The 919,188-nt window shown below is 70.2% G+C and carries 819 protein-coding genes, 9 tRNA genes, 1 other RNA gene, 2 pseudogenes and 3 riboswitches (2 of these 834 cut by a window edge); of the genes and pseudogenes, 496 read left to right on the top strand and 335 right to left on the bottom strand.

The genetic code is table 11. The features are described from left to right. Positions 1-310, top strand: partial view of a DUF1349 domain-containing protein gene (locus BJY17_RS10345; RefSeq protein WP_179551272.1) — the 3' portion only. The gene continues 287 nt to the left of window position 1, outside the view; 310 of the gene's 597 nt are visible here — the last part of the coding sequence; its start codon lies off the left edge, out of view; it ends in the stop codon at positions 308-310. Between the two features lie 42 nt (positions 311-352). On the opposite strand, the gene BJY17_RS10340 is transcribed toward BJY17_RS10345, so the two are convergent. From BJY17_RS10340 to BJY17_RS10330, 3 genes are all read right to left on the bottom strand, one after another. Then, positions 353-901, bottom strand: coding sequence for an ASCH domain-containing protein (locus tag BJY17_RS10340; protein WP_246303702.1), 549 nt, complete (start codon positions 899-901; stop codon positions 353-355). Positions 902-915: 14 nt separating this feature from the next. Beyond that, positions 916-2,331 (bottom strand): MinD/ParA family ATP-binding protein, encoded by a 1,416-nt coding sequence (locus tag BJY17_RS10335; RefSeq protein ID WP_218889884.1) that lies wholly within the window; start codon positions 2,329-2,331, stop codon positions 916-918. Positions 2,332-2,456: 125 nt separating this feature from the next. Further along, positions 2,457-3,368: a LysR family transcriptional regulator gene (locus tag BJY17_RS10330; protein WP_179551271.1), complete on the bottom strand. Its 912-nt coding sequence runs from the start codon at positions 3,366-3,368 to the stop codon at positions 2,457-2,459. A gap of 70 nt (positions 3,369-3,438) precedes the next feature. Here BJY17_RS10330 and BJY17_RS10325 point away from each other — a divergent pair, with 70 nt between their 5' ends. The 3 genes from BJY17_RS10325 (at position 3,439) to BJY17_RS10315 (ending at position 5,575) form a co-directional block, all read left to right on the top strand. Then, positions 3,439-4,497, top strand: coding sequence for a YeiH family protein (locus BJY17_RS10325; RefSeq protein ID WP_179551270.1), 1,059 nt, complete (start codon positions 3,439-3,441; stop codon positions 4,495-4,497). Positions 4,498-4,585: 88 nt separating this feature from the next. After that, positions 4,586-4,993 carry a DUF4383 domain-containing protein gene (locus BJY17_RS10320; RefSeq protein WP_179551269.1) on the top strand — a complete coding sequence of 136 codons (408 nt, stop codon included), beginning with the start codon at positions 4,586-4,588 and terminating at the stop codon, positions 4,991-4,993. Positions 4,994-5,002: 9 nt separating this feature from the next. Further along, positions 5,003-5,575 carry a hypothetical protein gene (locus tag BJY17_RS10315; RefSeq protein WP_179551268.1) on the top strand — a complete coding sequence of 191 codons (573 nt, stop codon included), beginning with the start codon at positions 5,003-5,005 and terminating at the stop codon, positions 5,573-5,575. A 25-nt stretch (positions 5,576-5,600) separates the two neighbouring features. Here the strand turns inward: BJY17_RS10315 and BJY17_RS10310 are convergent, their stop codons facing one another. Next, positions 5,601-6,146, bottom strand: coding sequence for a helix-turn-helix domain-containing protein (locus BJY17_RS10310; RefSeq protein ID WP_179551267.1), 546 nt, complete (start codon positions 6,144-6,146; stop codon positions 5,601-5,603). Positions 6,147-6,226: 80 nt separating this feature from the next. Between BJY17_RS10310 and BJY17_RS10305 the strand changes: the two genes are divergently transcribed. Continuing rightward, positions 6,227-6,976: an ABC transporter ATP-binding protein gene (locus BJY17_RS10305; protein ID WP_179551266.1), complete on the top strand. Its 750-nt coding sequence runs from the start codon at positions 6,227-6,229 to the stop codon at positions 6,974-6,976. Beyond that, positions 6,973-7,770 (top strand): ABC transporter permease, encoded by a 798-nt coding sequence (locus tag BJY17_RS10300; protein WP_179551265.1) that lies wholly within the window; start codon positions 6,973-6,975, stop codon positions 7,768-7,770. Before BJY17_RS10305 ends, BJY17_RS10300 begins: the two co-directional genes overlap by 4 nt. Here BJY17_RS10300 and BJY17_RS10295 read toward each other — a convergent pair. From BJY17_RS10295 to BJY17_RS10270, 6 genes are all read right to left on the bottom strand, one after another. Next, positions 7,710-9,122, bottom strand: coding sequence for an acyltransferase family protein (locus BJY17_RS10295; RefSeq protein ID WP_179551264.1), 1,413 nt, complete (start codon positions 9,120-9,122; stop codon positions 7,710-7,712). The two genes, BJY17_RS10300 and BJY17_RS10295, sit on opposite strands and share 61 nt — an antisense overlap. A gap of 107 nt (positions 9,123-9,229) precedes the next feature. Next, positions 9,230-9,901 carry a response regulator gene (locus BJY17_RS10290; protein ID WP_179551263.1) on the bottom strand — a complete coding sequence of 224 codons (672 nt, stop codon included), beginning with the start codon at positions 9,899-9,901 and terminating at the stop codon, positions 9,230-9,232. Further along, complete coding sequence (locus tag BJY17_RS18945; RefSeq protein ID WP_179551262.1) at positions 9,898-11,223, bottom strand: sensor histidine kinase; 1,326 nt, start codon at positions 11,221-11,223, stop codon at positions 9,898-9,900. The genes BJY17_RS10290 and BJY17_RS18945 overlap by 4 nt, the downstream gene beginning before the upstream one ends. 83 nt (positions 11,224-11,306) lie before the next feature. Next, on the bottom strand, positions 11,307-12,380 hold the full coding sequence (locus BJY17_RS10280) for a YihY/virulence factor BrkB family protein (RefSeq protein ID WP_179551261.1): 1,074 nt from the start codon (positions 12,378-12,380) through the stop codon (positions 11,307-11,309). A 111-nt stretch (positions 12,381-12,491) separates the two neighbouring features. After that, positions 12,492-13,508: an alpha/beta hydrolase fold domain-containing protein gene (locus tag BJY17_RS10275; protein WP_179551260.1), complete on the bottom strand. Its 1,017-nt coding sequence runs from the start codon at positions 13,506-13,508 to the stop codon at positions 12,492-12,494. A 31-nt stretch (positions 13,509-13,539) separates the two neighbouring features. Then, positions 13,540-14,061, bottom strand: a complete 522-nt coding sequence (locus BJY17_RS10270; protein WP_218889883.1) for a GNAT family N-acetyltransferase — start codon at positions 14,059-14,061, stop codon at positions 13,540-13,542. Positions 14,062-14,225: 164 nt separating this feature from the next. Here BJY17_RS10270 and BJY17_RS10265 point away from each other — a divergent pair, with 164 nt between their 5' ends. The 7 genes from BJY17_RS10265 (at position 14,226) to paaZ (ending at position 23,910) form a co-directional block, all read left to right on the top strand. Then, positions 14,226-14,948 (top strand): collagen-like triple helix repeat-containing protein, encoded by a 723-nt coding sequence (locus tag BJY17_RS10265; RefSeq protein WP_179551259.1) that lies wholly within the window; start codon positions 14,226-14,228, stop codon positions 14,946-14,948. 247 nt (positions 14,949-15,195) lie between these two features. Continuing rightward, positions 15,196-17,682: a DEAD/DEAH box helicase gene (locus tag BJY17_RS10260; RefSeq protein WP_179551258.1), complete on the top strand. Its 2,487-nt coding sequence runs from the start codon at positions 15,196-15,198 to the stop codon at positions 17,680-17,682. A 108-nt stretch (positions 17,683-17,790) separates the two neighbouring features. Beyond that, positions 17,791-18,873, top strand: a complete 1,083-nt coding sequence (locus BJY17_RS10255) for a hypothetical protein (RefSeq protein ID WP_179551257.1) — start codon at positions 17,791-17,793, stop codon at positions 18,871-18,873. Between the two features lie 111 nt (positions 18,874-18,984). Continuing rightward, positions 18,985-20,181 carry an acetyl-CoA C-acyltransferase gene (locus BJY17_RS10250; protein WP_179551256.1) on the top strand — a complete coding sequence of 399 codons (1,197 nt, stop codon included), beginning with the start codon at positions 18,985-18,987 and terminating at the stop codon, positions 20,179-20,181. After that, on the top strand, positions 20,181-20,942 hold the full coding sequence (locus BJY17_RS10245) for an enoyl-CoA hydratase/isomerase family protein (protein ID WP_179551255.1): 762 nt from the start codon (positions 20,181-20,183) through the stop codon (positions 20,940-20,942). Before BJY17_RS10250 ends, BJY17_RS10245 begins: the two co-directional genes overlap by 1 nt. Beyond that, complete coding sequence (locus tag BJY17_RS10240) at positions 20,939-21,808, top strand: 3-hydroxyacyl-CoA dehydrogenase family protein (RefSeq protein ID WP_179551254.1); 870 nt, start codon at positions 20,939-20,941, stop codon at positions 21,806-21,808. The genes BJY17_RS10245 and BJY17_RS10240 overlap by 4 nt, the downstream gene beginning before the upstream one ends. Positions 21,809-21,819: 11 nt before the next feature. After that, on the top strand, positions 21,820-23,910 hold the full coding sequence (paaZ, locus tag BJY17_RS10235) for a phenylacetic acid degradation bifunctional protein PaaZ (protein WP_179551253.1): 2,091 nt from the start codon (positions 21,820-21,822) through the stop codon (positions 23,908-23,910). A 3-nt stretch (positions 23,911-23,913) separates the two neighbouring features. Here the strand turns inward: paaZ and BJY17_RS10230 are convergent, their stop codons facing one another. Further along, positions 23,914-26,040: a RecQ family ATP-dependent DNA helicase gene (locus BJY17_RS10230; RefSeq protein WP_179551252.1), complete on the bottom strand. Its 2,127-nt coding sequence runs from the start codon at positions 26,038-26,040 to the stop codon at positions 23,914-23,916. 147 nt (positions 26,041-26,187) lie between these two features. Between BJY17_RS10230 and BJY17_RS10225 the strand changes: the two genes are divergently transcribed. Beyond that, positions 26,188-26,427 carry a hypothetical protein gene (locus BJY17_RS10225; protein ID WP_179551251.1) on the top strand — a complete coding sequence of 80 codons (240 nt, stop codon included), beginning with the start codon at positions 26,188-26,190 and terminating at the stop codon, positions 26,425-26,427. A gap of 38 nt (positions 26,428-26,465) precedes the next feature. Continuing rightward, positions 26,466-26,846: a hypothetical protein gene (locus BJY17_RS10220; RefSeq protein ID WP_179551250.1), complete on the top strand. Its 381-nt coding sequence runs from the start codon at positions 26,466-26,468 to the stop codon at positions 26,844-26,846. A 45-nt stretch (positions 26,847-26,891) separates the two neighbouring features. On the opposite strand, the gene BJY17_RS10215 is transcribed toward BJY17_RS10220, so the two are convergent. The 4 genes from BJY17_RS10215 to paaI all read right to left on the bottom strand — a co-directional run bounded on the left by BJY17_RS10215 (position 26,892) and on the right by paaI (position 29,787). Beyond that, on the bottom strand, positions 26,892-27,290 hold the full coding sequence (locus BJY17_RS10215; protein WP_179551249.1) for a SpoIIAA family protein: 399 nt from the start codon (positions 27,288-27,290) through the stop codon (positions 26,892-26,894). After that, complete coding sequence (locus BJY17_RS10210) at positions 27,287-27,928, bottom strand: TetR/AcrR family transcriptional regulator (protein ID WP_179551248.1); 642 nt, start codon at positions 27,926-27,928, stop codon at positions 27,287-27,289. Before BJY17_RS10210 ends, BJY17_RS10215 begins: the two co-directional genes overlap by 4 nt. Before the next feature lie 84 nt (positions 27,929-28,012). Continuing rightward, positions 28,013-29,278, bottom strand: coding sequence for a phenylacetate--CoA ligase PaaK (paaK, locus tag BJY17_RS10205; RefSeq protein WP_179552818.1), 1,266 nt, complete (start codon positions 29,276-29,278; stop codon positions 28,013-28,015). 98 nt (positions 29,279-29,376) lie between these two features. Beyond that, complete coding sequence (gene paaI / locus BJY17_RS10200) at positions 29,377-29,787, bottom strand: hydroxyphenylacetyl-CoA thioesterase PaaI (RefSeq protein ID WP_179551247.1); 411 nt, start codon at positions 29,785-29,787, stop codon at positions 29,377-29,379. A gap of 116 nt (positions 29,788-29,903) precedes the next feature. On the opposite strand from paaI, the gene paaA reads away from it, so the two are divergent. The 6 genes from paaA to BJY17_RS10175 are packed head-to-tail and all read left to right on the top strand — an operon-like array spanning position 29,904 to position 34,691. Beyond that, positions 29,904-30,887, top strand: coding sequence for a 1,2-phenylacetyl-CoA epoxidase subunit PaaA (paaA, locus tag BJY17_RS10195; protein ID WP_179551246.1), 984 nt, complete (start codon positions 29,904-29,906; stop codon positions 30,885-30,887). Next, positions 30,887-31,192, top strand: a complete 306-nt coding sequence (gene paaB, locus BJY17_RS10190; RefSeq protein ID WP_056011764.1) for a 1,2-phenylacetyl-CoA epoxidase subunit PaaB — start codon at positions 30,887-30,889, stop codon at positions 31,190-31,192. The genes paaA and paaB overlap by 1 nt, the downstream gene beginning before the upstream one ends. After that, on the top strand, positions 31,189-32,085 hold the full coding sequence (gene paaC, locus BJY17_RS18330; protein WP_322789805.1) for a 1,2-phenylacetyl-CoA epoxidase subunit PaaC: 897 nt from the start codon (positions 31,189-31,191) through the stop codon (positions 32,083-32,085). The genes paaB and paaC overlap by 4 nt, the downstream gene beginning before the upstream one ends. A gap of 53 nt (positions 32,086-32,138) precedes the next feature. Further along, complete coding sequence (gene paaD, locus BJY17_RS18325; protein ID WP_322789907.1) at positions 32,139-32,639, top strand: 1,2-phenylacetyl-CoA epoxidase subunit PaaD; 501 nt, start codon at positions 32,139-32,141, stop codon at positions 32,637-32,639. Beyond that, positions 32,639-33,856, top strand: coding sequence for a 1,2-phenylacetyl-CoA epoxidase subunit PaaE (gene paaE / locus BJY17_RS10180; RefSeq protein WP_179551245.1), 1,218 nt, complete (start codon positions 32,639-32,641; stop codon positions 33,854-33,856). The genes paaD and paaE overlap by 1 nt, the downstream gene beginning before the upstream one ends. Before the next feature lie 49 nt (positions 33,857-33,905). Further along, positions 33,906-34,691 carry an enoyl-CoA hydratase/isomerase family protein gene (locus BJY17_RS10175; RefSeq protein WP_179551244.1) on the top strand — a complete coding sequence of 262 codons (786 nt, stop codon included), beginning with the start codon at positions 33,906-33,908 and terminating at the stop codon, positions 34,689-34,691. 207 nt (positions 34,692-34,898) lie between these two features. Here BJY17_RS10175 and mnhG read toward each other — a convergent pair whose 3' ends face one another. From mnhG to BJY17_RS10135, 8 genes are all read right to left on the bottom strand, one after another. Beyond that, positions 34,899-35,252, bottom strand: a complete 354-nt coding sequence (mnhG, locus tag BJY17_RS10170; protein ID WP_074259783.1) for a monovalent cation/H(+) antiporter subunit G — start codon at positions 35,250-35,252, stop codon at positions 34,899-34,901. After that, positions 35,249-35,521: a monovalent cation/H+ antiporter complex subunit F gene (locus BJY17_RS10165; protein ID WP_179552816.1), complete on the bottom strand. Its 273-nt coding sequence runs from the start codon at positions 35,519-35,521 to the stop codon at positions 35,249-35,251. The genes mnhG and BJY17_RS10165 overlap by 4 nt, the downstream gene beginning before the upstream one ends. Next, positions 35,518-36,120, bottom strand: coding sequence for a Na+/H+ antiporter subunit E (locus BJY17_RS10160; protein WP_246303701.1), 603 nt, complete (start codon positions 36,118-36,120; stop codon positions 35,518-35,520). The genes BJY17_RS10165 and BJY17_RS10160 overlap by 4 nt, the downstream gene beginning before the upstream one ends. Next, positions 36,117-37,697 carry a Na+/H+ antiporter subunit D gene (locus BJY17_RS10155; RefSeq protein WP_179551243.1) on the bottom strand — a complete coding sequence of 527 codons (1,581 nt, stop codon included), beginning with the start codon at positions 37,695-37,697 and terminating at the stop codon, positions 36,117-36,119. The genes BJY17_RS10160 and BJY17_RS10155 overlap by 4 nt, the downstream gene beginning before the upstream one ends. Next, on the bottom strand, positions 37,694-38,200 hold the full coding sequence (locus BJY17_RS10150; protein WP_179551242.1) for a Na(+)/H(+) antiporter subunit C: 507 nt from the start codon (positions 38,198-38,200) through the stop codon (positions 37,694-37,696). The genes BJY17_RS10155 and BJY17_RS10150 overlap by 4 nt, the downstream gene beginning before the upstream one ends. Further along, positions 38,197-41,250 carry a Na+/H+ antiporter subunit A gene (locus BJY17_RS10145; protein WP_179551241.1) on the bottom strand — a complete coding sequence of 1,018 codons (3,054 nt, stop codon included), beginning with the start codon at positions 41,248-41,250 and terminating at the stop codon, positions 38,197-38,199. Before BJY17_RS10145 ends, BJY17_RS10150 begins: the two co-directional genes overlap by 4 nt. Before the next feature lie 108 nt (positions 41,251-41,358). After that, positions 41,359-41,985: a response regulator gene (locus BJY17_RS10140; RefSeq protein WP_179551240.1), complete on the bottom strand. Its 627-nt coding sequence runs from the start codon at positions 41,983-41,985 to the stop codon at positions 41,359-41,361. After that, positions 41,982-43,208, bottom strand: coding sequence for a sensor histidine kinase (locus BJY17_RS10135; protein WP_179551239.1), 1,227 nt, complete (start codon positions 43,206-43,208; stop codon positions 41,982-41,984). Before BJY17_RS10135 ends, BJY17_RS10140 begins: the two co-directional genes overlap by 4 nt. A 146-nt stretch (positions 43,209-43,354) precedes the next feature. On the opposite strand from BJY17_RS10135, the gene BJY17_RS10130 reads away from it, so the two are divergent. After that, positions 43,355-44,353 carry an SMP-30/gluconolactonase/LRE family protein gene (locus BJY17_RS10130; protein WP_179551238.1) on the top strand — a complete coding sequence of 333 codons (999 nt, stop codon included), beginning with the start codon at positions 43,355-43,357 and terminating at the stop codon, positions 44,351-44,353. 134 nt (positions 44,354-44,487) lie between these two features. Further along, the gene (locus tag BJY17_RS10125; RefSeq protein ID WP_179551237.1) at positions 44,488-45,096 is read left to right on the top strand and encodes an ankyrin repeat domain-containing protein; all 609 of its coding nucleotides are present in this window, start codon (positions 44,488-44,490) and stop codon (positions 45,094-45,096) included. Between the two features lie 71 nt (positions 45,097-45,167). Here the strand turns inward: BJY17_RS10125 and BJY17_RS10120 are convergent, their stop codons facing one another. From BJY17_RS10120 to BJY17_RS10105, 4 genes are read right to left on the bottom strand one after another with little or no spacing between them, the layout of a single operon-like run. Beyond that, positions 45,168-45,872, bottom strand: a complete 705-nt coding sequence (locus BJY17_RS10120; RefSeq protein WP_179551236.1) for an ABC transporter ATP-binding protein — start codon at positions 45,870-45,872, stop codon at positions 45,168-45,170. After that, a complete protein-coding gene (locus BJY17_RS10115) occupies positions 45,869-47,863 on the bottom strand; it encodes a branched-chain amino acid ABC transporter ATP-binding protein/permease (protein WP_179551235.1) in 1,995 nt (664 codons plus the stop codon). The genes BJY17_RS10120 and BJY17_RS10115 overlap by 4 nt, the downstream gene beginning before the upstream one ends. A 1-nt stretch (position 47,864) precedes the next feature. After that, a complete protein-coding gene (locus BJY17_RS10110; protein ID WP_074259791.1) occupies positions 47,865-48,734 on the bottom strand; it encodes a branched-chain amino acid ABC transporter permease in 870 nt (289 codons plus the stop codon). 10 nt (positions 48,735-48,744) lie between these two features. Next, entirely contained in the window at positions 48,745-49,938 is a 1,194-nt protein-coding gene (locus BJY17_RS10105) for an ABC transporter substrate-binding protein (RefSeq protein ID WP_179551234.1), read from the bottom strand. A 231-nt stretch (positions 49,939-50,169) separates the two neighbouring features. Here BJY17_RS10105 and BJY17_RS10100 point away from each other — a divergent pair, with 231 nt between their 5' ends. Then, on the top strand, positions 50,170-51,012 hold the full coding sequence (locus BJY17_RS10100; protein WP_179551233.1) for a sulfurtransferase: 843 nt from the start codon (positions 50,170-50,172) through the stop codon (positions 51,010-51,012). A gap of 4 nt (positions 51,013-51,016) precedes the next feature. Here the strand turns inward: BJY17_RS10100 and BJY17_RS10095 are convergent, their stop codons facing one another. The 3 genes from BJY17_RS10095 to BJY17_RS10085 form a co-directional block, all read right to left on the bottom strand. Next, complete coding sequence (locus BJY17_RS10095; RefSeq protein WP_179551232.1) at positions 51,017-51,793, bottom strand: helix-turn-helix domain-containing protein; 777 nt, start codon at positions 51,791-51,793, stop codon at positions 51,017-51,019. A gap of 4 nt (positions 51,794-51,797) precedes the next feature. Next, positions 51,798-52,619: an alpha/beta fold hydrolase gene (locus BJY17_RS10090; RefSeq protein WP_246303700.1), complete on the bottom strand. Its 822-nt coding sequence runs from the start codon at positions 52,617-52,619 to the stop codon at positions 51,798-51,800. Positions 52,620-52,689: 70 nt separating this feature from the next. Then, positions 52,690-53,505 carry a class I SAM-dependent methyltransferase gene (locus tag BJY17_RS10085; protein WP_179551231.1) on the bottom strand — a complete coding sequence of 272 codons (816 nt, stop codon included), beginning with the start codon at positions 53,503-53,505 and terminating at the stop codon, positions 52,690-52,692. 235 nt (positions 53,506-53,740) lie between these two features. Here BJY17_RS10085 and BJY17_RS10080 point away from each other — a divergent pair, with 235 nt between their 5' ends. Further along, positions 53,741-54,706 carry an FKBP-type peptidyl-prolyl cis-trans isomerase gene (locus BJY17_RS10080; protein ID WP_179551230.1) on the top strand — a complete coding sequence of 322 codons (966 nt, stop codon included), beginning with the start codon at positions 53,741-53,743 and terminating at the stop codon, positions 54,704-54,706. A 246-nt stretch (positions 54,707-54,952) separates the two neighbouring features. On the opposite strand, the gene BJY17_RS10075 is transcribed toward BJY17_RS10080, so the two are convergent. Continuing rightward, positions 54,953-55,849 carry an energy-coupling factor transporter transmembrane component T gene (locus tag BJY17_RS10075; RefSeq protein WP_322789804.1) on the bottom strand — a complete coding sequence of 299 codons (897 nt, stop codon included), beginning with the start codon at positions 55,847-55,849 and terminating at the stop codon, positions 54,953-54,955. Beyond that, positions 55,846-57,636 carry an ABC transporter ATP-binding protein gene (locus BJY17_RS10070; RefSeq protein ID WP_179551229.1) on the bottom strand — a complete coding sequence of 597 codons (1,791 nt, stop codon included), beginning with the start codon at positions 57,634-57,636 and terminating at the stop codon, positions 55,846-55,848. Before BJY17_RS10070 ends, BJY17_RS10075 begins: the two co-directional genes overlap by 4 nt. 202 nt (positions 57,637-57,838) lie before the next feature. On the opposite strand from BJY17_RS10070, the gene BJY17_RS10065 reads away from it, so the two are divergent. Then, positions 57,839-58,255 (top strand): transferase, encoded by a 417-nt coding sequence (locus BJY17_RS10065; RefSeq protein ID WP_179551228.1) that lies wholly within the window; start codon positions 57,839-57,841, stop codon positions 58,253-58,255. Between the two features lie 151 nt (positions 58,256-58,406). Here BJY17_RS10065 and BJY17_RS10060 read toward each other — a convergent pair whose 3' ends face one another. After that, complete coding sequence (locus BJY17_RS10060; RefSeq protein ID WP_179551227.1) at positions 58,407-60,773, bottom strand: arylsulfatase; 2,367 nt, start codon at positions 60,771-60,773, stop codon at positions 58,407-58,409. Between the two features lie 188 nt (positions 60,774-60,961). Here BJY17_RS10060 and BJY17_RS10055 point away from each other — a divergent pair, with 188 nt between their 5' ends. Beyond that, positions 60,962-61,198: a PLDc N-terminal domain-containing protein gene (locus tag BJY17_RS10055; protein ID WP_179551226.1), complete on the top strand. Its 237-nt coding sequence runs from the start codon at positions 60,962-60,964 to the stop codon at positions 61,196-61,198. A gap of 61 nt (positions 61,199-61,259) precedes the next feature. Here BJY17_RS10055 and BJY17_RS10050 read toward each other — a convergent pair whose 3' ends face one another. Continuing rightward, entirely contained in the window at positions 61,260-63,020 is a 1,761-nt protein-coding gene (locus BJY17_RS10050; RefSeq protein ID WP_179551225.1) for a PHP domain-containing protein, read from the bottom strand. A gap of 162 nt (positions 63,021-63,182) precedes the next feature. Next, positions 63,183-64,268 carry an LLM class flavin-dependent oxidoreductase gene (locus BJY17_RS10045; RefSeq protein ID WP_179551224.1) on the bottom strand — a complete coding sequence of 362 codons (1,086 nt, stop codon included), beginning with the start codon at positions 64,266-64,268 and terminating at the stop codon, positions 63,183-63,185. A 292-nt stretch (positions 64,269-64,560) separates the two neighbouring features. Between BJY17_RS10045 and BJY17_RS10040 the strand changes: the two genes are divergently transcribed. Both BJY17_RS10040 and BJY17_RS10035 read left to right on the top strand, forming a co-directional pair. Continuing rightward, complete coding sequence (locus BJY17_RS10040; RefSeq protein WP_322789803.1) at positions 64,561-66,003, top strand: FAD-binding oxidoreductase; 1,443 nt, start codon at positions 64,561-64,563, stop codon at positions 66,001-66,003. An 83-nt stretch (positions 66,004-66,086) separates the two neighbouring features. Beyond that, positions 66,087-67,271 (top strand): baeRF11 domain-containing protein, encoded by a 1,185-nt coding sequence (locus BJY17_RS10035; protein ID WP_179551222.1) that lies wholly within the window; start codon positions 66,087-66,089, stop codon positions 67,269-67,271. 54 nt (positions 67,272-67,325) lie between these two features. On the opposite strand, the gene BJY17_RS10030 is transcribed toward BJY17_RS10035, so the two are convergent. After that, the gene (locus BJY17_RS10030; protein WP_179551221.1) at positions 67,326-67,673 is read right to left on the bottom strand and encodes a hypothetical protein; all 348 of its coding nucleotides are present in this window, start codon (positions 67,671-67,673) and stop codon (positions 67,326-67,328) included. A gap of 159 nt (positions 67,674-67,832) precedes the next feature. On the opposite strand from BJY17_RS10030, the gene BJY17_RS10025 reads away from it, so the two are divergent. Then, positions 67,833-68,834, top strand: a complete 1,002-nt coding sequence (locus tag BJY17_RS10025; protein ID WP_179551220.1) for an LLM class F420-dependent oxidoreductase — start codon at positions 67,833-67,835, stop codon at positions 68,832-68,834. On the opposite strand, the gene BJY17_RS10020 is transcribed toward BJY17_RS10025, so the two are convergent. Then, positions 68,777-69,418, bottom strand: coding sequence for a hypothetical protein (locus BJY17_RS10020; protein WP_179551219.1), 642 nt, complete (start codon positions 69,416-69,418; stop codon positions 68,777-68,779). The two genes, BJY17_RS10025 and BJY17_RS10020, sit on opposite strands and share 58 nt — an antisense overlap. Before the next feature lie 112 nt (positions 69,419-69,530). Continuing rightward, positions 69,531-69,806, bottom strand: coding sequence for a glutaredoxin family protein (locus BJY17_RS10015; protein WP_179551218.1), 276 nt, complete (start codon positions 69,804-69,806; stop codon positions 69,531-69,533). Positions 69,807-69,874: 68 nt separating this feature from the next. Between BJY17_RS10015 and BJY17_RS10010 the strand changes: the two genes are divergently transcribed. Together BJY17_RS10010 and BJY17_RS10005 are read left to right on the top strand one after the other, a co-directional pair. Further along, on the top strand, positions 69,875-70,306 hold the full coding sequence (locus BJY17_RS10010; RefSeq protein WP_179551217.1) for a YdeI/OmpD-associated family protein: 432 nt from the start codon (positions 69,875-69,877) through the stop codon (positions 70,304-70,306). Positions 70,307-70,401: 95 nt separating this feature from the next. Next, entirely contained in the window at positions 70,402-70,860 is a 459-nt protein-coding gene (locus BJY17_RS10005; protein WP_179551216.1) for a PPOX class F420-dependent oxidoreductase, read from the top strand. 61 nt (positions 70,861-70,921) lie between these two features. Here the strand turns inward: BJY17_RS10005 and BJY17_RS10000 are convergent, their stop codons facing one another. Together BJY17_RS10000 and BJY17_RS09995 are read right to left on the bottom strand one after the other, a co-directional pair. Continuing rightward, positions 70,922-74,515, bottom strand: coding sequence for a TM0106 family RecB-like putative nuclease (locus BJY17_RS10000; RefSeq protein WP_179551215.1), 3,594 nt, complete (start codon positions 74,513-74,515; stop codon positions 70,922-70,924). Between the two features lie 118 nt (positions 74,516-74,633). Further along, complete coding sequence (locus BJY17_RS09995; protein ID WP_179551214.1) at positions 74,634-75,272, bottom strand: TetR/AcrR family transcriptional regulator; 639 nt, start codon at positions 75,270-75,272, stop codon at positions 74,634-74,636. A gap of 111 nt (positions 75,273-75,383) precedes the next feature. Here BJY17_RS09995 and BJY17_RS09990 point away from each other — a divergent pair, with 111 nt between their 5' ends. The 3 genes from BJY17_RS09990 to BJY17_RS09980 are packed head-to-tail and all read left to right on the top strand — an operon-like array spanning position 75,384 to position 78,633. Continuing rightward, entirely contained in the window at positions 75,384-76,415 is a 1,032-nt protein-coding gene (locus BJY17_RS09990) for an agmatine deiminase family protein (protein WP_179552813.1), read from the top strand. Then, entirely contained in the window at positions 76,415-78,211 is a 1,797-nt protein-coding gene (locus BJY17_RS09985) for an amidase (RefSeq protein WP_179551213.1), read from the top strand. The genes BJY17_RS09990 and BJY17_RS09985 overlap by 1 nt, the downstream gene beginning before the upstream one ends. A gap of 50 nt (positions 78,212-78,261) precedes the next feature. After that, entirely contained in the window at positions 78,262-78,633 is a 372-nt protein-coding gene (locus BJY17_RS09980; protein ID WP_179551212.1) for an HNH endonuclease, read from the top strand. 13 nt (positions 78,634-78,646) lie between these two features. Here the strand turns inward: BJY17_RS09980 and BJY17_RS09975 are convergent, their stop codons facing one another. Further along, a complete protein-coding gene (locus BJY17_RS09975; protein ID WP_179551211.1) occupies positions 78,647-80,227 on the bottom strand; it encodes a molybdopterin-dependent oxidoreductase in 1,581 nt (526 codons plus the stop codon). Between the two features lie 121 nt (positions 80,228-80,348). Between BJY17_RS09975 and BJY17_RS09970 the strand changes: the two genes are divergently transcribed. After that, positions 80,349-82,676, top strand: a complete 2,328-nt coding sequence (locus tag BJY17_RS09970) for an ATP-binding cassette domain-containing protein (RefSeq protein WP_179551210.1) — start codon at positions 80,349-80,351, stop codon at positions 82,674-82,676. A gap of 119 nt (positions 82,677-82,795) precedes the next feature. Beyond that, the gene (locus tag BJY17_RS09965) at positions 82,796-83,596 is read left to right on the top strand and encodes an SDR family oxidoreductase (RefSeq protein WP_179551209.1); all 801 of its coding nucleotides are present in this window, start codon (positions 82,796-82,798) and stop codon (positions 83,594-83,596) included. A 144-nt stretch (positions 83,597-83,740) separates the two neighbouring features. Here BJY17_RS09965 and BJY17_RS09960 read toward each other — a convergent pair whose 3' ends face one another. From BJY17_RS09960 to BJY17_RS09950, 3 genes are read right to left on the bottom strand one after another with little or no spacing between them, the layout of a single operon-like run. After that, a complete protein-coding gene (locus tag BJY17_RS09960; RefSeq protein WP_179551208.1) occupies positions 83,741-84,502 on the bottom strand; it encodes a DivIVA domain-containing protein in 762 nt (253 codons plus the stop codon). Next, positions 84,499-85,689: a globin domain-containing protein gene (locus tag BJY17_RS09955; RefSeq protein WP_179551207.1), complete on the bottom strand. Its 1,191-nt coding sequence runs from the start codon at positions 85,687-85,689 to the stop codon at positions 84,499-84,501. Before BJY17_RS09955 ends, BJY17_RS09960 begins: the two co-directional genes overlap by 4 nt. 4 nt (positions 85,690-85,693) lie before the next feature. Beyond that, positions 85,694-86,098 carry a group I truncated hemoglobin gene (locus BJY17_RS09950; RefSeq protein ID WP_179551206.1) on the bottom strand — a complete coding sequence of 135 codons (405 nt, stop codon included), beginning with the start codon at positions 86,096-86,098 and terminating at the stop codon, positions 85,694-85,696. Between the two features lie 176 nt (positions 86,099-86,274). Here BJY17_RS09950 and BJY17_RS09945 point away from each other — a divergent pair, with 176 nt between their 5' ends. Continuing rightward, a complete protein-coding gene (locus BJY17_RS09945; RefSeq protein ID WP_179551205.1) occupies positions 86,275-86,508 on the top strand; it encodes a hypothetical protein in 234 nt (77 codons plus the stop codon). A 40-nt stretch (positions 86,509-86,548) separates the two neighbouring features. Here BJY17_RS09945 and BJY17_RS09940 read toward each other — a convergent pair whose 3' ends face one another. After that, the gene (locus BJY17_RS09940) at positions 86,549-87,244 is read right to left on the bottom strand and encodes an alpha/beta hydrolase family protein (RefSeq protein ID WP_179551204.1); all 696 of its coding nucleotides are present in this window, start codon (positions 87,242-87,244) and stop codon (positions 86,549-86,551) included. A 5-nt stretch (positions 87,245-87,249) separates the two neighbouring features. Next, the gene (locus tag BJY17_RS09935) at positions 87,250-88,299 is read right to left on the bottom strand and encodes a DUF2207 family protein (protein WP_179551203.1); all 1,050 of its coding nucleotides are present in this window, start codon (positions 88,297-88,299) and stop codon (positions 87,250-87,252) included. A 117-nt stretch (positions 88,300-88,416) separates the two neighbouring features. Between BJY17_RS09935 and BJY17_RS09930 the strand changes: the two genes are divergently transcribed. After that, entirely contained in the window at positions 88,417-88,638 is a 222-nt protein-coding gene (locus BJY17_RS09930) for a hypothetical protein (protein WP_179551202.1), read from the top strand. Positions 88,639-88,654: 16 nt separating this feature from the next. On the opposite strand, the gene BJY17_RS09925 is transcribed toward BJY17_RS09930, so the two are convergent. The 3 genes from BJY17_RS09925 to BJY17_RS09915 all read right to left on the bottom strand — a co-directional run bounded on the left by BJY17_RS09925 (position 88,655) and on the right by BJY17_RS09915 (position 92,606). Continuing rightward, entirely contained in the window at positions 88,655-89,482 is an 828-nt protein-coding gene (locus tag BJY17_RS09925) for a tryptophan-rich sensory protein (RefSeq protein WP_179551201.1), read from the bottom strand. 146 nt (positions 89,483-89,628) lie between these two features. After that, complete coding sequence (locus BJY17_RS09920) at positions 89,629-90,657, bottom strand: FUSC family protein (protein ID WP_179551200.1); 1,029 nt, start codon at positions 90,655-90,657, stop codon at positions 89,629-89,631. Further along, positions 90,552-92,606, bottom strand: coding sequence for a BCCT family transporter (locus BJY17_RS09915; protein ID WP_218889882.1), 2,055 nt, complete (start codon positions 92,604-92,606; stop codon positions 90,552-90,554). Before BJY17_RS09915 ends, BJY17_RS09920 begins: the two co-directional genes overlap by 106 nt. Before the next feature lie 106 nt (positions 92,607-92,712). Between BJY17_RS09915 and BJY17_RS09910 the strand changes: the two genes are divergently transcribed. Continuing rightward, positions 92,713-94,371, top strand: a complete 1,659-nt coding sequence (locus tag BJY17_RS09910; protein ID WP_179551199.1) for a DUF885 family protein — start codon at positions 92,713-92,715, stop codon at positions 94,369-94,371. Positions 94,372-94,403: 32 nt separating this feature from the next. Then, positions 94,404-95,333 carry a 5'-3' exonuclease gene (locus BJY17_RS09905; protein WP_322789802.1) on the top strand — a complete coding sequence of 310 codons (930 nt, stop codon included), beginning with the start codon at positions 94,404-94,406 and terminating at the stop codon, positions 95,331-95,333. A gap of 3 nt (positions 95,334-95,336) precedes the next feature. Here the strand turns inward: BJY17_RS09905 and BJY17_RS09900 are convergent, their stop codons facing one another. Both BJY17_RS09900 and BJY17_RS09895 read right to left on the bottom strand, forming a co-directional pair. Beyond that, positions 95,337-96,284, bottom strand: coding sequence for a hypothetical protein (locus BJY17_RS09900; RefSeq protein ID WP_179551198.1), 948 nt, complete (start codon positions 96,282-96,284; stop codon positions 95,337-95,339). 210 nt (positions 96,285-96,494) lie between these two features. Then, positions 96,495-98,804, bottom strand: coding sequence for an immune inhibitor A domain-containing protein (locus BJY17_RS09895; protein ID WP_179551197.1), 2,310 nt, complete (start codon positions 98,802-98,804; stop codon positions 96,495-96,497). A 192-nt stretch (positions 98,805-98,996) separates the two neighbouring features. Here BJY17_RS09895 and BJY17_RS09890 point away from each other — a divergent pair, with 192 nt between their 5' ends. The 3 genes from BJY17_RS09890 (at position 98,997) to gap (ending at position 102,022) form a co-directional block, all read left to right on the top strand. Next, on the top strand, positions 98,997-99,911 hold the full coding sequence (locus BJY17_RS09890) for a DMT family transporter (RefSeq protein WP_179551196.1): 915 nt from the start codon (positions 98,997-98,999) through the stop codon (positions 99,909-99,911). Between the two features lie 45 nt (positions 99,912-99,956). Continuing rightward, positions 99,957-100,910: a GlxA family transcriptional regulator gene (locus BJY17_RS09885; protein WP_179551195.1), complete on the top strand. Its 954-nt coding sequence runs from the start codon at positions 99,957-99,959 to the stop codon at positions 100,908-100,910. Between the two features lie 113 nt (positions 100,911-101,023). After that, positions 101,024-102,022 carry a type I glyceraldehyde-3-phosphate dehydrogenase gene (gene gap / locus BJY17_RS09880; RefSeq protein ID WP_179551194.1) on the top strand — a complete coding sequence of 333 codons (999 nt, stop codon included), beginning with the start codon at positions 101,024-101,026 and terminating at the stop codon, positions 102,020-102,022. A gap of 99 nt (positions 102,023-102,121) precedes the next feature. Here gap and BJY17_RS09875 read toward each other — a convergent pair whose 3' ends face one another. The 10 genes from BJY17_RS09875 to BJY17_RS18525 form a co-directional block, all read right to left on the bottom strand. Further along, a complete protein-coding gene (locus BJY17_RS09875; RefSeq protein ID WP_179551193.1) occupies positions 102,122-103,441 on the bottom strand; it encodes an MFS transporter in 1,320 nt (439 codons plus the stop codon). Then, entirely contained in the window at positions 103,438-104,985 is a 1,548-nt protein-coding gene (locus BJY17_RS09870; RefSeq protein ID WP_246303698.1) for a bifunctional hydroxymethylpyrimidine kinase/phosphomethylpyrimidine kinase, read from the bottom strand. Before BJY17_RS09870 ends, BJY17_RS09875 begins: the two co-directional genes overlap by 4 nt. Beyond that, positions 104,985-105,647: a thiamine phosphate synthase gene (gene thiE, locus BJY17_RS09865; protein WP_179551191.1), complete on the bottom strand. Its 663-nt coding sequence runs from the start codon at positions 105,645-105,647 to the stop codon at positions 104,985-104,987. The genes BJY17_RS09870 and thiE overlap by 1 nt, the downstream gene beginning before the upstream one ends. Next, the gene (thiM, locus tag BJY17_RS09860) at positions 105,644-106,528 is read right to left on the bottom strand and encodes a hydroxyethylthiazole kinase (protein ID WP_218889881.1); all 885 of its coding nucleotides are present in this window, start codon (positions 106,526-106,528) and stop codon (positions 105,644-105,646) included. The genes thiE and thiM overlap by 4 nt, the downstream gene beginning before the upstream one ends. Then, positions 106,519-106,631: riboswitch (TPP riboswitch) on the bottom strand. It overlaps the preceding gene by 10 nt. A 123-nt stretch (positions 106,632-106,754) precedes the next feature. Next, positions 106,755-108,863, bottom strand: a complete 2,109-nt coding sequence (locus BJY17_RS18940; RefSeq protein ID WP_218889880.1) for a fibronectin type III domain-containing protein — start codon at positions 108,861-108,863, stop codon at positions 106,755-106,757. A gap of 35 nt (positions 108,864-108,898) precedes the next feature. After that, entirely contained in the window at positions 108,899-109,804 is a 906-nt protein-coding gene (locus BJY17_RS09850; protein WP_179551190.1) for a fibronectin type III domain-containing protein, read from the bottom strand. Positions 109,805-109,831: 27 nt separating this feature from the next. Continuing rightward, complete coding sequence (locus tag BJY17_RS09845; RefSeq protein WP_179551189.1) at positions 109,832-111,232, bottom strand: dicarboxylate/amino acid:cation symporter; 1,401 nt, start codon at positions 111,230-111,232, stop codon at positions 109,832-109,834. Between the two features lie 236 nt (positions 111,233-111,468). Then, on the bottom strand, positions 111,469-111,900 hold the full coding sequence (locus tag BJY17_RS09840) for a hypothetical protein (RefSeq protein ID WP_179551188.1): 432 nt from the start codon (positions 111,898-111,900) through the stop codon (positions 111,469-111,471). Between the two features lie 49 nt (positions 111,901-111,949). After that, positions 111,950-113,044, bottom strand: coding sequence for a flavin-containing monooxygenase (locus BJY17_RS09835; protein WP_179551187.1), 1,095 nt, complete (start codon positions 113,042-113,044; stop codon positions 111,950-111,952). 95 nt (positions 113,045-113,139) lie between these two features. Beyond that, positions 113,140-114,753, bottom strand: a complete 1,614-nt coding sequence (locus BJY17_RS18525; RefSeq protein ID WP_246303696.1) for a helix-turn-helix transcriptional regulator — start codon at positions 114,751-114,753, stop codon at positions 113,140-113,142. A 418-nt stretch (positions 114,754-115,171) separates the two neighbouring features. Here BJY17_RS18525 and BJY17_RS09825 point away from each other — a divergent pair, with 418 nt between their 5' ends. Next, positions 115,172-116,338: an RtcB family protein gene (locus BJY17_RS09825; RefSeq protein WP_179551186.1), complete on the top strand. Its 1,167-nt coding sequence runs from the start codon at positions 115,172-115,174 to the stop codon at positions 116,336-116,338. Between the two features lie 124 nt (positions 116,339-116,462). Next, positions 116,463-117,020, top strand: coding sequence for a dihydrofolate reductase family protein (locus BJY17_RS09820; RefSeq protein ID WP_179551185.1), 558 nt, complete (start codon positions 116,463-116,465; stop codon positions 117,018-117,020). A gap of 150 nt (positions 117,021-117,170) precedes the next feature. Here the strand turns inward: BJY17_RS09820 and BJY17_RS09815 are convergent, their stop codons facing one another. Both BJY17_RS09815 and BJY17_RS09810 read right to left on the bottom strand, forming a co-directional pair. Further along, positions 117,171-117,647: a DUF4442 domain-containing protein gene (locus BJY17_RS09815; RefSeq protein WP_179551184.1), complete on the bottom strand. Its 477-nt coding sequence runs from the start codon at positions 117,645-117,647 to the stop codon at positions 117,171-117,173. A 108-nt stretch (positions 117,648-117,755) separates the two neighbouring features. After that, positions 117,756-118,631 (bottom strand): SDR family oxidoreductase, encoded by an 876-nt coding sequence (locus BJY17_RS09810; RefSeq protein ID WP_179551183.1) that lies wholly within the window; start codon positions 118,629-118,631, stop codon positions 117,756-117,758. 99 nt (positions 118,632-118,730) lie between these two features. On the opposite strand from BJY17_RS09810, the gene BJY17_RS09805 reads away from it, so the two are divergent. Then, a complete protein-coding gene (locus tag BJY17_RS09805) occupies positions 118,731-119,096 on the top strand; it encodes a winged helix-turn-helix transcriptional regulator (protein ID WP_179552808.1) in 366 nt (121 codons plus the stop codon). A 359-nt stretch (positions 119,097-119,455) separates the two neighbouring features. On the opposite strand, the gene BJY17_RS19035 is transcribed toward BJY17_RS09805, so the two are convergent. The 5 genes and pseudogenes from BJY17_RS19035 to BJY17_RS09780 form a co-directional block, all read right to left on the bottom strand. Further along, positions 119,456-119,635, bottom strand: a complete 180-nt coding sequence (locus tag BJY17_RS19035; RefSeq protein ID WP_407647832.1) for a hypothetical protein — start codon at positions 119,633-119,635, stop codon at positions 119,456-119,458. Positions 119,636-119,932: 297 nt separating this feature from the next. Beyond that, entirely contained in the window at positions 119,933-120,892 is a 960-nt protein-coding gene (locus BJY17_RS09795; RefSeq protein ID WP_246303694.1) for a hypothetical protein, read from the bottom strand. A gap of 94 nt (positions 120,893-120,986) precedes the next feature. Next, positions 120,987-121,391, bottom strand: a pseudogene (locus BJY17_RS19030) (RNA polymerase sigma factor); the annotation flags it as partial. Between the two features lie 541 nt (positions 121,392-121,932). Then, complete coding sequence (locus tag BJY17_RS09785) at positions 121,933-122,388, bottom strand: hypothetical protein (RefSeq protein ID WP_179551179.1); 456 nt, start codon at positions 122,386-122,388, stop codon at positions 121,933-121,935. Then, complete coding sequence (locus tag BJY17_RS09780) at positions 122,385-122,648, bottom strand: hypothetical protein (protein WP_179551178.1); 264 nt, start codon at positions 122,646-122,648, stop codon at positions 122,385-122,387. Before BJY17_RS09780 ends, BJY17_RS09785 begins: the two co-directional genes overlap by 4 nt. A 318-nt stretch (positions 122,649-122,966) precedes the next feature. On the opposite strand from BJY17_RS09780, the gene BJY17_RS09775 reads away from it, so the two are divergent. Continuing rightward, positions 122,967-123,245: a winged helix-turn-helix transcriptional regulator gene (locus BJY17_RS09775; protein WP_179551177.1), complete on the top strand. Its 279-nt coding sequence runs from the start codon at positions 122,967-122,969 to the stop codon at positions 123,243-123,245. Positions 123,246-123,274: 29 nt separating this feature from the next. Here BJY17_RS09775 and BJY17_RS09770 read toward each other — a convergent pair whose 3' ends face one another. Continuing rightward, positions 123,275-124,060, bottom strand: a complete 786-nt coding sequence (locus tag BJY17_RS09770; RefSeq protein WP_179551176.1) for an SDR family NAD(P)-dependent oxidoreductase — start codon at positions 124,058-124,060, stop codon at positions 123,275-123,277. Positions 124,061-124,065: 5 nt separating this feature from the next. Between BJY17_RS09770 and BJY17_RS09765 the strand changes: the two genes are divergently transcribed. Both BJY17_RS09765 and BJY17_RS18515 read left to right on the top strand, forming a co-directional pair. Further along, on the top strand, positions 124,066-124,656 hold the full coding sequence (locus tag BJY17_RS09765; RefSeq protein ID WP_322789801.1) for a MarR family winged helix-turn-helix transcriptional regulator: 591 nt from the start codon (positions 124,066-124,068) through the stop codon (positions 124,654-124,656). 210 nt (positions 124,657-124,866) lie between these two features. Further along, positions 124,867-126,285, top strand: coding sequence for a hypothetical protein (locus tag BJY17_RS18515; protein ID WP_246303693.1), 1,419 nt, complete (start codon positions 124,867-124,869; stop codon positions 126,283-126,285). Between the two features lie 223 nt (positions 126,286-126,508). Here the strand turns inward: BJY17_RS18515 and BJY17_RS09755 are convergent, their stop codons facing one another. Beyond that, entirely contained in the window at positions 126,509-126,973 is a 465-nt protein-coding gene (locus BJY17_RS09755; protein WP_179551175.1) for a hypothetical protein, read from the bottom strand. A gap of 571 nt (positions 126,974-127,544) precedes the next feature. Between BJY17_RS09755 and BJY17_RS09750 the strand changes: the two genes are divergently transcribed. After that, a complete protein-coding gene (locus tag BJY17_RS09750; RefSeq protein WP_179551174.1) occupies positions 127,545-129,344 on the top strand; it encodes an LVIVD repeat-containing protein in 1,800 nt (599 codons plus the stop codon). 136 nt (positions 129,345-129,480) lie between these two features. Here the strand turns inward: BJY17_RS09750 and BJY17_RS09745 are convergent, their stop codons facing one another. After that, entirely contained in the window at positions 129,481-130,116 is a 636-nt protein-coding gene (locus BJY17_RS09745) for a DUF305 domain-containing protein (protein WP_179551173.1), read from the bottom strand. 120 nt (positions 130,117-130,236) lie between these two features. Here BJY17_RS09745 and BJY17_RS09740 point away from each other — a divergent pair, with 120 nt between their 5' ends. After that, positions 130,237-131,022 carry an IclR family transcriptional regulator gene (locus BJY17_RS09740; protein ID WP_179551172.1) on the top strand — a complete coding sequence of 262 codons (786 nt, stop codon included), beginning with the start codon at positions 130,237-130,239 and terminating at the stop codon, positions 131,020-131,022. A gap of 261 nt (positions 131,023-131,283) precedes the next feature. On the opposite strand, the gene BJY17_RS09735 is transcribed toward BJY17_RS09740, so the two are convergent. Both BJY17_RS09735 and BJY17_RS09730 read right to left on the bottom strand, forming a co-directional pair. Then, the gene (locus tag BJY17_RS09735; protein WP_179551171.1) at positions 131,284-133,032 is read right to left on the bottom strand and encodes an alpha/beta hydrolase; all 1,749 of its coding nucleotides are present in this window, start codon (positions 133,030-133,032) and stop codon (positions 131,284-131,286) included. 31 nt (positions 133,033-133,063) lie between these two features. Then, positions 133,064-135,160, bottom strand: a complete 2,097-nt coding sequence (locus tag BJY17_RS09730; protein WP_179551170.1) for an endonuclease/exonuclease/phosphatase family protein — start codon at positions 135,158-135,160, stop codon at positions 133,064-133,066. Positions 135,161-135,359: 199 nt separating this feature from the next. Here BJY17_RS09730 and BJY17_RS09725 point away from each other — a divergent pair, with 199 nt between their 5' ends. The 3 genes from BJY17_RS09725 (at position 135,360) to BJY17_RS09715 (ending at position 138,778) form a co-directional block, all read left to right on the top strand. Next, positions 135,360-135,836 (top strand): pyridoxamine 5'-phosphate oxidase family protein, encoded by a 477-nt coding sequence (locus BJY17_RS09725; RefSeq protein WP_179551169.1) that lies wholly within the window; start codon positions 135,360-135,362, stop codon positions 135,834-135,836. Positions 135,837-135,960: 124 nt separating this feature from the next. Next, complete coding sequence (locus BJY17_RS09720; RefSeq protein ID WP_322789800.1) at positions 135,961-137,382, top strand: MFS transporter; 1,422 nt, start codon at positions 135,961-135,963, stop codon at positions 137,380-137,382. 46 nt (positions 137,383-137,428) lie between these two features. Continuing rightward, complete coding sequence (locus BJY17_RS09715; protein ID WP_179551168.1) at positions 137,429-138,778, top strand: coiled-coil domain-containing protein; 1,350 nt, start codon at positions 137,429-137,431, stop codon at positions 138,776-138,778. Here the strand turns inward: BJY17_RS09715 and BJY17_RS09710 are convergent. After that, complete coding sequence (locus BJY17_RS09710; RefSeq protein WP_179551167.1) at positions 138,744-139,460, bottom strand: hypothetical protein; 717 nt, start codon at positions 139,458-139,460, stop codon at positions 138,744-138,746. The two genes, BJY17_RS09715 and BJY17_RS09710, sit on opposite strands and share 35 nt — an antisense overlap. Before the next feature lie 60 nt (positions 139,461-139,520). Here BJY17_RS09710 and BJY17_RS09705 point away from each other — a divergent pair, with 60 nt between their 5' ends. Next, positions 139,521-140,165 (top strand): hypothetical protein, encoded by a 645-nt coding sequence (locus BJY17_RS09705; RefSeq protein ID WP_179551166.1) that lies wholly within the window; start codon positions 139,521-139,523, stop codon positions 140,163-140,165. A gap of 117 nt (positions 140,166-140,282) precedes the next feature. Next, positions 140,283-142,409 (top strand): GmrSD restriction endonuclease domain-containing protein, encoded by a 2,127-nt coding sequence (locus tag BJY17_RS09700; RefSeq protein ID WP_179551165.1) that lies wholly within the window; start codon positions 140,283-140,285, stop codon positions 142,407-142,409. Between the two features lie 84 nt (positions 142,410-142,493). Here the strand turns inward: BJY17_RS09700 and BJY17_RS09695 are convergent, their stop codons facing one another. The 9 genes from BJY17_RS09695 to BJY17_RS09655 all read right to left on the bottom strand — a co-directional run bounded on the left by BJY17_RS09695 (position 142,494) and on the right by BJY17_RS09655 (position 160,240). Beyond that, on the bottom strand, positions 142,494-147,938 hold the full coding sequence (locus BJY17_RS09695) for a DUF3320 domain-containing protein (protein WP_179551164.1): 5,445 nt from the start codon (positions 147,936-147,938) through the stop codon (positions 142,494-142,496). A 50-nt stretch (positions 147,939-147,988) separates the two neighbouring features. After that, a complete protein-coding gene (locus tag BJY17_RS09690) occupies positions 147,989-148,969 on the bottom strand; it encodes an HNH endonuclease (RefSeq protein ID WP_179551163.1) in 981 nt (326 codons plus the stop codon). A 103-nt stretch (positions 148,970-149,072) separates the two neighbouring features. Then, positions 149,073-152,252 carry a type I restriction endonuclease subunit R gene (locus BJY17_RS09685; protein WP_179552804.1) on the bottom strand — a complete coding sequence of 1,060 codons (3,180 nt, stop codon included), beginning with the start codon at positions 152,250-152,252 and terminating at the stop codon, positions 149,073-149,075. A gap of 19 nt (positions 152,253-152,271) precedes the next feature. Next, on the bottom strand, positions 152,272-153,516 hold the full coding sequence (locus BJY17_RS09680; RefSeq protein ID WP_322789799.1) for a GTPase family protein: 1,245 nt from the start codon (positions 153,514-153,516) through the stop codon (positions 152,272-152,274). Beyond that, complete coding sequence (locus BJY17_RS09675; RefSeq protein ID WP_179551162.1) at positions 153,513-154,181, bottom strand: hypothetical protein; 669 nt, start codon at positions 154,179-154,181, stop codon at positions 153,513-153,515. Before BJY17_RS09675 ends, BJY17_RS09680 begins: the two co-directional genes overlap by 4 nt. Before the next feature lie 71 nt (positions 154,182-154,252). After that, entirely contained in the window at positions 154,253-155,488 is a 1,236-nt protein-coding gene (locus tag BJY17_RS09670) for an exonuclease domain-containing protein (RefSeq protein WP_179551161.1), read from the bottom strand. After that, a complete protein-coding gene (locus BJY17_RS09665) occupies positions 155,488-156,612 on the bottom strand; it encodes a restriction endonuclease subunit S (RefSeq protein WP_218889878.1) in 1,125 nt (374 codons plus the stop codon). Before BJY17_RS09665 ends, BJY17_RS09670 begins: the two co-directional genes overlap by 1 nt. Continuing rightward, a complete protein-coding gene (locus tag BJY17_RS09660; protein ID WP_218889877.1) occupies positions 156,609-158,219 on the bottom strand; it encodes a class I SAM-dependent DNA methyltransferase in 1,611 nt (536 codons plus the stop codon). Before BJY17_RS09660 ends, BJY17_RS09665 begins: the two co-directional genes overlap by 4 nt. An 8-nt stretch (positions 158,220-158,227) precedes the next feature. Then, positions 158,228-160,240: a hypothetical protein gene (locus tag BJY17_RS09655; protein ID WP_179551159.1), complete on the bottom strand. Its 2,013-nt coding sequence runs from the start codon at positions 160,238-160,240 to the stop codon at positions 158,228-158,230. Between the two features lie 105 nt (positions 160,241-160,345). On the opposite strand from BJY17_RS09655, the gene BJY17_RS09650 reads away from it, so the two are divergent. The 5 genes from BJY17_RS09650 to BJY17_RS09630 all read left to right on the top strand — a co-directional run bounded on the left by BJY17_RS09650 (position 160,346) and on the right by BJY17_RS09630 (position 165,986). After that, positions 160,346-161,584, top strand: a complete 1,239-nt coding sequence (locus BJY17_RS09650) for a DUF2130 domain-containing protein (protein ID WP_179551158.1) — start codon at positions 160,346-160,348, stop codon at positions 161,582-161,584. Positions 161,585-161,689: 105 nt separating this feature from the next. Further along, positions 161,690-162,544, top strand: coding sequence for an NYN domain-containing protein (locus BJY17_RS09645; RefSeq protein WP_179551157.1), 855 nt, complete (start codon positions 161,690-161,692; stop codon positions 162,542-162,544). Continuing rightward, the gene (locus BJY17_RS09640) at positions 162,529-162,867 is read left to right on the top strand and encodes a hypothetical protein (protein ID WP_179551156.1); all 339 of its coding nucleotides are present in this window, start codon (positions 162,529-162,531) and stop codon (positions 162,865-162,867) included. Before BJY17_RS09645 ends, BJY17_RS09640 begins: the two co-directional genes overlap by 16 nt. A gap of 54 nt (positions 162,868-162,921) precedes the next feature. Beyond that, entirely contained in the window at positions 162,922-164,436 is a 1,515-nt protein-coding gene (locus BJY17_RS09635; RefSeq protein WP_179551155.1) for a DUF2868 domain-containing protein, read from the top strand. Then, on the top strand, positions 164,433-165,986 hold the full coding sequence (locus BJY17_RS09630) for a DUF3482 domain-containing protein (RefSeq protein WP_179551154.1): 1,554 nt from the start codon (positions 164,433-164,435) through the stop codon (positions 165,984-165,986). The genes BJY17_RS09635 and BJY17_RS09630 overlap by 4 nt, the downstream gene beginning before the upstream one ends. A 49-nt stretch (positions 165,987-166,035) precedes the next feature. Here the strand turns inward: BJY17_RS09630 and BJY17_RS18770 are convergent, their stop codons facing one another. Together BJY17_RS18770 and BJY17_RS09620 are read right to left on the bottom strand one after the other, a co-directional pair. Then, entirely contained in the window at positions 166,036-167,004 is a 969-nt protein-coding gene (locus tag BJY17_RS18770) for a nuclease-related domain-containing protein (protein ID WP_179551153.1), read from the bottom strand. Then, positions 166,929-167,306 carry a YciI family protein gene (locus tag BJY17_RS09620; RefSeq protein WP_179551152.1) on the bottom strand — a complete coding sequence of 126 codons (378 nt, stop codon included), beginning with the start codon at positions 167,304-167,306 and terminating at the stop codon, positions 166,929-166,931. The genes BJY17_RS18770 and BJY17_RS09620 overlap by 76 nt, the downstream gene beginning before the upstream one ends. 140 nt (positions 167,307-167,446) lie before the next feature. Here BJY17_RS09620 and BJY17_RS09615 point away from each other — a divergent pair, with 140 nt between their 5' ends. After that, positions 167,447-168,742 (top strand): hypothetical protein, encoded by a 1,296-nt coding sequence (locus tag BJY17_RS09615; protein WP_179551151.1) that lies wholly within the window; start codon positions 167,447-167,449, stop codon positions 168,740-168,742. Between the two features lie 29 nt (positions 168,743-168,771). On the opposite strand, the gene BJY17_RS09610 is transcribed toward BJY17_RS09615, so the two are convergent. The 4 genes from BJY17_RS09610 to BJY17_RS09595 all read right to left on the bottom strand — a co-directional run bounded on the left by BJY17_RS09610 (position 168,772) and on the right by BJY17_RS09595 (position 175,774). Then, positions 168,772-169,461 carry a VOC family protein gene (locus BJY17_RS09610; RefSeq protein WP_179551150.1) on the bottom strand — a complete coding sequence of 230 codons (690 nt, stop codon included), beginning with the start codon at positions 169,459-169,461 and terminating at the stop codon, positions 168,772-168,774. 85 nt (positions 169,462-169,546) lie between these two features. Beyond that, positions 169,547-171,235 (bottom strand): putative Ig domain-containing protein, encoded by a 1,689-nt coding sequence (locus tag BJY17_RS09605; protein WP_179551149.1) that lies wholly within the window; start codon positions 171,233-171,235, stop codon positions 169,547-169,549. Positions 171,236-171,493: 258 nt separating this feature from the next. Continuing rightward, positions 171,494-173,677, bottom strand: a complete 2,184-nt coding sequence (locus BJY17_RS09600; RefSeq protein ID WP_322789798.1) for a glycosyl hydrolase 53 family protein — start codon at positions 173,675-173,677, stop codon at positions 171,494-171,496. A 108-nt stretch (positions 173,678-173,785) separates the two neighbouring features. Further along, positions 173,786-175,774, bottom strand: coding sequence for a beta-galactosidase (locus tag BJY17_RS09595; RefSeq protein ID WP_179552800.1), 1,989 nt, complete (start codon positions 175,772-175,774; stop codon positions 173,786-173,788). A 350-nt stretch (positions 175,775-176,124) separates the two neighbouring features. On the opposite strand from BJY17_RS09595, the gene BJY17_RS09590 reads away from it, so the two are divergent. The 5 genes from BJY17_RS09590 (at position 176,125) to BJY17_RS09570 (ending at position 180,782) form a co-directional block, all read left to right on the top strand. Beyond that, positions 176,125-177,432, top strand: coding sequence for an ABC transporter substrate-binding protein (locus BJY17_RS09590; protein ID WP_179551148.1), 1,308 nt, complete (start codon positions 176,125-176,127; stop codon positions 177,430-177,432). Between the two features lie 75 nt (positions 177,433-177,507). Further along, positions 177,508-178,491 carry a carbohydrate ABC transporter permease gene (locus tag BJY17_RS09585; protein ID WP_179551147.1) on the top strand — a complete coding sequence of 328 codons (984 nt, stop codon included), beginning with the start codon at positions 177,508-177,510 and terminating at the stop codon, positions 178,489-178,491. A 90-nt stretch (positions 178,492-178,581) separates the two neighbouring features. After that, complete coding sequence (locus BJY17_RS09580) at positions 178,582-179,409, top strand: carbohydrate ABC transporter permease (RefSeq protein WP_179552799.1); 828 nt, start codon at positions 178,582-178,584, stop codon at positions 179,407-179,409. A gap of 17 nt (positions 179,410-179,426) precedes the next feature. Next, complete coding sequence (locus BJY17_RS09575; protein ID WP_322789797.1) at positions 179,427-180,443, top strand: LacI family DNA-binding transcriptional regulator; 1,017 nt, start codon at positions 179,427-179,429, stop codon at positions 180,441-180,443. A 120-nt stretch (positions 180,444-180,563) separates the two neighbouring features. After that, the gene (locus BJY17_RS09570) at positions 180,564-180,782 is read left to right on the top strand and encodes a hypothetical protein (RefSeq protein WP_179551145.1); all 219 of its coding nucleotides are present in this window, start codon (positions 180,564-180,566) and stop codon (positions 180,780-180,782) included. Positions 180,783-180,791: 9 nt separating this feature from the next. Here the strand turns inward: BJY17_RS09570 and BJY17_RS09565 are convergent, their stop codons facing one another. Then, on the bottom strand, positions 180,792-182,180 hold the full coding sequence (locus BJY17_RS09565) for an FAD-binding oxidoreductase (protein WP_179551144.1): 1,389 nt from the start codon (positions 182,178-182,180) through the stop codon (positions 180,792-180,794). A gap of 137 nt (positions 182,181-182,317) precedes the next feature. Between BJY17_RS09565 and BJY17_RS09560 the strand changes: the two genes are divergently transcribed. Further along, positions 182,318-182,683, top strand: coding sequence for a hypothetical protein (locus BJY17_RS09560; RefSeq protein WP_179551143.1), 366 nt, complete (start codon positions 182,318-182,320; stop codon positions 182,681-182,683). A gap of 39 nt (positions 182,684-182,722) precedes the next feature. Here the strand turns inward: BJY17_RS09560 and BJY17_RS09555 are convergent, their stop codons facing one another. Further along, the gene (locus BJY17_RS09555) at positions 182,723-184,024 is read right to left on the bottom strand and encodes an MFS transporter (protein WP_322789796.1); all 1,302 of its coding nucleotides are present in this window, start codon (positions 184,022-184,024) and stop codon (positions 182,723-182,725) included. 138 nt (positions 184,025-184,162) lie between these two features. Here BJY17_RS09555 and BJY17_RS09550 point away from each other — a divergent pair, with 138 nt between their 5' ends. After that, entirely contained in the window at positions 184,163-185,614 is a 1,452-nt protein-coding gene (locus BJY17_RS09550; RefSeq protein ID WP_179551142.1) for a cellulase family glycosylhydrolase, read from the top strand. A 112-nt stretch (positions 185,615-185,726) separates the two neighbouring features. On the opposite strand, the gene glsA is transcribed toward BJY17_RS09550, so the two are convergent. Beyond that, positions 185,727-186,947, bottom strand: coding sequence for a glutaminase A (glsA, locus tag BJY17_RS09545; RefSeq protein ID WP_179551141.1), 1,221 nt, complete (start codon positions 186,945-186,947; stop codon positions 185,727-185,729). Positions 186,948-187,110: 163 nt separating this feature from the next. Here glsA and BJY17_RS09540 point away from each other — a divergent pair, with 163 nt between their 5' ends. Next, complete coding sequence (locus tag BJY17_RS09540) at positions 187,111-188,514, top strand: HNH endonuclease signature motif containing protein (RefSeq protein ID WP_179551140.1); 1,404 nt, start codon at positions 187,111-187,113, stop codon at positions 188,512-188,514. A 48-nt stretch (positions 188,515-188,562) separates the two neighbouring features. Here the strand turns inward: BJY17_RS09540 and BJY17_RS09535 are convergent, their stop codons facing one another. Together BJY17_RS09535 and BJY17_RS09530 are read right to left on the bottom strand one after the other, a co-directional pair. Next, on the bottom strand, positions 188,563-189,156 hold the full coding sequence (locus BJY17_RS09535) for a DUF4304 domain-containing protein (RefSeq protein ID WP_179551139.1): 594 nt from the start codon (positions 189,154-189,156) through the stop codon (positions 188,563-188,565). A 324-nt stretch (positions 189,157-189,480) separates the two neighbouring features. Further along, positions 189,481-189,993: a hypothetical protein gene (locus tag BJY17_RS09530; RefSeq protein WP_179551138.1), complete on the bottom strand. Its 513-nt coding sequence runs from the start codon at positions 189,991-189,993 to the stop codon at positions 189,481-189,483. Between the two features lie 140 nt (positions 189,994-190,133). Between BJY17_RS09530 and BJY17_RS09525 the strand changes: the two genes are divergently transcribed. Then, entirely contained in the window at positions 190,134-191,345 is a 1,212-nt protein-coding gene (locus tag BJY17_RS09525) for a sensor histidine kinase (protein ID WP_179551137.1), read from the top strand. After that, the gene (locus tag BJY17_RS09520; protein WP_179551136.1) at positions 191,342-191,953 is read left to right on the top strand and encodes a response regulator transcription factor; all 612 of its coding nucleotides are present in this window, start codon (positions 191,342-191,344) and stop codon (positions 191,951-191,953) included. Before BJY17_RS09525 ends, BJY17_RS09520 begins: the two co-directional genes overlap by 4 nt. Before the next feature lie 56 nt (positions 191,954-192,009). Here the strand turns inward: BJY17_RS09520 and BJY17_RS09515 are convergent, their stop codons facing one another. Then, positions 192,010-192,297, bottom strand: coding sequence for a DUF1905 domain-containing protein (locus BJY17_RS09515; RefSeq protein ID WP_179551135.1), 288 nt, complete (start codon positions 192,295-192,297; stop codon positions 192,010-192,012). Between the two features lie 224 nt (positions 192,298-192,521). Here BJY17_RS09515 and BJY17_RS09510 point away from each other — a divergent pair, with 224 nt between their 5' ends. Continuing rightward, positions 192,522-192,734, top strand: coding sequence for a hypothetical protein (locus BJY17_RS09510; protein WP_179551134.1), 213 nt, complete (start codon positions 192,522-192,524; stop codon positions 192,732-192,734). Between the two features lie 94 nt (positions 192,735-192,828). Here the strand turns inward: BJY17_RS09510 and BJY17_RS09505 are convergent, their stop codons facing one another. Next, positions 192,829-193,923 carry a hypothetical protein gene (locus BJY17_RS09505; RefSeq protein ID WP_179551133.1) on the bottom strand — a complete coding sequence of 365 codons (1,095 nt, stop codon included), beginning with the start codon at positions 193,921-193,923 and terminating at the stop codon, positions 192,829-192,831. A 214-nt stretch (positions 193,924-194,137) separates the two neighbouring features. Here BJY17_RS09505 and BJY17_RS09500 point away from each other — a divergent pair, with 214 nt between their 5' ends. From BJY17_RS09500 to BJY17_RS09490, 3 genes are all read left to right on the top strand, one after another. Next, a complete protein-coding gene (locus BJY17_RS09500; RefSeq protein WP_246303691.1) occupies positions 194,138-194,761 on the top strand; it encodes a hemerythrin domain-containing protein in 624 nt (207 codons plus the stop codon). A gap of 93 nt (positions 194,762-194,854) precedes the next feature. Continuing rightward, a complete protein-coding gene (locus tag BJY17_RS09495) occupies positions 194,855-195,367 on the top strand; it encodes a methylated-DNA--[protein]-cysteine S-methyltransferase (RefSeq protein WP_179551131.1) in 513 nt (170 codons plus the stop codon). Positions 195,368-195,443: 76 nt separating this feature from the next. Then, a complete protein-coding gene (locus tag BJY17_RS09490; RefSeq protein ID WP_179551130.1) occupies positions 195,444-197,003 on the top strand; it encodes a collagen-binding domain-containing protein in 1,560 nt (519 codons plus the stop codon). Here BJY17_RS09490 and BJY17_RS09485 read toward each other — a convergent pair. After that, positions 197,000-197,803: an MOSC domain-containing protein gene (locus BJY17_RS09485; RefSeq protein WP_179551129.1), complete on the bottom strand. Its 804-nt coding sequence runs from the start codon at positions 197,801-197,803 to the stop codon at positions 197,000-197,002. The genes BJY17_RS09490 and BJY17_RS09485 overlap by 4 nt on opposite strands. 63 nt (positions 197,804-197,866) lie before the next feature. Between BJY17_RS09485 and BJY17_RS09480 the strand changes: the two genes are divergently transcribed. Then, the gene (locus tag BJY17_RS09480) at positions 197,867-198,241 is read left to right on the top strand and encodes a VOC family protein (RefSeq protein WP_179551128.1); all 375 of its coding nucleotides are present in this window, start codon (positions 197,867-197,869) and stop codon (positions 198,239-198,241) included. 19 nt (positions 198,242-198,260) lie between these two features. Here BJY17_RS09480 and BJY17_RS09475 read toward each other — a convergent pair whose 3' ends face one another. Further along, on the bottom strand, positions 198,261-198,707 hold the full coding sequence (locus tag BJY17_RS09475) for a pyridoxamine 5'-phosphate oxidase family protein (protein WP_179551127.1): 447 nt from the start codon (positions 198,705-198,707) through the stop codon (positions 198,261-198,263). 157 nt (positions 198,708-198,864) lie between these two features. On the opposite strand from BJY17_RS09475, the gene BJY17_RS09470 reads away from it, so the two are divergent. Beyond that, positions 198,865-199,383: a MarR family winged helix-turn-helix transcriptional regulator gene (locus BJY17_RS09470; protein WP_179551126.1), complete on the top strand. Its 519-nt coding sequence runs from the start codon at positions 198,865-198,867 to the stop codon at positions 199,381-199,383. After that, positions 199,380-200,246, top strand: coding sequence for a 3-hydroxyacyl-CoA dehydrogenase (locus tag BJY17_RS09465; protein ID WP_179551125.1), 867 nt, complete (start codon positions 199,380-199,382; stop codon positions 200,244-200,246). The genes BJY17_RS09470 and BJY17_RS09465 overlap by 4 nt, the downstream gene beginning before the upstream one ends. A gap of 31 nt (positions 200,247-200,277) precedes the next feature. Here BJY17_RS09465 and BJY17_RS09460 read toward each other — a convergent pair whose 3' ends face one another. Next, positions 200,278-201,231, bottom strand: a complete 954-nt coding sequence (locus tag BJY17_RS09460) for a TrmB family transcriptional regulator (RefSeq protein WP_218889876.1) — start codon at positions 201,229-201,231, stop codon at positions 200,278-200,280. A 163-nt stretch (positions 201,232-201,394) separates the two neighbouring features. Between BJY17_RS09460 and BJY17_RS09455 the strand changes: the two genes are divergently transcribed. Beyond that, positions 201,395-205,255, top strand: a complete 3,861-nt coding sequence (locus BJY17_RS09455; RefSeq protein ID WP_179551123.1) for a S8 family serine peptidase — start codon at positions 201,395-201,397, stop codon at positions 205,253-205,255. A 64-nt stretch (positions 205,256-205,319) separates the two neighbouring features. Here the strand turns inward: BJY17_RS09455 and BJY17_RS09450 are convergent, their stop codons facing one another. The 4 genes from BJY17_RS09450 to BJY17_RS09435 form a co-directional block, all read right to left on the bottom strand. Beyond that, positions 205,320-206,672: an MFS transporter gene (locus BJY17_RS09450; protein ID WP_322789795.1), complete on the bottom strand. Its 1,353-nt coding sequence runs from the start codon at positions 206,670-206,672 to the stop codon at positions 205,320-205,322. A 125-nt stretch (positions 206,673-206,797) separates the two neighbouring features. Further along, on the bottom strand, positions 206,798-209,902 hold the full coding sequence (locus BJY17_RS09445; RefSeq protein WP_179551122.1) for a M14 family metallopeptidase: 3,105 nt from the start codon (positions 209,900-209,902) through the stop codon (positions 206,798-206,800). 239 nt (positions 209,903-210,141) lie between these two features. Continuing rightward, entirely contained in the window at positions 210,142-212,217 is a 2,076-nt protein-coding gene (locus BJY17_RS09440; protein ID WP_179551121.1) for an ABC transporter ATP-binding protein, read from the bottom strand. Next, positions 212,214-213,947, bottom strand: coding sequence for an ABC transporter ATP-binding protein (locus tag BJY17_RS09435; RefSeq protein ID WP_179551120.1), 1,734 nt, complete (start codon positions 213,945-213,947; stop codon positions 212,214-212,216). The genes BJY17_RS09440 and BJY17_RS09435 overlap by 4 nt, the downstream gene beginning before the upstream one ends. A gap of 267 nt (positions 213,948-214,214) precedes the next feature. Between BJY17_RS09435 and BJY17_RS09430 the strand changes: the two genes are divergently transcribed. From BJY17_RS09430 to BJY17_RS09415, 4 genes are all read left to right on the top strand, one after another. Further along, complete coding sequence (locus tag BJY17_RS09430; RefSeq protein WP_218889875.1) at positions 214,215-215,882, top strand: acyl-CoA dehydrogenase family protein; 1,668 nt, start codon at positions 214,215-214,217, stop codon at positions 215,880-215,882. Between the two features lie 89 nt (positions 215,883-215,971). Further along, positions 215,972-216,556, top strand: coding sequence for a hypothetical protein (locus BJY17_RS09425; protein ID WP_179551118.1), 585 nt, complete (start codon positions 215,972-215,974; stop codon positions 216,554-216,556). Between the two features lie 248 nt (positions 216,557-216,804). Then, a complete protein-coding gene (locus BJY17_RS09420; protein WP_179551117.1) occupies positions 216,805-217,377 on the top strand; it encodes a PKD domain-containing protein in 573 nt (190 codons plus the stop codon). A 58-nt stretch (positions 217,378-217,435) separates the two neighbouring features. Continuing rightward, entirely contained in the window at positions 217,436-217,642 is a 207-nt protein-coding gene (locus tag BJY17_RS09415) for a hypothetical protein (RefSeq protein WP_179551116.1), read from the top strand. 46 nt (positions 217,643-217,688) lie between these two features. On the opposite strand, the gene BJY17_RS09410 is transcribed toward BJY17_RS09415, so the two are convergent. After that, the gene (locus tag BJY17_RS09410) at positions 217,689-218,810 is read right to left on the bottom strand and encodes a carboxylate-amine ligase (RefSeq protein ID WP_179551115.1); all 1,122 of its coding nucleotides are present in this window, start codon (positions 218,808-218,810) and stop codon (positions 217,689-217,691) included. A 180-nt stretch (positions 218,811-218,990) separates the two neighbouring features. On the opposite strand from BJY17_RS09410, the gene BJY17_RS09405 reads away from it, so the two are divergent. Together BJY17_RS09405 and BJY17_RS09400 are read left to right on the top strand one after the other, a co-directional pair. Next, a complete protein-coding gene (locus BJY17_RS09405) occupies positions 218,991-219,365 on the top strand; it encodes a YciI family protein (RefSeq protein WP_179551114.1) in 375 nt (124 codons plus the stop codon). 6 nt (positions 219,366-219,371) lie between these two features. Further along, positions 219,372-220,607 carry an RNA polymerase sigma factor gene (locus tag BJY17_RS09400; protein WP_179551113.1) on the top strand — a complete coding sequence of 412 codons (1,236 nt, stop codon included), beginning with the start codon at positions 219,372-219,374 and terminating at the stop codon, positions 220,605-220,607. Positions 220,608-220,613: 6 nt separating this feature from the next. On the opposite strand, the gene BJY17_RS18935 is transcribed toward BJY17_RS09400, so the two are convergent. From BJY17_RS18935 to BJY17_RS09385, 3 genes are read right to left on the bottom strand one after another with little or no spacing between them, the layout of a single operon-like run. After that, positions 220,614-221,471, bottom strand: coding sequence for an NINE protein (locus BJY17_RS18935; protein WP_179551112.1), 858 nt, complete (start codon positions 221,469-221,471; stop codon positions 220,614-220,616). Then, entirely contained in the window at positions 221,461-222,288 is an 828-nt protein-coding gene (locus tag BJY17_RS18930; RefSeq protein WP_322789794.1) for a sulfite exporter TauE/SafE family protein, read from the bottom strand. Before BJY17_RS18930 ends, BJY17_RS18935 begins: the two co-directional genes overlap by 11 nt. A gap of 49 nt (positions 222,289-222,337) precedes the next feature. Next, positions 222,338-222,886: a VanZ family protein gene (locus tag BJY17_RS09385; protein WP_179551111.1), complete on the bottom strand. Its 549-nt coding sequence runs from the start codon at positions 222,884-222,886 to the stop codon at positions 222,338-222,340. Between the two features lie 363 nt (positions 222,887-223,249). Between BJY17_RS09385 and BJY17_RS09380 the strand changes: the two genes are divergently transcribed. From BJY17_RS09380 to BJY17_RS09370, 3 genes are all read left to right on the top strand, one after another. After that, on the top strand, positions 223,250-223,453 hold the full coding sequence (locus BJY17_RS09380) for a cold-shock protein (RefSeq protein WP_022893782.1): 204 nt from the start codon (positions 223,250-223,252) through the stop codon (positions 223,451-223,453). Positions 223,454-223,889: 436 nt separating this feature from the next. After that, complete coding sequence (locus BJY17_RS09375; RefSeq protein WP_022893778.1) at positions 223,890-224,096, top strand: cold-shock protein; 207 nt, start codon at positions 223,890-223,892, stop codon at positions 224,094-224,096. Positions 224,097-224,344: 248 nt separating this feature from the next. Next, positions 224,345-224,689 carry a TFIIB-type zinc ribbon-containing protein gene (locus tag BJY17_RS09370; RefSeq protein ID WP_179551110.1) on the top strand — a complete coding sequence of 115 codons (345 nt, stop codon included), beginning with the start codon at positions 224,345-224,347 and terminating at the stop codon, positions 224,687-224,689. 96 nt (positions 224,690-224,785) lie between these two features. Here BJY17_RS09370 and BJY17_RS09365 read toward each other — a convergent pair whose 3' ends face one another. From BJY17_RS09365 to BJY17_RS09355, 3 genes are read right to left on the bottom strand one after another with little or no spacing between them, the layout of a single operon-like run. After that, positions 224,786-225,487, bottom strand: a complete 702-nt coding sequence (locus BJY17_RS09365) for a type 1 glutamine amidotransferase domain-containing protein (protein WP_179551109.1) — start codon at positions 225,485-225,487, stop codon at positions 224,786-224,788. A gap of 40 nt (positions 225,488-225,527) precedes the next feature. Further along, the gene (locus BJY17_RS09360) at positions 225,528-226,367 is read right to left on the bottom strand and encodes an aldo/keto reductase (protein WP_179551108.1); all 840 of its coding nucleotides are present in this window, start codon (positions 226,365-226,367) and stop codon (positions 225,528-225,530) included. 35 nt (positions 226,368-226,402) lie between these two features. Further along, positions 226,403-227,614, bottom strand: a complete 1,212-nt coding sequence (locus BJY17_RS09355; RefSeq protein WP_179551107.1) for an MFS transporter — start codon at positions 227,612-227,614, stop codon at positions 226,403-226,405. 120 nt (positions 227,615-227,734) lie between these two features. Between BJY17_RS09355 and BJY17_RS09350 the strand changes: the two genes are divergently transcribed. Further along, positions 227,735-228,193, top strand: coding sequence for a MarR family winged helix-turn-helix transcriptional regulator (locus tag BJY17_RS09350; protein ID WP_179551106.1), 459 nt, complete (start codon positions 227,735-227,737; stop codon positions 228,191-228,193). A 93-nt stretch (positions 228,194-228,286) separates the two neighbouring features. Here the strand turns inward: BJY17_RS09350 and BJY17_RS09345 are convergent, their stop codons facing one another. Beyond that, positions 228,287-228,709: a VOC family protein gene (locus BJY17_RS09345; protein ID WP_179551105.1), complete on the bottom strand. Its 423-nt coding sequence runs from the start codon at positions 228,707-228,709 to the stop codon at positions 228,287-228,289. Positions 228,710-228,899: 190 nt separating this feature from the next. On the opposite strand from BJY17_RS09345, the gene BJY17_RS09340 reads away from it, so the two are divergent. From BJY17_RS09340 to BJY17_RS09330, 3 genes are all read left to right on the top strand, one after another. Continuing rightward, positions 228,900-229,337 carry an ArsR/SmtB family transcription factor gene (locus BJY17_RS09340; RefSeq protein WP_179551104.1) on the top strand — a complete coding sequence of 146 codons (438 nt, stop codon included), beginning with the start codon at positions 228,900-228,902 and terminating at the stop codon, positions 229,335-229,337. A gap of 2 nt (positions 229,338-229,339) precedes the next feature. Further along, positions 229,340-229,813, top strand: a complete 474-nt coding sequence (locus BJY17_RS09335) for an SRPBCC family protein (RefSeq protein WP_179551103.1) — start codon at positions 229,340-229,342, stop codon at positions 229,811-229,813. A gap of 100 nt (positions 229,814-229,913) precedes the next feature. Further along, positions 229,914-230,354, top strand: a complete 441-nt coding sequence (locus tag BJY17_RS09330) for a VOC family protein (RefSeq protein WP_179551102.1) — start codon at positions 229,914-229,916, stop codon at positions 230,352-230,354. 119 nt (positions 230,355-230,473) lie between these two features. Here the strand turns inward: BJY17_RS09330 and BJY17_RS09325 are convergent, their stop codons facing one another. After that, a complete protein-coding gene (locus tag BJY17_RS09325) occupies positions 230,474-231,085 on the bottom strand; it encodes a GyrI-like domain-containing protein (protein ID WP_179551101.1) in 612 nt (203 codons plus the stop codon). A 155-nt stretch (positions 231,086-231,240) separates the two neighbouring features. Between BJY17_RS09325 and BJY17_RS09320 the strand changes: the two genes are divergently transcribed. Next, the gene (locus BJY17_RS09320) at positions 231,241-232,230 is read left to right on the top strand and encodes an aldo/keto reductase (protein ID WP_179551100.1); all 990 of its coding nucleotides are present in this window, start codon (positions 231,241-231,243) and stop codon (positions 232,228-232,230) included. Positions 232,231-232,473: 243 nt separating this feature from the next. Further along, positions 232,474-233,133, top strand: coding sequence for a hypothetical protein (locus BJY17_RS09315; RefSeq protein WP_179551099.1), 660 nt, complete (start codon positions 232,474-232,476; stop codon positions 233,131-233,133). A 68-nt stretch (positions 233,134-233,201) separates the two neighbouring features. On the opposite strand, the gene BJY17_RS09310 is transcribed toward BJY17_RS09315, so the two are convergent. Further along, positions 233,202-235,649 (bottom strand): phosphoketolase family protein, encoded by a 2,448-nt coding sequence (locus BJY17_RS09310; protein WP_179551098.1) that lies wholly within the window; start codon positions 235,647-235,649, stop codon positions 233,202-233,204. Between the two features lie 119 nt (positions 235,650-235,768). On the opposite strand from BJY17_RS09310, the gene BJY17_RS09305 reads away from it, so the two are divergent. Then, positions 235,769-236,689: an AEC family transporter gene (locus BJY17_RS09305; protein ID WP_179551097.1), complete on the top strand. Its 921-nt coding sequence runs from the start codon at positions 235,769-235,771 to the stop codon at positions 236,687-236,689. A 10-nt stretch (positions 236,690-236,699) separates the two neighbouring features. On the opposite strand, the gene BJY17_RS09300 is transcribed toward BJY17_RS09305, so the two are convergent. Beyond that, entirely contained in the window at positions 236,700-238,883 is a 2,184-nt protein-coding gene (locus tag BJY17_RS09300) for a hypothetical protein (protein WP_179551096.1), read from the bottom strand. Positions 238,884-239,262: 379 nt separating this feature from the next. Between BJY17_RS09300 and BJY17_RS09295 the strand changes: the two genes are divergently transcribed. Both BJY17_RS09295 and BJY17_RS09290 read left to right on the top strand, forming a co-directional pair. Next, on the top strand, positions 239,263-240,003 hold the full coding sequence (locus BJY17_RS09295; protein ID WP_179551095.1) for an LGFP repeat-containing protein: 741 nt from the start codon (positions 239,263-239,265) through the stop codon (positions 240,001-240,003). A gap of 100 nt (positions 240,004-240,103) precedes the next feature. Further along, entirely contained in the window at positions 240,104-242,602 is a 2,499-nt protein-coding gene (locus tag BJY17_RS09290; protein WP_179552796.1) for a DEAD/DEAH box helicase, read from the top strand. A 22-nt stretch (positions 242,603-242,624) separates the two neighbouring features. Here BJY17_RS09290 and BJY17_RS09285 read toward each other — a convergent pair whose 3' ends face one another. Next, positions 242,625-243,521: an EamA family transporter gene (locus BJY17_RS09285; RefSeq protein WP_179551094.1), complete on the bottom strand. Its 897-nt coding sequence runs from the start codon at positions 243,519-243,521 to the stop codon at positions 242,625-242,627. 246 nt (positions 243,522-243,767) lie between these two features. Between BJY17_RS09285 and BJY17_RS09280 the strand changes: the two genes are divergently transcribed. Together BJY17_RS09280 and recQ are read left to right on the top strand one after the other, a co-directional pair. Continuing rightward, the gene (locus BJY17_RS09280; protein WP_179551093.1) at positions 243,768-248,072 is read left to right on the top strand and encodes an ExeM/NucH family extracellular endonuclease; all 4,305 of its coding nucleotides are present in this window, start codon (positions 243,768-243,770) and stop codon (positions 248,070-248,072) included. Positions 248,073-248,229: 157 nt separating this feature from the next. Then, positions 248,230-250,272 (top strand): DNA helicase RecQ, encoded by a 2,043-nt coding sequence (gene recQ / locus BJY17_RS09275; protein WP_179551092.1) that lies wholly within the window; start codon positions 248,230-248,232, stop codon positions 250,270-250,272. Between the two features lie 256 nt (positions 250,273-250,528). Here the strand turns inward: recQ and BJY17_RS09270 are convergent, their stop codons facing one another. After that, entirely contained in the window at positions 250,529-251,797 is a 1,269-nt protein-coding gene (locus BJY17_RS09270) for a TetR/AcrR family transcriptional regulator (RefSeq protein WP_179551091.1), read from the bottom strand. Between the two features lie 115 nt (positions 251,798-251,912). On the opposite strand from BJY17_RS09270, the gene BJY17_RS09265 reads away from it, so the two are divergent. The 6 genes from BJY17_RS09265 (at position 251,913) to BJY17_RS09240 (ending at position 259,045) form a co-directional block, all read left to right on the top strand. Continuing rightward, positions 251,913-252,728, top strand: coding sequence for a histidine phosphatase family protein (locus BJY17_RS09265; protein ID WP_179551090.1), 816 nt, complete (start codon positions 251,913-251,915; stop codon positions 252,726-252,728). A 176-nt stretch (positions 252,729-252,904) separates the two neighbouring features. Beyond that, positions 252,905-254,749 carry a glycoside hydrolase family 3 protein gene (locus BJY17_RS09260; RefSeq protein ID WP_179551089.1) on the top strand — a complete coding sequence of 615 codons (1,845 nt, stop codon included), beginning with the start codon at positions 252,905-252,907 and terminating at the stop codon, positions 254,747-254,749. A gap of 172 nt (positions 254,750-254,921) precedes the next feature. Further along, positions 254,922-255,338, top strand: coding sequence for a hypothetical protein (locus tag BJY17_RS09255; protein ID WP_179551088.1), 417 nt, complete (start codon positions 254,922-254,924; stop codon positions 255,336-255,338). Further along, positions 255,339-255,737, top strand: coding sequence for a DUF7144 family membrane protein (locus BJY17_RS09250; RefSeq protein WP_179551087.1), 399 nt, complete (start codon positions 255,339-255,341; stop codon positions 255,735-255,737). 175 nt (positions 255,738-255,912) lie between these two features. Continuing rightward, entirely contained in the window at positions 255,913-258,042 is a 2,130-nt protein-coding gene (locus BJY17_RS09245; RefSeq protein WP_179551086.1) for an acyl-CoA dehydrogenase family protein, read from the top strand. Between the two features lie 241 nt (positions 258,043-258,283). Further along, the gene (locus tag BJY17_RS09240) at positions 258,284-259,045 is read left to right on the top strand and encodes a TetR/AcrR family transcriptional regulator (RefSeq protein WP_179551085.1); all 762 of its coding nucleotides are present in this window, start codon (positions 258,284-258,286) and stop codon (positions 259,043-259,045) included. 25 nt (positions 259,046-259,070) lie between these two features. On the opposite strand, the gene BJY17_RS09235 is transcribed toward BJY17_RS09240, so the two are convergent. After that, a complete protein-coding gene (locus BJY17_RS09235) occupies positions 259,071-259,250 on the bottom strand; it encodes an HPP family protein (RefSeq protein ID WP_179551084.1) in 180 nt (59 codons plus the stop codon). A gap of 30 nt (positions 259,251-259,280) precedes the next feature. Then, entirely contained in the window at positions 259,281-260,294 is a 1,014-nt protein-coding gene (locus BJY17_RS09230) for a malate dehydrogenase (RefSeq protein ID WP_179551083.1), read from the bottom strand. A 119-nt stretch (positions 260,295-260,413) separates the two neighbouring features. Here BJY17_RS09230 and pip point away from each other — a divergent pair. The 3 genes and pseudogenes from pip to BJY17_RS09215 all read left to right on the top strand — a co-directional run. Then, positions 260,414-261,364: pseudogene (pip, locus tag BJY17_RS09225) on the top strand (prolyl aminopeptidase); the annotation flags it as partial. Positions 261,365-261,706: 342 nt separating this feature from the next. Further along, positions 261,707-262,585: a KPN_02809 family neutral zinc metallopeptidase gene (gene ypfJ, locus BJY17_RS09220; RefSeq protein ID WP_179551081.1), complete on the top strand. Its 879-nt coding sequence runs from the start codon at positions 261,707-261,709 to the stop codon at positions 262,583-262,585. Between the two features lie 103 nt (positions 262,586-262,688). After that, the gene (locus tag BJY17_RS09215) at positions 262,689-262,949 is read left to right on the top strand and encodes a hypothetical protein (RefSeq protein ID WP_179551080.1); all 261 of its coding nucleotides are present in this window, start codon (positions 262,689-262,691) and stop codon (positions 262,947-262,949) included. Positions 262,950-263,005: 56 nt separating this feature from the next. Here BJY17_RS09215 and BJY17_RS09210 read toward each other — a convergent pair whose 3' ends face one another. Continuing rightward, positions 263,006-263,947 carry an EamA family transporter gene (locus BJY17_RS09210; protein WP_179551079.1) on the bottom strand — a complete coding sequence of 314 codons (942 nt, stop codon included), beginning with the start codon at positions 263,945-263,947 and terminating at the stop codon, positions 263,006-263,008. Positions 263,948-264,125: 178 nt separating this feature from the next. On the opposite strand from BJY17_RS09210, the gene BJY17_RS09205 reads away from it, so the two are divergent. Together BJY17_RS09205 and BJY17_RS18305 are read left to right on the top strand one after the other, a co-directional pair. Then, entirely contained in the window at positions 264,126-265,208 is a 1,083-nt protein-coding gene (locus BJY17_RS09205) for an alcohol dehydrogenase catalytic domain-containing protein (RefSeq protein ID WP_322789793.1), read from the top strand. Positions 265,209-265,275: 67 nt separating this feature from the next. Beyond that, positions 265,276-266,142 (top strand): DUF2510 domain-containing protein, encoded by an 867-nt coding sequence (locus BJY17_RS18305; RefSeq protein ID WP_218889874.1) that lies wholly within the window; start codon positions 265,276-265,278, stop codon positions 266,140-266,142. 47 nt (positions 266,143-266,189) lie between these two features. On the opposite strand, the gene BJY17_RS09195 is transcribed toward BJY17_RS18305, so the two are convergent. Then, complete coding sequence (locus BJY17_RS09195) at positions 266,190-267,632, bottom strand: MFS transporter (protein WP_179551078.1); 1,443 nt, start codon at positions 267,630-267,632, stop codon at positions 266,190-266,192. Between the two features lie 146 nt (positions 267,633-267,778). Between BJY17_RS09195 and BJY17_RS09190 the strand changes: the two genes are divergently transcribed. Beyond that, positions 267,779-268,801 (top strand): PHP domain-containing protein, encoded by a 1,023-nt coding sequence (locus BJY17_RS09190; RefSeq protein WP_179551077.1) that lies wholly within the window; start codon positions 267,779-267,781, stop codon positions 268,799-268,801. Between the two features lie 8 nt (positions 268,802-268,809). On the opposite strand, the gene BJY17_RS18300 is transcribed toward BJY17_RS09190, so the two are convergent. Continuing rightward, entirely contained in the window at positions 268,810-269,217 is a 408-nt protein-coding gene (locus BJY17_RS18300) for a cupin domain-containing protein (RefSeq protein WP_218889873.1), read from the bottom strand. Positions 269,218-269,247: 30 nt separating this feature from the next. Between BJY17_RS18300 and BJY17_RS09180 the strand changes: the two genes are divergently transcribed. Further along, complete coding sequence (locus BJY17_RS09180) at positions 269,248-269,628, top strand: DUF2255 family protein (protein ID WP_179551076.1); 381 nt, start codon at positions 269,248-269,250, stop codon at positions 269,626-269,628. Between the two features lie 53 nt (positions 269,629-269,681). Here the strand turns inward: BJY17_RS09180 and BJY17_RS09175 are convergent, their stop codons facing one another. After that, the gene (locus BJY17_RS09175; RefSeq protein WP_179551075.1) at positions 269,682-270,566 is read right to left on the bottom strand and encodes an alpha/beta fold hydrolase; all 885 of its coding nucleotides are present in this window, start codon (positions 270,564-270,566) and stop codon (positions 269,682-269,684) included. A gap of 254 nt (positions 270,567-270,820) precedes the next feature. On the opposite strand from BJY17_RS09175, the gene BJY17_RS09170 reads away from it, so the two are divergent. Then, entirely contained in the window at positions 270,821-272,749 is a 1,929-nt protein-coding gene (locus BJY17_RS09170; RefSeq protein ID WP_179551074.1) for a glycoside hydrolase family 5 protein, read from the top strand. Positions 272,750-272,808: 59 nt separating this feature from the next. Here BJY17_RS09170 and BJY17_RS09165 read toward each other — a convergent pair whose 3' ends face one another. Both BJY17_RS09165 and BJY17_RS09160 read right to left on the bottom strand, forming a co-directional pair. Then, on the bottom strand, positions 272,809-273,927 hold the full coding sequence (locus BJY17_RS09165; protein WP_179551073.1) for a metallophosphoesterase family protein: 1,119 nt from the start codon (positions 273,925-273,927) through the stop codon (positions 272,809-272,811). Further along, a complete protein-coding gene (locus tag BJY17_RS09160; protein WP_179551072.1) occupies positions 273,924-276,014 on the bottom strand; it encodes a DUF5054 domain-containing protein in 2,091 nt (696 codons plus the stop codon). The genes BJY17_RS09165 and BJY17_RS09160 overlap by 4 nt, the downstream gene beginning before the upstream one ends. Before the next feature lie 287 nt (positions 276,015-276,301). Between BJY17_RS09160 and BJY17_RS09155 the strand changes: the two genes are divergently transcribed. From BJY17_RS09155 to BJY17_RS09140, 4 genes are all read left to right on the top strand, one after another. Beyond that, a complete protein-coding gene (locus tag BJY17_RS09155) occupies positions 276,302-277,273 on the top strand; it encodes a carbohydrate ABC transporter permease (RefSeq protein ID WP_179551071.1) in 972 nt (323 codons plus the stop codon). Next, positions 277,270-278,217 (top strand): carbohydrate ABC transporter permease, encoded by a 948-nt coding sequence (locus tag BJY17_RS09150; protein WP_179551070.1) that lies wholly within the window; start codon positions 277,270-277,272, stop codon positions 278,215-278,217. The genes BJY17_RS09155 and BJY17_RS09150 overlap by 4 nt, the downstream gene beginning before the upstream one ends. A 94-nt stretch (positions 278,218-278,311) precedes the next feature. Beyond that, positions 278,312-279,643, top strand: coding sequence for an extracellular solute-binding protein (locus BJY17_RS09145; protein WP_179551069.1), 1,332 nt, complete (start codon positions 278,312-278,314; stop codon positions 279,641-279,643). Between the two features lie 79 nt (positions 279,644-279,722). After that, positions 279,723-281,492, top strand: coding sequence for a glycoside hydrolase family 35 protein (locus BJY17_RS09140; RefSeq protein ID WP_179551068.1), 1,770 nt, complete (start codon positions 279,723-279,725; stop codon positions 281,490-281,492). A 47-nt stretch (positions 281,493-281,539) separates the two neighbouring features. Here BJY17_RS09140 and BJY17_RS09135 read toward each other — a convergent pair whose 3' ends face one another. After that, on the bottom strand, positions 281,540-282,505 hold the full coding sequence (locus tag BJY17_RS09135) for a LacI family DNA-binding transcriptional regulator (RefSeq protein WP_376865564.1): 966 nt from the start codon (positions 282,503-282,505) through the stop codon (positions 281,540-281,542). A gap of 134 nt (positions 282,506-282,639) precedes the next feature. Here BJY17_RS09135 and BJY17_RS09130 point away from each other — a divergent pair, with 134 nt between their 5' ends. Continuing rightward, positions 282,640-284,853 (top strand): alpha-galactosidase, encoded by a 2,214-nt coding sequence (locus BJY17_RS09130; RefSeq protein ID WP_179551066.1) that lies wholly within the window; start codon positions 282,640-282,642, stop codon positions 284,851-284,853. Next, positions 284,850-285,695 (top strand): DMT family transporter, encoded by an 846-nt coding sequence (locus tag BJY17_RS09125; protein WP_322789792.1) that lies wholly within the window; start codon positions 284,850-284,852, stop codon positions 285,693-285,695. Before BJY17_RS09130 ends, BJY17_RS09125 begins: the two co-directional genes overlap by 4 nt. A gap of 53 nt (positions 285,696-285,748) precedes the next feature. Here BJY17_RS09125 and BJY17_RS09120 read toward each other — a convergent pair whose 3' ends face one another. The 6 genes from BJY17_RS09120 to BJY17_RS09095 all read right to left on the bottom strand — a co-directional run bounded on the left by BJY17_RS09120 (position 285,749) and on the right by BJY17_RS09095 (position 289,711). After that, on the bottom strand, positions 285,749-286,927 hold the full coding sequence (locus tag BJY17_RS09120) for a M20 metallopeptidase family protein (protein ID WP_179552793.1): 1,179 nt from the start codon (positions 286,925-286,927) through the stop codon (positions 285,749-285,751). Between the two features lie 136 nt (positions 286,928-287,063). Beyond that, positions 287,064-288,536 carry an MFS transporter gene (locus BJY17_RS09115; RefSeq protein ID WP_179551065.1) on the bottom strand — a complete coding sequence of 491 codons (1,473 nt, stop codon included), beginning with the start codon at positions 288,534-288,536 and terminating at the stop codon, positions 287,064-287,066. Positions 288,537-288,596: 60 nt separating this feature from the next. Next, entirely contained in the window at positions 288,597-289,199 is a 603-nt protein-coding gene (locus BJY17_RS09110; protein WP_179551064.1) for a TetR/AcrR family transcriptional regulator, read from the bottom strand. Between the two features lie 169 nt (positions 289,200-289,368). Next, positions 289,369-289,441: transfer RNA gene (locus tag BJY17_RS09105), tRNA-Phe, on the bottom strand. A gap of 71 nt (positions 289,442-289,512) precedes the next feature. Beyond that, positions 289,513-289,586, bottom strand: a tRNA-Asp gene (locus tag BJY17_RS09100). Between the two features lie 52 nt (positions 289,587-289,638). Continuing rightward, positions 289,639-289,711 (bottom strand) — tRNA-Glu (locus BJY17_RS09095). Positions 289,712-289,934: 223 nt separating this feature from the next. On the opposite strand from BJY17_RS09095, the gene BJY17_RS09090 reads away from it, so the two are divergent. Then, positions 289,935-291,266: a M23 family metallopeptidase gene (locus BJY17_RS09090; protein ID WP_179551063.1), complete on the top strand. Its 1,332-nt coding sequence runs from the start codon at positions 289,935-289,937 to the stop codon at positions 291,264-291,266. Then, positions 291,259-292,548, top strand: a complete 1,290-nt coding sequence (locus BJY17_RS09085; RefSeq protein WP_179551062.1) for a C40 family peptidase — start codon at positions 291,259-291,261, stop codon at positions 292,546-292,548. Before BJY17_RS09090 ends, BJY17_RS09085 begins: the two co-directional genes overlap by 8 nt. A gap of 96 nt (positions 292,549-292,644) precedes the next feature. Here BJY17_RS09085 and ppa read toward each other — a convergent pair whose 3' ends face one another. Continuing rightward, positions 292,645-293,130: an inorganic diphosphatase gene (gene ppa, locus BJY17_RS09080; protein WP_074259997.1), complete on the bottom strand. Its 486-nt coding sequence runs from the start codon at positions 293,128-293,130 to the stop codon at positions 292,645-292,647. Positions 293,131-293,225: 95 nt separating this feature from the next. Between ppa and tilS the strand changes: the two genes are divergently transcribed. From tilS to cls, 19 genes are all read left to right on the top strand, one after another. Next, positions 293,226-294,296, top strand: a complete 1,071-nt coding sequence (gene tilS / locus BJY17_RS09075; protein WP_179551061.1) for a tRNA lysidine(34) synthetase TilS — start codon at positions 293,226-293,228, stop codon at positions 294,294-294,296. 151 nt (positions 294,297-294,447) lie between these two features. Next, the gene (gene hpt, locus BJY17_RS09070; RefSeq protein ID WP_179551060.1) at positions 294,448-294,999 is read left to right on the top strand and encodes a hypoxanthine phosphoribosyltransferase; all 552 of its coding nucleotides are present in this window, start codon (positions 294,448-294,450) and stop codon (positions 294,997-294,999) included. Between the two features lie 43 nt (positions 295,000-295,042). Next, complete coding sequence (locus BJY17_RS09065) at positions 295,043-296,728, top strand: MFS transporter (protein WP_179551059.1); 1,686 nt, start codon at positions 295,043-295,045, stop codon at positions 296,726-296,728. Positions 296,729-296,784: 56 nt separating this feature from the next. Then, on the top strand, positions 296,785-297,501 hold the full coding sequence (locus tag BJY17_RS09060) for a DUF2652 domain-containing protein (RefSeq protein WP_179551058.1): 717 nt from the start codon (positions 296,785-296,787) through the stop codon (positions 297,499-297,501). A gap of 89 nt (positions 297,502-297,590) precedes the next feature. Next, complete coding sequence (gene ftsH / locus BJY17_RS09055) at positions 297,591-299,609, top strand: ATP-dependent zinc metalloprotease FtsH (protein WP_179551057.1); 2,019 nt, start codon at positions 297,591-297,593, stop codon at positions 299,607-299,609. A 41-nt stretch (positions 299,610-299,650) separates the two neighbouring features. Next, positions 299,651-300,247 carry a GTP cyclohydrolase I gene (gene folE, locus BJY17_RS09050; protein WP_179551056.1) on the top strand — a complete coding sequence of 199 codons (597 nt, stop codon included), beginning with the start codon at positions 299,651-299,653 and terminating at the stop codon, positions 300,245-300,247. After that, positions 300,240-301,052 carry a dihydropteroate synthase gene (folP, locus tag BJY17_RS09045; protein ID WP_179551055.1) on the top strand — a complete coding sequence of 271 codons (813 nt, stop codon included), beginning with the start codon at positions 300,240-300,242 and terminating at the stop codon, positions 301,050-301,052. The genes folE and folP overlap by 8 nt, the downstream gene beginning before the upstream one ends. Next, the gene (gene folB / locus BJY17_RS09040; protein WP_322789791.1) at positions 301,045-301,431 is read left to right on the top strand and encodes a dihydroneopterin aldolase; all 387 of its coding nucleotides are present in this window, start codon (positions 301,045-301,047) and stop codon (positions 301,429-301,431) included. The genes folP and folB overlap by 8 nt, the downstream gene beginning before the upstream one ends. Beyond that, complete coding sequence (folK, locus tag BJY17_RS09035; protein ID WP_179551054.1) at positions 301,428-301,913, top strand: 2-amino-4-hydroxy-6-hydroxymethyldihydropteridine diphosphokinase; 486 nt, start codon at positions 301,428-301,430, stop codon at positions 301,911-301,913. The genes folB and folK overlap by 4 nt, the downstream gene beginning before the upstream one ends. Next, positions 301,910-302,383 (top strand): DUF3180 domain-containing protein, encoded by a 474-nt coding sequence (locus tag BJY17_RS09030; protein WP_179551053.1) that lies wholly within the window; start codon positions 301,910-301,912, stop codon positions 302,381-302,383. Before folK ends, BJY17_RS09030 begins: the two co-directional genes overlap by 4 nt. Then, positions 302,376-302,906: a PH domain-containing protein gene (locus BJY17_RS09025; RefSeq protein ID WP_179551052.1), complete on the top strand. Its 531-nt coding sequence runs from the start codon at positions 302,376-302,378 to the stop codon at positions 302,904-302,906. Before BJY17_RS09030 ends, BJY17_RS09025 begins: the two co-directional genes overlap by 8 nt. Then, the gene (locus BJY17_RS09020; protein ID WP_322789790.1) at positions 302,903-304,726 is read left to right on the top strand and encodes a PH domain-containing protein; all 1,824 of its coding nucleotides are present in this window, start codon (positions 302,903-302,905) and stop codon (positions 304,724-304,726) included. Before BJY17_RS09025 ends, BJY17_RS09020 begins: the two co-directional genes overlap by 4 nt. Next, positions 304,716-305,474, top strand: coding sequence for a Rossmann-like and DUF2520 domain-containing protein (locus BJY17_RS09015; protein WP_179551051.1), 759 nt, complete (start codon positions 304,716-304,718; stop codon positions 305,472-305,474). Before BJY17_RS09020 ends, BJY17_RS09015 begins: the two co-directional genes overlap by 11 nt. Beyond that, on the top strand, positions 305,471-306,337 hold the full coding sequence (gene panC / locus BJY17_RS09010; RefSeq protein ID WP_322789789.1) for a pantoate--beta-alanine ligase: 867 nt from the start codon (positions 305,471-305,473) through the stop codon (positions 306,335-306,337). Before BJY17_RS09015 ends, panC begins: the two co-directional genes overlap by 4 nt. A gap of 79 nt (positions 306,338-306,416) precedes the next feature. Further along, positions 306,417-307,934 (top strand): lysine--tRNA ligase, encoded by a 1,518-nt coding sequence (lysS, locus tag BJY17_RS09005; protein WP_179551050.1) that lies wholly within the window; start codon positions 306,417-306,419, stop codon positions 307,932-307,934. Between the two features lie 25 nt (positions 307,935-307,959). After that, positions 307,960-308,109: a hypothetical protein gene (locus BJY17_RS09000; protein WP_179551049.1), complete on the top strand. Its 150-nt coding sequence runs from the start codon at positions 307,960-307,962 to the stop codon at positions 308,107-308,109. 187 nt (positions 308,110-308,296) lie between these two features. Beyond that, positions 308,297-309,136, top strand: coding sequence for an endonuclease domain-containing protein (locus BJY17_RS08995; RefSeq protein ID WP_179551048.1), 840 nt, complete (start codon positions 308,297-308,299; stop codon positions 309,134-309,136). A 131-nt stretch (positions 309,137-309,267) separates the two neighbouring features. Next, complete coding sequence (locus BJY17_RS08990) at positions 309,268-309,444, top strand: hypothetical protein (protein WP_179551047.1); 177 nt, start codon at positions 309,268-309,270, stop codon at positions 309,442-309,444. A gap of 5 nt (positions 309,445-309,449) precedes the next feature. Continuing rightward, positions 309,450-310,916, top strand: coding sequence for a cardiolipin synthase (gene cls / locus BJY17_RS08985; RefSeq protein WP_179551046.1), 1,467 nt, complete (start codon positions 309,450-309,452; stop codon positions 310,914-310,916). 51 nt (positions 310,917-310,967) lie between these two features. On the opposite strand, the gene BJY17_RS08980 is transcribed toward cls, so the two are convergent. Next, positions 310,968-312,017, bottom strand: coding sequence for a pirin family protein (locus BJY17_RS08980; protein WP_179551045.1), 1,050 nt, complete (start codon positions 312,015-312,017; stop codon positions 310,968-310,970). 60 nt (positions 312,018-312,077) lie between these two features. On the opposite strand from BJY17_RS08980, the gene BJY17_RS08975 reads away from it, so the two are divergent. After that, a complete protein-coding gene (locus BJY17_RS08975) occupies positions 312,078-312,560 on the top strand; it encodes a hypothetical protein (RefSeq protein WP_179551044.1) in 483 nt (160 codons plus the stop codon). A 176-nt stretch (positions 312,561-312,736) separates the two neighbouring features. After that, positions 312,737-316,117 carry a prealbumin-like fold domain-containing protein gene (locus tag BJY17_RS18925; protein WP_179551043.1) on the top strand — a complete coding sequence of 1,127 codons (3,381 nt, stop codon included), beginning with the start codon at positions 312,737-312,739 and terminating at the stop codon, positions 316,115-316,117. Positions 316,118-316,171: 54 nt separating this feature from the next. Here the strand turns inward: BJY17_RS18925 and BJY17_RS08965 are convergent, their stop codons facing one another. Both BJY17_RS08965 and BJY17_RS08960 read right to left on the bottom strand, forming a co-directional pair. Beyond that, positions 316,172-316,432 (bottom strand): helix-turn-helix domain-containing protein, encoded by a 261-nt coding sequence (locus tag BJY17_RS08965; protein WP_179551042.1) that lies wholly within the window; start codon positions 316,430-316,432, stop codon positions 316,172-316,174. Then, on the bottom strand, positions 316,432-317,049 hold the full coding sequence (locus BJY17_RS08960; RefSeq protein ID WP_179551041.1) for a DUF2975 domain-containing protein: 618 nt from the start codon (positions 317,047-317,049) through the stop codon (positions 316,432-316,434). Before BJY17_RS08960 ends, BJY17_RS08965 begins: the two co-directional genes overlap by 1 nt. A gap of 175 nt (positions 317,050-317,224) precedes the next feature. On the opposite strand from BJY17_RS08960, the gene BJY17_RS08955 reads away from it, so the two are divergent. The 4 genes from BJY17_RS08955 (at position 317,225) to BJY17_RS08940 (ending at position 321,781) form a co-directional block, all read left to right on the top strand. Next, entirely contained in the window at positions 317,225-319,753 is a 2,529-nt protein-coding gene (locus BJY17_RS08955; protein ID WP_179551040.1) for an ATP-dependent Clp protease ATP-binding subunit, read from the top strand. A 78-nt stretch (positions 319,754-319,831) separates the two neighbouring features. Then, complete coding sequence (locus BJY17_RS08950) at positions 319,832-320,335, top strand: amino-acid N-acetyltransferase (protein WP_179551039.1); 504 nt, start codon at positions 319,832-319,834, stop codon at positions 320,333-320,335. A gap of 133 nt (positions 320,336-320,468) precedes the next feature. Further along, positions 320,469-321,095: a hypothetical protein gene (locus BJY17_RS08945; RefSeq protein ID WP_179551038.1), complete on the top strand. Its 627-nt coding sequence runs from the start codon at positions 320,469-320,471 to the stop codon at positions 321,093-321,095. A gap of 275 nt (positions 321,096-321,370) precedes the next feature. Then, positions 321,371-321,781, top strand: coding sequence for a dehydrogenase (locus BJY17_RS08940; RefSeq protein ID WP_179551037.1), 411 nt, complete (start codon positions 321,371-321,373; stop codon positions 321,779-321,781). A 26-nt stretch (positions 321,782-321,807) separates the two neighbouring features. On the opposite strand, the gene BJY17_RS08935 is transcribed toward BJY17_RS08940, so the two are convergent. Further along, complete coding sequence (locus tag BJY17_RS08935; RefSeq protein WP_322789788.1) at positions 321,808-322,272, bottom strand: DUF3237 domain-containing protein; 465 nt, start codon at positions 322,270-322,272, stop codon at positions 321,808-321,810. 145 nt (positions 322,273-322,417) lie between these two features. On the opposite strand from BJY17_RS08935, the gene BJY17_RS08930 reads away from it, so the two are divergent. Both BJY17_RS08930 and BJY17_RS08925 read left to right on the top strand, forming a co-directional pair. Beyond that, positions 322,418-322,870 (top strand): hypothetical protein, encoded by a 453-nt coding sequence (locus BJY17_RS08930; RefSeq protein WP_179551035.1) that lies wholly within the window; start codon positions 322,418-322,420, stop codon positions 322,868-322,870. Further along, complete coding sequence (locus tag BJY17_RS08925) at positions 322,822-323,247, top strand: heavy metal-responsive transcriptional regulator (RefSeq protein WP_179551034.1); 426 nt, start codon at positions 322,822-322,824, stop codon at positions 323,245-323,247. Before BJY17_RS08930 ends, BJY17_RS08925 begins: the two co-directional genes overlap by 49 nt. Positions 323,248-323,302: 55 nt before the next feature. On the opposite strand, the gene radA is transcribed toward BJY17_RS08925, so the two are convergent. Both radA and BJY17_RS08915 read right to left on the bottom strand, forming a co-directional pair. Next, entirely contained in the window at positions 323,303-324,667 is a 1,365-nt protein-coding gene (gene radA, locus BJY17_RS08920; RefSeq protein WP_179551033.1) for a DNA repair protein RadA, read from the bottom strand. Between the two features lie 86 nt (positions 324,668-324,753). After that, positions 324,754-325,575, bottom strand: coding sequence for an SGNH/GDSL hydrolase family protein (locus BJY17_RS08915; protein WP_322789787.1), 822 nt, complete (start codon positions 325,573-325,575; stop codon positions 324,754-324,756). Positions 325,576-325,684: 109 nt separating this feature from the next. Between BJY17_RS08915 and BJY17_RS08910 the strand changes: the two genes are divergently transcribed. Together BJY17_RS08910 and BJY17_RS08905 are read left to right on the top strand one after the other, a co-directional pair. Continuing rightward, a tRNA-Ser gene (locus BJY17_RS08910) sits at positions 325,685-325,774 on the top strand. 207 nt (positions 325,775-325,981) lie between these two features. After that, positions 325,982-326,434 carry a hypothetical protein gene (locus tag BJY17_RS08905; protein ID WP_179551032.1) on the top strand — a complete coding sequence of 151 codons (453 nt, stop codon included), beginning with the start codon at positions 325,982-325,984 and terminating at the stop codon, positions 326,432-326,434. A gap of 258 nt (positions 326,435-326,692) precedes the next feature. Here BJY17_RS08905 and BJY17_RS08900 read toward each other — a convergent pair whose 3' ends face one another. The 4 genes from BJY17_RS08900 to BJY17_RS08885 all read right to left on the bottom strand — a co-directional run bounded on the left by BJY17_RS08900 (position 326,693) and on the right by BJY17_RS08885 (position 328,349). Next, positions 326,693-327,163 carry a nuclear transport factor 2 family protein gene (locus tag BJY17_RS08900; RefSeq protein WP_179551031.1) on the bottom strand — a complete coding sequence of 157 codons (471 nt, stop codon included), beginning with the start codon at positions 327,161-327,163 and terminating at the stop codon, positions 326,693-326,695. 113 nt (positions 327,164-327,276) lie between these two features. Next, complete coding sequence (locus tag BJY17_RS08895; RefSeq protein WP_179551030.1) at positions 327,277-327,645, bottom strand: DMT family transporter; 369 nt, start codon at positions 327,643-327,645, stop codon at positions 327,277-327,279. Position 327,646: 1 nt separating this feature from the next. Then, a complete protein-coding gene (locus BJY17_RS08890) occupies positions 327,647-327,967 on the bottom strand; it encodes a DMT family transporter (protein ID WP_179551029.1) in 321 nt (106 codons plus the stop codon). Between the two features lie 37 nt (positions 327,968-328,004). Next, complete coding sequence (locus BJY17_RS08885) at positions 328,005-328,349, bottom strand: three-helix bundle dimerization domain-containing protein (RefSeq protein WP_179551028.1); 345 nt, start codon at positions 328,347-328,349, stop codon at positions 328,005-328,007. A 103-nt stretch (positions 328,350-328,452) separates the two neighbouring features. Between BJY17_RS08885 and BJY17_RS08880 the strand changes: the two genes are divergently transcribed. The 3 genes from BJY17_RS08880 to BJY17_RS08870 all read left to right on the top strand — a co-directional run bounded on the left by BJY17_RS08880 (position 328,453) and on the right by BJY17_RS08870 (position 331,682). After that, positions 328,453-330,015: an MFS transporter gene (locus BJY17_RS08880; protein WP_179551027.1), complete on the top strand. Its 1,563-nt coding sequence runs from the start codon at positions 328,453-328,455 to the stop codon at positions 330,013-330,015. Between the two features lie 81 nt (positions 330,016-330,096). Beyond that, positions 330,097-330,465 (top strand): YciI family protein, encoded by a 369-nt coding sequence (locus BJY17_RS08875; protein ID WP_179551026.1) that lies wholly within the window; start codon positions 330,097-330,099, stop codon positions 330,463-330,465. Continuing rightward, entirely contained in the window at positions 330,462-331,682 is a 1,221-nt protein-coding gene (locus BJY17_RS08870; RefSeq protein WP_179552788.1) for an RNA polymerase sigma factor, read from the top strand. The genes BJY17_RS08875 and BJY17_RS08870 overlap by 4 nt, the downstream gene beginning before the upstream one ends. 16 nt (positions 331,683-331,698) lie before the next feature. Here the strand turns inward: BJY17_RS08870 and BJY17_RS08865 are convergent, their stop codons facing one another. Next, complete coding sequence (locus tag BJY17_RS08865; RefSeq protein WP_322789906.1) at positions 331,699-332,754, bottom strand: DNA polymerase IV; 1,056 nt, start codon at positions 332,752-332,754, stop codon at positions 331,699-331,701. A gap of 102 nt (positions 332,755-332,856) precedes the next feature. Between BJY17_RS08865 and BJY17_RS08860 the strand changes: the two genes are divergently transcribed. From BJY17_RS08860 to BJY17_RS08845, 4 genes are all read left to right on the top strand, one after another. Next, positions 332,857-333,402: a GNAT family N-acetyltransferase gene (locus BJY17_RS08860; RefSeq protein ID WP_322789786.1), complete on the top strand. Its 546-nt coding sequence runs from the start codon at positions 332,857-332,859 to the stop codon at positions 333,400-333,402. 93 nt (positions 333,403-333,495) lie between these two features. Beyond that, the gene (locus BJY17_RS08855; RefSeq protein ID WP_218889872.1) at positions 333,496-333,789 is read left to right on the top strand and encodes a DUF6412 domain-containing protein; all 294 of its coding nucleotides are present in this window, start codon (positions 333,496-333,498) and stop codon (positions 333,787-333,789) included. A gap of 122 nt (positions 333,790-333,911) precedes the next feature. Next, the gene (locus tag BJY17_RS08850; protein WP_179551024.1) at positions 333,912-334,727 is read left to right on the top strand and encodes a YidC/Oxa1 family membrane protein insertase; all 816 of its coding nucleotides are present in this window, start codon (positions 333,912-333,914) and stop codon (positions 334,725-334,727) included. A 106-nt stretch (positions 334,728-334,833) separates the two neighbouring features. Then, positions 334,834-335,109, top strand: a complete 276-nt coding sequence (locus BJY17_RS08845; protein WP_179551023.1) for a GlsB/YeaQ/YmgE family stress response membrane protein — start codon at positions 334,834-334,836, stop codon at positions 335,107-335,109. 78 nt (positions 335,110-335,187) lie between these two features. Here BJY17_RS08845 and BJY17_RS08840 read toward each other — a convergent pair whose 3' ends face one another. Continuing rightward, the gene (locus BJY17_RS08840; RefSeq protein ID WP_179551022.1) at positions 335,188-335,931 is read right to left on the bottom strand and encodes a glutamine amidotransferase; all 744 of its coding nucleotides are present in this window, start codon (positions 335,929-335,931) and stop codon (positions 335,188-335,190) included. Further along, positions 335,928-336,650 (bottom strand): LysR family substrate-binding domain-containing protein, encoded by a 723-nt coding sequence (locus BJY17_RS08835; protein ID WP_179551021.1) that lies wholly within the window; start codon positions 336,648-336,650, stop codon positions 335,928-335,930. The genes BJY17_RS08840 and BJY17_RS08835 overlap by 4 nt, the downstream gene beginning before the upstream one ends. A gap of 132 nt (positions 336,651-336,782) precedes the next feature. On the opposite strand from BJY17_RS08835, the gene BJY17_RS08830 reads away from it, so the two are divergent. Then, positions 336,783-337,166 (top strand): DUF5997 family protein, encoded by a 384-nt coding sequence (locus BJY17_RS08830; RefSeq protein ID WP_218890315.1) that lies wholly within the window; start codon positions 336,783-336,785, stop codon positions 337,164-337,166. Positions 337,167-337,196: 30 nt separating this feature from the next. Here the strand turns inward: BJY17_RS08830 and BJY17_RS08825 are convergent, their stop codons facing one another. Next, positions 337,197-337,847, bottom strand: coding sequence for an alpha/beta hydrolase (locus tag BJY17_RS08825; RefSeq protein WP_179551019.1), 651 nt, complete (start codon positions 337,845-337,847; stop codon positions 337,197-337,199). Positions 337,848-337,883: 36 nt separating this feature from the next. Here BJY17_RS08825 and BJY17_RS08820 point away from each other — a divergent pair, with 36 nt between their 5' ends. Beyond that, positions 337,884-338,465, top strand: a complete 582-nt coding sequence (locus tag BJY17_RS08820) for an NUDIX hydrolase family protein (protein WP_179551018.1) — start codon at positions 337,884-337,886, stop codon at positions 338,463-338,465. 77 nt (positions 338,466-338,542) lie between these two features. On the opposite strand, the gene BJY17_RS08815 is transcribed toward BJY17_RS08820, so the two are convergent. Beyond that, positions 338,543-339,046 (bottom strand): GNAT family N-acetyltransferase, encoded by a 504-nt coding sequence (locus tag BJY17_RS08815; protein WP_074260047.1) that lies wholly within the window; start codon positions 339,044-339,046, stop codon positions 338,543-338,545. Between the two features lie 71 nt (positions 339,047-339,117). Here BJY17_RS08815 and BJY17_RS08810 point away from each other — a divergent pair, with 71 nt between their 5' ends. From BJY17_RS08810 to BJY17_RS08795, 4 genes are all read left to right on the top strand, one after another. Further along, entirely contained in the window at positions 339,118-339,558 is a 441-nt protein-coding gene (locus BJY17_RS08810; protein ID WP_179551017.1) for a helix-turn-helix transcriptional regulator, read from the top strand. Between the two features lie 10 nt (positions 339,559-339,568). Continuing rightward, on the top strand, positions 339,569-339,979 hold the full coding sequence (locus BJY17_RS08805; protein WP_179551016.1) for a VOC family protein: 411 nt from the start codon (positions 339,569-339,571) through the stop codon (positions 339,977-339,979). 196 nt (positions 339,980-340,175) lie between these two features. Further along, positions 340,176-340,823 carry an RNA polymerase sigma factor gene (locus tag BJY17_RS08800; protein WP_179551015.1) on the top strand — a complete coding sequence of 216 codons (648 nt, stop codon included), beginning with the start codon at positions 340,176-340,178 and terminating at the stop codon, positions 340,821-340,823. Next, positions 340,820-341,323, top strand: a complete 504-nt coding sequence (locus BJY17_RS08795; RefSeq protein ID WP_179551014.1) for a hypothetical protein — start codon at positions 340,820-340,822, stop codon at positions 341,321-341,323. The genes BJY17_RS08800 and BJY17_RS08795 overlap by 4 nt, the downstream gene beginning before the upstream one ends. Here BJY17_RS08795 and BJY17_RS08790 read toward each other — a convergent pair. The 4 genes from BJY17_RS08790 to BJY17_RS18495 all read right to left on the bottom strand — a co-directional run bounded on the left by BJY17_RS08790 (position 341,320) and on the right by BJY17_RS18495 (position 345,269). Continuing rightward, the gene (locus BJY17_RS08790) at positions 341,320-341,877 is read right to left on the bottom strand and encodes a hypothetical protein (protein ID WP_179551013.1); all 558 of its coding nucleotides are present in this window, start codon (positions 341,875-341,877) and stop codon (positions 341,320-341,322) included. The two genes, BJY17_RS08795 and BJY17_RS08790, sit on opposite strands and share 4 nt — an antisense overlap. Before the next feature lie 374 nt (positions 341,878-342,251). Beyond that, on the bottom strand, positions 342,252-343,823 hold the full coding sequence (locus BJY17_RS08785; RefSeq protein WP_179551012.1) for a DEAD/DEAH box helicase: 1,572 nt from the start codon (positions 343,821-343,823) through the stop codon (positions 342,252-342,254). 304 nt (positions 343,824-344,127) lie between these two features. Further along, positions 344,128-344,757 (bottom strand): DUF1684 domain-containing protein, encoded by a 630-nt coding sequence (locus BJY17_RS18500; protein ID WP_322789785.1) that lies wholly within the window; start codon positions 344,755-344,757, stop codon positions 344,128-344,130. After that, complete coding sequence (locus tag BJY17_RS18495; RefSeq protein ID WP_246303690.1) at positions 344,754-345,269, bottom strand: hypothetical protein; 516 nt, start codon at positions 345,267-345,269, stop codon at positions 344,754-344,756. Before BJY17_RS18495 ends, BJY17_RS18500 begins: the two co-directional genes overlap by 4 nt. Before the next feature lie 101 nt (positions 345,270-345,370). Here BJY17_RS18495 and BJY17_RS08775 point away from each other — a divergent pair, with 101 nt between their 5' ends. Together BJY17_RS08775 and BJY17_RS08770 are read left to right on the top strand one after the other, a co-directional pair. Next, positions 345,371-346,624: a hypothetical protein gene (locus BJY17_RS08775; RefSeq protein WP_179551010.1), complete on the top strand. Its 1,254-nt coding sequence runs from the start codon at positions 345,371-345,373 to the stop codon at positions 346,622-346,624. 98 nt (positions 346,625-346,722) lie between these two features. Continuing rightward, entirely contained in the window at positions 346,723-347,295 is a 573-nt protein-coding gene (locus BJY17_RS08770) for a hypothetical protein (protein WP_179551009.1), read from the top strand. 4 nt (positions 347,296-347,299) lie between these two features. Here BJY17_RS08770 and BJY17_RS08765 read toward each other — a convergent pair whose 3' ends face one another. From BJY17_RS08765 to BJY17_RS08755, 3 genes are all read right to left on the bottom strand, one after another. Next, the gene (locus BJY17_RS08765) at positions 347,300-347,911 is read right to left on the bottom strand and encodes a CGNR zinc finger domain-containing protein (RefSeq protein WP_322789784.1); all 612 of its coding nucleotides are present in this window, start codon (positions 347,909-347,911) and stop codon (positions 347,300-347,302) included. 81 nt (positions 347,912-347,992) lie between these two features. Further along, entirely contained in the window at positions 347,993-348,490 is a 498-nt protein-coding gene (locus BJY17_RS08760; RefSeq protein ID WP_179551008.1) for a SprT-like domain-containing protein, read from the bottom strand. Positions 348,491-348,572: 82 nt separating this feature from the next. Then, positions 348,573-349,823 (bottom strand): PQQ-dependent sugar dehydrogenase, encoded by a 1,251-nt coding sequence (locus tag BJY17_RS08755; protein ID WP_179551007.1) that lies wholly within the window; start codon positions 349,821-349,823, stop codon positions 348,573-348,575. A 49-nt stretch (positions 349,824-349,872) separates the two neighbouring features. Between BJY17_RS08755 and BJY17_RS08750 the strand changes: the two genes are divergently transcribed. From BJY17_RS08750 to BJY17_RS08735, 4 genes are all read left to right on the top strand, one after another. Next, positions 349,873-350,649: a LamB/YcsF family protein gene (locus tag BJY17_RS08750; RefSeq protein WP_218889871.1), complete on the top strand. Its 777-nt coding sequence runs from the start codon at positions 349,873-349,875 to the stop codon at positions 350,647-350,649. After that, entirely contained in the window at positions 350,646-351,278 is a 633-nt protein-coding gene (locus BJY17_RS08745) for a 5-oxoprolinase subunit B family protein (RefSeq protein ID WP_179551006.1), read from the top strand. Before BJY17_RS08750 ends, BJY17_RS08745 begins: the two co-directional genes overlap by 4 nt. A 58-nt stretch (positions 351,279-351,336) precedes the next feature. After that, positions 351,337-352,197, top strand: a complete 861-nt coding sequence (locus BJY17_RS08740) for a 5-oxoprolinase subunit C family protein (protein ID WP_179551005.1) — start codon at positions 351,337-351,339, stop codon at positions 352,195-352,197. Between the two features lie 68 nt (positions 352,198-352,265). After that, a complete protein-coding gene (locus BJY17_RS08735; protein ID WP_179551004.1) occupies positions 352,266-353,318 on the top strand; it encodes an NAD(P)-dependent alcohol dehydrogenase in 1,053 nt (350 codons plus the stop codon). 18 nt (positions 353,319-353,336) lie between these two features. Here BJY17_RS08735 and BJY17_RS08730 read toward each other — a convergent pair whose 3' ends face one another. After that, a complete protein-coding gene (locus BJY17_RS08730) occupies positions 353,337-354,191 on the bottom strand; it encodes a spermidine synthase (RefSeq protein WP_179551003.1) in 855 nt (284 codons plus the stop codon). A gap of 60 nt (positions 354,192-354,251) precedes the next feature. After that, a complete protein-coding gene (locus BJY17_RS08725; RefSeq protein WP_179551002.1) occupies positions 354,252-355,004 on the bottom strand; it encodes a spermidine synthase in 753 nt (250 codons plus the stop codon). 227 nt (positions 355,005-355,231) lie between these two features. Between BJY17_RS08725 and BJY17_RS08720 the strand changes: the two genes are divergently transcribed. The 11 genes from BJY17_RS08720 to BJY17_RS08670 all read left to right on the top strand — a co-directional run bounded on the left by BJY17_RS08720 (position 355,232) and on the right by BJY17_RS08670 (position 372,522). Next, complete coding sequence (locus BJY17_RS08720) at positions 355,232-356,425, top strand: ROK family transcriptional regulator (protein WP_179551001.1); 1,194 nt, start codon at positions 355,232-355,234, stop codon at positions 356,423-356,425. Then, positions 356,419-357,648 carry a Gfo/Idh/MocA family protein gene (locus BJY17_RS08715; RefSeq protein WP_179551000.1) on the top strand — a complete coding sequence of 410 codons (1,230 nt, stop codon included), beginning with the start codon at positions 356,419-356,421 and terminating at the stop codon, positions 357,646-357,648. The genes BJY17_RS08720 and BJY17_RS08715 overlap by 7 nt, the downstream gene beginning before the upstream one ends. A 64-nt stretch (positions 357,649-357,712) precedes the next feature. Continuing rightward, a complete protein-coding gene (locus BJY17_RS08710) occupies positions 357,713-358,978 on the top strand; it encodes an ABC transporter substrate-binding protein (RefSeq protein ID WP_179550999.1) in 1,266 nt (421 codons plus the stop codon). After that, positions 358,975-359,928 (top strand): carbohydrate ABC transporter permease, encoded by a 954-nt coding sequence (locus tag BJY17_RS08705; RefSeq protein ID WP_179550998.1) that lies wholly within the window; start codon positions 358,975-358,977, stop codon positions 359,926-359,928. Before BJY17_RS08710 ends, BJY17_RS08705 begins: the two co-directional genes overlap by 4 nt. After that, complete coding sequence (locus tag BJY17_RS08700) at positions 359,921-360,757, top strand: carbohydrate ABC transporter permease (protein WP_179550997.1); 837 nt, start codon at positions 359,921-359,923, stop codon at positions 360,755-360,757. The genes BJY17_RS08705 and BJY17_RS08700 overlap by 8 nt, the downstream gene beginning before the upstream one ends. A gap of 8 nt (positions 360,758-360,765) precedes the next feature. Then, positions 360,766-361,803 (top strand): Gfo/Idh/MocA family protein, encoded by a 1,038-nt coding sequence (locus BJY17_RS08695; protein ID WP_179550996.1) that lies wholly within the window; start codon positions 360,766-360,768, stop codon positions 361,801-361,803. Beyond that, positions 361,800-362,825 carry a Gfo/Idh/MocA family protein gene (locus BJY17_RS08690; RefSeq protein WP_179550995.1) on the top strand — a complete coding sequence of 342 codons (1,026 nt, stop codon included), beginning with the start codon at positions 361,800-361,802 and terminating at the stop codon, positions 362,823-362,825. Before BJY17_RS08695 ends, BJY17_RS08690 begins: the two co-directional genes overlap by 4 nt. Before the next feature lie 320 nt (positions 362,826-363,145). Then, positions 363,146-366,637 (top strand): DNA-directed RNA polymerase subunit beta, encoded by a 3,492-nt coding sequence (gene rpoB, locus BJY17_RS08685; protein WP_179550994.1) that lies wholly within the window; start codon positions 363,146-363,148, stop codon positions 366,635-366,637. 43 nt (positions 366,638-366,680) lie between these two features. Further along, on the top strand, positions 366,681-370,577 hold the full coding sequence (rpoC, locus tag BJY17_RS08680; RefSeq protein ID WP_179550993.1) for a DNA-directed RNA polymerase subunit beta': 3,897 nt from the start codon (positions 366,681-366,683) through the stop codon (positions 370,575-370,577). A gap of 136 nt (positions 370,578-370,713) precedes the next feature. Continuing rightward, complete coding sequence (locus BJY17_RS08675; protein ID WP_179550992.1) at positions 370,714-371,430, top strand: hypothetical protein; 717 nt, start codon at positions 370,714-370,716, stop codon at positions 371,428-371,430. Between the two features lie 93 nt (positions 371,431-371,523). Next, the gene (locus BJY17_RS08670; RefSeq protein WP_179550991.1) at positions 371,524-372,522 is read left to right on the top strand and encodes a rhomboid family intramembrane serine protease; all 999 of its coding nucleotides are present in this window, start codon (positions 371,524-371,526) and stop codon (positions 372,520-372,522) included. A 15-nt stretch (positions 372,523-372,537) separates the two neighbouring features. On the opposite strand, the gene BJY17_RS08665 is transcribed toward BJY17_RS08670, so the two are convergent. After that, positions 372,538-373,299: a hypothetical protein gene (locus BJY17_RS08665; protein WP_179550990.1), complete on the bottom strand. Its 762-nt coding sequence runs from the start codon at positions 373,297-373,299 to the stop codon at positions 372,538-372,540. After that, positions 373,296-373,820: a hypothetical protein gene (locus BJY17_RS08660; RefSeq protein WP_179550989.1), complete on the bottom strand. Its 525-nt coding sequence runs from the start codon at positions 373,818-373,820 to the stop codon at positions 373,296-373,298. Before BJY17_RS08660 ends, BJY17_RS08665 begins: the two co-directional genes overlap by 4 nt. Before the next feature lie 135 nt (positions 373,821-373,955). Here BJY17_RS08660 and BJY17_RS08655 point away from each other — a divergent pair, with 135 nt between their 5' ends. The 14 genes from BJY17_RS08655 (at position 373,956) to BJY17_RS08590 (ending at position 390,427) form a co-directional block, all read left to right on the top strand. Beyond that, positions 373,956-375,035, top strand: coding sequence for a hypothetical protein (locus BJY17_RS08655; RefSeq protein ID WP_179550988.1), 1,080 nt, complete (start codon positions 373,956-373,958; stop codon positions 375,033-375,035). 37 nt (positions 375,036-375,072) lie between these two features. Beyond that, positions 375,073-379,413, top strand: coding sequence for an FtsK/SpoIIIE domain-containing protein (locus BJY17_RS08650; RefSeq protein ID WP_179550987.1), 4,341 nt, complete (start codon positions 375,073-375,075; stop codon positions 379,411-379,413). Positions 379,414-379,596: 183 nt separating this feature from the next. Then, complete coding sequence (locus BJY17_RS08645; protein ID WP_179550986.1) at positions 379,597-380,112, top strand: FHA domain-containing protein; 516 nt, start codon at positions 379,597-379,599, stop codon at positions 380,110-380,112. A 154-nt stretch (positions 380,113-380,266) separates the two neighbouring features. Next, positions 380,267-380,560 (top strand): WXG100 family type VII secretion target, encoded by a 294-nt coding sequence (locus BJY17_RS08640; protein WP_056010942.1) that lies wholly within the window; start codon positions 380,267-380,269, stop codon positions 380,558-380,560. A 71-nt stretch (positions 380,561-380,631) separates the two neighbouring features. Further along, the gene (locus tag BJY17_RS08635; protein WP_179550985.1) at positions 380,632-381,291 is read left to right on the top strand and encodes a WXG100 family type VII secretion target; all 660 of its coding nucleotides are present in this window, start codon (positions 380,632-380,634) and stop codon (positions 381,289-381,291) included. Next, positions 381,284-381,592: a WXG100 family type VII secretion target gene (locus BJY17_RS08630; RefSeq protein WP_074260080.1), complete on the top strand. Its 309-nt coding sequence runs from the start codon at positions 381,284-381,286 to the stop codon at positions 381,590-381,592. The genes BJY17_RS08635 and BJY17_RS08630 overlap by 8 nt, the downstream gene beginning before the upstream one ends. 7 nt (positions 381,593-381,599) lie before the next feature. Further along, positions 381,600-387,134 (top strand): polymorphic toxin type 15 domain-containing protein, encoded by a 5,535-nt coding sequence (locus BJY17_RS08625; RefSeq protein WP_179550984.1) that lies wholly within the window; start codon positions 381,600-381,602, stop codon positions 387,132-387,134. Between the two features lie 14 nt (positions 387,135-387,148). After that, entirely contained in the window at positions 387,149-387,439 is a 291-nt protein-coding gene (locus BJY17_RS08620; RefSeq protein WP_179550983.1) for a hypothetical protein, read from the top strand. 70 nt (positions 387,440-387,509) lie between these two features. Then, entirely contained in the window at positions 387,510-387,869 is a 360-nt protein-coding gene (locus BJY17_RS08615) for a hypothetical protein (protein ID WP_143231564.1), read from the top strand. A gap of 101 nt (positions 387,870-387,970) precedes the next feature. Further along, positions 387,971-388,345 carry a hypothetical protein gene (locus BJY17_RS08610; RefSeq protein WP_179550982.1) on the top strand — a complete coding sequence of 125 codons (375 nt, stop codon included), beginning with the start codon at positions 387,971-387,973 and terminating at the stop codon, positions 388,343-388,345. Continuing rightward, the gene (locus BJY17_RS08605) at positions 388,321-388,617 is read left to right on the top strand and encodes a hypothetical protein (RefSeq protein ID WP_179550981.1); all 297 of its coding nucleotides are present in this window, start codon (positions 388,321-388,323) and stop codon (positions 388,615-388,617) included. The genes BJY17_RS08610 and BJY17_RS08605 overlap by 25 nt, the downstream gene beginning before the upstream one ends. 69 nt (positions 388,618-388,686) lie before the next feature. Then, on the top strand, positions 388,687-389,055 hold the full coding sequence (locus BJY17_RS08600; RefSeq protein ID WP_179550980.1) for a hypothetical protein: 369 nt from the start codon (positions 388,687-388,689) through the stop codon (positions 389,053-389,055). A gap of 161 nt (positions 389,056-389,216) precedes the next feature. Beyond that, the gene (locus BJY17_RS08595) at positions 389,217-390,092 is read left to right on the top strand and encodes a T6SS immunity protein Tdi1 domain-containing protein (protein ID WP_179550979.1); all 876 of its coding nucleotides are present in this window, start codon (positions 389,217-389,219) and stop codon (positions 390,090-390,092) included. Next, positions 390,089-390,427 (top strand): hypothetical protein, encoded by a 339-nt coding sequence (locus BJY17_RS08590; RefSeq protein WP_179550978.1) that lies wholly within the window; start codon positions 390,089-390,091, stop codon positions 390,425-390,427. Before BJY17_RS08595 ends, BJY17_RS08590 begins: the two co-directional genes overlap by 4 nt. An 18-nt stretch (positions 390,428-390,445) precedes the next feature. Here BJY17_RS08590 and BJY17_RS08585 read toward each other — a convergent pair whose 3' ends face one another. Both BJY17_RS08585 and BJY17_RS08580 read right to left on the bottom strand, forming a co-directional pair. After that, entirely contained in the window at positions 390,446-391,078 is a 633-nt protein-coding gene (locus BJY17_RS08585; RefSeq protein WP_179550977.1) for a hypothetical protein, read from the bottom strand. Continuing rightward, the gene (locus BJY17_RS08580) at positions 391,065-391,808 is read right to left on the bottom strand and encodes a hypothetical protein (protein WP_179550976.1); all 744 of its coding nucleotides are present in this window, start codon (positions 391,806-391,808) and stop codon (positions 391,065-391,067) included. The genes BJY17_RS08585 and BJY17_RS08580 overlap by 14 nt, the downstream gene beginning before the upstream one ends. A 171-nt stretch (positions 391,809-391,979) precedes the next feature. On the opposite strand from BJY17_RS08580, the gene BJY17_RS08575 reads away from it, so the two are divergent. The 9 genes from BJY17_RS08575 (at position 391,980) to BJY17_RS08535 (ending at position 401,377) form a co-directional block, all read left to right on the top strand. Next, positions 391,980-392,375, top strand: coding sequence for a hypothetical protein (locus tag BJY17_RS08575; RefSeq protein ID WP_179550975.1), 396 nt, complete (start codon positions 391,980-391,982; stop codon positions 392,373-392,375). A 381-nt stretch (positions 392,376-392,756) separates the two neighbouring features. Beyond that, positions 392,757-394,019, top strand: a complete 1,263-nt coding sequence (locus BJY17_RS08570) for a hypothetical protein (protein WP_179550974.1) — start codon at positions 392,757-392,759, stop codon at positions 394,017-394,019. Positions 394,020-394,174: 155 nt separating this feature from the next. Next, positions 394,175-394,654 carry a DUF6121 family protein gene (locus BJY17_RS08565; RefSeq protein WP_179550973.1) on the top strand — a complete coding sequence of 160 codons (480 nt, stop codon included), beginning with the start codon at positions 394,175-394,177 and terminating at the stop codon, positions 394,652-394,654. Between the two features lie 69 nt (positions 394,655-394,723). Next, positions 394,724-395,371, top strand: a complete 648-nt coding sequence (locus tag BJY17_RS08560; RefSeq protein WP_179550972.1) for a spermidine/putrescine ABC transporter substrate-binding protein — start codon at positions 394,724-394,726, stop codon at positions 395,369-395,371. A 273-nt stretch (positions 395,372-395,644) separates the two neighbouring features. After that, positions 395,645-396,019, top strand: a complete 375-nt coding sequence (gene rpsL / locus BJY17_RS08555; RefSeq protein WP_022893888.1) for a 30S ribosomal protein S12 — start codon at positions 395,645-395,647, stop codon at positions 396,017-396,019. Then, positions 396,019-396,489 (top strand): 30S ribosomal protein S7, encoded by a 471-nt coding sequence (gene rpsG, locus BJY17_RS08550; protein ID WP_056010907.1) that lies wholly within the window; start codon positions 396,019-396,021, stop codon positions 396,487-396,489. Before rpsL ends, rpsG begins: the two co-directional genes overlap by 1 nt. 143 nt (positions 396,490-396,632) lie before the next feature. After that, positions 396,633-398,747: an elongation factor G gene (fusA, locus tag BJY17_RS08545; protein WP_179550971.1), complete on the top strand. Its 2,115-nt coding sequence runs from the start codon at positions 396,633-396,635 to the stop codon at positions 398,745-398,747. A 112-nt stretch (positions 398,748-398,859) separates the two neighbouring features. Next, positions 398,860-400,053: an elongation factor Tu gene (tuf, locus tag BJY17_RS08540; protein ID WP_179550970.1), complete on the top strand. Its 1,194-nt coding sequence runs from the start codon at positions 398,860-398,862 to the stop codon at positions 400,051-400,053. A gap of 109 nt (positions 400,054-400,162) precedes the next feature. Beyond that, positions 400,163-401,377 (top strand): acyltransferase family protein, encoded by a 1,215-nt coding sequence (locus tag BJY17_RS08535; RefSeq protein ID WP_179550969.1) that lies wholly within the window; start codon positions 400,163-400,165, stop codon positions 401,375-401,377. 6 nt (positions 401,378-401,383) lie between these two features. Here the strand turns inward: BJY17_RS08535 and BJY17_RS08530 are convergent, their stop codons facing one another. After that, positions 401,384-401,833: an OsmC family protein gene (locus BJY17_RS08530; protein WP_179550968.1), complete on the bottom strand. Its 450-nt coding sequence runs from the start codon at positions 401,831-401,833 to the stop codon at positions 401,384-401,386. 502 nt (positions 401,834-402,335) lie between these two features. Here BJY17_RS08530 and rpsJ point away from each other — a divergent pair. From rpsJ to glmM, 36 genes are all read left to right on the top strand, one after another. Next, positions 402,336-402,644, top strand: coding sequence for a 30S ribosomal protein S10 (gene rpsJ, locus BJY17_RS08525; RefSeq protein WP_017201594.1), 309 nt, complete (start codon positions 402,336-402,338; stop codon positions 402,642-402,644). A gap of 8 nt (positions 402,645-402,652) precedes the next feature. Continuing rightward, a complete protein-coding gene (gene rplC, locus BJY17_RS08520; protein ID WP_056010893.1) occupies positions 402,653-403,309 on the top strand; it encodes a 50S ribosomal protein L3 in 657 nt (218 codons plus the stop codon). 3 nt (positions 403,310-403,312) lie between these two features. Then, entirely contained in the window at positions 403,313-403,972 is a 660-nt protein-coding gene (gene rplD, locus BJY17_RS08515) for a 50S ribosomal protein L4 (RefSeq protein ID WP_179550967.1), read from the top strand. Continuing rightward, complete coding sequence (rplW, locus tag BJY17_RS08510; RefSeq protein ID WP_056010886.1) at positions 403,969-404,274, top strand: 50S ribosomal protein L23; 306 nt, start codon at positions 403,969-403,971, stop codon at positions 404,272-404,274. The genes rplD and rplW overlap by 4 nt, the downstream gene beginning before the upstream one ends. A gap of 17 nt (positions 404,275-404,291) precedes the next feature. After that, positions 404,292-405,131: a 50S ribosomal protein L2 gene (gene rplB, locus BJY17_RS08505; RefSeq protein ID WP_074260107.1), complete on the top strand. Its 840-nt coding sequence runs from the start codon at positions 404,292-404,294 to the stop codon at positions 405,129-405,131. 12 nt (positions 405,132-405,143) lie between these two features. Then, the gene (gene rpsS / locus BJY17_RS08500; RefSeq protein ID WP_056010880.1) at positions 405,144-405,425 is read left to right on the top strand and encodes a 30S ribosomal protein S19; all 282 of its coding nucleotides are present in this window, start codon (positions 405,144-405,146) and stop codon (positions 405,423-405,425) included. A 25-nt stretch (positions 405,426-405,450) separates the two neighbouring features. Beyond that, the gene (gene rplV / locus BJY17_RS08495; RefSeq protein WP_074260108.1) at positions 405,451-405,816 is read left to right on the top strand and encodes a 50S ribosomal protein L22; all 366 of its coding nucleotides are present in this window, start codon (positions 405,451-405,453) and stop codon (positions 405,814-405,816) included. Continuing rightward, positions 405,816-406,568, top strand: a complete 753-nt coding sequence (rpsC, locus tag BJY17_RS08490; protein WP_056010873.1) for a 30S ribosomal protein S3 — start codon at positions 405,816-405,818, stop codon at positions 406,566-406,568. Before rplV ends, rpsC begins: the two co-directional genes overlap by 1 nt. 2 nt (positions 406,569-406,570) lie before the next feature. Then, complete coding sequence (gene rplP, locus BJY17_RS08485) at positions 406,571-406,990, top strand: 50S ribosomal protein L16 (protein ID WP_056010870.1); 420 nt, start codon at positions 406,571-406,573, stop codon at positions 406,988-406,990. After that, complete coding sequence (rpmC, locus tag BJY17_RS18750; RefSeq protein WP_179550966.1) at positions 406,990-407,319, top strand: 50S ribosomal protein L29; 330 nt, start codon at positions 406,990-406,992, stop codon at positions 407,317-407,319. The genes rplP and rpmC overlap by 1 nt, the downstream gene beginning before the upstream one ends. Positions 407,320-407,321: 2 nt before the next feature. Continuing rightward, positions 407,322-407,624: a 30S ribosomal protein S17 gene (gene rpsQ / locus BJY17_RS08475; protein ID WP_074260110.1), complete on the top strand. Its 303-nt coding sequence runs from the start codon at positions 407,322-407,324 to the stop codon at positions 407,622-407,624. A 33-nt stretch (positions 407,625-407,657) separates the two neighbouring features. After that, the gene (gene rplN / locus BJY17_RS08470; RefSeq protein WP_056652970.1) at positions 407,658-408,026 is read left to right on the top strand and encodes a 50S ribosomal protein L14; all 369 of its coding nucleotides are present in this window, start codon (positions 407,658-407,660) and stop codon (positions 408,024-408,026) included. A 2-nt stretch (positions 408,027-408,028) separates the two neighbouring features. Further along, positions 408,029-408,388, top strand: coding sequence for a 50S ribosomal protein L24 (gene rplX / locus BJY17_RS08465; protein ID WP_074260111.1), 360 nt, complete (start codon positions 408,029-408,031; stop codon positions 408,386-408,388). Further along, on the top strand, positions 408,388-408,975 hold the full coding sequence (gene rplE, locus BJY17_RS08460) for a 50S ribosomal protein L5 (RefSeq protein WP_074260112.1): 588 nt from the start codon (positions 408,388-408,390) through the stop codon (positions 408,973-408,975). The genes rplX and rplE overlap by 1 nt, the downstream gene beginning before the upstream one ends. A gap of 130 nt (positions 408,976-409,105) precedes the next feature. After that, positions 409,106-409,504, top strand: a complete 399-nt coding sequence (gene rpsH, locus BJY17_RS08455; RefSeq protein WP_056010852.1) for a 30S ribosomal protein S8 — start codon at positions 409,106-409,108, stop codon at positions 409,502-409,504. 4 nt (positions 409,505-409,508) lie between these two features. Next, positions 409,509-410,045, top strand: a complete 537-nt coding sequence (gene rplF / locus BJY17_RS08450) for a 50S ribosomal protein L6 (protein ID WP_179550965.1) — start codon at positions 409,509-409,511, stop codon at positions 410,043-410,045. Positions 410,046-410,047: 2 nt separating this feature from the next. Beyond that, complete coding sequence (gene rplR / locus BJY17_RS08445; RefSeq protein WP_056652955.1) at positions 410,048-410,407, top strand: 50S ribosomal protein L18; 360 nt, start codon at positions 410,048-410,050, stop codon at positions 410,405-410,407. Then, positions 410,404-411,105 (top strand): 30S ribosomal protein S5, encoded by a 702-nt coding sequence (rpsE, locus tag BJY17_RS08440; RefSeq protein WP_179550964.1) that lies wholly within the window; start codon positions 410,404-410,406, stop codon positions 411,103-411,105. The genes rplR and rpsE overlap by 4 nt, the downstream gene beginning before the upstream one ends. After that, a complete protein-coding gene (gene rpmD / locus BJY17_RS08435; protein ID WP_074260115.1) occupies positions 411,105-411,290 on the top strand; it encodes a 50S ribosomal protein L30 in 186 nt (61 codons plus the stop codon). Before rpsE ends, rpmD begins: the two co-directional genes overlap by 1 nt. Beyond that, positions 411,290-411,970 (top strand): 50S ribosomal protein L15, encoded by a 681-nt coding sequence (gene rplO, locus BJY17_RS18295; RefSeq protein WP_218889870.1) that lies wholly within the window; start codon positions 411,290-411,292, stop codon positions 411,968-411,970. The genes rpmD and rplO overlap by 1 nt, the downstream gene beginning before the upstream one ends. Before the next feature lie 115 nt (positions 411,971-412,085). Then, positions 412,086-413,408 carry a preprotein translocase subunit SecY gene (gene secY / locus BJY17_RS08425; protein ID WP_179550963.1) on the top strand — a complete coding sequence of 441 codons (1,323 nt, stop codon included), beginning with the start codon at positions 412,086-412,088 and terminating at the stop codon, positions 413,406-413,408. Next, entirely contained in the window at positions 413,405-414,022 is a 618-nt protein-coding gene (locus BJY17_RS08420; protein ID WP_179550962.1) for an adenylate kinase, read from the top strand. Before secY ends, BJY17_RS08420 begins: the two co-directional genes overlap by 4 nt. 8 nt (positions 414,023-414,030) lie before the next feature. Then, the gene (gene map / locus BJY17_RS08415; RefSeq protein ID WP_179550961.1) at positions 414,031-414,858 is read left to right on the top strand and encodes a type I methionyl aminopeptidase; all 828 of its coding nucleotides are present in this window, start codon (positions 414,031-414,033) and stop codon (positions 414,856-414,858) included. A gap of 178 nt (positions 414,859-415,036) precedes the next feature. Next, the gene (gene ptsP, locus BJY17_RS08410; protein ID WP_179550960.1) at positions 415,037-416,707 is read left to right on the top strand and encodes a phosphoenolpyruvate--protein phosphotransferase; all 1,671 of its coding nucleotides are present in this window, start codon (positions 415,037-415,039) and stop codon (positions 416,705-416,707) included. A gap of 200 nt (positions 416,708-416,907) precedes the next feature. Continuing rightward, on the top strand, positions 416,908-417,129 hold the full coding sequence (gene infA, locus BJY17_RS08405) for a translation initiation factor IF-1 (protein ID WP_021759551.1): 222 nt from the start codon (positions 416,908-416,910) through the stop codon (positions 417,127-417,129). A gap of 71 nt (positions 417,130-417,200) precedes the next feature. Further along, the gene (gene rpmJ, locus BJY17_RS08400) at positions 417,201-417,317 is read left to right on the top strand and encodes a 50S ribosomal protein L36 (RefSeq protein ID WP_005050492.1); all 117 of its coding nucleotides are present in this window, start codon (positions 417,201-417,203) and stop codon (positions 417,315-417,317) included. Between the two features lie 160 nt (positions 417,318-417,477). Beyond that, positions 417,478-417,858, top strand: a complete 381-nt coding sequence (gene rpsM / locus BJY17_RS08395; protein ID WP_074260121.1) for a 30S ribosomal protein S13 — start codon at positions 417,478-417,480, stop codon at positions 417,856-417,858. Between the two features lie 32 nt (positions 417,859-417,890). Beyond that, positions 417,891-418,289, top strand: coding sequence for a 30S ribosomal protein S11 (rpsK, locus tag BJY17_RS08390; RefSeq protein WP_022889749.1), 399 nt, complete (start codon positions 417,891-417,893; stop codon positions 418,287-418,289). A 138-nt stretch (positions 418,290-418,427) separates the two neighbouring features. After that, a complete protein-coding gene (locus BJY17_RS08385) occupies positions 418,428-419,414 on the top strand; it encodes a DNA-directed RNA polymerase subunit alpha (RefSeq protein WP_022893850.1) in 987 nt (328 codons plus the stop codon). 50 nt (positions 419,415-419,464) lie between these two features. Further along, on the top strand, positions 419,465-419,992 hold the full coding sequence (gene rplQ / locus BJY17_RS08380) for a 50S ribosomal protein L17 (RefSeq protein ID WP_179550959.1): 528 nt from the start codon (positions 419,465-419,467) through the stop codon (positions 419,990-419,992). Between the two features lie 89 nt (positions 419,993-420,081). After that, entirely contained in the window at positions 420,082-421,119 is a 1,038-nt protein-coding gene (locus tag BJY17_RS08375; RefSeq protein ID WP_179550958.1) for a GNAT family N-acetyltransferase, read from the top strand. Between the two features lie 136 nt (positions 421,120-421,255). Next, on the top strand, positions 421,256-422,557 hold the full coding sequence (locus BJY17_RS08370; RefSeq protein WP_179550957.1) for an acyltransferase family protein: 1,302 nt from the start codon (positions 421,256-421,258) through the stop codon (positions 422,555-422,557). A gap of 10 nt (positions 422,558-422,567) precedes the next feature. Beyond that, positions 422,568-423,560: a tRNA pseudouridine(38-40) synthase TruA gene (gene truA, locus BJY17_RS08365; protein WP_179550956.1), complete on the top strand. Its 993-nt coding sequence runs from the start codon at positions 422,568-422,570 to the stop codon at positions 423,558-423,560. 174 nt (positions 423,561-423,734) lie between these two features. Then, positions 423,735-424,181: a 50S ribosomal protein L13 gene (rplM, locus tag BJY17_RS08360; protein WP_056010815.1), complete on the top strand. Its 447-nt coding sequence runs from the start codon at positions 423,735-423,737 to the stop codon at positions 424,179-424,181. A 43-nt stretch (positions 424,182-424,224) separates the two neighbouring features. Beyond that, entirely contained in the window at positions 424,225-424,710 is a 486-nt protein-coding gene (rpsI, locus tag BJY17_RS08355; protein WP_074260125.1) for a 30S ribosomal protein S9, read from the top strand. 23 nt (positions 424,711-424,733) lie between these two features. Beyond that, positions 424,734-426,098 (top strand): phosphoglucosamine mutase, encoded by a 1,365-nt coding sequence (gene glmM / locus BJY17_RS08350; protein ID WP_179550955.1) that lies wholly within the window; start codon positions 424,734-424,736, stop codon positions 426,096-426,098. A 68-nt stretch (positions 426,099-426,166) separates the two neighbouring features. Here glmM and coaA read toward each other — a convergent pair whose 3' ends face one another. Next, complete coding sequence (gene coaA, locus BJY17_RS08345) at positions 426,167-427,123, bottom strand: type I pantothenate kinase (protein ID WP_322789783.1); 957 nt, start codon at positions 427,121-427,123, stop codon at positions 426,167-426,169. Between the two features lie 58 nt (positions 427,124-427,181). On the opposite strand from coaA, the gene glmS reads away from it, so the two are divergent. From glmS to BJY17_RS08295, 10 genes are all read left to right on the top strand, one after another. Next, positions 427,182-429,032: a glutamine--fructose-6-phosphate transaminase (isomerizing) gene (gene glmS / locus BJY17_RS08340; protein WP_179550953.1), complete on the top strand. Its 1,851-nt coding sequence runs from the start codon at positions 427,182-427,184 to the stop codon at positions 429,030-429,032. 25 nt (positions 429,033-429,057) lie between these two features. After that, a complete protein-coding gene (locus BJY17_RS08335; protein WP_179550952.1) occupies positions 429,058-429,426 on the top strand; it encodes a holo-ACP synthase in 369 nt (122 codons plus the stop codon). Continuing rightward, positions 429,423-430,568: an alanine racemase gene (alr, locus tag BJY17_RS08330; protein WP_179550951.1), complete on the top strand. Its 1,146-nt coding sequence runs from the start codon at positions 429,423-429,425 to the stop codon at positions 430,566-430,568. The genes BJY17_RS08335 and alr overlap by 4 nt, the downstream gene beginning before the upstream one ends. Next, on the top strand, positions 430,565-431,110 hold the full coding sequence (gene tsaE, locus BJY17_RS08325) for a tRNA (adenosine(37)-N6)-threonylcarbamoyltransferase complex ATPase subunit type 1 TsaE (RefSeq protein WP_179550950.1): 546 nt from the start codon (positions 430,565-430,567) through the stop codon (positions 431,108-431,110). The genes alr and tsaE overlap by 4 nt, the downstream gene beginning before the upstream one ends. A 10-nt stretch (positions 431,111-431,120) precedes the next feature. Further along, complete coding sequence (tsaB, locus tag BJY17_RS08320; protein ID WP_179550949.1) at positions 431,121-431,756, top strand: tRNA (adenosine(37)-N6)-threonylcarbamoyltransferase complex dimerization subunit type 1 TsaB; 636 nt, start codon at positions 431,121-431,123, stop codon at positions 431,754-431,756. Continuing rightward, positions 431,753-432,313, top strand: coding sequence for a ribosomal protein S18-alanine N-acetyltransferase (gene rimI / locus BJY17_RS08315; protein ID WP_179550948.1), 561 nt, complete (start codon positions 431,753-431,755; stop codon positions 432,311-432,313). Before tsaB ends, rimI begins: the two co-directional genes overlap by 4 nt. Next, positions 432,310-433,377 (top strand): tRNA (adenosine(37)-N6)-threonylcarbamoyltransferase complex transferase subunit TsaD, encoded by a 1,068-nt coding sequence (tsaD, locus tag BJY17_RS08310; RefSeq protein ID WP_179550947.1) that lies wholly within the window; start codon positions 432,310-432,312, stop codon positions 433,375-433,377. The genes rimI and tsaD overlap by 4 nt, the downstream gene beginning before the upstream one ends. A 127-nt stretch (positions 433,378-433,504) precedes the next feature. Then, positions 433,505-433,960 (top strand): DUF4190 domain-containing protein, encoded by a 456-nt coding sequence (locus tag BJY17_RS18920; protein ID WP_179550946.1) that lies wholly within the window; start codon positions 433,505-433,507, stop codon positions 433,958-433,960. A 46-nt stretch (positions 433,961-434,006) separates the two neighbouring features. Then, complete coding sequence (locus tag BJY17_RS08300; RefSeq protein WP_179550945.1) at positions 434,007-434,747, top strand: DUF4190 domain-containing protein; 741 nt, start codon at positions 434,007-434,009, stop codon at positions 434,745-434,747. Positions 434,748-434,892: 145 nt separating this feature from the next. Next, complete coding sequence (locus tag BJY17_RS08295) at positions 434,893-435,363, top strand: DUF4190 domain-containing protein (RefSeq protein WP_179550944.1); 471 nt, start codon at positions 434,893-434,895, stop codon at positions 435,361-435,363. 13 nt (positions 435,364-435,376) lie between these two features. Here the strand turns inward: BJY17_RS08295 and BJY17_RS08290 are convergent, their stop codons facing one another. After that, positions 435,377-436,564: a class I SAM-dependent methyltransferase gene (locus tag BJY17_RS08290; protein WP_179550943.1), complete on the bottom strand. Its 1,188-nt coding sequence runs from the start codon at positions 436,562-436,564 to the stop codon at positions 435,377-435,379. Between the two features lie 203 nt (positions 436,565-436,767). Here BJY17_RS08290 and groES point away from each other — a divergent pair, with 203 nt between their 5' ends. From groES to BJY17_RS08270, 4 genes are all read left to right on the top strand, one after another. Continuing rightward, positions 436,768-437,064, top strand: coding sequence for a co-chaperone GroES (gene groES, locus BJY17_RS08285; protein ID WP_022889766.1), 297 nt, complete (start codon positions 436,768-436,770; stop codon positions 437,062-437,064). 197 nt (positions 437,065-437,261) lie between these two features. Next, complete coding sequence (rarD, locus tag BJY17_RS08280; protein ID WP_322789782.1) at positions 437,262-438,218, top strand: EamA family transporter RarD; 957 nt, start codon at positions 437,262-437,264, stop codon at positions 438,216-438,218. A gap of 265 nt (positions 438,219-438,483) precedes the next feature. Further along, on the top strand, positions 438,484-439,779 hold the full coding sequence (locus BJY17_RS08275; protein WP_179550942.1) for an ABC transporter substrate-binding protein: 1,296 nt from the start codon (positions 438,484-438,486) through the stop codon (positions 439,777-439,779). Between the two features lie 109 nt (positions 439,780-439,888). Then, positions 439,889-440,329, top strand: a complete 441-nt coding sequence (locus BJY17_RS08270) for an HIT family protein (RefSeq protein WP_179550941.1) — start codon at positions 439,889-439,891, stop codon at positions 440,327-440,329. Between the two features lie 51 nt (positions 440,330-440,380). Here BJY17_RS08270 and BJY17_RS08265 read toward each other — a convergent pair whose 3' ends face one another. From BJY17_RS08265 to BJY17_RS08250, 4 genes are read right to left on the bottom strand one after another with little or no spacing between them, the layout of a single operon-like run. Next, positions 440,381-441,148 carry an ABC transporter ATP-binding protein gene (locus tag BJY17_RS08265; protein WP_179550940.1) on the bottom strand — a complete coding sequence of 256 codons (768 nt, stop codon included), beginning with the start codon at positions 441,146-441,148 and terminating at the stop codon, positions 440,381-440,383. Continuing rightward, positions 441,135-442,049, bottom strand: coding sequence for an ABC transporter ATP-binding protein (locus tag BJY17_RS08260; RefSeq protein WP_179550939.1), 915 nt, complete (start codon positions 442,047-442,049; stop codon positions 441,135-441,137). The genes BJY17_RS08265 and BJY17_RS08260 overlap by 14 nt, the downstream gene beginning before the upstream one ends. Continuing rightward, the gene (locus BJY17_RS08255; protein WP_179552781.1) at positions 442,039-443,019 is read right to left on the bottom strand and encodes a branched-chain amino acid ABC transporter permease; all 981 of its coding nucleotides are present in this window, start codon (positions 443,017-443,019) and stop codon (positions 442,039-442,041) included. The genes BJY17_RS08260 and BJY17_RS08255 overlap by 11 nt, the downstream gene beginning before the upstream one ends. Positions 443,020-443,034: 15 nt before the next feature. Further along, the gene (locus tag BJY17_RS08250; RefSeq protein ID WP_322789781.1) at positions 443,035-444,186 is read right to left on the bottom strand and encodes a branched-chain amino acid ABC transporter permease; all 1,152 of its coding nucleotides are present in this window, start codon (positions 444,184-444,186) and stop codon (positions 443,035-443,037) included. A gap of 401 nt (positions 444,187-444,587) precedes the next feature. On the opposite strand from BJY17_RS08250, the gene guaB reads away from it, so the two are divergent. Then, on the top strand, positions 444,588-446,090 hold the full coding sequence (gene guaB, locus BJY17_RS08245) for an IMP dehydrogenase (protein ID WP_179550937.1): 1,503 nt from the start codon (positions 444,588-444,590) through the stop codon (positions 446,088-446,090). On the opposite strand, the gene BJY17_RS08240 is transcribed toward guaB, so the two are convergent. Both BJY17_RS08240 and BJY17_RS08235 read right to left on the bottom strand, forming a co-directional pair. Continuing rightward, the gene (locus BJY17_RS08240; RefSeq protein ID WP_179550936.1) at positions 446,087-446,569 is read right to left on the bottom strand and encodes a GNAT family N-acetyltransferase; all 483 of its coding nucleotides are present in this window, start codon (positions 446,567-446,569) and stop codon (positions 446,087-446,089) included. The genes guaB and BJY17_RS08240 overlap by 4 nt on opposite strands. A 55-nt stretch (positions 446,570-446,624) precedes the next feature. Beyond that, complete coding sequence (locus BJY17_RS08235; protein WP_179550935.1) at positions 446,625-447,776, bottom strand: MalY/PatB family protein; 1,152 nt, start codon at positions 447,774-447,776, stop codon at positions 446,625-446,627. A gap of 127 nt (positions 447,777-447,903) precedes the next feature. Here BJY17_RS08235 and BJY17_RS08230 point away from each other — a divergent pair, with 127 nt between their 5' ends. The 6 genes from BJY17_RS08230 (at position 447,904) to BJY17_RS08205 (ending at position 455,832) form a co-directional block, all read left to right on the top strand. Beyond that, positions 447,904-449,604, top strand: a complete 1,701-nt coding sequence (locus tag BJY17_RS08230) for an ABC-F family ATP-binding cassette domain-containing protein (protein WP_179550934.1) — start codon at positions 447,904-447,906, stop codon at positions 449,602-449,604. Positions 449,605-449,691: 87 nt separating this feature from the next. Next, a complete protein-coding gene (locus tag BJY17_RS08225; protein ID WP_246303927.1) occupies positions 449,692-450,180 on the top strand; it encodes a DUF6463 family protein in 489 nt (162 codons plus the stop codon). Between the two features lie 144 nt (positions 450,181-450,324). After that, positions 450,325-451,449: a GuaB3 family IMP dehydrogenase-related protein gene (locus tag BJY17_RS08220; RefSeq protein ID WP_322789780.1), complete on the top strand. Its 1,125-nt coding sequence runs from the start codon at positions 450,325-450,327 to the stop codon at positions 451,447-451,449. A gap of 148 nt (positions 451,450-451,597) precedes the next feature. Next, positions 451,598-453,310, top strand: a complete 1,713-nt coding sequence (locus BJY17_RS08215) for a glycerol-3-phosphate dehydrogenase/oxidase (RefSeq protein WP_407647803.1) — start codon at positions 451,598-451,600, stop codon at positions 453,308-453,310. Positions 453,311-453,443: 133 nt separating this feature from the next. Beyond that, positions 453,444-454,793 (top strand): hypothetical protein, encoded by a 1,350-nt coding sequence (locus BJY17_RS08210; RefSeq protein ID WP_179550930.1) that lies wholly within the window; start codon positions 453,444-453,446, stop codon positions 454,791-454,793. A gap of 202 nt (positions 454,794-454,995) precedes the next feature. Continuing rightward, positions 454,996-455,832, top strand: coding sequence for an SURF1 family cytochrome oxidase biogenesis protein (locus tag BJY17_RS08205; protein ID WP_179550929.1), 837 nt, complete (start codon positions 454,996-454,998; stop codon positions 455,830-455,832). Between the two features lie 13 nt (positions 455,833-455,845). Here BJY17_RS08205 and BJY17_RS08200 read toward each other — a convergent pair whose 3' ends face one another. Beyond that, positions 455,846-456,262 (bottom strand): VOC family protein, encoded by a 417-nt coding sequence (locus BJY17_RS08200; protein ID WP_179550928.1) that lies wholly within the window; start codon positions 456,260-456,262, stop codon positions 455,846-455,848. 105 nt (positions 456,263-456,367) lie between these two features. Between BJY17_RS08200 and BJY17_RS08195 the strand changes: the two genes are divergently transcribed. The 4 genes from BJY17_RS08195 to BJY17_RS08180 all read left to right on the top strand — a co-directional run bounded on the left by BJY17_RS08195 (position 456,368) and on the right by BJY17_RS08180 (position 460,111). Then, positions 456,368-456,964 (top strand): TetR/AcrR family transcriptional regulator, encoded by a 597-nt coding sequence (locus tag BJY17_RS08195; RefSeq protein WP_179550927.1) that lies wholly within the window; start codon positions 456,368-456,370, stop codon positions 456,962-456,964. Between the two features lie 9 nt (positions 456,965-456,973). Further along, positions 456,974-457,480: a DUF3817 domain-containing protein gene (locus tag BJY17_RS08190; RefSeq protein ID WP_179550926.1), complete on the top strand. Its 507-nt coding sequence runs from the start codon at positions 456,974-456,976 to the stop codon at positions 457,478-457,480. Continuing rightward, complete coding sequence (guaA, locus tag BJY17_RS08185; protein ID WP_179550925.1) at positions 457,477-459,060, top strand: glutamine-hydrolyzing GMP synthase; 1,584 nt, start codon at positions 457,477-457,479, stop codon at positions 459,058-459,060. The genes BJY17_RS08190 and guaA overlap by 4 nt, the downstream gene beginning before the upstream one ends. Before the next feature lie 106 nt (positions 459,061-459,166). Continuing rightward, on the top strand, positions 459,167-460,111 hold the full coding sequence (locus BJY17_RS08180) for an L-lactate dehydrogenase (RefSeq protein ID WP_179550924.1): 945 nt from the start codon (positions 459,167-459,169) through the stop codon (positions 460,109-460,111). 86 nt (positions 460,112-460,197) lie between these two features. Here the strand turns inward: BJY17_RS08180 and BJY17_RS08175 are convergent, their stop codons facing one another. Further along, complete coding sequence (locus tag BJY17_RS08175) at positions 460,198-461,007, bottom strand: Bax inhibitor-1/YccA family protein (RefSeq protein ID WP_179550923.1); 810 nt, start codon at positions 461,005-461,007, stop codon at positions 460,198-460,200. Positions 461,008-461,163: 156 nt separating this feature from the next. Between BJY17_RS08175 and BJY17_RS08170 the strand changes: the two genes are divergently transcribed. Continuing rightward, positions 461,164-462,213, top strand: coding sequence for a glycerophosphodiester phosphodiesterase family protein (locus tag BJY17_RS08170; RefSeq protein ID WP_179550922.1), 1,050 nt, complete (start codon positions 461,164-461,166; stop codon positions 462,211-462,213). An 18-nt stretch (positions 462,214-462,231) separates the two neighbouring features. Here the strand turns inward: BJY17_RS08170 and BJY17_RS08165 are convergent, their stop codons facing one another. Both BJY17_RS08165 and BJY17_RS08160 read right to left on the bottom strand, forming a co-directional pair. Further along, the gene (locus BJY17_RS08165; RefSeq protein ID WP_179550921.1) at positions 462,232-463,056 is read right to left on the bottom strand and encodes a ChbG/HpnK family deacetylase; all 825 of its coding nucleotides are present in this window, start codon (positions 463,054-463,056) and stop codon (positions 462,232-462,234) included. Beyond that, complete coding sequence (locus tag BJY17_RS08160) at positions 463,053-464,444, bottom strand: MFS transporter (protein ID WP_179550920.1); 1,392 nt, start codon at positions 464,442-464,444, stop codon at positions 463,053-463,055. The genes BJY17_RS08165 and BJY17_RS08160 overlap by 4 nt, the downstream gene beginning before the upstream one ends. A 145-nt stretch (positions 464,445-464,589) precedes the next feature. Here BJY17_RS08160 and BJY17_RS08155 point away from each other — a divergent pair, with 145 nt between their 5' ends. The 3 genes from BJY17_RS08155 to BJY17_RS08145 are packed head-to-tail and all read left to right on the top strand — an operon-like array spanning position 464,590 to position 468,730. Continuing rightward, the gene (locus BJY17_RS08155) at positions 464,590-467,073 is read left to right on the top strand and encodes an ATP-dependent helicase (protein WP_179550919.1); all 2,484 of its coding nucleotides are present in this window, start codon (positions 464,590-464,592) and stop codon (positions 467,071-467,073) included. A 2-nt stretch (positions 467,074-467,075) separates the two neighbouring features. Then, a complete protein-coding gene (locus BJY17_RS08150) occupies positions 467,076-468,191 on the top strand; it encodes an FUSC family protein (RefSeq protein WP_179550918.1) in 1,116 nt (371 codons plus the stop codon). Continuing rightward, complete coding sequence (locus tag BJY17_RS08145) at positions 468,188-468,730, top strand: NUDIX domain-containing protein (RefSeq protein WP_179550917.1); 543 nt, start codon at positions 468,188-468,190, stop codon at positions 468,728-468,730. Before BJY17_RS08150 ends, BJY17_RS08145 begins: the two co-directional genes overlap by 4 nt. A 69-nt stretch (positions 468,731-468,799) precedes the next feature. Here BJY17_RS08145 and BJY17_RS08140 read toward each other — a convergent pair whose 3' ends face one another. Continuing rightward, positions 468,800-469,519, bottom strand: a complete 720-nt coding sequence (locus tag BJY17_RS08140) for a VIT1/CCC1 transporter family protein (RefSeq protein WP_179550916.1) — start codon at positions 469,517-469,519, stop codon at positions 468,800-468,802. Between the two features lie 249 nt (positions 469,520-469,768). On the opposite strand from BJY17_RS08140, the gene sucC reads away from it, so the two are divergent. Then, positions 469,769-470,935, top strand: coding sequence for an ADP-forming succinate--CoA ligase subunit beta (sucC, locus tag BJY17_RS08135; RefSeq protein WP_179550915.1), 1,167 nt, complete (start codon positions 469,769-469,771; stop codon positions 470,933-470,935). A gap of 15 nt (positions 470,936-470,950) precedes the next feature. Further along, positions 470,951-471,853, top strand: a complete 903-nt coding sequence (sucD, locus tag BJY17_RS08130) for a succinate--CoA ligase subunit alpha (protein ID WP_179550914.1) — start codon at positions 470,951-470,953, stop codon at positions 471,851-471,853. A gap of 234 nt (positions 471,854-472,087) precedes the next feature. Here sucD and BJY17_RS08125 read toward each other — a convergent pair whose 3' ends face one another. Continuing rightward, on the bottom strand, positions 472,088-474,067 hold the full coding sequence (locus BJY17_RS08125) for an MSCRAMM family protein (RefSeq protein ID WP_179550913.1): 1,980 nt from the start codon (positions 474,065-474,067) through the stop codon (positions 472,088-472,090). Positions 474,068-474,470: 403 nt separating this feature from the next. On the opposite strand from BJY17_RS08125, the gene BJY17_RS08120 reads away from it, so the two are divergent. From BJY17_RS08120 to ddaH, 7 genes are all read left to right on the top strand, one after another. Continuing rightward, entirely contained in the window at positions 474,471-474,998 is a 528-nt protein-coding gene (locus BJY17_RS08120) for a hypothetical protein (RefSeq protein WP_179550912.1), read from the top strand. 82 nt (positions 474,999-475,080) lie between these two features. Beyond that, positions 475,081-476,580: a hypothetical protein gene (locus BJY17_RS08115; protein ID WP_179550911.1), complete on the top strand. Its 1,500-nt coding sequence runs from the start codon at positions 475,081-475,083 to the stop codon at positions 476,578-476,580. Positions 476,581-476,611: 31 nt separating this feature from the next. Beyond that, positions 476,612-477,973 carry a cell division protein PerM gene (locus tag BJY17_RS08110; RefSeq protein ID WP_179550910.1) on the top strand — a complete coding sequence of 454 codons (1,362 nt, stop codon included), beginning with the start codon at positions 476,612-476,614 and terminating at the stop codon, positions 477,971-477,973. Positions 477,974-478,218: 245 nt separating this feature from the next. Then, the gene (gene purN / locus BJY17_RS08105; RefSeq protein WP_179550909.1) at positions 478,219-478,812 is read left to right on the top strand and encodes a phosphoribosylglycinamide formyltransferase; all 594 of its coding nucleotides are present in this window, start codon (positions 478,219-478,221) and stop codon (positions 478,810-478,812) included. Next, positions 478,809-480,419 carry a bifunctional phosphoribosylaminoimidazolecarboxamide formyltransferase/IMP cyclohydrolase gene (purH, locus tag BJY17_RS08100; protein WP_179550908.1) on the top strand — a complete coding sequence of 537 codons (1,611 nt, stop codon included), beginning with the start codon at positions 478,809-478,811 and terminating at the stop codon, positions 480,417-480,419. Before purN ends, purH begins: the two co-directional genes overlap by 4 nt. A 147-nt stretch (positions 480,420-480,566) precedes the next feature. Then, positions 480,567-481,661: a Glu/Leu/Phe/Val dehydrogenase family protein gene (locus tag BJY17_RS08095; RefSeq protein ID WP_179550907.1), complete on the top strand. Its 1,095-nt coding sequence runs from the start codon at positions 480,567-480,569 to the stop codon at positions 481,659-481,661. An 85-nt stretch (positions 481,662-481,746) separates the two neighbouring features. Further along, positions 481,747-483,000 carry a dimethylargininase gene (gene ddaH, locus BJY17_RS08090; RefSeq protein ID WP_281371133.1) on the top strand — a complete coding sequence of 418 codons (1,254 nt, stop codon included), beginning with the start codon at positions 481,747-481,749 and terminating at the stop codon, positions 482,998-483,000. On the opposite strand, the gene BJY17_RS08085 is transcribed toward ddaH, so the two are convergent. Genes BJY17_RS08085 through BJY17_RS08070 form a run of 4 tightly spaced genes read right to left on the bottom strand, consistent with a single transcriptional unit; the run spans position 482,972 to position 490,524 of the window. Next, positions 482,972-483,670, bottom strand: a complete 699-nt coding sequence (locus BJY17_RS08085; protein WP_179550906.1) for an ABC transporter ATP-binding protein — start codon at positions 483,668-483,670, stop codon at positions 482,972-482,974. The two genes, ddaH and BJY17_RS08085, sit on opposite strands and share 29 nt — an antisense overlap. Further along, a complete protein-coding gene (locus BJY17_RS08080) occupies positions 483,667-484,719 on the bottom strand; it encodes an ABC transporter ATP-binding protein (RefSeq protein WP_179550905.1) in 1,053 nt (350 codons plus the stop codon). The genes BJY17_RS08085 and BJY17_RS08080 overlap by 4 nt, the downstream gene beginning before the upstream one ends. Positions 484,720-484,723: 4 nt before the next feature. Next, positions 484,724-487,486 (bottom strand): FtsX-like permease family protein, encoded by a 2,763-nt coding sequence (locus BJY17_RS08075; protein WP_179550904.1) that lies wholly within the window; start codon positions 487,484-487,486, stop codon positions 484,724-484,726. After that, on the bottom strand, positions 487,483-490,524 hold the full coding sequence (locus BJY17_RS08070; protein ID WP_179550903.1) for a hypothetical protein: 3,042 nt from the start codon (positions 490,522-490,524) through the stop codon (positions 487,483-487,485). Before BJY17_RS08070 ends, BJY17_RS08075 begins: the two co-directional genes overlap by 4 nt. Positions 490,525-491,100: 576 nt before the next feature. Here BJY17_RS08070 and BJY17_RS08065 point away from each other — a divergent pair. The 4 genes from BJY17_RS08065 to BJY17_RS08050 all read left to right on the top strand — a co-directional run bounded on the left by BJY17_RS08065 (position 491,101) and on the right by BJY17_RS08050 (position 497,284). Beyond that, complete coding sequence (locus BJY17_RS08065; protein WP_179552779.1) at positions 491,101-492,885, top strand: ABC transporter ATP-binding protein; 1,785 nt, start codon at positions 491,101-491,103, stop codon at positions 492,883-492,885. Beyond that, entirely contained in the window at positions 492,882-494,687 is a 1,806-nt protein-coding gene (locus tag BJY17_RS08060; protein WP_179550902.1) for an ABC transporter ATP-binding protein, read from the top strand. The genes BJY17_RS08065 and BJY17_RS08060 overlap by 4 nt, the downstream gene beginning before the upstream one ends. A gap of 147 nt (positions 494,688-494,834) precedes the next feature. Then, entirely contained in the window at positions 494,835-495,500 is a 666-nt protein-coding gene (locus tag BJY17_RS08055) for a response regulator transcription factor (protein WP_179550901.1), read from the top strand. Beyond that, positions 495,500-497,284 (top strand): sensor histidine kinase, encoded by a 1,785-nt coding sequence (locus tag BJY17_RS08050; protein ID WP_179550900.1) that lies wholly within the window; start codon positions 495,500-495,502, stop codon positions 497,282-497,284. The genes BJY17_RS08055 and BJY17_RS08050 overlap by 1 nt, the downstream gene beginning before the upstream one ends. Before the next feature lie 44 nt (positions 497,285-497,328). On the opposite strand, the gene BJY17_RS08045 is transcribed toward BJY17_RS08050, so the two are convergent. Next, positions 497,329-497,646 carry an MGMT family protein gene (locus BJY17_RS08045; protein WP_179550899.1) on the bottom strand — a complete coding sequence of 106 codons (318 nt, stop codon included), beginning with the start codon at positions 497,644-497,646 and terminating at the stop codon, positions 497,329-497,331. Positions 497,647-497,674: 28 nt separating this feature from the next. Continuing rightward, positions 497,675-498,127 carry a GNAT family N-acetyltransferase gene (locus tag BJY17_RS08040; RefSeq protein ID WP_179550898.1) on the bottom strand — a complete coding sequence of 151 codons (453 nt, stop codon included), beginning with the start codon at positions 498,125-498,127 and terminating at the stop codon, positions 497,675-497,677. A 128-nt stretch (positions 498,128-498,255) separates the two neighbouring features. Between BJY17_RS08040 and BJY17_RS08035 the strand changes: the two genes are divergently transcribed. From BJY17_RS08035 to BJY17_RS07990, 10 genes are all read left to right on the top strand, one after another. After that, on the top strand, positions 498,256-498,879 hold the full coding sequence (locus BJY17_RS08035) for a hypothetical protein (protein ID WP_179550897.1): 624 nt from the start codon (positions 498,256-498,258) through the stop codon (positions 498,877-498,879). Positions 498,880-499,015: 136 nt separating this feature from the next. Continuing rightward, entirely contained in the window at positions 499,016-500,233 is a 1,218-nt protein-coding gene (locus BJY17_RS08030; protein WP_074260180.1) for an NADP-dependent isocitrate dehydrogenase, read from the top strand. A gap of 143 nt (positions 500,234-500,376) precedes the next feature. After that, positions 500,377-502,257 carry a heavy metal translocating P-type ATPase gene (locus BJY17_RS08025; protein ID WP_179550896.1) on the top strand — a complete coding sequence of 627 codons (1,881 nt, stop codon included), beginning with the start codon at positions 500,377-500,379 and terminating at the stop codon, positions 502,255-502,257. A gap of 122 nt (positions 502,258-502,379) precedes the next feature. Then, complete coding sequence (locus BJY17_RS08020; RefSeq protein ID WP_376866735.1) at positions 502,380-503,561, top strand: ROK family transcriptional regulator; 1,182 nt, start codon at positions 502,380-502,382, stop codon at positions 503,559-503,561. 75 nt (positions 503,562-503,636) lie between these two features. Then, positions 503,637-504,932, top strand: a complete 1,296-nt coding sequence (locus BJY17_RS08015) for an extracellular solute-binding protein (RefSeq protein WP_179550895.1) — start codon at positions 503,637-503,639, stop codon at positions 504,930-504,932. Positions 504,933-505,052: 120 nt separating this feature from the next. Beyond that, positions 505,053-506,012 carry a carbohydrate ABC transporter permease gene (locus BJY17_RS08010; protein WP_307836913.1) on the top strand — a complete coding sequence of 320 codons (960 nt, stop codon included), beginning with the start codon at positions 505,053-505,055 and terminating at the stop codon, positions 506,010-506,012. Next, entirely contained in the window at positions 506,009-506,941 is a 933-nt protein-coding gene (locus BJY17_RS08005; RefSeq protein WP_179550894.1) for a carbohydrate ABC transporter permease, read from the top strand. Before BJY17_RS08010 ends, BJY17_RS08005 begins: the two co-directional genes overlap by 4 nt. Next, complete coding sequence (locus BJY17_RS08000; protein ID WP_179550893.1) at positions 506,938-508,473, top strand: glycoside hydrolase family 3 protein; 1,536 nt, start codon at positions 506,938-506,940, stop codon at positions 508,471-508,473. Before BJY17_RS08005 ends, BJY17_RS08000 begins: the two co-directional genes overlap by 4 nt. After that, positions 508,470-509,423, top strand: coding sequence for an ROK family protein (locus BJY17_RS07995; protein ID WP_179550892.1), 954 nt, complete (start codon positions 508,470-508,472; stop codon positions 509,421-509,423). Before BJY17_RS08000 ends, BJY17_RS07995 begins: the two co-directional genes overlap by 4 nt. Continuing rightward, positions 509,402-510,187, top strand: a complete 786-nt coding sequence (locus BJY17_RS07990) for a glucosamine-6-phosphate deaminase (RefSeq protein WP_179550891.1) — start codon at positions 509,402-509,404, stop codon at positions 510,185-510,187. Before BJY17_RS07995 ends, BJY17_RS07990 begins: the two co-directional genes overlap by 22 nt. A gap of 97 nt (positions 510,188-510,284) precedes the next feature. Here the strand turns inward: BJY17_RS07990 and BJY17_RS07985 are convergent, their stop codons facing one another. From BJY17_RS07985 to BJY17_RS07945, 9 genes are all read right to left on the bottom strand, one after another. After that, positions 510,285-510,653 carry a YrdB family protein gene (locus BJY17_RS07985; protein ID WP_179550890.1) on the bottom strand — a complete coding sequence of 123 codons (369 nt, stop codon included), beginning with the start codon at positions 510,651-510,653 and terminating at the stop codon, positions 510,285-510,287. 23 nt (positions 510,654-510,676) lie between these two features. Then, positions 510,677-511,558, bottom strand: a complete 882-nt coding sequence (purU, locus tag BJY17_RS07980) for a formyltetrahydrofolate deformylase (RefSeq protein WP_179550889.1) — start codon at positions 511,556-511,558, stop codon at positions 510,677-510,679. After that, entirely contained in the window at positions 511,555-513,483 is a 1,929-nt protein-coding gene (locus tag BJY17_RS07975) for a sigma-70 family RNA polymerase sigma factor (RefSeq protein WP_179550888.1), read from the bottom strand. The genes purU and BJY17_RS07975 overlap by 4 nt, the downstream gene beginning before the upstream one ends. Positions 513,484-513,907: 424 nt before the next feature. Next, positions 513,908-515,068 carry an N-acetylglucosamine-6-phosphate deacetylase gene (nagA, locus tag BJY17_RS07970; RefSeq protein WP_179550887.1) on the bottom strand — a complete coding sequence of 387 codons (1,161 nt, stop codon included), beginning with the start codon at positions 515,066-515,068 and terminating at the stop codon, positions 513,908-513,910. Beyond that, positions 515,069-515,854 (bottom strand): DeoR/GlpR family DNA-binding transcription regulator, encoded by a 786-nt coding sequence (locus BJY17_RS07965; RefSeq protein ID WP_179550886.1) that lies wholly within the window; start codon positions 515,852-515,854, stop codon positions 515,069-515,071. Between the two features lie 67 nt (positions 515,855-515,921). After that, positions 515,922-516,770, bottom strand: coding sequence for a class II fructose-bisphosphate aldolase (locus BJY17_RS07960; RefSeq protein WP_179550885.1), 849 nt, complete (start codon positions 516,768-516,770; stop codon positions 515,922-515,924). Then, the gene (locus tag BJY17_RS07955) at positions 516,767-517,759 is read right to left on the bottom strand and encodes a 1-phosphofructokinase family hexose kinase (RefSeq protein ID WP_179550884.1); all 993 of its coding nucleotides are present in this window, start codon (positions 517,757-517,759) and stop codon (positions 516,767-516,769) included. The genes BJY17_RS07960 and BJY17_RS07955 overlap by 4 nt, the downstream gene beginning before the upstream one ends. Then, positions 517,756-518,730 (bottom strand): ROK family protein, encoded by a 975-nt coding sequence (locus BJY17_RS07950; RefSeq protein WP_179552776.1) that lies wholly within the window; start codon positions 518,728-518,730, stop codon positions 517,756-517,758. Before BJY17_RS07950 ends, BJY17_RS07955 begins: the two co-directional genes overlap by 4 nt. Beyond that, positions 518,730-519,599: an SIS domain-containing protein gene (locus BJY17_RS07945; protein WP_179552775.1), complete on the bottom strand. Its 870-nt coding sequence runs from the start codon at positions 519,597-519,599 to the stop codon at positions 518,730-518,732. Before BJY17_RS07945 ends, BJY17_RS07950 begins: the two co-directional genes overlap by 1 nt. 415 nt (positions 519,600-520,014) lie before the next feature. On the opposite strand from BJY17_RS07945, the gene BJY17_RS07940 reads away from it, so the two are divergent. From BJY17_RS07940 to BJY17_RS18915, 3 genes are all read left to right on the top strand, one after another. Then, positions 520,015-521,259, top strand: a complete 1,245-nt coding sequence (locus BJY17_RS07940; RefSeq protein ID WP_179550883.1) for an extracellular solute-binding protein — start codon at positions 520,015-520,017, stop codon at positions 521,257-521,259. A 61-nt stretch (positions 521,260-521,320) separates the two neighbouring features. Then, the gene (locus BJY17_RS07935; protein ID WP_179550882.1) at positions 521,321-522,307 is read left to right on the top strand and encodes a carbohydrate ABC transporter permease; all 987 of its coding nucleotides are present in this window, start codon (positions 521,321-521,323) and stop codon (positions 522,305-522,307) included. A 2-nt stretch (positions 522,308-522,309) separates the two neighbouring features. Beyond that, on the top strand, positions 522,310-523,218 hold the full coding sequence (locus BJY17_RS18915; protein ID WP_322789779.1) for a carbohydrate ABC transporter permease: 909 nt from the start codon (positions 522,310-522,312) through the stop codon (positions 523,216-523,218). Between the two features lie 76 nt (positions 523,219-523,294). Here the strand turns inward: BJY17_RS18915 and BJY17_RS07925 are convergent, their stop codons facing one another. Further along, positions 523,295-524,167: an endonuclease domain-containing protein gene (locus BJY17_RS07925; RefSeq protein ID WP_179550881.1), complete on the bottom strand. Its 873-nt coding sequence runs from the start codon at positions 524,165-524,167 to the stop codon at positions 523,295-523,297. A gap of 210 nt (positions 524,168-524,377) precedes the next feature. Continuing rightward, entirely contained in the window at positions 524,378-526,024 is a 1,647-nt protein-coding gene (locus BJY17_RS07920) for a beta-N-acetylhexosaminidase (RefSeq protein WP_179550880.1), read from the bottom strand. Between the two features lie 82 nt (positions 526,025-526,106). On the opposite strand from BJY17_RS07920, the gene BJY17_RS07915 reads away from it, so the two are divergent. From BJY17_RS07915 to BJY17_RS07905, 3 genes are all read left to right on the top strand, one after another. After that, on the top strand, positions 526,107-527,300 hold the full coding sequence (locus BJY17_RS07915) for a hypothetical protein (RefSeq protein WP_179550879.1): 1,194 nt from the start codon (positions 526,107-526,109) through the stop codon (positions 527,298-527,300). Between the two features lie 46 nt (positions 527,301-527,346). Beyond that, positions 527,347-527,427: riboswitch (ZMP/ZTP riboswitch) on the top strand. Positions 527,428-527,495: 68 nt separating this feature from the next. Continuing rightward, positions 527,496-528,770: a serine hydroxymethyltransferase gene (gene glyA, locus BJY17_RS07910; RefSeq protein WP_275581110.1), complete on the top strand. Its 1,275-nt coding sequence runs from the start codon at positions 527,496-527,498 to the stop codon at positions 528,768-528,770. A 9-nt stretch (positions 528,771-528,779) separates the two neighbouring features. Beyond that, the gene (locus tag BJY17_RS07905; RefSeq protein ID WP_179550877.1) at positions 528,780-529,664 is read left to right on the top strand and encodes a bifunctional methylenetetrahydrofolate dehydrogenase/methenyltetrahydrofolate cyclohydrolase; all 885 of its coding nucleotides are present in this window, start codon (positions 528,780-528,782) and stop codon (positions 529,662-529,664) included. A 117-nt stretch (positions 529,665-529,781) separates the two neighbouring features. On the opposite strand, the gene BJY17_RS07900 is transcribed toward BJY17_RS07905, so the two are convergent. Further along, entirely contained in the window at positions 529,782-530,324 is a 543-nt protein-coding gene (locus BJY17_RS07900; RefSeq protein ID WP_179550876.1) for a hypothetical protein, read from the bottom strand. Positions 530,325-530,569: 245 nt separating this feature from the next. Between BJY17_RS07900 and BJY17_RS07895 the strand changes: the two genes are divergently transcribed. The 3 genes from BJY17_RS07895 to BJY17_RS07885 are packed head-to-tail and all read left to right on the top strand — an operon-like array spanning position 530,570 to position 534,251. Further along, positions 530,570-532,012 carry a cytidylyltransferase domain-containing protein gene (locus tag BJY17_RS07895; protein ID WP_179550875.1) on the top strand — a complete coding sequence of 481 codons (1,443 nt, stop codon included), beginning with the start codon at positions 530,570-530,572 and terminating at the stop codon, positions 532,010-532,012. A 14-nt stretch (positions 532,013-532,026) separates the two neighbouring features. Beyond that, positions 532,027-532,902: an N-acetylneuraminate synthase family protein gene (locus BJY17_RS07890; protein WP_179550874.1), complete on the top strand. Its 876-nt coding sequence runs from the start codon at positions 532,027-532,029 to the stop codon at positions 532,900-532,902. Between the two features lie 26 nt (positions 532,903-532,928). After that, positions 532,929-534,251 (top strand): DUF6716 putative glycosyltransferase, encoded by a 1,323-nt coding sequence (locus BJY17_RS07885; RefSeq protein WP_179550873.1) that lies wholly within the window; start codon positions 532,929-532,931, stop codon positions 534,249-534,251. Between the two features lie 106 nt (positions 534,252-534,357). Here BJY17_RS07885 and BJY17_RS07880 read toward each other — a convergent pair whose 3' ends face one another. Both BJY17_RS07880 and BJY17_RS07875 read right to left on the bottom strand, forming a co-directional pair. Next, positions 534,358-534,894 carry a gamma carbonic anhydrase family protein gene (locus BJY17_RS07880; protein ID WP_179550872.1) on the bottom strand — a complete coding sequence of 179 codons (537 nt, stop codon included), beginning with the start codon at positions 534,892-534,894 and terminating at the stop codon, positions 534,358-534,360. 47 nt (positions 534,895-534,941) lie between these two features. Beyond that, the gene (locus tag BJY17_RS07875) at positions 534,942-536,219 is read right to left on the bottom strand and encodes an APC family permease (protein WP_179550871.1); all 1,278 of its coding nucleotides are present in this window, start codon (positions 536,217-536,219) and stop codon (positions 534,942-534,944) included. Positions 536,220-536,306: 87 nt separating this feature from the next. Between BJY17_RS07875 and BJY17_RS07870 the strand changes: the two genes are divergently transcribed. Beyond that, positions 536,307-536,792, top strand: a complete 486-nt coding sequence (locus BJY17_RS07870) for a YbaK/EbsC family protein (protein WP_179550870.1) — start codon at positions 536,307-536,309, stop codon at positions 536,790-536,792. Positions 536,793-536,830: 38 nt separating this feature from the next. Here BJY17_RS07870 and galK read toward each other — a convergent pair whose 3' ends face one another. Together galK and galT are read right to left on the bottom strand one after the other, a co-directional pair. After that, positions 536,831-538,009, bottom strand: a complete 1,179-nt coding sequence (galK, locus tag BJY17_RS07865) for a galactokinase (RefSeq protein ID WP_179550869.1) — start codon at positions 538,007-538,009, stop codon at positions 536,831-536,833. Next, positions 538,006-539,154, bottom strand: coding sequence for a galactose-1-phosphate uridylyltransferase (galT, locus tag BJY17_RS07860; RefSeq protein WP_322789904.1), 1,149 nt, complete (start codon positions 539,152-539,154; stop codon positions 538,006-538,008). The genes galK and galT overlap by 4 nt, the downstream gene beginning before the upstream one ends. 140 nt (positions 539,155-539,294) lie before the next feature. Between galT and BJY17_RS07855 the strand changes: the two genes are divergently transcribed. Beyond that, entirely contained in the window at positions 539,295-540,140 is an 846-nt protein-coding gene (locus tag BJY17_RS07855; RefSeq protein ID WP_179550867.1) for a DeoR/GlpR family DNA-binding transcription regulator, read from the top strand. Then, a complete protein-coding gene (locus BJY17_RS07850; RefSeq protein ID WP_179550866.1) occupies positions 540,137-541,069 on the top strand; it encodes an aldose 1-epimerase family protein in 933 nt (310 codons plus the stop codon). The genes BJY17_RS07855 and BJY17_RS07850 overlap by 4 nt, the downstream gene beginning before the upstream one ends. 30 nt (positions 541,070-541,099) lie before the next feature. Here BJY17_RS07850 and BJY17_RS07845 read toward each other — a convergent pair whose 3' ends face one another. Both BJY17_RS07845 and BJY17_RS07840 read right to left on the bottom strand, forming a co-directional pair. After that, positions 541,100-542,278 carry a MarP family serine protease gene (locus BJY17_RS07845; RefSeq protein WP_179550865.1) on the bottom strand — a complete coding sequence of 393 codons (1,179 nt, stop codon included), beginning with the start codon at positions 542,276-542,278 and terminating at the stop codon, positions 541,100-541,102. 159 nt (positions 542,279-542,437) lie between these two features. Then, a complete protein-coding gene (locus BJY17_RS07840) occupies positions 542,438-543,106 on the bottom strand; it encodes a fasciclin domain-containing protein (protein WP_179550864.1) in 669 nt (222 codons plus the stop codon). A 157-nt stretch (positions 543,107-543,263) separates the two neighbouring features. Between BJY17_RS07840 and BJY17_RS07835 the strand changes: the two genes are divergently transcribed. From BJY17_RS07835 to BJY17_RS07815, 5 genes are all read left to right on the top strand, one after another. Further along, the gene (locus BJY17_RS07835) at positions 543,264-544,976 is read left to right on the top strand and encodes a cytochrome c biogenesis protein DipZ (protein WP_179550863.1); all 1,713 of its coding nucleotides are present in this window, start codon (positions 543,264-543,266) and stop codon (positions 544,974-544,976) included. 65 nt (positions 544,977-545,041) lie between these two features. After that, a complete protein-coding gene (gene sigK, locus BJY17_RS07830) occupies positions 545,042-545,638 on the top strand; it encodes an ECF RNA polymerase sigma factor SigK (RefSeq protein ID WP_179552773.1) in 597 nt (198 codons plus the stop codon). Then, positions 545,635-546,522, top strand: coding sequence for an anti-sigma factor (locus BJY17_RS07825; RefSeq protein ID WP_179550862.1), 888 nt, complete (start codon positions 545,635-545,637; stop codon positions 546,520-546,522). Before sigK ends, BJY17_RS07825 begins: the two co-directional genes overlap by 4 nt. Positions 546,523-546,623: 101 nt before the next feature. Further along, complete coding sequence (locus tag BJY17_RS07820) at positions 546,624-547,664, top strand: LLM class F420-dependent oxidoreductase (protein WP_179550861.1); 1,041 nt, start codon at positions 546,624-546,626, stop codon at positions 547,662-547,664. Between the two features lie 167 nt (positions 547,665-547,831). Continuing rightward, a complete protein-coding gene (locus tag BJY17_RS07815; protein WP_179550860.1) occupies positions 547,832-548,014 on the top strand; it encodes a YegP family protein in 183 nt (60 codons plus the stop codon). Between the two features lie 201 nt (positions 548,015-548,215). Here the strand turns inward: BJY17_RS07815 and BJY17_RS07810 are convergent. Further along, a tRNA-Lys gene (locus tag BJY17_RS07810) sits at positions 548,216-548,287 on the bottom strand. Between the two features lie 8 nt (positions 548,288-548,295). Between BJY17_RS07810 and BJY17_RS07805 the strand changes: the two genes are divergently transcribed. Then, entirely contained in the window at positions 548,296-548,838 is a 543-nt protein-coding gene (locus tag BJY17_RS07805) for a hypothetical protein (RefSeq protein WP_179550859.1), read from the top strand. Here the strand turns inward: BJY17_RS07805 and BJY17_RS07800 are convergent, their stop codons facing one another. Further along, positions 548,839-549,384 (bottom strand): ScyD/ScyE family protein, encoded by a 546-nt coding sequence (locus BJY17_RS07800; RefSeq protein WP_179550858.1) that lies wholly within the window; start codon positions 549,382-549,384, stop codon positions 548,839-548,841. Positions 549,385-549,533: 149 nt separating this feature from the next. Beyond that, positions 549,534-550,697, bottom strand: a complete 1,164-nt coding sequence (locus BJY17_RS07795) for a hypothetical protein (protein WP_179550857.1) — start codon at positions 550,695-550,697, stop codon at positions 549,534-549,536. A 131-nt stretch (positions 550,698-550,828) separates the two neighbouring features. Between BJY17_RS07795 and BJY17_RS07790 the strand changes: the two genes are divergently transcribed. The 4 genes from BJY17_RS07790 (at position 550,829) to BJY17_RS07775 (ending at position 554,566) form a co-directional block, all read left to right on the top strand. Next, positions 550,829-552,085, top strand: coding sequence for a sensor histidine kinase (locus BJY17_RS07790; RefSeq protein ID WP_179550856.1), 1,257 nt, complete (start codon positions 550,829-550,831; stop codon positions 552,083-552,085). Then, on the top strand, positions 552,082-552,798 hold the full coding sequence (locus tag BJY17_RS07785) for a response regulator transcription factor (protein ID WP_179550855.1): 717 nt from the start codon (positions 552,082-552,084) through the stop codon (positions 552,796-552,798). Before BJY17_RS07790 ends, BJY17_RS07785 begins: the two co-directional genes overlap by 4 nt. Positions 552,799-552,809: 11 nt before the next feature. Then, positions 552,810-553,448 carry a DNA-directed RNA polymerase subunit beta gene (locus BJY17_RS07780; RefSeq protein WP_179550854.1) on the top strand — a complete coding sequence of 213 codons (639 nt, stop codon included), beginning with the start codon at positions 552,810-552,812 and terminating at the stop codon, positions 553,446-553,448. A gap of 230 nt (positions 553,449-553,678) precedes the next feature. Next, entirely contained in the window at positions 553,679-554,566 is an 888-nt protein-coding gene (locus BJY17_RS07775; RefSeq protein WP_179550853.1) for an aminodeoxychorismate lyase, read from the top strand. A 12-nt stretch (positions 554,567-554,578) separates the two neighbouring features. Here the strand turns inward: BJY17_RS07775 and pstB are convergent, their stop codons facing one another. The 7 genes from pstB to BJY17_RS07740 all read right to left on the bottom strand — a co-directional run bounded on the left by pstB (position 554,579) and on the right by BJY17_RS07740 (position 562,682). Then, positions 554,579-555,358 carry a phosphate ABC transporter ATP-binding protein PstB gene (gene pstB / locus BJY17_RS07770; protein WP_074260222.1) on the bottom strand — a complete coding sequence of 260 codons (780 nt, stop codon included), beginning with the start codon at positions 555,356-555,358 and terminating at the stop codon, positions 554,579-554,581. Positions 555,359-555,380: 22 nt separating this feature from the next. Continuing rightward, positions 555,381-556,475 (bottom strand): phosphate ABC transporter permease PstA, encoded by a 1,095-nt coding sequence (gene pstA / locus BJY17_RS07765; protein ID WP_179550852.1) that lies wholly within the window; start codon positions 556,473-556,475, stop codon positions 555,381-555,383. Continuing rightward, positions 556,475-557,413 (bottom strand): phosphate ABC transporter permease subunit PstC, encoded by a 939-nt coding sequence (gene pstC / locus BJY17_RS07760; protein ID WP_179550851.1) that lies wholly within the window; start codon positions 557,411-557,413, stop codon positions 556,475-556,477. Before pstC ends, pstA begins: the two co-directional genes overlap by 1 nt. A gap of 91 nt (positions 557,414-557,504) precedes the next feature. Continuing rightward, positions 557,505-558,596, bottom strand: coding sequence for a phosphate ABC transporter substrate-binding protein PstS (locus BJY17_RS07755; RefSeq protein ID WP_179550850.1), 1,092 nt, complete (start codon positions 558,594-558,596; stop codon positions 557,505-557,507). A gap of 230 nt (positions 558,597-558,826) precedes the next feature. Continuing rightward, entirely contained in the window at positions 558,827-559,762 is a 936-nt protein-coding gene (locus BJY17_RS07750; RefSeq protein ID WP_179550849.1) for an NUDIX hydrolase, read from the bottom strand. Further along, complete coding sequence (locus tag BJY17_RS07745) at positions 559,759-561,951, bottom strand: RNA degradosome polyphosphate kinase (protein ID WP_179550848.1); 2,193 nt, start codon at positions 561,949-561,951, stop codon at positions 559,759-559,761. The genes BJY17_RS07750 and BJY17_RS07745 overlap by 4 nt, the downstream gene beginning before the upstream one ends. A gap of 44 nt (positions 561,952-561,995) precedes the next feature. Then, positions 561,996-562,682, bottom strand: a complete 687-nt coding sequence (locus BJY17_RS07740) for a response regulator transcription factor (RefSeq protein ID WP_179550847.1) — start codon at positions 562,680-562,682, stop codon at positions 561,996-561,998. Between the two features lie 76 nt (positions 562,683-562,758). On the opposite strand from BJY17_RS07740, the gene BJY17_RS07735 reads away from it, so the two are divergent. The 3 genes from BJY17_RS07735 (at position 562,759) to ygfZ (ending at position 565,003) form a co-directional block, all read left to right on the top strand. Continuing rightward, a complete protein-coding gene (locus tag BJY17_RS07735) occupies positions 562,759-563,073 on the top strand; it encodes a hypothetical protein (RefSeq protein ID WP_179550846.1) in 315 nt (104 codons plus the stop codon). A 155-nt stretch (positions 563,074-563,228) separates the two neighbouring features. Continuing rightward, positions 563,229-563,837 (top strand): nitrobindin family protein, encoded by a 609-nt coding sequence (locus tag BJY17_RS07730; protein ID WP_179550845.1) that lies wholly within the window; start codon positions 563,229-563,231, stop codon positions 563,835-563,837. Continuing rightward, on the top strand, positions 563,837-565,003 hold the full coding sequence (ygfZ, locus tag BJY17_RS07725; RefSeq protein ID WP_179550844.1) for a CAF17-like 4Fe-4S cluster assembly/insertion protein YgfZ: 1,167 nt from the start codon (positions 563,837-563,839) through the stop codon (positions 565,001-565,003). The genes BJY17_RS07730 and ygfZ overlap by 1 nt, the downstream gene beginning before the upstream one ends. Positions 565,004-565,137: 134 nt before the next feature. On the opposite strand, the gene BJY17_RS07720 is transcribed toward ygfZ, so the two are convergent. Then, positions 565,138-571,227: a ThuA domain-containing protein gene (locus tag BJY17_RS07720; RefSeq protein ID WP_179550843.1), complete on the bottom strand. Its 6,090-nt coding sequence runs from the start codon at positions 571,225-571,227 to the stop codon at positions 565,138-565,140. A 208-nt stretch (positions 571,228-571,435) separates the two neighbouring features. Between BJY17_RS07720 and BJY17_RS07715 the strand changes: the two genes are divergently transcribed. Continuing rightward, entirely contained in the window at positions 571,436-572,182 is a 747-nt protein-coding gene (locus BJY17_RS07715) for a phosphoglyceromutase (protein WP_179550842.1), read from the top strand. A gap of 83 nt (positions 572,183-572,265) precedes the next feature. Here BJY17_RS07715 and phoU read toward each other — a convergent pair whose 3' ends face one another. Next, the gene (gene phoU / locus BJY17_RS07710; protein ID WP_074258381.1) at positions 572,266-572,925 is read right to left on the bottom strand and encodes a phosphate signaling complex protein PhoU; all 660 of its coding nucleotides are present in this window, start codon (positions 572,923-572,925) and stop codon (positions 572,266-572,268) included. A gap of 184 nt (positions 572,926-573,109) precedes the next feature. Here phoU and BJY17_RS07705 point away from each other — a divergent pair, with 184 nt between their 5' ends. Then, positions 573,110-574,402 carry a sensor histidine kinase gene (locus BJY17_RS07705; protein WP_179550841.1) on the top strand — a complete coding sequence of 431 codons (1,293 nt, stop codon included), beginning with the start codon at positions 573,110-573,112 and terminating at the stop codon, positions 574,400-574,402. Continuing rightward, the gene (locus BJY17_RS07700; protein ID WP_056652583.1) at positions 574,399-575,079 is read left to right on the top strand and encodes a response regulator transcription factor; all 681 of its coding nucleotides are present in this window, start codon (positions 574,399-574,401) and stop codon (positions 575,077-575,079) included. The genes BJY17_RS07705 and BJY17_RS07700 overlap by 4 nt, the downstream gene beginning before the upstream one ends. A 99-nt stretch (positions 575,080-575,178) precedes the next feature. Here BJY17_RS07700 and BJY17_RS07695 read toward each other — a convergent pair whose 3' ends face one another. Further along, complete coding sequence (locus BJY17_RS07695; RefSeq protein WP_179550840.1) at positions 575,179-575,655, bottom strand: hypothetical protein; 477 nt, start codon at positions 575,653-575,655, stop codon at positions 575,179-575,181. A 157-nt stretch (positions 575,656-575,812) separates the two neighbouring features. Here BJY17_RS07695 and BJY17_RS07690 point away from each other — a divergent pair, with 157 nt between their 5' ends. From BJY17_RS07690 to rlmB, 4 genes are all read left to right on the top strand, one after another. Beyond that, positions 575,813-576,295 (top strand): CarD family transcriptional regulator, encoded by a 483-nt coding sequence (locus tag BJY17_RS07690; protein ID WP_022889889.1) that lies wholly within the window; start codon positions 575,813-575,815, stop codon positions 576,293-576,295. A 133-nt stretch (positions 576,296-576,428) separates the two neighbouring features. Continuing rightward, entirely contained in the window at positions 576,429-577,619 is a 1,191-nt protein-coding gene (gene ispD / locus BJY17_RS07685; RefSeq protein WP_179550839.1) for a 2-C-methyl-D-erythritol 4-phosphate cytidylyltransferase, read from the top strand. 45 nt (positions 577,620-577,664) lie between these two features. After that, the gene (gene cysS, locus BJY17_RS07680) at positions 577,665-579,089 is read left to right on the top strand and encodes a cysteine--tRNA ligase (RefSeq protein ID WP_179550838.1); all 1,425 of its coding nucleotides are present in this window, start codon (positions 577,665-577,667) and stop codon (positions 579,087-579,089) included. Continuing rightward, entirely contained in the window at positions 579,086-580,108 is a 1,023-nt protein-coding gene (rlmB, locus tag BJY17_RS07675) for a 23S rRNA (guanosine(2251)-2'-O)-methyltransferase RlmB (protein WP_179550837.1), read from the top strand. The genes cysS and rlmB overlap by 4 nt, the downstream gene beginning before the upstream one ends. A gap of 93 nt (positions 580,109-580,201) precedes the next feature. On the opposite strand, the gene BJY17_RS07670 is transcribed toward rlmB, so the two are convergent. Together BJY17_RS07670 and BJY17_RS07665 are read right to left on the bottom strand one after the other, a co-directional pair. Continuing rightward, positions 580,202-581,524: a DUF4032 domain-containing protein gene (locus BJY17_RS07670; protein ID WP_179550836.1), complete on the bottom strand. Its 1,323-nt coding sequence runs from the start codon at positions 581,522-581,524 to the stop codon at positions 580,202-580,204. A 306-nt stretch (positions 581,525-581,830) separates the two neighbouring features. Beyond that, on the bottom strand, positions 581,831-582,931 hold the full coding sequence (locus BJY17_RS07665) for an ABC transporter ATP-binding protein (RefSeq protein WP_179550835.1): 1,101 nt from the start codon (positions 582,929-582,931) through the stop codon (positions 581,831-581,833). A gap of 247 nt (positions 582,932-583,178) precedes the next feature. Between BJY17_RS07665 and BJY17_RS07660 the strand changes: the two genes are divergently transcribed. From BJY17_RS07660 to BJY17_RS07650, 3 genes are all read left to right on the top strand, one after another. After that, on the top strand, positions 583,179-584,099 hold the full coding sequence (locus tag BJY17_RS07660; RefSeq protein WP_179550834.1) for a DsbA family protein: 921 nt from the start codon (positions 583,179-583,181) through the stop codon (positions 584,097-584,099). Between the two features lie 115 nt (positions 584,100-584,214). Continuing rightward, positions 584,215-584,287 (top strand) — tRNA-Thr (locus BJY17_RS07655). A gap of 1 nt (position 584,288) precedes the next feature. Further along, entirely contained in the window at positions 584,289-585,326 is a 1,038-nt protein-coding gene (locus BJY17_RS07650; protein WP_246303684.1) for a DMT family transporter, read from the top strand. Here the strand turns inward: BJY17_RS07650 and BJY17_RS07645 are convergent. Both BJY17_RS07645 and msrB read right to left on the bottom strand, forming a co-directional pair. After that, on the bottom strand, positions 585,310-585,864 hold the full coding sequence (locus BJY17_RS07645; protein ID WP_322789778.1) for a nitroreductase family protein: 555 nt from the start codon (positions 585,862-585,864) through the stop codon (positions 585,310-585,312). The two genes, BJY17_RS07650 and BJY17_RS07645, sit on opposite strands and share 17 nt — an antisense overlap. Further along, on the bottom strand, positions 585,865-586,266 hold the full coding sequence (gene msrB / locus BJY17_RS07640; protein ID WP_179550833.1) for a peptide-methionine (R)-S-oxide reductase MsrB: 402 nt from the start codon (positions 586,264-586,266) through the stop codon (positions 585,865-585,867). It lies immediately after the preceding gene. Positions 586,267-586,499: 233 nt separating this feature from the next. Here msrB and BJY17_RS07635 point away from each other — a divergent pair, with 233 nt between their 5' ends. The 5 genes from BJY17_RS07635 (at position 586,500) to groL (ending at position 590,663) form a co-directional block, all read left to right on the top strand. Continuing rightward, the gene (locus tag BJY17_RS07635; protein ID WP_179550832.1) at positions 586,500-586,796 is read left to right on the top strand and encodes a DUF3263 domain-containing protein; all 297 of its coding nucleotides are present in this window, start codon (positions 586,500-586,502) and stop codon (positions 586,794-586,796) included. 27 nt (positions 586,797-586,823) lie between these two features. Then, complete coding sequence (locus BJY17_RS07630; RefSeq protein WP_179550831.1) at positions 586,824-587,369, top strand: LytR C-terminal domain-containing protein; 546 nt, start codon at positions 586,824-586,826, stop codon at positions 587,367-587,369. Between the two features lie 221 nt (positions 587,370-587,590). Further along, positions 587,591-587,794 carry a cold-shock protein gene (locus tag BJY17_RS07625; protein WP_056010420.1) on the top strand — a complete coding sequence of 68 codons (204 nt, stop codon included), beginning with the start codon at positions 587,591-587,593 and terminating at the stop codon, positions 587,792-587,794. A gap of 77 nt (positions 587,795-587,871) precedes the next feature. Further along, the gene (locus BJY17_RS07620; RefSeq protein ID WP_179550830.1) at positions 587,872-588,918 is read left to right on the top strand and encodes a DUF3048 domain-containing protein; all 1,047 of its coding nucleotides are present in this window, start codon (positions 587,872-587,874) and stop codon (positions 588,916-588,918) included. 125 nt (positions 588,919-589,043) lie between these two features. Then, positions 589,044-590,663, top strand: a complete 1,620-nt coding sequence (gene groL / locus BJY17_RS07615; RefSeq protein WP_179550829.1) for a chaperonin GroEL — start codon at positions 589,044-589,046, stop codon at positions 590,661-590,663. 93 nt (positions 590,664-590,756) lie between these two features. On the opposite strand, the gene xylB is transcribed toward groL, so the two are convergent. After that, positions 590,757-592,148 (bottom strand): xylulokinase, encoded by a 1,392-nt coding sequence (gene xylB / locus BJY17_RS07610; RefSeq protein ID WP_179550828.1) that lies wholly within the window; start codon positions 592,146-592,148, stop codon positions 590,757-590,759. A gap of 9 nt (positions 592,149-592,157) precedes the next feature. After that, positions 592,158-593,354: a xylose isomerase gene (gene xylA, locus BJY17_RS07605; RefSeq protein WP_179550827.1), complete on the bottom strand. Its 1,197-nt coding sequence runs from the start codon at positions 593,352-593,354 to the stop codon at positions 592,158-592,160. A gap of 99 nt (positions 593,355-593,453) precedes the next feature. Between xylA and BJY17_RS07600 the strand changes: the two genes are divergently transcribed. Further along, positions 593,454-594,491 carry a LacI family DNA-binding transcriptional regulator gene (locus BJY17_RS07600; RefSeq protein WP_218889864.1) on the top strand — a complete coding sequence of 346 codons (1,038 nt, stop codon included), beginning with the start codon at positions 593,454-593,456 and terminating at the stop codon, positions 594,489-594,491. A gap of 12 nt (positions 594,492-594,503) precedes the next feature. Here the strand turns inward: BJY17_RS07600 and BJY17_RS07595 are convergent, their stop codons facing one another. The 4 genes from BJY17_RS07595 to BJY17_RS07580 are packed head-to-tail and all read right to left on the bottom strand — an operon-like array spanning position 594,504 to position 600,080. Further along, positions 594,504-596,891 (bottom strand): beta-xylosidase/alpha-l-arabinosidase, encoded by a 2,388-nt coding sequence (locus BJY17_RS07595; protein WP_179550825.1) that lies wholly within the window; start codon positions 596,889-596,891, stop codon positions 594,504-594,506. Further along, on the bottom strand, positions 596,888-597,784 hold the full coding sequence (locus BJY17_RS07590; RefSeq protein ID WP_179550824.1) for a carbohydrate ABC transporter permease: 897 nt from the start codon (positions 597,782-597,784) through the stop codon (positions 596,888-596,890). Before BJY17_RS07590 ends, BJY17_RS07595 begins: the two co-directional genes overlap by 4 nt. Positions 597,785-597,786: 2 nt before the next feature. Next, positions 597,787-598,779 carry a carbohydrate ABC transporter permease gene (locus BJY17_RS07585; protein ID WP_179550823.1) on the bottom strand — a complete coding sequence of 331 codons (993 nt, stop codon included), beginning with the start codon at positions 598,777-598,779 and terminating at the stop codon, positions 597,787-597,789. A 2-nt stretch (positions 598,780-598,781) separates the two neighbouring features. After that, the gene (locus BJY17_RS07580) at positions 598,782-600,080 is read right to left on the bottom strand and encodes an ABC transporter substrate-binding protein (RefSeq protein WP_179550822.1); all 1,299 of its coding nucleotides are present in this window, start codon (positions 600,078-600,080) and stop codon (positions 598,782-598,784) included. Positions 600,081-600,224: 144 nt separating this feature from the next. Between BJY17_RS07580 and BJY17_RS07575 the strand changes: the two genes are divergently transcribed. The 3 genes from BJY17_RS07575 to BJY17_RS07565 all read left to right on the top strand — a co-directional run bounded on the left by BJY17_RS07575 (position 600,225) and on the right by BJY17_RS07565 (position 603,655). Beyond that, positions 600,225-601,394, top strand: coding sequence for an ROK family protein (locus BJY17_RS07575; protein ID WP_179550821.1), 1,170 nt, complete (start codon positions 600,225-600,227; stop codon positions 601,392-601,394). Between the two features lie 203 nt (positions 601,395-601,597). Continuing rightward, positions 601,598-602,872, top strand: coding sequence for a multidrug effflux MFS transporter (locus tag BJY17_RS07570; protein WP_179550820.1), 1,275 nt, complete (start codon positions 601,598-601,600; stop codon positions 602,870-602,872). 75 nt (positions 602,873-602,947) lie between these two features. Next, a complete protein-coding gene (locus tag BJY17_RS07565; RefSeq protein ID WP_179550819.1) occupies positions 602,948-603,655 on the top strand; it encodes a phosphatase PAP2 family protein in 708 nt (235 codons plus the stop codon). Positions 603,656-603,700: 45 nt separating this feature from the next. On the opposite strand, the gene BJY17_RS07560 is transcribed toward BJY17_RS07565, so the two are convergent. The 4 genes from BJY17_RS07560 to BJY17_RS07545 are packed head-to-tail and all read right to left on the bottom strand — an operon-like array spanning position 603,701 to position 606,240. Continuing rightward, positions 603,701-604,210, bottom strand: a complete 510-nt coding sequence (locus tag BJY17_RS07560) for a MogA/MoaB family molybdenum cofactor biosynthesis protein (RefSeq protein ID WP_376865705.1) — start codon at positions 604,208-604,210, stop codon at positions 603,701-603,703. Next, positions 604,207-604,683: a cyclic pyranopterin monophosphate synthase MoaC gene (gene moaC / locus BJY17_RS07555; RefSeq protein ID WP_179550818.1), complete on the bottom strand. Its 477-nt coding sequence runs from the start codon at positions 604,681-604,683 to the stop codon at positions 604,207-604,209. The genes BJY17_RS07560 and moaC overlap by 4 nt, the downstream gene beginning before the upstream one ends. Beyond that, entirely contained in the window at positions 604,676-605,980 is a 1,305-nt protein-coding gene (locus BJY17_RS07550) for a molybdopterin molybdotransferase MoeA (protein WP_179550817.1), read from the bottom strand. Before BJY17_RS07550 ends, moaC begins: the two co-directional genes overlap by 8 nt. A gap of 11 nt (positions 605,981-605,991) precedes the next feature. Beyond that, positions 605,992-606,240 carry a MoaD/ThiS family protein gene (locus BJY17_RS07545; protein WP_179550816.1) on the bottom strand — a complete coding sequence of 83 codons (249 nt, stop codon included), beginning with the start codon at positions 606,238-606,240 and terminating at the stop codon, positions 605,992-605,994. Positions 606,241-606,356: 116 nt separating this feature from the next. Here BJY17_RS07545 and BJY17_RS07540 point away from each other — a divergent pair, with 116 nt between their 5' ends. Both BJY17_RS07540 and BJY17_RS07535 read left to right on the top strand, forming a co-directional pair. Then, a complete protein-coding gene (locus BJY17_RS07540) occupies positions 606,357-607,523 on the top strand; it encodes a ThiF family adenylyltransferase (RefSeq protein ID WP_246303682.1) in 1,167 nt (388 codons plus the stop codon). Positions 607,524-607,585: 62 nt separating this feature from the next. Further along, positions 607,586-607,999 (top strand): molybdenum cofactor biosynthesis protein MoaE, encoded by a 414-nt coding sequence (locus tag BJY17_RS07535; RefSeq protein WP_179550814.1) that lies wholly within the window; start codon positions 607,586-607,588, stop codon positions 607,997-607,999. A gap of 13 nt (positions 608,000-608,012) precedes the next feature. Here BJY17_RS07535 and moaA read toward each other — a convergent pair whose 3' ends face one another. Genes moaA through BJY17_RS07510 form a run of 5 tightly spaced genes read right to left on the bottom strand, consistent with a single transcriptional unit; the run spans position 608,013 to position 612,377 of the window. Continuing rightward, positions 608,013-609,122, bottom strand: coding sequence for a GTP 3',8-cyclase MoaA (moaA, locus tag BJY17_RS07530; protein ID WP_322789777.1), 1,110 nt, complete (start codon positions 609,120-609,122; stop codon positions 608,013-608,015). A gap of 24 nt (positions 609,123-609,146) precedes the next feature. Next, positions 609,147-610,304, bottom strand: coding sequence for a sulfate/molybdate ABC transporter ATP-binding protein (locus BJY17_RS07525; protein WP_218889863.1), 1,158 nt, complete (start codon positions 610,302-610,304; stop codon positions 609,147-609,149). Beyond that, a complete protein-coding gene (locus BJY17_RS07520) occupies positions 610,301-611,164 on the bottom strand; it encodes an ABC transporter permease (RefSeq protein ID WP_376865707.1) in 864 nt (287 codons plus the stop codon). The genes BJY17_RS07525 and BJY17_RS07520 overlap by 4 nt, the downstream gene beginning before the upstream one ends. Further along, positions 611,161-611,973 (bottom strand): molybdate ABC transporter substrate-binding protein, encoded by an 813-nt coding sequence (gene modA, locus BJY17_RS07515; protein ID WP_179550813.1) that lies wholly within the window; start codon positions 611,971-611,973, stop codon positions 611,161-611,163. The genes BJY17_RS07520 and modA overlap by 4 nt, the downstream gene beginning before the upstream one ends. After that, the gene (locus BJY17_RS07510; RefSeq protein WP_179550812.1) at positions 611,970-612,377 is read right to left on the bottom strand and encodes a TOBE domain-containing protein; all 408 of its coding nucleotides are present in this window, start codon (positions 612,375-612,377) and stop codon (positions 611,970-611,972) included. Before BJY17_RS07510 ends, modA begins: the two co-directional genes overlap by 4 nt. 145 nt (positions 612,378-612,522) lie before the next feature. On the opposite strand from BJY17_RS07510, the gene BJY17_RS07505 reads away from it, so the two are divergent. Continuing rightward, positions 612,523-613,053 carry a nucleoside deaminase gene (locus BJY17_RS07505; protein WP_179550811.1) on the top strand — a complete coding sequence of 177 codons (531 nt, stop codon included), beginning with the start codon at positions 612,523-612,525 and terminating at the stop codon, positions 613,051-613,053. Positions 613,054-613,062: 9 nt separating this feature from the next. Here the strand turns inward: BJY17_RS07505 and xdhC are convergent, their stop codons facing one another. The 3 genes from xdhC to BJY17_RS07490 are packed head-to-tail and all read right to left on the bottom strand — an operon-like array spanning position 613,063 to position 617,750. Then, on the bottom strand, positions 613,063-613,899 hold the full coding sequence (xdhC, locus tag BJY17_RS07500; protein WP_179550810.1) for a xanthine dehydrogenase accessory protein XdhC: 837 nt from the start codon (positions 613,897-613,899) through the stop codon (positions 613,063-613,065). 15 nt (positions 613,900-613,914) lie between these two features. Then, positions 613,915-616,317 carry a xanthine dehydrogenase molybdopterin binding subunit gene (gene xdhB / locus BJY17_RS07495; RefSeq protein WP_179550809.1) on the bottom strand — a complete coding sequence of 801 codons (2,403 nt, stop codon included), beginning with the start codon at positions 616,315-616,317 and terminating at the stop codon, positions 613,915-613,917. Then, positions 616,314-617,750 (bottom strand): xanthine dehydrogenase small subunit, encoded by a 1,437-nt coding sequence (locus tag BJY17_RS07490; RefSeq protein WP_179550808.1) that lies wholly within the window; start codon positions 617,748-617,750, stop codon positions 616,314-616,316. Before BJY17_RS07490 ends, xdhB begins: the two co-directional genes overlap by 4 nt. A gap of 161 nt (positions 617,751-617,911) precedes the next feature. Between BJY17_RS07490 and BJY17_RS07485 the strand changes: the two genes are divergently transcribed. Genes BJY17_RS07485 through pucL form a run of 6 tightly spaced genes read left to right on the top strand, consistent with a single transcriptional unit; the run spans position 617,912 to position 623,217 of the window. Beyond that, positions 617,912-619,213, top strand: a complete 1,302-nt coding sequence (locus tag BJY17_RS07485) for a DUF6986 family protein (protein ID WP_179550807.1) — start codon at positions 617,912-617,914, stop codon at positions 619,211-619,213. Positions 619,214-619,252: 39 nt separating this feature from the next. After that, on the top strand, positions 619,253-620,065 hold the full coding sequence (locus tag BJY17_RS07480; RefSeq protein ID WP_179550806.1) for a bifunctional allantoicase/(S)-ureidoglycine aminohydrolase: 813 nt from the start codon (positions 619,253-619,255) through the stop codon (positions 620,063-620,065). Between the two features lie 17 nt (positions 620,066-620,082). Continuing rightward, positions 620,083-621,465 (top strand): allantoinase AllB, encoded by a 1,383-nt coding sequence (gene allB / locus BJY17_RS07475; RefSeq protein WP_179550805.1) that lies wholly within the window; start codon positions 620,083-620,085, stop codon positions 621,463-621,465. Beyond that, positions 621,462-621,959 (top strand): 2-oxo-4-hydroxy-4-carboxy-5-ureidoimidazoline decarboxylase, encoded by a 498-nt coding sequence (uraD, locus tag BJY17_RS07470; RefSeq protein ID WP_179550804.1) that lies wholly within the window; start codon positions 621,462-621,464, stop codon positions 621,957-621,959. Before allB ends, uraD begins: the two co-directional genes overlap by 4 nt. After that, positions 621,956-622,297: a hydroxyisourate hydrolase gene (gene uraH, locus BJY17_RS07465; RefSeq protein ID WP_179550803.1), complete on the top strand. Its 342-nt coding sequence runs from the start codon at positions 621,956-621,958 to the stop codon at positions 622,295-622,297. Before uraD ends, uraH begins: the two co-directional genes overlap by 4 nt. A 20-nt stretch (positions 622,298-622,317) precedes the next feature. Further along, on the top strand, positions 622,318-623,217 hold the full coding sequence (pucL, locus tag BJY17_RS07460) for a factor-independent urate hydroxylase (protein ID WP_218889862.1): 900 nt from the start codon (positions 622,318-622,320) through the stop codon (positions 623,215-623,217). Between the two features lie 70 nt (positions 623,218-623,287). Here the strand turns inward: pucL and narI are convergent, their stop codons facing one another. From narI to BJY17_RS07440, 4 genes are read right to left on the bottom strand one after another with little or no spacing between them, the layout of a single operon-like run. Further along, positions 623,288-624,046, bottom strand: a complete 759-nt coding sequence (gene narI / locus BJY17_RS07455; protein ID WP_179550801.1) for a respiratory nitrate reductase subunit gamma — start codon at positions 624,044-624,046, stop codon at positions 623,288-623,290. Further along, positions 624,043-624,762 carry a nitrate reductase molybdenum cofactor assembly chaperone gene (narJ, locus tag BJY17_RS07450; protein WP_246303680.1) on the bottom strand — a complete coding sequence of 240 codons (720 nt, stop codon included), beginning with the start codon at positions 624,760-624,762 and terminating at the stop codon, positions 624,043-624,045. The genes narI and narJ overlap by 4 nt, the downstream gene beginning before the upstream one ends. Next, complete coding sequence (gene narH, locus BJY17_RS07445; RefSeq protein WP_179550800.1) at positions 624,759-626,399, bottom strand: nitrate reductase subunit beta; 1,641 nt, start codon at positions 626,397-626,399, stop codon at positions 624,759-624,761. The genes narJ and narH overlap by 4 nt, the downstream gene beginning before the upstream one ends. Next, positions 626,399-630,154, bottom strand: coding sequence for a nitrate reductase subunit alpha (locus BJY17_RS07440; protein WP_179550799.1), 3,756 nt, complete (start codon positions 630,152-630,154; stop codon positions 626,399-626,401). Before BJY17_RS07440 ends, narH begins: the two co-directional genes overlap by 1 nt. A 220-nt stretch (positions 630,155-630,374) precedes the next feature. On the opposite strand from BJY17_RS07440, the gene BJY17_RS07435 reads away from it, so the two are divergent. Continuing rightward, positions 630,375-631,616 (top strand): MFS transporter, encoded by a 1,242-nt coding sequence (locus tag BJY17_RS07435; protein ID WP_179550798.1) that lies wholly within the window; start codon positions 630,375-630,377, stop codon positions 631,614-631,616. A 34-nt stretch (positions 631,617-631,650) separates the two neighbouring features. On the opposite strand, the gene BJY17_RS07430 is transcribed toward BJY17_RS07435, so the two are convergent. From BJY17_RS07430 to BJY17_RS07420, 3 genes are read right to left on the bottom strand one after another with little or no spacing between them, the layout of a single operon-like run. Continuing rightward, positions 631,651-631,929, bottom strand: a complete 279-nt coding sequence (locus tag BJY17_RS07430) for a DUF6457 domain-containing protein (RefSeq protein WP_179550797.1) — start codon at positions 631,927-631,929, stop codon at positions 631,651-631,653. Beyond that, positions 631,926-632,657, bottom strand: coding sequence for a molybdenum cofactor guanylyltransferase (mobA, locus tag BJY17_RS07425; protein ID WP_179550796.1), 732 nt, complete (start codon positions 632,655-632,657; stop codon positions 631,926-631,928). The genes BJY17_RS07430 and mobA overlap by 4 nt, the downstream gene beginning before the upstream one ends. Further along, complete coding sequence (locus tag BJY17_RS07420; protein WP_179550795.1) at positions 632,654-633,904, bottom strand: molybdopterin molybdotransferase MoeA; 1,251 nt, start codon at positions 633,902-633,904, stop codon at positions 632,654-632,656. Before BJY17_RS07420 ends, mobA begins: the two co-directional genes overlap by 4 nt. Positions 633,905-634,048: 144 nt before the next feature. Between BJY17_RS07420 and BJY17_RS07415 the strand changes: the two genes are divergently transcribed. Further along, positions 634,049-634,861 (top strand): hypothetical protein, encoded by an 813-nt coding sequence (locus BJY17_RS07415; protein ID WP_179550794.1) that lies wholly within the window; start codon positions 634,049-634,051, stop codon positions 634,859-634,861. A 5-nt stretch (positions 634,862-634,866) separates the two neighbouring features. After that, positions 634,867-636,087, top strand: coding sequence for an o-succinylbenzoate synthase (menC, locus tag BJY17_RS07410; RefSeq protein ID WP_179550793.1), 1,221 nt, complete (start codon positions 634,867-634,869; stop codon positions 636,085-636,087). 33 nt (positions 636,088-636,120) lie between these two features. Here menC and BJY17_RS07405 read toward each other — a convergent pair whose 3' ends face one another. The 3 genes from BJY17_RS07405 to BJY17_RS07395 are packed head-to-tail and all read right to left on the bottom strand — an operon-like array spanning position 636,121 to position 639,194. Beyond that, entirely contained in the window at positions 636,121-636,975 is an 855-nt protein-coding gene (locus BJY17_RS07405; protein WP_218889861.1) for an aminoglycoside phosphotransferase family protein, read from the bottom strand. Beyond that, a complete protein-coding gene (ligD, locus tag BJY17_RS07400) occupies positions 636,972-638,207 on the bottom strand; it encodes a non-homologous end-joining DNA ligase (RefSeq protein WP_179550792.1) in 1,236 nt (411 codons plus the stop codon). Before ligD ends, BJY17_RS07405 begins: the two co-directional genes overlap by 4 nt. A gap of 48 nt (positions 638,208-638,255) precedes the next feature. After that, positions 638,256-639,194, bottom strand: a complete 939-nt coding sequence (locus BJY17_RS07395) for an AraC family transcriptional regulator (protein ID WP_179550791.1) — start codon at positions 639,192-639,194, stop codon at positions 638,256-638,258. A gap of 129 nt (positions 639,195-639,323) precedes the next feature. On the opposite strand from BJY17_RS07395, the gene BJY17_RS07390 reads away from it, so the two are divergent. From BJY17_RS07390 to BJY17_RS07375, 4 genes are read left to right on the top strand one after another with little or no spacing between them, the layout of a single operon-like run. Continuing rightward, positions 639,324-639,779: an SRPBCC domain-containing protein gene (locus BJY17_RS07390; RefSeq protein WP_179550790.1), complete on the top strand. Its 456-nt coding sequence runs from the start codon at positions 639,324-639,326 to the stop codon at positions 639,777-639,779. Between the two features lie 49 nt (positions 639,780-639,828). Then, on the top strand, positions 639,829-640,308 hold the full coding sequence (locus BJY17_RS07385; RefSeq protein ID WP_179550789.1) for a hypothetical protein: 480 nt from the start codon (positions 639,829-639,831) through the stop codon (positions 640,306-640,308). Between the two features lie 57 nt (positions 640,309-640,365). Next, on the top strand, positions 640,366-642,228 hold the full coding sequence (locus BJY17_RS07380; RefSeq protein WP_179550788.1) for a helicase HerA-like domain-containing protein: 1,863 nt from the start codon (positions 640,366-640,368) through the stop codon (positions 642,226-642,228). Between the two features lie 53 nt (positions 642,229-642,281). Continuing rightward, entirely contained in the window at positions 642,282-642,920 is a 639-nt protein-coding gene (locus BJY17_RS07375) for a GNAT family N-acetyltransferase (protein ID WP_322789776.1), read from the top strand. Here the strand turns inward: BJY17_RS07375 and BJY17_RS07370 are convergent. The 3 genes from BJY17_RS07370 to ffs form a co-directional block, all read right to left on the bottom strand. Beyond that, positions 642,910-643,386, bottom strand: coding sequence for a hypothetical protein (locus BJY17_RS07370; RefSeq protein ID WP_179550786.1), 477 nt, complete (start codon positions 643,384-643,386; stop codon positions 642,910-642,912). The two genes, BJY17_RS07375 and BJY17_RS07370, sit on opposite strands and share 11 nt — an antisense overlap. Positions 643,387-643,667: 281 nt before the next feature. Next, positions 643,668-643,752, bottom strand: a tRNA-Ser gene (locus BJY17_RS07365). After that, an RNA gene (gene ffs, locus BJY17_RS07360) (signal recognition particle sRNA small type) lies at positions 643,751-643,847 on the bottom strand. The genes BJY17_RS07365 and ffs overlap by 2 nt, the downstream gene beginning before the upstream one ends. Positions 643,848-643,983: 136 nt before the next feature. Between ffs and BJY17_RS07355 the strand changes: the two genes are divergently transcribed. Then, positions 643,984-644,556, top strand: coding sequence for a uridine kinase family protein (locus BJY17_RS07355; protein ID WP_179550785.1), 573 nt, complete (start codon positions 643,984-643,986; stop codon positions 644,554-644,556). Between the two features lie 33 nt (positions 644,557-644,589). Here BJY17_RS07355 and BJY17_RS07350 read toward each other — a convergent pair whose 3' ends face one another. From BJY17_RS07350 to BJY17_RS07340, 3 genes are read right to left on the bottom strand one after another with little or no spacing between them, the layout of a single operon-like run. Next, complete coding sequence (locus BJY17_RS07350; protein ID WP_179550784.1) at positions 644,590-645,558, bottom strand: NAD-dependent epimerase/dehydratase family protein; 969 nt, start codon at positions 645,556-645,558, stop codon at positions 644,590-644,592. Further along, positions 645,555-646,532, bottom strand: coding sequence for a bile acid:sodium symporter family protein (locus tag BJY17_RS07345; protein ID WP_179550783.1), 978 nt, complete (start codon positions 646,530-646,532; stop codon positions 645,555-645,557). Before BJY17_RS07345 ends, BJY17_RS07350 begins: the two co-directional genes overlap by 4 nt. Then, positions 646,529-647,956, bottom strand: coding sequence for a flavin-containing monooxygenase (locus tag BJY17_RS07340; RefSeq protein WP_179550782.1), 1,428 nt, complete (start codon positions 647,954-647,956; stop codon positions 646,529-646,531). The genes BJY17_RS07345 and BJY17_RS07340 overlap by 4 nt, the downstream gene beginning before the upstream one ends. A 154-nt stretch (positions 647,957-648,110) precedes the next feature. Here BJY17_RS07340 and BJY17_RS07335 point away from each other — a divergent pair, with 154 nt between their 5' ends. The 4 genes from BJY17_RS07335 to BJY17_RS07320 all read left to right on the top strand — a co-directional run bounded on the left by BJY17_RS07335 (position 648,111) and on the right by BJY17_RS07320 (position 653,684). Further along, positions 648,111-649,448, top strand: coding sequence for a DUF1254 domain-containing protein (locus BJY17_RS07335; RefSeq protein ID WP_322789775.1), 1,338 nt, complete (start codon positions 648,111-648,113; stop codon positions 649,446-649,448). A 129-nt stretch (positions 649,449-649,577) separates the two neighbouring features. Beyond that, positions 649,578-650,342, top strand: a complete 765-nt coding sequence (locus tag BJY17_RS07330) for a DUF998 domain-containing protein (RefSeq protein ID WP_179550780.1) — start codon at positions 649,578-649,580, stop codon at positions 650,340-650,342. Further along, positions 650,311-652,476, top strand: a complete 2,166-nt coding sequence (gene pta, locus BJY17_RS07325; protein ID WP_179550779.1) for a phosphate acetyltransferase — start codon at positions 650,311-650,313, stop codon at positions 652,474-652,476. The genes BJY17_RS07330 and pta overlap by 32 nt, the downstream gene beginning before the upstream one ends. After that, a complete protein-coding gene (locus tag BJY17_RS07320; RefSeq protein WP_179550778.1) occupies positions 652,473-653,684 on the top strand; it encodes an acetate/propionate family kinase in 1,212 nt (403 codons plus the stop codon). The genes pta and BJY17_RS07320 overlap by 4 nt, the downstream gene beginning before the upstream one ends. Here BJY17_RS07320 and BJY17_RS07315 read toward each other — a convergent pair. Then, positions 653,657-654,202, bottom strand: coding sequence for an AAA family ATPase (locus BJY17_RS07315; RefSeq protein WP_204458838.1), 546 nt, complete (start codon positions 654,200-654,202; stop codon positions 653,657-653,659). The genes BJY17_RS07320 and BJY17_RS07315 overlap by 28 nt on opposite strands. Before the next feature lie 100 nt (positions 654,203-654,302). Between BJY17_RS07315 and BJY17_RS07310 the strand changes: the two genes are divergently transcribed. The 3 genes from BJY17_RS07310 (at position 654,303) to BJY17_RS07300 (ending at position 657,429) form a co-directional block, all read left to right on the top strand. Next, positions 654,303-654,881 (top strand): ArsR/SmtB family transcription factor, encoded by a 579-nt coding sequence (locus tag BJY17_RS07310; RefSeq protein WP_179550777.1) that lies wholly within the window; start codon positions 654,303-654,305, stop codon positions 654,879-654,881. Beyond that, on the top strand, positions 654,878-656,179 hold the full coding sequence (locus tag BJY17_RS07305; RefSeq protein ID WP_179550776.1) for an MFS transporter: 1,302 nt from the start codon (positions 654,878-654,880) through the stop codon (positions 656,177-656,179). The genes BJY17_RS07310 and BJY17_RS07305 overlap by 4 nt, the downstream gene beginning before the upstream one ends. Before the next feature lie 119 nt (positions 656,180-656,298). After that, positions 656,299-657,429, top strand: coding sequence for a fatty acid desaturase family protein (locus BJY17_RS07300; RefSeq protein ID WP_239560064.1), 1,131 nt, complete (start codon positions 656,299-656,301; stop codon positions 657,427-657,429). A gap of 78 nt (positions 657,430-657,507) precedes the next feature. Here BJY17_RS07300 and BJY17_RS07295 read toward each other — a convergent pair whose 3' ends face one another. Beyond that, positions 657,508-657,867: a TraR/DksA family transcriptional regulator gene (locus tag BJY17_RS07295; RefSeq protein ID WP_239560065.1), complete on the bottom strand. Its 360-nt coding sequence runs from the start codon at positions 657,865-657,867 to the stop codon at positions 657,508-657,510. Between the two features lie 90 nt (positions 657,868-657,957). Between BJY17_RS07295 and BJY17_RS07290 the strand changes: the two genes are divergently transcribed. Genes BJY17_RS07290 through BJY17_RS07280 form a run of 3 tightly spaced genes read left to right on the top strand, consistent with a single transcriptional unit; the run spans position 657,958 to position 661,391 of the window. Beyond that, positions 657,958-660,375: a DNA polymerase III subunit gamma and tau gene (locus BJY17_RS07290; protein ID WP_179550775.1), complete on the top strand. Its 2,418-nt coding sequence runs from the start codon at positions 657,958-657,960 to the stop codon at positions 660,373-660,375. A 2-nt stretch (positions 660,376-660,377) separates the two neighbouring features. Further along, positions 660,378-660,974, top strand: a complete 597-nt coding sequence (gene recR, locus BJY17_RS07285) for a recombination mediator RecR (RefSeq protein WP_074258434.1) — start codon at positions 660,378-660,380, stop codon at positions 660,972-660,974. 57 nt (positions 660,975-661,031) lie between these two features. Next, positions 661,032-661,391 carry a nuclear transport factor 2 family protein gene (locus BJY17_RS07280; protein WP_179550774.1) on the top strand — a complete coding sequence of 120 codons (360 nt, stop codon included), beginning with the start codon at positions 661,032-661,034 and terminating at the stop codon, positions 661,389-661,391. 4 nt (positions 661,392-661,395) lie between these two features. Here BJY17_RS07280 and BJY17_RS07275 read toward each other — a convergent pair whose 3' ends face one another. Beyond that, a complete protein-coding gene (locus BJY17_RS07275) occupies positions 661,396-661,890 on the bottom strand; it encodes a hypothetical protein (protein WP_179550773.1) in 495 nt (164 codons plus the stop codon). Between the two features lie 126 nt (positions 661,891-662,016). Between BJY17_RS07275 and BJY17_RS07270 the strand changes: the two genes are divergently transcribed. Together BJY17_RS07270 and BJY17_RS07265 are read left to right on the top strand one after the other, a co-directional pair. Beyond that, positions 662,017-663,291, top strand: a complete 1,275-nt coding sequence (locus tag BJY17_RS07270; protein ID WP_074258437.1) for an aspartate kinase — start codon at positions 662,017-662,019, stop codon at positions 663,289-663,291. Between the two features lie 174 nt (positions 663,292-663,465). Beyond that, entirely contained in the window at positions 663,466-664,527 is a 1,062-nt protein-coding gene (locus BJY17_RS07265) for an aspartate-semialdehyde dehydrogenase (protein ID WP_179550772.1), read from the top strand. Positions 664,528-664,590: 63 nt separating this feature from the next. Here BJY17_RS07265 and BJY17_RS07260 read toward each other — a convergent pair whose 3' ends face one another. From BJY17_RS07260 to BJY17_RS07245, 4 genes are read right to left on the bottom strand one after another with little or no spacing between them, the layout of a single operon-like run. Next, entirely contained in the window at positions 664,591-664,974 is a 384-nt protein-coding gene (locus BJY17_RS07260; protein ID WP_179550771.1) for a RidA family protein, read from the bottom strand. Between the two features lie 50 nt (positions 664,975-665,024). Beyond that, on the bottom strand, positions 665,025-665,756 hold the full coding sequence (locus BJY17_RS07255; RefSeq protein ID WP_179550770.1) for an IclR family transcriptional regulator: 732 nt from the start codon (positions 665,754-665,756) through the stop codon (positions 665,025-665,027). Between the two features lies 1 nt (position 665,757). Continuing rightward, positions 665,758-667,458: an N-acyl-D-amino-acid deacylase family protein gene (locus tag BJY17_RS07250; RefSeq protein ID WP_179550769.1), complete on the bottom strand. Its 1,701-nt coding sequence runs from the start codon at positions 667,456-667,458 to the stop codon at positions 665,758-665,760. Between the two features lie 8 nt (positions 667,459-667,466). Beyond that, positions 667,467-668,729 (bottom strand): alanine racemase, encoded by a 1,263-nt coding sequence (locus tag BJY17_RS07245; protein WP_179550768.1) that lies wholly within the window; start codon positions 668,727-668,729, stop codon positions 667,467-667,469. Between the two features lie 72 nt (positions 668,730-668,801). Between BJY17_RS07245 and BJY17_RS07240 the strand changes: the two genes are divergently transcribed. The 10 genes from BJY17_RS07240 to BJY17_RS07195 all read left to right on the top strand — a co-directional run bounded on the left by BJY17_RS07240 (position 668,802) and on the right by BJY17_RS07195 (position 679,673). Further along, positions 668,802-669,725, top strand: a complete 924-nt coding sequence (locus BJY17_RS07240) for a sugar kinase (RefSeq protein WP_307836925.1) — start codon at positions 668,802-668,804, stop codon at positions 669,723-669,725. Beyond that, positions 669,722-670,333, top strand: a complete 612-nt coding sequence (locus BJY17_RS07235) for a bifunctional 4-hydroxy-2-oxoglutarate aldolase/2-dehydro-3-deoxy-phosphogluconate aldolase (RefSeq protein WP_179550767.1) — start codon at positions 669,722-669,724, stop codon at positions 670,331-670,333. Before BJY17_RS07240 ends, BJY17_RS07235 begins: the two co-directional genes overlap by 4 nt. Positions 670,334-670,561: 228 nt before the next feature. Further along, positions 670,562-672,226: an ABC transporter substrate-binding protein gene (locus tag BJY17_RS07230; RefSeq protein ID WP_179550766.1), complete on the top strand. Its 1,665-nt coding sequence runs from the start codon at positions 670,562-670,564 to the stop codon at positions 672,224-672,226. A 50-nt stretch (positions 672,227-672,276) separates the two neighbouring features. Next, positions 672,277-673,281 (top strand): ABC transporter permease, encoded by a 1,005-nt coding sequence (locus BJY17_RS07225; RefSeq protein ID WP_179550765.1) that lies wholly within the window; start codon positions 672,277-672,279, stop codon positions 673,279-673,281. Next, positions 673,274-674,353: an ABC transporter permease gene (locus tag BJY17_RS07220; protein ID WP_179550764.1), complete on the top strand. Its 1,080-nt coding sequence runs from the start codon at positions 673,274-673,276 to the stop codon at positions 674,351-674,353. Before BJY17_RS07225 ends, BJY17_RS07220 begins: the two co-directional genes overlap by 8 nt. After that, positions 674,350-675,237: an ABC transporter ATP-binding protein gene (locus tag BJY17_RS07215; RefSeq protein ID WP_246303678.1), complete on the top strand. Its 888-nt coding sequence runs from the start codon at positions 674,350-674,352 to the stop codon at positions 675,235-675,237. Before BJY17_RS07220 ends, BJY17_RS07215 begins: the two co-directional genes overlap by 4 nt. Positions 675,238-675,254: 17 nt before the next feature. Further along, positions 675,255-676,076, top strand: a complete 822-nt coding sequence (locus tag BJY17_RS07210) for an ABC transporter ATP-binding protein (RefSeq protein WP_179552759.1) — start codon at positions 675,255-675,257, stop codon at positions 676,074-676,076. A 69-nt stretch (positions 676,077-676,145) separates the two neighbouring features. Next, positions 676,146-677,300: an ROK family transcriptional regulator gene (locus BJY17_RS07205; protein WP_179550763.1), complete on the top strand. Its 1,155-nt coding sequence runs from the start codon at positions 676,146-676,148 to the stop codon at positions 677,298-677,300. Positions 677,301-677,403: 103 nt separating this feature from the next. Then, entirely contained in the window at positions 677,404-678,663 is a 1,260-nt protein-coding gene (locus tag BJY17_RS07200; protein ID WP_179550762.1) for a 6-phospho-beta-glucosidase, read from the top strand. After that, a complete protein-coding gene (locus BJY17_RS07195; RefSeq protein WP_179550761.1) occupies positions 678,660-679,673 on the top strand; it encodes an N-acetylglucosamine kinase in 1,014 nt (337 codons plus the stop codon). Before BJY17_RS07200 ends, BJY17_RS07195 begins: the two co-directional genes overlap by 4 nt. A 36-nt stretch (positions 679,674-679,709) precedes the next feature. Here BJY17_RS07195 and BJY17_RS07190 read toward each other — a convergent pair whose 3' ends face one another. Next, a complete protein-coding gene (locus BJY17_RS07190; protein WP_179550760.1) occupies positions 679,710-680,330 on the bottom strand; it encodes a MerR family transcriptional regulator in 621 nt (206 codons plus the stop codon). Positions 680,331-680,422: 92 nt separating this feature from the next. On the opposite strand from BJY17_RS07190, the gene BJY17_RS07185 reads away from it, so the two are divergent. The 9 genes from BJY17_RS07185 to BJY17_RS07145 all read left to right on the top strand — a co-directional run bounded on the left by BJY17_RS07185 (position 680,423) and on the right by BJY17_RS07145 (position 690,023). After that, positions 680,423-680,842: a hypothetical protein gene (locus BJY17_RS07185; protein WP_179550759.1), complete on the top strand. Its 420-nt coding sequence runs from the start codon at positions 680,423-680,425 to the stop codon at positions 680,840-680,842. Between the two features lie 48 nt (positions 680,843-680,890). Beyond that, entirely contained in the window at positions 680,891-681,337 is a 447-nt protein-coding gene (locus BJY17_RS07180; protein ID WP_179550758.1) for a VOC family protein, read from the top strand. Positions 681,338-681,383: 46 nt separating this feature from the next. Further along, positions 681,384-682,862, top strand: coding sequence for a malate:quinone oxidoreductase (locus tag BJY17_RS07175; RefSeq protein WP_179550757.1), 1,479 nt, complete (start codon positions 681,384-681,386; stop codon positions 682,860-682,862). A 353-nt stretch (positions 682,863-683,215) separates the two neighbouring features. Continuing rightward, positions 683,216-684,985 carry an ATP-binding cassette domain-containing protein gene (locus BJY17_RS07170; RefSeq protein ID WP_179550756.1) on the top strand — a complete coding sequence of 590 codons (1,770 nt, stop codon included), beginning with the start codon at positions 683,216-683,218 and terminating at the stop codon, positions 684,983-684,985. Between the two features lie 77 nt (positions 684,986-685,062). Beyond that, positions 685,063-686,172 (top strand): Rv2578c family radical SAM protein, encoded by a 1,110-nt coding sequence (locus tag BJY17_RS07165; protein WP_179550755.1) that lies wholly within the window; start codon positions 685,063-685,065, stop codon positions 686,170-686,172. A gap of 92 nt (positions 686,173-686,264) precedes the next feature. After that, complete coding sequence (locus tag BJY17_RS07160; protein ID WP_179550754.1) at positions 686,265-687,587, top strand: sensor histidine kinase; 1,323 nt, start codon at positions 686,265-686,267, stop codon at positions 687,585-687,587. After that, positions 687,584-688,735, top strand: coding sequence for a hypothetical protein (locus tag BJY17_RS07155; protein WP_179550753.1), 1,152 nt, complete (start codon positions 687,584-687,586; stop codon positions 688,733-688,735). Before BJY17_RS07160 ends, BJY17_RS07155 begins: the two co-directional genes overlap by 4 nt. Beyond that, positions 688,722-689,408, top strand: a complete 687-nt coding sequence (locus BJY17_RS07150) for a response regulator transcription factor (protein WP_179550752.1) — start codon at positions 688,722-688,724, stop codon at positions 689,406-689,408. The genes BJY17_RS07155 and BJY17_RS07150 overlap by 14 nt, the downstream gene beginning before the upstream one ends. Beyond that, the gene (locus BJY17_RS07145; RefSeq protein WP_179550751.1) at positions 689,409-690,023 is read left to right on the top strand and encodes a thymidine kinase; all 615 of its coding nucleotides are present in this window, start codon (positions 689,409-689,411) and stop codon (positions 690,021-690,023) included. Here the strand turns inward: BJY17_RS07145 and BJY17_RS18740 are convergent. Then, a complete protein-coding gene (locus BJY17_RS18740; protein WP_281371124.1) occupies positions 690,017-690,139 on the bottom strand; it encodes a hypothetical protein in 123 nt (40 codons plus the stop codon). The two genes, BJY17_RS07145 and BJY17_RS18740, sit on opposite strands and share 7 nt — an antisense overlap. A 39-nt stretch (positions 690,140-690,178) precedes the next feature. On the opposite strand from BJY17_RS18740, the gene BJY17_RS07140 reads away from it, so the two are divergent. The 3 genes from BJY17_RS07140 (at position 690,179) to BJY17_RS07130 (ending at position 693,527) form a co-directional block, all read left to right on the top strand. Continuing rightward, on the top strand, positions 690,179-691,006 hold the full coding sequence (locus BJY17_RS07140) for a universal stress protein (RefSeq protein ID WP_179550750.1): 828 nt from the start codon (positions 690,179-690,181) through the stop codon (positions 691,004-691,006). Next, entirely contained in the window at positions 691,003-692,124 is a 1,122-nt protein-coding gene (locus BJY17_RS07135) for a DUF418 domain-containing protein (protein WP_179550749.1), read from the top strand. The genes BJY17_RS07140 and BJY17_RS07135 overlap by 4 nt, the downstream gene beginning before the upstream one ends. A 95-nt stretch (positions 692,125-692,219) precedes the next feature. After that, on the top strand, positions 692,220-693,527 hold the full coding sequence (locus BJY17_RS07130; RefSeq protein WP_179550748.1) for a UDP-glucose dehydrogenase family protein: 1,308 nt from the start codon (positions 692,220-692,222) through the stop codon (positions 693,525-693,527). A gap of 70 nt (positions 693,528-693,597) precedes the next feature. On the opposite strand, the gene BJY17_RS07125 is transcribed toward BJY17_RS07130, so the two are convergent. From BJY17_RS07125 to BJY17_RS07115, 3 genes are all read right to left on the bottom strand, one after another. After that, positions 693,598-693,671: transfer RNA gene (locus tag BJY17_RS07125), tRNA-Pro, on the bottom strand. 104 nt (positions 693,672-693,775) lie between these two features. Further along, positions 693,776-694,711, bottom strand: coding sequence for a metallophosphoesterase (locus tag BJY17_RS07120; RefSeq protein WP_246303677.1), 936 nt, complete (start codon positions 694,709-694,711; stop codon positions 693,776-693,778). A 32-nt stretch (positions 694,712-694,743) separates the two neighbouring features. Continuing rightward, a complete protein-coding gene (locus BJY17_RS07115) occupies positions 694,744-697,359 on the bottom strand; it encodes a transglycosylase domain-containing protein (RefSeq protein WP_179550746.1) in 2,616 nt (871 codons plus the stop codon). A 185-nt stretch (positions 697,360-697,544) separates the two neighbouring features. Here BJY17_RS07115 and BJY17_RS07110 point away from each other — a divergent pair, with 185 nt between their 5' ends. Together BJY17_RS07110 and BJY17_RS07105 are read left to right on the top strand one after the other, a co-directional pair. After that, a complete protein-coding gene (locus tag BJY17_RS07110) occupies positions 697,545-697,772 on the top strand; it encodes a hypothetical protein (RefSeq protein ID WP_179550745.1) in 228 nt (75 codons plus the stop codon). Next, entirely contained in the window at positions 697,772-698,242 is a 471-nt protein-coding gene (locus BJY17_RS07105) for a RidA family protein (protein WP_179550744.1), read from the top strand. Before BJY17_RS07110 ends, BJY17_RS07105 begins: the two co-directional genes overlap by 1 nt. 81 nt (positions 698,243-698,323) lie before the next feature. Here BJY17_RS07105 and acs read toward each other — a convergent pair whose 3' ends face one another. Further along, positions 698,324-700,276, bottom strand: a complete 1,953-nt coding sequence (gene acs, locus BJY17_RS07100) for an acetate--CoA ligase (protein WP_179550743.1) — start codon at positions 700,274-700,276, stop codon at positions 698,324-698,326. A 464-nt stretch (positions 700,277-700,740) separates the two neighbouring features. Between acs and BJY17_RS07095 the strand changes: the two genes are divergently transcribed. From BJY17_RS07095 to BJY17_RS07075, 5 genes are all read left to right on the top strand, one after another. Then, complete coding sequence (locus BJY17_RS07095) at positions 700,741-701,865, top strand: TadA family conjugal transfer-associated ATPase (protein WP_179550742.1); 1,125 nt, start codon at positions 700,741-700,743, stop codon at positions 701,863-701,865. Next, a complete protein-coding gene (locus BJY17_RS07090; protein WP_179550741.1) occupies positions 701,862-702,848 on the top strand; it encodes a type II secretion system F family protein in 987 nt (328 codons plus the stop codon). Before BJY17_RS07095 ends, BJY17_RS07090 begins: the two co-directional genes overlap by 4 nt. A 121-nt stretch (positions 702,849-702,969) precedes the next feature. Beyond that, on the top strand, positions 702,970-703,158 hold the full coding sequence (locus BJY17_RS07085) for a DUF4244 domain-containing protein (protein WP_322789903.1): 189 nt from the start codon (positions 702,970-702,972) through the stop codon (positions 703,156-703,158). 13 nt (positions 703,159-703,171) lie between these two features. Further along, positions 703,172-703,480: a TadE family type IV pilus minor pilin gene (locus tag BJY17_RS07080; protein WP_322789774.1), complete on the top strand. Its 309-nt coding sequence runs from the start codon at positions 703,172-703,174 to the stop codon at positions 703,478-703,480. A 14-nt stretch (positions 703,481-703,494) separates the two neighbouring features. Continuing rightward, positions 703,495-703,902, top strand: a complete 408-nt coding sequence (locus BJY17_RS07075) for an Rv3654c family TadE-like protein (RefSeq protein WP_322789773.1) — start codon at positions 703,495-703,497, stop codon at positions 703,900-703,902. Between the two features lie 9 nt (positions 703,903-703,911). Here BJY17_RS07075 and BJY17_RS07070 read toward each other — a convergent pair whose 3' ends face one another. Then, the gene (locus BJY17_RS07070; RefSeq protein WP_129230735.1) at positions 703,912-704,148 is read right to left on the bottom strand and encodes a hypothetical protein; all 237 of its coding nucleotides are present in this window, start codon (positions 704,146-704,148) and stop codon (positions 703,912-703,914) included. 212 nt (positions 704,149-704,360) lie between these two features. Here BJY17_RS07070 and topA point away from each other — a divergent pair, with 212 nt between their 5' ends. The 7 genes from topA to BJY17_RS19025 all read left to right on the top strand — a co-directional run bounded on the left by topA (position 704,361) and on the right by BJY17_RS19025 (position 711,852). Continuing rightward, positions 704,361-707,210 (top strand): type I DNA topoisomerase, encoded by a 2,850-nt coding sequence (topA, locus tag BJY17_RS18475; RefSeq protein ID WP_179550737.1) that lies wholly within the window; start codon positions 704,361-704,363, stop codon positions 707,208-707,210. Next, positions 707,207-707,827: a dTMP kinase gene (gene tmk, locus BJY17_RS18470; protein WP_179550736.1), complete on the top strand. Its 621-nt coding sequence runs from the start codon at positions 707,207-707,209 to the stop codon at positions 707,825-707,827. The genes topA and tmk overlap by 4 nt, the downstream gene beginning before the upstream one ends. A gap of 43 nt (positions 707,828-707,870) precedes the next feature. After that, a complete protein-coding gene (locus BJY17_RS07055) occupies positions 707,871-709,052 on the top strand; it encodes a DNA polymerase III subunit delta' (RefSeq protein WP_179550735.1) in 1,182 nt (393 codons plus the stop codon). Between the two features lie 50 nt (positions 709,053-709,102). Then, positions 709,103-710,629 (top strand): alpha/beta hydrolase, encoded by a 1,527-nt coding sequence (locus tag BJY17_RS07050; protein WP_246303675.1) that lies wholly within the window; start codon positions 709,103-709,105, stop codon positions 710,627-710,629. 80 nt (positions 710,630-710,709) lie between these two features. Then, positions 710,710-710,785, top strand: a tRNA-Thr gene (locus BJY17_RS07045). 200 nt (positions 710,786-710,985) lie between these two features. Beyond that, complete coding sequence (locus BJY17_RS07040; RefSeq protein ID WP_179550733.1) at positions 710,986-711,282, top strand: hypothetical protein; 297 nt, start codon at positions 710,986-710,988, stop codon at positions 711,280-711,282. Between the two features lie 12 nt (positions 711,283-711,294). Next, a complete protein-coding gene (locus BJY17_RS19025; protein ID WP_179550732.1) occupies positions 711,295-711,852 on the top strand; it encodes a putative immunity protein in 558 nt (185 codons plus the stop codon). 90 nt (positions 711,853-711,942) lie between these two features. On the opposite strand, the gene BJY17_RS07030 is transcribed toward BJY17_RS19025, so the two are convergent. Further along, positions 711,943-712,767: an SGNH/GDSL hydrolase family protein gene (locus tag BJY17_RS07030; RefSeq protein ID WP_179550731.1), complete on the bottom strand. Its 825-nt coding sequence runs from the start codon at positions 712,765-712,767 to the stop codon at positions 711,943-711,945. Further along, entirely contained in the window at positions 712,764-713,600 is an 837-nt protein-coding gene (locus tag BJY17_RS07025; protein ID WP_179550730.1) for an SGNH/GDSL hydrolase family protein, read from the bottom strand. The genes BJY17_RS07030 and BJY17_RS07025 overlap by 4 nt, the downstream gene beginning before the upstream one ends. A gap of 80 nt (positions 713,601-713,680) precedes the next feature. Here BJY17_RS07025 and BJY17_RS07020 point away from each other — a divergent pair, with 80 nt between their 5' ends. From BJY17_RS07020 to BJY17_RS07005, 4 genes are all read left to right on the top strand, one after another. Further along, entirely contained in the window at positions 713,681-714,664 is a 984-nt protein-coding gene (locus BJY17_RS07020; protein ID WP_179550729.1) for a Gfo/Idh/MocA family protein, read from the top strand. A 63-nt stretch (positions 714,665-714,727) separates the two neighbouring features. After that, positions 714,728-716,359 carry a D-alanyl-D-alanine carboxypeptidase/D-alanyl-D-alanine-endopeptidase gene (locus BJY17_RS07015; protein WP_322789771.1) on the top strand — a complete coding sequence of 544 codons (1,632 nt, stop codon included), beginning with the start codon at positions 714,728-714,730 and terminating at the stop codon, positions 716,357-716,359. A 107-nt stretch (positions 716,360-716,466) separates the two neighbouring features. Next, the gene (locus tag BJY17_RS07010; RefSeq protein WP_179550728.1) at positions 716,467-717,069 is read left to right on the top strand and encodes an isochorismatase family protein; all 603 of its coding nucleotides are present in this window, start codon (positions 716,467-716,469) and stop codon (positions 717,067-717,069) included. Beyond that, positions 717,066-717,875: an alpha/beta fold hydrolase gene (locus tag BJY17_RS07005; protein ID WP_322789770.1), complete on the top strand. Its 810-nt coding sequence runs from the start codon at positions 717,066-717,068 to the stop codon at positions 717,873-717,875. The genes BJY17_RS07010 and BJY17_RS07005 overlap by 4 nt, the downstream gene beginning before the upstream one ends. A gap of 77 nt (positions 717,876-717,952) precedes the next feature. On the opposite strand, the gene BJY17_RS07000 is transcribed toward BJY17_RS07005, so the two are convergent. After that, a complete protein-coding gene (locus BJY17_RS07000) occupies positions 717,953-719,158 on the bottom strand; it encodes a metallophosphoesterase family protein (RefSeq protein WP_179550727.1) in 1,206 nt (401 codons plus the stop codon). Positions 719,159-719,340: 182 nt separating this feature from the next. On the opposite strand from BJY17_RS07000, the gene BJY17_RS06995 reads away from it, so the two are divergent. Continuing rightward, positions 719,341-720,399: a LacI family DNA-binding transcriptional regulator gene (locus BJY17_RS06995; protein WP_179550726.1), complete on the top strand. Its 1,059-nt coding sequence runs from the start codon at positions 719,341-719,343 to the stop codon at positions 720,397-720,399. Here the strand turns inward: BJY17_RS06995 and BJY17_RS06990 are convergent. Continuing rightward, positions 720,347-721,837: a glucosidase family protein gene (locus tag BJY17_RS06990; protein WP_179550725.1), complete on the bottom strand. Its 1,491-nt coding sequence runs from the start codon at positions 721,835-721,837 to the stop codon at positions 720,347-720,349. The genes BJY17_RS06995 and BJY17_RS06990 overlap by 53 nt on opposite strands. Then, positions 721,834-723,978 (bottom strand): alpha-galactosidase, encoded by a 2,145-nt coding sequence (locus BJY17_RS06985; RefSeq protein WP_179550724.1) that lies wholly within the window; start codon positions 723,976-723,978, stop codon positions 721,834-721,836. The genes BJY17_RS06990 and BJY17_RS06985 overlap by 4 nt, the downstream gene beginning before the upstream one ends. A 140-nt stretch (positions 723,979-724,118) precedes the next feature. Between BJY17_RS06985 and BJY17_RS06980 the strand changes: the two genes are divergently transcribed. The 4 genes from BJY17_RS06980 to BJY17_RS06965 are packed head-to-tail and all read left to right on the top strand — an operon-like array spanning position 724,119 to position 729,032. Next, positions 724,119-725,435, top strand: a complete 1,317-nt coding sequence (locus BJY17_RS06980) for an ABC transporter substrate-binding protein (RefSeq protein WP_179550723.1) — start codon at positions 724,119-724,121, stop codon at positions 725,433-725,435. Positions 725,436-725,491: 56 nt separating this feature from the next. Continuing rightward, the gene (locus BJY17_RS18465) at positions 725,492-726,433 is read left to right on the top strand and encodes a carbohydrate ABC transporter permease (RefSeq protein WP_218889860.1); all 942 of its coding nucleotides are present in this window, start codon (positions 725,492-725,494) and stop codon (positions 726,431-726,433) included. Further along, on the top strand, positions 726,430-727,275 hold the full coding sequence (locus BJY17_RS06970) for a carbohydrate ABC transporter permease (protein ID WP_179550722.1): 846 nt from the start codon (positions 726,430-726,432) through the stop codon (positions 727,273-727,275). Before BJY17_RS18465 ends, BJY17_RS06970 begins: the two co-directional genes overlap by 4 nt. Before the next feature lie 11 nt (positions 727,276-727,286). Beyond that, entirely contained in the window at positions 727,287-729,032 is a 1,746-nt protein-coding gene (locus tag BJY17_RS06965) for a glycoside hydrolase family 36 protein (RefSeq protein ID WP_179550721.1), read from the top strand. Positions 729,033-729,148: 116 nt separating this feature from the next. On the opposite strand, the gene hpaD is transcribed toward BJY17_RS06965, so the two are convergent. From hpaD to hpaH, 6 genes are all read right to left on the bottom strand, one after another. Continuing rightward, on the bottom strand, positions 729,149-730,291 hold the full coding sequence (gene hpaD, locus BJY17_RS06960; RefSeq protein ID WP_179550720.1) for a 3,4-dihydroxyphenylacetate 2,3-dioxygenase: 1,143 nt from the start codon (positions 730,289-730,291) through the stop codon (positions 729,149-729,151). A 46-nt stretch (positions 730,292-730,337) separates the two neighbouring features. Next, the gene (gene hpaE / locus BJY17_RS06955) at positions 730,338-731,834 is read right to left on the bottom strand and encodes a 5-carboxymethyl-2-hydroxymuconate semialdehyde dehydrogenase (RefSeq protein ID WP_179550719.1); all 1,497 of its coding nucleotides are present in this window, start codon (positions 731,832-731,834) and stop codon (positions 730,338-730,340) included. 53 nt (positions 731,835-731,887) lie between these two features. Continuing rightward, positions 731,888-732,577 (bottom strand): GntR family transcriptional regulator, encoded by a 690-nt coding sequence (locus BJY17_RS06950; RefSeq protein ID WP_179550718.1) that lies wholly within the window; start codon positions 732,575-732,577, stop codon positions 731,888-731,890. Continuing rightward, positions 732,574-734,088 carry a fumarylacetoacetate hydrolase family protein gene (locus BJY17_RS06945; RefSeq protein ID WP_179550717.1) on the bottom strand — a complete coding sequence of 505 codons (1,515 nt, stop codon included), beginning with the start codon at positions 734,086-734,088 and terminating at the stop codon, positions 732,574-732,576. The genes BJY17_RS06950 and BJY17_RS06945 overlap by 4 nt, the downstream gene beginning before the upstream one ends. 75 nt (positions 734,089-734,163) lie before the next feature. Beyond that, positions 734,164-734,970 (bottom strand): aldolase/citrate lyase family protein, encoded by an 807-nt coding sequence (locus BJY17_RS06940; protein ID WP_456057511.1) that lies wholly within the window; start codon positions 734,968-734,970, stop codon positions 734,164-734,166. Further along, positions 734,955-735,740 carry a 2-oxo-hept-4-ene-1,7-dioate hydratase gene (hpaH, locus tag BJY17_RS06935; protein WP_179550716.1) on the bottom strand — a complete coding sequence of 262 codons (786 nt, stop codon included), beginning with the start codon at positions 735,738-735,740 and terminating at the stop codon, positions 734,955-734,957. The genes BJY17_RS06940 and hpaH overlap by 16 nt, the downstream gene beginning before the upstream one ends. Positions 735,741-735,917: 177 nt before the next feature. Here hpaH and BJY17_RS06930 point away from each other — a divergent pair, with 177 nt between their 5' ends. Further along, positions 735,918-737,312, top strand: coding sequence for an MFS transporter (locus BJY17_RS06930; RefSeq protein WP_179550715.1), 1,395 nt, complete (start codon positions 735,918-735,920; stop codon positions 737,310-737,312). A gap of 104 nt (positions 737,313-737,416) precedes the next feature. Here the strand turns inward: BJY17_RS06930 and BJY17_RS06925 are convergent, their stop codons facing one another. Together BJY17_RS06925 and BJY17_RS06920 are read right to left on the bottom strand one after the other, a co-directional pair. Continuing rightward, entirely contained in the window at positions 737,417-739,072 is a 1,656-nt protein-coding gene (locus tag BJY17_RS06925; RefSeq protein WP_179550714.1) for a thiamine pyrophosphate-binding protein, read from the bottom strand. Between the two features lie 168 nt (positions 739,073-739,240). Then, positions 739,241-739,405 (bottom strand): hypothetical protein, encoded by a 165-nt coding sequence (locus tag BJY17_RS06920; RefSeq protein ID WP_179550713.1) that lies wholly within the window; start codon positions 739,403-739,405, stop codon positions 739,241-739,243. A gap of 127 nt (positions 739,406-739,532) precedes the next feature. Between BJY17_RS06920 and BJY17_RS06915 the strand changes: the two genes are divergently transcribed. Beyond that, positions 739,533-739,829 carry a hypothetical protein gene (locus BJY17_RS06915; RefSeq protein WP_179550712.1) on the top strand — a complete coding sequence of 99 codons (297 nt, stop codon included), beginning with the start codon at positions 739,533-739,535 and terminating at the stop codon, positions 739,827-739,829. On the opposite strand, the gene BJY17_RS06910 is transcribed toward BJY17_RS06915, so the two are convergent. After that, the gene (locus BJY17_RS06910; protein WP_179550711.1) at positions 739,813-740,889 is read right to left on the bottom strand and encodes a VanZ family protein; all 1,077 of its coding nucleotides are present in this window, start codon (positions 740,887-740,889) and stop codon (positions 739,813-739,815) included. The two genes, BJY17_RS06915 and BJY17_RS06910, sit on opposite strands and share 17 nt — an antisense overlap. A 279-nt stretch (positions 740,890-741,168) precedes the next feature. On the opposite strand from BJY17_RS06910, the gene BJY17_RS06905 reads away from it, so the two are divergent. The 3 genes from BJY17_RS06905 (at position 741,169) to BJY17_RS06895 (ending at position 744,729) form a co-directional block, all read left to right on the top strand. Then, positions 741,169-742,599: a glyceraldehyde-3-phosphate dehydrogenase gene (locus BJY17_RS06905; protein WP_246303901.1), complete on the top strand. Its 1,431-nt coding sequence runs from the start codon at positions 741,169-741,171 to the stop codon at positions 742,597-742,599. A 111-nt stretch (positions 742,600-742,710) separates the two neighbouring features. After that, complete coding sequence (locus BJY17_RS06900) at positions 742,711-743,886, top strand: thiolase family protein (RefSeq protein ID WP_179550709.1); 1,176 nt, start codon at positions 742,711-742,713, stop codon at positions 743,884-743,886. A gap of 51 nt (positions 743,887-743,937) precedes the next feature. Then, positions 743,938-744,729, top strand: coding sequence for an SDR family NAD(P)-dependent oxidoreductase (locus tag BJY17_RS06895; protein WP_179550708.1), 792 nt, complete (start codon positions 743,938-743,940; stop codon positions 744,727-744,729). Positions 744,730-744,808: 79 nt separating this feature from the next. Here the strand turns inward: BJY17_RS06895 and BJY17_RS06890 are convergent, their stop codons facing one another. The 4 genes from BJY17_RS06890 to BJY17_RS06875 all read right to left on the bottom strand — a co-directional run bounded on the left by BJY17_RS06890 (position 744,809) and on the right by BJY17_RS06875 (position 748,836). Next, positions 744,809-745,834, bottom strand: coding sequence for a hypothetical protein (locus BJY17_RS06890; RefSeq protein WP_179550707.1), 1,026 nt, complete (start codon positions 745,832-745,834; stop codon positions 744,809-744,811). Next, positions 745,831-746,838, bottom strand: a complete 1,008-nt coding sequence (locus tag BJY17_RS06885) for a permease prefix domain 1-containing protein (RefSeq protein WP_179550706.1) — start codon at positions 746,836-746,838, stop codon at positions 745,831-745,833. The genes BJY17_RS06890 and BJY17_RS06885 overlap by 4 nt, the downstream gene beginning before the upstream one ends. After that, a complete protein-coding gene (locus tag BJY17_RS06880) occupies positions 746,835-747,176 on the bottom strand; it encodes a PadR family transcriptional regulator (RefSeq protein ID WP_179550705.1) in 342 nt (113 codons plus the stop codon). Before BJY17_RS06880 ends, BJY17_RS06885 begins: the two co-directional genes overlap by 4 nt. 217 nt (positions 747,177-747,393) lie before the next feature. Then, positions 747,394-748,836, bottom strand: a complete 1,443-nt coding sequence (locus BJY17_RS06875) for an XRE family transcriptional regulator (RefSeq protein ID WP_179550704.1) — start codon at positions 748,834-748,836, stop codon at positions 747,394-747,396. 129 nt (positions 748,837-748,965) lie between these two features. On the opposite strand from BJY17_RS06875, the gene BJY17_RS06870 reads away from it, so the two are divergent. The 7 genes from BJY17_RS06870 (at position 748,966) to BJY17_RS06840 (ending at position 759,068) form a co-directional block, all read left to right on the top strand. After that, positions 748,966-750,831: a phosphoenolpyruvate carboxykinase (GTP) gene (locus tag BJY17_RS06870; RefSeq protein ID WP_179550703.1), complete on the top strand. Its 1,866-nt coding sequence runs from the start codon at positions 748,966-748,968 to the stop codon at positions 750,829-750,831. 174 nt (positions 750,832-751,005) lie between these two features. Then, positions 751,006-751,386, top strand: coding sequence for a DUF1622 domain-containing protein (locus BJY17_RS06865; protein WP_179550702.1), 381 nt, complete (start codon positions 751,006-751,008; stop codon positions 751,384-751,386). A gap of 132 nt (positions 751,387-751,518) precedes the next feature. Beyond that, positions 751,519-752,721, top strand: coding sequence for an ROK family protein (locus BJY17_RS06860; RefSeq protein ID WP_179552754.1), 1,203 nt, complete (start codon positions 751,519-751,521; stop codon positions 752,719-752,721). 106 nt (positions 752,722-752,827) lie between these two features. Continuing rightward, on the top strand, positions 752,828-754,174 hold the full coding sequence (locus tag BJY17_RS06855; RefSeq protein ID WP_179550701.1) for an extracellular solute-binding protein: 1,347 nt from the start codon (positions 752,828-752,830) through the stop codon (positions 754,172-754,174). Positions 754,175-754,321: 147 nt separating this feature from the next. Continuing rightward, complete coding sequence (locus tag BJY17_RS06850) at positions 754,322-755,128, top strand: carbohydrate ABC transporter permease (RefSeq protein ID WP_179552753.1); 807 nt, start codon at positions 754,322-754,324, stop codon at positions 755,126-755,128. Next, a complete protein-coding gene (locus BJY17_RS06845) occupies positions 755,125-756,000 on the top strand; it encodes a carbohydrate ABC transporter permease (RefSeq protein WP_179550700.1) in 876 nt (291 codons plus the stop codon). The genes BJY17_RS06850 and BJY17_RS06845 overlap by 4 nt, the downstream gene beginning before the upstream one ends. Positions 756,001-756,011: 11 nt before the next feature. Beyond that, positions 756,012-759,068: an alpha-mannosidase gene (locus tag BJY17_RS06840; RefSeq protein WP_179550699.1), complete on the top strand. Its 3,057-nt coding sequence runs from the start codon at positions 756,012-756,014 to the stop codon at positions 759,066-759,068. On the opposite strand, the gene BJY17_RS06835 is transcribed toward BJY17_RS06840, so the two are convergent. The 5 genes from BJY17_RS06835 to BJY17_RS06815 all read right to left on the bottom strand — a co-directional run bounded on the left by BJY17_RS06835 (position 759,040) and on the right by BJY17_RS06815 (position 764,496). Further along, positions 759,040-759,543, bottom strand: coding sequence for a 2'-5' RNA ligase family protein (locus BJY17_RS06835; protein ID WP_179550698.1), 504 nt, complete (start codon positions 759,541-759,543; stop codon positions 759,040-759,042). The two genes, BJY17_RS06840 and BJY17_RS06835, sit on opposite strands and share 29 nt — an antisense overlap. Before the next feature lie 74 nt (positions 759,544-759,617). Next, positions 759,618-760,445 (bottom strand): hypothetical protein, encoded by an 828-nt coding sequence (locus tag BJY17_RS06830; protein WP_179550697.1) that lies wholly within the window; start codon positions 760,443-760,445, stop codon positions 759,618-759,620. Between the two features lie 143 nt (positions 760,446-760,588). After that, positions 760,589-762,466 carry an ABC transporter ATP-binding protein gene (locus BJY17_RS06825; RefSeq protein ID WP_179550696.1) on the bottom strand — a complete coding sequence of 626 codons (1,878 nt, stop codon included), beginning with the start codon at positions 762,464-762,466 and terminating at the stop codon, positions 760,589-760,591. An 81-nt stretch (positions 762,467-762,547) separates the two neighbouring features. Continuing rightward, positions 762,548-762,775 carry a hypothetical protein gene (locus BJY17_RS06820; RefSeq protein ID WP_056010100.1) on the bottom strand — a complete coding sequence of 76 codons (228 nt, stop codon included), beginning with the start codon at positions 762,773-762,775 and terminating at the stop codon, positions 762,548-762,550. A gap of 143 nt (positions 762,776-762,918) precedes the next feature. Further along, complete coding sequence (locus BJY17_RS06815; RefSeq protein WP_179550695.1) at positions 762,919-764,496, bottom strand: carboxylesterase/lipase family protein; 1,578 nt, start codon at positions 764,494-764,496, stop codon at positions 762,919-762,921. 107 nt (positions 764,497-764,603) lie between these two features. Here BJY17_RS06815 and BJY17_RS06810 point away from each other — a divergent pair, with 107 nt between their 5' ends. The 11 genes from BJY17_RS06810 (at position 764,604) to fdxA (ending at position 775,698) form a co-directional block, all read left to right on the top strand. Then, on the top strand, positions 764,604-765,374 hold the full coding sequence (locus BJY17_RS06810) for a sirohydrochlorin chelatase (RefSeq protein WP_179550694.1): 771 nt from the start codon (positions 764,604-764,606) through the stop codon (positions 765,372-765,374). Positions 765,375-765,529: 155 nt separating this feature from the next. Beyond that, complete coding sequence (locus BJY17_RS06805) at positions 765,530-767,263, top strand: nitrite/sulfite reductase (protein WP_179550693.1); 1,734 nt, start codon at positions 765,530-765,532, stop codon at positions 767,261-767,263. After that, on the top strand, positions 767,260-768,003 hold the full coding sequence (locus tag BJY17_RS06800; protein WP_179550692.1) for a phosphoadenylyl-sulfate reductase: 744 nt from the start codon (positions 767,260-767,262) through the stop codon (positions 768,001-768,003). Before BJY17_RS06805 ends, BJY17_RS06800 begins: the two co-directional genes overlap by 4 nt. Further along, the gene (cysD, locus tag BJY17_RS06795) at positions 768,000-768,923 is read left to right on the top strand and encodes a sulfate adenylyltransferase subunit CysD (RefSeq protein ID WP_239560074.1); all 924 of its coding nucleotides are present in this window, start codon (positions 768,000-768,002) and stop codon (positions 768,921-768,923) included. The genes BJY17_RS06800 and cysD overlap by 4 nt, the downstream gene beginning before the upstream one ends. Further along, the gene (locus tag BJY17_RS06790; RefSeq protein ID WP_179550690.1) at positions 768,923-770,287 is read left to right on the top strand and encodes a sulfate adenylyltransferase subunit 1; all 1,365 of its coding nucleotides are present in this window, start codon (positions 768,923-768,925) and stop codon (positions 770,285-770,287) included. The genes cysD and BJY17_RS06790 overlap by 1 nt, the downstream gene beginning before the upstream one ends. Then, complete coding sequence (locus tag BJY17_RS06785; RefSeq protein ID WP_239560076.1) at positions 770,284-771,396, top strand: ABC transporter substrate-binding protein; 1,113 nt, start codon at positions 770,284-770,286, stop codon at positions 771,394-771,396. The genes BJY17_RS06790 and BJY17_RS06785 overlap by 4 nt, the downstream gene beginning before the upstream one ends. 8 nt (positions 771,397-771,404) lie before the next feature. Further along, a complete protein-coding gene (locus BJY17_RS06780) occupies positions 771,405-772,148 on the top strand; it encodes an ABC transporter ATP-binding protein (RefSeq protein ID WP_179550689.1) in 744 nt (247 codons plus the stop codon). Beyond that, positions 772,138-773,133 (top strand): ABC transporter permease, encoded by a 996-nt coding sequence (locus BJY17_RS06775; protein WP_179550688.1) that lies wholly within the window; start codon positions 772,138-772,140, stop codon positions 773,131-773,133. The genes BJY17_RS06780 and BJY17_RS06775 overlap by 11 nt, the downstream gene beginning before the upstream one ends. Beyond that, positions 773,130-773,945 (top strand): uroporphyrinogen-III C-methyltransferase, encoded by an 816-nt coding sequence (cobA, locus tag BJY17_RS06770; RefSeq protein ID WP_179550687.1) that lies wholly within the window; start codon positions 773,130-773,132, stop codon positions 773,943-773,945. The genes BJY17_RS06775 and cobA overlap by 4 nt, the downstream gene beginning before the upstream one ends. After that, on the top strand, positions 773,945-775,375 hold the full coding sequence (locus BJY17_RS06765) for an FAD-dependent oxidoreductase (protein ID WP_179550686.1): 1,431 nt from the start codon (positions 773,945-773,947) through the stop codon (positions 775,373-775,375). The genes cobA and BJY17_RS06765 overlap by 1 nt, the downstream gene beginning before the upstream one ends. Next, positions 775,372-775,698, top strand: coding sequence for a ferredoxin (gene fdxA, locus BJY17_RS06760; protein WP_179550685.1), 327 nt, complete (start codon positions 775,372-775,374; stop codon positions 775,696-775,698). Before BJY17_RS06765 ends, fdxA begins: the two co-directional genes overlap by 4 nt. 82 nt (positions 775,699-775,780) lie before the next feature. On the opposite strand, the gene BJY17_RS06755 is transcribed toward fdxA, so the two are convergent. Next, positions 775,781-777,142: an MFS transporter gene (locus BJY17_RS06755; protein ID WP_179550684.1), complete on the bottom strand. Its 1,362-nt coding sequence runs from the start codon at positions 777,140-777,142 to the stop codon at positions 775,781-775,783. 259 nt (positions 777,143-777,401) lie between these two features. Here BJY17_RS06755 and BJY17_RS06750 point away from each other — a divergent pair, with 259 nt between their 5' ends. Beyond that, positions 777,402-777,851, top strand: a complete 450-nt coding sequence (locus BJY17_RS06750) for a DUF2269 family protein (RefSeq protein ID WP_179550683.1) — start codon at positions 777,402-777,404, stop codon at positions 777,849-777,851. Positions 777,852-777,981: 130 nt separating this feature from the next. Here BJY17_RS06750 and ribH read toward each other — a convergent pair whose 3' ends face one another. The 5 genes from ribH to BJY17_RS06725 all read right to left on the bottom strand — a co-directional run bounded on the left by ribH (position 777,982) and on the right by BJY17_RS06725 (position 782,792). Beyond that, the gene (gene ribH / locus BJY17_RS06745; protein WP_179550682.1) at positions 777,982-778,458 is read right to left on the bottom strand and encodes a 6,7-dimethyl-8-ribityllumazine synthase; all 477 of its coding nucleotides are present in this window, start codon (positions 778,456-778,458) and stop codon (positions 777,982-777,984) included. Then, on the bottom strand, positions 778,455-779,759 hold the full coding sequence (gene ribA, locus BJY17_RS06740) for a GTP cyclohydrolase II (protein WP_179550681.1): 1,305 nt from the start codon (positions 779,757-779,759) through the stop codon (positions 778,455-778,457). Before ribA ends, ribH begins: the two co-directional genes overlap by 4 nt. Continuing rightward, a complete protein-coding gene (locus BJY17_RS06735) occupies positions 779,756-780,457 on the bottom strand; it encodes a riboflavin synthase (protein ID WP_179550680.1) in 702 nt (233 codons plus the stop codon). The genes ribA and BJY17_RS06735 overlap by 4 nt, the downstream gene beginning before the upstream one ends. 1 nt (position 780,458) lies before the next feature. Further along, the gene (ribD, locus tag BJY17_RS06730) at positions 780,459-781,499 is read right to left on the bottom strand and encodes a bifunctional diaminohydroxyphosphoribosylaminopyrimidine deaminase/5-amino-6-(5-phosphoribosylamino)uracil reductase RibD (protein ID WP_246303672.1); all 1,041 of its coding nucleotides are present in this window, start codon (positions 781,497-781,499) and stop codon (positions 780,459-780,461) included. An 86-nt stretch (positions 781,500-781,585) separates the two neighbouring features. Further along, positions 781,586-781,728, bottom strand: a riboswitch (FMN riboswitch). Between the two features lie 38 nt (positions 781,729-781,766). Continuing rightward, the gene (locus tag BJY17_RS06725; protein ID WP_179550679.1) at positions 781,767-782,792 is read right to left on the bottom strand and encodes a sugar-binding transcriptional regulator; all 1,026 of its coding nucleotides are present in this window, start codon (positions 782,790-782,792) and stop codon (positions 781,767-781,769) included. A gap of 121 nt (positions 782,793-782,913) precedes the next feature. Between BJY17_RS06725 and BJY17_RS06720 the strand changes: the two genes are divergently transcribed. The 3 genes from BJY17_RS06720 to glpK all read left to right on the top strand — a co-directional run bounded on the left by BJY17_RS06720 (position 782,914) and on the right by glpK (position 787,222). Then, the gene (locus BJY17_RS06720) at positions 782,914-784,665 is read left to right on the top strand and encodes a glycerol-3-phosphate dehydrogenase/oxidase (protein WP_179550678.1); all 1,752 of its coding nucleotides are present in this window, start codon (positions 782,914-782,916) and stop codon (positions 784,663-784,665) included. A 261-nt stretch (positions 784,666-784,926) separates the two neighbouring features. Beyond that, on the top strand, positions 784,927-785,655 hold the full coding sequence (locus BJY17_RS06715; protein ID WP_218890208.1) for an MIP/aquaporin family protein: 729 nt from the start codon (positions 784,927-784,929) through the stop codon (positions 785,653-785,655). A 52-nt stretch (positions 785,656-785,707) separates the two neighbouring features. Beyond that, positions 785,708-787,222, top strand: a complete 1,515-nt coding sequence (gene glpK, locus BJY17_RS06710) for a glycerol kinase GlpK (RefSeq protein WP_179550677.1) — start codon at positions 785,708-785,710, stop codon at positions 787,220-787,222. 170 nt (positions 787,223-787,392) lie between these two features. Here glpK and BJY17_RS06705 read toward each other — a convergent pair whose 3' ends face one another. From BJY17_RS06705 to BJY17_RS06685, 5 genes are read right to left on the bottom strand one after another with little or no spacing between them, the layout of a single operon-like run. After that, positions 787,393-788,145, bottom strand: coding sequence for an HAD family hydrolase (locus BJY17_RS06705; RefSeq protein ID WP_322789768.1), 753 nt, complete (start codon positions 788,143-788,145; stop codon positions 787,393-787,395). Beyond that, entirely contained in the window at positions 788,142-788,705 is a 564-nt protein-coding gene (locus BJY17_RS06700; RefSeq protein ID WP_179550676.1) for a GNAT family N-acetyltransferase, read from the bottom strand. The genes BJY17_RS06705 and BJY17_RS06700 overlap by 4 nt, the downstream gene beginning before the upstream one ends. A gap of 14 nt (positions 788,706-788,719) precedes the next feature. Continuing rightward, positions 788,720-789,733 (bottom strand): tryptophan--tRNA ligase, encoded by a 1,014-nt coding sequence (trpS, locus tag BJY17_RS06695; RefSeq protein WP_179550675.1) that lies wholly within the window; start codon positions 789,731-789,733, stop codon positions 788,720-788,722. A 39-nt stretch (positions 789,734-789,772) separates the two neighbouring features. Next, complete coding sequence (locus BJY17_RS06690) at positions 789,773-790,612, bottom strand: exodeoxyribonuclease III (RefSeq protein ID WP_179550674.1); 840 nt, start codon at positions 790,610-790,612, stop codon at positions 789,773-789,775. A gap of 21 nt (positions 790,613-790,633) precedes the next feature. Next, on the bottom strand, positions 790,634-791,896 hold the full coding sequence (locus BJY17_RS06685; protein ID WP_179550673.1) for a YihY/virulence factor BrkB family protein: 1,263 nt from the start codon (positions 791,894-791,896) through the stop codon (positions 790,634-790,636). 198 nt (positions 791,897-792,094) lie between these two features. Here BJY17_RS06685 and BJY17_RS06680 point away from each other — a divergent pair, with 198 nt between their 5' ends. The 4 genes from BJY17_RS06680 to BJY17_RS06665 all read left to right on the top strand — a co-directional run bounded on the left by BJY17_RS06680 (position 792,095) and on the right by BJY17_RS06665 (position 815,906). Beyond that, the gene (locus BJY17_RS06680) at positions 792,095-794,134 is read left to right on the top strand and encodes a DUF7927 domain-containing protein (RefSeq protein ID WP_179550672.1); all 2,040 of its coding nucleotides are present in this window, start codon (positions 792,095-792,097) and stop codon (positions 794,132-794,134) included. A gap of 328 nt (positions 794,135-794,462) precedes the next feature. Next, on the top strand, positions 794,463-798,761 hold the full coding sequence (locus tag BJY17_RS06675) for a DUF7927 domain-containing protein (RefSeq protein WP_179550671.1): 4,299 nt from the start codon (positions 794,463-794,465) through the stop codon (positions 798,759-798,761). 446 nt (positions 798,762-799,207) lie between these two features. Further along, a complete protein-coding gene (locus BJY17_RS06670) occupies positions 799,208-806,218 on the top strand; it encodes a prealbumin-like fold domain-containing protein (RefSeq protein ID WP_179550670.1) in 7,011 nt (2,336 codons plus the stop codon). Positions 806,219-806,498: 280 nt separating this feature from the next. Beyond that, positions 806,499-815,906 carry a VWA domain-containing protein gene (locus tag BJY17_RS06665; protein ID WP_179550669.1) on the top strand — a complete coding sequence of 3,136 codons (9,408 nt, stop codon included), beginning with the start codon at positions 806,499-806,501 and terminating at the stop codon, positions 815,904-815,906. 159 nt (positions 815,907-816,065) lie between these two features. On the opposite strand, the gene BJY17_RS06660 is transcribed toward BJY17_RS06665, so the two are convergent. Genes BJY17_RS06660 through sdhC form a run of 4 tightly spaced genes read right to left on the bottom strand, consistent with a single transcriptional unit; the run spans position 816,066 to position 819,524 of the window. Beyond that, positions 816,066-816,824: a succinate dehydrogenase iron-sulfur subunit gene (locus BJY17_RS06660; protein WP_179550668.1), complete on the bottom strand. Its 759-nt coding sequence runs from the start codon at positions 816,822-816,824 to the stop codon at positions 816,066-816,068. A 1-nt stretch (position 816,825) separates the two neighbouring features. Further along, positions 816,826-818,634, bottom strand: a complete 1,809-nt coding sequence (gene sdhA, locus BJY17_RS06655; RefSeq protein WP_179550667.1) for a succinate dehydrogenase flavoprotein subunit — start codon at positions 818,632-818,634, stop codon at positions 816,826-816,828. Positions 818,635-818,641: 7 nt separating this feature from the next. Next, complete coding sequence (locus BJY17_RS06650; RefSeq protein ID WP_074258536.1) at positions 818,642-819,088, bottom strand: succinate dehydrogenase hydrophobic membrane anchor subunit; 447 nt, start codon at positions 819,086-819,088, stop codon at positions 818,642-818,644. 13 nt (positions 819,089-819,101) lie between these two features. Next, complete coding sequence (gene sdhC, locus BJY17_RS06645; protein WP_179550666.1) at positions 819,102-819,524, bottom strand: succinate dehydrogenase, cytochrome b556 subunit; 423 nt, start codon at positions 819,522-819,524, stop codon at positions 819,102-819,104. Positions 819,525-819,717: 193 nt separating this feature from the next. On the opposite strand from sdhC, the gene BJY17_RS06640 reads away from it, so the two are divergent. From BJY17_RS06640 to BJY17_RS06590, 11 genes are all read left to right on the top strand, one after another. Next, a complete protein-coding gene (locus BJY17_RS06640; protein WP_179550665.1) occupies positions 819,718-820,836 on the top strand; it encodes a mannose-1-phosphate guanylyltransferase in 1,119 nt (372 codons plus the stop codon). 67 nt (positions 820,837-820,903) lie between these two features. Further along, a complete protein-coding gene (locus tag BJY17_RS06635; RefSeq protein ID WP_179550664.1) occupies positions 820,904-821,965 on the top strand; it encodes a BMP family lipoprotein in 1,062 nt (353 codons plus the stop codon). 170 nt (positions 821,966-822,135) lie between these two features. After that, on the top strand, positions 822,136-823,236 hold the full coding sequence (locus BJY17_RS06630; RefSeq protein ID WP_179550663.1) for a BMP family lipoprotein: 1,101 nt from the start codon (positions 822,136-822,138) through the stop codon (positions 823,234-823,236). Positions 823,237-823,402: 166 nt separating this feature from the next. Beyond that, the gene (locus BJY17_RS06625; RefSeq protein WP_179550662.1) at positions 823,403-824,947 is read left to right on the top strand and encodes an ABC transporter ATP-binding protein; all 1,545 of its coding nucleotides are present in this window, start codon (positions 823,403-823,405) and stop codon (positions 824,945-824,947) included. Next, positions 824,944-826,233, top strand: a complete 1,290-nt coding sequence (locus BJY17_RS06620; RefSeq protein ID WP_179550661.1) for an ABC transporter permease — start codon at positions 824,944-824,946, stop codon at positions 826,231-826,233. Before BJY17_RS06625 ends, BJY17_RS06620 begins: the two co-directional genes overlap by 4 nt. Then, positions 826,230-827,528, top strand: a complete 1,299-nt coding sequence (locus tag BJY17_RS06615) for an ABC transporter permease (protein ID WP_376865787.1) — start codon at positions 826,230-826,232, stop codon at positions 827,526-827,528. Before BJY17_RS06620 ends, BJY17_RS06615 begins: the two co-directional genes overlap by 4 nt. A 52-nt stretch (positions 827,529-827,580) precedes the next feature. Further along, the gene (locus BJY17_RS06610; protein WP_179550660.1) at positions 827,581-827,997 is read left to right on the top strand and encodes a cytidine deaminase; all 417 of its coding nucleotides are present in this window, start codon (positions 827,581-827,583) and stop codon (positions 827,995-827,997) included. Continuing rightward, the gene (locus tag BJY17_RS06605) at positions 827,997-829,298 is read left to right on the top strand and encodes a thymidine phosphorylase (protein WP_179550659.1); all 1,302 of its coding nucleotides are present in this window, start codon (positions 827,997-827,999) and stop codon (positions 829,296-829,298) included. Before BJY17_RS06610 ends, BJY17_RS06605 begins: the two co-directional genes overlap by 1 nt. Before the next feature lie 149 nt (positions 829,299-829,447). After that, positions 829,448-830,569, top strand: a complete 1,122-nt coding sequence (locus BJY17_RS06600) for an adenosine deaminase (protein WP_322789767.1) — start codon at positions 829,448-829,450, stop codon at positions 830,567-830,569. Between the two features lie 56 nt (positions 830,570-830,625). Next, positions 830,626-831,090: a PTS sugar transporter subunit IIA gene (locus BJY17_RS06595; protein ID WP_179550658.1), complete on the top strand. Its 465-nt coding sequence runs from the start codon at positions 830,626-830,628 to the stop codon at positions 831,088-831,090. Beyond that, entirely contained in the window at positions 831,087-831,371 is a 285-nt protein-coding gene (locus BJY17_RS06590; RefSeq protein WP_179550657.1) for a PTS sugar transporter subunit IIB, read from the top strand. The genes BJY17_RS06595 and BJY17_RS06590 overlap by 4 nt, the downstream gene beginning before the upstream one ends. Before the next feature lie 15 nt (positions 831,372-831,386). On the opposite strand, the gene BJY17_RS06585 is transcribed toward BJY17_RS06590, so the two are convergent. Next, positions 831,387-833,090, bottom strand: coding sequence for a phospho-sugar mutase (locus BJY17_RS06585; protein WP_179550656.1), 1,704 nt, complete (start codon positions 833,088-833,090; stop codon positions 831,387-831,389). A gap of 10 nt (positions 833,091-833,100) precedes the next feature. Next, entirely contained in the window at positions 833,101-833,928 is an 828-nt protein-coding gene (locus tag BJY17_RS06580) for a purine-nucleoside phosphorylase (RefSeq protein ID WP_179550655.1), read from the bottom strand. Positions 833,929-834,012: 84 nt separating this feature from the next. Here BJY17_RS06580 and BJY17_RS06575 point away from each other — a divergent pair, with 84 nt between their 5' ends. From BJY17_RS06575 to BJY17_RS06560, 4 genes are all read left to right on the top strand, one after another. Further along, positions 834,013-835,443, top strand: a complete 1,431-nt coding sequence (locus BJY17_RS06575) for an NAD(P)H-quinone dehydrogenase (protein ID WP_179550654.1) — start codon at positions 834,013-834,015, stop codon at positions 835,441-835,443. Positions 835,444-835,488: 45 nt separating this feature from the next. Continuing rightward, complete coding sequence (locus tag BJY17_RS06570) at positions 835,489-837,012, top strand: APC family permease (protein ID WP_179550653.1); 1,524 nt, start codon at positions 835,489-835,491, stop codon at positions 837,010-837,012. Between the two features lie 233 nt (positions 837,013-837,245). Further along, positions 837,246-838,673 (top strand): flavin monoamine oxidase family protein, encoded by a 1,428-nt coding sequence (locus tag BJY17_RS06565; RefSeq protein ID WP_179550652.1) that lies wholly within the window; start codon positions 837,246-837,248, stop codon positions 838,671-838,673. 199 nt (positions 838,674-838,872) lie between these two features. Continuing rightward, a complete protein-coding gene (locus BJY17_RS06560) occupies positions 838,873-840,303 on the top strand; it encodes a flavin monoamine oxidase family protein (RefSeq protein WP_179550651.1) in 1,431 nt (476 codons plus the stop codon). A gap of 81 nt (positions 840,304-840,384) precedes the next feature. On the opposite strand, the gene BJY17_RS06555 is transcribed toward BJY17_RS06560, so the two are convergent. Beyond that, positions 840,385-842,157 (bottom strand): acetyl/propionyl/methylcrotonyl-CoA carboxylase subunit alpha, encoded by a 1,773-nt coding sequence (locus tag BJY17_RS06555; RefSeq protein ID WP_179550650.1) that lies wholly within the window; start codon positions 842,155-842,157, stop codon positions 840,385-840,387. 97 nt (positions 842,158-842,254) lie between these two features. After that, positions 842,255-842,905 carry a Maf family protein gene (locus BJY17_RS06550; protein ID WP_179550649.1) on the bottom strand — a complete coding sequence of 217 codons (651 nt, stop codon included), beginning with the start codon at positions 842,903-842,905 and terminating at the stop codon, positions 842,255-842,257. 45 nt (positions 842,906-842,950) lie between these two features. On the opposite strand from BJY17_RS06550, the gene BJY17_RS06545 reads away from it, so the two are divergent. The 4 genes from BJY17_RS06545 to BJY17_RS06530 are packed head-to-tail and all read left to right on the top strand — an operon-like array spanning position 842,951 to position 847,215. Continuing rightward, the gene (locus tag BJY17_RS06545; RefSeq protein ID WP_179550648.1) at positions 842,951-844,291 is read left to right on the top strand and encodes a class I SAM-dependent RNA methyltransferase; all 1,341 of its coding nucleotides are present in this window, start codon (positions 842,951-842,953) and stop codon (positions 844,289-844,291) included. A gap of 2 nt (positions 844,292-844,293) precedes the next feature. Next, a complete protein-coding gene (locus BJY17_RS06540) occupies positions 844,294-845,001 on the top strand; it encodes a response regulator transcription factor (RefSeq protein ID WP_322789766.1) in 708 nt (235 codons plus the stop codon). Next, positions 844,988-846,220, top strand: coding sequence for a sensor histidine kinase (locus tag BJY17_RS06535; RefSeq protein WP_179550647.1), 1,233 nt, complete (start codon positions 844,988-844,990; stop codon positions 846,218-846,220). Before BJY17_RS06540 ends, BJY17_RS06535 begins: the two co-directional genes overlap by 14 nt. Next, positions 846,217-847,215, top strand: coding sequence for a hypothetical protein (locus BJY17_RS06530; protein ID WP_179550646.1), 999 nt, complete (start codon positions 846,217-846,219; stop codon positions 847,213-847,215). Before BJY17_RS06535 ends, BJY17_RS06530 begins: the two co-directional genes overlap by 4 nt. Before the next feature lie 311 nt (positions 847,216-847,526). On the opposite strand, the gene BJY17_RS06525 is transcribed toward BJY17_RS06530, so the two are convergent. Together BJY17_RS06525 and BJY17_RS06520 are read right to left on the bottom strand one after the other, a co-directional pair. Continuing rightward, entirely contained in the window at positions 847,527-847,754 is a 228-nt protein-coding gene (locus tag BJY17_RS06525) for an acyl-CoA carboxylase epsilon subunit (RefSeq protein ID WP_179550645.1), read from the bottom strand. Between the two features lie 11 nt (positions 847,755-847,765). Further along, complete coding sequence (locus tag BJY17_RS06520) at positions 847,766-849,364, bottom strand: acyl-CoA carboxylase subunit beta (RefSeq protein ID WP_179550644.1); 1,599 nt, start codon at positions 849,362-849,364, stop codon at positions 847,766-847,768. A 122-nt stretch (positions 849,365-849,486) separates the two neighbouring features. Here BJY17_RS06520 and BJY17_RS06515 point away from each other — a divergent pair, with 122 nt between their 5' ends. The 3 genes from BJY17_RS06515 (at position 849,487) to BJY17_RS06505 (ending at position 851,935) form a co-directional block, all read left to right on the top strand. After that, positions 849,487-850,428, top strand: coding sequence for a biotin--[acetyl-CoA-carboxylase] ligase (locus tag BJY17_RS06515; protein WP_179550643.1), 942 nt, complete (start codon positions 849,487-849,489; stop codon positions 850,426-850,428). A 6-nt stretch (positions 850,429-850,434) separates the two neighbouring features. After that, entirely contained in the window at positions 850,435-850,998 is a 564-nt protein-coding gene (locus BJY17_RS06510; protein ID WP_179550642.1) for a PH domain-containing protein, read from the top strand. Positions 850,999-851,242: 244 nt separating this feature from the next. Continuing rightward, on the top strand, positions 851,243-851,935 hold the full coding sequence (locus BJY17_RS06505) for a DarT ssDNA thymidine ADP-ribosyltransferase family protein (protein WP_179550641.1): 693 nt from the start codon (positions 851,243-851,245) through the stop codon (positions 851,933-851,935). A 1-nt stretch (position 851,936) separates the two neighbouring features. Here the strand turns inward: BJY17_RS06505 and BJY17_RS06500 are convergent, their stop codons facing one another. After that, on the bottom strand, positions 851,937-852,497 hold the full coding sequence (locus BJY17_RS06500) for a GtrA family protein (RefSeq protein ID WP_179550640.1): 561 nt from the start codon (positions 852,495-852,497) through the stop codon (positions 851,937-851,939). A gap of 69 nt (positions 852,498-852,566) precedes the next feature. Here BJY17_RS06500 and BJY17_RS06495 point away from each other — a divergent pair, with 69 nt between their 5' ends. The 3 genes from BJY17_RS06495 (at position 852,567) to BJY17_RS06485 (ending at position 855,652) form a co-directional block, all read left to right on the top strand. Further along, positions 852,567-853,715: a 5-(carboxyamino)imidazole ribonucleotide synthase gene (locus tag BJY17_RS06495; RefSeq protein ID WP_322789765.1), complete on the top strand. Its 1,149-nt coding sequence runs from the start codon at positions 852,567-852,569 to the stop codon at positions 853,713-853,715. A 102-nt stretch (positions 853,716-853,817) separates the two neighbouring features. Beyond that, entirely contained in the window at positions 853,818-854,285 is a 468-nt protein-coding gene (gene purE / locus BJY17_RS06490; RefSeq protein ID WP_179552746.1) for a 5-(carboxyamino)imidazole ribonucleotide mutase, read from the top strand. Beyond that, positions 854,282-855,652, top strand: a complete 1,371-nt coding sequence (locus BJY17_RS06485) for an LCP family protein (protein WP_179550638.1) — start codon at positions 854,282-854,284, stop codon at positions 855,650-855,652. The genes purE and BJY17_RS06485 overlap by 4 nt, the downstream gene beginning before the upstream one ends. Positions 855,653-855,709: 57 nt before the next feature. On the opposite strand, the gene BJY17_RS06480 is transcribed toward BJY17_RS06485, so the two are convergent. Continuing rightward, positions 855,710-856,858, bottom strand: a complete 1,149-nt coding sequence (locus tag BJY17_RS06480) for a glycosyltransferase family 4 protein (protein ID WP_179550637.1) — start codon at positions 856,856-856,858, stop codon at positions 855,710-855,712. Between the two features lie 149 nt (positions 856,859-857,007). Between BJY17_RS06480 and BJY17_RS06475 the strand changes: the two genes are divergently transcribed. Together BJY17_RS06475 and BJY17_RS06470 are read left to right on the top strand one after the other, a co-directional pair. Then, positions 857,008-857,958 carry a glycosyltransferase gene (locus BJY17_RS06475; protein ID WP_179550636.1) on the top strand — a complete coding sequence of 317 codons (951 nt, stop codon included), beginning with the start codon at positions 857,008-857,010 and terminating at the stop codon, positions 857,956-857,958. Next, positions 857,955-858,776: a glycosyltransferase gene (locus BJY17_RS06470; protein ID WP_322789764.1), complete on the top strand. Its 822-nt coding sequence runs from the start codon at positions 857,955-857,957 to the stop codon at positions 858,774-858,776. Before BJY17_RS06475 ends, BJY17_RS06470 begins: the two co-directional genes overlap by 4 nt. A gap of 48 nt (positions 858,777-858,824) precedes the next feature. Here the strand turns inward: BJY17_RS06470 and BJY17_RS06465 are convergent, their stop codons facing one another. The 4 genes from BJY17_RS06465 to rfbA are packed head-to-tail and all read right to left on the bottom strand — an operon-like array spanning position 858,825 to position 864,108. Beyond that, positions 858,825-860,822: a DUF7657 domain-containing protein gene (locus BJY17_RS06465; RefSeq protein WP_179550635.1), complete on the bottom strand. Its 1,998-nt coding sequence runs from the start codon at positions 860,820-860,822 to the stop codon at positions 858,825-858,827. A gap of 3 nt (positions 860,823-860,825) precedes the next feature. Beyond that, on the bottom strand, positions 860,826-862,241 hold the full coding sequence (locus tag BJY17_RS06460) for a sugar nucleotide-binding protein (RefSeq protein ID WP_376865801.1): 1,416 nt from the start codon (positions 862,239-862,241) through the stop codon (positions 860,826-860,828). Beyond that, positions 862,241-863,239 (bottom strand): dTDP-glucose 4,6-dehydratase, encoded by a 999-nt coding sequence (rfbB, locus tag BJY17_RS06455; RefSeq protein WP_179550633.1) that lies wholly within the window; start codon positions 863,237-863,239, stop codon positions 862,241-862,243. The genes BJY17_RS06460 and rfbB overlap by 1 nt, the downstream gene beginning before the upstream one ends. Further along, positions 863,236-864,108, bottom strand: coding sequence for a glucose-1-phosphate thymidylyltransferase RfbA (rfbA, locus tag BJY17_RS06450; RefSeq protein ID WP_179550632.1), 873 nt, complete (start codon positions 864,106-864,108; stop codon positions 863,236-863,238). Before rfbA ends, rfbB begins: the two co-directional genes overlap by 4 nt. A 243-nt stretch (positions 864,109-864,351) precedes the next feature. On the opposite strand from rfbA, the gene BJY17_RS06445 reads away from it, so the two are divergent. Beyond that, a complete protein-coding gene (locus tag BJY17_RS06445) occupies positions 864,352-865,629 on the top strand; it encodes a hypothetical protein (protein ID WP_179550631.1) in 1,278 nt (425 codons plus the stop codon). A gap of 49 nt (positions 865,630-865,678) precedes the next feature. Further along, complete coding sequence (locus tag BJY17_RS06440; protein WP_179550630.1) at positions 865,679-866,443, top strand: glycosyltransferase; 765 nt, start codon at positions 865,679-865,681, stop codon at positions 866,441-866,443. Between the two features lie 115 nt (positions 866,444-866,558). Here BJY17_RS06440 and BJY17_RS06435 read toward each other — a convergent pair whose 3' ends face one another. Then, on the bottom strand, positions 866,559-866,957 hold the full coding sequence (locus BJY17_RS06435) for a DUF2304 domain-containing protein (protein ID WP_179550629.1): 399 nt from the start codon (positions 866,955-866,957) through the stop codon (positions 866,559-866,561). Next, positions 866,954-867,685 (bottom strand): glycosyltransferase family 2 protein, encoded by a 732-nt coding sequence (locus tag BJY17_RS06430; RefSeq protein ID WP_179550628.1) that lies wholly within the window; start codon positions 867,683-867,685, stop codon positions 866,954-866,956. The genes BJY17_RS06435 and BJY17_RS06430 overlap by 4 nt, the downstream gene beginning before the upstream one ends. Positions 867,686-867,753: 68 nt before the next feature. Here BJY17_RS06430 and BJY17_RS06425 point away from each other — a divergent pair, with 68 nt between their 5' ends. Continuing rightward, a complete protein-coding gene (locus BJY17_RS06425; RefSeq protein WP_179550627.1) occupies positions 867,754-868,650 on the top strand; it encodes a glycosyltransferase family 2 protein in 897 nt (298 codons plus the stop codon). Positions 868,651-868,653: 3 nt separating this feature from the next. Here the strand turns inward: BJY17_RS06425 and BJY17_RS06420 are convergent, their stop codons facing one another. Further along, positions 868,654-870,555, bottom strand: coding sequence for a glycosyltransferase (locus tag BJY17_RS06420; RefSeq protein WP_179550626.1), 1,902 nt, complete (start codon positions 870,553-870,555; stop codon positions 868,654-868,656). Between the two features lie 51 nt (positions 870,556-870,606). Next, on the bottom strand, positions 870,607-871,764 hold the full coding sequence (glf, locus tag BJY17_RS06415; protein ID WP_246303670.1) for a UDP-galactopyranose mutase: 1,158 nt from the start codon (positions 871,762-871,764) through the stop codon (positions 870,607-870,609). A gap of 211 nt (positions 871,765-871,975) precedes the next feature. Between glf and BJY17_RS06410 the strand changes: the two genes are divergently transcribed. From BJY17_RS06410 to BJY17_RS06390, 5 genes are all read left to right on the top strand, one after another. Continuing rightward, the gene (locus tag BJY17_RS06410) at positions 871,976-874,759 is read left to right on the top strand and encodes a hypothetical protein (RefSeq protein ID WP_179550624.1); all 2,784 of its coding nucleotides are present in this window, start codon (positions 871,976-871,978) and stop codon (positions 874,757-874,759) included. A gap of 85 nt (positions 874,760-874,844) precedes the next feature. Continuing rightward, a complete protein-coding gene (locus BJY17_RS06405) occupies positions 874,845-875,714 on the top strand; it encodes an ABC transporter permease (protein ID WP_179550623.1) in 870 nt (289 codons plus the stop codon). Beyond that, on the top strand, positions 875,711-876,457 hold the full coding sequence (locus BJY17_RS06400; RefSeq protein ID WP_179550622.1) for an ABC transporter ATP-binding protein: 747 nt from the start codon (positions 875,711-875,713) through the stop codon (positions 876,455-876,457). Before BJY17_RS06405 ends, BJY17_RS06400 begins: the two co-directional genes overlap by 4 nt. Continuing rightward, positions 876,454-877,995, top strand: a complete 1,542-nt coding sequence (locus BJY17_RS06395) for a methyltransferase domain-containing protein (RefSeq protein WP_179550621.1) — start codon at positions 876,454-876,456, stop codon at positions 877,993-877,995. The genes BJY17_RS06400 and BJY17_RS06395 overlap by 4 nt, the downstream gene beginning before the upstream one ends. After that, positions 877,995-878,267 (top strand): hypothetical protein, encoded by a 273-nt coding sequence (locus BJY17_RS06390; RefSeq protein WP_179550620.1) that lies wholly within the window; start codon positions 877,995-877,997, stop codon positions 878,265-878,267. The genes BJY17_RS06395 and BJY17_RS06390 overlap by 1 nt, the downstream gene beginning before the upstream one ends. An 81-nt stretch (positions 878,268-878,348) precedes the next feature. Here BJY17_RS06390 and BJY17_RS06385 read toward each other — a convergent pair whose 3' ends face one another. From BJY17_RS06385 to BJY17_RS06360, 6 genes are all read right to left on the bottom strand, one after another. Then, complete coding sequence (locus BJY17_RS06385; protein ID WP_179550619.1) at positions 878,349-879,881, bottom strand: glycosyltransferase family 2 protein; 1,533 nt, start codon at positions 879,879-879,881, stop codon at positions 878,349-878,351. Continuing rightward, positions 879,874-881,775 carry a glycosyltransferase family 2 protein gene (locus BJY17_RS06380; protein ID WP_179550618.1) on the bottom strand — a complete coding sequence of 634 codons (1,902 nt, stop codon included), beginning with the start codon at positions 881,773-881,775 and terminating at the stop codon, positions 879,874-879,876. The genes BJY17_RS06385 and BJY17_RS06380 overlap by 8 nt, the downstream gene beginning before the upstream one ends. A gap of 54 nt (positions 881,776-881,829) precedes the next feature. Then, on the bottom strand, positions 881,830-882,525 hold the full coding sequence (locus BJY17_RS06375; protein WP_179550617.1) for an IspD/TarI family cytidylyltransferase: 696 nt from the start codon (positions 882,523-882,525) through the stop codon (positions 881,830-881,832). After that, positions 882,525-883,310, bottom strand: a complete 786-nt coding sequence (locus BJY17_RS06370; protein ID WP_179550616.1) for an NAD-dependent epimerase/dehydratase family protein — start codon at positions 883,308-883,310, stop codon at positions 882,525-882,527. The genes BJY17_RS06375 and BJY17_RS06370 overlap by 1 nt, the downstream gene beginning before the upstream one ends. Before the next feature lie 91 nt (positions 883,311-883,401). Continuing rightward, positions 883,402-884,724 carry an O-antigen ligase family protein gene (locus tag BJY17_RS06365; protein WP_179550615.1) on the bottom strand — a complete coding sequence of 441 codons (1,323 nt, stop codon included), beginning with the start codon at positions 884,722-884,724 and terminating at the stop codon, positions 883,402-883,404. Between the two features lie 31 nt (positions 884,725-884,755). Further along, positions 884,756-886,117 (bottom strand): O-antigen ligase family protein, encoded by a 1,362-nt coding sequence (locus BJY17_RS06360; RefSeq protein ID WP_179550614.1) that lies wholly within the window; start codon positions 886,115-886,117, stop codon positions 884,756-884,758. A gap of 111 nt (positions 886,118-886,228) precedes the next feature. Between BJY17_RS06360 and manA the strand changes: the two genes are divergently transcribed. Further along, positions 886,229-887,485 (top strand): mannose-6-phosphate isomerase, class I, encoded by a 1,257-nt coding sequence (manA, locus tag BJY17_RS06355; protein WP_179550613.1) that lies wholly within the window; start codon positions 886,229-886,231, stop codon positions 887,483-887,485. Between the two features lie 10 nt (positions 887,486-887,495). Here manA and BJY17_RS06350 read toward each other — a convergent pair whose 3' ends face one another. Then, positions 887,496-888,452 carry a GlxA family transcriptional regulator gene (locus BJY17_RS06350; protein ID WP_322789763.1) on the bottom strand — a complete coding sequence of 319 codons (957 nt, stop codon included), beginning with the start codon at positions 888,450-888,452 and terminating at the stop codon, positions 887,496-887,498. Between the two features lie 85 nt (positions 888,453-888,537). On the opposite strand from BJY17_RS06350, the gene BJY17_RS06345 reads away from it, so the two are divergent. The 5 genes from BJY17_RS06345 to BJY17_RS06325 all read left to right on the top strand — a co-directional run bounded on the left by BJY17_RS06345 (position 888,538) and on the right by BJY17_RS06325 (position 894,975). Then, positions 888,538-888,687 carry a hypothetical protein gene (locus tag BJY17_RS06345; RefSeq protein WP_179550612.1) on the top strand — a complete coding sequence of 50 codons (150 nt, stop codon included), beginning with the start codon at positions 888,538-888,540 and terminating at the stop codon, positions 888,685-888,687. A gap of 83 nt (positions 888,688-888,770) precedes the next feature. After that, positions 888,771-889,739 (top strand): UDP-glucose 4-epimerase GalE, encoded by a 969-nt coding sequence (gene galE, locus BJY17_RS06340; RefSeq protein ID WP_179550611.1) that lies wholly within the window; start codon positions 888,771-888,773, stop codon positions 889,737-889,739. A gap of 154 nt (positions 889,740-889,893) precedes the next feature. Continuing rightward, complete coding sequence (locus BJY17_RS06335; RefSeq protein ID WP_074258598.1) at positions 889,894-890,214, top strand: WhiB family transcriptional regulator; 321 nt, start codon at positions 889,894-889,896, stop codon at positions 890,212-890,214. 131 nt (positions 890,215-890,345) lie between these two features. Then, on the top strand, positions 890,346-893,513 hold the full coding sequence (locus BJY17_RS06330; protein WP_179550610.1) for a glycosyltransferase: 3,168 nt from the start codon (positions 890,346-890,348) through the stop codon (positions 893,511-893,513). A 4-nt stretch (positions 893,514-893,517) separates the two neighbouring features. After that, the gene (locus tag BJY17_RS06325) at positions 893,518-894,975 is read left to right on the top strand and encodes a DUF5719 family protein (protein WP_179550609.1); all 1,458 of its coding nucleotides are present in this window, start codon (positions 893,518-893,520) and stop codon (positions 894,973-894,975) included. A gap of 30 nt (positions 894,976-895,005) precedes the next feature. Here BJY17_RS06325 and BJY17_RS06320 read toward each other — a convergent pair whose 3' ends face one another. Beyond that, positions 895,006-895,449 (bottom strand): hypothetical protein, encoded by a 444-nt coding sequence (locus BJY17_RS06320; protein ID WP_179550608.1) that lies wholly within the window; start codon positions 895,447-895,449, stop codon positions 895,006-895,008. 62 nt (positions 895,450-895,511) lie between these two features. Between BJY17_RS06320 and BJY17_RS06315 the strand changes: the two genes are divergently transcribed. From BJY17_RS06315 to ahcY, 3 genes are all read left to right on the top strand, one after another. Next, the gene (locus tag BJY17_RS06315) at positions 895,512-895,727 is read left to right on the top strand and encodes a DUF3499 family protein (protein ID WP_179550607.1); all 216 of its coding nucleotides are present in this window, start codon (positions 895,512-895,514) and stop codon (positions 895,725-895,727) included. Further along, positions 895,724-897,157, top strand: coding sequence for a phosphomannomutase/phosphoglucomutase (locus BJY17_RS06310; RefSeq protein WP_179550606.1), 1,434 nt, complete (start codon positions 895,724-895,726; stop codon positions 897,155-897,157). The genes BJY17_RS06315 and BJY17_RS06310 overlap by 4 nt, the downstream gene beginning before the upstream one ends. 64 nt (positions 897,158-897,221) lie before the next feature. Next, entirely contained in the window at positions 897,222-898,703 is a 1,482-nt protein-coding gene (gene ahcY / locus BJY17_RS06305; RefSeq protein ID WP_179550605.1) for an adenosylhomocysteinase, read from the top strand. Between the two features lie 71 nt (positions 898,704-898,774). Here ahcY and BJY17_RS06300 read toward each other — a convergent pair whose 3' ends face one another. After that, on the bottom strand, positions 898,775-899,617 hold the full coding sequence (locus tag BJY17_RS06300) for an RDD family protein (RefSeq protein ID WP_179550604.1): 843 nt from the start codon (positions 899,615-899,617) through the stop codon (positions 898,775-898,777). Between the two features lie 17 nt (positions 899,618-899,634). On the opposite strand from BJY17_RS06300, the gene BJY17_RS06295 reads away from it, so the two are divergent. Next, a complete protein-coding gene (locus tag BJY17_RS06295) occupies positions 899,635-900,630 on the top strand; it encodes a stage II sporulation protein M (protein ID WP_179550603.1) in 996 nt (331 codons plus the stop codon). Positions 900,631-900,707: 77 nt separating this feature from the next. Here BJY17_RS06295 and aqpZ read toward each other — a convergent pair whose 3' ends face one another. From aqpZ to BJY17_RS18905, 6 genes are all read right to left on the bottom strand, one after another. Next, complete coding sequence (aqpZ, locus tag BJY17_RS06290; RefSeq protein WP_179550602.1) at positions 900,708-901,463, bottom strand: aquaporin Z; 756 nt, start codon at positions 901,461-901,463, stop codon at positions 900,708-900,710. Positions 901,464-901,661: 198 nt separating this feature from the next. After that, on the bottom strand, positions 901,662-902,999 hold the full coding sequence (locus BJY17_RS06285) for a DUF58 domain-containing protein (protein WP_179550601.1): 1,338 nt from the start codon (positions 902,997-902,999) through the stop codon (positions 901,662-901,664). A gap of 18 nt (positions 903,000-903,017) precedes the next feature. Further along, positions 903,018-904,007 carry an AAA family ATPase gene (locus BJY17_RS06280; protein WP_179550600.1) on the bottom strand — a complete coding sequence of 330 codons (990 nt, stop codon included), beginning with the start codon at positions 904,005-904,007 and terminating at the stop codon, positions 903,018-903,020. After that, complete coding sequence (locus BJY17_RS06275; protein WP_179550599.1) at positions 904,004-905,296, bottom strand: DUF4350 domain-containing protein; 1,293 nt, start codon at positions 905,294-905,296, stop codon at positions 904,004-904,006. The genes BJY17_RS06280 and BJY17_RS06275 overlap by 4 nt, the downstream gene beginning before the upstream one ends. Then, entirely contained in the window at positions 905,293-905,982 is a 690-nt protein-coding gene (locus BJY17_RS06270; RefSeq protein ID WP_179550598.1) for a DUF4129 domain-containing protein, read from the bottom strand. The genes BJY17_RS06275 and BJY17_RS06270 overlap by 4 nt, the downstream gene beginning before the upstream one ends. Beyond that, positions 905,973-907,226 (bottom strand): glycerophosphoryl diester phosphodiesterase membrane domain-containing protein, encoded by a 1,254-nt coding sequence (locus BJY17_RS18905; RefSeq protein ID WP_179550597.1) that lies wholly within the window; start codon positions 907,224-907,226, stop codon positions 905,973-905,975. The genes BJY17_RS06270 and BJY17_RS18905 overlap by 10 nt, the downstream gene beginning before the upstream one ends. A 158-nt stretch (positions 907,227-907,384) precedes the next feature. Between BJY17_RS18905 and mtrA the strand changes: the two genes are divergently transcribed. The 6 genes from mtrA to secA all read left to right on the top strand — a co-directional run bounded on the left by mtrA (position 907,385) and on the right by secA (position 916,158). Continuing rightward, positions 907,385-908,065, top strand: coding sequence for an MtrAB system response regulator MtrA (gene mtrA, locus BJY17_RS06260; RefSeq protein WP_074258610.1), 681 nt, complete (start codon positions 907,385-907,387; stop codon positions 908,063-908,065). Between the two features lie 8 nt (positions 908,066-908,073). Further along, a complete protein-coding gene (mtrB, locus tag BJY17_RS06255) occupies positions 908,074-909,828 on the top strand; it encodes an MtrAB system histidine kinase MtrB (protein WP_179550596.1) in 1,755 nt (584 codons plus the stop codon). Next, positions 909,821-911,512: a GerMN domain-containing protein gene (locus BJY17_RS06250; RefSeq protein WP_179550595.1), complete on the top strand. Its 1,692-nt coding sequence runs from the start codon at positions 909,821-909,823 to the stop codon at positions 911,510-911,512. Before mtrB ends, BJY17_RS06250 begins: the two co-directional genes overlap by 8 nt. 140 nt (positions 911,513-911,652) lie before the next feature. Then, complete coding sequence (locus BJY17_RS06245; RefSeq protein ID WP_179552743.1) at positions 911,653-912,450, top strand: ComF family protein; 798 nt, start codon at positions 911,653-911,655, stop codon at positions 912,448-912,450. A gap of 23 nt (positions 912,451-912,473) precedes the next feature. Next, positions 912,474-913,181, top strand: a complete 708-nt coding sequence (gene hpf / locus BJY17_RS06240) for a ribosome hibernation-promoting factor, HPF/YfiA family (RefSeq protein WP_179550594.1) — start codon at positions 912,474-912,476, stop codon at positions 913,179-913,181. A 190-nt stretch (positions 913,182-913,371) separates the two neighbouring features. After that, positions 913,372-916,158, top strand: coding sequence for a preprotein translocase subunit SecA (gene secA, locus BJY17_RS06235; RefSeq protein ID WP_179550593.1), 2,787 nt, complete (start codon positions 913,372-913,374; stop codon positions 916,156-916,158). Between the two features lie 192 nt (positions 916,159-916,350). On the opposite strand, the gene BJY17_RS06230 is transcribed toward secA, so the two are convergent. After that, entirely contained in the window at positions 916,351-916,803 is a 453-nt protein-coding gene (locus BJY17_RS06230) for an Rv3235 family protein (protein WP_246303668.1), read from the bottom strand. A gap of 184 nt (positions 916,804-916,987) precedes the next feature. Here BJY17_RS06230 and BJY17_RS06225 point away from each other — a divergent pair, with 184 nt between their 5' ends. Next, entirely contained in the window at positions 916,988-917,587 is a 600-nt protein-coding gene (locus tag BJY17_RS06225; RefSeq protein WP_179550592.1) for a hypothetical protein, read from the top strand. 8 nt (positions 917,588-917,595) lie between these two features. On the opposite strand, the gene BJY17_RS06220 is transcribed toward BJY17_RS06225, so the two are convergent. Further along, positions 917,596-917,889, bottom strand: a complete 294-nt coding sequence (locus BJY17_RS06220) for a helix-turn-helix domain-containing protein (protein WP_179550591.1) — start codon at positions 917,887-917,889, stop codon at positions 917,596-917,598. A 122-nt stretch (positions 917,890-918,011) separates the two neighbouring features. On the opposite strand from BJY17_RS06220, the gene BJY17_RS06215 reads away from it, so the two are divergent. Continuing rightward, a complete protein-coding gene (locus tag BJY17_RS06215; RefSeq protein WP_179550590.1) occupies positions 918,012-918,641 on the top strand; it encodes a CpaB family protein in 630 nt (209 codons plus the stop codon). Between the two features lies 1 nt (position 918,642). Beyond that, a protein-coding gene (locus BJY17_RS06210; RefSeq protein ID WP_179550589.1) for an AAA family ATPase crosses the window boundary here: on the top strand, positions 918,643-919,188 show its start. Its footprint extends 702 nt past the window's final position; 546 of the gene's 1,248 nt are visible here — the first part of the coding sequence; the start codon lies at positions 918,643-918,645; its stop codon lies off the right edge, out of view.

Below are 919,188 nucleotides of genomic sequence, written 5' to 3'. Positions count from 1 at the left end.
GTACTCGCCGGCCGGGCAGGCCATGGTCGTCAGCGTGGTGACCAACGGTTTCTCGGACGACTGCAACTCGACCGTCGTCGAGGAACCGTTCACCCACCTCCGAGTGGCGCGACTCGGGTCGGCGTACGCGTTCCACGCATCGACGGATGGCGCCCGATGGGACTTCGTCCGCCTCTTCCGAGTGCACACCGATGTCGCCCCGGTCGTGGGGTTCCTCGCGCAAGCGCCGATGGGAACGACCTGCGACGCACGGTTCGACGCCATCCGGTTCACCGATGTGGCTCCCGCCCACCTGCGCGACGGCTCCTAGGCCCGGGCGTGCGCACGCCGCGGTGCGACCTCCCGGGGAGCGTCAGCCGACGAGCGGCCCTCGGGTCTCCGGCCACGCGACCGTGAACCGTTCGAAGAGGATCTCGAGGTCGTCGGACCATTCGATCTCGAGCGCGGTGCAGACGCGGTCCCAGTAGCGACGGTGGCCGACGAGCCAGGCTTCGAGCGAGCGGTCGTCCTCAGCCTCGTCGAAGGCGAAGGCCTCGTCGGCGTCTGCGATCGTGCCGAGTCGCAGCTCGGTGCTCCGCAGGATGACCCGGGGGGCGCCGCTCGCGTCGCACGCGATCCAGTGGCTCCCGACGCGGGGGAGCGGCACGCCGTCGGCGGCGAACTCCTTCACCAGAGTGGCCGTGGCGCGCTTCCGGCCGGACATGACGAGCTCGAGCAGCGCATCCGAGAGCTCGGCGTGATCGCCGAACCGCTCGACGGTGGGCACGTCATCGAGACCGACCTGGTCGGGATGGGCGCGCCAGTAGTCGTTCCACATCGCGGAGGCGGCGTCCCGGTCGACCGGCGACATCTCGTGCAGCGGCACTTCGCGCTCCCTCGGGCTGTGCTCGTCGATCATCATCTCCGCGCCCTGGCTCAGAGCTGGTCGGCGACCACGGCGGCGGCGGTGAGCCACGCGTCGTGCGTCTCGGCCGAGAGGGCGTCGAAGTCGATCGTGCCACCGTCGACGAGCGCGGCGTCGTACGGGATCGTCGTGACGGCCGCGGTCAGCGCGCCGAAGTGGTCGGCGAGGCGCTGCTCGAGCTCGCGGTCGGGCTTCTCCGATGGCGAGGTCAGGATCGTGACGGCCCGGTCGACCTTGTCGCCGAACCCCTTCTCGGCGAGGCCGTCGAGGAGCCAGGCGGCGCTCGCCGCCGTGTCCTCGCGCACGGTCGAGACGATCACGAGCTGGTCGGCTGCGGCGACCGCCGCCACCCAGTTCGAGGCCCGCATGTTGTTTCCGGTGTCGACGATCAGCAGGCGGTAGTAGCGCGAGAGCGTGCGGTGCAGCCGGTCGAACGCGGCGTCGTCGATGGTGGATGTCGCGGCGGCATCCTCATCGGAGGCGAGCACGTCGAAGCGGGCGTCGACCTGCGTACGCACGTAGTCGTCGAGCTGGCTGAGGCTCGCGACACTCGGGTTCTCGAACTGCTCGAGGTCGCCCAGCAGGTCGACCGCGGTGCGGTGGTGCGGGGTGTGCTGGGCGCGCCAGCCGAGGGTGCCGCGGGTCTCGTTGTTGTCCCACGCGAGCGTCGAGCCGCCGCGGAGCCGGCCGAACGTCGCGGCGAGCAGCAGGGTGCTGGTGGTCTTGTGGGCCCCGCCCTTGGGGTTCAGCACCACGATCGTGCGCGGGCCGTCGAGCCGCTTCTGCACGCGGTTCGTCTGGTCGTGGCGGGTCTGCTCGGTCGCGCTCGGCTTCGGCGAGATGAGGCCGCCGCTCATGCGGCGCACCCGGCCCTGCCACCCCATGGTCGCCTTCAGCGGACGCTGACGGGGCCGGCTCGAGAGCAGGTCCTCGACGGTGGGGCGGTGCGCCTTGGGCTCCGTCGCCGGCGTCGCCGCGACGGGCTGGGGCGTCGCCGCGGCCACCGGCGGAGCCGCAATCGGCTGGGCGGTCGGAACGGCCGGAGCGGCCGACACCGGAACGGTCGACACCGGTGCCGCCGACACCGGAACGGTCGACACCGGTGCCGCCTGCACCGGAGCCGCCGCCGCGGTCGAGGTCGGCCGCGGCTCGAAGCTCTCGGTCACGAGGCCCGTCGGCGCCTCGGTGACGCGGCCGTCGGGTTCGACGGTCAGGGTCCAGTGGGAGGAGTCGTCGATGAGGGCGGCGGTCGCCGGAATCCCCAGGCGCTGCGCGCGCTCCTGCACGAAGGCCACGACCCGGTCGCGCAGTGCGTCGCCGTCGACGGCCTGGATGCCCAGGACGGCGCCGTCGGCGTGCACGTCGGCTTCGGTGGCCGACGTCAGGAAGACGGTGACGCCGTCGTGCGTGTTGATCGAAGTGGACAACAGATTCCCCCAGAATGCCGTGCGTCGGTCGAGGAGGAGCGGACGCCGGGCATGCCGCCGCAACCGCATCGGATGCGCCGTGCCAGACGCGAACCCTCCCGCGCTGCCGGCCGTTCCCCCGCGAATCAGTCTATGTTCCCGCCCGCACGACCTCGCGACAGCTCGCCCAGCAGGGTCGCGGCGGGGGTGGAGAGCACGTCGCCGCGTCGCCAGACCGCGCGGAGGCGACGGGTGAGGTCGAGCCCGGCGACGGCGACCTCGACGAGCTCGCCGCGGGCGACCCATGGCCGGGTCGCGAGGTCGCTGAGCACGGTCGGTCCGGCTCCGGATGCCGTGGCGATGAGCACGGCCGCATTGCTCGCCACGACCAGGGACGGCTCCGCCGGCGTTCTGCCGTCGAGCGCATCGGCGAGGGTCGATCGTGTGCCGGAGCCCGCTTCTCGGGTCACGAGCGGGGTGGCGGCGAGTTCGTCGACCGTGATCTGCGATCGCCGGGCCCACGCGTGCGTCGGCGACACCACGACCACGAGTCGGTCGACGGCGACGGTGCGACTGTGCAGGCCGCGCCGCACACCGGGCGACTCGACGAATCCGAGCTCGATGTCGTGCGACTCGAGCAGTTCGAACACCCGCGCGGAGTTCTCCACGCGCATGCGGACGTCGAGCTCGGGGGTGCCGCGGCGAAGTCCGGTGATCCAGGCGGGCAGCAGGTACTCGGCGACGGTGAGGCTCGCGGCGAGCTCGAGCCTCGACTCGTGGTGCCCCCGTCGTGCCGTTGCGGCGGCGAGCAGGTCGTCGGCGCCGACGAGCAGTCGGCCCGACAGTTCCGCGATCGCCTCGCCGTCGGCGGTCAGGCGCGAGCCGCGGGAGTGGCGTTCGATGAGCGTGAGGCCGAGGGAGCGCTCGAGCCCGGCGATCGCCCGGCTCGCGTTCGGCTGGGCCATGTCGACCGAACGCGCGGCACGCCCGAGGCTGCCGTGCCGGCCGATCGCGACCAGCAGCTCGAGCACCGCGAGGTCCGGCCAACGGGTGGGCATATCAGCATGATATGCCTCGATGCCGAACGGGCGGCTACCGCCCGCGGCATCCGATCACGATCGTTGAAGCATGACCCGCACCGCACCCGCCCCCGCATCGCCCAGCGCACCACAGGCTCCGCGCAGCACGACGGCGAGGGTTCGCGCGCGCCTCGCCGACCTCGCCCCCGGACTCGGGCTCGCCGCGGCCGGCGTCGCGGCGTCGATGACCGCGGCGCTCCTCCTGCCCGGCACGAGCGCCCTGCTCATCGCGATCGTGCTCGGCGTGCTGCTGCGCAACGCCGTGCCGCTCTCGCCGCGCTTCGAGGCGGGGCTGGCGTTCGCCGCGAAGCCGCTGCTTCGCCTCGGCGTCGTGCTGCTCGGCCTGCAACTCGTGCTCGGGGACATCCTCGACCTCGGTGTCGGGGTCATCCTCGTCGTCGTGGCGATCGTCGTGATCGGCATCACCTCGACCCTGCTCATCGGGCGCCTGCTCGGCATCTCGGCGACGCAGCGCCTGCTCATCGCGTGCGGCTTCTCGATCTGCGGCGCCGCGGCGGTCGCGGCCGTCGACGGCGTGATCGAGGCCGAGGAGGAGGAGGTCGTGACCGCGGTCGCCCTCGTCGTCATCTTCGGCACGCTCATGATCCCGCTCATCCCGCTCGCCGCGTCGCTCCTCGGCCTCGATGCGCAGCAGGCGGGCATGTGGGCGGGCGGCTCGATCCACGAGGTCGCTCAGGTCGTCGCCGTCGGCGGGGCGATCGGCGGCGCGGGGCTCGCCGTGGCCGTCGTGGTCAAGCTCGCCCGGGTGCTGATGCTCGCGCCGGTGCTCGCCGTCGTCAGCGTGCAGCGTCGTCGCTCGCTCGCAGCGGGCGCGACCCCGGGCAAGCGGCCGCCGATCATTCCGCTGTTCGTCGTGGGGTTCATCGCGATGGTCGTGGTGCGCTCGCTCGGCTGGGTGCCCGACGACGTCGTCGCCGGCGCGGGCCACGCGCAAACGGTGCTGCTCGCGGCGGCGATGTTCGCGCTCGGCACCGGCGTGCGGTTCAGCATGTTCCGCCGGGTCGGCGTGCGACCGTTCGCCCTCGCCGGGGCCTCGACGCTCATCGTGACCGGCGTCGCGCTCGCCGGGGTCGTCGCCGTCGGATGAGGTGCGGCGCACCCGCCCAATCCGATGTCGGGAACGTTCCGAATCCCCTGAGCACGGCAGCCGTCGTGCCTCGAGAAGGAGGAACCTCATGCGAAACTCCCCGAACCGCATCGTCGCGACCGTCTTCGGTGCGGTCTACCTGCTCGTCGGAGTGCTCGGATTCGCCGTCACCGGCGGCGTCGGGTTCTTCGCGACCGAAGGAGGTCTGCTCCTCGGCGTGTTCGCGGTGAACCCGCTCCACAACGTGGCCCACCTGCTGATCGGCGCCGCACTGCTCATCGGCGGCATCGTCTCGGCGGCCGCGGCGAAGGCCGTCAACGCGACGGTCGGCGCCGCCTACCTGCTGCTCGGCATCGTGGGGTTCTTCCTCGCGGGCACCGCGGCGAACATCCTCGCGCTGAACACGGCCGACCACTTCCTGCACCTCGCGAGCGCGATCGTGCTGCTGGGGGTCGCGCTCGGGTTCGAGCGCTCCGGACGCGTGGCGACGGCGTAGGGGCCGGCCATGCACGCACTGGCGGCGGCCCTGCGCAGCTGGCCGATGCTCGCCGCGTTCGGCGCCGGGCTCGTGCTCGCCGCGCTCGCCGCCGGTGCCGGGGGAGCGATGCAGCCCGCCCTCGTCGTGGCCGGCGTCGCCGCGCTCGGCTGGGGCGGGCTCGCGTTCCGGGCGGGGCGCGTGATCGCCCCGTCCGCGACACTCGTCGCGACCGCTGCCGCCCTCGTGGGGATGGCGGCGGCGGTCTCGACGGGTGCTGCCGCGATGACGGATGTCCCGCCGGGCCCGCTCGCCGCGGCAGCCGTGTTCATCGTGGTGGTGGCGCTCTCGGCGGGCCTCGAACTGCGAGCCCGAACCCGCCCCGCCCGATCGGCAGGGCGTGGGCGCGGAGACCGAGTCGCCGCGACATCCGACACCGCTCGTCTCATCGGCCTCGTCGCCGGGGCCGCGCTCGTCGCGGCGCTCGCGACCCCCGCACTCGCCGCGACCGAGGCCGGCGAGCACGCCGTGCCGCACGGCTCGTACCAGACCGGCACCGACGCGCCGCTACCCGGCGTGGAACAGCCGGGGCACGCGCACTGAGCGGGTCGACCGGAGGTCGCCGGGGTCAGTCGCGCGGCGCGGCGCCGTCGGTCGGGATGAGCGCCGTCGCGAGTGTGACCGCGCGGCGGTCGTCGCCAGTGGCGGCCAGATAGGGCGCGAGGAGCTCGCCGAGCCCCGCCTGGACCACGGCGAGATCGTCGGTCGTCACGTGCAGCGTCATCTCGCCGAACCCGAGGAAGTCGCGGAATCGGGGATCGTCGGCCGCGCTCGCCCGGTCGAAGCTCTCGCCGAGATGGGCGAGGAAGGTGAGGAACGCCTGCTGCAGCTCCCGCGCGCCCATCTCGAGCAGCTCGTCGTGATCGACGTGCGCCATGCGCTCGCCGAGCGCGAAGGTGCGCTCGACCGCGCCGCGCACGCGCCGCTCCTCGACGACGGTGAGCACATCGGCGTCGACGAGCGCGGCGATGTGCCGGTAGAGGGTGGCCTGCGCGATGTCGGGCAGGGCGCTGCGCAGGCTCGCCGTGGTGATCTCGCGCGTGCCCACCTGCTGGATGATGCGCAGACGGACGGGGTGCATGACGACGTCGGCGACGGGCGACGGCTTGCGCATCGGTCCTCCGAATGATTATTCTCACAGTGAGAACATTCTCATTGCTCTCGTTCGAGTATGCCACCGAAGGGATCCGCTCCATGATCACCGCACAGATCGAGGTCTCCGGCCTCGCGAAGCGCATCGGCGACGTCGAGGCCGTGCGCGACGCGACGTTCGTCGCGGCCCCCGGCCGCGTCACCGGCTTCCTCGGCCCGAACGGCGCCGGCAAGTCGACCACGCTCCGCATGCTGCTCGGCCTCGCGCGCCCCGACTCGGGCACCGCGCTCATCGGCGGCCGGCCGTACGCCGAGCTCGCCGACCCCACCGGCACCGTCGGGGCCGTGCTCGACCTCGCCGGGGCGCATCCGGCGATGACCGCCCGGGGGCACCTGCGCAGCTACTGCGCCCTGGGCGGGCACGACGCCGGGCGTGCCGAGCAGGTCGCCGAACTCACGGGCATGAGCGAGTACCTCGACCGCCGCGTCGGCGGCTTCTCGACGGGTATGCGGCAGCGGCTCTCGCTCGCGACGGCACTGCTCGGCGACCCCGGTGTGCTCGTGCTCGACGAGCCGTCGAACGGGCTCGACCCCGCCGGCATCGTCTGGCTGCGCACCTTCCTCCGCGGGTTCGCGGCGAACGGGGGCACGGTGCTGATCTCGAGCCATGTGCTCACCGAACTGCAGCACGGCATCGACGATCTCGTGCTCATCGACCGCGGTCGCACCACGTGGACCGGGCCGCTCTCCGGATTCACGGAACGTGGAACGAGCCTCGAAGCCGCGTTCCTCGAACTCACCTCGGGTGGCGCCTCGTCGCTTCCCTCCGGCACCGAAGGGATCCGCGCATGAACCGCCTGCTCCGCGGCGAGGCCGCCAAGCTGTTCGCCACCAGGCTTCCGCTCTGGTCGCTCCTGACCGCCGCACTCTGCGGAGGCGGCCTCACCGGGCTCCTCGCCCTCATCGGCCCCGAGAACGCGACGCCGCCGCTTCCCGGGCTCGACACCGCCGAGGGGGTCGGCATCGTCGTCGGCATGAGCGGGCTCCTGCTCTTCGTGCCTGCGCTCATCGGCACGATCGCGGTCACCGGTGAATACCGGCATCGCACGATCGGCACGACCTTCCTGGCGGTGCCCCGTCGCGGCCGGGTGCTCGCCGCGAAGCTCGTCGTCTTCGGTGCCCTCGGCATCGCGTACGGCCTGGTCTCCTCCCTCTTCGCCGGCCTCGCCGTCGTGGCGGGTGCCGCGGTGCAGGGAGTCGAACTCGGGGTGTCGCTCGCGTCGCTCGCCGCGCTGCTCGCACGACTCGCGTTCGCGGCAGCCGTGTACATGGTGCTCGGTGTCGCGATCGGCGCGCTCGCTCGCAACCAGCTGCTCGCGGTCGGCGTCGTGCTCGGGTACTTCTACTTCCTCGAGCACGTGCTCATGATCGTTCCCGGGGTCAACGTCATCCACCCGTTCCTCCCCGGCGGCGCGACCGCCGCGCTGACCGACTTCACCTTCCTGGGCGACGCGATCGCCGAGCAGCTGCCGATGGCCGCTGCGTCGACGACGTCGCCGCTCGTGGGCGGGCTCGTGCTGCTCGGCTACGCGGCCGTGGCGGCCTGGCTCGCCGTCGCGATCCCGTTGCGCCGCGATCTGCGCTGATTCCGCATCGCCGCGGTGGCCCCCGCGAACGCCGCACCGAGGTTCGCGCTGCCCCGCAGCGCGATGGTCAGCAGCGCGAGCGCGATGGCGGCCTGCACCGGTCCGAACCCGGTGACCAGCACGACGGCGACACCGGTCACTCCGCAGAGCGCATCGATCGCCGCCGAACCGGCCGTCGAGGAGCGGCGCATCACGGGGCGAGCCCCCTGGGGCGCACGCTCGAACCGGGCGAACACGAGCGTGACCCCCACGACGACGACGGCCGCGACGGCCAGCCACATCGGCCGGCTCGCCCACCAGCCGGCGCTCATCGGCTCAGGCAGCGCGAACCCGATGCGGGCTTCGGCCACGAGCAGCACCCCGGCGAGCCCGACGAGCACGGGCATGTGCCAGAGGTAGACGGTCATCGCGCGCTCGCCGACGGCCGAGACGAGCCGCGAGGCATCCGCTCGCTCCACCCAGGCCCTGATGCGCGGGCGGGCCAGTTGGAAGAGCGCGAGCTGGGCGACGCCGAGCACCACGAGGCAGACGTTCGGCGGGTTGAGGTTCTCGTACATGTCGGCCGAGTACGGCCCCGAGAGGGTGATCGTGGCGAGCAGTGCGAGCGCGCCGCCGGCGACCGACCAGAGTGCGGCGGGGGAGCAGCGGTCGAGAGTGCCGTCGGCGAGGTGGAAGCCGAGCTGCTGCACGAGCAGCCAGACGAGCAGGAGGTTCACGAACCCGAGTCCCTCGAGCCCCGTCGAGAGGCGCAGCAGGTCGACGGCCACGACGCCTGCGAGCAGGGCGATCGGCGTCAGCACCCGGGCTCGCTCGTGGGCCCGCACCATCACCGGCACGAGCGCCGACGTCGCGAGGTAGACGCCGAGGAACCACAGCGGCTGGCCGATGCGGAAGCCGGCGGTCGCCACGAGCTCGGGAGCGAGCCCGGCGAGCGAGAGGGCGACGAGTGCGGCGGCAACGACGCCGACGAGCACGATCGCCGGCCGCACGAGCCGCTCGATCCGTGCCCGCACGTAGTCGGCGCCGCTCGCACCGCGTGCGCGCATCGAGCGCCAGTGCAGGAAGCTCGAGAACCCGCCCGCGATGAAGAACAACGGCATGATCTGCACGACCCAGCTCACGGCGGCGAACCAGGACTGCCCTTCGAGGGCGTTCTCGAGCACCGGGCCGTCGGGCCCGACGCTGACGCCGACCATCATCGCGTGCAGCGCGAACACGACCACGAGCAGCGCCACGCGGATCGCATCGACGCTCGAGTCGCGCGCGACCGCCGAGTCGTGCGGGACCGCCGGCGAGCGGCGAGCGGCTGCCGCGGTGCCGTGGTCGGTCGAGGGTGCCTGTACGTCGGTCATGACCGCCTCCATCCGAACGGGATCTCCGTCATGACGGCAGGCTAGGGACGCGGTGCCGAGGTGTTCATCACCCCGTGGAGCCGTTCCGGCTCATACGGGCGTACTGGTCAGGAACCGGGTTGCACGAGTCCCGTGTCGTACGCCAGTACGACGGCGTGCACTCGATCGCGGAGGCCGAGCTTCGAGAGGATCTTCGACACGTGCGTCTTGACGGTCTGCTCGGCGATGAAGAGCGCCGCCGCGATCTCGGTGTTCGAGAACCCGCGGCCCACGAGGGTCAGCACCTCGCGCTCGCGCTCGGTGAGCTCGGAGAGACGGGTGGCGTCGATGCGCGGCGGCGGAGCCGACCGGGCGAAGTCCTCGATGAGGCGGCGGGTCACGCTCGGCGCGAGCAGCGCGTCGCCCGCGGCGACGATGCGCACCGCGGCGACGAGCTCTTCGGGCGTCGCGTCCTTCAGGAGGAATCCGCTCGCTCCGGCCCGCAGCGCCTCGTAGACGTAGTCGTCGATGTCGAACGTCGTCAGCATGAGCACGCGCGGCACGTAGTCGCTCGACCGCGGCGGGGTCTGCAGGTCGCGGGTCGCCTCGAGGCCGTTGCGGCCGGGCATTCGCACGTCCATCACCACGACGTCGGGGCGCAGGTCGCGCGCCATCGCCACGGCCTCGTCGCCGTCGGCGGCCTGCCCGACGACCTCGATGCCGGCCTGGGCGGCGAGCACCGCCGCGAAACCGGCTCGCACCATCGCCTGGTCGTCGGCGATGAGCACCGAGATCGTCACACCGCGCCTCCGTCCGACCCGAGCGGAAGGGTCGCGAGAACACGGTATCCGCCGCCCGGCCGTTCGCCGAACTCGGCGCGCCCGCCGAGCAGTGCCGCGCGCTCGCCGATGCCGATGAGACCGTGGCCGCCGCCCTTGGCGTCGGGCGCCGGGACATCCGTCGCGGCATCGTTGTCGATGCACACGACGAGGTCGTCGGCGAGCACCTCGACCGAGACGAAGGTGGGCGCCCCGGGCGCGTGGCGCACGACGTTGCTGAGCGCCTCCTGCACGATGCGGTAGGCCGCGGTCGCGGCGAGTCCGCCGTCGTGGAGGGAGGCGTCGACGGCCAGCGTCACCGGCACGCCGGCGCGCTCGACGGATGCCGCGAGCTCGGGCAGTTGGGCGAGCCCGGGTTGCGGCGCGGTCTCGGCCGCGGTGTCGGCGCTGCGCAGCACCCCGAGCAGTTGCCGCATCTCGGTCATCGCCGAGCGGGCGGAGGCCGCGATCTCGGAGAACTCCGTCTTGGCGGCGTCGCTCAGCCCCTCGACCCGGTACGGCGCGCTCGTCGCCTGCACGTGGATGATCGACAGTCCGTGTGCGACGACGTCGTGCAGTTCGCGCGCGATGCGGTTGCGCTCCTCGACGAGCACGCGGCGCTGCTGCTCGGAGGCGGAATGCGCGCGCTCGCGGAAGAGCTCGACGCCGATCACGCGGCGCTGCGCGAGCAGCACCGCGATCGCGCAGGCGAGTGCCGTGACGGCGGCGCCCGTGATCATGCTGGCCGCCGCGCCCGTGTCGACGAACGCGAACGGGAAGGTCACCACGACCCCCATGCCCCAGGCGATGAGCCCGAGGCGCCACTCCCACATGAGTCCGAGCACGATGAGCAGCACGCCCTGGCTCACGATCGAAGTGACCGGCCACGGCCACGGCCAGCCGTCGGAGTTCATGGTGAGCAACGCGAAGGCGAGGAGCCCGGCCGCGGAGACGCTCGCGGCGACCCACGGCCACCGCACTGCAAGCGGCAGGGCGAGCGCGAGCGCGAGGCACGTACCGAACGCGGCGAGCAGGTTGACGTCGTAGATGGTGGCCGCGAGCGGCACCGAGACGGCGAAGAGGATGATGGCGAGGAGCGAGGTCGACACGAGCATCCAGGCCCGGAACTGCCGTTCGTCGGCCGTGATGCGCGCGAGGCGCGCGGGCGCAGCGGGGATCGAGGGCACGGGCGGGAGCGGCGCCGGCGGCGGCGGCGGGGGCGTCGCGGGCCGCGTCGGCGTCGCGGATCCGACCTGCGCCGCGGCATCCGCCGTGCTCTGCTCGGAGTGATGGGTCTTCGCCATGATGCCAGTAGCCAATCACGCGGCGCGCGGCGCTGCATCCCTCCCGAGGACGATTCGCGGGCCCTACGCGGGTACTGTGCCGATCAGCCGTGCGGGCGGAGCCCGGCCGGCGGGGTGACGCCGTCGACGACCGCATCGGGGCGCATGCTCGCCGAGGCGCGTACATCGCGCAGGCGTTGGGCGCGATTCGTGGCGATCACCCGGTCGTCGCGGAGCGGCAGGCGCACCTGCTCCTCCGCCGGGAGCCCGGCACGCAGCTGGCGAGCCCGTTCGACCTCGGTGTCGAGCACCGCGCCGAAGAGCATCGCGAGGTTCGAGAGCCAGACCCACAGCAGGAAGGCGACGACTCCGCCGAGGACGCCGTAGACGCGCTCGTAGCTGCCGACGACGAAGACGTACAGCGCGAACAGGCACGTCGTCACGACCCAGGCGAGCAGGGCGGCGATCGCGCCGACGCTGAACCAGCGCAGGTGCCCTCGCCGCACGTTCGGTGCAGCCCAGTACAGCAGCGCCATCACGAGGACGCCGATCGCGGCGAGCACCGGCACCTTGCCGAGATCCCACCAGAAGGCGACCCCCTCGTCGAGGCCGAGCACGCGGGCCGCCGCCTCGGCGACGGGACCGGTCACCACGAGGCCCGCCGCGGCGATCGCGCCGAGCACGACGAGCACCGCGGACACCGCGAGCATCGCGGGTCGCATCTCCCAGAACGGCCGGCCCTCCTCGACCCGGTAGATGCGGTTCATGCCACGGCCGAACGTGCCGACGAAGCCCGAAGCGGCCCAGAGGGTGGCGATCACACCGGTCGCGAAGGCGAGCCCGGCATGCGATGCGTTCAGCAGTTGATCGAGCGGCTCGCGGAGGACCTCGACGACGGATGCCCCGCCGAGCTCCTCCAGCATCCGCAGTGCATCGGCCACGACGGCTTCCGCGCTGCCGAAGATGCCGAGCAGTGCGAGCACGGCGAGCAGCGCGGGGAAGATCGTGAGCAGCACGTAGAACGTCAGGGCCGCCGCGATGTCGTGCACCTGGTTGATGCGGTACTCGTGCACCGTGCGCGTGACGATGATGCGCCAGTCGGCGCGCGACAGTTGCGCCGGTGAGTCGTGACCGGATGACCTGGATGCATCGCGGTCTGATGGATCGTGTTCGGGCATGATGCCTCCCGTGCAGACGCCCTGAGCCTACGGGCAGCGGCGGGTTCAGCGCAGGGGGTGCCGAGCGGTGACCGGTCGCGTTTCGGCCCGGCGCCCGCGCCGCCCGGGTGTTCAGCCGAGGTGCGCGTGCAGGAACGCGGCGACGCGGGCTCGCATCTCCGCATCGAGGATGCCGATCGAGTGCTCGGCTCCCGACACGATCACGACCTCGGCGGGCACGCCCGCGGCCGCGAGGGCGGCGGCGAAGCGCTCGGCCTGCCCGAGCGGCACGACCTCGGCGTCGGCGTGCCCGATGAAGACGGGCGGATCGCTCGGGTCCGCGAAGCTCGCGGCCGACGCGTCCGCAGCCTGGGGGCACTGCTCGTCGCTCGCGCCGGGCTCGCAGTCGAGGTATTCGCCGACGATGCGCCGCAACCAGTCGGATGCCCCGTCGGCGGCGAGCTCGGCAGCCCCGAGCCCGACCGGGCCCGAGAGCTCGGCGACCGCCGCGACCCGGGAGCCCGTGTCGAGCGGACCCTCGCCGGCGGTGCCGAGCAGGGCGGCGAGATTGCCGCCGGCCGATCCGCCGAACGCGCCGATGCGAGCCGGGTCGATGCCGAACCGCTCGGCCTGCTCGGGGTCGCGCAGCCACTCGACCGCGAGTGCGACGTCGTCGATCGCGGCGGGGAACCGCACGTCGGGCACGAGCCGGTAGTTGACGGATGCCGCGACGAAGCCCTCGCTCGCGAGCCAGAGACAGGTGTTCCGCCAGTCGGCGTTCGCCTTGTCGCCGCGTGCCCAGCTGCCGCCGTGGATCGAGACGACCGCTGGCAGCGCCTCGGCGGTGAGCTCCGCGCCCGCCGGCGTGCACACGTCGAGCGTGAGCAGCGTGCCGTCTTCACGCACGCCGTACTCGACGTCGGCCTCGACCGTGATGCGGTCGGGCGCCGTGAAGGTGCGGATGCCGATGAGCTCGGCGGTCACGACCTCGCTCGCCGCTTCGGCGCCCTTCGGGTCGATCTCGCGCAGGGGCACGTGGAAGCCCGAGAGCGCGCTCACGCTCGCGATGGCGGCTGCAGTCGCCGCGGCAGCCCACACCACTCGCCGGGCGCGAGTGCCGGAGCCGCCTGTGCGTCGGGTCGAGGTCACACCGGGCTCCGTGTTCAGGGGTGGAGTGATGCTACCTCACGTTTCGCGCCGGTGGAAACGCTTTCCCCGCGGCGATCAGCGGCTTCGCGAAGCACACCGAGTGCGCCTCGCCGACGTACTGGCCGAACTGCGGGATCTCCCGGTAGCCGTAACGCGTGTAGAGCGCCTGCGCCGCGTCGTGGAGGTCGCCGGTCTCGAGCACGATCTCGACGAGCCCGCGTGCCGCGGCATCCGCCTCGATGCGTTCGAGCAGGGCCGCCGCGACGCCGAGCCCGCGCGCCGCGGGATCGACGAACATGCGCTTCAACTCGCCTCGCGCGGCATCCGCTTCGGCGACGAGTGCTGCGATGCCGACCGCGCGCTCGCCGTCGCGTGCCACGTAGAAGGCGACCTCGGGTCGCTCGAGGGTCGCGATGTCGAGGAGGAAATTGCTCTCGGGCGGATACAGGCTCTGCGCGAAGGCGGTGCTGGCGTCGAGCAGCCGCTCGACCTCGGCCTGGCGCGGCGGTTCGATGCTGACGGTCACGATCACGGGCGCGGGGTGCTGCGGCATGCGGTGAGCCTACGTCTCGGGTGTTTCGCCGCGATTTCGAAAGTGGCTCGCCCGCCCGCGTGCCGCGATCGATCGCCGATCGCGCTCGCTACGCTGAGCGCGACGCGGCTCTGCACCGTGCCGTCACGGGTCGACCGGAGCGCGAGACGTGAGGGGTGCACGCAATGACCGACGACCGGAATCCGCAGAACGCACCATCGGAACCGAGCGGGGCGTCGCCGCAGCAGACGACCACTGCCGAGGCGCCCGCGAAGCCCGCGGGCGTGAGCCGCGCGATGCTGCTCTGGGTCGGCGCAGCGGTCGTGCTCCTCTCCTTCGTGGCGTCGTTCCTGGGGGCGACGCTGGCGCGTTCGGCCGATGCGAACGAGGCCGCGCCGACACCGCCGCCGACGACCGCCGAGATCGACGAGGCCGCCTATGAGGAGGCGATCGCCGAGATCCTCCCGGCGGGATCCGCCGTGCGCGCGGGCTCCGGCGCGCCCGAGTCGGGCAAGGGGTACGACGGCGACGTGTACATCGACATCGCCACGGCCGACGTCTACCTGTTCACGGACGGCGACTGGCAGCTCGTCGGCAATATCCGGGTGTCGGCGGCGGAGAACCTCGCCGGAGCGCCGGGCGCGACCGGCGCCACCGGCGAGACCGGCGCGACCGGCGAGACGGGTGCCGCGGGCGAGACGGGTGCGCCCGGCGCACCCGGCACGCAGGTCGTGCTGGGTGCGGGCGAGCCCGCCGCCGAGACCTGCACGGCCGACGGCGACATCTTCATCGACACCGAGACGGTGACCTTCTACGAGTGCACAAGCGGGGCATGGGAGCTCTCCGGTGCGACGGAGGCCTCCGGGCCCTCACCGTCGCCGGAGGTGTCGCCGGCACCCGAGGGCTGAGCCGCACCGCCGCAGCGCGGATGCCGCGTGCGGGACTTTCCCAGACGATTCCGGTATCGTGGCCGAGTCGGTTCTGGACACCGCGCTGTGCGCGGATGGGTTTGTGAGTCCAAAGGGCCGGTTTCGAGGCAAAGGCCTCGGATAGTCACCGTATGTGAACGGCCCCGGTCGACGATGCTCCGGGTTCTCAGTGTGCTGCGCCTGCAGTGGCGCTGCCATGTACACGAGTACAACCCAGGAAGTCACCATGCCCAAGAACAAGAAGCCCCAAGGCGGCAGGCCCGCCAAGAACTTCGATCCCTCGTACGCGAAGGGCGGCTCGAAGGGCGGCCCGGCACGCGCCGGATCGTCCAAGCCCGGTTCGCGCAGCGAAGGCCACCGCGGCTACCGCCCCGAGGCCGACGAGCCTCGCAAGGAGCGTTGGTCGCGCGACGAGCGCGTCGCCACCGGCCGCGCACCGCACCGCTCCGAGCGTGACGGCCGCGACGAGCGGGCTCCCCGCTCGTACGACCGCAACGATCGCCCGGCTCGTTCGTACGACCGTGACGACCGTGCACCGCGTTCGAACGACCGCAACGACCGTGCACCCCGTTCGTTCGACCGGAACGACCGCAACGACCGTGCACCCCGTTCGTTCGACCGCAGCGACCGCGCTCCCCGTTCGTTCGACCGCAACGACCGCGCACCGCGTTCGTTCGATCGTGACGACCGTGCACCCCGTACCAACGATCGCAACGACCGCGCACCGCGTTCGTTCGACCGGAACGACCGCAACGATCGCCCGGCGCGTTCGTTCGACCGCAACGATCGCCCGGCTCGTTCGTACGACCGCGATGACCGTGCGCCCCGTACCAACGACCGCGCGCCGCGTTCGTTCGACCGCAACGATCGCCCGGCTCGTTCGTACGACCGCGATGACCGTGCGCCCCGTACCAACGACCGCGCGCCGCGTTCGTTCGACCGCAACGATCGCCCGGCGCGTTCGTTCGACCGCGACGACCGTGCCCCTCGCTCCTTCGACCGCAGCGATCGCCCGGCGCGTTCGTTCGACCGCGACGACCGCGCGCCCCGTACCAACGATCGCGCTCCCCGCTCCTTCGACCGGAACGACCGCCCCGACCGTCCGGCGCGTTCGTTCGACCGCCCCGACCGTCCGGCGCGTTCGTTCGACCGCAACGACCGTCCGGCGCGTTCGTTCGACCGCCCCGACCGTCCGGCCCGTTCCTACGACCGCGACGACCGCGCTCCTCGCCGTGATTTCGACCGGCCCGGCTTCAAGGAGTCGGGTCGCCGCGACTCGAGCTTCTACCCGGCCAAGGAGCAGGGCAACCGCTTCGCCCCGAACGACGACGTCGTGCTCGAGCGCCTCGAGGCCCAGGCCATCCAGGCGACCGACGCCGACGGCGTGAGCTTCGCCGACCTCGGTCTCGGTGGCAACGTCGTGAGCGCGCTCAAGCAGCTCGGCGCCGAGTCGCCGTTCCCGATCCAGGCGGCGACCATCCCGGTCGTGCTCGAGGGTCGCGACGTGCTCGGCCGCGGCAAGACCGGCTCGGGCAAGACCATCGCCTTCGGCGCTCCGACCGTCGAGCGCCTCATGAAGCTCTGGGCCGAGTCCGGCAAGGCCGGCGGCAAGCGCCAGATGGGCCGCAAGCCCCGCGCGCTCATCCTCGCCCCGACCCGCGAGCTCGCCCTGCAGATCGACCGCACGGTGCAGCCCATCGCGCAGAGCGTCGGCCTCTTCACCACGCAGATCTACGGCGGCGTGCCGCAGCAGCGCCAGGTCGGCGCGCTCCAGCGCGGCGTCGACATCGTGATCGGCACCCCCGGCCGCATCGAGGACCTCATCGAGCAGCGTCGACTCGACCTCTCCGAGGTCGTCATCACGGTGCTCGACGAGGCCGACCACATGTGCGACCTCGGCTTCCTCGAGCCGGTGCAGCGCATCATCCGCCACACCGCGAACGGCGGCCAGAAGCTCCTCTTCTCGGCCACCCTCGACAAGGGCGTCGCGGCGCTCGTCGACGAGTTCCTCGTCGACCCGGCCGTGCACGAGGTCGCCGGTGAAGACCAGGCCTCCTCGACGATCGAGCACCGCGTGTTCGTCATCGGCAACCACGAGAAGCGCGACATCGTCGCCGAGCTCGCGAACCGCGAGGGCAAGACGCTCGTCTTCTCCCGCACCCGCGCGTTCGCCGAAGACCTCACCGAGCACCTCGAGGACTACGGCATCCGTGCGGTCGCCCTGCACGGCGACCTGAACCAGTCGCGCCGCACGCGCAACCTCCAGCAGCTCACGAGCGGCCGGGTCAACGTGCTGGTGGCGACGGATGTCGCTGCACGCGGCATCCACGTCGACGACATCGACCTCGTCATCCAGGCCGACGCGCCCGACGAGTACAAGACGTACCTGCACCGTTCCGGCCGCACGGGCCGCGCTGGCAAGACCGGTCAGGTCGTCACGCTCATCCCGCGCAACCGCCAGCGTCGCATGGTCGAGCTGCTCGACCGGGCCGAGATCGACGTCGACTTCGTCGACATGCGCCTCGGCGACGACTTCGCGGGTGAACTCGAGCGCGGCGCTGCCGCGGCCGAGGCCGACGCTGCGGTCGAGACGCTCGACGCCGTCGAGGCGATCATCGAGATCGATGACGTCGTCGAGATCATCGAGGTCGAGGAGACCATCGAGATCGTCGAGACCGAGTCGGCCCCGGCCGATGAGGAACGCGCCGGCTGAACTCGCGCGAACTGAACGAGCGAAGGCCCGTGTCTGCGGACACGGGCCTTCGTCGTCACCCGGGACATCCCTGAATCGCCGCGCTCGGGCGGCCACTAGGCTCGCGCCATGCGTCTCATCTCCGGCGGTGTCGCCGCCGCTGCCCTCGTCCTGCTCCTGACCGGCTGCGTGGCATCCGCGCCGACACCGACGGAGCCGCCGATCGCGGCGCCGACGCCGGTGGAGACCGCGCCGGCCGGGGCGTTGACCTGCGAGGACCTCGCGTCGGCCGACCTCGTGGCTGCAGCGCTGACCGGTGTCGACGGTGCGACGCCGGAACTCGTCGAGGCCTGGTGGCCGCGTGCCGGTCTCGGCGAGATGGCCGTCACCGCTGCGGGCGGGCTCGACTGCTCGTGGCGGGCGGGGGCCGCGGTGAACCCCGACGAATACGGGGCGACCGACGGGCGGTACCTCCGGGTGGAGGTGCTGCCGGGCGGCGGCCCCCTGTGGCAGCCGTACCTCATGGGCGACGGGCCCGCGCAGGACACCGACCACCGCGACGTCGGCGGCGCTCCCGGCCTCGCGACGTGCGGCGACCCCGGATGCCGCGTCTCGGTGCCGATCGGAGACGCGTGGATCCAGGTGGACCTGACGCCCGACGGATGGAATGCCGACCGGTCGGTGTTCGCCGGGATGGACGCTCGGGCGGTGCTCGACCGCGTGGTCGCCGTCGCGGCGTCCGCCGTCGAGGCGGTGGATGCCGCAGGCCCGACGGGGCTCGGCACCGCGAGTCCGGCTGAGCAGGTCGACTGCGAGTCGGTGCTGCCCGCCGCCGAGATCGAGACGTTCGACGGCTCGCCGGCCGAGTGGAGCACGATCGGCGCGGCGCTCCCCGAGCGGGTCCGGTTCGGCGACGCCGCCGGATACCTGGCCGGGTTCACTCCGTGCTCGGGACCGGGCTATAACCCGCTGCTCGTGATCGCTCCGACCGGCGCGGCGCTCGTCGCCGACCTCGCAGCGCGGGCCGATGGTGCCGCACTGCTCACGCCGGTCGCGCTCGTCGGCATGGCCGCCGGGGATGTCGCGGTAACCGACTGCACGGACGGCGCGAAGTACTGCACGCTGGTCTTCTCGCACGACGGCGCCGGGTACTCGATCGGCGCCCCCGCCGACGCGACGGTGCGGTACGCCGAGCTCGTGCTCGCCGGCTGAGGCGTGTCGGGCGCGACGAGTGGCGGCCGCGTCATCCGTTTGCCATACTTACTTCCTGAACGTTCGGTCGGGAATTGCGGCCGCGGATGACAGTGCAGTCAGGAGTGGACCATGGCGGAGGCCTATCTCGTCGGCGGCGTGCGAACGCCCGTCGGCCGCTACGGCGGGGCGCTCGCAGGGGTGCGACCCGACGATCTCGCCGCGCTCGTCGTCGGGGAACTCGTGCGGCGCACGCGACTCGACCAAGCTGGTGAGCTCGGCGCGATCGACGAGGTCATCCTCGGCGGCGCGAACCAGGCCGGCGAAGACAACCGCAACGTCGCCCGCATGTCGGTGCTGCTCGCGGGCCTGCCCGACGAGGTGCCCGGCATCACGGTCAACCGGCTCTGCGCCTCGGGCATGTCGGCGATCACGATGGCTGCGCAGGCGATCCGGGCCGGCGACGCCGATCTCATCATCGCCGGCGGTGTCGAGTCGATGACCCGTGCACCCTGGGTGCAGGCCAAGCCCGATCGGGCGTGGGCCAAGCCCGGCGCAGCGTACGACACGTCGATCGGCTGGCGCTTCCCGAACCCGAAGCTCCTCGCCCGCGACAAGGCGACCTTCTCCATGCCCGAGACGGCCGAAGAGGTCGCTCGCATCGACGGCATCACGCGCGACGAGGCCGACGCCTTCGCCCTCCGCTCGCAGCAGCGGGCGGCGGCGGCCATCGCAGCGGGCCGGTTCGAGGCCGAGATTGTGGGCGTGCCGACCCATCGCGGCGAGGTGCTCGTCGACGAGGGCCCGCGGCCCGAGACCACGCTCGAGGCACTCGCGGGGCTGCGCCCCGTCGTGCACGGCGGTTCCGTCGTCACAGCGGGCAACTCGAGTGCGCTGAACGACGGCGCCTCGGCGATCCTCGTCGCGAGCGCCGCCGCCGTCGAACGCTACGGACTCACGCCACGCGCCCGCGTCGTCGTCGGATCGTCGGCGGGGCTGCCGCCCGAGATCATGGGCCTCGGCCCGGTGCCCGCGACCGAGAAGGCGCTCGAGCGCGCAGGGCTAGACCTCGACGACATCGGCTCGGTCGAGCTCAACGAGGCGTTCGCGACCCAGTCGATCGCCTCGATGCGCCGCCTCGGGCTCGACCCCGAGCGCGTGAACACCGACGGGGGAGCGATCGCCCTGGGGCATCCGCTCGGCTCGTCGGGCTCGCGCCTCGTCGTCACGCTGCTCGGCCGCATGGAGCGCGAGCAGTCGCGCTACGGCCTCGCCACGATGTGCGTCGGCGTCGGCCAGGGCAGCGCGCTCATCGTGGAGCGCGTCTGATGCCCGCCGTCGCCGGCTCGGCGAGCAGCAGCCCGCTCCTCGTCGAGCGCCGCGACGACCGGGTGATCGCCACGCTCAACCGGCCCGAGAAGCGCAACGCCATCGACCAGGCCACGATCGACGAGCTGCACCTGCTGTGCGCCGAGCTCGAGGCGATCCCGCGCACGCTCATCCTCACGGGCGCCGGCGGCGTCTTCGCCTCGGGCGCCGACATCGCCCAGCTCCGCGAGCGGCGGGCGGATGACGCGCGCGCCGGCATCAACGCGAACGCCTTCGTGCGCCTCGCGCTGCTGCCGATGCCCGTGATCGCCGCGCTCGACGGATACGCGCTCGGCGGGGGCGCCGAGCTCGCCTACGCCGCCGACATCCGCATCGCGACGCCCGCGCTGAAGATCGGCAACCCCGAGACGGGTCTCGGCATCATCGCCGCGGCCGGCGCGAGCTGGCGGCTGAAGGAGATCGTCGGCGACGCCCGTGCGATCGAGCTGCTGCTCACCGGGCGCACGATCACCGCCGGCGAGGCGCTCGAGATCGGGCTCGTGAGTGAACTGCACCCGGCCGACGAGCTGCTCGCCGCGGCGCACGTGATCGCCGATCGCATCGCCCGCAACGACCGTGCAGCGACGATCGCGACGAAGCGCGTGTTCCGTGCGCCGCGCGCCGCGCACCCGGCCGTCGACCTCGAGGAGCAGGCCGTGCTCTTCGAGAGCCCCGAGAAGCTGCGCCGCATGACCGAGTTCCTCGAGAGGAAGCAGAAGTGAACGAGACCGACACCGGGGCTCCGGCCGACGTCGGCGTGCTCGGCGGCGGGCGCATGGGCGCCGGCATCGCTCACGCCTTCCTGCTCGCGGGCTCGCGGGTCACCGTCGTCGAGCGCGACGCCGCTGCCGCCGCGGCGGCCTCGACCCGGGTGCTCGACTCCGTCGCGGCATCCGTCGCACGCGGCACCGCCGACGACGAGGAGTCGGCCATCGCCGCCCGCTTCGCCGCCTCGACCGACGTCGCCGACTTCGCCCGCTGCGACCTCGTCGTCGAGGCCGTGCCCGAAGACCTCGAGCTGAAGATCGACGCGCTCACCCGCGTCGAGGCCGTGCTCGCGCCGGGTGCGGCGCTCGCCTCCAACACTTCGTCGATCTCGATCGACCAGCTCGCCGCCCTGCTCGACCGGCCGTCGCGGTTCCTCGGCATGCACTTCTTCAACCCGGTGCCCGCGTCGACGCTCGTCGAGATCGTGCGCGGCGAGGCGACCGAGGGGCCGCTCGTCGAGCAGGCCCGCAGTTGGGTGCGCGCGATCGGCAAGACCCCGATCGTCGTCGCGGATGCCCCGGGCTTCGCCTCCTCGCGGCTCGGCGTCATGCTCGGGCTCGAGGCGATCCGAATGCTCGAAGACGGAGTCGCCTCCGCCGAGGACATCGACGCCGCGATGACCCTCGGCTACAAGCATCCGATCGGCCCGCTGCGCCTGACCGACATCGTCGGCCTCGACGTGCGACTCGGCATCGCCGAGTACCTCTCCTCGACGCTCGGCGAGCGCTTCGCCCCGCCCGCGCTGCTGCGCCGCATGGTCGCCGAGGGCAAGCTCGGCCGCAAGAGCGGCGAGGGCTTCTACCTCTGGGACGCCCCGTGAAAGGAACACCCATGAACACGATCCTGCCGAGCTACGTGAACGGCCAGTGGTGGACGCCCGCCCTTCGACAGGCTCACGACGCAGCTGAAGCCGCCGAGGTGCGCGACGCCTCGACCGGCGAGGTCGTCACTCGCGTCTCGACCGAGGGGCTCGACCTCGGCGCCGCGCTCGACTACGCGCGCACCACGGGTCAGGCCTCGCTCGGCGAGCTCACCTTCCACCAGCGCGCGGTGCTGCTCAAGCAGATGGCGCTCGCGCTGACCGAGCGCAAGGCCGAGCTCTACGAGCTCTCCGCGCGCACCGGTGCGACGAAGCAGGACTCGTGGGTCGACATCGACGGCGGTATCGGCGTGCTCTTCACGTACTCCTCGAAGGGGCGTCGCGAGATGCCGAACTCGAAGGTCTACGTCGACGGCGCGGTCGAGCAGCTCTCGAAGGACGGCTCGTTTCTCGGTCGCCACATCTACACCCGCCTGCCCGGCGTCGCCGTGCAGATCAACGCCTTCAACTTCCCGGTGTGGGGTTCGCTCGAGAAGTTCGCACCGGCCTTCCTCGCCGGCGTGCCGACGCTCGTGAAGCCCGCGACGCCCACGGGCTACCTCGCCGAGGCGTTCGTGCGCATCCTCGTCGAGTCGGGTCTGCTGCCCGACGGCTCGCTGCAACTCGTCTCTGGCGGCGTGCCGACGCTCTTCGACCACTTGCGCCTCGGCGACCTCGTCGCCTTCACCGGCTCGGCGTCGACCGCCGAGAAGCTGCGTGCGCACGACTCGGTGCAGACCGGCGGCGTGCGGTTCACGAGCGAGACCGACTCGATCAACGCGAGCGTGCTCGGCACCGATGCCGTGGCCGGCACCCCCGAGTTCGACGCCTACGTGAAGCAGCTCGTCGCCGAGATGACGACGAAGGCGGGCCAGAAGTGTACGGCCATTCGCCGGGCGATCGTGCCCGCGGCATCCGTCGACGCGGTCATCGAGGCCGTGCGCGCGCGCATCGCCGAGCGCGTCGTCGTCGGCGACCCGCGCGCCGAGGGCGTCACGATGGGCCCGCTCGCCTCGATCGCGCAGCGCGACGAGGTGCTCCGCCAGGTCGGCCGCCTCGAGGCCGGCGGCGGCGAGCTCGTCATCGGTTCGACGGATGCCCCGGCGGTCACCCTCGCCGACGGCGCCACCGGCGAGGCATCCGACGGCGCGTTCGTCGCGCCCATGCTGCTGCGGTTCGCGGATGCCTCGAGCCCCGCGCTGCACGAGGTCGAGGCGTTCGGCCCGGTCTCGTCGATCCTCGGCTACGACACCGTCGCCGAGGCGGCGGCGCTCGTCGCTCGCGGCGGCGGATCGCTCGTGACGAGCGTCGCGACCCACGACCCCGAGGTCGCCGTGGCGCTCGCGACGGGCATGGCCGCCTACAACGGCCGCGTGCTCTTCCTCGACCGCGACGACGCCCGCTCGTCGACCGGCCACGGCTCGCCGCTGCCGAACCTCGTGCACGGCGGACCCGGCCGGGCCGGCGGCGGCGAGGAGCTCGGCGGCATCCGCGCCGTGCTGCACCACATGCAGCGCACCGCCGTGCAGGGTTCGCCCGAGATGCTCACCGCCCTCACCGGCGTGTGGCACGCCGGCGCCTCGTCGCAGCCCGGCGGTGAGCACCCGTTCCGCAAGTCGCTCGCCGAGCTGAGGATCGGCGACCAGGTCGTGAGCGCGTCGCGCACCGTGACGCTCGAGGACATCGAGACCTTCGCCGCGTTCACTGGCGACACGTTCTACGCGCACATGGACGAGGCCGCGGCCTCGGCGAACCCGTTCTTCCCGGGCCGGGTCGCCCACGGCTACCTGCTCGTGTCGTGGGCTGCCGGGTTGTTCGTCGACGCGGCGCCTGGGCCGGTGCTCGCGAACTCGGGCCTCGAGAACCTGCGCTTCGTGACGCCGGTGTCGCCGGGCGACTCGATCCGCGTCGAGCTCACGGCGAAGCAGATCACGCCGCGCGAGACCGACGAGTACGGCGAGGTTCGTTGGGACGCGGTGCTGCGCAACCAGGACGACGAGCTCGTGGCGTCGTACGACGTGCTCACGCTCGTGGCGAAGGAGCTCGCGCCGGCGACCGCCTAGCGCTCAGCCCCGCAGCGCGAGCGCGAACGGCAGCACCTCGGTCGCGCCCGCCTGGCGGAGCTCGCGTGCGGCGATGGTGAGGGTCCACCGGCTGTCGGCCTGGTCGTCGACGAGCAGCACGCCGCCCGCCGGCACGTCGAGGCCGTCGGCCGAGAACCGGTCCCACAGTCCGGCGAGCCGGAACGCGCTGTTGCCGCCGGGCTGGCCGGTCGGCCCGCCGTTGCGGAACTCGAGGGCGCCCAGGTAGGGAAGCCGCCCGACTTCGGCGAGGCCCCGGGCGAGCGAGTCGACGAGCTGCGGGCGCGAGCGCGACGGCATCGCCACGACCGCCACCGGCCGCTCGGCCCAGCCCCAGTCGGCGAGCACGCGCACGCAGGCCGCCAGCACCTGCGGCGTGACCGGCGCGTCAGGCGCGCCCGCCGCGAACAGTTCGCGCAGCGTGCCGCCCCACCCGAGATCGGTCAGTCGTGCGAGGGCCCGGCCCTCGCTCGCCTGCTCGGCCGGCGCGATGCGCCCCTTCACGGGCACGCCGAGACGGTCGGCGCCCGTCGGCCACGCGCGGCGCGGTTCGACGGGCACACCGACGCGGTCGAGTGATTCGGTGGCGGTGGCCGTGGCGGATGCCGCGATCTCACGTGGGAACCAGACGCCCGCGCAGTTGTCGCACCGCCCGCAGGGCGCCGCCGTGTCGTCGTCGAGGGAACGCTGCAGGAACTCCATGCGGCATCCGTCGGTCTGCTCGTACTCGATCATGTGCTGCTGCTCGGCGAGCCGCTCGGCGGCGATGCGCTCGTAGCGCTCGGCGTCGTAGACCCACGGCATGCCGGTCGCGACCCAGCCGCCCTGCACCCGGCGCACGGCCCCGTCGACGTCGAGCACCTTCAGCAGGAGCTCGAGCGGGGTGCGGCGGATGTCGACCATCGCCTCGAGTGCTGGCGTGGAGACGGGAACGTCGGAGAGGGCGCCGATGACGCGCTCCGCACGCTCCTGATCGGGCATCGACGCGGTCGCGAAGTAGTGCCAGATCGCGGCGTCTTCGGTGCCGGGGAGCAGCAGCACGTCGGCGCTCTCGCTGGCACGGCCGGCGCGGCCGACCTGCTGGTAGTAGGCCACGGGCGACGACGGTGCGCCGAGGTGCAGCACGAACCCGAGGTCGGGCTTGTCGAAGCCCATGCCGAGCGCGCTCGTGGCGACGAGCGCCTTCACCTCGTTGCGCTTCAGCATGCCCTCGGACTCGGTGCGCTCGTCGGTGTCGGTCTGGCCCGTGTAGGCGCGCACCTCGTGGCCGCGTTCGCGCAGGAGGCGCGCGGTGTCGTTCGCGGCGGCGACGGTCAGCGTGTAGATGATGCCCGAACCCGGCAGGTCGTCGAGGTGGCTGAGGAGCCAGGCCAGCCGGCTCGGCGAGTCGGGAAGCCGCAGCACGCCGAGTCGCAGCGACGCCCGGGCGAGCGGCCCGCGGATCGTGAGCACTTCGGGAGCGGCGGCCTCGCCGTCGGCCGCGCCCGTGCCGAGCTGCTCGGCGACGTCGGCGACGACCCTGCTGTTCGCCGTCGCCGTGGTTGCGAGCACCGGCACCTCGGCCGGCATCTGCGAGATGAGGTCGCGGAGCCGCCGGTAGTCGGGCCGGAAGTCGTGGCCCCAGTCGCTGATGCAGTGCGCCTCGTCGACGACGAGCATGCCGATGCGCCGCACGAGCGCGGGCAGCTGCTCTTCGCGGAACGCGGGGTTGTTGAGCCGCTCGGGGGAGACGAGCAGCACGTCGACCTCGTCGCGGTCGAGCTGGGCGAGCACGTCGCTCCACTCGTGCGGATTCGTCGAGTTGATGGCCACGGCCCGCACCCCGGCTCGCTCGGCGGCCGAGATCTGGTCGCGCATGAGGGCGAGGAGCGGTGAGACGAGCACCGTCGGACCGGCGCCCTGTCGGCGCAGCAGCAGCGTCGCGACGAAGTACACGGCCGACTTGCCCCACCCGGTGCGCTGCACGACGAGCGCACGGCGGCGCCCCTCGACCAGGGCTTCGATCGCCTCGAACTGCCCGTCGTGGAACTCGGCGTCGTCACGCCCGACGAGTTCGCGCAGCGCGGCGAGCGCAGCGGATCGGGTGTCGGCGGGCGGCGCTGCGAGGGTCATCCCCCCACTCTGGCGCACGCGGCCGACAAGCGGCTGGGCGGAGTGCTGGAGCCACCTCAGACGGTGGGACGAAGAATAGGGCGATCTGCGGATGTCTCGAGCCCTCCTTAGCGAGGAGTCTCGACTCAGACACACAGGAGCAGACACATGTTGATCTCGGAACTCACCTTCCCGCACCTCGTCGCCGCGAACGACGACCGCATCGCCCGCGACCTCGAGCGCCGCAGGGTCGCACTGGAGCGCCGCGCCGAAGCAGCCGAACCGGCTGCAGCCGAGACGCGTGCCGCCGCGACGGCTGGGCCGCAGACAGCGGCGACCGGTCGAGCGCCGCGCCGCGCGACATCCCGCCGGCATCTGACGAACCGGATGCCGCGCCCCGCGGCGTGATGCTTGACGGCGGGCCGCTCGCCGTCCACCCTGAAGCCATGAGCGAATCGACGCGCACCGCCGCCCGTGGTGCGGCCTTCTGGATCTGCTACGCGGTCACGGTCATCAGCGCGGGGGTGAGCGTCACCTACTCGGTGCTCGCCGTGATCGACGGTGGAATCGAGGCGAGCGACGCGCTCTACGCGACATCGCGCAGCGTCGCGCTCGTCGTGATGGCGCTCGTGGCCCCGATGTTCCGGTCCGATGCCGGCCTCCTCGCCATCGCGGTGGCGATGACGATCGTGCAGGGCATCGACTCGTTCATCGGCGCGGTGCAGGGCGACGTGGGCAAGACGATCGGCCCGGCGGTGCTGTGCGTCGTGACGATCGTCGCTGCGACGTTCCTCGCCCGCAGCGATCGCATGCGCATGCTCGAGTGAAGTGACCGGTGCGGCCGCGATCGGCGCAGCCCGGCGTCGACCGAGTCAGTCCGACGACGTGGAGGACGCCGGCGCCGACGCCGACTCCGCCACCCAGGCGATCGCCTCGTCGCGCTGCGCCAGCGGGAACACGCGGAACTCCCCGGGCACGAGCCCGCCGAACGCGGTCGCGATGCCCGCGAGCACGTCGTGGTCGGTGACGAACGCCGCACGACCCCACGCCGAGTGGGGGAGGCCGATGAGCTTCGCGTCCTCCCACATCGCCCCGAGCGAGTAGTGGTCGAACTCCTCGCCCATGACGAAGACGCAGTCGACACGCCCGTGCGCGTCGAGCGCGGCATGGATCGCCGGGTCGAGCACGTCGCGGTAGTCCTCGGCCTCGATCGTGCCGACGGCACGGAAGCCGATCACGCCTGCGGGCAGGCCGTCGAGTGGTTCGATCATGCTGGTCCCCGTTCGATGAGCTCTTCGACGCGATTCGAGGTTGGCATGCGCAGCCCGTCGAGGGCGATGGCGATCACGTCGCCGGCGAGCCGGTCGGCGTCCTCCTTGCCACCCGGGCGGTACCACTCGACGATCGAGTTGATCATGCCGAAGGCGAGGCGAGCCACGACGCTCGGGTCGATGTCGGAGCGGAGGCTGCCCTCTGCCTGCGCCTCCTCGACGAGCGAGGTGACCGCCCGGTCGAACGCTCGCCGCCGGGCGAGCGCTCGCCGCTCGACCTCGGTGTTGCCGCGCACGCGGAGCAGCATCGTCACCGACGGCAGCTTCTCGACGAGGACGTGCACGGCGCCGCCGAGCACCGCCTCGAGCCGATCGGCGGCGCGGCCGCGCGTGGCGTCCGATTCGCCGAGCACGCCCTCGAGAGCACTGAGTGCGTCGTCGAGCGCGCGCTCGAGGATCTCGTCCTTCGAGGCGAAGTGGTGGTAGATCGCCGACTTCGACAGGCCGAGTCGATCGGCGAGCACCCCCATCGAGGTCGCGTCGTAGCCGTACTGGTTGAACGCGGCGACGGCGACCTCGAGGATCCCCTGCTGGTCGTACCCGGGGCGCCCGCGTCGAAGTGAACCGTTCTCAGACATCGCCATCATCTTCGCATCCTCTGCGCCGGTCCCTGCGGGTTGAGCCTGTCGACACCCCGACCCGGGCGGCAGGTTTCGGCGGGCTCAACCCGCAGAACCGCGCAGGTCGTAGACGCGCTTGTACTTGCCCTCGCTGCGGGGGAGGGCGCCCGGTTCCTCGAGCTGCACGGCGACGGTCGAGCCGATGCCCTCCTTGATGCGCTTGGCGAGCACCACCGTGGCGGCCTGGCAGACCTCGACCGAGAGGTCGGGGTGCCGTTCGATGCGCACGGTCATGTCGTCCATGGTGCCCGTGCGGCGCAGCTCGAGGATGAAGTGCGGGGTGAGCTGCTCGATGCCGAGCACGATCTCCTCGATCTGCGTCGGGAAGAGGTTCACGCCGCGCAGGATGATCATGTCGTCGTTGCGGCCGGTGATCTTCTCGATGCGGCGCATGCCGGGCCGGGCGGTGCCGGGCAGCAGACGCGTGAGGTCGCGCGTGCGGTACCGGATGACCGGGAATGCCTCCTTCGTGAGCGACGTGAAGACGAGCTCGCCCATCTCGCCGTCGGCGAGCTGGGCGCCCGTGTCGCCGTCGATGATCTCGGGCAGGAAGTGGTCCTCCCAGATGTGCGGCCCGTCCTTCGTCTCGAGGCACTCGTTGCCGACGCCCGGGCCCATGACCTCGCTGAGGCCGTAGATGTCGAGCGCGTCGATGCCGAGGCGCTGCTCGAGTTCGTGCCGCATCTCGTTCGTCCACGGCTCGGCGCCGAGCACGGCGACCTTGAGCGAGGTCGAGCGGGGGTCGATGCCCTGCTCGACCATGCAGTCGGCGATCGTCAGCAGGTAGCTCGGCGTGCAGAGGATCGCGTCGGGCTCGAAGTCGAGGATGAGCTGGACCTGTCGTGCAGTCTGGCCGCCCGACATCGGGATGACGGTCGCGCCGAGCTTCTCGATGCCGCCGTGCGCGCCGAGGCCGCCGGTGAAGAGCCCGTAGCCGTAGGCGTTGTGCACCTTCATGCCGGGCCGGATGCCGCTGGCCCGCAGCGACCGCGCGATGAGCGTCGCCCAGCGGTCGAGGTCGCCCTTCGTGTAGCCCACCACGGTGGGGCGCCCCGTGGTGCCGCTCGAGGCGTGGATGCGCGCGACCTGCTCCATCGGCACGGCGAACATGCCGAAGGGGTAGGTCTGGCGCAGGTCCTCCTTGGTCGTGAAGGGGAGCTTCACGACGTCGGCGAGCGAGCGGATGTCTCGGGGGTGCACCCCCGCCTCGTCGAACTTCCTCGTGTAGAGGGGCACGTTGTCGTAGGCGTGCTGCACGGTCTGCTGCAGGCACTCGAGCTGCAGCGCCTCGACCTCGGCGCGGGACATCCGCTCTTCGGCGTCGAGGTCTGCGAGTGCCGCGGGGGCGAGGCCGGAGATGGAGGGGGAGGTGGTCGTCGTCGACACGGGGGCTCCTGGTGGCGGGGTCAGATGGTGCGGTTGGTGGAGATCGAGCGGCCGCGGAACTCGGCGACGGCGTCGCCCTGCTCGTCGACGACCGTGACGTCGTAGAGGCCGGTGCGGCCGCTGCGCGCGCGTCGGCGGGCGGTCGCGGTGAGGGTCTGCCCCGCGACCGTGGACTTCAGGAAGGTGATGTCGGCCCCGGCGGCGACGGTGACGGTGTGGTCCTCGTTGCACGCGATGGCGAACGCGGTGTCGGCGAGAGTGAAGACGAAGCCGCCGTGGGTGATGTGGAAGCCGTTCGTCATGTCGTCGCGAACCCGCATCGAGACGACCGCGTGGCCGGGCTCGTCGAGCTCGACGACCATGCCGAGCGCCGCGGAGGCCTGGTCGCGCTGCATCATCGTGCGGGTCGGGGTGGTCGCGGCATCCGCCATCTGAAGCTCCTCGTCGAGTTCATGTGTTCGCGCGCGTTGCCGCAGCGCTCGACATGAGCATATACTAACTGAACGATCGGTTAGTAATGCCGAATCCAGAGACACAGGAGTCGACGATGACCTCTCCAGCAGACCTCAGTGTGGTCGACCCGGAGCTCTCCGCAGAGGAGGCCCGGTTCAACGACCTCATCGCCGCCGACTCCCGCATCGAGCCCCGCGACTGGATGCCCGATGCCTATCGCAAGACGCTCATCCGGCAGATCTCGCAGCATGCGCACTCCGAGATCATCGGCATGCAGCCCGAGTCGAACTGGATCACGCGCGCTCCGAGCCTGAAGCGCAAGGCGATCCTCATGGCGAAGGTGCAAGACGAAGCGGGCCACGGGCTCTACCTCTACTCGGCCGCGCAGACCCTCGGCATCACGCGCGAGGAGATGACCGACCAGCTGATCACCGGCCGGGCGCGCTACTCGTCGATCTTCAACTACACGACCCCCACGTGGGCCGACATGGGCGCGATCGGATGGCTCGTCGACGGCGCCGCGATCTGCAACCAGGTGCCGCTCTGCCGCGCCTCCTACGGCCCCTACGGCCGGGCGATGGTGCGCATCTGCAAGGAGGAGTCGTTCCACCAGCGCCAGGGCTTCGAGATCCTGCTCGAACTCATGCAGGGCACCGAGGCCCAGCGCGAGATGGCGCAGGACGCGGTGAACCGCTGGTACTGGCCCGCGCTGCAGATGTTCGGCCCGCCCGACGACCAGTCGCCGAACTCCGCCCAGTCGATGGCCTGGAACATCAAGCGCTTCTCGAACGACGAGCTGCGCCAGCGCTTCGTCGGCATGCTCGTGCCGCAGGCCGAGGTCATGGGCGTGACGCTGCCCGACCCGAACCTGCGCTTCAACGAGGAGACCGGCGAGTACGACATGAGCGAGATCGACTGGACCGAGTTCAACGAGGTGCTCGCGGGCCGCGGTCCGGCGAACGCCGAGCGCATCCGCCGACGCCGCGAGGCCCACGAAGACGGCGCCTGGGTGCGCGAGGCGGCGCACGAGTACGCCCGCAAGCAGGCCGGGCGCGAGCTCGCAGGGGCGGTGGCGTGATGTCGACACCAGGTGAGATCGGCACCGAGGCCTGGCCTCTCTGGGAGGTCTTCGTGCGCGCCAACCGCGGCCTCTCGCATGTGCACGTGGGTTCGCTGCACGCGCCCGATGCCGACATGGCGGTGCGCAACGCGCGCGACCTCTACACGCGGCGGAACGAGGGCATCTCGATCTGGGTCGTGCCCGCCGACGCGATCACCACGAGCGACCCCGACGCGAAGGGCGCCTTCTTCGAGAGCCCCGCCGGCAAGAACTACCGTCACGCGGTCTACTACACGAAGAGCGAAGGGGTGAAGCACCTGTGAGCGGCGTGCGCCCTGAGCCCGTCGAAGGGCTTCGACCGACTCAACCTGCAGACGACATCCACGGCGATGTCTCCGTCGACCGACTCGCGCTCGCCGACGAGCTCGCGGGCACCGCGGCCGACGGCAGCACGGCGGTCGCCTCGGCGGATGTCGCGGAGTACGCGCTGCGCCTCGGCGACGACGCCCTCGTGCTCGCCCAGCAGCTCGGCATGTGGATCGCCCGCGCCCCCGAGCTCGAAGAGGATGTCGCGCTCGGCAACATCGCCCTCGACCTGATCGGGCACGCCCGATCGCTGATGCACTACGCCGGCACCGCGAGCGGTCGCAGTGAAGACGACCTCGCCTACTGGCGCGATGAGCCCGAGTTCCGCAACGCCTGGCTCTTCGAACAGCCGAACGGCGACTTCGCGCACACGATCGCGCGCCAACTCGCGGCATCCGCCTACCTGTTCGAGCTGTATTCGTGGCTCGTGGACTCGACCGATCCGACGCTCGCGGCGATCGCCGCGAAGTCGGTGAAGGAGGTCGACTACCACCGCGACCACGCCACTCAGTGGGTGCTCCGGCTCGCGGGCGGCACCGAGGAATCGCGTCGCCGCATGCTCCTCGCGATCATCGACACCTGGCCCTACGTCGACGAGCTGTTCGACGACGACGAGCTCGTCGAGCGGCTCGCCGCAGCGGGCATCGCGGTGCTGCCGTCGACCCTGCGCCCGGCGTTCGACGCCGTCATCGACGAGGTCTTCACCGAGGCCGTGCTCGAGCGCCCGACCGGTCGCACGGCGTTCATCGCCTCCGGCGGCGGACGACACGGGAGCCACACCGAGCACCTCGGACCGCTGCTCGCCGAGATGCAGGTGCTCGCCCGCGCGCACCCCGGAGCATCGTGGTGACCGCGGCGGTGACGCAGCGCGCCGAGGCGTCCGCAGCGTCGGTCGCCCGGCCGGTGCCGAGCGATCCAGCCGCCGTGCGCGCATGGGCGGTCGCGGCGACCGTGACCGACCCCGAGATCCCCGTGCTCACGATCGAAGACCTCGGCGTGCTGCGGTCGGTCGAGATCGCCGACGACGGCGCCGTGCGCGTGCAGCTGACGCCGACGTACAGCGGATGCCCAGCGCTCGACGCCATGCGCGACGACGTGCTGCTCGCGCTCACGCACGCGGGCTACGGCGACGTGCGCGTCGACCTCGTGCTCGCCCCCGCGTGGACCACCGACTGGATGAGCGAGGCCGGCAAGGAGAAGCTGCGCACGTACGGCATCCAGGCACCGAGCGGCAACGCCGCCGCACGCCCGGCAGGGCCCGTGCGCGTGCAGCTCGCCGTGAAGTGCCCGCGCTGCGACTCGCTCAACACCCGCGAGCTCGCCCGTTTCGGTTCGACGTCGTGCAAGGCCCTCTACGAGTGCCGCGACTGCCTCGAGCCCTTCGACTACTTCAAGGTGCTCTGATGGCCGCCCGCAACCTGGGGTCGACGGCGACCCCGACGCCCGATGCCCCGACGCCCGATGCCGCGGTCGCCTCGGCGTTCCTGCAGAGCACCGTCGGCGGCGAATCCCTGTCCACGAACGAGGCGGCCAAGCGCCATCGCGCCCGCTTCCACTCGCTCGAGGTCGCCGAGGTGCGCCCCCTCACGGCCGACGCCGTCGAGGTCACCTTCGCCGTGCCCGACGACCTCGCCGACGACTACACGTACCTGCCCGGCCAGTACGTGGCGCTCCGCAAGGACTTCGACGGGCACGAGCTGCGCCGCAGCTACTCGATCTGCCGTCCGCCCGTGCGGGGCAGCGTCTCGGTCGCGATCAAGCGCGACCTGGGCGGCCTCTTCTCGACGTGGGCGAACACCGAGCTCGTCGCGGGCGACACCCTCGACGTGATGAGCCCGCAGGGCACGTTCACCTCGAGCCTCGACGCGCTCGACGGCAAGCACATCGTGGGCATCGCCGCCGGGTCGGGCATCACCCCGCTCATGGCGCTCGCCCACACGGTGCTGGCGCGCTCCGCGACATCCGAGTTCGAGCTCGTCTACACGAACCGGTCGACGCTCGACGTGATGTTCCTCGAGGAGCTCGCCGAGCTGAAGGACCGCTACCCGTCGCGCCTCGCCCTGCACCACGTGCTCTCTCGCGAGCAGCGCACCGCGCCGCTGCTCTCGGGGCGCATCGACGGCGAGAAACTCGACCGCATGCTCCACGTGCTGATCCGCCCCGAGACCGTCGACGAGTGGTTCCTCTGCGGGCCGTTCGAACTCGTGCAGCTCGCGCGCGACACCCTCGAGGCCCGCGGCGTGCCCGCCAAGCACGTGCGCTACGAGCTCTTCACGACCGACGCCGACCGGGTCGAGCCGCGACACGGCCGCCCGGTGGTCGTCGAGCGCGGCGAGCCGACCGTCGCGATCGAGTTCACGCTCGACGGCCTGTCGTCGACCGTCGACAGCCCCGTGAGCGCGAACGAGTCGATCTTGAACGCCGCGCTGCGCGTGCGGGCCGACGTGCCGTTCGCGTGCGCCGGGGGAGTGTGCGGCACCTGCCGTGCGCGCGTCATCGAGGGCAGCGTCGCCATGACCGAGAACTACGCCCTCGAACCCGACGAGCTCGAACGCGGCTACGTGCTCACGTGCCAGTCGCACCCCAAGTCGGACCGCGTCGTCGTCGACTACGACGTCTGACGCCGATACCCTGCGAACGGGTCGAGGGAGACCCGCGGAACGGAGCATCATGATCGAACTCACCGTGGCCGACGGCATCGCCGAGGTCGTGCTGAACGCCCCCGAGAAGCTCAACTCGCTCGGCGAGGCGGCGATCGGCGAACTGGCAGCGGCCTATCTCGAGGCCGAGCGGATGGCGCAGACCGGCGACATCCGTGCGCTCGTGCTGCGCGGCGAGGGGCGCGCGTTCTGCGCCGGCCGCGACATCTCGGGTGTCGACCCGCGCGAGGACGACGTGCTCGGCTACCTCGGCGGGCTCGTCGAGCCGCTCCTGCAGCGCATGGCGGGCATCGCCGTGCCGACGTTCGCGGTCGCGCACGGCGCGTGCCTCGGCGTGGGCCTCGGCCTGCTCATCGCCTCCGACATCGTCTACGTCGCCGACACCGCGAAGATCGGCTCGCCGTTCGCGAACCTCGGGGCGACGCTCGACTCGGGCGGGCACGCCCTCTTCGTCGAGCGCCTCGGCGCGCACCGCACCATGGACCTCATCGTCACCGGCCGGCTCATGTCGGGCGCCGAGGCGGTCGCGGCGGGCCTCTTCTCGCAGGTGTTCCCCGCCGACGAGGTGACGGATGCCACCCGCGCTGCGGCCCGCGCCGCGGCGTCAGGGGCCACGCAGGCGTTCGTCGCCTCGAAGCGCCTCGTCGCCGCGCTCCGCGACGACCGGCTCGGGCTCTGGGCGTCGATGGCCGAGGAGAACCGTGCGCAGGCCGCGCTCTGCGACACCGCCGACTACCGCGAGGGCTTCGCGGCGTTCCAGGAGAAGCGGAAGCCGGAGTTCACCGGGCGCGGCTGACACCGTCACTCCTCTTCGGGCTGGCGTGGCAGGGTTCTGAATCGGCTGGCGTGCCGGATTCTGAATCGGCTGGCGTGCCGCGTGCCGGATTTTGAATCGGCTCGCGTTCCTGATTCGGGTATGCCAGTTCCCCCTCATCGATGAGGGGGAACTGGCATATCCAAACGGGGAAGGACGTGATGCGCGGGGCGGCTTCCGCCCGGCCGCTCAGCGACCCGTCTGGTCGTGCTCGGCGATGTCGCGGTCGAGGTCGTCCTCGATCAGCAGATCGCGGCGCACGTGATCGCTGCGGTAGGCCGAGCGGCCGAGCATGTGCGCGGTCATCGGCTGGGTGAGCAGCTGGAACGTCATCACGAGCACCACGGTCGTGAGCACGCCCCAGGTCGGCACCTGCACGACGATCGCGACGAGCACGGTCGCGAGTCCGAGTACCTGCGGTTTCGTCGCGGCGTGCAGCCGGGTCAGCACGTCGGGGAACCGCACGATGCCGATGCCCGCGGCCATCGACAGGAACGCGCTCACCAGGATGAGGAGCCCCACTGCGATCTCGGCGGCGCTCATGAGGCATCCTGCTTCGCCATGAACCGCGCGATCGAGATCGAGCCGACGACCGCGAACATCGCGAGCACGAGCATGACCACGAGGGTGTCGGTGTGCTTGTTGATCGCCATCTCGGCGCCGAGGGCGCAGATCGCGATGGCCAGCAGCACGTCGGTTGCGAGGGCCCGGTCGAGGATCGACGGACCGCGGATGATGCGGGAGACGGCGGCCAGCGCGCCGATGCCGAACATGATGCCGGCCAGCAGGCTGACGATCTGGATGAAGGTCATGAGCTGGATCCCTTCGTCTGCGAGCGGAGCGCGCGGCGTTCGCGACGGGCCTCGCGCACCGAGACCGCCTGCGCATGGGTGCCGATCGCGAGCACGATGCGCTCCTCGGTGCCGAGCACGGCGCTGCGCACCCGATCGATGTCGGCCGGGGTGCGCGTGCCGAGGGCGTGCAGGTAGAGCAGGCCGCGTTCGCGGTCGATGTCGACGACGACCGTGCCGGGCACGACCGAGATCGCCTCGGCGGTCAGGGTGGTCACGAGATCGGAGCGGGTCAGCAGCTGCACGGCGATGATCGAGTTCATCGGCTTCCACCGCGGGTCGATCGCGAGCACCGCGACCTGCAGCGAGGCGACGGTGACGTCGAACATCATGCGCAGGCCCAGCAGCAGGCCGCGCCAGGGGTTGAAGCGGCCGCTCAGCAGCACGGGCGGCAGGTAGAGCACGCGGGTCACGCCGATCGCGAGCAGGATGCCGGTCACCACGGTGAGCACGGTGACCTGGTCCCAGAGGAACACCCAGAGGAAGACGAGGGCGACGAGCAGCGGCAACTGCCGCCAGACCGAGCGCCAGCGCGAGACATCCGTCGCAGCATGCGTCATCGGATGCCTCCAGGGAAGACGGTGGCGACGTAGGCGCCGGCATCGAGCAGATCGGCCGCGGCACGCCCGGTGAGCTCGAAGAGGGGGCCGGCGAACACCGTGAGGCAGACCGTCAGCATGACGAGCGCGCTCGTCGCGATGACCATGAGCACCGGCGTGGTGCGGGTCGCGGTGACCGTGGCGCCCTCTGGGGCCTCGAGCACCGAACCGAGCAGCACCGACTCGTAGCCCTCGAGCTCGCGCCGGCCGCGCCAGAACGCCATGTTCCAGAAGCGGGTGAGCGCGTAGAGCGTGATGAGCGAGGTGATGGCGCCCGCGGCGATCACGATCCAGACGAGCCAGGCGTTCGCCGGGTCGGCCGCGGCCTCCTCACCGCCCGCGAGGAAGAGTCCGGTCTTGCCGAGGAAGCCCGAGAACGGCGGGATGCCGCCGAGGTTCAGCGCTGGGATGAAGAACAGCACGCCGAGCAGCGGCGAGGCCTTCAGGAGTCCTGCGAGCCGGTTGATCGAGGTCGCGCCGCCGAACCGTTCGATGAGACCGGTGGTGAGGAAGAGCGTCGTCTGCACCGTGATGTGGTGCACGACGTAGTAGATCGTCGCCGTGTAGCCGAGCTGGGTGCCGAGCGCGATGCCGAAGATCATGTAGCCGATGTGGCTCACGAGGGTGAACGAGAGCAATCGCTTGATATCGGCCTGGGTGAGCGCGCCGAGGATGCCGATGAGCATGGTGAGCCCGCCGATCACCATGAGCAGCACTGTGACGTCGCTCTCGGTGAAGATCACCGTCTCGGTGCGGATGATCGCGTACACGCCGACCTTCGTGAGCAAGCCGGCGAACACAGCGGTGACCGGCGCAGGCGCCGTCGGGTAGGAGTCGGGCAGCCAGAACGACAGCGGGAAGACCGCGGCCTTGATGCCGAACGCGATGAGCAGCAGCAGGTGCAGCATGAGCTGCACCTCGCCGGGCAGCTCGGCGAGGCGCACCGAGAGCTGCGCGATGTTCACCGTGCCGGTCGCCCCGTAGATGAGGGCGATCGCGCTCAGGAAGAACAGCGACGAGACGAGGCTCACGATGATGTACGTGACGCCCGCGCGGATGCGCTCGCCCGTGCCGCCGAGGGTCAGCAGCACGTAGCTCGCCGACAGCAGGATCTCGAAGCCGACGTAGAGGTTGAACAGGTCGCCCGCGATGAACGCGTTGAAGACGCCCGCCGAGAGGATCAGGTACGAGGGGTGGAAGATCGACACCGGCGTCTCGCGATGCTGGTCGGCGATGCCCTGCCCGACCGAGTACACGAGCACGACGAGCAGCATGATCGCCGAGATGACGAGCATGATCGCCGAGAGACGGTCGACGACGAGGGTGATGCCCCACGGGGCATCCCACCCGCCGACGTAGACGACGGCCGGGCCGTTCGCGTCGACCGAGACGAGCAGCACCGCGGCGATCACGGTGACCGCGGCGAGCACGCCGAGGCTCACCGCCATCTGGGCGCGGCGATGACGGCCGAGGATCAGCGCGGTGGCCGCCCCGAGCAGGGGCAGCAGCACGACGAGGGGCACGAGCACTGCGGTCATGGCTTGGCCTCCTCTTCGTCACGGTCGCGGGCGGATGCCTCGAGCTCCAGGTCTTCGTCGGGCTCCTCATCGCTCGCATCGATGAGGTCTTGGATGGCCTGGTCGTCGGCCGCCGAGCTGCGGATGAGGTCGGCCGCCTCCTCGGCGTCTTCGGCGATGTCGGCCTCGTCGTCGACGAGGTCGCCCTTCGCGCCGAGCTGGGCGAGCCACCAGGAGCGGTAGATCAGCGCGAGCATGAACGCCGTGATGCCGAGGTTGATGACGATGGCCGTGAGCACGAAGGCCTGGGGGAGCGGGTCGGAGATGGCATCGTGATCGACGCCCTCGCCGAGGATGGGCGCAAGCCCCGGAGCCCCGCTCATGAGGTAGATGAGGATGTTCACGGCGTTGCCCACGAGGAGGAACCCGATGAGCACGCGGGTGAGGCTGCGCTCGAGCATGATCGAGACGCCTGCGCCGAAGAGCACGGCCATGAGCACCACGAGGGTCAGTGAGGCGGTCATCGGCGGGCCTCCTCGGGGCTCGGAAGGCGCGCGCCGTCGCCGTACTCGGCCCCGTCGGCGTGCTCGGCGCCTTCGCGGTGCTCGGCGGCGCCCTCGCCGTCGCCGGTCGTGAAGTCGCCGTCGCCGTCGTCGGCGGTCTGCCGCTCCTCTTGGCGGTCGACCTCGCCGCCGAGCGAGCGCAGGATGTCGAGCACGAGCCCGACCACCACGAGGTAGACGCCGATGTCGAAGAGCGTCGAGGTGCCGATCGAGATCGTGCCGAGCAGGGGCACCTCGGTCTCGAACCAGGCGGACTCGAAGACGGGGCCGCCGAAGAGCAGCGAGCCCGCGGCGGTGCCCGCAGCGAGCAGCAGGCCGGTGCCGAGCAGGCGGCCGGCGTCGACCGGCGCCGCCTCGCCGAGCTCGTAGCGGCCGCCGGCGAGGTAGCGGGCGACGAGGGCGAGGCCCGCGAGCAGGCCGCCGGCGAAGCCGCCGCCCGGGGCGTTGTGCCCGACGAAGAGGAGGAACACCGACACGATGATCGCGGGGTGGAAGAGCAGTCGCACGAGCACCTCGATGAGGATCGAGCGGTTGCGCGGCGAGATCGTGCGGCCGGCCAGGAGCCAGGTCTGCCGGGTCTCGGCGGCCTCGCCCGCGGCATCCGTCTCGCCTGCGGTGTCGGCGAGGCTCGTGCGGGGTGCGCGGATCGACCACGCGGGCTCGGGCACGGGGGTCAGCCGGTCGCGGCGGTTCACGAGCCCCTCGACGTGGTCGAGACGCGGGGCGCCGCCCGTGCGGCCCGAGACGAAGATGAGGCTCGCGACGCCCGTGGCGACCGCGACGAGCACGGAGATCTCGCCGAGGGTGTCCCACGCGCGGATGTCGACGAGCATGACGTTCACGATGTTCTTGCCGTGCGCCTCGAGCGCGAGCGCGGGCAGCCCCTCGGCGATCGTCGGCTCGATGCGGGCGCCGAGGGCGACGAGGCCGAGCACGCCCATGACGATGCCGGCGAGCGCGCCGATGATGCCGCGCGCGAGTTTGTGCACCGGCGGGTTGCGCTGGGCGATCTGCTTGGGCAGGCGCCGCAGCACGAGCACGAAGACGACGAGCACGATGGTCTCGACGAGCGCCTGGGTGAGGGCGAGGTCGGGGGCGCCCGACATGCCGAAGAGCAGCACGAGCCCATAGCCGGTGACGCTGACGAGCAGCACCGCGGTCATGCGCTGGCGCACCGTGGCCGCGGCGATCGCGGCGACCGCCATGACGAATGCGAGGAACGGCTGTGCCGGGTAGTCCCAGAGCCGGATCTCGCTCGGCCACGAGGTGTTCAGGATCGAGAGCGTGCCGAGGCCGCCGATGAAGACCGCGACGATGATCGCGAGGTAGCCGGGCAGGCCGCGCGACTGGATCGTGGTGGTGACCGTGGCCGCGAGCCGGTCGACGACCGAGACGATGCCGAGGTAGCCGCGGGCCGAGTCGAGCACGGGCGCCACTGCGGCCTGCATGCGCGCGACCCGCTGGCGGCCCCACACGAGCAGTGCACCGAGGGCGAAGACGACGGCCGAGATCGCGAGGGCGGGCTCGAGGCCGTGCCAGAGGGCCAGGTGGTAGTCGTGGCCGCCGGGCAGTTCGTCGGCGTAGGCCGCGAGCAGTGGCTCGATGAACGGGATCGCGAACGCCGCGACGATGCTGGCTGCGGCGAGGACACCGGGCGCCACCGCGATCGCGGGGCTCGGGGCGTGCAGCTCGCAGTCCGCGAGATCCTTCTTGGAGTAGAAGGCGCCCCAGACGAAGCGCACCGAGTAGGCGACCGTGAGCACCGACCCGGCGAAGGCTGCGGTGAGCGAGAGCCACGCCCAACCGTCACCCGCGGCGACGGCCTCGAGGAAGGCGGAGAACACGGCCTCCTTCGCGACGAAGCCGAGCAACGGCGGCACACCGGCCATGGATGCCGCGGCGACGAAGCCGATCGTCGCGATCACGGGCATGCGGCGGCCGACGCCCGAGAGCTTGCGCCAGTCGCGAGTGCCTGCGGCGTGGTCGACGATGCCGACGACGAGGAAGAGCGTCGCCTTGAACAGGGCGTGCGCGAGCAGCAGGGCGACGCCCGCGAGGGCCGCGTCGCGAGTGCCGAAGCCCGTGACCATGACGAGGAAGCCGAGCTGGCTGACGGTGCCGTAGGCGAGCAGGAGCTTCAGATCGTACTGGCGGAGGGCGCGCCAGCCGCCGACGAGCATCGTGAGCGCACCGAGTCCGATGACGATCGGATGCCACACCTCGAGATCGGCGTACCCGGGGGCGAGGCGGGCGATGAGGTAGACGCCGGCCTTCACCATCGCGGCGGCGTGCAGGTAGGCGCTGACCGGGGTCGGCGCGGCCATCGCGGCCGGGAGCCAGAAGTGGAACGGCACGAGCGCGCTCTTGGAGATCGCGCCGAGCAGCACGAGCGCGATCGCCCACTCGCCGGCCGCGCCGGTCACGGGGTGGGCGACGAGCTCGGAGAGCGAGGTGGTGCCGCCGTCGACGGCGAGGATGACGAGGCCGACGAGCATCGCGAGCCCGCCGAACGTCGTGACGGTCAGCGCCTGCAATGCGGCACCGCGGCTCTCTTTGCGCCCCGTGTAGTGGCCGATGAGGAGGTACGAGAGCACGCTCGTGGCCTCCCAGAACGTGAACAGGATGAACACGTCGTCGGCCGTGACGAGGCCGAACATGACGCCGGCGAAGGCGAGCAGGAGGGCCGCGAATCGCCCGAGTGCGGGCTCGTCGTCGGCGAAGTAGTGCATGCAGTACAGCAGCACGAGGGCGCCGACACCCGTGACGATGAGGGCGAGGAGCAGCGCGAGGGCGTCGAGGCGGAAGCTCAGCGCGATGTCGAGGGTGGGGATCCACGGCACGATCTCGACGACGGGGGTGCCGGCGAGCACGCCGGGCATCCACGTGAGCAGCAGCACGAAGACCGCGGCGGGCGGCAGCGCGATGACGGCGAACACCCGACGCCCGAGCCACTTCGTGAGCAGCGGCGTGATCAGGGCGAGCGCACCGAACAGGGCGAGGCTGAAGATCATTCACCCTCCTCGCGCTCGCACCGTTCGCCCAGTTTATCGGCAGGCTGTTCCGAGCCCGAGGCGTGTTGTATGCCGAGAGCGGAATCGAGGGAGCCTTGCTCGCGCCGGTCAGCGCCGGATGATGCGCCGCTCGATCGCGGCGGCGACCGCACCTGCACGGGTGTCGACGCCGAGCTTCGTGTAGATGTGCGAGAGGTGCGACTTCACGGTCGCCTCCGAGACGAACAGCTCCTTCGCCATCTCGCGATTGCCGAGGCCCTGTGCGAGCAGCTCGAGCACGGCGACCTCGCGTTCGGTGACGACGGGGCCGGGCGAGGCCGCGCGGCGCACGAGCGTGGCCGCGACCGACGACGCGAGCACCGTCTCGCCCCGGGCGGTCGCCCGGATCCCGGCGAACAGTTCGGGCGCGGGGGCATCCTTCAGCAGGTAGCCGCTCGCCCCGGCATCGAGGGCGCGCAGGATGTCGGCCTCGGTGGCGTACGTCGTCAGCACGAGCACGCGGGGCGGGTCGTCGAGCGCGCGCAGCTCGGTGGTGACGGCGGCGCCGCCCGGGCCGTCGCCGAGGTCGAGATCCATCAGCACGACGTCGGGCCGGGTCGCCGCGACCACGGAGCGTGCCGTCGCGAGGTCGCGCGCTTCACCGACGACCTCGAGGTCGTCGGTGCCGGAGATGAGGGCCGAGAGTCCGGCGCGAACGACGGGATGGTCGTCGACGAGCACGACACGCACACTCATTCGCCCTCCAAGGGCAGCTCGATCGAGATGGTGGTGCCGTCGCGGGGGGAGCTCTCGATGGAGGCGCGCCCGCCGAGCCCTGCCGCACGGTCGAGGATGCCCTGCAGCCCGCGGCCACGCCCGGTCCGACCTCGATGTGGAGGGACCGACGCGTCAGCAACCGCGTCGGCGTCGAACCCGGTGCCGTCATCGCGAACGTCGAGTCGCACCTCATCGGCGAGGAAGGTGAGGGTCACCGCCACCCGGCGGGCCCCGGAATGCTCGATGGCGTTCGCGAGTGCACCGCGGGCGGAGCGCAGCAGCCCGCCCGCGACATCCGCAGCGAGGGGGACGGGGTCGCCGTGCACATGCAGGCTCACCTCGGGGCCGGCGCCCGGCCCGACGGACTCGTCGACGAGTCGCTGCAACGCCGACGGCAACGCCTCGCCCGAAGCATCGTCGGCGAGGTCGACGGGCGGGAGCCCGTGCACGACCCGGCGCACCTCGGCGAGGCCATCGCGAGCGGTCGCGGCGGCCACCGCGACGTGATCGCGTGCGAGGTCGGGCCGACGCTCCCAGTCCTGCTCGGTCGCCGCCAGCAGTAGCGTGATGCTCGCGAGTCGCTGCCCGACCGAGTCGTGGATCTCGCGCGAGAGCCGCTGGCGTTCCGCGAGCGCACCGGCTCGGTGCTGCGCCTGCAGCAGCTCGTGCTGCGCGTCGGTCAACTCGTCGAGCAGTGCCTGCCGTGCCGCCGACTCGCGTTGCAGCGCCCGGTAGACGAGCACGGTCACCACCGCGATTCCGATCGGACCGGCGATCACGGTGGGGTCCACTCCGTCGGCGATGCGCAGTTCGGCGGCGGTGACGACCGCCGTCATGAGCACGACGACGGTCACCGCCCCACGGAACGGCAGTACCTGCAGCACGGCGAACCCGAGCGGCACGGCGCACCAGGCGAACGAAGGCGCCGCGAGCGTCAGCAGCGCCCAGAGCACGGTGACCGTGACGACCCATGCCGTCGGCCACCACGAGCGCGTGGGCAGAAGCGGCCGTAGCGAGTACGCGACCGTCAGCAGCGCGGCACCGGCGAGCACGAGCACGCCGTCGGCACCGAAGCCATGGCGCTCGAGGTAGCGCACCGCCGACGTGACGACGAGCACGACGAACACGAACTGGAGCCAGCGGTCGAGTCGGGCGACAGGCGCGAGGATGCCGCGGACACCGGTCTGGTCGGTAGCGGACATGTTCGCCAGCCTAGGCAGGCCACGATGCGTCCGGCATCATCCGATCGGCTATCCGACGGCAGCCGGTCGCCCGACGCCGGCACCCGTGGTCGAGACGGACTCTTGAGTGCGCGCCGAAACCCGGCACGTCAGAGATGGGGAGATCCATGAAGCGCATCATCGCAACCGCGCTCGCCGCGGCGAGCCTCACGGCCGGAATCACGACCGCGACGATCACGACCGGAGCCGGCGAGGCGTCCGCCTCCGAGCGCACCGACCAGGGCCAGGGGCGACCCGACCGGTACGTCCTCCCGGGCGACGCGGCGGGTTCCCGATTCGAGGGCATCGGCGTCGACCAGCGGCGGGGCCTCTTCTACGTGAGCGAGGTCACGGGAGGCGAGATCCACCGCGGCACTGCTCGCGACGCCGATGCGGAGCAGTGGCTCGCGGGCGACGGCACCGACGGCAGGTACACCGCCCGCGGCATCACCGTCGACCGCGCCGGCAACGTCTACATCGCCGGCGGCCCGAACGGCATCGGCAATCCCGACCGCCCCGACCTGTGGGTGTACTCGCACGACGGTGAGCTGCTCGCCGCGCTGCGCGTGCCCGGCACCGCTGACGCGTTCCTCAACGACGTCGCGATCGGCGCCGACGGCGCCGCGTACTTCACCAACTCCAACGACCCGCAGATCTTCCGCGTCGCCCCCGCGGGCGACGGCTGGGCGGCCGAGCTGTGGGCGGATGCCTCGGGCACGATCGATCGCGTCGCGGGCTTCAACCTCGGCGGCATCGCGCTCTCGGCCGACGGCAGCGCGTTCGTCGTCGCGCAGGGCAACACGGGGGCTTTGTGGCGCTTCGCCACGGTCGATGGAGCGGTCTCCGCGATCGACACGCAGGGCGCCGACCTCGTGAACGCCGATGGCCTCGTGCGACAGGGCAACGAGCTCACCGTCATCCGCAACTTCTCGAAGATGGTGGCGACGATGCGGATCTCGGCCGATGGCGACACCGTGCACCGGGTCGCGCAGCGGGCGAGCGACCCCGACCGCGTCTACACGACCGCGAAGGTGCTGCACGGCCGGCTGCTCGCAGTCGACAGCAAGTTCGACGAGCAGCCCGCGCCCTCCGGCCCGTACGACGTCGTCGGGTCGCCGTGGGCCTGACCCGTCGCGTTCGCGGCAGCGCCATCGCGATCCTCGCGGCGGCGCTGCTGCTCGCAGGGTGCAGCGCGCAGAGCGACGCGCCGTCGCGAGCGACCGACCCACCCCCGACCCCGCCATCACGAGAGGATGTCCAGATGACCGAGACCCCTGCACCCCAGCTGCCCGATCCCGACGGCACCCTGCTCGCCGCGGCATCCGTGGGCGACACGGCGACCGTCGACCTCGCGATCCGCGCGGGTGCCGACCTCGAAGCTCGCGACGAGCGACAGCGCACCGCCCTGCTGCTCGCCGTCACCGGCGATCACGTCGAGGCCGCGAAGTCGCTCGTCGTGGCGGGTGCCGACCCCGACGCCCTCGACGACCGGCACGACACCCCGTGGCTCGTGACGGGCGTCACCGGAAGCGTCGCGATGGCCGAGGTGCTGCTGCCCGCGAACCCCGACTTCACGATCGTCAACCGCTACGGCGGCATCTCGGTCATCCCGGCGGGCGAGCGCGCCCACGTCGAGTACCTGCAGCGCGTGCTGCAGACCGACATCGACGTGAACCACGTGAACAACCTCGGCTGGACGTCGCTGCTCGAGGCCGTCATCCTCGGCGACGGCGGCCCGCGTCACCAGGAGACGGTGCGCGTGCTGCTCGAGGGCGGGGCCGATCGCTCGATCGCCGACCGCGACGGGGTCACCCCGCTTCAGCACGCCCGAGCGAAGGGTTACGACGAGCTCGTCGCGCTGCTCGGCTGAACATGCAGAACGGCGGATGCCCGCGAGTGCGAGGCATCCGCCGTTCTTGAAGGAGTCGGCTCGGTGAACCGCTAGGCCGCAGCACCGCCCAGGTAGGCATTGCGCACCTCGGGCAACTCGACGAGCTCGGCGGGCGTGCCCTCGAGCACGACCCGGCCGCGCTGCATGACGACCGCGCGGTCGGCGATGCCGAACGAGGCGCGCACGTTCTGCTCGACGAGCAGCACCGCCATGCCGCGCCCGCGCAGCTCGGTGAGCACCTTCATGATCTCGGCGACGACCTTCGGCGCGAGCCCGATCGACGGTTCGTCGAGCATGATCGCCTTCGGCGCGGCCATGAGGCCCCGGCCGATCGCGACCATCTGCTGCTCGCCGCCCGAGAGCGTGCCCGCCGCCTGCCCGAGCCGCGGCTGCAGCCGCGGGAAGAGCTCGAGCACCGCAGCGAGGTCGCCCTTGCCGCCGCGGCTCCAGGCACCGAGCATGAGGTTGTCGCGCACCGACAGCGTCGGGAAGCACAGGCGGTTCTCGGGCACGTGGGTGAGCCCGAGCGACGCCATCTTCTCGGTCGGCTTGCCCGTGATGTCGACGCCGTCGATCGTGACGGTGCCGGCGGTCGGACGGATCAGGCCGTTGAGCGCTCGAAGCAGCGTCGTCTTGCCTGCGCCGTTCGAGCCGACGACGGTCACGATCTCACCGGGTGCGACCGAGAGGCTCACCTCGTGCAGGATCGCGAGCTTGCCGTAGCCCGCGTCGAGGCCTTCGACGGCGAGGGTCATGACTGGTCCTCCAGTTCCTTCAGCTCGGCCTCGGCCTCTTCGACATCGGTGCCGAGGTAGGCGACGATGACCGCCGGATCGTTGCGCACGGACTCGGGGTCGCCGTGCGCGATGAGCACGCCATCGTCGAGCACCGCGACCGAGTCGGCGAGCGCCATCACCTGGGCGACGTCGTGCTCGACGAGCACGATCGTGAGCCCGGCGTCGCGCAGCGCCCGCAGCAGTTGCGCGAGCAGCTCGCGTTCACTGCCCGAGAGCCCGGCCATCGGCTCGTCGAGCAGCAGCAGCGCGGGCTCGGCGGCGAGCGCTCGGCACACCTCCATCATGCGCTGGCGGCCGAACGGCAGGTCGCCGGCGGCGAGGCCCGCGACGTCGCCGAGGCGCATCGAGTCGAGGATGTCGTGCGCGATCTCCTCGTGGGCGTACTGCTCGCGGCCCTGCAGCCCGAACATGCCGCGCAGGATGCCGGCCCGGCCCTTGCGATATCGACCCATGTAGACGTTGCCGACGACGTCGGTCGACGAGAACACCTGCAGGTTCTGGAACGTGCGGGTGAGCCCGGCCTCTGCGCCGACGTGCGGCTTGCGGCCCTGGATCTCCTCGCCGAGGAAGCGCACCGTGCCCGAGGTCGGCGCGATCGCGCCCGTGATCATGTTGAAGCACGTCGTCTTACCCGCGCCGTTCGGCCCGATGAGGCCCATGATCTGCCCGGCGGGCACCGTGAGGGTCACGTCGTCGACGGCGACCACGCCGCCATAGCGCTTCGTGAGCCCCGACACCTCGAGGATCGGTTCGCCGGCGGCCACCGGCGTCGAGACGGTCGGAATGCGGGCATCGGATGCCGCGGCATCCGTCGACTCGTCGAGCCCTTCGCCGGCCGGGGACTCGCCCGGCAGCCCGCCGAACGCGCGCGTCGGCACGTCACCGGAGCCGCCATCGGCGGCGGTGGCGGGGGAGGGTTTCGCCGAGGCATCCGCTCGCCGTCTGGTGATCGCCGCCCAGGCCGATTTCACGACCTGGTAGAGACCGCCGGGAAGCAGGATGATCACGAGGATCAGCACGAGGCCGTAGCCGATGAGCTGCACCTCGCCCGTCGCGCCGGGGATGATCGCGGGGATGAGGTCGCGCAGTCCCTCGGAGAGGAGTTCGACGATGAACGCGCCGGCGACGGCGCCCCAGACCGAACCGAGACCGCCGAGCACGACCATGAGCAGCAGCTCGACCGAGACGTGGAACTCGGCGACCTGCGGTGAGACGATCTGCACCTGGTAGGCGTAGAAGACGCCGCCGAGGCCGGCGAAGCCCGCCGAGAGGGTGAAGACCTTCACGCGCAGGGCGTAGGTGTTCACGCCGAGCGACTCGGCGGCGAGCTCGGAGTCGTTGACCGCCGAGAGCGCCCGGCCCGCCCGCGAACGGGTGAGGTTCAGCGCGAGCACGAGGCCGGTGAGCACGAACGGCGCGACGAACCAGAAGAAGAGTCCGTTGTTGTCGATCGGGATGCCGAAGACCTCGGGCCGACCGTAGCCGTAGATGCCCGTGGTGCGGCCCGTGAACTCCCACTCGCGCACGGCGATCATGACGATGAAGCCGAGGCCGAGCGTCGCGAGCGCGAGGTAGTGGCCGCGCAGGCGCAGCATCGGCAGGCCGATGAGGAGCGCCGCCAGCATGGCCGCGACGACCCCGCCCACCGCGGCGACGGGACCGGGCACCTCGAACTTCTGCAGCAGGATCGCGTGCGTGTACGCGCCGATCGCGAAGAACGCCGCCTGGCCGAGGCTCACCTGGCCGGCGAGGCCCATGAGCAGCGACAGGCCGATGGCGGGCAGCGCGAAGATCATCGAGAAGACCGCGATGTTCATCATCGACGAGCTCGCCGTGAACGGGATGATCGCGATGATCACCGCGAACGCCGCGACGCCGAGGATCGTGCCGCGGTTGTTGGGCCAGAAGCCGGTCTTCGACCGCATGGCTGCCTTGTTCAGGTAGGACATCTCAGACCCTCACGGCGTTCGGGCGCAGCACGAGGCCGGCCGGTCGGATGATCAGCACGATGATGAGGATGAAGAACGCGACCGCGTCCTTCCAACCGGATGCCACGTAGCCGGCGACGTACGACTCGATGATGCCGAGCAGCAGCGCGCCGACGATCGCCGCCCGGAACGAGACGAGCCCGCCGAGCACCGCCGCCACGAACCCCTTGAGGCCGAGCAGCAGGCCGCCCGACCAGATCGAGAGGTAGATCGGCGAGCTGACCACGCCCGCCGTCGCGCCCACGAAGCCGGCGATCGCGAAGGCGATGACGGAGGCCACGGCCGGGGAGATGCCGACGATGCGCGCCGCGACCGGCTGCTCGGCGCTGGCGCGCAGCGCCTTGCCCCAGCGGGTCTTCTCGTAGAAGAGCAGCACGCCGCCGCCGACGACCACGAGCGCGCCGAGCATCCAGAGCTCCTGCGAGCGGATGCTGACGCCGCCGAGGGTGAGGTCGCTGCCGGGGAAGGCCGGCAGGCGCTTCGCCTCCGCACCCCAGATGAGGAGCATGATCGCCTGCAGCAGCGTCGAGACGCCGAGGGTCAGGATGATCGAGACGAGCGTCGTGAGGTTCTTCACGCGGGCGATGACGAGGCGCTCGATGAGCACCGAGGCGAGTGTCACCGAGATGAGCGCGATGAGGATGGCGACGGGCAGCGGCAGGCCGGCCGTGACGAGCGAGATGCTGCCGAGGCCGGCCAGCGTCGCGTAGTCGCCCTGGGCGATGTTCACGACGTGCCGCACCGTGTAGGTGGCGATGAGGCCGACGGCGAGCAGGGCGTACACGGACCCCTGCGAGAGCCCTGCCACCGTCAGCTGGAGGAAGTCGATCAACGGGTGCTGCCTACTCTTCGAGGAGGGTCCAGCGGCCGCCCTCGGCGAGCGCCATGATGAGCGCGTCCGCGGTGAGGCCGGAGTGGTTCTCGGGGGTCATCGTGAAGATGCCCGAGATGCCGACGAGGTCGGTCGTCGACTCGATCGCGTCGCGGAGCGCCTCGGGGTCGGTGCCTGCCGACTCCAGCGCCTTCGTGCCGACGAGCCACGCGTCGTACGCGTGACCGGCGAAGCTCGAGGGCGAGCTGCCGAACTCCTCGGAGTAGTCGGCGATGAACTGGTCGATGACCGGCTTCTGCGGGTCGTCGTCGCTGAGCTCATCGGCGACGAGCAGGCGGCCCATCGGGGCGATGACGCCGTCGGCTGCGGGGCCCGCGGCCTCGAAGAACGCGTCGTTGGCGACGCCGTGCGACTGGTAGACCGGCTTGTTGACGCCGAGCTGCACGTAGGCGGCCTGCGCGAGGCCGGCCGACGGGGTGATGCCCCAGATGATGACGGCGTCGGCGTCGGCCGCGCGGATGTTCGTCATCTGCGCGGTGAAGTCGGTCGCGCTGGGCTCGAAGGCCTCGGTGGCCGTGAGGGTGATGCCGCGCTGCTCGCCGAGCTCGGTGATGATGTCGGCGATGCCCTCGCCGAAGCCGGTGGCGTCGCGCACGAGCGCGATCTTGGTGTAGCCCTTCGACGCGGCGTCGTCGAGGATGCGCTCGAGCACCACGAGGTCGTTCTGCGCGGTCTTGAAGACCCACTCGGAGCCGTCGACGATGGCGGCGTTCGCGGCGACCGAGATGGTCGGCACCTGCGCGGCCTCGACGAGGGGGCGCATCGCGAGCGAGGGGCCGGTGCGCGAGGAGCCGATGATGAGGTCGACGTCGTCGTTCTCGATGAGCTGCGTGGTGGCCTTGGCTGCGCCGTCTTCGGTGGACTGGTTGTCCTTGATGATGAGCTCGACCTCGCGGCCGTCGATGCCGCCGTCGGCGTTCAGCTGCTCGGCGAGCATGTTGAGGGTGTTCTGCTCGGGAACGCCGAGGTTCGCGCCGACACCCGTGATGTCGAGCACGGCGCCGATCTTGATGGGGCCCTCTTCGGAGGCCGCGTCACCGCCGGAATCGCCGCCGAAGTTCGAGGCGCCGCAACCGGTGAGGGCGAGTGCGATGGATGCCGCGACTGCGGCGGGAACGAGCAGACGGCGCTGCGCACGGTGCATGGGATGAACTCTCCTTTGAGCCCTCGCGGGTTCTCGTCATCGAGTAGGGATTCATGACCGACCATTCGGTCACTATTTCAATGCTCTCGAAGATACGTCGCGTGGTGAGGCCTTGGCAAGTGATCGTGATGCAACGGAGACACGGATGTTGCGTGCAGATTGTCTGTTCCGACCATCTCGACAGCGAGCGCAGCGTGCGTTTCGCCCTCGGCGGCGAGGCAGGATGGAGGCATGCCGATCCTCATCACCGCCGACGACCTCGCCGCTCGCCTCGCCTCGGGGGAGCGCATCGTCGTGCTCGACGTGCGCTGGTCGCTCGCCGAGCCCGACGGCACCGAGGCGTACCGCGCCGGTCACATCCCGGGCGCCGTCTACGTCGACCTCGACCACGAGCTCGCCGACCACGACGTGACCGGTGAGGGGCGGCATCCGCTGCCGACCGAGGTGGCCTTCACCGGAGCGATGCGACGCTGGGGCGTTCGCGACGGCGACACCGTCGTCGTGATGGACGACCTCGGCAACCAGTCCTCCGCGCGGGCGTGGTGGCTGCTGCGGCATGCAGGCGTCGCCGACGTGCGGATGCTCGACGGCGGCCTCGATGCATGGCGGGCGGCGGGGCATCCGCTCGAGACCGGCGACGTCACGTCCGAGACCGGCGACGCGACCGCCCGCTTCGGCGGGATGCCGGTGATCGGCATCGACGGGGCCGCCGCGTTCCCGGCCACGGGCGTGCTGCTCGACGCCCGTGGTGCGCCCCGGTACCGCGGCGAGGTCGAGCCGATCGATCCCCGTGCCGGGCACATCCCCGGAGCGCGGTCCGCGCCGAGCGGCGAGAACCTCGACGCCGACGGCCGCTTCAAGTCCGCCGAGGCGCTGCGCGAGCACTTCGCGAGCGTGGGTGTCATCGGGGAAGCGCCGGTCGCCGCCTACTGCGGATCCGGCGTCACCGCGGCGCACGAGGTCGCCGCGCTCGCGATCGCCGGGATCGACGCGGCGCTCTACCCCGGTTCGTGGAGCCAGTGGTCGAACGACGAGACCCGCCCCGTCGCCACGGGTGCCTCGCCGGTCGAGTAGCGGGTCACCCGCGCGGCACGGGCACGCCCGCGGCCCGGAGCCTGGCCTCGGTGAGCGCGGTCAGCCGGGTCGAGATCGGCGCCTGAACCTCGCCGTGGGTGTTGATCAGCGCGTACTTGGTCGACGCGTCGATCCAGGCGCGCATGATGTCGGGATCCCCCATGAGGGACGGGTTGGCGAGGTAGAGGTCGGCCGTGGCGATCGCGAGTTCCTCGATGCGCGGGTCGTCCTGATCCCATCCCTCCGCCTCCCAGCTGCGTTTCGTCAGTTCGACGTAGCCGGCGTCGTCGAGCCGCAGCTCCAGTTGGGTCAGGAAGCCGTCGAAGCCGCCCGGCAGCAGCGCGCGGGCCAGCACCAGGCCTTCGCGTTGACCGGCGACGTACTCGGCGTCGAACCCGAGATCGCGCATCCTGTCGAGCACCGCGCACGCGCGGTCGGGCAGCAACGCCCGGTCGCCGTCGGCGAGCCGGTGCAGCGTGTCGCGGCGGCCGATCAGCTCCGTGATCCGATCGTTCAACCGTCGCTCGACGTCGGCGATGGCGGCCGTGAACTGCTCGGGGCCGGCGTCGAGCAGTTCGCCGATCTCGGCGAGCGGCACACCGGCGGTGGCCAGGGTTCGAACCTGCACCAGCCGCAGCAGCTCGTCGGATCCGTAGCGCCGGTACCCGGAGCTGTCTCGTCGGGGTTCGTCGACCAGCCCGAGCCGGTGGTAATGCCGCACGGTCTTCACCGTGACGTCGGCGTATGCCGCCGCCTGCCCGATCGCGAGTCCGCCCATCATGCGGTCAACGACCCTTCCGCTCGAGGGCGGCGACCTCGCGCACGGCTGCCGCGACGGCGGGGGAGTCCTTTCGCAGGATGCTCCCGTGGTTGCTCGAGACCTTCGCGCTCACCTTCAGATTCGGGTTGCGGGCCAGCACCGGGTCGAGAGCCTTGCGCATCTGCTCCTGCAGGTCATCGCGACTGCCGACGGCCTCGCCAGAGGCGACGATATAGCGGACGGGCACGGTCAGGCTGTCGAGGATCGGGCCGACGGCGGCGTGCAGCAGGTGCGACTCGATGGCGAGATCCGCATGCGTCTCGGCGGAGAACCGGGCCGCCAGACCCATCGGCCGAACCAACGGCATCATCGGCTTCATGCGGCGGAACACCGTCCTGACCTCCTCGTGGCCGGCTTCGTCGGTCCAGCCGACGGGGTACGGGCCGTCGACGCCCACCACGCCCAGCGCGCGGGCCGGGTTCCTGCTGGCCCAGTGCACGCCCAGCAGTGCTCCGTAGGACCAGCCCACCAGCAGGGGCCGGTCGACGCCCCTCGCGTCGAGGACGGCGTCGATGTCGCGCATGCACGCCTCGAACGAGTAGTCGGCCGCGAGCTTCGACTTCCCGCGGGCCCGTTCGTCGAAGGTGATGTGGCGAAAGCCGGGCCCGAGGTCGGTGGTGACGCGTCGCCAGTGCACCTTCGAGGCGTACGCGCCGTTCAGGTAGATCACGGGGATGCCGGCTCCGCCGGTGTCGGTGACCGCCAGGGCCGTGTCTTCGAACGGCACCATGCCGGTCCAGGTCGTGTCGGCGGACTTCGTGGAATCAGTGGAGTTCGTTGTGTTCATGTCGTCAGCGTGCACCCTGACCTCGGGTCAAGGTCAACACGTGATTCCGACGTCCTCGAGATCGGCACGCCTACGCCGGCCGCCGACCGATCGCGATGAGCGTCGTCACGTCGACGGAGGTCATGCCGCGCGCCTCGACCGCCGCGAGGTAGCGCTTGCGCACCTTCTCGACCGCGGGAGCGCCGAGGCCGCCGAGCATGAAGCGCAGCGCCGTGCCCTCGACGAGCAGCCACAGCAGCTCGGGCGTCAGATCGAGGTGTCGTTGCACGGTGTGCGCCCGCACGCCCGCGAGGCCGAGCCCCGTGAGCCACTGCGCGAGACTGCCCGCCGTGTCGATCGACTCGAGACCCGCCGCGCGAGGCACCGCCGCATCGAGCGACGCTCCGCCATCGGGCAGCGCCTCGGCGAGCAGTTCGGGAAGCGGGTCGAACGCGCCACGCGCCCACACCGTGATCGCGACCCGGCCGCCCGGCCGTGCGCGTTCGATCAGGTGACGCGTGTCGGAATCGAGGTCGGGGAAGTGGAAGACGCCGAGCACGCACTGCACGAGGTCGTACCCGGTGGGCTCCCACGTCGTGACGTCGGCGACGTGCAGCCGGAGCTGCGGCATCCGCTCGCCCGCTCGTTCGCGCGCCGCGTCGACGAGCGGTTCGGCGAAGTCGACCGCGTCGACGACACCGCCGGGGCCCACGAGCTCGGCGGTCGGCAGAGCGGATGCCCCGTCGCCGCAGCATGCGTCGAGCACGGTCTCGTCGAACCGCGGGTGCGCCCGCGCCACCGCGGCCGTCGAGATCGGATTCCACAGTGCATCGTCGAGCTCGATGGATGCCGCGGCCGCAGCCGCGAATCCTCCAGCGAGATCAGGTTCCCCCAACTTGTCCCCCATCCGCCCATTGTGGCCCTGATCGGCCGCGAAGGCGCGGATTCCGGCGGCCCGGCAGAGATGTGGCGCTGGAGTGTTGAGGCCGCGAAGGCGCGGATTCCGGCGGCTCGCCGGTGATGCGGCGTGGCGAGGTCGCGCGCAGATCGTGCGGATTCCGTGACCATGGACTCAGGCAATCGAAAGCCGAACGGTGCAGACTGGAGGCATTCCACCCCTGATCGAATCGAGTCGTCCTCCCATGAACCGTGCCATGCGCCGTGCCGCGCCCCTCGCGCTCGCCTCCGCGACCGCCCTGCTCCTCGCCGGTTGCGCCACCGGCTCGGAGCCCGAAGCGACGAAGACGCCCGACGCCGCGGCGGCGTGCATGGATGTCACGTCCGGGGACCTCAGCGACAGCGTGAAGGTGGAGGGCGAGTTCGCAGGAACCCCGACCGCCACGTTCACCACGCCGCTCGAGTCCGACGAACTGGAGCGCACCATCGCCATCGAGGGCGACGGCGATGAGACCCAGTCCGGCGACCCGATGAACGTCGTCGTCACCGCATTCTCGGGCACGAGCGGTGAGACGCTGTTCTCGCAGCCGACCACGATCAAGGTCGGCGACGAGCAGGTCTTCGAGTCGTTCCTCGCGGGCATCGACTGCGTGCCCGTCGGCTCGCGCACCGTGACCGTCGCGCCCGCTGCGACGCTCTACGGCGACACCGGCAACGAGAGCATCGGCGTCGCGGCCGGCGAGACGGTCGTCATCGTCATCGACGTCGTCGAGGTGCAGGAGGCGCTGAAGCCCGGCAAGTGGACCGAGAACGTGCCCGAGGTGAAGTTCGGCGCCGAGGGTGAGCCGCCCACGGTCACCCTGCCCGACACGGATCCCTCGACCGAGCTGCAGATGAAGGTGCTCGAAGAGGGCGACGGCGACGTGGTGAAGGCCGGCGACAGCGTCACCGTGCAGTACCAGGGCATCAGCTGGACGACCGGCGAGATCTTCGACCAGAGCTACACCCGCGGCACTCCGTCGACGTTCACGACCGACGGCGTCATCAAGGGCTTCGGCGCAGCCCTCGTCGGCCAGAAGGTCGGCACCAAGCTCATCGTGACGATCCCGCCGGAGTACGCATACGGCACGGATGCCGCGGCGCACCAGCTCGGCGGCCAGACCCTCGTCTTCCTCGTGGAGATCGAGGGCACCGAAGCCGCGCAGCAGTAGCCGCTCGCAACGAAGGGCCGGACGGGAGACCGTCCGGCCCTTCGTCGTCTCCGCATTCACCGTCCCCGGGCTGCCCGCACCCAGAACATGTGCCCGAGTACCCGATCGGTGCGGGAGTACCGGGTGCGGGCCACTGGCGGCGCACTCCATCGCAGATCGGGTACTCCGGCGCGGCGGCGGCGGTGCGGCGGCGCGGCGGCGGAGCGGCGGCGGGGCGGCGGAGCTGCGGCGCGAGGATCTGGACGCTCAGCGAGCCCAGGTCAGCACGGCGATGACGATGCTCACCGCGAGGAAGCACGCCACGAACACCGTGTCGCGCAACCGCCACGGCGAGAAGTGCCGCTCGGTGCGGGTGCGGTGCGCGCCGAAGGCGCGTGCGTCCATCGCGAGGGCGACGCGCTCGGCGTGCCGGATCGCCGAGGCGAGCAGCGGCACGATGTAGCCGAGCGCACGTCGCACGGCCGCGACCGGCCCGCGCCCGACATCCGTGCCCCGCACTCGGTGGGCGGCCCTGATGATCTCGAGCTCGTGGCCGAAGCGCGGCACGAAGCGCAGCGCCGCGAGGGCGGTGTAGCCGAGGCGGTACGGCACGCGAAGGTTCTGCACCATCGAGCGCACGAACTCGGTGCCGGTCGAGGTGACGCCCGCGATGAGCGAGAGCAGCAGGATCGCGAGGATGCGGAGGCCCGTCGCGAAGCCCACGATGTAGGCGGCGAGGGTGAAGTCCCAGTCGCCGATCGAGACGAGGGTGACGGATGCCGCGGGGAGGCCGGCCACGCTCGACGGGTCGATCCACACGCCGAAGGTGACGCCGAGCACGAGCGCGGCGATCGGGATGCCGAGGAGCAGCGCCGCGATCGCCCGGCCGGAGAGCCGGGCGCCGATGAGCAGCACGGCCGCCGAGAACACGATGAACGCGAGCGGCAGCGCGATGCCCCGGCTGAACATGACGATGACCATGACCGGCAGCGGGGCGGCCAGCTTCGCGAGCGGGTTCAGGGCGTACAGGAACCGCGAGGGGCGTTGTGCGCGGTGCTCGGCGAAGGGGTCGAGGGCAGCGGATGTCGCGTGCGGCTCCGTGCCGTCGGCAGGCGTCATGGGCACCTCGGGGGTGGCGGCGCCGCCCTCGCCGGCCGCGATCACGATGCGCCCTTCGACGAGACCGGCAGCTGCGACATCCGGGTGATCGAGTGCCAGGCGGGATGTCGCGCGAGACCTCGGGTGGCACGGGCGAGCGGCGGGTGGCGCAGGCCCGCCTGCTCGACGAGCGGGCCGGCGAGCACCTCGACCGTGGTGCCGATGCCGAGGAGGCGCCCGCTGTCCATCACGGCGATGTGGCTCGCGTAGTCGGCGACGAGCTGCAGGTCGTGGGTGACGACGAGCACGGTGGTGCCGTCGTCGTTGAGGCCGCGCAGCATGTCGAGCAGCTCGGAGGCGCGCGCCCGGTCCTGACCGAACGTCGGCTCGTCGAGGGCGAGCACCGGAGCGCCGGCGATGAGCGCCGTGCCGACCGAGAGGCGTCGCTTCTGGCCGCCCGAGAGCAGGAACGGATGCTGGTCGCGCAGCGACTCGAGGCCGAACCGCGCCAGCATGGCCTCGACCCGCGGGGCGGCGTCGATCTCGGAGACGCCCTGCAGGTGCAGGCCCTGAGCGAGCTCCTCCGCCACCGTCGGGGCGATGAACTGGTGCTCGGGATTCTGGAAGACGAAGCCGATGCGCCGGGCGCGCTCGCGAGCGGCGCATCGTGCCGGGTCGACGCCGAGCACGTCGACGGCGCCGCGGGGCGCGGGGATCACGCCGGCGAGTGCCTGCAGCAGCGAGGTCTTGCCCGCGCCGTTCGTGCCGACGATCGCGAGGAAGTCGCCGGCCGCCACGTCGAGGTCGACGCCCTCGACGACGATCGGGCCGCGGCGCCCGCCACGGCGCACCGAGAGGTCGCGGGCGCGGATGGCCGTCTCGCCGATGACGGCGATCGCGCCGGTCGACCCGGTCGCCGGGCCGATCGAGAGGGTCGGCCGCGGCGAGAGCGCGGTCGAGCGCACGGGCGACGACTCGCTGAGCGGAGCGGGCAGCGAAGGCAGGGCGTCGAGCGCCTCGGCCAGCTCGGCCGGCGTGAGGGGGAGCGGGTCGAGCACGACGCCGGCGTCGCGCAGCCGCATCGCCGCGAGCGTCGAGACCGGCAGCCAGACCCCGAGGGTGACGAGTTCGTCGGCTCGCTCGCGCAGCACCTCGCGGGCGGGCCCGTCGATCACGAGACGTCCGGTCGCGTCGAGCACGATGACGCGGTCGACGAGGTCGACGGCCGCATCGAGGTTGTGCTCGACGAGCACCACCGCGTGGTCGCGAACGCTTGCGAGTTCGCGCAGCACCGCGTAGACCTCGTCGATGCCCGCCGGGTCGAGGTTCGCCGTCGGTTCGTCGAGCACGAGCACCGGGGCGGCCATCGCGAGCGCGCAGGCGACCGCGAGGCGCTGGCGCCCGCCGCCCGAGAGCGTGTCGGGGTTCTCCGCGCGGCGGTCCCAGAGGCCGACGAGCTTCAGGGCGCGCTCGGCGCGTTCGAGCACCTCGGATGCCTCGACGAGCTGGTTCTCGGGAGCGAAGCACACCTCGTCGAGCACCGTGCCGGTGACGATCTGCGCGTCGGGGTCCTGGAACACCATCGCGACGTGCTCGCTCAGCACGCCGACGGGGTGCTCGCTCGTGTCGAGGCCGGCCACGCGCACGGTGCCCTCGAGGGCCGCCGGCACGGCGTGCGGCACGAGCCCGTCGAGCGCGAGGGTGAGCGTCGACTTGCCGCACCCGCTCGGGCCGAGGATCAGCACCACCTCGCCGCGGGCGACCTGGAACGAGACGTCGACGGGGGTCGCGACATCCGCGCCCTCGTGGCGGATGCTCACGCGGTCGAGGTCGAGCAGGGGAGCTGGGGGCATGGCTGGGCCTGGGCGAGGTCGGTCGTGGTCGGACGGCCCGCGACGCGGCATCCGTAGTGCTCAGGCAAGCCTAACCTTCACTGCGCTGCGGGGCTGCTGCGAGCGTTGCCGGGCCAGGTCGTCGACGTCGGGAATTCCCCGGTCAGCCCCAGTGTTGTACCAGTGTTCGGGTGTGGAGTCACCACCCCGGAAGGAGGAGAACGTGGGCATCAGTTACGTCGAGTTCGAGGACGAAGCCGGGATCCTGCGTCGCTACCGGAAGCACGTGAACGGCCGGGGCCTCGTGGCCACGACGGCCAAGGTCGACCCGACCGCGTTCGTCGACCCGACGGCCTATGTCGACTCGGGCGCCGAAGTGCAGCGCGGCGCCCAGATCGGCCCGGGTGGATGGGTCGAAGGCGACGCCATCGTCGCCGAGCGCGCCGTCGTGGGCGTCAACGCGCACATCGGGCGCCGTGCCGTCGTCGGACGCAACGCCGTCGTCGGCCCGTACGCGAGCATCGGTCGCGACGCCAAGGTGCAGAACGGCGCGCGCGTGCCGCGCGAACTCACGATCGCCGACGGCGACGAGTACCGCGCCTCGGGCGACGACCTTCGCCGGCTCGGCCTTGCGGCCTAGCCCTGTGGGGTGAGCCTGTCGAAACCGAACTCGAGTCCTGCGGGTTGAGCCTGTCGAAACCGAACTCGAGTCCTGCGGGTTGAGCCTGTCGAAACCCTGGTCTCGACAGGCTCGACCCGCAGACACTCTCGACAGGCTCGACCAGCAGACGCTACTGGCGCGCCATCGCGATCCGCAGGCGCTCCTCGGGGTCGATGAAGTGGTCATGGTCGTCGACGCCTGCGTCGATCTGAACCCAGTGGACCTTCCCCGTGAAGCGGCTCGACTGCGGTGTGTAGTCGGGGCTGACCGTGGTGCCCGATTCGTACCCGACATCGGTCGTCTCATCGGCCGAGAAGATCATCGGCTGCGTGAGGTCGACGCGCCCCGTGCCGACGGCCTCGCCGTCGTAGTAGAGGGTCACTCCGCCTCCCTTCGCGAGGCCGCCTCCGTCGTAGGCGAACTCCATGCGCACCTGATGGGTGCCGACCGGAATCGGCCGCTCGGCCGCCGTCGCGAACGACTGGATGCCGAGCACGTTGTAGACGAACTTCGCTGCTCCGTCTGACGCGTAGAGGCTCCACCCGCCGAAACGGCCGCCCTGGGCGATGATCACGCCGTTCGCGCCGCCCTCCGCGACCTCGACCTCTGCCGTCACCGAGAACGACTTGTTCTTGATGCTCACCACGCTGTTCTCCGACAGTCGGCCCATGCCCGGGTAGAGCAGCTGGCTGTTGCCGCGGATGAGGGTCGGGCGACCCGCCAGCTCGGCGTTGAGTCGCTCGCCCGTGCGGTCGTCCATCGGCAGCACGTGGTACTTCGTCGCCTCGATCAGCCAGAGCCGCTGGAGGTGCGCGAGCCGCTCCGGCTGCTCCTGTGCCAGATTCCGTGCCTGGCTGAAGTCGACCGATCCGTCGTAGAGCTCCCAGACGTCGTCGTCGAAGGCATGGACGTCAGGGTCCACGATGAGCCACGGTGTCTTGTGCTTCGTGACGGCGCTCCACCCGCGGTGGTAGACGCCGCGATTGCCGAACATCTCGAAGTACTGCAGGTCGTGTCGCTCCGGGGCATCGGGTTCGCGGAAGCTGTAGAGCATCGACGTGCCCTCCATCGGCGACTGCAGCACGCCGTTCACCGTCGTCGGTTCCGGCAGGCCGGCGGCCTCGAGAATGGTCGGCGCCACGTCGATGCAGTGCGTGAACTGCGTGCGCAGCCCGCCCTGCTCGTCGATGCCCTTCGGCCAGTGCACGATGGTGCCGTTGCGGGTGCCGCCCCAGTGCGAAGCGACCTGCTTCGTCCACTGGAACGGCGAGTTCATCGCCCACGCCCAGCCGACGGAGTAGTGGTTGTACGAGCTCGGCGAGCCGAACTCGTCCATCTTCGACTGCATGAACGCGGGCGTCTCGATCGCCGCCATGCCGTTGAAGTTCGCCATCTCGTTGAAGGCGCCGTTCATGGTGCCCTCAGCGGATGCCCCGTTGTCGCCGATGATGTAGTAGATCAGCGTGTTCTCGAGCACGCCGAGGTCGTCGATCGCATCGATCACCCGGCCGACGTGGTGGTCGGTGTGCTCGAGGAATCCGGCGTAGACCTCCATCTGCCGTTCGAGCACGGGCTTCAGCTCGTCGGGCATGTCGTCCCAGGCCGTGATGAGCGGGTTGCGCGGCGTGAGCTCGGTGTCTTCGGGCACCACTCCGAGCTCCTTCTGGCGGGCGAGCGTGCGCTCGCGTTCGACGTCCCACCCGTCGGCGAACCGGCCTTTGTACTTCTCGGGCCACTCGGGCGGCACGTGGTGCGGCGCGTGCGTCGCGCCCGGCGCGAAGTACACGAAGAACGGCTTGTCGGGCATGAGCGCCTTCTGCGTGCGGATCCAGCTCACGGCGTGATCGGCGAGGTCTTCGGTGAGGTGGTAGCCCTCCTCGGCGGTGGCCGGTGGTTCGACCGGCGTCGTGCCCTCGTAGAGCGCCGGCTCCCACTGGTTGTTCTCACCGCCGATGAAGCCGTAGAAGGTCTCGAAGCCGCCGCCCGCCGAGGGCCATGCATCGAACGGGCCCATCGGGGAGGACTGCCAGACGGGCACCTCGTGGCACTTGCCGAACTGCGCGGTGGAGTAGCCGTTCAGCTTCAGCGTCATCGCGAGCGGCGCCTTCGTGTTCGGACGCAATGAGCTGTTACCCGGTGCAGAGGTGGCCGTCTCGGTGATGCTGCCCATGCCGACCGAGTGGTGGTTGCGACCGGTCAGCATCGCCTGCCGCGTCGGCGCGCACAGCGCCGTCGTGTGGAAGCGGTTGTACTTCAGCCCGCCTGCGGCGAGCCGCTCGGCGTTCGGTGTCGCGCACGGCCCGCCGAAGGCGCTCGACGCCCCGAAGCCGACGTCGTCGAGCAGGATGACGAGCACGTTCGGTGCGCCGTCCGGTGGCATCAACGGCTCGATGGGCGGATACGAGGTGTCCGGATCCTTCGCGTCGTAGGTCGTGAGGCCGTGCGGCGGCCGGTCTGGAATCGGCAGCATCGTGCGGGCGTGGCGATCTGGCTTCATGACTTTCCCCCATGTCGTGCGGATGCGGCATCCGATGGCGCCGTCGAGGTCGCGAAGCGAGGCCAGGCGACCCGGTCACCGTACCGAAGGCCGTTTCGCGCCGAATCACCCAGATCACGTGATGCGATCGGTCGGCTGCGTCGACGAGCATGGGATCGACCGCCACCGAACCTCGGGAAGGGAGCGGCATGTCGCTCTGGGACTACCTGACCGTCTTCTTCTGGGTCTACGTCGGGATCGCGTGCCTGTGCATCATCGTCTTCCTGATCGTCGACATCTTCCGAGACCACAGCCTGAGCGGGTGGGCGAAGGCGATCTGGGTCACCTTCCTCATCGTGCTGCCGTTCGTCGGCTCGATCGTCTACCTGATCACACGCGGCGGCGGCATGTCGTCTCGCGGCGGAAGTGAGCCGATACTCGCCTGAGGGACCGGCGAGAGCGGCAGCGGTGCGGTGCGGACCGGACCGCACCGCTCGTCATGACGGATCAGCGCACGTCGACGAACACCGGGTTCGCATAGAACCAGGTGTCCTGCCAGGGGTCGCCCTCTCCATCGCCGTGTCGCAGCGGGCCGCCCGGGTCGACCGCGGCGCCGTGGTACCCGGCGCCCTGGCGCTTGCCGTCGCTGCCGCGGAACCGCACGTAGAACGACCGGTCGACGTCTTCGAACACGTGAGTGAGCGTGAACGTGCCGCGCCTTGCGGAGGTGTCGAACCGCGTCGTGACGCGGGTCTCGGGTGCGCGCACGGCATCGGGGTCGGCGGAGCCCCCGGTGACCGGGCCCGAGATGAGGTCGACGTGCACGAGCTGCGGCACGATGCCCGCGGCGTTGGCGTAGTCGGTCGTGGTGACGGTGATCGTCACCTCGACGTCCTGCCCGCGCCGGGCGGCGACCCGACCGCCGAGGGTCGCGCCGACTCCGGCCGCGTTGCCCCAGCCGTTGCCCGCGCCGTTGCCGCGCCCGCGGCCGTTGCCGGGCATCGCCGCGCGCACGCGCACGTCGAAGCCGCTCAGCAGGTGGCCGTGGTCGACCCACATCCGCCCGAGGCGCATCGCCTGCAGCACTCCCGCGTAGCTCCGCGTCGTGACGCCCGTGTGCAGCCGCGAGAACTGCCCGGGCCAGAAGTCGCTGCCGCCCTGCGGGGCGCCGGTGTCGACCGGGTCGGGCCGTTTGCCGAGCACCGCCCAGCGGTCGAATTCGTTCGGGAGGCTCGCGTAGGGCTCGCCGGCGGGGTATGCACCGGTCACCCAGGTGTCCTTGACGGTGAGGTGGTTGTCGGAGTTCGAGGTGATCCAGAACGGCTTGCCCTCCGCGAGCATCGCGTCCCACAGGCCGCCCACCGTCGCGGTCGCCCAGTCGAAGCCGCCGTACGGGCGGTAGGCGTCGGCCGGGAACCCCGGCCAACTGTCGGCGCGAGGTGCATTGGTGTATTCGCCGCGCTGGTCGCCTGCGTGGGTGTTCTGGCTGATCGCCGAGCCCTGGGCGCCGGGGGCGCCCTCCATGCCGATCATGATCTCGGGGTCGGCGTCGCGCCACGCGCGCAGTTCGTGCGGCGAGTCGATGCCGAGTCGCAGCGGGTGGTTCGCGAGCACGACGGCGTCCTCGATGAGTCCGCTGCGCTTCTGCGCGCCGAGCCAGGCGATGGCCTCGGCGGCGCGACGCTCCCACTCGGCCTGCTGCGCGGCATTCGCCGGACGCTCCCAGCGGTTGAGCTTGCCGTCCCATGCCAGCTCGAACGCGCGCAGCACGCGGGCGGAGTCGTGCCCGGGTGCGATGAGCACCGAGCCGTGCTCTGCCGCGGGGATGTACCACTCGAGGCCCTGGAAGATCAGCAGGTCGCGGGCGTCGCGCTCCTGCTGGATCTGCTCGAGCGACGAGAACACGCCCTGCTCCGCGTGGGCGAAGTTCGCGTGCTCCGTGAAGGCGAGCCAGTCGACGCCGTAGCGCTCGGCGGCGTCGAGTTGCTGGGCGAGGCGGTACTTCGCGTCGTGGCTGAATTGGGTGTGCACGTGGTGGTCGCCGACGAGCCAGGTGAGGGCGGGGTCGTTCGCCGCGCCGCCGCGCGCCGTTCCGAGCGCGCTCGCCGGGGCCGTTCCGGTCCCGAGGGTCTGCGCACCGGTCAGTGCGCCGGCGGCGAGCACGATGCCCGCGGTGCGCAGCATGTCGCGGCGTGAGAATCCGAGCCGCTCGAGCTCGGCGTCGGCGTCGTGGGGCTCCGTGCATTCAGAGGCGTGGTGGTCGCACATGGTCGTTCGCTTCTCCAGTCGTCGGGGGACGCCCGTACGGTAGGAGCGGCAGATGGCGGCCAGGAGAACGCGCGGTTGACGCGGCACCGCACCCGGTCGACCGGCGCGCGAACGAAAGCGGAGACGCGGTGTCCATGACGGCGGCGCGCACCGCCCGGTCGGTCAGCCCGCGGCGGATGCGGCGTTCGCGAGCAACTCGTTCGCGAGCAACTCGTTCGCGAGCAGTTCGAGCGTCTGCTCGCGCCCGGGAGTCGCGTCGAGGGCTTCGCCGTCGTAGCTGCCGCCGATGGGCGCGAGCATGATCTCGTCGATGCCGTGGCGCTCCGCGAGGGTGCGCAGTTCGGATGCCGCGGCAGCGGGGTCGCCGATGATCCAGCGCTGCTCCATGGCCGCGATGAGCTCGTCGCCGACCGAGTCGGCGGGGGCGGCGAGTGCCTCCTCGACGGTCTCGAGCGGGCGCATCGGTCGATTGGTGCGGAGCCGCGCCATCGAGTGCATCTGGGGCAGTGCCCGGGCGCGAGCCTCTTCGTGGGTGGGGGCGACCGAGGCGTTCGCGGTGAGGAACGTCTCGGGCGTCGGGTGCGCCTCGCTCGGCCGGTACTCCGTGCGGTAGAGCTCGAGCGCCCGCTCGAGGCCCTCGCCCGAGAAGTGGTTCGCGAAGACGTACGGCAGGCCGAGTGAGGCGGCGAGCTTCGCCGAGTAGTCGCTCGACCCGAGCAGCCAGAGCGTCGGGACATCCGTCGCCGCCGGGGTCGCCGTGATCGCGTACTCGCGGCCGCTCGTGAGGCGGAGCGTCGCTCCGTCGGGGGAGAGGAGCGACAGGATGTCGGCGATGTGGTCGGGGAACCGGTCGACGTCTGCCGTCGGTCCCGAGATGCGCAGGAGCTGCGTGATGACGGGGTCGCTGCCCGGGGCGCGACCGATGCCCAGGTCGATGCGACCGGGGGCGAACGCCTCGAGCGCCGCGAACTGCTCGGCGACGACGAGCGGCGCGTGGTTCGGCAGCATGACGCCGCCCGAGCCGACCCTGATGCGCTCGGTCTTCGCCGCGATCGCGGCGATCAGCACCGGCGGCGTCGTCGAGGCGACGGCCGGCATGTTGTGGTGCTCGGCGAACCAGTATCGGGTGAAGCCGAGGCGATCGGCGAGCTGCGCGAGGCGAACGGATGCCGCGAGCGCACCTGCGCTCGTCTGGCCGGTGCGCACCGGGATGAGGTCGAGCACGGAGAGGCGGGGTGAAGAAGTCATCCCTCACGGCAACCGGGCCGCGCCGCGCGGTATTCCGGGAGCTGCGGGTTGAGCCTGTCGAAACCGGGTCTCGACAGGCTCGACCAGCAGACGGTCCCGAAGGGCGACCTGGGTCCATGGAGGGTGGGTGCTGCCACTGAACCGATCGGAGGGAAGCCCCTGACGCGGGGGAGACCGCGCCGACGTTGGATGGGTTCTCGTTGCGAGCGCCGCCTGAGACCAGTGCGGCCGTCGGAGCGTCGCCCCCCGATGGGCGCGCATGGGCCCGCGACGATCCCGAAAGGAAGCATCCGTGAACACCCCCATGCCGTCGGTCGCCACGACCGACCCAGCCACGCTCTCGCTCCGCGAGGCGCTCGCATTCCTCGACGACCGCATCGCCGGTCGCGTGCTCATCTCCGGCGACCCCGGATGGGACGACGCCCGCTCCGCCTGGAACCTCGCGGTCGACCAACGCCCCACCGCGATCGTCGTCGCCACGACCGCCGACGACGTCGTGCACACCGTGCGCGCGGCGGCGGAGCTCGGCCTCGCCGTCGCTCCGCAGGCCACCGGCCACAACGCCGGCCCGCTCGCGGCGGACGACGGACTCGCCGGCGCGATCCTGCTGCGCACGCATGAGATGCGCGGCGTGGAGATCGATGCCGAGTCGCGCATCGCCCGCGTCGAGGCGGGCGCCCAGTGGGGCGACGTCGTCGCCGCAGTGGCGCCGCTCGGGCTCACCGCGCTCGCCGGAACGGCCCACGATGTCGGCGTCGTCGGCTACACGCTCGGCGGCGGGGTGAGCTGGCTCGCCCGCTCGCATGGGCTCGCCGCCAACCACGTCGTCGCGATCGAGGTCGTCACGGCCGACGGTGCGGCACGCCGGGTCGACGCCGAGCACGAGCCCGAGCTGTTCTGGGCGCTCCGCGGCGGCGGCGGCGACCTCGGCGTCGTCACCGCGCTCGAGTTCGGCCTCTTCGACGTGCCCGCGCTGAGCGCCGGCATGCTGCTCTGGCCGATCGAGCGCACGGCCGAGGTCTTCACCGCCTGGTCGGAGTGGATCGACGGCATCCCGACCTCGGTCACGTCGGTCGCCCGCGTACTGCGCCTGCCGCCGATGCCCGAGCTGCCGCCGTTCCTCTCGGGACGCTCGCTCGTCGTCATCGAGGTCGCGATGCAGGAGGACCCCGCCAAGGTCGACGAACTGCTCGCGCCGCTCCGCGCCCTCGTGCCCGAGGTCGACACGGTGCACCCGCAGGCCTCGGCCGAGCTGCTGCAGCTGCACATGGATCCGCCGCAGCCGGTCCCCGGATTCGGCGACGGCATGCTGCTCGCCGAGCTGACCCCTGCCGCGATCCGCGCCTTCGTCGACGCGGTCGGGCCGGATGCCTCATCGGCGCTGCTCTCCGCCGAGGTCCGACACCTCGGGGGCATGATGGATCCGGGCGTCGCGCGCGCCGCGGCATCCGTGCAGGGCACCCCGCAGCCGGGCGTCACCGCAGGGTTCGATGCCGGCTTCCTGCTGTTCGGGGTCGGCATCGCGATGCCCGACAACGGCGAGGCGCTCGCCGCGTCGCTCGGCCGCCTGCTCTCGGCCGTCGAACCGTGGAGTGCGGGCAGCGACTACCTGAACTTCGCCGAGCACGCCCGCCCCGCCGAGCGGTTCTTCGGCGACGATCTCGAGCGACTGCGTGCGGTCAAGCAGGCTGTCGACCCGACGGGTGTGATGCGTTCGAACCACCCGATCGGGTGAGTTGGGGGCTGTCGCTCGCGCCCCGGCCTTCATAGGCTGGGGTGCGAGCGACATCGTCGTCGCACGACCTTGGGGGAGGAACGATGACCGTACATTACGCATTGCCCACCGCAGCCGATTTCACCGCGCTTGCCGGGCTGCATCATCCGTCGATCACGATCTACGCGTCGACCTCGCCCGTCGTGAGCGAGCGGGAGCGCGCCGAGGTGGCGGTGAAGAGCTCCTTCGACGAGGCGATCGAACGCGTGAAGGCGTCGGGCGCCCCGAACGCCGAGCTCGAGGCGCTCCGCCGCGAGCGCGACGCCGTGATCGGCGACCAGCAGATCTGGGCCGGACTCGCCCGGTCGATCGCGATCTTCGTCGCTCCGGGGTTCAGCGAGGTCTTCGTGCTGCCGAACCGGCTCGACGATGCCGTGCACGTCGGCTCGCACTTCACCCTCGGTCAGCTGCTGCGGGCACCGAGCCAGGACCAGGAGGCGTTCGCGCTCACGCTGTCGGCCAACGAGTGGTCGCTGTGGCATGCGACGCCGACCGATCGGGCCGCGCGCCTCGACGTCGACGAGTCGCACGACAAGAGCCTCGACGACGCCATCAACCGCGACCCCGAGAACGACGACAAGCCGCGCGGCGGCAAGCACGGCGACCGCGGCGTGAGCGGCGACGAACGCCGCAAGGCCTTCTTCGAGCTCTACGCGAAGCGCGTCGCCGACGCCACACGGCACGAGCTCATGCAGCGCGACCCCGACGACCGCGTGCCGCTCTTCGTCTTCGCCGCCGAACCGCTGCTCAGCCTCTTCATCGACCGCATCCGCAACGGACGCCGTGTCGTGGCGGTGCCCGGGGCACCCGATCGCCTCGGCGCCGCCGAGATCGACGAGGCGCTCCGCGTGCAGCTCGGGCGGCTGAACGTCGCCGAGGCCGACGGTGCGCTGCGTCAGCTCACCGAGGGCACGGCGGGCCGGGTCGAACGCGACCTCGCCGCGATCGCGCGCGAGGCGGCGGATGGCGCGGTCGAGGTCTTCTGGTTCGACTTCACGACTTCGGTGAACGGCACGCTCGACCGCGAGTCGGGTGCGATCGAGTTCGCGAGCGGGCACGGGGCCGACGAGCAGTTGAGCGACGGCACCCATGCCGGCGACCTGTTGCCGCAGCTGGCGCTGCTCGTGATGGCGAAGGGCGGCAAGGTCGTCACGGTGCGCAGCGACGACCTCGACGGCACGGTGTGGTCGGGTCCGGCGATGGCCGAGCTGAGGTTCGCGCTGGCGTAGGCGGGCGCCCCGGACGGCGCCGGGGCATCCACTCGGTCAGCGCAGCATCCTGGGTCAGCGCAGGGCGCCGACGCGCTCGCGGAGCGGGAGGACGAAGCCCTCGCGCCAGCGGAAGCGGATGACGACCTGCTTCGCGTGGGCGTCTTCGATCATCGCCTCGACGCTGGTCTCGGTGAGCACTCGGGAGGGTGCGCCGTTCGGCGGCGGAGTCTCGCGGATCTCGAGCCAGAGGCTCTCGGGGTGGGGCACGACGCCCGGGTTCGCGGCGACGAGTTGGAGGGTCCACCCCTGGCTCGCGCAGAGTCCGTAGCCGGAGACGTGGATGAGTCGGGTGTCGGTGGCCTCGATGACGGTCGCCTCGAAGTCGGCGGCAGAGTATTCGCAGTGCTGCTGTCCGTTCATTCGTCCGAACGTAGTCCGCAAGAAATGAGTCTGCCTCAGTGCTGGTGCTGAGTTCGATGGCCGGGGCGGCACGGAGACCGCGGTCCGCCGGCCGTGAAGCCCGGAGCCCGGGCGCCGGTGCGCACGGCCCACCGCTCGGTCGACCCTATGGTGGAACCCATGCGATTCGGAATGTTCGTTCCCCAGGGCTGGCGTTACGACCTCGTCGGCATCGACCCGGCCCAGCACTGGCAGACGATGCGCTCGCTCGCCGAGTACGCCGACGCGCCCGACTCGGTGTGGGAATCGATGTGGGTCTACGACCACTTCCACACGACCCCGGTGCCGTCGCCGACCGAGGCGACCCACGAGGCGTGGAGCCTCATGGCCGCGTTCGCCGCGTCGACGTCTCGCGTCCGCATCGGCCAGATGTGCACCTGCATGAGCTATCGCAACCCCGCTCACCTCGCGAAGGTCGCCGCCACGGTCGACCACGTCTCGGGCGGACGCCTCGAGATGGGCATCGGCGGCGGCTGGTACGAGCAGGAGTGGCAAGCTTACGGCTACGGCTTCCCGCCGGTGCCCGAGCGACTCGGGCGCCTTCGTGAGGGCGTCGAGATCATGCACCAGGCCTGGACGACCGGTTCGGCGACGCTCGACGGCACGTACTACCAGGTCGACGGCGCGATCGTGCAGCCGCAGCCGGTGCAGCCGGGCGGCATCCCGTTCTGGATCGCCGGCGGCGGCGAGAAGGTGACGCTGAAGATCGCGGCGAAGTACGCGTCGTACACGAACTTCACCGGCACCCCCGAGGAGTTCAGCCACAAGAGCGCGGTGCTGCGAGCGCACTGCGAGAGCCTCGGCACCGACTTCGAGGCGATCACCCGGTCGTCGAACTTCAACACGGTCGTCGGCATCGACGAAGCGGATGTCGCGCGGCGCCTCGCGGCCATCGAGGCGCGGCTGGCCCCGTTCCTCGGCCCCGAGAAGGCCGCCTCGCTCATGGCGGAGAACTACCACTCGCCGAACGCCGCCGTCGGCACTCCCGCCCAGGTGGCGGCGAAGCTCGCCCAACGCCGTGAGCTGGGGCTCGGCTACTCGATCCACTACTTCCCCGAGGCGGCCTACGACCGTTCGGGGCTCGAGCTCTTCGCCGCGGAGGTCGTGCCGGCGCTGCGGTAGGCGCGCCCCTGCTCGCGGTCCGGCTCGACCGATCGCCACCCGCTCGCGGGCCGGGCGACGCCCGCGTCGTCGGTGACGGCCGTGTAGGGCAGCGCGAGCAGGTCGCCGGCGGTGAGATCACCGGGCAATGCGATCGGCGCGGGTGCGCAGCATCCGCTCGGCGCTGCCGTCAGCGTCGTGGCCACCGCGCGTGCCACCGAGGCGCGCCCGATGAGCCGTGCCTCAGCCCACGCCGGGTCGAGTTCCGAGAGATCGCCATCGATCACGATCGCGCGGTCGACCCCGCGCTGAGCGGATGCCTCGAGCACCCGCACCACGACGACGCCGGTGTGCATCGTGGTCGAGGGGATCCGGCCGCCGGTGCCCGGCTCGACCGCCCGGCCGAGGTGCACCGCGGGAGTGCCGCACAGGTCGACGACGCGCAGCAGTGAGACACCGTCGACGACGACGTCGGTGATCGTGGCGACGGTGGCCGCCGGCCAGTGATCGCCCGCGATCGGGTCGGGGATCGATCGACGCAGGGTCGGCAGGATGCGCGTGAGCGTCATCGCCTGCTCGCCGTCGTGGGGGAGCCGGATCGGCACGCGACGTTCGCGGGGGTGATCGGAGGCATGCCTCAGTTCTACGCCCGGCGCACGCCTCGAGCCCGTTTGTTACGCGATCCGAACGCCGGGAGCCCGATCGCTCATGCGTTGCTTACGCGGCGATGGCCTCGTCGAGCTTCGCCGCGAGCTCGGCATCGGTCGGCTCGGTGAAGTGCGTGCCGTCGGGGAAGACGACCACGGGGATCTGCGTGCGGCCGCTGATCGCCTTGGCGCGGTCGGCGCCGTCGGCGACGGTCTCGAGGTCGACGTAGTCGTAGTCGACGCCGCGCGCGTCGAGCAGGCGCTTCGAGCGGCGGCAGTCGCTGCACCACTCGGCGCCGTACATCGTGACGCGGGCGGGGTTCAGGTCGGTGGCAGGCGAAGTCATACCAATAACCTACGTGGGTACCCTGTCAGTTATTCCCAGGGGCCGCCGGCGGTGGCAGACTCGGGCGCATGCGATTCGCGACGACGATGTCCCAGGTCGGCAACAACACCGGCATCGAGGTGCCGCCCACGGTGATCGAGGCGCTCGGCGGCGGCAAGAAACCGCCCGTCGTCGTGGTCGTGAACGGTTACGAGTACCGCAGCACCGTCGCGGTCATGGGCGGCCGGTTCATGATCTCGTTCAGTTCCGACAAGCGAGCGGCCACGGGCATCGGCGGCGGCGATCCGATCGAGGTCGACCTCGAGCTCGACACGGCGCCCCGCACGGTCGAGGTGCCCGACGACCTCGCGGCCGCGCTCGAGACGGCCGGCGCGCGTGCGGCATTCGATGCGCTCTCCCCGAGCGCGAGGAAGGCGCACGTCACTGCGGTCGAGGGCGCGAAGGCGGCCGAGACGCGGCAGCGGCGCATCGACGGCATCGTGGCGAAGCTCGCCGGGTGACGCGGACAGACGTGCCCTGATCGGCCGACCGACGTCGGCGTGACGGCGTGTGAAGCGTGCGGAATGCGCGAGCGGTCGAGCAGGTTCCCCACATCATGACCCAGAACGCCGGACCCGTCCCCCTCACCGAGACCGAAGCATCGGAGCTGCTCGCCGCGCACCAGTTCGGGGTGCTCGCCACGCTCAAGCGCGACGGCCAGCCCCACCTCGCCACCATGCTCTACTCGTGGGACGCAGCGGAACGGACTGCTCGATTCTCGACGACCGCCACCCGGCTGAAGGCGACCCACCTCAGGCGTGACCCCCGAGCGTCGCTGCACGTCTCGGGCGATGACCCGTGGTCGTACGCGACGGTCGAGGGGCGGGCCGAGGTCTCAGCTCCGACCGAGGAGCCGGGCGACGACGTCGGCCTGGAGCTGCTCGGCATGCTCGCTGCCGAGCTGCGTCCGGAGAACCCCACCGCGTTCTTCACCGAGGCGGTCGCCGAGGGTCGGGTCGTGGTGCGGCTCACTGCCGACCGGGTCGGCGGCACCCGCCTCGACTTCGGCGACTGAGCGCGGCGCCGGAGCGCGGCGCCGTGCCACGTGCACCTCAGGTCGCGGCTGCGAATCTTCGTCAGCCGCGCACGGGAGCGAGCACCGGGTCGCCGACGAGCCTCACGAACGCACTGAGCTGCGCCACCCCGTCGGGCGTGTACGGCAGGGCGTCGAGCAGCCCGGGCGAGTAGAGCAGGTACGCCGCCCACTTCGCCCGCGAGATCGCCACGTTCAGCCGGTTCTTCAGGAGCAGGAACTCGACGCCGCGCGGCGCGGCCGCTGCCGACGACGCGGCGAGCGAGACGATCGCGACGACCGCCTCCTGACCCTGGAACTTGTCGACCGTGCCGACCGGCACCTCGGTCAGCCCTGCCGCGTCGAGCGCGGCCCGCACCTCGGAGAGCTGCGCGTTGTACGGCGTCACGACGATGAGGTCGCGCTGCGTCAGTGGGCGAGCGGATGCCGCAGCATCCGTCGACCCGGCTGAGGCCGCCGATCGCCCGGCGGTCTCTTCGACCCAGTCGCGCCCGAGCAATGAGTGAGCCAGGTCGACGACCGCGCGCGCCTCTTCGGGCGACGAGGTCGTGTTGCCGAAGTGCTCGATCGGCAGCGCGGTGAGGCCCGGAGCGACGCCGTCGAGCGAACGTTGCGAGGCCACCGGGTGCGAGTGCAGCTCGCCCTCGTACGAGAGACGCGACACCGGCTCGGCGACGGCGGGGTGCATGCGCCGGCTCTCGGCGAGGAAGTAGCCGAACTCGGCGGGCAGCACGTCGTGGCCGTCGGTGATCCAGCCGAGCGCCGAGGTGTCGATGGGTTCGGGGTGGTTGCCCTGGCTCACCTGCGGCAGCTGCTGGGGGTCGCCGAGCAGCAGCAGGTTGCGCGCGCCGACCGCCGAGGCGATGGTCGAGGCGAGCGAGAACTGGCCGGCCTCGTCGATGACGAGCAGGTCGAGCGAGCCGCGGGGCACGCGGTTGTCGTTCGAGAAGTCCCACGCGGTGCCGCCGATGACGTATCCCGAGGTTTCGTGGGCCGATGTGTACTCGGCGACGCCGTTCTTCGGGAAGAAGGTGTACCCGTGGTCGCCGGGCTCCTTCGCGTCTTTCGGGGCCTTCGCGACGAGCTCGGGGTCGAGGCCCGCTCGCACGACGGCGTCGAGCACGTTCTCGACCACGGCGTGCGACTGGGCGACGACGCCGATCTTCCAGGCGTGCCGCCCCACGAGTTCGGTGATCACATGGGAGGCCAGGTACGTCTTGCCGGTGCCCGGGGGGCCCTGCACCGCGAGGTACGAGTCGTCGAGGTCGCGGAGCGACGCGGTGACCGCGGCGACGTAGTCGTGGTCGGCACCGAGCGGCACGAGGCCGGCACCGCTGCGCGTGCGCGGCGGGATGCGGCGCAGCACGTCGATCGAGGGGTTCGCGGGCCAGCGCGGGAAGGCGCGTTCGAGGTGCTGCGCCCACTCGAGGATCGCCCCCTGCTGGCGGCCGGCCTGCGGGGGCGTGCCGGGGGCGAGGGCGAACGGCAGCTCATTCCACGAGACGCCGGCGACCGCGGTCTCTTCGATGAGCACGCCGTCGTCGAACACCTCGAGCACCTTCACCGAGTGCCACGCCCGCGACCCGGGCCGCAGCGAATGGCTCGGGAAGGGTGCCGGCGGTTCGTAGAGCGCGATCGGTTCACCGCCCACGCTGAACTTCGACCCCGGCGCGATGCGGCCCCGTAGACGCACATGCCGTCGGTCGACGCGGTGGTGGTCTTCGCGGTACCAGCGCTGCACCACGGCCGACCGTGCCGGGTCGACGACGAGCACGTCGCGGTGATCCTCCCAGGCCTCGAGCGGCTGCTCGACGCGGAAGTAGTGCGACCACCAGAAGCTCTTCGCCTCGCGGTCGTGATAGTCGATCGCGGCGGCCGCGAGGGCGAGGGCGGTGTGGTCGGCGTCGCGATCGGGGTCGTCGGGCGGGCCCGCGATCGACTGCAGGTGCACGGCGAGCGGGGTGGGTTCGTAGACCTTGCCCGCGGCCTTGGCCGCCTCGACGATGAGCGACTCGGGCACGGGGTCGACACCGGCGTCGCGTGCGAGTCCGAGCAGCCAGTCGCGGAGCCGCAGGGTCGAGACGCAGTCGTAGCGGTTGTAGTCGGCGAGGTCGTCGAGCACGTACTGGGCGGCCGCCGCCCCGACCAGACCGGTGACCGGGTCGGTCTCGCCGGTCGCCGCGAGCTCGCGGGCGCGCACGTATTCGAGAATGGAGTCGCCGCCCGACTTCACGTCGGCCTCGCGCAGTTCGGTGCCCATGTAGAGCGGCTCGAGCTTCTTGATCGAGTACGAGCGGCTGCCGACGCGCACCGCGCGCTTGACGATCGGGTAGAGGTCGACGAAGACGCCGTCGGCGAGCAACTGGTCGACGGCGGCCTCGCCGACGCCATGCCGCGCGGCCATCGAGAGCAGGTGCGTGCGCTCGTAGCTCGCGTAGTGGTAGATGTGCATGTGCGGGTGGGCGGCCCGGCGCAGCGCCACGAGCTCGAGGAACTGCACGAGCGCGACCCGCTCCTCGGCGAAGGAGTGTGCCCAGAGCGGCGTGAACTGCTCGGCGTTGTCGACCATGCCGAAGAGGTAGTCGAGGCCCCAGTCGTCGGCCGAGCCCTCGGTGTAGAGGGGGTCGCCCTCGAAGTCGAAGAAGAGGTCGCCGGCGTCGGGCTCGGGGATGGCGGCGAGCGAGGCGGCGTCGCGCACGACGACGGGCGGCGGCAGCGGCGGGTCGTCAGGGGAGCGGAGCCCCGATGCATCCGCTTCGAGCTCTGCGGACTCGGCCTCGAGCTGCAGTCGCGCCTGCACCCGCAGGTTCTCGATCGTCGCGTCGAGCACGCCGGGCACCGGTCCGAAGGATGCCGCGAGCTGGTCGATCGTCGTGATGCCCGCGTCGTGCAGGGCTGCGCGCTGCGTGACCCTGAGGCCGGCGACGAGCAGCACGTCGCGGTGCGCCTGCACCTCGAGGTCGCACGTCGGGCAGCGCCCGTCGAGGGCGTAGCGCGGGTCGCCCCACTCGACCGGGCCGTCTTCGGCGAGCCGGTCGGCCACGATCTGCTCGAGCCGCTCGCGGCGCAGCCGGTAGACCGGGGCGATGTCGTCGAGGCGGTGCACGCTCGTGGTGCCGTCGCCGAGCAGCAGTTCGACAGTGTCGGCGCACGGCACGCCCGTGCGCTCGAGCTGTTCGGCGTAGGCGGCGAGCTGGAGCAGTGCGGTGACCCGGGCTCGCCGGGCGAGCTTCGAATCCTGCACCAGGTAGCGGCCGTCGGGCTGGCGCACGATGAAGTCGGCGAAGCCGATGAAGCCCTCGTCGGCGAAGGTCGCCTGGAAGACGACCGGGGCGCCCGCCGCGAACGCGGCCTGCGTGGCGTCGACGGCGGCGGCGACCGCGGAAGGGTCGCGCACGTCGGGCCGTTCGATCTCGACGACGCCGTCGCCGAGCGCGGCACGGTAGTCGTCGAGCACGTTCAACTCGTGCTGGTCGCCGAGTCGGCCCGAGCGCTCGAGCATCGCGTCTTCGGGGTCGGGCACCTTCTCGATGCGGCCGAGCTTCGCGTCGAGCGCGCGGAGGAAGGCGAACTCGCACTCGGACGCCTTCTTCAGGTCGCTCGCGCTCGTGACGACCGAACCGTCAACCAGGTACATCAGGCTCCTTCGGGTCGGCGTGGTCCCACGCTATCCGGGGCCGCCGACATCAGCGCTCGCCGGTTGAGGAGCGGGCATTCGATGCTGCGGGTCGAGCCTGTCGAGGTGGAGTGCAGGCTCAGGTTTCGACATGCTCAACCCGCAGGACGCCCGGTCGCAGCCCCAGCAGGCCCTCGACGCTCCGGGTCGTCAGCGCATCCCGCTCGCCGGCCCCGTCCCAGCGCACGAGCGCCTGGGCGTTGAGTCCGTCGATCATGCCGAGCAGTTGCCAGGCGGCCGCCGCGGCATCGACGGGCCCGAAGTCGCCCGACGCGACGCCGTCGTCGATGACGCCCACGATGACCGACTGCCAGGCGTCCATGCGGTGCCGCACGCTCGCCGCGAGCGACTCGTTGCGCCGGCCGAGCGCCCAGGCCTCGACCCAGACGATGGTGACGTCTTCGCGCGAGCCGTCGAGCAGCGTGCCGATGAGGGCGGCGAGGCGCTCCGGCGGGGTCCGCCGCGCGGCGAGGAGCGCGCCGACCTCCTCGATCTCGACGGCGACGATCGCGTCGAACGTCTCGGCGATGAGGGCGTCCATGCTCGGCTGGTAGTGCGCCACGAGGGCAGGCGTCACGCCCGCACGGGCGGCGACGGCGCGCAGCGTCACGGCCGCGAGGCCCTCGCCGAGGGCGAGCGTGCGTGCCGCCGCTGCGATCTCGGCTCGGCGCTCGGCGGGGGGCTTGCGCTCGGCGCGCTTGCGTGGCGTGCTTGACATGGTGCGCTCAGTCTATGTACCGTCGGGTCAGTTGTTGATCATTTGATCAATATAAATCGACGGATGCCGCTCGGCACGGCCGACGCACCGACGCGACGCACGGAGGAACCGATGAGCTGGCGCATGCCGTCCGAGACCGCACCCCACGAGCGCACCTGGATGGCGTTCCCGGTCGCCGACAACGTCGCCGACGAGACGCCCGGCGGCGTCGAGCGCACCTTCGCCGCCTGGGCCGCGGTCGCGAACACGATCGCCGAGTTCGAACCCGTCTCGATCCTCGTCGACCCGAGTGAGCTCGAGAACGCCCGGCGCCTGCTCGACCCAGCGGTCGAGATCGTGGAATGCCCCGTCGACGAGTTCTGGATGCGCGACCACGGCCCCACCTTCGTCGTCGACGACGAGCGCCCGGGCGTGCTCGGCGCCGTCGACTGGACCTTCAACGGCTGGGGCGCGCCGGAATGGGCACGATGGGAGAAGTCGGCCGAGCACGCCCGCTTCGTCGCCGATCGCGTCGGAGCGGAGCTCGTCTCGAGCGCGCTCGTGAACGAGGGCGGCGGCATCCACGTCGACGGCGAGGGCACGGTGCTGCTCACCGAGACCGTGCAGCTCGACCCCCGCCGCAACCCCTATGCCGACAAGCGCCGCGTCGAGGCCGAGATGGCCCGCACGATCGGGGCGACGAAGGCCATCTGGCTGCCGCGCGGCCTCACCCGCGACTACGACGAGCTCGGCACGAACGGGCACGTCGACATCGTCGCGACGCTCACCTCGCCCGGCCAGGTGCTCGTGCACTCGCAGCGCAACCCCGAGCACCCCGACTTCGAGGTCAGCCGCGAGATCGTCGCGCTGCTCGCCGGGTCGACGGATGCCGCGGGGCGCACGCTCGAGGTCACCGAGCTGCCCGCGCCGTCGGTCATCCGCGACGACGAGGGCTTCGTCGACTACAGCTACGTCAACCACCTGGTCGTCAACGGCGGCGTCATCGCGTGCGGCTTCGGCGACGACGAGGCGGATGCCGCGGCGCGCGAGATCCTCGAGGCGGCCTACCCCGGTCGGCGCGCCGTGACCGTCGACGCGCGGCAGATCTTCGCCGGCGGCGGCGGCATCCACTGCATCACGCAGCAGCAGCCGGTGGTCGGCTGATGAGCAGGTTCGACGTCGTCGAGGCCTCGATCGCCGAGCTCCGTGCCGCGCTCGATTCGGGTCGCGTCACGGCGGTCGAGCTGCTCGACGCCTACCTCGCGCGCATCGCCGCGTTCGATCGCCCTTCGACAAGCTCAGGGAACAGTTCGACGGGCTCAGGGGGCGGGGGAACCGCGCTCAACGCCCTCGTCGTGATGAACCCCGGCGCCCGCGCCGACGCCGAGGCATCCGATGCCCGCCGGGCACGCGGTGAGACCCTCGGCCCGCTCGACGGCATCCCGTACACCGCGAAGGACAGCTACCTCGCGAAGGGCCTCACCGCAGCCGCGGGCTCGCCCGCGTTCGAGCACCTCGTCGCGCAGCGCGACGCGTTCACGATCGAACGCCTGCGTGGCGCGGGCGCCGTGCTCATCGGCCTGACGAACATGCCGCCCATGGCCAACGGCGGCATGCAGCGCGGCGTCTACGGCCGTGCCGAGAGCCCGTACAACGCCGAGTACCTCACCGCCGCCTTCGGCTCAGGGTCGTCGAACGGCTCGGGCACCGCGACGGCGGCGTCGTACGCGGCGTTCGGTCTCGGCGAGGAGACCTGGTCGTCGGGCCGGGCGCCGGCGTCGAACAACGGCCTCTGCGCATACACGCCCTCGCGCGGCGTCATCTCGGTGCGCGGCAACTGGCCGCTCGTGCCCACGATGGACGTCGTCGTGCCGCACACCCGCACCATGGCCGACCTCCTCGAGGTGCTCGACGTGATCGTCGCCGACGACGCCGAGACGCGCGGCGACTTCTGGCGGGTGCAGCCGTGGATCGAGATCCCCGCGGCGTCCGCGGTTCGCCCCGACTCGTATGCGGCCCTCGCGGGGCCCGCAACCGGCGCAGCGACGGATGCCGCGACCGACGCCCGCCCGCTCGCCGGCACCCGCATCGGCGTGCCGCGCATGTACGTGAACGCCGATCCCGATGCCGGCACCGCCGAGCCCGGCAGCACTCCCGGCATCGGCGGCGCGACCGGGCAGCGCATCGAGACCCGCGCCTCGGTGATCGAGCTCTGGGAGGCGGCGCGCCGCGACCTCGAGGCCGCCGGCGCCGAGGTCGTGCTCGTCGACTTCCCGGTCGTGTCGAACTATGAGGGCGACCGCCCGGGCGCCCCCATGATCGCCACTCGCGGACTCGTCAGCCCCGAGTACCTGCGCCGCGAGATCGTCGACCTCTCGGCCTGGGCGTGGAACGACTTCCTCGACGACAACGGCGACCCCGCGCTGCACGCGCTCGCCGACGTCGACGGCGAGCGCATCTTCCCGCCGCCCGTGGGCGCGCTGCCCGACCGCTATACGGGCTTCGACGACGACATCGCCGAGTATCCCGAGTGGGCGCGGGCGCACCCCGGAGCGACCCTCGCCGACATACCCGAACTTGAGGAGGGGCTCCGCGGCCTCGAGGAGACCCGCCGCATCGACCTCGAGCAGTGGATGGACGACCTCGGCCTCGACGCCGTCGCCTTCCCCGCCGTCGCCGACGTCGGCCCCGCCGACATGGACGTGAACGAGGCATCCGCCGATCTCGGCTGGCGCAACGGCGTCTGGGTCGCGAACGGCAACCTCGTGCCGCGCCACCTCGGCATCCCGACCGTCACGGTGCCGATGGGCGTCATGCGCGACATCCGGATGCCGGTGGGCCTCACCTTCGCCGGGCGCGCCTACGACGACTCGGCGCTGCTCGCGCTCGCCGCGGCGTTCGAGGCACTGCCGACCGCGACGCCGCGCCGCGTGGCGCCGCCGCGCACGCCCTCGCTCTGAACCGGGCGCGGCGGGCCGAGGCTCGCCGCAGCCCGGGCTAGTCTGACGCCATGGCGGTCAGTCGGAGCCGTACGGCGGTCTACGCACGTCGGCGCAAGCGGCGCATGGCGCAGCACACGCACGACCTCAGCGACGAGCAGTGGGCCGCGCTCACGGCGGAGTGGCAGGGATGCGCGTACTGCGGCGCGAGCGACCGGCCGCTCCAGCGCGACTGCGTGCAGCCCATCTCGCGCGGTGGCCGCTACACGCTCGGCAACGTCGTGCCGGCGTGCGGGTCGTGCAATGCGAGCAAGTCCAACGACGAGGTGACGTCGTGGATGCGGCGGAAGAAGCTCGACGAGCGCGCCTTCCTGCTGCGGCACTACGAGGTCGGCTCGGCACTGGCGGTGCAATTCCCTGCCACGGATGCTGCGCCCGACTGACGGTTGGTGGGCGTCAGCGCACCTCGACCGTGACCTCGTCGAGGCCCGTGGCGCCGTCGGGCACGACGCCCTGCCGGCTGGCGGTCTGCACTTCTCCATCGGCGCCGAGGGCGCGCACGCGAACGGTGTGCGAGCCCGCCGCGGCATCCGGCCATTCGTACCTCCACTGCACCCACGTGTCGTCGTTGATCGCCGTCGCGAGCTCGGCCGCCCGCCAGTCGCCGTCGTCGATCTGCACCTCGACGCCCGCGATGCCGACGTGCTGGTGCCAGGCGACGCCGGCGAGCACCGCCGAGCCGGGGGAGACCGACTGCCCCTGGCGGGGCACGTCGATGCGCGACGAGATCTTGATCGGCCCGCGCTCGCTCCAGCCGCGATCGGTCCAGTACGCGGATGCCGCGTCGAACCGGGTCACCTCGAGGTCGACGACCCACTTCGTGGCCGAGACGTAGCCGTAGAGGCCGGGCACGACCATCCGCACCGGGAACCCGTGCTCGGTGGGCAGCGGCTCGCCGTTCATGCCGACGGCGAGGATCGCGTTGCGGTCGTCCTGCAGCACCTCGAGCGGCGTCGACGCCGTGAACCCGTCGATGCTCCGCGAGAGCACCATGTCGGCGTCGGCCGACGCGCCCGCGCGGGCGAGCAGCTCGCGGATCGGATAGCCGAGCCACACGGCGTTGCCGATGAGTCCACCGCCGACCTCGTTCGACACGCACGCGAGGGTCGTGATGCTCTCTTCGAGGGGGAGGGCGAGCAGCTCGTCCCAGGTCAGCGTGACCTCGCGATCGACGAGGCCGTGGATGCGCAGGCTCCAGGCGGCCGGATCGATCGCCGGCACGGCGAGGGCGGTGTCGATGCGGTAGAACTCCGCGTTCGGCGTGACGACGGGAGCGAGGCCGTCGATGCCGAGTTCGGCACCGGCCGGCACGCTCGCGGTCGAGACCGCCTTCGGCAGGGTGATCGCATCGCGCACGGCCGTGACCGCGCGGGCACCCGCCTGCAGTGCGTAGCCCCCGAGCGCGGCGAGCGCCCCGAGCGCGACCGCGCCGCCCGCCCAGCCGAGGAAGCGGCGCCGGTCGACCGAGGACGCGATCGGCGATGCGTCGGATTCGGGTTCCGGTACGGGCTCGAGTGTGGGTGTGGGTGTGTGGGCGAGTCTCTTGAGCAGGAACGTCAGCGCGAGCATCGCCGCGATCGCGGCCACCGCCGAGGGCACGATCGCGAGCATCGAGGCGTTCGCCCGACTCGCCGCGGCGACCGCGCCGACGACGCCCACGGCGCCGATCACGACCATGCCCCACGGCGGTCGCCGAGCCTCGAGCACCCCGGCCGCGCCGGCGACGGCGAGCAGCACGAGCCCGATGCCCACGAGCAGCGCCGCCTTGTCGCCCGTGCCGAAGAGCGCGATCGCGGCATCCTTCGCCCAGGCCGGCGCGAGATCGATGAGCAGTGACCCGACCACCACGAAGGGACTCGACGCGGGCGCCACGACGGCCGCGACCAGTTGGCCGACGCCGAGCCCGAGGGCGACGGATGCCACGCCCGCCACGGCGGGCAGCACCCATCTCTGGGCGGGGCCGCGCGTCTCGGGCATGCGCACAGCGTACGCTCGTCGGGCCGCGGCGAGCTGCGAGACATCCGCCCTGCCGGATGTCGCCGCCTCATGTCAGAATCGTGAGTCGCGGGCGGGCGCCCGCGACGAGGGGAGCAGCCGAATGACCGCGACCGACCAGACCGTCACCGAACGCAGCACCGACGAGCGCAGCGGCTCCCGGCACATCGCCGACGCGCACGACGTCATCGAGGTGCGCGGGGCGCACGAGAACAACCTGCAGGGCATCTCGCTCGACATCCCGAAGCGACGCCTCAGCGTCTTCACCGGGGTCTCGGGCTCCGGCAAGTCGAGCCTCGTGTTCGGCACGATCGCGGCCGAGTCGCAGCGCCTCATCAATGAGACGTACTCCACGTTCATCCAGTCGTTCATGACGACGCAGCCCCGGCCCGAGGTCGACAGCCTGCGTAACGTCTCGGCCGCGATCATCGTCGATCAGGAGCGCATGGGTGCGAACTCCAGGTCCACCGTCGGAACCGCGACCGACGTGTACGCGCTGCTGCGCATCCTGTTCTCCCGCCTCGGGCAACCGTACGCGGGCCCGAGCTTCCACTTCAGCTTCAACGTGCCGGCCGGCATGTGCCCGAGGTGCGAGGGCACGGGTCAGGTCAACGACGTCGACCTCGACGAGCTCTTCGATCGCGACAAGTCGCTCGCCGAGGGTGCCATCACCATCCCCGGCTACACCGCCGACGGCTGGATGGTGCGCATCTACTCCGAGTCGGGCTTCGTCGACCCCGACAAGAAGATCCGCGACTACACCGAGGCCGAGCGCCAGGACTTCCTCTACAAGGAGGCCACGAAGGTCAAGGTGCAGGGCATCAACATGACTTACGAGGGTCTCGTGGTGAAGCTGCAGAAGAGCCTCCTCTCCAAGGACCGCGACGCCATGCAGCCGCACATCCGCGCCTTCGTCGACCGGGCCGTCACGTTCACCCCCTGTCCCGAGTGCGGCGGTGCCCGCCTCAACCAGGAGGCGCTCTCCTCGAAGATCAACGGACTGAACATCGCCGAGGTCGCGGCGATGCAGATCTCCGACCTCGCCGCGTGGGTGGCCGACATCGACGATCCGGGCGTGGCGCCCCTCATCGCGAACCTGCGGCAGAACGTCGACTCGTTCGTCGAGATCGGGCTCGGCTACCTGAGTCTCGACCGGCCCGCCGGCACGCTCTCCGGCGGCGAGGCGCAGCGCGTGAAGATGATCCGCCACATCGGGTCCTCGCTCACCGACGTCACCTACGTGTTCGACGAGCCGACGGTCGGCCTGCACCCCCACGACATCCAGCGCATGAATCGGCTGCTGCTGCAGCTCCGCGACAAGGGCAACACGGTGCTCGTCGTCGAGCACAAGCCCGAGGTCATCGAGATCGCGGACCACATCGTCGACCTCGGCCCGGGCGCGGGCTCCCGCGGCGGGCAGATCTGCTTCGAGGGCGACCTCGCGGGGCTGCGCGCCTCCGACACGCTCACCGGGCGTCACCTCGACCACCGGGCGAAGCTCCGGGGCGACGTGCGCACGGCATCGAGCGCCCTCGAGATCCGCGGCGCCACACAGCACAACCTCACCGGGGTCGACGTCGACGTCCCCCTCGGAGTCCTCACCGTCGTCACGGGCGTCGCCGGTTCGGGCAAGTCCTCGCTGATCCACGGCAACGTGCCGAAGCACGACCACGTCGTGGTCGTCGACCAGGCGCCGATTCGCGGCTCGATCCGCTCGAACCCGGCCACCTACACGGGCCTCCTCGACACGATCCGCAAGGCGTTCGCCAAGGAGAACGGCGTGAAGCCGGCGCTGTTCAGCGCGAACTCGGCCGGCGCCTGCCCCAACTGCAAGGGCATCGGGCTCGTCTTCGTCGAGCTGGGGCCGATGTCGACGGTCTCGAGCGTGTGCGAGGAGTGCGGCGGCAAGCGGTTCACAGCTGAAGTGCTCGAATACCGCCTCAACGGCCTGAACATCGCCGAGGTGCTCGCCCTCTCGGTCGATGGCGCCCTCGAGTACCTCACCGACAAGACGGCTCGAGTCATCCTGCAGCGCCTCGCCGACGTCGGCCTCGGCTACCTCGTGCTCGGGCAGGCGCTCAACACGCTGTCGGGCGGTGAGCGCCAGCGCCTGAAGCTCGCCATCAGCATGGCCAAGAAGGGCACGGTCTACGTGCTCGACGAGCCGACCACCGGCCTGCACCTCGCCGACGTCGACCGCCTGCTCGCCCTCCTCGACCGGCTCGTCGACGACGGCAACTCGGTCATCGTCATCGAGCACCACCAGGCCGTCATGGCGCATGCCGACTGGATCATCGACCTCGGGCCCGGTGCCGGTCGCGACGGCGGACGCGTCGTCTTCGAGGGCACCCCGCGCGCACTCGTCGAGGCCGCCGCCACCGACGAGGCGACGCTGACGGGCACGCACCTCAGGGCGTACGTCGGCGCCTGAACCCGGTCACTTCCGCGGGTTGAGCCTGTCGACACCCCCGCGCTCACGATTCACAGCCGGGAATCAGGTCGATCTGCTCTTCGAGCGGGAACGTCGTCGACCGGCGTAGCGTCGATGACATGAGCAGAACGTATGTCATCACCGGAGCAGGATCAGGCATCGGAGCGGCCGCCGCGGCGCTCCTCGCGGAGCGCGGCAACCGCGTCATCGGGGTCGACCTGAAGGGCGCCGACATCACAGCCGACCTCTCGAAGCCCGAGGGCCGCACGGATGCCGCGGCGGCCGTCGTCGATGCATCGGGCGGGCAGGTCGACGCCGTCATCGCGGCGGCCGGCATCTCGGCGCCGATCCCGCTGACCGTGGCCGTCAACTTCTTCGGCGTCACCGAGTTCCTCGACGCCCTCGCGCCGACCCTCGCGAAGGCCGATGCCCCGCGCATCGCCGTCGTGAGCTCGATGGCGAGCCTGCAGCCGAACTCGCCCGAGCTGGTCGAGGCGCTGCTCGCCGGCGACGAGGCGAAGGCGCTCGAGATCGGCGGAGCGCTCGCCGATCAGGGGCCCGAGGCCGGCTATCTCAACTACCCGTCGTCGAAGCGCGCGCTCAGCCGCTGGGTGCGCCGCGAGTCGATCGCACCGCGCTACGCCGGTGCCGGCATCCCCGTGAACGCGGTCGCCCCGGGCACCGTCGTCACCCCGATGACGGCGCCGCTCCTCGCGACGGAAGAGGGGCGTGCGATGGTCGACGCGGCCGTGCCGATGCCGCTCAACGGCCACTCCGACGCGGTCGTGATCGCGAGGCTGCTCGCCTGGCTCACGAGCGAGGAGAACACGCACGTGACGGGGCAGACGATCTACATCGACGGCGGCGCCGACGCGTCGCTCCGCGGCGACGACATCTGGAGCTGGGCCGACCCGAGCTGAGTGCCTTCGCCCATCTGATCGGGCGTTCGAGTCAGCAGCACGATGCGGGCTGACCTGCCGGGCTCGGGCCCGACGACCCGCGAGCCTCGCATCGCTCGTGCAGCGAGTGAGCGAGGGTCGGGGTCGTCGGGCCGTCCGACGGGATCACGGACTGGCGTACGTCTGCCGTTGGATCGTCGGCTGCGGCGGCACCGCCGGGATCCAATCCGGTTCCTCGTCGGGGAACTCGTCGTCGGGCAGCGCATGCACCGCCGACTCGGCCGACTCGGCCGCGTCGGGCAGGGGCAGCGGCAGCGTGCCGAGACGATCGACCTGTTCGGTGAGGGCGTCGAGCACCGAGCGCAACTGGATCTGGGCGACCTGCGCGTAGGTGCGCACGTACTCGATCTCGGGCATCGACGGCAGCGGGATGCTCGCCGTCGTCGTCGCCGGCTCGGTCGGCGCGGCAGCCGCGGTCGCGGCGGTGCGCTCCTGTGCCTCGCGATACTGCGTGCGGGCGGTGAGCACGAGATCGCGGGCGTACTCCTCGGCGTCGGCGACCGCCTTGTCGGCGATCACCTGGGCCTGCGAGAGCAGACCGACGGCACCCAGCGTGACCTCGCGCTCGAGCTCGGCGGAGTCGGTGCTGCGGAGCTTCGTGTTCTCGGCGCGGAGTCCGGCGAGTTCGCGGTGGTGCGCGGCGAGTTCGCGGCGGTCCTCGGCGAGTGCCGCCCGGACCTCGTCGATCGTGCGTGCGAGGTCTGCCACGTACGCGTCCACTTCGGAGCGGTCGTACCCGCCGAGCGGGCGTGAGGCGAATTTCACGGTGCCCGACTCGGGCAGACGCGAGACAGCGGCGACGAGTCCGCCTTCGGGTACCGGCGGTTGCGGGATCTGGGGTTGGTCTTCGTCGTCCCAAGTGGTCATCGGGCACTTCCCATCGGTTCTTCCACGAGCGGCGACGGCTGCGGGTCACGCAGTGCGTCCTCATCGAGCGTGGCGAACAGTTCGAAACGGATGTCGGGTGACGGCACACCGAGCTCTCGCAGCCGGGAGGCGGTGTGGCGCACCATGGACGGCGACCCGCAGATCATCGCGAGGGCGCCGGGGGAGACGCCGGCCTCGGCGACCGCGTCGCTCACGAGACCCTTGCGACCGGGGTAGCTCGGGTCGTCGGACACGACGGGCGAGTAGCTGAACCATGGCCGACCGGTCAGGCTCTGCATCAGGCGGCTCTCGTACAGGTTCCACGGAACTCGAGCGCCGTGGAACAGGTGCACGCGCGGGGCGTCTCCGGTCGCCTGCCACTGCAGGTCGATGCGTTCCAGATGCGCACGGAGCGGGGCCAGGCCGGTTCCACCTGCGACCATGACGAGGTCTCGACCGCGGTCGGCGTCGTCGAGCGTCAGCTCCTGCCCGACCGCTGAGCCCAGCCGCAGCACGTCACCGGCCTTCAGTCGCCGCACCACGGCGCCCGAGACCTGCCCGCCCGGCACCAGTTGCACGTGGAACTCGATCGTGCCGTCCTGCCGCGGCGCGTTGGCGGCGCTGAAGTAGCGCCACAGGCGCGGGGCGTACGGCGTCTCGACGGCGAATGACTGCCCGGGCTCGAACGGGAGGTCGGGCTCGGGTCGCACCTGCACGATCGCGACGTCCATGCTGCGGCGCTCGACCGCGGTGACGTGACCCGCCCAGGAGGCCGGGCTGCTGAGTTCCGACTCCTCGGCGGCCTGCACCATCGCGGTCGCGATGACGCCGTACGCACCGGCCCAGTCCTCGGCGAGCTCTGCGGTCCAGAGCTCGCCGAGGAAGTGCTGCAGCGTGGTGAGCAGGGAGAGGCCGACCGCGTCGTAGTGCTCGGCGATGACCTCGAACCTGCGGTGGTCACGGCCGAGCTGCCCGATGAACGCCGTCACCTCGTCGAGTTGATCGACGTTGGACACGATGCGCCCGAGCGCGCCGACGAGCCGGTCGCGCTGGGTGGCCATCGCGACCGGGAACATCGCCCGGAGCTCGGGGTGCGTGTAGAAGAGATGCGAGTAGAAGAAGAGCGGCACCTCGTCGCCGAGCGACTCGGCCAGCGACCAGGTGTGCTTCAGCGCAGCGGTGTCCACGCTGTCACTCTTGCGTCGCGCTGACCTCGACGATGTCGGGTTGGGTCGCGGCGACGGCGGTCACGGTGCGGTCGACGATCTCGGACGGAACACCGGCCTCGGTCAGCGCAGCGATCAGGTGCTCGGCGACGGCGCCGAACTCCTCCGCCGTGATGCCCATGTTCGCGTGGGCCGCACGAAGGTCGCGTCCCTCGTAGGCGACCGGCCCGCCCATGACCTGGGAGACGAGCGCGACCTGGTGCCGCTTGAGTCGGACCATCTCGATGCCCTCGAAGTGCTTCACCAGTCGGTCGTCGCCGAGCACCAGCTCGTAGAACCGGTTGACGACGGCGGTGACCGCGGGTGCACCTCCGACGGCTGCGTAGTCGCTCTGGGCTTCGGGTTGCGTCTGCAGATCGAGGGAGTTCATTCGGGTGTCCGTTCGGTAGGGGGGTATGAGGACTTCCCTTTCCTAGCAGAACGCAGACCCTCAGATCAAAGCTTTTCTGCATGTCGCGTCGGTTCGGAGCGGGCGTTCAGTCCCGTCTGGCACACTCCGTTCGCCCTCCGTTCCTCGGCTTCGGCCGCCGCGGATAGGCTGGCAGGGTGGAACCCGGTCTGGCCTTCGCCCTCGCATGGGCCGTGCTCGCGCTCGTCGCGGGCGCCGTGCTCATCGTCAAGCGCCGCTGGCTCTCCGAGACGATCACGGCGGAGCGTCAGTCGACCGTGGCGCGCGCGGGAGCCCGTGGGCCGAGCTCCAGCGTCTTCCTGATCGTGGGCCTGGCCTTCGTCGCGATGGGCCTGTTCATCATCGTCTGGTGGGCCTCGGCCGCCTTCTGATCCGCGCCGACCACGACGACTGATCCAGACCTCGGCGGGGCTACCCGACCACCGGTGCGGAACCGCGCACGAACGCCGCGACGGGCGCGGCGAGCCCCGCCCCGATCTCGGCGGCCGGGCGCTTGGCGCCCTTCACCTCGAAGGTGTGGTTCGCCTCGTCGACCCACTCGATCACGGCGTTGGAGCCGACCCGGGAGACGACCTCGTCGAGCTGCTCGTTGGGCTTCGCGAACGGGTCGTTGCGGCCCTGCAGGAAGAGCATCGGCACGGTGATGCCCGGCAGGTGCTCGTCTCGCGGCTTCTCGGGCTTGCCCGGGGCGTGCAGCGGATAGCCGAGGAAGACGAGGCCCGCGGCGGGCATGCCCTCGGCGACGGCCATCGACGCCATGCGCCCGCCGAACGACTTGCCCGATGCCCAGATCGGCTCGTCGGGGCGCCCGGCGACGGCGGCGCGTGCGGCCGCGGCATCCATCACCGCTCGCCAGGTCGCGATCGCGACCGGCGGCCGATCGGGGAACTTCCGCCCGGCCTCGCGGTAGGGGAAGTTGAAGCGCAGGGTCGCGAAGCCGTCGGCGTTCAGCGCGCGGGTGAAGCCCGTCATGAACGGATGCTCCATGCCGGCACCCGCACCATGGGCGACGACGATCGTGGTCGTCGCGGCCGGCGGGCGGGCGTACACGGCCGAGACGGGCACATCGTCGACGTCGACGGTGATGGACTGCTCGTCGATGGTCATGGCGGCTACAGGTTGAACAGTTCGAAGACGCCGCCGATGGCGGTGCCCGTGCCGTCGGCGAGGTCGCCGACGGCCGAGGTCAGTTCGACGACGCTGCCGGCCGCGTGGATCGCTGCGGCGATCTCGGCGGTGACGTCGACGAGGTCGCCGAGGGTGTCGAGGTTCGTCTGGTCGAGCTCGGCGTGCTCGAGCTTCAGCTTCGCGATCCAGTCGCGTTCGAGCCCGAAGATCACCGCGTGGGGCAGCAGCCGTTCGTGCAGGTGGAAGCGCGTGACCGGGTCGGACTGCTCGGGCGCCGCGGCATCCGTCGTGCGCAGGTCTGCGCCGCTCGGCGACTGCAGCACGCGCAGCCGGTCGGCCTCGGCGAGTTCGATGTACTGCCGGAGTCCGGCGAGGTGCTCGCGCCGGGCGTCGGCCGCCGGCAGGAACCTGCGCCACGACGACGGGGTCACGAAGATCGTCGCGATCGTCGCGGCGATCGCGACGAGCGTCGCGATGAGCGAGCCCCACTCGCCGCTCACGATCGTGAAGACGAGGAACAGCGCCTCGACGAGCATGCCGAGGTAGGCGAAGACGGTCAGGGTGACGCCGGGCCACGTGACGCGGCGTTCGGCGACCAGGCCGTCGCGCGCGAGGGCGTGCTCGGTGTTCAGCAGCAGGCTCTTCAGCCGCCCGGCGAGGGCACGGCGGTCGGCGGAGAAGCGCCGCACGCGCGTGCTCGTGTGCTCGGGGCCGAAGAGCGCCTCGAGCAGGGCCGTCTCCTCGGCGGTGAGCACGGCGCCCTGCACGAGCTCGACGCCGATGGGCTCGCGCTTGCCCTCGCCGGCGAGCAGGCGCACCTTGCGCTTCACGGCGAGGTCGATGAGGGCGGCGGATGCCGCGCGCCGATCGGCATCGACGAGCAACGCGTCGCGCAGCACCGTCGAATCGCGCTCGGGGGTGTACTGCACCACGCGCGGCTTCAGGCGCTGGGCGGCGACCGTGCGCGCGACCAGCCCGAGTCCCAGGATGAGGAACGCGGGAAGGATCGCGAGGATGAGCACGGCGGTCAGCACGCGCCCAGTCTAGGGATTCGGGCGCCCGGCCCGGGCGAAGGGCACGGATGCGCGGTCGTCGAGCGACGCGCGCGGGCGCTGCGACGGATGTCGGAGGGCGGGCGTACCGTGACAGCCATGACGAAGCAGATGCAGCACTCAGCACCCCACCTGGTGATCGATGAGCCGTGTCCGCGCTGCGACTCCCTCGCGGTGCGCGCGATCGTCTACGGACCGCTCGACTTCGAGGTCGAGGCCGGCGACGCCGTCGGTGCGCTCGCGCACGATGAAGCACCCATCTTCGACTGCCGCGAGTGCGGATTCCAGTGGGGCGCGGCCGTTCGCGACCGTCTGAGCTGAGTCGCTCGGTCGTCGATCACGCTCGACTCGTGGCGGAGGCTCGACCGTGGTCTGCTGTTCGAGCCCAGACCGTCGCGATCGTGAGCGCGACCACGGCGATGATCGCCGCGATCCCCGTCGCCATCGACTCCGGGGCGTCGCTCAGTCGGGCGACGGCGACCCAGGCGAGACCCCAGCCGAGCGAGAGGGTCGGTGCGATCCGTCCGTGATCCCAGATCGCGAGGGCGATACCGACGATTCCGGCGAGCGAGACCACCGCGACCGACCAGGCTTCCGGAGGGATGCCCCAGCCGTCGAACCCCGCGGCGACGAGAGCGGCGGTGATGTTGGCGACGGTGGCGACGCAGACCCACCCGAGGTAGAGGCCGACCGTGCCGTCGGTGACGACGGCGTCGAGGTTCGAGGTCGGCGGCGAGGTGCGGCAGACGCGGAAGGCGACGATCAGCACGATCAGCAGCAGCACGATCACGGGAACGCTCAACCACAGCAGGTCGAACTGGATGCTCAGGATCCATGCGGCGTTGAGCAGCAGCGAGGCGGCGATCGGGTAGCCGAGGCGGCGGTGGCGCGACGCCGTTCGCTGGGCCGGGAGGAACTGCCAGACCGCGTATGCGACGAGTCCGAGGTAGATCAACGTCCAGATCGCGAACGCCCCGCCGCCGGGCGCGACGAGCGTGGCATCGGCCGCGAGCGCTCCGCCCGCGGCATCCTGTATCGGGGTGCCGCCGGCTGCGCCCGAGCCGACGAACGAGCCGACCACCGCCGCCAGCGCGCTCGCGGCCACCGTCAGCTGTCTCGTCAGGTCGGCGCCGGTGGAGGTCGTCGTGGAAGCCGGGGTCGTCATCGTCTGCCCTTCCCGTCGCCTGGTGCATGTCGGTCGAGTCGAGTCAAGCGTAGGTCGACACAGGCGCCGTCGCCCCGAACATCCGGTCGACACCGCCAGGGTTGACACCGGCCGCGCCACCGCGCTACGCGTGGCAGTCGAGCCGGCTACTCCTCGACGAGCTCGTCGCGGATGCGGCGCAGGTCCTCCATGAGCGATCCGATCAGGATCCAGTGGCCGGACTTCGGCGGGGTGATCACGAGCGGTGACGTCAGCGCCGGGATCGCCGAGGTGAGCGGCTCGGGGTCGACGTCGGCGAGGTGCACGGCGAGCCGCACGTCGTGCGCTGCCCGGCGCAGCTGTTCGGCGATCGCCTGCACGGTGGGTTCGTCGGCGAGCGCCGTGTCGTAGTGGTCGAAGAAGGCCCGGGTCATGCCGATCACCTGGGTGACGATCGGGCTCAGGCGCTCGAGCAGCGCGCGCATCTCACCGAGCTCGGTGCGATGCGCGGAGCGACGGGGGTTCAGCGTCAGCGACTCCTCGCCCGTGGCGATCGAGGCATCCGCCGCGTCGCGCATCGGTCGCATGAGTCGCGCCTCGACCATGAGGCGCTGCAGGTCTGCGGGCGTCTGCGGGCTCTCGAGGGCGCTCGCGAGCCGGTCGAGGGATGCCGCGAGCTCGCCGCCGAGGAGCGACAGGTCGCGTCGGGCGGGGGCGACCGCCACCGGCGGCACGATGAGCGCATTGACGACGATGCCGATCGCCGCGCCGATCAGTGTCTCGATGATGCGGTCGACGGCGTACTCGGGCGATGACGACCCGAGCGCGAGCACGAGCATCGCGCTGATCGCGACCTGGTTCGAGGTGCCCGGCGTCATCTTCAGCGCCCAGGCGACGAGCATGGCGATGACGATCGTGACGAGGATGATCCAGCTGTTCGACCCGAAGGCGAGCGACGCCGCGGTGGCGACGAGCACGCCGAGGATCACGCCGATCGACCGCTCGATCGCCTTGCCGAACGATTGGTTCACGCTCGGCTGCACGACGAGCAGCGCCGCGATCGCGGCGAACACGGGCAGCTGCCCCGGGATCAGCCAGCCGGCGATGAGCCAGGCCGCGATCGTCGCGGCCGAGGCCTTCGCGACCTGCAGGATCGGCATGCGCCTGGACGCGCGGAACGTGCCGGTGATGCCCATGCGATCCACGCTACTGCCGGCCCTCCCGCGGCGCGCCACCTACTGCGGGATGCCGCGGGGCTCGTCCTCGCCGTGCTCCGGGATATCGGGGTCGTCGGTGTCGGCCAGCGGGTCGTGGTCGACGATCGCGTCGACATCGGCGGTCGGCACCGAGTCGGGCAGGGCGTTCTCCTCCGCGAGGGTCGCCGGCGAGGCGCGGCGGGGCGCCGCGGCATCCGTGCCCAGACGCAGTCGTCTGCGCAGCCGCGCACCCACTTCGGCTGCCCCGCGACGAGGCCGCGCTCCAGCGGCTCCTCGACCTCGAGGCCGTAGTGCTCGCCGATGTGGTCGATGAACTGCGCGCGCTCCGCCTTCGCGTACGCGCGTCGCTCACGTGTGAAGGCGATGATCGTCGACCAGCAGATCAGCAGCATCACGATGCTGAACGGCAGGGCGATGATGATCGCCGCGGTCTGCAGGGCCTTCAGCCCGCCGCTGAGCAGCAGTGCGATCGCGAGCAGCGCCGTGATCACGGTGAAGATGGTGCGCACCCAACGCTTCGGGTTCAGTTGCCCGCCCGTGGCGATCATGCCCATCACGAGCGCGCCGGAGTCGGCCGAGGTGATGAAGAAGATCGTGATCAGCAGGATCACGCCGATCGTCAGCACCGGGGTGCCGGGGAGGTAGGTGAGCAGCTCGAAGAGCGCGGCCTCGACGTTCACGCTGCCGTCGGGCTGGGTGAGCGCGCCGGGATCGGCGAGCTCGATCGCGAGCGCCGAACCGCCGAGCACGGCGAACCAGAGGATGCCGATGAGCGTCGGCACGAGGATGACGCCCGTGACGAACTGGCGCACGGTGCGCCCCTTCGACACCCGCGCGATGAAGATGCCGACGAACGGCGCCCACGAGATCCACCAGCCCCAGTAGAACGACGTCCACGCGGCCTGCCACTCCTCGCCCTCGGTGCCCTGGAAGGCGCTCACGTTGAAGGAGAGGCCGATGAAGTTCTGGATGTAGTTGCCGATCGACTGCACGAACTCGCGCAGCAGGAACTCGGTCGGGCCCACTGCCAGCACGTAGACGACGAGGATGCCGGCGAGCACGAGGTTCGCGGTCGAGAGCCACTTCATGCCCTTCGTGACCCCCGAGAGCACCGACCACAGCACGAAGACCGAGATGATCAGGATGATGATCACCTCGCTGAGCGCGCTCGGCTCGAGGATGCCCGCGTAGTCGAGGCCTGCGCTGATCTGCAGCACGCCGAGGCCGAGCGAGGTGGCGACGCCGAAGAGGGTGCCGACGAGGGCGATGACGTCGATCGTGTGGCCCCAGCCGCCCTCGACGCGCTTGCCGAGCAGCGGCTCGAGCGTCCACCTGATCGAGATCGGCCGCCGCCGGCGGTGGATCGCGTAGGCGAGCCCGAGCCCCACGACGACGTAGATCGACCAGGCCTGCACGCCCCAGTGCAGGTAGGTCTGGCTGAGGGCCTGCTGCGCGAGCGCCTCGGGGGTGCCGACGACGCCGGGGCGCGGAGCGACGAAATGGCTGAGCGGCTCGCTCACCCCGTAGAACACGAGTCCGATGCCCATGCCCGCGGCGAAGAGCAGCGAGAACCACGAGAGCAGCGAGAACTCGGGCTCGTCGTCGTCGCGGCCGAGCTTGATGTCGCCGAACCGGCTGAACCCCACGAACAGGCAGAACGCCACGAAGAACGCGGCGATGAGCACGTAGTACCAGTTGAAGGTGTTGACGATGCCCGCCTGGATCGCGCCGAACATCGCCTCGGCCGCCTTCGGCGCGATGAGCGCGAACGCGACGAACAGGGCGACGACGCCCGCGGCCGGCCAGAAGACCCAGCGCTGCACGGGCGGGAGCGACCGGTGCGCCGTCCTGCCCGCGGCATCCGCTGCCGGTGCCGGGTGCCCGCCCGGGTCGGAGTGCTCGGTCGGCTCGTTCGGCGTACCGCTCATGCCTCCACGGTATCGAGGCGTGCGCGCCGCCGCACCGATCCCGCGCCGGGCCCCGCCGTCTCGGGAACGCGACGAGGTGTCGGCGGACGGGACTAACGTGGCGCGCATGGCTGACAACGACGCGGACCTCGCCCGGCTCGGTACCGAGTTCTGGGAGTGGCGCGCCGCCAACTCGTTCCGCACCTCCGACGACATCCCGCGCATCGAGCGCCCCGCCGGCTGGGTGCCGCGGTTCGCCCCCGAGGCCGTCGACGCGCAGCGGCGCGAGCTCGCCGGCTTCGTCGAGCAGTGGCGGGCGACGGATGTCTCGCGGCTGCCGGTCCCCGATCAGGTCGACCACCGACTGCTGGGGTCGGCACTCGCTCGGGTGCGTTGGGAGCTCGACGTGCTCCGCAACTGGGAGCGCGACGCCGTCTTCCTCACGAGCCAGATCCTCGGACCGTGGTTCGACCTGCTGCTCGAACCATCGCCCTTCGGTGCGGCACGGCAGGCCGACCTCGTCGCCGTGCTCGATGCCGTGCCGCGCGCGGTCGAGCAGGCGATCGCGAACCTCGAGCGCGCCGGCGTCGCCGCACTCGCCCGGGTGGCCGCGGCCGAACTCGACGGCATCGGGTCGCGGCTGGCCGATTCGGTCTCGGCGCTCGCCGCCGAGGTCGACGCCGAGACCGCCGCCGCGCTCGCCGAGGCGCAGCCCGCCGCGAGCGCGGCGCTCACCCGGTACGCGCAGTGGCTCGAGGCATCCGTCGGTCGTCTCGGCCCCGAGGTCATCGTGGGCCGCGACGCATTCGTCTGGTACCTGCGGCACGTCGCGCTCGTCGCGACGGAGCCCGACGAGCTCGTGCGCGGCGCCCTGCAGGAGTACCGGCGTGCGGTCGCGGCCGAGACGATCTCGCGCAACCGGCACCGCGACGTGCCCGAAGCACCGCTCGCGCACGACGTGACCGCAGAGATCGCCGCCGAGGCCACCGCCGAGGCCGACGTGCGGGGGCTGTACGAGCGCGAGGGGCTGTTGAGCCAGCCCGAGTCGCTGCGCCGCTACCGCTTCGCGGAATACCCGGCGTATCTCGAGCCCGTCGCCTTCCTCGGCGTGACCGACGACCTCGCGAACGAGCGGTCGCGCGAGCGCGATGCGGTCTCCTACGTGCCGGCGCCGGCGGCCGAGCTCCCGTACTTCGACGCCGCGAACGCCCGCGACCCGCGACTCGGCATCATCCACGAGGGCGCGCACAGCCAGCAGCTCGCACTCTCGTGGGGGCACCCGCGCGCCATGCGCCGGCACTACGTCGACTCGGTCGCCAACGAGGGCATCGCCCATTACAACGAAGAGCTCATGCTCGACGTCGGGCTCTTCGACGATGCGCCGCACTCGCAGACGACGGTGCACAACTTCATGCGGCTGCGCGCGCTGCGGGTGGTCGTCGACGTGAACCTCGCGACCGGCGTCTTCGGCCTCGACGAGGCGATCGACTTCTTCGTCCGGCTCGTGCCGATGGATGCGCTCACGGCCACCGAGGAGACCTCGTACTACGTGGCGACACCGGGCCTCGCGATGGCGTACCTCGTCGGCAAGCTCGAGGTGAAGCGATTGCTCGCCGACGCCGTCGTCGCACGAGGCGACGACTTCTCGCTCCGCGAGTTCCACGACTCGCTGTGGCTGAACGGCAACGTGCCGGTCTCGTTGCAGCGCTGGGAGCTGCTCGGCGACCGCGGCGACGTCGACGTGCTCGATGCCGCCGGCGACTGGGTCGAGACCTTCCCGGGGTAGGAACGCAGCCGGTGCCGTGCCATGATCGGCCTGTGGCCGACCGACTGATGCTCCTCGACACCGCCTCCCTCTACTTCCGTGCGTTCTACGGCGTGCCCGACTCGATCACGGCGCCCGACGGCACCCCCGTGAACGCCGTGCGCGGGCTGCTCGACATGATCGCGCGTCTCGCCGCCGACTTCGAGGCGACGAACCTCGTCGCCTGCTGGGATGACGACTGGCGCCCGGCCTGGCGGGTCGAGCTCATCCCGAGCTACAAGGCGCACCGCGTCGAGCGGGCCGTGCCCGACGGTGTCGACGTCGAGGAGACGCCGCCCGGACTCGTCGTGCAGATCCCGCGCATCCGCGAGGTGCTGGGCCTGCTCGACATCGCCATCGTCGGCGCCCCCGAGCACGAGGCCGACGACGTCATCGGCACCCTCGCGACCGGTGCCGCCATGCCCGTCGACGTCGTCACGGGCGACCGCGACCTGTTCCAGCTCATCGACGACGAGGCATCCGTTCGGGTCGTCTACACGGCGCGCGGCATGAGCAAGCTGGAGGTGCTGACCGACGCCTCGATCGTCGGCAAGTACGGGGTGCTGCCGCAGCAGTACGTCGACTTCTCGGTGATGCGCGGCGACTCGTCCGACGGGCTGCCGGGCGTCGCCGGCGTCGGCGAGAAGACCGCCGCGTCGCTGTTGCAGCAGTTCGTCGACCTCGACGGCATCCGAACGGCGGCAGCGGATGCCTCGGTGCCGATGTCGGCGAGCGTGCGCGCGAAGTTCGCGGCCGCCGCCGACTACCTCGATGTCGCCCCGACCGTCGTCGGGGTCGTGCGCGACCTCGACCTCGGCGAGTTCGACTCGCGACTGCGGCCCGTCACCGGTGCCCGCCGTGAGGCATTCGAGGCGCTCGCGACGGACTGGAACCTCGGCGGATCGGTGGCTCGGGTGCTCGCAGCGCTCGATGCGCACGGCTGAGGATCAGTCGGCGGATGCCGCGCGGCGGGCCGTCGCCGATCGGGTGACCACGGCGCGCGCGATGAGCCCGATCGCGGCCACGACGATCGCGGTGGCGATCGGCGGGACGACGAGGCCGGGGTCGGTGAGCGCCATGCGGAACACGCCGATTCCGTAGTCGACCATCTCGCCGGGGTACTTGGCGAGCACCCGGGTGCCCGCCGCGGCCGAGACAGCGGTGATCAGCGTGGGGCCCACCCAGAGCATCACGAGGCTCGCGATCGCCGCGACGACACGGCCGACGGTCTCGATGCCGCCCCAGGCGATCGCCGCGCCGACGAGCACGGCCGGCACCCAGCGCACGGCGTCCCACAGCCAGGCCGGATCTCCTGCGAACGCAGGCCCGCGCGGGGCCATGAGCGCGTGCAGCCAGCCGGCGGAGAGGATCGCCGCGATCGTGAAGCCGATGACCGCACCCGCACGTGGTGCCCGGGCGATGAGCCAGAGCACGCCGACCCCGACGACGACGGCCATGACGGCGACCGCGACGAGCGCGCCGAGGTAGATCACCGACCAGTCGTCGTCGCGGAGACCTCCGCCGACGGTCGTGGCGGTCTGGCCGATGGCGACGATGTCGACGAGGAGCACTCCCATGAGCAGCATCGCGAATCCGCCGCGCGGCGCGCGGGAGCGGGTCGATCGCGCCACGAGGCCCGCGATCGCAGCGCCGATGACGATGAGCGAGGCGATGAGCGACAGGAAGTACTGGCTGAACGGCAGCAGCACGAGCGGCATGTCGTCGGGCAGCGTCTCGCTCGCCCAGAGGTTCTGCAGGGGCAGGCGCATTCCGGTGATCAGCCAGGGCAGCAGGCCGAGGGCGGCGGACGCGACGCCGATCAGGAAGAGCTGCCAGGTGCGCAGGGCGCGTGCCGGGCTCGCCCCTGGCGTCGTGTCCTCGGAGGAGTGTTCCACGTCTGGAGTCGCCTGACTCATCGCCACCTCGTCGTTCGATCGGGCCGCCCGGGCAGGGAGGGTTCGACCACACTACTGCCGACCACGGCGAGGCATCCGTCTGCAGATCGCCGGCACCGAAGTGCCGGAGTGCCGGAGTGCCGGAGCCGCGCACGAGAATGGGCCCGCCTCCGAGGAGACGGGCCCAGACCTCTGCTTCGGTGCCGCGGACTACTCGGCCGGGTTCGTCACCACGACCGACATGGTGCCGCCCGTGTTCTGGTCGGTGACGGTCACGGTCACGCCGTGGCCCGCCACGTAGACGCCGGCGAGCGGGTTCAGCGGGCTGAAGAACGCCTCGACGTCGGCGTCGCTGAACGTCGCCGTCTGCTGCCGCGTGCCGTCGGACCCGACCGCCGCGACCGACTGCACGGTCTTGCTCTTGCCCTTGCCGACGACGATCTCCTTGTGCAGCGCGGTCGCATCGATCGCCTGCAGGCCGAAGGTCGCATCGAACGGCTGGCGCCGGTTGCTCGGCATCGTGCCGTCGGGGTACGTCATCGGTGCGACGCCCGCGTCCACCGGGAGCGCGAGGCCGTGGCCCTCGTGCTCGATGGTGTTGTTGTCGGAGTACGTCTCATCGATCGCCCACACGAGCAGGCCGTCCTGGAATGCGAAGTGCTCCACGTGGTCGGGCTGCGTGAGGCCGCGGTCGAACTGGTAGGGACCGACCTCGAGCGTGGCGTCGTAGCCGACGTAGGTGCGGTTCTCGGCGAGGTAGTACCGGTCGCCCGAGGAGACCTCGGTGCCGGTGCTCTGCTTGAACCCGCCCGCGGCGGTCCATCCGCTGCCGTCGTTCTCGACGTCGTCGGTGAGCAGCGTCGTGCCGCCGCTCTTGACGACGATGTCGTCGATGAAGGCGCCGGCGAGGTGCACGCCGCCGTCGCTCTGGTAGCGGAACCGGAACCTGGTGTCGGCGTTGCCGCCGGGCACGGTGTAGCGCAGCGTCGTCCACTTGCCGTTCGACGTGTCGGAGAGGGTGCCGACCGTCGTCCAGTTCGTGCCGCCGTCGGTCGAGTACTCGGCGTACAGGTAGTCGTAGCCCGCCTCGATGTCGTACCAGGCCTTCGCCGTGACCGTCGCCTTGCTGATGCCCGACAGGTCGAGCGTGCGGGTCAGCGTCGTGTTCAGGTCGTCGGCGCTGGTGGTCCACCAGGCCTTCGAACCCGAGTACGGCGTCGTGTAGGTGGTCTCCACCGGCTGGTCTGGCACGTCGATGACGAGCGCCTGGTCCTGGCCGTCGGCCTGCAGCGCGGCAGGACTCAGGGTGTACGCGGCATCCGTCGTGTCGGGGCTCACGATGGAGTAGTCGAGCCAGCCGAGCTGGAGCTTCTCCCACGGTCCCATGTAGTTCGGGGTCGTGCCGATGTCGTCGGCCCCCTTGTTCAGCCACGAGCCGCTCGACATGAGGGTCCAGAACGCGGTCGAGTTCTCACCGCCGGCCGTGTCGTAGAAGTCGGGCAGGCCGAGGTCGTGCGCGTACTCGTGCGCGAACACGCCGAGGCCGCCGTTCTCCGCCTCGACGGTGTAGTCGCCGATCCAGAAGCCGGTGTCGCCGATCTGCGCGCCGCCGAACTTGGCGTTCGCCGGTCCGGTCACGCCGTAGTCGGTCGAGTTGACGTACCAGCGGTGCGACCAGATGGCGTCTTCGCCCTGGGCGCCGCCGCCGGCGTCTTCGCCTTCGCCCGCGTGCACGGCCTGGAAGTGGTCGAGGTAGCCGTCGGGCTCGTCGAACTCGCCGTCGCCGTCGGCGTCGTAGCGGTCCCACATGTCGAACGTGGCGAGCTCGGCCTTGATCTCGGCATCGGTCTTGCCGGCCGCGACCTGTGCCTCGTACCAGGCGTTGCCGGTGTCCTCGATGAACTGCCAGGCGCCGCCGAAGTCCTCGACGGCGTTGTCGCCGTAGGTGGAGGCGTTGCCGGGCACCTGCACCCAGTCGCTGACCTCGCCGTCGACCGTGTAGGCGCCGTTCGACTGCTTCGTGTAGAAGTCGGCGAACGAGTCGCCGCCGTCACCGGCGCCGTCGAAGAACAGGTCGTCGTAGTAGGCGCTGTTGAAGTCGGAGGCCCAGTGCGTGCTGTTGTTCACGGCGCGGTCGGGCTCGGGGATCTCGTTGTGCAACGGGCCGGGCGTGGTGCCGAGCTTGCCGCTGCCGCCGTCGCCGAACTCCGACAGGATCGTGAACAGCCGGCCGGTGCCGGTGACGGATGCCTCGTAGTACTTGTCGTCGCCGAGCTGCACGACACCGTCGTCGCCGGGAGCCGCCTGCCCGGAGAGGATGAGCTTCTGCGCGGCCTTGCGCCGCTCGTTCTGCCGTTCGGTGAGCGGGCCGGGGCGGTTGTCGAGGCGTTGTGCTGCCGAAGGCGAATCGGGTGCGTCGCCGGCAGGGGCGGCGAACGCGGCGGGCACCATTGCCGCACCGGCCGCCATCGTCGCGCTCGCCGCCACAAGGGCGAGCACTCCGAGATTGCGTCGTTTCACGTTGACTCCTAACACAGTCGGCTCGGGATCGCCGAGCACAGGTGCGGCCAAAAGTAACACCGGCATTGCCGGAGGGGAATGGGGTGGACGGACACGTTTCGATCACGAGGAACTCGAGCCCGTGGCGGGATGTCGTGGTGATTCGGCAGCGGATCCGTCGCGGCTCGACGGATGGCGCATCAGAATGAGCCGGTGACTCGTCGAGGGCTGATCCTGTTCGCCGCGCTCGGCATCGCCTGGGGCATCCCGTACCTGTTCATCAAGGTGGCGGTGAGCGAACTGGACCCCGCGATGGTGGTGCTGGGGCGTGCCGGGCTCGCGGCGATCCTGCTGCTGCCACTGGCGTTCTTCCGCCGCGAGGTGGCGCCCGTGGTGCGCCGGTGGAAGCCGATGCTCGCCTACACGATCGTCGAGATCATCCTGCCGTGGTACTTCCTGAGCTCGGCGGAGCAGCGGTTGCCCAGCTCGACCGCGGGGCTGCTGCTCGCCACCGTGCCGCTCGCCGGCGTGGCGATCGCGTTCGCGATGGGCCGCCCCGAGCGGCTGTCGCGCCTGAACTGGCTCGGTCTCGCACTCGGCATGCTCGGCGTCGCGGCGCTCGTGGGCCTCGACATCGCCGGCTCCGACCTCATCGCCGTCGCGCAGATGGCCGTCGTCGTGGTGGGCTACGCGCTCGGTCCGGCGATCCTCGCGCGGTGGATGTCCGACCTGCCGGGCGTCGGCGTGGTCGCCGTCTCGCTCGCGGCCACGGCCGTGGTCTACGTGCCGTTCGTGCTCCTCACGGGCGGCTGGCCGACGGCGTGGCCCTCGCAGGCGGTCATCGTGTCGATCGTCGTGCTCGCCGTGGTCTGCAGCGCGCTCGCGTTCCTGTTGATGGTGGGTCTGGTCGCGGAGATCGGTCCGGTGAAGGCGACTGCGATCACCTACGTCAACCCCGCGGTCGCGATCCTCGCCGGTGTGCTCGTGCTCGGCGAGCGGGTCACGGTGTGGACGGTGGTCGGGTTCGCCCTCGTGCTCGCCGGCTCGTACCTCGTGACGCGTCGGCGACGGGCGCCGGTGGCGGCCGAGGGGCCGGAGGCGGCCTCGGCGGAGCAGCGCCTCGCCTGAGTCGGCGGGTGGCCGAATCCTTTCGGCACATGGCAGTCTGGCCGGATGACCCGTCGCAACCATCGCGTCGCCGTGCTCGTGCTGCCGGGGGCGAAGCCGCTCGACGTCGGCATTCCCGCCCAGGTGTTCTCGACGCGCGCGAGCATGCCCTACGAGGTGCGGGTCTGCGGTGCGGCACCCGGACTCGTCACGGGCGGCGACGGCCTCTCGTACCACGTGGCCGACGGGCTCGATGCGCTCGAGTGGGCGGAGACCGTGTTCATTCCGGGGTACCGGCACCCCGATCTCGACGAGCCGCCGGCGGCGGTCGTCGATGCGCTGCGGGCCGCGCACGCTCGCGGGGCGCGCCTCGCCGCGATCTCGACGGGGGCGTTCGCGCTCGCGGCGACAGGCCTGCTCGACGGTCGCCGGGCCACGACGCACTGGCACTACACGCGGGCACTCGCCGCGAGGCATCCGCTCGTCAGGGTCGACACGAACGTGCTGTTCGTCGACGAGGGCGCGGTGCTGACGTCGGCCGGGGCGGCATCGGGCATCGACCTCTGCCTGCATCTCGTGCGCCGCGATCACGGCGTGGCCGTCGCCAACCATGCCGCCCGAAGACTCGTGGCTGCTCCGTACCGCAGCGGCGGACAGGCGCAGTACGTGCCGCGGAGCCTGCCGCCCGACCTCGGGCCGGTGTTCGCGGCGACGCGTGAGTGGGCGTTGCGACAGCTCGACGAGCCCCTCACGCTCGACGCGCTCGCGCGCAACGCCAACGTCTCGCCGCGAACCTTCTCGCGCCGCTTCGTGGAGGACACCGGCTACACGCCGATGCAATGGGTGCTGCGGGCGAGGGTCGACATGGCCCGCGAACTGCTCGAGCGCAGCGACCTCGGGGTCGAGCAGATCGCCGCCCGCGCCGGCCTCGGCACCGGGGCGAACCTGCGGCTGCACTTCCAGCGCATCCTCGGGGTGTCGCCGAGCGACTACCGGCACACCTTCGCGGCGGGGGAGTGAGCGGAGGAGAAGATGTGGCGAGATCCTTGCGGATACTGACCTGCACGCCACTCCCGCGCGATGGCCGACACGGCGAGGGTTGAGGGGTACGGATCGAAAGGAACCCCTCTGCCATGACCACCCGCATCGCCATCAACGGCTTCGGCCGCATCGGCCGCAACGTCGTGCGCGCACTCGTCGAGCGCGGCGCCGACCTCGAACTCGTCGCCGTCAACGACCTCACCGACCCCGCCGGCCTCGCCCGCCTGCTGAAGTACGACAGCACCGCGGGCCGCTTCGGCTCCTCCGTCGAGGTCGACGGCGATGTGCTCGTCATCGACGGCCGTCGCGTCAAGGTGCTCGCCGAGCGCGACCCCGCGAAGCTGCCCTGGGGCGAGCTCAACGTCGACGTCGTGCTCGAGTCGACCGGCCGCTTCACCGACGCCGAGGCGGCGAAGGCGCACCTCACGGCGGGCGCAAAGAAGGTGCTCGTCTCGGCTCCCTCGAAGGGTGCCGACGTCACGCTCGCCTACGGCGTGAACACCGAGGCCTACGACGCCGACGCGCACGTCATCGTCTCGAACGCCTCGTGCACCACGAACGCGCTCGCCCCGCTCGCGAAGGTGCTCGACGACCTCGCCGGCATCGAGCACGGCTTCATGACGACGATCCACGCCTACACGCAGGACCAGAACCTGCAGGACGCGCCCCACTCGGACGCGCGTCGCGCCCGCGCCGCGGCCGTCAACATCGTGCCCTCGTCGACCGGTGCCGCGAAGGCCATCGGCCTCGTGCTGCCGAAGCTCGACGGCAAGCTCAACGGCGACTCGATGCGCGTGCCCGTGCCGGTCGGCTCGATCGTCGAGCTCAACACGACCGTCTCGAAGGACGTCACCCTCGACGAGGTGCTCGCCGCCTACAAGGCCGCAGCCGACGGCCCGCTCAAGGGCGTGCTCGAGTACTCCGACGAGGCGCTCGTCTCGACCGACATCGTCGGCAACCCGCACTCGTCGATCTTCGACGCCGACCTCACCCGCGTCGACGGCCGCCACATCAAGGTCGTCGCCTGGTACGACAACGAGTGGGGCTTCTCGAACCGCGTCATCGACTCGCTGACGCTGCTCGGCGCGTAGAACCCGCCGCAGCAGACCGAACGGGCCCGCCTCCGATGGAGGTGGGCCCGTTCGTGTCTGCGCTCGACACGCGAGCATCGAGCGCGGGCGGGAGCGGGGTCACCCCGGGCGACGGCCCGTCTCGCGCGGCGCGATCGCCGTGCCGACGAGTCCGACGATCGCCGCGACGGCCATCATGACGGCGATCGGCCACCAGTGCCCGGCTTGGGCGAGCAGCGCGGTCGCCGCGAGCGGGGCGAGCCCGCCGCCGACGATCGCTCCCGCCTCGCGGCCGATCGAGATGCCCGAGTACCGCACGCGCGTGTGGAACATCGCGGTGAAGTAGGCGGGCTGCACGCCGTCGGAGGCCGAGTTCACGATGCCGATCGCGGCGACCACGACACCGATGACGAGTGCCGCCGACCCCGTGTCGAGCACGAGGAAGAGCGGCGCGGCCAGCAGGGCGAAGGCGACGAGGCTCCACACCACGAGGCGGCGCGGCCCGATGCGGTCGCCGAGCGCACCCCAGAACGGGCACAGCACCGCGGCGACCGCGGCCCCGACGAGCAGTGCGGTGAGGGTGACCTCTCGGGGCATGCCGACGACCGTCGATGCGTAGCTCAGGCAGAACACCGAGACGACGTAGAAGGTCGTGTTGACTCCGACGCGCACGAGGAACACGGCGAGGACGCCCCGGGGTCGGCGCAGCACCTCGGCGATGGGCCGACGCGCCTCCCGGCGGGCTTCGAGCATCGCGACGAACTCGGGCGATTCGTCGACCCGGCGGCGCAGCCGCCAGCCGATCACGACGAGCACGAGGCTCGCGATGAACGGCACCCGCCAGCCCCAGTCGTAGAGCGCCTGCTCGTCGAGCACGGCGACGAGCACCACGAACGCGAGGTTGCCGAGGATGAGCCCGACATACACCGCGCTCGAGATGAACGCCCCGCGGAACCCGCGCCGCAGGGGCGACTGCTCGAGGGCGAGCAGCACGGCGCCGCTCCACTCCCCGCCCGTCGCGAGCCCCTGCACGAGCCGCAGCACGACGAGCAGCACGGGCGCGAGCGCCCCGACCTGCGCGTGCGTCGGCAGCAGGCCGATGAGCGCGGTGGCGACGCCCATCGTCAGCAGCGTCGCCACGAGCACGCGCCGCCTGCCGAAGCGGTCGCCGAGGTACCCCGACACGAGGCCGCCGAGCGGGCGCGCGACGAAGCCCGTCGCGAACACGGCGAACGAGAGCAGCAGGCTCGTGAGCGGATCGTCGGCGGGGAAGAACAGCGTCGGGAAGACGAGCGCCGCGGCCGTGCCGTAGAGGAAGAAGTCGTACCACTCGAGCACGGTGCCGAAGGCCGCCGCGGTGACGGCGCGGCGGCTCCGGGCTGCGCCGGAGGGAACGCCTTCAGCGGGCGCGGTCTCGAGTGCCGTCGCCCCGCCGCTCACGCGGTCACCGCCCCGGCCGTCGTCGCTGCCGCTGCCGGCGCCGCGAGCGGCGCCGCGAAGAACGCCAGCTCGTGCCGCGACGAGGCGACGAACGCCCGATGCATCCGCTCGCGATGCTCGGGCGACGCGCCCGCGGCCGCTCGCGTCACGAAGCCGATCGCCTCGCGTGTCGCGACGGCGAACCCGGGGTCGGCGTAGGTCGCGAGCCACGACGCGTACGGGTGCGCCGGATCGAGTGCGGCCTCGCCGAACTCGCCCGCGGCGAGGCGCTCGCCGAGATCGGTGTAGATCCAGAAGCACGGCAGCAGCGCCGCGATGAGCACGGCGTGATCGCCGCGCTGCGCGGTCGCGAGCAGGTGGTCGAGGTACGCGGTCGTCGTCGCATCGGGCGGTGCGGATGCCGCGGTGCCGGCCTCTGGGCCGAGCCAGCCGGTGTGGAGTTCGAGCTCGCCGATGATCGAGCCGTGGGCGGAGTTCGCCCAGAAGGCCTGCCCCGCGGCATCCGGTGCGAGGCGCGAGGCCTCGGCGAGCACCCGTGCGTAGTCGCGCAGGTAGTGGGCGTCCTGCGTGAGGTAGCCGAGGAAGGGCTCGCGTGCGAGGGAACCGTCGGCGAGGCCGCGGATGAACGGCAGCTCGTCGATCTCCCGCCGCACCTGGGCGATGTCGGCCCACCACTCGGCCTCGATCTCGGTCGGCATCGGCGCGGTGCGGATGCCGCCACGCGCCCAGAGACCGGCGAAGTGATTGATGGGGCCGTGTCCGCCGCCGACCCCGAGCGCCTCGCCGTGGCGCAGCGACTCGCGCAACCAGCGTCGAGCCTCGGCGATCGCAGCCGGCCAGTCTCCATGCTCTGCGACGAGGGTCGCGATCGCCGACGAGAGCGAGCAGCCGGTGCCGTGCGTCGCCGTCGTGGCGATGCGTTCGCCGCCGAAGTCGATGATCGTCGCGGTGCCGGCGTCGACCAGGGCATCGGGGGCGAGGTCGCCGGCGAGGTGGCCGCCCTTCGCGAGGACCCGCACCCCGTACCGCGCCGAGACGGTCTCGGCCTGCGCGATCGCCTCGGCCCACGTCGCCGCCACGACTGGAGGCGCCTCGCCGGAGTCCGCGGATGCCGCGAGCACCGCGAGTTCGCTCAGGTTCGGGGTGACGAGGTCGGCGAGCGGCAGCAGCTCGCGCATCGCCGATTCGGCGTCGGCGTCGAGCAGGCGGTCGCCGCTCGTGGCGACCATGACCGGGTCGAGCACGACGACCGGAGGGCGGGTGCGTGCGAGCCAGCCGGCGACCGTGCGGATGACCTCGGCGTTCGCGAGCATGCCGAGCTTCACGGCATCGACCGTGATGTCGTCGGAGATCGCCTCGAGCTGCGCCGCGAGGAAGCTCGCCGGCGGCACGTGCACGTCGCGCACCCCGCGCGTGTTCTGCGCGGTGAGGGCGGTGATCACGGCCATGCCGTAGCCGCCGACCGCCGAGATCGACTTCAGGTCGGCCTGGATGCCGGCGCCCCCCGAGGGGTCGCTGCCGGCGATGCTCAGCACTCGTGCCATCATCGCGCCGCCTCCCATCGGTTCGCGAGATCACGTGCGGCTGCCCGCGGGTCGTCGGCCGCGCAGATCGCCGAGACGAGTGCGACACCTGCGGCGCCCGCCTCGCGGAGCGGCGCGATGTCGTGCCGTGTGATGCCGCCGATCGCGACGCACGGCAGCTCCGCCTCCGCGGCGAAGCGGGCGAAGCCGTCGACGCCGATGGCCGGCGGATGGTCGGGCTTCGTCGACGTCGGCCGGATCACGCCGACGCCGAGGTAGTCGACCGTGCCACGCGGCATCCGGCGCACAGCCTCGAGGTGGGCGGGCGCGTTCGCGGTGAGGCCGACCACGGCGTCGGCGCCGAGCCGGTCGCGGGCGATGGCCGCGGCGGCGTCGCCCTGGCCGAGGTGCACGCCGTCGACGGGCAGGCCGCTCGCCCGTGCCGCGATCGCGAGGTCGAGCCGGTCGTTCACGAGCAGCATCGCCCTCCCGTCGATAACCTCCGCGAGCGCCTCGAGCTGGGCGAGCAGAGCGGATGCCTCGGCGCCCTTGTCGCGCACCTGCACCACGCGCACGCCGCCCGCGACGGCCTCGGCCACGACGGAGACGACACCGCGCGCGCCGCAGAGCGCGGCATCGGTGACGAGGTAGGTCGAGAGGTCGAGGGTGGTGCGGGCGCTCACGCGTCGGCTCCTGCGGCGACGGCGAATGCCGCGGTGGCGGACGACGCCCCTGCAACGTCGCCGAGCGCGCCCGAGACATGTGCGCGCTCCTGCACGTCTGCCGGACCGACCGCCGCCAGCGCATCGAGGAACCTCGGCGCGAACGTGCCGGGACCCTCGGCGCCGGCCGCGGCGAGCTCCGCGGCCACCGTGTAGACGAGCGTGGCGGCGACCGCGCCGGCGAAGGCGTCGTCGGCGATCGCGACGAACGCGGCCGTCACCGCCCCGAGGGCGCACCCGCCGCCCGTGACACGAGTGAGCAGGGCGTCGCCGTTCGAGATGCGCACCGTGCTGCGCCCGTCGGTGATGAGGTCGACCGGGCCCGACACGGCGACGACCGAGCCGAACCGGGCGGCGAGCAGCCCTGCGGCTTCGACGGCGGCCTCGGTCGAGTCGGCGGCATCGACGCCGCGGCCGCCCGCCCCGACGCCGGCGAGGGCGAGGATCTCGCTCGCATTGCCGCGGATGACGGCCGGCCGCAGCGCGACGAGTTCATGCGCGAGCGCCGTGCGGATGGGCAGGGAGCCGATGGCGACCGGGTCGAGCACCCATGGCGTGCCCGCTTCATGGGCGGCGCCGACGGCCTCGCGGGCGGCAGCGCGCTGCTCGGGCGACGGCGTGCCGAGGTTCACGAGGAGGCCGCTCGCGATTCGCGCGAAGGCGGCCGACTCGCCGACGATGTCGACCATGGCAGGGGCGGCGCCGATCGCGAGCAGCGCGTTCGCGGTGAAGCCCGAGACCACGGTGTTCGTGATGCACTGCACGAGTGGCGCGCGGTCGCGGAGTCGGTCGAGCAGTTGTGCGCTCGAGTGGGCAGGGTCGATGGACAGACGATCGCTCAACGCGACATCCCTTCGCTAGTTCGAACTAGATCAGGTTCGACGGGTGTGTTCTCAGCCATGCCCGCTTCGGGTGAAGCGGCGCACGGCACCCCGTGTCACTGCGGTCGAGCCTAGTGGGTCGCTCCGGAGCGGTTCGGTCGCGCTGCCTCGGTGCGACTCGGGCCGTTTCGCAACGAGAACGGGGGCGGATGCCGCGTGGCACCGCCCCCGTTCCGTTCGGGTCGATCTAGCCGATGGTGTGCCGCGAACGCACCCGCACGACGGCGTACACGGCCCCGCCGACTGCGATCAGCGCGAGCGCGAGCCATCCGAGCACGTCGACGAATGCCGTACCGGTCGAAGCGAGGCCGGCGCTTTCGACGCTCGCCTCATCCGCGCCGGAGCCGGCCGCGGCGACCGTGATCGACGCGGTCGCGACCTCGACGCCGTCGATCGTGACGACGATCGAGTGCGCACCCGCGGTCGTCGAGGCAGGGATGGTTCCCGTGAAGGTGAACCCGCCGTCGGCGTTCGTCGTGGCCGAGCCGAGCGTCTGCGGTGTGGAGTGGAGCTCGACCGCGAAGCCGTCGACTCCGGGAGCGAGATCGCTGCCGACGACCGTGATGCGGCCGCCGGGCACGAGGTCGCCCGTCACCGCGACCGAGCCCTGCACGGTCGTCGGGTCGACGGCGGGCGCCGCCACCACGGTCACGGCGGCCGAGGCGGAGGATGCCGCGGACGTGCCGACCGTGTTCTTCGCGGCGACGGTCGCCGTGTACTCGCCGGCAGCGAGCCCGGTGAAGGTGCGCGTCGTCGTGCCGGCGGGCACCGAGACCGGGGCTCCGCCGTTCAGCGCGACGAGGTACTCCGTGATGGGCGAGCCGCCGTCGGCGGGTGCCGCCCACGAGACGGTCACGTCGGCACCGGCGACCGTTGCGGCGGGCGCCTCGGGGGTCGCCGGTGCGGTGGCGACGACCTCGGGATCGTACGGCAGGGCGTCGAAGAAGGTGCCGAGCGCGGCGATCGCCTCATCGGCGAACGCGAGCTGCGTGGCGAGCGCGGTCGGGTTGGGGTTGGCGGCGTACTGGCCCGGCAGGTCATTCACGAACCACCACTCGGTCATGTACTCCTTGTACGTGCCGTCGGCGTTGGAGTGGATCCACTGCTGGGCGATCGGCGCGGCCTTGCCGCCGACGGTGCGCGAACGGTCGTACTCGAGCAGGTACGGCACCTGCAGCTTCTTCGCCGTGGCGAGTGCATGGGACGTGTCGCCGCCGGGGTAGTAGTCCACGCGCTGACCCGCGCTCGCCGTCGGCACGTACTGCGTCACGAGGTTCGGCAGGTACTTCGCGACGAGGTCGCCGTAGAAGTCCGCGAACTCCGAACCGCTGTCGCGGATGTGCAGGTCGTTGCCCGAGCTGCCGTCGAGGCGCAGGTCGAAGAAGTAGACCTTGGCGACGTCGTTCGCCACGGCCTGCCGGTTGACCTCCTTGAGCACGGCGCGGGTGTTGTGGCACCACGTGCCGCCGAAGAGCAGCACGTAGTCGCCGTCGCTCTCGAGCAGGTTCACGAGCTCGGGGTAGGTGACCGTCTGCACGCGCCAGTCGGCGTCGCCGTCGTCGAGCACCGTCGCGCCGCCGTAGACGTCGCGGCCGCCGTAGGCCGAGGCGTGCTTGGCGTTCACGACCTGTTCGGTGAAGGTGAACTGGTCGCTCGTGTCGAGGTCGGCTGCCGTGCCGAGCACGGCGGCGACCTGCGCCTTGTAGGCGGTGAGCGCGGCCGGTTCGGCGAGTTGCCCGGCGGTCACCGGGGTGGTGATCGCCGAGACGATGCGGTCTTCCGCCCCGCCCGCGAGGTGCGCCGAGTCGTAGACGAAGAGCGTCGGGTCGTCGGTGCCGTCGAAGGGCGTCTGCGTGTCCTTGCCGAGGGCGTTGCCCACGAGCCGCGCCCAGAGCGGCGCGACGTCGGCGTTCGTCGTCGTGCGGATGTCGAGGCGGTCGCCATCGAGGCGCGGGTCGAAGTTGTAGATGCGCTCGACGCCGGCCGCCTTCGCGACGTCGTTGATCGCGCCGACGGTCGCCGCCGTCTGCGCGTCTTCGGGGCCGCCGATGAGGAACGCGAACCGGCCCTCCTGGCCGAGCAGGTACTCGAACCGTTCGAACGTGACGGTCTCGAAGACGCTGTCGGGGCCGAGGCCTTCGTAGGCGTCGTCGAACCAGTCGACGGTGTCGGTCGGACTCGCGGGGGCTGCGGTGGCCGGGGCCGCCGCGACACCGCCGAGCACGACGGTGCCGGCGATGGCGAGTGCGGTCAGCATCGCCGCCCGCCTCGGGGTGGGGCGCTGGTGGTCGGGCACGGTGCTTCCTTTCTCTGGGGGGTGGGCCGGGCCGGTCATTCGGGCACGGATGTCTCGTCGGGCTCCTCGCCGCGGGTCGCCGCGGTTGCGCGGCGGCGGGCGATCAGCCGCTGGCCGAGCAGCGCGAGTGCGCCGACGGCCACGAGGGCGACGAGGATGCCGGCGCCGGCGAGCCACTCGGGTGCTCCGGCGTTCGCAGCGGCGCTGGTCTCGACGGCCTGCGCGGTGGGCTTCGCGGTCGACGCGGTGATGGTCACCGACTTCGACACGCCCGACACGGGGGACTCGCCGACCGCGTTCACGGCGACCAGGGTCGCCGTGTAGGTGCCCGCGCCGAGCACGTCGAACGTGTGCGACGTCGCGGTCGCCGCGAGCGGGATCGCGGTGCCCGTGTTGAGCGAGAGCCTGTAGCCGGTCACCGGGGACCCGCCGTCGGTCGGCGCCGCCCAGGTCACGGTGAGGGAGCTGCCCTTGACGGTCAGGCGCGGCGCGGTCGGGGCGAGCGGTGCGGTCGCGGCGACGGCTTTGGGCGCTGCCGCGCCGGCAGCGGACTGCGACGCATCCGTGCTGTCACCGGAGTCGTCGGAGGAGCTGTCGCCGGAGGATCCAGTGGTGCCGCCGGACGTGCCCGTGGTGGTGCCGGTCTTCGGTGCCGGGGCGGGAGCCGGTGCCGGCGCGGGCGCCGGCGCAGGGGCAGGGGCGGGAGCGCTGCCGCCGCCGATCGCGGGCGGCGGGTCCTCCTGCGTGCTGTCGTACGGGTACCCGCCGGCGTCCTCGCAGGCGCCGAGGTCGAAGTTGATCGAGCAGAGGTCGCAGACGTCGCCTGCGGCCGACGCCGAGCTGCTGCTGATGAGCACGAGCGTGGGCACGGTGATCGCGAGCACGAGGGTCGCCGCGAAGCCGCGGAGGCCGCGAGCGCGGTGGGTGGTGCGAGAGGGCATGGCGTTTCTTCCTTCGGGGTCGGCCGGTCAGCGGCGGGCGGCGAGTTCGGTCGGTTCGGCGTCGGGCGCGTCGGCGACGCGGTCGTCGTCGAGATCGTCGTGGTGCACGGCCCGGCCGGCGAAGATCTCGTCGTCGAGCGCGCCGGCACGGCGGGCGACGATCGCGGCGCTCGTGGCGGCGGCAGTGACGTTGGCCATGGTGCTCGCGGTGCCGGCGATCGCGCTGATCGGAATGAGCAGCACGAGCACCTCGACGGGCAGGCCCACGGCGGTGAGCACTGCCGTCGCCGTCACGATCGCCGTTCCGGGCACTCCGGCGGTACCGAGCGAGACGAGGAGGCCGAGCACCACGAGCACGACGTAGTCGAGCGGCGTGTACTCGATGCCGAGGGCGTTCACCGTGAAGACGGCGACGAGCGTGGGCCAGATGCCGGCGCATCCGGGCATGCCGATCGTCGTGCCGATCGGTGCGGTGAAGCCGGCCACCTCGTCGGAGACGCCGATCTTGCGGGTGAGCGTCGAGATCGTGAGCGGCAGGGTGCCGATGCTCGACTGCGTCGTGAACGCCGTGTACTGCGCCGGCGTCAGCTGGCGGAAGAACCGCAGCGGGTTCAGGTCGGCGAAGACCCGCAGCAGCACGCCGTTGACGAAGTACGCATCCACGAAGCAGGCGACCAGCGCGATGACGAGCACGCCGACGAGTGCGAGCGCGGTCTCGATGCGCGCCACGGCTGTCGAGGTCGTGACCGCGACGAGGGCGAGCACCGCATACGGGGTCAGGGCGATGATGAACCCGACGGCCTTGAAGAGCACCCGCCGCGTGGCATCCACGAACTCCTTGAACGGCCGCACCTTCTCGGCGTTCTTGTCGGCCACGATCAGGTACGAGACGGCGATCAGCAGCGTGAAGAGGATGATCGCGATGATGTTGTTCGACGAGATGTCGCCGACGACGTTGTGCGGGAAGAGTCCGACGATGACCTCGTCGAGCGGGGCGAGCAGGCCGGTCAGGGCCGACCCGTCGACACCGGCGAGTTCGAGGTTCGCTCCCTTGCCGATGCCCGTCGCGAGCGCCAGCCCGAGGGTCAGCAGGATCGCGATGAGGTTCGTGAGGAGCAGCCAGAAGACCGAGCTCAGGCCGATCGTGCGCAGCTTCGCGAGGCTGCCGAGCGAGGTGACGCTCGAGAGCACCGAGACGATGATGAGCGGTGCCACGACCGCGGTGATGACGTTCACGTAGATCGTGCCGATGACGTCGACGTAGTCGAGGTGCCCCTGGAACAGGAGGCCGACGCCGATGCCGACGACGAGGGCGATGACCGTGAGCAGGGTGAACTTCGCGCCCGCGCGGCGGAGCAGGAAGAGGCCGACGAAGAGCACGGCGATGAGGGCGAGGGCGGCGATCGAGAGCCAGTCGAGGTCAGCCACGGCGGGCTCCGAGCGACGCGGACGAGGTGCGGATTCGGTGCATGGGCACGACCGTATTGATCGCCGGATGCCTCGGTACGACCCGTGTCGCACTGTGAATGCCTATGACGGCATACGTCGCTGGAGGTGCCGTTTCGGCGTCGTTCGATGTCGTTCGGTGGCGCCTGGCGACGTCAGATGACGAGCGCCCACGGCGCCCGTATGACGCTCCGCGTCATCGTCGGCCGGACGAGGGATCAGACGTTCACGCCGCTCGGCCCGGTCGGCTCGCCGAACCAGTGCGCCGGAGCGGGAAGCTCGACACCGGCCGACGCGAGTGCGATCGCGGCGAAGGCGTAGACCATGATCGCGATCGTCAGCACACCGAGCGCCATCGTGATCGGTACCGCGGGGGAGACCCGCATGCCCTCGCGGCGATAGCGCGGCGCCGCCATGAACGCGATCCACATCGAGGTCGCGGCGAAGCCCGTGATCCAGACCGTTCGGAGTGCGTCGCCCTCGAGCGGCGCCACGAGTGCGATCACGAGCGAGGCGATCGACATGAGCAGCCCCGTGTACGCGAAGAACCGTGCGAACCCGATGCCGCCGACCTCGTCCTCGCCCGTCCACCATGGTCCGTCGGGCCGGTCCGATTCCTCGGATCCATCCGGCTCGCGCGCATCGCTCATGCTGCGATCGTAGAGCGGATGCCGCGGCATCCGCCTGAGGGCGCCTCCGTCAGGCGTTCGCGACGGCGGCGCGCGGCGCGCGGCTGAGCGCATCGACGACGTACTCGGCGTCGCGATCCATGCCCATCAGGGTCTCGGAGGCCACGGAGTACTGGAACGGCATGCCGACGAACGCGAGGCCGGGGCATCCGCTCGCCAGGCCGCGCTCTTCGACGGGGCGGCCGTCGGGGCCGACGACGCCGTCGATGTCGATCCAGCCGAGGTCGGGGCGCGAGCCCGTGCACCAGACGACGGTCGTCGCCTCGACGACGCGGCCGTCGGCGGTGACCGGGCGGCCGGCCTCGACGCGCGCGATGCGGCCGAGCTGCACGACGCCTGCCCGGTCGAGGGCTGCCGGCTTGTTGCGCACGAGCATCACCCCGTGGGTCAGCACCGCCTTCCGCATCGCACGCCCCTTCGGGCTGTCGATGGTCATCCGGCGCAGGCGGGAGATGAAGACACCGGCCAGGAGGTTGCCGATCGGGGTGTCGATGTCGACCGGCACATGCCCCGGATGCCGGCCGGCGAGCGTGACACCGTGGCTGCTGCGAGCGGCCTCGAGTGCGATGTCGGTGCCCGAGTTGGCCGCGCCGACGACGAGCACGGGGCCGGCGGCGAACTGCTCGGGCCCGCGGTAGTCGAGCGAGTGGAGCTGACGGATCGATGGATCGAGCTCGCTCGCGAACGGCGGCACGACGGCGATGCGGTGCGCGCCGGTCGTGACGACGACTCGTTCGGCGGTCACCACGTCGCCGTTCTCGAGTTCGAGGCGGAAGCGGCTGTCGCGAGGTCGGGTCAGCGACACGATCCTCGTCGAGCTGCGCACGGGGAGTGCGAAGTGCCGCGCGTATCGCTCGAGGTAGTCGCCCATCTGCACGCCGGTGGGGTAAGCGAAGCGGCCCTCATCGATGCACAGGCCGGGCAGGCTCAGGAACGGACGAGGGGTGAACAGGCGCAGTGAACGGTAGCGCTCGCGCCAGGAGTCGCCGACGCGCGCGTGCTCGTCGAACAGTTCGAAGCGCTCGCCGTGCTGTGCGAGGCGCATGCCGACGATCAGACCTGCGGCGCCTGCGCCGATCACGGCGGTCTCGGTGATGGTGGACATGAGGTCTCCTTTGCACGCGACGCTACGGATGCCGCAGGGCGGCCGCGTCGGCAGAAATGACCAATTGCCGGGGCGTACCCGACACGGACGGACGCTCAGCGCGGCGTGTTCAACCCGTGCTCGAATGCGAACGCCGTGGCGGCGGACCGGCTGCCGAGCCCGAGCTTGCCGAGGATGTTGCTGACGTGTCGGGCCACGGTGCGTTCGCTGAGGAACAGCTCGGCCGCGATCTGCCGGTTCGAGCGGCCGCTCGCGACGAGGCGCAGCACTTCGAGCTCGCGCTTGGTCAGGCCCGCGGATGCCGCGGCACCCCCGCTCTCGGCGGCGAGACGTTCGAGCCGGTCGAGGTCGGCGACGGCGCCGAGGCCGGAGAGCACCGTGCGTGCGGCGTCGAACTCGAGCTGCGCCGCCTCCTCGTCGCCGAAGGCGCGGTTCGCGCGGGCCATGAGCACTCGGGTGACGGCGGCCTCATAGGGGGCTTCGAGTCGGCGCCAGACCGCCCACGACCGGCGCAGCAGTGGCAGCGCCTGCTGAGGGGCATCCGTGCCGATCAGGAGTCGGGCTTCGGCACGGTCGGCCTGCGCCTCGAGGAAGACGGTGCCGAGCTGGTCGGCCATGGCACGGAGCGCGGTCGCGGCCCGCACGGCGACGTTCCGGTCGCCGTGCTCGACTTCGAGCTCGACCTGCGCGGCGAGCAGTTCGGCGCGGGCTCCCGGAGCCGGGTTCGTCTCGAGCGCGCGGGCGACACCGCTGCGGGCCGCGGCGAATCGTCGGGAGTCGCGTGCGAGCAGCGCGAACCCGGGCTGCACCTCTCGCCCGAGCTCGGCGGCATGCCGGTACGCGGCCTCGGCGTCGCGTCGGCGGCCGACGAGCCGGCAGAGCTCGCCGAGCCCGTAGTAGGCGTCTTCGAGCGTTTCGACACGGCGTTCGCGATCGCAGACGGCTTCGAGGGTGAGCACCGCCTCCGGCCATTCGCCGAGCAGGCGCTGCACGCCCGCGCGGTGCACGGAGCACTCGCCGCGGAACGGCTCGAGCCCGCGCTGCGCGTCGCACCAGTCGCTGAGATCGCGGGTCCACACGCGAGCGCGATCGACGTCCCACCGATCGAGACAGCTCGCGATGACGGCGCAGTAGGCGGGGCCCGCGACCCGGTCGCTCACCCGACCGGAAGAGATCGCGAGCATGACGCGGTCCATGCACGCGAAGCCCTCGCCGATGCGGCCGGCGTACACGAGCGCGCGCCCGAGGCCCATGGTCGCCAGCACCTCGGTATCGACGTCTCGGGCGAGTCGGGCGAGGTCGACCGCGCGCTCGCCGAGGTCGACGGATGCCTCGACCTGGCCGTTCGCGAATGCCCCGACCGCCCGGCAGAGCGCCGCCGTCGCGGCGGTGCCCGGCGTCGGGTCCACCGTGTCGGTCAGCTCGAACAGCCGGGACATCCACGCGCCCGCCCGTACGGCCTCGCCATGGTCGGCCAGGGTGAAGCCGAGCCAGAACACACAGCGGATCGCGGCATCCGTGTCGCCGGCGTCGAGGTAGGCGAGGTGCGCGTCATCCCACGCTCGCTCGCATTCGGCCTCACGGCCGAGGAACCACGCTGCGAGGCCCATGGCGTCGAGCTCACCGGCGGTGAGCGCGTCGCGCCGGGCCGCGAGCTCGTCGTAGCGCACGACCCAGTCGATGACCTGCATCGCGTCGGCCGGAGCCATGGCGTCAGTATGTGCCCGCCGGGGTGGGGCTCACAAGGTGCCGGTCGTCGGCGGGTGGTGCGAGCACCGTACAGGCCGGTATCGCGCGCCGAGGCATTGACCTCGCGGCATCCGCGCCACTAGTGTTCGAAAGCTGCGCACTCGGCGCAGCATCCCCGGAACCTGGAAGGAAGGTCATGAACGTGTCTCTGCAGCGCACGAGCAAGCCCTCCCTCATCGAGATCGCCGATGAGCGCTACCTGCTCAATCGCGAACTCGACCAGGTTCTCGACCCGGCACTCTGACGCCGACGCGGCATCCGCCCGCGATTCTCGTCACCCCGTGCCGATCGAGGCCCGGGGTGTTTCTCTGTCTGCGCGCGACGGGGAGCCTCGGGCCCCCGGATCAACGCAACGCACACGCAAGACAGGAAAGGAACATGGAGACCATCACGAAGCGGCTCGTCTCGTGGGCGAGCCTGATCGACGAGAAGACCGTCGACCAGGCCCGCACCTCGTCGACGATGCCGTTCATCTACCCGCACCTCGCGCTCATGCCCGATGCGCACCTCGGGCTCGGCGCCACGGTCGGCTCGGTCATCCCGACGCTCGGGGCGATCATCCCGGCGGCCGTCGGCGTCGACATCGGCTGCGGCATGATCGCGGTCAAGACGCAGTTCACCGGGGCGGAGCTGCCGGCCGACCGGCGGCCGGTACGCGAGCAGATCGAGCGCGCCATCCCGCTCTCGGCCGGCAAGCACAACCGTAAGGTCGTCGCCACGGCGGCCCCGCGCATCGCCGAGCTCGAGGCGCTCGCCGAGGCGAAGGGCTTCGACCCGGCGTCCTACGCGGGCAACTGGCGCGAGCAGCTCGGTTCGCTCGGCAGCGGCAACCACTTCATCGAGGTATCGGTCGACGAGACCGACCAGGTGTGGTTGTTCCTGCACTCGGGCAGCCGGGGTGTGGGCAACAAGATCGCGCAGCACCACATCAAGGTCGCTCAGCGGCTCGCGAAACAGTGGTGGATCGACCTGCCCGACCCCGACCTCGCCTACCTCGTCGAGGGCACGCCCGAGTTCACGAAGTACATCCGCGAGCTCCGGTGGGCGCAGCACTTCGCGCTCCTCAACCGCGAGGAGATGATGGACCGCGTCATCCGGCAGGTGAGCGAGTGGGTCGGTACGCCGGTGCGGGAGCTCGAGCGCATCAACTGCCACCACAACTTCACCGAGAGCGAGGAGCACTTCGGCAAGCGGGTCTGGGTGTCCCGCAAGGGCGCCATCCAGGCGGACGCCGGTCGGCCCGGGCTCATCCCCGGCTCGATGGGCACCGCGTCCTACGTCGTGGAGGGCCTCGGTGACCCGATGTCGCTGAACTCCTCGCCGCATGGCGCAGGGCGCACGTTCTCGCGCACGAAGGCGCGGCAGACCTTCACGCACGAGCAGCTGCGTGAGGCGATGACGGGCATCGAGTTCCGTGACACCGACGCGTTCCTCGATGAGATCCCGCAGGCGTACAAGCCGATCGACCAGGTGATGGCGGATGCCGCGTCGCTCGTGACCGTGCGGCATACGCTGCGGCAGCTCGTCAACGTGAAGGGCGACTGAACCGACGGATGTCCCGGCTCGCACCAGAGCCGGGACATCCGTTTCGCGGCCCGATGTCGATCTCGCACGTTCTCGTTCGACGCCAGAATGAGAGCGGAGATACCGACTCGGAAGGAATCACACAATGCGCACCCTCATCGTCACCGAGTTCATCAGCCTCGACGGCGTCATCGACTCGCCCGGCGGCGGCTCGCACCCGCGGGCCGGCTGGACCTTCACGGACATCCCCTTCGTCGAGGAGGCCTACGCGCTGAAGGGCAGCGAGCAACTCGAGGCGGGCGCGATGCTCATCGGCCGCGTCAGCTACGACGAGTTCTCGCCCGTCTGGCCCACGATGGTCGACGACTTCGCCGAGTACAACGCGATGCCGAAGTACGTCGTCTCGAGCACCCTCACCGATCCCGAGTGGAACAACACGCACGTGCTGCGCTCGCTCGACGAGGTCGCCAAGCTCAAGGAGGGCGACGGTGCCCCCATCATCGTGCACGGCAGCGCCACCCTTGCGAAGGGCCTCGCCGCGGCCGGACTCGTCGACCGCTACCACCTGCTCGTCTTCCCGGTGCTGCTCGGTGACGGCAAGCGTCTCTTCGGGGATGGCGACCCGTACACGCACCTCGACCTGGTCGAGTGCGAGGCCTACTCCAACGGCATCGTCAAGCAGGTCTACGACGTCAAGCGCTGAGCGCTCGCGATCAGCGGATGGCGCGGCATCCGTCATCTCCTTCCGAAACGGTCATGTGAGTTCCGCCTCATGTGAGGCGGAACTCACATGACCCCGGCCGGAGCTCCGGTGCGCTCGCGGGCTTCGGTACGAGTGCGGGCTTCGGCGCGTTCACGGGGTCGGACCGGGCGCGGTCACGCGCTTCTTCTCACGCACGTAGACCTCGCGGCGCACCCGCGCGACGACGTCGCCGTCGCGGTCGGTGATCTCGGTCTCGAACCACTCGAGCACCTTCGCGCCGCCGCGGGCGCGCTCGCGCAGCTCGGCCGTCTGCTCGGGCGACACCGTGAAGTGCGCGGTCAGCACGCCGCGGCCGGGCTTGACGAACTCGATCTCGCCGCGAGTGTCCCAGACGATGTAGTCGCGCCCGATCTGATGCATCACGAGCATGAAGAAGTAGGGGTCGGTCATGGCCGACATCGATCCGCCGAACGCGGTCTTCACGTAATTGCGGGTGAACACGTTGACGTGCAGCTCGACCGTCGCACTCGTCCAGTCAGGGGCGAATCGCTTCACGCGGATGCCGCTGAACAGGTTCGGAATCCACAGGCTCATGCCGAGGGCGAGTCGTCGAGGTGTGACAGGCATGCCGACGAGTCTTGCGTGACCGGTCGGATGGCGCGAGCCGCTTGTCGGCCGTCGACAAGTCAGGGCAAGCGGGCGGGCGACGGCACGCACGCGCCGCCCGCCATCCGATCAGGCCGCGGCGTCCTCGACGGCGACGACCGCGCGCAGGCCGTCGACGAGGGGCGTCGTCGGGCGGCCGAGCAGGCGGGAGAGCGTGCCATCCGCCTGGCTGAGCACGCCCTCGGCGATACCGGCGTCGATCGCGGCGACGAAGCCCGCAGTGCCGGCGTCGAGGCCGGCGGCCTCGAGGGCGGCGACGTGCTCGGCGGGCGTGAGCGGCGTGTACGTCACGTCGCGTCCGACGACCTCGGATGCCGCGGCGGCGAGCTCGTCGTAGTTCCAGGCGACATCGCCGCCGAACTCGTACACCTCGCCGAGGTGGCCGTCTTCGAGCAGCACCACGGCGGCGCCCTCGGCGAGATCGGCGCGAGTGGCGCTCGCAACGCGTCCGTCAGCCGTGGAGGCGGCGATCACACCGGTCGACGCGGCGCGCACGACATCCGCTGCGTAGTTCTCGGTGTACCAGTTGTTGCGCACGATCACCGCGGGAACACCAGAGGCGGCGATGGCCTCCTCGGTGGCCTTGTGGTCGGGGGCGAGCACGAGGCTCGACGTCGTGGCGCGGGGCGCGCTCGTGTAGACGAGCTTCGCGACGCCTGCAGCCTTCGCGGCATCGAGCACGTTCTGGTGCAGCGCGACGCGGTTGCCGGGCTCGGATCCGGAGATGAGCAGCACGCTGTCGACGCCGTCGAGCGCCGCCGCGATGGTCTCGGGCCGCGCGTAGTCGAGCTCGGCGGTGCGGAGGCCGCGAGCGGCGAGCTGCTCGAGCTTCGAGGTGTCGCGGGCGGTCGCGACGATGTCGGCGGGGGCGGCGCCGCGGGCGAGCAGTGCGTCGACGACGAGGCGGCCGAGCTGGCCCGAGGCGGCGGTGACGAGGATGGTCATGAGGTGGTGGTCCTTCCGGTTGCGGTCACCATGGGTCAACCGGATGCCTCGCGCCAACCTTCCTTCACGGCGGTACCCACTTTGACGTAAGGTACCCACATAATGGTAAGTCTTGCGGAGATTCGGGAGACATCCGGCGAAGTATTCACCGACGGATGCCCCACGCGCGTCGTGCTCGATCACATCATGAGCAAATGGGGCGTGCTCGTGCTGCTCGCACTGACCGACGGCACCCACCGCTGGGGCGAGCTGCGACGTGAGGTCGACGGCATCAGCGAGAAGATGCTCGCCTCGACGCTGCGCACCCTCGAGACCGATGGCATCGTGTCGCGTACCTCATATCCCGAGGTGCCGCCGCGGGTCGAATACGCGCTGACCGAGCTCGGCCGCGAGCTCATGGAGCACATGCTGCCCCTCGTGCAGTGGGTCGCGCTTCGCGCCGACGGCATCGTGCGGGAGCGCTGACGCCGCCGGCGTCTACCACGTCACCGTTTCCAACATCCTCGATAGGCGCACCTGGATTGACGGGTTCACGCTCGCACGACTGGAAGCTTCGCTTGGGTCAAGGCTGTGGCCGGGGAAGTGATGAGCAGCCAGGACACGAAGTTGGTCTAAGCAACCCCGAGCGGGCTCACGATGATGTGACATTCAACAACATTGGTCCCGTTCGAACAATCATCCAAGTCGGCCCCCCAATCAGCTGCTCTTGGTGAGACCTGCGTTGATGTTGACCCCCGGCCGGCTGGCGGTCGGCGCCCGGCCAGCCGAAGGTCGGATCAATGAACGATCATCGGGGGAGGGGACATCAGCGCCCGCGTTCGTCCTCAGCATCCCACCTTGGTCGTCGCCCAGGAAGTATTGGCCCAGCTGTTGGCCGTCACTGATCCGAGCGCTCCGAGATCGTTGTACGCCCGGACGGCCACGGAGGAACGCGCGTTCGCAATGGATCTGACTGCGGCCCCGAGCGGGGCGACCGACTGTGTCGCGCAGGAGTTGAAAGTCATCATTGAACCAGTGAGATTGCTGGCGCTGAATACGCAATGCGCCCCGGTCGCGCACCCTCCAATGGAGAGAGCGGATGGCGAGTTCGGATCGGCGATCGTCAGCACGACATCGCCGTTGCCCCAGGACACCTCGTTGGCAGCGGTCTGAATGCCGCCAGGGAACTCAGAAAGCACCTGGTTGATTCGGACCTGCATCTCGTCTGTGGTGGCGTTCGCAGCTTGGCTGGGGAGGAGTAGTGCCGCAGCAAGGATAAATGTTGCGGCGATTCGGGTTCGGTACAAGATGGGTCAGGCCTTTCATTCCCAGGCTGTGTAATTGATGACCGCCGGCGCCTGGATGTCGGTGCGGTCGTGTCCCACATAGGTGGTTTCGATGGACAGGATTCCGGCGCCTTCAGTCGAGACGATGACGCGGTCCACATACTCGTCAGGAAGTCGGCTAGTGCTGGCGAACGAGATCCCTGGTCTTCCCAGGCGGTCGACGACCCGACCTTCGACGTCGAGGTCGGGGAGGACTGCGAGGAACTCGAGGGCGGCACGGGTCTGCTCAACCGAGAGCGACCGTTCGCCCAATAGCGAATTCAGTTCGAGCAGATAGTCTCCGCTCGTCATGTCGGGGCGTCCGGAGACTTGTTGCAAATACGGGCGGAATTCCTCAGCAGTAGTCGGCGGTTCGCCGTAGACGTAGGGGAACGCGCCCGGTTCGAACTCCTCGGCCCAGATCAGTTCACCAACGTGGTACGCGCTGGTTTCGATTGGGTTCCCGAACGAGTCGTAGGGTGCGCCTCGCCGCACTTCGATTCTTGAACCGTCCAGGCTGTGCTGCACCGTCCGCACTTCGGGTTCGACCGCGACCGACTCGATCGAGCTGTCCTCGCCGACGGTCAAAGACAGCGACCACGACTGGAAGCGGATGTCACCTTGAGAAGCGGGTTCCTTCATGTGGCTGCTGAGTTGCATGAACAGGTCCTTCGCGGAGCCGTCGATGGGAGTTATTTGCAACAGGGGCGGTGTCGCGGCCGCATACACTGGTGCCGGTCGGGCAGCGAAGAACGCACCGACCGTGACAGCGAGGAACACAGCAACTGCGGCAGCCACGGACAGGTAGACCGGATGGCGTCTGGCGGTGCGTCTGACACCCGTTTCGGTCGTGATCTGCTGCAATGTTTGGGTAGCGGCAGCGTCGAGCGGAGTCCCGCGCAAAGGCAGGTCGGGACGGGCAGCCCGAATCCGGCGGGTAAGTTCGAGATCGTCCATCAGTCCTCTCCAATCGTCGCGGGCACCATCGAGAGGAGTCCCTCAAGCTTCCGTCGTGCCCGATGCAGCCGAACGCGTAGGGTCGCGGGGAGCACCCAAGAATCTGGGCGATCTCATCTCGCGTCAGGTCCTCCCAGTACGTCATCCAGATCAGTTCTCGGTTGGCAGCGTCCAGACGATTCACCGCACTACGAAGGTCGAGCACATCGTCCGTCAGCGCGTCGGATCCTTCCCCTGAGAAGTGCGCCACGGCTCGGTCGATTCGTCTGGTGTGACGAAACCGACCGCGGTACTGGTTGCCGACTACGTTGCGCAGCGTCGAGTACAACCATGCGATCGTGAACACATGAGGTACGTCCTTGCGCTTCCGCCATGCTTGCGCGAACACCTCGGCCGCTGCATCCTCAGCATCGGAGCGATCGCTGAGGCGGTTGAACGCAGCTGTCACGATCACTGGATAGTAGGCGCGAAACAGGTCATCGAACTCGAACGTAGCCATACGGCTCAGCTCATCGCTCGGGATATCTGGTTCGACCACATAGACACAGTTTCCACTGCCGGCCGGCGCGTTACATTTTTTCCTAGTTGGCGACCAGCGGGCGGCACGGACGATTCGAATCCGCAGGCCCGTGTTCGAAACGTCGCCGATAGGTGCTTCTTGCCACCGGTGCGTTGGTTCGCGTCGTCCCGATAGACATGCAAATTGTTGGAGGCGAACGTCACGGTCTGCTGACGGCGAATGCACGTCGGCGGCGTTTTGATGACCGGACCAGGTGCAAGGACGCCGCTGCCCGCTCTTGCGCACTTCGCACTGCTGAAACGGGCACGGCACGTGAAACGGGCACGGCACGCCGAAGCCGGACTTGCGGGCTTTGGTACGTGGACCCATCGTTACGCTGCGATCTACTCTGCAGCGAGATGCCAGTGATCGCCCGGCCCAAGCCCGTTCCTGAAAGTTACGAGTGCCCGGGCGCCGTGTGATCCTTCTATCGCTGGACGGGCAATCGACGGCACTGCAAGCCGCACCCGCTAGAGCATCCCTATTGCGCTCCAGGTCGCAGCGGTGCAGGGAGTTCGCTAAGCGTCACGGACGTGCCCGTTTCTGCGCAACGTGTTGCGACGTAGTCCCCAGCGTTCTTGAGTGACTTTTCATGCCCGATTCGTCCGCCTTGCGTCGTCGAGTTCCATGCGTTCGAGAGGTTGGTTGCAGCCGCGTTGATCATGTCGGTCACATCGTCCGGTCCTTCCCGGCTGCCTAGGTCATTCCAGTCAGCTACGGTCTCGGTCCGCGCTTCGGCTGCGATCTGCAAGTCTTCAGTGCCGGATCGCACGTCGACGAGTCGATTCCAGCTCGATTCGAACGTCTGGCAGATCGGTTCGAGAGATGCCGCCTCGTCTGGTGCACAGGAAATCAGACCTGTCGCGGCGGCGAGAACGAGCAGGGCGCCCGCGATTCGCTGCGCTGGCCGTCGGGCACCCCGCTCGTTCATGGTCACGGAATTACTGTAACGATGCCTTGGACGGCCCAGATGGAACACGCCTGGTGCTTGAAACCGCTCGTCGTGGTCTGGAAGATGAGGTGGCAGGTGTCCAGGTTGGTAACCCATGTGACGCATCGGCCCTGGTGCTCGTACGCGCACACCCCGTACGGGGCGGCCTCTGCGGCGGATGCCGGCGCGGCGGTGAATCCAATCAATGCTCCGCCTGCCAATACAGCCGCCGCAGCTCCTGCCGCAAGACGTGACCACTTCTTCATCGGTTCTCCTTCGATCTCTCCTGAAGTGGCGCATCAGTCGATGGGCCACGGCAACGGCAACGGCAACCACGCATGTGTGTCGTTACATCGTCTGTTTCCAAGGAGGCGGTGGCCGTTACAACATCGGTGATCTTCGTGAGCGTGAACCGGTCGGAGCGAGGTGTGTTCGGAAAGAGGCAGTCGCGGGTCGACCGTATTGCGGAGACTCTCGGAAACGCCGTCGTCGATTCTCATGAAGGCTTCGCCGTTCTGCAGGATCAATAGCAGCATCGACTCGATCGAGACTTCCCCTCCGAGGCTCGGCAGCCAAGCCACATCATGAGCAAATGGGGCGTGCGCGTGCTGCTCGCGCTCACCGACGGTACGCACCGTTGGGGAGAGTTGCGCCGCGAGGTGCAGGGCATCAGCGAGAAGATGCTCGCCTCGACGTTGCGCACACTCGAGGCCGACGGCCTCGTCGCCCGCACGTCCTATCCCGAGGTGCCGCCGCGCGTCGAGTACGCGTTGACCGACCTCGGCCGGGAGCTCATGGGCCACATGCTGCCCCTGGTGCAGCGGGTGGCGGAGCGCGCCGACGGCATCGTGCAGGAGGCCTGACGCGGGCGGCTCCGCCGCTCGCTGCCTGATCAGACGATGGTGGGCAGCACTCCGCCGTCAGCTCTGAGTGCGGCGCCGTTCGTCGCCGACGACCGGGGGCTGGCCAGATAGGCGACCAGGCTGGCGATCTCCGCGGGTTCGATGAAGCGCTGGAGGAGCGACGAGCTGCGCACCAGGCCCGACTTCAGCTCCTCCGCCGACATCGAGTGGGCGGATGCGATCCGCTCGACCGTGGCAGCGACACCGTCGGAGTACGTCGGTCCGCCGAGAACGGTGTTCACGGTGACCCCGGTGCCTCGGGTGAGCTTCGCCAGCCCGTTGCTCAGCGCGAGCGCCGCTGCCTTCGTGGCGCCGTAGTGGATCATGTCGGCCGGCACGTCGACCGCCGACTCGGTGCCGATGAAGATGACCCGACCCCACCCCTTCTCGAGCATGGGCTCGAGCAGACGACGAGAAAGTCGCACGCTGCTCATCACGTTGACCTCGAAGTACCGCGACCACGCCTCGTCTGCGATGTCGGCGAAGCGCGCGACATCGAAGAGCCCGACGTTGTTGATCAGCACGTCCACCTCCCCGAGCGAGTCGAGGAGGGACTGCGTCTGCAGAGGGTCCGCGAGGTCGGCCGCGATCCCGGCGACATCCGCGCCGGGGACGGTGGCGCGAAGCCGTGCGACGGCGTCCATGACGCGATGCTCACCGCGCCCGTTGACGACGACCGATGCGCCTTCGACCAGGCACGCTTCGGCCGCCGCGTACCCGATCCCCTGAGTGGATCCACTGACGAACACTCTCTTGTCTGCGAGCTCGAGGTCCATGTCGTGTGTCGTCCTTCCGGCTGCCGTTGGCAGCAAATTACTTTCCTGAGAAAGTGAATGCTACGGCAGTTCACTTTCCTGAGCAAGTTTTCGCTAGGCTTGAGGGCATGGCTGCAAAGGAATCTGCCGACGAGTTGGATCACGACGAGCTCGCAACCTGGTCGGCCTTCGCGACACTCCTCGAGTGGGTGCCGGCGGCGCTCGACGCGCAATTGAAGCGCGATTCGGGGATCGGTCATTTCGATTTCGGAATCCTCTTCGCCCTCTCGCGGGCTGAGGATCACACCCTCCGCATGAGTGATCTCGCGGGCTACGCCAACAGCACCCTGTCGCGGCTCTCGCGCGCGGTGGACCGCCACGAGCGCGAGGGCTGGGTGCGACGCGCGCCCGATCCGGGCGACGGTCGCATCACGCTCGCAACGCTGACGAGCGAGGGTCGTGAGTTCGTCCGTGCGGCGACGCCGGGACACGTCCAGCTCGTGCGACGGCTCGTCTTCGACTCCCTCACCACGGCGCAGTCCCAGCAACTGAACGTCATCAGTCGGCGAATCACGGGTGCCGTCCGCTCCGAGGGTGGTTGGCAGCCCCCGAGCTGATGCCCATCGGCCGGGAACGGCACCGACTCGGGCGCTGATCGTCGGAAGGGCGACCCGCGGCCATCGCCGGCGCGCATCGCCACGCCCGGGCGAAGATGCGTGCGCTGCGCACCGAACCGCCCTACCATCGGAGGAGCGCACCGGCACCCCCACCCGACGTCGCCCTGAGTCGGACCCCCGCCCTGCCGATGCTGCAGCCCAGGAGCCCGAGTGACGACCCATCCCGACGACCAGCCCGTGTTCGGGTTCGGCGCGTCCGACGGCGAACTCGCGCCACGGCCGGGTCGTCGCAGCGCCGACGCCGGTGGCACGCTCCGCCCACGGCGCCTTCCGGCACCGGAGTGGGGGAGGCATCCGTCGCCGCGCGATGTGCAGCGCTACTACCTCTGCAGCGAAGAGCCGAGCGGCGAGTTCGTCGAGGTCATCATCCCGGTGACCGATGCCGGCCGCATCCGCTACTTCACGACGAGCGACGGCGACAAGCTGACCGAGGTCGACGAGGACTACTTCGTGCGCCGCCGCGAGGGCAACGCGCGGTCGCTGCTCGAGCTCGACGCCCGAGAGATGGCCGAACTGCAGGCGGAGCTCGACTTCGTGCGCCCCGTGCTCGGGCGCGATCCGCTCGCCGAGGCGGCCGAGGCGGCCGAGGCGGCACTGGCGCATACCGCGGGCCCGACGGATGCGACTGAACTCGACGCGGAGGTCGAACAGTTCGACGACGACCTCGCGCTCGCCGAGGGCGAGCCGACCGAGGTCATCGACCTGCCGTACCCGGTGCCGGTGCAGGTGCTCGCCTTCGCGCAGCCCATCGACTCGCCGGCGCCGATGCCGATACTGGAGCCCGAGCCCGAGCCCGAGCCCGAGCCCGAGCCCGAGCCCGCTCCTCCCGCTCCCGTTTCCGCGCAGCCGATCGTGCCGACGACGCCCGTCCCGTCGATGCCGCCGATCGTGCCGACGCCGGAGCCGCCCACGGCAACGGCCGACCCCCAAGACCGTGATGACGACGACGACCAGATGATCGAGGAGTACCACCCAGTGATCGGTTCCAACAGGTTCGAGCAGGTCGAGCCCGGGGCATCCGCGATGCCCGCCAACGTCACCCAGATGCCGATCTCGGTGACCGGGCCCGTCGCGCCGATTCCACCGACTGCCGTGGCAGCTCCGATGGCCGATCCGGGGCATGACGTCGACGCCGCGGCGCAGGTGGCGCTCGCGAAGGGCATCGCGTTCGCCGCGCACCGCGGCCAGCTCGACCAGATCGGCGCCGAGTACATCGACCACCCTGGCCGCGTGGCCGAGCGGTTCGACCCGCTCACCGAGCCGGTGCTCGTCGCGGCGGCATGGCTGCACGACGTGCTCGAAGACACCGCGGTCACCGCGCAGAACCTGCTCGAGGCGGGCGTGCAGCCCGAGGTCGTCGAGGCCGTGCAGCTCTTGACCCGCACTTCGGATGTCGCGGACGACACCTACTACGCACGCATCGCCCGCCATCCGGTGGCCCGCCGCGTGAAGCTCGCCGACCTCGACGACAACACCGCGCCGTGGCGCGTGCGCCGCCTCGAGTACGACGCGCAGGTGCGGCTCGCCGAGAAGTACCGCCACGCGCGCGAGGTGCTCAGCGCCGGCTGACCGCGTGGCTTCTTCAGTGTTCGCCGATCGACCTGAGCCTCGTTCGGCGAACACGCATGTCAGTTCCCCCTCATCGATGAGGGGGAACTGACATGCGTGTTGGGGGACCATCGAGTGCCCGGTGCGTGGGCCCGAAAGCGGCGGCCCCCATCTCACGACTCAGTGCGAGCCAACCGGCTCAGTGCTGGAGCACCGCCCAGGCGAGCAGGCGAGCAGCAACACGTCAGGGCGCGGACGTGCTGAGCGTACCCGTCGTCGACTCGTAGGTGGCGACCGAGCCGAGCGGACCGACGAGAGTGAGGCTGAACTCGCGGAGATCGGAAGATGTCGAGTACAGCACCTGTGCGCCCGCGGGAAGCGGCGCCAACGAGACACCATCCGGTGAGATCAGGGCGGACGAGTCGGTGGTGACGGCGAGCGAGGCCGGCCACGTGGCATCCGCAGATGCCGCCTGCTCGAGCACGAAGACTGCGGTGCCGACAGCCTGAGCGAGCGCGAGCCGCTCCGTCTCGACCGGTTCGGGGGTTGCCCCGTCGACGGGCAGCGCATCGGCCGGTGCCGGTTGGGTCGGAGAGGCCTGCGCACCGCTCAACCAGTGCGACGGAGCCGGAAGCCGGGTTCCGGAGCTCGCCAGCGCGATGGCAGCGAACGCGTAGGCGGTGACGGCGAAGGCGATGATTCCGATCACGATCCCGGCCTTCGAGACGATGCTTCCGCGCCCGCGGCTCGACCGGTACCTCGGTTCGGCCATGAACCCGCACCAGATCGCGAAGCTTGCGAAGCCTGCTATGCCGAACGTCCACACCGCGGCTCCCGCGAGCGGCGCGAAGCAGGCGAACACGAGACTTGCAATGCCGAACCCGAGGCTGGTCCAGCCAAGTGCGCGTGCCCAGCCGAGTCCCTCGATATGTCCGGCGCCGCGGATCGGTCGGCGGCCCGGGCGGGAGGGCGCCAGCGCGCGCGAATCGACGTCGGGCGGGGACCAATCGCGAGGTCCACCGGGCGGTGGAGACACAGGGCACCTTCGGGTTCGGGCGGAGTCGCCTGATCATCGCAGCGCGGGTGTCCGTCGCGGAACCCCCAAGGGTGGGGTGTTGACATCGACGCGGGGTACGAAATTCGTTGCTGCGCCGAACCCCTCCGCCCCGATACGTTGGGTCCAGAGGTCGGCCTCCCTAGGGCCGCGAACGGCACGACGTTGTGCCGGCTCGCCCGTCGGAGGGCATCGATCGCACTGAAGCGAGAGAGGGGAACTACCGATGAGAACCGCACCCCGCAACATCCGATGGCGCCGACGCGCGCTCGCCCTCGCCGGAGCATTGCTGCTCGGCTCATCCCTTGCGACGGCCGGCGCGGCCGCCGCAGAAGACGATCCACGCATCGACCTGCCACCCGGCTACCTCGACGCCCAGACGGCCACGAGCAACATCGAGCTGCTCGCGAGCCTGCCGCGCGTCGGAGCGTTCAACGCGAATCCCGGCAACTTCGGCTTCGTGAACTCCGACCTGGCGTTCTCGGGCGACAACGCGATCGTCGGCAACTTCAACGGCTTCCAGGTCTACGACGTGTCGGATGCCGCGGCGCCGACGCTGCGCGGCTCGTTCGTGTGCCCCGGCGGCCAGGGCGACGTCTCGGTCTACGGCGACCTGCTCTTCATGTCGGTCGAAGAGTCCCGTGGCCGCATCGACTGCGGCACGCAGGGTGCGCCGGGCGCGGTGAACGCCGAGCGGTTCCGCGGCGTGCGCATCTTCGACATCAGCGACATCGACAACCCGGTGCAGCTGCCGGGCGTGCAGACCTGTCGTGGCTCGCACACGCACACGCTCGTCGCCGATCCCGACGACACCGAGAACGTGTACATCTACAACTCGGGCACGTCGGGCGTGCGCTCGCCGCTCGAGCTCCCCGGTTGCGAGAACGCTCCCGCGAGCACGACGCCGGTCACGACCGGCAATCCCACGCAGTGGCGCATCGACGTCATCAAGGTGCCGCTCGCGAACCCCGGCGCAGCCGCCGTGGTCAGCCAGCCCCGCATCTTCAGCGACCCGGTGACGGGTGCGTTCAACGGCCTGCAGAACGGCCCGACGCAGCCGCTGCACCCGTCGGGCACGCCGTACTCGCCGAACCCGAACACGAACACGTGCCACGACATCACGGCGTATCCCGAGATCGGGCTCGCCGCAGGCGCATGCCAGGGCAACGGAATCCTGCTCGACATCTCCGACCCGGTGAACCCGATTCGGCTCGATGCGGTCGCCGACTCGAACTACTCGTACTGGCACTCGGCGACGTTCAACAACGACGGCACCAAGGTCATCTTCACCGACGAGTGGGGAGGCGGCACCGCTGCACGCTGCCGCGCGACCGACCAGCCCGAGTGGGGTGCCAACGCGCTCTTCGAGATCGTCGACGGCAAGCTCGAGTTCCAGAGCTACTACAAGCTGCCCGTGCCGCAGACCGCGCAGGAGAACTGTGTGGCGCACAACGGATCGATCATCCCGGTGCCCGGCCGCGACATCATGGTGCAGGCCTGGTACCAGGGCGGTCTGTCGATCATCGACTTCACCGACACGGCCAACCCGACCGAGATCGCCTATCTCGACCGCGGCCCGGTGAACTTCCCGAACGCGGGCGCGCTGAACCTCGCCGGCTACTGGTCGACCTACTGGTACAACGGCAACGTGCTCGGCAGCGAGATCGCGCGCGGCTTCGAGAGCCTCGCGCTCACCGAGAGCAGCCAGCTGTCGGCGAACGAGATCGAGGCGGCTGGTGAGATCGAGCTCGCCGAGTTCAACGCCCAGATGCAGACGAGCCTCGTGCACGAGCCCAGCTTCGCCGTGGCCCGGTCGTACGTCGACCAGGCCGAACGCGACGGCAGCCTGAGCGGCAACGCGCTGAAGCAGGTGAACAAGTCGATCGACCAGGCCGAGAAGCTCGCCGACGGCCCCGCCAGCGGCTCCGCCGTCAGCGCTCAGCTCGACGACGCAGCCAAGAAGTCGGGCGCTGCTGCCGACTCCGCACTGGTGCAGGCGCTGAACGCGCTGGCGGCGACCTACTGATCCGTGCGGGGAGGCCGGCTGTCGGCCTCCCCGCACGACGAGCGCCCAGCGACCCGAGGTCGCTGGGCGCTTTCGCGTTCGGCGAGCAGGTCGCGCTCGCTTCGGCGAGGCCGAGCAGGAGCCGCCGGCCTCGGGGCTACCGAGCGGCGAGCAGTTGCCGCATCTTCGCGATCTCGACCGCCTGGTCGGACTCGACGTGGCGCGCGAACTGGTCGGTCTCCGACTCGTGCCCGCCACCGGCGGCGTAGAGCTCGGTGACCATCTGCACGGCGCCCTCGTGGTGCATGATCATGTACTCGAGGAACAGCCGCTCGAACTCCGCCCCGTCGGCCGCCTCGAGCTCGGCGAGCTGCGTCTCGGTGAGCATTCCGGGCATCGAGTGCCCGTCGCTGTCGTGGCCGTCGTGCCCGCCGCCGGCGCGCGCGTCGTTCAGCGGCACCACTCGGTCTTGCAACCACTTCGTGATGAGGGCGAGCTCGTCGGTCTGGCTGACCTTCATGCGCTCGGCGAGCAGGCGGATGTCGCGGTCATCCGTTCGGTCGTCGACGAACCCGGTCATCGTGATGGCCTGGTCGTGGTGCTGCATCATGTCGAGCATGAACTGCTCGTCGGCCTCGGTGTGCTTCGGCGACTCGAGGTTCAGCGAGTCCTCGGGGGAGAGGGTGTGATTCTCCTCACCGGGGGCGCCGAGCTGCACGACGGGGCTCGTGGGCGCGACCTGGGGCGCACCCGCCGTGCAGGCGGCCAGCCCGAACACGAGGGCAAGCGACATGCAGACCGGGCCGGAGCGTCGCACAACCGTCATCCACATACCTCGTCTTCATCGAAGGGTCATCGTCCATCTAACTCGATGCCGTTGCCCGGGGCTACCATTGGCGCAGGGGGAGCACCGATGTCGTCACCCGAAGCCCGAGACACGGATCCGACGCTGATCGGCTCGGTGCAGCGCGCCCTTCGCCTGGTCGACATCGTCGCCAACGAGCCGCGGCCCATGCCCGTGAAGGCGCTCGTCGCGGCGAGCGGGCTCACCCCGGGCACGACCTACAACCTCGTGCGCACCCTCGTGCACGAGGGCTACCTCGCACGCGAACCCGACGGACTGCTGCTGGGCACCAGGTTCCCGGCCTTCGTCAGGGCGGATGCCGCGCACGGGGTGTTCCTCTCGCGCGTGCGCACCGCGCTCCGCGGCGTGACCGAAGAGCTCGGTGCGACCGCCTACCTCTCGCGATTCGAAGACGGCGAGGTGCATCTCGTCGACATCGTCGATGCCGTGCACAACCCGCGCGTCGAGCTCTGGGTCGGGTTGCACAGCAGCGCGCACGCGACGGCGCTCGGCAAGCAGATCCTCGCCGTGCTGTCCGAGGCGGAGCGGCTCGACTACGTGTCGCGGCATCCGCTCGCCGAGCTCACGCAGCACACGATCAGCGACCGGCGCGTGCTGCTCGACCAGCTCGAGCGCTCGCGCGAGAGCGTCGTCGACCGCGAGGAGTACGCGATCGGCTACACGTGCATCGCCGTGCCGGTGAGCGCGGCCGGCATCACCGCATCGCTCGCGGTGTCGCTGCCGACGGAGGTCGCCGCGCACGCCGATTCGGGCCTCGTTCGCCGCCTCCAGGCAGCGGCGAGCGATCTCTCGCTGCAGCTCGGTGCCGACCGGCTGGGGCGTCCGGGCGCCTGACCGACGGATGCCCCGGCTCGCGCCTGCGGCATCCGATGTTCATCATCTGAAATCCTCGCGTTGCCGCGCACCGCCCGATGCGCCTAGCGTGACGAACACGCGACATAGGGCGCGTGGCTCCATCGCCACCTGATCGCTTCACGTGATCGACCTTCGGGGGACGGTTCGGATTCGTACACCGAGGTGGGATGGTGGGCGCGCGGGGAGAGGGTTTCGGGTCTTTCTCCCCGCGTATCGCTCATTCAGGCGCGTTGCGGCGACCTACATCAGCCAGTACTCGCCGACCGAGTCGCGGGCCGGCTTCAGCCCGAACCGCTCCGACGGCTTCGCGCCGTGCAGCACGACGCCGAACAGGTCGCCGATCACGCTGCGATTCGTGCAGAAGTAGGCGTGGCCGAGGCGATCGTCGCGCTGGTCGTCGACGACGATGTCGGTCACGACCACGGTCTCCATCGGCGCGATCACGATGACGCCGTCGGTGATCTGGCCGGCCCGGCCCGCCCGATGGATGCGGTCGGAGAAGTCGAGGGCGGTGTCGACGCCACACGCGTACAGCGTGAGGCGTGGCGGTGCGACATCCGTTCCCGCATCGGGCGCTGCCGCGAGGGCCGCGTTGAAGTCCGTGATGAACTGCCGAAAGGTGCCCGCATCGATATCGGGCGCCGCGAACACCAGTTCGCGCAGCGGCGTCGCGTAGTCGTTGGCGCCGCGCACCAGGCGTTCGAGGGCGCCGGTGGTCGCGCGATTGCCCATGCTGTGCGCGACGACGTGGATGCGGCGGGCGCCCGTCTCGGTCATCAACCGCTCGAGCACGTGCACGAGGTGCGGCACCGACCAGGCGACGGATGCCTCGTCGGCGGTGTACGCGAGCGTCTTGCCGCGCGACGGCCACGAGAAGAGCACCGGAAGCCCGCGGAACTCGAGATCGTAGGTGAACTGGGCGGCCCGCAGGGCGGCCTGTTCCCATGAGGTGTTGTAGCCGTGCACGAAGAGCAGGATGTCGTCGCTCGTGTCTGCCGGGTCATCCGATTCGGGGCCTGAGACCTCGGCACGGATGCTGGCGAGCCATTCCGTCTCGTCGAGCTCGCGCAGCTCCTGCACGATGAGGTGCTTGTCGGGATTGGCGCGGAACTCGAGCTTGAACAGCGACGGCTTCTCGAGGTGGCCCTTGCGGTGGCTGTCGGGGATGCTCACCGTGACCTGGCCGTAGCTGAGCGCGCCGAGACCGTCTGCGCCGGTGTTGCGGCCGGTTCCGAATCGCTCCGCTGCGGGCGCATCGCGAACATGCTCGCGATCGGTCGCGAACCAGACCGGCACGCGAACGTGTCGCGCGTTGGAGGCGCGTGAGGCCCCGGCCGACCTCGCAAACGGGTCGTAGGGTTCGAGGCGAACGGGCGGGGGCTCCTGCTGTTGCTGCTGTTGTTGCTGTTGCTGTTGTTGCTGCTGCTGTTGTTGCTGTTGCTGCTGCTGCTCTTGTTGTTGTTGTTGTTGTTGTTGTTGTTGCTGCTGCTGTTGCTCTTGCTGTTGTGGCGGTGGTGGTGGGGCTTCGGCCTCGACCTTGCGCATCGGCCTGCCGTCCACCCAGACGACGTCTCGGTCGCTGAAGTCATCGGTCCCGCTCAACTGAGGCAGGCGGTCGGGCCAGAGGAACGTGCGCGGCCACGTCGCGTCTCCGGCTGTGGAGCGGAGGAACCACGGGCGCTCCGCCGAGTCGGCGTCCAACTCGGTGATGCTCGCGAACGACTCCGTATCCGCGACGAGTGCGACGACCTCGGGTCGCCACGGCCAGCCGGATGGATGCACCGCACTCCAGCTCAGCAGCAGCGCCGCGATCTCGTACACCTCGTCATCGGTCGTCTCGGTCTCGTCGTCGAGGATCCGGAGGAGCGCCGTCAGGTCGGCCTCGAGCGCCGGCATGCGGTCGCCGGTGAACTCGGCGATGCTCGGGAGCAGCATCGCAAGGTCCTCTTGGATCCAGTCGAGCTCGCGGTCGTACACGTCGTCGTTCATGGCCAACCTTCTTCCACTTGCCGCCGTCGGCTCAGGGATCGCGCGACAGCGTGCAGCTCACGGTGTACGTGCCGTCGGAGATGGTGTCGAAGACGGTGACCGCCACCGTGCGCTTGCGCTCGGGTGGCTCGTTGGGGCTGAGTCCCGCGATCGTCCACGAGGTCACGCCGTGCGCGGCCCCGAGGTCGTCGGGGTCCTCGATGACGAAGTCGAGGGTCTCGGTGAAGCCGACCGACTTGCTCGGGCCGCCTCCGCGCTGCACCACTTCGAAGAAGATCTTCTCCGCGATACCGGGCCAGTCCTCGCCGGTGTCGGCATCGTCCCAGTCGGTCGTGAGCAGCTTGTCGCCGTCCATCCACATCTCGAACACGGGCTCGTCCTCGCCCGGCCAGTCGGGGCCCGACTCGTCGGTGACGTGCACGGTGAAGCCCTTGTCGAGCCGCAGGTAGCTCACCGGCGTCGACCAGCGGATGGCCTGCCCGGTGTCGGCGTCGCTGTCGCGGCGAACGGTGATGAACAGCTCGTCGTCGGCGCCGGCGGCGAAGTCGTGCGTGAGGGTGCCCGAACCCGAGTCGCTGCCGAGCGTGCTGCTCGCGGCATCCAGTGCCTCGATGCTTCCCGACCCTATCGGCTGCTCGACGGTGACGGACTCCTGGCGGGACTTGCCCATGAGCGTCTCGAGCGTCTTCAACCTGAACCACGCGATGTCGTCATCGCCCAGCCGCTGGTTCTCGGGGAACGGCACGGGCACGTCGAGGTGGGCCGGCAATGCGATCGCGGTGGCCTTGGTGTCGCCGAGGTGCTCGAGCACGATCAGCACGCCGCCGCCCGGGTCGCCGCTCTTGGTGCGCATCGAGACGAGCAGCGGCGAGCGGTTGACGTAGGTCGAGCCCTCGTCGCCGACCTGCCGTTCGAACTCTCGATAGATGCCCTCGACGGCCGGCGGCACGTCGGTGACCGACAGCGAGTCCAGCCGGGTCAGGGGCCGCGAGATGTCGTCGGCGGCGTAGACCTCGACGACGAGCGACGGGCTGTGGTGGAACGTGTACGTGCCCGGCCGGCGCAGCCAGGCCCACGATCGGCCGCCCTCGACGGCGATGTCGGGCTGCACGAAGGTCGCAAGCGACGTCTGCGGCTGCCCGACGCCCGAGCCGCCCGCGCTCGGGCCGAGGGCGTCGATGTCGACCGCCGAGGTGGGCTGGCAGTGGTCGTCGCGCATCTGGATCAGTGCTTCGAGCGCGTAGTGGTCCGAGGTGTCGCGGTGCCCGACGCGCATGTGGTGGGCGACCAGGTCGATGCCGTCGATCGTCTTGAACCGGCAGATGTAGTCGAGCCGCTGCTCGGCCTGCGTCTCGCGGTTGCGGTTGGTGAGGCCGGGGTCGAGGTCCTCCGTCACGCCCGGCGGGCGCATCTCGATCCAGCTGTCGGCGAAGAGGTCGCCGAAGGGGTCGCCCGCGGTGTCGAAGATGTCGAACCACTCGTTGCTCGTCGCGTCGAGGTCGCCGCGGATGTTGAGGTCGCCGGCCACGATCACGTTCTGCCAGTTGTTGGGCGACGAGCCGAGCACCTCGGCGACCAGGTCGCGGATCTCGGCGAGCTGGTTCTTGCGCACGTCGCGGTACTGCTCTTCGGTGTCGTAGGAGGCCTGCAGGTGGGTGAACACCAGCGTCGTGACCTCGGCGGGCCGGCCGACCTGCACGAGCACGGCGGCCTTCGACGCCCAGGTGTCGGCGCCCGCGTCATCCGCGTAGAAGCGCTCACGGCGGTCGCCGCCGCCCGGCAGCGTGAGGAACGGGAGCTGCGAGAACACCATCAGCCCCGCGTCCTCTTCGAGGTCGCCCTCGTGCACCGACTCGATCACGTGGGGCCACTTCGCCTTCAGCTCGGCGATCAGCAGGTCGCGGGCGTCCTCGCTGAACACCTCGTTGAGGGCGAGCACGTCGGGCCGTTCCTTCGGCTTGATCTTGAGCAGGTCGGCGGCGACGGCCTCGGCGCGCGCGATCGAGTCGGCGGAGCCACCGGGCAGCAGGCCGGCGATGCCGGCGGGCACGCTCACCGTGCCCTCGCTGACTCCGGCGATCACCGGCAGCAACTGCACGTTGAACGTCATCAGACGCAGCGGTCGCATCAGCGCACCGCCTTCGGTCGCTCGGTCGACGCGTCGGCGTCGTCGGTTTCGTTCCGGCCATCTGTTCGCAGTCGCATGGCGTCCGCCTTCCCTCATGGCGGTGTCACCGTACTGCCGTGTCATGGCATCGGCCTCAGGGTTGTCCCTCCCCGTTCGACCGGTCTGTCGGCCGGCGCCCCACTCGGCTACCGTGGCGGCCATGCAGAGCGATACGGCAGCGGCCCCTGAATCGCCGCCGGAGATGGCGCGGCGCCTGATCGAGCAGAACACCTACCTCACCCTCGCCACTGCCGACGCCGACGGGCGCCCGTGGGCGAGCCCCGTCTGGTTCGCGGCGCGCGGCCTCTCCGAGTTCTTCTGGGTCTCCCGCACCGCTCGGCGGCACTCGCACAACATCGCAGCGCGGCCCGAAGTCGCGCTCGTCGTGTTCGACTCGACGGCACCCGTGGGTCGGGCCGAAGCCGTGTACGTCGATGCGGTCGCGCAGCAGGTCGACGAGGCCGACCTCGCGGCAGCGCTCGCGGTCTACAGCGGGTGCTCGGTGGAGCAAGGGCTGCCGGCTTGGGATGCCGCGGCGGTCACCGGTGATGCCCCGCACCGCCTGTACGTGGCGCGCGCCACCGAGGTGTTCGTGCTCGACGAGACGGAGGGGCGGGTCAGCGTTCCGGTGGAGTGACCGGGCGGCCTCGATGTCACGCGATTTCGATCGCGCACGATGTCGATCTCGCCCGCTGCGGATCGACGCATGAGTAGAGGCATCCGCTTCTGAAGTATTCGTACTCATGTCGTAGGAGAAGATCGTGTCGACTCCCCGGGCTCTTCGGCCGCTGCGCAACCCCGCCTATCGCTGGCTCGCGGCGGCCCTCGTGTCATCCCTCGTCGGTTCCGGCATCTGGCTGGTCGCGCTCGTCTGGCAGATCGTCGAGATCGGCGGCGGCGCGGCCGAGCTCTCGCTCGTCGCGGGCGCGTCGGCCATCGGCATGCTGCTGACGACGCTGCTCGGCGGTGCGCTCGCCGACCGCATCCCGCAGCGGAGGATCCTGCTCGTCGTCGAGGTCGTGCGCACCGCGAGCATCGGCATCGTCGCACTGCTGTCGCTCACGTGCACCCTCGCGGTCTGGCAGCTCGCCGCGGTCGCCCTCGTCGGCGGCATCATGGCCGGGCTGTACTACCCGGCCTATTCGGCGCTGCTGCCGAGCGTCGTACCTGAAGACCAGCTGCTCGCCGCCAACGGATTCGAGGGCATGGCCCGGCCCGTGCTCATGCAGGCGGCCGGTCCGGCGCTCGCAAGCGCGCTCATCGCCGTCTCGTCGCCCGGTGCGGCACTCGCGGTCGCCGCGCTGACGGGCGCTGCGGCGGTCGGATGCCTCGTGAAGGTGCCCGACCTGCCGCTGCGGGGCGGGCAGGCTGGCGACCACGGCGAGCAGTCCGAGGCGAGCAGCGGCGGCTCGCGGCATCCGGCCCTCGCATTGCTCGTCGACGTGCGCGAGGGCTTCGTCTACATGGCCCGCACGCCCTGGCTGCTCGGCACGCTCGGGTTCGCGTCGCTCCTGATCCTCTTGATCATGGGGCCGTTCGAGGTGCTCGTGCCGTTCGTGATCAAGGATTCCGCCGGCGGCGGCCCGCAGGAGCACGCGCTGATTCTCGCGGCGTTCGGCATCGGCGGTGCGGTCGGCTCGATGGTCGTCGCCTCCCTCAAGCTGCCGCGTCGGTACCTGACGGTGATGAACCTGCTGTGGGCATTCGGATGCCTCCCGCTCGCGGTCTTCGGAATGACCGATCAGATCTGGCTCATGGTGATCGCGGCGTTCGCCGTGGGTGCGGCGTTCAACGGCGGCGTCGTGATCTGGGGCACGCTGCTGCAGCGCCGGGTGCCGCCGGCCATGCTCGGGCGGGTCTCGAGCCTCGACTTCTTCGTCTCGCTCGCGTTCATGCCCGTGTCGATGGCCATCGCCGGGCCGGCGGGGGAGACGGTCGGACTGCCCGTGGTGTTCCTGATCGCGGGGGTCGCCCCGCTCGTGATCGGCGTGGTCGCGATCGTGGCGGCGCGGATGACGCGCGACGAGATCGCGCATCCGCTCGACGCTCTGCCGGTTGAGCCTGTCGAAACCCAGCCCGCCGCGGGACTGCTGGTTGAGCCTGTCGAAACCCAGCCCGCCGATGCTCTGCCGGTTGAGCCTGTCGAAACCCACCCCGAGCGCCTGCTCCCCGTCAACGCCTGACCACCCACCCCAGCCGCCTCCCAGCCACCCCCATAGGATCAATGGCATGGCCGGATTCTGGGGCAAGCGAAAGCGCGAAGAGCAAGAACTCAACGCTCAAGATGCGGTGCTGGCGCAGCGGGCGGGCACGGCTCTCGTCGCCGCCGACGAGCGCGTGCGCGTCACCGCCGACGAGCTCGCCTTCGCCGACGCCGAGCTCGGCCACGACGCGACCGCCGAGCTGAGCACCGCGCTCACCGCGGTGAAGCAGCACCTGGGCGAGGCGTTCCGGCTGAACCAGCTGAACCACGACGAGATTCCCGACACCGCCGAAGAGCTGCGGCAGCGCAACGCCCGCATCGTGCAGCTCTGCGACTGGGCCGAAGACGTGCTCGACGACCACATGTCGACCCTCGCCGACAAGATCGCGCGAGCGCGCCGGGCTCCCGAGATCATCGCCGGAGTGCGAGCGGATGCCGCGCGCCTCCGCACCCGCATTCCCCACGCCCGCGAGACCATCGACCGGCTTGCTGCCCGCTACGCGCCCGAGGCGCTCGCCCAGGTGGAGGCCAACCCCGCTCAGGCGGAGCAGTTGCTCGGATTCGCCGAGCACAGCGCCGGAGTCGCCGAGCGTCGCCGTGAGGCCGGGCAGCGCGAGCAGGCCAACCTCGCGCTCGAGGCGTCGACCGAGTCGGTGCGCCGCGCTGCGACCCTGCTCGACGCCGTCGAGACCTTCGAGGTAGAGGCGCTGCGCGCCGAGTCGACGCTGTCGGCGATCATCGAGGACTCCCGCGGCGACCTCGCCGTTGCCCAGAAGGAGCCCCAGACGCCCGCGGTCACGGCCGCGATCGCCGCGCTGCGGGGTGCCCTCGCCGCTCTCCCCGCGGCCGGCGTCAACACGGACCCGTTCGCGCAGCTCAGTAGCCTCCGCGATGCGAACTCCGGGCTGGATACCGCGATCGCCGCGGCTCGCGAGCGCGCTGCGCGCCCGATCCCGCCGCTCGAGCACGTGCATCACGCCATCGACGACGCCGACCGGCAGCTCGCCGTCGCTCGCGACGTCATCGCCGGCCACCGCGGCTGGATCGGCGCCGACGCCCGCACCCGCCTCGCCGAGTCCGAGCGCGTGCGGGTCGACCTCGACCGCTTCCTCGGCACGCCCGCGGCGACGGTCTCCGTCATCGGCGAGGACCACCGTGAGCAGGCGATGCTGATGGCCCGACGTGTCGCGCACCTCGCGGCCGAGGCGCTGCAGCTCGCGCAGCGCGACATCGACTCGTCACGCCCGCAGGATCCCGGTCAGTGGGGCGGCGATGGCTGGGGCGGCGGCGGTCGACGCAGCGGTGGCGGCGACATGATGGGCGGCATCCTTGGCGGCCTCGTCATCGGAAGCATCCTCGACGGCATCTTCGACTGACCTCGGGTCTGCTGTTGACGCCGGCGTAGCTGTCAACGAAACGTTGACATGCGGGTCGCGAACACCGATCGTTGGATTCACCATGGCCGGTTTTCGGGTCAGATGTCTCCGGGTCGGGCGCACACGCGGTGCGTCTGAACTCGCGGTTCGCGACGCCGACCGGGCGAAGCAGGCCGCGTTGGCCCTGGTCGCCGCCGACGAACGCGTCCGCATCGCGGTCGACGATCTCGGGTTCGCCGAGGCGGAGCTGGGGCCCGACGCGACGACGCAATTGCGCGAGACGCTCGTCGAGGTGCGCACGCGCCTGAACGACGCGTTCCGACTGCACCGGCTCAATCACGAGGCGATGCCTGGCAGCGTCGATGACGTGCGCGCCCGCAACCTGCGCATCGTGCAGCTCTGCGAGTCGGCCGAGGATGCGCTCGAACGGCAGACCACCGCCCTCGCCGACCGGGCCAGGCGGGTGCGGCGTGCGCCTGAGGTCGCCGCAGCCGTGCGAGCCGACCTCGAGCGCCTGCGCGCCCGCATCCCGAACGCCCGCGACACCGTCGACCGATTTGCCGCTCGGTATGCCCGCGCGGCGCTCGCTCGGGTGGACGGCAACCCCGCGGAGGCCGATCGACTGATCGGGTTCGCCGAGCACGGTGTGGCTGTGGCCGAGGTGCGACATGCGGCAGGTCACCGCGAGCAGGCGAGCGTCGCGCTCGAGGCATCCACTGCATCGGTGCATCGAGCGGCGAGCTTGCTCGATGCCGTCGAGACATTTGAGGTCGAGGCGTTGCGAGCAGAGTCGATGCTGGTGGCGCTCGCCGAGGAGTGTCGTCGGGACCTCACGGCCGCACTCGAAGAGCCGCGCTCTCGCCGCGTCACGGATGTGGTCGGCGAGCTGCAGGCAGCCCTCGCCGCCATCCCGCAGGCCGGGGTGAACACTGACCCGTTCGCTCACTTGAGCCGACTGCGCGAGGCACGCGCGACGTTGGTCGCCGCCATCGCAGCGGCACGCGAGCGCGCGACGGATCTGATTCCGCTGGTGGACCACATGCACCATGCGATCAGGGACGCAGACCGACAGCTCGATGTCGCCCGCGATGCCATCGCCGCTCACCCGGGCTGGATCAGCCCCGAGGCGCTCACGAGGCTGGCCGAGTCCGAGCACGCCCGGATCGATCTCGGCCACTTCCTCGGCGGCTCGGAGGCGGTCATGACCACGACGGATCAGGAGCACCGAGAGCAGGTGATCGCGATGGCCGGGCGGGTCGCGTCGCTTGCGAGCGAGTCCCTGCGCCGAGCCCGGCACGACATCGAAGCGTCGCGGCGTCACGGACGACCGCTCGGGTCGCGTGGCCGGGCCGTGGCGCTCGCGGACGAACGACGCCTCGCCGGCTGAACGGCTCGACCGCTGATCGCCCGGGGACGGCTGAGCGCTCACTCGACCCAACCGACTCCGCCTCGATCTCGTCGCAATATCGCCACCTGACCCGCGTGATACGGAAGTATCGATGTCGTGGAGACTTTCAAGCGAACACCGCTGCAGTTGTTCAACTTGCCGCAGCACTTTCTGATCCCCTTGTTCCAACGGCCATATGTCTGGCGAGAGGAGGAGCAGTGGGCGCCTCTATGGAACGATATCCGCCGTATCACGGAGCTTCGGATCGCTGAGCCCAGCTCAAACGCTAGTCACTTTCTCGGGGCAGTCGTGATTCAGTCTCATGAAGCTCAGAGCAGGCGGCTGACGACGTGGAACGTGATCGATGGGCAGCAGCGCTTGACGACGTTGCAGACCCTCGCCGACGCGACCTGTGCTCTCCTCGCTGAGGCCGGGCACCTGAAGCTGGCCGGCCAGCTTGAACGACTTACGCACAACGACGAGATATTTGTCGAGGAGGGCGACAGCCGCCTCAAGGTACGCCACCTCAACAAGGACCGGGCCGCGTTTGACGAGGTGATGTCTGCCGAGCCACCGGTTGACCACGCTGATCTGTCGAATGCAGGTTCTCAAATCGTCGCGGCGCACGCCTACTTCTCCACGGTCGTCGAGCAATGGCTGGGCGTGGCCGAAGGGGATGCCTATGCGATCAAGGCGAGGGAACTCACCGCGGTCCTGCTTGACGGCCTTCAGCTCGTCTCCATCGAGCTCGATGCCTCGGAGAATTCGCAGGAGATCTTCGAGACGCTGAACGCTCGTGGAACGCCACTCACCGCCGCCGATCTGGTGCGCAACTTCGTGTTTCAGCGCCTAGAAGCTGAAGGGGGCGATACGGCGAGGGCTTATAGGGAGGATTGGCCGTTCGAGACGAAGTTCTGGATGAAGGACGTCAGCGTGGGCCGCAATTTCGTCAGCCGCAGCTCGCTGTTCCTCAATCAGTGGCTCATTGCGCGGACGGGCGAGGAGGTCAGTCCGCAGGCGACGTTCAATCGGTTCAAGTCGTACGTCGAGCTGGAGTCTGGGCAGTCCATGGATGACCTGCTGCCCGTGATCAAGTTGCAGGCGCAGCAATACGAATCGTGGACGGAGGCGGCCAACCGGCCGGGCGGGAGCCTGAACGCTACTGAAATGGCTGTGTACCGAATGCAGGCCGGAGGGATTGAGCTCCTCCGGCCGCTCCTCATCTGGCTGCATGAGCCGGGCAAGAACCTTCCGACGGAGACCATCGACAGGATTATCCAAGCGGCTGAGAGCTGGGTCGTCCGCCGCCAACTTCTCCGTCTCTCTGGCAGCAGCCTTGGTCGCGTTGTCGCTGAGGTCATCGCGGCATACTCAAGGGTGCCAAGCACTGATCTCCCGGAGCGGATTATTGGCCACCTTGCGCGACTCAACGTCACCACGACCTACTGGCCTGGCGACGAGGAACTTCGGCGGGCGTTGGCTACCGAGGCTGCATACTCGCGGCTGCCACGAGGGCGACTCCGGATGGTCCTCGAAGCCACTGAGGACTACTTCCGCGCGGAGACCGGGCAACCGCAGATCGAGCGAAAGGGCTACCCAATTGAGCACCTCCTTCCCCGATCGTGGAAAGAGACATGGCCAGTGGGAACTCCCGATGAGGTCGAAATCCGGCAGGCGCACGTCCACGTCCTCGGTAACCTGACCCTCCTGACCAGGTCGCTCAACTCAAAGGTCTCGAACGGCCCGTGGTCTGCAAAGCGGTCGGCTCTGCAGGACCACAACACAATCACCCTCACCGGACGCGTAATCAAGCGCACCGAGCAGGAGGACTGGGACGAGAAGTTGATCGACGAGCGAACCATGGCCTTGGTCGATGCTCTGTCCCGCATCTGGCCCGTCCCGGAAGGTCACCACGGCAAGGTCGTCGACCCGCAGACCAAAGCTGGAGACTGGGTTGAACTCAAGCACCTCATGGAGGCGGGCCTCCTCGTAACGGGCGACAGGCTCATAGCGACCCACCGGGACTACAAGGGCAAGGAAGGCGTCCTGACCGCTGATGGTGCCATCGAGTTGGACGGCAAGCGGTACACGACGCCGTCGGCTGCCGGGCGCGCGTTGCGAACGCGCGCGACGAACGGGTGGTACTTCTGGGCGGTGGCAGATGGCCGCAGGCTACGAGACGTCCGCACGGAATTCCAGAACTCTATGCCCGCAGACGAGGAATTGACGTTCGACGTCAAGTAGCGCGCTCCGCTGATCTGCTGCGCCGTCATGATCGAGCGTTCACGCGGGCGGAGCAGCAAGCCGAATGATTCTCGGCACGCCGCATCACTCGCGCACGGCTGAGAGGCCTGCGCTCCCCTCCGTGATCAAGCCGACCTGGACCATTCCATCGATCTCGCGTGCGATGGCCTGACTGACTTCGCTGCCCGTTCGAGACCATCCGAACGCACGAGCAACTGCACTCGTCACCTCGGCTCGTGATGCTCCTGCCGCATCGCGCACCACGTTTTCCACAGCGAGCTGAAGTTCAGACGCGTGGACCTGCGACACGCTTCGGGTCGCTTCGATGGTCGCGCTCCGAACCCGATCGACGGTTCGCCCGGCTACGCTGACGAAGTCGCCGTCGTTTTCCACGGCCTTCGACAACTGGATCGATCGGACGAGCGTGTTCCGTATCAGGCGGCCGGTTCGCCCGACACCAGAGTGTTCTCGAAGACGGAGCGCCAATACATCGAAATGGATCGGTCCTTCCGTCTCGACGACCGCATCGACGAATGCAACGAGGTGTCGCGCGTTGTGCTCGTCCGACAGATCGACGCGTGGGAATTTCGGAAACCTCGTCACCTCGTACGGCACTGTCCACGTGGGGGGATCGAGGTGCGCAACCGATTCGACTTCATCGATCTCGACCACTCGGATTTGGGTTCTCGGCGAGACACGCCCCTCCTGAGGGCCGGCCAGTTGTTCCTCGAGCACGGCTCGCAGACGCTCTACCTCTTGATCTCGGTTCCGATACCACGCTGTTCCCCAGATGTGGTGGATCCTCCAGCCGAGCCCCTCGAGAACTTCATGCCGCAGTCGGTCGCGATCCCTCGCAGCACGGGATGAGTGATATTGCGCCCCGTCGCACTCGACGCCGAGTAGGAAGGAACCCGGGCGATCGGGATGAATGACGCCGATGTCGATGCGGAAGCCCGCTACGCCCACCTGCGGGCGCACATCGAATCCCATGCCGCGAATGACATCGATGACCGCGTCTTCGAATGGGGAATCGGTGCCCCGACCTTCAGCGCCGAGCTCCAGCGAAAGGGCCGTTGGCCCACGTTCCGCATAGTCGAGGTAGCGGCGGAAATGCCGCACACCCTCGGAACCTGTTTCGCCGATCTGCGCAGCAGTAACAGAAGATACGACCTCGACGAGCTTTCGAGCCCGAGTCACTGCCACGTTGAGTCGACGATGTCCGCCCTTCTGATTGATGGGTCCGAAGTTGCTGTAGACCTTGCCGTTCTCGTCCGGGCCGTAGCCCACCGATAGGACAATGACATCGCGCTCATCGCCCTGCACCTCCTCGAGGCTCTTGACGAAGAGGCCGTCGAGGCGACCCTCTGCGAAGTGCTCGTCAAGGTCGGGTCGAGCGGCACGTGCGAGCTCCAACGCGTTTTCAATTGTGTCGCGCTGAGCTGCCGAGAAGGCGACGACGCCGATGCTCTCCTGCGGACGGCTGTCGAAATGGTTGAGGACTCGGGCCGCAACCGCCTTAGCCTCGATGGGATTGTCACGGGCACCGGATCGACGATAGGTGCCGTCTACGAGATGGAACTTGACGCCGAGGTGCTCGTCGGATGCCACGGCGCCCGGGAAGGTGATGAGCTTGCTCTCATAGAACGAGAAGTTGCTGAACGCGATGAGATGTTCGTGCCTGCTCCGATAGTGCCAACGAAGTGTGATTGCGTTGAAGGAGCCGCTCGACTTCATGAGGTCGAGCACAGACTCGTAATCGGTCGCCAGGTCTTCTTCGTCGCTGTCCTCATCGACGGACGAGGCATTTACGAAGAACGTGGTTGGCGGCAACTGCTTTTGATCTCCTGCCGCGATGAGCGCAGCACCGCGGTAGATGCAATTCACGGCATCACCCGGCATCACCTGGCTCGCTTCGTCGAATATGACGTAATCGAAGGTCATGTCTGTCGGAAGGTATTGAGACACGGCGAGCGGGCTCATCATGAAACACGGGTGGATCGCCTGGATGACGTCCCGCGAACGATCCATCAGTTCGCGCACCGGAATGTGCCGCCGCTTCTTCTCTCCCTCTTTCCGGATGAGAGCCGACTGCCCATAATTGCTGGCTGGCTTCCGATCGTTGGCGGCCGCGATGATCTCGAGCGCGGAGCCATGGATGACTTCGTGATCAAGCTCGCGGAACTGTGCGACGATCGCGTCGCGCTCATCGCCGGTCTGAGTCTTGAGCCGCCGGTCGTACCGCAACTGATGACTGAGCCAATGTCGGAGCGCTCCGTTCTCGATGTACCGCGGCACCTCGCTGTCTGCGACGTCGAGAGCAACCACCTTCTCCAAGATTTCGCGCACACCCAGATCAACCATGCGCTCGCGTGCTTCGTTCGCTGCGAGAGCAGCGTCGGCTCCACGGAGGTCGGAAGCAAAATACTCGAGTAGCTCGAGTGCTTCTTCGGGATCCTCCAGATCAGACGCGATGTCGCTCGCGCGTTCCTGGATGAAATGTCCTATGAGTTCGTCTCGCCGTGCATCCCATAGCTCGCCGGTGGTCGGCAGGTAGTGGGAGAAAGGAGCCTCAGTTAGCGAAACGACTTCGGCCTCGGTCAACGGGGTGAAAACGTCGCGACCCATCAACGCCGCTACCAATCCACGAACCTGAGCGGCCCACGTCAGATGTTCCCTCAGTTGTGCGAATTCTGATTCGGTGGCGCTTGGCGCGATTCGCAGGACCAGTGCGTCGAGCCCTGGCATCAGCTCCTTGAGAGCCTTCTGCTTTGCCGTGGCCGACGACACCGCATCGGCAATCGTCCAGATTCTCGCAGGCGAGGCTCCATCGCCGACGACCGCCGTGATGTGAGAAGACGAGGCCTCGAGCGCGTCGATGTCTGAATCCAGCGCATCTAGTGTCTTGACGATGTCGCTGAAACCTCCGACAACCGAGGCGGCAACGAGCGTTGGGTCGGAGCCGACGAGGAAAGTTCCCCAGGCGCGTGTGGCCTGTCCCAAGGCGTCACGCGCCACGCGTCCCTTCTGTCGCAGCCCGCCATCGGCGAGTACATTCTCCAGCCCCGCCCAGTCGACAACCGAGGCGTGGTGAACGATCGCTTCGGCGTTGCGGAATGCATCGGCCGTCGCCTCATCGAACGGTGCGCTCGAATACGGCGTCAACGGGTCGCGTGCGAGCTCCCATTCCTGCGAGAGGGCAGCGCGTGTCGTCTGCCATTCGGTTGCAAGATGGAGGTGCTTGAGAGCTTCCTTGATCGGCACCGCCGCCACAGAGGCCACAATCTTGCGGTCCGCGCGAGCCTTGCTGCTCCAGCTGCGAAGGCCTGTCGCTGCCCCCAATCGCTGTGCTATCTCGTCGATGGGAACGTTCGCAACCGCGGGCGTGAAGAAGGTGGCCGCTGCTCTCCGCGCCGAATCCTCAGCGAGAATGGCCGCCTTGAGCTTGCTCAGCGACTCGCGTGCTTTGGAGAGTGCTTCCTCTGATCGCACCCAGCCCGCGGCGGGGGGAGCGTCGGCGAGCGTTGCATTGGCAACCCAAACTAGCGATTCGACGTGATTCGGATCAGCGATCGTCTCGAGCCCCAGCACGGAGGTGAGTGCGAACGCGGCCTCCTCGAGCTGGGCGCCTAGTCTGCGAGCCTCCCCGGTCCAACGCTTCGTGGCGCTCAGGTCGTGGATGCTCGTATTCTCGGCGTTGGGAAGCGCGGTCAGTAGCGTCGCGCCAAGCGCAGGTTCTATTGGCAGATTCGGGATCGATCTCCAAGCCGATCCAGCAACGAGCTCAGCAGCGGCTTCGGCGTTGTCGCGCTCCTGGCCAGCGGAAATGAAAGCTTCGGCGTTTCGCTCTACAACGCCGAACGACTCGACCGTCAACCAATCGAGACCGTGCTCGGCTCGCGCGTGAAACGTGCCGATCAAGTCGTGCACGCCTCGCCAAGACGACATCTTGTCGAGCCCGAACCGGCTGCGGCTCTCGAATGCGTCGAGTTCGCGAACCAGCGATTCCGCGGCCGCCCGAGCTGATTCCACGGCGAAGGGGAGACCTTCGGTATCCGCGATGCCGAACCATCCGTCGCTTCGACCGCGTAGGAGTACCGGCCATACGCGTTCTACTGCTTTTGCCGTGGACCGAATCTCTTCCAGAGTCGCCTGGTCGAATGCGTTCGCCGCGAACTCCGCGGGGGGCAACATCTCGGTGACGCCTGTTGCCTCGATGAGCCCTATCGCTTCATGGATGCTCAACTTCAGCGGTTCCCGCGCCTCGTTCATCGCCGTCGCGTAGTCACTCAGCTGGGCCCTGAACTCCGCCGCCCGGGGCTTCGCGAGCGGCGAAACCTTCCGAGCGGGTGCGATCCGTGTGTCGAGTGCGCGTGCGATCCCAGCGGCGACTTCGCTTCTCGCTGCCTTGTGACTGTGAAGCTCGAGTACGAACGAGCCGAGGCCGCGGTCGGAGAGGCGATCGCGCACAACATCGAGAGCCACGGCTTTTTCGGAGACGAAGAGAACACGCTTTCCGTCGTTGATGAGCGCACCGATGATGTTCGAGATCGTTTGACTCTTGCCGGTTCCGGGAGGCCCATCCAGAACGAAGCTGCGACCCTGGCGAGCGGCTGCTACAGCTACCCGCTGGCTCGAGTCGGCATCCAGTACGAGCGGAGTCACTTCTGGTGGCGCGACCTCATCGATCTTCGATTCTTCGACAGGATCGAAAAGATAGGCGGCACCTTCGTCGAACCGAGGGTCGGCGATGGCGCCGAGGAGCGCATGCTCGAGAATTCGGCTCTCGTTCGCCTCGAGGTCGCGGAACATCGCCTCCTTGGCGAACATGAAGCTCGATAGCGACGCGAGGTCTTCAACCGCCCATTCATCGGGGAAGTCGAGCTGCCTGAACAGATCGAGCGCTCCCTGCAGGCCCCCGGATTCCATGGCGGCATCGACCAAGTCGCTCGCCGGGAGTTCGATTCCGTATTCCCGAAGCTTCAATGCGAGGGCCAGGTTGACTGCCTTGTCGTCGTTGGACACTTTCAGACGATGAGGCTGGCGAGGCCCGTCGGACTCCAGCGTGACCGGAATGAACAAGAGCGGGCTGCGGCGCGCGTCGCCGGACTCCTCTTTCCAGCGCAATGCCCCGAAAGCGACGTAGAGAATGTTGAGACCTTTGTCGAGGTACTCGCGACGAGCCGCCGCGGCGAGGTTCTTCAAGATCCGATCGACATCGAGTTGGGTTCGGTCGACGAAGAGGTGATCGGGGAATCGGTCGTAGTCGAAGTCTTCGATGACCTCGAGGACCTCGTCTTCGAGATCTGAATCGTTGGTGCTCTTCTGGACAGGCGGCTTCGTGCCGACTGTGTAGACGCCCTCGCCTTGCGAGATGAGGCCGAATACCTCTTCGGCCGTGTGGCGATCGAACTCGAGTGTCGACGCCTTCGTCGCACGATAGTTCAGAAGCTTGTTCCGACCGCTCAGGTTGACGAGCGATTCGCGCCACTGCCGAAGTGCGGTCCGCAGCTTGTCTTGGTCATGACTCATGGATGCCTCCTACCCCCGAATGTACGGCGTACCTGTGCCATGTTCCGACGTCAGTCATAGATCACTTCGAAGCCGCCTTGCGCGAGCGACCAATGCCAATCAACATACGACGGGCCCGGTGGTCGCGCGCTCTCTGCGAGTTGGAGGGACGAAGCGAGAGTTCGTGAGCCGAAGGCGTTGTCCCAAGCGGGGTCCGCGGCGATCGCTCGCTGAAGTTCGGCAGAACGGACGATTCGACCGGATCGATCGAGAGAAATCAGGTGATTCTCGAACGCAGCGTCGTGGGTCGGGCAGGCTGCCAGACCGTTGGTCGTGTCCAAGCGCTCACGGTTCGTGCTGTCGCTCCACGGCTTGATGTGCGATGCGATGAGCATGCGTGCCGATCGGATCGCATGCTTCTTGGTGCTCAGACCGCAGAAGACGCATGCAAAGTCCGAGTTCTCGAGAACCTGACGCGCGAACTGCTGCTGCCCGATTCTCGCCGTTCCGATTCGTGCAAGCTCCGTAAGCGGGTCGTTTTGTTGTATGTCGTCAGATTCGACGCTCCTCGCTAGTTCTTCGTCGCTCACATCCACCGCTTCAGTCACGACCTGGAATCGGTTGTCCCCGACGCCGAGGAAGTCGGGCATGATCTGCTCATCCGGATCGAGTTCCCGCGCTGACACGAGGATGGTTGTGTACAGCTCGACGTAGGCGTTCTCGCGACCTGAGAGCGCGATCCAGAGTTCCTTCTCATACCGGGCCGAATGGGGGCGCCGCCCATCGAGGTTGGCGAGCTTGGCAGCAAGACTCTTTTGCGTGCGCCGAAAAAGTTGTGCGAAGTGCTGGACGCGCGGGTCGCCAGATCGAAGGTTGATTACTCCGCTCGCTGAAGGCGGTGTTATCAGGCCCAGCCCAAAGCAGATCAATGTCTCAATCGGTAGGTAGTCGACCTGATTCCGACCACTTGAAGAGCCGCGAGACAGCACAGCGCGCCATTGCGTGCGGGCTTCAGGGACCGAAAGGTCAAGGTAGTCGGCCAGTTTCAGCATCTACGCAGCCTCGACGAGCACTTGTCGATCTCCGCAGACAAGGTCAAAGGCGCGCCAGGCTCCCGAGATCAACACCGGAACGTTTCGCATGTGTTCGGCACCCTTACGCCTGTCGCTCGTCCGCATACCGGGGTGCCATCGCCTGCATCTGGTCCATGACGAGCTTGATCGCCTCGGGCTGCTTGTCTGGCGGGTACTTGTACTTCACGAGCAGCCGCTTGATCGACGCCCGCAGCTTTGCCCGCACGTCGTCCCGAACGGTCCAGTCGGTCCGCACATCGCGTCGCATCACGGCGACAAGTTCTCGAGCGATCTGTGCGAGCACGTCCTCGCCGTGCACGTCGATTGCGGACTCGTTGGTCGCCACAGCGTCGTAGAACGCGAGCTCATCACTCGAGAGTGGCGGCGAGAAGTGTGAGCCTCGGGATGCCTCGGCTGCGACTTCCTTCGCCAGCTCGACGAGCTCGGCGATGACCTCCGCTGAGGTCAGCTGCTGGTTCGTGTAGCGGTTCATGATCTCGGCGATTCGCTCCGAGAAGGCTCGCTGACGCACGAGGTTCCCACGCGTGGCCGACGCGCCGGCATCAGTCAGCGATTTGCGAAGGGCCTCGATCGCGAGGTGCGCGTTTGGCGCAGCCTGGGCTTTGGCGAGATACTCCGGGCCGAGGTCATCGAGCGCGAGGCGCGGGAGGCCGGCGGCGTCGTAGATGTCGACCACGTCACCTGGGGCGATTGCGTTGGCGACCAGCCCTCCGAGCAGGCGCGAGATCTCCTCGGGGATCGGCTCATCGCGTGACTGGCGTTCAGCTGCGTCGAACTTCGCCATCCACACCCGCACCTCTTCGTAGAACGCGATCTCGTCGTGGAGTTCGGCGAGGCCGGCGCGGCCCGACGCAAGCGCCCACGCGCGCGCGAGTTGCCCGGTCGCGGTGCGGTATCGAGACGAAAGGCGTTCGGCGCCCAGTTCCACTGCGTTGAGCGGGTTCAGGGGATCGCGCAGGTAGTTCGTCGCCGTCGTCGCCGCGGTACGCCACGCTCGCGAGCCGCCCTGCGCCACGATCGACCGCCACTCGCATTCCGCGAGCATCCCGCGGATCTGCGCAACCAGCTCAGATGCGATCGCCACGGCTTCGTCGACGTCGCGGCCGATCGGCCTGTTCTCCTGGTCCGGGACGGTGTACTCCGACAGTGCCTTGGCGAGGTTATCGGCCATCGGGGCATACGCGACGAGCAGACCGTCTTTCTTGCCCCGGAACGTGCGATTCACGCGCGCGAGGGTCTGCATGAGCAGCGCGCCCTTGAGCGGCCGGTCGAGATACAAGGTGTGAAGCGGCGGTGCGTCGAACCCGGTGAGCATCATGTCCTTGACAATCACCAGCTCGAGCTCATCGGAGGCGACCTTCAGCCGCGCTTTGATTGCTTTGTTCTCGGACTCACGCCGCACGTGGTCGCTCACCGGCGGCTGATCCGAAGCGGACCCTGAGTAGACGACTTTGATGCGGCCCTTGTCGAGTGCGTCTGAGTGCCAGTCCGGCCGGAGCGCGACAATCGCGTCGTAGAGCCGCGCGCAAATCTCGCGCGTACCGCCCACGACGAGTGCCTTGCCCGGCGATTCGAGAAACGGCTTCATGCGCTCGCGCCGCTCCTCCCAATGCTGCACGAGGTCGGCAGCGAGGGTCTCGATGCGCTCCGGGGCGCCGTACACCGCGTTGACGACGGCGACGGATGCCTCGAGCCGGGCACGCTCGGTGTCGTCGAGGCCCAGCGTGTATTCGTCGGCGGCTCGGTCGATGTCCTCTTCGGTCGCGTCGTCGGCGAATGAAACCTTGATGAGTCGAGGCTCGAAGTACACCGGAACGGTAGCTCCGTCATCTACGGCTCGAGTGAGGTCGTAGATGTCGATGTAGTCGCCAAAGACTGCGCGGGTGTCGCGCTCGGCGAATGAGATCGGGGTGCCGGTGAAGGCGATGAGCGTTGCGTTCGGCAGCGCGTCGCGCAGGTGTCTGGCATACCCGTCGAGGTCGTCGTAGTGGCTGCGGTGCGCCTCATCGACGATGACGATCACGTTGCGCCGGTCGGTGAGCAGTGGATGCTGCGTACCGGACTGCTTCTCGGTCTCGGTCAGCCCGAACTTCTGGAGCGTCGTGAAGTAGATGCCACCCGTCACACGATTGCTCAGTTCATCGCGCAACTGCGCGCGCTCACGAACTTGCACCGGCTTCTCGGCGAGCAGCAGGCTCTGGCTGAACGTCTGGAACAGTTGGCCGTCGAGCTCGGTGCGGTCGGTGACAACGATCACGGTCGGGTTCTTGAGTTTCGGATGCCGCGACACGAGGTTCGCGTACAGCTCCATCTCCATCGACTTTCCGGAGCCCTGCGTGTGCCACACGACGCCGGCCTTACCGTTTGTCTCGACCGCCTGCACGGTGCTGCCGACGGCCTTCGTCACGGCGAAGTACTGGTGCGGCTTCGCGATGCGCTTGGTGAGCCCGTCGGCATTCTCGTCGAACGCGGTGAAGTTGCGTACGAGCTGCAAGAACCGCTCCGGGTTGAAGAGGCCGTTCAGCGCGTCGTCGATCGGCTCGACCGACATCCCACCTTCGAGTCGGGGCTGCGCGAGCGGAGCGCCGTCGTCGTCGACGTTCCACGGTGCGAAGTGGTTGAGCGGGGTGAACGGCGTGCCGTACTTCGCCTCGAGCCCGTCGCTCGCGAGGGTGAGCACGCAGAAGCGGAACGCCATCGGGAACTCGCGCAGATACGTCTGCAACTGCGCGTGCGCGGGTGCGACACCGGTGGATGCCGAACCCGCACGTTTCAGCTCGACGATCACCAGCGGCATCCCGTTGACGAACAGCACGATGTCGAACCGGCGGTGAAGGTCGCCCTGCCGGACGGTGACCTGGTTGACGGCGAGCCAGTCGTTCTCTGGCTCGGCGCCGAGCAGGCGCAGCCGGGGGTTCTGCTCGACTCCGTCGGAGTCGATGTAGCTCAGCGGGTATCCGCCGACGAGGTACTGGTGGATGCGGTGGTTCTCGGTGATCGCATCCTGCGATTTCGGCGCCGCGATCTCGGCGACCGCCTGCTGCAGATAGTCGCCGGGCACACCGGGGTTCAAGCGGCGCAGCGCGTCGAGCAGGCGCGGGCGGATGAGGAAGTCGTCCCATGTGTCGCGCTCGCCCGTGCCGGGGGCGAGGTCCTCGCCGTGCATCGGGCGCCACCCGAGTGGCTCAGAGAGGGTGTCGAGCGCGTCGCGCTCCCAGTAGGCTTCGGACAATCCGGTCATGTGTCGACTCCTATCGGCTCTAAGGTTTGGCGATCCGCTGCTCGGCCATCTTGCGGAAGACGTCGAGGAAACCGGGCACGTAGTCGCCCCATGACTGGTTGACCTTGTCGAGATCGAGCTTGCCGGTGTGTACCTGCTCGCACAGTCGTATCCACCCTTCGCCCATGGCTGCCGTGAGCGCTGCGGCGACTCCCGCATTGATCACGTTGCCAGCGCCGGGAATCAGCTTAAGGAAGCTGCTCGCAAGTGCCTTGCCCGCAAGTTGAACGCAGATTTGTGCGAGGGCGCCCGCGGAGAGCATCGTTTTCAGTTCGAGGTCATAGATTGTCGCGATGCGTCCCATCATTCCGAGTTGGATCGGCGCCAGGATCGCTGCATCCGCGATGAGGAGAGGAACGGCGGCGGCGCCGGCGGATGCAGTCGAAGCAGCCGTGACGACACCTCGCGCCATCTCGCGCTTCCAGGGGAGGTTGAGTCGCTGTGCGATGCGAAACGCATCCTTCCCGTCTTCGGGTGAAAGAGTGAGGGTCTCAGCCACGAGTTCACCGAGTCCGTGCCCCGAGCCCTTTCCGTTGCGATCGCGGGTGGAGGTGAGGAGATAACGGTGGAACGGGATGGTGATCGGCATCTCGTTCTGATCCAGTGGGTCATCGAGCCACTCGCAGAACCCCTGAAGGTCGGCCGACACGGTTCGCGTTCCCGTGATCGGGTGCTTCGTCCAGTCCACTTTGGTCAGGACGAGGACGACGGGCAGGCCGGCGGCATCCAGCTCCTGGATCACATCGATTTCGCTTTGCTGGAGGCGGTCCGCGTGAGAGTTGACGCAGTACCAGACAACCGAGATCTGCTCGATCGGCGGCCGATTGGAGATCAGCGCCAGGTTCTCGCGGAGATGCTCACGTGGGGATTTCGATCCGAGTTCGAAACCCTCGAGATCCCAGATGCCCAGCGAGTCATCGTTGTAGTAGTGGGCGCCCTTACTGACCGGCAGTCCCTTGCCAACCTTGGCCAGGTCGCGGCCGAACACTGCGTTGACGAGCGACGACTTGCCCACGCCGGTTGCCCCGATCACCGCGAGGTTGAAGCGTCCATATCGGGACCTCGCTTCGGAGCTGGCTTCAAGGAACGGGCGTTCGTCGAACTCCGGTGCGCTTGTTGGTGCCTCGGTTGCAGCATCAACGGGATCGGTGCCAGCGACAGTCGCGGGCTCATGATCAGTCGTCATAGTGCGGTTGTCTTCCTGCTCGGTGCTGCCTGGGATCACGGGGTGAACTCGAACTCGAGGGTGACTGTGGGGTCGATGGCCTCCACAATCCGGGTGTAGAACGTTTCGGCCTGGGCTTCGAGCACCGAGCGGAACCCGTCAATGTGCGCGTCGACAGCCTGTTCGGAGAGGATTTCTTCGAACGCCGCTGTCGTGTCGATTTCGGGTGTCGTCCAGCTGAGCGCGCCGTTCTCTTCCTTGGCCACGCTCAGATCGGGGTTGGCGTAGCCCAGGTAGATGAACTCGGGGATGCTCATGCGGTACGAGTGGTCGCCCGTCTGAACGATTTCGACGTCCTTCCCCTCGATGCCGAACTTCGCGTCGTATTCGTAACGCACGAGTACCGACCGTTCAGTGCCCGGAAGGGTGAAGAGCTGGAAGTCACCGATCGCGAGCTTCAACCCGTCGGCCCGCTCCTCGTCGACGTCCGTCACTCCGGCGGTGAGCAGGACGACCTGCTCTTCGCCAGTGATCGACCGGATGACCTGCGTATCGCGCGACTCAGTCGCGCCGAGCACCTTGCCCGCGGTGAGGCCAGCCACAGCGGCCCCACCGATCAGCGCGAGGACGAAGAGAACGAGCAGGATCTTCGCCCAGAGCGGTGTCTTCTTCACCGGCTTCGGCGAAGGTGCGGTCGTCGCGGGTGGCGTGGCCGTGGTGGTCATGCGATGGGGCTCCTTCGGTGCATGCGACGGTGCATGCTTGTGGATTCTTCTGGCGTTGATGGCACGCGCGTTCACATCTCCAGGGGCGATTCCGACAAGAACCGAATGAGCCAGTCCTCGCCGACGATCGGGATGCCGTAGTCGCGCGCCTTCTTCGCCTTGCCCGACAGCGAGTCGGGATCGGCAGCGACCACCAATGCCACCTTCTTCGTGACTGTCGGATGCGGCACGAATCCGCGCTCGCGGAGATCTGCCTCCCAAGCTGAACGCTCGCGCGCCATGTCGCCGGTCAGTACGATCAGCGCGCCATGACGCATGGCGAAAGCTTCGGTCGCCACATCGGCGTCTGCAGTCGGTGCTACCTCATCGACTGCTGCAGCGATGTCGGTGTCGTCGAGCTCCAGCAGCTCGCCGACCGCGCGCAAATCGGCCTTCTCTGCGTCGGTGAGCACGCCATCCGCCCACGCGCGTCGTTCGAGTTCGACGTAGTAGTCACGATGAATCGCACCGACCGCGGCGCGGTTGAGGCCGAGTTCGGTCGCGACGGCAGCAAGCTGATGGCCCTCCGAGACTGAGATGAGGCCGTCGAGGAGGCACCGGTCGAGAAGCGCGATGTACTGTGCGGTCGAACCGTCGACGGCCTCGCTCACGGCCTCGGTCGAAATGCGTTCGAGAAAGCTCGGCAGTGCCATAGATGCCTCGGCGCGACGTTTCGTGATGACCCCGGTTCGGCGGGCGACCGGGAAAGCGTACGCGCGGCCGGCGTTCGCGGTCTGCTCCCAGTAGCTGTCCCACCCCGACCAAGTGAGACTCGTGCGCCGGAAGCGTGCCAGTAGCTGGGCCGCGGCGTGGGAGTCGGATCCTGCGCTGTGCGCGAGCCCGTGCTCGATCGAATGGGCCGCGCACGCGTGACTGAGCGAGCTGGACGCCCCCAGCCCAAAGCTCGCGCCGAGGCTCATGGTGCATACGCTGGGAGTTTCGGGCGCCAGTGCATAGCCCGCACGAGCGAACTCCGCCTGCAAAAAGCGCAGGTCGAATGTCGCGTTGTGTGCCGCAAACACGCGCCCGGCGAGCAGCTCGGTGAACTCACCGACGATATCGCCGAACACGGGGGCGTCGAGTATGTCGGCTGCCCGGATGCCATGAATTTGCTGCGGTCCGAGATCCCGCTCGGGATTGATCAATGTCTCCCAATGGCCCGTCACCGTGCCGTCATCGTCGACATGAGTCACCCCGATCTCGACAACCCGATGGTGGTAGGAGGGGAGGAGGCCGGTCGTCTCGAAATCGACCACTGCGAACGCCATCAGTCACCCGCCTCGGGCGCCGCCGCCTCGGCGTCGCGGACGCGCAGCTTGCCCGACATGAGTTGCGGGAGCAACGCGTCGCGTGTTGCGGCGAGCGTGCGGTTCTCTCGCTCCGCAATAGCAGCGAGTTCGAGCAGCGGCGTCGCCACACCTGCGAACGCTTCGAGCACATCCCGCGACGGAATGGGCACGGCAAGCTGCTCCACATCGCCCTTACTGACGTGCTGTTGGGCTGCGCCGGTTGCCCTAGCGAGCAGGTCATCTAGCCGCGCCTGAATCGCGTAGTAGAGCCAGGTGTTGAGAGCGACATCCGCGCTCCACACACCGACGATTGATTGGTTCCCCGAGGCTTCCATTTCCAGGCGAGCAATCTGGCCGAGCGTTGCCCCGGTGATGGCAAGAAGCGTCGTAGAGGCAGGCATGAGCTTGGTTGCACTGTTCGCAAGTGCCTTGGCCGTGATGAGTTCCGATGGCTCGACGATCCGAGTTGCGTTGACGGCCCCGGAGTTCAACCAGGGAATCGTTCCATCGGTCCAGTAGTCGAGTCGCGCACGAGAGGGAGTCCCCCCGAGCACGACATTGGCGATGGCACCGAGTTCCTTGTCGTGCGCCTCCGCCCGGTGGAGCCGCGCGCGGAACTCCGTGGCGAGCACTGAATCCGCGGTGGCGGTGAGCGCGGTGTTGGCGGCGATCTTGTCGTCGAGGGCGCCCAGCACCTCAGCGATCGCCTGCTGCTCGGTGAGAGATGGAAGGCCAACTGGGATGGAGCGCAGAAAGTTGCGGTTCAGCGAAGGTTGTGCGCTTCCCGAATTGAATGCCGCGAAGTCGATCTGATCGAGCAGCCGGTAGACCCATCGAGGGTCGTTTCCCTTGAAATCCTTGACGAACAGGCAGGTATTCAGTGGCCAGTAGTCGTCCCGGACAAAGGTCGCTGTCCCGATAGAGGCGCCACTCCTCCCGATACCCACGCCAGGTCCCGCGTACCGAGCGGTGTCGTGAAAACCGGTTACGCCGAACGAGCCGATGATCGGCACAGTACCCGTTCGTCGTTCATCACTCGGCAGGTCGTGTCCACGCTGAAGTTCGATGACGTCACTCAATGGGACGCTGTCCCATGTCGTCACGAGACCCTCCCGAGCTGCTCGCGCACAACGTCGGCAAGTCGTGCCGAATCTGCGAACTGTGCCTCCAACTCAACCTGGAGCCGCGCGAGCTTGTCCTCGATCGACTCGTCCTCGTCCTCGACCTCGGCGGCGCCGACGTAGCGGCCCGGAGTCAGCGCGTAGTCCGAAGCCTTGATCTCGGCGAGGGTCGCCGAGTAGCAGAAGCCCGGAGCATCCGCATAGTCGTCAGGTGCGGCATCCGATTCGACTCCACGCCACGCGTGGAATGTCCCCGCGATCTTCGCGATGTCATCGTCGCTCAGCGCGCGCTCGGCGCGGTCGACCATGTGGCCGAGGTTGCGTGCGTCGATGAAGAGCACCTCGCCCGCACGCACGCCCTTGTCTTTCGCGAAGAACCAGACGCATACCGGAATCGTCGTCGAGCGGAACAGCTGCGTCGGCAGCGCGACCATACACGACACGAGGTCGGCCTCGACGATTTCGGCGCGGATCCTGCCTTCGCCGCCGGAGTTCGACGACATCGAGCCATTCGCCATGACGACGCCGGCCTGTCCGCCGGGGGCGAGCTTGGACAGGATGTGCTGGATCCACGCATAGTTCGCGTTGTTCGCGGGTGGCACGCCGAACCGCCAGCGCGGGTCTGCTTCGTTGCGCGCCCAGTCCTTGATGTTGAACGGCGGGTTGGACATCACGAAGTCGGCCTGCAGGTCAGGGTGCAGGTCGCGGGCGAAGGTGTCGCCCCAGCGCGGGCCGAGGTTTCCAGACAGCCCGTGGATCGCGAGGTTCATCTTCGACAGCCGCCAGGTGCGCTCGTTGAGCTCCTGTCCGTACACCGAGATGTCGCTGCCTTCGCCGTGGTGCGCGTCGATGAACTTCTCGGCCTGCACGAACATGCCGCTCGATCCGCACGCGGGATCGTATACGCGTCCGCTAGTCGGCTGCAGGAGCTCGACCAGCACCCGCACGACGCTCGGCGGCGTAAAGTACTCGCCACCCCGCTTACCTTCGGCGGCCGCGAACTTCTCGAGGAAGTACTCATACACCTCACCCAACAGGTCACGTGCGCGTCGGCCGTCGCTGCCCGACTGACCTTGGGCAGCGAACCGCGCCGAGTTGAACAGGTCGACGAGTTCGCCGAGTCGGCGCTGGTCGACGTTGTCCTTGTTGAAGATGCGTGGGAGAGTGCCTGAGAGCTGAGGGTTGGATTGCATGACGGCATCCATCGCCTCGTCGATCAGCAGGCCGACCGACTTCTCGGCTTCGCCCATGGCAGGGCCGATACCTTTCGCGTTCTCGGCGAGGAAGCCCCAGCGCGCGTTCGCCGGCACCCAGAACACTCCGCGGCCGGTGTACTCGTCGGTGTCGTCGATGAGGTCGGCGATCTGGTCGTCGTCGTAACCCTCTGCGGCGAGCTCGGCGCGGATGCCCGCGCGGCGCTCGTCGAATGCATCCGACACGTACTTGAGGAAGACGAGCCCGAGGATGACGTCTTTGTATTGCGAGGCATCCATCGACCCGCGCAGCTTGTCGGCGGCCTTCCAGAGGGTGTCCTTCAGCTCCTTCATGGTCGACGGCGCCTGCGGGGCGGCTTTCGGGGTGCGGGGCATGTGCGTCCTTACTGGGTGGATGCCGCGTCCGCGGCGATGGTGTCGGTGTGTTCGTTGACACGGGGTTCGGGTCCAAGGGTGACTGCTCCGGCGACGACACCGGCGGCGAGCAGTTCCGCGTACCGGTCGAGTCTGGCAGCTCGATCGCGGAGGGCCTCGCTCTGCGCAGCGATCTCGGCCAGAGCCCCCCGAAGTGGGGCGATCGCCTGCGGCGCGACACGGCGGAGCATCCAGCGCTTCCAGGCACCGGGGCCAGCCGGCTGTCCGACGATGTCGGCCGCGAGGAGTTCGGGCACGAGTCCGCCGGGGTCGGCTGCGGTGATGCGGAGAACACGGGCCGGGTAGGCGGCGACCTTGGAGCCGTCGACATCCACCCACGCAGCCACGGTCGGGCTGGTGCGGAAGATGACGTCGCCGGGGCGCGTGAGGCCGGCGGACGGATGCCGCGCTGCGAACGTGAGCTGATCGACTCGGGTGTTGCCGATCGTGGCCGGGTCATCGAGGTCGGATGCCCTAACCACGACCAAGCCTCCGGAGCCATGCAGGTCGGTGCCGAGGCGGGTGCCCGAGATGACGCGGAGGTGGCCCTTGCGGACCAGGTCTGTGACTGACGCCGGTGCAGGCGGTGGCACCGTCGCGCGGGCGCCGATCGCGTACGGCGCGACTTCGGCGTGGGCTGCTGCTGCTGCTGCGTCAATCAGCGCGGGGAGGTCCGTCGGGTTCGGATGCGCCTGTCGCGTCGCCGCCGGAGCCCCGACCAGCGAGCCGCCGCGCGCCAGCAGGTTTCGCGTCTGAACGAACTGCGCGAAGCGGAACGCGTGCGCGCGCACCTCGCGTGCGGTGCCCATACTCGCGACCACGTCGGAGACGAGGTCGGCGCGGGCTGCCCTGGTGAGCGGGGTGTCGATGAGGTCGGCCACTACGGTGAATCGGTCGACGATGGCGACCTGGCCCATCGGGGCGCCGAGCATCCACAGCGCGAGCGACTCGCGCGAGGCGGTCTCGACTAGGCCAGCAGCGAGGCGGGCGATGCCGCGCACTCGCCCTGTACGCAAAGTGTCGGCGCGAAGGAGTTCGTCGGCGGGTTCGAGGGCATCGACGAGCGCTCGTGACGGCCCTATCACGATGGCGGCGTCTTGCTCACGCAACGAGAGAGAGACCTCGTCGATCGCTCGAAGTACCGTCGTGGTGTCGTCGCTTACTGCAGCAGGGACGCGTGCGACCACCACCGAACGGGAACCGGTGAGTTCGCTCGGGTTGGTCAGCCAGTGGCCGGCGGCGACCAGCCGGCGACGGACCCGTCGGGCATCGACACCGGTCGGGAGGGCGAGGTCGGCCTCGTCGCCGACCGCGGTCGCCAACGCTGCTGCAAGCTCGGCATCATGGGCGTCGAGGGTCAACGTGACGTCGGCGTTCGCGTCAGTGATCAGCGCCTGAGTTGCCGCGACGACGAGCGCGATCACCTCATCCGCGAGGGGACCGGCCGAGCCGGCCGTGCTCAGCGATGCCGCCCGACGACGGCCGACGAGTTCTTGCGCGGCCGCCGGCGAATACGCCGCGTCGATCAGCCGCTCGGCGTAGTCGAGCCACGGCGCGCCTCGATCGGCGTGCGCCACGAGTTCCGAGAGCACGGACTCATCGCTCGGGTCTGCTTCGTGAGCCGCCTGCGGCAGATCGGCTGCGGGGAGGTCTTCGAGCGAGCCCCTCATCGCATACAAGGCAAGAAGAGCTTCCAACTCGGCCACTGCTTGCTGATCAGAGAATGCGAACCCCGACGGAAGGGCCGCAGCCGCGGCATCCGCCCTCGCATCTGGATTGTTGCCGTGTTCGGTGCGCGAGAGCCACTCGGCGACCTGTGAGGCATCGAACACCGGCCGGCCGGAACGCTCAGCGACGGCCTGCGGGAACGGGTCATCCGTCGCGGCAAACCTGGTTCGCCACACCGACGCCGTGGGTCGCTGCACGCCGGCCAGCCGGGCGACGCCGGTCAGGTCGATGAGGAGCGGTGAGGTCGAGGGCATGAAGTCACAGTATCGGCGATCGGGTGTTGATGGAGTAGCTGATCGATAAGGGGGCTTATCAGTCCCTCCCAACCAGGGGTCCGCTCGCGGCGCAATGATCGGCCCATGAACAACAACATCACGCCGAAGAGCGCAACCAACGAGATCAAGTGCCCGCACTGCAGGACCGTCTTCACCATCGACGAAGCCAACTATGCCGACATCGTGCAGCAGGTGCGAACTGTGGAGTTCGAGACAGAGCTTCACGCCCGCCTTGCCGAAGCGGAGAAGATCAAGACGGCCGAGATCGCGCTCGCCGTCGCGAACTCCGCGCAGCAGTCGCAGCAGGCGACCGCGAAGAAGGAAGCGGAGATCCAGAAGCTCCAGGCCGAGCTGAAGTCCGCCGGAACGGAACGCGACCTCGCAGTCGCGAAGGCGGTCGCCGCAACCGAGAAGCAGCTCGGCGATACCCGGAACAAGCTGGCGCTGCAGTCGGCCGAACAGAAGCTCACGGACGCCGCGCTCAAGGAGTCGCACGCCAAAGAGCTCGCGCTCAAGGACGACCTCATCGAGCGTTACAAGGACATGAAGGCGAAGCTCTCGGTCAAGCTCCTCGGCGAGACCCTGGAGCAGCACTGCGAGGTCGAGTTCAACCGCATCCGGTCGCTCGCGTTCCCGAACGCCGAGTTCGGCAAGGACAACGATGCCTCGGCTGGCACGAAGGGCGACTACGTCTTCCGCGACTTCAGCGACGAGGGCGTCGAGTACGTCTCGATCATGCTCGAGATGAAGAACGAAGCGGATGCCTCGTCGACCCGCAAGAAGAACAGCGACTTCTTCGCCAAGCTCGACAAGGACCGCAACGACAAGGGCTGCGAGTACGCGGTGCTCGTGTCGATGCTCGAAGAGGACTCTGACCTCTACACCGGCATCACCGACGTCTCGCACCTGTACCCGAAGATGTTCGTCGTCCGCCCGCAGTTCTTTCTCGCGATCATCGCGCTGCTTCGCAACGCCGCGCAGGACACCATCCTCGTGCGGGCTGAGCTCGAGCAGGTCAAGCAGCAGCACATCGACATCACCGACTTCGAGTCCGAGCTTGAAGCCTTCAAGTCGTCGTTCGGCCGCAACTACGACCTCGCGAAGCGCAAGTTCGACGCCGCGATCAAGGATATCGACCTCGCCATCGACCGGCTGCAGAAGGTCAAGGACGGCCTGCTCGGTTCCGAGAACAACCTTCGCCTCGCCAACGACAAGGCGACCGCGCTCACCGTCAAAAAGCTGACCAAGGGCAACCCGACCATGCAGGCCAAGTTCGCCGAGCTGGAGGCTCCGGAGGTCCCGGAGGACAAGGACGCCGCCTGATCCAAGCCGGGTGAGTCGGCCCGGATTCTCGTGAGGATCCGGGCCGCACCCACGGTCACACCGAAACGCCACCGCCGAAATCGCCGATACCGAAGGAGCAACACCATGACGAACCACTCCCGCCGCCTCGACTCCGATCTGGTTTCTCGCCCCCGCCGCTCGGGGGAGTCTCGCCGGCACAAGCTGCCGCGTTGTGAGCAGACCAGCCTCGCCCGGTACCGCGACCGCCATCAGGCGCGACAGGCCGTCAACGCTCGCCGTGCCACGGAACCCCACCTCTCGCTCGTCACGTATGCGTGCCCCGACTGCCGGGGGTTTCACGTCGAGCGCACCTACGCCGGACCCTTCATGACCACGCCCGAGTCAGTTGAGCGGGTGCCGGCCTTCACGGACTCGCTGCCCATTCGTGCCCGCCGCTACGTGCTCTTCGATGTCGAGAACCCGACCTGCGGAGCACAGGCATCGCGCACAGAGCTCGCGAAGTTCTGGAGCGTGCTGAAGGGACAAGCACCCGGATTCAGCGACCGCGACCAAATCGTCATCGGTGCCGCGCGCGCGGTCGCAGCGAAGTACTTCGGGGTTATTGGCGAACCCAACGTGAAGTGGGTTGTCGGGGCCAATGCCCCTGACGCCGCCGATCGGGCGCTGCTTGCCGCCATCGACGTACATCGCGTCGCCCGTGACTACGACGAACTCGTCATCATCTCAGGGGATCACGCCTTCGCTCCGTTGGCGCGACGCGCCAAGCGGCTCGGGCTGCGTGTCCATGTCGTCACCGCTGAGCACCCCGAGCAACCCACCGCGCTCGCCCGCGAGCTCGCCGAGGCCGCGGACATTCGCACGCTGGTTCGGCTGTTTCCACGGTCGGTGCACGAGCTCATGTCCGCCCCCATTTCGGCCGACGGCCTCATGCACCGCCGCGTCCAGTCGGCGACCACGTCCGCATGGTCGCACCTGTGAGCCCGTTGCTCACCAGACACGACGAGGAGCTGATGCACATCGAGCGGGCGCGGTTCTTCGCCGACCTCAACGACCTCGAGTTGCGACTTGCGGTCATCGACGTCCGCTTCGAGCGGTTCGCGACGCTCAGCGACGAAAACTTCCAGAGTTGGCGGCGCGACACGGCTTCGAAGGCGCGCAGCCTTGCTACACGCGCCCACAGCTTCGAGGATGTCGGCCGCCTCGAGCCTCACCACCGGCGGCGGGTCGCTGCGGTGCTGGTGACGATCCGTTCGCGTGTCGGCGCGCTCGATGAACGGCGCCGCGAGCTGCTCGGGCGGTGAGCGCACCACGCCCTGCGGCATCCGATCGCTGAGGCCAGGCATAGACTCCGCAACATGGACGAGTCCGCCGCCCTCGAGACGACCGCGGCGCGCGCCGTCGAGACGGCCGATCGCGATCGCGTGCTGTGGTCCGATTCCGACCGCGAGTGGGCCAGCCGGGCAGCCGCGGCGATCGTGGGGGAGCGGGCGAGCGCCGACGAGTTCCTGAGCCGGCGCGCGCAGCTCGTGCTCGAGCGCATCGGCACACGCCAGCCCGCGGTGACGCGCACGGTGCGCGGCATCCGATGGCGGCCGTGGGTGGGCGTCGTGACGGTGGTCGCCGCGTTCCTGTTCGGGCTGCTCATCGATCGCATCGGGGGCGGGTCGAGCATCAACCTGCTTGCGCCGCCGGTGTTCGCGCTCGTGGCGTGGAACCTGCTTGTCTACGTCTGGCTGCTCGTGCGCCCGCTCGTGCTCGGGCGCGGGGCGGCCGGGCCGGTGCGGTCGCTGCTCATCCGGGTCGCGTCGGTGCGGGCATCCGGTGACAGCAACCGAGCGGATGCCTCGACCGCCGCCCGTCGCACCGTGCTCGCCGCGCTGCCCCGCGACTGGGCGCGTGTGGCCGCGCCGCTCTACACGGCGCGCGCCGCGCGCGTGCTGCACCTCGCAGCGGCAGCGACCGCGCTCGGCGTGATCACCGGGCTCTACCTGCGCGGGCTCGCGTTCGAGTACCGCGCGTCGTGGGAGAGCACGTTCCTCGGCGCCGAGCAGGTGCAGGCGCTCCTCGCCGTGACCTTCGCGCCCGGATCGTGGATCACCGGCATCATGGTGCCCGACGTGGCGGCGATCGAGGCGATCCGCGCGCCCGCGAGTGAGAACGCCGCGATCTGGATGCACCTCATGGCCGGGACGGTCGCGGTCGTCGTGATCATTCCGCGGGTGGTGCTCACCCTCGTCGCCGGGGTCGTCGAGCGGCGCCGCGCCAGGAAGGTGGCGCTGCCGCTCGACGAGCCGTACTACCGTCGCCTCGTCGCCGCGTGGGTGGGCGAGCCGGCGCGGGTGCGCGTCATCCCGTACAGCTACACCCTCACGCCCGCGGTGCGGGCCGGGCTCGAGGCCGTGCTCGCGCGGGCGTTCGGCAACGTGGCGCCGACGATCGATGCGCCCGTCGCGTGGGGCGATGACGTCGAGCAGAGCCAAGTGACGGATGCCGCGGGCAGGGGTTTCGCCGACGGCGGTGAGATTCGCCTGCCGCTGTTCAGCCTCACGGCCACGCCGGAGGAGGACGCGCATGGGGTGTTCCTCACCGCGCTCAGCGGTGGCGGCGGTGCGGCCGGGCGCGGTGCCGCGGCATCCGGAACCAGCGTTGCGCTCGTCGACGAGTCGGGGTTCCTCGCGCGGTGGGGCGACGACGCGAAGCGACGTGACGAACGCCGCGCCGCATGGCGCGAGTTGCTCGAGGCGCACAGCAGCGTGCCGGTGTTCGTCGACCTCGCCGCCCCCGACCTGGTGGCGGCCGAGGCGGAGCTTGCTGCCGCGGCATCCGCTCATGATGCTGGGGTCGCGAACGAGGGGAGAGGGCGGGCATGAGTGGTGACGCGGCATCCGACCGGGTTGATAGGGGGCTGGGTCTCGATACGGCTGCTTCGCCGCCTACTCGACCGGCGATCCCCGGCCTCGACGCGGGCGCCGTCTCGCTGTCGCTCATCTCGCACACCAACGCGGGCAAGACGACGCTCGCGCGCACGCTACTCGGGCGCGACGTCGGCGAGGTGCGCGACGCCCCGCACGTCACCGCCGAGGCGACGCCGTTTCCGCTCGTGCAGACCTCCGTGGGCGACCTGCTCACGCTGTGGGACACGCCTGGCTTCGGCGACAGCGTGCGGCTCGCGCGGCGGCTGCGGCAGAACCGCAACCCGATCGGCTGGTTCACGTCGCAGGTGTGGGATCGCTATCAGGACCGCGCGCTGTGGCTCAGCCAGCTTGCCGTGCGCAACGTCGCCGAGCAGGCCGATGTGGTGCTCTACCTCGTGAACTCGGCCGAGGCGCCCGCCGACGCCGGCTACCTCGCCCCCGAGCTCGAGGTGCTCGAGCACGTCGGCAAGCCCGTGCTCGTGCTGCTCAACCAGACCGGCCCGCCGCGAGACCGTGCTGCAGAAGAAGCGGATGCCGCGCGCTGGCGAGCCGCGCTCGGCCCCTCGACGAACGTGCGCGACGTGCTCGCCTTCGACGCGTTCGCGCGCTGCTGGGTGCAGGAGTTCACGTTGTTCGCGGCGATCGAACCGCTGGTTCCGGATGCCTCGGCGCCCGCCTTCGCCCGGTTGTCGGCTGCCTGGCGCGAGCTGCGCATGGGCGAGTTCGACGCATCGATGGCCGCGCTCGCCGGGCCGATCGCACGTGCGGCCGCCGACCGCGTCGCGCTGCCGGCCGAGCCGATCACGAATCGGGTCACCGGCTCGCTCGGCCTGCCGAACGCGGCGCGGGCGAAGGCGCGGGCGGAGGCCACCGACGAGATGGCCGCTCGGCTACAGGCGGATCTGCGCGCGGGCATGGAGCGGCTCATCGCGATCCACCGGCTCGAGGGTCGAGCCGCCGACGAGGTGCTCGAGCGAGTGGCCGACGGGGTGCACCTCGACGCGCCGCTCGACGGCACGCGCACCGCTGCGCTTGGCGGGGTCGTGTCAGGGGCGCTCACCGGGCTCGGCGCCGACCTGATGGCGGGCGGCCTCACGTTCGGCGCCGGCATGGTCGCCGGCGCGATCATCGGGGCGCTCGGCGGTGCGGGCATCGCGCAGGGCGTCAACGTGGTGCGGGGTCGCACCGAGTCGAGCCTGCGGTGGGAGGAGGCGTTCCTCGACGGACTCGTCACCTCGGCGCTGCTGCGGTACCTGGCGGTCGCGCACTACGGGCGCGGGCGTGGTGCATGGCGTGAGGGAGAGTATCCGTCGCACTGGCGGCCGATCGTCGTCGATGCGGTGGTGGCGTCGCAGGAGAAGCTGGCTGCGATTTGGGCTCGCCGGGGCGATGGGTCGGAGCTCATCCAGCGCTCGCTCGAAGGGCTTCTGCGCGAGCTCGCCCTCGGCCTCCTCGATGAGCTGTATCCGGGTGCGCTCCAGCCCGCCGCGGTTCGCGCTCGGTGAGTCAGCTGAGTCCGATGTTGTCGCAAGTGGCGCCGGCCTCGTTCGCGAACTACCCCGTCAGCAGCCCGAAGGATGTCGCGAGTGCTGCGACGACGACACCGAACACCCACACCGCTCGAACACCGGCGGCTCGGCCCACCGACCGTCGGAGCAATGCGAACGTGGCGTTGTGGGAAGCGTCGAAGGTCTCGATCGCGGCAGCGCCATTGGCGTGCCACGTTCGCGGCATCCCGACGATCGATAGGAGTGCGGGCGCGGGAGTGACTCGCGGCCCGCGGCGCTTCGACTGAAGCCAGCGCACGAGTTCCTCCTCCCGAAGAACCACGACGTCCGCCGGGCGTTGCTTCACCGTGATCGCTTTGGCGCCGACCAGCACGATGATCGGGGTGGCCGTGACCGGCGCTCCGCTTGCGGCGGTGAGCCGACGAGACGCTTGCAGCGCCTCTGCTCGTGCCTTGCGGAGATAGTCGGTCTTCTGTCCGTTGATCATGAGCATGTGGACGCCCAGCCAGATGCGCCCACCAGGGTGTCGCTTCGTGTTGATGGTGAAGACACCGGTCGGGCCGACGATGACGTGGTCGATGTCGGTGTCGTGCTTGCCGATCGGCACGGAGTGAAGCACAGTCCAGTCGCCGTTCAAACCCTGAAGGCGGGCTCCGACGGCGAGTTCGCCGAGGGCGCCGCCGTACCAGCTCGTCGCGTCGGCGGCCAGAGGCGAATGCCCGAAGACCCGAGCGAGCCAGCCACGCGGCGGAGCGGCGGCGTTCAGGGCGAGGCACTTCGCGATCACTCCGGCACCTGGTGGTCGGTCGATCAGCGTCGGCGGCACATCGTCGGAAGGTTGTTCTGGGAGCGATGAGCTCACGAGCTCGTGTCCTTCCGGCCGACGCGGGTGGTGCGTAGCGCCAGCGTAGGTCACCGGTGGGACATGTGTGCCGTTCGCTACGCCTCGGGCGCCTCCTGCAGGGCGCGTACCTCGATGCGGCCCTGCAATGCCCGCGCAGCCTTGGTGGTCCATTCGACGGCTGCGGCATCGTCCGCCGCCTCGATCACCCAGAATCCGCCGACGTATGACGGCGCCTCGACGAACGGCTCGTCGAGCACGCGGGGCTCGCCCGAAGAGGCATCGACCGTCTTCGCGGTCGAGGGCGGGTTCAGGCCGCCAGCGAACACGAACGCGCCCGACTCCTTCAGTTCTGCGTTGAACGTGTCGACCGCGGCAATGACCGCTGCGAACTCGGCAGGTTCGAACTCCTGCATCGACTCCATCGTCGGCTCCTCGGCGGAGTCGTGGGGCACGGTGAGGAAGTACTGCGTCATGATCGATCCTTTCGTCGTCGGGTGCCGTTGGCGGCCCCTCTACTCATGCGTCGAACAAGCACGGCTCATATCGACACGAGCTCGAAATCAACCGTCTGCGCCGCTCGCCCGCCGCGCATCAGCAGGAGTAATCTCCGCTCATGAAGCACTTCTTCGCTTCGGCACTGCACCAGGTCATCGTCGACCTGGCCGATGCCGGCGCCGACACAGAGCTGCTCGCGGCAACCCCGGGTAGCAGCCTCAGCACGGCCGTCCTGCCGCTCATTGCGCTCGCCGCATCGTTGACCGCGGCGGTCTGCGTCGGCACGCTCATCGTCGCGTGGCTGCGGCCGCCCCCGCCGGGTGATGCGCTGGCCATCGTCGATGCCGAGGCCGCGGGCATCCTGCCGGTCGGGTTCGTGTCGGGGGAGGCGGCGACGAGGTGGCTGCCCGCGACGGTCGTGCTGCTCGCCGTCAACGGGGTCATCGCGATCGAGGATCGCCGCGACATCCGTGAAGGTGTCGACCTGCCCGAGGGGGAGCGGGGGAGCGCGAAGGACATCCGGCTGGTGTTCGACGGCGACTATCCGCTGGCGGCTCGCACCGACGTCGAGAACGAGGGCGCCGACGGCACAGTGATCGCCATGCTCGCGCCCGGGCTCGTTGGCGGGTCGCGCACGCTCGCGCGCGGCACGAGCGTCGACGTCGACCGGGTCGTGAAGAACAACGGGCAGCTGCTCGCGGTCACGCGCGACGGGTTCCGCGACGCGGCCGCCTGGTATCGCGAGAAGCGGCCCGGCATGCGATTCCGGGTGACGAGCTACGCGGGCCTCGCCGGCGTGGTGCTCGGGGTCATCAGCCTCACCCTGCCCGATGCCCCCTCGAAGTCGGTGGCCTGGAGCGCGATCGTGATCGGGGCGGCGGCGGTCGCGGTGCGCGTGTTCCTGCCGCGGGCGATTCCGCTGAACGCGGCCGGCATGCAGTTGCGCGCGCGGGCGAACGAGCTGCGGGCGGCGATCGAGGGGGCGGATGTCCCGTCCGTCGCCGCGGGCGAGAAGCTGCTGCCGTGGGCGGTGCTGTTCGGCGAGACATCCGTGGTGCGCAGCTTCGCGGAGGTCGCGGCGAAGTCGGGCACGGCGCCGACCTGGTACCACTCGACGGCGCCGCTCTCAGCCGACCGTCTCGCATCGTGCCTCGCGATCGTCGCCGCCGAACTCGTGCAGCCGATCGGCGTGGGCGGCGGGCTGCTGCAGCGCGGTGAGGACTCCCGGTTCGGCGTGCCGATGCTCGCCGACACCAAGGGGTGGGGTGGCGGATACCTCGCCGGCGGCGACAACGGCATGTTCGGCGACGGCGGTGGCGGCGGTTTCGGCGACGGTGGCGGCGGTGGCTTCGACGGGGGCGGCGGGTTCGACGGCGGCTTCGGCGGCGGCGATGGTGGTGGCGGGGGCAACTGAGCAGATCGAGCCGGCAGCTGAGCCGGCCTTCACCCCTTCGTCGCAATGACTCCCCGGTTGCCGTCTTGATCGGCGATCACCGTGAGCGAAGGTGCTTCACTGTCGTCGACGATGGTTCCGCCAGCGGCGACGGCGGCGGCGACCCGGTGCTCGACCGCCTCGGGCGCGACGTAGACCTCGAGGTGGAATCGCTGACGCGAAGCGGCCTGCCCGTCGACTTCTTCGAACCACAGGTTCGGCACCCGTACCGTGGCATCCCGGATCTCGTCGCCGGGGGTACCGCGGCCCTGGGACTCGGCGCTCCCGGTCAGGAGGGCCGCCCACACCGGTGCGATGGTCGCCGAGTGCGCCGTGTCGAGGCCGAGCTCGATCTCGCTGACCGACGCTGGATCGGCGGCGAGCCCGTGGTCGGCAGCGATCGACGTGATGCGTCGTGCGAGGTCCACATCCTGCTGGGTCACCCATTCGACGACGTATTCAGTACCGTCGTCGTCGCGGTAGATGGCGTCGTCGCTGACGAGCTCGAGGTCGACGTACCCGGTGCCGATCGAGACGCGTGGGTGGTGGTCGAGCGCGTCGCCCGCCTCGCCCACGGCGACGACGAACCGTGCGCCGGTGCCGAAGTCGTCGATCAGGTACCGGGCATGGAGCCCCTGGGCGAGCTTGCGCCAGTCGGTCAGTTCGGCCGCGGCGATCTGGTCGCCCATCAGCATGTCCATAGTCGCGGAGTGTAGCGCTGCGGCGGCGCGGCGGCATCAGGGAATCCGCTTCGAGTGGGTGAGAACGGCGCGTTCGCGCCGCCGGCTATCGCCTCGCGCGCCGGTCTGCGAGGCTGCGGGTGGTGAGCATCAGTGCGCCGACGAAGAGCAGGGCGAAGGCTCCGACGATGAACGGGGTCGTTCCGGCGACGTCGAAGCCGGTCTCGGCGATGGTGCCGTCGCTGCCGGTGGTGCCGGATCCGCTGTCAGGCCCAGGCGAGGGAGGCGTTGGCGCTGCAGCGACCGTGACGGGTGCCGATTCTGCGGTGGCGTCCTCGTAGCACGGCGAGGCGCCGGTCGCGGCAACGCGGAGGACGTGCCCTTGGTCAGCGGAGGCGACCGTGTAGTCGGCTCCAGTGGCGTCGGGGATGGCGACGTCGTCGCGGTACCACTGATAGGTGAGCGTCTCGGGTTCCGGCGTCCAGGCCGACATCGTCGCAGTCAGGGCGCTGCCGGGCGCCGGGTCGCCAGTCACGGTCAGCGGCGTGGTGGTGAAGGTGTTCAGCGCCACGTCGAACTGGAAGGTCGCCGTCGCGTTCGTGGTGGTCGCCTCCGTCGGTGTCACTCCGTTGTATGCAGTGATCTCGACGATGCTGGTTCCGCCGGGGGCGGTGGGAGTGCCTGAGACGACTCCGGTGTCGGGGTCGAGCGCGAGCCCGGGCGGCAGCGTTCCCGCGGTCACCTCGTAGTAGGTGGGCGGTGGGTTGCCAGACGCCTGGATCGCGAAGGAGAACGGTTCGCAGGCGAGAGGGGAGCTCGTCGCTCCTGCGAGGTCGGGGGACGTGAGCGGGACGAGCGCCATGATTCCGCCGACGGTCTCGCCGGTGCCGTCGAAGAAGTACCCGGTGAGGTAGACGGTGCCGTCCTGCCCGGCAGCCACACCGATGACGTTGCCGTCGAACGGAGCCAGGGCGGTTCGGGGGATGCTGCGAAGCACCGTGCCGTTCGCGTCGGTGATCGTGATCACCGAATCGCCGTCTTGATTGACGTGATACAGGAGGTCGTCGGGGCCCACAGTGACCTGACCGAAGTACGTGGCGGTGTCAGGCGTGTCACGGAAGATGAGATCCGTTCCATCGGGGTCGACGCTCGCGAACTTCTGTGCGAACTCGGGTGCCTGAACGAATCCAAGTGCGCTCAAGCGTCCATCGGAGGTGATGTTGAGATTGAATGCGGCAAAGCCTGCGTCGAAGTCAGGGATGGTGATTGCGGGTGCGGCGATGGCCCCGGCACGGTCGTACGCGTCGATGGTGAAGCCGCCATCGAAGGGTCTCTCGCTGACGTAGAGGGTGGCCCCGTCAGGCGAGATGGCGAGGCCCGCTGACGAGGCCTCGGCAGGAGGCAGAGACGTGGTCGACAAGACCGTGCCGGTACCGTCGTACGTGCTGACCGTCCGGTTGCTGCCGTCACCGGCGGTCTCGAGTACGACTGGATTGCCATCCGCGTCCAATGCCAGACCAGTCGGGGACCCGCCATTCTGAGCGGGCCATGCGGCGATGAGTTCCCCAGTCGCGGTGTAGTGGACGACGCTCTGGGACGACCCGGAGGAGTAGTTCGCGATCCCGTACAGGCTCCCGTCAGGCGCCACCACGATCGATGAGGGCACCAGGAACCCGACCGGGGGTTCACTGATCGAGGTGCTCCAACTGCGGTCATACGTGTAGTCGCCGTCATTTCCGATGACCGGCGGCGGAGCCGCGAACGCATTCGTAGCCGGCGAGAGCACCGCGATCATGCCTGCCACCAGTACGCCTGTCGCCGCTGCTCTGACTGCTCGTGAACTGAACATCGGTTGGTGTCCCCCCGGACGTCACCGTTTGCCGCCCGTCGGCACCACCCCAGCCGTTGCGGAAACTTGGCCCAGCCTACGTGGTACCCGATGTCAGGCTCAAGGACGCCGCGTCGAAGGAGTCTCGTCCCCCATCTCGTTCGCGAGGAGGAAGGCGACGAAGATGGGCGGATGCCGCGGCATCCGCCCACCTCGTCGTTCCGGCTACTGCTGCTTGACCCGCTTGAGCTGCTGCACTGCCTTCTCGACGAGCTTGGTCGCATCCTTCACGTCGCGTGCCGTGGCCCGCGAGCCCGCGAGCACCACCTCGCCGATCGCGACGGCGTCGTCGAGGTTCGCAAGCGAGGCAGCCGTGTACTTCGAGCGATCGATGGCGGCGGCACCCGCGAGCGCCGCCTCGAGCTTCGCGGTGTCGACCGGCTCGGCCGACGACTCGGGAGCGATCAGGCGCACCTCATCGAGCACGCCCCACGCGCCCGCCGAGAGCGAGAACTCCGCAGCGATCTCGACGACGCCGTCAGCCCCGACCACGACGCCAGGCACCGACGCGGTGTGGAACTCGTTCCACGCCGTGAACTCGAGCGGTGCGCTCCACGAGCCGGCCGACGTGGTCGCCAAGAGCACGCGACTGTCGGTCGACGGGCTGTTCGTGCCCTGCGTCGTCGCCTCGAGCACGTAGGTGCCGGCGGGCACGCCCGTGAGGGTCTGCGTCGCCGAGGTCTCGTAGGCCCCGCCGTTCCAGAACGTCACGGCGAAGTCGCCGGCGGACGCATCGGCGCTCTCCTGGCGCGAGGCGGGCCCGGTGAGCTGCCACGCGCCCATGTCGCTGCTCTCGAAGCCCGGGTTCTGCACGAAGTTCGGGGAGACCACGTCGACCGTCGCCGTGACCTGCAGGCCCGAGTCGGTCGTGCCGGGAATCGAGTACGACCCCGGTCCGCGGATCCAGTCGACCGCGCTGCTCCATTCGACCGACGGATGCTCCGTGGTGCCGTCGTTGAACTCCACGGCGATCGTGTCGGGCAGGGTCACCGGCGAGCCATCCGTCACCGTCAGCGCGACCTGCTCGATCGTCGTGATCGCGCGCGGGGCGACCGCACCGGTGACGACGTACTCGAAGGTGCGCAGCGACTCGAGGGGCGTGCCGTCCCACGCGAAGAGCGACTGGTTGTCCCACGCCGAGCCGCCGTAGAACTCGCCGACGTGCACGGGGTCGTAGTCGCTCGCGGCGCTCGTCGCCCACCCCGAGCCGTCGCGCTCCCAGAGCACCCGGTTCGCCTCGACCTCGCTCGGCGGCCCGACGGGCAGCCACGCGGGCTCCCAGTAGAAGACGCCGAGGCCCGCGTCGCCGACGGCGGCGACCGCGGCGATCACGTCGCGCAGCTGGGTCGCCTGGCCCTGCACGCTCACGGGGTACTGCCCGGTGATGCCGCTCGCGCCGATGACATTGCCGTACCCGTCGCCGTCGTCGAGGGTGCGCGCCCACGAGGTCTCGGCGACCATCACCTGCTTGCCGTAGCTCGTCGCGATGTCGTCGAGCACCGCCGTGAGGTTCTCGGTGGTGCCGTGCCAGTACGGGTAGTACGAGCTCGCGAAGACGTCGTAATCGACGCCGAACTGCGCGAGGCCAGCGGCGTAGGTCGCGTAGCGGCCGGGCGTCTCGGGGTTGGTGAAGTGCACCGCGACGAGCGCGTCGGGCAGCGTCTCGCGCACGGCCGCGCTGCCCGCCGAGACGAGGGCTGCGAACTGCGCGTCGATCGCCGTGCCGGCACGCGTGTGCCCGGCGATCGCATTGTTCGTCTCGTTGCCGATCTGCACCATCGACACGTCGACGCCGGCCGCCTCGAACGCCCGCAGCGACGACACCGTGAAGTCGTGCAGCGCGGTCACGGTCTCGGCGTCGCTGAGCCCTGCCCACGCCTTCGGCACGAGCTGGCGCCCGGGGTCGGCCCAGAAGTCGGAGTAGTGGAAGTCGACGAGAACTTCGAGGCCCGCCGCGGTGGCCCGCTGCCCGATCTCGACGGCGCGTGCGACGTCGACGTCGCCGCCGCCGTAGCCGCGGCCGGTCGCGTCGAACGGGTCGTTCCACACCCGCACGCGCACGGCGTTCACGCCGTCGGCGGCGAGCACGTCGAAGAGATCGGCAGGCGCGCCCGACCCATCGCGGAAGACCACGCCGCTCTCTTCGAGCGAGAGCACCGTCGAGACGTCGACGCCGTTCACGAAGTCGGGGGAGAGGCCGTCGACCTTCGCGACGGAGATGCCCGCCTCGACCGGGCCGTCACCCGGTTCGGATTCCGCGGCAGCCGAAGCCCCCGCGGGTATCGCGATCAGGGTGGCGAGGGTCGCCGCCAGGGCTGCCGCCCCGGCCCTTCCTGGTTGTCTCTGCACGATCCGTGTCCCTCTCGATCTGGCAGCCTCGCGGGTCGCCGCCCGAGTCGGGCGAACGGATCCGCGACGCTGCGGTGTTCGGTTCTGGTGGTGCTGGTCTGGTGCCGGTTACCCCTCGCTCGCCGCAAGCCGGATGACCCGGGTGCCGCCGGCCGGCACGAGCGTCGAGGCATCCGTCGCTTCGCCGGTCGCGACATCGACGCCCGCCGCCGCGATCACCGCGTCGGTCTTGGCGTGGTTGATCGCGACGACGAAGCGGGTGCCGTCGCCCGCGACGCGGAAGACGCGTTCGAGCCCGGTCGGCGGCGGCGCGACCTCGAGGCCGGCATCGGCGAGCACGCCCCCGATGAACGCGGCGAGCTCGTCGCCGTCGAGCCTCGTCGAGAGGTACCAGGCGGCGCCGTCGCCGAGCGCGTTGCGGGTGATGGCGGGCAGGCCCGCGGCAGGTCCGTCGACGAAGCCCTCGACGGCGGCCGCGCCCTCGAGGTGGATCTCGTCGGTCCACACGGCGCCGCTCGACCCGTTGGTGAGCTCGACGAGGCCGCCCTCGCGGAGCGGCTGGAACTCCTCGATCGCCAGCCCCAGCACCTCGCGCAGGCGGCCCGGGAACGGACCGGCCGGCACTGAGTCGAACTCGTCGACGATGCCCGAGAAGTACGACACGGCGAGCACGCCGCCGCCGGCCACATAGGCCTGCAGGTTGGCGGTTGACGCCTCGTCGAGCAGGTACAGCGACGGCGCGAACACGGCCGAGTAGCCCGACAGGTCGGCGCCGGGGTGCACGAAGTCGACGGTCACCCCGAGCTTCCAGAGCTCGGAGTAGAACGCCTCGAGCCGCTCGCGGTGCGAGAGGTCGACCGAGGGGCGCCACTCGAGCTCCTGCGCCCAGAACGACTCGGTGCTCCAGATCACGGCGACGGATGCCTCGACCCGGCTGCCGCGCAGTTCCGACAGGTCGCCCACGAGCTCACCGAGCCCCACGACCTCCTTCCACACGCGCGACGAACGGCCGGCGTGGGGGAGCATCGCCGAGTGGAACTTCTCGGCGCCGAACCGGCTCGCCCGGAACTGGAAGAACATGATCGCATCGGCGCCGCGGGCGAGGTGGGCCATGCTGTTGCGCGCGAGCTCGCCGGGGCGCTTCGCCACGTTGCGCGGCTGCCAGTTGACCGCCGAGGTCGAGTGCTCCATGAGCACCCACGGGCGGCCGGCCGCGAGCGAGCGGGTGAAGTCGGCGTCCATCGCGAGCATCACGTGGGCGTCGATGCGCGAGGCCGTGAGGTAGTGGTCGTTCGAGACGATGTCGACCTCGGGCGCCCACCTCCAGTAGTCGACCGAGGGGCAGCTCGTGGCCATGAAGTTCGTCGTGACGGGCTGCGTCGCGTGCCGGCGGATCGCGTCGCGCTCGAGCACGAAGCACTCGAGCAGCGCGTCGGAGCTGAACCGCTTGAAGTCGAGCTGGTGGGCGGGGTTCGAGACACTCGCGGACTGGCGCGGTGCGTCGATCTCGTCCCACTCGCCGTAGACCTGCCCCCAGAAGGTCGTGCCCCACGCGCGGTTCAGCGCGTCGAGCGATCCGTAGCGCGCGGCGAGCCAGCGACGGAAGTTCGCGACGGATGCCTCGTCGAAGCTCTCGGAGACGGGCGCGCCGTACTCGTTGTGCACGTGCCACATGACGACCGCGGGGTGCTGCGCGTAGCGCTCGGCGAGCCGCTCGGCGATCGCCGACGCCGCGCGGCGGTACTCGGGGCTGCTCGGGCTCACGATGCCGCGCGACCCGAAGCCGAGGGCGACGCCGTCGCGGGTCACGGGCCGCGCCTGAGGGTACGCCTTCCAGAACCAGGCCGGCGGCACGGTCGTGGGGGTGCCGAGGTCGACGTCGATGCCGGCACCCGCGAGCAGGTCGAGCACCTCGTCGAGGAACGCGAAGTCGTACTCGCCCTCGCGCGGCTCGAGCAGCGCCCACGAGAAGATGCCGACGCTCACGAGGTTCACGCCGGCCTCGCGCATGAGCTCGATGTCCTCGAGCCAGGTCTCACGGGTCCACTGCTCGGGGTTGTAGTCGCCGCCGAAGCGGATCGACGAGGTGCCGGGCATCCAGCCGCTGCGGACCGGCGCCGCTGACGCGGACGCGGCCGGCGACGGAGCCGCCGAGGTCGTCGACGTCGAGGCCGCGGAAGCGGCGGCGGTGGTCGCCTCGGCGCCCGTGACGGGGGCTGGGCGTGAGGTCGGCGCAGGCTGCGAAGGCATGGAGTGTTCTCCCTTGAAACTGTGTGCGGTCACAGTTCTAACACAGGTCGAGATCGTTACGCCATCTAATAAGCCCGGAGTTGACATGAAAGCGAGGCTGTGCGTTACTGGGATCGCTCACAGGCACAGCGTGGTCCTCTCTCGATCGCGTGCGGCCACGGGGCATCCGCAATCACAGCTTTCGACAAGGAGGACGAATGCGTGCAGCATTCCGCACCGGCGCCGTTGCAGCCGTTGCCGCAGCAGCGCTGATCATGACCGGTTGCTCGGCCGATGCCGGTTCCGGAGGCAGCGCCGACGACCCGGTGGAACTCACCTACTGGGCCTGGGCGCCGAACCTCGACAAGGTCGTCGACCTCTGGAACGACGAGAACCCCGACATCCAGGTCACCGTCAACAAGCAGGACGGCGGCGACCCCGCGATCACCAAGCTGCTCACGGCGATCAAGGCCGGCAGCGGCGCACCCGACCTGATCCAGGCCGAGTACCAGAAGATCCCGACGCTCGTCTCGAGCGACGCGCTCGCCGACCTCGCCGGCACGAGCGCCGCCGACCTCTCGGGCGAGTTCCCGTCGGGCGTGTGGGACTCCGTCACCCTCGGCGGCGACGCGCTCTACGCGATCCCGCAGGACACCGGGCCCATGATGTTCTACTACCGCGACGACATCTTCACCCAGCTCGGCCTCACCGTGCCGACCACGTGGGACGAGTACGCCGAGACGGCCCGGGCACTGCACGCGGCCGACCCGAGCAAGTACCTCGGCACCTTCTCGTCGAACGACGCCGGCTGGTTCGCAGGGCTCGCGCAGCAGGCCGAGGCCGAGTGGTGGTCGATCGACGGCGACGCCTGGGGCGTCGGCATCGACGAGGAGCCCACGCAGCAGGTCGCCGACTACTGGGGCGGGCTCGTCGAGGAGGGCGTGATCGACAACAAGCCGATGTACACCCCCGAGTGGAACGCAGCCCTGAACGACGGCACGCAGGCCGGCTGGCTCGGCGCAGTCTGGGGCCCCGGCGTGCTGAGCGGCAATGCCGCCGACACCGCGGGCCTGTGGAAGGCCGCGACCCTGCCGAACTGGGGCGATGGCGACTCCAACGGCAACTGGGGCGGCTCGTCGACGGCGGTCACCTCGCAGTCGGAGCACGTCGACGCCGCGGTGAAGTTCGCCACCTGGCTGAACACCGACCCCGACGCCGTGCAGGCCCTCGTCACCGAGACCGGCATCTACCCGGCCTCGACGGATGCCGCGGCATCCACCCTCTCGGGGGCGCCCGAGTTCTTCAGCAACCAGCCCGACTTCTACGACGTCGCGGCCGAGGCCGCCCAGTCGGTCGCGCCGTTCCAGTACGGCCCGAACGTGAACGTCGCGTTCAGCGCCTACAACGACGAGTTCGCGAAGGCGGCCGAGTCGAAGACCCGGCAGGCGTTCCTCGACGCGGTCGCGGCGATGCAGCAGATCACGGTCGACGACCTGGAGTCGAGCGGCTTCACCGTCGCCGACTAGCTCGCGCGTGAGGGGGCGCCGCGCCGCGGCGCCCCCTCACCACCAGCTCCACCCGCCCCCTGGAAGGACCGACACATGACCGCAACGGTCGACGCCCCGAGCGGCGCTACCCGGCCGGCCCGGCCCGCGCCGCAGCATCCGGCGAAACGGCGCAGCGCCGCCCGCCGTCACGTCATCCCGTGGATGATGCTCGCGCCCGGCATCGTGCTCTTCACGCTGTTCATGGCCGCGCCGATCCTCTACACCTTCGTGCTCTCGTTCCAGAAGGAGCTCGTGTCGGGCCTCGGTCTCGGTTCGGGCTCGCGCACCCGCGCCTTCGCCGGCCTCGAGAACTACGTCGCCACGTTCACCGACCCCGAGTTCCTCGCGAGCGTCGGCCGGGTGCTCGTCTACGGGCTCATCCTCGTGCCGACGATGCTCGGCCTCGCGCTGCTCTTCGCGCTGCTGCTCGACGCGCGGCGCACGGGGGCGAAGGGCTTCTCGCGGGTCTCGATCTTCCTGCCCTACGCGGTGCCCGCGGTCATCTCGTCGCTGCTCTGGGGCTTCCTCTACCTGCCGGCGGTCAGCCCGTTCTACTGGATCTTCGAGCAGCTCGGGTGGGACGACGTGCCCTCGCTGCTCTCGCCCGGCCTCGTCGTGTTCGCCATCGCGAACATCGGGCTCTGGGGCGGCGTCGGCTTCAACATGATCGTGATGTACACCTCGCTGAAGGCCGTGCCGACCGAGATCTACGAGGCCGCGCGCATCGACGGCGCGAGCGAGCGCCAGATCGCGCTGCGCATCAAGGTGCCGATCATCATGCCCGCGCTCATCATGACCGCGCTGTTCTCGATGATCGCGACGCTGCAGGTCTTCGCCGAGCCGACCACGCTGCGGCCGCTCACCAACAGCCTCTCGACGACCTGGTCGCCGCTCATGTACGTCTACCGCGACGCGTTCACGCGCGACGACATCTACTCGGCCGCGGCCACCTCGGTGATCATCGCCGTCGCGACGTTCGCCATCTCCTTCCTGTTCCTCCGCGTCGTGCAGCGACGCGCCTTCGGCCAGGAGGACTGAGCCGTGACCATCACCAACCAGACCCGCGCCATGGTCGTGCCCGACTTCCACGAGGCATCCGATCGCCGCAGCCGAAAAGGCGACCAGCGGATGCCGCTCGCCATCGGCTCCACCGCCGTGCTGCTGCTCGGCGCCCTGTACTGCCTGCTGCCCGTCGCCTGGGTCGTGATCGCCTCGACGAAGGATGCGTCGGAGTTGTTCTCGACGTTCACCTTCGCGCCGTCGACCCACCTGTGGGACAACATCGTCGAGCTGACGAACTACCGTGACGGCCTCTACTGGCGGTGGATGGCGAACACCGCGCTCTACGCCGGCTTCGGCGCGATCGTCTCGACCTACGTCTCGGCACTGTCGGGCTACGCGCTCGCGAAGTACGTGTTCCCGGGCAAGAACGTCGTGTTCCGGGTGCTGATCATGGGCGTGCTCGTGCCCGGCGTCATCGTCGCGATCCCGCAGTACCTGCTGCTCGCGCAGGTCGGCCTCACGAACACCTACTGGTCGGTACTGCTGCCGCAGCTGATCAGCCCGTACGGCATCTACCTCGCCCGCATCTACGCCGCGGCCGCCGTGCCGACCGACATCATCGAGTCCGCCCGCACCGAGGGGGCGCGCGAGCTCTACATCTTCCACCGCATCGCGCTGCCGATGATGGGGCCGGGGCTCGTGACGATCTTCCTGTTCCAGTTCGTCGCCGTGTGGAACAACTTCATGCTGCCGTACATCATGCTCGGCAACGACGAGCTGTTCCCGATCACGGTCGGGCTCTCGGGCCTCTTGAACCAGGGGGCGTCGTTGCCGGCGATGTACACGCTCGTGATCACGGGGGCGCTGCTGTCGATCGTTCCGCTCATCGTGCTCTTCCTCGTGCTGCAGCGCTACTGGCGCGTCGACCTCGCCGCCGGTGCCGTGAAGGCATGAACTCATACACTGGCCACGTGACTGAGAACGCGCCCCGCAGGCGTCCCACCATCGAGGACGTCGCCCGCGAGTCCGGGGTGTCCCGCGGCACGGTCTCCCGGGTGCTGAACGGCGGTCACTGGGTGAGCCCCACAGCGCGTGAGGCCGTCGAGCGCGCCATCAAGAAGACCGGGTACCGCATCAACCCGCACGCGCGGAACCTCGCGACCGCCCGGGCGAACTCGATCGCGTTCCTGCTCACCGAGTCGCACGACCGGCTCTTCGAGGACCCGAACTTCGCCGTGCTCATGCGCGGGGCAGCCGACGCGCTCGCCGAACGCGACCTGCCGCTCGTGCTGCTCATGGCCGGCTCCGACGACGAGCAGCGGCGGGCGACCGAGTTCATCACCGCCGGACACGTCGACGGCGCACTGCTCGTCTCGTCGCACCTCGGCCGCGAGGGATTCCTGAAGTCGCTCGTCGACGCCGAAGTGCCCGTCGTCGCGTGCGGGGTGCCGCTCGGCTACGAGCGCCGCATCGGCTACGTCGCCGCTGACGACCTCGAGGGCGCCCGCGACATGGTGGCGTACCTGCGCGATTCGGGTCGGCGGCGCATCGCCACGATCAGCGGGCCGGTCGACACCTCGGGCGGCATCGGCCGGCTCGAGGGGTACCGGCTCGAGCTCGGCGACGCGTTCGACGGGCAGCTCGTCGCCGAGGGCGACTACTCGCGCGCGAGCGGGGCGCAGGCCATGACGGAGCTGCTCGAGCGCGTGCCCGATCTCGACGCCGTGTTCGTGGCGAACGATGTGATGGCCGCCGGCGCGGTCGAGGTGCTGCAGTCGCGCGGGCGCCGCGTGCCCGACGACGTCGCGGTCGCCGGGTTCGACGACGCGCCGATCGCGACGCGCGTCGAGCCCGCGCTCACGACGATGCGCCAGCCGTTCGAGCGCATCGCTCACGAGATGGTGCGGATGCTGCTCGACGTGATCGACGGCCGGCCGGCCGGGCGCATGACGCTGCCGACCGAGCTCGTGCGCCGCGAGTCGGCCTGAGCGTGCCGAAGAACGAGGAGTCGCCCTCGCACTGCATGCGGGCGCCGCGCAACCCCGTGCGGTGACGCTCCCCGCGAATTCGCCTGAACGCATCCGCACAGGAAACCGAGGAGGGCGAACATGAACGACACCACGGGCCGTGACGATCGAGAGCTTCCCGACGACCGGGACTTCGCCGACGATGCGAACGAACAACAGCGCCTGCGTGCTGAGCACGCCCGCGAGCTCGGAGTCGATCCGTTCTTCGACGGGGCGAACATCACCGAGAGCGACGGGCCCGATCTCGAGGCCGGCGACGACCTCGACACCGGTGGCGGGCATCGCACCCCGCGCGAGTGAGGCGACTGGCTAGTCCGGCGGGATGTTCTGGTTCAGCCGGAAGAGGTTGCCGGGGTCGTACTTGCGCTTGAGTGCCTTCAGCCGGTCGTACTTCTCCGGTCCGTAGGCCTGGCGGATGCGATCCTCGCCCTCCTCCATGAGGAAGTTCACGTAGACGCTCGTGTGGAACGGCTCGAGCGCCGACCAGAAGTCGCGCACCCATTCGCGTTCGGCATCGAAGCCCTCGGATGTCGCGGTCGCCGCGTTGATGTTGAAGGTGTGCCCGACGCCGCGCCCGTTGAAGGCGGTCTCGCCCTCGCCGACCCTCGCCACCGCCCCGCCCATCTGCCAGATGGGAAAGCTCGTCAGCGGCGACTGGATGCGCCTCGTGTGTTCGACGGTGATGTCGATGACCTCGTCGTTCAGTTCGGCGACGTCGCAGGAGCGGAAGTAGTACCAGCGGCCGGGTGGGAAGGAGGGGTCGAACATCGACTGGTGCTCGAGGAAGGGCTTCGGTTCGCAGAGGTCGAGCACCGGTGAGCCGAATCGCTTCATCGGGCGAACGATCCGCTCGCCCTCCTCGATGTCGCCGGTGTAGCAGCAGATCACGCCGACGATGAGCTCGCCGTGCAGCTCGGGCGGAACGTAGGGGAGTGGCGGCGCCTTGCGGTGCAGCACGATCGTCATGAGCTCGTCGGGCGCGTCGGCGATCCAGTCGCGGTAGAACCGCAGCACCTGCGGCGACTGCGCGATCGGCCAGAAGATCGGGCCTGCGACGACGGTCGGCCCGACCTCGCACAGGTTGAAGTCGAAGGCGGTGACGATGCCGAAGTTGCCCCCGCCGCCGCGCACACCCCAGAAGAGGTCGGCGTTCTCGTGCTCGTTCGCGACGACGCGCTCGCCCTCGGCGGTGATGAGGTCGACCGACGACAGCTGGTCGATGCTCAGGCCGTGCTTGCGCATGATCCATCCGATGCCGCCGCCGAGCGTCAGCCCGGCCACGCCGGTGTGCGTGACGATGCCGCTCGGCACCGCGAGGCCCTCGGGCTGCGTCGCCTGATCGACGTCGCCGAGCAGCGCACCCGCCTGCACGTGCACCCTGCGCGCCTCGGGATCGACGGTGACCGCCCGCATCGGTGCGAGATCGATGACGATGCCGTCGTCGCACACCGAGAGCCCGGGAAAGCTGTGGCCACCGCCGCGAACCGCCACGGGCAGCGCCGTGCGGCGGGCGAAGCGGAGCGCCGCACCGACGTCGTCGGCCCCGGTGCATCGTGCGATCACGGCGGGGCGCCGATCGATCGAGCCGTTCCAGACCCGGCGGTGCTCGTCGTAGGAGCCGTCCTCCGGCCGCACCAACTCGCCAGCGAACCCGGACTCCAGTTCGCTGAACGCGGCTGCATCGACCGCCACGGTCATTCCGCCAAGCTACTCCTCGGGTCTCACGCCCGCCAGCGGGAGTTGCGGCGGCCGTGCCCCTCGAGACGAGGCCACGAGACATCCGCTGACGGTCGCGATATCGTCGTCTCGCCCACCATCAGAAGGAGCCCTACGCCATGCCCGAACTCATCCTCTCCGGCAACGAACAGCAGACCGTGCCCGTCGTGATCTCGATCGCACAGGGCCTCGGCTACGAGGCCACGCAGCCGTCGCAGTCGAGCATCAAGCTCGAGCGCGGCAACCTGTCGAAGACCCTGCTGCTCGGGGCGATGGCGGGCAAGAACTTCCACATCTCGTTCACCTTCGACATCGGCGTCGACCAGCACGGCAACACCTGGCTGCGCTTCGACCAGGATGGCGCGCTCGGCGCCGTCAAGGGCGGCGCGATCGGCTACGCGAAGAGCAAGAACGCGTACGCCGATTTCGTGAACGCGATGCGCGCCGAGACGATGCAGCGCGGACTGCTGCTCGGCGAGCGGTAGCGCCCCGACGCACCTGAGGTCTCAGCAGACCGTGAGGCCTCAGGCGTGCGTCTCCGCCGCGTCCTCGTGGCGAGCGCTGCGCAGCGGCGACACCGCGACGACGAGGGCGGCGACGGTGAAGATGATCGCGGCGACCCCGAAGGTCGGCTGGTAGCCCAGGAACGTCGCGAGGAGCCCCGTCAGCAGGGCGCCGAGGAAGAAGACGACGCGATTGACCGTTCGGATGGTCGAGTTCATGCGGCCCTGGATCGCGTCGGGCGCCACGGCCTGTCGATAGCCGGTGTCGTTGGCATCCTCGATGCCCATCGAGAGGCCGAAGACGAACTGCGCCGCCGAGACGACGGGCAGGAGCACTCCGAGATCGGTCGAGGCGTCCACCGGCAGTACCGCAAGCGCGAGCCACGGCACGATGGCGAGCGCGCGGCCCAACAGGATCGCCCGCCCTGCGCCGAGTCGCATGCCGATGCGAGGCGCGAAGAGGGCCCCGAGAAAGCCGCCGACACCGCCGAAGGCGAGTGCGACGCCGAACGCCCCGGGCGCGAGGTCCAACTCCCGGAGGACGAAGACGGCGAACACGGTCGACACGATGCTGTTCGCGAGGAACCAGATGTGGATCGAGAGCGCGAGCGGGCGGAGGGTGCGGTGCCGATAGGTGTAGCGCAGTCCTTCGACGATGTCGTGCCCGATGTGACGCCCCCGAGGGCGGGGCTGCGGCGCTGCCTCCTGCACCGAGATGCGGGATTGGAGCACCGCCGAGACGGCGTTGATCACCGCGTCGAATGCGAAGAGGATCGGTGCACCGAGCAGGGTGAACAGGGCGCCGCCCAGCGCGGGCCCGGCCGTTCCCGCGACGGTCTCGCTCTGACCCAGCCGCGCGTTGGCCATCACGAGTGAGCCGCGCGGTACGAGGTTCGGGAGGAGCGGCTGGGCGGCGGAGTCCGCGAAGAGCGTCAGGATGCCGAGCGTCAGCATGACGGCGGCGAGCGACCAGAAGGTGAGCGCGTCGAGGAGGAGCAGCACGGGGATCGACCCGAGGACGATCGCTCGCCCGATGCTCGTGACGATCAACGTCCGTTGACGCCGCCACCGGTCCATGAGCGCACCGACAATCAGGCCGAGGAAGAGGTACGGCACCACGCCGAGCGCGCTCAGGATGCTGATCTCGATGGGTGTGGCGTTCAACACCGTCACGATCAGCACCTGGAAGGCGACGCCGGCGATCGCGCTCCCGAAGGCGCGGATCGTCGTGGCACTCCAGAACAGTGCGAAGGCGGGGACGCGGAGCACCTCGCGCGAGCGAGGCTCGGCATCGGTGCCGGTTCGAGTCACCTCTTCGCGCACCCGCTCAGTGTATGACCAGCCGCGATCGCGCCCGGGGACGGCGCAAGGCGGAGTGAGTTCTCCGGATTACTAGGTCATCTGACCCACTTCACGTATGCTCGCTCGCAACCCGGTTGAAATCCGCGCAAAGGAGCGCCCATGCCCAAGATCATGCACCGAGCCGCCGCGGGGTTCGCCCTCGCCACCGCGGCCGCCCTCGCCCTCGTTCCGGCGGCCGCAGCTGCCGCCGCGCCCACGACCACGGAGGCGAGCAGCAGCCGCAGTGCCACGAAGCCGGCCCCCGCGGCATCCGACGACGGAAGCACCATCACGACCGCCGACGGCCGCGTCTTCATCACCGACGACCAGGGCCGCGCGCTGCAACTTCGCGGTTACAACGCGGCGAAGTACGTGCACGACCGGCTGACGCCCGCCGACATCGAGTCCATGGCCGACCAGGGCTTCAACTTCCTGCGCCTCGTCGTGCAGTGGCAGTACTTCGAGCCCGAGCAGGGCGAGTACGACGAGGCGTACTTCGACTACGTCGACTCGGTGCTCGACGCGGCCGACCGCGAGGGCGTGCACGTCATGCTCGACATGCACCAAGACGTCTACGGGCCCGTGTTCGGCGCCTCCGGCGCTCCCGAGTGGGCGACCCGCACCGACGGGCTGCCGTTCGTCGACGACCCGGCCAACTGGTTCAACAACTACTTCCAGCCCGCGGTCATGCGCGCCTTCACGCACCTCTACGACGATGCCGACCTGCGTGCAGCGCAGCAGCAGCTGTGGGTCCGCGTCGCCGACCGCTTCGAGGGCCACGACAGCCTGCTCGGCTACGACCTGTTCAACGAGCCCTTCGGCGAGTTCTACGAGGACGAGGACTGGGTCACCGCCTCGGCGCGCATCGAGTCGACCAAGATCAGCGACATGTACGACCGGCTGATCGAATCGGTGCGTTCGGTCGACGACGAGTCGTGGATCTTCGTCGAGCCGACCGTGCTCGTCGGCTACGGGGTGCCCACGCAGCTGCGCACCTTCGACGACCCGAAGGTCGGCTACGCGCCGCACTTCTACAACACGGGCGTCGAAGAGGGCGGCGACTGGACCGGCGACGACTTCGTGGTGAACTACGAGGCGGCGATCTCGGCCTACCCGACCGCGAACGGCATGCCGATGATCGTCGGCGAGTGGGGCGTGCCCAACTCGCGCACGCCGGGCAACGCAGCCCTCGTCGCCGCACAGGTCGCGGCGATGGAGCGCTTCGCGAGCGGCTGGTCGATCTGGTACTACTGCCGCAGCGACGGCGGCGGCTACTGCGCGATGAACGCCGCGGGAGGAGCAGCACCCGGCAACGAGCCCGCGTTCGGCCCCTACGCACGAGCGATCGCCGGCATCCCCGGTTCGGAGCACTTCGATGCCGCGACCGGCGACTACACCGTGAGCTTCACGGCCGGCGCCGGCCCGACCGAGATCTGGGTGCCGGCGACGACCTACGCGCAGGCACCCGAGGTGTCGATCACGGGCGGCAAGGCGCACTACAACGCGAAGAAGCAGACCCTGCGCATCACGGCGAAGCCGGGCTCGAAGGTCACACTGACGCTCGAGAGGTGAGCCCGTGCTGACGCGTTGACGCGTTGAGACAGCACCCACGACTGCGGCGCCGGCTCGATCTTCGGATCGCCGGCGCCGCATCCTTTCGCGGCGACGACGGCTCAGCCGCGGCTCAGCCGAACTCGAGCACGCCCTCGGGATCGCGCACGGCGACGCGGGCGCTGCCGTCGGGAGCGCGGCCGACGAGTTCGGGCGCTGCCGCGAACACGCGCTTCGAGCCGTCGCCGACCCGGGTCACGCCCGTGAAGTCGAGCACGAGGCACGCGTCGTCGCTCACGAACGGGGCGAGCCGTGTCAGCACCTCTTCGGCTCCGGCGAACATGATCTCGCCGCGCAGCACCGCGACCGTGTCGACGCCCTCGCGCTCGAGCGACGCGATCGGTGAGAGCGGTGCGCCGTGGTGCTGCAGCATGTGCAGGCCGTGGCGCTCCGACAGCAGCTCGAGGGTCGCGACGCCGCGCACGCTGTTGCCGCGTTCGTCGAGGCGCGGACTGAACGTGCCGATGCCGAACTGGCCGGGCTGCACGGCCGCGATGCCGCCGCCGACCCCGCTCTTGGCCGGCAGCCCGACCCGCACGAGCCAGTCGCCAGAGGCGTCGTACATGCCGCAGCTCGTCATGACGGCGGTGGTCCAGCGAGCGGCGTTCTCGCTGACGACGCGTTCGTCGGTCACGGGGTTCACGCCGCCGGTGGCGAGGGTCGCCGCCATGATCGCGAGGTCTCGCGCGTTCACGGTGAGCGAGCACTGGCGGAAGTACGCGGTCGTCGCGACATCCGCCGTCGACCCGAGCGTGCCGGCCGAGCGCGTCAGGTAGGCGAGCGCGCGGTTGCGATCGCCGGTGGATGCCTCGGACGAGAAGACGTCGTCATCGAGCTGCAGCTCGCGGCCCGCGAACCGCTCGAGGCCCGCCCGCACGAGGTCGAACTTCTCGGCCGCCGTGTCGCCGCGCATGAGCGAGGTCGTCACGATCGCGCCGGCGTTGATCATCGGGTTCAACGGGCGGCCGGTCGACTCCTCGAGGCTGATCGCGTTGAACGGCTCGCCGCTCGGCTCGAGGCCGACGTGCTTCATGACCGCGTGAAGGCCGAGCGCGTCGACCGCGAGGGCGAACACGAACGGCTTCGAGACCGACTGGATCGTGAACTCAGCATCGGCGTCGCCGGACTCGTGCACGACCCCGTGAGTGCTGGCGAGCGCAGCGCCGAGCTGCTCGGGTTCGACGGTCGCGAGCTCGGGGATGTAGCTCGCGACCTCGCCGTCGGTGCGTTCTCTCACCGCCTCGAGCACGGAGTCGAGCGCGTGTCGTACCGGATCTCCCAGATCGGCGGTCATGGGGTCAGCATACGACCGGGGCGGGGCTGCGAGCGAGACCGCGGGCGGTGGGAACTGCGGATCGACTCGTCCTCCACAGGCGGTCGCTTCTGGCATTATTCACAGGCTGACCTGCGATTTCCAAGGCGAATCGAATGTCGGTGGGTGGCGGCAGTATGAAGGTGTGAACGGAATCGTCGAGGCGCTCGAGCAGGTGCGATCGTCGCTCCTCGACGTCATGGGGTTCGACGATCCCGCCGGGTGGTCCGATCAGGAGTTGCTCGCAGCGACGGCCGCGATCGAGGCGGTCGGCCGGGTGATCGACGCGCGGCGCGTCGCGTGCGCCGGCGAGGTCGGCGAGCGTTCACGGGTCGATCTGGGCGGTGAGCGGCTTTCGACTCGACGCGGATGCCGCTCCGCCGCCGAGCTCCTCGAGCGGGTCACGCAGGTGTCGGGCGCCGAGGCCCGTCGACGCATCGCGCTCGGTGCGGCCACTCGGAGCCGTCGAGGGTTGACCGGCGATCCTCTGGAGGCGCGTTATCCCGAGGTCGGGTCGGCGCTCGCCGAAGGAGAACTCGGCGCTGACGCCGCGTGCACGATCGTGCGCGAGCTCGACGGCACCCGACGGGTCGCCGATCCCGTCGACCTCCGCTCCGCGGAACACGAACTCGTGGCGGCGGCGCTCGCAACCGGAGATGACGCGCCGGTGCGCTGCTCCGCCGACGAGCTAAGGGTGCAAGCGCAGGCCTGGGCCGCATTCCTCGACCAAGACGGGCCCGAGCCCGACGACGAACGCGCCATGCGGCGGCGAGGCTTCCGGTTCGGCCGGGCTCGCGACGGGCTCGTCCCGGTCGGCGGCGAACTCCTGCCCGAAGTGGCGGCGGGGCTGCGTCGGCTGTTCGACGCGCACCTCGCGCCGCGATCGGGCGGCGGGTTCATGACCGCCGAAGAGCGCGCCGACATCGAACGCAACGGCGAGCAGCGCACCGCCGACCAGCAGCGCCACGACGTCGTTGCGGCGATCATCGCGACCGCCGCCCGATCGGGTGAGCATCCGACGATCGGCGGCGCGGCGCCCACCGTGCTCGTGAGCGTTCGCGCCGCCGATCTCGCCGCCGGGCGCGGTGTGGCGCACGCCGAGGGGGTCGAGATTCCGGTGTCGATGCGTGCGGCAAGGCAGCTGATCTGCACCGGCGGTACGCAGCAGGTCACCTTCGACGGTGTTGGCCGCGTGGTCGGGCTCGGCTCGCCTGAGCGCTGCTTCACACCGCACCAGCGCCGGGCGATCACGCTGCGCGATGGCGGGTGTCTGATCCCGGGGTGCAGCGTGCCGGCCGCGTGGTGCGAGATCCACCATGTCGTTCCCGACGTCGATGGCGGCCCGACGCACACTGACAACGGAGTGCTGCTCTGCTGGTTCCACCACCGCACGATCGAGACCTCGGGGTGGGGCATCCGCATGGTCGGCGGGGTTCCGCAGGTGCGCCCGCCCGCGTGGCTCGACCGGGGCGGCGGGTGGCGGCAGGTCACGAAGTCACCGACGAGACTGGCCGACCGAGTCGAGCGAAGATCTGCGGCCGTCGCGTGAATTCTGTTGCGGTCGCGTGACTGCGCCGATGCGTACCCGTGCACCGACTCAGTCGAGTATCGAACTCAGCCGCGCCATGTCTGCCATGCGAGAAGGTGACCCAAGTCCTCCGGCCATGAGACCCAGCGTGCCGAAGCCTGGATTACTACCCTCCTCACTCAGTAGTGACCGCATTGCCTGACGTGGGTCATTCAGTCGACTGATGAATGGCAGGCCTTGATTGCTCACAGCTGAAACGGCGTCATCAGCGATCTCGTCCAGGTTGCTGCCATCTTCGAGGACGTACCAAACATCAGGCCGGTCGCTGTGGTCCTGATGTCCGAAGGGATGGAAGTAGGGCTGTCGGATCGTCTTGCCGAGGCCTGCCCGGAACGTCAAGTGATAGTCACGAGGCCACTCGACCGGCTCCCCGTCCACGAGAGCAGGGTAGTAGACACCAACGTCGCAGCCGAAGGAGTACGTCGTGCAGCCGACGCCCTCAGCGGTGTAGGAATTCATCGACCGGAACGAAACCAGATCGACTGTGAGCTCAGTCCGGCGCCACGCATTGCGTCCTTGGAAACGATGAAATCCGAACTCGCGAAGGAACGGGCGGATGCGCTCGGAGAGCGCCCGGCCGACAGTACGCCCGTCAACGTGCATGACGGAGATTCTCACACGTGGCAGCCGCGTGTTCTGGCTTGCGGAGCGACCCGAAGAACGGCGCTATACGACCCCTCATCGGAACGGTGGAGGCTGAGGCAGCCACCCGGAGGCATCGTTGGAATGTCGTTGTGTGCCACCCCACGATGTGTTGCACAGCGCGCAGTGAAGGTACCCATCCTGTGATCGGATGTGCGCTTCGTAGTTCTCGCAAAGAGGACACTCAGCCACCTCGTACTCCTGACCGCGGTCGTCTCCAAGGATCGTCATGCGACCTCATTCTGCACCCTGGTTTGCGAATTCACCTTGGCTGGAGAAGGTGCCTCAGCGCGAGAGCGAGACCCCGAGCGTGGCCAGCACGCCGAACACGACACCCCAGAGCGCGATCGAGATGACCTGCCAGAAGATCACGGCGTTGCGGTTGGCGCCGAACGACACCATCGCTGCCGAGGTGAACTGGCTCGGCAGGATGGCCGGGCCGACGAGGCTCACCCCGGCGACGCCGTACTTGTCGAAGGCCCGGCGGATCTTCTCGCGACGTGGTGACTCGACGGGTTCCTCGCCGGTGCCGGTGCCGCCTCCGGTGCCGGCGGCGACCGCCTTGCCTGCGACGACCTTGCCGCGCACCCCGTGCGCCGTCATCACGAAGATCAGCATCGAGATCACGTTGCCGATGACGGCCACGCCGATCGCGAGGGCGGTCGGCAGCCCGATCAGCACGCCGATGACCGCCCCGAAGTACGAGTCGACGAACGGGATCGCCGCGACGAGCATCACCCCGAACCACTGGAGGAAGGAAGGGAGGGAGGTGGCGAAGTCCTGCAGGGCGTCGATCACGACGAGTCCTTTCGTAGGGGAGGTTGTTGGTTCAATCCTTCGCGGCCGAGCGAGACGGCGGCAGTGCCGCGGTGTCAGGTGATCCCGTGGGATTCCGCACGCCGGGGCATGACAAATGTCACTGGCCTAGGCTCGAACCCATGCCTGCCGAACCCGCCCGCAGTGTGCAGACGACGTGGCTGTACACGCTCGGGTCGATCGTCTTCTTCTTCGGGTTCCTCGACCTCGTGGTCGCACTGTCGATGCTCGAGGCGTACCTGCGCACCGACGACGTCGTGACCGCCGTGCTCGTCGTGCTGATGCTCGTCGCGTCGGCGACGCAGCTGCGCTACTGCTGGTTCCTTCGCGTCGGGCGCAGCGGCGGCCTGCCGAACCCGTGGTGGACTGCGGCCCTCGTGGTGCCTGCCGTCGCCGTCTGGGTGCTCGGCCTCTTCTCCCAGGCCGATGCCCTCGCGGCCGCGGTGCCACTCTGGGCGGCGGCGAGCCTCATCGCGTGCCTGCTGCCGAAGCCGCAGCGCCGGCTCGTGCTGCTCGTCGGGCTCCTCACGGTCATCGCGCACCCGATGCTCGCCACCGCAATGACGGGCGAGCCGTTCGTGTTCGGCCGCACCTCCGACACGTGGATGATCGCCATCTTCGCGGCGATGCTGCCGGTCATGCTGCTCTCGAGCATGTGGTGGTGGGAGGTCGTGGTGCAGCTCGATCGGCACCGTCGCACCGCCGCCGAGCTCGCGGTGACGCAGGAGCGGTTGCGGTTCGCCTCCGACCTGCACGACATCCAGGGCCACCACCTGCAGGTCATCTCGCTGAAGGCCGAGCTCGCCGAACGCCTGCTCGAGCTCGACCCGGCGGCGGCCCGTGAACTCGTGCACGAGACTCGACTGATCGCGAAGCGGGCCCTCGAAGAGACCCGCTCGCTCGTCGCCGGCTACCGGCATGTCGCGTTCGACGACGAGCTCGAGAACGCCCGCGAGGTGCTCACCGCATCGGGCGCCGAGTGCTCGCTGCGACTCGGCCCGCTGCCGGCCGACGCCCTCGCGCAGAGCGCGCTCGCGTCGGTCGTGCGCGAGGCGACGACCAACATCCTGCGACACAGCGAGGCGACGACGGTGACGATCGAACTGACGACGACGGGTGAGCGCACGGAGCTCGAGATCGTGAACGACGGCGTTCCGGTGACGGATGCCTCGGCTGCCGGTGCGGCCGTGTCGCGCGCGTCCGGCTCGGGGCTCGCCGGCCTGCGCGAGCGGCTCGCCGCCGTGGGCGGCACGATCGAGACGACGACGGATGCCTCGGGCACCCGCTTCGAACTGCGGGCCACGGTGCCCGTCGGGGCGCGGGTCGCAGCGTGAGCGGCGGCATCCGTCTGCTCATCGCCGACGACGAGCACCTGATCCGCGGCGCCCTCGTCGCCCTGCTGAACCTCGAGCCCGACATCGAGGTCGTCGCGAGCGCCGACAACGGCGTGACCGCCGTCGAGCAGGCCATCGCGACCGTGCCCGATGTGTGCCTGCTCGACCTCGAGATGCCGCACGCCGACGGGCTCGAGGCGGCCGTGCGCATCCTCGCCGAGGTGCCCACGCGCGTCGTGATCGTGACCCGGCACGCGCGCCCCGGTGTGCTGCGGCGGGCCCTGGCGTCGAAGGTCTCGGGCTTCGTGCCGAAGTCGACGCCGGCGGAAGACCTCGCGCACGTCATCCGCGACGTCGCCGCCGGTCGCCGCTACATCGACCCCGAGATCGCCGCGACCGCCCTCACGGCCGAGCGCTGCCCCCTCACCGACCGCGAGCTCGACGCGCTGCGATTCAGCCGCACGACGACGAGCGTGCAGCAGATCGCCGAGCGGTTGCACCTGGCGCAGGGCACCGTGCGCAACTACCTCTCGTCGGCGATGACGAAGCTCGACGCCTCGTCGCGGCACGAGGCCGCCGAGAAGGCATGGCAGCAGGGCTGGATCTGAGGAGGCGGGTGCGCCGGGGCCAATCGCGTACCGGGTCGCCTGAGCTCGCGGAACTGTCAGCCGTCGAGCACGTCGAGGTCGACCTCGATCTCGTCGCCCTCGCCGATGTTCTCTGCCTTCAGCACGGCCTTCTTGAGCGGCAGCACGTAGGTCTCGCCGAGAGGGAAGATCGACGTGCTCCACGTCGTGCCGCCGACCGTCGCCACCACGCGAACAGAGCCGAACCCTCGTGGCATGCGCGGCTGATCGGAGATGTCGGCGCCCAGCTCAGGCGGAACGTCGATGAAGAACCAGTTGCGTCGCGCCGTCCATTCGTAGATCTCGGCCGTGAATCGGATGCGCATCTCGCGATCGTACCCGCGGCCGGTGACGGGCGGCCGGGTCCCCATCACGGCCAGGCCGGGCCGCGTCTAAGGTAGGGCGGTTCGCCTGAGGTGCCGACGGTCGTCTGAGGTGGCGGATCCGGCCCGAAGATGAGGCACACGCCCGATTCGAACCCCCTACCTCAGCGAGGAATCTGGTCTCAGTGGCCGGAACCGGCCCAGCAGGTCTCGAAGGGATCGGAATCATGAACCTCGCATACGGCTACGTCGCACAGACGCTGCAGATGCACGACGAGCTCGAGGCGGGCCGCGTCAACGAGCGGCGCCGCAACGCCGCAGACCGCCGGGCGCAGGAAGGCGAGCGCGCCGATGGCGGGCATCGCCTCTCGGGCCGGTTCGGCGAATGGCGTCAGGGGCGCTCACGGCAGCGCATCCACGGACTGCCGGTCGCGCACTGACGCAGTGGAGCGTACGGCTCGCGGTGGAGCGCACGGCTCGCGGCGGAGCGCACGACTCGCGGTGGGGCGCACGACGCCCCACCGCGCTCGACCGTCAGCCCGCCGCCGCGATGACCTCGCGGTGCAGGGCGAGCAGGCTCGCCGTGCGGTCGGCGGGGCCACGGCCGAAGCCGCACTCGGTGCCGACGCCGAACGTGCCGACACCGGCGGCGGCGAACGCCTCGCGTGCCGGAGCGATGCGGGCGAGTGCGCCGTGGACCCCGTCTTCATGGTGCACGAGGCCGAGGAACGGGGTCGTCTCGGCGGGCAGCGCCCACCCGGCGAGGGGCGCGAAGTACGCGGCATCCGTGCGCTCGATCGGCACCGGCAGGTGCACCCAGTCGATGGGCCGGTCGAGCTGCGCGCCGAGGGCGTTCGCGACCGCGACGAGCCTGCCCGCGTCGGTCGGCTCGACGAAGTGCTTCTCGGCGACGTCGCCGTAGCAGAGGTGGAATCCGAGCTGCGCGCCGGCCGGCACGCGCGCGGCGAGCTCGGCGGCCAGGCCGGCGATCGCGCCGACGAGCTCCGGTGCATCGGCGCCGCCCTCGGCGAAGAAGGCCTCGAGCGGGCCGCCGCCGAGGCTCACGCCCTCGAGGTAGGCGAACTCGGTCGCCATGTCGATCTGCACGGCGAGGTCCTCGGCGGGAATCGCCGCCGCGATGCGGTCGACCTCGGCCGCGAGGGCCGCGGCGTAGGCCGGGTACACGGCGGCGCGGTCGGCGGGCGCCACGTACGTCGTGATCGGCGCGAGCGGTGAGGGCAGGCACACCTGGAACCGCGTGCCCACGGGGATCACGCCCGCGTCGCGCAGGCGGGCGAAGTCGGCGTAGCTCGCGGCCGCGGCATCCGCGTAGCCGAGCGAGCCGAACACGAGGTCGGATGCATCGACCGAACCGTCGAGCACGAGCGGGCGCAGATCGAAGCCCGCGACGATGATCGGGTCGATCGAGACGCGGCTGAGGCCGTCGACCGCGTCGAACGCGGCGCCCTGGAACAGGATCCAGTGGAATCGCTCGCCGACCTCGCCGTCGGGGATGCGCGCGAGCTCGCCGCCGAGCTCCGATGCGACGACGCGGAAGGTCGCCTCGGCGGTGGGCTGGTTGATCGATCCGACGAGGTGGGCACCGGTGACGCGGGGGAGTTCGGGCATCCAATCATCGTAGATCGGGGCCGCGGTGCATGACGCGCGATGGCGGCGGGCACCCCTCGGGCGGGGTCTTGCCGCGGCATCCCGCTCGCCGTAGGGTCGCGTGCGACTGCGCTGCTCACCGACGATCGGAGTCGACATGCCCGCGACCGCTCTTCCCTCCAGCGGTGATTCGTCTGCCCGCCCGAGCGGCCCGAAGACGTGCGATGCGAGCGGCATGGCCGAGATCCACCGCTTCTTCCGGGCCGGGTTCGGCGAAGGCCGCGCGCTCGTCGAGGGCGTGGCCGAAGCGGACTTCGCACACGCCGACGTCGTCGGCGACCATCTCTCGATGCTCTCGGTCGGACTGCACGCCCACCATGAGGGCGAGGACACGATGCTGTGGGGCGAACTCGAGCAGCGCGCGCCCTCGTGCGCCGTGCACGTCGCACGTATGAAGGAGCAGCACGCCCTGATGCTCGTGCACCTGAACGCGCTCGACGCCGCCCTGCCGGCTTGGCGGGCGAGTGGCCGGTCGACGGATGCCGCGGGCGTGCTCGCCGCGCTCGACGGCATCACCGACGCGCTCGCCGTGCACCTGCCCGACGAGGAGACGAACATCGTGCCCGTCATGGAGGTCACGCTCACGCCCAAGGAGGTCGCCGCCCTCGCCGACCACGGCCGCAAGGCGACTCCGAAGGGCAAGACGTTCGAGCAGCTCGGCGCGATCCTCGCGGCGCAGCCCGATGGCGGCGCCGAGTGGCAGCGCACGCATCTGCCGGCGCCGGTGCGCCTCATCTGGCGCCTGGTCGGCAAGCCGAAGTACGAGGCGAATCGCGCAGCCCTGACCGGGCGACGCTGATCACGTGACGCTCATCGGGTCGCGTGAGCATGACGTCCGATTTCCGCGACCCTGATCGGGTGCCGTGCGCTGGGGAGCGACGATGATGGAGTCATGACCCGACGCCATGCCACGCTGACGACACGGCTCGGCGAGCTGCTCGTCGTCGCCGACGGCGAAGCCCTGGTCGGCATCTACTTCCCTGGCCACTGGCACCCACCGGCATCCGGCTCGATCGGTGTCGAGGTCGATGCCCGCGCAGACGAGCTCATCACGCGGCTCGGGGTCGAGCTCGCCGAGTACCTCGCGGGGGAGCGGGTCGCGTTCGACCTGGCGACGGCGCCAGTCGGCGACGAGTTCCAGCAGGCGGTCTGGGCGATGCTCCGCGACATCCCGATCGGCACGACGACGAGCTACGGCCAACTCGCCGCGCGGCTCGGCGACCGCAACCTCGCGCGCCGCGTCGGCAACGCGGTCGGACGCAACCCGCTCAGCATCATCGTGCCGTGCCACCGGGTGGTCGGCGCCGACGGGTCGCTCACGGGCTACGCCGGCGGGCTCGAGCGCAAGCGCCACCTGCTCGAGCTCGAGGGAGCGCCGCTCGTCGCGCAGGCGCAGCTCTTCTGAGGTCCTCTTCGGGCGCCCGCCGGACGTCCGGCGCGCCGGACATGCGCTGCGTCGAGATCCGTGGTGAGAATGGACGATGTCGCGAATCGGGTGGGATGCGAGTCGAACGTCAGCCGCCGCGCTCGTGGTGTGCTTGGCCGGCGGGGCCCTCGCCGTCGCCGGGGTGGCCGCTCCGGCGCACGCCGACGTCGGGCCGGTGAATCCGGTGACCGTGGATCTCGACGGGCATCCGGCCAACAGCGGCTTCACGGTGGTCGTGCGCGGCGATGTGCATCTGGCCGCTGATGAGTCCGAGGGAACCATCGCACTCGGCGGTGATCTGAGCTTCGGTACGACGTACAACATCGGTACCGCTCCGACGCCGACCTTCACGGTGCCCGGTGAGACGAACCCCGTGCATCTCTTCGTCGGCGGTGGAATCGACTGGTCGAGCACCGCGCCGGGGCAGATCCTGCGAATCCTGAATCAGGGCTTCACCAAGATCGGCGATCCCTCCACCTTCGCGGCGTTCAACAAGAACCCCAACGACTACCAGATCACCGCGCCCGGCGGAGCGATCGACCAGACGCCTCGCATCGAAGGCGTTGCGGCACAGTCGCCGGCTTCGATCGCAGCTCCGGTGCCCGCCGGGCTCGTCGACATCGAGGGTGCGTTCGCGCTCTACGAACAGTTGTCGACGGATCTCGCGACCTGCCCGGCGACCGTCGCGCTCATCGATGACCAGGGAGTGCCCGTCACGAGCCCGCCGAGCGCACCCTTCCGGGGGCACGTGCGGCTCCAGCCGAACCAGACCAACGTGCTCTCGATCACGGCCGACGATCTCGCGGCCCTGCAGGAGCTGCAGTTCGACGACGTGCCGACGCAGACCTCCCCGCTGCTCATCAACGTCACCGGCGACTTCTCGGGCACCATTCCGAATTCCCCTGGAATCAGCGGAACCGCGGCCCATTTCATCCTGTACAACTTCGCGGATGCCACGACCGTGACCGTCACCGGCGGAGACAGCCTCCAAGGCACCATGTACGCACCGCGTGCCGCCGTCGACTGGCGCCGGACGAACAACCTCGAGGGCAACCTGATCGCGAAGTCCGCGATCCACGGCGGCCCCGGGGCTCCCGTCGGGGTCCCGCGGGAATTCCACAATCGCCCGTTCAATGCCTTGCTCGAATGCGCGACCAGCGTGCCCGAATCGACGCTCACGCTGCGCAAGGTCGTGCAGGGCGGCTCGGCGGTGCCGACGGACTGGACGCTCAGTGCCGTCGATGGCAGCACCGTGGTCGCCGGCGTCAGCGGATCCCCTGAAGTGACCGGCACCGTGACCGAACCCGGCGACTACGTGCTGAGCGAAAGCGGCGGACCGGTGGGGTACCAGGCGGGTCCCTGGAGCTGCACCGGCGCGACCGCGATGAACGGCGATGTCGTGACACTCGACGCCGGGCAGGATGCCGTGTGCACCGTGACGAACGTCTTCACCGGCACGACCCCGACGGTTCCGCCGGAACCGGCCCAGCCTGGCGCATCGGGGCTCGCCGTGTCGGGAACCGACCCCACGCCGGCGATGCTCGTCGCAGCGTGCGCGATCGGGCTCGGTCTGTGGTTCCGGATCGGTGTGCGGCGGAGCCGCGCTTCGCGCTAGCTCGGGCGCACTTCGTCGCCGACCGCGATCGAGCCCGCCGACTGCGGCACCATGAGCACGCCGAACCAGGTCTGGCCGTCCCAGCGGCGGTGCTTCGCGAGCGTGCGGATCGGCTCCTTGCTGCGGGTGATGGTCTCGGGATCGATCGTCGTCATCACGCAGCGGTCGCAGACCTTCGTGATGCGGAACCGCACGTCGCCGAGATCGACGAACGGCCAGGCGTCTTCGGCGAAGGGCTCGTCGCCGTCGATCACGACGTTCGGCCGGAAGCGCAGCATGTCGAGGTGCGGCGTCTCGTCGTCGGTCCAGGTGTTGAGTCGGGCGAGGGATGCCTCGCTCGCGAGCAGCAGCGGTGCGGAATCGGCCAGCGTCAGCCGGTCGTCGGGGAGGCCGCCGTTCTTCGGGTTCACGGTGCGCTCGCGCGGGTCGGGCTGCCACACGAGCCGTGCGTCGATGCCGAGACGGGCGCTGATCCAGGCGTCGGCCTCGTCGCCCGCGGGCAGCGCCGTGCCCTGACGGGTGTGCCCGACGGGAATGGGCGCGGCATCCGTCGGGCGGTCGACGCGGAGCGGGTCGCCGGCCCCGCTGCGCTCGCCGAGCAGCAACCCGCCGTCGGCGAGCAGCTCGGCGGTGAGCGCGAGCATGTGGTTCTTCTCGCGAGCCGTCACCGGGGCGCCGGAGGCATCGACGACGCCCCATCGACGGTCGCCCGCAAGGCCCCAAGGCAGCACCTCGGCGGAGTCGACGTCGATTCCGGCGAACGACTTGACGGGGTGGATCCGGAGACGCGTGACCTGCATTCGAGCATGCTAGCGAACCCCGCCCGGCTCACGCCTGTCGGTGGCCGGTGGGAGCCTTCGGGCATGGCAACTCACGAACATCGCATCCCGCTCAGCATCGACTACGTCGAGATCTCCGCCACCGACCTCGCCGCCGCGCAGGCGTTCTACGGCGAGGCGTTCGGCTGGCAGTTCACGCCGTACGGTCCCGAATACGCCGGAATCCGCACGTCCGCCGAGGCCGACGGCGAAGAGGCCGGCGGTCTGACCCTCGTCACCGAGGTCGCGAAGGGCGGACCGCTCGTGCTGCTCTACAGCGACGACCTCGATGCCACGCTGGCCGCGGTCACGGCTGCCGGCGGCACGGTGGTCAACGGACCGTACGAGTTCCCGGGCGGCCGACGATTCCACTTCACCGACCCGAGCGGCAACGAGCTCGGCGTCTGGGCCGAGCGGTAGCTCGGCGCGCTCACCGGGCCTACCAGGCGATGAGCTTGACCGGGGTGACCCGTAGCACGGTGCTGTAGCGCTCGGCCATCGAGGCGCGCGTGAGTTCGAGCGGCGGCAGGTCGTCGTCGTACTTCGCGAAGTAGGCGTCGCCGATGCGCGGCATCCAGTCTGGCGAGGCGCCGTCGAACACCTCGACCGTGCCCTGCAGCACCGTCAGCTGCTCCTCGTCGGCGCCCGACTCGAGGTGCACGAGCACCTTCGGGTCGCGCTTGGCGTTCCGCACCTTCACCGCACCCGGCTCGCTGAGCATGATGACGGCGCCGTCGTGCCACAGGTACCAGACGGGCACCGCGTGCGGGAACCCGCTGCGGCTCGTGCTCGTGAACCAGGCGATGCGCTCGCCGGTGAGGCGGGCGAGGGTGCGGGCGTGCAGCTCATCGGCGGGGTCGAGCACGATCGGGGCGGCAGCGGTCATCGTCGTTCCTTCGGTCGGTGTGCTCCGACGCTATCGGGCGCAACCGCGCCGATGCGCGATCGTCGCCCGATCGCCCGCGAGTCCCCGAGCCCTCGGCCGATTGTGTTGCGGAATGCAACAGGGAGGTCTATTGTTGCGATAAGCAACAGGAGGCGGAATGGTCAGCGAATCGAACACCGGAACGCGGGCAGGGCGCGCACGCGCCACTGCCGACATCCTGCGGGCGCTCATCGTCATCAGCCGCCGCGGCGTGGCCGACGCGCGCATCGCCGACATCAGCCTGAGCATGACCGACCAATCGATCCTCGGATACATCGTCGACCACCCCGGTTGCCGCTCCACCGACATCGCGCAGGCATTCCGCCTGAACCGCTCCACCGTCTCGAGGCAGCTCGCCGGACTCACGAAGCTCGGCGTCGTCTGCGAGAAGACGGATGCCTCGGGCCGCGGCCGCCCGCTCGAACTCACCGACTCGGGATGGGCCGCCTACAACGAGGCGATCGGCATCCTGCAGCGAGTCGTCGACGACAACCTCGACGACTGGACCGACGCCGAGGTCGCCCGCTTCGCGCACGACCTGCAGCGTTTCAACACCGGTGCCGCGGGGGAGACCCGCCCGCGGCATCCGCTCGAACGCGCCCCACAAGGGACGGAAGGAAAGAAGGAACAGCAATGACCGCACTGCGCAACATCACCGTGCTCGGCACCGGAGTGCTCGGCTCGCAGATCGCGTACCAGACCGCCTACCGCGGCTTCGACGTCGTCGCGTACGACATCGACGACGCCGCCCTCGAGGCCGCGAAGCAGCGCTTCGCCGGACTCGCCGACACCTACGTGACGGAGGGCGTCGACGGCGCCGCCGACGGCGAGGCGCAAGCGGCGATCGGCCGCATCACCCGCTCGTCCGACCTCGGCGACGCCGTCGCGAAGGCCGACCTCGTGATCGAGGCGATCCCCGAGAACCTCGAGATCAAGCGCGCCACCTACGAGCAGCTCGCCACGCTCGCCCCCGAGCACACGATCTTCGCCACCAACTCCTCGACGTTGCTGCCCAGCGACCTCTCGTCGTTCACCGGTCGCGCCGACCGTTTCCTCGCCCTGCACTTCGCGAACCGCGTCTGGGTGCACAACACCGCCGAGGTCATGGGCACCGAGGCCACGAGCCCAGAGGTGTTCCAGGCCGTCGTCGAGTTCGCCGCCGAGATCGGGATGGTGCCGATCGAGATCAAGAAGGAGAAGGCGGGCTACCTGCTGAACTCCCTGCTCGTGCCGTTCCTGCAGGCCGCCGGCGAACTGCTCGTCGACGGCATCGCCGAACCCGATGCGATCGACAAGACCTGGCGCATCGGCACCGGCGCCCCCATGGGTCCGTTCCAGATCTACGACATCGTCGGCCTCACGACCGCGTACAACATCTCGATGATGGGCGGCGCCAAGCAGCAGGCGTTCGCCGCGCTCATCAAGGAGCGCTACATCGACCAGGGCAAGCTCGGCGTCGCCACGGGCGAGGGCTTCTACAGCTACCCGAAGGGCGAGTGATCCGAAGCGCCGGGGCCGTGCCGGTCGTGGGTCAGACCCACGACCGACGCACGGCCTCGGCGCCGAGCTGGATGCGGGTGGTCACCTCGGCCCGGTCGAGCAGGCCTGCGATCCGTCGCTGAACCGTGCGGAGCGAGAGGCCGAGCTGGGCGCCCGCCGAGGCATCCGTCATGCCGAGGAGCAGTAGCCGCAGGAGGTCGCGATCGATCGACTCGTCGGGCTCGAGATCCTGCACCTCGCCGCGGTCGGCGAAGAGTCGCGCGGCCCGGTTCCACGAGTCCTCGAACATCGACTGCACGAGGTCGAACAGCGGGCTTGGATGGATGAGCAGCGCGCCGGAGACGGTTTCGTCGCCCTGCGTGTGCATCGGCAGGAGCGCGAAGGCGTCGTCGGCGATGAAGAGCCTCGTCGGCAGGCGTGGCAGTACCCGGACCTCTTCACCGAGCGGCTCGAGCGTGCGCACGGTATCGACGAAGCCCGGTCGTTCGAGCACGGCTCGCTCGGCGATCACCCGGTAGCGCACGCCGCGCGAGAGCGCCCGATCCTCCTCGATGTTCTCGGGCCCCGACACGAGGGCGATCTTCTCGAGCACGAACACCCGCACCTCCCGCTCAGCCGAGGCCTGGAGCTGACCCAGGCGCTGAACGACGGCATCCGCGCCATGGACGACGTCGATGACATCGGGCGCCGCGCGTTGTGCGGTGCCCTCGCGGTACACGTCGCTGAGATGCACGAGTGCCTCGTGTGCCGAGCTCAGACGACGTTCGTGCTCGAGCAGGATCGGCCGCAGCGCGACTGACGGCGGAGACGCGACCACCCGGTCGCGCGCGGAGGCCTGCCGAGCGATGAGGCCGAGCCCTTCGAGGTCGTCGAGGATCCCGCGGGCGGCCCGCATCGACAGCGAGGCGCCGCGGGCGACCTCCTCGAGATCGGCCGACGGCAGTCCGAGGAGCAGGCGGTAGACGGCGGTATGGGATTCGTCCATTCCGATGGCCTCGAGCACGAGCACCCCCTCACTCTTCCGCACGTTGCAGTCGGGCCAGCGCGGCGAATTGGCGGATGCCCGCCAAGGCGCCCCTCCGCCACCACCCTAACGGGGGATTGTGGAACCGTGCTGAGTAGTCCAGATCGGCACGAGAGGAACGCTCATGCAACGACCAATCAATCCGCCCAGGCGACACCGAAGTGTCGTCGCCGCGGCGGCGGGCATCGCGATCGGCATCGCGGGGGTCGGCGCCGCCGGCATCCCGGCGCTCGCCGGCCCAGCGGCGGACGACGGAGTCCCGCCCGGCGGCGCCATCACGACCGAATCCACGAGCCCTGGTGGTTCGCACTCGGTCACGCTCATCACCGGCGACCGGGTCACGGTCACCGCGATCCCCGGCGGCACGCAGACCGTCGAGGTCGAGACCGTCGTGCCCGGTGCCGGCTACCGCACCGTCACCGCTGGCGACGAGCTGAGCATCATCCCCGACACTGCGCAGGCGTACCTCGCTTCGGGGGCTCTCGATGTCGACCTGTTCAACGTCACGCAACTCATCGAGTACGGGTACGACGACGCCTCCGTCGACGCGACACCCGTGATCATCGAGCTCGAGGGCGGGGCTACTGCGTTCAGTGAAGAACCGCCCGCACCGGGCCTCACCGTCGGCGTGCAGCTCGACAGCATCGGGGCCGAAGCGGCCACCGCGGCGCACGCCGAGGCGGCATCGACATGGGCGGCACTCACCGCCGACGCCGGTGCACCCGATGCGCGAGCCGTCGCAGCCGACCCGTCGACCGCCTCCTTCGGCGGCGGCATCGCCGCCATCCACCTCGACGGCAAGGTCGAGGCGACCCTCGACTCGAGCGTGCCCTGGATCGGCGCCCCCGATGCCTGGGCGAAGGGCTACACCGGCGCCGGCGTCACCGTCGCGGTGCTCGACACCGGCTACGACGACACCCACCCCGATCTCGCCGGCCGGGTGCTTCCCGATTCGACGAGCTTCGTGCCCGGCGAAGAGGTCGCCTGGGACCCGAACGGGCATGGCACGCACGTCGCCTCGACGATCGCCGGCACCGGTGCTGCGAGCGACGGTGCACAACGCGGTGTTGCCGATGGTGCGAATCTCCTCGTCGGCAAGGTGCTCGACAAGGACGGCTCCGGTCAGGACTCCTGGATCATCGACGCCATGGAGTGGGCCGCCGAGCGGGCACCGATCGTGTCGATGAGCCTCGGCACCCGTCAGCCCTCCGACGGCAAGGACCTCATGTCCGAAGCGCTCAACGGCATCGCGGAGGACACCGGGGCGCTCTTCGTCGTCGCCGCGGGCAACAGCGGTGCCCCTGAAACGATCGGGGCGCCCGGCGCCGCTGCGCGTGCGCTCACCGTCGGCTCGGTCGTCGACCCGAGCGGGGAACTCTCGTGGTTCTCGAGCCAGGGCCCGCTCGCGGGCTCTGGTGCGCTGAAGCCCGAGATCGCCGGCCCGGGATCGGATGTGACGGCAGCCAGGTCGGCCGACTCCAGCGGTTCGGGGGCGTACGTCGCGATGAGTGGCACCTCGATGGCGACCCCGCACGTCGCCGGCGCCGCCGCGATCGTCAAGCAGCAGCACCCCGAGTACACGGGGGAACAGGTTCGGGCCGCGCTCACGAGCACGACGACCGACGTCGACCTCACCGCCTTCCAGGTCGGCACCGGCGTCGTCGATGTCGCCGAGGCCGTCGATGCACCGGTCATCGCGGCCGGGTCGGGGGACTTCGGCATGCTCGCCTGGGGCGGGGAACCCGAACCCGTCGTGCGCACCGTGTCGTACACCAACCGTGGCGACGTCGAGGTCGTCGTCGGCCTCACGGCGACGCTCGAGGGCTCGGCAGAGGTCGAGGCCTCCGACGTGCTCGCGCTCGACACCGAATCGTTGACGATTCCGGCGGGCGAGACACGTGCAGCGACGCTCACCGCAGACCCGGCGAAGGTGCCGGCCGGCACGCAGCTCTCCGGCGCGCTGAGCGCGTCGATCGGCGACCGCACGGTGGCGCGCACGGCGCTCGGCATCGCGTCGGAAGCCGAACGCTACGACCTCACCGTGACCGCCACCGACTTCGACGGCGAGCCCGCCGCGGCCTTCGGCGTGCTCTACTCCCACGACGCGCAAGAGGTGCTCGGCTTCGTCGCCGTCGACGGCGAAGCCACACTGCGGCTGCCCGCCGGTCGTTATGCGCTCACCACGACGCTCGACCTCGATCGCGAAGCCGATGTGCGCGCCGATGTGCTCGTCGGTGATCCCGACTTCGAGCTCGACGGCGACGTGGCCGTCGCATTCGATGCACGCGAAGCCGAGCCCGTCACCGTCGACGTCGGTGAAGACCACGTGTCGCCCGTGCTGCGTCGCATGGACGTCAATGCCGACAGCTACGGCACCGGTGTGCTCGTACCCGTCTGGATGGACGAACTCTGGGCGCAGCCGATGGAGGAGCCCGACAGTGAGCGGTTCGACTTCACCGCGCGCTGGCGGCTGCAGACCCCGCCGCTCACCCTGTCGGCCGGCAAGGAATCGCTCGACCTGCTCCTGCAGGCCGGCGCGACACGGTACGACGGCAAGTTGAAGGCGCAGGCGGTCGACGTCGGCACCGGCAGCGTCGAGGAGTTCGCCGCCGTCGACGTGCGCGGCAAGGTCGCCATCGTGACGCGGTCGAACGACGTGTCGCCGAACGAGCGTGCGGTCAACGCGCTCGCTGCGGGCGCGACGATGCTGCTCGTCGCGAACGACGCCGATCGCGAGCTCAGCGAGTGGGTCGGAGCCGACGACGGAAGCTCGGTCGCGATCCCGGTCGTCGCGATCAGCGGCGTGCAGGGCCGCGCGGTCCTCGAGGCGCTCGCCGCGTCGAAGGGCAAGCTCACGGTCACCGGCACGGGCGTTGCGAACGCTCCCGAGATCTGGGACGTCGCGCGGTACGTCGAAGGCTCGATCCCCGAGGACCTCTCGTACCAGCCGAAGGATCTCGCACGGGTCGACACCACCTACTACGGGAAGCAGGCCGACCTGGTCGGCGAGTTCCGTTGGGATGTCGCTCCGAACCGGACGTTCGGCTTCGGCCTGCCGTTCGCGCTCGGCCGAGGCATCGAGCGCACCGAATGGGTCGACTCGAGCATGGACTGGTACCAGACCGCCGAGGTCGTCGACGTCGGTTGGCAGGTGCGCGACATCGTCCGCTCGTACGAACCCGGCGAACGCGACGAGACGAGCTTCTTCGGCTCGATCGTGCGCCCGTACGTGGCCACCGGTTTCTTCGCCCCGTACCGTCAGAGCGACTTCTCGCAGGTGAACCTGCCCTCGTGGGGCGACGGCGGCGAACCCGAGCACGCCGGCGCGTTCGACGTGTTCAGCGGGGACCCGCGCTTCTCGCAGAACACGGAGTACTACCTGAACGGCGAGTTCGTGAAGTCGTCGCCGTTCCAGGGCGTCAACACGACCGACCTTCCCGATGGCGACGCCGAGGTGCGCATCGTCAATACCGCGGTGCAGGACGGCAGCGCGCTGCCCTCGTCGACCCGCACCGTGTCGGAATGGACGTACACCACCTCCGGCAAGCGGGGCGACTGGACGACGCGACTCGAAGCGATGATCCAGGCCTACTACGACGTCGAACTGGATGCCTCGGGCACGGCCGGTTCCGGGCGCAAGAAGGGTTCCGACCTTCCGCTGCGACTCGAACTCGGCCATGTCGAAGGTGCCGTCGACAGCGGAGCGATGACCGCGGCGACGTTGGAGATCCGCGCTGCAGGAGGTGAGTGGGTCGCCGTGCCGCTCGACGTGGTGTCGCCCGACTCGGGCGCCGGCAACCCGCCGACGGGCATCTTCGCCGACGGGCGCGCCCACGTCACGGTCTACGGGGCGAACCTTCCGGTCGCCGATGCAGGCGGGTGGATCGACCTGCGGGTGACGGCCGAGGACGCCGAGGGCAACACCTTCAGCCAGGAGATCGAGCGGGCACTCGAGATCGCCCCGGCGAAGGGCCGCGGCCGCTGATCGGGGGATGACGGGGGACACCGGCCCGGGTGACGGAGACGTCGCCCGGGCCGGGTGCTGCCTGCTACTCGGCCGGCGCGCCCGGCGGGTTCGCCCCGCGGCGTCGGCGGCGCGGCTCGTCGAGCCCGAGGTGCACGCGGGTGCGCTTGCGTTCGAAGACGATGAATGCCGCACCGAGCGCCCAGAGCGGCAGCTGGGTGAGGAACGCGAGCCGGAAGGCCTCGAGGCTGTAGGTGTCGGGCGTGCCCGCGCCCTGCGCGTCCATCGCGATGCCGATGAGCAGGATGGCGAGCAGCGCGGCGAGGAACCCGCCGACGTTCACGATGCCCGTCGCGGTGCTGAGTCGGTGGCTCGGGTTGTGGGTGCGGGCGTGGTCGAAGCCGATCATCGAGGCGGGGCCGCCTGTGCTGAGCGCGAGCGCGAGCGCGAAGAGGAGCCACAGCGGCGCGGGGCCCGGCCACAGGATGACGGCGAGCCACGCGACGACCTGGATGCCGATGATCGGCAGCACGAGCATGCGGGAGCGGCGCATCGGATGCCGGCTCGAGAGCGCGCCGATGATGGGCCCGACGACCATGCCGGCGACGACGTAGACGCTGAAGATGAGCGACGCCATCGCGGGCGTGAGCCCCTCGCCGACCGTGAGGAAGGGGAAGCCCCACAGCAGGATGAATGCGGTGCCCGAGAACGGCGTCGTGAAGTGCGACCAGAATGCGAGGCGGGTCGCGGGGTGCGCCCACGATTCCGTGAATCCCTGGCGCAGGTCGGCCGACGAGGTGACGGCGTGCATGGCGCCGGTCTTCGTGTCGACGCTCATGTCGGCGTTCCGACCTGGTGGACGGTTGCGGATGACCGCGAAGGTCAGCACGGTGAAGAGCACGCCGAGCCCCGCGAGGCTGCCGAAGGCGATCGTCCAGCTCGTCGCGTGCAGCAGCGCCGCGATGGGAAGGATCGCGAAGAGCTGCCCGGTCTGCCCGACGATGCCGGTGAGCTGCACCATGAAGGGCGCCTGCCGCTCGGGGAACCAGACGGCGACGACGCGCAGCACGCTCGGGAAGATCGCCGCGTCGCCGGCGCCGAGCAGCATGCGGGCGAGGATCGCCGTGCCGACGTTGGGTGCGAACGCCATCACGAGCTGGCCGACGGCCATGAGGAACATGCCGATCGTGATGATCGGGCGTGCGCCGAAACGGTCGAGCAGGATGCCGACGGGAATCTGCATCGCCCCGTAGACGAAGAGCTGGATGACCGCGAACATCGACAGCGTCGAGGCATCCGCATCGAACCGTACGGCGGCGTCGACGCCGACTGCGGAGAGCGAGGTGCGGTTGGTGACCGACAGCATGTAGGCCGCGACGCCGACACCCCACACGAGCCAGAGTCGCCAGGGGCGTACTGGTGCGGGGTCGATCGTCACGAGGCCTTCACTTCGTCGGTTGCGACGACGAGGGGGCGGGCCGTCGGTTCCAGCGTATCCCCGACGAGCGGATGCCCCGCCGCGACCGTGTCACGACGAGGCATCCGGTCATCGACCAGCGCCCGTCAGTCGAGCAGGTGATCCAGTGCGCGGCCCATCCACGCGGCCCGGGTGGCCGCGTCGGTGATGCCCTCGAACCCGAAGCCGGCCGTCAGCGAGCCCGGCGTCGCCACCACTGCGGCCTCGGGGAACCCTGCGGCCGTCGTGATGATGAAGTTGTTCGGGTTCGGCGCGCTGCCGGGCGGAGGACCGGTGATCACCCACCCGCCGGTGTCGCCGCCCTCGAACGACGTCGTGCCCTGGCCCGTCGACACCTCGATGTCGTCGACGAACACGCCCAGGCCCTGGCTGGACCAGTCGCTGATGTAGCCGATCGACAGTTCGACGGGGCCGCCGGCGTACGCCGACAGGTCGACCGACCACTGCTGCCAGCCGGCCGAGTTGCCGGAGTCGGCCCACCACTCACCGGTGGTGCCGGTGGGGGTGCAGGTCGTCGTCTCGGCGTCGAGCGTCTGGTAGTGGTCGAGCTGCGGGTGCAGGTCGCGCCAGCCGGCCGGGCAGCTGTCCCCGGTGCTCTGGGTGGTGTTCCCGTTGACATCGGGCAGGGTCGTCCAGTCCTCTCCGCCCGCGGGGCGCGCCTCGACGGCGATGTGGTCCCAGTTGGCCTCGGTGTCGTACGACGTCCAGAACGACATCGTGGCGCCACCGGCCGGCACGTCGATCGTGTTGGTCAGGCGCTTGTACGACACGTCGCCGATCTGCGAGTAGGCGTACGCGTCGCCCGTGTGCGGCTCGAACGGGCCGCCCTCACGATCCCACCTGCCTGCGACCCAGCTGTCGAACTGCGGGTACACGGCCGGGTCGAGGATGCCGCTCGTCGTGATGAACGAGTTGCTGTGGTCCTGGTTGTCGGCACTTTCGGCGCCGTTGAAGCCCCAGTCCAGATCCGTGAACGGGGTGTCGACGCCGAGGACGTCGAGGAGGCCTCCGTCCTCCGCCGTGCCGGCATCGTCGACGGTGAGGTACGCGCCGAGCCAGTACTGCATCATGTCGTTGGTGAAGTCGCCCGACCCGCCGAGTGGCCGGCACCGCTCCTGCACCGCCGCGTCGGCCCGACATTGCGCATTCGCCGCCGTCGGGTCGTACAACTGGTCGGTTCCGGTGTACTGGGTGCCGGCGTACTTCCCGGTGTAGAGCACGCGGCCGCCCTCGTTGAGGAAGTCGCGAACCTCGAGGGTGTTGTCCAACGCCAAGCGGGAGGCGTTGCCGCCGCCCCAGCCGGGTTCGCGGGTGATGATGTCCTCGCCGGTGTACCAGATGACGGCGTCGTAGTGCGAGAGCACGCCCAAGGCGTCGGGTGCGGTCCGAGCGCGCGCATCGACGTCGTAGACGTCGTAGCCCGTGCCGTTGGCGTCCAGGGCCTCCTGGTAGTAACCGAGGTAGTTCGGCCCGCCGGCCTGTGCCGGCGAGGCGCCCGTATAGTCCTCCGCCGCCATGATCAGCACGTCGTCGGTGGATTCCTCGACGGCCCGGTAGGTGAACGAATCGCTCGACTCTCCACCGCCTTCGAACCAGACCTCGACGTCGTCGCCCGGAGTGGTGCCGGTGACGAAGCCGCTGAGGGTGTGGAAGTAGACACCGGTCTTGCCGCCGTAGCGATCACCGCCTGTCCACTCCTCGGTCGGCACGCTGACCGCAGGGGCGCCGTTGATCGAGTACCTCAGTGTCACGTCGCCCAGGCTGCGCTTGGCGATGACGCGCACCTCCTGCGGGTCGCCGTACGAGTAGTCGAACGTGTAGTTCACCTGGGGCAGACCGTCCTTGTACGTGTCGTCGCTCTCCAGGTAGAAGGGCTTGGTCTCGAGGCCCAGGTGCGACACCGGGTTGGCCGGATCGGCCGCCGACTTGGCCACATCGAGTGCGAAGGGCAGGGCGCGCTCGAACTCCGCCTGCACCTGCGCCTCGTCGTCGGGGAACACGAACCCGCCGTCGTCGTCGCCTTCGCCGAGTTCCGGCGTCCAGGCCAGCGTTCCGTTCTGGGAATGCGCGAAGTCGGTCGTCTCGCCGTTGGTCACGTAGAGCACGTCGGACGAGAGGCCCGGCTCGAAGTCCGGGATCGCCGGGTTGTCGCGGTTGCCCGACAACGCGTAGTAGATCGGGTCGTCCGCGGTGGGCGTGCCGGTCTGCCAGCCCTCGGCGTACAGCAGCCACTGCCCGAAGGAGTGGTAGTTGACCTGGAACTCGAACTTGCCACGGTCCAGCAGCGACATCATCGCCTGCGTCTCGGGCTCGGATCCGGCTGAAGGACCACGGTAGGTGTCGCTGCTGATCTGCGACGACGAGCCCTCCTCGTCGTATCCGAAGTGCTCCGGGTAGTTGCGGTTGGGGTCGACGCCGTCGGCACGCGTGATCTCGTGGTCGCCGTCGTTGTCTCGCAGGTTCTTCCGCCACAGGCGCTCGTGGTCGAACGTGTACTGGTAGCCGTCGGGGTTGGCCACGAGCACGAACCACAGCTCGTTGTTCTTGAGGAGGTCCCTGGTCTCCTTGTCGTTGGCCCGCCAGTCGTCGATGAACGAGTTCAGCAGCCGCCGGTTCACCTCGGTGGAGATCCACTCCCGAGCGTGCTGGGTCGAGCTGTACAGCACTGCCGGACGCGTTCCGTCCGCCTGGCCCCGCGCCCCCTGGGTCAGCTTCAGCGCGATGATCTCGCGGCCCTGGTAGGTGTGGCCGAGCACCACGAGCTTGACCAGCTGCGGGTTCTGCTTCGCGAGACGGTAGAGCTCATCGCGGATGCCGCCCTTCTCGTCCCACGACCGCCAGACGTCGTAGCCGGATGCCGCCTGCTCGTCCGCCAGCTGCTTCGCCGACTTGCCGTTCTTGTTCTTCTTGACCTTGACGTCGAGACCGCGGGCCTGGAGGCTCTTCGCCTCGTCGGCGGTGAGCACCATGTCGACGCTCACGCCCGAATCGGTGACCGTGCTGTTGGCGACGTCGAAGCCGGCGGCGGCGATCTCGGCCGCCTCCGTCGAGCTCACGTCAGCCGTGTACATGTCGAGAGCGCCGTCGTCGGCCGCGGCATTGGCGCCGACGGGGCCGAGCATCGAGAACGCCAGTGCGAGCGTGGCGACCCCGAAGACGAGGCGATTGGGAATGCGGTGAGTTCCAGCCATGACGACTCCTCCGGTCCGTCTCCGGCCAGAACGGGAGTGACGCGTCGTCTCGGGTGCCTGATGCTCGTCACAACTCTGTGCTCACTGCGGACCCTCAGGGGTTAGCCTCCTGCGACCCGCCGCGGCTGTCAAGTCATCGGTTCGATTCGTGTCGACCATCGCCGTCGCGCACGGAGACGACGATGCCCGCCGGCACCGAGGTGCGAGCGGGCATCGTCGTGCGCGTACGCGTGGGCGGGCTACACGATCGCGTCGTCGGTCTCGGACTCGCCGGCCGAGGCGGCCGCCTCGACGCTCGAGGCCACCATCGCATCGTCTCCCGCAGCGAGCTCTGCGTCGATGTCGGTCGCCGCCTGCTCGAACTGCGAGTTGTAGAGGCGGTAGTACGCCCCCTTCGCAGCGATGAGCTCCTCGTGGTTGCCCTTCTCGACGATGTCGCCGTGCTCCATCACGAGGATGAGGTCGGCGTCGCGGATGGTCGACAGGCGGTGCGCGATCACGAACGACGTGCGGCCCTCGCGGAGCGCCGCCATCGCGTGCTGCAGCAGCAGCTCGGTGCGGGTGTCGACCGAGGAGGTCGCCTCGTCGAGGATGAGCACCGAGGGCTGCGCCACGAACGCGCGAGCGATCGTGATGAGCTGCTTCTCGCCGGCCGACACGTTCGACGCATCCTCGTCGAGCACGGTGTCGTACCCGTCGGGAAGCGAGTGCACGAAGCGGTCGACGTAGGTCGCCTGCGCCGCAGCCAGCACCTCGTCGTCGGTCGCCGATTGGCGGCCGTACCGGATGTTGTCGCGGATCGAGCCGGCGAACAACCACGGGTCCTGCAGCACCATGCCCGTGCGCGCACGCACGTCGTGACGCGTGAGATCCGCGATGTCCTGGCCGTTGACGAGGATGCGGCCGCCGTCGAGCTCGTAGAACCGCAGGATGAGGTTCACGAGCGTCGTCTTGCCGGCACCGGTCGGGCCGACGATCGCGACCGTCTGCCCCGGCTCCACCTGGAATGAGAGGTCCGTGATGAGCGGGCGCTCGGGCGTGTACGAGAACGCGACGTGCTCGAACACGATCGTGCCGTCGCCGTCGGCGGGCGCCGGGGCATCCGCTGCATCGGCTTCTTGCTCGTCGGCGTCGAGCAGTTCGAAGACGCGCTCGGCCGAAGCCGTGCCCGACTGCACCACCGCAGCCATGCCGCCCAGCTCCGACAGGGGCTGGGTGAACTGCTGCGAGTACTGGATGAACGCCTGCACGTCGCCGAGACGCAGCTGACCGGTGGAGACCATGAGCCCGCCGAGCACCGCGATGCCGACGTAGGTCAGGTTTCCGATGAACATCATGCCGGGCATGATGATGCCCGACAGGAACTGCGCCTTGAAGGATGCCTCGTAGAGCTCCTGGTTCTCGGCCTTGAACTTCGCACGCGAATCCTCTTCGCGGCCGAAGACCTTGACGAGGGCGTGGCCGGAGAAGGACTCCTCGACGCGGGCGTTCAGTCGACCGACCTTGCGCCACTGGATGCCGAAGGCCTTCTGCGACTTCGGGCCGATGATGCCGAAGATGACCGCCATGAGCGGCAGCGAGACGAGCGCCACGAGGGCGAGCTGCCACGAGATCGTGAACATCATGATGAGCACGCCGACGACGGTGAGCACCGAGGTGACCACGGTCGAGAGGGACTGCTGCATCGCCTGCGTGATGTTGTCGATGTCGTTGGTGACCCTCGAGATCAGCTCACCGCGCTGCACCTTGTCGAAGTAGCTCAGCGGCAGGCGGTTGATCTTCGCCTCGACCGACTCGCGCAGGCGCCACATGGTCTTCACCATGATGACGTTGATCACGTAGCCCTGCACCCAGGTGAGCACGGACGCGACGATGTACAGCGCGAGCACGAGGATGATGACCTGGCTCAGGCGCACGAAGTCGACGCCCTCACCGGGCACGACGCCCGCGGTCGCGACGACGTTGGCGAGGTCGTCTTGACCGGCGGCCCGCAGCCCCTCGACGGCCTGCTCGGTCGTGGTGCCCGCGGGCAGCTGCTGTCCGATGACACCGGCGAAGATGATGTTCGTCGCTTCGCCGAGCACCTTCGGCGCCCACACCGTGAGCACGACACCGAGGGCGCCGAGGACCGAGGCCAGGGTGAACCCGAAGGCGTGCGGCTTCAAGAGGCCGATGAGCCGGCCGAAGCTCTGGCCGAAGTTCTTCGCCTTGCCCGGTGCGACGGCGCCGCTCCAGTCGTCGGCGTTGATGCGCGCCTGCTCGCCGAGCTCCAGCTCGAGCTGTTCCTCTGCGGAGAGTGGGGTCTGTGCGGTCATCGGGCGGCCTCCACTCCGAGCTGGGATTCGACGATCTCGCGGTAGGTCTGCGAGGTCTCGAGCAGTTGTTCGTGCGTGCCGAGTCCGACCATGCCGCCGTCGTCGAGCACCACGATGCGGTCGGCATCGGTGATGGTCGAGATGCGCTGGGCGACGACGATCTTCGTCACCTCCGGCAGTTCTCGCCAGAGCGCCTGCCTGAGTCTCGCGTCGGTGGTCAGGTCGAGCGCCGAGAACGAGTCGTCGAAGACGAGGATGTCGGGGCGGTGCACGATCGCACGGGCGATCGCGAGTCGCTGCCGCTGACCGCCCGAGACGTTCGTGCCGCCCTGGGAGATCTTCGCGTCGAGCTGCCCCTCCATCGCCTCGACGAAGTCGCGGCCCTGGGCGATCTCGAGCGCGTGCCACAGCTCTTCGTCGGTGGCGTTCTCACGGCCGTACCGAAGGTTCGACGCGACCGTGCCGGTGAAGAGGAACGGGCGCTGGGGCACGAGTCCGATCGACGACCAGAGGTGGTCGAGATCGGCCTCGCGCACGTCGACGCCGCCGACCTTCACGTTGCCGCCCGTCGCGTCGAACAGACGCGGGATGAGCGAGACGAGCGTCGTCTTGCCGGCGCCCGTCGACCCGACGATCGCGACCGTCTCACCGGGCGCGGCTCCGAACGTGATGCCCGAGATCACGGGGTGTTCGGCGCCCGGGTAGGTGAACGCGGCATCCGTGAACTCGACCGAACCCGGCGTCGGGAACACCGTCACCGGGTTCTCGGGGCGGGCCAGCGTCGAGGTCGAGTCGAGCACCTCGCCGATGCGCTCGGCCGAGACCGCGGCGCGCGGGATCATGATCGTCATGAAGCTCGCCATGAGCACACCCGTGAGGATGAGCATCACGTACTGCATGAAGGCGAACAGCGTGCCGATCTGCACCTCGCCGGCATCGACGGCGAACGCGCCGAACCAGACGACGCCGACCACGGTGACGTTCAGCACGAGCATGAACAGCGGGAAGAGCAGCACGAAGAGCGAACCGACCTTTCGGCCGACGACCATGATGTCGGTGTTCGCGCCGGCGAACCGCTCCTCTTCGATGGGCTCGCGCACGAAGGCGCGCACGACGCGAACGCCGGTGAGCTGCTCGCGCATGATGCGGTTCACGTTGTCGAGCTTGTGCTGGTAGCTGCGGAAGAGCGGCACCATGCGGCTGATGACGATCACCGCGATGATCAGCAGGGTGGGCACCGCCACCGCGATGATCCAGCTGAGGCCGACGTCTTGCTGCAGGGCGAAGATCACGCCGCCGATCGCGAGGATCGGTGCGGTGACGAGCATCGTGGCGCCCATCATCGCGAGCATCTGCACCTGCTGCACGTCGTTCGTGTTGCGGGTGATCAGCGAGCCGGGGCCGAACCGCGACACCTCTCGCTCCGAGAAGCCCGAGACGCGCTCGAAGACGTGGTCGCGGATGTCGCGGCCGGCGCTCATCGCGGCGCGCGCCGCGAAGTAGGTGGCGATGATCGATGCCGTGATCTGCCCGAGGGAGATCAGCAGCATCAACGAGCCGGTCGACCAGATGTAGGCGGTGTCGCCCTTGCTGACGCCGTTGTCGATGATGTCGGCGTTGAGGCGCGGCAGATAGAACGTGGCGAGTGCCGAGATGAACTGGAAGATCAGCACACCGAGCAGGAGCCACTTGTAGGGCTTGAGATAGCGGACAAGGATTTTTCCGAGCATGGCGTCTCCGTTACGAGGAGTCAGGGAATCGAGCGGACACCGCCTGCCGAGGCGCGTTCGTGCGCGCACAGCTCCGGCCAGGGCAGCCACACCCCTCGCTCGACCTGCAGCATCGCACCCCCGTACGACATTGCAGCGTTTCAGCCTCACACGGCGGAGGGGGTGACGCAAGCGAGTCGCGGTCATCCGTTGCTCGCGTTCACCGAGAGCGAAATCATGGTCCATCAGCACATTGCAGAAGCGCGAGAATGGGCGCGGAGGCCGAAGATGATCAACACCCACGAGGTCGAGAACCAGGTGCCGGCGCGCGAGGACGTCGACGAGTACTCGTCGAACGTGCCGCTCGTCGAGGCGGTCGCGCGATGGGGGAGCGGCGGTGCCGAGGCATCCGCTCAGGGGCTCGCAGACGTCGGCGCGCTCGTGGGGTCTGCGGCGTTCCAGCGCGACGCCGAGCGGGCGAACACGCACCCGCCGGTGCTGCACAGCTTCGATCGTTGGGGGCGTCGCGTCGACGAGGTCGAGTACGACGACGCCTATCACCGGGTCATCGGGGCGGCGGTCGCGGCCGGCGCGCACACGAGTGCCGCTGCGGCGCCCGGGCCCGGTGCGAACGTCGATCGGGCGGCGGCGTTCCTGCTCTTCGCGCAGGTCGAGCCCGGGCATGCCTGCCCGGTGTCGATGACGCACGCAGCGGTGCCGACGCTCGAGCTCGCGGCATCCGGCCTGCGAGACGAATGGATGCCTCGGCTGCTGAGCCGTGCCTACGACCCGGTGCTCGGAGGTGCCGGCGGCGCAGGGCCGAAGTCGTCGGCGCTCGTGGGCATGGCGATGACCGAGAAGCAGGGCGGTTCCGATGTGCGGGCCAACACGACGCGCGCCGAGCGGCGCGGCGGGGCCGGCTCGTGGGGCGCCGAGTACGGCCTGACCGGGCACAAGTGGTTCTGCAGCGCGCCGATGAGCGACGCGTTCCTCGTGCTCGCGCAGGCGCAGCACGGACTCAGCTGCTTCTTCGTGCCGCGCGTGCTGCCCGACGGCTCGCGCAACGTGTTCCGCATCCAGCGCCTGAAGGACAAGCTCGGCAACCGGTCGAACGCGTCGAGCGAGATCGAGCTCGACGGCACCTCGGGCTGGCTCATCGGTGAAGAGGGGCGCGGCGTCGCGACGATCGTGCAGATGGTGACGCGCACCCGGCTCGACTGCGTGATCGGCTCTGCGGCGGGCATGCGGCAGTCGGTCGCCGAGGCTGCGTGGCACGTGCGGCATCGCCGCGCGTTCGGTGAGCTGCTCGTCGACCAGCCCGCGATGGCCGCGGTGGTCGCCGACCTGGCGCTCGAGTCGGAGGCGGCGACGCTCACGGCGATGCGCCTCGCGCGTTCGTACGACAGCGATGCGGATGACTCGGAGCAGGCGTTCCGGCGCCTCGCGACCGCCGTCGCGAAGTACTGGGTGTGCAAGCGGGGCGCCGGGCATGCGGCCGAGGCGCTCGAGTGCCTCGGCGGCAACGGCTACACCGAGGCGTTCCCGCTCGCGCGGCGCTACCGGGAGCAACCCCTGCTCGCGATCTGGGAGGGCTCGGGCAACGTCATCGCGCTCGACGTGCTGCGCGTGCTCACTCGCGAACCCGCGGCGTTCGAGGCGTTCTTCGCCGAGGTCGGGTCGGCGGCGGGGGAGTCGCCCGTGTTCGATGATGCGCTCGAAGCGGCGCGATCGCTCGTGCGCGAGCTGTCGGCGACGGATGCCGCGGGCGCCGCGCTCCTCGCACGGGAGCTCACCGAGCGGCTGGCCCTCGTGCTGCAGGGCTCGCTCATGCTGCGGTTCTCGCCCAGCGGGATGGCCGACGCGTTCGTGCGCACCCGCCTCGGCGACGAGGGCGGGCGGCAGTACGGGGTGCTGCCGCGCGGGGCGGATGTCGCGGGGATCCTCGCGCGCGCGTGAGCGCGGGTGACGCGGGGCAGGCCTGTGTCTGTGTCTGTGGCTGTGGATAACCCCGCTCGGCGCTCGAGTGCTCGCCTAGGGTATTCGCCATGTCCCTCTCCCGACCGACGCAGCGATCCCGCCGGAGTGCGGGCGCCGCGCTCGCCGCAGCCGGCGCGATCATGCTGCTGCTGAGCGGGTGCACGGGCAGCGTTCCGGCACCTTCGCCGAGTCCGTCAGCGGATGCCTCGCAGCCGATCTTCGCGTCGGACGAGGAGGCGCTCGCGGCGTTGACGGTCGCCTACGCTTCGTTTCTTGCCGTTTCAGCAGAAGTCACCGCGGATAGCGGGACATCGTCTGAGCGGCTGGAGGCGGTTGCCAGCGGCCCCGCGCTCGAAGACGAGCTTTCTGCGGCCGAACGGTTTGCCGTGGAAGGGCTCCGGACCTCAGGGACAATCGAGTTCGCGGTTGAGGAGCTCCAGTTCGCTGACTATGACGCTCACGGTGCGCTTGTCACTGCGTACGTGTGCGATGACATCAGCGGGCTCGACTTGCTGGATGCCAGCGGAACCTCGTTGGTCGTCGAGGGCAGAATCGTCAAGATCCCGTACACGGTCGTTGTCCAAGGCGACCGTCCCGAGTCTATGAAGGTGACGGAAAGGACGCTGTGGGAACGGGAAAACTTCTGTCTGTAGTTGCCGTTGCCGTTGCCGTCGTTGTGGCCGATGCGATGCCAGCGGCCGCAACATCGAGTTGTTCAAAGGAACAGATCATTTCTGGGACCTGCGGTGCGTCGAGCGTGGTCAACACGGAACTTGGTCAGATCGATCTCATCGGAGTCGGTGAATTCGGTGAGTCGGACTGGCCGTCCACGGCCGTGGAGCCAGACGAGGCGGACACCAGGGCAAGCAATGGCCCGACGGACGAGGCGCAAGAACCCACAATGCCCGAGAACTGCAGTCCGCTGAACGCGGCACTGTGCGCGACAGAGCCGACCCCTCCCGAAGACCCTGCAGCCCCCGCCCCGTCCGTCACCGTCACCCTCCGAGACATCGCCTCATTCATTCCCGCGAAGCCGGGCAACGAGATGGAGCCCGGCGGCTGGGCGGTCGAAGACCTTCCGGCGAACTTCGTGGCCGAGGCATCCGCTCAGGTGGTGTCGGGCACGCTGCTCGGCCGACCCGCTGACGTACGGTTCACACCGGTCGCATTCCGGTGGCGGCACAGCGACGGCGGCGTCGTCGAGAGTGGTGCGCCCGGCGAGACCTGGGCCGCGCTCGGGCAGCGCGAGTTCACGCCGACCGGCACGAGCCACGTCTACGCCGAGTCCGGCGAGTACACCGTCACGCTCGAAGCCGTGCTGCGCGCCGAGTACCGATTCGGTGGCTCGGGTTGGCGCTCGATCGCGGGCACTCTGGCCGTCGCGGGTGATCCGCAGCGCGTGCTCGTCGGTGAATTCGACACGGTGCTCACGAACGGCGACTGCAACGCGAACCCGTCGGGCCCGGGCTGCTGACGGAGATCTCCGTCGCCCGGTGGAGGCGGCGGCGCGCACGGTGGGGTGAGATGGCTTCATGACCGAGACTCCCCAGACCCCGCCGGGTTCGAAGCCGCCGCCTCGGTCCGTCGAGGGGTGGGGCATCGGTCTCGCGCTCGGCATCGCCATCGGAGTGGCCATCGGCCTCGCGTTCGCCCTTGCATTCGGGGCTGCGAAGAAGCCGCCGATCGAGGAACAGCAGAGCGGAGCCCCGACCGCCGAGGACCCGCCCCCACACGCCTGACGCGGGCGCGTCGGTATCGGCGAGCCCACGGACAACCGAGGGGTTGTCAGGGGGATGCTGAGAACGTCGACTCGTACAACTCGCGCAGACCCGGCATGCCGTCGGCAGTGAATGCCGCGCGCTGCCGTGCGGCTCCGGTGCCGTCGCGCAGGAGCCGTGCGACACCGTCGCGAGCGAGTTCGAGGTCTCCCGCCGCCTCGAGCGCGGGCTGCAGCACCCGGATGCAGCGATCCAGCGTCTCCGCGGCCGGCCGAAGCTCGATGAGCACCGGGTCGAGCACTTCGCCGCTCAGACCGAAGTGCGCGGAATGCATGAGCGAGGCGTTGAGGAGTTCCGGGTCGGGTGCCGCCTCGGGAGTGGGCTGCACCGACGCCGAGCGGCCGAGCGAGTCATCGAGCACGCAGCTGACGAGGGCACGGAAGAGCGCGGTGAGCAGCACCGACGACCACGCCTCGAGCTGTGCGTCCGCCACACGAACCTCGATCGTCGGCACGTGCGACGAGAGCCTCGCGTTCCACATGATGATCGCCTGGTCCTGCATGCCGCCGATGCCGATGAGTCGTTCCAGACGACGGTCGTAGTCGGCGCCGTCACGGAACAGGGGCGGGCAGCCGGTCGTGGTCCAGCGTCGCTGGGAGACGTTGCGCCAGCTGTCGAAGCCCGTGTCGTGGCCCCGCCAGATCGGCGAGTTGCCGGTCAACGCCGAGAAGAGGGGCAGCCAGTTGCGCGTGACGTTGAGCGCGCGCACCCCGGCGTCGTGATCGACCACGCCGACGTGCACGTGCAGCCCTTGGATCTGGTGGTCGGCGATGACGCCGCCCATCTCATCGACGATCCTGAGATACCGCGGCAGGTCGGTGACCGTCGGGAACCCGTGCGCATCGGGGGGTGCTCCCACGCTCGCGACGACGACGCCGAGCCGCCGGGCCTCCTCCGCGAGTTCGTGCCGGAAGCCGACGAGCGAGGCGAGCGCCGCCGCACTCGAGGTGAACACCGTGGAGGCGTGCTCGACCTGCGAGGCGAGGAACTCACGATGGGTGATCGGCGCCCAAGCGGGGCGGGCCGAGAGCGTCTCGAACGCACCGGCTGCGACATCCACCGGCTTCATCGTCACGGGGTCGAGGAAGACGAACTCCTCCTCGATGCCGAAGGTCGTTACCGCCGTCATCGCAGTCCCCTCCCGATTGCGACCACTGAGCTCCATGCAGTGCTCGAACTCTCCTCAATCGTGAGAGCGGTGTCAACCCCCCTTCCGGATGGAGGGAACAAGCTGTCGAAATCCGTCACACAGCCTCGACATACTGGTGGGAGCGCGGTTCAGCCTCCCCAGATCGAAGGAGCGATTCCGATGAAGTACCTGATCCAGATCTACAGCAACCCCGAGTCGCGCGCCGTGTGGAACACCTTCACCCCCGAGCAGCAGGCCGAGGGCTACGACTACTACCAGCGCATCAGCGAGGAACTCGCGGCGAGCGGCGAGTTCGTGGCGAGCGAGGCGCTCGCCGACATCTCCCTCGCCAAGCGCGTCACGAGCGGCGACGCCGGCACGGTCGCAAGCGACGGCCCGTTCGCCGAGACGAAGGAGCTGCTCGCCGGCTTCTACCTCGTCGACTGCGAGAGCGAGGCGCGCGCGGTCGAGATCGCCGGGCGCTTCCCCGAGGCGCAGTTCGGACTCGTCGAGGTACGTCCGGTGCTCGAGATGGCGGCGGGCTCCGACGTGTGACGCCCGATGCCTGACGAGGCCGACGCCGTTCGGGCGCTGCGAGCCGCCGCACCGTCGGCGCTCGCAGTGCTCGTGCGGCGCTACGGCGACTTCGCCGCGTGCGAAGACGCCATGCAGGAGGCCCTCATCGCCGCTGCCGGACAGTGGCCGTCGAGCGGAGTGCCCGACAGCCCGCGTGCCTGGCTCGTGCGCGTCGCGTCACGGCGCTACATCGACGAGGTGCGATCGGATGCCGCGCGCCGCCGCCGCGAGTCCCGCGCCGTCGAGCTCGAACCCGAGCCGTCGGTCGTGCCCGCGGTCGACGACACCCTCACCCTCTTCCTGCTCTGCTGCCATCCGGCACTCGGCCGGCCGGCGCAGCTCGCCCTCACGCTGCGAGCCGTCGGCGGCCTCACGACCGCGGAGATCAGTCGCGCACTGCTGCTGCCCGAGCCCACGGTCGCGCAGCGCATCTCACGCGCGAAGGCGCGCATCAGGGCCAGCGGCGAGGGCTTCCGGATGCCACGGGCAACCGAACTCGACAGCCGGCTCGCGGCGCTCCGCCAGGTGCTCTACCTGGTCTTCACCGAGGGGCACACCGCGAGCTCGGGCGACGAACTCGCGCGCGTCGACCTCTCGGCCGAGGCCATTCGGCTCGCCCGGCAGTTGCGGGCGGCCGACAGCGACGCATCGGGCGAGACGACCGGACTCCTCGCCCTGATGCTCCTCACCGACGCCCGCCGGGCCGCGCGGGCCGACGCGGCGGGTGCCCTCGTGCCGCTCGACGAACAGGATCGCTCACGCTGGGACCGGGCCATGATCGACGAGGGCGTCGCGCTCGTGACCGAGGTGCTCGACCGAGCCCCGATCGGCCCCTACCAACTGCAGGCCGCGATCGCCGCCGTGCACGACGAGGCGCCCTCCACCGAGGAGACCGACTGGATCGAGATCCTCGGCCTCTACGACCTGCTCGGGCGGCTCGCACCTGGGCCGATGGTCTCGCTCGGCCGCATCGTCGCGCTCGCCATGGTCGAGGGCCCGCAGGCGGGGCTCGCGGCGCTCGATGCATCCGAATCGGAGGCCGGCGGCGCGCTCGCCGAGCATCATCGCACGTGGGCGGTGCGCGGTCACCTGCTCGAACTGTCGGGGGCGACGGATGCCGCGTCGCTCGCGTTCGCAGAAGCCGCGCGCCGCACGCTGAACGGCCCCGAGCAGCGCTATCTCGCGGTGAAGGCCGAACGGCTGCGCGCCGGGATGGCGTGAGGCCCGTCAGCGCGCGAGCAGGTTGGCGACGACCGACGCGATGCCCGTGAGCACCCAGAGCCCGACGAGCCCGCCCGTCACGATCCACGCGATGCGCTTGTGCTCGTCGTATCCGTCGAGCGCGCGCCCGTCGCGGTCGCGCTGCGAACCGGTGAGCACGAGCACGAGGTCGACGAGCACCCAGACGCCGAACCCGCCGAGCGTCAGGAGCTTCGCGATCGCCGTGCCGAACTTGCCGAGGTAGAAGCGGTCGGCGCCCCAGAACCCGAGCAGCATCGCGAACAACCACGTCGCGATGAAGGTGCGCCCGGTGGTGCGGTAGGGCTCGTAGGAGAACTGCGGGGCGACGGGCACGGCTGTGCCGTATGCGGGCGGCAGCGGCGCCGTCGTCTGCTCCTCGAGCGAGTAGCCCGGAGGGGCGGGCAGTGTGTACGACGGGAACTCCGAAGCGGCGGGCGGAGCCGGGAAGGGCGCCGGCGCGGCGAGCGGAGGCGCCGGGGATGCGGGAGGTGCCGGGGGAGCCGGCTGAGTCATCGCGGCTCCGACGGCCGACGGCAGGGGAGCGGCCGCACGTGCGGGCCGCGCCGTGGTCGACTCGTCGAGGTCGTCGAACGCGGGGGCTGCGGGGGCACCGCCGAACGCGGGGATCGGAGGGCCCGCCGGGGCCGGCGTCGCCGCCGTCGGAGGGACGGTCGGCGCGGGCGGCGCAGCCGGCGCGGGCGTCGCGGCCGCAGCTGCGGGCAGCGGGTTGGGCGCCGCATCGGCGGGCCGCGCGGCCGTGTGCGGAGTCCAGGCGGTGCCGTCCCAGTAGCGCAGCAGCGCGGCATCCGATTCGTCGTCGTACCAGCCGGCTTCAAGCGACACGTTCGCTCCTCTCCTTCTTCTGCAGTCGAACGGCGCGCACCGAGAGCTGCACCGCGGCGATCACGACGAGGGTCGCGAACAGCCATGTCGACACCTCGGGCGACATCAGGTGCGCGAGGGCGACCCCGCCGAACGACGCCGCGGTCGCCGCGATGCCGGCGATGATGCCCGCCCGCAGATCGACCACGCCGCCGCGGGCGTTGGTGACGGTGCCGCTGATCGCAGTGGGGATCATCACGGCGAGCGAGGTGCCCTTGGCGGCGAGGTCGCCCATGCCGAAGAAGAGCATGAACGCGGGCACCATGACGAGGCCCCCGCCGATGCCGAAGAGGCCGGATGCCACGCCGACCACGAGTCCGAGCGTCACCATGCCGATGATCGTCAGCGCGTCGAGCTCGAGGTTCGCCGCGACGCGCTCGGGCACGAAGAGCAGCATGCGCACGGCGACGGCGACGAGGAGTGCGATGAACATCCAGCGCAGCCAGCCGAGGGGAAGTCGGCGCAGCAGCCGTGCGCCGATCCACGAGCCGATGATGCCGCCTGCGGCCACGAACAGGGCGAGGATGACGTCGACCTCGCCGTTCAGGAAGTAGGTGATGGAGCCGACGATCGCCGTCGGCACGATCGCCGCGAGCGAGGTGGCTGAGGCGCGGCGCTGATCCATGCCGGCGAAGGTCACGAACAACGGCACCATGAGGATGCCGCCGCCGACGCCGAACGCGCCCGAGAGCAGTCCGCCGACCGCGCCGATGACGGCGAGGCGCGCCCATCCGGCACGTCGAGCGGTCTCGGCGGAGGAGGAGTCGGCTGAAGTCACCCGCCTACTGTACTGGCGCACCGGGTCGAGAGCGGGGCATGTCGTGCGGCTACGCGGCCCGGTCGACGTGCGCTGCCGCGAGGGCGCCGACCGGCTCGGAGTCCGCGACGGTCACGTCGACGGGGGCGGCGTGCACCGAGGCATCCGCCGGCGAGACGGCGACCTGCTCGACCAGCGCCGCCGCGACGAGACCAGCCTGTCGCACGCCCCGGGCGAAGACGACGATCAGCACGCCGAGCACGGCGCCCGTCGTGTTCATCACGAGGTCGCGCGGATCGGAGATGCGAGTGGGTTCGGGCACCTGCACGAGTTCGATGAAGACGGTGAAGCCGAACCCCGCGAGCATGGCGAGGGGCCACCGGCGACGCGGGGTCAGCAGCGCGGCCAGCACGCCGACGGGCACGAAGATCGCCACGTTGAAGGCGATCTCGGCGATGTACCCGGTCGTCCAGGTGACGGGAGCCGTCCACGCCTCGGGATTCAGGATGCCGCCGTCGACCTGGTTGCCCGCCGTGCGCCACGGGGCCGGACCGATGGTCGCCCACAGTACGACGGCTGCGTACGCAGCAGCGACGAGACCGAGGGGGCGGCGGTTCATGCCCCGATTCTCCACCCATTCGCTGCAAGTGCGCTGGCACCCTGCCGAATTCGCGTCGATCGCCACGAATTCGGTCGAAGGTCTTCCCAGGTCACGATTCGGTCGCGTAGCGTGTGAAGCTGAACGTCACCCGATAGGGTATGTTCACTGATTCCTCCATCAAGCGGGCGCCTGCCCGTGCCTCCACCTGATTGCCCGGAGGCGGACCGATCCGCGTGGCATGACCCGATACGAGACGGCGGATGCCTGAGCGCACTCCCGCCCCTCGCCCCCGCTCCGTCGGCAACCCGCCGCGCGGGGCAGCGATCGACCGTCGATCGCATCGGGCCGCACCAGCAGCCCATAGGACAGAAGGACAGCAGTATGGCAACCGGAACCGTCAAGTGGTTCAACGCCGAAAAGGGCTTCGGCTTCATCGCTCCCGACGACGGCTCGGCCGACGTCTTCGCGCACTTCAGCGCCATCTCGGGCAACGGCTACCGTTCGCTCGAAGAGGGCCAGAAGGTCGAATTCGAGGTCGCACAGGGCCCGAAGGGTCTGCAGGCCGAGAACATCCGCGGCCTCTAGGCCTCGGCAAGCACCACGTGAACGCCCCCGCAGCGCAGGCTGCGGGGGCGTTCGTCATACCCGCGAAAGCGGGTTTCGAGAGTTTCCCAGCGCTTGCACATGAGAAGCGACTAGAGTCGAGTCATCTGCAGTGGGGTTCTCTCCCCACATGACACGACTGGGAAGTCGACGACAGTCGGGACGAAGCAACATCTTTCACGCCGAAGCACTCGGTGCGATGCAGGCGACGAAGCCCCGCACTGATTCCTCCCGCAACTCTCTCATCGCGGCGTCTCGCACGCTGGCCACCACGGCCGCATGCCAGGCTGCCGACTCCGTGCGACTTGCTCGCACCACGAACTTCCGGCGGCGGACGTCGCCGTCGGAACCCTGCACGACCTGAGGTCGTGCACGTCGCAGCCGCTTCGGCGGCTCGGCTTTACAGAAGGAAAAGAATATGGCTACCGGAACCGTCAAGTGGTTCAACGCCGACAAGGGCTTCGGCTTCATCGCTCCTGACGACGGCTCGGCCGACGTCTTCGCGCACTTCAGCGCGATCGCATCGGGCGGCTACCGCTCGCTCGAGGAGAACCAGAAGGTCGAATTCGAGACCGCCCGCGGCCCCAAGGGCCTGCAGGCTGAGAACATCACGGTCATTTCGTAAGTTCTCGCATCCCTTTCGATCGGGTGCCGGTGCGCTGAGCGCGTCGGCACCTGATCCACGAGCGGATGTCGCAGCAGCCGCCTCTTCGTGAGGCAGGCGCCGCGGCATCCGCTCTGTGCATTTCCGGCGCGGTCGACCCGGTCACGGCCGCCGCGGCATCCGGGTGTCTTCAAAGCTTCGTTCCCTAGGGTCGGAGATGTCGAACCCACTCCGATCGATCCCGGTCGGCCCCGAAGAAGGAGCCCCCAATGCAGTGCCCCAGTGACGGAACCGTGCTCGTGATGAGCGAGCGCAGCGGCATCGAGATCGACTACTGCCCCACCTGTCGAGGTGTGTGGCTCGACCGGGGCGAGCTCGACAAGATCGTCGAGCGTGCCGCCCGCGAGTTCGCCGCGCCCGCCGCGAGCGCTCCGGCCGCGCCCGCGCCTCCGGCGCAGCCGCAGCCGCCGGCCTACGGCCAGCCCTCGTACCAGCAGCAGCCCTACGACAACCGCGGGTACGACAACCGTGGCTATGACAACCGCGGCCAGGGCGACCAGGGCAACTACCGCAAGAAGAAGAAGGAGAGCTGGCTCTCCGAGCTCTTCGACTGATCGATCCGCCGTTCGGGAGGATCGCACGATCGGGAGGACGTCTGCTCGCGCAGCGTTCCTCCCGATCGCGTGTCCTCCTCCCGAGCTTCGTGGCTGCTACCTCGCCAGGGCGTTGATGACCCGGCGCGCGACCGAGGCGCTCGACTGCGGGTTCTGACCGGTGACCAGATTGCCGTCGACGACCACGTGATCGCTCCACGAGGCGGCCGAGTCGATGACGGCCCCGGCGTCGCGAAGAGCCGACTCGACCCACCACGGTGTGTTCTCGCCGGTGCCGCCGGTGCGCTCCTCCTCGTCGGTGAAGACCGTGAGGGTGCGGCCGGCGAACGCGTTCGTGCCGTCGGCGAGCTTCGCCGAGAGCAGCGCGGCGGGGCCGTGGCAGAACGGTGCGATGATCGCGCCGCCCGCGTCCGCCGCGATGAGCAACCGGCCGACGTTCGCGTCGAAGGCGAGGTCGGCCATCGGCCCATGGCCGCCTGGCAGCACGATCGCGTCGTAGTCGCCGGCATCGACGTCGGCGACGGGAACGGCTGCCGAGAGGTCGCCGGCGATCGAGTCGAGGTACTCGGCGAGTTCGCGGGCCTGCGCATCGCCGCCGGCCTGCGACGGGTCGAGGCTTCCGCGGTCGACGGTCGGGGTGACTCCACCCGGCGTCGCGATGACGATGGAGTGTCCGGCTGCCACGAGGTCGCGGTGCGCGGTCACGAGCTCTTCGGCCCAGAATCCGGTCGGATGCTGCGAGCCGTCCTTCATCGTGAGCGAGTTCGCGCCGGTGACGATCATGAGGATGTTGCTCATTCGTGATTTCCTTTCGTTGATTGATGCCGGGAGGCTCGGCTCAGGCGACGTTGAAGTCCGCGGGGTGCGGGCCCGTGCGGCCGTCGCGCTCGAGCGCGTCGATCGCGGTCAACTCGTCGGCGGTCAGCTCGAAGCCGAACACGTCGAGGTTCTCGGCGATGCGACTCGGCGTGACCGACTTCGGGATCACGACGCGGCCCTGCTGCAGGTGCCAGCGCAGCACGACCTGCGCGGGCGTCGCGTCGTGGCGTGCTGCGATGTCGATGACGGATGCCTCGCCGAGCACGGCGCCCTGCGCGAGCGGGCTCCACGCCTCGGTGACGATGCCGTGCCGCTCGTTCGCCGCGATCGTGGCGCGATTCTGCAGTGCGGGATGCAGTTCGACCTGGTTGACCGCCGGAACGACCGTCGTCGCGCCGACGAGTCGTTCGAGGTGTTCGGGCTCGAAGTTCGAGACGCCGATCGCGCGCACGCGCCCCTCGGAGTGGAGCCGTTCCAGGGCGCGCCAGGTGTCGAGGTAGAGCCCGCGATCCGGCGTCGGCCAGTGGATCAGCGAGAGGTCGAGCCGCTCGAGCCCGAGCTTGGCGAGACTGTCGTCGAACGCGCGCAGCGTCGAGTCGTAGCCCTGGTCGGCGTTCCAGACCTTGGTCGTGATGAAGAGCTCGTCGCGGGGCACGCTCGAAGCGGCGATGGCGCGGCCGACGCCCGACTCGTTGCCGTAGATCGCGGCGGTGTCGATGCTGCGGTAGCCGGCGTCGAGGGCGGCCGTGACTGCGGCGGTCGTCTCGTCGTCGGGCACCTGGTAGACGCCGAAGCCGAGCTGGGGCATGCGTACGCCGTTGTTGAGGGTGACGGCGGGCACGGTGGTGAGGTCGGTCATGGTCTCGCTTTCAGATGGTGGAGGGTGGTCGAGGGTCAGACGGCGGATGCCGCGGTGGAGGACGTGTCGAGGCGGGTGAGGCCCGAGGCATCCGCTCGGGGGAGTCGTCGCGCGGTGACGGCGGCGACGATCATGACGGCGAGGGCGGCGGCGGTGATGACCGCGCCGACCCAGATCGGCGAGGTGTAGCCGAGGCCGGCCGCGATCGTGAGGCCACCGGTCCAGGCCCCGAGCGCGTTGCCGAGGTTGAAGGCGGCGATGTTCGCCCCGGAGGCGAGGGTCGGGGCGCCGTCGGCGTACCGCATCACGCGGCTCTGCAGGGCGGGCACCGTGCCGAACCCGAAGCCGCCCATGGCCGTCAGGAGCAGGATCGTGGCGACCGGGTTCGGGGCGAGCCAGGCGAAGAGGGCGAGCACGACCAGCAGTGCGGAGATGAAGCCGAGCAGGGTGCCGTCGATCGAGCGGTCGGCGAGGCGTCCGCCGATCCAGTTGCCGACGACGAGGCCGCCGCCGAAGAGCACGAGCAGCCACGGCACGGCGCTCGAGGCGAAACCGCTCACCTCGGTGAGCGTGTAGGCGATGTAGGTGAAGGCGCCGAACATGCCGCCGAAGCCGAGCACCGTCACGGCGAGCGAGAGCCACACCTGGCCGGAGCGGAACGCGGTGAGCTCGCGGCGAAGGCTCGGCGCCGGGCCGTCCGTTCGGAGGCTCGGCACGAGGGTCGCGATGCCGACGAGCGCGACCACGCCGATCGCCGAGATCGCCCAGAAGGTCGAGCGCCAGCCGAACTCCTGGCCCAGGAACGTGCCGAACGGCACCCCGAGCACGTTGGCCGCGGTGAGGCCGGTGAACATGATCGCGATGGCACCGGCGGCCTTCTCGGGCGCGACGAGGCCGGCGGCGACGACCGAGCCGATGCCGAAGAAGGCGCCGTGGCAGAGCGCCGCGATGATGCGGCCGGTCATCATGAGCTCGTAGCTCGGGGCCATCGCAGAGATGGCGTTGCCGGCGATGAAGAGCACGAGCAGGCCCGTGAGCACCGGCTTGCGGGGGAGGCGCGTCGTGGCGGCGGTCAGGCCGAGGGCGCCGACGACCACCGCGAGCGCGTAGCCGGAGATGAGCCAACCGGCTGTGGCCTCGGTGACGCCGAAGTCTGCGGCGACCTCGGGGAGCAGGCCCATGATCACGAACTCGGTGAGCCCGATGCCGAAGCCCCCGATGGCGAGGGCGATGAGTCCGAGGGGCATACGTGGTTCTCCTGTTACACTCGTACGAATAGTTGCAGACGCGCTCTATTGCACGGCAGGGATTAATACTTGCACGCGCAATTAGAAAGCGCAAGCAACTAAATAGACCGAGGAGGAGACATGGGCATCGCCGACGACGCCGTCGAGGTGCGCGCGCAGGGATGGCGCACGCTCGCCGCACTGCACGGACTCATCGAAGCCGAGCTCGAGCGCGCGCTCGCGGCATCCGTCGACCTCTCGGTCGTCGAGTACACGGTGCTCGATGCGCTCAGCCGGCAAGACGGCTGGCACATGCGCATGCAGCAGCTCGCGCGCGCGGCGGCGCTCAGCCCGAGCGCGACGACGCGGCTCGTGAACCGGCTCGAAGACCGGGCGCTGCTCACGCGCATCCTCTGCGCCGACGACCGGCGCGGCATCTACACCGAGCTCACCGCTGCAGGCCGCGCGCTCTACGAGCGGGCGCGTCCGATCCACGACGAGACGCTCGAGCGGGTGCTCGCCGAAGCGGGCGAACAGCCCGAGCTCGCTCCGGTCGTCGAGGCGTTGCACGGAGTGGCGCTGCCGGTCGCTGCAGGCTGAGCCGCAGCCGCCGCAGCCGCCGCAGCCGCCGCAGCCGCCGCAGCCGCCGCAGTTGCCGCAGCAGTCGTTCGCGGCTCGCTCGGACCTACCGGATCAGCTCGCGTTCGCCGAGATGTTCACGAGCCAGGTGACCCCGTAGCGGTCGGCGCACATGCCGAACGCGTCGCCCCAAGGTGCCACCTCGAGCGGCACGATCTCCGAACCGCTCGCGAGCAGCTTGTCCCAGTGGCCGCGGAGCACGGCGTCGTCGTCGCGCCCGCCCGAGAGCGAGATCGAGATCGGCCCGCCGGTGCCGGGGTCGCCCATCGAGCTCGGCGTGTCGGCACCCATCAGCACGATGCCGCCGTCGCCCTCGAGCTGGCCGTGCATGATCTTGTCGGCGTCGGCGGGATCGTCGGCCTGGCCGAACTCGGCGAAGGTGCTCGTCGTGAGTTCGCCGCCGAACACCGAGTGATAGAACTCCAGTGCCTCCTTCGCGTTGCCGGGGAAGTTGAGGTACGGGTTGAGCGTGACCATGGTGCGACCCTTTCGATCTCGACGTGGCTGTCGAGCCGATACTCGTCGCTCGCGCGGCCCATGGCAACCCCCGCAGTGGACGCCTCCACCGCGGGCGCGGACGTTCGATCGGGTCTTGACAGCACCATCCGATCGTCGTACCTTGTAATCAACCAAATGGTTGATCAATGAATGAGTTGGAAACAGGCTGATGATCTTCGACCCGAGCGCAGACGACCGCCTCGACCGCGCCTTCATGGCGCTGGCCGACCCGGTGCGCCGTGGCATCATCGCCCGCCTGAGCCGAGGGCCGGCCACGGTCAACGAGCTCGCCGAGCCGTTCGCGATCACCAAGCAGGCCGTCTCGAAGCACATCCAGGTGCTCGAGCACGCGGGGCTCGTCACGAGAACTCGTGACGCGCAACGCCGTCCCGTGCACCTCGACGCGGCCCAGCTCGAAGCCCTCACCGCGTGGATCGACCGCTACCGGCTGATCCACGAGCAGCAGTTCCGCACGTTGGATGCGCTGCTCGCCGAAGCCCCCGGCCCGGACGCCGGGGCATCCGTCGACCCGGCTGCGCCGATCGCGCAACCGACCGACTCCGCCGAGCCCGGCGCTCCAGCCGGGCACGCCAGAGAAGAGACCTGATCATGACGAACCCCGTCACCATCACCGCCCCCGAAGGCCTGCCCTTCGTCGAGATCGAGCGAGAGTTCGACGCACCCGTCGCCGCCGTCTTCAACGCGCACCGCGACCCCGAGCTCGTCAAGCGCTGGCTCGGCCCCAACGGCTACGAGATGCGCGTCGAGCGCTGGGACTTCGTGCCACAGGGCGGCTACCGCTACCTGCACGTCGACCCCGAGGGCGAGGAGTACGCCTTCAACGGCACCTTCCACTCGGTGCGCGACAACGAGTTCGCGGTGCAGACCTTCGAGTACGAAGGCTTCCCCGACGTCGTCGCCGTCGAGTCGATGTCGTTCGAAGACCTCGGCGGCGGGCGCACGCTGCTCCGCATCCACTCCACCTACCCGAGCCTCGAAGCCCGCGACGGCATGATCCAGAGCAATATGGAGCAGGGCCTCACCGAGGGCTACGCGCGCCTCGACGGGGTGCTCGCCGCCTGACCGAGCGCAGCGTCGACCGACCGGATGCCCCGGGGCGCGCCCCCGCTCGCCACGCGGCGCCCTCAGTCGTCTGCGATCACCGCACTGAACGGAGCACCTCATGGACTGGACACTGGAAGTCGTCATCGTGCCGGTGAGCGACCTCGACCGATCGATCGCGTTCTACCGCGACCAGCTCGGCTTCGCCCTCGACCACGACACCCGCAACGAGCACATGCACATCGCGCAGCTGACGCCCCGCGGCTCGGGCTGCTCGATCGTGATCGGCTCGCTGCCGTCGCAGAACGAGATGGCACCCGGCTCGCTGCACGGCGTGCAGCTCGTCGTCGCCGACGCGGCAGCCGCTCGCGATGAGCTGCTCTCGCGCGGCGTCGAGGCGAGCGAGATCACCGTCTTCGACGAACGCGACGGCGGCACCTTCTTCGGCTTCGCCGACCCCGACGGCAACACCTGGGCCGTGCAGCAGATCAAGGCACGCGGCGAGAAGCCGCTCATCCCGCTCGACGCCCGCCAGCGCTTCGGCGCCGAGCAGGAGGCCTGAGCGGGCGACCGCACTGGTCGACCGGATGCCGCGGGGCGGCCCTCCTTCGAGGGCGGCGCCCCGCGGCATCCGCACACCTGACGCGCACGCGCGATCAGGAGCCCGCAGCGTCCTGCGGGTCAGGCCGGCGCAACCGGCTGTCTGAGGATGGTCTTGAGCTTCTCGGGAACCGTGCGCCGGGGGTCGCCGAGGTACACCTCGTGATGCCGACCGTTGAACCGCAGGCCCTGCTCGGGCATGAACTCGTCGTGCAGACGCGCGAGCGTCGGGCCCTCGTCGTCGTACGAGCCGAGGTGGAGCGTCTGCACCGAGCGGCCCTCTGCGAGTCGTTCGAAGCGCACGAGACCCGCGGCGGATGCCTTCGCCGCAGCCTTCGAGATCGCCTCGGCGACGATCTCGGGGGTGAGCCAGTCGGGCTGCCAGATCATCATGGTCCACGACCAGGCCGACTTCTCGCGGGTGATGAACGTCGCCGGATCGTCGGCGCTCCAGAGCCCCTCGAGCGGTCCGACGACGTAGTCGCGGTCGAGCTCGCGCTTGCTCTGGAACTTGGCGGCGTACGACACGGCGTAGAGCGCCTCGACCGCGGCCGCGTACTCGGGAGCGCGGTTGGGGTCGCCGTGCCCGTCGACCATGCAGTACGCGAGCTCGGGCACCTCGATGAGCTCGAATCGGCCTCGTGGGGCGGTGTAGCAGGCGAGTTCGCGCTTCACGTCGTACTTGTCGGCCATGCACACAGCGTCGCGCGCACCACCGACATGGAGCCGGAGGCGCCGGCGCACGTGCGGCCTCCGCGCGCGCATGACACCATCGGAGACGGACCGTCCGCGACATTCCGCCTCGGCGGGCGTGCCGGCGATCTTCCCCCGACCAGCACTGGAGCATCATGCAGACTCGCACCCTCGGCCGCACCGGCCGCACGGTCTCCGTCATCGGCCTCGGCACCTGGCAGCTCGGCGCCGACTGGGGCGAGGTCGCCGAGGGCGACGCGCTCGCCGTGCTCGACGCGGCGCACGATGCCGGCGTCACCTTCTTCGACACCGCCGACGTCTACGGCGACGGCCGGAGCGAATCGCTCATCGGAGCGTGGCTCCGCGCGAACCCCGGCTCCGGCGTCACGGTCGCCACGAAGCTGGGCCGGCGCCTGCCGCAGGAGCACGCCAACTACTCGGCCGAGCACTTCCACGCCTGGGTCGACCGCTCGCGCGCGAACCTCGGCGTCGACACCCTCGACCTCGTGCAGCTGCACTGCCCGCCCACGTCGGTCTACGGCGACGACCGGGTCTTCGACGCACTCGACGCCCTCGTCGACGACGGCTCGATCGCCGCCTACGGCGTGAGCGTCGAGCGGGTCGACGAGGCGCTGACCGCCATCGCACGGCCGAACGTCGCTACGGTGCAGATCATCCTGAACGCGTTCCGGCTGAAGCCGCTCGACCAGGTGCTGCCCGCCGCCGTCGCGGCAGGGGTCGGCATCATCGCCCGGGTGCCGCTCGCGAGCGGCCTGCTCTCGGGCCGCTACACGAGCGAGACGATCTTCGCCGCGAACGACCACCGCAGTTTCAACCGTCACGGCGAGGCGTTCGATGTGGGCGAGACCTTCTCGGGCGTCGACTACGAGACGGGCGTGCGCGCGGCATCCGAGTTCACCGCGCTGGCCCGCGAGGCGGCGCCGGCCGCCTCGCCCGCCCAGGTCGCCCTCGCGTGGATCGCCGCGCAGCCGGGTGTGAGCTCGGTGATTCCGGGTGCGCGATCACCGCAGCAGGCGCGGGCGAACGCCGAGGCCGGGTCGCTGCGCCTGCCGCCGTCGTTCGACGAAGCGGTGCGCGAGCTCTACGACCGCGAGATCCGCGCGACGGTGCACGAGCGCTGGTAGCCGGTCGCCCGCTCCGCGACACCCGGCGGGAATCGGCGGAAATGCCCCCATTTCAGGGCACAACGTCGATACGCTGCACAGGTGTGGTGTTAGCGGGGGGCTGACAGTGACGATTCCGGGGGCATGTCGCGGCGACGATTCGTCGTGCCGTGCGCACGACCCCGGAGTCGCTGCGAACCTCCTTCGACCCGTCGAACCGACGGGCAGATCCGAACACTCGGTCCGTACGAAGGAAGGAATCGAATGATCACCAAACGAGTCATGACGTTCGGGCGCAGCGGGGCCGCCGCGGTGCATCTCGAGGGCGGCACAGGCAGGCACCGGGCCGACCGGATGCTCGGTCTCGCGCTCGCCGGCCTGATCGTGGTCACGATCGGCATCGCCGGCCAGGCGCAGAGCGCCGAGGCGGCGGCCGATCTCACTCGGGCGAAGGAGGCCGCGATCGCCGAGGTCGGTGGTCAGGTCGGCATCGGTGCGGCCGGTGTCGACGTCTCGGGCATCCGGGATGCCGCGCTCGCGCACTCGGCGACCGAAGCGCTGCGCGGTGCGCTCGCCGCCCACGGCGAGGCGGTCGCGGCGCAGCAGGCCGCGGCAGCCGCGGCGGCCGCGCAGCTCGCGGCAGAGGCGGCGGCGGCCGAGGAAGCCGCCCGGGCGGCAGCCGAGGCCGAGCAGGTCGCCGACGAGGGCGATGACTGGTCGGGGGGATCGGATGCCGCGGCATCCGATTCGAGCGAGGCGACCGAGGAGGCCCCGGCGGCTGCTCCCGCAGCGGACCCGTACACCTCCGAGTACTACCCGGGCCTGCCGCCCGCACCGCGCGACGAGGATTGCGGTCCCTGCACCGGCAAGGAGATGGTGCCGGTGTACTACAACGGCTCGTACGTGTGGGGCTGCGACGCCTGAGCGGAACGGATCGGTGCGGCGGGCGCTCGGGAGACCGGGCGCCCGCCGTCGTTCCGGGTTCCCGGTCGCTACGCCCGGGCAGGCGCGGCGAAACGCCAGGCCGTGATCCAGTCGGGATCCTCGCCGCGCTCGTACGCGTACTCGCGGGCACGGCTGCGAGCCGCGTGCCACTCGTCGGCGATCTCCGCGATGCCGGTGCCGCCTTCGAGGCCGGGCACGCGGTGCAGCACGTCGAGCGCGAGCCGGTACCGGTCGAGGTCGTTCAGGTGCAGCATGTCGAACGGCGTCGTCGTCGTGCCGCGCTCGACGAAGCCGCGCACGTGGATGTTCGCGTGGTTCGTGCGCCGGTACGTCAGCTGGTGGACGAGCGACGGGTAGCCGTGGAAGGCGAAGATCACCGGCGCCGAGCGGGTGAAGATCGCGTCGAACGCCGCGCCGGGCAATCCGTGCGGGTGATGCTGCGGGTCCTGCAGTCGCATGAGGTCGACGACGTTGACGAGCCGTACGCGCAGTTCGGGCAGTCGGGATCGCAGGAGCTGGGCCGCCGCGATCGCCTCGGTCGTGGGCACGTCGCCGGCGCACGCGATGACCACGTCGGGCTCGGATGCCGCGCCATCCGCTCGCTCGGAGCCGGTCTCGCTGCCCGCCCACTCCCACACGCCGAGACCGGCTTCGACGTGTGCGGCGGCTTCGGCGGGTGAGAGCCACTGCGGTTGCGGCTGCTTGCCCGCGACGACGACGTTCACGCGGTTCTGCGTGTCGAAGGCGTGCCGCATGACCTCGAGCAGGGTGTTCGCGTCGGGCGGCAGGTACACGCGCACGACGTCGGCCTGCTTGTTGACGACGACGTTCAGGAATCCCGGGTCCTGGTGCGAGAAGCCGTTGTGGTCCTGCCGCCAGACATGCGAGGAGAGCAGGTAGGTGAGGCTCGCGACATCCCCTCGCCACGGCACCTGCTTCGCGGATTCGAGCCACTTCGCATGCTGGTTGAACATCGAGTCCACGATGTGGATGAAGGCCTCATAGCTCGTGATGAGCCCGTGGCGGCCGGTGAGCAGGTACCCCTCGAGCAGGCCCTGCATGAGGTGCTCGCTGAGGGCCTCGATGACGCGGCCTTCGCGGGCGAGGTGCTCGTCGAGCGGATGCATCGCCTCGGCCCATGCCCGCGCGGTGACGTCGAACACGGCGCCGAGCCGGTTCGAGGCCACCTCGTCGGGGCCGAAGAGGCGGAAGTCGTCGGGGTTGTCGCGCATCACCTCGGCCAGCCATGAGCCGAACACGCGCGTGGCCTCGCCGGGGCCGCCGCGCTCGCCGGCGGCCACCTCGACCGCATGCGGCGCGAGCGACGGCAGTTCGAGCCGGTGACCGATGCCGCCGTTGACATGGGCGCTCCGGTTCGCGCTCATGCGCAGCTCGCCGTCGGGCCGCAGGGCACCGAGCCCGGCGACCGGGCGCCCCTCGCCGTCGAAGAGCTCCTCGGGGCGGTACGACCGCAGCCACTCCGCGAGCATCGCGAGGTGCTCGGGGTTCTCGCGTACTTCGGCGAGCGGCACCTGGTGGGCGTGGAACGTGCCCTCGACTTGCACTCCGTCGACGACGACCGGGCCGGTCCACCCCTTCGGGGTGCGCAGCACGATGGCCGGCCAGCGCGGGGCCGTCTCGGCGAACGCGCCCGCCGCGGCATCCGCCCGGATCGCGGCGATGCGCTGGTAGGCGACGTCGATGGCGTCGGCCATGCGGCCGTGAACGGCCATCGGATCCTCGCCGTCGAACCCGCCCGTCACGAGCAGCGGCTCGTAGCCGTTGCCTCGGAAGAAGTCGACGAGCTCGGCCTCGGGGATGCGTGCGAGCAGGGTCGGGTTCGCGATCTTGAAGCCGTTGAGGTGCAGGATCGGCAGGACCGCACCGTCCGTCACCGGGTTCAGGAACGAGTGGCCGCGCCAGCTCGCTGCGAGCGGACCGGTCTCTGCCTCGCCGTCGCCGATCACGCAGGCGACGACGAGTCCCGGATTGTCGAGCGCGGCGCCGTAGGCGTGCATGAGCGAGTACCCGAGCTCGCCGCCCTCGTTGATCGAGCCGGGGGTCTCTGGTGCAGCGTGCGACGGGATGCCGCCCGGGAACGAGAACTGGCGGAAGAGCCGCCGCATGCCCTCGGCGTCGGCGCCGATCGAGGGGAAGAGCTCGGAGTAGGTGCCGTCGAGCCACGTGTTCGCGACCATCGCGGGGCCGCCGTGGCCGGGCCCGCACACGTAGATCGTCGGCGTGCCGCGTTCGACGATCGCCCGGTTGAGGTGCGCGTAGACGAGGTTCAGTCCCGGGGAGGTTCCCCAGTGACCGAGCAGGCGCGGCTTGATGTCGGCCGGTTCGAGCGGCCGGGCGAGCAGCGGGTTCGCCATCAGGTAGATCTGGCCGACGCTCAGGTAGTTCGCGGCACGCCACCAGGCGTCGACGATCTCGAGCGGCACGGATGCCCCGCGCACATGGTGCTCGTGCTCGTGCTCGCTTGCCTCGGACATGGCTTCCCCTGTCGGCTCATCGTGCCCTTCGAGCCTAGGGCGGTCTGGGGGCGGGCACCACCGATAGGGTCGAAGGCGATGAGCCCCGCTTCGCACCCCGACGTCCGCGGAGGCAGGGCGTGATCCAGATCTTCACCGGCTTCGCCGTGATCGCGCTCGCCGTCTTCGTCGGCTGGATCGCCGGCCGCACCGGCGTGCTTGGGCCCGAGGCCCGGCCGATGCTCGCCCGGCTGAACTTCAGCGTGCTCGCGCCGTTCCTGCTGTTCTCGGTGCTCGCGCAGGCCGACGTCGGCGCGCTCTTCTCGGTGCTGCTCCCGGTCTCCGCGATCGCGGCCGTCGCCATGATGCTCGTGTTCGGCCTCGTGGCGATGCTCGTCTGGCGGCGCAGCCTCGAGCACACGGTGATCGGCTCGCTCGCGTCGGGCTACGTGAACGGCAACAACTTCGGCATCCCGATCGCGGTCTACATGCTCGGCGATGCGGCGTACTCGGCGCCCGTCGTGCTGCTGCAGCTGCTGCTGTTCGCGCCGGTGGCGCTCGCCATCCTCGGCGCCCGAGTGCACGGCCACACCTCGGTGGCGGCGATCGTGCGCACGACCTTCACGAACCCGATCATCATCGGCTCCCTCGCCGGAGTGCTCGTGTCGGTGTCGGGCATCGAGCTGCCGCCGATCGTGATGGAGCCCATCGACCTCATCGGGCACGCCGCAGTGCCGCTCATGCTCATCGCGTACGGACTGTCGCTGCACGGGCAGCGCCTGTTCGCGCCGGGGAGCGGCCGTCGAGAGGTGGTGCTCGCGACCGCACTGAAGCTCGTCGCAATGCCGCTCGCCGCATGGGCGATCGGCGCCTTCCTCTTCGGGCTCGACGGCATCGAGCTCTACGCGGTGACGGTGCTCGCGGCGCTGCCGACGGCGCAGAACGTGTTCGTCTACGCCCAGCGCTACGAGACCGCGGAGGTCGTGGCCCGCGACACGGTCTTCCTCACGACGATCGGCTCGGTGCCGGTGCTCCTCGCGGTCGCACTCCTGCTCGGCTGAGCTTCGATCGCTACTCGGTCGTGGCAGGGACCTCGGGCGAGGCGGGCTCGGCCGACTTCGGCCACTGGTGGAACCATCCGGCCCAGATCTCCGCTCGCCGGCCTTGCGGCCGGAGGAGCCTGCGGCGCGCCGCGAGGTCCTTCGTGAAGGCGTCCGTGGCGACCAGGTCGCGGAGCTTCATCGGTGCGGGGATCGCGGCCATCGCCAGCGTGTTCGTCTCGGGGTCGTCGGTTCGCGCCGCCACGACGACGGGAACGGGTGCGTAGAGCGGCTCGACGAACACGAAGACCGCCACGAGCAGGAGGATCACCGCGCTCACGAGGAGCCATTCGATCGGGGGCCGGCTCCAGGCGTAGATCGCGAACCACACGCAGACGAAGGCGCCGATGACGTAGGCGGCACGGGGGATCGAGCTCAGCACGAGCCAGTGGCGGGGTTCGATCGGGCATCGGTCCCATTCCCGCGACCGCCGCGTGACGGTCGAGAGGCGCTGGTTCAGCCAGATCAGCACGGCGAGGGTGAAGCCCGATGCGATGAGCCAACTCCACGGGTTCAGGCCGGCGGGGTCGGTCACGAACGAGGCCGCGGCGATGGCTGCGGGCACCGCCTCCTCGACATCCCGACCACCGGGGAACACGCCGATCATGAAGCCGATGGCGCCGGCCACCCAGCTCGCGAGGGTCGCGAAGGCGGCGTAGACGCCCGGCAGGCCGGGCAGGATCGCGGCGATCACGACGGCCGCGAGCATGTTGATGCCGAGCGACTTCTTGTCGATGACCGAGAGCAGGTTCTCGACCTGCGCGACCGGCACGGGAGCCGACGGGAAGTCGGGCCCGAGCAGATGGCGAGCGGTGGGTTCGACGACCTGGATCGTGTTCTGGAAGTAGACGGAGTGGTCGAGGAAGGGCTGGCTCGTGTTGTGCACGGCGTGCTCTTCGGGCCCGGGGGTGTCGGAGGGCCCGGGGAAGTAGGCGTTCCGCCAACGTTCACGTCGGCCGGGTGCGGTGTCGGCGATGGGGCCGGCCGAGAACGGGTCCCAGATGGCCCAGTAGTTCGCCCAGTTCACCTTGCGGTTCGCAGCCGCCTCCTTGTTGCGCTGCAGCCAGTCCGAGACGGGCTTGTACTCGTCGGGCCGCCCGAGCCACTTGTCGCGCCCGAGCAGCACGACCGCCGCCCCCACGGTGGTCAGCCGGCTGACGTTGTACCTGCTCGGCTCCAGCTCCTCGAAGAGTGCCAGCGTCGCGACCGCGGCGCCCTGCGAGTGCGCGAAGAGCTGCACGTCACCGTCGTCGCCGACGAGTTCCCTCGCATGGGCGAGTGCATCGCGCACGACGAGTCGCATGGCCGAGGCGCGCACGGGACGCTCCTTCCAGGCGGCGACATCGCCGATCGACTCGATGATGCCGTCGATGACGCCCTGCGCCACGTTCTTGAACCACGGGATGAGCAGGAGCGGGCTGATGAGCGGCAGGATCGGCGTCAGCACCGCTGCGAGCAGCACGAGGAAGACCCAGGTGACGGCGAAGGCGATGGAGCAGACCACGAGCCGCACGGTGTCGATCGCGAGGTCGACGAGCTTCGGGAGTGCGCGGGGTTCACCCGGCGCCTTCGTCCAGTGCCGCACGAGCGTGTACCAGGGCACGAGCACCATGGTGCCGAGGAAGAGGTCGAGCACGCGCCAGATCATGCGCCACATGAAGACGACGGCCCACTGGAAGATCTGACCGCGGCTCATCGGCACGAAGGACTCGGACCAGCGGGCCTCGATGATCGCGATCTTCAGCTCGACGTCGTCGTCCTCCGCGGCCGGTCTGCCGGTCGCCTGTGCCAGCGGGCCGGGAGTGAGCACGGACGCCGTGATGATCGGCAGGTCGCCCGACAGGTCGGACTCGAGGATCGCGACCCCATGCCGATCGGCGGCGCCGATGACCTGATCGCGTGCGAGCCAGTCCATGCGACTGAGCAGCGGCTCCGCCCACTCGAGCAGGATCTGGCTGCGATACGCGTTGCCCATGCCGTGCACGACGACGAGGGCGCGGTCGAACGTGCCCTCATCGGATGGCGCGGCACGGCGACCTGCCGTCGAGTCGGCGGTGCCGGGGGCGCCGCCGCCGGCTTCGTCGGTATCGACGTCGATGTCCGACGGCGATGCGGCTGCTGACTCGTCTGGCGTGGGGCTGGGTGCGATCCGCATGGATTCTCCTCGAGCGACTGCGTCTCAGCGAACGCTAGCGGCTCGAACGGTCCCGTGTCGCCTGTGCGCTCGTGGAGGCGCCGGTCAGTGCACGCCCTGACCTCCCCGAGACCCGGGCGCGGAGTTCAGGGATAACCCTGATTCGCGGCATCCGTCGCCCCTCGTAGTGTGAGGAGCGATCGCCGATCCGCGAACTGCAGGGGGAACTGTCGCCGCGGAGTGGTCGATCGGATAGCCGGTCAGCACCGAGTCCCGAACGCTCGGTGCAGGCCGGCTTCCCCCGTTTCCGGCGCCGACGGTGCGCGGTGAGCGAAGGGCAGGGCGATGACCCGGCTCCGTTCTCCCGCGCTGAAGGCGCCCCGTAGAGAAGGGCAGGGCGATGACGGAGCGGATGATGCACCTCACGCGGCATCGCCAGGCCGCGCCTGCGCGGGAGGCGGTGCGCTCGGCGCACGTCGACCGCGCACTGAGCTGGAGCGACTTCCGCACGGCCGTGCGCTACGACCCGGCCAACCAGCTGCTGCTCGCCGTGCCGGCGATCAGCGCGAAGCGTGCAGAGCACCCGTGGCTCGGCGAGGCGACGGCGCTGCACACCCGCCTCGGCGAGGGCGAGATGTACCGCCGCGAGTTCGAACGCGGTGCCGTGTACTGGTCGGCGCGAACGGGCGCCCACGAGGTGCACGGGCTCATCGCCGAGCACTGGCAGGGTGTGGGCGGCGAGACCTCGTTCCTCGGCTTCCCGACGACCGACGAGCAACCGCTCGCCGCCTCCGAGTTCGGCGGCCGTCTTCCCGGCGGATTCGCGCACTTCGAGGGCGGTTCCATCTACTGGACGCCGGTCCACGGGCCCGCGATCGTGTTCGGCATGGTGCGCGACATCTGGGCGCTGCTCGGGTGGGAGCGATCGGCGCTCGGACTGCCGGTGCTCGATGTCGACCTCGTGCCCGCGACCGGCGTGCTCCGCGGCGTCTTCGAACACGGCACGGTCGAGTGGTCGTCGTCGACCGGGCCGGTCGTCGTGATCGATCCGTCCGCCGATGCCGAAGCCGCCCGCGCGCTCGACGCCGTCGACGAGGACACGCTCGACCGACTTCGCGCCGACTTCGCCCCCGGCACCTGATCCGGCGAGCGCGACGCGCGCGTTCGCGCCCGCGTGACAGACTCGACGGGTGACCCCGACCCTGCCTGAGCTCGCGCCGAGCCCGTACGACGCCGACGCGATGTACGACGCCTTCGTCGGCTGGGCCGAGGGCCGCGGGCTCTCGCTCTACCCCGCGCAGGACGAGGCGATCATCGAGATCGTCTCGGGCGCGAACGTCATCCTCTCGACGCCCACGGGCACCGGCAAGTCGCTCGTCGCGGTGGCGGCCCACGCGGCATCCCTCGCCCGCGGCGGGCGCAGCTATTACACGGCGCCCATCAAGGCGCTCGTCTCCGAGAAGTTCTTCCAACTCGTCGACATCTTCGGCGCGATGAACGTCGGCATGGTCACCGGCGACAGTTCGGTGAACCCGGATGCCCCGATCATCTGCTGCACCGCCGAGATCCTCGCGAACCTCGCGCTGCGGCACGGCCCCGACGCCGATGTCGACCAAGTCGTCATGGACGAGTTCCACTACTACGGCGACCCCGAGCGCGGCTGGGCGTGGCAGGTGCCGCTGCTCACGCTGCACCGCGCGCAGTTCGTGCTCATGTCGGCCACGCTCGGCGACGTCACCGCGATCGCGTCCGACCTGAAGCGTCGCACCGACCGGGAGACCGCGCTCGTGACCGGGGTCGACCGCCCGGTGCCGCTGCACTTCTCGTACGCGAAGACGCCCGTGCAGGAGACCGTCGAAGAGCTCATCGAGACGCGGCAGGCGCCCGTCTACATCGTGCACTTCTCGCAGGCCGCGGCGATGGAGCGCGCGCAGGCCCTCTCGTCGATCCGCGTCGTCACGCGCGAGCAGCGCGACGAGATCGCCGAGGCGATCGGCGGGTTCCGCTTCAACACCGCGTTCGGCAAGACGCTCTCGCGACTCGTGCGCGCGGGCATCGGCGTGCACCACGCCGGCATGCTGCCGCGCTACCGGCGACTCGTCGAGACGCTCGCCCAGCGCGGCCTGCTCCGGGTCATCTGCGGCACCGACACGCTCGGCGTCGGCATCAACGTGCCGATCCGCACGGTGCTCATCACCGCGCTCGCGAAGTTCGACGGGCAGCGGATGCGCCAGCTCACCGCGCGCGAGTTCCACCAGATCGCGGGGCGGGCGGGGCGGGCCGGCTACGACACCGCGGGCACCGTCGTGGTGCTCGCACCCGAGCACGAGATCGAGAACGAGGCGTCCGTCCGCAAGGCGGGCGACGACCCCAAGAAGCTCAAGAAGATCGTGCGCAAGAAGGCACCGGCCGGTCAGATCACCTGGGGCGAGGCCTCGTACGAACGGCTCGTCGCGGCCGAGCCGGAACCGCTCGTGCCGCAGCTGAAGCTCACCGCGGCGATGCTGATCAACGTCATCGCCCGCGGGGGAGACGTGATCGGAGACATCCGCTCGCTCGTCTTCGACAACCACGAGCCGCGCGCCCGGCAGTTCGCGCTCGCGCGGCGGGCGCTCGAGATCTTCCGCACCCTGCGCGACGCCGGCGTCGTCGAACTGCTGCCCCCTGCGGGCGACGGTCTGCCGATCGTGCGCCTCACCGTCGACCTGCAGCCGAACTTCGCACTCAACCAGCCGCTCTCGCCGTTCGCGCTCGCCGCGATCGAACTGCTCGACCCCGAGGAACAGGCCGGCCCTTCGACAGGCTCAGGAGGCGTCGGCACGGGCCACTACGCCCTCGACGTCGTGAGCGTCATCGAGTCGACGCTCGACGACCCGCGCCCGATCCTGTCGCAGCAGCAGTTCAAGGCGCGCGGCGAGGCCATCGGCCGCATGAAGCAGGACGGCATCGAGTACGACGAGCGCATGGAGCTCGTCGAGCTGGTCACCTGGCCGAAGCCGCTCGACGAGCTGCTCGCCCAGTCGTTCGAGGTCTTCGCCTCGAGCCAGCCGTGGGTGCGCGACTTCGAGCTCTCGCCGAAGTCGGTCGTGCGCGACATGTTCGAACGCAGCATGTCGTTCGGAGAGTACGTCGGCTTCTACCAGCTCGCCCGCAGCGAGGGGCTCGTGCTGCGCTACCTCTCCGACGCCTATCGGGCGATCCGCCAGACGGTGCCGACCGAGGCCAAGAACGAGGAGCTGCTCGACATCATCGAGTGGCTCGGCGAGCTCGTGCGCCAGGTCGACTCGAGTCTCGTCGACGAGTGGAACGAGCTCATCGACCCCGCCGCCCACCTGCCTGAAGACGAGACCGCGGTCGTGCCGCCGGCCCCGCCGTCGGTCGTGACCAACCGTCGCGCCTTCACGGTGCTCGTGCGCAACGAGCTGTTCCGTCGCGTGCAGCTCGCCGCGCTCGAGCGCGACGACGAGCTCGCCGAGCTCGACCCCGAGGCGGGCTGGCCCGACGCGCTCGACCGGTACTACGCCGAGCACGACGAGATCGGCACCGGACCGGCGGCCCGCGCGCCGCGCCTGGTCGCGATCGACGAGTCGGATGCCGCCAGCGGCACGTGGCGCGTCGAGCAGACGATCGACGACCCCGCCGGCGACCACGACTGGCGCATCCGGGCCGAGGTCGACCTCGACGCCTCCGCCGAGGAGGGCGCTGCGGTCGTGCGCGTCACCGAGGTCGTGCGACTCTAGCCGCGCGGCGTCTTCCGCCGGGTCACGCCACCGCGAGCATGGCGGCCGAGGCCAGCGCGAGCACGAGGCCGGCCCACTGCACGGGCGCGATGCGCTCCTTCAGCACGATCGCCGCGAGCAGGATCGTGCCGGCCGGATACATCGCGCCGAGCACGGCGGCGATCGCCAGCTCGCCTGCGCGGATGCCGAAGAGGATGAGGGCGTTCGCCGCGGCGTTCACGAGCCCGCCGACGACGGCGAGACGGATGCCTCGTGCCCGGTCCCGAGCGGCGAGGGCGGTGTCCGCCGGCTCGTCGGCTCGCGGCATCCGGGGTCGCTTCGCTCGCGTGCGGAGTGCCAGCCCGCCGACCAGGGCGAACATGACGGCCGCGGTGACGGCGCTGTTGACCGCGAGGGGTGCGAGGCCGCTCTCGTCGGAGGTGCGGTCGATGAGGATGAAGAACGCGCCGATCGCGGTGCCGGATCCGAGTCCCATGACGATGCCGGTGAGGCTCGGCCTGACGGCGCCGCGCTCGGGCACGAAGCCGACGAGCACGACCGCGACGAGCGCGAGGCCGAGTGCCCACGGCGCGAGCGGGCCGAGCCGTGCACCGGTCGCGAGTCCCCAGAGCATCGGCACGATGGCGGAGACCACGGCGGTGAGCGGCGAGAGGATCGACATCGGGCCGATCGCGAGGCAGGCGTAGAGGAGGCCGATGGCGACCGCTCCCGCGACACCGGCCGCAGCCCCCCACCAGAGGTCGGCGGCGGTCCACGCCCCACCCGACAGCGGGGTCGCGACGGCCAGGCCGATGAAGCCGGCGAGCGCGGCGACCGCGGTCGCGAGCACTGCGCCGATGCGCTTCGCGGCGAGCCCGCCGAGGAAGTCCGCCGCCCCGAACACGAACGCGCCGGTGAGCGAGAGGACGGCGGTGAGCATGGTGCTGCTCAGCGTATCCGGCATGGCCCGGGAGGCCTGATCTGCTCATCCGTGCGACTGCCGCCCGGTGATCTGCTCATCTGAGCAACGCGTGTGAATTCCGCGTGAAATCAGGTCGAGCGGCTGGGGTGACCCCTTGGCAGCGGCACTGCACAGTCTTATGCTTCGGAACAATCGTCCCGCCGCCGGCGTGCTCGCAGCAGCGTCGAATCCGAGGTGGGGTGTGGTCGTTCGATGAGGAGAGTCATGCAACGTCGCACCAGAAACTGCTTGTCCGGGGTGGCGCTCGTCGCCGCGGGCACGCTCGTCGCCGGGTTCCTCGGCGCCGCGCCCGCGGTCGCCGCGGTCGACGCCTCGGGCGTCGTGATCAACGAGGTCTACGCCCGCGGAGGCAGCGCGACCCAGCCCTTCCAGAACAAGTTCGTCGAGCTCTACAACCCGACGAATGCCGACGTCTCCCTCGCGGGCTGGTCGCTGCAGTATCGCGCCGCGGGCACCGCGGGGCCGGCGAGCGGCCTCGGCGCACTGAGCGGCACGATCAAGTCGGGCGGGTACTACCTCATCGGGCTCGCCAGCAACGGCGGCACTGGAGCCGCGCTGCCGACGACCGATGCGACCTCCTCGATCTCGCTGCAGGGCCAGAACGGCTCGGTCTTCCTCGCGAAGAGCACGACCGCACTCGACCCGGGCACCGGCTCGGTGAGCAATCCCGCGATCGTCGACTTCGTCGGCTACGGCACCTCGAACGCCTCCGAGACGGCGCCCGCCGCCTACCCCGGCGGGAACACCGTGCCGGGCAGCATCGTGCGAACGAACTTCAAGGACACCGACGACAACTCGAAGGACTTCACGTTCGTCTCCGCGCCGACCCCGCAGAACTCGGGCAGCGCCGGCGGACCGATCCTGCCCGTCGCCAAGACGATCGCACAGATCCAGGGCACCGACGTCGCCGCGAGCCCGCTCGTCGGCCAGGCCGTCGTCACCGAGGGCATCGTCACGGCCGACCACCGAGTCGGCGGCTACGACGGCATCTACATCCAGACGGCGGGTTCGGGCGGTGCGACGGATGCGACGCCCAAGGCCTCCGACGGCGTCTTCGTGTACCTCCACGGCGAGAACCCCGCCGTGGAGATCGGCGACAAGGTGCGCGTCACCGGCCTCGTCGAGGAGTTCAACGGCCTGACCCAGGTCCGACCCGAGAAGGCCGCGAACGTCGAGCTCGTGCAGTCGGCGGCGGGTCTGCCCGCACTGACGCCGCTGCCCGCCACCGCCGTCGGCAACACGGCCCGCGAAGCGTTCGAGGGCATGCTCGTCGCACCGAGCGGCACCTACAAGGTCGTCTCGAGCCACAACCTCAACCGATTCGGCGAGCTCTGGCTGAACGCCGGTGCCGCGATGCCGGTGAAGTCGACCGAGACGCAGTTGCCCGGCTCGAAGGGCGCGAGCGACATCGCGGCCGCGAACAAGGCCAGCCGCCTCCTGCTCGACGACGGGTACAGCATCGCCGTGCGCAACTCGAACGGCACCGACAACCCGGCCCACCCGGGCGACCAGCCCTACTTCACGAAGGCCACCGTCGTCCGCAACGGCGACGTCGCGACCTTCCCGACCTCCGGCTACGTGCTCGGCTTCGGCTTCAACGAGTGGCGCCTGCAGCCGTCTCGGCCCATCAACGACGCGAGCCCCGCATCGGTCAAGCCGACGTTCGCGAGCCTCGACGCCGCAGGCAAGGTCATCGGCAACCCGCGGCCGACCGCGGCACCCGCCGTCGGCGGCGACATCACGGTCGCCGCGTTCAACGTGCTGAACTACTTCACGACGTTGACGTCGGAGAACCCCGAGGCCCGCGGCGCCGACACCGCCGAGGAGTTCGCGGTGCAGAAGGCGAAGATCGTGAAGGCGATCAACGGCCTCGACGCCGATGTGGTCGCGCTCCAGGAGATCGAGAACTCGGTCGCGCTCGGGGAGAAGCCCGATGAGGCGCTCGCCGACCTCGTCGCGGGCCTCAACGCCGCGGCCGGCGCCGGCACGTGGAAGTACGTGAAGACGCCCGAGTCGCTCCACGACCCCGCGATCACCGACGTCATCACGAACGCGATCATCTACAAGCCCGCATCGGTCAAGCCGAGCGGTGAGGCGCAGACGATCATCGACGAGACCGTGTGGGACATCGCGCGCGAGCCGATCGCCCAGACCTTCAAGTACGACAAGCAGTTCGTGACCGTGATCGCGAACCACTTCAAGTCGAAGAGCGGCACCGACCCCTCGCCGCAGCCCGGCCAGGACGCCTTCAACGACGAGCGCACCGCGCAGGCCGAGTCGCTGCTCGCCTTCGCGAACGAGCTCTCCGAGGGGCGCAAGAACGCGGTCTACCTCGTGGGCGACTTCAACTCCTACGCCAAGGAGGACCCGATCCAGGTGTTCGTCGACGCGGGCTGGAGCGATCTCGTCTTCAGCAAGGCGCGCGGACAGTACACCTACACCTTCGACGGCGAGCTCGGTTCGCTCGATCACGTCATCGCGTCGCCCGCGGCGAACAGCCGCGTCACGAAGACCGCGGTCTGGTCGATCAACTCTCCCGAGTGGGCGGGTCGCGAGTACTGGGGCCCCGCTGCCGAGACGGTCGCAGAGGCCACGCCGTTCCGTTCGAGCGACCACGACCCGATCCTCGTCGGCGTCGGTTCCGAGACGGTGCCCGGCAAGGTCGACATCGACCTCGTCACGGTCAACGACTTCCACGGTCGCATCGAGCAGTCGGCACCGTCGGGCGGCATCGCGGCGCTCTCCAGCGCCGTGAAGCAGATCCGTGCCGGCAACCCGAACACGGTGTTCGCGGCGGCGGGCGACATGATCGGGGCGTCGACCTTCACGTCGTTCATCCAGCAGGACGAACCGACCATCCAGGCGCTCAACGCGGCGGGCCTCGACGTGAGCTCGGTCGGCAACCACGAGTTCGACCAGGGCTTCGCCGATCTCACCGATCGGGTGATGCCGATGGCCGACTGGGAGTACCTGGGCGCCAACATCCGCGACAAGGAGACCGGAGACGCCGCACTGCCCGAGTACTACACCCAGACGTTCGACGGGGTGACGATCGGCTTCGTCGGTGCGGTCACCGATGAGCTGTCGTCCCTCGTGAGCCCGGCGGGCATCGCCGACATCACGGTGGAGGATCCGACCGAGGCGATCAACCGGGTCGCCGACCAGCTGAGCGACGGCATGCGCGGGAACGGCGAGGCCGACATCATCGTGGCGCTCGTGCACGAGGGCGCGTCGACGACCGACAAGTCGTCGGCGGTCGACGCGGAATCGCGCTTCGGCGAGATCGTGCTCGGCGTCGACGCCAACGTCGATGCGATCGTCTCGGGTCACACCCACCTCGCGTACAACCACGTGGTCACGAGTGCAGACTCGGCGCTGTTCGATCACGCTCCGATGCCCGTCATCTCGAGCGGCCAGTACGGCGAGCGGTTCAGCAAGATGGACATCCAGTACGACCGCAAGACGAAGTCGTTCACCATGAAGAACGAGATCTTCAGCCTCATGGACGGTACGACGGCGCTCTTCCCCGATGACCCGGCGGTCAAGACGATCGTCGACGACGCGGTCGAGGTGGCGAACGAGCTCGGCAGCGTCGTGCTCGGCACCGCGAGCGCCGACTTCGGCCGCGCGGTGGCGTCGAACCCCGACGGGGCCACGTCGTTCCCCGAGAACCGGGGCGGCGAGTCGACGCTCGGCAACCTCGTCGCCGACGTGCAGCAGTGGGCGCTCAATGTCGACGGGACCCGCGCGGTCGACATCACCTTCATGAACCCGGGCGGCCTGCGCGCCGACCTGGCCTCGGGCGAGGTCACCTACCGCGAGGCCGCCAACGTGCAGCCCTTCGCGAACACCCTCGTGACGGTGAACCTCACCGGCGCGCAGGTCAAGAAGGTACTGGAAGAGCAGTGGCAGCCCACGGGTGCGTCGCGTCCGTTCCTGAAGCTCGGCGTCAACAAGGAGCTCACGTACACGTACGACCCGACCGCGGCGGCCGGATCGCACATCACCGAGATCCTGCTGAACGGCGAGCCGATCGACCCGGCCGCCAACTACCTCGTGGGTGCGAACTCGTTCCTCGCCGCGGGTGGCGACAACTTCACCACCCTGGGCCTCGGTACGGGGCGTGCCGACACCGGCAAGATCGACCTCGAATCGATGGTCGACTACTTCGAGGTGAACCCCGAGATCGCGCCTGACAACGCCCAGCGGGCAGTCGGCGTCGACGTCGAGGGCGACGGCGTGTACGCGCCGGGCGAATCGGTCACCGTGAAGCTGTCGTCGCTCGACTTCAGCCGCAAGGAGCCGGCTGCCGGCACCGTCGTCGTCTCGTTCGGCGACACGCAGCTCGACACCTCGCCGGTCGATCGCGCATACACGGCGACGCTCGATGAGATCGGCAAGGCGACGATGCAGTTCAACGTCCCGGCCGGCACGAGCGGGCCGACGCGATTCGACATCACGGTGCCGACGACCGGTACGACGAGTTCGTTCGTGCTCAACGTCGGCTGAGCCGACAACCGATGCGAACGGCCCCGGGCGATCCGCCCGGGGCCGTTCGCCGTGCCGCGCATGCGCGTGCTCACCCACTCCTCCTCGACAGGCCCGACCGTGCATCCCCGGGTGCGCGCCGACGCAGCGGGTCGGCGGCGCTCGTTAGACTCGACGGATGAGCTGGAACGCGGAACCCGCCTGGACCGATGAGGTCCCGTGGGACCCCGACGAGCTCGCCCCGCCGCCCGACGACGAGTGGGTGCCGCCCGTCGATGACGCCCAGTTCGGCGCCGCGCGAGCCGCTGCCCCGCAGCGCTCGGCGGGTGCTCCCGGCGCATCGCGCGGGCAGTCGTCCGGGGCCGTCGCGGCGGGTCGTCGCGCTGCTGCGCCCGCGAGGTTCGCCTCGGCGGCCGAAGCCCTGCACACCGTCTTCGGGTACGACAGCTTCCGCGGCGAACAGGCCGAGATCATCGCGCAGGTCGCGGGCGGCGGCGACGCCGTCGTGCTCATGCCGACCGGTGGCGGCAAGAGCCTCTGCTACCAGATCCCCTCGCTGCTGCGCGAGGGCACGGGCATCGTGGTCTCGCCCCTCATCGCACTCATGCACGACCAGGTCGACGCCCTTGTGCGCAATGGTGTGCGCGCCGCGTACCTGAACTCGAGCCAGCAGTCGCACGAGCGCGCCGAGGTCGAGCGCGCGTACCTCGCCGGAGAGCTCGACCTGCTCTACGTCGCTCCCGAGCGGCTCGGCAATGAGGCGACCAAGCGCTTCCTCGAGCAGGGCACGATCGCGCTCTTCGCGATCGACGAGGCTCACTGCGTCGCGCAGTGGGGGCACGACTTCCGGCCCGACTACCTCGCCCTCTCCGAGCTCGCCGAGCGCTGGCCCGACGTGCCGCGCATCGCCCTCACCGCCACGGCGACCGAGGCGACGCATCGCGAGATCACCGAGCGGCTGAGCCTCGGGGGAGCCGAGCACTTCGTCTCGAGCTTCGACCGGCCGAACATCCAGTACCGCATCGACGGGAAGCTCGAAGTGCGCAAGCAACTGCTCGAGTTCATCCGCAGCGAGGGGCGCGACGCCGCCGGCAACCCCGTCGCGGGCATCGTCTACGCGCTGTCCCGGGCGAGCACCGAGAAGCTCGCCGCGTACCTCGCCGAGCACGGCGTCAATGCGATGCCGTACCACGCGGGCCTCGACGCCGCGGTTCGTCGTCGCACGCAGGAGCGGTTCCTGCGCGAAGAAGGTGTCGTCGTCGTCGCGACGATCGCGTTCGGCATGGGCATCGACAAGCCCGACGTGCGCTTCGTCGCCCACGTCGACCTGCCGAAGTCGGTCGAGGGCTACTACCAGGAGACGGGTCGTGCGGGCCGCGACGGTGCGCCCGCCACGGCCTGGCTCGCGTACGGACTGCAAGACGTCGTGCAGCAGCGCCGCATGATCGACGAGAGTCCCGGAGACCTCGCCCACCGGCGACGGCTCGCCCAGCACCTCGACGCGATGCTCGCCCTCTGCGAGACGGTGCAGTGCCGTCGCCAGAACCTGCTCGGCTACTTCGGCCAGCCGAGCGAACCCTGCGGCAACTGCGACACCTGCCTCGAGCCGCCCGCCTCGTGGGACGGCACGGTGCCCGCCCAGAAGCTCATGTCGACGATCGTGCGCCTGCAGCGCGAGCGCCGGCAGAAGTTCGGCGCCGGCCATCTCGTCGACATCCTGCGCGGCAAGGAGACTCCGCGGGTGCGCCAGTACGGCCACGACGCGCTCGCGACCTGGAGCATCGGCCAAGACCTCAGCGACCAGCAGTGGCGCGGCGTCGTGAGGCAACTGCTCGCCCAGGGCCTGCTCGCCACGCATGGCGAGTACGGCACGCTGACGGTGACGGATGCCGCGGCCGACGTGCTCTCGGGCAAGCGGGTCGTGAAGCTCCGCACCGAACCCGAGCGCGCGTCGCGCTCGCGCAGCACGCGCGCGGCCACCGCGGCGGCCGATCTCGAGCCGGCGCAGGCCGAGCTGTTCGAGCAACTCCGCGCCTGGCGCGCCGGCGAGGCGAAAGAGCAGGGCGTGCCCGCGTACATCGTCTTCGGCGACGCGACCCTGCGCGCCGTCGCGGTCGAGAAACCGGCGAGCCTCGCCGACCTCGACGGCATCACGGGCATCGGCGCCAAGAAGCGCGAGGCCTACGGCGAGGCACTGCTCGAGGTCGTCGCCTCGGCCTGACGCCATCATCCGGCCCGAGCTGCTCCTCGGCTCGGTTCACGTCTCCTCGACCCGACCCGCCCTGCTCCGAACAGCGGCCACGTCGGAGGGTATTCGGCGACCCTTGACGGATCCTCACTCGGCGACGCGGGCGTTCCGCGTGTACCAGCGCAGCGCGTAGCCTTCAGCGGCGGATCCGCGCCGTGATGCGCCGACCCTGGTCGCCCGGGGTCGGCGTGTCACGTCAGGCGTCCGCATGCGGCAGACGGAGCAGCGGTCAGGCAGGTGGCGTGAGACGCGGCGGCGCCTGCACCGGGAACGTGACTGCGGCGTCGAAGTAGTCGGCGAGGAGCCTCGCGACATCGATCGACGGGTCGTAGCCCCATTGCACCTGCAGTCCGTCCCACATGGCGGGCACCCATCGGCCCTCATGCCTCGGATCCCGCCCGGGGGCGAGGAGCCCGTCGACGGCGAGGCGTTCGAACAGCACGGTGACGTCGGCGATGGTGCGCCGCGAACGTGCGGCGAAGAACGCGTGCGCCGGATGCCTCGGCGACGCCGCCTCGCCCGTGAGCACCGTGTAGACCTCGACGAGACCCGGTGTGTCGAGTTCGGATCGTCGGGCAGTGCGCACCATGAGCTCGATCGTCTCGGCGGGGGAGGCTGACAGGAGATCCTCCGAGCTCGGAACCGTGCGGCGGTCGCGCTCGGCGATCACCGCGACGAGCAGGGCGTCCTTCGTCGGGTAGTGGTGCAGCAGCGCCGACTTCGAGATGCCGACGGCCTCGGCGACCTCGCGCAGGCTCGTGTCGTGGAATCCGCGACGGGCGAAGAGCTCGGTGGCGTCGGCGATGATGCGTGCCTGCCGCGCGCGACCGACCGAGTAGCCGGCAGCACGAGCGGCCGACGACGAATCCACGGGTTGGTCGGCCGGCGTCGCAGGGCTCGCGTGCGCGCTCTCGGACCGGCGCACGCCCGTCAGCTGCTGCGCGAGTTCCGCCGCGACATCCACGTGGCCCGGGTGGTAGAGCGATGCCAGCTGGAGGCCGTCCCACCCGGCGAGCATCCGCGTCGCATCGTCGCGCGACCACGGGGTCGCCGGCGGCTGCCGCAGGCTCTCCTCGCGCAGTTCTCGGTAGCGGGCTGCGAACCGGTCGTGCGCGGGGTGCTCCGGGCTGACGGCCTCGCCGGCGAGGGCGGAGAAGAGCTCGAGGTAGCCCGGCTTCGCCTGGTTGTGCTCGGCGAGCGCGATCAGCAGGTGGGGCGGAACCTCGGTGCGCGCCGCGAGCCAACGCTCGTTCTCCAGCTCGAATCGGGTGACCACCGCGTCGAGGATCTGCTCGCGTGACGAGAAGCGCCGCAGCACGCCGGGGTGCGAGAGCCCGGCCTCGGCCGCGACATCTCGAAGTGAGACGCCGCGGTAGCCGGATGCCGCGAAGCATCGTGCCGCGGCGTCGACGATGCGTTCGCGCGTCGCGCGGCCGCGCGCGGACGCCGCAGGCCGTGCGGCGGTCGCGGCTTCTGGCCCAGGGGTGGTCGGCGGCATCGGCGCTCAGCCTACCCGCGGACATCGAATCCATTTTGTTACCGCATGGTCGGTATTGCGCCCATATGCTGACACCGGGCATCAGCCCCGCCATCCATCGCCACAAAGGAGTCCGATGAACCGCACCATGCGCGCCGTCACGGCCGGCGCCCTCGCCGTCACCACACTCGCCACCCTCGCCGCCTTCTCGACCGTGCCCGCCTCCCAGGCCGCCGCGGGGCCGAAGAAGCCGAAGCCGGGCACCGTCACGATCTACCTGACGCGCCACGGCGAGACGATGCTCAACACCCTCGAACGGGCACAGGGCTGGTCCGACTCGCCCCTCACCGAAGAGGGCCGCCTGTCGGCCGAGCACCTCGGCGCGGGCCTCGCCGAGTCCGGCGTGAAGTTCGAGGCCGCCTACTCCGCCGACATGGTGCGGCACTGGGAGACGGTCTCGCTCGCGCTCGATGAACTCGACGCGAAAGACGAGGCGACCCGCGACGAGCGACTCCGCGAGATCTCCTTCGGCAAGTTCGAAGGTGCGAAGAACATGGAGATGTGGGCCGCCATCGCCACCGAGCTCGGCTACGCGAACGTCGGCGAGCTGTTCACCGACCCCGACTTCGACTTCGTGGAGGGCCTCAGTGCGGTCGCCCGCCTAAACGAGGGCAGTGGTCTCGTCGCCGAGACGCCGGAGCAGGTCGCCGCCCGTGCGGTGGAGGCGCTCGACGACATCGCCGCCGAGCAGGCGAAGCACGGCGGCGGCGAGGTGCTCGTGGTCTCGAGCGGCATCACGATCATGCTCGCGCTCGGCACGCTCGGGGCCGACGTGAGCGAGCTCACGAGCGGCATCGAGAACGGCGCGGTCAGCGAGCTCGTCTACAACCGCGGCGAGTGGACGATCAAGACCGTCAACGACCTGAGCTACGTCGAGGCCGGCTCCGACTGATCCGTCGACCTCCCCGTCGGCCGCTCGCCGGCGACCCCGACCAGGCACGGTCGCATCCTCGCATGCGGCCGTGCCTGTGCGTTTCCGCCGAGGACTCGAAAACCAAGTGACATTCGGTTTATGATGAACCGGATGCCGCATCGCGGCCCGTTTCCGAAGCATGAAGGAGTGCCGGCATGACCGATCAGCTGAACCACGAGACGGATGCCGCGGCGCCCGTCGACACCGCCGGCGGACTCGACCTGCGATACCGCGACGCGAACCTGCCCGTCGCCGAGCGCGTCGAGATCCTCCTCTCGCAGATGACGCTCGAAGAGAAGGCCGGGCTCTTCTTCCAGACGATGATCGCCGCCGGTGAAGACGGCTCGCTCTCGCAGGGCGACGACATGTTCGGGCTGCCGTCGACCGACGACTACGTCGCGGGCCGTCTCATGAACCACTTCAATGTGCTGCAGACCCCGCCCACGGCGGAGCTCATCGCCGAGTGGCACAACCGCCTGCAGGAGGCTGCGGCCGCGACCCGCCTCGGCATCCCCGTGACGGTCTCGACCGATCCGCGTCACTCGTATACCGACAACCCGCTCTCGGGCATGCTCGCCGGCTCGTTCTCGGTGTGGCCCGAGACCATGGGCCTCGCAGCCGTCGGCGACGAGGCGCTCGTCGAGCAGTTCGGCGACATCGCCCGCCAGGAGTACACGGCGGTCGGCATCCGCGTGGCGCTGCACCCGCAGATCGACCTCGCCACCGAGCCCCGCTGGTCGCGCGCGCTGCAGACCTTCGGTGAAGACCCCGAGCTCGCCGGTCGCATGGGCGCCGCCTACATCCGCGGCTTCCAGGGCGCCGAGCTCGGCCCCGACTCCGTCGCGACCATGACGAAGCACTTCCCGGGCGGCGGCCCCCAGAAGGACGGCGAGGACCCGCACTTCGCGCACGGTCGCGAGCAGGTCTACCCCGGCGGCGAGTTCGAGACGCACCTGAAGCCGTTCGAGGCCGCCTTCGAGGCCGGCACGAGCCAGATCATGCCGTACTACGGCATGCCCGTCGGCACCGAGTACGAAGAGGTCGGCTTCGGCTTCAACAAGTCGGTCATCACCGGACTCCTGCGGGAGCGCTACGGCTTCGACGGCATCGTCTGCACCGACTGGGGACTCATCAACGACGCCGCGATCTTCGGCCAGCCCTTCCCGGCCCGCGCCTGGGGCGTCGAGCACCTCACTCCGCGCGAGCGCATGAAGAAGGTCATCGACGCGGGCGTCGACCAGTTCGGCGGCGAAGCCGACCCCGAGATGCTCGTCGACCTCGTGAACTCGGGCGAGATCACCGAGGAGCGCCTCGACGTCTCGGCCCGCCGCCTGCTGCGCGAGAAGTTCGTGCTGGGCCTCTTCGAGCAGCCCTATGTCGACGTCGAGCGCGCCGGTCGCGTCGTCGGCTCGGCCGAGTTCGTCGCCGCCGGCGAGGCCGCCCAGCGGGCCGCGATCACCCTGCTGGTCAACCGCGAGCAGACGGATGCCTCGGGCGCCGAGCGCCCCACGCTGCCGCTCGCACGCGGCCTGCGCCTCTATGTCGAGGGCATCGCCCCCGAGATCGCGGCCGAGTACGGCCAGGTCGTCGAGACGCCCGCCGAAGCGGAGGTCGCGATCCTGCGCCTGCAGGCTCCCTTCGAGGAGCGCCCGACGGTGTTCGAGAACTTCTTCCACTCGGGTTCGCTCGACTACACCGCGGAGCAGATCGCGCACGTGCGCGAGGTCGCCGCAGCCGTGCCGACCGTGGTCGACGTGTTCCTCGACCGGCCCGCGATCCTCACCCCGTTCGCGGGCGACCTCGCAGCGCTGACCGCCAACTGGGGCGCGAGCCCGCGCGCGGTGCTCGATGTGCTCGTGGGCGACGCCGAGCCGAAGGGCAGGATGCCGTTCGACCTGCCGTCGAGCATGGCCGCCGTCGAGGCGAACCGCTCCGACGTGCCGTTCGACACGGCCGACCCGCTGTTCCGCTTCGGTCACGGCCTGAGCTACTCCGCCTGATCCCCGCCCGGTCGGCTCCGCCGACCGCGCACCTCGAGACCCTCGCCGAGCAGGCGGGGGTCTCGATCGTTTCCGGCCCGCCCCGCGCGAAATCGAGACGCGCGCGCCCCGACAGGGCTAGCATCGCCCCAGGGACGCCGTGTCGACGGCGCATGGGGCAAGGGGGTTCGGCATGTCCGATCAGATGGCTCGGCCGATGGGCGTCACCATCGTCGCGATCCTCGCGTGGATCGCGGGAGCGCTCGACATCGTGTCGGGCACCATCCTGCTGTTCCAGGCGGGCGTCGAATCCGTCGCCGACGGTCTCGGCGGCACCGGCCCGCTCTACGTCGCGGCCATCGGCTCGATCGTGCTCGGCCTCATCGTCGTGGCCGTCGCCGCGGGGCTGCTCACCGGCAGCTGGGTGTCCCGCATGATCATCACCGTCGTCGAGGTGCTCTCGATCATCGGCTCGCTCTTCCTCGCCTTCGCGTACCTCGGCGGTGCGGTCGGCGAATGGCTCGGCATCGTCATCTCGCTCGTCGTGCTGTTCCTGCTGTGGGGGCACAAGTCGAGCGTGTTCTTCGGCAGCCGGCAGCCGGAGGCCTGAGTGAATGCGGTCGGCCGCCCCGGCGGCGTCACGTTCATCGCGGTGCTCACCTGGATCTCGGGCCTGCTCGATGTCATCGGCGGCACGATCCTGCTCTTCCAGACGAGTGTCGCCGCCACGGTGGAGGAGTTCGGCGGTGCGAGCCAGCTCATCGCCTCGGCGATCATCTCGATCCTCATCGGCGTCGTCGTCATCGCCGTGGCGGGCGGGCTGCTCCGAGGCAGCGCCGGCGCGCGCATGTTCATCACGATCCTGCAGGTGCTCTCGATCGCGAGTTCGATCTTCCTCGCGATCGCCTACCCCGCGGGAGCGATCGGCGAGTACTTCAGCATCGTCATCTCGGTGATCGTCCTGGCGTTCCTGTGGTCCGGCCGGGCGAACGCCTTCTTCCGAAGCTGAGTCTCTTGTCGGTATCCCATCGATGCCGAGAGTGCCTTTTGTAGAGTCCTCACAGTGCCGTTCGACGCGCCGCCGCGCGCGTTTGTAGGGCACGGACGCAGGGTTTCCTCGCCGCAGGCCCTCGACCTACCGTGGAATGAAGCCCAGACCGCACACGAAGGACGAGACACCGACGATGGTTGACACGGCACCCCGCACCGCCTCGAAGCAGCAGAAGGCCGCCCCCGAGCGCCCGGCCGAGACTGCTCCGCCGAAGTCCGCGCGCACCGCGGCATCCGCCCCGCAGCCTGCGCCTCCCGCCCAGCCCTCGATCGATGTGGCGACCCTCGGTCGCCAGCTGCTCGGCACCTGGGCCGACCTCCGTCTCGCCGCCCGCGAGCGCGCCGCCCATCCCGACCTGCAGCGCATCGAGGGGCAGTCGATGGACGAGCACCGCGAGCGCGTGCTCGGGCAGCTGAAGATCCTCGTCGACCAGCGTGCCGTGCACCGCGCCTTCCCGACCTCGCTCGGCGGGTTCGACGACCACGGCGGCAACATCGCCCAGTTCGAAGAGCTCGTGATCGCCGACCCCAGCCTGCAGATCAAGGCGGGCGTGCAGTGGGGTCTCTTCGGGGCCGCGGTCCTCCACCTCGGCACCGAGTTCCACCACGAGACGTTCCTGCCCGACATCATGTCGTTGAAGGTGCCCGGCGCGTTCGCGATGACCGAGACCGGTCACGGTTCGGATGTCGCGGCGATCGGCACGACCGCCACGTACGACGAGGCGAAGCAGCAGTTCGTGATCAACACGCCGTTCCGCGGCGCGTGGAAGGACTACCTCGGCAACGCCGCGGTGCACGGCACCGCCGCCGTGGTCTTCGCGCAGCTCATCACGAAGGGCGTCAACCACGGCGTGCACGCGTTCTACGTGCCGATCCGCAACACGAAGGGCGGGTTCCTCAAGGGCATCGGCGGCGAGGACGACGGCCTGAAGGGCGGCCTCAACGGCATCGACAACGGCCGTCTGCACTTCACGAACGTGCGGGTGCCGCGCGTGAACCTGCTGAACCGCTACGGGTCGGTCGCCGAGGACGGCACCTACTCGAGCCCGATCTCGAGCCCGGGTCGCCGCTTCTTCACGATGCTCGGCACCCTCGTGCAGGGTCGCGTCTCGCTCGACGGCGCGGCGACGACCGCCGCCGCCATGGCGCTGACGATCGCGATCACCTACGGCAACCAGCGCCGCCAGTTCAACGCGGCGAGCGACACCGACGAAGAGGTGCTGCTCGACTACCAGCGCCACCAGCGCCGGCTGCTGCCGAAGCTCGCGACGACGTACGCGCAGATCTTCGCGCACGACGAGTTCCTCGTGAAGTTCGACGCGGTGTTCTCGGGCGCAGCCGACACCGACGACGACCGTCAGGACCTCGAGACGATCGCCGCCGCGCTGAAGCCGCTCTCGACCTGGCACGCCCTCGAGACGCTGCAGGAGGCCCGCGAGGCCACCGGCGGGTCGGGCTTCCTCGCCGAGAACCGTATGGTCGGGCTGCGACAGGACCTCGACGTCTACGTGACGTTCGAGGGCGACAACAACGTGCTGCTGCAGCTGGTCGCCAAGCGCCTGCTCACCGACTTCTCGAAGCAGTTCGCGAAGGCCGACGCGGGCGTCATGGCTCGCTACGTCGTCGCGCAGACGGCCGACCGCGCCTATCACGGCACCGGGCTTCGCCGCCTGGCGCAGACCATCGCGGACTTCGGCTCGACGGCGCGCTCGGTCTCCGAGCTCCGCGACGAGCAGACGCAGCGCGAGCTGCTCACCGACCGTGTCGAGGCCATGATCTCCGAGATCGCCGGGCGTCTGCGCGATGCGCGGAAGCTCCCGAAGGCCGACGCCGCCGCGGCGTTCAACCGCAACCAGAACGAACTCATCGAGGCCGCTCGCGCCCACGGCGAGCTGCTGCAGTGGGAGGCGTTCACCCGCGCGCTGGCGAAGACCTCCGATCCCGGCACGAAGCAGGTGCTGACCTGGGTGCGCGACCTCTTCGGTCTCGGTCTCGTCGAGAAGCACCTGGCCTGGTACCTCATGAACGGCCGGCTCTCGCCGCAGCGCGCGCAGGCCGTCACGGCCTACATCGACCGCCTGCTCGAGCGTCTGCGCCCCCACGCGCAGGACCTGGTCGACGCGTTCGGCTACGGCCCTGAGCACCTGCGCGCGAAGATCGCGTCGGGCGCGGAGCAGGAGCGGCAGGACGAGGCGCGCGCCTACTACGCCGCGCAGCGCGCGGCCGGCACGTTGCCCGTGCCGGAGAAGTCGAAGAAGAAGTAGCATCGCTCGACGAAGGCCGGGGCGCCCTGAGCGCCCCGGCCTTCGTCGTCCGGTGGCCGATGGGCTCGTCGCTCAGGCCACGGCTGCGCGGCGAAAGGCGGCGCATGACGTGGACCAGGCGGTCCTCATCGCCAGGTTCGCGGCCGAACGGGTCGCGGTCGCGACGAAGGCTGAGGTCGGGACCCGGTGCCCGCCATAGGGGCGCGACCGTAGGGTGTACGGAGAATATAGGCTGTCCGGCATGGCGGGAGAATCCACAGGCACCGAACCGGACCGCACACTTCGGCTCCTGTGGCGGTCGCACTTCGGCGAGCCCGTCGGATCACGGGGCCCGAAGCAGCGATCGAGCGTCGACGAGGTCGTCGCGACGGCGGTGCAGTTGGCCGACGTCGACGGCATCGACGCCGTGTCGATGCGGCGCATCGCCGACCGACTCGGGCTGAAGCCGATGTCGGTCTACACCTATGTGCCCGGCAAGGCCGAGCTCGTCGACCTCATGGTCGACCGCGTCGCCGGTGAGATGCCGCTGCCGAGCCTCGACGGCGACCTGCCCGAGCGCCTCGCGCAGATCGCGCGACAGCAGTGGAACGAGTACCTGCGGCACCCGTGGCTGCTCTCGATCGACACCAGCAGGCCGCCGCTCGGCCCGAACGTCTCCGACCACTGGGAGTGGTGCCTGCGCGCGATCGACGGTCTCGGACTCTCCGACCTCGACATGGATCGCATCGTCACGCTGCTGCTCGGTTTCGTCACCGGGCCGGCGCGCGCGCACCTCGACGCCGAACGGCATCGCGCCGTCGACCAGGAATCGGCCGTCGACTGGTGGGAGCGCAACGAGCCGCTGCTCGACGAGATCCTCGACGCGAAGCGCTATCCCGTGTCCGCGCGCGTCGGGCAGGCCGCCGGCGCCGCCGAGCCCGCCGGCCCATCGGACGCGTTCGAGTTCGGACTCGCGCGCCTGATCGACGGCATCGTGGACTACATCCGGGTCACTGCCCGCTAGCTCGGCCTGCGAGCCCCGCCGACCGTCAGTCCTTCGACGGCGGCCGCATGAGCAGTCCGGTGACGATGCCGACCACGATGCCCGCGGGCAGCCACAGCCAGAAGCTCGTCCAGAGGCTCACGCCCACGCCGACGAGAATGCCGACGATGAGCCCGACGATCAGCTGGTTGCGACGGGCATTGCGTGCGGGGGTCTGCTCGGCCATGACTTCAGCCTACGTCGGCGCCGGGCGTCGTCAGAGCAGTCCGAGCGAGCGCACCGCGTCGCGCTCCTCGACGAGTTCGGCGACGGATGCCTCGATGCGTCGCCGTGCGAAGTCGTCGACCTCGAGGCCCTGGCGGATGCGCCAGGCGCCGTCGACCGAGTCGACCGGGAACGAGGAGACGAGCCCCTCGGGCACGCCGTAGGACCCGTCGGAGACGACGGCCGCGCTCGTCCAGCCGTCGGGGGTGCCGAGCACCCAGTCGTGCACGTGGTCGATCGTGGCACTCGCGGCCGATCCGACCGAGGAGGATCCGCGCACCTCGATGATCTCCGCGCCGCGCTTGGCGACGCGCGGGATGAACTCGTCGACGAGCCACTCGCGAGCCCCGTCGGGACCGCCGAGCCGGCCTGCGAGGAGCGCCGGCACCGAGTCGCCCGCCGCGGTGGCGTGGGCGACATCCGGGAACTGCGTCGCCGAGTGATTGCCCCAGATGGTGACGCCGCGGATGTCGCCGACGGGCGTGTCGACGGTGGCAGCGAGCTGACCCAGCGCCCGGTTGTGGTCGAGACGCGTGAGCGCGGTGAAGCGTTCGGCCGGGACATCCGGTGCATGCGCCGAGGCGATGAGGGCGTTCGTGTTCGCGGGATTGCCGACCACGACGACGCGGATGTCGTCGGCCGCGCCCGCGTTGATCGCCGCACCCTGTGGGCCGAAGATGCCGCCGTTCGCGGTGAGCAGGTCGCCTCGCTCCATGCCGGCGGTGCGCGGTCGGGCGCCGACGAGCAGGGCGACGTTCGCGCCGGCGAAGGCCGCGTTCGCGTCGTCGTAGACCTCGACGTGCGAGAGCAGCGGGAACGCGGAGTCCTGCAGCTCGAGGGCCGCGCCCTCTGCAGCGCGCACGCCCTGCGGGATCTCGAGCAGGTTGAGTCGCACCCGGGTGTCGGGCCCGAGCATGGCGCCCGAGGCGATGCGGAACAGGAGTGCGTACCCGATCTGGCCGCCCGCGCCCGTGAGCGTGACGGTGATCGGCTTCTTCGCGGCCATGCTCCGAGCCTAACCGGCCGCCGGCGTCCGGGCCGCCGCTCGAAGCGTCCGCCACGAGCCGCGATCCGGTTCCGGCGCGGCACCCGGCCGCGGCATCCGCTGATCGATACCGTGGCGCCATGAGAGAGATGTATCCGGAGATCGAGCCGCTGGAGACCGGCATGCTCGACGTGGGGGACGGCCAGCACATCTACTGGGAGGTGTCGGGCAATCGGCAGGGGAAGCCGGTCGTGTTCCTGCACGGGGGGCCGGGGGCGGGCACCACTCCCGACCACCGCCGCCTCTTCGACCCCGAGCGCTACCGCATCGTGCTCTTCGACCAGCGCGGCTGCGGCCTCTCGATCCCGCACGCGAGCGAGCCGGAGGCCAACCTCGCCGCCAACACCACGTGGCACCTCATCGCCGACATGGAGCGGCTTCGCGGGCATCTCAGCATCGACACCTGGCAGGTCTTCGGCGGTTCGTGGGGGAGCGCGCTCGCGCTCGCGTACGCGCAGACCCACCCCGAGCGCGTCACCGAACTCGTGCTGCGCGGCATCTTCACGCTGCGCCGGCAGGAGCTCGACTGGTTCTACGAGGGCGGGGCGTCGGCGGTGTTCCCCGACCTCTGGGAGGACTTCATCGCGCCGATCCCGGTGCTCGAGCGCACGCACCTCGTCGAGGCGTACGCGCGGCTGCTCGCCGACCCGAACCCCGAGGTGCACGAGCCGGCCGCCATCGCGTGGGCGCGGTGGGAGTCCTCGACGATCACGCTGCTGCCGCAGGCCCCGAACGTCGCTCGCTACACGGCACCCGAATTCGCCACCGCGTTCGCGCGCATCGAGAACCACTACTTCCGGCACGGCGGCTGGTGGGACGAGGGACAGCTGATCCGGGATGCATCGCGCCTCCGCGACATCCCGGCCGTGATCATCCAGGGCCGCTACGACATGTGCACGCCCATGATGACCGCGTGGGACCTGCACCGAGCGTGGCCGGAGGCCGAGCTCACGATCATCGACGACGCCGGGCACGCCTTCGACGAACCCGGCATCGTCGACGCGCTCATCACGGCGACCGACCGGTTCGCCGGCGGCGACGGATTCGGCGGGGACGCCGTGGTGTACGAACGCCGGGAGCCCGTCGTCGCGGATGGCGACGTCGACGTCGACGACGAAGGCGACGACGACGTCGACGTGGACGACGTGGACGTGGACGACGCCGATGACGACGATGACGATGACGACGATGACGATGACGACGATGACGATGACGATGACGATGACGACGACGACGATGACGACGACGACGATGACGACGATGACGATGACGATGACGACGACGACGACGACGACGATGACGATGACGAGGACGACGAGGACGATCGCCGCCGCGACCGCGACGACGGCCCCGGCACCCGGTAGCGTCGGATCATGACGTTCAATCCCGACGCCGACATCAGCAAGGGCAAGGCCTCCAAGCGCGGTCGCAACACCGGCATCGCCCTCGCGGGCGGCGGCATCGGCGCGCTCGCGATCTTCCTGATCTCGCAGTTCCTCGGCGTCAACCTCGACGACTTCGTCGGCGGCGCAGCACAGCCCGAGGCGAGCGACTCCACGCTCGAGCGATGCCTCACCGGCGAGGATGCCAACGAGGACGTCGAGTGCCGCATGAAGGGCGCGTCGGCGTCGCTCGAGGCGTACTGGGCGGAGGAAGCGCCGGCGCTCGGCGTGAGCTACAACGCCCCGCAGGACTTCATCCTCTTCGACCAGGCGGTCACGACGGCGTGCGGCAACGCGTCGTCGGCGACCGGGCCGTTCTACTGCCCGCCCGACCAGACGATCTACATCGACGTGACCTTCTACGACGAGCTGCGCAGCCGGTTCGGTGCCAACGGCGGCACGCTCGCCGAGATGTACGTGATCGCGCACGAGTGGGGCCATCACGTGCAGAACCTCGCGGGAGTGCTCGATCGCTCGCAGGACGGGCAGACCGGCCCCTCGTCGAACGCGGTACGGGTCGAGCTGCAGGCCGACTGCTTCGCCGGCGCCTGGGTGGCGAACGCCTCGACGGTGCCCGACGACAACGGCGTGCCGTTCCTGCAGCAGATCACCGAAGCGCAGCGCAACGACGCCCTCGACGCTGCAGCATCGGTCGGCGACGACCACATCCAGCAGGCGACGCAGGGCCAGGTCAACCCGCACACCTTCACGCACGGCACGAGTGAGCAGCGGAAGGATTGGTTCAAGGCCGGCTTCGAGCAGGGTGCCCAGGTCTGCGACACGTTCACGGTCGGCCCAGCCGACCTCTGACCGCGCGGCGCGAACGAGTTCGCGCGATCCGCGTCATGATCCGGCGGCATCGTCGTCTCTCCAGTAAGCGCACCGCGACGTGCGCAGAATGGAGCACGACGACATGGCACGACGACGTGAGATCCCCACGCCCCACCGCGAGTTCTTCCGCGCGGTGACGATCGACGAGACCGTGGCGCTCTCGTGCACCTGCCGACGGGGTGTCGACCACTGGTACGGCGAGCCCCTGAACGAGGCATCCGGCCAGGGCGACCCCGACCGCGGCCGGCGCGGCGGCGCGACGAGGTCGGCGCCCTCGGGCGAGCAGAAGCTCAGTCTTCGAGCGCCTCGACGAGCGACCGGCGCAGCGCGACTGGCTTCGTGAGCCGGGGCCGCTGCCCCGTCGGCACGACGAGGTGACTCACGTCGGTGGTGGCCCGATCAGCCGATGGCCACCCGCGTGCGCCGGCCCGCATTCGCCGTCGCGAGCACGACGATGCCGGCGGCGAGCACGAGAAGCCCGAGCAGGGCGCCGGCGGTGAGCGCCTCGCCGAGGAGTGCGACCCCGAGGATGCCGGCGGTCAGCGGCTCGGCGAGGGTCAGGGTCGAGACCGTCGCGGGCGCGAGACCGCCGAGCCCGTAGCCGAAGAGCAGGTAGGCGACGGTCGTCGTCACGAGACCGAGCCAGAGGGCCATGGCGAGCCCCGGCCCGGTCGCGAGCCACGAGGCATCCGTCGTCGCCAGCAGGGGGATGCTGAAGACGGCTGCGACGCCGAAGAGCGCACCCATGCTGGATGATCCGCTCCAACCGCGGTCGAGCAGCGCCTTCGCGGCGAGCGTGTAGACGGCGTACGAGGCGCCCGCGCCGAGCGACGCGACCAGGCCCAGCGGGTCGGCGCCCGCAGTTCCTCCGCCGCCGGTCGCCGCGGCGAGGATGCCGACGCCGAGCGTCGCGATGGCGGTGGCGATCGCCCAGCGGTGGCCGGGGTAGCGGCGACGGAGCGCCCAGTCGAGCCCGCCCGTGATGACGGGCGCCGAGCCGAGCGCCACGACCGTGCCGACCGCGACGCCGTTCGCGGCGGTGCCGGCGAAGAACGCCGGCTGATAGGCGAGCACGCCGGCGGCGCCGATGGCGACGAGCAGCCAGACGGGCAGCGGATGCCGCGTGGCGACGCCGGCCGCCGGCGCGGCGGGTGTCCCGGCCGCACCGCGCCGGCGCCCGGCGAAGATCTGGATCACGGCGATGAGCCCGAGGGCGCCGCCGCCGATCAGGATTCGCGCTGCCCCGACCGAGGCCGCGCTCGCCTCGGGCCCGAGCGCCTGCGCGGTACCCGTGGTGCCGAAGCAGACGGCCGCGAGCAGCACGGCGGTCACGAATCGCATGGCACATTGTTACACAATCCGGCGACGCCCGAGGGAGGAGATCGAACGATCGGGAGGAGGCCCGTGAACGGAGTCGGCCTCCGAACCGTGTGTTCTCCTCCCGACGCCGTCCGAGCACACCTCCGCAGGCCGATAAGCTCGCGGATGTCGCGCGCGCGATCCGGCGACGATGCCGTGAGTGCCGCCGACATCCGTGACCCGAACGGAAAGGACTCCTGTGCGCGCCGTGCTCTTCAACGCCTTCGGTGAGAACCCCGAACTCGTCGACGTGCCGGAGCCGCAGTGCCCGCCGCGCGGCGCCGTCATCCGGGTGCGCGCGACCGGCGTCTGCCGCAGCGACTGGCACGCCTGGATGGGCCACGACGACACCGTGTCGCTGCCGCACGTGCCGGGCCACGAGTTCGCCGGCGAGATCGCCGTGCTCGGCTCGGAGGTCGACCCCGAGGCGGGCTGGGCCGTTGGCGACCGCGTCACCGCCCCGTTCATCTGCGCGTGCGGTCGATGCCACGAGTGCCTGACCGGCAACGAGCAGGTCTGCGACCAGCAGTCGCAGCCTGGGTTCACGCACTGGGGCTCGTTCGCCGAGTTCGTGGCGATCGACGAGGCCGAACTGAACCTCATCCGGCTGCCGGAGTCGCTCGGCTTCGTCGAGGCCGCGTCGCTCGGCTGCCGGTTCGCGACCGCCTATCGGGCCATCGTCTCGCGCTCGCGTCTCGCCCCTGGCGAGCAGATCGCGGTGCACGGATGCGGCGGGGTGGGTCTCTCCGCGATCATGATCGCCGTCGCTGCCGGCGTGAAGGTCTACGGCGTCGATGTCTCCGATGCCGCGCTCGCCGCGGCGGAGGGGCTCGGCGCTGTGCCCCTGCAGGGCGGCGAGGGCGCTGCCGAGCGGATCCTCGAGGCCTCGGGCGGGGGAGTGGACGTCTCGGTCGACGCGTTCGGCTCGACCGAGACCTCATTCGCCTCGGTGCGGAGCCTCAAGAAGCGCGGCCGCCATGTGCAGATCGGGCTCATGGTCGGCGACTCCGCGCTCGCCGCGATGCCGATGGACGCCGTGATCGCGGGCGAGCTCGAGATCCTCGGCAGCCACGGCATGGCCGCCCATGAATACCCCTCGATGCTCGGCGCCGTCGCGTCGGGCGACTTCCGGCCGATCGAGCTCGTCGGCCGGCGCATCACGCTCGACGAGGTGCCCGCGGCACTCGCGGCGATGGGCACGGCCGGCGGTGCCGGGTCGGGCATGACGGTCGTCGAGCTGTAACGGAGTCCGCTCGCTGCCCGGCCGAGGGCGTGCCCGTAGCATGTCCGAGAACCCACAGGAGGAATCGATGAGCGATGGTCGTACGCCCGCAGGCTGGTATCCCGACCCGAGCGGCCCCGCTGCGCAGCGCTGGTGGGACGGGGTGCAGTGGACGGGGCATGTCGCACCGGCCGCCCCGGTGGCTCCCGTCGAGCAGGTCGCACCGGCGGCGTCGGTTCCGCCGGTCGCGCCGGTGACCCCGGCAGTCGTTGCTGCTCCCGTCGCCGCGCCCGCCTACGTCGCCCCGGTGACTCCCGCGTACGCGCCCGCCTACACATCGGCGCCCGCCTACACGTCGGCACCCGCCTACGGGGCGGCTCCCGTCTACCCCTCGGCCCCCGCATACTCCGGAGCCGCACCGGTGCAGGGCGCCGGGCAGCCGGCACCCTACGGCGGCGTCGCGGCAACGGCTCGCGTGCCCGAGGGCACCCCGGTCTCTACGATCTGGATCTGGCTGATCGTGGCGCTGCCCGTGCTCGGGATCCTGCCGCTCTTCTTCTGGGACTTCCAGGCGTACATGGAGCAGTCGATGTCGCCGTCGACGAGCGCGATGCTCACCGCGCTCGGCCCGTACACCGACCCGTGGTACCTCGCCGCGACGTTCGGCGGATGGATCGTCTACGGCCTCGCCGTCTGGTTCGCCGCCCTCGACCATGCCGCGCTCGCGCGGCTCGGCTACCAGCGCCGGTTCCACTGGGCCTGGGCGTTCCTCTCGTCGCTGGTCTACGTCATCGGCCGCTCGGTCGTGGTGCGGCGCCAGGCCGGTCGCGGCTACCTGCCGATGGCCGCCGCGATCGCCCTCACCGTCGTGCTCACGATCGGCGTGATCGCGTGGGTGGTCGTGATGATGGTGAACATCTTCAACACCTCGATGGAGATGTACCCGGCCTACTGATGCGCCGTGCTCGTGGAGGCCGATGCCGACCCCCACGAGCACGCGGCTCACGCGTCGACCGTCTCCGGTGCCGGCGCGGTCGCCGGGCGGGGCGTCGGTCGCAGCAGCACGGCGGATGCCACGAGCCCGGCGACCGCCAGCACCGCGGCGCCGATGAACGCCGACGAGAAGCCGGCCGTGAGCGCAGCGGCATCCGCGGCCCCGCCGCTCGCCGCGCCCGCGGTGACCGCAGCGCCGACGGCCGTCAGCACCGCGAGTCCGATCGCCGACCCGATCTGGTAGCTCGTGTTGACGAGACCCGAGGCCACGCCCGTCTCCTCAGGTCGTGCCGCGCCGATCGCCGTGCCGAGCGACGGCACGAACGCGAGCGCCATGCCGAGCGCCGCGACGAGCGAGGCGGGCAGCACGTCGACGGCGTAGCTGCCGTCGGGTCGCGCGAGCGAGAGCCACCCGAGACCGATCGCGAGCAGTGCGAACCCGCCGACGATGAGCGGCTTCGCCCCGAACCGCGCCTGCAGCCGCGGCGCCACAGCGACCATGCCGACCACGATGAGCGCCGTCATCGGCAGAAGTGCGGCGCCCGAGGCGAACGCGCCAGCCCCGAGCACCTGCTGCAGGTACAGGTTCAGGAAGAACCACATCGACACCCAGGCCGCGCCGAGCATCAGCTGGGCGAGGTTCGCGGCGCCGAGCTGCGGGGCGTGGAAGATGCCGAGGCGCAGCAGCGGCGTGCGGCTGCGCGCCTGGATGGCGAAGAACGCGATGAGCAGGAGCGCGCCGGCGGCGAGGGCGACGATCGTCTCCGCCGAGGCCCAGCCGACCTCGGGGGCGCGCACGACCCCGTAGACGATCGCAGCGAGTCCCGCGGTCGCGGTGAGCGCGCCGGCGAGGTCGACCCGTCCGCGCCCGCCGCTGACCCGGGGGAGTGCGAACGGCGTCAGGGCGATGACGAGTACGGCGATCGGCACGGTCACGTAGAAGACCCACGGCCAGCTGGCGTACTCCGTGAGCACGCCGCCGAGGAAGACCCCGGCGGTGCCGCCGATCGGAGCCGCGGCGCCGTACACCGCGAAGGCGCGCGGGAGTTCGGCGGTGCCGCCGAACAGCGTCATCAGCAGGGTGAGTGCGGCCGGGGCGATGAGCGCGGCGCCCGCGCCCTGGACGGCGCGACCGGCGATCTCGAGGCCGACGTTGCTTGCAGCGCCGGCGAGCACGCTGCCGATGGCCAGCGTGAGCCAGCCGGCGATGAACACCCGTCGAGCGCCGAACACGTCGGAGAGGCGGCCGCCGAGCAGCAGCAGTCCGCCGAAGGCGATGACGTAGGCGTTGAACACCCACGACAGGGACTCGGGGGTGAACCCGAGTTCGGCCTGGATGTCGGGCAGGGCGACGCCGATGATCGACGTGTCCATGATGACGACGAACTGGGCCGCCGCGATGAGCGCGAGGCCGAGCCACCGACGTCTCGTCGGCGGAGTGGATACGGACATGAATTGCTCCTTCGTTGAATACCCCTAGGGGGTATAGATATACTCTTGACGAAGCGACCTTGTCAAGCCGCGACGACTCGTGCGACGGGAGGCGCAGCCGATGTCGCACGCTGGCCGGAGCCCGTCCGACGCGCCAGAATGGGGCGATGGACCCGGTGGCGGCGCTCGAGGAGATCGCGTTCCTGCTCGAGCGCGATCGCGCGTCGGCGTTCAAGTCCAAGGCGTTCCGCCGAGCGGCCGAGGTCATCCGGCCGCTCGGCCCCGACGAGATCGCGGCCCGCGTCGGCGACGGCCGCCTGCAGCGCACGAAGGGCATCGGCGACACGACGTTCGCCGTCATCGCCCAGGCGGCGGATGGCGCGGTGCCCGACTACCTCGCCGACCTGCGCGCGCGGGCCGGGCTCTCACCCGAGGGCGCGCGCACCGGTCTCGGGGCGCAACTGCGCGGCGACCTGCACAGCCACACCGACTGGTCCGACGGCACCACGAGCCTCGAGACGATGGCGCGCGCCGCCGAGGCGCTCGGGCTCGAGTACCTCGCGATCACCGACCACTCGCCGAACCTCCGGGTGGCCAACGGTCTGAGCGTCGAGCGGCTCACCGCGCAGCAGCAGGCGATCGCCGATGTGCAGACGGAGGTCGGCGGCATCCGCCTGCTTCGCGGCATCGAGGTCGACATCCTGCTCGACGGCACGCTCGACCAGACCCCCGAGATGCTGGGCCGCCTCGACGTCGTGGTCGCGAGCGTGCACTCCAAGCTCCGCACCGAGGCGCCCGAGATGACGAAGCGGATGCTGCGCGCCGTCGCCGACCCGCACACGAACGTGCTCGGGCACTGCACCGGGCGGCTCGTCGAGGGCGCTCGCGGCACCCGCCCGCAATCGACGTTCGATGCCCGCGCCGTCTTCGAGGCGTGCGCCGAGCACGGCGTCGCGGTCGAGATCAACTCGCGACCCGAGCGCCAGGACCCGCCGGACGAGCTCATCGCGATCGCTCTCGACGCGGGCTGCCTGTTCTCGATCGACAGCGACGCGCACGCCCCGGGCCACCTGACGTTCCTCGAACTCGGCGCCGCGCGCGCGACGGCGAACGGCGTGCCGGCCGAGCGCATCGTCACGACCTGGCCGGTCGATCGCCTGCTCGAGTGGAGTCACGACCGCTCGCGATGAAGCGCCGCTCAGCCGAGCGGCGCCGCGCGGTACTCCTCGTCGGTCACGTGCTCACCCCAGCTCGCGTCGTCGTCCTCCCACATCGCGAGATGGCACATGAACGAGCCGGCGGATGCCCCGTGCCAGTGCCACTCGCCCGGCGGCGTGTACACGGTGTCGCCGGGGCGCATGAGGAGGATCTCGCCGCCTCGCGCCTGCACGAGCCCAGCTCGGCAGCGCGCTCGGAATCGCCGTTCTCGTCTCGGTGTCGGCGCACGCCGCACCGCAGGGCGGTCGCCCGACGCGCTCGCCGCACAGGTCGGTGCCGCCCTCGCCGCAGGGAGCGCGTTGCTCGCGCTCAGCCTCGTCACCGCGCTCGCCGTGATCGTGCCCGGCGCCGCCGCGGCGCGGCGCAGCTCGGCTCCGCGGCCCGTCACGCGAGAATCGCACTACCGGAAGGACACCCCATGAGCATGTGGACCAGCGAAGAACTCGACCGCGTCGGCAGCGCCGAGGAGCTGCAGATCGCCTCCCGCCGCGCCGACGGTTCGCTCCGACCGTTCGTGACCATCTGGGTGGTGCGGGCGGGCGACGAGCTGTACGTGCGCTCCGCGTACGGGCCGGGCAACCCGTGGTTCCGCCGGGCGCAGGCGAGCGGCACCGGTCGCATCCGCGCCGGCGGCGTCGAGCGCGACGTCGCGTTCGACGAGCCGCCCGCCGACGTGCACGAGGCCGTCGACGCCGCCTACCACGCGAAGTACGACCGGTACGGGCCGAAGATCGTCGGCACCGTCGTCGGCCCGCAGGTCGTCGCCACCACGTTCAGGCTGGACCCGCTCGAGGACTGACGGCGGCGAGCGCAGCTCAGGAGACGGTGACGGTGCCGACGACTCCCGGTCGTCTACGGTTGCGGCGAGGGCGGCAGGTGCTTGCCGCGATGGATCTCGGTCAGGCTCGCGTGCCCGGGGGAGGCGGGGTCGTCGACGATCGGCTTGTCGGCCATGAACAGTCGGATCAGGTGGGCGAGCTCGCCCGAATGGCTGAAGTTGATGGCGTGGGCCGCGCCCTCGATCCTGACGAGCAGCACGCGGCTGTCGGTCGCGGCGGCGACCTCCTGCACGCGGGCGGGGGTGGGCATCAACGGATCACGGTCGCCGACCACGACGAGCGTCGGCACGTGCAGCTCGAGCAGTCGCTGGAGCGTCGGGTACTGCGTGAGAGCCCGGAACATCTTGAACGTGCTGGGCACGCCGAAGCGGAGGTAGTCGGGCACGGCGACCTTCATCATGCGGGGAGGCTCTCGGCTTCCGTCGCGGGTGAGCTGGCCGACCGCGCGCCGGAGCGGCTGGTTGTAGAGTCCGCCCGCAGGCGAGACGAGCACGGCGCGGTCGATGCGTTCGGGGTAGTGATGCGCGAACTCGAGGATGACGGGGCAGCCCATGGAGTTGCCGACGAGCGTGGCCCGCTCGATGCCGCGATCGTCGAGGAACCGGGCCGCAGCGTGCGCGAGGTCGGGCACGTCGAGCGCATCGGCGGCCTTGCCGCTGCGGCCGAAGCCGGGCAGGTCGGGCACGAAGGTGTGGAACTGATCGGCGAGGCGTTCTGCGGTCGGCAGCAGGTAGCGGCCTGAGAGGCCGAAGCCGTGCAGGTGCATCATCGCCGGGGCATCCGGTGGCATCGGCGACTCGCGGTAGAACAGTTCGATGCCGTCGACCGTGGTCCAGCGCTCGGCCAGACTCGACTCCGGCCGCCGGGGCGGCCGCCGCGCGGCGGTTCTCGTACCCATGCGTCGATCATCCTCGCCGCCGGTTTTCACGTCAACGAGTCGGCGTCGAGCTCGCGCGACGAGCTCGGCGGCGGCGAGATGGCGGCGAACCCGCGTGTCAGGGGCATCCGAAATGTTTACGTTCCCTTAACAGCGGATGTTTGCGTTGACATTTCCGTGATCCCGCCCATAACCTGACCGGAGTCAAGAGTCGGGAGCCGCGCCTCGCAACACGGCATGGGCGCCGCGAACGGCAGAACAGAGAGGTTCGCAGAATGCATCGTCGTACCCTACGGGTCGCGGTCGGACTCACGACCGCAGTCCTCGCGATATCGGTCGCGAGTCCCGTGTACGCAGCAGCAGCGCAAGAGGATCCGATCGAGGCGCTCACGGGCGCCGAGCTCGCGGCGTCGTGGACGGCCCCGCTCAGCACCGTCGGCCGATACGTCGTCGACGCCGACGGCGATCGCTTCAAGCTCGAGTCCGCCAACTGGGACGGCGCGCAGGGGCACTGGAGCGGAAGCGGCGACAAGAACGATTCCGCCAACCACAACAGCGGCAACAGCTACGACGTCCCGATGGGCCTCGACCGGGTTCCGATGGCGACGCTCATGAGCGACTTCCACGGGGTCGGCATCAACAGCATCCGCCTGTCGTTCTCGAACGAGATGCTCGGCATGACGGCGCCGGTTCCGGATGTCGCGGTGGCGGCGAATCCTCAGCTCAAGGGCAAGACCCCGCTGCAGGTCTTCGACGCGGTCGTCGCCGCGCTCACCGCCGACGGCTTCGCGGTGATCCTGAACAACCACACCACCACCTCGCACTGGTGCTGCGGCACCAACGACGGCAACGAGCGGTGGAACAGCAGCCAGACCACCGAGAAGTGGATCAGCGACTGGGTCATGCTGACGACCCGCTACAAGGACAACGCGCGCGTGGTCGGCATGGACCTCCGCAACGAGGTGCGTCGCGACATCCTGAACGACGCGAACTGGGGCTGGGGCGACAGCCACGACCTCTACCAGGCGTACCAGCGCGCCGGCATCGCCATCCAGAAGGCGAACCCCGAGGTGCTCGTCATCATGGAGGGCATCAACTGGCAGGGCATCCCGCTCGACGGCGTGTTCCACGACCGCCCGCACCTCAAGCCCGTCGCGAACCTCTCGAACGCCCTCCCGTATCCCGACAAGCTCGTCTACGCGGCGCACATCTACGCCTACACCGGGCCGAAGCACACGGGCGCCACCGGACTCGGCGAAACGCACGATGCCCGCTACCGCGACCTCACCGCGAGCGAGCTCGCGGCCGAGGTGAACCGGGCCGCGGCGTTCGTCAACACGGCGAACCAGCACTACACCGCCCCCGTGTGGTTCAGCGAGTTCGGCATCGGCCACGCCGACGACACCGGCGCCCTCGACAAGGCCTGGTGGGCGAACTTCACCGACATCCTGATCGCCAATGACAGCGACTTCGCCGCATGGCCGCTCGTGGCGCAGGCGAAGGCCGACGGCACGTTCGTCGACGGCTACTCCCTCCTCGCCTACAAGCCCGACGGCACCAAGCTGAGCATCGCCGACGACTGGCGCTACCCGCAGTGGACGAAGCTCGTGAACGCGAACGGCAAGACCGGCCCCGTGGCATCCGTGCCGCGCTGGAACATGCTCGGCAGTGGCAGCTTCGTCGACAGCCAGTCGTCGCTGCGCATGCTGCAGGCGGGCGACTGGTCGCCGGGTCAGTGGAAGGGCACCTGCCCCGACAGCCAGCGCCTCCAGGGCATCGCGCGGAGCACCAACCGAGCGCTCTGCACGGACGTCGGCGGCATCAGCACCTCGAACCCGCGCGTGCAGAGCGGGCAGGGCAACATCACGAACGACTGGGCCTCGGGCTACGACAAGCTGCAGTGCAACCCCGGCGAGGTCGCCGTCGGCTACAGCCTGGGTACCGGCGGCGGCACCAAGGCGGCGATGTGGAACCTCGTCTGCGCGACGAGCACCACGGCGCTGCCGGCGAGCCAGGGCCGAGTGATCTGGTTCGACCAGGGTGACAACCGCCCGGCCGGTGGCGGCTCGACCGCGAGCGACTGGGCCCCCGGCAACTACAAGGGCCAGTGCAAGGACAGCGAGTACATCGCCGGTGTGGCGTACACCTACCGCTGGAACCACGGCGGCGTGCCCGACGCGCTGCTCTGCAAGCCGCTGAGCTGATCGGCGCATGACAGAGGGGCCGGGTCGCAGCTGCGACCCGGCCCCTTCTCGTTCCGCCGTCAGGCGAGCGGCGCCAGCCGCACCTCGTGCAGCACCGTGCCGCCGAGGTCGCGCATGATGAGTACGAGCTCGTCGGCGCTCGCCTCGCCGTCGATCCACGCGGCCGCCTCGTCCGAGGTCGTCTCGGCATCGGGGCCGCCGCTGATGAGCTGGGCGTACGGGAACCCCTCGGTCGCCGGCAGCCAGGTCTGGTAGTGCGTGTGACCCGACACCACGATCTGAGCGCCCCAGTCGACGAGGGTGTCGTGCCACGCGTCGCGGCTCCTCAGGCTGAACCAGTCGTAGCCGTCGGCGTCGTAGTCGACGACGGTCTCGTCGGTCCAGCGCAGCGGGATGTGGCAGAAGACCACGCGGTACGGGGCATCCGCGAACTCCGGCCGCGCCGTGACCTCGCGGAGCCACTCGGCCTGCTCGGCGCGCAGCGGATCGAACGCCACGCGGCCTTCGAAGGTCGGGTGGTCGTCGGGCTTGTCCTCGCCGGTGTGCAGCACGATGCACGCGACCGGCCCGATGCGGAAGGCCGTGAACGGCCGCCCTTCCGGTGTGGCCACGAAGTCCTCGAGCTGGTACGCCCAGGTGCCGCGCACGTCGTGGTTGCCCACGACGATCGCGAGGGGTCGGCCCGCGCTCACGTCGAGGCCGGCGGGGTTCAGCACCGTCGTGGGGAACTCCGCCGGGTCCGTCCAGTCGTTGCAGAGGTCGCCGTTCCAGACGAGCACGTCGACCTCGGGTGTGGCCGCGTGCAGCGCCTGCAGGGTGTCGTCGCGCTGGTGGGTGTCGTTCCACACCGCGAAGCGAGCGGTGTCGGACGCCGCGTCGAGCGTGCGCACCGTCTTCCATTCGCTCTCGTGCCGACCGGTGGGCTCCTCGACCGCTTCGGTGACCGAGCGCACGCGCACCTGCGTGCCCGCGGCCCACCCGCTGGCGCGCACGCGCAGCACCCGGTCGCCCTGGGGCACCATGCCGAAGGCGTCACCCGTCACGGTGCCGGTCGTGCCGTCGGCGGCCTCCCACTCGATCCAGCCGCGGCTCAGCCGGCTCACGCCCCAGACGACCTCGAAGCCGTCGGAGCGCGGCGCCATCACGACCGGGGGACTGGTCACGATCGACGCGGTCACCGCGCGATTCCCGTGCCGAGGTCGAGCACGAAGCGGAACCGCAGATCGTCGTCGAACCACATCGTGAAGTTCGTGCCCCACATGTTGTTGTGCAGGTTCACGTGCATGCCGTCGTTCGGGTCGGGCACCGTGTTGTCGAACCGGTAGAGCGCGGGGCGGCCGACCGCGACGAGCGCGGCGTCGACGGGGCGCAGTGAGAAGGTCTGCGCCGCCGTGTGCGTCACCTCGGCGACCGCGTGCAGGCTGCGGTTGCCGTTGCGTACGACGGACTGCGGGTCGACCGGGGTGTCGATCTTCGTGAGTCGCCAGTCTCCGGGCTCGACGCGCGGGCGGAAGCCGAACCAGCTCGCCTCGGGCAGGCGGGAGGCGTCCTTGTCTCGGAGGTCGAGCGTGATCTCGATCGGTCCCGGTGCTGCGGGGAAACGGTAGGCGAGCCGGATGTCCCGCGCCCCGCCCCAGTCCTTGCTTGCCGCTTCGGCCAGCGCGAGCTGCAGCACCACGACCGTGTCGGTGCCGTCGGCGAAGCGCCGTGCCGACACGACGCCGGGTGCGAACGTCATGGCCGGCAGCGTCTCGGCGATGGCCAGGCCGGGCTTCGACTGATCGGGTACCGCCCACATGGCGTTCTCGTCCATGTCGCGGCAGTACTCCTGCATCCAACGGGCCTCGTCACGCTCGTCGAAGGTCTCGTAGCGGTAGGCGGCGAGCGGATGCTCCGGCCCCGCCCAGTCCGTTCCGTCGACGTCGACGAGCGAGACGAGGGCGCCGTCGTCGCCGAATCGAACGCGGTAGGCACCCGCCTGCAGCTCGGCGTCGAGGTCGACCGGGACGGACTCGGACGGCGACGGCCCCTCGTCGTCGGGGGCGGCCGCGGCGATCGCCGACTCGGCCTCGGCCCGGCGTTCGGGCGAGAGCGCGGCGAGGGCGCGATCGAGGTGGGCTCGCTGCTCGGCCCACGAGCGCTCGAACGCCGAGTAGCGCAGGCCCTGCGCGCTCGGGTGCTCGGTGTACGCCCAGGCGTAGACGTCGAACTCGGCCGGATTCGCAGCCGGGTCGACGACGTCCGCCGCACGGGCGCGCTGGAAGTCGGCCTTCTCGTAGTTCACGTAGTCGGGCAGGTAGGTCTTCAGGTCTTCGCCCCACGTGTGCTCGGGCACGAGCAGGAGGCCGTCGCTGAACGCATCGCACTCCTCGGTGCCGGGCACGAGCGCGCCGGCAGCGACCCATTGGGTGCGCAGCCGGAGCAGCGCTCGGAATCGTGCGGTCAGCACCGGGTCGCTGCCGACCCCGTGGATCCACGAGTCGCCGATCTCCTGCTCGAGCACCGGCAGGCTCGCCCGGGATGCGACGGCCTCGCGGCTGAAGGCGTCGAGCGTCGAGGCGATCACCTTCGCGCCGGGGTGGGCCGCCTGCAGCTCGGCGAAGAGCGCCTCGACCTCCTCCACGGGGGGCGGGCCGAAGTTGTCACCGGTGTGCGCGAGGTGGAGGGCGGACGTGCCGCCCGGCACCACGGCGACGCCGAGCTCGGTCGCGCCGTAGCTCCGGGCGTAGTTGACGACGACCTCGCTGCCGTCGGGTGCGCGCCAGACGAAGAACTCCGGCACGTCGGGCACCGCGGATGCCCCGTTGACCCCGAGGTGCAGGAAGTCGAGGCCGCCCCGGGCGAGGAAGGGCACGAGGCCGATCGTGTGGCCCGGGACATCCGTCATCTTCGCCGCCTGCGTGCGGTGGCCGAATCGGGCGTCGAGCTTGCGGCCGATCGCGATGCCGTGCTCGACGAGGCCGGCGTCCATGCTCTCGGTGTGCGTCGTCATCGGCAGGCCGTGCCAGGTCACATGACCCGCGCGGATCGCCCGCTCGAGCGACGCGCGCTCGTCGTCGTCGCCGAGCCGGAGCGCCTCGTGGATCAACCACGATCCGGTCGTCCAGATGAAGCGGGCGGTGCCGCCGCGGCGTTCGAGCTCCTCGGCCAGCGCGATCGCGCGAGGCAGGTACTCGTGCACGTACCGGTCGGTGACGTTCGCGGCGGTGTCGGTGAAGCCGAGATCGAGGTGCGTCTTGAAGACGACGTGGACGGTGGTGATCATGCGTGCATCCAAACGGCGGTGTCGGGGGGTGTCGGGGCGGGCGCAGCCCGGAGGGGCTGTCGACCGTTCTCATTCAAGTGCAGATTCAGCTGCGAAGAACACCGGCGATCCCCGGAAATCCGGGGATGTCGGCCCGCGTGATCTCATTGTGATCTTCGGATCCTTCGCTCCTGTTTGCGCAAACATCATTCTCGCCTATACTGCGATGGGAACGCAAACATTCACGAAGGAGTGCGGACGCGAATGACGAAGACGTCGCCAACCCGAGGCGCGAGAGAAGGCCGCAGATGACCGTGGCGCATGTTCACCCCCAGCAGCCCGCCGGAGTCTCGACCGAGACGTACGCGAGCGTCGCCGTGACCTCGTCGTCCGGCGGCCGCCGCAAGCGAGTGCGCCGCAACTGGTCGGGCTGGTGGTTCGTCGGGCCGTTCATGCTCGTCTTCGGGCTCGTCTTCGTCGCGCCCCTGCTCTACGCGATGTACCTCTCGTTCTTCCGCGAGACGCTCATGGGCGGCAACTCCTTCGTCGGTCTCGAGAACTACGCCAAGGCGCTGGTCGACCCGAAGTTCTGGGAGGCCATGCTCCGGGTCTCGATCTTCCTGCTCGTGCAGGTGCCGATCATGCTCGGGCTCGCGCTGTTCGCCGCGCTGGCGCTCGACAGCGCGCGGCTGCGCTGGGTGCCGTTCTACCGGCTCTCGATCTTCCTGCCCTACGCCGTGCCCGGCGTCGTCGCGGTCATGATCTGGGGCTACATGTACGGCTCGCAGTTCGGCCTCGTGGCCGACATCAACCGATTCTTCGGCGTGGAGCTGCCCTCCCCGCTCGCCGAGAACTTCATCCTGCTGTCGATCGGCAACATCGTCACGTGGGAGTTCGTCGGCTACAACATGCTGATCTTCTTCTCCGCGTTGAAGGCGGTGCCGCAAGAGCTCTACGAGGCGGCCGAGATCGACGGCGCGGGCACCTTCCGCACGATCTTCTCGATCAAGCTCCCGTCGATCCGGGGCGCGATGATCATCGCCACGATCTTCTCGGTGATCGGCAGCTTCCAGCTCTTCAACGAGCCGTCGATCCTGCAGACCATCGCGCCGAACTCGATCACCACGTACTTCACACCGAACCTCTACGCCTTCAACCTGTCGTTCGCCGGCTCGCAGTTCAACTACGCCGCCGCGATCGCGATCGTCTCGGGAGTCATCACCATGGTCGTCGCCTACCTCGTGCAGCTCGCGGGCGAGAAGAACGAGGCGAAGGCATGAGCGCCGTCGACACGGCGGCCGGGTCGAACCGCGCACCGAGCCGGCTCGCGAGCGGCAAGGTCGAGCGCAGGGAGTCGAAGCCGGCGAAGGCGGTCACTCCCCGACACAAGCGCGCCTCCGTGACGCTCGGCATCCTGATGACGCTGATGCTGCTCTACTGCCTCGTGCCGCTCTGGTGGCTCGTCGTCAACTCGACGAAGACGATGGACTCGCTCTACAACTCCTTCGCGTTCTGGTTCAGCGGCGAGTTCGCCCTCTTCCAGAACATCGTCGAGACGTTCACCTACAAGGACGGCATCTTCCTTCGGTGGCTCGGCAACACCCTCCTCTACGTCGTCATCGGCGCCGGCGGCGCCACGCTGCTCGCGACGCTCGCCGGGTACGGTCTGGCGAAGTACAACTTCCCCGGCCGCAAGTGGGTGTTCGCGATCATCCTCGGCGCCATGGCCATCCCGGCCTCGGCGCTCGCGGTGCCGCAGTTCCTGCTCTTCAGCGGCCTCGGTCTCACGAACACTCCCTGGTCGGTCATCATCCCCTCCATGGTCAGCGCCTTCGGGCTCTACCTCGTGTGGGTGTACGCCCGTGAGGCGATCCCCGACGAACTGCTCGAGGCCGCCCGCCTCGACGGCGCCGGCGAGATCCGCATCTTCTTCGTGATCGCGCTGCGCCAGCTCGCGCCGGCACTCATCACGGTGCTGATGTTCACGGTCGTCGCGACCTGGAACAACTACTTCCTCCCACTCATCATGCTGAGCGACGCGCAGTGGTACCCGCTGCCCGTCGGTCTCGCCCAGTGGGCGGCGCAGTCGAGCGCGATCGGCGGCCAGGCAGTACCCAACCTCGTCATCACGGGGTCGCTGCTCACCGTCATCCCGATCTCGGCGGCGTTCCTCTACCTCCAGCGCTACTGGCAGTCGGGTCTGACCGCCGGCAGCGTCAAGTAGTCCGGCTCGACCGGTACCACCGGCCCGACCCGGTACCTCCGGTCCGTCCGGCGCACCACCCTCACCACACACCAAGCGAAAGGGAATCACAGCAATGGAACAGATCACCACCCGCCGATGGGCGCGTCTCGGGGCCGTCGTCGGCACCGGTGCACTGCTCGTCGGAGTGCTCGCAGGCTGCAGTGGCGCAGCTCCGGGCGCCGACAGCGGCTCGACCGACACCGACGCGGCGCTCAAGGAAGACGTCACCCTCACCTGGTGGACCTGGAGCGACACCACGCAGGAGCAGGCCGACGCCATCTCCGAGGTGTACCCGAACGTCACGTTCGACGTCGTCAAGCTCGAGAACCCCGACGCCGTCGTCACCAAGCTCCAGAACGCGATCAAGGCCGGCAAGGGTGCGCCCGACATCGTGCCCGTCGAGTACCAGACGATGCCGCAGCTCACCCTGGGCGGCGCACTCGCCGACCTGGAGCCCTACGGTCTCGCCGAGTACGAGGACGCCTTCACGGCGTCGACGTGGAACTCGGTCAACGTGCAGGACCAGCTCGTCGGCCTGCCCGGCGACTCCGGCCCCATGGTCATGATCTACAACAAGGCCCTGTACGAGAAGGCCGGCATCACCGAGGCCCCCACGACGTGGGACGAGTTCGCAACGGCTTCCGCGGCGATCCACGCCGCAGACCCCGAGGCCTACATCGCGAACAGCGGCGACGCGGGCTTCTTCACCAGCATGATCTGGGCGTCGGGCGGCCAGCCGTTCAAGACCGAGGGTGAGAACGTCACCATCGACCTGCAGGACGAGGGCACCAAGAAGTTCGCGGACTTCTGGAGCGACCGTCTCAACGCCGGCGAGCTCTCGGGCCTCGCGACCTGGTCGGACGAGTGGACCAAGGCGCTCACGCAGGACAAGCTGGCCACCCTGCTCATGGGCTCCTGGATGATCAGCGGCGGCATGGAGGACTACGGCCCCGCCGGGCGCTTCCAGGTCGCTCCGATGCCGACCTGGGACGGTCAGCCGGCCTCGGCCGAGAACGGCGGCAGCGGCCTCTCCGTCACCTCTCAGAGCGAGAACAAGGCTGCCGCTGCAGGCATCCTCAAGTACCTCGCCGAGGGTGACGGCCGTGCACTGCTGAACGCGAACGGCTTCCCGTCGACCATCGCCGACCTCGAGAACCCCGAGTGGCTCGACGCTCCGTTCCCCGGGTACAGCGACCAGCCCGCCAACCAGGTCGGCGCGGCTTCGGCCGAGTCGGTCATCACCGGATGGCAGTACCTGCCCTACCAGGGCTACGCCAACAACGTGTTCTCCGACTCCGTCGGCAAGGCGCTCGGCTCGGGCGGCGACCTGAACGAGGCGCTCCTCGCCTGGCAGGACACGCTCGTCGAGTACGGCAACGAGCAGGGCTTCTCGGTCAACAAGTAGCACCAACGCATCACTCCGCGGGGCAGTCGCCGTCACGGCGGCTGCCCCGCGGTCCGTTTCTCGATACAGGATCAGCGACATGCCCACCTTCTCCATCGGTGACACCGACTTCCTCCTCGACGGCGCGCCCCACCGCGTGCTCGCCGGCGCGTTGCACTACTTCCGGGTGCACCCCGACCAATGGAGCGATCGCATCCGCAAGGCCCGGCTCATGGGGCTCAACACCATCGAGACGTACGTGCCGTGGAACGAGCACGCCCCGACGCGCGGCGAGTTCCGCACCTCCGGGCAGCTCGACCTGGCACGCTTCCTCGACCTCGTGCACGCCGAGGGCATGCACGCGATCGTGCGCCCCGGCCCCTACATCTGCGCCGAATGGCACGACGGCGGTCTGCCCTCCTGGCTCGTCGCCGACGAGGCGATCGTGCTGCGCTCGCACGACGCCGCGTACCTCGACGCCGTCGGCGAGTACCTCGATGCGGTCTACGCCATCGTGCAGCCGCGTCAGATCCAGCACGGCGGACCCGTGATCCTCGTGCAGATCGAGAACGAGTACGGCGCGTACGGCGCCGACAAGGACTACCTGCGCCGCCTCACCGAGCTGACGCGCGCACACGGCATCGACGTGCCGCTGACCACCGTCGACCAGCCGCTCGAGCAGATGCTCGAGCGCGGCAGTCTCGACGAGCTGCACCGCACCGGCTCCTTCGGCTCGCGCGTGGGGGAGCGGCTCGCCACCCTGCGCCGCCACCAGCCGACCGGGCCGCTCATGTGCTCCGAGTTCTGGTGCGGGTGGTTCGACAGCTGGGGCGAGATCCACCACACGACCTCGGCGGGGGACTCGGCGCGCGAGCTCGACGAGCTGCTCGCGGCCGGGGCATCCGTCAACGTCTACATGTTCCACGGCGGCACGAACTTCGCCTTCACCGCCGGCGCGAACGACAAGGGCACCTACCGCCCGATCGCGACGTCGTACGACTACGACGCACCGCTCGCCGAAGACGGCACGCCGACCGAGAAGTACTGGCGATTCCGCGAGGTGATCGCGAAGTACGCGCCCGTTTCCGACGAGGTGCCGGCTGAGCGAGCGGATGCCCCGGAGCTCGACGTGCGCCTCGACCGCAGCGCTTCGCTGTGGTCCATGCCGATCATCGCCTCGCAGCCCTTCGACCACCTGCCCGTCGCAGCGGAGTTCGATTCGACGCGCGGCTTCGCGTGCTACTCGACGCGCATCGACCACGGCGGACTGCTCGCCTTCGGCGAGGTGCGCGACCGGGCACAGGTCTTCCTCGACGGTGCACTCGTCGGCGTACTCGACCGAGAACTCCACGAGCGGGTGCTGCCGTTGCCCGCCGACGCGAGGGGCGAGCTCACCGTGCTCGTCGAGAACCTCGGCGGCGTGAACTACGGCCCCCGGCTCGGCGAGGCCAAGGGGCTCATCGCGCCGGCGACCCTCGACGGCGTGCCGCTCACCGAATGGTCGGCGGGATCGATCGCCCTCGACGACCTCGAACCCGTTCGCGCGGTGCTCGCGGCCGAGTCGATCGCCGAGCCGGCGGCAGGCGGCGCCGCGCCGCTGTCGGGCCCGGTCTTCGCGAGCGGCACGTTCACGCTCGCCGAGCCCGCCGACCTGCAGCTCGCGCTGCCGGGGTGGGTCAAGGGCGTCGTGTGGGTCAACGGCGTGAACCTCGGCCGCTACTGGAGCCGGGGCCCGCAGCGCACGATGTACGTGCCCGCGCCCGTCGTGCGCGCCGGCGAGAACGAGCTGGTCGTGTTCGAGACCGTCGGCGCGGCAGCGGCGGCAGTTCGCTTCGTCGCACGCCCCGAACTCGGCCCGACCGAAGCGTGACCGTGCTCACCCGGCGTCGGCCGTGTCGACGGCTCGCGCGGCCGACGTCAGGCCGTCGGCGCGGGGCCGGTGCTGTCGCGCACGACGAGACGCGTCGTGATCAGGATCTTCTGCTTCGTGTTGGGCTCGCCGTCGATGAGCGAGAGCAGCAGGGTCGTGGCGTGACGGCCGACCTGGTCGAAGTTCTGGTGCACGGTGGTGAGCGCGGGCCAGTAGACGGATGCCTCTTCGCTGTCGTCGAAGCCGACCACGCTGATGTCGCCGGGCACGCTCCAGCCGCGTTCGTGGATCGCGTGCATCACGCCGAGGGCCATCTGGTCGTTGCTGGCGAAGATCGCCGTCGGTCGGTCCTCGGCGGCGAACAGTTCGCGTGCCAGGGCGAGACCCGAGGCCGCACTCCAGTCGCCGACGAGCACGGGGCGGCCCGGAAGGCCGGCGTAGGCCATCGTCTGCCGGTAGGCGTCGGCGCGGCGGCGCGACGAGAACGAGTCCGCCGGGCCCGAGATGTGCACGATGTCGCGGTGCCCCAGTTCGAGCAGGTGCTGCAGGGCGATCTTCGCGCCCTGCTCCTGGTCGGTGTCGACGATCGTGTAGGGCAGGTTCGCGTCGGAGTCGACGATCACGAGCGGGAGGCCGGCGGTGATGCCCAGTTCGTCGAGCGAGCCGACCTCCGAGGACATCACGAGGATGATGCCGTCGACGGCCTGCTCCTCGAGGCGGCCGAAAGCGCCCGCGACGTCGAGCTGCGTCGGGTCCATGACCGGCAGCAGCGTGGTCGTGTAGCCGGCGGCCTCGGATGCCTCGGCGACGGCGTTCAGCGTGCGCTCGTTGCCGAGGGTGGCGAGGTTGAAGGTGACGAAGCCGATGCTGCGGAACCGGCCCGACTTCAGGTTGCGCGCGGCACTGTTGGGGCGGTACCCGAGGGCCTGCATCGAGGCCTGCACCCGCTCGCGCGTGGACGGGCGCACATTGCTCTGGCCGTTCGCGACCCGCGAGACGGTCTGTGCCGACACTCCGGCGTGAACAGCGACGTCGTTGATCGACGCGCGCGCTCTCGGCTGCGATGCGGGGCCGGACAAACCGTTCGAAACAGACGTCATGGTGACGTAAACACTACTCTGTCGGACCCTGTGAAAGGAATATCGAAATGACTGGCACCCCCCACTTCGGCGTGGTGATGCGAGCCGATGGCGTCGCGCTCGTGCTCGACCTCCGAGACGGCGGGCTGCCCGCGATCGTGCACTGGGGCGCCGACTGCGGCGAGCTCGACGCACGTGCGTACATCGACCTCGCAGAAGCCGGTGTGATGCCGGTCGGCGCGAGCGAGGTGGACGTGCCGGTGCGCATCGCGATCCTCCCCGAGCACGCGCGCGGGTGGATGGGACGCCCGGGCCTGAGCGGCTCGCGTGCCGGTGCGGCGTGGTCGCCGCGCTGGAGCGTGACGGCGGCGACGCTCGACGGCGCCGAGCTCTCCGAGGCATCCGGAACCGTCGTGAACCACGGCGCGGGAACGGTCGTCGTCACCGCGGTCGACGAGGCGGCCGAGCTCTCGCTCACCCTGACGGTCGAGCTCAGCGGAGCCGGCATCGTCCGCACCCGCGCCGCACTGCAGAACCTCGCCGCCGAGACCTACCAGCTCGACGACCTCATGCTCTGCCTGCCGACGCCCGCCATCGCGAGCGAGGTGCTCGACTTCGCCGGGCGCTGGTCGGGCGAGCGGGCACCGCAGCGTCGTGCGATGGCCATCGGCTCGCACCGGCGCGAAGGCCGTCGCGGCCGCACCGGACTCGATGCGGCGACGATCCTCTCGGTCGGCACGCCGGGCTTCGGGTTCGCGAACGGCGAGGTCTGGGGCATCCACACGGCATGGTCGGGCAACCACGTGCACCAGGTCGAGCGGGTGCTGAGCGGCGAGCAGCTGCTCGGCGGCGGTGAGCTCCTGCTGCCCGGCGAGGTACGGCTCGCGCAGGGCGAGGGCTATGAGAGCCCCTGGGTGTACGGCATCTACGGCGTCGGCCTCGACGACTCGGCCAGGCGGATGCACCGGCACCTCCGTGCCCGCCCGCAGCACCCGCGATCGATCCGGCCCGTGACGCTCAACGTCTGGGAGGCGGTGTACTTCGATCACGATCTCGAGACGCTCCTCGGCCTCGCAGACAAGGCGGCCGAGGTCGGCATCGAACGCTTCGTGCTCGACGACGGATGGTTCGGCGGTCGCCGCAACGATCGTGCTGGCCTCGGCGACTGGACCGTCTCGAGCGAGGTGTGGCCGAACGGGCTGCACCCGCTCGTCGACCGGGTGCGCGGCCTCGGCATGGAGTTCGGACTGTGGTTCGAGCCCGAGATGGTGAACATCGACTCCGACCTCGCTCGGGAGCACCCCGAGTGGATCATGGCGACGGGCGACCGGCTGCCCGTGGAGTCGCGCCACCAGCAGGTGCTGAACCTCGGCATCCCCGAGGCGTACGACCACGTGCGCGACGCGATGTGCGCGATCCTCGACGAGTACGACATCGCGTACATCAAGTGGGACCACAACCGCGACCTGGTCGACGCGGGCACGCAGCCGCTCGGCCGCCCCGGGGTGCACGAGCAGACGCTCGCGTACTACCGGCTCGTCGACGAGCTGAAGTCGCGCTACCCCGATCTCGAGATCGAGTCCTGCTCGTCGGGCGGCGGGCGCGTCGACCTGGCGGCACTCGATCGCACCGACCGCGTCTGGGTCTCCGACAACAACGACCCGATCGACCGTCAGCAGATCAACCGGTGGACGACCCAGCTGGTGCCGCCCGAGCTCATGGGCAACCACATCGCCTCGGGCGCCTCGCACACGACGAACCGCCTGCACGCGCTCTCGTTCCGCGCCGTCACGGCCCTCTTCGGCCACCTCGGCGTGGAGTGGGACCTGCGACACGCGAGCGAGGCCGAGCTCGCCGAGCTCGGGGGATGGATCGAACTGCACAAGGCGAACCGCGAACTGCTGCACGGCGGCGAGCTCGTGCGCCTCGACCACCCCGACGCCTCGCTCTCGCTCAACGGCGTCGTCGCGGCCGACGGATCCGCCGGACTGTTCGCGTTCGTGTCGATGTGGCGCGCGCCGGTGGCGAGTCCCGGACGCATCCGCCTGCCCGGCCTGCTCCCGACGGCGCGGTACCGGGTCGAGCCCGCGCTCGTCGGCGGGCTCCCGCACGGGGCCGACACCGCCCCGTGGTGGGAGCTCGGGCCGATCGAGATGAGCGGTGCCGTGCTCGGCTCCGCCGGCGTCGTGATGCCGGCGCTCCGACCCGAACAGGCGGTGCTGCTGCGCGCCGAGCGCGTCGACGAGGTCGACGGGGGCACCACGGGCAGCCGCACCGCGTGAGCACCGGCGTCCTGCTCGCCGTGCTCGGCGCGGCCCTGCTGCACGGCAGCTGGAACGCGATCGCCAAGGCGATCCCCGCGCGGCTCGTCTCGTCGGCGCTGATCGGGCTCGTCTACCTGGTGGTGGGGGCGGTCGGATGCATCCTCCTTCCGCTCCCGCCGCGAGAGGTCTGGCCGTACCTGCTGATCTCGGCGGCCGTGCAGACGCTCTACCTGGTGCTGCTCACGGCGGCGTACGCGAAGTCGGAGTTCGGCCGCACGTACCCGCTGACCCGCGGCATCGCCGTGCTCGGCATCACGCTGGTCTCGACGATGTTCCTGGGCGAGCGCATGGCGCCCGCCCAGATCGCCGGGGTCGCCGTCGTGGCGATCGCGCTGTTCGCGCTGTCGTGGTCGCCCAAGGGCCGCAGCGGACCGGCGGGCACGCTCATGGCCGTCGCGGTGGGCATCACGATCACCGCGTACTCGGTGATCGACGGCATCGGGGTGCGCATGTCGGGGGAGCCGTTCGGCTACGCGTCGTGGCTGTTCCTCATCCAGGGCATCACGATCCCGCTGGTCTGCTTCCTGCTCGCGCGCGACCGCCGCGAGATGCTGGTCGGCTTGCGCGAGCACGCGCCGATGGGCGCGCTCGGCGGCATCCTCTCGCTCGCCGCCTACACGATCGTCGTCTGGGCGCAGTCGCTCGCGCCGCTCGCGGTGGTCTCCGCGCTGCGTGAGACCGGTGTGCTCGCGGCCGGGGTGATCGGCTACTTCGTCTTCCGCGAGCCGTTCAGCAAGTGGCGAGTCACGGCGACGGTCGTCGCGGTCTCGGGGATCGTCGCGATCCGGCTCGGCGGGTGACCTGGAGTCGGCCCGCCGAGCGGATCATCGCTCGGGCGTCGGCTGAGGCGCCGTCAGCCCGCCGACTCGAGCGTCGCCCAGGCGAGCTGCGCGAGGGCGGCGGCCTGATCGCCGAGCACCCCGTCGTCGAACACGACGCGCGGCGAGTGGTTCCATTCGACCGTCGACAGGTCGGTGCCGACCGGTGACGTCGTCAGGGCCACGAACGTGCCCGGCACCTCGTCGAGCACGAACGAGAAGTCCTCGGAACCCATCATGGGCGTGGGCATCTCCACGACGCGCTGCTCGCCGAACTGCGCCCGGAGCTCGGCGAGTGCGCCTTCGGTGCTCGCCGCATCGTTGACCGTCACCGGGTACTGCACCACGAACTCGAGTTCGGCGGTGCAGCCGTGTGCGCCGGCGATGCCGTTCACGAGGGTCGGAAGTTCCCGCTGGAGGCGTTCGAGCGACGCCGCCGAGAGCGTGCGCACGGTCGCGGCGAGCGAGGCCGTCTCGGGGATCACGTTGACGGCGTCGCCGGCGTCGAGCTTCGTGACCGAGAGGATGACCGGGTCGAATGCGTCGAAGCGGCGGGTCACGAAGGTCTGCAGGGCGAGCACCAGTTCAGCGGCGACGGGCACGGGGTCGATCGTCTGGTGGGGCTGCGAGCCGTGGCCGCCGCGGCCGTGCACCGTGATGCGCAACTGATTCGATCCGGCAGCGATGGTTCCAGGCCGAGAGACGAACACGCCGCGCGGGCCGGGTGCGACATGGATCGCGAACGCCGCGATCGGCTTCTCGCCGGAGGCCTCGAGCAGCCCTTCCTCGAGCATGATCTTCGCGCCGCCGAAGCCCTCCTCGCCGGGCTGGAACATGAAGAGCACGTTGCCGGCGAGCTCCTCGCGGCGGGCGGCGAGGAGCTTCGCCGCACCGACGAGGCCCGCCGTGTGCAGGTCGTGTCCGCACGCGTGCATGTTGCCGTTCGTCGCGGCGTAGTCGAGTTCGGCCTTCTCGGCGACGGGCAGCGCGTCCATGTCGCCGCGCAGCAGCACGGTCGGGCCCGGTCGGCCGCCGCGGAGCACGGCGGTGATCGACGTGAGGCGCTCGCCGAGGGTGATCTCGAGGCCCAGCCCCTCGAGGGCCTCGAGCACCTTCTGCTGCGTCGCGGGGAGATCGAGTCCGAGCTCGGGCTCGGCGTGCAGGCGGCGACGCAGGGCAACGAGATCGGGGAGGATCTCGGCGCCGTGGGCGATGAACGCGGCGGCGCTGCCTTCGGGGGCGTCGGCTGCGTCGAACGCAGTGGTCTCGTCGGTGAGGGTCACGGGGTCTCCTTCGTTCGTGTGCCGGCATGCGGCATCCGGTCATGTGCCGCGTACGGCATCGGGTGGGTCAGACGGCGGCGGATGCCTCGGCGGCGGGCTCGTCGGCGGCGGGCGCGTGTGCGGGGGTGCCGCGCCCATCGGGCACCCGCAGGAACGCGAGTGCGACGAGCGCACCGACGAAGGCGAGGCCGCACAGCACCCAGACGGTGACGTAGCCGCCGATCTCGGCGAACTCGCCGCCCGGCGCCACCCAGAGGGCGAGCACGAGGCCGAAGACGGCGCCGGCCGCCGCCCCGCCGAGCGTGCGCAGCGAATTGTAGACGCCGGCCGCGATGCCGGTCTGGTCGCTCGGCGCGAGTTCGGCGAGCAGCGCGGGCAGCGCGCCGAGGAGCAGGCCCAGGCCGATGCCCATGACGGCGGAGGCGATCCAGACCTCGGTGAGCGTGCTGTGGAACGCGGCGAGGATGAAGTTGCCGGCGCCGGCGAGCACGGCGCCGATGAGGAGCACGGCCCGGATGCCGATGCGCTTGGCGAGGTACGCGAACGTCGCGGCCCCGACGGTCGCCAGCAGGGTGATGACGGCGATGACCGCGGAGATCAGGCCGGGCGTGGCCGCGAAGCCGTAGCCGGTGACGGCAGGGTCTGCTGCGAGGAATGTCGTCATCGGCGCCTGCATGCCGAACATCACCATGCCGAAGAGGAACGCGGTGAGGTAGATCGGGCCGAGTGCGCGGGATGCCACGAGTCGCACATCGACCGCGGGGGCGGGCGTGCGGCGCTCCCAGATCACCCAGGCGACGAAGACGGCGAAGGCGAGGCCGAGCGCGCCGATCGTGACGGGTGAGGCGAAGCCCTCGGTGGAGGCGAGTCGCAGTCCGCCGAGGAGTGCGACCATCGCGACCGCGAGGCCGACGAAGCCGAGCACGTCGATGTGCGGGTTGGCCCGGGTCGTCGACTCCGGCACCTTGAAGAACACGGCGTACACGCTGACCAGCACGAATGCGCAGGGCACGAGGAGCGTGACGGTCAGCGAGGGCGACACGCTGCTCACCACACCCGAGGCGACGGTGCCGAGGATCGCGCCGACGGTGAGGAAGGAGACGAGCATGCCGATCGCCTTGCGTGCGCTGTCGCCGCTGATGCGGTTGTGCACGAGCGCGATCTCGAGCGGGAGCCACACGGCGAGCGGGCCGATGAGCACACGCGCGATGAGCACGACCGTGAAGTTCGGCACCAATGCGGTGACGAGCGTGCCGATCAGCACGGCGACCACGGCGATGCGCAGCATGCGACGGTGGCCGAAGATATCGCCGAGCTTGGAGAGCAGGGGCACGAACACGGCCGCCGCGAGCGTCTGCACGGTGAGGAACCACGTGATGTCGGCATCGGTGACCGAGAGGTGGTCGGCGATCGCGGCGAGCAGCGGGGCGTAGTAGCCCTGTACGAAGCCGCTCGCGAGTTCGCAGAAGACGAGGAACCCGACGATGGCGCGCACCGAGGTGCGCCCCGCAGGGACGGCGGGGTTGGGGGAGTCGGTCATCATCGGCCTTCTGTGATTGGGGGAACGGATGTCGCGGCGTGCTGCCGCGGCATCCGGAGCTCAGGTGGAGTCGCCGCCTCGGGGAGGCGAGGCGAGGACGGCCGCGATCATGGCGCGGTACTGCTCGGGCGTGATCGGAACGCCCTTGATCGATTGCCGGAACAGGGTGAGTCCGGCCAACGTGTCGAGGATGAGGTCGGCGTCGACATCGGCGGGCAGCTCGCCGCGGGCGGCGCCGCGGAGGATGAGCTCGATGCCCTGGTCGCGCCGGTGCGAGAAGAAGCGTTCCCAGATGATGGGGAACACCTCGGGCTCGAACGCGACGCGCCAGCCGTTGTTGCCGACCGGGGTCTCGCCGCTCGCGGCGCGCACTTGGTTGGCTTGGTTCTGCAGCACGTGCTCGAGCAGGTCGTCTGCCACGTTGCCGTGGTCGGGCATCTCGCCCAGCTCGCCGTGGCTGCGCAGCGCCTCGGCGGCGAGCTCGGCCTTGTCGGCGAATCGGCGGTACACGGCGTTCTTGCCGCAGCCGGCGAGCTTCGCCACGTGCTCGATGCGGAGGCCGGGGTAGCCGTGCTCCGCGAGCAGCTCGATGGTCGCGTCGAGGATGCGCTGGGTCAGTTCGACGTCGGTCGGACGTCCGAGTGCGTCTCCGGTGCTGGCCATGCAGTTACATTACGGCACGTTCCGTTTCGTTAATGTCACGAACCGGTTTCGATCTCTCGCATGGGGCGCGTCGGTCGATCGAGGGCCAGGGCCAGGGCGGCGGTGCGCCGATCACCGCGGAAACGACGAAGGCCCCCGGCGAACCGGGGGCCTTCTCGTTCTCAGACTGTGGCTCCGACGGGCGTCGATCCCGTGACCTCACGATTTTCAGTCGTGCGCTCTACCAACTGAGCTACAGAGCCTCGAGGTGGAAAACCGCCCCGAATAAGGAGAAAGCCCCTTCTCTCGTAAGGGAAAGGGCTTGTCGCCTGAGCGACCCTGACGGGACTTGAACCCGCGACCTCCGCCGTGACAGGGCGGCACGCTAACCAACTGCGCTACAGGGCCTCGTGATGCCTTTCGGCACCGAGTTATTCAATTATACGTGCTGGTCGTGCAGTGACCCCAACGGGATTCGAACCCGTGCTGCCGCCGTGAAAGGGCGGTGTCCTAGGCCACTAAACGATGGGGCCGGAGGGCGTTACCTGGGTCACGCCCGCCGACAGCCAAGCATACGTGCAGTCGGCGCAGATGGCAAAACGAGGGTCGCGAATGCCTCGTGGCCGGCCCCGAGGCATCCGCGGACATGCCCTCGAAATGCCCGGAAAGCGCCGATCTCACGCATATCGTGGGGCTGCCGATGCCCGAACCGAGAGTCAGGAGCGCGGGGACCCGAGCCCGCGTGGACGGGGAATGATGTACCGCACCACAGACCGAACACCCGCAGACGGCGTTCGAACGAGCCCGGTTCCCGCGGAAGCGCAGGCGGCGCGGAGTTCCGGCCGCCGGCGCACGACGCAGCGTCTCGTCGCCGTCGTCGCGATCATCGCCGCGGCGCTCGTCGGTCCGGTCGTCGCACCGCAGCAGTCCGCGTTCGCGGCGAGCTATCCCACGTGGGACGAGCTGCAGGCGGCGAAGGCCGACACCGCGGCCGGCGCGGCCGCGGTCGAGCAGATCACCGCGCTCATCGCCGAGCTCGAGGTGAACGTGCAGGTCACCCGCGCTGAGGCCGAGCGACGCACCGACGAGCTCTTCGTGGCACAGCAGCAGTACGACGAGGCCGTGCTCCGGGCCGAGCAGATCCAGGCGCAGGCCGATGCCTCCGCCGCGGAGGCGCTGTCGGCCGAGACGAACGCCGGCCAGGTCGCGGCACAGCTCTACCGTTCCGGTGGCGGCGGCGACGTCGGGGTCAACCTCTTCCTCGACGCGGGCGACGCGAAGGCGACCGACGAACTGCTCTCCAAGCTCGGCAGCATGGAGAAGATGGTCGAGCGAACCTCGAACATCTACGACCGTGCGCAGGAGAAGAAGAACACCGCGGAGGCGCTGAGCGATCAGGCCGAGGTCGCGCAGGCCGAGCGCGAGAAGCTGCGCATCGCCGCCGAGGCGGCGCTCGTCGCCGCGCAGGAGGCGCAGGCCGCCGCCGAGGCCGCCCTCGCCGAGTCGCAGACGAAGAAGGTCGAGCTCGACGCCCAGCTCGCATTCCTCAAGGACGCCGAGGCGAAGACCACGGCCGCCTACGAGGAGGGCGAGCGGATCCGGCAGGAGCAGGAGCGCAAGCGCCGCGAAGAGGCCCTGCGCGCCGGCACGCCGGGAACGCCGGCGTCGTCGGGATGGGCGAAGCCCGCGTGGGGCGGCATCACGGGCAACTACGGCCCCCGATCGCCCATCTGCGCCGGTGACGGGTGCTCCGGCTCGTTCCACTACGCCGTCGACCTCGGCACCGGCTGCGACGCGCCGATCTACGCCGCGAACAGCGGGGTGGTGACCTTCTCGGGCTACTCCGGCACCTACGGCAACTTCATCCAGATCGACCACGGCGGCGGCATCTCGACCGGCTACGCCCACATCCGCGACGGCGGCCGCTTCGTCGGTTCGGGCGAGTGGGTCGATGCCGGGCAGAACATCGCCTCGAGCGGCACGACGGGCGCCTCGACGGGGTGCCACCTGCACTTCGAGGTCTACCGCGGCGGCAGCCGCATCGATCCGGAGCCGTTCATGGCCGATCGGGGGGTCTACTTTGGCTGAGAACCGCACCAGGCCGGTGTCGCGCGTGAAGCCCGCGACCGTCTTCTCCGCCGTCGCCGTCGGCGCGGTCACCGCGTCGGTGGTGGCCGGAGGCGGCCCCGCCATGGCCGAGCCCGACTATCCGTCGTGGAGCGAGATCGAGCAGGCCAAGACCAACGAGGCCACGAAGCAGGCCGAGATCGCCCGCGTCGGCGACCTGCTGGCAGGTCTGCAGCAGGTGGCGGATGCCGCGATCCAGGCGTCGCAGATGGCGGCCGAGTCGTATCGCATCGCCGTCGACCAGCGCGATCGGGCGGCCGAACGCGAGAGCGCGCTCGCGCAGCAGGCCGACGAGGCAGACGCCGTCGCCGAGATCTCCAAGATGCGGGCCGGCCTGCTCGCCGCCCACCTCGCGAAGACCGCCGGAAACGACTTGACTTCAGAGCTCGTGTTCTCGGGCGAGAACACCGATGGGCTGCTGAAGCAGCTCGGCATGGCGTCGAAGCTCGGCGAGCAGTCGCAGGCCGTCTACGAGCAGGCGATCGCCGACCGCAACACTGCCGACGCGCTGCGGGCCCAGGCAGCGGAGGCCGCCGAGGAACGCACCCGTCTCGCGGCGCTGGCCGAGACGAAGGCGAACGAGGCGAACGCCGCGGCCGAGTCCGCGATGGCAGCAGTGACCGCGCAGGAGCAGCGCTCGGCCGAGCTCTACGCGCAGCTCGCGACACTGAAGGACACCACCGCCGAACTCGAGCGCGAGCGGGTCGAGGGTCAGGCGCGCGAGGCCGCCGAGGCGGCGCTCGAGGCGAGTCGGCCGACCGAACCGGCGCCGCCGTCGGGCGGGAGCGGCGGGAACGATGGCGGCGGTGGCAACGGCGGCGGCAACGGCGGCGGAACACCCGCACCGAACCCCGACCCGGCTCCGCCGAACGCGAGTGCCGTCGAGACCGCGATCTGGTTCGCGAGCCAGCAGCTCGGCGAACGCTACGAGCTCGGCGGCGCCGGCCCCGATGCCTGGGACTGCTCCGGGCTCACGCGTGCGGCCTACGGTGCAGCGGGCATCGGCATCGGCACGCATTCGGCGACGAACCAGTACTACACGCTCGCGGCACGCGGCAAGGCGGTCTCGCTCGGCAACGTGCAGCGCGGCGACCTGCTCTTCTGGGGCTCGGGCGGCGACTACTACCACGTCGCCATCTACCTCGGCGGAGGCCGCATCCTCGAGGCATCCGACTACGGCAAGCCCGTGCGCGAGTGGCCGGTCTGGGGCAGCCCGTCGGCTGCGGCGCGCCCGGCCGGCTGAACGCACGGAGACGCAGAGAAGGGGCGGGCCGACAGGCCCGCCCCTTCTGCGATCGGATGTCGCGAGCTCGCGACATCCGCTCGGTTCATGCCCGGCTCAGTGACCGGGGAACGCCTCGATCGCCTTCTGGATGAGCGACTCGGCCTCGGCCGCGTTCGCCCAGCCCTCGGTCTTGACCCACTTGCCGGGCTCGAGGTCCTTGTAGTGCTCGAAGAAGTGCTCGATCTCCTTGCGCGTGAACTCGGGGATGTCGTCCACGTCCTGGATGTGGTTCCAGCGCGGGTCGCCGGCCGGCACCGCGATGACCTTGGCGTCGCCGCCGCCGTCGTCGGTCATGTGGAAGACGCCGACGGGGCGGACCTTGACGCCCACGCCCGGGAAGAGCGGGAAGTCGAGCAGCACGAGCACGTCCAGCGGGTCGCCGTCGTCGCCGAGGGTGTTCTCGAAGAAGCCGTAGTCGGTCGGGTAGACGAACGTCGTGTAGAGCACGCGGTCGAGGAAGACCCGGCCGGTCTCGTGGTCGACCTCGTACTTGTTGCGGCTCCCCTTGGGGATCTCGATGATGGCGGCGTACTCGCCCATGCTGGTTCTCCTTGTGTTGGAAGGCGCTTCTCGAAGCTTGGCCCGCGGGCCGACCCGTTCGGAATCGGGCGCGATCGGCGGAATAAGGTTACTTGATGCCTCCTGACCAGCAGACGGATGCCGCGGCTCCCCGCCGCCCGCGACTGACCCCGCCGATCGCCGACGTGCGCCGGGCCGTGCGCGGCGTGCTTCCGGCGGGCGCCGAGTCGACCGCCAGCCCGCTCGTGCTCGTCGCCCTCTCGGGCGGCGCCGACTCGCTCGCGCTCGCGGCAGCCGCGGCGTTCGAGGCGCCTCGGGCCGGATGCCGCGCGGGAGCCGTCGTCGTCGACCACGGGCTGCAGGCCGGATCGGCCGACATCGCCGAGGCCGCGGCGGCGACCGCGCGCGAGCTCGGACTCGACCCCGTGCTCGTGCGCCGCGTCGAGGTCGCCTCGGCGGGCCCGGCGAGCGCCGGCGGGCCCGAGGCATCCGCTCGCGATGCCCGCTATGCCGCGCTCGACGCCGCAGCCCTCGAGACCGGTGCCGCCCTCGTGCTGCTCGGCCACACGCTCGACGACCAGGCCGAGACCGTGCTGCTCGGTCTCGCCCGCGGTTCGGGCGCCGCGAGCCTCTCGGGCATGCCCGCGCGTGCCGGTCGCAACGCGCGCCCGCTGCTCGGCATCCGCCGGGCGACCACGCGCCAGGCCTGCCTCGACGCCGGGCTCACCCCGTGGGACGACCCGCACAACCTCGACCCCGCCTACGCCAGGGTGCGGGTGCGCGAACGCGTGCTGCCCGTGCTCGAGACCGAGCTCGGGCCGGGCATCGCCGAGGCGCTCGCACGCACGGCCGAGCACCTCCGCGAAGACGAGGCGGCGTTCTCCGAGCAGATCGAGGAGTTCATCGAGGAGATCTGCGAGCCCGCGGAGGCGGGCATCGCGATCTCGGTCGGCGCGCTCGCGGCGAACCCGGCGGCGCTGCGCCAGCGCATCATCCGGCATGTCGTCGGCAGCGAGTTCGGCGTCTCGCTCTCACGGGCGCAGACGCTCGAGGTCGCCCGCCTCGTGACCGACTGGCACGGGCAGGGGCCGATCGACCTGCCCGGCGGCGTGCTCGCGACCCGGGCGGGCCGGCACGTCGTGCTGAGCACGACCGGGTCGACCGAGATCCTTCCCCACGACCACTGAACGCCGGGACTGCTGGTTGAGCGTGTCGAAACCGCCCGGTTGCAGGTTTCGACAGGCTCAACCCGTAGGAAGTGACAGCGTAGGCTCGTTGCATCCGTTCGCCGCGCACCCACGGCGACGTGCCCCGATCGCCCCACCCAGGAGAGCAGCCATGTACGCGAACGAGATCGAAGCCGACCTGACCGAGGTGCTCGTCACCGAAGCCGAGATCCACGCGAAGCTCGCCGAGCTCGCCCGCCGCATCGAGGCCGACTACGAGGGTCAGGACCTGCTGCTCGTCGGCGTGCTGAAGGGCGCGGTCATGGTCATGGCCGACCTCGCGCGCGAGCTCGCCGGGCATATCAACATGGACTGGATGGCCGTCTCCTCGTACGGCGCCGGCACGCAGTCGTCGGGCGTCGTGCGCATCGTGAAGGACCTCGACACCGACCTCACCGGCCGGCACGTGCTCATCGTCGAGGACATCATCGACTCGGGCCTGACGCTCAGCTGGCTGCTCGGCAACCTCGAGTCGCGCGGTGCGGAGTCGGTCGAGATCTGCGCGCTGCTCCGCAAGCCCGACGCGGCGAAGGTCGAGGTCGACGTCAAGTACCTCGGTTTCGACATCCCCAACCAGTTCGTCGTCGGCTACGGCCTCGACTTCGCCGAGAACTACCGCAACCTGCGGGATGTCGCGATCCTGGCGCCGCACGTCTACTCCTGAAGTTTCCCACGCGGTGACGGGGGCGAGGCCCTAGAGTCATCGCATGGGCGATGGCCGGCGCCGCAGTAGGGTGCGCGACGCTGCCGCTGCCTTCACGAGCAACTGGCGCAATCCCAACCTGCGGCGCGCCCAGCTGAGCTTCCTCGGCGCATGGACCGCCGAGTGGGCCTTCACCGTCGCGCTCGGCATCGTCGCATACCGTGACGGCGGCGCCGCGGCGCTCGGTCTCGTGGGGCTCCTGCGCATGGTGCCGTCGGCGATCCTCGCCCCGCTGCTCTCGCCCATCGCCGACCGGGGGCGCCGCGAGCGCGTGCTCGTGCTCGTGTCGATCGTTCGCGGGCTCGCGACGGCTGCTGCTGCCGTGGTCGCGGCCGTGGCGGGGCCTCCGGCCGTCATCTACGCGCTCGCCATCCTGTCGACGATCGCCGCGACGCTCTACCGACCTGCCCACTCCGCCCTCCTCCCATCGCTCTGCCGCACCGGCCACGAGCTCGCGAGCGCGAACGTCGTGCGGGGCCTGCTCGACTCCGCTGCCACGCTCGTCGGCCCGCTGCTCGCGGCCGTGCTGCTGCAGTTCACCGGGGTCGACGTGGTGTTCGCCGTGGCAGCGGCCGCGTCGTTCTGGGCAGCGGCCCTGCTCGCGCGACTGAAGTACGACGCCCCGCCGCGCCCGGCCGCGCCGAGGCGCCCGAACCTCGCCAGGGAGGCGGCAGAGGGCGTACGTGCGGTCACCGCGAACCGCGACCTGATGCTCATCATCGGGCTCGCCGCCGCACAGGCGCTCACACGGGGTGCGCTCACGGTGCTCTCGGTCGTCGTCGCGATCGAGCTCCTCGGCACCGGCGAGCCCGGCGTCGGCGCCCTGATGACCGCCGTCGGCGTCGGCGCCGTGCTCGGGTCGCTCGCGGCATCGCTGCTCGTCGGCACCGGCAGGCTGGGAGCCTGGTTCGCCGTCGGGGTCGGGCTCTGGGGCCTGCCCTTCACCCTCGTCGGCCTCGCGCCCTTCGAGGCGCCGGCGCTCGGATTGCTCGCCTTCGTCGGCGTCGGCAACGCACTGGTCGACGTCGCCGGGTTCACGCTCATCGCCCGCATGGCCCCCGACGAGGTGCTGGCCCGAGTCTTCGGGGTGCTCGAGAGTCTCGTCGCCGTCTTCATCGGCATCGGCGCCATCGTCGCCTCGACGATGATCGAGTGGTTCGGCGTGCAGACCGCGCTCATCGTGATCGGCCTCGTGTGCCCGGTGCTCGCACTCGCGTCGTTGCCGCGACTCCGGGGCATGGACCGCTCCGTCGACGTGCTCGACGACGACATCGGGCTGCTCCAGCGGGTGCCGATGTTCCGCACGTTGCCACTGCCCTCGATCGAGCAGCTCGCTCGCGGCCTCGAGCCCGTGGGAGTGCCGGCGGGTGCCGCCGTGTTCACGCAGGGCGACGTCGGCGACCGCTACTACGTGATCGAGGCGGGCGAGGCCGACGTGGTCGGCGACGGCCGGGTCGTCGCGACGCTCGGTCCGGGGGAGGGGTTCGGCGAGATCGCGCTGCTGCGGCGCACCCGCCGCACGGCTTCGGTCGTCGCGAGGAGCTCCCTCGCACTGCGGGCGCTCGGCTCCGACCGGTTCCTGCCCGTCGTGCTCGGCTACACGGCGAGCGCCCAGGAGGCGGAGGTCGTCGTCGCGGACCAGCTCGACCGTTACTCGCCGAACGAACGGTCGGACGACCCGCCCTCGTGACGGCACCCTCCGAAGAGGGGTGTTGAGAAGTCCTCGCCTTGGTGGGATCGTGAGGCATGGACTCCGGCCGTGCCGTGCTGCTGATCGCCGACATCGGTGGCTACACCGACTACATGAGCTCCCATCGAATGAGTCTCGCCCACGCCGAGGTCAACACCGGCCGCATGCTCGAGCGCATGATCGACGCAGCTCCCGGATTCGATCTCATCGAGATCGAGGGCGATGCCGCCTTCCTCTCGCTGCAGGTCGACGAGGGCGAATCGGATGCCTCGATCCCCGAGATCCTCGACGCCGCGGTCGCCATGCACCGCGCCTTCCACCTCGAACGCCGGTACGTCACCGCGAATCTGTGCCCCTGCAAGGGATGCAAGGGTGCCGCCGACCTCAAGCTGAAGTTCGTGGCGCACGTCGGCGACGTCGCCATCCAGACCATCCGCGCTCGCATCAAGCTCGTGGGCATCGATGTCATCCAGGTGCACCGCATGCTGAAGAACCCCGTCGACATCCCCGAATACGTGCTGCTCTCCGAGGAGCTCTACCGCACCGGTCATGATTCGGTGACGGCTCCCATGCGCGAGGTGTCGCCCGAACTCGAGGGCTTCGGCACCGTGCGCGCGTACTTCGTCGACGTGGGCGATCTCGACGAGACGCCCGAGCCGCTGCCGTCGCCCTCGTGGCCGAAGCGCATCGGGCAGACGTTCGCCGCGGTGGGCCCGGGGCTGCCGTACATGCTCGGAATGCGCGACACCCGCCGCGCGGCATCCGCTCAGTGAGTCGCGGGCGGTCGCCGGTCGACACCGCGAATAGCCCACAGCGAACACTCGGCCGCCATTCGGCAACCGCAATGTAGCCTGTGAGCACCATGAACATCAAGAAGATCCTGCGCGGGCCGATCATCTACATTCTGCTCGCGATCGTCGCCGTGTGGATCGGGTCGAGCCTCATCACCGCATCGGGTTTCAAAGAGGTGTCGACGCAAGAGGGCCTCGACCTCCTCAACGACGGCAAGGTCGCCGCCGTGAAGATCGTCGACGGTGAGAACCGGGTCGACCTCACGCTCGCGAAGGAGGACGACGAGCTCGGCAAGCAGGTGCAGTTCTACTACGTCACCCCGCGCGGCGCCGACATCGTCGCCGCCGTCGACGCGGCCGACCCGGCAGACGGCTTCAACGACGAGGTGCCGCAGCCGAACTGGTTCCTCTCGATGCTCGGCATCCTGCTGCCGCTCGTGCTCATCGGCCTCTTCTTCTGGATCATGCTCTCGGGCATGCAGGGCGGCGGCAACAAGGTCATGCAGTTCGGCAAGTCCAAGGCGAAGCTCGTCTCCAAGGAGAGCCCGAAGGTCACGTTCGACGATGTCGCGGGCGCCGAAGAGGCGATCGAAGAGCTGCACGAGATCAAGGAGTTCCTGAAGGAGCCCGCGAAGTTCCAGGCCGTCGGCGCGCGCATCCCCAAGGGCGTGCTGCTCTACGGCCCTCCCGGCACCGGCAAGACGCTGCTCGCCCGCGCGGTCGCGGGTGAGGCCGGCGTGCCGTTCTACTCGATCTCGGGTTCCGACTTCGTCGAGATGTTCGTCGGCGTCGGCGCATCCCGCGTGCGCGACCTCTTCGACCAGGCGAAGCAGAACGCGCCCGCCATCATCTTCGTCGACGAGATCGACGCGGTCGGCCGCCACCGCGGCGCCGGCCTCGGCGGCGGTCACGACGAGCGCGAGCAGACGCTCAACCAGCTGCTCGTCGAGATGGACGGCTTCGACCCGAAGACCAACGTCATCCTCATCGCGGCGACGAACCGCCCCGACATCCTCGACCCCGCGCTGCTGCGCCCTGGCCGCTTCGACCGCCAGATCGGCGTCGACGCGCCCGACCTCAAGGGCCGTCAGAAGATCCTCGAGGTGCACTCGAAGGGCAAGCCCCTCGCCAACGGAGTCGACCTCGAGGTGCTCGCCCGCAAGACCCCGGGCTTCACCGGCGCCGACCTCGCGAACGTGCTCAACGAGGCCGCGCTGCTCACGGCCCGCTCCAACGCGCAGCTCATCGACAACCGCGCCCTCGACGAGGCCGTCGACCGTGTGATCGCCGGCCCGCAGCGCCGCTCCCGCGTCATGAAAGACAAGGAGAAGCTCATCACGGCCTACCACGAGGGCGGCCACGCCCTCGCTGCGGCGGCGATGAACTACACCGACCCGGTCACGAAGATCACGATCCTGCCGCGCGGCCGTGCCCTCGGCTACACGATGGTGATGCCGCTCGAAGACAAGTACTCGGTCAGCCGCAACGAGCTGCTCGACCAGCTCGCCTACGCGATGGGCGGCCGCGTCGCTGAGGAGATCGTCTTCCACGACCCGTCGACCGGCGCCTCGAACGACATCGAGAAGGCCACCTCGACGGCCCGCAAGATGGTCACCGAATACGGCATGAGCGCGAACGTCGGCGCCGTCAAGCTCGGGCAGTCGCAGGGCGAGGTCTTCCTCGGCCGCGACATGGGGCACCAGCGCGACTACTCCGAAGAGGTCGCCGAGACGGTCGACCTCGAGGTGCGCGCGCTCATCGAGCAGGCGCACGACGAGGCCTGGCAGGTGCTCAACGACAACCGCGACATCCTCGACAAGCTGGCCGCCGAGCTGCTCGAACAGGAGACGCTCGACCACAAGCAGATCGCCGAGATCTTCAAAGACGTGAAGAAGCTGCCCGAGCGCCCGCTCTGGCTGTCGAGCGACAAGCGCCCGGTCTCCGACCGTCCGCCGATCGCGTTCCCGACCGAGAAGATGCCGATCGACCAGGGTGCCGTCGACGGCGGCGTCGACTCGGGTCAGCTGCCGGTCGAAGACGAGGCGCCGGCGCGCGCACCGCAGTCGAACCCGCGGCCCGCGACCGCCTAGTCGCGGGCGCGGCGAGTCCGACGACCCGAAGAGGGGAAGCCATGGCAGGAGTGGACGCCGAGCGCATCCAGCGAGCGGTGCACGAGATCCTGCTCGCGATCGGTGAAGACCCCTCGCGACCGGGCCTCGAGCGCACGCCGCAACGCGTCGCGGAGGCCTACGCCGACTTCTTCGGCGGTCTCGACGTCGATCCGCTGAGTCACCTCGCCGACACGGTTCCGATCGGGGCGACTCATGCGGGTGTGCCGGCGACCTCCGATGCGGTCGTGCTCCGCGACCTCGCGTTCCGGTCCGTCTGCGAGCATCACCTGCTGCCGTTCGTCGGTACGGCGCACGTGGCCTACCTGCCCGGCGACCGGGTGGTCGGGCTCGGGCGCATCCCGGCGGTCGTCGACACGCTCGCCCGCCGCCCGCAGCTTCAGGAGCGGCTCACCGAGGAGATCGCCGACGCCCTCGTGGCGGGGCTCGACCCCAAGGGGGTGCTCGTCGTGCTCGACGCCCAGCACCGCTGCGTGACCACGCGGGGCTCGCGTCAGGAGCGCAGTTCCACCGTGACGATCGCGAGTCGCGGCGCACTCTCGGAGCCCGCAGCCCGGAGCGAGATCATCACGCTCATCGGGGCCCAGACGAATGCCTGATCGCACGCTCGTCATGGGCGTGGTGAACGTCACGCCCGACTCGTTCAGCGACGGCGGCCGCTGGTTCAACGTCGATGCGGCGATCGCGCACGGGCTCGAACTCGTGGCCGAGGGCGCCGACATCCTCGACGTCGGGGGAGAGTCCACCCGGCCGGGTGCCGCGCGGGTCGCGCCCGAAGAGGAGCTGCGCCGCGTCGTGCCCGTCATCGCGGAGCTCGCGGGCCGCGGCATCCGGGTGAGCGTCGACACGATGCGCGCCGCCACGGCCCAGGCTGCGGTCGAGGCCGGGGCCGAGATCATCAACGACGTCTCAGCGGGCCTCGCCGATGCGGCGATGGGCTCGATCGCAGCAGAGACCGGTGCACGCTACGTCGCCATGCACTGGCGCGGCCACTCCGACCGCATGGACTCGCTGGCCGAGTACACCGACGTCGCCGTCGAGGTGCGCGACGAGCTCGCGCAGCGCGTCGACGCGCTCACCGCGGCCGGCGTCGCCCCCGAGAAGCTCATCCTCGACCCCGGGCTCGGCTTCGCCAAGCGCGGCGACCAGAACTGGGAGATGCTCGGCCGGCTCGACGTGCTCGCCGGCCTCGGCCTGCCGATCCTCGTCGGTGCCTCGCGCAAGCGATTCCTCGGTGCGATGCTGCCAGACGCGGCATCCGTCACCGACCGCGACCTGCCGACGGCCGTCGTGAGCGTGCTCTCGGCGCAGGCCGGCGCCTGGGCGGTGCGCGTGCACGACGTGCAGGGCACGCGCCGCGCCCTCGACGTCCTCGGCGCATGGCAGAGTGGACGACGTGACTGAACTGCGGGGTCGTGGGCGAGGCGACAAGATCACCCTCACGGGGCTTCGCGTGCGCGCGCACCACGGCGTCTTCGACTTCGAACGTGCCGAAGGGCAGGAGTTCGTGATCGACGTGTCGGTCTCCGTCGACCTCGCGGCCGCAGCGGCATCCGACGAACTCGACCGCACCGTGCACTACGGCGAGCTCGCCGAGGCCGTCGTCGCCGCGGTCGAGCGCGACCCCGTCGACCTCATCGAGACCGTCGCCGAGCGCGTCGCCGCGGTGGCGCTCGGCTTCGCCGCCGTCGACGAGGTCGAGGTCACGGTGCACAAGCCGCAGGCGCCCATCACCGTGCCGTTCGGCGACGTCGCCGTCACGATCGTGCGGAGCCGGGCATGACGCGCGCCGTCGTCGCCTTCGGGGCGAACCTCGACGACCGCGAGGCGACCATCGCCGCCGCAGTGCGAGAGATCGCCGAGGCACCCGGTGTCGAGCTCGTGGCCGTGTCGCCCGTGTACGAGACCGCGGCCGTCAAAGACAGCGGTGTCGACCTCGACGCGCCGCGGTACCTCAACGGCGTCGTCGTCGTCGAGACCGCGCTCGAGCCGCACGCACTGCTCGAGCTGCTGCAGCGCATCGAGCTCGAGCACGGCCGGGTGCGCACCGAGCACTGGGGCGACCGCACGCTGGACCTCGACCTGATCGACGTCGACGGCGTCGTGCTCGACGACGAGCGGCTCACACTGCCGCACCCGCGCGCCTGGCAGCGGGCGTTCGTGCTGGCCCCGTGGCTCGACATCGACCCCGATGCCGAGCTCGCCGGGCGCGGGCCGATCGCCGCATTGCGTGCCGCGGCCACCGACGAGGTGGTTCGCCGATGAAGCGCACGCACCCCTCCACCATCGTCGCCTTCGTGCTCGCCGGCATCGTCACCGGTTACCTCATCGACCTCGCGATCGTCTCGAACGGGTCGAAGGCGATCGTGCCCCCGCTCTCGCTCCCGATCACCCTCGCGGGGGTCGCCGCGCTCGTCGTGGCGTTCGCCTGGCCGATCCGACGGGCCGTCAAGGGCAAGGCGACCAAGCACCTCGACCCGTTCCGCGCCATGCGCACCGCCGTGCTCGCGAAGGCCTGCAGCCTGAGCGGTGCGCTCATGTTCGGCTTCGGCCTCGGCATCACCCTGTTCCTGCTGACGCGCAGTGTCGTGCCATCGCCCGCGACGATCTGGCTCGCCATCGCCACGGCGATCGGCGCGGCCCTGCTCATGGCAGGCGGGCTCGTCGCGGAGTTCTTCTGCACGCTGCCGCCCGACGACACCGACACCGAGAAGAAAGAGCACGCGCATGCCTGAGGGGCCCGGCCTCCAGCCCGATGAGACCGTGCACGACGAGCCGCGACCGCCCGAGGCATCCGACACCGGCTGGCTGCGGGTCTCGCCGAAGTACGTGCTCGTCGAGGTGGTCGGCTCGATCATCGGCATGCTCATCTTCGTGGGCATCGCCCTCGGGGCCTACTTCCTGCTGCACTGGGAGTGGGCGCTGTGGGTCGCGGGCGCGATCGCCGTGGTCTCGCTCGTCGGCATCGCGTTCGAGCCACGTCGCGTGCGGTCGATCCAGTACCGCCTGCGCGCCGACGACCTGCTCTTCCGCCGCGGCATCATGTTCCAGCGGCAGGTCGCGGTGCCCTACGGGCGCATGCAGCTCGTCGACATCACCCGCGGCCCGGTCGCGCGCGCCCTCGGCCTGGCCGACCTCAAGTTCGTGACCGCGGCGGCGTCGAGCGCGGTCACCGTGCCCGGGCTGCCGATGGCCGAGGCCGATCGCCTCCGCGACGAGCTCGTCGCCCTCGCCGAGTCGCGCCGGGCGGGGCTGTGACCGAAGCCACCCGCCCGCAGGGAGTGGTGAACCTCGCCGACGGCGAGTGGCACCGGCTCCACCCGGCGAGCCCCCTGCTGCGCGGCGGCCTCGTGTTCATCGCCGTGCTCGGGTTCATCATCGCGAACCTGCGCGAGCGGGTCATCGAGATCTTCCTCGCGATCTTCGCGCCCGAGTCGAGCGCGCCGATCGACGCCGAGTACGGCGAATGGCAGGAGGACTGGGCCAACGACCCGGTCGGCGGCATCGTGATGAACGGTCTCGTGGGCTGGGCGCTGCTCGCCCTCGGGGCGATCATCGTCGCCGTCGTCATCGGATTCTGGCTGTCGTGGCGCATGCACACCTTCCGGGTCACGCACGAGGCGGTCGAGGTGCGCAGCGGCATCCTCTTCCGCTCGCATCGCAGCGCGCGCCTCGATCGCATCCAGGGCATCAACGTCAACCGGCCGCTCTTCGCGCGCCTCTTCGGCACGGCGAAGCTCGAGATCTCGGTCGCCGGCCAGTCGGCGAACGTGCAGCTCGCCTACCTCGGCTCCACCCTCGCCGACGCGCTGCGCGCCGACGTGCTGCGCCTCGCGTCGGGCGCGCGGGCCGAGCGGGCGCACGGCGCGGTCGCTCCCGCCGGTGCGGTCGACGGGCGAGCGGATGCGTCGGCGACCGTCGCTCCCGGGCTCGTGGCCGACCCCGGCGCAGTGCAGGAGCCGGCCGAGGCGGCAGGTGTCGATGGGGCCTCGGGCCAGCGCACCCCGGTCACCGCCCGCGCCGGCGCACTCGTCACGCAGCGCGTCGACGAGTTCCTGGCTCCCGAGCTCGACCCCGACCTCGCGCCGCCCGAGTCGGTCGTGCACCTGCCGCTCGGTCGGGTGATCGGCTCCACCTTGCTCGGCGGTTCGACGATCTGGGCGATCATCCTCGTCGCGATCATCGTGATCGGTGTCACGAGCGGCCAGATGTGGGTGCTCTTCAGCTTCGTTCCCGCGGCGATCGGTCTCGTCAGCTACACCTGGTCGCGCATCACGAAGTCGCTGCGCTACTCGATCGCGGGCACGCCCGACGGCGTGCGCATCGGGCACGGCCTGCTCTCGACGGGCAACCAGACGATCCCGCCGGGGCGCGTGCACGCCGTCGAGGCGACGCAATGGGTGTTCTGGCGGCCGTTCGGCTGGTGGTCGGTGCGCATCAACGTCGCCGGGCAGTCGGTCTCCGCCTCGGGCGATGCCGCGCAGCGCACCATCGTGCTGCCGGTCGGCACCGCTGCCGATGTGCACCGCGTGCTCGCCCTGCTGCTGCCCGACGCCGCGGCAGAGGTCGAGGTGCTCGTCGACGCCGGTCTCGTGGGGCGCGGCGATGCCGGCGGCTTCTCCGTCACGCCGAAGCGCGCCGCGTGGCTCCGGCCCTTCTCGTGGAAGCGCATCGGCCTCGCCGAGACGGCGGGCGTCGCCGTCATCCGTCGGGGCGCGCTCATCCGCAGTCTCAGCCTCGTGCCGCTCGCACGCATGCAGTCGGTCGCCCTGTCGGTCGGGCCGATCGAACGCGGGCTCGACCTCGCGACGCTGCGGCTGCACACCGTGACCGGCCCGGTCACCGCCGTGGTGCCCGTCGCCGACCGTGCCGTCGCGACGGCGCTCTTCGAGCGACTCGCGCGCGAGGCGATCGAGCGTGCGGCGAGCGACACCTCGCACCACTGGGGCGCAGCACCCGCCGCCGCGCCGCATGCGGCTGCCGAGGCGGCGCCGGAATCGCCCGCTGCTCCGGTCGCACCGCCGGCCGATGCATCCGCTGCCCGCACCGACGAGACGGAGCCACGACATGTCGGCTGATCGACCAGGCAGGCTCGGCGTCGGCACCATCGGCGCAGGCCGCGTCGGCGCGGTGCTCGCCTCCGCCCTCGCCGGAGCAGGGCACGCCCTCACCGGCATCTCCGCGGTCTCCGACGAGAGTCGCGAGCGCGCGGCGACCATGCTGCCCTCGGTGCCGGTGCTGCCGATCCCCGAGATCATCGAGCGCAGCGAACTCGTGCTGCTCGCCGTGCCCGAGGCCGAACTCGGCCCCCTGGTCGCGGGGCTCGCCGAAGCCGGCGCCTGGCAACCGGGCCAGCTCGTGCTGCACACCGTCGCCCGCTTCGGCACGGGCGTGCTCGACCCCGCGCGGCTCGCGGGGGCCATCCCGCTCGCCGTGCACCCCGCGATGAGCTTCACCGGCACGAGCATCGATCTCGCGCGCCTGCCGGGCACCTGGTTCGCCGTCACCGCACCGGCCCCGGTGCTGCCGATCGGCCAGGCGCTCGTCGTCGAGATGGGCGGCGAGCCTGTCATCGTCGCCGAGCGCGACCGCGCCGCCTACGGCGAGGCGATCGACACGGCCGTCTCGTTCTCGAGCGCGATCGTCGACCAGGCCAGCGGCATCCTCGACGGCATCGGCGTGGCGAGGCCCGGCGCGGTGCTCGCCCCGCTCGTGCGCAGCGCCGTCGAGAACGCGCTCGCGCGGCACGACCGCGGCGCGTACCCCGAGGGGGCCGATACGATCGACGAGGCCGATTCCGACTGGCCGCTGGGGGGTGGCGCGTGACCGGGTCCACATCGGGCGTGCGTGTCGTGCCGACCATCGACGAGTTGCGCGAGCGGCTCGCCGAGCGGCGCGCTGCCGGGGCATCCGTCGCCCTCGTGCCCACCATGGGCGCCCTGCACGCCGGCCATCTGGCGCTCGTCGCCCACGCGCGCGAACTCGCCGACGTGGTCGTCGTGTCGATCTTCGTGAACCCGCTGCAGTTCGGCCCGGGCGAAGACCTCGACCGCTACCCGCGCACGCTCGACGCCGATGTCGAGGCACTCGCCGGGCTCGGCGTCGAGTTCGTCTTCGCGCCGACCGCCGCCGAGATGTATCCGAACGGCGCCGTCGGCACGACGCTCGCGGCAGGCCGGGTGGGCTCGCTCTACGAAGGCGCCTCCCGCCCCGGCCACTTCGACGGCATGCTGACCGTCGTCGGCAAGCTGCTCAACATCGTCGGGCCCGACGTGGCGGTCTTCGGCCAGAAGGACGCGCAGCAGGTCTTCCTCGTGCAACGCATGGTCGACGACCTCGACGTGCCGACCTCGATCGAGGTCGTGCCGACCGTGCGCGAGACCGACGGGCTCGCGCTCTCGAGCCGCAATCGCTTCCTCGACCCCGGCCATCGGGCCGCAGCACTCACGCTGATCGAGGCGCTCAGGGCAGCGGATGCCGCGGCATCCGACGGTCTCGCCGAAGTGCTCGCCGAGGGTGCCGCCGCCTTCGGCGACCACGACGACGTCACGCTCGACTACCTCGTGGTCGTCGACCCCGAGACGTTCCTCCCCGTCGCCGACGACGCTCGCGGCCCGGCCGTCGTGCTCGTCGCCGCCCGTGTCGGGTCGACCCGACTCATCGACAACGCCGCCATCACGCTCGGCTGACTCGTCAGGTGCGCCCAAGTAGGCTGGTGCACGCACCCACGCAGTGCAGACGGTACTGCGGGCATGACGAGAGAGAACGATGGCCGAGAATCAGACGGATGCCACGCCCGAGCCCACTGCCGAGGAGATCTCCGAGCAGAAGGCCGTGCGTCTCGCCAAGCGCGAGCGGCTGAACGCGGCATCCGACGACCGCGCCTTGGGTGCCTACCCGGTCCGCCTGCCGATCACGGCGACGATCCCCGAGGTGCGCGACCGCTTCGTCGGGCTCGGCGTCGACGAGGCGAGCGGCGAGCAGGTCGGCGTCGCCGGTCGCGTCGTGCACTCGCGCAACACCGGAAAGCTGTGCTTCGCCACGCTGCAGGCGGGTGACGGCAGCCGCATCCAGGCGATGGTCTCCCTCGCCGAGGTCGGCGAGGAGTCGCTCGCCGAGTGGAAGGAGCTCGTCGACCTGGGCGACCACGTGTTCGTGGCCGGCGAGGTCATCACGAGTCGTCGCGGCGAGCTCTCGATCATGGTGAAGGAGTGGCGCATCGCCTCGAAGGCGATCCTGCCGCTGCCGAACCTGCACAACGAACTGTCCGAGGAGATGCGCGTGCGCAGCCGCTACCTCGACCTGATCTCGCGCGAGCAGGCCCGCAAGAACGTCATCGACCGCGCGAAGGTCAACGCGAGCCTGCGGCGCACCTTCGACTCGCTCGGCTTCATCGAGGTCGAGACGCCGATGCTGCAGGTCATGCACGGCGGGGCATCAGCTCGCCCGTTCGTGACGAACTCCAACGCGTTCGACACCGATCTGTACCTGCGCATCGCACCCGAGCTCTACCTGAAGCGCGCCGTCGTCGGCGGCATCGAGCGGGTGTACGAGATCAACCGCAACTTCCGCAACGAGGGCGCCGACTCGACGCACAGCCCCGAGTTCGCGATGCTCGAGGCCTACGAGGCGTACGGCGACTACAACACGATCGCCGACCTCACGCAGCAGCTCATCCAAGACGCCGCGCTCGCGACCTCCGGCTCGCACGTCGTGACCTGGGCCGACGGCACCGACTTCGATCTCGGCGGCGACTGGGCGCGCATCTCGATGTACGACTCGCTGTCCGAGGCGATCGGCGAGACGATCACCTCGTCGACCCCGATGGAGCGCCTGAAGCAGCTCGCCGACGAGGCGGGCGTCGACGTCGACCACCCGCTGCCCGGCAAGTACGTCGAGGAGCTGTGGGAGCACCACGTGAAGTCGGGCCTCGTGCGGCCGACGTTCGTCATGGACTTCCCGCTCGACACCTCGCCGCTCGTGCGAGAGCACCGCTCGATCCCGGGCGTCGTCGAGAAGTGGGACCTCTACATCCGCGGCTTCGAGCTCGCGACCGGCTACTCCGAGCTCGTCGACCCCGTCGTGCAGCGCGAGCGCTTCGTCGAGCAGGCGAAGCTCGCCGCCGGGGGAGACCCCGAGGCGATGCGCCTCGACGAGGAGTTCCTGCGGGCGCTCGAGTTCGGCATGCCGCCGTCGGGCGGCATGGGCATGGGCATCGACCGCCTGCTGATGGCCCTCACCGGCCTCGGCATCCGCGAGACGATCCTCTTCCCGCTGGTCAAGTGATTCGACGAGAGAGCGGATGCCGCGCATGAACGACTACCTGCCGAAGGACGAGCTCGAGCCCGAGAAGGACCCGAAGCGACCGTCGAACATGCGGCTCGGCATCTGGCTCGTCGTCGGCGCGATCGGTCTCTACCTCGTGGTCTCGGGCATCTGGGGCCTCGTCACCGGCGGCTGAGTCGCGAACCCCTGTGCCAGAACAGGAAGCAACGCGCTCGTGGTGCTGAAGACAGGCTGAGCGAGCCGGCGCCGGCCAGATCTCCTGTTCTGGCGCACTCGTCCTCCACATCGCGCGGCCCGGATCGGGCATTCACCGAGCAGCTTCTGCGCGGATGGGCGCCTCCGATCGCCGCGACGATCGGGTGATGCCCGATCTCCTCTTCGACCTCCGCCGGCACGGCGGCATCACGACGCGATCTCGGCTCCGCGCCTGCGGACACTCGTCGCAGGGCATCCGCGCAGCCGTCGACGCGCAGCGCGTCCTCCGCGTCGGCCGGTCGTGGGTCGCGCTGCACGAAGCGAACCAGGAGGCGGTACGGGCCATCGAGCTCGGCGGAATCCTCGGGGGTGAGAGCGCACTCCGGAGCTACGACATCTGGGTCTCGCGCAACGCCGGGGTGTGCGTTGCGACGGCGCGGACCGCGAGCCGGACGCCGCCGCTGTGCGATGGGGAGTACCGGGTGTGGTGCAGGATGACCCGACGCTCCGGCGCGTGGCGTGTCGACGTGGTCGAGGCGCTCGCGCAGTACCTGCCGCGGGTCGCACGGCTTGACGCGATCGCGACGCTCGACAGCGCAGTGCATCGCGGCTTGATCTCCCCGCCGCAGCTCGACGCGCTGATGGAGCGGATGCCCCGACGCATCCGTCGTCTGCGGAATCGAATCGACGGTGCCGCTGACTCCGGGCTGGAGTCCATCCTGCGGATGGCGATTCGCGACGAGGGGTGGCAGGTCGAGTCGCAGGTGTCCATCGAGGGCGTCGGTCGAGTCGACCTGCTGATCGACGGCTGGCTCGTCATCGAAGCCGACGGTTCGAAGTGGCACGACGGTCATGAGGCGACCGAGCGAGATCGCGAGCGCAATGCCGCTCTCGTTCTCCGCGGCTATCGCTGGCACCGATTCGGCCACGCGCAGATCATGCGGAACCTCGACCGGTGCATCGCGGTGATCCGCACGCTGCTGGCCTCGGGCGCGCCGACCGGCTGAGCATTCGAGAACAGGCACGGTGCCGTGGAACGGCCCGCTCGTCCTGTGCTCGTCGCCGTCGCGGCGTGTCTTCCTGTTCTCAGGCGGAGGAAAGCGGCGAATTCAGGGAAAGTACGTATCCTTGTAGTCCTATGGACGAATTCTGGGCGAATGCGATCTGGTCGCTCGCGCCGACCGTGCTCATCGGGCTCATCTTCTGGTTCGTGATGCGTGCGGTCATCCACGCCGACCGCAACGAGCGCAAGGCGTATTCCCGCGTCGAGGCGGAGGAGCGGGCCAAGCTCGCCAAGAACCGACCGGCAGCCTGACCGGAATGACCGCGGAGCAGGCGGCGCTCTCCTTCGCCGGGGTCATCGTCGTCATCGACCTGATCATCCGCGTCACGGCGATCATCGTGGTACCGCGCAACCGTCGCCCGACCGCCGGCATGGCGTGGCTGCTCGCGATCTTCTTCCTCCCGTTCATCGGGGTGTTCTTCTTCCTGCTCATCGGCAATCCCAAGCTGCCGAAGCATCGGCGGCAGAAGCAGGCCGAGGTCGACCGGTACATCCGCGAATCGACGCACGGTGTCGAACGGGTCAGCGACCCCGGCCACTGGCCCGGGTGGTTCGAGGGCGTCGTGCGGCTGAACCGAAACCTCGGGTCGATGCCGCTCATCGGCTCCAACAGTGCGAGCCTCATCGGCGACTATCAAGGCTCGCTCGACGCGATGACCGACGCGGTGCGGGGGGCCAAGCGCTACGTGCACGTCGAGTTCTACATCCTCGCACTCGACTCCACCACCGCGCCGTTCTTCGACGCCCTCGGTGAGGCGGTCGCTCGCGGGGTCGACGTGCGGCTGATGCTCGACCACGTCGCATCCCTCCGAGTGAAGGGCTACCGGAAGACGCTCAAGCGACTCACCGCGATGGGCGTGCGGTGGCAGCTCATGCTCCCCGTGCAGCCGCTGAAGGGCAAGTACCAGCGCCCCGACCTCCGCAACCACCGAAAGATCCTCGTCGTCGACGGCGAGGTCGGCTTCATGGGTTCGCAGAACATCATCGACCGCAGCTACAACAAGCGCGGAAACATCAGACGCGGTCTGAAGTGGAAGGAACTCGTGGCGCGCGTCGAGGGGCCCATCGTGGCCGGCCTCGACGCGATCTTCGCCACCGACTGGTACCTCGAGACCGGCGAGGAGCCGGTGCGGGATCTCTCCGAGTCGCTCGACCAGCCGGGTGAGGCGCAGGACCTCGACTGCCAGGTCGTGCCGAGCGGGCCCGGCTACCCGAACGAGAACAACCTGAAGCTGTTCCTCGCGCTGCTCTACGCGGCTGAAGAGCGCATCATCCTCACGAGCCCGTACTTCGTGCCCGACGAGGCGATGCTGCGCGCGATCAGCGGCGCCACCCAGCGCGGCATCCACGTCGAGCTCTTCGTCTCGGAGATCGGCGACCAGGCGCTCGTCTATCACGCGCAGCGCTCCTACTACGAGGCGCTGCTGCGCGCCGGCGTGAAGATCTACATGTACCAGGCGCCGTACATCCTGCACTCCAAGCACTTCACGATCGACGACGACGTCGCCGTGATCGGCTCGAGCAACATGGACATCCGCTCGTTCGAGCTCAACATGGAGATCTCGCTCCTCGTGCGCGGGGCGTCGTTCGTGCGCGAGATGCGCGCCGTCGAAGACGGGTACCGCCGCGACAGCCGCGAGCTGACCCTCGACGAGTGGATGCAGCAGCCGCTGCGATCGACCGTGCTCGACAACCTCGCGCGGCTCTCGTCGGCGCTGCAGTAGTCCGAGCGGGTGCCGCGGTGCCGCCGGGCAGTCGCGCCACCGGTGCTCGTGCTAGTTGCGTGGCTTCAGGTGCACGGTCGGCAGCTCGGGCGCGGGCAGCGGCGCACCGTCGTACCCGGTGACATCGCCGAATCGACCGTCGGGGTTGTCGCGGCCGACGACGTCGGCCTGCCACTGCCGGCGGAACTCGACGATCTCGTCATGGTCGCGACCGATGAAGTTCCACCACATCACGAGCGCTTCGTCGAACGGCACGCCGCCGAGGAGGATCACGCGCACCGGGGCATCCGCTGCTCGCAGGCGCACGCCCTCGTGGCCGACCGGCAGGTAGCCGAGCTCGCTCCGCTCGAGCACGCCTGTGCGGCCGGTCTCGGCGAGCGGCACGAGTCGCTGCGAGTCGTCGACCTCGCCCTCGAGCGCCGCGACGGTCACGCCGACCGGGCCGAGGTCGACGAGGAGCCCGTGCTCGAACGAGGGGTCGAGCTCGATCCATGCCTCGCCGCCTGCGGGCAACTCGATCTGCGCGCCGACGAGCGGTGAGAAGAGCGAGACGGATGACTCGGCCGCGACTCCCGGCAACGATCCGGCGAAGACGCGCACGACCGCGTCGTCGACCGGTACCTCGTCGATCTCCGCGTGCTCGAAGAACGGCGCGACGTGGCGGGCGGCGTCGGGCAGCGCGACCCAGAGCTGCACGCCGTGCAACCGTGTCGTCTGCGGCGTCGAGACCTCGGAGTGCGAGATGCCGCGCCCGGCGGTCATCAGGTTCACCGCACCCGGGCGCACCATCTCGTGGCTGCCGGTGCTGTCGCGGTGCTCGATCTCGCCCTCGAAGAGCCAGCTGACGGTCTGCAGCCCCGTGTGCGGATGCGGGGGAACGACCATGCCCCCGGAGACCGCGACATCGTCGGGGCCGTAGTGGTCGGCGAAGCACCAGGCGCCAATGGTGGTGCGGCCGCGCTGGGGGAGTGTGCGGCGCACGTTCATCGCCCGCGGGCCGCCGAGCGGCACGTCTCGCGGCTGCAGCACGGCGATCGCGGGATCGGCCGCGGACTCGGGCGGACAGAGCAGTTCAGCAGGGTCTCGCTCGAGGTTGCTCATGGCGAAAATTCTACGCGGGGCTCCCGCCCACGCGGTCGGGCCGACCATTAGCATGGCGGTATGGCTCCTTCGCTGCGTCTTCGTCGTGCTGGTCTCCTCGCCCTGGCGGTCTCGTCGGTGTTCCTGCTGTCGGGGTGCAACCCGCCGTCCACCGCAGCCGAAGACTTCCCCGGAGTGCCGACCGAGGCCGATGCCGATGTGGTCGACGTCGACTCGGGCAACGACCCGGCGGGCGACACCGAAGAGATGCCGTCGTCCGAAGACGGCCCCGTGGTCGTCTGGTGGGCCGACGGCGGCCAGCTCGCGCTCACCATTTCGGGCAGCTCGACCTGCCCGGTGGTGGGTGAGCAGATCCGCGTGCTCGAGCCGGCCGGCGAGGGCAACCGCGTCGCGATCGACCTCGTCGAGCAGCCCGAAGACCAGATCTGCACGATGGACTTCGTGCCGCACACGACCCTGTTCTGGACTCCGACGACCGTCACGACCACCGAGCCGCTCGTCGTCGAGGTCGCCGACACCGAGGTCACGGTTCCGGTCAAGTAGCCGCGTACCTGTACCCCGTTCGCGCGCGTCCCTGTACCTCGAATCGGAATTGCCCCCTGAACTGGGGTAAGACGTTCGGCTTCGGACCCTGAAGTGAGGGATCCTTCCCTACTAGCGTTGCGTCCACGTGCGCCGTCCACCCGGGTCGGCAACCCGACACGTAAGGACGCTTGCCCGTGCCCCGACGCAGACTACCCGCTGCCGCCATCGCCATCACCACGATGGTCGGCGCGCTCCTGACCCCCTTGCTCATCGCCTCGCCGGCGGTCGCCGTGACGCTTCCGAGCGGCCTCGAGACCGGTTTCGAGATCGATGGCGATCGAACGGGCGGTACACCGCCCGACACGTACGACTGGAACAGCTTCCTGACGCCGCTCGCCGACGACGGGACGTACACCTTCACGCCGACCGGCCCGTACGTCACCGGCCAGGGCTTCAGCTCCACCGGCATCGTCGACGGAAAGGAGGGCTGGGACAACGGTTCCCTCGCCACCTCCTGCGACGTGCTCGACGCGACCGGCGCCCCCGGCAGCCAGACCCAGGCCACGAACCCATGGGAGCCGGGCCCGCAGAACGTCAACGCCAAGGGCGATCTGTGCAGTGGCGGTGCCGCGTACGAGATCATCACCGACGACCAGGGCATCGAGCACGTGGTGTTCTACCTCTACTGGACGCGGTTCGAGGGCAACGGCGACATGAGCACCTTCACGACGCTCGAGGGTCCTGCCGCCGGGCGCTGCGACGACTACGCGATCGAGTTCAACTACGACTCCGCCGGCGATGTGACCACTGCCGACGTCCGGCGGTGGCTCCCCCTCGCGGGTGACGGCTGCGCCGACCCCGACGGGCCGGGCGTATGGGTCGCGACCGACATCGATCTCGACTTCGCCGCGGAGGTCGGTGCGCGAACCGAGGGGCCGGGCACCCTGCCCGGCGACCCCGAGACCTTCGGCGAACTCGCCGTCGACTTGACGGCCGCGGGGTTGTTCGAGCCCGACTCCTGCGAGGGATTCGCGACCGGCACGTCGTTCTCGCGCACCGGCAACGCGCCGACAGCCCAGATCCAGGACTTCTTCGAGCCGCAGGACGCGCTCATCATCAGCAACTGCGGCGGTCTGAGCATCCAGAAGCTCTCCGATCCGCCCGCGATCGCGAGCACCGACGACTTCGACTACGAGGTGGTACGCACGAGCGGGGGCACGATCTTCCAGGGCGGCGCGACGGCCATCAACGACACCCTCCGCATCGGCGAAACCGATGTCTGGCCCGACGTGTTGGCCGGCGACGACTACACGCTCGACGAGACGATCGCCGACGGACTGCCATGGGAGGAGGTCTCCATCACCTGCCAGGTCGGCGGTGAGACCTTCGAGATCACCTCGCCGACGACGGAGTTCCCCGTTGTCACGGGCGAAGTGACCGAATGCACGATCGTCAACACGACCTCGTGGGTCACGGTCGAGAAGCAGACCCTGCCCGACGGCTCCGCCCAGGTCTTCGACTTCAGCGTCGGCGACACCGAGGTGCAGCTGGCCGACGGCCAGACCAGCGCGCCCGTCTACTACATGCCGGGCGCCGAGGTGCCGGTCACCGAGACCGTGCCCGCCGGCTGGAACCTCACCGACGTGACCTGCACCCCCGCGGGTACGGCCACGACCGACGGCGAGACCGTGACCACGGTCGCGGGCGAGGGCGTGCACTGCGTGTTCACGAACACGCAGAACGGCGAGATCATCGTGCACAAGGTCGTCGACGGCCCGCAGGGCGCCGTCTTCGAGTACACCGGCAGCTGGCTGGCGGACCCGTCGACCTTCACGATCGACGCGACCGACGGTTCGGGCGACAGCGAGACCTACTCGGTCGAGCCCGGCACCTACGACCTCGCCGAGACGGCGCTCGAGGGCTATGACACGACGAACGTCGTCTGCGTCGACCCCGATCAGGGCACGATCGTCGATCTCGACGCCGCCTCGGCGGTGCTCGACGTCGACCCGGGCGAGCGCGTCGAGTGCACCTACACGAACACGCAGCGCGGCGAGATCCGCGTCGACAAGGAGACCATCCCCGACGAGTGGGATCAGGCCTTCGACTTCTCGGTCGTCGGCATGGACACCGATGAGCAGTTCACGCTCAACGACTCGTCCGACGACGAGGCCAACCCGTGGAGCACGGGGCTCGTCGTGCCCGGCGACTACACCGTCGGCGAGACGGTGCCCGAGCACTGGGAGCTCGACTCGATCAGCTGCGGCACCCCCGACGGCTCGTCGACCGATGTCGTGCTCGAGCCCGGCGCCGTCGTCACCTGCGTGTTCACGAACCGGGCCCTGCCCGGCTCGGTGACCGTGGAGAAGAGCGTCGAGGGCGTCGCCGACGGCTTCGAGTGGGCGTTCGACCTCACGATCTCCCCGGTTCCCGGCGAGCAGCCCGGCACCCAGACGGTGAGCGGTGCCGGCGAAGGGTCCGACAGCGCCACCTGGACCGATCTCGTGCCCGGTGAGCACTACACCGTCTTCGAGACCCCGGTCGACGGCTGGAACATGGGCGCCATCACCTGCACCGGCGGCGACGGTGCGCTCACCGACCTCAACGGCGACGCACCCGGCTTCGAATTCGTGGCCGAGATCGACACCGAGATCGACTGCGCGCTGACGAACGAGGCGGTGCCCGGCCAGATCGAGGTCACGAAGTCCGCCGTCGGCGGCGACGGCACCTTCGACTTCGAGCTGACCCCGCTCGACGCCGAGGGCGCGCCCGCGGGCGATCCCGTCGTCGAGAGCGTCACGACCGAGGGCGGCGAGGGCACCGCGGTGTTCGAGGACGTGCTGCCCGGCGGCCGCTTCTCGCTCGCCGAGGCCGACCCGGGCGAGGGCTGGGTCGCGGGCGACCTCGTGTGCACGGTCGACCCGGTCGGCGAGGCCGGCCCGTCGCCGATCGACGCGACCGACTTCACGGTGCAGCCGGGCGACCTGATCGCCTGCGACATCGAGAACGTCGCACGCGGCCCGCTCGACATCGCCAAGACCGTGGACGGCCCGGCCGTCGACAACGGCGACGGCACGTGGGACGTCTCGTACACGATCACCGTGACGAGCCAGTCCGCGACGGACGAGTCGTACGATCTCACCGACGAGCTGAAGTTCGGCGACGGCATCACGCCGACCTCGGCGGAGATCACCGGACCCGAGGGCATCGTCATCAACCCCGACTGGAACGGCATCGACGACATCGCGGTCACGACCGCGGTGCTGCCGGCCGGCGGCGAGCACGTCTACGCCGTCGCGGTGACGGCCGACGTCGCATCGGATGTGACCAGCGACCAGGCCGACTGCGCGGTCGGCTCGAGCGACGAGGGCAGCGGCACGCTGAACTCGGCGACGATCGAGTTCTGGAACGGTTCGGCCTCGAGCGAGGACTGCGCGCCGGTCACGCCCGAGCAGCCGTCGCTCCCGGCGACGGGCGTGAGCCTGGTGGCCGGCTGGGTCGGTCTCGCGGTGATCGCGGCAGGTGGCCTGCTGCTGCTCCTCCGCCGTCGCCGTCAGGCGGCGAGCGCGGAGTAGCGCCGAGCACTGAACGGCGGGCTGTCGGGGGAGACCCCGGCGGCCCGCCGTCGTTCAGCGCTGGCCGGTGTCGTCAGCCGATCGTGTGCGCCGCAGCACGAGCAGCTCGCCGATCTCGCAGTCGAGCACCTCGCACACCGCCTGCAGTGTCGAGAAGCGGATCGCGCGGGCCCGGTCGTTCTTCAGCACGCTGAGGTTCACGACGCTCACGCCGACCAGTTCGGCCAGGCGCGCGAGCGTCATGCCGCGGGCGGCGAGCAGTTCGTCGAGCCTGCAGTGCACATCGGATGCCTCGTCGGGCTCTGCCGGCGCCATCAGACGAGGCCCTCGGTGTCGCGGCGCAGCCGGTCGCCGATGGTGAAGACGGTGGCGGCCATCGCCGCGATGAACGCGAGGAAGAAGAGGGGCATCAGGTCGACCGACATCACGACGTTGTCGAAGTCGCCGTCGCTGAGGCGGGCGAACGCTCCGTTCGCCGCCATGTTGCCGAAGAACGGCACGGCGGCGAACCCGATGGTGCCGGCGATGCCCGCCACGGCGACCAGCGCCGTGTTGCGACCGCTGAAGACCTGATTCCGCATGACCGCCCGGCAGAGCAACAGGAGGCAGACGACGACGATCCCGATCGTGATTGCGGAGACCACCTGCTGGATGATGAGCGCCGCCCATGATGCGCCGGGCAGTGAGGGAACGGTCAGCACGGCCTGGTCGAGTGCGACCTGCACCGGGGCGCCGTCCGGCCCGATCGGTGCATCGGCGGGTGTGCCGTCGAATTCGGCCAGCACGCTGACATCCGCGTTCGGCGCGATCTCGATGATGCGCAGCACGGATGCCGCGATCCCCCAAACGGCGATGATCGCCCCCGCGGCCATGAACAGCCAGAGACCCACCGCATCGGCCCGGGTGATCGACGGTGCTGTGTTCGTCTGCATTCTCAGATCCTAACGTTTATCGATACTAACGATAAACGATACGGTACGGCGTTCGGGCGGTCTCGTCAACGGTCGATCGTGATGCGCCCACGGCGAACAGCGCCCCACGAGGCATCCGCCTTGTTTACGCTCGTTGTATCGGCGCCCCTACCCAGCGGGGTCGTGAGGAGTAGAGATGTTCGAGAGATTCACCGACCGAGCCCGTCGTGTCGTCGTCCTGGCCCAAGAAGAGGCCAAGATGCTCAACCACAACTACATCGGCACCGAGCACATCCTGCTCGGCCTCATCCACGAGGGTGAGGGCGTCGCCGCCAAGGCGCTCGAGTCGCTCGGCATCTCGCTCGATGCCGTGCGCGAGCAGGTGCAGGACATCATCGGCCAGGGCCAGCAGCAGCCGACGGGACACATCCCGTTCACGCCGCGCGCCAAGAAGGTGCTGGAGCTCTCGCTCCGCGAAGCGCTGCAGCTGGGCCACAACTACATCGGCACCGAGCACATCCTGCTCGGGCTCATCCGCGAGGGCGAGGGCGTCGCGGCCCAGGTGCTGGTCAAGCTGGGCGCCGACCTCAACCGCGTGCGCCAGCAGGTCATCCAGCTGCTCTCGGGCTACCAGGGCAAGGAGCAGGTGCAGGTCGGGGCCAACGAGCAGACGACCCCGCAGGGCGGCTCGCAGATCCTCGACCAGTTCGGCCGCAACCTCACGCAGGCCGCCCGCGAGTCGAAGCTCGACCCCGTGATCGGGCGCGAGAAGGAGATCGAGCGGGTCATGCAGATCCTCTCGCGTCGCTCCAAGAACAACCCCGTGCTCATCGGCGAGCCCGGCGTCGGCAAGACCGCCGTCGTCGAGGGCCTCGCGCAGGCCATCGTCAAGGGCGAGGTGCCCGAGACGCTGAAGGACAAGCAGCTCTACTCGCTCGACCTCGGCTCGCTCATCGCCGGCTCCCGCTACCGCGGTGACTTCGAAGAGCGCCTGAAGAAGGTCACGAAGGAGATCCGCACGCGCGGCGACATCATCGTCTTCATCGACGAGATCCACACGCTCGTGGGTGCTGGTGCTGCCGAGGGCGCAATAGACGCCGCCTCGATCCTGAAGCCGCTCCTCGCGCGCGGCGAGCTGCAGACCATCGGCGCCACCACGCTCGACGAGTACCGCAAGCACTTCGAGAAGGACGCCGCGCTCGAGCGCCGCTTCCAGCCGATCCAGGTCGCCGAGCCGTCGCTGCCCCACGCGATCAACATCCTCAAGGGGCTGCGCGACCGCTACGAGGCCCACCACAAGGTCTCGATCACCGACGGTGCCATCGTCGCCGCGGCGAACCTCGCCGACCGTTACATCTCCGACCGGTTCCTCCCCGACAAGGCGATCGACCTGATCGACGAGGCCGGCGCACGCCTGCGCCTCTCGATCCTCTCGAGCCCGCCCGAGCTGCGCGAGTTCGACGAGAAGATCGCCGTCGTGCGCGCCGCGAAGGAGACCGCGATCGAGGAGCAGGACTTCGAGAAGGCCGCGTCGCTCCGCGACGAGGAGAAGAACCTCCTCGGCGAGCGTCTGCGCCTCGAGAAGCAGTGGAAGTCGGGCGACGTCAAGACCACCGCGGTCGTCGACGAGGGCCTGATCGCCGAGGTGCTCGCGCAGGCCACCGGCATCCCCGTCTTCAAGCTCACCGAAGAGGAGTCGTCGCGACTCGTCTTCATGGAGAAGGCGCTGCACGAGCGCGTCATCGGTCAGGAGGAGGCCATCTCGGCCCTCGCCAAGACCATCCGCCGCACCCGCGCGGGCCTCAAAGACCCGAAGCGCCCCTCGGGCTCGTTCATCTTCGCCGGCCCCACGGGCGTCGGCAAGACCGAGCTCGCCAAGGCGCTCGCCGAGTTCCTCTTCGACGACGAGGCGGCGATGATCTCGCTCGACATGTCGGAGTACGGCGAGAAGCACACGGTCTCGCGACTGTTCGGCGCCCCTCCCGGGTTCGTCGGCTTCGAAGAGGGCGGCCAGCTCACCGAGAAGGTGCGCCGCAAGCCGTTCAGCGTCGTGCTCTTCGACGAGATCGAGAAGGCGCACCCCGACATCTTCAACTCGCTCCTCCAGATCCTGGAAGAGGGTCGGTTGACCGATGGTCAGGGTCGCGTGGTCGACTTCAAGAACACCGTCATCATCATGACGACCAACCTCGGCACGAAGGACATCTCGGGCGGCCCCGTCGGCTTCCAGCTCGAGGGCGACTCGCGCACGGGCTACGACCTCATGAGCGGCAAGGTGAAGGAGGAGCTGAAGAAGCACTTCAAGCCCGAGTTCCTGAACCGCGTCGATGAGATCATCGTCTTCCCGCAGCTCTCCAAGCCCGAGCTGCTGGAGATCGTCGACCTGTTCATCAAGCGGCTCAGCGAGCGCATGCTCGACCGCGACATGACGATCGAGCTCACGCAGTCGGCCAAGGAGCGGCTCATCGAGGTCGGGTTCGACCCGTCGCTCGGTGCCCGTCCGCTGCGCCGTGCGGTGCAGCACGAGGTCGAGGACCGCCTCTCCGAGAAGATCCTGCACGGCGAGCTCAACGCGGGCGACCACGTGCACGTCGACTTCAAGGACGGCGAGTTCCTCTTCACCACGACGCAGCGGGAGCTGCCCGTCTCGGTCGGCGTGAACACCGCCGCCGCGATCGGCACCGGCCCGGCTACGCCCGACCTGGCGGCCGCGTCGGGCGAGTAGCCGACACGATTCGAAGGGCGGATGCTGCGGCATCCGCCCTTCGTCGTTCCCGGCGCCGCGCGGGAATACGATGACAGGATGACCGAGTTCCACGTGCGCCGGGCCCGCACGAGCGATGTGCCGAAGATCATCGAGCTCGTGGAGCCGCTCGTGCAGCGACGAATCCTGCTCGGCAAGGAGCGCGTCGACCTCTACGGTGCCGTGCAGGAGTTCCGCGTCGCCGAGACCGATGACGGCCGCCTGGTGGGCGCCGGCGCGCTGCACGTCATGTGGGAGGACCTCGGCGAGGTGCGCACGCTCGCCGTCGACGACGCGTGGCTCGGCCACGGCGTCGGCCATGCGCTGCTCGCCGCGCTCGAGGCGGAGGCCCGCGAGCTCGGCCTCACCCGGCTCTTCTGCCTGACGTTCGAGACCGCGTTCTTCGGTCGCCACGGCTTCGTCGACATGGGGGCCGAGACCGTCGACCCCTCGGTCTACGCCGAGCTCGTGCGCTCGAACGACGAGGGCGTCGCCGAGTTCCTCGACCTCGCGCGCGTGAAGCAGAACACGCTCGGCAACACGCGCATGCTGAAGCAGCTCTGACCGTCGCGCCGCCCCGATTGCGCGAATCCGGCCGCTCGCGCGCGCTGAGACCTCGCTGAGACGTCGCTGAGACGAGAAACGGCACGCCGAGCGGATGCCGGGGGCACGCGCATCCCAGCCGTACCCTGTGTGCATGTCGACGAACACACCGGCCGGGCGGCAGTCACCGCAGGTGTATCGTCGTCGCCGCATCGTCGTGCTGATCGGCCTGCTCGCGGTGATCATCGCGATCGTGCTCGTCATCATCCGACCGGGCGCGAGCCAGGGCGAGGAGCCCGCCGCGTCGCCGAGCGCTGAGCCGTCGACGACGCCGGAGACGACCTCGATCCCGACCGAGCCGACGGCTGCTGACGGCGACCCGTGCGCCCCCGAGAAGATCCTGGTCGAGGCGGTCACCGACAAGTCCTCGTACGAGCCGGGGGAGCAGCCGCAACTGTCGGTCACGATCACCAACGTCGGCAAGAACGTCTGCGTGCTGAATGCCGGCACGAAGGCGCAGGTCTTCACCATCACGAGCGGATCCGAGCAGTACTGGACCTCGACCGACTGCCAGGTCGAGGCCATCGATGCCGAAGTCTCGTTGACGCCCGGAACCCCGGTCAGCTCGAGCGTGCCGATCATCTGGGATCGCACCTACTCCACGCCCGACACCTGCAGCGGCGCCCGCGAGACGGTGCCGGCGGGCGGTGCGTCGTACCACCTGTCGGTGACGGTCGACGGGTTCGAGTCGGCCGAGCAGAAGCAGTTCCTGCTGCACTGAGCGCGGGTGCGCGCCCGCACGGCGACGAGGTCGCAGCATGCGTGCACGCGAAGGTCGATCGATGGAATGCGCCGGCGCCGTGGGGTCTACGAGAACGCCGTCGTCTTCGTCGACACCTCGGACCCTCACGGTCCGGCACAGATAGCATAGGTCGCTTTTCGCAGAAGTCCACATCCGATTCCGGCGATGCCGGAAACCCCGAGAACGGATGCTGCGGAGTGCGCCGTCGGCGGACGGAGGCGGGCCCTGCGGCATCCGCTCGGTACCCTTGTGGAATGGCAGGAAAGGCACGACGGAAGCAGGCGGCTGAGCCCGTGGAGTTCCGTTCGCAGGCGCTCGCAGAGGCCCTCGAACGACAGGACATCGCGGCGGTCGCCCTCGCGCTGCGTCACGGCAACACCGTGGTGCCGCTCGTGAAGCCGGGTCCGCGCGACAAGCCGCTCGACGGCGGCGAGGTGTGGACCTATCGCGACCCGAAGACGGGAGAGGTCGCACTGCTGCTCTTCAGCGACGCGGCGAACAAGCCCGAGAACCTGCCGCCGGCGGTGGGGCTGCAGAGCCCCGCGTGGCTTCGCACCTTTCTGAAGCGGCACGAGTCGACGATCACCACGGTGTTCCTCGACATCGCGGGGCCGCACCCGATGCAGGCTCCGCCCGCCGAGCTGCTCAAGGCGCTCGAGGCCTAGGTCGAGGTGCGTCGCGGCAGACCCGGTCAGCGAAGCTCGAAGACCCGGATGCAGACGAAGCCGGGCTCGGGCCGCGCCATGCCGATGAACTGCCGTTCAGCGAGCCACCGGTGGGCCGGGGCATCCGTCTGGAAGACCGGAGCGGTCCGGTAGTAGAGTTCCTGCTCCGTGACCGGCTCGCCGGCCGCCAGGCGCTGTTCGAGCGCATCGGAGGCGATGTAGTAGCCGCGGTTCACGACATCGATGACCGTGCCGTCGTCGGCCTCGACGAGGTAGCGTGCGTCGAGCTGCGTGACGTCGCCGCGCGCGACCCACCAGTCGCCGCCGCCGGGCAGCACGCGGCCGTTCAGTCGCGGACCGCTGACGGTTCCGCCCGTGATCGGCGTGAAGCCCAGTGCCTCGGATGCCCCGTGGCCGATGTGGCGCTCGGCGTCGACCTCGACCCGGAGTTCGAAGGCGAACGCGAGGCTCGGTTCGAGCAGGGCGCTCACCGGGTCGCTCCGCAGTTGTCGGCCGTGGGTTCGGTGTGGTCGTTCATCCCGCTCCTTCGCGTCGTATGCAACGTTCAACGGTATCGGCAGCGAGCGGGCTCGACGGCTTGACCCTGCACCGTGGTTCACGGTCGACACTGGCGGCATGAACGAAACCGCCATCACCGCAGCACCGCTCCGCCTCGCTTCCGATGACTCGTACCAGCGCGTCAGATGGGGGCGTGCCGGCGCCGTCTACGACCTCATCGTGACGGTCGGGTTCGCCACGCCCCTCACCGCGCCCCTCCTGCTCGCACTGATCCGGGCCTTGCACGATGCATTGAACCTGCCAGGTGCTCGGCTTCCCGAGCTCGACCCCACCGCGCTCATGTTCACGAGCATGTTCGGCACCGCGGTCACGATGTGGGCGATCGCCCGGATCCTTCGCCCCGAGGCGCGATTCATCGCCATCGACACGGTCGGGCGAGCAGTCTTCTCGCTCTGGATGATCTGGGCGCTGTTGAATGGGCAGAGTGCGACGATCGTCGTGTTCCTGATCGGGGAGGTGACATGGCTGATCCTGCAGCTCAGCGGCCTGCTCCGCCTGCGACGCCGCTGACGACCGGCCCGCTCGCCGACGCCTCGGGCGTCGCGGTGAGCACGCTGCGGTTCTACGAACGGCAGGGACTGCTCTCGCCTGACGGGCGCTCGAGTGGCGGGTACCGCCAGTTCTCGCCGGACTCGGTGCGGCGGGTGCGGTTCATCCGCCGCGCCCAGGAGCTCGGGTTCACCCTGCGCGAGGTGCGCGAGGTGCTCGCCCTCTCCGACGAGCCCGAGCGCATCGTGCTCGACGACGTCGCGGAGCAGGTCGCCGACAAGCTCGCCGAACTCGACCAGCGGATCGCGGATCTGCAGGGCGTGCGGGCGGCGCTCGCGCTGCTCGTGGAGACGGGGCCGGTGCATCCGACCTGCCCGGTGATCGACGCCATCGTCTGAGCTCCTGGCCGCTGAACGGGTGCACCGGCGTGCCGGGCGGGAGGGGTCGGGCGTACTAGAACGCGGCGTCGAGCTCGCGCTCGCGCGGGCCGGTTGCGGCCATCATGGCGCGTTGCACCGCCGCATGCACGCTGCCCGCCTCGACGTCGAGGATCGTCGTGTAGCCGAGGCGCTTGGCCTCGGCGCCGCGTTGCTTGGCGGCCGTGACGGGGCGCACCTCGCCGGCGAGGCTGATCTCGCCGAATGCCGCGAGCTCGTGGGGCACCGCGCGGTCGCGCATGGCCGAGGCGATGGCGACGGCGATCGCGAGGTCGGCGCCGGGCTCGGCGAGCCGCACGCCGCCGACGGTGGAGACGTAGACGTCGTGCTCGCCGAGGGACTTGAGCCCTGCCCGGCGCTCGAGCACGGCGATGATCATGGCGACACGCGAGGGGTCGACCCCGTTGACGACGCGGCGGGGCTGCGGCGCCTTCGTCGACACCACGAGCGCCTGCACCTCGACCGGCAGCGCCCGTCGCCCCTCGAGCGCCACCGTGACGCAGGTGCCGCTCACGGCGCTGCGGCCGCTCGAGAGGAAGAGGCCAGAGGGGTCGGGCACCTCGGCGATGCCCTCGCCGGTCATCTCGAAGCAGCCGACCTCGTCGGTGGGGCCGAACCGGTTCTTGAGCGCCCGCACGAAGCGCAGTGAGGTCTGCCGGTCGCCCTCGAACTGGCAGACGACGTCGACGAGGTGCTCGAGCAGGCGGGGGCCCGCGATCGAGCCGTCTTTCGTGACGTGGCCGACGAGCAGCACGGGCAGCTGCCGCTCCTTCGCCACGCGGATGAGGGTCGACGCGACCTCGCGCACCTGGCTCGGCTGCCCGGGCAGGCCGTCGGAGAGCGATGAGGAGACGGTCTGCACCGAGTCGACGATGAGCAGTGCTGGGGAGACGGCGTCGACCTGACCCAGGATGGTCGCGAGGTCGGTCTCGGCGGCGAGGTAGAGCTCGTCGTGCAGCGCGCCGGTGCGGCCGGCGCGGAGGCGCACCTGGGCGACGGACTCTTCGGCGGTGACGTAGAGCACGCGACGCCCGGTGCCGGCGACCCGTGCCGCCACCTCGAGGAGGAGCGTGGACTTGCCCACCCCGGGCTCGCCCGAGAGCAGGATCGCGGCGCCCGCGACGATGCCGCCGCCGAGCACCCGGTCGAACTCGCCGATGCCGCTCGGGCGGTGCGCCGCATCTTCGGTCTGCACGTCGACGATCGACCGCGCGGTGCGCGCCTCGCCGAGCTGCACGGCTTGCACGGCGCGCACGATGCCGGTGGCCTCGGCCACGTCGACGACGGTGCCCCACTGCTGGCACTCACCGCATCGGCCGGCCCACTTGAGGGTGCTCCAGCCGCACTCGGAGCAACGGAACGTGGAGGTGGAGCGGGCCATGCCCCGAGACTAGCCGCGGCCGCCGACAGCGGGAGTTCGGCGCGGCGTTCTGCCGACCGGCGTCGGCGAGGACGCCGATGTCGTCGTCAGGCGGCTTGCCGTTCGCTGATGCGCTCGAACGAGCTCAGCGACTCGCGGCGGCGCGACCGCAGCACGCCGGCGAGCGCCGGCCCGAAGGCCTCGGCCCACACCGCGTAACCATGATCGTTCGGGTGGAACATGTCGCGCGCGAACTGCGTCAGGATGCCGCGTAGGCCCTGGCGCCGAGTGGCCTCGTGCAGCGGCGCCACGACGAGTCCGTGCTCGCGGGCGGCGGCGCGCAGCATCCGGTTCGCCTCGGCGACCTTGCGCTCGTTCTGCGGGAAGTGGAAGCACGGCAGATCGGCGACGACGGCGTGCAGCGGCAGTTCGGCGAGGATCGAGCGGATGTTCCGGTCGAACCGCTCGGGGTTCCAGTCGGCGATGTCGTTCGCACCGATCGAGACGGTGACGACATCGGGCCGAAGGGCGCGGATGTCGCGGAATCGCGGCAGCTGATCGCGCACCGCGAGCGCCGTGGTCGCGCCGGAGACGCTGAGGTTCACGACGCGGACGCTCCGCCCGGTCGACGCGCGCAGCTCCTCGGCGATCTGGCCGACGTAGCTGCGGTCGGGGCGTGAGGCCCCGATGCCCTGGGCGGCGCTGTCACCGATCGCGACGTACAGCAGTTCGCCATCGGCCTTCGCGTGGTCGCGCCACCACTTCGAGTGGATGGGCAGCGTCTCGTTCAGGGTCGACCGGTTCTCGCGCACCTGCTCGCGGAACGGGCGCACACCGAACGTGCCGAGCACGGTCGCCGCGGCGAGCCGGACGCCGGCCGTGAGGCTCTGTCGCGGGGCGTCGGCACGGGAGAAGGGGGAGACGGTCACGAGCAGAACGTATTCCTGCACGCTTCACGTGAGCTGCATGCCGGCTGAGCGTCGGCTGAGGCATCCGCTCGTTTTGGTGGTTGCGGCCTCGTCGTCTACGATTGTCCTCGGTACCGTGTCCGAGCGGCCGAAGGTGCAACTCTCGAAAAGTTGTGTGGGTGAAAGCCCACCGTGGGTTCAAATCCCACCGGTACCGCCACCTGAAACGCCCCGAGTCTCCTGCAGCAGCAGGGATCCGGGGCGTTTCTGCATTCACCCGGCGCGACCTGCGGCCAGGGCGATCGCGGATGCGGCGCGCGGCTCACCTGTCACGTGAGCCTGTCTCACTATTTACACGGTCGCGGGGTCGTGCCACAGTCGAAGAGTGCTCCCGAGACGCGAGGGCACCACGATCGGGGATCCCATCATGCGAGGAACCAAATCGACTGCCGTGTTCGTCTTCGCGAGCGCCCTGCTCCTCTCCGGCTGCGCGGCCGGCGGTGGCACGCCTTCGACGACCGTCGCCAGCGCGTGTGCGAGCCTGCAGGAGACGCTGCGGGATGTCGCGAACGGCGCGCAGAACGCCCTCAACGGGGTGGGTGGCAGCGCCGATGAGATCCAGGCCGCGCTCGAGGACTACAGCGCGCGCGCCGCCGAGCTCGCCGAGAAGGCCGACAACCCCGACGTGGCCGACGCGCTCGCCAAGGTGGACGAGAAGCTCAGCGAGGCGGCGGCGTTCGCGGCGACCATCCCCACCGATGCCGACGGCGAGCTCGCGCCCGACGCCGATGCGCTGGCCGAGCAGCAGGACGCGATCCAGGAGGCGGCCGACAAGGTCAAGGCCGTGTGCGTCGAGCCGACCGAGTCCGGCGGGTACTGACCCGGACGGATACGACAGCATCTGCATTCGGCCGCGATCGGACGTCCGAGCAGGCCAGGTCGAGGGTGCGCTCGTGAACGCGGCATGCCATGACCTCGGCTCCGAGTCTGTATGCGCAACCGGTCCGCGGGATGGCGTTCGCCACCGGCGGAGCGGCGGGAGTAGATGCATAATGGCGGATGCGAGCACCGAGAGCGACGGCAGGAAGACTCGCCGCTTCGGTGCTGAGTGGTGACGAACCCGTGGCTCTCGCAATGTTCAGGCGGTCTCCACCGGCGGTTCGGCCAAGGGGATCCTCGTGCCCTCCGCGCCGTCTTGCCAGACGATGGCACTGATCCGCCAACCATCTGACGTACGCACGAAGTGAGCTGCCTTCCGGCCCCAGCCGTCGGCGGGCAGGCCGTCGAGGGTGCCCGACTTGCTGTACAGGCTCCAACGCTGGGCGATGTCTCCGAAGATCTGCGTGTCAGCGGTGACTTCCCGCTCGGAGAATCCCAGCAGTCGCCCGCTGTTCAAGAGGGCCTCTCGCGGTTCGATGAAGCCCTCCACGTCATACCGATTGGTCGCCCCATCCGCAGCAATCGCAACGATGGTGGCGCCGGGAAGGAACAGCTGTCGAAGGTCTGCGAGATCGACCGGCTTCAGATCGAATGAGGAGAACGCTGAGAAGAAGGCGAACGCGATGGCGTCAAGCTCCATCTCATCCCGCGCCAGTTGGTGAATGGGCATTCGGCCTCCGATACCGACGTGGCTTCCTCGCGGAGCAGCCGCTCAGCGCGCGATCAGTAGCATATTACTCATGGAGTCGCACCACGTCGATGGTCGTGGCTCGCGGGTGAGGGTCAGGCGTCGGGCGCCGGCGGCGCACCCGCTGCCTCGGCGTCGCGCTCCTCACGGGAGTGCACGAGCTTCAGCCCGATCACGCACCCGATGATGCCGGCGAGGAAGATCACCTTCAGCACGCTCGCCGACTCGCCGCCGAAGGTGATCGCGTAGGTCACGGTGAGCGCAGCCCCGAGTCCGGTCCACACGGCATAGGCGGTGCCGATCGGGATGCCGCGCATCGCGTAGGCGAGGCCGGCCATGCTGCCGACCAGCGCGACGAAGAACACGATCGTCGGAACGAGCTTCGAGAACCCGTCGGAGTAGCCGAGCGCGGTGGCCCAGACGGCTTCGAGCACCGCGCTCACGATGAGGACGGGCCAGTACACGTCAGGCCTCCCCGACGATCTTGAGGCCGATGACGCACCCGATGATGCCGAGCAGGAGCAGCACCTTGACGACGCTCGCGCGCTCGCCGCCGAAGATCATGGCGTAGGCGACCGTGAGCACGGCCCCGATGCCGACCCACACGGCGTAGGCGGTGCCGACCGGGATCGTGGTCATCGCGAAGGCGAGCCCCGCCATGCTGAGCACGAGCGCGACGACGAAGAGCACCGTCGGCCAGGGGCGCCGGAAGTTCTTCGAGGCGCCGAGCGCCGTCGCCCACACCGCCTCGAGCACACCCGAGGAGATCAGGATCACCCAGTCCATCGCACGCCGTTCCAGATCGCCGTCGGAGGCCCCGGGCTCAGCTCGGCCCGCCGCCGAGGTCGCCGAAGAGGAAGCCCGACTCGCGCTCGCGCGCCTGCCGTTCGATCTCCATCGGGTCGAGTTCGACCGCCACGTCGCCCACCGCCCGGTCGCCGGGCGCCGCATCGGTGAGCACCGGCGCGGCCTTCGCCTCCTGCTTCAGGCGCTTCTTCGCAGTGTGCTCGACGAGCACGGGAACGAAGTCGCGCACGGGGTTGCCCTCGAGTTCGAGGTGCGCCGCCTCGACGACGGCGGCGATGTGGTCTCGGGGCAGATCGGGGAACCGACCGACGAGCCGGTCGATCACCTCGCCGACGGCGCGTGCTTCCTCGGTGTGATCCATGTCGCAAGTCTCGCCCCCACGGGCCGTTGCATCAATACCCCGTCGAATGTCGAGAACGACGGGGCGTCTCCGACCACGGTGCATGGACGGACAGGAGAACACGATGGCGTCGGCGACCCGAGCAGCGGAGACCACACGACTGGCGGGGCCGCGGGAGTGGTTCGGGCTCGCGGTGCTCGCGACGGCAGCCTTGGTGATCGCGATCGACACCTCGGTCGTGCTGCTGGCGCTGCCGAGCATCGCGGTGGAGTCGGGCGCCGATGCCAGTCAGCAGTTGTGGATCGTCGACGCCTACGGCTTCGCCCTCGCCGGCCTGCTCGTCGCGTTCGGAGGCCTCGCCGACCGGTTGGGACGGCGCCGGATGGCGATGTTCGGAGCGGCGACCATCGCCATCGCGTCGGCTGTTGCGGCGTTCGCCCCTTCGCCGGAAGTGCTGATCGCAGCCCGCGCCCTCACGGGAGTCGGAGCGGCAGCGCTCACCCCGGCGCTCTACGGATTGCTGACCGGGATGTTCCGCGACGACCGACAGCGCTCGGTCGCCCTCGGGCTCTTCATGACGTGCCTCATGGGCGGCATGATCGTCGGACCGCTCGTCGGCGGGATGGCCCTGAGCTCGTTCTGGTGGGGTTCGGTCTTCCTGATCGCGGTGCCCGTCATGGTGCTCGTGCTCGCCATGCTCCCGTTCACGGCCGATGGCGCGGTGGACGGCGACGGCGAGGAGGCTCGCAGGAACCCGCACCGACGCGGGATCGATCCGGTGAGCGTGCCGCTCTCCCTCCTCGCCGTGCTGCCGATCGTCTTCGGGTTCAAGGAGTCCGCTCGGATCGGCATCCAGTGGGCGCCGGTCGTCGCCATCGCGCTCGGTGCGTACTTCCTCGTGGCATTCGTCCGGCGCCAGCGGCGGCTCGCCGACGACCCGCATCGCGAGCCGCTGCTCGACCTGTCGATGTTCCGCAGGCGCGGGTTCAGTCTGGTGCTCTTCAGCCTCTTCCTGATGACGATGCTCACCGGTCCGCTCATGATGCTGAACACGCAGTACTTCCAGCTGGTCGCGGGCGCCGACGTGCTCGCGGCCGGACTGTACACCGTGCCGCCGGCGATCGTGGGGGTCGCCGGGTTCGTCGTCGCACCGCTCGTGGCACGGCGCATCCGTCCCGGCTTCGTGATCAGCGCCGGGCTGGCCCTGACCGTCGTGGGTCTGCTGGTCATGGCGCAGATCTCACCGTCGACCGGACCGTTGCCGCTCATCCTCGGATTCAGCCTCGTGAGCTTCGGCGCCGCCCCGTTGCCGACGCTCGGGACCAACCTGATCATCGGGTCCGTGCCGCTCGAGAAGGCCTCGTCGGCGGCCTCCACCTCGGAGACCAGCGGGCAGCTCGGCTACGCCCTCGGCATCGCCGTGCTGGGCAGTATCGTCACCGCCGTGTACCGCTTGCAGATGACGTCGTCAGAGGTCGGCACGGCCCAGCACGGCGACGCAGCCGAGAGTCTGGCAGGCGCGGTCGACATCGCCGTGGCGACGGGAGACGGCGTGCTGCGAGCGGCATCGGCCGCGGCGTACTGCTCCGGAGTGCAGGCATCGGCGCTGCTCGCCGCCGTGATCATGGCGATCCTCGCCGTCGTGACCGCCGTCCGGCTGCGCCGCATCGGTCGATTCGGGCGATAGCGTCGAGAACCAGCCCTCGACTCCGACCATATGATGACGCGGCACCGTGCCGCCTCGATGCACGACGAAGGAGAACGAATCGTGAAGTACCTGATCCTGATGCACGTGGACCCCGAGATCCTCGAGTCCCTGACCGCCGAGCAGCAGCAGGCCATCGGCGCCGGCCACGAGGCGTTCATGGCGAAGACCACCGAGACGGGCGAGATGCTCAGCACGCACGCGCTCGGCGCGCCGAGCCAGTCGAAGGTGGTGCGCAGCCGGAACGGCAGGCCCGAGACCGTCGACGGCCCGTTCGCCGAGACGAAGGAGTTCATGGGCGGCTACTACCTCGTCGACGTCGACTCGGAGGAGCGCGCCATCGAGCTCGCCAAGGAGATCCCCGATGCGAGCATCGACGGCCTCGCGCTGGAGATCCGGCCCGTGATGTTCTCCGCCGGAGCGGACATCTGAGTCCGGCACCGCACGAGGACCTGCTGCGCGCACGTGCGCCGCAGGTCCTCGCCGCGCTCCTCCGCCAGCATGGCGTCGGTCAGTTCGACGTCTGCGAAGACGCCGTGCAGGAGGCGCTGCTGGCGGCGCACCGCCAGTGGCCGGAGGGCGGGGTGCCCGACGACACGTTCGCGTGGCTGCTGACCGCGGCGCGGCGCCGAATGATCGATCGCATCCGCAGCGACCACCACCGGCGGGAACGTGAACGCGACTACGTCGAGCTGCGGCATCCGCTCGCCGACGCAGCCGTCGTCCAGACCGACGACAGCGTGCAGCTCCTCCGCCTGTGCTGTCATCCCGAGCTCACCCGATCTGCACAGGTCGCGTTGACCCTCCGAGCCGTGGCGGGGCTCAGCACGGCTCAGATCGCCCACGCGTACCTGCTGCCCGAGGCGACCGTGGCGCAGCGGATCAGTCGTGCGAAGGCTCGCATCCGTGCAGCGGGAGCCGGCTTTCCGCCGCCGCTCGGCCCGGGGGATCGGCTCGACCCGGTGCTCGATGTCGTCTACGTGATGTTCACGGAGGGCCACACCTCGAGCGCCGGCGACGATGCGAACGACATCCGCCTGAGCGACGAGGCGATCCGTCTGGCGAGGTTGCTCCAGCGCGAGCTGCCCGAGCACGTCGAGGTGGCCGGGCTGCTCGCGCTGATGATGCTCACCGATGCTCGTCGTGCCGCGCGCACCGACGCGAACGGCGCGCTGATCCCGCTCGACGAACAGGACCGCTCGCTCTGGGACCGGGACGCGATCCGCGACGCCACCGAGATCCTCGACGACGCGCTGACGAGGGGCGTCGCGGGGCCGTACTCGATGCAGGCGGCCATCGCGGCACTGCACGATGAGGCCCCGAGCACCGAGACCACGGACTGGCCGCAGATCCTCGTGCTGTTCCGCATGCTCGAGCACGCGACCGGGAACCCGATCGCCACCCTCAACCGCGCCGTCGCAGAGGCGATGGTGCACGGGCCCGATGCCGGCCTGGCCACGGTCGACGCGCTCGCCGACAGCCGGGGGATCCCCGACGGGAAGCGCCTCGCCTCGGTGCGCGCCCACCTGTTGGAGCGCGCGGGCCGGAGCGCCGAGGCGATCGACGAGTATCGCAGCGCTGCCAGGATGACCCTCTCGATCCCCGAGCGCGACTACCTGCTCGCGCGCGCCAGGAGACTCGAGGGCTGAGCGTTCCGCCCGCCGCTCACCACCCACCGCGCGTCGGCGTGTGCCCGTCGCGCGCGTCATCGGGCATCGGCATCTCGGCGCGCAGCCCGAGCAGGCGGATCGGCCGGTCGGGTTCGATGCGGCCGACGAGCTCGAGTACGCGCTCGATCACGACGTCACGATCCGTCGTCGACGAGATCTTCTTCGTGAACACCTTCGTGATGAACGGCGCGTAGCGCACCTTGAGCGTCAGCCCGATCACCGGCCGGCTCTCGGCCGCGACGTCGTCGAGCACGTGCGCGGCCAGCTCCCGCACGGCCTCCTCGACCTGCGAGGGCTCGGTGAGGTCCTGCTGGTAGGTCGTCTCGCGGCTGTGCCCGCGGGCGACCCAAGGCGTGTCATCGACCACGTCGGAGCCGTCGCCGCGCCCGAGTTCGGCGTACCGGGGCCCCATGCGCGGCCCGAACTCGGCGGCGAGGGCGTCGAGATCCGCCGCGGCCAGTTCGGCGACCGTCGTGATGCCGAGCGCGGCCAGCCGGCGCGAGATCTTCGTGCCGACGCCCCAGAGATCGATCGTCGGCCGATCGCCCATCACCTCGAGCCAGTTCCCCTCGGTGAGCCGGAACACCCCGCGAGGCTTGCCGAACCCCGTCGCGACCTTGGCCCGCACGAGCGTGTCGCCGACGCCCACGCTGCAGTGCAGGCGGGTGCGTTCGAGCACGGCCCGCTGTATCGACCGGGCGTACGCCTCGGGGTCTGCAGTCTCCACGCCGACGAACGCCTCGTCCCAGCCGAGCACCTGCACGATCGCGCCGGGCTGCACGCGCAGCGTCGCCATCACCGCAGCGGATGCCTCGGCGTACGCCTCCGCGTCGACCGGAAGGATCACGGCATCGGGCGCCTTCCGGGCGGCGATCCGCAGCGGCATCCCCGAACCGACGCCGAACTCGCGCGCCTCGTACGACGCGGTCGAGACCACCGCACGTTCCATCGGGTCGCCGCGGCCCCCGACGATGACCGGCTTGCCCGCGAGTTCGGGGCGCCGCAGCACCTCGACGGCAGCGACGAACTGGTCGAGGTCGACGTGCAGCACCCATGACGTGCGGGTCACCCCACCAGTCTGCACCGCTCGACCCGGTGTTAGCGTGGTTGACCGGCCCCGCGGCATCCGTCGCCGGCATGGAGGAAAGCGAGCGTGCGCGTGCAGCCACCGGTCGAACTCGGCGACGGCCTCGTGTTCCGAGAGCTCGCGCCCGGCGACGGTCCCGCGCTCGCCGCGGCGTACTCGCGCAACCGGGAGCACCTGGCGCCGTGGGAGCCGGCTCGCAGCGAGGAGTTCTTCGCCGTCGAGACGCATGTGCGCGACGTCGAGGCGACGATCCTGCGGTTCGAGGCGGGCCTCGCGGTGCCGTTCGTCATCGTCGACGGCGACGAGATCGTCGGCCGCATGAACCTGTCCGACATCGTGCGCGGAGCGTTCCAGAACGCCCACCTCGGCTACTGGATCGACGCACGCTACAACGGTCGCGGACTCGCGACGATGGCGGTCGGCCTCGCCGTGCACGCGGCGCGCGGCATCGGCCTGCACCGGGTGCAGGCCGGCACGCTCGTGCACAACGCCGCGTCGCAGGCGGTGCTCGCCCGCAACGGCTTCGAGCGGTTCGGCCTCGCCCGTCGCTACCTGCGCATCGCGGGGGAGTGGCAGGACCACGTGCTCTTCGAGCGGCTGCTCGACGAGTAGTCGCGTGCCGGTGTTAGCGTTGAGCCACGCGGGCGCCGCAGACGCGACCCGGTCCGCGCGACCTGCGACACGCGAACGCTGAGAGGAGCCGAGATGATCGAACTCCTCGTCGCGCTCTTCCGCGTCGCGCAGGCCTCGCTCGAGATCGCCCTCGCCTCGAACGGGCAGATGTCGGTCGTGCTCGTCGGCGTCGTCGGCGCTGCCGCCGTCGCGGTGGTCGTCGTCGCCTGCCAGTCGCTGCCCGCAATGGTCGCGGCCGACGCGAGCGGCGCCGCCACGCGGTTCCGGCAGACGGCCGACCCGTGGCGCCTCCTCGCGCAGAGCGACCCCGACGCCCCCGGGCGTGCGCGCCCCCGGGCGCCGACACGCGGCCCCGCGGCCGCGTAGCGACACTCCACCGATCAGCGCGTGCCCGTCCGGGCCCGCGCACCGCCCACCCGGGCGCACCCTCGGCGACTCCTCGCGGCCAGACGGATCCAGTCATCCCTCTCGACCGCAAGGAACACCTCATGGACCTCTACGCCTTCCCGCCCATCGCGGGCCTCCTCGACGGCGCCCACGCCGTGCTCATGGCCCTCGCCGCCCTGCTCGAACCCGTCATCGGCATCGCGAGCGCCGCGGCCGCCGTCGTGCTCGTGACGCTGCTCGTGCGCGCCGCGCTCATTCCCGTCGGCATCTCGCAGGCCAAGGCCGAGCAGACCCGCTCGCGCCTCGCGCCGAAGCTCGCCGCCCTGCAGAAGCAGTACAAGTCGAACCCCGAACGGCTGCAGCGCGAGACCATGAAGCTCTACGGCGACGAGGGCACGACGCCCTTCGCCGGCTGCCTGCCGATGCTCGTGCAGGCGCCGATCGTCGGCGTGATCTATGCGCTCTTCATCCTGCCGACGATCGCCGGCCACCCGAACGCGCTGCTCGAGCAGACCTTCTTCGGCGTGCCGCTCGGCTCCAGCCTCGCGGGGCAGATCGCCACGGGCACGCTGACCCCGGCCGCACTCGTGGTGTTCGGCGTCGTGATCGCGGGCATCGCCGTCGTGGGCGAGCTCACCCGCCGCGTCTTCCGGCCGAAGCCGCCGGCCGGCGGGGCCGTCGCCACGGGCCGAGCGGATGCCTCGTCGCCGAACGATGCCGCCGCGGCATCCGCTGCCCTGCTCGCCGGTCCGGGAATGGCCCGCGCCCTCGGCGCAATGCAGTTCATCACCGCCGTGATCGCGGTCTTCGTGCCGCTCGCCGCGGCCCTCTACCTGTTCGTCACGGTCGCCTGGACGCTCGTGCAGCGCACCCTGCTGCGCCGTCGCTACCCGCTCTTCGAGGTGAGAACGGCCTGATCAGCGCGAAACCTGCGTGGTATCGCATCGACGCCACGCGGGGCAAGGGGCTTGCACCGGCCCACCTGCGGTGGTTTCGTTGAGATATCGAACGAAGGAGCACCCCATGAGTTTCCTCGCGTTTCTGATCCTCGGCCTCATCGCCGGCGCGATCGCCAAGCTGATCCTGCCGGGCAACCAGGGCGGAGGATGGTTCGTCACCCTGCTGCTCGGCGTCGTCGGGGCCCTCCTCGGCGGCTGGATCGGCAGTGCCCTCTTCGGCATCGGCATGGACCAGTTCTGGGATCTCGGCACGTGGCTCCTCGCCATCGCCGGATCGATCATCGTGCTGCTCATCTGGGGGCTCATCACCCGGGGCCGCAACAAGAGCACGGCCGCGTAGCTCCACGGCACGAACGACCGCCGCGTGTCGGGCGGGTGCGACGCAGGACGCACCGCCGACACGCGGCTCGGTCGCGCCTCAGCCGCGCTCGCCCGCGAGTTCGGCGAAGCGCCGGAGCATCCGCTGGGGTTCGGTGACGGATGCCGCGGCCAGCCGCTCGCCGACCTCGCGCAGCTCGCTCGCCGGGAAGTAGCCGTGGTGGCGGTACACCTGCGCGCGGGCGATGAAGTCGCTCGTCGAGACCTCGGGGTGGAACTGGGTCGCGTAGACGCGGGTGCCCACGCGGTAGATCTGCACGGGGCAGGCGGCCGATGACGCGAGCAGCACGGCGTCGTCGGGCAGGCGGTCGGTGGCCTCCTTGTGCCCGACGAGCGCGTCGAAGCGTTCGGGCAGCGCCCCGACGAGCGGGTCTGCCGCGCCGGCTTCGGTGAGCCGGATCTCGACCGCCTGTGCGTCTTCGCCGTACGCCGTGCCGACCTCGCCGCCGAGCAGCCTGGTCAGCACGCCGATGCCGTAGCAGGTGAAGAGCAGCGGGAAGTCGGCCGCGAGCGCCTGCTCGGCGAGACGGGTGAGATCGGCCTCGACCCGGCGCTGCACCTCGTGCTTGCCGGATTCGGGCGTGGTCACGTTGAACGGGCTGCCGCCGACGACGATGCCGGCGTACGCGTCGAGCGGGGGATGGCCGAGCGGGTCGACGTCGAGTCGCACGTGCTCGAGGCGGCCGGCGTCGACGCCCATGGCACGGCGCACCGACTCGTACTCGGGCCCGACGGCCTCGACCTCGGGGCGTGCCGAGAGGAAGAGGAAGGGCTTGCCGCTCATCGACCTCTCCTGCGGCTGCGCTGCTTGGCGCCCGCTCCGGTGCGCGGTGCCGGACGGCCGCCCTTGGCGCCGCCCTTCTTGCCCTTCTTGCCCTTGCCGTCGCCCGAATTCGCCGCCGCGGCACGTCGCTCGGCGGCAGCGAGCTTCGCGGCCTTCGCGGGCTTCATCGGAGGCGGGTCGTCGGCCGAGCCGCGTGAGCTCTTGGCGCTGCGGCCGCGCACGACGGCGACGAACTGCTGGATGTCCGCGTCGTCGCGCTCGCGGGGCCAGAGCAGCGAGATCTGCGTCGGCGGGGCATCGGTCACGGGAACCGCGACGACGTCCTTCCTTCGGTGCAGGCGGGCGACCGAGTGCGGCACGATCGCGTGACCGGTGCCGGCGGCGACGAGTTCGATCGTCATGGCGGGGTCGGCCTGCACCGGGGCGAGGGTCTCGCCTTCGAGGTCGGCGAGCGTGAGCGACTCGGCGTCGGCGAGCGGATGCTCCTTCGGCAGCACGACGACCGGGAGCTCCTCCCAGAGCGCGACGGCGTGCATGCCCTCGGTGTCGACGGGCAGGCGCACGAACGCGATGTCGGCCTCGCCGGCGACGAGCGCGTCGAGCTGCTCGGACTCCTCGACGACGATCGTCTCGAGGGGCAGGTCGGGGCGCAGATCGTTCCACACCCGAAGCCACTTCGACGGGCTCACCCCGGCGACGTAGCGGAGTCGCAGTGTCACCTCGGCCCCCGTTCCCCTGCAGCCGTGTTCAGCCTGTTCCCAGCGTAGACGATGGTCGACGGCCTCCCGGTGGGCGGAAGGGCCGAGACGGGATACGGTGAGGGAGTGAGCAAGTCGAAGAACTCCCAGACCATGAAGGCGGAGACCGCAGCCAAGAAGCTCGGCATCCTCCTCGAGGCCGCACCCGAGGAGTTCCGCGAGGGGCTCATCACGCGCGACGAACTCGCGGCGCTCATGGCGGAGCCGCCCGAGTGGCTCGAGGTGCTGCGCCGTGAGGGCCCGCACCCGCGCACCGTCGTGGCCGCGAAGCTCGGCGTCTCGAACTCCGGTCTCGCGCGCGGCGGCGTGACCGACCCGCTCACCTCGGCCGAGATCAAGGCGCTGCTCGAGGCGCCGCCGGCCTGGCTCGTCACCGAGCGCGCAACGCAGGCCGCCGTGCGCGCCGAGAAGATCCGCGTCGCCGAGCGCGACAAGGAGCGCGCAGAGCGCCGCAGCAGCGGCGGCTCGGGCGTCTAGCTCTCGAGACGCACCGTCGAGTGGTGCTCGCTACTCGACCGGGGTTGCGTAGCGCGCGGCGAGGAACGCCGCGGCATCGGCGAGCTCGAGCTCGGACACCGAGTGGCCGAGGCCCTCGTAGATGCGCTCGTCGAGCGATGAGTGCGCGGGCAGCCAGGTCTGCGTGCGAGCGACGGATGCCGCGGGGATCACCTGATCGACCGTGCCGCGACCCCAGAAGACGGGCGGCAGGAGCTGCGACATCCGCTCGTCGCCCGCGCGATCGCCCGGGAGGGCGAATCCGGCGAGGCTCACCGCGAACGCGAAGCGCTCGGGCGCGCGGCGCAGGAGCTCGATCGCCATCGCGCCGCCCTGCGAGAAGCCGAGCAGCCCCACCGACGACGCGTCGGGAGCGACCCTGTCGAGCCAGTCGATGATCGCCGTGACCGCGGCATCCGCCCCCGCGATCGAGGACTCGACGCCCTCGTCCATGAGCGGGAACCAGGCGTGCCCGTATCCGGTGAAGGTCGGGGCGCGCAGCGACGCGACCGCGGGCGAGAGCGGCAGATAGGGCGCGAGGCCGAACAGATCGCCCTCGTTCGAGTTGTAGCCGTGCAGCAGCACCAGGAGCGGGCGACCCTCCCGGTCGGCCGCGGAGGCCGACCACAGCACGGCCTCGTCATCGATCTGCACGTCGGTCATGGGGTCAACGCTAGCGCGGTGGGGCAGAATCGAGGCATGAGCGTACGCACCCCCGACCCGGACTGGAACCCCGACGACGAACCCGTCGTCAGGCCGCCGGCGAATCCGGGCTGGCTGACCGACCTCGAGCTCGCCGAGGTGCGGGGCAGGCTGCCGCTGCTCTACGTCGAGGCCGTGCCCGTGCGCGTCGACGGCCTCGGCCAGGTGACCGAGGTCGGCGTGCTGCTGCGGGCGAACGCCGTGGGCGAGATGACGCGCACGCTCGTGTCGGGCCGCGTCATGTACGGCGAGACGATCCGCGACGCGCTGTTCCGCCATCTCGAGAAGGACCTCGGGCCGATGGCGTTCCCGCTGCTGCCGGCGAGCTCCGTGCCGTTCAGCGTCGCCGAGTACTTCCCGATGCCGGGCATCACGCCGTTCACCGACGAGCGCCAGCACGCCGTGTCGCTCGCGTTCGTGGTGCCGGTCACCGGCACCTGCGAGCCGCGTCAGGACGCGCTCGAGGTCACGTGGATGACCCCGGCCGAGGCCGTCAGCCCGAGCATCGCCGCCGAGATGGAGGGCGGGCGGGGCGCGCTCGTCAAGCAGGCGCTCGCCTCGGTGGGCGCGCTGCGCTGAATCTCCGTTCGCTGAGCCGGTCGAAGCGCGTTCCCTTCGACGAGATCAGGGAACGGGCGCCTCAGGCAACAGGCGACTCAGCGGACCAGCCGCACCTCGTGGATCTCCTCGCCGAGGAACGGCACGTCCTGCGCGGCGCCGTCGGGCGTGAAGCCGTTGCGCGCGTAGAACCGGTGGGCACGCGGGTTGTCTTCGGCGACCCAGAGGTACCCGGGGCGATCGCCGCACGCGGCGTCGAAGAGCTTCTGGCCGATGCCCGTGCCGTGATAGGCGTCGAGCAGGTAGATGAAGTAGAGCTCGCGCTCGCGCGGAGGGTTCTCGTCACGGGCGGGGCCCGAGCCGACGAAGCCGACGATCTCGCCGTCGACGAGGGCGGCGAACTGGTTGTACTCCTCGCCGCGGGCGGCCATGTGGGTCCACAGCTCGGCCATGCGGCGGGGGGAGAGGTGTTCGAACGCAGCGGCGCTGATCAGGTGGTCGTAGGTCTCGTGCCAGCAGGTCGCGTGAACGCGGCCCAGGGCCTCCACATCGGAGTCACGGATGGGGCGGACGACGACTTCGGCAACGACTTCGGTGCTCATGCCCCGAGACTAAGCCAGCATGCGCGTCGCGCGAAATCGAGCGGCGGATGGCTCGGTGCTACCGTGGCAGCATGACTCCGCAGGAGCTCGAGAACTTCGTTCATCTGCGCCGGGCCCGCGATCTGATCGATCGCGAGTACGCCGAGCCGCTCGACGTGCCGACGATGGCGGCGCAGGCGCTCATGTCCCCGGCGCACTTCTCACGCCGATTCCGCGCCGCATACGGTGAGACGCCGTACAGCTACCTCATGACGCGACGCATCGAACGCGCGATGGCGCTGCTGCGAGCGGGTGTCAGCGTCACCGACGCGTGCATGGCCGTCGGTTGTACCTCGCTCGGCTCGTTCAGCTCCCGGTTCACCGAGATCGTCGGAGAGACGCCGACGTCGTATCGCAGCCGCGAACACGACGCGGTCAACGCCATGCCGCCGTGCGTCGCGAAGACGTACACGCGCCCGGCGCGGAGCGCACCGAGCAGGAACCGAGAAGCGAGCAGCGACGCCGCCGCGTAACGTCGCTGCCATGACCATCGCACTCCAGTACACCAACGTCACCGTCAACGATGTCGACGAAGCGCTCGCCTTCTACCGTGACGCGCTCGGCCTCGAGGTGCAGAACGACGTGGCATCCGGCGATCACCGGTGGGTCACGCTCGGCAGCGCCGCGCAGCCCGGGCTCGGCATCGTGCTCTCCGACCCGCACGCCGGCCGCTCGCAGGCCGACGGCGACGCGATGCAGGAACTCCTCGCGAAGGGCGTGCTGCCGATGCTCGTGTTCCGTTCCGACGACGTCGACGCCCTCTTCGAGCGGGTGAGCGCGTCGGGCGCCGAGGTGCTGCAGGAGCCGATCGACCAGGCCTGGGGTCCGCGCGACTGCGCCTTCCGCGATCCCTCGGGCAACACGGTGCGCATCTCGCAGGCACTCGCCGCCTGACGCGGTCGATCCTCCGGTCGATGGAACCGGGCGGGGTCATCCGGACATTCCCTGGTGAGCGGGATGCCCTCGGTGGGCTCGGTCTCAGAGGGAGAGCATCGGTGGGCGACGATCGCGAACGCAGCGACAGCGGCACGCGCGCGCCCGCAGCCGGGAGTGCGCCCGTGGCGCGATGCCCGGTTAGGCTGGCTCGACCATGGATGACGACGCCCGATCCGACGCGGTGCTCTGGCTCGAGGCCACCTCGGGTACGGAGGCGTCGTTCGGCGTGGTCTACGACCGCTATCGTGCGCGCATCTTCCGCAAGGCCTGCTCCCGCGTCTTCGATCGCACCGACGCCGAAGACGTCGTCGCGATCGTCTTCCTCGAGGCGTGGCGTCGACGCCACGACGTGCGGTTCGTCGACGGTTCGCTCCTGCCCTGGCTCCTCGTCGTGACCACGAACGTGTCGCTCAACATCGAGCGCTCGGGGCGGCGCTACCGACGCCTGCTCGCGAAGCTGCCCGCGGCAGAGCACGCGCTCGATCCGAGCCATGAGGTCGGCACCCGTCTCGACAGCGAGCGGACGGCGCGGCAGGTCACCGCCGCGCTGCAACGACTCGGCGCCAACGACCGACGCATCGTCGACCTCTGCCTCGTCGACCAGCTGCCCATGGCCGACGTGGCGAACGTGCTCGACATCCCGGTCGGCACGGTGAAGTCCCGGCTCGCGCGGGCCCGCGCGAAGCTGCAGGCCGAGCTCGGTTCGCTCCGCGAACCCCGGGAGACGCCCGCGCCGTCGACCGCAGCGCCGTCGACCGGCACGCCGTCCTCCGACGACCTCGGCATGGAGGTGACGCGATGACCCCGCCCGAGATGCGCCCCGATCGCGCCGCCGCGATCCGCGCGATGCTCATCGACCACGTGCGCACCGAGCCGGTCGCGCAGGCGAAGCGCCGCCGCCGCCGCGTTCTCGGATGGAGCGGCGTCGGCGTGCTCGCGATCGGTGTCGCGGCGACCGCCGGCGCGGTGCTGCTGCAGCCGACGGCCGTGTCGAACACCGAGGTGGTGCTCTGCATGACGGAAGCCGAGCGCGGTGCCGACGGCAGTTATCCCGGTTCGGCGGCCACGATCGCCTCACCGAGCGGCGCCGGTCGCGTCGCCGATGCGGTCGGGATCTGCACCCTCATGTGGCAGCAGGGCGTCCTCGACGAAGCGTTCGACCCGACGGCGGCGAGCAACCCGCCAGGCCGCGCGCCCGACGAGCTGCGGGGCTGCGTCATGGCCGACGGGAGTGCGGCAGTGGTGCCGTCGTCGAATGCATCGATCTGCGCCGCGCTCGGACTCGCACCCCTCGACGACTAGCCGAAGGTGCCGGTCGGGCGGAACACGATCGACTTCACCTGATCGTTGAGGCCGCCGATCCCGCCGCACCACGGCGTGCAGTTCAGGCGCGCTCCGCCGTACCTCGTCGCGCCGTAGAGGGTCACCCAGCACCCGTGGGAGCCGCCGGCGGAACTGACGTTGCTGCTCCAGCCCGAGGGCATGCTCGAGAAGCCGAACACGACGCCGTAGCATCCGCTCGATCCCCAGAACGTGAGGCTGGAACCGCCGCCGTTGCTGTTGGAGTACACGGTGCCGAGCGAGGTCGAGGCGGCGGCGACGGCGCGTCCGGATGCATCGGCGGTGCCGATCGCGGCGAGGTATCGCTCGACGCCCTCGGGCTCGGGGAAGCAGACGAGGGTGGACGGCGCGGACCGTTCGCCGACGGATCGCACTTCCACCGCGCAGTGTTCGGCCGCGGCCGCCTTCGCGCCGGTGCCGAGTGTCTCGACCGCGGTCGCGGACGAGGCCGCACCGAGGCCGGCGAATGCCAGCGATGCCGCGAGTGCGGCACTGATCAGGTTGATGCGAGGCATCGGGTCTCCTCCTCATTCCGCCCGGGCGACGGTCTGCACGGGTATGTCCGGCACGGGCGACCGAGTTCCCTCGAATCCGATGGAACCGGGTCGTGCGAGCCGGACATACCCCTATGAGCGATGGAGGCTGCGGATGCGACGGATGACGATGCTGACGACCACGATGATCGCTGCGGCAATGGCTGCGGCGGTCGTCATCGCGCTCGTGGTGGGCGGCGACATCGGGAGGGTGATGTTGTCGGGCAGCTGACCCTCGCGCCGCCATGTCGCCGGTGCCGGCCCGTCGGGGGACTCTGGCCGGCATCGCCGGGATGGCGGCGCGAACACGAACGGCCCCGACGAGCGAACTCGTCGGGGCCGTTCAGCGTCTGGGACTAGCCCTGTGCGCGGCGGTTGCCGCGCGAGTTGCCCGAGGGCGAGACGAGGCTGCCGACGCGCAGGGGCGCCTTGCCGCCCGAGGAGCGGTTGGAGGTCGAGCGCTGTGCGCCCGTCGTCTGCGCGCCGCGGCCCTGGCCGCCGCCCTGCTTGGGCGCGTTCGCACGTGCCTCGGCGGGGCGACCCGAGCGGTCGCGACGGGGCGCGCCCGCGACATCCGCCTGAGCGGCGTTGCCGCCGCGGCCGCGGCCGCGGCCCTGGCTCTGGCCTGCGCCCGTGCGCGCCTCGCCGCCGCGCTCGTCGCGTGCGGCGCGCTTGCGCTGCGCGTTGGCACCCTGCGAACGACCGCCACCGCCCTGCGGCTGGGTCGCGGCACGGGGCGCAGGCTTCACGTACGGAGCGACGTCGCCGACGAGGGCGGTCACCGCAGGCGAGGTCGCGGTGACCTGCTGCGGGGTGACGGTGATCGCTGCCTTGCGGAGCAGGGTCTTCAGGTCCTGCTTCTGCGCGGGCAGGCTGATGGTGACGACGTCGCCCTCGCTGCCGGCGCGGGCCGTGCGGCCCGAGCGGTGCAGGTACGCCTTGTGCTCCATGGGCGGGTCGACGTGGATCACGAGCTCGATGGCGTCGACGTGCACGCCGCGGGCCGCGACATCCGTGGCGACCATGACGTTGGCCGAGCCGTCGGAGAACGCGGCGAGGTTGCGGTCGCGCTGCGGCTGCGAGAGGTTGCCGTGCAGGTCGACCGCGGGGATGCCCTGCTCGGTCAGCTTCTTCGCGAGCTTCTTGGCGTGGTGCTTCGTGCGCATGAAGAGGATGCGGCGGCCGGTGCCCGATGCGAGCGCCTTCACGAGGTCGTTCTTCGCGTCGACATCGGCGACCTCGAAGACGTGGTGGGTCATCGCGGCGACGTGCGAGGTGGCCTCGTCGACCGAGTGCAGGACCTCGTTGTGGAGGAAGCGCTTGACGAGCTTGTCCACGCCGTTGTCGAGCGTCGCCGAGAACAGCAGGCGCTGGCCGTCGTTGGGGGTCTTGTCCATGATGCGCGTGACGACGGGAAGGAACCCGAGGTCGGCCATGTGGTCGGCCTCGTCGAGCACGGTGATCTCGACCGCGTCGAGCGTGACGAAGCCCTGCTTCATGAGGTCTTCGAGGCGGCCGGGGCAGGCAACGACGATGTCGACGCCGGCGCGGAGCGCGTCGACCTGGCGCTTCTGGTTGATGCCGCCGAAGATCGTCGTGGTCTTCAGGTCGTAGGCGGCGGCGAGCGGTGCGAGCACCGCGTCGATCTGCGTGGCGAGCTCGCGGGTCGGGGCGAGCACGAGGGCGAGGGGGCGGCCGGGGCGGCGACGGCCGCCGGCCAGCGAGGTGCCGAGGCGCGCCACCATGGGCAGCGCGAAGGCGATGGTCTTGCCCGAGCCGGTCTTGCCGCGGCCGAGCACGTCGCGTCCGGCGAGCGTGTCGGGCAGCGTGTCGACCTGGATCGGGAACGCGGTGGTCTTGCCGTCTGCCGCGAGTACGGAGACGAGGGGGGCGGGCACGCCGAGCGTGCTGAAGGTGATGTCGGTCACTGGTGCCTTTCAGGGCAGAGCACACCGCAGGTTCGAGGTTTCCATGAACGGAAGGTGAGACCCGGCGGTGGGTATTGGCGAAGGCGCCGGTCGGCGCATCCGTTCGCCGTATGAGAGTCACGGACCCCTGCGCGATTTCAGTTTGTACAGCGCACAGTGTCCGGAAAGCGTTTCTACGACGCAGGCGGCGCGATCGTCGCGCACACCGAGAGACAGTCTAGCGGATGACCCGCTGTGCATGCCCTGAGCGGCCGGAAACGCACTCGTGAGGCTCGGGAGGCGCGGCCTTCTCGAGGCGCTCGGGTCACCGCGGCATCCGCTCGCCGACCGGCACCTCGTGGCGCAGCGTGTTGCCCGGCTGGGCCAGCGGGCACGACCACGAGGGGTCGTAGGCGCACGACGGGTTGTAGGCGAAGTTGAAGTCGATGACGAGGGAGTCGGGGTCGGCGCCGGGCCCGAGGTCGGCGCCCTTCACGGTGTCGAGCAGGTAGCGCCCGCCGCCGTAGGTGCCGCCGGGGGCGCCGGCGAGCGTGTCCTTGACGGGCACGAAGAGTCCGCCGCCGTAGCCCGTGAGGCGCCAGACGTCGAGCGAGCCGAGGTAGGGCACGCGCACCTCGCCGACGAGCGAGAACGGGATCGACCCGTCGCTCGCGCTGTCGACGACGAGCCGCATCGGCTCGGACGCGCGGCGCACCTCGAGTTCGAACCGCCAGTCGGGGTCGTACCGCGCGACCGTGAGCCCGGTGAAGTCGGCGCGGTCGTCGGGCAGGAGCGGCGACTGCGGATGCCCCGCGAAGAGCTCGTCGCGCGCGGACTTCCAGAGCTCGTGGCCGGCCGCCGGGGAGTGCACGCTGAGCTGGCGCACCCCCGAGTAGAGGCCGAAGACGCGCCGGCGCCAGTCGGCGAGCTGGAGCGCGGCGATCGAGTCGGTCACGATGCCGCCTCCGCCTCGGCGTCCGCAGTGCCGGGCGGGTCGAAGCACCACGTCGGGGCGAGCTGTCGCAACCGCATGCCGCGCCACTGCCAGAACGCCCACGTCGGATACCAGGCGAGCGCGTCGAGCGCCCCGGCCCTCGCGAGCAGCTGGTCCCGATAGAGCGTGCGCCCGTCGGGCAGCGCGGAGACGGCCATGCGGTGGTCCCAGTCGTCGAAGGCGGAGAACACGCCGGTCTCGGCGCCGCCGCCGTCGCGGAGCATTCGCACTCCGTCGGGCAGGCCGCCGGGGCTCGTCAGGTCGACGCGCTCCTCGCCGGCAGGGAACCGTCGGAACGCGAGCACCCTGAGCCGGTGCTGCCCTTCCGGCCACACCGTCGGCAGGCCGCCGGGCTCGAGCGACTCGAAGTCGAGCCACGGCGCGACCACCTCGCGCAGCACCGCCGGACTCCGCAGCGCCCGCCACGCGGCATCCGGTGTGCAGTCGAGCGTGAGTTTCAGGAGCACCCGCATGAACCGAAAGTAGTGCTGACGGATGCCGCAGCCAAGCGCCGCGCCGGATTCGAAGCGGGTACTCGGCATGCCCGGAACCCCGAACGCCTAGACTCCGGCACATGCCCGACGGACTCTGGTGGTTGCCCTCCCTCCTCGTCTTCGCCGCTGCGACGGCGGTGCTCATCGGCGGAGTCGTGGCGCTGCGACGAGGCGGCGCCCGTCGCGAGCGTTCCGCGCTCGCCGCAGGCGCAGCGGCGGAGGTGCGGGCGAAGGGGCTCATCGTGCAGGCCGACAACGCCGTGCGCGACGCCGAACGCGAGCTCGCGTTCGCCGAGGCGCAGTTCGGCGCCGACGCGTCGCGCGCATTGCGCGGGGCGATCGACGCGGCGCGCGCGTGGATGCGCGAGGCGTTCATCCTGCAGCAGCGACTCGACGACGCCGAGGCGGACACCTCGGCCGAGCGGCGCAACTGGACCGCGCGCATCGAAGGACTCTGCACCTCGGCGATCGGCGCGCTCGACGACGCCGAATCCGCGATCGCCGGCCGCCGCCGCACCGAACGGGGCGCGCAGGCCGAGCTGCCGGCCCTGCGCGCGCAGGCAGACCGGCTCGCCCGACGCCGTGTCGAGGCCGAGGCCATGCTCGGCCGTCTCGCCACTCGCTTCGCGGAATCGGCGCTCGTCACGGCGCGAGGCGCAGAGAGCCGCGTCGATGCCGCGCTCGCCGCCGTCACAGCCTCGCTCGACGAGGCCGAGTCGAACCTCGCCCGCTCGGAGCCCGCTGCCCACCTGCTCGGCGCGGCCGCCGACGAGCTCGCACGAGCGGGGCGCGACCTCGACGAGATCGATGCGCTCGAGCTGGCGCTCGCGAAGGCGCAGGCGGATGCCTCGGAGGAGGCCGCCGCGCTCGACCGCGAGCTCGTGGCGGCGAGGCGGCAGCGCGACGCGCAGGAGGACGCCGACGCGGCCGAGGCGCTCGGCACGGCGATCGGGGCGGGGTCGGCCGCGATGGCGGATCGCGCTGCGCTCGCCGGAGACCCGTTCGCCGACCGTGATCGGCTGCGCGCGTGCCGCGACCGGCTCGAGGTGGCCCGGGCCGCCGCTCGCAACGCGCAGGGCCGGCTCGACGGCGCTCGCGGTGCGCTCGGCGGCGCCATCGCGATCGCCGAGAGCCAGCTGCGCGTGGCGCGGGCGGCGATCGAGCGCGGCGGCCACCCCGTCGGGGCCGATGCGCGCACTCGACTGGCCGAGGCCGAGCGCCAACTCGTGATCGCCCACCAGGAGCCCGACCCCGTCGCCGCGCTCGACGCGGCCCGGCGAGCGACGTCTCGCGCGAGCGACGCCGAGGCGCTCGCGCTCTACCGCGGGTATTGAGCTGGCGAGACTCCGCTGACGTGACGTGACGTGACGTCGGCTCGGCGAGGAGTCGTCACAGCGAGGAGCGCGGCGTGCCCACGGGATAGCCTGTGCGGGTGAACGAGCAGAGCCCCGATCCCGCCGCGCAGTCCAAGTACCAGGTGCGATTCGACTGGGGGCGGCGAGGCGCGGAGCGCATCGCCGCCGGAGCGCACCTCCTCGTCTGGATCGACGTGCTGCCCGGCACCGGTTCGCTGCCGCACGCGACCATCGTCGGCCTGGCACCCCGCAGGGCGGCCGTGCTCGAATCGGGTCTCGTCGACGCGTCGGCGACCGCACGGTGGATCCTCGCCGAGCAGGAGCGCCTCGGGGAACGGGCGTTCATCGCCGTCGTCGCCGCGGGCGACGCCGACGCGGGCTTCTCGGCCGACGACCTGCTCGGCGCCGGCGCGGTGATCGACGCCCTCGCGGCGCTCGGCATCGACGACACCTCGCCCGAGGCGGCGGTCGCCGCCTCGGCGTTCGGCGGACTCCGCAGGGCAGTGCGCCACCTGACGTCGGCGTCGGCGCCCGGTCGTGGCGCGTTGGCCGCCGGCATGGGCATCGGCGAGCTGCACGATGCCGCGACGCTCGATGCGAACGACACGGCGCGGGTGCTCAGGGCCGGCGCCGAGGCATCCGTCGGCTGAGGCCTCAGGCCGCTGCGCGCTCCGCCTTGCGGGCCCGGTGGGCGCGCACCTTCGCGCGGTTGCCGCAGCGCTGCATCGAGCACCAGCGACGGCTCGCCGCGCGAGAGGTGTCGAGGTAGACGACGTCGCAGTCGGCGCTGGAGCAGCACCGGATGCGCTCGGCGTTGTCGGGCGAGAAGAGGTCGACGGCGTCTCGTGCGATCGTCGAGAGCGCCTGCGCCACGGTCTGCACCGATCGCCCCGCCTGACGGGTGCCGCCCGCGAGGGTGGGCGGTACGTCGGGCGTCGCCGCGTAGAGGTTCACGAGGTCGATGTCGGCCGGGCGCACCGGAGCGTCGTCGCTCACGGCGACCGCCATGCGGCTGATCGCGTCGCGCAGTGCGATCGCGTCGAAGAGGTCGCGCGAACGTGCGGCGCCGATGGCGACGGGGAAGCGCTCGTGGAGCCAGTGCGTGAGGTCGTCGGGCGCGTGCAGCTGTTCGTCGGTGCGGAGTCCGCCGATCTGGCCGGTGTAGGCGAAATCGAGCGCGAACGAACCCGAATCGAACCACCAGCGAACGCCCTCGGCGGTGGTGAACCACTGCCCGACGGGGATCGAGACGGTTGAGACGGGCACGCCACCAATCTAGCCGGTGCCGGCGGGACCATCCGACGAGGTGACGGGTTCCGGGGCGCGCATGCGCGCCCCGGAATATCTTCAGCCGTTCGCGGCACTCGCTGCCCGGCGTCGCACGGCCGCGGTGATCTCGCGTCGACGCCACACGATGAGGTTCGCCCGGTCGAATCCGCGTCGGCACAGCCCGCAGCTCAACTGACGCTGCGGCTCGCGGTACCGGAAGTGCTCGTGGCCCGCAGGGCAATGCCCGACCCACGGTGCGAGCTCATGGGCGACCTCGCCGTCATGCGTGCGCCGGCCGACGTAGCCGAGCCCCGAGGCGACCGTGGCCCATTTCGGCCCGTGCCCCGCGCGGGGGCCGGCGAGCGCGTGCGCGACCTCGTGCAGCAGGATCTGGTGGATCTCGTCGTCGTCGTAGCGGGCGGCGAGGTAGCGCGACACCGAGATGCGCTTCTCGGTGTAGTTGCAGAGCCCCGCGCGCTTCTTCGCGTTGTCGAACGCGAAACTCCATGTCGCGGCGTCGAGATGGAGCACGATGAGGGCTTCGGCCCATCGTCGCACCCGCTCGAGATCCGCCATGGAACAGAGAATAGTCCCGACGAGGGTCACGGGGGAGGAACCTGCGACCCCCGATCGGGTGGCGGATCCGCGGGTGCTGCGGTCAGCCCGCCGCTGCGAGCGGCACCCGGTAGAGCCGGTCGTCGCCCTCACCCGGTGAGCCGCGTCCGTCGGTGTTGTTCGTGATGAGCCACAGGGAACCGTCGGGGGCGGCCGCGGCGTCGCGGATGCGGCCGAGGTCGCCCGTGAACCACGATGCCGACTCGAGCGCGCCGCCGGTGGTCGCGGGCGCGATCGTCCAGAGTCGCTCGCCCCGCAGCGCGGCGAGGAAGAGCGTGTCGCCGATCACCGCGAGCCCGCTGGGACTCGCCTCCGCCGTGGACCACTGCAGCACGGGGTCGACGAACCGCGGGTCGCCGGCGACGCCCTCGACGACGGGCCAGCCGTAGTTGGCGCCGCGGGTGATGCGGTTCAGCTCGTCCCACGTGTTCTGCCCGAACTCGGCGGCCCAGAGCCCTCCGTTCGCATCCCAGGCGATGCCCTGCGGGTTGCGGTGCCCGAGCGACCACACGGCGTTGCCGAACGGGTTGCCCGGCGCGGCGGCGCCGTCGGGGGTGACCCGCAGGATCTTCCCCGACAGCGAACCCGGGTCCTGCGCGGCATCCCGGTTGCCCGCGTCGCCGCTCGTGACGTAGAGCAGGCCGTCGGGACCGAAGGCGATGCGGCCGCCGTTGTGGTTCGCACCGCCGCGCGGGATGCCGGTGAGCACGGCCTCCGAGCCGCCGAGCGCGAGTGATCCCGGGGCGCCGGTCAGCGGCATCCGCACGACCCGATTCTCGGAATCGGCCGTGTGGTACGCGTAGACCCGGTCGGGACGGTCGCCGTCGCCCGGCAGGAACGCGAGCCCGAGCAGCCCGCCCTCGCCGCCGGCCACGACGCCGGGCACGGTGCCCGCCACGCGATGAGATCCGTCGGGCAGCACCTCGACGACGGTGCCCCGGTCGCGTTCGCTCACGAGCACGCCGCCGTTCGGCAGCACGAGGATCGACCACGGCGCGTCGAGCTCGGCCGCGATCGGCTCGGGGGCGCCCGACGGCGTGAGCACGGGCGGCGGGGGCGCGGGCGTCGCGGGCGGAGCCGTCGACGGCGGCGCGGAACTCGGCAGGGGCGTCGGGGTCGGCAGCGGGGGCGCGGGCGTGCACGCCGCGAGCAGGCCGAGCGAGACCGAGAGCAGCAGACCGGCAGCGGATGCCGCGCGCCCGACGGGCCCCGATCGGCGCCGCGCGCCGGTGCCCGCGTCGGTGCCTGCGTCGTCGGCGGTGCAGCCGCCGTGCGGAACCCGAGTACGCGCCATCCCGTCCTCCTCACTCCAGTGTGCCCCGAGTCCGCGCCAGAATGGGAGCATGCCCGCCGAGAACGATGCGAACAGCATCGACCTGAACAGCGACCTCGGAGAGTCCTTCGGGGCGTGGCGCCTCGGCGACGATGCGGCGATGTTCGCCCTCGTGTCGAGCGCCAACATCGCCTGCGGGTTCCACGCGGGCGACCCGGTCACGATGCTCGCGAGCGCTCGTCTCGCCGCCGGGCACGGCGTCGCGCTCGGTGCGCATCCCGGCTACCGCGACCTCGCGGGGTTCGGCCGGCGTGCGCTCGACACGAGTCCGGTCGAGATCGCCGCCGAGCTCCTCGTGCAGCTCGGCGCGCTCGACGGCATCGCCCGCGCAGCCGGCACCAAGGTGCGCTACGTCAAGGCGCACGGCGCGCTCTACCACCGGCTCGCCTCCGACCACTCGGCCGCCCACGCCTTCGTCGAGGCCCTCGCCGCCTTCGACCCCGCACTCACCGTGCTCGGGCCGCCGTCGGGCGCGATCGCGAGGGGCGCGGATGCCGCCGGCCTCCGCTACGCCCGCGAGGCCTTCGTCGACCGGGGCTACGCGGCCGACGGCTCCCTCCTGCCCCGAGGCGAGCCGGGCGCCGTGGTCGACGATCCCGCCGCGGCATCCGATCGGGCGCTCGAGATCGCCGAGACCGGAGGCATCACCGCCGACGACGGCAGCCGGGTCGAGCTCGACGCCGACTCGCTGTGCCTGCACGGCGACACCCCCGGCGCCGTCGCGATCGCACGGGCGGTGCGCACCGCGCTCGAACGGGCGGGGTTCCAGATCGAGGCGTTCGCGTGAGCCGCCGCCTGCTGCCGAGCGGCGATGCCGCCCTGCTCGTGGAGTGCGACAGCCTCGACGAGGTGCTCGCGCTGCACGATGCGCTCGCGGCCGAGCCGCCGGTCGGCCTCGTCGAACTCGTGCCCGCGGCGCGCACGATCCTCGTCGCCGTCGACCCCGAGCGCCTGCCGCTCGAGTCGGCCGCGACGTGGGTGCGGCGCATCCCGGCCGAGGCCGCGGCCCGCAGGTCGGGCCACGTCGCCGACGAGGTGACCGTCGACGTCGTGTACGACGGCGACGACCTCCGGAGTGCCGCCGCCCTCCTCGGCGTCTCGACCGAGGCCCTCGTCGCCCGGCACCAGGCCGTCGAATGGCGGGTCGCGTTCATCGGCTTCGCGCCGGGGTTCGGCTATCTCGTGAGCGACGACTGGCCGTTCGAGGTGCCGAGGCTCGATGCGCCGCGCCCCAGAGTGCCCTCAGGGGCCGTCGCACTCGCCGGGGCCTTCGCCGGGGTCTACCCGCGCCAGAGTCCGGGCGGCTGGCGAGTCATCGGTCGCACGGATGCGCCGCTCTGGGACCCCGCCGCGGAGTCGCCGGCGCTCTTCGCACCGGGGCGCCGGGTGCGTTTCCGGGAGACCGGTCGGCCATGACCCGGTTCACCGTCGAGGCGCCGGGTGCGCTCGCATTCGTGGAAGACTCCGGTCGGCCATGACCCGGTTCACCGTCGAGGCGCCGGGTGCGCTCGCGCTCGTCGAGGACCTGGGCAGGCCTGGGCTCGCGCACCTCGGGGTCGCGAGGTCGGGCGCGCTCGATCGGGCGGCCCTCGCCCTCGCGAACCGGCTCGTCGGCAACCCCGACGGCGCCGCGGGGCTCGAGATCCTGATGGGCGGGTTCCGTGCCCGATTCGACGACGAGACCTGGGTCGCCGTCACGGGTGCCTGGGGCCGCGTGACCCTCGCGGGCCGGCCGCTCGCACCGTACACCGCCGGTCGCGCGGTCGCGGGGGCGGTGCTCGAGATCGGCCCGGCCGAACGCGGTGCGCGGTACCTGCTCGCGGTGCGCGGCGGCGTCGACGAGCCGGCGGCGCTCGGCTCCCGCTCGCGCGACACGCTGTCGGCGATCGGCCCGGCACCCGTGGCCGCGGGGCGCGTGCTCGAGATCGGCGCGGCGCCCGCGGCATCCGTGCCCCTGCTCGATCGCGAGGCCGCCTTCCCGCCGACGGCGGGTGCGGCGACCCTCGCGCTGCTGCCCGGGCCGAGGGCCGACTGGTTCACGGATGCCGCGCGCGCCGCGCTCTTCGACACCGGCTGGCGTCTCTCGGAGCAGGCCGACCGGGTCGGCGCCCGGCTCGTCGGCCCGGGGCTCGAACGGCAGGCGACCGGTGAGCTCGCGAGCGAGGCCACCGTGCCGGGCTCGATCCAGGTCGCGGGCGACGGCAGGCCGACGATCCTGCTCGCCGACCGCCCGGTCACCGGCGGCTATCCCGTCATCGCGATCGTCGCGCCGGCCTCGCTCGACGCCGTCGCCCAGCTCCGCCCCGGCCAGGAGGTGCGGTTCCGGCACGGGTGACCCTCGTCGGCGGGCGCGTGTAGCGTCGAGCAGGCGCGCCCGCGCGACCCAGCATCGAGGAGATCGAGATGACCGTCGTCACCGCATACGCCTACGCCGCGCCGAGCGAGGCCGCTCCGCTCGAGCGCACCCGCATCGAGCGCCGCGCGCTCGGGCCGAACGATGTGCGCATCGACATCGCGTACGCCGGCATCTGCCACTCGGACATCCACACGGTGCGCGGCGACTGGGGGTCGCAGCACTACCCGCTCGCCCCCGGCCACGAGATCGCCGGCATCGTCGCCGAGATCGGCGACGCGGTGACGCGGCACGCCGTCGGCGACCGGGTCGGCGTCGGCTGCATGGTGAACTCGTGCGGGCAGTGCCGCAACTGCCTCCGCGGCGACGAGCAGTTCTGCGTGGACGGTCCGGTCTTCACCTACGGCAGTGCCGACCGCGACGGCACCGTCACCCAGGGCGGTTACTCCGAGCAGGTCGTCGTGACCGAGTCGTTCGTGGTGCGCATTCCCGAGGCCCTCGCCCTCGATGTCGCCGCACCGCTGCTGTGCGCCGGCATCACCACCTACTCACCGCTGCGGCGCTGGAAGGTCGGCCCCGGCACGCGCGTCGCGGTCGTCGGGCTCGGCGGCCTCGGGCACATGGGCGTGCAGTTCGCGCACGCACTCGGTGCCGAGGTGACGGTGCTGTCCCAGACGCTGAGCAAGCAGGACGACGGGCTGCGCCTCGGCGCCGACCACTACCGCGCGACCTCCGACCCGGCGACGTTCACCGAGCTCCGCGGCTCGTTCGATGTCATCCTCAACACGGTCAGCGCCGTGATCGACCTCGACGCGTACCTGTCGCTCCTCGACGCCGGCGCGGCGATGGTGTGCGTCGGCGCGCCCGGCGAGCCGCTCGAGGTCGGCGTGATGTCGCTCATCGGCGGCAACAAGACCCTGGCCGGCTCCAACATCGGCGGCATCCGCGAAACGCAGGAGATGCTCGACTTCTGCGCGGAGCACGGTATCCGCGCCGAGATCGAGGTGATCCCGGCATCGGAGATCAACACCGCCTACGAGCGCGTGCTCGCCTCCGACGTGCGGTACCGCTTCGTCATCGACGCGGCCACCTTCCGCGACTGAGCTGCGGATGCGCGCGCATCAGGGCTTCGAGAGGAACACCGAGCGCGCGGGCGGGGGCGACGGCACCGCCGTGGCATCGGTCACGACGGGGGCGCCGGCGATGAACCGGCGGAGCTCTTCACCGTCGACGAGCTTCGCCGGCGACGGGTCGCTCGCGAGGCGGCGGGGCAGGCCCGCGAAGGGCAGCTCGTCGTGCGAGGCGTACATCACGACGTTGCCGAAGCGGCGGCCCTTCAGCATCGAGGTGTCGGCGGCGATCGCGAGGTGCTCGAAGACGTGGGCGAGGGTCGCTGCCTGCGACCGGGCGAACGCGAGACCGGCGCCGTCGGCGACGTTGACCGCAACGATGCCGCCGGGAGCGAGCCGCGGCGAGACGAGGCCGTAGAACTCGGCGCTCGTCACATGCGCGGGAGTGCGTGCGCCAGCGAAGATGTCGACGATCGCGATGTCGACGGCGCCGTCGAGGCCCGCCGGCAGCTTCGCGAGCACCTCGCGGGCGTCGCCATGGCGCACCCGCACCTGCGCGCCGCGGGGCAGCGGCAGGTGCTCGCGCACGAACTCGACGAGGTCGGACTCGAGCTCGACCACCTGCTGCCGGGAGCCCGGCCGGGTCGCCGCCACGTAGCGGGGGAGCGTGAGCGCCCCGCCGCCGAGGTGCACCGCCGTGATCGGCTGCCCCTCGGGCCGCACGAGGTCGACCGCGTGCCCGATGCGTCGCACGTACTCGAAGCCGAGCCAGTCGGGGCGGTCGAGTTCGACGTGCGACTGCGGGGTGCCGTCGACGTAGAGGGTCCACGAGCCCGGGGACTGGCGCGACTCCTCGAGCCGGGCGAGGTGGCCGCTGACGGCGAGACGGCGTTCGAGCTCTGACACGGATGCCACGCTACCGCGCGGGCTCGCTCGCGCTGCGCTCGCCGGGGCGGGCGACCCGGATCAGCAGGCGCCCCAGAGCACGAAGTCGAGCCGGTCGCCGTCGAGCACCTCGGCCGGATGCGGGCCATGGGCGAGCAGCCGTTCGCGGAGGCCGTGCGGCAGCCCGTCGGGCGCGGCGACGAGCACGGCGTTGCCCTCCTCGGCGCCCGACAGCACGGTCGGATCGCCCGCGACGAGGAGCGCTGCCGCGGGGGCGGCCCGTGCGATCGCGCGAGCCTGGTCGCGGAGCCGGCCGAGCCCCGCGGCATCGGCCACGTTGACGGCGAGCACCCCGCCGGGTGACAGGAGCCGGAGGCATCCGCCCATGAACTCGACCGTCGCCACGAACGCCGGCGCCTGCAGGTTCGCGTAGAGGTCGACGATGACGAGGTCGAACCCGCCGTCGAGGGTCACGATGACGGATGCCGCGTCGCCGACGACGGGGTCGACGTGCGCGCCCTCCGGCAGCGGGAGTCGCTCGAGCACGGCGTCGAGTAGTTCGCGGTCGAGCTCGACCACGAGTTGCGAGGCCCCGGGGCGGGTCGCAGCGACGTAGCGGGCGAGCGTGAGCGCGCCGCCGCCGAGGTGCAGCACCCGCGGGGGCGCATCGGTCGTGCCCGACGCGTCGATGACGTGGCCGATGCGACGCGTGTACTCGAAGAACAGGTGGGTCGGGTCGAGCGGGTCGACGTGCGACTGCGCGGTGCCGTCGACGAGCAGGGTCAACCCGTGCTTCGAGAAGACATCCGCCTCGAACTCGATGTGCCGCGCCATGACTGCATCGTGTCATGCGCCGCACGACAGTGCGTGATGCGCGTATATCTGAAACCGCCTTGCGTTTTTTCGGTGACTCCTCGGGGTGACCCGCGACTGCTCTGGCAAAAGCGATTGACAGACATCCGACCACTGTGGTTCACTCGACCCCAAGCTATTACGCAAGCCGCTTGCGAAATAGAAGATGCGCCGAGGCATGCCCCGTCGGCGAACCCGAAGGAGCAGCGATGGAGCCCGGCACGCACGAGCACCGCGTCGGCGCACTGCGCCGTGCGAACACGGCGCGCTGCGCCCTTCAGCTGCGCGACCACGGCCCTGCCGCGGTCTCCGAGCTCGCACGCGCCACCGGCCTCTCCCGGCCCACGGTCGAAGCGGCGCTCGCCGATCTCGCGGCGCGGGGCCTCGTCGCGACCGACGAGACGAACGGGCACCGCGGCGCCGGCCGTCCGGCCCGGGTCTCCCGCTTCGTCGGCGGTGCCGGCTACGTCGCGGGCGTCGATGTCGGCATCGCCGGTATGCGGGTCATCCTCGCCGACCTCTCGGGCACCGTGGCCGCTCGCATCGAGCACCAGGGACCCGTGCCGCGAGACGGCAGTGCACGCATCGAGGCCGTGCGCCTGCTCGTCGCCGAGGCGCTCCGCCTCGCCGACGCCCCCGCCCACCGGCTCATCTTCGCCCACATCGGCGTCACCGGCCTCGTACGCGCCGACGGTCGCATCTGGATCTCCCACGGCTTCGCCGACTGGGAGGGCGTCGACGTCGGCGGCAAGCTCGCCGCCCTCCTCGGCTGCCCGGTCACGCTCGACAACGACGTGAACCTCGCCGCGCTCGCCGAGCAGCGGCTCGGCTCGGCTCGGCTCGCCGACGACATGATCTTCCTGCTCATCGGCAGCCAGATCTCCGCGGGACTCGTGCTCGACGGCCGGCTGCGCCGCGGCAGCCACAACGCCGCGGGCGAACTCGGCGATGCGAGTCTCCGGGTTCCCCTCGACGAGCGCGGACACCTGCTCTGGCGCACCGCGTCGACCGCACGCGGGGTCTTCGAACTGGCCGATGCGGGCGATGCCGAGGCCGTGGCGGAGGTCGACGCGTTCATCGCGGGCATCGCCGACACGGTGGTCGTGCTCGCCCAGACGATCGACCCAGACCTCGTGGTCATCGGCGGCCCGATGTCGCGCGCCGGCGACCGGCTCGTGAAGCCGCTCGACGCGGCGGTCGCCGGGCTCGTCTCGTTGCCGTTCGCACCGACGATCGTGGCATCGCGACTCGGCATCGACTCGATCGCCTTCGGCGCCCTCTCGCGGGCGTTCGACCTCAGCTCGGAGCTCGTCTACGGAGTCCACGAGGTGCCCATGCCGGCGCTGCGTCGGCCCGACGGCGGCGATGCGCTCGACTCCAATGGAAAGGACTTCGAATGGTGAACACCGACGGGCCGGGGCATCCGCTCCGACTTGCCGTGATCGGATGCGGCGCGAGGTCGAACCTCGCGCAGCACGCCCCGGCCTCCGGCCTCGGCGAGATCGTCGCGCTGGTCGACCCCGACGCGGCGGCGATCGCTCGCGGCCGGGAAGCGCTGTCGGCGACCGCCGACGCCTTCGCGAGCACCGCCGAGCTGCTCGCGTCCGGGCTCGCCATCGACGGGGCATTCGTGCTCACGCCCGATGACACGCACGCCGAGGTCGCCATCGACCTGCTCAGCGCGGGTATCGCGGTGTACGTCGAGAAGCCGCTCGCCACCACCACCGAAGACGCCGATGCCGTGCTCGAGGCCGCGATCGGCGCCGGCGCGAAGCTCTACGTGGGCCACAACATGCGTCACATGGCGGTCATCCGCACGATGCGCGACGCCATCGCGCGCGGCGAGATCGGCGAGGTCAAGGCCGTCTGGTGCCGCCACTTCGTCGGCAACGGCGGCGACTACTACTTCAAGGACTGGCATGCCGAGCGGGCGAGGTCGAACGGCCTGCTGCTGCAGAAGGGCGCGCACGACATCGACGTCATCCACTGGCTCGCGGGCGGCTACACGACCCGAGTGGTCGGCATGGGCGGGGACACCCTCTACGGAGGCATCGCCGATCGGCGCGACAACTCCGACCGCACGATGCCCGAGTGGTTCAGCCTCGACAACTGGCCGCCGCTCGAGCAGCGAGAGCTCAACCCGGTGATCGACGTCGAAGACCTGTCGATGGTGCTCATGCACCTCGACAACGGGGTCTACGCCTCGTACGAGCAGTGCCACTACACGCCCGACTACTGGCGCAACTACACCGTCATCGGCACGAAGGGCCGCCTCGAGAACTTCGGCGACACCGACGGCGGCGTCGTGCGGGTCTGGAACGAGCGCCGCGTCTACCGACCGGAGGGCGACCTGGAGCACCCCATCGTCGGCGACGAGGGCGGACACGGCGATGCCGACCTCCGCACGGTCACCGAGTTCCTCCGCTTCGTGCGCGAGGGCATCCCCACCGAGACCTCGCCCATCGCCGCGCGTCACGCGGTCGCGACGGCGGCCGCGGCGACGGACTCGCTTCGAAACTCGTCGGAACCCCGTGATGTGCCCGCGCTGCCCTCGGGCGCCGTCGGCTACTTCGAGGGGGCCGGGGACCCGGTCGGCGCGGCGCACACCGCACCGACCGGTGGGTGACTCGTCACCCGCAATCACCTGCACATCGGGCGATCCCGCCCACTCTAACCGGAGGAGAACACCCATGCGCCGCACAGCGCTACTGGCCGGAGTCGCCGCCACGGCACTTCTACTCACCGCATGCTCGTCCAACGACGGCGGGTCGACGTCGACCGCCGACAAGGACATGACCGCCGAGATCAACTACGCGTTCTGGGATGCCACCCAGGAAGCGGCGATCGACACGATCATCGCGGAGTTCAACGAGGAGTACCCGAACATCACGGTGAAGAAGGACGTCACGCCGTATTCGGAGTTCTTCGGCAAGCTCCAGACGCAGGCCTCGTCGGACACCCTGCCCGACGTCTTCTGGATGAACGGCCCGAACTTCCAGCTCTACGCCTCGAACGACAAGCTCGAGCCGGTGACCGACGCGGTCGACCCCGCGAACTACCCGCAGGCGCTGAACGACCTCTACTCGTTCGACGGCACCCAGTACGGCGTGCCGAAGGACTACGACACCGTCGCGGTCTTCTACAACAAGGCCCTCTTCGACCAGGCAGGCGTCGAGTACCCGACCGAGGGATGGACCTGGGACGAGTTCCACGAGAAGGCCAAGGCCATCTCCGACGCGCTGAAGGCCGATGGCGTCTACGGCACCGTCAACGGGCTCTCGGGCGGCCAGGAGGTCTACTACAACACCATCCTCCAGGCCGGCGGCGAGGTCATCTCCGCCGACAGCACCACGTCGGGCTACGACAGCCCCGAGGCGATCGAGGGCCTGCAGTTCGTCGCCGACCTCATCGCCGACGGCTCGGCGCCGACGCTCCAGCAGTTGTCGGACACCCCGCAGAACGTGTGGTTCGTCAACGGCAAGTCGGCCATGTTCTGGTCGGGCACCTGGTCGAACGCGGAGCTCCGCGAGTCCGCGATCGTCGACGACATCGAGGTCGCGCCGCTGCCCAAGAACGAACAGGAGGCCACCGTCATCCACGGTCTGGCGAACGTCGTCGCGAAGTCGTCGAAGAACAAGGCCGCCGCACTGGCGTTCCAGGAGTTCCTCGCCTCCGAGCGCGCCGCGGTCATCCAGGCCGAGGCCGGCGCGGCACTGCCCGCCTACACCGGCACGCAGACTGCCTTCATCGAGTCGGCGCCGTACAACCTGCAGGTCTTCCTCGACGAGGCCGAGAACTCCTCGTTCCCGTACCCCGTCTCGAAGAACACCGCAGCGTGGAACCAGCTCGAGAACGAACTGCTCCCCGCCGCCTTCTCGGGCGAGCGCCCCGTCGCCGACGTGGCGAAGGAACTGGCCGAGAAGATGAACGAAGCACTGGCCGAAGAGAACGAATGACCTCCTCAGCAGTCCGTGAGGCCGGCGTCGCAGCTCCAGCTGCGGCGCCGGCCCCGCCGGCCGGCCGCGGCAGACGCCGGGGCCGCAGCGACCTCGGCTGGGCGCTCGTCTTCGTCCTGCCGTTGTTCGCGGGCATCGCCCTCTTCTACCTGTGGCCGATCGTTCGCAACCTCTGGTTCAGCTTCACCGAGTGGGGCCCCTTCGGCGACTCCGAATGGGTCGGGCTCGACAACTACATCGAACTCGCCGGCGATGCCACGATGGGCCGCGCCATCCTGAACACCCTCGGGTACACGGCGATGCTGCTCTGCGGCGTGCCGCTCGCGATCTACTTCGCGAGCCTCCTGAACCGCCCGGGCCTGCGCTTCGCGAACCTGTTCCGCACCGCCTTCTTCCTGCCCTACGTCGCGATGCCCGCCGCCATCTCCATGGTGTGGCGCATCATCTACAACGGCGACTTCGGCATCCTGAACTACGCACTCTCCCTCATCGGCATCGACGGTCCCAGCTGGCTCTCGACCGAGGGCGTCGCCCTCGTCGCCGTCGCGCTCGTCGGCATCTGGATCTCGCTCGGCTTCAACCTCATCATCCTGTCGGCGGGAATGAAGGGCATCCCCGTCGAGCTCTACGAGGCCGCGTCGCTCGACGGCGCGACGCGCTGGAAGCAGTTCACGACGATCACGGTGCCGCTGCTCACGCCCTCGATCTTCTTCGTCTCGGTCATGACGGTCATCGCGGGCTTCCAGGTCTTCGACCTGCTCTACGCCCTCATGGGCACCCAGAACCCCGCCATCGACAAGACCCAATCGGTCGTCTACTACTTCTTCACGAACATCAAGACGGGCGACAACGGGTACGCGGCCGCGATCGGCGTCGTGATCCTCCTCCTCGTCGGCATCTTCACGTTGCTCCAGTTCCGACTCCAGAAGAAATGGGTCACCTATGTCTAAGCGTCGCGTCGGCGCGCGCGAGTCGAACACGATCGCCTACGTCGTGCTCACGATCGGGTCGGTCGTCATGATCTTCCCGTTCGCCTGGCAGCTCATCATGTCGCTCGGCACGAACGCCGACGTGATCTCCGTCCCGCCGTCGTTCTGGCCGTCGGAGTTCAAGCCCGAGAACTACCTCAACGTGTTCGACCGGGTGCCGTTCCTCAGCCAGTTCTGGGTGTCGGTCGGCATCACCGTGATCCGCACGGTCGGCCAGCTCGTGCTGTGCTCGATGGCCGGCTACGCGTTCGCGCGCATGTACTTCCCGTTCAAGGGGGTCGTGCTCGCCCTCATCCTCGCGATCCTCATGGTGCCGCCGCAGGTCTACCTGCTGCCGCAGTACCAGATCATCCAGGGGCTCGGCTGGCTGAACACCGTCATCGGCATCGCGGCGCCCGGCATCTTCAGCGCCTTCGGCACGTTCATGATGCGCCAGTTCTTCATGGGGCTCCCTCCCGAGCTCGAGGAGGCCGCGCGCCTCGACGGCGCGAACCAGTTCCAGATCTTCTGGAAGATCATGCTGCCGCTCGCGAAGCCCGGACTCTCGGCGCTCGCGATCATCACGGTGCTGTGGTCGTGGAACGACCTGCTCTGGCCGCTCATCGTCGCGACGAGCGCCGAGAGCATGCCGCTCTCCGCGGGCATCGCGACGCTCACGAGCGGACGCACGATCACGGACTACCCGATGCTGCTCGCCGCCGCGATGATGGCGATGGCGCCGGTGCTGATCCTCTTCCTCATCATGCAGCGCCGGGTCATCGACGGCGTCGCATTCTCCGGACTGAAATGAGCCAGCGGATGACGCAGCGCAACGATTCCCTCCGTGTCGGCCTCATCGGGGCCGGCGCGATCTCCCACGCCCACGTGCCCGGATGGCTCGCGCTCGGCGCGCAGGTCACCGTGTACTCCGAGGCCGGCGCCGAGGCACTGGCCGAGCAGTACGGACTCGAGGTCGCCGGTTCGCTCGACGAGCTCTGGCCCGAGGTCGACGTCGTCGACATCGTCACGCCTACCGCGACGCACGCCGAGCTCTCGCTCGCCGCGATCGGCCGCGGCATCGACGTCGTCTGCGAGAAGCCGCTCGCCCGCACCGCGGCCGATGCGGCCGCGGTCGTCGACGCGGCGCAGCAGGCCGGGGTGCGACTCTTCCCGGCGCACGTCGTGCGGTACTTCCCCGAGTTCCTCGCAGCGCGCGGCGCGATCGCGGCCGGGCGCATCGGCCGGCCGGCGGTCTTCCGCTTCCGGCGGCAGAGCGCCGCGCCGCAGTCGCGCTGGTTCTTCGACGACGCCGTCTCGGGCGGCATCGTGATGGACCAGATGATCCACGACCTCGACCAGGCCGAGTGGCTCGGCGGGCCGGTGCGCCGCGTGTTCGCACGACTGCGACGCGGCGGCGAGACGGCGGCCCCGGTGGTCGCGGCGCAGGTCGTGCTCGACCACGAGTCGGGGCTGATCAGCCATGTGCACGGCACCTGGGGGAGCCCGGCACTGCCCTTCTCCTATTGCTTCGACCTCGCGGGCGACGGCGGAGTGCTGCGGTTCGACTCGATGCGCGACGACACGATGCGCTCGGCACTGCCGCCCATCGACGGCGGGGGATACCTGCCGGAGACGAGCGGTGCCGAGAGCCCCTACTCGGCCGAGATCGCCGACTTCGTGCGGGCCATCCGCTCGGGCGGCGCCGCTCGAGTCGACGGCGCTGACGGCGTTCGCGCCGTGCGCATCGCCGAGGCCGCGCTCGAGTCGGTCGAGACCGGCCTGCCGGTCGAACTCGACCCCGCAGACGAGGCGACGGATGCCTCGACCGACGACGCCCTGATCGGAGCCCGCGCATGAGCCGCACGAGCGAGCCCCTGCGCATCGGCATCCTGTCGTTCGCCCACCCGCACGTCGAGGCGTACGCCCGCGTGCTCGTCGAGCGTGGCATCGAGGTCGTGGGCACCGACCTCCCGCCGTACGACGCGGGCACGCAGCGCGGCGCCGAGCTCGCCGAGCGCCTCGGCATCGAGTACCTCGATGACGTCGACGCCGTGCTCGCGCGCGCGCCGCACGGCGTGATCGTCACCGCCGAGAATGCGAGGCATCGCGAGCTCGCGCTCGCGGCGATCGCCGTCGGTGCCCACGTGCTCTGCGAGAAGCCGATCGCCACCGAGGTCGGCGACGCGCTCGCGATGGTCGACGCGGCCGCGGCGGCGGGCGTGTCGCTCATGACGGCGTACCCGGTGCGCTTCGCGTCGTCGTTCCGCGAGCTCGTGGCCCGCGTGCGGGCCGGGCAGCTCGGTGAGGTCGTCGCCGTCTCGGGCACGAACAACGGCAAGATCCCGCTCGACCGCAGTTGGTTCACGACCGAGGCGGCCGCGGGCGGCGGCGCGCTCGTCGACCACGTCGTGCACTGCGCCGACCTGCTCGACGAGCTCCTCGGCGAACCCGCGCAGGAGGTCTACGCGACGGCGAACCGCATCCTCCACGCCGATCGAGGCGTCGAGGTCGAGACCGGCGGAGTCGTGTCGATCGCCTACCCGTCGGGCGTCATCGCGACGATCGACTGCTCGTGGAGCCAGCCCGACTCGGCCGCCACCTGGGGCGGGCTCACCCTCGAGGTGCACGGCACGCGCGGATCGATGCGGATCGACCCGTTCGCCGCCCACATCTCGGGGTACGCCGAGGGCGGCGCGACCTGGGACGCCTTCGGCACCGATCTCGACGGGCTCATGATCGACGAGTTCCTCGGCGCGATCCGCGAGTCGCGGGCGCCCAGCCCCGACGGCTCGGTCGGGGTGCGCACGCTCGCGATCGTCGACGCGGCGAAGCGGTCGGTGCGCTCGGGAACCCCCGCGGTCGTGCTCGCGACAGCCTGAACGAACGCCGAACCCGGCGCCCCGCGGCATCCGCTCACCGACTCGATCGTGGGCCGCAGCGGGGCGCCGTTGCGCGTCTCGGGGGTGCAGGATCGTGGTTATACCGGAGATTCGCAGACAAATCAAGAATCGACTGGACACGGCGCGTCTGGCGACATATAGTTAACCTTTGCGCTCCCAGACCCACCATGCCTTCATATTGCGGTCGGCTTCCGTGCGTGTCGAGATCTTGAGGTCTCCGGCATCCGCACTCGTCTGAGGGGTTCCACTCTCCGCTACCGACAGTGAACCGGCCCGACGGGGCCATGGAGGTTATTCACTTGGCTGCTGCGCGCAACGCGACCACGCCCACCCCCAAGAACGGACGCGGTGCAAGCCGTCTCTCGTTCGCCAAGGTCACCGACACCCTCACGGTACCCGACCTGCTCGCTCTCCAGACGGAGAGCTTCGACTGGCTCGTCGGCAACGAGGCGTGGAAGACACGCCTCACCGAGGGCAAGGCGGCCGGTCGTCAAGACCTGCCCGAGACCACCGGTCTCGAGGAGATCTTCGAGGAGATCTCTCCGATCGAAGACCTCGGCGAGACCATGCAGCTCTCGTTCACCAACCCCGAGCTCGAGCCTCCGAAGTACACGATCGACGAGTGCAAGGAGAAGTCCAAGACCTACTCCGCACCGCTGTACGTGAACGCGGAGTTCATGAACCACCTCACGGGTGAGATCAAGACGCAGACCGTCTTCATGGGCGACTTCCCGCTCATGACCCCCAAGGGCACGTTCGTCATCAACGGCACCGAGCGCGTCGTCGTCTCGCAGCTCGTGCGTTCGCCGGGCGTCTACTTCGAGCGCACGCCCGAGAAGACCTCCGACAAGGACATCTACTCGGCTCGCGTCATCCCGAGCCGTGGTGCATGGCTCGAGTTCGAGATCGACAAGCGCGACCAGGTCGGCGTCCGCATCGACCGCAAGCGCAAGCAGAGCGTCACCGTGTTCCTGAAGGCCCTCGGTCTCACCTCTGAGGAGATCCTCGAGGAGTTCGCCGGCTACGAGTCGATCGCCCTCACCCTCGAGAAGGACAACATCCTCACGAAGGAAGAGGCGCTCAAGGACATCTACCGCAAGCTCCGTCCGGGCGAGCAGGTCGCTGCCGAGGCCGCGCGCGCGCTCCTCGACAACTTCTACTTCAACCCGAAGCGCTACGACCTCGCGAAGGTCGGCCGGTACAAGATCAACAACAAGCTCGGTCTCGAGGCTCCCCTCACCGACTCGGTGCTGACGGTGCAGGACATCGTCGCCACGATCAAGTACCTCGTCGCGCTGCACGACGAGCGCACCACCCTGCCCGGCCGCCGCGCCGGCAAGGCGGTCGACCTGCGCCTCGACGTCGACGACATCGACAACTTCGGCAACCGTCGCATCCGCGCGGTGGGCGAGCTCATCCAGAACCAGGTCCGCACCGGCCTGTCCCGCATGGAGCGCGTCGTCCGCGAGCGCATGACCACGCAGGACATCGAGGCGATCACCCCGCAGACCCTGATCAACGTGCGACCCGTCGTCGCCGCGATCAAGGAGTTCTTCGGCACCTCGCAGCTGTCGCAGTTCATGGACCAGAACAACCCGCTCGCGGGTCTGACCCACAAGCGTCGCCTCTCGGCGCTCGGCCCCGGCGGTCTCTCGCGCGACCGCGCCGGCGTCGAGGTCCGAGACGTCCACCCCTCGCACTACGGCCGCATGTGCCCGATCGAGACCCCGGAAGGCCCGAACATCGGCCTCATCGGATCGCTCGCATCGTTCGCGCGCATCAACTCGTTCGGCTTCATCGAGACGCCGTACCGCAAGGTCGTCGCCGGCAAGGTCACCGATCAGATCGACTACCTCACGGCGTCTGAAGAGGACGACTACATCGTCGCCCAGGCCAACGCGCCGCTGAAGAGCGACGGTCACTTCTCCGAAGACCGCGTCCTGGCCCGCCAGAAGGGCGGCGAGGTCGACCTCGTTCCCGCCGACCTGATCGGCTACATGGACGTCTCGCCGCGCCAGATGGTGTCGGTCGGCACCTCGCTCATCCCCTTCCTCGAGCACGACGACGCGAACCGCGCCCTCATGGGTGCCAACATGCAGCGTCAGGCTGTGCCGCTGCTCCGCAGCGACTCGCCGCTCGTCGGAACCGGCATGGAGGGCTACGCGGCCATCGACGCCGGTGACGTCATCACCGCCGACAAGGCGGGTGTCGTCGCCGAGGTCTCGGCCGACTCGGTCACCGTGCAGCTCGATGCGGGCGGCACGCAGACCTACTTCCTGCGCAAGTTCGACCGCTCCAACCAGGGCACGTCGTACAACAACCGCGTGCTCGTGAACGCGGGCGATCGCGTCGAGGTCGGCGAGGTCATCGCCGACGGTCCCGCGACCGACAACGGCGAGCTCGCGCTCGGCAAGAACCTCCTCGTGGCGTTCATGCCGTGGGAGGGGCACAACTTCGAGGACGCGATCATCCTCAGCCAGAACCTCGTGAAGGACGACGTGCTCTCGTCGATCCACATCGAGGAGTACGAGGTCGACGCCCGCGACACGAAGCTCGGCAAGGAGGAGATCACCCGTGATCTCCCGAACGTCAGCCCCGACCTGCTGGCCGACCTCGACGAGCGCGGCATCATCCGCATCGGCGCAGAGGTCCGCCCCGGCGACATCCTCGTCGGCAAGGTCACGCCGAAGGGCGAGACCGAGCTGTCGGCCGAAGAGCGTCTGCTCCGCGCGATCTTCAACGAGAAGAGCCGCGAGGTCCGCGACACCTCGCTGAAGGTGCCCCACGGTGAGCGCGGCACGATCATCGCCGTCAAGGTGTTCGACTCGCAGGACGGCGACGACGAGCTCGGCTCGGGCGTCAACCAGCGCGTGGTCGTCTACATCGCCCAGAAGCGCAAGATCACCGAGGGCGACAAGCTCGCCGGCCGCCACGGCAACAAGGGCGTCATCTCGAAGATCCTCCCGGTCGAGGACATGCCGTTCCTCGCCGACGGAACTCCGGTCGACGTCATCCTGAACCCGCTCGGCATCCCGGGCCGCATGAACTTCGGCCAGGTGCTGGAGACCCACCTCGGGTGGGTCGCCAAGCAGGGCTGGAAGGTCGACGGCAGCCCGGTGTGGGCCAAGAAGCTCCCCAAGGAAGCACACGAGGCCGCTCCCGGCACCAAGGTCGCGACCCCGGTGTTCGACGGCGCACTCGAGGAGGAGATCGCGGGTCTGCTCGACTCGACGCTCCCCAACCGCGACGGCGAGCGACTCATCGACTCGTCCGGCAAGACGCAGCTGCTCGACGGCCGTTCCGGCGAGCCGTTCCCGTACCCGGTCTCGGTCGGTTACATGTACATCCTGAAGCTGCACCACCTCGTCGACGACAAGATCCACGCGCGTTCGACGGGCCCGTACTCGATGATCACCCAGCAGCCGCTCGGTGGTAAGGCGCAGTTCGGTGGACAGCGATTCGGTGAGATGGAGGTCTGGGCGCTCCAGGCCTACGGCGCCGCATACGCGCTGCAGGAGCTCCTCACGATCAAGTCCGACGACATCCTCGGCCGCGTCAAGGTGTACGAGGCGATCGTCAAGGGCGAGAACATCCAGGAGCCCGGCATCCCCGAGTCCTTCAAGGTGCTCATGAAGGAGATGCAGTCGCTCTGCCTGAACGTCGAGGTGCTCTCGGCCGACGGCACCGCGGTCTCGCTCCGCGACACCGACGACGAGGCCTTCCGCGCTGCGGAAGAGCTCGGCATCAACATCTCCGCGCGCTTCGAGTCGTCGAACATCGACGAGATCTAAGCCAGGCCAGTAGACGACTACAGAAACTTTCCAAGGAGAGAAATTGCTCGACGCAACGACTTTTGACGAGCTTCGCATCGGCCTGGCCACCGCAGAGGACATCCGCAAGTGGTCCTACGGTGAGGTCAAGAAGCCTGAAACCATCAACTACCGCACCCTGAAGCCCGAGAAGGACGGTCTGTTCGGCGAACAGATCTTCGGCCCGAGCCGCGACTGGGAGTGCGCCTGCGGCAAGTACAAGCGTGTCCGCTTCAAGGGCATCGTCTGTGAGCGATGCGGCGTGGAGGTCACCAAGTCCTCCGTGCGCCGCGAGCGCATGGGCCACATCGAGCTCGCCGCTCCGGTCACGCACATCTGGTACTTCAAGGGTGTGCCCAGCCGCCTCGGCTACCTGCTCGACATGGCGCCGAAGGACCTCGAGAAGGTCATCTACTTCGCCGCCTACATGGTGATCGACGTCGACGACGAAGGCCGTCACGCCGACATGCCCGGCCTCGAGAACGAGCTCCGGCTCGAGATCAAGACCATCGGCGACCAGCGCGATGCCCGCATCGCGACGCTCATGGCGCGCAAGGAGGAGGAGCTCGCCGCACTCGAGGCGGAGGGCGCCAAGTCCGACCAGAAGAAGCGCGCTGAAGCCGCCGCCGACAAGGAGATGACGCAGGTCCGCAAGTCGGGCGACGAGCAGGTCGCGCACCTCGAGCGCGTGTGGGAGGACTTCCGCACCCTCAAGGTCGGCGACCTCAAGCCCGAGGACTCGGTCTTCCACGAGCTCCAGGACCGCTTCGGCATGTACTTCGACGCCTACATGGGCGCCGAGGCCATCAAGAAGCGCCTCGAGGCCTTCGACCTGGCCGCTGAGGCCGACGACCTGCGCCTGCAGATCGCCGAGGGCAAGGGCCAGAAGAAGATCCGCGCGATCAAGCGTCTGCGCGTCGTCAGCTCCTTCCTGCAGACCGGCAACTCGCCGGCCGCGATGGTGCTCGACGTCGTGCCGGTGATCCCGCCGGAGCTTCGTCCGATGGTCCAGCTCGACGGTGGCCGCTTCGCGACCTCCGACCTGAACGACCTCTACCGTCGTGTGATCAACCGCAACAACCGTCTTCGTCGTCTGCTCGACCTCGGCGCGCCCGAGATCATCGTCAACAACGAGAAGCGGATGCTGCAGGAGGCCGTCGACGCACTGTTCGACAACGGCCGCCGCGGCCGCCCCGTCACCGGTACCGGCAACCGCGCCCTGAAGTCCCTGAGCGACATGCTCAAGGGAAAGCAGGGTCGCTTCCGCCAGAACCTGCTCGGCAAGCGCGTCGACTACTCGGGCCGTTCGGTCATCGTCGTCGGCCCGCAGCTGAAGCTGCACCAGTGCGGTCTGCCCAAGCAGATGGCGCTCGAGCTGTTCAAGCCGTTCGTCATCAAGCGCTTGATCGACCTGAGCCACGCTCAGAACATCAAGGCCGCCAAGCGCATGGTCGAGCGTTCGCGCCCCCAGGTCTGGGACGTGCTCGAGGAGATCATCCGTGAGCGCCCGGTTCTGCTGAACCGCGCACCCACGCTGCACCGCCTCGGCATCCAGGCCTTCGAACCGCAGCTCGTCGAGGGCAAGGCGATCCAGCTCCACCCGCTCGTGTGTGCTGCGTTCAACGCGGACTTCGACGGCGACCAGATGGCCGTGCACCTTCCCCTCTCGGTGGAGGCGCAGGCCGAGGCCCGCATCCTGATGCTCGCCTCGAACAACATCCTGAAGCCGTCCGACGGCCGTCCGGTGACCCTGCCCACGCAGGACATGATCATCGGCCTGCACCACCTGACGACCGGCAAGTCCGGCGCGGCAGGTGAGGGTCGCGCGTTCTCGTCGATCTCCGAGGCCATCCTCGCCTTCGACCAGAACCGTCCGGGCGACTTCGCCCTCGACCTCGGGGCCACGGTCAAGATCCGTCTCGAGGGGCTGCACTTCGCCGAGGGCGAGACCCCCGAGGACTTCGTTCCCGGCAAGCCGTACCTGCTCGAGACGACCCTCGGTCGCGCCCTCTTCAACGAGGCGCTGCCGGTCGACTACCCCTACGTGAACGCGCAGGCGGGCAAGACGCAGATCTCGGAGATCGTCAACGACCTCGCCGAGCGCTACCCGAAGACCGAGGTCGCCGCGACCCTCGACCGGATCAAGGACGCCGGCTTCCGCTGGGCGACCCGTTCGGGCGTGACCGTGGCACTCTCCGACATCCTGACGCCGGCCAACAAGGGCGAGATCGTCGCGAAGTACGAGAAGCAGGCCGCCAAGGTCCAGGGGCAGTTCGAGAAGGGTCTCACGACCGACCTCGAGCGTCGCCAGGAGCTCATCCAGATCTGGACGAAGGCCACCGACGAGGTCGCCGTCGCGATGCGCGAGGCGTTCCCCGAGGACAACACGATCAACCGCATGGTGTCGTCGGGTGCTCGTGGTAACTGGCTGCAGATCCGCAACATCGCGGGCATGCGAGGCCTCGTGAACAACCCGAAGGGTGAGATCATCCCTCGCCCGATCATCTCGAGCTACCGCGAGGGCCTCTCGGTCGCCGAGTACTTCATCGCGACGCACGGTGCCCGTAAGGGTCTGGCCGACACGGCCCTCCGTACGGCCGACTCGGGCTACCTCACGCGTCGTCTCGTCGACGTCTCGCAGGATGTCATCATCCGCGAGGAGGACTGCGGCACGACCAAGGGCCTCGAGCTCCCGATCGCGACGACGGATGCCTCGGGCGAGCTGGTCCGCGACCCGAACGTCGAGAACGCGGTCTACGCCCGCAGCCTCGCCGCCGACGCGGTCAACGCCAAGGGCGAGGTCGTCGCCGAGGCCGGTGAAGACGTCGGTGACGTGCTCATCGACAAGCTCATCGCGGCAGCGGTCGAGACGATCAAGGTGCGCTCCGTGCTCACCTGCGAGTCGGCCGTCGGCGTCTGCGCGAAGTGCTACGGCCGTTCGCTCGCGACCGGCAAGCTCGTCGACATCGGCGAGGCCGTCGGCATCATCGCGGCCCAGTCGATCGGTGAGCCCGGCACGCAGCTGACGATGCGTACCTTCCACACCGGTGGTTCGGCCTCGGCCGACGACATCACGCAGGGTCTGCCTCGCGTGCAGGAGCTCTTCGAGGCGCGCACCCCCAAGGGTGCATCGCCCATCGTCGAGGCCCCGGGTCGCATCACGATCGATGAGACCGACAAGCAGCGCAAGGTCATCCTCACGCCCGACAACGGCGACGAGCCGATCGCGTACAACGTGCTCAAGCGTTCGACCCTCCTGGTCGAAGACGGACAGCACGTCGAGCTCGGCCAGCAGCTGATCGTCGGCACCGTCGACCCGAAGGAAGTCCTCCGGGTCAAGGGTGTGCGCGAAGTGCAGAAGCACCTCGTCAACGGCGTGCAGGACGTCTACCGCTCGCAGGGTGTGCCGATCCACGACAAGCACATCGAGGTCATCGTGCGCCAGATGCTGCGCAAGGTCACCGTCGTCGACCACGGCGACACCGACCTGCTGCCCGGTGAGCTCGTCGACCGCCTGAAGTACAACGACATCAACCGCGCCGCGCTGACCGAGGGCAAGAAGACCGCCTCGGCCCGCCAGGAGGTCATGGGTATCACCAAGGCCTCGCTCGCAACCGAGTCGTGGCTGTCGGCCGCGTCCTTCCAGGAGACGACCCGCGTGCTCACGCAGGCCGCCATGGAGGGCAAGTCCGACCCGCTCGTCGGGCTCAAGGAGAACGTCATCATCGGAAAGCTCATCCCGGCGGGTACCGGCCTCGGCAAGTACCGCAACGTCACGGTCGAGGCGACCGAGGAGGCGAAGGCGGAGCGTTACCCGAACCGCATCTTCACCGACGACGCCGCGTTCACCGAGGGCGACCTGAGCTTCGTCGACTTCGACGCGTTCTCGAGCGACGACTTCACCCCCGGCAACTACAGCTAGTAGCCGATACGACAGCAGGGCCCCGGAGCGATCCGGGGCCCTGCTTCGTTTCCGGGGGAGTGCGGCCGGCGACACCGGGGCCGGGCGGCGCTACGATCGCTCGAGACGCCGATGCCGACGACTCGAAAGGCCAGCGATGACCGACCCCGCCCCGCAGACTCCCGAAGCATTCGAGTCGAGCGCACGGCCGCCTCTCGTGAGGCGGCCGCAGTTCTGGCTCGTCGTCGTCGCGGCGATACTCGCCGTGATCGTCGCGTTCGTCGTCGGCGCGGCGATCGGCGGCGCGGGCGTCGGGTCGGGTGGGGCCGCTGCGGGTGCCGCGCCGACCACCGGGAACACGGATGAAGCCGCGACGCCGCCCGCATCGTCCGCGCCGCCGACTCCGCTGCCGGTCGTGCACGAGATCCCGGAAGACTGCGAGGCCATCTACACGCGCGACTGGTCGGGCGACTTCGCACCGCTCGTGCTGAACCCCGCCTGGGCGATGGAACCCGAGAGCGGCGTGCAGTTCGGATCCGTCGACGAGACCGCGGTCGAGCTGCTCACGTCCGCCTCGGCCATCACCTGCAAGTGGGGCAACCCGGCCGGCGGATCGGATCGCGGGCTCACGACCAACGTCGCCCACGTCACCGAGGAGCAGGCCGCGGCCATCATCGCCCACTTCGGCGAGAGCGGACACAGCTGCTACGAGGAGCTCCAGGGCACCCGGTGCGTCCGGGAGACGCCGCCGAGCGCCGACGGGCAGGCGGGGGAGTCGCATTTCATTCGCGACGACGTGTGGATCGCGACGCACTGGGTGAACGCCGGCCCCGATGGGTACACGCACGACATCGTGGCTGCGATCTTCGGCTGAGCGAAGCGCCGCGCGCGCTCCCGGAATCGGGCCCGATGCGTTGCTACAGTTGGCCAACCACGGGTGCGAGGGGTGCCCGGAAGGAGCGCGATCATGAGCAGCACGACTCCCGGAGCCGACCCGGAACGTCACGGCGAAGCGACCGGCCCGGTCGACGAGGGCCCTGTCGACGATTCCGCGCCCGAGCCCGCCCCCGTCCTGGACGAGACGGAGCCCGTCGACGAGCCCGCTCCCATCGAACCCGAACCGGTCGAATCCTCGGCCGAGGCGGCGGTGCCGGCCGACGAAGAGCTCGCCGCGACGTCCCGCCTCGATGAGGCCGTCGAGCGGGCGAGCGCGCACCCCGCGCCCGAAGAGACCAACGGCATCGACGACCTGGACGCCTCGTCGACCCCGGAACCCGTCGCCGCCGACGCCGTACGCCGTGAGACCTACGTTCCCGCTGCGGGCGTCGCGGCTGGAACCGCCGCCGGCGCAGCGACGCTCGCCGACGTGCCCGAACCCGTGTACGTCGCACCGCAGCCCGGTCCGCAGACGATCTACGTGCAGGCGCCGACACCGCCCAAGGCGAAGGGCAATCGCGGGTTCGGCGTGCTCGTCGCGCTCATCGGCACGGTCGCCTTCGGCGTGCTCTACGGCGTCGTCGCCTATGTGCTCTACCTGAGTTTCGGGGCGCCGGAGGGTGAGGCGATCGGCATCGCCGACTTCCTCGTCGAGCCCACGTACTGGGTTCCCGTCGTCGCGTTCTTCATCGGGTTCGCGCTGCTCGCCGCGATCGTCAACCGCGGACCGTGGTGGACGTACGCCGTGTTCGGCCTGCTCGTCGGGGTGCTCGTCTACTTCGCCTACATCGGCGGCTCGCTGCTCTTCGTGCAGGCCTGGACGCTCACGCTCGAGCAGGCGAACGACTTCATCGCCGAGCGCTGGCTCGACCCGTACGCGATCGTCGCGGCGGTCATCGCGCGCGAGATCCCGATCTGGCTCGGCGGCTGGATCGCCGCCCGGGGCCGCACGGTCACCGAGCGCAACCGGCTCGCGATCGAGGCGTACGACCGCGAGCTCGCGGCGGGCCCGCAGGTGCAGCGCTACTAGCGGCGAGCGGGCTGCCTACTCCGAGGCGTCGCAGTCGCGAACGGGGTCGGCCGGCGCTTCGACGTCGAGCTGCTCGCCCCACGCGCCGAAGGTGAACGAGCCGTCGCCGCTCGGGTCTCCTGCGGCGAAGTCGGTCGGCAACGGTGCGCCGACGCGCTGCACGTGCATGACGCCGGCCGGCGCGGTCTCGCCGCCGACGACCACTTCGAGCAGCTCGGCGTCGGCGGGGGGCCGGGCCACGCTGACCGATCCGCTCGCGCCGAGCAGTGCCGAGACGAGGTCTGCGGGGCGCAGGAAGGGCGACCACTGGTCGGCGAGGCCGTCGCCGGCTGCGGCGCAGACGTACCCCTGTTCGAGCTCGGGGATGCCGAGTTGCGCGGCGTACGCGGCATTGCCCCGCAGGTAGGTGTGCCCGCCGACCGTGACGACGTCGAGGCTCAGCCCGCCCGCGGTGATCTTCGCCGCGAAGTCTCCGGGGCGCCCCCGGTACTCGACGGCCACGGTGCGTCCGCGCGCCGGGTCCGCCTCGGCGGTCGCGGCGGTCAGCTCGGTGAAGGTACCCGAGTACTCGACCGCGCCGACGGCCGCGACGGCGTCGACGATCTCGCCGGCGGCATCCGGCCCGGTCAGGAGCCAGAGCCCGTTGCCGTCGATCTGCGAGGGGTCGAGATCGCCGAGATCGAAGTGCGAGGGGGTCGGCGGCACCTCGGGCGGAGCCTGGCTGCAGCCGGCCAGGGCGAGCGCCGCGACGAGCGCGAGCGGCGCGGCACGCCTCACGATGTCGCGTCGGCGACGCACGCGCTCTGCGCACGCTGCGCACCGAGGGTCTCGGCGTCGAGGGAGACCTCGCCCGTGGTCGCGGTCGGCCGAACGACGAAGCACGTGTCGTTCTCGTAGAGTCCGAGCGCCGACGGCAGCCAGGCCTCGGTGCCGGTGACCCACTGGGTCAGGTCGGTCGTCTCACCGTCGCCGTGCACGGCGTAGACGCTGTAGGCCGCGTCGGATCCGCTCCAGTCGAGGTGCGCGTTGCCGCCGTCGATGGTGAGCCCGAGCCCGGTGACCGCGACGGAGTCGTCGTTGACGGCCGTGATGATGAACCAGGTGACGGCGCTCGCGAGCGCGACGAAGGTGAGTCCGATCGAGACCATGAACGCCGGGTGCCGCCACCACTTGCGCTCCTGCGCAGGCGCCTCGGCCAACTCGGGGAGGACCGAACCCGTCGTGCCGAGCGGGCGGGTTCCTGCGGTCTGCGGCAGGGCGGTCTGACCGGGCGCGCTGCCGAGCGAGGGGTTCTGCATCGGATCCTTCCGGGGCTGCGCCGAACGAAACGGTCGGCGCCGGCCGACCGCGTACCATGGTATCCCGAACGCCCGGGGGCACGATTCGTGCGCGACGACAGGAGAGCAGTGGTCACAGCGCGGGTCCGCCGAGCCGTGACGGCCGCTCTCGTCGTGGTGGGCGCAGTGATCGCCGGGCCTGCTGCTGCGGCGTACGCCGAGGGCGACGGTGCAGCGGATGCCGCGGCATCCGGTTCGGCTTCCGGCCCGACCTCGATCGCCGTGCCGTATCTCGGCTCCGCCGCGATCGAGCCGGGCGAGGGTTGGCAGATCACCGACTGCGCGGGCCCGCGCGCCGCGAGCCCGCTCGTCGCCTCGTGCGAACCTGCGAAGATCACGCTCAGCGCGCCGAGCTTCGATCCCGAGGCGCCCGTCACGATCGTGCCGGTGCCGCTCTCGAACGGCCGCACGTCGATCCTCGTCGACTACTCCGTGTCGCTGGCCCCGCCCGAGGCACCGACCGTCGCCGGGGGAGCGTACGGGCATCCGGTCGCCGCCGGGTCCACGATGCTGCTCCCGCTCAGCGATCTCGGCATCGCCTGCGCGGTCTGCGCGGAGGGCGGTGCGCTCGACGTCGTCGAGGTGCGCCCCGAGGGGGCGGGCGCTGCGGCGTCGAACGGCACGCACCTCGTCTTCCGGCCGTCGGCGGGCTTCACCGGCGATGCCGAACTCGTCGTGCGGTACGCCGACGACTACGGCACCTGGTCGGTCGACGCCTCGATCGTCGTGCCGGTCTACGCGCCGAGCGCGACGCTCATCGCCTCGAGCGTCACGACTCCGCTCGGCGACGGGCCGCAGACGGTCGACCTGATGCCGCTCGTCTTCCGGTTCGGCAGCGGCGATGCCGACATCACGCTCGTCGGCTGCGGCTCCGCGATCCACGGGTCCGTGGTGTGCGCGCCCGACGGTACGGCGGTGTACGCCCCGTCGGGGGCATCCGTCGACCAGTTCAGCTACCACGTCGTCTCGGCCGACGGCGAGCACGCGACCGGGTCGGTGACCTTCGTTCCGGATGCCGCGGAGCAGGCGCTCGTGCCGGCGTCGGCGATCGGCTCCGATGATGGCGTACCGTCGAAGATCGTTCCGCGCGTGCCGGTCGAGGGTGACGCGGCAGGTGTGAGATCCGGGATCTTCGCGCCGCTCATCGAGACGCTCGACCGGGCGGGCGTGCGATGACGGCGGCGATGATGTTCGCGACAGAGAGGTGTGCAGCATGAGCGTTCGACTGACGGTCGGCGAACCGGTCGCGGCGGGGAGGCCGTCGTCGTGGCTCCTCAAGGTCGACGAGGCGACGACGGTCGGCGAGGTCGCGGAGTCGCTCGGCGTCGTGCCGAGCGTGCTCGACCCTCGGGCGGGCACGGCGACGCCGCTCGCCGAATCCGCGCTGCTCTCCGGTGCCACCGTTCCCGCTGAGGCGTCGACGCTGCTCGCCCCCGGCACGCTCCGACTCGAGGTCGTCGGCGGGCCGTTCGCCGGTGAGAGCGTGCCGATCGCACGGGGCGCCGCGATCACGATCGGCAGCGCGACATCCGCCGGCCTCACGATCGCCGACCCCGCCCTGGCCCCGCAGCATGCGGTGCTCGCGCTGAACGCCGCGGCGACGCTCGAGAGCGGCCGGCCCGCCCCGCTCGCCGCGACCCTCGCACCCGCGGTCGAGGGGGCCCCGATCTGGGTGAACGGCGAACCGATCTCCGCCGAGGTCGGCCTCGTGCCGGCAGATCTGTTCCAGATCGGCAGCAGCATGTTCCGCATCGGCATGGCCCCCGGGTCCGATGCCGACCTCACCCGCGACGCCCTCGGCGGTCGCGGCTTCAACCGGCCGTCGCGCATCGAGCCGACGAAGGCGCAACCCGTCGTGCAACTGCCGGGTGACAAGCCCGAAGACCCCGACCAATCGCCGATGCCGTGGCTCTCCGCGATCATCCCCGTCGTGCTCGGCGTCACGATGGCAGTGGTGTTCCAGCGCCCCATCATGCTGCTCATGGCCGCGGCGAGCCCCATCATGGTCGTCGGATCGTTCATCGCGAACCGCAAGCTCGCGAAGAAGAAGGGCCTGAAGACCGAGAAGCAGTGGATCGAGGAGGTCAAGGTCGCCGAGCGGCGCATCAGCGACCTGGCACGGGTGCAACGGCTCGAGGGCTGGTACCGCATGCCCGACCCGGTCATGATCGCCGACATCGCGCTGCGCCCGCTGTCGCGACTCTGGGAGCGACGCAAGAGCGACGGCGACGCCCTGCAACTGCGCGTCGGCGTCACCGAGGTCGCACTCGACGTGCGGTTCGAGGGAGGCGGCAAGGACCGCTCGGCCCCCGCCCGCGTCGGCGTCACCCCTCAGCCCGTCGCCGCCGAGCTCCGCACCGGCGTGGTCGGCATCGCCGGCCCCGCCGATGCCGTGCGAAACCTCGCCCGGTCGATGGTCTCCGCGTTCGCGACGATGCGCTCGCCGCGCGACGCCGAACTCATCGTGATCTGCGATGAGGCCGACGACGCGGAATGGGGCTGGACCCAGTGGTTGCCGCACGCGCAGGCGAACACGACTGCGGCCGCCATGATCGGCAACACCGACGACAGCCGCCGCGAGCGGCTGCGCGAGGCTGCCGTCACGCTCGAGACGCGCATGCGCATGGCGAGCCAGCGCGGTGCCGTGATCCCGACCGACATCCTCATCGTCGTCGACGGGGCCCGCGACTACCGCATGCTGCCCGGCATGGTGCCGTTGCTCGAGCACGGTGCCGCCCACGGCATCCACATCATCGCGCTCGACTCCGAACGAGCGCGGCTGCCCGAAGAGGCCGCCAGCGTCGTCGTGGTCGACCCCGCCGACCCGTCGATCGGTCGGTTCGAGACGGGCAAGGAGTACTACCCGACCGTGCTGCTCGACGGCGTCTCGATCGCCGCGGCCGATCGCATCGCGCGCAGCCTCTGCTCCATCCAGCACGTGAGCGGCGTGGGCGACGACGCGATGCTGCCGACCAGCGTGCGCATGGTGGACCTGCTGAAGATCGACCTCGACGACCCGGCGCCGATCATGCAGCGCTGGGCCAAGCAGCCCCGCAACACCTTCGTCGTGGTCGGCGCGAACGCCGACGGCGAGTTCGCGATCGACATCTCGCGCGACGGCCCGCACGCCCTCGTCGCCGGCACGACCGGATCGGGCAAGTCGGAGTTCCTGCAGGCGCTCGTCGTGAGCCTCGCGATGGCGAACCGACCGGACGCGCTGAACTTCGTGCTCGTCGACTACAAGGGCGGCTCGGCCTTCGCTGACTGCGAGCGGCTGCCGCACACCGTCGGCATGGTCACCAACCTCGACGCGCGCGAGACCGAGCGCGCGCTCGCGTCGCTCGACGCCGAGCTCAAGCGCCGCGAGCGCGTGCTCCGCGACATGAACGCCAAGGACGTCGAGGGCGCATGGGCGAAGGACGCCGACACGGCGGCCAAGCGGGGGCTCGCGCGCCTCATGATCGTCATCGACGAGTTCGCCGAGCTGAAGACCGAGCTGCCCGAGTTCATCGACGGCCTCGTGCGCATCGCCCGTGTCGGTCGCTCGCTCGGGGTGAACCTCGTGCTCGCCACGCAGCGGCCGTCTGGCGTCGTGACCCCCGAGATGCAGTCGAACATCAGCCTCCGCGTCGCGCTCCGCGTGACCGACCGGTCCGACTCCTCGGACATCCTCGGATCGGGCGAGGCCGCCCTCATCAGTTCGTCCACGCCCGGTCGAGGTTTCGTGCGGCTCGGCCCCTCCGCCGCTCCGGCGGGCTTCCAGACCGCCCGCGTCGCCGGCATCAGGCCGGGCGTGCAGCGTGCGGTCAAGTCGCTGCCGCCGAAGGCTCCGCTCGAGTGGGAGTCGCTCGGCTTCCCGGCGCGGTATCCGAGCGCGGGGCCGACGCACGCCGCCAACACCGATCACGACGACACCGACCTCCGCGCGCTCGTCGACGTGATCACGCTCGCGACGCAGCAGATGGGCATCGCGAAGAACCCGTCGCCGTGGCTGCTGCCCCTGCCCGCCGTGCTGCCGCTCGAGCGGTTCGCCGACCAGCAGGTCGCGCGCACCTCGCTGGTGCTCGGCCTCGAGGACGTGCCGGGGGAGCAGTCGCAGCGCAGCCTCACGTGGGACATCGCCAACGGCTCCCACGTGCTGTTCATCGGCGGCTCGATGTCGGGCCGCACGACGGCCCTGCGGACGATGCTGGCGCAGACGGTGCAGCAGTTCTCCCCGGCAGACCTGCACCTGTACGTGATCGACTTCGGCAACGGCGCACTGCTCCCGCTCGCCGACGCCCCGCACTGCGGAGCCGTCGTCACCCAGCTCGACGCCGACCGGCTGCCGCGTCTCGTGCAGCGGCTGCTCGAGGAGCTCACCAGTCGGCAGTCGATCCTCTCTGCGGCGGGCGTGGGCCACATCAACGAGCAGCGGGCGCAGGCGGGCCCCGGCGACGCGCTCCCGTACGCCGTCATCGCACTCGACGGCTGGGAGCGGATGCTCTCGACCATGAACGCCGACGCCCTCATCGCGTTCCGCGACCAGTTCATGCGGGTGCTCCGCGAGGGTCCGGCGGTGGGCGTGCGCGTGCTCATCACGGGCGACCGGTCGATCACGGGCGACAAGGTGAGCTCGTTCATCGACGAGCAGTACGTGCTGCCGCTGCGCGACATCAGCGACTACCGCACGGCCGGCATCATGGCCAAGGACATCCCGCTCGACCTGCCGCCCGGACGCGTGCTCTTCGGCGCCGCGGGCACCGAGGCGCAACTCGCGGTGCTCGTGCGCGAGACGAGCGGCGAAGCCCAGACCACGGCGCTGCGCCGCGTCGTCGAACAGGTGCGCGACCACTTCGACCAGTACCCGCAGCTCGCCGAGCTCGCGCAGCCGTTCCGGGTCGACCCGTTGCCCGGGTACATGGCCCTGACCGCGGCCTACGAGCTGCCGCTCGGCGAATCCGGCCCGGCAGACGGTCCAGTGGTCGCGGTCGGCGGCGACCACCTGTCGCGGTTCACGCTCGACTGGCCGGCCGAGGGCGGCTTCGTCGTCACCGGCGGCCGCAAGTCGGGCCGTTCGTCGACCCTCGCCGCCATGCTGCACCAGCTCGCCTGGCGCAAGGAGCCGCTCCTCGTGGTGTCGGCCCGCCAGTCGGTGCTGACCGAGGTCGCCGCCGGGCACTCGGTGCCGGTCGTGTCCGCGGCCGACACGGCCCCGGCGCAGCTCGACGAGATCCTCGACGCCCTCGGGCAGCGGGTCACGATCTTCGTCGACGACGCCGAGCAGTGGAAGAACGCGCCGATCGAACACGCGCTCAGCGGGGTCAAGCATCGTGCCGCGTTCGTCGTCGCCGCCGATACGGAATCGGTGTCGACCCTGTTCGGCGGGCCCCTCGTCGAGGCGAAGAAGGCGCGGCGTGCGCTCGTGCTGCGCCCGGAGTCATCCGTCATGGGCACGCAGGTGATCGGCAGCCCGATCCCGAAGTTCATGCTGGGTCGCGGCTCGGCCGGCGGCGGCGTGTTCACGACCCCTGCGGGCTGGATGCCGGTGCGGGTGCCCGACATCCGGCAGTGACGGCGGCGGTGTCGCGCCGCCGTACACTGGATGCCGGAACAGGGGGTCGATGCCCCGATCACCGAGGAAGGGAAGTTCGCCGTGGCCTCCACGCGTTGCGTCTACTGCGATGCGACCCTGCAGCCGAACAGCATGTTCTGTCTCGAATGCGGACAGCTGATCCCGCAGTCGGAGAAGCCCCCGGTGCCCGCGCAGTTCTCGCCCGGGGCCGCTTCGGCGCCCGCCGTCCAGCATCAGGCGGCTCCCCGCGTGACCTCGGCCGTCGACCCGGTGCCGCTTCCCGGAACGCTTCCGTGGCAGCAGCGCGGCACCGCTGAGCCCGATGCACCCGTGGCCAAGGCCGCCCCGGTCGAGGTGCGCCAGCACCTCAGCCGTGCCGAGCTCGTGTTCTCCACTGGGCAGCGCGTCAGGATCGCCGGCAACGCCGTCATCGGTCGAAAGCCAGCCCAGACGGCGCAGGCGACCGGTGCGCAGGCGATCGAGGTCGAAGACGACACTCGCTCGATGTCGCGGGTGCACCTGTTCCTCGAGTTGAACGACGGCGTGCTCGTCGCCGGTGACGCCGGGTCGAGCAACGGCTCCGGCGTGCAGCGCGACGGCGTGCTGACCCCGCTCGAGAGCGGCGGCCCGAAGGTCGAGGTCCACCCGGGCGACACCGTGTGGGTCGGCGACGTGAACTTCGTCATCCATTCGGCCTGACCTGCCTGGGCGCCCTGCATGGGGAGTGCTCCCCATGGGCTGGTCGCCGATCGCCGGGTAACGTACAGGTGTCGGGTCGAAGGCGTTCCATTGAGCGGATGCCACGGCACGACGTGTGAACCTGAACGTTCCTGTTGATCCCACGGAGGAAACCATGGCGGAAATCCGCGTCACTTCTGACTCGCTGGCCGGTGTCGCCGGGCAGCTCTCGAGCGGCTCGCAGTCGATCGAGTCGCAGCTGTCGAACCTGAAGTCCCTCGTCGAGGGCCTGATCTCGGGCGACTGGTCGGGCACGGCGTCGCAGAGCTTCAACGAGCTCTACTCGCAGTGGGACCAGGCCGGTCTGCAGCTGAAGGAGTCCCTCCAGGGCATCAGCGACCTGCTCAACCAGGCTGCGCTCTCGTACGAAGACAGCGAGAACGCGATCGCCGGCACCTTCAACGGCTGACGAACCCCTTTCTCAGGTGCCGACGCGGCCTTCGCGTCGGCGCTTGAGTCGTTCACCCCTCAGGAGCTCGCATGGTCTATTTCAAGGTACGCGCCGACTCGCTCAGCGAGGTGGCCGCGCTCATCGGAAACGTCATCGTCGCATTCGATGCGAACCTGGCGGCCGTCGACGGCACGGTCACGCGAACGGTCGATGCCACCTGGGTCGGTGAAGACGCCGACAAGTTCGGCGAGAACTGGGCGACGTTCGTCGCCCTCTCCGGTCAGGTGCGTCTCGCACTGACCGGCCTGCAGCAGGGACTCATCTCGGCAGACGGCTCCTACACCCGAACCGAGTCCGGCGTCGGCGGCAGCTTCAAGGGCGGTCGGCAGGGTCTGGTCGCGGTGAAGAACGCCTCGGGCGGACTGGGCAAGCGTGTCGCCTCCGGTGAGGAGAAGGCCGAAGACATGGCCGAGTTCTTCGGTCGCGACTACGCCGGCGACGACGAGGTCGAGCAGTTCGGCGGCGGCATGCTCGGCCCTCGCAAGTCCGGCGGCCAGGCCACCGGCGGCGGATCCGGCGACACCGACGGCGATGGCGACGACGACTCGATCGGCACGGGCGTGTTCCGCCTCGGCGCCGATGGGGAGCCCGCGGTGGCTCCCGAACAGGTGCTCGGCGTATCGGATTCCGGCGATGCGGCGGCCGAAACGCCCGATGCGGCAACGACCGATGGAGAAGACCGTGGCTGAACAGCAGGCAGACGTCTCGGAGCTTCAGGCTCTCGTGCAGACGATGGGCGAACTCGTGGCGTACTGCTCAGCGCTCAAGCAGGGCGCGAGCGGGTTCGCATACATGCTGCCCAACGAATGGCAGGGCCCCGCGATGCAGGCGTTCCTCGGCTCGTTCGAGGCATGGGCGGTAGGGGCGACCTCGCTCGAGGGCGTCGCCGAGTCCCTGCGCCAGCAGGTGGAGACCTCGCACAACTCGTACTCGACCACGATCGAGAAGCTGACGACCGACTGGTCCAGCATCGAAGCAAACCTCGGATAGGGACCTCATGTCGGACAACGTGAAACTCGATCCTGCACGTCTGGTGCAAGACGGCCAAGAGCTCTACGGCATCGCCCAGTCGCTCGACACTGCGATCAGTGTGCTGTCGCACAGCCTCGGCGGCAGCGCCGGCATGGCCGGCGATGACAACGCAGCCGAAGAGTTCTGCCAGGGCAGCGAGGGCTACGACGCGCTCGCCGGTCCGACGATCGATGGCGTCCGTTCGTTCTCGAACTCGCTGCGGCTCGTCGACGCCGCCCTCAACAACACCGCCCGCGCCTACGACGCCGCGCAGAAGCCGGGCGCCGGCCTCGACCCCAAGAGTGCCTCACCGCAGCCGGAGACCGCTCACTTCGACGAGGCCAAGGCGAACCCGCCCAGCGCACTCGGCGCCGGATGGCCCGGTGCCCTCGGCGAGTTCCAGGAGCTCATCGAGTGGGGGCTGCAGCAGGTCGGCGTCGTGATCCCGACCGGCGACGAAGACAAGCTGCAGAGCGCGTCAGAGGCGTGGGGCGATTTCGCCCAGAGCATCCGAACCGCGCGCAGCCAGGTCTCGTCGAGCCTGACGAGCGTCGGCGCGATGACTTTCCCGCAGTCGGCGAAGGTGCTGAGTTGCCGCAACAGCATCAGCTCCGGACTGCAGAGCATGGAGACGAACGCGAACGGGATGCGCGACTGGATCTCCGACTTCCGCACGCAGCTGCGGAACATGCGCGAAGAGCTCGGATGGTTCCTGAAGCAGATGGCGATCGAGATCGCCGCCGAACTCGCCATCGGTGGCCTGCTCACCGTCGTCACCGCAGGCATCGGCGCCATCGCCACCGCGGCGAAGGTCGGCACCACGGTCGTGCGCTGGTGCATCAAGATCGCGAAGCTCATCGACCGACTGAAGGACTTCCTCCGCGGTATCCGCGGTGTCAAGGGCGCGCTCGTTCGCGGCGGACTGCGCGCAGCCAAGGAGGGCCTGCAGGCGGGCCTCGCGAGCGCGATCGCGACGACGAGCGTCAACGCCGCCCGCGCCGACGAGAAGGACTACCAGGCGCAGGACGTCGGCACGGCGTTCATCTCCGCGTTCGCCGGTGGCGCGGTGGCGTCGCCCGCCTCGAGGCTCCTGGGCGGCAGCGGCGGTCCGGGAATCAAGGCGGGCACTCGCCAGATCGCCGGCGAGACCGGAGCTGGTGCGATCGACGGCCTCGCGAGTGCCGCGGTCGAGTCGGGCATGACGGGCGGCGAGTTCAACCCGATCTCCGCGATGGTGCTGGGCTCGCTCATGGGCGGTGGCTTCACGGCCGTCGGCCGAGGCATCAGCGCGGTTCGCGGCGGGGACTCCGGTTCACCGGCGGGCCCCGGAGCCGGGACCCCCGGCGCGAACACCTCCGCCGACGGAACGCCGACACCGGGCTCGGGCACTCCGTCGTCGAACTCGAACGGCACCGGCGGCACGTCGGTCGACACCGATTCCTCGGGTATTCCGACGCCGGGTTCCGGTGACGGAGGCTCGAACGGTGCCGGCGACGGCTCGCCGATCGACCTCGGCGACGGCGGGCCCACTCCTGGCGGTTCGGCCGACGGCGGGTCGCCTGACGCTGGTACGCCGAGCACGCCTGATGCGCCCAGTACTCCGGATGCCGGGACGCCGGATGCGCCGAGCACCCCGGATGCGCCGAGCGCGCCGGATGCCGGGACGCCTGATGCGCCGAGCACCCCGGATGCGCCGAGCGCGCCGGATGCCGGGACGCCTGATGCGCCGAGCACCCCGGATGCGCCGAGCGCGCCGGATGCCGGGACGCCTGATGCGCCGAGCACCCCGGATGCGCCGAGCGCGCCGGATGCCGGGACGCCTGATGCGCCGAGCACCCCGGATGCCGGAACGAGCACCTCCGATGCGCCGAGCACCCCGGATGCGCCGAGCACCCCGGATGCCGGAACGCCGGATGCGCCGAGTGCTCCTGATGCGGGGACGCCGGATGCGCCGAGCGCTCCCGATGCCGGGACACCAGACGTTGCGACGACCGATGCCGGTTCCGCCGACGGGGCGACTCCCGAGGCGCACTCCGACGGTGCGCCCCAGGCCGCCAGCACGCCGGCCGCCACCACGTCGAACGCAGACGCTGATGCTCCCGATGCGCCTGAGTCTGCGGCATCCGATGCCGATGGCACCGACGTCGACGGCATCAACCCCGACCCGGCCGGCGACGCGGCCGCCGAATCCTCGTCAGACGGCGTCGACCTCGGCGACCTCTCACCCGAGGCCGCGACCGCGATGGCGGGCACCGGTGCCGCCGCTGCGGCGGCAGTGCTGATGCGCCCGACCCTTCCCGGATCGCAGGCGGCCGGCTCATCGACCTCCTCCGGCAGCACGACGCAGTCCACTGCCTCCGATGGTTCGGCGCCGAACGGCTCGACGCCCGATGGCGCCAACCATGACGGATCGTCGACCGGTGACGGCTCGACCCCCGATGGCACGACGCCTGACGGTGGGGCCGGCTCGGGTGCCGACGGCGGAACGCCTGATGCCGACGCGACCCCGCAGCAGAGCAGCCGGACCGAAGCGGAGATCCGTCAGGCGCTGGCGGAGATCAACCCGAACTTCGACCCGCACAACCCCGCGAACGGGTATGCGACGAACTGCGGCAACACCTCGGCGATCCTGAACGACTTCCTCAACGGCGACTCGACGTCGGAGGCGCCCACCGGCACCCTCGACGTGCCCGAGATGGAAGCGCGGACAGGTCTGCCGCAGACGCCGATGACCCCGCAGCAGATCGCCGACTCGCTCACCGCGATGGGCGCCGGCTCGCACTGCGTGGTCGGCATCGACCGGTCCAGCGGCGACGGCCACTGGTTCAATGCCTACTACGACGGCACGCAGGTGTGGTCGCTCGACGCGCAGACGGGTGACATGTCGCCGTGGCCGCCGCACGAGCCGAACGCCACGAACTGGGATGCCTCGATCACTCCGGAGAACGTCGCCAGCCCCGATGGCGCGACGCCCGATGGTGCGACGCCCGATGGCGCGACGCCTGACGCGACGACACCCGACGGCGCGACGCCGTCGACCGGCGTCGACGCAGGAACGCCTGAGGGGACGACCGATGACGGAACCAGCGCGGACGCCGACGGCGACGGCCGCGGCCGTCGCTGGCCGAAGTGGACGAGCCAGGCGACGGTTGCCCCCGATCATGCGTCAGACGGATCCCAGGGTGCCGGTACCACGTACAACGGCTATCACATCCCCGAACTGACGCCCGAGATCCGTCAGGAGCTCGATGCGCTCGCGGCGCAGCCTGATTCTCCGATCGTGCGCAACGATGACGGCTCGTTCTCGCTCAAGGAACCGATCGAGGTCGACCCCTTCAACCGCACGAAGGACAACCACGATTGGGCCGAGTTCCAGCGGCAGGTCGGTCTGCAGCAGCAAGGGCTCAACGACCTGACCGTGGCCGAGTGGCGGCACAACATCGCCTTCTACGACACGTATAACAGGGTTGCACTCACCCAGCAGAGCAATGCGACCAAGGCGCTGTCGGCCGCGGGCGTACCCTTCGCGAAGCCCGCGGTGCTGCACGGCCCCGACCAGAGCGCGGGAGGCCGGGCGGACCGCTTCGACGGCGCGGGCGACTCCCATGTCAACAGTTCGCTCGGTCCTGCGTGGAGCGGCCGCCGTATCGACGATCTGAGGGCCGACGTCGCGGGCGCCACGCTCTCCATCGACCCGAAGCTGCTGCCGCACATCAAGCTGCAGGTCGAACTCGGCGCGAAGAACGTCGAGACGGGCGCCGTGGCGTCGCAGGCCACGCTGACCGCGGCCACTCCGGTGACTTCGGGACCGGGCGCGACCTCGGCCGCGAGCACGGGTACAGGCACCGGTGCGAGCACGGCAACGCCGGCTGCTCCGACGAGGTCGGGTGCCGCGGTGTCGCCGGAGACGTCGACGCATGCTGTTGACGAGTCGTCCACCGATGCGCACGACGGCTCTACACCGAACGACGCGGCGCCGCATGCCGACCCGACAGTCACCGACTCGGTATCGGACGGTGTCGATGATGCAGCTGTGCCTGAACAGACGGCGACCGACCCGAATGCGAACCCGGAGTCTGCGGATGCGACTCCCGAGTCTGCGGATGCGAACCCGGAGTCTGCGGATGCGACTCCCGAGACTACGGACACGGACCCCACGAACGTGGAGCCCGACGAGGCGGACGCTGCCGATGTCGCCGAGTCCGATCCGTCATCCACGGAACCGGAGGCGGCGGACGCGGAGCCTGCGGACGCGGACTCTGCGGACGCGGAGCCTGCGGACGCGGACTCTGCAGACGCGGACTCTGCAGACGCGGAGCCTGCGGACGCGGAGCCTGCGGATGCGGAACCCGAAGACCAGGCGGTGGTGCCGGAGAGGATGCACGACCCGATCCTCGACGCGCACTTCCCTCACCTGGATGCCCCTGAAGCCCTCAACGTTTCGATCCGGATGGTCAACGAGGTCGGACTCTGGGCCGACGGCGGCCGCTTCGGCAACAACTGCCACTTCGTCATCAACGCACTCGAGCTGCGTGCCCGTGGATACGACGTGATGGCCAGTCCAACCGTCATGGGCTCGGTCTCCGACCCGGATGCCGGCACGCATGCCGACTCGTTCGAAGGGCGATACCCGTTTGCGATCGCCGCGGACTGGGTGCAGGCGGACGGCAGTGCCCGGGACTTCGAGAATCTCAGCGACTTCGAGGGTGACACGGCGCTGCAGGCGTTGAACGACATGGCCAGTTCCTGGCCTGTCGGTGCCCGCGGATTCATCACCGGCCACTGGCGCGATGGTGGTGCGCACATCTTCTCCTTCGTGAGGGAGGCCGACGGAGTCAGGCTGGTCGACGCGCAGGTGAACGACACCGACGCATCCGCCTCGCTCGACGGCATGTTCTTCAACGAGCGCGATTCGGAGCCGTGGAAGGACATCGTCGCGATGCGGGTCGACGACCTGGTGCCGACAGCCGAGGTGATCAAGACGTCGACGCCTCGCACCGACGCCGAGTTGACGATGCTGTTGGAGTGGGGCGACAACCCCGATATGGCAGATCGCCCACAGGCGATGATCGACCGGGAACGAGCGGCGAATGTGCGCTGGCAGGAGCGCAACATCGAGCTGATCGAGGAGCGCCGGAAGATCTACGAGGATCCGGAAGCGAGCGACGCCGACCGCGAGCGGGCCCTCGGCGAGTGGCAGGGTCTGTACGACCAGAACGTCCGCTTGGTTGAGGGGCTGAAGAGGTTCGAGCTCGAGGTCGATCCGCCGAAGGATGCGGTCTCGGACGCAGATGCGAGTGCGGATGCGGCGGCCGATACGGATGCGGATGGCGCCGCTGCGAACGATGCGGACGCGGACTCGGACGCGGCTGCTGAGACGGACGACGTTGCGGATGCGGACGACGCTGCTGATGCGGGCGACGCTGCGGATGGAGACTCGGGCGCTGATGCGAGCGATGCTGGTGACGCCGCGGATGCTGATGCTCCTGCCAATCCGGTCGTCGCCCCTCAAGTGAAGTGAGAGAGACTGGGAACATGGTGACGATCCAAGAGGCACGGTCTCTGCTCGAGCAGTATTTCGTTTCGCATCCCCCTGCAATCTCAGGCGAGCTGTACATCGCACCTGAGTGGTACGAGGATGCCTCCGACTTCCTGCCCGTGTGGGGTGCGCGAGAGTTCCTGGTCGACGGCCGGGAGGCGTTCGCACGGTGGGACAACCGTGTGATCTTCATCGACAAGCAGACCGGTGACGTTCACGAGGGGATGCGCAACCTGCACGTCAAGAAGGTCAACGCGATGACGCAGGTCGCAGCGCCGGTTAACTGAGTGCACGGACCATCTGGATTCGGCTTCCGGTCATGAGGGAATTGGAGGAGTCGTGCTCGAAGCAGCGACCGTGACATTCGTCGAAGAGGCGACCGCCCTGGCGCCGGAGGCACTGGCAGAGGCGTTCGGCCGCCTGGTGGCACTGCGACGTGAAGGCGGCAAGGAGGCGAGCCGTGCCGCGGTCCCTTCGGCAGCTGAGAACTCCGAGCTCGACCACGAGATCCGCAGTGCCCTGCTTCCGCGCGCAGCCGAACTGGATGCCGTCCACATGGGGCTGCACTCCGATGCCCGGGCTGCGATCTCGACGACGGCTCGCGCGATTCTCAAGCGCGGCAAGCTCACACCCGAGCAGTACCGGGTGCTGGTCGAACCGTTCGTCGGCAGCGGGGTGGAGATTCCGCGCCACCCGAGTCAGGACGCCGAGAACTGAGCGGGCGCCGACGGCGTCGAGGTATCCCCGCACGCCGTGCACTTCCGTAGAGTTGCGAGTGATGCCTGACCGTCGGTGACCCGCAGGAGAGGATGATCGTCGTGGACACCCGGAGATTGGATCGCTTCCTCGCTTCCGTGCAGCAGCTGACGACAACCGATTTCGTCACGGTCAGCGAGGGGGCGCGCGCCACGGGAACTTCGGTTCGAACCTCGGCGCGGAAGGCGGCGAAGCTCTCGGCGGCCGACCGAAGTGCCTTCGACAAGCGGGTTCGCGATGCATTCGTTCCCATGCATGAGCGATTCCATGCCGATCCGAGCGCGGATCTCCATGACGCGATCATGGACACGATGACCGCCGCACTCGGTGTCGTGCAACAGGCGAAGCTCTCCGAGGAGCAGTACGGGGTGCTCACCCATCCCTTCCTTATCGTGGGCGCCGAAGTGCCACCGTGGGCGCCGGGCCCCGCATCGTGAACGACGAGATCGCCCCAGTGCGCAGGTACCGGCTGCGCCGCGATGACCGGATCGTGATGGAGATCGCCGGTGAACCCGGCGTGCTCGTGAGCACCTCGACCCCGCCTCCGCTGCCTGGAGCCGCCGTCGTCACGCATCCGTTCGCAACCGCGAGCTTCCACTCGCCATCCTTCGAGGGCAGGCTCGCCGTCCTTCTCCGTGAAGCAGCCGATCTCGATGCCTTCCTCGATGCAGCCGAACGCAACGGCTTCGTGGTCGAAGAAGACGAGTGATCGTTCCGCGCGTCAGGCATTTCGCCACGGGGCGAGAGCCATTCATGCAGGACTCGAGGAAGGAAGACGATGCTGGATGCCGCGACGGCACGGTTCATCGAGCAGGTTGCTGCCCTGCCCGCGGAAGAACTCGCGACGATCTTCGATGAATCGTTGAACCTCTGGATGCCCGCCGGTCGTGCGGCGAGCGAGGCCATCAAGATCTCAGCCGCCGAGAACTCCGAACTCGATCACGATGTTCGCGAGGCGCTCCGCCCGCTGACGGCGGAGCTCGATGCGCACGTGGCCGGCCTGCATTCCGACGCGAAGAGCGCGACCGTGATGGCGGCCCGAGCCGTTCAGACCCGCGCCACGCTCACTGCCGAGCACTACGAGGTGCTGGTCGCTCCGTTCATCGCGGCCGGTGTCGAGGTTCCTCCGCACCCCGGGCGCCTCTGATCGCACCGGTCGGCCGACTATGCCCGCCCGGTTCGCCGCGAGCGGCGCATGTGCGACAGGATGGGGAGCGCTCCCCATCGCCCGGCGGCTCGATCTGTGGTGTCGTGGAAGCCTTCGCCGCGTGGAGCACGTCGCGTGAAGCCTGCTGAGGAAGGACCGGAATGACCACGTTCAACACGTTCACCCAGGTGGCGCCGATCGGCGAGGAGACCATTGCCCGGTTCGCCGGACAGGTCCCCGCCGAAGTCGTCGACCTGTGGCGTCGTCAGGGTGCCGGATTCGTCGGCGCCGACGGGTTCTTCCGCGTCGTCGATCCAGACCGCGCTGCGCAGATGCTCGGGAGCGTCTTCGCCATGCCCGACGGTTCGACCGTGTTGTTCACGACGGCCCTCGGCGACGTCGTCTTCCACGCCGGCGGCGCCTACTTCGTCGTGAAGTTCCGGTTCGGCGCGATCGACGTGGCGCAGGGCCTCTCCTTCGACGGGCTCGTCGCACTCATCGAAGACGAGCGTCACCGCGACGTCGTCTGGCAGTGGCAGCCGTATCCGGCCGCGCGCGACCGTGACGGTGTTCCCGCGTTCGAGCAGTGCTTCGGGTTCGTACCGCTGCTCGCTCTGGGCGGCCCGAACGACGCGGCCAATCTGCAGCTCGGCGGCCTCTACGAGCACCTCGCCCTCATCACGCAGCTCGCCGGCCAGCCGCGGGTGCGCGGCGGTCTCCCGATTCCGACGCAGGGCGAGCCGGGTGCGGGCGCGGATGCCGCGACCGACCGGGATCGCCTCGTCGAGGTCGCCCGCGGTCTGTTCGCCAAGCTCACCGATGCACCGAACCTGAACATCATCGACCTGCCCGACGGGCTCGGCATCTGCGCCGTGCACGCCGTACGCGGTGGCGGCAAGATCTACGTCGCGCCTGATGAGTCGGTGCTGTTCGTCGCGTCGGCGATGGACTTCGACGCCGGGCTCGCCGCATTCCGGTCGGGTGAGCGCACGCCGCACGTCATGTTCGAGCGGCGCGACGGCGGGGCGACCTCGTGACCTCGGCCCTCGAACAGCGCTGCGAACGACTGCGGCTGCCCGTGACCGAGCTCGTCGCCGTGAGCATCTCCGCGACGCTCCGCCCGCAAGATCTTCCCGAGCTCCGTGCGGCCATCGCCGACGTGCGAGCGATCCTCAGCGAAGACGCCTCCGACATCCCACCGGGCGCATTCCTCGACTGGCTGCCGACGGCGTTGCGCAACCTCGAGCGCATGGACGAAGCCGTCAGCGGCGGCGACGCCGCGACGTCGTACGCCATCCTGACCGACAAGGCCGATGGATTCATCCGTCTCACCGACGGGTGCGCCGGCTTCCCGGGGTGGTCGGCCACCTGAGCCGGGGCTGCCGAGCCGTCAGCCGCGCAGGAACGGGTCGAGGAACCCGTTCACGATCGTCTGGCTGGCGCGAGCGCCGTAGTTGTCGACCGTGACCTGACTGATGGCCGCGTAGGCGTTCTCGCGCAGCACGACGGGCGGCAGCGGCTGCCAGCCGTTGCCCGACCTGGCGACGACGGTCACGTAGGCCACCGAGTCTTTCGGCGCGAGCCAGATGCCGAAGGTGACGTTGCCGCTCCTGGCCGACGGCACCGGAAGGTACACGCGGGGGTCGCCGGTGCGGAATCGATCGAGCAGGGCGGCGGCGTCCTGCGGGGCGACGTGTGCGTACGCGTTCACGCTCTGCTTCACCCGGGAGCCGGTCTCGACCCGCTCCCAGCGGTACGACCATGCCGTCAGCCAGACGATGCCCCCGATGAGCGTCGCCGCGCTGAGCAGCACGAGGCCGGGCGCCACGAGTGCTCGCAGGCCGGACCGCCGTCCCTGGTAGTCGGCCGACATCTCGACGATCGCGTCGTAGAACGTCAGCGTCACGACGACCCCGATGAGCCCGGCGAGGATGAAGGCGCCCGCGGTGATCATGAGACCGCGGGAGCGTACCCGGCGCACCTCTTGGGGGATGGTCGTCAGCGGTCGTTCAAGCTGTTCCACGGGTGTCCTTCCGTTCGGCGACCGGCCATTTGCGATCGATCATGGGGCCCTTCCACTCGAAGTACCCGAAGACCGACGTGTGGGTGCCGGTCGGCACGCCTCGACGTGAGGCTTCGTCGATGAGTACCCGGACCGCCTGGTGCGCGGTCGAGTCTTCGATCACAGCGTCGAGCATGAGGGGGATGAGGCCGCGCCGGGCGCCGTCGAACTGATCGAAGAGGGTGACGCGTTCGGCACCGCGATCGCCGCCGAACGCGCGCTTCAGTGCCGCTCCGTCGCGCACGCAGATCTCGCAGAGCAGTGTGCCGTTGCCGGCCTTCAGCGCGGCGGTGGCGAGTGGGCCCGATACGGGGAGTCGCTGCATCCGTGCCGAACGCGTGCGGTCGTCGAGCACACCCACGAAGACCATGTCGTGCCAGGCGATGAGCGGGGCGCCCGCGAGGCGCACACCTTCGTCGGTCACGGTGAGGGCGATGTCGGTGCCCGTCACGAGGAGCATGAGGGCGCGTCGCCGCCGCAATGCCATCACCGTCGAGATGAGGCAGGCGGCGACACCGAGAACGGCGATGATGATCGTGAACCAACGCATGCCCGAGGCGATGGCGAAGACGAGCCCGGCGGTGACGAGGCATCCGAGCGCGACGCTGACGAGGATGATGCCAGAATTCCAGCGGCCGACCGTGTCGACCTTGGCGCGGTCGACGGATGCCTCGAAGATCGGCTCGGCCATCGGTGCCCTTTCGCGTTCTGATCGGGCCGGCGGGCGGCTCCGAGCGTGGACAGCCTATCGCCCGGACACCGTCGCGCCCGGTTCGCGTACGCTCGACAGTATGCACCCGAGCCGCAGCGAATCAGGCGCCGCCCCCCAAGCAGCTCGCTCGGCCCAGCTCCCAGAAGGTGCATGACCATGGCGACGTCGTATCCCGAGTTCATCCCGGGGGCAGGCGCGGCGCCGGAGCCCGCGAAATGGCGGCCCGAGGTCGTCGACCGGGAGGCGCTCACATCCGAGCAGCGCGACCTCGCCGCGACGGCGGACGCACTCTTCGAGCAGCTCGCTCGCGACGCGGGTCAGTCCGATGCCGGTCGGCTCAACGTGGTGCCCCTGCCCGATGACCTGGGAGTCGCCGTCGTCCGCGCCGTTCGAGGCGGTGGCGTGATCTTCGTCGCCCGCGACTCGAGCGTGCTGTACATGACCTCGGTGATCGACCTGCCGATCGGCCTCGAACTCTTCCGCGACGGGCAGCGCACACCGCTGTCGAGCTTCGAGCCGCAGAGCGGATTCCGACGAGATGCGTGAGATGGGCGAGAACGAATCCTTGGTGTCGACCGGTTCACCTGCTGAAACGCACTCGAAGAGGTTCCGGGACGAGTTCGTCTCTCGGGTCGATCGTTTCTCTCGGAGTGGAGCAGGGTTCTGGCCGTCAGTACGCGGCATTTCCCGTCAGCAATGGCGTCGTGGACTACGAGGAGTACTACGAGCTGAGCACTGAACGATACGAGCAGTTCCGTGCCGACCCGACAGCCGCGGTGGTGTTCATCGAAGAGTGCCGGCGGCATGAGCACGACGAACTCCTCATGCAGAAGCCAGGACGGAATCGAGGGACTCCAGTCTGACGAACCGGCGATATCGTGTTCGAGCCTCGCATTGATGATGCGGTGCGGCGGCATTCCGTAGAGAGTGGAGTGGTATCTGGTGGCTGAGTTCCGGTTCTGCGGTCGCTTCAGTGCCCAGACGCAGCGTCCACCGTCGGATCCGCAGTGGACGTGGATCGATGAGGCCGAGGCGCAGAGGCGGTGGCACTCCGCGGGCGCGGAGCTGACCGTGGTGCCGCCCGCAGATCCTATGACGGGACGGGTGCCGTACGTGGTGGTGATCACGTGCGGTGCGTCTCCGTCCTACACGGTGCGTCGATTCCTTGCGCCGATCTTCTGCGATCTCGAACTGTGGTGGAAGAACACCGGCGACGGGCTGGCCCTCGATGTTGTGCACGCGATGGTCTTCCCTGAGCCGGCTGAGGAATGGGACGAGGCTCACGTCTCGACGACAGCGCGGATCGGGCCAGACGGTTCCGTCTACCTGACGCGCGCGTTCCGTACCGATCCCGGAGTCCGGGGCAGTTGGGTGACCGAGCCTGCGTCTGAACTGGCGCCGCTGGGCATCTCGCGTCTGCGTCGAGCCGAGCCCGCCTGGGGCATGTGGAACGAGCTGCTCGACCTGTCCATGTTCCCCAACGGGGTTCTGAGTGCTGCCCAGATCGATACGGTGTTCGTCGCGATGCGCGATGACGTCGGTCGATCGTCCGCTGCAGCGCAGCCTGAAAGCACTGCGGCCGCACAACAACCGGCAGCGCCGGCTGGAGAGCCATCGACCTCGGCGATGGGCGATCCGGAGGCGGCGGCTGCATCGAGAGCTGGTGCGCCGGCTGGTTCGGGCGGGTTCAGGTTCTGCGGCCGCTTCGACCCGGTTCGACAGGATGCGGTGGCGGCGTCGTCGTGGATCCGCGAAGACGAGGCACGCCGGGTGATGTACGAGGTCGGCGGTGAGTTGACGCTCGTCGGGCCGGAGGAGTCCGGTGTGCCGAGAGCGGTCGTGGTCGTCGCCTGCGGGCCGAATCCGGGGTTTCACGTTTCCCGGCAGGTGCCGCCCGGTGTTCCAGATCTCACGATGCGGTGGCATCAGGTCGGTGACCACATGTTGCTCGATCGGGTGTCGATCATGGACTACGACGAGCCGGTGACCGCGGGCGATGAGCCGGCGCTGACGGCGTGCACCGACATCGCTGCCGATGGATCGCGGCGGTTGACGCTCTCATCGAAGGGGTCCGAGACGATCGACACGGCCGAGATGCCACCCATCGAGATCGCGGAAGCAGTCCGGCCGGTGCCCCGATGGGGCGCATGGGCCGAGCTGCTCGATGCGCCACCCGCGATCGCACGCTGACACCCTTCCCGCTCGCGATGTGGTCGAGGTCGACATCGATGGTCCTCTCGATCGGCGGCCCCCGGCTCCATCGACGGCGGGGGATCGGTCGGTCCGGCCGGCCGAGACGAACCCGGCGAGCCACGGTCATCCGCGCGCGGCGTACGCTCGATGGCATGGACCCACGCCGTACGGCCTGGATCGTCGCCGCCTTCGCCGCGGCGCTCGATCTCGCCCTCGTCGTCTGCGCGTACGGGTTCGTGAGCCTCTTCACGGGCGTCGAGGTGGTCGTCGACCCCGAGGCGGGGCTCTTCGTGGCACCGGCGGCGATCGGCGCATCCGTCATCGCACTGCTGCTCACGCTCGCCGTCACGCTCCGGCGTCCCGACCGCATCTGGTCGAGCGTCCTGTTCTCCGCGGTCTGGACGTGGCTCGTCTTCGTCGTCTTCTCGGTCGGCGGCTTCGCCCTCGCGAGCGAGGGCAGCACCCTGCTCGCCGCGCTGCTGTTCGGCCTCGGATTCGGAATCGGCTGGTTCGGTCTGCTCATTCCCGCGCTCGCCGCGGTGACCGCGGCCTTCGCCGTGCTCGTGGCGCGTGGTCGCGACTCCGGCATGGAGCGCCCGAAGTGGCCGTGGGAGCGCGACGAAGACGAGTGACGCCCCGCGCCGCGCCATCCGCTCGCCGATCTGTGACGCGGACTGCGCGGCGGCAGTATCGTGAACCTGATGCAGGGTTCGATCGAGGCGCGCGTGAGTCACGAGGTCGACCGGTGGCTGGCATGGCTGCCCCGGTGGCGACCCGGGACGCATCGCGCCCGCGTGCGACTCTGCACCCGGTGCTTCGGCTCGCCGATCCTCGCTGCCGCCGGCCTCGACGTCGACGTGCCGCATCCGGTGCAGCACGCGTTCTCGATGCGCATGAAGGGGGTCATCGACCTCGCGGTCGACGACTACACCGCACGCAACCTGCCGATGCTGCACCGCGAGATCCGGCTCGCAGAGGAACGCAAGGCGCGCCGTCCGTACCGTGCCGGTGAGGGCCTCGAGCCCGAGTTCCTGGGCCTCGACGTCGACCCCGAGCCCGTTCCCGACCAGCCGTTCCTCTTCACGCTGTCAGGACTCGAAGCGGATGCCGCGGCCGAAGCCGCCGAACCGGCACCGCGCCCGTTCACGCCCCAGGAGAAGGAGGCGCTCCGCGAGGAGGTTCGCCTCGCCGACGACTTCGCCAAGCAGCTCGGCCGCCGCATCTGCGTCGAGCTCGCCCAGCACCGCTACCGCATCGGCAACGCGGTCGAGCGCCTCGTCGAGCCGCAGATCGAAGACCTGCTCGCCGATCTCGACCGCGAACTCGACTCGCCCGGATGGCCGAGCTGACGGGCTGCGGGGGAGTCGGCGGCCCCGCCGCATCCGTCGCCATTTGACCGCGAGGTGACGGCGCATTACCATTGATCGGGTGTGCGCGTTGTCGCGCGCTCGAATCGTGCCGGTAAGACCGGAGCGAAACGGGCCGAGATCATGTGCACGCATCGGGCTATTCGCCCCCACGGCATACCCATCAACCAAGGCGCTGCAACTCTGCGGTGCCGGTGGGTCGTGATGTGAATTCCATCAAACGCTGTCACCGTGCAGCACCAACAAGGAGAAGCAGTGCCAACCATTCAGCAGTTGGTCCGCAAGGGCCGCTCGCCGAAGGTCACCAAGACCAAGGCTCCCGCCCTGAAGGCGAACCCCCAGCAGCGCGGCGTGTGCACGCGTGTGTACACCACCACCCCGAAGAAGCCGAACTCCGCGCTCCGCAAGGTCGCTCGTGTGAAGCTCTCCAACGGCACCGAGGTCACCGCCTACATCCCCGGTGAGGGCCACAACCTCCAGGAGCACTCGATGGTGCTCATCCGCGGTGGTCGTGTCAAGGACCTCCCCGGTGTGCGCTACAAGATCGTCCGCGGCGCGCTCGACACGCAGGCCGTGAAGAACCGCAAGCAGGGCCGCAGCAAGTACGGCGCGAAGATGGAGAAGAAGTAATGCCTCGTAAGGGACCCGCTCCGAAGCGCCCCGTCGTCGCCGACCCCGTCTACGGGTCGCCCGTCGTCAGCCAGCTCGTCAACAAGATCCTCGTCGACGGCAAGAAGGACCTCGCGCAGCGCATCGTCTACGAAGCGCTCTCGAACGTCGCCGAGAAGAACGGCCAGGATGCCGTCGCCACCCTGAAGAAGGCGCTCGACAACGTGCGCCCGACCCTCGAGGTGCGTTCGCGCCGCGTCGGCGGCTCGACCTACCAGGTCCCCGTCGAGGTCAAGCCCCACCGCGCCAACACCCTGGCCCTCCGCTGGCTCACCAGCTACGCCAAGGCTCGTCGCGAGAAGACGATGACCGAGCGTCTCACCAACGAGATCCTCGACGCCTCGAACGGCCTGGGTGCCGCGGTCAAGCGCCGCGAAGACACCCACAAGATGGCCGAGTCGAACCGCGCCTTCGCCCACTACCGCTGGTAGCAGGCAGAGCGGATGCCTTCCCCCGCGGCTGGCATCCGTCGGGCCCACTACCGCTGGTAGCAGGCAGAGCGGATGTCGCGGGCCTCGGCTCGCGGCATCCGCTCCCACTCCCTTTCCCTTCCTGAATCTCCGGAGGAACCCCCGTGGCACAAGACGTGCTCACCGACCTGAACAAGGTCCGCAACATCGGCATCATGGCGCACATCGATGCCGGCAAGACCACCACGACCGAGCGCATCCTGTTCTACACGGGCGTCAACCACAAGATCGGCGAGACCCACGACGGCGCCTCGACGACCGACTGGATGGAGCAGGAGAAGGAACGCGGCATCACGATCACGTCTGCCGCCGTGACCTGCTACTGGAACAAGAACCAGATCAACATCATCGACACCCCCGGCCACGTGGACTTCACGGTCGAGGTCGAGCGTTCGCTCCGCGTGCTCGATGGCGCGGTCGCCGTCTTCGACGGCAAGGAGGGCGTCGAGCCCCAGTCCGAGACCGTCTGGCGTCAGGCCGACAAGTACGACGTCCCGCGCATCTGCTTCGTCAACAAGATGGACAAGCTCGGCGCCGACTTCTACTTCACGGTCGACACCATCATCAGCCGCCTCGGCGCGAAGCCCCTCGTGCTGCAGCTCCCGATCGGTTCGGAGTCCGCATTCGAGGGCGTCGTCGACCTGGTCGAGATGCGTGCGCTCACGTGGCGCGGCGATGCCAAGGGTGACGTCAAGATGGGCGCCGAGTACGCCATCGAGGAGATCCCCGCCGACCTCGTCGACAAGGCCGCCGAGTACCGCACCGCGCTGCTCGAGGTCGTCGCCGAGACCGACGACGCGCTGATGGAGAAGTACTTCGGCGGCGAAGAGCTGACCGTGGCCGAGATCAAGGCCGCGATCCGCAAGCTCACCGTCAACTCCGAGATCTACCCCGTGCTCTGCGGTTCGGCGTTCAAGAACCGCGGCGTGCAGCCCATGCTCGACGCCGTCATCGACTACCTTCCGTCGCCGCTCGACGTGCCCGCCATCGAGGCGCACGACGCTCGTGACGAAGAGAAGATCGTCATGCGTCACGCCGACGCGTCGGAGCCGTTCACGGCCCTCGCGTTCAAGGTCGCGGTGCACCCGTTCTTCGGTCGCCTCACCTACGTGCGCGTCTACTCCGGTCGCCTCGACAGCGGCGCCCAGGTCGTCAACTCGACCAAGGGCAAGAAGGAGCGCATCGGCAAGATCTTCCAGATGCACGCCAACAAGGAGATCCCGATCGACTCGGTGACCGCCGGCAACATCTACGCGGTGATCGGCCTGAAGGACACCACCACCGGTGACACCCTCTGCGACCCGAACAACCAGGTCGTCCTCGAGTCGATGACCTTCCCCGAGCCCGTCATCGAGGTCGCCATCGAGCCGAAGACCAAGGCCGACCAGGAGAAGCTCGGCACGGCGATCCAGAAGCTCGCCGAAGAGGACCCGACCTTCCGCACCGAGCAGAACCAGGAGACCGGTCAGACGGTCATCAAGGGCATGGGCGAGCTCCACCTCGACATCCTGGTCGACCGCATGAAGCGCGAGTTCAACGTCGAGGCCAACGTGGGCAAGCCCCAGGTCGCGTACCGCGAGACGATCAAGCGCGCGGTCGAGAAGCACGACTACACCCACAAGAAGCAGACCGGTGGTTCCGGCCAGTTCGCGAAGATCCAGTTCGCGATCGAGCCGCTCGAGATCGAAGGCGACAAGATCTACGAGTTCGAGAACAAGGTCACCGGTGGCCGCATCCCGCGCGAGTACATTCCCTCGATCGATGCCGGTTTCCGCGATGCCATGCAGTACGGCATCCTCGCCGGATACCCGATGGTCGGCGTCAAGGCGTCGATCCTCGACGGTGCCGCCCACGACGTCGACTCCTCGGAGATGGCGTTCAAGATCGCCGGCTCGATGGGCTTCAAGGAAGCCGCTCGCAAGGCGAACCCCGTCCTGCTCGAACCGCTGATGTCCGTCGAGGTCCGTACTCCTGAGGAGTACATGGGCGACGTCATCGGCGACCTGAACTCGCGTCGCGGTCAGATCCAGTCCATGGAGGATGCCGCAGGCGTGAAGGTCGTGCGTGCGCACGTCCCGCTCTCGGAGATGTTCGGTTACATCGGCGACCTTCGGTCGAAGACCTCTGGTCGCGCGGTGTACTCGATGGAGTTCCAGAGCTACGCGGAGGTCCCGAAGGCTGTGGCCGACGAGATCGTCCAGAAGAACAAGGGCGAATAGTCCGATACGCACGAACCTTCCGGTTCGCGTAACATATCAACACAACCCCCGTAGACCTCCGGTCGCAATCCAGCGCCCGGCGGATCTACACGAGTCCTGAGGAGGACCCACAGTGGCTAAGGCCAAGTTCGAGCGGACCAAGCCGCACGTCAACATCGGAACGATCGGTCACGTCGACCACGGCAAGACCACGCTCACCGCAGCGATCTCGAAGGTGCTCGCCGACAAGTACCCGTCGGCCACCAACGTGCAGCGCGACTTCGCGTCGATCGACTCCGCTCCCGAAGAGCGCCAGCGCGGCATCACGATCAACATCTCGCACGTCGAGTACGAGACGCCGAAGCGCCACTACGCGCACGTCGACGCCCCGGGTCACGCCGACTACATCAAGAACATGATCACCGGTGCGGCTCAGATGGACGGCGCGATCCTCGTGGTCGCGGCGACCGACGGCCCGATGGCGCAGACGCGCGAGCACGTGCTGCTCGCCAAGCAGGTCGGCGTGCCGTACCTGCTCGTCGCGCTCAACAAGTCCGACATGGTCGACGACGAGGAGATCCTCGAGCTCGTCGAGCTCGAGGTTCGCGAGCTGCTCTCGAGCCAGGGCTTCGACGGCGACAACGCTCCCGTCGTGCAGGTCTCGGGCCTCAAGGCGCTCGAGGGCGACGAGAAGTGGGTCCAGTCGGTCCTCGACCTCATGAACGCCGTCGACGAGTCGATCCCCGACCCCGTGCGCGACAAGGACAAGCCCTTCCTCATGCCGGTCGAGGACGTCTTCACGATCACCGGTCGTGGAACCGTCGTCACGGGCCGCGCCGAGCGTGGCACGCTGAAGATCAACTCCGAGGTCGAGATCGTCGGCATCCGCCCGACGCAGAAGACCACGGTCACCGGTATCGAGATGTTCCACAAGCAGCTCGACGAGGCATGGGCCGGCGAGAACTGCGGTCTGCTCCTTCGCGGCACCAAGCGCGAAGACGTGGAGCGCGGCCAGGTCGTCGTCGCACCCGGCTCGGTCACCCCGCACACGAACTTCGAGGGCACCGCGTACATCCTCTCCAAGGAGGAAGGCGGGCGTCACAACCCGTTCTACGCGAACTACCGTCCGCAGTTCTACTTCCGCACCACCGACGTCACCGGCGTCATCACGCTGCCCGAGGGCACCGAGATGGTCATGCCCGGCGACACCACCGACATGACGGTTGAGCTGATCCAGCCCATCGCCATGGAAGAGGGCCTCGGCTTCGCCATCCGTGAGGGTGGACGCACCGTGGGTGCCGGTACGGTCACCAAGATCGTCAAGTAGGTTCACCTACTGATCGCCGACAGGGGTCGGGCCTTCGGGCCCGGCCCCTTTCGTGTACCCGGGAACCCTCCTCTTCCGCCGGCGGGTAGACGGTTCTACGCTGGAACGGATGGCAGCTTCCCCCACGCCATTCGTTCGATCGACGGTTCGCCCTGAGATTCAGGCTCTACGGGCGCTCGCCGTCGGAGCGGTCGTGCTCCACCACGGGTGGCCCGCCGTCGCACCGGCCGGATACATGGGCGTCGACGTGTTCTTCGTCGTCTCGGGTTTCCTGATCACCGGGCTCCTGCTGCGCGACGCGGAACAGCGCGGGCGCATCACGCTCCGCACCTTCTACCTCCGGCGGGCCCGCCGGATCCTGCCGGCCGCCGTGACGGTGCTCGCCGTGGTCTCGGTGCTCACGATCGCGCTCGTGCCCCAGCGGGAGTGGCGGTCGTGGTTCAGGGAGATCGTCGCGAGCGCGCTCTACTACGAGAACTGGCAGCTCGCGGTCGACTCCCAGATCCCGCGGCGGGCCGATCTCGAGTCGACGCCCGTGCAGCATTTCTGGTCGCTCTCGGTCGAGGAGCAGTTCTACCTCATCTGGCCGCTGCTGCTGATCGTCGGCATCTGGTTCGCCGCGCGCAGGGGAGTCGGTTCGCGTCGGGTGCTCCTGCTCCTGCTCGGCGCGGTCACCGCGGCGTCGTTCGTGCACTGCATCGTGCTGACCGTGCAGAACCCGGCCATCGCCTACTTCTCGACGTTCACGCGCATGTGGGAGTTCGGCGTCGGCGGGCTGCTCGCACTGGTCGCCGCGACCCCGCTTCGCGGCCACGAGCGCCTGCGTGCCGCCGTGTCGCTCGTCGGACTCGTGGTCATCATCGTGCCGATCGTGACGTTCCGATCGCCCGACATCTTCCCCGGTGCGATCGTGCTCGCGCCGGTGGTCGGCACGCTCGCCGTGATCTGGGCGGGCATGCCGCAGCTCTCCTGGTCGCCGGCGCGGCTCGCCGCGCTCTCGCCCGTGCAGTGGATGGGCGACGTCTCGTACTCGCTCTACCTCTGGCACTGGCCGATCTTCATGTTCGTGCCGTACCTCACCGGCATGCCGAGTCCACCGTGGCTGATGGTCCTGCTCGTGGCGTTCTCGTTCGTCGTCGCCGGCCTCTCGAAGCGGTACATCGAAGACCCGTTCCGCACACCGTCGCACGGCCTGCGCGCACGGCCGGCGGTCGTGCTCGGCGCCACCGGCGCCGTGATCGCCCTCGTCGTCGGAGCCGGGGTGGTGGCGCCGGGCGTCGCGGCCGAACGCAACGTCGCGTGCTCGCGCAGCGATCGCGACTGAGCGGCCTCAGACGGGCGTGCCGTCGATCGTCGTCTCGAGTTCGATGCTGCCGTGCACGCTGCGCGCCACCGTGCAGGACCGGTCGATCGCCTTGACCATGAGGTCGATGAGCTTCGAGCGCTCGGGCTCGTCGAGCGCCGAGAGGTCGAGCAGCAGTTCCTCGTCGACATGGGAGTAGCGGTTCTCGTGGTCGGAGGTGCCGTGCGCCCACACCGTCATCGCGAAGTCGTCGCCGAGACGCCGAGCGACGACCCGGTCGGCACTCATGCCGGCGCAGCCCGCGAGGGCGAGCTTGAGCAGTTCGCCGGGAGTGAAGTGCCCCTCGGCCTCCGCCGGACCGATGCGCACCGTCGACCCGCGCTCGTTCATGCCCTCGAACGTGCGTTCGCCGGTGCGACTGACCGAGACGCTGCCCGGTCCGATCCGGTCGCTCACCTGATGCGCGTGCTCGGTCATGTACGCCTCCAGACTTGGTCGTCACGTCGATTCCATCACGGATGTCGCGGGGCCGGAGCGTGCTCGTCTGCGACATCCCTGTGAACCGGACGGGCGCGACACGCCCGGGTTGCATGAAGGCACTCATTGTGGCAAACTCGTTGAGTTCAACATTTCGAACGCGTGCACTCGTGCGCGCTGATCGGATCACTGTCAGGCAGTGCATAACCACCCGGTTCGCCCCGTTCCAACGGGGCTCACGCAGGGGTCAGGTTAGGCCGCAGGCAGGAGAACAGACAAACCGACACTCACAACGCCATGGGCGACCATGTCTGCGTGCGCGTCGGCGGGCTCGAAGGTCGAGCGTGTCGAGAGCACCGCCCCGGTTGATCCGGGCGGGTGGTTTCGACAGGCTCGATCACCGGCCTTTGACAGAAGAACAGTGGTGCTTCACACGGAGTAGCTACGCGGCGTCCGATGCCCTCGGAAGGGGTAAGACGCCTTGACAGAGAGAGAGTCAGCAATGGCGGGACAGAAGATCCGCATTCGACTGAAGTCGTATGACCACGAGGTCATCGACACCTCGGCGCGCAAGATCGTCGACACGGTGACCCGCGCGGGCGCCACGGTCGTCGGCCCCGTGCCGCTTCCGACGGAGAAGAACGTGGTGTGCGTCATCCGATCGCCCCACAAGTACAAGGACAGCCGCGAGCACTTCGAGATGCGCACCCACAAGCGTCTCATCGACATCGTGGACCCGACGCCCAAGGCCGTCGACTCGCTCATGCGACTCGACCTGCCGGCCGACGTCAACATCGAGATCAAGCTCTGAGGTAACAGATGTCTTCCGCTACCAAGAACGTGAAGGGTCTGCTCGGCACCAAGCTCGGCATGACCCAGGTGTGGGACGAGAACAACAAGCTCGTGCCCGTGACCGTCATCGAGATCGCCCCCAACGTGGTCACCCAGCTCCGCACCGTCGCGAACGACGGCTACGAGGCTGTGCAGATCGCTGCAGGCGCCATCGACCCGCGCAAGGTCAACCAGCCCGCGACCGGCCACTTCGCCGCCGCAGGCGTGACCCCCCGTCGCCACCTGACCGAGGTCCGCACCGCGGACGCCGCGTCGTACTCCCTCGGCCAGGAGCTCCCCGTCGAGGGTGCCTTCGAGGCCGGCCAGCTCGTCGACGTCGTCGGCACGAGCAAGGGCAAGGGCTTCGCCGGTGTCATGAAGCGCCACAACTTCAAGGGTGTGTCCGCTTCGCACGGTTCGCACCGCAACCACCGCAAGCCCGGTTCCATCGGTGCCTCGTCGACGCCCAGCCGCGTCTTCAAGGGCATGCGCATGGCCGGCCGCATGGGTGGCGAGCGCGTGACCGTGCTCAACCTCCGCGTGCACGCCGTCGACGCCGAGAAGGGCCTGCTGCTCGTCAAGGGCGCGGTTCCCGGTGCTCGCGGCCGTCTCGTTTTCGTCCGCAACGCAGTGAAGGGGGCGTAGTCCATGGCTACCGCCAACACCATTGACGTGCTCGACGCGACCGGCAAGAAGTCCGGCTCGGTCGAGCTGCCCGCCGAACTCTTCGACGTGCAGACCAACGTCCCGCTCATCCACCAGGTCGTCGTCGCCCAGCTCGCAGCAGCGCGCCAGGGCACGCACAAGACCAAGACCCGCGGCGAGGTTTCCGGCGCCGGTCGCAAGCCGTTCAAGCAGAAGGGCACCGGCCGCGCCCGTCAGGGTTCGATCCGCGCTCCTCAGATGACCGGCGGTGGCATCGTTCACGGCCCGCAGCCGCGTGACTACTCGCAGCGCACCCCCAAGAAGATGATCGCAGCGGCCCTCCTCGGCTCGCTCTCCGACCGCGCACGCGGCGGCCGCGTCCACGCGGTCACCGCCTTCACGGCCAGCGAGACGCCGAAGACCAAGGAAGCCGTCGCGCTCCTCGCAGCGATCGCTCCGGCGAAGCGCTTCCTCATCGTGCTCGCGCCCGGTGAAGAGCTCTCGCAGCGCGCTGTGCGGAACATCCCGACCGTGCACGTGCTGCGCGTCGACCAGCTGAACGCCTACGACGTGCTCGTCTCGGACGACATCGTCTTCAGCACCGCTGCACTCGAGTCCTTCGTGGCCTCGAAGACGGCGAAGAAGGAAGAGGTCTCGGCATGACCGCCGCCGCGAACAACAAGGACCCGCGCGACATCATCATCGCGCCCGTCGTCTCGGAGAAGAGCTACGGCCTGATCGACGAGGGCAAGTACACGTTCATCGTGGACCCCCGCTCGAACAAGACCGAGATCAAGCTCGCCATCGAGAAGATCTTCAACGTCCAGGTGGCGTCGATCAACACCCTGAACCGTCAGGGCAAGACCCGCCGTACCCGGTTCGGCATGGGCAAGCGCAAGGACACCAAGCGCGCGATCGTCACCCTCAAGTCCGGCTCGATCGACATCTTCACGGCTGTCGGCTAGGGAGCAGAGGAATAAGAATGGCTATTCGTAAGTACAAGCCCACGACTCCTGGTCGTCGCGGTTCGTCGGTCGCCGACTTCGCGGAGATCACTCGCTCCACGCCTGAGAAGTCGCTGCTCCGCCCGCTGCCGAAGACCGGTGGTCGCAACAACCAGGGCCGCATCACGACGCGTCACATCGGTGGTGGCCACAAGCGCCAGTACCGCGTGATCGACTTCAAGCGCAACGACAAGGACGGCGTCAACGCCAAGGTCGCTCACATCGAGTACGACCCCAACCGCACCGCGCGCATCGCGCTGCTGCACTTCGTCGACGGCACCAAGCGCTACATCCTGGCTCCGAACAAGCTCTCGCAGGGCGACATCGTCGAGTCGGGCCCCGGCGCCGACATCAAGCCCGGCAACAACCTGCCGCTGAAGAACATCCCCACCGGTACCGTGGTGCACGCCATCGAGCTGCGCCCCGGCGGCGGTGCCAAGATGGCACGCTCGGCCGGAGCATCCGTTCGCCTCGTTGCGAAGGACGGCCCCTACGCCCAGCTGCGTCTGCCCTCGGGCGAGATCCGCAACGTCGACGCGCGCTGCCGCGCGACCGTCGGCGAGGTCGGCAACGCCGAGCAGTCGAACATCAACTGGGGCAAGGCCGGCCGCATGCGCTGGAAGGGCGTCCGCCCGACCGTGCGTGGTGTCGCCATGAACCCGGTCGACCACCCGCACGGTGGTGGCGAGGGCAAGACGTCCGGTGGACGTCACCCCGTCAGCCCCTGGGGCCAGAAGGAAGGCCGTACGCGCAAGCGCGATCTTCCCAGCGACAAGCTCATCGTTCGCCGCCGTAACGTCGGCAAGAAGCGCAAGTAGGAGTTGTAGAAGATGCCACGCAGTCTGAAGAAGGGCCCCTTCGTCGATGACCACCTGCTTCGCAAGGTGATCACGGCGAACGAGGCCGGCAGCAAGAACGTCATCAAGACGTGGTCGCGCCGTTCGATGATCATCCCGGCGATGCTGGGTCACACCATCGCGGTGCACGACGGCCGCAAGCACATCCCGGTGTTCGTCACCGAGACCATGGTGGGTCACAAGCTCGGCGAGTTCGCCCCCACCCGCACCTTCCGTGGACACGTGAAGGACGACAAGAAGGGCCGTCGCCGCTAAGCGGTGACGTGAAGGAGGAGAAGAAATGGTGGAGTCGATCGCACGCGTGCGACACATCCGCGTCACCCCCATGAAGGCCCGCCGCGTCGTCAACATGATCCGCGGGCGCCAGGCACAGGAGGCACTCGCCATCCTGAAGTTCGCACCCCAGGGTGCGAGCGAGCCGGTGTACAAGCTCGTCGCCTCGGCCATCGCGAACGCTCGCGTCAAGGCCGATGCCACGAACACCTACCTGGACGAGCAGGACCTCTACATCAGCCGCGCATTCGTCGATGAGGGCACCACCCTCAAGCGATTCCAGCCGCGCGCTCAGGGTCGTGCCTTCCGCATCAACAAGCGAACGAGCCACATCACCGTCGTGCTCGCCACGCCCGAGGAGGGTACGAAGTAATGGGTCAGAAAGTCAACCCGTACGGCTTCCGTCTCGGCATCACCACCGACCATGTGTCGCGGTGGTTCTCCGACTCGACGAAGCCCGGTCAGCGCTACGCCGACTACCTTGCAGAAGACATCAAGATCCGTCGACTGCTGCAGACGTCGCTGGACCGCGCCGGTGTCTCGCGCATCGAGATCGAGCGCACCCGTGACCGTGTCCGCGTGGACATCCACACGGCACGTCCCGGCATCGTGATCGGCCGCCGCGGCGCCGAGGCCGAGCGCATCCGCGCCGACCTCGAGAAGCTCAGCGGCAAGCAGATCCAGCTGAACATCCTCGAGGTGAAGAACCCCGAGGCCGACGCTCAGCTCGTCGCTCAGGGCATCGCCGAGCAGCTCTCCGCTCGTGTGGCATTCCGCCGCGCGATGCGCAAGGGCCTGCAGGGTGCTCAGCGCGCCGGCGCCAAGGGCGTCCGCATCCAGGTCTCCGGCCGCCTCGGCGGCGCCGAGATGAGCCGTTCGGAGTTCTACCGCGAAGGCCGTGTGCCCCTGCACACCCTTCGCGCGAACATCGACTACGGCTTCTACGAGGCGAAGACCACCTTCGGCCGCATCGGTGTGAAGGTCTGGATCTACAAGGGCGACATCACCAACAAGGAGCTCGCCCGCGAGCAGGCCAACCAGAAGTCGTCGCGCCCCGAGCGCAGTGACCGTCCCCGCCGTGCGCCGAAGGCGCAGGAGCCGGTGGCAGCAGGAGTTGAGGCATAACCATGTTGATTCCCCGTCGAGTCAAGTACCGCAAGCAGCACCACCCCGGCCGTTCGGGCCACGCCACCGGCGGCACGAAGGTCACCTTCGGTGAGTTCGGCATCCAGGCGTTGACCCCCGCGTACGTGACGAACCGTCAGATCGAGTCCGCTCGTATCGCCATGACGCGTCACATCAAGCGCGGCGGCAAGGTGTGGATCAACATCTACCCCGACCGTCCGCTCACGAAGAAGCCGGCCGAAACCCGAATGGGTTCCGGTAAGGGTTCGCCCGAGTGGTGGGTCGCGAACGTCAAGCCGGGTCGAGTCCTCTTCGAGGTCTCCGGCGTCTCCGAGGAACTCGCTCGTGAGGCAATGACCCGTGCCATCCACAAGCTGCCCCTCAAGGCACGCATCATCAAGCGCGAGGAGGGCGACGCATAATGGCCGTCGGCACCAAGGAGCTCAGCCCCGTCGAGCTCGACACTTTCGAAGACGAGCGACTCGTCGATGAGCTGAAGAAGGCCAAGGAAGAGCTGTTCAACCTGCGCTTCCAGTCGGCCACCGGTCAGCTCGAAAGCCACGGCCGCCTCCGGGCGGTCAAGCGCGACATCGCGCGCATCTACACGGTCATCCGCGAGCGCGAGCTCGGCATCCGGGCTACGCCCGCGCCGGTCGAGGTTCCGGTCAAGGCCGAGAAGAAGACGAAGAAGGCCAAGGCCGAGGCATCCGTTGATGCTGCAGCCGAGGTCGACGAGACGAAGGAGGCCTGATCATGGCTGAGACCAAGAAGGCTTCGGCCGAGGTCGACACCGCGGCCGAGCTCGTCCGCGGCTACCGCAAGGTTCGTCGCGGCTACGTCGTCAGCGACAAGATGGACAAGACCATCGTCGTCGAGGTCGAGGACCGCGTGAAGCACCCGCTGTACGGCAAGGTCATCCGCCGTACCTCGAAGGTCAAGGCTCACGACGAGCTGAACACCGCCGGCATCGGCGACCTCGTCGTGATCAGCGAGACCCGTCCCCTCTCCGCCACGAAGCGCTGGCGCCTCGTCGAGATCGTCGAGAAGGCCAAGTAAGCCCCGCGCTTACTTGAAAGAAGGAGATTCAAAGTGCTTCAGCAGGAATCACGAGTCAAGGTCGCCGACAACACCGGCGCCAAGGAGCTGCTCACGATCCGCGTCCTCGGTGGCTCGAAGCGCCGGTACGCCGGCCTCGGTGACACCATCGTCGCGACCGTCAAGGACGCGATCCCCGGCGGCAACGTCAAGAAGGGCGATGTGGTCAAGGCCGTCATCGTCCGCACCGTCAAGGAGACCCGTCGTCCCGACGGCTCCTACATCAAGTTCGACGAGAACGCCGCAGTGATCCTGAAGAACGATGGTGACCCCCGCGGCACCCGTATCTTCGGACCGGTCGGTCGCGAGCTCCGCGACAAGAAGTTCATGAAGATCATCTCGCTGGCACCGGAGGTTATCTAGTCATGGCCAACATCAAGAAGGGTGACCTCGTTCAGGTCATCTCGGGCCGCAGCCAGGCTCGCGGCGGAGACCGTGGCAAGCAGGGCAAGGTCCTCGAGGTGCTCGTCGCCGAGAACCGCGTCGTCGTCGAAGGCATCAACTTCGTGACGAAGCACGTTCGCGTCGGCCAGACGCAGCGCGGCTCAAAGACCGGCGGCATCGAGACCGTCGAGGCCCCGATCCACGTGTCGAACGTCGCGCTCGTCGACCCCGAGTCGAAGAAGCCGACCCGCGTCGGTTTCCGCATCGAGACCGTGACGAAGGACGGCGTCGAGAAGACCGTCCGCGTCCGCTACGCAAAGAAGTCAGGTAAGGACCTGTAATGACCGACACGGCTACGCAGGCTGGCAAAATCCAGCCGCGCCTGAAGACCAAGTACCGGGACGAGATCTCGAAGACCCTCACCGAGGAGCACGGCTACACCAACGTGCACCAGGTTCCGGGTCTCGTGAAGATCGTCGTGAACATGGGTGTCGGCGAAGCCGCGCGCGATGGCAAGGTCATCGACGGCGCGATCGCCGATCTCACCAAGATCACCGGCCAGAAGCCGCAGGTCACCAAGGCTCGCAAGTCCATCGCGCAGTTCAAGCTGCGCGAGGGCCAGCCGATCGGTGCCCACGTCACGCTTCGCGGCGACCGCATGTGGGAGTTCCTCGACCGCCTGCTCTCGCTCGCACTGCCCCGTATCCGCGACTTCCGCGGCCTCTCGGACAAGCAGTTCGACGGCACCGGCAACTACACGTTCGGCCTCACGGAGCAGTCGATGTTCCACGAGATCGACCAGGACAAGATCGACCGCGTCCGCGGCATGGACATCACTGTGGTGACCACGGCCAAGACGGACGAAGAGGGCCGCGCGCTGCTCAAGCAGCTCGGCTTCCCCTTCAAGTCGGCCGAGTCCGCCAACTGAACCCCGGATGCTGCGGGCACACGCCCGCAGCATCCGACCCCGGTCTCCCGCATCCGTGGAAGACCGACACCACAGGTCATCGCTCGTGTAACGGGCGCTGAAACCTGGTGAACGTAAGGAAACACTCGTCATGACGATGACCGACCCGGTCGCTGACATGCTGACCCGTCTGCGGAACGCGAACTCCGCACACCACGACTCCGTGTCGATGCCCAACTCCAAGCTCAAGGCGAACATCGCCGAGATCTTGAAGAAGGAGGGCTACATCGCGGACTTCGAGCTGACCGATGCTCGCGTGGGCAAGACGCTGACGCTGCAGCTCAAGTTCGGCCCCAACCGCGAGCGTTCGATCGCTGGCATCAAGCGCGTCTCCAAGCCCGGCCTCCGCGTCTACGCGAAGTCGACGGAGCTCCCCAAGGTGCTCGGCGGCCTCGGCGTTGCCATCCTGTCCACCTCCAGCGGTCTGCTCACCGACCGTCAGGCCGAGAAGAAGGGCGTAGGCGGAGAAGTCCTCGCCTACGTGTGGTAGTTCCATGTCACGAATCGGACGTCTCCCCATCGACATCCCCGCGGGCGTCGAGGTCAAGATCGACGGCCAGGCCGTTTCGGTGAAGGGCCCGAAGGGCGAGCTCGCGCTCACCGTCGCCGCCCCCATCGAGGTCAAGCTCGAAGAGAACCAGGTTCTCGTCACCCGCCCCGACGACGAGCGCACCTCGCGCTCGCTGCACGGCCTCACGCGTACCCTCATCGCCAACCAGATCATCGGTGTGACCCAGGGCTACACCAAGGCTCTCGAGATCGTCGGAACCGGTTACCGAGTCGCGCAGAAGGGCTCGTCGCTCGAGCTCGCGCTCGGCTTCTCGCACCCCGTCGTCGTCGACGCACCCACCGGGATCACGTTGACCGTCGAGGGCAACAACAAGATCACGGTCGCGGGCATCGACAAGCAGGCGGTCGGCGAGGTCGCCGCGAACATCCGCAAGATCAAGAAGCCCGAGCCGTACAAGGGCAAGGGCATCCGCTACGCCGGCGAGGTCGTGCGTCGCAAGGCCGGAAAGTCAGGTAAGTAATCATGGCTGTGAAGACCAAGACGGCTGCGCGTTCGCGCCGCCACACCCGCCTTCGCAAGAAGGTCGTCGGCACCGAGCTGCGCCCGCGCCTCGTCGTCACCCGTTCGGCACGTCACGTGTTCGTCCAGGTCGTCGACGACAGCAAGGGCCTGACCGTCGCCAGCGCCTCGACCATGGAGGCAGACCTCCGTGGGTTCGACGGTGACAAGACCGCCAAGGCCAAGAAGGTCGGCGAGCTCGTCGCAGAGCGTGCGAAGAAGGCCGGCATCGAGTCCGTCGTCTTCGACCGCGGCGGCAACAAGTACGCCGGTCGTGTCGCAGCGATCGCCGATGGAGCGCGAGAGGCAGGGCTCAACCTGTGAGCGAGAACACTACGAAGGAGACCGAGGTGACCGCAGAGGCACCCGTCGAGACGGCAGCAGCTTCGGAGCCGGCTCGGAACGAGCGCGACAACCGTCGCGGCGGCGGTCGTGACCGCAACCAGGGTGGCCGCGACCGCGGTGGCCGTGACGCTGAGAAGAGCCAGTTCCTCGAGCGCGTCGTGACCATCAACCGCGTGTCGAAGGTCGTCAAGGGCGGCCGTCGCTTCAGCTTCACGGCGCTCGTCGTCGTGGGTGACGGCAACGGACTCGTCGGCGTCGGCTACGGCAAGGCGCGCGAGGTCCCGACCGCGATCTCGAAGGGCGTCGAGGAGGCGAAGAAGAACTTCTTCCGCGTCCCCCGCGTCGGAGCCACCATCCCGCACCCCGTCCAGGGTGAGGCCGCAGCCGGCGTCGTCCTGCTGCGTCCGGCTTCGGCTGGTACCGGTGTCATCGCCGGTGGTCCCGTGCGTGCGGTGCTCGAGTGCGCCGGCATCCACGACGTGCTGAGCAAGTCGCTCGGTTCGTCGAACACCATCAACATCGTGCACGCCACGGTCGCCGCCCTGCAGGAGCTCGAAGAGCCTCGTGCAGTCGCCGCCCGTCGTGGCCTCGCCTACGACGAGGTCGCTCCGGCCCGTCTGCTGCGTGCCGAGGCCCAGGCGGCCGAGGCCGCCGCAGCAGCGAAGGCAGGTGCCTGATGGCCAAGCAGCTGAAGGTGACCCAGATCAAGTCCAAGGTGAGCGAGAAGCAGTACCAGCGCGACACGCTGCGCAGCCTCGGACTCAAGCGCATCGGTGACTCGGTGATTCGCGAGGACAACTCGCAGAACCGCGGCTACGTGAACACCGTCGCGCACCTCGTGAAGGTTGAGGAGATTGACTAATGGCTGACGAGAAGAAGGACGTCGCCGCCGAAGCCCCCAAGAAGGCTCCGGCGAAGAAGACGGCCGACAAGCCCGCCGCCGCGAAGGCAGCCCCCAAGGCTGCTGCCGAGAAGAAGGCCCCCGCCAAGGCGCCCGCGAAGGCTGCTGCAGCGAAGGCCGACGCAGCCGAAGCCCCCAAGGCTCCGGCGAAGAAGGCTCCCGCGAAGAAGGCCGCCCCCAAGGCGGACGTCGCGGAGAAGCGCGAGCAGGTGCTGAAGGTCCACCACCTCCGCCCCGCTCCTGGCGCCAAGAAGGACAAGACCCGCGTCGGACGCGGTGAAGGTTCGAAGGGCAAGACGGCAGGTCGCGGTACCAAGGGCTCGAAGGCTCGCAACAACATCCGCCCCGGGTTCGAGGGTGGCCAGCTTCCGTACCACATGCGTGCGCCGAAGCTCCGCGGCTTCAAGAACCCGTTCCGCGTCGAGTACCAGGTCGTGAACCTGGAGAAGCTCGCCGAGCTGTACCCGAAGGGCGGCGACGTCACGATCGCCGACCTCGTCGAGAAGGGTGCCGTTCGCAAGAACGAGCGCGTCAAGGTTCTCGGCAACGGTGACATCCAGGTGAAGCTCAACGTCGCGGTCGACAAGGTCTCCGGCTCGGCCGAGCAGAAGATCGTCGCCGCTGGCGGCTCGGTCAAGTAGACCGGAAACAGCACCGATTGCACGAGCCAGTCGGGACCTCGCGTATGATTCACGGGGGTCTCGACTGGCTCGAGCCGCATATGGACTGACTCCACACGGAGCAACAGGAGGACGAGTGTTCAACGCCATCGGGCGGATCTTCCGCACGCCGGATCTTCGCCGCAAGCTCGGGTTCACGCTGGGCATCGTCGCCCTGTTCCGGCTGGGTTCGTTCATTCCCGCGCCGTTCGTGGACTTCGGCAACGTTCAGGCGTGTCTCGCCGCCAACCAGACGGGCGCCACGGGACTCTACGACCTCGTGAACCTCTTCTCCGGCGGTGCGCTGCTCCAGCTGTCGATCTTCGCGCTGGGCATCATGCCGTACATCACGGCATCGATCATCGTGCAGCTGCTCCGCGTCGTGATCCCTCACTTCGAGACGCTGTACAAAGAGGGCCAGGCCGGCCAGAGCCGCCTCACCCAGTACACCCGCTACCTCACGATCGCGCTCGGCGTGCTCCAGTCGACCACGCTCATCACGGTCGCCCGCTCCGGCGCGCTGTTCCCCTCGGGCGCCCCCGAGTGCTCGCAGCTCATCACGAACGACGCCTGGTACGCGATCCTGCTCATGGTCATCACCATGACCGCCGGTACCGGCCTCATCATGTGGATGGGCGAGCTCATCACCGAGCGCGGCATCGGCAACGGCATGTCCCTCCTCATCTTCACGTCGATCGCCGCGACCTTCCCCGGCTCGCTCTGGGCCATCGGCATCGCCCGTGGCTGGGACGTCTTCGCGATCGTGCTCGCCATCGGACTCCTCGTCGTCGTCGCGGTCGTGTTCGTCGAGCAGTCGCAGCGGCGCATCCCGGTGCAGTACGCCAAGCGCATGGTCGGCAGGCGCACCTACGGCGGCAACAACACCTACATCCCGATCAAGGTCAACATGGCGGGCGTCGTGCCGGTCATCTTCGCCTCGTCGCTGCTGTACCTGCCGGCGCTCATCGCGCAGTTCAACACCCCGGCGGCCGGCGAGCAGCCGCAGCCGTGGGTCACCTGGGTCACGAACAACCTCACGCAGGGCAGCCACCCGCTGTACATGCTGATGTACTTCCTGCTCATCGTCGGCTTCACGTACTTCTACGTCGCGATCACCTTCAACCCCGACGAGGTGTCGGAGAACATGAAGAAGTACGGCGGGTTCATCCCGGGCATCCGTGCAGGTCGTCCGACCGCGGAGTACCTCGACTACGTGCTCACGCGCATCACGCTTCCGGGTTCGTTCTACCTCGGTCTGATCGCCCTGATCCCGCTCATCGCGTTCGCGATGGTCGGCGCCGACCAGAACTTCCCCTTCGGCGGCGCCTCCATCCTGATCATCGTCGGCGTCGGCCTCGAGACGGTCAAGCAGATCGATGCCCAGCTCCAGCAGCGACACTACGAAGGACTTCTCCGATGACGGCTTCCGCTACCGGCTCAGCTCGCTTCCTGATCGTCGGGCCCCAGGGCTCCGGCAAGGGAACGCAGGGCGTGCTCGTCGCGGAGGCGTTCGGCGTGCCCCAGGTCGCCACCGGCGACATCTTCCGTGCGAATGTCGCGGGCGGCACCGAGCTCGGCAAGCGCGTGCAGGCGATCATCGAGGCGGGCGACCTCGTTCCCGATGCGCTCACGAGCGAGCTCGTGCGCGACCGGCTCGAGCAGGCGGATGCCGCGGGCGGCTTCCTCCTCGACGGGTACCCGCGCAATCGCGGCCAGGTCGACGACCTCGACGCGTTCCTCACGGCTCGTGGCGAGGCGCTCGATGCGGTCATCGAACTCGAGGTGCCCCGCGACGAGAGCATCGCCCGCCTGCAGCAGCGCGCGGCTGAGCAGGGGCGCACCGACGACACCGAAGAGGTCATCGCGAATCGTCTCGCGATCTACGAGCGGGAGACCGCGCCGATCCTCGACGTGTACCGCGAACGCGGCGTCGTCGTGCGCATCGACGGCGTCGGCACGCTCGACGAGGTGACCGAGCGCATCTTCTCGGCGCTCGCTGCGCGCGGGCTCGCACCCAACGGCGTCTCCGCCTGAGCCGTTCGGTGTTCCGACGGTCCATCTACAAGTCGCCCGCCGAGCTCCGCTCGATGCGGGCGGCCGGTGAGCTGACCGCTGCGGCACTCGCCGAGACGCGCAGGCTGCTCGTCCCGGGCGCGACGCCGCTCGACCTCGATGCCGCTGCCGAGCGCGTGATCCGCGACGGCGGCGGCGTGCCGAACTTCCAGCTCGTGCCCGGATACCGGCACACGCTGTGCGTCTCGGTCGACGACGACGTCGTGCACGGCATCCCCGGAGACCGCCCGTTCCGTGCCGGCGACATCGTCTCGGTCGACGGGGGTGCAGAGGTCGCCGGCTGGAACGGCGACTCCGCGTTCACCGTCGTGCTGCCCGACGCCGAGCGCCCCGACGTCGTCGCCGCCCGCGACGAGCTCAACCGGGTCACCGAGCAGGCCCTGTGGGTCGGCATCGCCACGCTCGCACGCGCCTCGCACCTCAACGAGGTCGGCGCCGCGATCGAGGACTTCGTCCACGGCGAGGGCGCGTACGGGATCCTCACCGACTACGTCGGTCACGGCATCGGGCGCACGATGCACGAGGAGCCGCCCGTCTTCAACTACCGCGTGGACCGTCGGGGACCCGCGGTCAAGCCCGGGCTCGTCGTGGCGATCGAGCCGATGATCGTCGGCGGGTCCATCGACACGTTCACGCGTGACGACGACTGGACCGTCACGACGTCCGACGGTTCCGACTCCGCGCACTGGGAGCATTCCGTCGCGGTGCACGCCGACGGCATCTGGGTGCTCACCGCCCCCGACGGCGGGGCCGCGGGGCTGGCGCGGTTCGGGGTGCGGCCCGCCCCCATCGCCTGAGCCGAACACCCTGCCCTTCGCATCGCGGGTCGGCCTGCGACTCCGACGAGGAACTCCGTGGCGCGTACGGTGTGCGGCGGTGCTTCGAGCGCCGGCCCGCGCGACGATGCTCCCGACGGGCGCTCGTCAGGCGGCTAGTCTGAGTGCAGAACGGATACTCGCAACGGAGGCCGGGCGGATGAGGGAGATCACGGGGACCGGGATCGGCCAAGGGGTGGCCATCGGTCGGGTCGTGCGGATGGCTGAACGCCTACCGGAACCGGCCGATGCCGCGAGCGAGCTCGGTCGCGAACGGGAATCGGCACGGGCGAGGATCGCGCTGTCGGCGGTCGCCACCGAGCTCTCGCGTCGCGGAGCGGCGGTCGGGGGAGCCGGCAAGGACGTGCTCGAGGCGCAGGCCATGATGGCCGAGGACCCGAGCCTCGTCGACCTCGTCGATGCGAAGCTGGCGACGGGGGCCACGGCGGAGCGTGCGGTCTTCGAGGCGTTCGCCTCGTATCGCCGACGGCTCGCCGAGATGGGTGGGTACCTGGGGGAGCGGGCCGCCGATCTCGACGACGTCTCGCAACGCGTGATCGCAGAGCTCATGCAGGTGCCGGCACCGGGGGTGCCGGACCCGGGGCATCCGTTCGTGCTCGTCGCGCACGACCTCGCTCCCGCCGACACGGCGATGCTCGATCTCGACCAGGTGCAGGCGCTCGTGACCGTCGAGGGCGGGCCCACCTCGCACACGGCCATCCTCGCCCGCGAGAAGGCGCTCGTCGCCGTCGTCGGCGCCGCGGATGCCGTGCATCTCGCCGACGGCGACACCGTCGTCGTCGACGCGGCCCGTGGCCTCGTCGTCGCGTCGCCCTCCGACGAACAGCTGTCGGCCGCCCGCACCCGTCTCGAGGAGCGTGCGGCGGAGGCGACGGCACCGCTCGCACCCGGCGCCCTCGCCGACGGCACGCCGGTGCCGTTGCTCGCGAACCTCGGGTCCGTCGACGACGTCGCCGAGGCCGTACGCCTCGGTGCCGAGGGCGTCGGGCTCTTCCGCACCGAGTTCCTCTTCCTCGGCGCCGATGTCGCCCCGACCGTGCGCGAGCAGCAGGTCGAGTACACGCGACTGCTCACGGCGTTCCCCGGGCGGAAGGTCGTGGTCCGCGTGCTCGACGCCGGGGCCGACAAGCCGCTCGCCTTCGTCAACGATGCGCCAGAGGCGAACCCCGCACTCGGGCTGCGCGGTATCCGAGCGCTTCGGCAGGCCGAGGTGATCCTGCGCGACCAGCTGGCGGCGCTCGCGGCCGCCGCCGCGTCGACGGAGGCCGAACTGCAGGTCATGGCGCCGATGATCGCGACCGTCGAGGAGACGCGGTACTTCGTCGCGCTCGCGAGGGAGCAGGGCATCGTCGTCGCGGGAGTGATGGTCGAGACGCCGTCGGCGGCGCTCATCGCCGACCGGGTGCTGGCGGCGGCCGATTTCGCTTCGATCGGCACGAACGACCTCACGCAGTACACGATGGCCGCCGACCGCCTGCTCGGCACCGTGGCGGCCCTGCAGGACCCGTGGCACCCCGCGGTGCTGCGCCTCATCTCGGAGGTGGGCGCGGCCGGTGTCGCGCTCGGCAGGCCGGTGGGCATCTGCGGTGAGGCCGCTGCGGATCCGCTCCTGGCCGTCGTGCTCGTCGGGCTCGGTGCCACCAGCCTGTCGATGTCGCCCTCGGCGCTCGCCGACGTGCGGGCCTCGCTCAGGCGATTCGGCGCCGATGATGCGAGAGCACTCGCCAGGGCCGCACTCGCGGCCGAGGACGCCGCGGCGGCGCGGACCGCGGCGCAGTCCCTCGCGGCCGAGATCGTCGCGCGAGCCTGATCCGGCGCGTGGGGCGATGCGCCGGCATGGGCCGTGCGGCGCTCGACTGGCGAAAACGGCCGGAATCACCTAGAGTTGACCCTTGGTGTTCTGCACGCCTGCTTCGGCATGCCTGACGACCTCTGATTTCAGGGGAATCGGGCTCGGCGAGCGGAACCATCGCACGACCAGCATCCCAAACTCCAAGCGATAGTGAGGCTATGGCCAAGAAAGACGGCGTCATCGAGATTGAAGGCTCGGTTGTCGAGGCCCTCCCGAACGCGATGTTCCGGGTGGAACTCACGAACGGCCACAAGGTCCTCGCGCACATCTCAGGAAAGATGCGCCAGCACTACATCCGCATCCTCCCCGAGGACCGCGTGATCGTCGAGCTGAGCCCATACGACCTGACGCGCGGCCGCATCGTCTACCGCTACAAGTAAACGGCTGCTCGGAAAGTAACGGCCCGCGACATCTCGCGGGTACGAGGACAGCGACACATCAAGGAACAATCGTGAAGGTCAACCCCAGCGTCAAGCCCATCTGCGACCACTGCAAGGTGATTCGCCGCCACGGCCGCGTCATGGTCATCTGCAAGTCGAACCCGCGCCACAAGCAGCGCCAGGGCTAGTCACCAGACACGGGGCGCACTGCGCTCCGCATCCCACAACTGAATACATCGGCAGCGCCAGAACCGCAGGCATCCACGGATGCCGCGGGGACACCTCGAGTCGGAGGCTCGGGCACCGGCGTTGCTCCACACCTCCACTTCGAATCAGGAGAAGCCACACATGGCACGTCTGGCAGGAGTCGACATCCCGCGCGAGAAGCGCGTGGAGATCGCACTGACTTACATCTACGGCGTCGGCCGCACGCGAGCGCTCACCACGCTCGCCGAGACCGGCATCGACGGAAACATCCGCGTGAAGGACCTCAGCGACGACCAGCTCATTGCGCTGCGCGACTACATCGAGGGCAACTTCAAGGTCGAGGGTGACCTCCGCCGCGAGGTCGCCGCCGACATCCGCCGCAAGGTCGAGATCGGCTCGTACGAGGGCATCCGCCACCGTCGCGGTCTCCCGGTCCGCGGCCAGCGCACCAAGACCAACGCTCGTACCCGCAAGGGCCCGAAGCGCACCGTCGCCGGCAAGAAGAAGCCCGGCCGCAAGTAACCGCTCGTCGCCAGATCTAGGAGATTTCACACATGGCAGCACCCAAGGCGGCTACTCGCAAGCCGCGCAAGAAGGAAAAGAAGAACATCGCCGTGGGCCAGGCCCACATCAAGTCGACGTTCAACAACACGATCGTCTCGATCACCGACACCAACGGTGCCGTGATCAGCTGGGCCTCCTCCGGTGGCGTCGGCTTCAAGGGCTCGCGCAAGTCGACCCCGTTCGCCGCGCAGCTCGCCGCAGAGTCGGCCGCCCGCCAGGCGCAGGAGCACGGCATGAAGAAGGTCGACGTGTTCGTCAAGGGTCCCGGCTCCGGCCGCGAGACCGCGATCCGCTCGCTCCAGGCCGCAGGCCTCGAGGTCGGCAGCATCAACGACGTGACGCCCCAGGCGCACAACGGATGCCGCCCGCCCAAGCGTCGCCGCGTCTGATTCCCTCCCGGTGATCGAGGAGCAGTCCGGCTCAGCCGGGCCCTCCTCGATCGCCGGGACATCCGTTCTCTCACACAACTCAAGATCCTCGTACTCGCAGGTGTCATATAGCGGACACCCTGCCGAAAGGAATCAACAGTGCTGATCGCACAGCGCCCGACGCTCACCGAAGAGAACATCTCGGAGTTCCGTTCGCGTTTCGTGATCGAGCCCCTCGAGCCGGGCTTCGGTTACACCCTGGGCAACTCGCTCCGTCGCACCCTCCTCTCCTCGATCCCCGGCGCAGCCGTGACGAGCATCCGCATCGACGGCGTGCTCCACGAGTTCTCGACGGTTCCGGGTGTGAAGGAGGATGTCACCGAGATCATCCTCAACATCAAGAACCTGGTCGTCTCCAGCGAGCACGACGAGCCGATCACCGCGTACCTGCGCAAGCAGGGTGCCGGTGAGGTCACCGCAGCCGACATCTCCGCTCCGGCGGGCGTCGAGGTGCACAACCCCGAGCTGGTCATCGCGACGCTCAACGACTCGGCGAAGTTCGAGCTCGAGCTCACGATCGAGCGCGGCCGCGGCTACGTCTCGGCCAGCCAGAACCGCAACGAGTACTCGGAAGCCGGCCAGATCCCGGTCGACTCGATCTACTCGCCGGTCCTGAAGGTCACCTACCGCGTCGAGGCCACCCGTGCCGGCGAGCGCACCGACTTCGACCGCCTCGTGGTCGACGTCGAGTCGAAGCCGGCCATCACGCCGCGCGACGCGATCGCTTCGGCCGGCCGCACGCTGACCGAGCTGTTCGGCCTCGCCCGCGAGCTGAACACCGCTGCCGAGGGCATCGAGATCGGCCCGGCGCCGGTCGACGCCGTGCTCTCCAGCGAGCTCTCGATCCCGATCGAAGACCTCGACCTCTCGGTGCGCAGCTACAACTGCCTCAAGCGCGAGGGCATCAACACGGTTTCCGAGCTCGTCGCCCTGTCGGAGTCGCAGCTCATGAACATCCGCAACTTCGGCCAGAAGTCGGTGGATGAGGTCAAGGACAAGCTCACCGAAATGGGCCTGTCGCTGAAGGACTCCGTCCCCGGATTCGACGGGGCCCACTTCTACACGGGCTTCGACGACGAGAACTAGGCAGACCTCGCGGTCGCCCACCAACCCCCACCTACTGGAGAGAACGAACCATGCCGAAGCCCACGAAGGGCCCCCGCCTCGGAGGCGGCCCCGCCCACGAGCGGTTGATGCTCGCGAACCTCGCTGCAGCGCTGTTCACGCACAAGCGCATCACCACCACCGAGACGAAGGCCAAGCGCCTCCGTCCGCTGGCCGAGCGTCTGGTGACGTTCGGCAAGCGCGGCGACCTGCACGCGCGCCGTCGCGTGCTCGCCGTCATCGGCGACAAGACCGTCGTGCACGAGCTGTTCACGGTCATCGCCCCCCAGGTCGCCGACCGTGAGGGCGGCTACACCCGCATCACGAAGATCGGCAACCGCAAGGGCGACAACGCGCCCATGGCGGTCATCGAGCTCGTGCTCGAGCCCGTGACCCCGAAGAAGCGCGCCGCGAAGCCGGCCGCTGCCGAGGCGCCCGTCGCCGAGGAGGCTCCGGCCGAGGTCGTCGAGGAGACGACCGAGGTCGAGGCGACCGACGCAGCCGCCGAGGAGACGACCGAGGTCGTCGCCGACGAGGCAGAGGCCGCCGAGACCAAGTAGTCTCGAGGTTCGAATCACGAAGGGCCCCGGTGCATCGCACCGGGGCCCTTCGCCGTCTCCGCCGGCGAACCGCCCTCTAGGCTGGAGCGGTGACCGAGCACGAACTGTCGCCGCTCTTCGAGCGCATCGCGGCCCCCGCGACGCCGCCGACACTGGCGCATCCCGACGTGGAGACATGGCGTCCGGTCGGCGACGACGACCTCGACCTCATCGTCGAGCTCGAGGCGGCCATGGCGGCCGCCGACCATCCGGAGTACGCGGTTCCGCGGGCAGAGCTCGCCGACGACCTCGGGATGTCGTTCGTCGATCGTGAGCGCGACTCGATCGTGGCGCTGGATGCCGATGGTCGGGCGGTGGCCTGGGGCCTCGTGCACCACCCACCCGGGCACGACACCCTCGTGCGCTCGATCCTCGTCGGGGGCGTGCATCCCGAGTGGCGTCGTCGTGGCATCGGCCGTGTCCTCCTCGCCTGGCAGCGTGCACGCGGTGAACAGCAGCTCGCGGCATCCGATCTGCGGCTTCCCGGCTGGATCATGGGGTTCTCCGATGACCGTGCGCGCTGGGCCGGCCCGCTGCTCGAATCGGAGGGCTTCACCCCGGCGCGCTACTTCGCCGGGTTGCGCCGCGATCTCCGAGAGCCGGTCGACGAGGTTCGCGCGGGCGAGGGCGTCCGAATCGAGGCGCTGCAGGCGACTCGGGCCGACGAGGTGAGAGCCGCGCGGAACGATGCGTTCCGCGATCACTGGGGCAGCCAGCCGAGATCGGAGGAGGAATGGCGCGTCTTCGTCTCGAGCGCCGTGTTCCGCATGGACCTCTCCGTCATCGCCGTCGACGAGGCGAGCGATCGCGTCGTGGGGTTCGTGCTGTCCGAGGTGAATGAGGCCGACTGGGGCGGGCAGGGCTTCTCGAGCGTGCACGTTCCGTTGGTCGGCGTGGTGCGCGGTCACCGCGGACGCGGGGTCGCGAAGGCGCTGCTCGCGGCCCACCTGACGGCCGCCGGCGCTGCCGGCCTGGAATACTCGACGCTCGAGGTCGACGCCGCGAACCCGACCGGGGCGTTCGCCCTGTACGAGGGGATGGGATTCCGTGCGGCGACCACCGAGACCAGTTACACGATCGTGGTCTGAGACAGCGCGACGAACCGGGGTCGCGTCGCGGCGATGAGCGACGTCGACGGCCGCGACTCGCGGGCGTCGGGGCCGTTCGCCGTGTGCCAGAATCTCTTCTCAGCGCCGCAGTCAACGGTGCTCGAAGAGGAGCAGCGTGGCCGCCGTCCGCATCCCGGTCGACCGGGATCTCTCGATCGATTTCGCCCGAGCGTTCTGCCTGCCGATCGTGGTGCTGCTGCACGCCCTGCAGATGGGCATCGGCGGCGACCCGCTGCGGGCGTTCAACGCGCTCGACGGCTTCGAACCACTCGCCTGGGCGACGTGGCCGCTCATGATCATGCCCGTCTTCTTCATCTGCGGCGGATTCGCATCGATCACGCAGTGGCGGCGGCTCCGCGGACACGGTGAGACCGTCTCCCACTACATCCGGATCCGCGCCATCCGCCTGGCGCAGCCGGTGGTCGTGCTCGTCGTGGCGGTCGGAGCGGTGCTCGCGGGCATGCTCCTGGCCGGGGTCGACGCCGAATTCGTGCGCACTTTCGCGGTGCGGCTCGCCGAGCCGCTGTGGTTCATCCCGGTCTACCTGATCTGCACGGCGCTCGTGCCGACGATGTCGTGGTTGCACCGGCACGCGCCGTGGCCCGCCTATCTCGGGCTCGCCGGGGCGGTCGTGGTCGTCGACGTGCTCGTGCGGGGGTTCGGCGTGCCGGTCGGGGCACTCAACTGGATCTTCGTCTGGTTGTTCGCGCAGCAGCTCGGGTTCGGGCTCCGCGACGGCTGGCTCGCACGCCGGTCGCGGCTCGTGCTCATCGCCGTCGCGGTCGGGGCGTACGGCGTCATCGGCGTGCTCGTGACCTGGTTCGGCTACTCGCACGACATGCTCGACAACCTCAATCCGCCGACGCTCGCGATCCTCGCCCTCGCCCTCGGCCAGGTCTGCCTGTTCGCGCTCGCGCAGCCGCTCATCCGGCGCATGATGCACTGGCGGCCGATGCTCGGCACGGTGTTCGTCTTCGGCGTGTACGGCATGGTCATCTACCTCTGGCACACCTTCGCGATGGCCGTCGTGACAGCGGCGCAGTTGCTGGTCGGGTTGCCGTTCCCGCCGGTACTGTCGCCGGCGTGGTGGGCGACGCGTCCGCTCTGGATCCTCGCCATCGCGGTCGTGGTGGCCGGATGCTGCGTGGTCGTGCCGCGCATCGAGGCGCGCTGGCCGAAACCGGTCGAGCGTCGGACCCCGCTCGCCGCGGTGCTGGCCTGGAGTGCGTCAGCAGTGGCCGGCGTCGGCGTGCTGCTCGTGCTCGGATACGTGCCCTGGCAGAACGGACTGCTGGGCTGGACGCTCGTGACGGTCGCGGTCATCGCGCTCATCGTCGGAGGTCCGGGTGCCCGAACGCGGAGTGCGGCGCCGGCCGAACTGCAGGGCACGGCGGCCGTGCCGACGCCGCGATCGTAGGCTTGACTGCATGGTCGTCTCCGAATCCGTCGCATCGCCCGGCACCGGTGGCGGTCCGGCCGTCGAAGCAGGCGCCGATGACGGCGCGGTGCGCGTGCGACTCTCGATCGCCTACGACGGCACCCGGTTCAACGGGTGGAGCCGGCAGCCGGGCCTGCGCACCGTCCAGGGGCTCGTCGAGGACGCGCTCGGGCTCCTCTTCCGTCGCACCGGCGCGGTACCGCGGCTGACGGTCGCGGGGCGCACCGATGCCGGCGTGCACGCGCTGGGGCAGGTGGCGCACTTCGACGTCCCGGCCTCCGCCCTCGCCGCGGTGACCCGGGCGCGGCGCGGCGATGCGACCGAACCCGGGGCCGCCGACCTCGCTGCGGTGCTGCTGCGACGGCTCACGGGCGTGCTCGGGGCATCCGATGCCGATGTCGTGGTGACGGCCGCCGCGCTCGCGCCCGACGGCTTCGACGCGCGCTTCTCGGCGATGTGGCGACGATACGAGTACCGCATCGCCGACGCGCCGGCGGTGCGCGATCCGCTCGACCGCCTGCGAACGGTCTGGCATCCGCGCACGCTCGATGCCGAGCGGATGGATCTCGCGGCGCAGACCCTGCTCGGGCTGCACGACTTCGCGGCGTTCTGCAAGCCGCGCGCCGAGGCGACGACCATCAGGACCCTGCAGTCCTACCGATGGCGGCGTGACGTCGACGGCGTGCTCGTGGCATCGCTGCAGGCCGATGCGTTCTGCCATTCGATGGTGCGCGCACTGATCGGCGCGGCCGTCGCGGTCGGCGAGGGCCGCCTCGACCTCGAGGCGCCGGCCGAACTGCTTCAGGCCGCGCAGCGCACGAATGCCTTCATGGTGATGCCGGCGAAGGGCCTCGTGCTGACCGAGGTCGGCTACCCCGACGACCATGAACTCGCGGCCCGCGCCGCACAGACGCGGGCACGGCGCGAACTGCGCGTGCGGATCGAGGACGGCTTCGCCGAAGCATCCGGGGCAGGGGAGTGAGGGGAGTCCGATTGGACGACCGCGCCTCGACCCGCTAAGCTTGCCCTTTGGTGCCGTCCTCTGCGGCGGCATCCGAAGTTGAGCCCTCCACCAGGGCGTTCGAACGCATCGCGGGCGAACACCCACCGGAGTGGGATTCACGAACCCCTCACTCGATCAGAAAGCAGCACTTCCGTGACGCGCACGTTCACTCCCAAGCCGTCCGACATCCAGCACGACTGGGTCGTCATCGACGCAACCGATATCGTTCTCGGTCGTCTCGCGAGCCACACCGCAGCACTGCTGCGCGGCAAGCACAAGGCGATCTTCGCGAACCACGTCGACACCGGTGACTTCGTCATCATCGTCAACGCCGACAAGGTGGCCCTCACCGGCCAGAAGCTCGAGCAGAAGAAGGCCTACCGCCACTCGGGGTACCCGGGCGGCCTCACGGCTGTCAGCTACGCCGAGCTCCTCGAGAAGAACCCCGTCCGCGCCGTCGAGAAGGCGATCCGCGGCATGCTCCCGAAGAACTCGCTCGGTCGGGCCCAGCTCAAGAAGCTGAAGGTCTACACCGGCCCGGAGCACCCGCACGCGGCCCAGCAGCCCAAGCCGTACACCCTCACCCAGGTCGCCCAGTAATTCCGGCACCCTCGACGTTCTCGAAATAAGGATTCACACCACCATGGCGAAGATCGCAGACCAGATCGAAGCGGCTCCCGAGAGCTACACCACCGAGAGTGCCCCCGAGGCAGCTCCCACGACCCCCCGCGCCGTGCTCAACGTGTCGGGCGCGGCCGTCGGCCGTCGCAAGCAGGCCATCGCCCGCGTGCGCCTCGTTCCCGGCGCCGGTGGCATCACCGTCAACGGCCGCGAGTTCGCGGCCTACTTCCCCAACAAGCTGCACCAGCAGCTCATCACCGACCCGTTCACGGTGCTCGAGCTCGTCGGCTCGTACGACGTGGTCGCGAAGATCACGGGCGGCGGCCCCTCGGGCCAGGCAGGCGCGCTGCGTCTGGCGATCGCCCGCGCACTGAACGAGATCGACCGCGAGAACAACCGCGCGACGCTCAAGAAGTCGGGCTTCCTCACGCGTGACGCTCGCGTCATCGAGCGCAAGAAGGCCGGTCTCAAGAAGGCCCGCAAGGCGCCGCAGTTCTCGAAGCGCTGATCCCAGCGCTCGGTTCTCCGTACATGCCTCGGCTTTTCGGAACCGACGGGGTCCGGGGCCTGGCCAACCGTGAACTCACGGCTGACCTGGCCCTGGGCCTCGCCCAGGCGGCTGCCGCCGTCCTCACTCAAGGGCGCCACGCCGACGAGCTTCGTGCCGCCGGTCGGCGGCCGGTCGCCGTCGTGGCGCGCGATCCGCGCGTCTCCGGCGAGTTCCTCACCGCAGCCGTCTCGGCCGGCCTCGCGAGCTCCGGTGTCGACGTGCTCGACGCCGGGGTCATCCCGACCCCCGCGACGGCGTTCCTCATCGACTCGATCCGTGCCGACTTCGGCGTGATGATCTCGGCGTCGCACAACCCGGCGCCCGACAACGGCATCAAGTTCTTCTCCTTCGGCGGCACGAAACTGCCCGACGAGGTCGAAGACCGCATCGAGTCGTTCCTCGGCAGGCAGAAGCTCGCTCCGGTCGGCGACGGAGTCGGTCGCATCCGCCGCTTCGCCGACGCCGAAGACCGCTACGTCGTGCACCTGCTCGGCACGCTGCCGCACCGGCTCGAGGGCCTCAAGGTCGTGCTCGACTGCGCCCACGGCGCCGCGGCCGGCGTCTCGCCGGAGACGTTCAAGGACGCCGGCGCCGAGGTCATCGTCATCGGCGCCGACCCCGACGGCATGAACATCAACGACGGTGTCGGGTCGACGCACCTCGAGCAGCTCCAGGCCGCCGTCATCGAACACGGAGCCGATCTCGGCATCGCCCACGACGGCGACGCCGACCGCTGCCTCGCGGTCGACGCCGACGGCAACATCATCGACGGCGACCGGATCATGGCGATCCTCGCGGTCTCGATGAAGGAGCGCGGCACGCTCACCGACGACACCCTCGTCGTGACCGTCATGTCGAACCTCGGCCTGCGCCGCGCGATGGCCGAACACGGCATCCGCGTCGTCGAGACGAAGGTCGGCGACCGCTACGTGCTCGAGGCGCTCGCCGCCGAGGGCCTCGCCCTCGGCGGAGAGCAGTCGGGCCACGTCATCATGAGCGAGTTCGCCACCACCGGCGACGGAGTGCTGACGGGTCTTCACCTCGCCGCCGAGATGGCGCGCACCGGCAAGACCATCGCCGAGCTCGCCTCGGTCATGACGGTCTACCCGCAGGTGCTCGTGAACGTGCGCGGCGTCGACCACCACGCACTCGCCGCCGACGCGGAGATCGCTGCGGCGGTCGCCGCCGTCGAGGCCGAGCTGGGAGACAGCGGCCGCGTGCTGCTGCGCCCCTCGGGCACCGAGCCGATGGTCCGCGTCATGGTCGAGGCCGCCGAGCAGGAGGTCGCCGAGCGGCACGCCGAATCCCTCGCCGCCGTGGTGCGCGAGCGACTCGCCATCGACTGACGGCGCATCGTCCGAGACGACGCATCCCCTGCAGGGCGCACGTGCGCCCTGCAGGGGATGTTCCGCGTTCAGAGCTTGCGGAGCAGCACGCTCGAGACGGTGTGGTCGGAGCCCTTCCGGAGCACGAGCGAGGCGCGCGAGCGCGTCGGGCGGATATTCTGCAGCAGGTTCGGCTCGTTGATCGAGTGCCAGATCTCGCGTGAACGCGCCCGCGCCTCCGCCTCGGTAAGGCTCGCGAATCGGTGGAAGTACGAACGCGGGTTCGCGAAGGCCCCTCGCTGGAGCTTCAGGAACCGCTCCTCGTACCACCGGGCGATGTCGCTCGTGCGCGCATCGACGTAGATCGTGAAGTCGAAGAGGTCGCTCACGGCGAGACGGTGCCCGGGGCCGGGCGGCTGCAGCACGTTCAGGCCCTCGACGATGAGCACGTCGGGCCGGCGCACGGTGATCTGCGCGTCTTTCACGATGTCGTACGCGAGGTGCGAGTAGAACGGCGCACGCACTTCGGCGGCACCCGCCTTGACCTCGCTCACGAAGCGGAGCAGCGCCCGCCGGTCGTAGGACTCGGGGAAGCCCTTGCGCGCCATGAGCCCGCGTCGTTCGAGCTCGGCGTTGGGGAAGAGGAATCCGTCGGTCGTGATGAGCTCGACCCGGGGCGTGTGCTCCCAGCGGGCGAGCAGTTCGCGCAGCAGGCGAGCGATCGTGGACTTCCCGACCGCCACTGAGCCGGCCACGCCGATCACGAACGGCGTCGATTCGACGCGCTCCCGCAGGAACTCGCTCGTGACGTTGTGCAGCGACTTCGTGCCGCCGACGTAGAGGTTCAGCAGGCGGCTGAGCGGCAGGTAGACCTCGGCGACCTCGCGCGGATCGAGCGGTTCGCCGAGTCCCCGCAGCTGCACGATCTCGGTGTCCCGCAGGGGCGAGGGCATCGACGGCGCGAGCGCGGCCCAGTCGGCGCGGTCGAGTTCGATGAATGGTGAGATCTGCGCCGGGTGCGACGACGGACTCTGCGGATCGGGCACCGTGCCAGTGTAGTCAGGCGGAGCGGGCGCCCAGCCGCGCGCCAGTAGAATCGCACGCATGTGTGGAATCGTCGGATACGTCGGAGAGCGCAACAGCCTCGACGTCCTTATGGGAGGCCTGCGTCGCCTCGAGTACCGTGGCTACGACTCGGCGGGAGTGGCGGTGGTCGACGACGACGGTGCCATGGAGACGGCCAAGCGGGCCGGCAAGCTGCAGGTGCTCGCCGACGAACTCGAGGCGAACCCCCTGCACCGCGGCGGCACCGGCATCGGCCACACCCGCTGGGCGACGCACGGTGGCCCGACCGACGTGAACGCCCACCCCCACCTCGGCGACGAGGGCCGCCTCGCCCTCATCCACAACGGCATCATCGAGAACTTCTCCGAGCTGAAGGCGGAACTCCTCGCCGACGGCTACACCTTCGAGAGCGAGACCGACACCGAGGTCGCCGCGGTGCTCCTCGGCAAGGAGTACCGGTCGACCGGTGACCTCCGAGCGGCCTTCCGCAACACCGTGTCACGGCTCGACGGCGCGTTCACCCTGCTGGCCGTGCACCGATCTGAGCCCGGCGTCGTCGTCGGCGCCCGCCGCAACTCCCCGCTGGTCATCGGCCTCGGCGACGGCGAGAACTTCCTGGGGTCGGATGTCGCGGCCTTCGTCGAGTACACGAAGCGCGCCCTGGCGATCGGCCAGGACCAGATCGTCGCGATCACCGCGGGCGACGTCGTGGTGACCGACTTCGACGGACAGCCCGTCGAGGTCGAGCCGTTCGACGTCGCGTGGGACGCCTCCGCCGCCGAGAAGGGCGGCTGGTCGTCGTTCATGCGCAAGGAGGTCGCCGAGCAGCCCGAGGCCGTCGCCAAGACGCTCCTCGGCCGCGTCGTCGACGACGCCGTGGTGATCCCCGAGCTCGAGTCGTTCGGCGATGAGGAGCTCCGAGGCGTCCGCCGCATCACCGTCATCGCCTGCGGTACCGCCTCCTACGCGGGGATGGTCGCGAAGTACGCGATCGAGCAGTGGGCGCGCGTGCCCGTGGAGGTCGAGCTCAGCCACGAGTTCCGCTACCGCGAGCCGGTGCTCGACGACCACACGCTGGTCGTCTCGATCAGCCAGTCTGGCGAGACGATGGACACGCTGATGGCCGTGAAGTACGCGCGCGAACAGGGTGCGCGCACGATCTCGATCTGCAACACGCAGGGCGCGACGATCCCGCGCGAGTCCGACGCCGTCGTCTACACGCACGCGGGCCCCGAGGTCGCCGTGGCGTCGACGAAGGCGTTCGTGGCGCAGATCGCCGCGCTCTACCTCTTCGGACTGCACCTCGCGCGGGTGCGCGGCACGCTGTCGGCCGAAGAGATCGCCGTCCAGCTCCACGAGCTCCAGGCGGTGCCCGAGAAGCTCGAGCTGGTGCTCGCCGAGTCCGAGAAGGTCGCGCAGCTCGCGCACTGGATGGCCGACACCCGCTCGGTGCTCTTCCTCGGCCGTCACGTCGGTTACCCCATCGCGCTCGAAGGCGCCCTGAAGCTCAAGGAGCTCGCGTACATCCACGCCGAGGGCTTCGCCGCAGGAGAGCTCAAGCACGGCCCGATCGCGCTCATCGAGCCGGGGCAGCCCGTCTTCGTGGTCGTGCCGAGCCCGCGCGGCTCCGCGACCCTTCACCCGAAGGTCGTCTCGAACATCCAGGAGATCCGCGCTCGCGGTGCACGCGTCATCGCGATCGCCGAGGCCGGCGACGCCGCGGTGCTGCCGTTCGCCGACGAGGTGCTGCGCATTCCGCTGGCGGCACCGCTCTTCGAGCCGCTGCTCGCGGTCGTGCCGCTGCAGATCTTCGCGATGGAGCTCTCGCAGGCGAAGGGCCTCGACGTCGACCAGCCGCGCAACCTCGCGAAGTCGGTCACGGTCGAGTGAGCATGCGGGTGCGGGAGGCGGCGGCGTGATCGCGGGGATCGGCATCGATGTCGTGGACATCGCCCGGTTCGAGCGGTCGCTGACCCGTACTCCCGCGCTCCGGGAGCGACTGTTCGCCGAGAGCGAACGCGGTCGGCCGGTGCGGTCGCTCGCCGCACGGTTCGCCGCGAAGGAGGCGCTCATCAAGGCGCTCGGCGGCAACCCCGTGATCCGGTGGCACGACATGCGCGTCGTCCAAGACGAGCACGGCAACCCCGACTTCGAGCTCTCGGGCGCGATCGCCGAGCTCACGGGCAGCCTCGGCATCGAGCGCGTGCACCTCACGATGAGCCACGACGCCGGCATCGCGAGCGCGTTCGTCGTGCTCGAGACCGGCACGGGGTGCGCGTCGTGACCACGGCAGCGGATGCCGCGGCGCCGCCGTTCCGTGAAGCGGTCGTCGACCTCGACGCCGTGCGCGAGAACGTCCGCACGCTCGCGGCGGCCGTGGCGCCCGCGCGCACGATGGCCGTGGTCAAGGCGAACGCCTACGGGCACGGCGCCGTGCCCGTGGCGCGGGCCGCGCTCTCGGCCGGTGCCGAGTGGCTGGGCGTCGCCGACATCGCCGAGGCGCATGCGCTCCGTGACGCGGGCATCGATGCACCGCTCCTCGCCTGGCTGCACGACCCCGGCGCCGACTTCGGGCCGGCGATCGCCCGCGACATCGATCTCGGCGTCTCCTCGCGCGAACAGCTCGAGGCGATCGTCGCTGCCGCGGCATCCGTCGGCACCGCCGCCCGCGTGCACCTGAAGCTCGACACCGGGCTCAGCCGCAGCGGGGTCGCACCCGAGCACTGGCCCGGAGTCGTCGCCCGCGCCGCAGAGCTCGAGGCCGCGGGGCGACTTCGCGTCCGCGGGCTCTTCAGCCACCTCGCCAACACCTCTCCCGACGAAGACGCCGCGCAGCTCGCGGCGTTCGAGCTCGGCATCGCGCAGGCCGAGGCGGCCGGATTGCGTGCCGAGGTGCGCCATCTCGCCTCGACCGCCGGTGCGTTGCGGCTGCCGGCGGCCCGCTTCGACCTCGTGCGCATCGGCATCGGCGCCTACGGCATCCCTCCGTTTGGCGACGGCACGACCGCCGCAGACCTCGGGCTCCGACCGGTGATGACCCTGCGAGGCCGCGTCGCCGCCGTGCGGCGCATCGAGCCGGGCACCGGCGTCTCCTACGGGCACACCTGGCGCGCCGATCGCCCGACGAACCTCGCGCTCGTGCCGCTCGGCTATGCCGACGGCATCCCGCGTCAGGCTTCGGGTCGTGGCGAGGTCTGGATCGCGGGGGCGCGGCGCCCGGTCGTCGGCCGCATCGCGATGGACCAGTTCGTGGTCGACGTCGGCGAAGACCCCGTCGCGACCGGCGACGAGGTCGTGCTGTTCGGCGACCCGCAGACCGGCGCCCCCTCGGCCGACGAGTGGGGCGACGCCGCCGACACGATCGGCTACGAGATCGTCACCCGCATCGGGGCGCGCGTGCCGCGGCGCTACCTCGGCGGCGCATGATGCGCTTCGAGGCGCCGGACACCGAGGCCATGGAGGCGTTCGGCCGTGAGCTCGGAACCGTGCTGCGGGCGGGCGACGTCGTCGTGCTCACCGGCCCGCTCGGGGCGGGCAAGACCACGCTCACGCGCGGCATCGGCGCGGGCCTCGGCATCCGCGGGCCGGTGCAGAGCCCGACGTTCGTGCTCGCTCGCACGCATCCGAGCCTCGTCGGCGGCGCCCCGCTCGTGCACGTCGACGCGTACCGGCTCGGCAGCTCGGCGCTGCTCGACGACCTCGATCTCGACTTCGACCGTTCGGTGGTCGTGGTCGAGTGGGGCGCCGGCCTCGTCGAGGACGTCACCGACTCGTGGCTCGAGATCGTCATCGAACGACCCACCGGTGCGAGCGCCGTCGTCGCGCGAGCAGCGGATGCCGCGGGCGAGGAGTCCATCGACGGCGACGCCGACCTCGATGCAGCGCTCGACGCCGACGAACCCCGGGTCGTCACGGCGACGGGGTACGGCCCCCGTTGGGCGGACACCCCGTACGCCGCGCGCGCGTAGGCTTGAGGGCATGCTTCTCGCGATCGACACCTCGACGGGCACGAGTGTCGCGGTCGTCGATCGCGACCGCGCCACGGGCGAGCTGCGCTGCCTCGCCGAGACCGGCACCGACGACACGATGCGCCACGCCGAGGTGATCGGCGGCTTCATCAGGGACGCGCTCGCCCAGTCGGGCGTCGACCGGCGCGACCTCTCGGGCGTCGCCGCCGGCATGGGACCCGGCCCGTTCACGGGACTCCGCGTCGGCATCGCGGCCGCGCACGCCTTCGCGCTCGGCATCGACCGCCCGTTCGTGCCCGTCGTCAGTCACGACGCGATCGCCGCGAGCAGGTACGCCGCGGGCGACACCGGCCCGCTGCTGGTCGTCACCGATGCCCGTCGGCGCGAGTTCGCCGTCTCCGAGTACGACGGGCTCGACCGCGACGGCTTGCCCGTGCGGGTCGGCGGCCCCGGGCTCGTGCCGCGCGATGACGTGCCGGCGGCGCGGGGCATCCGCTTCGACGCGACGGTCGTCTCCGCGGGCGCGATCGGCGTGCTCGCCGAACTCGCCTTCGCCGCCGGGCGGCTACCGCTCGCGGCCGACGCGCCGATCTACCTGCGCGCACCCGACGTGACCCCCTCGGCCGGCAAGAAGGTGCTGCGATGAGCGTGTTCATGCGGCGGGCGAAGGTCGCCGACCTCGATCGCATCATGGTGCTCGAACGCGAGACGTTCGAGGCCGACGCCTGGCCCGACGACGCCATGCGCCGCGAACTCGAGAGCCCGCACGCCTACTACCTCATCGCGGTCGACGACGAGGCCGACGACGAGGCCGCCGGCCTGCTCGGCTACGCCGGGCTCCTCGCGCCCAAGGGCGGCGGTCAAGCCGACATCCAGACGATCGCGGTCGCGCCTGCGATCCGCGGCATCGGGCTCGGGCGCGGGCTCATGCACGCGCTCATCACCGAGGCCCGCCGACGGCACGTCGCCGAGATCTTCCTCGAGGTGCGTGCCGACAACCCCATCGCCCGCGCGCTCTACGACTCGCTCGGCTTCGAGGAGATCGGCATCCGCCGTCGCTACTACCGCGGCGGCATCGATGCCGTGCACATGCGGCTGACGGTGCCGCCCGCAGTGGCCCGGCCCGCCGAGGCGGACGCGGCCGGTGCGGCATCGTCCGAGCGCACCCCGATCGAAGCACGAGACGCGGAGGCGAAGCGATGAACCGGGACGCCCCGCTGATCCTCGGCATCGAGACCTCGTGCGACGAGACCGGCGTCGGCATCGTGCGCGGAACGACGCTCCTCGCCAACACGATCGCCTCCTCCATGGACGAGCACGCGCGATACGGCGGCATCGTGCCCGAGGTCGCGGCGCGTGCCCACCTCGAGGCGCTCGGCCCCACGATCCGGGCGGCGCTCGCCGAGGCATCCGTCACGCTCGACGACCTCGACGCCGTCGCCGTGACGAGCGGCCCCGGTCTCGCGGGTGCCCTCATGGTCGGAGTCGGGGCAGCGAAGGCCCTCGCCCTCTCGCTCGACGTGCCGATCTACGCGGTGAACCACCTCGTGGGCCACGTCGGCGCCGACCTGCTCGACACGGCCGCGCCGCTCGAGACGCCGACGGTCGCCCTGCTGGTCTCGGGTGGTCACACCTCGTTGCTGCTCGTGCGCGACCTCGTCTCCGACGTCGAGCTGCTCGGCGAGACGATCGACGACGCGGCAGGGGAGGCATTCGACAAGGTCGCCCGCCTGCTCGGCCTGCGCTACCCGGGCGGCCCCGAGATCGACCGGGCGGCGATCGGCGGCGACCCGCGTGCGATCCGCTTCCCGCGAGGGCTCACGCAGCCGAAGGACCTGGTCGCGCACCGCTACGACTTCAGCTTCTCGGGCCTGAAGACGGCCGTCGCGCGCTGGGTCGAGCAGCGCGAGGCCGCCGGTGAGCCAGTGCCGCTCGCCGACGTCGCGGCGAGCTTCCGCGAGGCCGTCGTCGACGTGCTCGTCTCGAAGGCGGTGGCCGCGTGCACCGACCTCGGGGTTCCGCGCCTGCTGCTCGGCGGCGGCGTCGTCGCCAATTCGCGCCTCCGCGAAGTGGCGATCGAGCGAGCGGATGCCGCGGGCATCGCCCTGCGCATTCCGCCGCTGTCGCTCTGCACCGACAACGGCGCGATGATCGCGGCCCTCGGCGCGCAACTCGTGATGGCGGGGCATCCGCCGTCGACGCTCGATTTCGGGGCCGACTCGACCCTGCCTGCGACCGAGATCCAGATGGCGGCGAGCGTCGCGTAGGCCGTGCGTCCCTGCGCGTGTCGCGGTAGTGTGAGCGGGAGAACCGGCTGCCGCCGTCGTCGACGGCGCCCGGAGCGCCTGCCGCCGTGGCTGCGCGCATTCGACCGCATCGAGGGGAACACCGACAGTGACCGATCCGAACCTTCCCGAGCAGCCCGCCGTTCCGCCGGTCCCGCCGGCACCGCCGGCCGCGACCGAGGTTCCGGCCGCGCCGGCCGCACCCGCTGCACCCGCGTATGCCGCACCGCAGCAGCCCGCAGCACCCGCGTACGCGCAGCCGGCCCCCGCCTATGGGCAGCCCGCCCCCGCCTACGGCCAGCCCGCATACGGTCAGGCGCCGGCAGCCAAGACCAACGTGCTCGCGATCGTCTCGCTCGTGTCGGCGTTCTTCGTCTCGCTGGCAGCGATCATCACCGGCCACATCGCGCTCAGCCAGATCAAGAAGACGGGCGAGCAGGGCCGCGGCCTCGCGATCGCGGGTCTGATCATCGGCTACGTCGGCCTCGCGGCCGGCCTCATCTGGATCATCCTGGTCATCGTCCTCGCGGCGGCCGGTGCCTTCAGCAGCTCGTACTCGTACTGAGCGACGAGCTCGCGCCACGAACGACCACGAAGAAGGGCGGAATGCCATGAGTGATCCGAAGAACCCCGACGTTCCCGATGAGCCGGCGGAGCCGGTGACCCCGAGCGTGCCCGAACCCGAGGCGCCGACCCCGGCCGAACCCGCGGTGCCGAGCGCACCCGAGCCGGTCGCTCCGGTCGAGGCGGCGCCCGCTGCGTCGACTCCCGACGTGCCCGAGGTTCCGTCGGCGCCCGAGCCGCCGGCCGCGCCCGAGCCGCCGGCTCCGCCTGCACCGCCGGCCCCGCCCGCTGCTCCGAGCTACGGCGCGCCGGTGCCGCCGACCGCTGCTCCGACCTACGGTGCACCGACGCCGCCGGCACCGCCGGCACCGGGTGCCTACGGTGCTCCCGCCGAGCCTGCTGCCGGCGCTCCGGCACCCGGGTACGGCGCCCCCGCGGCGGGGTACGGCGCTCCGGCGCAGCCCGCCTACGGCGGCGTGTACGCTCCCGCGACGCCGGCGAAGCCGACTCCGGTGCTCAGCCTGATCTCGCTCATCGCGGGCATCGTGGGTGTCGTCGGTGCGCTCGGAGTGTTCTGGATTCCGGTTGTCGGCGGCATCATGCAGCTCTTCATCCCCGCCGCTGCCGTCGTGCTCGGCTTCCTCGGCAAGAAGAAGGAGCCGGCGGCGAAGGGCATGTGGCTCACCGGCATCATCCTCGGTTTCGTCGGCATCGTCTTCGGGTTGCTCATGATCGTGGGATGGGTGATCGCGCTGGCGACCTTCAACTCGTTCGACTACTACTACTGAGGGATACCCGATGACCGCGCGTGATGGGGCTTCGCCCGACGGCGAAGCCCCTGACCGCGTTCCGGGGTCCGGCGAACCCGACGCTTCGCCACAGCCGGACACGTCTTCGTCGGCCGCGTCGCCGCCGAACGCGCCTCTGCCCGACGTGTCGCTGCCCGACGCACCGGCGCCGCCACTCGCTCAGCCCGCGTTGCCGCCCGACCCGCTCGCTCCGTTCCAGCCGGCCGAACCGACGTTCCGCGCGGAACCCGCAGTGCGCGAGTTCGAGGTGCCGTTCGACACCGGCCAGTTGCAGTCGATCTCGACCGGGCAGCTCCTCATCGTGCACCGCCCGGGCTTCGACGCGGTCGAAGAGGCCGAAGAGGAGACGCAGCGGCGGGTGTACAGCTGGGTCGCCGCCGTGGTGGGCACGATCGGCGCCGCGGCATCGCTCTTCGTCGGCTGGATGCTGCCGCTCTCGATCGCGGCGATCGTCTTCGGGGTGCTCGGTCTGCGCCGCGAGGAGCACGGCCGAACGCTGGCCTTCGTCGGCATCGGCACGGGGCTCGCCGGGCTCGTGTTCTCGGCCGTCTGGATCGGGTACTACGCGATCGTCTTCGGCGCGCTTCCGAGCTGATCGGGCCTGCGCGTCAGAGGCGTTCGACGAGCAGGGCGACGTGCCGGCCCGACTCCCGCGTCAACACGATCGTCGCGGATGCCGCGCCCTTCAGCTTCAGTCGCGTGCGCAGCTGCGCCGGGTCGACGTCGACGCCGCGCTTCTTGATCTCGAGCGTGCCGACGCCGCGGGCGGCCAGGGCCTGCCGCAGCTGACGTTCGTCGGCGGGCAGGCGCTCGAGCACGCGGAAGCCGCGCGCGAACGGCGAATCGAACGCCGTGTCGGAGGTGAGGTACGCGATGCCCGAGCTGAGCATCCATGCGCCGTTCGCCCGAGCGAGGTCGCCGATCAGTCGCGCGCGGATCACGGCGCCGTCGGGTTCGTACACGTACTCCCCGAGCGGGCCGACGGGTGCGTCCTCACTGTCGGCGTCGGCGGTGAGCTCCTGGGCGGCGTCACCGCGGATCACGAGCGCTGCCCGGCGGATGCCCGGGCGTGCGACCGCCCCGAACCAGACGCCGAGCTCGACGAGGTCGCCGTCGACCGAGACCCACTGCGCCTCGGCACCCGCCGGAATCACGTCGCGATCGGTGCCGGGGCCGAGCTTCACGCCGACGGGCATGCGCTCGCCGAGCCCGAAGGCGAAGTCGAGCGAGGGGGAGTAGGCCGAGGCATCCGCGATCCTCGTCGTCGTGCCGCCCGCAGTCGTGCGGCGCGCGGGGTCGAGCCAGGCGCCATCGATGCCGCCCAGGGCGACGTGCTCGGCCTGCTCGTGCAGCACTCGGACCCGGGGGAACGGCGTGAGGTTGTACGCGGCGACGGCGGCCGTCACCTCGTCGGCCTCGGCGGCGGTGACCTCGAGGTCGATCGCGGCCATGGCGAGGGCGTCGCCGCCGATGCCGCAACCGAGGTCGGCGACATGGCGCACGCCGGCGCGCGAGAACCGGCCGGCATGGAGGGCGGCGACCTTCAGGCGCGTGGCCTGCTCGAGGCCCGCCTCGGTGAAGAGCATGCGCGAGGCGAACGGGCCGAACTTGGCCTCGGCCTTCGCACGGAGCTTCGCCTGGCTGAGCACGGCCGCGACGAGCGTCGGCGGGTGACCTTGCTTCCGCAGATCGGCGACGGTCTTGACGATGTCGGCCTTCGAGTCCCAGTCGGGCAGCCCGTCGAGCAGCGTGAGACCCTCGGGGGAGAGCAGTTCGACGAGTTCGGAGCGATCCACTCGGCAACGCTAGCACCGCGCGGCCCGAGCGCCCCGCGCGCGTCGCGATGCGGATCGCCCCGTTTCGCCAGTGGCTGAACGGGCTGGCACTCACGTTGCACGAGTGCCAAATCGCGCCTAGACTCGCCTTAGCACTCTCGCTCTGAGGCTGCTAACCAAGTCTTCGTCAAGACAGTTTTCTTCACAGAGAGAAGGGGTCAACCGTGTCGGTTTCCATCAAGCCGCTCGAGGATCGCATCGTCATCAAGCAGGTCGAGGCCGAGCAGACCACCGCATCCGGTCTGGTCATCCCCGACACTGCCAAGGAGAAGCCCCAGGAGGGCGAGGTCGTGGCAGTGGGCCCCGGCCGCATCGATGACAACGGCAACCGCGTCCCGCTCGACGTCGCAGTCGGCGACAAGGTGATCTACTCGAAGTACGGCGGCACCGAGGTCAAGTTCGGCGGCGAGGACTTCCTCGTCCTCTCGGCTCGCGACGTGCTCGCAGTCGTCGTCCGCTAAGGCGCGACCGCATCGATCCGAGGCCCGGACGCCCAGTGGGGCGTCCGGGCCTCGTCGTGTTTCCGGGCAGCGGATGCCGCGGCATCCGCCGCCCGGAGTCGTACCGACGGCGCCGTCGCGCCGTCATGGCCGGATCTCGTCGCGGAACGGCCGACGGGGCGCCGATCGACGCCCGTCCTCGGGCGTAGTCTGTGCTGGTGTCATCCCGCTCCGAGACCCAGGTTCCCGCTTCGGCCGGCGCGTCGGCCGGCGTGAGCCGTTCCGGCCTCCTCTACGCGATCGCCGCCTACGGGCTCTGGGGATTCCTGCCGATCTACTTCATCGCGCTGGCGCCCTCCGGTCCGGTCGAGATCGTCGCGTGGCGGGTGCTCTTCTCGCTCGTCTTCTGCGGCCTGCTGATCCTCGTCACGCGCGCATGGCGTGCGCTCGCCCTGCTCTTCCGCGACCGGCGCATCGTGCTCACGATGGGCCTCGCGGGGGTGCTCATCTTCATCAACTGGCAGACCTACGTGTTCGCGGCGACCACGAACCAGGTCGTCGAAGCGGCGCTCGGCTACTTCATCAACCCGATCGTCACCGTGTTCCTCGGCGTGTTCGTGCAGCGCGAGCGGCTGAATCCGACCCAGTGGACCGCGGTCGGGATCTCGATCGTCGCGGTGATCGTGCTCGCCCTCGGCTACGGTCAGCTGCCGTGGATCGCGCTCGTGCTGGCGTTCTCGTTCGGGTTCTACGGCCTCATCAAGAAGCGCGTCGGCCCGAAGGTCGACGCCGTCTCGGGCCTGACGCTCGAGACGGTGTGGCTCGCGCCGCTCGCCGTCGTGCAACTCGTCTTCGTCGCCATGACGACCGGCCTGACCATCGGCACGGTGAGCGTGTGGCACACGCTGCTGCTGATCGGCCTCGGCGCGGTCACCGCGGTGCCGCTCCTGCTCTTCGCGGCCGCGTCGCGGCGACTGCCGCTCATCTTCATGGGCTTCATCCAGTACTTCGCGCCGTTCATCCAGTTCCTCGTCGGCGTGTTCATCCTGCAGGAGCCGATGCCGCCCGAGCGCTGGGTGGGCTTCGGGCTCGTGTGGCTCGCGCTCATCGTGCTGACCGTCGACCTCATCCGAGGGGTGCACGCCTCGCGCCGGGTGATCGCCGAGCCCGCCTGAGCCCTCGTCGAGGCGCTGCGACCGAGTCGGAACCCGAGCAGGGGGAGCGGATGCCGCCTGCGCGCGATCCTCGCGTGAAAGCCCGGGTTTCCGCAGATTCCGTGCGTTGAACGCGGCCGAGGTGTCGGCGGGGTAACGATTGACGCGGTGTTACACGGTTGTGACCGCAGCGTCTTGTTTCCGCCATGGGCGCGGAATACTGTCAGACAACGGCGTCACCATGGCGCTGCATTGTGTACCAATTCCTTCAGTCCCAAGGAGCAACATGAGCGTATTCGCGAAGGCCACGGCCAAGCGTTCGGCTCGCGCAGCCTGGACGGGTCTCGCCATTGCCGGCGTCAGCACCCTTCTCCTGTCTGCGTGCGCGTCGGGCGGCACGCCGTCGACCGAGACGGAAGAGCCGGGTGAAGACACCGCCGGCGACGCCCTGCCCATCGAGGCCGGTGAACGTGACCTGGACCTCAAGATCGGCACGATCCTTCCCCAGAGCGGTACGCTCGCGTTCCTCGGCCCGCCCGAGGAGGCCGGCGTGGCACTCGGTGCAGAAGAGGTCAACGAAGCCGACGCGGGCATGAGCCTCGAGGTCGTCTACCGCGACTCCGGTGACACCACGACCGACATCGCGACCGTCTCCGTGACCGACCTGCTCTCGCAGGACGTCTCGGCGATCGTCGGTGCTGCTTCATCGGGTGTCTCGTTCACCGTCATCGACCAGATCACCTCGGCGGGAGTCGTGCAGTTCTCCCCGGCGAACACCTCGCCCGACTTCACCGAGTACGAAGACGCCGGTCTGTACTTCCGCACGGCACCCTCCGACCTGCTCCAGGGCGAGGTGCTCGGCACGCAGATCGCCGACGACGGCAACTCGACGCTCGGCCTGCTCGTGCTGAACGACCCCTACGGCACCGGCCTCGCGGCCGCGACCAAGGCGGCGTTCGAAGCAGCCGGCGGCGAAGTCGTCGCCGAAGAGCTCTTCAACACGGGTGACTCGAACTTCGACGCGCAGCTCTCGGCCATCTCGGCCTCGAACCCCGACGCCGTCGCAGTCATCACGTTCGACGAGGCCAAGGTCGTCGTGCCGGCGCTCGTCGGCTCGGGCTACCCCGGCGACCAGCTCTACTTCGTCGACGGCAACCTGTCCGACTACAGCGCGGACTTCGCACCCGGCCTCATCGCCGGCTCGAAGGGCACGCTGCCCGGCCCGAAGCTCGACGACGACTTCCGCGACCGACTGCTCGCAGTCAACGCGGACCTCGCCGACTTCAGCTACGGCCCCGAGTCGTACGACGCAACGGTCCTCATCGCCCTCGCGGCGTACGCGGCGAACAGCACCGAAGGTGCCGACATCGCCAAGTACCTGCGTCAGGTCTCGGGCGGCTCGGGCGACGGCGAGAAGGTCACCACCTTCGCCGACGGCGCTGCGCTGCTCGCCGAGGGCAAGCAGATCGACTTCGACGGTGCTTCCGGTCCCATCACGCTCGACGAGCACGGTGACCCGACCGAGGCGACCATCGGCGTCTACGAGTACGGCGACGACAACAAGTACACCCGCATCAACTAGTACGGGTCGTCACTGAGCGGGTCCCGGCTTCGGCCGGGGCCCGCTTTCGTGCGCCAGGCGCATGCATGGCACCGAGCCGCCCGCACCGGCCCTGATACCGTCAAGGCCCATGAGCGACGGCTGCATGTTCTGCGCGATCCTCGCGGGTGAGGCACCCGCGCACCACGTGTACGAGGACGAGCTGACGATCGCGTTCCTGAGCATCCATCCGGCAGCGCCCGGACACACCCTGCTCATCCCACGAGAGCACGCAGCGGGGCTGTGGGACCTGTCGGATGCCGCGGCTGCCGCACTCGGCCGTTCGCTTCGACGCGTCGCCGGCGTCGTCACGACCGAACTGGGCCCCGATGGCATGACGGTGTTCCAGGCGAACGGCGCAGCCGGATGGCAGTCGGTCTTCCACGTCCACTTCCACCTGGTCCCGCGGATGCACGACGACCTGCTCGTTCCAGCGTGGACCGAGATGCTCGCCGATCCGCTCGGGCTCGACCCGATGGCTGAACGGCTCCGAGCGGCGTTCACTCGGGAACGGGAGCCGCTCCGGGAATGACAGAGGGGCGGATGCCGCAGCATCCGCCCCTCTTCGATCTCGTGCTCTGTCTCAGTCCTGCCCGAGCGTGCCCAGGTAGAGACCGATGACCTTCGGGTCGTTCAGCAGGTCGCGACCGGTGCCCGTGTAGGCGTCGCGGCCCTGGTCGAGCACGTAGCCGCGGTCGCAGATCTGCAGGCAGCGGCGGGCGTTCTGCTCGACCATGATGGTCGTGACGCCGGCGCGGTTGATCTCCTTCACCCGCAGGAACGCCTCGTCTTGACGCACGGGCGAGAGGCCTGCGCTCGGCTCGTCGAGCAGCAGCACGTGCGGGCCCATCATGAGCGCGCGAGACATGGCGACCATCTGCCGTTCACCGCCCGACAGCGAGCCGGCACGCTGGCCGAGTCGCTTGCCGAGTTCGGGGAAGATCTCGGTGACGAACTCGAGCCGCTCCTTCAGCCCCTTGGGCTTCTGGAAGAGGCCCATCTCGAGGTTCTCCTGGATGGTGAGCGACGGGAACACGTTGTTCGTCTGCGGCACGAATCCCACGCCCTTGGCGACGAGCTTGTTCGCCTTCAGGTTCGTGATCTCCTCGCCGTTCAGCCGGATCTGGCCTTCGCGCACCTTCACGAGTCCGAAGATGGACTTGAGCAGGGTCGACTTGCCGGCGCCGTTCGGGCCGATGATGCCGATGAGCTCGCCCTGTCGTGCCACGAGCGAGCACGCGTTCAGGATGTTCACTCCGGGCAGGTAGCCGGCGGTGACGTTGTCGACCGCGACGACCTCGGCGCCGAGGGGCTCGATCACTGCGCTCGCAGCGGATTCACTGTTCGTCATCGATGAGCTCCTTGATGGCCTCGATGTTCTCGGTGTCGGTGACACCCAGATCGGTGTCGTGGTGGGCGCCGAGGTAGGCGTCGATCACGGCGGGGTTCTCCATGACGGTGTGAGGATCGCCCTCGGCCACGATGCGACCCTCGGCCATGACGACCACCCAGTCTGCGATGTGGCGCACCATGTGCATGTCGTGCTCGACGAAGAGCACGGTCATGCCCTGCGACTTCAGGTCGAGGATGTGGTCGAGCAGCGACTGCGTCAGTGCCGGGTTCACCCCGGCCATCGGCTCGTCGAGCATCACGAGGGTCGGATCGCTCATGAGCGCCCGCGCCATCTCGAGGAGCTTGCGCTGCCCGCCCGAGAGGCTCGCCGCGTAGTCGGTCTGCTTGGCATCGAGCTTGAAGCGGGTGAGCAGCTCGACCGCCTTGGCCTCGATCTCCTCCTCCTGCTTGCGCCAGATGAAGGGGAAGACCGCGCGGAAGAGGTTCTCGCCGCTCTGGCCCTTCGCGCCGAGCTTCATGTTGTCGAGCACGCTGAGCAGGCCCAGCGCCTTCGTCAACTGGAAGGTGCGGATGAGGCCCATGCGGGCGACCCGGTAGGCGGGCACATGCGCCAGCGAGCGCCCCTCGAACTCCCACTTGCCGGTGTCGGGCTTGTCGAAGCCCGTCAGCAGGTTGAAGAACGTGGTCTTGCCGGCGCCGTTCGGGCCGATGAGGGCCGTGATCGCGCCACGGGGGATCTCGACGTGGTCGACGTCGACCGCCTTCAGGCCGCCGAACGTGCGGGTGACCCCGTCGGCGATGAGGATCGGGTCGACCTTGCGGCAACCCGGTTCCGCCTCGCCGATGTGGAGGCCGGTGGTCTTCACCGGCTTGGACGTGGGAGTGACATCACTTGACAAAGGCCAGCTCCTTCTTGTTTCCGAAGATGCCCTGAGGCCTGAAGATCACGATCAGCATGATCGCGATGCCGACGAGGATGAACCGGAGCTGTCCGGCCTGCACCTGCGTCATGAACGGGAGCCAGCCGGCCTCGACCGCTCGGGAGATGAAGCCCGAGAAGAAGGAGAGCAGCACCCAGAAGATCATCGAGCCGATGATGGGCCCGAGGATCGTGGCGGCCCCGCCGAGGAGCAGGATCGCGTAGACGAAGAAGGTGAGCGAGGTCTGGTAGTTCGCGGGAACGACCGCTCGGGGCAGGATGAAGATCATGCCGGCGAGGGTGCCGTAGACGCCACCGAGGATGAGGCTCTGCATCTTGTACGAGTAGACGTTCTTGCCCAGGGCGCGAACGGCGTCTTCATCCTCACGGATGCCCTTGATGACGCGGCCCCACGGGCTGCGCATGATCAGCCAGGTGAGCAGTGCCAGGAGCACCACGACGGTCCACCCGACGATGCGCAGCCACCAGTCGTACTCGTTGTACTGGAACGGGCCGAAGCCGTAGGTGCCCTTCGGGATCGGGTTGAGGGCCGCGAAGCTGCCCTTGTAGCCGTTCAGGCCCTGCGCCGAGCCCGTGACGGCCTCGAACGTGTTCGTCGTGAAGATGAGCCGCAGGATCTCCGCCGCCGCGATCGTGACGATCGCGAGGTAGTCGGCGCGGAGCCGCAGGGTCGGGATGCCGAGGATCAGCGCGAACACGACGGACGCGCCGATGCCGACGAGCACCGCGGCCCAGACGGGCAGGTCGAACGAGAGCACCGAGATGGCGTAGCCGTACGCGCCGAGGGCCATGAAGCCCGCCTGCCCGAAGTTCAGCAGGCCCGTGTATCCGAAGTGGATCGCGAGGCCGAGGGCCGCCAGCGCGTATGCCGCGGTCGTGGGGCTGATGAGCTCCTGCGCCGCGTTGGAGAAGATCTGAATCCAGTCGATCATGGTCGGTCCTCCTTAGCCGATTCTCTCGCGGCGACCGAGGATGCCCTGCGGTCGGAACAGCAGCACGAGGATCAGCACGACGAGCGCGCCCACGTACTTCAGGTCGCTCGGCAGCCACAGCGTCGAGATCTCGATGAAGAGACCGACGATGAGGGAGCCGACGAGGGCGCCGAAGGCGGTGCCGAGACCGCCGAGGGTGACCGCGGCGAAGATCAGCAGCAGGATCTGGAAGCCCATGTCCCAGCTGACGCCGGGACGGAAGTAGGCCCAGAGGATGCCGCTGAGGCCGGCCAGCGCTGCACCGAGCACCCAGACGATGCGGATGACCCGGTCGACGTCGATGCCGCTCGCCGAGGCGAGGCTCGCGTTGTCGGCGACGGCGCGGGTGGCCTTGCCGATGCGGGTCTTCACCAGGAAGTACGCGACGGCGAGGAGGACCACGACCGACACGATCATGCTGCCCACGTCGATCCAGGAGAGCTGGACACCGCCGAACGACAGCTCCTTCGGGGCGGTCGCCCCCGGCAGCTGCCGGGTCGCTCCGCCGTAGAAGAACTGGTAGGTGTAGCGGATCGCGAGCGAGAGTCCGATGCTCACGATCATGAGCGGGATGAGCCCGACGCCGCGTTTGCGGAGCGGTTTCCAGATCACCGCGTCGAGGGTCCATCCGAGGCCGGCGCTGAGCACGATGGCGATCGCGATCGCCAGCCAGATCGGCCAGGCGAGATCGACGCCGAAGCTCAGCACCATGAGGGCGCCGAAGGTCACCATCTCGGCGTGGGCGAAGTTCGAGAGCCCCGTCGTGCCGAAGATGAGCGAGAGGCCGATGGCCGCGAGCGCGAGGAGCAGGCCGAAGTTCAGGCCGTTGATGACTCGCTCGAGCAGTTGCGCACCGAAGTTCGTCGTCGTGCGTTCGCCCTCGCCGAGGAAGAAGTTCACGGCCTTCAGCTTCGTGAGACCGAACTCGGCCGTGACGGTGGCCTCGCCCTTCGCGACGACGACGCCCTCGGGGAGGGTGTCTTCATCGAGGGTGACCTCGTACTCTCCCTTCTCGGGCACGCCGATGCGCCATTTGCCATCGACATCGGTCTCGGCGTCGGCTTCGAAGCCGCCACCTTCGACCGTGATCTTGACGCCTTCGAGCGGCTCGCGATCGAATTGCACGTTCCCCGTGAAGAAGTACTCGAATTCCTCGGAAGCCTGGGCCGTACTCCCATCCTCCGCCATCGCAGGGGACGCTGCGATGCCGGACAGAGTGAGTGCGGACACGAGGATTCCGAGGAGAACGAGCCACCTCCCTGGAGACCGATGGGCGAGCGTTCGTGTGGGTTTCACTGCACCTCCAAGGGCACCCCTCCGGCTGGTGGCCTTCGGGGTTCGGTCCTTACCTGTCGACAACGTCGTCGACAGTACGTGCCGATTATGTCTCATGTGTTTCGCTCATGAGGCAAACGGCGTTCGATTGTTATCCGGGAATGCCCGCGATGCAAACTCGCTTAACATTGATACTGCGGGCCCGACCACCGGCCCGCGGTATTCGGGCAGAACTCGACACAAGGAGCGACATGGACCAGGCCGACCCGTTCGGACTCACAGGACTCACCTACGATGACGTCCTCCTGCTGCCTGGCCATACCGATGTGATCCCGAGCGAGGCCGACACGACCTCGCGTCTCACCCGCCGCATCCACGTCGCGACGCCGCTCCTGTCGGCCGCGATGGACACCGTGACCGAGGCCCGCATGGCCGTGGCGATGGCCCGCCAGGGCGGCATCGGCATCCTGCACCGCAACCTCTCGATCGCAGACCAGGCCGACATGGTCGACCGCGTCAAGCGAAGCGAGTCGGGCATGGTCTCCAATCCGGTGACCACGACGCCCGAGGCATCCGTCGCCGACGTCGACGCGCTCTGCGCGACGTACCGGGTCAGCGGACTTCCCGTCGTCGACACCGACGGCAAGCTCGTCGGCATCATCTCGAACCGCGACATGCGCTTCGTCTCCGACTTCGAGAAGCCGACCACGACGGTGGCCGAGGTCATGACGAAGATGCCCCTCATCACTGGCCGCGTCGGCATGAACCCCGACGAGGCGCTCGCGATCTTCGCGAAGCACAAGGTCGAGAAGCTGCCCCTCATCGACGACGAGGGCCACCTCACCGGCCTCATCACGGTCAAGGACTTCGACAAGTCGGAGCAGTACCCGAACGCCACCAAAGACAGCGAGGGCCGCCTCCGGGTCGGCGCCGCGATGGGCTTCTTCGGCGACGCGTGGGAGCGCGCGGAGGCGCTCCGCGACGCGGGCGTCGATGTGCTCGTCGTCGACACCGCGAACGGCGAGTCCGCCGGCGTGCTCGACATCATCCGCCGGCTGAAGACCGACCCGACGTTCGCCCACATCGACGTCATCGGCGGCAACGTCGCGACCCGCGAGGGCGCACAGGCGCTCGTCGACGCGGGTGCCGACGCCGTCAAGGTCGGCGTCGGTCCGGGCTCGATCTGCACCACGCGCGTCGTCGCCGGTGTCGGCGTGCCGCAGATCACGGCCGTGTACGAGGCGTCCAAGGCCACGAAGCCCGCCGGTGTTCCGCTCATCGCCGACGGCGGCCTGCAGTACTCGGGCGACATCGCGAAGGCGCTCGTCGCCGGCGCCGACACCGTCATGCTCGGCTCGCTGCTCGCCGGCACGGCCGAGAGCCCCGGTGAACTCGTCTTCCAGAACGGCAAGCAGTTCAAGGCCTACCGCGGCATGGGCTCGCTCGGCGCGCTGCAGACCCGCGGCCAGAAGACCTCGTACTCGAAGGACCGCTACTTCCAGGCGGATGTCCCGTCGGACGACAAGCTGATCCCCGAGGGCATCGAGGGTCAGGTGCCCTATCGCGGCCCGCTGTCGGCCGTCGCATACCAGCTCATCGGCGGCCTTCGCCAGTCGATGTTCTACGTCGGGGCGCGCACGATCGCCGAGCTGAAGTCCAAGGGCCGGTTCGTCCGCATCACGCCGGCCGGGCTGAAGGAATCGCACCCGCACGACGTGCAGATCGTCGTCGAGGCGCCGAACTACACCCGCTAGAGCTCCTGGATGTAGCAGAGCATGCGGTAGTCGGTGCCCGGCTCGACGTTCACGAACCCGTGGCGTTCGTAGAACCGCCGGGCATCGACGTCGTCCTCGTCGACGTTGATGTGCATCTCGCCGCCGCCTCGGCGGAGCACCTCGGCGATCGCGTGCTCGAGCAATGCCGTGCCGATGCCCGCGCCGCGCAGCCCAGGCGCGACGTAGAGCTCGTCGAGCACCGCGAGCGGGCCATCGCAGTACACGGTGGGGCGCAGCGTGACCACCGCATAGCCCTGCGGCTCGGGTGTGGGGCCTGCGAACAGCACGAACGCCGCGGCGTCGGCGATGAGCTCGCGGAAGCGCGGTGCCAGCACCTCGCGGCTCGGCGTGGGCGAGTCGAACTCGGCCGCGAACTCGAACTGCAATCGAGCCGCAGTAGGGGCGTCGTCGGGCACCGCGAACCGGATCTCGATCGACGTGTTCGGTTCGGTAGTCATGGCTCGAGTCCCTTCGTTCGGATGCCTGCCGAGGCTCCTGCCCCTGCCCCTGCCCTCAGCGGGCGTCGGCGAGCCTCGTGACGGCTTCGGCGAGCACCTCGGGCGTGCACGCGAAGTTCAGTCGCGCGTGCCCCCGCCCGACGCCCGCGCCGAACGTCGGACCGATGCCGAGGGCGACCTTCGCGTGCTCGAGCGCGTATGCGGCCGGGTCGTCGCCCCAGCCGAGCACCGAGAGGTCGAGCCAGGCGAGGTAGGTCGCGTCGGGCATGCGATAGCGCACTCCCGGCAGTTCGTCGGCGAGCAGTTCGGCGAGCAGGCGGCGGTTGTCGTCGAGGCTCGCGAGCACGCCGTCGAGCCACGGTCCGCCGTGCCGGAACGCCGCGATCGTCGCGATCGCCCCGAACTGGCTCATGCGCCACTCCACCTCGTAGGGGAGCGCCCTGCGCACGCGGTCGCTGCGATCGCTCGCGGTCACGATGAGCGCCGTCTTCAGCCCCGCGATGTTGAACGCCTTCGTGGCCGCGGTCACGGCGACGCCGTGCTCGCGAGCGGCGTCGGAGACCGTGAGGAAGGGCGTGTAGTCGACGCCCGGCTGCACGAGCGGACCGTGCACCTCGTCGGAGACGATCGTGACGCCGTGGCGGGCGGCGATGTCGGCGAGGGCGGCGAGCTGCGAGGCCTCAGGAACCAGGCCGATCGGGTTGTGCGGGTTGCAGAGCACCATCGCCCGGGCGCCGGCCGCGAACGCCGCGTCGATGCCGTCGAGGTCGAGCGACCAGCCCTCGTCGATGCCGCCCAGCATCGGCACCTCGACGACCCGGCCCGATGCCTCGGTCACGAGGTCGAAGAAGGGCGGGTAGATGGGCGGGGTGATGATGACGCCGTCGCCCGGCTCGGTGACCTGGCGCAGCATCTCGACGATGCCCATGCTGACGTCGGCGGTGCACGTCACGCGCGTCGGGTCGACGTCCCAGCCGAGGCGGATGGCGGCGAAGCCCTGGAACGCCTCGGCGACGGGAAGGCTGCCCGCCGAGTAGCCCGTATCGGAGCGGTCGACGGCCGCGTGCAGCGCCGCCTTGATGGGCTCGGCGAGCGGGTAGTCCATCTCGGCGACGGGCAGCGGCAGCACGTCGGCGGGGTACAGCCGCCACTTCGCGCTCGTTCGCGTGCGGAGGACGTCGAGGGGCTCTGCTGCGGTGCGTTGCATGAATCCAGCTTGCCGCAGAACGGTTGCGGGTGGCAGAGGCAATCGAGGCGCGCTAGTCTGGTCGGCTGCCCATCGGGCGGTGCGGAACCGGGCGAGATGGCCCGGCCGCGGACCGAACGGATCTCCCATGGGCTTCATCGACGTCAACGGCGTCTCCTTCTCGCTCGCCGACGGCCGGCCGCTGCTGGCCGACCTCGCGTTCCGCGTGACGGACGGCGCGACCACCGCACTCATCGGCGCCAACGGCGCGGGCAAGTCGACGCTGCTGCGCATCGTCCGCGGCGAGCTGCGACCCGACGAGGGCAGCGTGCAGGTCGACGGCGGGCTCGGCGTGATGGACCAGTTCGTCGGCACCGGCGCGACGATCGAGGGCACGGATGCCACGGTGCAGGGCCTGCTCGTCTCGGTCGCGCCGACCCGCATCCGTGCGGCGGCGATCGAGCTCGAGGCATCCGAGACCGCCCTCATCGAACACGACGACACCGCGGCGCAGATGCGGTACGCCACCGCGCTCGCCGAGTACGCGGAGGCGGGCGGCTACGACCAGGAGGTCGTATGGGACCACTGCACGACCGCAGCGCTCGGCATCCCGTTCGAGCGCGCGAAGTGGCGCGAGCTCTCGACGCTCTCGGGCGGCGAGCAGAAGCGGCTCGCGCTCGAAGCGCTCTTCCGCGGCCCCGAGCAGGTGCTGCTGCTCGACGAGCCCGACAACTCGCTCGACGTGCCGGGCAAGCGGTGGCTCGAGGGGCAGCTGCGGGCGACCCCCAAGACGGTGCTGCTCGTCTCGCACGACCGCGAACTGCTGGCCCGCGCCGCCGATCGCATCGTGACGCTGGAGGTCGGTGCTGCCGGCAACACGGCGTGGGTGCACGGCGGCAGCTTCGAGGGGTACCACCAGGCGCGCGACGAGCGCTTCGAGCGCCTCGACGAGCTGCGCCGCCGCTGGGACGAGCAGCACGTCGCGCTGAAGACGCTCGTGGCCAACCTCAAGGTCAAGGCGACCTACAACGACGGCATGGCGTCGCGCTACCAGGCCGCCATGACGCGCCTGCGCAAGTTCGAGGAGGCCGGGCCGCCCGAGGAACGTCCGCCCGCCCAGGCCGTCTCGATGCGCCTGCGCGGGTCGCGCACGGGCAAGCGCGCCGTCGTCGGCGAAGCGCTCGAGCTCACGGGGCTCATGAAGCCCTTCGACCTCGAGGTCTGGTACGGCGACCGGGTCGCGGTGCTCGGCTCGAACGGCTCGGGCAAGTCGCACTTCCTGCGCCTGCTCGCGGGCGGCGGCACCGAGCCCGATCGCACCCTCGGCCACATCACGACCGTTGGGGAGTCGCTCGCCCGCGTGCCGCACACCGGCCGTGCCGTGCTCGGCGCACGGGTCGTGCCCGGCTGGTTCGCGCAGAACCACGAGCACCCCGAGTACCGCGGCCGCACCCTGCTCGACATCCTGCACCGCGGCGACGCGAACCGCGACGGCATGGCGCGCGAGGCCGCGAGCTCGGCCCTCGACCGCTACGGACTCGCGGCGGCGGCGCAGCAGACCTTCGACTCGCTCTCGGGCGGTCAGCAGGCGAGACTGCAGATCCTGCTGCTCGAGCTCTCGGGCGCGACGCTGCTGCTGCTCGACGAGCCGACCGACAACCTCGACCTCGTCTCGGCCGAGGCGCTCGAAGAGGGCCTGTCGCGTTTCGACGGCACGGTGCTCGCGGTCACCCACGACCGCTGGTTCACGCGCGGCTTCGACCGGTTCCTCGTCTTCGGCAGTGACGGCGAGGTCTACGAATCGGATGCCCCGGTGTGGGACGAGTCCCGTGTGGTGCGCGCCCGCTAGCTTCGCGCCTGGAGTCGTGGACGCGCGGAGTCGGGTCACCCGATGGGGTGAGGCGCGGAGGGGGTGCCGACACCCAGACTGATCGGCATGACGAGACAGAGAAGCAACAGGCGAACGGCGATTGCCGGACCGGTGCTCATCATCGTGTGGGTGCTGCACACTGCAGTCGGAGTGCTTGCATCTGCTCCAGCGCTGGGCGAGGCATTGGCCGGCGGCTGGTACGGAGCGATGACGAGCGACCTCGAGGTGGCGCTCTGGTTCTTGATGACCGGATTCTTCGGATTGGTCGCCGGCCTGGCGATGACCGCCCTCGAGCACGCCGGGCGGCTGCCATGGTCGGTCAGCATCGCGCTGCTGATGATCGCGCTGATCGGGGTGAGTGCGGCGCCGGTGTCCGGCTTCCTGCTCGTGCTCGTGGCTGCGGTCATCGCTGTCGTGCAGTCGGCACGCCAGAGCCGTCGGCGTGCATCGGCTGACCTGGGCAGGGGCGAACGTCCGTTCGAAGCAGTGGACCCGTCGGAGTCGGAGGGCGCCGGGCTCGAGCACTCATCACGATCGGGACAGGGCAGGGCATGAGTTCGGTCCAGTCCGTCGTCGGCTCCGAGGGCGTCGGCTCGACCACCCGCGTCGACGATCGCAACGGTCATGGCAGTGAGTGCGAGTTCCGGTGGACGCCTGCTCCTCTCATCCGACGCGGTATCGGCCGGGTAGGGTTGAGTGGTGACCCAGGAGATCGAGATCGGCCGCTCCAAGCGGGGCCAGCGCGTCTATGCATTCGATGACATCGCGATCGTGCCCAGCCGGCGCACCCGCGACCCCGAAGACGTCTCGGTCGGGTGGACGATCGACGCGTACCAGTTCGACATCCCGTTCCTCGCCGCCCCCATGGACTCCGTCGTCTCGCCGCAGACGGCGATCATGATGGGCCAGCTCGGCGGCCTCGGCGTGCTCGACCTCGAGGGCCTCTGGACCCGGTACGAAGACCCCGAGCCCGTGCTCGCCGAGATCCGCAATCTCACGCCCGAGAACGCCACGGCGCGCATGCAGCAGCTCTACTCCGAGCCGATCAAGCCCGAGCTCGTCACCGCGCGCCTCGCCGAGATCCGCGCGGCCGGCGTCACCGTCGCCGGCGCGCTCTCGCCCCAGCGCACGCAGGAGCTCTACGAGACGGTCGTCGCCGCCGGCGTCGACCTGTTCGTGATCCGGGGCACCACGGTGTCGGCCGAGCACGTCTCGAAGAACCAGGAGCCCCTGAACCTCAAGAAGTTCATCTACGAGCTCGACGTGCCCGTGATCGTCGGCGGGGCGGCGACCTACACCGCGGCACTGCACCTCATGCGCACCGGCGCGGCCGGCGTGCTCGTCGGATTCGGCGGGGGAGCGGCGTCGACGACGCGGGCGACCCTCGGCATCCACGCCCCCATGGCCACCGCCGTCGCAGACGTCGCCGGCGCGCGCCGCGACTACCTCGACGAGTCGGGCGGCCGCTACGTGCACGTCATCGCCGACGGCGGCGTCGGCAAGTCGGGAGACATCGTCAAGGCGATCGCGTGCGGCGCCGACGCGGTCATGCTCGGCGCGGCACTCGCGCGGGCGACGGATGCCCCGGGCGGCGGCTACCACTGGGGCGCCGAAGCGCACCACCCGAAGCTGCCGCGCGGCCAGCGCGTGCACGTCGGCCAGGTCGCTCCGCTCGAAGAGGTGTTCTACGGCCCCGCGCCGTCGGCCGACGGCGTCACGAACCTCGTCGGCGCACTGAAGCGCTCGATGGCGACCACCGGCTACTCCGACCTCAAGGAGTTCCAGCGCGTCGACGTCGTCGTCGCGCCCTACCAGTCCTCCTGAGGCTCGCGCCGGTTTCGAGACGGTCGCCGCGCGCCCTCCTCAACCGGCGTCGCTTCGGGTAGCGTGGAACCGGATCGCGCGGCTCGCCGTGAGGCCGCGGGGATGGGGTGGCACGATGGCGACTCAGAAGTCGGCGAGGCTCAAGCCGGTGACACGTTCGACCAAGCTCGGACCTGAGGAACGGAAGGCCGCGATCGCGCGCCTCAAGGAGAAAGAGCTCGACATCCTCGTGGTCGGCGGCGGCATCGTCGGCACCGGATCCGCGCTCGACGCGGTCACGCGAGGCCTCTCGACGGGGCTCCTCGAGGCCCGCGACTGGGCGTCGGGCACCTCGAGTCGTTCGTCGAAGCTCGTGCACGGCGGCATCCGCTACCTCGAACAGCTCGACTTCAGGCTCGTGCGCGAGGCGCTCATCGAGCGCGGACTGCTGCTGCAGCGCATCGCGCCGCACCTCGTGAAGCCCGTGCGCTTCCTCTACCCGCTGAAGACCCGCATCATCGAACGGTGCTACGTGGGCGCCGGCATGTTGCTCTACGACATCTTCAGCTACACCGGTCTGCGGCCGCCCGGGGTGCCCCACCACCGCCACCTCTCGAAGCGGCAGGTGATGCGCGCCATCCCGTCACTCTCGAAGGACGCCCTCGTCGGCGGCCTCACCTACTACGACGCCCAGGTCGACGACGCCCGCTACGTGGCCTCGCTCGCCCGCACCGCGTCGTTCTACGGCGCGCACGTCGCGAGCCGGGTCAAGGTCGAGGGCTTCATCAAGGTCGGCGAGCGAGTCGTCGGCGTGAGGGCGCACGACCTCGAGACCGACGAGCACTTCGAGATCCGTGCGAAGCAGGTCGTGAACGCCACGGGCGTCTGGACCGACGACACCCAGCGCATGGTCGGCGAACGCGGCACGTTCAAGGTGCGCGCATCGAAGGGCGTGCACCTCGTCGTGCCCCGCGACCGCATCCAGTCGGCGATGGGCATGATCTTCCGCACCGAGAAGAGCGTGCTGTTCGTGATTCCGTGGGGCCGTCATTGGCTGATCGGCACGACCGACACCGACTGGAACCTCGACAAGGCCCACCCGGCGGCGACCGCCGCCGACATCGACTACCTGCTCGAGCACGTCAACGCCGTGCTCGGCATCCCGCTCACCCGAGAAGACGTCGAGGGCGTGTACGCCGGTCTCCGGCCCCTGCTCGCCGGGGAGAGCGACCAGACCTCGAAGCTCTCGCGCGAGCACCTCGTCGCCCACACCGTGCCGGGCCTCGTGGTGATCGCGGGCGGCAAGTGGACGACCTACCGGGTCATGGCGAAGGATGCGATCGATGCGGCGGTCGACGCCCTCGACGGCAAGGTGCCGAAGTCGACGACGCAGGACATCCCGTTGCTCGGAGCCGAGGGCTACCAGGCGGCGTGGAACAAGCGCGGCAAGATCGCGCGCGCGTTCGGCGTGCACGAGGTGCGCATCGAGCACCTGCTGAACCGGTACGGCACGATGACCGACGAGCTGCTCGACCTGATCCGCGAGGATCCGTCCCTCGGCGAGCCGCTGCCCGGGGCCGACGACTACCTCGGAGCCGAGGTCGTCTACGCGGCCACGCACGAGGGCGCCCTGCACCTCGACGACGTGCTCGCCCGCCGCACGCGCATCTCGATCGAGGCGTGGGATCGCGGCGTCTCAGCCGCCCCCGTCGCCGCGAAGCTCATGGGCGGGGTGCTCGGCTGGAACACGGCGCGCCAGACCCTCGAGGTCGAGCGCTACCTCGAGCGGGTCGCGGCCGAACGGGCATCGCAGGAGCAGCCCGACGACGAGTCGGCCGACCGGGTGCGGCTCGAAGCGCCCGACATCGTGAAGGTGGACTGAACGCGGCGTCGTCTCGCGACCGTGAACACATTTCCGTAACGAATAGGAGCGGTCGCTCCGTTTCCGGAGTAGAGTCCTGCCCAATGCGCCCAGTGCAGGGCGTTGTCCGATGTGCTTCGAGGAGTGTCTCCACATGCGTCCAGCCAGCAGCATCGCGGGAGCCACGGCTCTCGCCCTCGTCTTCACCGGAGCCGCGCTCGTCGCCGCAGCGCCGGCATCCGCCGCGACGACGTATGTGACGAGCATCGCTCCAGACGAATCGAGCTACCTCGGCTGGCACGAGGGCTACGCCAACCCGACCCCCGCGTTCTCCCTGCACTGGAACGGTCTCTTCTTCGGCGACGGCGCGAACTCGCAGATCCTGAACGGACTCGTGGACAGCGGCGAGCCGGGCCTGCCCACCACCGCGGCCGATCTCGGCGCCCTCATCGACGGCTCCGAGATCGGGGTGACCCGCGGCGTCGTCTTCTCCCAGGTCGCCGTCACCACCGACGCAGGGTGGGGAACGCTCCGCCCGGTGACGCCCTTCGCCACCGGCCCGCACAGTGCGGAACTCACCGACCTCTGGACATCGAGCCGCACGATCGGCGATGTCACGGCCGACGCACCGGTCGAGCTGTCGGCGCTGCTGGCGAGCCTCGAGGCCGACGGCAACCTGCGGTATTCCGGATTCGGCGTCCTGGCCGAGAGCAGCGATCCCGGCGGAGTCGAGTCGATCAGCTGGGGTGACGACACCTACCTGTTCACGCGTGCCGTCACGGCGATCCCGGTCACCTCGACGGTCGATGTGACCGCAGCCGAGATCCGGCCCGACGAGTCGAGCTACACCGGCTGGCACGAGGGCTACGCGAACGCCACGCCCGCGTTCGAGATCATCGCGACCGGGCTCAGCTTCGGGAACGGCGCCAACTCGCAGATCATCAACGGACTCGCGACGCCGCTCGCCGACGCCGATCTCGCACAGCTGATCACCTCGGCCGACGTCGAGGTCGTCAGCGGCGAGGCGTTCTTCCAGGTGCCCATCACCTTCGGCGAGGCCGCGACGTTCACGACGCTGCGACCGGCGTTCGGCGCAGGACCCGGCACCACGACGTTCGCCCTCGGCGACGAATGGGTCTCGAGCAGGGACATCCCGGCGACCGCCACGACCGCGGCGATCGCTGCGAACACGCCCGTGCTGCTCGGCGACCTCATCGAGGCCATCGAGGCGAACGGCGCCGTGAACGTGCTCGGGTTCGGTGTGCTCGCACAGGCGACGACACCGACGGTCGTCGCCACGCTGGCGTTCGACGGTGTGCGCTACAACTTCGTGCCCGTGGCAGTCGCACCGGTCGATCCCGCCGCGCCGGCGGAGCCCGCGCTCGCCGAGTCGGGCTTCGAGTCCGCTGGGGCGATCAGCGGGGCCGCTGCACTCCTCGCAGCCGGGTTCGGCCTGATCGCGTTCCGGCTCGTGCGCCGTCGCGCACTGCTCGGTGGTCGCTGACACTCGCGAATCCGACGTGAAGGGGCTCCGCGCGTACTGCGCGGAGCCCCTTCATGCATCTGCCGCGGTCGCGGCTGACCGCGGCGGGTGGACGGCACCCGCGTCGGGAGGAACTCGCACGATCGGAAGGAGCGATCGGGCATCGGTGGCCTCCGTGCCCTCCGATCTCCTCCTGAGGTTCGCACGGGTAGGCTGGTGAACCGTGCCCACCCACACCCGAAGCGCCATGTGGCGGATGATGCTGCGCCCCAGGTGGGTGCTCGCGCTGCTCCTCGCACTCGGCATCGCCGCGGCGTTCGCCCTGCTCGGCCAGTGGCAGCTCGAGCGTGCCGTCGAATCCTCGGTCGTCGTCGAACGCCCGACCGAAGTGGTGCGGCCGTTCGCGGGCATCGCCGAGCCCGACGGGCCGACCACGCAGGCGGCCACCGCCCAGCTCGTCGAGGTCACCGGCACCGTCGTGCCCGGTGACACGGCCATCGTCGAGGGCCGGCTGAACGAGGGCGTCGCCGGGTTCTGGCCTGTCGTGCACCTCGAAGTGACCGACGGCACCCCCGCAGGGCTCCCCGTCGCGCTCGGCTGGGCCGCCGACGAGCAGACGGCGCGCGAGGCCGCCGACGCGTTCGAGCGGTCGATCGACCCGAGCGAACCGATCACGTTCGTGGGCCGCTTCCTGCCGAGCGAGGCGCCGATCGCCCCCGACCAGGAGGGCGACCCGTTCGCGATGCAGACCGTCGCCGTGGCGCAGCTCATCAACATCTGGGCCGGCTACGACGACCGGCCCGTCTATTTCGGCTACGTCACCGCCGCGGAGGCGCCGGCCGGCCTCGATGCGATCGTCTCGCCGCCGCCCGAGCAGGAGACCCAGCTCGACTGGCTCAACGTGTTCTACGCGATCGAGTGGGCGGTCTTCGCCGGGTTCGCGATCTACCTCTGGTACCGGCTCGTGCGCGACGCCGTCGAACGCGAGCGCGAAGAGCAGGAGGAGGCCGAGGCATCCGCTGCTCGGGTCGTCGCCGGCGGATCGCCGGGCGGCGACTGACGCTCGCCCTCGTTCAGCCTGCCGCGCCGTCGGCGGCGAATGACGCCGCGTACTCGTCCGATGGCGGAATCGGCGTGATCACATCGACGAGCACGCCGCCCGGGTCGCGCACGATCACGTGACGTTGCCCGAATCCCTCGCTGCGCAGCTCCTGCGCGATCGGCACACCGGCGGCCTCCAGTGCGGAGGCGAGCACGTCGACATCGTCGACCTCGATGTTCACGATCACGCCCGCGGCCGGCACGCGGAAGTCGGCGGGAATGCTCTGGTGGGCGGCATCGAGCAGTGCGATCTCGGCGTGTGGGGGCAGCGGATGCCGCAGGCTGACGTACCAGTCGGTGTCGAACGTCACATCGAAGCCGAAGTGCTCGCGGTAGAAGCCGGCACTCGCTTGGACGTCGGTGGTGCCGAGCACGGGATAGAGATTCATGGTGACCCTCCTCGGGCAAAGAAACATACAGTGTGTATGTATTGTCAAAAACGTACAGTGTGTATGTCAATGGTCAGCGCGGCATCGTCGGAGGTGGAGCAACTCATGGCTACGAAGGCGGAACAACGGGAGCGAACGCGCGCGGTCATCCTGGAGCTCGCCACGCAGGCGTTCGCCGAGCGGGGCTACGCCGGCGTCGCCCTCGAAGACCTCGTCGCAGAGGCAGGGCTCACCCGCGGGGCGCTGTACCACCACTTCGGCAGCAAGCAGGCGCTGTTCCGCGCCGTGCTCGAAGCGGCGCAGGCCCGAGTGGCGCGCGCTGTCGAGGTCGCCGCTGCCGGCGCCAGCGATCCGCTCGCCGGGTTCCTCGACGGCTGTCGCGCGTTCCTCGAGGCGAGCCTTTCGCCCGGCGTGCGCCGGATCCTCCTCGTCGACGGCCCAGCAGTCCTCGGGTGGGACGACTGGCGTAGCGGCGATCTCGACACGAGTGCCGGCCTCCTCGACGAGGGCGTCGCGGAACTGGCCGCGGCCGGAGTCATCGCGTCGCATCGGCTGCGCACGGTTGCGACGATGATCTCGGGCGCCCTCAACGAGGTCGCAGTGGCCAACGCCGCGGCCGCGGACGCGCCGGGTGAGATCGACGCAGCTGTGGAAACACTGGCCCGCATGCTCACGGGACTCGCCCCGCTCGACGCCGCGTAGACTGGTGTCATGCCCCTCGAGCCGAAATCCGCCGATCTGCCGCGCATTCGCGGGGCGTTGAAGTTCTACCAGGTCGCTTCGGTGATCACCGGCGTCATGCTCCTGCTGCTGTGCGCCGAGATGATCATGAAGTACGCGTTCCACCTAGAGCTCTACGCCTTCGGCGACCAGGGCGTGCTCGCCTTCACCCCGGTGATCGAGACGGCCGCCGGCCTCGAGTCGACCGGCACCGGCGTGAACCTCTCGACCGGCATCCTCATCGCCCACGGCTGGTTCTACGTCGTGTACCTCTTCAGCGACTTCCGGCTCTGGAGCCTCATGCGCTGGCCGTTCAGCCGCTTCATCGTCATCGCGCTCGGCGGCATCGTGCCGTTCCTCTCGTTCTTCCTCGAGGCCCGCATCGGTCGTGAGGTGCGCGAGTACCTCGACCGCCGCGAAGCCGCAGAGGCCGCAGCGGCCGAACCCGTCGCCTCAGACCCCACCGACACTTCCGACACCCTGGAGGCCAAGCAGTGACCGATCAGCCCACCGAGCAGCGGCCGGTACTCGTCGTCGACTTCGGCGCCCAGTACGCCCAGCTCATCGCCCGGCGCGTGCGCGAGGCATCCGTCTATTCCGAGATCGTGCCGCACACGATCACCGCGGCCGAGGTCGCGGCGAAGAACCCGATCGGCATCGTGCTCTCGGGCGGACCGTCGTCGGTCTACGAAGCGGGCGCTCCCGCACTCGACGAGGGCATCCTGAAGCTCGGCGTGCCGACGCTCGGCATCTGCTACGGCTTCCAGGTCATGGCGCAGCAGCTCGGCGGCGAGGTCGCGCACACCGGCCACCGCGAGTACGGCGCGACCGCCGTCACGGCCCGCACCGACGACGAGAACGCGCTGCTCGGCGGCCAGCCCGAGGCGCAGATCGTATGGATGAGCCACGGCGACTCCGTCGCCGTCGCGCCCGAGGGGTTCGAGGTGCTCGCCTCGACGGCCACGACCCCGGTCGCCGCGTTCGCGAACGACGAGCAGGGCTTCTACGGCGTGCAGTGGCACCCCGAGGTCAAGCACTCCGAGTTCGGTCAGAACGTCATCGAGAACTTCCTGCACCGCGCCGCCGGCATCCCCGCCGACTGGAACTCGGGCAACGTCATCGCCGAGCAGGTCGCCCGCATCCGCGAGCAGGTCGGCAGCGCGCGCGTGATCTCCGCGCTGTCGGGCGGCGTCGACTCCGCCGTCTCCACCGCGCTCGTGCAGGAGGCCGTCGGCGACCAGCTCACCGCGGTGTTCGTCGACCACGGGCTGCTGCGCAAGGGCGAGCGCGAGCAGGTGCAGCAGGACTACGTCGCGGCGACCGGTGTGCGGCTCATCACGATCGACGCCGAGGACACCTTCCTCGACGCGCTCGCGGGCGTCAGCGACCCCGAGCAGAAGCGCAAGATCATCGGTCGCGAGTTCATCCGCGCGTTCGAGCAGGCAGAGCGCGACCTCATCGCCGAGGCCGCCGCCGCGGGCGAGCCGATCAAGTTCCTCGTGCAGGGCACGCTCTACCCCGATGTCGTCGAGTCGGGCGGCGGCACGGGCACGGCCAACATCAAGAGCCACCACAACGTCGGAGGCCTCCCCGAAGACCTGCAGTTCGAGCTCGTCGAGCCGCTGCGCACCCTCTTCAAGGACGAGGTGCGCGCCATCGGCCGCGAGCTCGGGCTGCCCGAGGCGATCGTCGGACGCCAGCCGTTCCCCGGCCCGGGGCTCGGCATCCGCATCGTCGGCGAGGTCACGCGCGAGCGCCTCGACCTGCTGCGCGAGGCCGACGCGATCGCCCGCGAGGAGCTCAGCGCCGCCGGTCTCGACCAGGAGATCTGGCAGTGCCCCGTCGTGCTGCTCGCCGATGTGCGCTCGGTGGGCGTGCAGGGCGACGGCCGCACCTACGGCCACCCCATCGTGCTGCGCCCCGTCTCGTCGGAGGACGCGATGACCGCCGACTGGACCCGCCTGCCGTACGACGTGCTCGCGAAGATCTCGAACCGCATCACGAACGAGGTTCCCGAGGTGAACCGGGTCGTGCTCGACGTCACGTCGAAGCCGCCGGGCACCATCGAGTGGGAGTGAGGCCGGACAGGCAGCCGCTCCGGCGCCCGCTCAACCGCTGACGAAGGCCGGCACCTCATCGGGTGCCGGCCTTCTCGCAATTCGCGAGCGCTGCCAGACTGGACGCATGGCTGTCGTCGAGAACTCGAAGTTGACCGTCGTCGGAGCCGGGAGCGTGGGCACGAGCCTCGCGTACTCGGCGCTGATCCGTGGGAGTGCGAACGAGGTCGCGCTCTACGACATCGCGCGCGAGAAGGTCGAGGCCGAGGTGCTCGACCTCGCGCACGGCACGCAGTTCACCGGGTCGTCGGTGAGCGGCGGCGCCGACATGGGGGTCGTCGAGGGCTCGCACGTCATCGTCGTGACCGCCGGGGCGAAGCAGCAGCCCGGCCAGTCGCGACTCGAGCTCGCGGGCACCAACGTGCGCATCCTCGAGAACCTCTTGCCCGCCCTCCTCGAACGCGCCCCCGATGCGGTCATCGTGCTCGTCACGAATCCCGTCGACGTGCTCACGGTCGCCGCGCAGCGCATCACCGGGCTGCCGCCGCACCGCATCTTCGGCTCGGGCACGGTGCTCGACACCTCGCGCCTGCGCTGGCTGCTCGCCCGCCGCGCCGGGGTCACCACGTCGAGCGTGCACGCCGACATCGTGGGGGAGCACGGCGACACGGAATTCCCGCTGTGGTCGAACGCCCGCATCGGGCCGGTGCCGATCCTCGAGTGGCGCGGCGCCGAGCCGTTCTCAGCGGCCGAACTCGACGACATCGCGCACGAGGTGCGCGACTCGGCGTACACGGTGATCCGTGGCAAGGGCGCAACGAACTACGCGATCGGCCTCGCCGGGGCGCGCATCGTCGAAGCCGTGCTCCGCGACGAGCGGGCGGTGCTGCCGGTCTCGACGGTGCTCCGCGGCATCCGGGGACTCGACGGCGTCGCGCTCTCGCTTCCGAGCGTCGTCGGCGGTGATGGCGCGGTGCCTGTTGCGGAGACGCCGTTCTCGGCGGAGGAGGAGTTGCTGCTCCGCGCCTCGGCCGACGCGATCACGGCCTCGGTCGCGACGCTCGGCATCTGAGCCGAGGCGCGCTGACCCGCCGGGCGCTCCCGAAACGACGAACGGCCGCCCGAAGGCGGCCGTTCGACGTTCACGCGGTGACGAGGTCAGTCGCCCGACTGCGCGATCGCGAGCATGCGCAGGATCTCGAGGTACAGCCAGATGACCGTGACCATGATGCCGAAGACGCCCGACCACTCGTACTTCTTCGGGGCGCGGTTGCGCACGCCCTGCTGGATGAAGTCGAAGTCGAGCACGAGCGAGTAGGCCGCCATGATGACGACGAAGACGCCCAGGATCAGGCCGAGCGGGATGCCGAAGATCGGCGTGGAACGCAGGCCGAACGGGTCGTCGGTCACGTTGAAGAGCATGAGCCCGAAGTTCACCAGCGAGAAGACGGCGTAGCCGACCATCGCGATGAGGAAGATCTTCGTGGCCTTCTTCGAGGCGCGGATCTTGCCCGAGGCGAAGAGCGCGAGCGTCACACCGACGACGACGAGCGTCGCGATGACGGCCTGCGCCACGATGCCGGGGTTGATCGCCTCGTACCAGGCGGAGATGCCGCCCACGAAGATGCCCTGCACACCCGCGTACGCGAGCACCAGCGCGGGGGACGGCTCCTTCTTGAAGATGTTGACGAGCGCGAGCACGAAGCCGACGATGCCGGCGCCGATCCAGAGGAACGGCATCGACTCGGTCGTGACCCAGCCGAGGGCTGCGCCGACGACGAGCAGGCCGAAGGCGGCGGCCGACTTCTGGATCGTCGTCTCGACGGCCATGGTCTCGCCGGCGGGCGGCGTCGCGGGCTGGTTGTACATCTCCTGCAGCTGCTGGGCCGAGATGTCTTGCGCTGCGGCCACGCCCCCCTGCGCGGAGAACGCGGAGTTCCGCGAGAATGCGGGGTTGTCGAGAGCCATGGGTTTCCTCTGCTTTCGGCTGTGTTCGGGGGTCGGGCGGCGGCCGCGCACGCAGCATCCGCTTGACTACCAACCTACCCGAGTTGTCCGTGATAACGCCCTGAGTTCTCGCGACATTCCCCGCTCGGCATGCCTCGTGCTGACTACGCTGGGCGCATGCAGCACCACGAAGCTCCGCGCCCGCTCGTGATCGGGCACCGCGGTGCGCCCGGCTACCGTCCGGAGCACACGCGCTCGGCCTACGAACTCGCGTTCGCGCTCGGCGCCGACGCGGTCGAGCCCGACATCGTCGCCACCCGTGACGGCGTGCTCGTGCTGCGTCACGAGAACGAGATCTCGGGCACGACCGACGTCGCGGACCGTCCCGAGTTCGCGGGGCGCCGCACGACGCGCGAGATCGACGGCAGTCCGCTCACCGGATGGTTCACCGAGGACTTCACCTGGGCCGAGCTCGCGACGCTGCGGGCGCGCGAACGGCTCGGCGCCCTGCGTCATGCGAGTGCGAGCTTCGACGACCGCTTCCCGATCATCCGGCTCCGCGACCTGTTCGAGATCATCGAGGTCGCCGCCGACGAGCAGCGACGCCTCCTGCGCATGGTCGCCGAGTTCAAGCACGCCGCGCACTTCGACGCGATCGGCCTGCCGCTCGACGAGCTGTTCCAGGCCGAGCTCGATGCCGCCGGCTGGGGCCGCGGCGACGAACGGCTCATCATGGAGGCGTTCGAGCCGACGCTGCTCGATCGGCTCGGGGCGCGCGGCATCCGGGGCAAGCGGGTGTTCCTGATCGAGGGCTCCGGCGCGCCATGGGACCTCGTGCTCGAGCAGGGCTCCGGTGCTCCGAAGTACGACTCCTTCGTGACCGAGGCGGGGATGCTCCGCCTCGCGGGCCGGTTCGACGGCGTGAGCGTCGGCAAGGCGCGGCTCGTCGGCGGCGCGAAGGCGAAGCGAGCGGATGCCGCGGGCGCGCCGCTCTCGGGCGCCGAGCTCGTCGATGCGGCGCATGCGGCCGACCTCGAGATCTACACGTGGACCCTCCGCCCCGAGAACAGCTTCCTCGCGAGCCGGTTCCGGCGCGGCACCGCGCGGGCGGCCTTCGGCGACTGGGCGGGCGAGTTCGGCGAGATCATCGGCATGGGCGTCGACGGCGTGTTCCTCGACCATCCCGACCTCGGCGTCGAAGCGCGCCGGGCGACGCCCGCCGCCTGACGGAGCGGGCTCCGCGACTCACCACGCGTCGACGAGTTCGATGCCCTCCGTCTCGATCGCCGTGCGGAACCGGTCGTCGCGGAGGAGCGCGAGCTCCCAGGCGCGGACGATCCCGTCGGGGCCCGCGACGGCGTGCTCCGGCGCGGGGTGCATGAAGATCTCGCTGGTGCCCTCGGGAAGCGCGCCGAGGAGGCGCAGGTAGCCGTCGCGCAGCGCCGCGTAGCCGCCGAGCTGCGAGGCCGGCATCCGGTTCGTCGCGATCGCGGCGGGAATCGGCACGCCGAGCGCATCTGCGGCGGCGACCCCGGTCGCGTGCACCGCGGCGACCTCGGTCGGCAGTGCGCCGCCGAGGTAGAGCGCCGGGTCCCGGGGGAGCCGGAACCCCAGACCGTGGCGTGCCGCGAGCTCGAGCGCCTCGGCGATGAACGAGCGCCCGGTGAGGCCGTAGAGGGTGCCGGCGTGGGAGTCGAGGGCGAGCGGCCGGATGCCCCAGCCCAGGAGGACCTGCAACTGCGCATCGAGTTCGACGGCGACCTCGGAGGCATCCGCTCGCGCCCCCACCTCGGCGGGGTCGAACGGCAGCGAGCCGTCGTCCGAGACGAGCGACGGCGCGGCCCCGACCGGTCGCCAGGCGGCGAGACCGCGTTCGCTCGAGAGCGTCGCGTGCAGGCGCGGCTCGATGCCGGCGCGGGCGACGGCGGCCGCCGCGGCGTCGGCGCCGGGCGCGATGACGATGACCGTCGACGCCGTGATCGCGCCCTCGGCGGCCAGGCGCGCGATCTCGACCGAGGTGGCCGGTTCGCGGCCGAGGTCGTCGGCCGTGAGCACCAGGCGTCGGGTCACTGCGCGGTCTCGTCGTCGGCCGCGGTGCTGCGCACTGCGGCGAGCGTCATGTCGCCGTCGGCCTCCGCCTCGGAGAGGCCCTCGGGCACGCGGATGAATCGGGCGAGCACCGCCCCGATCGTGCAGAGGATGAACGGGTACACGCAGAGGTAGATGCGGAACGCGACATCCGGTTGGCCGCCCGGGTCGTCTCCGGAGTTGTAGCCGAAGAAGACGCCGAGCGAGGCGAGTGCGAGACCCGTGACGATGCCGTTCAGGCGCCCGAAGAAGCCGAATGCCGAGAGGAACAGCCCTTCGCGGTGCTGCCCGTGCCGTCGGGCGTCGTCGTCGAGCACGCGCGCGACGATCAGGTCGTTCGTGGCGAGCATGCCCGAGTAGCCGATGCCGACGAGGAGCCCGGCGAGCAGCGCGGTGACGAGGTCGGCGGCGAAGAACAGCGGGATGAAGCTGAGTGCGAGGATCACGAAGGCGAGCCGCCAGGTGAACGCCGCGCCCTTCCGCCGGATCACGCGGGTCCAGGCGACGAGGCCGGCCGCCGAGCAGATGATGACGGTGGCCTGGAGGAAGAGCGCGTTCGAGACGGGCAGGCCGAGGGAGTAGCGCACGTAGAGCTGGAGGCCCGCGAGCACGAGCCCCATGGCGCTCGCGTAGCAGGCGCCCGCGACGCCGATCGACCAGAACTTGGGGTTGCGGACGATCGTGAGGAGCGTCGGCAGGAACCGAGGCCGCGCACCCTCCGCGTAGCGCGGGTTCTCCTTCGCGCTGAAGGCCATGAACAGGATGACCGCCGTGGCGATCGCCCCGTAGATGATCGCCGTGGTCGTGAAGCCGACCGTGGTGTCCTCGGTGCCGAACACCGACGTCGTGAGCAGCGGCGTCACCGCGAGCGAGATCACCAGGGCGACGAGCTGGAATCCCTGTCGCAGCGAGTTCGCGACCGCGCGCTTGCGCTCGAGCGGGAAGAGCTCGGGCAGCAGCGCGCCGTAGTTGGCGTTCAGCATCGAGTCGAACGTCTCGCAGAGGATCGCGAAGATCGCGAACCAGAGCACGAGCCCGAGGCCTTCGAGCGAATCGGGTGCGGAGAAGAAGGCGATCATGCTCGCGGCGAGGAGCGGAGCGCCGACGACGAGCCAGGGCCGGCGTCGGCCCCAACGGGTGCGGGTGCGGTCGGAGAGGAAGCCGAGCACCGGGTTGTCGACGGCGTCGATGACGGCGTAGACGATCATGACGCCCGCGTAGACCCGCACGTCGAGTCCGAGGATGTCGACGTAGTACAGGATCATCGAGCCCTTGATCATGTTGATCGGGATCGAGGTGCCGAACATGCCGACGGCGTATCGCCAGGGAGCGGTGGCTGGGGCAGGGGGCGTCTCGGAGCGTTCGGTCATCGTCGTCCTTCGCTGGGGGTGCGGAAATGTTACGACATTCTGCGTTCGCCGTCGCGCTTCGCACGAGATGGGGGCTCGGGGCGGTCGCCTCCTCCGCCCGTCGACCGAGGTGCGTGTCGGATGTCGCGCCTACACTTGAAGGGACATGACGCTGATCCTCGACCCCGACGACCCAGCCGGCTGGCGCGAGGCGCCCCCCGCCGTCGATGCGGGCAATGACCGTGCCGGCACTGGCGGCTCCCGACTGACCGACGGACTGAACCCCGAGCAGCGGGAGGCGGTCGAGTACCGCGGGCCCGCGCTCCTCATCGTCGCGGGTGCGGGGTCGGGCAAGACGCGCGTGCTCACGCACCGCATCGCGAGCCTCATCGAGAGCCGCGAGGCGTGGCCGAGCCAGATCCTCGCGATCACCTTCACCAACAAGGCCGCGGCCGAGATGCGGGAGCGCGTCCAGGCGCTCCTCGGCGAGAGCGCGTCGGGCATGTGGATCTCGACGTTCCACTCGGCGTGCGTGCGCATCCTCCGCCGTGAGGCCGAGTCGATCGGGCTTTCGTCGACCTTCACGATCTACGACTCGGCCGACCAGCGCACGATACTCAAGCGCATCATCAAAGAGCTCGACGCCGACACCATGGGCTTCACGCCCGCGAGTGCCCAGGCCAAGATCTCGAAGCTGAAGAACGAGCTCGCCGACGCCGAGACGCACGCGCGCAACGCCAACATGAACGACCCGCAAGAGGTCATGTTCCTCGAGATCTTCCGCCAGTACACGCGGCGGCTGCGGGCGGCGAGCGCGCTCGACTTCGACGACCTCATCGCCGAGACGGTCTACCTCTTCCGGGCCTTCCCGAAGGTCGCCGCGCTCTACCAGCGCCGCTTCCGGCACATCCTCGTCGACGAGTACCAAGACACGAACCACGCCCAGTACTCCCTCATCCACGAGCTGACCCGGCCGGTGGCGCGCGAGATCGTCGACGAGCTCGACCAGCACGGCATCCTCGTGCGCGGCCTCACCGACGGCTCGGGTGCGATCCCGGGCGCGAGCCTCACGGTCGTCGGTGACTCCGACCAGTCGATCTACGCGTTCCGCGGGGCCGACATCCGCAACATCTCCGAGTTCGAGCGCGACTTCCCCGGTGCGAAGGTCGTGCTCCTCGAACAGAACTACCGCTCCACGCAGAACATCCTCTCCGCGGCGAACGCGGTCATCTCGAACAACTTCGACCGGAAAGAGAAGAAACTCTGGACGGCCGACGGCGATGGCGACCAGATCGTCGGCTACACCGGGTACACGGCACATGACGAGGCGCAGTTCATCGCCGACGAGATCGAGTCGCTGCACCGTGCCGGCGTCGCCTACCGCGACATCGCCGTCTTCTACCGCACCAACGCGCAGACCCGAGCGCTGGAAGAGATCTTCGTGCGCTCGGCGCTGCCGTACCGCGTCGTCGGCGGCACGAAGTTCTACGAGCGAGCCGAGATCAAGGACGCGATGGCCTACCTCATCGCCGTCGCGAACCCCGTCGACGAGCTCGCGCTCCGGCGCATCCTGAACACGCCGAAGCGCGGCATCGGCCCGGCGACCGAGACGGCGCTCGCCACGTTCGCCGAGCAGAACGAACTCACCTTCCGGCAGGCGATGCGCGCGGCCGACGGCCTCGGCCTCGGCCCGAAGGTGACGGGCGCGATCTCGGCGCTCGCGAACGTGCTCGACGAGGCCGCGGCGATGCTCGTGCCCTCGGCCGAGGGGCTCGAGGCCGGCACGAACGCGGGGGCGGCGAAGGTCTCCGACGTGCTGGTGTTCCTCATGGAGAGATCGGGTCTGCTCGATGCCCTCCGCAACAGCCGCGACCCGCAAGACGAGACGCGTGCAGAGAACGTCGAGGAGCTCGTCGCGCAGACCCGCGACTTCGATCGCGAGAACCCCGGCGCCACGCTCGTCGACTTCCTCACCCAGGTCTCACTCGTGGCGGCGGCCGACGAGCTCGACGACGCATCCGGCACCGTCTCGCTCATGACGCTGCACACGGCCAAGGGCCTCGAGTACCACGCCGTCTTCCTCACCGGCATCGAAGAGGGGCTGCTGCCGCACCAGATGTCTGCCTCCGAACCGGGCGGTCCGGCCGAGGAGCGCCGGCTCTTCTACGTCGGCATCACCCGCGCCCGCAAGCGCCTCTACCTCTCGCTCGCGATGAGTCGGGCGCAGTTCGGCGAGGTCGCCGTCGCGATGCCGTCGCGCTACCTGCAGGAGATCCCCGAGGGGCTCATCGACTGGCGTCAGTCGCCCGGCATGGCCACGTCGCGCGGCGGCACGCAGCCGCGCGCGCTCAACGCCCGCCGCGGTGCGCCGGGCGGCGCCTGGGGCACGCGCGATCGCGACCTCGAGCGGTTCAGCGTCACCCGTTCCGACAAGCCGAAGACCGAGTGGGCCAATCGGGTCACCGGCACGGTGCGCGACAACGGCGACCTCACGCTCGCGGCGGGCGACCGCATCCGTCATACCGACTTCGGCGAGGGCAAGGTCACCCAGGTCACCGGTGAGGGCACGAAGCGCATCGCCCACGTGAGCTTCGACTCCGCGGGCCAGAAGAAGCTCCTCATCAAGATCGCGCCCATCGAGAAGCTCTGACGATGGCCGAAGCGCAGGGCGGCCCACGGCCCGTGGGCCTCGTCGCGCGGCTCCGCTCCCTCCGGGCACTCGACCTCGAGGTGGCCCTGCGCGCCGCGCTCGCCGCGGTCGTGCCGCTCACGGTGCTCGTCGCGCTCGGCCGGGTCGACCTCGCCGCATACGCGGCGTTCGGCGGCATGACGGCGATCTTCGGCCGGAGCGAGCCGTACCGCACGCGGCTGCGCACGGTCACGGCGGCCGGCGCGGTGCAGCTCGGCTCGATCGGCGCCGGCATCCTGCTCTCGGTCGTGCACGCGCCGGTCGCCGTCGAGGCGCTCGTGCTGGCGGTCGTGATCACGCTCGTGATCCTCGTCTACAACACGCTCGGAGTGACGCCGTCGGGCCCGCTGTTCGCGGTCTTCGCGGTGCTCGTCTGCGCGGCCCAGCCCGTCGACGACGGCAGCGGCTGGCTCCGTTGGGGCGTCGCCGCAGCAGCAACGGCGTTCGCATGGCTGCTCGCGATGTCGGGGTGGCTGCTGCGCCGCGTCGTGGCCACGCGCGAACGGGCGCTCTTCAAGGCGCTGCCCCGGCAGGCGCCGGTGCGCCCGCGCGCCTCGACCGACCCGCGGGTCTGGCTGAACGTGGTGCAGAACGTGGTCGCCGCGCTCGCCGCCGGGGGAGTCGCCATCGCGTTCGGCATCGGCCACCCGTACTGGGCCGTCGTGAGCGCCGTCGCCGTGATTCCGCCGGCCCGCGCCGCCCACACCGTGCAACGAGCCTGGCATCGGGTCGTCGGCACGGCGATCGGTGTCGGCGCGGCCGCGCTCGTGCTGTGGCCCGAGCCGCCGATCGCGGTGCTCATCGTGGTGATCGCGGTCTGCCAGTTCGGCGCCGAGATCCTCGTCGGACGACACTACGGCGCCGCACTCGTCTTCGTCACCCCGCTCGCCCTCACGGTTGCGCACCTCGCCAGCCCGACACCGCTGCCGGTGCTGCTCGGCGACCGGCTCGTCGAGACGGTCGTCGGTGCGGCGCTCGGCGTCGCGGCGGTGCTGCTCGCCCGTCGGTTCGTCGAACACGTGCCGATGCCGCCGCCGACCATGGCCACGCCGAGCATCCGACCCGAGGAGCAACCATGACCTGGCCCACGCGCGAACGGCGCACCGTGTACGAGAACCAGTGGATCACCGTCACCGAAGACGAGGTGGTCCGGCCCGACGGCACCGACGGCATCTACGGCGTCGTCGAGCTCCGCAACGACGCCGTGTTCGTCGTCGCGATGACCGACGACGACGAGGTGCTCCTCGTCACGATCGACCGGCACACGGTCGGCCCGTCGATCGAGGTTCCCGCGGGCGGCACCGACGGCGAGGAGCCGCTCGTCGCCGCACGGAGGGAGTTGCTCGAGGAGACCGGCCACGAGGCGGCGGAGTGGCGCGAGATCGGCAGGATGACCGCGCTCAACGGCGTCTGCCGCGCTGCCGAGACCGTGTACCTCGCCACGGGCCTGCGGCACGTGGCATCCGTCGCCGATTCGCAGGCGGAGGAGGGCATCAGCGTCGTGCAGGCGGTGCCGTTCGCCGAGGCCGTCGGCATAGTCTCGACCGGCGCGATCACCGACGGCGAGACGATCGCCGCGCTCTTCTATGCGGCCGCCGAGCTCGGGCGCATCCGCTGATCGCGGATCGTCGGCTCGCGACGATCGGCGTGATCGCCGTGCTGCACGAGGGAAGCCGCCTCACCGTCGCTATACGGCTACTCCGAGCAGTCCGCCGATCGCCCATGTGACGCCGAGGGCCAGTGCGCCGCCGATCGTGACGCGCAGGATCGCGCGCAGTCTCGGACTCCCGCCGATCCAGGCGCTCAACCAACCGGTGATGGCGAGCGCCACGATGACCGCGACGAACGTCGTGACGATGCGCCACTCCGGCGGCGGCAGGAGGATCGCGAGCATCGGCAGCACCGCTCCGGCCAGGAATGCGAGGGCGGATGCCCCGGCCGCATGCCATGGGCTCGCGACGTCGTCCTGGTTGATGTGCAACTCGGTCTCGAGGTGTGCGGCGAGCGCGTCGTGCGCGGTGAGCTCGCGCGCCACGGCCTCGGCCGTGTCCGGGGCGAGTCCCTTCGCGCGGTAGAGCCCCGCCAGCTCTGCGAGCTCCTGCAGAGGCATGGTCTCGAGCTCCCAGCGCTCCTTCGCGATGAGCGCACGCTCGGTGTCGCGCTGGCTCGACACCGACACGTACTCGCCGAGCCCCATCGAGATCGCGCCCGCGACCACTGCGGCGACGCCGGCGATGAGGATCGGGCCGACGTCGTTGGCGGCGGCGGCGACGCCGACCACGAGCGCGGCGACGGAGACGATGCCGTCGTTCGCGCCGAGCACTCCCGCCCGCAGCCAATTGAGCTTGGCATGCACCGAGACCTCGTGAGGATCGGCGCGGTGGATCGGTTCGCCCAGGTCGGTCATGGCGCCAGTCTCGCACTCGGGGCGAGACGGAACCAGCTTGGTGAGCCTCTCCTCACCGGAGTGAGTCCATGTGTGCGCCGGTGCGCAGGGCATCCGTCGTCGTCGGGGCCCGGTTCGGTCGCGCGGAACGGGAGGAGTAGCATGGAACTTGGCCCTACTTATCTTGACGTCGAGATTCTTCGGCGGGTCGGGCCGACACCCACCAGCCCCTGTGCGCTCTCGCGCGTGCGGATCGATTGGAAGTAGAGCGTGGATCTTTACGAGTACCAGGCCAGAGACCTGTTCGAGCAGTACGGCGTCCCCGTGCTCCCGGGCATCGTCGCCGACACCGCCGATGAGGTGCGCGCGGCCGCCGAGAAGCTCGGCGGCGTCGTGGTCGTCAAGGCCCAGGTGAAGACGGGCGGCCGCGGCAAGGCCGGCGGCGTCAAGGTCGCGAAGAACCCCGACGAGGCGTACGAGGCCGCGCAGGCGATCCTCGGTCTCGACATCAAGGGCCACGTCGTCAAGCGCGTCATGGTCGCCGGCGGCGCCCGCATCGCGCAGGAGTTCTACTTCTCGGTGCTGCTCGACCGGGCCAACCGCTCCTACCTCTCGCTCACGAGCGTCGAGGGCGGCATGGAGATCGAGCAGCTCGCGGTCGAGAAGCCCGAGGCGCTCGCTCGCGTCGAGGTCGACCCGATCGCCGGCATCGACGCGGCCAAGGCCCGCGAGATCGCGGTCGCCGCGAACTTCCCGGCCGAGCTCGTCGACAAGGTCGCCGACGTCTTCGTGAAGCTCTACGAGGTCTACAAGGGCGAAGACGCGACGCTCGTCGAGGTGAACCCGCTGATCCTCGATGAAGACGGCAACGTCGTCGCGCTCGACGGCAAGGTCACGCTCGACGAGAACGCCGAGTTCCGTCACGCCAACCACGCCCTCCTCGAGGACAAGGCTGCCGCAGACCCGCTCGAGGCCGCTGCGAAGGAGCTCGACCTCAACTACGTCAAGCTCGACGGCCAGGTCGGCATCATCGGCAACGGCGCGGGCCTCGTCATGTCGACCCTCGACGTGGTCGCCTACGCCGGCGAGAACCACGGCGGCGTCAAGCCCGCCAACTTCCTCGACATCGGCGGCGGAGCCTCGGCAGAGGTCATGGCCAACGGCCTCGGCATCATCCTCGGCGACCCGCAGGTCAAGAGCGTCTTCGTGAACGTCTTCGGCGGCATCACGGCGTGCGACCAGGTCGCCAAGGGCATCGTGGGCGCGCTCGCCGAGCTCGGCTCGGCCGCGAACAAGCCGCTCGTCGTGCGCCTCGACGGCAACAACGTCGAAGAGGGTCGTCGCATCCTCGCAGAGGCCGCGCACCCGCTCGTGACGCTCGCCGAGAACATGGACCAGGGCGCCGACAAGGCCGCCGAGCTGGCGAACGCCGCGTAAGTAAGGGATTCAGACATGACGATCTTCCTCAACAAGGACTCCAAGGTCATCGTCCAGGGCATCACCGGTGGCGAGGGCTCCAAGCACACGTCGCGCATGCTCGCGGCGGGCACCCAGGTGGTCGGCGGCGTGAACGCGCGCAAGGCCGGCACCACGGTGCTGCACCACGATGCAGCAGGCAACCCGGTCGAGCTTCCGGTGTTCGCCTCGGTCGCCGAGGCCATGGAGCAGACGGGGGCGGATGTCTCCATCGCCTTCGTTCCGCCGGCCTTCACGAAGGATGCCGTGGTCGAGGCCATCGACGCCTCGATCCCGCTCCTCGTGATCATCACCGAAGGCGTGCCCGTGCAGGACTCCGCTGAGTTCTGGGCCTACGCCCAGGAGAAGGGCAACGCGACGCGCATCATCGGCCCGAACTGCCCCGGCATCATCAGCCCCGGCGAGGCCCTCGTCGGCATCACGCCGGCGAACATCACCGGCAAGGGCCCGATCGGCCTCGTGTCGAAGTCGGGCACGCTCACGTACCAGATGATGTACGAGCTGCGCGACCTCGGCTTCTCGACCGCGATCGGCATCGGCGGCGACCCCATCATCGGCACGACGCACATCGACGCGCTCGCCGCGTTCGAGGCCGACCCCGAGACCAAGGCGATCGTGATGATCGGCGAGATCGGCGGCGACGCCGAAGAACGCGCGGCCGACTTCATCAAGGCCAACGTCACGAAGCCGGTCGTCGGCTACGTCGCCGGCTTCACGGCTCCCGAGGGCAAGACCATGGGCCACGCCGGCGCCATCGTCTCGGGCTCGGCGGGCACCGCGCAGGCGAAGAAGGAGGCCCTCGAGGCCGCCGGCGTCAAGGTCGGCAAGACGCCGTCCGAGACCGCACAGCTGCTTCGCGAGGTCTACGCGGCGCTGTAACGATCGAGCGGATGCCGCGACATCCGCTGCACGCATGAAGCTGCCCCGCCGGGAACTCCGGCGGGGCAGCTTCGTGCATCCACTCCTGTTCAGGTCACGGGTCGATCTCGATGGTGCAGACCACGACCCGCGGTTGCAGGTCGGTGATCGTCACGCTCGGGCCTGGATACGCGTGAAGGGGCCCCGCCGGCGATGCCGGCGGGGCCCCTCGTCATTCGTTCAGTCGCCTTCCGGTCAGGGGTCGATGACGATCGTGCACGTCACCACCTGCGGTTCCAGGTCATTGAGGGTGAGCGAACCGTCTCCGTTCGGGCCAGTCGCCTGGTCCGGTTCCGGCAGGCCGGGCACGCAGTCGATCGTCGACTTGGTGCCGCCGTCGACCTGCGAGTCGACCGAGACCGTGAGGTTCGTCAGCGGCATGTTCTGGAACGACACCGTCGCTTCGGGAGTGATCGGATCGCAATCGCCCTCGCTCTCGACGACCGTCGCCGTCCGGCCGTTGGGGCCGACCAGGTGGTACCCCGCCGGCACCGACTCGGTGACGGTGTAGTTGCCGGCGAACGCGCTCACGAGGAGTCCGGGAACGCACACGGTGCCATCGGCGCCGGTCATGGCCTGCACCCCTTCCGGAGGCAGCTCGCCGCCGGTGACGGTGAACGTCACGCCCTGGTGCGGGTAGTCGCCCGATCCAGTCGCCGCGTGCTTGCGGGTCTTCACGATCTTGATCGCGCCGACCTCTCGGCTGTTGACGAAGGTGCATGTCACCGTCTCGCCGGCAGAGACGTCGATCGCGGTCACGGGCGACTGGTCGTCGCACTCGCTCGACTGGAGGTTCCAGCCTGCGGGCACGGTCTCGGCGACGTCGTACGTTCCCGGCAGCAGGTCTTCGAAGTCCCTCGAGGCCTCGCCGGCCTCATCGGGAGCCGTCGTGGTGAGCGTGAAGGCTGCGGGATCGAGCGTGTCCGACGTGAAGTCGAACGATCCCATGCCGTCATCCGTGATCTTCTTGACGATGATCTTTCCGCGCGCCTTGTTGTAGTACGTGCAGTCGACCGTGTCGTCGGCGGAATCGAGGTTGAAGGTGATCTCTGCGCCGTCGATCGTGACATTCGCTCCGTCAGTACTCGCTTCGCAGTCGACATGATCGAGATCCCAGCCGGCTGGCAGGGTCGATTCGGTCACGTGGCCCTCGGTGTCGATCGGCACCTCACTGAACGACTGCGACTCGCCGTCGCTCAACGTGAAGGTGCTGTCGGGGGGGTCGCTCGTGAAGTCCTTCGTGTACTCGAAGTCCACGGTCGAGCCCGCGGGATCGGTGACCTTGCGGATCGTGACGTTGCCACACGTCGGGAACCCGGTGCCGATGGGTGCGATGAAGTCCTTCAGTGCTGCAGTGAACGAGTCGGAGGACCGGCTCTTCAGGTACGCGCTGCCGAACGTCTTGCACTCGTCGAGCGTGCTCGCGAGTGCGGTGAAGTCGACCGTCGCCTCACCGAACGTCCGCGCGGAGATCGCGCCGAGGCCATCGGAGTCGCCCGAGGGGATCGCGGTCGTGTTGATCGATCCGGTCGCGAGGCCGAGTGCACTGAGGTTGACCTTCGTCGACCAACAGGGCAGGCTGCCCGCTTCGCACGCGTTGAGCGGGGCCGGGCCGAACGAGGTGAGCCACCTCGACACCGACAGCTCGGGGCGCGTGCCGCCGTTCGCCAGGTCGTACTGGATCAGCATGTCACCGTGCGACCGCACGGGTGTGACGCCATTGGCCGACGGGGTCTCCGACTGGTTGAACTCGAAGTCCATGTTCGTCGTGCCGGTCGGATCCTGGACTCGGTGCCAGTAGAGGTTCAGGAACTGGTGCCCGCTGAGGTTGGTCTCGAGGTAGAGGCCGAAGTTCTTCAGGTCGCTCTTGTTCGGCGGGATGCCGCCGGTCACGACCGTGGGCACCTCGGTGTCCTCCTTCGCGCCCTGGCCGAACGAATTGTCGTTCTTCGGGTTGACGATGTCGGTGGTCTGCTCCTGGCTCACGTTCATCCAGTCGAGCGATGGAGGCGTGGCGTCGTCGACCTTGAGGTTCGCGCCGCCCGGCGATGCCGGATCCTCGATCTCGAAGTCGCTGCCGGTCAGGCTCACCTCGGGATGCGCGGCCTGCGCGGGAGTGACCGCGAGCCCGGTGATGACGAGGGCGCCCGCGGCCGCGGCCGCGACGATGCGCATTCGCCGCCTCCGGGGGTGATCCGGGGGGATGGAGCTTGGCAGAGTGGTATCGCGTCGAAACATCGTCGCCTCCGTTGGGGGTGTTGCAATTTCCGGTCGGTCGGGGATGGCCGATCGGTTCCCCTGCGGGTGGTGATGGGCGGCGGTGTGCCGGCGCGCCGAAGCGCGCAAGTGCCTGTCGTCGGTCCGGCCGTCTCGGGTAAGCGACGGCCGGCAGCATCAAGACCCGAAGAGGAGTCCTACGCCTGTCAGGCGCAGGCTACACCCGGCGCCGATTCGCCCGGAAGCAAAGGTGAATGATCCTCACCCTCCAAAACAGGGGGTCCCTCGGGAGGGGCGGACGCGGGAAATGCGCCCGTCGCGCGCGTTCCCTGACCGCGGGGTCCCGTGCCAGAGTGGAGGGATGAGCGAGCAGCAGTCGTCGGCGAAGGGCATGAGCCAGGCCCACCGGATCGTGCGGGCCACGTTCGTCACCGAGGAGTCCGTCTACGGCGTGCTGCTCGTCTCCGGCATGATCGTCGCCTCCGGAGGTCATGGCGAGAGCTCGTGGCGCGTGTTCTGGAGCGTCGCGGTCACCGTCGTGGTCTTCTGGGCCGCGCACGTCTACGCGGGCACGGTCGCCCATCACGGCCTCGACCACGATCGAGTGGTGGGCCTGAAGGAGTCGTTCGGCATCGCCCTGCTGCGTTCACGCGGACTCCTGCTCTCCGCGACGATCCCGCTGTTCATCCTGCTCCTCGGCGCCACCCGGGCGATCCCCGACCCCGTCGCCATCTGGGCGGCCCTCTGGGCGGGGGTCGTCGTGCTCGCCGTGCTGGGGTTCATCGCGTTCCACCGGCGGGGTGCTGCGTGGCCCGTCCAAATCGTGGGATCGCTCATCACCGCCATGTTCGGCGTCGCCCTGATCGTGCTGAAGGCCGTCATCCACTGAGTCGTGCGACACGGCGGGTTCATGCGACCGAGACGATGTGCGCGCCCACGAGCAGCGCTATGGTCGTGGGCAGGGGTGCCTGATGGCCACGAACGGTGACAACGAACTCGAGGCGCGCATTGCCGCGCTCGAATCCGAGAATGCCGCGCTTCGCGCCGGCCTCGAGCAGGGCGCAGCGGATGCCGCGGCATCCGCGGTGCCGAAGGTCAAGCGCCGCTGGGGCCGGAGCCTCACCGCCGTCGTGCTCATCGTCGTCGGCCTCCTGCTCGCGCCCGTCGCGGTGATCTCCGCATGGGCCCGGCTCGAGCTGGCCGACACGAACCGATTCGTGGCGACCTTCGCGCCGATCGCCGAAGATCCTGCGGTGCAGGCGTACATCGGCGACGAGGTGACGGCGGCCATCGAGGAACAGGTCGACATCCCGGGGCTCACCTCCGACGTGTTCGACGGCATCCGCTCGCTCGGCCTGCCGCCCAGGGCCGAGACGGCACTCGGGCTCCTCGAGGGGCCGGCGACGCAGGGAATCCAGTCGCTCGTCTCCGACGTCGTCGACCGGCTGGTCACGTCGGAGGCCTTCGAGGACATCTGGGCGAACACGTTGCGCATCACGCATACCCAGTTCGTGGCCGCCATGCAGGGAGACCCCGACGCCGCGCTGGCCATCGGCAGCGACGGCACGATCTCGGTGCAGCTCGGACCCATCGTCGAATCCGTGAAGCAGCGGCTCATCGACCAGGGCGTCGGATTCGCGAGCGCGATCCCCGAGGTGGATCGGAGCGTGGTCATCGCGCAGGACGAGGCGTTCGGGCTCATCCGAACCCTCTACGCGCTCGCCGTCGGCGTCGGCACCTGGCTGCCGTGGATCATGCTCGCGCTCCTTGTGGTCGGCGTCGTCGTGGCGCGCAATCGCGTGCGGGCGCTCGTCTGGACGGCTGGTGGCTTCGCCCTCTCGATGGCGCTGCTCGCGAGCGGCGTGGGCATCGGCCGGTGGTACTTCGTCGGAGCAGTGAGCTCGGTCATGCCCGCCGACGCCGCCGAGGCGATCTACTCCGGACTCATCGAGATCATGATGTCGACGGTCGTCGCGCTCCTCGTGCTCGGCGTGCTCGTGGCCGTCGTCGCCTGGTTCTCGGGCCCGTGGCGACCGGCCCGTGCACTGCGCGGGTTCGCCGAGTCCGGGTTCTCCGCTGTGCGGCGCTCCGCAGCGTCGCACGGGGTCACGACCGGACGGTTCGGCATCTGGCTCGATCGGTGGCGGGTCATCGCCTACATCGCGATCGCGGTCGTCGCCTCGCTCGTCGTGCTGTTCTCGCGGCCCGTCTCGGCGGGCTTCGTCATCACGACCGTGCTGCTCGCGCTGCTCGCGCTCCTCATCGTCGAGCTCCTCAGACGACCGGAGTCCGAGGTCGCCGCCGCCGACGCCGCGTCGGCACTCGGGGTCGACGAGGTCGACGAGGTCGTCGAGGTCGACGAGACGGTGCTCGTCGCGGTCGGTGCCGACGGCGATTCCGTCGAGGCGGTCGACGACGAGGTCGACGTCGAGCCGTCGACTCGGCCCGACTCCGCACGTCCTGCCGACTGAGCAGCTCCGGGCGGGATAGGCTCCCGTTGGAATGAGACGCACGACGATCGCCCTGCTCGCCGGCCTCGAGGCATCCGTCGCCGCCCTCATCGGCCTCGGCATCGCGCTCGTGCCGCTCATGCTGCTGTGGGCGGTGCACTTCGGCCTCGCGGTCGACGCGACGCTGTTCCTCCGCGCCGCGGCCGACGTGTGGCTGCTCGGCCACGGCGTCGATCTCGTGCTGCAGCTCGATCCCGTGACGGCGGCGCAGACCGGACTGCCGGGTGCGGGCGACCCGTTCCCGATCACGATCGCGCTGCTCGGCTTCGCCCTCATCTCGGTGGCCTTCGCGCGTCGCATCGGCCGCCGCTCCGCCGCTGAGGGGCATTCGTTCACCGGCGGCATCTCCGCCGTCGTGGTCTACGCGGTCATCGGATTCGTGCTCGCGTCGACGGCCGGCGTCGACGGTGCGAGGTCGTCGCTCTGGCAGGCGTCGCTGCTGCCGGCGTTCGTGATGGCCCTCGGCGTCGTCATCGGCGCGGTCATCGAATCGCTGCGCGACGATCCGTTGACGGATGCCGCGGGCGGCTTCGTTCGCCGCCATGTCGCCGAGCTGCCCCCGGTGCTGGTCGACACGGTGCGCATCGTCGTGCGCATCGGCGCCGGCGCGGCGTTCGGACTCCTCGCGGTCGCCGGGGTGCTCGTCGCCGGGCTCATCACGATCGACTACGCGACGATCGCGGGGCTCTACCAGTCGCTCGGAAGCGGCGTCGACGGCGGCATCGCCCTGACCGTCGCCGAACTCTCGCTCATCCCGAACCTCGTCATCTGGGGCGCGGCGTGGCTGCTCGGCCCCGGATTCGCGATCGGCGCCGGCTCGGTGGTGGCCCCGTCGGGCACCCTGCTCGGGCCGGTGCCCGGCATCCCGCTGCTGGGGGCCCTGCCGAGCGAGGCGCAGCCGTTCGGTGCGCTGTGGCTCGTCGTGCCTGCGCTGCTCGGATTCCTCGGCGCGTGGCTCGTGGCGCCCCAGGCGGCGCCGGCGGAGCCGGTGCGGTCGCCGTCGGCGTGGAACCCGCACGGGAGCCACGACGTGCGCACGCCCTGGTGGTTCCCGGCCGTGATCGGAGTCGGTTCCGGCGCGGTCGCCGGACTCGTGCTCGGACTGCTCGCGTGGTGGTCGGGCGGAGCCGTCGGGCCGGGCAGGCTCGCCGAGGTCGGCCCCGATCCGTGGGCCGTCGCCGGGGTCGCCGCACTCGTGTTCGGCATCGGCGCGCTCGCGGGCGCGTACTCGGCGCGTGTGCGCGAGCGGTCGGGGGGCGACCACGGGGCATCCGCTCGCCCGTCGTTCGACCGCCGCTTCGACGAGGAGCCGCCTCCCTTCGACCCGAACACGACCGAGGTGCTCGGCCGGTAGGCTCGAAGGGTGCTGAAGCTCGTCGTCCTCATGTCGGGCGTCACGGTGGCGCGGTATCGAACCCCCGCCGGCCGGTAGGCATCGAAGGGTGCTGAAGCTCGTCGTCCTCATGTCGGGCGTCACGGTGGCGCGGTATCGAACCCCCGCCGGCCGGTAGGCATCGAAGGGTGCTGAAGCTCGTCGTCCTCATCTCGGGCGTCACGGTGGCGCGGTATCGAACCCCCGCCGGCCGGTAGGCTCGAAGGGTGCTGAAGCTCGTCGTCCTCATCTCGGGCACCGGATCGAACCTTCGTGCCCTGCTCGACGCCTCCGCCGACGCGGAGTTCCCGGCGCGGGTCGTGGCGATCGGCGCCGACCGCGACGCCGAGGGCCTCGCACTCGGCGAGGAGCACGGCGTGCCGACGTTCTCCGTGCCGTTCACGGCGTATCCCGATCGCGACGCGTGGGGCGACGCCCTCATCGCCGAAGTGGCACGGTGGGAGCCCGACGTCGTCGTGCTCTCGGGGCTCATGCGGCTCGTGCCGCCCGCCGTCGTCGACGCGTTCTCCCCGCACCTCATCAACACGCACCCGGCGTACCTGCCCGAGTTCCCCGGTGCCCACGGGGTGCGCGACGCGCTCGCCGCCGGGGTCACGCAGACCGGGGCGAGCCTCATCGTCGTCGACAACTCCGTCGACGGCGGCCCGATCATCGCGCAGGAGCGCATCCCGGTGCTGCCGGGCGACACCGAGTCGAGCCTCCACGACCGCATCAAGCCCGTCGAACGGCGCCTGCTCATCCAGGCCGTGCTCGACATCGCCAACCAGCACCTCGACCTGAAGGAACTCGCACGATCATGAGCGGCCCCGCCATCGACCCCAGCCTCTACCGTGCCCGCGACCTCGTGCCGGTGCGCCGCGCCCTCATCGCCGTGAGCGACAAGCGCGGCCTGGTCGAGCTCGCCACTGCGCTCGTCGGCGCCGGCGTCGAGATCGTCTCGACGGGCGGCACCGGCAAGGCCATCGCCGAAGCGGGCCTGCCCGTCACGCAGGTCGCCGAGGTCACCGGCTACCCCGAGCACCTCGACGGCCGCGTGCGCACGCTGCACCCCGCCGTGCACTCCGGCCTCCTCGCCGACCTCCGCCTGGAGAGCCACGAGGCCGAGCTCGCGGGCCTCGGCATCGAGCCCTACGAGCTCGTCGTCGTGAACCTCTACCCGTTCGCCGAGACGGTCGCTGCGGGTGCCGCACCCGACGCCGTCATCGAGCAGATCGACATCGGCGGGCCCGCCATGGTGCGCGCCTCCGCCAAGAACCACGCGAACGTGGCCGTGGTCGTCTCGCCCGACCGCTACGACGAGATCGCCGCAGCGGTCGCCGCCGGCGGCACGACCCTCGCCCAGCGCACCGTGCTCGCACGGGAGGCGTTCCGCCACACCGCGTCGTACGACGTCGCCGTCGCCTCCTGGCTCGGCAGCGTCGTCGCTCCCGACCAGCCGGTGGAGCAGTCGCCCTTCCCCGCATGGGTCGGCGGCACCTGGACGAAGGACGCCGACCTCCGCTACGGCGAGAACTCGCACCAGAAGGGTGCGCTCTACGCCTCGCAGGGCGGCCGCCCCGGCATCGCCCAGGCCGTGCAGCTGCACGGCAAGGAGATGTCGTACAACAACTACGTCGACGCCGACTCCGCCGTGCGCGCGGCGTTCGACTTCGACGAGCCCGCCGTCGCGATCATCAAGCACGCGAACCCGTGCGGCATCGCGGTGGCATCGTCCGGGGCATCCGACCCCATCGCCGACGCCCACCGGCGGGCGCACGAGTGCGACCCGATCTCGGCTTTCGGCGGCGTCATCGCCGCGAACCGCATCGTCACCCTCGAGATGGCCCAGACGGTCTCGGGCATCTTCACCGAGGTGCTCATCGCGCCGGCGTTCGAAGCCGAGGCGCTCGAACTGCTCTCGCAGAAGAAGAACATCCGCCTGCTGACGCTGCCCGAGGGCTTCACGCCCACGGCGGTCGAGCTGCGCCAGGTCTCGGGCGGCATGCTGCTGCAGCAGGCCGACCGTCACTTCGCGCCCGCGTCGGAGTGGACCCTCGCCGCCGGCGAGCCCGCCGACGCGGCGACCCTCGCCGACCTCGAGTTCGCGTGGACCGCGTGCCGCGCCGTGAAGTCCAACGCGATCCTGCTCGCCTCGGGCGGCGCCTCGGTCGGTGTCGGCATGGGCCAGGTCAACCGGGTCGACTCGTGCAAGCTCGCCGTCGAGCGTGCGGGGGAGCGGGCGGACGGTTCGGTCGCGGCATCCGACGCCTTCTTCCCGTTCGCCGACGGCCTGCAGATCCTCCTCGACGGCGGGGTCCGCGCGGTCGTGCAGCCCGGCGGCTCCGTTCGCGACGAAGAGGTCATCGCGGCGGCCCGCGAGGCCGGCGTCACGATGTACTTCACTGGTGAGCGCCACTTCTTCCACTGAGTCGCGGCGCTTCGGTCCGTCGCACGGTCGAACGGATGCCGCGGCATCCGTTCGACCGCGACGGCGGTACCCTTGAATCGAACCCGTGCTCATGAGGCGCCGGGCCAGGTTCCGCCCACGAAGCGGATGAATCAAGGAGAACGATCGATGACGATCACCCACGCACCGGCGACCCCCGCGACCGGCGCAAGCGCAGCACTGCCGACGGAGGCACCCGACCACGAACGGGTGCTCATCACCCGCGGCGCCCGTTCCGGGCTCACGATCATCGTGGCCGTGCACTCGACCCGCCTCGGCCAGGCGCTCGGCGGCGCCCGGCTCTGGCACTACGGCCAGTGGACCGATGCCCTCGCCGACGCGCTCCGCCTCTCGCAGGCGATGACGATGAAGAACGCCGCGGCCGGCCTCGCGCGCGGCGGCGGCAAGTCCGTCATCGCGATCCCCGCCGGCACGAAGCTCGACGCCGCCGCCACCCACGACGCCATGCTCGACCTCGGCGACGCGATCGAGTCCCTCGGCGGCGCATACATGACGGCCGAAGACGTCGGCACGAGCGCCGAGCTCATGGCCGTCGTGCACGAGCGCACCGAGCACGTGTGCGGTCTCCCGCCCGAGCAGGGCGGCGTCGGCGAGCCGGCGGACGCCACGGCCGCGGGCGTGCACGCCTCCATCCTCGCGACGCTCGGCGAGGTCTTCGGTTCGAACGACCCCGCCGGCCGTCACTTCGTGATCGTCGGCCTCGGGCAGGTCGGCGGCCGCCTGGCACGCAGCCTCGCCGCCGCAGGCGCCCGCCTCACCGTCACGGATGTCGCGGAGGGCAAGCGCGCCCTCGCCGATGAACTCGGCGCGGCCTGGGTCGACCCGGCGGAGGCGCACCTCGTCGAGGCCGACGTCTTCGTGCCCTGCGGACTCGGCGGCGTGCTCACGCCCGAGGTGGTGCGCGACCTGCGTGTCGCCGCCGTCGTCGGCGCCGCGAACAACCAGCTCGCCTCACGCGACGTCGCCGCCCTGATGCAGGAGCGCGGCATCGTCTGGGCGCCCGACTTCGTGGTGAACGCGGGCGGGGTCATCTACCTCGACGTCGCGAGCGTGCCCGGAGCCGACCAGGCCGCACTCGACGCCCGCATCGAGGGCATCGGCGACACCGTGGCATCCGTGCTGCGCAGCGCCCGAGCCGACGGCACGACGACCCTCGAGGCCGCCGAACGCCTCGCACGAACGCGGCTCGACGCCGGCCGCTGAGCCGCCCGGGCGGCATCCCGATCCGCCGGGGTGCCGCCCGCTCTCCGGCGCGAGCCGTGCCGGCGTGCACCAGTAGGCTCGTGCCATGACGTCCCCCGCCATGCCCCCGACCGCCCCGGCCAGGTTCACCCCGGCGATCACCCCGGGGCGGCGGGTGGCCGCGGTGATGGCCTCTTCGGCCGCCGTCGCACTCGCGGCGATGCTCGTCTCGCTGCTGGCGTTCTTCATCGGCAGTGGTCAGTCGCCGCAGGTGCTCGGACAGGTCTTCGGCCACTTCGCACTCGCGGCCTTCGCCGCGTGGGTGCTGCTCTCGGTCGCGAACGCGGTGGGGGCGACGCGCGCCTGGTTCCTGACGCTCATCACCGGCTTCACCTCGGGCTGCCTCGCCGCGCTGATCGCGACGACCGCGACGGCGAGCTCCGCGGGCAACCCGCTCTCGGGAGCGATCTTCCTGTTCGTGGTCGGCTCGCTCGTGAGCCTCAACCTGATCTTCATCCTCTCGGTCATCGTCGGCGAGATGCTGCTCGCACCCGTCGTGTTCCGCGGCATCCTCGCCTACGCCCCCGAGGCGGTCGACCGGCGCATCGCGCTCGTGCGCATCCCCGCGTCGAACCTCGACGAGGCCGTGCTCACGCACCGCGACCGGCAGCCGATCGACCAGGCGCTCGCCGACCAGCAGTGGGACAACTACTGCGCGGCGCTCGTGGCCGAGGGTTGGGAGACGATCGAGGTCGACGCGGCGCCCGAACTGGCCGACTCGGTCTTCGTCGAGGACATGGTCGTGATGTTCGGCGACCTCGCCGTGCTCGCGAGCCCCGGCGCCGAGTCGCGCCGCCCCGAGGTCGAGGCCGTCGAACGCGCGGTGCGCGAGGTGCCCGGGCTCACGGTGACCCGTATCGAGCTGCCGGGCACCCTCGACGGCGGCGATGTGCTGAAGGTCGGTTCGACGGTCTACGTCGGCGCGTCGGACCGCACGAACGCCGAGGGCATCAGGCAGCTGCGCACCCTGCTCACCCCGCACCGGTACACCGTCGTGGCCGTGCCCGTCACGAAGGCGCTGCACCTGAAGAGCGCCGCCACCGCCCTGCCCGATGGCACCATCATCGGCGACCCGGCGCTGCTCGACGTCTCGAGCCTCTTCCCGCGCTTCCTGCCGGTGTTCGAGCCCGAGGGCGTCGCCGTGGTCGAGCTGTCGCGCGAGTCGCTGCTGATGTCGTCGTCGGCGCCGCAGACGGCGGCGATGATCGCGAGCCTCGGCTACCGGGTCGTGACCGTCGACATCGGCGAGTTCGAGAAGCTCGAGGGCTGCGTCACGTGCCTGTCGGTGCGGGTGCGCTGAGCGAGACCGCCCGGCCGTCGTGCAGTTCGAGCACGCGGTCGGCACGGCCGACGAGGGCCGGGTCGTGGGTCGTGACGACGGCGGCGACGCCGCGGGCGTGCACGAGTTCGCCGATGAGATCCATGACGGTCGCGGCGGTGCCGCTGTCGAGCTGCCCTGTCGGCTCGTCGGCGAGGAGCAGCTGCGGGCGTGCTGCGAGGGCCCGCGCGATGCCGACGCGCTGCTGCTGCCCGCCCGAGAGCTCGTAGGGTCGCTGGGCGGCGTGCCCGCCGAGGCCGACGAGGTCGAGCGACTCGGCGACGCGGGCGTCGCGTTCGGCGGGGTCCATGCGCTGCAGGCGGAGCGGCACCTCGACGTTCTCCGCGGCCGAGAGCACCGGGATCAGCCCGAACGACTGGAAGATGTAGCCGAGACGGTCGCGCCGAACCGCCGCGAGTTCGTCGTCGCCGAGGGCCGAGAGCTCGTCGTCGCCGAGGAGGACGCGCCCGCTCGACGGCCGGTCGAGTCCGCCGAGCAGGTTGAGCAGCGTCGTCTTGCCGGCGCCTGACGGGCCCGTCACGACGAGCAGCTCGCCGGGCCGCACCTCGAGCGACACGTCGGCGACCGCGTGCACGGCCCCGGCCTTCGACTCGAAGACCCGGCTGATCGATTCGGCGCGCAGCGTGCTCATCGTTCCTCCTCCCGTGCGTCGGCGACGGATGCCTCGGCCGCGCGCTCCTCGGCGCGCCGGGCGCGTCGGGAGGTGGGGGCCGGGGTGCCGGGGGCGCCGGACGGGGGCGGCGGAGCGGCCGGCGGCGGCGGCGCGGCATCCGCTCGCCCCTCGTCGCCCGGCCACACGCCGACGTGGTCGGCCTCGAGGGCGAGTCGAACGCGATCGCGCAGTTCGAGGCTCTGCATGAAATCGTGCGGCAGCTGCAGGCGGCCGACCCGGTCGAGCACCGCGAACTCCTCGGCGATGTGCTGCTCTTCGCCGTGCTCGTCGACCCGGGTCGACCGCAGCACCTCGGTGGAGGTGCGGCCGTCGCGGATCTGCACCGTGCGGCGCACGTGGCCCGACACCGTCGGGTCGTGCGTGACGATGAGCGTCGTGACGCCGAGCTCCTCGTTGACGCCGCGCATCGCCTCGAGCACCGCGGCGGAGGTCGACTCGTCGAGCTCGCCCGTGGGTTCGTCGGCGAGCAGCACCTGCGGGGAGTTCGCGAGCGCCACGGCGATCGCGACGCGCTGCTGCTGGCCGCCCGAGAGCTCGCCCGGACGTCGGTCGTGCATCTCGCCGACGTCGAGCAGTTCGAGGAGCTCCTCGACGCGGCGGGCCCTCGGCGCGCCGCGGAGGGTGCCGGCGACGTTCATCGCCAGCGCGACGTTCTCGGCGGAGGTGAGGTACGGCAGGAGGTTGCGCGAGGTCTGCTGCCAGACGAAGCCCACCGTGTGCCGCTGGTAGGCGACCCGCTCGCGTCCACCCATGGAGAGCAGGTCGTGGCCGGCCACCCTGGCGACACCGGCAGTGGCGGTGTCGAGCCCGGAGAGGATCGTGAGCAGCGTCGACTTGCCGGAGCCCGATGCGCCGACGACGGCGACCATCTCGCCCGGGTCGACCCGCAGGTTCAGCCCCTGGAGCGCCTGCACCTCGACACCGTCGGCGCTGAAGATGCGCACGAGGTCGGTGCAGAGGATATGGGGCTGCGTCGATGCGGGCGCCGCCGTCTCGGTGAGGGTCACGGGGTCATCCTTCCTCTTCCTTGCGCATCGCGCGAGCGGCGTTGACGCTGCCGTCGATGCGGGATGCCGCGGCCGCCGCAGCGATCGTCACGAGCAGGCTGCCCGCGAGCACCGCGGTGATGAGCCAGGGGTCGAGCGTCACGGCCGGCTGGGCGTCGCCGTCGGTGAACGCACGCAGGTCGATGCCCGCGAGCACGACGAACGGCAGGGCGATGCCGAGCAGGGCGCCGGCGACGAGCGCGATGACGGCCACCGGACCGATCTCCCAGACGACGAGCGCCCGCTCGCCGCGACGGCCCAGGCCGAGCGTCGAGAGCAGCGGCAGCAGTCGGTCGCGGGCGGGGCGCCCGACCACGAGGGTCAGCACGATCGCGAGCGCCGTGAGCAGGCTCGCGAGCACGATCGCGACCACGAGCGAGATCACCAGGCCACGCGTGGTGGGGCGTTCGCGCAATTCGGTGAGCAGCCCGTCGGGCGTGACGACCACGGCGTCCTCGCCGGCGATCTCGGCGAGGGCGGCGGTGATCTCGTCGGCTTCGGCGGCGGAGGTGCCCTCGTCGAACCGCACGAGCACGGTGCGCGGCACGAGGGTCGCGGTGAACGGCTTCGCGTTCGCGACGTCCATGAGCACCCAGTTCGTGCGAGGCGAGTAGGCGGTGCGGCCGTCGACCACGCCGACCACTTCGAAGTCGTCGCCGTCGAGGTTGGCGGAGTCGGCGCCCGAGACGAAGTCCGCGACCGGCTTCGAGAGCACCACCGGAACGCCTTCCGCCTCGGTCGCGCCGAGTTCGGCGGGAAGCGGTGTGGCCGCGTCGCGGCCCTGCTGCACCTTCCGCATCTCGGCGCTGTCGACGACGATGAGGGTCGAGGTGCGGCCGCGCCCGTCGGCGGTGACCTTGGTGGGCTTGGCCGAGTACACGGGTGCGGTCGCCGCGACGCCGGGCACGGCCGCGAACTGGTCGAGCTGTTCGAGGGTGAACGGGGTGCCGCCGACCGATGCGTCGGCGCCCACCTGCGCATCGGCGGCCCGCTCGACGCCCGCCTGCACCGTGCCGAGCAGCACCGAGGAGAACACGGTCACCGAGACGCCGACGACGACGGCGAGCACGGGCACGAGCCCGGCGGAGGGGTCGCGCAGTGCCCGTGCCGAGCCGAGGAACGGCACGAGGTCGGCGCGACGGGACGTGCTGCGCACGAGGGCCGCGAGGGGGATCGGGTAGACCCGCAGCACGACGAGGCACGCGAGCAGCGAGAGCAGGAGGGGCACCGCCGCGAGCAACGGGTCGACGCCGGTCGCGGCGGTCGAGGTGGCCAGGCCGCGGCGGTACAGCAGCACGACGGCGGTGACGGCGAGCACCGCGACGAGCACCTCGGCCATCCAGCGGAAGCGCCCGGTGCTCGGCCGGCCGAGGTCGGAGCGTGCCCTGCGCAGCGGGCTGAGACCCGGCGCGGCCGCGACGAGCAGTGCCATCGGGGTCAGCGCGAAGAGCGCGGCGATCGCCCACCCGACCGGGCCGGCGTCGGCGGCGACGAGGAGGGTGCCGAGGAGACCCCCGACGATCGCGGCGGGCACGCCGATGGCCAGTCCCTCGAGCGCGAGGATGCCGCGGAGCTGGCCGGGAGACGCACCCCGGGCGGCGGCGAGCTCGAGGCCGGTGCGTCGTCGTTCGAACACCACCCTGGCTCCGAGCACGAGCACGGCGACCATCACGCCGATCGGTCCGGAGGCGATCGTGGCCAGCACGGCATCGCTCGCACTCGCGGCGACGGCCGCGTCGTTCAATGCGTCGGGGAGCCCGCTCGCGAAGGCGACCTCGCCGACGGTCGCGAACCAGTACTCCCAGGAGCCGCTGCCGAGCACGAACACCTGGCTCATGAACTGGTCGACCTGCGTCACGAGTTCGGCCGAGTCGGCGGAGCGGATGCGGTCGGGCAGCACTGGGAACCACACGTCCATCGTCGTCGGCAGGTCGGACTCCTGCAGCGCCGCCCACGAGACCGGGTCGGCGAACCCGAGACCCGTGACCTCGATGTTGCCTTCCGGGGTGAACGCGACGGACGGTTCGAGTGCCACCGGCGGCACGTGCGTCCAGAAGCCGTCGTCGGGGTCGGTCGCCGCGAAGGTGCCGACCAGTCGCACGTCCTGCGGATTCGTGCCGACCGGGATCGAGCGGCTCTCGCCCGGCACCCACGCCATCTCCTCGGCGACGGCGTCGGCGAGCACGATCTCGAGCGGGGTGCTGCCCGGAACCGGGTCGGTCAGGGCGGCCGGCCACTGTCCGCCGGTCAGCGTGAGGTGCTCGCGGATCCTCGGATCGAACGCGGTGAACAGCTGGTACGAGTTCGAGCCTGCCGCGGCGCCCGCGACACCGGCGATCGTCGGGCCGGCGACGAGCGCGGAGAGCGGCTCGCCCGTGACGCGCGTCAGCAGCTCGGGCATGCTCGGGCGGATGTCGAGCAGGTGCTGCTCCTGGGCGCCCCAGACCGCATCGATCTCGGGTTCGAGGGTCGTCTCGCCGCTCGAGCCGCCGAGCTCGGGCAGGTTGCGGCTGGAGGCGACGAGATCGATCTCGCGTGCCGGGAACTGCTCGAGCGACTGCTCGAGCGCCGCGGTGTGCATCGCGGCGACCGCGCGGGGCACGCCCGTGGCGAGCAGCGCGCCGGCGAGCACGAGCAGCGCGAGCATGACCGACGCGACCGGTCCGGCGAGGAACTGCCGTCGCAGGAGGCCGGCGGTGCTGAGCCGCGAATGACGGGTCGGGGTCATCCCTCCTCCTGCCTGAGACCGGGGCGCGAGGCGATGCGCCGAACGGATGCCGCGGCGCCGACGGCGATCGCCGCGGCGAGCAGGAGGAACACCGCGATGCCGATGAGCCACGGTGCCAGGTCGACGCCGAACTCGACCGGGACGACGGCCGGCACGCCGGCGACGGCGGCCCGCGCGAGTTCGCGCGCGGTGAGCAGGGCCGTGGCGAAGCCGACGAGCGTGCCGATCACGACCGCGGTGCCGAGCGTCACGGCCAGTTCGGCGAGGCGGGCTCGGGACTGCGTGCGTGCGGGAACGCCGAGCGCGCGGAGCACGACGATCTCGCCGAGGCGGCTGCCGCCGAGCGCGGCGACGAGGGCCACGACCGAGATGAGCGCGAAGAGCAGGGCGCCCGCGGCGCCGATCCAGAGCGCGGCGATCGCCGGTGCGATGAACGCGGCCGACGAGGACGCCGACCTGGCGTCGGCGATGACCGACGAACCGTGCTCGCGATCGAGTTCGGCGGCGAGCAGGTCGGGGTCGGAGGTCGCGATCCACCGCTCCCCGAACGCCGGAACCCCTGCACCCGAGTCGAACGTGTACCGCTCGAAGGCCGCGAGGTCGGCGAGCACGCCGTCGTCGCCCGCCGTGGGCACCACGGGGAGCACCCCCGCCACGACGGCGTCGACCTCGGCGCCGCCGTCGAGCACCCGGAACGCGAATCGGCCGCCGACCTCCGCGGAGATCCGCTCGGCGAGGTCGGTGCTGAGCACGACGGGCAACGGGTCGCTTCCGCCGCCGGCGAGCGTCGCCCGCGCGTTGGGCGCCTTGGAGGTGAGGACGTGTTCGGGCTCGATCTCGAATCCGGGTCCGGCGACGCTCGTGCCGTCGAGCGAGATCGGACCGAACGAGACGAGCACGTCGACGCCCGAAGCGCCGTTGAGCGAGGCGCCGAGGCCGATGAAGCGGAGGCCTTCGGCAGCGGGCGCGTCGAGGCGCACCGGCCCGCCGCCCGCCGCGACGTCGACGGACACCGGGGCAGTCGGCGTCGCCGCGCCCTCCTCCGTGAGGAACCATGCGGACACGGCAACGGACCCGCCCGTGCCTGCGGGCGCGTCGAGCGCGACGGCGACGTCGAGGGTCGTGGTGCCGTTCGGCAGCACCGGGCCGGCCGCGACGGCCGATTCCTCGAGTGCGGCGGCGGCGTCGGCCGCCCCCGTGCCCGGTGCGATGCGGTCGGCGGCCCCGCTCGGCAGCGCCACCACGGTCGCCCGGTCGGAGCCGATCCGCACCTCGCCGCGGTAGACCGGGCCGGCTGCCGTGATGCCCGCGACGTCGTCGAAGCCGTCGTCGAGCGCCAACTGGTCGGGACCCTGCACGACGTCGCGGCCCGCGTACGACACGCGCACCTCGCCGCCGGTGGCGAGCGTGGAAGCGGTGCGGTCGATGGCCTGCCATGAGCCGGCGAAGGCGGCGGACAGCGTGAGTCCGGCGACGGCGAGCATCGTGACGAGGGATGCCGCCGAGTACAGGGAAGCCCGTCGCGCGAGCTGGCGCATCGGCAACGACGGCACCAGTCCGGGGCGGGCGGCGGCGAGCCGCTCGAACAGGGCGTCGATCGGCCGCGTGAGCCAGAGCGCCGCGAGCGCGAGGGCGACCAGCACGAGCATCGGTGCGAGCACGGCGATCGGGTCGACCTCGATCGCGCCCGATGCGCTCGCGACGAGCGGCGACCCGTACAGCCGGAACTGCCAGAGCGCGACGGCGGCGAGCACGACGAGCAGCACGCCGCCTCCGGTGGCGAGGCCGCGCGCCACGCGGCCGACCTCGTCGCCCGCACCGCGAACGACGGGTCGACGCGCATCGAGCCAGGCACGACCCGCAACCACGATCAGGGTGCCGACGAGCACCACGGATGCCACGACCGCCGCGGTGCCCTGATCGCGGGTCTCGCCCGGGCGGGTCGCCATGAGCAGGGCCTCCGCGCCTGCGGCGCCGATGATCGCCGCTGGAATCCCGAGCGCGAGCACTTCGATGGCGGTGTCGCGGGCGAGGCGCCCGGCGGAGGCGCCACGGGCGCGGAGCAGCACCGTCTCACCGCGTCGGGCGGCACCGAGCAGCGTCGACAGCCGTGTGAGGGCGGCGAAGCCGGTGAAGGCGAGGAGCAGGAGCGGCAGCGGGGCGATGGCCCGCACCGCACCGAGGCCCGCCAGGAGCCGCGAGAGCGTCGTGTCGAGGCCGCCGAGCGCGCTCAGTCCGTCGGTGCCGATGGCGGGCTCGGCGCGGAGCGCCGGTTCGACGTCGGGCAGTTCGGCTCGGAGCAGACGCGCCGAGTCGGGGGTCACGGCGGCGGGGTCGACGAGCGCGGTCCACCGCACGACGATCGCCGCAGGGAGGGCGAGCGCGGACGCCTCGGCCACGAGGAACGGACCGGCGCCGTCGGTGGCGGCCCCCGTGGCGATGATGCCCTCGCCGAACCACGCGGGGTCGCTCGGCTCGAGCGGCAGCCAGGTGCCGACGACGAGCAGGCGCCTCGCCGAATCGCCGGCGAGTTCGACGACGTCGCCGGACGCCAGGCCGAGCGCTTCGGCGGCAGCGGCGTGGAGGGTCGCCGGCACGGCGCCCTCGGCGTCGGCCGCCCCGATCGCCTCCGGCGCCTCTGGCCAGCTCCCGTCGACGAGTTCGGACCGCCCCGCCGCCCCGGGGTCGGCCAGAAGCACCGCGCCGAACGCCGTGCCGTCGCTCGTCGCGTCGACCGGCGCGGTCTCGATGCTGCGGCTCCATGAGGCATCGAACGGGGTGATCATGCGATCGAGCACGGATGCCGCGGCATCCGCCTGGGCTTCGGGGTCCTGCGCGACGCGGATCTGCCAGCGCGCCGCACCCGCCGTGCCCTGCACCGAGGCGAGGCTGCTGCGCAGGCCGCTCGTCGAGGAGCCCGCGAGCGAGTCGATGACGGCGGTGGAGAGGCCGGAGAGCAGGAGGACGACCGCGGCGATCGAGGCGAGCACGCCGACACGGGCGTTCGCGCGGGCGAACGCTGTCCGTGCCGCTCCCACGCGCGCTCCTCGTCGGTCGGGTCGCACGCGCGGCGGCATAGGGGCCGGGATGGACGGCGTGATCGGGGGGACGCCGTCGTCGCCCGCGCAGCGAACGAATCCGCACAGCCTATCCCCGTGGTGGGTCTTGCGCGCTACCCGCACGAGCCCATATTCTGTAGGGCTGGCCGAGGAGTGAGTTCCGACCGGCCTCGAGGGTTCGAGACGATGACGCAGGAGGACACCATGCAGACAGAAACCGACGCCCGCACGATTGCGGCTTCCGGCTCTGCCCGCCCGGCGTACCTCTTCGGGCTCGCCGGGTAGACCGCCCGTAGTTCGCCACCGAACACATCGCGCAGGCTCCGCCTGCTCCGCGGTTTCACGCGTTCTCGCGATCCGCGGCTTCCTCCCTCCTTCCTTTCGCCGACCGGCCCTTCTGCGGGCGCTCGGTGCTCCCATCCCGATTGGAACCCGGCTGTGTCCGTATCCCTGCAAACGCCGACCGCACCCGACGCGCCCGAACCCGCGTCGCAGCCCCCTCGACTCAGCACCGTCCGCGCGCTCTGGCGACTGCGCGAGTACGCCGGTCCCGCCATGCCGGCGTTCGCCGGCAGCATGGCCGCGGCCCTCGTCGCCCAGCTCATCGCGCTGACGATCCCGCAGGTGCTGCAGCAGATCGTCGACGGTCCGCTCGCGAACCAGGAGGCCGACGCGGTCCTGCCGCTCGCGCTGCTCGTCTTCGTGCTCGGAGCCGTCGAGGCGATCCTCTTCGCGATCCGGCGCTGGCTCGTGGTCGGCCCCGGCACCAAGGTCGAGGCGCGCATGCGCAACGCCCTGTACGCGAAGCTGCAGGACCTTCCGGTGAGCTTCCACGATCGCTGGCCGAGCGGCCAGCTGCTCTCCCGAGCGGTCAGCGACCTCGGCCTGATCCGTCGGTGGCTGTCGTTCGGCCTCGTGCTGACCGGGGCCAACGTCGTCATCATCGTGGTCGGCGTCGGCATCCTGATGTCGATGAACTGGTTCCTCGGGCTCATCTTCCTCGTCTGCTCGCTGCCGTTGTGGTGGGCGGGCTGGCGCTTCGAGGGGCGGTACTCCGAGATGTCGCGGCTCAGCCAGGACCAGGCGGGCGACCTCGCGACCGCGGTCGAGGAGTCGGTGCACGGCATCCGCGTGCTGAAGGCGTTCGGCCGGGGCAAGCACGCCCTCTCGACCTTCCGCGCGCAGGCCGAGTCGCTGCGCAGCACCGAGATCGAGAAGGCGCGCCTCGACGCGAACATCTGGGTGTGGATCATGGTCGTGCCCGCGATCGCCCTGTCGATCTGCCTCGTGGTGGGCGTCTGGCTGGCGTCGCAGGGCCAGCTCAGCGTCGGCGAGCTCGTCGCGTTCTTCGCGACGGCGACGGTGCTCGCCTGGCCGATCGAGTCGATCGGCTTCATGCTGGCGTTCGCGCTCGACGCGCGCACCGCGACCGACCGGTTCTTCGACATCCTCGACAGCGAGAACACGATCGTCGACCCCGCCGAGCCGCGTACGCTCGAGCGGCCGCGAGGCGAGCTCGCGTTCAGCGACGTGCACTTCCGCTACCAGGACTCGCCGGAGCGATTCGGCGACCTGCTCGACGGCGTCGACCTCGTGCTGCTGCCCGGGGAGACGATGGCGCTCGTCGGCCTCACGGGCTGCGGCAAGACGACGATGACCGCGCTCACCACACGGCTCTACGACGTCACCGCCGGCTCGGTGACCCTCGACGGCGTCGACGTGCGCGCCTTCAGCCGCGACGAGCTGCGCACCCACATCGCCATGGCGTTCGAGGACGCCACGCTCTTCAGCGCCTCGGTCAGGGACAACGTGCTGCTCGGACGGCCGGAACTGGCGGGCGACGAGCCGTCGGTGCGGGCCGAGGCCGATCGCGTGCTGGACGAGGCGCTGCGCATCGCCCAGGCGGGCTTCGCCTACGAGTTGCCCGACGGGCTCGACACGAAGGTCGGCGAGGAGGGCATGAGCCTCTCGGGCGGCCAGCGGCAGCGGCTCGCGCTCGCGCGCGCGGTCGCGGCCAAGCCCGCGGTGCTCGTGCTCGACGACCCGCTCTCGGCGCTCGACGTCGCGACCGAGGCGCGGGTCGAGGCCGAGCTCCGTTCGGTGCTCGCCTCGACCACCGCGCTCATCGTGGCGCACCGGCCCTCGACGGTCATGCTGGCCGACCGGGTCGCCCTGCTCGAGCAGGGGCGGGTGACGGCGGTCGGCACGCACTCCGAGCTCCTCCGCGAGAGCGAGCACTACCGCTTCGTCATCACGAGCCTCGAAGACGACGAGCGCAGAAGCACCGGTGTCGATGCCGTCGACGTCGACACCACGATCCGAGAGGAGGCCGCATCATGAGCGTCACCGGTGTGCAGGGCGAAGAACGCCAGGACTACTCGAAGGCCGAATCCGCGCAGATCCGCGCTCGTTCGCGGCGCCTGCTCGGGTCGCTGCTCGCTCCGCAGAAGGCGCGGCTCTGGTGGACGGCGGTCGCCATCATCATCTCGTCGGCCGCCCAGGTCGCCGGCCCGGCACTCATCGGGTACGGCATCGACCAGGGCATCCCGGCGCTCATGGAGCAGAACTGGTTCCCGGTCGCGTTCGCGGGCATCGCCTACCTGCTGACCGGGCTCGCGGGCGCGTTCCTCATCTCGGTGTACATCCGTCAGTCGGCGCGCATCAGCCAGGCGGTGCTGATCGACCTCCGCACGCGGGTGTTCCTGCACACGCAGAAGCTCTCGCTCGAGTTCCACGAGTCCTACACCTCGGGGCGCATCATCTCGCGGCAGACGAGCGACCTCGACGCGATCCGCGAGCTCATGGACGAGGGGCTGACGCTGCTCGTGCGCGGCCTCATGTACATGGTGTTCACCGGCGTCATGCTCGTCATCGTCGACGCCCCGTCGGCACTCGTGCTGCTCGTCGCGCTGATCCCGCTCGGCATCCTCACCCGGTGGTTCCAGGTGCGCTCGCAGCAACTGTTCCGGCGGTCGCGCGTGGCGTCGGCCAAGCTCATCGTGCAGTTCGTCGAGACCATGACCGGCATCCGCGCCGTGCAGGCCTTCCGCAAGCAGCGTCGCAACGAGACGGAGTTCGGCGAGCTCGTCGAGGACTACCGCGACGTGAACGCCAAGGTGCTCGGCCTCTTCGCCGTCTACAACCCGGGGCTCGCCCTCATCGGCAACACCGCGGTGGCGGCCACCCTCGTGCTCGGCGGATTCCGGGTCGTCGACGGTGCGATGGGCGTCGGCGTGCTGCTCTCGGTCGTGCTCTACACGAAGCGTTTCTTCGACCCGATGGAGGACATGGCGATGTTCTACAACGGGTACCAGTCGGCCTCGTCGGCCCTCGAGAAGATCTCGGGCGTGCTCGAGGAGGAGCCGAGCGTGCCCGATCCGGTGAGGCCGGTCGACCTCTGGAACGCGGAGGGTCGCGTGCGCTTCGACAGCGTCGAGTTCGCCTACACGAAGGACCGCGTCATCCTGCCGCGCTTCGATCTCGACGTGCCGGCGGGGCAGACCATCGCCCTCGTCGGGTCGACGGGAGCGGGCAAGTCGACGCTCGCGAAACTCATCGCGCGCTTCTACGACCCGAGCGACGGGGCGGTCACCCTCGACGGCGTCTCGCTCACCGACCTGCACCCGAAGGACCTCCGGCGCGCGATCGTCATGGTCACGCAGGAGGCGTACCTCTTCTCGGGATCGGTGGCCGACAACATCGCGCTCGGCAAGCCCGACGCGTCGTTCGACGAGATCGTGCGCGCGGCGATGGCGGTCGGTGCGCACGAGTTCATCGAGGGTCTGCCGAACGGCTACGACACCGACGTGAACAAGCGCGGCGGGCGGGTCAGCGCCGGCCAGCGGCAGCTCATCTCGTTCGCGCGGGCGTTCCTCGCGAACCCCGCCGTGCTCATCCTCGACGAGGCGACCTCCTCGCTCGACATCCCGAGCGAGCGGCTCGTGCAGGAGGGGCTGACCAAGCTCCTCGCCGACCGCACCGCGGTGATCATCGCGCACCGGCTGTCGACGGTCGCGATCGCCGACCGGGTGCTCGTGATGGAGCACGGGCGCATCGTCGAAGACGGGTCGCCGGCCGATCTCATCGCCGGTACGGGCCATTTCGCGGCGATGCACGCGGCCTGGCGCGACTCGCTGGTCTGAGCCGAATCATCCAGTCTGACGGCGTGCGGGGGTGCCCGCCTCGGGGCACCCCCTGAATTGGGCGCGCGGCGGGTGCCCCGCGCGCGATACGCTCGCGACAGGCGGGCACACCGCCAAGGTTGAGCCTGCCTTGGGTTTGGAGGAGACATGGAGACGCCCGAACGTCCCCTTCGCGTCGCGATCGCCGACGATGCGCTCCTCCTGCGCGAGGGCATCGCGAAGGTGCTCGTCGACGGAGGCCTCGAGGTCGTCGCCTCGGTCGGCACGGGCGTCGAGCTGCTCGAGGTCGCCGCACGCGGCGGGCTCGACGCGGCGGTGCTCGACATCAGGATGCCGCCGAGCTACCGCGACGAGGGCATCCTCGCGCTCGAGGAGATGCGCGCACAAGGCTCGACGATCGGCGTGCTGCTGCTGTCGATGTACGCGACGCCCGAGTACGCGCTACGGGTGATGGGCGCGGGCAGCGGCACCGGGTACCTCCTGAAGGAGCGCGTCTCCGAGCCCCAGACCCTCGTGCGCGCCGTCGAGACGGTCGCCTCCGGCGGCTCGGTCGTCGACCCCGAGGTCGTCGAGCAGCTCGTGCAGCGCACGCGCGCCGACGACCCGCTCTCGCGCCTCACCGAGCGCGAGCGGTCGGTGCTCGAGCTCATGGCCCAGGGCTACTCCAACGGCGGCATCGCGCAGACGCTCTTCCTCGGACTGAAGACCGTCGAGACGCACGTGCGCTCCATCCTGCAGAAACTCGACCTCGAGGAGTCGCCCGAGCACCACCGCAGGGTGCTCGCGGTACTGACGCTCCTCGGCGCGAGGTGATGGCACCCGGCCGCAAGGGCCGGATCATCAGGCGCTCGATCGTCATCGCGCTCGTCGTCGCCGCGAGCCTCACGATGGAGATCACAGGGTTCATCGCGACTCCCGATGCGCTGCGGCGCGAGGTGTCGTGGACGACGCTGCACGCGATCGTGCCGCTCGTGTTCGCCGCATGCGCCGGCGTGGCGTGGGCCATCGGCCCCTCGCGCCTGCCGGCCCGCCTCATGGTCGCCTTCCCGCTCGTGTGGATCCCGCTCTCCTTCCTCCGCGTCATCGAGCACGTCGCCTGGCTCTGGCCCTTCGTCTACGGCGTGCACCTCTGGTGGGCGGTGCTCACCGGCATCCTCGTGCTGCTCTACCCCCGCGGCCGCCTGATCGACGGCGTCGACCGCTGGATCGCGAGCATCGCGCTCGTCACCTCGGTCGCCTACCTGATCGGCGTGCTGCTGCTCGGCCAGCCATCGCCCGAGGTCTGCGACTGCACCGCCAATCCCTACCTCGTCGCCGACGCACCCGGCGTGTTCGCGATCTTCGACGTCGGCTACCGCGCCATCGGCGTGCTGCTCGCGATCGTCATCGCCGTGCGACTGCTCGTGCGGTGGGTGCGCGGCAGCGTGCCGGCCCGCACCGTCGCGTTCCTCATGCCGATCGCCCTGATCGCCTGGGTGATCACCCTCGCGACCCAGGCCGCGGCGTACGCCTCGGGCAGCGCCGATCTCGTGCTCGACACGGTCTCGCTCGTGGCGATCGCCTCGATCCCCGTCAGCTTCGTCGCCGGCATCTCGCATGCGCGCAACATGCGCGCCCGCGTCGCCGACCTCATGCGCATCACGCGAGAGGGCGCCGACCGGGGGCTCTGGGCGGAGTCCCTCGCCCGCACCCTGCGCGACGCCTCCGTCCGCGTCTACTGGTGGGACGAGGAGCGAGCCAGGTATGCGGATGCCTCGGGGGAGCCGCTCGACGAAAGCTCCGCCGCCCGGCGCAGCGACCACGGCCTGCTGCCCGTCTCCTCGCCGACCGGCATGCCCATCGCCGTCATCCGCCACGACCGGGTGCTCACCGACAACATGCGCCTGCTCGACGGCGTCTCGAGCGCACTGCGGCTCTCGGTCGACAACGGTCGGCTGCGGTCCGAGATCGAGCGCACCCTCGAACAGGTGCGCCAGTCGCGGAGCCGGATCCTCGAAGCCGGCGACGAGGCGAGGCGCCGCATCGAGCGCGACCTGCACGACGGGGCGCAGCAGCACCTCGTCTCCCTCGGCATGCGCCTGCGCCTCGCGGCGAACCAGGCCCGCGACCGCGGGGTCGAGCCGCTCGGGGTCGAACTCGACGGCACGATCATGATGCTGAACCAGGCACTCAAGGAGCTTCGCGAGCTCGCCCACGGCATCCACCCCTCGCTGCTGTCGTCGGGCGGGCTCGCGCTCGCCGTGCCCGAGCTCGCGGGCCGCTGCCCCGTGCCGGTCGAGATCGACGTGCAGCCCGAGGGGCGCCTGCCCGAGGTGGTCGAGTCGACGGCGTACTTCGTGGTCTCCGAGGCGCTCGCGAACGTCGCGAAGCACGCGCAGGCGACCCGGGGCTGGGTGCGCGCCGCCCTCATCGACGGCGAACTCGAGCTCGTGGTGCGCGACAACGGGGTTGGCGGAGCCTCACCTGACGGCAGCGGCATGCTGGGCATCGCCGACCGCGTCGATGCCGTCGGTGGACGTTTCCGCCTCGAGAGCCCGCCGGGGGCGGGCACGACGATCACCATCCGGATCCCGCTCGGCCGGTTCGCCACCGCCTGACGAGGTGATGCGGTGATCGGTCGCGCAGCGCCGACGGATCCCGGTCAGGCGCGCCAGCGGCACGCCGCGAGGTCGATGCGGTAGCCGTCGTCGTCGGACGTGGGGCGCAGCGGCGTGCCCTCGGCGACGTAGTGCCGGCGGGCCCGTTCGGCATGCCCGGCGGGCGGGCGACCGCCCGCGCGCACGACCCGCCACCACGGCACGTCGCCGCCGGAGCGCGCCATCACCTGTCCGACGGCGCGCGCGCCGCGCGAGCCGAGCAGTGCCGCGACATCGCCGTAGGTCGCGACCTGCCCCGCGGGGATGTCGGCGACGACCACGAGCACGGCCTCGACGAACCCCTCGGCGTGCTGCTGCGGCATCCGCTGCGCCTGATCGCTCGGGTGCGGGTCAGAGTTCGAGCGCGCCGATGACGTCGCCGTACGCGGTCTCGCCGATGTCGGTGAAGCCGATGCGGTGGAAGAACGCCTCGGGGCCCTCTTCGCCCGGCTCCCACAGCACGGTGATGCGGTTGAAGCCGCGGTGCTTGGCCTCTTCGGCGAGCGCCGTCGCGAGGAAACGGCCGACGCCCTTGCCCTGCACCTCGGCGTCGACGTTGATGCGCCAGATGCAGGCCCGGAACTCCTCGTGCTCGTTCTCGGGGTCGAAGTTGCCGTGGATGAAGCCGACGACGCGATCCTCGAGGAGCGCGACGCGCTGCCACGCGGTGGCGGGATTCACGACGGACGACTCGGCCGAGTACGTGACCGGGGCGATGAACTGCTCCTGGCCGGGCTTGAGCGACAACGAGTTCGCCGCCACGATGTTCGACGCCGACAGATCTTCCAGTCTCAGCTCAGCCATGCGCCAAGGCTAACCCGTGGGGCCGCCGCGTCGGTAGCCGAGAGGCAACAAAGACGCGCTGCCGGCCCCCGCGCCGCGCCGCTGATAGTCTCTCGCGGGTTGTCGGTCATCGGAGGAAGCGGGAAGTCATGCGTCGAGGGTTCATGTGGTCGGGTCTGGTGATCGCCTCGGCGATCCTGCTGAGCGGATGCGCATCGAGCGCCGAGTCGGCGCCGACCGCCGAGCCGACCGCCGCGGCGCCCGACGTCTCGGCCGCTGACCGGCTGCCGACCGCCGAGGACCTGCCGGACGGCTGGGTCGCGCAGCCGGACGTCGAGTCCGAACCGACCGACGATGCGGACGACGCCCAGGCGGCGGACGACTCGCGCGGCGTGTGCGGCGGCGACTTCTCTGGCGGCGTGTCGGTCGAGCCCGACGCCTCGCGGATGTTCGACCTCGAGTGGATGGCCGCCCAGCTCTCGGTCTCGATCGTGCAGGACTCCGATGAGGACTGGCAGGCGCTCGTCGAGCAGATCGCCGAGGACGGCGCCGAGTGCGACGGACCGGTGAGCCTCGCCGACCTCAGCGACCCCGATTCGGGCGTCGTCGTGCTGCTCGCCGACACGGGCGGGACGACGCCCGACCACCTCACCTACAGCCTGATCACCGATGGGGACGACCTGCTCGTCGTGGGCACCTACTCGACGGTGCAGCTCCAGCGCGCCATGATCGACGAACTGCTCGCGGACATCCGCGCCAAGGCCGGGATCTGAGCGGTCGCGCACGCCGGAAGTGCCCGGGAATCTCTCGATGTCGAGATATTCGGGCGACGCGGTAAGCTGGCAGACGGCGTGTCCGACCGCCCGCACACTTCCCCGTTTCCCCCAGTAGATCCAAGGAGAGACCCTCTTGTCCAAGATCAAGGTTGAAGGCACCGTCGTCGAACTCGACGGCGACGAGATGACGCGCATCATCTGGCAGGCCATCAAAGACACGCTCATCCACCCGTACCTCGACGTGAACCTCGAGTACTACGACCTCTCGATCCAGAAGCGCGACGAGACCGACGACCAGATCACGATCGACGCGGCGCACGCCATCCAGAAGCACGGCGTCGGCGTCAAGTGCGCGACGATCACGCCCGACGAGGCGCGCGTCGAGGAGTTCGGCCTGAAGAAGATGTGGAAGTCGCCGAACGGCACGATCCGCAACATCCTGGGCGGCGTCATCTTCCGCGAGCCGATCATCATCTCGAACATCCCGCGCCTCGTGCCGGGCTGGAACAAGCCGATCATCATCGGCCGTCACGCCTTCGGCGACCAGTACCGCGCCACCGACTTCCTCTTCAAGGGCGAGGGCACCCTCTCGGTCTCGTTCACCCCGAAGGACGGCGGCGAGCCGCAGCAGTTCGAGGTCTACCAGTCCCCGGGCGACGGCATCGCGCAGGTGCAGTACAACCTCGACGCCTCGATCCGCGACTTCGCCCGCGCTTCGCTGAACTACGGCCTCTCGCGCAACTACCCGGTGTACCTCTCGACGAAGAACACGATCCTCAAGGCGTACGACGGCCGCTTCAAGGACATCTTCCAGGAGATCTTCGACACCGAGTTCAAGGAGCAGTTCGACGCCGCCGGCCTCACCTACGAGCACCGTCTCATCGACGACATGGTCGCCTCGGCCATGAAGTGGGAGGGCGGCTACGTCTGGGCGTGCAAGAACTACGACGGCGACGTGCAGTCCGACACCGTCGCGCAGGGCTTCGGCTCGCTCGGCCTCATGACCTCGGTGCTCGCCACTCCCGACGGCAAGGTCGTCGAGGCCGAGGCGGCGCACGGCACCGTGACGCGCCACTACCGCCAGCACCAGGCCGGCAAGCCGACCTCGACGAACCCGATCGCCTCGATCTTCGCCTGGACGCGCGGCCTCGCGCACCGCGGCAAGCTCGACGGCAACCAGGAGCTCATCGAGTTCGCCGCGACCCTCGAAGACGTCGTCATCACGACCGTCGAGTCGGGCGCCATGACGAAGGACCTCGCGCTCCTCGTCGGCCCCGAGCAGGGCTACCAGACGACCGAGGAGTTCCTCGCGACGCTGGCTGACAACCTGAAGGCGCGCATCGCCGCGTAGTCGAGACGCCTCGCGACGGGGGTCGGATGCCAATGGCATCCGGCCCCCGTTCCGTTTCCGTCGCCCGCTCGGCAGCGTGCCCGAATCGCGCTCACCCGGGGCGGGGGAGTGACCGGGCGGGCGAACGAGGGGAGGATGGACGCATGGCACGCCTTCTGAAGCTCGCCCGCAGGTACTGGGTCGTCACCCTCACGCTCGGCATCGGTCTGCTCGGCATCGTGCTCGCCCTCGCCGGGGCGGGCGCCGCCGTGCCGTGGATCTTCAGCGTCTACGCCCTCGGCGTCGCGGTCTGGCAGGCCGTCGGCATGGTTCGCGACATCCTGCGCGGGCATTGGGGCCTCGACATCCTCGCGGTCACCGCGATCGTCGCGACGGTCGCCGTCGGCGAGTACGTCGCCGCGCTCCTCGTCGTGCTCATGCTCACGGGCGGGGCCGCGCTCGAGGACTATGCCAACCGCCGCGCGAAGCGCGAGCTCGACGCGCTCCTCACGCGCTCGCCGCAGCACGCGCATCGCATGGAGGGCGACGCGATCGTCGACGTGCTCGCGGCCGACGTGCAGATCGGCGACGTGCTGCTCGTGCGGCCGAGCGAGATCGTGCCGGTCGACGCGACGTTGCGTTCGCACGAGGCGAGCTTCGACGAGTCCTCGATCACGGGGGAGTCGGTGCCCGTCGAGAAGCACACGGGCGACCTCGTGCTGAGCGGCTCGATCAACGGTCAGTCCGCGGTCGAGGTCGTCGCCGCGGCATCCGCCGCTGACAGCCAGTACCAGCAGATCGTTGCCCTCGTGACCGAAGCCGCCGAGTCGAAGGCCCCGGTCGTGCGGCTGGCCGATCGCTACGCCGTGCCGTTCACGGTGTTCTCGCTCGCGCTCGCCGGGGTGGCGTGGTGGGTCTCGGGCGACCCCGTGCGCTTCGCCGAGGTGCTCGTGCTCGCCACGCCGTGCCCGCTGCTCATCGCGGCGCCCGTCGCCTTCATCGGCGGCATGAGCCGCTCCGCGAGGAACGGCGTGATCGTGAAGGGCGGGGGCGTGCTCGAGCAGCTCGCCGCGGCGAAGACCGCCGTCTTCGACAAGACCGGCACGCTCACGTACGGCGCGCCGACGCTCGTCGCGATCCGCCCGGAACCGGGCTTCGGCGAAGACGAGCTGCTCGCAGCGGTCGCCTCGGCCGAGCAGTACTCCTCCCATGTGCTCGCGACGTCGATGATCGAGGCGGCGAAGCATCGCGGTCTGCCGCTCGTCGAGGCCGAGTGGGCGCGCGAGGCCGCGACGAACGGCGTGACGGCGAAGCTCGGCGAGCGCGAGGTCGTCGTCGGCAAGTTCGCGTTCGTGCAGGAGCACGCGCCTGGCGCCGAACGCACCGGCATCGCACCGGGCGAGCTCGCGGTCTACGTCGCCGTCGACGGGCGCTTCGCGGGGGCGATCCTCTCGAGCGACCGCCTGCGCGACAACGCGAAGGCCACGCTCGTGCGCCTGGACGAGCTCGGCGTGCACCAATCGATGATGCTCACCGGCGACGCGAAGGCGACCGCCGACCACATCGCCGCCGAGCTCGGCATCACGAGGGTGCGTGCCGACTGCCTGCCAGCCGACAAGGTCGCCGAGGTCGCGGCGATCGCCGAGCGGCCGGTCATCATGGTCGGCGACGGCGTGAACGACGCGCCGGTGCTCGCCGCGGCCGACGTCGGCATCGCGATGGGGGCGAAGGGCGCGACGGCGGCGAGCGAGTCGGCGTCGGCGGTGATCCTCGTCGACGACATCTCGCGCACGGCGAAGGCGGTCGAGATCGGCCGCGACACGGTGCGCATCGCGTTGCAGAGCATCTGGCTCGGCATCATCGTGAGCATCGGGCTGATGCTCATCGCCGCGTTCGGCGTGATCCCCGCGACGATCGGCGCCCTCCTGCAGGAGGTGGTCGACCTCGTGACGATCCTCGCGGCGCTCCGGGCGATCGGGGGCCGGCTCGACGCGAAGTCGGAGGCATCGGACCGGCGCATCCGCTCCCTGGTCACAACTCGGTAACGCCACGACGAAATCGCGGCGAACACTTGCGAAGGGTTTGTTCGTAAGGTTTACTAACAAACGTGACTGCAACGGATGCACGGCGAGGCCCGATCACGGAGCCGACGCCCCTCACCTCCCCGGTGGCATCCGAACTGCGCGCCGCGGCCACGCCCGGCGCCGTCATCTTCGGCCGCTCGCGCGCCCTCCGCCCCACCGGCAAGGTGCTGCCCGAGCACGCCCGCACCCACAACCGCGCACTCGTGCTGCAGACCCTCTACTCGGCCGGCGCGCAGAGCCGAGCGGATGTCGCGCGCGAGACCGGTCTCACCCGGGTCACGATCTCCGACCTCGTCGCCGACCTCATCGCAGAGGGCCTCGTGATCGAGCTCGGGCAGCGCGAAGACGTCCGCCCCGGCAAGCCGGCCACGCTCATCGACGTCGACCGCGAGGCGTTCCACATCATCGGCGTCGACCTCTCGGAGCACGAGGTGTTCCGCGGTGCGGTGGTCGGCCTCGACAGCCAGATCATCGATCGCGACGAGGTCTGCCGCGACGGCGCCACCGGCGAGTCGGCCGTGCTCCTCGTCGAGGCGCTCGTCGAGCGCCTGCTCGCCCGCACCTCGACCCCGGTGCTCGGCATCGGCATCGGTTCGCCCGGTGTCGTCGACCCGCACGGGGTCGTGCGCTCGGCCCCGAACCTCGGCTGGAGCGACGTCGCCCTGCAGGCCCGTCTCGCCGCACGCTTCGCGCTGCCCGTGCACGTCGCCAACGATGCGAACGTCGCCGTGCTCGCCGAGCACGGCTCCTCCGATCAGGACGACCTGCTGCTCGTCAAGGTCGGCCACGGTGTCGGCGCCGGCCTGATCATCGGCGGACGACCGGTCGTCGGGGGCGGCTTCGCGGCCGGCGAGATCGGGCACGTCGTCGTCGGCACCGACGGCGGTCCCCGCTGCGCCTGCGGCAGGGACGGATGCCTCGAGGCATGGGTGGCCGCACCGCGGCTGACCGCGCAGCTCGCCGAACTCGGCGGCACCGGCGCCGCGGCATCCGCTCGTGACGACATCCTCCGCGAGGCAGGCCGACGACTCGGCATCGTGCTCGCACCCGTGGTCGGCGCACTGAACCTCTCCGAGGTCGTGTTGAGCGGCCCGGCACAACTGCTTGACGGCGTGTTCCACGAGGCCGCCGTCGACACGCTCCGGAAGCGGACGATGACGGAATTCAACCGTGATCTGAGGCTCCGGATGTCCGAGCAGGCGGAGGACATCGTCCTTCGCGGCGCGGCCGTCATGGTCCTTTCCGGACAACTCGGGGTCACCTAGCTGACCCGCCATCCGGACGTGTTCACCCGAACCGGTTCCGGCGCACCACACCCCAACCAAGAGAAGGAAACCGCAATGAAGAGGAAGTACGCTGCCGCGGCGATCGCAACCGCCGCCGCACTCGTTCTCGCCGGTTGCAGCTCGACCGGCGAGCCTGCCGACGACGGGTCTGCAGATGGCCAGAACATCACGCTCTGGCTGATGGGCGGCGACACGCCCGACGCGCTGCGCGACTACCTGAAGTCCGAGTACGCAGACGCCACCGGTGGCAAGCTGACGATCGAGGAGCAGGGCTGGGGCGACGCGGTCGCGAAGCTCACCACCGCGCTTCCCGACGCCGCGAACACCCCCGATGTCACCGAGATCGGCAACACCTGGTCGCCGACGTTCACGAACGCGGGCGCCTTCACCGATCTCTCCGACATGTACGACGAGCTCGGCGGCGACAAGCTGCTGAAGTCGTTCGTCGAGGTCGGCGAGGTCGACGGTGCCCAGTACGCGCTGCCGTACTACTTCGGTTCGCGCTACAACTTCTACCGCAAGGACATCTGGGACGCCGCGGGCAAGACCGTTCCCACCACGCTCGACGAGTTCGGGGAGACCGTCACGTCGCTCCGCACCGACGCGCAGTCGGGCTTCTACATCGGCGGCTCCGACTGGCGCAACGGCATCTCGTGGATCTTCGCCAACGGCGGCGAGCTCGCGGTGAAGGACGGCGACAAGTGGGTCAGCGCCCTCTCGTCCGACGAGTCGGTCAAGGGTCTCGAGCAGTTCCAGGCCCTCTTCACGGGTGCCTCGAACGCGCCCGTCACCGAGTTCGACAGCACCCCGTGGGTGAACATCAACAACAACGACGCCACCGGCAAGCCCGAAGCCGCCACGATCATCGCTCCCGGATGGGCGCACTGGTCGATCGGCGACCTCGCTCCGGACCCCGCTGACTCGACCAAGACGATCGCGACGTGGAACGACGACGTCTTCGGCACCTTCGTGCTCCCCGGCGTCGACGGCGGCGTCGCCCCGGTCTTCGCAGGTGGATCGAACATCGCCGTGTCGGCGGCCAGCAAGAACCAGGCCGGCGCCAAGGAACTCATGAAGATCATCTTCTCCGAGGAGTACCAGACGATGCTCGGCGAGAACGGGCTCGGCCCGGCCAACCTCGACTACGCGTCGAGCCTCGGTGACGACCAGTTCGCGAAGGCGCTCATCGAGTCGGCCGCCGGCTCGAAGCTGACCCCTGCCGCTCCCGGTTGGGCAGCGGTCGAGGGTGCCGGCATCCTCGAGGAGTTCTTCGGCAAGGTCTCGGGCGGCGGCGACGTCGCCGACCTCGCTGCCGAGTACGACGAGAAGCTGAACGAGCTCCTCAACTAGCACCGAGCGGATGCCGCGGCATCCGCAACCTGCAACACGCGGGGCCGCGGGCGAGTCTTCGCCCGCGGCCCCACCCATGAAGTCCGTGACACCAGCACCACTCGAAAGGAGGATGAGACCGTGACAGATTCCATCACCCGCGATGTCGTCGCGACTGAACCGGCGAAGCCTCGCACCCCCGCGGGCAGGCGCCGCTTCCTCTCGGTGCCCCACCTGCTCCTCATCCCCGCCATCCTCATCCTCCTCGTCGGCATGGGCTACCCGCTCGTGTGGCAGGTGATCACCTCGATGCAGGAATTCGGCATCAAGCAGCAGTTCGGACAGCCGGCGGACTTCGTCGGATTCGAGAACTACATCACCCTCGCGACCGATCCCACCATGTGGCAGGTCGTCGGTCGTTCGCTGCTGTTCTGCTTCATCACCGCGGCCCTCACGCTCGTCGTGGGACTCCTCCTCGCCATGCTCATGACGGCGGTGGGGCGCACCGCGCGACTCACGCTGCAGATCTCGTTGCTGCTCGCCTGGGCGATGCCCGTCGTCGCCGCGATGACCGTGTGGATCTGGCTCTTCGACCGCCGGCGCGGCGTCGTGAACTACCTGCTCGACATGATCCCGGGCGTCGACATGAACCGCTTCTCGTGGCTGTCGAACCCGCTCACCTTCTTCATCGTCGCGAGCATCATCGTGATCTGGATGTCGGTGCCGTTCGTCGCCTTCTCGGTGTACGCCGGCCTCACCCAGGTCTCCGACGAGGTGCTCGAGGCCGCCCAGCTCGACGGCGCGAACGGCGCGAAGCGCCTGCGCTACATCATCATGCCGATGATCCGGCCGGTCATCATGATCGTGCTGCTGCTCCAGCTCATCTGGGACCTGCGCGTGTTCACGCAGATCACGATGCTGCAGGACGCCGGCTCGAAGGCCTCCGACTTCGACCTGCTCGGCACCTACATCTACAAGCTCGGCGCCGGATCGCAGGACTTCGGAATGGCGTCGGCCGTCTCCATCTTCGTGCTCGCACTGACCCTCGCGATCAGCTGGTTCTACGTGCGCTCCCTGCTCAAGGAGGACGAACAGTCATGACCACCTCCGTCACGATCCCCACCGGCGGCGAGCTCGGAGCCACCGCGTCGGCGATCCCCGTCGCCCGAGTCCGCACCCGCACGCGGTGGAGCCGGCGCTTCCGCCCCCGCCGAGTCGTGCTCACGATCCTCGCGTTCGTGATCGCGATCGCCTGGGCCTTCCCCGTCTACTGGATGCTGAACTCGTCACTGCTGCCCAACCGCACGCTGCAGTCCTTCATCCCGACGTTCCTGCCCATCGGCGGCTCGCTCGACAACTACGAGAACGTGCTCGACGGCGGCTCGTTCTACTCGGCCCTCGGCATCAGCCTCTCGGTCACGCTCATCGCGGTCTTCTGCTGCCTGCTGTTCGCGTTCCTCGCGGCCGTGGCGATCAGCCGCTTCCGGTTCAAGGGCCGCAAGGCCTTCGTGCTCGCCGTGCTCATCGTGCAGATGCTGCCGGCCGAGGGCCTGTTCATCGCGCAGTACAAGATGGTCTCGAGCGTCGGCCTGCTGAACTCGGTGATCGGCGTCAGCATCATCTACACCGCGGCCGTCGTGCCGTTCACGGTGTGGATGCTGCGCGGCTTCGTCGCCGGAATCCCCGCCGACCTCGAGGAGGCGGCGATGGTCGACGGCCTCAGCCGCACGCAGGCGTTCATGCGCATCACGTTCCCGCTGCTGGCTCCCGGCCTCGTGGCGTCCGGTGTGTTCGCGTTCCTCCAGGCGTGGAACGAGTTCACGGTCGCCCTCGTGCTGCTGCCCGCCGAACAGATGCACACACTGCCGCTCTGGCTGCGCGGGTTCATCCAGGCCAGCGCCACGCGAGAGACCGACTGGGGCCAGGTGATGGCCGCGTCCACCCTCGTCGCGGTGCCGGTGATCGTGTTCTTCCTCATCGTGCAGGGACGGATGACCAGCGGGCTCGTGAGCGGAGCGGTCAAGGGATGACCGGCACCGACTCGACCGGCGCGGGCACCGACCTCCGCCGGGACGTCCTCACGACGCTGCTGCCGGGGTTCGAAGGCCTCGACGCCCCCGACTGGGTGCTCGAGCTGCTCCGCGACGGGCTCGGGGGCGTCTGCATCTTCGGTCCGAACATCGAATCGCCGGAGCAGCTGCGCGCGTTGAACGCGTCGCTGCGCGCGGCGAATCCGCTCGCCGTGATCGCGATCGACGAGGAGGGCGGCGACGTCACCCGGCTGTTCTACGACCGCGGTGCGCCGTTCCCGGGCAACGCGGTGCTGGGCCGCATCGACGACGTGGAGCTGACCGCCCGCGTCGCCAGGGCCGTGGGGGAGGCGCTCGCCGCCACCGGATGCACCGTGACCTTCGCCCCCGACGTCGACGTGAACGCGAACCCCGACAACCCGGTGATCGGCATCCGCAGCTTCGGCGCCGACCCCGAGCTCGTGGCGCGCCACTCGGCCGCGTGGACGACGGCGCTGCAGCAGACCGGCGTCGCCGCCAGCGCCAAGCACTTCCCTGGCCACGGCGACACCGCGACGGACTCCCACCTCGCGCTCCCGGTCGTCGACGTGCCGCTCGCCACCCTGCGCGAGCGCGAGCTCGTGCCGTTCCGGGCCGCGATCGCCGCAGGCAGCCGCACGATCATGACCTCGCACATCCTGATCCCCGAGCTCGATCCCGAGAACCCGGCCACCCTCTCTCCGCAGATCCTCAACAGCCTGCTCCGCGGGGAGCTGGGGTTCGACGGCGTCATCGTCACCGACGCCCTCGACATGAAGGGGGCGAGCGGCGTGCACGGCATCCCCGAAGCTGCGGTGCGCGCCCTCGCCGCCGGTTGCGACCTGCTCTGCATCGGCACCGACAACTCGGCCGAGGAGATGGCCGAGATCGTCGCCGCCGTCGAGAACGCGATCGCGACGGGCCGGCTCCCCGAGGCGCGTGTGCGCGAGTCCGCCGCCAGGGTGCGCGCGCTCGCAGAGGACTCGGTGCCCGTGCCCGCCGGGCCGGCGCTGCCGGCCTCGATCGAGCCGCGACACGATACCGAGGAGATCGGCCGGGTCATCGGCTCGTTCGAGGTGACGGATGCCGCACGCGAACGTCTCGCCCGATCGACCCGGGTCGGCACGGTCGTGCGCGTCGACGCCGTCGCGAACATCGCCGTCGGCGTCGCTCCGTGGGGCCCCTTCGCCGCTGAAGACGTCTCGGAGAGCCCGTCGTGGCTCGGCGGCGCCGAGACGGTCGCCGTGTCGGCGCACCGGGGGCTCGTCGACCCGGCAGCGCTCCAGGGCACGGTGCTCGTCGTGGGCAAGGACCTGCACCGGCACGAGTTCGCCCGCGCGGCGATCGATGCGCTGCGCGCGGTGCGCGACGACGTCGTGACGATCGACATGGGCTGGCCGTCGAATGATCGCGCCTACGCCGACGTCTCGACGTTCGGGGCCTCGCGCCTCCTCGGCGAGGCGGTCATCGAGTTCGTCGACGACGTGCTCAGGGCCGCGGTGGCGACGTCGTGAGGCTCGGCATCGACATCGGCGGCACGAAGACGGCCGCGGTGGCGATCGGTGCCGATGGGGAACTGACCGACCAGGTGCGCATGCCCACGGGCTTCGGCGCGGAGGAGGTCGTCGCGACCGCGCTGCGCACCGTGGAGCGCATGAGTGAGCTGTCGGGGGTCGGTGCGGCGTCGTTCACCTCGATCGGCATCGGCATCCCGGGGGCCGTCGACAGCGCGACCGGCCGCGTGGAGCACGCGGTGAACCTCGGGCTCGACGGACTCGACCTCGGTCGCCGCCTCTTCGACCGCCTCGGCGTCGACGTGCGCGTGGAGAACGATGTGAAGGCGGCGGCGCTCGGCGCCCACCACCTGCTCGGCCGGTCGGGCGACCGGGTCGACCGGCCAGGCGAGCCTCGGGCCGCTTCGATGGCGTACCTCAACCTCGGCACGGGACTCGCGGCGGGGGTGGTGCTCGACGGGCGGCTCCTCCGCGGCGGCCACGGCGTCGCCGGCGAGATCGGCCACATCCCGATCGACCCCGCCGGAGTGGTGTGCGGGTGCGGGCAGCGCGGATGCCTCGAGACGGTGGCATCGGGCCTCGCGATCGCACGCACCTGGCCATCGGACTCCGAGCATCCGGCACGTGAACTCTTCGATGCCGCAGACGCCGGCGACGCGCACGCGATCGCGGTGCGCGAGGACTTCCTCACCGGCGTCGCCGCGGCGGTTCGGCTGCTCGTGCTGACCGTCGACGTCGACACCGTCGTGATCGGCGGCGGGCTCGCCGCCCTCGGTGGGCCGCTCCTCGTCGGCATACGCCGTATCCTGAATCGGTGGGCGGCCGAGTCGGCCTTCCTCGCATCGATCGACCTCGCCACTCGCGTGCAGGTCATTCCACCCGGATTCCCAGCGGCCGCCGTCGGCGCCGCCCTCGTAGGAGAAGACCCATGGCTGAAGTCGTCGTCGTAGCGAACGAAGACGCCGCAGGCGCACTCGTGGCCGACACGATCGTCTCGCTCATCCGCTCGAAGCCCGATGTGGTGCTCGGCCTCGCGACCGGTTCGACGCCGCTCGCGAGCTACCGTGCGCTCGCGCGACGCATCGCCGACGACGCGGTCGACGTGCGCGGCGTGCGCGGATTCGCGCTCGACGAGTACGTCGGGCTGCCGGCCGGCCACCCCGAGAGCTACCGTGCGGTCATCTCCCGCGAGGTCGTCGAGCCGCTCGGGCTCACCCCCGAGCTCGTGCGCGTGCCGAACGGCGACCCCGCCTCGATCGAGCACGCCGGCGCCGACTACGAGGCGGCGATCACGGCGGCCGGCGGTGTCGACCTGCAGATCCTCGGCATCGGGCGCACCGGCCACATCGGCTTCAACGAGCCGGGCTCGTCGCTCGCCTCCCTCACCCGGGTCAAGACCCTCACCGAGGCGACCCGCCTCGACAACGCCCGCTTCTTCGATTCGCCGGCCGATGTGCCCATGCACTGCATCACGCAGGGCATCGGCACGATCCTCCGCGCACGACACCTCGTGCTGCTCGCGTTCGGCGCCGCGAAGGCCCACGCGGTCGCGGCCGCCGTCGAGGGGCCCGTCTCGGCGAGCCAGCCGGGCTCGGCGATCCAGCTGCACCCGCACACCACGGTCATCGTCGACGAGGCCGCAGCTGCAGAACTCGAGAACCTCGACTACTACCGCCACGCCTGGGCGAACAAGCCCGCCTGGCAGGGCATCTGAGCGAAGCATCACTCGAAGGGGCGAGCGGATGCCGCGGCATCCGCTCGCCCCTTCGGCGTCGGTGGGGGAGAAGCGGCCCTGCCGGGGTCGCCGCGGGTCAGCCCGCGAGTTCCTTGCGTCCGTTGATGATGCCGCTCACCGCGGCGACGACGGCGAAGACGATGGCGACGACGGGCTGGCCGAGGGTCCACCAGCCGATCGCGGCGGCCGAGAAGACGGCGATCTCGACGATCGCCTTGCCGAACGCGTCGACGCGGAACACCGCCTTCGGCGACACGAACAGCGCCCACGCGAGGATGGCGAGGAGGGGCGCGCCGATGCCGACGAGCACGCCCGGCCAGGGCAGCGGGAACGCCAGGAAGCCCCAGATGCCGAGGGAGACGAACGCGAAGAGTTCGAGGAGGAACCGGAGGATGTCGTTCGGCCCGATCTTCGGCTGCTGCTCGTGCTGTTGTGCGTCGCTCACAACCGACAAGCCTACCCGCGACCTCAGCGGAAGATGATCGTGCGAACCCCGTCGAGCAGCACCCGGCGCTCGGCGAACCACTTGACCGCCTGGCTGAGCGTTCGGCTCTCCTCGTCCTGGCCGATCGCGACGAGCTCCCCAGGGCTGCGCGAGTGGTCGACCCGCACGACGTTCTGTTCGATGATCGGCCCCTCGTCGAGGTCGCTCGTCACGAAGTGCGCGGTCGCGCCGATGAGCTTCACCCCGCGCGAGTGCGCCTGGCGGTAGGGGTTGGCGCCCTTGAAGCCGGGCAGGAACGAGTGGTGGATGTTGATGCAGCGACCTTCGAGGGCGGCGCACAGCTCGGGCGAGAGGATCTGCATGTAGCGGGCGAGCACGACGAGTTCGATGTCGTGCTGGTCGACGGCGTCGAGCACCCGGCGCTCGAACGTCGCCTTCGAGACGGCATCCGTCACCGCGAGCGACTCGAACGGCACGCCGTAGAAGTCGACGAGGTCGCGCAGGGTGCCGTGGTTCGAGAGCACGAGCGGGATCTCGACGGGCAGTTGGCCCGCGCGCTGGCGGAACAGCAGGTCGTTGACGCAGTGGCCGGCGGTCGAGGCGAGCACGAGGGTGCGCAGCGGCCGGCCGACCTCGTCGAGGTGCCACTGCATGTTCCAGCGCTCGGTGACCGGGGCGAGCGCTGCCTCGAACTCGTCGCGGCCGGCCGAGGACTCGACCTGGAGGCGCATGAAGAAGTTGCCGGTGTCGAGGCTCGCGAACTGCTGGCTCTCGGTGATGTTGCCGCGTGCCGCCACGATCGCCCCGCTGATCGCATGCACGATGCCGGGGCCGTCGGCGCAGCTCAGCGTGACGACCCAGTGGTGGAGGTGTTCAGGGGGCGCGCCCGGGACGTGCTCGGTCATCCCGCCAGACTAGCGGGCGCGGCCGGTGCGTCCCCGAGGCCGCCGCCGGTCCCCGGCCGGAACTCGGCAGGAGCAGCAGGTCCGAACCTGCCGTCCGCAGCGTATCGCACCGTGTATTCGAGGCTGGAGTCGACGTCGTACAGTCCGGGGAGGATGAGGCCACCTGCTGCATCGAGCACCTCCCGCCGGCGTTCTTGCCCATCGCCGAGCACTTGCACGGTGGCACCGGGCTCACCGGCGAAGGTCACGCGCCAGCCCCACCAGCCGCCGTTCCAGACGCGTTGCAGCCGCATCGAGGGGCTCGACAGGGCGACCTCGATCGGCGCGGTCGGCGCAGAGGTGTTGAGCGCCCGATCGGTCTGCGTGACGGTGAGCAGGTGCTTCCCGGCCGGCAGGCCGCTGTAGGTGAGCGACCAGTCGCCGTTGTCGTCGGCGACTGCGTCGGGTTGCACGTCGACGGATGCCGCGAGCGCCGCGTTCGCCGCCGACTGCACGGTCACGTGGATGCTCGCACCGGGCTCTGCCGTACCTGAGAGCACCGGGTCGACGAGGCCGTTCGCGGTGTCAGCGCCACTCACCGACGGAGGGAGAGCCACCGTGTCGACCGGCTCGGGCTCCGGATCGGGGGTCGGCGTCGGCGTCGGCGACGGTGGCGGCGACGGCGACGGCGACGGCGACGGTGCAGGGCTCGGCTCGACCGGCTGGGGATCGGGCTCGGCCTGCTCCTCTGCGGGGTCGGGGGCCGGCTCGACCACGGGGACCGGCGGCGCGGGGTCGGGCTGGATGGCCGGCGGGGCCTCGTCGATCGGTCCAGTCGACTCGGACTCGGGTGGCGCGACCGCCGCAACGGCGGGCGCGGGTTCGGCTGGGGCCACGATGCCGGGCACGATGATCACGGCGGCGACGGCCGCGGCGGCGACGAGCGCTCCCGCGCCGACGCCGACCACGACGCCGGAACCACCGAGGGCGCCCACACCGGTCGCGGATGCCCCGCCGGCGACGCCTGCACTTCCTGCACCCGCGGTCGAGCCCGCCCCTGCGGCGGAGCCGGCCGCGCCCGAGGCGCCCGCGCCGGCGGTGTGGCCGATGATGGCGGCGGGCATCGCGGCGGCGCCCATCGCGACCTCGGCGACCGGTGCGCCCTGCGAGAGCCAGGCCGAATACGCCGTCGCGCCGCCGATGCCGGCGGTCAGCGGCAGCAGCACGAGCGCGAGCCGGGAGCCGACCTCGCGCGCCTCGGCCGCGACGATCGTGCATCGGGCGCAGTCGTCGAGGTGCGCTTCGAGGCGCGTGGTCTCACGGGCTCGGAGCTTGCCGCGGGTGTACGTGCCCAGGCGATCGATGCTCCACTGGCACTCGGGCGCGTTGGCGGGGTTGCGCAGGTGCACGCGGATCCACGACTGCCGCAGCCCCTCACGCGCCCGGTACGCGAGGGCCGCCGTGCTGTTGGCGCTCATGCCGAGGAGCGGTGCGATCTGCTGCGGGGTCATGTTCTCGACCTCGGAGTACCAGAGCACCTCCTGCCAGCGGGTCGGCAGCGCGCGGAAGGCCTGCGCGGTGGCGCTGCGGTCGAGGGCATCGAGCGTGGCGGACTCGCTGGTGGCCGGGTCTTCGAACGACTCGAGCGTCTCGAGCGTCGTCTCGTGGCGCGCGCGCCCCCAGCCCGCGGCGGTGTTGCGGATCGTCGTGAAGAGGTAGGGCCGGAAGGCCCCGGTGGGCCCTCCGCCCGAGAGGATCGCGCTGTAGATCTTGGTGAACGACTCGGCGACGAGGTCGTCGGGGTCGAGCGAGCTGTACGAACGGGCGACGGTGCGCGCCGACGCGGAGTGCCGCTCCCACAGTTCGGCGTACGCCGCGCCGTCGCCGCGGCGGGTGCGCTCGATGAGCGCGGCGTCGGCCGATCGGTCGGTGCGCAGCGGCGGCACGACGGGCTCCTTCGGGTAGCAGGGGGATCCGCAGGTCGAAGCGGTCCATCGAAGAGACGCGCCCTGAGGGGGATCATGACGCGGAGATTCGGGTGCTCCCATTCCACCAGAGATCGCTGGGAAACGGGTGCGGAAAAAAATCTCCGAATCCGCGTCATGAATGCCGCGCATCGCCGTCTCTCAGGTGGAAGGCGTGCGAACGTCGTCCACCAACCGCCGTCTCAGGCGACCCGAACACCCGAGACGGGTGCCGGCACAGCCGGCGGATGAGCGGAGCGCATCGGGGGAACGATGCACTCCGTTCGAACGGGCGAGGGTCTCGGAGGCGAAGGGGAACACGCCTCCGGGCCCCGTCCGGAACGGGCGGGGGTCTCGGAAGCGATGGGGAACACGCTTCCGGGCCCCGTCCCGAACGACGCGCCGATCAGGCCAGGCGCGAACCGGCGCCCCACACGGCCTGCACGCCGAGGTCGGCGTCGAGCAGCACGGCGTCGGCGGCGAATCCCGGGTCCAGTCGTCCGAGGTCGCCGGAACGGCCGATCGCCGCGGCCGGCGTCACGGTGAGCGCTCCGACCGCCTCGTCGAGCGGGATGCCGCACTCGAGCACCGCTCGTCGGAGCGCCTCGTCCTGCGTGAGCGTCGAGCCTGCGATCGACCCGCCCTCGCGAAGGCGTGCGACGCCGTCGGTCACGACGACCTCGAGCGACCCCAGGTCGTAGACGCCGTCGGCGGAACCCGTCGCCGCCATCGCGTCGGTGACGAGGGCGACTCGGCCGGGTGCGCCGGCGAAGGCGAGCTTCACGACGTCGGGGTGCACGTGCACCCCGTCGTTGATGACCTCGAGCGTGACGTGGTCGGCGTGCATCGCCGCCGTCACCGGGCCGGGCGCGCGGTGGTGGATGCCCCGCATGCCGTTGAACGCATGCGTCAGGATCGAGGAGCCGGCGTCGAACGCGGCGAGGGCGGTCTCGAAGTCGGCGCCCGTGTGGCCGACGGCGACCCGCACATCGGCGGCGACGAACCGCGTGATCGCCTCGAGGGCGCCGTCGTGCTCAGGGGCGATCGTGATCTGCCGCAGCGTGCCGGCCGCGGCCGCGAGCAGCAGGTCGACGGATGCCTCGTCGGCACCGCGCAGCAGGGAGGGATCGTGCGCCCCGCGGAACTCCGTGTCGAGGAACGGCCCCTCGAGGTGCGAGCCGAGCACCCGCGGATCGCGCTCGGCGAAGCGGGCGATGGTCGCCAGGTCTCGAGCGAGGCGATCGACGGATGCCGTGACGAGCGAGAGCACCGAACGCGTGGTGCCGTGCGCGTTGTGCACCGCGAGCACCGTCTCGATCGCCGCGTCGCCCTCGTCGACGGCCGCGCCGCCGGCCCCGTGGCAGTGGATGTCGATGAATCCCGGAGTGAGGAAGCGCCCCGCGGCATCCGTCACCGTCGCCTGCTCGACCGTGATGTCGTCGCGCCAGCCGTCGCCGATGCCGCGCGCGGTCACCTGATCGCCGTCGAAGCGCACCCACGCGTCGGTGACGGTGTCGGCGCCGCTCACGAGACGCGCGGAATGGATGACGACGGGTGGGGTGCTCACCTAAGCAACGATAACGTCGTAGCCCGCGTCCGACAGCCGTTCGAGCTGCTCCTGCGTGGCCCCGGCGTCGGTGATGACGGTCGAGAAGAGCCGCCTCGGCCCGATCGCCGCGAACGCCCGCTTGTCGATCTTCGAGGAGTCGGCCACGAGCACCGCCTGCGTCGCGCGGGCGGCCATGAGGGCGTTGACCGCGGCCTCGCGCTCGTCGTGCGAGGTCGGCCCGACGACGGGGTCGATGCCGTTGACGCCGATGAACGCGAGGTCGAGCGTGATGCTGCCGAGCACCGCGTCGGTGTACGCGCCGACCAGCTCGTACGAGCGGGCGTGCACGACGCCGCCGGTCACGACCGTCTTGATCTGCGGGCGCATCGCGAGCTGCATGGCGATGTTGATCGCGTTGGTGACGACGGTCAGGCTCGGGTCGGGGGCCGGCTCCATGATGTCGGCGCGCGACATGAGGGCATCCGCGATCGCCGTCGACGTCGTGCCGCCGCAGAGGCCGATGACGGCTCCGCGCGGCACGAGGGCGCTCGCCGCATGGGCGATCGCGGCCTTCGCATCGGGGTTCTGCTGGTTCTTGTACCGGATCGGCAGGTCGTAGGCGACGGAGTGCGCCACGGCGCCGCCGCGCGTACGGGTCAGCAGCTGCTGGCGGGCGAGGGCGTCGAGGTCGCGCCGGGCCGTCGCGGGCGACACCTCGAGGCGCTCGACGATCTGGTCGACGTCGACCTGACCGCCCTCGGCGAGGAGGTCGAGCACGGCGCTCAATCGCTCGGCACGATTCATCCGTTGCGCTCCTTCACTTCGATGAGGTCGAGCGCGGCGCTCGGTCGCGTCGGACGTTCCGGGCGATTCATCCGTTGGGGTCCTTCCCGGCGAAGAGGCGGAGGAGGCGTGCCGCCTCTGCTTCGATGGCGTCGCGCCCGGCGGCGAGGTACTTGCGCGAGTCTACGACCGTCGGATGCTCGTCGAGGAATCTGCGGATCGCGCCCGTGAACTGCGCGTTCAAGTGGGTCGAGACGTTGATCTTGACGAGCCCGGCGCGGATGCCGGCGACGATCGTCTCGTCGGGCACGCCCGAGGATCCGTGGAGCACGAGGGGGACCGGCACCGCCGACCGAAGACGGGCGATGAGCTCGAGGTCGAGCGCCGCGACCCGTTCGGTCATCGCGTGCGAGGAGCCGACGGCGACGGCGAGGGCGTCGACGCCGGTCTCGGCGACGAACTGCGCCGCCTCGGCGGGATCCGTGCGCACACCGGGTGCGTGCGCGCCGTCCTTGCCGCCGATCTCGCCGAGTTCGGCTTCGACCAGCACGCCGGTCGTCGCGGCATGCGCGACGACCCTGCGCGTCGTCTCGACGTTGTCGGCGAAGTCGAGCTTGGCCCCGTCGTACATGACCGACCCGAAGCCGTAATCGATCGCGAGGAGCGCGAGCTCGGCGTCTTCAGCGTGGTCGAGGTGCACGGCGACGGCGGCGCTCGAGGCCTCGGCCACGGCGAGGGTGGCGCGGGCGATGGGCTCGAAGCCGCCGTGATAGCGGATCGCGTTCTCGGAGATCTGCAGGATCACGGGAAGCCCGGTCGACTCGGCCGCGCGCACGAGCGCCTCGGCCGTCTCGAGGTGCAGCACGTTGAACGCGCCGACGGCGCGGCCCGCCACGACGGCGTCGGTCAGGATGGCGCGAGTGGGGGTCAGGGTCATGCTGTCGCTTCCGGGTCGGAGGGGCCGGCGGTGCCGGTGCTGGTCGTGGTCACGTCGACCTCGAGTTCGAGGGCGACGTGTTCGGGCGAGAGGTCGCCCGCGAGCGGCATGAGCACTGCGGAGGCCGACCACGCGGTCGCGCGGCGGGCGAGTCGTGCGCGGGCGTGGACTGCGGCCGCCGTGTCGGCGGCCAGATCGGGCGTTTCGGCGAGTGCCGCAGCGATCGCGGCGACCGCGGCATCGCCCGCGCCGGTCGCATTGCCGTGCAGCGTGCGGGGCAGGCGGGCATGGACGGCGCCCGGAGCATCCGCCGACACGATCATGAGGCCCTCGGAGCCGAGGGAGGCGACGACGAGGCGGGCGCCGAGGTCGAGCAGTGCACGGGCGCCGGCAGCGGGGTCGTCGAGTCCGGTCTCGGTTCGGAGCTCTTCGGAGTTGGGCTTCAACGCCGAGGCTCCGGCGCGGGCGGCCGCCAGCAGGCCGGGCCCGCTCGTGTCGACGATCACGGGCACGCCCGCAGCGACGAGCGAGGCGACCAGCTCGGCGAGTTCCTCGGAGCCGAAGCCGGTGGGCAGGCTCCCGCAGATCGCGACGGCGTCGGCGAGGCGGCCGAGCTCGAGCGCGGTCGCAGCGAGTGCGGCGACCTCGTCGGGCGCGAGTGCGGCGCCGCGCTCGTTCAGCACGCTCGTCTCGCCGTCGGCTTCGTCGACGATGGCGACGCTGCGCCGCGTCGGTCCGGCCACGGGGATCAGCCGATGCGGGATGCCGCTCGACACGAGCTCCGCGGCGAACTCGGCGCCGACCGCGCCCCCGGTGGTCGTGAGCGCGAGCACGTCATGCCCCTCGGCGTGCAGCACGCGGGCGACGTTCAGCCCCTTGCCGCCCGCTCGCGCGGCGCCGGCATCGACCCGGTGCGTCTCGCCCGGCTGCAGGCGATCGACGTGCCAGGTCAGGTCGAGCGCCGGATTCGGCGTCACGGTGAGGATCATGCGGCACCGCCGTCTCGCCGCACGGCCGCGAGGTCGCGGGCCGCGAGCGCCGTGCCGAGGAGGCCCGCGTCGTCGCCGAGTTCTGCGTGCACGAGCGCGGGCCGGCGGTGGAAGCTGAGGAGGGCGTCGAGTCGCGCGCCGAGCGGGCCGAAGAGCGCGGGGCCGGCCTGTGCGAGACCGCCGCCGATCACGACGGCCTCGGGCGCGAGGATCGCGACGAGCCTCGCGATCGCCTCCGCGAGCGCCTCGACGGCGTCGTCCCACACCCGGCGGGCGAGCGGGTCGCCCGCCGTGGCGGCATCGAGCACCTCTCGCGCGCCGCCGACGGGCGTGCCCGACGCGGCGGAGTAGCGTCGGGCGATGGCGCCGGCCGACGCGATCGTCTCGAGGCATCCGATCGCACCGCAGGGGCATCGCTCGCCGAGCGGGTCGGCGAGCGAATGGCCGATCTCGCCCGCGAAGCCGCCGCCTGCGTAGGGGCGCCCGCCGAGCACGAGGGCGCTCGCGATGCCCGTGCCGATCGCGAGCACGACGACATCGCCGTAGCCGCGAGCCGCACCGAGCCGGTGCTCGGCATCGCCGGCCGCGCGAACGTCGTGCCCGAAGGCGACCGGCAGGCCGAGCGCGGTCTCGGCGAGCGAGCGGATCGGGGCGTCGCGCCAGCCGAGGTTGGAGGCGAACATGCCGACTCCGGTCTGCTCGTCGACGAGCCCGGGCACGCTCACGCCCGCGGCCACCGGCACGATGCCGGGCACCGCGGCCAGGTGCTCGCGGGCGAGCACTGCGAGCGACGCCACGATCGTTCCGGCGGGATCGGCGGAGTCGAGGGGCGTCGGTGTGCGGCGGAGGCCGAGCACCCGTCCCGACGCGTCGACGAGGGCCGACTTCGTGTCGGTGCCGCCGACGTCGAAGGCGAGCACCGCATGACCCGGGCCGAGCCGGGTCGCATCGGGGGCGGGGTGCTCGATCATCACGCGTCGAGGATGACGGAGCGGGTGAGGTTGCGCGGTGCGTCGGGGTCGAGGCCCTTCGCGCGGGCACGGGCGAGTGCCACCCGCTGGGCGCGCACGAGTTCGGCCATGGGGTCGAGCGTTCCGGCCTCGAAGTGCGCGCCGGTCGCGGCGACATCGCCGGCGAGGCCCTCGGGCGTCTCGCCGAACTGCCACGTGACCCGGCCCGGCGCGGCGATCGCGATCGGCCCGTGGCGGTACTCCATCGACGGGTACGACTCGGTCCACGACTGCGAGGCCTCGCGCATCTTGAGCGCCGCCTCGTGCGCGAGCCCGACCGACCAGCCTCGGCCGAGGAAGGTGTACTGCTCGGCATCGGTCAGTTCAGGTGCGAGCTCCTCGGCGACCGCTCGCTCGGCGTCGGCGATCGCACCGCTCAGGTCTTCGCCGAGCGACGCGCGGAAGAGGGCGAGCGCGGTCGTCGCGAACCGGGTCTGCACGACCGACTGCTCGTCGGCGAACGGCAGCAGCACGGCGTCGTCGACGAGGCCGACGAGCGGCGAGGATGCATCGCCGATGACGCCGATGGTGCGCACGCGCCCGCGCAGGCCCTCGACGAGCTGCAGCACCTCGGTGGTCGTGCCCGAGCGGGTGAGGGCGACGACGGCGTCGTAGCCGCGATCGACGAAGGCCTCGGATGCCGCGAAGGCGTCGGTCTCGCCGTGGCCGCCTGCTTCGCGGAGCCACGCGTACGACTGCGCGATGAACCAGGACGTGCCGCAGCCGACCACGGCGATGCGCGCACCGCGTGCCGGGAGCAGCGCCTGCTCGGCGCGGAGCGACTCGGCCTTCGCCCAGGTCTCGGGCTGCGAGTCGAGCTCGGCCGACATGTGCTCGGCAGGGGTGTGTTCGGTGGTCGAATGCTCGGTCAAGACGGCTCCAGACGGGTGTTCGGCGGCCGGCGCAGGAGATCGGCGCCGACATGACTTCTCATGATTGCAGATGACTGCAATCGATGTCCAACGATCAGCCAAACGATCGTTTCGACGGTTTCGACGCGACCGCCGAATTTGTGAGGGATCTGAACAAAATCTCATAACGAATCAGTTGCACGTCTTGACGGCTGATCCGCATCCGTCATAGATTTCGTGCGTCGAATGAACGAACATGATCGTTTGCTCGTCGAAACGTTCAGGAAACAGCACTCTGGCACTGTCGTCATGTGCGAGTCCCCGAACACACGCACCGTCGCGCGAGGCTCCATCCGGGCGCTGGTGCACCATCCACCACAGTGAGGAAGCATCCATGAAGAAGTCTCTGCGCCTCGGCACGGCCGTCGCGCTCGCCGCCACGGCGTCGCTCACGCTCGCATCCTGCGGCTTCGGCGGCGGTTCAGGCGAGGAAGCCGGTGGCAAGACCACGCTCGACCTGCTCGTGCCGAGCTACTCCGACAACACCCAGGGTCTGTGGGAAGACGTCATCGAGGGCTTCGAAGCCGAGAACACCGACATCGACGTCAAGCTCGAAGTGCAGTCGTGGGACAACCTCGAGACCGTCATCGCCACGAAGATCCAGGGTGGTGAGGCACCCGACATCTACAACGGCGGCCCCTTCGCCGGCTTCGCAGCCGACGAGCTGCTCTACCCGGCCGAAGACGTCGTCTCGCCCGAGACGTTCAGCGACTTCCAGGAGTCGTTCATCGCGAACGCCGAGGTCGACGGCACGGCGTACGCGCTGCCGCTGATCGCGTCGGCTCGCGCGCTGTTCGTCAACAACGCCCTGCTCGAGCAGGCCGGCGTCGCGGCACCGCCCACCAACTGGGACGAGCTGCTCGACGCGGCGACGAAGGTCTCCGGCCTCGGCGGCGGCATCGCCGGCTATGGCATGCCCCTCGGTTCCGAAGAGGCGCAGGCCGAGGCGGCCGTGTGGCTCTGGGGCGGCGGCGGCACGTTCGGCGACGCGACCGAGATCACGGTCGACGACCCGGCGAACCTGCCCGGCGCCGACCAGATCAAGAAGATGATCGACGCGGGCGCCACCCAGGCCGACCCGGGCTCGACCGACCGTTCACCGCTCATGGACATCTTCATCCAGGGCAAGATCGGCATGCAGGTCGGCCTCCCGCCGACCGTCGGCCAGATCGAGGAGAACAACCCCGAGCTCGACTACTCGATCGTCCCGATCCCCACGCAGGACGGCAGCCCCATGACGGTCGGCGTCATGGACCAGCTCATGGCCTTCCAGAACGACGGCGACAAGCAGGAGGCGATCACCAAGTTCCTCGACTACTACTACACGGCCGACGTCTACGTGCCGTGGGTGCAGACCGAGGGCTTCCTGCCCGTCACCAAGTCGGGCGCCACCGAGCTCTCCTCCGAGCCGGCGCTCGCGCCGTTCCTCGAGGTGCTGCCCGACGCGCAGTTCTACCCGAGCACCAACCCCAAGTGGTCGGCGACGGATGCCGCGTTCAAGGCGCTGTTCGGACAGCTCCAGACGAAGCCCGCACAGGACGTGCTGACCGAGATCCAGGCGCAGGCCGACGCGGGCTGATCCCGCCTGCACGACCAGCAGTCCGTTCGCAACACCCGGAGGGATCGGTGACCACCGAACCATGAGCACCACATCCGATGCGTCACCGATCCAGGCGGGGGCGGCCGATGGCCGCCCCCGCCCCGGGCGCGGAACCCCCGCCAAGGGCGACCCCGCCGCCCCACGCCCTCGGGGCCGCGACCTGCTCCACGCGCTGCCGTGGATCGGCCCCGCCCTCATCCTCATCTTCGGCGTCGTGCTGTTCCCGGCCGTCGTCATGTTCTACAACTCGACCCGTGATATCTCCCAGAGCGGCGTCGACAAGGGATCGGTCGGCCTCGACAACTACATCGAGGTCTTCAACTTCCCCTACTTCTGGCCGATCTTCGGCCGAACGATCGTCTGGGTCGTCGTGGTCGTCGCTGCGACGGTCATCATCTCGCTCGGCCTCGCGCAGATCCTCAACAAGGCCTTCCCGGGGCGTCGCATCGTGCGCCTCGCGGTGATCATCCCGTGGGCGGCATCCGTGGTCATGACGACGATGGTCGTCTACTACGGCCTCGAGCCGTACTTCGGCATCATCAACAAGTTCCTCGTCGACATCGGTCTCGTCGACACGCCCGAGGGCTACGGCTGGACCCGGAACCCTGCGACCGCGTTCGCGTGGTCGATCGTCGTCGCGATCTTCGTGTCGCTGCCGTTCACGACGTACACGATCCTCGCCGGACTCCAGACCGTGCCGGGCGAGGTGCTCGAGGCCGCCAAGATGGACGGCGCCGGGCCCATCCGCACCTACTGGGGCGTCGTGCTGCCGCAACTGCGCAGCGCCCTCGCCGTCGCGGTGCTCATCAACATCATCAACGTCTTCAACTCGCTGCCGATCCTGAAGGTGATGACCGGGTCGATCCCCGGCTACGACGCCGACACGATCATGACGATGATCTTCAAGTACATCCAGAACCAGCACAAGGTCGATGTCGCGAGCGCCCTCTCGGTCGTCGCGTTCGTCATCGTCATCGTGATCGTCGCCATCTACGTGCGCGTGGTCAAGCCCATGAAGGAGGTCTGATCGTGGCCGTCACCGCACCCGCGTTCGAGACGATCGCCCCGCCCGCGGCATCCGCTCGCAAGCGCCGCTACACCGAAGACCAGGTGCCGCTCGGCAAGGTGCTCGTGCGCATGCTCGCCGGCTTCATCGTGCTCGCGATCTTCGTCCTCCCGTACGTCATCATGTTCTTCGGCTCGGTGAAGACGAAGGCGCAGATCCGCTCGGTCGACCCCACCTACTTCCCAGAGGAGTGGCACTGGGAGAACTACATCAACATGTGGTCGACGCCCGAGACGCCGCTGCCGCAGAACCTCATCTCGACCATCGTGATCTCGGTCTTCGCGACGCTGATCGTGCTGCTCGTCGCGATGCCCGCGGCGTACTACACGGCCCGGTTCAAGTTCCCGTTCCGCATGGTGTTCCTCTTCCTCGTGATCGTCACGCAGATGCTGCAGCCGGCCGTGCTGACCTCGGGCCTGTTCCGCCAGTTCCTCGCGTTCGACATGATCGACACGTGGGCGGCGATGATCTTCATCAACGCCGCGTTCAACCTCTCGTTCGCCGTGTGGATCATGCACTCGTTCTTCGCCGGCATCCCGAAGGAGGTCGACGAGGCGGCGCAGATCGACGGCGCCGGCCGGCTCAGGGTGCTCTTCACGATCAGCCTGCCGCTCGTCTGGCCCGGCATCGTGACGGCGATCGTCTTCACCTTCGTGGCCTGCTGGAACGAGTTCGCGGCCTCGCTCGTGATCCTCTCAACGGCGGGCAACCAGCCGCTCTCCGTGGCCCTCACGAAGTTCGTCGGCCAGTACGAGACCTCGTGGCAGTACGTGTTCGGCGTCTCGATCGTCGCGATCGTGCCGGTGGTCATCCTGTTCATGATCATCGAGAAGCGCCTCGTCGGGGGCCTCACCGCCGGCAGCGTCAAGTAACCACCAGAACCAGCGGATGTCGCGGGTGCCGCCTGCCCCGCGGCATCCGCTTCATTTTCAGGAGTTCGTCCATCGCTCAGGACGAACGGCTCGGCTGCCGCCTGAGTCGGGTTCGAACCCCTGAATCGCGATCGAGTCCCATCGCGATCGCATGCCGGAACTCCGACTCGACCTCCTGCCACTCGAACAGCACCTGTCTGTAGTCGATGCGGACCACTGTGTACCCCATGAGGGTCAGCCGACGGTCTTGTGCGATGTCGCGCCGTCGTTGTTCGGCCGAGCTGTGGAACTCGTACCCGTCGACCTGATACACGAGTCGATCGCCGATGAGCCCGTCCACCGGGTGGCCGTCGATCATCACTTGCTGTCGTACACGGATGCCGAGGCGACGGAGACGCGCGACCGGGATCGTCTCGATGCCGGAGTCCGAGAGCATCGACGCGCCGGACCTGACCCGACGAGCTGCGGCGCTGCGCAGCGGGAGTCGGTCGAGGTGGTCGGATGCGACACGGCCGCTGCGAAGGGCGGACTCCCAGGTCGCGAGCGCCTGATCGAACGGTCGGCAATCGGCGAGGTGCACGAGGGCGTTGACGACCGGCTCGACGAGTTCGTACCGGTGCGGGGCGACCGGCCCGGCGTTCCAATGAACGATCGCGGCTCCGGCATCGAACCGTGAGGCGTTGGGCGAGACGGCAAGGTGAAGTCGTCCGTCGTCGATCGTCCAAAGCCCATGATGCTGAGCCGCAGACACGCACGCGACTCTTCCGCCCACCTGTGCAGCACGGATCAGGCGCGGCGGCGCCGTCGCCCGAACGAGCCACCGTCTCACCCGCCGGACCTCTCCGGAGGCGACAGCCGTGCGGATCGCGTAGCGAGTGAATCCGTCGCGGAGTGCGTCGTCGACATGACGGATGTCGTTGCTCCCGGCGACCCATTCAGCGAGGTCCATTCCTCGAGCCTCGCCCATCGAGCCGCATGCGGCTCGGACTCGATGACCTATGTGGACGAGGTCCTGGTGGGACAGGCGGTGCAGGAGAGGTCGCCGTGTTCAGGCGACCGTCAGCTGCGCAGGACGCGATCGCGGGAACCGTCCTGACTCGCGCACGATCTCCTGGCAGCCGGCGATCGACGCAGCAGGGCAGGGCGGCGAGCGGGTGAGCTACTCGACCCAGGCCACCCCGTCGACCTTGCGGTAGTCGATGCCGAGTGCGTCGAGGTGCGTGCCGAGCGAGGCGAGCCGCGCACCGAAGTCGGATGCATCGCGCGCAGCGCCCCCGTCGGGCGCCGGCGACCACGCGATCTCGGCGATCGCCGTGATGCGCGGGAACACCATGAACTCCAGCTCGTCCGCGGTGCCGAGGGTCTCGGTCCACACGGGCGCCTCGACGCCGAGGATGTCGGTCTCGGCGAGGCCGGGCACGATGGCCGTCGGCTCCCACCCGTAGGCCTCCTCGAGCGTCGTCGGGCCGTCGGCCCACAGCTGCCCGAGCTTGCCGCCGAGCGGGCCGTCGGGGTCGTCGGGGTACTTCATGTCGAGGTAGGCGACATCTGCGGGGGAGAGGATGACGCTGCCGCCCTGCTCGACGAACGAGGTCGTGTGCTCGGCAGCATCGTCGCGGGGGGCGACGAAGTCCCAGTACTGACCGACCGTGCCGGCCGGCAGTTCGCGCGACGCGCCCATCTCGTGCCAGCCGATCACGGTCTTGCCGGTCGCGGCCCCGGCCGCGGCGATGCGCCGCACCAGGTCGAGGTAGTCGGCCTCCGACGTCGCGAGCGACTCGTCGCCGCCGACGTGCAGCCACGGGCCGGGCGTCATCTCGGCGACCTCGCCCAGCACGTCGGCGAGGAACCGGTCGGTCGCCTCGGCGCGCTCGGGTGACGCGCACAGCGACGAGAAGCCGACCTCGATGCCCTCGTACGGCTGCGGCGCGACCCCGTCGCAGTTCAGCTCGGGATAGGCGCTGAGGGCCGCGTTGGTGTGGCCGGGCAGGTCGATCTCGGGCACGACGGTCACGAACCGCTCGGCGGCGTACTCCACGATGCGTGCGTAGTCGGCCTTCGAATAGAAGCCGCCGCCGTCGCCTCCGGTCGAGGTCGATGCGCCGATGCCGGTGAGTTGGGGCCACGAATCGATCTGCAGTCGCCAGCCCTGGTCGTCGGTGAGGTGCAGGTGCAGCACGTTGAGCTTCAGCATGGCGATGCGGTCGATGTGGTCGAGCACGTCCTGCACCGGGAAGAAGTGGCGGGCGACGTCGAGCATCGAGCCGCGGTAGGCGAAGCGGGGGGCATCGGCGACGGATGCCGCGGGCACGGTCCAGCCGCCATCGGGCGCCGTCGAGGCATCCGCTCGCTCGATCTCGGCGGGCAGCAGCTGGCGCAGGGTCTGCGTGCCCCGGAAGAGCCCCGCGGGGGAGGGCGCCGCGATGCGGACGCCGTCGGCGCCGCTCTCGAGCGTGTACGCCTCCTCACCGGTTCCGGCCTCCGCATCGATCACGAGCGCGATGTCGGATGCCGCGGTCCCGCCATCGACCACCGGCAGGTCGAACCCGGTGGCGAGGCGCGCCTGCGCCGCGAACGTCTCCGCCACCGCGGCGGCGTCGCCGCTCGCGACGAAGCGGGTCTCATCGGTGATGGTGAACGGCGCGCCGTGCGTGAGCTCGAACTCGACGGGGGCCGGGATGATGCCGGTCACGGCGTCTCCGTTCTCTTGCGTGGCGGTGCAGCCGCCGAGCGCGACCACGGCGCCGACCAGGCTGGCGGTGATCAGGCCGACGGTGCTGAAGGTGGTTCGGATGCGTCGTCGCATGCGTCCTCGTTCGTTGGGAAGTAAGGAGTCCTAACTCGTATCGTCGCATGAATCGGCGCCCGACGGCAGTACGCTCGTGCGAATGACGAGCGCCCTCCCCGTGCCGCACGACCGCTTGGACTTCTCCGCGCTCGAGGCGCCGGTCGACCCCGCCGCGGTGCGTTCGTTCCGGCAGGCGATGAAGGCGTCCGGCTCGCAGCACGCGCAGACGGGCGTCCAGACGATCACCACGGTGTTCGGCGTGGTGGTCGTGGTCGTCGTGTTCTTCGTGTTCGCGATCATCGGCACCGTGTTCGTCAGCCTGTTCCTCTCCTCGTTCGGGAATGCCTTCAGCGACGTGCCGGTCGTGCTGCTCCTCTTCCCGCTGTTCGTGCTCGCCGCGCTCGTGCTCGTCATCGTCGCGATCGTGCGACGGGTGCGGCGGGGCAGCGACTGGCAGCGCTGGTACCGACTCGACCGGTTCGCCGCGGCGAACGGCTTCGACTTCGCCGTGACCTCGCCGGATCCGCCCTACCCGGGCACCGTGTTCGGTCTCGGGAGGAACCGCACGAGCTACGACCGGCTGCGATCGACGAGCGGCCGGTTCGCCGAACTCGGCTCGTATCGGTACACGACCGGCAGCGGCGACGACGAGCGCGTCTCGTCGTGGGGATACATCGCCGTCGCGCTCGACCGCCCGGTGCCGCACATGCTGCTCGACGCCAAGGCGAACGACCGCGTGTTCAGCAGCCTGCCCGCGGCATTCGCACGGAGTCAGGTGCTGCACCTCGAGGGCGACTTCGACCGGCACTTCACCCTGTACGCACCGAGCGAGTACGAGCGGGACGCCCTCTACGTCTTCACCCCCGACCTCATGGCGCTCCTGATCGACGAGGCCGCGGGGTGGGACGTCGAGCTCGTCGACCGCTGGCTCTTCCTCTACGCCCCCGACCCCATCGACTCCGCCGACGCCGGCGCGTGGCGCCGGGCGTTCCACGCCGCCGACCTGGTCGGGGCGAAGGTGCTCTCGCGAACGCAGCGGTATGCCGACGAGCGAGCGGCGGGCGGCGCGCCCGAGCTGCCGGGCTCGCCCGAGGCATCCGTCTCGCCCGAGACATCCCTCTCGCCCGGGGCATCCGCTGCATTCCTCGGTCATGCGGTGCCGCCACGCCCGGGCGATCCGACGATCGCACCGGGCGGCAAGCGCCTGCGCGGCGGCATCCGCTGGGCGAGCATCGCCGGGGTCATCGGCGTGGTCCTCTGGTGGATCTTCGTGACCCGGCTGACCGGACGCTGATCCCGTTCGCCGACCCGTCGGCACCGAGGCGCAACCGTTGCTAAGCTTCGAGGGTCGCGACTGGCGTTGAGATGGATACCATCGGGGAGCGACTGGCACGGACCGACCGCACGCCTGGGCCGGTACGCATACCTCGGCGCTGGCGCGCGCGAGGCAGCACCCCACGTAGGTCCGTTTGTCATGAAGGAGCCAGTCTTGGCCGAGTCCGTTTTCAATGCGCCGCTTTCCGAAGTCGACCCCGAGATCGCCGAAGTTCTCGAGCTCGAACTCGGTCGCCAGCGCGACTACCTCGAGATGATCGCGAGCGAGAACTTCGTTCCCGTCTCCGTCCTGCAGTCGCAGGGCAGCGTCCTCACCAACAAGTACGCCGAGGGTTATCCCGGCCGCCGCTACTACGGCGGCTGCGAGTACGTCGACGTCGCCGAGTCGCTCGCGATCGAGCGGGCGAAGTCGCTCTTCGGCGCCGAGTACGCCAACGTGCAGCCGCACTCGGGTGCGACCGCGAACGCGGCCGTGCTCTCCGCGATCGCGACCCCGGGCGACACCATCCTCGGCCTCGAGCTCGCCCATGGCGGCCACCTCACGCACGGAATGAAGCTGAACTTCTCGGGCAAGCTCTACAACGCCGTCTCGTACGGCGTCGACCCCGAGACCTTCCTCGTCGACATGAACGTCGTGCGCGACAAGGCCCTCGAGCACAAGCCGCAGGTCATCATCGCCGGCTGGTCGGCCTACCCCCGTCACCTCGACTTCGCCGCGTTCCGCGCGATCGCCGACGAGGTCGGTGCGAAGCTCTGGGTCGACATGGCGCACTTCGCCGGCCTCGTGGCCGCCGGTCTGCACCCGAGCCCCGTGCCCTACGCCGACGTCGTCTCGTCGACGGTGCACAAGACGATCGGCGGCCCCCGCTCGGGCTTCATCGTCTCGCGCGACATGGAGCTCGCGAAGAAGCTCAACTCCAACGTGTTCCCGGGCCAGCAGGGCGGCCCGCTCATGCACGTGATCGCGGCGAAGGCCACGGCGTTCAAGATCGCGGCATCCGAGGAGTTCAAGAACCGTCAGGAGCGCACCATCCGCGGCGCGCAGATCCTCGCGGCCCGTCTCACGGCCGACGACTCGCGCGCTGCGGGCGTCGACGTGCTCACGGGCGGCACCGATGTGCACCTCGTGCTCGCCGACCTCCGCAACTCGAAGATCGACGGCCAGCAGGCCGAAGACCTCCTGCACGCGGCGCTCATCACCGTGAACCGCAACTCGGTGCCGTTCGACCCGCGCCCGCCCATGGTCACCTCGGGCCTGCGCATCGGCACGCCCGCGCTCGCGACCCGCGGCTTCGGCGACGCCGAGTTCACCGAGGTCGCCGACATCATCGCGCTCGCGCTGCAGGGCGAGGCGGATGTCGCGTCGCTCCGTTCGCGCGTCGAAGCCCTCACGGCGGCGTTCCCGCTGTACCCGGGCCTCGCGCAGTAGGGAATCCCCATGACCGCGATCACCCTCGACGGCGTCGCCACCGCGGCGGCCGTCAAGACCGAACTCGCCTCGCGCATCCAGCTGCTGAAGGCGCACGGCGTCGTGCCGGGCCTCGGCACGCTGCTCGTGGGCGACGACCCGGGCTCGCGGTCGTACGTCGCGGGCAAGCACCGCGACTGCGCCGAGGTGGGCATCGAGTCGATCCGCATCGACCTGCCCGCCTCGGCCACCACCGCCGACGTGCGCGCCGCGATCCGCGACCTCAACACGGCACCCGGGGTCACCGGCTACATCGTGCAGCTCCCGCTGCCCGCCGGTCACGACGAGAACGCGATGCTCGAACTCATCGACCCCGAGAAGGACGCCGACGGGCTGCACCCGACGAACCTCGGCCGGCTCGTGCTCGGCATCGAGGGCGAGCTGCAGTCGCCGCTGCCGTGCACACCTGCCGGCATCGTCGAGATGCTGCGTCGCTACGACGTGCCGATCCGGGGGCGTCATGTCACGGTGATCGGCCGGGGACTCACGGTCGGCCGCCCGCTCGGGCTGCTGTTCACCCGCAAGGGGCTCGACGCCACCGTCACGCTCACGCACTCGCGCACCGAAGACCTCGCTGCAGAGGTGCGCCGCGCCGACATCGTCGTGGCCGCCGTCGGCGTGCCGCACCTCGTGCAGGCCGACTGGATCAAGCCCGGCGCCGCCGTGCTCGACGTCGGCATCACGCGCGTGCAGGATGAAGACACGGGCAAGGGCAAGCTCACGGGCGACGTCGACCCGGCCGTCGCCGAGGTGGCCGGCCACCTGTCGCCGAACCCGGGCGGCGTCGGCCCGATGACCCGCGCGATGCTGCTCGCGAACGTCGTCAAGGCGGCAGAGCAGCGACTGCACCGCTGATTTGTGCGGAGTTCCTGCCATGTGGGCAGGGTGAGGCGCCGTCCGGGCTCGTACTGGGCGGCGCCTCTTGCGATTCGGCACGACGGCCTGTGGTCGGGATCACCGAAAGCCTGGTTACTACTTGACAGCGATGCCGAACCCACCCTCGCCATACGATGCGGCGAGTTCGCCTTCGCGCGGCAATTCGAGGTCGACACATCCGGTGACGCTCACCCCAACGTGGCCAAGCCAGTAGCACACGACATATTCGCCCGGAGGGGCGGTGATTCGGAAATCTCCATCCTCCTCGATCAGAGAGGTCGTGCCGCCGAGCTCTGCGACGTCAGCCTCACTCAGCTTCGCCACCACGTTCACCCACTCGTCCGGGTTGGTGATCGGCATCTCGCCCGTGACCTCCCAGAACGGCCCGTCCATGACGTCGACCGGGAGGACCGCCAGCCCACCACCACCGAGTGCATGGTGGGGGAGTCCGGTGTCGTCGATGCCCAGCATCCGCCCGACCAGCCCGCCGGAACCGGCCGGCGTCGGACCGCAGGCCGTGAGCAGACCCAGTACGAGCGTCATCGCGACGCCCGAGATCGCTGCACGGATCGGGATCGTTCGGCCGGCGTCGACACTGTCTCCAGTGCCGAGTGCGCTGATGGCAATGGGACGAATCACCGGGTCCGTCCTTTCCGGGTTCTTCGAAGCAGGCCGAGACAGTCCCGCGATCACAGCAGTGCCGATTGGCACATGCAGCGGTCTGGTCGCCACTGCCGACGGTAGTGTCCGCGTCACGATCGAAGGCACCCCCGGTTCAGGGGGGAGAGAACGGCGCAGCGACTGCACCGCTCGTCGACCTGCAGGTCGCCCGGTGTTCACCACGTGTGCACCGGGCGGCCGCGTTACGCGCGTAGCTTCGCGCCATGGCCAGGGTCGAACTCGTCGAAACACCGCGCGCCGCAGTCCCGCCCGCGCCGGCGACGCGGCCCGACGACCATCCGGTCGGCACCGGCTCCCGCCGAACGGATGCCGCGACCGCACGTGCGACCGCGATCATCCCCGCTCGTGGCGGCTCCGTCGGGCTGCCCGGCAAGAACCTCGCCCGCGTCGGCGGGGTGCCGCTCATCGCCCGGGCCGTGCGCGCTGCGCTCGCCGCCGACCGCATCGACCGGGTCGTCGTCTCGACCGACGATTCCGCGATCGCGGACGCCGCCCGCGCAGCGGGTGCCTCCGTCGTCGACCGGCCGGCCCAGCTCTCGGGTTCCGCGGCGTCGAGCGAGTCGGCACTGCTGCACGCGCTCGACGAACTCGAGCTGCGCGACGCGCTCGGCCCGCTCGCGCCGGGCCCGCTCGGCGGCCGCACCGGCGTCGAGGGTGGCGATGAACGCCGACCGGGAGCCGAGCACCCCGTCACGGTCTTCATCCAGGCCACCTCGCCCTTCATCGACCCTGCCGATCTCGACGCCGCGATCGCCCGCGTCGCCTCGGGGCAGCGCGACGTCGTGTTCTCGGGTGCTCTATCGCACGTGTTCCTCTGGCGCGATGACGCCGACGCGGACTCCGCGGTCGGCGTGAACCACGAGGCATCCCGCCGCCTCCGCCGTCAGGAGCGCGAGCCCGAGTACCTCGAGACGGGGGCGTTCTACGTCTTCGCCACAGACGGGTTCCGCGCGGCCGGCCACCGCTTCTTCGGGCGCATCGGCATCCAGCCGGTCGACCCCGACCACGCCATCGAGATCGACGACCTCGCCGACCTCGAGCGGGCGAGAGCACTCGCGGCGCACGTTGATCGCGGGCTCGCGGCATCCGCTCGACCCGGTGCGGCACGCGGCGCGCTCGACGCGGTCGGCCCGCGCATCGACGTCGACGCCCTCGTGACCGACTTCGACGGGGTGCACACCGACGACACCGTCATGGTCGACCAGCTCGGGCGGGAGTCGGTGCGCGTGAGCCGCAGCGACGGCGCCGGCATCGCGCGGCTCCGGAAGGCAGGCTTGCCCGTGCTGATCCTGTCGGCCGAGCAGAACCCGGTCGTCGGGCGCCGCGCCGAGAAGCTGGGGGTCGAGTGCGTGCAGGGCGTGGAGGAGAAGGGTGCGGTGCTGCGCGAGTGGGCGGGGCGCCGCGGCATCCGTCTCGATCGCATCGCGTACCTGGGCAACGACCGGGGCGACCTGCCCGCCCTCGAACTCGTCGGCTGGCCCATCGCCGTACCCGATGCCGCGGCCGAGGCGCTCGCCGCCGCGCGCCACGTGCTCACCAGCACGGGCGGCCACGGAGCCGTGCGCGAACTCGCCGACCTGATCCTCGCCGCGCGCGATACCGCCGCGGCGAACGACGACCCCGATCCCGCCTCCGCGCGATCCTGAATGAGGGAGTGAACATGTCTGTGCGCATCGGCCGGTCGGTCGTCGGCAGCGAGTACCCGGTCTACGTCATCGGCGAGATCGGCCTGAACCACAACGGCGACGTCGAGATCGCCAAGCGCCTCATCGACGTCGCGGTCGAGGCGGGCGCGCAGGCCGTGAAGTTCCAGAAGCGCACCCCCGAGATCGCGACCCCCGAGCACATGCGCGACGTGCCGCGCGAGACTCCGTGGGGCACGATGAGCTACCTCGACTACCGGCGCCGCGTCGAGTTCGGCGAGCCCGAGTACCTCGAGATCGCCACGTATGCGCTGCGCGCCGGCATCGACTGGTTCGCGTCGCCGTGGGACGTGCCGTCGGTCGAGTTCCTCGAGGGACTCGACGTGGTTGCGCACAAGGTCGCCTCGGCCTCGGTCACCGACCTCGAGCTGCTCGAGGCGATCGCCACCACGGGCAAGCCCGTGATCCTCTCGACGGGCATGTCGACGCTCGAGGAGATCGACCGGGCGGTCGAGGTGCTCGGCACCGATCGCCTCGTGATGCTGCACGCGACCTCGAGCTACCCGATGCCGCCCGAGGAGGCGAACCTCCGCACGATCGGAACCCTGCGCAGTCGCTACCTCGGCGTGCCGATCGGCTACTCGGGCCATGAGCGCGGGCTGCAGATCTCGCTCGCCGCCGTCACCCTCGGCGCCGTGGCCGTCGAACGCCACATCACGCTCGACCGGGCGATGTGGGGTTCCGACCAGGCGGCCTCGCTCGAGCCGACCGGGTTCGAGCACCTGGTGCGCGACATCCGGGTCATCGGCGAGGCGATGGGCGACGGTGTGAAGCGCGTGTTCCCCGGCGAGGAGGCGCCGCGCGCGAAGCTGCGCCGGGTTCCCGCGCTGTGAGCGACGGGGGAGCGGATCCAGGGCGCATGCCGCGATCGCCGAACGTCCGGATCGGGCCCGGCCCCGCCGGTCGACTGCTCGTGGTCGCCGACTCCGACTCCTACGTCAAGTGGGGTGCGGCGTTCGCACGCGGCTTCCCGGATTCGTGGCGCAGCGACCTCGTCGTGCTGCGGACGCCCGTGCAGCCGAGCGCGCGGCAGCTGGGGGCCGCGCTCGCCGGATCCGGATTCGTCGCCGGGTCGATCGAGACCGTCGACCTCGACGACCTGGGGGAGCTGCTCGCGCGCACCCGACCCGACGTCGTGCTGCTCGCGCTGCGCGGCCCCCTCGTGCGCGTCGTCGCCCCCATCGTGGGACGGGCGCCCGATCGGCCGGTGATCATGAGCGGCTTCCCCGGACTCACCATCCCCGCCGAGCCGAAGGCGATCGTCTACCGCGAGCTGGTCGATCTCATCGTGCTGCACAGCCGCCGCGAGGTGCGCGAGTTCCGCAGCAACGCCGAACGGCTCGGTGCGAACATCGACTTCGGGCTCGCGACGCTCCCGTTCCTGCCCGATGCGGCGGCCACGGATGTCGCGGCCGACGTGCGGCGCACCGATCTCGTCTTCGCGGCGCAGGCCAAGGTGCCCGCCGAGCGCGAGGATCGCTTGCGCCTGCTCGGGTGGCTCGCCGCTGCCGCGAGGAGCCGCCCGTCTCGGCGGGTCGTCGTCAAGGTGCGCGCACGGCGCGGTGAGGCGCAGACCCACGCCGAGGCGTTCGACTACGCCGAGATGCTCGCCGACGCCGAGGTGCGCCGTGAGCTCGGCGGCACGCTTCCGCCGAACCTGGTCGTCGAGGATGGTCCGATGGCCGCTCAGCTGAGCCGCGCGGCGGGCCTCGTGACTGTGAGTTCGACGGCGGTGCTCGAAGCCATCGCCGCGGGCCTGCCGGTGCTGCTCGTCGACGAGTTCGGGGTGACGCCGAAGCTCATCAACACGGTCTTCGAGGGCAGCGGCCTGTTCGGCGGGGCCGACGCGCTCGCCGACTGGGAGCTTCGGCACCCGAACGCGGCGTGGCTCGCCGACGACTACTTCCACGGACGCGAGTTCGACGATTGGAGCTTCGCGCTCGCGGGACTGCTCGCGCAGCGGGCGGCCGGACAGCTCGGCTCGCGAGCCAGGGCGCACAACCTCGCGGGCGGAGCGCTGCGACGTGCTTTCGAGCGCAAGCGCATGCTCGGGTCGCACGACCGCTCGCTCGCGGGTGCTGCGGCGATGGTCGTGGCGGTGCCCGCCCGGTGGCTCCTGCGCAGGGCCCGGCGGGCTCGGAGGCGCGTGCTTGCGGGCCGCGGGGGCGTCGTCGAGGCCTGATCGGCCACGGAGACAGGCAGCGCGTGCCGAAGCGGGCAACCCGTGCCTGTTGCGGGAGCCGTCTCGGCGTGTCGTCCTGTTCTCAGACCGGCGGTGGCGCCGCGCGTCAGTCGACCGGCGCCGAGTGCTCCTCGACGTGGATCAGGTAGGCGGCGCCGTTGCGCTGGATGCCGGCGCGCTCGATGTCGCTGAGTTCGCGGCGCACCTTGGCGGGCACCCCGGCGACGAGCGAGCCGGGCGGCACGACCGTGCCCTCGAGCACCACGGCGCCCGCGGCCACGAGCGAGCCGGCGCCGATCACGGCGCCGTTCAACACGGTCGCGTTCATGCCGACGAGGCTGTGGTCCTCGATCGTGCAGCCGTGCAGCACCGCGCCGTGCCCGACCGAGACGCCGCGGCCGACGGTCAGCGGATAGCCCGCATCGACGTGGCAGACGACCGTGTCCTGCAGGTTCGACCCCTCGCCGATGCTGATCGGCTCGGCCTCGGCGCGGAGCACGGCGTTGTACCAGACGCTCGATCCTGCGGCGAGGCGCACGTCGCCGACGATCACGGCACCCGCGGCGACGAACGCCGTCTCGTCGAGCGCGGGCGCGGCGATGCCGGCGATGGTCAGGATGCGAGCCGAGGGGTCTGCAGACATGCGGACAGCCTACGCGCGCCGGTCGTGCGGCCCGAGCTGCCGGCCGGTCAGCCGCTCGGCCGCGCGGCCCTGCTGATGAGACGGTACGCGGCCCCGATCGCGAACACGACGACGCCCGCGACGATCGAGACGGGCGGAAGGGTCGCGACGAGCACGAGGCATCCGACTGCCCCTGCTGCGGAGAGCGCCTGCGGGAAGCGCCGTTCCGACCGCGGCTGCGTGATCGCGGCGAGGTTCGCGACGAGGTAGTAGACCAGCACGCCGAACGAGGAGAACCCGATCGCGCCGCGCAGATCGACGGTCGCGACGAGCGCGATGACGACGAGCGCGACGGCGATCTCGGCGACGTGCGGCACCCGGAACCGGGGATGCACCCGAGCGAGCGGTGGCGGCAGCTCCTCGTCGCGCGCCATCGCGAGGGCGGTGCGGCCGATGCCCGCGAGCAGGGCGAGCAGCGCCCCGAGCGCCGCCACCGCGGCGCCGACGCGCACGACGGGCGCGGCCCATTGCCACCCTGCGGCTTCGACGACGTCGACGAGCGGGGCGACGGATGCCGCGAGCCCCGTCGGCCCGAGGGCGCCGAGTGCTGCGGCACCGACGCCGGCGTACACGAGCACCGCGACGGCGAATGCGATGCCGATCGCTCGGGGGATCGTGCGCGCCGGCTCGCGGACCTCCTCGCCGAGCGTCGCGATGCGCGCGTACCCGGCGAATGCGAAGAACAGCAGCCCGGCGGACTGCAGGATGCCGAGCCAGCCCTGGTCGATCGTCGTGGAGCCGAAGGGCGAGGAGCCGCTCGACACCGCGCCCGAGGCACCGTCGAACGTCGCCGTCGCGCCCGCGGCGACGACGAGCGCGAGCACCCCGAGCACTCCGATCACGATGACGGTCGCCACGCGTGCAGTGCGGCTGATGCCTCGCAGGTCGACGGCGGCGATCGCGACGACGGCGGCGACGGCGAGTGGCCGCTGCCAGTCGGGCGGCGCGAGGTAGGCGGCGAAGGTCATCGCCATGGCGGCGCAACTCGCGGTCTTGCCGACGACGAAACCCCAGCCGGCGAGGAATCCCGGCCATTCGCCGAGTCGCTCTCGGCCGTAGCGGTAGGCGCCGCCCGACTCCGGGTACCGCGCGGCGAGCTGCGCCGTCGAGCCTGCATTGGCGAGGGCCACGAACGCCGCGATCGCGAGCCCGATCATGAGCCCGGCGCCTGCAGCCTGAGCCGCGGGGGCGAACACCGAGAAGACGCCGGCGCCGATCATCGCGGCGAGGCCGATCGCGACCGCCTGTCGGAGGCCGAGGCGGCGGGCGAGGGAGGGCTGTTCCACGCTCGCACACTAGGGCATGCGGATGACGAGCGGTGAAACCTGCCGGCGCACGACCCGTGCGGCACCCCGGTCGCTAGGATCTTCGGCATGCCATCGCCATCGCACGCCGCCGTCGACCGAGTCGCCGATGCCCTCGCCGGGCACGGGCTCACCCCCGAGATCGTGTGGTTCGACGATGCCGTCACGACCGCCCCGCTCGCCGCGGAGGCACTCGGGGTCGAGGTCGGCCAGATCGCCAACTCCCTCGTCTTCACGATCGACGACGAGCCGATCCTGGTGCTGACGTCGGGGTCGCACCGGGTCGACACTGAGTGGCTCGGGCAGCAGCTCGGCGGCGTCATCCGTCGTGCCTCGAAGGAGACGGTGAAGGAGGCGACCGGCCAGGTGATCGGCGGGGTCGCGCCGCTCGGCCACCCCTCGCCGGTGCGCACGGTCGTCGACGTGCAGCTCGCCGACTACCCGGCCGTCTGGGCGGCTGCGGGGCACGCGAAGACGGTCTTCCCGACCTCGTTCGACGAGCTCGTGCGCATCACGGGCGGCACGCCGCACGCCGTCGAGGCGCCGCCCGCCTGACGGTGGCGCTGAGCGGCGGCAGACGCCTTCCGTGCCCCTCAGGAGTCGCGTCTGGCGCCCTCGCTCGGCCGCACGACGAAGATCGTCGGCTCGCGGTAGCCCTGCTCGGCGAACTCGCGTCGCACCTCGCGTTCGATCACGGGCACGAGCCCGTCGATCATGAGTGCGATCGCGGAACCGCCGAAGCCGCCGCCGGTCATGCGAGCGCCGATCGCGCCGTTCGCCTGCGCCGTGCTGACGGCCAGGTCGATCTCGGGCACGCTGATCTCGAAGTCGTCGCGCATCGACACGTGCGAGGCGTCGAGCAGCGGGCCGATCGAGGCAGCGCCGTGCTCGCGCAGGGTGCGCACGGTGTCGAGCACGCGCTGGTTCTCGGTGACGATGTGCCGCACACGGCGGAAGGTCTCGTCGTCGAGCAGTGCGGCGGCGCGCTCGAGGTCGCCGACGTGCACGTCGCGCAGCGACTCGACGCCGAGCGCCGTCGCGCCGGCCTCGCAGGAGGCGCGCCGGGCGGCGTACCCGCCGGTGGCATGCGCGTGCGAGACGTTGGTGTCGATGACGAGGATCGAGAGGCCGTCGGCGGCGAGGCCGAGCGGGATCACCTCGGCGTCGAGGCTGCGGCAGTCGAGGAACACGGCCGCGTCCGCGTGGGAGAGAAGCGAGGCCGACTGGTCGAGGATGCCGGTGGGCGCGCCGACGACGCGGTTCTCGGCGAGCTGGCCGGCCTTGGCGAGCGTCGGCCGATCCAGGCCGAGGTTCCAGTGCTCGTCGAGCGCGAGCGCCACCGAGCACTCGATGGCGGCCGATGACGACAGGCCGGCTCCGACGGGCACCGTGCTCGAGATGTGCAGGTCGACGCCGGGCACGGCCGCGAGGTCGGCGCCGAACTGCCCGAGCGCCCAGGCGACGCCGAGGGGGTAGGCGGACCACCCGTCGAGGGCTTCGGGCGACAGGTCGTCGAGGTGCACCTCGACGGGTTCGGGCGTGAAGGTCGAGGAGACGCGGATGAGCCGGTCGTCGCGCGATCCGAGAGCGACGCTCGCGCGCTGGTCGATCGCGAACGGGAAGACGAATCCGTCGTTGTAGTCCGTGTGCTCGCCGATGAGGTTCACGCGCCCGGGCGCGGACCACACGCCGACCGGGGTGCGCCCGTACCGCTCGGTGAAGCCGGCGGCGGTCTCGGCTGCGGCGGTGTCGGCGGCGGTGGCGTCGGTCATGCTCGGGTTCCTTCGGAGTCGGAGTCGGAGTCGGAGTCGGGGACGGCGACGGAGTCGATCGCGGCGCGCAGCGCCGCGGCCTGGGATTCGGGGGTGACGTCGCCGATCCATGCTCCCATCGCGGCCTCGGAGCCGGCGAGGAACTTCAGCTTGTCGGCGGCCCGGCGCGGGCTCGTGAGCTGCAGCATCAGCCGCACCTCGTCGCGGCGCTCGTGCACGGGAGCCTGGTGCCAGGCGGCGATGTACGGCGTCGGGGTGTCGTAGAGCCGGTCGACGCCGCGCAGGAGCCGCAGGTACAGCTCGGCGAGCTCGTCGCGCTCGGCGAGCGTCGTCTCGGCGAGGTCGGGCACGTGACGGTGCGGGAGCAGGTGCACCTCGATCGGCCAGCGCGCCGCGAACGGCACGAAGGCCGTCCAGTGCTCGCCGGCGAGCACGACGCGCGGGCCGCCGCGTTCGCGCTCGAGCAGGTCGGCGAAGAGCGTCGGTCCGTAGGCGTCGATCGAGTCGAGCAGCCGTTCGGTGCGGGGCGTGACATACGGGTACGAGTAGATCTGCCCGTGCGGGTGGCCGAGGGTCACGCCGATCGCCTCGCCGCGGTTCTCGAACGGGAAGACCTGCTGCACGCCCGGCAGGGCCGAGAGCGCGGCGGTGCGCTGCGCCCACGCCTCGATGACGGTGCGGGCGCGGGAGACGGTCTGGGTGCCGAACGAGCCCTCGTGCTCGGGGCTGAAGCACACGACCTCGCAGCGGCCGATCGAGGGGTGCGTTCGCTCGAGTCCGACCCGGCGGAGGCCGGCGAGGGCGTCGGCGTTCGAGGCAGCCGGATCGGCGAGTGCGGGGCCGAACGAGGGCGAGCGGTTCTCGAAGACGGCCACGTCGTAGGTGCTCGGGATCTCCGACGGGTTGCCGGGCCGCTGCGGGGCGAGCGGGTCGAGATCCGCGGGCGGCAGGAACACGCGGTTCTGGCGGGCGGCGGCGATCGAGATCCACTCGCCGGTGAGCGGGTCCTGGCGCATCTCGGCGTTCGCCGGGCGCGGGTCGAGCACGCGCTCGTCGATCGCGCGCTCAGCGGGCAGCGTCGAGTCGGCGTCGTCGAAGTAGATGAGCTCGCGGCCGTCGGCGAGCAGCGTCGAGGTCACGGTGATGCGCGGGTCGACAGGGGCAGCGGATGCCGCGCCGGCGGCGTCGTTCGAGTCGGTCACGCGCCACACCCTACGCGTCTTTCGTTTCGCAAACAAACGCATTTCGTATTGCAAAGTCGCGGTCGAGCGCGCATGATTCCGGTATGTCGATCGACACCGCGCCCGCGAACGTGCCCCTCGACGCGCCGCGGCGCCGCGAACTCGCGCTCGCCCTCGTCGCCGAGCGGGGTTTCGTGCGCGTCGCCGAGCTCTCGCGCGCATTCGGCGTCACGACGGTGACCGCACGTGCCGACCTCGACGCGCTCGAGCGCCAGGGCGGCATCCGGAGGGTCCACGGCGGCGCCGTGCCGCTCACCTCGCCGCTCGCCGCCGAGCGCCCCGACCGCGAACCGAGCTTCGAAGAGGCGCTCGAGGCATCCGTCGAACCGAAACGACTCATCGGCGAACATGCCGCGTCGCTCGTGCGCAGCGGCCAGAGCATCATCCTCGACGTCGGCACCACGACCCTGCAGGTCGCCCGATCCCTACGGGCCCGCACCGACCTCGAAGATCTGGTGGTCTTCACGAACGGCCTGTCGATCGCCCTCGAGCTCGAAGCCGAGATCCCGCGATTCACGGTCGTCGTCACCGGCGGCACGCTGCGCCCGAAGCAGCATTCGCTCGTGCATCCGCTCGCCGGTTCGATGCTCGACGAGGTGCACGTCGACCTCGCCTTCATCGGCTGCAACGGGGTCGACGCGGCACACGGCGTCACGAATGCCAACCTTCCCGAGGCGTCGGTCAAGTCCCTCATGATGCGCGCGGCCGCGCGCTCGATCGTCGTCGCCGACGCATCGAAGCTCGGCGAGGTGCACCTCGGCAGGATCGCCCCGATCGATGCCTTCGACGGGCTCGTCACGGATGCCGCGGCCCCGACGCCGATCGTCGCCGAACTGCTCGATGCCGGGCTCGCTGTGCACTTCGCCAGAGACCCTAGAGTGGATCCATGACCCTTCCCACGGGCGAGCAGTTCGTGCTCGAGACGACGACGTCGAGCGGCGACATCCGCGCGACCATCACCGCCGTCGCCGCAGGCATCCGCACCCTCAGCATCAACGGCATCGACCTCGTGCCGCCGTTCGCAGAAGACCAGACGCCTCCCTCAGGGGCCGGCATCGTGCTCGTGCCGTGGCCGAACCGCATTCGCGACGGCCGCTGGAGCCACGACGGCGTCGACCACCAGCTCGTGATCTCCGAGCCCGCGAGGAACAACGCCATCCATGGGCTGCTCCGCAACACCGAGTACAAGCCGATCTCGCGCGAACGCGACTCGGTCACGCTCTCGGCGACGGTGTACCCGCAACTCGGCTACCCGTTCCTGCTCGGCACCGCCGTGCACTACGAACTCGTCCCCGACGGACTGCGGGTCACCCACTACGTGGAGAACCTCGGCGCCGATCCCGCTCCCGTCGCGATCGGAACCCACCCGTACCTGAAGATCGGCGGCGTGCCGACGGCCGACCTCGAGCTGCGCCTCGACGCCGCAAGCCACATCGAGGTCGACGAGCGGCTGCTGCCGACCGGTGAGGTGCCGGTCGACGGCACCGAATGGGACTTCCGCGAGGGTCGCCGCGTCGGTGACGTCTCGCTCGACGACGCCTTCGGCGAGATCGCGAGCGAAGACGGCCAGGTGCTGCACACGCTCACCGCGCCCGACGGCCGCACGGTCTCGATCTGGGCCGAGTCGGCGTTCGAGTACGTGCAGGTCTACACCACGACCGCGTTCCCCGGCGAAGACGGCGACGTCGCGATCGCGATCGAACCCATGACCGCCCCCGCCGAGGCGTTCAACTCCGGCCGCGGCCTGCGCTGGCTCGACCCGGGCGAAGAGTGGCAGATCTCATGGGGAATTCGCTTCGAGGGGTTCGCGGCGGAGTAGCGGAGCCGGTCTCCCGAGGGCGATCTGGCGTCAACCGACGACGCACGTCCCCGAGTCGACGCTCGCATCGAGGCTCGACGCCTCGTTCGCGAGCGGTGCCAGCGTGGAGATCGGGATGGCGAACCCGACGTTGTCGACCGTCTCCGACTTCGCGAAGACGACTGCGGCGACTTCGCCGTCGCCCGTGAGCACCGGCCCGCCGGAGTTGCCGTGATCGACGTCGGCGGCGAGCGTCACGATGTCGCGCGTCGAGGTGCGGCCGTCGGTCTGGATGGTCAGCGGCCCGCTCGCCATGACGTTCGCGGGGCGCAGTTCGAACGGGCCGCCGAAGGGGTACCCGGCCACGGCGACCTCCTGCCCGAGCGAGGGCGTCGCCAGTGCGAGGGGCGGCGTCGCGAGGCCGTCGACGGCGATGAGGGCGAGGTCGTGCTCCGCGTCGTACGAGACCACGCGGCCGGGCGTCGCCGGCTGGCCGGGAGCCTCGACGATCGGCTCGGTCACTCCGGCGACGACGTGCGCATTCGTCACGATGCGGTCGGGCGCCACGACGAAGCCGCTGCCCGAGAGGGTCGAGCCGCACTGGAAGGCGCTGCCGGTGACGCGCACGACGGATGCCGCGGCGGCGGCGAGTTCGGGATCGTCGACGTCGAACGTGGGCAGGGCCGGGGCCTCGGTCGGCCCGCCGAGCACGTCGACGAGCCAGGGGAGGCCGTCGCCGAGGGCGGCGGTGCGGATCTCGGCGAGCAGCGTGCGCGTCGGAGCGGGCGTGACGGCGTCGAGGCCCTGCAGCACGCGCGATCCGGCGATCGCGGGGGAGAGCACGGGCACGCCCATGGCCGATACCCCCGAGGCGACGAGCGCGACGACGAACGCGGTCACGAGCAGGTTGCCCACGGCGCCGAGGATGCGGTCGAGCGCGCCGAGCTTGACCGCCCGCACACCACGGCTCAGGAGCCGCCCGACCACCGCGCCGAGCCAGGCGCCGAGGCAGAGCAGGGTGACGGCCGCCGCGATCGCCGCGGGCGCCCGCCACTCGGGCCATGGCACCAGGGCTGCGATCCACGGCATCACGAAGTACGCGGCGATGCCTGCCGCGACGAGACCCACGAGCCCGGCGGCCGTGCGCAGGAGGCCGGCGCGCCAGCCGTTCACGATCGCGCCGATGAAGACGAGCACGAGTGCGACGTCGAGCACGATGCTCCAGACCACGGGGGCTCCCTTCGAGGCCGGGGGACTCCAGCCTGAGGCATCCGTCTTCGAGAGTGCTGAAGGCGCGCAGACCGTGGCGCGCGGGAGCGGCCCCGCTGTCAGTGCGCGCGGGAACGGCCCCGCCGTCGGGTCGGCGGGGCCGCTCGTCCGTGCGCGGTGCTACATCGTCGGCATCAGCACCGAGTCGATGAGGTACACCGTCGCGTTCGCGGTGTGCACGCCGCCGCAGATGACCGCGGCGTCGTTGACCATGAGCGTGTCGCCCGAGCCGGTCACCTCGACGGTGCCGCCCTCGACGGTGGTCTGGGTGCCGACGACCTCATCGGGCGAGAGCTGACCCGGCACCACGTGGTAGGTGAGGATCTTCGAGAGCGTCGCCGAATCGGTCTTCAGCGACTCGATCGTCGCCGCGTCGATCTTCGCGAACGCGTCGTCGACGGGAGCGAACACGGTGAACTCGTCACCGTTCAGGGTGTCGACCAGGTCGACGTCGGGGTTCAGCTGGCCCGAGACCGCGGCGACGAGCGTCGTCAGCAGCGGATTGTTCGATGCGGCGACGGCCACCGGGTCGGTGGACATGCCGACGACGGAACCCGGGCCTTCGGGCACGGCCTCGGCGTAGGCGGCGCAGCCCGGTCCGACGAGGTCGGCAGCGGGGTCGGCCTCCATCGCCTGCTCGCTGGGCTGGGTCTCCTCCGACGACATCGCGGGTTCGTCGTTCTCGGCGGCGCTGCCGCCCATGCTGCATCCGGCGAGCCCGAGCACGGCGACCGCCGTGATCGAGAACGCCGCGAGGGCGGTGCGGGTGCTGCGGTTCGTGGAACGCATCGGTCGACTCCTTCGTGAATGGCGACCGCGGAAGCGGGTCGTTGCGAGGGGTTCGGCGCCGGTCGCCGATCGGATTGGTCGGAGATCGGCGAACCCGCCGACCAATCGGATCCCGCTTCGGCTGCGAACCACCGTCGACCCGAGAAAGCAGGACCCCGTGATCACCCTCGCCCTCATCGGCCTCCTCGGAGGCCTCATCACCGGCATCTCGCCCTGCATCCTCCCGGTGCTGCCGGTCATCTTCCTGTCGGGCGGAGCGCAGAGCGCGAGGGGCACGTCGGATGCCCCGGCGGCCGGGCGCTGGCGACCGTACCTCGTCATCGCGGGGCTGGTGGTGAGCTTCAGCGTCTTCACCCTCGTCGGCTCGCTCCTGCTCGCCCTGCTCGGGCTGCCGCAGGACGTGCTGCGCTGGGCCGGCATCGTCGTGCTCGTGCTCATCGGCATCGGGCTCATCGTGCCCCGCTTCGAGCAACTCCTCGAGAAGCCCTTCTCGTGGATCCCGCGGAGGAACGTCGGCACCGAGCAGGGCGGGTTCCCGCTCGGCCTCGCCCTCGGTGCGGTCTACGTGCCGTGCGCGGGGCCGGTGCTCGCGGCGATCACGGTCGCCGGGTCGACGGGGCGCATCGGGCTCGAGACGGTCGTGCTGACCGTCTCGTTCGCGGTGGGCGCCGCGCTCCCGCTCCTCATCTTCGCCCTCGCGGGGCGCCGCGTCGCCGAACGGGTGAAGACCTTCCGCACGCACCAGCGCGCCATCCGCATCACCGGCGGCGTCGTGATGATCGCGCTCGCCGTGGGGCTCGTCTTCAACCTTCCGCAACTGCTGCAGCGACTCGTGCCCGACTACACGAGCGCCTTCCAGCAGGAGCTCGCCGACTCCGACGAAGTCACGCGGGCGCTCGACCTCGGCGGCCTGGTGAACGACGAGAACGACGAGCTCGACCAGTGCACGAACGGCGCCGCGGTGCTCGAGTCGTGCGGCACGGCACCGTCGATCACAGGGATCCAGCAGTGGTTCAACACGGATGACGGAGCGCCGGTCGACCTTGCAGCGCTTCGCGGCCGAGTCGTGCTCGTCGACTTCTGGGCGTACTCGTGCATCAACTGCCAGCGCTCGGTCCCGCACGTCGTCGCGTGGGACGAGGCGTACCGTGATGCCGGCCTCGCGGTCGTCGGCATCCACTCGCCCGAGTACGCCTTCGAGAAGGAGCCGCGCAACGTCGAGGCGGGCATCTCCGCCTTCGGCATCGACTACCCGGTCGGCCTCGACAACTCGCTCGCGACGTGGACGAACTACCGGAACCGCTACTGGCCGGCGCACTACCTGATCGACGCCGAGGGCGTCGTGCGGCACATCTCCTTCGGCGAGGGCAACTACGCCGCGACCGAGGGGCTCATCCGCGAACTGCTGCAGGCGGCCGACTCCGCCGTCGACCTGCCACCCGCAACCGAGCAGGCCGACGACACCCCCGAGGCCGGTTCCACGACGCCGGAGACCTTCCTCGGCACGACGAAGCAGATCAACTTCGGCGGGCGCGAGCCGTATCGCCGGGCGACGACCGCCTTCGCGTTCCCGAAGCAGCTCGCCGCCGACTCCTTCGCCCTCGACGGCTCCTGGGCGCTCGACACCCAGTCGGTCGCCCCGGCGGCCGGCGACGCAAGGGTGCGACTCGACTACACCGCGAGCGAGGTGCGGATGGTGCTGGGCGGGGAGGGCACGATCGTCGTCGACGACGGCGAGGAGCGCCGCGAGATCGCGATCAGCGGCGTTCCCCGCTCGTATGAACTCGTGAAGACGGATGCCGCGGCATCCGGAATCATCACCGTCACCGTGAGCGCCGGAGTCGACGCCTACTCCTTCACGTTCGGATGAGCCATGCCATCGCATCGCACCGCACCGCGGTCGCGGCACGCACGACGCCCGGCCCCCGATCTGGCATGCTGGGGCGCGTGGCCGACCGCGACAGTGACCTCACTGCGCCGGCGCCCGCCCCGACCGCCGAGCAGCTGCTCACGCTGGTCGGCGCCGGCGACCGGGAGGCCTTCGGCGACCTCTACGACCAGACCGCGCCCAGGGTCTTCGGCCTCGTGCGCCGACTCGTCGTCGATCCGGCGCAGGCCGAGGAGGTGACGCAGGACGTGTACCTCGAGATCTGGCAGACCGCCCCGAGGTTCGATGCGAGCCGCGGCAACGCACTCGCGTGGATGTTCACTCTCGCGCATCGCCGCGCCGTCGATCGCATCCGCGCCTCGCAGGCCGCACGCGATCGCGACCTCCGCATCGGAGTGCGCGACCTGGACGTGCCCGTCGACACGGTCGCCGAGGCGGTCGAGATCAGGGTCGAGCACGAGCGGGTCGTCGATGCCCTCGGGGGGCTCAGCGAACTGCAACGCGAGTGTGTTTCGCTGGCCTACTACGGCGGACTCACGCAGAGCGAGATCGCCGACCGCCTCGACGTGCCGCTCGGCACGGTGAAGACCCGATTGCGAGACGGCATGATCAGGTTGCGAACCGCATTGGGGGTGACGACGTGAGCGACACGAACGAGCCGCGCGACGAGCGCGACGAGACTCAGGGCGAGGCAGCCCTCGATGCGCTTCGCGACGCCGTCGCGGCGTACGCGCTCGACGCGGTCGACGCCGAGGAACGGGCCGCCGTCGAGCGCGCGCTCGCCGGCGACGCCGAGCTGCAGGGCGATGCCGACGGCTTCGCCGAGACGGCGGCGCTGCTCGCCGCTGCGACCACGCCCGCCGAGCCACCGCCGGCGCTCAAGTCCCGGCTCATGGCACAGCTCGACGAGCTGCCGCAGCAGGTTCCGGAGGCCGCGGCGCCCGCGATGCCCGCCACCGCACCGGCATCGCCCGCACCGCCCGCTCTCGCGGAGCCGGAGCCGGCCCCGGAGACTGCGCCCGCAGCACCTCAGGCTCCGCGCGAGCCCGGCCCGGCCGAACACGCCGCCCGGCGCCGCTGGTTCCAGCGTCCGGGAGCGATCGTCGCGGCAGCGGCGGCATCCGTCGTGCTCATCGTCGGTGCGGTCATCGGCGTCGCATGGACGGGACCCAACGGCTGGGGCGCGCAGCGCGAGATGGCGGCGATCGCCGAAGCGCCCGACGTGGAGTCGTCGACGCACGAGATCGAGGGCGGCGGAGCCGTCACGCTCTACTGGTCGGCCGAGCAGAGCCGCTCGGGCGTCGTCGTCGAGGGGCTGCCCGACGTCGGCGACGCATCGACGTACGAGCTCTGGTACATCGACGACGCGGGTGCGCAGTCGGCCGGCACGTTCGATGTGGCGGAGGGCGAGACCTGGCGCGTGCTCGAGGGCGACTTCGCGCCGGGCGTCGCCGTCGGCGTCACCGTCGAGCCCGCGGGCGGTTCGCCGCAACCCACGACCGAACCGATCGTCGTCATCCCGACGTAGTCGACCTGCCACAACGGATGCCGCCACGCCGCTGCCACTCGGTTAGGGTCTGAGTGCCCGTGGCCGAACGGCCGGGCCCACCACACGATGAGGAGTGACGGATGCGCGTCGGCATGTTCCTGAATTACGCAGGCGGATTCCGAGAGGTCGCCGACGAGGTCGTCGAACTCGAGCGCGCCGGCGTCGATCTCATCGCGGTCCCCGAGGCCTACTCGTTCGACGCCGTGAGCCAGCTCGGCTTCCTCGCGGCCCGCACCTCGACCGTCACGCTGGCCTCCGGCATCCTGCAGCTCTACACGCGCACCCCCACGCTCACCGCGATGACCGCCGCCGGTCTCGACTACGTCTCCGATGGCCGGTTCGAGCTCGGCATCGGAGCGTCCGGTCCGCAGGTCATCGAGGGCTTCCACGGCGTGCCGTACGACGCGCCGCTCGGCCGCACCCGCGAACTCGTCGACATCTGCCGCATGGTCTGGCGCCGTGAGCCCGTGGTGCACGACGGTCGCCGTTACAAGATCCCTCTGCCGGCAGGGGAGGGCACCGGGCTCGGCAAGCCGCTGAAGCTCATCAACCACCCCGTGCGCGAGCGCATCCCGATCACGATCGCCTCCCTCGGCCTGAAGTCCGTCGAGCAGACCGCCGAGATCGCCGACGGCTGGCTGCCGATGTTCTTCCACCCCGAGCGAGCCGCCGGCGTCTGGGGCGACGCGCTCGCCGCGGGCGCCGCGAAGCGTGCACCCGAGCTCGCGCCGCTCGACATCTTCGCGAGCCCCGCGTTCGCGATCACCGACCACCCCGAGCAGGTGCTGCCGCTCGTGAAGCCCCAGCTCGCGCTCTACATCGGCGGCATGGGCGCCCGCGGCAAGAACTTCTACAACGAGCTCATCTCGAACTACGGCTTCGAGGCCGAGGCTGCGCTGATTCAAGACCTCTTCCTCGAGGGCCGCAAAGACGAGGCGATCGCCGCGGTGCCCGACGAGCTCGTGAGCGCGATCTCGCTCATCGGCCCGGCCGGTCACGTCGCCGAGCGGGTCGCCGCGTTCGCCGAGGCCGGCGTGACGACCCTCGCCGTGACGCCGCTCGCCCGCAACTCGGCCGAGCGCATCGCACTCATGGCCGGGCTGCGCGCGATCGTCGGCTGACGGGCGCCGCGGCATCCGCGCACCGATGGAACGGCGGGCGGATGCCGCCTCGGGAAACAATCCCGGTGAAGTCGCGTCTGCCTCTGGTGCAGGTGCCGGGTACGGGGCTACCGTGAGATCGTGCCCGCGAGGATGCGGACGCAAGGGACACCTGGGGAGGAGCCGCCATGGCGGGAACGTTCGAGCTCTACGAGGATGCGAGCGGACAGTTCAGGTTCCGACTGACGGCCGGTAACGGTCAGACGATCGCGGCATCCGAGGCCTACACGACGAAGGCGGCCGCGAAGAACGGCATCGAGTCGGTGCGCTCCAACGCCCCCGACGCATCCATCGTCGACCAGACCGAGTAGTTCGAACGCCCGCCGAGGCGGTGCCCGGGAACGGGGTCGATGCGGCGCGCCGGACGCCGAGTGCCGCCATTCGCCGAATGTCAGCGGCCGCCGATACGTTCACCCGAAGACGAACACCCGAGAAGGGCGAGCGATGGGCGAACGACGAGCGGTTTCCGTGGAGCCGGTGGGCTCGAAACTTGTCGATCCTCGAGGGAGAAGTGCCCCCGGGGAATTCCGACATCCCGACCCGCTGATTAAAAGTCAGCTGCTCTGCCTCTGAGCTACGGGGGCAAGAATCAGTGAGCGAGAAGCGCTGCACGATCTGCAAGCAGTCTAGGCCACGCACTGAGTTCAACGTTCGACGGGCATCATCCGACGGTTTGCAGAATATGTGCCGGAGCTGCAACCGTGAGAAGGCCAAGCGCTATTACGCGGAGAATCGGGCGTCGCACATTCGGACGATCGTGGCGAGGAAGGCCGTTCAGCGTCTGTCCTGCCTCGAGGTCGTGGGGGCGCATCTGTTGTCGCACCCTTGCGTGGATTGCGGAGAATCAGACCCGCGTGTGCTCGACTTCGACCATCGTGACGGAGTGCAGAAGACTGCCGAGGTGATGAAGCTCGCACAAGACGGGTACTCGACCGTTCGGGTCATGCGTGAGATCGAGATGTGCGACGTGCGGTGTCGCAACTGCCATGCGAAGGTGACCTACGAACGCATGGGCGAGAACTGGCGGACCGCCCTCATGCGGCGTGCGGCCGGCGACGATCGATCGGCTTCCGAGCCTCCGCCGGAACCGAAGGATGGGCCGCGCTCGAGCGCGGCCCATCCTTCGTTCAGCTGATCACTTCTTGGCGTGCGCCCCGCCCTTCAGCGGAACGACGGTCAGCTTGGCATCACCCAGCGAGTCCGTCGTCACGTAGAGCGTCTCGGCACGAACCGAGACCGCCGAGGGCATCGAGACCTCGATGACGGAGGTCGCCGCGCTGGCCCCGGGGGCCACGACTGCGACCTGTCCGGCGCCCATCGGGCCGCCGAAGAGCTCGGCGACGTAGAGCGTGCCGTTCGGGGCGACGGCGATGCCCGTCGCGCCGCCGAAGCCGGTCGCGACGAGATTCGTCTCACCGGTGCCGGGGTCGATCGAGTACACGACGCCGCGCGGGCCGAGAGCGGGATCCTCCGAGCCGCCGGGCAGGCTCGTCACGTACAGCAGCCCGTCCGGTCCCATCTCGACGTCGGTCGGCACGGGTTCGGCGCGGTAACCGTGACCAGAGACGCAGGTCGGCCACGGGGCCTCGCCGATGTTCTCCGCGGTGATGGTCACCGGCGCCGCTGGGGGCAGAACCGCGACCGTCGAGACGACGCCGATGAGTGGAACACGGGTGTGCATGAACGATCTCCTCGGGATGGAGCGGTCCGAGGGCATGCCGGACGGCGTTCCCCCAGTGGTGCCGTCGCCGGCAGCCAATGGCAGAGCATTCCTCGGTTCCGTGGGCGTCGAGGTTGCGACTCCGCCCAGAACAGGGGACCCCTCCGCTTCTACGGCTCCCGGTCGAGAGCCCGCCACTCCACGTACGCCGCCACGGCGAGCCCGAGCATCGGTCCCCAGAACCAGAACGGCAGCACGAGGTTCACCAGCAGGGCGTCGGCCGGCGCGTCGACTGGCCCGACGGTCGTCAGCAGCATCGGCACGGCGGCGATGCAGAGGATTCCGGCCGCGATGAAGCCGGGAACCGCGGCGACGCCGACCGGAACGGGCCGTCCGCCGACGCGCGGCATCCAGCCCGGGAAGACGCGACCCCACGGCAGGATCAGCCCGAGTGTGAGGAGGCTGGCGGCGGCGGCACCCGCGCCGATCACGAGGCCGGTGGTGAGCGTCGCCGGTTCGAGGTGCGCGTTGCTCGGCCCGAAGAGCGGCCACGGCGTCAACCAGCTCGCCCGCGCCACGGCGTAGGGGAGCGGCCCGATCGCGGCGAGCACGGTGAGCACCCGACGGTGCCGCACGAGCCACGCTGCCACGCGACCCGATCCCGTCGAACGGAGCGTCACGATCGCCGCCGCAGCCCAGACGAGTGCGCAGGTCATCCCGAGCCCGACGACCGCGAAGCCCGGCAGCCCTGCCGCGAGTGCGCCGCCGACTCCGACGGCGAAGCCCGCGAGACCTTCGAGGGTGAGCCCCGCCCACCAGACGGATACCGCGATCAGCAGGAGCAATCCGGCCAGCAGCGCCGTACCGAGTCGGGGTGCCCGCACGAGAGCGACGGCGATCGTGACGAGGCCGGCGACCACAGCGGCTGCGCCGAAGAGGTACCCCGTGATGGCGATGCCCGACATGCTGCCGAACGTGAAGGCGAAGGCGATGGCGAGGGCCGATGCGCCGGCACCCGCGGCGATCGACGGCTGTCGTGACCCGCGACGACGGGCGGCGAGTACCGTGCCGAGCACGATGCCCGCTGCGCCGATGGCGAGCGAGAGGATCGCCGCGGCCGTCGGGTCGAGCAGCAGGGTCGCGAGGCTCGGCGTGGCGGGGCGGGCGAACGGGCTGATCGCCGGGTCCACGAGCCAGACGATCGAGAGCCCCGTGACGATCGCGGAGGCGACGAGCGCGGTGAGGGCCAGTGGCCGGACGCGTTCCGCAGCTCGGCGACGGAGTGAGTCCGGTCGACTCGGAATGGCGCGGGCGACCGGGTCGGTGGTGGTCACGATGCAGCTCCTCTGGATCGGTGTGCGGCCACTCGGTGCGGCCACGGTCAGCGTGCCAGCGCGATGGATCGCGCGCCTCACCCCGACGGGTGAGGCGCGCGCCCGACGGCGCCGGTAGCGTGATCGTCGATATGGACCTTGCAGACGCCCCCGCCCGATCGGCGCGGACTCCGACGCTCGCGGACCTGGTGGCGGCGCTCGCCGCCGCCGCGGCACTGCTGCCGCTCACGATCGTCGAAGTGTTCCGAGCGATGCCGGTGGACGCGGGCTGGAGGGCCGTCGTCATCGGCTCCTTCGTGCTGCTGCACGCGGCCGTGGCCCTGCGGCGGCGCTCGCCGGTCGGCGGGCTGGTGCTCGCCTCGGTGATCATGCTGGCTCTGACCGCGGCGAGCCTGCCGGGCAGCCCCACCGTCGCGGTGCTCCTGCCGAGCAGCCTCGTCTACCTCGTCTTCGTCTTCACGGCGGCGGCGAGCGGCGAGCGTCTGGCCGACGCCGCTGCGCTCGCGCTGGGGCTCACGGGAGCAGCGCTGATCACGGCGGTGGCGATCGCCCACGACGCGGCCGATGCGATCGTCTCCGAACCGGGCGCGCTGATCACGCTCGCGGGATTCCTCGTGGCGTCGATCGGAGCCGCATGGGCGCTCGGTCGCTCGCGGCTCGAACTCCGCCGCGCCCGCGCCGCGCGGGAGCTCGCGCGCGAGCAGGCCGCCGAACTCCGCCTGCAGCGCGAACGCGAGGCCGCCGCCGAGGAGCGCCGGCGCCTCGGCCGAGACCTGCACGATGTGGTGTCGCACTCCCTTGCCGTCATGGTCGCCCAGGCCGAGGCGTCCCGCGTGCTGCTCGGGCGCGACGACGCGCGCGCCCGAGCGGCGCTCGAACACGTCGTGGCGACCGGTCGCAGTGCGATGTCGGACATGCGCGGCCTCGTCTCGGTGCTGGCCGTGCCGCCGGGCGGCGGCGAGCACGATGCCGCACCGATGGAGCCGAGTCCGGGCCTGGCGGATCTGCCGGAGCTCGTCGATCGCGCCGCGACGCCCGGCCGCGCCGCGACGTTCGAACAGGCCGGGGCGGCTCGCGCGACCAGTCCGGGCCTCGGCCTCACGGTGTACCGCGTCGTGCAGGAGTCCCTCACGAACACGCTGAAGCACACGCAGCCGCCGACGACGAGCGCGGTGCGACTCGAATGGAGAACCGAGGTGCTCGAGGTGACCGTCGACGACGACGGCGGGGCGGAGACCGCCGCGAGCGGCCCGACCGAGGGCCGCGGCATCCGAGGCATGCGGGAACGGGCGCGCCAGCTCGGCGGCGAGCTCGAGAACGGGCCACGCGACGGCGGCGGATGGCGCACTCGACTGACGTTGCCGCTGCCTGTGGAGACGAAGCGATGACCGGCCTCGACCACGCGGCATCCGATCGCATCCGCGTCGCCATCGCCGATGACCAGGAGCTCATCCGCTCCGCGGTCGCGGTCATGGTGGAGGCTCACGCCGACCTCGAACTCGTCGGCACGGCATCCGACGGCGGCGAGCTCCTCGAGTTGGCGCGAGCTCACCGCCTCGACGTCGTGCTCATGGACATCCGGATGCCCCGCCTCGACGGCATCGAGGCCACGCGCCGGCTCGTGGCCGAGCATCCCGCGACGCGGGCGCTCATCCTCACGACGTACGACCTCGACGAGTACGTGTTCGCGGCGATCCGCGCGGGCGCGAGCGGCTTTCTCACGAAGGACGCCTCGAGCGACGAGATCGCCGCGGCGATCCGGGCCGTCCATGTCGGCGATGCCGTGCTCGCTCCCCGGGCGACCGCGAGCCTCGTCGAGTTCGTCGCGCAGGCGCCGGAACCGGCCGACCCGGCCACGCTGCTCGCCGCCCTGACCCCGCGCGAGCGCGAGGTGCTCATGCAACTCGTGACCGGTGCGTCGAACGAACAGGTCGCCGCTCGCCTCTACCTGACCGGCAACACCGTGAAGACCCATGTGCGGTCGATCCTCGCCAAGCTCGACCTCGCCGACCGCGTGCACGTCGTCATCTGGGCGTTCGAGCACGGGATCGCCGGCGCACGGGAGCGGTCGACGAGGTCGGCTCCCGGCGAAGACGAGTAAGGTGTGCGGCGATGGCTTCCGAATTCTCCCGTCCCACCAAGTTCCCGCCCGGCATGTTCGAGGCATTCAAAGGTGCGGAGGATCCGGCGCACCTGAGCAGGGTCGCCCACGACACGGCCGCCGCACTGCTCTCGCGGGTGCAGGCCGACCCCGATCCCGCGGTCGTCGCGCGCCTGGTCGCCTACACCGACGAGCACGGCATCGACGCGATCGCCGAGCTCTGGTCGCGCGCCTCGGCGAAGAGCCTGCCCGGGGCGCTCTGGCGCGTCTACCTGCTTCGGGCGCTGATCCGTCAGGACCCGCGCAGCATGAGCCTCGCCTTCCAGCGCGGAGCCGAGGTCTCCCACACGATCGACCAGGTCGTCGCGGGCGCAGCCATCCCCGCCGGGCCCGACGAGGTCGTCGAGCTCGCCGACCGAATCCTGCACGGGCTGTTCACGGGCGACTTCGCCGTCGCGCTCGAGCGTGCCGCGGCCTTCGCGCGCGTCGCGGCGGTGGGTTCGGCGAGCCTCGCCGACGACGCCGACGAGACCGACGCCGTGCATCCCGATCGCCCGGCGAAGCTCACGACGCGGGCCTACCGGCTCACCGAGCTCGCCGATGAACTGACCTCCTGCGCCCGCCTGTGGCGGCGCGACGCGCTCGACTGACGAGCCCGCGAAGCGGGATGGGAATGAACACCCTCCCGTCGTCGTTTAGAATTGACGTGGCCGGCCGCAGTAACCCCGGGCTCCAATATTCGCCGCTCCGAGCGGCCTCGCGCCGAGAGGCGTTCTGCGGCCGGCCTCCTGCATGCCGGTGACCGTCGCAGTGCGTCGTGAGTCGTCGAGCGGATGCCTCGGCGCCGCGCGAGCCCGCGGCATCCGCGTAGCATCGGAGCATGCCCGAGACCGTCACGCTCCTCATCGAACCCGCTCCCGCCGACGCACTCGACGTCGACGTCGCCTCGACGCTGCGCGACGTCGATGCGGCGGCGCCCGCACTGCGCGTGGGGGAGCTGTCGACGCAACGGGGCGACGGCATCTTCGAGACCATCGGCGTCGTCGACGGTCACGCTCAGGAGACCGGGCCGCACCTCGCGCGCCTGCGCAACTCGGCGCTCATCTGCGAGCTGCCCGAGCCGAACCTCGCCCAGTGGCAGGCTGCGATCGATACGGCGGTCGCTCGGCTCCCGCAGCGCGGCGAGTTCGCGATCAAGCTCGTGCTGAGCAGAGGCGTCGAGCACGGCCCCGCCCCCACCGCGTGGCTGCACGCCGTGCCCGCGGCCGACTTCACCGCGGTGCGCGAACGCGGCATCACCGTCGTCACCCTCGATCGCGGCTACGCGCACGACGCAGCGGAACGCGCGCCGTGGCTGCTGCTCGGTGCGAAGACTCTGAGCTACGCCACGAACATGGCGGCCCTGCGGGAGGCGCACCGCCGCGGCGCCGACGACACGATCTTCGTCTCCTCCGACGACTACGTCATGGAGGGCCCGACGTCGAGCGTGATCCTCCGGCACGGCGAGGTCTTCTCGACGCCTGCTCCGTCCGGAGCGATCCTGCACGGCACCACGCAGCAGAGCCTCTTCGAGCACCTCGAGTCGACGGGGCGCAGCACGCGGTACCGCGACATCCCGACCGCGGAGCTCGCGACCGCCGACGCGATCTGGCTGGTCTCGAGTGTGCGGCTCGCTGCCGGAGTGACGCGGCTCGACGGGGCATCCGTCGCCTACGACGCCGCCGAGACGCGCGCGTTCAACGACTACCTGCGCTCGCCGCGCGACTGACCGGAGCTCGGCTCAGCCGAAGCGACCGGAGACGTAGTCCTCGGTCGCCTGCACCGACGGGTTCGAGAAGATCGTCGTGGTGTCGTCGTACTCGATGAGGTTGCCGGGCTTGCCCGTGCCCGCGATGTTGAAGAACGCGGTCTTGTCGCTGACGCGCGAGGCCTGCTGCATGTTGTGCGTCACGATCACGATCGTGTACTGCTGCTTCAGGTCTTCGATGAGGTCCTCGATCGCGAGGGTCGAGATGGGGTCGAGTGCAGAGCACGGCTCGTCCATGAGGATGACCTCGGGGGAGACCGCGATCGCACGGGCGATGCAGAGACGCTGCTGCTGGCCGCCCGAGAGACCGGATCCGGGGCGGTCGAGGCGGTCCTTGACCTCGTTCCACAGGTTTGCGCCGCGCAGCGACTTCTCGACCAGCTCTTCGGCGTCGGACTTCGAGATGCGCTTGTTGTTGAGCTTCACGCCCGCGAGCACGTTCTCCTTGATCGACATCGTCGGGAACGGGTTCGGTCGCTGGAAGACCATGCCCACCTGGCGGCGCACGAGCACCGGATCGACGTCGGGGTCGTAGAGGTTGTTGCCGTCGATGAGCACCTCGCCCTCGACGCGGGCGCCGGGGATGACCTCGTGCATGCGGTTCAGCGTGCGGAGGAAGGTCGACTTGCCGCAGCCCGAGGGGCCGATGAAGGCCGTGACGCTGCGGGGCTCGATCGCGAGGTTGACGCCCTCGACGGCGAGGAACTTCGAGTAGTAGACGTTGAGGTCACGGACCTCGATGCGCTTGGACACGGGTTTCCTTTGCTTGCAGGGGTCAGCGGCCGAACTTCGGCGCGAAGAATCGGGCGACGAGCCTCGCGATGAGGTTCAGCGCCATGACGATGAGGATGAGGGTGAGGGCGGCGGCCCAGGCACGGTCGAGGTACGCCTGCGGCGGGTTGCCCTGGTTCGCATACTGCGTGTACACGAACACGGGAAGCGACTGCATGCGCCCGTCGAAGAGGTTGTAGTTCACGCTCGCGGTGAACCCGGCGGCGATGAGGAGCGGTGCCGTCTCGCCGATGACGCGGGCGATCGCGAGCATGATGCCCGTCGTGATGCCGGCGATCGAGGTGGGCAGCACGACCTTGACGATCGTCAGCCACTTCGGCACGCCGAGCGCGAAGGCGGCTTCACGGAGCTCGTTCGGCACGAGGCGGAGCATCTCCTCGCTCGATCGCACGACCACGGGGATCATGAGGAGCGAGAGCGCCACGGCGCCGGCGATGCCCGTGCGGGTGCCGGGGCCCAGGAAGATCGCGAAGAGCGAGTAGGCGAAGAGGCCGGCGACGATCGACGGGATGCCGGTCATGACGTCGACGAGGAAGGTGACGCCGCGGGCGAGCCTGCCGCGCCCGTACTCCACGAGGTAGATCGAGGTCATCAGGCCGATCGGGATCGAGATGACCGCCGCGGCGCCCGTCATGAGCAGGGTGCCGACGATCGCGTGCACGATGCCGCCGCCCTCGCCCGTGACGTTGCGCATCGACATCGAGAAGAAGTCGGCGTCGAAACGGGCGGCACCGAGGCTGACGACCGTGATGCCGAGCGAGACGAGCGGGATCATCGCGAGCAGGAAGGCGCCCGTCACGAGCGCCGTCACGAGGCGGTCCATCGCCCGGCGGCGCCCCTCGACGAGCGTCGAGAACAGCCAGATGGCCGGGATGTAGAGGAGCGCGCCGATGAACAGCGCCCCGCCCCAGTTGTAGCCGGAGCCGGAACCGAACGAGACGACGGCGAACACCGCGGCGGAGACGGCGACGGCGGCGACGAGGATCGTCCACGGCGCCGACTTCGGGAGCCGTCCGGCGGTCAGCGAGTTGGCGATGGCGACGCCGGTCTCGGGAGCCTGAGTGGTCTGGATGGTCATCAGTTGGCTCCCGAGAATTCCTTGCGGCGGCTGACGATCCAGCGCGCGAAGGCGTTGACCGCGAAGGTCACGACGAAGAGGATGAGGCCGGTGGCGATCAGGACGTTGACGTTCAGTCCGTACGCCTCGGGGAAGCTGAGGGCGATGTTGGCCGCGATCGTGTTCGGGTTGACCGAGGTCAGCAGCTGGAACGTGATCACCGGCGAGGCGGAGAGCACCATCGCGACGGCCATCGTCTCGCCGAGCGCACGGCCGAGGCCGAGCACCGAGGCGGAGATGATGCCGGAGCGGCCGAAGGGCAGCACCGCGGTGCGGATCATCTCCCACCGCGTGGCCCCGAGCGCGAGAGCCGCCTCCTCGTGCAGCACCGGAGTCTGCAGGAACACCTCGCGGCAGATCGCGGTCATGATCGGCAGCACCATGACGGCGAGCACCAGGGCCGCCGTCAGGATCGTGCGACCCGTGGCCGAGGGGGTGCCGCTGAAGAGGGGGATCCAGCCGAGGTACTCGTTCAGCCAGGCGTAGGCATCGACGAGCGCCGGAGCGAAGACGCCGATGCCCCACAGGCCGAAGACGACCGACGGCACCGCGGCGAGGAGGTCGACGACGTAGCCGAGCACCGAGGCGAGCCGACGCGGTGCGTAGTGCGAGATGAAGAGCGCGATGCCGATGGAGATCGGCAGGGCGACGAGGAGCGCGAGGGCGGCCGCCCAGACCGTGCCGAAGACGAGCGGACCGACGTAGTCCCAGAAGTTCGTCTTGAGGATGGAGGCGTCTTCGGTCGTGGCCACCACCGCGGGGATGCTCTGCACGATGAGGAAGATGGCCACTGCTGCGAGCGTGACGAGGATCATGGACCCCGCGAACACCGCCGAGCGGGAGAAGACGAGGTCGCCGATGCGGAGCTTCGCCTTGATCGGGGCCGGTGCGGACGTCATCTGGTGCGATCCTCGGAGTTCTTGAGTCGGGTTCTTGAGACGCGATCGTGCCCGACCCCGTCGCGAACGATCGGGGTCGGGCACGAACCTACTACTGGATCGAGTCGATCGCAGCCGTGATCTGCTCGCGGAGCGAGTCCGAGATCGGAGCCGAACCGGCGTCGGCCGCTGCGGTGTCCTGGCCCTCGGGGCTCGCGATGTACGAGAGGTAGCCCTTGACGAGGTCGACGTTCGCCGGGTCCTCGTACTGGCCGCACGCGATGAGGTAGCTCACGAGCACGATCGGGTAGACGCCGGCCTCTTCCGAGGTGCGGTCGATGTCGATGGCGAGGTCGCCCTCGGCGCGGCCTTCGGCGAACGGCGAGTGGTCGACGATCGCGGCAGCAGCCTCGGGGGAGTACGGCACGAACTCGTCGCCGACCTTGATCGCGACGGTACCGAGGTCACCGGCGCGCGAGGCGTCGGCGTAGCCGATGGTGCCGTTGCCGTTGGTCACGGCGTCGACGAGGCCCGAGGTGCCCTGAGCGGCTTCGCCGCCCTCGAACGGCCAGACGCCGTCGGCTTCCCAGGTCCACACGTCGGCTGCTGCTGCGCCGAGGTACTCGGTGAAGTTCTCGGTGGTGCCCGAGTCGTCCGAGCGGTGCACGGGCGTGATGGCGAGGTCGGGGAGCGTCGCGTCGGGGTTCGTCGCGGCGATCGCCGGGTCGTTCCAGTTGGTGATCGTGCCGGCGAAGATGCCAGCGACGGTCGCCGCGTCGAGGTCGAGCGAGTCGACGCCCTCGACGTTGAAGATGACCGCGATCGGCGAGATGTAGAGGGGCAGCTCGACGATGGTCGAGTCGGGGGCGCACTTCTTGAAGCCGCCCGCGGCGAGCTCCTCGTCCTTGAAGGCGCGGTCGGAGCCGGCGAAGTCGCTGGCGCCCTCGAGGAAGGTCTCGCGACCTGCACCCGATCCGGAGGGGTCGTAGTCGACGGTGACGTCGGGGTTCGCGGTCTGGAAACCGGCGATCCACGACTGCTGGGCCGCATCCTGTGAGGATGCGCCCGCGCCGACGAGGTTGCCCGAGAGCGTCGATGCCGACTCCGACGGAGCTGCGCCGCCTTCGTTCGTGGCACAGGAGCTGAGCGCGATCGCCGCGGTGACGGCGATGACGGCGGGCACGCCGAGACGCTTGAGGTTCACGTGAATTCCCTTCCGGGGTTCGGTTGCAGGTTGTGGGCCGGTGCCGACCCGCCTGCGACGCTAATGAGCGCGCCTTACGAGCATCCGTTACGACGGTAAACAGCAGGTGAACGACCGCTGTCGCACTGGCCTCGCGGGCCGCCGGGGATGCCGGTCCGTGGGCCGCAGCGGGGCTCTGCGCCCTCGACTGGGGGTCTGCTGGGAATGCTGCGGAGGTGCTCGGAGGCGATTCAGGCGCGTGGCGCGTGCGTCTCGATCGCGATGATGCCCGAGCCGGGGCTCGTGGCGGAGAGGTGCACGACGCTGAACGCGCCCGTCTCGAGCCCCGCGGCATCCGTCACGTAGGAGCCGAGCGGCGTGCCGGTGGCGAGGGCGACCTCGCGCATGATCTCGGGCAGCACCGGGCCGTGGCTGCAGATGATCGCGCTCCTGCCGGCGCGCACCCGCTTGCCGACGACTCGACGGACCTCGTCTTCGCCGGCCTCCCAGGCGTCTTGGCTGATGCCGGCGTCGCGCTTGATCTCGAGGCCCGCAGCCGCGGCGAGCGGGGTGACCGTCGTCACGCAGCGCACTGCCGGACTCGACACGATGCGCTTCGGTGCCCACGCGCCGAGCGTCGCGACGAGGCCCGCGGCCTGCTCGACGCCCCGCTCGGTGAGCGGCCGCGTCGCGTCGTCACCGGCCCACGACGAGCGGCCGACGGCCTTGCCGTGACGCACGACGGAGAGCGCGAAGGTCGAGGTGACCCCTTGGTCGACGAGCGTCGCGAAGGCGTCGAGGATCTCGACGTCGGGCTCGTAGCTCAGATAGGTGCGCGCACGCTTGATGGTGACCCACTCGAGCGCGGCCACCTCGGCGTTGGGTTTGAAGGTCGAGCGCTGCACGGCCCGATCGCTCACCTCGGCGGCCCAGTAGTGCACGATCTTCTCGCGGCCGCTCGGCAGCGGATAGCGGGAGACTCCGAGCGGCACGCCGAGCGCGACCGACAGCCCGGTCTCCTCCTCGATCTCGCGCACGGCGGTCTGCGGCAGGGACTCGCCCGGGTCGACCTTGCCCTTGGGGATCGTGACGTCGCCGTAGACGGTGCGGTGGATCACCAGCACGTGCACCTTGCCGTCGATGAGGCGCCAGCAGACGGCCCCGGCGGCGTAGATCGCCGTCGTCACCGCCTGGAACCCGATCGTGGGCGCTGCCCTGAGCGGGTGCGCTGGCCGATCTGCTGCATGAGCCTATTCTGCATGTCGTCGAGCGGATGCCCCGCCTCGTCGGTCGCGTGGCGGATCCATTCGCCCGTGCCGTCGAGCCACCACGAGCTCGTCGTCTCGGCCATCGCGAGGTCGAAGAGTGCGTCGATCTCGGTCAGATGGCTCGGATCGGCGAGGCGCACGAGCGCCTCGACCCGACGGTCGAGGTTGCGGTGCATCATGTCGGCCGAGCCGATGTAGACCTGCGGGTCGCCGTCGTTCAAGAACGAGAAGATGCGCGAGTGCTCGAGGTAGCGGCCCAGGATCGACCGCACCGTGATGTGCTCGCTGAGGCCGGGGATGCCGGGGCGGAGGCTGCAGATGCCGCGCACCCACACCTCGACCGGCACGCCCGCGTTGGACGCCCGGTAGAGCGCGTCGATGATCGCCTCGTCGACGATGGAGTTCATCTTGATGCGGATGCCGGCGGGCCGGCCCGCTTCGGCATTGGCGATCTCGCCCGCGATGAGCTTCAGGAGGCCCTTGCGCAGGTGCAGCGGGGCCACGAGGAGTCGCTTGAACTTCTTCTCGATCGCGTAGCCCGAGAGCTCGTTGAAGAGCCGGGTCAGGTCTTTGCCGACCTGATCGTCGGCCGTGAGCAGGCCCAGGTCCTCGTAGATGCGGCTCGTCTTCGGGTTGTAGTTGCCCGTGCCGATGTGGCTGTAGTGGCGCAGGCCCCCCTTCTCCTGACGGATCACGAGGGCGAGCTTGCAGTGCGTCTTCAGCCCGACGAGGCCGTAGACGACGTGCACGCCGGCCTTCTCGAGCTTGCGCGCCCACGAGATGTTCGCCTGCTCGTCGAAGCGCGCCTTGATCTCGACGAGGGCGAGCACCTGCTTGCCCGACTCGGCCGCGTCGATGAGCGCCTCGACGATGGGGCTGTCGCCCGAGGTGCGGTAGAGGGTCTGCTTGATCGCGAGCACGTCGGGGTCTGCTGCAGCCTGCTCGAGGAAGGCCTGCACGCTCGTGGCGAACGATTCGTAGGGGTGGTGCAGCAGCACGTCTTGGCGCGAGATCGCCGTGAACACGTCGGCCCGAAGGTTCGAGTCGCTCGGCTGCAGTTGCAGCGCGGTCGTCGGCACGTGCGTCGGGTAGTGCAGCTCGGGGCGGTCGAGGCGCGAGAGGTCGAACAGGCCGCCGAGGTCGAGCGGCGCGGGCAGGCGGAACACCTCCTGCTCGGTGACGTCGAGCTCGCGCACGAGGAGCCCGAGCGTCACCTCGTCCATGTCGTCGGTGATCTCGAGGCGGATGGGCGGGCCGAACCTGCGGCGCAGCAGCTCCTTCTCGAGCGCCTTGATCAGGTTCTCGGTCTCGTCCTCCTCGATCTCGACGTCTTCGTTGCGCGTGACGCGGAACACGTGGTGCTCCACGATCTCCATGCCGGGGAAGAGGTCGCCGAGGTGGTTGGCGATGAGGTCTTCGAGGGTGATGTACCCGGCGTCTTCGATGGACTCCCCGGGGTCGACGCGCACGAACCGCGGCAGCATCTGCGGCACCTTGACGCGGGCGAACTCCTGTCGGCCGGTGCGGCTGTTGCGCACACGCACCGAGAGGTTCAGGGACAGGCCGGAGATGTAGGGGAACGGGTGGGCGGGGTCGACCGCGAGCGGCATCAGCACGGGGAAGATCTGCTTCGAGAAGTAGTCGCGCAGGTGTTCGCGCTCGACGTCGCCGAGCTCGGCCCAGGTGATGATGCGGATGCCGGATTCGGCGAGCGTGGGCTTGACGAGCTGCTGGTAGGCGGCGGCATGCCGCTCCTGCAGTTCGTGCGCCTTCGCCGAGATGTCGCTCAGCACGTCGAGCGGCGAGCGGCCGACGTTCGTGGGCACGGCGAGGCCCGTGACGATGCGCCGCTTCAGCCCGGCGACCCGCACCATGAAGAACTCGTCGAGGTTCGACGCGAAGATCGCGAGGAAGTTCGCCCGTTCGAGCACGGGCACCCGAGGGTCTTCGGCGAGCTCGAGCACCCGCTGGTTGAACGCGAGCCAGCTGAGTTCGCGGTCGAGATAGCGTTCGGTTTCGAGTTCGGGTGCGCCTTCGAGGTCGAACGGCTCGAAGTCGTCGTCGAAGTCGCTCGACGTGCGGTCGTCGAGGATGCTGTCGGCGGTCATCTCCACATCATGCCACTGGGGTGTGACCGGGAGATGTGGTTTGGTCAACGGGCGGTGACGGGGGCGTCCTCGTCGTCTTCGTGGACGTTGAAGCGATAGCCGACATTGCGCACCGTGCCGATGAGGCTGTCGAGGTCGCCGAGCTTGGCCCGGAGCCGTCGCACGTGCACGTCGACGGTGCGGGTGCCGCCGAAGTAGTCGTAGCCCCACACCTCGCTGAGCAGCTGCTCGCGGGTGAAGACGCGCGAGGGGTGGGCCGCGAGGAAGCGGAGCAGCTCGAACTCCTTGTAGGTGAGGTCGAGCGTGCGCCCGTGCACCTTCGCCGAGTAGCTCGCCTCGTCGATCACGACGCCCGAGGTCTGGATGCGCTCGCTCGGCTGCGACGACTGCGACCGCCCGATCGCGAGCCGGATGCGGGCGTCGAGCTCTGCCGGCCCGGCGTGTTCGAGCACGACGTCGTCGATGCCCCAGTCGGGCGTGACGGCCGTGAGCCCGCCTTCGGTGACGATGAGCACGAGCGGCACCGAGAGGCCGGTCGTGCGGAGGATCTGCGAGAGCGCCTTCGCGCCGGCCAGATTGGTGCGGGCATCGAGGAAGACGAGATCGGATTCCGGCGCTCTGACCAGCTGCTCAGGCGAAGCGGGAATGACCCGGGTTCGGTGAGTCAGGAGTGACAGAGCCGGAAGAACGTCATCGTTTGCTGCCGGCGACAAGATCAGCAGCTGCGCCACGCATACCCTCCAGTAGTAAGGTGCGGTCAATACTACGGGACGCGAAGACGCGCTCCGCGACACGAATGGGGAGACGATGACGGACCAGACCGACACGAGCAGCGGATGGCTCGGGATCGCTGTCGTCTGGGCGATCGCGCTCATCGGGTCGATCGTTATCGTGACGCTCGCCTACTCCGGAACGGCGGCCTGGTTCGGCGACGCGTCGCGCCTCGGCGTGTACGGCGCGCTCGGCATCGTGCTCGCGGCATCCGTGATCGGAGCGCTCATCGTGCAGCTCGCGACGCGACGCCCCGAGGGGTTCGTGCTGCGCGTGAGCTGGAGCATCACCGGCGCCGCGGCGATCGTCGCGATCGCCGGGCTCGTGGTCGCGCCCATCGCGACCGCGTGAGCGGGATACACTCGAAGCATGTCTGAGCTGCTCGCCCTCGAACTCCTCTTCATCGGCCTGCTCGGTCTCGCGAGCCTCGCGATCGCGTGGATCAGCGGCGTGGTCGTCTACAAGCTCTTCAAGGGCCAGCGCTAGGTGCTGGTGAAGATGTGGCGATGATCGAGCTGCCCGTCGACCTTCCGGCAGAACTCGTGCCGCTCTCCTGGCTCCTCGGCGTCTGGGAGGGATCGGGCGTCGTCGACTACGCGGTCGGCGACGAGTCGGTCACCCACGAGTTCGGTCAGCGCGTCAGCTTCAGCCACGACGGCCTGCCGCATCTGAACTACACCTCGTACACCTGGCTGTTCCCCGCCGAGGAAGGCGGGGAGCCGACCCCGCTCGTCACCGAGACGGGATACTGGCGCCTCGCCCGAGCACTCGGCGATGGCGACCAGGGCCCGGCGATGCTGCCCGCGCGCGGCGAGTCCCGGTACACCGACGCCGATTCGGTCGAGACGCTGCGCAACGCCGACGGCGGGTTCGACGTCGAGGTGTCGCTCGTGCATCCGGGCGGTGTCAGCGAGCTCTACCTCGGCCAGGTCAAGGGGCCGCGCATCGACCTCGCGACCGATGCGGTCATGCGCGGGAGCGGTGCGAAGGACTACTCCGCGGCGACCCGCCTCTACGGCCTCGTCGACGGACACCTGCTCTGGGCGTGGGACATCGCCGCCCTCGGCCAAGACCTGCGCACTCACGCGTCGGCCAGACTCGCGAAGGTCGACTGATGACCGAATCCCCGTTCCTCGCACTCCCGGGTGCCGTCGCGTCCGCAGCCGAGGGCGTCGACGCCGGCGTCGCCGGCCACTACGGCAACCCCATCGTCGAGCAGCGCCACCTCGAGCGCGGCGACGCGATCGTCGACCTGTCGAACCGCGGCGTCGTGACCGTCGCGGGCCCCGACCGGCTGTCGTGGTTGCACTCCATGGCGAGCCAGGCGCTCGCGCGTCTGCAACCGGGCGAGGGCACCGAAGCGCTGCTGCTCGACGCATCGGGCAGGGTCGAGCACGCCGCCCACGTGATCGACGACGGCGAGACGACCTGGCTCATCGTCGAGGGTGACGAGGCCGTCGCCGTCGCCGCCTTCCTCGATCGCATGCGCTTCATGCTGCGCGTCGAGGTCGCCGATGCGAGCGGCGACGTCGCCGTGCTCGGCGCCATGTCGTCCTCGGCGCTCGACGCCGCGACCCCGGCATACGCTCCGGCAGGCGTGGCGCTCGACTGGGTCGACCCGTGGGCGCACCCCCGCCCCGGCGGCCACCAGTACGCCCACGACGCCGGCCACCCGGCATCCGAATGGCACTGGATCGAACGCATCGTGCCGCGCACCGCGCTCGCCGAAGCGGCCGCGGCCGTGCGCGCCGGCTCCGTCGACGCTGCAGGCTCCATGGCAGCCGAGGCGCTGCGCGTCGCCGCGTGGCGCCCCCGGCTCGCGACCGAGGTCGACGACCGCACCATCCCGCACGAACTCGACTGGCTGCGCAGCGCCGTCGATCTCGGCAAGGGCTGCTACAAGGGCCAGGAGACGGTCGCCAAGGTGCTGAACCTCGGTCGCCCCCCGCGCAGGCTCGTGCTGCTGCACCTCGACGGCAGCGACACCGTGCTGCCGGCGCCGGGCGACGAGGTCGTCGGAGAGAAGGCGCGACCCGAGCCCGCAGCGGGTGAAGCGCCCGAGCGCAAGGTCGTCGGCCGCATCACCACCGCGGTGATGCACCACGAACTCGGCCCGGTCGCGCTCGCGGTCGTGAAGCGTGCGGTGCCTGCCGACCTGCCGCTCATCGTGCTGAGCCACGGCACCGAGGTCGCCGCCGCCCAGGTCGAGATCGTGCCGGCCGATGCCGGAGCCGCGGTCGAGGTGCCGCGGCTTCCTCGACTCGGAGTGCACAAGGGGTAGCCGGTCGGGACGGTTCGCGGACGGTCGAGATGTCGGCCCCTGCTTCGTGGCCGCGTGATTCCTTCGTGATCACGAGAAGAGCCGCGGCCCCGGCATCGCTGCCGGGACCGCGGCTCCGTCGGCCTCCCGCCGACTTACCGGCAGTCGACCTTGGCGTACGCGGTCTTGACCGTGACCTCGTGCTCCTGCTCGCCGTCCCAGTGCGTCGCGGTGACCGTTGCGGTGCCCTTCTTCACCTTCGCGGTCTCCGTGTCGAACAGGTGGTGCACGGATGCACCGGGCGCGACCTTCTCGACCCGGTGCGTGCCCCACGGGGTGGTGAGGCTGAGGTCGGCCCAGACGTTGCTCGCGTTGGTGGCGTACACCGCCACGTGCGCTGTGCCGGTGACGCACTGCGACGCGGCCGCCGTGGTGACCTTCAGCTCGACCGGACCGGGATCCTCGCCGACCGTCACGAGGGCGGTCTGGTCGGCCTCGACGTTGCCGGCTGCATCGGTCGTGCGGTATCCGACCGTGTGCTCGCCCGCGCCCGTCACGACGATCGGTTCCGCATACGGCGTCCACGCCCCGTCGTCGAGACGGAACTCGGTCGATGCGACCCCCGACGTGTCGTCGGTGGCGGTCAGGTCGACGCGCACGCCGCCCTCGACCTCGACGACGGTGGCGGTCGTGGTCGCGGCGATCGTGTCGACCTTGACGGCGGCGGTCCCGTTCCCCTCCACGTTGCCCACCTCATCGGTCGAGCGGAACGTGATCACCCGCTCGCCCTCGCCCGCGAGTGCCACCGGGCCCTCATACGGCGTCCAGTCGCCGCCGTCGACGGTGTATTCCGTCGAGGCGACGCCTGAGCCGTCGCCATCGGAGGCGGTGAGGGTGAAGGTCGGCGCACTGCGGTACCAGCCGGCGGCTCCGTCGGGCTCGACGGGAGCCCACGTGAGGCTCGTCGTCGGCGCCGTCGTGTCGACGATCTCGGGTTCGAGGACGAACGAGTCGAACTCCACCACCACCGGCTGCTCCTGCTGCGGGCCGATCGCCATCAGGCCGAGTCCGCGCAGCGGCTGGTCGAACGTGATGCCCGTGTCGCCGAGCGGAGTCCAATTGACCCCGCCGTCGCTCACCTCAGCCGTGTACACGTCGCCGGTCTTCGTGACCCGGACGTACCAGTACCCGCTCTCGGTGGAGTCGGCGATGTTGACGTTGCGGCTGCCGTAGCCCGCGCCGTTCGCCTCGGCCGCGAGCTCCGCCCGCAGGTCGAGTGCAGCACCCGGGGCGTTGTAGGCGACGATGTCGGCCTTGACGTAGTTGTCATCATCGGCCCACATCATCAGTCCGGCCAACTGGTAGCGGTGCTGCAACGGCGCCTTGAACTTCGTCGTGGCCACCCAGTCGCCCTCGGGCGCCTCGGTGAGGATGAAGTTCCGCGGCGACAGCGGGTTGTTCCCGTTGATGTCGCCCAGCTGCGTCGTGATCTTCAGGTGACCGTCCGCGACCGCGGCGTGGTTGGAGTCGTACCGCACGCTCTCCGACCAGCGGCAGCCGTCGAGCGAGTCGCCGTCGAACTCGTCGCTGGGTGCGACGGGCTCTCCGGCAGCAGGCTCGGGGCTGAAGTGGAACCAGTCGACCGTCGCCGTGACCGGCGTCGTACCGAGGTCGCCGCCCGCCATGATGCCGATCTTCGCGTTCTGCTTGAGCTGCAGCTGACCGGTGAGGGCGCTCCAGGTGACGCCGTCTGCCGAGTACGCGCCCGTCAGCACGGTGCCGTCGCTCGTGAGCTTCAGCTGGATCGTCGTCGGGAATCCCGACGGCAGGGCGGGCGCGGCCGGCGTGGTGCGGGCACCAGCCGTCTCGCTCTGGAACTCCACCATGCGGGTGCCGTTCTGGTTGCGCACGAAGGCGAGCTTGTTGTACTCGTCATCGCTCTGGTGCACCACGAGTCCGGCCCACTGCCAGTGCGAGTTGTGCGGCAGCGTGATCTTCGTCGTGGCCTCCCAAGCGCCGGCGGGCAGCGGCTTGCCGGCGAAGCTCACCGGACCGGTCGCGGCCTCGTTGATGTCGCCGTCGGTCACCGGGAGCCTGAGCGTCCCGTCGCCCTGGGTGATCGGCCTCGCGCTGTCTTCGCGGATCGACCAGAACGGCGAGATCGCCGGTCCGTCGAACTCGTCGGAGAGCGGTGCGGCTGCACACATCAGCGGCTCGAGCGGCTCGGTGGGCTCGGGGCCCTGCGGGTCGGTGTCGATCGCGAAGTCCGCGAAGTCGACCGTGCCCTGACCGGTGGCGTGCGAGACCGTGAACATGCCCACGTCCTGCGTGGCGGCGGCGCCGGTCAGGTTGACCGTGCCTCCGACCTGGGTCCACGTGGCGCCGTCCTTCGAGAAGTACGCCGTGTAGTCGGCGCCGGCACGCTTCATCTTCACCCAGACGGGGTAGCTCGTCGTGCCGCCGGCCACCGACGTGTTCAGCTGCCCGTTCCCGTCGGGATCTGCGAGGAACTCGATGCCGTTGCTCGGACGGATGCCGACCATCGCATAGCCCGGCGAGGTGCCCGGCTGCGTGATGTCGTTGCGCACGATGATGCCGGCCTTGGCGGAGCCGTTGGTGTTCTGCTGCGCATCGACCTTGACCACCGCCTCCCAGTCCTCGTCGCCGCCCGCGGGTGCGTACAGCGTCGAGTACTCGTCGGTGCCCTGCCAGGTGTCGTCGCCGGCGCCGGTGATGCGGAACCGGCCGTCGCCGATCCGCTCGAAGGTGCCGTCGGCGTTCGTGAAGGGGACGAGGTCTCCGAAGAGCTCGCCGACCTGCGCCTGCACGATGCGAGACGTGGTCGACTTGCCGGCCGTGCTGGTCGCGACGGCGGTGAGCTTGTAGAGGCCTTCCTCCGGTGCGGCCCACTCGGCGGCGTACGGTGCGGTCTCGTCGACGCCGATGGAGGTTCCATCGACGAAGAACTCGACCTGCTCGATGTCGCCGGCGGCGTCGGCCTCGACGGTGACGTCCTGACCGGGCTCGAGCTCGACATCCTGCTCGGGTGCCGTGATGGCGACCGTCGGCGAGGCCTCGGGCGAGGCGCCCTGGCCGATCGCCTCGAGGAAGTTGAGCTTGATCTCGCCGCCGCGGAAGACGACGTAGAGGTCCAGCGTCTCATCGGGGAACGAGCTGACATCGACGAGCACGTCGGTGAACCGGGTCGAACCGGTCGCCGGCACGTCGACGGTCGAGAGGAGCTCGCCGTCGGCGGCACCGCTCCGCAGTTCGATGCTCGCTCCGGCCGATGCGGCCGAGACGCGCAGCGCGAGGTCGTCGATCCGGTGGAAGTTCACCGGATCGAAGTGCGCCCACGCGCCGTCGCCGCCGACGATCACCCGGTCGCTCTCGATGCCCTCGACATCTCGACTGGGTGCCGTCGTCATGGCATTCGCGCTGTCGAAGAACTCCGCCTGCTTCCGCTTCGGGAAGACGAGCGTCGTCTGCGATCCGGTCAGCGGATTGGCGCCGGCCTCGCCGCCGCCGTCCGTGTACCGGGCGTCGATCGCGAAGAAGATGTCCTCGTCGGCAGCGTGCCCGCCGAGGGTCGTCTCCGTCGTTCCCGTGAACCCGCTGAGCGGGGTCGTGGGGTGCGCGTGATCGTCGTGTCCGAGCGCGGGCTGGATGATGACGTCGTCACCGTTCACAGTGCCGTCCTCGGGGTCCGTCACCGCGACGTCCCACGAGAGGTCGTCTCCGAAGTCGAAGAACGAGCCGTTCGGCGGAAGTGTGAACGAGACGGCCGGGCGGGTGTTGCCCACCGTGATCGGCACGGTCGTCGTCGCGGTCTTGCCGTCGGGGTCGGTGACGGTCAGTCGCGCGTCGAAGACGCCCTCGGTCTCGTAGGTGTGCGTCGCCGTGGCGGTCGACGCATCGGTCGTGCCGTCGCCGTCGAAGTCCCAGGCGAACACGAGTTCCGCGTTCTCGGGGTCGGACGACGAGGTGCCGTCGAACGACACCGTGAGCGGCGCGGGGCCGGACTCGACGTCGGTCGTGGCCTTGGCGATCGGTGAACGCGAGCCCGAGATGTAGTCGATGCGGTGCAGCCCCGAGTTGGGGTTGTCGCGGCCGAAGCCGCCGCCCCAGTCGAGCACGTAGAGCGAGCCGTCGGGCCCGAACCGCGAGTCGATCGGCGCGAGGAACTGCTCCTGCGGCAGGAAGGCGTTGACCTTCTCGACGGCGTCGCCGCTGCCGGTCGCGCCGTCGGCCAGTTGGATCGAGTACATCTTGTTGCGCGCCCACTCGTAGAAGAAGGGCTTGCCGTCGTACGAGGCCGGGAACTTCGTGTCGGACTCGAGGTCGGCGTCGAAGTTGTAGACCGGTCCGCCCATGGGGGCGAGGCCGCCGCCCTGGGGGATGATCCCCGGGACCGACGAACGCTTGTAGCCGTACCACATGTCGGCAGCGCGTGCTGCCGGCAGTTCGGTCAGGCCCGTGTTGCGCGGCGAGTCGTTGATCGGCGCGGCGCAGTCGAAGAAGTCGCCGACCGTGACCGGGCTCGTCGTGTAGTCGACGTTCCGGAACGGCTCGTTGTCGCCCATGCAGAGCGGCCAGCCGTAGTTGCCGGGGCTCGTGATGTAGTTCCACTCCGCGATGCCGGCGGGTCCACGCGTCGTGGGTGCGTCGGTGCCGTTGTCGGGGGAGTAGTCGGCGAGGCTGATCGCGCCGGTCGACTGGTCGATCGAGAACCGGAACGGGTTGCGGAAGCCCATGGCGTAGATCTCGGGCAGCGTCTTGTCGTCCGCGTCGCCGGCCTCGGGGAAGAGGTTCCCGTCGGGAACGGTGTATCCGGGCCCGTCGGGGTTCGGCGTGATGCGGAGCAGCTTGCCTCGCAGGTCGTTGGTGTTCGCCGAGGTCTCGCGAGCGTCGTGGAACGTGCCCGGTCGGGTCGACAGCGGCGCGTAGCCGCCCGACGGCTCGGAGTGCGGGTTCACGTCGTCGCCGACGCCGAGGTAGAGGTTGCCCGCTGCGTCGAAGTCGAGACCGCCGCCGGTGTGGCCGGGCTCATCGGGCAGGCGACGTGCCGGCACCTCGATGATGAGCTCCTCCGACGCCGGGTCGATGACGCCGTTGACCATCGTGAAACGCGAGATGCGGCTCAGGAAGCTCGACGGGTCGGAGTTGTCGGCGGCATCGGGGGAGCGGTAGACGTAGAGCCGCCCGTTCTCGGTGAAGTCGTTGTCGAGGGCGATGCCGAGGAGTCCGTCCTCACCGCCCGAGTAGACGTCGAGTTCGAGGGCCGTCGTGACCGCGTTCGTCGCAGGGTCCCAGACGCGGATCTGCCCGCGCACGAGTTCGGTGTAGAAGACGCGGCCGTCTTCGGCGATGTCCATGGCGAACGGCGCTGAGGTGTTCTGGTCGAGCGAGACCTTCTCGAAGTTCTCCCAGACGGTGCCGCCGCAGTCGCCCTCCTCGAGGCCGGCCGCGTACTTCACGCCGCCGACGATGTGCTGCATGAAGGCCGGCTCCTCGTAGTGGGAACCGTAGTGGCCCATGGCCGTCGTCCAGGTGCGACCGCCGTCGTACGGCTTGCACCACGAGATCGGGTGGTCGTAGCCCATGGCGTTGCCGCCGGCGTCGTAGGTCGACTCGTCCATCGACGCGAGCACGTGTGCGGTGCCGCGCACGTTGTTCGAGAAGTTGTACCACTCGTCACCGCGTTCCCAGCGGCTGCCGTCGAAGTGTTCGGTCGACGGGTGCGTGTCGTCCTCGATCCGCACCGTGCCCGGCTGTCCGGGGTCGGATCCGGTGGCGGCGTGCCCGGGCATGAGCGAGCCGACCAGCTCGTCCCACCAGGCGTAGTTGCCGCGCATGTCGGTGGCGTTGTGGATCGCCACGATGCCGCCGCCGCCCTGCTGGTAGCGCTCGAGCGCGGCCTTCTGGTCGGCGTTCCACGGGTCGCCCGACGTCTGGAACATGACGATCGCGTCGAAGTGCGGGAGATCGGTGTCGTTGAAGATCGTCGAGTCCTCGGTGTGCGTCACCTCCATGCCCTCGACCTCGAGGGCGGCGGTGATGAGGGGGGTTCCCTCGTCGATCGCGTCCGTGTGACGGTACTGCGTCGTCTTCGTGAAGATCAGGATCTGGGTTCCGTCGTGGGCCTGTGCCGGGGCGGCGACCCCGACGACGACCCCGACGGTGAGCACTGACGCGAGTAGCACGGCGACCAGCCGTTTCACGTCGTTGTGGAGCTGGGTGAGCATGAGACCTCCATCGGTTCCGAATGCTGGACCGCCCGTAGGGCCGAGCGGCAATGCGCGTCCGATCCCGAACCTAGGGGGACTTTTGGCGAAGGTCAACCAAAAGTTGAACCAAGGAAGGGAGAATTATGTGCGACACACATAAGAATCATGCGCAGACCAGCGCAGAAATATTCAGGGCGACGGATGCCGCGCCGCTAGGCTGGTTCCCATGCCTCACACCCTCGTGCTGCTTCGCCACGGCAACAGCGAATGGAACCAGAAGAACCTGTTCACCGGTTGGGTCGATGTGCGGCTCAGCGAACTCGGCACCGCCGAGGCGGCCCGCGCCGGCGAGCTGCTCGCCGAATCGGGGCTCCTTCCCGACGTGCTGCACACCTCGGTGCTCACGCGTGCGATCCAGACGGCGAACATCGCACTCGACGTCGCCGACCGCGCCTGGATCGACGTGCGCCGTTCCTGGCGTCTCAACGAGCGCCACTACGGCGCGCTCCAGGGCCTCGACAAGGCGGAGACGCTCGAGAAGTACGGCCCCGAGCAGTTCCAGCTCTGGCGCCGTTCGTTCGATGTGCCGCCGCCCGTGCTGGCCGATGACGCCGAGTACTCGCAGGTCGGCGATCCGCGCTACGCGAACCTGGCCGACGACGAGCTGCCGCGCACCGAGTGCCTGAAGGACGTCATCGCACGCATGCTCCCGTACTGGCAGTCCGACATCGTGCCCGACCTCGCGGCCGGCAAGACGGTGCTCGTGACCGCCCACGGCAACTCGCTGCGCGCCCTCGTGAAGCACCTCGACGGCATCGGCGACGACGAGATCGCCGAGCTCAACATCCCGACGGGCATCCCGTTGGTGTACCGCCTCGGCGACGACTTCATGCCGCTCGGCCCGGGCGAGTACCTCGACCCCGCGGCCGCTGCGGCCGGCGCGGCCGCCGTGGCCGCCCAGGGCAAGAAGTAACCCGTACCTGCAGCGGCGAAGGCCCGGCGGATGTCGCATCCGCCGGGCCTTCTCGCACGCTCGGCCGAGGCCGACCGCTCACGTCAGAGCGCGGACTTCTCGGGGTCCCAGTCACCCGTGGCGAGGTACTGCACCTTCTTGGCGATCGAGACCGCGTGATCGGCGAAGCGCTCGTGGTACCGGCTCGCGAGGGTGGCGTCGACCGTGTCGACGGCCTCGCCCTTCCACGTCTCGCCGAGCACCTTGTCGAACACCTGCAGGTGCAGGGCGTCGACCTTGTCGTCCTCGTTCCGGATCTCCTCGGCGAGGTGCACGTCTTCGGTGCGCAGGAGCTCGACGAGTCGGCGCGCGATCTCGACGTCGAGGCGGCCCATCTCGGCGAACGTCGGACGCAATGACTTCGGCACGACCTTGTCGGGGAAGCGGTAGCGGGCGAGCTGGGCGATGTGCGTCGACATGTCGCCCATGCGCTCGAGCGACGCGCTGATCCGCAGTGCGCTCACGACGATGCGGAGATCGCGCGCGACCGGCTGCTGCCGGGCGAGGATCGTGATCGCGAGCTCGTCGAGTGCGACCGTCTCCTGGTCGATGCGGTCGTCGTCGGCGATCACCTCCTCTGCGAGGCTCACGTCGGACTCGTTGAATGCACGCGTCGCCTTCTCGATCGAATCGGCCACGAGGCCGGCGAGCTCGACGAGCCCTTCCTGCACCTCGCGCAGTTCCTGCTGGAACACCTCACGCATGTTGTCGAATCCTTCTCTGCTCTGGCCCGTGCCGGGCGCGGACGTGCCCGGGCATTCCGACCCTCGGGGCATCCTCTCGGCGCAAGATGAACAACAGGTGCCGAGACACTGAACACTCGTTAACGTACCGCCGCACAGCGGGACAACGGCGGATCGACCCCGAGCGGCTGGTTAGTCTGGTGCCATGGACTCCACCTGGTCGGTGCTCACGGCGCTGGCCTTCGGCATCTTCCTCGGCGCCGCATTCATGGTCATGCTGCACGTGGCCGAGCGCCGCGGTTCGAGCGCGGCGAAGGTCGTCGCACCGACGATCCCCGACGGGGTCGACCAGGTGCTCGAGGTGCTGGAGTCGGCGGGGGTCGTGCTCGACCCCTCGAACAACGTGCTCCGCGCCTCGCCCGGTGCGCTCACGATGGGACTCGTGCGCCAGCAGGCGCTCGTGCATCCCGAACTGCTCGAGCTCGCGGCATCCGTTCGACGCGGCGGGGAGCCGCTCGTCGACGAGGTCACCCTGGCGCGCGGGCCGTTCGGCGAGTCGACGATGCGACTCCATGTGCGCGTCGCCCGGCTCGGCACCCGTTTCGTGCTCCTGCTCGCCGAGGACCGCACCGAGGCGCACCGCCTCGACGAGGTGCGGCGCGACTTCGTCGCGAACATCAGTCACGAGCTCAAGACGCCGATCGCCTCGGTGAGCCTGCTCGCCGAGGCGCTCGACCAGGCGGCCGACGAACCCGAGCAGGTGCGCCGCTTCGCGGGCCGCCTCTCGGTCGAGGCCGCCCGGCTCGCGCACATCACCAGCGAGGTCATCGAGCTCTCGCGGCTGCAGGCCCGCGACGCCCTGCGGCCCGACCGCCTGGTGCGGGTCGACCAGGTCATCGCGGCCGCCGTCGACCAGAACCGCATCGTGGCCGGCGCCAAGCAGGTCGAGGTGGCCGTGCGGTCCTCGACGAAGAAGGCCGAGGTCTACGGCGACCGGGCACTCCTCGTCGTCGCCGTGCACAACCTCATCGCCAACGCGATCGCCTATTCGAATCCCGGCGGCCGCGTCGGTGTGGGCGCGAAGGTCGACGGTGACGTCGTCGAGATCGCGGTCACCGATCAGGGCATCGGCATCGAGGCCGACGAACTCGAGCGGGTGTTCGAGCGCTTCTACCGCGTCGACCAGGCTCGCTCGCGCAACACGGGCGGCTCGGGGCTCGGACTCAGCATCGTCAAGCACACCGTGCAGAACCACGGCGGCGATGTGCGGGTGTGGTCGCAGCCCGGGCGCGGCTCGACCTTCATGATCCGGCTGCCGCTCGCCGAGTCCGCCATCGAACCGGGCGCCGACGACGAACCGCAGGCGACTCCCGCCGAGTCCGGCGGGCGCAACGGCGACGGGCGAGCGGATGCCGCGAACCCGCGTTCCACGAAGCGCCGCACGTCATCACCATCGGCTGCGAAACCCGCAGCCTCCGATCGAGGAGACCGTACGTGACCCGCATCCTGCTCGTCGAAGACGAGATCGCACTGAGCGACCCGCTGAGCTTCCTGCTCGAACGAGAGGGCTACGAGGTGGAGGTCGCGGCCGACGGTCCGTCGGCCGTCGAGGCCTTCGACCGGGCGGGCGCCGACCTGGTGCTCCTCGACCTCATGCTCCCGGGACTGCCGGGCACCGAGGTCTGCCGCGAGATCCGCAGCCGCTCGACGGTGCCGATCATCATGCTGACGGCGAAGGACTCCGAGATCGACATCGTCGTCGGGCTCGAGCTCGGCGCCGACGACTACGTCACGAAGCCCTACTCGACCCGTGAGCTGCTCGCGCGCATCCGCGCGGTGCTGCGCCGGCGCATCGAGATCGAGGACTTCGACGAGGCGGTGATCGAGGGCGGCCGGGTGCGCATGGACGTCGACCGGCACACGGTCGAGGTCGACGGCGAGCCCGTGCCCATGCCGTTGAAGGAATTCGAGCTGCTCGAGCTGCTGATGCGCAACCCCGGCCGCGTGCTCACCCGGGGTCAGCTCATCGACCGGGTCTGGGGATCCGACTACTTCGGCGACACGAAGACCCTCGACGTGCACATCAAGCGCATCCGCTCGAAGATCGAGCAGCAGCCGTCGGAGCCGGTGCAGCTCGTCACCGTGCGCGGGCTCGGCTATCGCTTCGAAGCCTGAACTGCGGCGTGTCCGGCGCGCGCACCGCGTCGCCGGACACGAGAAACGGGTGGGTGCCGAAGCATCCCACCCGTTCGTCGTCTGGTCGCCGTGCCGAGGCTACGGAACGAGGTGCTCGTACTCGGGGAGCCGGCCGTCGAGCACCGGGATGAGCTTCTCGACGCCCTCGGTGCCCGAGTACTCGAAGAACATGGGCAGGAACGCTCCGGGGAGGGTGTCGATGCCCTCGAGCACGATGGGCTCGACCTCATCGGTGCCCTCGACCGCGTCGACGCCGAACACGACCTCGGAGCCGGCCTCGACCCTGATGGTCTCGGTGTCGTCGCCACCGAACTGCACGCCGAGCGTGACGTCGTCGGTGCCGTTGTTGACGACCGTCATGACGAGCGTGCCGTCGACGCCGTCGTCGGAGACGACGAGGACGTTGCGGAGGTCGAGCTCGCCGACGTCGACGGAGACGCCGTCGCTCGCGTCGTAGTGCTCGGTCGTCGCCTGGTAGGTGACCATCGAGCAGCCGCTCGCGCCGAGCGCGATGCCGAGGGCCAGAGCAGCGGATGCCGCGAGACGCGCCTTCACAGAACCTCCAAGTGCGTGGTCGCGCACGAGCAGGAGCCCGGGCGCGAAGGGAACGAACCGAGCATATCCTACGAGCAGCGCCTGCCTCGAGAGGGGGCGGAACCTTAGCATGATCCCGAATGTGATATCCTGATAGTTGCCGAAAGGACATCTATTCATGCTTTTTGAGGTTGGCGAAACCGTCGTTTACCCCCACCACGGTGCCGCAACGATCACCGAGGTCAAGAAACGCATCATCAAGGGTGAAGAGAAGCTCTACCTCAAGCTGAACGTCACGCAGGGAGACCTCGTCATCGAGGTGCCCGCTGAGAACGTCGACCTGGTCGGCGTTCGCGACGTCATCGGCAAAGAGGGCCTCGACAAGGTCTTCGAGGTGCTGCGTGCCCCCTTCACCGAGGAACCGACCAACTGGTCGCGTCGCTACAAGGCGAATCTCGAGAAGCTCGCATCAGGTGACGTGATCAAGGTCTCCGAGGTCGTGCGCGACCTCTGGCGCCGCGATCAGGACCGCGGGCTCTCTGCAGGCGAGAAGCGAATGCTCGCCAAGGCGCGCCAGATTCTCATCTCCGAGCTCGCGCTCGCGGAGAAGACCGACGAAGAGGCGGCCTCGACCGTGCTCGACGAGGTCCTCGCCTCCTAGCGGGAGTTCCACACGAACGGCGGGTGCCCATGCACCCGCCGTTCGTCGTATCCAGGCGGGCCCGACGTGCGGTGGGCGCCGCAGACGTCCGTTCACCGCAGCCGTCGGATCTCGGCGCGACTACGCTCGAACCGTGAGTTCAGCGATCGCCGTCATCGTCGTCGCCGCAGGCAGCGGCACCCGGCTCGGCCATGCCGAGCCCAAGGCCTTCGTGCCGCTCGGCCCGGGCACGGTGCTCTCGGTCGCCGTCGATTCCGTGCTCGCCATGCGCGAGACCCCGCACCTCGTGCTCGTGGTGCCGGTCGACCGCGTCGAGTCGACCCGATCGAGCTTCGCCCCGATCGCCGAGGCCGCTGGCGCGGAGCTCGTCGTCGTCGCCGGCGGCGCGACCCGGCAGGAGTCGGTCGCCGGTGGGCTCGCCGTGCTCCCGGCTTCGGTCGACACCGTGCTCGTGCACGACGCCGCGCGAGCACTCGCTCCGGCCCTGCTCTTCGATGAGGTCGTGGGGGCCGTGCGTGCGCGTCGACGCGGCATCGTGCCGGCGCTCGACGTCGTCGACACCGTCAAGCGCGTCTCCGACGACGGCCGGGTGCTCGAGACCGTAGACCGCTCCGCACTCCGGGCGGTGCAGACGCCGCAGGGCTTCCCGCGGGCCTCGCTCGACCACGCGTACGCCACGGCGCACGAGGAGTTCACGGATGACGCGGCGCTCGTGGCATCCGCCGGGCTCGTCGTCGACGCGGTGCCGGGCGACGTGCGAGCGTTCAAGATCACGGTGCCCGCCGACCTGCATCGTGCCGAGCAGCTCGTCGCCGAGCGCGCGGCGCTGGCATCGCGCGGCGCCCCGGCGCCCCGGGTCGGCACCGGCACCGACGTGCACGCCTTCGCCGACGACGCGGCGACGCCGCTCTGGTTGGCGGGCCTCGAGTGGCCGGGCGAGCACGGTCTCTCGGGGCACTCCGACGGCGATGCCGCGGCGCACGCGATCTGCGATTCCCTGCTCGCCGCCGCGGGCCTCGGCGACGTCGGCCAAGTGTTCGGCACGGCCGACGCGCGGTTCGCGGGCGCCCACGGCGAGGTCTTCCTCGCCGAGACCCGGCGACTCGTCGAGGCCGCGGGCTGGAGGATCGGCAACGTGACCGTGCAGATCGTCGGGAACCGTCCGAAGCTCGCGCCGCGTCGGGCCGAAGCCGAGGCGCTGCTGTCCGGAATCCTCGACGCGCCCGTGAGCGTCACCGCGACCACGAGCGACGCGCTCGGGTTCACCGGTCGTGGCGAGGGGGTCGCCGCGATCGCGACCGCCATGCTGCTCCCGCGCGGCTGAGCGACCGCGCAGGGTGCTGACACGCCCGGCCGGTAGGCTTGGCGGGTGACCGTGCGACTCTACGACTCGAAGGCCCAGGCCCTGCGCGACTTCGCGCCCCTGCGCGATGGGCGCGTCGGCATGTACGTCTGCGGTCCCACCGTGCAGTCGAGCCCGCACATCGGGCACCTGCGCAGCGCGCTCGTCTACGACATCATGCGTCGATGGTTCGCCCACCGTGGCAACGACGTCGTGTTCGTGCGCAACGTCACCGACATCGACGACAAGATCCTGAACGCGGCGACCGACAACGGCACCGACGAGCCCTGGTGGGCCCTGGCCTACCGCGTCGAGCTCGAGTTCACCTCCGCGTATTCCTCGCTCGGAATCCTCGCGCCCACCTACGAGCCGCGCGCGACCGCGAGTGTCCAGCAGATGGTCGAACTCATCGCTCGGCTCGTCGAGCGCGGTCACGCATACGCAGCTCCGGATGCCTCGGGCGACGTGTACTTCGACACCGCGAGCTGGCCCGCGTACGGTGAGCTCACCCGGCAGCAGCGCGACAACATGGAGGCCGCTGCCGACGCCGACCCGCGGGGCAAGCGCGACCCGCGCGACTTCGCACTGTGGAAGGGGCGCAAGCCCGCGGAACCCGAGTCCGCGTCATGGAAGTCGCCATGGGGCGACGGACGGCCCGGGTGGCACATCGAGTGCTCGGCGATGGTGACCCGCTACCTCGGCTCCGAATTCGACATCCACGGCGGCGGGCTCGACCTGCGTTTCCCGCATCATGAGAACGAACTCGCCCAATCCGCGGCCGCGGGTGACGCCTTCGCGCGGTACTGGGTGCACAACGGCCTCGTGAACATTGGCGGGCAGAAGATGTCGAAGTCGCTCGGCAACTCCGTCTACGCCGCCGAGCTGTTCGAGCTCGCCTCCCCGCTCGCGGTGCGCTACCTCCTCGGCGCGGCCCACTACCGATCCACCCTCGACTACGCGCCCGGCTCGCTCGCCGAGGCCGAGGCGGCGGTCGACCGCATCCGCGGCTTCCTCTCGCGCGTCGAACGGCGCCTCGCCGGCACCCGGTTCGCGGGCACTGGCGCCCCGGTCATCCCCGACGCGTTCGCCGCGGCGATGGACGACGACCTCGGTGTGCCCCAGGCCCTCGCCGTGCTGCACGACACCGTGCGCGCCGGCAACCAGGCGCTCGACGCCGAAGAGCTGCACGACGCCGCCGTGGCGCACGGCCAGGTCTCGGCCATGGTCGAGGTGCTCGGCATCGACCCGCGCGACCCGCGCTGGGCGACGGCCGACTCCGGCCCCGCGGCATCCGCACTCGACGCGCTCGTCACGCGTCTCATCGAAGACCGACAGGCTGCGCGCGAGTCGAGGGACTACGCTGCCGCAGACCGGATCCGCGCCGAACTCTCGGCGGCGGGCATCACCATCGAAGACAGTTCTACCGGAACGCATTGGAGCTTGGGACTATGAAGGGCAGCAGCGGCAAGTCGCGCGCCGGAGCCGTGCGGAAGGCGAAGAACAAGCAGGTCGGCTCGGGCGGCCAGGGCCGTCAGGCCCTCGAGGGCAAGGGTCCGACGCCGAAGGCCGAAGACCGCGCCTGGCACCCCGCCGGCAAGCGGAAGGCGGCGCAGGAGCGCTACACCGCGAGCGGCGGCAAGCGCGTCGCCGGGCAGGGTTCGGGCCAGCGCCCCGGTGCCCCGCGCGGTGCGTCCGGCGCAGCCCGACGGGCGAAGACGGGCGACGAGTCCGAGATCGTGACCGGCCGCAACTCGGTCGTCGAGGCGCTCCGGGCGCGCATCCCCGCCACGACCCTCTACGTCGCCGCACGCGTCGAGATGGACGACCGCGTGCGCGAGGCGATGAAGGTCGCGACCAACCGCGGCATCCCGATCCTCGAGGTCATGCGTCCCGAACTCGACCGGCTCGCCGGCGAGGGCGGCGTGCACCAGGGCCTCGCGCTCAAGGTGCCGCCGTACGAGTACGCGCACCCCATCGAGCTGCTCGACGAGGTGCTCGCCCGCGACGAGACGCCGCTCTTCGTGGCGCTCGACGGCATCACCGACCCGCGCAACCTCGGCGCGATCCTGCGTTCGACCGGCGCGTTCGGCGGCCAGGGCGTCATCGTGCCGCAGCGCCGCTCGGTCGGCGTGAACGCGGCCGCCTGGAAGACCTCGGCCGGCGCAGCGGCACGCGTGCCCGTCGCGATGGCGCCGAACCTCACGCAGACCCTCAAGGCGCTCAAGGAGCGCGGCGTCTTCGTGCTCGGCCTCGACGGCGGCGGCGACGTGTCGCTCCCCGGACTCAGCTGGGCCGACCGACCGATCGTGATCGTCGTCGGCAGCGAGGGCAAGGGCCTCTCCCGCCTCGTCGCCGAGACGTGCGACGCGATCGTGTCGATTCCGATCTCGGCGTCGACCGAGTCGCTCAACGCCGGCATCGCGGCATCCGTCACGCTCTACGAGATCTCGAAGCTCCGCGCCGACGGCTGACGCTGGCGGTGACGCCGGCGGGCAGCTGCCCGCCGGCGTACCCTCGGATCGAGTGCGCAGCTCGGGCCCGCCGGCGGCGAGCGGATGCCGCGATCAGACGTTCGCGCGCCAGTCGCCGTCGTCGTCGGGGTCGAGTGCGGCGAACGCCGCGGTGTCGGTCGACGGGATGGTCTCGATCGGCGACGTGAACGCGCCGGTCGGCGGGCCGATCACGGTCGCCTCGTCGCGCCGGTGGCGCAGCACGGTGTTGATGTAGGAGCTCACCGCCTCGGCGAGGGGGATGTCGTGGCCCACCTGCTGCGCGAGGAACCAGCGGTGATCGAGCAGCTGGTGGAAGACCTCGGCCGGTTCGAGCTTGCCGCGGAGCTCACGCGGAATCGCCCGCACGACGGGTTCGAACACCCGCATGAGCCATTCGTGGGCGACCATCTCCTCGTCGAGGTCGGACTTGTCGTACGCCGCCCGATAGGAGTCGAGGTCGTTCAGCAAGCGTCGCGCCTGGTTCTCGCCGGCGTCGAGACCGGTCAGCCGCAGCAGGCGTCGCTGGTGGTGGCCGGCATCGACGACCTTCGGCTGGATGCGCACGGTCGTGCCCGAGTCGTCGGTCTTGATCGCGAGTTCCTCGATGTCGAAGCCGAGCTCGTTGAGCCGGTTCACGCGTTCGTTGATGCGCCAGCGCTCGGCGCTCGAGAACGACTCGGAGCCGGTCAGCTCGAGCCAGAGGCTGCGGTAGGCCTCGACGATGCCGTTCGAGATGTTGACCGGGTCGAGTTCGTCGGCGACCTTTCCGCCCGCCTCGAGGTCGAGGAGCTCGCCGGCGATGTTGACCCGGGCGATCTCGAGGTCGTTCTCGCGCTGCCCGTTCGAGAGGCCGCCCTCGTAGAGCTTGCCCGTCTCGGCATCGACGAGGTACGCGGCGAAGGCGCCGGCGTCGCGGCGGAAGAGGGTGTTCGACAGCGACACGTCGCCCCAGAAGAAGCCCACGATGTGCAGGCGCACGAGCAGCACTGCGAGGGCGTCGACGAGTCGCGTCGCCGTGTCGGGTCGCAGCGTCTGCGAGAACAGGGCGCGGTAGGGGAGCGAGAACCGCAGGTGCCGGGTGACGAGCACCGGCTTCAGCGCATCGCCCTCGTCGTCGGTGCGGTTGGTGATGACGGCGACCGGGTCGACGCAGGGGATGTCGAGTCGCTGCAGGGTGCGCAGCATCTCGTACTCGCCCTTGGCCATCTCGGCCGTCGTCTCCTTGATCGCCACGATGTGCGCTCCGAGGTGCGCGAATCGCACGAGGTGGCGCGAGATTCCCTTCGGCAGCGCCGCGATCGTGTCGTTCGGCCAGGCCTCGAGCGGGAGATCCCACGGAAGGTCGAGGAGTGCCGGATCGGCCATGGCCGACGTGATGGAGAGTGATCCGCTCATTGGTGCCTCAGCGTAGTCGGGTCGGGCTGCATCGGAACGACGTGATGGAGAGTGATCCGCTCATTGGTGCCGCGTAGTCGGGTCGGGCTGCATCGGAACGACGTGATGGAGAGTGATCCGCTCATTGGTGCCGCGTAGTCGGGTCGGGCTGCATCGGAACGACGTGATGGAGAGTGATCCGCTCATTGGTGCCTCAGCGTAGTCGGGTCGTTCCTCGAACGGTTCGAGTCGGGGTCGGATGTCGCGCGGATACAGCGATGCCGGCCGGGCAGGAGCCCGGCCGGCATCACCGATCGACGGGGTTGGTCAGCTGACGACGGCCTTGTTGCCGAGGCGCTCGCCGGACTCGGCGTCGAAGAGGTGCACGTGGTGCGGCGTCGCGGTCAGGTAGACCTTGTCACCGGCGCTCGGGTGCATGCGGCCGTCGACGCGGGCGACGATGTCGGTGCGCTTGCCCTCGACCATGGAGTGGCCGTAGAGGTAGCCGTCGGCGCCGAGCTCCTCGACGAGGTCGACCTCGACCGCGAGGCCTTCGCCCTGGACGGGCGAGACGGTGATGTCTTCGGGGCGCACGCCGATGGTGGCGACCTTGCCGCTCGACTGGGCGAGCGTCTCGCGGTCGACCGGAACGGTCGCGGTGCCGAAGAGCACGCCGTCGTCGACGAGGTCGGCGTGGAAGAGGTTCATCGCGGGCGAGCCGATGAAGCCGGCGACGAACACGTTGTTGGGCTTCTCGTAGAGGTCGCGCGGGGTGCCGACCTGCTGCAGCAGGCCGTCCTTCAGCACCGCGATGCGGTCACCCATGGTGAGGGCCTCGGTCTGGTCGTGCGTGACGTAGACGGTCGTGACGCCGAGTCGGCGCTGGAGCGACGCGATCTGGGTGCGGGTCTGCACGCGGAGCTTGGCGTCGAGGTTCGACAGCGGCTCGTCCATGAGGAAGACCTGGGGCTGACGCACGATGGCGCGGCCCATGGCGACGCGCTGACGCTGGCCGCCCGAGAGCGCCTTCGGCTTGCGGGCCAGGTAGGGCTCGAGGTCGAGGAGCTTCGCGGCTTCGAGGACGCGAGCTGCGCGCTCCTCCTTGCCGACGCCGGCGATCTTCAGGGCGAAGCCCATGTTCTCGGCGACGGTCATGTGCGGGTAGAGCGCGTAGTTCTGGAAGACCATGGCGATGTCGCGGTCCTTCGGCGGCACGTCGGTGACGTTGCGGTCGCCGATGAAGATGTTGCCGTCGTTGACCTCTTCGAGGCCCGCGAGCATGCGGAGCGAGGTCGACTTGCCGCAACCGGAGGGGCCGACGAGAACGAGGAACTCGCCGTCTGCGACCTCGAGGTCGAGCTGGTCGACGGCGGGGCGGGTGCCGCCGGGGTAGAGGCGGGTTGCCTTGTCGAACGTGACTGACGCCATTTTCGTGTTTCTCCTTCACCGGCAGGTACGTGCCGGACGATCCGTAGTGATGGACTGCGTCGACGTTGACGCCCACTCAGTATCGCACGCGCGACGGAGTGCTCCGCACGCGGCCGGAGACCGCACTCAGCTCGGATCCGGCCGGTTCGCGGAATCCGTTTGGGTGTTTCACAGCCATCGTCCCTACTATCGTGTTTGCGTCCGCATGCATACATGCGCGCCCACACAGCGACCGGAGTGACCATCGATGAGCAACGGCGGATCGAATCAGCCACGCCCCACCCGTAACGAGCAGCGCGAAGCCGCGCGCGAGAAGGCGCGGGAGCTCCGCGAGGAGCAGAAGAAGCGCGAGCGACGCAACAAGTGGCTCATCCAGGGCGGCGTCATCGTCGCGGTGGTCGCGATCGCCGCGCTCATCGGCGCCCTGATCTTCAACAACATCAAGCCCGACGGTCCCGGCCCCGCCAACATGGCGAGCGACGGCATCCTGCTCACCGGCGTCGACGGCGCGATCACCCCGACCGAGACACCGGCGCTGGCCGCGGGCGCGACGCCCACGCCGACGGTGCCCGACGACAGCGGCACCGTGGCGAACATCGTCACGTACATCGACTACCTGTGCCCGTTCTGCGGCCAGTTCGAGACGACGAACGCCGACTCCATCCGAACGATGGTCGAGTCCGGAGCGGCGACGCTCGAGGTGCACCCCATCGCCCTGCTGACCAACAAGTCGGCCGGCACCCAGTACTCGCTGCGCGCGGCGAACGCGGCGGCCTGCGTGGCGAACACCTCGCCCGAGTCGTTCTTCGACTTCAACGCGCTGCTGTTCGAGAACCAGCCCGCCGAGACCTCCGTCGGCCTCAACAACGCCGAGCTGAAGTCGCTCGCGAAGCAGGCGGACGTGAGCTCGCTGTCGACGATCGAGCAGTGCATCGACGACACCACCTTCAAGAAGTGGGTGCAGGATGCCACGACGCGCGCGTTGAACGAGCCGGTGCCGAACTCCGACCTCGAGCGCATCAAGGGCACCCCGACCGTGCTCGTGAACGGCAAGCAGTACGAGGGCTCGCTGACCGACCCCGCCGAGTTCCAGTCGTTCGTGCTGCAGGCGACCGGCGAGACCTTCTCCGAGTCGACGTCGACCCCGACGCCCACTCCGGCGCCGTAGCGCGCGATCGCTGCGGAGGCCCGGCCGAGTGCCGGGCCTCCGTGCGTTCGGCGATCGCATCGCGATGCCGGGCCGCCGCTCGGCGATCGGTAGGATGTCGTCGAGGCATCCCCTCGCCGGCTTGGCGCAATTGGTAGCGCACCGCTCTTGTAAAGCGGTGGTTGCGGGTTCGAGTCCCGCAGCCGGCTCTTGACTCAGCATCCAGCTCAGCAGCCGCCATCGGCGGGCGTCGCAGCACACCACCACCACGTCGAGCAGTCGCGCATCCCGATGTGGATCGCGCTCGCGCTCGCGCTGCTGCTCGGCGCGGGCACGGCGTTGCAGTCGCGCATCAACGGGCAACTCGCGGTGGCGCTGGACGATCCGTTCGTGGCCGCGGCGATCTCGTTCGGCAGCGGCCTCGTGATCCTGCTCGTCGTGCTCACCATGTGGAAGCCTGGCCGGGCGGGGCTCGCGAAGGTCGGCGGTGCGCTGCGCGTTCGCGCGCTCCCATGGTGGATGGTGCTCGGCGGGCTCGCCGGCGCCTGGTTCGTGACGACGCAGGGCCTGTCGGCCGGCGTCATCGGCGTCGCCCTGTTCACGATCGCGATCGTCGCAGGTCAGACGGTGGGCGGAATCGTCTTCGACCTCGTGGGGCTCGGCCCGGGCGGGCGACGGCCGCTCAGCGCGACGCGCGTGGTCGGCGCGGTGCTCGCGCTCGCCGCCATCGGCTGGGCGGTGTCGGCGCAGCTCGCGGGCGACGCCCCGATCCTGCTCATGGTGCTTCCGTTCATCGCCGGCATCGGCGCGTCATGGCAGCAGGCGGTCAACGGCCGGGTGAAGGCCGTCGCCGACAGCGCGCTCACCGCGACGGTGATCAACTTCCTGGTCGGAACGACGGCGCTCGTCGTGGTGATGCTCGTGCACGCGACCATCGCCGGCTGGCCGACGGCGCTGCCCGCCGAACCGTGGCTGTACGCGGGCGGGGCGCTCGGCTGCATCTTCATCGCAGGCCAGGCGATGCTCGTGCGGCGACTCGGCGTGCTGCTGCTCGCCCTCTGCGGCGTGGCGGGTCAGCTCGTGGCGGCGCTCGCACTCGACCTGCTGCTGCCCACCGCCGACCGCCCGGTCGGCATCGCGACGATCGGCGGCACCGTGCTCGCGCTCATCGCCGTCGGGGTCGCCTCGATCCGCTGGGGTCGGCGCAAGCACGCACTGCCGCCCGCCGAGGTCACTGCAGCGAACTGAACCGCGCGGCTGCGTCGGCATCCTGGCCGCGATCCGGTCGCGCCCCGTCGGGCACGCCGCCGACGTAGAGCCAGCCGAGCAGGCGTTCGCCGTCGGCGAGGCCGTGCATCTCGGCGACGAGCGGATGCCGCGTGTGCGGGCCGGATCGCCACATGACGCCCCATCCGGCGTCGTCGAGCAGCAGGCTCAGCTGGTGGGCGACGCCCGCGGCGACGGCCTCCTGCTCCCACTCGGGCACCTTGAAGTGCGGCCTCGTCACCGCGACGATCGCGAGCAGCAGCGGTGCTCGCAACGGCTTGCCCGCGAGGCGAGCGCCATGCTCGCCGTCGAGGCCCGCTGCCGCGGCGAGTGCGTCACCCAGGCGGTTCCGAGCGTCGCCGCGCAGGGCGATGAACCGCCACGGGCGCAGCGAGGCGTGGTCGGCGACCCGGCCGGCCGCTTCGAGCAGGTCGGCGACCTCGGCGTCGTCGGGCGCGGCATCCGTGACCTTGGGGGCAGAGCGTCGAGCGAGCATCGCCTCGCGGGCGGATGCCGACACTCAGGCCTCGGCGGAGAAGTCGAGGGCGATCGAGTTCATGCAGTACCGGTCGCCGGTGGGCGTGCCGAAGCCGTCGGGGAAGACGTGGCCCAGGTGCGAGCCGCAGTTCGCGCAGCGCACCTCGGTGCGCACCATGCCGAGCGAGGAGTCCTCGATGAGCTGCACGGCCTCGGGCCGCACGGACTCGTAGAAGCTCGGCCAGCCGCAGCCCGAGTCGAACTTCGTGCCGCTCTGGAACAGCTCGGCGCCACAGGCGGCGCACGAGTAGACGCCGGCACGCTCCTCGTCGAGCAGCTCGCCCGTCCACGGGCGTTCGGTCGCGGCCTCGCGGAGCACGGCGTACTGCTCGTCGCCGAGCTCGGCGCGCCACTCGTCGTCGGTCTTGTCCACGTTGTACGCCATGAAGCGTCCTCTCAGTGCTCGCGTCGGTGCCCTCCATGGTCGCAGGTTCGCCCGTGGGTTCCGACATCGGGTGCAACGCTGCGCACCGCTCCGGTGTTCCGCGGCATCCTCGCGCGAGCACGGGCCGGCGCTCGCCGCCGATACACGCCGCCGTCACTCGGCTCCCGCAAAGGCGCCGGTGTCTAGGATGACGTGCAGGCGGTGCATCCGGCTCGCCTCGAACGGGAGGTCCGATGAGCGCCGAGCGCCTGCCGCACCGCCCCGTCGAATCTGAGCTCGAGGAGCGCGACGCTCGGGTGCTCGCCTTCGAGGCGCGCGCATGGCAGCATCCCGGCGCGAAGGCGGAGGCGATCCGCGATGAGTTCGGCATCTCCGCCGCCCGCTACTATCGGATCCTCGGCGAGCTCATCGATTCACCGGCGGCGCTGAGGCACGACCCGATGCTGGTCAAGCGCCTGCAGCGGATGCGTGCGGCTCGTGCAGCGGCGCGAACGCGTCGTTCCCTCTCGATCGGCCGACCGCTCGACTGAGCGCGGCCCCGACAGACGACTGGACCCATGGCGCAGAAGTTCCCCCGCGATCGCTTCGACTCGATCCCGCACGGCATCGACCGTGTCGGTGCGCACCGCGCGCCGGCGCGCCGGGGCGCGGGATGGATCACCTTCGGCTGGGCGGCACTGGCGACGGTGGTGCTCGCCGCGGTCGGCATCGGCGGCGTCATGGTCTTCAACGACCGGCTGAACTTCGGTGAGGCGCCGGTCGCGAGCCCGAGCGCGACGCCGGTCGTCACCGCCGAACCCGTGATCGCCCCCGACATCCCCGTGCTCGTGCTGAACGGCACCGCGACGGCCGGGTTGGCGGCGAAGGCGTCGGAGACGCTCACGGCCAACGGGGTCCCGGTGGGGTCGGCGGCGAACGCGAGCGATGAGACGCTCACCGAGACCGTCGTCTACTACGCGACCCCCGATCTCGAGGGTGCCGCTCGCGGTGTCGCGCAGTTCCTGCCCGAGGCCGATGTGCGGATGTCCGAGCAGTTCGCCGCCACCGGCAACCAGTTGGTCGTCGTGCTCGGCTCCGACTACGCCGAGGCCACTGCGGGCTGATCGACCCGCCGATACGGTCGGGCGCGACCGAATCGTTGCCATTCCGATATCCGCACCGCTCCGCAGACCCTTGTGCAGGAACGCCCTGTCGTGAGTATCTGGTTTCGGCCGCTCTCCAGCGCGAGCGCACGGTTCCGTCCCTGGCACCCTGCTCGCGAGGGGGCGGTCCGGCACAGGCCACGGGCGGGTGCTGATCGGACACGGCAACATGGGAGCAACGCATGGCGAACGGAACCGTCAAGTGGTTCAACGCTGAAAAGGGCTACGGATTCATCACCGTCGATGAGGGGGGCCAGGACGTCTTCGTCCACTACTCCGCCATCGACATGTCGGGGTACAAGGTCCTCGAGGAGGGGCAGCAGGTCGTCTTCGAGGTCGGCACCGGTTCCAAGGGACCGCAGGCCGAAGGCGTCCGCCCGGCCTGACATCGATTCGCGGGCGCGCCGTCGATCCGGCGGCGCGCTCTCGCATCTCCGGCGGTGTGCGGGTCTACGCTGACCGCATGGCAGCGCAGGCCGAGCCGGCCCCGCGACGGCGGGGAGCGCGAATCGCCGTGCTCGTCGCGGCGACGTTGCTGCTGGCCGCCTGCCAGTCGCCCCGCTCGGCTCCGGCCCCGACCGAGGACGAGGCCCGACCCTCTTCGGCGGCGGCGGCTGCCGCGGTCTCGTTCGCCCCGCTGCGCGGAACGCCCGCGGAGGCGGCCGCGCTCGCGCACCCCTCGCTGGCGGTGAAGATCGACAACCACGAAGAGGCGCGCCCGCAGATCGCCCTCAACCGCACCGATATCGTCTTCGAGGAGCTCGTCGAGGGCGGCCTCACCCGCTATGTCGCGATCTGGCACTCGGATGTCCCCGACGAGGTCGGCCCCGTGCGATCGATCCGCCCGATGGATCCCGACATCGCCTCTCCCTTCGGCGGCATCATCGCCTACTCGGGCGGCCAGGACCAGTTCGTCGAGATGATGATGGCGACGCCGCTCGTGAACCTCGTCTTCGACTTCGACGAGACCGGGCTCTTCTTCCGGGCCGATGAACGGCCGGGGCCGCACGACGTGATCCTCGAGTCAGCAGAGGCGGTCTCCCGCAACGCCCCCATCGCGCCGCCGCCGGTGCAGTTCGCCTACGGCACTGCCGATCCGCTCGCGGCTCCGGCACTCGCCGCGGTGCCGACGTCGCGCGTCGACCTCGTCTTCTCCGAGGGGCGGTTCCCCGCATGGGAGTGGGATGCCGCGGCATCCATCTGGTTGCGCTCGCAGGAGGGCTCGCCCGACACGGAGGCGTCCGGGGAACGGGTGCGCGCGACGAACGTCGTGACCATGCGCGTCGCGATCGACGAGAGCTACGGCGAGGTGCCGAAGACGGTCGTGATCGGCTCGGGCGAGGCCTGGGTGTCCGCCGGCGGCCGAACGGCCCACGGCACGTGGGTGAAGGATGCCGCGGGGTCGCCCATCGTGCTCACCGCCGACGACGGCTCGCCGCTGCGGCTGGCTCCCGGCAACACGTGGGTCGAACTCGTGCCGAGCGAGGGTTCGGCGACCTTCACGCCCTGAGCGGACAGCCTCGGGCTCGCTTGCACTCGTGGCGGTCGAGTGCCAGAATCGATTTAGCACTCACTCGTTTTGAGTGCTAACCCAACGAATCTTTGAAGACGTCCGGGAAAGGACGAGAGAAACACATGGCAAAGATCATTGCTTTCAACGAGGAGGCCCGTCGTGGCCTCGAGCGTGGCCTGAACACGCTCGCCGACGCGGTGAAGGTGACCCTCGGCCCGCGCGGACGCAACGTCGTGCTCGAGAAGAAGTGGGGCGCACCCACGATCACGAACGACGGTGTGTCGATCGCCAAGGAGATCGAACTCGACGACCCGTACGAGAAGATCGGTGCCGAGCTCGTCAAGGAGGTCGCCAAGAAGACCGACGACGTCGCCGGTGACGGCACCACGACCTCGGTCGTGCTCGCCCAGGCACTCGTGCGCGAGGGCCTCCGCAACGTCGCCGCAGGCGCCGACCCCATCTCGCTCAAGCGCGGCATCGAGAAGGCCGTCGCGGCCGTCGAGGCCGAGCTCCTCGCCAACGCGAAGGACGTCGAGACGAAGGAAGAGATCGCCGCCACGGCATCGATCTCCGCCGCCGACGAGCAGATCGGCGCGCTCATCGCCGAGGCGATCGACAAGGTCGGCAAGGAGGGCGTCGTCACCGTCGAGGAGTCGAACACCTTCGGCACCGAGCTCGAGCTGACCGAGGGCATGCGCTTCGACAAGGGCTACCTGTCGGCGTACTTCGTCACCGACCCCGAGCGCCAGGAAGCGGTCTTCGAAGACCCCTACATCCTGATCGTCAACGGCAAGGTCTCGAACATCAAGGACCTGCTGCCGATCGTCGACAAGGTCATCCAGACCGGCAAGCAGCTCCTCATCATCGCGGAAGACGTCGACGGCGAAGCACTCGCGACGCTGATCGTCAACAAGATCCGCGGCATCTTCAAGTCGGTCGCCGTCAAGGCCCCCGGCTTCGGCGACCGTCGCAAGGCGCAGCTGCAGGACATCGCGACCCTCACCGGTGGCCAGGTCATCTCCGAGGAGGTCGGCCTCAAGCTCGAGAACGTCACCCTCGACCTGCTCGGCTCGGCTCGCAAGGTCATCATCACCAAGGACGAGACGACCATCGTCGAGGGTGGCGGCGACGAGGAGGCCATCGCCGGCCGCGTCGCGCAGATCCGCAAGGAGATCGAGAACACCGACTCCGACTACGACCGCGAGAAGCTCCAGGAGCGCCTCGCCAAGCTCGCCGGCGGCGTCGCCGTCATCAAGGCGGGTGCGGCGACCGAGGTCGAGCTCAAGGAGCGCAAGCACCGCATCGAGGACGCCGTTCGCAACGCGAAGGCCGCCGTCGAAGAGGGCATCGTCGCCGGTGGTGGCGTCGCCCTCATCCAGGCCGGCAAGACCGCCTTCGAGAAGCTCGAGCTCACGGGCGACGAGGCGACCGGTGCGAACATCGTCCGCGTCGCGATCGACGCTCCGCTCAAGCAGATCGCCCTCAACGCCGGCCTCGAGCCGGGCGTCGTGGTCGACCGCGTGCGCAACCTCCCGGTCGGCCAGGGCCTCAACGCCGCGACCGGCGAGTACGTCGACATGCTCGCTGCCGGCATCAACGACCCGGTGAAGGTCACCCGCTCCGCGCTGCTGAACGCAGCGTCGATCGCGGGCCTGTTCCTCACCACCGAGGCCGTCGTCGCCGACAAGCCCGAGAAGAACCCGGCTCCGGCCGGCGACCCGACGGGCGGCATGGACTTCTAGTCCGCGCCTCGCGAAGCACACGATGGGCGTCTCCCTCCGGGGAGGCGCCCATCGTCGTCTCCGATGATCTCCCGCGGCCGAGTCCGGACGGAGTCAGGCTCGTGCGCGGGCGTACTGCTCCCGGATCACGCCGCAGGGCCGGCTCTCGAGCTCGGCGTCGACTTCGAGCGGCCACGCGGGGCGCTCGCCGGTGAGCGCCCACCTCGCCTGCCGTGCCGCGCCGTCGGCGACGTACTCGCCGGGCACGGGCACGATGACCGGGGCATCGAAGACCTGGGCGGCGACGTGTCGCACGGCGGGGTTCTGCGCCGCACCGCCGATGAGCAGCACTCGCGACACCTCGACGCCCTGCCCGCGTACTGCGTCGAGGCCGTCGGCGAGTCCGCAGAGCAGCCCTTCGATCGCGGCCCTCGCGATCGAGGAGCGAGTGGTGTTGGCGAGCGTGAGTCCCGAGAACGAGGCCGTCGCTTCGGGGAGGTTCGGAGTCCGCTCACCCTCGAAGTAGGGCACGAGCACGGCTCCGGATGCCCCGGGCTCGGCCTCGAGGGCGAGCCTGCCGAGTTCGTCGTGGTCGACGCCGAGCAGCCCAGCGGTCACGTCGAGCACTCGCGCGGCGTTCAGCGTCGCGATGAGCGGCAGGCGCCGCCCCGTGGCATCCGCGAAACCGGCGACCGTGCCGGACGGATCGGCGACGGCGGCATCCGTCACCGCGAAGACCGTGCCGCTCGTGCCGATCGAGACGACGACGTCGCCCGGCGCCGCGTCGAGGCCGAGCGCGGCGGCCGCGTTATCGCCGGCTCCGGCGCCGACGAGGATGCCGTCGGGCGTGCGGCCGGCGGCCTCGTCGGGGGCGAGTACGCGTGGCAGCACGGCATCGTGCCCGAGCGCGCGGACGAAGAGCTCGCGGTCGTACCCGTTCGGCCCCCAGTAGGCGGTGCCGCTCGCATCCGATCGGTCGGTCGTGAGCTCGCCGAGGACCGGCCCGAGCGGTGACTCGCCCGCCGGGCCGAAGCCGCGCAGTCGCCACGTGAGCCAGTCGTGGGGGAGGGCGACGGCGGCGACGCGGGCCGCGGCGTCGGGTTCCTCGTCACGCAGCCAGCGCAGCTTCGTCGCCGTGAAGGACGCCACCGGCACGACGCCGGTGCGCCGGGCGTAGTCGTCGGCACCGACCTCGGCGATGAGGTCGCGCGCGGCCCGGGCGGAACGGGTGTCGTTCCAGAGCAGGGCGTCGCGGATGACCCGGCCCTCGGCATCGAGCACGATCATGCCGTGCTGCTGGCCTGCGACGGAGATCGCCTCGACGTCGTCGAGCCCGCCCGCGTCGGCGAACGCCGTGAGCAGTGCCGCCCACCACGCGGCCGGATCGACCTCGGTGCCGGCGGGGTGCGGCGCGCGACCGGAGCGCACGAGCGCCCCGGTCGCAGCGTCTCGGATGACGACCTTGCACGCCTGCGTCGACGAGTCGACGCCTGCGACGAGCGACACGCGCCGTGCCTAGCCGCGTGCGCCGAGCAGGTGCTCGGTGGCGAGCTGCTGGAGCCGCACGAAACCGAAGCCGTGTCCGCCGAGGTAGGCGTCGGCGTCGAAGTCCTCGAAGGCGGTGCGGTCGGCGAGCAGCTCGGCGTGGCCCTCGCCCTCGCCGAGGGTCGGCTGTCCGAGTTCGAACACCTTGGAGGCGGTGAGGGCCTCCTGCACCTCGGGATCCGCGCGGAATGCGGCAGCCCGTTCCTTGAGCAGCAGGTAGGTGCGCATGTTCGCGGCCGCGGAGTCCCACACGCCGGTCTCGTCTTCAGTGCGACTGGGCTTGTAGTCGAAGTGGCGGGGTCCGGTGTACGCCGGCGCGCCGCCTGGGCCGCCGTGCTCGAGCAGGTCGACGAGGGCGAACGCGTTGTGCAGGTCGCCGTGGCCGAAGACGAGGTCCTGGTCGTACTTGATGCCGCGCTGGCCGTTGAGGTCGATGTGGAAGAGCTTGCCGTGGTACAGCGCCTGGGCGATGCCGGCGGAGAAGTTCAGGCCCGCCATCTGCTCGTGCCCGACCTCGGGGTTGACGCCGACGAGCTCGGGGCGCTCGAGCGAGTCGATGAACGCGAGGGCATGGCCCACCGTCGGCAGCAGGATGTCGCCGCGAGGCTCGTTGGGCTTGGGCTCGATCGCGAAGCGGATGTCGTAGCCCTTGTCGGTGACGTAGTCGCCGAGCAGGTTCACGGCCTCCCGGTAGCGCTCGAGTGCCGAGCGGATGTCTTTCGCGGCGTCGTACTCCGAGCCCTCGCGCCCACCCCACATCACGAAGGTCTTCGCGCCGAGTTCGGCGGCGAGATCGATGTTGCGCAGCACCTTGCGGAGCGCGAAGCGGCGCACGGCGCGGTCGTTCGAGGTGAAGCCGCCGTCCTTGAAGACCGGGGCGCTGAACAGGTTGGTGGTCACCATCGGGACGACGATGCCCGTCGACTCGAGCGCGCCCTTCAGCCGGTCGATCATGGTCTGTCGCTCGGCATCGGTCGACCCGAATGCGAACAGGTCGTCGTCGTGGAAGGTGAGGCCGTAGGCCCCGAGCTCGTCGAGCTTCTCGACGACGTGCACGACGTCGAGCGGATGCCGCGTGGGCCCGCCGAACGGATCGGTGCCGTTGTAGCCGACGGTCCACAGGCCGAAGGAGAACTGGTCGTCACGGGTGGGGGTGGGCACGGACATCGTCACCTGATCCTCATTGAGCGGTATTGGTTGTGTCTGACAACTTATCGCATCGACCGGCATCGCGCCAGCGCAAGTTTCGGGAATATGATTCGAAACATGGATTCCGAAGCACCCGGGGAGCGCGTCACCCTTGCCGAAGTGGCCGGCGAGGCCGGCGTCTCGCTCTCGACGATCTCGAAGGTCCTGAACGGCCGAGCCGACGTCTCGGCCGCGACCCGCACGAGAGTCGAGACCCTTCTCGCCGACCGGGGATACGTGCGCCGCCACGGCCGCGCCGAGGCGCGGACCGATCTCATCGAACTCGTCTTCCCCGAACTCGACCCCATCTGGTCGATGGAGCTCATCGACGGGGTCGAGACCGTCGCCAAGGAGCACGGCCTGAGCGTCGTGCTCACGGTCAGCGGCAACCGTCACGCACCCGATCCCGACTGGATCGAGGGCGTCATGCGGCGGCGCCCCATCGGCATCGTGCTCGTCTTCGCCGAACTCGCGCCCGAGTATCGCGAGCGACTGCGGTCGCGGGCCATCCCGTTCGTCATCATCGACCCGGCCGGCGACCCCTCACCCGACGCGCCGTCCGTCGGTTCCGCGAACTGGTCGGGCGGGCTCATGGCGACCCGCCACCTCATCGATCTCGGCCACCGCCGCATCGCCGCGATCACCGGGCCCGAGGACATGATGTGCTCGCTCGCCCGAGTCGACGGGTACCGCTCGGCGATGAACTCGGCCGGCCTGCCGATCGATCCGGCATGGATCAGGTTCGGCGACTTCCACGTCAGCGGCGGGCGCGATCACGCCCGCGAGCTCCTCGCGCTCGACGAGCCGCCCACCGCGATCTTCGCGGGCAGCGACCTGCAGGCCGTCGGCGCCCTCGACGCGGCGCGCGTCGCCGGGCTCCGCGTACCGGAGGACGTCTCGATCGTCGGGTACGACGACATCCCGCTCGCGCGCTGGGTGACCCCGCGGCTGACGACCGTGCACCAGCCGCTGAAGCGGATGGGCGAGGAGGCCGCGCGGCTCGTGATCCGGCTGAGCGACGAGACGCCGGCGACGACCCCGCGCATGGACCTGGCGACGAGTCTGGTCGTCCGCGAGAGCACCGCGCCGCCGGCGGGCACTCCGGCGGCGCGGTGATCGCAGACGGGGTCAGCCGGTGACGGATGCCGGGGCAGCCGTCACCACGACCGACACGTCGGGATGCAACCGCCGGGTGTGATCGACCTCGCGCACCGGGCCCGTGAGGCGGACCGTGTGCGCGAACGGCATCTCGGTGCTCGACCGGCCGGCGCTCAGCACGAGCTCGCCGGGTTCGACGATGCGCCGCCCGTCGCGGCCCGTGAACGAAGCGAGGTCGGCGGGCGCCGTGAACGACACCGCTGCGGATGCCCCGGGCTCGAGCTCCACGCGGGCGAAGCCGATGAGCCGCTGCACGGGGCGCACGACCGACGCGACCGGATCGTGCAGGTAGAGCTGCACGATCTCGGCGCCCGCGCGATCGCCCGCGTTCCGAACGCGGAGGCGCACGGTCACCGCACCGTCGGTGCCGGTCTCGGCGACATCGGCGTCGAACGCATCCCAGGCGAACGTCGAATAGCCGAGGCCGTGACCGAATGCGTACGCCGGCGTCGGATCGACGTTCGACACGTCGTTCGCGCGAGCCAACGGGGGCGCGAGGTAGGTGGTGGGCTGGGAGCCCGCCGTCGCCGGGATGCTCACGGGCAGCCGGCCGCTCGGGTTGATCCGCCCGCTCAGCACGCCGGCGAGGGCGGGTGCGCCCTCCTCGCCCGCGAAGAAGGCCTGCACGATGCCGGCGGCCTCGCGGTTCGCGCGCCCGAGGGCGTAGGGCCGCCCCGCGAGGAGCGCCAGCACGGCCGGCGTCCCGGTGTCCAGCACCGCGTCGACCAGTTGCTGCTGTGCGCCCGGCAGCTCGAGCGTCTCGGCATCGCAGCCCTCGCCGCTCGTGCCGCGGCCGAAGAGCCCCGCCCGATCGCCGAGCGCGAGGATCACGACGTCGGCGGACGCCGCGAGCGCCGCGGCATCCGCGATGTCATCGGTCTCGCCGCCGTCGACGCTCGTGCCGCTCGCCCAGCGGATCTCGCTCGCGGGGAACTCCTCGCGCAACGCCTCGAGCAGGGTCGGAACCCGGATGCCGAGCGCGACGCCCGGATGCTGCGACACCACATGGGCGGGGAAGGAGTAGCAGCCGAGCATCGCGTACGGGTCGTCGAGGTTCGGCCCGACGACGGCGATGACGCCCGGCGCCGCGAGCGGCAGCGAGCCGTCGTTGCGCACGAGCACGATGGCGCGCTCCGCGAGTTCCCCGGCCAGGGCGCGGTTGCCGGCCGGATCGAGGTCGATCGTGCCCCGCAGCCGGTCGAGGTGGTCGACGTCGGCCTCTGCGAGCGCCGGGGGCAGCGCCGACCAGTCGGCATCGAGGAGACCGAGCTGGCCCTTCTGGCGCAGCACTCGCCGCAGTGCAGTGTCGACGAGCGACGACTCGACGACTCCCTGCTCGACGGCCTGTCGCAACGGCTCGCCGAACGTCTTGACCGTCGGCAGTTCGACGTCGATGCCCGCGGCGAGCGCTGCACCCGCGGCCTCGGCCCACGTCGCCGCGGTGCCGTGCAGCAGCTTCAGGAACGCGATCGCGAAGTAGTCGGCGACGACGGTGCCGTCGAACCCCCACGTGTCGCGGAGCAGCCCCGTGAGCAGCGAGCGGTCGGCAGCCGACGGCACGCCGTCGAGGTCGGTGTACGAGTTCATCACGCTGCGGGCCCCGCCCTCGCGGATCGCCATCTCGAACGGCGGCAGCAGCACGTCGGCCAGCTCGCGACCGCCGACCGAGACGGGTGCGAGGTTCCGACCGGCTCGGGAGGCGGAGTAGCCGACGAAGTGCTTGAGCGTCGCGACGACGCCCGAGGACTCGAGTCCGCGCACGTAGGCGCTGCCGACCGTTGCGACGAGGTAGGGATCCTCGCCGATCGTCTCCTCGACCCGGCCCCACCGTGCGTCGCGCACGACGTCGAGCACGGGTGCGAGTCCCTGGTGCACGCCGACCGATCGCATGTCGTCGCCGATGCGGCGAGCCATCCGCTCGACGAGCGCCGGGTCGAAGGTCGCGCCCCATGACAGCGGGACCGGGTAGGCGGTGGCGCCCCATGCGGCGAAGCCCGCGAGGCACTCCTCGTGCGCGACGGCCGGGATGCCGAATCGGTTCGCGGCCACGATGCGCTGCTGGGTGCGGGCGAGTGAGAGCGCGCCGAGCGCCGCGTCGACCGGAGCGGTGCCGAACTGCCGGGTGAGCTGGCCGAGCCCCGACGGCAGCAGCTCGTCGAGGTCGACGGCGTCGTCGAGGTCGTGCTGGTGGGGTGCGACGTCGCCGCCGTCATCGGATGCCCCGACCCAGACGCCGTAGAGCTGCGCGAGCTTCTCCTCGAGCGTCATCTCGGCGACGAGCGCGTCGACGCGATCATCGATGGTGAGCGAGGCGTCGTGCCACGGGGCATCCGTCATGCGTTCCTCCACGTTCGTCATCCCTTCACCGCCCCGGTGAGGCCGCCGACGATGCGCTTCTCGGCGAACAGGAAGAACACGAGTGCCGGGATCATCGACAACGAGGTGTAGGCGAGCACCGCGCCGGTGTCCTGCGAGTACTGCGTCGAGAACTGGGTCACGCCGAGCGGCAGCGGCCAGAGCTCCTGCGGGAGGGTACCCGTGCTGATGACGAGCAACGGGAGCAGGTAGCCGTTCCAACTGCCGACGAAGGCGAGCACGCCGACCGTGACGAGCCCCGGCATCGACAGGGGGAGCAGGATGCGCCAGAAGAAGCCGACACGGGTCGTGCCGTCGATGGCGGCGGCCTCCTCGAGTTCGTCGGGGATGGCTCGGAGGAACGGCACGAGGATGATGATCGTCGTCGGCAGGGCGAAGGCGATGGACGGGATGATGACCCCGAGGAAGGTGCCGTGGAGTCCGAGCGTTCGCAGGAGCAGCGTCAGCGGCAGGGCCGCGACCGTGAGGGGGAACATCAGCCCGGCGGCGAACAGGAGGTAGAGTCCCTCGCGCCCCCGGAAGGTGTAGCGCGCGATCACGAACGCGGCCATGACGCCGACGATGACCACGCCCGCCGTGGTGCCGACGGCGAGGATCATGCTCGAGGCGACATTGCCCCAGAACCGCGGGGAGCCGAGCACGGCGCTCCAGTTGTCGAGGGTCCATGGCGAGGGCAGCCCCACCGGATTCGCATTGAGATCGGCCGTCGTCCGGAAGCCTCCGACGAACACGTAGAGCACCGGCCCGATCGCGATCGCGGCGATGACGAGTGCGAGGAGCACGATGAACGGCTGACCCCAGTCGAAGCGGTGACGAGGGACGGGATCGTGCCCGGTGGTGCGGGTCCCGCCCAGGGCGGGGGAAGCGACTGACATGATCAGCGCACTCCTCTCGTGATGGAGCCGGCGAGGTCACGGCGGAGTGCGAAGCGCTGGTAGACGAGTGCGACGACCAGGGAGATGAGGAACAGGATGACGGCGACGGCGCTGCCGAAGCCGGGCTGGCCGCCGAACTGGCCCTTCTCGACCATGTAGGTGGCCATCGTCGAGGTCGCGTTGAGGGGGCCGCCACGCGTGGTGACCCACACCATGTCGAACAGCTGCAGCGCCCCGATGATCGAGAGGAAGGCCCAGATCCGAATCGTCGGACCGAGCAGGGGGATCGTGATGTGCCGCTGGACCTGCCACCAGCTGGCGCCGTCGATCGCCGCAGCCTCGGCGAGTTCCTCGGGCACGCCCTGCAACCCGGCGAGCATCAGGAGGATCGCGAAGCCGACGTACTTCCAGGTGAGGATGGCGAACATCGTCCAGAGGGCGATGTTCGGATCCGCGAGCCAGTTCTGCGTGAACGCGCCGAGGCCCAGGGCCTCGAGCAGGGCGTTCACGCCGCCCTGCGGCTGCAGCAGCAGCTTCCAGGAGAGGCCGGCGATCACCTCGGCGAGCACGTACGGCACGAAGATGAGGAGGCGGAGCACGCCGCGGCCCCGCAGCCTGCGGTTGAGCAGCAGTGCGATGCCGATCGCGAGCGGCCCCTGGATGAGCAGCGAGAGCGACAGGATCAGGAAGTTGTTGCCGACCGACCGGATGAATGCGGGGTCTTCGAGTGCCCGCGCGTAGTTGGCGAACCCGACGAACCGCTCGGGGTCGGCGAGGTCGTCCCATTGGAACGACTGCGGCAGGTTGTAGAAGCTGTAGACGCCTGCGAGGAGGACGGGCAGGATCACGAAGCCGAGGAACAGGAGCAGGGCCGGACCGACGAACAGCACGATCTCGGCCCGCTTGCGTGCCCTGCCGGCCCCGGGTCGGGGATGACGGGCGGGGGTCGAGCCCGCGGAGACCGCGGGCCCGACCGATTCGATGACGCTGGTCATGGTCAGAGCGTCGCCGCCGCGTCCTGCATCTTCTTGACGATGTCCGCAGGCGTGCCCGCGCCGCCGAAGAGGTTCACGATGCCCTCGTTCATGGCGTTGCCGACGGTGGTGCCGTAGGCGGTGTCGAGCCAGATCTGGACGAACGAGGAGTCGGCGAGCCCTTCGGCGACGGCCGTCAGGTTCGGGTCCTCGAGCGACGCCACGGCGGCCGACACGGTCGGAATGCCCGAGCCGCTCGCCGCGAAGCGCGCCTGGACGTCTTCGCTCATGATGTACGCGAGCAGCTCCGCGCACTCCGGCGGGGCCTCGGCCGAGCAGGCGAAGCCGTCGCCGCCGCCGAGCGATGCGGTCGGGTCGCCGGCGGCGCCCTCGATGCCGGGGAAGGGGAACCACCCGAGGAACGCGGGTACCTCGCCGTCGGCGGTGAGACCGCCGATCTGGCCGGAGTTCCAGTGACCCATGAGTTCCATCGCCGCCTGCCCGTTCGCCATGAGGCCGGCGGAACTGCCGGCACCGGTCTGGGCGGGGGTGCCGAGGAAGCCCTCCTGGAACGGCTCGGTGCCGAGGAACTCCTCGAGCTGTTCGCCCGCTTCGACCCAGCAGTCGTCGGTGAAGTCGAGATCGGATTCGGCCGCCTGCAGCACCTCGGGGGAGCAGGAGTGCAGTGCGAACTGGTACCACCAGTGGGCGGCCGGCCACTTGTCGCCCGCGCCGACGGCGATCGGGGTGATGCCGGCCTCGCGCAGTGCGCCCACCGCATCGACGAGTTCGTCGAGCGTCGTCGGGGTCTCGTCGATGCCGGCCTGCTCGAAGAGCTCGGTGTTGTACCAGAAGCCCTCGATGCCGAACGTGAACGGGATGCCGTAGGTGGTGCCGTCGACCTGCCAGGGGTTCACGGTGGCGCCGACGCTCGAGACGGTGTCGGGGATGGCCTCGTCGAGCGGCATGAGGTAGTCGTTGGCGACCTGGCCGCGCAGTTCGCCGCCGGGCCAGACCTGGAACAGGTCGGGCGGGTCGCCGGCCGCGAGGGCGTTCGGGATCAGCGTGCGCTGGAGCTCCTCGTTCTGGTATCCGGTCTGCTCGACCGTCACCCCGGGATGCGCCTCCTCGAACTCCGCGGCCACCTCTTCCCAGACGGCGGGCATCGGTCCGGACGTTGCGTTGTGCCACCAGGTGAGGGTGATGTCGCCGTCTCCTCCGCCGTCGTCTCCGCCTCCCGCCGAACAGGCGGTGAGCGAGGCGACCGCGATTCCCGCGGCGGCGGCGAGGGCGACGAGCCGGGTGGTGCTGCGTCTGTTCATCATTGAACCTCTCGAAAGTTTCGACGTCCGTGTCGAAAGTGATCTGGACGCCTCGAATATACGCGGGCGATCAATATGATGTCAACCGCAACAAATACGGCGTGCCGAGCCGGCCGGATTTCGCGACGCACCTAGAGTTGTCGCGTGACAGAACGAGACGGCACCCTCGACGGCGTCCACCGGCGAAACCTCTCGAAAGTGCTCGGGCTCGTGCACCTCGAAGGTCCGCTGTCGCGCGCGCGACTGACCGCGCTGACCGCGCTGAACCGGTCCACCGTGGCATCGCTCGCCGGCGAGCTGGTCGACCTCGGACTCGTGGTCGAACGTGCACCCGACCCGACCAACCGGGTCGGTCGGCCCTCTCCGGTGATCGCCGCCGATCCGCGCGTGCTCGCCCTCGCCGTCAACCCCGAGGTCGACGCGGTGACCGTCGCCGCGGTCGGACTCGACGGCTCCGTGCCGATGCGCCTGCGGCTCGACGTCGATCACCTGGTCACTCCCGAGGAGGTTGCGGCGATCGTGGCCGACACGCTCGCGACCTGGCGGGAGACCTCGCTGCGCACCTCCCGCATCGTGGCCGTCGGCCTCGCGGTGCCGGGCCTCGTGCGGGCGTCCGACGGCATGGTGCGGCTGGCGCCGCATCTCGGTTGGGAGGATGCCCCGATTCGCGCCCTCGTCGAGGAGGCGACGGGCCTGCCCGCCACTGCCGGAAACGACGCGAGTCTCGGCGCGACCGCCGAGCACCTCTTCGGTGCCGGTCGCGGCGTCGACGACCTCGTCTACCTGAACGGCGGCGCGAGCGGCATCGGCGGCGGCATCGTGCTCGACGGCCGCCTCGTGGGCGGAGCGGGCGGCTACGCGGGCGAGTTCGGCCAGAACCGCCCCGGCATCGCCGACGCCGCCGATCGACGCGCCGAGGGCGGAGTGCTCGAGGACGAGGTGAGCCGAGGGCGGTTGCTCGAGGTGGCGGGTCTCGCCGGTGGCGATGAACCGACGCTCGCGGCGGCGCTCGCCGAATCGCCCGGGCCCGAAGCGGCGGGAGAGCTCGCTCGCCAGCGGCGCATCCTCGCAACGACGCTCGCGAACGCGGTCAATGCACTGAACCCCTCTCTCGTCGTGCTCGGCGGCTTCCTCGCGACCGTCGCCGAGAACGACCCGGGTGCCCTCGAGGCCGAGGTGGCACAGCAGGCGATGCCCGCGGCGACCGAGCGGCTCGCGATCCGCGTCGCCGCGCTCGGCGAGGATCGCCTCATGATCGGTGCAGCGGAGGCCGCCTTCTCCGCCCTGCTGGCGGATCCCCTCGCGCACGGCTGACCCGACTGAACGCAGGGGCACCGCGGTCGATCCGCTGTTGTGCCCTCGTGCTCGCCTCGCATAGACTTGGACGCTGTCGAATCGATTCGAGCCGCGCGGCGGCCGAATCGCACCCACGGCGGCGTCCCACGGGGCGCCGCTTCCCAGTCTCCCGGCGTCCGAGGGCGTGCGCCGCCGCATCCGAGCACGCCTGGAACACGCATATGTCCTCCACGTCATCCATCCCCGTCATCCGCCCCGACGACTACGACCGGCCGTCGCACCCGGGCGACCGCCTGACCAGCCGGCAGCGCCTCGTCTACGTGCTCGTGCTCGGTGCGCTCACGGCGCTCGGCCCCTTCACGGTCGACCTCTACCTGCCCGCCTTCCCGGTGCTGCAGGACGAGCTCGGCGTCTCCGCCTCGGCCGTGCAGCTGACGCTCACGGGAACGATGATCGGGTTCGGGCTCGGCCAGCTCATCGTGGGCCCGTGGAGCGACAAGGTGGGTCGCCGACTGCCGCTCATCCTCGCGACGGCGCTGCACATCGCGGCATCCCTCGCCGCGGCGTTCGCCCCCGACATCGTCTGGCTCTCGGTCTTCCGACTGCTGCAGGGCTTCGGTGCCGCTGCCGGCGGCGTGGTCGCCATGGCGATGGTGCGCGACCTCTTCGGCGGCAAGCCGCTCGTGCGCATGCTCTCGCGCCTCGCGCTCGTGAACGGCCTCGCGCCGGTGCTCGCCCCGGTCATCGGCTCGCAACTGCTCCAGGTCATGGACTGGCGCGGCATCTTCGTCGTGCTCGCGGTCTACGGTGCCGTCGTCGTCGTGGCGGTCGCGTTCTTCATCGTCGAGACCCTGCCGGCCTCGCGACGGAACGTCTCCGGCCACTCGACGCTCCGTGACCGCTACGCCGCACTCTTCCGCGACCGCGTCTACCTCGGCGCCGCGATCATCGGCGGCATGACGTTCACGGGCCTGTTCGGATACCTCTCGACCTCGTCGTTCCTCTTCCAGGACCTCTACTCGTTCAACGCGCAGGAGTACGGCATGCTCTTCGCCGTGAACTCCGTCGGCGTGATCATCGGCGTGCAGGTCAGCTCGCGTCTCATGCGCGGCTCGGTGCAGCCGCAGTGGATCCTCGCCGGCACGACGGTCGCCCACCTCGCGATGGCCGCGACGATCATGGTGCTCGACGCTTCGGGCGGCGGCTTCTGGGGCACGGCCATCCCGCTCTGGTTCTACATCCTCGCCTGCGGATTCGCCTTCCCCGCCGTGCAGGTGCTCGCGCTCGCCCATCACGGCGCGGAGGCCGGCACGGCGGCGTCGCTGCTCGGTGCGCTGAACTTCGGCCTCGCCGGCGTCATCTCGCCCCTCATCGGCCTCATGGGCGTCGGCAGCGCGGTGCCCATGGCGTTCGTGATGCTGCTCGCGGGTGCCGTGGCGATCGCGGCCCTGTGGCTGCTCGTGCGCCCGAGGACCGTGCCGCCGCTGAGCGACTGACGGCGCGGGGCATCCGAGCCGAATCGGCCGTCGACGTCACGCGGATGCCGCAGGCCCGACGGTAGCGTGAGGGGCATGAGCCTCGAACCTGCGGAGCGCCCTGCAACTCGGACGCGCGTCTCCCGTCGCGTGCCGATCATCGCCGGCGTGGTGTCGCTCGTGCTGGCGGTGCTGCTCGGCATGCTCGTGACGGCGGGCGGAGGCGAGAACCGCTTCGCCGTCGACGAGGCGTGGGCGGAGCTCATGGTGAGCCTGCGCACCCCCTTCGGCGAGTGGTTCGCCTACGCCATGAACGCGCTGGGCGGCGGATTCATCGGGGTGTTCGTGGTGCCGATCGGAGCGGCGATCGTGCTGCTCATCGTGCGGAGGCCGTGGGGAGCGCTGTACTTCATCGTGGCGTCGGCGGCGAGCGCCGGAGTCGTGCAGGTGCTGAAGCACCTGTTCGGTCGCGTGCGACCCGAGGACATGATCGTCGTCTCCGACTTCGGATCGTTCCCGTCGGGCCACGTCGCGAATGCGGCGACGATCGCCGTGGTCGTCGGCGTGCTCGTGCCGCGCTCGTGGGTGTGGGTGATCGGGGCGGTCTACACGGTGCTCATGGCGTTCAGCCGCACGTATCTCGGAGCCCACTGGCTGACCGACACGCTCGGCGGGGCGCTCGCCGGGGTGGGCGTGGCGCTGCTGCTCTGGGCGGCCCTGGCCCTCCCGCTCGAGCGGGAACGCGTCGCGTGGCGCCCGGCCCTGACGCGAGATGGCACTCGTCGTCGGAACGACGCGAAGTAGTCCGACGACAGTGCCATCTCGACGAGCTCCTCGCGCGCCGGGCGCTCAGGCCGGGTGGTCGCCGCCCGCGAGCTGATCGAGGGTGTGCTCGAGCACCTCGCCGAGCAGTCCGAGACCGTCGCGGACCCCGCCGGGCGAGCCCGGGAGATTCACGACGAGCGTCGAGCCCGCCACTCCCGCGAGGCCGCGTGAGAGCAGCGCGGTCGGCGTCGTCACCGCCCCGCGACGACGCAGCTCCTCCATGAAGCCCGGCAGTTCGCGATCGAGCAGCGGCGCGGTCGCCTCGGGAGTGCCGTCGCTCGGGGAGACGCCGGTGCCCCCGGTCGTGACGATGACCGAGGGGCGGCCCGCGAGCGCCCGGTGCAGGGCGTCGGCGACGGGCAGCCCGTCGGCGACGACCACGGGTCCGACGACGTCGAAGTCGCGCTCGGCCAGCCATGCGACGATCGCCGGGCCGGTGCGGTCGTCGGCGACGCCGGCCGCGGCACGGGTCGACGCGACGATGACGACGGCGGCACGCGGCATCCGCTCGGCCGGGTTCGTTCGCGGGGTCACTCGCGCGACCAGTCGCCGCTCTTGCCGCCCGCCTTCGCGAGCACCATCACGTCGGTGACGACCGCGCGGTTGTCGACGGCCTTGATCATGTCGTAGAGCGTGAGCGCCGAGACGGTCGCGGCCGTCAGGGCCTCCATCTCGACGCCCGTCACGCCCTTCGTGGTCACGGTGGCGACGATGCGCACTCGGTCGCCGTCGGGCGTGATGTCGACGTCGAGCTTCGTGAGCGGCAGCGGGTGGCAGAGGGGGATGAGGGTGGAGGTCTGCTTCGCCGCCATGATGCCGGCGATGCGCGCGGTGCCGATCGCCTCGCCCTTCGGCAGGCTGCCGTCGGCGATGGCGTCGACCACGTCGATGCGCGTGACGAGCACGGCCTGCGCGCTCGCAGTTCGCCGGGTCACGGCCTTGTCGGTGACGTCGACCATGTGCGCGGAGCCGTCTCCGCGCAGGTGGGTGAGGCGTGGTTCAGTCATCGATCCTCCAGACGTCGACGTGGGCGCCGGCGGGCAGCTCGCCGACGCCGACGGGCAGGTGCACGAGCACGGTGGCGTTCGCGTAGGCGTGCAGCAGGTGCGAACTCGGCGCACCGACCTCGACGTCGCCGTCGCCGTCGAGCACGCCGCGGCGCACCTGGTGCTTGTCGAGCGGTGAGCTGACGTCGTGCGCGAGTCGCAGCCGTGCGCGCGGCCGGTCGGGCGTGAGCCCCGCGAACGCCCTGAGCACCGGTCGCAGGAACAGCTCGAACGAGACGAGGGCGCTCACGGGGTTGCCGGGGAACGCCACGACCGGCAGGGCGACGTCGTCGCCGTCGGGTCGGGCGACGCGGGCGAGGCCGATTCCCTGCGGGCCGCCCGGCTGCAGGGCGACCTTCGTGAACCCGACGCCGAGCGGAGCGAGTGCCTCGCGCACGACCTCGAACGCACCTTCGCTCACGCCGCCCGTCGTCACCACGAGATCGACGAGACCGGCGGATGCCGCGATGGCGGAGACGAGCGTCGAGGTGTCGTCGGGTGCGACGGCCTCGCGCACTCGGGCGCCGCTCTCGCGGAGCGCGGCGGCGAGCATCGTCGTGTTGGCGTCGTGGATCTGGCCGGATTCCAGCCGCTCGCCCGGTGCGCGGAGCTCGTGACCCGTCGAGACCAGCAGCACCGAGACCGGCCGGCGGACGGCGACGGTCGTCACCCCGGCCGCGGCCAGCGCGCCGAGCTGGGCCGGACCGAGGCGGATGCCGGCGGGCAGGAGCCGCTCGCCGCGGGCCACGTCGGTGCCGATGCCGCGGACGAACGCGCCGGGCCGGGGCGGTCGATCGAAGGCGACGGAGGTGCCGGCCGCTGCGTCTCGACGATCGGCGCCGAGGTCGGGGAAGCGGGGTGGGTCGGCGGCCTCGATCGGCACGACGGAATCCGCACCGAGGGGGATGGGCGCCCCGGTCATGACGGGTGAGGCCGTGCCGGGAGCGTGCCGCCCCAGCGGGTCTCCCGCGGCGCTCGTGGGGCCCACAGGCAGTGAGACCGGCGCCCCGGGGTGCGCGCCCGCGAGGTCGGCCGAGCGCACTGCGTACCCGTCCATCTGCGAGTTCGCGAAGGACGGCAGGTCCATGGGGGAGTCGACGGGGAGCCCGAGCACTCGCCCGAGTGCCGAGGTGCCGGGATCGGTGCGGCCGTCGAGCACCGCCACGTGCTCGAACCCGGCGGGCTCGTCGAGCGCGCCCCGGATCGGGGCGAGGAGTTCACGCACCGCGTGCTGGTGTTCGGCGAAGGTCCGCATCATGTGCCTCGGAGTCAACCGCCGGCGAACGGCGGCAGGATGTCCACCTGCGCGGCGACCGGGTGATCGGCGTCACGACGCACGGTGCCGTCGACGAGGAAGGAGCCGGAGGCGAGCACCTTGGCCATCGACGAACCGTGGCGTTCGACGAGCAGCGCGCCGAGCGAGCCGAGTGTTGCCGGGTCGCCGATCTCGAGCCGCTCCTCGTCGAGACCGGCCGCTTCGGCGGCGGCCGCGAAGTACCGCACGGTCACGATCGTCATGATCACGATGCTACCGGCAGCGATGCCGCCGGGGTCGGGATGTCGGCCGCCTCGTCGGGCTGCGTCAGGGCTCGGAGCCCCGGCCGCGGCGGGCTCCGCTGCGTACAATGGCGGTCATGCATCCGCTCGTCGAGCCCGGCCCGCCGCTGACGGCCGAGCGCATCGCACGATTCAGCCGGCAGCTCATGCTGCCGGGCTTCGGTGAGATCGCCCAGCGCCGCCTCGCCGCGGCCCGAGTGCTCGTCGTGGGGGCCGGCGGGCTCGGCAGCGTCGTGGTGCCCTCGCTCGCGGGCGCCGGTGTCGGCACCATCGGCATCGCCGACGACGACGTCGTCGAACTCTCGAACCTGCACCGGCAGACGAGCCACGGCGTCGCCGACCTCGGCCGGCCGAAGGTCGACTCGCTCGCGGAGACGGTCGCCGCGATCGACCCCGACTGCCGAGTGGTGCGCCACCGCACGCGCCTCTCCGCCGCCGACCTGCGCGAGATGCTCGCCGGCTACGACCTCGTCGTCGACGGCAGTGACAACTTCCCGACGCGCTACCTCGTCAACGATGCCGCCTCGCTCGCCCGCGTGCCGCTCGTCTGGGGCGCGATCCTGCGCTTCCACGGTCAGGTCGGCACCGCGTGGCACGCGCACGGCCCGGGGTACCGCGACCTGTTCCCCGTGCCGCCCCCTCCCGACGAGGTGCTCTCGTGCGAAGCCGGCGGCGTGCTGCCGAGTCTCTGCACGACGGTCGGCGGGCTCATGGCCACCGAGGTCGTGAAGCTCGTCACCGGTGTCGGCGAGCCGCTCATCGGCCGGGTGACGACGATCGATGCGCTCTCGGGGCGGTCGCGCGAGATCGCCTACACGGCGATCGCCGATGCGCCCGAGATCACGACGCTCGTCGACTACGAGGAGTTCTGCGGGCTCCGCACCGCGGGGCGGGCGACGGATGCCGCGTTCGACGCCGCCGCTCCGGCCCTGACCGCCGTGACGGCTGCGGGCCTGCTCGAACGACTCCGCGAGGGCGGCGCACTCACCCTGCTCGACGTGCGCGAGCCCGCGGAGGCCGCGCTCGGGCACATCCGCGACAGCGTGCTCGTGCCGCTCGCCGAGCTCGCCGGTGGCGCGGGGCCGACTCCCGGATCGGGCCCGGTCGTCGTCTACTGCGAGCACGACCTGCGCTCGCGACGTGCCGCCCGACTGCTCCGCGAACGCGGCCTGACCGAGGTCGAGTACCTGGCAGGCGGCATCACGAGCTTCGCCGCGGTGGCCGGCGATCTCGTGCAGCGATGAGCCGCGGCATCCGTCACCCGTCACCGTCACCCGTCAACCCGAGCATCGAGGAGCCGACGCGCATGAACGAACCACTCGCCCTCGTCACGCTCGACCCGATCGACGAACGCGCGGTGCGCTCCGCCGTCGAGGCCGACGCGAGCGGAGCCGTCGTCGTGTTCCTCGGCGTCGTGCGCGACCACGACGGAGGTCGGGGCGTGCTCGCCCTCGACTACCGCGCGCACCCCGAGGCCGAGCGGTTCCTGGCCGAGTGCGTGGACGAGATCGCGGTCGAGACCGGCATCGCCGTGGCGGCGGCGCATCGCGTGGGGGAGCTGCGCATCGGCGACGTGGCACTGTGCGCCGCGGCATCCGCTGCGCACCGTGCCGAGGCGTTCGACGCGTGCGAACGCCTCGTCGAGCTCGTCAAGCAGCGGGTGCCGATCTGGAAGCGTCAGCACTTCGTCGACGGCGTCTCGGAGTGGGTCGGGCTCTGAACCCGGCGGGCGATCACCCGCCGATGTACGACATCTCGATTTTCGGGCGCGCCCCGCGCAGTTCGGGCGTGAGGCCCGCGCGCACCTCGGAGTAGCGGTCGTCGCGTCGGCCCCAGATGGCGCCCATCGCGGCAGCGAGCTCGTCGTCGTCGATGCCGCCGCGCAGGAGCGCCCGCAGGTCGTGGCCCTCCGAGGCGAAGAGACACGTGAAGAGACGGCCGTCGGTCGAGATCCGGGCGCGATTGCAGGTGCCGCAGAACGCCTGCGTGACGCTCGAGATGACGCCGATCTCGCCGCCGCCGTCGCGGTAGCGCCAGCGCGCCGCCGTCTCGCCCGGCACGAGTTCGCCCACGGGCTCGAGCGGCAGCTCGCGGTGGATCTGCTCGACGATCTCGGCCGAGGGCACGACCTCGTCGAGGCTCCAGCCGTTCGAGGTGCCGACGTCCATGTACTCGATGAACCGCAGGCTGAACGGCGTGCCGTGGAAGTGCCGGGCCATCGGCAGCACCTCGTGGTCGTTCATGCCGCGCTTGACGACCATGTTGACCTTGACCGGACCGAGCCCGGCATCGCGGGCGGCGTCCATGCCGTCGAGCACCTTCGCGATGGGGAAGCCGACGTCGTTCATCGCCCGGAACACGTCATCGTCGAGGGAGTCGAGCGAGACGGTGACGCGGGTGAGGCCGGCGGCCTTCAGCGCAGCGGCCTTCACCGCGAGCGCGGCGCCGTTCGTGGTGAGGGCGATCTCGAGCGGGCGGCCGTCGGGCGTGCGGAGTTCGGCGAGACGCGAGATGAGGTCCTCGATGCCGCGTCGGAGCAGCGGTTCACCGCCCGTGAGCCGGAGCTTCTCGACGCCGTGCGCCGCGGCGATGCGCGCGAGTCGGGTGATCTCGTCGAAGTCGAGCATCTCGTCGCGCTCGAGGAAGGCGTAGTCGCGCCCGAACACGGTCTTCGGCATGCAGTAGACGCAGCGGAAGTTGCAGCGATCGGTGACCGAGATGCGGAGGTCGCGGAGCGGGCGGCCTCGGCGATCGGAGAGCCGGCCCGTCGCGGGCAGGCGGAGCGCACCGATGCCCGCGCCGCCATTGGAACGGGGCGGATCGACCGATGATCTCGACGTCACGGGAGCACCCCCTGTTCGTGGCGTCTACCGTAGCACCGCGGCGGGCAGCGCCCGCACCGAGACCTCCGTCGCCGGAATCGTGAACCCGAGCCTCGCGCCGGTGCTCAGGTCGAGCGAGACCGCGGCGGCCGAGGGCACGTCGACGAAGAGCCGGGGGTGCTCCGCGATGCCGATGCGCACACCGCCGGGCACCGGTTGCAGCACGGCCACGGTGCCGGTCCAGCTGTTGACGGATGCCGCGGGCTCGCCCGGAACGGTCGGCGCGACGTGCACCGCACCGGGGCCGAACACCGCCGCGACCCGGGTGCCCGGCGCCGGCGGCGCGCCTGCTGCGCGGAGCACGGGACCGGCGCCGGTGCTCGCCGCGCTCGCCGTGCCGGTGCTCGCCGCGCCCGAGACGATGTCCCCGTCGGCATCGATCACCCCGATCACGAGGTTCACTCCCGCGAGCGCCGCGACGAACGGGCTCGCGGGGTGACCGAGCACCTCGGCCGTCGCGCCCTGCTGCACGATGCGCCCGTCGTGCAGGATCGCGGCGCGGTCGGCGAGCACGATCGCGTCGAGCGGATCGTGCGTCACGAGCAGGATGGGGATCGGCACGGGCCACGGGTGCTCGGCGATGAGCGCTCGCATCTCGGGGCCGGATTCCACGTCGAGGGCGGTGAAGGGCTCGTCGAGCAGGAGCACCTCGGGGCGTGCCGCGAGCGTGCGGGCGAGGGCCACGCGCTGCCGCTGGCCGCCCGAGAGCGCGAGCGGACGCCGTGACGCGAGCTCCGCCAGCCCGACTCGCGCGAGCCAGCGTCTCGCCGTCTCCCGCGACGCCGTCGAGCCCACGCCCTGGGCCCGGGGGCCGAAGGCGACGTTGTCGAGCGCGCTCAGGTGCGGGAAGAGGAGCGGTTGCTGGCCGAGCAGGCCCACCCGCCGGCCCTCGGGGCCGACGTGGCGTCGCGGTCGCCCCGGCTCCGCTGAGCCGAGCTCGCGCCCGGCGAGGTGCACCGCGCCGCGGTCGACGGCGAGAGTGCCCGCGATGGTCTGCAGCAGCGTGGTCTTGCCCGAGCCGTTCGGGCCGAGCACCGCGAGGGTCTCGCCCGGCGCGACGTGCAGCGAGACGTCGAGCGCGAAGTCGCCGCGCCGGGTCGTGACGTCGGCCACGAGGCCCTCGGATGCCGCCCCGCCGCTCACCTCGCGGCATCCTCACGCCAGCCGCGCATCACGAGCAGGACCGCGACGGCGACGCAGATGAGCATGAGCGAGAGGGCGATCGCGATGTCCTCGCTGACCCCGGCCCCGTTGAAGGCCGTGTAGATCGCGAGCGGCATGGTGCGAGTCGTGCCCGCCGCATTGCCGGCGAAGAGCGCGGTCGCGCCGAACTCGCCGAGCGCTCGGGCGAAGCACAGCACGGTTCCCGCGAGGAGCCCAGGGCCGACGAGCGGCAGGGTGATGCGCCGGAAGACCGTCGAACGGCTCGCGCCGAGCCCCGCGGCGACCACCTCGTACCGCGTGCCGGCGGTGCGCAGCGCCCCTTCGACCGAGATCACGAGGAACGGCAGCGCCACGAACGCCTGTGCGATGACCACGGCGGCGGTCGTGAACGGCACCCGGATGCCGGCGACGTCGAGCACCCCGCCGAGCAGCCCGTTCCGGCCGAGCAGCGCCAGCAGCGCGATGCCCCCGACGAGCGGCGGGAGCACGAGCGGCAGCGTCGCGAGCGTTCGGAGCACGGCGGCGACGCCTCGCGAACTGCGGGCGATGACGACGGCGAGCGGCACCCCGAGCACGATGCACACGACGGTCGCGATGCTCGCCGTCGAGAGGGAGAGGGCGAGCGCCTCGAGTGCGGCGGGAGAGGCGACCGCGGCCGGCACCCCCGCCCAGTCGAGGCGCACGAGCAGGGCGACGAGCGGAAGTACGAGGAGTGCGGCGCCGAGTGCGGCCGGCAGGAGGAGCCACGACGGGAACCCCGCGCCGACGTCGTTCCGAGCACGTGCTCGCGCTGCTCGAGGCGCCTGCTCGATGCGACGAGCGGCGTCGGCGGTCGTCACGGGCTTCCGAATCCGTACGAGGCGAGCACCGCTGCCCCCTCCCGTGACTGGATGAACTCGACGAATGCGCGTGCCGCCGCGGGATTGGCCGCACCGGCGAGCTCGGCGATCGGGTAGACGTTCGTCGCGGCATCCGCGCCCTCGATCGGGACGCCGTCGACCTCGCCCGCCGCCGCCGCGATGTCGGTGACGTAGACGAGCCCGGCATCGGCCTCGCCGGAACGCACCTTCGTGAGCACCGCGCTCACGTTCTGCTCTTCGCTCGCGGGGGTCAGCGCGACCCCGGCGAGCTCGAGGAGCTTCGCCGCCGCGGTGCCGCAGGGCACCTCGGGCGCGCAGACCACGACGAGCGGGCGAGCGGATGCCTCGTCGCCGAGGTCGTCGAGGCCGTCGATGTCGAGCGGATTGCCGGGCTGCACCGCGATCTCGAGCACGTTCGTGGCGAAGGCCTCCGGCTCGCCGCCGAGGAGGCCGGCATCGTCGAGCTTCGCCAGGTTCCGTTCGTCGGCGGAGGCGAACACGTCGGCCGCTGCGCCCTCGATGAGCTGCGTGGCGAGGGTGGCCGATCCGTCGTACGTGATCGGTGCGACGTCGAGGTCGGGGTGCCGGGTCTCGAACTCGGCGGCGAGTTCGTCGAAGGCGCCCGTGAGTGATGCGGCGGCGAAGACCGTGAGCGTTCCGCTCAGACCTCCCTCGTCCGTGCCGGAAGCGGGGGAGGCGCCGGCACCCGAGTCCGGAGCCGAGCAGCCGGCGAAGGCGATCACGACGACCGCGGCCGACGCGGCGATGAGCCGGAAGCGCGGGGTCATGCGCGGCCGTCGTTCTCGGTCTCGAGGGCGACCATCGTCGCCTTGACGACGGCGACCGCCTTCGAGCCGACCTCGAGGCGCAGCTCCCGTGCCGCCTCGGCAGACATGAGGGAGACCACCCGGTGCGGCCCGCATTGCAGTTCGACCTGGGCCATGAGACCGTCGATCTCGACGCGGGTGACGAGGCCGACGAAGCGGTTGCGGGCGCTCCGCTGCACCGCGCTGGTGTCGTGCACGGTCGCGGCGATCGCGACGGCTCGTGCCGCGAGCTCGTCGCCGGCGACGACCTGCCGCCCCGCGGCATCCTTCTCGGCTCGCAGCAGCCCGTCGTGCACCCACCTGCGGATCGTGTCATCGCTCACGCCGACGAGCGATGCCGCCTCGCTGATCCGATACTGCGTCATGAATTGGACGATACTTCCGCAGACGCGGATGCACAACCGGGGATCACGCCGCGCCGGCGTTCGCGTCGAGAGCGGGTCCGTAGGTCATGGACTCCCCGGCTGTTAGCCTCGAACCGCTCACGCGAGACAGCGAGGACGGAGCGATATGGACCAGTTCGATGCATCTCCGACGCGGCGTCCGTCCGACTCCGCTGCCGAACAGCTCGTCGCCGGTCACCTCGAGCGCGCCGTCGACCTCGCCACCGAGAACGTGCGGAAGGGCGGCGGTCCGTTCGGGGCCATCGTGGTCGCGGCCGACGGGCGGATCTTCGAAGGCGTCAACCGGGTCACCGCGAACCTCGACCCCACGGCGCACGCCGAGGTCACGGCCATCCGGGCGGCGTGCCAGGGACTCGGCAGCTTCGAGCTCAGCGGCGCCACGCTCTACTCGAGCTGCGAGCCGTGCCCGATGTGCCTCGCCGCTTCGCTGTGGGCGCGGATCGATCGCGTCTTCTTCGCCGCGGACCGCAACGACGCCGCCGATGCCGGGTTCGACGATGCGATGTTCTATCGCTACTTCGACGACGGGCCCGAGGCACGCGAGGTGATGCCGGTCGCGAACCTCGATCTCGGCGCTGCACGGCGCATCGCCCCGTTCACGGAGTGGCGCAGCACCGAATCGCGGATCGAGTACTGAGGGCGCCGGTCATCCGTCGCCGTTCGACGGATCGGGCTGCTCGATGAGCTGCAGGATGCGGGCGGCGACGCTCACCGCGATCGTCGCCGGCGCCTTCCCGGCGACCTCGGGGATGCCGATCGGGGTCTCGACGCGGGCGAGGGCCGCCTCGTCGTGCCCGAGCTCCCGCAGTTGCGTGCGGAACCGCGCCCACTTCGAGCGCGAGCCGATGAGCCCGATCGACCCGAGGGCGGGATGGCGCAGCGCCGTGTCGACGATCGCGAGGTCCTCGACGTGGTCGTGCGTCATGATCAGCACGTGGGTGCCCGGGGGGAGCAGCGCGAGACCGGCCTCGGGCACGGGCTCGTGATGGAGGTGCACCGCGGCGACGGCGTCGCCGAGGAGCCCTGAGACGCCGGGCTCGCCGAGGCGCGCGGCCCCGAGCATCTCGGGCCGCGAATCGACGAGGTGGAGTTCGAGCTCCTGACGGCCGAGGATGCGGGCGAGTTCGAGCCCGACGTGACCGACTCCGAACACGGCGACCGACGGCACGACCCGCACCGGTTCCAGCAGCATGGTGACCTCTCCTCCGCAGCATTGCACGCCGTAGTCCGTCGTCGCCTTGTCGCTGAGCGTCATGGTCAGCAGCTCCGGCTCGGCGGACGCCGCTGCGAGCATGGCGCGAGCTCGATCCGTCGCGGTCTGCTCGAGGTTGCCGCCGCCGACCGTGCCGAACACCCTGTCGGGCGAGACGATCATCTTCGCTCCGCCGTTCCGCGGGGCATGCCCGCGCACCACGGCCATCGTGACGAGCACCGCCGGCGTCCGCGCCTCGCGGAGTCGCTGCAGTGCCTCGAGCCAATCCATCGGCGCAGTCCCCGGCTACGCCCCGGTCACGCCGGCGGTGACGAGCCCGGAGTCGCTGTCGTCGTCGCCGGCGACGATGGCGGCCTCCGCCATCGTGGCCCGTGCCGCCTCGACCGCCCAGAACACCGCCTCGGGCGTCGCCGGCGAGCCGAGTTCGACGCTCCGCCCGGGGGGACCGAACGCGCCGACCGCGGCGCGGATCGCCTCGCGGGCGCTGAATGCGAGCATGAGCGGTGGCTCGCCGACCGCCTTCGAGCCGTAGATCGCGCCGTCTTCGCGGGCGTCCTCGAAGAGACGCACGTTGAACTCCTCGGGCATCTCCGAGAAACTCGGCAGCTTGTACGTGCTCGCCGACTGGGTCAGCAGTCGCCCTCGGCCCGGGCCGTCGGTCTCGTCCCAGCGGAGCTCCTCGAGCGTGAGCCATCCGAGGCCCTGCACGTACCCGCCCTCGATCTGGCCGAGGTCGAGCATGGGCGAGAGCGAGTCGCCCACGTCGTGGACGATATCGACGCGGCGCACCCGGATGGCGCCCGTGAACCCGTCGACCTCGACCTCGGTCGCGGCGGCGCCGTAGGCGAAGTACTTGAACGGCGAGCCCTGCATCAGGTCGGGGTTCCAGTGCAGCCCCTCGGTGCGGTAGAAGCCGGCCGCCCAGAGCTGCACGCGCTGCAGGTACGCCGCCTCCGCGACCTCGGCGAAGGTGAGTCGCTCGTCGAACCTGCCGAGTCCGGTGACGAATCCGCCCTCGAATCGCACGTCTCGCTCGTCGACGTCGAGGAGCCGTCCGGCGACCGCCGCCATCCGTCCGCGGATCTGCTCGCAGGCGTCCTTCACGGCACCGCCGTTGAGGTCCGAACTCGACGAGGCCGCGGTGGCCGAGGTGTTCGGCACCTTGTCGGTGCGCGTCGGGGCGAGGCGCACCTGTTCGAGGCGGAGGCCCAGCGCCGTCGCCGCGACCTGCAGCATCTTGGTGTGCAGGCCCTGGCCCATCTCGGTGCCGCCGTGGTTGATGAGCACCGAGCCGTCCTTGTAGACGTGCACGAGCGCGCCGGCCTGGTTGAAGGCGGAGAAGTTGAACGAGATGCCGAACTTCACCGGAGTGATCGCGAGGCCGCGCTTCGCCTCGGCGTGCGTCGCGTTGAACGCCGCCACCTCGCCGCGCCGCGCCTCGAGATCGCTCTCGCGGCTGAGCTGGTCCCAGATCGTCCCGAGCCGGCCGGCGTCCTTCACGAGCTGGCCGTACGGCGTGCGCTGGCCCTGCCGGTAGAAGTTCCTCCTGCGGAGCTCGGCGGGCTCGATGCCGAGCACTGGCGCGGCGCGGCCGAGGACGTCCTCGATGAGGAACATGCCCTGCGGCCCGCCGAAGCCGCGGAACGCCGTCTGCGAGGTCTTGTTCGTCTTCGCGATGCGGCCGTGGACGTGCACGTTCGGAATCCAGTAGGCGTTGTCGACGTGGCAGAGCGCACGGCCGAGCACGGGCTCCGAGAGATCGAGGCTCCAGCCGCCGTCGGCGGTGAGGGTGGCGTCGAGCGCCTGGATCAGCCCGTCGGCGGAGAAGCCCGCCTTCCAGACGATGTGGAACGGGTGCCGCTTGCCGGTCATGGTGATGTCCTGCGTACGGTTCAGTCGCAGGCGCACGGGGCGACCCGTGAGCTTCGCGCCGAGCGCGGCGATCGCGGCGAACCCGTGCGGCTGCATCTCCTTGCCGCCGAATGCACCCCCCATGCGGAGCGACTGCACGGTGACGCGGCTCGCCGGCACGTCGAGCACGTGGGCGACGATCGCCTGCGTCTCCGACGGGTGCTGCGTCGAGCACTGCACGAAGTACTGGCCCTCCGAGTCGAGCACGGCGAGCGATGCCTGGGTCTCGAGGTAGAAGTGCTCCTGGCCGCCGACCTCGCTGACACCCTCGAAGACGTGCACCGAATCCGCCATCGCCGCCGCGGCATCGCCTCGGGCGACGGTGCGGGCGATGCCCTGATACGACCCGGCGGCGATCGCCTCGGCCACGGTGATGCACGAGCTCAATCGTTCGTACGTGACGCGCACCGCCTCGGCGCCCAGACGCGCCGCCTCCTGCGTCTCGCCGAGCACCCAGACGAGCGCGTGGCCGGAGTACATCGCCTCGCCCGGGAAGAGGGGTTCGTCGTGCTTGATCCCGGCGTCGTCGAGCCCGGGCACGTCGGCGGCCGTCAGCACGCGCACCACGCCGGGCACCTCGTAGGCGGGGGCGACGTCGACGCTCACCCGGGCGTGCGCCTCGGTCGACTGCACCGGCCACGCGGTGAGCGCGCCGGCCGTCTGCACGGCGAGATCGTCGGTGTACATCGCGGCGCCGGTCGCGTGCAGCGCTGCGCTCTCGTGGGCGGCGCTGAGGCCGACGACGGGATTGACGGGGCGATCGGCGAGCGAGCTCATGCCGGCACCTCCTTCGACGCGATGAGCGCGGCGCTGTAGAGCTTCAGCAGTGCGTTGCCCAGCATGTGCGAGCGGTACTCGTCCGAGGCGCGGTGATCGGAGATCGGAGTGCCCTCGGCCTGCAGCACCTTCGATGCGGCGCGCACGGTCGCGACGTTCCACGGCGCGCCGACGAGCACCGCCTCCGTGGCGTGCGCACGCAGCGGGGTGGCGGCCACGCCACCGAGTCCGATGCGCGCCGAGGTGATCACCCCGTCGTCGACGTCGAGGGCGAAGCCGACGGCGACGCTCGAGATGTCGTCGAAGCGTCGTTTCGCGATCTTGTGGAACCCCGCGACGCCCGCGAGCGGCAGGGGGATGCGCACGGCGCGGATGAGCTCGTCGGCTCGGCGCACCGACTGGCGATAGCCGGTGAAGTACTCGGCGAGTCGCACCTCGCGCTCGCCGTCGCTCGAGGCGAGCACGAGTCGGGCGTCGAGCGCGAGGAGCGCCGGGGCGGCATCGCCGATGGGCGACGCGGTGCCGAGGTTGCCGCCGAACGTCGCGCGGTTGCGGATCAGCCGGGACGCGAACTGCGGAAGGAGCTGCGCGAGGAGCGGCACGCGATCGGCGAGCCCTCGTTCGACCTCCGACAGCGTGAGTGCCGCGCCGATCTCGATCACGTTGGTGCCGACCGACAGGGTTCGCAGCTCCTCGAGCCGCTCGATCGCGATGACGAGCGGCGGTCGGAGACCTCGCAGGTTCACCTCGACGCCGAGATCGGTGGACCCCGCGACGAGGAGGGCGCCCGGCTCGTCGCGGAGCATCCCGAGCGCGTCGACGAGGGACACGGGGCGGACGAATCGGCCGCCGCCGCTGCGGACGTCGGTCGCCACGGCGACAGGAGCGGGCCGAGCGCGGCGCGCAGCCAGCTCGTCGTCGGCCGCCGGGGCGCCGAGCGCGTAGGCGGCGTCCCGGATCGGCCGGTAGCCGGTGCACCGGCAGAGGTTGCCGCTCAGCGAGTGCAGTTCGAAGCCGTTGGGGCCGCGCTCCTCGCCGGCGACGGCCGGTGCGCGATCGGAGCGGTAGTACTCGTCGGCCATGCTGCACGCGAACCCGGGCGTGCAGTAGCCGCATTGCGACCCGCCGGCCTCGGCGAGCTTCTCCTGCACCGGGTGCAGCGACTCGGGTGAGCCGAGGCCCTCTGCGGTGACGATCTCCTGCCCGTTCAGCGCGGCGACGGGCACCAGGCAGGCGTTCACCGCCGTCCACTGCGTGCCGCCCCGGTCGTCGGGCGCGGCGAGCAGCATCGCGCAAGCGCCGCACTCGCCCTCGGCGCAGCCCTCCTTGGCACCCGACAGGCCGATCTCGCGCAGCCACTCGAGCGCGCTCGTGTGGGCGTCGGCGAGCACGGGGCGCCGCCGACCGTTGACGGTCACGGCGATGTCATCCATGGGCGAACTCCTCCGGGGCGCTGCACTGCGCCCGCCACCGAGCCGCTCACGGCGCCTCGGTGGTTGGATTCTACGCGTCGACCCTGACGGAACGGGGGATTCCCGGCCCGTCTCGCGGCGCGGTCATTGCGGCGTCGGCGCCGTCACAGCGAAGATGGGCCATGGCCCACGTCCGCAGCACACGTGCCGCACCCGCTCCGCGCACCGCGCTCACGGCGGCCGACCTCGCTGCCGTCGACCGACGCCTCGCCGCGACCGACGCGCTGCTCGAGCGCGCCTACCCCGGTGACGACGGCTCGCGCCAGCCCGTGCACACCGTGTACGTCCCGGCCGACCGGTACGGCGCGGGCCTGCCGGGGGAGTGGGGCGCTGCCGCGCTCGCCGCCGCGGAGTCCACGGGCGGCCTCGAGGCGCTCGCGGAACGAGTCGGCGTCGAGCGATCGCTCGTCGACGTCGTGGTGCCCGCCGTGCGCGACAAGCTCGAGCGGGAACCGATCGAAGACCTGCGCCTCGACTTCGAGGACGGCTACGGCGATCGCGGCGACGAGGTCGAGGACTCCGACGCCTGGCGCCTGGCGGAACGCGTCGCAGCGGCCGTCGCGGCAGGGCTCGCGCCGCCCTTCATCGGCGTGCGCGTGAAGAGCTTCGAAGCGCCGACACGGGCGCGGGGCATCCGCACGCTCGATCTCTTCGTGAGCACCCTCGTCGCCCGCGGGGAGCTGCCGGGCGGTCTCGTGCTCACGCTGCCGAAGGTCTCGACGGTCGCCCAGGTCGAGGCGATGGCGGAGGTCGCGGCCGCCCTCGAGCGCGCGCACGGGCTGCCCGACGGCCGGCTCCGCTTCGAGGTGCAGGTCGAGACGCCGCAACTGGTGCTGGGCCCCGACGGCGACTCGCCGCTCGCGCAGCTGCCGACCGCCGTGCCGGGCCGCATCAGCGCGCTCCACTACGGCACCTACGACTACAGCGCGTCGCTGCAGATCTCGCCGGCGAACCAGTCGATGGAGCATCCGGTCGCCGACCACGCGAAGGAGGTCATGCGGCTCGCGGCGGCGGGCACCGGCATCCGGCTCTCCGACGGGTCGACGAACATCCTCCCGCTCGGCGACCGAGCCGACGAGGCCTGGCGCCTCCACGCGCGGCTCGTGCGCCGGTCGCTCGACCGCGGCTTCTACCAGGGCTGGGACCTGCACCCCCACCAGCTTCCGACCCGCTTCATCGCGACCTACGCGTTCTTCCGCGAGGGATATGCCGAGGCATCCGGGCGCCTTCGCGGCTACCTGGGCGGCGCGGCCGGCGCTGCCGGCGCGGTGCTCGACGAACCGGCGACGGCCCGAGCGCTCGCCGACTTCGTGCTGCGCGGCGTCGAGTGCGGCGCGATCGCCGAGGCCGAGGTCGTCGACGACGTCGGCATCGATCGACGGGCACTCTCCGCGATCGCCCACCCGAGACTCGCGAACGGCTGAGCGGATGCCTCGGCGCCGCTCCAACGACAAGGAATCCGCATGAGCTACTTCTCGCCGCAGGGCGGACTGCCCGCCCAGACCGAGCTCCTCACCGACCGGGCGATCGTGAAGGAGGCGTACACGGTCATTCCGAAGGGGGTGCTGCGCGACATCGTGACGAGCAACCTGCCGGGCTTCACCGACTCGAGGTCGTGGATCCTCGCCCGTCCGATCGCGGGCTTCTCGACGACGTTCTCGCAGTTGATCGTCGAGATCGGGCCTGGCGGCGGCGCCGAGCGACCCGAGCAGGAGGCCGCCGTCGAAGGCGTCGTGTTCGTCACCGCCGGTTCGCTCACGCTCGTGCTCGAGGGCGAGCTGCACCGGCTGGGCGCGGGCGGGTACGCCTACCTCGCTGCGGGTGCGGCGTGGTCGCTCGCGAACGACGGCCACGAGCCCGTGACCTTCCAGTGGATCAGGAAGGCCTACGAGCCGGTCGACGGCATCGCACCGCCGGGCTCGTTCGTCACGCGCGACCAGGACATCGAGCCGCGCGAGATGCCGGGCACGAATGGGGCGTGGGCGACGACCCGCTTCGTCGACCCCGACGACCTCTCGCACGACATGCACGTCAACATCGTGACGTTCCGGCCGGGCGGCACGATTCCGTTCGCGGAGACCCACGTCATGGAGCACGGGCTCTTCGTGCTCGAGGGCAAGGGCGTCTACCGCCTCAACGACGATTGGGTGGAGGTCGAGGCGGGGGACTTCATGTGGCTTCGGGCCTTCTGTCCGCAGGCGTGCTACGCGGGCGGGCCGGGGCCGTTCCGCTACCTGCTCTACAAGGACGTGAACCGGCAGATCCGGCTCTCGTGAGCGTCGGGGCTGGTGCAGTGGCGCAGGAACAGTCGGCCGGTGCGCCGAGTGACGAGGCCGGGCCGTTCGATCTCGTGATCCGTGGCGGGCGGGTGCTGCTCGGCGACGCATTCTCGCCGGCCGAAGTCGCGGTGCGGGGCGGCGTCATCGTGCGCATCGCACCGCTCGGCACCGCGCTCGAGGGCTCGCGCATCGTGCAGCTCGCCGACGACGAGGTCCTGATCCCGGGCCTCGTCGACACGCACGTGCACGTCGACGAGCCCGGCCGAACGGAGTGGGAGGGATTCGAGTCGGCGACTCGCGCCGCGGCGGCGGGCGGGGTGACGACCATCGTCGACATGCCGCTCAACAGCATTCCGGCCACGACCTCGGTCGCAGCGCTCGAAGCGAAACGTCGCGCCGCCGAGGGGCGGGTGTTCGTCGACGTCGGCTTCTGGGGCGGCGTCGTGCCGGGCAACCTCGCGGAGCTCGGGCCGCTCGCGGGCGAAGGGGTCTTCGGGTTCAAGTGCTTCCTGCTCGACTCGGGGGTCGACGAGTTCCCCGCGGTCACCGTCGATGAGATGGAGGCCGCGATGGCGGTGCTCCGCGCGACCGATTCGCTGCTCCTCGTGCACGCCGAGGACGCGCAGCTGATCGGTGCGGCGCCGCACCCGCACAGCACCAGGTACTCCGACTTCCTCGCATCGCGACCGCGCGAGGCGGAAGACTCGGCGATCGCCGACGTCATCGATCGCGCCGCGCGCACCGGGGCTCGTGCGCACGTGGTGCACCTGAGCTCGGCGGACTCGCTCGGCCGCATCGCCGACGCCAGGCGCGCAGGAGTGCGGCTCTCGGTCGAGACGTGCCCCCACTACCTCACGCTCACCGCAGAAGAGGTCCCGGCCGGCGCAACGGCCTTCAAGTGCTGCCCGCCGATCCGCGAGGCCGCGAATCGCGACGCCCTCTGGAGCGGCCTCGAGTCGGGCGCGATCGACTTCATCGTCTCCGACCACTCACCGGCGCCGGCCGAACTGAAGTACGCGGGCCACGGCGACTTCGTCGAGGCATGGGGCGGGATCGCCTCCCTCCAGCTCGGGCTGCCGCTCGTCTGGTCGGGAGCACGCGAGCGCGGCATCCCGCTGGAACAGGTGGTCGAGTGGATGTCGGGCGCACCGGCGCGTCGGGTCGGCCTGACGGAGAAGGGCCGCATCGCCGAAGGCGCCGCGGCCGACTTCGCCGTCTTCGCGCCCGATGAGACGTTCACGGTCGAGGCGTCGGCGCTCGAGCACCGCCACGCCGTGTGCCCCTACGATGGACGCGAACTCTCAGGAGTGGTTCGGGCGACGCTGCTCGCGGGGCATCCGGTCGACCGGGCCGCCGCGCGGGGTCGACTGCTCCGCAGGGACGGGATCGAACGATGAAGCTCGAGGATTTCAACGGACTCGACCGCCGAACGGCGATCGAGGCGTTGCGACCGTGCCTCGACATCCCGCGCTGGGGCGAGGAGCTCGCCGACGGCCGGCCGTACGTCTCGGTCGCCGAGCTCGCCTCTGCGGCCGACCGGGCCGCAGCGCCGTTCACCGCCGAGGAGATCGACGGCGCCCTCGCGCACCATCCGCCCATCGGCCGGCGGGCCGACGGCGCGACCGTCGAGGCGAGCCTGTCGCGCGGCGAGCAGTCGGGCGTCGACCCGAACGACAGCGCGGTCGCCGCCGCACTCGCGTCGGGCAACCTCGCGTACGAGGCGAGGTTCGGTCGGGTGTTCCTGATCCGTGCCGCCGGCCGGTCCGCGAGCGAGATGCTCGCGCTGCTCGACGAACGCCTCACGAACTCGGCCGCCGACGAAGACGTCATCGTCGCCGAGCAGCTGCGCGAGATCGCCGTGCTCCGAGTGAAGGGACTCATCACCGCATGACCGCCTCCCAGATCACCACACACGTGCTCGACACGACCGTCGGTCGACCGGCAGAAGGCATTCGCGTCGAGCTGTTCATGCGCGCGGCATCCGGCTGGAGCCTCGTCGGCTCCGACACGACCGACGCCGACGGCCGCGCGACGGGACTCGGCCCGGCTTCGGTTCCGGTCGGCGAGTATCGCCTGCACTTCGATACGGGCGGCTTCTTCGCCGCCCGCGGCGTCGACACGTTCTTTCCCGAGGTCGTGCTCCACTTCGACGTCGCCGAAGACGGGCGGCACGTTCACGTGCCGCTCCTGCTGAGCCCCTTCGCCTACTCGACCTACCGGGGGAGCTAGGCCCGATGGATGGAGACACCATGCCCGACCGAGGGATCGTGCTCGGACCGAACCGGTACGGCAAGGCCGAGGTCCGCGTCGTCAAGGTCGCCCGCGACACCGATCGCCACGAGATCGAGGACCTCAGCGTCACGTCGCAGCTGCACGGCGACTTCGCCGCGGCGCACCTGTCGGGCGACAACTCGCACGTGATCCCGACCGACACGCAGAAGAACACGATCTTCGCGTTCGCGCGCGACGGCGTGGGTTCGCCCGAGGCGTTCCTGCTCCGCCTCGCCGATCACTTCACCTCCTCGTTCGCGTGGGTCGACGGCGGACGCTGGGAGGCCGAGAGCTACGCATGGCAGCGCATCGTGTCGCACGGAGCGCCGCACGACCACGCCTTCGTGCGGTCGGGGCAGGGGGTGCGCACGGCCGTCGTCGTCGCCGACGGCGACGAGCGGCACGTGCTCGGCGGGCTCAAGGAGCTCACGGTGCTGAAGACCACGCAGTCGGGCTTCGAGGGCTTCCCGAGGGACCGGTACACGACCCTGCAGGAGACGGCCGATCGGATCCTCGCCACGGATGTCGCGGCCCGCTGGCGGTACGTCGGCACCGACGTCGACTACAACGCGGTGTACGAGAGCGTGCGGGGGCTGCTGCTCGAGGCCTTCGCCGAGCGATACTCCGCCGCCCTGCAGACGACGCTCTTCGAGATGGGCGCTCGCGTGCTCGAGGTGCACCCCGAGATCGGCGAGATCCGCTTCTCGATGCCGAACAAGCACCACTTCGTCGTCGACCTCGCCCCGTTCGGGCTCGACAACCCCAACGAGGTGTTCTACGCGGCCGACCGGCCGTACGGACTCATCGAGGCCACGGTCACGCGCGACGGGCTCGCGCCCGCACCCGCGGCCTGGGAGGGCATCGCCGGCTTCTGCTGATCCGGCGTGCAGACCGGTCCGGCGAGGGGTGGATGCTGCGGCATCCGCCCGCTGTCGTCGATCAGCCGGCTCAGAGCTTGGTGAGCCGCTTGGGGTCGGGCTGCTCGACGGGCTCCCATCCGCGACGGGTGGGCCGGTTGGGCCGTTGGGCATCACGGGAGCGGTAGACGATGTAGGGGCGGAAGAGGTAGCCGACCGGGGCCGAGAACACGTGCACGAGCCGGGTGAACGGCCAGAGCGCGAAGAGCAAGGTCGCGGTGATCACGTGCAGCTGGAACGCGAGCGGCACGTCGGCCATGAGCTCGGGCTGCGGCTGCAGGCCGATGAGGCTCCGGAACCACGGTCCGATCGTGCCGCGGTACTCGTACCCCGGCCCGAACACCTGGTGCAGCACGGTCGCGGCCGTGCCGAACGCGATCGTGGCACCGAGGAAGACGTACATGACCTTGTCCATCGTGGTCGTCGCGAGGAACACCGGCCCGACCGTGCGGCGCCGGTAGATGAGGATCACGAGGCCCGCGATGGTGAGCACCGCGGCCGCCGTGCCCAGCGCCGTCGCTCCGAGGTGGTACATGTGCTCGTCGATGCCGATCGCGTACAGCCACTCGCGCGGGATGATGAGGCCCACGAAGTGCCCGGCGATGACGAAGAGGATCCCGAGGTGGAACATGGGCGATCCCCAGCGAAGCAGCCGGTTCTCGTAGACCTGGCTCGACCGGGTGGTCCAGCCGAATTTGTCGTAGCGGTACCGCCAGATGTGGCCGACGACGAACACGGCGAACGCCGCGTAGGGCAGCGCCACCCACAGCACGATCTCGAGTGCGTTCACGTGCGAACCTCCTCGGGCGGGCCCCCGGCGGGGGTGAACGGCGGCAGGTTGCCGAGGAACGACAGCCCGACCGTCTCGGTCGGCGGCCCCTCGTCGATGAGGGCGAGCACGCGTTCGCGGGTCGCGTCGTCGATCTCGGGCAGCGAGCGGCAGACGGCGCGAACGACCGCCGCATAGGGGCTGTCGAGCCGTTCGAGTGCCGCGCGCAGCACCTCGAGCCCTTCGCGATGCGCGGCGATCAGCTCGGATGCCACCGGGGAGTCGCTTCGCGCCGCGAGCTCGAGCACGGCCGGCAGGAAGTCGGGCAGCTCGTCGGCGTCGAACTCCCAGCCCGCCGCCCGGTAGGCCTCGAGGAACGCGACGAGCGCGGTGCCCCGCCGCCTCGTGTCGCCCGCCGTGTAGTAGCTGAGGTAGAGGCAGCACTTGCGCTTCACATCGAAGGTCGCCACGTACTGCGCCTCGAGCTCGGCCTGCGGCGTCGCGCGGGCATGGTCGAGAAAGGTCGCGAACTCGGCCGCGATGGGTGCGGGCAGCGCGGCGACGGATGCCTCGATCGCGCCGAGCCGCTCGGCGAAGCCCGGCCCGGGGTAGTCGAGCAGCAGCGACGCCGCCATCTGCGACGCCCTGCGCTGGTCGCGCGTGAGGGTCAGGGACTGCGTCGGCCGGGGCATCCGGTTCAGCGTGATCTGCAGCGGCAGGCGAAGGCGGGCCGTCATTTCTTCTCGCCCTTCGGGGGGAACAGCCCGCCGGGCGTTCCGTTGCCGTCCCAGTTCAAGAGGTTCACCCGGCCGGGCGTCGACGGCCGGTCGGCGGTCTGCCGGTTCTTCAGGGCGTGGAAGTTCTCGACCGCGACCGGCACCTGCTGACCGCTGGAGGACCCGAACGGGCCTGCGCCGCCCATGCCCGGGCCGCCGTCGTAGTCGAGCGAGCAGGCGAGCTCGTCGAGTTCGCGGGCCTGCTCGGTGTGGGCGGCCGGGATCACGTAGCGCTCCTCGTACTTCGCGATCGCGAGCAACCGGTACATCTCCTCGAGGGTCTCGCCGGTCATGCCGACGGCGTCGGCGATGCGCTCGTCCTTGCCCTCTCCGAGGTTGATGCCCCGCATGTACGAGCGCATCGCGGCGAGCTTGCGCAGCGACGCCTCGACCGGGCGCGTGTCGCCCGCGGTGAAGAGCCCGGCGAGGTACTCGAGCGGGATCCGCAGCTTCGAGATCGCCGCGAACAGGGTCTTCGCGTCCTCACCGTCGTTGCCGGAGGAGGAGATCACGTCGACGACGGGCGACAGCGGCGGGATGTACCAGACCATCGGCATCGTGCGGTACTCGGGATGCAGCGGCAGCGCCACCCGGTACTCGCTGATGAGACGCCGGATGGGGCTGCGCTGGGCCGCGTCGATCCAGTCCTCCGGAATGCCCTCGGCGCGAGCCGCCTCGATCACGGCCGGATCGTGGGGGTCGAGGAACACGTCGCGCTGGGCGTCGAGCAGTTCGTGCTCGTTCTCGACGCTCGCGGCGGCGGCCACCCGGTCGGCGTCGTAGAGCACGAGGCCGAGGTAGCGCAGCCGCCCGACGCAGGTCTCGGAGCACACGGTCGGCAGGCCGACCTCGAGGCGCGGATAGCAGAGGGTGCACTTCTCGGCCTTGCCGGTCTTGTGGTTGAAGTACACCTTCTTGTAGGGGCAGCCGGAGACGCACATGCGCCATCCGCGGCACTGGTCCTGGTCGACGAGCACGATGCCGTCCTCCTCGCGCTTGTACATCGCGCCCGAGGGGCAGGAGGCCACGCACGAGGGATTCAGGCAGTGCTCGCAGATGCGGGGGAGGTAGAACATGAAGGTGTCCGAGAACTCCGCGGCGACGTGCTCCGACATGTGCTGCAGGATCGGATCCTGCGCCATGGTCTCGCCCGACCCGCCGAGGTTGTCGTCCCAGTTCGCCGACCACGAGATCTTCATGTCCTCACCCGTGAGCAGGCTCTTCGGCCTCGCCACCGGCGTCTGCTCGCCGGCGGGGGCGTTCAGCAGCATGTCGTAGTCGTAGGTCCACGGCTCGTAGTAGTCGTGGATCTCGGGCAGCTTCGGGTTCGAGAAGATCGTCGCGAGCTTCTTCAGCCGCCCGCCGCTCCTGAGCTTCAGCCGCCCGCGCTTCGTGCGCACCCAGCCGCCGCCCCACTTCTCCTGGTCTTCGTAGCCGCGCGGGTAGCCGACGCCGGGGCGCGTCTCGACGTTGTTGAACCAGACGTACTCGACGCCCGACCGGTTCGTCCACGCCTGCTTGCACGTGACCGAGCACGTGTGGCATCCGATGCACTTGTCGAGGTTCATGACCATCGACATCTGAGCCATTACCTTCATCAGTACTCGACCTCCTGGCTGCGGCGGCGGATCACGGTGACCTCGTCTCTCTGGTTGCCGGTCGGCCCCAGGTAGTTGAAGGCGAACGAGAGCTGCGCGTAGCCGCCGATGAGGTGGCTCGGCTTCAAGAGCACGCGGGTGAGCGAATTGTGGATGCCGCCGCGCCGACCGCTCGTCTCGGTGCGCGGCACATCGACCGTGCGGTCCTTCGCGTGGTACATGTACACCGTGCCCTCCGGCATGCGGTGCGAGACGATCGCCCGTGCGACGACGACGCCGTTGCGGTTGTACGACTCGATCCACTCGTTGTCGCGCACGCCGATCTTCGCGGCGTCCTGGGGGCTCATCCAGATCGTGGGGCCGCCTCGCGAGAGCGAGAGCATGAAGAGGTTGTCCTGGTACTCCGAGTGGATCGACCACTTCGAGTGCGGGGTGAGGTAGCGCACGGCGACTTCGGCATGACCGGATGCCGCCGGGTCGCCGCTCGGCGTCGTCGACCCGACGGTCGGCGAGTCGCCGAAGAGCCTCGCGAGGTCGAGCGGCGGCCGGTAGATCGGCAGGTTCTCGCCGAGCTCGGCCATCCAGTCGTGGTCGAGGAAGAAGTGCTGGCGACCGGTGAGGGTGTGCCACGGCTTCAGGTGCTCGACGTTGATCGCGAAGGCGGTGTAGCGGCGCCCGCCGTGCTCGGAGCCCGACCATTCGGGGCTCGTGATGACCGAGACCGGCCGAGCCTGCACATCGGCGAAGCGGATGCGCCCGCCCTCGTGGTCGAGGGCCAGTTGGGCGATCTTCTGGCCGGTCTTCTGCTCGAGCTGGCGGAATCCCTGCACCGAGAGGCGTCCGTTGGTGGTGCCCGAGAGCGCGAGGATCGCCTCGCAGGCCTTCACGTCGGTGTCGAGCAGCGGCTGACCGGCGCCGGCGCCGGTCTGGGCGACGCCGTTCAAGCGCCCGAGTTCGGCGACCTCAGGTGTCGGATCGAACACGATGCCCTTCGTCACCATGCCGGCCTTCACGGCGAGCGGGCCGAGGGTCGCCATCTTGTCGGCGATCGCGGTGTAGTCGCGCTCGACGACGATGAGCTTCGGCATCGTCACGCCCGGCACGAGCGGCAGGTCGTGCTCGACCGTGCCGTGCGGGGTCGCCATCGCGTCGGGGGTGTCGTGCATGAGCGGCGCGGCGACGAGGTCTTCACGCGTGCCGAGGTGGGTCCCGGCGTACTCGGAGAGGCGGCGGGCGATGAGGTGGAAGATCTCGAAGTCGGTCTTCGTCTGCCACGGCGGGGCGATCGCCGGGTTGAACGAGTGCACGAACGGGTGCATGTCGGTCGACGAGAGGTCGTGCTTCTCGTACCAGGTCGCGGCCGGCAGCACGACGTCGGAGAAGAGCGTGGTCGACGTCATCCTGAAGTCGGTCGTCACGAGCAGGTCGAGCTTGCCCTCGGGCGCCTCATCGCGCCAGTCGATCGTCTTCGGCCTGCGACCTTCAGGGGCCTCGGCGGCGCGCACCGAGGAATCGGTGCCGAGCAGGTGCTTCAGGAAGTACTCGTTGCCCTTGCCCGAGGAGCCGAGGATGTTCGCCCGCCACACGTTCAGCACCCGCGGGAAGTTCTCGGGCGCATCGGGGTCTTCGCAGGCGTAGCGCAGCGAGCCGTCGTCCAGGCTGTCGACGACGTACTGGCCGGGCTCCTTCCCCGCGGCGCGGGCGTCGTCGACGAGGTCGAGCGGGTTGCGATCGAAGGTCGGGTAGCTCGGCATCCAGCCGCGCTTGGCCGACTCGACGAGGCAGTCCGCGGTGGTGCGGCCCGCGAACAGGCCCGCGGCGAGCGGGGAGGCGAGCTGATCGGCCGGCAACCCGTCGTAGCGCCACTGGTCGGTGGCGAGGTACCAGAACGCGGTGCCGATCATGGCACGGCCGGGGCGCGACCAGTCCGATGCGGTGCCGTACTGCGTGTACCCCGTGACGGGTCGCACCTTCTCCTGACCCACGTAGTGCGCCCAGCCACCGCCGTTCACGCCCTGGCAGCCGGTCATGGTGGTCAGCGCGAGAAAGGTGCGGTAGATCGTGTCGGAGTGGAACCAGTGGTTGGTGCCGGCGCCCATGAGGATCATCGAGCGGCCGCCCGAGCGGTCGGCGTTGTCGGCGAACTCCCGCCCGATGCGTTCGGCCTTCTCGGCAGGCACTCCCGTGATCTCCTCCTGCCACGCCGGGGTGCCGGGCGTCGAGGCGTCGTCGTAGCCGCTCGGCCACGTGCCGGGCAGCCCCTCGCGGCCGACGCCGTACTGGGCGAGCAACAGGTCGAACACGGTCGTCACGGTGCGCCCGGCGACGTGCGCCACGGGCACGCCGCGGCGCACGATGCCGGCACCGCCCTCCTGCTCCGCGCCCGGCTCGGGCGCGACGTCGAAGCGCGGCAGGTCGACCGCCGCCGTCGCGCCCGTCCACCCGCTGCCGTCCATGATCGAGAGCTTCGGGTCGACTCCCTCGAGGTCGAGGTTCCACTTGCCCTGGTCGGATGCCCCGAAGCGATGCCCGAGCGAGCCGTTGGGCACGACCGGGGTGCCGTCGCCGGCCATCAGCACCGTCTTGAACTGCGGGTTGTCGACGGCGGCGGCAGCGCCCCCGAGGTCCGAGGCCGTGACGAACTTGCCCGGCACGAAGCCGTCGCCGCGTGGTTCGAGGGACACGAGGTACGGGGCATCCGCGTAGCTCTTCAGGTACTGCTCGAAGCGCTCGGTGCGCCGCTCGACGAGGAACTCGCGGAGGATCACGTGACCCATCGCGAGCGCGAGCGCACCGTCGGTGCCGGGGTGCGGGGCGAGCCACTCGTCGGCGAACTTCGTGTTGTCGGCGTAGTCGGGCGAGACCGTCACGACCTTCTGGCCGCGGTAGCGCGCCTCGGTCATGAAGTGGGCGTCGGGCGTGCGGGTGACCGGCACGTTCGAGCCCCACATCATGAGGTAGGTGGAGTTCCACCAATCGGCCGACTCCGGCACGTCGGTCTGGTCGCCGAAGACCTGCGGGCTCGCCACCGGCAGGTCGGCGTACCAGTCGTAGAACGACTGCATCGTGCCGCCGATGAGGTTGATGAACCGGGCCCCGGCGCCGTGCGAGACCATCGACATCGCCGGGATCGGGGAGAAGCCGGCCACCCGGTCGGGGCCGTGCGCCTTGATCGTGTGCACGTGCGCCGCCGCGACGATCTCGAGCACTTCGTCCCACGAGGCGCGCACGAGTCCGCCCTTGCCGCGAGCCCGCTTGTAGGCACGGGATGCCTCGGGGTCGGCCATGAGCGATTCCCAGGCGAGCACGGGGTCGCCGCCGACCCGCTCCTTCGCCTCACGGTAGAGACCGAGCAGCACCCCGCGCACGTAGGGGTAGCGCACGCGGGTGGGGGAGTACGTGTACCAGCTGAAGGCGGCGCCCCTGGGGCAGCCGCGCGGCTCGTACTCCGGGGAGTCGGGGCCGACCGACGGGTAGTCGGTCTCCTGGGTCTCCCACGTGATGATGCCGTCCTTCACGTACACCTTCCACGAGCACGAGCCCGTGCAGTTCACGCCGTGGGTCGAGCGCACGACCTTGTCGTGCGCCCAGCGATCGCGGTAGAAGACGTCGCCCTGGCGGCCTCCGTCGAGGGTGACCGTGCGGAGGTCCGGAGAGACCTCTCCGGGCCGGAGGAACCGGCCGAACTTCACGAGGGCGTCGGCCAATGGGCCGTCGGTGGCGGGCTGGGCGGCAGGGCCGGGCGGTCGGCTCATCGAAGCCTCCTCGTTGCAGCTTTGCTTCGCGTCGGCCACGGTCGCGCCCCGACACGTCCTCCCGCCATTGTGGTGGGAGATCACCCGAATGGGAAGGAACTCGCCCGCATCAGCCCTTTCCGTTCGTCGGACGGGCGCTGCGGGCGCGTGCGTTCTCGGCCGTCGGCCGGTACTGTCTGCCTCAGGAACGTCAGCGATCTCCGCGTGCCGAGGGGGCAGCATGAACGAATCGTCGTCGCAACAGGTGTCGCAGCAGTCGTCGCAACGGGAGGGCGGCGAACTGCGGGGGCAGTTCGGTCAGGTGCTGCTGGCGACCTTCGCCTCGACGATCGGATTCTGGGCGTGGATGGTGATCGCGCCGCTGCAGAAGACCTATGCGACCGAACTCGGACTCGACGAAGGCCAGATCTCGCTCATGCTCGCCATGCCGGTGCTCGTCGGCGCGCTCGGCCGGGTCGTCGTCGGCGCCCTCACCGATCGGTTCGGCGGGCGAAAGATGTTCACCTTCGTGCTGCTCGCCTCGGTGCCCGCGGTCCTGCTGGTCGCGCTCGCCGGAGAGCTGGGGAGCTTCCCGCTCCTGCTCGTCGCCGGCTTCTACCTCGGCGTCGCCGGCACGATCTTCGCCGTCGGCGTGCCGTTCTCGAGCGCCTGGTACGAGGCGAAGCGTCGGGGATTCGCGACGGGCGTGTTCGGCATGGGCATGATCGGCACCGCGGTCTCCGCGTTCTTCACGCCGCGACTGGCCGAGAGCTTCGGGTACCTGCCGACCCACCTGCTGATCGCGGCGATCATGACGGCGACCGCGATCCTGGTGTGGGTGTTCCTGCGCGACTCGCCCCTCTGGGAGCCGAGCCGTCAGCCGCTCGTGCCGAAGGTGATGGGTGCGCTGCGGCTCCGCATCACGTGGGAGATGTCGTTCCTCTACGCGATCGTCTTCGGCGGCTTCGTCGCATTCGCGACCTTCCTGCCGAAGTACCTCACCACGATCTACCCCGACGACGTCGATCCGATCGGCGCCGGCACCCGCACGGCGCTGTTCGCCGTTGCTGCGGTGGTCGCCCGCCCGATCGGCGGGGCGCTCTCCGACCGGGTCGGCCCGAAGGTCATCTCGCTCATCTCGCTCGCGGGCATCGTCTCACTGGCGTACATCGTCGGGCAGCAACCGCCCGAGGGGGTGCTCACCGGCGCCGTCTTCATCGGAATGGCCGCCGCGATGGGGCTCGGCATGGGTGCGGTGTTCGCCTGGGTGGGGCCGTCGACTCCGAAGGACAAGGTCGGGGCGGTGACCGGCGTCGTCGCGGCCGCCGGCGGTCTCGGCGGTTACTTCCCGCCACTCGTGATGGGCGCCACCTACCAGGCGGAGACGAACTCCTACGCGCTTGGGCTCTGGCTGCTCGTGCTCGTCGGTGCGGTCGCGCTCGTCGTCGCCGGCATGCTCCGCGACGCACGACCCGGCGCCTGAGCATCAGCGGTCGGGGCGCCGGCGGTGCGGCCGTTCAGGCGCCCGGGCGGCCGCGCTCGGGCCAACGTGCGGCGAGCGCACCGGCCTTCGCCGAGAGTTCGTCGATCGAGCCCTTGCCTGCGCCGGCGGCGAGGCCCACGAGCAGGGTGCTGAGCGGGCCCGCCGGCCGGGCGACGCCGTGCGCGACCTCGCGGGTGAGGTCGAGCACCTCGCCGATCGAGACGCCCGAGGCGTCGATCCCGAGTTCCGCGGCGAGGGCGGAGACCCATTCGTCGAGTTCGCCCGGCGTCGCCTGGGCTGGTGAGTCGTTCATTCGGATCCTCTCGGGTTGCGATTCGAGGCAGCGGCGGCGCGAGCGGATGTCTCGCGCGCGCGTCGGAGGTCGGCCCACGTGTCGATGTCGGCGGCGAGGCCGTCGACGTCGGCGATCCGGTCGAGGCGGAGCCCTCCGACGAGTGCCCCGACCGATGCATCGCGCACGGCACCGAGCCGGGCGAGCGCTTCGTCGAGCCGGGCACGGCGATAGACCGCGGTGAGCCATTGCGGTCGTCCGTCGTCGAGGCAGATGCCGTCGATCCCGTCGTCCGACGGCGATTCCGTCGCCGCTCGTGCCGCGTCGGCCAGCGCGACGGCGACGGCGCGGGCGTGAGGGAGGTCGCACGAGAGCACGAGCACCCATGCGGCATCCGTCTCGCCATGCGGCTCGGCGTGGGGCAGCGCGTCGAGTGCAGCGGCCACACCGGCCACCGGACCCCCGAACGGCGGATCCTCGCGCCGCGAGATCACCGGGGGAGCGACGAGCCCCGGCGGCCCGGCGACGACCGTGCGCCCGGCGCCGGCCGCGACCGCGGCGGCCACGGCGAGATCGACGAGACGGACGCCGCCCACCTCGAGCTCGGCCTTCGGAGTGCCGCCGAGCCGGCTCGAGCGGCCGCCCGCGAGGATCACCGCGTCGAGCGTGAACACCCTCGCGCGGGCGCCGGGCCCCGGGACGGGTGCCGCGCCGGGGTCGCTTCCGGGATCCGCGCTCGGCCGGATCATCCGTCGACCAGCACGATCTGCACCTCGTCGCCCGCGCGCACCTCGTCGATGCCCGCCTCGACGATCGCGAAGCCGTCGGACGCGGCGAGTCCGCCGACGAGGTGCGACCCCGAACCGCCCTCGGCGGCCGGACGCACCCGCAACCCGCCCCCGCTCGCACCGTGGGCGCCGTCGACGATCGTGATCGGCATGTACTGCCGGCGGGCGACCGGGCTGCGCCAGCCGGCCGTGGCGACGGCGGCCAGGCGGCGGCGCTGCGTGCGCGCAGCTCCCCGGAGCAGCTGGAGCGCCGGCCGCACGAACGCCTCGAACGACACCGCCACCGCGACGGGATTGCCGGGCAGGCCGAAGACGATGATGCCGCCCGGCAGCGTTCCGAACGCCTGCGGGCTGCCGGGCTGCATCGCGACGGAGTGGAAGTCGACGCTGCCGAGGGGCTCGAGGGCCGTGCGCACGATGTCGTGATCGCCCACGCTCACCCCGCCGGAGAGCACGACGAGGTCGGGGTGCTCGGCTGCCGCCCCGGCGAGCGCCGCAGCGAACGCATCGGCGTCGTCGGGGGCGTGCTCGACCCGAACGACCGTGCCGCCCGCCTCCGTCACGAGCCCCGCCAGCAGCACCGAGTTCGATTCGGGGATCTGGCCGCGCCGGAGCGGGGCGCCGGGACCGACCAGTTCGCTGCCCGTCACGATGACGGCGACCCTCGGCGAGGGTCGCACGGCAAGTCGCGCGAGGCCGGCCGCGGCCGCGGCGGCGAGACGGGCAGCCGTCAGGACGACCCCTGCCTCGAGGATCTGCCGGCCCGCCGCGACGTCCTCGCCGGCGCGACGGATGTGCGCGGCCGGCTTCGGCGCCGCCGTCACTCGGACCGAGCGGGTACCGGAGTCGGTGTCCTCGAACGGCACGATGGCGTCGGCGTCGGACGGCACGGCCGCACCGGTCATGATCCGCACCGCCTCGCCGGGCCCGATCGCGGGATCGAGCGGGCTGCCGGCCGCCACCTCGGCGACCACCGACAGGGTCACCTGGCGGTCGGGTGCCGCGTCCGCGACATCCGCCCGGCGAACCGCGTACCCGTCCATGGCGGAGTTGTCGAAGGCGGGGATGGGCAGCCGGGTCTCGATCGACGCCCCGAGCACGAGCCCGCCGGCGTCGGCGAGCGGCACCTCGAGCGCGGCGAGCGGGCGGATGCGGGCGAGCACGTGCTCGAGATGGGCCTCGACCGACTCGTGGGCCCCGCGGCTCATGCGCCCCGCCCCATGCGCTTCGAGTCCATGCGCCAACGTTACCGGGGCTCGGGAGGCCGTCGGTTCCCGCACGGAGCGGCGATGAGGCTCCCGCAGCCGCGCCGCTGCACGCTAGCGTCGAGCCATGGAGGAAGGTCGGCAGGCATGATCGAGGTGCAACCGAGGGCCGCAGCCGGGTGGCGGGCTGCGATCGAGCTGGCGGATGCCGCCGACGCGCGCGCCGGTATCGAAACGCGCCAGGCCGCCGGCGGCGAACTCGACGAGATGCTCGCCCGATTCGAGGCGACCTGGGGTGAGGGGCGAGGGCCCGATCGCTCGATGCTGCAGGCGCTCGCGCATGCGGGCGGCACGCTGCTCGTCGCGGTGCCTCCACGGCCCGCGGCGGGCACCGGAGTCCTCGGCGCCGCCCTCGGCTTCGTCGGCTGGGAGGGCGGCTTCCACCTGCACTCGCACATGAACGCCGTCGACCCCGCTGCCCGGGGCCGCGGCATCGGGCTCGCCCTCAAGCTCCGCCAGCGCGCGATCTGCCTCGAGCACGGCATCGACGAGATCCGCTGGACGTTCGACCCGCTCATCCGTCGCAACGCCCGCATGAACCTCGTGCGGCTCGGCGCCGAGGTCATCGCCTACCACCCCGACTTCTACGGGCGGCTCGACGACGCGATCACGGGCGCCGACCGCAGCGACCGCTTCGAGGTGCGCTGGCGCCTCGACTCCGTGCGCACCGACCGCGCGCTCGCCATGCGGCCGCAGCCGACCTGGTCGGCCAGGGGCGGCCTCGCGCTCGATCCCGACTTCGAGCGACTGCGAGCGAATGCCCCCGCCGACGCGGCCCGACTCCGCGAGCGTTCGCGCGACGCCTTCGTCGCGCTCGCCGACCCCGAGCTGCGGCCCGAGCTCGACGCCGCAGGCGACTACGTCTTCACGAGCGACGACCCCGACCGGGAGGCCGAATGACACCCATGACCGGAACATCGACCACGCCGGCCGCGCAGTCGCCCCCGACACCGCGCATCGAGGCGATCGAGCTGCGTCGCATCGAGGTGCCGCTCGTGCGCCCCTTCGAGACGAGCTTCGGCCGGGAGACCGTGCGCGAGGCGCTGCTCGTGCGGGTTCGCACCGACGCGGGCGACGGCTGGGGCGAGTGCGTGGCGGGCCGTGATCCGTTCTACTCCTCGGAGTACGTCGGCGGCGCGGCATCCGTCATCGAGCGCTATCTCGCGCCGGCGCTGCTCGACGCACCGGCGGCCGGAGCGGCGCACGCTGAGCCCGCGGGCGATGCCCGCGCGGTCGGCGTGCCGCTCGCGGCATCCGTCGCGCCGGCGCTCGCCTTCGTCTCGGGTCACCGCATGGCGAAGGGCGCCATCGAGGCGGCCGTGCTCGACGCCGAGCTGCGTGCCCAGGGGCGGTCGATGGGCGAGGCGTTCGGCGCGGTGCGCGACTGGGTCGACTGCGGCGTCTCGGTCGGCATCTCCCCGACGCTCGAGGAGCTGCTCGACGAGGTCACCGGCTACCTCGAAGAGGGCTACCGGCGCATCAAGCTGAAGATCAAGCCCGGCTGGGACCTCGTGCCCGTCGCCGCGGTGCGCGAACTCATGGGGCCGGGCGGCCTGCTGCAGGTCGACGCGAACACGGCGTACACCGCCGACGACATCCCCTTGCTCGCGAGCCTCGACCCGTTCGGGCTGCTGCTCATCGAGCAGCCGTTCGCCGAGGAGGACCTCGCGACGCATGCGCTGCTCGCGAGTGCGTGCGAGACGCCGGTCTGCCTCGACGAGTCGATCCTCGACGCCGCGACGGCGGTGGACGCGATCGAACGCGGCGCGACCTCGGTCGTCAACATCAAGCCGGGGCGCATGGGCGGGTACCTCGAGGCGCTGCGCGTGCACGACGCGTGCCGTGCCCTCGACGTGCCGGTGTGGTGCGGCGGCATGCTCGAGACCGGCATCGGCCGCGCGGCGAACGTCGCCCTCGCAGCCCTGCCCGGCTTCGTGCTGCCGGGCGACACCTCCGCGTCGTCGCGGTACTACGCCGACGACGTCACGGAGCCGTTCGTGCTCGGCACGGGCGAGCACAGCGGGCAGTTGCGGGTACCGGGTGGCCCCGGCACCGGTGTCGCGGTGCGCGAGGAGCTCGTGCGCGAGTGGGCGAGTGCGGAAGCGGTCGTGCTCGCGCGCCGCTGACGCACCCCCTCCGACGTTTGCCGGGGAGGGGGGTCAGACGGTGAGGAGCGCGGCTGCGCGCTCGCCGATCGCCGCGGCGGATTCCGCCCGACCGGGGTCGTCGTCGAGCGCGAACCAGGTCGACGAGAGCGCGCACCACGCGACGAGCCACTGCGCGAGCCGGGACCGCTCGATGCCGCTCTCCTCGGCGACGACGCCGAACTGGCGTTCGAGCCGGCCGGGGCGAAGCGCCCGCTCGGGCGAGGGGTTGCAGAGCAGGTTGCAGTAGTCGAAGCCGGCTTCGCCGACGAGTCCCTTCGGGTCGATCGCGAGCCAGCCGCGCTCGCCGAAGTCGAGCACGTTGCCGTGGTGTAGGTCGCCGTGCAGCACGACCGGGTCGCGCGGGTCGTCGAGGAGGGCGGCGGCGATGTCGGCGCCGCGACGGTGCTGCGCGCCGAGGCCGTCGGCCGCCGCGAAGAGCTCTCGGAACCAGGTCGGCAGGTCGACGAGTTCGGGCGGGTCGGGGCGTTCGAGCACGAGAGCGGATGCCCCGTGGATGCGGCCGGCCGCTGCGCAGATCGTGCGGCTCGCCTCGTCGTCGCGGCCCTCGGCCACCATCCGCACGAGGTCGCGGGTTCCCGTCGCGCGCTCGAGGAGCAGCGCTTCATCGCGATGGGCGATCACCTTCGCGGCACCGTGGCCGTCGAGGGCGACGAGGAGCTCGGCGCCGCGCTCCTCCTCGTCGATGTGCGCGAGCTTCAGCATCGCCGGCGCCCCGTCGCTCGTTCGCACGGGGATGAGCCGGCTCGACGCCGTCGTCATGGGGTCGCCGTCGGGGCGCAGGTGCCAGCGCCGCAGCCATGCGGCATCGCCGGCGAATCCGGGGTTCACCGGGCCGAGGTCGCTCACGGGCGGTTCCACTCCCTGCCGGCCCACGGGTCGTAGTCGACCTCGAGCGGCTCCTGCTCGGGCCGCTGCGCCTCCGGCACGTGCTGCAGGTTCACCCGGATGCGGTACCAGAGCGAGGAGCTCCCGCGCATGCCGTCGACGAGCACGTCGGCGGGGTGGAGGAGCGCGACGACCTCGGGGTGCCTCGCCTTCCAGCGTTCGAGCCCCTCGAGCGCCTCGGGCTTCGTCTCGGCGCGGGCGATCTCGATGAGGGGCATCGTCGACGCTCGACGTCCGGAGCCGTCGGAGGACTTCGGCGGCTTCTCGGCCGGGCCGAGCTCCTCGGCGAGGGCGAGCAGCCCGTCGAGGCTGCCGACGGCGTCGTCGATGCCGGCTGCGGGGTCGCCCCGCTCGGCGAATCGCTCGAGCACGCTCGCCACGGTGAATCGCTCGGGGTGGCTGCCCCGCACCTCGCTCCAGTCGAGCGGCGTCGACACCCGCGCGTCGGGCAGCGGCCGGATGGAGTACGCCGAGGCGACGGTGCGATCCTTGGCGTTCTGGTTGAAGTCGACGAAGACGCTCTCGCCCCGCTCCTCCTTCCACCACCTCGCCGAGGCCATGCCGGGAGCCCGGTTCTCGACCTCGCGCGCGAGGGTCTCGGCCGCGAGCCGCACCTCGCGGTAGTCCCACCGGGGTTCGATGCGCACGTTGATGTGCAGGCCGCGGGAGCCCGAGGTCTTGGGCCAGCCGACGAGCCCGTGGTCGGCGAGCACTTCGCGGGCGACCATCGCGACGTCGATGATCTGCGCCCACTCGACGCCCGGCATGGGGTCGAGGTCGACGCGCAGTTCGTCGGGATGGTCGAGGTCCTCGGCTCGCACCGGGTGGGGGTTGAGGTCGAGGCAACCGAGGTTCACGACCCAGGCGAGCGCTGCGGCGTCGCGGATCACGACCTCTTCGGCCGAGTTGCCCGAGGCGTAGTGCAGTGTCGCCGTCTCGATCCAGTCGGGCCGTTTCTCGGGGGCGCGCTTCTGGAAGAACGCCTCCTGGTCGATGCCCTTCACGAACCGCTTCAGCACCATCGGCCGACCGCCGGCGCCTCGCAGCGCCCCTTCGGCGACGGCGAGGTAGTACCGCACGACGTCGAGCTTCGTCAGCCCCGCCTCGGGGAACACCACCTTGTCGGGGCTGCTGATGCGCACCTCGCGGTCGTCGATCTGCAGCACCTCGGCCGTCGACGCCTTGGGGCTCACGCTCTCCACACTAGGGCGCGGCGCCCACGAAGGGGAGGGGTGTTCACGTCAGCCGGATGGCACGGCTGCCGTCGACGACTCGGCCGTTTCCGATGCCGTTGCCGCAGCCGCGAGAGCGTATCGGCGCGGGGTCTCGCCGATCACGGCCCGGAACTGGCGCGTGAAGTGCGCCTGATCGGAGAAGCCGAGGTCGGCGGCGAGCTCGGCCAGCGACGGCGGCTCGGCCGCTGCGAGCGCCTGCGAGGCCTCCTGCATGCGGTAGCGCCCGATGAGCCACTTCGGAGTGAGGCCGAGTCGGCCGCGAACGAGCCGTTCGAGTGCGCGGAGGCTGAGCCCCGCCGCCGCGGCGAGCGACTCGGCGCGCACGATCGTGCGGTCGGTCTCGGCGAGCTCCACGACCTGCCGCAGGAGCGCGGCATCGTCGTCGAGCTCGATGCGCTGGGTGCGGAGCCACGCTTCGAAGCCGGCGATCGCGGATGCCTCGTCGCCCGCCCCGACCGCTGCGCGCACGTGCTCGGCGAAGCCGGCGGCATCCGTCGCCCGCAGCGCATCGAGTGGGACCGACGAGCCGACGATCTCGCGAACGGGGCCGGGCGCGAGGCGGTGTGCGACGCCGGGTTGCAGCAGCACGCCGAACGCCCAGCCCTCGCCCTCGAGGCGCTGGCGGCTGCGCCCGAGCTCGGGTCCGTAGAGGGCTGCCGCGTGCGGCTCGACGACGAGGTTCGCCGACGGGTAGTCGAGCACGCCCTGCTCGACGACGATGCCCGACGGCAGCCGCCAGCGGGGAATCCAGATGTGGCGCGCGAGACCCTCGAGGTCGGCGCTCACGGCGTGGCGGGTGAGGCGCACCGGGGCCTCGATCGAGTCGGCCTGTTCGGCGGCGCGGCCCGCGAGCGGCGCGATGCCGGGTTCGCCCGGTCGACCGGCGAGCACGCCCTTCACTGCGGCGCCGGCACGCGAACGCCAGTAGTTCTCACCCGTCTGCATGGGCCCAGTCTGGCGAGCCCCACCGACGTCGCCCGTGGCCGGACGGCGCGTCGCGTTTGTGCAAGACGCAGGTGCCGGGGCATCCGTAGCGTCGATGCCGACCACCGGAAACCACCACAGGAGGACACCATGCCCGATTTCGAGATGACCCTGTTCGTCGCTGCAGACCCCGCCCGCGTCTGGGACGCGATCACCGGCGAGGAGGGCAGCCGGGCCGTGATGTGGGGCTCGGCGCTGCAGGGCGAGCTCGTGCCCGGCGCTCGCTACGAGTACGTCGGGCCGGGGCAGGACGGCGACGAGACCGTGCACGTCTACGGCGAGGTGCTGCAGGCGGAGCCGAGCGCGATCCTGCAGCTCACCGAGCACCCAGGGCCCACCTACCGGGAGAACCACGCGGAGCTCCGCAGCCGCATGACCTGGCGCCTCGAACCGGCGGGGGAGTCGCTGACGAAGCTCACCTTCACGAACGACGAATGGAGCGAGGGCCACCCCGCCGAAGCCGAGACCTCCGACACCTGGCCGCTCGTGCTCTCGAGCTTCAAGTCGTGGGTCGAGACCGGCAGGGCGTTGCCGTTCCCCTCGTGACCCCGCGCGGAGTAGGTTGATGCCACCACTGGTCGGCGAAGGAGGCACCATGGGGCGAGAACCCGCGTTTCGGATCGTGCGCTGGGAGCTCAAGGTGCTCTACATCGTCGTCGCGTGGATCGTGGGATACGCGCTCGCCGACCTGCTCCGCCGGCTCGACGCGGCGGAGATCGTCATCGGCATCGTCAGCCTGATCCTCGACATCGTCGCCTTCGTGATCGCGGTGCGGATCTTCCGTGGGCGGGGCGAACCGATCGACCCGCCGCGGGCGTGGTGGCGCATGACCGGGTGGCGACCGCTCAGCCGTCGGCTCGGCGTCGTCTTCGGCGCGCTCGCGGCATTCAGCCTGGTCTGCGTCGTCGGCGAGAGCGTGGGAGCCGTAGCGGCGAATGGGGCGGCCTTCGGCTGGCTCGGACTGACCGTGCAATCGGGCGTGCTCTGTCTCCTCTACCTGAACTCCGCGGCGCAGATGACCCGCCTCGGCATCGTGAAGCCCGAGCGCCTGCGCCCGACGATCCGGTTGACGTAGCGCGTCGGCGTGGTGCGCTGCCGAGTTCCCCGGCGGCGCGAGCCGTAGGATCGCAGCATGGCTGACGACGCGGTGAAGCAGGCTCAGGAGGCGGCCGCTGCGGCCGCCGAAGCGGCGAAGGCGCTGCAGGCGCAGGCCGAGGAGGCGATGCGCAAGGCGGAGGAGGCCGCGGCACTCGCGAAGGCCGCGGCCGAGGCTGCGACGACGGCGACGGATGCCGCGGCGCCCGCCGTGGCCAGCCCGGCGCCCGAGCCCGCGCCTGCGGCGCCCGCCTCCGACGCATCCGGCCCGCTCGACCAGGCCCAGGTCGATGCGATCCGAGCCGGTTACGAGCTGGACGGCGCCGCCCTCGAGATCGGCGCACTCGTCAACGGCGAGGCGCTGCCCGACGTGCCGGTGCGCATTCCGCTCGCGATGACGAACCGGCACGGGCTCGTCGCCGGTGCGACCGGCACCGGCAAGACCCGCACGCTGCAGGTGCTCGCCGAGCAGCTCTCGGCCCATGGCGTGGCCGTCTTCGCCGCCGACATCAAGGGCGACCTCTCGGGCGTCGCGACACCGGGCGAGGGCAACGAGAAGCTGCTGGCGCGCACCGAGGGCATCGGCCAGCGGTGGAGCCCCGCGAGCTTCCCGACCGAGTTCTACTCGCTCGGCGGCGTCGGCCGCGGCGTGCCCATCCGGGCGACGATCTCGGGCTTCGGCCCGCTGCTGCTCTCGAAGGCGCTCGGCCTCAACGAGACGCAGGAGTCGAGCCTCGGCCTCGTCTTCCACTACGCGAACGAGCACGGCCTCGCACTGCTCGACCTCGAAGACCTGCGGGCGGTGCTCGCCTACCTCGTGAGCGACGAGGGCAAGCCCGAGCTCGAGGGGCTCGGCGGCCTGTCGAAGGCGACCGTCGGCGTGATCCTGCGGGAACTCATCACCTTCGCCGACCAGGGCGCCGACGTCTTCTTCGGCGAACCCGAGATCGACACGGCCGAGTTCCTGCGCGTGGCCGCCGACGGCCGCGGCGTCATCAGCCTGCTCGAGGTGCCGGGCGTCGCCGACAAGCCGGCGCTCTACTCCACGTTCCTCATGTGGCTGCTCGCCGACCTCTTCACCGATCTGCCCGAGGTCGGCGACCTCGACCAGCCGAAGCTCGTCTTCTTCTTCGACGAGGCGCACCTGCTCTTCAACGATGCCTCGAAGGACTTCCTCGCGCAGATCACGCAGACCGTGCGACTCATCCGTTCGAAGGGCGTCGGCGTCTTCTTCGTGACGCAGACGCCGAAGGACGTGCCGGCCGACGTGCTCGCCCAGCTCGGCTCGCGCGTGCAGCACCAGTTGCGCGCCTTCACGCCCGACGACGCGAAGGCGCTGCGTGCGACGGTGTCGACGTACCCGAAGTCGGGCTACGACCTCGAGGAGGCGCTCACCCAGCTCGGAACGGGCGAGGCGATCGTCACCGTCATGAACGAGAAGGGCGCACCGAGCCCCGTCGCCTGGACGCGGCTGCGGGCCCCGCAGGCGTCGATGTCGCCGTCGCCCGATACCGCGATCGACGCGGCCGTCACCGCGTCGCCGCTCATGGCGAAGTACGGCACCGGCATCGACCGGGAGTCGGCGCACGAGATCCTCACCAAGAAGCTCGCGGATGCCGCGGCCAAGGTCGACGCCGAGCAGGCGGCCGTCGCGAAGGCGAAGGCCGACGCCGAGTTCGAGAAGATGCAGGCGAAGATCCAGGCGGACGCCGCGAAGGCCGACCGGAAGGCGCAGGCCGAGTACGACCGGCTCATGAAGCGGACCTCGACGACCTCGCGGTCGCGCTCCTCGCGATCGAAGGAGAAGTCGGCGCTCGAGCAGGTACTCGGCTCGAAGACCACGCAGAACGTGCTGACGAGCGTCATCACCGGCATCTTCGGCATGGCCAAGCGCCGCTGAGCGCGCCTCACGGGTTCACCGGTCGCGTCGGCGTCATGCGGGAGGATGGACGCGTGCCAGAGATCCGCCCGTACCGCCCCGCCGACCGCGAGCAGGTCGCCCGGATCTGCCTGCTGACGGCGGCCGCGGGCGGCGACGCCACGGGGGTCTACTCCGACGACGCACTCATGCCCGAGGTGTTCGCGCTGCCCTACGTCGAGTACGCGCCCGAGCTCGCGTTCGTCGTCGCAGACGGGGAGCGGGTGCTCGGCTACGTGATCGGGGTGGCCGACACGGCCGCCTTCGTCGAGTGGTGGAGACGGGAGTGGGCGCCGGGGTTCGCCGCGCGGCATCCGTCGCCGGGTGCCCCCACGGGCCGCGAACCGGACTTCACCGAGGCGCAGCTGCTCGAGGCGGGCACCGCGCCCGAACGCATGCTCATCGACGAGCTCGCCGAGTACCCGGCGCACCTGCACATCGACCTGCTGCCCGAGCTGCAGGGGCAGGGGTTCGGCCGGCGTCTCATCGACACGTTGCGAGGGGCGCTCGCGGCGCGAGGCGTGCCTGCGGTGCATCTCGGCATGGACGCCGCGAACATCGGCGCCAGGGCCTTCTACGACCGGCTCGGATTCCACGAGCTGCCGTCGAGCCGCGTGAACTCGCCGTTGCTCGGCATCGCGACGAGCCAGGCCGGCGCGGCGGTCAGCGACTGAGCGAGCGCCGCTCGAACCAGTAGAGCAGGCGCGGGTTCGCCTCGCGCAACTCCGCGAGCGTCATCGGCTCGGAGCCGATGGTCTCCTCGACGCCCAGCGTCTCCGCGACCTTGTTCATCGTGGGTTCGTCCCAGAACCGGCCGCGCATGCGGAACGCGCCCCTGCCGGTGCGTTCGACCACGAAGAGCTCCTGCGTGGTGTCGAGGCTGTTCGCCCGGTAGAGCTGCACGCGCAGCACCCCGGCGACGTCGCGTGCGGCGACGGTCGAGACCCCGCCGAAGAAACCGCGCTCGACGATGCCGTAGCGGCTGATCGAGGCGTTGGCGCGGCGGTAGCCGATCCATGCGACGAGGATCACCGCCAGCACGGCCGCCGCGGTCACCGCGACGAGACGCCATGCCTCGCTCGAGTCCAGCAGCCAGATCTCGGCGGCGAGCACCGGCACGGCGAGCGCGGCGATCGGCAATCCGGCGCTTCGTCCGAGAGTGCGGCGTGGCCTCAGGGTGATCACCCTGAGGCCCTCGCCCCCTACTGCCGCCGCATCGATGGAGGAGCCCCCTGCGTCCCCACTCCTCGTTTCCATCGCAGCCGCTGACATCTCTCACATCATGGGCGCCCCTGCGGTTTCGCACCATTCCGCATTAATGAGGACACGGGTCGGGTCGGGCGAGTCGCGAGCCCGGGACGGCGCCGGAATGTCGGCCGGAAATGAAGAACGGCCCCGACGTATCGGGGCCGTTCTGTCCGCGGAGGATGGGGGATTCGAACCCCCGAGGGCTTGCACCCAACACGCTTTCCAAGCGTGCGCCATAGGCCACTAGGCGAATCCTCCCGGGGACTCCTCACGCACCCGCCAGAGCCCGGTTGCCCTTGCTGCGTTTCCGCCCTGGGGGAGTTGGCCTGGATGGCGCCACGTGAGGAGCCGGAGACAGTCTACCCGAGCGCGGACGGCAGTCTTGACCGCGGCCGGTTCAGCGAGCGGATGCCGCTCCGGTACGGGCCGCTCGCTGCTCAGCGCGCCCGTGAGCGGCGCCCGCCGAACCCCCGACGGTACGGTGGATCGATGGTCGACACCGACACCGTGCTCGAATTCGTCGAGGTCGCTCGCGCGGAGGCGGGGCGCCGGATCGTCGTCGGCGTGTCGGGCTACTGCGGTGCCGGCAAGTCGACGCTCGCGCGTTCCCTGGCCGAGCACACCGACATCGTCCGTCTCCGCGGTGACGATTTCCTGGATCCGGCGCGTTCGCACCGACGATCGAGCGACTGGGACGGCGTCGAGCGCGTTCGGCTCGCCGATGAGGTGCTCAGGCCGTTCCATGAAGGGCGCGGAGGAGCGTTCCGCCCGTACGACTGGAACCTGGGGTGTCTCGGGGATCCCAGGCCGCTGCCGACCGCCGAGGTGATCGTGGTCGACCTCATCGGGCTCTTCCATCCCGAGACGGTGAACCTGCTCGATGTTCGCATCTGGATGGATCTCGATCTCGCAACCGCCGCGGAACGGGGCAAGGCTCGCGACGACGCGCTCGGACGAAGCCACGCCCGTCTCTGGGACGAGGTCTGGGTGCCGAACGACCGCGACTTCGCCGAGCGCTTCCGACCCCGTGACCAGGCGCATCTGATCGTCGACTCCCGTTGAGTCCGGGCGCAACCCGTCGAGGGCGCGGTCGGTTCAGCGAGCGGATGCCTCTGCGGTGCGGGCCGCCCGCGCAGCGAGGAAGGCCTCGAACGCCTCGCGGCTCGTCTTCGCCGGCGTGAATCCCAGCTCGGCCTTCAGGCGCGAGTTGTCGAGCACGGGGCGGTAGCGCAGGAACCCGACCCGCTCGGGGCCGTGCACCGTGAGCTTCACCGCGTGACCGACGCGGAGCGCCAGCGTGAGCAGCGACGGCGGCACCGTGACCGTGCGCTTGCCGAGTGTGCCCGCGATCTCCGAGACCGTCATGCGGCCGTCGCCCGCGACGTTGAACGCGCCCGTGACCTCGCCCGTAGCGCCGCGCACGATCGCGCCGACCACGTCGTCGACCCAGACGAAGACGAACGGGCTGTCGGAGCCGCGGATCGCGAGGATGCGGGGTCCGTCCCAGAGCGCCGTGATCTGGTTCGCCACCGATGGCCCGAGGATCGTGCCGATGCGGAGCACCACCTGCCCGAGCTCGGGATGCGCGACGCGGTAGGCGGCGAGCATCTCCTCGACGAGGCGCTTGTGCCGCGAGTAGCTGAACTCCTCGTTGCCGCGGATGCGGTCGGTCTCGACGAGCCACTCGGGGTTGTCGGCGTGGTATCCGTAGGCGGCGCCCGACGATGAGACGACGATGCGGGTCACGCCGAACGCGACGGCGGCGTCGAGCACGTTGCGCGTGCCCTCGACGTCGACGCGGTACTCGATGTCTTCGCTCAGCCCGCCTGGGTTCACGATCGCGGCGAGGTGCACGATCGTGTCGATGCGGTGGTCGCGCACGACGGCCGCGACGTTCGCGGCATCCGTCACGTCGCAGTGCTCGATCAGCACGCCATCGGGAACGCTGGACGGCGTGCGCACGTCGCCGGCCACGACGAGTTCGACCTCTGGATGCCCCGCGAGCGCGCGCACTGCGCTCGACCCGAGGAATCCGGCGCCGCCCGTGACGAGCACGCGCCTCATGCGGCGGGCCCCGCTTCGCTCGCCGCAGCGCCCTCCGAGCGAGCAGCTTCGGGCGAGGCCGACGCGGTTGCGGCATCCGCTCGCTTGGAGTGCCGTGCCCAGAGGGTCGCAACCGTGAGGCCCGCGATGATGTCCCAGATGCCCCACCAGCCCGCGACGACGGCCATGCCGCCGAGACCGCCGAAGAAGGCGAAGACGAGGCCGAGCCCGAGGCCCGCGTTGCGGATGCCGACCTCGAACGTGATCGCCTTGCGGTCGCGCACGCCGAGGCCGCCGATGCGGGCGCTCGCGTACCCGAGGCCGAGCGCCACGGCGTCGTGCAGGAACACCGCGAGCAGCACGACCCCGATGAACGCCATGAAGATCGCCCAGTTGCCGATGAGGGCCGCCGCGATGAAGCCGACGAGGCCGATGAGGCTCACCCAGCGCGCGTAGGGCTGCACCTTCGCCGCGAAGCGCGGCAGCTTCGCGCGGATCAGGAGACCGGCGAAGAACGGCACGCCGATGATGAGGAAGATCTCGAAGAGCATCTGCCAGCCGTCGAGGCTCACCTCGTGCACGAGCTTGCTCGCGGTCGGGTGCAGGCCGCCCCAGAACGCGAGGCTGATCGGCAGCAGGAAGATGTAGATCACGTTCGAGACGGCCGTCATCGAGACCGAGAGCGCCACGTTGCCGCCCGAGCGGTAGGTCAGCACCTGCGAGATGTTGCCGGGCGGGCAGCACGCCACGAGGATCATGCCGAGTGCGATCGACGCCTGCACGTTCAGCAGCAGGGTCAAGCCGAAGGTCACAGCCGGCAGCAGGACGATCTGCGCCGCGAGCGCGATGATCATGGCCTTCGGCGCCTTGGCGACGGCCGTGAAGTCGGAGGGCGCGGTGTCGAGCGCGATGCCGAACATGATGAGCCCGAGCACGATGTTCAGCGCGATGAGCGAGCCCGGGGTGAAGTTCAGGACGACGTCGTCGATGTTCATGCGGTGCCGCTTTCGGTCTGGATGTTCGAGTCGGTGGCCGTCGCGGTCGCGGTCGCGGCGACGAGGCTGTGGGGGAGGAGCGGGCCGCGCTCGGAGGTCAGGGGCAGCGTGCCGAGCAGGCGCTTCACCGTGCGCCGGTACGCGTCCTTGTTGACGTAGTACGACATGCGGTCGAGGCCGAGGTAGTCGTAGCCGCCGGTGAGGTCGGGCCACGGGGCATCCGCTCGCTGCCGGAACCGCGCTGCGGCCTCGGGGGCGTCGTCGGCGGCGGCGAGGTAGGCGGCGATGAGCTCCGCCTGCTCGTAGCGCCCCTGCCAGCCGATGCCCGACGCCTCGATCATGCCGAGCACGAAGAGGCCGTTGAACGAGGGCGGGAAGACGTTCATGAAGAGCGACGGCGAGGCGCCCTCCCAGTTCAGGTGCTCGCGCCCGACGAACGGGTAGTCGAGGCGGTAGCCCGTCGCGAGCATGATGAGGTCGTAGTCGGCCGACGAACCGTCGGAGAAGTGCACCGTGCGCCCGTCGAAGCGGTCGATGTCGGGAACCACCCGCAGGTCGCCCTGGCCGAGGTGGTTCAGCACCATCGTGTTCACGATCGGGTGCGATTCGTAGATCTTGTAGTCGGGCTTCGGGAACCCGAACTTCACCGGGTCGCCCGTGAACGCCTGCAGCACGCGCGTGTCGATGAACTGCTTGATGCGCGCCGGCAGCGGTCGCCCCTGGTTCAGGGTGTCCGACGGTCGGCCGAAGAGGTAGCGGGGCACGAAGTAGTACCCGCGTCGCACGCTCAGGTCGACGGATGCCGCGTGGTGCACGGCATCGACCGCGATGTCGCACCCGGAGTTGCCGGCCCCGATGATGAGCACCCGCCTGCCGTCGAACACCTTCGCCGACTTGTACGCGCTCGTGTGCATGATCTCGCCGTCGAACGAACCCGCGAAGCCGGGAACGTTGGGTTCGGCGAGCGTGCCGTTGGCGAGGATCACGCCCGAGTAGTCGCCCGTGATCGTCTCGCCGTCGGCGGTGACGGCGGTGACCCGCCATCTCGGTGCGCCGGGCTCGGGCGTGCCGGGCACGCCGCTCGCGGGAGCCGGCAGCGGCGAGACATCCGTCACCCGCGTCTCGAAGCGGAACCGCTCGCGCAGTCCGAACGCGTCGGCGTAGGTGCGGAAGTACTCGAGCAGCTCGCGGTGGCTCGGGTAGTCGGCGGTCGAGGCCATGGGGAACTCGGCGAACTCGGTCGTCGTGCGACTCGAGATGAGATGCGCCGACTCGTACATGGTCGAGCGCGGGTTGTCGATGTTCCAGAGGCCGCCGACGTCGGGGCCGGCCTCGAATCCGTCGAAGGGGATGCCGGCGCGGCTGAGCGCTCGCGCGCCGGCCAGGCCGGACGGGCCCGCTCCGATGAGGGCGATGTTGTTCACAGGGGGTGTCTCTGTTCGGGTCGCACCGCTGGGGGAGTCGGCACGGCACGTCGATGTGCCCGAACAGCATAAGCGAAGACTGCTCGGGTTTCGTTCGCGCTGCGCGGCTGGGCCGGACCATAGGCTGGGATGACGACGGATGAGGGGGATCTCAGTGGATGCAGGGCTCGCGAAACTCGCGGCGGAGGCGTACGTGTACGGCTTCCCGATCGTGTTCGACCTCGAGCAGGTGAACCGCTACGTGACGACCGGCATCGGAGCGAACCCGGCCGCGCCGTTCAACACCTTCAGCCATGCGCGTGCGCTCACGACGGCCGACGACACCTTCGTCTCGATCAACAACGACACCGTCTACTCGATGGCTTCGATCGACCTCAGCGTCGGGCCGGTGCTGCTGAGCGTGCCCGACACGGCCGGCCGATACTACGTGCTGCAGTTCGTCGACGCGTGGACGAACAACTTCGCCTACGTGGGCAAGCGCGCCACGGGCACCGGCGCCCGCGACTTCCTGCTGCTGCCGCCCGACTGGGAGGGAGAGGCCGATGACGCCGGCGATGCGATCGCGATCCGCTTCCCGACCCGCATCGCCTCCATCGTCGGGCGCTGGGCGTGCGACGGCACCGACGATCTGCCCGCGGTGCACGCGCTGCAGGACGCGACGACGCTCACACCCTTGCGCCGCTCGCTCGTGCCGCCCGTCGGGCTCCCCGAGGCCGAGGCCGGGCCGACCGAGGCGCTCGACTTCTTCGAGAAGCTCCGGGTGTACTCGCAGACCTTCCCGCCGGGCGAGCGGGATGCCGCGCTGCAGGCGTCGTTCGCCCCGCTCGGGCTCCTCGGGGCGGAGCCCGTCGGTTCGCTCGACGACGAGGTGAAGGTGGCACTCGAGGCGGGCTTCATGCAGGGCCGGGCGCTCCTCGATCAGATCCTGCACTCGGGCGCCGCTCCGGTCGTGAACGGCTGGACGCTGACCTACCACGTCTTCGACTACAACCTCGACTTCTTCGAGGTCGGCACCATCGACGACCCCGCGTGGAAGATCGCCGACCCGAAGGTGCGCATCGCGCAGCGTGCCGCCGGCGCGCTCGGCGGGCTCTGGGGCAACCACGCCTACGAGGCCGCCTACGTCATGACCTATGTCGACGCGGCGGGCGAGCCGCTCGACGGCTCGCACTCGTACACGCTGCGGCTGTCGCCGACGCCGCCGGTCGGTGCGTTCTGGTCGCTCACGATGTACAGCGTGCCGAACTTCTACCTCGTGGCCAACGAGATCGAGCGGTACTCGATCGGCGACCGCACGGCCGGCGTCGTGCGCGACGCCGATGGCGGGATCACCATCACGATGAGCGCGGCACGCCCCGCCGACCCGGCGGCGGCCGCGAACTGGCTGCCGGCCCCGACCGGGGCGTTCCGCCCGCTCCTGCGCATGTACATGCCCGACGAGTCCGTGATCGACGGCAGCTACGTGCTGCCCGCGATCGAGCGTTCGGCGTAGTTCCGCTCGAGCGCTGCCGGGGTCATCCGCACGGCGGATGGCCCCCGCCCTGACGATCCGACCACGGTACGACGTCGGCGGTACCGGCAGTCGATGTGCGGGCGACGCGGGTTTCCTAACGTGGAGACAGTGCCCCGATCCACTTCACTCGTCTCCCCGTCCGCCTCGAGCTGGCTCCACCACCCCGCTGCCGCCGCCCTCCGCCTGGGCGGCGCGTGCCTGGTGCTGCTCGCCCTCGGCATGATGTGGGCGTCCCGCATCGTCTTCCCGGGCGACACCTACGTCAGCGGCCTGGGTGCCGCCGGCGAGATCACGTCGGTCGCCTTCAACGTGTCGCTCGCGATGGTCGCGCTCGGCGGTGCGGCGTCGGCGTTCGGCCTCTGGGGCCTTCGCAGCGGGCGGGGCCTCTTCGGTGCATGGGCCGTGAGCACGAGCCTGCTCGCCGCGAGCGCGATGTTCGGGGTCGGGGCGGCAGTGCCGTGCAGCACCGGTTGCCCGATCCCGCTCACGCCCGGTGCGGCCCCTCAGGACCTCGTGCACACCACGGCCGCGGTGCTCGGCTTCGCGCTCGCCGGAGTCGCGATCATCCAGACGCTCCGGTTCGGACGCGTCTATGCGGCGCTCGCCACGCCGAGCCTCGTGCTCGTGATCGCGGCGGCGGCTGCAGGAGGCATCCTCTCGCTCGCGGGCGTCGCCACCGGGCTCGGCGGGTGGCTCGAACTCATCGCGACGACCTCGGCGCTCATCTGGCTGACGGCCGTGTCGCTGGCGACCCAGCACCGCATCACGACCGCGTCGGTGCTCCGGCGATCGATGGCGGATTCCCAGACCGCGGATACCGCCCGCCCAATAGGCTGGACGGGTGGCGCACCGCATCTACATCTGCTCGGCTGAGGGCAACACGGGCAAGTCGACCGTGGCGCTCGGCACCCTCGACACCCTGACCCACCGCGCGACCCGGGTCGGCGTGTTCCGGCCGATCGCGCGGTCGACCGACGAGCGCGACTACGTGCTCGAACTGCTGCTCGCCCACGAGGGCGTCGTGCAGATCCCCTACGACGATGCAGTGGGCGTGGGCTACGACGACGTGCACGCCGACCCCGAGGGCGCGCTCGCGACCATCGTGAGCCGGTTCAAGGCCGTCGAAGACCGCTGCGACGCGGTCGTCATCATCGGCTCGGACTTCACGGATGTCGGCAGCCCGACCGAACTCGCCTACAACGCGCGCATCGCGGCGAACCTCGGCGCCCCGGTGCTGCTCGTGCTCGGCGGCCGCGTCGGCCAGGGGCAGGGGCGCAGCCGTTCGGAGCGGCTCGGCTACTCCGATGCGCGCAGCCCCGACGAACTCGCGCAGCTCACCGAGCTCGCCGTCGAGGAGCTCGAGCGCGAGCACGCGACCCTGCTCGGCATCGTCGCGAACCGTGCCGACCCCGAGCGGCTCGACGACATCGTCGAGGCCGTGGCTGCTGCGGCCCGACCCAACAGCTCGTCGGCCTCGGCCGGACGCGGTGCCGAGGCATCCGTCGCCACCTGGGCCATTCCCGAGGACCCGTACCTCGTCGCGCCGTCGATGCGCGCCATCATGGAGGCCGTCGACGGCACCCTGCACGCCGGAGACCCCGAGCTGCTCAACCGCGAGGCGCTCGGCGTGATCGTCGCGGCGATGTCGATGGAGAACGTGCTCACCCACCTCACCGAGGGTGCCGTCGTCGTCGTGCCCGGCGACCGCAGCGAGGTGCTGCTCGGGGTGCTCACCGCGCACTCGAGCGCGACGTTCCCGTCGCTGTCGGGCATCGTGTTGAACGGCGGCATCCCGATCGCCGAGCAGGTCGACCGCCTCGTCGACGGACTGAAGGCAGGGCTGCCGATCATCCGCACCGAGCTCTCGAGCTACGACACGGCGCTCGCGATCACGCACACGCGGGGCAGGCTCGCCGCCGAGTCGCAGCGCAAGCGCGACACCGCCCTGGCCCTCTTCGAGAAGCACGTCGACGGCCAGGCGCTGCTCGACCTGCTCGAGGTCGCGCGCCCCGAGGTCGTGACGCCGCTCATGTTCGAGTACGACCTGCTCGAGCGCGCCAGGCAGACGCGCAAGCGCATCGTGCTGCCCGAGGGCTACGACGACCGGGTGCTGCGCGCCGCCGCGACGCTGCTCGCCCGCGACGTGGCCGACCTCACGATCCTCGGCGAGGAGATCGAGGTGCGTTCGCGCGCGATCGGACTCGGCCTCGACCTCTCGAAGGCCGAGGTGCTCTCGAACCACGACTTCGTGCACGTCGCCCGCTTCGCCGAGGAGTACCAGCGGCGCCGCGCACACAAGGGCGTCACGCTCGAGCAGGCGCGTGAGACCGTGCAGGACGTGTCGTACTTCGGCACGATGATGGTCGAGCTCGGCCTCGCCGACGGCATGGTCTCGGGGGCGGCGCACACGACCGCGCACACCATCCGGCCCTCGTTCGAGGTGATCAAGACCAAGCCCGGTGTCGACGTCGTCTCGAGCGTGTTCCTCATGGCGCTCGCCGACCGCGTGCTCGTCTACGGCGACTGCGCGATCGTGCCCGACCCGACCGCGGAGCAGCTCGCCGACATCGCGATCTCGTCGGCGGCGACCGCGGCGCAGTTCGGCATCGAGCCGCGCATCGCGATGCTCTCGTACTCGACCGGCGAGTCCGGCTCGGGCGCCGACGTCGACAAGGTGCGTCGGGCGACCGAGCTCGTGCGCGAGCGCGCGCCGCAGCTCGCGGTCGAGGGGCCGATCCAGTACGACGCGGCGGCGGATGCCGCGGTCGCGCGCACGAAACTGCCCGAGTCGGATGTCGCGGGGCGGGCGACGGTCTTCATCTTCCCCGACCTCAACACCGGCAACAACACGTACAAGGCGGTGCAGCGCTCCTCGGGCGCCGTCGCGATCGGGCCGGTGCTGCAGGGCCTCCGCAAGCCCATCAACGACCTCTCTCGCGGAGCCCTCGTGCAGGACATCGTGAACACCGTGGCCATCACGGCGATCCAGGCGGCGGACCCGTCATGAGCGTCGTGCTCGTCGTGAACTCGGGGTCGTCGTCGCTGAAGTACCAGCTCATCGACGTCGAGCGATCCGAGACGCTCGCGAGCGGGCTCGTCGAGCGCATCGGCCGCGGTGTCGGCCATGCCAGGCACCGCCACGAGGGGCCCGAGAACGACAGCCTCGGCTCGACGTGGGACGCCGCCGGCGAGGTCGCCGACCACGAGGCCGCCTTCGCGGTGATGCTCGAGGCGTTCGCCGCCCACGGCCCGTCGCTCGAGGCGCACGCCCCGATCGCGGTCGGTCACCGGGTCGTGCAGGGCGGGGCGCGCTTCTTCGAGCCGACCGTGATCACGCCGCTCGTGAAGATCAACATCGACGAGCTCTCGGCGCTCGCGCCGCTGCACAACCCCGCGAACCTCGAGGGCATCGAGGCTGCGCAGCGAGCGTTCCCCGACGTGCCGCACGTGGCGGTGTTCGACACCGCGTTCCACCAGACGATGCCGCCGGCCGCCTACACGTATGCGATCGATCGCGAGCTCGCGGCGAAGCACCGCATCCGCCGTTACGGATTCCACGGCACCTCGCACCGCTTCGTCTCCCGTGCCGCGGCCGCGTTCCTCGAACGTCCCGTCGAGGAGCTCCGCATGATCGTGCTGCATCTCGGCAACGGTGCATCCGTCTGCGCGGTCTCCGAAGGGCGCTCGGTCGAGACGAGCATGGGCATGACGCCGCTCGAGGGGCTCGTCATGGGCACCCGGTCGGGCGACATCGACCCGGCCGTGCTGCTGCACCTCGAGCGCCGGGCCGGGCTCGACGCCGATGGCCTCGACCACCTGCTGAACTCGCAGAGCGGCATCCTCGGCCTCAGCGGGCACGCCGACATGCGCGACCTCGTCGCCGCGCGGGCGGCGGGCGACGAGGCGTCGACGCTCGCACTCGAGGTCTATGCGCACCGGGTGCGCTCCTACGTCGGGGCGTACGCCGCCCAGCTCGGCCGGGTCGACGCGATCGTCTTCACCGCGGGCGTCGGCGAGAACTCGCCCGACGTGCGGGAGCTCGCGCTCGCCGGGCTCGAGGGCTTCGGCGTCGAACTCGACTCCGAGCGCAACCAGCAGCGCGGTTCGGTCGCCCGGCGCATCTCGACGGACGCCTCGAAGACCGCCGTGCTCGTCGTGCCGACGAATGAAGAGCTCGAGATCGCCCGTCAGACGCTGGAGCTCGTCGGCGCCTGACCGGACTCCTTACTTCCCGGGGCGGATCCGGATGGGGTTGGGCGTGGCTGCGGATCGTCGCCGAGGATGACGAGAGGGCCTTCATCCCGAGTCGGCGCTTCGAACGCGTCGAAGTACGTCGCGGCGACCTCCGGACTGAGCTCCACCTCGTTCGCGGCGGCGCCGTCGCGTGCTGCGACGCGGGCGAGAACCACGTCACGTGGCGTCGCGAGGTAGATCGTCTCGGGCTCGACGCCGAGCGGGCGCAGCAGCTCTCGGTAGTCGCGGCGCATGCGCCGCGACCAGAACGAGTAGTCGAGCACGACATCGATGCCGGCCGACACCAGCTCCACGAGGCGATGCCGAAGCGCGGTCTCGATCTCCCGCCGGACGTCTTCGGCGAGCGGCTGCTCGCGGATGCCGCGCTCCCACGCCTCCTCATCGAAGGACAGCCGCGTCATACCCGAGGCCTCGAGTTCGCGCGCGACCGTGGACTTGCCTGATCCCGCCGGACCGCACATGAATACCACCCGACTCATGCCGCCACTCTAGGAGGGCCCACCTCGATTCGCCGTGTGCATGCGAACGGTATCCACAAGAACCATTGCACAAGAGTTCTTGTGGAACTATGCTGGCGGCATGAACGACCCGCGCGAGACCATCGACCTGCACGACGCCGGCGCCATGCGGGCGCTCGCGCACCCGATGCGGTTGCGCATCCTCGGCCTGCTGCGCTTCGAGGGGCCGAGCACGGTCGGCGCCCTCGCGGAGCGCACCGGCGAGGCACCGGGGTCGGCGAGCTACCACGTGTCGACCCTCGCCAAGCACGGCTTCGTGGTCGAGGCGCCCGAGCTCGCTCGCGACAGGCGCGAGCGGTGGTGGCGGGCGGCGCACCTCATCACGAGCTGGCGCACCGAGGAGTTCCTGGGAGACCCCGAGGCCCACGCGGCATCCGATGCCATGCGGCGCGTGGTGCTCGACTCGTACCATCGCGAACTGCTCGAGGCGATCGACGCAGAGGCGGTGCTCGAACCCGAATGGATCGCCGCCTCCGACTCGAGCGATGGCGGGGCCCGGCTCACGATCGACGAGTTCCGCGAGCTGAACGCCGAGCTCGACGCGGTGCGCGAGAAATGGTGGGCCGTCGGCCGCGCGCCGCGGCCCGGCACGAGGGCCGTGCGCTGGATGACCCACACCTTCCCGAGGCCCGAACGATGACGAACGACACCGCGGGCGCGACGGCCGAGCCCTCGACGACGGATGCCCCGCACCGCCGCACCCCGCTCGTCGCCCTCTTCGCCGCGCAGCTGTTCTCGCTGTCGGGCAACGCGATCGCGCTCATCGCGATCCCGATCATCGCCCTCACCGAGACGGGCTCCCCGCTCGCGGCCGGCGTCGCCGGCGTGTTCGCGACCGTGCCGCTCGTCATCGGCGGCGCACTCGGGGGAGTGCTCGTCGACCGGTTCGGCTACCGCACCTCCTCGATCGTCGCCGACGTCGCGAGCGGCGTCACCGTGCTCGCGATCCCGGCGCTCGCGGCGACCGTCGGGCTGCACTTCGGGGTGCTGCTCGCCCTCGTCTTCCTCGGCGGACTGCTCGACGCACCCGGCGACACCGCGAAGACCGTGCTCATGCCCGATCTCGCCGAGCTCGCCCGGGTTCCGCTCGCCCGCGCGGCGGGCGCGCAGTCGACCGTGCAGCGCACCGCCATGATGATCGGAGCGGGTGTCGCGGGCGCCCTCGTCGCGCTCGCCGGCCCGATGCCGGCGCTCGTCGTCGACGCAGCGGGCTTCGCCGTGTCGGCGCTGCTCGTCGTCTGCTTCGTGCCGCGGCGAGCCGCGGCATCCGTCGCCGAGGCCGACGCGCCCGTGCAGGGCGGCTTCGTGGCGGGCATCCGCTTCATCGCCGGCTCGCCGCTGCTGCGCTCGATCGTGCTGCTCGTGACGCTCACGAACGCGATCGACGCGGCGGGCATGACCGTGCTGAAACCCGTCTACGCCACGCAGGTGCTCGGCAACCCCGCGGTGCTGGGGTTCATGGTCGGATGCTTCGCTGCCGGCGCCCTCACCGGGTCGGCGCTCTTCGCCGCCGCCGGCCATCGCTACTCGGGCCGCGTGGTCTTCGCGCTCTGCTTCGTGCTCGCCGGCACGCCGCCGTACCTCGCGATGGCGCTCGGCGCTCCGGTGCCGGTGCTGCTGCCGATCCTCGTGTTCTCGGGCCTCGCCGCCGGGGCGCTCAACCCCATGATGGCGACCGCGATGTACGGGCTCGTGCCCGACGGCGTGCGCGCCCGCGTCTTCGGCGCGATGACCGCCGGCGTCGCCGCCTCGATGCCGCTCGGCGCCTTCCTCGGCGGCTTCTCGGTGGAGCGGTTCGGGCTCGCGCCGACCCTCCTCGGCTGCGCGATCATCTACCTCGTGCTCGGCTCGAGCCCGCTCTACCTGCGCTCGTTCACGGGGCTCGCCGCCGCCCGCACCCCTACGGGGGTACGGGGTGCGAATGGCTCACCCGGGTGATGTGATCCCGGCCGCCGTGTTCGTACGCTCGCTGCACGGTCGACATCGGCCGATGAAGCACACCCCCGAAACGTTCGTCTGAGTACCATTCGCACCTTCGGACGACGAGATGAGCACGCATGAGCCTGCAGGTCGTAGAACGCCCCGACGGTGCACTGGGCACCATGTCGCCCGTCATCCTCACGGCGGGTCGCCGTCGCGAAGGGGTGGATCCGGCGCAGAGCGGGTTCGCGCAGCTCTCGCGTCAGATCAAGGCCGAGGGCCTGCTCGACCGATTCGTGGGCTTCTACGTGCGCAAGGCCGTCTTCTGGACCGTCGTGCTCGGCGCCGCCATCGCGGCATCCGTCACGATCGGCGACTCGTGGTGGCAGCTCGTCGTCGCCGCCGCGCTCGGCGTGATCTTCACCCAGTTCGCCTTCATGGCGCACGAGGCCTCGCACCGCCAGGTCTTCCGCTCGGGGCCCGCCAACGACTGGGCAGGCCTCATCCTCGCGAACTTCGTCGTCGGCATCAGCTACAGCTGGTGGATGAACAAGCACACGCGCCACCACGGCAACCCGAACGTGATCGGCCGCGACCCCGACATCGTGAAGGACACGATCTCATTCCTCGAAGAGGACGCGGCGGAGAGCCGCGGGCTCGTGCGCATGATCACGCGCAAGCAGGGCTACCTGTTCTTCCCGCTGCTGCTGCTCGAGGGCATCAACCTCCACGTGCACGGCATCCGCCACGTGCTCGGCAAGGGCGCGGTCAAGCGGCGCGGCCTCGAGATCACGCTCATCGCGGTTCGACTCATCGGCACCGTCGCGCTCGTCTTCTGGGCGTTCCCGCCGCTGCTCGCCACCGTCTTCCTGCTCGTGCAGCTCGGCGTGTTCGGCGTCTACATGGGCGCCTCGTTCGCCCCGAACCACAAGGGCATGCCCCTCATCCCGCGCGGCGTGCGCGTCGACTTCCTCGAGCGTCAGGTGCTCACGAGCCGCAACATCCGCGGCGGGAAGTTCATGGACTCGTTCATGGGCGGCCTGAACTACCAGATCGAGCACCACCTGTTCCCGAGCATGGCGCGGCCCGCGCTCGCCCGCACGCAGCAGATCGTGCGCGAGTACTGCCGCGAGAACGACGTTCGCTACACCGAGACGGGGCTCGTCGAGTCGTACGCGATCGTCATCGCCTACCTCAATCGGGTCGGGCTCGCCGCGCGCGACCCGTTCGACTGCCCGATGATCAACTCGTACCGCCGTCGCGACTGACGCAGCGCGCCGCCCCGGCCCGCGCGTCGGCGCACGGCCGGGCGCAGCGTGTGCCGGCGTGCCGACGGGTCGCCGCCGTCAGCGCGCGAGTCGCGCGCAGTCGATGCAGAGCTCGGCCGTGGGTCGCGCCTCGAGGCGCGGCACGGTGATGCGCTTGCCGCAGTCGCCGCAGAAGCCGTAGCTGCCGTCGTCGATGCGCGCCAGGGCGTGATCGATGTCGGCGAGCTCGGCCCGTGCATCGGCGAGCACCGCGGTGCGCTGCGACCACTCCTGGGTCATCGTCGGCCCCTCGGGGTCGTGCTCGTCATCGGCCGAGGCGCCCGACCTCGCGGCCCGCACCTCGCTCATGACGTCGCCGAACTCGACGAATCGGCCCTCAGCATCGGCACGCTCCTGCAGGAGTTTCGCCCGGAACCGATCGAGCTGTGCCTGTGTCATCGTCGACGTCATCACGCCCCCTTCCGATTCCCGCATGGTACGCCCTCGGCATCCGGCCGTGGTGTCGGACGCGGCAACTACGATTGATGCGTGGTCACCGCCCTGTATCGCCGCTACCGGCCAGAGACGTTCGCCGAGATGATCGGCCAGTCCCAGGTGACGGAGCCGCTCATGACGGCGCTCCGCACCGATCGTGTCAATCACGCCTACCTGTTCAGCGGCCCTCGCGGCTGCGGCAAGACGACGTCGGCGCGCATCCTCGCCCGCTGCCTGAACTGCGCAGAGGGCCCGACGGATGTCCCATGCGGCGTCTGCCCCAGTTGCGTCGAGCTCGCTCGCGGCGGCGGCGGGTCGCTCGACGTCGTCGAGATCGACGCGGCGAGCCACAACGGCGTCGACGACGCGCGCGACCTGCGCGAGCGCGCCGTGTTCGCCCCGGCGCGCGACCGGTTCAAGATCTTCATCCTCGACGAGGCCCACATGGTCACGCCGCAGGGCTTCAACGCGCTGCTGAAGCTCGTCGAGGAGCCGCCCGAGCACATCAAGTTCATCTTCGCGACGACCGAGCCCGACAAGGTGCTCGGCACGATCCGCTCGCGCACGCACCACTACCCGTTCCGCCTCGTGCCGCCTGGGCCGATGCTCGAGTACGTGCAGCAGCTCTGCACCGAAGAGGGCGTCGAGGTCGCGCCGGGCGTGCTGCCGCTCGTCGTGCGCGCCGGCGGCGGGTCGCCGCGAGACACGCTCTCGCTCCTCGACCAGCTCATCGCCGGCTCCGACGGCCCGACCATCGACTACGAGCGGGCCGTCGCCCTGCTCGGCTACACCCACGGCGCCCTGCTCGACGAGGTCGTCGACGCGATCGGCGCGGGCGATGCGGCCGGGGCGTTCGCCGCGGCCGACCGGGTCGTGCAGACCGGTCAAGACCCCCGTCGCTTCGTCGAAGACCTGCTCGAGCGCCTTCGCGACCTCATCGTCGTCGCGGCCTCCTCGCCCGAGACGGCCGCCGCGGTGCTTCGCGGAGTGCCCGAAGACGAGCTCGCCCGCATGGCGGCACAGGCCGCCGCGTTCGGCCAGGCCGAGCTGTCGCGGGTCGCCGACCTCGTCAACCAGACCCTCACCGAGATGACCGGTGCCACCTCGCCGCGCCTGCACCTCGAGCTCATGCTCGCGCGGGTGCTCGTGCCCGCGGCCGACGACACCGAGCGGGGTGCGCTCGTGCGCGTCGAGCGGCTCGAACGGCGGGTCGGCGTGGTCGATGCCGCCGGGTCGATCCCCGCGGCATCCGAGTCGCGCCCGGTCGCGCGCCCCGAGGCGGCCGCTCCGGCACTCCGGGTCGAGACGGAGCGCGTCGCGGCCCCGGTGCCGGCATCGCCGGCGGCGACCGCGGCGCCCGTCGATGCTGCGCCGACGGCGGCGCCCGTGGCTGATTCCCGGCCGTCGACGGCACCGCCCGCGATGGCCGAGGTCGTGGTGCCCGAGACCGCGGCGCCCGCGCCGGCAACGCCCGCGAAACCCGTCGGACCGGTGACGCTCCAGCAGGTCCGCGACGCATGGCCCGAGGTGCTCTCGTCGCTTCAGCGCACGAAGCGCAGCGCGTGGATGGTGGCCTTCACGGCGCAGGTGCGCGACTTCCGCGACGACGACGTGCTCGTGCTCACCTTCCCCAGCGAGCACGACGTCGCGGGCTTCCGCGGTGGCGCCCCTGGTCAGAGCGTCAGCGAGCTGCTGCGCGGTGCGATCGTCGAGGTGCTCGGCGTGCGGGTGAAGTTCGTCGCGAGGGTCGACGGGCCCGGCGGCTCCCCGGCCGCCGCACCGCCGGCGCCGGCGACTCCGCCCGCGCCGGCAGAGCCGCAGACCTCCGTCGAGGCACGCGGGTCGTCTGCCGGTGCGCCGCCCGAATCGTCGACGGCTCGGCCGTCGTCATCCGTGTCCGAGGCCTCCGCGACCACCGCGCCCGCGGCGTCGTCGCAGCCCTCGGCGTCAGCGGCGGCGGCTCCTGCCCGAGCACAGACCTCCGCCGCCCCCACCGGACCGGTGGACTCGTGGGCGACCGTGGCGATCCCACGCGACCCGGTCGCCGGTGCCGAGTCGGCGTCGTCGGGCACCGGCACCGCGACCGCCGTGATCGAGCGGCCGCAGGCCGGGTCGTCGGCGCAGGGCGCCCCTGACGCACCGACGGTCGCACCCGAGGCATCCGCTCGCGTCGACGTCGCCCCGCTGCCCGACGACGCCGACGCGCCGCCCGAAGACGAGGAGCCGCCCTTCGACCCGGGGCCCGAGCCCGAAGTGATCGTCGAGGCATCCGCGCCCGCAGCCGCCGCACCGGCGGCGGCTCCCGCATCCGCCCGCGCCACCGCGCGCACGAACCGTCCGCAGCCGACCACGGCGGGCAATGACGGGGGCATCCAGCGATACGGCGAGGCCGTCGTGCGCGAGGTGCTCGGTGCGACCTTCCTCGAAGAGGTCGAAGCGCCGCAGCGACCCGGCTTCGGGGAGCGTGGCTGATCATGTACGAAGGCATCGTCCAAGAACTGATCGACGAGCTCGGTCGCCTGCCCGGCATCGGGCCCAAGTCGGCTCAGCGCATCGCGTTCCATATCGTGCAGACCGAGCACTTCGACGTCAGCAGGCTCGCCGAGATCCTCATGCAGATCCGCGACAAGGTGCGCTTCTGCGAGATCTGCGGCAACGTCTCCGAAGAGGCGACGTGCGGCATCTGCCGCGACCCGCGTCGTGACCCCGCACTCATCTGCGTCGTCGAAGAGGCCAAAGACGTCGTCGCGATCGAGCGCACCCGCGAGTTCCGCGGGCTCTACCACGTGCTCGGCGGTGCGATCAGCCCGATCGACGGCATCGGTCCCGACGAGCTCCGCATCCGCCAGCTGATGCAGCGACTCGCCGACGCGACCGTGACCGAGGTCATCATCGCCACCGACCCGAACCTCGAGGGCGAGGCGACTGCGACCTATCTGAGTCGGCTGCTCTCCACCCTCGAGATCCGCGTCACGCGCCTCGCCTCCGGCCTCCCGGTCGGCGGCGACCTCGAGTACGCCGACGAGGTGACGCTCGGCCGCGCGTTCGAGGGCCGGCGCGTCGTCGGCTGACCCCGTCGCCCGCGCTGCGGCCTTGACGCTCCACCCGCACAGGGCTAGAACGGAGCCATGGCGAGCAGAGGTGCCGAATGGGTCGCGGGATACGTCGCGGCGTGGGAGTCGAACGATCCGGCCGAGATCGGGGCGCTCTTCACCGATGACGCCCGCTACCTGACGAGTCCCGACTCCGAACCGCGAACGGGCCGCAACGCCATCGTCACGGGCTGGCTCGCCGACCTCGACGAGAAGGGGAGTTGGGCGTTCGACTGGCGCATCGTGCACGAGGACGACGGGTTCGTCGTGGTCCAGGGCCGCACGAACTACCCGGCGGAACGCGACTACCTGAACCTCTGGATCGTTCGCCTCGCCGAAGACGGCCGAGCGACCGAGTTCACCGAGTGGTACATGCCGCGATCGCACAAGGGCTGAGTCGTCATCGCAGCACCTCGACGAGCACGACCCACGCGATGATCAGGGCCGCGATGATGCTGAGCACCGAGCCGATCGCCATGGCGATGAGGCCGACCTCGACCGTGCCGACGATGACGAGCACGGCGCCTGCGAGGAAGGCCGCGACCGGAAGCACCCCGGCGATGCTCTTCAGCAGCCGTTCCATCGGCGCGACGCCGCGTTCACCGGCGACCACTCGGATCGCATGCACCTGGAAGAGGGCGGCGATCAGCGCCGCGACGAGCACCTCGATGCCGTAGGCCGTGACGGGCTGGCCGGGGATCAGCCCGAACGCGCTCGCCGTGATCGCCAGCACGAGGGCCGCGATCGAGGAGGCGGCCCGGGGCGGCAGCGTCACCGACTTCATGATCTCCGCGATGTTCACCGACATCGCCACGATGAGCAGACCGGCGAGGGCAGCGGTGGCGCCCACCATGGCGACGTTGAACTCCGACCAGCTCGCGAGCGGCTCCGTCATGGGAACACGCTACCGTCGCCCCGGTGAACGTCACATAGCCGGGAGCGCATGCGGGGCCGCCGTATGATGGTGCTTCCGGCGCCGGCCACCCGAGCGGCAGCCAGCAAACCACCCCTGGGAGACCACGTGAGCTTGATCGTGCAGAAGTTCGGCGGGTCGTCCGTCGCCGACGCGGAGAGCATCAAGCGGGTCGCCAAGCGCATCGTCGAGACCCGCAAGGCCGGCAACGACGTCGTCGTGGCGGTCTCCGCGATGGGCGACTCGACCGACGAACTGCTCGACCTCGCCAACGAGGTCACCCCCCTTCCCGCGCCGCGCGAGCTCGACATGCTGCTCTCCGCCGGCGAGCGCATCTCGATGGCGCTGCTCGCGATGGCGATCAAGGGCATGGGCCACGAGGCGCGCTCGTTCACGGGCAGCCAGGCCGGCATGATCACGGATGCCACGCACGGCGCCGCCCGCATCGTCGACGTCACGCCGGTTCGCCTGCGTGAGGCACTCGACGACGGCGCGATCGTCATCGTCGCCGGCTTCCAGGGCTTCAACCGCGACACCCGCGACATCACCACGCTCGGCCGCGGCGGCAGCGACACGACCGCCGTCGCGCTCGCGGCCGCGCTCGACGCGGATGTCTGCGAGATCTACACCGACGTCGACGGCGTCTTCACCTCCGACCCCCGGATCGTGAAGAAGGCCCGGAAGCTCGATCGGATCACGAGCGAGGAGATGCTCGAGCTCGCGGCATCCGGCGCCAAGGTCCTGCACATCCGCGCAGTGGAATACGCACGCCGCCACGGCGTGACCCTGCATGTGCGCTCGTCGTTCAACAACAGCGAGGGGACCATCGTCTACGACCCCGCGCGCCTTCCCGAAGGAGAAGCTGTGGAAGAGTCCGTCATCGCAGGTGTCGCGGTCGACCTGACCGAGGCCAAGATCACGGTCGTCGGCGTGCCCGACAAGCCGGGCGTCGCCGCGAAGATCTTCAAGATCGTCGCCGGCACGAACGCGAACGTCGACATGATCGTGCAGAACGTCTCCGCCGCCTCGACGGGCCGCACCGACATCTCCTTCACCCTGCCGAAGTCCGACGGCGAGCGCGCGCTCACGGCGCTCGCGGGCGCGCAGGAGGCCATCGGCTTCCTCTCGCTGCAGTACGACGACCAGATCGGCAAGCTCTCGCTCGTCGGCGCCGCCATGCGCTCGGCCGCAGGCGTGTCCGCCCGCCTGTTCGAGGCCCTCTACACGGCCGGCATCAACATCGAGATGATCTCGACCAGCGAGATCCGCATCTCGGTCGTCACGCGCGCCGACAGCGTGCACGCCGCAGCTCGTGCCGTGCACTCGGCGTTCGAGCTCGACGGCGACGACGACGCGGTCGTGCACGGCGGCACCGGGCGCTGATCGCCTGATCGCAGGTCGAGCGGATGCCGCATCCGCTCGATCATCGAAATCCTCGCGGATCCCGGGGCAATCCTGCCAAGGTTCCGCGAACCGCCGGGCGGCGCCGCCCGGGCTGGGACAATGGAAGAACGCTTCCCGGCGGCCTGATGGCCGGCGGGCGATTGAGGAGTGCACGTGGGCAACACCAACGGAGTGAACATCGGCGTCGTCGGCGCCACCGGTCAGGTCGGCGCGGTCGTGCGTCGCCTGCTCGAGGAGCGCGACTTCCCGGTCGCCTCCATCCGCTACTTCGCCTCGGCGCGCTCCGCCGGAACGACGCTGCCGTGGAAGGGCGAGGAGATCGTCGTCGAAGACGCCTCGACCGCCGACCCGAGCGGTCTCGACCTCGCGATCTTCTCCGCCGGTGCCACGCTCTCGAAGGCCCAGGCGCCGCGCTTCGCCGCCGCCGGCGTCACCGTGATCGACAACTCGAGCGGCTGGCGCATGGACCCCGACGTTCCGCTCGTCGTCAGCGAGGTGAACCCGCACGCGATCGACCAGGCCGTGAAGGGCATCATCGCGAACCCGAACTGCACCACGATGGCCGCGATGCCCGTGCTGAAGGTGCTGCACGACGAGGCCGGCCTCGAACGACTCATCGTGAGCACGTACCAGGCGGTCTCGGGCGCCGGTCTCGCGGGCGGCGAGGAGCTGCTCGAGCAGACGCGCGCCGCGGTCGCGCAAGACGCGATCGGCCTCGTGCAAGACGGTGCCGCGGTCGAGTTCCCAACTGCCGAGAAGTTCCCGCGCACGATCGCGTTCGACGTGATCCCGCTCGCCGGCTCGATCGTCGACGACGGCGACCTCGAGACCGACGAAGAGAAGAAGCTCCGCAACGAGAGCCGCAAGATCCTCGAGCTGCCTGGCCTGCGCGTCGCGGGCACCTGCGTGCGCGTGCCGGTGTTCACGGGCCACTCGCTCTCGCTCCACGTCGAGTTCGCGAACGAGATCACGCCCGAGCGCGCGACCGAGCTGCTCGCCGCGGCACCGGGCGTCGAGCTCTCCGACGTGCCCACCCCGCTGCAGGCGGCGGGCACCGATCCGAGCTACGTCGGCCGCATCCGTCAAGACCAGTCGGCGCCCGAGGGCAAGGGTCTCGTGCTCTTCGTCTCGAACGACAACCTGCGCAAGGGCGCGGCGCTGAACGCCGTGCAGATCGCGGAGCTCGTGGCGGCGAAGCTGCCCGCGGCGGTCTAGCCTCGAACGACGGATGCCCCGTGGCCGATCGGCCACGGGGCATCCGCTGTCTTCGGTGCTCGCTCAGCCCTGCGGGATCGCGGCGACGACGTCGATCTCGACGAGGATGTTCGCGAGGCGCGAGCCCACCGTGGTGCGAACGGGATAGGGCTCGGTGAAGAACTCGGCGTAGGCGCCGTTGTACTCCGCGAAGTCCGCCAGGTCTTCGAGGTGGGCGGTGACCTTCACGACATCGTCGAACGACAGGTCGTACTCGGCGAGCACGGCGCCGATGTTGCGCAGCACCTGGCGGGTCTGCTCGGCGGCGCCGCCCGGCACGACCTCGCCGGTGGCCGGGTCCTGCGGGCCGAACCCGGCGGTGTAGAGGAATCCGTTCGCGACGACGCCGTGGCTGTAGGGGCCTGCGGGCTTCGGGGCGTTCGAGAGGGTGACGGCGATCTTGGACATGGTTCCTCCTGTGCGATGGCGGGTCGGTGGATGGGGAAGCGGTGGGAGCGTCAGCCGAGTTCTCGCGCGATGGCGTCGGCGGTCTCGCGCATCGCGGGCAGGTGCGCCCGCAACCGGTCGAGGTCGGCGACCATGCGGATCGCCGTGACCGAGAGCGCGCCGACGATGCCGAGCGAACTGCGGATCGGCACGGCGATGCAGTTGACGAAGTCCTCGAACTCGCGGTCGTCGGCGGCCCAGCCGCGGGAGCGCACGAGGGCGAGCTCGCGGTCGAGGCGCTCGCGCGTGGTGATGGTCAGCTCGGTGTACCGCTCCCAGGTGACCCCGGCGAGCACCGCGTCGCGGCCCGCACGGTCGAGGTCGGCGAGGATCGCCTTGCCGACTGCCGAGCAGTTGGGGATGACCGCGCGGCCGATGCGGGAGTACATGCGCACGCCCGACTCGTCTTCGGCCTTGTCGACGTAGACGATCGAGCGGTCCATGAGCGCTGCGAGGTGCACGGTGTTGCCGGTACGGCGCTGCAGCCGGCGCACGTGCTCGGCACCCGCCTCGCGCAGGTCGAGGGAGTCGAGCGCCTCCTTCGACAGTGCGGCGAGCCGGGTGCCGAGGGTGTAGCGGCCCGATGCGCGCCGGCGCACCCAACCGACCTCCTCGAGTGCCTGCAACTCCCGGAACATCGTCGACCGGTGCAGCTCGAAGGCCTCGGCGAGCTCGGCGACGGTGCGCGGGTCGGCCGCGATCGCGTCGATGATGCGGGCGGCGCGTTTCACGCTCTGCGACATGTCAGGCCTCCTGTTCCTCTGCTTCGATGCCTCGGGACCACTCGTGTACCACGGGACCAGGTATGTCGGCGGTCCGGTGCGACATGAGTGGTCCCGGACCGAGGGCGGCGGCACCAGGCGACCGACGGATGCCGCGGCCGGGCGTCGCTCCGGTGAGCGCGCCGCCCGCGAGCACGGGCACGCCCGCCACGAGCACATCGTCGATGCCGACCGCGAGCCCGAGCGGCTCCCCGTAGCTCGCGGTCGCGCGCACGGCATCGGGGTCGACGAGCACGAGGTCGGCGATGCGGCCCTCGCGCACCGCGCCGCGGTCGCCGAGCCCGAACCGGGCCGCCGCGCGCGAGGAGACGAGCGCCGCGGCATCCGCCCAGCCGAGCGCGGCCTGCTCGCGCACGAGCATCGAGAGGAACCGCGCGAACGAGCCGCGCGCCCGCGGGTGCGGGTGGCGGCCGATGAAGATGCCGTCGGAGCCGCCGATGGCCGCCGGGTGCGACAGGATCTCCGCGAGCCCGGTATCGCTGCGTTCGTGCTGCACGGCCATCACGGCGCCGACCTCGAGCCGCGAGGCGACGAGCACGTCGAGGGCGAAGTCGATCGCGTCGATCGAGGTGCCCGAGCGAGCGGATGCCTCGGCAGCCCCCTGCGCGATCGTGAGGCCGTGCGCCCAGTCGTACTCGGGCGCCGCGACATGGGCGAGCGTGAGCATCGACGGCCACTCCGGGCCGAGGCTCGCGGAGCGCGTGATCGTCGGGAACCACTCCCGGCGGAGCCGGGCGCGCGCCGCGGGGTCGGCGAGCTCGGCGACGACGTCGGCGGTGGGCTGCACGGTGAGGGTGGCAGGCAGGATCGGCATCGCGAGGATCGAGCAGCCGCGCGTGTACGGGTAGGCGTCGAAGGTCGCGTCGACGCCGGCGAGGTCGAGCTCGGCGACGAGCTCCCGCACAAGGTGCGGCTCGGCGTGGAAGTGCGAGACGTGCACGCGCGCACCCGAGCTGCGTGCGATCGCGGCCACCTCGGCGATGCCCGCGGCGGAGTTCGCCTCGTAGCCGCCGCGCATGTGCGAGACGTAGACGGCTCCCACTTCGGCGACGGGTGCCGCGAGGGCGGCGAGTTCCTCGGTGTCGGCGAAGATGCCCGGCACGTAGTCGAGGCCCGTCGAGAGCCCGAGGGCGCCGTCGGCGAGGCCCTCGGCCACGAGGGCACGCATGCGGGCGAGCTCGGCGGGTGATGCGGCATCCGTCGACCGACCCGAGACCACGAATCGCACGGTGCCCGCTGGCACGAGCGTGCCGGCGTTCACCGCGGTGGCGCCGTCGTAGGCGGCGAGCAGGGCGGCGACCCCGCCGCCGCGATAGCCCGGGTGGCCGCCGTTGATCGCGGCGAAGTACTCGGTGGCGTAGGCGCCGTCGCCCGGGGCGTACGAGACCCCGTCCTGGCCGCCGATGACGGTCGTGACGCCCTGGCGCAGCAGGGCGAGCTGCACGTCGGAGTCGAACAGCGCGCCGTCGGCGTGCGAGTGCGCGTCGACGAAGCCGGGCATGAGCAGCCGGCCGCGGCCGTCGACGAGGTGAGCGTCGCCGGTGTCGACGGAGCCCGCCGGCGCGATGCGAGCGATGCGCTCGCCGTCGACGAGCACATCGGATGCCTCGGCGCCGACGCCGTCGGCATCGACGACGATCACGTCTCGGATGAGGATCGACACCGGGGCTCCTAGAAGAACGTGCGCACGAGCGCGACCACCCGGTCGGAACCGCCGCCCTCGACGACCGGGATGAGGCGCCACTTGTCGAACGCCGTGCACGGGTGCGAGAGGCCGAGCGACACGACCTCGCCGATGGCGAGATCGAGCGGGCCGTCGGCGCGGAGGTACGCGTGCTGGTCGTTGAGCGCGGTCACGGATGCCCCGGCGAGCTGCCGCTCGACGGCACTGGGTGCCTCGGCGACGCCGAACGGCACGGGCAGGCCCTCGTCGTAGGGGAAGTCGCGCTTGCCGCCGTCGAGCAGCGCGAGGCCCGGCTCGGGGTGCGAGACGACGCGGGCGTAGCCGCGCATCGCGGGCGTGAGCTCGCCGTCGATCGGCGAGATGCCGTGGTAGAAGCCGTCGTCGTGCAGGAGCGAGGCGCCCGAGCGGAGGATCCAGCGGGTGCCGGTGCCCTCCTCGGCGATCGCGGGCGCGAACACCTCGGCGACCAGTTCCAGGTACGCGCTGCCGCCGGCGGTGACGATGAGCTCGCCGTCGGCGAGGCCGCGTACGGCCGCGTGCACCGCGAGCATCTCGGCGAGGTAGCCGCGCACGGCGTCGAGCACCGCGGGGGAGCGATCGTGGCCGAGGCTGCCCTCGTAGCCGGCGGTGCCCGCGAGCCGCAGCACTGGCGACGCGGCGACGCGCTCGGCGATGCGCACGGCCTCGTCGACGCCGCGAGCGCCCGTGCGGCCGCCGGCCCCGCCGAGCTCGACGAGGACGTCGATCGGGCGGGGGAGTGCGAGACCTGCGAGGCCGTGCTCCATCGCCTCGACGGTCTCGACCGAGTCGACCCACGAGCGGAACGCGAAGTCGGGGTCGGCGAGTTCGCCGGCGATGAACGCGAGCGCGGCCGGCGCGACGAGCGTGTTCGCGATCATGATCGAGGCGATGCCGAACGAGCGCGCCGTACGCACCTGCCCGGGGGTCGCGAGGGTGAGCCCGGTGGCGCCGGCGTCGAGCTGGAGCTGCCAGAGGGCCGGGGCCATCGTGGTCTTGCCGTGCGGCATGAGTTCGAGACCGCGATCGTCGCACCAGTCCTGGATCACCGAGGCGTTGTGCGCGAGCGCCCGCTCGTCGAGCGCGAGCAGCGGGGTCCAGAACTCCGCGAGCGCCGGTTCGGTCGCGAGGAACTCGCGCACCGTGAGTCCGTCGGCGCGGGCGGGCAGGCCCTTGTCTGCTGCGCTCAGCCGATCGTCGGCGAGCGCTGCGAGTCGCGTCTGCAGCGGCATCCGGAACCCCTCTCGTGTTGCAGATGTTGCAACGTGTTTGCGCTGAATCTGCACACCAGACAGCATAGGGGCGTGCCTGACAATCCGCTGCCCGAAGTCGTCGCCCTCGGCGAGACCATGGCGCTCGTCGCCCCCGCGCTCGCCGAACCGCTCGAGACCGCCGACGAGTTCCGCGTCGACTCCGCCGGTGCCGAGGCGAATGTCGCCGCCCACCTCGCGGCCCTCGGTCGTCGCGCCGCTTGGGCGGGGCGACTCGGCGACGATGCCCTCGGCCGGCGCGTCGCGCGGCACCTGCGCGACCGAGGCGTCGACACCCGCTGGGTCGAGACCGACGACGAGGCGCCGACGGGTGTCTACTTCAAGGATCCGGGTCGCGGCGTGCGGTACTACCGAGCAGGGTCGGCGGCCTCGCGCATGACGCCGTCCTTCCTCGACGGGCTCCCGCTCGACTCGGCGCGGGTCGTGCACGTGAGCGGCATCACGCCGGCGCTGTCCGCGAGCTGCGACGACCTCGTCGACGCGCTCGTCGGCCGGATCGCCGACTCGCCCGCGCTGCTGAGCTTCGACGTGAACCACCGCAGCGCTCTCTGGCAGGCCGGGGTCGCGGCCGGTCGGCTGCGCGAGCTCGCCTCCCGCGCCGACCTCGTGTTCGTGGGGCTCGACGAGGCCGAGGCGCTCTGGGGCACCGAGACCCCCGAAGCGGTGCGGGCACTGCTGCCCGAGCCGGCGCTCCTGATCGTGAAGGACGGTGCGATCGCGGCCACGGAGTTCCGCGACGGTGCAGACTCCGCGCCGACCCGGGTGCCGGCGAGGTCCGTGGAGGTCGTCGAGGCCGTGGGTGCCGGCGACGCCTTCGCGGCGGGCTATCTCGCGTCGCTGCTCAACGGAGGCGACGCGAGCGAACGCCTCGCCGCCGGACATGCCCGAGCCGTCACCGTGCTCGGCGACACCGCCGACTTCCCCCGCGCCGAAACCACCACGAGGAGCACCCGATGACCACCGTCAGCAACGCCGAGTTCGACGAGATCTTCGAGGGGAAGCCGCTCATGGCGATCTTCCGGGGCATGGGCGTCGAGCGGAGCCTCGAGCTCGCCGAGCGGGCATGGGGCCTCGGCATCGACGTGGTCGAGCTGCCGATCCAGACCGAGGCCGACCTCGAGGCGCTGCGCGTCGTCGCGGCGGCGGGGCGGGCCGCCGGTCGCCTCGTGGGAGCGGGCACCGTCGTGTCGGTGCGGCATGTCGAGCTCGCGGCATCCGCCGGCGCGGCCTTCACCGTGAGTCCCGGCTTCGATCCCGTCGTCTCGCGCGCCTCGGCGCAGGCCGGATTGCCGCCGATGCCGGGCGTCGCGACCGCGACCGAGGTGCAGGCCGCGATGGCTTCGGGCCTCACCTGGTTGAAGGCGTTCCCGGCGTCGCTCCTCGGCCCGGCGTGGTTCCCGGCGATGGCCGGCCCGTTCCCCGCCGCCCGCTTCGTCGCCACCGGCGGCATGGACGCCTCGAACGCGGGGGAGTTCCTCGCGCGAGGCGTGCGCGCGGTCGCCGTCGGGACGGCGCTCGAGGACCCGACGCAGTTGCCGGCACTCGCCGCCCTGCTCGCCGAGTAGCCGGGCGTTCGAGCGATCGAAGCGCGGTGCCGACCTGGTCGGCACCGCGCTTTCGTCGTCTCCGGGCCGAAACGCGTGGGAAACGCGGCTGGAACAGAAACTGAATGACTTGTTTCTAGTTACTATCTTTTCTGTTAGGGTCGCTTCCAGTACGCGTGAGCACCGAGATCCTGCACGCGGCGAACTGCACCACCTTCCACGCAACGAAGCACGAGAGGAATGCCGGAGATGACTCGAACCAAACGCTCCTTCGCGGTGGCACTCGCCGCCGGAGCGGCCGCGATCGCCCTGGGAATGACCGGATGCACCCCGTCGGCAGGAGGGGGCGGCGACGACGCCTCTGTCCTCCGCGTCTGGGCGGGCAGCGCCACCCCGATCAACAACAACTTCAACCCGTTCGCCGTCGACACGGCCGTGCACGCGACGTTCGGCGTGATCTACGAGCCGCTGTTCTTCTTCAACCAGCTCTCGGCCGATGCGCCCGTCGGGCTCATCGGCGACAGCTACGAGTACAGCGAAGACGGCCGCACGCTCACCGTCACGATCAAGCCCGACCTCAAGTGGAGCGACGGCGACGACCTCACCGCCGACGATGTCGCCTTCACCTTCGGGTACGGCTCGAACAAGTCCGAGCAGTTCGTCTCGGCCGAGGCGACCGACGCCACCACCGTCGTGCTCACCTACACCGAACCGCAGTTCACGAGCGCCTCGCTCACGCTCGGTTCGACGTACATCATCCCCGAGCACATCTGGGCCGACATCGACGACTTCATGGCCGAGACGAACCCCGAGCCCGTCGGCTCCGGCCCGTACGTGCTGAAGAGCTTCTCCGATGCGGCCTACACGGTCGAGGCGAACGAGCTCTTCCGCGACGGCGCGCCCGCCGTGACCGAGGTGCAGTACCTCGGCCTCGACTCGAACCAGTCGTCGCAAGACCTCCTGACGACCGGCAAGATCGACTGGGTCGGCCAGTTCATCGCGAACCCCGACGCCGTCACCGGCGAGGGGAACATCACGACGCAGAACCTCCAGCAGGACCCGACGACGATCACGACCTGCGCGAACGCCGATCTCGGGTGCGAGGGTGCGCAGACCGACCCGGCCGTGCGCCAGGCGATCGACGTCGCGATCGACCGCGCAACGATCGCCGACAAGGCCTTCGCCGGACTCGCGGGCGAGTCCTCGCCGTCGTTCACCCTCCAGCCGCGCGATGAGCAGTGGCTGAGCGACCCCGAGCTCGCGACGAGCCCGCAGGAGGCGAACGCGGCAGAGGCGGGCGCGATCCTCGAGGCCGCCGGCTACACGAAGGATGCCGACGGGTTCTACGGCACGGGCGGCACGGCCTTCGAGATCGACCTGTTCTCGCCCGACGGCTGGACCGACTACAACGACGCGGCCAAGCTCATCTCCGAGCAGGCCGCCGATGCGGGCATCCGCATCAACGCCCGCACCGTCTCCGACGCCGAGTACTGGACGCCGATCCAGTCGGGCGATTTCCAGATGGCGCTCTACGGCCTCACGCAGAGCATCGTCGCCGACCCGTACTCGAACTACCACGAGTACTTCGCCGGCACCTCGACCGCGAAGGTCGGCGAGACCCCGCTCGTCGGCCAGAACTACGCGCGCTACTCGAACCCGGTCGTCGACGGGGCCGTGCTCGCGGCCGGCGCGACGCAGGACGTCGCGACGAAGCAGGCGGCCTACGCGACCATCCAGGCCGAGATCGCACGCGACCTCCCGTACATCCCGGTGGTGCTGAACGCCTCGCAGTCGTTCTTCAACACCGAGAAGTTCAGCGGATGGCCGAGCGAGGGCGACCTGTACGCCGCGCCGCTGCCGTACCTGGCGGTGGCCAACGCGGTCGTGCTCTCGCACCTCACCCCGGCGAAGTAGGCCGCCGGTCCCATGGAACGAACCCTTCCGAACTCGAGGACGGCAGTGGCATGAGCTTCTACCTTCGGCGGGTCGCCTTCTACCTGGTGACCCTCTGGGCGGCGATCTCGCTCAACTTCCTGCTCCCGCGGCTCCTGCCGGGCGACCCCGCCGCCATCATGCTCGGCAAGCTCCGGCGCGCCAGCGGCGGGCGCCCGCTCTCCGAGGAGACGATCGAGGCGATCACCTCGATCCTCGGCGCCGGGAAGGACATGTCCCTCTGGGACCAGTACGTGGCGTACTGGGGCCGGCTGCTTCAGGGAGACCTCGGCGTCTCCTCCACGAGGTATCCGGCCTCGGTCGCCGATCTCATCGCGGCGGCCCTGCCGTGGACGATCATCCTGGTCGGTGTCGCGACCGTCATCTCCTTCCTGCTCGGCATCATCGTCGGTGCATGGGTGGGGTGGCGGCGCGGCACCGCGCTCGACCACCTGGTGCCGGTCACCACGGTCTTCCAGTCCATCCCGTACTTCTGGCTCGCCCTCGTGCTCGTCGCGGTGTTCTCGGTGCAGCTGGGCTGGTTCCCGATCGTCGGCGGGTACGACGTCTTCGAGTTCCCGGCCGGCCCCGAGCCCACCTGGGCGTTCGTCGGCAGCGCGATCTACCACGCCATCCTCCCGGCGACCACGATCGTGCTCTCGTCGGTCGGCGGCTGGCTCCTCGGCATGCGCAACATGATGGTGTCGACGATGTCGGAGGACTACGTCGTCACCGCCGAGGCGAAGGGGCTCACGCCGCGCCGGGTGCGCACGAGGTACGCCTCGCGCAACGCCGCCATCCCGAGCCTCGCCGGGTTCGGCATCGCCCTCGGCTTCGTCGTCGCCGGCTCCATCGTCATGGAGCAGGTGTTCAGCTACCCGGGCATCGGCAAGCTCATGATCCAGGCGGTGCAGGGCCTCGACTACGCGCTCATGCAGGGCGTCTTCCTCGTGATCACGCTCACCGTGCTGGCCGCCAACTTCTTCATGGACCTCATCTACGGCTTCATCGACCCGAGGGTGCGACACAATGGATGACTCCCAGCCCACCCTCGATCGCGCCGACGACGCCTACGCCACCGGCGACGACGCGCCGTTCCAGTCGCCCGTCTCCGCCGAGGCGGTGCGCGAGACGACCCGCGAGGCGACCGCCACCGCCGCGGTCGCGGCAGCACGTGCGACGCGCGGCGGCCGGTTCCGGCACATCCTGCCGAGCCGCTCCGGCAAGCTCATCACCGGCGTCGTGATCGTCGGCCTCATCACACTGTTCGGCATCTTCGGCCCGATGATCGCCCAGCCGCCCCGCGACTCGAGCAACGAGGCCCTGCAGCCGCCGTCGGCCGAGCACTGGCTCGGCACGACCAAGCTCGGCTACGACGTGTTCTCGCAGCTCGCCTGGGGCACGCAGGGCTCGCTCTTCATCGGCCTCGTCGCCCTCTTCCTCGCCGTCGTCTTCGGCGTGTTCGCCGGCTACTTCGGCGGCGTGCTCGACGAGGTGCTCACGCTCTTCACGAACATCGTGCTCGTCATCCCCGGCCTGCCCGTCGTCATGGTGATCGCCGCCTACGTGCAGACCGCCGAGGGTCTCGGGCCGCTCGCCCGAAGCTCCCTCCTCGTCGCACTCGTGCTCGGCATCACGGGCTGGGCGGGCTCCGCCGTGGTGCTGCGAGCCCAGGCGCGCTCACTGCGCACCCGCGAGTACGTCGCCGCGGCCCGTGTCGCGGGCGAGAAGCCCGGGCGCATCATCTTCGTCGAGATCCTGCCGAACCTCGTGCCGCTGCTCGCGGCCCAGTTCATCTTCGGCGTCATCTTCGCGGTGCTCGGCGAGGCCGGCCTCTCGTACCTCGGCCTCGGGCCGACCGGGTCGATCACGCTCGGCACGATGCTGAACGACGCCCAGACGGGGCAGGCGGTCGGCACCGGCGCCTGGTGGTGGTTCGTGCCCCCTGGCCTCATCATCGCCGCGCTCGGCGCCGGACTCTCCCTCATCAACTTCGCGATCGACGAGGTCGTGAACCCGAAGCTCAGGCTCGCGCCTGAGAACGCGAAGCGCCAGCGCCGGGCCGCGAAGGCCGGCAAGGGCGTCGCCGACACCGGAGCATTCGCATGAACGCCAACGCCAACGCCATGAACGTCGCCGCGCTCGGCGAGCCCGTGCTCACCGCCCACAACGTCTCGATCGAGTACGAGGTCGATCCGCCGGTGAAGGCCGTGCGCGGCGCATCGATCACCCTGCACCGCGGCGAGATCCTCGGGCTCGCGGGGGAGTCGGGCTGCGGCAAGACGACCCTCGCCTACGGGCTCAACCGGCTGCTCAAGGCCCCGGCGCTCATGACCGGCGGCGAGGTCGTGTTCCACGATGCATCCGGTGACGACATCGACATCGTCGCGCTCGACGGCGAGGCGCTGCGCAGGTTCCGCTGGAACAAGGTGTCGATGGTCTTCCAGGGCTCGATGAACTCGCTGAACCCCGTCATGAACGTGCGCAAGCAGTTGCACGACGTGTTCACGACCCATCGGCCGGGCATGAAGCGCGCCGAGCGCGAGGCCAGGAGCGCCGAGCTGCTGACCCTCGTCGGCGTCGATCCCACGCGACTCTCGAGCTTTCCGCACGAGCTGTCGGGCGGCATGCGCCAGCGCGTCATGATCGCGATGGCGCTCGCCCTCGACCCGCAGGTGATGATCATGGACGAGCCGACCACGGCGCTCGACGTCGTCGTGCAGCGTGGGATCATCCGCGAGATCATGCGACTGCGCGAGCGCCTCGGCTTCGCCGTGGTCTTCATCACGCACGACCTGCCGCTCCTCATCGAGATCAGCGATCGCATCGCGATCATGCTCGACGGCGAGATCATCGAGCAGGGCGATGCCGAGCAGATCTACCGGGCGCCGGAGCATCCGTACACCCGGCGGCTGCTCTCGAGCTTCCCGAGCCTGCGCGGCGATCGCGGCGACTTCATCCGCACGGGCGCGGCAGCGGGAGGTGCGGCATGAGCGGGCAGGCGACGGCGATGGCGACCCTCGAGGCGCGCAACCTGGTGAAGGACTTCCGGCTGCGCAGCGGCACCAAGGTGCGCACGCTCCATGCGGTGAAGGATGTCTCGTTCACCCTCGAGCCGGGTCGCACGATCGCCCTCGTGGGCGAGAGCGGCTCGGGCAAGTCGACGATCGCACGCATGATGGCCAAGCTCGAGACGCCGACGTCGGGCGAGGTGCTGCTCGACGGGCGCACGAGCGCGACCCGCGGCGGCGGGTTCGCCCGGTACCGGCGCGACGTGCAGATGGTCTTCCAGGACCCGTTCAGCTCGCTGAACCCGTTCCACCCGATCCTGCACCACCTCGAGCGGCCGCTGCGCATCCACAACCCGCGGCTCTCGTCGCGGCAGATCCGCGAGCGCGCCGAGGAACTGCTCGAGCGCGTGCGCCTCTCGCCGGCGGCGAGCTTCGCCGATCGTCGGCCGCACGAGCTCTCGGGCGGTCAGCGGCAGCGCGTCGCGATCGCCCGTGCGCTCGCCCCCGGGTCGCGGTTCATCATCGCCGACGAGCCGGTGTCGATGCTCGACGTGTCGATCCGCCTCGGCGTGCTGAACCTGCTCGCCGAGCTGCAGCGGCAGGAGCACCTCGGTTTGCTCTACATCACGCACGACCTCGCGACCGCGCGGCACTTCTCCGACGAGATCCTGGTGATGTACCGCGGGGAGATCGTCGAGCGCGGGCCGAGCGAGCAGGTGATCCTCGATCCGCAGCACGAGTACACGAAGACGCTGCTCGAGGCCGCCGCCGACCCGGATCGACTCGGGCGACTGCGCGACGATGTGCGGAACGGCGGGTGAGGCGCCAATCAGTAAAGATTCCTTGCAGATAGAGTGACCACGAACACGAAACGAGAGAGGCGGACTGCCGTGAACCAGATCGACCCGGGCACCCCCACGTGGCTCGCGGCGCGCAACGACCGCACCGCCTTCCGACTCCTGCTCGAACACGGTCCGCTCACCCGGTCGCGACTCGGCGAGCTCACCGGGCTCTCGAAGCCCACCGCATCGCAGATGCTCGCCCGCCTCGAGCGGGTCGGCCTGATCCGGCCGGTCGGCGAGCGGTCGGGCGGCCGGGGGCCGAACGCGATCACCTACGGAGTGCGCACCGATCGCATCACGGGCGTCGCGATCTCGATCCTCGACCGCGCCATCCAGGCGGTCGTGGTCGATGCCGTCGACCACGACCACCCGATCGTGCAGATCGCGACCGATGGGCACGAGCGCTCTCCTGAGGGCGACGTGCGCGCCGCTGTTCGGGCGGCCTGCGCCGAGGCCGGCATCGACGAGAGCACGGTCAGCCGCGTCGTGATCGGCGTGCAGGCCGCGTTCTTCGTCGACGGCGACGAGCTCTCGTTCACCGACACCCTGCCCGGGTGGCCCGAGATCGGATCGCGGGCCCGCATCGAGCAGGAGCTCGGCCTCCAGGTGACGATCGACAACGACGTCAACCTCGCGACGATGGCGGAGCGCTCGTCGGGCGCGGCGCAGCAGGCGGCGAGCTTCGCCCTGTTCTGGATCGGCGACGGTCTCGGCGTCGGCCTCGACCTCGGCGGGGTCGTGCACCGCGGCGCCTCGGGCGGGGCGGGCGAGATCGGCTACCTCGCGGTGCCGCGGACGGCGGCTCCGCTCGCCCCCGCGGCGAACGACTTCACCGACCTGCTCGGCGGGCCGGCCGTCGCCCGCCTCATCGGCGGCGACGACGAGACGCTCGCCGAGGTGCTGCCCCGACTCGCCGACGACGACGACGCCCTGTCGGCCCTCGCCGACCGCGTGATCCTCGCCGTCAACCCGCTGCTGGCGATCCTCGATCCCTCGATGATCGTGCTCGGCGGGCCCACGGGCACCGCCGGCGGTGCCCGCCTCGCCGAGCTCGTCGCCGAGCGCGTCGACCCGGCGGCGCACCCGAAGCTCGCGATGCGCACGAGCGGCACCGGCGCCCAGCCGGTGCTCCTCGGCGCGCGCCAGCAGCTCGTCGAGCAGATCCGCGACCACCTCGAGGCGGACATCTCGCTCGCCACCTGACTCGGCCGCAGAGAGCGGATGCCACGGGGCATCCGCCGCCCGGCCACCGACCTTTCGCTCCGCGCTCGCGCGCGGGGCGCCCCACGCACGGAATTGAGGACTGATGAAGCTCGCCATCGTCGGCGGAGGCTCGACCTACACGCCCGAACTCATCGACGGGTTCGCACGACTGCGCGACACCCTGCCGCTCGAGGAGATCCGTCTCGTCGACCCCGATGAGCACCGTCTCGCGCTCGTCGCGGGCATGTCGCAGCGCATGCTCGAGCACGCCGGGCACCCCGCGAAGGTGATCGGCACGACCGACCTCGTCGCCGGTGTCGCCGGTGCCGATGCCGTGCTCATCCAGTTGCGGGTCGGCGGGCAGGACGCCCGTCATGCCGACGAGACCTGGCCGCACCAGGCCGGATGCATCGGCCAGGAGACGACCGGGCCCGGCGGCCTCGCGAAGGCGCTGCGCACCGTGCCAGTGGTGCTGCGCATCGCCGACGTCGTGCGGGCGCACGCCAAGCCCGACGCCTGGATCGTCGACTTCACGAACCCCGTCGGCATCGTCACGCGTGCCCTGCTCGAGGCGGGCCACCGAGCCGTCGGCCTCTGCAACGTCGCGATCGGCTTCCAGCGCCGCTTCGCCTCGCTCTTCGACGTCGACCACGACCGGGTGCGCCTCGGGCACGTCGGCCTCAACCACCTGACCTGGGAGCGGAGCGTCGTCATCGACGGCGCCGACCGGCTGCCGGGGCTGCTCGAGCACCGACTCGGCGAGCTCGCAGGCGAGGTGCACCTGGCGCCGGCGCTCATCGCGCAACTCGGCGTCGTGCCCTCGTACTACCTGCGCTACTACTACGCGCACGACGAGGTGCTGCGCGAGCAGCTGCACGAGCCGACGCGGGCCGAGGCGGTGCGCGCGATCGAGCGCGAACTGCTCGAGCTCTACGCCGACCCGGCGCAGCACGAGAAGCCGGCAGCACTCGAGGGACGCGGCGGCGCGTTCTACTCCGAGGCGGCGATCGAGCTGCTCGCGGCGATGCGCGACGGCGCGAGCCGCTCGCGGGTGGTCAACCTGCGCAACGACGGCGTGCTGCCGTTCCTGCCCGACGACCACGTGATCGAGGTTCCGGCCGTGTTCCGCGACGGGGGATTCGTCGCAGACCCGGTCGCGCCGCTGCCCGACGACATCCGCGGACTCATCTCGGGGGTCGCCGGCTACGAGCGCCTCGCGCTCGACGCCGCGGTGCACGGCGGTCGCGACCGCGTGCTCCGCGCGATGCGCGCGCACCCGCTCGTGCTGCAGCACGACCGGGCCGAGCAGCTCACCGACCTGCTCATGGCCGAGAACGCCCCGTTCCTGGAGTGGGCGCGATGAGTGGCGTGATCGTCGCCGTCGACGGCGGGGGCTCGAAGACCGACGCCGTCGCGCTCACGATCGAGGGCGAGCTCGTCGCCCACGAGCGCGGTGCCGGCTCGAGCCCGCACTTCGAAGGGCTCGGTGAGGCGGTCGCCGTCGTCGACGAGCTCGTGCGCGCCGTGGCGGGGGAGCGCCCCGTCGCGCATGCCGGGCTCTACGTCTCGGGTCTCGACCTGCCCGTCGAGGTCGAGCAGTACGCCGCCGCGATCGCAGGGTTCGCCTGGTCGGGGCCGTCAACGGTCGTCGCCAACGACCTCTACGCCGTGCTGCGCGCGGGCACCGACGAGCCCGACGCCGTGGCGATCGTCTGCGGCACCGGCGTGAACGCGGTCGGCGTGCGCGCCGACGGTGCCGAGGTGCGCTTCCCTTCGCTCGGCGCCCTCTCGGGCGACTGGGGCGGCGGCAGCGGCATCGGCGAGCAGGTGCTCTGGCATGCCGCGCGGGACGTCGACGGGCGGGGCCCGCAGACGGTGCTGACCGCGGCGATCGTCGAGCAGCTCGGGGTCGCTTCGGTGCCGGCGCTCATCGAGGACCTGCACTTCGGCCGGCGCGAGTCGAGCGAGCTCACCGCGCTCACGCCGACCGTCTTCGACGCCGCGCGCGCCGGCGACGCCGTTGCGGCGGGGCTCGTCGACCGTCAGGCTGCAGAGATCGTGGCGTTCGCCCGTGCCTGCGTGACCCGGCTCGGGCTCGTCGATCGTGCCGTTCCGATCGTGCTCGGCGGCGGCATCGTCCGCTCGGGCGACGAACGGCTCATCGGCGGCATCGCCTCGGGTCTGGCCGTCGTGGCTCCACTGGCGCGCATCGAGATCCTCGATGCGTCGCCGATCGTCGGAGCCGCGCTGCTCGCGCTCGATCGGGCGGGGGCGAGCGCCGAGGCGCTCGACCGGGCGCGTGACGCGGTCACGCGGGCGACGCGGATGACGCGTGCCGCTGCCGAGCGCGAGGCGGCGCCCGTCGCGCGCTGACCGCGCTGTGGGTGCGAGCGGTCGATCGCTCGGTGCTCAGGCCTCTCCTCCGAGGCGACGCACGGCGGCGTCCTGGTGGGCGAGTCGGCGGAGCGCGAGCAGCACCGGTTCGTAGAGCGCGGTGCCGAGCACCGTGTACTCGACGGCGGCGTGCGGCTCCGGCGGCATCCGCGCGAGGTCGTAGGCGGCGAGGTCTGCGGCGGCGCTCCCGTAGCGGGCGAGACGCTCGGGCGTGATCGGCATGCCCGCGTCGTCGGCGGCGGCGAGCGCGCCCTCGAGCTGCGCGACCGCGGCGAACCCGGGGTCGTAGACCTGACCGAGCGCCTCGAGTGCGGCGCGCGCTCGCGGATACGGGTCGTCGGCGCCGGCGGGCTCGGCGCCGTCGGGCGGCAGCGCCCCGACCGCGCGGCCGAGGGTGGAGTAGAGGTCGTCGCCGGGCTCGTCGACGAGCTGGAGCACGGCGCGCGCCTGCTGCACACTCAGCCCGACCGGGCCGGTGAGCGCGCGCACCAGCCGGAGCCGGCGCACGTGGCGCTCGTCGTAGCTCGCCTGCGTCGCCGAGGTCGCGGTGCCCGGGTGCAGGAGCCCCTCACGGAGGTAGTACTTCACGGTCGCGACCGGCAGACCGGCCTCTGCGGCGAGTGCGGAGATGCGCATGAGGAAACCTGACCCTTGCATTGGATAGTTCAACTCTCTAATATTGGAGAGTACAACTATCCAATCATGGATCCGCGAAGAAGGGACCGGCCATGCCGTCCGCACCAGATCTCATCCTCATCGGCGTCCTCCTGCTCGCGCTCGTCACGGTCGAGAGCGGCGGCTACTTCCTCACCCGCGTGGTGCGGGGGCTGGCGCCCGCGAACCGGCTGCAGACGAGCTTCTTCCGCGCGGGCCATGCGCACGCGGCCGTGCTGCTCGTGCTCTCGATCGTGATCCTGTCGGTCGTCTCGTACGCCGCGCTCGACGGGTTCTGGCTCTGGCTCGCCCGGCTCGGCGCGCCGATCGCGGCGATCCTCATGCCCGCCGGCTTCTTCCTCTCGGTGCTCGGCCGCGAGCCCGAGAAGCCGAACCGGCTCATCGTGCTCCTCTGGGTCGGAGCCGCCTCGCTCACCGCCGGGCTCATCGCAGCAGGGGTCGGCCTCGTCGCGGGCGGCATCGCGGCCCTCTGATCACGCCGGACGGGTGCGAGACGAGCCCGATCGGCGTAGCGTCGGCGCATGGCCATTCCGCAGCGCTTCTCTCTCGTCACGCTCGGCGTCGCCGACGTCGAGGCCGCGACCGCGTTCTACCGCAGGATCGGCTGGCGCGAGGCGCCGTCGTCGGTCGACGGCGACATCGCCTTCTTCGCCACCCCCGGCGGCGTGCTCGCCCTCTGGGAGACCGCCGAGCTCGCGAAGGACGCCGCGCTCCCGACCATGCACGCGAACGCTCCGGGTTTCCGGGCCGTCGCGCTCGCGATCAACCTCGCCTCGCGCGAGGAGGTCGACGACGCCGTGGGCGACTGGGTGCTCGCCGGCGGGTCGATCTCCAAGGCGGCCGCCGAGACCGAGTGGGGCGGCTACAGCGGGTACGTCGCCGATCCCGACGGCAACCTCTGGGAGCTCGCGCACAACCCGTCGTGGCCGCTCGACGAGCGAGGCCTGCCGGTGCTGCGCGGAGCCTGAACGCCGCTGGTCGGGGGCACCATCCACGGCATCTACACTGGAATCCGTGACTTCAGAGGAAACCGTCGACGTCGTGCTGATCGGCGGGGGCATCATGAGCGCGACTCTCGGCTCCCTGCTCTCGCAACTCCAACCCGATTGGACGATCCGCGTCTACGAGCGACTCGGCGAGGTCGCGCAGGAGTCGTCGAACGCGTGGAACAACGCGGGCACCGGCCATGCAGCGCTCTGCGAGCTCAACTACATGCCCGAGAACCCCGACGGCACGGTCAGCGCCGACAAGGCCGTCTCGATCAACGAGCAGTTCCAGGTGAGCCGGCAGTACTGGTCGTACCTCGTCGAACAGGGTGCATTGCCCGAGCCGCACAACTTCATCAACACCGCGCCGCACATGACCTTCGTCAGGGGCAAGGCGAACATCGAGTACCTGAAGAAGCGCGTCGCCGCCCTGGCCGAGCAGCCGCTCTTCGAGGAGATGGAGTTCACCGAAGACCTCGAACGCATCGCCGAGTGGACCCCGCTCCTCGCGAAGAAGCGCAACCCCAAGGCGCGCGTCGCCGCGAGCCGCACGGTCGCGGGCACCGACGTCGACTTCGGCGCGCTCACGAAGCTCCTCTTCCGCGACATCGAGCGCCGCGGCGCCGAGATCGCCACGAACCACCAGGTCACCCGACTCAAGCGCCAGAAGGACGGCACCTGGAAGCTGCGCCTGCGCCACCTCGTCGGCAACACCCCGAAGACCGTCAACGCGCGCTTCGTGTTCGTCGGCGCCGGTGGCGGCGCCCTCGCGCTGCTGCAGCACTCGGGCATCCCCGAGATCAAGGGCTTCGGCGGCTTCCCGATCTCCGGCCAGTTCTTCCGCACGACGAACCCCAAGATCGTCGCCCAGCACCACGCGAAGGTCTACGGCAAGGCCGCGAAGGGCGCGCCGCCGATGTCGGTGCCGCACCTCGACACCCGCGTCGTCGACGGCGAGACGGCCCTGCTCTTCGGGCCGTACGCCGGCTTCACGCCCAAGTTCCTGAAGACCTCGACGTGGTTCGACCTGCCGTTCTCGATCCGGCTGCACAATCTCGGCCCGATGATCCAGGTGGGCCTGAAGAACTTCGACCTCGTGAAGTACCTCGTCTCCGAGCTGCTCGCCTCGCGCGACAAGAAGCTCGCAGCACTCCGCGAGTTCATGCCCACCGCCAAGAGTGAAGACTGGGAGCTCATCACGGCCGGCCAGCGCGTGCAGGTCATGAAGAAAGATCCCGAGAAGGGCGGCGTGCTGCAGTTCGGCACCGAGGTCATCACCGGCGCCGACGGCACGATCGCGGGTCTCCTCGGCGCCTCCCCGGGCGCCTCGACCGCTGCGCCGATCATGCTCGACGTGCTCGGCCGCTGCTTCCCCGACCGCATGGCGGAGTGGGAGCCGAAGCTGCGCGAGATGATCCCGAGCTACGGCACGAAGCTCTCGAGCGACCCCGAGGCGGCCGCCGCCTCGCTCGCGGCCACCGCGAAGGTGCTCGACCTCACCGCCTGACGCGCTCGATCTCGGGTCTCGACAGGCTCGACCAGCAGGCCTCTGCGGGTTGAGCTTGTCGAAACCTCGAACGCTCTGGTACCGTCGTACCCGCTATGAAGTGAGCACACACCCTCGTCCCGCGCCTGAGGCGCCGTAGACATCGGGTGTGCCCACGGTTCTGATCAGGCCGTGCCGACGCGACCGCGTCAGCGTGCACCCATCCACGGCAATGCCCGGCGGGATCCTCTCCGCTCCCGGGCGGTCGCCGGCGCCGCGCGCCCGCGTTCCGCAGTTCGGTGCATCGTGCTCGCAGCACGCGCGCCGCGGCATCCGACGGCCGCCCGGGGGCATACGCGCAAAGGGCGTACCGCATGGCTGTATCCGTCATCCATTCCCACTATCTCCGCGTCGACGGGCTCTCCGTCTCGTATCCCGACCGACGCGTGTTCTCCGACCTCGGCTTCGCGGTCCCGCCGGGCCAGCGGCTCGGTCTCATCGGCGAGAACGGGGCCGGCAAGTCCACGCTGCTCCGGCTCGTGGCCGGCGAGTTCGAGCGAGCGGATGCCGCGGCATCCGTCGGCCCGGAGGCCACGACCTCCGGTCGCATCACCCGGCCGCGCCGCACCGCGCTGCTCGCCCAGGAGCTGCCGTTCGGCCCCGACGAGCGCATCGGCGAGGTGCTCGAGGCCGCCCTCGCCGAGGTGCGCGCGGTCGAGCGCGAGCTCGACGACGCTGCTGCGGCGCTCGGCGTCGCCGCCTCCGCCGCCGCAGACGCCCGGTACTCGGCGGCGCTCGACGCCGCTGAAGGTGCCGAGGTGTGGAGCGCCGAGGCGCGCCGCGACGAACTGCTCGACGGGCTCGGCGTCGGCGCACTCGGCCTCGATCGCCGCGTCGACGAGCTCTCGGGCGGACAGCGCTCGCGATTCGCGCTCGCCGCGCTGCTGCTCAGCGCGCCCGACGCGCTGCTGCTCGACGAGCCGACGAACCACCTCGACGATGCCGCAGCGGCCTTCCTCGAGGATCGGCTGCGCGCGTGGCGCGGGCCGGTCGTGTTCGCGAGCCACGACCGGGCGTTCCTCGACCGGGCGGCCACCGGGCTGCTCGACCTCGACCCCGGGCGGGCGGGCGCGCTCGCGCTCGCCGGTGCGACGCCCGCGCCCGGCATGCAGGACGCCGCTCCCGATCGATCGCTCGCCGCTGCGGGCGGGGCCGTCTTCGGCGGCGGATTCAGCGAGTTCCTCGAGGTGAAGGCCGAGGAACGGCAGCGCTGGTTGCGGCAGTACGACGACGAGCAGGAGGAGCTGCGGCGACTGCGCATCGGCTTCGCCGAGACCGCTCGCGCGGTCTCGCACAACGCGCCCATCTCCGACCGGAACAAGATGGCGTTCGGGCGCCGAGGCGATCGCGTCGAGCAGCAGGTGAGCCGGCGGGTGCGGAACGCCCAGCTCAGGCTCGAGACCCTCGAGCGCGAGCAGGTGCCGAAGCCGCCCGCGCCGCTCGTCTTCGCGGGCATCCCCTCGGGCTCGCACGCGTTCGACGAGGAGTCCGGCCTGCTGCTGCACCTGTCGGAGGTCGCGGTCGACGGCCGGCTCTCGCTCGAGGCGCTGCAGGTGGCACCGCTCACGCGGTTGCTCGTGACGGGAGCGAACGGTGCGGGCAAGTCGACGCTCCTGAACGTGCTCGCCGGCGCGCAGCGCGTCGACCGGGGCGCCGTGCACCGGCGCAAGGGCCTGCGCGTGCAGCTGCTCGAGCAGGACGTGCGCTTCGCCGACCCCACCGCCTCGCCGCGTCGGCTCTACGAGCGCGCGCTCGGCGAGCGGCGTGCGGAGCAGGTGCCGCTCGGCAGCCTCGGCCTGGTCGCCCCGCGCGACGAGTCGCGCCCGGTCGGGGCGCTCTCGGTCGGGCAGCAGCGCCGGCTCGCGCTCGCGCTCGTGATCGCGCGACCACCGCACGTGTTCCTGCTCGACGAGCCGACGAACCACCTCTCGCTCGGGCTCGCCACCGACCTCGAGGACGCCCTCGGCGCGTACCCCGGCGCCGTCGTCATCGCCAGCCACGACCGGTGGTTGCGGCGGCGGTGGGCGGGCGAGGAGCTCGAACTCGCGGCGGGCAGCGCGGTGCGGGTCGGCGCGCTCCGGTGACGTGAGCGGATGCCGCGGGGCGCGTGTCGCCGCGGCATCCGTTTGCTTCTCATTCGAACATGTGTTCGAATAGCGGTATGCGTTGGAGCGGGCAGGAGCTGGGCATCGAGCAGTCGGGCGCGCTGCCTGGGCTCGCGAAGCTCAACAACCTCGTGCGCTCGGTGCAGACCCCCGACTTCGCCGGGGTGACGTTCCACGAGGTGCTCGCGAAGTCCGCGCTCAATCGCGTGCCCGGCCAGTCGGCGATGCCCTTCGGGTGGACCATCAATCCCTATCGGGGCTGCACGCATGCCTGCGCCTACTGCTTCGCTCGGCCGACGCACACCTACCTCGACCTCGACGCCGGTGACGATTTCGATCGGCAGATCATCGTGAAGGTCAACGTCGCCGAGGTGCTGCGACGCGAGCTCGCGAGGCCGTCGTGGCGGCGCGAACCCGTGGCACTCGGCACCAACACCGACCCCTACCAGCGGGCAGAGGGGCGCTACGCGCTCATGCCGGGCATCATCGATTCGCTCGCGGCGAGCGGCACGCCGTTCAGCATCCTGACCAAGGGCACGCTGCTGCGTCGCGACCTGCCGCTGCTCGTCGAGGCCGCCGCGCACGTGCCCGTCGACGCCGCGATGTCGATCGCGATCTACGACGACGAACTGCAGCACTCCGTCGAGCCGGGCACCCCGAGCACGAAGGCGCGTCTCGCGACCGTCACCGCGGTGCGCGATGCGGGGCTCGACTGCTCGGTGTTCCTGATGCCGATCCTGCCGTACCTCACCGACACGAAGGCCCACCTCGACGAGGCATTGCGCTCCGTGAAGGCGGCCGGCGGCACGAGTGTGCTCTATTCCGCACTGCATCTGCGCGGTGCGGTGAAGCCGTGGTTCATGCAGTGGCTCGAGCGCGCCCACCCCGAGCTCGTGCCGAAGTACCGCTCCATGTTCTACGGCACCAACGCCTACGCGCCGAAGGCGTATCGGCAGTGGCTCGGCCAGCGGATTCGGCCGTTGATCAGGAGGCACGGCCTCGACCACGGGCGCGAAGACCCGGTCACCGGGGGAGTGCGCTCCTCCGCGCTCGCGGGCGCATCGACGGGCGGCGATCACGCCCCGGGGCGTGCGCGCCTGGTCGCTGCCGGCGGGCGGCTCCCCGAATCGCTGAGTCTCCCGCCCGACCCGTCGGCCCTGTTCTGACCGCGTCGTCCCCGCGAGCCCCCCGGAAACTGGGATAATCCGCAAGAGGCCCGAACAGTGGTGTTCGCAGGCGGTACGAGCGGAGGATCACGATGACCCTGGGGTTGCCGGGACATCTTGCACGCGAGTCCCTGAGCCGGGCGCTCGCGACCGCGGGGCACGGAGCGGCGTTCACCTGCCTCGCGCTCGGAGTGGTGCTCGGCGGCGTCATGGCGACCTTCGGCGGCCAGCCCGATCGGTGGACCGGTGCGCTGCTCCTGATCATCATGATCGTGCTGCTCACGCTCGTCGCCCGGTACCCGACCGTGCTGCTGACCGTGCTGTACCTCATCGTCGGTGCCGGGGTCGTGGTGGCGATCACGATCATGCTCATGCCCGGCGGCGAGTTCCCGACGACCAACAACGCGGTGCTCGCCCTGCCCGGCACCGCGCTCCTCCTCGTCGGCGGCGCGGGCGCGGGTTCGGCGATCGCGCTCACCTGGGCGACCCTCGGGTTCGCGCTGAGCGAGGCTGCGGCGTTCCTCGGCGTCGTCATCGCCGGCGGCGTCTACGCGCCGAATCTCGCCGTCTGCTTCGCGTTCGCGGTGGTCGTGATCGTGCGGGTGTTCGACGGAGTCACGCGCAAGTCCGACATGCGCCGCGAAACCGGCCTCCATCGGGCCAGTCAGCAGACGCGAGAGCTCGCGATCCGCCACGACTACGAGCTCCGTGCCATCGCGCGCCTGCACGACACGGCGCTCAGCCATCTGGTGGCCATCGCGGCAGCCGGGTCGGGGCCGGTCGATGAACGCCTGCGCGTCGGCATCCGCCAGGATCTGGGTCTCATCGTGGGGCGCGACTGGGCGATCGACCACGCGCTGTACAACGATCCGGCTTCGGGGGCGATCGTCCGGGGAGCCACGGCCCAGCGTTCGTTCGCGCCCGCCTCGCCATCTCCTGCCGTATCCAACGGACGACAGAACGGATGGCGCGGCCGCCCACGCGGCAACGTCGCGGCCGCCGATCCTCGCACGCCGGTCGAGGAGACGGTGCCGTCGCTCGCGCACGCGTTCTCGGCGGCGGCCAATGCCGGCCTCGAGGTGCGGGTCACGGGCGACTTCGCGGTGCTGGGCACGCTCGGACCGCGTCGGGTCGCCGCACTCGACGCCGCGGTCGCGCAGTGCCTCATCAACGTCGCCCGCCACGCCGGCGTCGATCAGGCCGAGCTCGCGCTGGGTCTCGGCGGCGGTGAAGTGACGGTCGCAGTCATGGACAGCGGCGTGGGATTCGACGAGAGCGAAGTGCCGCCCGACCGCATCGGGCTGCGCACCTCGATCCGCGCCCGGATCGAACAGGAGCAGGGCACGGTCCGACTCTGGTCGACCAAGGGCATCGGCACGACGATCGTGCTCACGGTGCCGGAGGGCGGCGAATGAGCGGGCATCTGCGCTTCACCCAGCAGGAGGCCGACCCGATCGGGGCGATCAGCGCGTCGCCGATCGTGCTCGTCGGGGCGGTCCTCGCCTTCCTCCTCGCCTCGGGACTGACCTGGTCGCACTGGAGCGAGGTGGGCTCGCCCCCGGCCGCCGTGATCGCGCTCGTGCTCGTGGCGGCCGCGGGCGTCGCCGCCGTGTTCGCGTCGTCGCCGGCGCGGGCGCCGTTCACGAACGAACGTCTCTGGCTCGTCGTGACGCTCGCGGTCGGCGGGGCGATCGCCGAGTACGTCAGCACCGTCGGCAACAACAGGCAGTTCTACGACGACTTCGGGCCGACGGTCATCGGCATGCTGATCCTCTCGCTCGCCCCCTTCTGCACCTGGGTCTCGGCGGCGCTCGCCGGCGTGTTCTCGGCGGCCGTCCTCTCGATCCTCGTCGTCGGGGCGTCGATGTACGCGGCATCGGATGCGCCGGTCGCCGCGCTGATCACGCTGAACTCGGCACCGGTGCTGGCGATGTCCGCGGCGGCGGCCGGGTATTCGTACGGCATCGTGGCCGAGACCCTCGCCTGGCAGCGCGAGGCCAACCGGGCGGCACTGCAGCGCGACGCCGAGTTGCGAGCGGGCATCGCCCGCTCGGTGCAGCAGAGCCGCGTCTCGGTGCTCGGGCGCGAGGTGCTGCCCTTCCTCGCGGGGGTGATGACGGCCGAGCGCATCTCGGTGGCCGACGCCGACCGGGCACGAGAACTGGCCGAAGCGCTCCGCCGGGCGTTGCGAGCGGGCATCGAGTCCACGTGGCTCGACGAGCTCGCCGCGAACATCCGACTGAGCCGCGGCGTCGACACGATCATCGACGACCCGACCGGTGCGGCGGCGGCGCTCACCGCCGATCAGCGCTCCGCCCTGACCGCCTTGATCTCCTGGCTCGGCGACTCCGCGCGATCCCGGCTCATCAAAGTCGCCTTCACCGGCGGGAGCGACGGCGGCGGCAACCGAGACATCCTGCTCGTCGCCGATTCTGGCGCCTCCCCACCGAGCCGACGAGAGCTCGACCGTTTCGTCGCCGTGGCACGCGCGGTCGCCCTGCGTGCGGATGCCGAGCTGACGCGAGAGAATGTGAAGGTGGGGTTGAGCTATGACATCGATTGAACAGGCGCCGACACCGGTGCCCACACCGCCGCATCGGCTGGCGATCCTCGACGACCATGAACTCATCGTCGACGGGCTCGCCCGCTGGTTCACCGACGTCGCCGCGGACTTCAACGTGGTCATCCGTGCCACGAGCTGGATGGATCTCGTGCGCGACCCGGAGTTCCCCGTCGACCTGGTGCTGATGGACCTGCAGCTCGGCGACACCGTCTCGATCGAGTCCCGCATCCGTGCCTGTCGCGCGGCCGGGGCGAAGGTGATCGTCGTGACCGCCATCGACGACGAGGAGTCGCGCCGGCGCTCGCTCGTGGCCGGCGCCGCCGGTTTCGTGTCGAAGACCCTGCCGGCCGACGAACTCGTCGACTACGCGCGGCGCGTGATGCGCGGAGAACGGGTGCAGCGGCAGCCGTCGTCGGCGGATCCGGTCGCAGCGGGCGCCGGCGTCGTTCCCGACCGCCACGGCGTTGCGCTGAGCGCGGCCGAGGAGAAGGCGCTGCGCTACTACGCCCAGGGCCTCAGCACGGTCGAGGTCGGCCGGCGCATGGAGGTCGGCTACGAGACGGCGAAGACCTACCTCCGACGCGTGCGGGAGAAGTACGCGAAGGCCGGGCGCCCCGCCAGTCGCAAGGCCGAGCTGATCCGCCGTGCGGCGGAGGACGGGTATCTCGAATAGATGGCGAAGCTGTACTTCCGCTATGGGGCGATGAACTCCGGCAAGTCGACGGCGTTGCTCCAGGCGGCGTTCAACTACGAGGAGCGCGGGCACCAGGTGCTGCTCGCCAAGCCCGCGATCGACACGAAGGGCGACTGCGACATCGTGTCGCGCCTCGGCGTCGTGCGCGAGGTGGACTTCACCATCGGGCCCGACTCGAGTGTGCGCGAGCTGTTCGCGGCGCATCGTGAACGCGTGACCGAGCAGCGCGGCCGCGACGTGAGCTGCCTGCTCGTCGATGAAGCGCAGTTCCTGAACTCCGACCAGGTCGACGACCTGCTGCGCATCGCGCTCCTCGACGGCGTGCCGGTGCTCGCCTACGGCATTCGCACGGACTTCCAGACCGTGGCGTTCCCCGGCAGCCGGCGACTGCTCGAGGTCGCGCACAGCCTCGAGGAGCTGAAGACGATCTGCCGGTGCGGCCGGAAGGCCATCTTCAACGCGCGACTGATCGAGGGGCGGTTCGTCTTCGACGGCGCCCAGGTCGCGATCGACGGCGAGGCGGTCACCTACGAGTCGCTCTGCGGGGTCTGCTACCTCGCCGAGAGCGGTGGAGTGCTGAACGGCCGTCACTGAGCGGATGCCTCGGCGACCCGGTGCCGGTGCAGGTCGGCGATCGTCGGCGCGCCGGCGGCCTCCGGCATCGAGGCGGCGCACGGCGCGCGTGGGCGGGTCTGGTGCATTCGGTGCATGGCGCGTGATGATGGAGTGAGGCTCCACGGAGGTGCGCCATGAACGAGATCGCGGTGGGTGTCGGCACGGGCGGTTCGGCCACGGAGCGCGCCGTGGGCTGGGCGGCGAAACGGGCATCCGGATCCGGGAGCAGGTTGCGACTCGTGCATGTCGTCGACGAGGCGTCGAGCGAGCCCGCCGAGTTCCGGGCGCGGGAATGCCTCGACGAGGCCGCCGCGGTCGCCACTGCCGTCGATGCCGGCCTCGAGGTCGTCACGACGCTCGAACGCGGGTCTCCGATCGACGTCTTCGAGCGCATCTCGGCCGACGCCGAGATGCTCGTGGTCGGCAGCGACTGGCACGAGGGTCGACGGGCGAGTCGGCGCCGAGTGCTGAGCCTGCGCATCGCCGCGGTGAGCCGTGCGGCGGTCGCGGTCATCCCCGACCGCGATCCCGGCGAACGTCGGGGCATCGTGGTCGGGGTCGACGGTTCGCACATCTCCGATCACGCCCTCTCGTTCGCCGCCGATGAGGCCGACCGCGCCGGCGAGTCGCTCATCGCGGTGCATTCCTGGGACGTCGTCGCGATGGTCGGCGGCGAGTACGGCTACGGCGCCCCGCTCATCGCTGCCGACGACCTCGCCCGCGCGGAGTCGGAGATCCTCGACGCCGCACTGGCACCCGTCGCCGCCGCGCATCCGGGACTCGACGTGCGGCGCACCGTCGTCGCCGGCGACCCCGTGCACGACCTCACGGAGGCCGCTTCGGAGGCACGCATGCTCGTGGTCGGCAGCCATGGACGCGGCGCGCTCGCGCGGTTCCTCCTCGGATCCGTCAGCCAGGGCGTGCTCGCCGACCTCGTGACGCCGACGATCGTGGTCAGATGACCGACGCCGCACGCGTCGCCGCGGCGACCTCGGTCTCGCCCGGAGCGAGGCGGGTCGACGGCGTGGACGCCGCGCGAGGGCTGGCGCTGATCGGCATGTTCGTCGCGCATGTCGCGCCCGCCGCGGCCTCCGCCGACCTGGCCGCGCTCCTGGCGATCGCCGACGAACGTCCACGGTTGCTGTTCGCGCTCACCGCGGGCATGGGGTTGGCCTTCATCTCGGGCGGCACTCGGCCGATCGTCGGGGGGCGGGGCGAGCTGCGGCGTCAGATCGCGATCCGAGCGGTGATCCTCATCGTGCTGGGAGTGCTCATCGCCGTGACCCTGCATCCGCTCGTGTTCATCATCCTCGATGTCTACGGGGTCGCATTCCTCGTCATGCTGCCGCTGCTGTTCCTGCCGGCGCGTGCGGCACTCGGCGCCGGCATCGCCCTGCTCGCGATCATGCCGGGGTTCGCCGCGCTCGCGAGCACCACCGATCTGGTCGTCGAGCTGCGACAGGGCCCGTTCGCGATCGTCGTCGACTGGTTCATCAGCGGCGCCTATCCGGTCGTGGAGTGGGTTCCGGTGATGATGATCGGCCTCGCCCTCGTGCGCTTCGACCTGGCCTCGCCGCGGGTGGTGACGGTCGCTGCGCTCGCGGGGGCCGCCACGGCCGCGGTGCTGCTGCCGGTCGTCGCGCTCATGCCCGGCGGTGCCGACGAGGCATCCGCCGGTGAGGCCGACGCCTGGACCTCGGCGCTGCGCACCTCGCTCGAAGTGCTCGGCAACGTCGGCGTCGGTGTCGTCGTCGTGGCCGGGATGCTGCTCCTGACGTTCTTCGCGCGCCCGTCGGTGCGCCGCGTGGCAGGCGCGGTGCTCTCGCCGGTCATCGCGATGGGGGCGATGCCGCTCACGATCTACACGCTGCACCTCGTCGTGCTCGCCGCATCCATCCGCATCGAGGGCGGGTACTCCACCGACGACTCGTTCGAGCTGCTGCTCGGGCTGATCGTCGGGTCGATGGTCTTCGCCTGGCTGTGGCGGCGCTACCTCGGCCGGGGGCCGCTCGAGCGGGCGCTCCGGTGGGCGAGCGGTCGGAGCAGAGCGGATGCCGCGCGGGCCTCCGGCTCGCGGTGAACCGCGGACGGCGATCCGATGCCGGTGCCGCTCCGATCCGGCGTGGGCGCACCGTCGGTACGGCAGAATGGAACGGTTCGATCGGGAGGATCTCCATGCGCATCTCCGTCATCGGCTGCGGCTACCTCGGTGCGGTGCACGCCTCCGCGATGGCCGAACTCGGCCACGACGTGGTCGGCATCGACGTCGACGAACGCAAGATCGCAGCGCTCGCGGCCGGACGGCCGGCCTTCTACGAGCCGGGGCTCCCCGAGATCCTCGCATCGGCGACGGCGAGCGGGCGGCTGCGGTTCAGCACCGACATCGCCGACGCAGCGGGCGCCGAGGTGCACTTCCTCGCCGTCGGCACGCCGCAGTCCGCCGAGACGGGAGCGGCCGACGTCTCGTTCGTCGATGCCGCGTTCGACGCGCTGCTGCCGCACCTGGCCGACGGCGCGCTCATCGTCGGCAAGAGCACGGTGCCCGTCGGCACGGCCGCCCGCCTCGCCGAACGACTCGCCGCAGCGGCGCCGCACGCCGGCCTCGCGTGGAATCCCGAGTTCCTGCGCGAGGGCTTCGCCGTGAAGGACACGCTTTCCCCCGACCGTCTGGTCTACGGCGTCGGCGAGGAAGACGACCGCGCGGCATCCGTGCTCGATCACGTCTACCGTGCCGCGATCGAGGCGGGCACGCCTCGCATCGTCACCGACTACGCGACGGCCGAACTCGTGAAGGTCGCCGCGAACGCCTTCCTCGCGACGAAGATCAGCTTCATCAACGCGATGTCCGAGATCGCCGACGCCACCGGCGCGGATGTCACGGCGCTCGCCGATGCGATCGGGCACGACGCCCGCATCGGCCGCCGTTTCCTCAATGCGGGTGTCGGCTTCGGCGGCGGCTGCCTTCCGAAGGACATCCGCGGGTTCATCGCCCGGGCCGAGGAGCTCGGCCTGAACGACACGCTCGCCTTCCTCGGCGAGGTCGACGAGACCAACCTGCGTCAGCGGCGCCGAGTGGTGGATCTCGCGCTGCAGGCCCTCGGGGGCGCTGCGACCGGTAAGAAGGTCGCGGTGCTCGGCGTGACCTTCAAGCCCGATTCCGACGATGTGCGCGACTCGCCGGCGCTCGACATCGCGATCAGCCTTCAGGAGCTCGGCGCCGAGGTCGTCGTGACCGACCCCGAGGGGCTCGACAACGCGCTGGCGCGACGCCCCGACCTCGGAACGGCGTCGACGACGCGTGAGGCCCTGTTCGGTGCGGATCTCGTGATCCTCGCGACCGAGTGGAACGAGTACCGCGCACTGGACCCTGAGGCCGCCGGACGGCTCGTGGGGGAGCGGCGCATCATCGACGGGCGCAACGTGCTCGATCCCGCCGTGTGGCGGTCTGCCGGCTGGCAGTACCGGGGCATCGGCCGACCGTAGCCGTCGTCGCGTGGGCCGTTCGCCGGCGGGTATGAGAAAACCCCCTCCCGAAGGAGGGGGTTTCACCCGGTCGGGGTGACAGGATTTGAACCTGCGACCTCGTCGTCCCGAACGACGCGCGCTACCAAGCTGCGCCACACCCCGGGTGGCCCTTGCGAGCCTCAACAAGAATAGCCGATAAATCGAGGCCGTCAGACCACCCCGGGCTCCCGATGGGCGACTGCCCGCCGCGATCTGCCCGCGAAGGACTATTCGGTGGGCACGAGCGTCAGCAACGTCGCCTCGGGCGGGCACGCGAACCGCACCGGAGCGTAGATCGACGTGCCGAGGCCAGCTGAGACGTTGAGGAACGCCGACCGCAGTCCGTGCCGCCAGACGCTGAGGCCCTTGACCTGGTCGCGGGGGATGTCGCAGTTGGTGACGAGTGCGCCGAAGCCCGGCACGCAGACCTGACCGCCGTGCGTGTGCCCGGCGAGCATGAGCTGCGCGCCGTGGTTCACGAACGAGTTGAGCACGCGCTGGTAGGGCGCGTGGGCGACGCCGACGGTCACGGTGTTGCGAACGGCAGCGGATGCCTCGTCGGGCCACGTCTCATCGCCCAGCGGGTCTTCGGCGCGCAACTCGTCGATCGCCGCGGTGATGAGGTCGAGTCGGTCGTAGCCCTTGTGCGGGTCGTCGACACCGAAGAACTCGAAATGGGTGCCGCGCAGGTCGAGGGCCGTCGCGGTGTTGTCGAGGTCGTGCCAGCCGAGCTCGTCGAAGAAGGCGTGCAGCTCGCCGATGTCGATCGGCTTCGCGCGTCGGCCGAGGCGCGACGGTCCGGAGAAGTAGGCGAACGGGTTCTTCAGCACCGGGCCGTAGTAGTCGTTCGAACCGTTGACGAACACGCCCGGCACGCCGCGGAACGGCTCGAGCGCCCGGCGGACTCCCTCGATGCCGCGTTCATGCCCGAGGTTGTCGCCGGTGTCGACGACGAGATCGGGCTGCAGCGCGGCGAGGCTCCGCACCCAATCCTGCTTGTCGCGCTGCCAGGGCGCCATGTGCAGGTCGGAGAGGTGCAGCACGCGGATCGGCTCCGCGCCCGGCGGAAGCACCGGGACGTCCACTCGGCGGAGCGTCCATCGCGTGCGCTCGACCAGCGAGCCGTAGGCGAAGGCGGCGACGCCCGCCGCGCCGATCGCCAAGGCGATCCGCGCGACGGGCGTCAAGCGGGCGGTCAACCGTTGCCCGGGGGGTTGCCGCCGTCGCCACCGTCGCCGCCGTCGAGGCGGCCGACCACGATCGTCACCTTCGAACCGGCCTTGGCGTTCTCACCGGACCCCGGCGACTGCGAGATCACGAATCCGACCTTGGTCGGGTCGCTCGTGCCCTCCTCGTTCCGCTCGACGCGGAAGCCGGCCGCCGCGAGGGCGGCTTCGGCCAGGTCAGCCTGCATGCCGGTCACGTCGGGGACACCCGACTGGTTGCCGCGACTCGTCTTCAGGGAGATCGTCGCGCCGCGCGGAGCCTGGCCGGTGGCCGACTGGCTGCCGATCGTGCCCTTCGGCTGCGACGAGTCCACTTCGCCGTCCATCGTCCAGCCGAATCCGGCCTGTTCGAGGGCCTTCTGGGCGGCTGCAGGGGCGAGACCGAGCACGCTCGGCACGGCTGCCATCGGGGTCGACAGGTACTCCTGCTTCGGCTCGGGGAAGTCGGAGCCCGGGTACTTGGTGTTCGCGACGTCCATGATGCGCGGCCAGATGTTGTGTCGGAGCGTAGCTGCCTGCTCGCCGTCGAAGTAGGTGTCGCGGAGGTTGACACCTCCCGTGACGTTGTACACGCCGACCACCGTCGCCACCCGTGACGAGGCGCCGCTCATCCAGGTCGCCCAGGCGTCATCGGTGGTACCGGTCTTGCCGATCATCGGGGTGTCGGAGGTGTCCATCTGCCAACGCGAGGATCGGCCGGTGCCCTCGGTCATCACGCGCTGCAGGGCGTAGTTCATGCCGGCCGCCACGTCGGCGGTGACCGCCTGCGTGCACGTCGACTTCGGCACCTCGATCGGCTCGCCGTTGGCATCGGTGATGCTGTCGATCGCGATCGGGGTGCACGACTTGCCGCCGCCTGCCACGGCAGCGAACGCCGTGGCCATCGAGATCGGGGCGATCTCTTCGGTGCCGAGCACCGCGGAGGGGCCGAACGGGATTCGATCGCCGTTCTCGTCGAGACCCTCGCCGAGCGGCTTGCCGTCGGCACGGCCGGCGCTCATCAGGCCCGTTGCGGTGTTCTTGATACCGCAGAGGTCGAGTTGCTTCGCCATCGCCACGAAGCCGGTGTTCTGGGAGGTGACGGTGTTGTACAAGGCGCTCTGGAAGCCGCCGCTGTTGCCCTCGTCATTGCGCGGGTCCCAGTCGCCGGCCTCCTTCGGGCCGTCGCAGCTGTCTTGGAAGGTGCCCCAGTTCGAGCGCTTCTTCGCGTCGACGCTCTCGTTGACCGAGTGCCCCTCGTTGAGCCACTGGCCGAGCGTGAAGATCTTGAACGTCGAGCCGGGCTGGAAGCCGTGCGAGCTGCCGTAGTCGATCGGCGCGTTGTAGTTCACCGCGTCGTACTGGTCGCCGGTGACGTCGGGGTCGACGTTGTACGTGGTGTTCTGCGCCATCGCGAGGATGCGACCGGTGCCGACCTCGACCGAGACCGCTGATCCGCCGACGTTGATGCCCTCCGCCGAAGCCGGCACGTTCTCGTGCACTGCGGAATCGGCCGTGGTCTGCAGATCGACGTCGATCGTCGTGTAGATGTCGAGGCCACCGCGCTCGAGCATGCGGGCGCCCTCGTTGACGTCTTCGGTCTTGGGATCGTCGAGCTTGTTCTTGATCTCCCACGTCACGTAGTCGCAGAAGTAGGCGTAGATGCCCGCGGCCTGGCATCCGCTCGAGGGCTCGGTGATCTTCGGCGCCACCGGCTCCGCGACGGCTGCGTCGTACTGCTCCTGGGTGACCTTCTTCTCGGAGAGCATCTTGCCGAGGATGTAGTCGCGGCGCTCCTTGTTGCGCGCATAGGGCACGGGTTCGCCGTCGACCACCGTCGCGGCACCGTTGAGCTCGTCTTCGGGGTAGTCGAGTCGGAACTCCTCGGGGCTGTTGACGATCGCGATCAGGCTCGCCGCCTGCGCGAGCGAGAGGTCCTTCGCGTTCGTGCCGAAGTAGTAGGAGGCGGCGGTCTGCACGCCGTAGATCTGCCCGCCGAATCCGGCGATGTTGAGGTAGCCGCGGAGGATCTCGTCCTTCGGGTACTCCTTCTCGACGGCGATCGCGTACCGCATCTCCTTGAGCTTGCGGTCGATCGACGTGCGGGTGTGCTTCTCCCACGCCTCGGCACGTTCCTCGTCGGTCGTCGCCTTCGCCATGTCGTTCGCGACGAGCACGTTCTTCACGTACTGCTGGGTGATCGAGGATCCACCCTGGGTGCCCTTGTCGAGCGCGGTGCTGAGTGCGCCTCGCACGGTGCCCGCGATGTCGATGCCGCCGTGGTCGTAGAACCTCGGGTCCTCACCGGCGATCGCCGCGTCCTTGAGGAACTGCGAGATGTAGTCGAACGCCACTTCCTCGCGGTTGTCGTCGTAGAAGTTGGCCAGCGGCACGGGCGACTTGTCGGGCTTGACCGCGTAGATCGTGGACTTCTGCGCCAACTCCTCGATCTGGAGATACCCGGGCAGGTTCTCGAACATCGTGATGCTGTTGTTCGCGGCCATGCCGGTGACGGCGAGGGCCGGAGTCACTGCGGCGGTGACGAGCACGCCGGCGAGAGCGCTCATGCCGACGAAGCCGAGGATTCCGGCGCCGACGTCGCTCATCGTACGTTTTTGGGCAGACATATAGTGGAGCTTAACGGAGAAGGCTGACAAATCCCGCTATGCAGGCTGAACGTTGCATCGCGGCGGAGGCGCGCCGAAGTACGCGAATCCCGCGCTCCGTTCGACCACGCCGCTGCGTGACGACCGCGGGTCGGTCGATGCAGGCGACACAGAGACGAGGAACCATGACGACCTGGGAGTACATCACCACTCCGCTGCTCATCCACAACACCGCGGCGATCCTGAACAACTGGGGCTCCGAGGGATGGGAGCTCGTGCAGATCGTGCAGGGCCCCGAGGGCGGGCTCGTCGCCTACCTGAAGCGTCCCACCGGCGGCGAGTCGTCGGCAGCGGCATCCGCGGGAGCCGCGGCCGCAGCGCAGGCCGCGAAGCAGTTCGAGGGACAGGCCTGATGGCCGCCGTCGAGGCGCGTCTGGCCGAGCTCGGCATCGAACTGCCCGATGTGGCGCCGCCCGTCGCCGCATACGTGCCGGCCGTCGTCACCGGCGCCCACGTCTACACCTCGGGCCAGTTGCCCTTCACCGCGGGCGCCCTGCCGGCGACCGGCAAGGTCGGCGACGGCCACGGGCTCGTGCCGGCCGACGACGCGAAGGCCTATGCCCGCACGTGCGTGCTCAACGCCCTCGCGGCCGTGCGCGCCGAGATCGGATCCCTCGACCGGGTCACCCGCATCGTGAAGCTCGTCGGCTTCGTGGCATCGGACCCCTCGTTCACCGGCCAGCCGGGAGTCATCAACGGCGCATCCGAGGTGCTCGGCGAGATCTTCGGCGACGCGGGTCGCCACGCCCGTTCGGCGGTCGGCGTCGCGGTGCTGCCGCTCGACTCGCCGGTCGAGCTCGAACTGGTGGTGGAGTTCGCGTAGTCGAACGCTCGCCACGAACGACGGATGCCGCGTCGGGATCGCTCCCGACGCGGCATCCGTCGTCTCAGGCCCGGTGGGGCCCTACTTCACCTGCTCGCTGATGACCTGCATGATCGAGGTGTCGGCGAGCGTCGTCGTGTCGCCGATCTCGCGGCCCTCGGCGAGGTCGCGGAGGAGGCGGCGCATGATCTTGCCCGAGCGCGTCTTCGGCAGCTCGTTGACGATGAACACCTGACGCGGCCGGGCGATCGCGCCGATCTGCTGGGCGACGTGCTTGCGCAGCTCGTCGCTGGCGGCCGCGACATCGGTGACCTGGTCGGCCTGACTGGCCTTCAGGATGACGAAGGCGACCACGGCCTGGCCGGTCGCCTCGTCGGACGCGCCGACGACCGCGGCCTCGGCCGTCCACGGGTGGGCGACGAGCGAGGACTCGATCTCGGCGGTCGAGAGCCGGTGGCCCGAGACGTTCATGACGTCGTCGACCCGGCCGAGCAGCCAGATGTCGCCGTCTTCATCACGGCGGGCGCCGTCGCCGGCGAAGTACTTGTCGCCGAACTTCTCCCAGTAGGTCTCCTTGAAGCGCTCGGGGTCGCCCCAGATGCCGCGGAGCATCGACGGCCACGGTTCGGTGATCGTGAGGAGGCCCCCGCCTTCGCCCTCGATCGGGTTGCCGTCGTCGTCGACGATGTCGATCGAGATGCCGGGCACGGGAACCTGCGCCGAACCGGGCTTCAGGTCGGTGATGCCGGGCAGTGCCGAGATCATGATCGCGCCGGTCTCGGTCTGCCACCACGTGTCGACCACGGGGATGGAGCCGCCGCCGATGACGTGGCGGTACCAGATCCAGGCCTCGGGGTTGATCGGTTCGCCGACCGAGCCGAGCAGGCGCAGCGACCGCACGTTGTAGTCGCGCACGACGTCGCGGCCCTGCTTCATGAACGAGCGGATGGCGGTGGGCGCCGTGTAGAGGATCGAGACCCGGTACTTCTCGATGATCTCCCACCAGCGGCCGGGGTGGGGCGTGTCGGGCGTGCCCTCGTAGAGCACCTGGGTGGCGCCGTTGGCGAGCGGCCCGTAGACGACGTAGGAGTGGCCGGTGATCCAGCCGACGTCGGCCGTGCACCAGTAGACGTCGCGCTCGGGGTGCAGGTCGAAGACGTTCCTGTGCGTGAACGCCGCCTGGGTGAGGTAGCCGCCCGAGGTGTGCAGGATGCCCTTGGGGTTGCCGGTGGTGCCCGAGGTGTAGAGGATGAACAGCGGGTGCTCGGCGTTGAAGCCCTGCGCCTCGTGCTCGGCGTCGGCGGCGGCGAGCTGCTCGCTCCACGACACGTCGCGCCCCTCGACCCAGGCCACGTCGCCGCCGGTGCGGTTCACGACGAGCACCGATCGCACGGTGGTCTCGGCGGCCTCGATGGCCTCGTCGACCGTGGGCTTCAGCGGGAACGCCTTGCCCTTGCGGTAGCCGCCGTCGGCGGTGATGACGACCTCGGCCTGCGCATCGTCGATGCGGGACTGCAGGCTCTTCGACGAGAATCCGCCGAACACGACGGAGTGCACGGCGCCGATGCGGGCGCACGCGAGCATTGCGACGACGGCCTCGGGGATCATCGGCAGGTAGATGGCGACCCGGTCGCCGGCCTGCACGCCGAGTGCGAGGAGCGCGTTCGCGGCGCGCTTCACCTCGGCCGTCAGCTCGGCGTACGTGATCGAGCGGCTGTCGCCCGGCTCGCCCTCGAAGTGGAGGGCGACGCGGTCGCCGAGGCCGGCTTCGACGTGGCGGTCGAGGCAGTTGTGCGCGACGTTGAGCTCGCCGTCGTGGAACCACTTGGCGAAGGGCGGATTCGACCAGTCGAGGGTCTGGGTGAACGGCGTGCTCCAGGTGAGCAGTTCGCGGGCCTGGTCGGCCCAGAAGCCGAGGCGGTCGGCCGCCGCGGCTTCGTAGAGGCGCTCGTCGGCGACGGCTTGGGCGGCGAACTCGGGGCTCGGGCGGAATCGCCGGATCTCCTCGAGCGCGTGATCGATCTGAACGGTCATGGTTCTTCAGTCGCTCCTTCGCGAGTGTTCTTCGGATGGGTCGCCTGCCCCACGCAGCACACTACCCGCCGGTCCGATCGGGTGAGGAATCCTGACGTCCTGTAGCGTCGCACAGCGGAATTCGAGCCGAATGACGCGCGTTCCTGTGCCCAAGCGCAGAGAATTCTGTGTGTCGGCACAAATGAGGACAGAAAATGCTTGCGCATCCTTCTGCAGGCCGTATGCTGAGTACCGCCCGAACACTCGTTTCGCGGCCTGCAGCGCTCGCGATTCCCCCCAATCCTTGCGCTGCCGAGGCGGCACCTGTTCCCCCCAATGGGTGCCGCCCCCTTTCGTTAAGAGGCAGCGCGCGTCTGCGTTGCAGCCCGATCGAGTCCTCCTCCACAACGATGTGGAGGAGGCTCTTTTCGTTTCCGGGGGCGAGCGGATGCCGCGGGGCCGTGCCGGGTTCCTACGCTCGCGACATGTCCCATCCCTTCGTGGCGTCGCCGTCCTGGCAGCGGGAGCCCCTCGTGCCGTCCTCCGTCGAGCGCGCATTCGGGCCGCGCGACCGCGATGCGTCGCGGGCCGAGCCTCCGGCTTCCTTCCCGCAGGGTGCGGTGCGGCCCGGCCGCGATGTCGGCACGACCGGCGGCTCCGCGTCGGTCGCAGCGACGCGACGGCCCGGCGCAGACCTGTCGCTGCTCGGCCCGCTCGAGGCGTTCGCCGTCGACGGGCCGGTCACCGACCTCTTCGTGAACGGCGACCGCGGCCTCTGGATCGATCGTGGCGCCGGTGCCGAACGGGAGCCGGGCTGGACGGCCGACGAAGCCGAGGTGCGCGCGCTCGCCGTGCAGCTCATCGCCCGGGGCGGGCGCCACATCGACGAGGCGACACCCGCGGTCGACGTACGGCTGGGGGCCGGCATCCGGGTGCACGCGGTGCTGCCGCCCGTGTCATCGACGGGCACGACCATCTCGGTGCGTGTGCCCCGGGCCGGGGGATTCCCGCTCGCCGCACTCGCACGGGCGGGCATGATCGACCCGTCGCAGGAGTCGGCGCTGCGCGCCGCGGTCGCCGCCCGCAAGAACCTCCTCGTGACGGGCGCCGGAGGCACCGGCAAGACCACCCTCCTCGCCGCCCTCCTCGCCGAGGCTCCCGAGCGCGAGCGGCTCGTCGTCATCGAAGACGTCGCCGAGCTGCAGGTCGATCATCCGCACGTGGTCTCGCTCGAGGCGCGGCAGGCCAACCTCGAGGGCACGGGCCGGGTCGGGCTCGACGCGCTGCTCCGGGAGGCGCTGCGCATGCGCCCCGATCGCCTCGTCGTCGGCGAATGCCGCGGTGCCGAGCTCCGCGACCTCCTCGCCGCCCTCAACACCGGCCACGACGGCGGCGCGGGCACGCTGCATGCGAACTCGCTCGCCGATGTTCCGGCCCGGCTCGAGGCGCTCGGGGCGATCGCGGGCCTCTCGCCCGATGCGCTCGCGCGGCAGACGGTGAGCGCCTTCGACCTCGTGCTCCATCTCGAGCGGGTCGACGGCCGGCGCAGGCTCGCGCAGATGGGCCGGTTCGAGCAACGCGACGACCGCCTCGCGGTCGAGGCGACATGAGCGGGCAGGCGCCGGGGCGACCGCGGCTCGTCGATCGGCTCGCCGGTCGCAAGCGGCCCGACCCCGCGGACGAGGTCGATGCGATCGCCGCGGTCACCGAGCGGCTCGCGGTGCTCCTCGCGGCGGGCGTGCCGGCCCCGAGCGCATGGAGCAATGTGGGCGCCGACTCGATCTCCGGCGCCGACGCGGACGTGCTCGCGGTCGCCGCGACGGCGGCGCGGCTCGGCGATCCGGTCGCTCCGGCGATCGTCGATTCGCTGCCCGCGCGCCCCGAGGCATCCGCAGCATGGCCGGTGCTCGCTGCAGCGTGGGGTGTCGCCGCCGAGTCCGGCGCGCCGCTCGCGGGAAGCCTGCGCGAGCTCGCCGCGGTGCTGCGCGACGAGGCGCAACTGCGCCGGGAGGTGCGGGCGGCGCTCGCCGGCCCGGCCGCGAGCGCCCGGCTCGTGATGGCGCTTCCCGCGATCGCGGTGCTGTTCGGGGCGACGCTCGGCTTCGACACGCTGGGCGTGCTGTTCGGCAATCCCATCGGGCTCGCCTGTCTCGCGCTCGGGCTCGCGAGCCTCTGGGGCGGCCACCGGTGGAACCTGGCGCTCGCGGCGCGAGCCGGGCGCTCGCGGGTCGACGCCGGTCTCGAGCTCGAACTGCTGGCGATCGCCATGTCGAGCGGTTCGTCGATCGATCGCGCGCGGGCCCTGACCCGCGACACGATCGTGCGCTTCGTTCCGCACGCCGGCGACGGCGCCGAGGTCGACGCGGTGCTCGGACTCGCGGCGCGTGCCGGCGCCCCGGTCGCCGAACTGCTGCGTGCCGAGGCGTTCCGCCTGCGCAGGGCCGCGAGGTCCGCCGGGGTCGAACGTGCCGCAGCGCTCGGCGTGCGGCTCATGCTGCCCCTCGGACTGTGCGTGCTCCCGGCGTTCGTGCTGCTCGGCGTCGCGCCCCTCATGATCTCGGTCGTCACGGGCACCCTCGGCGGTGCGCGGTGACCCGACCCGACTCGTGCCACCCGACCGCCGGTACGCCGGCATCACCGAAAGGAACACCATGCACGCAGACTCGAGCATCGCACCGCCCCGGGGTCGCACCCGACGAGGTCGCGGCCGCGGCATCGTCGGGCGGATCACCGTGCGGACCGCCGCGCGGCTCGCAGGCGAGCGCGGAGCGGCAACGGCCGAGTACGCGGTGGCGACGATGGCGGCGGTCGGCTTCGCCGGGCTGCTCGTCATCATCCTCCGCGGCGACGAGGTGCGCGGCATCCTCACCGACCTCGTGCGGAATGCGCTCACGGTCGGCTGACGAACGCGGCAGCGTGACCGCGGAGTTCGCGGTCGCGCTGCCGGCGATCGCCCTCGTGCTCGCGGCCTGCCTCGCCTCGGTGCAGTTGGCCGCCCAGCAGGTGCGCCTGACGGATGCCGCGGCCGACGCGGCGCGGGCGCTCGGTCGCGGCGAGTCGGAGGCAGAGGCGGCTGCGATCGCCGAGCGCATCTCGGGCGGGTCGGCGCTCTCGACGGCGACCGACGGGCAGTTCGTGTGCGCGACGCTCACCGCTTCGGGCGGCGGACTGCTCGCCGCGATCGAGTTGCGCGCCGACTCGTGCGCCGTGACGGGAGGGCGGTGATGCGCCGGGTGCCCGTGACCGATGTGCCCCGCCGTGGCGCGGGTGCTCGCGGCGCCGAGCACGACAGAGCAGCTGAGGCGGGTGCCGCATCCGTGCTCGCGATCGGCATCATCGGCGCGATGACCGCGCTCGCCGTGGCGCTGCTCGCGCTGCTCGGCGTCTTCGTCGTGTCGCAGCGGGCGGCGAACGCCGCCGATGCCGCCGCGCTCGCGGCGGCCGATGCCATGTCGGGCGCCGTCGCTGGCGTGCCCTGCCGCCTCGCGGGCGCCGTCGCCGCGCGCAACGGTGCACGGCTCGGCGACTGCGAGGGCGACGGCGCCGCGGCATCCGTCACCGTCGTCATCGATGCGTTGCCCGGGTTCGCGGTCACGGCCTCGGCACGCGCCGGACCGCCCGGGTGGCCGGGCGCGGCGCCCCCATGACCTGATCGGTCAGTCGAACACGGTCTCCACGAAGCGGTACTCGACCGCGGTCGGTCGGTCGTCTCCGGGCGCCGCGAACTCCATGCCGGCCGCACGGGAGTACACGTAGTGCTTGCCCTGGTCGGTGTTCAGCTCGAGGCGGGGTCGCGGGTCTCCGGACTCGAGGAAGGCGGTGGCCACCGTCTTCCCCTCGAGCGGCCCGTCGACCAGCATCGCCGTGTACGAACTCGTCGTTGAGGTGTCCATGATGGCCATTCTCCTCAGCACTCCGAGAACCGCAAGGGGGCACAGGCAGCGGCGCGGAACCGGTTCGACCGTTCCGCGAGTGCGCCTCCTCTCGGCCAGTGTGTGTATGGTGTGGCTGTCGGCGCAGCATTTTCGCCGGCTGATGGCACACCGCTCGGGGGCGCGGCTTCGAATGTGCGTTCTCGTCCCAATTGTCAACAAAGAGGAGTCTGGTGTCAGGCGCGAAAAAACTGGTCATCGTCGAGTCGCCCACCAAGATGAAGTCGATCGCCCAATACCTGGGTGACGGCTACGAAGTGCTGTCGTCCGTCGGACACATCCGCGATCTCATCGAGCCCAAGAATCTGCCGGCCGAGCTCAAGAAGGGCCCGCTCGGCAAGTTCTCCGTCGACGTCGACAACGGCTTCGAGCCGTATTACGTGGTCTCCGACTCCAAGAAGAAGACCGTCGCCGAGCTGAAGCGCGCGCTGAAGAACGCCGACGAACTCCTGCTCGCAACCGATGAGGACCGCGAGGGCGAGGCCATCGCGTGGCACCTGCTGCAGGAGCTGAAGCCGAAGGTGCCCGTGCGCCGCATGGTCTTCCACGAGATCACGAAGGACGCCATCCAGAAGGCGAAGGACAACACCCGCGAGCTCGACACCGCACTCGTCGACGCGCAGGAGACCCGGCGCATCCTCGACCGTCTCTACGGCTACGAGATCTCGCCCGTGCTCTGGCGCAAGGTCGGCCCCGGCCTGTCCGCCGGTCGCGTGCAGTCGGCCGCCACCCGCCTCGTCGTCGACCGCGAGCGCGAGCGCCTCGCCTTCGTCGCCGCCGGCTACTGGGACCTCGCGGGCCGCTTCTCGGCCGAGGCATCCGACAACGCGACCTCGTTCGAGGCGAAGCTCGTGCGCCTCGGCGGCGAGCGCGTCGCGACCGGCCGCGACTTCGACGACGCCGGAACGCTGAAGAGCACGGCCGTCGTGCTCGACGAGGCGACCGCCGCGGCCCTCGTCACGGCGCTCGCCGACGACGCCGTCTCGCGCACCGTCTCCAAGGTCGAGTCGAAGCCGTACTCGCGCCGCCCTGCGGCGCCGTTCACGACGTCGACGCTGCAGCAGGAATCGGCCCGCAAGCTCCGTCTCTCGGCCCGCGACACCATGCGCGTGGCGCAGTCGCTCTACGAGAACGGCTACATCACCTATATGCGAACCGACTCGTCGTCGCTGTCGCAGCAGGCGATCACCGCGGCCCGGACGCAGGCGACCGCGCTCTACGGTGCCGACTCGATCCCCGACAAGCCCCGCGTCTACGCCGGCAAGTCGAAGAACGCGCAGGAGGCCCACGAGGCCATCCGCCCGTCGGGCGAGGTGTTCCGCACGCCCGCCGAGCTGCAGAGCGTGCTGCGCGGCAGCGAGTTCAAGCTCTACGACCTGATCTGGAAGCGCACGGTCGCCTCGCAGATGGCCGACGCGAAGGGCCAGACGGCCACGGTCACGATCGAGGTCGGGCCGACGGCGACGGATGCCGCGGCTCCCGCCGAGGCATCGGCACCCGTCGGCGGCACGATCGCCGAGTTCACCGCGAGCGGCACGGTCATCACCTTCCGTGGCTTCCTCGCGGCGTACGAAGAGAGCCGTGACGAGGAGCGCAACGCAGAGGAGACGCCCGGCGAGGCGAAGCTGCCCCCGCTGAAGGAGGGCCAGTCGCTCGCGATGGCCGACCTCGAGGCCAAGGGGCACGAGACCTCGCCGCCGCCGCGCTACACCGAGGCGAGCCTCGTGAAGCGACTCGAGGAGCTCGGCATCGGCCGGCCCTCGACGTTCGCCTCGATCATCTCGACGATCATCGACCGCGGCTACGTCACGCAGCGAGGCCAGGCGCTCGTGCCGAGCTGGATCGCCTTCTCGGTCGTGCGGCTGCTCGAAGAGCACTTCGGCGACCTCGTCGAGTACGACTTCACCGCCGAGATGGAGGACGACCTCGACCACATCGCGGCCGGCGAGGCCGACCGCGTCGACTGGCTCTCCAGCTTCTACTTCGGCTCCGACAAGCACCGGGGTCTGCGCCAGGTCGTCGACAACCTCGGCGAGATCGACGCCCGCGAGATCAACTCGGTGCAGATCGCGCCCGACATCACGCTGCGCATCGGCAAGTACGGCCCCTACCTCGAGATCGTCGAGGAGGGCGCCGCGCCCGACGCGACGCCCCGGCGGGTGAACCTGCCCGAGGGCCTCGCCCCCGACGAGCTCACCGAGGCGAAGGCCCGCGAGCTCATCGACGCGCCCGTGCAGGAGGCGCGCGTGCTCGGCGTGAACCCCGACAACGGCAAAGAGGTCGTCGTGAAGGACGGCCGCTTCGGCCCGTACGTCACCGAGCTCGACCCCGAGCCTGTCGCGGCCCCCGAGGCCGAGGCGGCCGCGACGACCGTCGACCCGGCGACGGGCGAGGTGATCGACGCGCCGAAGCCGAAGGCCAAGCGCGCCGCGAAGAAGCCCCCGGCCGAGAAGCCGCGCACCGCGTCGCTCTTCAAGAGCATGCAGGTGGCCGAGATCGACTTCGAGACCGCCCTGAAGCTCCTGAACCTGCCGCGCGTCGTGGGTGTGGACCCCGAGACCGAGGTCGAGATCACCGCGCAGAACGGCCGCTACGGCCCGTACCTGAAGAAGGGCACCGACACGCGTACCCTGCCGAGCGAGGACGCGATCTTCGAGATCGGCCTCGACGGTGCGCTCGAGCTCTTCGCCCAGCCGAAGTACGGCGGCCGAGCCGCGTCGAGCGCGCTGAAGGAATTCGAGGCCGACCCGGTCAGCGGCAAGCCGATCAAGGTGAAGGACGGCCGCTTCGGGCCGTACGTCACCGATGGCACCACGAACGCGACCATCCCGCGCGCCGAGTCGGTCGAAGACATCACCTTCGAGCGCGCCGTCGAACTGCTGCAGATCAAGCGCGACAAGGGTCCGGCGGCGCCGCGCGCCAAGAAGGCCCCCGCCAAGAAGGCACCCGCGAAGAAGACGACGACCGCGAAGAAGGCGCCTGCGAAGAAGGCTCCCGCGAAGAAGGCGGCGACCGAGCAGTGAGCGACGGGCTCTTCATCACCCTCGAGGGCGGCGACGGGTCCGGCAAGACGACCCAGGCCGAACTGCTCGGTGCCTGGCTGGTCGAGTCCGGGCGCACCATCGTGCGCACGCGCGAGCCCGGCGGCACCGAGGTCGGCGTCGAGGTGCGCGAGATCGTGCTGCACCATCGCGGCGACATCGCGCCCCGCGCCGAGGCGCTGCTCTACGCCGCCGACCGCGCGCACCACGTCGCGACCGTGGTGCGTCCGGCGCTCGCCCGCGGCGAGGTCGTCATCCAGGACCGCTACATCGACTCCTCGGTGGCCTACCAGGGCGCCGGGCGAGTGCTCGACGCCGAGGCCGTGCGCGGGCTCTCCGAGTGGGCGACCGAGGGCCTCGCGCCCGACCTGACGATCCTGCTCGATCTCGATGCCGCATCGGCGCGCACCCGCCTCGACGATGCGCGGACGCGCTACGACCGGCTGGAGGCGGAGGCATCCGAGTTCCACGACCGGGTTCGCGGCGCGTACCTCGAGCTCGCAGCGGCGGAGCCCGCCCGCTTCCTCGTCGTCGACGCGGCGAGGCCGGTCGAGGAGATCGCCGCGGCGATCCGCGATCGAGTGGCCGGGCTCCTCTGAACAGGTCGATCGCATCGTCGGCCGCTGACGGTAGCGTTGAACCGTGAGCGTGTGGAGTGAGCTGACGGGGCAGGACGCCGCGATCGCGCTCTTCCGCGCCGCGGCCGAATCGGCCGAGGCCGGGGCCGCAGGCTCGAGCGCGCAGCAGATGACCCACTCGTGGCTCGTCACCGGCCCGCCCGGTTCGGGGCGTTCGAACCTCGCGTACGCCTTCGCGACCGCGCTCATCTCGGGCACGGCCGACGGCGACGCACGAACCCAGGCTCAGGTCGATGCGCGCAGCCACCCCGACCTGCACGTGCTCGCCACCGAGGGCGTCATCATCAAGCGCGACGACGTGCGCGACATCGTGCGCCGCTCGCACTACGCGCCGTCGATCGGCCGGCACCGGGTCATCATCGTCGAAGACGCCGACCGCATGACCGAGCAGACCTCGAACTTCCTGCTGAAAGAGCTCGAAGAGCCGCCCGAGCGCACGGTGTGGATCCTGTGCGCGCCGAGCGAGGCCGACCTCATCCCGACCATCCGCTCCCGCGTGCGCTCGGTGCGCCTGCAGGTGCCGAGCATCGCGGATGTCGCGGCACTCCTCGAACGCCGCGACGGCGTCGACCCCGTGCTCGCCGAGCGCGCCGCCCGCGAGTCGCAGAGCCACATCGGCATGGCGCACCGGCTCGCGACCAACGAGGAGGCGCGGCGACGCCGCTCCGAGACGCTCGAACTCGCCCTCGCCGTGCGATCCGCGTCGGGTGCGGTGACGACCGCCGCACGCTTCATCGAGATCGCGGGTGAAGACGCCAAGGCGATCGGCGAACTGCGCGACGCCGAGGAGCGCGCGAGCGCCCTGCACTCGCTCGGCGTGGCGCCGGGGCAGGCGGTGCCCAACGCGCTGCGACCGCAGCTGAAGGCGCTCGAAGACGACCAGAAGCGTCGCGCCACCAGAAGCCTCCGCGACGGCATCGACCGCATCCTCGTCGACCTGGCGTCGCTCTACCGCGACATCCTGCTCATCCAGCTCCACGCCGACGTGCCGCTCGTCAACCGCGAGCTCGAGGCGGGCATGCAGCGCGCAGCGGCATCCGCTGCCCCTGCTCGAACGCTCGCGACGCTCGACGCGATCCAGCAGGCGCGCACCCGCATCGACGGCAACGTCTCGCCTGCGCTCGCGCTCGAGGCGATGCTGGTCTCCGCCATCCGACGACCGTCCACAGAACGAGGGGCCGCATGATCGACTCGACCACCGCCAGACGACGGCGCCGTCCTGAGCCTGTCGAAGGGATGCCGCGTGGTACGCGTGCCGGCGCGATCGTCGGCGCCCTCGCAGCCCTGCTCGCCCTGAGCGGTTGCGTGCCCTCGTTCCTGAATCCGCAGCAGCCGGTCTCGACACCGACCGGTGAAGAGGTCGCGGCCGATCTCGAGCCCTTCTACACGCAGGTGCTGAAATGGGAGCGCTGCGGCGACGGCATGGGCTGCACCACGGCGAAGGCGCCCCTCGACTGGAGCGACCCCTCGGCCGGCGAGACCGAACTCGCCCTCGTGCGCCACGTGGCCACGGGCGACAAGCTCGGCTCGCTGCTCGTGAACCCGGGCGGCCCCGGCGGCTCGGGGTACGACTTCGTGATGGACTCGCTCGACTACGCCGTCGGGGAGCCCCTGCAGGAGCGCTTCGACGTCGTCGGATTCGACCCCCGCGGCGTCGGCCGCTCATCTGGAGTGGCCTGTTACGACGCCCCCGAGATGGACGAGTACCTCTACGGCATCACTCCGGGCGTGCGCGGCAGCGACGAGTGGATCGCCGAGGTCGAATCGACCGAGCGGGCGTTCGGCGAGGCCTGCGCCGAGAACACCGGCCCGCTGCTCGGCAACGTCGACACCGAGAGCGCTGCACGCGACATGGACCTGCTGCGCGCGATCCTCGGCGACGATGAGCTCAACTACCTCGGGTTCTCGTATGGCACGTTCCTCGGCGCGACCTACGCCGAGCTCTACCCCGAAAAGGTCGGCAAGCTCGTGCTCGACGGGGCGATCGACCCCGCGGCGAGCGAGTCCGAGGTGTCGAAGGCGCAGGCGATCGGCTTCGAGAACGCCCTGAAGGCCTACCTCGAGTTCTGCCTCTCGGGCAGCGACTGCCCGTTCAGCGGCACGGTCGACGACGCGCTCGACGAGATCAGCCGGCTGCTGGCATCCGTCGACCAGAGCCCGTTGCGCGGCACCGACGGCCGCCTCGTGGGTGCCGACACCCTCGTCACTGCGATCATCTACCCGCTCTACAGTGCGGACTCGTGGCCGTACCTGAACGACCTGTTCGAGTCGGTGATGTTCGGCGATGCCGACACGGCCCTCGCCTTCGCCGACGGCTACAACGGCCGCAGCGAAGACGGCACGTACCTCGACAACTCGGCCGAGGCCTTCACCGCGGTCAACTGCCTCGACTACACGTACCAGTCCGATGTCGAGGTGATGCGCGAGAACGCGGCGGCGACCGCCGAGGTCGCACCGATCATCGGCCCGTACTTCGGGTTCGGCGATCTCGGTTGCATCAACTGGCCGTACCAGAGCCACGCCGAACGTGCCGAGATCCACGCGGAGGGCGCCGCACCGATCCTCGTCATCGGCACGACCGGCGACCCTGCGACGCCGTACGAGTGGGCCGTCGCCCTCGCCGAGCAACTCGACAGCGGGGTGCTCATCACCTACGAGGGCGAGGGGCACACCGCCTACAACAAGTCCAACGCGTGCGTGAACGACGCCGTCGAGTCGTACTTCATCGACGGCACCGTTCCCGCCGGCGACCCGAAATGCTGAAGGTGGTCAACGGGGCTCCCGAAACCCGCTAACATGGATTCTCGTGCCAGTCGGTACGCCTCGAGCGTGCCGGATGCCACGCCGCCTTAGCTCAGTCGGCAGAGCGTCTCACTCGTAATGAGAAGGTCGTGGGTTCGATTCCCACAGGCGGCTCCAACCAGAAGCCCGGAATCACGCAGATCGCGTGGGTTCCGGGCTTCTGTCGTTCTGCAGGGTTGTCGGAGCATCCCCTCGTGCCGACGCGCGCCGCTCGTGCGCGACGCCGGCTGAGGCATCCGGGACGGCGCTCTCCCGGCTTGACTTCAAGTTGACTTGAGCATTCAGACTTGCCGAGGCCGCCGAACGAAAGGGCTTCCGTGACGATCTGGACCTGCGCCACGTGCGCGATCGAGCATGCTGATACCGCCACCCCACCCGCGTCCTGCGCGATCTGTTCCGACGACCGCCAGTTCGTTCCGGCGAGCGGGCAGCGGTGGACGACGCGGGAGGAGCTGGCCGGCAAGGGCTATCGCATCACCACATCCGAGATCGAGCCGGGCCTGCACGGCATCACCACGGAACCGGAGCTCGGCATCGGGCAGCGCGGGCTGCTCGATGGTGCAGGTGAGCGGTGGTTGCGTGCCGATCAGCGCTGCATCGTGCGGTCGCTATGAGAACCTGTTGGCATGCTTTCGCCGCAGTCGCTGAGTGAGACCGATCGCCGCGAGGTCGCAGTCTGGGCGGCGGATTGCGCCGAACGGGTCTTGGGCCTGTTCGAGACGGAGGCTCCGGCAGACGATCGACCACGCGATGCCATCGCTCGGACTCGGGCGTTCGCTCGCGGTGATCTCGATGCCGCCGGCGAGATACGCCGACGGTTCGTCGCCGGTCGAGCTGCGCACGCAGTGAGTTCTCCCGCGGCAGTGGCGGCTGCGCGGGCCGCCGCACAGGCCGCCGGCGTCGCCCACATGGGCGCGCATGCCCTCGGCGCGGCCGCCTACGCCGCGAAGGCGGTCGGGCTGGCCGCACCGGATCGACCCGATGCCGTCCGCGATGAGGTCTCCTGGCAGCTCGAGCAGATGACCGACGCGACGAGGTCGGCGCTTCGACAGTTGCCTCCCGTCGGCGAGGACACCGCGGGTCCGCTCGGCTCAGGGCTTCTCGCGTCGGGCCTCCTCGGGTCGACGATTCGGGAGATCCAGGCCGCCATCGGCAGCACCTCTTCGCAGCGGAGCGGCCGGTAGGCGATCCGATTCGGCGCCGGACACACGAACGGCCCGGGATCGCCGGGCCGTTCGCATCTCACGCGAGGAAGAGCGCGTGTGGTTCAGGGGTCACTTGAGCGCTGGGCGCAGGGCGGCCGCGAAGGCCTGGTACCCGGCGGCGGTGGCGTGGAACGAGTCATTCGAGCGCAGCCAACTCCAGTCGTTGATCCATGGCGCGGAGCTGCCGATGCCGTGGCCGGTGAAGGGCGCCTCGACGTCGACGTAGACGGCGCCGGCCAGCACGGCTGCGCCTTCGATCGCGTCGTTGAGTGCGACGGTGCCGGTGTTGACGCGTGTGGCCCACTGGTAGCGCGAGGTCGGCGCGAACAGCAGCGGGTAGCCGGTCACGACGACCCGGGCGTTCGAGGCCTTCGCCTTGATCGCCGCGATGGCGTTGCGCACGTTCTGGGCGAGCACTCCGTTCTGCACCATGGTCTCGCCCGCGACGATGTGCGTCTCGCACGTGCTGTTCACGAGCACGAAGCAGTTCTGCATCACGTTCGCGAATCCGACGTCGTTGCCGCCGACGGTGAGCGAGACCCGCACGGCGTTCGTCGGGAGCGCGGGAACCTGCTTCGAGATCACGTCCGCCGTGGTCGCGCCGCGGCAGGCAGGGCGAGCGGCGAGCGCGAGGTTCGCATCGGCGTCGAGCAGTGCCGGGTACCCCTTCGAGCTGGTGTAGCAGTTCGTCTCGAGGTAGCTGCCGGCGCCGAGGCCGGCCGCGTACGAGTCGCCGAGCGCCGCGTAGGCGAGTTGTGCGTTGCCGCCCCCGCCACCGGGCTTGCCCTTGCCGGAGGGGGCTGCCAGGGCCGGCGACGCGACCGAGCCGAGGGCGATCAGCGCTGCGAGCAGCGTCGCCGCGAGTGCGAACCGCGGCCGCGACGACCCGTTCACGGCAGTGCCGATGCGGTCAGGAGCGCGTCGCGGTAGGCGGAGTAGCCGGCGGCGTTCGGGTGGAGGAAGGTGATCGGGTCAGCCGGATTCTCACCGAGCCAGGACGCGCCGGAACCGACGCCGTGACCTGCGAACAGCGCGGTCACGTCGACGTAGCCTGCGTCGATTCCGGATGCCGCGGCCCCCGCGACGCCCGCCCGGATGAGCGAGTTCATCGCACCGGCGAGCGCGTTCACCTGATCGGTGAGCGGGAGCAGTCCGGGCTGGAACGGGATCGCGTACCCGGTCACGAGGACCTCCGCCCCGGGGGAGCGCGTCGCGATCGCCGTGACGAGTCCCGCGATGCCGACGGTCAGCTGCCCGGAGGCGAGGTAGTCCTGCGCGGCCTGTACGGCGAGCAGGCACTCCAGACTCGGCTCTGGTGTGGCGCACGCCGCGAGGATGCCGGGCAGGTCGACCTCGTTCGCGCCGACCGTGAGGGTCACGAGCGTCGTGCCGCGGTTGAGCTGCGAGAGCTGGTTCGCTGCGACATCCGCGATCGTGGCCCCGCTGCACGAGGGATTGCGCAGCAGGTTCGTGCGCGGTGCGGCGTCGAGGAGCGTCGGGTAGCCGGCGGGACTCCGGAGGCAGGCGTCGACGTAGCCGCCGGCGCCCTGACCTGCCGCCACCGAGTCGCCGAGGGCGACGTACTTGGCGACGGGCGACGACGATGCTGAAGAGGGTGGCGCGGCAGAGGCCGGGCCGGCGATCCCCGCAGGGATGGCCACGAGGGCGATGATGGCCGCGGCGGCGATGCCGGTGACGCGGCCCTTCCAGGGGAGAACGGCCGTCATGACTGAACGCTAGACCCGATCGTGAGGAATCCGCATGATCCCCGAACAGGGGGAGGGTTCCGGCGGCATAGGCTGTCGGCATGACCGAACGACTGCGGTGGGGCATCCTCGCCACCGGCGGCATCGCGCACGCCTTCGCCAACGACCTGAAGCTCAACGGATTCACCGTGCAGGCGGTGGGGTCCCGCTCGCAGGAGAGCGCCGACGCGTTCGCCGCCGAGTTCGGCATCCCGAACGCGCATGCCAGCTACGAAGCGCTCGTCGCCGACCCCGAGGTCGACGTGATCTACGTCTCCACGCCGCATCCGATGCACGCCGCCGGCGCGACCCTCGCGCTCGAAGCCGGCAAGCACGTGCTCGTCGAGAAGGCGTTCACGGTCAACGCGGCCGAGGCACGAGCGCTCGCCGAGCTGGCCGCGGCGAAGGGCCTGCTCGTGCTCGAGGCCATGTGGACCAGGTACCTGCCGCACATGGCGCGCATCCGCGAGATCATCGCGGCGGGCACGCTCGGCGAGGTGCGCACGCTCATCGCCGACCACACCCAACTGCTCTCCGACGACCCTGCGCACCGCATCAACGCGCTCGAACTCGGCGGCGGGGCGCTGCTCGACCTCGGCATCTACCCGATCTCCTTCGCGTGGGACCTCTTCGGCGCCCCCGCGACGACCCAGGCCTCTGCGACCTTCAAGTCGACGGGTGCCGACGCCCAGGTGGCCGTCGTCTACAGCTACGAGGGCGGGCGCATGGCCTCCACCATCGCGGCGAGCGACGTGAAGGGACCGAACACCGCGGTCGTGCTCGGCACCGAGGCCCGCATCGAGATCGACCACGTCTGGTACACGCCGACGACCTTCCGGGTCGTCGCCGCAGACGGAACCCTGCTCGAGGAGTACCGTTCGGAGGTCGTGGGCCGCGGCATGCAGTTCCAGGCGGAGGCGGTCGAACGGCTCGTCGCCGCAGGCACCCTCACCGGCGACCTGCTGCCGATCGACGAGACCGTCGCGATCATGGCGTCGCTCGACGAGATCCGCCGGCAGATCGGCCTCGTCTACCCGGGCGAATGACCGGCAGCGCCCGATCGGCCGCATGATCAGGTTCTCTTGAGGATGACTCCGTAGGATTCCCGGGTGATCGACGAGACGGACGGCGCAGGGGAGACCCCCGACGCGAGCGACCCGTCGACCGCTGCCGACATGTCGGCCGCCGAGGCCGCCGAAACGCCGGCCGGCGACGTCATCGATTCCCCGGACTCGGACGTTACCGCGTCCGAGGCGTCCGAGGCGTCTGAAGCGGCCGAGGCTGCCGAAGCGCCCGAGGCCGCCGAGACCCCGAAGCCGGGTGTGCTCACCGCGATCGCCGCGTTCGCCCGCACGCACCGCCTGCCGCTCATGATCGCGGGAGGCGTCGTCGCCTTCGGCCTCATCGGCGCCGGCGCGGTCGCCGCCGGCATCGCGAGCAAGGGCGGCGGAGCGGCATCCGCTGCCCTCGCGACGACCACCCCGACTCCGACGCCCACCGTCGACCCTGCTCGCCCGGTGCCCGCCGCGATCGCGGCGGCGAGCCGGTTGCGCACCTGCTCGGTCGCCGATCGCGCGGACGACGGGCGTCTGGCGAACTTCCAGGCTCAGGTCATGAACGCCTCGACGGGCGAGGTGCTCTACGACCGAGGCGGCACGACCGCCTCCCGCACCGCGAGCGTCATGAAGGTGCTGACGTCTGCCGCGGCACTCTCGGTGCTCGGGCCCGATCACCGCACCCCGACCACCGTCGTGAAGGGCTCGGAGCCGGGTTCGGTCGTGCTCGTCGGCGGCGGCGACGCCACGCTCTCCCGCACCTCGAGCGGCACCGAGACCGTGTACCCGGGCGCGGCGCACCTCGACGACCTGGCGGCCCAGGTCGAGGCCGCGTGGGATGCCGATCCCGCGAACCCGCCGCTGACGAAGCTCATCCTCGATGCGAGCTACTTCGGCGGCGACGAATGGGAGCCGAGCTGGAACCTCAAGGAGCGCGACGACGGCTACATGTCGAACATCGCCGCACTCATGGTCGACGGCGACCGCGACGAACCCGGGTCGAACACCTCGTGGCGCAGCGACGACCCCGTTGGCCGCGCCGGCGACGCCTTCGCCGACGAGCTCGGCGGCATCGAGGTGATCGAACGCGGCGTCGCGCCCGCGGAGGCTCAGCAGCTCGGCCAGGTGCAGTCGCCGACCGTCGCGCAGCTCGTCGACAAGGCCCTCGTCGTCTCCGACAACACCGCGGCCGAGATGCTCGCCAGGCTCGTGGCCATCGAGACCGGTTCGGGCAACACCTTCGGCGCGATCAACGCCGGAGTGCTCGAGGGGCTCGCCGCCTACGGCATCGACACCACGGGCATCACGATCGTCGACGGCTCGGGCCTCTCAGACAACAACGCCGTGCCGCCGTCGTACCTGACCCGGCTGTTCGTGAAGATCAACGCGCGGGAGGGCAACCTGGGCGTACTCATGGACGGACTTCCCGTCTCGGGCGAGCGCGGCTCGCTCAGCTACGACGACCGCTTCGCGGGCGACAACTCGGTTGCCGACGGTGCGGTCTCCGCCAAGACCGGCTGGATCGACACCGGCTATACGCTCTCGGGCGTCGTGCGCGCAGAGGACGGCTCGACCCTGACCTTCGCGATCTACGCCCTCGGCGACGTCACCGACGAGGCGAAGCAGGCGATCGACACGCTCACGACGGGCTTCTACCTCTGCGGAGACAACCTCTCCAACCAGTGACGATGCGGTTCGCCGAGCGCTGAACCCGGGCAGACCGCCCCGATCGCTGGAAGAATGGATGCATCAGCGGCCGTGCCGTGCCGTGTTGACGTGCGAAGGAGCGAGCCATGACCCGCGCCCTGTTCATCATCGACGTGCAGAACGACTTCACCGAGGGCGGGGCCCTCGGCGTCGAGGGCGGAGCCGCGGTCGCCGCCGGCGTCACGCGCCTGCTGCAGCAGCACCGGGGCGACTACGAGCTCGTCGCGGCATCCCGTGACTGGCACTCGGGCGAGCACGACAACGGCGGCCATTTCGCGACCGACGCCGAGCCCGACTTCGTCGACAGCTGGCCGCCGCATTGCGTCGAGGGCACCCCCGGTGCCGAGTACCACCCCGACTTCGACACCACGGCCGTCGACGTGCACATCCGAAAGGGGCAGGGCGTGCCCGCGTACTCGATCTTCGAGGGCACGGATGACGCGGGCGCGAGCGTGAGCGACGTGCTCGCCGCTCGGGGCATCACCGAGATCGACGTCGTCGGCATCGCCACCGACTACTGCGTGCGGGCGAGCGTGCTCGACGCGGTCGAGCACGGCCAGCACGTGCGGGTCTTCACCGACCTCGTCGCCGGCGTCGCCGCCGAGTCGTCGGCGGCCGCGCTCGCCGAGCTCGGGCACGCCGGGGTCGTCATCGCCGAGTCGACGGTGCTCGACGAGGCCGCCTCGTGAGGCAGGCCGGCCCCGCGAACACTCCGACCCTCTACGCGGAAGCCCCCGACGGGGTGCTCATCGGGTACCGCGTGCATGCGGTCGAGCCCGTCGAGCCGGTCGACGGCAGCGGCGTTCCGGAGGCCGCGCTGCCGCCCGTCCTCCTCGTGCACGGCTTCGCCTCCGATGCCGCGATCACGTGGGAGGGCACCGGCTGGGTTCGCGCCCTCGAAGACGCCGGGCGCACGACCATCACGCTCGACCTCCGCGGCCATGGCGCGAGCGACAAGCCCGTGGACGCCGACTCGTACGCACCGGAGCTGCTCGGGACCGACCTCATCGCCGTGCTCGACTCCGCCGGTGTCGACGTCGTCGACGTCGTCGCCTATTCGATGGGCAACCGCGTGGTCTCGGCGTTCGCGACGAGCGCCCCGGAGCGGGTGCGCCGGGTCGTGGTGGGCGGCGCCGGGCCGGACGAGCTCTTCGCCACGTGGGCGATCGACGACGCGAGGGCCGTGCTGCTCCGCGACGAGGCGCCGCGCGATCCGGTGATCGAGCAGGTGCTGCGCCCCGCGATCACGGCCGGCGCCGACCGCGAGGCACTGCTCGCCGTGATCGAGGGCGTCTCCGGCTCACCGCTGGCGATCCCCGGCGGCATCCCGGTGCTGTTCGTCGCCGGCGAGAACGATCCCGTGCCCGCCGGCGCGCAGGAGCTCGCCCGCGAGTGGGGCGCCGACTTCGTCTCGGTGCCCGGTCGCGACCACGTCTCGACGCTCACGTCACGGGGGTTCAAGTCCGCGGCGCTCGCCTTCCTCGCCGAGGGCTGACCAGGGCTGACGAGGGCCGACCGCGGGGCATGCGGCGACGATGCGCCGTTCGCCCCACGGTCGGAAGCCGATGATCGTCAGATCGCCGCCTGCTTGGGCGCGAGCGGCGTCGGTTCCATCGGCTGGTCGTTCGCGGTGAGGTCGATGCCGTAGTCGCGCGCGTAGACCACGCGCGTCGCGATGTCGACGTCCTCACCTGACTGGGTGAGCTCGAACACCCGGCCGCCGCGCATGCGGTTGCGCTCAGCGCCGGGCAGGCCGTAGGCGCCGAAGCCGGTGCCCGGCGCGTAGCCGAGCAGCACGCCGTAGTAGTTGCCCACGTAGTCGTTGACGTGGTCGTGACCGACGAAGACGCCCTTGACGTCGCCGCGCTCGAGGATCGCGTTGTACATGCCCGAGTTGATGGGACCGGGGCACTCGTCCTCGTTGCGCTCGCCGACGATGCCGTGACGGGTGCGTCCACGCGCGGCATCCGCTGCGGTGCGGGTGTCGACGCCGCCCCACCACATGAAGCGGTGCTCCCAGAGCGCGATGTGGATGAACATGAGGCCGGGCACCTTGCGCTTGAACTTCTTCTCGAGGCGCTGCGACTCCTCGCGGTACCACGACACCTGGTCCATGCGCAGCCAGTCCCACGCGGGGTAACCGGCGAAGTCCTGCCCGTCGATGGTGCCGGGCGCGTACCGGCCGGAGTCGAGGAGCCAGAGGCTGAAGGCCGTGTCGTTGCCGCGGCCGGCTGTGCGGATCGGCACGATCGTGTTGCCGGTTCCCGTCACGCCGGCGATGTTCTCGGCGTTCATGTTGAAGTCGTAGCTGCGGTAGAAGTCGAGCATCATCGCCTCGTCGACCCCCGACTGCGGCAGCGAATCCTCGTCGTGGTTGCCGTAGGTGACGGCCCACGGGATGCCGCGGCTCTCCATCGGCCAGACGACGTTGTTGATCGCCTGCTTGACGGCGAGGCGGGTCTCGCAGCCGCCGGTGATGACGTCGCCGTTGATGAGCACGAAGTCGGGCGTCTCGGCGTCGAGGGTCTTCTCGATGAGCTCGACGGTGCGACGGTCGGTCAGCTCGTCGTCCTGCGTGTCGTTGAACTGCACGACCTTGAACGTGCCGTCGGCGCGGAAGCGCAGCTTCGGCGCCTTGGCGCGCGGGCTGCCGGTTGCGCCGCGTTCGGCGTCGCCGGTCTCGGCATGTGCTGCGGTCGGGAGCGCCGCGGCGCCGAGCACGCCGAGACCTCCTGCGGTGAGGATGGTCCGGCGGCTGATGGGCGACTTCTCGGTCATCGGTCGTTCTCCTGTTCGTCGGTGGCGGCGCGGCAGGGGCGCCGCGGCCGACGTTAGAGATGGCGGATGACCCGCGGGCGTCGGGAAGGTGAACGGAGCGGGATGCCGCGCCATCGGGCGGCGCGATTCGAAGGGCCGGTCGAATGGGTGCAGGGGGCGGAGTATCGGCAAGAATGGGTCGCATGGCAGATTCGACCGCAGATCCGACCCCGAAGGTCGGCGCTGTTCGTCGGACCCGGTCGCCGGCCGGAACCGTGCGCCTCGCCGAGGTCGCCGCGTTGGCCGGCGTCAGCGAAGCCACCGTGAGCCGGGTCCTCAACCGCAAGTACGGGGTCTCGGCGAGCACCCGCGAGCAGGTGGAGCGAGCCCTGGCCGAGATCGGCTACGAACGCCCGGTCAAGGGCGAGATCGTGCTGCTCCTCGTCCCGGCGCTCAAAGACGCGATCTTCGCCGCGATGTGCACCGCCGTCGAGAGCGAGTTGAGCCCGCATGGGCTGCGCGCCGTGGTCTGCCCCGTCGTGCCGGGTTCGGTCGTCGAACGCGACTACATCGAGGTCATGCTCGACGCGGGCATCGCGGCTGCGGTGTTCCTCTCATCGAGCAACACCCTGCGCAACGCGGACCCCGTCGCCCGGGAGATGCTCGAGGCACGGGGCATCCCGTACATGAGCGTGAACGGCGCGTTCGCGAACTCGCGCACGCCCGTCGTGTCCACCGACGACTGGCAGGCAGCCGAGATCGCGGTGTCGCACCTGTACGACCTCGGCCATCGGCGCATCGGGATGTGCGCGGGGCCGGTCGGCAACACGCCCGCCGACCGGCGCGTCGAGGGGTTCCTCGAGGCGATGGACGCACGGGGGCTGAGCGACGCCGAAGACCTGGTGGTGCGCCACCACTTCAGCGTCGACGGCGGGCGCCACGCCGCCGACGAACTCCTCCCGCTCGGAGTCACGGCGATCGTGGCGTCGAGCGACGACATGGCGCTCGGCGCCATCAGGGCGGCCACCAGGCGCGGACTCGAGGTGCCGAAGGACCTCTCGGTCATCGGCTACAACGACTCCTACCTGTTGGACTTCACCGATCCACCCCTCACGACGGTGCGCCAGCCCGTCGAGAGCCTGGCCGAGAGCTGCGCGCGAACGCTCGTCACCATGATCCAGAATCGTGCGGTGCAGGCGACCGAGGCGCTCATCGACCCTGAGCTGAGGCTGCGGCAGTCGACCGGGCCCGTGCCGGTCTGATTCCCCGCCCGCCATCGGGCCCGAGGCGGATCGTGCGTCGCTCGCCCGGCGCGACCCGGTGGGCATCGCCGAACGACGCCTCGCCGAGGTGCGGGTCGTGGAAGCGGTCGTCGCGAGCCACGAACGGCACCCAGTCGAGGTCGCGCGAGGTGCCGTTCTCGAGCCACAGCTCGTGGCCGAGGTGGATGCCGATGCTGATGGCGCCGCCCCCGAATGGGATGTCATGCGCGGCGAGGCGGGCGATGCCTCGGGGGAGCGCGGGCCGGGTGGTCACCGTCCGCGTGGGCGCGTCGGGCTCGAGGCCGAGGAAGCCGGCGACGATCTGCGCGACGAGCGTGAAGGACACCTCGGGGTAGTCGCCGTTCGGGCCCTGCGCGGCGACCTCGTGCGGTGCGTCGCGTGCGTCGTAGACGGTGCGCATCCACTCGAAAGCGGTGTCGGGGCGGCCGTGGCGGAGGAACAGCTCGGGCAGGTAGCTGAGCGCCTCGACGTTGCGCGGCCGGGTCTCGAGGGCACGACTCGCGCGATCGATGCGGTCGAGCACGGCGCTGCGGGCCGGGTGATCCCCATCGACGAGGCCCTTCATCGGCGGGAACCACGTCGCCTCCTTCATCCATTCCCGCAGCGGGAGACCGTCGGCGTCCCGCGCCGACACGAGCCGGCCCGTCGCTCCGTCGGCTGCGCCCCAATCGGCGGCGAACACGGCGGCCAGTCGGTCGGCTGCGGAGGCGAACCGGTCGGATGCCTCGTCCTCCCCGAGGGCCGACTCGAGACGCGCGGCGTGGCGGTTCGCCGCGTATTGCGCCGCGAAGGCGTCGCCCGCCTCGAGCAGCGGCCCGGCGGGCCGCTCGTTGTAGCTCGCGGCACCGTCGAAGATGCCGGGGCCGTCGGCTTCCGCCACGCCGTTCGGGAAGCTCCGATCGTGGGCCGCGACGAAGTCGGTCATGGTGCGTCGCCAGAACCTCTGATGCTCGAGGAGTGACCGGTCGCCCGTCCAGCGGTAGAGGACGTGCACGAGTTCGACGAGCTCGAAGACGGCGGGCAGCTCGCGCACGAAGCGGTCGGGCCCGCGGTAGTCGATGGCGAGCGGGGTGACCCGGTCGAAGTTCAGCGCCCACACCGGCCAACCGCCGTGCTCGGGCGTCGCGGAGCGGACGAAGCTCTCGAGCATCGCGGCATTGTGCCGCGCCAGCCCGAGCAGCTGCGCACCGACCGCCTGATGCGCGAAGTCCCGCAGGTAGTAGCCGCTCCGGAACAGGTAGCCGGCGTGATAGCTCGCGCGGTACTCGCCGGTGCGGTACGGACCGGGGTCCGCCTCGGAGACGTCGAGCGGCCCGCGCCGGCCGTCGCCCACCACGAAGCGGGAGGCGGTGCGAGCGGCCCAGTCGAACATCTCGGCGAGCGTCGCGTCGTCGGTCTCGATGCGGATGGCGGTCATTGCGCGACCAGCTCGATCAGTCCGGCCTCCTGCGGGCGGAGGATCGGCATCGGCAGGCCGACCTCGGCGAGGACGGTGCCCGGCCAGATGCCCGATTCGGTCCACCAGTCGGGCTGGCGCCGCGTCGTCGTCGGGTCGACGGATGCCTCGGGTCGGACCCGCGTCACGCGGTAGGCGGCTTCGGGGTCGATCCCGGTGAGCCGCAGCGCAGGTCCGGGCAGGTGGGTGGGGGAGTCGATCGTCGCGATGGTGGCGATCGCGTGCGCGCGATCGGCCGAGACGACGGTCTGGGCGAAGATCGACGGGTCGCTCTCGAGACGGTGCAACCTGCCGCGTTCGATGAGCGGGCGCAGGCGCACGAACTCGGAGATCCATCCGGTGAGTGCAGCGCGCTCGTCGGCGGTCGCCTCACGCAGGTCCCACTCGATGCCGAAACTGCCGATCATCGCCGTGATGGCGCGGAAGTCGATCGAACTGGTGCGGCCGGTGACATGGGCGGTCGCGGCGCCCACGTGCGCGCCCAGCAGCTCGGGCGGCATCAGCAGGCTCGTCCAGCGCTGGATGCGCTGGCGCTCGAGCGGGTCGTTCGAGTCGCTCGTCCAGAACCGGTCGGTGCGTTCGGCGATGCCGAGGTCGATGCGGCCGCCACCGGCCGAGCACGATTCGATCTCGAGCCACGGGCACGCCGCGCGGATCTCGTCGATGAGGGTGTAGACGGCCTGCGTCTGGCGATGGACGGCCGCTCGGCCGGTCACGCGATCGACGGGTTCGACGAGGTCGCGATTGTGGTCCCACTTGACGTAGTCGATGCGATGCTCGGAAACGAGCTCCACGATGCGGTCGCGCAGGTATGCGCGCGCGTCGGGGTGGCCGACGTTGAGCACGAGCTGCTGCCTGGCGAGCGGCGCGTCCCGGTGCTGCGGTGCGAGGATCCACTCGGGGTGGGCGCGGGCGAGCTCGGAATCGGGGTTGACCATCTCGGGTTCGAACCAGATGCCGAACTGCATGCCGTGTTCGCGGACGCGATCGACGAGCGGTGCGAGACCGTGCGGCCACACCTCGGGGTCGACGGTCCAGTCGCCGAGCCCGGCGCGGTCGTGTCGGCGGCCGAGGAACCAGCCGTCGTCGAGCACGAATCGCTCCACGCCGACGTCGGCGGCGAGCGCGGCGAGCTCGGTGAGCGGTTCGAGCGTGTGGTCGAAGTACACCGCCTCCCAGGTGTTCAGGGTCACTGGCCGGCCGACGGCGGGATGCGTCGGTCGGGCGCGCAGCGCGTCGTGAATGCGAGCGGATGCATCGTCGAGGCCATCGCCGTATGCGGCGTACAGCCAGGGCATCTCGTACTCCTCACCGGGATCGAGCTCGACCTCGCCGGGTTGCAGGAGCTCTCCGCCGCCGAGCGCGGTGAGCCCGCCGTTCGTGCGGTGCGCCCACAGGCGTTGGTTACCCGACCAGCCGAGGTGCACCGCCCAGACCTCGCCCCGACCGAAGTCGAAGCCGTCGGTACCGGCGACGAGCAACGTCGTCGCGTCCGGTCCGGGGCGTCCGCGGCGCTGCTCCCGCAGGTGGGTGCCGTCGGTGATCGTCGTGCGCTGCGGGCGGCGTTCGCCGTTGTGCCGGCCCGAGAAGTCGAGTAGTTCCGCCGTGCGGCCGGGCACGGGGAGCGCGAGGTCGAGCCCGTCGAGCCGGTACCGCTCCTCACCGTCGTTGCGGACGGCGGCGTGCACGCGCAGGAGGCCGGAGCGGAGCAGCTCGAACTCCAAGCGGACGGCGAGCCGATTCGCGGCATCCGTCGCGGTGGAGACGAGTCGCTGCGCGACTGTCGCCGAATCGACCCGTTCGAACTCGGTGAGCACGGCGTCGAAGTCGGGGAAGCCGGCGCGGCCGTCGCGATCGCCGGTGAGGCCGGGCGGACCCATCCAGGCCTGCTTCGGTTCGGGCAGCACTCCGACCGCGAGCGGGTGATCCGGTTCGCTCGTCACACGGGTTCCGTGCACATGCTCGGCGACGCGGGCGAGGGCGCTCGCGTCGAGGGATCCGAGGTCGCGTCCCCAATGGCAGATCACCGGCAGGGTGGTGCCGGATGCCTCGATGACGACGCTCACGCCTCCCGCGCGCAGATGGAACACCGTGTGGGCCATGTTTGCCTCCGTTGCAAGTTTGCAGACTCCTGCTGCATATATACGAGCAATATGTTACTGTCGCCGAGTCGCCGATGACGCGACTCACCGAGAAAGGACTGCGAACAATGAGGTTCACGTTGAACAAGCGATCACGCGGGGTGGCGGTCACAGCAACCGCCATCGCTGCAGTTGCGGCACTCGTCGGATGCTCGGCGCCATCGGCCGACGACAGCGCAACCGATGGCGAGGTGGCGGGCAAGATCACGATCTGGACGTGGGATGCTCCGGGTGACGGGCTCAAGGCGGCGATTCCCGCCTTCCAGGAACTCCATCCCGATGTCGAGATCGATGTGCAGGATGTCGGCAACCCGGCGATCTGGGAGAAGATCACGACCGGCATGGCCGCGGGAGGCTCCGGCCTGCCCGACGTGCTGAACATCGGCATCGACTACATGGGCAACTACGTCGAGAAGTTCCCCGGCGAGCTCGTGGACCTGCGCGACTTCGGCGCAGACGAGCTCGCCGACGAGTTCCCGTCGGGGGCGTGGAAGAGCGGGTCCGGCGCCGACGGAGCCGTCTACGGCATCCCGTACGAGGTCAACGCGACCGGCTTCTTCTATCGGACCGACATCTTCGAGCAGGCCGGCGTCGACATCGACTCGATCGAGACGTGGGACCAGCTTCTCGAGGCGGGCGTCACGATCAAGGAGAAGACCGGCGTCAACCTCTACAACCAGGACAAGGCGGCGTCTGCGGCCGATTCCGCCGGACTCTGGCAGCTCCTCACTGCACTGCAGGGCTCGTTCTACTTCGATGAGCAGGGCGAGATCACGATGAACAGCGAGGCGGGCGTGCACTCCCTCGAACTCATCAAGAAGGCGAACGACCTCGGCATCGTCGGCGACGAACAGGGCAGCTGGGACACGCTGCTCGCCTCGCTCCGTGGCGAGACCGACGTCGCGATCATGCCGTCGGGCGGCTGGATGGCCGGCGTCATGGAGAACGAGGCGCCGGACATGGCCGGAAACTGGGGTGTTCGCCTCCCACCGGCCGTCGAGCCCGGTGGCATCACTGCGGCGGTGAACGGCGGAACCTACCTCTCGATTCCGACCGAGAGCAAGAACCAGCGCACGGCGTGGGAGTTCGTGAACTTCGCGCTCGGCACGCTCGAGGGCCAGGAGGTCGTCTACGACGGCGGAGGCATGTTCCCCGGCTACAAGCCGATGCTCGAATCCGAGGGCTTCGCCGAACCGAGCGAGTACTTCAACGGGCAGTCGCCGAACGCGATCTTCATCGCCGAGCTGGCGCAGGACACCCCCGTCGTCAACTACACGAGCGACTACGCACGGGCGCTGAAGGCCCTCACCGACGCGCAGACGCGCGTGCTGCTCTCGGGGGCCGACCCCGAGGAAGCGCTGAATGAGGCCGCCGAACAGGTGGCGCAGCAGACGAACCGCAAGCTCGCGTCCGACTGACCGGCCGGGTGCGTCGGCGCGACCCGCCGGCGCACCCCCTGACGAAGCGATCCAACGTGAATGCACTCCTCGAGACCGTTGACGCGCGGCCGGCCACCGACCGTCGTCGTCCACCGTCCCGCCGCCGCCGTTCCTCGATCGGCCACCCCCGGCTCACGCCGTACCTGTTCCTGCTGCCCACGATCCTGTTGTTCCTGGCCTTCAAGCTCTATCCGTACCTCTCCGCCTTCTGGGTCAGCCTGACGCAGAACGTCGGCGGGGTCACCGCCTTCGTCGGCCTCGACAACTACATCCGCCTCGCGCAGGACCCCCTGTTCTACACCGCGCTCGGCAACACGGTCCTCATCCTCGTCGTGCAGGTGCCGCTCATGCTCGCTCTCGGCATCGTGCTGTCGGTCGCGTTCAATTCGATGCTGCTCAAATGGCGTGCGTTCTGGCGCACCACCTATTTCGTTCCGATCGTCATGGGCCTCGTCGCCTACGGCATCCTCTTCCGGGCGCTGTTCGACTCGGGAGACGGCATCGTCAACGAGATGCTCGGCGCGGTCGGCATCGGTCCGATCCCATGGCTCGTCGACCCGTTCTGGGCGAAGATCTCGATCGTGCTCGCGATGACCTGGCACTACACGGGTCAGAACGCGATCATCTACCTCGCGCAGCTCCAGTCGATCCCGGGTGAGCTCTACGAAGCCGCCCAGGTCGACGGCGCCAACGGGTGGCAGCGGTTCTGGAACATCACGATGCCCGGGCTGCGACCCGCGCTGCTGCTCACCGTGATCCTCTCGACGATCGGCACGCTCCAGCTCTTCGACGAGCCGTACGTGCTGACCAACGGCGGCCCCGACAACGCGACGCTGACGATCGGCATGTACCTCTACCAGAACGGGTTCCGGTACTTCGACTTCGGGTACGCCTCGGCGATCGGGTATGCGCTCACGCTCATCATCGCCGTGATCTCGCTCATCCAGTTCCGCCTCTTCAAGGAGAAGACCCGATGACCGACGCACTGGTCGGAGTCCGCGGCCGACGCACCAGGTCACTCGTGCTGACGACGGTGATCGCCGCGGGAAGCGTCGTGATGATCCTGCCGTTCTACTGGCTCCTCATCGCGACGACGTATCCCTCGAGCGAGATCTTCGCCTCGCCGCCGAACCTGCTGCCCGGCCCCGCGTTCTTCGACAACCTCTCGGGCCTGTTGACCGAGACCCTGTTCGGCCGGGCGATCGGCAATTCGGTGCTCATCGCTTCCGTGTACACCGTGCTCGGCCTGGTCGTCTGCACCGCAGCCGGCTACGCGTTCGCGAAGTTCGAGTTCCGCGGGCGCGGCGTGCTTTTCGGCGCGGTATTGGTCACGCTCGCGCTGCCCTCGCAGGTGACGCTCGTGCCGTTGTTCCAGATCATGGTGACCCTCGGCTGGCTCGACACCTATCAGGCCCTGATCCTGCCGAGTCTCGCGATGCCGTTCGGCATCTTCCTGATGCGCCAGACGATGCTGGCCGTGCCCGACGAGCTGCTGCAGGCCGCCCGGGTCGACGGTGCGGGGGAGTTCCGGGTGTTCAGCCGCATCGTGCTGCCCACGGTGCGGCCCGCGATCGCGGCCCTCGCGATCTTCCTGTTCCTCGGCCAGTGGAACGAGTTCGTCTACCCGCTCGTCGTGCTGCGCACTCCCGAGTCGTTCACCATCCCCGTCTCGCTCGCCTCGCTGCAGGGCATCGGCACCACGGACTACGGCCAGCTGATGACGGGCACGCTCCTGTCGGTGCTGCCGATCCTGGTGCTGTTCCTGTTCCTGCAGCGCCATTTCGTCGCCGGCATCCTCGCCGGCGCAGTCAAGCAATAGGAGTTCTGCACGTGCTACTTGAAGACCACCACCTCTCGCTCATCGAGTGGACCGAGCTCCCCAGGGGCATCCGCCTCGGCACCGGGGGCGCGGTGCGGGTGTCCGGGCAGGGTGAGGACGGCGGACTCGTGAGGATCCGCCTCGCGATGCAGGGCGAGGGTCAGGTCGTGCTCGAGCTGCCGCTCGGCGATGCCGCCGGGTACTGGAACCCGGGGCTCTCGGGCGGCCGCGGCCTCCCGGCCGACTGGGCTGGGCGCGACGCCTTCAGCGCGGTGCGGTCCGCCCCGATCGGAGCGCTCTACGATGCCGACGGCAGCAGCAGGCTCGCCTTCGGCTTCGACTGCCTCGTGCACGAGGGCGAGCTGCAGTTCGGCGTCTCGGAGGAGGAGAAGACCTTCGTCGTGCGCCTGCCGATCGAGGGGCGCCTGGCCGAACTCGAGTCCGGACTCGACCTCGTGGTCGTGGGCGAGGCGATGCCGTATGCGCGTGCGGTGCGCGCGGTCTCGGAGGCGGTGCGCGCCGATCTGCCGGTCCGGCCGCCGTCGACGGCATCGCGAGAGCCGGTGTACTCGACCTGGTACGCCCACTCGCAGCGCATCTCCGAGCAGGTGATCGAGGCCGACGTCGCGGTCGCAGCGGAACTCGGTTGCCGCTCGGTCTTCATCGACGACGGCTGGCAGCGCTTCGGCGACGGCCGGTGGTACGCGGGTTGCGGCGACTGGGTGCCGGACGAGGCGAAGTTCCCCGACCTCGCCGCATTCTCGGGTCGGCTCCACGCGCGCGGACTCGACGTCGTGCTCTGGATCGCGCCGCTCCTGCTCGGCGAGCAGAGCGAGGCGTTCGCGCGCCTGCGCGGTTTCGCCAGGCACTACTCCGACGGCCTTCGAGCGTGGGTGCTCGACCCGAGGCACCCCGAGGTGCGAGCGCACCTCGTCGAGACGTGCGCGCGGCTCGTGCGCGACTACGACCTCGACGGGCTCAAGATCGATTTCCTGAACAACGCCATGGTCTACGCGGGCGAGCCGTCGACCGGCGACCTCGCCGACGTGGGCGAGGCGATGACGGTGCTGCTCCGCGGCGTCGCCGACGTCGTCGATCTCGAGCGTCCGGGTGCCCTGATCGAGTTCCGCCAGCCGTACGTGTCACCGGCTGTCGCGTCGTACGCCGATGTCGTGCGTGCCGACGACTGCCCGGCCGACGCGGTCCAGAACCGCCGGTCGATCCTCGACCTGCGCCTGCTCGCGAACGGGCAGATCGTGCACGCCGACCCCATCATGTGGGATCCGACGGCGTCGCCCGATGCCGCGGTGCGGCAGCTGTTCGGCGCGTTCTTCGGCGTGCCCCAGATCTCGATGCCGCTGGCGTCGCTCCCGGCGTCGCACCGTGCCGAGGTCGCCGCGGTGCTCCGGGTGTGGCGCGAGCTGCGCGACGTGCTGCTCGACGGCGAGATCACCGCCGGCCTGCCGATCGACGGGTATCCGACGGCGGCCGCCCGGCTCGGCGACACGCTCTTCGTCGCGGCCTACGGGGCCAGCGTCGTCGACCTCGCGCTCGAGGGGGTGCGCCGACTCGTCGTGCTGAACGCGTCGGGGGCAGGGCAGCTCGCCTACCGGAGCAGCGCGTCGGCGCCGGTGACGGCGGGGCTCACGGTCCTCACGGGCGAGGCGCTCGGCGCGGCGTCGATCTCCGTCGACCTGACGGCGCACGGATTCCTGCCGGTGCCGCCGTGGTCGATCGCGGAGCTCGCGATCGACTGAGGTCGATTCCGGGCATGCGGGTCCGGGCGGCGCACGCCGCACGCCCTGGACACGCGAACGCCGCCCGGCACCCGGAGATCCCGGGCGCCGGGCGGCGTCGTCGCGTTTGCGGGCTCCTACAGCGTGTTGCCGAGCTTGAAGCCCTGCTCCTCGTCGCCCTTGCGGGTGTACGAGAAGCCGTCGGCGCCGATCGTGACCTCCATCTCGGAGGAGTCGGTGCGGGCGACCACGGCCTTCGGGTTGCCGTCGAGGTCGAGCACGAGCGAGGCATCCGTGTACCAGCTCGGCACGACGGGGTTGCCCCACCAGTCGCGGCGCTGGTTGTCGTGCACGTCCCACGTGACGACGGGGTTGTCGGGGTCGCCCGTGTAGTAGTCCTGCGTGTAGATCTCGACGCGGTGGCCGTCGGGGTCGCGCAGGTACAGGTAGAACGCGTTCGAGACACCATGACGGCCCGGGCCGCGCTCGATGGCGTCGGAGCGGCGGAGGGCACCGAGTTTGTCGCAGATCGCGATGATGTTGTGCTTCTCGTGCGTGGCGAACGCGACGTGGTGCATGCGCGGGCCGTCGCCACCGGTCATGGCGGTGTCGTGCACGGTGGGCTTGCGACGCATCCAGGCCGCGTAGGTGGTGCCGGCCTCGTCCTGGATGTCCTCCGTGACGCGGAAGCCGAGGTCCTCCATGTAGGCGACGGCGCGGGGCACGTCGGGCGTGACCTGGTTGAAGTGGTCGAGACGCACGAGCGCACCTGGCGTGTACAGGTCGTAGCGCCAGGCGAGCCGCTCGACGTGCTCGACGTCGTAGAAGAACTCGTACGGGAAGCCCAGCGGGTCCTCGACGCGCACGGAGTCGCCGATGCCCTTCGTCCATCCTTCGGCGCGACGCTCGACGCGGCAGCCGAGCTCCTCGTAGAAGGCGACGGCCTTGTCGAGGTCTTCGGGGCTGCGCACGCGGTAGCTGAACGCGGCGACGGCGGCGACGGGGCCCTTGCGGAGCACCAGGTTGTGGTGGATGAACTCCTCGAACGACCGGAGGTAGACGGTGTTCTCGTCCTCCTCGGTCACGATGAGGTCGAGCACGTCGACGTAGAACTTGCGGCTGGCTTCGAGGTCGGTGACGACGAGCTCCATGTACGCGCAGCGCAGGATGTCGGGCGCGGGCGCCTTCGGCGTCGGGATGCGGTTCACCGGCACGGGCACCGGGTCGGCGGCCGTCACGACGGGTTCGGGCGAATCGGGGGTGATGACGGGTTCGGTCATGATGGTGCCTTCTCTTCTCTGAGCGGATGTCGCGGGGCCGGTGCCGCTACTTGGAGGTGCCGAAGCGCGGCGAGTGCGCCTCGTTGAGCGTGATGTGCACGGCCTGCTGGTCGGTGTAGAAGTCGATCGAGCGGTAGCCGCCCTCGTGCCCGAGGCCCGAGGCCTTGACACCGCCGAAGGGGGTGCGGAGGTCGCGCACGTTGTTCGAGTTCAGCCACACCATGCCGGCCTCGACCGACTGGGCGAAGTTGTGGGCGCGCTTCAGGTTGTTCGTCCAGATGTAGGCGGCGAGCCCGTAGCGCGTGTTGTTCGCGAGCTCGAGCGCCTCCTCGTCGGTGTCGAACGGGGTGATCGCGACGACGGGTCCGAAGATCTCCTCCTGGAAGATGCGGGCGTCGGGCGAGACATCCGCGAACACCGTGGGGGCCACGTAGTTGCCGGTCTCGAGGCCCTCGGGGCGACCGCCGCCGGCGACGAGGCGGCCCTCGCCCTTGCCGATCTCGACGTACGACATGACCTTCTCGTAGTGCTCGGGGTGCACGAGCGCCCCGACCTCGGTCTTCGGGTCGTGCGGGTCGCCGACGACGATGTTCTTCGCGCGGGCGGCGTAGCGGGCGACGAAGTCCTCGTAGATCGGGCGCTCGACGAGCACGCGGGAGCCGGCGGTGCAGCGCTCGCCGTTCAGCGAGAAGACGCCGAAGACGGTCGCGTCGAGCGCGGACTCGATGTCGGCGTCGGCGAAGACGACGGCGGGCGACTTGCCGCCGAGCTCCATCGAGAGGCCCTTCAGGAACGGGGCCGCGTTGCCGAAGATGATCTGGCCGGTGCGGCTCTCGCCGGTGAACGAGATGAGGGGCACGTCTGGGTGCTTGACGAGCGCGTCGCCGGCTTCCTCGCCGAGGCCGTTGACGAGGTTGAAGACACCGTCGGGCACGCCCGCCTCGCGGAAGATCTCGGCCCAGAGCGACGCCGACAGCGGCGTGAACTCGGCGGGCTTCAGGACCACGGTGTTGCCGGTCGCGAGCGCGGGGGCGAGTTTCCACGACTCGAGCATGAACGGGGTGTTCCACGGCGTGATGAGCCCGGCGACGCCGATCGGCTTGCGGTTCACGTAGTTCACCTGGCGACCGGGCACCTTGTAGGTGTCGTCGCGCTGGGCGACGATCAGGTCGGCGAAGAACCGGAAGTTCTCGGCGGCGCGCTGCGCCTGGCCGAGCGCCTGGGTGATCGGCAGGCCGGTGTCGAAGGTCTCGAGTTCGGCGAGGCGGGCGTCGCGGGCCTCGATGAGGTCGGCGATGCGGTGCAGCACGCGCGAGCGCTGGCGGGGGAGCATGCGGGGCCAGGGGCCATCGTCGAACGCGCGCTTCGCCGCGGCGACGGCGAGGTCGATGTCGGCCTGCTGGCCGGCGGCGGCCTGCACGTAGGTCTCGTTCGACACGGGGTCGAGCACGTCGAACGTCTCGCCGCCGACGGAGTCGACGAACTCGCCGTCGATGAAGTGGCGGATGCGGTCGGGCAGGTCTTCGGGGATGTAGTGCGTCATGTCGGGCGGCTTTCGGATCGTCGGGAAGGGAGAGCGGAGAGCAGTGGGCGCGATCAGGGCGCGGGCAGCGGATGCCGCGACTGGGCGGCCAGCACGGCGTCGAGTGTCGCGGTGCGGTGGCGCCGCGCGGCGAGCTCGATCTCGAGGGCGTCGGCGCCCTGTTCGATGAGCGCGAGGATGCGCTCGTGCTCCTCGACCGACTCGTGCGCGCGGCCGGGCACGAAGCTGAACGAGGAGTCGCGCAGCACCGTCATGCGGTTCCAGCCGCGGTGCACGAGGTCGAGGATGTGCGGGTTCGGGCACTCCTCGAAGAGCACGGCGTGGAACTCGAGGTTCAGCTCGGTGAAGCGCGTCGGTTCGAAGTCGTCGAGGGTGCGACGCATCCGCTCGTTGATCTCGCGTGCTCGCGCGATGTGGTCGGCCGAGATGAACGGCGCCGAGAGCGCCGTGGCCGCGCCCTCGACGAGCGCGAGCGTCTCCATCGTGTGCAGGTACTCGGTCTCCTTGATGAGCGCGACCTGGGCGCCGACATTGCGCTCGAAGGTCACGAGCCCCTCGGCCTCGAGCAGGCGGATCGCCTCGCGCACGGGCACGACCGAGACGTCGAGCTCGCGCGCGATGGCGCCGAGCACGAGCCGGTAGCCGGGCACGTAGCGGCCGTCGTCGATGCGCGTGCGGATGAAGCGGTACGCCTGCTGCGACTTGCTCTCGGTCGAGCGGTCGGTCTGCGTCTGGGGGCTCATCGCGCCTCCTCCGCGGCGCGATAGCGGGCGAGCCACTCGGCATTCATGGGGAAGAGCCCGTCGACGGATGCCCCGGCCGCGACCTGCTCGGCGACGTACGCCTCCTGACGCTCCTGTTCGAGCGCCTCGGCGAGCACCTCTTCGACGAGCTGCGGCGGGATCACGATGACGCCGTCGCCATCGCCCACGATGACGTCGCCGGGCTGCACGGCTGCGCCGCCGCACGCGATCGTGACGTCGACCTCCCACGGCACGTGGCGCCGGCCGAGCACCGACGGGTGCGCGCCCTGCGAGAACACGGGGATCTCGAACCCGGCGACGGCGTCGAAGTCGCGGACGCCGCCGTCGGTGACGATGCCGGCGGCGCCCCGCACCTGGGCGCGGAGGGCCAGCACGTCGCCGACGGTGCCGGTGCCGCGCTCGCCGCGGGCCTCGACCACGAGCACTTCGCCGGGCGCCACGGTGTCGAAGGCGAGCTTCTGCGCGTTGAAGCCGCCCCCATGGCTCTGGAAGAGGTCGGGGCGGAACGGGATGAATCGGAGCGTCTTCGCACGGCCGACGATGCGGTCGCCGGGGTGGTTGGCGGCGACGCCCTCGATGAAGATGTCGTGGTAGCCGCGCTTGCGGAGCGCCACCGAGAGGGTCGCGACCGCGACGCGGCCGAAGTCGGCCCGCAGCTCGTCGGTGAGCTCGAAGGCGGGAGCAGCGGGAGCTGCGGCATCCGCTGTGCTGGTCGTGGTCGGTGCCGAGGCGCGTCCGGCGGCGACCGCCGCGGCGAGCTCGTCGTCGCTGCCCCAGGCCTCGACGCGCTGGAGGTCGTCGGTGGCGGGCTTCGTGCCGTAGTCGCCGAACTCGGCGGCGCCCTGCGTGATGGTCGTGACGAGTCGCCCGGTCGTCGGTGCACCGGGGGTGCCAGGTGCGTCGACCTCGACCTCGACGACGTCGCCGGGCAGCACGACCGAGGACCCGGCGGGCGTGCCGGTGAGGATCACGTCACCGGTCTCGAGGGTCATGAGCTGCGAGAGGTCGGCGACGAGCCGGCCGAAGGGGAAGAGCAGGGTGTCGGAGGTGTCCTCCTGCACGAGCCGCCCGTTGACCCACGTGCGCACGCGCCAGTCGCCCTCGCCGATGCCCGCTGCGGGGATCGCGGCCGGGCCGAGCGGAGTGAAGCCGTCGCCGCCCTTCGAGCGCACGTTGGATCCCTTGTCGGCGGCGCGCAGGTCGTACAGGCCGAAGTCGTTCGCCGCGGTGACGGATGCCACGTGCTTCCAGCCGTCGGCGGGGGAGACGCGACGGGCGGGCTCGCCGATGACGATCGCGATCTCGCCCTCGAAGGCGAGCAGTTCGGTGCCCGCCGGGCGTTCGAGCGTCGCGCCGGTGGGGGCGAGTGAGGAGGCAGGCTTCAGGAAGTAGCTCGGCTGGGCGGGCGTGCGGCCGCGCTGCGCCGCCCGCGAGGGGTAGTTGAGGTGCACGGCGATGATCTTGCCGGGGGTGGCGATTCCGGAGGTCATTCTGTCCTCGTCTCTAGATATCTGAAATGATATACGATCTGGCGCAGGCTGTCGAGCGCTGCTCGTGCCGGCTCGTCAGTAGCTCGCGCGAGACGAACCATCCGCCGGGATGAAGCGGTCGGCGAGCGCCTCCGAGGCGCGCGCGACGATCGCGACATCCGCACCGACGGAGACGAACGACGCACCTGCGGCGAGATAGCGCTCCGCATCCGCGGGTACGAACGCGTTGACGCCGACGGGCTTGCCCGCCGCGATTCCCGCGCGGATCGACCGCAGCACGCCTTCGACGACATCGGGGTGCGACTGCTGGCCGATCAAACCCATCGAGGCCGCGAGGTCGGCGGGGCCGATGAACAGGGCGTCGACGCCGTCGACCGCGGCGATCTCCTCGACGACCCCGACGGCGGTCGCCGACTCGATCTGCACGGTGAGGCTGATCGTCGACGCGGCGTCGTGCAGGTACCGGTCGACCCGGTTCCAGCGCGACGAGCGGGCGAGGGCGGCGCCGACGCCGCGCACGCCGTCGGAGGGGTAGCGCACCGCCCGCGCGAGCTCGGCGGCCTGTGCGGCCGAGTCGACCATCGGCACGAGCAGGTTCTGCACGCCGAGGTCGAGGTACTGCTTGATCAGCACCGTGTCGCCGATCGGCGGGCGCACGACCGGCGCGACCGGGTAGGCCGACACGGCGTAGAGCTGCGCGAGGATCGACTCGAGCCCGTTGGGGGAGTGCTCGGCGTCGATGAGCACCCAGTCGAGGCCGCTGCCTGCGGCGATCTCGGCCATGATCGGGCTGCCGGAGCACACCCACATGCCCACGAGCGGGCGATCGGATGCCGCGACGCGGGCCGTGAGGGTCTCGGGAAGGTTCATTCGAATCGGCACGTGACTGCTCCCAGCTGTCCGTAGTCGGCATGCACGGTGTCGCCGCGCTCGACCCACATGGGCCGGGTGAACGATCCGGCGAGGATGATCTCGCCCGCCTCGAGCGACTGGTCGTGCTGGGCGAGCTTGTTCGCGAGCCAGGCGACGCCCATGGCGGGGTGGCCGAGCACGGCTGCGGCGACGCCCGACTCCTCGATCGTCTGGTTGCGGTAGAGCAGTGCCGAGATCCAGCGGAGGTCGACGTCGTCGACCTTGACGGGCCGGCCGCCGACGACCATGGCGCCCATCGCGGCGTTGTCCGAGATGGTGTCGACGATCGTGCGCCCCTGCATCTCGATGTGCGAGTTCAGGATCTCGAGTGCCGGCACGACGTAGGCGGTGGCGTCGAGCACGTCGAAGATCGTGACATCCGGGCCCTGCAGGGGCTTTGCGAGCACGAAGGCGAGCTCGACCTCGATGCGCACGTTCGAGAATCGGTCGAACTCGACGGATGCCCCGGACTCGACGACCATGTCGTCGAAGATGACCCCGTAGTCGGGCTCGGTGATGCCGGTGGCGACCTGCATGACCTTCGAGGTGAGGCCGATCTTACGACCGACGAGACGCGCGCCGTCGGCCTGGCGCCGCTTCGCCCAGACGCTCTGCACGGCGTAGGCGTCGTCGACGGTCATCCCCGGGTTCCTGGCGGTGAGCAACGGCACGGTGCTTCGGTCGTGGTGCGCCGCGACGAGTTCGTCGGCGATCGCGTCGATCCGGGTCTGGTCCAGCAACATGTGCTCCACTTCGTCGTCGAGGGGGTTCCGAGGTGATCGTATACGACGGTCCGCGTCGGGGGCATCGTCGAGTCATATTCGTATTCCAAATCGTATATCATGCTCGGATAGCTCGTCTCGGGCTCGACGACGAGCTGCCCCTGACCGCGGACACGACAGAGGAGTCGCCCCCGCATGACCACGACATCCGCCCCCGCCCCCGCCCAATCACCCGCCCAGACCGACGCGAGGCGTCGCGAACTCCGCCGCGTCGCATTCGCCACCGTGATCGGCACCACCATCGAGTGGTACGACTTCTTCCTGTACGCGAGCGCCGCCGGTCTCGTCTTCCAGGTGCTCTTCTTCGCGCCCGCCGGCCCCGAGTTCGCGACGATCCTGTCGTTCGCGACCATCGGTGTGAGCTTCCTCTTCCGGCCGCTCGGCGCGTTCCTCGCCGGTCACTTCGGCGACAAGATCGGCCGCAAGGCGATGCTCGTCGTGACGCTCGTGCTCATGGGTGCGGCGACGACCCTCATCGGCGTGCTGCCCACCTACGAGCAGGTCGGCATCCTCGCGCCGATCCTCCTCGTGCTCCTGCGCATCCTGCAGGGCCTCTCGACGGGCGGCGAGTGGGGCGGCGCCGTGCTCATGGCGGTCGAGCACGCGCCCGACGGCAAGCGGGGACGCTACGGCGCATTCCCGCAGATCGGCGTGCCGATCGGCCTGCTGCTCGCCTCGGGCGTGCTCGCGCTCATGACGGGTGTCATCTCGCCCGGCGACGCGTTCCTCGAGTGGGGCTGGCGCATCCCGTTCCTGCTGAGCTTCGTGCTCATCATCGTCGGCATGATCGTGCGCCGGTCGGTCGACGAGAGCCCGGTCTTCACCGAGATCGCCGCCCGCAAGGAGCAGACGAAGACTCCCATCGCCCAGCTCTTCAAGCGCCACTGGCTGCTCGTGATCCTCGCCGCGCTGACCTTCGCCGGCAACAACGCCGCGGGATACATGACCACCGGCGGCTACATCCAGAACTACGCCACCACGCCGGTCGCCGACGGCGGCCTCGTCGGCATGGAGCGCACCCCGGTGCTGCTCGCGGTCGCGGGGTCGGCCGTCGTCTGGATGATCGTCACGTGGATCGCCGGCTCGGTCTCCGACCGGATCGGCCGCCGCAACACCTACATCATCGGCTGGATCGCCTTCCTCTCGACGGTGTTCCTGCTGTTCCCGCTCGTGAACACCGGCAACGTCTGGCTGCTCTTCGCCGGCCTCGCGCTCTTCACGATCGGCAACGGCTTCACGTACGGGCAGCAGGCCGCGTACTTCACCGAGCTGTTCCCTGCGTCGATCCGCTACTCGGGCGTCTCCATCACCTACGCCCTCGGCGCGATCCTCGGCGGCGCCTTCGCCCCGATGATCTCGGCGGCGCTCGTGCAGGCCACCGGCTCCGCGACGTCCGTCGCGTTCTACATCGCGGGCATCATGGTCGTCGCCTTCATCGCGACCCTGCTGCTGAAGGACCGCACCGGCATCCCGCTCGGCCCCGACCACGAGGCGGAGCAGTCGGCGAGCGCCATCTACGGCGTGAAGTAACCGGCAATCGAGACACGGATGCCCCGGCGGGAACCTTCCCGCCGGGGCATCCGTCGTTCGTGGCGTCGTCCCGGTTCCCGTGGGTCGCGGGCCTGAGCCGAGCGTCAGCGCGAGTTCACGCGCACGATCTCCTCCTGGTAGGGCGCGACGACGGCGCCCGAGATGCGGCAGTCGAGCAGCAGGAAGCGGCGCTCGGCCGCGGGCGTCGCCGCCCAGGCGGCGAGCCGGTCGAGGTCGGAGAGGCCGCGCACGACGACGCCCTCGGCGCCGAATGCGGCCGCCGCAGCCGCGAAGTCGACCTCGGGGATCAGCATCGGGGCCTCGGCGAGGCCCTTGAGACCGTAGAGGTTCACCTCGGCGCCGTACGCGGCGTCGTTCCAGACGACCGCGATGCCGCGACCTCCGGCGGTGCGCACCGCCGTCTCGAGGTCGGCGATCGCCATGAGCCCGCCGCCGTCTCCGGTGGTGAGCACGACCGTTGCCTCGGGCCTGGCCGCTGCAGCCCCTGCGACGCTCGGGAACCCCTGCCCGATCGACTGGAACGCGGTGCCGACCATCATCATGCGGTCGGGCGAAGCGACCGGCCAGTACATGTTCGCCCATCCGATGAAGTGCCCGCCGTCGGAGACGACGACCCGATCCTCGGGCATCAGCTCGGCGATGCGGCGTGCGGTGCTGCGCGGGTCGAGTCGACCGTCGGCGGCGAGCTCGTCGCCCGGCGCGTACGCCCGCAGGGTCGGTGCGTCGATCGAATCGCGCCAGCCGGAGGACTCCGCGCCGATCACCTCGAGCTCGTCGACGATCGCACGAGCCACGAGTGCCGCGTCGCCGCGCACGAAGCCGCCCACGTTCGGGTGCGTCGCGGAGGCGGCGACGTCGATCTGGAACACGCGGGTGCCGGGCGCGAACAGCTCGCCGAAGCGCATCGTGAACTGGTTCAGCGACGCGCCGAACACGACGGCCACGTCGGCCTCGCGCACGAGCTCCATCGCGCCGTCGGCGCCGAACCCGCCCGAGACGCCGAGGTCGTGGCGGGCGTCGGGGAACACGCCGCGGCCGAGCGCGGTCGAGGCGGTCACCGCGCCGGTGGCGGCGGCGAGCTCGCCGAGCACCTCGCCGGCCCCGGCGAGCCAGGCGCCGCGCCCCGCGAGCAGGAAGGGCCGGCTCGCGCCCGACAGTGCACGTGCGATGTCGGCGATCTGGCGGTGCGCGAACTCCCCGGACGGCGCGAGCGGTGCCGGAAGTCGCGGGCTCGTCGTCTCGTGCAGCGGGCCGGCTTCGACGGCGGCGACGTCGTACGGGATCGCGAGCACGACCGGCACCCGGTACGCCAGCGCATGCTCGATCGCGATGATCGTCGTCGCCTGCGCGTCGGTGCGACCGACCGTGTAGGTGCGGGCACCGACCGCCGAGGCGAGGGCGATCTGGTCGACGTCCCACGGGCGCCGGCCCGAGGTCGGCTCGTCGCCGACCACGAGCACGAGGGGGACCCGGGCCTGCGCCGCCTCGGCGAGCGAGGTGAGGGTGTTCGTGAACCCGGCGCCGTACGTCGAGGTCGCCGCGGCGATGCGGTTCGAGGCGCGATAGTGCGCATCTGCGGCCACGACGCCCCCCGCCTCGTGGCGGACGGCGGTGAACGAGGCATCCGCGGTGCGTTCGATCGCGTCGAGGAAGTAGGCGTTGCCGTTCCCCATGACGCCGAAGACGTGGTCGATGTGAGCGGAGAGGGCGTGCGCGACGTGCGCGGAGACCGAAGGCATGGCGGTGTCCATTCGAGACGATGACGGATGAGGATTCCGTATGTGTCTCGCGCGGCGGCGGGGGAACCCGCGATTCGGCTTCGTGCCCATTTTTCGAGCACCGGCGCAGCTGGGCGCCTGGACGATGAGCAGCCTAGCGCAATGGCGCGGTGCGGTCGGTCTCGGAGCTCAGCGGCCGAAGAGCCGGGCGAAGAAGCCGGGCTCGGCCGGGTCGTTCTCGTGGCCGGTGCACCGGTCGCCCCGCGGAATGCCGCGCATCACCGAGTCGACGTGCTGGCCGCAGCCGGCCCACGTGGTCTTGCCGCACTTCTTGCAGGTCGCTGCTCGGCACATTCCGTCGGTTCCGTTCTCTCAGGGAGGCGGGTAAATACCCTGGGGGTATTCTTTCAGGCGCTCGGCTGGGAGATCGCCGACAGCATCCCGGCGCGACCGACCGTGCCGCGCACGGCATGATGGTCGGGTGAAGACCACCCAGCTGCGCCAGTACGTGATCGTCGACGGACTCTACGAGGAGTTCGTCGCGTGGTGGCGGGAGACCATGCCCGTGCTCCGCCCCGCGATGGGGTTCGCCATCGAGTTCGCTTACGGCTCACCCGAGACGAACGAGTTCACGTGGGCCGTGAGCGTGCCGGGCGACCTCGCCGAATTCGAGCGAGTGGATGCCGCGTACAAGGTCTCGCCCGAGCGCGCGGCGGTCTTCGAGGGGCTGCCCGACCGCGTCGCATCGATGCGACTCTCCTTCATCGAGACGTACTGAGGTCTTCGGGCTCGCGCCCGGCCACCCGGCCGAACGAGTCCATGCCGGCCGCGGCCTGCCCCAGGCCGCGATGCCCGCGCGAGGTGAATGCTGCGACGAGGCTCGCAACGGCGAGCACCGCCGCTGCCGGCCCGCCGACGGGGTCGATGAGCAGAAGCAGGCTGTAGCCGCCGATGCCCGCGAGGAGGCGCACGACGCGCCAGAGCCATCGCGGTGTGCGGTGCTCGCGGGCGTCGATCAACACGGCCCGCTCACCGAGGGTCACTCCGCCGGTGAGCACCGAGGCGGCTTGGGCGCCGATCGCCACGATGGTCGCCGACGCCGCGACCGCAGCGGACCACTCGAGCAGGCTCTCGCGACCGGCCAGCACGAGGATCGCGGTGTTCACGGCGACCGAGAGGCCCGCTGCGGTGAGCCACACGCTCGCGAGGTCGACGAGCATCGCGAGCAGGCGCCGGCCGGCGGTGACGGTGCCGGCGCCCGTGCCCGGTCGATCTCCGCCGCGACCGCGGCGCACCACCAGGAGCGCCGCGAGCGAGCCCAGCGCCGCGCCCACAGTGTTCGACAGCAGGTCGCCCGTGTCGAACACGCGGTACGCGCAGTGGAAGACGCCCCAGACCCCGGTCAACTGGGTGAGCTCGATCGCGAGGGACACGAGCGCTCCGGCGCCGATGGCGACGGCGATGCCGCGGTCGAACAGGGCCCGCACGAAGAAGCCGAGCGGCAGGAAGAGCAGCACGTTGAGTGCGAGCTGCTGCACGGCCGCGTTCGCGAGCAGCGAGCCGCCGTGGTCGGCCTGCAGGCGGGCGATGTCGACGACGTCCTCGAGCGGATTCAGCACCACGCCGACGCAGCGGAAGTCGTCGCCGTCGGGCAACGGCAGCAGCGTGTACGCCCAGAGTCCCATCACGTAGAAGAGCAGCGCGACCCACCCGATCATCCGCAGGGCGGAGAATCCGCCCCGGCGACGGTAGCTGAGCGCGACGAGCGGCACGAAGACGACGATGAGTGCCATCGAGCCGAACAGGACGGCGATGACCCCCGGCATGATGCGATCCACTCCGAGAGTCTACGAACGCATCCGACAGGAACCGGAGCCGCGGCGTCGGGTCGTCGGGGCCGCACTCGACTCCGTGTACAGGGCGTCCGCAGCGAGACATCCGTAGAATCGACCCATCCCCGGAAGAGAATGCGGCCGATGCTGCCCACCGGCAGGCTCGCCCGCGAGGACACTGGTCGACGACGCCCTCCGCACGTTCGACCGAGAAGGAAGATCGTGAGCCACGAGTTCGATGCACGCCGCACGGAATGGATCGCCAAAGAGGAGCTCGCCGAGCGGATGATCCCGCTCATCGGCAGCCTCTACCGAGACCACGGGGTGGTGACCTCCATCCACGGCCGGCGACTCATCAATCGCTCCGCCGTCGCGCTGCTGAAGGCGCACCGCTTCGCCCGTCAGGCCGGTGACGTCGAGCTCGACCTCGGCGACACGATGCGCGTGCTCGAGGTGCTGCGCGAGATCGCTCCCGGCCCGGCTTCGATCGACGTCGCCCGCCTCGTCGCCCGCTACGCCGACGCCGTCGGCGAGGGCGACGCCCGCGAGCTCGCCGACTTCGTGCGCGACGAGCTCACGCCCGTCATCGCGGCCGAGGGCGAGCCCGAGGCATCCGGCACCGATGTCGTGCTCTACGGCTTCGGCCGCATCGGGCGCCTCCTCGCCCGCATCCTCATCGCGCACGCCGGCAACGGCAAGGGCCTGCGCCTCCGCGCGATCGTCGTGCGCAAGGGCTCGGACAACGACCTCGTCAAGCGCGCGAGCCTGCTGCGCCGCGACTCGGTGCACGGCCCGTTCGCCGGCACGATCGAGGTCGATGAGGAGGCGAACACGATCCTCGCCAACGGCACGCTCATCCAGGTGATCTACTCGAACGACCCCGCATCGATCGACTACACCGCCTACGGCATCGACGACGCGATCGTCGTCGACAACACCGGCCGCTGGCGCGACGAGGCGGGGCTCTCGCAGCACCTGCAGTCGAAGGGCGTCGCCCGGGTGCTGCTCACCGCCCCCGGCAAGGGCGCGATCAAGAACATCGTGCACGGCATCAACCACGACGACATCACCGACGCCGACGCGATCCTCTCGGCCGCCTCGTGCACCACGAACGCGATCACCCCCGTGCTGAAGGCGATCGAAGACGCCTACGGCGTCGTGCGCGGCCACGTCGAGACCGTGCACTCGTTCACGAACGACCAGAACCTCATCGACAACTTCCACTCGGGCGACCGGCGCGGGCGCTCGGCGGCGCTCAACATGGTCATCACCGAGACCGGCGCCGCGAAGGCCGTCGCGAAGGCCCTGCCGTCGTTCGCCGGCAAGCTCACCGGCAGCGCTATCCGCGTGCCGACGCCCAATGTGTCGCTCGCGATCCTGAACCTGCAGCTCGAGCAGCCCGCCGAGAAGACCTCGCTGAACCGCTACCTGCGTCAGGTCTCGCTCACCTCTCCGCTGCGCCAGCAGGTCGACTACATCGAGTCGCCCGAGGTGGTCTCGACCGACTTCGTCGGCTCCAACCGCGCCGGCATCGTCGACGGGCTCGCGACGATCGCCGACGGCACCGACGCGATCGTCTACGTCTGGTACGACAACGAGTACGGCTACTCCTGCCAGGTCGTGCGCGTCATCGAGGCGATGGCCGGCACGCACCCCGTCGTGCTGCCCGAGCGCCAGCCGGTCGCCCTCGAGCGCGAGGTCGTCGCGACGGTCTGATCCGCGATTCGATCCGCGATCTCGGCATCGTCCGAGTCGCGGTGACGGATGCCCCGGTGCGCGAGCGCGCCCGGGGCATTCGGGCTTCTCAGGCCGTCGTAGGCTGTCTGCATGAGCAGAGAAGCCGTGATCGTCGACGTCGTCCGCACACCCGTTGGGCGCGGCAAGCCCGGTGGACTCCTGTCGGGAATCCACCCCGTCGACCTCCTCGCCGGAGTGCTCGACACGCTCGTCAACCGCAACGACCTCGACCCGGCGCTCATCGACGACGTGATCGGCGGCTGCGTCAGCCAGATCGGTGAGCAGAGCTACAACATCACGCGCAACGCGGTGCTCGCGGCGGGCTTCCCCGAGCACGTGCCCGGCACCACGATCGACCGGCAGTGCGGCTCGAGCCAGCAGGCGGCGACGTTCGCGGCGCAGGCGGTGCTCGCCGGGCAGGCCGACATCGTCATCGCGTGCGGCGTCGAGTCGATGAGCCGGGTGCGGCTCGGCTCGAGCGCCGCGGGCGCCGACCCCTACGGTTCGCGCATCCGCACGCGTTACCCCGACGGCCTCGTGAACCAGGGCGTCTCCGCCGAACTCATCGCCGCCAAGTGGGGCTTCGACCGCGCCGAACTCGACGCGTTCGCGGCACGATCGCACGAGCTGGCCGCAGCAGCACAGGAGGCGGGTGCCTTCGCGAGCGAGGTCGTGCCCGTGCCCGGCGTCGACTCGCTGACCGACGAGACCGTGCGACCCGGCACCTCGGCCGAGTCGCTCGGCGGCCTGAACGCGGCATTCCGCACCGACGACCTCGCCGAACGCTTCCCCGAGCTCGACTGGCGCATCACGCCCGGCAACTCCTCGCCGCTGACCGACGGCGCCTCCGCCGCCCTCATCATGAGCGCCGAGCGCGCCGAGCAGCTCGGCCTCACGCCGCGGGCGCGGTTCCGCGCGTTCTCGGTCGTGGGCAGCGACCCGCTCTACATGCTCACCGGCGTGATCCCGGCGACCGAGAAGGTGCTCGAGCGCGCCGGGCTGACCCACGGCGACATCGACGCCTACGAGGTCAACGAGGCGTTCGCGTCGGTGCCCCTCGCCTGGCTCGCCGAGACCGGGGCGGATGCCGCGAAGCTGAACCCCCGCGGCGGCGCCATCGCCCTCGGGCACGCGCTCGGCTCCTCGGGCACGCGACTGCTCACGACGCTCGTGAACCAGCTCGAGGCCACCGGCGGCCGCTACGGCCTGCAGACGATGTGCGAGGGCGGCGGCATGGCCAACGCCACGATCATCGAACGCATCTGACGCTCGGGGCGATTCCGACCCGACCCACCCATTCCCGAAGGGACGCACCACATGCAGTTGAACGGATCAGGCGCGATCGTCACGGGCGGCGCCTCCGGGCTCGGGCGCGGCACGGCCGCCGTGCTCGCCGCCGCGGGCGCCGAGGTCGTCATCCTCGACCTCCCGGGCTCACCCGGCGAGCAGACCGCGAGCGAGCTCGGCGACAACGTGCGCTTCGCGCCGGCGGATGTCACCGACGAGGCATCCGTGCAGGCCGCGATCGACCTCGTGCAGGAGCGTGCGCCACTTCGAGTCGCGGTGAGCTGCGCCGGCATCGCGACCGCCGGGCGCACGGTCGGCCGTGAAGGCCCGCTGGCGCTCGACGCGTTCGAGCGCACCATCCGCATCAACCTCATCGGCACGTTCAACGTCGCCCGGCTCGCGGCCGCGGCGATGGCGGCGAACGACCCGATCACGGCCCAGTCGCTTCCGGGCGTGCCCGAGACCGCCGAGCGCGGCGTCATCGTGAACACCGCCTCGGTCGCGGCGTTCGACGGGCAGATCGGGCAGGCGGCCTACTCGGCCTCGAAGGGCGGCGTGGCCGCGATGACGCTGCCGCTCGCCCGCGACCTCTCGAAGCTGCTCGTGCGGGTCGTCACGATCGCGCCCGGCATCATGCAGACCCCGATGATGGCGGGCATGCCGCCCGAGGTGCAGGCCTCGCTCGAGGAGCAGATCCCGCACCCGTCGCGCATGGGCACGCCCGCCGAGTACGCGGCACTCGTGCGGCACATCGTCGAGAACCCGCTGCTGAACGGCGAGACGATCCGCCTCGACGGCGCGATCCGCATGCAGCCGAAGTAGGCAGGCGTCGGTCGCCGGCGGCCGGTGCCGACGACCGCCGACGACCTCGACCACGCCGACGGCCCCGGCCGGCCGCCGATCAGGGCTGCGCGGGCGCCGCCGTGCCGACGAGGCCGAGCGCATCGCGACGGCTTCTGCGCATCGCATGGACGACGCCGAGGATCGCGTCGGCGAGGGCGCCGGCGACGATGCCCGCAACCAGCAGGATCGGCAGCACCTGCTGAGCATCGGCATCGAGGTTCGCCTCGAACAGCTCGACGAATCCGGGTGCGAACAGCGCTCCGGTGACGATCAGCCAGATCGACGGCACCGCCCAGGCGAGATCGAGCACGATGTTCGCGGCCGCGCCGGGCCATGTCCAGCCGGAACGGAAGATCCACACGGCCATGACCGCCTCGAGGCCCACGAGCACGAGGAAGTACGGCAGCCAGAACGACCAGAGCGCCGGATCGAACACGGGCAGCATGCCATCGAGGTGGCCCCAACGGCTCGGCCCGAACTGCTGCCAGAGCACGAGTCCGACGATGACGGCGAGCCAGAACAGCGTGGTGATCAGGCCGATGCGCCGATCGGCTGGGCTCGCCCCGGCGGCGGGCAGATCCCTCGGCGACCAGACGACCACGTCTGCCTCGCCACGCGCGGGCGCACGGTCGATCGCCGCGAACACCACGGTCGTGAAGCAGGCGATGTAGACGGCGGTGGTCAGCAGCACGAACCACGTCGTGCCGAAGGTGCCGGCGCCGACCTCGCCCGTGATGAACTGGGCGAGCAGGTAGGCGCCGGTGACCGCGGGCACGGCGCTCCACTCCGTGATGATGAGCACGCGCTTCCACGTTGCGTACCACCGCGGGCCGATCAGCATCGGCGGACGATCCGCGTAGCGGGCTGCGAGCCGGGCCGGGTCGCCGAGGGCGGCCAGCGCGTCGAACTCGGCCGCGTCGGGCATCGACGAGCCCGAGCCGACGCGGGCGTCGATGTCGTCGCGGATGCGCTCCTCGAGTTCGCGGGCGAACTCGCGCCCCTGCCGGCGGGGCAGGCTGCGGGAGGCCGCGATCACGTAGCGGTCGGTGAGCTCGGTCGTGGGGTTCATCGCGTTCTCGCTCATGCCTTCGCCCCAGAAGTCGCCGTGCCCGCCGCCGCTGAGGGCACCGCTCGGCCGGCACGGTAGGCCTTGATGCCGCCGTCGATGACGTCCCAGGTCGCGACCCCGATCACGACCACCACGATGATCGCGACGATGACGGGCCCGGAGTTGCCCCACGGCCACTGCATCGCCTCGAGCGCCTCGTCGGTGATGAGCTGCCCGGTCAGGAACAGCCACAGCGCCGGCACCGTGAACGCGACGTTCAGCACGAGGTTCGCGCCCGCGAGCCACCAGTTCCACCCCCATGAGTAGAGAGCGATCGCGAAGAGGATCTCGAGGGCGATCAGCACGAGGAAGTACGGCAGCCAGAACGACCACAGTGCGGGTTCGAGCAGGGGGATCGGCTCGCGCACGCCGTCGTGGAAGACGACGCCGAACTGCTGCCACACGATCGCCCCGGCGAATATGCCGAGGAAGACGAGCGAACCGATGAGCTCGCCGAGACGCGACGTCTTCGCGGGCTCGGGGAGCGCGGGCAGCATGTCGAGTGTCCACGCCGCATCGACGCCCCGCCGGCCGGCTTCGGCCGGGGTGCGCTCGAGGACCGCGAAGACGAGCGTCGTCCAGAACCCGAGGTGCACCGCGATGGAGATCGCCGTGGCGACGGTCGCGCCGATCGCCTCGCCGATGTCGGCGCCCGAGAGCAACTGCCCGAGCAGCACGCCCGCAGCGCCGATCGGCAGCACGATCGAGGAGAGCAGCTTCAGCAGGCGCCACCACACGAGGTAGTACTTCGGCCCGATGAGCTGCAGCGGTCGATCGATGTAGTGCGCGGCGAGGGCCGCGGGGTCGCCGAGTTCGGTGAGCGCGGCGCGCTCGGCGTCGGCGGGGGAGCTGCCCGTCTCGACGAGTGCGTCGGTCGCGTCGCCGATGCGCTCGCGCAGTTCGCGGTCGAACTCGGCGCGCTGCGTCTCGGGCAGGGTGCGGGCGGCGGCCCACACGTAGCGGTCGGTCAAGCTGGTCATGATTCGTCTCCGGTGGTGAGTCCGGCGAGCGCGTCGTCGATGCGTCGCCAATCGGTCATGAGTGCGTCGGCGAGCAGTTCGCCGGTGGGGCTCGTGAGATAGAACTTGCGAGGCCGGGCCTCGTCGGTGTTCCACTCGCTCGTGAGCAGGCCCTGCTTCTCGAGGCGCCGCAGCAGGGGGTACAGGGTGTTCGCGTCGACGAGGATGCCGAGGCCATTCAGCGACTCGAGCAGCGCGTAGCCGTAGTCGGGTGTGCGCAGCCGCACCAGGCAGGCGAGCACGACGGTGCCTCGGCGGAGCTCCTGCAGGTGCCCGGCGGTCGTCTCATCGTGGTTCATGCGTCACACGATACTGTGCGTCACACACTAATGCAACAGAAACTTCATAGTGCAGCGCTTACTTCGACTCACGCCATCTCGCGTCACTCCTGCGGATATACGATCCGCCACGCCGTGGCTTCTCACCGATTGTCGGCGCGCCGGATCGTATATCCGCAGTTGTGATCGGCCGGTGAGACGGCTCGGTGCAAGATGCAGGAGAGGGCAGACCCGCGGACTACTGCTCGGCGTGGGCCTCGAGGAACCGGTAGACCGCGGAGTCGTCGACGCCCGGGAAGGTGCCCGACGGCAGGGGTGAGAGCACGTGCGCGTGCAGCCGGGCGCTCGGCCACGCCCGTCCGGCCCAGCGCTCGGCGAGCTCCGACGGGGCGCGGCGGCAGCACGACTCGTCGGGGCAGGTCGACACGGCGCGCTGCGTCGTCTCGCGCCCGCGGAACCACTTGGCCTGGTTGAACGGCACGCCGACCGAGATCGAGAACTCCGCGGCATCCGTGCGCCCCGTCTGCGTCGCGCACCAGAAGGTGCCGGCCGGAGTGTCGGTGTACTGGTAGTTCTCGGTCGTGCGGTTGGTGTGGCCGAACGCGGTGCGGGCGCTCCACTTCTTGCACACCCACTGGCCCTCGATCGAGCCCGTGACATCGGTGGGCAGCGGCAGGCCGTCGTTCTCGTAGCCCTTCAGGAGTGCGCCGTCGCCCGCGACACGGAGGAAGTGCAGCGTCATGTCGAGGTGGCTCGTCGCGAGGTTCGTGAAGCGCAGCGCCGCGGCCTCGTGCGTGACGCCGAACGCGTCGCGGAAGTCCTCGATGGCGAGCCGCTTCTCCTTCTTCGCGGCCTGCAGGAACGAGACGGATGCCTCGCGCGGCATCAGGCACGCAGCGGCGAAGTAGTTGATCTCGAGCCGCTGCCAGAGGAACTCCGCGTAGCTCGCGGGGCGCTCGTGTCCGAGCAGCCGGTGCGCCATCGCCTGCAGCGCCATCGACCGGAGGCCGTGGCCGCCGGGAATCGAGGCCGGCGGCAGGTAGATGCGGCCGTTCGTGATGTCGGTGATCGACCGCGTCGAGTCGGGCAGGTCTTCGACGTAGATGAGCTGGAATCCGAGCTTCTCGGCCATGACGCTCACCTCGCGGTGCGTGAGCGCGCCCGAGCGGTGACCCGAGGAGCGCACCTGGTCTTCGGCGAGCTGCTCGATGTCGGGGAAGTAGTTGTCGCGCTCGCGCATGCGCTCGCGCAGTTCGGTGTTGGCGCGCCGGGCTTCTTCGGGGGTGGCGATGGCCTCGCTCGCCCGCCGCTGCAACTCCTGGTGCAGGCCGACGATCGCCTCGAGCGATTCGTCGGTGATGCCGCGACCCGGCCGGATCGCGGGCAACCCGAGGCTCGCGTACAGCGGGCTCGACTGGGCGCGCCCGAGCTCGAGCTCGAGCTCGGCGCGACGGCTCGGTGCCTCGCGCGAGAGGAGGTCGGCCAGCTCGACGTCGAGCGATGCCGCGAGCGAGTCGAGCAGCGAGAGCTTCGGCTCGCGCTTGCCGTTCTCGATGAGGGAGAGCTGGCTGCCGGCCATGCCGACCGCCTCGCCGAGTTGGTCGAGGGTCAGCCCCCGCTCGCCGCGGAAGTGGCGGATGCGCTGGCCGAGGGTCGCGAGATCGGGGGAGCCTGCCTTCATGCCTTAAGGATAGCGAAAGATCGCACATTCTTAACGACCGAATTGGCCGAACGGATGCCTCAACAGCGCGCATTCTTGAAGTACGAACCAGTTCCGGCTCACGTCGGCACCAATCTGGAAGGGACGAAGATGACCATCTCCGAGTTCTCGATCGGCACAGAGGCATCCGACTCGGCCGGCAGCATCCGTCGCGGCACCACCGACGCAGCCCTGCGCGCGTGGGTCGATGAGATCGCCGGCCTCACCAAGCCCGATGAGATCGTCTGGTGCGACGGTTCGCAGCACGAGGCCGACCTGCTGACGAAGCAGCTCGTCGCCGAGGGCAAGCTCATCAAGCTGAACCCCGAGTGGCGCCCCAACAGCTTCCTCGCGCGCACCGACCCGAAGGACGTCGCGCGCGTCGAGGACCGCACCTTCATCTGCTCGACGTACGAAGAGGACGCCGGCCCCACGAACAACTGGCGCGACCCGCGCGAGATGCGCACCGAGCTGACCGACGTCTTCGACGGCTCGATGAAGGGCCGCACGATGTACGTCGTGCCCTTCTCGATGGGCCCGCTCGGCGGCCCCATCTCGCAGCTCGGCGTCGAGATCACCGACTCGCCCTACGTCGTGCTCTCGATGGGCATCATGACCCGCATGGGCGACGCCGTCTACCGCCTCATCGAGGCCGGCGAGCCGTGGGTGCGCACCGTGCACTCGGTCGGCTACCCGCTCATCGACGGCGTCGGCCACCGCCGCGCCGAGGCCGACTGGCCCTGCAACGACACCAAGTACATCGTGCAGTTCCCCGACTCGCGCGAGATCTGGTCGTACGGCTCGGGCTACGGCGGCAACGCGCTGCTCGCCAAGAAGTGCTTCGCGCTGCGCATCGCGAGCGTCATGGCACGCGACGAGGGCTGGCTCGCCGAGCACATGCTGCTCATCAAGATCACCTCGCCCGAGGGCAAGGCGTACCACGTGGCCGCCGCGTTCCCGTCGGCGTGCGGCAAGACCAACCTCGCGATGCTGCGCCCGACGATCCCCGGCTGGAAGGTCGAGACGATCGGCGACGACATCGCGTGGATGCGCCCCGGCGACGACGGCCGCCTCTACGCGATCAACCCCGAGGCCGGGTTCTTCGGCGTCGCGCCGGGCACCGGCGAGACCACGAACCCGACGGCCGTGCAGACCCTCTGGGGCAACACGATCTTCACGAACGTGGCGCTGCGCCCCGACGGCGACATCTGGTGGGAGGGCCTGACCGACGAGGCGCCCGCCGAGCTCACCGACTGGCAGGGCAAGCCGTGGACGCCCGACTCGGGTCGCCCCGCGGCGCACCCCAACTCGCGCTTCACGGTCGCTGCGGCCCAGTGCCCGCAGATCTCCGACGACTGGGACGCCCACGACGGCGTGCCGATCGACGCGATCCTCTTCGGCGGACGCCGCGCGACGAACGTGCCGCTCGTCGCCGAGGCGCGCAGCTGGAAGCACGGCGTGTTCATGGGCGCGACGATCTCGTCCGAGAAGACCGCCGCCGCTGAGGGCACGGTCGGCGAGCTCCGCCGCGACCCGTTCGCGATGCTCCCGTTCTGCGGCTACAACATGGCCGACTACTGGGGCCACTGGGTCAAGATGGGCCGCGTGCTCGGCGAGAACGCCCCGAAGATCTTCCAGGTCAACTGGTTCCGCAAGGGCTCCGACGGCTCGTTCCTCTGGCCCGGGTTCGGCGAGAACTCGCGCGTGCTCGAGTGGATCGTCGGCCGTGTCGAGGGCACGAGCGACGTCGTCGAGACGCCGATCGGCCTGATCCCGGCATCCGGTTCGCTCGACCTCGACGGCCTCGACATCACGGATGACGCGATCGAGCAGCTCTTCGACGTCGACCGCGACTCGTGGCTCGCCGAGTGCGACCTCACCGAAGAGTACTTCGGCCAGTTCGGCGACCGCGTGCCCGCGGCGCTGCGTGCCGAGCTCTCGAGCCTGCGCTACCACCTGGCGCACCAGGAGGCGTAGCCCGACGGCGATGCGCCCCGCGATCCCGCGGGGCGCATCTCCGTGCCGCCTGCGGATGCCGCGGACGCGCGCGTTCGGGAAGGCGCGCCGCCCGCGGCATCCGTCGACGGCACTTCGGCACGCCTGACGCCGCGCTGCTCCCTCGCGCGCTAGCGTGTGCCGCAAGGAGGCGCGATGGAGTTCGGCACGGTCATCGAGACGATCGGCGAGGTCATCGACTTCGTCGGCGTGCTGGCGATCGTGGTCGGCGTCGTCTACGCGAGCCTCGATGCCGGGCTCAGGGGCATTCGCGGGAAGTCCCCGATCTACGATCGCTTCCGCCGCGTGCTCGGTCGCGCCATCCTGCTGGGCCTCGAACTGCTCGTGGCCGCCGACATCATCAAGACGGTCGCCGTGACGCCGACGCTCGACTCGGTGCTCGTGCTCGCGATCATCGTGCTCATCCGAACGTTCCTCAGCTGGTCGCTCGAGCTCGAGGTCTCCGGCCGTTGGCCGTGGCAGAAGCGCAGCACGACCGCCGACGAACCGCCGCTCGTGCAGACCGAAGCCGGCTGACGGCGGTCGCCGGGCCGACCGGGACCGCCGGCGGCCGGTGGGAGTACCATTTCTCCAACGTCGTGAGAAACGAGTCGAGGAGACCGGGTGGGCGATCCGACAGGCACGCGGCGCGGAACGAACCTGCCGCGCATGGGCGACTTCAACCAGTCGGTCGTCTTCGATGCGATCCGCCGGTCGAGCGACGGCCGCAGTCGCGTGGAGCTCGTGGCGGCGACCGGCCTCTCGGCGCAGACGATCTCGAACGTCGTGCGGCGGCTGCTCGACGGCGACCTCGTGGTCGAAGCGGGCAAGGCGAGTTCCGGCCCGGGCAAGCCCAGAACACTGCTGCGACTGAACCCGGCGGGCGCGTATGCGGCCGGCGTGCACATCGATCCGGCCGTGATGACCTTCGTCGTGCTCGACCTCGAGGGCTCCGTGGTCGCGCACGCGCGCCGGCGCACCCCCATCGCCAACGACCCCCGGCTCGTGATGTCGAGCATCCAGGACGGCCTCGACCGGCTGATCGCCGACTCGGGCGTGCTGCGCGAGAAGGTCGTGGGGCTCGGCGTGGCCGCGCCCGGTCCGATCGACGTCGAACGCGGCACCATCGTCGATCCGCCGCACCTGCTCGGCTGGCACCGGGTGCCGCTCCGCGACGCGCTCGCCGAGTCGACCGGACTCCCGGTGCTGGTCGACAAGGACGTCACGGCGGCGGCGGTGGCCGAGATGTGGACCGGGGGCGCCAACGGCGTCGGCAGCTTCGTGTTCTTCTACCTCGGCACCGGCATCGGCGCCGGTCTCGTGCTCGACGACGAGGTCGTGCGCGGTGCCTCGGGCAACGCGGGCGAGATCGGGCACATCGTCGTCGATCCGGGCGGTGCCGTCTGCAGTTGCGGCCTGCACGGATGCATCGCCGCCACCTGCACCCCGCAGGCGCTCGTCACTGAGGCCGAACGGCTCGGCGTGCTCGCCGACACGCGACTGCGCAGCGGCGCCCACGACGTCGACGTGCGGTTCACGGCGCTCTGCGATCTCGCGGCAGCCGGCGACGCCGGAGCGCGGCAGATCCTCGAGCGCTCCTCGGCTCGCACGGCCAAGGCCGTCGCCGTGCTCGCCGACCTGCTCGACGTCGATCGAGTCGTGTTCGGGGGCCCGTTCTGGCAGCGCTTCCGCCCGTATCACCTGGAGCGCATTCCCGCCCTGCTCGACGAGCTCAGCGTCACGCGGTCCATCCGCCGGGTGCAGGTCGTCGGCACGTCGGCGGGTGAGGATGTCGGCGCGGTCGGGGCCGCCTGCCTGGTGCTCGAGCGCACGCTCGGGCCGTCGGCGGCGCGCCTGATGCTCGACGCCTGACACCGGTTCCGAATCGGCTGCGCGTGGGGCTTGCAGAGTAATTCCATTCGATTTACTATTTCGACAGACGCGACCGCGTTCGATCCAGCTGGAGCAAAGGAGCACCATGCGTTTCTCTCGCGTACTCGCCGGCGTGGCGACCGTCTCTGCGGCGGCCCTCGCATTCGCCGGGTGCAGCCCGGCGGCAGACGATTCCCAGACGATCACGGTCGTCTACCAGAAGACCGACGGCTTCGTCGCGCTCGACGAGCTCTTCCAGAAGGTGAAGCCCGAGTTCGAGGCCGCCAACCCCGGTGTGACCGTCGAGCTGGAGCCCATCGTGGCCGACGAGGGCGACTACGCGACGAAGCTCGCACTCATGCAGCAGAGCGCCGAGACGGCACCCGACGTGTTCTACGAGGACACCTTCCGCGTGCGCAGCGACATCGACGCCGGCTACCTGCTGAACCTCGACGACCACCTCGCCGAGTGGGAGGACTGGGAGCAGTTCAACGACGGGGCGAAGGAGGCCGGTCGAGCCGACGACGGCAGTGTCTACGCCGTGCCGCTCGGCACCGACACCCGTGGGATCTGGTACTCCAAGTCGGTGCTCGAAGCCGCGGGGGTCGCGCTCCCGTGGGAGCCGAAGAGCTGGGAGGAGATCCTCGAGACGGCGCGGGCCGTCAAGGCTGCCTCGCCCGACAAGGTCGCGTTCAACGTGTACTCCGGCAAGCCGGCCGGAGAGGGCTCGGTCATGCAGGGCTTCGGCATGCTCATGTACGGCACCGACGACACCCTCTACGACGCCGACGAGCAGAAGTGGGTCACGGGCTCCGAGGGCTTCGTCGACTCGCTGGCGTTCATCGAGACCCTCTACGGCGAGGGCCTCGCGCCGGCGCCCGACGTCGCGCTCGACGGATCGATGTGGCAGAAACTGTTCGGCGAGTGGTTCCCGGGCGGGCAGATCGCGGGCACCATCGAGGGGTCGTGGTCGCCCTCGTTCTGGAAGCAGGGCGGATCGTACGAGTGGCCCGAGTACGTCGACGACATCGGCGTCGCCGCCTTCCCGACTCAGAACGGCCAGGGCGACGGTGCGGTGAGCCTCTCTGGCGGTTGGACGCTCGCGGTGGGCGCGCAGAGCGAGCACCCCGACGAGTCGTTCGACTTCCTCGCCATGGCGCTCGACCGTGAGAACGCGCTCGAGTACAACATCGCGAACTCGCAGATCGCGGTGCGCGCCGACGTCGCGGAAGACCCGGCGTATCTCGAGGCGAACCCGTTCATCGGCTTCTTCACCGACCTCGTGAGCGTCACGCACTTCCGTCCGGCCACGGCGGACTACCCGCAGATCTCGGCCGAGATCCAGGCGGCGACCGAGGCGGTCATGACGGGGCAGATGAGTCCCGAAGAAGCCGCTGCCGCCTACGACGAGGCCGTGATCGGCATCGTCGGCGATGAGAATGTGACGCAGTGACGGGTGGTGGCATCCACATCGGCACTGCGTGACGGCGCCGTCCGACCGTCGCGGGAACGCCCGAACTCCCGCGACGGCCGGTCATCGCGTACCTCCATCGCACGATTCCTCCCCGTCGTCCCGTCGATCCTGCTGCTCGCACTGTTCATGGCGGGCCCGGTCATCTGGTCGGTCACGATCTCGTTCACGAACACCGCGCTCACCGGCCGCAACGCGAAGGACCCGTCGTGGGTCGGCTTCGAGAACTACACGCGACTCCTGCAGGACCCGGGGTTCCCGGTCTCCGTCTGGCTGACCGTCGTCTTCGTCGTGGCATCGGCGGTCATCGGCCAGAACGTGCTCGGGTTGGTGATCGCGTTGCTCCTCGGCAGGGTGGGCCGCGCCACGCACGCGATCGTGACCACGATCGTGGTCGGCGCATGGGTGCTGCCCGAGATCGTCGCGGCGTTCGCGGCGTACGCGTACTTCGCCGACGACGGAACCCTCAACCAACTGCTCGCCGGCATCGGCATCGACGGTGCGAACTGGCTCTACGAGTTCCCGATGCTCGCCGTGATCCTCGCGAACGTCTGGCGCGGCACCGCGTTCTCGATGATGGTCTACGAGGCGGCGCTGAACGACGTGCCGCCCGAGATCACCGAGGCCGCCGTCATCGACGGGGCCGGCGGACTCAAGCGACTGATCTGGGTGACGATCCCGATGATCCGGGGGAGCATCGCCACCAACCTCATGCTGATCACGCTGCAGACGCTCGCGGTCTTCACGCTGATCTGGGTGATGACGAAGGGCGGCCCCGGCATCAGCAGCACCACGCTGCCGATCCTCGCCTACCAGGAGGCGTTCAAGTTCCAGGAGATCGGCTACGGGTCGGCGATCGCGGTCGTCATGATCCTGATCGGCGCCGTGTTCTCCGTGCTCTACCTGCGCACCCTCCGGCCCGGGCGGGACGCATGACCGGGCCGACGGCGGCACCGGCCCGCCCGCGACGGTTGAGCATGGCGTCGCCGCGTCGAGCGGTCGCCGCCCTCGCCTCGAACGTCGTGCTGCTCGTCATCGCCGCGTGCTTCCTGGTGCCGCTCGCCTGGCTGTTCCTCGCGTCCGTCGACACCGCGCCGAGCCAGCAGACACGGGTGCCGACCGACTTCACGCTCGAGCACTATGCGGCCGTGCTCACGCCGGAGCGCACGCTGCTGCCGCTCTGGAACAGCACGGTGCTCTCGGCGGGATCGGCCATCGTGACGGTGATCGTCGCGGTGCTCGCCGCCTACCCGATCTCGCGGTACAACTCGAGGTTCAACACCCCGTACCTCTCCGCGATCCTGTTCGGCACCTGCCTTCCGATCACGGCGATCATGGTGCCGGTCTACAGCCTCTTCGTGCGGCTCGGCATGCTCGACAACCTCGCCGCGGTGACGTTCTTCCTCGCAGCGACGAGCCTGCCCATGGCGATCTGGATGACGAAGAACTTCATGGACTCGGTGCCGGTCTCGCTCGAGGAGGCGGCGTGGGTCGACGGCGCCTCCGCGATGCGGGCGCTTCGGCTGATCGTGCTCCCGCTCATGCGCCCCGGACTCGCGGTCGTCTTCATCTTCGTCTTCATCCAGGCATGGGGGAACTTCTTCGTGCCGTTCATCCTGCTGCTGTCGCCGTCGAAGCAACCCGCCTCGGTGAGCGTCTTCAGCTTCTTCGGGCAGTACGGCACCGTGGCATACGGCGAGCTCGCGGCGTACTCGCTCATCTACTCGTTGCCGGTGGTGGTGCTCTACGTCATCGTGTCGAAGGGCATCGGCGGTTCCTTCGCCATGCAGGGCGCGATCAAGGGATAGGGGTTGGTCCGATGCACGACGACAGCAGGCTGGTCGAACGACGAATCGCACGGTTCGTCGCCGAGCGCATCGAGCCGGCGCTCCATCGCCGGAGCGCTCCCGTCTCGATCGAGCAGTGGGTGGCGCCGGGCGAGCCGGTGCCGTTCGCCGAAGCGGTCGCGCAGCGCTTCACCCCTTTCGAGACGGATGCCCCGTGGGGCCGTCCCTGGGGCACGACGTGGTTCCGCATCCGCGGCCGGGTGCCCGAGGCCTGGGCGGCCGAACGCGATGCCAGGGTCGAGCTCGTCGTGGATCTGGGGTTCACGGGTGCGGCGCCCGGCTTCCAGGCCGAAGGCACGGTCTGGAGTGCCGACGGCGCGATCATCAAGGCGATCGAGCCGCTGAACCGCGCGGTGCCGCTCGACGCCGGGCCCGGGCAGGACTTCGAGCTGTACCTCGAGGCGGCCTCCAATCCCGACCTCCAGGGCGGCTGGTCGTTCGCCCCGACGCCGCTCGGCGATCCCGCCACCGCCGGCGACGCGCTGCTCTACCGGATGCGCCGGCTCGAGGTCGCCCTGCGGGATCTGCCGGTGTGGGAGCTCGCACAGGACGTCTGGACCCTGCGCGGACTGCACGCCGAGCTGCCCGAGGCGCTGCCCCGGCGTGCGCAGCTCCTCCGCGCGCTCGAGCGATGCATCGACGCGATGGACCCCGACGACGTGTCGGGCACCGCGGCGCGCGGCCGTGAGCTGCTCGCGCCCGCACTCGTGGCCCCGGCCTGGGCGAGTTCGCATCGGGTGCACGGCGTCGGCCACGCGCACATCGACAGCGCCTGGCTGTGGCCGACCCGCGAGACCGTTCGCAAGGTGGCGCGGACCTTCTCGAACGTCGACGCGCTCATCGAGCGGAATCCGGGCTTCGTGTTCGCCGCGTCATCCGCTCAGCAGTTCGCCTGGCTGAAGGCGGCGTATCCCGAGCTGTTCGAACGCATCCGCCGGCGGGTGGCCGAGGGCTCGTTCGTGCCGGTCGGCGGCATGTGGGTCGAGTCCGACACGAACATGCCGGGCGGTGAGGCGCTCGCCCGCCAGTTCGTCGCGGGCAAGCGCTTCTTCATCGAGGAGTTCGGCGTCGAACCGCTCGAGGTGTGGCTGCCGGATTCGTTCGGCTACTCGGGGGCGCTGCCGCAGATCGCCCGTGCGGCGGGCAGTCGCTGGTTCCTCACGCAGAAGATCTCGTGGAACGAGACGAACGTGATGCCGCACCACACCTTCGACTGGGAGGGCATCGACGGCACGCGCATCTTCACGCACTTCCCTCCGGTCGACACGTACAACTCCGAGCTCTCGGGCGCCGAGCTCGCGCGGGCGGAGCGACAGTACGCCGAGCACGGCTCGGCCAACACCTCGCTCGTGCCGTTCGGCTGGGGCGACGGCGGCGGCGGCCCCACCGAGGAGATGCTCGCCGCGGCCGCGCGCACGGCGGATCTCGAGGGGTCGCCGAGGGTCGTGCTGTCGAGCCCGCGCGAGTTCTTCGAGGCGGCGGAGGCCGAACTGCCGAAGCCGCCGGTCTGGTCGGGCGAGCTGTACCTCGAGTTCCATCGCGGCACCTACACCTCGCAGGCGCGCACGAAGCGCGGCAACCGGCGTAGCGAGCACCTGCTGCGGGAGGCCGAGCTGTGGGCCGCGACCGCGGCGGTGCGCGGGCGGCTCGAGTACCCGTACGACGAACTGGAGACGGCCTGGCACGCTGTGCTGCTGCAGCAGTTCCACGACATCCTGCCGGGGTCGTCGATCGCCTGGGTGCACGCCGAGGCCGAGCGGCGCTACGCGGAGGTCGCCGACACGCTCGAGGCGATCATCGCGCGCTCGCTGCGCGCGCTCGTCGGCGAGGGGGAGCAGGCCGTCGTGGCGAACGCCGGCCCCCTCCCGCTCGGCGGCGTCGCCGCGCTCGCCGCAGCGACGACGCCCGAGACGGATGCCGCGGCCACCGTGCGGCGCGACGGCGAACGGATCGTGCTGGCGAACGCCCGGCTCGAGGCCGTGCTCGACGAGCAGGGGCTCCTCGTCTCCCTCGTCGACCGGAGAACCGGCCGTGACGCGATCCCCGCGGGCGGTGCGGCGAAGCTGCTGCAGCTCTTCCGCGACACCCCGAACCAGTGGGATGCCTGGGACGTCGACGTGCAGGACCGGCGGAACGTCGTCGAGCTCCGCGAGCTCGAGTCGATCGAGATCGTCGACGACGACCCGGCCTGCGCCGTCGTGCGCATCACCCGTCGGTTCGGCGGATCCGAGGTCGTCGAGAGCATCTCGCTGGAAGCGATGGGCGGTGCGCTCGACGTGCGGTTCGACGTCGACTGGCACGAGCGGCAGAAGCTCCTGAAGGTTGCGTTCCCGCTCGACGTGCACGCCGAGCGGGCGACGTCCGAGATCCAGTTCGGTCACCTGCATCGACCGACGCACACGAACACCTCGTGGGATGCGGCACGCTTCGAGTCGGTCGCGCACCGCTGGGTGCACGTCGGCGAGCCCGGGTTCGGCGTCGCCGTCGCCAACGACGCGACCTACGGACACGACATCGCGCGCACCGTGGTCGACGGGGCCACGGTGACCACCGTGCGGCTCTCGCTGCTGCGGGCTCCCCGCTACCCCGATCCGACGGCCGACCAGGGGTCCCACGTCTTCCGCGTGGCGATCGCACCCGGCGCGGGCATCCCCGAGGCCGTCGCCGAGGGCTACCGGCTCAACGTGCCCCCGCGACGCGTGGTCGATGCCGCGGTCGACCGCATCGCCCCCCTGATCGCGGTCGCGGGTGACGGGGTCATCGTCGAGGCGGTCAAGCTCGCCGAGGACCGTTCGGGTGATGTCGTGGTGCGGCTCTACGAAGCGCACGGCTCGCGCAGGCAGGCCGTGCTCTCCGCGGAGCTCCCCGGAGCGGTGGCGACCGAGGTCGACCTGCTCGAGCGGCCCCTCGACGAGTCCCGGGCCCGGCTCGCGGCGGTGCCGGGAACGCCCGGTGCCTGGCGATTCGAGCTCCGCCCGTTCCAGCTCGCGACCGTTCGCATCAGTCGCGTGGCGGCAGCGCTCCAGTGACGGATGCCGCGCCGAGCGGCCACACGCCGAGCACGCGGCGGTGATGCGAGCCCGATGGCGGCCGCATGTCGATGAGGGCGAGCTGGCGGAGCAGCACGCGGTCGCCGCGCTCCAGCCGGCCGTGGCGCTTCACGGTGACGTGCGGGCGGAAATCGCTGCGAAGGTGCCCGGTCTCGACCTCGGCGCCGGCGAGGGCGGCGAGCGCCTCGCCTCGGAGCACGGAGATCTCGCCGCCGTCTCTGATGAGGGTCACCGGCACGTCATGGCGACGGCCGAACATGGCGGGCTCACCCGCGGTGCTGGTGATCGCCGACGCATCGCGGGCCACCCTGCCGAGCGCCGCCGCGACGACCTCGCTCGGCCGGTCCGTGGCGAAGGGCTCCACGAGCGTGACGTGCAGCGGCCAGTCGGCCACCGTGAACGACTCGGCGGCGGTGAGCGGCGAGAGCGGCAGCACGATGACGAAGCGCGTCATCCGCCGATTCTCGTCCTCACCGGCCGAGGCGTACAGTGCCGAACCGACCGGATGGCGGGATCCGCCCGCATGGCTCAGGCGACGTGCGGTTCGTCGAGTCGGCCGAGCAGGCGCAGCATCGCCGCGGGCGCGTAGCGGAACTCGATCGTGCCGCTCGCGCCGGGGTCGGTCGGCCCGATCCAGGTGCTCGACCCCTCGTGCACGCGCACCCAGCCGTGCTCGAAGAGCAGGTCGGCGCCGATGACGAACGCCATCGCGGGGGTCTCGCCCTGGCGCACGGCGATCGAGCCCTCGAAGACCTGCGACGCCGAGGCATCCTGGTCTTCGCGGCACTGCACGCCCATGAGCGGGCGTGCGATCGGCGTCGCGAATCCGGTGACGTGGAACGGGCTGGCCTTGCCGATGTCCGCGACGACGCCGAAGTTCACGCTCGTCGAGACGAGGCTGAGCGAGGCCTGACCGTCGAGCACGAGCCGGCTCGAGACCCGGAATCGGTAGAAGAGCCGGCCCGCCTCCCGTGCCGGCGGCAGCACGGCGAGGCTCGCCCAGTTGCGCGACCATGCGAGCGGGTCGCCGTCGCGGTTCGGCGGATCGTAGAGGCTCGCCGTCAGCCGCACGGCGCCGTCGGGCTGCGTCGCGGCGGCCTGCAGCGAGGAGCGGCCGTGGTCGTCATCGGGCATGACGTCGCGCACGGCGGTGAACGCGGGGAGCCGCAGCGGCTCCCAGTGGCGGAGCCAGCCCTGGATGCCGGCCTGCACGCGGTCGAACGAGTTGCCGAGGCCGCTGCGGGTCGTGGCGGTCTCGGCCTCGTCGGCCGCATCGGGCAGCTCGTCGATGAGGTCGACGGGCAGTTCGTCGAGACGGTCGAGATCGCGCTCGTTCGAGACGGTTGCGATGGTCATGATGGGTCCTCCGTGGGGCGTGGGCTCGGGGCATCCGGTGGGGGATGCGGGAGTCCACGCTACGGAGCGGGCTTCGGCGCGCCATCCGAGCGAGCACTGAGTTTCGCTCGGGTTCGCACTGAGGCGGCGCACCGTCGACGGGCTCAGACGAGCAGCTGGTGCGCCGCCAGATCGCGGTAGAGGGGTACGTTGGCCACGAGCTCGGCATGCGTGCCCTCGCCGATCACCCGGCCCTCGTCGAGCACGATGATGCGGTCGGAGTCGATGACCGTCGAGAGCCGGTGCGCGATCACGACGAGCGTGCGCCCCTCGGAGACGGCGTCGACGGCATCGCGCATCATGCGCTCGTTGACCCCGTCGAGCGAGGAGGTCGACTCGTCGAGCAGCAGGATCGGGGGAGCCGCGAGCAACGCGCGGGCGATCGCGAGCCGCTGGCGCTCGCCGCCCGAGAGCATGATGCCGTCATCGCCGACGGCGGCATCGAGGCCCGCGGGGTCGCGATCGAGCACGCCGCCGAGGTTCACGGCGCGCAGCACCTGCTCGCACGCCGCGTCGCTCGCGTGGGGGCTGCCGAGCTTGAGGTTGTCGCGGAGGCTCCCGGCCAGCACCGGGGCATCCTGTTCGACGTAACCGATCTGCGCGCGGAGCTCGGCGCGGTCGAGCGAACGCAGGTCGAGGCCGCCCATGCGCACCGTGCCGACCGAGGGGTCGTAGAACCGTTCGATGAGCGCCAGGATCGTCGACTTGCCCGCACCGGAGGGGCCGACGAGCGCGATGCGCTGCCCGCGCGGCACCTGGAACGAGACGCCGCGCAGCACCGGCTGGCGGTCGGTGACGTCGGGCTCGGGCAGGTGCTCGTCGACGGACTCGTTCGCCGGGTCGGCCGGGTCCTGACGCGTCGCCGCGTAGGCGAAGGAGACGTCGTCGAAGGCGATCGCCGGGGCACCGGGCAGCACGCCCTCGTTCGCCTCGCCGACCATGAGCGCGAGCGGGGCGAGTTCGCGGTCGTGCGCGTCTTCGTCGGGCAGGTCGAGGATCTCCTGGATGCGGCCGAGGGCGCCGAGGGCCTGGTTCACCGAGGTGATCGCACCGAAGAACAGGCCGAGCGGCATGATCATCATGAACAGGAACAGGATGAACGCGACGAGGTCCGCGACCGTGAGGGCGCCGGATGCCACGCGGAAACCGCCGACGCCGAGCACGACGAGGAACGAGACCTGCATCGCGATGCCGGCGACCGGCACGATGAGCGCGGAGATCTTCGCGACCTTCACGCCCATCTGCCAGGCACCCTCGGCGTGCGCCTCCACGTCGCGGATCTCGCGCTCGGTCGCTCCGGCGGCACGGATCGTGCGCACGGCACCGATGGCGCGTTCGACGGATGCCGCGACGTCGCCGACCTTCGCCTGCGCCTGGTGCGACGCCTCGCGCACGTGGCTCGACAGCAGCGTGACGGTCGTGATGGCGACGGCGATGACGAGCACGGTCAGGCCGAGCAGCACGGGGTCGATGACGAGCATGGCGATGAGCGCGCCGATGAACGTGACGGTGCCGCCGATGGCCTCGACGAGTCCCTGGGTGAGCACGGCGCGCAGCATCGTCGTGTCGCTGCCGACGCGCGAGACGAGGTCGCCCGTGCGGCGGGTGTCGAACTCGGCGATCGGCAGCCGCAGCAGCTTGCCGATGAGGCGCTTGCGGCTCGAGAGCACGACGCCCTCACCGGTGCGCTGCAGCAGGTAGTGCTGGTATCCGGTGATCACGCCGCTCACGATGACGAGCGCGACGAGCGCCCAGACGATGCCGCCGAGTGGTTCCTCGGCTTCGACGACCTGGATGACCTGGGCGACGAGCAACGGCTGGGCGAGACTCGCAAGCGCGCCCACGACGGAGAGGATCGCGACCCAGATGAGCACGGGGCGGTGCTCGAAGATGAAGGGCAGCAGTTGCCGGAACGTGGCACGCGGGCCGGTGGTCTCAGTGCGCCGCGAGAAGGGGGATCGTCGGGTGCGGGTGTCGCTCATGTCCTCTTCCTGGCATGCCTCGACGAACGGATGCCGCATCCGCCCGGGTGTCGCAGAACGCCGTCTTGAAGTTTACGTGCCCTAACTGCGTCCGTATTTCTTGTGCACCGCCTGCTTCGAGACCTCGAGGGCGAGGGCGATGAGCTGCCAGCTCGACCCGGCGGCCCGGGCTCGACGGACGGCAGTCGCCTCGGCGCGGTCGAGCTCGCGGGTGAGTGCGACACGCGCGTGGTGGAGGTCGCGGAGTGCGCGATACGGGTCGTCGCCGTCGGCGGCCGCGATCGCGGTTCGGAGGGTGTGGTCGTCCATGGCGTCAACCGTAGTTGACCTCTGGACGATCGTCAATCCAAGTTGACGAACTGGCGAAGGCTGCGGAGGAGGTGGTGCTGCAGACGACGAAGACGGGTCGGCTGATGCAGCCGCCCCGCCTCCTCGTCAATGCTCGTGCCGGACTAGCCGAGCCCGTTCCAGAAGCCGCAGTTGTGCGCGGACTCGAACGTGTCGATCATCTCGAGGCCGCCGGCCTCCTCGGTCTTCAGCTCGAGCACCTCGCGGCCGTCGGCGAACGTGCTCCACTCGGGACCGCCGTCGATGCTCGGGGCGCCGGTCTCGAAGAACGCCGACCACAGGGCGACCATCTGGTCGGCGAGGGCCAGCTGCTCCTCGTCCAACGCGCGCTGTGCGGCGGTGTAGTTGAACAGGTACTGGAGTTCGGTGGTGTGGGTGGCGCCCAGCTCGAGCGTCGAGGGCGGGAACGGGTCGCCGAGCGAGCGCCATCCGGGCGTCGTCTCGTCGGCGAACTCGTAGAAGTACACCGAGCGACCGGCGTCGGCGAAGCTGTCGGAGGCGACGACCGACGGGCAGGCGAACATCGAGTCGCCGCTGAGCCAGCCCGAGGCGAAGATCGGGTCCTCGCCGGCGTCGGCCGGGTAGAGCTCCAGCACGTCGGGGGCGAGGGCACCGAACTGGGCGGTGACACCGGCCTCGTACTCGGCGGGGTCGAGCGGGTACTGCGCCGAGGCGAAGCCGAGCCACTCGTCGCGGGTGACGCCCATCATGATCGGCACATCGGCGAGGGTGCCGTCGGCGGCCGCCTCGAGCGGGCCGACCGGCTGGTCGGGACCGCCGCTGGCGGGGGAGGCGAAGCCGAACCCGGTCGCCGTTCCCACGATCGTCGAGGTCGGCACGGCGCGGAGGCACTCGGCGTCGTCGGCCGCGCAGCCCCACTGCGTCGTGAACTCGGTCGGGTCGGATGCCGGTGCGCCGGCGCCGCAGGCCATGGACTGCACCACGGCCTTGTCGAAGAGCCCCTCGGCCGTTGGCGACGCGAGCTGGAAGCAGACCGAGCCGCCGCCGGCGGACTCGCCGACGATCGTGACGTTGTCGGGGTCGCCGCCGAAGGTCTCGATGTTCTCCTGCACCCAGCGCAGCGCCTGCTGCTGGTCGAGCATGCCCCAGTTGCCCTGGGCACCGTACTCGCCCTCCTCGGCGGTCGCCGCGGTGGCGAAGAAGCCGAACAGGCCGAGGCGGTAGGCCGGGATCACGGTCACGGCGTCGCCGGTCGCAGAGAAGTTGCGGCCGTCGTAGATGTTCGGGGTGCCGGCGGTGTATCCGCCGCCGTGCAGGAAGACGACGACCGGGAGCCTCTCCTGTGCGGCGTCCTCGGGAGCGTAGACGTTCAGGTAGAGGCAGTTCTCGCTCAGCGAGCCGTCGGAGTCGCCGTTCACCGTCTGGGCGCAGTCGGGGCCGGGCTTGGACGCATCGAGCACGCCCGCCCAGGGCTCGGGGGCCTCGGGCTCGCGCCAGCGGAGATCGCCGACCGGCGGCTCGGCGAAGGGGATGCCGAGGTACTCGACGCCGTCGGCGGTCGTGACCCCTGTCAACGATCCCTGCTCGATCTCGACTTGCGGTGCGGCTTGAGGTGCGCCGTCGTCGGCCGCGCCGCCGGCGATGCATCCGCTCAGCAGCAGTGCCGTCGCCGTGGCCGCGATCGCGATCGAGGCGACCTTCGCGAGTCTCCCAGTAGTCATGTTGCTCCCTCGTGTTCTCCCGGAATCTACGGTGTGTCCACAGTGTTGTCAAAGCCGTTGACGATACCGCGTGCGCGAGCGCGCCGACGGCAGGGCACGATGGAGGGATGGACCTCACCACGGCCGCCCTCATCGGCATCTCGCACGGCACCGCTTCGCCCGACGGGCAGGCCGCCGTGCAGCGGCTCATCGACGCCGTCGAGGTGTCGACCACGGCGCGATCGGCACCGGCCGCCGCACCCGCCGCCGTGCGACTCGGTCACGTCGACGTGCAGCAACCGGATGTCGCGGCCACCCTCGGCGCGCTGCCGCCCTCGATGCCCGCGGTCGTCGTGCCGTTGCTGCTTTCGGCCGGGTATCACGTGCACGTCGACCTGCGACGGGAGATCGAGGCCGTCGCCGATCGGCAGGTGCGGCTCGCCGCGGCGCTCGGGCCCGACGACCGGCTCGTCGAGGTGCTGAGCCGCCGTCTCGACGAGGCGGGCGCGTCGCCCGACGACCGCGTGGTGCTCGCCGTCGCCGGATCGAGCGATGTGCGCGCCGTCGATGACTGTCGCGACATGGGCGAGCGGCTCGCGACGGCGCTCGGCGCGCCGGTGGCGGTCGGCTTCCTCTCGGCGGCCGAGCCCCGACTCGCCGACGCGATCGCCGCGGTTCGGGCGGACGGAGGCGGCCGCAGGGTCGTGGCGGCGAGCTACCTGCTGGCGCCCGGATACTTCCAGGACCTCGCGGCGGCCGCGGGCGCCGATCTCCTCACCGAGCCGCTCCTGACCCCGGATGACGCCCCGAAGGAGCTCGTCGACGTCGTGCTGGATCGGTTCGCGGAGACGGTGGCCGAAGCCGTGGCCGAGGCAGCCGATGCTGCGCCGGGAGCATAGCGCGCGACGCTGCGTCTCACTGATTGTGACGCCGCATTGCCGCGATTGACGCCGTGTTGCCTTCCTTGCCGTGATGTGACGGCTCGCATCCCGGCCCGCCGTCAACCCGCCTAGCCTCGGTCGAAACCCGCACTCAGCGGTGACCGAGGAGAGACATGACGCAGGAGACGATCGAGGCGCCGAGCCGCCCGGCGGCCCGTTCCGGCGAGCGTCCGCCCCGCCCGGCGAGCCGCCCCCACGGGCAGTGGAAGGTCGACGGCACCGCGCCCCTCAACGGCAACGAGGAGTGGAAGCAGGTCGACGACGGCCTGAGCGTGCGCGACCGCATCGAGCGCATCTACTCGAAGGGCGGGTTCGCGTCGATCGACCCGACCGACCTGCACGGGCGGTTCCGAGTGTGGGGGCTCTACACGCAACGCAAGCCCGGCATCGACGGCGGCCGCACCGCGACGCTCGAGCCCCACGAACTCGAGGACGAGTTCTTCATGCTGCGGGTGCGCATCGACGGCGGGCAGCTCACGACCGAGCAGCTGCGCGTGATCGCCGACATCTCGATCGACTTCGGCCGCGATACCGCCGACCTCACCGACCGCCAGAACATCCAACTGCACTGGATCCGCGTCGAAGACGTGCCCGAGATCTGGCGGCGCCTCGAAGCGGTCGGGCTCGGCACCACCGAGGCCTGCGGCGACGTGCCGCGCGTCGTGCTCGGCTCGCCCGTCGCCGGCATCGCCTCCGACGAGCTCATCGACCCGACGGCGCAGATCGACGAGATCACGAGCCGGTTCATCGGCGACCCGACGCTCGCGAACCTGCCTCGCAAGTTCAAGACGGCGATCACCGGCCACCCGAGCCAGGACGTCGTGCACGAGATCAACGACGTCGCGTTCGTCGCGGTGCAGCACCCGGAACTCGGCGTCGGCTACGACCTCTGGGTCGGCGGCGGACTCTCCACCGCGCCCCGGCTCGCCGAGCGCCTCGGCGTCTTCGTCGTCCCCGAGCGCGTAGCGGAGGCCTGGCACGGCGTCGCGCAGATCTTCCGCGACTACGGCTACCGGCGCCTGCGCAACAAGGCCCGCCTGAAGTTCCTGCTCGCCGACTGGGGCACCGAGAAGTTCCGTCAGGTGCTCGAGACCGAGTACCTCGACTCGCCGCTGCCCGACGGCCCCGCCGCTCCCAAGCCGCTCGCGCACGGCGACCACGTCGGCGTGCACCGTCAGAAGGACGGCCGGTTCTACGTCGGCGCCACGCCGATCGTCGGCCGCGTCTCCGGCCCGACGCTCGCGAAGCTCTCCGAACTCATCGAGGCGCACGGCTCCTCGCGCCTGCGCACCACGCCGCACCAGAAGCTCGTGATCCTCGACGTCCCCGAAGACCGGGTCGAGTCGCTCATCGCCGGCCTCGACGAGCTCGGCCTCTCGGCCCGCCCGAGCCTGATCCGCCGGGGCACGATCGCCTGCACGGGCATCGAGTTCTGCAAGCTCGCGATCGTCGAGACCAAGGCGTTCGCGACGGCGGCCGTGCTCGACCTCGAGCGCACGCTCGACGGATTCGACCTGCCGCACCCGATCAGCCTGCACGTCAACGGCTGCCCGAACTCGTGCGCGCGCATCCAGACGGCCGACATCGGTCTGAAGGGCCAGCTGATCATGAACGACGCCGGCGAGCAGGTTCCCGGCTACCAGGTGCACCTCGGCGGTGGCCTCGCGACGGCCGACCGCGAGGAGGCGGGCCTCGGCCGCACCGTGCGCGGCCTCAAGGTCGAGGCCGACGGCATCGCCGACTACGTCGAGCGGGTCGTCAAGCGATTCCTCGACGACCGCGACGCCGTCGCCGACGAGACGTTCGCCGAATGGGCGCACCGCGCCGACGAGGAGGTGCTCCGATGAGCGTCTCCCTGGCACCCCGCGCCACGGTACTGCGCACCCACGGCGAACTGCGCGAGCTGGCCGAGGCGGGCAACGTCGAACTCCGGAGCCTCGCCGCCGACGAGGCATCCGCCTACGAGGTCATCGCCTGGGTCGCGCGCAACTTCGATGCGGATGCCGCGGCCGTCGCCTGCTCGATGGCCGATGCCGTGCTCCCGCACGTGGTCGCCCAGTCGTTGCCCGGTGTCGACGTGCTCTTCCTCGACACCGGGTACCACTTCGCGAAGACCTACGAGACGCGCGACAAGGTCGCCTCGGCGCTCGACGTGCGCGTGGTCGACGTGCTGCCCGAACTCACCGTCGCCGAGCAGAACGCGAAGTTCGGGCTCGACCTGTTCGCCCGCGACGCCGCCGAATGCTGCGCGATGCGCAAGGTCGCACCCCTGCACGATGCGCTCACGGGCTACGAGCTGTGGTTCACGGGCGTGCGCCGCGACGAGGCGCCCACGCGAACGAACACCCCGCTCGTGACGTTCGACGAACGCAACGGGCTGGTCAAGGTCAACCCGCTCGCGGCGTGGAGCTTCGACGACCTGATCGACTACTCGAACGCCTTCGGTGTGCCCGTGAACGACCTGCTGACCCAGGGCTACCCGTCGATCGGCTGCGAACCGTGCACCCGGCAGGTCGCCGAGGGAGAGGCCCCCAGGGCCGGCCGCTGGTCGGGCCTCGACAAGACGGAATGCGGGTTGCACGTATGAGCGCCATCGACACGATCCCCGTCGAGACCGGCATCGACGCGCTCGACGCGCTCGAGTCCGAATCGATCCACATCATCCGCGAGGTCGTCGCCGAGTTCGAGCGGCCCGTGCTGCTCTTCTCGGGCGGCAAGGACTCCGTGCTCGTGCTGCACCTCGCGGCGAAGGCCTTCTGGCCGGGCAAGGTGCCGTTCCCGGTGCTGCACGTCGACACGGGCCACAACTTCCCCGAGGTCATCGACTTCCGCGACCGCACGGTCGAGCGCCTCGGTCTCCGCCTCGAGGTGGCCTCCGTGCAGGACTACCTCGACGACGGCAGGCTGCAGGAGCGGGCCGACGGCACGCGCAACCCGCTGCAGACGCAGCCGCTGCTCGATGCGATCGCAGCGGGCCGCCACGATGCCGTCTTCGGCGGGGCCCGTCGCGATGAGGACAAGGCGCGCGCCAAGGAGCGCATCCTGAGCCTCCGCGACGAGTTCGGGCAGTGGGACCCGCGCAACCAGCGCCCCGAGCTCTGGGACCTCTACAACGGCCGCCACACGGTCGGCCAGCACGTGCGGGCGTTCCCGATCTCGAACTGGACCGAGCTCGACGTGTGGCGCTACATCGAGCGCGAGCAGATCGAACTGCCGCCGCTCTACTACGCGCACGAGCGCGAGGTCTACCGCCGCGACGGCATGTGGCGTGCGATCTCCGACGTGTCCCCGGCGCAGGCCGGCGAGACGATCGAGGTGCGCACCGTGCGCTACCGCACGGTCGGCGACATGAGCTGCACGGGCGCGGTCGAGTCCGACGCGGCATCCGTCGCCGACGTGGTGCGCGAGGTCGCGACGTCGACGCTCACCGAGCGGGGCGCGACCCGGGCCGACGACCGCATCTCGGAGGCCGCCATGGAGGATCGCAAGAAGGACGGGTACTTCTGATGAGCGACGCACTGTTCCGCTTCGCGACCGCCGGCTCGGTCGACGACGGCAAGTCGACGCTGGTCGGCCGCCTGCTGCACGACTCGAAGGCGATCCTCGCCGACCAGCTCGAGTCGGTCGCCCGCACCTCCGCCGAGCGCGGCTTCGGCGGCGAGCCCGGCGCGATCGACTTCGCGCTGCTCACCGACGGACTCCGGGCCGAGCGCGAGCAGGGCATCACGATCGATGTGGCCTACCGCTACTTCTCGACCGGCCGCCGCTCGTTCATCCTCGCCGACTGCCCCGGCCACGTGCAGTACACGCGCAACATGGTGACGGGCGCCACCACCGCCGACGCCGTCGTCGTGCTCGTCGACGCCCGCAACGGCGTGCTCGAGCAGACCCGGCGACACCTCGCCGTCGTCGCGCTGCTGCGCGTGCCGCACGTGATCATCGCCGTCAACAAGATCGACCTGCTCGGATACTCCGAGGCCGCGTACACCGCCGTCGCCGACGAGGTCTCCGCGCTCGCCATCGACCTCGGCCTGCCCGCGGCCCATGTCATCCCGGTCTCGGCGCTCGCCGGTGACAACGTCGTCGACCGCTCGCCGAACACGCCCTGGTACGACGGCCCCAGCCTGATCGAGCTGCTCGAGGCGCTGCCCTCGCTCGACGAGCTCGAGACCGAGCTCGAGGCGCTGCGGATGCCGGTGCAGCTCGTCATCCGTCCGCAGGGCGCCGTGGCGCACGACGTCGACGACCCGGAGCGCTTCCGCGACTACCGGGCGTTCGCCGGCCGCATCGCGTCGGGCACCGTGCGCGTCGGCGACCGGGTGCAGGTGTTCCCCGGGGGTGCGACGACCACGGTCACGGGCATCGACGCCGGGCCGCGCGAACTCGACGCGGCATCCGCACCGCAGTCGGTCTCGCTGCGCCTCGCCGACCAGCTCGATGCGGCACGCGGCGCGGTCGTGGTGGGCGCCGGTGCGCTGCCCGAACCGCGTCGCGAACTCGACGCCGCGGTCTTCTGGCTCGGCGCCGCGCCGCTCCGCCCCGGCGCGCGCGTGCTCGTGAAGTCGGGCACGACGACCGTGCAGGCGCTCGTGCCCGAGATCGTCGGACGCCGCGACCTCGACTCGCTCGAGCTCGAGCCGGCCGACCTGCTCGAGATCAACGACATCGGCCAGGTGCGCGTGCGCCTCTCGGCCGACCTGCCCGTCGAGGAGTACGCCGCGCATCGCCGCGCCGGCGCGTTCCTCGTCATCGACCCGCAGTCGGGCGCCACGCTCGCCGCCGGGATCGTCACCGCCCCGGTGACACCCACCACCGGCCACGCCGGCAGCACCACCCGCACGACCACCGACACCGAAGGAGTAGCAGCATGACCGCAACATCACGCGTCCGTTCCCGCCTCGGCCTGGTCGCGGGCATGATGCTCGCCGCGGCGATCGTCACGACCGCCGTGCTCGCCCTGAGCGGCTGCGCGCCGCAGGCCGCCGCCGGACCGGACGCCGAGGCATCCGCTACCACGGAGCCCGCGGCGGAGCTGCGACTCGGGTACTTCGCGAACGTCACCCACGCGCCCGCGCTCGTGGGATTGGAGGAGGGCCTCTTCGGCGATGCCCTCGGCGACACGGAGCTCACGACGCAGGTCTTCAACGCCGGCCCGGCCGCGATCGAGGCACTCTCGGCCGGCGCCATCGACGCGACCTACATCGGGCCGAACCCGTCGATCAACACGTTCATCCAGTCGGGAGGGCAGTCGGCGCACATCGTCGCCGGTGCCGCCACGGGCGGAGCGGCGCTCGTCGTCCGCGACGGCATCGACTCGCCGGCCGACCTCGAGGGCACGACCCTCGCGACGCCGCAGCTCGGCAACACGCAGGACGTGGCGCTGCGCTCGTGGCTCGCGAGCGAGGGGTACGAGACCGACACGACGGGCGGCGGCGACGTGCACATCACGCCGACCGAGAACGCGCAGACGCTCACGCTCTTCCAGCAGGGCGGGATCGACGGCGCCTGGCTGCCCGAACCGTGGGTCTCGCGCCTGATCGTCGACGCCGGCGCGCACGTGCTCGTCGACGAGGCCGACCTCTGGGAGGACGGCGCGTTCCCGACGACCGTGCTGCTCGTGCGCGCCGAGTTCCTCGACGAGCACCCCGAGACGGTGGAAGCGCTGCTCGAGGGCCACGTGGCATCCGTCGCCTGGCTGGAAGACCACGCGGCCGAGGCGCCGACCGTCATCAACGCGGCACTCGAGGCCGAGACGGGCAAGCCGCTCGCCGACGAGGTCATCACCCGGGCGCTCGAGTACGTGACCTTCTCGGTCGACCCGCACGCCGAGACCTTCGAGACCCTCGTCGCGAACGGCCTCGAGGCGGGCACGCAGAAGGACGGCTCGATCGACGGCCTGTTCGACCTGCGGCTCCTGAACGGGCTGCTCGAATCCGACGGCGGCGAACCGGTCTCGGCCGGCGGCCTCGGCGAGGAGTAGGAGCGACCATGAGCGGGCAGACGGCCATCCGCATCGAGCAGCTCGGCAAGCGCTTCGGCGCGGGCCCGCTCGTGCTCGACGACGTGAACCTGAACGTCTCGGCCGGAGAGTTCGTCTGCCTGCTCGGCGCATCCGGTTGCGGCAAGTCGACGCTGCTGAACCTCATCGCCGGCCTCGACCGCCCGACGACGGGCACCATCGACGTGCCCGCCGAGGGCGCGGCCGTGATGTTCCAGGAGTCGGCGCTCATGCCGTGGCTCACCGCCCGCCAGAACGTCGAGCTCGCGCTGCGACTGCGTGGCGTCGCGCGGTCGGCTCGGCGAGGCGAGGCACTGGAGCTCCTCGACACGGTCAACCTCGCGGATGCCGCGGAGAAGCGACCCCACGAACTCTCGGGCGGCATGCGGCAGCGCGTCGCGCTCGCCCGTGCTCTCGCGCAGGACCGGCCCGTGCTCCTCATGGACGAGCCGTTCGCCGCCCTCGACGCCATCACCCGCGACCTCCTCCACGAGGAGCTCGAGCGCGTCTGGCGTCGCACCGGTCGCACCATCGTCTTCGTCACACACAATGTCCGCGAAGCTGCTCGGCTCGGGCAACGGGTCGTCCTCCTGTCGTCCCGGCCCGGCCGAGTCGCGGGCGAGTGGCGCATCGCCGAGACATCCGGCCGCCGCATCGAGTCTCCCGAAGTCGCGGCGCTCTCGATCGAGATCACGGAACAGCTCCGGAAGGAGATCCGCCGAAATGCCGCATGACGAGAACCCCACCGCCGGTCGAGTAGCGACGCAGGAGCGTATCGAGACCCTGGAAGCCGATGTCGAGAGCCCCTCACCGGGCCTCGATACGCGTCCTCCTTCGTCGGGCGCTACTCGACCAGCCGCTGACGACCTCAGAAGTCTCGAGGCGGGCCTCGACCGGCTGCAGACCGATCCCGAGCACGCACCGCGCGCCTGGCAGCGATTCACCACGAGCGTCCTGCCGCCGATCCTCTTCGTCGTAGCGCTCATCGCGGCCTGGCAGCTCTACGTCGTGATCGCGCAGCCGCGCCCCGACATCGTTCCCGGCCCGCTCGACGTGCTCGCCGCGATGTCTCAGGCATGGGAGTCGGGCCGCCTGCAGACCGCGGTGCTCACGAGCCTCGAGCGCGGCGTCGTCGGCTTCCTCATCGCGGTCGTGATCGGCACGCCACTCGGCCTGCTGCTGGCCGAGGTGAAGCCGCTGCGCCGGGCGGTCGGACCCATCATCTCGGGTCTGCAGGTGCTGCCGTCGGTGGCGTGGGTGCCCGCCGCGATCCTCTGGTTCGGACTGACGGACGCCACGGTCTACTTCGTGGTGCTCATGGGGGCCACGCCGTCGATCGTGAACGGCCTCATCGCGGGCGTCGAGCAGGTGCCGCCGCAGCTGCGCCGCGTGGGAACCGTGCTCGGCGCCGGACGCACGCGGCTCGCCACCCTCGTCGTGCTTCCCGCGGCGCTTCCCGGCTACGTCGCCGGCCTCAAGCAGGGCTGGGCGTTCTCATGGCGCTCGCTCATGGCCGCCGAGATCATCGCCATGGGCGGCACGATCGGCTTCGGCCTCGGCTCGATGCTGCAGCAGAGCCGAGAGCTCGCCGACATCGGCGGTGTGCTGGCGGCGGTGCTCGTGATCCTCTTCATCGGCATCCTCATCGAACTCGTCTTCTTCGCCCCGCTCGAGCGCCGGATGCTGCGTCGCCGCGGACTCCTGGGAGGCACCCGATGACCGCCGCCGGTCGTGTCGCGCTCGTCGGCGCCGGCCCGGGCGATGCTGGACTCCTCACGATCCGCGGCCTCCGCGCGCTCGAGGCCGCCGACGTCATCGTCGCCGATCGCCTCGGGGCCCGCGGAGTGCTCGACGGGCTCGCCGCCGAGGGCATCGAGCTCCGTGCCGAGGTCGTCGACGTCGGCAAGCTCCCCGGTCACCACGCGGTGCCGCAGGACGCGATCAACGCGCTGCTCGTCACCTTGGCCCGCGACGGCAAGCGCGTCGTGCGGCTGAAGGGCGGCGACCCGTTCATCTTCGGCCGCGGCGGCGAGGAGCTCGCCTTCTGCCGCGACCACGGCATCGACGTCGAAGTCGTTCCGGGCATCACGAGCGCCATCTCGGTGCCCGCGATCGCCGGCATCCCGCTCACGCACCGCGGGCTCGCGACGACCTTCACCGTCGTCACCGGGCACGAGCAGATCAAGTCGCTCGGCGGGGGCCGCGACCACACGGTCGTGCTGCTCATGGGCATCGGCACGCTCGCGAACTCGGCGATCACCCTCGCCCGCGGCGAACGCGGCGGCGACTGCCCCGTCGCGATCATCGAAGACGGCTACGGGCCGGCCCAGCGCGTCACCGTTGGCACGCTCGACACCATCGCCCTGCAGGCGGCGCGCCGCGGCATCCGCTCGCCCGCGGTCGTCGTCGTCGGCGACGTCGTGACCCTGAGCCCGTACGCAACGTCCCTGTTGATTGAGCCTGTCGAAATCAGCGCTCCCGATCTGGTTTCGACGAGCTCAACCAGCAGAAACCGAAAGGCCACCCTCTGATGACCCTCTCCCTCCGCGTCGCGATCGTCGGCGCCGGCCCCGCCGGCATCTACGCCGGCAACATCCTGAGCCGCCAGGTCGCCGAGATCGGCGGCGAGGTCGCGATCGACCTGTTCGAGTCGCTCCCCGCGCCCTACGGGCTCATCCGCTACGGCGTCGCGCCCGATCACCCGCGCATCAAGGGCATCGTGAACTCGCTGCACGAGATGCTCGACGCCGGCACGATCCGGCTCATCGGCAACGTCGAGGTCGGCCGCGACATCACGGTCGACGAGCTGCGCGAACGCTACGACGCCGTGGTCTTCGCGACCGGAGCCCTGCGCGACGCCCCGCTCGACATCCCCGGCATCGAGCTGCCCGGCTCCTTCGGCGCCGCCGACGTCGTCGCCTGGTACGACGGCCACCCCGACGTGCCGCGCGAGTGGCCGCTCGAGGCCGAGTCGATCGCCGTCATCGGCAACGGCAACGTCGCCCTCGACGTCGCCCGCGTGCTCGCGAAGCACCCGAGGGACCTGCTGACGACGGACGTGCCCGCCAACGTCGTCGAAGGCCTCGAAGCCTCGCCGGTGACCGACGTGCACGTCTTCGGCCGTCGCGGCCCCGGCCACGTGAAGTTCACGCCGATCGAGCTGCGCGAGCTCGGCGAGGTGCCCGACGTCGACGTGATCGTCTACGACGACGACTTCGAGCGAGCGGCGAACGACCCGCACGCCGAGGCGCTGTTCGCATCGAACAACCAGGTCAAGGTCATGACCCGCACGCTCAACGGGTGGCGGAAGCCCGCCGATCACGAGTACACGGCGTCGCGCCGACTGCACCTGCACTTCCTGCACGCACCGGTCGAGGTGCTCGGCGACGGGCGCGTCGAGGGCGTGCGCTTCGAGCGCACGCGCCCCGTCGGCGACGGTTCGGTCGAGGGCACCGGCGAGTTCGTCGACGTGCCCGTGCAGGCGGTCTACCGCGCCGTCGGCTACGCGAGTTCGCCGGTCGCCGGCGTGCCGTTCGACGAGCGCGCAGCGGTGATCCCGAACGAGGGCGGCCGGGTCACGGATGCCGCGGGCGCAGCGATCCCGGGCGTCTACGCCACCGGGTGGATCAAGCGCGGCCCCGTCGGCCTCATCGGCCACACGAAGGGCGACGCGCTCGAGACCGTCACGAACCTGCTGGCGGATGCCGCGGCGGGCTCGCTGCCCGAGCCGATCGTCGACTCGGCGGAGGGCGACGAGGTGTTCGAGCTGCTCGAGGCGCGGGGCATCCGCTTCACCACCTGGGCCGGATGGCTGGAGCTCGACGCGCACGAGCGCGGCCTCGGCGAGGCGTGGGAGCCGGCCGTGGCCGCGCACGCCGGCATCGTGCGCGAGCGCGTGAAGGTCGTGGCCCGCGACGAGCAGGTGGAGATCTCGCGCGACGGCGCCCTGGCGCTCTCGTGACCTACATCATCGCGCTGCCCTGCGTCGACGTCAAGGACCGGGCGTGCATCGACGAGTGCCCGGTCGATTGCATCTACGAGGGTGAGCGCTCGCTCTACATCCACCCCGACGAGTGCGTCGACTGCGGTGCGTGCGAGCCGGTCTGCCCCGTCGAGGCCATCTACTACGAAGACGACCTGCCCGACGTCTGGGCCGACTACTACAAGGCCAATGTCGAGTTCTTCGATGAGATCGGCTCGCCCGGCGGTGCCGCGAAGACGGGGGTGCTCGACTTCGACCACCCGCTCATCGCGGCGCTGCCGCCCCAGGCGGCGCACGCCTGACGCGTGCGCCGGCGACCGCGAGTCGCGTGCGCCGACGACGAAGGGCGGATGCCGCAGCATCCGCCCTTCGCAGCACCGGTGATCAGGCGTCCATGTCGACGTCCTTCGTCTCCTTCGAGACGAGCAGGGCGATGAGCGTGAGCACGGCCATGACCGAGAGGTAGATGCCGACCCAGAACGGGCTGCCGCCACCGGCGCCCCAGAGCGCCACCGCGATGAACGGGGCGACGGCCGCGCCGAGGATCGACGACACGTTGTACGAGATGCCCGAGCCCGTGTAGCGCACGTTCGTCGGGAACAGCTCGGGCAGGAGCGCTCCCATGGGGCCGAAGGTCATGCCCATGAGCGAGAAGCCCACGACGAGCCAGAGCATGACGCCCCAGAACCCGGCGCCGAGGAGCGGCACCCACAGCAGGCCGAACACGATGATCGCGAGCGTCACCCAGATGAGCGTCTTGCGGCGGCCCCACCTGTCGGCCCACGGGCCGGAGAGCAGGGTGAAGATGCCGAAGAAGACGACACCGCCGATGAGCATCAGCACGAAGGTGTTGTACGAGTAGCCGAGCCCGGGCAGCACGCCCTCCGCGCCTTCGACGGGCGCGCGGCCGTAGCTGAGCGAGAACGTGGTCATCAGGTAGAAGAGCACGTAGGTCGCGAGCATGAAGAAGGTGCCGAGGATGAGCTGCTTCCAGTGGTGCTTGAAGACCTCGCCGAGCGGGAGCTTCTTGAGCTTGCCCTCCTTCGACGCCTTCGAGAAGGTGGCCGACTCGACGAGGCGCAGGCGCACCCAGAGGCCGACGATCACCATGACGACCGAGAACAGGAACGGGATGCGCCAGCCCCAGTCGAGGAAGGCCTGCGACGGCATCGTCGGATCATCGGACGGCAGTGCCGCCGCGATGATGAGGAACAGGCCGTTGGCGATGATGAAGCCGATGGGCGCGCCGAGCTGCGGGAACGTGCCGTACCAGGCTCGCTTGCCCTTCGGCGCGTTCTCGGTCGCGACGAGCGCGGCACCCGACCACTCGCCGCCGAGCGCGAAGCCCTGCGCGATGCGGAGCACGACGAGCAGGAGCGGAGCGAGCCAGCCCACCATCGCGTAGGTCGGCAGCAGGCCGATGAGGAACGTCGCGATGCCCATCGTGAGCAGCGCGCCGACGAGGGTGGCCTTGCGACCGTGCTTGTCGCCGAGGTGGCCGAAGATGACCGCACCGAGCGGGCGGGCGACCATCGCGGCGCCGAAGACGGCGAACGAGGCGAGCAGCGCGGTCGTCGCGTCGCCCGTCGGGAAGAAGAGGTGCGGGAACACGAGCACGGCGGCGGTCGCGTAGACGTAGAAGTCGTAGAACTCGATCGTCGTGCCGATGAGGCTCGCGAGGATGACGCGGCTGCGAGGATTCGCGGGGGTTGCGGGGGCGGCCGTGGCCGCGGTTGAGGTGGACATCGTCAGCGAGGACTCCAATGGGTGAGCGTTGCGCCGGCTTCCGGGCACGTCGGTCGGGCGTCGAGCGGAGTCGGTGAGGTGGAATCGTCGCTTGTGGCAACCGCACTAGCCTACGCCTCGATCGTTGACGATCCCCCAGATCAGGGGGCCGGCGTGCGACGAACGGTGGCATCCGCGCGGTGAGCGGCGCCCGCCGCGCCGGGGGAGATGGATCGAACGACGGATGCCGCGGCATCCCGCTCGTCGTTAGGCTGACCCCATGGATACCTTCATCAGCATTCTGCACGTCGCCGGCGCCGTCTTCATCGTCGGCCCGATGGCGATCCTCCCGATGACCGCGATGCGGGCGGTGCGCGCCGGCAACGGGTCGCAGGTCGCGGTGCTCGCGAAGTCCACGACGATCTTCACCTGGCTGTCGCTGCTCGTCTTCGTCTTCGGGTTCGGCGCCATGAGCATGGCGCCCGAGGAGTTCGAACTCTCGATGACGACCCCGTGGATCCTCTGGTCGATCATCCTCTACGTCATCGCGTTCGTGGTGACGATGTTCGTCGTCGTGCCGTCGATGAAGAAGGCCGCAGCGGCGCTCGGTTCCGGAGCAGGCGACAGCGCCGACGCGCCGAAGGCGAGCTACCCCGCGATCGCAGCCGGCAGCGGCATCGCGTCGCTGCTGCTCCTCGCCGTCGTCGTGCTGATGGTCTGGAAGCCGTGACCTGTGCGGGTTGAGCTGGTCGATACCCCCGCTGGGGCGGTTTCGACGGGCTCGACCCGCAGTCGGTATCGACGGGCTCGACCCGCAGTCGGTTTCGACGGGCTCGACCCGCAGTCGGTATCCGACGGGCTCAACCCGCAGCGGTGAGCCCGCGCAGGGCGCGAACCGTCGCGACGGCGGCTTCGGCCGCTTCACGACCCTTGTCCTCCTTCGAGCCGGGCAGACCGGCGCGGTCGAGCCCCTGCTGCTCGTCGTCGAGGGTGAGCAGGCCGAATCCGACGGGCTTGCCGGTGTCGAGTGCGACCCGGGTGAGCCCGTCGGTCGCCGCCGCCGAGACGTACTCGAAGTGCGGCGTGCCGCCGCGGATGATCACGCCGAGCGCGACGACCGCGTCGGCCCCCGCATCGAGGGCCGCCTTCGCGACGACCGGCAGCTCGAAGCTGCCCGGCACGCGAACGAGCGAGAAGTCGGCGCCGGATGCCTCGAGGGTGCGCGTGGCCCCGGCGATCAGGCCGTTGGTGATCTCGTCGTGCCAGCTGCCGGCGACGATCGTGATCGTCAGGCCGCGGCCGTCGACGTCGAGTGCGGGGGATCCTGCTCCGCTCATGATGGGTGTCCTTCCAGAAGTGATTCGGCTGCGCCGTCGGTGAGTTGCCGGTCGTCGATCGCGTGCCCCATGCGGTGCCGCTTGGTGTCGAGGTACCCCGTGTTGCCGGTGCCCACGCCGACGACGAGCGGCAGCCGCTCGCTCACGGTGATGCCGTGGGCCTCGAGCTGGCGCACCTTCTCGGGGTTGTTGGTCAGCAGCCGCACCCGGTCGACGCCGAGGTCGGTGAGGATCGCGGTCGCTGCACTGTAGTCGCGCGCGTCGATCGGCAGCCCGAGCGCGAGGTTCGCGTCGAGGGTGTCGAGGCCGTCCTCCTGCAGCCGGTAGGCCCGGAGCTTGTTGATGAGGCCGATGCCGCGTCCCTCGTGGCCGCGCAGGTAGATGACGACGCCGCCGTCCTCCTGGATCGTCTCGAGGGCGGCGTCGAGTTGCGGCCCGCACTCGCATTTGAGCGAGCCGAAGGCCTCGCCCGTGAGGCACTCGGAGTGCACTCGCACGATCGCGCCGTCGGCCGCCGAGGCCGGGTCGCCCGCGATGATCGCGACGTGGTCGGCGCCGGTCGCGCGGTCGCGGTAGGCGCGCACGCGGAACTCTCCGTGCTCGGTCGGCAGGGCCGTCTCGACCTCGAAGTCGACGGAGGACGTCTCGGGCACGCCCGCGGCCGGAGGCGTCGCCGCGAGATCGTGGCCGGCGTGGTGCTGCTCGAGCCAGTCGATGAGCGCCGCGACGGTCGTGACGGGCAGGCCCTCGCGCTCGCCGAGCTCGATCAGCCCGGGCAGGCGCATCATCTCGCCGTCGTCGGCGATGATCTCGCCGATGACCCCAACGGGTGCGAGACCCGCGAGGCGCATGAGGTCGACGGCTGCCTCGGTGTGCCCGGCGCGCTCGCGCACGCCGCCGTCGACCGCGCGCAGCGGGATGACGTGGCCGGGGCGGACCAGCCGGTCGGGGGTCGCCGTGCGATCGGCGAGCACCCGCAGGGTGTGGGCGCGGTCGGAGGCGGAGATGCCCGTCGACGTGCGATCGGCGGCGTCGACCGAGATCGTGTAGGCCGTGCCGCGCACGTCTTCACTGCGCTCGGTCATGAGCGGCAGGGCGAGACGATCGGCCAGCTCGTTGGGCATCGGAGCGCAGAGGTAGCCGCTCGTGTGGCGCACCATCCAGGCGATCCACTCCTGCGTCGCGAACTCGGCGGCCATGATGGCGTCGCCCTCGTTCTCGCGGGCCTCGTCGTCGGCGACGATCACGGGCTTTCCGGCGCGGAGGGCCTCGAGCACCTCGGGCATCGTGGCGAGACTCATGCGGCACCTCCGGCCGTCGGCTGCGGTTCAGAGGACGGCGTGGCCTGGAAGCCGATGACCGAGCTCGTGCGCGCGTCGGGTTCGGCGCTCCAGCGGGGATCGAAGCGCAGCATGCGCGCCACCTGCCTCGCGACGATGTCGGTCTCGATGTTCACCCGGTCGCCGGCCCGGCGCTCGCCGAGGGTCGTCGCGGTGAGCGTCTCGGGGATGAGGGAGACCTCGAACCACGAGCCGCCCGGCTCGTCGCCCACGGCGCTGACGGTGAGCGAGACTCCGTCGACCGCGATCGAGCCCTTGTCGACCACGAGCGGCGCGTGCTCGGGGTCGAGTGAGAATCGCACGACCCGCCACGCCTCGCCCGGGCGGATCTCGAGCACCTCGGCGGTGCCGTCGATGTGCCCCTGCACGATGTGGCCGCCGAGGCGGTCGCCCACTCGGGCGGCACGCTCGAGGTTCACGGCGAGCCCCTCGCGGGCGGCGTCGAGCGTCGACATCGCGAGCGTCTGCGCCATGACGTCGGCCGTGAAGCGCTCGGCGTCGAACTCGACGACGGTCAGGCACACGCCCGACACGGCGATCGAGTCGCCGTGCTGCACGCCGTCGACGGCGAGCGGGCCGCGCACCGTGAGCCGCGCGGCGTCGGCCGTGCGCTCGATGCGCTCGATCGTGCCGAGTTCCTCGATGATTCCGGTGAACATGTCAGTTCCCTTCCGTGGGCTTGGGTCTGGCGACGAGCAGCACGTCATCGCCGAGCCGTTCGATGACGGCGAAGTCGAAGCGGCGCGCGGCGGCGATCGTCGGAACGCCGAGGTCGCCGAGGGCGAGTCGAGGGCCGCCGAGCAGGGCGGGCGCGAGGTACACGAGGAGCTCGTCGACGAGTCCGGCTGCGATGAACGCGCTTGCGAGCGTGGGGCCGCCTTCGATGAAGAGCGAGCGGATGCCGCGGCGCGCGAGCTCGGCGAGGTCGGCGTGCAGATCGGTGCCCGAGAGGAACAGGGGTGCGTGCGGGTGGCGGGTGATCGCAGCATCCGCAGGCGTCTCGCGACGACCGAACACGACGGGCACGGGCTGGGCGTCGAAGAACTCGCCGCCCGGCGCTCGCGCGGTGAGCGACGGGTCGTCGGCGAAGACGGTGCCGGTGCCGACGGCGATGGCATCGGCGGCCGAGCGACGGCGGTGCACGTCTGCGCGGGCTTCGGCCCCGGTGATCCACTGGCTCGTGCCGTCGGCCGCGGCGGCGCGTCCGTCGAGGCTCGACGCCCACTTCACGGTGACGTGCGGCCGGCGGTTGCGGGCGGCGAAGAGCCAGTCGTCGAGCATCGCCTCGACCTCGTCGGCGAGAACGCCGGCGGTGACCTCGACGCCGGCGTCGCGCAGTCGGTCGGCGCCGCCCGACGAGTGGTCGCCCGGGTCGGCGACGGCGTAGACGACGCGGCCGATGCCCGCCTCGATGAGCGCGACGGCGCATGGGCCGGTGTGCCCGGTGTGATTGCACGGCTCGAGGGTCACGACCGCGGTCGCGCCGCGAGCGGCGCCGGGTTCGAGCTTCGCGAGCGCGTCGACCTCGGCATGGGCGGTGCCGGCGCCGCGGTGCCAGCCCTCGGCGAGGACCTCGCCGGCGGGGGAGAGGATGACGCAACCGACGCGCGGGTTCACGCCCCGTGCCGGGCCGCGGGTGGCGAGCTCGAGCGCGCGGCGCATCGCCGCGGCATCCGCTGCCTGCTGCTCGTCCGCACTCATCCGTGATCCTGTCTCAGGGCTCCGGGGTGCTGGGCGGCGCCGACGCTCGTCGACGACCTTCGTCGGCGGCGCGAAAGCGCTGCCGACACGTGCCCCTCCCATCCGGACTTTCACCGTCGGTACCGGAGTTCCACCGGTTCGACCACGGGTGCGGGGCCTCTCGGCCTCGCGCTCGCAGTTCGCGGACTGTCACCGCCGGTTCGGACTTACACCGACCCCGGAGCACGTTTCTGTGTTCGATTCTAGGTCAACGCCTGCGTCGCGCCGCTATTCCCGATCTTCGGGCGACTCACGGTCGCTCGGTGACTCGACGAGTGCTCGCGCCGTGCCCTCGTCGACGATCAGGTCGGTGATGAGTCCGGCGGCGAGGGCGCCGCGCAGGCTCGCGAGCTTCGCGCGGCCCGAGACGACGCAGATGCGGCGGGGTGCGCGCCGCAGCACCGAGAAGTCGGGGCCGGTGGCGCGCTCGTTCAGCGAGATGCCGTCGGTCGAGCCGTCGGCACGGTAGAACACCGTGGCGACGTCGCCGACGGCGCCCTCGCGGGAGAGACCCTCGTAGTCGGCCCGCTCGAGGTAGCCGCCCTGGTAGACGTGGCTCGGAACCTCGGCGAAGGGGGAGCCGACGCCGAAGAGCGCGACGTCCATGCGCTCCTGCAGGTCGAGGAGGCGGCGGGTGCTGCGCTCGCGCCAGAAGGCGCGTCGGGTCTCGGGGTCGTCGAAGAAGGCGGGCACGGGGAACTGCTGCACTCGGGCGCCGAACGCGTCGCCGAACCGGCGCAGCAGCTCGCTCGCGTAGACGATGCCGGTCGTGCGGCCGTTGCCGGCGCCGTTCAGCTGCACGACCTCGGTGTTGTGGGTGGCCTTGGGCACGAGGTGCCGGCTCATCGCGCTCATCGTCGAACCCCATGCGATGCCGATCGTCTGGTTCGAATCGACGAATCGACCGAGAATTCGTGCAGCCGAGAGGGCGACGCGGTCGAGTCGGTCGACGTCGCTCGCGTGGTCGGGCACCGGAATCACGTGCGCGCCGACCGCGAAGCGCTCGAGGATCTCCTGCTCGATGCGGCTCGGCAGGTCGAGCGGGGAGTGGATCGAGATCTCGACGAGGCCACTGGCCCTGGCATGGCTCAACAGGCGCGAGACCGAGGATCGCGAGGTGTGCAGCTCGTGCGCGATGGCATCCATCGTGAGGTCCTGCATGTAGTAGAGGTGGGCCGCGCGCAGTGCGTCGCGCGTCTTGCCGGGTACCGCCTCGGTGCCGTCCTCGACGGGAAGAGTCGACTGGTCATTCATCCTGGCCATCCTTGCACGTTTGTTCACCCGGCTTGCAAGTTCGTTCCGCCGTGTTCACGATGTATTCATCCACACCAGGCATGCTCATGCAAGCCGCCGTTCCACACCCGAGAGGACAGCGATGTCTCCGCAGCAGACGATCCCCACCACGCCCCGCCCCGGTTCCGGCGGCGAGCGAGCGGATGTCGCGGCCATCCGAACCCGGCCGCAGGGCTCCGTGCTCGTCATCGGCGCCGGCATCAACGGCATCGCGACGTTCCGCGACCTCGCCCTGCAGGGTGTCGACGTCATGCTCGTCGAGCGGGGCGACTTCGTCTCCGGGGCATCCGCCGCCTCGTCGCACATGATCCACGGCGGCATCCGCTACCTCGAGAACGGCGAGTTCCGACTCGTGAAGGAGTCGGTGACCGAGCGCAACGCGCTCATCCGCATCGCCCCCCACTACGTGAAGCCGCTCGAGACGACGGTGCCGATCTTCTCGACGTTCTCGGGCATCCTGTCGGCGCCCATGCGCTTCCTCACCCACAAGTCGGGCAAGCCCACCGAGCGCGGGGCGGCGCTCATCAAGACCGGCCTCACGATCTACGACGCGTTCTCGCGCGACGGCGGTTCGGTGCCGCGGCACCGCTTCCACGGCCGCAAGCGCTCGCTCGCCGAGCTGCCCGCACTGAACCCCGGCATCAAGTACACGGCCACCTACTACGACGCGAGCATGCACGACCCCGAGCGGCTCGCGCTCGACGTGCTGTTCGACGGACTCGCCGCCGGCGAGCACGCCCGCGCCGCGAACTACCTCGAGGCCGTCGGCATGGGCGCAGAGGGTGTGCGCCTGCGCGACACCCTCACGGGCGCGGAGTTCGACGTCGCCGCCGACGTCGTCGTGAACACCTCCGGACCGTGGACCGACCTCACCAACGAGGGGCTCGGTCGCCCCACCGCATTCATGGGCGGCACCAAGGGCTCGCACATCGTGCTCGACAACGACGAGCTCCTCGCCGCGACCGGCGGCCGCGAGATCTTCTTCGAGCACGAAGACGGTCGCATCGTGCTGATCTACCCGCTGAAGGGCAAGGTCATGGTCGGCACGACCGACCTCGAGCACGACATGCGCGAGCCCGCCGTGTGCACCGAGGCCGAGGTCGACTACTTCTTCGAACTCATCGCGCACGTTTTCCCAACGGTCCCCGTCGACCGCTCGCAGATCGTCTACCGCTTCTCGGGCGTGCGCCCCCTGCCTCGGCACGACGACGAGGCACCGGGCTTCGTCTCCCGCGACTACCGCATCGAGCGAGCGGATGTCCCGGAGCGCCCGGGCGCGACGCTCCTGAGCCTCGTCGGCGGCAAGTGGACCACGTTCCGCGCCCTCGCCGAGCACCTCTCCGACGAGGTGCTGGCGCTCCTCGGCCGCGAGCGCACCCGGTCGACGGCCGGCCTCGCGATCGGCGGTGGCGCCGGTTACCCGGCCACCGACGACGCACGACGCGTCTGGACCGTCACGCACGGCGACGAGGTCGGGCGGCTCCGCGCCGAGGAGCTGCTCGAGCGCTACGGCACCCGCGCCGAGGCGTTCATCGCCTCGACCGAGGGGGAGCGAGACGAACCGCTCGCCCACCACACCGGCTACAGCCGGCGCGAGATCGCCTGGCTCGCTCGCACCGAGCGGGTCGTGCATCTCTCCGACGTGGTGCTGCGCCGCACCAGCATCGCCTTCACGGGCGCGCTCACCGCCCCCCTCCTCGACGAGCTCGCCGAGATCGTGGGCGCCGAGCTGGGCTGGGACTTCGAGCGTCGCGCCGTCGAGATGGCGACCACGAGGGAGCTGCTCGCCGAGCGCCACGGCGTCGAGCTCGAGGCATCCGCCACGCTCGTCTGACCTGTTGCGGGTTGAGCCTGTCGAAACCCAGTTCGTCGCTGTCTCCTCGGAGGTTTCGACAGGCTCAACCCGCACAGGACGCCGCGCACAATCTGCACGGATGTGCACCGGAATCCGCACGATTCGGGCTGGAACGCCCGATAGCTTCGACGGAGCCTCCCGGTCGACGGTCGACATGGCGGCCGGCACCACACCTCAAGAAAGAAGGTCAACGTGGACAATCTCGGAATCGTGTTCCTCAGCGAGCTCGTCGGCACGGCGATGCTCGTGCTCCTCGGCTGCGGCGTCGTCGCGAACGTCATCCTGGCGAAGACGAAGGGCTTCGGCGGCGGCACGCTCATGATCAACTTCGGCTGGGGCCTCGCGGTCTTCGCCGGCGTCATCGTGTCGTACGCCTCGGGCGCGCAGCTGAACCCCGCGGTCACGGTCGGCCTGGTGGCCAACGGTGCGACGGAGTTCGGCAACGCGGCGTTCGGCACCCTCGTGCCGGTCGGCATCGTCTCGGTGCTCACCTACATCGCCGCGCAGCTGATCGGCGCCTTCCTCGGCGCGATCGTCTGCTGGCTCGCCTACAAGCAGCACTTCGACGCCGAGCCCGACGCCGGCGCCAAGCTCGGCGTCTTCTCGACCGGCCCCGCGATCCGCTCCTACGGCTGGAACCTCGTCACCGAGTTCATCGGCACCTTCGTGCTGGTGTTCGTGGTCATCGGCTTCGGCGGCGGACGTCAGGGCGACGGCGGCATGGCAGCACTCGGCGCCCTCCCCGTGGCGCTCCTCGTGATCGGCATCGGCGCCTCGCTCGGCGGCCCGACCGGCTACGCGATCAACCCGGCCCGTGACCTCGGCCCGCGCATCGCGCACGCCCTGCTGCCCATCAAGGGCAAGGGTGGCAGCGACTGGTCGTACTCGTGGGTGCCCGTCGTGGGCCCGCTCCTCGGCGGCGTCGCGGCAGGCCTGGCGGCGATCCCGCTGCTCCCGCTGCTCGGCTGACCCTCACCTCCACCTCATCCATTCGTTTCACTGACAGCAACGGAGTTCTCAGATGGCCGACTACATCCTCGCGATCGACCAGGGCACGACCTCGTCGCGCGCGATCATCTTCGACAAGACCGGTTCGATCGTCTCGACCGGGCAGCTCGAGCACGAGCAGATCTTCCCCAAGGCGGGCTGGGTCGAGCACGACCCGGCCGAGATCTGGCGCAACACGGGCGAGGTGATCGGCCAGGCCCTCGGCAAGGTCAACCTCACTCGTCACGACATCGCCGCGGTGGGCATCACGAACCAGCGCGAGACCGCGGTCGTGTGGGACAAGAACACCGGTGAGCCGGTGTACAACGCGATCGTGTGGCAGGACACGCGCACGCAACCGATCGTCGACCGTCTCGCGGCCGACGGCGGCGTGGAGCGGTTCAAGGAGAAGGTCGGCCTGCCGCTGGCGACGTACTTCTCGGGCACGAAGATCGTCTGGATCCTCGAGAACGTGCCCGGCGCGCGTGAGAAGGCCGAGGCCGGCGACCTGCTGTTCGGCACGACCGACACCTGGGTGCTCTGGAACCTCACCGGCGGCGTCGACGGCGGCGTGCACGCGACCGACGTCACGAACGCCTCGCGCACGATGTTCATGGACCTCGAGACCCTCGCCTGGGACGACGAGATCCTCGCCGCCTTCGGGGTGCCGAAGTCGATGCTGCCCGAGATCAAGAGCTCGTCCGAGGTCTACGGCATGGCGAACGAGCACTCGCTGCTTCGCGAGACGCCCATCTCGGGCATCCTCGGCGATCAGCAGGCCGCGACGTTCGGCCAGGCCGCGTTCGAGACCGGCGAGGCGAAGAACACGTACGGCACGGGCAACTTCCTGATCTTCAACACGGGCGAGGAGATCGTCCACTCGAAGAACGGCCTGCTCACGACCGTCGGCTTCAAGCTCGGCGACCAGCCCGTGCACTATGCGCTCGAGGGATCGATCGCGGTCACGGGTTCGCTCATCCAGTGGCTCCGCGACAATCTCGGCCTGATCTCCTCGGCCGCCGAGGTCGAAGAACTCGCGAAGTCCGTCGAGGACAACGGCGGCGCGTACTTCGTGCCCGCGTTCTCGGGCCTGTTCGCGCCGTACTGGCGCCCCGACGCCCGCGGCGCGCTCGTCGGCCTCACCCGCTACGTGAACAAGGGCCACATCGCCCGCGCCGCGCTCGAGGCCATCGCGTTCCAGACGCGCGACGTCATCGAGGCCGTGAACGCCGACGCCGGGGTGGACCTCACCGAGCTCCGCGTCGATGGCGGCGCCACCGCGAACGACACGCTGCTGCAGTTCCAGGCCGACATCCTCGGCGTGCCCGTCGTGCGCCCGGTGGTCGCTGAGACCACGGCGCTCGGCGCGGCCTACGCGGCCGGCCTCGCAGTGGGCTTCTGGTCGAGCCTCGACGAGCTGCGGGCGAACTGGCAGGAGGACAAGCGCTGGACCCCGTCGATGGACGAGGCCGAGCGCGCGCGCCTCGACCGCAACTGGAAGAAGGCCGTCTCGAAGACCCTCGACTGGGTCGACGAAGACGTCGTCTGATCGTCGGCCGTGCGTCTGCGAGCCGGGAGCGCGCAGACACACGGCGACGTGATGACGAGCTGATCGACCGGGCCGAAGGTACGGTTGACGTGCAGGGCCGGGCGCATGGGGGTGCGCCCGGCCCTTTCTCGTTCCCATCGGACCCGCTGCCATGCAGGAGTCGGGACCGGTCAGCCGGCGAGGCGCGACGTGAGCAGGGCGGGCAGCTCGGCGAGCGAGGTGATCTCGAGCACGGCGGATGCCTCGGTGCTCGGCATCTGCGAACCGCCGTTCCGGTTCAGCCAGACGCCGATGAGGCCGGCGTCTGCCGCACCGATCGCGTCGGTCTCGAGACGGTCGCCGATGTAGGCCGCTGCATGCACGGGGACGTCGGTGGCGAAGCGCTCGAGGGCGATGCGGAAGATCTCGGCATCGGGCTTCGTGACGCCGACGTCGCCCGAGGCGATGACGTGCTCGAAGCGATCGCGGATGCCGAGTCGCTCGAGCTTGGCGAGCTGGAAGTCGAGTTCGCCGTTGGTGATGATGCCGAACCTCGCATCGGGCAGCACCTGCACGAGTGCGTCGAGCGCGGGCAGCGCGTCGTCGTGCAGCGACCAAGACTCGCGGTACCGCTCGAAGTAGCGGTCGAACCAAGCGCCGGCCGCGAGCTCGTCGAGCTCGTCGCCGTGCGCGATCGCGAAGTCGCGGGCGCGCGCTCTGCGCTGCCCCTCGAAGGTCAGCCGGCCCGCGAGATAGGAGTGGTAGTGCTCTTCTTCGAGGTCGTGCCAGAGGCCGGATGCCGCGGCGACGTCGCCCTCGTATGCCAGCTCACGCATGTGCAGGGCGATGCCGGCGCGCACTGCGGCGCGATGCGCCATGAGGGTGTCGTCGAGGTCGAACAGGATGACCGGAGCCGGGGAGTCGGAGCGAGGAGACGCGGTCACACCGCACCCCCGAGGATCGGCTCCCAACTCGCGAACGCGTCGGATTCGACCTCGGCGCGGCGCTCGGCGTGCCACGCGGCCAGTATGCGCCCATCGCGGCCCGGCACCGTGGCGATGCGCGGGGTGGTTCGCCGGAATCCCGCGGCGCGCGCGACATGTGCGGACGCCAGGTTGCCTTCGTTCGCACGCCAGAGCACCGACTCGGCACCGGGGACGCCGCCGCCCAGCGTCCACTCGCACACCGCGCTCACGGCTTCGGCCATGAGCGCGTCGCCCCGGTGCTCGGCACCGAGCCAGAACCCGATCTCGTTGCCCCGACGGAGTCCGACGACGCCGAGCAGCGGCGCGTCGTCGGCGCGTCGGATCGCCCAGGTCAACTCGTCGCCGGAGCGCCACGCGACCGGTACATACTCCGTGAGGAATGCTCGTGCGTGGTCGACGGTGTAGGGCCAGGGCGTCGTGAGGTACTTGAGGAACAGCGGGTCGGCACAGTACCGCGCCACGAGTTCGGTGTCGGCCTCGACGGGGAGGTCGAGCACGAGCCGTTCGGTGCGGAGCACGACGGGCTGCATGGTCAGCGCGCGCGCCGGAGGAAGCCGATGCGGTCGTAGACCGTCGCGAGGGTGGCCTCGGCGACCGTGCTCGCCCGGTCGGCGTTGATGGCGAGCAGGCGGTCGAGCTCGGCCGGGTCGTCGAGCAGTTCGAGCGTTCGTGCACGGATCGGCTCGAACACGCTCACGACGACCTCGGCGAGCGCCTTCTTGAAGTCCCCGTAGCCGCGGCCCGCGAACTCCTGTTCGATGTCGGCGATGGTGCGGCCTGACAGCACGGAGAAGATCGTGAGCAGGTTCGAGACGCCCGGCTTGTGCTCGCGGTCGAAGCGCACCTCGCCGTCGGTGTCGGTCACGGCGCGCATGATCTTCTTCGCGGTGACCGAGGGCTCGTCGAGCAGCCACAGGATGCCGGCCGGCGTGTCGCCCGACTTCGACATCTTCGACGTCGGGTTCTGCAGGTCGTAGATGCGGGCGGTCTCGCGCTGGATGACCGGCTCGGGCAGCACGAAGGTGTCGGCGCCGAAGCGGGCGTTGAACCTCGCGGCGAGATCGCGCGTGAGTTCGACGTGCTGCTTCTGGTCGTCGCCGACCGGCACGATCTCGGTCTGGTAGAGCAGGATGTCGGCCGCCATGAGCACGGGATAGGCGAAGAGGCCGACGCTCGTGGCGTCGGCGCCCTGCTTCTGCGACTTGTCCTTGAACTGCGTCATGCGCCCGGCCTCGCCGAAACCTGTGATCGTGTTGAGCACCCACGCGAGCTCGGCGTGCGCCGGCACGTGCGACTGCACGTACAGCGTCGAGTTCGACGGGTCGATGCCGGCCGCGATGTACTGCGCTGCCGTGCGGCGGGTCTTCTCGCGGAGCTCGGCGGGGTCTTGCGCCACGGTGATGGCGTGCATGTCGACGACCGAGAAGAAGGCGTCGTGCGTCGACTGCAGCTCCTTCCACTGCAGGAGCGCGCCGATGTAGTTGCCGGCGTGGAGCGAGTCTGCGGAGGGCTGCATGCCCGAGTAGAGGCGGGGCTTCTGCGTCATGGGGAGTTCCTTCGAAGTGTGCGGCCGCGGAGCGGCAGGTCAGATGGCGTAGTCGACGACCACGGGAGCGTGGTCGGACCATCGCGTGTCCCAGGAGTCGGCGCGATCGATGGCGTAGGCGACCGCGGCGTCGGCGAGCGCGGGGGTAGTGAGCTGGTAGTCGATGCGCCAGCCGGTGTCGGTGTCGAACGCCTTGCCGCGCTGCGACCACCACGTGTAGGGCCCGTCGACCTCGCCGGCGAAGCGGCGGCCGAGGTCGATCCAGCCGAGCCCGGCGCCCGCGTTGTAGTCGTCATCGCCCTCCGCGCCGACGAATCGGTCGAAGTAGGCGCGTTCCTCGGGCAGGAAGCCGGCGCGCTTCACGTTGCCCTTCCAGTTCTTGATGTCGAGCGTGCGGTGGCCGACGTTCAGGTCGCCCACGATCACGGCGAGCTCGGAGTGCTCGGCGAGCCGCGGCATCCGCTCGACCATGGCGTCGAGGAACTTGTACTTCTCGACCTGCTTCGGGGTGTCGACCACGCCGGAGTGCACGTACGCCGAGACGACGGTGACGATGCGGTCGCCGACCTCGTAGTCGGCCTCGAGCCAGCGGCCGGCGCTGTCGAAGTCGGCCGCGCCGAGCTCGACGCGGTGGATGCTCGCGCGGTTGCGGCTCGCGATCGCGACTCCCGCGCGACCCTTGGCGGTGGCGGGGTCGTGCAGGATGTCCCACTCGTCGCCGAGGAGGCCCTGCAGGTCTTCGGTGGAGGCGCGCACCTCTTGCATGGCGAGGATGTCGACGTCGCGCGCTGCGAGCCACTCACCCATGCCCTTGCGGAATGCCGCGCGCACTCCGTTGACGTTGACGCTGGCCAGACGGAGGGGCTTCGCAGAGGGCATGGATCGATCCTACGGGAGCCCTCAGACGTGGCCTCGCCGTGCGGTCGGCGCCAGCGCGGCCTCGAGGTCGGTCAGTTCCAGTTCGGCCTTGGCGAGGCGCCGCTTGGCGGGAATCCGGCCGAACCAGCTCGCGGTGTCGAGCTCGCGCCTCGCCTCGCGCACCCGCACCTGCGCGGCGGTCACGAGCGCGCGCTGCTCCCGCTCGCGCGCCTCGGCGGCGAGCTGTTCGGGGGTCACCATGCGGAGCGTCTCATGGGCATCGGATGCCTCGACGGCGATCCAGCTCGCGGCGACGAGGATGACGATGCTCGTGAGCCGGAACCACAGCAGCAGACCGATGAACACGGTGAAGGTCGCGAGCAGCGGGTTCGTGCTGGAACGCGAGAGCAGGGCGCCGCCGATCACCTGCAGCACCGAGATCGCGGCGGAGCCGAGCAGGGAGCCGACCCACATGCGGTGCCACGGCATCGCGGCTCCCGACAGGAAGCGGAACATCACGGCGAGGGCGAGGGTGTCGATCACGAAGACGACGAGGAGCGACCCGCCCTGCACGAGGAAGCCGTACCAGCCGGAGTCGTCAGAGAGCCCCAGGAATTGCACGAGCCAGCCGAGGAACGAGGTGGTCGCGACGGAGAGCACGGTCGCGAGCAGGAGGATCGCGCCGAAGCCGAACCCGGCGACGAAATCGCGCGCCTTGAGGAAGACGTAGGCGCGACGGTCCTTCGGCAGGCCGAAGATGCTGCGCACCGCCATGCGCGAGTAGGTGATCCATCCGATCGCCGTCCAGATGAACCCCGCCAGCGCCACGGCGCCGGTCCAGCCGAAGAGGCTCGTGCTGGACGACGCGATCTGCGTGAGCTCCTCCGTCGGGATGATGCCCTCGTCGCCGATCAGGCCCGGCGCATACGTGTTGAGCAGGGCCACGAAGGCCGTGAGGGTCGCGTCATTGCTCGTGAGCCAGATGCCGAAGACCGCGAAGGCGACGTAGACGGCGGCGAAGATCGCGAAGAGCGCCTGGTAGCTCATGCCGGAGGAGAGGATGAAGCCGTTGCGGTCGAGGAAGTGCCGCCAGACGCGCACCGGGAAGAGGGCGAGCGTCTGCTGCGTGAGGGTGCTGACCTTGCTGATCGGTTGCTCGAAGCGGTCCCGGATCGGCTGGCTCATCGCGTCGAAGCGTTCCCTCGCCGACGGGGAGTGATCGTCGAGCCCGAGCGGATCTCGACCGGCGCGTTCGTCGAACGTCTCCTCCTGGTGGTGTGGGGTACTCGACCCGCGCTCGCTCACGCTCCAACCCTAGCGACGGCGGCAGGCGGGAACGGCGGAGGCGGCGCCGGCGGCGATCGATGCAGGGGCGGACGTGACGCACCCGTTCGGGGGACATTTCATGAGGAATCCTTGTGTTTGCTGAATGGTGAGCGGAGACTGAATCCGCTGACCCAATTACCCGAGACAGCGCTACCGCAGTCAAGTCTGGAGTCCGCCATGTTCCCGAACCGCGCTCCCGCGCGCGAGCACGCTCGCGCAGCCCGTCGATCGATGCATGCCGCCGAGCCGCCCGGAACGGGAAGGGGCCTGCGGATCGGCATCTCGGCGATCGCCGTCACCGGGCTCGTGCTCCTCGGCGTGCCCGCCATGGCGACGGCAGACGACGCCGTCGCACCGGCGCCCGTCGCCGAGGCATCGGTCGCCGCTCCTGAGAGCGAACCCGCTGCGGAGCCGGCCGAGCCCGCTCCTGCGGCCGAACCCGCCCCCGAAGCGGAGCCGGCCGAGCCCGCGCCTGCGGTCGAACCCGTCACCGAGCCCGAGCCGGCACCCGTGGCCGAGCCGGCCCCCGCGGCACCCGAGTCCGAGGCCGTGCCGGCGGAGACCGGCGAGCCTGCGGCGGAGGCGCCCGCCGAGGCTCGCCTCGTCGCGGCCGACGCGGGTGGTCCGCCGGTGACGATCCCCGAATGGAACGACCACGTCGACATCTGCCACGCGACCTCGAGCGAATCGAACCCGTACGTGTTCATCAGCCCGAGTGTGCGGTCGATCATCGACCCGACCGGTGACCCTTCGGACCCGTTCTCGGATGGGCATGCCCACGCCGAGCACCAGGACCACCGCGACATCATCCCTGAGTTCGACTACTTCGACAAGGACGGCGATCCCGGGCACTTCGACGGGCTCAACGTCGACCTCATCGATCTCTTGGACAACGACTGCGCCATCCCGCAGCCTGCGATGCAGCTCTCGGTGGTGCCGTGCCCGCCGGATGGAACCGCGACACGCATTCTCCACGTCATCGCCTCCGACGTCGTGATCAGCTTCGACTACGAGCTGACGGTCTACGTGGCCGGCACCGACGAGGTCGTCGCCGAGCTGAGCTTCGAGGCCGCGACCGGAGCGTTCGAGGGCGACTTCGAGCCGCTGCCGCCGGGAACCTATGACGTCGTGCTGCACCGCGTCGGAGCCGATCCGTCGACGGACCGCACCGCCACCGTCGAGCTGGGTATCTGCCCGCCCCCGCCGGAGCCCGGATGGGAGCTCGTGAAGAGCTCCGACCCGGCCGATGGTGACGTGGTCGAGGCGGGCGACGTGATCACGTACTTCCTCGACGCGGCGAACACCTCCGAGGTGGCGGTCGAGGGTGCGGAGGCGTTCGACGACATCACCGACGTGCTCGACAACGCGACCCTTCTCGAGCTCGGTCCGGGCCTCGTCCAGGACGGGAACACGCTCACCTGGTCCGTGCCGACGCTCGAACCCGGCGAGTCCGCCCAGACCTGGTACACCGTGCTGGTCGGTGAGGACGTCGTCGGCGAGCTGCTGCACAACGTGGTCGAGCCGTCCGAGGGCGGCGAGTGCCCGACCGTCGAGGACGACAACGGCTCGTGCGTCGTCGACCACCCCGTGAAGTCGATCGGCCTGGACGGCATGGCGCAGTGCGTGAACGACACCCCGTGGTTCATGTACGCGATCACCCCGTACGGCGTCGAGGACACCGGCGACAACCCGATCTCGCTGATCTGGTGGACCCCGGCGGCATTCGCCGACCGTGACCCGTCGATCGCCGCCGACGACGTCGCCGCCCTCTTGGCGGACGGCGCCTCCCAGGTCGACGCGATCCCGTACCCGGCAGGGTGGGTGAGCGGCGACACCATCTCGGGTCAGCAGCTCTGGCCCGGCGCCGAGGTCGACGCCGAGGGCAACCCGACCGACTGGCCCGGATGGACGCTGCAGCCCGACGGCACCTGGGTGCTCGACCCGAGCGCGCCGTTCTACGAACTCCGCAGCGAGGCCGTGGTCGAGATCCGCATCAACCCGTCGAACGACGCGATCGCGGTCTACCCGCCGCCGACGCCGAACTGCAACGCGGCACCGCCGCAGAACCCGCCCGGCAGCACGCCGGCGGGCAAGACTCCGACCGCGCTCGCCGAGTCGGGCAGTGACGCCCTCGCCATGCTGCCCGCAGGTGCGCTGCTCCTGCTGGCCGGCGGCGCGGCACTCGGATTCGGTGCCCGGCGGCGGCTCCTCGCCTGAGGCCGTCGTCGACCTCGCCGAGGTCGGACTGCAGCGGATGCCGCGACTCGCGAGAGTCGCGGCATCCGTCTGTTCGGGGTACACGGCCTGAGCTGCGGCGGCGGTTGCACGGTCTTCGACCTGCCCCGAATCACGGCTGTTCGCCGCTGATTACCTGGCATCGACGGGGTGATCGCCCTCGAAGAGGTTGACTGGCGTACCCCACGTTCTGGGGGACACCAAGACATGAGAAATCCTTGAATAGTGCGGAGACGTGCGAGCAGACTGGTGCCGCTGACCCGAGATCCGCCCGAGCCGGCCTACCAGCACCCCGAACGTGGAGTTCGTCATGCATCGCACACTGCGCAACCGATCCGCCGCCCGTTCCGACGAATCGACGTCGCCGCCGTCGTCTCCGATCCGAGCACTGCTCGCCGCGGTCACCGTCGGTGCGCTGATCCTCTTCGGAGGCCCGACGCTCGCCGCCGCCGACGAGCTCGCGCCGCCGCCCGCCGCCGCTGACGAGGCCGCCCCGACCTCGGAGGAGCAGCCCGTGGAGGCGGAGGCGGAGGATCCGCCCGCAGAGGAGACGCCACCGGCTGAAGCGGTCGACCCTCCGGTCGAGGAGCCGGCGCCGCCGGCCGAGGAGGAAGCGCCGCCCGCCGAGGAGGCAGCGCCTCCGGCCGAGGACGCGCCGCCGGCCGACGATGCCGCCGCGCAGCAGGCCGAGGCGCCCGCGCCCGTCGACTGCATGGCGATCCCGATCGGCAACGACGACCGCAGCGCGCGTGACGCGTGTCTCGCGGAGCAGCAGGCGGGCCTTCGCAGCTTCGCCGCCGCCGCCGACCCGGCGCCGGCCACCAACCCCGATCTCCCGAACAGTTGCGGGCTCGACTTCGCGCTCGTGCTCGACAAGTCGGGATCGATCGGCGACGACGGCATCGCGGACTTGAAGGACGCCGCCGACGCATTCACCGACGCGCTGAAGGACACCGGTTCCGAGGTCTCCGTGACCTCGTTCGACCAGGATGCCGCGCTCCTGCAGCCTGCCATGGCGCTCACGAGTGCCAACCTCGCGACGATCCAGGGCTCCTACGGCGGCCTCGCCTCTGAAGGCTGGACGAACTGGAAGCGCGGACTCGAAGTCGGCCACGACTCGTTCGGCGGGTTCAGCGAACAGCCCGTCGAACTGACCATCGTGATCACCGACGGCAACCCGAACACGGTCGACCCCGACGAGGGCGGTGAGTTCCCCGACGGCTCGCCCGAGGCGGTGAACCCCGCGATCCTCGAGGCCAACTCGATCAAGGCGAACCCCTCGCACGTCTTCGTCGTGGCGGTCGGCCCGAACGTCTCCGTCGGCCCGATCGAGGCGATCTCGGGCACCGAACTGTTCACCGGCTCGAACATCTCGACGGCCGACTACATGACGTCCGACAACTACGCGAGCCTCGCCGAAGACCTGCAGCTCGTCGCGAAGGCGCTCTGCGCGGGCAACGTGATCATCCACAAGCAGGTCGGCGTGGCCTTCCCGGGCACGCCCGGCGGCGTTGGCTGGGAGTTCTCGACGGCGACCTCCGATGTCGCCCCGACCTCCGACACGACCGAAGCGTCCAGCCAGACCGATCCCTTCGCGGTGACGGGCTTCGAGGTCGTGCCCGACCCGCCCGCCCGCCAGGTCACCTTCACCGAGACGCCGAACAACGGGAGTCTGCTGACGGGTGCCAAGTGCGGAACGACACCCGACATGAACGACGCGGTCGCCGTGCCGTTCGACCCGGCCGCCCGAACGTTCACGGCCAGCGTCGCGAAGGAGTCGACGACCCACTGCTGGGTGCTGAACACCTTCGCGCCGCGATGGCTCGCCTGGAAGACGGTCTCCCCGGCCGACGGCAGCACCGTCGAGCCCGGTCAGGTCGTCACGTACACGCTGCACGCGAAGAACGACGGGTTCGTGCCGGTGACCGGCGCCACCCTCGTCGACGACCTCGGCGACGTGCTCGACGACGCCGACCTGCTGACCGTCGTCGCGCCGCCGCTCAGCCTGGCCGGCGACGAACTGACGTGGTCGATCCCGACCCTCGCGCCGGGAGCGGAGACGAGCATCTCGTTCGACGTCGAGGTGCACGACGACGCGTTCGACCGGGAGCTGAGGAACGTCGTCACCCCGAGTGACAACGGTCGATGCCCCGACATCGTCACGCTCGCCGCAGCGCAGGCGGTGCTCGTCGACGACTGCGTCACCGAGAACCCGACGCCAGACGTGACGATCGACAAGAACGTCGACGAGACGACCCTCGATGTCGTGACCGGCGAGTGGAGCATCGGCTACACGCTCGACGTCGAGAACACCGGCGACGTCGACACCGAGTACACGCTGTCGGATGCGACGGAGTTCGGTGACGGCATGACGATCTCGGCGATCGAGTACTGGGAGCCCGGCGAGGACCGGACCCTCCCGGGGCATCCGCTCACCGGCCCGTTCGCTCCGGTCGGCGAGTACCTGCTCGGCGAGGACCATCCGCTCGCCGTCGGCGTCACCGACAGCTGGTACGTGCGGATCACCGCGACGATCGACGACGATGGCTTGCCCGAATACGGGTGCGACGGCGAAGAGGGCGGCGGATTCTCGAACACCGGCATCGTCACGATCGGCACCGGCGTCCGCGAGGACGAGGACTGCGACGCCCCCGGGCGCCTGACGCTCATCAAGGAGGTCGACAACCAGGCGATCGAGGACATCAACGAGGTCATCGATCCCGACCTCCCGCTCGCGCTGCCGAGCGACTGGCTGCTGAAGGCCGAGGGGCCGGTGACCGTCGAGGACCCCGGCATGTCCGACCCGGGCAGGACCTACCTCGTTCCCGAGGGCTGGTACGACCTGAGTGAGCAGCCGAACCCCGACTCCGACAACCCGCTCATCGTCGACGGCACCTATGTGCCCGGCGAGTGGGTGTGCGACGACGAGGATCCGGAGGTCGAGAAGCTGGAGGTCGACCCCGAGTTCGAGGTCTACGTGCCGGCAGGCGGCGACGTCACCTGCAGCATCGAGAACACCGCGAACCCGGCCGACCTCGGCATCGTGAAGGACTACGAGCTGAGCGAGGGCGTCGAGGCGATCGACGACTTCGATCCCGACGGCGACCCGGCGGACTCGGACTTCTGGTTCACCCTCACGGTGACGAACCACGGACCCGACGTTCCCGGTGCCATGGTGACCGACACCCTGCCCGACACGCTCGAGGTGCTCAGCGCGATCGAGATCACCCCGGCCGATCCCAACTGGGATGCGTCGTTCACGGGTAACCAGTTCACCGCGGTGTACGACGGCGTCTACGCCGCCGACTCGGTGACCGAGTTCCGGTTCCAGGTCAGGTTCCTCGGCGAGCCGGTCGTGCCGCTGCCCGAGAACCCCGAGGTGCCGCCCGAGCCGATCCCGGCCGAGCCCGTGATGAACGAGGCGTGCGTCGAGATCGTCGTGCCGGAGTCGCCGGACGACGACGTGACCGCCGCGCTCGCCGTGGTCGACGTCCCGTCGTTGCCCACCAACGACCTGAACCCCGACAACGACTGCGACGACACCACGGTGCCGACCAAGGCCATGCAGGCGAACGCGTACGTGCAGTGCATCAACGATGTGCCGTGGCTGTACCACAACGTCATGACGGCCGGTCCCGTCACCCCCTCCGACATCACCGTCACGTGGACGCCCGACCCGGCGTTCTACCCCGACGCGGTGCCGGTCGTGACGATCATCCCGTGGGAGGAGCGCAACGGCCGCGTGCTGTGGCCGTACGGCGAGGTGAACGACGAGGGCATCTCGATCGCCTGGCCAGGATGGCGCCTGGCCGAACCCGGCGACGTCGTCGGCGAGGGCACCATCGTGGACTCGTGGGAGAACATGGTGAAGGACTCGTCGCTGCCGAGCTACGCGTTCGCCGACCAGGACCACCCGATGACGATCACGTTCGAGATCAACCCGAGCCAGTCGGTGCTCGCGGTCTACCCGCAGGCGACACCCGCCTGTGCGGTGACCCGTGAGGCCGGGCCGCTGATCGAGAAGACCTCGAGTGTCACCTCGGTGATGCCCGGTGGAACGTTCGACTACACCCTGTCGATCACCAACCCGGGCCTCGGGGCGACGAAGGCCATGGAGCTCTTCGATGAGATTCCGGCCGACCTGAAGGTGAACTCGATCACCACGCCGCCCGCCCCCGCGTTCCCGCGCTGGGACGACTGCGAGGTGACGGGCGAGGATTCCGCCGGCTACGGCGGCACCCTGCACTGCATCCTGAACGGTCAGATCGGCGGCACGAGGCCGGATGCACCCGACGTGGTGCTGTCGGTCACGCTGAATCCGAAGTCGACGTCGTCGAGCATCGTCAACACCGGTGAGATCTGCTGGAACGACCTGCCCGACGACCAGACGGCTCCGGCGGCCGACGGAGCGATCCCGCTCGACCCCGCCGAGCAGATCCTCTGCGACGACTCCTCGGTCACCGTGCACGTGCCGCAGCCCGGCGCGGCCATCGCGAGCACCGGCTTCGCGGGGGCGCCGTTCATCTGGATCGCCGCGGGCATGCTCCTGGTGGGCGGCATGGCGGTCGCATACGTCGTGATCAGGAGGCGCCGCACCGGGGGAGTGTAGGCGCACGAGATCAGGCACGCGGATGTCGCGGCTCGCGTGAGCCGCGACATCCGCGTGCCGTCTCGCTGCTGAGCACGGCCCGATCTGTACCCCGAATTCCCGTTTCACCCCCTGTTTTGGTGTCATCGCGAGGGTTCCTCGCGAACCGGCGCGGTGCGAGACTGGCGAACGAGTCCTCCTTACCCGTGGATTCTTGGAGTTCGTACCCGCGTTCTCCGTGGCCCGGTCGCCCGGGTCGGAACACAGCCGGAAGCGGTGGTGACATCGCGTCCGCAACCCGAAGGCTGATGATGAGCGCCCAGCGACGTCTGCGTACCCGTTCCATTACCTCGGCGACCGAGCGCCTCGGCGCACGGTCCCTCCGACTGCAGGCGAGTCGAGCCAGGCGGAGGCTGCTGTCCTTCGTGGTGGCGACGGCGCTCGTCGCATCGGGAGGTGCCGTCGTGATGGCGGTCGCGCCGGCCGAGTCGGCCCGGGCCGCGACGCTCGGGCCGATCACGACCTCGTTCGAGATCGACGGGAACAAGCCGGCGAGCACGGGGGTCGATTGGGACACGGTGCTCGACGGCACGCCCACCACGGCGCCGTACATCACGGCCTCCGGTCACCAGTCCTCAGGCATCATCGACGCCTCGTTCGCCTACGACAGCGGCGCGAGCGCGGCGGACTGCACGGGCGGCGTCGACAACACCGTCTTCGCGGGCGGCGACAAGATCGACGACAATCCCTGGACGCCGAACGCCAGCCCCGAGCCGAATGCGAAGGGCGACGGCTGCTCCACGGCCAGCGCATACGAGATCGTCGACGTCGGCGGAGTGCCGCACTACATCCTCTACCAGTACTGGACACGCCTGCAGGGTCTCGGCGACATGACCACCTACCAGGTTCTGGCCGGGCCCGACCCGAGCACCTTCGACGACGACTACCTCGTCGAGTTCGACTACCAGTCGAGCGGCCCGACGACGAACGTTCGCATCCTCGACTGGGACGGCAACAGCTGGGAGCCCATCGGCGCCTCCTTCCCGTGGCAGGCGCAGGTCGGCAAGAACACCGACACGCCCTCGACGGGCAACGACGCCACGTTCGGTGAACTCGCGGTCGACCTGACCGCCGCGGGCGTGCTCGGCACCGGAACCTGCCGCACCTTCACCGTCGACGGCTTCATCACCCGTACCGGCAACAACCAGCAGGCATCGACCGAGGACATCGTGCGCGATCCGTCGCCCCTCTCGGTATCCAACTGCGGCGGCCTCGTGGTGAAGAAGGCCGGCAGCCCGGCCGGTGCTCCCGACGCCGCATTCAACTACGCCGTCACGCGCACGGGCGCGGGCCAGGTGCATGACGGCACGCTCGCCGTGAGTCCCGGTGGCACGACCGACACCGTGGGAGGCAACAACGGACTCGGCTCCACCATCGGCCTCGACGACACCCACACGTGGAGCAACGTCTTCGCGGGCAACGACTACCAGATCTCCGAGAGCGCGCCACCGGCACCGTGGGCGCTGCAGGGATACTCCTGCACGGTGGTGAACCCGACGACCCAGCAGACCGAGACCACGACGAACGGCTCGTTCAAGCTCTACGTCGGGGCCACGACCACCTGCACGATCACGAACGTCACCTCCGGAGTCAAGATCACCAAGGTCGCGCAGGGCGATGCGGCGACGTTCGACTACACCGTGACCGGCCAGCAGGGCAACGTGCAGGTCGCCGGCAACTCGAGCTCGCAGGTCTTCTACTACACGCCGGGCACGCCAGTGACGATCACCGAACTGCCCGAGCCCGGACTTCCGGCATGGAAGCTGACGGGCATCGAGTGCACCGGTGACGGCGAGGTCACGAGCCTGCCGAACGGCACGGCGACGGTCACGACGGTCGCCGGTCAGGTGCTCGAGTGCACCTACACCAACCGCCAGGACGGCCAGATCAAGATCATCAAGAACGTCGCCGGCGCCAACGGCACGTTCGAGTTCACGACGACCGGCACCGGCCTGTCGGACTTCGATCTCACGACGGTGGGCGGCACGGGCGAGAAGCTCTTCAGCAGCGTCGCCCCCGGCGCGTACACGGTGACCGAGACCTCGCCGGCTCCGCTCTACGACCTCACGAACCTCTCGTGCGTCGAAGACGTCACCGGCGACTCGGTCGCGACCGTCGCCAACGGCAAGTCCGTGATCAACGTGCAGCCGGGCGAGCTCGTGACGTGCACCTACACGAACACGCAGCGCGGCAACATCGTCGTCACGAAGCAGACGAACCCCGACGGGTCGGCAGAGTCGTTCGACTTCACGCTGACCGGTCAGACCGGCTTCTCGTTGCAGGACGGCGGGTCGAAGGCCTTCAACAACATCGTTCCCGGCGCGTACGCCCTGGCCGAGCTCGCGAAGGCCGGCTGGGATGTCACGAGCATGACCTGCACGGGCGAGAATCCGACGACGGACTCGCCGATCGCGATCACGCTCTCGCCGGGAGAGACCGTCGAGTGCACCGTGCTCAACACCGCGACGAAGGGCGGCGTGACCGTCGAGAAGAAGGTCACCGGCGTACCTGACGACTACGCGTGGTCGTTCCCCATCTCGATCAGCCCCGAGGTCCCGGGCCAGCCGGGCACCCGCGACGCGACCAACGTCGTGCCGAAGGTCGGGTGGACCGACCTCGACGTGGGCGTCACGTACACGCTCACCGAGGGAAACCTCGAGGGTTGGGATGAAGGCGACATCACCTGCACCGGCATCACCGACAAGGACCCGAATGCCGCGGGCTTCCAGTTCACCGTGACCCCCGGCCTCGCGCTCGTCTGCGAGGTGACCAACGACGCCGAGCCCGGCGAGGTGAGCGTCGAGAAGACGGTCTCCGGAGTCTCGGACGACACGGAGTGGTCGTTCGACCTCACGATCGACCCGTCGACCGGCGTGCTGCCGAGCGCGACCCAGGCGGTCAGCGGAACCGGCAATACGACCGACACCGTCACGTGGACGAACCTCGACGTCGGCACGGAGTACACCATCACCGAAGAACTCCCAGACGGCTGGACCGGCGGCGTCGTGGACTGCGGCCCCGACTCGAACCCGCAGAAGGACGGCGATCAGTTCCTCGTGACGCCCGGGTTCGAGCTCGAATGCACGGTGCGCAACGAGGCGGTCCCCGCATCGGCGAAGGTCACGAAGACGTCGGTGGGTGCCGGAGGCTCCTTCACGTTCGTGCTCACGCCGATCGACCCCAGCGGTGACACGGTCGAGCAGACCGTCGTGACCGACGTCGGCGGCGGAACCGGCGCCACGACCTTCGCGGACCTCGTGCCCGGCACGGAATACTCGATCGCCGAGAAGGCTCCCGGAGATGACTGGGTGGTCGGCGCCCTCGTCTGCGAGGTGACGCACGCCGGCGATGACACCGCAGAGGGCATCGACGAGTCGGGCTTCACCGTCGAGCCGGGCGACGTGTTCGAGTGCACCATCACGAACACCGCCAAGGGCAAGATCATCATCGTGAAGAACATCGACGGAGCCGACGGCACCTTCGACTTCACGGGGAACTGGCCCGGTACCTCCGACTTCGAGATCGAGACCGAGAACGGCACGGGGCAGGTGGAGTACTCGAACGTCGTCGCGGGCAGCTACACCGTGACCGAGGTGCTCACGAGCTCCCACGTCGGAGAGCTCCAGGCCTGCGTCGAGAGCCGCCCGGGCGGTGCGGACAACGGTTCGAGCGTCCAGGGCCTCATCGGCTCCATCGACCTCGACCCGGGTGAGACGATCACCTGCACCTACTCGAACACCCAACTCGGCAAGATCATCGTCGACAAGAACGTGACGTTCGACAGCAACCAGTCGTTCGACTTCGAGTACACGGAAGAGGCCGGCACCACGAGCTTCGCGCTCACCGGGTCCGCCGACCCGTGGGAGTCGGACCTGCTCGAGCCCGGAACCTACTCGATCGAAGAACTCGGCGAGACGAACTGGCAGCTGCAGAGCCTCGAGTGCGTCGGTTCGGACGGCGTCGAGTACGACGACGGCATGGCGACGATCGAGCTGCTCGCAGGAGAAGTGGTCACCTGCACCTACGTGAACACCCCCGATACCGGTGACGTGACGGTTCGCAAGATCGTCGACGATGTGCCCGCCGGGTACGACTTCGACTTCGTCATCGAGATCTCGCCGCAGGTCGGCGACCAGGACGTGCAGCAGCACGTCACCGACGAGGACTCGAGCGTCACCTGGACCGACCTCGTCGTGGGGGAGACGTACACCCTCACGGAGACGCCGCAGGACGGCTGGGTGGAGGGTGACTTCACCTGCAACGGCGGCAACCTCGAGGACGCCGACGACGAGCTCGACGGCTTCCAGTTCCTCGTGACACCGGGGCTCTCGCTGAGCTGCACGATCACGAACACCGCCGAGCCGGGCGACGTCACCGTGACGAAGCACGTGACCGGCGTCCCCGACGGGTTCGAGTGGTCCTTCCCGCTCACGATCTCCCCGGCCGACGGGGTGCTCCCCGACGACGAGCAGACCGTGTCCGGCACGGGCGACGAGACGGATTCCGTCACCTGGACGAACCTCGAGATCGGCACTGTCTACACCGTCGAGGAAGGCGAGCTCCCCGAGGGCTGGTCCGGCGGTGAGGTCGTCTGCGAAGACAGCGACCCGCAGACCGTCGGGAACCAGTTCGTGGCGACACCCGGGGCATCGCTCACGTGCGACGTGACGAACGACGTGGTAGCGCCGACCGGTCTCATCACGAAGGAGCTCGTCTCGATCGAACAGGCCACGGACGGCACCTGGGATCTCGTGTACGAGGTCGAGGTGACGAACCAGAGCCCCATCGCCCCGCTCATCTACGACCTGGATGACCAGCCGTACTTCGGGGTCGGCATCGTGATCAACGAGGGTTCGGCGGAAGGCCCGAGTGAAGAGGCTGCAACGTGGGATCCCACGGCGCCGCCCAACTACGTGCTCGCCGATGACGCCTCGCTGGCGGCATCCGATACCGCGACCTACACGATCACGATCAACGCGACCGCCGGAGCCGAGGTGTACGAGACCTCGCAGCAGCTCTGCCAGGAGGGTGACACGGAAGCGGGAGGCTTCCGCAACACCGCGTTCCTCACCGTCGGCGAGGGAGACCCGCAGCCGGCCAGCGACTGCGACGAGCCCGGGCGCACTACGGTCACGAAGGAGCTCATCGGCTCGCCGGTGCTCGGCGATGACCGCAACTGGACGGTCACGTACGAGGTCACGGTCACGAACCAGAGCGACCTGCATGACCAGTACTACGACCTCGAAGACGACCTCGGGTTCCCCGAGGGCGTCGAGATCGTCTCGGCTGACGCCACGACCGATGCGCCCGACACCGGCCCCGGGGTCGACGTCGGCGACTGGAACGGCGACACCGAGACGACGCTCGCGGATGACGCACCGATCGCGAAGTCCGCTGTGCACACGTACACGATCGTCGTGGTCGCCGATGTCACCGACATCACCGACATCGACGACGTCACGTGCCTGGCCACGACCAGCGGCCACGGCTTCTTCAACGAGGCGTCATTGCTCAACGGCACCATCACCGAAGAGGTCTCCGACTGCGCGACCATCCCGGTCGGTCGGATCACCCTGCTGAAGACCGTCGACGTCTCGGCGTTCGCCGGCATCGACATCGACGACCTCGGCTTCGGCGACATCACGATGCTGACCGCGAACGACTGGAACCTCAGCGGGAGCGGAGACACTCGGACGGTCGCGGCGGTCGGCGGAGCCGGCACGGTGTTCACGGTGCCCACGGGCGACTACCTCCTCGATGAGGCGGCTTCGCTCGAGGTGGAGGATCACCCGCTGCTCGCCTACTTCTTCGCACAGGGCTGGCGGTGCGACGGAGACGAGACCACCACGGCAACCGTGAACCTGGGCGAGCTCACCTCGTGCTCGCTCGTGAACAAGGCCGAACTGGTCGATGTCGGCATCGAGAAGGAGTACCAGCTCGATGAGGGCGAGACCGCGGTGGAGGGCGGCGACACGTTCGACTACGTGCTCACCGTCACGAACCACGGCAGCATCGATGTTCCCGCGCTCGACGTCACCGACCTGGTCGACCCCGAGCTCGAGGTGACCGGTCCTGCGACCTTCGCCGACCAGCAGGGTGACCCGGCAACCGGCTGGGAGCAGACATCGGGCGACACCGACAACGCCTTCGCCGCCCACGGCGACGGGCCCTTCGCGCCGGGCTTCGTGGTGACCATCACGATTCCGGTGAAGCTGCCCGTGCCCGACCCGGTCGGCGTACCCGACGTCGCGACGCCCGGCGAGCCTGCCCCGCCGACGCCGGTGATCGATCTCGATGACATTCCGAACCAGGCATGTGTCGCGATCAGCCAGCCCGATCCCGAGGCCGACCGGTCGTCCGGTACGCTCGCCGACCTCATCGCCGGGAACAACTGCGACGACGTCGACGTGCCGAAGAAGGCCATCGATCCCGCTGCGTACGTGCGCTGCGTGAACGACGTGCCGTACCTGTACTACGACATCGCGGTCTCCGAGAACGTCGAGCCCGACGTGATCACCGTCACCTGGACGTCAGGCGACGGCACGCTCACCGAGGAGTTCGAGATTCCGTGGGATGACCGCAGTGGCCGGCTCCTGTGGCCGGGTGCCGAGCTCGACGAGAACGGCATCCCGATCATGTGGCCGGGCTGGCGCCCGATCACCGAGGCCGACCTCACGGCCGACCCGCCGCTCGAGCGGTTCCTCGATCTCGTGTTCGACCCGACCCTGCCCGACGCGCCCTGGCACGACGAGGTGAACCCGTCGACGATCACGTTCTCGATCAACCCGTCGCAGTCGGTGCTCGCGGTCTACCCGCAGGCGACCCCGGCATGTGCGATCGAACGCGAACCGGCGCTCGACATCGTGAAGACGGCGAGCGTCAGCCAGGCGAACCCGGGCGCGGACTTCAGCTATTCGCTGCAGGTCACGTCGACGGGAATCGGCGCAGCCGACCCGGTGGAGCTCTTCGACGAGATCCCCGCGAACCTGCGGGTCGACTCGATCACGACCGATGCGGCTCCGGCGTTCCCCCGTTGGGAGAACTGCGAGGTGACCGGAGAGGACTCGGCGGGCTACGGCGGAACCCTGCACTGCGACCTGGTCGGCGTGCTGGGTCCGAACGTGCCGGCGGCACCGCCCGTCGTGCTCGGCGTGCACCTGGACTCCGGCACGAAGGTCTCGAGCATCGACAACACCGGCGAGGTCTGCTGGCAGGATGCGGATGCACCGGCCGAGGAGACACCAGTGGTGCTCTGCGACGATTCGACCGTCACTGTTCGAGTGCCGCAGCCGATGGCGGTGACCGGATTCGCCGGTGAACCGTACATCTGGGTCGGTGCGCTGCTGTTGCTGCTCGGCGGCGTCTTCGTCGGCGGCACGTACGTGGTGCGGCGACGTCGGGCCGGTGCGGAGGTGTAGCGCCGCACCGCACACCGCACACGAGAAGCGGACCGGGTCCCAGACCTGGTCCGCTTCTCTGCGTGTCCCCCATTCGAGGCGCATGAGCAAATCTCGCGTACCCCGCTTTCGGGTGACATGGGATGCGAACTTCCTGATGAATTCGCCATTTCTGCATGTCCGTGTCCCCCGGACTGGTGTCAGACGCGCCCTTTCGTGTCCCCCATTTTCTCTGCTTGACTCGCCCCGACTGCGCAACAGTCTCGTTCTGCTTTCTCACCCGAGCACAAGAAGGCCAATCATGGACAGCTGGTTCGGCAACACTTCCCACGACGACGTGCGACCCCGCCGGGCGCGCCGACAGCGAGTGGAGACGAGGAAGCGCAGGGTCACCGCGCTCATCGCATCGCTCTCGGTCGGCGCCCTGCTCGCGATCGGGCTGCCGATGACGGCGTTCGCGGAACAGACGGCCGAGCCGGCACCGGATGCCGCTACGACGAGTGAGACGCAGGAGGCGACGTCGAGCGAAGAGTCGACGAGCGACGCCCCTGCGAGTGATGCACCAGCGAGCGAGGAGCCCGCAACCGAGGAGCCCGCGACCGAGGAGCCGTCCGAGGCGCCTGCCGAGGAGGCTCCTGCCAAGAAGGCGCCGGCCGACCCACCCGCTCAGGCTCCGCCGGCCCAGGACCTCAAGGCGCCGACGGACGTCACGCCGATGGCGGTCTTCCCGGCGGACACCGCCGACTGTACGGCGGCGGGCACCTGCGCCAGTCTCACCATCACCAACGTCGTCTCCGGCGGTTCGGCGACCCCGGGCCAGTGGACCCTGCACGCCGTTCGCTCGAGCAACGCCGACAACTACAACTTCACCTCGGGGCAGACCCGCTCGGTGCCGCGTTCCGCGACGTACACCCTCTTCGCCGATGCCGGACCGGCGAACTACACGCTCACCGACTTCACCTGCACCACCGGTGGCCCGGGCGGCGGCGACCCCTCATGGGATGAAGACGACCGCACGGTCACCTACGGGAGCGGCAACAGCAAGACCGCCGCGTGCACCTTCACGCACACGTACACGGGTCCCGCAACCATCAACGTCCAGGTGGGCGGCTCGCGCACCGGCACCTCCAGCGTCGGCGGCCTCGGTGGAGTGACCCTGCAGCTGTACACCGACAACAGCGGCTCCTTCGGCTCGGTCATCAACCAGCCGTGGGCGACGTGCGTGTCCACTCCCGCAGGCGTCTGCACCTTCTCGGTTCCGAACGCCAACAACTCCAACTTCTGGGTCGCCCAGGCAGTGCCCGGCGTCCCGGCGACCTGGTTCGCCAATGACACGCTCGCCGTCGGCGAGACGCCCGCCTCCGCGCCCTATCGGTTCCGCATCGCGGATGTCGACGCCGGCGAGACTCTCAGCTCGCTGAGCGACTTCATGATCGCGACGGGCAACACGGCGAACAACGCGTCCGGAGGCATCTGGCAGAACTCGCTCGCGAATCCGACACGTGCCCAGCAGTGCGGTGTGCGCATCGCACTCGTCATCGACCTCTCGGGATCCGTGGCACCGAACTTCACCGATCTGAAGAACGCTGCGAAGGGCTTCGTCACCGCGCTGCAGGGCACTCCCTCGCAGGTCGGCATCTTCACGTTCAACAACGTCGCCCCGGCGACGGCCGGCTCGAACCTCGGCATCACCCCGGTGTCGACGGTCGCCGGCGCGAACACCGTGCGCAATCACATCGACACCTTCACGACGCCGACCGAGGCGACGAACTGGGACCGCGGCATCTACCAGGTCGCGACGAGCGGCACGCAGTACGACATCGCGCTCGTGCTCACCGACGGCAACCCGACGGTCTATGCGAACGATGAGGGTCCCGGCAACCGCACCCGCTTCCGCGAGGTCGAGAACGGCGTGTTCTCGGCGAACGCGGTGAAGGCGCTCGGCACCCGCGTCATCGCCTTCGGCGTCGGCAGCGGTGTCGGCGGCTCGCCCGACAACCTCGTCGCCATCTCGGGCGACCAGCTGAACTCCGACTACTTCCAGTCGTCGAGCTACGACCAGGCTGGAACGATCCTGCGCGAACTCGCGCTCGGCGCCTGCCAGGGCTCGGTCTCGGTCGTCAAGCAGGTCGTCTCGAGCTCGAGCACCGGCGAGCAGAAGACCGGTCAGACCCCCGCCGGCGGCTGGAAGTTCACCGCCGCACCGACGACGCCCGGCATCACCCCTCCGACGCAGGAGGGCACGACTGCTGCAGGCACCGGTGCCGTCAACCTGCCCCTCACGTTCGCGGGCGGCACGACCAACGGCACGGTGAAGGTCACGGAAGACCCGCAGGGTCACAGCATCGTGCAGACGGGCGGCAAGAACGCGGTCTGCACCGATCAGGCCACCGGCAACGCCATCACCGTGTCCAACGAGGCCGACGGATTCTCGATCCCGGTCAGTTCGACGCAGGCGGTCACCTGCAACGTCTGGAACCGACCGCCACTGCCGCAGTCGAACTTCAGTGTCAACAAGGTCTGGGTGGTCAACGGCACCACGTACCAGCACGGCAACCAGCCCACCGGGCTCACCGCGCAGGTGACGGTCGACGGCGCCAACGCGCCGTGGGTGACCGCGCAGGGCCCGCTGCCGGCGAACACCGTCGTCGCGCTCAACGAGACGACGGGCGTCGGCTCACGCGACCTCTGCACGATCACCGACCGGAAGGTCACGCTCGCGAACGGCCAGGCGCCTGCCGACGGCTCCCTGCCCTTCAGTCCGACGCTCCAACCCGGTGACAACACATACACGATCACGAACACGGTCACCTGCGACTCCCAGCTCACGCTGAAGAAGACGGTGGCCAACGGCGGCGTCGCCGCGAACACGTGGAACCTCGACGCCGTGGCACCCGGAGGGGCGCTCGCCGGCCCGAACGGGGCGACCGGCAGCGCCGGCGCGACCGCACTCGTGACGCCGAACGTGACCTACCCGCTCACCGAGAGCGGCGACCCCCGCTACGTGCAGACGCTCGGCGCGAACGCCGTTCCGATTCCGGGTTCGTCCGGCAGTTGGGACTGCGTGCAGACGAACGCGCAGGGCGTGGTCGTGCCCGGATTCGCCGACGGCCTGAACGGCGGCGTGACGGTGCCCCTCGGCTTCCGCGTGCAGTGCACCGCGGTGAACCAGACCGCGCAGCTGACGCTGCTCAAGAGCGTTCAGCAACTCCCGGGCACCGACGCCGAACCGGGCGACTGGACCCTCGTCGCCACGCCGAGCGGTTCGGTCCCGGGCCTCGATCCCGTGCAGACGACGAGCGGCAGCACCGTGCTCGTCCGACCGGGCACGAGCTACACGATCTCCGAGGAGGACGGCCCGACCGGCTACGAGCAGGTGAGCATCCAGTGCAAGACCAGCCCTGACGGACAGTACGTCACGACGACGACGATCACGTTGACGGCACTCGCACAGGGCACCTGCGTCATCACGAACAAGCCGATTCCGCCGCAGCTGAAGCTGACGAAGGTCGTCACCGGCAACGTGGCGCTGCCGACCTCGTGGAACCTCGCGGCCAAGGTCGGCGCCACCATCGTCGCCCAGGGCGACGGAGGCACGGCCGGATTCGTGGATGTGCCCGCCGGCGAGACGATCGCACTCTCCGAGTCGACCGCGCTGCCGAACGCCGACCAGTTCGCGGCCGGCACGTGGCTCTGCTCGACGAACGGGGGAGCAGCCGTTCCCGGTCCCTCGGTCCCGCCGCTCGCACCGGGCGACAAGGTCGACTGCACCGTGACGAACACGCTCAAGGCGATCACGCCGACGATCGTCAAGACCGCTGCCGTTCCCACCCCCAACGCCGACGGCATCAGCTGGGACATCGGCTACGACATCGTCGTGACGAACCCGAGCGCGTTCCAGGATCTGACGTACAGCCTCACCGACACGCTCGACTTCGGGGCGAACGTCACGGTGAACAGCGCGAGCTACCAGCGCACGCTGCCGGCACCACCGGGCTCGCTGACGCCGTGGAACGTCGCGTTCGGCAGTGAGCAGGCATTCGCCGGTGAGCCGAACCTCGTCAAGGGCACGTCGCACACCTGGCACGTCACCGTCAACGCGACGGTCGCACCGGGCGCCGACTTCAGCGGCACGAGCCCGACCGCGTGCGACGCGGGCACCCCGGGCACCGTCGGCTTCCTGAACACCGCGGTCATGACCGTCGGCGGCGTCACGTACCCCGCTGAGGACTGCTCGCTCCCGGTCAAGCCGACGATCGCCAAGGTCGGCGGCACCGCCGTCGACAACGGCGACGGCACCTGGACGCTGCCCTACACGATCACGGTGACCAACCCCTCGGCCACCACGAGCGTGCAGTACGACCTCGACGACACGCTCGCCTACCCGGCATCCGTGGACGTGCTCGAACGCACGGTCACTCCGCCGGCCGGCGTGACCCTCGTGCCCGGGTGGACCGGCGCAGCCGGGAACACCCTGCTCGCCGACAACGTGACGCTCGTCGGCACCGCCGGGGTCGACACGCACGTCTACACCGTCGCGATCAAGGTCGCGATCGGCGCGGATGCCCCGGCGCTCCTCTGCCCGAACCTCGACAACACCGCGAAGGTGACGGCCGGCAACCAGACCGGCACCGCGACCGGCTGCGTGTCGATCGACAAGCCGACGATCGTGCACGACAAGGCGGTCGTGCCGGGCTCGGTGAGTCAGGCCGCCGACGGAACGTGGTCGATCGCCTATGACGTCACCGTCACGAACACGGGTGCGATCGGCGGGGTCTACGACCTCTACGACGACACCAGGTTCGGTGCCGGAGTCGACGTCTCGACGGCGACCTTCACGCTCGCGAAGGACGGCGGAGCGGCTGCTCCGTGGGTCGACGGCACGGCGCTCGCCGTCGGCGCATATCTCGCGGCCGGCGATCCCGACCCGAGCGACGTCTACCGCATCTCCGTGAGTGGAATCGTCTTGACCGGACCGACGCTCACGCCCGCCCAGTCGGCGTGCCCGTCGACGCCGGATGCCGGCGCGTTCAACAACGCCGCCATCCTGACCGTCGCCGGTGTCACGACCACCGACACCGCCTGCGACGCACCGAGTGCGCCGAAGATCGTGAAGTCGGGGGCGACGTCCTCCCAGCAGCCCGACAGCAGCTGGAACGTGGCCTACACCCTGACGGTGTCGAACACGGATCCCGGTTCCAAGCCCTCGTACTACCAGCTCTCCGACGAGCCCGGCTTCCCGGCCGGCGTCGAGTTCAACTCGTACACGATCGACGATGGAGCGGCCGAGCCGTACGCGGGCGGAACCATCGAGGTCGTCGGGAACACCGCGATCGCGGCCGGTGCCACGCACATCTACACGATCGTGCTGAACGTCGACGTGCCGTTCGGTTCAGTGCCCGAAGCCGATCGCGAGTGCGTTCCGACCGCTCCGACCACGGGCAAGGGCTTCTTCAACACGGCCGTGCTCACGAGCGGGAACTTCGTGCTCGACGACAGCGACTGCACCGACATCTCCGACGGCGGCGTGCCGACCGTCGAGAAGGGCGACCCGACGGTCGTCCAGGGTGCCGACGGGGTCTGGACGATCACGTACGACGTCACGGTCACCGGCAACAGCGAGTTCGTGTCGAAGTACACCCTCGAAGACACCCTGAGGTTCGGCCCCGAGGTCGACATCCTCACCGCCGATTGGGCGGGTGAGGGAGACTCGGGCAGCTGGGCCGATCCGGAGGCGAATCCGACGGCCACGATCGTGGGCTCGCCTCGGACCATCGACGTGGACGTCGTCGAGGAGTACACCGTCACGGTGACCGCGAAGGTCGACAAGGCGGCGTTCGCCGACCCGACGACCGATACGTGCACCTGGACTCCGGAGGATCCGAACGTCGGATTCCTGAACGAGGTGCGCCTCACATCGGGCAACAGCACGCAGTCGGACACCGGCTGCGGCGTCCCCGCCGAGCCCGAGGTCACCAAGGCGACCACGGGATCGGTCACCAGGGTCGGCGACCACTGGGAGGCGAGCTACACCATCACGGTGACGAACCTCTCGTTCGCCCAGGGCCTCGTCTACGACCTCGATGACACCCCGGACTTCGCCGACGCCGCGACCATCACGGAGCGCACGGTGACGAGCGCCGATGCGACCGTCGACCCGGGCTGGAGCGCTGTTCCGCCGACGACCGACTCGATCGTCGCGAACCAGGCCCTCCCGGCCGGCGCGAGCGACGTCTTCACCGTGCTGGTGAAGTTCACGGTCGAGCCCGCCGACAGCGACGCGTCGCTGACATGCGAGGAGCAGGGCCTGGAGAACACCGCCACGGTCACCTCCGGTGACACCTATGTCGACGACGCCTGCTTCGACGTCCCGGTGGTCGTGGTGCTCGAGAAGGCCTGGACCATCAACGGCGGCGCGCCGATCGAATGGGACAGCCCGTCCCTCCCGGACGGCTTCACTGCACAGGCCACGCTCGACGGCCAGGAGGTTCCCTGGAGCAGCGAGCAGGGACCGTACACCGACGGCGCCGAGGTGACGGTCGACGAGTCCGACGTGATCGTTCCCGACGGCTGCGTCCTCGGGGACGCGACCGGACTCGGCGAGCAGACACTGGCGGGCACGGTGACCACCGTCACCGTGACGAACCCCGTCACCTGCACGCAGACCGTCAACCTCGAGAAGCACGTCGACAACCAGCACGGGGGCGCAGCGTTGCCCGCGGACTGGGCCGTCAGCGGCACGAACGTCGGCGACGACACCGACGCCTTCACCGGTGACGGAACGTCGAGCGGGTCCGTGGAGCTCGGAGTCGGCTACACCCTCAACGAGGTGAGCACCGCCTACCCGAACGGCGTCTCGTACGCCGTCTCGTCGACGTGGGCCTGCACCTCGCCGCAGGGAGCGGACGCCTTCACCCTCGTGTCGGCGCCCGGATCGACGAGCGCGACCCTCACGGTCACGGAGCTCGGCGCAACGGTCGACTGCGACATCACGAACACGGATGTCGCGCCGGAGCTCACCCTCGTGAAGCGGGTGCTGCCGCTCGAGATCGCGCCGGACTTCCCGGCGACGCTCTGGACCCTCTCCGCTGCCGACGGGGCCAACCCGCCGGCGGTCACGGGCGACGGAACGGCGACGGGAACCGTCGACTCGAACCTCGCCTACACGCTCTCCGAGGCGGCGGACTTCGCCGGAGACGACGAGTTCACGCCGTCACTCTGGAGCTGCGTCTCCACGAACGGCGTCGAGCCGCTCGTGCTGGACGCGGCTGGTGGCGACGTCGAGCTGCAGCCCGGGCAGGAGGTGACGTGCGAGATCACGAACACCGCGGCCCCGGCCACCTATCTGCTCGACAAGGAGGTCGTCTCGACCGTTCAGAACGCCGACGGCACCTGGACGATCGACTACAAGATCACCGTCACCGACGAGAGCGTCGTGTCTGCTGTCACCTACGACCTGAGTGACACGCTCGCCGACTTCGGCGAGGGGATCACGGTCTCCGAGGCGACGTGGACGGGCCCGGGCGGGTCGGGCGGCAGCTGGCCGGACCCGGCGACGGAACCCACGGAGGAGCTCGCGAGCAACGTGATCCTCACCGCGGCCGAGCACACCCACGAGTACTTCGTGACCGTCGATGCGACGGTGACCGAGGATGCGTGGGAGGACGAGACCGTCGAGTGCACCGAAGGCGAGGGCGGCTTCCGCAACACGGCCATCCTGACCGTCGGCGACCTCCCCACGGAGGCGAGTGCCTGCGATGAGCCCGGGCGTGCCACCGCGGAGAAGACGGTCGTCGGCTCGCCGACGGACAACCTCGACGGCACCTGGACGGTGGACTACGAGATCGTCGTCACCGCCGACCCCGAGAAGGACCTCATCTACGACCTGAGCGACGAGCCGGCCTTCCCGGCGGGCGCGACGTTCACGGCCACCGCAGAGGACCCCGACGGCGACCCCGTCGCCGGCTGGACCGGGACGGGTGCGAACACGGTGCTCGCCGACGGTCGACCGATCCTCGCGGGCGTCGACCAGACCTGGCACATCCAGGCGGTCGTCGACGTCACGACGATCACCGACATCGACCTCGCGAAGTGCGTCGAGACCGAGAGTGGCCACGGCTTCTTCAACGGGGCGATCTTCACGAACGGCCAGATCGAGACGCCGATCAGCGGCTGTGTCGACATCCCGATCGTCGAGGTCGGCATCGTGAAGTCCGCGGTGCTGCCCGACGGCGTCGACGCGGTCGAGGCCGGCAGCGACGAGAACACCTTCGACTGGGTGCTCACGGTGACGAACAACGGGCCGACCCCGGTCGAGGGCGTGGTCGTCTCCGACACCCTGCCCGACTCGCTCGAGTTCGACCCGGCCGACATCACGCTCGACCCGATCGGTTCGTGGACGTTCCTCCAGAACGGCAGCGAGCTGACCTGGACGACGGATGCGACCTTCGAGACCGGCCCGATCGTCACGATCACCATCCCCGTGACGCTGAAGGACCCCGAGGTCGGACCGGAGCTGCCCGAGAACCCCGGCGAGGCTCCTCCGCTCGTGCCGGCTGAGAACATCGAGAACACGGCGTGCGTCGAGGTCTCGGAGTTCGACGTCGATCCCACGAACGACTGCGACACCGCAGACGTGCCCACCAAGGCCATGGAGGCGAACGCCTACGTGCAGTGCGTGAACGACGTGCCGTACCTGTACCACAACGTGCAGACGACCGGTTCGGTCACCCCCGGCCCGATCACCGTCACCTGGACGCCCGACGCCGGCGTCTACCCCGACGCGACTCCGATCGTCATGGAGATCCCGTGGGACGAGCGCAACGGTCGCACCCTGTGGCCGTACGGTGTGGTCAACGACGAGGGCATCTCGATCGGATGGCCGGGCTGGCGCCTGATCGAAGAGGGCGACGTCGTCGGTGAGAACGGCATCGTCGACATCTGGGAGAACATGGTGAAGGACTCGAAGCTCGAGAGCTACGCGTTCGCCGACCAGTTCAACCCGATGACGATCACCTTCCAGGTCAACCCGAGCCAGTCGGTGCTCGCGGTCTACCCGCAGGCCACTCCGGCCTGTGAGGTCGAGCGCGATCCGAGCGTTACGATCGAGAAGACGTCGAGCGTGACCGAGGCGAAGCCGGGCAGCTCGTTCGACTACACGCTGTCGGTCACCAACTCGGGGCTCGGCGCGGTCGAGGCCGTGGAGCTGTTCGACGAGATCCCCGGCGACCTCAAGGTCACCGAGATCACGACCGATCCCGCTCCCGCCTTCCCGCGCTGGGACGACTGCGAGGTCACCGGCAAGGATTCGGCCGGCTACGGCGGCACGCTCCACTGCGTGCTGAACGGCATGATCGGCGGCACCGAGCCGGATGCTCCCGACGTGGTGTTGAGCGTGACGCTGAACCCCGCCTCGAAGAAGTCGAGCATCGACAACACCGGTGAGGTCTGCTGGAACGACCTGGTCGATCCGCCGGCGCCGACCGCGGAGGGTGAGGTCGCGCTGTTCTCGGTGATCGACCCCGAGCTGCCGGTGATCTGCGACGACTCGACGGTCACGGTAAAGATCCCGCAGGCGGGCGCCATCGCCTCGACCGGGTTCGCGGGAGCGCCACTCCTGTGGGGCGCGGGCGGTCTGCTCGCCGCCGGTGCGCTCCTGATCGCCGCGATGATGATCCGTCGTCGCCGTGCGGAGGAGTCCGCCGAGTAGCGGCATCGTCCCCCCGCGAACGGGAAGGGCCGGGTCGAAGACCCGGCCCTCTCTCGTGCCCTGGAACCCGGTGACCTCGACGCGCAGCGGAAACGGAAGAGCCTGTCGGATGCCCCGCCGCAACGGGGTCCGACAGGCTCGACCTGCGTGGTGGTGCGACTACGGCTTGCCGCGCATGACGGCCTGCTTGACCTCGGCGATCGCCTTGGTCACCTCGATGCCGCGGGGGCAGGCCTCGGTGCAGTTGAAGGTCGTGCGGCAGCGCCACACGCCCTCTTTGTCGTTGAGGATGTCGAGACGCGTCTGCGCGTTGTCGTCGCGCGAGTCGAAGATGAAGCGGTGGGCGTTCACGATCGCCGCCGGGCCGAAGTACTGGCCGTCGGTCCAGAACACGGGGCACGACGAGGTGCACGCCGCGCACAGGATGCACTTGGTGGTGTCGTCGAAGATCGCTCGCTCGGCGACCGACTGCACGCGCTCCTTGCCGGGCTCGGGCTTCGAGTTCGCGACGAGGAAGGGCTGCACCTCGCGGAAGCTCGCGAAGAACGGCTCCATGTCGACGATGAGGTCCTTCTCGAGCGGCAGGCCCTTGATGGCCTCCACGTAGATGGGCTTCGAGATGTCGAGGTCCTTGATGAGCGTCTTGCAGGCCAGGCGGTTGCGGCCGTTGATGCGCATCGCATCGGATCCGCAGATGCCGTGCGCGCAGGAGCGGCGGAAGGTCAGCGAGCCGTCCTGCTCCCACTTGATCTTGTGCAGCGCGTCGAGCACGCGGTCGGTCGCGTACATCTCGACGTCGAAGTCCTGCCAGCGCGGCTCGGTGTCGACGTCGGGGTCGAAGCGGCGGATCAGGAACGTGACGGTGAACGACTGGATCGCGGCATCCGTCGACTGGGCTTCGAGCGTGGCAGTGCTCACGTCAGTACTTCCTCTCCATGGGCTGGTAGCGGGTGATCGTCACCGGTTTCCAGTCGAGTCGGATGTGGTCGGCCGCATCCGACGAGTGCGCGTCGCCCGACAGGTACGCCATCGTGTGCTGCATGTAGTTCGCGTCGTCGCGGTTCGGGAAGTCGTCGCGCATGTGGCCGCCGCGGCTCTCCTTGCGATTGCGGGCCGAGTACACGACCACCTCGGCGAGGTCGAGGAGGAAGCCCAGCTCGACGGCCTCGAGCAGGTCGGTGTTGAACCGCTTGCCCTTGTCGTGCACGGCGACGTTCCGATACCGGTCGCGGAGGCCGGCGATGACCTTCGTGACGTGCTCGAGCGACTCGTCGGTGCGGAACACCTGGGCGTTCTTGTCCATCTCGTCCTGCAGTTCCTTGCGGATCGCGGCGATGCGCTCGGTGCCATCGGAGTCGCGGAGCTGCTCCAGCATGCCGCGCACGGCGGCAGCCGGGTCGGAGGGCAGAGGAGTGAAATCGACCGTCTTCACGTACTCGACCGCGTTGCGGCCGGCGCGCTTGCCGAACACGTTGATGTCGAGCAGGGAGTTCGTGCCGAGACGGTTCGAGCCGTGCACCGAGACGCAGGCGCACTCGCCGGCGGCGTAGAGGCCGGGCACGACGGTGTCGTTGTCGGAGAGCACCTCAGCGGCGACGTTCGTCGGGATGCCGCCCATCGCGTAGTGCGCGGTCGGCATGACGGGCACGGGCTCGAACACCGGGTCGACGCCGAGGTAGGTGCGCGCGAACTCGGTGATGTCGGGCAGCTTCGTCTCGAGCACCTCGGCACCGAGGTGGGTGCAGTCGAGGAGCACGTAGTCCTTGTGGGGGCCGGCGCCGCGGCCCTCGGCGACCTCCTGCACCATGCAGCGGGCGACGATGTCGCGAGGCGCGAGGTCCTTGATCGTGGGCGCGTAGCGCTCCATGAACCGCTCGCCCGAGGCGTTGCGCAGGATCGCGCCCTCGCCGCGGGCACCCTCGGTGAGGAGGATGCCGAGGCCGGCGAGCCCGGTCGGGTGGAACTGGAAGAACTCCATGTCCTCGAGCGGCAGGCCCTTGCGCCAGATGATGCCGACGCCGTCGCCCGTGAGGGTGTGCGCGTTCGACGTGGTCTTGTAGATCTTGCCGAAGCCGCCGGTCGCGAAGATCACGGCCTTCGCCTGGAAGACGTGCAGCTCACCCGAGGCGAGGTCGTAGGCGACGACGCCCGACGGCTGTTGCTTGCCGTCGACCTCGGTCATGACGAGGTCGAGCACGTAGTACTCGTTGAAGAAGTTGATGCCGAGGCGCACGCAGTTCTGGAACAGCGTCTGCAGGATCATGTGGCCCGTGCGGTCTGCCGCGTAGCAGGCGCGGCGCACGGGCGCCTTGCCGTGGTCGCGGGTGTGGCCGCCGAAGCGTCGCTGGTCGATCTTGCCCTCGGGCGTGCGGTTGAACGGCAGGCCCATGTTCTCGAGGTCGATGACCGCGTCGATCGCCTCTTTGGCGAGGATCTCGGCCGCGTCCTGGTCGACGAGGTAGTCGCCGCCCTTGACGGTGTCGAAGGTGTGCCACTCCCAGCTGTCCTCCTCGACGTTCGCGAGCGCCGCGGCCATGCCGCCCTGCGCCGCGCCCGTGTGGGAGCGGGTGGGGTAGAGCTTCGAGATGACCGCGGTCTTCGCGCCGGGGCCGGCCTCGATCGCCGCTCGCATGCCGGCGCCGCCGGCGCCGACGATGACGATGTCGAACTGGTGGTAGTGGACGCCGTCGATGACCGTGGTCTCGGCGTCGGCGCTCTGGGTGTTCACGGATCTCCTAAGCGGCGCAGAACGAGGGAAGCAGGTCGGCGGGTGCGCCGACGGGGCAGGGCTCGAAGGTGAAGACGACGAGCGTGCCGAGGATGATGAGCACGGCAGCTGCGGCGAAGAGGGCGCCCTTCAGCACCTTCTGCACGACGCCGGGGTTCGTGTAGTCGTTGACGATCGTGCGCATGCCGTTGGCGCCGTGGATGAGGGCGAGCCAGAGCATCAGCACGTCCCACCACTGCCAGAACGGGTCGGCCCACTTGCCGCCGACGAAGCCGAAGTCGATGGCCTTGACGCCGTCGCCGACCATGAGGTTCATGAAGAGGTGTCCGAAGATGAGCACGATCAGCACGACGCCCGAGGCGCGCATGTAGATCCAGCCCCACTTCTCCAGATTGATGCCGCGGCGGCGGGGGCGGTCGGCTGGTTTCAGCGCCGACGTTTCGATGGCAGTCATGTCCCGCGGCTCCCTAGTGGCTGAAGACGTTGATGAGGTGGCGCGGCGTGAACGCGAGCATGGTCACGACCCAGAGGGCGACCACGATCCAGAAGAGGAGCTTCTGGTGGCGCGTGGCCCAGGCCCAGAAGTCCACGAGGATGATGCGCAGTCCGTTGAACGCGTGGAACACGATCGCGCCGACCAGGGCGACTTCGCCGAGGCCCATGATGGGCGTCTGGTAGGTGCCGATGACCGCGTTGTACGCCTCGGGACTGACCCGCACGAGCGCTGTGTCGAGGATGTGCACCAGAAGGAAGAAGAAGATCGCGACACCCGTGATGCGGTGCAGCACCCATGACCACATACCCTCACGGCCGCGGTACAGCGTGCCACCAGGCTTCTGTTTCGCAGGCTTCTCGGGTGCGGTCAGGGTTCCTGCCGAAGTCTCTGGCATGAACAACCCTCCCTGGCTGTGTGAATCGCCCCGAAGATGCCGGGGCATGACGGGCACACGGCCCGATTCGAGTGTAGACCCGAGCCACTGCGGCCGCTGCTAAGGCCTGCCTAACTCTCTCGATGTCGAGATATCGGATGCCGCGGCATCCGTCACCCGTGTGGTCGACGGGCGCTCCGGTTACGCTGTGCGGATGGACGAATCCCCGATCGACGGCTTCTACAGCGTCATCCCCGCCGGCGGCGTCGGCTCGCGGCTGTGGCCGCTCTCCCGCGCCGACGCGCCCAAGTTCCTGCACGACCTCACGGGATCCGGTCAGACGCTCCTCAAGGACACCTGGGATCGGCTCGCTCCGCTGTCGGGCGACGACCGCATCATGGTCGTCACCGGCCGTGCCCACCGCGCCGCCGTCGAGGCGCAGCTGCCCGGGCTCGCCGACCACAACGTCGTGCTCGAGAGCGAGCCGCGCGACTCGACGGCCGCGATCGGCCTCGCCGCGGCGATCCTCGAACGCCGCGAACCGGGCGTGATCATCGGCTCGTTCGCGGCCGACCACGTGATCTCGGGTGCTGCGCTCTTCCGCGCCGCCGTCGCCGACGCCGTCGCGGCGGCCCGCGCCGGATACATCGCGACGATCGGCATCACGCCGACCGAGTCGGCCGTCGGCTTCGGCTACATCGAGTGCGGCGCGCCGCTCGCCGTCGAGGGCGCCGAGCACGTCGAGGCGGTCGCGAGCTTCGTCGAGAAGCCCGATCTCGACACCGCCAAGCGCTACCTGGCAGGTCACAAGCACCTGTGGAACGCCGGCATGTTCATCGCGCGCGCCGATGCGCTGCTCGCCGAGATCGCCAGGAACAAGCCCGAGCTGCACGCGGGCCTCGTCGAGCTCGCGGCAGCGTGGGACGACCCCGCGACCCGCGGCCCCGCGGTCGACCGCATCTGGCCGCGCCTCGAGAAGATCGCGATCGACTACTCGGTCGCCGAACCCGCGGCGGCGGCGGGTCGCCTCGCCGTGATCCGCGGGCACTTCGCGTGGGACGACGTGGGCGACTTCGCCTCGCTCGCCAAGCTCAACACCGCGGGCCGGTCGGGCGAGCTCGCGATCCTCGGAGAGAACGCGCGCGTGCTCTCCGACGCCTCGAGCGGCATCGTCGTCAGCCGGTCGAAGCGGGTCATCAGCCTGATCGGCGTGCACGACATCGTCGTGGTCGACACCCCCGACGCACTGCTCGTCACGACGAGCGAGCACGCCCAACGGGTCAAGGCCGTCGTCGACGCCCTCAGGCTCGGCGGGTCCAACGACGTGCTGTAGGGCACGAGAGAGCGGGTACCGGATGTCCCAGGGTCGAGCAACGCGCCGGCGAGGTGTCGGCCATCGGATGGCGCTGCGCCGAAGCATCTCCGTCGCGGCGGCGCTGGCCGCGGCATCCGTCGCGCTCGCGGCGTGCGCTCCGGCCCCCGAGTCCGGAGGCGGCGGTTCGGCGAGCGACGCGTGCGTTCGGATGGTCACGAACTCGGGCGGCCTCGAGGACCGCTCGTTCAACCAGTCGAGCTGGGAGGGGCTGCAGCAGGCCGAGGACGAGTACGGCATCGATGCCGAGGCGATCGTCTCGACCGGTGAGACCGACCTCGCCCCCAACGTGGCGCAGGCCGTCGAGTCGGGGTGCGAGCTCATCGTCACCGTCGGCTGGGAGCTCGCGGAGTCGACGCTCGACCAGGCGGGCAAGAACCCCGAGCTCGCCTTCGCGATCGTCGACGAGACCGTCGAGGCCGACAACGTCAAGCCGGTGGTCTTCGACACCGCCCAGGCCTCGTACCTGGCTGGATACCTCGCGGCCGGCGTCTCGAAGACCGGCGTGGTCGCGACCTTCGGCGGCGGCAACCAGCCGCCGGTGACCCTGTTCATGGACGGGTTCGTCGACGGCGTCGCGAAGTACAACGAGGTGCACGGCGCGCAGGTGCGCGTGCTCGGCTGGAACAAGGAGGCCCAGGACGGCACCTTCACCGGCGACTTCGAGGACATCTCGAAGGGCAAGACGCTCACCCAGGCGTTCATCGATCAGGGAGCCGACGTCATCCTGCCCGTCGCGGGGCAGGTCGGCGAGGGGGCGGCCGCTGCGGCGAGCGAGAACTCCGGCGTCTCGGTGATCTGGGTCGACAGCGACGGATACGAGGTGCTGCCGGCCGAGTTCCGCGGGTACGTGCTGACGAGCGTGCTGAAGAACACGCAGGACGCCATGGTCGAGATCGTCGGCGACGTGCTCGACGGGGACTTCGACGCCGAGCCGTTCGTCGGCACCCTCGAGAACGGCGGCGTCGCGATCGCGCCCTACCACGATCTCGCCCCGCTCGTGTCTCCCGGCCTCGACGGGGAGCTCGAGGGGCTCAGGCAGGCGATCATCGCCGGCGAGATCGTCGTGGAGTCGCCGAGCCGCCCCTGAGCCGGTCGGCCCTCGTTCGCGGGGTGTTCGGGCTGCTCATGTGAGCAGAACATCGCGTCTTGATAACCATTGGATGTCGTCGACCCTCCGGCCGTGGCGCGCGACGCAACATTCGGTAACGTGACTGCACGAGCCTCGGAACGGTCGGGGCGCAGTCTTTGGAGGACACTGTGAAGGTCACGACCAAGAAAGCCGCCCTCGGCGGTCTCGCCCTGTTCGGCGCAGCCGTGCTGCTCGCCGGCTGTGCAGCCGCACCAGAAGAGGGCGGATCCGGCGAGTCCGCCGCTCCCGACTTCCTGCCCTGCATCGTCTCGGACTTCGGCGGCTTCGACGACAACTCGTTCAACGAGTCGAGCTTCAACGGCATCACCGAGGCGGCCGAAGAGCTGGGCGTCGAGTTCAAGCAGGCCGAGTCCAAGTCCGAAGACCAGTACGAGTCGAACGTCTCGAGCATGGTCGACCAGGGCTGCGACTTCATCCTCACGGTCGGCTTCGCCCTCGCCAACGCCACGCGCGATGCTGCACAGGACAGCCCCGACACCCAGTTCGCGCTCATCGACTCGGCGCTGTCGAACGACGACTTCACGCCGCTGACGCTCGACAACGTCAAGCCGGTGCTCTACGACACGGCCCAGGCCGCCTACCTCGCCGGCTACCTCGCCGCCGGCACGACCAAGACGGGCACCGTCGCCACCTACGGCGGCCTGCCCTTCCCGTCGGTCACGATCTTCATGGACGGCTTCGTCGACGGCGTCGCGAAGTACAACGAGGTCAAGGGCACCGACGTCAAGGTGCTCGGCTGGGACAAGGCAGCCCAGGACGGCACGATGGCCGGCAGCTTCGATGACATCAACCAGGGCAAGACCCTGACCCAGGGCTTCATCGACCAGGGCGCCGACATCATCCTCCCCGTCGCCGGTCCGCTCTTCCAGGGCTCGGCCCAGGCCATCCAGGACTCCGGCAAGGACGTCGCCATCATCGGCGTCGACAGCGACCTGTTCCTCACCGCTCCCGAGTTCGGCGAGATGTACCTCACCTCGGTGATGAAGCAGATGACGGCCGCCACCAAGGAGATCATCGTGAACGCCGGCAACGGCGACTTCTCGGCCGACCCCTACATCGGCACCCTCGAGAACGACGGCGTCGGCCTGGCCCCGCTGCACGACTGGGAGTCCAAGGTCGACCCCGCGCTGATGGAAGAGGTCGAGCAGCTCAAGACCGACATCGTCAGCGGCGAGATCACGGTCGAATCGCCCTCGACCCCCAAGTAAGTCCAGGCGAGCCTGGAGCAACCGCACCGGAGGGAGGTCGGCACGAGCCGGCCTCCCTCTCGCGTGCTTCCGGCTGGATGCGCCGCCGTGGTGCGTTCGGCGCGGTCGTCTGCTCATCGGAGCAGGGCATCGCGCGAGCGCACAGTCCTCAATAGAATCTGGAAGCATGAAGCTCGAACTTCGCGGCATCACGAAGCGATTCGGTGCCCTGGTCGCAAACGACCACATCGACCTCACTGTCGAGGCAGGTGAGATCCACGCCCTGCTCGGCGAGAACGGCGCAGGCAAGTCCACGCTGATGAACGTGCTGTACGGCCTGTATCAGGCCGACGGCGGCGAGATCCTGCTCGACGACCAGGTCCAGCACTTCGCCGGCCCCGGCGACGCGATGAAGGCCGGCATCGGCATGGTGCACCAGCACTTCATGCTGATCCCCGTCTTCACGGTGGCCGAGAACGTCATGCTCGGGCACGAGTCGACCAAGGCCGGTGGCGTGCTCGACCTCGCGACCGCGCGCACGAAGGTGCGCGAGATCTCCGACCGCTTCGGGTTCGACGTCGATCCCGACGCCCTCGTCGAAGAGCTTCCCGTCGGGGTGCAGCAGCGCGTCGAGATCATCAAGGCGCTCTCCCGCGACGCGCGCGTGCTCGTCTTCGACGAGCCCACCGCCGTGCTCACACCGCAGGAGACCGACGAGCTCATGTCGATCATGCGGCAGCTGAAAGAGAGCGGCACGTCGATCGTCTTCATCACGCACAAGCTGCGCGAGGTGCGCGAGGTCGCCGACCGCATCACGGTCATCCGGCTCGGCAAGGTCGTCGGCGAGGCCTCGCCGACCGCCACGAACGAAGAGCTCGCCACGCTCATGGTCGGCCGCGCCGTCGACCTCACGGTCGACAAGTCGCCGGCGAAGGCGGGCAAGCCCGCACTGGTGGTGCAGAACCTGACGGTGCTCGACCCGCTCGGCAACATCGTGGTCGACGACGTCAGCTTCAGCGTCGCCGAAGGTGAGATCCTCGCAATCGCCGGGGTGCAGGGAAACGGGCAGACCGAGCTCACCGAGGCCCTCCTCGGGCTCCAGCCGCGAGTGCTCGGCGAGGTGTCGCTCGACGGCAAGGCGATCCGCGGGCACTCCGTGCGCAAGATCCTCGACGTCGGAGTCGGGTTCATTCCCGAAGACCGCACCGAAGACGGCCTCGTCGGCGAGTTCACGATCGCCGAGAACCTCATGCTCGACCGGGCCGATGGTGCGCCGTTCGTGCGGTTCGGCAACATCCAGCGCGGCGCGCTCGAGGACTTCGCCCGCGAGAAGGTGGCGGAGTTCGACGTGCGCACCCAGGGCATCGACGAGCCAGTGCGCCGCCTCTCGGGCGGCAACCAGCAGAAGGTCGTGCTCGCCCGTGAACTCAGCCGCGACCTCAGGCTCTTCGTCGCGGCCCAGCCCACCCGCGGCGTCGACGTCGGCTCCATCGAGTTCATCCACAAGCGCATCGTCGCCACCCGCGACGCCGGCACCCCCGTCATCGTCGTCTCGACCGAGCTCGACGAGGTGACGGCGCTCGCCGACAACATCATGGTGATGTACCGGGGCCGCATCGTGGGCATCGTGCCCGGCGACACCCCTCGTTCCGTGCTCGGTCTCATGATGGCCGGCGCCGCCGGCGGCAGCGAGAACCCGACCGCCCCCACCGGAGAAGGAGCCGCGGCATGAGCGCCGACCGACCCGAGTCGCCGCAGAGCGAGGCCCAGCCCGCCGCTCCAGCGAAGACCGCCGATCCCGCCGAGGCTCCTGAGCCCTCGCGCTGGCACAACATGTTCCGCGAGATCACGACGGGCAACGCGATCATCTCGGTGCTCGCCGTGGTGCTCGCGCTCATCGTCGGCGCGGTCATGATCGCCTTCACGAACAAAGACGTGCAGGCGGCATCCGTCTACTTCTTCGCACGACCGGGCGACATGTTCGTCGCGATCTGGGACTCGGTCGCCGGAGCCTACTCGGCGCTGTTCCAGGGGTCGATCTACAACTTCCGGCGGCCTGGCTTCGCCGACGGCATCAAGCCGTTCACCGAGACGCTCACGTTCGCGACCCCGCTCATCGCCGCGGGCCTCGGCGTCGCGCTCGGCTTCCGCGTCGGCCTCTTCAACATCGGCGGACGCGGTCAGATGCTGATCGCGGCAGCGCTCGGCGGCTGGGTCGGGTTCGCGCTCGAACTGCCCCCCGTGCTGCACATGGTCGTCGCACTGCTCGTCGGCATCGCGGGCGGCGCGCTCTGGGCGGGCATCGTGGGTCTCCTGAAGGCGCGCACCGGTGCCCACGAGGTCATCACGACCATCATGCTGAACTACGTCGCGTTCTATCTCGTCAGCTACTGGCTCCGTGAGGGCTTCCTGAAGACGCCCGGATCGAACAACCCCAAGAGCCCGGCGACCAAGGAGACCGCGGTGTTCCCCGACCTGTTCGGTCCGGAGTACAACCTGCACTTCGGCTTCGTCCTGGTGATCGCAGCCACGGTGTTCGCGTGGTGGCTGCTGTCGCGCTCGAACCTCGGATTCAAGTTCCGCGCGGTCGGCGAGAACCCCAATGCGGCTCGGGTCGCGGGTATCAACGTCAAGCGCATGTACGTGTACGCGATGCTGCTCTCGGGCGGCCTCATCGGCCTCGCGGGCGTCAACCAGGTGCTCGGCACCACGACGAGCGGGTTCGGTGCCGGCATCGACTCCGGCATCGGCTTCGACGCGATCACGGTCGCCCTGCTCGGCCGCTCCCGCCCCTGGGGCGTGTTCGTTGCGGGCATCCTCTTCGGCGCCTTCAAGGCCGGCGGGTTCTCGATGCAGGCCGCAGAAGGCGTGCCGATCGACATCGTGCTCGTGGTCCAGTCCCTCATCGTGCTGTTCATCGCGGCGCCGCCGCTCGTGCGCGCGATCTTCCGGTTGCCCTCGCCCGACACCGTGCGACGAGCCACCCCGTCCGTCACGAAGGAGGTGGCAGCGAAGTGAGCACCGTCGCACCCGTGAGCCGGCCGACCGAGCCGCACCAGCCTCCGCCCGGCCCGGCCGTCGGGCTCATCCGCAACTGGAAGACGCCGGTCGCGCTCGGCGTGTTCAGCATCCTCGCCTTCGTCCTCCTCGTCGTGTTCGGTCGCGACGGCGTCAGCACGATGCGCCTCTCGACCGCCAGCGACGTCATCCAACTGCCCGACGTGCACCTGCCGACGCGCGCGACCAGCATCGTCATCACGATCCTGCTGTTCGCGATCACCGCGGTGAGCACCTGGCTCGTCGTTCAGCGGCGCAAGACCCCGATCTGGCTGATCTCGATCTTCGCGGTGCTCGCCCTCCTCGGCTTCCTCGTGTGGGCCGCGGCCGATGCGACGATCCCGGTGCCCGGGCTTCTGTTCGGGTCGTTGAGCCTTGCGGTGCCGCTCATCTTCGGCGCGCTCGGCGGCGTGATCTCCGAGCGGGTCGGCGTCGTGAACGTCGCCATCGAAGGTCAGCTGCTCGCAGGTGCGTTCACCTCGGCGCTGGTGGCCTCGATCACCGGACAGCCGCTGTTGGGCCTGCTCGCGGCGATGGTGGCCGGAATGCTGGTCTCCTTCGTGCTCGCGGCCTTCTCGATCAAGTACTTCGTCGACCAGGTGATCGTGGGTGTGGTGCTCAACGTGCTCGTCACGGGCCTGACCGGGTTCCTCTTCTCGCAGTTGCTGGCGCCGAACGCCGCGACCTTGAACGCGCCGCCCCGGTTCGAGCGCATCAACATCCCGATCCTGTCCGAGATCCCCATCCTCGGACCGGTGCTGTTCCGTCAGACGCTCATCGTGTACCTCATGTACATCGCCATCGCGGCCGTGTACATCGGCATCTTCCACACGCGTTGGGGCCTTCGGCTCCGTGCGGTCGGCGAGCACCCGCAGGCGGCCGACACGGTCGGCATCAACGTGAACGGCACCCGCTTCTGGAACGTCTCGCTCGCCGGTGCGATCGCAGGCCTCGGCGGTGCGTACTTCACGCTCGGATCGGTGGGAGCCTTCGGAAAGGAGATGACGGCGGGCGCCGGCTTCATCGCCCTCGCCGCCGTGATCTTCGGTCGATGGGATCCGATTCGAGCGACGCTCGCGGCGCTGCTGTTCGGGTTCGCGTCGAACCTGCAGAACGTGCTGAGCATCATCGGCTCGCCCGTGCCGAGCGAGTTCATGCTCATGCTGCCGTACCTCGTCACGATCTTCGCCGTGGCCGGACTCGTCGGGCAGTCCCGCGGCCCGGCGGCATCCGGAAAGCCGTACATCAAGTCCTGACGCGGCCCGCCCTGTCGGGCCGAAGCACACCATCCTGGAACGGGGGAGCACCATGACCGCAACGGATGCGATCGACTGGAACGATCTCCGCGGGCGCGCCCGCGAGGCGATGGCCAAGGCGTACGCGCCGTACTCGGAGTTCCCCGTGGGCGCTGCGGCGATCGTCGACGACGGCCGCATCGTGAGCGGATGCAACGTCGAGAACGCCTCGTACGGCGTGACCCTCTGCGCGGAGTGCTCGCTCGTCTCGGCACTCGTGATGTCGGGCGGCGGCAAGCTCGTGGCGTTCACCTGCGTCGACGGGCACGGCGCGGCGCTCATGCCCTGCGGGCGCTGTCGGCAACTGCTCTACGAGCACTCCGCCGAGGGCATGCTGCTCGACACCGTGTCGGGAATCAAGACCATCGACGAGGTGCTGCCCGACGCGTTCGGCCCGCGGCAGCTCGCCGAATTCAGAGGAGTGAAGTGATGAGCACCGTCGAACCGTTCGACGCCGTCGACCTGATCCGCGCCAAGCGCGACGGCCACGAACTCGAGACGCCCGAGATCGACTGGCTCGTCGACGCTTACACGCGCGGCTACGTCGCCGACGAGCAGATGTCGGCCATGACGATGGCGATCTTCCTCAACGGCATGACGCGCCGCGAGATCCGCGACCTGACGATGGCGATGATCGCGAGCGGCGAGCGCATGGACTTCTCGGGGCTCGGCAAGCCCACGAGCGACAAGCACTCCACGGGCGGCGTCGGCGACAAGATCACCCTGCCCCTCATGCCGCTCGTCGCGACGTTCGGCGTGGCGGTGCCGCAGCTGTCGGGCCGCGGGCTCGGCCACACCGGCGGCACGCTCGACAAGCTCGAGTCGATTCCGGGATGGCGCGCCGAGATCACGAACGACGAGATGTTCGCGCAGCTCCGCGACGTCGGCGGCGTCATCTGCGCTGCCGGTGCTGGCCTCGCTCCGGCCGACAAGAAGCTCTACGCGCTCCGCGACATCACAGGCACGGTCGAGGCGATCCCGCTCATCGCGTCGTCGATCATGTCGAAGAAGATCGCCGAGGGCACCGGCGCGCTCGTGCTCGACGTCAAGTTCGGCTCGGGCGCGTTCCTCACCGACATCGACCGCTCGCGGGAACTCGCGCGCACCATGGTCGAGCTCGGCGAAGACGCGGGCGTCGCGACGTCCGCGCTCATCACGAACATGAACGTGCCGCTCGGCCTCACGATCGGCAACGCCAACGAGGTGCGCGAGTCGGTCGAGGTGCTCGCGGGCGGCGGTCCGTCGGATGTCCGTGCGCTCACCGTGGCCCTCGCCCGCGAGATGCTCGCGCTCGCGGGGCAGCCCGACGTCGATGTCGAGGCAGCACTCGACGACGGCCGGGCCATGGACACCTGGCGGCGCGCGATCCGCGCTCAGGGCGGCGACCCCGATGCCCCGATGCCGGCGGCGCGGGAGCAGCACGTCGTGACGGCCGAGCGCGACGGCGTGCTCGTCGAGCAGCAGGCCCTGCCGTTCGGCATCGCAGCCTGGCGTCTCGGCGCTGGGCGTGCGCGAAAGCAGGACCCGGTGCAGCACGCGGCCGGCATCGACCTGCATGCGAAGCCCGGCGACGTCGTGCGCAAGGGCGAGCCGCTGTTCACCCTGCACGCCGACGAGCCCGCCCGGTTCGCGCGGGCCCTCGAGTCCGTCGAGGGAGCGTGGCGCATCGGCGATGCGGGCGATCCGATCGATGACGGCGGCCCCCTGATCGCCGACCGCATCGGCCGCTGACGACACGCGCGACGGCCCGGGCGCCGCGCGACGCGGACCCGGGCATCGCGCCTGCGCGCGGGTGCTTCCGTGACCGGATGCGTCGTGCGCGCACGGGTTGCTTCGAGATTGCCGAGACTTCGCGGGCGCCCTGTCGCTATCGTTGACTCGTGAACACGATTCCGACGGAGTACCGCCTCGAAGGCGACGGCACGAACATCCAGGCCCTGCCGAAGATCTCGCTGCACGACCACCTCGACGGCGGACTGCGACCGCAGACGCTCATCGAGCTCGCCGACGAGATCGGCCTCGAGGTGCCGGCACCCGATGCCGAGAGCCTCGGCCAGTGGTTCGCCGAGCAGTCGAACTCCGGTTCGCTCGTCGAGTACCTGAAGACCTTCGACCTCACGACGGCCGTGATGCAGACCCGCGAGGGCCTCACACGGGTCGCCCGTGAGTTCGTGCAGGATCTCGCGGCGGACGGCGTGATCTACGGCGAGATCCGATGGGCGCCCGAGCAGCACCTCACGCGGGGCCTCAGTCTCGACGAGACCGTCGAGGCCGTGCAGGCGGGCATCGAGCAGGGCATCGACGACGCGCGCGGACAGGGCAAGGGTGTCCGTGCCGGCCAGCTCATCACGGCGATGCGCCACGCCGACCGCGGCCTCGAGATCGCCGAGCTCGCCGTGCGTCACCGCGATCGCGGTGTCGTCGGATTCGACATCGCGGGCGCAGAGGCAGGGTTCCTGCCGAGTCGTCACCGCACCGCGTTCGACTACCTCGCGAGCCAGTACCTGCCGGTCACCGTGCACGCCGGCGAGGCCGATGGCCTCGAGTCCATCCGCAGCGCCCTCTTCGACGGCCGTGCGCTGCGGCTCGGTCACGGCGTGCGCATCGCCGAAGACCTCATCATCGATCGTCAGGACGACGAGAACACCTATGTCTCGCTCGGCCCCATCGCGCAGTGGGTGCGTGATCGCGAGATCGCACTCGAGACGAGCCCGTCGTCGAACCTGCAGACCGGCGCGATCGCGGCGTGGGGCGACGAGCTCATCGACCACCCGTTCGACCTGCTGTACCAGCTCGGCTTCCGAGTGACCGTCAACACCGACAACCGCCTGCAGTCGGGTACGACGCTCACCCGCGAACTCGCGCTCCTGAGCGACGCCTTCGGCTACGACCTCGACGACTTCGAGACGTTCCAGCTCAACGCGGCGGCGGCGGCGTTCCTGCCGCTCGACGACCGCGAAGAGCTCGCGGAGTTGATCCAAGACGGCTTCGACGACGCCTGACACCCGGGAGCGATCGACCGCCCCGCACCAGCCTGCATCATCCTGAACGGACCCCGATGACCCTCCCGCCGCTCCCCGACGAAGCGATCGTGATCAAGGCGCACGTCGACGACTGGCGCGCCGCCGTGCGCGAAGCCGGCCGTGCGCTCGTGCGTTCGGGATCGACCCGCTCGGAGTACGCGGATCGGATGATCGCGGTCATCGAGGAGTTCGGCGCCTACGTCGTGATCGCGCCGGGCCTCGCGCTCGCGCATGCCAGGCCCGGCCCCGACGTGCGCCGCGAGGGGCTGGCCGTCGTCACCCTCGCGGAGCCGGTGCCGTTCGGGCATCCGCACAACGATCCCGTGCGGGTCGTGGTCGGCCTCGCGGTGTCGAACGCCGAAGAGCATGTGGCCTCCGTCGCGCGACTCGCGAACGCATTCAACGACAGCGGCATCGTCGGTCGCATGGCTCGAGCCGAGACGGCCGACGAGCTGCGGGCGCTGCTCGGCTTCGATGGAGCGGCGGAGGCGGAGGCGTGAAGATCATCGCCGTCTGCGGACTCGGCATCGGCACCTCCGCGATCCTGAAGGTCAACGCCGAGCGCGCCCTCGATCGACTGGGTCTCACGGCCAACGTCGATGCCAGCGATCTCGCGGGCATCGCCACCGCGGCCGCCGATGCGCAGGTGATCCTCACATCGAGCGAACTCGCCGACGCGGTGCGCGCCGCGATCGGCCGCAGCTTCGCCGAGATCGTCGAGGTGTCGAACTACTTCGACGTCGAGGAGATCGGCGCGAAGCTCGAGACCTCGCTCGGCTGACGCGACGAGCGCTCGCTATGCGACGAGCGCCCGCATGCCCGCATCGAGCGCCGCCACCGCAGCGGATGCCGCGGCGCGACGCTCTGCCACGGTTCCCGTCTCGGACACGGCGTCGATGTAGACCTTCAGCTTCGGCTCGGTGCCGCTCGGGCGCACCATGACCCGGCCGCCGCCCTCGAGCACGATGCGCAGCACGTCGGACGGCGGCAGCTCGCCGAACCCGTCGGCGAGGTCTTCGATGCGCTCCACCCGGATGCCGCCGACCGATGCGGGCGGCTCGGCGCGGAGCCGGGCCATGATCTCGCCGATGCGCGACAGCTCGGTGACCCGGATCGAGATCTGGCCCGAGTCGTGGCAGCCGAACCGCTCGACGAAGTCGTCGAGGTGATCGGCGACCGTGCGCCCTTCGACCTTCAGCTCCGCAGCCAGCGAGAGGAAGGCGAGCCCGGCCGAGATGCCGTCCTTGTCACGCACGGTGCCGGGGTTCACGAGGTAGCCGAGGGCCTCTTCGAAGCCGAAGACGAGGCCGGGCGCACGCGAGATCCACTTGAATCCGGTGAGGGTCGCCTCGAAGTCGAGGCCGTAGGCGGTCGCGATCGCCTCGAGCCCGGGGGAGGAGACGATCGAGCACGCCAGCGCGCCGTTCGGGCCGGAGTCGCCCGTGACCGCAGCGGCGCGTTCCGCGGCCTGCCAGCCGAGCACGAGTCCGACCTCGTTGCCGGTGAGTCGTCGGTACCCGGCCTCGGCGGAGGCATCGGGGATCGCGATCGCGAGGCGGTCGGCGTCGGGGTCGTTGGCGACGATGAGCTCGGCGTCGACCTCGCGGGCCCGGGCGAACGACAGATCCATCGCGCCCGGCTCTTCGGGATTCGGGAACGACACCGTCGGGAACGCGGGGTCGGGCTCGATCTGCGCCTCGACGAGCGAGGGCGCGTCGAAGCCCGCGGCGGAGAGCACACTCGCCATGGTCTGCCAGCCCACTCCGTGCATCGCGGTGTACACGACGCGCGGCTGCACCGCCGGGGGAGCGGCGACCTGCGCGGTCTGGCGGATGTACTCGTCGACGACGGACTCGGCCGCCGTCTCGAACACGCCGCGAGGCAGATCGGTGACGGGCAGGGTGTCGGCGACGCGCTGGATCTGCGCCGCGATCTCGGCATCGGTGGGGGCCACGATCTGCGAGCCGTGGTCGTCGCCGCCGAGGTACACCTTGTAGCCGTTGTCGTTCGGCGGGTTGTGCGATGCGGTCACCATCACACCGGCCGAGACGTCGAGGTGACGCACGGCGAACGCGAGCACGGGGGTCGGCAGCAGTCGGGGCAGCAGGATGGCGCGCACGCCGGCGCCCGCCATGATCTCGGCGGTGTCGCGTGCGAAGACGGCCGAGTTCTTGCGGCCGTCGTAGCCGATCACGATCGACGGCGTCTGTCCGAGCACGGCGTGCTCGACGAGGTGGGCGGCGAGGCCCGCCGCCGCCTGGGAGACGAGCACGCGGTTCATGCGGTTCGGTCCGGCGGCGATCTCGCCGCGGAGCCCCGCGGTGCCGAAGGCGAGCCGCTGGTCGAAGCGGTCGGCGAGGTCGGCGGAGGCCACGGGGTCGCCGCCGCGCACCGCGTCGACGATCGCCGAGAGTTCGGCGATCGTCTCGGGGTCGGGATCCTGGCTGATCCACGCCTCGGCGAGTGCGATGCGCTGCTGGTCGGCGTCGGTCTGCGACATCCGCTGCCCCCTAGAGCTCTGCGACGATCTTGGCGAGCAGGCTCGAGATCACCGGCTCGGCCGTGCGACCGGCCTCGATGACCTCTTCGTGGCTGAGCGGCGTCGTCTGGATGCCCGCTGCGAGGTTCGTGATGAGCGACATGCCGAGCACCTCCATGCCGGCCTGGCGCGCGGCGATCGCCTCGAGCGCCGTCGACATGCCCACGATGTGGCCGCCGATGATCTTGGCCATCTGCACTTCGGCGGGCGTCTCGTAGTGCGGTCCACGGAACTGGCAGTAGACGCCCTCGTCGAGCGTGGGGTCGATCGAGTGCGCGAGGTCGCGGAGCCGCTGCGAGTAGAGGTCGGTGAGGTCGATGAAGGTCGCGCCCTCGAGCGGCGAATCGGCCGTGAGGTTGATGTGGTCGCTGATGAGCACTGGGGTGCCGGGCGTCCAGTGCTCCTTGATGCCGCCGGCGCCGTTCGTCAGGATCATGGTCTTCGCGCCCGTCGCGGCCGCGGTGCGCACCGAGTGCACGACGCGGCGCACGCCGTGGTCTTCGTAGTAGTGAGTGCGGGCGCCGATGACGAGGGCGCGCTTGCCGCTCGGCAGCAGTACCGAGCGCAGGGTGCCGACGTGGCCCTCGAGCGCGGGCTTGGAGAATCCGGGCACCTCGGTCGCGGCGATCGTGTGCGTCGTCTCGCCGATGAGCTCGGCGGCGCGGCCCCAGCCGCTGCCGAGGGTGAGGGCGACGTCGTGGTGCTCCACCCCGGTGAGTTCCGCGATGCGCTCGGCCGCGAGGGCGGCGATCGCGAACGGGTCGGCAGTGGGGTCGTCGAGCGGATTCTGAGCGTGCATCATCCCACTCTAATGAGCGGCGGATGCGTCGGCGAGAGCGTGCTCGTTTGCTGGCCCGAGCGTGACAACTGGCAGAATGTGAGCATGGCCTATGAGTTCGAGCGCACCCAACGTATTGCCGTACTCGGAGGAGGGCCTGGAGGCTACGAGGCCGCACTGGCCGGCGCGCAGCTCGGTGCAGAGGTCACGCTCATCGAGCGTGCCGGTGTCGGCGGTGCAGCGGTGCTCACCGACGTGGTGCCGTCGAAGTCCCTCATCGCGACCGCAGAGGCCTCGAACGCCGTCAAGGAGGCCGCCGACCTCGGCGTGCAGTTCTTCGCGAAGGGCGACTCCGAGAAGGCCGTGAAGCCCAACGTCGCGATCAACCTCGCCGCCGTGAACAAGCGGCTGCTCGGCCTCGCCGCCCAGCAGTCCGAAGACATGCGTTCGAACCTCATCGAGGCCGGCGTGCACCTCGTGCAGGGCGAGGGCCGCCTCGACGGACCGAACGCGGTCATCGTCTCGACCGCGAAGGGCGGCACCGACTTCGACCGCATCGAGGCCGACACGCTCGTGATCTCGGTCGGCGCCTCGCCGCGGGTGCTCCCGACGGCGGTCCCCGACGGCGAGCGCATCCTCACGTGGACCCAGCTCTACCACCTGCAGGTCGTGCCCGAGCATCTCATCGTGGTCGGGTCCGGCGTCACCGGTGCCGAGTTCGCCTCCGCATACCGGGCGCTCGGCGCGAAGGTCACGCTCATCTCGAGCCGCGACCAGGTGCTGCCGGGTGAAGACGTCGACGCGGCATCCGTGATCGAGAAGGTGTTCAAGCGCAACGGCATGAAGGTCATGAACAAATCGCGCGCCGAGTCCGTCGTGCGCGACGGCGACAGCGTCGTCGCGACGCTGACCGACGGCCGCGAGGTGCGCGGCAGCCACTGCCTCATGGCGGTCGGCTCGGTGCCGAACACCCTCGACCTCGGCCTCGAAGATGCTGGCGTGCAGCTCTCAGAGGGCGGCCACATCCGCGTGAATCGGGTCGCGCGCACCTCGATGCCGAACATCTACGCGGCCGGCGACTGCACCACGTTCCTGCCGCTCGCCTCGGTCGCCTCGATGCAGGGGCGCACCGCGGTGTTCCACGCGATGGGCGACGTCGTGAACCCGCCAGAGTTGCGCAACGTCACCTCGAACATCTTCACGCAGCCCGAGATCGCCACGGTCGGCTGGACCGAGAAGGAGATCGAGGAGGGCGTCGTGCCCGGCGTCGTCTACAAGCTGCCGCTGGCGTCGAACCCGCGCGCCAAGATGATGGGCATCCGCGACGGCTTCGTGAAGCTCTTCGCGTCGAGCGGTTCGGGCGCGATCATCGGCGGCGTCATCGTGGCGCCGAAGGCGTCCGAGCTCATCTTCCCGCTCGCGCTCGCCATCGAGCACCGGCTCACGGTCGACCAGTTCGCCGAGGCGTTCCCGGTCTATCCGTCGCTCAGCGGTTCGCTGACGGATGCCGCGCGTGCCATGCACGTCGTACGCTGAGGTAGCAGTGTCGCGGGGGCGGCGCGCCGTTCTCTGGGGGTAACGATGAACCTGCGAGTGAAATCGGTCGAATCGTCGATCGCCGACTCCCATGACGAGGAGCGGAGCCTGAAACGCTCGCTCGGCACCTGGGACCTCGCGCTGATGGGCATCGCGGTCGCCGTCGGCGCCGGCATCTTCTCGGTCGGCGCGCAGGCCGCTGCGAACTTCGCCGGGCCGAGCGTCATCGTCTCGTTCGTGCTCGCGGCAGTCACGTGCGGGCTCGCGATCATGTGCTACGCGGAGTTCGCCTCGACCGTGCCGGTCGCCGGCAGCGCATACACGTTCACCTACGCGACGATGGGGGAGCTCCTCGCCTGGATCATCGGCTGGGACCTCATCCTCGAGCTCTTCACCGCCGCAGCGGTGCTGGCGAAGTACTGGGGCGTCTACCTCGGCGAGGCGCTGCTCGCGTTCGGGCTGCCGTTCCCGTCGACGTTCCAGCTCGGCGGCATCGAGGTGAGCTGGCCCGCGTTCCTCATCGTGGCGGTGTTCACGGTGCTCCTCGTCGCCGGCACGAAGCTCACGGCGCGGGTCGGCGCGGTGTTCACGATCATCAAGGTCGCGATCGTGCTCTTCGTGATCGTGGTCGGGTTCTTCTTCGTCAAGGCGGCGAACTTCACGCCGTTCATCCCCGAGTCGGTGCCCACCGAGGGCGGCGCGACGGATGTCTGGACGCAGTCGCTGTTCTCCTGGATGACCGGTGCCGCGCCCGCGCAGTACGGCGTCTTCGGCATGCTCTCGGCAGCCGCGCTCGTGTTCTTCGCGTTCATCGGCTTCGACGTCGTCGCCACGAGCGCCGAAGAGGTGCGCGACCCGCAGAAGCGGTTGCCGCGCGGCATCTTTATCGGACTCGGCATCGTGACGCTGCTCTACGTGCTCGTGTCGATCGTCATGACGGGCATGGTCTCGTACACCGAACTCGCCGCCGAGGAGACGCCCTCGCTCGCGACCGCCTTCCGGCTCGTGGGGCAGGACTGGGCGTCGGCCGTGATCTCGCTCGGTGCGCTCGCCGGACTCACGACGGTGATCATGATCATCCTCCTCGGGCTCTCGCGCATCGTCTTCGCCCTCAGCCGCGACGGACTGCTGCCGCGATGGCTGTCGAAGACCACCGAACACACGAAGACCCCCGCGCGCATCCAGATCATCGCGGGCACCGTGGTCGCCTTCGTCGCCGCGTTCACCGATGTGGGACTCCTCGAGGAGATGATCAACATCGGCACGCTCTCGGCCTTCGTGCTCGTGAGCATCGGCGTCGTGGTGCTCCGCCGCACCCGTCCCGACCTGCAGCGCGGGTTCCGCGTGCCGTGGTCGCCCGTGCTGCCGATCCTCTCGGCGGCGCTCTGCGTCTGGCTCATGTTCAACCTGACGACGCTGACGTGGGTGCGATTCCTCGTCTGGCTCGCCATCGGGATCGTCATCTACCTGCTGTACGGCCGTCGTCGCTCGCGGCTCGGCCTCGAGCTGCGCGTGAGCGAGGTCGAGCTGCCCACTGCGCAGGGCGCAGAGCCGCCGCAGGGTTCCTGACGCCCCAGCGGCGACGCAGGGGCGACGAAGGACGTCGCTCCCTCGGGTGAGCGACGTACCTTGGCCGGTTGCGCCCGTGCGTCGTCGCGTCTCCAGCGCAACGATGTTGTCAACATCGTTGCGCGAGCATCCTCGTCCGCGGTACTGTCCGTTTGCAGCATCCGTCCGCCGGCCGGTCCCGCACATCGAGATCGCTGACGGCCACCTCAGACAACGACGTTCCAGGAGGCACGATGTACGACGACGAATCGACCCCGACCGCGAGCAGGGCGGGAGCGCTCACCCGTCGCACCCTCCTCGGCGTCGGTGCCGCCGGTGCCGCCGGCGTCCTCCTCACCGCGGGTGCGCGCCCCGGCGCCTTCGTGCCGGCCTCCTACAACCGCATGTGGGACACGATCGTGATCGGTGCGGGCGCCTCGGGTCTCGGCGCCGCACGCGTGCTCGCCGACGCCGGCAAGCGGGTGCTCGTGCTCGAGGCGCGTGATCGCATCGGCGGCCGCATGTGGACCGACCGCACGTCGATGGGCGTCCCGATCGAGCGCGGCGCGGAGCTCGTGCACGGCACCACGGTCTCCACGTGGGGGTTGATCGACCAGCTCGGCCTGTCGACGCGCCGCCAGACGTCGATCTTCGGGCGGCTCTCGCCCGAGACGCCGTGGATCGACGGCTTCACCTTCGAGAGCTGGCACTTCCCGCTCGGCGCTCCGTCGCTGCCCGGCGGGCTTCCCGACCCGGTCGACGGCGAGTCGGCGCTGGCGTGGCTCGAGCGGGTGGGCATCACCCCCGACAACTACCCGATCATGCTCGCCGCGGCCGAGGTCGACAGTGAGCAGTTCGACGTGCTGCCCGCCTGGTTCGTCGTCGACACCGTGGCCGCCTGCCTCGAGATGCAAGAGCTCTCGGGCCCGATGCCGCCCGAGGAGTACGGCGACTACCGGGTCATCGGCGGGTACAGCCAGGTGCTGCAGCCGCTCGCGGCCGGCCTTCCCCTGCTGCACGGCGCGCGAGTGCACACGGTCGAGCATCGGCCGGGCCGGGTCGACGTGCACTCGAGTGCCGGTTCGTTCAAGGCCAAGTCGCTCGTGGTCGCACTGCCCGGCGGTGTGCTGAAGCACGGCGACGTCACCTTCGACCCGCCGCTGCCCGCCGACAAGCGCGACGGTTTCCAGGAGATCGAGTACTTGCCGGTCTTCAAGGGCATCCTCGAGTTCGCCCACCCGGTGCTGCCGGCTGACCATCCGGTGCCGCAGGCGTGGGACATCATGACGACGTTCTCCAAGAACCCGCCCAGCCTCTGGAACGGCTCCGTCGGCACCCCCGGCTACGACGGCGAGGTCATCGTCGCGTGGATGACCGGGGGCAAGGCCCAGGATCTCCTCGACCTGCCCGAGGCCGAGCGGTTCCAGGCGGCGCTCGACAACATTCGCACAGCCGTCGGCGACCAGGGCCTGCAGTACGTCAGCGCCTCGACCTACGACTGGTCGAAGGACGAGTTCGCCAGAGGCGCCTACCCTGGTCCCTTCTCACGGCGCAGCGGTCTGAACGCCCCGATCGACGACACGATCTTCTGGGCGGGCATGGTGACGAGCACGATCCACTCGTCGCGGAACTCCGGCGTGGCTGCGGCGAACGCGACCCTCGCCGCGCTGGCGCTGCGCTGAACCGACCCCGCCGTACCCGTGATCGACCGAGCCCTCGCGGGTACGGCGGACCCTCTTGGACGTCCGAGGGCGACGTGTCGCCCTCGGACGGGCGCAGCTGCGCTGCCCACCGACCGTTCCACCGCACCACCGACCGCACCATTGCACCGTTGCACCACTGACCGATCCGATGCACCACGACATGCAGGAGGCAGTACCGATGCGCGACCATGAAGCGAACCGCCCCGCGAGCCCGGATCGCGGCGGCATCCTGACCCGGCGGAGCCTGCTCGCCGCAGGTGCCGCGGGCGCGGCGGGGCTCCTGCTCACCGCCGCGAAGCCCGCTCCGAACGACTGGCAGACCCGCACCTGGGACGCGATCGTGATCGGTGCCGGGGCCGCCGGCCTCGGGGCCGCGAGAACCCTCGCCGACGCTGGACGCAGTGTGCTCGTGCTCGAGGCGCGGGGGCGCATCGGCGGGCGCATGTGGACCGACCGCACGTCGATGTCGATCCCCATCGAGCGCGGCGCCGAGCTCGTGCACGGCAGCACCGTCTCGACGTGGCAGCTCATCGATCAACTCGGGCTGTCGACGCACCGGCAGACGAAGATCTTCGGCCGGCTTCGGCCCGGAACACCGTGGATCGATGCGTTCCACTACGAGACGTGGCAGTTCCCGCTCGGTGCGCCTTCCTTCCCGAACGGCTTGCCCGCCGCCACCGAAGGCGAGACCGCGCTGCACTGGCTGCAGCGTGTCGGCATCACGCCCGCCAACTACCCGATCATGCTCGCGGCGCTCGAGGTCGACACCGAGCAGTTCGACGTGCTGCCGGCCAAGGAGGCGGTGAAGACGGTCGAGAACGCGCTCAAGTACCAGGGTCTGAGCGGACCGATGCCGCCCGAGGAGTACGGCGACTACCGCGTCATCGGGGGCTACGACCAGGTGCTGCAGCCGCTCATCGCCGGTGTGCCGCTGCTCCTCAACGCCAGGGTGCACACCGTCGAGCACGCACCCGGTCGCGTCGAGGTGCACTCGAGCCAGGGCACCTACTCGGCGAGGTCCCTCGTCGTGGCGCTGCCCGGCGGTGTGCTGAAGCACGGGGACGTCGTGTTCGACCCGCCACTGCCTCCCGAGAAGAACAACGGGTTCCAGGCGATCAGCTACCTGCCCGTCTTCAAGGGCATCCTCGAGTTCGCGCACCCGGTGCTGCCCGTCGGGCACCCGGTTCCGCAGGGATGGGACATCCTCACGACGTTCTCGAAGAACCCGGCCGCCAACTGGAACGCCTCGGTCGGCACGCCCGGCTTCACCGGTGAGGTGGTCGTGTCGTGGATGACCGGCGGGAAGGCGCAGGAACTGCTCGACCTGCCCGAGTCGCAGCGCTTCGCCGCCGCGCTCGACAATCTCCGCACGGCGACCGGCGATCAGGGCCTGCAGTACACGAAGTCGTCGACCTACGACTGGTCGAAGGACCAGTTCGCGCGGGGTGCGTACCCCGGCCCCCTCTCGCGCTGGAACGCCAACGGCCTCTACGCGCCGGTCGACGACACCATCTTCTGGGCCGGCATGGTCACCAGCACGATCGCCTGGTCACGAGACACGGGCATCGACGCGGCGAACGCGGCGCTCACGGCACTGGCGGCGCGCTGACGAGTGAGGTGAACGACGAACCGCCGTGCAGTGCCGGACCCGGCACCGCACGGCGGTTCGCGTTGGTCGAAGTGTTCGCGCCTACGCGTCGACGATGGCGAGCAGCAGGTGGCCGCTCGAGACGGTGGCGCCGGCCTCGGCGTTGACCGTGCCGACGACGCCGTCCTTGTGGGCGAGGATCGGCTGCTCCATCTTCATGGCCTCGAGCACGAGCACGAGGTCGCCCTTGACGACCTTGTCGCCCTCTGCGACGGCGACCTTCACGATGGTCGCCTGCATGGGAGCCTTCACGGCGTCGCCCGTGCCGGTGTCGACGGCGTGGGATGCGGCGCGGCGGCGCGGCGCGGCACCGGCGGTGCTGGAGGCGGATGACCCGCCGCCGACGATCCGCTTCGGCAGCGTGACCTCGACCCGACGGCCCGCGACCTCGACGACGACGCTCATGCGCTCGGCGAGGCCCGCGTTGTCGGCGAGTTCTCCGGACCACGGCTCGAGCCGGTTGTCGTACTCGGTCTCGATCCAGCGCGTGTAGATCGAGAACGGCTCGTCGCCGGCGGGGGCGAAGGCCGGGTTGTTCACGATGTCGCGGTGGAAGGGGAGCACGGTCGGCAGGCCGGCGACCTCGAACTCGTCGAGGGCGCGGCGGGCGCGCTCGAGCGCGTCCTTGCGGTCGCGACCGGTGACGATGAGCTTGGCGAGGAGCGAGTCGAACGCCCCCGAGATCTCGTCGCCCGAGGTGACGCCGGAGTCGATGCGGATGCCGGGGCCGCCCGGGAAGCGGAGCTGGTGCACCGGGCCCGGCGCGGGCAGGAAGCCGCGACCCGGGTCTTCGCCGTTGATGCGGAACTCGATCGAGTGCCCGGTCGTGACGGGGTCGGCGTAGTCGAGCACGCCACCTTCGGCGAGGCGGAACTGCTCGCGCACGAGGTCGATGCCGGTGACCTCCTCGGAGACCGGGTGCTCGACCTGGAGGCGCGTGTTCACCTCGAGGAATGAGACGGTGCCGTCCTGGCCGATGAGGAACTCGCATGTACCGGCGCCGACGTAGCCCACCTCACGCAGGATCGCCTTCGAGGACTCGTAGAGCTGCGCGGTCTGCTCGTCGGTGAGGAAGGGCGCGGGGGCCTCCTCGACGAGCTTCTGGTGACGGCGCTGCAGCGAGCAGTCGCGAGTCGAGACGACGACGACGTTGCCGTGCGCATCGGCGAGGCACTGGGTCTCGACGTGGCGCGGCTTGTCGAGGTACTTCTCGACGAAGCACTCGCCACGGCCGAACGCCGCGACGGCCTCGCGGGTGGCCGACTCGAAGAGCTCGGGCACTTCGTCGCGGGTGCGGGCGACCTTGAGGCCGCGGCCGCCGCCGCCGAAGGCGGCCTTGATCGCGACGGGCAGGCCGTGCACGTCGACGAAGTCGAGCACCTCCGAGGCATCTGCCACGGGGTTGAGCGTGCCGGGCGCGAGCGGTGCGCCGACCTTCTCGGCGACATGGCGCGCGGAGACCTTGTCGCCGAGTCGCTCGATCGCCTCGGGCGAGGGGCCGATCCAGATGAGGCCGGCGTCGATCACGGCGCGGGCGAAGTCGGGGTTCTCTGCGAGGAAGCCGTAGCCGGGGTGCACGGCGTCGGCGCCGGAACGGCGGGCGACCGAGAGGATCTTGTCGATCACGAGGTAGGTGTCGGCGCTCGTGGTGCCGTCGAGGGCGTACGCCTCATCGGCGAGCTTCACGTGCCGCGCGTCGCGGTCCTGGTCGGCGTAGACGGCGACGGAACCGAGACCGGCGTCACGGGCGGCCCGGATGACGCGGACGGCGATCTCGCCACGGTTGGCGATGAGGACCTTGGAGATGCGCGGCATAATGCTCAAGCCTATTGCGCGCGCCGGTCGGCTCTTTGGGCGCCTTCCACAAAAAGAGCGGATGTCTCTTGCGGAGACCGACAATCGACCTGCGGGCTCACTCCGCGGAAGGCCGGCGATTCCAGAGCGAGGGCCATGCCACGCCGAGCTCGCGCACGAGGTCGCGGAGCGTCGAGAGCGAGAGGCCGACGACCGTCGACGGGTCGCCCTCGACGCGGCGGATGAAGGGCCCGCCGAGGCTGTCGATCGTGAAGGCGCCGGCGACGAGCAGCGGCTCTCCGCTGGCGACGTAGGCGTCGATCTCGGTCTCGTCGAGCGCCGCGAAGCGCACGGTCGCGACATCCGCTCGCCCCACGGCCCCGTTCACCCGACCGCCGCGATGGTCGATCAGCCAGTGGCCCGACCACAGCTCGCCGTGCCCGCCGTTCTGGGCGAGCCAGCGCTGCTTCGCGACCTCGGGCAGGTGCGGCTTGCCGTGGATCGAGCCGCCGGTGAGGAACGCCGAGTCGCCGCCGAGGATGAGCCCGTCGATCGGCTCGCCGCCCGGCTCCGCCCCGACGAGCGCCTCGGCCTTCGCCTGCGCGAGCAGCTGCACCATCTCCCTCGCGGCGAGCGGGCCGGACTCGGCCTCGCGTGCGGCGACCACCGCCTCCTCGTCGACGCCGGGCGGCGCCGCGATCGGCTCGATGCCGGCCGCGCGAAGGGTCTGCAACCGGGCGGGGGAGGTCGAGGCGAGATAGAGGCGCATGGGTCCATCCTGCCCGCCGGCGCGTCGCTGTGGAATGCTCGATGCATGCCAGAGAACCGACGACCACGTCGAAGCGGCGGGCGCAAGCCCTCGCGATCGCCCCGCCCCGCCCCGAAGCCGCCGGCCACCGACGGCCCCGTGATCGAGCTCGAGGTCGAGCGGGTCGCGCACGGCGGCGTGTTCGTCGCCCGGCACGAGGGACGCGTCGTGTTCGTCGCCGACGCGATCCCTGGGGAGCGCGTCGCCGCCCGGGTCAGCGACCAGGGCAAGGAGAAGTTCTGGCGAGCGGAGACCGTGGAGGTGCTCGAGGCGTCGCCCGACCGCCGCGAGCACGTGTGGGCCGAGGCATCCGTCGACCGTGCGCCCGAGCTGCGGCCCGGCGGCGCCGAGTTCGGCCACATCGTCATGGCGCGGCAGCGCGGACTGAAGGGCGAGGTGCTCCGCGAGGCGCTCTCCCGCATGGCGGGCGTCGAGGTCGCCGTCGAGGTCGCCCCGGTCGATCCAGGGCTCGCCCCGGGCGTCTCGAGCGACGACGGCACCGGTTGGCGCACCCGGATGCGCCTGCACGTCGGCCCGGATGGCCGTGTCGGGCCCTACGCGGCCCGGAGCCACACGATCGTGCCCGTGGCATCCGTTCCCCTCGCCGTGCCCGAACTGGCCGCGCTCGCGCCGCTCGGCGACCGTTTCCCGGGCGCCGTCGCGATCGACCTGGTCGCCCCGAGTGCCGGCGACCCCGCCATCGTCATGGTCGAGGGCGACCGCCCGAAGCGCGGCGCGCGTCCGACGATCGAGGAGCGCGTGGGCGAGCGCAGCTTCCGGCTCGACCGCGACGGCTTCTGGCAGGTGCATCGGGGTGCGGCGGAGACACTCACCCGGGCCGTGCAGGAGCTCGTCGACGGCGACCTCTTCGACCCCCGCGCGGCCAACCACGACCTCTACGGCGGGGTCGGGCTGCTCGCCGCCGCCGTCGGCGACCGCTTCGGCGAGACCGTGCGCATCACGACGGTCGAGTCCGACGCGCGTGCGACCGAGCACGCCGGAGCGAACCTGTCGGAGTGGCTCGGCGCACGGGCCGTGACCGCCCGCGTCGATCGGTACCTCGCAGAGCTCGAGGCCGACTCGAGCAGCGCCGATCGTGCTCGCCTCCGCGACGCGACGATCGTGCTCGACCCGCCGCGCTCCGGCGCTGGGCGCGAGGTCGTCGAACGGCTCGCGGAGCTGCGGCCGCGGCAGCTCGTCTACGTCGCCTGCGACCCCGTCGCCTTCGCCCGAGACGTCGGCCTGTTCCGCGAACGCGGCTACGAGCTCGACGAGCTGCGCGCCTACGACCTCTTCCCGAACACCCACCACGTCGAAGCGGTCGCCCGCCTCCGCGCTATCGTGTGAACGTGGAAGAGGGGGACGCCGTGGCTGCGCTGCCGACACGGGAATCGGATGCCGCTGCGACGGTCGCGATCGTCGACGACCACGAGGCGGTGCGACTGGGCCTGCGGGCGGCGTGCCGCGACGCGGGCTACGACGTGGTGGTCGACGCGGCGAGCGTGCCGGAGCTGCTCGAGGGCCTCGCCGGTCGCGCGTGCGACGTGGTCGTGCTCGACCTCTCGCTCGGCGACGGTTCCTCGGTGACCGAGAATGTGCGGGCCGTGCTCGCCACCGGCAGCGCCGTGCTCGTGCACAGCATCGCCGACCGCGTCGCGGCGGTGCGCGAGTCGCTCGCGGCAGGTGCCGCCGGTGTGATCCCGAAGGCCTCGCCGATGTCCGCCGTGATCAGCGCGATCGCCACGGTCGCGCGGGGCGAGGTGCTCAACAACGTCGAGTGGGCGAGCGCCATCGAGGCCGATCGCGACTTCGCGAAGGCGCAGCTCGGCCGCCGCGAGCACGACGTGCTGCACCTGTACGCCTCGGGGCTCCCGCTGAAGCTCGTCGCGGCCCAGCTCGGCATCGCGCACTCGACGGCCCGCGAGTACCTCGACCGCGTTCGGGCGAAGTACATCGAGGTGGGCCGCCCGGCGCCGACGAAGGTCGACCTGCTGCGTCGCGCCGTCGAAGACGGGATCCTCCCCGGGCTCGACGATGGTGGAGATGCCCGCCGTTGACTGGCGGGTGACGCGACTCTCGCGTCGCCGCTCCACGGTGACCCGCGCCCAGGTCGAGACCGTCGTGGGCCGTGCGCTCGGCCTGTTCGGGCTCGTGTTCGGAGCCCAGACCGTTCCGATGGCACTGGAGCAGGTCGGCGCGCTCATGCCCGGCGCCGGCGCCGCGCTCATGGCCGTCATGTACGGCGCGATCGTCGGGCTCGCGGTCGCGACCGTCACGAAGGTCGCGGTGCGCACGGCGTGCCTCGCCTTCGCACTGCTGTATGCGCTCGCCCTCCTGGCATGGCCGTTCCTCGTCGACGACCCGGCGGCCCTCGGCGGCGCCGCGCCGTGGCTCTACTACCTGTGCACCGTCGCCACCACGGCTGCGGTCGTCGCGGTGCCGCCGGCCTGGGCGGCCGTGTACACGCTCGTCGTGCCGGCGGGGTACGGCGTGATCCGGTTCCTGCCCGCCGGCGGTGCCGCCGGACCGCTGCTCGCGGTGCTCGACGCGATGTACGCCGTCGTGCTGGGCGTCGTCGTGCTCGTCATCGTGACGATGCTGCGCCAGGCCGCCGGAGCGGTCGACAGCGCTCAGGAGGCGGCGCTCGAACGCTACGACGTGGCCGCGCGCCTGCACGCGAACGAGATCGAGCGGGTCAAGGTCGACGCGCTCGTGCACGACAGCGTGCTGACCACCCTGCTCTCGGCGGCAGCGGCGACGACGCCCGACCAGCAGCAGCTCGCGGCGCGGATGGCCCGCGACGCCGTGCACCGACTCGACGAGGCCGGCGCCACCGGGCCCCGGGCACTCGACCGGGTCGGGCTCCCCGTGCTGGTGCGACGGCTGCGCGCCGCGCTCACCACGTTCACCACGCCGTTCACGGTGCGGGTCGTGAACGCCGGCGGCGTCGAGTTGCCGGTCGAAGCCGTCGAGGCCCTGTACGCGGCGGCCGTGCAGGCCATGGTCAACAGCCTGCAGCACGCCGACGAGCCGGGCCTTTCCACGAGGCGCGAGCTCCGCATCAGGGGAGTGCGCGCGGGCGGTTGCGTCATCGAGATCGCCGACAGCGGGCGCGGGTTCGTCATCGAGCAGGTGCCCGCCGAGCGCCTCGGCCTGCGCGTCTCGATCGAGGAGCGCATGGTCAACGCGGGCGGTGCTGCGCACGTCGAGTCGCGCATCGGACACGGGACGACGGTCACCCTCGCGTGGCCGCAGGGGGCTGGTGGCGGCGCATGATCTCCATACCCCGCTGGCTGCTGCTCGTGCTGGGCGCCTTGTTCTCGGCCTATCACGTCGTGCTCGGCGTCTACTCCCTGGGCCAGGCGGCCTCGCCGTGGCCCGCGGTCGTCGCGCTGCTGCTCTACTCGACGGCCACGACGCTGAGCCTCTGGCCCGCGAAGCGTGTGCGCATGCCCGACTGGCTCGCGGCGTTCGACCTCGCCGTCTCCATCGTGATGCCGCTGCTGGTGACGAGCCAGCTCGACCCCGCCGCCGAGAACGGGTACGCCACGTGGTACGTCGCCGCGGTCGGCACCCTCATGACCATCGCCGCGGCGCGCCGCCAGCTGACGGCGGCGTGGCTCGGCGTCATCGCGCTGGCCGTGCAGAGCATCGTCTGGGCGGGGCCGTTCTCCCTCGGCGGGCTCGGCGTGATCGGCAGCATCGTCTGGGTGGCCATCGCGCACATGCTGACGAGCGCGCTGACGAGTGCCGCGCGCGAGACGCGGCGCTACGCGCAGGCGGAGCGGGAGGCCGCAGCCTGGCAGGCCGCACAGGACGCGCACCTGTTCGAGGGCCGTATGCGCCTGGCCCACACGAATCGACTCGCGGCGCCGATGCTGCGACGCATCGCGGATCGGGGCGGCGCGCTCACCGCGGCGCAGCAGGCCGAGTGCCGAATGCTGGAAGCGGCCATCCGCGACGAGATCCGCGGCCGCATGCTGTTGACCGATGCGGTGCGGTTCGAGGTGCAGCGCGCCCGCGGCATCACGGTCACCCTCCTCGATGAGGGCGGAATCGACGATCTCGACGAGGCGACGCGGAACCGGGTGCTCTCGCGTCTGGCCGACGCGGTCGCGGGCTCGTCGGCCGATCGGATCATCGTCCGCACGGCGGCCGAGGCGTCGTCCGTGGCGGTCACGGTCGTGGGGCTTCGGGAGTCGGTCGGCTCGGCGGCGGACACCGACGAGGCCGAGGTCGAGCTGTGGCTGGAGATCCCGCGGAAGCTCTGAACAGGGCAGGGAGCGAACGCGGCCGGACATGAAGGTGGGGGGCCGATCCGAGATCGGCCCCCCATCAAGCCCGAGTCACCGCGACAACCCGAATGTCGCCCTGACTCGCCCCCAACTGCCATCGGTTACCCGACCGATGACGGTGGCGACTCCTGTGGAGCCTGCACTGTCCATATTGGTGCACGATCCGAAATCCGCACAGTCATCATTTCGGGGGACAAGATGTGTCCCCCTTTCTCCGAATCCTCGACGTTCCGGGTGCAGAACACGAAGGAGCGCTGCCCGGCCATCGGATTTCGGGGGACATCCGGTCAGGCTCCGGTGCGCACCCAGCGGCCGGGGCCGACCACGAGCGGCCGGCGCATGGCGCCACCGCTGCGGACCCAGGCGCTGCGGCCCGGGTCGACGGATGCCTCGGCCGCCGTCTGCTCGTCGAGGGCCGCGAGCAGCACGGCCGTGACCGCTGCGGCGTCTTCGGGCGTGACCACTCGGGTCTCGAAGCGCAGCGCGTCGGCGCGGTCGTCGATGTCGTCGCTCATGTCGTCCGCCCCTACAGGGGGATGTTCCCGTGCTTCTTGGCCGGCAGGCTCGCGCGCTTCGTGCGGAGCGCCCGGAGTGCCTTCACGACGGCCACGCGGGTCGCCGCGGGCTCGATCACGCCGTCGAGTTCACCGCGCTCGGCGGCGAGGAACGGCGAGGCGACGTTGTACGTGTACTCGTTGGCGAGCTTCGTGCGCACGGCCGCGACGTCTTCGCCGGCCTCCTCTGCACGCTTGATCTCACCGCGGTAGAGGATGTTCACGGCGCCCTGGCCGCCCATGACGGCGATCTCGGCGGTCGGCCAGGCGAGGTTGATGTCGGCGCCGAGCTGCTTGGAGCCCATGACGATGTAGGCGCCGCCGTAGGCCTTGCGCGTGATGACCGTGACGAGCGGCACGGTGGCCTCGGCGTAGGCGTAGAGCAGCTTCGCGCCGCGTCGGATGACGCCGGTCCACTCCTGGTCGGTGCCGGGGAGGTAGCCCGGCACGTCGACGAGGGTCAGGATCGGGATCGAGAACGCGTCGCAGAAGCGCACGAAGCGCGAGGCCTTCTCGCCGGCCGCGATGTTCAGCGTGCCCGCCATCTGGCTCGGCTGGTTGGCGATGATGCCGACCGAGCGGCCCTCGATGCGGGCGAAGCCCACGACGATGTTCGGGGCGAACAGGGGCTGCACCTCGAGGAAGTCCGCGTGGTCGACGATGCCCTCGATGACCGAGTGCATGTCGTAGGGCTGGTTCGGCGAATCGGGGATGACGGTGTTCAGTCGCCGGTCGTCATCGGTGATCTCGAGTTCGGCCTCGGCGTCGTACACCGGGGCATCCGTCATGTTGTTGTCGGGGAGGAACGAGATGAGCGTGCGCGCGTAGTCGAGCGCATCGGACTCGTCGCTCGCGAGGTAGTGCGCCACGCCCGAGACGGTGTTGTGGGTGAGCGCGCCGCCGAGCTCCTCCATGCCGACGTCCTCACCGGTGACGGTCTTGATGACGTCGGGGCCGGTGACGAACATCTGGCTGGTCTTGTCGACCATGATCACGAAGTCGGTGAGGGCGGGGGAGTACACCGCGCCGCCGGCGGCAGGGCCGCAGACGATCGAGATCTGCGGGATGACGCCGGACGCCTGGGTGTTGCGGCGGAAGATCTCGCCGTACTTGCCGAGGGCGACGACGCCCTCCTGGATGCGGGCTCCGCCCGAGTCGAGGATGCCGATGATCGGCACGCCCGTCTTCAGCGCGAGCTCCATGACCTTGATGATCTTCTCGCCCGCGACCTCGCCGAGCGAGCCGCCGAAGATCGTGAAGTCCTGCGAGTACACGGCCACCTGGCGGCCGTGGATGGTGCCGGTGCCCGTGACGACGGCGTCGCCGTAGGGGCGCTTGCCCTCCATGCCGAACGCGTGCGTGCGGTGCCGCACGAACTCGTCGAGCTCGACGAACGAGCCGGGGTCGAGCAGCTCGGCGATGCGCTCGCGCGCCGTCATCTTGCCTTTGGCGTGCTGCTTCTCGATCGCCGCCTCACCCGACGCCGTCACGGCTTCGTGGTAGCGCAGCTTGAGGTCGGCGAGCTTGCCGGCGGTCGTGGAGAGGTCGGGGCCGTCAGTCGCTTCGGTCACGCCGTTCACTCTACCGCTGAGCACTTGGCCGACTTCCTTGACGGATTCCTACAAAAACAGCCGCGCCTCTGGTGGCAATCGCCATGCGCGTGGGCTCGCGCACGGCTGGGTAGGGTGATCGCATGGATTGGGAGCGATCGCGCGCGGCGGTGCCGCGGTTCGAGTTCCGCGACGAGGTCGGATCGACGAACGACGAGCTGCGTGCGGCCGCGAGCGGTCCGGATGCCGCGGAGTGGGGCCACGGTGCCGTGCTCGTCACCGACAACCAGACGCACGGGCGAGGCCGTCTCGGCCGGGTCTGGCTGGCCCCCACGGGCAAGACCCTCGCGATCTCGGTGCTCCTGCGCCCCGAACTCGACGGCGGTGCGCCGCTGCCGCCCGACGCATACGGCTGGATCCCGCTCATCGCGGGCGCGGCGATGACCGAGGCGGTGCGTCGTGCCGTCGAGCTGCACGTGCCGCCGGGCACAACGGACGCGACGGCGGGTTCGATGCCGTCGCCGGCGGAGCAGCAGGGGCCTGCGGCATCCGCTCGCCCGAGCCGTCGGCGTCTCCGTGCCGAGGAGGCCGAAGGACCCGACGGCAGCGGCGGGGTCGACGTCGAGCTCAAGTGGCCGAACGACGTGCTCGTGTCGGGCTACAAGATCTGCGGCATCCTCTCCGAACTGCTGCCCGACTCCGGGGCGGTCATCGTGGGCGCCGGCCTCAACCTCACCCTCGACGAACACGACCTGCCCACGTTGACCTCCACGTCGCTGCTGCTCGTCACCGGCGCGCAGCCCGATGCCGACGCGGTGCTCGCCGACTACCTCGGCACGTTCCTCGAGATGTTCGGCGCCTTCGTGGCGTCGGGGGCGGATGCCGTGGCGAGCGGCGTCGCCGCCCGGGTCGCCGAGCTCTGCGGCACGATCGGCAGCGAGGTGCGCGTCGAACTGCCGGGCGACCGAGAGCTCCTCGGGCACGCGGAGCGCCTCGACGACGACGGCCGACTCGTGGTGATCGACCGTGAGAACGGCGAGCCGTGGTCTGTCGCCGCAGGAGACGTGACGCACCTGCGGTATTAATGGCGTATGAGCCCTGCCGTGACACCCGAGTCGGTCGTGCCGGCGGCGCAGCCGCCCGAGCGCGTCGTCGCGAGGGTGCGACGGCACGCCCGAGTGCTGATCCTTCCCGCGATCCTGCTCATCGCGGTCGCCGGTGCGGCCGCCTACGGCGCGAGCGTCGTCCCTGAGACCTGGCAGGTGCTCGCGGTCATCGGCGGGGCGCTGCTCGTCGTGCTGCTCGGCTCGTTCCTGCCGTTCCTCGCCTGGCTCACGCGGCGCACGACGATCACGACCCGGCGGGTCATCGGCCGGAGCGGCATCTGGGTGCGCGTGCGGCAGGAGATGCTGCTGAGTCGCGGTCGCGACGTCACCGTGCGCCGAACCTGGGGCCAGGGCGCCTTCGGATCGGGCGACGTGCAGATCGACACGGGCCACGAGAAGCCGTTCGTGCTGAAGGACGTGCCGAAGCCCGAGCTCGTGCAGGGCGCGCTGCAGGAGCTCATGGGCGAGGAGCAGTCGCGCGTCGCCGAGCGTCGACGCGCCGAGCAGACGATGCTCGACGGCGACACCGTGGCCTGGGGCGGACGCTGAACCTGAGCGATCGTGCAGCGGGACGTCGGGAAAGGACGTAACGTGGACAGGTGGTCTCGCGTCGCCCGAGCGCGAGCCGCACGATGAAGGGTTTCTCTTGGCCGACGAATGCAAACACGGTTTCGATGACGGCCTCTGCGCCATCTGCTTCCCCCCGCCCGAACCCGAGGCGAAGCCCGCGCCCGCCCCGGTGCCCCGATCGGCTCGGTCGACGACCACGCGCAGCGGCCGACCCCCGGCGCGAGTGCCCGGTGCCTCGCGCCCGACGATCGCGTCGGACGCACCGCGCCTCGACCTGAAGGCGATGCGCATCTACCACGTGACGCACATCGACAACCTGCCGCCCATCCTCGACGCCGGTGCACTCCTCGCCGACGCCGCTGGAGCGGCTCCGGTGGTCGACCTGGCCGCACCTCACGCCCGTGAGTATCGGCGGGGTGCCGCGATCGACGGCACCGATGCCGTCGTCGCCGACTACGTGCCGTTCCTGCTCACGACCGATGCGCACGTCTGGAACGCCGTGCGCACCGCAACGCCCGACCCGCGTCTCGGCGAGGACGCGGTCAAGCGTGCACCGGCCGACTTCGTCATCTTCGTCAGCTCCCTCACGAGCGCCCAGGCCGGCAAGGCCGAGGTGGCCGGCACGATCGTCGTCAGCGAGTCGGATGCCGCGGTCACCGGCGCAGCCGTCGCGACCGAGTGGGCCGACGTGCAGCGACTGCTGCAGCGCCTGCACCGCGATGAAGAGGGTGCGGGCCTCGACGGCGCCGAGCTGCTCGTGCGCGAGTGCCTTCCGCTCGACGATGTCGCGCTCATCGCCGTGGCCAACGAGCCCGTGCGCGACCGGGTGCGGGCCGAGCTCGCCGGTGCGGGCGTGCGTGCCCGCGTCGCGGTGTACCCGCCCTGGTTCCAGCCGACCGCCGAGTCCGCGGAGTAGGTCAGGCCGTGGGGGCGTTCGTCGGCGGCGACGCCCCCTCCGGCTCCTCGAAGATGGCGCGCTGCGCCTCTTCGACGCGGGCGAGGTTCGAGAGCCCGTCGGCCCGGTGGTGCCCGAAGACCCAGTACCGGTAGAGCACGAAGCGGAACGCCGTTCCGAGGCCGAGGCCGACCACGTTCGTCGCGATGTTGTCGGCCATGAGCGTCGTGTAGCCGAGCCAGTGATGGCTGATCCAGAGGCATCCGAGCGCGATCGCCATGCCGCCGAGCGAGACGATCGCGTATTCGGCGAACTCGCGCAGGTAGTTGCGGCGGCGGTGGTTGCGGAACGTCCAGTAGCGGTTGCCCAGCCAGTTGAAGATGATGGCGACGCTCGTCGAGATCGTCTTCGCGCCGATCGCCGATTGCGCCCAGTGGCCTTCGCCGAAGACCCCGAGTCGCAGCAGGTTGAAGAGCATGACGTCGATGACGAGGCCGATGAGGCCGACGACGCCGAACTTCACCGCGTAGGCGAGCAGGCCGTTCCAGAGGCGTTCGAGGGCGCTCGCGAAGCGGGTGGACACCGGCACATCCTATGCGGTCGGGCGCGGCCTAGACTGAACTGGGCGCCCGTACGGGCGCCGATGGCGGCGGTGAACGGAGTGCATGGCGTGCGGGTCGGAGTGATCGGTGGAGGGCAGCTCGCCCGGATGATGATCCCCGCGGCGATCGAACTCGGAGTCGACCTCCGAGTGCTCGCCGAGGCCGAGGGCATGTCGGCCGCGATCGCGGCCGATCGGGTCGGCGACTACACCGACGTCGCGACCGTGCTCGCGTTCGCGCGCGAGGTCGACGTCGTCACCTTCGACCACGAGCACGTGCCGCAGGACGTGCTGCACGCCCTCGTCGACGCGGGCGTGGCGGTGCACCCCGGCCCCGATGCGCTGCGCATCGCGCAGGACAAGCTCGTCATGCGCGAGCGCCTCTCCGAACTCGGCCTGCCGGTGCCCGACTGGGCACGTGTCGAGACGGTCGCCCAGCTCGACGACTTCATCGCCGAGCACGGCGGCATCGCGGTCGTGAAGACGCCGCGCGGCGGCTACGACGGCAAGGGCGTGCGCGTCGTGCGGAGCGCGGGCGAGGTCGCCGAGTGGTTCGCCACGATCGCCGAAGACGGCATCGCCGGAGCCCTCCTCGTCGAGGAGCTCGTCGACTTCCGCCGCGAGCTGGCCCAGCTCGTTGCCCGTCGACCCTCGGGCGAGGTCGTCGCCTGGCCACTCGTCGAGACCGTGCAGGTCGGCGGGGTCTGCAGCGAGGTCATCGCGCCGGCGCCCCGATCGGCTGGCCGGCTCGCGGATGTCGCGGCCGACGTCGCGATCACGATCGCCGAGGGCCTCGGGGTCACCGGGGTGCTCGCCGTCGAGCTCTTCGAGACGAGCGACGATCGGATCCTCGTGAACGAACTCGCGATGCGGCCGCACAACAGCGGCCACTGGTCGATGGACGGCTCGACGACCGGGCAGTTCGAGCAGCACCTGCGTGCGGTGCTCGACCTGCCGCTCGGCGCCACCGGCAGCCGCGACGACTGGTCGGTCATGGTCAACGTGCTCGGCGGGCCGGTCGAAGGCTCGCTCGCCGACCGCTACGCGGCCGCACTCGCCGGCCACCCGACCGTGAAGGTGCACAACTACGGCAAGGCGCCGCGGCCGGGTCGCAAGATCGGACACGTCACGGCGACGGGCGACGATCTCGACGCCGTCGTCTACGAGGCCCGGGCCACGGCGGCGTTCTTCCAGGACTGACGTCGTTGCACAGGCCGCGTGCCCTGCGGTCATCTCCCAGCGCACGGCCCTACACTCGATCAAGTGATTGAGACGAACACCGCACCCCTCGTCGGCGTCGTGATGGGTTCCGACTCCGACTGGAACGTCATGCGCGAGGCATCCGCCCTGCTCGACGAGTTCGGCGTCCCCCACGAGGTCGAGGTCGTCTCGGCACACCGCACGCCTGAGAAGATGATCGCCTACGGCAAGGAGGCGGCCGGGCGCGGTCTCAAGGTCATCATCGCCGGCGCCGGCGGCGCCGCGCACCTGCCCGGCATGCTCGCCTCGGTCACGACGCTGCCCGTCGTCGGCGTTCCCGTGCCGCTCTCGCGGCTCGACGGCCTCGACTCGCTGCTCTCGATCGTGCAGATGCCCGCCGGAGTGCCGGTCGCGACCGTCTCGATCGGCGGTGCCAAGAACGCCGGCCTCATCGCGGTGAAGATCCTCGCGACCGCCGATGGCGCCCTCACGACGGCGCTCGCCGACTACGCGACCGACCTCGCCGCTTCCGTCGAGGAGAAGAACGAACGGCTCAAGCAGAACCGATGACGCTCGCCGCAAGCCCGATCCGCCATCCGGACATCGCCTCGCGCACGGTCATGACCCGCCGTGCGTGGTGGCTCGTCGCGCTCAACTTCCTGATCCCGGGTGCGCCGCAGGTGCTGGCCGGCAACCGGAAGCTCGGCAGGTTCGGCCTCGGGGCGACGCTCGTGCTGTGGACCCTCGTGGTCGTGGGCATCGTGGTCTGGTTCCTCTGGCCCGCGACGCTCTACACCGTCTTCTCGACCTCCGTCACGCTCTGGATCGTCGCCCTCGTGCTCGCGTTCTACGCGGTGCTCTGGGTGATCCTGACGCTCGACACCCTGCGCCTCGTGCGGCTCGTGAAGACCGCGCCGTCGGCACGGGTGTGGGTCGCGGGTCTCACCACCCTCGTGATGGTCGGCCTCTCGGGCGCCGCCGCATACGGCGCCTACTTCGCGACGACGGCGAGCGGCTTCCTCTCCTCGGTGTTCGTGGCCGGCCCGAGCGAGCCGCCGGTCGACGGCCGGTACAACATCCTGCTGCTCGGCGGCGACTCCGGCCCCGATCGCGAGGGCATGCGGCCCGACAGCATGACCGTGGTCTCGATCGACGCCGAGACCGGCCAAGCGGTCACGATCGGCCTGCCGCGCGACCTCGAGTACGTGCCGTTCCCCGAGGACTCGCCGCTCGCGGCCGTCTACCCCGAGGGCTACGGCGCGATCGACGGCTGCGAGGTCGACGTCTGCCAGCTCAACTCGATCTACACCGAGGTCGAGCTGAAGAGCCCCGAGATGTACCCGAACGCCGTCGCCGAGGGCAGCGAGCCCGGCATCGAGGGCGTCAGGGATGCCGCTGAGGGCATCACCGGTCTCGAGATCCAGTACTACGCCCTCATCGACATGCAGGGCTTCCAGCAGCTCATCGACGCGCTCGGCGGAGTCGACATCGACGTCGACACCCGCATCCCGATCGGCGGCGACGAGAACAACGAGGGCGTCGACGGGTGGATCGAGCCCGGCCAGCAGCACCTCGACGGCTACCACGCGCTCTGGTACGGCCGTGCACGCTACGGCACCGCCGGCGGCGACTACGAGCGGATGGCGCGTCAGCGCGTGCTGCAGGAGGCCGTGCTGCACCAGTTCACGCCGACGAACGTGCTCGCGAAGTTCCAGGAGGTCGCCTCCGCCGGTGCCGACACCGTGAAGACCGACATCCCCCAGTCGATGCTCGGCTACTTCGTGAACCTCTCGATGAAGACGAAGGAGCTGCCGATCACCTCGGTCGAGCTCGTGCCGGCGAACGACGTCGATCCCACCGATCCCGACTGGGACTACATCCGCTCGCTCATCGACGAGGCGCTGGTGCCGGCGACCGAGACGCCGACGGAGGAGTGAACCGGGCGTCGAGCGGATGCCGCGGCATCCGCTCGACCGCCTGAGGCTCGAATCGGCTCAGAGGTCGGCGTGCAGTTGCCAGACGCGCTCGGCGGAGTCGCGCCAGCTGAAGGCGTGCGCGCGATCGCTGGCCGTCACGGAGAGGCGCTCGGCGAGGGTCGGCGACTCGACCACGGTGCTGATCGCCGCCGCGAGCCGCTCGGTGTAGCCGCCGCCGATGCCGATCGGCACCGTCAGTCCGCCCTCCGCCGCCACTTCGACGTAGGCGGCGATGTCGGAATGGACCACCGGCAGCCCGAGCGAGAACGCCTCGATGAGCGAGGTGCCCGACCCCTCGTCATGACTCGGCGCGACGAACGCGGTCGCACCCGCCAGGATCACGGACAGGTCTGCCGCGTCGGTGGTGTCGATGGCGTGCACGCGACGCGGGTCGACGCCCGCCTCTTCGGCGACGGTCGCGAGATGCAGCTCGCCCCACGTCGACGGGCCGATGACGACGAGGTCGATGTCGGGCATTCCGGGTCGGCCGAGCGCCTCGAGCAGGTCGAGCACGCCCTTCCGGGGTTCGAGCGTGCCCGTCGCCACGAGGTAGGCCGGCGGCAGCGCCAGCCGCGCCGCGCGGGCGGCGACGTCGGCGGCGTCGGACGGAGCGACCAGGCCCGGACGAGGAGCCGTGCCGATGACCCGCACGCGGTCGCCGAAGTCGGCCACGTTCGCGAGCCGCTCCGCGAGGGCGTGCGTCGGCACCACCACCGCGTCGGCGTGCTTGCGCGCCCGCTTCAGCATGCCCTTGTGCCACGCGACCGACGCGGTCGTGAGGGACTCGGGATGGGTCCACGCGAGGAGGTCGTGCACGGTGACGACGACCTGATCGCCGGAGACGGTGCGGTCGTGCCGGCGGAGCGGGGCGAAGAGCCCGGGGGCGTGGATCATGCCCCCGCCGGGCGAGGTCGTCAGGCCGAGCTGCCATGCCGCGGCGAGCTCTCGGCGGGCGAGCGTCGTCTTGTACAGTCCGGCGAGGCCGGGGAACTCCGATTCGAGGCGCTCGGTGTCGGCAGGGGCCGATGAGGAGACGATGCCCTCGACCTCGCAGCCGGGAGGCGCGACCTGGATCAGGGCGCGCGTGAGGGCTTCGCTGTAGACGCCGAGGGGACCGGGAACCGGCGCGATGACCTGATCGACGATCATGCGGAGGGTCGTGGGCATGGGGCTCCTTCGTGCGTTCGGTGCGCGAGCACCTCGACCAATCTAGCGTCGCGTACCTTGGAATCAGCGGGAATCCAGTGCCTGTGGAGGGAACGGACCGCGCGACAGGGCAAGATGGAGTGTTCCCCGTCCTCGAATCCGAAGAGTCCATGAGTTCGTCAGCAGCAAGCCCTCGCGTGATCGCCGTCGTCGTCGCCTACAACCGGCGCGATCTCCTCGTCGAGGTGCTCGAGGCCCTCGCCGCCCAGCGGCATCCGCTCGCTCGAGTCGTCGTCGTCGACAACGCGTCGACGGATGATTCGGCCGAGGTCGCGCTCGCAGCCGGCGGCCTCGTCGATCTCGTGTCGCTACCGCGCAACACCGGCGGCGCGGGCGGGTTCGCCGCCGGGATGGCCGTCGCACTCGACCGGCATGAGCCCGACTGGCTCTGGCTCATGGACGACGACACCGTGCCGACCCCCGATGCGCTCGCCGCCCTGCTCGCCGCGGTCGACGGCTCCGATGTCGTCGCCGCCGGATCCCGGGTGATCTGGACCGACGGATCCGAGCATCCGATGAACACGCCGCGGGCGAAGCCGTTCGTCTCGAAGGCCGAACGCGTCGCGGCGGCCCGTCGCGGCTCCGTCGCCATCCGCAGCACCTCGTTCGTCTCCATGCTCGTTCGCGCCGACGTCGTGCGCGAGGTCGGGCTGCCGATCGCCGACTACTTCATCTGGAACGACGACTTCGAGTACTCGACGCGGGTGCTGCGCGGTCGCCGCGGCCTGCACGTCCCGGCGTCCGTCGTCGTGCACAAGACCAAGGTGCTCGGCTCGACCGATGCCGACCCGGGACCGCGCTTCTACTACGAAGTGCGCAACAAGCTGTGGATGTTCCGTCGGTCGCAGAGCCTGTCGGCGTTCGAGAAGATGATCTACGGCGCATCCAGCGTGCGACGGTGGATCAGGACGTTCATCCGCTCGTCCGATCGCGCGGTGCTCCGCGACGGCTGGCGGCGCGGCTACCGCGACGGTACGCGCACCCGACCGCGGCCGAACGCGTCGTCACTCGCCGGACTCGGACCGGCCTCCGCGGCGGTCGAGGCGGTGGAGTCGGCGTGAATGCTGCCTTCTCGTTGCTCATGCCGGTCTACCGCGGCGACGACCCCGGTCACTTCTCGAAGGCGTTCTCCTCGAGCGTCGGCGAGCAGACCGTGAAGCCCGCGCAGGTCGTGCTCGTACAGGACGGTCCCGTCGGCGACGAGCTCGCCGCCGCGATCGACCGCGCCGTCGAGTCCAGCCCGGTGCCGGTGACCCGGCATCGCATCGACGAGAACGTCGGCCTCGCCCGAGCGCTCGACATCGGGCTCTCGCTCTCGGAACACGAGATCATCGCCCGCATGGACGCCGACGACATCTCGCTGCCCGAACGGTTCGCACGCCAGCTGCCGGTCGTCGAGGGCGGTGTCGACCTCGTCGGCACCGGCATGTTCGAGTTCCTCGACGACGGCGGTGCCATCGTCGCACGTCGCACACCGCGCACCGGGCACGAGGAGATCGCGCGGTACGCGCGGTTCCACGATCCGTTCAGCCACCCGACCGTGATGTACCGGCGCAGCGCCGTGCAGCGCGCCGGCGGCTACCAGCCGCTCGGGCTCATGGAGGACTACTGGCTGTTCGCGCGCATGATCGACGCCGGGGCATCCGTCGACAACATCCCCGACCCGCTCGTGATGTATCGCGTCGGGGCGGGCGCGTACGCGCGCCGTGGCGGCCGGGCCCAGTGGCGCAGCGAGCTCGAGCTGCAGCGCGCGCTGCGGGGCATCCGCTTCACGAGCCGTTGGGAGTACCTGCGCAACGTGAGCGTGCGCGGGGTCTACCGCTTCGTCCCCGAAGGCGTGCGCAAGGTCGCCTACCGGCGACTCATCGCGAGGGGCTGACCGCACCCGACCGCGGAAGTCGCGGTCGGGTGCGATGCGCGCGACGCGTCACTCGGCGTCGTCGAACTCGTAGACGTGGACCGGTGTGTCCTTCCACTGGATCACGTCGCGCTCGACGAGACAACTCTGAGGCAGCTCGTCCCGCGACATCACCGTCGTCAGCTCGGGGTACGACTCGTGAAGACTGCAGGGGTTCGCGGTGATCGTGACGACGTTGTAGCTCGTCGATTCGATCTGGACGCCCGGCTCCTCGGTCCAGACGATGCGGATGCGGCTGCCGCCGCGATTCCAGGCCGCCTCCGCGGAACCCTCGGGATCGAGCCGCTCCCACTGCTCGGCTCGCGGACCTGACGGCTGCGGTCCCGAGAGCGAGGGCAGTCCGTTGGCGAGCATGATCGCATCCATGGCCCGGAAATCGCTGGCCCAGACCTCGCCCGCTGCACGAACGTCGTCCGATGCCGCGGCGAAGTAGCGCGCCGGATCCGAGTCCCGGTATCCGCCGAGCCCGACCGTGATCGGATTGACCGTCGCCGAAACTGCCCCAGCGAGGAGCGCGACGACGGCGATCGCCCAGACCCGGTCTCCCCAACGGACCATGAGGAACGCGGCCGCACCCGACAGGATGCCGGCGATCCAGACCGCGGTCGTCGACATGTCGGGAATGAGGAACCGCTGCAGGAGGGAACCCGCATACAAGCCGATCGCCGCGACGACCACGGCGATGCCGGCCGCGCGCGACGTGCTCGTGCGGATGCGGGAGAGCATCAGGCAGAGCACCAGGACGCCGATGATGCCGACGACCTGGGCGGCGCGTTGCGACGGCACCTGGCTGAAGATCGGAAGCCGGGCACTCGCCTCGCCGAATGCCAGCGAGGCCCAGGCGAGCCACACGAGCCCCCAACCGAAGAGGATGCCGACCGGCAGCCAGAGACGCCATTCGCGCTTCACGAGGCGCACGAAGGCTCCCGTGACGAGCAGCGCGATCATGACGAACGCGACCGTCCACGAAACGGCGAGCTCGCTCTTGTTGGTGACCCCGCCGTACGAGGTCAGGGCGCCGCGATCGACCGCGAGCGCCGACGGAGCCCCGAACAACATCTCGAAGATCGTCGGGGTCGAGGGGAGTCGGCGGTCACCCGGGTAGAGCGTGTTCCCCATCGCCACGAGTCCATCGCGGACATCGGCCAGCATGCCGATCACCAGGAGGATGGTGAGCAGGCCCACCCCGACGAGATAGCCCCAACGGAGCTTCGCCCCCGCCTCGCGATCCATGAGGATCAGCAGAGCGCTCATGATGAGGAGTGGAACGCCGAGCAGCAGCGACCAGAGCAGATACGCAGAGGGAATCCCCGCGAGCAGGATCGCCGCGAGGATGCCGAACGGCAGGGCGCGCCAGATCCGGCCCGCGGCGATCCGCCGGTACCCGGCGATCAGGGCGACGCAACCCGCGAGGGTGAATCCCATGACGTTGACGGGCTGGAGGGACCACCACGCGACCGCGGGCGACGCCGCGATGAGGAGGCCGGCGAGCCAGCCGAGCCTGCTGCCGAAGCCGAGCTGACGGAACCAGATCGGCATGCACGCGAGGAACAGGATCGTCGGCAACCACCAGTGGAGGCTGAACAGGATCGCGTCGGGGATGATCCCCGAGAGGCGGAGGAGCGTTCCGTCGAAGAAGACGAGCGCCCCGATCGGCCCGCCTTCGCTGTAGCGCATGGCGAGGCCCGCCTGCTCGGCGAGCGGGGGGAACGACGGCAATCCGTTCGTCGACATGATCGACAGGAACGTGGGCGTGCCGCCGAGGTACTCGTCCCAGCGGATCTCCTGAGCGTTGCCGCCCAGGATTCCCTCGCGGCCCCCCACCGTCTGCTGCAGGTAGTCCTGGGTGAGGTTGGACGTCGTCGTACCGGTGAGCACGAGCACTGCGAAGACCGCGAAGAGCACGACATGCGCCCAGCGGTCGTTCACGCTCAACCACACGATCACGCGCGTCGACCAGATCCGGAACGAGCTGCTCGGAGCGCCGGTCCGCGTCGATTCAGTCATCCGCTACCGCTCCGTGGCCAGATAGTGCGAGAGAGAGTCCTCCACCGGCGTCGTCGCGAAGCCCGTCTCCGCCAGCTTCGCGAGGTCGAGCACGCTGTTCCGAGGTCGCGGTGCGACGGGGGTCGTCGCGGCGGCGAAGTAGTCCTCGGTGGTGACCGGGGACACTCTGGCGGGGTCGTGGCCGCCGAGTTCGAAGACCCGTCGCGCGACGTCGGCCCACGACATCGGGTCCCCGGATCCCGAGAGGTTGTACATGCCGTACGAGGGGCGCGTCTCGAGGAGATGGCGGATGCCCCGGGCGAGGTCGTCGGTGAACGTGAGTCGGCCGACCTGGTCGGAGACGACCTTCGGATCGACACCCCGCTCCGCGAGCGAGGCCATCGTGGACACGAAGTTCCTGCCCTCGCCGATGACCCATGACGTGCGGACGACGTAGTGGCGCGGCACGGTCGACACGATCGCGTCGCCGGCGGCCTTCGTCTGTCCGTACACGCCGAGGGGGCAGACCGGATCGTCTTCGCGGTAGGGGCGGTCGAGCGCCCCGTCGAACACGTAGTCGCTCGAGACATGCACGAGCGTGATGCGGTTGGCAGCCGCCAGACGTGCGAGCGCCGAGACACCGGTCACGTTCGCGGCCCAGGCGTCGCGACGCCCGTCGGGCGTCTCGGCGAGGTCGACGGCGGTGTAGGCGGCCGCATTGACGATGGCGGTGTAGTCGCCCCAGTGGCGTGCGTGCTCGAGATCGTTCGAGGTGAGGTCGAGATCGGCTCGTCCCGCGAATTCGATCCGACCGGAATCGCCGAACTCGGCGCGAAGCGCCTGGCCGAGTTGCCCACCGGCACCGACGACCAGGATCTTCTGGGGAGGCACTGGCGTGACCTCAGCGAGGCGGGGGTGCGCGAGGTCCTTCGCCGACACCTCCGCTTCGGAGAGTGCGATCGGCCAGGGCACGTCGGCGGTCTCGTCGGCGAGGTTGAGGAAGGTGTACTGCGCGTCGGGCGACCAGTGGTCGTTGACGAGATACGTGTAGGCCGTGTCCGGTTCGAGCGTCTGATACGCGTTGCCGACGCCTCTCGGCACGAAGATCGCCCGAGACGGATCGAGCTCGGTCGTGAACACGGCACCGAACGTGGGACCCTCGCGAAGGTCGACCCACGCGCCGAAGATGCGCCCGGTGGCGATCGAGACCCATTTGTCCCATGGCTCGGCATGGATGCCCCGGGTCGTGCCGACGGCGTCGTTGAACGAGATGTTGTTCTGGACGGGGCCGAAGTCGGCGAGCCCGAGCCCGGTCATCTTCTCGCGCTGCCAGTTCTCCTTGAACCAACCGCGATTGTCGCCGTGCACGGGCAGCTCCCAGACGGTCAGCCCGGGGATCGGCGTTTCGATGCTGCGGAGCTGCTTTCCGAACTCCGCCACTACTGCCCCTTCGACGCGTAGAACGCCTCGGTCGCGTCCTTGGCGGGAGCCCACCATGCCTCGTTCTCGCGGTACCAGTCGATGGTCGCGGCGAGCCCGGCATCGAAATCGCCATAGCGAGGCTGCCATCCGAGCTCCGCACGGAGCTTGGAGGAATCGATCGCGTAACGCAGGTCGTGGCCCGCTCGATCGGTCACGTGATCGTACGCATCACGAGGCTGCCCCATGATCTCGAGGATCAGTTCGACCACCTGCTTGTTGTTGCGCTCGCCGTCGGCACCGATGAGGTACGTCTCGCCGATCGCGCCCCGCTCGAGGATGGTGAGCACGGCCGACGAGTGATCGTCGGCGTGGATCCAGTCGCGCACGTTCTCGCCGGCGCCGTACAGCTTCGGTCGGATGCCGCGGACGACGTTCGTGATCTGCCGCGGGATGAACTTCTCCACGTGCTGGTACGGGCCGTAGTTGTTGGAGCAGTTCGAGAGCGTGGCCTGCACGCCGAACGAGCGCACCCAGGCGCGCACCAGGAGGTCGCTGCCCGCCTTCGTCGACGAGTACGGCGACGAAGGGTTGTACGGCGTCGATTCGGTGAATCGTTCGGGATCATCGAGCTCGAGGTCGCCGTAGACCTCATCGGTCGAGATGTGGTGGAAGCGCGTGCCGTGTCGACGTGCCGCCTCGAGCAGCGTGTAGGTGCCGATGATGTTGGTGTCGAGGAACGGTCGCGGGTCATGCAGCGAGTTGTCGTTGTGCGACTCAGCCGCGTAGTGCACGACGGCATCCGCCTGGCCGACGAGTTCATCGACCACGGAGGCATCCGTGATGTCGCCGTGCACGAAGGAGAGCCGATCGGCCGGGATGCCGTCGAGCGACGCGCGGTTGCCCGCGTAGGTCAGCTTGTCGAGGACCGTCACGTCGTGGTCGGTGTGGTCGATGACGTGGTGGACGAAGTTGGAACCGATGAAACCGGCGCCTCCCGTCACGAGCAGCCGGGTCATGCATGGCCCCTTTCCAGAGTGTCGAGCAGGTAGGTGCCGTAACCCGATTTCACGAGCTTCTCGGCGCGTTCGCGGAGGCCGTCGTCGCTGAGGAAGCCCTGCCGCCATGCGACCTCCTCGGGGACGCCGATCGACAGGCCGGTGCGGCGCTGGATCGTGCGGACGTACTCGGCGGCGTCGGTCATCTGGTCGAAGGTGCCGGTGTCGAGCCAGGCCGTGCCGCGGGGGAGCACCTCGACCTGCAGCTTCTCCCGCTCGAGGTATGCGCGGTTGATGTCGGTGATCTCGTACTCGCCGCGAGGACTCGGCTTCAGGCCGCGGGCGATCTCGATGACGTCGTTGTCGTAGAAGTAGAGGCCGGGAACGGCGTAGTTGCTCCGGGGTACGGCCGGCTTCTCCTCGAGGGACACCGCGCGGCCGTCGGCATCGAACTCGACGACGCCGTAGGCCTGCGGATCGGCGACCCAGTAGGCGAACACCGCACCACCGTCGATATCGGTGTAGCGCTTGAGCTGCGTGCCGAGGCTCGGGCCGTAGAGCAGGTTGTCGCCGAGGACGAGCGCGACCTTGTCGTCGCCGATGAAGTCGGCGCCGATCGTGAAGGCCTGCGCGAGCCCGTCGGGAGAAGGCTGCTGAGCGAACGTCAGGGAGATGCCGAACTGCGACCCGTCGCCCAGCAGGCGTTCGAAGAACGGGGCGTCGTGCGGCGTCGTGATCACGAGGATCTCGCTGATCCCGGCCAGCATGAGCGTCGACAAGGGGTAGTACACCATCGGCTTGTCGTACACGGGAATCAGCTGCTTCGAGACTCCGAGCGTGATGGGATGAAGTCGTGTGCCCGAGCCGCCTGCGAGAATGATGCCTTTCACGAGCACCTATCCTCTCATGTGGGGAGTGATCGCACCGACCGGGGCCGGCGAGGCCGCGAATCGGGGCAGATAGGATGGGCACGTGGTGGACGAATGGCGTGGACAGGCGACCGCGTCCGCACAGATCGCGGTCCACTCGACCCGGGTCGCCCTCGTGAGCCGGAGCGCCGCTGAGCGCTCGGCACGCCGGGATCGGGCGACTGCGGGCGATTCGTGAACGCCGATCCGGTGGGCGACGCTCCGATGGACGAGCCTCGCCGACCGGCCGAACGCCGGTCTCGCGGGCTCATCCTGATCCTCGCGGCGACGGCGGTCGCCGGGGCGTTCGGCTACCTCATCCAGCTCCTGGCTCCCGCCCTGCTCGACGATGCCGAGTCGTATCTCGCCTTCACGGTGTTCTGGTCGACGCTCTACCTCTTCAGCGCAGCGGTCGGCGGAACCCAGCAGGAGGTGACGCGCGCGACGCGACGTTCGGACGTGCCGGTTCACACGCCGACACTGCGCACGTTCACCCTCATCGCTGCAGCGATCCTGGCCGTCGTCGCGGTCATCGTGGGGCTGGCCCTGGGGCCGGTCGCATTCGCTGCGGCACCGGTGGCCATGACCGGCGCCTTCGCCATCGGCCTGATCGGGTACCTGCTCACTGCGGTCCTGTCCGGGGTGCTGTACGGTCTCTCGCTCTGGCGCCCGATCGCGCTCGTCATGGTCATCGACGCGGTCCTGCGCGGTGTGGCGGTCGGGCTGGGGCTCCTCCTGAACGCGCCGCCCGGGCTGCTGGCGTTCCTCGTCGCGGCGCCGTTCGCGCTCACCTTCGGCATCGTCTGGATCGGGTTCCGCAGAGAGGTCGTCGGCAACTACCGTCTCGACGTTCCCGCGGCCCGCCTGAGCGTGAACGCCCTCGGCACCGTCACGGCCGCGGCAGCGACCGGAATCATGGTCACCGGGCTGCCGATGCTCCTCCGCACGCTGATGCCGACGTTCCCCGCCGAATCCCTCGCGGGACTCGTGCTCACGATCACGCTCACGCGCGCTCCGTTGATCATCCCGCTCATGGCGCTGCAGAGCTTCCTCATCGTCGACTTCCGCGACGCAGGCAAGCGGGTCCGGCCCAGGCTCGTCAAGTACGCGGTCCTGACCGCGCTCGTCACCGCGCTCCTCGCCCTGGCCGCATGGCTGTGGGGGCCCTGGCTCGTCGAGCTCCTGTCCAGCGGTCGCTACAGCGTCGAGCCGTACGTCGCCGCAGCCGTCATGGTGAGCGGCGGTCTCGTCGCGATCCTCTGCCTGACGGGACCTGCGGTCTTGAGCGAGGGGCGCCACGCGCCGTACATCGCCGGATGGGTCGGAGCCGCCGTGGTCACGATCGCAGCGCTCCTCCTGCCCCTCGATCCGATGACCCGAACCATCGTCGCGCTCCTGGCTGCTCCGATCGTCGGGATCGCCATCCACGTGTTCGGCATCAAGCCGGGCGGGACGGCAGCGGACGGGGCGACCCCGCCGGCCGAGGTCGGGCGGGTCGGGTGACCCGCGCGAGTGCCCGAGACCGTCGTCACGTCCAAGTTATGATCGGTACATGACCAGCCGACGTCCCACCGTGAGCGTCTGCATGGCCACTTACAACGGCGAGCGGTACGTGGTGGAGCAGATCGAGTCGATCCTGCCGCAGCTCGCGGCCGAGGACGAACTCGTCGTCGTCGACGACGCGAGCCGCGACCGCACCGTCGAACTCGTGCGCGCGATCGACGATGCTCGCATCCGCTTCGTGCAGCTCGAGAAGAACGTCGGCTACGTGCTCGCGTTCCAGCAGGCGATCTCGATCGCGCAGGGCGCACTGATCATGTTCTCGGATCAGGATGACGTCTGGGCGGAGGGGAGGGTCGACGCGCTCGCGGCGGCGCTGGAGTCCGGATCCGTGGCGGCGTCGAATCTCGCACTCTTCCCATCGCGAGAGCCCCTCACCTCGCCGCTCACCGGTCGGGAATGGCGGCTGCGCGCCAGCGACTCGAGCAAGTCGGTTCGGAACGTGGTCCGCGTGCTCATCGGCGACGCACCGTACTACGGGTGCGCGATGGCGATTCGCAGTGAGTTCCGCGACGTCGCACTCCCGTTTCCCGAGTACCTCGTGGAATCGCATGATCTCTGGATCGCTGTCTCGGCGAACGTGAATCGGACGATGCGTCATGTCGAGGACGTCACGATCCTGCGGCGGCTGCACGACTCGAACGCGTCTCCGGCGAAGCCGCGCGGTGTTGGGGCGGTGATCCGTTCGCGGATCATGCTGCTGCGCGCTGTCGGCACGGCGACACGGCGACGGAACCGTCAGCGGCGACGCGCGTAGGTCCGGTCGGGGCCGCAATCGCTCCGAGCCGAGGGTCGGAGCACCGAGCACCGATCGCCGAACGGGTCGGCAGCGCCCACGCCGCGCCGGCGCCGAATGACGATCAGTGCGGACGCTACTCGGGGTTCGTCGGCAGATCGGGCTCGTCGCGCGACGACGGCGTGAGCTGATCGATCCGACGTGAGAGCCGATCCACCTCGGCATTGAGGATGGCGGTCTCTTCCGCGACTCGTCTGATCTCGTCCTCGGCCTGCGAGATCTCCCACGAGAGGTGGAGGCTCACGCCGAGGAGGAGGACGATCGCGAGCGAGAAGAGGAGGTTCGAGGGCACCTGCACGCCGAGTGCGCCGGTGAGCCACTCGAGCAACTGCGGGAAGAGGCCGAGGATGAGCACCGCGACGCCGATGACGATCCAGAGGATCGCGTACTTCTCCCGCAGCTTGCGACGGAGCAGCATCGAGATGACGATGGTGAGCAGGATGACCGCCAATGCGATCCCGAAGGTGACGATCATGTCGTGGTTCCTCGTGTAGTCTTCCTGGGTCTCATGAGTGCCAGCCCGAGCGCGAAGACCGATCGCAGCAGGTAGACCGTCGCACCCATCGGGTTCTGGCTGGGGTTGCCGTGGGCTCTCGGTCGCATCGCGACGGGAACCTGGGTGACCGTGAGGCCGGCGTGCACCGCTGCGACGAGCGAGTCGACGGTGTCGCCGAGGTACTCGGCGGGGTAGTAGCGCACGTACTGCTCGATCGCCTTGTGGTTGGCGGCGCGGAATCCCGAGGTGACGTCGGTGAGTCGGGTGCCGGCGACGTTCGTCATCACGCCGGCGAGGAAGAGCATCGCCCACCGTCGCGGGCCCCGCACCTCGTACGCGCCCTTGTCGGCGAATCGAGCGCCGATGGAGATGTCCGCGTGTTCGAGGCCGTCCAGCACGTGGCGGATCTCAGCGGGATCGTGCTGTCCGTCGGCATCGACCTGGATCGCCGCGTCGTAGCCGTGGCGCTGCGCGTAGGTGAAGCCCGCGCGCATCGCTCCTCCGACCCCGAGGTTGATGGGAAGCGGGATGACGGTGGCGCCGGCGTCGCGCGCGACGCGGGCGGTGTCGTCGGTCGAGCCGTCGTCGACCACGACGATGTCGAGCCCCGCCGAACGTTCTCGGATCTCCCGAACTGTGTTGCCGACATTGGCCTGTTCATTCCACGCCGGAACGATGACCAGTACGCGGTCGAGAGAGTCATTCATGATGAATCGAGCATATCAACGACGCCCGCGCGTGCTCTGCGAACGAGCCGCCGTGGGATCATGGATCGGTGACCCTCGACATCATGATGCCGTTCTACGGTCGTATCGATCACTTCAAGCTCGCGGTCGAGAGCGTGCTCGCTCAGTCCGACCCGGACTGGCGTCTGACGATCATCGATGACGTGTACCCCGACCCCAGCGCCGGAGCATGGGCGGCGGCGATCGCCGACGCACGCGTCACCTACCTGCGCAACGACATCAACCTCGGGGTCAGCGGGAACTTCCACAAGGCGGTGTCGTTGATGCGCGAGCGACGCGCGGTGATCATGGGATGCGACGACGTCATGCTCCCCGGTTTCGTCGGGCGCGTCCGGCAGATCGCGACGGCGTTCCCCGACGCCGCGATGATCCAGCCCGGGGTCGAGGTCATCGATGCCGATGGCGCCGTGCACCGTCCGCTCGCGGATCGGGTGAAGGCGCTGTACGCCCCTCGCGGCACCGGGATGCGGACGCTCGAAGGCGAGCAGATGGCGAAGAGCCTCTTGCAGGCGAACTGGCTCTACTTCCCCTCGATCGTCTGGGACGTCGAGCGGCTGAAGCGGTATGAGTTCCGCGCCGATCTCAACGTCGTGCAGGATCTCGTCATGCATCTCGAGTTCGCGAAGGACGGGGGCCTTCTCGTTGCGGACGACGAGATCGTCTTCCGATACCGACGGCACGGCGGTAGCGTCTCCGCGGTGACCGGTCCCGACGGTTCGAAGTTCGCCGAGGAACGACAGGTGTTCCGGGAGGCGGCGCGCGACATGGATGCGCTGGGCTGGCATCGTGCGGCGCGTGCGGCGCGCGTGCACCTGAGTTCGCGCCTGCACGCAGCCGCAGACCTCCCGAAAGCCGTGCTCGCCCGTGACGGCGAGGGCTTCAGGAGTCTCGCACGTCACACCTTCGGCGGCCTCGGCGCCGGCTGAGCCTCAGTCGCCGTCGAGCTCGAGCGACCGCGACCATGCCTCGGCCGACGTGATCGAGCCGAGATCGGCTCGATACCGCGCTGCGAGCGTGCTCCACTGTCTGCGCGATCGAAGGTTCAGCCGCAGCGAATCCCTGAGGTACCGACGGAACAGCTTGGGATCGCGGACGTGCCACGTGACTCCCGAGCCCTCGGCGTTGCTGATGAGCACGCTGTCGTGGTTCGGCACCTCGAACCACCGGGCGTCCTGATACGGCAGGTGCGCGGCAGGGCGCACTCCCGCGTCCGCCGCGGGCCGGCTGAAGGCGTGGCGCCACGCGGTCCGCAGCGACCAGGTGAGGAGGCGGGGACCGCGGGGCCGAGGGTCGGCGCGTCCGGGCGTCACCTCGACGGCACGAGCCGGCAGGAGCGGCAATCGGCTGGAGTCGCGGATGAGCGTGGACTCGCGGAAGTCCGCACCGAGCGCGCGCACGCGCGGCAACCGGTCGACCATGTCGGTGTGCAACTGGGCCGGACCCTCGAACACGTTTCGCAGGGCTGCATGGCGCATCGCGACGGTGTAGTAGTCCATGGTGAAGAGGTTCTTCACATCGAGCGCGAAGTTCTCGCGCCACAGCTTGCCGCCGTTGCGGGCCGGTGAATGGAGGAGCGCGGCGACGAGTCGGTTGCGTGCGTGGAAGAACGCCTGCCAGTCATGGGAGTCGTCTTTGTCGACCCATGAGACGTGCCACACGGCGGCGCCGGGAAGGCTCACGGTCGCATACCCGTGGTCCCTGGCGCGCAGGGAGTACTCCGCGTCATCCCACTTGATGAAGACCGGGATCGACAACCCGATCTCCTTGATGATCGACACGGGGATGAGCGACATCCACCAGCCGTTGTAGTCGACGTCGAAGCGGCGGTGCAGCCACGGGGTCTGGCGGAGGTTCGACTCCGCGAGATCGTGCCGGGACGGCGTGAGCGCACCCCAGTTGAACGTCTGGGGCTCGACCCCCTCGGCGTAGGCGTGGAGCTTCGACTTGTCGTACATGTCGAACATGTGACCGCCGACGATGGTGGGCGAGACGCAGTGATTCGCGAAGACGATCGCCCGTCGCAGGCTCTCGGGCTCGATCTCCACGTCGTCGTCGAGGAGGATCACGTAGTCGGACTCGCCGGCCTCGACGGTCTCGAGCATGCCGCGCGAGAACCCGCCCGAGCCTCCGAGGTTGGCCTGCTCGATGACGCGAAGACGCTCGCCGAGCCGTTGCGTCGCGAGCGCGTAGCCGGGGTTCTCGACGATGCGCTCGCTGCCCTGATCGACGACCTGCACGCGGTCGATGAGGGCCATCGTGTCGGCGTCGCCGCCGATCTCGGCGAGGAGCTTCGTGCAGTAGTCGCCTCGATTGAGCGTCGTGATCGACACGGTCGCCGTGCCGCCGCTGTCGACCGACTCTCCGTCGAGGGCGAGCCAGTCCGCCTGCACGACGGAGAGGGGACGGTCGGCGGCGATGAGGTCGAACCAGAGCCATCCGCCGTCGAGGTAGGAGTTGAAGGGCAGCTCGAACTCGGTCGTGGCGGGCCCGTCGACCTCGACGCCGTCGAGACGCTGGATCACGCCTCGTGCATTCGAACGGAAGACGATGATCCGCCCGGCGCCCTCGGTCTCGATGCGCAGGCGAGTGCCCGTGAGCGTCGTCCAACGCGCCCAGTAGCTGGCAGGGAAGGCGTTGAAGTACGCGGCCAGTGAGACCGACTCGAATGCGGGGAGCTCGACTCCGCGGCGCCCTCGAAGCCAGGCCAGCCCGCTGTGCGAGGACTTCCTGGTCCCCGTGCCCGACGCGGTGTCGAGGTAGAGGGGGAGCGCCTGCGGGTCTCCGTGTTCGGGGAAGATCACGCGCTGCAGCACGACGGGGTGCGGAGTCATGGATTCCTTAGGGCTCTCGGTGGGCGGGCTCGCCGAGCGACGAACCAGGGGTCAGCTGAACGACGGCCTCAGTCGATTGTCGAACATCGACAGCGCCGCGCCGATCGCCATGTGCATGTCGAGGTACTGGTACGTGCCGAGTCGGCCTCCGAACAGCACATCGGGCTCGGACTTGGCGAGTTCGCGATAGGCGAGGAGCTTCTCCCGGTCGCTCGGGGTGTTGACCGGGTAGTAGGGCTCGTCGGACCGTTCGGCGAAGCGGGAGAACTCGCGCATGACGATCGTCTTGTCGACCGGGTAGTCGCGTTCGGGGTGGAAATGCCGGAACTCGTGGATGCGCGTGAACGGCGCGTCGGGGTCGGCGTAGTTCATGACCGAGGTTCCCTGGAAATCGCCGACGGGCAGCACCTCTCGCTCGAAGTCGAGCGTGCGCCATGCGAGCTCGCCCTCCGAGTAGTCGAAGTACCGGTCGATCGGACCGGTGTAGACGATCGGGACGGTGCCTGCGAGCGCGCGCTTGTTGATCGGCTGGGACTCGTCGAAGAAGTCGGTCGAGAGCCGGACCTCGATCAACGGGTGGTCGGCCATGCGTTCGAGCCACGCCGTGTACCCGTCGACCGGGAGCCCTTCGTGGTCGTCGTTGAAGTACCGGTTGTCGTACGTGTAGCGCACGGGGAGCCGGGAGATGATCTCCGCGGGAAGCTCCCGCGGGGGCGTCTGCCACTGCTTGGCCGTGTAGTCGCGGATGAACGCCTCGTAGAGCGGCCGCCCGATGAGCGAGACCGCCTTCTCCTCGAGGTTCTTCGCGTCGCCGGCTTCGATCTCCGAGGCCTGGGAGGCGACGAGCGCTCGCGCGGCGTCGGGTCCGTGTGCGGATCGGAAGAACTGGTTGATCGTGCCCAGGTTGATGGGCAACGGGAACACCTCGCCGCGGTGCGTCGTGTACACCTTGTGCACGTACGACGTGAACTCGGTGAATCGGTTGACGTACTCCCACACCCGCGGATTGGAGGTGTGGAAGAGGTGCGCTCCGTATCGGTGGACCTCGATGCCCGTCTCGGGGTCGATCTCGCTGTAGGCGTTGCCGCCGATGTGGTCGCGTCGGTCGATCACGAGAACCCGCTTGCCGAGCTCGGTCGCGCAGCGTTCGGCGATCGTGAGTCCGAAGAAGCCGGATCCGACCACCACCAGATCGACATCTTTCGCCAAGGCGATTCTCCGTTCGGTAGGCATGTGCCGGGCCAGGGGCGGCCGACCCTCGATTGTACCCGCGGACGTGCTGGGGCCAGCGACCTCGACCGCGGCCAGCGTGTTCTCCCACCGTCGCCGGCAACGCTCCCTAGCATTGACGCAGTCGATTCCCTTGGGGTCGAATGGAGTCGATGCTGTGGGTGGACAGCAAGAAGACGGGGGTCGGTCGATGCGTTGGCAAAGACTGTGCGGCGTTCTGACGGCGGCAGCGATCGCGACGAGTGCGCTCGTCGCGTTGCCGCTGGCGCTGGGTTCCGCGCCCGAAGCCGCGGTCGCTGCGGACGCACGCCAGTTCGACCCGGGCAACATCATGAGCGACGAGATCTTCTACGCGCCGGGCACGATGTCGGTCGCGCAGGTGCAGGCGTTCCTCGTGGCGAAGGTGCCGAGCTGTCGCGCGGGCTACGTCTGCCTGAAGGACTTCCGCCAGAACACGACGTCTCAGCCCGCCCGCAGTGAGGGGTGCGCAGCGATCACGGGCCGCACGTCCGAGACGGCCGCCTCGATCATCGTGCGGGTGTCGACGGCATGCGGGATCAGCCCGAAGGTGCTGCTCGTGCTGCTCGAGAAGGAGCAGGGCCTCGTGAGCGACACGTGGCCGACGGCACGACAGTACCGATCGGCGACCGGCTACGGATGCCCGGACACGGCCGACTGCGACACGACCTACTACGGGTTCTTCAATCAGGTCTATCACGCGTCCTGGCAGTTCAAGAAGTACCGGGCTCGTCCGGACGGGCGGGGCTACGTCGCCGGGCAGTGGAACACGATCGCCTGGAATCCGAATGCCGCGTGCGGCTCGTCGCGCGTCTTCATCCAGAACCAGGCGACGGCCGGTCTCTACCTCTACACGCCGTACCGTCCGAACGCCGCCGCGCTCGCGAACCTCTACGGCACCGGCGACGGATGCTCGGCCTACGGCAATCGCAACTTCTGGCGGATGTACACCGACTGGTTCGGCAGCACGAAGGGGGCGCCCAGCACGCTGGTACGGGCCGAGACCGGGACCGAGGTGTTCCTGCTCTCCGCCGGCGTGAAGCACCATGTGCTCGGTGCCGACTACGCCGAGTTCCTCGCCGTGCTCGGACCCCGACAGCTCGTGAGCCAGGCGTTCCTCGATTCGATGCCCACGGGGCGCGTCGCATCGCTGTTCGTCAAGAACGCGCGCACGGGGGAGATCGCCCTCATCCAGGACGGGGCGACGCACCGGTTCTCCTCGTGCGCGCTCGTCGCGATGTGGGGCGACGGATGCGGCGACGGATACCTGACGATCACCGACGACATCTTCACGCGGTTCAGGGTCGGTGGTCCGATGACCAAGTTCGCCAAGGACGCGTCGGGCGCGACGCGCATGATCGAGGGCGCGACGGCGTTCACCCTCGTCGGTTCGGCGTCGACCGCGTTCAACGGCGGCGCGAAGCCGTACGAAGCGCGGATGCAACCGGCCGTGCTCGCCCGCTATGCGAACGGTCGCACGCTCGCCGCCCCGAACTCGTTCGTGAAGTCGGCGACCTCGAGCGAGGTGCTGTACGTCGACGGGCGGAGTCGCACGTACCACCTTCCGGATTGGACGTTCGCTGCGGAGTACGGAATCGCAAGGACCTACACCACGGTGTCCGACGACGTGCTCTCGGGATACTCACGAGCCGGTGAGGTCGGCCTGCTCGCCAGTTGCGGCACGACCGTGTACTCGGCGGCCAGCGGCAGGCTCATGAGGATCGCGAGCGGCGACACCGGTGGGCTCCCCGTCATGCAGCTCGAGAACGAGACCTGCGCCCTGCTTCCGAAGTCGGCGGCCGTGGTCACCGGCCAGCTCTTCCTGCAGGCGAAGGGGGCGCCGGAGGTCTACGTCATGCACGAGGGCACCCTCCGTCACATCACCTCGCCCGCCCAGTTGACCGCCCAGAACAACGGAACGAGCCCCGCGATCATCGGCGTGTCCTCCTCGACGCTGCAGCGGTATCCGAAGGGGGCCGCCGCGATGCCGATCGGTAGGTTCGTCACGTTCCCGGACGCGCCCGAGGTGTTCCTGGTCAACGGGTGGGAACTCGTCCACCTGCCACGATGGTCGCTCGCCACCGAGTACCGTCAGCCGCGCACCCTGAGCCCGGTCGCCGCAGACGCCCGCGAGGGCTACACGCGTGCGGTCGCTCCGCTCGGCACGTACGCGAAGTGCGGTCCCAGCAACGTCTACGCCGTCACTGGCGGCAGCATGCGGGTCGTCAGCCAGGTCGCGCTCGCGGGCAACGCGTTCACGCGGCTCCATCCCTCGATCTGCGCGACGATCCCGACCGCGGGTTCACCCATCATGACGCCCCTCTTCCTCTCCTCCGGCGGCAGCTACCGAGTGGCGGTCGCGGGCGGGTTCGCGCCCATCGGAGCGGCGGCGATGCGCGAAGCGAACGCCGGCGCAGCACCCGCGCCGCTGCCCGTTGCCGCTGACACGCTCGCGGTGCTCCCGCCTCGCGGGGCGGCTCCCGCTCCGGGCACGCTCATCCGCGCATCGAATTCGAACGCGGTCGTGTTCGTCGACGGCTCGGCGAAGCACGCCCTGCCGAACTGGGGTGTTGCGGCGGATCTCGGCGTCGCCGGCCGCTATTCGATCGTTCACCCTGCTGAACCGGCGCTGCTCGGCTCGGAGTCGCCGGCACTCGGCGTCTTCGTCCAGTGCGCCGACCGGAGCTACGTCGCGTCCGCCGGCGTGCTGCGCCCGGTTGCGCCCGCGCTCATCGCCGGCTTCCCGCTGACGGCGTTGCGGCCCGAATCGTGTGCGGCGCTGAGCATCAGCGGCAGCGAGATCGTGCGCGACCTCTACCTCAAGGATGCTTCGACCGGTGCGGTCTACCGCCCGGCGGCCGGAAAGCTCGTCGCCGTCGGCACCTCGGCGCCGCCCGCCGGTGCGAGCGTCCTGGTGCTCGACTCGCGCACCATCGCGGGGCTTCCGCGCGGCTGACGCACGACGGTCGCGCAGATTTCTCGGCTAGTATGCCGTGGGGCTTCGGACTGACGGGAGCCCTTTTGATTTGGAGACAACCCACATGACATCTGGCGACCTGACGGGGTTCGTCACCCCCGGGCGCGGTCGCGGCATCCTCGACGTTCTGGGCCACGGCTATCTGCTCCGGCTCCTGATCCGCAAGGGAACCGCGACGCGTTATCGCAACTCCGTCCTCGGCTGGACGTGGTCGTATGTGAAGCCCGCCGCGCAGTTCTTCATCTACTACTTCGTGATGGGCGTGGTGCTGCAGTTCCACCGCGACGTCGAGAACTTCGCGGTCTACCTCTTCGCCGGCGTCGTCGCCATCAACCTGTTCAACGAGGCGTTCGGCAATGCGACGAGTTCCATCGTCGACAACCGTGCCCTGGTGCGCAAGATCTACCTGCCGCGCGAGCTGTTCCCGATCGCGTCGATCATCATCGCGTTCATCCACTTCCTGCCCCAGGTCGCGATCCTCCTGCTCGCGTGCATCCTGCTGGGCTGGACTCCGACCCTCCTCACCCTCGGCGCATTCCTGCTGGGCCTCCTCATCGTGCTGATGATGAGCCTCGGCCTCGGACTGTTCTTCGGGGCGCTGAACGTCCGGTATCGCGATGCGCAGAACTTCGTGGAGATCATCCGGATGCTCTCGACCTGGGCCTCTCCGGTGCTGTACACGATCACGATGGTGCAGGCGTCGCTCCCCGAGTGGGCGTTCCGGCTCTACATGCTGAACCCGCTGACCACGTCCGTCGAGCTGTTCCACTTCGCATTCTGGGCGCCGACCACCAGCGCGGCGGACTTCGCCGACACGCTCGCGCCGAGCATCGGCACCGACATCCTCACCTCGGTCGGGATCGGCGTGGTCCTGATCATCATCGGGCAGCTCGTCTTCCGCCGGTTCGAACGGAGCTTCGCACAAGACCTATGAGCGAGATCATCACGCAGCATCGCCCCAGCATCATCGTCGAGGGCGTGCGCAAGACATTCCAGATCAGGCACACGCATTCCCTGAAGGAGGCGTTCGTCTCCTGGGTCAAGCGCAAGAAGGTCGGATCGACCCCGTTCCACGCACTCGACGAGGTGAGCTTCACCGTCGCCGAAGGCGAGAGCGTCGCGCTGCTCGGCTACAACGGTTCCGGGAAGTCGACCCTCCTCAAGCTCGTCTCGGGCGTGCTCGAACCCGACTCGGGTCGAGTCCTCACCCGCGGCAGGGTCGCCGGACTCATCGAGGTCGGCGCTGGCTTCCACCCCGATCTCTCCGGTCGCGAGAACGTCTATCTCAACGCAGCGATCCTCGGCATGAACAAGTCCGAGATCGATGAACGCTTCGACGACATCGTCGCCTTCTCCGAGATCGGCGAGTTCATCGACCAGGAGGTGAAGCACTACTCATCGGGTATGTTCCTTCGCCTCGCGTTCTCGGTCGCGATCCACGTCGAGCTCGATGTGCTGCTCGTCGATGAGATCCTCTCCGTCGGCGACGCCCCGTTCCGCCAGAAGTGCACCGAGAAGATCCACGAACTCGCGCAGGCGGGCAAGACGATGCTCATCGTCAGTCACAACATGGGGATGGTCCAAGAACTCTGCGAGCGCGGTGTGGTCATCCGCAAGGGGCGCAAGGTCTTCGACGGCCCGATCGTCGAAGCCGTCGAGGCCATGAACGCCAAATGAGCTCATCCAAGCGAGTACTTCGCATCGATCCCGCGCTGCTCGAGGGGGTCGGAACGATCGACGTGCTGTTCGACGGACGCCGTGTCTGGTCCGTCGGCACCGACGACATCCCCGAGGGCCGGTTGGTCTGGCCGAAGACGATGCGTTCGTACTTCGACGGCCGAACCGAGGTGAGCATCCGGGACTCCGCGAACAGCGAGGAGCTCGTCACCACCGAACTGCGGTTCGGACGGTCCGAACGTCGCATCGAGCTCCGCGACGCAGCCGGGCGGCCGCTCGCGATGAACAAGTGGCAGCGCCTCGGCCCGGTCTTCGAGGGCGGCAACGTCGAACTGCGCGAACGACTTCTCGAGAACGCTCGCTCGCTCGTGGCGCTGCTCGAGCGCGAGGCGTTCGACGTCTACATCGTCGGCGGGAGCCTTCTCGGTTACATGCGCACCGGAGGGCTGCTGCCCCATGACGACGACATCGACCTCGCCTTCCTGAGCAAGCATTCGCACCCCGCCGATATCGCCCTCGACAGCTATCGCATGGAGAGTGCGCTCGCTCGCGCCGGCATGACGGTGGTGCGGCACAGCCTGACGCACCTCGAGATCGACTTCTTCGACGACCAGGGGCATGTCGAGCACTACGTCGACATCTTCACCGGCTACTTCCGCGACGGTCTGTACTGCCAGCCGTTCGCGCTGCGGGGACCCGAGGTCACGCCCGCCGACCTCCTGCCTGTGCAGCGGGTGGAGGTCGACGGAGTCACGCTGCCCGCCCCGAAGCGACCGGAAGCGTGGCTCGAGTACGCGTACGGGCCGAACTGGCTCGTGCCCGATCCCTCGTTCGTCTTCAACACCTCGCAATGGACCCGGCGACGCTTCGAGAACAACTTCGGGGTGTACAACCGGGCTCGTGTCTACTGGGAGAAGCGCTATCTCTCCCTCGACGGCGTCCAGCCGAAGGCGCCCGACGAGGCGGGTGTCGTCGCGTGGGCCGAGGCGCTGCCCGACGGCGCCGCGGTGCTCGACCTCGGCTGCGGTACCGGCGAGTCCACGAACCTGATCGCCTCGACCGGGCGACGCGTGATGGGGATCGATTTCAGTCACGAGGCGCTCTCGATCGCCTCGAAGAACGCCGTGCCCGGTGCGACGTTCGCCTACACGAATGTGAACGACCGCCACGCGCTGTTCGCACTCGGTGCCAGCATGCTCGCGACCGGTGAGGTCTGGCATGTGCGCATTGCCGACGTGATCCACGGGCTGACTCTGGCCAACCGTCAGGCGCTGTTCGAGTTCCTCGAGCTCGTGCTGCGCGGTGGCGCCGTCGCCTGGGGCACCACCTACACCGACCTTCCGGCCTGGTACGAGCGCGGGGATCCGACCAGCTGGCACTACCCGGAGGAGTGGTTCGAGGACGAGCTCTCCAAGCATGCGTTGAGCGTCGAGTTCGTCTCGAACGGTCGGCAGGAGACGCAGCGAGGTCGCCGAGACCAGGTGGAGTTCTTCGTCCGTTCGACCCGGACGTCCACGACCGACAATGGAGACCGTTGATGAAGAAGTACATCGAGCGCTTCGCCGCCCGAACGATGCCCAGCGCCTACAAGAACCTGCGGATGCTCGCGAGGGTCAACGCGTCCGATGAGACGATGCTCGCGCGAGTGATCGCATACGAGGAAGAAGTGCGAGAGCTTCGCGCCGAACTCAACGAAGTCCGTCGTGACAATCGCCGTGTCGTCGAACTCTACGATCTCGTCTTCGCACGCCTTCGGGACGACATGCCGCTGCGGGCCCAGCCGCTGCCGACGAACGCGCAGAACGACTGAACCCGCTCGGGCGACCGATGCGGGCGGCCGACGTCTGGCCCCAGCACCTGGGGCCCGCCGACGCAGACGCGGCGGCGGACCTCAGCGGACCTGGAGACTCAGGTTGCCATGGCGGTTCTGGTAGACGCGGAGATCGCGTGCCCCTTGAGCCCGGCCGCCCACTCGGACCGCTCGAAGCGCTCGATGGTTCACCACGCCGAACAGCACGTTCCGAACGTTGAAGTCCCAATACCCGTCAGCCATCGGCTGCCCGTGTCGCAGCGTCGCCGGATCGATGCGTGCCACCGAGGTCGCCGTGACGTCGGGATAGCCGGGATCATCGCTCACCTTCACCACCGTCTCGGTCGGCACGAGCCAGGTCATCGCGGTGTCGCGTGAGCGCAGACCCACCTGGCTCGATGCCGCGGCGAGATCCCCGTCGAGGGAGATGAGCTCCGGACCGAGCACGCGCTCGAGCTCGGGCGTCAACGCCCGGCGGACCCGGCCGTCGTCGACCACGAGATCGAGGAAGCCGCCCCGGTGCGCCATCCACGTGGTCGAGGTCCGAAGGGTGATGATCGAGTCCTCGATGGCGACGGATCGAGCGAAGCCGATGCCGACGATGCCGTCGTCGAAGGCGGCGAGCGATTCGACGAGATCGGGGCGCCCGATTCGGAGGAGGTGCGCGCGGGCAGCGAGGTGGTTCGGCAGCGTGCCCAGGATGTCGGGGTCGCCGAACTCCGTGACGAGTCGTGCCGCGTGCGACAGTGTCAGCGCGCGGTCCTCGGCAGAGCGGCGCAGCATCGCCGGTCCGACAGCGGGCAGCACTCGATCTCGGAACTGCAGCGCGAGGAGCAGCCGGCGTTGCCGTCGGTCCTCGGGCCGGTCGAGGGCGGTGGCGATGTGTTCGACGACGCTGCCGAGCGCGGTCCACCATTCCTCGGCGTTCTCGCCGAAACTCGTCGACGTCGTGCGGCCGTCGCGTACCCAGTGGTAGAACGGCTCGTCAGAACGGATGGCGACTCGGGAGGTGCGTCGTGCGACATCGACGTTGAAGTGGACGTCCTCCCACAACTGGCGATCGCCTTCCGGGAAGCGGATCGCGTGTTCGCGCAGAACCGAGGCGCGGTAGAGCTTGTGCGGGTTCGTCGGGACGAGCGGGTGGACGTCCTCGCGGACGCCGGCGTCGTCGTAGTTGCCGTCGAAGACGTCGAGGCCCCACTTGGCCTGGTCGGTTCGGGCCTCCTTGCCGGCGAAGACGTCGGCACCGGTGCGCTCGAGGGTCTCGAGTGCCGACGCCAGCGACGTCGGATACAGCTCGTCGTCGTGATCGGCGAAGAGGATGAACTCGCCGGCTGCGAGCTCGATGCCGACGTTGCGTGGGCGGCTCGGCCAGCCGGAGTGCTCGATCCGGTGGAATCGGGCGTTCGGCTCGCGCGCGACGAGTTCGCTGATCCATGCGGCGTCGGCTTCGGGCGAGCCGTCGTCGACGATGAGCACCTCGAACCGCTCGGATGGCAGGGTCTGTGCGCGCAGGGATGCGAGGAGCCGCTCGAGCCCCGCGCCCGAGCGATAGGTCGGGACGACGACGGTGACGGAGGGCGATGCCGCCCCACCCGAGGTCTGCTCAGCCACGGTCGCTCGCAAGGCGTGCCGTTCCGTCACCGACGATGAGGTTCCATGGGGCGAGTTCGGGAGACCGACTCGACGGCAACCATCGATAGCGGCCGGCCTCCGGCGGCAGTTCGATCGTCGCTCGGGCACCGTTCTCGGCCGATGCGTAGCGCACCGGGAACCGGGTCGCGGGGTGTTCGCGACGCAGGACTCGGCGGAGCCCGCCAACGAGCTTGGACCGGACTCCGTCCCGGCGGTACGCGAGTTCGACCCAGCCGTCGCCGGTGCCGGTGCCGCTCACCGCGACGTCGGGCAGTTCGAGGGTGACGCGCATGCCGCCCTCGTGACGCTCGGCCGAGATCACGGGACCGGGAGCCGATCCGTCGAACAACGACGTCACGTGACCGCCGAGGTCGATGCTGAGGTTGCCGTCGCGGTTCGCATAGGCGACCGCCGGGCGGCCGTCGAGCAGCGCGGCGACGGCCGGGGAGGTCGTTCGCACCCGAGGCTGCTGCACTCGACCGGCGCGGTTCACACGCAGGAACACGTCCCACACCTGATCGTCGAGGGGTGCACCGGCCGCCGCGGAGGCGACGTCGAGACGACCGTCGGCGCGGAGGGAGAAACGGGCTTCGAGGCCGTCGGCCAGGGGCGAGACCGTGCGGTGGGATGTCTCGCTGGGGACGAGCCAGGCGAGTCGTGATCGCCGACCCCGCACCGCGAACGCAGCGGATGTCGCAGCGAGTTCGTCGCTCACGTCGAACTCGTCTGCCGAGCCGAGCGGACCGATCGCCTCGACGGGTGCCGCGAGCACGCGCTCGCCGTCGACGCGGAACGTTCCGCCACCGGGCAGCCGCTGCACGGACGACGACGTTGCGGCGAGCACGAGGGCGCCGTCGTCCCAGCGGAGCGAGATGAGCTCCGCTGCGCCGAATCGATCGGTGCCCGCGGTCGTCGAGATCTTCGCGAGCAGTTCCGGGTCGCCGGAGCGGAGGGCACGTGCGGTCGCGAGCGCGCCCGCATCCAGCGCAGCATCGTCGGCCTCGTCCATGAACCGCGTCTGCAGGGCGCGTGCGCGTTCCTCGACCAGTGCGCGTTCCTCAGCGGGTCGCTTGCCGTGCGCGGGAACGAAGGAGCTGAGAATCCTGCTCCGGTACTGGTGAAGCCGCAGTTGCCGCGCCTGCAGCGAGTCGCGGCCGAGGTGCTGGTCGGCCGACTCGAGGACACGCTCGAGATAGTCCCACCACGCCGGGTCGGATCGCTTGAACGTCGTGGATCCGCTGCCGTCGGTCTGCACCCAGTGGTAGAACGGCACGGAGGTCAGCGTCGAGATCGTCGTCGCATGGGCCGCGACCTCGATGTTGAAGAACGCGTCCTCCCAGAAGACCCGGCGGCCCTCGGGGAAGCGGATGCCGTGTTCGCGCAGGAACTCCGCGCGGTAGAGCTTGTGCGGGTTCATCGGGATCAACGGGTGAGCGTCGTCACGCCCGAGGTCCTGCTCGCGGTCGTCGCGATAGGTGTCGAGGGCCCAACCGGGGTCGTGCGTTCGGGCCTCCTTGCCGTTCAGGACGTCGGCGCCGGCTCGCCGTGCGAATTCGAAGGCGCCCCGGAGTGCGTCGGGGTAGAGCTCGTCGTCGTGATCCATGTACAGGACGTACTCGCCGACGGCGAGGTCGGTGCCGACGTTCCGGGGCCGCGAGGCCCAGCCGGAGTTCTCGATGCGCTCGACCCGCACGTTGGGCCTGGTGGCGGCGATGCGCTGCAGTCGCTCGACCGTGCCGTCGGGCGATCCGTCGTCGACGAAGATGACCTCGAATTCGTCGGCGGGCATCGTCTGCCCGTCGAGGGAGGCCACCAGCTTGTCGAGGCCGGGACCGGAGGAGTACGTCGCAACGACGACGCTGACCTTGAGCATGTGGCGGGTCTTTCTGTGACGGTCAGCAGTGCTGAGCGAGGGGGAGAAGCGCTGCTACTCGTCTTCGACGAGGTGCTCGACGATGAGCCGAGCAGTGCCGAGGTCCTGCGGGGTCGTGATCTTGATGTTGTTCACGTGCCCCTCGACGATCCGCACCGAGGTTCCTGCGAACTCGGCGACGAGGTCGGCGTCGTCGCTCACACGTGAGTACTCGGTCTCGACGGCCTGTCGGTAGGCGTGATCGAGGAGCTCGCGCTTGAAGCCCTGCGGCGTCTGGCCGAGCCAGGAGTGCGATCGGTCGAGCGACCCCTCGATGAAGCCGTCGTCGCTGACGAGCTTGACCTGCACCGTGCTCGGCATGCCGAGCATGGCGGCGCCGTGCTCGACCGTCGCCGAGACGACACGCTCGATGAGCTCCGCCGTGGCGAACGGCCTGACGCCGTCGTGGGTGATCACGATGTCGCCCGTGGTGGCTTCGAGGCCGTTCATCGCCGAGAGATGGCGCTCGGCGCCGCCGTGCACGAACGTGACCTCGAGCCCGCCCTCCTCGACGAGGATCCGCCGGTACTCGGCCTCGTGCTCGGGGCTCACGGTGACGATGACCTCGTCGATGATCGGCACCATCATCGACCGGACGGTGCGTTCGATGATCGTCATCCCGTCGAGTTCGACGAGCAGCTTGTTCGAGCCGAATCGGGTGCCCTTGCCGGCGCACGTGACGATCGCCGAAACCTTGTGTCCCTCGTACATCAGACCGCCTCTCGGATCGATCGGGCGAATTCGCGGATGCCGTCGAGTTCGGCGGCCGCGTCGAGCAGGTAGTCTCCGGATGCGCCGAACAGCCCGGCGTGCTCCGTGCGCATGTCGCGGCTGTACATCGCGGCGAACGGGTCGGCCGGTCCGGGGTCGTTCTGCGACACGTCGACGCCGAATCCCTCGAGCGCGACGGTGTCGGCGCGGAGCGGCGGGGTGGCCAGGTTCAACGACTCGATGCCCGCCTCGAGCGCGACGCCGATGTCGTTCCAGAGACGTCGGGCGTCGTAGTACTGGAACTCGGCATCGGGCCGGATGTGCTCGACCCGGTAGTCGTTCGCGAGATCGTAGACGATGCCCTTCTTCAGGCCGTCTCCGTACAGCTGCGGGAGCCGAACCACGAGGGTGTCGTGCGCAGCGGAGAGGCGCTGCTCCTGATGGAGGCGGTTGGCGCCGTAGGGAGTGAGGTCCGCGGGGCTCAACGGCGTCGACTCGGTCGGCGCCGAGCCGCCGGGGTACACGCAGACGGTCGAGACGAGCACGAGCTTGCCGATGCGCACCGAGTCGAGGCGGTCGGCGAGCGCGTCGATCTCGGCGAGATCCTCAGCTCCGTGGCGGTTGATCCGGTGGGAGTCCGCACGATTGCCGGCGCTCACGACCAGATCGAACGACTCGTTCGCGATCTCGGCGATGTTCCGGGTGTTGTAGACGGCGTCGAACTCGTGACGGGCGGCGAGGTTGGTTCCGACGAAGCCGGTGTAGCCGATGAGGGCGGTTCGCACATCTGCCTTTCCTAGAGGGGTGCTGACAGAAGGAGTGTAGTGGACACGGCTTCACGGCCCGCTCGGATTCGGGCGGAGGCGCCTGTCGGGTTCACTCGCGCCGGAGGGCGTCGCGCCAGCTCATGTCGCGCGCCGCCTTGACCGCGCACACGACGAGCAGCATCCAACCGCCCTCGAAGAGCGCGAAGCTCTCGGCGAACGAGGTCACCGTGATCGCGACGAGCATGAGCGCCGGCCACACGTAGACGACGCTGCGCCGCGTCGAGGCGAGCAGCCAGGCGCGAACGAGGGCGACTCCGAGCAATGCGATGAAGAGCAGCGCGCCGATCACGCCGACCTGGAAGTAGACGTCGATGTATGCGTTCAGTGCGGTGCCGTGAGCGCGGCCCGTGGCGAGTTCGATCCACGTGTACGGCGGGGCATCCGGCCAGGGGCCCACCCATCCCCAGCCCTGCAGCGGGTTGAGGTTCAGGTATCGCGACAGCTCGCGCCAGACATCGAGGCGAACGTCGAACTCGCTGCGCGCGTCGAGGAGTTCGATGATGCGGATGCGGAAGATCCACGCTGCGACGATCGTCACGACGCCGGTGGCGAGCAGGGCGATCTGCCAGCGCCACCGCGTGGGCGCGGACGCCTTCCGCAGGCCGTAGAGCGCGGCCAGCGCCAGGAGGGCGGCGCCGAGGGCGAACCAAGTCGTCGGCGATCCCGAGAGGACCAGGCACAGCCCGGCGAGCGTCAGCGAGAGGATGGCGCGAGTGCGCTGCACGATCTTCATGCGCCATTCGACGAGGAACGTGAGCAGCGCGATGAGCGCGACGAACCCGAGCATGTTGCGCGATCCGAAGATGCCCTGGATCGGTCCGAGCCCCGCGATGCCGCCCTGGATGCCGAGCACGCGGATGGGGATGTCGAAGATGATGCCCGAGAGCACCTCGAGCACGATCGAGACGCCGAGGAGCGCCCGCAGGACGTCGCCGAACGCGCGCACGATCTGGATGGTGTCGCGCATCAGGGCGATGTAGACGCCGATGAACGCGAAGGCCACGAGGTAGCCGACGCGGGCGACGGATGCCAGTGCGGGCAGGCTGCTCCACAGGATCGACGCCGTGCACCACCCGATGAACACGAGGATCGAGAGCGGGAGGATGCCGTACCATTCCACGGCGCGCCAGCGCGCCACGAGGGAGGCGGCGCAGAGCACGAGGAGCCCGGCGATCGCGGCGAGGAGGCCCGGTGTGCCGATGATGCTGCGCACGGCATGCGTCGAGAAGGAGAGGCCCACGGCGGTCAGCGTGAGCGCCTGGGCGAACCGGGCCGAGCCGACGAACCCGCGCAGCGCGATGCTCAGCGGCGATGCGCCGGATGCGCCCGACGTGCCGTCGTTGCGATCGCGGCCGGCTCCGGGCAGGCTCATCGGCGGTCGCCCCCGATGCGCGAGGCTCGGCTCATCGAGCGACCTCGGGAGGAGGCATCCGCGATGCCGGCACCGGCACGGGCTCGGCTGGAAGGGGTTCGTGCTCCCACTGCCGCCGCTTGGTCGACCAGGCGATCGCGATGAGCAGCAGCCAGCCGCTCTCGATCAGGAGACGGCTCTCGGCGAAGCTCTGACCGATGAGCGCGACGAGCAGGAGCAGCGGCACGAGGGCGGCGGCGGAATGGGGGAGCGGCCGCCCCGCGGCATCCATCGGACGGTCGACGGCGAGGAACCACGAGCGCCACAGCGCACCGGTCACGATGGAGGCGAATGCGATCACGCCGATGATGCCGAGCTGCATCCACACGTCGAGCCAGGCGTTGTGCGCCTGCAGGTAGGTCACGCCCTTGCGCACGGCGAGATCCTCGAACGGTTCGACCCAGGGCACCCAGTAGCCGACCCAGCCCCAGCCGAACCACGGTCGTTCGACGGCGAGCCCGATCACGGAGTTCCAGATGTCGAACCGGCCGGTGAGGTCTTCGCTCTTGCCGAAGAGGTCGAGCAGCCGATCCCAGAAGACGATCAGCGCGGTGACCGCCGCCACGAGCGTCGCCGCGGCGGCCCAGTACAGCCCACGACGGCGATCGGGCCCGACCCTCCTCGCCCAGAGCGCGAAGCCGAGCGCCACGAGCACGATGACGGCGACGAGGATGACGGTCGCCGACCGGGTGAGCGCGAACACGAGGCCGGCGACGACGATCCACGCGATGCCGGAGCCACGGCGAACGCTGCCGGCCGCGAGCATGGCCCCGAACACGACGAGTCCGAGCAGCGCCACCATCGCCAGCAGGTTGCGGCTCGCGACGATGCCCTCGATGGGGCCGCCGTCGAAGAGGAGTCCGCGCGACCAGTAGAAGGCCATGGGCAGCTTCTCGCCCGTGACCTCGAAATCGGGGAAGTTCGGCAGCAGCGGCCCGCCGACGAAGATCGCGACCCAGAGCTCGAAGGCGAGCGAGAGGCCGAGCACCCACTTGAGCGCGCCGCCGAGGCAGCGCACGAACTGCGTCCAGTTCAGGCACAGCACGAGGGCGACGGCGGTGAACGTGGTCGCGAGGGTGATGGCCACGCCGAGCGCGGATGCCCCGGGGTAGAACGACCACGCGATCGAGGCCGTCGCGAGCAGCACGAAGACGAGGGTCGACTTCGGCACCCGGCGCCAGATCCACCTCGGCTTCACCTGGGCGACCAGCACGACCGCGCCGATCAGCACCAGGGCGGCGACGATGCCGAATCCCCACCAGCCGAGCAGGTTGCGCCAGAACTGGCCGGCGAGCACGGTGAACAGCGCGAACGTCGCGTACGCCGTGATCCAGCGTCGTCGATCGGTGCTCATGAGGTACAGGCTATCGCGGGCCCGGCTGCGTCCATCCGGCGGCTGGCGCGAGCGGGACCGAACCCGTCTGCTTGATAGTTTGGACCCACACGACCGAGAGGAACCCCGGGCATGTTCACAGCGATCGGCAACACCCCGCGCGACTACGGCTGGGGCTCCGCCACGGCGATCGCGGAGTTCCGCGGTACCGACGCCTCCGGGGCGCCCGAGGCCGAGCTCTGGCTCGGAGCGCACCCGGGTTCGCCGGCTCGGGTGCTCGACGCGGCATCCGTCGGGCACGCCGATCTCGCAGCCTGGATCGAGGCCGATCCCGTGCGGGCGCTCGGCGCCCGTCTCGCCGCGGAAGGTGCACGGCTGCCGTTCCTCATGAAGGTGCTGGCGGCGGCCGCGCCGCTCTCGCTGCAAGCGCACCCCACGCCCGCGCAGGCGCGCGCCGGGTACGCCCGCGAGGAGGCCGACGGCGTGCCGCTCACGGCATACGACCGCAACTACAAGGACGAGTTCCACAAGCCCGAGCTCATCGTCGCGGTGAGCGACACCTTCGACGCCCTCTCGGGGTTCCGTCCGCTCAGCGAGGTGCGCGGCGTGCTCGAGGTGCTGCGAGCTGCGGATGCCGCGTCGTCCGAGCCCGAACCGGCCGCGCTCGACCTGCTCGAGTCCCGCCTGTCGGGTGAGCACGCACTGCGCGACACCGTCGAGTGGCTGCTGCGCGACGGTCGCGGCGGCGACACCGGCGAGGCGTCGTGGGTCATCGACCGGGTCACGGCGCTCGCGGCATCCGAGACCGCGCTCGCCTCGCCGTACGGGCCGTCGTTCGAGACGGTCGGCGCGCTCGCCGCGGAGTACCCCGGCGACCCCGGGGTCGTGCTCTCGCTGCTGCTCAACCGGGTGCGCCTCGTTCGAGGCGAGTCGCTCTACCTCGCTGCCGGCAACATCCACGCATACCTCGACGGACTGGGCATCGAGCTCATGGCGGCCAGCGACAACGTGCTGCGCGGCGGCCTGACGCCGAAGCACATCGACGTCACCGAACTCATCGACGTGCTCGACTTCACGCCGATCGCCGCGCCCTACCTCGCCCCGCTCGAGGTCTCTCCCGGGGTGACGGCGTACCGTCCCGGCGTACCCGACTTCGAGCTGTACCGGGTCGGGCCGGCGACGCAGGTCGCGCGGGTCGAGCTCGACGGGCCGGCGATCGTGGTCGTCGAGGGCGACGGCGTCTCGATCGGCGGCGGCACCGGGGCATCCGTCGTGCTCGGTCGCGGCGAGTCGGTCTACGTCACGCCCGACGAGCGAGCGCTCGAGATCAGCGGCGCGGGCATCGCCTGGATCGCGACGACGGGATCGCCGTCGGCGCTCGTCGAATAGTTCGACGGGCCTAGGAGGCGACCCGCATGCCGAAGAGCCGGCGATAGGCCGTCGGCGTCGTCTGCAGCACCTTCACGAAGTGGTGCCGCATGACGGCGGCGGCGCCGAAGCCCGTGTCGCGGGCGATCTCCTCGAGCGTGAACGAGGTCTCTTCGAGCAGTTGCTGGGCGCGCAGCAGCCGTTGGCGGTTGAGCCACGCGTTCGGCGTCGTGCCGGTCTCGGCTCGGAACCGGCGTGCGAACGTGCGCGGCGACATGAGCGCCTTGCGGGCGAGCAGGTCGACGGTGAGGTCCTCGTCGAGGTGCTCGACCATCCACTCCGTGATCTTCGCGAAGGAGTCGCTGCGGCATTCGGCGATGGGCGACTGGATGAACTGCGACTGGCCGCCGTCGCGCTGCGGCGGCACGACCATGCGGCGGGCGATCATGTTCGCGGCGCTCGCTCCGAGTTCGGTGCGCACGATGTGGAGCGCGGCGTCGATGCCGGCGGCGGTGCCGGCCCCGGTGACGACCTTCCCGTCTTGCACGAAGAGCACGTCGGCGTCGACGTCGGCCCGGGGGAACATCTCGGCGAGGCGCTCGGTGTACATCCAGTGCGTCGTGGCGCGCCGGCCGTCGAGCACGCCGGCCCGGCCGAGCGTGAAGGCGCCGGAGCAGACGGAGAGCACCCAGGCGCCGCGTTCGACCGCGTCGCGCAGCACCTGGGAGACCCGCTCGTCGACGGGCTCGTCGATGAGCGCCGCCGGCACGGCCACCAGGTCGGCGGCGCGGGCGAAGTCGAGCCCCTCGTGCACGACGATGTCGAAGCCGAGCTTCGTGGGGATGGGCCCCGGCTCCGCTGCGACGACGTGGAAGTCGAAGGTCGGGCCGCCGGTGTCGCTGCGATCGATGCCGAACACCTCGCAGAGCACGCCGAACTCGAAGGGCGCCATCTGGGGCATGGCGATGCAGGCGATGGTCTGGAGCACGGCGGCCTCCGTTTGGCAGGAATCGGTCGTTTGATGGCCACTCTGCCACTTTCGGCAGTATCTCACAAGTCATACATTTACTGCCATGACCACGATCATCTTCCTCGTCCTCGCAGGACTCGCCGTCTGGGGTGTGCTCGCCACCGTGCTCCGCCTCGACACCGATGGCTACGGTCGACCCGAGATCCGCGACCGCAACCGGCACGCCGAGCACCAGCCCACCCGGTCCGCCTGAGCGCCTCCGACGCAGCCGGCGACCGGGCTGCGTCCGGATACGATCGATCCCGGCACGGAGACACCGCGCCGGGAGGCGGGAACATGAGCTGGCTGGTCACTGGGGGAGCGGGTTACATCGGCGCGCACGTCGTGCGCGCATTCGAGGCGCAGGGCATCGGGGCAGTCGTGCTCGACGACCTGTCGTCGGGTCGGCACGAGTTCGTCCCGGCCGGCACCCCCTTCGTGAACGGCAGCATCCTCGACGGCTCGGTGATCGAGCGCACGATCGAGCAGCACGACGTCCAGGGCGTCGTGCACCTCGCCGGATTCAAGTACGCCGGCGTCTCGGTTCAGCAACCCCTCCACACCTACCGGCAGAACGTCACCGGCACCGCCACGCTGCTCGCGGCGATGGAGTCGAAGGGTGTCGGCCGCATGGTGTTCTCGTCGAGCGCCGCCGTGTACGGCACGCCCGACGTCGACCTCGTCACCGAGGCGACCCCGAAGCATCCGGAGTCGCCCTACGGCGAGTCGAAGCTCATCGGCGAGTGGCTGCTGGCCGACCAGGCGAAGGCGGCCGGCCTCCACCACACGAGTCTGCGCTACTTCAACGTCGTCGGTTCCGGCACTCCCGAGGTGTTCGACGTCAGCCCGCACAACCTCTTCCCGCTCGTCTTCGACGCCCTGATCGACGGGCGCACCCCCCGCATCAACGGCGGCGACTACCCGACCCCCGACGGCACCTGCGTGCGCGACTACATCCACGTGGCCGACCTGGCAGAGGCGCACGTCGTCGCGGCGCGTCGCCTCGACGCCGGCGACGATCTCGAGCCGGTCTACAACCTCGGCTCCGGAGACGGCGTCTCGGTCGGCGAGATCATGCGCGCGGTCGCGGAGGTCACCGGCATCGAGTTCTCGCCGGAGATCGTCGAGCGCCGCGCCGGCGATCCCGCCCGCATCGTCGCCTCCGGCGAACTCGCGGAACGAGACCTCGATTGGCGCATGCGCCACACGCTCACGGAGATGGTCGAGAGCGCCTGGCAGGCCCGCCGCGCGGCATCCGATTCATAACGTCTGCTCAACGTCCCGGCGTGTCGAGCGGGTCATCAAGCCTCGACGGTGGATTGAGGGTTTACCATCTGCGACTTGACTCACGGGAATTACACCGGTGTAATTGGTCGTGACACACCCTCTGGGTGGTCGGTACAACTGGGTGGGAGACGATATGAGCAATCCTGAATATCGTTCTGGAGTACCTGACGATTGGTTCGTCGATCCGGTCAGGCTGGGCGTTCCGGGGGTTCGTTCGGTCTCAGACGATGACAATCCGTTGGCATGGCAGAGCGACGCGCTGTGCGCGCAAACAGATCCTGAGGCGTTCTTCCCTGAAAAGGGCGGATCGACGAGGGACGCGAAGAAGATCTGCACCGGATGCGAGGTACGCAATCAGTGCCTCGAGTACGCGCTCGGCAACGACGAGCGCTTCGGCATCTGGGGCGGGCTCTCCGAGCGTGAGCGACGCAAGCTCCGCAAACGAGCGGTCTGAGTCGTGGGGCCTGCTTCGGCGGGCCCCGCGCTCGCGGCCGCGGTCGCAACGTCTGACATTCGATCCGTCTTTTCGAGGCACGCCCGGAGTGGTGACGAATGCCGCGTGGTGCGCCGCTTAGGCTGACCCCGATGTTCCCCAGAGTCACCGCCGTCCTCGTCGCACATCACGGTGGCGACCACCTCAGACGCTCCCTCGAAGCGATTCGAGCCCAGCGCCGAGCCCCCGATGCCCTCGTCGTCGTGCTGACGGAAGCCGATGCCGAGGCGCGCGAGATCGCCGCGGCCTCGTCGCCGACGCACATCGTCGAACTCTCGCAGCGACTCTCGTTCGGCGAAGCGGTGCGCGCGGCGGACCGGGTGCTCGATGCGCCGGAGTCCGACGCCGACGCACTGTGGCTCCTCGCAGAGGACACCGCCCCGGCGCCCGAGGCGCTCGAGCGGCTCGTCGCGACCCTCGAGACGGCGAAGTCCGTCGCGATCGCCGGCCCCAAGCTCCGCGAATGGGACGATCCCGACCGCATCGCGACCTTCGGCCGGACGATGACCCGGTTCGGCCGCAGCGTCGCGCTCGTCTCGGGCGAGCTCGACCAGGGGCAGCACGACGGTCTCAGCGACGTGCTCGGGCTCGATTCCGCCGCGATCCTCGTGCGGCACACGGTCTGGCGGTCGCTCGACGGCTTCGACCCCGCGTTGCCGACCGTCGACGACGCCCTCGACTTCTCGATCAGGGCCCGCCTCGCAGGCCACCGGGTCTCGGTCGTGCCCGACGCGCACGTGCGGTTCGCCGGCGACGGCGTCGTGGGGCCGTCGGCCGACCCCCGCGCGCGCGCTGCCCGGCGCCGTACCCGCGCCGCTCGGGCCGCCGCGCTGCACCGCCGCCTGGTCTACGCACCGGCCGTCGTCGTTCCGGTGCACTGGCTGAGCTTCCTGCCGCTCGCGATCCTCCGCTCGATCCGGCTGCTGCTCGTGAAGTCGCCCGGCGCGATCACCGGTGAGTTCGCCGCAGCGCTCGGCACGATGTTCTCCGGCATGCGGGTCGCCCGCGCCCGTCGACGGCTGAAGGCGGCGCGCACGACCGGGTGGTCGGCGATCGCGCCGCTCCGGATGCAGCCCGACGAGGTGCGCCGGCGGCGACAGCACGCCGCCGAGGAGCGCCGCGCCAGAGCCCGGGGCCGGAAGCACGAGCTGCAGTTCCTCGGAACCGGCGGCGGCTGGGTGCTCCTCGTCTCGGTCGTGGCGAGTGTCGCCCTGTTCTCGTGGCTGCTCGGCGCCGGAGGCCTCAGCGGCGGGGGCATCCTCCCGCTCTCGAGCGGGCTCGACGAGCTGTGGCGCAATGCGGCCTACGGATGGCGCGACATCGGCGCCGGATTCGTCGGCGCCGCCGACCCGTTCGCCGGCGTGCTCGCCGTGCTCGGCTCGCTCTCGTTCTGGGCGCCGTCGTTCGCGCTCGTGCTGCTCTGGCTGGTCGCGGTCCCCGTCGCGACCCTGGGTGCGTGGTTCGCCGCCTCACGACTGACCGAGCGCGGCTCCGTGCGCGCGGTCGTCGCGCTCGTCTGGGGACTCGCCCCGCCGCTGCTCGTGGCGCTCGGCGACGGGCGCCCGGGCGCCGTGCTCGCCCATGTGCTGCTCGGCTGGCTCGCGTTCGCCGTGTTCGGCGCGGCGACGTCGTGGGCGGCAGCCGCGACGGCGTCCCTCCTGTTCGCGGCCGTGATCGCGGCCGCACCGAGCCTCGCGCCGGCGCTGCTCCTGGCCTGGATCGTCGGGCTCGCGGTCAGCGGTCGTGCCGCCGTGCGCCTCGCAGGCCTGCCGTTGCCGGCCTTCGTGCTCTTCGCGCCGCTCGTGTTCGAGCAACTCGGTCGCGGCGCCCCGATCGCACTGCTCGCCGACCCGGGCCTGCCGCTCCAGAGCACGGTTCCCCCCGTGTGGCAGCTCGCCCTCGGGTTCCCCGGCGAGCCATGGGGCGGCTGGTCAGCCCTCCTCGGCGACGGCGCCCTGATCGACCCGAAGCTCCTCCTGACGCTCCTCGTGGTGCCGCTCATCGTCGCCGCGCTGGCCGCCGTGCTGGCGCCGGGCATCCGCGGGGCGGTGCTCAGCCTCGGCATCGTGCTGATCGGCTTCGCGACCGCCGTCGCCGCGAGCCACGTCGCGGTGGCGGTGGCCGGTCCGGCCGCCGTGCAGCTCTGGACCGGCCCGGGGCTGAGTCTCGCCTGGCTCGGGCTCGTGCTCGCAGCGGCCATCGCGCTGAGCGCCGTGCGGCGCGGCGGCGCGGCGGTCGCGTGGTTCGTCGCCGTGACGACCATCGCGGCGGTGGTGCCGACGGGTCTGGCCATCGCCACGGCAGAGACGACGATCGGCCCGGCTGCCGAGCGCACGCTGCCGGCGTTCGTCGGTGCCGAGGCGGATACCGATCCGCGGGTGACGACGCTCCGCATCCAGCCCGAGTCCGACGGCAGCATCCGGTCGACCCTCGAGCACGGCACGGGCACGACGCTCGACGAGCAGTCGACCCTCGAGCAGACGCTCGAGGAGATGAGCGAATCGGAGGAGCAGCTCGCTGAGGTCGCCGGCAACCTCGCCTCCCGCAGCGGATTCGATCCGGATGCCGCGATCCGCGACTTCGGCGTCTCCTTCGTGCTGCTGGCTCCGCCCGCGGGAGACGACCGCGAGGCCGAGGCGACCGCGAACCGCGCGCGCACCGCCCTCGACGGCAATTCCGCCCTCATCGCGGTCGGCGAGACCGACTTCGGAACGCTCTGGAGGTTCAGCGCCGCGGAGCCCGACGCACCGGCAGCGCAGATTCCGCCGAACGCGGGCGGTGCGCTGACGGCGATCGTCAGCGCCGTGCAGCTCGTCGTGCTCGGCGCGACCCTGCTGCTCTCCATTCCGACCGGTGCCGGGCGCGAAGCCGACCGGCGCCCCGTGCGACGCCGCCCGCGCCGGCCCGCGAAGTCGCGGAAGCCTGCCGTCGCCGACGGAGCAGCCGACTCGGGCGAGGCCGATGACGGCGAGTCCGCAGACGGCGATCGTGCGGAGACCGGCGAGCAGGCGGCGACCGGCGATCCTGCGGAGACCGACGAGGCGGATGCCGCGGGCGATTCCCCTGCCGCCGACGAGCCCGCCGGCCGGGAGGAAGCGGCGGACGGCTCCGGCGCGACCTCGGCCGAAGCCTCCGAGCCGCCGGCCGACACGACGGAACCGTCGTCGCCGGTCGGATCGCCGCCCCCGGACGAGGAGCCCGACGGGGCGGCCGACCGACCCGAACCGACCGAGACGAAGGGAGACGACGATGCCCGCTGATCGCATGCGATCCATCGTCCGCATCGGCGGCAGGGCCGCCGGATTCCTCGTGGCGGCCGCGCTCGCCGTGGCCGCGCTCGGAGCCGCCGCCCTCGTGCCGTGGCCGGAGCACCGGGTCACGCCGCCCTCCCTCGTCGTGCAGCCCGCGGAGAGCCGTCAGCAGCGCGTCTGCCCGGGCCCGCTGCTCACCCTCGCCGACGATGCCGCAGCCGCGACGACCGCGTCGTCCATCGGTGAGGCCGACGTGATCGTCGGTGCCGATCCCGACGATGCCGAGATCACCGAGACCCCGATCGACGCGCCCGAGAACCCGCGCGCCGACCGCGACGGCACCCCCGTCGCGATCGAGGTCGAGCCGGGCACCGTCGATGCCGGACTGATCGCGGGAGCGCAGTCGCAATCGGCCGACACCGAGACGATGGCCGGATTCGCCGCCACGGCGTGCGCCGAGGCGACCTCCGAGTCGTGGCTCGTCGCCGGCGCCACGACGCTCGGACGCACGAGCCTCGTGATGCTCGCGAATCCCACCGACGTCGCCGCGACCGTCGACGTGCGGGTGACGGGCGAGACCGGCGCGATCGACGCCGGTTCCGCGCTCGGCATCATCGTGCCCGGCGGCAGCCAGCGGGTGGTCTCGCTCGCCGGTATCGCCCCGAACCTGTCCTCGCCGGTCGTGCACGTCACGAGTTCCGGGGGAACGATCGCCGCGACGCTCGAGCAGTCCGCCGTCGACGGTCTCGCGCCGGCGGGCGTCGAGCTCACCGGTGCCGCCGCGATGCCGGCGACCACCCAGATCATCCCCGGGTTCGTGGTCGCCGAGGCGGGCGGCATCGATCCCGCCGAGGATCACGCCGAGGGCGACGGCTTCCCGGCCGTCCGGCTGCTCGCCGTCGGTGACGAACCCGTCGACGTGTCGATCGGGCTCGTTCCCGAGACCGGCAGTGCCGCAGGCGCCACGATCGAGGCGACCCTGCAGCCTGGGCGGGCGACCGACGTGCCGCTCGGAGTGCTCGAGGCCGGGGCCTACACGGTGAGACTCGAAGCCGACGGGCCCATCGTCGCGGCAGCTCGCGCCGCCGTCGGCGGAACGGACGCTGCGCCGGCGCCGGGTGCGGCCGACATCGCGGCAGCGGGCGATTTCGCGTGGTCGGTCTCGACCGCGCCGCTTCTCGACGATGCGGTCGTCGCGATTCCCGACGGCGGTTCGCCGGTGCTGCACCTCGCGAACGAGGGCGAGGACGTCGCAGAGGTGCAGCTCACGATCGACGGATCGGCGCGCGCCATCACGATCGACGCGGGGTCGGCGGCATCCGTCGAGGTCGATGCCGGCTCGACCGTCAGGCTCGCCGGGGTCGCCGGCGTGCACGCCGCGGTGTCGTTCGACGCCGAGGGCGAGCTCGCCGCGTTCGGGGTGCAGCCGCCCGGTCCGCTCGACGCGCCCATCCGCGTGTTCCCCCGGTAGCGGCACGTCGTCGGGCGTGCGCGCACGCGCTCAGAGGTGGCGGTAGCGTCCCGGTGCGAGTTCCCACGGGTCCTTGCCGAGCAGGTCGGCGATCGCGCGGAAGACGCAGCTCTCGATGAGCAGCTTCTCTTCGCGCTCCTCACCCTCCTGCAGGCGCAGGAATCGCACGATGGGCAGGCGGTAGAAGACGATGCGACGCTCGTCGTGGAAGACCTTCCACCGGTCGACGTGGTCGTCGTGGATGGCCTCGGCCGGCCCCTGCGCGACCTCGAACACGACGCCCTCGAGTTCGGGCCAGAGCCCGCGCAGATACGCCGCGGTCGTGCCGACGGTGACGTCGAAGTCGTCGAGGCGGTTGTGCAGCATCGGCAGGTGCGGCCCGGTGACGGCCGAGCGGAGTCCGCGGCCGTGACGGTCTCGGGCGAGCCGTCGGGGCGAGCGCGGCTCGGAGGCGACACGACGGGAGCGGGGCATGCCCCCATCGTACCGAGTCGTATCCGCCGATCGCCCGCGATGCTCGCTACTCTGGTGGAGCCATGAGACGTTGTTCGCGCACTGCCTGCGCTGCCGAAGCGGTTGCCACGCTGACGTTCGACTATGCCGATTCGATGGCCGTGCTCGGCCCGCTCGCGGCGAACCGGGAGCCCCACGGCTACGACCTCTGCGCCCGGCACGCCGAGCGCACGTCGGCGCCCGTCGGGTGGCAGGTCGTGCGGCACGTGAGCATCGGTGAGGTAGGTTTCAAGGCATGAATTCCGCTGCACCTTCCGAGGCCCGAGCGCGCCTCGACGCGATCGTGAAGGCCTACGACGTCCGCGGAATCGTCGGGGAGGGGCTGACCGCCGAGACGGTCGAGGCCCTCGCCGCGGCGTTCGTCGACGAGGTCGGCGCCGCCGGTGGCCGGGTCGTCGTCGGGCACGACATGCGCGACTCCTCGCCCGGCTTCGCCGAGGCCTTCGCCCGCGGCGCGACCGCCCGCGGCGCCGACGTCGTCTCGATCGGGCTGTGCTCGACCGACGAGAGCTACTTCGCGTCCGGCTCGATGGATGCGCCCGCGGCGATGTTCACGGCGAGCCACAACCCCGCCGCCTACAACGGCATCAAGTTCTCGCGCGCCGGCGCCCAGGGCATCTCGCTCGACACCGGCCTCGCCGCGATCCGCGATCGCGCGGCCGACCACCTCGAGCAGGGCATCGTGCCCGCTGCCGAGCCCGGCACGGTCTCGACCGTCGACGTGCTCGCCGACTACGCGGCGTACCTGCGCTCGCTCGTCGACCTCAGCGGCATCCGACCGCTCAAGATCGTCGTCGACGCGGGCAACGGCATGGGCGGGCTCACGGTGCCCGCCGTGCTCGGCACCGCCGCAGGTCTCCCGGCCCTGCCCCTCGAGATCGTGCCCCTCTACTTCGAGCTCGACGGCACCTTCCCGAATCACGAGGCGAACCCGCTCGAGCCCGCGAACCTCGTCGACCTGCAGCGCGCCGTCGTCGAGCACGGCGCCGACCTCGGACTCGCGTTCGACGGCGACGCCGACCGCTGCTTCGTCGTCGACGAGCAGGGCGGCGCGGTGAACCCGTCGGCCGTCGCCGCCGTCGTCGCGCTTCGCGAGATCGCCCGCGTGCAGGCGATGGGCGAATCGGATGTCTCGGTCATCCACAACCTCATCACCTCGCGCTTCGTGCCCGAGGCGATCGAGGCCGCCGGTGCGACGGCCGTGCGCACGCGTGTCGGCCACTCGCTCATCAAGGACCAGATGAAGGCCACCGGCGCCGTCTTCGGCGGCGAGCACTCGGCCCACTACTACTTCCGCGACTTCTGGGGCGCCGACAACGGCATGCTCGCCGCCATGCACATGCTCGCCGAGTTCGGCGCGCAGCAGGCCCCGCTCTCCGAGATGTCCACGCGGTTCACCCCGTACTCGCTGTCGGGCGAGATCAACTCGGTCGTCGACGACGTTCCCGCCGCGTACACGCGCATCTTCGAGGCCTTCACCGATCGTGCCGAGTTCGACGAGCTCGACGGCCTCACCGTCACGGGCACGACCGCCGGCGACGAGGCTTTCTGGTGGTTCAACGTGCGGCCCTCGAACACCGAACCGCTGCTGCGCCTGAACGCCGAGGGGCAGGACGCTGCGACGATGGCGGCCATCCGCGACGAGGTGCTGGCGCTCATCCGCGCCTGACCCGCATCGCACCCCTCTCCGTGAAGCGGAGGTTCGGCCGGAGCCGAGCTGGCAGAATGGGCATATGACCACGCTGCCCGCGACCACCGCCCTCCCGTTCAAGGTCGCCGACCTCTCACTCGCCGACGCCGGCCGGCACCAGTTGCGGCTCGCCGAGAACGAGATGCCGGGCCTCATGGCCCTCCGCGCCGAGTTCGGTGCGTCGAAGCCCCTCGCGGGCGCTCGCATCGCCGGCAGCCTGCACATGACGGTGCAGACCGCCGTGCTCATCGAGACGCTCGTCGCGCTCGGCGCACAGGTGCGCTGGGCCAGCTGCAACATCTTCTCCACGCAAGACGAAGCGGCCGCCGCGATCGTCGTCGGCCCCGAGGGCACCGTCGACGCGCCCGCGGGTGTGCCGGTCTACGCTTGGAAGGGCGAGACGCTCGAGGAGTACTGGTGGTGCACCGACCGTATTTTCGACTGGTCGGCCGAGGCCGCGGCATCCGGCGCCGAGTGGATCGGCCCCAACATGATCCTCGACGACGGCGGCGACGCGACCCTGCTCGTGCACCGCGGCCGCGAGTTCGAGGCTGCGGGCGTCGTTCCCGAGGCGACGGATGACGCGAGCCACGAGTACCGCGTCGTGCTCGACACGCTGCGGGCGAGCCTCGAGCTGAGCGCCGACCGTTGGACCCGCATCGCCGCGGAGCTCAAGGGCGTCACCGAGGAGACCACGACGGGCGTGCACCGCCTCTACGAGCTGCATGCCGAGGGAGAGCTGCTCTTCCCGGCCATCAACGTCAACGACTCGGTCACGAAGTCGAAGTTCGACAACAAGTACGGCATCCGCCACTCGCTGCCCGACGGCCTGAACCGCGCCACCGACGTGCTCATGGGCGGCAAGGTCGCGTTCGTCGTCGGCTACGGCGATGTCGGCAAGGGTGCGGCGGAGGCCCTGCGCGGTCAGGGCGCCCGCGTCATCGTCTCGGAGGTCGACCCGATCTGCGCGCTGCAGGCATCGATGGACGGCTACCAGGTCGCCCGCCTCGACGACGTCGTCGGCGAAGTCGACATCTTCGTCACCTGCACCGGCAACAAGGACGTCGTGCGCACCGCCCACATGCTCGCCATGAAGCACCTCGCGATCGTCGCGAACGTCGGCCACTTCGACAACGAGATCGACATGGCAGGGCTCGAGTCGCTCGAGGGCGCCGAGCGCATCGAGATCAAGCCGCAGGTGCACGAGTGGCGCCTGCCGTCGGGGCGCTCGATCCTCGTGCTCTCCGAGGGGCGTCTCATGAACCTCGGCAACGCCACGGGGCATCCGTCGTTCGTCATGTCGAACTCGTTCACGAACCAGGTGCTCGCCCAGATCGAGCTGTGGACCCGCCCCGAGCAGTACCCGGTGGGCGTCTACGTGCTGCCGAAGCACCTCGACGAGAAGGTCGCGCGACTGCACCTCGACGCGCTCGGCGTCGTGCTCACCGAGCTCTCGCCCGAGCAGGCGGCCTACATCGGCGTGCCCGTCGAGGGGCCGTACAAGGTCGACCACTACCGCTACTGAGACGAGCGACGGATGCCGCGGCTCGCGGCATCCGTCGGATCCGACCCGTCGCGTGCCGTCGTGCCGGCGTCTCAGCGCTGGGGGAAGCCCGGCGGCGTCGCCGTGAGCACCGGCGCCAGCGACGCCATCCGGGCGTCCACGAGGGAGAGTGCGACGGCATCGCGCTCGCGCCGGAGCGCCGCGACGCCCGCGAGGAAGAGCTCGGGCGGCGCATCGGGCAGCGGTGAGACGAACGGGGCCACCTCGGCGGCGAGCACGGCCGCCACGCGCGCGCGGCTCTCGGGAACGAGGTGCGCGGCGTTCGTGAAGAAGGCGGCGACCCGTCGTGCGAGCGGGTCGGGCAGGCGAGCGACGTCGGCGATCGCGGCCCACGACACGAGCTGGGGCGGCACGCCGAATGCGGTCGACGGCAGCTTGGGCACCCGCTCGACCTGGCCGTGGGTTCCCGCGAGCAGGTCGCCGAGTCGCTTCGACGACGGATTCAGGAAACCGACGAGCACGGCGAGACCACCGAAGGTCAGGTAGATCTCGACGACACCGGTGAGCGCGCGGATGAACGCGTGCCGCAAGCCGATCGCCCCGCCGTCGTCGCGCACGACCCGCAGCCCCAACGCGAGCTTGCCGAGCGAGCGGCCGCGCGACGCCGTCTCGACCGTCGTGGGGATGACCACGATGCAGGTCACGATGCCCGCGATCAGGATGGCCTGGAAGCCCTTCTGGTCGATGCCGAGCCCGGAGAGGGCGAGGAGGAGGCCGACGATCAGGAGCACGGAGACGAGCACATCGATGATCGCGCCCCCGGCGCGGATGATGGCGCTCGCGGGCCGCACGTCGAGCGTGACGGCCTCGCCGGTGACGACGCCCTCGTCGTCGAATCGGCTCACGTGCTGTGCGACGACCGGGGCATCTGCCATGGGTAGTATTCAAGCAGATGGACCTCGATGCGCTCGCCTCCGCCCGTCACGACGACTGGCAGCGGCTCGACGCGCTCGCACGCCGCCGTAGGCTCGACGGCGCCGAGGCCGACGAGCTCGTCGAGCGGTATCAGAGCGCGGCATCCGACCTCTCGCTCGTGCAGACGACCGCGGGTGCGACGCCGCTCGGCGACCGCCTCTCGGTCACGCTCGCGCGGGCCAGGCTGGCGTTCACCGGTGCGCCCGAGAACCCGCTGCGGCAGTTCACGCGATTCGCGGTCGTGAGCCTGCCCGCCGCCCTCTACCGACTCCGCTGGCTGACGCTCGCCGTGGCCGTCGTCACCGTCGTCGTCGCCGCGCTCTACGCGTGGTGGATCAGCGGCGACCCGCGCGTGCTCGCGGCGCTCGGCAGCGAGGAGGAGCTGCGCCAGCTCGCCGAGGAGGGCTTCGTCGCCTACTACTCGGAGAACCCCGCTGCGTCGTTCGCTGGCGCGGTCTGGACGAACAACGCGTGGATCGCGGCGCAGTGCGTGGCCTTCGGGATCCTCGGCGTGTGGGTGCCCTGGGTGATCCTGCAGAACGCGCAGAACCTCGGCGTCAATGCGGCGGTCATGTTCGCCTACGACGAGGCCGACACGTTCTTCCTCTACATCGCCCCGCACGGGCTGCTCGAGCTCACCTGCGTCTTCGTCGCGGCGGCGGCCGGCCTCCGCATCTTCTGGGCCTGGGTGGCACCTGGCGCCCGGCCGCGAGGCGTCGCCCTCGCCGAAGACGCCCGCGCGCTCTTCAGCGTCGCGATCGGCCTCGTGTTCTTCCTCTTCGTGTCGGGCATCATCGAGGGATTCGTCACGCCGGCGCCCTGGCCCTGGCCGGTGAAGATCGGCATCGGCGTCGCTGCACTCGGCGGGTTCCTCGCCTACATGCTCGTGCTCGGCGGCCGCGCGAGTCGTGCGGGCGAGACGGGCGACCTCGTCGAGTTCGACGCAGGTTCGCAGCGCATCGTCGCGGGCTGACCCGACGCGTCGCTCGAGCCTGCGGAGACGACGATGGCGGATGTCCCGTGGGACATCCGCCATCGTCGTCTGCGAGGTTACGCGGCGAGCTGCTTCGAGCGGTCGAAGACGAGCTTGTAGATGAGACCGGCGATCACCGCACCGAGGATCGGGGCCACGATCGACACCCAGAGCTGGGTCCACGCGATGCCGCCGCCGTAGAGCGCGGTGGCGATCGAACGGGCCGGGTTGAACGAGGCGTTCGACACGGGGATCGCGATGAGCGCGAGCAGGGTGAGTGTGAGGCCGATCGCGAGCGGGGCGAAGCCGACGGCTGCGCGGGTGCTCGTGACGCCGAGGATCACGAAGAGGAAGATCGCCGTCGCGACGGTCTCGATGAGGAAGACCGAGCCGAGGCCGTAGCCGCCGGGGGAGAGCTCGTCGTACCCGGTCGAGGCGCCCGTGAACTTGGCGATGTCGAACAGCGGGCCGGCCGAGAGGATTCCGAGGAGCACGGTGGTCGCCAGGATGCCGCCGAGGATCTGCACCGCGATGTACGGGCCGACCGCCTTCCACGAGAACTTGCCGGCGACGGCGAGGCCGATGCTCACGGCGGGGTTGAAGTGCCCGCCCGAGACCGGGCCGAACGCGTACGCGCCGACGACGACCGTGAGGCCGAGGGCCAGGGAGACGCCGAGGAAGCCGACGTTCAAGCCGCCTTCTCCACCGTTGAACCCGGCGGCGAACAACACGGTGCCGATGACACCGAAGACGAGGATGAAGGTGCCGATGAACTCGGCGGTGAGCTTCTGCGCGGTCGAGGGGGCCTCGAGGGCGGATGATGCGTCAGACACGTTGGTCCTTTCGTAGGGGAGACAAGTCAGAATCGGCACCAACCCCCTGGTGCCTGAAAGCGAACCTATCGACCGCTCAGCCCGCCGTACGGGAACCGCGCGCGAATGTTGTGAATCCGCTGGGCATCGCCGACGCGCCGAGAAATACGCCGACGCGCCACGACATGCGCCGACGCGCGACGTCACCCCTCGATGCCGTCAGAGCCGGCCGGAGGCCTTCAGCTCGAGGTAGAGGTCGGCGAGCGCCGGCGGGAGTTCCTGCGGGGCGGCGGTCACGGTGAGACCGCCGAGGCGGCGCACTGCGGCGCCGACGCGTTCGCCGTCGAGGAGGCCCCGTTCGGCCGCGGCGGCGGCGTAGACCTGTTCGAGGTCGTCGCGCGCACGGGCGGACTCGAGCAACGCGGGATCCGTGACGGACGCCACGACCACGGTGTGCCGCGAGGTCAGCTGCGGAAGCATCGAGAGGAGCCCGCGCGCGGTGCCGGGGGAGTCGGCGGCGGTGAGCAGCACGACGAGCGCGTGCCGACTCGTGATGCGACGCACCTGCGCCGGCACGGCGGCCCAGTCGGCCTCGATCAGTTCGGCGTCGATGCCCGCCATGGTGTCGACCATGCGGGCGAGCAATGCCGGACCGCTGGCTCCGTGCACGCGGCCGCGGAGTCTACGATCCCACGCGAGGAAGTCGACCTTGTCTCCGGCGTGCGAGGCCAGCGCGGCCAGCAGGAGCGACGCCTCGAACGCGGTGTCGAGGCGGGGCTCGTCGGCGATGCGGGCCGCTGCCGTGCGCGACGTGTCGGTCACGATCACGATGCGCCGGTCGCGCTCGGGACGCCAGGTGCGCACCATGAGACGCGCGCCGCCGGGCACCTCGGGGTCGGTGTGCCTCGCCGTGGCGCGCCAGTCGATCGATCGCACGTCGTCGCCGCGCACGTACTCGCGGATCGAATCGAACTCGGTGCCCTGACCGCGGATGAGGAGCGGCGTTCGCCCGTCGAGCTCGCGCAGGCGGGTGAGTCGCGACGGCAGGTGCACCCGCGAGTGGAACGGCGGGAGCACGCGGATGCGGCCGGGTGCCGAGAGCGTCGCCTGGCGCGACCAGAGGCCGAGGGGGCCGGCCGAGCGGATCGTGACCTGGTCGCTGCGTCGGTCGCCGCGCCGCCACGGCGTGAGCTGGAGCGTGATGCGACGTCGTTCGAACGGGGGAACGCGAAGCGGGGTGCGGTTGCGGCCGGCGACCCCGGCCGACGGCTCCCAGCCGTCGCGCACGGTGGCGCGGAGCATCCGCTGCCCCAGGTTCTCGACGCTCAGCACCGCCGTCACCGGCTCGCCGAGCCGCACCCGGTCGGGCAGGTCGCGGCGCAGCGCCACCCGCCGCGGCGAGGCGGCGAGCGAGAGGTCGAGCACGCCAGCGCCCACGACCAGCACGAGCCAGCCGACGAGCGCGAGCCATGCCTCGGGCGCGCCGACGGCGCCCGCGAGGACGACGGGAACGACGCCGAGCGCGACGAGGAGGGCGAACCGACCGGTCAGTGCCATCAGAGGATCCGGGTCATCTCAGAGCGGCACCTGCACCTGTTGCACGATCGACTGCAGCACCGCGTCGATCGAGACGCCCTCGAGCTCCGCCTCGGGTCGGAGCTGCACGCGGTGGCGCCAGACGGGCAGCAGCATCGCCTGCACGTGGTCGGGGGTGAGGGAGTCGTAGCCCGTGAGCCAGGCCCAGGCCTTCGCCGCGGCGAGGAGCCCGGTGGTGCCGCGCGGGCTCACGCCGAGCCGCATCGACGGGCTGCGGCGCGTCGCGCGCGCGAGGTCGACGAGGTAGCCGAGCACGTCGTCCTCCACGCGGACCGCGGATGCCGCGGCGCGTGCCGCCGCGAGTTCGGCGGCGCCGAGCACGGGGGTCACCCCTGCTGCGGCGAGGTCGTGGGGGTCGAATCCGTCGGCGTGGCGGCGGAGGAGCGAGAGCTCGGCACCCCGCTCGGGCACGTCGAGCACGAGCTTCAGCAGGAACCGGTCGAGCTGCGCCTCGGGCAGCGCGTAGGTGCCCTCGTACTCGATCGGGTTCTGCGTCGCCGCGACCATGAACGGGTCGGGGAGCGGCCGGGTGACGCCGTCGGCGGAGACCTGCCGCTCCTCCATGGCCTCGAGCAGGGCCGACTGCGTCTTCGGCGGGGTGCGGTTGATCTCGTCGGCGAGCAGGATGTTCGTGAACACCGGGCCCTCGCGGAACGCGAACTCGCCCGAGCGCGGGTCGTAGGCGAGCGAACCCGTGACGTCGCCCGGCATCAGGTCGGGCGTGAACTGCAGGCGCCGCGTGTCGAGCTGCAGCGTGCGGCTGAGCGTGCGCACGAGCAGGGTCTTCGCGACGCCGGGCACGCCCTCGAGCAGCACGTGGCCGCGCGTCAGCAGGGCGATGATGAGGCCGGTGACGGCGCCGTCCTGCCCGACGACGGCCTTGCCGACCTCGGTGCGCACGCGGTTGAGCGCGGCGCGCAGTTCGTCGTCGGTGGCAGCGATCGCCGGAGCGGAGATGGGATCGGTCATGGTCGCCTTCCTGTGGGGTCGTCACGATCGGGGTTCGCGGTGCTCCGCGGGTCCAGTGAACGCTGCACGTCGGCTTCGAGGTCCGCGAGCCGTGCACCGAGGTCGACGAGCGCGCGGTCGTCGCCTGGCAGGTCGTCGACGAGCAGCCGGTGCACGGATGCCCCGTCACGGCCGGTCGCCCGCGCGGCGGCGTCGGTGACCTCGTCGACGCCGGCCGAACGGGGCAGTCGCAGCATGCGCGCGATGCGGAGGATCGTGCCGATGCGGAGCTGATCGAGTGCGTGCGTACGGGAGGCCGTGCGGGCGTAGAGCCGGGCGCGACCCCTGCTCGTCTCACCTGCGGGCACGTGCACGGGGAGGCGCTCGACGACGAGCGGCCCGAACCGTCGACCCTGCCAGATGCCCGCGACGATGGTGACGACGATCGCGAGCGTCATCACGGGGCTCACCCAACCCGGCGTGAGCTCGGCCAGGGTCGGGGCGTCGGCGGCATCGACGTCGCCGGGGCCGGGCAGGTACCAGACGAGTTCGTCGGTCGCGCCCGTCAGCCCGATCGCGAGTGCGGCGTTGCCGGCCTCGGTGATGGTCTGGTTCGCGAACACGCTCGTCGACCCGACGATCGTGAGGTCGGCACCGCTCGGGGCCGGGCCGGTCGCGACCGCGAAGCCGAACTCGCCGTCGCGGAAGCAGCCCTGCCAGCCGTCGTCGGCAGCCTCGTCGTCGACGGTGACCAGCCGCTGGCCGTCGGAGAGCGAACCGGCGCGTTCGGCGGGACCGAGGTCGCACGAGACCTCGTCGAGGGGACCGCTTGCGGCGCCCGCGAACCGGATGCCCGGTGCGAGTGTCTCGAGGGCCGTGAACCCGGGCTCGACCACGACGAGGCGGTCGGCGGCCTCGGAGAGCTCCGTCAGGCGGCGCTCGTCGAGGATCGCGTACTCGTCGTAGAGCAGCACGGTCGCCGTGCCGTCGGCTGCGTCGATCGCGGCGTCGAACGAGCGCGCCTCGGTGACGACGACCCCGTGATCGCGGAGCACCTCGACGAGCGCCTTCGCTCCGTCGGGGGCGGGATTGTCGGCCGCGAGCGGCGAGCCCGGCGTGCGCGCGCCGCCCTGGATCACCATCACGATGAGGGCGCCGAGCACGAGCACGGCGGCGATCACGAGCCAAGCGCGGCGGCGCTTCAGGAACGCCCGCACCGTGGGGGTCACCGCGGGCGCGGTCGCGCCTCCGCCTCCTGCGGTCTTCGGCGCCCCGGAACCCGCGTCCCGGGTCTCGATCGTCGCGGTCATCGAGCAGCCTCGAGGGTGCGGCGGTCATCGTCGGCGGATGCCCGGTGGTCGCCCCGCCCCGCCGGGCGCGCGTCGGCGACGCGCCGCTCGAGGTCGGTCACCCGGGCGTACTCGTCGGGCGAGCCGGCTCGGCCGAGGTAGCGCACGCCGTCGAACCCGCCCGCCGCACCGCGCAGCTCGGCGGCCAGGTCGGGGAACGACGACGCCGCGGCATCCGCGAACGCCCGCGCCGTGGTGCCGGGATGCACGGTGACGACCTCGCGCTCGACGAGACCGCGCACGAGCGCGCGGAACCGCTCCTCGATCGCGAGGGGCCAGTCGCCAGCGCCGGCCGCCGCGGTCGCCGCCCGTCGCAGGGTGTCGAGGTCGCGCAGGTCGTGGTCGTCGAACAGCGGCACCTCACCCCGACGACGACGCCGGAGTCGCGGCACTCCGAAGACGAGCAGGCCGACGACCACGATTGCGGCGACGAGCAGCACCAGCAGCAGCGTGAGCACCGGGCCCGGCAGGCCGGTGGCGCCGTCGAAGAGTCCGAAGAACCAGTCGCGGATCGCCTGCATCGCGACGTCGAACGGGCTCGGCTTCGCCGCTTGGTACTCGGGTCCGGTCAATTCGTCTTCGAGCCACCGACGCGCCTCGGGCGCATCGGGGTCGAGCGGGGTGCCGCGCAGCAGGATCACGGCCATGCGGGAGCGGAGGACGCGTCGGGACGCGCCGCCGCGGCCGCCGGGGCACGGTAGGGGTCGGTCACCGGCATGCCGGCTCCGCGCTGCTCGATGTGCCGCACGAGCTCGAGGTCGAGGGCTTCGGTGCGCATGCGCAGGTCGATGTAGATGACGGCCACGAGGGCGGCCTGCACGACCGCGGTGATCGCTCCGATCAGGAGCGAGAGCACGAGGGTCACGACCATCGTCACGACGGTGATCGCGATGGCGGCGCCAGCGCCGGTCGGGTCGATGATCGCGGCGAGGATCGTGCCGATGAGCGAGACCGGCTGCACGACGATCTGCGACGCGATGGAGAGGATGACCCCGACGAGGAGCAGCGTGCCGAGCGTGCGCCAGAAGTACCCGGTGGTCAGCTGCCACGAACGCCGCATCGCGGTGCGGATGCCGACGCCCTCGAGCACGATGATGCTCGGCACGATCGAGAGCTTGGTGCCGAGCCACGCGCCCAGCACGAGCAGGCCGAAACCGGCGAGGAGCCCGATGAGCACGGCGACGACGAGTGCCGCCGGGCCGATGAGCGCCGCGAGCACGATGGCCAGCACGAGCGCGCCGAACACGACCGCGATCGCGCCGGCGACCATCGCCGTCCAGCCGAGCAGCGGCCAGATGCGCTTCGCCGCGGCCTTCCAGAGGGCGCCGAACCGGAGTCGGTCGCCGAGGGTTCCGCTCGCGACATCGACGACCATGACGCCCTGCAGGAAGGCGCTCGCGACGAGCGACAGCAGCATCGGCACGAGCATGAGCAGCAGGAAGCCGCCGACGGCGCCGGACATGAGCGCGTCGGCGTCGGCGTCGCTGCTCGCGCTCTCGACCCGGGTGACGACGAAGACCATGAACGGCGCGATGACGGCGACGGTCGCGATCACCGAGATCAGCTGCACCACGAGCCCGGTGCCGAACGTCGCCGCGGGGTTGCGCCGGAGCACCGCGAACGGCGCCCACAGCAGCGTTCCGAACCCGAGCGGATGCAACGGGAGGAGACCGGGCTTGGGCGGTGGCGTCCACCCGAGCGGTGCGCCGGCAGTCGGTGGGGGGCCGTACGACGGGGGCACTGGGAACGTCGGGGGCACCGCGGCTGTCGGAGGCGCCGCGGCGGTCGGCGGCGGGAAGGCCGCAGGGTCGAACCCGGCGGCGGCCGGGGCATCGGGAACCTGCGGCGGTACGGGAGCACCGCCGGGCGCCTGCCAATCGCGGTCTGACACCTGTGGGGCTCCTTCCGGCGGATTCCCACCATGCTCGCACATTTCGGCGACGCGCCGGGCACCCGCCGAACGGCGCTCGGGTGGTCTTCCCGCCCTGACCGACTAGGGTTTAGGCACTGGTTTCAGCCGTGACCCGGCGGTGCTGACAGGAATGAAGGATGAACCCACGCGTACTCGTCGTCGATGACGACACGGCCCTCGCCGAGATGATCGGCATCGTGCTGCGCACCGAGGGGTTCGAACCCTTCTTCTGCGCCGACGGCACCGGAGCGCTCGCCGCCTTCCGCGAGTCCAAGCCCGACCTCGTGCTGCTCGACCTCATGCTCCCGGGCATCGACGGCATCGAGGTGTGCGGGCGCATCCGGGCGGAGTCCGGCACGCCCATCATCATGCTCACCGCGAAGACCGACACCGCCGACGTGGTCAAGGGCCTCGAGTCGGGCGCCGACGACTACATGGTCAAGCCCTTCAACCCGAAGGAGCTGATCGCCCGCATCCGCACACGGTTGCGGCCCACACCCGACCAGGCGGTGTCGACCCTCAGCATCGGCGACCTCACGATCGATGCAGCAGGCCACGAGGTGCGCCGCGGCGACGCCCGCATCAACCTCACCCCGCTCGAGTTCGACCTGCTCCTGACGCTGGCATCGAAGCCGCAGCAGGTCTTCACCCGCGAGATGCTGCTCGAGCAGGTGTGGGGGTACCACTACAAGGCCGACACGCGCCTCGTGAACGTGCACGTGCAGCGTCTGCGCGCCAAGGTCGAGCACGACCCCGACAACCCCCGCATCGTCATGACCGTGCGCGGCGTCGGGTATCGGGCCGGCGCGACCACCTAGGGGCGCGGATGTCGCAGGCGGAGGCCCCTGCCGGGTTCAGCACGGGGTGGTGGCGCGAGGTCCGGCTCCGTCTCGCCGACCTGCCGCGTCACGCCCTCGAACTGTGGCGGCGCTCCCTGCAGTTCCGCACCGTCGTCATCACCTTCGCCCTGTCGTCGCTCGCGATCTTCGTGATCGGGTTGTACATCTCCTTCAGCATCGCGTCGAACCTCTTCAAGACGCAGCTCGACAGCGCGCTCAGCGACGCCAACGACGCGACGATCGCCGCCCAGCGGATCCTCGAGGGCTCCGATGCCGCCGACCGTGCATCGATGCAGGCGTCCATGGCCGCGGTCGTGCAGACGGTGCGCAGCGTGTCGGGCAGTTCGGCGATCGCCTACTTCCAGCCGGCCGGCGCGTCGGTGTCGCTCGCTCCTCCCACACGGATCGCCCCGATCCTGCAGGGGGGAGTCATCACCCCCGAGCTCCATGAGCATGTGCGCGCCGATCCCGACGGCCAGTACTGGCAGTCGGTTGCCCTCGAAGGCGACGACGGCGCCGACGACCCGGGCGTCGTCGTCGGCAGCTCGATCGGGGTGCCGGGGGTGGGCGAGTACGAGCTGTACATCGGCTACAACTTCGCCGCCGCGCAGGAGACGCTCGCCTTCATGCAGCTCGTCGGCACGATCGGCGCCGTTGCGCTGCTCGTGCTGCTCAGCGCGATCACGCTGCTCGTGGTGCGCTGGGTGATCGAGCCGATCCGGTCGGCGGCGACCACGAGCCGGCGGCTCGCGGCCGGCGACCTCGGTGTGCGCATGCCCGAGAAGGGCGAAGACGAGCTCGCGACGCTCGCCGCCTCCTTCAACGGAATGGCCGACAGCCTGCAGGCGCGCATCCGAGAGCTCGCCGACCTGTCGGTCATGCAGCAGCGCTTCGTCTCCGACGTCTCGCACGAGCTGCGAACGCCGCTGACGACCATCCGGCTCGCCGGCGACGTGCTCTACGGGCAGCGCGACGACTTCCCCGGCCCCACCTCCCGAACGGTCGAGCTCCTGCACACGCAGACCGAACGGTTCGAGACGCTGCTCTCCGACCTGCTCGAGATCAGCCGCTACGACGCCGGGTCCGTCGAACTCGCGACCGAACCCACGAACCTCGTGCACCTCGCGGGCGATGCGATCGAGTCGATGCACGAGCTCGCCCACAGCCGGGGCAGCGAACTCCGGCTCGAGGCGCCGGGCGGACACCTCGATGCGAGGGTCGACCCGCGGCGCATCCGGCGCATCGTCCGGAACCTGCTCGGCAACGCGATCGAACACGGCGAGGGGCGGCCGATCGTCGTCGCCGTCGACAGCAACGAGACCGCCATCGCGCTGTCGGTGCGCGACTACGGGCTCGGCATGACCGCCGAGGAGTCGGCCCGCGTCTTCGACCGCTTCTGGCGGGCCGATCCGAGCCGCACGCGCACGATCGGCGGCACCGGCCTCGGACTCGCCATCTCCCTCGAAGACGCCGTCGCCCACGGCGGCACCCTCGAGGTCTGGTCGCGGCGGGGCTCCGGCACGGTGTTCCGTCTCACGCTGCCGCGCTCCGGCGTGCCCGCAGACGAGGAGATCGTCTCGCCGCTCCCGCTCGAGCCCGACGACATCGAGGCCACCGGGCCGCCGCCGACGGGTGTGGTGGGTGCGATCGACACCGAGGCGACGGTCGAGACGGATGCCGCAGGGCGCGCCGCGTCGGCGAAGGGGACCCCCGCAGGTCGATGGGAGGCGCACGATGCGTAGAGGAGTCCTGGCGGCGATCCTGGCCGTCGCCGTGCCGGTGCTGCTCGCCGGCTGCGTGTCCATCCCGAGTTCGGGCGGGGTCAACGCCGGTTCGCCGGCCCTGGCCGAGGAATCGCTCGAACTCGACACCATCGTGGCGCCTCCCGCGAAGGACGCGACCCAGCAGCAGATCGTCGAGGGGTTCATCGATGCCGCGCAGAGCCCGCGCAACAACTACCAGGCGGCGCGCGAGTACCTCACGCCGGCGTTCGCCGACGAGTGGAGCGCCAATGCCAGGGCCACGATCGACGTGCCCGGCGAACGAGTGTTCACCGAGCTCGGCGAAACGGAGATCGACGTCGACGCGACCCCCGCGGCGCAGCTCTCGGCGACGGGGCAGTACGACATCTCCGAGTCGAGTACGCCGATCGAGCTCAAGTACACGCTCGAGCAGAACGACGAGGGGCAGTGGCGAATCTCGTCAGCCCCGCCCGGTCTGCTGATCGACGAGACGACCTTCGCGCAGGTCTTCCGGGGCTACCCGCTCTACTTCTTCTCTCCGGACTACGACTACCTCGTCCCCGATCTGCGCTGGTTCGCGGGGCGGGACTCCGCACAGACGAGCATCGTGCGAGCGCTGCTCGTCGGCCCGTCGGAGTGGCTCGCAGTGGGTGTCCGCACTGCGTTCCCCGAGGGAACACGGCTCGACTCGGGGTCGGTGCCCGTCGAAGGGCAGGTGGCGAGCGTCGACCTGTCGGGAACGACCGATGACGACGTGGCGAGCGTGCAGCGCATGGAGTTGCAGCTGCAGGCGAGCCTCGACGGGGTGCGCAACGTCAAGTCCGTCGCGCTGTCGCTGAACGGCGTCGAGCAGGACGTGCCGGAGCTCACTCCGGCGCCGGTGAAGAATCCGCCGGTCGACCCCCGCCCCGTCGTCTTCGACGGCACGACCTTCGGCTACCTCGCGACGTCGGGCGAGGGCGTCGAACAGATTCCCGATCTCTCACCCCAGGTCGAGGCGCTGGTTCCGACCGGGGCGGCGCTCGGCGCGAACGGCGAGGTCGCCGCCGTGCGTGCGGCCGACGGGGTCTCGGTCGTGCGAGTCGGTGAGGACGCCGAGCCGCTCGACCCGCGCGACGGGCTCATCGTGCCGGCGATCGACGGAACCGGTGCGGTCTGGTCGGTGCCCGCGGGCCTTCCCGGGCAATTGGTCGTGTACCCAGCCGATCGATCGCTCGACTCGATCCAGCTGTCGGTGCCGTGGACGGGATCGTCGATCGCCGCCCTCGAGATCTCGCGCGACTCCACCCGACTCGTGGCCCTCCTCGGAGATGGCGACACGACGCATTTCGTCGCCGCCTCGATCGAGCGGGATGCCGCGGGCACGCCGACCGCGCTGAGTCCGGTGGTACTCGGCCTCGACGACGTCGAGGGAAAGCCGCTCGACGTCACCTGGCTCGACGCCCGCACCGTGGCCTCGCTCACGGCCGTGCCCGGTGGCGGAACGCGGGTGATCACGCAGGAGCTCGGCGGCTTCGCCGTGCAGCGGCGGGGTCCCGAGGGCGGCATCGCGATCGACGGCGGCAACAGCGTGCAGGACCTCCGGGTGCTGACCGGGGCCGAGGTGCTCGAAGCGCCGAGCGGTGTCGGCTGGCAGGCGCGGGCGAGCGGCATCCGTCTGATCGCCTCGCAGCAGCCCGACTGAGCCCCGACCCGCCCTCCACAGCGGGTGAGCGAGCCCGGTGTCCGCACCTGCGGGCTCGCCGAGCGTCTCCCTCCTCCCGACGGGGAGGCTGGTGCCATGCCCGAATCCCCAGTCACGTGATCGGACGCGAACGCGCCTCGATGCCCGCCGTCGCACGGGAGGCCGTGCGCGACGCGCTCGCGGTGCTCGTTCCCGTGGCGTGCTCCGGCTGCGGTGCGCCCGATCGCGCCGTCTGCACGTCGTGCCGCGCTGCGCTCTCGGCCGTGCCCCGGCGCATCGATCGCGCCGGACTCGTGCTCTGGGCCGGTCTCGAGTACGCGGGTGCGGCCGCGTCGGTGCTCGGCGCCTTCAAGGACGGAGCGCGAACGGATGCCGCGGCGGTGCTCGCGCCCGCACTGCGAGCGGCGGTGACCGCCGCGCTCGCCGAGGTCGCGGCCGGGGCACCGGTCGAGGTGTGCACGATCCCGTCGACGCCGGCGGCTCGCCGGGCGCGCGGCTACGTGCCCGTCGAGGTGCTGCTGCGGCGATGCGGCATCCGTGCGGCGCCCGTGCTCGCGCTCGCGAGGGAGCGCGCCGACCAGGCCGGGCTGGACGCGGAGGCGCGGCAGCGCAATGCGGCCGGCGGGTTGGTCGCGCGCGCTGCGGCTCGCCCGTTCGGGGCGCCGAGGAGGCCGCTCGACGACCATCGAGGCGGGCTCGACGGCCGTCGCTTCCTGCTCGTCGACGACATCGTCACGACGGGGTCGACGCTCGCGGAGGCGGTGCGTGCGATCGATGCGGCGGGTGGCGAGACGGCGGCGATCGCAGTGCTCGCCGAGACGCCGCGCAGGTTCCCGCGATATGCAGGCAGCTCACGGCAAACACTCCGTGACATCCCCGCGCAAGGGGGCTACGGTGGCAGGACAGGCGTGGTCGATCCACCCTTCAGAACCGGGTGACACGTCGGTGAACGGAGGTCGTCATGGAACTGAACATCGTCGGACGAAACCTGGGGATCACGGACCGATTCCGCGCCTACGTGGCGGAGAAGTCCGAGAAGGTGTCGCATCTGGCAGAGCGCGCGATCTCACTCGACGTGAAGCTCAGCCGGCACAACGAGAAGAACGGAAACCCCGGGCCCGACCGCGTCGAGCTCACCCTCGTCGGCAAGGGGCCAGTGGTCCGTGCCGAAGCAGACGGCTCCGACAAGTACGCGGCGTTCGATGTCGCACTCGGGCGATTGCTCGAGCGCATCCGGCGGGCGAAGGACCGCCGGAAGGTCCATCGCGGCGGATCCCGACGGCCGACCTCCCTCCGGGAGGCGACGGACGCCGGATTCTCCGAGGTCGGTGTCCAGGCCGCGGCTCCCGAGGTGCTCGCCCAGGTGCGCACCGGCAGCACTCCCGCCATCGACGAGTTCGAACCGCATGTCGATGAAGACGAGGTGTACACGCCGGTCGTCATCCGGCGCAAGGTCTTCGCGGCGACGCCCATGACCGTCGACGACGCGCTCTACTTCATGGAGCTGGTTGGGCACGACTTCTACCTCTTCGTCGATGCGGAGTCGGGCCGGCCGAGCGTCGTCTACCGACGCAAGGGCTGGGACTACGGGGTCATCGGGCTCGACGAGCGGGCTGAGGGGCGCTCGCCGGCGACCTCGCCGGTGGAGCTGCAGCGCGTCACCGCGTGACGGCGACCACCTGAGTCGTTGCGCTCACCGACCCCGCCGGGCGGTTCGGCTCCGGCCGGGCGTTCGGCGGGGTCGGGAAGGCGCAGCTCGTTCACCGCTAGCATGGCTAAGATAGCCGTCTGCAAGGCGGCAGCGGGCGTGCCCGGACTCCATCCGCGGCCGTGCGCCCAACGACAACAGGAGAACATTCGTGGCTTCGATTCTGGAAAGGGTCCTCCGCGTCGGTGAGGGCCGAACCCTCAAGCGGCTGGAGAACTACGCAGCGGCGATCAACGCCCTCGAAGACGGATTCCAGGCGCTCAGCGATGACGAACTGCGGAACGAGACCGTCGAACTCCGCGAGCGCTACGCGAACGGCGAGTCGCTCGACGACCTGCTGCCCGAGGCGTTCGCCGCGGTGCGCGAGGCCAGCCGCCGCACGCTGGGCCTCCGTCACTTCGACGTGCAACTCATGGGCGGGGCTGCGCTCCACCTCGGCAACATCGCCGAGATGAAGACCGGTGAGGGCAAGACCCTCGTCGCCACGACCGCCGCGTACCTCAACGCGCTCACGAGCCGCGGCGTGCACGTCATCACGGTCAACGACTTCCTCGCGAGCTACCAGTCGGAGCTCATGGGCCGCGTCTTCCGCGCCCTCGGCATGACCACCGGATGCATCGTGGCCGGTCAGAACCCGCAGGTGCGACGCGAGCAGTACGCCGCCGACATCACCTACGGCACGAACAACGAGTTCGGCTTCGACTACCTGCGCGACAACATGGCCTGGCAGGCGAGCGACATGGTGCAGCGCGGCCACCACTTCGCGATCGTCGACGAGGTGGACTCGATCCTCATCGACGAGGCCCGCACGCCGCTCATCATCTCGGGCCCCGCCTCGGGCGAGGCGAACCGCTGGTTCACCGAGTTCGCGAACCTCGCGAAGCGACTCGTGCCCGATGTCGACTTCGAGGTCGACGAGAAGAAGCGCACCGTCGGCGTGCTCGAACCCGGCATCGAGAAGGTCGAAGACTATCTGGGCATCGACAACCTGTACGAGTCGGCGAACACCCCGTTGATCTCGTTCCTCAACAACTCGATCAAGGCGAACGCCCTGTTCAAGCGCGACAAGGACTACGTCGTGATGAACGGCGAGGTGCTCATCGTCGACGAGCACACCGGCCGCATCCTCGTCGGCCGCCGCTACAACGAGGGCATCCACCAGGCGATCGAGGCGAAGGAGGGCGTGCAGGTCAAGGCCGAGAACCAGACCCTCGCGACCGTCACACTGCAGAACTACTTCCGGCTCTACTCGAAGCTCTCCGGCATGACGGGTACCGCCGAGACCGAGGCATCCGAGTTCATGTCGACCTACAAGCTGGGCGTGGTGCCGATCCCCACGAACAAGCCGATGGTGCGCATCGACCAGCCCGACCTCGTCTACAAGAACGAGGAGGCGAAGTTCGCCCAGGTCGTCGAGGACATCGTGGAGCGCCACAAGCAGGGTCAGCCCGTGCTCGTCGGCACCACGAGCGTCGAGAAGAGCGAGTACCTCTCGCGCCTCCTCGCCAAGAAGGGCGTGCGACACGAGGTGCTGAACGCGAAGAACCACGCTCGCGAGGCTGCGATCGTCGCGCAGGCCGGTCGCCACGGCGCCGTGACCGTCGCGACGAACATGGCCGGTCGTGGTACCGACGTCATGCTCGGCGGCAACGCCGAGTTCATCGCCGTGCAGCTCATGCACGAGCGCGGCCTCAGCCCGGTCGACACTCCCGAGGAGTACGAGGCCGCGTGGGACGAGGTCTTCGAGAAGGTCAAGGCCGAGGTCGCCGTCGAAGCCGAGAAGGTGCTCACCGCCGGCGGGCTCTACGTGCTCGGCACCGAGCGTCACGAGTCGCGCCGCATCGACAACCAGCTGCGCGGTCGTTCCGGCCGTCAGGGCGACCCCGGCGAGAGCCGGTTCTACCTGTCGCTGACCGACGACCTCATGCGCCTCTTCAACGCGGGTGCCGCCGAGAGCCTCATGTCGCGTGGCGTGCCCGACGACGTCGCCATCGAGTCCAAGGTCGTCTCGCGGGCCATCCGTTCGGCGCAGTCGCAGGTCGAGGCGCGCAACGCCGAGATCCGCAAGAACGTGCTGAAGTACGACGACGTGCTGAACCGTCAGCGCGAGGCGATCTACAGCGACCGCCGCCACATCCTCGAGGGCGACGACCTGCACGAGCGCACGCAGAAGTTCCTCGAAGACGTCATCGACGAGGTGCTCGACAGCCACACGGCCGAGGGCAACCCCGAGGACTGGGACTTCGACGCCCTCTGGACCGAGCTGAAGACGCTGTACCCGATCGGCATCACGATCGACGAGGTCGTCGCCGAGGCCGGCGAGAAGGGGCGGGTCAACCGCGACTTCATCCGCCGCGAGATCCTCTCCGATGCGAAGGTCGCCTACGCCCGTCGCGAGGAGCAGCTCGGTTCGCCCGCCATGCGCGAACTCGAGCGACGCGTGGTGCTCTCGGTCATCGACCGTCGCTGGCGCGACCACCTCTACGAGATGGACTACCTGAAGGACGGCATCGGCCTGCGCGCCATGGCGCAGCGCGACCCGCTGGTCGAGTACCAGCGCGAGGGCTACGCGATGTTCCAGCAGATGATGGGTTCGATCCGCGAGGAGACCGTCGGCTTCCTCTTCAACCTCGAGGTCGAGGTGGCACCGCAGCCCGGTGCCGCCGGCGCGAAGATCGAGGCGAAGGGGCTCGGCCGTCAGGGAGCGCCCGACGACAAGCTCAGCTACTCGGCACCGAGTGACGCCGGCGGCGTCGAGGTGCGCAACCAGCGTGGCCAGGTGCAGCAGGCGGCGACGCAGCGCGCCCGCCGTGCCGTCGCCGAGAGCCAGGCCCCCGCGGCCGAGGAGTCGCGCGGCGCCTTCGGGCAGCGCACCGGCGGCGACGTCGCTCCGCAGAACCGCGCGGAGCGTCGGGCCCAGGACCGCAAGGGCAACTGACACCCGTCGACGAGACCCCGGTCGGTGTGCTGCACCGGCCGGGGTCTCTCGTGTGCGGTCGCTGCGCCGCGCGGAAGCGAGGACGTGGCGTGTCGTGGGGCTCGGGAGTGAACTGTATCCGGAGCGCGCTCGGCGCACCGGTCTTCAGGCGTGCCGGTGTTCAGGCGTGCCGGTGTTCAGAGCCCGTCGGGGTCAGAGCACGCCGATGGCGCTCGCGCGCCAGCGTTGATCGAACCCCTCGATGCGGATCGCGACCGCTCGCGAGCGGGCTCGTTGGTGCACCATCACGACGGCCTCGATGACGCCGTCGGTCGGCTCGTACACGTGCACGCGGCCGATCGAGAATGCGGGCCGTTGCGGGGCCTGGCCCTTGGCGCGTCGGGCGCGGGCCGCGAGCACGACCCGCTTCGAGAGGTTGCGGTAGACGTCGTCGTCGACCCACCTCGCGAGCTGTTCGAGATCTCGGGCACCCGCGAGCGCCTCGATGACGCAATGGGTGAGGCTGCGCAGGAGCGGCTCGGGATCGGGCAGTTCGGTACGGCGTGCGGGTTGTCGGGCGAAGAACTCGTCGTCGTCGCCGAGCAGGCGCGCCGTCGAGCTGCGAGTCGCGGCGGTTCGGGCGCCGATCGCGTCGCGTGCGGTCATCTGTGCTCCATGGGGGAGGAGTGGCTCGCAGGGCCTCTCGACCGAGCGACAGGATCACCCCCGAGTGGGGGACATCGGGTGATTCCTGTGTGAACCGTAGGCGAGTCTCCGAATTGGTGTCAAGGGATTTCCACGCCTGTGGATAACGTTTCGGAATCGGGAGGCCGCCATGTAGCGTCGCTGCATGCGCTGGGAGCTGCTCTTCGACGACCTCGAGTCGCAGATCGACCAGGAGCAGCGTGACGAGGAGCGGGCGCTCGCCATCGAGGAGGAGCGCCTCCGGCTCGGCCGGCTGACCCTGCGCGACCGCCTCACGGGCATCGCGCGATCCGCCCCCGACGATCCCGGCGCCTTCGTGCGCATCGAGCTGCACGGCGGGCGGATCCTCTCGCTCCGGCCGCAGGCGTTCGGCCGCGACTGGGTCAGCGGCCGGTCTACGGAACCCGCGAAGCGGGAGCTCCACTGCGTCGTGCCCATCGCGGCGATCGCGGCGGTGCTGCCCACTCGCGCGCAGTTGGAGCCGAGCCTCGAGTCGGTGCCCGAGGCATCCGCTCGCATCGCCGAGCGCATCGGCCTGCCCTTCGTGCTCCGCGACCTCTGTCGTCGGCGAACCCCCGTGCACGTCAGCACCGTCGATGGAGCGTCCCACGGCACCATCGACCGGGTCGCACGGGACCATCTCGATCTCGCGCTGCACGACGTCGACCGGCCGCGACGCGACAGTGCGGTGCACGGGTATCGCATCGTGCCGCTCTCGCGGCTCCTGGTCGTCGACTTCCGCTGACGGCCGAGTCAGTCGACCGGCCGGAGTCGCCCGGTGCGAGCGCCTGAGAGTTCGGCGATGTTCGAGAACTCGCCCTGGTTCCAGGCCGAGAACTTGCGGGTCTCCTCGTACTGGAGCTCGATCCAGACCTCGAGCTGCAGCCGCTCGATGCGCCACGGCCCTGCGGTGCCGACGCGGATCGCGGGCAGTTCACCGGATCGGATCAGCTCGTCGACCGCCGCGACGTCGACGGCGAGGATCTCGGCCGCGTCTGCGAGCGTGAGGAACCGGCCGATCTCGTCGCCCGAACCTGGAGAGGTCATGTCTTGATTATCGACCGGTCGCGGGTCGGACGGGGTGATTGTGGATAACTTCGGAACCGTGTCCGAGCTTCGGGTGACGATAGACGCCGGCGCGACCCGGCGCCACTCCGAAGGGAACGCACATGACGACACGTCGCGACCGGGGTGAGCGAGGCGCACTGCGGCTCGACCCGCGCCTGATCATCGGCATCGCCCTCATCGCGGGGTCGACCTTCGGCGTCTGGACCCTGGTCTCGGGGCTCGACGACGGGGTCGAGGTCTACGTCGCCCGGGGCACGCTGGCCTCGGGCACGCACATCCAGGTCGACGACCTCGACACCGAATCCGTTCGTCTCGGCGCGAGCGCTGAGCACTATGTGGTCGCGGGCGACTTCCCCGAGGACGGGCTCGTCGTGGCGCGAACGATCGAGGCCGGCGAGCTCGTGCCCGACGCCTCCGTCGATGCGACCGATCGCGCCGGACTCGCGACCGTCGTCGTGCCGAGCAGGGGCCCGCTTCCCGCCGATGTCAGCACCGGAACGCGAGTCGACGTCTGGACCGCCGCCGAGACGGAAGGCGGCGGCTACGAACCGCCGACCGTGCTCGTCTCGGGCGCCGAGATCGCCGGCATCATCGAGAGCGAGGGCATGGTCTCGTCGGGCGGCACGTCGGTCGAGCTGCTGGTTCCCCGTGAGAAGGTCGCGGCGCTGCTCGGGGCGCTCGCGTCCGGCGATGCGATCGACCTCGTGCCCGCACGCGCGTCGGGAGAATGACATGGCACGCCTCGCGCTCGCGCTCGACGACTCCACCGAGGATCGCATCATCGCCGACATCGTCGAGCACGGTCACACGATCGTCGCCAGGCTCGCGGGGTGGCGCGACCTGCTCGAGAACCTCGACGTGCTCGGCCCCGACGTGGCACTCGTCGGCGCCGCGCGCAGCACGCTGAGCGTCGAGCTGCTGGCGGGCTGCGACGAACGGGGCATCCGCCTGATCGCGCTCGCGGTGACCGATGCCGAGCGCGCCCACGCCTCGCAACTCGGACTGCACGAGGTCGTCGACCACGATGCGCCGTGGACCGACATCGAACGCCTCGTGACCGGAGGAGTCCCGGTGCCGTCGCGCGTGGGCGAGCTGCTCGCGCGCCAGGAGCGCGCGGCATCCGTCATCGCCGTCTGGGGGCCCGGCGGAGCGCCCGGCCGCAGCACCCTCGCCGTGAACCTCGCCGCGGAGATCGCGGCCGCCGGGCACACCGTCGCGCTCGTCGACGGCGACCCGTACGGCGGTGCGATCGCCCCGGTGCTCGGCCTGCTCGATGAG

Source organism: Agromyces hippuratus (assembly GCF_013410355.1).
GTDB lineage: Bacteria > Actinomycetota > Actinomycetes > Actinomycetales > Microbacteriaceae > Agromyces > Agromyces hippuratus.
This window is presented reverse-complemented; position numbering and strand designations above follow the sequence as displayed.

Bases quoted from the DNA above. Each gene is read 5' to 3' on its own strand.
- BJY17_RS09510 (WP_179551134.1), top strand. From the start codon at position 192,522: ATGAACCTCGCATACGGCTACGTCGCACAGACGCTGCAGATGCACGAC.
- BJY17_RS09870 (WP_246303698.1), bottom strand. From the start codon at position 104,985: ATGGCACGAGTGCTGAGCATCGCCGGCAGCGACCCCTCGGGGGGCGCC.
- BJY17_RS09770 (WP_179551176.1), bottom strand. From the start codon at position 124,060: ATGGACCTCGAGCTCGCAGACAAGAGAGTGTTCGTCAGTGGATCCACT.
- BJY17_RS06550 (WP_179550649.1), bottom strand. From the start codon at position 842,905: ATGCGCCTCTATCTCGCCTCGACCTCCCCCGCCCGGTTGCAGACCCTT.
- BJY17_RS09445 (WP_179551122.1), bottom strand. From the start codon at position 209,902: ATGGCTGGAACTCACCGCATTCCCAATCGCCTCGTCTTCGGGGTCGCC.
- BJY17_RS07630 (WP_179550831.1), top strand. From the start codon at position 586,824: ATGGCGCAGAAGTTCCCCCGCGATCGCTTCGACTCGATCCCGCACGGC.
- BJY17_RS07155 (WP_179550753.1), top strand. From the start codon at position 687,584: ATGAGCGGGCATCTGCGCTTCACCCAGCAGGAGGCCGACCCGATCGGG.
- BJY17_RS09430 (WP_218889875.1), top strand. From the start codon at position 214,215: ATGATCAACACCCACGAGGTCGAGAACCAGGTGCCGGCGCGCGAGGAC.
- BJY17_RS06595 (WP_179550658.1), top strand. From the start codon at position 830,626: ATGACCCTCCCGCCGCTCCCCGACGAAGCGATCGTGATCAAGGCGCAC.
- BJY17_RS09980 (WP_179551212.1), top strand. From the start codon at position 78,262: ATGGCGGTCAGTCGGAGCCGTACGGCGGTCTACGCACGTCGGCGCAAG.
- BJY17_RS07010 (WP_179550728.1), top strand. From the start codon at position 716,467: ATGACCCGCGCCCTGTTCATCATCGACGTGCAGAACGACTTCACCGAG.
- BJY17_RS08565 (WP_179550973.1), top strand. From the start codon at position 394,175: ATGGACCCACGCCGTACGGCCTGGATCGTCGCCGCCTTCGCCGCGGCG.
- gap (WP_179551194.1), top strand. From the start codon at position 101,024: ATGACCACCCGCATCGCCATCAACGGCTTCGGCCGCATCGGCCGCAAC.
- BJY17_RS09825 (WP_179551186.1), top strand. From the start codon at position 115,172: ATGGAGACCATCACGAAGCGGCTCGTCTCGTGGGCGAGCCTGATCGAC.
- BJY17_RS10330 (WP_179551271.1), bottom strand. From the start codon at position 3,368: ATGCCCACCCGTTGGCCGGACCTCGCGGTGCTCGAGCTGCTGGTCGCG.
- BJY17_RS07595 (WP_179550825.1), bottom strand. From the start codon at position 596,891: ATGACGAACGTGGAGGAACGCATGACGGATGCCCCGTGGCACGACGCC.
- BJY17_RS10280 (WP_179551261.1), bottom strand. From the start codon at position 12,380: ATGCCCGAACACGATCCATCAGACCGCGATGCATCCAGGTCATCCGGT.
- BJY17_RS09840 (WP_179551188.1), bottom strand. From the start codon at position 111,900: ATGAGCGATGCGCGCGAGCCGGATGGATCCGAGGAATCGGACCGGCCC.
- rpsJ (WP_017201594.1), top strand. From the start codon at position 402,336: ATGGCGGGACAGAAGATCCGCATTCGACTGAAGTCGTATGACCACGAG.
- BJY17_RS08890 (WP_179551029.1), bottom strand. From the start codon at position 327,967: ATGGACTGGGTGATCCTGATCTCCTCGGGTGTGCTCGAGGCGGTGTGG.
- BJY17_RS09630 (WP_179551154.1), top strand. From the start codon at position 164,433: ATGAGTGGTGACGCGGCATCCGACCGGGTTGATAGGGGGCTGGGTCTC.
- BJY17_RS09990 (WP_179552813.1), top strand. From the start codon at position 75,384: ATGAGCTGGCGCATGCCGTCCGAGACCGCACCCCACGAGCGCACCTGG.
- BJY17_RS10130 (WP_179551238.1), top strand. From the start codon at position 43,355: ATGAAGCGCATCATCGCAACCGCGCTCGCCGCGGCGAGCCTCACGGCC.
- BJY17_RS09340 (WP_179551104.1), top strand. From the start codon at position 228,900: ATGATCTTCGACCCGAGCGCAGACGACCGCCTCGACCGCGCCTTCATG.
- BJY17_RS10050 (WP_179551225.1), bottom strand. From the start codon at position 63,020: ATGTGCGACCACCACGCCTCTGAATGCACGGAGCCCCACGACGCCGAC.
- BJY17_RS06680 (WP_179550672.1), top strand. From the start codon at position 792,095: ATGTTCCCGAACCGCGCTCCCGCGCGCGAGCACGCTCGCGCAGCCCGT.
- ppa (WP_074259997.1), bottom strand. From the start codon at position 293,130: ATGGGCGAGTACGCCGCCATCATCGAGATCCCCAAGGGGAGCCGCAAC.
- BJY17_RS10225 (WP_179551251.1), top strand. From the start codon at position 26,188: ATGTTGATCTCGGAACTCACCTTCCCGCACCTCGTCGCCGCGAACGAC.
- ddaH (WP_281371133.1), top strand. From the start codon at position 481,747: ATGACGTCCCCCGCCATGCCCCCGACCGCCCCGGCCAGGTTCACCCCG.
- BJY17_RS07505 (WP_179550811.1), top strand. From the start codon at position 612,523: ATGGACCAGTTCGATGCATCTCCGACGCGGCGTCCGTCCGACTCCGCT.
- BJY17_RS06360 (WP_179550614.1), bottom strand. From the start codon at position 886,117: ATGAGCACCGATCGACGACGCTGGATCACGGCGTACGCGACGTTCGCG.
- rpsC (WP_056010873.1), top strand. From the start codon at position 405,816: ATGGGTCAGAAAGTCAACCCGTACGGCTTCCGTCTCGGCATCACCACC.
- BJY17_RS07730 (WP_179550845.1), top strand. From the start codon at position 563,229: ATGATCGAGCTGCCCGTCGACCTTCCGGCAGAACTCGTGCCGCTCTCC.
- rplV (WP_074260108.1), top strand. From the start codon at position 405,451: ATGGTGGAGTCGATCGCACGCGTGCGACACATCCGCGTCACCCCCATG.
- BJY17_RS09570 (WP_179551145.1), top strand. From the start codon at position 180,564: ATGAACGACACCACGGGCCGTGACGATCGAGAGCTTCCCGACGACCGG.
- BJY17_RS06300 (WP_179550604.1), bottom strand. From the start codon at position 899,617: ATGGCAGATGCCCCGGTCGTCGCACAGCACGTGAGCCGATTCGACGAC.
- BJY17_RS07165 (WP_179550755.1), top strand. From the start codon at position 685,063: ATGCGTTGGAGCGGGCAGGAGCTGGGCATCGAGCAGTCGGGCGCGCTG.
- BJY17_RS09000 (WP_179551049.1), top strand. From the start codon at position 307,960: ATGAACGACTACCTGCCGAAGGACGAGCTCGAGCCCGAGAAGGACCCG.
- BJY17_RS08725 (WP_179551002.1), bottom strand. From the start codon at position 355,004: ATGGCGCGGCACATCGAGTTCGAGGCGGATGTCTTCTCGAAGCACGGG.
- BJY17_RS08110 (WP_179550910.1), top strand. From the start codon at position 476,612: ATGAGACGCACGACGATCGCCCTGCTCGCCGGCCTCGAGGCATCCGTC.
- BJY17_RS07945 (WP_179552775.1), bottom strand. From the start codon at position 519,599: ATGTCGGCCGAGCTCGACTCGCAGCCCGAGACCTGGGCGAAGGCCGAG.
- BJY17_RS09335 (WP_179551103.1), top strand. From the start codon at position 229,340: ATGACGAACCCCGTCACCATCACCGCCCCCGAAGGCCTGCCCTTCGTC.
- BJY17_RS08775 (WP_179551010.1), top strand. From the start codon at position 345,371: ATGCCCGACGGACTCTGGTGGTTGCCCTCCCTCCTCGTCTTCGCCGCT.
- BJY17_RS08300 (WP_179550945.1), top strand. From the start codon at position 434,007: ATGAGTGATCCGAAGAACCCCGACGTTCCCGATGAGCCGGCGGAGCCG.
- BJY17_RS09475 (WP_179551127.1), bottom strand. From the start codon at position 198,707: ATGACCGCTGCCGCCCCGATCGTGCTCGACCCCGCCGATGAGCTGCAC.
- BJY17_RS07570 (WP_179550820.1), top strand. From the start codon at position 601,598: ATGTCCTCCACGTCATCCATCCCCGTCATCCGCCCCGACGACTACGAC.
- BJY17_RS10070 (WP_179551229.1), bottom strand. From the start codon at position 57,636: ATGCCCCCAGCTCCCCTGCTCGACCTCGACCGCGTGAGCATCCGCCAC.
- BJY17_RS10000 (WP_179551215.1), bottom strand. From the start codon at position 74,515: ATGTACCTGGTTGACGGTTCGGTCGTCACGAGCGCGAGCGACCTGAAG.
- BJY17_RS08700 (WP_179550997.1), top strand. From the start codon at position 359,921: ATGTCTAAGCGTCGCGTCGGCGCGCGCGAGTCGAACACGATCGCCTAC.
- BJY17_RS09595 (WP_179552800.1), bottom strand. From the start codon at position 175,774: ATGCCCGGCACCTCGTCGATCCGCTTCGGCGGCGACTACAACCCCGAG.
- BJY17_RS08155 (WP_179550919.1), top strand. From the start codon at position 464,590: ATGACGCTGATCCTCGACCCCGACGACCCAGCCGGCTGGCGCGAGGCG.
- ygfZ (WP_179550844.1), top strand. From the start codon at position 563,837: ATGACCGAATCCCCGTTCCTCGCACTCCCGGGTGCCGTCGCGTCCGCA.
- BJY17_RS07690 (WP_022889889.1), top strand. From the start codon at position 575,813: ATGCTTTTTGAGGTTGGCGAAACCGTCGTTTACCCCCACCACGGTGCC.
- BJY17_RS09660 (WP_218889877.1), bottom strand. From the start codon at position 158,219: ATGCCCCGCACCCCGAAAGCCGCCCCGCAGGCGCCGTCGACCATGAAG.
- BJY17_RS07565 (WP_179550819.1), top strand. From the start codon at position 602,948: ATGAGCCTCGAACCTGCGGAGCGCCCTGCAACTCGGACGCGCGTCTCC.
- BJY17_RS08580 (WP_179550976.1), bottom strand. From the start codon at position 391,808: ATGGCCGAGCCGATCTTCGAGGCATCCGTCGACCGCGCCAAGGTCGAC.
- BJY17_RS09505 (WP_179551133.1), bottom strand. From the start codon at position 193,923: ATGCCCGAACTCCCCCGCGTCACCGGTGCCCACCTCGTCGGATCGATC.
- BJY17_RS09240 (WP_179551085.1), top strand. From the start codon at position 258,284: ATGGCGGGAGAATCCACAGGCACCGAACCGGACCGCACACTTCGGCTC.
- BJY17_RS08825 (WP_179551019.1), bottom strand. From the start codon at position 337,847: ATGACCGACGTGCAGATCGATGACGAGGCCGTGCTGTGGTCGGCCTCC.
- BJY17_RS08800 (WP_179551015.1), top strand. From the start codon at position 340,176: ATGGATGACGACGCCCGATCCGACGCGGTGCTCTGGCTCGAGGCCACC.
- BJY17_RS08815 (WP_074260047.1), bottom strand. From the start codon at position 339,046: ATGAGCACCGAAGTCGTTGCCGAAGTCGTCGTCCGCCCCATCCGTGAC.
- BJY17_RS07050 (WP_246303675.1), top strand. From the start codon at position 709,103: ATGCCGCGTGGTACGCGTGCCGGCGCGATCGTCGGCGCCCTCGCAGCC.
- BJY17_RS09560 (WP_179551143.1), top strand. From the start codon at position 182,318: ATGCCCGAACTCATCCTCTCCGGCAACGAACAGCAGACCGTGCCCGTC.
- BJY17_RS06275 (WP_179550599.1), bottom strand. From the start codon at position 905,296: ATGACCGCGACGATCGAGACCCGGGACGCGGGTTCCGGGGCGCCGAAG.
- BJY17_RS09355 (WP_179551107.1), bottom strand. From the start codon at position 227,614: ATGCCCCTCGGACTCATCGCCCTCGCCATCGGGGGCTTCGGCATCGGG.
- BJY17_RS08200 (WP_179550928.1), bottom strand. From the start codon at position 456,262: ATGAATCTCTATCCCGTGCTCGGCACCACCGACGTCCAAGCGAGTGCC.
- ahcY (WP_179550605.1), top strand. From the start codon at position 897,222: ATGACCACGCTGCCCGCGACCACCGCCCTCCCGTTCAAGGTCGCCGAC.
- BJY17_RS09380 (WP_022893782.1), top strand. From the start codon at position 223,250: ATGGCAACCGGAACCGTCAAGTGGTTCAACGCCGAAAAGGGCTTCGGC.
- BJY17_RS08840 (WP_179551022.1), bottom strand. From the start codon at position 335,931: ATGAGCGGCAAGCCCTTCCTCTTCCTCTCGGCACGCCCCGAGGTCGAG.
- BJY17_RS07000 (WP_179550727.1), bottom strand. From the start codon at position 719,158: ATGACCGAGAAGTCGCCCATCAGCCGCCGGACCATCCTCACCGCAGGA.
- BJY17_RS10140 (WP_179551240.1), bottom strand. From the start codon at position 41,985: ATGAGTGTGCGTGTCGTGCTCGTCGACGACCATCCCGTCGTTCGCGCC.
- mnhG (WP_074259783.1), bottom strand. From the start codon at position 35,252: ATGAGCGCCGCCGAGATCGCAGTGGGGCTCCTCATCCTGGTGAGCGCG.
- cobA (WP_179550687.1), top strand. From the start codon at position 773,130: ATGACCGCCGCCGGTCGTGTCGCGCTCGTCGGCGCCGGCCCGGGCGAT.
- BJY17_RS08530 (WP_179550968.1), bottom strand. From the start codon at position 401,833: ATGACCGAGCACGCGCATCAGGTGAGCGACCGGATCGGACCGGGCAGC.
- BJY17_RS06445 (WP_179550631.1), top strand. From the start codon at position 864,352: ATGGACGAGCCTCGCCGACCGGCCGAACGCCGGTCTCGCGGGCTCATC.
- BJY17_RS08735 (WP_179551004.1), top strand. From the start codon at position 352,266: ATGACCGTCGTCACCGCATACGCCTACGCCGCGCCGAGCGAGGCCGCT.
- BJY17_RS09065 (WP_179551059.1), top strand. From the start codon at position 295,043: ATGGGCGATGGCCGGCGCCGCAGTAGGGTGCGCGACGCTGCCGCTGCC.
- BJY17_RS08820 (WP_179551018.1), top strand. From the start codon at position 337,884: ATGAGCGTACGCACCCCCGACCCGGACTGGAACCCCGACGACGAACCC.
- BJY17_RS06605 (WP_179550659.1), top strand. From the start codon at position 827,997: ATGAGCACCGTCGAACCGTTCGACGCCGTCGACCTGATCCGCGCCAAG.
- BJY17_RS06465 (WP_179550635.1), bottom strand. From the start codon at position 860,822: ATGACTGAATCGACGCGGACCGGCGCTCCGAGCAGCTCGTTCCGGATC.
- BJY17_RS09330 (WP_179551102.1), top strand. From the start codon at position 229,914: ATGGACTGGACACTGGAAGTCGTCATCGTGCCGGTGAGCGACCTCGAC.
- BJY17_RS06510 (WP_179550642.1), top strand. From the start codon at position 850,435: ATGAGCCCTGCCGTGACACCCGAGTCGGTCGTGCCGGCGGCGCAGCCG.
- BJY17_RS10100 (WP_179551233.1), top strand. From the start codon at position 50,170: ATGCCGATCCTCATCACCGCCGACGACCTCGCCGCTCGCCTCGCCTCG.
- BJY17_RS07115 (WP_179550746.1), bottom strand. From the start codon at position 697,359: ATGAGCGACGTCGGCGCCGGAATCCTCGGCTTCGTCGGCATGAGCGCT.
- BJY17_RS06485 (WP_179550638.1), top strand. From the start codon at position 854,282: ATGACGCTCGCCGCAAGCCCGATCCGCCATCCGGACATCGCCTCGCGC.
- BJY17_RS06440 (WP_179550630.1), top strand. From the start codon at position 865,679: ATGACCAGCCGACGTCCCACCGTGAGCGTCTGCATGGCCACTTACAAC.
- BJY17_RS08795 (WP_179551014.1), top strand. From the start codon at position 340,820: ATGACCCCGCCCGAGATGCGCCCCGATCGCGCCGCCGCGATCCGCGCG.
- BJY17_RS10175 (WP_179551244.1), top strand. From the start codon at position 33,906: ATGATCGAACTCACCGTGGCCGACGGCATCGCCGAGGTCGTGCTGAAC.
- BJY17_RS09795 (WP_246303694.1), bottom strand. From the start codon at position 120,892: ATGGACGATCTCGAACTTACCCGCCGGATTCGGGCTGCCCGTCCCGAC.
- sucD (WP_179550914.1), top strand. From the start codon at position 470,951: ATGACGATCTTCCTCAACAAGGACTCCAAGGTCATCGTCCAGGGCATC.
- ypfJ (WP_179551081.1), top strand. From the start codon at position 261,707: ATGACGTTCAATCCCGACGCCGACATCAGCAAGGGCAAGGCCTCCAAG.
- BJY17_RS07150 (WP_179550752.1), top strand. From the start codon at position 688,722: ATGACATCGATTGAACAGGCGCCGACACCGGTGCCCACACCGCCGCAT.
- BJY17_RS08705 (WP_179550998.1), top strand. From the start codon at position 358,975: ATGACCTCCTCAGCAGTCCGTGAGGCCGGCGTCGCAGCTCCAGCTGCG.
- BJY17_RS08040 (WP_179550898.1), bottom strand. From the start codon at position 498,127: ATGGCTGAGCTGAGACTGGAAGATCTGTCGGCGTCGAACATCGTGGCG.
- BJY17_RS06830 (WP_179550697.1), bottom strand. From the start codon at position 760,445: ATGACCATCGCAACCGTCTCGAACGAGCGCGATCTCGACCGTCTCGAC.
- BJY17_RS09645 (WP_179551157.1), top strand. From the start codon at position 161,690: ATGACGAACCACTCCCGCCGCCTCGACTCCGATCTGGTTTCTCGCCCC.
- BJY17_RS08660 (WP_179550989.1), bottom strand. From the start codon at position 373,820: ATGCAGAACCCCTCGCTCGGCAGCGCGCCCGGTCAGACCGCCCTGCCG.
- BJY17_RS06820 (WP_056010100.1), bottom strand. From the start codon at position 762,775: ATGGACGACCACACCCTCCGAACCGCGATCGCGGCCGCCGACGGCGAC.
- BJY17_RS10255 (WP_179551257.1), top strand. From the start codon at position 17,791: ATGCGTCTCATCTCCGGCGGTGTCGCCGCCGCTGCCCTCGTCCTGCTC.
- BJY17_RS09815 (WP_179551184.1), bottom strand. From the start codon at position 117,647: ATGCCTGTCACACCTCGACGACTCGCCCTCGGCATGAGCCTGTGGATT.
- BJY17_RS08145 (WP_179550917.1), top strand. From the start codon at position 468,188: ATGACCTGGCCCACGCGCGAACGGCGCACCGTGTACGAGAACCAGTGG.
- BJY17_RS09635 (WP_179551155.1), top strand. From the start codon at position 162,922: ATGGACGAGTCCGCCGCCCTCGAGACGACCGCGGCGCGCGCCGTCGAG.
- purE (WP_179552746.1), top strand. From the start codon at position 853,818: ATGGGTTCCGACTCCGACTGGAACGTCATGCGCGAGGCATCCGCCCTG.
- manA (WP_179550613.1), top strand. From the start codon at position 886,229: ATGTTCACAGCGATCGGCAACACCCCGCGCGACTACGGCTGGGGCTCC.
- hpf (WP_179550594.1), top strand. From the start codon at position 912,474: ATGGAACTGAACATCGTCGGACGAAACCTGGGGATCACGGACCGATTC.
- BJY17_RS06320 (WP_179550608.1), bottom strand. From the start codon at position 895,449: ATGCCCCGCTCCCGTCGTGTCGCCTCCGAGCCGCGCTCGCCCCGACGG.
- BJY17_RS10215 (WP_179551249.1), bottom strand. From the start codon at position 27,290: ATGATCGAACCACTCGACGGCCTGCCCGCAGGCGTGATCGGCTTCCGT.
- BJY17_RS06310 (WP_179550606.1), top strand. From the start codon at position 895,724: ATGAATTCCGCTGCACCTTCCGAGGCCCGAGCGCGCCTCGACGCGATC.
- paaB (WP_056011764.1), top strand. From the start codon at position 30,887: ATGTCGACACCAGGTGAGATCGGCACCGAGGCCTGGCCTCTCTGGGAG.
- BJY17_RS10135 (WP_179551239.1), bottom strand. From the start codon at position 43,208: ATGTCCGCTACCGACCAGACCGGTGTCCGCGGCATCCTCGCGCCTGTC.
- BJY17_RS07920 (WP_179550880.1), bottom strand. From the start codon at position 526,024: ATGCGACGACGCATCCGAACCACCTTCAGCACCGTCGGCCTGATCACC.
- galE (WP_179550611.1), top strand. From the start codon at position 888,771: ATGAGCTGGCTGGTCACTGGGGGAGCGGGTTACATCGGCGCGCACGTC.
- ribH (WP_179550682.1), bottom strand. From the start codon at position 778,458: ATGAGCGGAGCAGGATCCCCCGCACTCGACGTCGACGGCCGCGGCCTG.
- BJY17_RS07905 (WP_179550877.1), top strand. From the start codon at position 528,780: ATGACCGCGATCACCCTCGACGGCGTCGCCACCGCGGCGGCCGTCAAG.
- tsaB (WP_179550949.1), top strand. From the start codon at position 431,121: ATGCTTCTCGCGATCGACACCTCGACGGGCACGAGTGTCGCGGTCGTC.
- BJY17_RS08025 (WP_179550896.1), top strand. From the start codon at position 500,377: ATGGCACGCCTTCTGAAGCTCGCCCGCAGGTACTGGGTCGTCACCCTC.
- BJY17_RS09930 (WP_179551202.1), top strand. From the start codon at position 88,417: ATGACGAAGCAGATGCAGCACTCAGCACCCCACCTGGTGATCGATGAG.
- BJY17_RS07145 (WP_179550751.1), top strand. From the start codon at position 689,409: ATGGCGAAGCTGTACTTCCGCTATGGGGCGATGAACTCCGGCAAGTCG.
- BJY17_RS09320 (WP_179551100.1), top strand. From the start codon at position 231,241: ATGCAGACTCGCACCCTCGGCCGCACCGGCCGCACGGTCTCCGTCATC.
- BJY17_RS06285 (WP_179550601.1), bottom strand. From the start codon at position 902,999: ATGGCACTGACCGGTCGGTTCGCCCTCCTCGTCGCGCTCGGCGTCGTT.
- BJY17_RS07890 (WP_179550874.1), top strand. From the start codon at position 532,027: ATGTCTGTGCGCATCGGCCGGTCGGTCGTCGGCAGCGAGTACCCGGTC.
- BJY17_RS06570 (WP_179550653.1), top strand. From the start codon at position 835,489: ATGAACCTGCGAGTGAAATCGGTCGAATCGTCGATCGCCGACTCCCAT.
- BJY17_RS08900 (WP_179551031.1), bottom strand. From the start codon at position 327,163: ATGCCCATTCACCAACTGGCGCGGGATGAGATGGAGCTTGACGCCATC.
- BJY17_RS06380 (WP_179550618.1), bottom strand. From the start codon at position 881,775: ATGCTCAAGGTCAGCGTCGTCGTTGCGACGTACTCCTCCGGTCCCGGC.
- BJY17_RS06855 (WP_179550701.1), top strand. From the start codon at position 752,828: ATGCGTTTCTCTCGCGTACTCGCCGGCGTGGCGACCGTCTCTGCGGCG.
- BJY17_RS07345 (WP_179550783.1), bottom strand. From the start codon at position 646,532: ATGAACATCGACGACGTCGTCCTGAACTTCACCCCGGGCTCGCTCATC.
- BJY17_RS09150 (WP_179551070.1), top strand. From the start codon at position 277,270: ATGAGCGCCGTCGACACGGCGGCCGGGTCGAACCGCGCACCGAGCCGG.
- BJY17_RS07245 (WP_179550768.1), bottom strand. From the start codon at position 668,729: ATGCCGCTGCAGACGCGACTCGCAGCGCTCGCCGACGATCGGCTGAGC.
- BJY17_RS10250 (WP_179551256.1), top strand. From the start codon at position 18,985: ATGGCGGAGGCCTATCTCGTCGGCGGCGTGCGAACGCCCGTCGGCCGC.
- BJY17_RS08930 (WP_179551035.1), top strand. From the start codon at position 322,418: ATGAACGAAACCGCCATCACCGCAGCACCGCTCCGCCTCGCTTCCGAT.
- BJY17_RS06400 (WP_179550622.1), top strand. From the start codon at position 875,711: ATGAGCGAGATCATCACGCAGCATCGCCCCAGCATCATCGTCGAGGGC.
- BJY17_RS06565 (WP_179550652.1), top strand. From the start codon at position 837,246: ATGTACGACGACGAATCGACCCCGACCGCGAGCAGGGCGGGAGCGCTC.
- BJY17_RS07025 (WP_179550730.1), bottom strand. From the start codon at position 713,600: ATGACGGCCGTTCTCCCCTGGAAGGGCCGCGTCACCGGCATCGCCGCC.
- BJY17_RS07380 (WP_179550788.1), top strand. From the start codon at position 640,366: ATGGCTGACGACGCGGTGAAGCAGGCTCAGGAGGCGGCCGCTGCGGCC.
- BJY17_RS09360 (WP_179551108.1), bottom strand. From the start codon at position 226,367: ATGACCGACCTCACCACCGTGCCCGCCGTCACCCTCAACAACGGCGTA.
- BJY17_RS09985 (WP_179551213.1), top strand. From the start codon at position 76,415: ATGAGCAGGTTCGACGTCGTCGAGGCCTCGATCGCCGAGCTCCGTGCC.
- tilS (WP_179551061.1), top strand. From the start codon at position 293,226: ATGCCTCCTGACCAGCAGACGGATGCCGCGGCTCCCCGCCGCCCGCGA.
- rfbB (WP_179550633.1), bottom strand. From the start codon at position 863,239: ATGACCCGGCTGCTCGTGACGGGAGGCGCCGGTTTCATCGGTTCCAAC.
- BJY17_RS07780 (WP_179550854.1), top strand. From the start codon at position 552,810: ATGGCTTCCGAATTCTCCCGTCCCACCAAGTTCCCGCCCGGCATGTTC.
- glmS (WP_179550953.1), top strand. From the start codon at position 427,182: ATGTGTGGAATCGTCGGATACGTCGGAGAGCGCAACAGCCTCGACGTC.
- BJY17_RS09405 (WP_179551114.1), top strand. From the start codon at position 218,991: ATGAAGTACCTGATCCAGATCTACAGCAACCCCGAGTCGCGCGCCGTG.
- BJY17_RS06390 (WP_179550620.1), top strand. From the start codon at position 877,995: ATGAAGAAGTACATCGAGCGCTTCGCCGCCCGAACGATGCCCAGCGCC.
- BJY17_RS07310 (WP_179550777.1), top strand. From the start codon at position 654,303: ATGAACGACCCGCGCGAGACCATCGACCTGCACGACGCCGGCGCCATG.
- BJY17_RS10085 (WP_179551231.1), bottom strand. From the start codon at position 53,505: ATGGGGGACAAGTTGGGGGAACCTGATCTCGCTGGAGGATTCGCGGCT.
- BJY17_RS07350 (WP_179550784.1), bottom strand. From the start codon at position 645,558: ATGAGGCGCGTGCTCGTCACGGGCGGCGCCGGATTCCTCGGGTCGAGC.
- BJY17_RS08560 (WP_179550972.1), top strand. From the start codon at position 394,724: ATGCAGGGTTCGATCGAGGCGCGCGTGAGTCACGAGGTCGACCGGTGG.
- rplP (WP_056010870.1), top strand. From the start codon at position 406,571: ATGTTGATTCCCCGTCGAGTCAAGTACCGCAAGCAGCACCACCCCGGC.
- BJY17_RS09015 (WP_179551051.1), top strand. From the start codon at position 304,716: ATGTCGGCTGATCGACCAGGCAGGCTCGGCGTCGGCACCATCGGCGCA.
- BJY17_RS07435 (WP_179550798.1), top strand. From the start codon at position 630,375: ATGAACGAATCGTCGTCGCAACAGGTGTCGCAGCAGTCGTCGCAACGG.
- BJY17_RS08690 (WP_179550995.1), top strand. From the start codon at position 361,800: ATGAGCCGCACGAGCGAGCCCCTGCGCATCGGCATCCTGTCGTTCGCC.
- BJY17_RS07090 (WP_179550741.1), top strand. From the start codon at position 701,862: ATGAGCGGGCAGGCGCCGGGGCGACCGCGGCTCGTCGATCGGCTCGCC.
- BJY17_RS09280 (WP_179551093.1), top strand. From the start codon at position 243,768: ATGCAACGTCGCACCAGAAACTGCTTGTCCGGGGTGGCGCTCGTCGCC.
- BJY17_RS10260 (WP_179551258.1), top strand. From the start codon at position 15,196: ATGCCCAAGAACAAGAAGCCCCAAGGCGGCAGGCCCGCCAAGAACTTC.
- BJY17_RS07620 (WP_179550830.1), top strand. From the start codon at position 587,872: ATGGCAGCGCAGGCCGAGCCGGCCCCGCGACGGCGGGGAGCGCGAATC.
- BJY17_RS08195 (WP_179550927.1), top strand. From the start codon at position 456,368: ATGGCTACGAAGGCGGAACAACGGGAGCGAACGCGCGCGGTCATCCTG.
- ribA (WP_179550681.1), bottom strand. From the start codon at position 779,759: ATGAGTCTCGCCACGATGCCCGAGGTGCTCGAGGCCCTCCGCGCCGGA.
- BJY17_RS09610 (WP_179551150.1), bottom strand. From the start codon at position 169,461: ATGGACATGCTGATGGGCGACCAGATCGCCGCGGCCGAACTGACCGAC.
- rpsK (WP_022889749.1), top strand. From the start codon at position 417,891: ATGGCAGCACCCAAGGCGGCTACTCGCAAGCCGCGCAAGAAGGAAAAG.
- BJY17_RS06815 (WP_179550695.1), bottom strand. From the start codon at position 764,496: ATGACTACTGGGAGACTCGCGAAGGTCGCCTCGATCGCGATCGCGGCC.
- BJY17_RS09810 (WP_179551183.1), bottom strand. From the start codon at position 118,631: ATGACCATCCTCGTCACCGCCGCCTCGGGCCAGCTCGGCCGCCTCGTC.
- BJY17_RS06890 (WP_179550707.1), bottom strand. From the start codon at position 745,834: ATGAGCGAGAACGCGATGAACCCCACGACCGAGCTCACCGACCGCTAC.
- BJY17_RS07745 (WP_179550848.1), bottom strand. From the start codon at position 561,951: ATGACCGCCGACAGCATCCTCGACGACCGCACGTCGAGCGACTTCGAC.
- BJY17_RS09550 (WP_179551142.1), top strand. From the start codon at position 184,163: ATGCCCAAGATCATGCACCGAGCCGCCGCGGGGTTCGCCCTCGCCACC.
- rplQ (WP_179550959.1), top strand. From the start codon at position 419,465: ATGCCGAAGCCCACGAAGGGCCCCCGCCTCGGAGGCGGCCCCGCCCAC.
- BJY17_RS08180 (WP_179550924.1), top strand. From the start codon at position 459,167: ATGGCTGTCGTCGAGAACTCGAAGTTGACCGTCGTCGGAGCCGGGAGC.
- BJY17_RS10095 (WP_179551232.1), bottom strand. From the start codon at position 51,793: ATGATGGGCGGACTCGCGATCGGGCAGGCGGCGGCATACGCCGACGTC.
- BJY17_RS07220 (WP_179550764.1), top strand. From the start codon at position 673,274: ATGGATGACTCCCAGCCCACCCTCGATCGCGCCGACGACGCCTACGCC.
- BJY17_RS06580 (WP_179550655.1), bottom strand. From the start codon at position 833,928: ATGCACGCTCAGAATCCGCTCGACGACCCCACTGCCGACCCGTTCGCG.
- BJY17_RS10305 (WP_179551266.1), top strand. From the start codon at position 6,227: ATGATCACCGCACAGATCGAGGTCTCCGGCCTCGCGAAGCGCATCGGC.
- BJY17_RS07850 (WP_179550866.1), top strand. From the start codon at position 540,137: ATGACCCTTCCCACGGGCGAGCAGTTCGTGCTCGAGACGACGACGTCG.
- BJY17_RS06835 (WP_179550698.1), bottom strand. From the start codon at position 759,543: ATGACGCGCTTCGTCATCGTGCTGCCGCTCTCGCCGCTCACCGCCGCC.
- BJY17_RS07625 (WP_056010420.1), top strand. From the start codon at position 587,591: ATGGCGAACGGAACCGTCAAGTGGTTCAACGCTGAAAAGGGCTACGGA.
- BJY17_RS06375 (WP_179550617.1), bottom strand. From the start codon at position 882,525: ATGTACGAGGGACACAAGGTTTCGGCGATCGTCACGTGCGCCGGCAAG.
- BJY17_RS07950 (WP_179552776.1), bottom strand. From the start codon at position 518,730: ATGATCGAGCACCCCGCCCCCGATGCGACCCGGCTCGGCCCGGGTCAT.
- BJY17_RS10045 (WP_179551224.1), bottom strand. From the start codon at position 64,268: ATGACTTCTTCACCCCGCCTCTCCGTGCTCGACCTCATCCCGGTGCGC.
- BJY17_RS07510 (WP_179550812.1), bottom strand. From the start codon at position 612,377: ATGACGCAGTATCGGATCAGCGAGGCGGCATCGCTCGTCGGCGTGAGC.
- BJY17_RS08850 (WP_179551024.1), top strand. From the start codon at position 333,912: ATGGACCTCTACGCCTTCCCGCCCATCGCGGGCCTCCTCGACGGCGCC.
- BJY17_RS06420 (WP_179550626.1), bottom strand. From the start codon at position 870,555: ATGACTCCGCACCCCGTCGTGCTGCAGCGCGTGATCTTCCCCGAACAC.
- BJY17_RS06365 (WP_179550615.1), bottom strand. From the start codon at position 884,724: ATGAGCCTGCCCGGAGCCGGCCGCGATCGCAACGACGGCACGTCGGGC.
- BJY17_RS09640 (WP_179551156.1), top strand. From the start codon at position 162,529: ATGGTCGCACCTGTGAGCCCGTTGCTCACCAGACACGACGAGGAGCTG.
- BJY17_RS08235 (WP_179550935.1), bottom strand. From the start codon at position 447,776: ATGCAACGCACCGCAGCAGAGCCCCTCGACGTCCTCCGCACGCGAACG.
- BJY17_RS10210 (WP_179551248.1), bottom strand. From the start codon at position 27,928: ATGTCTGAGAACGGTTCACTTCGACGCGGGCGCCCCGGGTACGACCAG.
- BJY17_RS08575 (WP_179550975.1), top strand. From the start codon at position 391,980: ATGACCATGGCGACGTCGTATCCCGAGTTCATCCCGGGGGCAGGCGCG.
- recQ (WP_179551092.1), top strand. From the start codon at position 248,230: ATGAGCTGGAACGCGGAACCCGCCTGGACCGATGAGGTCCCGTGGGAC.
- BJY17_RS07280 (WP_179550774.1), top strand. From the start codon at position 661,032: ATGGCGAGCAGAGGTGCCGAATGGGTCGCGGGATACGTCGCGGCGTGG.
- BJY17_RS08740 (WP_179551005.1), top strand. From the start codon at position 351,337: ATGACCCGGTTCACCGTCGAGGCGCCGGGTGCGCTCGCGCTCGTCGAG.
- BJY17_RS09195 (WP_179551078.1), bottom strand. From the start codon at position 267,632: ATGTCCGTATCCACTCCGCCGACGAGACGTCGGTGGCTCGGCCTCGCG.
- BJY17_RS08805 (WP_179551016.1), top strand. From the start codon at position 339,569: ATGACCATCGCACTCCAGTACACCAACGTCACCGTCAACGATGTCGAC.
- BJY17_RS06430 (WP_179550628.1), bottom strand. From the start codon at position 867,685: ATGAATGACTCTCTCGACCGCGTACTGGTCATCGTTCCGGCGTGGAAT.
- BJY17_RS06860 (WP_179552754.1), top strand. From the start codon at position 751,519: ATGGGCGACTTCAACCAGTCGGTCGTCTTCGATGCGATCCGCCGGTCG.
- BJY17_RS07195 (WP_179550761.1), top strand. From the start codon at position 678,660: ATGAGTGGCGTGATCGTCGCCGTCGACGGCGGGGGCTCGAAGACCGAC.
- BJY17_RS06985 (WP_179550724.1), bottom strand. From the start codon at position 723,978: ATGGCCCACACGGTGTTCCATCTGCGCGCGGGAGGCGTGAGCGTCGTC.
- BJY17_RS07095 (WP_179550742.1), top strand. From the start codon at position 700,741: ATGTCCCATCCCTTCGTGGCGTCGCCGTCCTGGCAGCGGGAGCCCCTC.
- BJY17_RS09580 (WP_179552799.1), top strand. From the start codon at position 178,582: ATGCCGCTCGCCATCGGCTCCACCGCCGTGCTGCTGCTCGGCGCCCTG.
- BJY17_RS06750 (WP_179550683.1), top strand. From the start codon at position 777,402: ATGGATACCTTCATCAGCATTCTGCACGTCGCCGGCGCCGTCTTCATC.
- BJY17_RS08075 (WP_179550904.1), bottom strand. From the start codon at position 487,486: ATGACCCCGACCCGTCATTCGCGGCTCAGCACCGCCGGCCTCCTGCGA.
- BJY17_RS06555 (WP_179550650.1), bottom strand. From the start codon at position 842,157: ATGCCGCGCATCTCCAAGGTCCTCATCGCCAACCGTGGCGAGATCGCC.
- BJY17_RS08115 (WP_179550911.1), top strand. From the start codon at position 475,081: ATGGCCACGAACGGTGACAACGAACTCGAGGCGCGCATTGCCGCGCTC.
- BJY17_RS07600 (WP_218889864.1), top strand. From the start codon at position 593,454: ATGGATTCCGAAGCACCCGGGGAGCGCGTCACCCTTGCCGAAGTGGCC.
- BJY17_RS09255 (WP_179551088.1), top strand. From the start codon at position 254,922: ATGTCCGATCAGATGGCTCGGCCGATGGGCGTCACCATCGTCGCGATC.
- BJY17_RS08190 (WP_179550926.1), top strand. From the start codon at position 456,974: ATGCCCCTCGAGCCGAAATCCGCCGATCTGCCGCGCATTCGCGGGGCG.
- phoU (WP_074258381.1), bottom strand. From the start codon at position 572,925: ATGCGTGAGGTGTTCCAGCAGGAACTGCGCGAGGTGCAGGAAGGGCTC.
- BJY17_RS09620 (WP_179551152.1), bottom strand. From the start codon at position 167,306: ATGACGCAGTACTTCCTCACCGTGCCCCACGACTCCGCCGAGGAGCCG.
- BJY17_RS08905 (WP_179551032.1), top strand. From the start codon at position 325,982: ATGCGAGGAACCAAATCGACTGCCGTGTTCGTCTTCGCGAGCGCCCTG.
- sdhC (WP_179550666.1), bottom strand. From the start codon at position 819,524: ATGCCAGAGACTTCGGCAGGAACCCTGACCGCACCCGAGAAGCCTGCG.
- msrB (WP_179550833.1), bottom strand. From the start codon at position 586,266: ATGGCGTACAACGTGGACAAGACCGACGACGAGTGGCGCGCCGAGCTC.
- BJY17_RS06345 (WP_179550612.1), top strand. From the start codon at position 888,538: ATGACCACGATCATCTTCCTCGTCCTCGCAGGACTCGCCGTCTGGGGT.
- BJY17_RS07925 (WP_179550881.1), bottom strand. From the start codon at position 524,167: ATGGACCTCGCTGAATGGGTCGCCGGGAGCAACGACATCCGTCATGTC.
- BJY17_RS06775 (WP_179550688.1), top strand. From the start codon at position 772,138: ATGCCGCATGACGAGAACCCCACCGCCGGTCGAGTAGCGACGCAGGAG.
- BJY17_RS09345 (WP_179551105.1), bottom strand. From the start codon at position 228,709: ATGGTCACGCTCAACCCGTACCTCAACTTCCCCGGCAACGCGAAGGAG.
- groL (WP_179550829.1), top strand. From the start codon at position 589,044: ATGGCAAAGATCATTGCTTTCAACGAGGAGGCCCGTCGTGGCCTCGAG.
- BJY17_RS08240 (WP_179550936.1), bottom strand. From the start codon at position 446,569: ATGACTACCGAACCGAACACGTCGATCGAGATCCGGTTCGCGGTGCCC.
- BJY17_RS08035 (WP_179550897.1), top strand. From the start codon at position 498,256: ATGCGTCGAGGGTTCATGTGGTCGGGTCTGGTGATCGCCTCGGCGATC.
- BJY17_RS10105 (WP_179551234.1), bottom strand. From the start codon at position 49,938: ATGCACCGTGCGCAGCGCCGTCTGCTCGTTCCCGCCGCAGTCGCGGCA.
- BJY17_RS09885 (WP_179551195.1), top strand. From the start codon at position 99,957: ATGACCCGTCGCAACCATCGCGTCGCCGTGCTCGTGCTGCCGGGGGCG.
- guaB (WP_179550937.1), top strand. From the start codon at position 444,588: ATGGACCAGGCCGACCCGTTCGGACTCACAGGACTCACCTACGATGAC.
- BJY17_RS09915 (WP_218889882.1), bottom strand. From the start codon at position 92,606: ATGAGCGGTACGCCGAACGAGCCGACCGAGCACTCCGACCCGGGCGGG.
- narH (WP_179550800.1), bottom strand. From the start codon at position 626,399: ATGAAGGTAATGGCTCAGATGTCGATGGTCATGAACCTCGACAAGTGC.
- BJY17_RS07705 (WP_179550841.1), top strand. From the start codon at position 573,110: ATGGACTCCACCTGGTCGGTGCTCACGGCGCTGGCCTTCGGCATCTTC.
- paaI (WP_179551247.1), bottom strand. From the start codon at position 29,787: ATGGCGGATGCCGCGACCACCCCGACCCGCACGATGATGCAGCGCGAC.
- BJY17_RS06250 (WP_179550595.1), top strand. From the start codon at position 909,821: ATGCGTAGAGGAGTCCTGGCGGCGATCCTGGCCGTCGCCGTGCCGGTG.
- tsaE (WP_179550950.1), top strand. From the start codon at position 430,565: ATGATGCGCTTCGAGGCGCCGGACACCGAGGCCATGGAGGCGTTCGGC.
- BJY17_RS07490 (WP_179550808.1), bottom strand. From the start codon at position 617,750: ATGGATGACATCGCCGTGACCGTCAACGGTCGGCGGCGCCCCGTGCTC.
- BJY17_RS07800 (WP_179550858.1), bottom strand. From the start codon at position 549,384: ATGCACACCCGTGTTCCACTCATCGGCGTCGTCTCGACGGTCGCGGTT.
- paaE (WP_179551245.1), top strand. From the start codon at position 32,639: ATGGCCGCCCGCAACCTGGGGTCGACGGCGACCCCGACGCCCGATGCC.
- uraH (WP_179550803.1), top strand. From the start codon at position 621,956: ATGACCGCCTCCCAGATCACCACACACGTGCTCGACACGACCGTCGGT.
- BJY17_RS08595 (WP_179550979.1), top strand. From the start codon at position 389,217: ATGACCACGTTCAACACGTTCACCCAGGTGGCGCCGATCGGCGAGGAG.
- BJY17_RS07070 (WP_129230735.1), bottom strand. From the start codon at position 704,148: ATGGACACCTCAACGACGAGTTCGTACACGGCGATGCTGGTCGACGGG.
- BJY17_RS06755 (WP_179550684.1), bottom strand. From the start codon at position 777,142: ATGTCCACCTCAACCGCGGCCACGGCCGCCCCCGCAACCCCCGCGAAT.
- BJY17_RS06535 (WP_179550647.1), top strand. From the start codon at position 844,988: ATGCCCGCCGTTGACTGGCGGGTGACGCGACTCTCGCGTCGCCGCTCC.
- BJY17_RS08650 (WP_179550987.1), top strand. From the start codon at position 375,073: ATGAGCGTTCGACTGACGGTCGGCGAACCGGTCGCGGCGGGGAGGCCG.
- BJY17_RS06435 (WP_179550629.1), bottom strand. From the start codon at position 866,957: ATGATCGTCACCTTCGGGATCGCATTGGCGGTCATCCTGCTCACCATC.
- BJY17_RS08175 (WP_179550923.1), bottom strand. From the start codon at position 461,007: ATGGCTCTCGACAACCCCGCATTCTCGCGGAACTCCGCGTTCTCCGCG.
- BJY17_RS09060 (WP_179551058.1), top strand. From the start codon at position 296,785: ATGGACTCCGGCCGTGCCGTGCTGCTGATCGCCGACATCGGTGGCTAC.
- BJY17_RS07260 (WP_179550771.1), bottom strand. From the start codon at position 664,974: ATGTCCAAGATCGCCGTCACCCTCTCGAACGCCCCGAAGCCCGCAGGC.
- BJY17_RS10230 (WP_179551252.1), bottom strand. From the start codon at position 26,040: ATGACCCTCGCAGCGCCGCCCGCCGACACCCGATCCGCTGCGCTCGCC.
- BJY17_RS09285 (WP_179551094.1), bottom strand. From the start codon at position 243,521: ATGCTCACCGCCGTCCTCTCGCTCACCGGCGCGTTCGTGTTCGGGGCG.
- BJY17_RS06970 (WP_179550722.1), top strand. From the start codon at position 726,430: ATGACCGACGCACTGGTCGGAGTCCGCGGCCGACGCACCAGGTCACTC.
- BJY17_RS08715 (WP_179551000.1), top strand. From the start codon at position 356,419: ATGGTGAACACCGACGGGCCGGGGCATCCGCTCCGACTTGCCGTGATC.
- BJY17_RS07200 (WP_179550762.1), top strand. From the start codon at position 677,404: ATGAAGCTCGCCATCGTCGGCGGAGGCTCGACCTACACGCCCGAACTC.
- rplB (WP_074260107.1), top strand. From the start codon at position 404,292: ATGGCTATTCGTAAGTACAAGCCCACGACTCCTGGTCGTCGCGGTTCG.
- BJY17_RS09525 (WP_179551137.1), top strand. From the start codon at position 190,134: ATGCCTGCCGAACCCGCCCGCAGTGTGCAGACGACGTGGCTGTACACG.
- rimI (WP_179550948.1), top strand. From the start codon at position 431,753: ATGAGCGTGTTCATGCGGCGGGCGAAGGTCGCCGACCTCGATCGCATC.
- xdhB (WP_179550809.1), bottom strand. From the start codon at position 616,317: ATGAGCTCGCTCGCCGATCGCCCCGTCAATCCCGTCGTCGGCCTCAGC.
- BJY17_RS07785 (WP_179550855.1), top strand. From the start codon at position 552,082: ATGACCGGCCTCGACCACGCGGCATCCGATCGCATCCGCGTCGCCATC.
- BJY17_RS06715 (WP_218890208.1), top strand. From the start codon at position 784,927: ATGCTCGTGCTCCTCGGCTGCGGCGTCGTCGCGAACGTCATCCTGGCG.
- BJY17_RS10150 (WP_179551242.1), bottom strand. From the start codon at position 38,200: ATGACCGCCTCACTGACCCTCGTGGTGCTCATGGCCGTGCTCTTCGGC.
- BJY17_RS08045 (WP_179550899.1), bottom strand. From the start codon at position 497,646: ATGCCGCAGCAGCACGCCGAGGGGTTCGTCGAGGCCGTGCTCGTGGTC.
- BJY17_RS06635 (WP_179550664.1), top strand. From the start codon at position 820,904: ATGGCGCTGCGCCGAAGCATCTCCGTCGCGGCGGCGCTGGCCGCGGCA.
- BJY17_RS08000 (WP_179550893.1), top strand. From the start codon at position 506,938: ATGACCGGCACCGACTCGACCGGCGCGGGCACCGACCTCCGCCGGGAC.
- BJY17_RS07180 (WP_179550758.1), top strand. From the start codon at position 680,891: ATGGCCATTCCGCAGCGCTTCTCTCTCGTCACGCTCGGCGTCGCCGAC.
- BJY17_RS10060 (WP_179551227.1), bottom strand. From the start codon at position 60,773: ATGAAGCCAGATCGCCACGCCCGCACGATGCTGCCGATTCCAGACCGG.
- modA (WP_179550813.1), bottom strand. From the start codon at position 611,973: ATGACCCCGCGCTTCCGGCTCATCGCCGCGTCGGCCGCGGTCGTCGTG.
- BJY17_RS08965 (WP_179551042.1), bottom strand. From the start codon at position 316,432: ATGGCGCCGGCAGAGCCCGACGAGGCATCCGATGTGCACTGCAGGCTC.
- BJY17_RS09975 (WP_179551211.1), bottom strand. From the start codon at position 80,227: ATGCCCGAGACGCGCGGCCCCGCCCAGAGATGGGTGCTGCCCGCCGTG.
- BJY17_RS07235 (WP_179550767.1), top strand. From the start codon at position 669,722: ATGACCACCGTCAGCAACGCCGAGTTCGACGAGATCTTCGAGGGGAAG.
- mtrB (WP_179550596.1), top strand. From the start codon at position 908,074: ATGTCGCAGGCGGAGGCCCCTGCCGGGTTCAGCACGGGGTGGTGGCGC.
- BJY17_RS06810 (WP_179550694.1), top strand. From the start codon at position 764,604: ATGGACCTCACCACGGCCGCCCTCATCGGCATCTCGCACGGCACCGCT.
- BJY17_RS10160 (WP_246303701.1), bottom strand. From the start codon at position 36,120: ATGACGCATGCTGCGACGGATGTCTCGCGCTGGCGCTCGGTCTGGCGG.
- BJY17_RS09910 (WP_179551199.1), top strand. From the start codon at position 92,713: ATGGCTGACAACGACGCGGACCTCGCCCGGCTCGGTACCGAGTTCTGG.
- BJY17_RS06785 (WP_239560076.1), top strand. From the start codon at position 770,284: ATGACCGCAACATCACGCGTCCGTTCCCGCCTCGGCCTGGTCGCGGGC.
- BJY17_RS10010 (WP_179551217.1), top strand. From the start codon at position 69,875: ATGCGATTCGCGACGACGATGTCCCAGGTCGGCAACAACACCGGCATC.
- BJY17_RS08790 (WP_179551013.1), bottom strand. From the start codon at position 341,877: ATGCCTCGCATCAACCTGATCAGTGCCGCACTCGCGGCATCGCTGGCA.
- hpaD (WP_179550720.1), bottom strand. From the start codon at position 730,291: ATGACCGAACCCGTCATCACCCCCGATTCGCCCGAACCCGTCGTGACG.
- BJY17_RS10035 (WP_179551222.1), top strand. From the start codon at position 66,087: ATGACCGTACATTACGCATTGCCCACCGCAGCCGATTTCACCGCGCTT.
- BJY17_RS09090 (WP_179551063.1), top strand. From the start codon at position 289,935: ATGTACCGCACCACAGACCGAACACCCGCAGACGGCGTTCGAACGAGC.
- BJY17_RS09115 (WP_179551065.1), bottom strand. From the start codon at position 288,536: ATGACCGACTCCCCCAACCCCGCCGTCCCTGCGGGGCGCACCTCGGTG.
- BJY17_RS07790 (WP_179550856.1), top strand. From the start codon at position 550,829: ATGGACCTTGCAGACGCCCCCGCCCGATCGGCGCGGACTCCGACGCTC.
- BJY17_RS06720 (WP_179550678.1), top strand. From the start codon at position 782,914: ATGTCTCCGCAGCAGACGATCCCCACCACGCCCCGCCCCGGTTCCGGC.
- hpt (WP_179551060.1), top strand. From the start codon at position 294,448: ATGTACGCGAACGAGATCGAAGCCGACCTGACCGAGGTGCTCGTCACC.
- glsA (WP_179551141.1), bottom strand. From the start codon at position 186,947: ATGACCGCCGATCTGGGAGATCCGGTACGACACGCGCTCGACTCCGTG.
- BJY17_RS06880 (WP_179550705.1), bottom strand. From the start codon at position 747,176: ATGAACCACGATGAGACGACCGCCGGGCACCTGCAGGAGCTCCGCCGA.
- BJY17_RS06930 (WP_179550715.1), top strand. From the start codon at position 735,918: ATGACCACGACATCCGCCCCCGCCCCCGCCCAATCACCCGCCCAGACC.
- BJY17_RS09210 (WP_179551079.1), bottom strand. From the start codon at position 263,947: ATGCGATTCGTGACCGCCGTGCTGCTCGCGGCCGTCTGCTTCGGCACC.
- BJY17_RS10270 (WP_218889883.1), bottom strand. From the start codon at position 14,061: ATGCCGCAGCACCCCGCGCCCGTGATCGTGACCGTCAGCATCGAACCG.
- BJY17_RS09410 (WP_179551115.1), bottom strand. From the start codon at position 218,810: ATGACGGCGGTAACGACCTTCGGCATCGAGGAGGAGTTCGTCTTCCTC.
- rpsQ (WP_074260110.1), top strand. From the start codon at position 407,322: ATGGCTGAGACCAAGAAGGCTTCGGCCGAGGTCGACACCGCGGCCGAG.
- BJY17_RS10265 (WP_179551259.1), top strand. From the start codon at position 14,226: ATGACCGACGACCGGAATCCGCAGAACGCACCATCGGAACCGAGCGGG.
- BJY17_RS08065 (WP_179552779.1), top strand. From the start codon at position 491,101: ATGCCGGCGTTCGCCGGCAGCATGGCCGCGGCCCTCGTCGCCCAGCTC.
- BJY17_RS09300 (WP_179551096.1), bottom strand. From the start codon at position 238,883: ATGCGGATCGCACCCAGCCCCACGCCAGACGAGTCAGCAGCCGCATCG.
- BJY17_RS07215 (WP_246303678.1), top strand. From the start codon at position 674,350: ATGAACGCCAACGCCAACGCCATGAACGTCGCCGCGCTCGGCGAGCCC.
- BJY17_RS06650 (WP_074258536.1), bottom strand. From the start codon at position 819,088: ATGACTGCCATCGAAACGTCGGCGCTGAAACCAGCCGACCGCCCCCGC.
- BJY17_RS07185 (WP_179550759.1), top strand. From the start codon at position 680,423: ATGCCGTCCGCACCAGATCTCATCCTCATCGGCGTCCTCCTGCTCGCG.
- BJY17_RS09440 (WP_179551121.1), bottom strand. From the start codon at position 212,217: ATGACCGCACAGACCCCACTCTCCGCAGAGGAACAGCTCGAGCTGGAG.
- BJY17_RS09920 (WP_179551200.1), bottom strand. From the start codon at position 90,657: ATGGGCATCACCGGCACGTTCCGCGCGTCCAGGCGCATGCCGATCCTG.
- BJY17_RS18945 (WP_179551262.1), bottom strand. From the start codon at position 11,223: ATGGCGAAGACCCATCACTCCGAGCAGAGCACGGCGGATGCCGCGGCG.
- BJY17_RS07815 (WP_179550860.1), top strand. From the start codon at position 547,832: ATGGCGGGAACGTTCGAGCTCTACGAGGATGCGAGCGGACAGTTCAGG.
- BJY17_RS06230 (WP_246303668.1), bottom strand. From the start codon at position 916,803: ATGACCGCACGCGACGCGATCGGCGCCCGAACCGCCGCGACTCGCAGC.
- rpsH (WP_056010852.1), top strand. From the start codon at position 409,106: ATGACGATGACCGACCCGGTCGCTGACATGCTGACCCGTCTGCGGAAC.
- BJY17_RS09565 (WP_179551144.1), bottom strand. From the start codon at position 182,180: ATGACCGTGGCGGTCGATGCAGCCGCGTTCAGCGAACTGGAGTCCGGG.
- pstA (WP_179550852.1), bottom strand. From the start codon at position 556,475: ATGACCATCCAGACCACTCAGGCTCCCGAGACCGGCGTCGCCATCGCC.
- BJY17_RS09515 (WP_179551135.1), bottom strand. From the start codon at position 192,297: ATGCGCATCCGATTCACGGCCGAGATCTACGAATGGACGGCGCGACGC.
- BJY17_RS07550 (WP_179550817.1), bottom strand. From the start codon at position 605,980: ATGATGCGGACCTTCGCCGAACACCAGCACGCGGTGCGTGAACTCCTC.
- rplO (WP_218889870.1), top strand. From the start codon at position 411,290: ATGGCTGACGAGAAGAAGGACGTCGCCGCCGAAGCCCCCAAGAAGGCT.
- BJY17_RS06245 (WP_179552743.1), top strand. From the start codon at position 911,653: ATGCCCGCCGTCGCACGGGAGGCCGTGCGCGACGCGCTCGCGGTGCTC.
- BJY17_RS06530 (WP_179550646.1), top strand. From the start codon at position 846,217: ATGATCTCCATACCCCGCTGGCTGCTGCTCGTGCTGGGCGCCTTGTTC.
- BJY17_RS09030 (WP_179551053.1), top strand. From the start codon at position 301,910: ATGAAGCGCACGCACCCCTCCACCATCGTCGCCTTCGTGCTCGCCGGC.
- lysS (WP_179551050.1), top strand. From the start codon at position 306,417: ATGGCCGAGAATCAGACGGATGCCACGCCCGAGCCCACTGCCGAGGAG.
- BJY17_RS09500 (WP_246303691.1), top strand. From the start codon at position 194,138: ATGGCCGAGATCCACCGCTTCTTCCGGGCCGGGTTCGGCGAAGGCCGC.
- BJY17_RS10340 (WP_246303702.1), bottom strand. From the start codon at position 901: ATGATGATCGACGAGCACAGCCCGAGGGAGCGCGAAGTGCCGCTGCAC.
- BJY17_RS08670 (WP_179550991.1), top strand. From the start codon at position 371,524: ATGAGCAGCACGACTCCCGGAGCCGACCCGGAACGTCACGGCGAAGCG.
- BJY17_RS07720 (WP_179550843.1), bottom strand. From the start codon at position 571,227: ATGCTCACCCAGCTCCACAACGACGTGAAACGGCTGGTCGCCGTGCTA.
- BJY17_RS10325 (WP_179551270.1), top strand. From the start codon at position 3,439: ATGACCCGCACCGCACCCGCCCCCGCATCGCCCAGCGCACCACAGGCT.
- BJY17_RS10310 (WP_179551267.1), bottom strand. From the start codon at position 6,146: ATGCGCAAGCCGTCGCCCGTCGCCGACGTCGTCATGCACCCCGTCCGT.
- BJY17_RS10295 (WP_179551264.1), bottom strand. From the start codon at position 9,122: ATGACCGACGTACAGGCACCCTCGACCGACCACGGCACCGCGGCAGCC.
- BJY17_RS08755 (WP_179551007.1), bottom strand. From the start codon at position 349,823: ATGGCGCGTACTCGGGTTCCGCACGGCGGCTGCACCGCCGACGACGCA.
- BJY17_RS09590 (WP_179551148.1), top strand. From the start codon at position 176,125: ATGCGTGCAGCATTCCGCACCGGCGCCGTTGCAGCCGTTGCCGCAGCA.
- BJY17_RS08760 (WP_179551008.1), bottom strand. From the start codon at position 348,490: ATGGCGGATCTCGAGCGGGTGCGACGATGGGCCGAAGCCCTCATCGTG.
- rplD (WP_179550967.1), top strand. From the start codon at position 403,313: ATGGCTACCGCCAACACCATTGACGTGCTCGACGCGACCGGCAAGAAG.
- BJY17_RS06845 (WP_179550700.1), top strand. From the start codon at position 755,125: ATGACCGGGCCGACGGCGGCACCGGCCCGCCCGCGACGGTTGAGCATG.
- BJY17_RS10245 (WP_179551255.1), top strand. From the start codon at position 20,181: ATGCCCGCCGTCGCCGGCTCGGCGAGCAGCAGCCCGCTCCTCGTCGAG.
- BJY17_RS09145 (WP_179551069.1), top strand. From the start codon at position 278,312: ATGGAACAGATCACCACCCGCCGATGGGCGCGTCTCGGGGCCGTCGTC.
- glpK (WP_179550677.1), top strand. From the start codon at position 785,708: ATGGCCGACTACATCCTCGCGATCGACCAGGGCACGACCTCGTCGCGC.
- BJY17_RS18525 (WP_246303696.1), bottom strand. From the start codon at position 114,753: ATGGCTCCGGCCGACGCGATGCAGGTCATCGACTGGGTCGTGCGCTAC.
- BJY17_RS08845 (WP_179551023.1), top strand. From the start codon at position 334,834: ATGAGTTTCCTCGCGTTTCTGATCCTCGGCCTCATCGCCGGCGCGATC.
- BJY17_RS06905 (WP_246303901.1), top strand. From the start codon at position 741,169: ATGATCCCGCTCATCGGCAGCCTCTACCGAGACCACGGGGTGGTGACC.
- BJY17_RS09820 (WP_179551185.1), top strand. From the start codon at position 116,463: ATGCGCACCCTCATCGTCACCGAGTTCATCAGCCTCGACGGCGTCATC.
- BJY17_RS07225 (WP_179550765.1), top strand. From the start codon at position 672,277: ATGAGCTTCTACCTTCGGCGGGTCGCCTTCTACCTGGTGACCCTCTGG.
- BJY17_RS07715 (WP_179550842.1), top strand. From the start codon at position 571,436: ATGCCTCACACCCTCGTGCTGCTTCGCCACGGCAACAGCGAATGGAAC.
- BJY17_RS10030 (WP_179551221.1), bottom strand. From the start codon at position 67,673: ATGAACGGACAGCAGCACTGCGAATACTCTGCCGCCGACTTCGAGGCG.
- BJY17_RS07855 (WP_179550867.1), top strand. From the start codon at position 539,295: ATGTCGATCGACACCGCGCCCGCGAACGTGCCCCTCGACGCGCCGCGG.
- BJY17_RS09160 (WP_179551072.1), bottom strand. From the start codon at position 276,014: ATGATCACCACCGTCCACGTCGTCTTCAAGACGCACCTCGATCTCGGC.
- BJY17_RS09585 (WP_179551147.1), top strand. From the start codon at position 177,508: ATGACCGCAACGGTCGACGCCCCGAGCGGCGCTACCCGGCCGGCCCGG.
- BJY17_RS06945 (WP_179550717.1), bottom strand. From the start codon at position 734,088: ATGACCTCCGGAATCGCCACCCCCGGCAAGATCATCGCCGTGCACCTC.
- purU (WP_179550889.1), bottom strand. From the start codon at position 511,558: ATGACCGAGCACGTCCCGGGCGCGCCCCCTGAACACCTCCACCACTGG.
- BJY17_RS09685 (WP_179552804.1), bottom strand. From the start codon at position 152,252: ATGACCGGATTGTCCGAAGCCTACTGGGAGCGCGACGCGCTCGACACC.
- rplF (WP_179550965.1), top strand. From the start codon at position 409,509: ATGTCACGAATCGGACGTCTCCCCATCGACATCCCCGCGGGCGTCGAG.
- BJY17_RS07990 (WP_179550891.1), top strand. From the start codon at position 509,402: ATGGCTGAAGTCGTCGTCGTAGCGAACGAAGACGCCGCAGGCGCACTC.
- BJY17_RS06315 (WP_179550607.1), top strand. From the start codon at position 895,512: ATGAGACGTTGTTCGCGCACTGCCTGCGCTGCCGAAGCGGTTGCCACG.
- BJY17_RS06920 (WP_179550713.1), bottom strand. From the start codon at position 739,405: ATGTGCCGAGCAGCGACCTGCAAGAAGTGCGGCAAGACCACGTGGGCC.
- BJY17_RS09775 (WP_179551177.1), top strand. From the start codon at position 122,967: ATGAGCAAATGGGGCGTGCGCGTGCTGCTCGCGCTCACCGACGGTACG.
- BJY17_RS08925 (WP_179551034.1), top strand. From the start codon at position 322,822: ATGGCTGATCCTGCAGCTCAGCGGCCTGCTCCGCCTGCGACGCCGCTG.
- BJY17_RS06610 (WP_179550660.1), top strand. From the start codon at position 827,581: ATGACCGCAACGGATGCGATCGACTGGAACGATCTCCGCGGGCGCGCC.
- BJY17_RS09940 (WP_179551204.1), bottom strand. From the start codon at position 87,244: ATGACCATCGACGAGCAGTCCATCACCGTCGACGTCGACGATGTGCCC.
- BJY17_RS09495 (WP_179551131.1), top strand. From the start codon at position 194,855: ATGACCCGACGCCATGCCACGCTGACGACACGGCTCGGCGAGCTGCTC.
- BJY17_RS08055 (WP_179550901.1), top strand. From the start codon at position 494,835: ATGGAGACGCCCGAACGTCCCCTTCGCGTCGCGATCGCCGACGATGCG.
- BJY17_RS08050 (WP_179550900.1), top strand. From the start codon at position 495,500: ATGGCACCCGGCCGCAAGGGCCGGATCATCAGGCGCTCGATCGTCATC.
- BJY17_RS19025 (WP_179550732.1), top strand. From the start codon at position 711,295: ATGCTTTCGCCGCAGTCGCTGAGTGAGACCGATCGCCGCGAGGTCGCA.
- menC (WP_179550793.1), top strand. From the start codon at position 634,867: ATGACCGGAACATCGACCACGCCGGCCGCGCAGTCGCCCCCGACACCG.
- BJY17_RS09245 (WP_179551086.1), top strand. From the start codon at position 255,913: ATGGTTGACACGGCACCCCGCACCGCCTCGAAGCAGCAGAAGGCCGCC.
- BJY17_RS07590 (WP_179550824.1), bottom strand. From the start codon at position 597,784: ATGTCAGTCGCTTCCCCCGCCCTGGGCGGGACCCGCACCACCGGGCAC.
- BJY17_RS07020 (WP_179550729.1), top strand. From the start codon at position 713,681: ATGACCGAACGACTGCGGTGGGGCATCCTCGCCACCGGCGGCATCGCG.
- BJY17_RS07535 (WP_179550814.1), top strand. From the start codon at position 607,586: ATGAACGAACCACTCGCCCTCGTCACGCTCGACCCGATCGACGAACGC.
- BJY17_RS10300 (WP_179551265.1), top strand. From the start codon at position 6,973: ATGAACCGCCTGCTCCGCGGCGAGGCCGCCAAGCTGTTCGCCACCAGG.
- BJY17_RS07315 (WP_204458838.1), bottom strand. From the start codon at position 654,202: ATGAGTCGGGTGGTATTCATGTGCGGTCCGGCGGGATCAGGCAAGTCC.
- BJY17_RS06410 (WP_179550624.1), top strand. From the start codon at position 871,976: ATGCGTTGGCAAAGACTGTGCGGCGTTCTGACGGCGGCAGCGATCGCG.
- BJY17_RS06395 (WP_179550621.1), top strand. From the start codon at position 876,454: ATGAGCTCATCCAAGCGAGTACTTCGCATCGATCCCGCGCTGCTCGAG.
- BJY17_RS07385 (WP_179550789.1), top strand. From the start codon at position 639,829: ATGGGGCGAGAACCCGCGTTTCGGATCGTGCGCTGGGAGCTCAAGGTG.
- paaZ (WP_179551253.1), top strand. From the start codon at position 21,820: ATGAACACGATCCTGCCGAGCTACGTGAACGGCCAGTGGTGGACGCCC.
- BJY17_RS06885 (WP_179550706.1), bottom strand. From the start codon at position 746,838: ATGACCAGCTTGACCGACCGCTACGTGTGGGCCGCCGCCCGCACCCTG.
- BJY17_RS07355 (WP_179550785.1), top strand. From the start codon at position 643,984: ATGGTCGACACCGACACCGTGCTCGAATTCGTCGAGGTCGCTCGCGCG.
- BJY17_RS08855 (WP_218889872.1), top strand. From the start codon at position 333,496: ATGATCGAACTCCTCGTCGCGCTCTTCCGCGTCGCGCAGGCCTCGCTC.
- ftsH (WP_179551057.1), top strand. From the start codon at position 297,591: ATGAACATCAAGAAGATCCTGCGCGGGCCGATCATCTACATTCTGCTC.
- folK (WP_179551054.1), top strand. From the start codon at position 301,428: ATGACGCGCGCCGTCGTCGCCTTCGGGGCGAACCTCGACGACCGCGAG.
- BJY17_RS09170 (WP_179551074.1), top strand. From the start codon at position 270,821: ATGCATCGTCGTACCCTACGGGTCGCGGTCGGACTCACGACCGCAGTC.
- BJY17_RS07320 (WP_179550778.1), top strand. From the start codon at position 652,473: ATGAGCGTCGTGCTCGTCGTGAACTCGGGGTCGTCGTCGCTGAAGTAC.
- BJY17_RS06950 (WP_179550718.1), bottom strand. From the start codon at position 732,577: ATGAGCCCCCAGACGCAGACCGACCGCTCGACCGAGAGCAAGTCGCAG.
- BJY17_RS09735 (WP_179551171.1), bottom strand. From the start codon at position 133,032: ATGAACGACGACGTGTACGACCGCGAGCTCGACTGGATCCAAGAGGAC.
- BJY17_RS06220 (WP_179550591.1), bottom strand. From the start codon at position 917,889: ATGACCTCTCCAGGTTCGGGCGACGAGATCGGCCGGTTCCTCACGCTC.
- BJY17_RS07130 (WP_179550748.1), top strand. From the start codon at position 692,220: ATGCGCATCTCCGTCATCGGCTGCGGCTACCTCGGTGCGGTGCACGCC.
- folE (WP_179551056.1), top strand. From the start codon at position 299,651: ATGGCAGGAGTGGACGCCGAGCGCATCCAGCGAGCGGTGCACGAGATC.
- BJY17_RS08060 (WP_179550902.1), top strand. From the start codon at position 492,882: ATGAGCGTCACCGGTGTGCAGGGCGAAGAACGCCAGGACTACTCGAAG.
- BJY17_RS08015 (WP_179550895.1), top strand. From the start codon at position 503,637: ATGAAGAGGAAGTACGCTGCCGCGGCGATCGCAACCGCCGCCGCACTC.
- BJY17_RS10090 (WP_246303700.1), bottom strand. From the start codon at position 52,619: ATGAACACAACGAACTCCACTGATTCCACGAAGTCCGCCGACACGACC.
- BJY17_RS08625 (WP_179550984.1), top strand. From the start codon at position 381,600: ATGTCGGACAACGTGAAACTCGATCCTGCACGTCTGGTGCAAGACGGC.
- BJY17_RS07915 (WP_179550879.1), top strand. From the start codon at position 526,107: ATGACGAGCGCCCTCCCCGTGCCGCACGACCGCTTGGACTTCTCCGCG.
- BJY17_RS06270 (WP_179550598.1), bottom strand. From the start codon at position 905,982: ATGGCCGTGATCCTGCTGCGCGGCACCCCGCTCGACCCCGATGCGCCC.
- glmM (WP_179550955.1), top strand. From the start codon at position 424,734: ATGCCTCGGCTTTTCGGAACCGACGGGGTCCGGGGCCTGGCCAACCGT.
- BJY17_RS07275 (WP_179550773.1), bottom strand. From the start codon at position 661,890: ATGACGGAGCCGCTCGCGAGCTGGTCGGAGTTCAACGTCGCCATGGTG.
- BJY17_RS07960 (WP_179550885.1), bottom strand. From the start codon at position 516,770: ATGACCCTGACCCCCACTCGCGCCATCCTGACCGACGCCGTCGTGGCG.
- cysD (WP_239560074.1), top strand. From the start codon at position 768,000: ATGAGCGCCATCGACACGATCCCCGTCGAGACCGGCATCGACGCGCTC.
- BJY17_RS09110 (WP_179551064.1), bottom strand. From the start codon at position 289,199: ATGGCCAGCACCGGAGACGCACTCGGACGTCCGACCGACGTCGAACTG.
- BJY17_RS07395 (WP_179550791.1), bottom strand. From the start codon at position 639,194: ATGCAGACGGGTGAGAACTACTGGCGTTCGCGTGCCGGCGCCGCAGTG.
- purH (WP_179550908.1), top strand. From the start codon at position 478,809: ATGAGCGGCCCCGCCATCGACCCCAGCCTCTACCGTGCCCGCGACCTC.
- BJY17_RS08270 (WP_179550941.1), top strand. From the start codon at position 439,889: ATGAGCGACGGCTGCATGTTCTGCGCGATCCTCGCGGGTGAGGCACCC.
- BJY17_RS07870 (WP_179550870.1), top strand. From the start codon at position 536,307: ATGCCATCGCCATCGCACGCCGCCGTCGACCGAGTCGCCGATGCCCTC.
- rplW (WP_056010886.1), top strand. From the start codon at position 403,969: ATGACCGCCGCCGCGAACAACAAGGACCCGCGCGACATCATCATCGCG.
- BJY17_RS06790 (WP_179550690.1), top strand. From the start codon at position 768,923: ATGAGCGACGCACTGTTCCGCTTCGCGACCGCCGGCTCGGTCGACGAC.
- BJY17_RS06780 (WP_179550689.1), top strand. From the start codon at position 771,405: ATGAGCGGGCAGACGGCCATCCGCATCGAGCAGCTCGGCAAGCGCTTC.
- cls (WP_179551046.1), top strand. From the start codon at position 309,450: ATGACCGCGGAGCAGGCGGCGCTCTCCTTCGCCGGGGTCATCGTCGTC.
- uraD (WP_179550804.1), top strand. From the start codon at position 621,462: ATGAAGCTCGAGGATTTCAACGGACTCGACCGCCGAACGGCGATCGAG.
- BJY17_RS09480 (WP_179551128.1), top strand. From the start codon at position 197,867: ATGGCAACTCACGAACATCGCATCCCGCTCAGCATCGACTACGTCGAG.
- BJY17_RS09155 (WP_179551071.1), top strand. From the start codon at position 276,302: ATGACCGTGGCGCATGTTCACCCCCAGCAGCCCGCCGGAGTCTCGACC.
- BJY17_RS07940 (WP_179550883.1), top strand. From the start codon at position 520,015: ATGAAGAAGTCTCTGCGCCTCGGCACGGCCGTCGCGCTCGCCGCCACG.
- BJY17_RS07885 (WP_179550873.1), top strand. From the start codon at position 532,929: ATGCCGCGATCGCCGAACGTCCGGATCGGGCCCGGCCCCGCCGGTCGA.
- BJY17_RS06865 (WP_179550702.1), top strand. From the start codon at position 751,006: ATGGAGTTCGGCACGGTCATCGAGACGATCGGCGAGGTCATCGACTTC.
- BJY17_RS09175 (WP_179551075.1), bottom strand. From the start codon at position 270,566: ATGGGTACGAGAACCGCCGCGCGGCGGCCGCCCCGGCGGCCGGAGTCG.
- BJY17_RS08620 (WP_179550983.1), top strand. From the start codon at position 387,149: ATGGTGACGATCCAAGAGGCACGGTCTCTGCTCGAGCAGTATTTCGTT.
- BJY17_RS06585 (WP_179550656.1), bottom strand. From the start codon at position 833,090: ATGTCGCAGACCGACGCCGACCAGCAGCGCATCGCACTCGCCGAGGCG.
- rpmC (WP_179550966.1), top strand. From the start codon at position 406,990: ATGGCCGTCGGCACCAAGGAGCTCAGCCCCGTCGAGCTCGACACTTTC.
- BJY17_RS08750 (WP_218889871.1), top strand. From the start codon at position 349,873: ATGCCCGCCGAGAACGATGCGAACAGCATCGACCTGAACAGCGACCTC.
- BJY17_RS09960 (WP_179551208.1), bottom strand. From the start codon at position 84,502: ATGACCACTTGGGACGACGAAGACCAACCCCAGATCCCGCAACCGCCG.
- BJY17_RS09470 (WP_179551126.1), top strand. From the start codon at position 198,865: ATGGTCAGCGAATCGAACACCGGAACGCGGGCAGGGCGCGCACGCGCC.
- BJY17_RS08160 (WP_179550920.1), bottom strand. From the start codon at position 464,444: ATGACCGAACGCTCCGAGACGCCCCCTGCCCCAGCCACCGCTCCCTGG.
- BJY17_RS18770 (WP_179551153.1), bottom strand. From the start codon at position 167,004: ATGGACCACCAAGGCTGCGCGGGCATTGCAGGGCCGCATCGAGGTACG.
- rplX (WP_074260111.1), top strand. From the start codon at position 408,029: ATGGCCAACATCAAGAAGGGTGACCTCGTTCAGGTCATCTCGGGCCGC.
- BJY17_RS06925 (WP_179550714.1), bottom strand. From the start codon at position 739,072: ATGCCTTCGGTCTCCGCGCACGTCGCGCACGCCCTCTCCGCTCACATC.
- BJY17_RS10025 (WP_179551220.1), top strand. From the start codon at position 67,833: ATGCGATTCGGAATGTTCGTTCCCCAGGGCTGGCGTTACGACCTCGTC.
- BJY17_RS10220 (WP_179551250.1), top strand. From the start codon at position 26,466: ATGAGCGAATCGACGCGCACCGCCGCCCGTGGTGCGGCCTTCTGGATC.
- BJY17_RS08880 (WP_179551027.1), top strand. From the start codon at position 328,453: ATGGCGTCGGCGACCCGAGCAGCGGAGACCACACGACTGGCGGGGCCG.
- BJY17_RS09455 (WP_179551123.1), top strand. From the start codon at position 201,395: ATGCAACGACCAATCAATCCGCCCAGGCGACACCGAAGTGTCGTCGCC.
- xdhC (WP_179550810.1), bottom strand. From the start codon at position 613,899: ATGGATTGGCTCGAGGCACTGCAGCGACTCCGCGAGGCGCGGACGCCG.
- rpmD (WP_074260115.1), top strand. From the start codon at position 411,105: ATGGCCAAGCAGCTGAAGGTGACCCAGATCAAGTCCAAGGTGAGCGAG.
- BJY17_RS09365 (WP_179551109.1), bottom strand. From the start codon at position 225,487: ATGAGCAACATCCTCATGATCGTCACCGGCGCGAACTCGCTCACGATG.
- BJY17_RS10005 (WP_179551216.1), top strand. From the start codon at position 70,402: ATGACCCAGAACGCCGGACCCGTCCCCCTCACCGAGACCGAAGCATCG.
- BJY17_RS07440 (WP_179550799.1), bottom strand. From the start codon at position 630,154: ATGAGCCGACCGCCCGGCCCTGCCGCCCAGCCCGCCACCGACGGCCCA.
- truA (WP_179550956.1), top strand. From the start codon at position 422,568: ATGGTCGTCTCCGAATCCGTCGCATCGCCCGGCACCGGTGGCGGTCCG.
- BJY17_RS07540 (WP_246303682.1), top strand. From the start codon at position 606,357: ATGCATCCGCTCGTCGAGCCCGGCCCGCCGCTGACGGCCGAGCGCATC.
- BJY17_RS10320 (WP_179551269.1), top strand. From the start codon at position 4,586: ATGCGAAACTCCCCGAACCGCATCGTCGCGACCGTCTTCGGTGCGGTC.
- BJY17_RS06545 (WP_179550648.1), top strand. From the start codon at position 842,951: ATGCCAGAGAACCGACGACCACGTCGAAGCGGCGGGCGCAAGCCCTCG.
- BJY17_RS09995 (WP_179551214.1), bottom strand. From the start codon at position 75,272: ATGTCAAGCACGCCACGCAAGCGCGCCGAGCGCAAGCCCCCCGCCGAG.
- BJY17_RS06725 (WP_179550679.1), bottom strand. From the start codon at position 782,792: ATGAATGACCAGTCGACTCTTCCCGTCGAGGACGGCACCGAGGCGGTA.
- BJY17_RS07420 (WP_179550795.1), bottom strand. From the start codon at position 633,904: ATGAGCCGCGGGGCCCACGAGTCGGTCGAGGCCCATCTCGAGCACGTG.
- BJY17_RS06690 (WP_179550674.1), bottom strand. From the start codon at position 790,612: ATGCCCTCTGCGAAGCCCCTCCGTCTGGCCAGCGTCAACGTCAACGGA.
- BJY17_RS07485 (WP_179550807.1), top strand. From the start codon at position 617,912: ATGGCCCACGTCCGCAGCACACGTGCCGCACCCGCTCCGCGCACCGCG.
- BJY17_RS08125 (WP_179550913.1), bottom strand. From the start codon at position 474,067: ATGCGCATCGTCGCGGCCGCGGCCGCGGGCGCCCTCGTCATCACCGGG.
- BJY17_RS09265 (WP_179551090.1), top strand. From the start codon at position 251,913: ATGAACCGCACCATGCGCGCCGTCACGGCCGGCGCCCTCGCCGTCACC.
- BJY17_RS09315 (WP_179551099.1), top strand. From the start codon at position 232,474: ATGATCACCAAACGAGTCATGACGTTCGGGCGCAGCGGGGCCGCCGCG.
- rlmB (WP_179550837.1), top strand. From the start codon at position 579,086: ATGAAGGGCAGCAGCGGCAAGTCGCGCGCCGGAGCCGTGCGGAAGGCG.
- BJY17_RS18305 (WP_218889874.1), top strand. From the start codon at position 265,276: ATGAGCGATGGTCGTACGCCCGCAGGCTGGTATCCCGACCCGAGCGGC.
- BJY17_RS07955 (WP_179550884.1), bottom strand. From the start codon at position 517,759: ATGATCCTCACCGTGACGCCGAATCCGGCGCTCGACCTGACCTGGCAC.
- BJY17_RS08940 (WP_179551037.1), top strand. From the start codon at position 321,371: ATGGCAGGAAAGGCACGACGGAAGCAGGCGGCTGAGCCCGTGGAGTTC.
- BJY17_RS07480 (WP_179550806.1), top strand. From the start codon at position 619,253: ATGAGCTACTTCTCGCCGCAGGGCGGACTGCCCGCCCAGACCGAGCTC.
- folP (WP_179551055.1), top strand. From the start codon at position 300,240: ATGCCTGATCGCACGCTCGTCATGGGCGTGGTGAACGTCACGCCCGAC.
- BJY17_RS07635 (WP_179550832.1), top strand. From the start codon at position 586,500: ATGAGCGCCGAGCGCCTGCCGCACCGCCCCGTCGAATCTGAGCTCGAG.
- BJY17_RS06800 (WP_179550692.1), top strand. From the start codon at position 767,260: ATGAGCGTCTCCCTGGCACCCCGCGCCACGGTACTGCGCACCCACGGC.
- acs (WP_179550743.1), bottom strand. From the start codon at position 700,276: ATGACCGTTCAGATCGATCACGCGCTCGAGGAGATCCGGCGATTCCGC.
- BJY17_RS06620 (WP_179550661.1), top strand. From the start codon at position 824,944: ATGAGCGCCGACCGACCCGAGTCGCCGCAGAGCGAGGCCCAGCCCGCC.
- BJY17_RS07660 (WP_179550834.1), top strand. From the start codon at position 583,179: ATGAGCAACGGCGGATCGAATCAGCCACGCCCCACCCGTAACGAGCAG.
- BJY17_RS08945 (WP_179551038.1), top strand. From the start codon at position 320,469: ATGTCGACGAACACACCGGCCGGGCGGCAGTCACCGCAGGTGTATCGT.
- rpsI (WP_074260125.1), top strand. From the start codon at position 424,225: ATGGCGAAGATCGCAGACCAGATCGAAGCGGCTCCCGAGAGCTACACC.
- BJY17_RS06215 (WP_179550590.1), top strand. From the start codon at position 918,012: ATGACGACACGTCGCGACCGGGGTGAGCGAGGCGCACTGCGGCTCGAC.
- BJY17_RS09745 (WP_179551173.1), bottom strand. From the start codon at position 130,116: ATGTCGCTTGCCCTCGTGTTCGGGCTGGCCGCCTGCACGGCGGGTGCG.
- BJY17_RS07415 (WP_179550794.1), top strand. From the start codon at position 634,049: ATGATCGAGGTGCAACCGAGGGCCGCAGCCGGGTGGCGGGCTGCGATC.
- BJY17_RS09725 (WP_179551169.1), top strand. From the start codon at position 135,360: ATGCAGAGCGATACGGCAGCGGCCCCTGAATCGCCGCCGGAGATGGCG.
- BJY17_RS08230 (WP_179550934.1), top strand. From the start codon at position 447,904: ATGGGCTTCATCGACGTCAACGGCGTCTCCTTCTCGCTCGCCGACGGC.
- BJY17_RS06670 (WP_179550670.1), top strand. From the start codon at position 799,208: ATGGCGGTCGCGCCGGCCGAGTCGGCCCGGGCCGCGACGCTCGGGCCG.
- BJY17_RS09730 (WP_179551170.1), bottom strand. From the start codon at position 135,160: ATGCGACCGCTGCGTCTGATGACGTTCAACGTGCAGTTGCTGCCGGTG.
- BJY17_RS06735 (WP_179550680.1), bottom strand. From the start codon at position 780,457: ATGTTCACCGGAATCATCGAGGAACTCGGCACGATCGAGCGCATCGAG.
- BJY17_RS09490 (WP_179551130.1), top strand. From the start codon at position 195,444: ATGTCGCGAATCGGGTGGGATGCGAGTCGAACGTCAGCCGCCGCGCTC.
- BJY17_RS06875 (WP_179550704.1), bottom strand. From the start codon at position 748,836: ATGAAGGCAGGCTCCCCCGATCTCGCGACCCTCGGCCAGCGCATCCGC.
- BJY17_RS07305 (WP_179550776.1), top strand. From the start codon at position 654,878: ATGACGAACGACACCGCGGGCGCGACGGCCGAGCCCTCGACGACGGAT.
- BJY17_RS10015 (WP_179551218.1), bottom strand. From the start codon at position 69,806: ATGACTTCGCCTGCCACCGACCTGAACCCCGCCCGCGTCACGATGTAC.
- rplC (WP_056010893.1), top strand. From the start codon at position 402,653: ATGTCTTCCGCTACCAAGAACGTGAAGGGTCTGCTCGGCACCAAGCTC.
- BJY17_RS07430 (WP_179550797.1), bottom strand. From the start codon at position 631,929: ATGAACGACTCACCAGCCCAGGCGACGCCGGGCGAACTCGACGAATGG.
- BJY17_RS09690 (WP_179551163.1), bottom strand. From the start codon at position 148,969: ATGCTGAAACTGGCCGACTACCTTGACCTTTCGGTCCCTGAAGCCCGC.
- BJY17_RS09295 (WP_179551095.1), top strand. From the start codon at position 239,263: ATGACGGAGCGGATGATGCACCTCACGCGGCATCGCCAGGCCGCGCCT.
- BJY17_RS09025 (WP_179551052.1), top strand. From the start codon at position 302,376: ATGCCTGAGGGGCCCGGCCTCCAGCCCGATGAGACCGTGCACGACGAG.
- BJY17_RS08005 (WP_179550894.1), top strand. From the start codon at position 506,009: ATGACCACCTCCGTCACGATCCCCACCGGCGGCGAGCTCGGAGCCACC.
- BJY17_RS09655 (WP_179551159.1), bottom strand. From the start codon at position 160,240: ATGCCCTCGACCTCACCGCTCCTCATCGACCTGACCGGCGTCGCCCGG.
- pucL (WP_218889862.1), top strand. From the start codon at position 622,318: ATGCCCGACCGAGGGATCGTGCTCGGACCGAACCGGTACGGCAAGGCC.
- BJY17_RS09605 (WP_179551149.1), bottom strand. From the start codon at position 171,235: ATGATCGCGGTGCTCTCGCCGGCTACGAATGCGTTCGCGGCTCCGCCG.
- BJY17_RS06900 (WP_179550709.1), top strand. From the start codon at position 742,711: ATGAGCAGAGAAGCCGTGATCGTCGACGTCGTCCGCACACCCGTTGGG.
- BJY17_RS06625 (WP_179550662.1), top strand. From the start codon at position 823,403: ATGAAGCTCGAACTTCGCGGCATCACGAAGCGATTCGGTGCCCTGGTC.
- BJY17_RS09400 (WP_179551113.1), top strand. From the start codon at position 219,372: ATGCCTGACGAGGCCGACGCCGTTCGGGCGCTGCGAGCCGCCGCACCG.
- BJY17_RS06765 (WP_179550686.1), top strand. From the start codon at position 773,945: ATGACCCTCTCCCTCCGCGTCGCGATCGTCGGCGCCGGCCCCGCCGGC.
- hpaE (WP_179550719.1), bottom strand. From the start codon at position 731,834: ATGACGCACTACATCCCCGAAGACCTGCCCGACCGCATCCGCCACTTC.
- infA (WP_021759551.1), top strand. From the start codon at position 416,908: ATGGCCAAGAAAGACGGCGTCATCGAGATTGAAGGCTCGGTTGTCGAG.
- BJY17_RS07820 (WP_179550861.1), top strand. From the start codon at position 546,624: ATGCGCGTCGGCATGTTCCTGAATTACGCAGGCGGATTCCGAGAGGTC.
- BJY17_RS09190 (WP_179551077.1), top strand. From the start codon at position 267,779: ATGGACCCGGTGGCGGCGCTCGAGGAGATCGCGTTCCTGCTCGAGCGC.
- BJY17_RS08960 (WP_179551041.1), bottom strand. From the start codon at position 317,049: ATGCAGACGAACACAGCACCGTCGATCACCCGGGCCGATGCGGTGGGT.
- BJY17_RS10080 (WP_179551230.1), top strand. From the start codon at position 53,741: ATGAACCGTGCCATGCGCCGTGCCGCGCCCCTCGCGCTCGCCTCCGCG.
- BJY17_RS06665 (WP_179550669.1), top strand. From the start codon at position 806,499: ATGGACAGCTGGTTCGGCAACACTTCCCACGACGACGTGCGACCCCGC.
- BJY17_RS08535 (WP_179550969.1), top strand. From the start codon at position 400,163: ATGGCAGCTTCCCCCACGCCATTCGTTCGATCGACGGTTCGCCCTGAG.
- BJY17_RS08275 (WP_179550942.1), top strand. From the start codon at position 438,484: ATGAGCGTATTCGCGAAGGCCACGGCCAAGCGTTCGGCTCGCGCAGCC.
- xylA (WP_179550827.1), bottom strand. From the start codon at position 593,354: ATGTCCGTGCCCACCCCCACCCGTGACGACCAGTTCTCCTTCGGCCTG.
- BJY17_RS08950 (WP_179551039.1), top strand. From the start codon at position 319,832: ATGACCGAGTTCCACGTGCGCCGGGCCCGCACGAGCGATGTGCCGAAG.
- BJY17_RS10155 (WP_179551243.1), bottom strand. From the start codon at position 37,697: ATGACCGCAGTGCTCGTGCCCCTCGTCGTGCTGCTGCCCCTGCTCGGG.
- BJY17_RS10145 (WP_179551241.1), bottom strand. From the start codon at position 41,250: ATGATCTTCAGCCTCGCCCTGTTCGGTGCGCTCGCCCTGATCACGCCG.
- BJY17_RS09970 (WP_179551210.1), top strand. From the start codon at position 80,349: ATGACCGCGACCGACCAGACCGTCACCGAACGCAGCACCGACGAGCGC.
- BJY17_RS07775 (WP_179550853.1), top strand. From the start codon at position 553,679: ATGCCCGAGACCGTCACGCTCCTCATCGAACCCGCTCCCGCCGACGCA.
- BJY17_RS07255 (WP_179550770.1), bottom strand. From the start codon at position 665,756: ATGTCGCAGAGCGTGAAACGCGCCGCCCGCATCATCGACGCGATCGCG.
- mtrA (WP_074258610.1), top strand. From the start codon at position 907,385: ATGAACCCACGCGTACTCGTCGTCGATGACGACACGGCCCTCGCCGAG.
- BJY17_RS07880 (WP_179550872.1), bottom strand. From the start codon at position 534,894: ATGTCTGCAGACCCCTCGGCTCGCATCCTGACCATCGCCGGCATCGCC.
- BJY17_RS08980 (WP_179551045.1), bottom strand. From the start codon at position 312,017: ATGAGCAACCTCGAGCGAGACCCTGCTGAACTGCTCTGTCCGCCCGAG.
- trpS (WP_179550675.1), bottom strand. From the start codon at position 789,733: ATGACGCAGAAGCCCCGCCTCTACTCGGGCATGCAGCCCTCCGCAGAC.
- BJY17_RS07135 (WP_179550749.1), top strand. From the start codon at position 691,003: ATGACCGACGCCGCACGCGTCGCCGCGGCGACCTCGGTCTCGCCCGGA.
- BJY17_RS06480 (WP_179550637.1), bottom strand. From the start codon at position 856,858: ATGCCCACGACCCTCCGCATGATCGTCGATCAGGTCATCGCGCCGGTT.
- BJY17_RS07665 (WP_179550835.1), bottom strand. From the start codon at position 582,931: ATGGCGTCAGTCACGTTCGACAAGGCAACCCGCCTCTACCCCGGCGGC.
- BJY17_RS08720 (WP_179551001.1), top strand. From the start codon at position 355,232: ATGGAGCCCGGCACGCACGAGCACCGCGTCGGCGCACTGCGCCGTGCG.
- sigK (WP_179552773.1), top strand. From the start codon at position 545,042: ATGCTGGGGCGCGTGGCCGACCGCGACAGTGACCTCACTGCGCCGGCG.
- BJY17_RS08150 (WP_179550918.1), top strand. From the start codon at position 467,076: ATGGCCGAAGCGCAGGGCGGCCCACGGCCCGTGGGCCTCGTCGCGCGG.
- BJY17_RS09350 (WP_179551106.1), top strand. From the start codon at position 227,735: ATGGGCATCGCCGACGACGCCGTCGAGGTGCGCGCGCAGGGATGGCGC.
- BJY17_RS10115 (WP_179551235.1), bottom strand. From the start codon at position 47,863: ATGTCCTACCTGAACAAGGCAGCCATGCGGTCGAAGACCGGCTTCTGG.
- BJY17_RS08210 (WP_179550930.1), top strand. From the start codon at position 453,444: ATGCGTCCAGCCAGCAGCATCGCGGGAGCCACGGCTCTCGCCCTCGTC.
- BJY17_RS07160 (WP_179550754.1), top strand. From the start codon at position 686,265: ATGACCCTGGGGTTGCCGGGACATCTTGCACGCGAGTCCCTGAGCCGG.
- radA (WP_179551033.1), bottom strand. From the start codon at position 324,667: ATGGCCCGCTCCACCTCCACGTTCCGTTGCTCCGAGTGCGGCTGGAGC.
- BJY17_RS06640 (WP_179550665.1), top strand. From the start codon at position 819,718: ATGGACGAATCCCCGATCGACGGCTTCTACAGCGTCATCCCCGCCGGC.
- BJY17_RS07580 (WP_179550822.1), bottom strand. From the start codon at position 600,080: ATGAACAGACGCAGCACCACCCGGCTCGTCGCCCTCGCCGCCGCCGCG.
- recR (WP_074258434.1), top strand. From the start codon at position 660,378: ATGTACGAAGGCATCGTCCAAGAACTGATCGACGAGCTCGGTCGCCTG.
- BJY17_RS09230 (WP_179551083.1), bottom strand. From the start codon at position 260,294: ATGGCCGCGAAGAAGCCGATCACCGTCACGCTCACGGGCGCGGGCGGC.
- BJY17_RS06675 (WP_179550671.1), top strand. From the start codon at position 794,463: ATGCATCGCACACTGCGCAACCGATCCGCCGCCCGTTCCGACGAATCG.
- BJY17_RS09950 (WP_179551206.1), bottom strand. From the start codon at position 86,098: ATGAACTCCCTCGATCTGCAGACGCAACCCGAAGCCCAGAGCGACTAC.
- BJY17_RS08635 (WP_179550985.1), top strand. From the start codon at position 380,632: ATGGTCTATTTCAAGGTACGCGCCGACTCGCTCAGCGAGGTGGCCGCG.
- BJY17_RS09535 (WP_179551139.1), bottom strand. From the start codon at position 189,156: ATGCACGTTGACGGGCGTACTGTCGGCCGGGCGCTCTCCGAGCGCATC.
- BJY17_RS06280 (WP_179550600.1), bottom strand. From the start codon at position 904,007: ATGACCGATCCCATCTCCGCTCCGGCGATCGCTGCCACCGACGACGAA.
- BJY17_RS08975 (WP_179551044.1), top strand. From the start codon at position 312,078: ATGGCTCCTTCGCTGCGTCTTCGTCGTGCTGGTCTCCTCGCCCTGGCG.
- BJY17_RS19035 (WP_407647832.1), bottom strand. From the start codon at position 119,635: ATGACTTTCAACTCCTGCGCGACACAGTCGGTCGCCCCGCTCGGGGCC.
- BJY17_RS09270 (WP_179551091.1), bottom strand. From the start codon at position 251,797: ATGCCGCCGACCACCCCTGGGCCAGAAGCCGCGACCGCCGCACGGCCT.
- BJY17_RS07670 (WP_179550836.1), bottom strand. From the start codon at position 581,524: ATGAGCGGATCACTCTCCATCACGTCGGCCATGGCCGATCCGGCACTC.
- BJY17_RS08885 (WP_179551028.1), bottom strand. From the start codon at position 328,349: ATGGATCACACCGAGGAAGCACGCGCCGTCGGCGAGGTGATCGACCGG.
- BJY17_RS07300 (WP_239560064.1), top strand. From the start codon at position 656,299: ATGAGCCTGCAGGTCGTAGAACGCCCCGACGGTGCACTGGGCACCATG.
- BJY17_RS09485 (WP_179551129.1), bottom strand. From the start codon at position 197,803: ATGCAGGTCACGCGTCTCCGGATCCACCCCGTCAAGTCGTTCGCCGGA.
- BJY17_RS09670 (WP_179551161.1), bottom strand. From the start codon at position 155,488: ATGGCGTTCGCAGTGGTCGATTTCGAGACGACCGGCCTCCTCCCCTCC.
- BJY17_RS09835 (WP_179551187.1), bottom strand. From the start codon at position 113,044: ATGTCCACCATCACCGAGACCGCCGTGATCGGCGCAGGCGCCGCAGGT.
- BJY17_RS07140 (WP_179550750.1), top strand. From the start codon at position 690,179: ATGAACGAGATCGCGGTGGGTGTCGGCACGGGCGGTTCGGCCACGGAG.
- BJY17_RS06870 (WP_179550703.1), top strand. From the start codon at position 748,966: ATGACCATCTCCGAGTTCTCGATCGGCACAGAGGCATCCGACTCGGCC.
- BJY17_RS06225 (WP_179550592.1), top strand. From the start codon at position 916,988: ATGCGCTGGGAGCTGCTCTTCGACGACCTCGAGTCGCAGATCGACCAG.
- BJY17_RS06995 (WP_179550726.1), top strand. From the start codon at position 719,341: ATGGCAGATTCGACCGCAGATCCGACCCCGAAGGTCGGCGCTGTTCGT.
- BJY17_RS08830 (WP_218890315.1), top strand. From the start codon at position 336,783: ATGAAGGCGGAGACCGCAGCCAAGAAGCTCGGCATCCTCCTCGAGGCC.
- BJY17_RS07110 (WP_179550745.1), top strand. From the start codon at position 697,545: ATGACGACCTGGGAGTACATCACCACTCCGCTGCTCATCCACAACACC.
- BJY17_RS09325 (WP_179551101.1), bottom strand. From the start codon at position 231,085: ATGGCCGACAAGTACGACGTGAAGCGCGAACTCGCCTGCTACACCGCC.
- BJY17_RS06295 (WP_179550603.1), top strand. From the start codon at position 899,635: ATGGACCTCGATGCGCTCGCCTCCGCCCGTCACGACGACTGGCAGCGG.
- BJY17_RS07545 (WP_179550816.1), bottom strand. From the start codon at position 606,240: ATGACGATCGTGACCGTGCGGTACTTCGCGGCCGCCGCCGAAGCGGCC.
- paaK (WP_179552818.1), bottom strand. From the start codon at position 29,278: ATGTCCCGCGCCGAGGTCGAGGCGCTGCAGCTCGAGTGCCTGCAGCAG.
- BJY17_RS06560 (WP_179550651.1), top strand. From the start codon at position 838,873: ATGCGCGACCATGAAGCGAACCGCCCCGCGAGCCCGGATCGCGGCGGC.
- BJY17_RS09235 (WP_179551084.1), bottom strand. From the start codon at position 259,250: ATGGCCGAGCAGACCCCCGCACGCAATGCCCGTCGCAACCAGCTGATC.
- BJY17_RS08810 (WP_179551017.1), top strand. From the start codon at position 339,118: ATGACTCCGCAGGAGCTCGAGAACTTCGTTCATCTGCGCCGGGCCCGC.
- BJY17_RS08600 (WP_179550980.1), top strand. From the start codon at position 388,687: ATGCTGGATGCCGCGACGGCACGGTTCATCGAGCAGGTTGCTGCCCTG.
- BJY17_RS09740 (WP_179551172.1), top strand. From the start codon at position 130,237: ATGTCGTCACCCGAAGCCCGAGACACGGATCCGACGCTGATCGGCTCG.
- BJY17_RS09675 (WP_179551162.1), bottom strand. From the start codon at position 154,181: ATGACCACCACGGCCACGCCACCCGCGACGACCGCACCTTCGCCGAAG.
- BJY17_RS06825 (WP_179550696.1), bottom strand. From the start codon at position 762,466: ATGAGCGACACCCGCACCCGACGATCCCCCTTCTCGCGGCGCACTGAG.
- BJY17_RS08120 (WP_179550912.1), top strand. From the start codon at position 474,471: ATGAGCGAGCAGCAGTCGTCGGCGAAGGGCATGAGCCAGGCCCACCGG.
- BJY17_RS07230 (WP_179550766.1), top strand. From the start codon at position 670,562: ATGACTCGAACCAAACGCTCCTTCGCGGTGGCACTCGCCGCCGGAGCG.
- BJY17_RS09465 (WP_179551125.1), top strand. From the start codon at position 199,380: ATGACCGCACTGCGCAACATCACCGTGCTCGGCACCGGAGTGCTCGGC.
- rpsG (WP_056010907.1), top strand. From the start codon at position 396,019: ATGCCTCGTAAGGGACCCGCTCCGAAGCGCCCCGTCGTCGCCGACCCC.
- BJY17_RS08675 (WP_179550992.1), top strand. From the start codon at position 370,714: ATGACCGACCCCGCCCCGCAGACTCCCGAAGCATTCGAGTCGAGCGCA.
- BJY17_RS07735 (WP_179550846.1), top strand. From the start codon at position 562,759: ATGACGGACCAGACCGACACGAGCAGCGGATGGCTCGGGATCGCTGTC.
- BJY17_RS10055 (WP_179551226.1), top strand. From the start codon at position 60,962: ATGTCGCTCTGGGACTACCTGACCGTCTTCTTCTGGGTCTACGTCGGG.
- galK (WP_179550869.1), bottom strand. From the start codon at position 538,009: ATGACCGACGCCACCGCCGCCGACACCGCCGCAGCCGAGACCGCCGCC.
- BJY17_RS07190 (WP_179550760.1), bottom strand. From the start codon at position 680,330: ATGCGCATCTCCGCACTCGCCGCAGAGGCCGGTCTGCCGGTCGCGACC.
- BJY17_RS09130 (WP_179551066.1), top strand. From the start codon at position 282,640: ATGACTGGCACCCCCCACTTCGGCGTGGTGATGCGAGCCGATGGCGTC.
- BJY17_RS09370 (WP_179551110.1), top strand. From the start codon at position 224,345: ATGCAGTGCCCCAGTGACGGAACCGTGCTCGTGATGAGCGAGCGCAGC.
- mobA (WP_179550796.1), bottom strand. From the start codon at position 632,657: ATGATCCGGCCGAGCGCGGATCCCGGAAGCGACCCCGGCGCGGCACCC.
- BJY17_RS08085 (WP_179550906.1), bottom strand. From the start codon at position 483,670: ATGAGCACGCTGCGCGCCGAATCGATCAGCCGGGTCTTCGAGTCGAAG.
- BJY17_RS09385 (WP_179551111.1), bottom strand. From the start codon at position 222,886: ATGAACCGCCGCCCCCTCGGTCTCGTCGCTGCTGCGTACGCAGCCGTC.
- BJY17_RS09780 (WP_179551178.1), bottom strand. From the start codon at position 122,648: ATGAAGAAGTGGTCACGTCTTGCGGCAGGAGCTGCGGCGGCTGTATTG.
- rpsM (WP_074260121.1), top strand. From the start codon at position 417,478: ATGGCACGTCTGGCAGGAGTCGACATCCCGCGCGAGAAGCGCGTGGAG.
- BJY17_RS09310 (WP_179551098.1), bottom strand. From the start codon at position 235,649: ATGTCCGAGGCAAGCGAGCACGAGCACGAGCACCATGTGCGCGGGGCA.
- BJY17_RS09650 (WP_179551158.1), top strand. From the start codon at position 160,346: ATGAACAACAACATCACGCCGAAGAGCGCAACCAACGAGATCAAGTGC.
- BJY17_RS06805 (WP_179550693.1), top strand. From the start codon at position 765,530: ATGACGCAGGAGACGATCGAGGCGCCGAGCCGCCCGGCGGCCCGTTCC.
- ptsP (WP_179550960.1), top strand. From the start codon at position 415,037: ATGAGGGAGATCACGGGGACCGGGATCGGCCAAGGGGTGGCCATCGGT.
- BJY17_RS18740 (WP_281371124.1), bottom strand. From the start codon at position 690,139: ATGCACCGAATGCACCAGACCCGCCCACGCGCGCCGTGCGCCGCCTCG.
- BJY17_RS06405 (WP_179550623.1), top strand. From the start codon at position 874,845: ATGACATCTGGCGACCTGACGGGGTTCGTCACCCCCGGGCGCGGTCGC.
- BJY17_RS07170 (WP_179550756.1), top strand. From the start codon at position 683,216: ATGGCTGTATCCGTCATCCATTCCCACTATCTCCGCGTCGACGGGCTC.
- BJY17_RS10315 (WP_179551268.1), top strand. From the start codon at position 5,003: ATGCACGCACTGGCGGCGGCCCTGCGCAGCTGGCCGATGCTCGCCGCG.
- BJY17_RS09615 (WP_179551151.1), top strand. From the start codon at position 167,447: ATGAAGCACTTCTTCGCTTCGGCACTGCACCAGGTCATCGTCGACCTG.
- BJY17_RS06840 (WP_179550699.1), top strand. From the start codon at position 756,012: ATGCACGACGACAGCAGGCTGGTCGAACGACGAATCGCACGGTTCGTC.
- BJY17_RS06575 (WP_179550654.1), top strand. From the start codon at position 834,013: ATGGCCTATGAGTTCGAGCGCACCCAACGTATTGCCGTACTCGGAGGA.
- narJ (WP_246303680.1), bottom strand. From the start codon at position 624,762: ATGACGGCCCGCCTTCGCCTGCCGCTGCAGATCACGCTGAACCGGATG.
- BJY17_RS09850 (WP_179551190.1), bottom strand. From the start codon at position 109,804: ATGCCCTCTCGCACCACCCACCGCGCTCGCGGCCTCCGCGGCTTCGCG.
- BJY17_RS08420 (WP_179550962.1), top strand. From the start codon at position 413,405: ATGACGGCTTCCGCTACCGGCTCAGCTCGCTTCCTGATCGTCGGGCCC.
- BJY17_RS09140 (WP_179551068.1), top strand. From the start codon at position 279,723: ATGCCCACCTTCTCCATCGGTGACACCGACTTCCTCCTCGACGGCGCG.
- rpsS (WP_056010880.1), top strand. From the start codon at position 405,144: ATGCCACGCAGTCTGAAGAAGGGCCCCTTCGTCGATGACCACCTGCTT.
- BJY17_RS09415 (WP_179551116.1), top strand. From the start codon at position 217,436: ATGACCGAGACTCCCCAGACCCCGCCGGGTTCGAAGCCGCCGCCTCGG.
- BJY17_RS09215 (WP_179551080.1), top strand. From the start codon at position 262,689: ATGGCACGACGACGTGAGATCCCCACGCCCCACCGCGAGTTCTTCCGC.
- BJY17_RS06515 (WP_179550643.1), top strand. From the start codon at position 849,487: ATGGATTGGGAGCGATCGCGCGCGGCGGTGCCGCGGTTCGAGTTCCGC.
- BJY17_RS07210 (WP_179552759.1), top strand. From the start codon at position 675,255: ATGGCGACCCTCGAGGCGCGCAACCTGGTGAAGGACTTCCGGCTGCGC.
- rplE (WP_074260112.1), top strand. From the start codon at position 408,388: ATGACCGACACGGCTACGCAGGCTGGCAAAATCCAGCCGCGCCTGAAG.
- BJY17_RS06475 (WP_179550636.1), top strand. From the start codon at position 857,008: ATGAGTTCGTCAGCAGCAAGCCCTCGCGTGATCGCCGTCGTCGTCGCC.
- BJY17_RS06850 (WP_179552753.1), top strand. From the start codon at position 754,322: ATGGCGGGCCCGGTCATCTGGTCGGTCACGATCTCGTTCACGAACACC.
- BJY17_RS06990 (WP_179550725.1), bottom strand. From the start codon at position 721,837: ATGACCGCCATCCGCATCGAGACCGACGACGCGACGCTCGCCGAGATG.
- BJY17_RS09750 (WP_179551174.1), top strand. From the start codon at position 127,545: ATGAGAACCGCACCCCGCAACATCCGATGGCGCCGACGCGCGCTCGCC.
- moaC (WP_179550818.1), bottom strand. From the start codon at position 604,683: ATGACTGAACCACGCCTCACCCACCTGCGCGGAGACGGCTCCGCGCAC.
- BJY17_RS09715 (WP_179551168.1), top strand. From the start codon at position 137,429: ATGGCCGGATTCTGGGGCAAGCGAAAGCGCGAAGAGCAAGAACTCAAC.
- pstC (WP_179550851.1), bottom strand. From the start codon at position 557,413: ATGACGTCCGCACCGGCCCCGATCAAGGCGAAGCTCCGCATCGGCGAC.
- BJY17_RS07105 (WP_179550744.1), top strand. From the start codon at position 697,772: ATGGCCGCCGTCGAGGCGCGTCTGGCCGAGCTCGGCATCGAACTGCCC.
- BJY17_RS18495 (WP_246303690.1), bottom strand. From the start codon at position 345,269: ATGCGGGTGCTCCTGAAACTCACGCTCGACTGCACACCGGATGCCGCG.
- BJY17_RS08265 (WP_179550940.1), bottom strand. From the start codon at position 441,148: ATGACGAACAGTGAATCCGCTGCGAGCGCAGTGATCGAGCCCCTCGGC.
- BJY17_RS07390 (WP_179550790.1), top strand. From the start codon at position 639,324: ATGCCCGATTTCGAGATGACCCTGTTCGTCGCTGCAGACCCCGCCCGC.
- BJY17_RS09460 (WP_218889876.1), bottom strand. From the start codon at position 201,231: ATGGACGAATCCCATACCGCCGTCTACCGCCTGCTCCTCGGACTGCCG.
- BJY17_RS09965 (WP_179551209.1), top strand. From the start codon at position 82,796: ATGAGCAGAACGTATGTCATCACCGGAGCAGGATCAGGCATCGGAGCG.
- BJY17_RS09375 (WP_022893778.1), top strand. From the start codon at position 223,890: ATGGCTACCGGAACCGTCAAGTGGTTCAACGCCGACAAGGGCTTCGGC.
- BJY17_RS07965 (WP_179550886.1), bottom strand. From the start codon at position 515,854: ATGAATCGTGCCGAGCGATTGAGCGCCGTGCTCGACCTCCTCGCCGAG.
- BJY17_RS09435 (WP_179551120.1), bottom strand. From the start codon at position 213,947: ATGCTCGGAAAAATCCTTGTCCGCTATCTCAAGCCCTACAAGTGGCTC.
- BJY17_RS10125 (WP_179551237.1), top strand. From the start codon at position 44,488: ATGACCGAGACCCCTGCACCCCAGCTGCCCGATCCCGACGGCACCCTG.
- BJY17_RS08710 (WP_179550999.1), top strand. From the start codon at position 357,713: ATGCGCCGCACAGCGCTACTGGCCGGAGTCGCCGCCACGGCACTTCTA.
- BJY17_RS08955 (WP_179551040.1), top strand. From the start codon at position 317,225: ATGTTCGAGAGATTCACCGACCGAGCCCGTCGTGTCGTCGTCCTGGCC.
- BJY17_RS06895 (WP_179550708.1), top strand. From the start codon at position 743,938: ATGCAGTTGAACGGATCAGGCGCGATCGTCACGGGCGGCGCCTCCGGG.
- paaA (WP_179551246.1), top strand. From the start codon at position 29,904: ATGACCTCTCCAGCAGACCTCAGTGTGGTCGACCCGGAGCTCTCCGCA.
- BJY17_RS07295 (WP_239560065.1), bottom strand. From the start codon at position 657,867: ATGACACAGGCACAGCTCGATCGGTTCCGGGCGAAACTCCTGCAGGAG.
- BJY17_RS07840 (WP_179550864.1), bottom strand. From the start codon at position 543,106: ATGCGTTCCACGAACCGCAGCACCCGCACCGCCCTCGCGGCGTTCTCG.
- BJY17_RS10120 (WP_179551236.1), bottom strand. From the start codon at position 45,872: ATGACCCTCGCCGTCGAAGGCCTCGACGCGGGCTACGGCAAGCTCGCG.
- BJY17_RS09290 (WP_179552796.1), top strand. From the start codon at position 240,104: ATGTACGACGCCTTCGTCGGCTGGGCCGAGGGCCGCGGGCTCTCGCTC.
- BJY17_RS09695 (WP_179551164.1), bottom strand. From the start codon at position 147,938: ATGAGTCATGACCAAGACAAGCTGCGGACCGCACTTCGGCAGTGGCGC.
- BJY17_RS09260 (WP_179551089.1), top strand. From the start codon at position 252,905: ATGACCGATCAGCTGAACCACGAGACGGATGCCGCGGCGCCCGTCGAC.
- BJY17_RS07895 (WP_179550875.1), top strand. From the start codon at position 530,570: ATGGCCAGGGTCGAACTCGTCGAAACACCGCGCGCCGCAGTCCCGCCC.
- BJY17_RS08140 (WP_179550916.1), bottom strand. From the start codon at position 469,519: ATGACCGACCTGGGCGAACCGATCCACCGCGCCGATCCTCACGAGGTC.
- BJY17_RS06525 (WP_179550645.1), bottom strand. From the start codon at position 847,754: ATGAGCGACGACATCGACGACCGCGCCGACGCGCTGCGCTTCGAGACC.
- BJY17_RS09925 (WP_179551201.1), bottom strand. From the start codon at position 89,482: ATGACGACCCCGGCTTCCACGACGACCTCCACCGGCGCCGACCTGACG.
- BJY17_RS06330 (WP_179550610.1), top strand. From the start codon at position 890,346: ATGTTCCCCAGAGTCACCGCCGTCCTCGTCGCACATCACGGTGGCGAC.
- BJY17_RS09180 (WP_179551076.1), top strand. From the start codon at position 269,248: ATGAGCATGTGGACCAGCGAAGAACTCGACCGCGTCGGCAGCGCCGAG.
- BJY17_RS07935 (WP_179550882.1), top strand. From the start codon at position 521,321: ATGAGCACCACATCCGATGCGTCACCGATCCAGGCGGGGGCGGCCGAT.
- tsaD (WP_179550947.1), top strand. From the start codon at position 432,310: ATGAACCGGGACGCCCCGCTGATCCTCGGCATCGAGACCTCGTGCGAC.
- BJY17_RS08640 (WP_056010942.1), top strand. From the start codon at position 380,267: ATGGCGGAAATCCGCGTCACTTCTGACTCGCTGGCCGGTGTCGCCGGG.
- BJY17_RS08170 (WP_179550922.1), top strand. From the start codon at position 461,164: ATGCAGCACCACGAAGCTCCGCGCCCGCTCGTGATCGGGCACCGCGGT.
- BJY17_RS07585 (WP_179550823.1), bottom strand. From the start codon at position 598,779: ATGACCAGCGTCATCGAATCGGTCGGGCCCGCGGTCTCCGCGGGCTCG.
- BJY17_RS08225 (WP_246303927.1), top strand. From the start codon at position 449,692: ATGACGAGACAGAGAAGCAACAGGCGAACGGCGATTGCCGGACCGGTG.
- ribD (WP_246303672.1), bottom strand. From the start codon at position 781,499: ATGAGTGCGGACGAGCAGCAGGCAGCGGATGCCGCGGCGATGCGCCGC.
- BJY17_RS06325 (WP_179550609.1), top strand. From the start codon at position 893,518: ATGCGATCCATCGTCCGCATCGGCGGCAGGGCCGCCGGATTCCTCGTG.
- BJY17_RS08695 (WP_179550996.1), top strand. From the start codon at position 360,766: ATGACGCAGCGCAACGATTCCCTCCGTGTCGGCCTCATCGGGGCCGGC.
- BJY17_RS09425 (WP_179551118.1), top strand. From the start codon at position 215,972: ATGTCCCTCTCCCGACCGACGCAGCGATCCCGCCGGAGTGCGGGCGCC.
- BJY17_RS08095 (WP_179550907.1), top strand. From the start codon at position 480,567: ATGACGATCACCCACGCACCGGCGACCCCCGCGACCGGCGCAAGCGCA.
- BJY17_RS06335 (WP_074258598.1), top strand. From the start codon at position 889,894: ATGAGCAATCCTGAATATCGTTCTGGAGTACCTGACGATTGGTTCGTC.
- BJY17_RS08990 (WP_179551047.1), top strand. From the start codon at position 309,268: ATGGACGAATTCTGGGCGAATGCGATCTGGTCGCTCGCGCCGACCGTG.
- BJY17_RS08995 (WP_179551048.1), top strand. From the start codon at position 308,297: ATGCCCGATCTCCTCTTCGACCTCCGCCGGCACGGCGGCATCACGACG.
- BJY17_RS10165 (WP_179552816.1), bottom strand. From the start codon at position 35,521: ATGACCTTCATCCAGATCGTCAGCCTGCTGGCCGGCATCATGTTCGGC.
- BJY17_RS09420 (WP_179551117.1), top strand. From the start codon at position 216,805: ATGCCCGAGAACTGCAGTCCGCTGAACGCGGCACTGTGCGCGACAGAG.
- rplR (WP_056652955.1), top strand. From the start codon at position 410,048: ATGGCTGTGAAGACCAAGACGGCTGCGCGTTCGCGCCGCCACACCCGC.